We start from the raw sequence: 795,802 nt of genomic DNA on the forward strand, positions 1-795,802 counted from the left end.
CCGTCAACACCACCTTGCCGAAAGCGAGTTTCAGCGACAGAAGCCGCGAACGGTCCGCATCTTCCCGCAGGTGCCGCGCGGCGATCGCCTGCGGGATGCCGCTGCCGCCGGCATTGGGGAAAACCGTGATCGCGAGCCAGGCGCAGAGCGTGAAGCCGAGCGGCGTGATGATGAGCGGCAGCAGAAACGCCCATTCGCCCGATGAGGTTGCCGCAAAGAAAAGGTGCTGGGCCCGATCCGCCGCCCACGCAAAACCGACGCTGATAAGGCCGACCGCAATCGCGCCGATCCAGAAAACCGCCCTCGGCCTCCACACCCGCCAGGAGCCCCACACGACGCGGGAACGGCGGAGCATCTTCAGCTTTTTGTAGTCGACGGGCATGGCGGTCCAGATCGGTGATTTTGATGGTCGTCATCAGGCGGGAAGTCCGTTTATCCGCCTCTCGGGCGGGGATTGCAAGGTTTTGCATTTGACAGACCGCCCCTATCGGCGCATCCTGCGCATCGCAATTGCAACGCATGGAGACGCAATATGAAAACGGCGACATTGCCTTCGCTGCGGGTAACGGCGGATTTTCGCGAGGCGGCGGAAAGCGTGCTGAAGGACGGCGAAACGCTCTCTTCCTTCGTTGAGGATTCCGTGCGCAGGCAGGTGGAAATCCGTAAATCACAGGCGGAATTTATTGCGCGCGGGCTGGCGTCGCTCGAAGAATCCAAACGGACGGGGATTTTTTATCCAGCCGAAGAGGTGCATGCGGAATTGCGGGCGATGCTCGCCGCCAAGAAAGCTGAGCGTGGCGAGTGACCTTCAATCTCCGGTACACGATTGCGGCCCGAGCGGACATAACACGGCTATATGATTTTCTATTGGAAAAGGATTTTTCGACGGCGGAAAAAGCCGTAGACCGAATCATTTCGACGATTGAGGGACTGAGCGAATTTCCTTTCGCAACGCGCAAGGCGCCTGGGGACAACGCACTCTTACGAGAACTGCTCGTTCCGTTCGGATCTTCCGGTTACATCGTCCTCATTCAAATCGAAGATGCGGAAACCGTGTCCATCCTCGCGATCCGCCACCAGCGCGAGGATGATTACCATTGACCCTCACCGGTCGCTGACGGCCGCGCGCGGGTTTACCCATGGTTCCTGATTGGAGCGTGGCAGCGGGGTTTTGCCGAGAATGTGGTCCGCCGCCTTTTCGCCGGTCATGATCGACGGGCCGTTGAGGTTGCCATAGGTCACATGCGGGAAGATCGAGCTGTCCGCCACCCGCAAGCCCTCCACCCCGATCACCCGGCATTCGGGATCTACGACGGCCATCGGGTCGTCCCTGTCGCCCATGCGGCAGGTGCCGCAGGGGTGATAGGCGCTTTCCAGATGCTCCCGCAAAAAGGCGTCGATATCCTCATCCGTCTCCACGTTTTCGCCGGGCTGGATTTCCGGCCCGCGAAAATCGTCAAAGGCTTTCTGGCTGAAGATATCGCGCGTCAGGCGCACGCAATGGCGGAATTTTTCCCAGTCTTCCGGGTGGCTCATATAGTTGAAGCGGATGACCGGGTCGTCATGCGGATCAGCCGAGCGCAAGGTAACATTCCCGCGCGATTTCGACAGGTTGTAACCCACATGCACCTGAAAACCATGGCTTTTCGCCGCCGCCTTGCCATCGTAGGAGATGGCGACCGGCAGGAAATGATACTGGATATCAGGCTGTTTCAGACCCGGTGCTGAGCGGAGGAAGGCGCAGGCCTCGAACTGGTTGGAAGCGCCAAGCCCGCCTTTCGACAGCAGCCATTGCGCGCCTGCCACGCCCTGCCAGAACCATGGCAGCCATGAATAGAGCGAGACCGGCTTGGTGGAGACCTGCTGGAAATAAAACTCCATATGGTCCTGAAGATTTGCGCCGACACCGGGACGATCCGCCTTCACCTCGATGCCCATGTCTTTGAGATGCGCGGCGGGGCCGATGCCTGAGAGCATCAGCAGTTTCGGCGAATTGAAGGAGGAGGCCGAGACGATGACCTCGCGATTGGCCGCGATGGTTTCCACGACGCCCTTGCGCTCGATCTCGACACCAACGGCCCGGCCGTTCTCGATGACGACCTTGCGGGCGAAGCCGTTGACCAGCGTGACATTGCCGCGCTTCAGCGCCGGTTTCAGATAGGCATTGGCAGCGGACCAGCGGCGGCCATTATGGATGGTCTGCTCCATCAGGCCGAAACCCTCCTGTTTGGAGCCATTATAATCGTCGGTCAATTCGAAACCGGCCTGCGCGCCGGCCTGAATGAAGGCGTGGAACAGCGGGTTGTTGACCGGACCGCGCTGCACATGCAGCGGCCCATCCGTGCCGCGCCAGCCTTCCTCGCCGCCATGGCTATGTTCCATCCGCTTGAAGTATGGCAGCACATCCGCATAGGCCCAGCCATGCGCGCCAAGCTCTTCCCAACGGTTGAAATCCTCGGCATGGCCACGCACGTAAACGAGGCCGTTGATGGAGGACGAACCGCCGATAACCTTGCCGCGCGGGGCCGTAATCCTGCGGTTGTCGAGGTTCGGCTCGGGCTCGGAGAGATAACCCCAATTATAGCGCTTCATGCTCATCGGCCATGCGAGTGCGGCCGGCATCTGGATGAAGGGGCCGAAATCCGAACCGCCGGCCTCGATGACGATCACCGAATAACGGCCGTCTTCCGACAGGCGATAGGCGATGGCGGAGCCTGCGGAACCCGAACCGACGATGACGTAATCTGCTTGCATTTCGAAATATCTCCAGAATGAACATCTGCGCCTGTGGCTTACCCCCCTCTGCCCTGCCGGGCATCTCCCCCTCAAGGAGGGAGATCGATATGCGGCGAGGTCGCGCCCATCTCAACGTCAGCGAATGAAGTGGTGGTGGCGCCGCTTGCCGATCTCCCCCCTTGAGGGGGAGATGTCCGGCAGGACAGAGGGGGGTAAGCCCCACCCACCGCCCGTCAATAAGGCGCGTCCACCTTCCCCGTGCTCACATAAACCGTCTTCAGCTCACTATAATGCTCCAGCGCCGCGGCCGAATTCTCTCGCCCGAAGCCGGATTGCTTGGAACCGCCGAAGGGGATTTCGACCGGGCAGAGATTATAGGTATTGATCCAAAGCGTGCCCGCCTCCAGTCGGTCGACCACGCGATGGGCGCGGGCGAGATCGGCGGTGAAGACGCCGCCGGCAAGACCGAATTCGGTGGCGTTGGCGCGGGCGAGAACCTCGTCCTCATCGTCGAAATCCAGCACGCACATGACGGGCCCGAAGATTTCCTCGCGGGCGATGGTCATGTCGTCGGTCACATTGGCGAAGACAGTCGGCTGCACATAGGCGCCCTCGCCTGAAACATTGTTCGGAATGCCGCCGCCGGTGATGAGCGTCGCGCCCTCTGCCTTGCCCTTTTCGATATAGGAAAGGACCTTCTCCTGCTGGGCCTTGGAGACCAGCGGGCCGAGATGGGTGGCGTAGTCCAGCGGATCGCCGAGGATCATCGCCTCGGCGCGGCGCTTCAGATTGTCGAGGAAACGCTCCTTCGCCTTTTTCTGCACGAAGACGCGGGTGCCGTTGGAGCAGACCTGGCCGGAGGAATAAAAATTGCCGAGCATGGCCCCGCCCACAGCGCTTTCGATATCGGCGTCGTCGAAGACGATCAGCGGCGACTTGCCGCCGAGTTCCATGGTCACGTGCTTCAGATGCCCGGCAGCGGCAGCGGCCACCTTGCGGCCGGTCGGGACTGAGCCGGTAAGCGAGACCTTCGCCACATCCGGGTGGTTGACCAGCAGCGGCCCGGTATCGCGATCGCCCTGAATGACGTTGAACAGGCCCTTTGGCAGACCGGCTTCGATGAGGATTTCGGCGATCTTCAAGGCGCCGAGCGGGGTGTTTTCCGAGGGCTTGAAGACCATGGCGTTGCCGGCGACCAGCGCGGGAGCGGCCTTCCAGCAGGCGATCTGCTGCGGATAGTTCCACGCGCCGATGCCGACGCAGACGCCGAGCGGCACACGCTTGGTATAGGCGAAATCACCGCCGAGCGGGATGTAATCGCCATTCAGCGCGGAAGGTGCGATACCGCCGAAAAATTCGAAGGCATCCGCGCCGGACGTCGGGTCGGCGACGATGGTTTCCTGGATCGGCTTGCCGGTATCCAGCGTCTCCAGCGTGGACAGCGCATCGTTGCGCTCGCGCATGATATCGGCGGCGCGTTTGAGGATGCGGCCGCGCGCCATCGGGCTCATCGCCGCCCATTCCTTCTGCGCACGTTTGGCCGCGGCGATGGCGCGCTCGACGATGGCGGGCGTTGCCGCATGCAGCCTCGCGATCACCTCGCCGGTGGCCGGGAAGATGCTCTCGAACGGCGTGCCGGCCGTGTCTTCGACATACACCCCGTCGATGAAATGCGAGGCTTTCGGCTGCGCCTTGAGCGTGGTCATGTCGAAGTCTCCTTAAAGAACGCGGATGGACGGCTTTTGGCGCTGTCCATCGGGAAATGATTTGAGCTGCATGTCGAAATAATCCTCGACAAGCGCCGGTGCGGAAGCAAGGCCGAGCGGCGCCGAGCGCAGGCTGTGGCGAATATAAAGCCCGTCGATCAGGGCCGCCGCCCCTTCCGCGATGCGCGCGGCATCGTCCGGCGGGCAGAGCCGGTTGAGGCTCGCCATGAGGTTGGAGCGCAGGCGGCGCGAATAGAGCACGAGCAGGCGACGGGTTTCTTCCGAGCGCTGCGCCTCCACATAGAAGGCGAGCCACGCCGCAACCGTTTCGGGCGTGAACTGGTCGCTCTGGAAGGAGACATGCACGATGGCGCTCAGCCTTTCGCGCGGGCCGGAAGCGCGGGTCAAAGCCGCCACCGCATCACGCCTGAGATCGCGCAGCAGGCTGCGAATGGTTTCCAGCAGAAGCTGCTGCTTGCTGCCGAAATAATGATGCGCGAGCGCCGCCGACACACCCGCCTCCCGGGCGATATCCGACATCGTCACATTCAGCGAACCGTGATGGCCTATGGTGCGAAGCGCCGCATCCACCAGCGCCTTGCGGCGCAGAGGCTCCATTCCGATCTTGGGCATAAGCGTCTCCTTGATGGCGGCAAAATATTCTTGATTGATCGATCAATCAATAAAAAACGCGCCATTTTATGTCGCTGATTTGCGATGGATCATATTTTCCACCGCCGGGGCATGGTAGTTTCCCGCTCATCGGCCAGCGTGGCGAACCCATGCCGCCGTTTGGCTCACGCCGGAAAAACTAAACCGTGATTTACTGCGAATTGGGAATGGAACGCGTTTCGTGCTAATATCGCTGGTGATATAAATTTCGCTGGAAGCGGCGCCAGACGAAAGACGATAAAAACGCCCGCCATAGACCACGACGGCATCCGATCCGCGAACCGGACATCGAAGGACCGCTCGCAGCGTTTAAAGAAGGGAGTGATATCATGCCAATGGTGACAGTATCGATTTCCCCGGAACAGGCAGCAAGAATGCGCGAGGCCGTGAATTGCGGCGCTTACGCATCCGGCAGCGAGGTCGTCAGGGCAGCGCTGAGACTATGGGCGGCCTCCGCCGGACCTGGCGTGGGCGCAAAGTCCACGGAGCCTGTCGAAGCGGACCGGGAACGCATGAACGTTGCGGAACTTTATGCCGCACACACCGGGCATGTCCGCCGGGCATAAGGCCCGGCGCAACAACCCTCCATATTGAAAGGGTTGTAACAAAACGTTCATCAAAGCTTCACAGTCGTGAAAGCTTTTGTTGACCTGTAATCTGCGATTGTTCGCCGCAAAAGAGACGGGTTCCCGGTGGCGCATTCCACACGGCGCGCCACCAAAGGGACCGGCAATAGCGGAGAATAGAAATGCAGGCCGTCACGCTGGAGAACGATGTCATAAGGCGTTTTGCCTCCGGGCACATGTTTCCCATGGCGAAACTGGTGCTCGAAACGGCCTTTCAGCCGATTGTCGAGGCGACGACAGGCACGATTTTCGGTTATGAATCGCTGATGCGCGGCCATGACCGGCTCGGTTTTTCCAATCCGCTGGCGCTTCTCGACCAGGCTGCCGCCGATGGCGAACTGAAGGCCTTCGAGCAGATGCTGGCGAGCCGCGCTCTCGCAAAATTCTCCACCCTGCCCGATTTCTCCTCCGCCACCCTGTTCCTCAATCTGGATGTGCGGCTGATCCCGCATGGCGACGCCATTCTCGACAAGCTCGTCGGCCATCTGGCGCGGGCGGGCATTCCCGCCTCCTCCATCTGCTTCGAGCTTTCCGAACGTTTCGACAATACCAGCGTGCCGGAATTCACGGCGCTGATTGCCCGCATGCGCAAGGAAGGCTTCAAGCTGGCCATCGACGATTTTGGCGCAGGTCATGGCGAGATGAAGCTGCTCTGCGATTTTCCGCTTGATTACCTGAAGATCGACCGGCATTTCATCACCGGCGTCGACCAATTGCCGCGCAAGCAGCACCTTGTGCGCAACATCGTCAACATCGCCCATGTTCTTGGCGTCAGGGTCATTGCGGAAGGCATCGAAACGGAGGCGGAGTTTCTGACCTGCCGCGAATTCGGCGTCGATCTGGTGCAGGGCTGGCTGATCGCGAGGCCCACGGTCTTCACCAGCGAGCTGCCGGAGAGCTTTCCCCATATCAACCGCATGGGCGTGGCGCGGCGCAGCAGCCAGACGCTGGATGAGATTCTCATCCGCCGCGAAATCGAGCGTCTTCCGACCGTCTTCGAGCATGACAGCGTCGACAGCGTCTTCGAACTGTTCCGCAGAAATCCACAGCAGGCGTTTTTCCCGGTTCTCAACGCCAATGGCGAACCGCGCGGCGTCATCAACGAATATCACCTCAAGGAATATATCTACCGGCCCTTCGGCCGCGACCTGCTCAAGAACAAGATTTACGAGCGCACCATTTCCCATTTCGTCGATCCCGCGCCGATTGTCGGCCTCGATGCCGATGCCGACCAATTGATGAACATGTTCGCCAGCATGGGCGGCAGCGCCTGCATCATCCTCACCGAAAACATGCGTTACGCCGGCATCGTTTCCGCCGCTTCGCTCATCAAGGTCATCAACGAAAAACAGCTGAAGATGGCGCAGGACCAGAACCCGCTGACGGCGCTGCCCGGCAACCGCGCGATTGGCGGCTTCATTGCCGACCGTTGCAGCGATGGCGACGAGGCGCGCTTCTTCTGCTATTGCGACTTCGATAATTTCAAACCCTTCAACGACAAATACGGCTTCAACGCCGGCGACCACGCCATCACCCTGTTTTCGGCGCTGATGCGTCGTTACTTTTTTGCCGGCGATTGTTTCCTCGGCCATATTGGCGGCGACGATTTCTTCATCGGCGTGCGTGACTGGACGGTGGGAGAACTGACGGAAATCCTCGAGCGGCTGCTCAGCGATTTTCACGACGACGTCGCCGAACTCTATTCGGACGAGGACCGCGCCGCCGGCTGCATGAAAGGCCAGGACCGCCACGGTAATGAGCGGGACTTCGCGCTGCTGCGCTGCTCCATCGGCGTTCTGACCTTGCCGAAGGGGTTGATCATCGCCAATCCCGAGCGGATCGGCAGCGAGATCGCGGGTGTGAAGGCGGCTGCGAAGGAAAACGAAGGCGGTCTCGTGGTGCGGGTGTTCGGCGAGACAAATTGACACTCGTGACAAACGGCCTCCTTCCCTAAGCGGCGCATCTGACCTACATCTTCAGGCGACGCCGACACGTGAGGAGTTGCCCCTGGCCATGCCCGACACCAAGACCCTGCCCGAAACAATGCGCTTCATCGACCTTCCCTCCCATGGCGGCCCGGAGGTGATGCGGCTTTCGCAAGCGCCTTTGCCGAAGCCCGCAAAAGGCGAGGTTCTGGTGAAGGTCGAGGCGGCGGGCGTCAACCGGCCGGATGTGGCGCAGCGGCAGGGCATCTATCCGCCGCCGAAGGATGCGAGCCCGATCCTCGGCCTTGAAATCGCCGGCGAGGTGGTTGCGCTGGGTGAAGGCGTTACCGAATTCAAGGTGGGCGACAAGGTCTGCGCGCTCGCCAATGGCGGCGGTTATGCGCAATATTGCACCGTGCCGGCCGGGCAGGCCCTTCCCTTCCCCAAGGGTTACGACGCCGTCAAAGCGGCCGCATTGCCGGAAACCTTCTTCACCGTCTGGGCCAACCTCTTCCAGATGGCCGGCCTTACCGAAGGGGAAAGCGTGCTCATCCATGGCGGCACCAGCGGTATCGGCACGACGGCGATCCAGCTTGCCAAAGCCTTTGGCGCGGAAGTCTATGCTACTGCAGGCTCAGCGGAGAAATGCGAAGCCTGCGTGAAGCTCGGCGCCAGACGGGCGATCAACTATCGTGAGGAAGATTTCGCCGCCGTCATCAAAGCCGAAACCGATGGCAAGGGCGTCGATGTCGTTCTCGACATGATCGGTGCGGCCTATTTCGAAAAGAACCTTTCGGCACTCGCAAAGGACGGCTGCCTGTCCATCATCGCCTTTCTGGGCGGCGCCGTGGCCGAAAAGGTTAACCTCACCCCCATCATGGTCAAACGCCTCACCGTCACCGGCTCCACCATGCGCCCCCGCACGGCCGACGAAAAACGCGCCGTCCGCGACGACCTCGTCGCAGAGGTCTGGCCACTCATCGAAAGCGGTCAGCTGGCACCTGTCATCAACCGGGTCTTCACGCTGGACGAGGTCGTGGAAGCGCACCGGCTGATGGAAAGCAGCAATCATATCGGCAAGATCGTGATGCGGGTGTCGTGACGCTTTGAGCTGGATCGTTGTTTTCATTGACAACACACTAAAGTGTTGTCACAAATAACAACATGAAGGCCATTCTGCTCGAAAAGACGCGCAAAGTGATCGACGAGACGGCCTTCTTCGAGGTTGTCCTGTGGCATCGGCCTGAGCCTGTTCCCGGAAGTCTCCACCCGTTCAAATATCGGCTGGCGCTGGTGATCAAAGGGGAATGTGTTCTGCGTTATGACAATGAACGCGGCAAAGGCGATCATCGTCATATGGACGGGCGTGAAGACACCATCGCCTTCACCACGCTCGAAGCCCTGTTCGATGCTTTTCAGGCGGATATGGAAAGGATTTTGTCATGACCGCACTCACCGTCCGTCTCAGCACGATCAAGGATATCAAGAGCCGCTTTGTTGCCGCCGGTAATCTGGCCTTGTCCGGAAAGCAGGTGGAGGCGAAATCATCCGTCGAATTTTCAAGCTATGAGGACCTACATCGTATTCTCGCGCCGCTTCGCCTTGCCATCGTCAAGGCTTTGGCCGGACAGGGGCCGCTTTCTATCCGGGAGGTTGCCCGTCGGGTTGGACGGGACGTACAGGCCGTTCATCGCGATGTGACGTCGCTCCTCCATGCGGGCGTTATCGACCGGAACGAGGCTGGCATCGAGTTTCCCTATGACAGCATCCACTTCGAATTCGACGTAAAGGCCGCGGATGCGGCATAGGAGCCGGGCGTCCCCTGGAAGTAATCCCTCTTGCATTACTGACGAATCGTACTACCTTCTAGTTATGTTCAACGTATCGGAAGGAGGTGATCCAATGTCTAGTGAGATTTCGGTCTCTGGTGCAGGCAATGGAAAGGGTGTGTTTTCGACGGGGCAGCCCTCGTTGTAAACTTCCTGCCTTCGGAACGTTGAGAAACAGTCCCGGGTCTGTAAACAGGACCAAACTCATGGAAGGGTCGCTTTGGCGGCCCTTTTCCGTTTTTGCATATTGCTTCGACTATTGAGGAAATCTGTGCCTCGAATGCCGGGGCGGCTCTCCCACGATGAAAAGAACTCCTTTCGGCCCAAGGACTTGGGCTGGCTGGATACCGGCTCGAGGTCGGTATGACGGAGAACTGAAGCGCGTCGCATGAATCAGATCACAGTACACCACAGTTGAAATCATCGAGTGTGCTGGGTGTCGTTACCCCCCTCTGTCCTGCCGGACATCTCCCCCTCAAGGGGGGAGATCGGCAAGAGGCTTTCTCCCCACTTCATTCTCGACCGTCGAGAGGTGCAAGACCTCGCCACGGAACGATCTCCCCCCTTGAGGGGGAGATGTCCGGCAGGACAGAGGGGGGTAACGACACCCAGTACACTCGATGATTTTCAACTGTGGTGTACTGCGGAATCAGATTAAATGTGACGCGCGTTAGAGAGCGCCGGATCATCGACCGTCAACTGCGGTCACGTCTCCCTTATTTCTTCCCGAACACCTTCCACCGCGTCGGGCGGAATCGTAGTTCCGCCCCCACGGCCACGGCGGCGTTGAGCGGCACTTCGATTTCGAGGTGATAGGGCTCATGGCCGTTATTGGCGATGTCGATTTCGGCGATGCGGGTGCCGGCAAGGCGGCGACAGGTGGTGACCTTGCCGTAAAGCGCGTCCTTCTCCCCAGTCAACACCACATCTTCCGGGCGGAAGAAAAGCTCGCCCTCGCCAGAGCCGCTCTCGTCAATGCCGATGCTTTCGCCCTGGAACAGCACGTGGCCGTCGCGGATCGTCACCGGCAGGCTGGAGGATTCGCCGATGAAGGAGAAAACGAAGGGGGAGTTGGGCGTGTCGTAGACGTCATCCGCCGTGCCGACCTGTTCGATCTTGCCCTGGCTCATGACGACGACGCGGTCGGCCAGTTCCAGCGCCTCTTCCTGATCGTGGGTGACGAAGACGGTGGTATGGCCGGTGCGGTCGTGGAACTCGCGCAGCCAGCGGCGCAGCTCCTTGCGCACCTTGGCGTCGAGCGCGCCGAAGGGTTCATCGAGGAGCAACACCTTCGGCTCGATGGCGACAGCGCGGGCAAGCGCCACGCGCTGGCGCTGGCCGCCGGAAAGCTGCGAGGGGTAACGCTTCTCAAGACCGGAGAGGTGCACCATGTCTAGAAGTTCGGAGACCCGCCTGCGGATTTCGGCCTTCGGCGGACGCTTGGCGGAGGGACGCACCTTGAGGCCGAAAGCGATATTGTCGGCCACCGTCATGTGGCGAAACAGGGCGTAATGCTGGAACACGAAACCGACATTGCGCTCCTGCACCGTGCGGTGCGAGGCGTCCTCGTTGCCGAAGAAAATCTGGCCGGTCGTCGGCTGTTCGAGACCGGCGATGAGACGCAGCAGCGTCGTCTTGCCGGAACCGGAAGGACCGAGCAGCGCGATCAGCTCGCCGGAACGAATGTCGAGCGACACATCGTTCAGCGCCGGAAAGCGGTCGAACTGCTTGGTGATGCCGGAAACTTTCACTTCCATGAAGATGCCTTTCAATGCTTGCCGGCTGCGTTGCCCGCGCCAAAGCGTATTTCGAGAATGGTTTTGAGAATGAGCGTCACGAGCGCCAGACCGGCGAGCAGCGTTGCCACCGCAAAGGCCGCGCCCATATTGTACTCATTATAGAGTATCTCGACATGCAGCGGCATGGTGTTGGTCTCACCGCGAATATGGCCCGATACCACCGAGACGGCGCCGAATTCACCCATGGCGCGGGCGTTGCAGAGCAGCACGCCGTAAAGCAGGCCCCATTTGATGTTGGGCAGCGTGACGTACCAGAAGGTCTGCCAGCCGGAAGCGCCAAGCGAAATCGCCGCCTCCTCGTCGCCATTGCCCTGATCCTGCATCAGCGGGATCAGTTCGCGCGCGACGAAAGGAAAGGTGACGAAGATGGTGGCGAGCACGATGCCCGGCACGGCGAAGAGTATCTCGATGCCGTAGCTCTTCAGCCATGGCCCGAGCACGCTGTGGGATGAGAACAGGATGACATAGACGAGGCCCGATATGACCGGCGAGATCGAGAACGGCAGGTCGATGAGCGTGATCAGGAAGGCCTTGCCCTTGAACTCGAATTTCGCAATCGCCCAGGCGGCCATCACCCCGAAGACCAGGTTGAGCGGCACCGAAATGGCGGCGACAAGCAGCGTCAGGCGAATGGCGGAGAGTGCGTCGGGTTCGACAATCGCCTCCCAGAAGCTTTCCGTGCCTTTACGGAAGGCTTCGAAAAAGACCGAGACCAGCGGCAAAACCAGAAAGGCGGCGAGGAACACGAAGGCAATCGCGATCAACGCCAGCCGGGCGGGAAAGCTCTCGCTGGCGGGATCACGGAACGGCCGGGGGGACGTGCGGGAAGCGGTCTCAGACATAACCGTACCTCTTGCGGCTCCAGGCCTGAATGAGATTGATGAGGAACAGCATGGCAAACGAGATGATCAGCATGATGGTGGCGATGCCGGTCGCGGCCGCATAATTGAACTCCTCCAGCCGGATGACGATGAGGAGCGGCGCGATTTCCGAGACATAGGGAATATTGCCGGCGATGAAGATGACCGAACCATATTCCCCGACACCGCGTGCGAAGGCGAGCGCGAAACCCGTGAGGATGGCGGGTGTCAGGCTCGGCAGCAGAACGCGGGTGATGGTCTGGAAACGGTTGGCGCCAAGCGTGGCGGCCACCTCCTCCACCTGCCGGTCGATTTCTTCCATGACAGGCTGCACGGTGCGGACCACGAAAGGCAGGCCGATGAAGATCAGCGCGATGACGATGCCGGTCGGCGTAAAGGCGATCTTGATGCCGAAGGGTTCGAACAGCGAACCGACCCAGCCGCGATTGGCGTAAAGCGTGGTCAGCGCGATACCGGCGACCGCCGTCGGCAGGGCGAAAGGCAGATCGACGATGGCATCGACGAAGCGGCGACCGGGAAAACGGTAACGCGTCAGCACCCAGGCGACGATGACGCCGAAGACCGCGTTGACCAGCGCGGCGAGAAATGCCGTTCCGAAACTGACACGCAGCGCATTCAGCGTGCGGCTATCCGTGGCAATCGCAATGAAATCTGAAAAACCCAGTTTCGCCGTGGACCAGACAAGGCCGCCCAGCGGAATAAGAATGATGAGAAACAGATAGGTCACTGTGTAACCAAGCGTCAGGCCGAAGCCCGGTATGACGCTCGACTGCCGCCATTTCCACCTGTTTCCGGAAGTATTATTGCTCATCAAGGCTCCGGATAATCTTTAGTTTGGCGCATTTCCGGACAGGAAACCGGGGTCCGCTTTTCCTGGAAATGCTCTCTTGGAGCCGGTGTTCCCCGGCGTTTATTATAAAGTATCGACCGGCACGGTGTCCGGTCGATCAGGTTTTGTTTTCTGTTGTCCGTGCGGACGCGGGCGATCTCTTTTCAGCCCATCATCCGCTTACTTTGCGGGCTTGTAAATCTGGTCGAAGATGCCGCCGTCACCAAAATGTTCAGGCTGCGCCTTGGCCCAACCGCCAAATTGCGGGTCGTCAATGGTGACGAGCTTGATGTCGGGCAGCTGCTTGAGCAGATCCTTGGAGACGACAGCCGGGTTCGACGGGCGGTAGAAGTGCTTTGCCGCAATATTCTGGCCCTCGTCGGAATAGAGATATTGCAGATAGGCTTCCGCCGCCTTGCGCGTGCCCTTGGCGTCGACATTGGCGTCAACCACGGCGACCGGCGGTTCGGCAAGGATCGAGATCGGCGGCACGACGATATCGAAGGCGTCAGCGCCGAATTCCTGACCGGCGAGATAGGCCTCGTTTTCCCAGGCGAGCAGCACGTCGCCGATCTGGCGCTGTGCGAAGGTGACCGTGGAGCCGCGAGCGCCGGTGTCGAGAACCGGCGCGCGCTTGTAGAGCTCGCCCACATAGGCCTTGATCTTGTCCTTGTCGCCCTTGAACTCTTCGTTGGCCCAGGCCCAGGCCGCCAGATAGTTCCAGCGGGCGCCGCCCGAGGTCTTCGGGTTCGGCGTCACGATCTGCACGTCGCCCTTCACCAGATCGCCCCAGTTATGGATGCCCTTCGGGTTGCCCTTGCGGACCAGGAAGACGATGGTGGAGGTGTAAGGCGAAGAATTATGCGGCAGGCGGGTGCGCCAGTCCTTGTTGATCTTGCCGGAATTCTGGACGATGGCGTCGATATCGCTCTGCAGCGCCAGCGTCACCACGTCCGCCTCCAGACCGTCGATGACCGAACGAGCCTGCTTGCCGGAGCCGCCATGCGACTGCTGGATCGTGACGTCCTCGCCGGTATCGGCCTTCCACTTCTTGGCGAAGGCTTCGTTGAAGTCCTTGTAGAGTTCACGGGTCGGATCATAGGACACATTGAGAAGCTTGGTTTCCGCGAAAGCCGAACCCACACCCCCCAATGTCAAAGAAAGGCCGAGAGCGACAGCGCTCAAACCGGACAGAAACTTGGACATCGGTATTCCCTCCTGATGAAGATGGCTTAACTCTACCGGTTGAGTAGAGTTGGTCAATGAGGCCGAATACGATCGAAAAAGTGTTTCCCGAGAGCGTTTCCCCAGGCAACAAATACAGCGCAGCATAAGCGAAAGGCGCAACAAGCGTCGTGTAAAACTTTGCTGAATGCAAAAGCATTTCACATTTTTGACGATTTTTTGCGCTGACGGCGAAAAATATTATGGGGTTTTAGACGATTTTTTCGTCGGAGCGGTGCGGGGGGATGGGGGAGGCATGCGCCATCCACCAGTCCATTGGCACGGCAGGCTCAAGCTCCCGGCGGCCGCGACGCACTCCCTCCCTCCCCTCATTCCTGTGCTTGTCACAGGAATCCAGCCAGCCCAAGTCCTTGGGCTGAGAGGAGTCTTTCCGCCGCGCAGACGCGCGTCGGCTGGATTCCTGTGACAAGCACAGGAATGAGGGTGGGGGGACTGTAATGCCAAGCCTCACTGCCGCCGAGCGATTAGGCCGTCAAAAGCTCGGGCACTTCAACACCCGCCACCGCATCGGCAATGGTAGTGTTGAAAAGGATGTTGCGCGTCGCATCGGCCACGCGGGCGAAGACGTGGCGGATCTCGCACTGCTTCTCGCCGTCGCAATCCTCGCAGCGGCGATAGGCGGTCTGCGAGAGGCAGGGCAAGGGCGCAAGCGGCCCGTCGATGAGGCGCAGCACCTCGCCGAAGGTGATGTCTGCGGCCGGGCGCGCCAAGAGATAACCGCCCTGCTTGCCGCGCCGGCTTTCGACGATGCGTTCCTTCTTCATTTCGAGAAGGATTTGCTCCAGAAACTTTTTCGGAATGGCCTGTTCGCGGGCGATGTCGGAAATCTGCACAGGACAGGCCCCGTCGGCCTTGGCCAGCGAAAGGAGCGCCCTCAGCGCATATTTTGCCTTCTGCGAAATCATCGTAAAACCAGTAGACCACAAGCCCGGAAACCCGGCAATTCCGGCTTAGCGCAGAAGTTGTCACAATTCAAATCCAAGCTGCGAAGAAGGTGAACGGGTATCTTTTGCTCATACCCTGCGCGCGTGAGGCATTTTTGCTCTCAAGTGCAGCGCACAAAGACTGTCATTTCTGTTCCAAAGGCCGGATTTCAACAATAATCGGCCATGGAAATCCCGGACGTGACAATGACGATCAATTCAGCAAATGCCTCTGCCGATGCCGCTTCCCTCGACGCCACGCTTGCCGGGCTCGATCTGGCGGGTCGGCTTTCGTTTATCGCCGGCCTCGGTGGGCGGGCGGTCTTCACCACCAGCCTCGGCATCGAGGATCAGGTCATTACGGCCGCCATCGGCACGCATCGCCTGCCGATCGACGTCGTGACGCTTGAAACCGGCCGGCTGTTCAAGGAAACCGTCGATCTCATCGATGAAACCGAAGAGCGTTTCGGCATCGAAATCCGCCGCTTTCGTCCCGAGCAGGACGATATCGACGCTTACGCCGAAAAATACGGTCTGAACGGTTTTTACGAAAGCGTCGAAGCCCGTCACGCCTGCTGTCATGTCAGAAAGCTGATCCCGCTCGGCAAGGCGCTGGAAGGCGCCGCCTTCTGGATTACCGGCCTCAGACGCGGCCAGTCGGGCAATCGCGCCACGACGCCTTTCGCCGAGTTCGATGCGGAGCGCAATCTCATCAAGATCAATCCCCTGGCTGACTGGGATATCGACCTCATCCGGGCACATGTCGCCCAGGAGAACATTCCCGTCAATCCGTTGCATCAGCGCGGTTACCCCTCCATCGGCTGCGAGCCGTGTACGCGCGCCATCAAGCCCGGCGAGCCTGAGCGCGCCGGACGATGGTGGTGGGAAAACGACGAGAAGCGCGAATGCGGTCTTCACGTCGCCGGTGCGGAGCAGACATCCGCCGTTTCCGCCATCCCGCAACGATAATCATTCAGTACATTCCCGGAGTTCACAATGTCCAACGCAGTCCACGAGACGGACAGCAAGAATACTGTCGCATCCAAGCCGCCGCTCGATCCCCATCTGAAGGCGCTTGAAAACGAAGCCATTCACATCTTCCGCGAAGTCGCCGCCGAATTCGACAAGCCCGTGATGCTCTATTCCATCGGCAAGGATTCATCCGTGCTGCTGCATCTCGCGCGCAAGGCGTTTTTCCCCGGCCGCATTCCCTTCCCGCTGCTGCACGTCAATACCGGCTGGAAGTTCAAGGAAATGATCGAATTCCGCGACAATATCGTCAAGGAATACGATCTCGACCTGATTTCCTACACCAACCCGCGCGGTGCGAGCGAAAACGTAACGCCCTTCACCCACGGTTCGGCGCTTTACACCGACATCATGAAGACCGAAGCGCTGCGCCAGGCACTCGATGCCGGCCAGTTCGATGCGGCCTTCGGCGGCGCGCGCCGTGACGAGGAGGCGAGCCGCGCCAAGGAACGCATCTATTCCTTCCGCACGCCCGACCATAAATGGGACCCGCGCAACCAGCGCCCGGAACTGTGGAACATCTATAACGGTATGGTCCGCAAGGGCGAAAGCGTGCGCGCCTTCCCGCTCTCCAACTGGACGGAAGTGGATATCTGGCGTTACATCGAGGCGGAAAACATTCCGCTGGTGCCACTCTATTACGCCGCCGAGCGCCCCTATGTCGAACGCGACGGCATGATGATCCTTGCCGAAGACGAGCGGCTGGAACTGCTGCCCGGCGAAGAGATCAAGTATGGCTCGATCCGCTTCCGCACGCTCGGCTGCTTCCCGCTGACGGGCGCGATCCGTTCCGAGGCGGCGACGCTTCAGGAAGTCATCGCGGAACTCGAAATCGCCACCGTTTCCGAACGGCAGGGCCGCGCGATTGACCGCGACCAGTCCGGCTCGATGGAGAAGAAGAAGCGCGAGGGGTATTTCTGATGAGCACTGCCGCCGCGAACACCCCCTCTTCCGCAACCATTCTGCCCTTTGCCGAGCATTCGAAGGCGGCGCGCGACACGCGTCCGCTGCGTCTCATCACCTGCGGCAGCGTGGATGACGGCAAGTCGACCCTGATCGGCCGTCTTCTCTGGGACACCAAGGCCGTCAAGGAAGATCAGGCCGCAACCCTGCACCGTGACAGCGGCAAGCAGAACGATCTCGGCCTGCCCGATTTCGCGTTGCTGCTCGACGGTCTTCAGGCGGAGCGCGAACAGGGCATCACCATCGATGTCGCCTATCGCTATTTCGCCACCGACCGGCGCGCCTTCATCGTGGCCGACACGCCCGGCCATGAGCAATATACCCGCAACATGGCGACCGGCGCTTCCACCGCCGATCTCGCCGTGCTGCTCGTCGATGCGCGCACCGGCATTCTCGAACAGACACGCCGCCACGCCACCATTGCGGCGCTGATGGGAATCCGGCAATTCGTGCTGGCCGTGAACAAGATCGACCTGACGCATTACGACAAGGCCGGTTTCGAGCTGATCGCCCATGAATTCCGCGATTTCGCGTCCAATCTCGGCATCAAGCAGATCACCGCCATTCCGATGTCGGCGCTGAAGGGTGAAAACGTCGTTCTCTCCGGCAAGGCTTCCATGCCCTGGTATGAAGGCCCGACGCTGGTGGAAACGCTGGAGCTTGCCACGGTGCGCTCCGCGCAATCCGGCGGCTTCCGCCTGCCGGTGCAGCGCGTCTCGCGCCCCGGTGAAAGCTTCCGTGGTTATCAGGGCACGGTTGCCGGCGGTTCGGTAAAGCCGGGCGACAGCGTCGTTGTCCTGCCTTCCGGCATGGTCGCGAATGTTAAGCAGATCGTCACCTTCGATCTGGTGCGCAATGCCGCCGTCGCGGGCGATGCGGTCACGCTCGTCCTCGACCGTCAGGTGGATGTGTCGCGCGGCGACATGATCGTCTCCATCGAGGCGCAGCCGCAGACCGGCCTTGCCTTCGACGCCCAGATCGTGGCGTTGCAGCCGGGCGGTATCGAGGCAGGCAAGCGCTACTGGCTGAAAAGCGGCAGCCGCCGCCAGCGCGTCAGCGTGCAGCCTGTCAGCCAGCTGAACCTGAAGGAGGGCGAATGGCAGGCGCATGAAACCTCGCTGCCGATGAACGCCATCGGCAAGGTGCGGCTTTCCTTCGACGAGACGGCGATCTTCGATCCCTATGAACAGAACCGCTCGACCGGTTCCTTCATTCTGATCGACCCCGACACCAACAATACGGTTGCGGGCGGCATGATCGCCGGCAAGCGCAGCGTCGGTGCGACGGAAGAAAAGGGCGACCGGGTCATTCTCTCGCTGCCCGCCGATCTTGCCGAAAAGCTGCTGGCCAGCGAGCTGCTCGCCAAGCACCGCGACGAGATCGACATCCGCCGCACGGACGGCGCAACGGCCGCGCGGCTGATCGGCGACCTGGGCTGACACGCCCCTCGAACAAACAAAAGGCGACCGTCAAAGCGGTCGCCTTTTTCGTTTCAGAGCCTTTTCCGTTTCAGAGACTGCGGATGGCCTAAAACACGAACATATAAAGCAGAATGATCACGAAGATCGGAACGCCCATAGCCCACAATGCGATACCCTTCAGCATGCTATCCTCCATTGTTGTATGGTTAGATAACGGCTGAGGCGGCTTTCCGATCCATGCCGCTCTCCTGATTTTTACGGGTTGTTTCTCGGCGGCATAAAAAGCTGTTTGTTCATTCGACGTTCATGCACGAAAGGCGAATTTGCATGTGGTCGCTCCGCCAAGCGGCCCAATAGAGGCTCGTTGTTTGAAAAAGCAGCGGGCCTCTTTTTTGATCGCGATAAGTTGATCGCGACGATGCCCCTGAAATTCAGGGCCCATGGCGGTGATGGATAACTTCTTGGATTGTGAAGAAGAATTGAGGCTTCTAAGACGATTCCTGTCGCGCGTCCCCTGAAACAGGCCGCGACATTGAGGCCTGGCGCTTGGCGGAGCGACGGGCCTCTTTTGCTGGGACGCCGGATGGCGACAACAAAAGCCCGCCGAAGCTAACCATCCCCTGTTTGACCGCGACGATTCGCATCCGTGAGCGGATGTGGAAAGAAACACTCTCTCCCAAAACGCATACCGGTCGAAGAACGGCAATTTGAACGCAGCTATTCGCACCTGCGCCCTGATTTCAGACGCGATCGGCGAATGCAGTCCAGCCGGAACAGGTTTTCACAGGTCCGGTTTCGGTGCGAGATTTCGATCTTGGAATTTTCGGGATGAGTTGCAAGCCGCTGTATCTATTGGGCTTCAAGCTGGTCGGAGTGAGAGGATTCGAACCTCCGACCCCCACGTCCCGAACGTGGTGCGCTACCAGACTGCGCTACACTCCGTGACCAGCGGCGCTTCTATAGACCAGCCTCCGGCATTCGACAAGCGGCTTATTGCATTTTTTGTGACAAGTTTTTTCCATCTGTTGAAACAACCCTGCCAGGAGCCTGTGGCGCCGGCTGGAAGGCCTCAAAACGTTACAAAAAAGCAATTGTGGCAGGAAATTTTCATCGAGCCGCACACCTCCCCTGCCCGCCGTCTCCAAATCTGCTAGGGGAACGGAATGACCGGCGGGAAGCCGGACTCGGCACAAAGGACATTTCACCATGCTATCTCGCAGCGTAACGCTTGCAGCGTTTGCCATTGCGCTCTCGGCCTGCACCACTTCCACGGGCGGCTCCACTCCCTCTTTCACCCAGAAGAGCCCCGTTGAGACGCGCTGGGTCGGCCAGTCCGCAGGCATTTTCTTCGCAAAATTCGGCCCGCCGCTGAGCGATACGGAAACCGGCAGCTCCACCGTCTATAACTGGCGCGGCGGCTACAGAAAGGCCACCATTCCGGCCAGGTTCGAAGAAGGCAAGGATGGCAAGAAGGGTCGCCAGATCTCGCCCGCCCGCACCGCTTCGCTCTCCTGCACGGTGCAGCTCGTCGTTTCCAGCGATTACAAGATTACCGCGGTGCGCACGGTTTCCGACCGCCCCGGCATCAACGGCCCGAGCTATTGCGCGGAATTCCTCGCCGCAGACTGATCTTCGGCCACAGGCCAGACGCAGCAAGGCCCGCCCGAACCGGCGGGCCTTTTCACTTTTTCGGGATTATTGTCATTTTTCTGAAAAAAATTTTGCCTATAGCGGCCCCCTACCACCCGTGACGCGCCGGAAACAGCGTCATATCCGCCTTTCCGCGATATCCCGCTCACAGAACCCTTTCAACCGTTTGAAAGCGTCGGCTAATCTTCGCCGTCATAAAAATGACGATCGGCAAAACCGCAAAAATGGCCGTTGCGACCATATGTCCCTGCAAAATCCCTGCAAAACTGCTTGAACTGGAGTGAAAGAGTCCGGGTTGTGCCGGTTTGCGCTTTGCTGTAACGGGGCGAACGGGAGGAATGTTTTTAACACAAAACAAGAATCAGGTATGGCCGTGACTCCCATCGATCAAGACAAATCCCAGCTCACTGATCTCTCCCAGGAAACCACCCTTTCCAACGCATTTCCCATGAACCGCCGACAGGTTCTGGGCGGTGCGCTTGCCGGCATTGCCGCAGCGGCACTGCCTTCTTCCCCGCTTCTCGCCAATACGGCCGCCAAGAAGGTCGACGTGCTTTTGATCGGCGGCGGCATCATGAGCGCGACGCTCGGTGTTTGGCTGCGCGAACTCGAGCCCACCTGGTCGATGCAGATGCTGGAGCGGCTGGATGGCGTGGCGCTTGAAAGCTCGAACGGCTGGAACAATGCCGGCACCGGCCATTCGGCGCTTGCCGAACTCAACTACACGCCGGAAGACGACAACGGCAACATCAAGATCAGCCAGGCCGTCAACATCAACGAATCCTTCCAGATTTCCCGGCAGTTCTGGGCATGGCAGGTGCGCAACGGCGTTTTGAAGAACCCGCGTTCCTTCATCAACCACACGCCGCATATGAGCTTCGTCTGGGGTGACGAGAACGTCGCCTATCTGGAAAAGCGCTATCAGGCGCTCAAAGCCAGCCCGCTTTTCGCCGGCATGGAATATTCCACCGATCCCGAGCAGATCAAGAAGTGGGTGCCGCTGATGATGGAAGGCCGCGATCCTTCCCAGAAGATCGGCGCGACCTGGTCGCCGCTCGGCACCGACATGGAATTCGGCGAAATCACCCGGCAGTTCGTATCGCATCTGCAGGGCGACCAGAATTTCGACCTTCAGGTCAATAGCGAAGTCTCTGACATCCAGCGCCATGCCGATGGCAGCTGGCGCGTGACCTATACCAACACCAAGACCGATGCCGAACAGGTGGTGGATGCGAAATTCGTGTTCATCGGCGCCGGCGGCGGCGCGCTGCATCTGTTGCAGATGTCCGGCATTCCCGAAGCGGACGATTATGCCGGTTTCCCGGTCGGCGGTTCGTTCCTCATCAACGAAAACCCTGATGTGACGATGCAGCATCTGGCCAAGGCCTATGGCAAGGCCTCGGTCGGTTCGCCGCCCATGTCGGTTCCGCATCTGGATACCCGTGTGCTGGGCGGCAAGCGCGTCATCCTGTTCGGGCCTTTCGCCACCTTCTCCACCAAGTTCCTGAAGGAAGGCTCCTATTTCGATCTCGTCTCCTCCGTCACGACCAGCAATGCCTGGCCGATGGTGCGGGTGGGCATCGATGAATATCCGCTGGTGGAATATCTCGCCGGTCAGCTGATGATGTCGGATGACGACCGTTTTGCTGCGCTGAAGGAATATTTCCCGAATGCCAAGCAGGGTGAATGGCGTCTCTGGCAGGCAGGCCAGCGCGTGCAGATCATCAAGCGCGACGAAGAAAAGGGCGGCGTGCTGCGGCTCGGCACCGAAGTCGTCGCCGCCAGGGACGGCAGCATCGCCGGCCTGCTCGGCGCTTCGCCGGGCGCTTCCACGGCCGCACCGATCATGCTCAGCGTTCTGGAAAAGGTCTTCAAGGACAAGGTGGCGACGCCTGAATGGCAGGCCAAGATTCGCCAGATCGTGCCGAGCTACGGCACGAAGCTCAATGACGACCCGGAAAAGGTGCAGCAGGAATGGGCCTACACGGCCGAACACCTGCAGCTGCCCACCCCGCCGCAGATCGACCTTGAGGCGCTGAAGGGTGCCGGTGCGGCGCCTGCGGGTGCGCCGGTGAAGAAGGTGCCGGATATCGCGCTTTAAGGCTTGGCTGCGATTTAGGATTGAACGCCGCGTGTCTCCGGATGCGCGGCGTTTTTTGTTGGAGATGACTTCTCCACCCGCACCGGCATCCTCCGGTGCATTGCCACTAGGGCGTTGAAAAAATACCTCGCGCCAAAAACCAGTTGGTGGTAATAATTCCTACCAATATCCATGGGGAAATGACATGGCCAACGTTGAAAAGATCAGCGTCTCGATGACGCCCCAGCACGCCCAAATCTTGCGTGACGCCGTGGAAAGCGGTGCTTATGCCAGCAGCAGCGAAGTCATCCGTGAAGCGATGCGAGACTGGTCGGCAAAATGGGTTCAGCGACGCGATGACATCGCCAAGCTGCGCGCATTGTGGGCTGAGGGCAAATCCAGTGGCGGTTCAACCGAAGTGGATTTCGACGCGGCGCTCAATGAAGCGCGTGCAGAACTGGCCTCGTTGAAAAATCGTGACCACTAAGCTTGTCTGGACGCCCCGCGCACGTAGCGATGTGAAGAAAATCTATATCGATATCGGCAAATCACAGCCTCTTGCCGCAGAGCGATATTTCGCTCGGTTCCGCGCCAAAGCGGAACGCTTGGTCGACCATCCTCACCTCGGCGAGCGCCACCCGGAAATTTTTCCGTCCGCCCGTATGCTCGTCGAAGCACCTTATATCATTCTCTACGAAACCGTGCCGGACACCGATGGCGACGAAATATATTCCGTGGAAATCGTTCGCGTGATCGATGGTCGCCGGAACCTGCGAACGTTGTTCTGACTTTTGGATAGATGGCTGGGGCGCCAGGATTCGAACCTGGGAATGCCGGTACCAAAAACCGGTGCCTTACCGCTTGGCGACGCCCCAACAGGGCAGCGAAGGCGAAACGCCGCTGCCTGAACCGCGCCTGATTAGCAAAGCCTGCCCGGCCCGGCAATGACCCGGCGATTTATTTTTTCACAAAATTCAAGCTTTTTGGATGCCGTGGCGAAGTTCGCATGTTAGGGCTTGGCGATGGCGCGGTTGAGGCCGTGGCTCTGGGTGGCATGGCATTTTTCAGGAGGTCTCGATGGCGGACCCGGCATTCGATCTCGATTTTCAGCCGGCCTATGGCGAGACGGTTCCCGTCGCCCCGCTGATCCAGCGCATCACCGTCAACAATCCTTCCGCCTTCACCTTCCATGGCACCAACTCCTATATTGTCGGCGACCGTTCCGTCGCCGTCATCGATCCCGGCCCGGAGGATGAGGCGCATTTTCAGGCGCTGATGGCGGCGCTGAAGGGCCGCGAGGTCACCCATATCTTCGTCAGCCATACGCACCGCGATCACTCGCCGCTTGCCCGGCGGCTGAAGGAGGCGACCGGGGCGATAACGGTGGCCGAGGGTCCGCACCGTGCCGCGCGCCCGCTGCACGCGGGCGAGACAAACCCCTTTGCCGAAAGTTCCGACACGGCTTTTGCACCCGATATCGCGCTTGGCGACGGCCAAGGCCTTTCCGGCGACGGGTGGCGGCTTACCGCGCTGCATACGCCGGGACACACGGCCAACCACGCCGCCTTCGCGCTTGATGGCAGCGGTATCGTCTTTTCCGCCGATCACGTCATGGCCTGGGCCACCACCATCGTTGCGCCGCCGGATGGGGCGATGAGCGATTACATGGCCTCGCTGGAACGGCTGCTTACCCGCGACGACCGGTTGTTCCTGCCCGGCCATGGCGGCCCGGTCACCGATCCAGCAGCCTTCATGCGGGGCTTGCGCGCCCACCGCCGTATGCGGGAAAAGGCGGTTCTGAAGCGTATCCGCGAAGGCGACCGGCTGATCGCCGATATGGTGAAGGTGATCTATGCCAGCACCGACAAGCGCCTGCATGGCGCGGCCGCACTTTCCGTGCTGGCGCATATCGAAGACCTGATCGAAAAGGGCGAGGTGCGGACGGACGGCGCGCCTTCGCTGCTGGGTGAGTATTTTCCGGCGTAGCGGATATTTTGGGCACGCGAGATTTCAGGGCGCGTTGCGACCTCACCTCTCACTCCAAGCCTCGATTGGATCGAGTGGATGCCGCCTGTTTCTTCTCCCCGCCGGGGAGAAGTCCGCGGCAGCGGGATGAGCGACTGTCTTTGATGTCAAGCGTTTTGCCATGGTTTGTTGTCTCTGATGATGGCGTTAAGCATTGTCAGAAGCTTTCGCATGGTTGCGACGGTAGCGAGGATTTTCGGCTTTCCGGCTTCCACGAGACGATCGCGAAAGGCCTTGAGGACTGGATTGTGCCGTGCGGCCACCAGCGCTGCCATGAACAACACCGCCCGGACCTTGCCCCTTCCGCCACCGATGAAGCTTTTGCCCTTCCATTTGCCCGATTGCCGGGTCCAGGGAGCAAGGCCCGCCAGCGAGGCGATTTGACGCCGGTCGAGACTGCCCAGTTCCGGCATTTCGGCAAGCAATGTGCGTGCCGTTGCAGGCCCCACACCAGGCACGGAGGTCAGCAGCGCCTCGCGCACACGCCACAGGGGGGATTTGCGGATGTGATCGTCCATTTCCGCATCGATGCTGTCCACCTCCCGGCGCAGGGCGACAAGCAGGCGCTGAATGCTTTTGCGGGTCGATTTCTCCAGCGCCATGCGTAACCGGTTCTCTTCGGCCACAATCATCTGCACGATCTGCCGCCTGCGGTCGACAAGCGCCGACAAAAGCTGGGTTTGCTGATCACGCAAAGGCCGGATCTGTGGCTTGGTGGCAGACACGAAAGCGGCAATCACCGCCGCATCGACCGCGTCGGTCTTGGCCCGGCGACCGATGGCATTGGCATAGGCACGCACCTGCGCCGGATTGACCACAATCACCGAAAATCCGGCAGACGAAAGCCGTGCCACGGCCAGCGTCTCGAAGCCGCCTGTAGCTTCCAGTGCGACGATATCGGCATGCACCTCTTTGAGACGCTGTACCAGATCGTCGATCCCGGCATGGCTGTTCTCGACGACGAACGCCGTGCCCGATGCTGCGAACGCCACATCCAGACGGGCCTTCGAAACGTCAATACCAACGATAATATCCATCTTATCCCATCCTTGCCTAAGCGGGCTTCGCACACGCAAGCGGCCCCGGCGACTGTTCGGGTTCGATGAAAAAGCGGATGGAGACCCTGGCTCATCCACGGGATCAATGTCCCCAGGGGGATCGGTCTTCCATCCGCCACCGCACAAGCGACAATAGCACAGTGCGATGAAGGCAAGTTACAAGGGGGCGACGGCAGAGATATGCGGAGAGCTTGCCCCCTCATCCGACCCTTCGGGCCACCTTCTCCCCGGCGGGGAGAAGAAGCAGGCGGCACCCACTCGTCGCCATCAAGACAACACGCAGCATCAACTACACATCAATTGTCGTTCAACCCCTGCATCTCCGCATCCAGCGCATCGAGATAGGCTTCCGCAATCGCAGCGCCCATGCCGAGATCGTGCGGGCCGTAGCGGGAGGCGACGCGGACATCGACGATGGTGGTTTCGGCCTCTTCCTTGAGGCGGATGAGGATATCGAAACGCAGGCCCCAGATGCGCGTGCGGGTTTCGCCCTGCATCAGCACCACGCCGCTACCGTTAAAGAAGGTGGGCAAAGGCGCGTCCGTCGGGCGGGCCATGGGCACCGGCACGATGGAGGGCAGATCCTCGACCGGCCCTTCTTCCGCAGGCTGCGTCCTGTCCTGCTCCGGAACGCCGACGGAGGGCGCATCTTCCGCCCCGATCACCCCCTTCGTGTGGACGATGCGGATATTCTGGGCGGCGGCCATTTTTTTGGCGGCGGCATAGATGCGGTCGATTGCGCCTTCATAACGGCGGCCGGCGAGGCTGGCATAGGCTTCGGCCTGCGCGTCGCGGTCGGCCTTGGTGATAGTCGCGGGCCGCACCAGCCATTGCTGGTTGGCGGCGGGCGTCACCAGCCATTCCGGCACGTCGGTCAGATCGGTGGAAATGTCATAAATCTTCGGCTGCTGCCAATAAAGAAAGGCGCCGTAACCGACCACGCCGAGCGGCAGGGCCGAGAGAAGCAGCGCCGCCAGCGCCGAAAGGCCGCCGCGCGCGCCCCTGGTCCACAGCCGCTGAAGCCCGATCAACGCCAGAAGCACGGCCGCGAGAGCGATGCCGGCGGCGATGACGAGCAGCCCGACAAGATCGGGCGTCGTCAGCGGCCCGAAACGGTGAATGCCGGCGGCAATGAGAAACAGCACAAGCGCCGCAAGACCGAGATAGCGGGAAAGATAGGCTGCAACCGAAAAAGGCCGGACGAAACGCACAGTCATGAAAGCGGATATCCGTTAGATCGCATTGGCTAAAAAGCGTTGCACCCGAATTCTGGCAGGGAATCACCTGCATATGATGTCATAGACCGGATTTGCGGCGAGGAAAACAAAGGAGGAGGCGATCCCTACGCTAAAGCGCGCGAACTTCTCCGTCATGCCGGTCCCCGGAACAAGCCCGAGGATGATCCGGTATCCAGCCATGCTGCGCCTTGAGGAATGAGTCTTTTGCGATCAAAGACTTGATCGCGCTGGACCCCGGATCAGGTCCGGGGTGACGGAATATCAGGCTATGACACTGCCAAACTGTAGGTTTTAGGACTCTGACGTCGAAGGCGACGAAGGAGCGGAATATTTTTCCGCATTGCCTCACCTAAAGAGAATTATTCCCCGACAACGCAACAAATACGCACGTTCATCCCTTAATTGCTGAGGAAATCGGCGTATTCTCGGCGACCTCCCTCGAGAATGCGTGTAAAAAGTGCAACATTCTCGTTTTCTTGCACAATAAAGAGACATGTCATGTCACAGGCAACGACGTCCGCCGGGCCCTCCGGGCCTAAACCCTTTTATCGCAATTTCGGCTTTCAGGTTCTGATCGCCATGGTCATCGGCCTGCTGCTCGGCCTCGTTGCGCGCAACATCGGTCCCGATGCCGCCGGCAGCCCCAACTGGCTTTCGGTGACGCTGCAGACCATCGGCAGCATTTTCGTGCAGCTTTTGCGCGCGCTGGTTCCGCCGCTGATCTTCACGGCCATCGTCGCCTCCATCGCCAATCTCAAGAACCTCTCCAACGCGGCGAAGCTTGTGTGGCAGACACTCCTCTGGTTCGCCATCACCGCGCTGATCGCCGTCGTCATCGGCATCGTGCTCGGCCTCGTCATTCAGCCCGGCGTCAACACGGCGATTGCCAATACGGCAGCGGCGGCGCCTTCTTCCACCGGCTCCTGGCTGGATTTCCTGAAGGGCCTCGTACCGGTCAACGTCTTCGGCCTCGAAGCTTCTACCAAGCTCAATAATGGCGCGGCCAGCACCTCGTTGAACTTCAACGTGCTGCAGCTGCTCGTCGTCTCGATCGCCTTCGGTGTCGCGGCGCTGAAAGCCGGCAAGGCGGCGGAGCCGTTCCTCGCCTTCAACCAGTCGCTGCTCGCCATCGTGCGGAAAATCCTGTGGTGGGTCATTCGCCTCACCCCCATCGGCACCATCGGCCTGCTCGGCCGCGCGGTCGATCAATATGGCTGGACGACGCTGTCGCAGCTCGGCTGGTACGCGGCGGCCGTTTATATCGGTCTCGCACTGGTGCTCTTTGTGGTCTATCCGGCGCTATTGATCGCCCATGGCCTGAAGCCATCGCGCTTCTTTGCGGGCGCATGGCCGGCCATCCAGCTCGCCTTCGTGTCGCGTTCCTCCATCGGCACGCTTCCCGTCACCGAAACCGTGACGGAAAAGAGCCTCGGCGTGCCGCGCGAATATGCCGCCTTCTCCGTGCCGCTCGGCGCCACCACCAAGATGGACGGCTGCGCTGCGATCTATCCGGCGATTTCGGCGATCTTCATCGCGCAGTTCTTCCAGGTGCCGCTCGGCATTCAGGAATATGTGCTGATCGTCTTCGTCTCCGTGCTCGGTTCCGCCGCAACGGCAGGCCTCACGGGCGCGGTGGTGATGCTGACGCTGACGCTTTCGACGCTCGGCCTGCCGCTTGAAGGTGTGGGCCTGCTGCTCGCCATCGACCCGATCCTCGACATGGGCCGCACGGCGGTGAACGTCGCCGGCCAGGCGCTGGTGCCCACCATCGTCGCCAAGCGCGAGGGCATTCTCGATGAGGCCGTCTATAACAACGCCAAGGATATCGACGCACTCGACGACCGGGAAGCAGCGCCGGCCTGACAGCGGCAATCATGGGGCGTTTCCGGTGAAAAGGGAGACGCCCCATGCGGACCATTCCCGTTGTTCCCTGATAGTTTGGGGTTGACGGCGATAATTTCATCGATAGCGATAGCGGCACGGGCAATAGCGCAACTTTGAGCGGAAACTGTGCATGGCGAAACGTAACTGGATCTATGTCGGCCTGCTCGCTTTCATCTCCCTCGGGCTTCTGATCGATGCGGCCGTCTGGCCTGCCGGGCCTCCAGCATCCTTTACCGCAAACGATCTGGTGCAGATGATCGGCATCATCACGCTATTTGCCTGGTGGCAGATAGAGGATGCCGAAAAGCGGACCTCCGGCGCAGCTCCGCCGCCAAAATCACCACCGTTCTGCTCGCACCCATCGGGCTTGCGATTTACCTCTATCAAACCCGCCGGTGGCCCCGCGCCACGCTCGGCCTCCTCGCCTTTATCGGCGGCATCGTCCTCATCGCCATCCTCACGGTTCTGCTCGGCGACTGGCTCATTCAACAGGGTTTGTTCCCGCCGTCTTTCCTGCGTGATTCCTGAGCAACGGGAGTATGTCGGATTTTACGACACCACGCCGACTGACACCGCTATCGCCGCCGCCTGCCAAGCCATTCTCCATGATGGATTGATGCAACTTTCCGCCCCAACGCGGCTTTTCCCCGTATCAAAACAGGCGTATCAATCGCGGCAATAAAAGTGCCGTACGGCTGTCATATTAAGGGAGAAACAAAATGCATGTTTCCATCGTCTTCGGTGCGCTTGCCGCCATGCTGGCGCTCACCGCCTGCCAGACGTTGACGCCGGAAGAGCGTCGAGCGCGGGATGAGGCGACTTGCCGGGGTTATGGTTTCCGCCCCGGCACGGACCCGATGGCCGGTTGCCTTCTCGATCTGGAAATGGACCGCCGCGCCGATAACCGCGCCTGGCAGGCGCAGATGAACCGCGACATGTTCTACCGCCCCGTGGTGGTGGAGCGGCGCATCATCGTCCAACAGAACCCCTGACGGGGATGAAGGCGACATTGCTCGCCACCCTGCCCTCATCCCTCTTCGCCGCGAGCGTTGCCTGCGCGGCGGCAAGCCGGGCGATGGGCACGCGGAAGGGCGAGCAGGAAACGTAGTCGAGATCGGCATCCTCACAGAAATGGATCGAGGCCGGGTCGCCGCCATGTTCGCCGCAGATGCCGAGTTTCAGTTCCGGCCGCGTCTGGCGGCCGCGTTCTGCGGCGATGCGGATCAACTCGCCCACACCGTCGAAATCGAGCGAGATGAACGGGTCGCGCTCGATGATGCCCTTGCGCTGATAGGTATTGATGAAACGCGCCGCATCGTCACGGGAAATGCCGAAGGTGGTCTGCGTCAGGTCGTTGGTGCCGAAGGAGAAAAATTCCGCCGCTTCCGCAATCACATGGGCGCGCAGGGCCGCGCGCGGCAATTCGATCATGGTGCCGGTCAGATATTCGATCTCCATGCCCGTTTCCTGCGCCACCGCTGCGGCGACGCCGTCGATGACCTCGGTAACGTAATCCAGTTCCGCGCGCAGACCGACAAGCGGCACCATGATCTCGGGCACGACCGGCGCGCCGGTGATGCGTGCTGCGGCAACCGCCGCTTCGAAAATGGCGCGGGCCTGCATTTCGGCGATTTCCGGATAGGAAATGGCAAGGCGGCAGCCGCGATGGCCGAGCATGGGGTTGAACTCGTGCAGCGCATCCAGCCGCTGGCGGAACACCGTCTGCGGCATGCCCATGGCGGCCGCCACCTCGACGATTTCGCCATCGGTCTTCGGCAGGAATTCATGCAGCGGCGGGTCGAGCAGGCGGATCGTCACCGGCAGGCCGTGCATGATCTGGAAAAGCTCGGTGAAATCCGAGCGCTGCATCGGCAGAAGCTCATCGAGCGCCGCCCGCCTGCCCTTTTCGCTTTCGGCGAGGATCATCTCACGCATCACATGGATGCGGTCGCCCTCGAAGAACATATGTTCGGTACGGCAGAGGCCAATGCCTTCCGCGCCGAAGGCGCGGGCGGCGCGGGCATCTGCCGGGGTATCGGCATTGGTGCGCACGGTCATGCGGCGCAGGCTGTCTGCCCACTCCATCAGCTTGCCGAAATCGCCCGAGAGTTCCGGCTGCGTCATGGGTACCTCGCCCTTCAGGACGCGGCCGGAAGAACCGTCGATGGTGATGACATCGCCGCGCTTCAGCATACATCCGACGCCGATCAGCACCTTGTTGCGCATGTCGACGCGCATGGAGCCGGCGCCGGTGACGCAGGGAATGCCCATACCGCGCGCCACCACGGCGGCGTGGCTGGTCATGCCGCCGCGCGTCGTCAGAATGCCTTCGGCGGCGTGCATGCCATGAATATCTTCCGGGCTGGTTTCGATGCGCACCAGAATGACGCGGCGGCCTTCGGCTTCCGCCGCAACCGCCTCTTCCGCAGTGAAGACGATCTCACCCGTCGCCGCCCCCGGAGACGCGGGCAGGCCTGAGCCGATGATGGGACGCGATGTGCCGGGATCGATGGTCGGGTGCAGCAGCTGGTCGAGCGATGACGGCTCGATGCGGCAGACGGCTTCTTCCTGCGAGATCAGCCCCTCTTCCACCATATCGACGGCGATCTTCATCGCCGCGCGGGTGGTGCGCTTGCCGGAACGGGTCTGCAGCATCCAGAGCTTGCCGCGCTCGATGGTGAATTCCAGATCCTGCATGTCGCGATAGTGGTTTTCCAGCCGCTTGCAGATCGCCAGAAATTCGCTGAACGCCTCCGGCATCAGCTTTTCCATCGAGGGCTTGTCGGAGCCGGAGGCAAGACGCGCCGCCTCGGTGATGGATTGCGGCGTGCGGATGCCCGCCACCACATCTTCGCCTTGAGCGTTGACGAGGAATTCGCCGTAAAGCTCCGCCTCTCCCGTCGAAGGATTGCGGGTGAAGGCGACACCGGTTGCCGAGGACGAGCCGAGATTGCCGAAGACCATGGCCTGAACATTGACGGCCGTGCCCCAGTCCCCCGGAATATTGTGCAAATGGCGGTAGGTCACGGCGCGGTGGTTGGTCCAGCTGGCGAAGACGGCGCCGATTGCGCCCCAGAGCTGGACATGACAGTCCTGCGGAAAAGCTTCGTCCAGCTCATCCTCGATCAGCTTTTTATAAAGCGAAACGACATGCTGCCATTCGACCGCCGACATGTCGGTATCGTATTCGTGGCCGAGGCGGCCTTTCTCATCCTCGAGAATTTCCTCGAACAATTCGTGGTCGAGGCCCATGACGACATCGGCATACATCTGGATGAAGCGGCGATAGCTGTCCCATGCAAAACGCGCGTCGCCCGCATCATGGCCCAGCGCTTCCACGGTGCGGTCATTGAGGCCGAGGTTCAAAACCGTGTCCATCATGCCGGGCATGGAGGCGCGTGCGCCTGATCGGACCGACAGAAGCAGCGGCGAGTGGCTGCCGCCGAAGGTCTTGCCGGTCACGGTTTCCATTCCGTGCAGGCCGGCCATGACCTGCAGCTTCAGGTCCTCGGGAAGATCGCGGCCATTCTTGTGATAAAGCGCGCAGGCATCGGTTATGATGGTGAGGCCGGGGGGAACGGGAAGGCCGAGACTTGCCATTTCGGCAAGGTTCGCGCCCTTGCCGCCCAATATCGCAACGTCACCTGCCCTGCCTTCGGCAGCACCGTTGCCGAAGGTATAAACCCATTTTTTCATTCCACGCTCTCCACCCAGAAGCGTTGTCATTTTTCTATCATCTACAGCATTGGCGGCACGTTGGAAACGCCGCAACGTGCAGTTTACATCGCAGTGCAGCATAATTGCGGCAAATTGCGCGCAAGAATTGCCGCAAAGGCCGAATAACGGCATGATTGACGCATTCGTGTAGTGCGCTGAACTGGAGTGTTGCCTAAGCCATTCAAATCGCCGACAAAGAGATTATTCATGCAATTTACCCGCCGCCATACGCTTAAATTTGCCGGAATTTCCTGTGCCGCCAGTGCGCTTGCCGGGGCGCTCAGAGCCGAAGGCGCAGTGCCCGTCGCAGGCGCCGCCTCCGCCCTTCCCTTCGCGCTGACGACGCCGATGCATATCGGTCAGGCCGCGCTGCGCGTGCGCGATCTCGACCAGATGATCGAGTATTACCGTTCAGTGCTGGGCATGAACGAGGTGGAGCGCACGGCCAGAGGCGTGACGCTCGGCGTCGGCACCGTGCCGCTGCTCGATCTCGTGCACAAGCCGGCCGCGGATTTCGAAAGCCCCACCTCCGCCGGCCTGTTCCACATCGCCTATCTGATGCCCTCCCGCAAGGATCTGGCGCGCTGGCTGGTGCATGCGGCGCTGAAACAGGTGCCGCTTACCGGTTTTGCCGATCACAATGTCAGCGAGGCGATCTATCTCAACGATCCCGAGGGCAACGGCATCGAGGTTTACAGTGACCGGCCGAAGGACACATGGGTCTGGAGCGGCCGCGTGGTGAAAATGGGCACCGAACCGCTCGATGTCGACGATCTGGTGACGCTGACCGATACCAAAAAAAGCGATTATGAGGCTGCCCCACCGGGAATGCGCATCGGGCATGTTCACCTGCGGGTCGGCGAAATCGCCGCCGCCCGCGCCTTTTACGAAACGGCCGTCGGCCTGCAACCGACGCAGGATGCGCGCTCCGATGCCTCGTTTCTCTCTTCCGGCGGGTATCATCATCATCTGGCGGTGAATACATGGAACAGCCGTGGCGCGAAGGAACGCAACGCCATGGAAACCGGCCTTGACTGGTTTTCTCTCACCGTTCGCAACCCCGCCGATCTGGAGGCGCAGAAAACGCGGCTGCGGGCCGCCGGTTATGTGCTGGTGGAGATGGAAAATAACGTCGTGGAAGCCATAGACCCCTGGGGCACGCGGCTGCGGCTGGTGCCGGGGTGAATGGTCCATACGCTCGATACGAAGCGGGTGCCACAAAAAATGCTCACACAACTTCGTCCGCACACTACAGAGCCTCGCCGCCCCCTTCCTCATTCCTGTGCTTGTCACAGGAATCCAGTCGACGCGCGTCTGCGCGGCAGGAGACTCTTTTCAGCCCAAGGACTTGGGCTGGCTGGATTCCTGTGACAAGCACAGGAATGAGGGAGCCCGCCCGTATTCTTCAGCCGAAAAAGAAAGCCTTGCGAGGCCACGGCAGCGGCCTCGCAAGGCATTCCATCCGGTACAGGAAACCGGATGGTGGGGTCTGTGACGAGCCCTTTGGCCCCTGCGGAAAACATAGCAAAACACCGCGCATTGTCGCTCACCCGAATGGGTGATACCGCCAGATAAATTCGTAATGAAGGCGAAGGGGAAAAGAAGCCTCAGACGGCTTCGCGCAACTGCTCAGCGGTCTGCAAATCCACGGAGACGAGCTGCGAGACGCCCTGTTCGGCCATGGTGACGCCGAAGAGGCGGTTCATGCGCGCCATGGTGATGGGATTGTGGGTGATGATGACGAAGCGGGTTTCGGTGGAGGCCACCATCTCGTCCATCAGGTTGCAGTAACGCTCGACATTGTGGTCGTCGAGCGGCGCATCCACCTCGTCCAGCACGCAGATGGGCGCGGGATTGGTGAGGAAGACCGCGAAGATCAGCGCCATGGCCGTCAACGCCTGCTCGCCGCCGGAAAGCAGCGTCATGGTCTGCGGTTTCTTGCCCGGCGGGCGGGCGAGGATTTCCAGCCCCGCTTCCAGCGGATCGTCGGATTCGATCAGCTGCAATTCCGCCGTGCCGCCGCCGAAGAGATGGGTGAACAGCCGCTGGAACTGCGAATTGACCACATCGAAAGCGGCGATCAGCCGTTCGCGGCCTTCGCGGTTGAGGTTCTGGATGCCGGCGCGCAGCTTGCGCACGGCGTCGATGATGTCGTCGCGCTCCTTGATGAGCGCTTCGAGTTTGGCGGAAAGCTCGGCCTGCTCTTCCTCGGCGCGCAGATTGACCGCGCCCAGCCTTTCGCGCTCGATCTTCAGCCGGTCGAGATCGCGCTCGACGTCGCGAATGTCCGGCTTCGGCTGGTCGGGACCGAGGCCGGTCAGGCGGAACGCCATATGCGGCTCGGTATTCAGCGTTTCGCGGATGCGGTGTTCGGTTTCCTGCCGCTTTTCGCGGGCGGAGACCAGCCGCTCTTCGGCGCGGCCGCGTTTTTCGCGTGCTTCGGCCAGTTCCGAAAGCGCCGTTGCCGCCACCCGGTCGGCGGCGCGCTGCAGGTTTTCCGCCTCGGCCAGCCGGTCGGCGGCCTCGCGGCGGGCGTCTTCGGTCTTTTGCAATTCATTGAGGAGGTTGCGGCGTTTCTCGTCGAACTCCTCCGGCGCTATGTCCAGCTCGGCGATTTCCTCGCGCGCCTCTTCCTCACGTTCGCGCAGCGTGGCGATGTGATCGGCCGCACTTGCTGCGCGCGATTGCCAGGTGGAGCGCTCCTGCCCTATCGCCTGAATTCTGCGCTGGCGACTTTCCGCCTCGCGGCTAACGCCCTCATGGCGGGCACGGGCCTCCGCCAGAAGGCCGCGGTCGGTCGCAACTTCAAGCTGGCTTTCGCGCAGCCGCAGATCCAGCACGGAAAGATCAGGCGCGTCTTCCATTTCGATGCGGGCGTTTTCCTCCTGAACGGCGATCTCATCGATCTGCGCACCGATCTGGTTCAGTGCTTCGGACACGATATCGCGACGGCGCAGCAGATCGCCCGAGGCCCTTTCGGCGATGGTGAGCGCCTCGCGCGCCTCGGCAAGATGGCGGGTCGCAAGCCGGCTTCTGTCGCGCACGTCCGAGAGCCGCAATTCGCTGCTGCGGATATCTTCGGTTTTCGCGGCAAGCTGGTCTTCGGCCTCGTCCAGAATGGAGCGGGCCTCATCCAGTTCTGTCTCGATTTCAGCGAGGCGGTTCTTCTGCGACAGGCGAAGCGCTGCGGCACCCGGCGCATCGGCACTGGCGATGTGACCGTCCCAACGCAACAGCGCGCCTTCGCGCGTCACCAGCCGCTGGCCGGCCTTCAAGTGCGGCAACAGACGCAGGGCTTCCGCAGTGTTGGCGACGACGCCGATCTGCGCCAAAGCGCGGCGCAGGGCTTCCGGCGCCTGCGCATAATCCAGAAGCGGTTTCGCACCCTGCGGCAAGGCGGGATCATCAGCGCCATCGCCATTTCCGGCCCAATAGGCGGGCGCGGCGGGATCGAGCGGGCTTTCGAGATCGTCGCCGAGAGCGGCACCCAATGCAGCCTCGAAACCGCGCTCCACCGTCATTTCTTCCGCCACCGGGGTAAAGCTGCCATTGGCGGCGGCGCTGGAGGCAAGGATTTTGGTGATGGTGCGCGCTTCCGTGTCCAGCGCGTTCAGCCGGTTCCGCGCCGTTTCCAGCGGCGCGCGCGCCAGCGCTTCGGCGGAACGCGCCTCGGCGACGGCGGCTTCGGCTTCCTCCACCACGATCAGGGCATCCTCGACCGCGATCTCCGCCGCCTCGACCGCTTCGCGCCGCTCGGAAGGATCGGGAAGGCCGGAGAGTTTTTCGTCGATGGCATCGATCTCGGCGGATGCCTCCTGCGATTGCCGTTCCAGCCGAAGCTTGCGGTCGGAAAGATCGCGGATCGCCCGCTCCAACTGCTGGCGGGCGGCGGACGCCTCGGCCCGCTCGGCGGTAATCGCGGTGAAGATGGCTTCGCTTTCCGCCAGCTTGATAGCCGCAGCTTCGAAGGCTTCGCGCATCTCTTCCGCATGACGGCCGGAATCGGAGAGGATTTCGAGGAGTTCAGCCTCTTCCTCATCGAGCCGTGCGAGTATCTGGGCATTGTCGGAGACCAGCCGTTCCTCGCGGATAATATCCTCGCCAAGCTGCGACAGGCGGCGGGCCAGCTCATCGCGGCGGCGCAGCAGGCGGTTCGCTTCGTCATCCAGCTGGGTGCGGGCGATCTGCAGGCGTTGCAGGGCGGCGGCGACTTTCGCCTCGTCCTCGCGCAACTCCGGCAGCTTCAGGCTGGCGATGCCCTGCTGCTTGGCCGCTTCCATCTGCGCCTGCGCTTTTTCGGCGACGATGTTCGTCGCCTGATTGAGCGCGCTTTCCGCCTCGCCTTCGGCTTCCTTCGCCTCCACCCAGCGGATGTGCAGCAGGGTCGCTTCGCGGGCGCGGATATCGGCGGACAGCATCTTGAAACGGTTGGCCTGCCGCGCCTGGCGTTTCAGGCTTTCGATCTGGCTTTCCAGCTGGGCGGTGACGTCTTCCAGCCGCTCCAGATTGGTCTCGGCGGCGCGCAGGCGAAGTTCTGCCTCGTGGCGGCGGGAATGCAGGCCGGAAATGCCGGCCGCCTCTTCCAGCAGCTGGCGGCGGGCCTGCGGCTTGGCATTGATGAGCTCGCCGATACGTCCCTGCCCCACCATGGAGGGCGAGCGCGCGCCGGTAGAGGCGTCGGCGAACAGAAGCTGCACATCCTTGGCGCGGGCTTCCTTGCCGTTGATGCGGTAGACGGAGCCGTTTTCGCGCTCGATGCGGCGTGTGACCTGAATTTCATCGGCATCGTTGAAGGCGGCGGGCGCGGTGCGGTCGGAATTGTCGAGATAAAGGCCGACTTCCGCTGTGTTGCGGGCCGGGCGATTGCCGGAGCCGGAGAAGATGACGTCATCCATGCCGGAGGCGCGCATGTTCTTGTAGGAATTCTCGCCCATCACCCAGCGCAGCGCTTCGACCAGATTGGACTTGCCGCAGCCATTCGGCCCGACGACACCGGTAAGCCCCGGCTCGATGATGAATTCGGAAGGTTCTACGAAGGATTTGAAACCGACGAGGCGGAGCTTGTTGAACTTCATGCCGTCATGCTCCGGCCGGAAGACAGGCAATAAAAAACGGGCGTGCGGAAATATCCGCCGCCCGTTCCTTTAAGGGTCCGGCGATCAGAGCAGCTTGTCGATGACAGCCGACATGTTTTCAACCGACATGTCTCCCGCATATTTCTTGCCGTTGATGATGAAAGTCGGCGTGGAGTTGACGCCGAATTCCGTCGCACCGCGTTGCATGGTTGCGTTCACATCATCCAGAAGTTTCTGGTTCGTCAAGCAGGCCTCGAAAGACTCCTGTGAGAAACCGGCCATTTTCGACATTTGCAACAGGGCAGCGCGCGCATCCTGTGCAACGGCCCAGCTCTGCTGCTGCTTGAACAGCATGGAAACGAAGGGGAAATACTGACCTTCCGGTGCGCAGCGCGCCAGCATGAAGGCGGCAGCGGCGCGCGGATCGAACGGGAATTCGCGCAGCACGAAATAGACCTTGCCGGTATCAATGTATTTCTTCTTGATCTCTTCGAAGGTCTTGTTGTGGAAGTTGGCGCAGTGCGGGCAGGTCATCGACATGTATTCGACGATTTTGACGGGTGCGTTGGCATCGCCGAGCGCGGCTTCCGGCAGCGGGCCGGGCTTCATCACCGCAGCCATATCCACATCGCCGGTGGATTCAGGCAATTCCTGCGCCTCGGCGATACCGGGCGTGAAGGCAAACGGCAGGGCCGTGGCAACGGCGGCAAGAGCAACGCCGCCGAGGAGGCTGCGACGGGAAATGGTCAGTTCGGGAAAATGCATGAAAGCACCTGTTGGTAATAGACTCTATTGTCCGTTGATTCCGATATAGCGACGGCCTGTTCATCACAAGCGGGGTTTTGAACTCTTCTTGTCAAAGAATTGTGACCAGTCAAGGACAGCCCGTGCACATCAAATCGTCCTGCCGCGCGGCTTTTTCTGCAATACCGCAGTGCCCAGCCTCTCCACCGCCTTGCGCAGCGCCTCGCTCTCGATGCCGTCCATCATGTCATCGAGACGTTTTGCCGCATCGCCGCGTAAGGGTTGCGGTTTGCGCCGGCGGTTGACGGTTTGGGACACCGGTTTCTGCACGATCCTGATCTGGCGCACCGCCGGAAAGCCGAAAAAGCCGTTGATGCGGGCAATCAGTTCGCCCTGCGCATGGGTGAGAAACAGCGCGCGCGCGCCTTCGCAGGCGATCGTCAGCACGCCCGGCTGGTAACCGCCGCGATCCGGCCCCTCGTCGCGGCGCGGCCAGGTGATCTTTTCCGGCCGGGTGCAATCGGCGAAGTCCTCGCCGGCGATCTCGTCCCAGGAGCCGAGCAGCGCCGTGTTGATGCCCGCTCGTTTGGACAACACGGGGTCCATGATGCCATTGGCGACTTCGGCGATCTGAACGACGCCTTTGCGGAATGAATCTGCGGGTTTCTTCATGCTCTCCTCGACAGAGGCCAAGCGGCCTCAAGCGGTCGCGCCATCGTCATCTTCTTCGCCGCGCAACAGCGCCCGGAATCGCCGCCAGTCCCGGCAGGCGCCCAAGCGTATCATTCCCGCCACCAAACATCCAAAGAGGAAATAGGCCCCAGCCAAAAACTTCAGATGCGATATTCCCGGCTTATCCGACATAACGGCAATCACCAACATGCAGGTCAGCACGATGGAGAGGTATATCCACAGGCCATGGCAGAAAATCGCCCAGAAACCGGATTCGATCATTCGAAAGCGGCGCGAGGGCTTGCCTCTCATCTTCTCCAGTTCACGGACTTCGCCGATCAGGCGGGAAACCACAAAGGCCACGCTGTTTTGCCGCCCGAAACACAGCCGGCCAATATGGTTCAACAGGCTTCCAATCAGGCACAGGGCCAACAGAACCCCGATAACATAAAGCAGCGGTTGGGGTATATTATCCAGCAGCGCATTCAGCATGGGGCTCTTCCTCCAAAATCGGATCATGGGTTTCGATGTCGGGCATTCGTTGGCCGGATGCGGTTTTCCACGCCGCCGCCGCAGGCTGCTGTTGCAGATTGCCGTGCCGTGTCTATGTTCAGCGGCGATGAACACACATACGCGGCGACACATATCACATCCGACAGCGGAACAACTTCTCGCATGGTACGACCGGCACCATCGCGAACTGCCATGGCGCACGTCTCCGGCCATGGCGGCACGGGGAAAACGCGCCGATCCCTATCACGTCTGGCTGTCGGAGGTCATGTTGCAGCAGACGACGGTGCAGGCGGTGAAACCCTATTTCCTGAAGTTTCTCGCCGCCTGGCCAAGCGTCAGCGATCTGGCCGCGGCGCCGGTCGAGGATGTCATGGCGGCCTGGGCGGGGCTCGGTTATTACGCCCGTGCCCGCAACCTTAAAAAATGCGCCGAAGCCGTGGCGCGCGAGCATGACGGCATCTTTCCGGACAGCGAAGAGGGTCTGAAGCAACTGCCCGGCATCGGCGACTACACCGCCGCCGCCGTGGCGGCCATCGCATTCAACCGGCAGGCGGCGGTGATGGACGGCAATGTGGAGCGCGTCATCTCCCGCCTCTTTTCCATAGACGCTCCCCTGCCCGGCTCAAAGCCCGCCATGAAAGCGAAGGTGGCCGCGCTTACCCCTTCCGACCGGCCCGGCGATTTCGCCCAGGCGATGATGGATCTCGGCGCGACGATCTGCACGCCGAAACGGCCGGCCTGCGCGCTCTGTCCGTTCAACGGCCACTGTCTTGCGCTTGCCCATGACGAGCCGGAGCGTTTTCCGGTCAAGGCGGCGAAGAAGGCAAAGCCGGTGCGGCTCGGGGCCGCCTTCGTGGCGGTGAATGAAAGCGGCGAAATCCTGCTCCGCCGGCGCATCGAAAGCGGGCTTCTCGGCGGCATGACCGAGGTGCCGACAACGGCATGGACCGCCCGTATGGACGGCGGCACGGAGGCGAGCCATGCGCCCTTTGCCGCCGGCTGGCAGGCGGCGGGCGTTATCGTGCACGTCTTCACCCATTTCGAACTGCGGCTCACCGTCTATCGCGCGCAGGTGCCGGAAGACCTTAAAACCGGCCCGGATGACGGATGGTGGGAGCCGGTTACAAATCTTGACGCACAGGCGCTGCCAACGGTGATGAAAAAAGTCATCGCCCAAGCTATTCCATCCGCATTCGATGAACGCAGGAAATTTCGATGACCAAGATTGAGCATATCGTATTCGACATCGGCAAGGTGCTGATCCATTACGATCCGCATATTCCCTATAGCCGTCTCATTCCCGATGCCGACGAGCGCAAATGGTTCTTCGAAAACGTCTGCACCCATGACTGGAACCTGGAACAGGATCGCGGCCGCCGCTGGGAGGATGCCGAAGCGCTGCTGGTGGAGCAGTTCCCGGATCGGGAAGAGCACATCCGCTCCTTTCGCAGGTTCTGGCACGAGATGGTCTCGCATTCCTATGACGACAGCGTCGCGATCATGGTTGCCCTGATCGACAGCGGCTACGACGTGACGATGCTGACCAACTTCGCCTCCGACACCTTCCGCGAGGCGCAGAAGATGTTCCCCTTCCTCACTTTGCCGCGCGGCGTCACCGTTTCCGGCGATGTGAAGCTGTTGAAGCCCGATGTGGCGATCTACGATCTGCACGCGAGGGAATTCGGCCTCAATCCGGCCGCCAGCCTCTTCATCGACGATACGCTCGTGAATGTCGAAGGCGCGAAAGCGGCGGGCTGGCAGGCCGTGCACTTCACCGGCGCGGAAAAGCTGCGGCAGGATTTGCGGGAATATGGGGTGGAAGTCCGATAAATTCCCAGATCGGGAAAAGAAATTGGCGCAGGCGGAAATGGCGGTCTCCGGCCTGCGCCAGTCCTGCCGCAAGCGGCATCGGACGCAATGTTTTTGTGATTTTTCCGAACCGGATTTTCACAACCACTGCTCTGATTTGAGACAGTATTGCCGATCTCTTGCGCGAAACTTGTCTTGCTAAAATAGTATACTCGAAAACACCAACGCCCGACACCGAAGTGCCGGGCGTTGGTCGTTCTCCATCCGGGACTGAAGGTACTAAACCGGACGGAGACATAGGCTGACAAGGGCGGGCGGTGGATCGTTGCGTCCAAGCCTTTTGGGCTTTGACTATTCGGCCTTTGCCAGTTCACTGCGGATGATCGCTCTCAGATCGTCGATCGGCTTCAGCGCGTCGCCGTCTTCGAAATGCCAGAACGTCCATCCGTTGCATGCGTCGAGACCCTGCACCTTCGCGCCGAGGCGGTGAATGGAGCCGGCGGTCCCGCCGGATGCAATCGTACCATCGGCACGAATAATGGCGCTATAACGGCGTCGTGCATCCGTCAGCACCTGGCCCGGGCGGACGAGGCCGCTTTCCACCAGCGTGTTGAAGGCAACGCGCGGTTCGGCCTTCTTGCCGGTCATCACGGTCAGTTCCGCCTTGCCGAGCGGCTCGACGGCGGCAATGCGGGCGGATGCCGCATCGATGTAATCCTGTTCGCGCTCGATGCCGACGAAGTGGCGGCCGAGACGTTTTGCAACGGCACCCGTGGTGCCGGAGCCGAAGAACGGGTCGAGCACGATATCGCCCGGCTTGGTGGAGGCCATGATGATGCGCGCCAGCAGCGCTTCCGGCTTCTGGGTGGGATGCACCTTCTTGCCGTCGTCACCTTTCAGACGCTCGTTGCCGCTGCAGATCGGGAACAGCCAGTCGGAGCGCATCTGCACATCGTCGTTGGAGGCCTTCAGCGCATCGTAGTTGAAGGTGTAGTTCTTGGCTTTCGGATCGCGGCTGGCCCAGATCATCGTCTCATGCGCGTTCTGGAACCGGCGGCCCTTGAAGTTCGGCATGGGGTTGGTCTTGCGCCAGACGATGTCGTTCAGGATCCAGAAATCGAGGTTCTGGAGCATGGAGCCGACGCGGAAGATATTGTGGTAGGAGCCGATGACCCAGATGGTGCCGTTCGGCTTCAGGACGCGGCGGCAGGCGAGCAGCCAGGCGCGGGTGAAGGCGTCATAGGCCTCGAAGGAGGCGAACTGGTCCCATTCGTCATCGACGGCATCGACCAGCGACTGATCGGGACGGTGCAGCGTACCGCCAAGCTGAAGGTTATAGGGCGGATCGGCGAAAATCGCATCGACCGACTGGCTCGGGAGGGCATCCAAGGCAGCGACACAATCACCTTTGATGATGCTGTCTTTCCAGGCGTCGCTCTCGCCCGCACGATCAAAACCGGCACGCCGAAAATCGGCCAGCGGAAAAACTGCTGCCATTGGTACTCGCTCCATACGCTTACTCTCTACTGATGCTTATGGTTACCGAAGATGGTTATCAAAGCCTGAACAAGTCACGGAAAATGCGAAATAAATGGCTGTCGCGGCCCGCAGGCGCGATTTGCGGCGGCCGGCGGGGGAACCCGAAGTCGGGCAAAAACGTTGTGCACAACGGGTTCTGCTGTCCCCGCATATCGGCGCGGCGGGAAGAGCCATTATGGCAGGGGGTAATCCGCAATGGGGTCCGTGATGAAAATGGCTTCTCTTTCCATGAATGTCGTTTGCGCCGCGCTTTTCGCAACGGCGCTGCCGGCGCCGTCGCAGGCGCAGCAACCGGCCCCGCAATATAACGTCGTCACCGACGCGGTTTTGTTCGATGGCGGCCCCTCGCTCGGCAACAGCGACAGGGTGCGGTGGGATTTCTACAAGGCAGACCGCTCCGGCGGGCGGACCGACGACAATGCCGGCGGCTCCTATGACGCCACCTTCGAGGCGAAACTGCCGGCGGGCAAATATGTCGGGGTGGCGGCGCTGGGCAATGTGACCCGCGAAGTGTCGTTCGAGGTGAAGGACGGAAGCGTCGCGAGGCCGAAGGTGAATTTTGATGCTGCGGAATTGACCGTCGTGCCGAAACGCAGCGCCGGCGGCGATGTGGAAACGCAGGCGAAGACGGAAATCACCAAGGACGATTTCAAGGACAGCGTCTATGGCCAGAATACCGTCTTCGTGCCGGCCGGAGACGTCGTCCTCACCGGCAGAATCGGCCCGGCGCGGGCTGAGGAGAAGCTTGCCATCAAGGCGGGCGAGAAGATCAGCCACGAGCTGGTCATTCCAAGCGGCGTGGTGATCGCCAAGGCCGTTTATGCGGAAGGCGGCAGGGCGGTGGAAACGGACGATATCCGCTTCGAAGCGATGTCGGCCAAGGAAACGCTGGATGGCACGCGTGAGACCATCAACGGCATTTACGGCACCGGCAAGATCATGGAAATGCCCGCTGGTGACTTCGTCATGCGTGCGCGTCTGGGCAAGGTGACGGTGGAACAACCATTCACCGTGACTGCCGGAAAACGAACCGAAATCACCCTCGATCTCGATGCGGGCGTTCTCGCCATCAAGGCGCCCGGTGCAGAACGGATCGATATCGTTGAAACCACCAGGGATCTTCAGGGCACGCAGAAGGAGATTTCCGGCCGTTACGGCGCGCAGCATCAGGAAACCCTGCATCCCGGCGAATATTCGGTGAAGGTGAGCTACGACAAGAAATCCGGCCGCGAGCCGAAGGAGATCAAGGCGACGGTCAAGGCCGCCGAGAGAACCGAGACGAATGTGCCGGAGTAGGCCTCGGCCGCCGCCCGGCCGGAGGCTCCGGACGTTCTCCGATTTTCACGCCTGCGAAGCCTGACGCCGCGATACGGTCGCACAGCCTTATCCACTGACAGCCTCGACAGGCCGGCCTGATCTCGCCTGCGGCGAAAGCCAGACGCATCTTCGCGAGAAAGTCGGGCGTCGCCTGCAGCTTCTTGCCGGCGGTCAGTGTCTCGCCCAAAAGCGCTGACACCGAAAGGCGGGCCGTCTCATCCCGCTGCACCACGCCTTCGTTAAAACAGTGGGCATGGCTTTCACACAACAGGCCCTCGCAGATATCGTCCGGACCATCCACCAGCTCTATATCCTCCTCGCCGGCATTCAGGCGGGCGGCGACACGGTCGTAATTTTCGACGAAACCGGACGTATATCCCTTGCCCACGTAAGTAAGCATACAGAGAAGATGGTGGGGCCGCAGGCGGACGGTCACGGGCCCGCCCTATCCAACGATGGCGAAGGCGTCGCGCACCGAGCCGGACGAGGTGCGGATCGCCTTGCGGCCGATCCATTGCACATGCCCGTCGAGGATACGCACCGCCTCTTCGGCGCGGCCGCCGCGCAGCGCATCGATGATCGCGCGGTGATCGGTATCGGTACGGCGCTCCCAGCCGGCACGCCAGGCGGAAAACAGGAAGCGGGCGCTCGCCGCATGCAACCCGTCGATCGCCTCCATCAGGCGCGGCATGTTGCAGGGCGCGGTGATGAGACGATGGAAGCGGCGGTTGGCCTCCTCCCAATGCTGCACATCGACGGCGCTGTCGCCTTCGAGCGTTGCCGCCTCCGCCTGGTCGAGAATGGCGGGCGTCATGTTGGGAATGGCGTGGCGCAGCGCCAGAACCTCAAGGGCGGCGCGCATTTCCGCCACCTCGCGCACATCATCAAGGCCGAAATCCGCCACCCGGACACCCCGGCGCGGAATGCTGGCGGCAAGCCCCTGCGCTTCCAGCCGGCGGAATGCCTCGCGCACCGGCACATGCGACGCGCCGAATTCGGCGGCGATGTGGTCCTGCCGCAACCTTTCGCCCGGCGACAGCTCACCGCGAACGATGCGGTCGGCGAGCGTGCGGCTGATGCGCGCGGCAATGGTGTCTTCGGGCGTGTTTTTCACTGTCTTGGGCATAACAACATCCCATAACGCATATGGCGCGACCGTGTGTAGCGGTTTTTGCGCGAAAGAGGAACGCCAAACCAAATATTCGAGGCGGCACAGTCGCTTACACAGGCCGACCGAGCTATGAGCCCGATGGGACCGACCTTTGCGGGTGAGCCGGTTGAGCTTGGCGCGGACATGGTCTAAAAGCCCGGCATCATTTTCTTCCAGCCAAATCCGATACAGGGAGCGCCCATGAGCGGCTTCGACCTCATTATTTTCGACTGTGACGGCGTTCTGGTCGATTCCGAAATCATCGCGGCGCAGGTGGAATCCCGCCTCTTGACCGAAGCCGGATATCCGATCTCCGTCGAGGAAATGGGCGAGCGCTTCGCCGGCATGACCTGGAAGAACATTCTTCTGCAGGTGGAAAGCGAAGCCAGCATTCCGCTCTCCGCTTCCCTGCTCGATAAATCGGAAAAGCTGCTCGACATGCGGCTGGAACGCGACGTGAAGATCATCGAGGGCGTAAAATTCGCCCTGTCGCGCCTGACCACGCCGCGTTGCATCTGCTCGAACTCGTCGAGCCACCGCCTCGATATGATGCTGACGAAGGTGGGCCTGAAGCCCTATTTCGCGCCGCATATCTATTCTGCCAAGGACCTCGGCGCCGACCGCGTGAAGCCGAAGCCCGACATCTTCCTGCATGGCGCGGCGCAACTCGGCGTTTCCCCCGACCGCGTGGTCGTGGTCGAGGATTCCGTGCACGGCATCCATGGCGCAAGAGCCGCCGGCATGCGCGTCATCGGCTTCACCGGCGCATCCCACACCTATCCGAGCCACGCCGACCGGCTGACGGATGCGGGCGCCGAAACGGTGATCTCACGCATGCAAGACCTGCCGGCCGTGATTGCGGCGATGGCGGAGTGGGAAGGCGCTTTTTAATCTGTGGCTTTGTCACAAACGCCGCTTCGTCATGCTCGGGCCTGTCCCGAGCATCTGCAACGTTTTGATTTTACGATACGTGTTTGGATCCTCGGGGCAAGCCCGAGGATGACGTCGCGTGTGAGGAATGGTTTGTCCGCGATCTGACCGGAGCCCGCAAAAGCAGCCCCCGGTTTTTTACATTTCGCCCGTCAAATCACCGGCGCTTGGTCTTTGCCTTTGCGCCCTGCTCCGCGAAGCCGATGAAGACGCTGACCGACTTCGGTGCGCCGCCCGGTCCGTTGGGGATGGCGACGTGGTCGTTGTTGAAGATAAACTGCGTGCCGGCCCCGCCTGCGGGAACATCGACGGCGAAGGCGGTGGTTTCGCCGTAGATCTCGCCGTCGCCGTCCTTCACCGTCACGCGGATCGGCACGGTCACGCGTCCGGGCTTGGCCATCGGGCCGGGAACGAGGCGGCCCTGGGCCAGCACGTTCACGGTGAGCGTCGATTCATTGGCGGTGCACGAACGCGTCGTATCGGACAGCGAGACCTGATAGGCGAGTTTCTGCGGATCGTCCTTGGCGCCACCGGCATAGACGCGATGAACGGCGTTGGCATCGAGAACCGTCACGGCCGGGCAATTGGCCTGAACCACGGCAGCCGTCGGTGCGGCCTGCGCCGCCGGCGGGTTGACGGCAAGCGAGTCCGACGGGTTGGAGGAATTGCATCCTGCAACAACGACGAGAAGCGACATCGCGGCGGACAAACGCAAGAAATTCCCTGACACTCTTCTAAATCCTCTCCCTTGTCCCGGAACAGAACCGGAGACGCTGTTTATTGACCTTTCACCCAGGTTGGCGATGGTCTATAGCAGCGACGCCGGAAAAAATCGATTGGCATGTTCGGTTTTGCTTGAATTTTCAGAAAAGCCCTTCATTAGCTCGCCAATCGCCTCATTCCGGTGAGACGCTGCGGACAAAGACGCCGATCGCATCGGTAACGGATAAGGGACTATCTCGTGGAATATGTATCGACCAGGGGTGCGGCCCCTTCGCTTGGTTTTTGCGACGCGCTTCTGGCGGGCCTTGGCCGTGACGGCGGGCTTTATGTTCCGCGCAAATGGCCTTCCATGTCGAAGAAGGAAATCCGCAACCTGCGCGGCAAGTCCTATCAGGATGTCGCCTTCGAGGTTCTCTACCGTTTCACCGGCGGCGAGATTCCCGCAGACAAGTTCAAGGCGATGATCGACGACGCCTATGCGACCTTCCGCCATCCTGCCGTCGTGCCGCTGACGCAGACCGGACCTAACACCTTCGTTCTCGAGCTTTTCCACGGCACCACGCTCGCCTTCAAGGATGTGGCGATGCAGCTTCTCGCCCGCCTGATGGACTATACGCTTTCCGAACGCGGCGAGCGTGCCACCATTGTCGGCGCCACCTCGGGCGATACCGGCGGTGCGGCCATCGACGCCTTTGCCGGCCGCGAGCGCACCGATATCTTCATCCTTTTCCCGAACGGCAAGGTCTCTCCGGTGCAGCAGCGCCAGATGACGACCTCGACCGCTTCCAACGTGCATGCGCTGGCGATCAACGGCAATTTCGATGATTGCCAGACGCTGGTGAAGGAGATGTTCAACGACGTGAAGTTCCGCGACGGCGTGAAGCTTTCCGGCGTCAACTCCATCAACTGGGCGCGCATCATGGCGCAGGTGGTCTATTATTTCACCGCGTCTCTCTCGCTCGGCGGCCCAGACCGGAAGATTTCCTTCACCGTTCCGACCGGCAATTTCGGCGATATCTTCGCCGGTTACGTCGCCAAGAAGATGGGCCTGCCGATCGACAAGCTCGTCATCGCCACCAATGACAACGACATTCTGGCGCGCACGCTGAAGACCGGGCGTTACGAGATGCGCGGCGTCAAGCCGACCACCTCGCCCTCCATGGACATCCAGATTTCATCCAACTTCGAGCGCCTGCTGTTCGAAGCCTATGGCCGTGATTCCGCTGCGGTAAAGGCATCGATGGACGGCCTCAAGCAATCCGGATCCTTTGAAATTCCGCCGCATGCGCTGAAATTCATCAAGAAGGATTTCCGCGCCGGCCGCGCCACCGAAAAGCAGGTGGCGGCAACGATCCGCGACACGCTTGAGAAAACCGGCTACCTGATCGACCCGCATACGGCGACCGGCGTTTTCGTGGCGGAAAAGCACGAAAAGGCGTCAAGCCCGATGGTGGTTCTGTCGACCGCTCACCCGGCTAAATTCCCGGCCGCTGTAAAATCCGCTTGCGCAATCGAGCCTGCGCTTCCAGTATGGTTAGCTGACATTATGAACCGGGAGGAGCGTTTCGACATTCTGGATGCGGAGCTCAAAGCCGTGGAAACCTTCATCGGCAAGCACGCACGCGCCGGCAAATAGAGACGCGGAAAGACGTTGAGTATGAGAGTAAATGTGACCCGGCTTTCGTCCGGGTTGACCGTTGTGACGGAAAAAATGCCGCATCTCGAAAGCGTCGCTCTTGGGGTGTGGATCAAATCCGGTTCCCGCAACGAGACGACTGCCGAACACGGCATCGCCCATCTTCTCGAACATATGGCTTTCAAGGGCACGGCGCGCCGCACCGCCCGGCAGATCGCCGAAGAAATCGAAAATGTCGGCGGCGAAGTCAACGCCGCGACATCGACGGAAACGACCTCCTACTACGCCCGCGTCCTGAAAGACCACGTCCCCCTCGCCGTCGATATCCTTGCCGACATCCTGACGGAATCGCTGTTCGACGAAGACGAGCTGGAGCGGGAGAAAAACGTCATCCTGCAGGAAATCGGCGCTGCGACCGATACGCCCGACGACGTGATCTTCGACAATTTCTCCGGTGTCGCCTATCGCGACCAGACCATCGGCCGCCCGATCCTCGGCACGCCGGACACCGTTCAATCCTTCACCACCGGCCAGATCAGGCATTATCTCGCCCGCAACTACACGACGGACCGCATCTTCGTCGTGGCGGCAGGCGCTGTCGATCACGAGAGCTTCGTGAAGCAGGTGGAAGAACGTTTCGCCTCGCTGCCGCAGCTGCCCATCGCCACGCCGGTGCTCGAAAAGGCTATCTATACCGGCGGGGAAATCCGCGAGACCCGCGACCTGATGGATGCGCAGGTGCTCCTTGGCTTCGAGGGCAAGGCCTATCACGCCCGCGATTTCTATTGTTCGCAGATTCTCGCCAATATACTGGGCGGCGGCATGTCCTCCCGCCTGTTCCAGGAAGTGCGCGAATATCGCGGCCTGTGCTATTCGGTCTATGCATTCCACTGGGGCTTTTCCGATACCGGCATCTTCGGTGTGCATGCGGCCACCGGCGGCAACGATCTGCCGGAACTGGTGCCCGTCATTCTGGAGGAACTTCGCAAGTCCTCGCAGACCATCCATCAGGAAGAAATCGACCGCGCCCGGGCGCAGATCCGCGCGCAATTGCTGATGGGCCAGGAAAGCCCGGCCGCCCGCGCCGGCCAGATGGCCAGGCAGATGATGCTTTACGGCCGACCCATCCCCAATGAGGAGATGATGGAGCGGCTTGGCGACATCACCCGCGCGCGCCTGACCGATCTTGCGGGACGGCTGTTTTTCGATACAGTTCCGACATTGTCCGCAATTGGCCCGCTCGAACATCTGCCGCCTCTTTCCGACATCACTGCGGCGCTTTCCGCGCAGCAGCCCGCAAGGATAAAGGCGAACGGATAAACCGATATGAGAGCGGGATTTAAAGGCGAAGACCGCTCATCTTTTTCGCCATCCCGCTCGCGGATGGCGATGTCTGCCGCACAGGGATCGTGAATGCTGCGTTTTCTTTCCCGACATAGCGACACGCCAGAACTGCGCAGCGCTAATCACCTTCTCAGACTGCCGCGCTACGGCGATTTCAAGCAATGGCATGTGCTGCGCTCCGAAAGCCGGCAGTTTCTTCAGCCCTGGGAGCCGACCTGGCGGCCGGATGAGCTGACGGAAGGCGCCTTCCGCATGCGCGTGGTGCGCAACGGCCAGGAATTTTCCTCCGGCACCGCCGTTTCCTTCCTGCTATTCGAGAAAGAGACGCTGCTGGTCGGCGGCATCACCATCGGTTACATCCGCCGGGGTGCGGCGCAAAGCTGCATGATCGGATACTGGATCGGCGAGCGGCACGCCGCCCAAGGCCATATGTCTGCCGCATTAAAATTGGTAATACCATACATCTTTAACGGACTTCAGTTGCACCGTATCGAGGCAGCCTGTATTCCGGAAAACTTCAAAAGCATCCGGCTTCTCGAAAATGCCGGGTTCCAGCGGGAAGGCCTCCTGCGGGAATATCTGAAAATCAATGGCCAATGGCGGGATCATATGATGTTTTCCCTTCTTGCCGACAAGCAAAGCTCCGGCGGAACGAAGTACGATACATGACCTACAATCACACTGCGCCGTGCCTTGCGAAACGTCTGGCGGCAATCGCGCTGGCTGCGCCGTTTTTCCTGCTTTTCCTGCTTTTCTCTTCCTATTCCTACGCCTTCGAGCCGGTGAAGATTTCCCGTGACGACACGGCGCTCGACCTGACGGCCACCACCGATATCTATGCCAACCAGGGCGAAGCCTTTCAGGTCTCGACCGCGCCCGGCCCCGACGGCATTCGCCGCCGTATCGAGGTGCGCGCCAGTTCCACCGACCATCAGGGCGACTGGGCGGTTTTCGCACTTGCCAACGTCTCCGAAGAGCAGCTGGAGCGCGTGATCGTCGCGCCGCATTTCCGCCTCGTCAATTCCAAGCTGTTCTGGCCCGATCTCGGCTCGCAGCGCATCATGGCGATCACGCCGAGCGAAGGTTTCGCACTCGACCGGCAGCCGAGCCCGGATGCAGATGTGTTCCGCATCACCCTCAATCCCGGCTCCGTCATCACCTTCGTCGCCGAGCTTTCCACACCGCAGCTGCCGCAGCTTTATCTGTGGGAGCCCGAGGCCTACAAGGACACGATCAACGCGTTTACACTCTATCGCGGCATCGTGCTTGGCATTGCCGGCCTGCTCGCCGTGCTGCTCACCATCCTGTTCGTGGTCAAGGGCACTTCCGTCCTGCCGGCCTCGGCCGCACTCGCATGGGCGGTGCTCGCCTATATATGCGTGGATTTCGGCTTCCTCGAAAAGCTCATCACCGTCACCTCAAGCGATCAGCGAATATGGAGGGCGGGCGCGGAAGTGGCGCTCGCCTCCAGCTTCGTGGTCTTCCTGTTCACCTATCTCAATCTCAACCGATGGCATGCGCATCTGGGTTATGCCACCTTTGCCTGGGTGGTGGGTCTGGCGCTGCTGTTCGGCGTTGCCATTTACGATCCCTCGGTCGCCTCCGGCATTGCGCGCGTGTCCTTCGCGCTCACCGCAACGGCCGGCATCGCACTTATCGTCTATCTCGGTTTCAACCGTTACGACCGGGCGATTTTGCTCGTGCCTTCCTGGGCGCTTATCCTCGTCTGGCTGTTCGGCAGCTGGCTGACAGTGACCGGGCAACTGGACAATGACATCGTACAGCCCGCACTCGGCGGCGGGCTGGTGCTGATCGTGCTGCTGATCGGCTTTACCGTCATCCAGCACGCCTTTGCCGGCAGCGCCTACCAGCAGGGTCTGTTCTCCGATCTCGAACGCCAGTCGCTGGCCTTGACAGGCAGCGGCGATACCGTCTGGGACTGGGATGTGACGCGTGACCGCATCGTCACCACGCCTGACATTTCCAACCGGCTTGGGCTCGAACCCGGCACCATGCATGGCGCTGCGCGCAACTGGCTGCCGCGCCTGCACCCTGACGATCGCGACCGGTTCAAGGCGACGCTCGACGTGCTGCTTGACCATCGCAAAGGCCGCCTCAACCACGAATTCCGCATTCGCGCCGAAGACGGTCATTTCCACTGGCTGCAAATCCGCGCCCGCCCGGTTCTCGGCTCCAACGGCGAAATCATCCGCTGCGTCGGCACCATCACCGATATTACCGAGCAGAAGAATTCCGTCGAGCGGCTGCTTCAGGATGCGATGAACGACAATCTGACCGGGCTTCCGAACCGGCAGGTGTTCCTCGACCGCCTGCAATCGATCCTCAACCTGTCTTCCGACAGCGACGGCGTGCGCCCGACCGTGATGGCCATCGATATCGATCGCTACAAGCTGGTCAACGATACGCTCGGCATTGCTGCCGGTGACAATATCCTCATTGCGCTGACCCGTCGTCTGCGCCGTCTGTTGAAACCGCAGGATACGCTGGCGCGTCTTGGCGGCGATGAGTTCGGCCTGATCCTGACCTCGGAGCGCGATCCGCAGCGTGTGGCCGATTTCGCCGATGCGGTGAACAAGGCGATCATGGTGCCGATCAATTTCGCCAATCGCGAAATCATCCTCACCGCCTCCATCGGCCTCGTTTCGTGGATCGACCAGCAGGAAAGTGCGGCCGGACTCTTGAGCGATGCGGAACTCGCCATGTATCGCGCCAAGCGCGCCGGCGGCAACCGCGTCGAGCCCTTCCGCCCCGCCTTCCGCACCTCGGGCACCGACCGGCTGCAGATGGAAAGCGACCTTCGCCGCGCCATCGAACGCAAGGAGCTGTCGCTGGCCTATCAGCCAATCGTCAAGCTCGACGATGGCGAACTGGCCGGTTTCGAGGCGCTGATGCGCTGGGAACATCCCAAGCGCGGCAATATACCACCGAGCGAGTTCATTCCGATTGCGGAGGCCTCCGGCCTGATCGAGCCGCTCGGCATGTTCGCGCTGGAACGCGCGGCGACCGATCTGATGGACTGGCAGCACGCTATCGAGAAGATGCCGATCTTCATTTCCGTCAATATTTCCAGTGCGCAGCTGCTGAACAATGAATTGTACAATGATGTGCGCGGCATGCTGACCCGCACCCGTTGCAATCCGCAGCAGCTGAAGCTGGAACTGACGGAATCCGTCGTCATGGAGAACCCGGAGCAGGCGCGGCTGGTGCTTTCCAAGCTCAAGGAAACGGGCTTAAGCCTCGCCATGGACGATTTCGGTACCGGCTATTCGTCGCTCGCCTATCTCACCCGCTTCCCTTTCGACACCATCAAGCTCGACAAGGCGCTGGTGGCCAATACCAGCGACAAACGCAACGTGCTCCTGCGCTCCGTCATCGCCATGGCGCGGGCGCTCGACATGCAGGTGGTGGCGGAGGGCATCGAAACGCCCGAGGATGCGGCCGAACTGGCGCGCATGAACTGCCATTTCGGCCAAAGCTTCCTGTTCGGCACCCCGGTTTCGGGCGATGCGGCGCTGAAGCTTCTGCGGGAGCGGTTCCAGCCGACGAAGCGGGCTTCGTAAGCGGAGTATTGGGTACATGGCAGCGAGGGGGCGCAGTCTCCTCCTCAAATTCCTCGTCATCCTCGGGCTTGTCGCGAGGATCCAATCACGCATGCTAAAACTACCGACGGCAGATCCTCGGGACAAGCCCGAGGATAACGACGGAGAGGGCTAATGCTCCCCGGAACGTCTCGGATTTTCAATCTGCACGCCGAATATTTACTGAACCATCATCACCGGCTGCGCATCCGCCGCCACCCTCCCATGCAGGAGGTCGTGAATGAATTCCATCTTCACCACCACCGGCGGCGTCAGCACGAAGGGATAGAGGTCCGCCTCCCCCATGCTGCGCTGGATCGAGTTGATCGCGACGCTGAGCGGAATCCAGGCCTTGACCAGTTGTTCGGCGCTGCGGGCGTTGTAGGGATCGAAAGTCACCTCCGCCGCCATTTCTTCGTGCCCATCGGGATCGATGGCCACGCCGAAGGCGCGCGCCGTCTCCAGCGTATCGACGATGTGCAGATAATGGGCGAAACACTCGGCGAAATCCTCCCAGGGGTGGACGGACGCATAGGAGCTGATGAAGCTTTCCTGCCAGTCGGCACGCGGCCCCTGTTCGTAATTGCGTTGCAGAGCGGCGCCATAATCCTCGCTGTCGTCGCCGAAGACGGCGCGGCAGGCCTCCAGGCGGTTCTCATCCCGCACCAGCTTGTTCCAGATGAAGTGCCCCACCTCGTGGCGGAAATGGCCGAGCATGGTGCGGTACGGCTCGTTCATATTGGCGCGGACCTGCTCGCGGGTGACATCGTCGGCCTCCGCGGCGCGGATGGCGATCAGGCCCTCATCGTGACCGGTCATGGCGGGAATGACGGAACCGTCAGGCGCCACCTCGTCCACCAGAAAATCGAAGACCAGCCCACCGGCCGGATCGGCATCGCGATTGGGATGCGGCAGGCCGAGCCGCAGGATCGAATAGAATAGATGCCGCTGCGCCTGGCTGATGCGACGCCATTGTGCGATGCCCTGCTCGGTCGCGATATCCGGCACCAGACGGTTGTGGCTGCAGGCCGGGCAAAAGGCGCTGTCGCTTTGCGCCGGCACTGACCAGTTGCAGATATCGTTCACTTCATTGGCACAAAACCGCACCTGTTTTTGCGGGTCCGCGACGATCTGCCAGTTCGGCTCACCCGCGGGCGCCAGCGCCTCCATTGAAAGCCGCTCCGGCACGAAGGCCAGACGATGACCGCAGGAAACGCAGAAACGATTGTCGAAATGGACCGGCTGGCCGCAGGATGCGCAGGAAAAAAGCTTCATCGATGAAACCCTTGCGATGGATCGGGTGGGTGGAGGCAAATCTAGGATATCAACATGAACGGCGTAACAAGCCGGACATTCCGGCCCTCAGACGACAAGAGCGCATGTGCTGTTACACATGCGCTCCCAGGCGCCGCATCGTCAGAAAGGCGCAATCCGTCGGGCGATATTACATGCGGTCGACGGCGCCCTTAACGGCGTCTTTCGCCTTGCCAACGCTGGTCTGTACCTTGCCCTTGGCTTCCTGGGCGGCACCCTTGGCGCGCAATTCATTATTGCCCGTCGCTTCGCCGACGTTCTTCTTCACCTTGCCAGCAACTTCATTGGCTTTACCGGCGATCTTGTCAGATGTGCTACCCATAATACTACTCCCTTGTTGAGCCGTACTGTCTGTCCGGCTTTCCGGGTGAGTAACGTCAGGGGTCGGGATTTGGTTCCAGCCAAAACCGGCGGAACATTCAGGGGCTCAGGCGTGCCCGGCATCCGTGGAAAGCATGCGCGCATCGACGCCCATGAGCGCCAGCGCCCGCTCGTATTTATTGTCCAGCCCACGGTCGAAGATCAGCTCTTCCGCAGCGGGGCAATTCAGCCAGCCATTATTGGCGATCTCGTTTTCCAGCTGGCCCGGACCCCAGCCGGCATAACCGAGCATCATGGTGGCCCTTTGCGGACCGCGGCCGTTGGAAATGGCGCGGACGATATCGAGCGTTGCTGTCAATGAAATATCATCGCTGACCGGAATGCTGGATTCGCTTAAATAGTCATCCGAATGCAGCACGAAACCCCGGCCGGATTCCACCGGGCCGCCGCACTGGATCGGAAATTCGCGGGTGCGGTTGGGCAGCATGATGGCGTCGTTGCTATCCACCAGTTTCAGGTGCAGCAGAATATCCGTAAAGGTAATCTGCTGCGGCCGGTTGATGATGAAGCCCATGGCGCCGGCATCCGAATGGGCGCAGATATAGATCACCGAACGGGCAAAATTGCCGTCGTCCAGCCCCGGCATCGCGATGAGGAACTGACCATCGAGAAAGCCACGTTCGCGTTTGTCCATCAGGGTTGAAAAGCTCACCGGCGCCTCCAGCAGACCGCATTCCGTCGTTTAACGGAAAACGGCGTTCGCACTTCGACAAAGGACAGGATGCGGCATAGCGCCCGATCAATCAACCGAAAATGATGAACCGCACGAATTCGTAACTGGTCCGCCGGGCGATGTTGGGTTAGACGGAAAGCATGAGCGCCAGAATATTCTTTCGATTTTCACATTTCCGTTTTGCAGCGGCATTTGCTGCCCTACTTGGCGGTGCTGAAGCCGCCCAGGCCGAGATTACCGACTGGGCGAGAAGCGAAGGCGGCCAGATGCGCGTGGCAAGCCTTGCCATGGATGCCGACGGCGTGGTGCGCGGCGTGCTGCAGATCGAACCGAAGGACGGCTGGATCACCTATTGGCGCGAACCGGGCGAAGCGGGCATACCGCCGCAGATCACGCCCGATCCGGCAAGTGGTGCGGCGCTCACCACCATGGCCTATCCGGTTCCGAAGCTGATCGAAAATGGCGACATCACCGATATCGGCTACGACCACGCCGTCAGCCTTCCGTTTCAGCTGAAAGCCACGGACCCGGCGGCAAGCGGGAAAATCGATCTCACCGCCTTTATCGGCGTGTGCCAGAATATCTGCATTCCCTTCGAGGCGAAGTTTTCAATCGAGCGCGGCAATGCGGGCGATGACGACCGCGAGGAACGGCGATTGCTGGAGGAGGCGCGCGAAACGCTGCCCGAGGCGGCATCCGACGATTTCAAGGTGATCGATTTCCACATCACGCCCGACAAGACCATGCTCGGCGTGCAATTGCAGCTTCCGGAAAACGCGCCGAAGGAGACCGAAATCTTCATCGCCGGTCCCTCGGGCTTTGCCTATTACGAGCCGCAGAACCTGGTGCGCGACAAGCGCAAGCTTTCCTTCTACATGAACATCAAGGGCCTGCCGAAAACCTATCAGGTGCAGGGCAACAGCTGGCCCATCCTGGTCAAATCCGGCGACCGCGCCATGGAAACGACGCTGAATTTCCCGAAGCCCTGAGCAGCGTTTCAGCGCTGGAAATTAGCTCGAAAACCGCATGACAGATTTCATTTCCGTGCTCCGGATCCTGTCAGGTTCATTCTGAATCTGACGGGATGCGGACCCCTCGTTTTCGTTTGTCTTCCCGGGAAAACCGGGTTCCACTTTTCCCTGCCAAACTCTATAGTCGCGCGAACCGAACGGCTACAGGAGCACGGACATGACCATCAAGATCGGCGAAAAACTGCCTTCCGCAACTTTCAAGGAAAAGACGGCCGACGGCCCGGTGGAAACCACCACGGACGCGCTTTTCGGCGGCAAGAAGGTGGTTCTCTTCGCCGTTCCCGGCGCTTTCACCCCCACCTGCTCACTGAACCATCTGCCGGGTTATCTCGAAAACCGCGACACCATTCTTTCCAAGGGCGTTGACGATATCGCCGTCGTCGCCGTCAACGATTGGCACGTGATGGGCGCATGGGCGCAGTCCTCCGGCGGTCAGGGCAAAATCCACTTCCTCGCCGACTGGGACGCGGCTTTCACCAAGGCGCTCGGCCTCGATGCCGATCTTTCCGCCGGCGGCCTCGGCGTGCGCTCCAAGCGTTATTCAATGCTGGTGGAAGATGGTGTGGTGAAGTCGCTCAACGTGGAAGAAAACCCCGGCCAGGCGACGGTCTCTGCCGCTGCGGCGATGATCGAGCAGCTTTGACGTTAAGAAGAAGGGCTTTTTGGCCCTAGATAAGACGTCATCCTCGGCCCTGTGCCGAGGATCTAATCACGTCCAATTCAATCGAGACGTTGCAGATGCTCGGGACAGGCCCGAGCATGACGCAAGAGAGCGGCGAGGAGCCGCTCTCTCAAACATTCATATCGAACACCAGAAGCCCGGCGAGACCGCCATCGGTGAGCGACACGAGACGTTCCCCCACTTCCATGTGCTTGGGATGGGCGAGATAGTCGTCGCGGGCCTCGGGGCTTTCCAGCGTCACGATGAAACCGTCGACAAAACCGCCATTCAGCCCTTCGGGTGAGACATTCTGGCCGTATTTCACATCGATGATGCCGGGTATCACATCCTTCAGGGCGGCAATCGCCTCGAATATTGCGTGTTTTTCAGAAGAGGCCGTTGCAGCCTTGAAGCGTAGAAATACACAATGCAGGATCATCCGGATTTCTCTCCTCCGTTGAGCGCTACCGGAGCGCCCCTTGACGACAAGATAGGTCGGGTTTCGGTTTTCACAACCCCCGATAACGGGGCCGCCAGCGCGGATTTGCCCGGCCCGAAATAGAGCAGGCTTCCATTACCGCCGTTTGAAGGGCTCCATGCCCTTTCGCGCCAACTCGTCGGCGCGTTCGTTTTCCGGGTGGCCGGCATGGCCCTTGACCCAGTGCAGGGTAACCTTATGGCGTTGCTGCGCCGCTTCCAGCGCCTGCCATAGTTCAACATTCTTGACCGGCTTGTTATCGGCGGTTTTCCAGCCCTTCTTTTTCCAGCCGAAAATCCACTTGGTGATGCCGTCCTTCACATAGGCGCTGTCGGTATAAAGATCGACCTCGCAGGGGCTTTTCAGCGCATTGAGCGCCGAGATCGCCGCCATTAATTCCATGCGGTTATTGGTGGTCTCGGCCTCGCCGCCCAAGAGTTCCTTCTCCACCTCACCGTAACGCAGCACGGCGCCCCAGCCGCCGGGACCGGGATTGCCGGAGCAGGCGCCATCGGTGAAAATATCGACATGTTTCATTCGCCCGCCAGCCCATATTCGGCAACAGTGGCGATGGAACGGTGGAACCGCAGCTTGCGCAGATATTCCAGCGGGTCCTTCTTGACCACCAGCGCGCCTTCCGGCGTCGTCAGCCAGTCATAAAGGCGGGTGAGGAAGAAACGCAGCGCCGAACCGCGCGCCAGAAGCGGCAGTGCCTCCAGCTCCGCTGCGCTCAATGGGCGCACCGACTGGTAACCTTCCAGCAGCGCCTTGCCCTTGGTGACGTTGTAAGCGCCATCCTTTTCGAAGCACCAGGCATTGAGGCAGATCGACACGTCATAAGCGAGCAGGTCGTTGCAGGCGAAATAAAAGTCGATCAGGCCGGACAGTTCATCGCCGAGGAAGAACACATTGTCCTGGAACAGATCCGCATGGATGACGCCGGCCGGCAGATTCTTCGGCCAATGGGCGGCGAGATAATCGATCTCGGGGCGAATCTCGTCTTTCAGGCCCTTCTCCACCTCGTCGGCGCGCGCTTCGGACTTGTCCCAAAGCACCTTCCAGCCTTCGACGGAAAGCGCGTTCGGCCGCTTGATCTCGAACCCCTCGCCCGCCAGATGCATGGCGGCCAGCGCCCTGCCGACTTCGCGGCAATGTTTCGCTTCCGGCTTTCTCAGCCACATGCCTTCGAGAAAGGAGATGAGCGCCGCCGGCCGGCCCGATAGCTCTCCCAGCAATTCGCCATCCTTGCGCGGCAGCGGCAGGGGGCAGGACAGACCCTTGGCGGCCAGATGCTGCATGAGGCCGAGGAAGAAGGGCAGATCGGATTTCTCCACGCGCTTTTCATAAAGCGTGAGAATCAGCGGGTCCTTGGTGGTATGCAGCAGGAAATTGGAGTTTTCGACGCCTTCGGCAATACCCTTATAGGAGGTGAGGCTGCCGACGTCATATTGCGTGAGGAAATTCCTCAGATCATCTTCGGTGATGTCCGTATAAACTGCCAATTTCAAATCTCTTGATAAAGGATGGAGTGGAAATCTCGGGTGGAGATGACGCATGTGGGACGGAAACCGCCCGCATTCAGCGCCATCCCGCTTCAGATGCCGGCGGCGGTTTTCGGCGGCAGCGCATCATTGGCATTGCCGTTCACGAAAGCCATGTCGTCCGTCGTCAGCTCGATGCTGCGCAACTCGCGATTGACGAGGAAATGTTCCGTTTCCTCGACTGTCACGGCGAGATCGAGCGTCGTATCGAAACGCGCCTTGAAGGCTTCGATGATCTCATCGACGATGACCTCCGGTGCGGATGCGCCGGCCGAAAGGCCGACGGTGCGGATATCGCCGATTTCATTCCAGTCGATTTCCGAGGCCCGCTGCACCAGCACGGAACGCTGTGCACCGGCCCGCAGGGCCACTTCCACAAGCCGCTTGGAGTTGGAGGAATTGGGCGCGCCGACGACGATGAAGAGGTCGCAGCCGGGGGCCGCCTGCTTCACCGCATCCTGACGGTTGGTGGTTGCGTAACAGATGCTGTCGGCGGCGGGCGCCTGAATGGCCGGGAAACGTTCCTGCAGCCTGGCGATGACGCCGGCCGTGTCATCGACCGAAAGTGTCGTCTGGGTGACGAAGCCGAGATTTTCGCGGTCCGCCGGTTCATAACGGCCGGCATCTTCCACCGTCTCGATGAGCGAGACCGTTCCTTCCGGAAGCTGGCCCATGGTGCCGATGACCTCGGGGTGGCCGGCATGGCCGATCAGCACCACATGGCGGCCGAGGCGCTGATGGCGCATGGCCTGCTTGTGAACCTTGGAGACCAGCGGGCAAGTGGCATCGAGATAAAAGAGATTACGCGCCTGCGCATCCTCCGGCACGGATTTCGGCACGCCGTGGGCCGAGAAAACCACCGGCTGCTCGCGGTGCTCCGCCGGAATTTCATGCAGTTCCTCGACGAAAACCGCGCCCTTGGCTTCCAGCCCTTCCACCACATAACGGTTATGCACGATTTCGTGGCGGACATAGACGGGTGCGCCATAGGCCTTCAGCGCCAGCACGACGATCTGGATCGCCCGGTCCACGCCCGCGCAAAAGCCGCGCGGTCCGCACAGCCTTATCGTCAAAGGGGGTTTGGAAACGGCGATGTTCATTCCAGCTCCTTGGCCTGCTCCTTGGGCCGTGCTTCATGGCCTTGCCCGACAAGCTGCCTTACCGGACGGGCTGCGCTTTATTCACCCTGCGCCTTACCGTTCCGGAAATAGGCAAAACCGGCGACGATGACAAGGGCCGCCGCCAACCCATACCACGTTATCGCATATTGCAGGTGATTGTTGGGCAAATCTATCAGCGTCACGCCACCCTGTGGCCAGCCGCCCGGGTTAGGCGCGTTGTCAGCATCTACGAAGAGGTGGACCAGCCGGTCGGGCGGGATATCGGCGCTGGAGGCCATGGCCGCCAGATCCTTCCAGTAGAAGATGTTCTTGGCGATATCGTTATCGGGCAGCAGCGAGGACGGTTTTGCAACCAGCGGCGCGCGCGAAAGCCCGGTGATCGTCACCTCGCCGGCAACCTGCCCGTCGGGCCGTTTGGCCGGTTCCTTCATCTCGAAGGGCACGAAGCCGCGATTGACGAAGAGAATGCGGCCATCGGCGAGCGTCAGCGGCGTATAGATGTAATAGCCGGTTTGCCCCTGATGGGTGGCGAAGAAATGCCGCTCGCGGGCATGATCGAAGGTGCCGGAAAGGCTGACGGTGCGGTATTCGATATCGCCGCCGCTTTTCGCGATCGCCTCTATGTCGGAGAGGGGCGCCGGGCTCGCGCTCCGCCGCTCCTCGATATCGGCAATCAGCGCCTCTTTCCAGTAGAGACGCTTCACCTGCCAGGTGCCGAGCCCGAGAAGAATGGCAAGCGCCAGCAGCACCAGCGGCGCGGCGAACCAGACCCGCCTTTCCGCCGCCTTCATGTGGGAAACGTCATTCACGATCAAGCCTGCCTTCGCTTGCATTGTTGCGGTATTGCAGCGCAATCATGATCCCTTTCAGCTTGCGCAGCAGCACGAGGGAGACAATCACCGTAAACGGCAACCACAGCATGACATGCACCCAGACCGGCGGCGCAAATCGCTGATCGAACCAGAGCGCCAGCCCGACGACCAGAAAACCGACGATCAGCATGACGAAAACCGCCGGGCCATCGCCCGCATCGGCAAAACCGTAATCCAGTCCGCAGGCGCTGCAGGCGGGTTTTATGGTCAGAAAGCCGTCGAACAGCCGTCCGTTGCCGCAGCGCGGGCAGCAGCCTTTGAGCCCGACCTTGATGGGATCGACCGGCGCGAAATTGCCGTTTGATGGTTCAGACATGACGACCTCCCGCTTCCGCCTGCAAACCGCCCTGTTGGAGAGGGTTCAGGCACGAGGGCAGCAACCGCTGCCCGTGAAGTGTCGACGGAGGCCCAATCTCCCTCCTCCGTCATCCCCGGACTTGACCCGAGGATTGCACACTACCGATCTGGATTCCCGGGTCGAGCCCGGGAATGGCGCCGGGCGTGCGGGAAGCTCGCCCTGGACATCAGGGCGGCGACTTGCCGCCCCTTCATTATCGGTGCAATCAGCCGTGCAGCGGCGCGCCCCAGCCACCCCAGATATAGATGGCGAAGAACAGGAACAGCCAGACGACGTCAACGAAGTGCCAGTACCAGGCAGCCGCTTCGAAACCGAAATGCTGCTTGGGCGTGAAACCGCCGCCAACGGCGCGGAACAGGCAGACCAGCAGGAAGACCGTGCCGACGAAGACGTGGAAACCGTGGAAACCGGTGGCCATGAAGAAGGTCGCGCCGTAGATCGAATTCTTGAAGTCGAACGGCGCGTGCATGTATTCGTAAACCTGCACGGTGGAGAACAGGACGCCGAGCGCGACGGTGAGCAACAGACCGGTGATCAGGCCCTTGCGGTCATTGTGCAGCAGGGCATGGTGCGCCCAGGTGACGCAGGTGCCCGACAAAAGCAGGATGACGGTGTTGTAGAGCGGCAGGTGCCAGGGATCGATCACCTCGATGCCCTTGGGCGGCCATTGGCCGCCGGTATATTCGAGGCGCGACGCCTGAATGGCCTCGTGCGGGAAGAGGCTGGCATCGAAATAGGCCCAGAACCACGCCACGAAGAACATCACCTCCGAGGCGATGAACATGATCATGCCGTAACGCAGGTGAAGCGAGACGACGCGGGTGTGGTTGCCCTCATGGGCTTCCTTGATCGTGTCGGACCACCATGCGTACATGGTGTAAAGCACGATGACGAGGCCGATATAGAACAGCCAGGGATTGGCCAGTTCCGCGCCGAACAGCTTGAAGGAGCCGCCCGACAGGTAACGCATGTAACAGACGCCACCGAAGGTCAGGATGAAGGCGCCGATCGAGGCCAGAAGCGGCCAGGGGCTTGGATCGATGATGTGGTAGTCGTGGTTCTTTTGATGCGTATCTGCCATTGCGACAATCCCCGAATGTCTCTTCCCTGATCCGGCCTTCGATAAAAGGCCAGATCTCCTCTCACAATTTGCTTTCGCCAGATGAAGTCTTTACCGGCAAGGACGCAACCGGTTTTTCGGTTTTGGCCGGATAAAACGTATAGGACAGCGTTAAAGTATGAATGCTCTTGGTCTCGCGCGCCGTGGCGATGTCAGGATCGACGAAGAACACCACCGGCATCTCCAGCGTTTCACCCGGCTGCAGCGTCGTTTCGGTGAAGCAGAAGCACTCCACCTTGTTGAAATAGGCGCCGGCTTCCATCGGTGTGACGTTGAAGACCGCCGTGCCCGTGGTCGCCACGGGTGAACGGTTCGTCGCCTTGAACGTCACCTGCACCGTTTCGCCGATTTTCGGCGTGACCTTTTTGTCGACCGGCTGGAAATCCCAGTTAAGGCCGTTCGACGTATTGGCGTCGAAGGTGACGTTGATGGTCTTGTCGAGGATGACGTCGGAATATTGCTCGACGCGCTGGGTGGTGCCGTTATAGCCCGTGACACGGCAGAACAGCGTATAAAGCGGTACGGCGGCATAGGCCATGCCGATCATGGCGCAGAAAAACACGAGACAAAGCACGAGGATGGAGCGATTGCTCACCCGCTGCCTGCCGGTCCCTGCCGTCTGCGCTTCCATATTCGCCATCTCCTCCTCCTCTCCCCTCGATCAGCGCGTCAGTGCGAGCCGATCTTGATGATGGTGATGATGTAGAACAGCACCACCAGGCCGGCGAGCAGGACGCCGAGCGCGATGTTGCGCCCACGTCTCGATTTTTTCTGCGCCGCGCTCAGTTCCACCGTTTCCATCACAGGACTCCCGACATGACGGCCTTCAGGGCCGGCGCGAAATGATCGGCCAGAAGGCCGGAGAAAATCGCAAAAAGGTAAAGCACCGAATAGGCGAACATCTTCTTGGCCGGCAGCATCTTCTCGTCGCCCTCAGGCATGCGTCGGACATCGAGCGAACAGTAAACGAAGATCGCGCTCAGCACGGCGGCGAAAATGCCGTAGCCGGCGCTCGCAAGGCCGGTGAAATAAGGTGCGACGGCCGCCGCCGCGGTCAGCACCGCATAAACGATCATCTGGTTCTTGGTCGAGCGTTCGCCGACCACGTTCGGCATCATCGGAATGCCGACGGCGCCGTAATCGCGCATCTTGAACAGCGCCAGCGCCCAGAAATGCGCCGGTGTCCACAGGAAGATGATGAGGAACAGGATGATGCTGTCCAGCGAAACGCCGCCGGTGACGCAGGCCCAGCCGAGCATGGGCGGGAAAGCGCCGGCCGCACCGCCGATGACGATGTTCTGCGGCGTCGAGCGCTTCAGCCACATCGTATAGATGACGGCGTAAAAGAAGATGGTGAAGGCGAGCAGGCCGGCCGAGAACCAGTTGACCGCAAGGCCGAGAATGACCACCGAAAAGGCCGACAGCGTCAGCCCGAAGGCCAGCGCCTCGCGCGGCGCGATGCGGCCGGACGGGATCGGCCGCCGGGCGGTGCGGCTCATCACGGCGTCGATATCGGCATCGTACCACATGTTGAGCGCACCGGATGCGCCGGCGCCGACGGCGATGCAGAGAATGGCGATGATGCCGAGCACCGGGTTGATTTCACCCGGCGCCAGCACGAGGCCCGCAAAGGCCGTGAAGACGACGAGCGACATGACGCGCGGCTTCAGCAATTCGAAATAATCGCGCGCGCCGGCTTCCGAAAGTTCGGAGCCCTTCACGCCCAGCATGTCGCGATTGTCGATAATGCTCATTTCCTGTCCTGTTTCCTTCGAACGCCGCGTGAAGCGACGTCCCCTGCACCGGCCCGAAAACGAATGTGATTTCCGGCATGCGCGATGCGTCAATTCATGGGTCCCGAACGTCCTGGCATGAGCGGCGCCGGGCAAAACCGATGCCATTTTCCGGCTTTTCGCCGCACCCTGCCGCCATTCGTCTGCGCTTGCATTTCATAAAGGCCAGATTTGGCATTTATCACGTCCGGGGCATGTATCACGTCGGACGGCAGGCATCGCTTGGACAAAATGTCACGCGGCAGGAGAGACTGCCCGTTCGGGAAACGGCACGGACCGAACCGTGCCGTCCCTCATTTTCAGCGCCGGGAATTCGCAGGCCCTGCCCGCGCCTTCCGGCCCGCGCATCAGCGAATGCGCGGCAGCTGTTCCCACTGGTGGTAGGGCGGCGGCGAAGACAGCTGCCATTCGAGCGTCGTCGCACCTTCGCCCCAGGGATTGTTGCCGGCGATCCGCTTCTTTGCGAAGGCTTCCCAGACGCAGAAGAGGAAGATCAGCACGCCAACGGCCGAGATGTAGGAACCGTAGGACGATACCATGTTCCAGCCGGCATAGGCATCGGGATAATCGATATAGCGGCGCGGCATGCCGGCAAGACCGAGGAAGTGCTGCGGGAAGAACACGAGGTTCACGCCCACGAACATGACCCAGAAATGCAGCTTGCCGAGGAATTCGCTGTACATGTAGCCGGTGATCTTCGGGAACCAGTAATACCAACCGGCAAAGATCGCGAAGACCGCGCCGAGCGACAGAACGTAGTGGAAGTGCGCCACCACGTAATAGGTGTCGTGCAGCGAACGGTCGAGACCGGCATTGGCGAGCTGGACGCCGGTGACGCCGCCGACCGTGAACAGGAAGATGAAGCCGATCGCCCAGACCATCGGGGTCGAGAAGGTCAGCGAACCGCCCCACATGGTCGCAATCCACGAGAAGATCTTGATACCCGTTGGCACCGCGATGACCATGGTGGCGAAGACGAAGTAGCGCTGCGCTTCGAGCGACAGGCCGACCGTGTACATGTGGTGGGCCCAGACGATGAAGCCGACGGCGCCGATGGCGACCATGGCATAGGCCATGCCGAGGTAACCGAAGACCGGCTTCTTGGAGAAGGTGGAGACGATGTGGCTGATGATGCCGAAGCCCGGCAGGATCAGGATGTAGACTTCCGGATGGCCGAAGAACCAGAACAGGTGCTGGTAAAGGATCGGGTCACCGCCGCCTTCCGGCGAGAAGAATGCCGTGCCGAAGTTACGGTCGGTCAGAAGCATGGTGATGCCGCCCGCCAGAACCGGCAGCGAAAGCAGCAGCAGGAACGCGGTGACGAGGACCGACCAGGCGAAGAGCGGCATCTTGTGCAGCGTCATACCCGGCGCGCGCATGTTGAGGATGGTGGTGATGAAGTTGATCGCACCGAGGATCGACGACGCGCCAGAAACGTGCAGCGCGAAGATCGCCAGATCCACCGCCGGTCCAGGCATGCCGCTGGTCGATAGAGGCGGATACATGGTCCAGCCGCCACCGACACCGTAGGCGCCCGCAGGGCCCTCGACGAAGAGCGAGAGAATGAGAAGGATGAAAGCCGGAACGATCAGCCAGAAGGAGATGTTGTTCAGGCGCGGGAAAGCCATGTCCGGAGCACCGATCATGATCGGGATCATCCAGTTGGCGAAGCCGCCGATCAGCGCCGGCATGACCATGAAGAAGATCATGATCAGCGCGTGCGCGGTGGTGAACACGTTGAACATGTGCTTGCCGCCGTCGATGGCGGCGTCACCCTCGAAGCCGTAGACCATGGACGCCAGACCGTGGAAGATCTGGATGCCCGGCTCCTGAAGCTCCATGCGCATGACGACGGAAAGCCCGCCGCCGACGATACCGGCGATGATCGCGAAGATCAGGTAGAGCGTGCCGATGTCCTTGTGGTTGGTCGACAGGAACCAGCGGGCGAAGAAGCCCGGCGTATGGGAATGATGTGCATCATGCGAGTGATCGTCATGTGCGGAATGACCATGCGAGTGATGATCGTCGTGTGCGGAAGGTCCAGCCATTGTCCTCACTCCAGAGTCAGTTGGTTTCGTTGGCGGCAACGTCGACGGTGCGCGGAGCGCCATCGACAGAGGCCATCAGCGCCCGGTTCGCGCCGCTCAGGTCAGAGGCGGCGGCGGTGAGCCAGGTGTTGTACTGCTGTTCGGAAACCACCCGAATGGCGATCGGCATGAAGGCATGGTCCTTGCCGCAAAGCTCGGAACACTGACCGTAATAAAGGCCCTCTTTTTCCGCCTTGAACCAGGTTTCGTTCAGGCGGCCGGGAACGGCGTCGATCTTGACGCCGAAAGCCGGCATGGCGAAGGAATGGATCACATCCGTCGGTGCGGCGGTGACGAGCAGGCGAACGGTCTTGCCGACCGGAACGACCATTTCATTGTCTACCGCCAGAAGACGCGGATAGCGGGCCCTGTCTTCCTTGCCCGCGGCGGCGCGATCCTGGTCCTTCAGCATGTAGCTGTCGAAGGAAACCGGCTCGGCGCCTTCGGCGGCCGTATATTCATAGCTCCACAGCCATTGCGTGGCGGTCGCCTTCAGCGTCACATCGGGGTTTTCCGGCTGCGTGAGCTGCGCGTTCAAGAGATTGAACGACGGGAAAGCAAGGAACAGGAGAATGAGAACCGGCGCCAGCGTCCAGACCACCTCGATCGCCGTGTTATGGCTGGTCTTGGAAGCCACCGGATTTTTCGCGGCGCGGAATTTCAGGGCGACGACGATGAGCAGCGCAAGAACGAAAAGCGTAACCGGAACAATGAACCAAAGCGTATATTGTTCGAACCAGCGTATTTCGTGCATGATCGGCGTGGCGGCCTCCTGCATGCCCATTTGCCAATGCACCGGCTGATCGGCGTGGGCGCCGACAGCCGTGAGCAGACAGGTCATCCCCGCCAGTGCTGCGTAAATCCTATTCGTCACGGTACCCTCTCCCTCACGCGTCTGATCTAGATCAATCACAGACGCAGAATCCATGCTTATGGTACTAACTTCAAACCACAGTTTGTCCTCTGCCGCAATATGCGTCGGGACACGGATGCGCCCCAATTTTGCCATTGGTCAATCCACGGCGACTTTCTCTCACCCCACGCCTCACCGGACCGGCCGAACGCGGTTTCAAACAGCCCAAATGCGACAAAGCCCCTTCTCACAGCCGGTTTTGCCGCCAGTTTCATCGCCGGATAATGAATGTCGCGCCGGGCAAATCAGACGCCCATACCGCAAGAGAGGTCCTATTTCCGCCCAACTCCGCTGGAATTGAAGGCCTGAGGCTTTTTTTTCCGGATTATGGCGTCAAAATAGCCGCACTGATTCGAATCCCAGAGGTATCCATGCGTCTTTCCCCGCTCGCGCGCACTTTTCTTGCCGCCGCCGGTCTTGCCATCATCGCTCCCGCCGCTGCGGCGCTGGCGCAACAGCAGCCGCCCGGCACGCCGAAGTCGACGCATGGAGCATGGTCTGTCATCTGCGACAAGCCGGCGGGTGCGTCCGAAGAACAATGCGCGCTGATGCAGAACGTGATCGCCGATGACCGCCCGGAAGTTGGGCTTTCGGTGGTGGTGCTGAAGACGGCCGACCGCAAGTCGCGCATCCTGCGCATCCTCGCGCCGCTCGGCGTGCTTTTGAAGGATGGCATGGAGCTTTATATCGACAATAATAATATCGGCCGCGCCTATTTCACCCGCTGCTTCTCCGAAGGCTGCTATGTGGAAGTGGATATCGACGACGAGCTGCTGAAGGTTCTGCGCGCCGGCAAGAATGCCGTTTTCGCGCTGCGCGAAGCCGTGGATCAGGATCGCGTCGGCATTCCGATCGAGCTTTCCGGCTTTGCCGAGGGCTACGACGCGCTTCCTTAAAGCCTGCCATTGCCGGACAGCCTTGCGTCCGTCCGCTCCAGTGCCTAAATCGGTCATTGAACGATAATGACTGGAGCCTCCCATGACCGACGATCTTGTAAAACTCTTCGATTGCGACGAAACGCAATTGCGCAAGCTCGTCGGCGAGGCGCTCGCCGGCGCTGACGATGGCGAGCTTTTCATCGAACATGCCCAGGCCGAATCGCTGACTTTCGATAATGGCCGGCTGAAGGGCGGTTCCTTCAACACCGATCAGGGTTTCGGCCTGCGCGCCGTCGCCGGCGAAACGGTGGGCTATGCCCATGCGGGCGAGCTGTCGCAGGGCGCGCTGAAACGTGCTTCCGATGCAGTGGGTGCGGTGACCAAGGGTTATTCCGGCTCCTATGCAGCCGCACCACAGCGCACCAACAAGAAACTCTATGGTGACGAGAACCCGATCGGCAGCCCAAGCTTCGAGGAGAAGGTGAAGCTCCTCACCGATATCGACGCCTATCTGCGCGACAAGGACGACAAGGTCCGGCAGGTGACGGCGACGATTTCCGCAAGCTGGCAGGTGGTGGACATCCTGCGGGCCGACGGCCATCGCGTCAGCGATATCCGGCCGATGACCCGCATCAATGTTTCCGTCGTGGCGGGCGAAGGCGACCGGCAGGAAAGCGGCTCCTACGGCATTGGCGGCCGCGTCGGCTTCAGCGATTTCATCACCACGGAAAACTGGCAGCGCGGTGCGGATGAAGCGCTGCGCCAGGCGCTCGTCAACCTCACCGCCATCGATGCGCCGGCCGGCACCATGGATGTGGTGCTCGGCTCCGGCTGGCCGGGCGTCATGCTGCACGAGGCGGTGGGCCACGGTCTGGAAGGCGATTTCAACCGCAAGAAAACCTCGGCCTTCGCCGGCCTGATGGGCGAAATGGTTGCCGCCCCCGGCGTGACCGTGGTGGATGACGGCACCATCGACAGCCGCCGCGGCTCGCTGACGATCGACGATGAAGGTACGCCTTCCGGCTATAATGTGCTGATCGAGAACGGCAGGCTGGTCGGTTACATGCAGGACCGGCAGAACGCCCGGCTGATGGGCGCCAGGCCTACCGGCAACGGCCGCCGGCAGGGCTACGCCTATGTGCCGATGCCACGCATGACCAATACCTATATGCTATCAGGCGACAAGACGCCGGAAGAGATCATCGCCTCCGTGAAGAAGGGCATCTATGCCGTCTCCTTCGGCGGCGGCCAGGTGGATATCACCTCCGGCAAATTCGTGTTCGGCTGCACCGAGGCTTACCTCATCGAAAACGGCAGGATCGGCGCGCCGGTAAAGGGCGCGATGCTGATCGGCAACGGGCCGGATGCGATGAAGCGCGTGTCGATGATCGGCAACGATTCCAAGCTCGATACCGGCATCGGCAATTGCGGCAAGGCCGGACAATGGGTGCCGGTCGGCGTCGGCCAGCCGCATCTGCGCATGGACCAGATCACCGTCGGCGGTACGAAGGCTTAGGCGGTGGCTTTCGGGTGATTGCACTCAGTTGAGTCGATAACGCGGACAAAACGACGTGGCACCCTATACCCGGTCCGTCATTCCGGCCTTGAGCCGGAATCCAGTCGACGCGCGTCGGCGCGGCGGGACGACTCTTTTCAGCCCAAGGACTTGGGCTGGCTGGATTCCGGCTCAAGGCCGGAATGACGGCAGAAAGAGTCGCAACCGCACTGAGCCTCTCGCCGCCCTGTCAGCCCATAACCCCGCACATGGCTGCCATGATGAGGTTTCCTCTGGCATGCGGCCGGGAAGACGGTAAGATCATCCCTCATGGCAGGCCCTCCTCCCACCCCGGGGCCTGCGCGGCAAAGGAGACCATGACCATCATACGAAATGCCCTCGTTCCTGAACTTGCCGTCAGCGACTGGCAGAAAAGCCGCGCCTTTTATTGCGACCTGATCGGTTTTCATGTGGTCTATGAGCGCCCCGAGGAGGGTTTCACCTATCTGGCGCTGGGGGATGCCCAGCTGATGATCGACCAGATCGGCGCGACCCGGACATTCGTGACGGACAATGCCGCGCTCGAATTTCCGCTCGGCCGCGGCATGAACCTGCAGCTCGCCGTTCCCTCCCTGCAACCTATTCTTTCCCGGCTGGAGCGATCCTCCATCGACCTCGTCATGCCGCTGGAGGAAAAATGGTACAGGCGCGGCACGGTCGAAGTGGGCAACCGGCAATTCATCGTCGCCGATCCGGACGGTTATCTGATCCGCCCGTTCGAGAGCCTCGGCGAACGCCCCTTCCGGTTCGGTTAAGTCATGCTGCCTTTTCTTCCGCAGGCCGTGGTTTTCGACATGGACGGATTGCTGATCGAGAGCGAGAGGCTCTATCGCGATTCATTTCTGGCGGCCTCGGATGAAGGCGGCCACGGAATGAAGGTCGAGACCTATCAGAAGGTCTGCGGCAGCCCGTGGGACGTCATCACCGGCACCATCTTTGCCGATTATGGCGCGGATTTTCCCATCGACAGCTTCCGCGACGCCTGGCTCCGGCATCTTGGCGTGATGATGGCGGAAGGCGTGGCGCTGAAGCCGGGCGTCATCGACATTCTCGATCTGCTCGACCGGCTCGATATCCGCCGCGCCATCGCCACCTCATCGCGGCACGATTCGGTGACGCGCCATCTCGGCCCCCACGATCTTCTCAGACGTTTCGACACCATCGTCGCACGCGGCGACTATACCGAGCCGAAACCCGCACCCATGCCCTATCTCACCGCAGCCCGACGGCTTTCCCTCGATCCGGGCCGCTGCCTTGCGCTGGAGGATTCCTATTCAGGCGTGCGCTCCGCGACATCGGCGGGCATGATGACGATCATGGTGCCGGACGTGGCGCCGCCGACCGAGGAAATGCGGGAGAAGTGCATTGCCGTTGCAAGCGACCTGCATGCGGTGGCCGGCCTTCTGCAAAAGGCGCAGGCCTGAGTGAGATGAAAATCGGGCTGAAAGTGCGGAGAGGCGTCATATGTCCTTAGCCATCCTGCTTCATGATGAGGCTCATCTCGGCTGTAACGCCGAGATTGGTCGAACGCCCTTGTCGGCGCATCCATAAGCGGGGTGATCATGCCGCCTTTTGCCGTGTCGCTCGTAACGCTGATACTGCTGGTTCTGTGCTTATTCCAGATTGCCCTTGCAGCCGGTGCACCCTTCGGACGCCTTGCCTGGGGCGGCGCGCACCGGGTGTTGCCGGTCCGGCAAAGAATTGCCAGCGCGGCGGTTCCGCTTATTTATGCCTTTTTCGCGTCCTTTCCGCTGCAAAAGGCAGGTTATGCTCACATCTGGCCATCCGGCTGGATCGAACCCTGCATCTGGATCATCGCCTGCTATCTGGCGGTGAGCGCTGGATTGAACGCAATGTCGAAAAGCCGCCCGGAGCGGCTGGTGATGACGCCTGTGGCTGCCGCTCTTGCGATCCTGTTCTTTATCGTCGCCCTTTCCTAGCCGTATCGCCAGAGGCGAGATACCTCAAGGATCAAGCCGCCGTTCGGCGCATCGTCAGGCTCCCGGCTTGAAACGCCACTTACGCTCGATCGCTCCTTCAATATCGAGACCGTTATAATGGGCCAGCAACAGCACATGGCCGAGCAGATCGGCGGTTTCGTCGGCCAGATCCCGCTTCATCTCCTCTTTGCTCCTGCCCTTAATGCGCCCCCGTCCTGTCAGCCGATTCCAGGCCTGTGTGACCTCGCCAACCTCTTCCTGAAGCTTCAGCATGTACCAGTCCGGGTCGCGGAATATTCCGTTTTCAGCGGCATATTTTTGCGAGGCCTCTTCAAACCGAGGCATCATGTCAGCAAACATTTGTTCATCCTTTGTTCATGCACTACAACTCTAATCATGATTCTCTGACGGCGTCGACCCGTCAGGGCGTCACGCAGCCATGAACTGAAATTTCCGCGACATGTACATGCAAGCGGGATAGAGAAAAGATATTCGAACAACCGTGCCATCGCCCATGTCCCACCTCGATTTTTTCTCGTCCCTCATCACCGCACATAGTCCGACTCTGCTCGCCATGTTTGCGGGCGCCGCCTTTCTCGCCGGCCTTGCCCGCGGCTTTTCCGGTTTCGGTGCGGCGCTCATCTTCATCCCGCTCGCAAGCGCCATCGTCGGGCCGCGTGTCGCCTCGGCAGTGCTGCTGGTGGTGGACGCCGTGCTGACGCTCGGCATGATACCGCCCGCATGGCGCATGGCGGACCGGCGCGAAGTCTTCATCATGGCGGCCGGCGCCTTTGTCGGCGTGCCGCTTGGAACCATGCTGCTTTCCAACGGCGATCCGCTGACGCTGCGCTGGATCATCTCCGCCGTGGTCGTGATGCTGCTGTTGTTTCTGCTTTCCGGCTGGCGTTACAGCGGCCGGCCGAAGACGCCGCTGACCCTCTTTACCGGGTTTCTGGCCGGGCTGTTTTCGGGGGCTGCGCAACTGGGCGGTCCGCCGGTCGTCGCCTATTGGCTCGGCGGCGCCCTCAAGGGCGCCTTCGTGCGCGCCAACGTCATCTTATATTTCGCGATCTCGACCGTGATCTCCACCGGCAGCTATTTTGTCAGCGGCCTGTTCACCGCCGATGTCTTCGTCTTTTTACTGCTGGCCCTACCCTTTTACGGGGCCGGGCTTTATGCCGGCGCGCGACTGCACGGGCTTGCCGACGAGGCGGCGTTCCGGCGCATCTGCTATGGGCTGATCGCCATCTCCGCCGTCATCGGCCTGCCGCTGTTCGATTCGCTGCTGAAATAGGCAGGCCGTAAATGGCCTGCCCTGACCGCCCTTACGGATACATGCGGACCTTGGACCATGCACCGTCAGGCGTCTCGCGGCGGAATTCGATGCGGTCATGCAGGCGGAACTTGCGGTCGTGCCAGAATTCGATGCTGACGGGGCGGATGCGGAAACCCGACCAGTAGGACGGACGCGGAATATCGCCGATGGCATATCTGGCGGTATATTCCGCCACCGCCTTTTCCAGCGCGAAACGGCCTTCCAGCGGCCGAGACTGCTTGGAAGCCCAGGCGCCGATGCGGCTGCCGCGCGGGCGCGAGGCGTAATAGATATCCGCCTCCTCGTCGCTCACGATCTCCACCTCGCCGCGCAGGCGCACCTGTCGCCGCAGGCTTTTCCAGTGGAAACACATGGCCGCTTTTTTCTGGCCGAGGATCTCCTGACCCTTCTGGCTTTCGAAATTCGTGTAGAAAACAAAGCCGCGGTCGTCGACGCCTTTCAGCAGCACCATGCGCACATTCGGCAGGCCATTTTCGTCCACGGTGGCAAGCGCTACCGCGTTCGGATCGTTGATTTCGGAAGCCGTCGCATCCTTCAGCCATTCGGCAAAAAGCGTGAACGGTTCATTTTCTTCCGTGAAGTCACTGGATGTTAACCCCGTTTCCGACATATTGACTAAAATGCTCCCGAGCTGATTTGGACCCCAGAGATGATCTCTGGCGAAAGATGGTGACCGTCATAGCAAAGTCGAACAGTCGAACAAAGAGCCTCCTTTCGTCGGTAGCGGAAGTTTCCGCCGTCGTGTCAATGCTTGTGGTGCTGAGCGGCTGCGTCAGCCTCGACCTGTTCGGCGGCGACAAGGTCGACCGCTCGCTTTCCACGGCCTCCATTCCCAACCAGCCGAACAATGCGCCGCAGACGGACGATGCGACGATCCGCAATGCGGTGACGTCGGCCGATCTCGCCAAGCTCGCCGACCAGCCGCTGCCCTGGGCCAATGCCGCCACCGGCAGCGCCGGCGTCGTCACCGCCATTCACGAAGACAAATCCAGCGGCTTCGTCTGCCGCGATTTCAGGACGACGCGCCACTCCTTCGAGGGCGTTGCGAGCTATTCGGGACAGGCCTGCCTGTCGGAAACCGGCGAATGGCTGCTGACCCGCTTCGAGCAGAAATAATCTGTTTACCCTTAAATATGGAATAGAGCCGGCCCCGGTGCGGCGCGCTTCCTCCGTAAAGGAGTGATTAGCAACTTATTGCAACAGTCGACGTTGATTAAACCGAGGGCGTGCAGGCGAATGATCGCGGGCATCCCTTTTCGGAGGGGTTAGTTTCAGGATTGCGCCATGAAGGGCGGCAGCGCCTGAGCCAACGTAACTGGTGTTTCGCATGCGCGATCCATATTCGATCCTCGGCGTAAAACGTGACGCCCGCCACGAGGAAATCAAGGCCGCCTGGCGCACGAAGGCGAAAACCGTCCATCCGGACGCCAATCGCGACGATCCCGACGCCTCGAAGCGATTCGCCGAGATCGGGCAGGCCTATGATCTTCTCAAAGACCCGAAAAAGCGCGATCTCTATGATCAGGCCCGCAGGGCTGCCGAAAAGAAACAGCGCGGCGAAACCATCATGCAGCAGCGGGAAGCCGCGCGCGAGGCTGCCGAGCGCGCCAAGGCCGCCGAAAAGCTGATGGAGGAACTGGCCCGCGCCGATGCCCGCAACCGGGCGCAGACCGGCCAGAAAACCGACGCCAAGGCGGAAACCGCCGAAGATATCGTCGAACGGATTTTTGGTGCGGAGGCACAGAACGATCCCAAGGTGCAGCAGGCGGCCGAAGCGGCGAAGGCTGCCGCGGGCGCCGCAAAAAGCGATATGCCGGGCGCCGGCGAGACCGCGCAGCCCGGCGCCGGCGATGACAGGACAGCGCCCGCATCGCTCGCCGCCAATCTTTTCAGTGCTCTCGTGCGCCGTTTCCGCACACCGCAGCCGGCTCCCGAAAAAGCGCCGGACATCACTGCGGAAGCCACCGTCACGGTCGCCGATCTGCTGGAGCACAAGTGGGTGACCGTGTCGCTTGCCGACGAACGCGAGGTTCGCTTCCAGCTCGAAGCCGGCATGAGCGACGGACACGTGGTGCGGCTGAAGGGACAGGGGCTGAAGCTTCCCAACATGGCGCGCGGCGACCTTGCCGTGACATTGCTGACCGCCCGTGACGACGCCTTTTCCCTTCGTGGCTTCGATATTCACACGACATTGCCGATATCGCTCAGCGACGCGGTTCTGGGGTGTGAAACGAAAGTCAGGACACCGCTCGGTGAGGAAAACATCACCATTCCGGCCTGGTCCGGCTCGGACCGTGTGCTGAGGCTTACCGGCAAGGGGCTTGCCGACGGCAAGGGCGGACAGGGCGATCTCGTCATCGAATTGCGCATCGTTCTCTTGGAAAAGCCGGATGAAAAGGTGACCGACCTGATGCGGCACATGCGCGAAGGCCTTTATTTGTGAAAGTTTTGCGAATAGCCGGGACAACGCACCCTTTGTTACGCTCCCTAACAGTTGATGATCTTTGGCAATCTTGAACAGGATTGCAGCCTATGCCATAGGCAGGACCGATCAAAAGTACTAGGGAGCATAAAATGGCTCAGGCATCCGGCCTCATGGCTGGCAAACGCGGCCTCATCATGGGTGTCGCCAATAATCGTTCCATCGCTTGGGGCATCGCCAAGGCCTGTGCCGACGCGGGCGCGGAAGTTGCGCTGACCTGGCAGGGCGACGCGCTGAAGAAGCGTGTCGAGCCGCTGGCGCAGGAACTGGGCGCCTTCATGGCCGGTCACTGCGATGTGACCGATCTCGAGACGATCGATGCGGTTTTTGCCGGGCTGGAAAAGCACTGGGGCAAGATCGACTTCGTCGTGCACGCCATCGCCTTTTCCGACAAGGATGAGCTGACCGGCCGTTACCTCGATACCAGCCGCGACAATTTCAACCGCACCATGGACATTTCCGTCTTCTCGCTGGCCGCCGTTGCCAAGCGTGCCGAGCCGGTCATGAATGACGGCGGCTCGATCATCACGCTGACCTATTACGGCGCGGAAAAGGTCATGCCGAACTACAACGTCATGGGCGTGGCCAAGGCTGCTCTCGAGGCCAGCGTGCGTTATCTCGCCGTCGACCTCGGCAATCGCGGCATCCGCGTCAACGCCGTTTCCGCCGGCCCGATCAAGACGCTTGCAGCTTCCGGCATCGGCGACTTCCGCTATATTCTGAAGTGGAACGAATACAATGCGCCGCTGAAGCGCACCGTTTCCATCGAGGAAGTCGGCAAGTCGGCGCTGTACCTGCTGTCCGACCTTTCGACCGGCGTGACCGGCGAAATCCATCATGTCGATTCCGGTTATCACACCATCGGCATGAAGGCGGTCGATGCGCCTGACATTTCGGTGGTGAAGGACTAAGCCTGAAAAGTGTAAGAACGGGGTATCGCCTTGCTCGTCTATGTGATCCGGCACGGACAAACGGACTGGAATGCGATACGCCGGCTTCAGGGCCAGAAAGACATTCCGCTCAACGATTTCGGCCGCCAGCAGGCGGTCGGTAACGGCAAACTCCTCGCGCATCTGCTGGGAGAACAGGCCACGGATTTCGACTATGTGGCGAGCCCGCTCGGGCGCACGCGCGAGACCATGGAACTGATGCGCGGCGCGATGGGCCTCGATCCGAAGGCCTATCGTACCGACGATCGCCTGATCGAAGTTTCCTTCGGCGACTGGGAAGGGCAAACCCTGCCGGAGCTGAAAAAAGAGTTCCCGGACCGGGTGAAGGCGCGCAAGGCCAACAAGTGGGATTTCATTCCCCCCGGCCAGGATGCCGAAAGCTATGAAATCCTCTCCTGGCGCATCGGCGCATGGCTTTCCTCCGTCGAAGTTCCGACGATATGCGTCTGCCACGGCGGCGTCATCCGCTCGATCTTCCGGCTGGTCTCCGGCATGGACAAGGACGAGGCGTCAAGGACGCAAATCCCGCAGGACCGGATTTTGAAGGTCGAGATCGACAGGAACAGTGCGGAGTGGGTTTGGTGAGGGATCACGGGGCATAACCCTCTGCGTCGTCCTACTCGAGCAGCCCGTATATTTAGCGCAAAGGCCGCCGCGTATTTCTTCTCCCCGACGGGGAGAAGAAACAAGAGGCATCCGCTCGTTTCAGGAGGTTTTGGCGTGAGGGGCTGGTGCTTACTGCACGACCTGAAGATCGTCGACCACGCGTTTCCCATCCACTTCCGTGTAGAAAACCACGACCTTCACGCCCGCTTTCAGACCTTCGAAATTGAACTCTTCCGGCACGCGATAGGTCTTGCCGTCGTTGAGCGTAATGCTCAGCCCATTGGCATCGATCTTGCTGATCGTGCCTTCCACGTCGACGCTCTGGGCGTAGCCGTTGATGGGCATCAGGAGGTTGGCGGTGGCCAGAAGGGCGGCAATCATCATACGCATCGATCTAGCTTTCGTGGATTTGCGTGAAAACCTTACATGCATGAAGAATTGCCTTTCGAATGTGGCGGAAATTGCCCGCAACCATGACATTTTCGGCCCAATTGATGAACGGATTTGGGATCGTGTTCAAGCCGTTAGTGATTTTTACACCGCATTTCCCGGCAATATTGGAAAACTCCGGATTAACGTGGAAAACGACGGCGCTTTTACATTTTCGTCATTTCGAAAAACGTCTCCGGCGGGCGCGAATCGCCCCATTGCCCTCATCCCCGTGCTGCCCCAGAAATGAAGGCACGGACATGCGGGTCTCCAGCCAGGACGCCGTGTCCTACACTTATACCGCCGCAGCGAAAGAAAGGCTTTTGCCTTGCCCGGATTTTCCACTAAGACAAATCCGCTTGTTTTAAACGGCGCTCACCGCAGGCGCCCTGTTTTCCGGTTTTGAAAATATGTCGCATAACAGTTTCGGTCATCTTTTCCGCGTTACCACCTGGGGAGAAAGCCACGGGCCTGCACTCGGCTGCGTGGTGGATGGCTGCCCGCCCGGCATTCGCTTCACCCTTGCCGAGGTGCAGCACTGGATGGACAAACGCAAACCGGGCCAAAGCCGTTTCGTGACCCAGCGCCGCGAGGACGACATCGTCAAGGTTCTCTCCGGCGTGATGCTGGATGAGGACGGCGAGACGATGATAACCACCGGCACGCCGATTTCCATGCTGATCGAAAATACCGACCAGCGCTCCAAGGATTACGGCGAGATCGCCAAGCGTTTCCGCCCCGGCCATGCGGATTTCACCTATGACCTGAAATACGGCATTCGCGACTATCGCGGCGGCGGACGTTCTTCCGCGCGTGAGACGGCGGCACGTGTCGCCGCCGGTGCGATTGCCCGCAAGGTGGTGCCGAGCCTCAATGTGCGCGGCGCGCTGGTGCAGATCGGCAAGCACAAAATCAACCGTAACAACTGGGATTGGGATCAGGTCGACCAGAACCCGTTCTTCTGCCCGGATGCCGCCATGGTGCCGGTGTGGGAAGAGTATCTCGACGGCATCCGCAAGGCCGGCTCTTCCATCGGGGCCGTCGTCGAAGTGGTGGCGGAAGGGGTTCCGGCCGGCATCGGCGCGCCGATCTATGCCAAGCTCGATCAGGATATTGCCTCCAGCCTGATGTCGATCAACGCCGTCAAGGGCGTGGAGATCGGCGAAGGTTTCGCCTCGGCCGAGCTTTCCGGCGAGGAAAATGCCGATGAGATGCGCATGGGCAATGACGGCAAGCCGATCTTCCTCTCCAACCATGCCGGCGGCATTCTGGGCGGCATCGCGACCGGCGAGCCTGTCATCGCCCGCTTCGCCATCAAGCCCACTTCCTCCATTCTGACGGAGCGTCTTTCCATCGATACCGACGGCAACAATGTGGATGTGCGCACCAAGGGCCGCCATGACCCCTGCGTCGGCATCCGCGCCGTGCCCATCGGCGAAGCGATGATCGCCTGCACCGTTGCCGACCATTATCTGAGGGATCGCGGCCAGACCGGCCGTTTGAAGTGAGGGGATATCGCCATGGCCTATGACCAGAAACGCGTCGTGGACGCCATCCGCGCTTTCGAAGCCGGCGAAATCGTTGTCGTGACCGATGATGACGACCGTGAGAACGAAGGCGATCTGATCATTTCGGCGGTTCACTGCACGCCTGAAAAAATGGCGCTGATCGTGCGTCACACCTCCGGCATCGTCTGTGCGCCCATGCCGCGCGAGGAAGCCAAGCGGCTGAACCTCAACGCCATGGTGGCGGAAAATGACAGCGCGCATACCACGGCCTTCACCGTCAGCGTCGACTTCAAGCACGGCACCACGACCGGCATTTCCGCCGATGACCGCACCCTGACGGTGCGCAACCTTGCCAATCCCAATGTCGGTGCTTCCGATTTCACCCGGCCGGGCCACATCTTCCCGCTGATTTCCCGCGAGGGCGGCGTCTTGATGCGCTCCGGTCATACCGAAGCGGCGGTCGATCTCTGCCGGCTCGCTGGCCTGCCGCCCATCGGCGTCATCAGCGAGCTGGTGAACGACGACGGCACGGTGATGCGCGGACCGCAGGTGCTGGATTTCGCCGAAAAACACGGCATGAAACACGTTTCGGTCGCCGATCTCATCGCCTATCGCCAGCGCAAGGAAACGCTGGTGGAGATGGAATCCTCCTTCACCATCGAAACGCCCTTCGGACCCGCCAAGGCGCAGACCTATTCCCTGCCCTGGGACCCGATGCAGCATATGGCGGTGATTTTCGGCGATATCAGAGACGGCATCGATATTCCCGTGCGCCTGCACCCGGAAAATGTCGCCGACGACGTGTTCGGCGACCGTCAACCAGTACGGCACTACATGCAGAAGATCGCCGAGGAAGGCCGCGGCGTCATCGTCTATCTGCGCGAAGGCTCGGTCGGCGTCGGCCAGGTGGCCGGACGTCGCAAGGCGCGCGATCCCGACGAGGCGCATGCGCAGGCCCGTTCGCGCGAAAACGAATGGCTGGAAATCGGCCTCGGCGCGCAGATTCTCAAGGATCTCGGTATCAGCTCCATCAAGCTGATGACGACACGCGAGCGGCATTACGTCGGTCTCGAGGGGTTCGGCATCAAGATTTCGGCGACGGATATCGGGTGATTTTGGGGCGTCGCGAGAGCGCTTCGGTTTGGTGCGCTCTCCGCCCGCTCTACGTCATCCTCGGCCTTGTGCCGAGGATCTGCGAACGCATTCAACGCGTTGTCCGTTGCAGATGCACGGGACAGGCCCGAGCATGACGAAAGACCGTGGCCGAGGAAGCAATTATACCTCCCGCCACCCATCCAGATAGTTCACACTCTCCACCCCGGTAAACTTCGCCAGCCTCACCAGTTCCGCGTCGAGCTTCTCCAGCCGACCGGCCGAAGCACGCACGCCCGGCTCCAGCCACAGGCGGCGCACATCCAGCGTGCCGCGCTTGCGATCCGCCTTCATGTCGATGCGGCCGATCAGCCTGTCACCCTCCAGAAGCGGGAAGACGTAATAGCCATATTGCCGTTTCGGCTCGGGCACGAAGACCTCGATGCGGTAATAGAAGCCGAACAGCCGCTCCGTGCGGTTTCGGTCGCGCAGCAGCGGGTCGAAGGGGCTGAGGACACGGACGCGGGCGGAGGGTTCCGGTACATCCGTCAGGTCGGCGGTGAAATCGGCAAAGGCAAAAGACGGGCGGGCATTGTCCCCATCGCTGGAGAGAAGCGAGACCTCGCAGAGTTCATCGCGATGGCTTTTGACCCAGTCCCTCGCCTCCTGCGGGGTGACGAGATCGAAAAAGGCAGCGATTTCGCCATGGGTGGCGAAACCCAGACGCTTCAGCGCCTCGCGGCAGGCCCAGTCGACAAATTCAGCGTGCTCCACCTCGGTTTCGTGATGCTCGCCGGGAATCACCCGTTCGGCGAGATCATAGACCTTCTGGAAATTGACGCGGCCGGCAATCGCGAGCTTGCCGGTGTGCCAGAGATATTCAAGTGCGGTCTTGGAGGGATGCCAGTTCCACCAGCCGCCGGACTGGTGCCCCTCCTCCTTCAGCTCCCGCGCCAGAACCGGACCGGTGGCGGCAATCCGCTCCAGCGTTTCGCCGAAAGCCGCATCGAAACCCTCGCCGTGCCATTTGCGCCACCGCTCCTGAATAATCGGCTCGCGGCGGCGGAAACGATGTTTCCAATAGGGATAAAACTCCGTCGGCAGGATGGAGGCGTCATGCGTCCAGTGCTCGAAAAGCGCCCGGTCCTTTTCCAAAAGCGTGGTCAGGTGGCCGCGCCTGTAGGTCTGATTGCGGGAGAAGATAATCTGGTGGTGGGCGCGCTCCACCGTGCCGATGCTGTCCACCTGCACGAAACCGATATCGGTGATGAGCTGCAGCAGGTCGCTCTTGGAAAGAGCCTTGCCGGGCGGAGAGGAAAGCCCCTGCCGCGCCAGAAAAATCCGCCTTGCCGCTTCATTCGAAACCTTGATCGCCATGGCACAGAAGGTAGAACGGCTTTTTCAGGATTGCAATGTTCTTTTTTTGTTCCTTGTTTCACTTCTGTTGATGACGGGGTATAGAACCGGAAAACGAGCGCGAGGATGTAAGCTTGGAAATCCGTTTTAACGCCGCCGGCTTCGCTTTCGAGGGCCGGCAGGCCCTGCAGCCGCTGTCTGTGACATTGACGGAACGGCGTATCGGCGTGATCGGCCTCAATGGTTCCGGCAAGACCACCTTTGCCCGGCTGATCAACGGGCTGAACAAACCGAGCGAAGGCAAGGTTTCGGTAAACGGTCTCGACACCGTAAACGAGGCCAAGGCGGTCTTGCAGGCGGTCGGCTTCATCTTCCAGAATCCGCAGAACCAGATCATCCTGCCGATCGTGCGCGACGATGTCGCCTTCGGTCTCAAGCGGCTCGGCCTCGGCAGGGCGGAAACAGACGCCAGGGTCAAAGCCGTCCTTGCCCGGCTCGGCATCGCTCACCTGGAAGAGCGACGTGCGCACGAAATCTCGGGCGGCGAATTGCAGCTGGCGGCGCTGGCGGCGCTTCTGGTCACCGAACCGCAAATCCTCATTCTCGATGAGCCGACCAACCAGCTCGATCTCAAAAACCGAGCCACCGTGGAAAAGACCATGGCGGCGCTGTCGCAGGCGCTGATCGTCATCACCCACGATCTGCCGCTGGTTGCGGGTTTCGACCGGGTGCTGGTTTTCCATGAAGGCGCGCTGGTGGCCGACGCCGCCCCCGAAGAAGCGGTGGCGCGCTATCTGGAGGTGGCATCGCGATGAAATCGCTGCATGTCGAAGGCACCGGCTGGCTCTACCGCGTCTCGCCGCGCCTCAAACTCCTGGCGCTCATGGGTTTCAGCATCGCATTGTTCCTCACCCGCGATCTGCTGGTTCTCGCAGGCGCGACGGTTCTGGCCGCCCTTATTCTGGGCGCTACGCGGCTGCCCTTCAAGGATATCGGCCTGCGGCTGCGGCCGGTGATGCTGACCATCTTCCTCGTCGCCGCTTTCAGCTATCTCCTGCTTCCGGCCCATGATGCCAGTGTCAATCTTTTGCGGCTGACGGCGCTGGCGCTGCTTGCCACCGCCGTCACCATCACCGTCAGCATTTCGCAATTCATGGACGAGATCGCGCTTGCCGCCGCCCCGCTGGAAAGGCTGGGGCTGGTGAAGGCCGCCGATATCGGGCTTTCGGTCGGGCTCGTCGTGCGTTTCGTGCCTGAAATCGTCAACCGTTACCATGCGGTGCGCGATGCGCACCGGGCGCGCGGCCTGCCCGTGCGGATGGCCACCATCATCGTGCCGCTGGTGATTATGACGTTGAAGGATGCCGATGCCATTGCCGACGCCATTGACGCGCGCGGTTTCAGAGGCCAAAGCTGACGGCCAGATAACCATCCGGAGTTTCCGAGCCATGACGACCCGCGACCTTGTGCTGATTTCGCTGTTTTCCGCCATCATCATCGCACTCGGGCTTCTGCCGCCGATCACGCTCGGTTTCATCCCCGTGCCGATCACCGCGCAGTCGCTCGGCGTCATGCTGGCCGGTGTCGTGCTGGGCGCGAAACGCGGTACGCTGGCGGTTCTCCTGACGATCCTGATTGCCGCCATCGGCCTGCCTGTGCTTTCGGGCGGGCGCGGCGGCCTTTCCATCTTCACGACGCCGACCACGGGCTTCCTGATCGGCTGGATCGCGGCGGTTTTCGTCACCGGCACGCTCTCGGAAAAACTCGTCAATCGCGGCCAGTCCGCTCTGACACAGGGCATCGGTTTCTTCGTCGCCAGCCTGATCGGCGGCGTGGTCGTGCTTTATGCTTTCGGCATCACCTATCTGGCGCTGGTCGTCGGGCTTGGTTTCGAGAAGGCCTTCATGGGTTCGCTCGCCTTCATTCCGGGCGATGCGCTGAAGGCCGTGCTTGCCGCACTTGCCGGCCGTGCCGTGATGGCCGGTTATCCGCTTCTGCCGCAGCGCGCCTGAACGGACTTTCTTCGGGAGGAAAAGAATGGCGACGCGTTTATACGAACATCCGATCTTCCTGGAGCATATCACGCCTCCCGGCCACCCCGAGCGGCCGGACCGCCTGCGGTCGCTGAACATCGCACTCGAACACCCGAATTTCGAGCGGCTGGAACGCAAAGAAGCGCCGCAGGCGAATGAGGATGCGGTGCTGCTGGCGCATCCGGAGGAGCATCTGCTTGCCATTATGCGGCAGATTCCCGAAGAGGATGGCGAGATCAACCGCGTCGAGGCCGACACCTACGTCTCGCACAAAAGTCTGCAGGCGGCGCTGACCGGCATCGGTGCGGCCATGGCGGCAGTGGATGACGTGTTTACCGGCGCTGCCGACAATGTCTTCGTCGCGGCCCGCCCGCCCGGCCACCATGCGGAAACCGCAAAGGCCATGGGCTTCTGTCTTTTCAACAATGTGGCGATTGCCGCCCGCCATGCGCAGAAGGCGCACGGCGCGGAGCGCATCGCCATCATCGACTGGGACGTGCATCACGGCAACGGCACGCAGGATATCTTCTGGAACGACACCTCCGTGCTGTTCTGTTCCACCCACCAGATGCCGCTTTACCCGTGGAGCGGCGACAAAAACGAAACCGGCGTGAAGAACAATATTGTCAACGCGCCGCTTTTGCCCAACACCGGCAGCGAATATTTCCGCGAGGCCTTCAAGTCGCGCGTGCTACCGGCCATTGCCGATTTTTCGCCCGATCTCATCCTCATCTCCGCCGGTTTCGACGCGCATCACCGCGATCCCTTGGCGCAGATCAATCTGGTGGGCGAGGATTTCGACTGGGCAACGGGCCGGCTTCTGGAAATGGCCGATAAATACACATCGAACCGGGTCGTCAGCCTGCTGGAAGGCGGTTATGATCTGGAAGGGCTGGCGGAATCGGCAGCCATGCATATTTTGAGAATGATGAAGGGTTGAACATGACGGAAAATGCCAACACAGCCGATGTCAGCGGTTATTCCTTCGAAAAAGCCGTCGCCGAGCTGGAAAGCATTGTCGCACGCCTGGAACGCGGAGACGTGGCGCTGGACGAATCCATCACCATCTATGAGCGCGGCGAAGCCCTGAAGAAGCATTGCGAGACGCTGTTGAATGCTGCCGAAAAGCGAATCGAGAAGATTCGCCTCGACCGCGCGGGCAAGCCGCAGGGTGTGGAACCGCTGGACGGGGAGTGACTGCCCGGAAGACGGAGTGCCATCCCATGAATGGTGCGCCTCTCCAACCACTCTGGCGTCATCCTCGGGCCTGTCCCGAGGATCTGCGACCGATTGATTTTATGCGACGTGAGTAGATCCTCGGCACAAGGCCGAGGATGACGGAGGAGAGGTCTGGCGATATCTGCGGGCAGACAGTAGCGCGAATGCGCTCCCTTGCATCAAGGGTTCCATGGGGTTCACAAACACAGCGTTCGACATCCCGATACTCCTCCTCCCGCTCGGTTATGCTAAACTGCCACCAGACGATACGAGGAGCTTGCGATGTCCTTTTTTCCCGGTAACGATCCCGTCGCGGGTGATGCTTTTGCCTGCGATGCCATCGAGAACCTCATCATTCCGCGCACGAGCGACATTGGCGGCTTTGCCGTGCGCCGCGCGCTGCCGACCCGGCAGCGGCGTCTCGTCGGCCCCTTCATCTTTTTCGACCGCATGGGACCGGCGATCCTGAAAGCGGGCGAGGCACTCGACGTCAAACCGCATCCGCATATCGGGCTTTCCACCGTCACCTATCTGTTTGATGGCGAAATCAAGCATCGCGACAGTCTCGGCACCGAACTCGTCATTCGCCCCGGAGACATCAACCTGATGACGGCCGGGCGCGGCATCGTGCATTCGGAACGCACGCCGGAAAACCTGCGCGGCCATCCGCTTTCCATGTCCGGCCTGCAGACATGGCTTGCCCTGCCGGACCATATGGAAGAAATCGACCCCGCCTTTGCCCATACGGCCAGGGAAGACATGCCGCTGATCGATATCAAGGGCGCTACCGGCCGGGTGGTGATCGGCGAATTCGAAGGCCTCACCTCCCCCGTTTCGGCCTTTACAGATACGCTTTATGTCGACCTGACGCTGGAACCGGGGGTAAAGTTTCCCTTCTCCGCCGATCATGAAGAGCGGGCGATCTATATTCTGTCCGGTTCGCTGGATGTGGCGGGCGATATCTTCGCCGCCGATCAGTTGCTCGTCTTCCGGCCGGGTGACGACATCACGCTTCAGGCCGGCAGCAATGGCTGTCACATCATGATCTTCGGCGGGGCGGCGCTCAATCAGCGCCGTTACATCTGGTGGAACTTCGTTTCGTCATCAAAAGAACGCATAGAGCAGGCCAAACAGGAGTGGAGAACCGGACGCTTCGATATCGTTCCCGGCGACGAAGAAGAGTTTGTCCCTTTGCCGGAAGGTTGAAATTCTATAGAAGTGTACGACATGCAGGAATGGACCGCAGGCTTTCACCATGAAAGACGCTCCGGCGCCCCCTGCTGACCACGAGAAAAGGCCGAACGATTGACCGGAATGCCCCAGACCCCACTGCTCGACCGGGTGAATTTCCCCTCCGATCTCAAGGAGATCGACGATCGCGACCTGCCGGAACTGGCACGGGAACTGCGCGACGAGATGATCGACGCGGTGTCGAAGACCGGTGGCCATCTGGGTGCCGGCCTCGGCGTGGTGGAATTGACTATTGCCATCCACAAGGTCTTCAACACGCCCGAAGACCGGCTGATCTTCGATGTCGGCCATCAATGTTATCCGCATAAGATCCTCACCGGCCGTCGCGACCGCATTCGCACGCTGCGGCAGGAAGGCGGGCTTTCCGGTTTCACGCGTCGTGCGGAAAGTGATTATGACGATTTCGGCGCCGGCCATTCCTCCACCTCCATTTCCGCCGGTCTCGGCATGGCGGTGGCGGCGGGTCTTGATGGCAGCGACCGCAAGGTCGTAGCTATCATCGGCGATGGCTCGATGTCGGCGGGCATGGCGTTCGAAGCATTGAACAATGCCGGCGCGCTCGATGCGCGGCTGATCGTCATCCTCAACGATAACGACATGTCGATTGCGCCGCCGACGGGCGCGATGAGCGCCTATCTGGCGCGTCTTGCCTCCGGCCGCACCTATATGGGTTTCCGCGATTTCGGCAAGAAACTGACAGCCTATCTCGGCAAGACCATCGACCGCGCCATTACCCGCGCCGTGACCCATGCGCGCGGTTATGTGACCGGCGGCACGCTGTTCGAGGAGCTTGGCTTTTATCACATCGGCCCGATCGACGGTCATTCCTTCGATCATCTGCTGCCGGTGCTGCGCAATGTGCGCGACAATCAGAAAGGCCCTGTTCTCATCCATGTGGTGACGCAGAAGGGCAAGGGTTATGCGCCGGCGGAAGCCGCGGCCGATAAATATCACGGTGTCAACAAGTTCGACGTCATCACCGGCGCGCAGGCGAAAGCCAAGCCGAATGCGCCGAGCTATACCAGCGTCTTTGCCGAAGCGCTGATCCAGGAAGCCACCCTCGACGACAAGATCATCGGTGTGACGGCCGCCATGCCGAACGGCACCGGCCTCGACAAGATGGCCGAGCTTTTCCCGGCCCGCACCTTCGATGTCGGCATTGCCGAACAGCACGCCGTCACCTTTGCGGCGGGGCTTGCGGCGGACGGTTACAAGCCTTTCTGTGCACTTTATTCCACCTTCCTGCAACGCGGTTACGACCAGCTGGTGCATGATGTGGCGATCCAGAGCCTGCCGGTGCGTTTCCCCATCGACCGCGCCGGTTTCGTCGGTGCGGATGGGCCGACCCATGCCGGCTCCTTCGACACGACCTTCCTCGCCACCCTGCCCGGCATGGTGGTGATGGCCGCGGCCGACGAGGCTGAGCTGAAACATATGGTGCGCACGGCGGCGGCCTATGATGAAGGCCCGATTTCCTTCCGTTACCCGCGCGGTGAAGGTGTGGGCGTCGAGATGCCCGCGCGTGGCGAGATTCTTGAGATCGGCAAGGGCCGCATCATCAAGGAAGGCACCAAGGTCGCGCTGCTCTCCTTCGGCACCCGGCTGGCGGAATGCCTTGCGGCCGCCGAAGATCTCGATGCGGCCGGCCTTTCCACGACGGTTGCCGATGCGCGCTTCGCCAAGCCGCTCGATCTCGACCTTATCCGCCAGCTGGCCAGCCATCACGAGGTGCTGGTGACGATCGAAGAAGGCTCTGTCGGCGGTTTCGGCGCGCATGTGCTGCATTTCATGGCGAGCGCCGGCCTGCTTGACCATGGCCCCAAGGTCCGGACGCTGACGCTGCCCGACCAGTGGGTGGAACAGGCCAAGCCCGAGACCATGTATGCCAATGCCGGCCTCGACCGGGCCGGCATCGTTTCCACCGTGTTCAATGCGCTCGGCCAGCGTCAGGCCGGCGTCGGTTTCGCCGGCTGACACGATTGCCGGGACAGGAGGCGGGACGATCCCGCCTCGTTCTCAGGATGCCGCGCCGTCGAGAAAACCGACGACATTTTCGATCCGCCCCTCGGCATTCAGGCTGACGACATCGGTTCCGCCAGCGACATCGTCCCCATCAGGCGAAATGAGACGCCATGAGAAACGGGTGAAGTTGCCGTGGCCATCCGGGGTGCCTGTGAGCACGAAACGATATCCCGGAAACTTCTGCCGCGCCGCCTCGATCATCGCGGCAATCCCCTGCTGGCCTTCGCCCTGCATCAGCGGATCGACGTAGCGCGTATTTTCTGCCCACGCCTGACCGACGAGATGCCTGCGGCGTTCATTGTCCTCCTCGTTCCATGCTGCGAGATAGGTTTCGGCGATTGTGAGATGCTGCGTCATGATTGCGCTCCTTCTGGTTGGCGGCCCAAACATGCCGGGGGTCGGGAAGCGGAACAATTACCTCAGAGGTAATCGCATTGCCGCTCTCTTCTGCTAGGTTGTGGGGCATGACACATCATCGAGAACATGTCGGGCAGGTGCTGAAGGAATGGCGTGCGCGCCGCAGGTTGAGCCAGCTCGATCTGGCGATGGAGGCGGATATATCCGCGCGCCATCTGAGTTTCGTGGAAAGCGGGCGATCATCCCCCAGCCGCGAGATGCTCGTGAAACTGGCGGAGCAGCTTTCCATGCCCGCCCGCGCCGCCAACCGGCTGATGCTGGCTGCGGGTTATGCGCCTGTTCATTCCGAACGGCCGATGGATGCGCCCGATATGGCGGCGGCCCGGCAGGCCGTCGAAACCGTGGTGCACGGGCATATGCCCTTCCCCGCCCTTGCCGTTGACCGGCACTGGAACGTCGTTCTCGCCAATGGGGCGATCGCGTCGCTTCTGGCCGGCGTTTCAGAAGAGCTGCTTCGCCCGCCGCTCAACGCCTTGAGGGTGAGCCTGCATCCGCAGGGCCTGAGTTCGCGCATCGTCAATCTTGCCGAATGGCGTCATCACCTGCTGGAACGCCTGCGCCGTCAGGTCGAAGAGACGGGAGACGAGGTGCTTTCCCGGCTGCATGCGGAGCTTACGGCCTATCCCGCGCCAAAGGTCCCGCCGCATGCGGCCGGGGCCGATCCGCTGGCCATACCATTGCAGCTGCGCGATCCGTCATCGGGCGTAGTCCTGAGCTTCATTTCAACCACCACGGTTTTCGGAACGGCCACAGACGTCACACTATCTGAACTGGTGCTGGAATGTTTTTACCCCGTCGACGCGGCAACCCGCGAAGTACTGATGCAAGGCACCAAGGAGTAAGACCCGTGCACACCACCTATCTCATCGGCTTCCAGGTCCGCCCCGGCCAGCGCGAGCGCTTTCTCGAATTGCTGAATGCGCTGCTCGACGCCATGCGGCACGAAAAGACCTTCGTGAACGCAACCCTGCACCGGGACGGTGAAAATGAGAACCGCTTCCTGTTGCACGAGACCTGGAGCGACCATCAGGACGTCATCGACGTTCAGATTCACCGGCCCTATCGGCAGGCATGGCACGATGCCCTGCCCGAGCTTCTGGATGCGCCACGGGATATTTCCGTCTGGCATCCCATGCGCACGGATCACGCCGCATAGCGGTATGGATCATAAGGAATCTCACGCGTGCATCCTTTTGCACGCGCTAGGATTTTCGCGACAATATCCGCGGCTCACCAATTTTGAACCAGGCCTTGGCGATCCTGCCGTTCTCAACTTCATAGATGCAGGCAACGTCGACCTCTCCCTTTCCTTCCGGAAAGTTTCGGGTGACCGTTTCATGGTCGATGACGACATTGCCAATGACAATGCGCGTCAGCAGTTTTCCATGTAAATCCGGCTCCTTGAAGCGCTCAATGTGACGCTGCCGAATCTCTGCCGCGCTTCCTGCCAGAAGCGTCGCCGGGAAAGCGTAATACTGGCAATCATCCGCCCACCAGAGCATGAAGGCATCGATGTCACGGGCATTGTAGGCCTCAAGCTGCTTTCGCACCGGCAGTTCGATTTCACTATTCAAAACGCACCTCTTCAAAAAACGTCGTGGCGAAATGGATTCCTAGACGAGTGAATGTCCTGCATTTGCCAGCAGGTCGAGTGCTTTCTCCAAATCGTTCGACTTCACCAGCAAGTGGTCGCCATCGAAAGTCGAAACCACGAATATTCCTATCCCATTGGTCGACAACGGCGCGATGACCGACAAAACGATACCGGTCTCATCAAAGGCAAACGGGCCTTGAAACTTGAAACATGACCAACCCGCATCGACCCGCACATCATGCGGTATGCGCTCTGCCCGGCAGACGATGGAAAGCTCGTCATCGGTCCGGGTGATACTGACAAATCCACCGCCATCGGCCCATGCCGGAATGGGTTCGGACGCATGAAGCCGGGCTATCCCATATGAACCGTCCAGAATGTGTAGCTTAACGCGAGGCGCCATCTGGAAATTACCTTTCTGGAAAACCGCGAAGGGCTCCGGTTAAAGCCTGATGGCCGTTTCCTCTTTCGCCGTCTTGATGACGACCATGGTGACAAAGCGCGCGACATTGTGCTGGTCGCGGAAGAGCCGGTCGCACAGGGCGTCGAATTCTTCCATATCCCGCAGGCGCAGCATCAGCACGACATCGGATGCGCCGGTGACGGCATAGGCCTGCGACACGGCCTCTTCGGCGCTCGCAATATCCAGAAAGCGCCGCATATGCTGCTCGCCGTGCAATTTCAGCTCCACCGTCACCAGAGCCTTGATCACCCTTCCCGCCTTTGCGGGGTTGAGGATCGCCACGATGCGGTCGATCACGCCAGACTTGCGCAGCCGCTGCAGGCGGCGCAGGCAACTGGATGGAGACAGCCCGACTTCATCGGCCATATCCACATTGGTGCGCGACGCATCGTTCTGCAAAAGGTTCAGAAGTTTCCGGTCGATCCGATCCATGCCGGCAGCATATCGCCCACCATTAGATTTGCAATAAAATTGCATGAAACTGCAATCTTTGACCGCAAATGCGAACGCGCCGGGATTAGTGAATGGGAACAACCTTCAGGGAGTCTCACATGTCACTTTTCCTGCCCGTCTGGCAAAAAACGCGGGAAACGCTTGCAATCTACTGGGTGCTTGTGCGGATCACGGTTCCAATCGCCATTCTGACCGAGCTGTTGTCGAGGATGGGCGCGATCGAAGCGGTGGCGCCTGCTTTTGCGCCGGTCATGAACCTCATCGGGCTGCCGCCGGAGCTTGGTCTTGCCTGGCTGACCGCAATGCTGGTCGGCATATGGGGTGCGGTGCCGCTCATCTTCACGCTTGTGCCCGCATCCTCTTTGACCGTTGCGGATATCACCGTTTTTTCGGCACTCATCCTGTTCGCCCATGGCCTGCCCATCGAACAGAAGATCATTGAAAAGGCGGGACCGGGCATGATCGTCACCACGGCGCTGCGCGTCGGCGGCGGATTGCTCTATGCCTTCATGCTGCATCACGTTCTGGAGACGATGAGATGGCTGTCCGCGCCGGTAAACCCCGCCTGGATTGCGATGAGCGCCACGCCTGAATGGACCGTCTATTTCCTCGGCCTCGGGGAAACCATGGTCTGGATGCTCGTCATCCTCCTGGCACTTTCCCTTTGCCTTGAAATCCTAAGACTAACGGGCCTTCTGGCGCTGATGATGAAAGCGCTCTCGCCCCTGCTGCGTCTTGCGGGCATTCGCGGCGAGGCTGAACATCTTACCGCCATCGGATTGTTTCTCGGTATTTCCTACGGCGCCGGCTTCCTGATCCGCGAGGCGCAATCGGGCACGATATCACCGCGTCAGGTGTTTCTGTCCTGCGTGTTCATGGGTTTTGCCCATAGCGTGATCGAGGACACGCTCGTGGTGATGTCGCTTGGCGCGGATGTCTATGGCGTACTGGCCGGGCGGCTCGTTTTCGCCATTGCCGCGACCGCCGGCATTGCCGCCCTGCTTCACCGCCTGTCGGATGAGCTGTTCTTTGCGCGGATGTTCCGGCTACAGGGCACATAGAGCATTTCCAGGAAAAGTGGCCCCCGGTTTTCCGTCCGGAAATGCGCCAAAACGAAGAGTTAGAGTGTTTTCGCGATTCGAAGAAAAGCGAAAAAACTCTAAGCGGCGTTTCCCGTCTGAAATGACCGATGCAAAAAGGGGACCTTTCGGCCCCCAATTCATAAGTTCAATCTGAAAGCCCGACTCAGAACTCCGTCCAGTCCTGATCCTTGGCAGCCGGCGCTTCGGCCGCACCGCCGAAGGCGCGGGCGAGGCTCTGGCCAAGCGCACGGGCCGGCGAGGCGACAGGCCTTGCGGTTGCGGAGGCCGATTTTACCGGCGCCTTGCGGGCCGGTGCGGCCGGCGCGGGCTGGAAGGCGGGCCTGGCGGAAGACTGGCGCGGCGCGGAATAGCCGCCGGCACTGGCAACGGCAGCGCGTGCGCCATCCATTCTGAACTGGCCGAGCAGGCTGTTCAGCGCTCCCGCTTCGCGGGCCAGCGAATGGCTGGCGGCGGTCTGCTGTTCCACCATGGCGGCATTCTGCTGCGTGCCCTGGTCCATGGTGTTCACGGCCGTATTGATTTCCTGCAGGCCGGTCGCCTGTTCGCGGGCGGCGACGACGATGGCGCTGACATGGGCATTGATCTCTTCGACTTCCGCAACGATGAGTTCCAGAGCCTTGCCGGTCTCGTCGACCAGATTGACGCCGTTTTCCACCTGCTGGCTGGAAGCGCCGATCAGCGTCTTGATCTCCTTGGCGGCATTGGCGGAACGCTGGGCGAGTTCGCGGACTTCCTGAGCAACCACCGCAAAGCCCTTGCCGGCATCACCGGCGCGGGCGGCTTCGACGCCGGCATTCAACGCCAGCAGGTTGGTCTGGAAGGCGATATCGTCGATGACACCGATGATGTTGCCGATTTCGCCCGAAGACTTCTCGATTTCGCGCATGGCGGCAACCGCCTTGCGGACCACGACGCCGGATTTTTCCGCACCGGCGCGAGCGCGCTGGACCAGATTGCCGGCATCTTCCGCGCCGCGGGCGCTATCGCGCACCGTGGTAGTGACTTCTTCCAGGGCTGCGGCGGTTTCCTCGATGGAGGCCGCCTGTTGTTCGGTGCGGCGCGACAGGTCGTCGGCGGCGGAGAGCATTTCCGAAGCGCCGGCATTGATCGCGGCTGCGTTCTCACCGACCGTGCGCAGCGCCTGCTGGAGTTTTTCGACGGCGCTGTTGAAATTCACGCGAACCGGATCGATGGCGGGCGCAAAAGGCGTCTCGATGCGATAGGAAAGATCGCCATCCGCGAGAGCGGCAAGGCCCTTGCCAAGCTCGGCGCTGGCAAAAGCGCTGGCGGCTTCGTCCTTGGCCTTTTCTTCCTCGTTGCGGCGGCGTTCAGCCTCCGTCGCGGAGCGCATGCGATCGGTCTCGCCGGCAAGGCGGGATTTTTCCAGCCCGGCTTCCTTGAAGACCAGAACGGCCTTCGCCATCTTGCCGACTTCGTCGCCACGATCCGTGGCCGGAACTTCCGTCGTCAGATCGCCATCGGCAAGCCGGCTCATCGCTGCCGTCATGCCAACGATGGGCGTGACGATGGAGCGCGACAGCGCCCAGATGAGGGCAACGGCCAGAAGACCGGCAACGGCACCGCCACCCAGAAGCGCATATTTCAGGTTCATTGCGGCGGCCTGCTGTTCTGCCGCGTAAGCGGTGGACAGGCCGTTCAGCTGCTCCTTGATCTTGGCGGCGGAGGCGCGGAAGCCATCGAGCTGGCCCTTGGCCTGATTGCGGCCGATCTCGATAATTTCGGAAATCGGCGCTTCGGTCGTCTTGCGCGCGGCGATCTGCGGTTCCGCCAGTTCCTTGAAGAACACGGTGGCGGATTTCTGCATGTCGTCGATGGATGTCAGGATGTCCGGCCGGCCGACAGCCAGCGCGCGGGCCTCGTCCAGCTTCTTCAGCATCAGGTCGCGCTGGGCGAATACATCGTTATAGGTGCTGTCGCTGCGAAACAGCAGGAAGCCGCGCTGGTTGACGGCCTGCTCCAGCATGGCTGCCGTCGCGCCATCCACGGCCTGAATGATATCCTTCGTGCGGTTGTTTTCGATCGTGACACGCTCGCTCCCCAGCGTCTGCCAGAATACGACCGCGGAAGCGAGCAGGCACACGCTCATCAAGGCACAGAAGGTGGCTATGAGCTTCAGATTGATGGGGAGGTTTTTAAGCGACATCGCAAACTCTCTCGGCGACCGATGCCTCGAAGCAAGCGTCTGCGCTGCAACGGCCGCAATTTTGTGGATGGGAGGAGATGCCGTCATGGCAGGTTCCGGTGGCCGCACGGGCCTTGTGCACAAAGTGCAATACAAGCCTTTATATTGGATTAATCGAACATTCTGACTTTGCGGTGCAACATCAATGGGCGGCAGCGGGCACCGCCGGCCCCTTTCAGCGATAAATCGCTTGCATCGGCGGGGTTTGGCGGTCATTGACACGGGACCATGTCCAAAACATCTGAAAATGAACGGCTTGACCAGCTTCTCGTGTCGCTCGGCCACTTCGCCAGCCGCTCGCGTGCGCGCGACGCGGTTGCGCGCGGCACCGTGAGCGTCAACGGTAAAATCGTCACCAAACCGAGCCAGACCGTCGCTGGCGATGCCGAAATCGCCATCAGCGATCCAGCGCAGGCCTATGTCTCGCGCGCAGCGCTGAAGCTCGTGGCCGCGCTCGATCATTTCCGGCTCGATCCGAAGGGCCATGACTGTCTCGATGTCGGCGCTTCGACCGGCGGCTTTACCGAGGTGCTGCTGGAGCGCGGCGCAAAACACGTCACCGCCATCGATGTCGGCCACGGGCAGATGCATGCCAGAATCGAGAACGATCCGCGCGTGACCAATCTGGAAGGGCTGAATGCACGCTTCCTGACGACGGAGGATATCGATGACCGGCCCATCGGCTTCATCGTCTCCGACGTGTCCTTCATTTCGCTGAAGCTCGCGCTTGCGCCGGCACTCGAGCTTGCGGAAGCCGGTGCGCTGGCAGTTCTGCTGGTGAAGCCGCAATTCGAGGCGGGGCGCGACGCCATCAGCAAGGCCGGGCTGTTGAAAGAACCGGAAACGGCGCCTGCCGTGGCTGCCGAACTGGAACGCTGGCTGACCGAGGACATGGGCTGGAAAAGCCTCGGCCTCATTCCCTCGCCGATTTCCGGCGGCGACGGCAATATCGAATTTCTTCTCGGAGGCGAAAAGCCATGAGCACACAGACCGTCACCATCAAGAGCCTCGGCGCGCAGGGCGACGGCATCGCGCACTGTCCCGACGGCCCGGTCTATGTGCCCTTCGCGCTGCCCGGCGAAACGGTCGCGATTGCGAAGGTGAAGGATCACGGCACCGTCATGTCGATAACGGAAGCCTCGGCGGAGCGCCGTGAACCGGCCTGCCGCCATTTCGGCCCCGATGGCAAAAACGGCACCTGCGGCGGCTGTTCGCTGCAGCATCTTTCCGATCAACCTTACCATGCCTACAAGCGGGAGCTGGTGGTTTCGGCGCTGAAATCGAAAGGCCTGACGCCGCCGGTGGACGATCTCGTCATCTGTCGCCCCGGCGAGCGCCGCCGCGCGGTGTTCGCCGCCCGCAAGACGGAAAAGGGCCTGCTGCTCGGTTTCAGCCAGGCGAACAGCCATCACATCGTCGCTATCGAGGAATGTCCCGTCACCTCGCCCGGCATCGTCTCGCGGCTGGATGCCATCCGCGCCATCGGGCTTTCCATGGTGGCGAATGCCGAACCGTTCCGCATCACCGTTCTCGAAACGCTCTCGGGTCTCGATATTTCGGTCGAGGGCATCAAGTCGGTCAGCGACAAGCAGCGGCGCGCACTCACGGAAACGGTGCTCGCCATGCGCGGCATTGCCCGTGTTTCGCTCTCAGGTGAAATCCTGATCGAACCGCAAAAGCCGATCATCGAATTCGGCGGCGTTGCGGTTTCCCCGCCAGCCGGCAGTTTCACGCAGGCGACGAAACAGGCGGAAGACGCCATGGCCGAGCTGGTGCTTGCCCATATCGGCAAATCCAAGCGCATTGCCGATCTCTTCTGCGGTTCCGGCACCTTCGCGCTGAGGCTCGCACGCATCGGCAAGGTGCATGCGGTGGAAGCGGAAGACAAGCCGCTGAAGGCGCTGGACTTCGCCGCTCGCAACACGCAGGGCCTGAAACCGGTGAGCGTCGAGAAACGCGATCTCTTCCGCCGGCCGCTGATGACAAGCGAACTGAAAAATTACGATGCTGTCGTGTTCGATCCGCCGCGCGCCGGTGCGGAATTCCAGTGCAAGGAACTGGCCCGCAGCACGGTGAAGAAGATCGTTGCGGTGAGCTGCAATCCGCTGACGCTTGCGCGCGATCTTACCATCCTCATGGAAGGCGGCTATCGCATCACCCGCGTCACGCCGGTCGACCAGTTCCTCTGGTCGCCGCATGTGGAAGCGGTGGCGACGCTGGAGAAATAATCACCAGGCCGTATCGACCGTGCCGTTACCGACCACGCCCGAGCAGCGGCAGGCGCCGCCCACACGGCCGCGTTCCAGCGGGCAGACATAGGGCCGACGGCGATTGGCGCTCTCCGGCGGGGTGATGACGCAGACGAAACGGGCGCGGCGCTGGCGGTCGCGGTTGCGGCCGGAATAATAATCCGAGCCATCGTCTTCGGTAATGACGGATTGCGCCAGAATGACATTGCCGGCGGAAGCCGCCGGAGGGCGCGTTATCGCCGCCGCTTCGGTGACGGTGGCGGCGCAGAGGAAGACGGACAGGGCGAAAACGACGTGACGCATGCGGGTGGCTTTCGGGCGATGACGTTGCATTATTTAACCCAACCCATATTGCCCGGTTGCTTAACCGCAAGGACTTCCTGCCGGAACGCTTAACGGCGCATGAATGCCTCGAAGGCAGCGCGCGCTTCGGCGCTTTGCAGCTGCGCGATGAAATGACGGCCTTCCTCTTCGATGCGGGCGAGAAGATCGTCTGGGTTGCCGCGAACCAGATCGCGGGCGATCTTCAGCGCCTGCTGCGGTTTGGCCGCAAGCCGGGTGGCAAGCGCCAGCGTTTCGCTCTCCACATGCTCGGGGGTGACCACTTTCCAGATCATTCCGGCCTGCAATGCCTGCTCGGCGGAAAAACCCTCGCCCATGGCAAGCAGCGCAAAGGCGCGCTGGTGTCCCATGAGTTTCGGCACGAGCAGGCTGGAGGCCGCTTCCGGCACCAGAGCGAGATCCACGAATGGGGTCTTGAACAGGCTGCGGCTGGAGGCGACCGTCAGGTCGCAATGCAGGTTCAGCGTCGTGCCGATGCCGATGGCGAGCCCGTCGACGCCGGATACCATCGGCTTTTCGAAGGCGACGAGCGCTTTCAGAAGCTCAAGCGCGGCAAGCTTACCCTTTCCGCCCGACATGGCGAAGGCGAGGAAATCGGCCATGTCGTTACCGGCGGAGAAGCAGCCTTCCGTGCCGAGAAAGGCGACGACGCGAATCTCCGGGTCCGCATTGGCGGCGTGGAGGGCGTCTGCCATGCGCAGATACATGGCATCGGTGATGGCGTTTTTCTTGTCCGGCCGGTTGAAGCGGATGGTCAAGACTTCCGGCGCATGGCCGACGCGCTCGACGAGAATGTGTTCGTCAGACATCTGAGCCTCCTCAAGCCAATACGGTACGGGCGGCGGCAAGGCTTGCCGCGCCGGCGATAACGCGATCCTTCAGCGCCGCCGTTTCCGCCAGCAGATTTTCCGCTGCGAAACGGCAAAGGGCTGCGCGGTGCCCGCTCCTGCCATCATCGACGGCGGCCAATGCGCCCTTGGCGAGATAGGCGCCGGTGAGCGCCAGGCCGAAGAGGCGCTGATAGGGCGTCGCGCCGGCGAGCGCGGTTTCGGTTTCGCCTGCCTTGATGCGATCCAGCAGCCAGTCGGTCGCCGTTTCCAGATCGGCGAGGCTGGCTTCGAGATAACGGCCGGTCTCGCCGAGATCGTCGCGGTTCGACGCGGCTGTGCGGGCGGCGATTTCACGCAGTTCGGCGATGAAACCGCGCACCTGCGCGCCTTCGGAGAGCGGCAGCTTGCGCAGCACCAGATCAATGGCCTGAATGCCGTTGGTGCCTTCATAGATCGGCGCGATGCGGGCATCGCGCAGATAACGCGCCGCGCCGGTTTCCTCGATGAAGCCCATACCGCCATGCACCTGAATGCCCATGGAGGCGACATCGACGCCGGCATCGGTGGAGAAGGATTTGGCGATGGGTGTCAAAAGGGCAGCGCGCTCCTGCCAGTGAGCGCGCTGCCGGGCGTCTTCGCTCGCATGCGCCATGTCGATGGCGTGCGCGCAGCTGAAGGAAATCGCCCGCGATCCTTGCGTCAGCGCCTTCATCGTCAAAAGCGTTCTGGCGATATCCGGGTGTTCGATAATCGGGCTCATGCCGGAGCCCTGCCAGCCGGGCGCCTTGCCCTGCGTGCGCTCCCTGGCATATTCGATGGCCTTCTGGGTCGCGGCTTCGCAGATCGCCACGCCCTGCATGCCAACGGCAAGGCGGGCGTTGTTCATCATGGTGAACATGCAGGCGAGACCCTTGTTCTCCTCGCCGACCAGCCAGCCGAGCGCGCCCTTCCCTTCCCCGAATTTGCCGTCACCGAAGATCATCGTGCAGGTGGGCGAGCCGTGAATGCCGAGCTTGTGTTCGAGCGAATGGCAGAAGAGGTCGTTGCGGCTGCCCGGCGCACCGTTGTCATCGGGCAGGAATTTCGGGACGAGGAACAGTGAGATGCCGCGCGTGCCGGCCGGCGCATCCGGCAGGCGGGCGAGAACGAGGTGGATGATATTGTCCGCCGCATCGTGTTCGCCCCAGGTGATGAAAATCTTCTGGCCGAAAATGCGGTAGGTACCGTCGCCATTGCGCTCCGCCCGGGTCTTCAGGACGCCGAGATCCGAACCCGCATGCGGCTCGGTGAGGTTCATCGTGCCGGTCCATTCGCCGGAGACGAGTTTCGGCAGATAGGTGCGCTTAAGGTCATCGCTGCCGTGGGCGACAAGGGCTTCCACCGCGCCCATGGTCAGTGTCGGGGCCAGCGCAAAGGCCATGGAGCCGGAATTCCACATTTCGAGTGCGGCGACATTCAGCATATGCGGCAGGTTCTGGCCGCCGAATTCTTCCGGCGCCGTCAGGCTGTTCCAGCCCGCTTCCGCCCAGCGGCGGTAAAGATCGGCCCAGCCATCCGGTGTCGTCACCTTGCCGTCGGCAAGCTTTGCGCCCTGGCGGTCGCCGATCTCAGCGAGCGGCGCGACCTCGGCGGTGGCGAAACGGCCGGCTTCGTGCAAAATGGCATCGACCAGATCTTCCCCAAGGTCTCCCAGCGCACCCGTCGACAGCGCGTCTTCAAGACCCGCTACATGTTTGAGTGTAAAGGCGATATCGTCCACCGGCGCGCTATACATGCTGCCTCCTCCCGAAGCTCTGGCATCTTGCTACTGCCTTCGGGCTAAATGATTTTTACGTAAACGTCAATTTGAAAATTCCCGTCATTTCGGCGGGATTGTTATAAAAGTGTCATATGAATTTGCTCAGCATGCGCTGAAAGGCGCCTCGCCGCCGCCGCTCCCACACCGGAACGACGGACGCCTCCCTCCTCCCATCCAGCCGGTCAGGACTGCCACGATGGATCTCGTAACGCCCGTTATTCCCGGCCTTGTCTGGGCCTATCAATTTCATCCCGGCACAGCCCCCTGCCGGCGGCTCGCGCCCGATGCCGGCTTTCACGAAATGGCCGGGTGCGAAGGGTTCTTCTGGCTGCATCTCAACCTCGCCGATCAGCGTGTGGCGGGTTTTCTCGAGACCGTCGACGGTCTCGATCCGGCGGCGCGGGCAAGCCTCACCACCCATGAGACACATCCCTCCATCGTGGTCGATGAAAAATCGCTTTACGGCACGCTTGTCGATTTCCAGCGGGAATTCGACAAGGAGACACGTGATTTCGGATGGCTGCATTTTGCGGTGAGCGACCGTTTCATCATCACCACCCGCCTGCAGCCGCTGCATTCGGTTGACCGGCTGAAAGCGGCGGTCGACAAGAATTCCAACCGTTACCTGACGCCATCACATGTGTTCGAGGGGCTGGTGGCGGAATTCCAGCGCTCGCTCATCAATCTGGTGATGGAGACGACGGAAGAACTGAACGCCATCGAGGATATGGTCTATGACAGCGAGAACCGTGACGAGCGGCGGCGTCTTGCCCCGCTGCGCCGCACGGTGGTTCGCCTGCACCGGCATCTGCGCACCGTGCTGACCCTGATGCGGCGGGCTTCGGCCGCCGATGATGACGAGATGCCAGATGGTTTCGAGGATGTCGCCTCACGCCTGATGGGCCGTCTGGAGGCTGTCGACCACGACGTCTACGCTCTGCAGGAGCGGGCAAGGCTGCTGCACGAGGAAATCGATTCAAAACTCTCATCGGAAACCAACCGGCACCTTTATATTCTGTCGCTGATGACGGCATTCCTGCTGCCGCCCTCGCTGGTCACCGGTTTCTTCGGCATGAATACGGATGAGCTGCCGTTTACCGTCGGCACGGGCGGCACGCTGTCGGCCAGCATCTTCATCGTGATTTCGGTTGCGCTCGCCTGGTTCGTGCTGAAGCGCGCGCGGATCTTGTGACAGCAAAAAGCCGCCCGGTGGCGACCGGACGGCTCTCTCGATTGAAGCGGCTCTATCAGCCGTAGGGCGAATAGCAGGGCTGGCGCGGGCCGTGATACGGCTGGAACGTGTTGCTATAGGCATCGTAGGAACGATAGCGGCCATAGCACCAGTTCACATGCGCGCGGCTCATGCCGCCACGATAGACCGGGCGATATTCGCGATAGACCGGGCGCGGACGATATTCCGGTACCGGGCGGTAGACTTCACGCGGCTGCGAGAGTGCGCCGCCGATGATCGCGCCCGTCGCAAAGGCTGCGAGCGGGAACCAGTAACCGTCATGGTGACGATAGCCCGGGCGGTAATCGCGATAACCACGGTGGCCGCGATACCAGCCGCGACGATCGCCCCAGCCGTCGCGATCACGCCAATATTGCACGTTCACGATATTCTTGCTGGCATCGTTGCCTGCGGTCTCAACGCTCTTCGGCGTGATCGGCAAAGGCATTGCTGCTTCCGCCGGAACAATCGCTCCCGCAACCACAATCGCAGAAAGACCGACAGCCAGGATATTCTTCATATAGCTTCTCATCTGACTTCCTCCATTCACGACGGTCAACAGGCCGTTCTCCGTGAATAATAACACTTTTTTATTCTCATTCGGCCAGTTTTTCGGTCTGGCTGGAACATTGCAGGTTGCAGGCTAGGCGTTTTCGCCTGAACCCAGGATTAACGATCCCATCACGCTTCGTTTACCCGATCCGGCAGCGGCAAAACAAAAGCCCGGATCAAATCCGGGCTTTCGAAAGTCCTGTCAGCGGCTGTAAGGCGATACGCAGATGCGGCGCGGACCGCTGTTCGGCTGATAGGTGTTGTCGTAAGCCCGGTAGGACCGCCAGCGGTTCTGACACCAGGAAACATGGCTGCCGCCATAGGTCGGACGCGGCTGTTGCATGGCACCGCCGATGATCGCGCCGGCCGCGAAGGCAGCGAGCGGGAACCAGTAACCATTGTGATAACGGTAACCCGGACGACGATCGCGATAGCCGCGGTGACCGTTATAATAGCCGTCGCGCGGCGGGCGCGGGCGATACATGCGGTCGCCATGCCTGCGGTCGTATCGGCGGTCCCATTCACGGTACTGCACCGGCACGACATTATCGGTCGAAACCGCCGGCTTGGGCATCGGCACAGGGGCCTGGAACGCCTGCGACGGCGTAAAGCTGGTGAGGAACACGATCATCGCCGTGGCGACACTCGTTGTCCGGAAATTCATCATGATCTTCCTCCGTTTGCTTCAGCGCGTTGGACCCGCGCCTTTTTATCCACTCGCTCTTGTCGGAGATATGGGACAGCCCCGTTTCATGCCCGAAAAGAATTCGATGACGTGCAAACGAGTTTAGAGAAATTTGGTTCCAAGACAACCATCCGGTGAAAGACGCATGAAATGAAACGCCTGCTCGTGTCAGGCTTCCACCTTTACATCGGTCAACGGGCGTGAGCAGCAGGCGAGAATATAGCCTTCCTCGATTTCCTCATCGAGAATGCCGCCATTGTGGTTCATCTCCACCTCGCCGGAAAGCTTCAGCACCCGGCAGGTGCCGCAAATCCCCGATTCGCAGGCCGCCCCGATACGGACCCCGGCGGCGCGCGCCGTCATCAGAACCGTCTGGCCGGGCTGGCAGGGCATTTCTTTGCCGGAAAGGGTGAAACCCACCATCGACAGCGCCTCGCCATCCGCCCCGGTGAGGACAGTTTCACCAACGGTGACCGGCGCGGCCGGCGCGAAGCTTTCCTGATGATAGCGGCTCATGTCGAAGCCGGAGGCATCGAGCATCGAGCGGACGGCGGCCATGAACGGCTCCGGCCCGCAGCAGAAGACGGTGCGCTCCATGAAATCATGCGCGAGCAGCGCGATCTTGGCCTTGTCGACCATGCCCTTCAGCCCGGACCACAGATCGGTGCGGCCGCATTTCTCGACAATGAAGCCGAGAGACAGGTTCGGCATGAAGCGGGCGAGATATTCCAGCTCGTGACGGAAGACGATATCGCCGGGGGTACGCGAACAATTGATGAAGGCAATATCGCTCTGCGGGGCGCGGTCGCTCATGTCGCGCACCATCGACATCATCGGCGTGACGCCGGAGCCTGCCGAGATGAACAGATATTTGTCGCCGGGATGCTTGACGTAGGAAAAGTCGCCGAGCGGCCCGAGCGCCCGGATTTTCATGCCGGGTTTCAGATTGTCGAACATCCAGCGCGTGCCGATGCTGTTGGCCTGCGCCTTGACCGTGACCGACAGCGCATAGGGCCGCGACGGGCTGGAGGACAATGTGTAGGTGCGGTAAAGCGGCTCCTTGCCCACCGGCAATTCCAGCGTGACGAACTGCCCCGGCAGATAACGGAACCAGTTCTGATCCTCCGAGCGGAACAGGAACGTCATCACATCGGGCGTCTCGGGCGTCACCGAGATGCACTCCAGAAGCTGGAGCTTGTCGCTCCATGGCTTCATCTCGTCAATATGCTTATAGGTCACAACCATATTCATCTTCGCATCACGCTACAGCCGAAAGCCGGGCCTTATCGCCGGAGAGCCGGTCGACCATGAAATCGGAGTACCAGTTGACGAACTGCATCACGCCGCCCTCGTCCTCCATGGAATAGGGGCCCGGCTCATAGGCCGGGGAACGAATGCCGAAGGCATTTTCCTCGACGATGCGGCGGTCCTGGTCGTTGGTCTCGTTCCAGACGTGAGTGAGGTCTTCGAGATCGTAGTCCACGCCTTCGACGGCATCCTTGTGCACCAGCCATTTGGTGGTGACCATTGTTTCCGTGGCGCTGAGCGGCAGCACCCGGAAGGAAATGGTGTGATCGCCGAGGAAGTGGTTCCAGGTCGTGGGATAATGGAACAGGAGCAGCGCGCCGATATGGCTGATGCTGACGTCGTCTGACAGCGGCCGGCGCACGGCGCGCTTACCGGACATGGTGTAGCTTTCCGCCTCGCCGATCAACGGCATGCGGGCGACGCGGAACTGGCCCTTGGGGTCGATCTTGAAACGGCTCGGCAGGCCGGCGGCCTCGCAGCGCGCCCAGTGGCCGCCGATCTCGGGATCGCTCGCACCGCCGTCCGTTCCCGTCACGCTCGGGTTTTCGGGATAGGTGCGGCAGAGTTCCGGATGGTTGGCGGCGCAATGGTAGCACTCGCGGTTATTTTCCCAGACGAGCTTCCAGTTGCCCTTTTCGATGATCGTGCTCTCATGCGCGACCTTCGCTTCCCAGATGCGGTGCGGCGCCATGTAGCTCTCGACTTCCCTGCGCATGGGCTCGAAATCGGCCGGCTGATCGGCAAGGCAGATGAAGACGTAACCGGCGACGGTTTCGCAGGCGACCGGCTTCAGGCCGAAATCGCCCTTGTCGAACTCTTCTCCCATATGGCGCGCAAACAGCAGCTTGCCGTCGAGATCGTAGGTCCACTGGTGATAGGGACAGACGAGGCGGGCCGACTGGCCCTTCTGCGTGGTGCAGACGCGCGAGCCGCGATGGCGGCAGGAATTGTGGAAGGCGCGGATCTGCCCGTCGCGACCGCGAACGATGACCACGGAATAGGCCCCGACCTGCACGGTGAAATAGCTGCCGGATTTCTGCACTTCGCAATCATGGCCGACAAACAGCCAGTCGCGATACCAGATCGTTTCCATATCCAGCTTGAAATAATCCGGGTCCGTGTAGAAGGGCTGTTCCAGGCTGAAGCCTTCGCGGCGGTTTTTCAGCTGGCGCAATACGGTATCACGCAATTCCATGGCCAAATCCTCGATCAAACCGCCCTGCCCGACACCATTTGCGGGGTTGCGGAAGCATGTCCTCATCTAAACACCGGCGCTCATTTGCGGCAGCACAAACAGCGACATTACCTTCCGCATTGGCGACAAATTGCGACATGCTCAATTCGCCCTCTCAGCCCATTCCGCTGGGAAATCCGACAGCTATTCAATGACGGAAATGACGTCGCAATATGACGCATGATGGCGCGCGTCCTGCTCCCCACCCATTAAAAAACGGGGGGTGCGGCGCAACGGAGTATTAACGCGCCCTAAATTATCTTGCCGGATCGACAGCAACGAGGGTGTTCCCGGTGGAGAAGGCGACACGCATACGCTATTTCGATGCGAGCAGGCATTCGGTCACACCGATACGCTCGAAGACCGCGCATTCCGATTTCCTGCGGACAGGGCGCATCAGCCGTTATGAAGAGCGATGGCTGCCGAAAGAACGCGTCTATTACAGCCATGACGACGTCGCTGCGCTGACCGGGCGAAAGCTGGAAGCTGCCGCCGATGCCACCCACAGCCGTCTGAACGGCTTTCACCAGTCCATCCGTTTTCCGAAGATGGTCTTCCACCATCTGCTCAATGACCGGCCGCATCTCGGCTATTGTCACGTCACGGCGGCGAAAACCAGCTTCGATGCCGAGCGCCATGTGCTCTGGTCCTTCTATTTCGCGAATTTCTTCGCCGAGCTGAGCGGGGCCGAAAACTTTTTCGAAAATATCGATGCGCGCTATTCGCGGATGTATTTCGCCGTCGCCATCAACGCGCTTCCCGATCAGGAACTCGCCGTCGATACCTCCGTCCATCGCGGCGGCCTGCTGTTCCAGACCCACGATCCGCGGGTGGCGCTGAAAAACGTGCTCATGCTCGGCGCGCGGTCCGAGGAGATGCGCAGGATCATCAAGGCGATATAAAACTTTCCATAAGCCTCTGAAATACGCTATTGACCGCCCTGAAAGGCAGCATCATGGCGCGTCATATCGATATAGACAAAGAGCGGGAAACGGCCCTGCAGGCATCCGTGGCGGAGCTTGCCGCCGGCCAGCCCATCGCCCTGCCGACGGAAACCGTCTACGGCCTTGCCGCCGACGCCACCAATCCGGCGGCGATTACCCGCATTTACGAGACAAAAGGCCGGCCGCAGTTCAACCCCCTGATCTGCCACATGGCCGATATCGCCATGGCCGAACGTTACGCCGTCTTCGACCCCATATCGCTGAAGCTCGCCGAGGCCTTCTGGCCCGGCCCGCTGACGCTGGTGCTGCCGCTGAAACCGGCGAGCGACATTCATTCGCTGGCGACGGCCGGTCTCGATACGGTCGGCATTCGTGTGCCGCAGGGTTTTGCCGGCGATCTTATCCGACGGTTCGACAGGCCGCTCGCCGCCCCCAGCGCCAATAGTTCCGGCAAGATCAGCCCGACAAGTGCCTCCCATGTGGAGGCGGATCTCGGCCAGAAGATCAATCTCATTCTCGATGGCGGGGCGGCCGCTGTCGGCGTCGAATCCACCATCGTCAAGGTGGAAGAGGATGGCCGGGTGCGGCTGCTTCGTCCCGGCGGCATCGTCACCGCGGACATAGAGCGCATTGCCGGCAAACGGCTCGAACGGCCAAAAAAAGCCGCCGCCGCCATTGAAGCGCCGGGAATGCTGGCCTCGCATTACGCGCCGGGTGCGGCCGTGCGCCTTCACGCCACATCGGTTCTGCCGGGCGAAGCGCTGATCCGCTTCGGCGGCATCGCCATTGCCGGCGAAGAGACGGCACGCACCGTGCTCGATCTCAGCCCTTCCGGCGATCTTTCCGAGGCCGCCGCCAATCTGTTCGATTATCTGAAAGCCGCCGATGCAAGCGGCGCAGACATGATCGCCATTACCGCCATTCCCACCCATGGTCTTGGAGAGGCGATCAACGACCGCCTTTCCCGCGCCGCCGCGCCGCGAGGCTGACGGCCCCCAATCTTTCGCCCATGTTTCAAAAGACAGCGAGACGCCGCCCATGACGACCACCGCCATCCCCTCCTCCGACATCCTCGACCGCTTTACCGCCATTGTCGGCGAAAAGAACGCGGTCCGCGACCCGGCGGAAATGGCGCCGCGCCTCGTGGAAAATCGCGGGCTTTATCGCGGCGCCTCGCCGCTGCTCATCAAGCCCGCTTCGGTTGAAGAGGTTGCCGCCATCCTGAAGCTCGCCAGCGAAACCGGCACCGCCATCGTGCCTCAGACCGGCAATACCGGCCTCGTAGGCGGACAGACACCGCGTGCCGAAGGAGCGGACATCATCCTGTCGCTGGAGCGCATGAACCGCGTTCGCGATATCGATCCGGTCGCCAACATCATCGTCGCCGATGCCGGCTGCATTCTCGACGACATCCACAAGGCTGCTGATTCCGTGGAGCGGATGTTCCCGCTGTCGCTCGGCTCTCAAGGGTCCTGCCGCATCGGCGGCAATCTCGCCACCAATGCCGGCGGCACGGCGGTGCTCGCCTATGGCAACATGCGCCAGCTCTGCCTTGGGCTCGAAGTGGTGCTGCCGACCGGCGAAATCTGGAACGGGCTGCGCCGGCTGAAAAAGGATAATACGGGTTACGATCTGCGCGATCTCTTCATCGGTTCCGAAGGCACGCTTGGCATCATCACCGGCGCGGTGCTGAAGCTCTTCCCGAAACCGCTCGGCCATCAGGTGGCCTTTGCGGGTCTCAGCTCCACCGAAGACGCGCTGAAGCTGTTCGAGATGGCTTCCAATCTCTGCGGCACGGCGCTGACCGGTTTCGAACTCATGCCGCGAATCGGCGTCGAATTCACCGCCCGGCATATTCCCGGCGTGCGCGATCCCCTGGAACAGCCGCATGACTGGTATGCGCTCATCGATATTTCCACCTCCGACTCGGCCGAAACGGCGGATAGCATGATGCAATCGCTGCTGGAGCGCGGTTTTGAGGCCGGGCTGGTTCAGGATGCGGTGATCGCCGCGTCCGAAGCGCAGCGGCAGGCGCTCTGGCACATGCGCGAAAGCATGTCGGAGGCCCAGAAACCCGAAGGCGGCTCCATCAAGCACGATGTTTCCGTTCCGGTGTCGAAAATACCGGAATTCATGGCAACGGCGGAAAAGGCGGTTCTTGCCACCATACCTGGCGCCCGCGTCTGCGCCTTCGGACATCTGGGCGACGGCAATATTCACTACAATATTTCCCAGCCGGTGGGTGCCGACAAGGCCGAATTCATTGGCCGCTGGCGGGACATGAACGAGATCGTGCATGGCATCGTGCTGTCGCTCGGCGGGTCCATTTCGGCCGAACACGGCATCGGGCAATTGAAGCGCGACGAACTGGCCGCCATCCGCCCCGGCATCGAGATGGAACTGATGCGGCGCATCAAGCACGCTTTCGACCCTGCCGGCATCATGAACCCCGGCAAGGTTCTGGCCGGGTAAAGCGGCCCCGAGGTTAGGCCGAGGCCCGCAGCGCCCAGGCAGGCACCATTTCCGCATTCAGCCGGCGCGGTTTCTGCGCGCCGACAAATTGCGTCAGGCTCATGCCCGATTTCGCAATCGACACCGCATGCTTCTTTGGCAGAAGATATCCGTGTTCCAATGGCGGAATACGCCGCAGCATGCGGCTGAAGACATTGCGCCGGTGATAGCGCGAGGGCGAGAAACGCGCCGGCTGCGCGCAGATCGCCACATATTCGAGAATCTCGTCGATCCAGCCCGCCTGCGGGCGCGCGCCCGGCTCGATCAGAAGCAGCCAGCCACCGCGTGCGGACTTCACCACGTCTTCGATGTCCCACTGCCCATAAAAACGGCAGCCGGCGGCATCGGCGACGCGCGACGATCCATCGCGCGAACCGTGATCGAGAATCACAACATCGCTTACAAGCCCTTCCACGGCCCCGGTTACAAGCGCAGACAATGTGTGCGCCAGTTCCGGCTCGTGATCCCGGCATTCCATTATGACTGTCAACATCTGCATAGCTCTAACGCATCGCACAATAAATTGCCACTATGCTCATCGCTGTAAAATCCTAGGCTGTCCATGCCACCGACCGCAAAGTCTGCGGACGTGGCCGTGCCTGTCGCGGCCACGCATCCATCTCTGGAGAACGAGCCGAATTCGCAATTTTGTTCTTGTATTGTTCTCATTCCTGATGTAGGAATTTAATCATTCGGAAGGCAGTAGAAAGCCTGTCCGGACGGAAACGGTTTAGGGCGTTGAGCGTGCCTTGAGAGGCGTGCGGCGTCCTGGGAGCATCCAGATGAGAAACCATACGCTTTCGGGGCAGGCTGCCTTCCAGCCGAGCCATATGCCGGATATTGCCAATGCGCTGGCCGATGCATCCGGCCTGCGCATCGAGATCGACCGTCGTCGCGGCCGTGGCGCCGGGCTGAACCCGGATGGGCGCTTCGAGACCCTGCAGCGCGAGGTTTTCGACGATGGCTGGCAGACTCTCGAGGACATGCCGGAATTCCGCACCGAGGTGCAGGTGGAAAAGCCGCGCAGCATCATCACCCGCAATGAATCGCCCGACATCCCCTTCGACCGCTCCATCAATCCCTATCGCGGCTGCGAACATGGCTGCATCTATTGTTTCGCCCGTCCCACGCACAGCTATATGGGGCTTTCGGCCGGGCTGGATTTCGAAGCCAAGCTCTTCGCCAAGCCGGATGCGGCGAAGTTGCTGGAACGGGAATTGGCGAAGCCGGGCTACAAGCCGCGGGTGATCGCCATCGGCACCAATACCGACACCTATCAGCCGATCGAGCGCGAATGGCGCATCATGCGGCAGATACTGGAAGTGCTGGCCAAGGCCGATCATCCCGTCGCCATCGTCACCAAATCGGCGCTGATCAAGCGGGATATCGACATTCTGGCGCCCATGGCCAAAAAGGGGCTCGCCAAGGTCGGTATTTCCGTCACCACGCTGGACCGGAAGCTCGCGCGCAACATGGAACCGCGCGCCGCCACGCCGGAGAAGCGACTGGAAGCCGTCAAGGCGCTGACCGAGGCCGGCATTCCCGTGGCCGTGATGATGGCGCCTGTCATCCCGGCGCTCAACGATCATGAGATCGAGCGTATTCTCGAGGCCGGCAAGGCCGCCGGCGCCACCGAAGCGTCTTATGTGCTTTTGCGCCTGCCGCTGGAGGTGAGCCCGTTGTTCCGCGACTGGCTGCTGCGCAACTATCCGGACCGCTACCGTCATGTCATGTCGCTGGTGCGCTCCATGCGCGACGGCAAGGATTACGACGCGGAATTCGGAAAACGCATGAAGGGCGCCGGCCCCTATGCCTGGCAGATCGGCAGGCGTTTCGAGATGGCGACAAAAAGGCTCGGCCTCATCCGCCGCGGCATCCACCTGCGCGACGATCTCTTCGTGCCGCCGGGCGGAGCCGGCGTGCAATTGTCGCTGCTTTGAAAAACCGACGCTGAAAACAACTCCGCCTGATCGAAGCACCATACGGAACGTGCGGCGATATCAGGCAGAATATGACAGGGAGCGGCGGCCTCTTTTTTAGACCGGCCACACTCCCACGACATGCCCGGCGGGTTTTCCCTGGCCCGCCGGACATCGCCCCCGGAACCGCCGCCTCGCGTGCGATCGTTTTTCCTCCGCCGCCCCGTTGGAGGATCAAAGGTCATGATGACCTTCGGGGCACGGTGAGCCACGCCCCTTGACCCCGGCTCACCGCGCCTGTCATCGCCCGCTTCCGGGGGCTTGCAGGAGATCGGGTGTGTGTGCCAGTTTCGCCGCATGAAACGCACGGCCACACCCGATTCTCCTGCTCTTTTTGATCTTGCCGATACCGGCCCGGATTTTTCCTTCGAACTGGAAGCGAAAAAGAAGGGCCTCTGGCCCGTGGCCGGCACGGATGAGGCAGGCCGGGGACCTCTGGCCGGACCGGTGGTTGCGGCAGCCGTCATTCTCGATCCGGACAATATTCCCAAGGGGATGGACGATTCCAAGAAACTGACGAAGCAGAAGCGGGAAAGCCTGTTCGTACAGATCATGGAAACCTCGATCGTATCCGTCGCCTCTTCCGGCCCCGGCCTGATCGACAGCATGAATATCCTGCGCGCCAGCCTCGACGCCATGCGCCGCGCCGTGCTCGGTCTCGAAATCTCCCCTGCCCTCGTGCTGGCCGACGGCCGCGACCGCCCGCCCGGCATCGCCTGCGAAGCCAAAGCCGTCATCAAGGGCGATTCCCGCTCCCTCTCCATCGCCGCCGCCTCGATCATCGCCAAGGTGACCCGCGACCGGATGATGGAACGCGCGGGTGTGGTGCACACATCCTATGGCTTTGAAGGCCATGCCGGTTACGGCACGCCGGCCCACCTGCGCGCCATCGAAAGCCACGGGCCTTGCCCGCTGCACCGGATGAGCTTCAGGCCGCTGAAGCGGGATTGATGACAAGTAATGGAGTTCCAACCAGAACCTCCGCTATCGACCCGATCTGGACATCGACGAGCAACTATGCGCACCGTAAATCATGTCCCTGACGCAAGACCTCGAGAAAATTCTGGAAACTGTCTTGCCAACCGATCCCAGCTTTCGGTGGATCGAACAAGCGACGATAGACAGCTGCATTTATGACACTCGACGATACGCTTTGGAGGGCTCCAAAGAGGCCTTTCTGTTTTCCGCGATGCGCCTGCTCGCACTTCCCGACAACGGACACACACGGCTGATCCCGAACGATTCCATCGCGGTGCTCCCGCTGAGGTTTGTGAGCGTCGGGACGGTGGTGCGATTAACTGACACGGCACTGGAAACAACTGCGCCAAGAGGAGAGCTGATAGCAGTCAACGGCACACCTTTGGGCCAAATTGAAGCCGCCGCAGAGAAATTTCTGGCGGGAACGCGCCAGAGGAAACGGGTCATCGGACCGATTCTTCTGGCATGGCCGTATGCATTGGCCCACCTCGGTTTTTCTTCAAAAGAGAATACGACTGAATATCGTGTGAAAGACGAGAATGGGCGGATAACCGATTTGAAAGTGGAGAACGGGCATACGGTTCCTGCATCGATGCTCTACCCGAGAAACGAGCATGGCAAGGCTGATCCGGCCTGGAAGCCCGAGAGATTTGTGGAAATTAAGGACTGGCAGGGGCTTGGGCTTTCAATATCATTGCCAAGTTTCTTCGATCCAGGCGAAACTGCGTTGCCGGAAGCCATCTCTGGTGCAGCGGAGCATGTAAGCACCTGCTCGAACAAAAAACTCTTGATTGACGTTCGCGGAAACACCGGTGGCGACTTCCTTCAAACGATGCCCTTGATCGACGCCATCTCTGAAAACGCAGGCAGGCAGGTTGCTGTGCTTGTCGACAAATTCACGTTTTCCGCAGCGATAGTGTTTGTGGCCATCCTCAAACATCGTTTGGGACGTAGGCTCAAACTCATCGGGGAAGAAATGGGCGACGGGTTGAGATTTTTTGCCGAGGGAGGGTTGCTCGATTTGCCGACTAGCGGAGCGGTCGTTCGATACTCATCGGCCTTTCACGACTGGGAGAACGGAACCAGCAACGAAACCACACCGGCTGAAATCGCGCAGCAAATGGTCCCGGCAGGAAAACTGAATTTGGATTGGGAATGGGTCGTAAGGTCTACTGCTGAGAATGCACAAGGCGCGTTCTACCAACAAGTTCTAAAGAGTCTGAACGTACAGGCGGCACCATATCCCGAACCAGCTTTTCCACCTCAAACAAAAAACCCCTCACGGCTTTCGCCGGAGGGGCTTTGAACAGTCCGAGATAAATCTCAGTTCAGCTTCGACTTCACTTCGCCGATCGTGGCGGTGAAAAGCTTGGCCTTTGCGGCGGCGGTGGTCTTTTCGGCAATGAGCTTCTCGGAAGCGGCAATGGCGATATCCACGGCGGCGGCGCGGACGGCGCCGATGGCGTCGTCTTCGGCCTGCTTGATCTTCTGTTCCGAAAGGGCCGTGCGGCGGGCGACGAATTCTTCCGTCTTCTGCTTGGCTTCTTCCGTCAGGGCTGCGGCCTCGCGCTCGGCGGCGGCAACGATACCTGCGGCTTCTGCTTCGGCTTCCTTACGCTTGCGCTGATATTCGGCCAGCAGATGCTGGGCCTCTTCGCGCAGACGCTTGGCTTCGGCCAGCTCGTCCTGAATGTTCCGGGCGCGCTCGTCCAGAGACTTGGCGAGCATGCCGGGAACCTTGAGATAGGCAACCAGAACGAAGAAGAGGACGAGACCGACGAGAGCAAAAAATGATGCATCAAATGCCATATCAGGCTCCCTTCACGTTCGAAGCGGCGGCAATCGCTGCCTTGACGTCCGTGTCCTTGACCCTGGCGCCGACCAGCTGGTCGACGATGGCGGTCGCGGTTTCTTCGGCGATTGCGCCGACGTCGGCGAATGCCTGTTCCTTGATGCCCGCAATGCGCTTTTCGGCGGCGGCGAGCTTTTCGGCAAGACCGGCCTCGATAGCGGCGCGGTCGGCATCGGCCTTCGCCTTTGCGGCGTCACGGGCCGCAGCGCCGATGGAGCCTGCCTTGGCGCGGGCTGCCGCGAGTTCTTTTTCATAGGTTTCGACGGCAGCGTCGGCTTCGCTTTTCAGCCGTGCCGCTTCATCGAGATCCTGTGCGATGCGTCCGTGACGGTTTTCGAGAATGCCGCCGACGCGCGGAACGATGACCTTCTGCATGAGCAGGTAGAAAAGGCCGAACGTGATCGCCAGCCAGAGAACCTGCGATGCATAAGTAGACTGGTCGAACGGCGGGAATACGCCGGAAGCGCCGTGTTCGGCGCCGTGCGCCACACCGGTTTCCGTGTGCGTGGCTTCCGGTTGCGGCTGGCCGACAGCCGGAGTTTCCGTATGCGTTTCACCTACGGTCGGTGCTGACTGGGCATAAGCCTCGGTCACGAACATGCTCACCTCCAGGGGTACTGCAAATGCGAAGGATCACGGCACGCCATTTGCGGGCCGTGATCCAGACCTGATGCCGATATTAAACAGCGAACAGGAGAAGGAGAGCAACGAGCAGCGAGAAGATGCCCAGAGCTTCCGTAACGGCGAAGCCGAATACCAGACGGCCGAACTGGCTGTCGGCAGCAGAGGGGTTGCGCAGTGCGCCGGACAGGTAATCACCGAAGATACGGCCGAGTGCGAGGGACGTACCAGCCATGCCGAGGCATGCGAGACCTGCGCCGATGTACTTTGCTGCTTCCGCTTCCATGTGAGACTCCTTGAGATATTGGTTGTTGCGGCTGTTTTTGACGCCCGTTGCCGGGGCCAGCGACTTTACTTCTCAGTGACCACCATGCACGGCGTCGTTCAGGTACATGCAAGTCAGTACCGCGAAGACATAAGCCTGCAGGAAGGCAACGAGAAATTCGAGAGCGGTCATGGCGACCGTCATGATGAGAGGCAGGACAGCGCCGCCGACACCGAGCGCGCCGAGCGCGCTCATGGAGGCGACGAAGCCTGCGAAAACCTTGAGCGTGATGTGGCCGGCCAGCATGTTCGCAAAAAGACGAACCGAAAGGCTGATCGGGCGCGACAGGAACGAGATCATTTCAATCGACGCCACAAGCGGCAAAAGCGCCTTGGGCACGCCCGAGGGGGCGAAGATGCCGAAGAAATGCAGGCCATGCTTCCAGAAACCGTAAACCAGGACCGTGCCGATGACGAGGCAGGCGAGCGCGAAGGTGACGATGATCTGGCTGGTGACCGTGAAGAAATACGGGAACATGCCGAGAAGGTTGGCCGTCAGCACGAACATGAACAGCGAGAAGACGAATGGGAAGAACACCATGCCCTTCTTGCCAGCGCCTTCGCGCAGCATGGAGGCGATGAATTCATAGGACATTTCAGCGACGGACTGCATGCGGGTCGGGATCAGACCGCGGTTCGACGTTGCGAAATAAAGGAAACCGGAAGCCGCAGCCACGGTCGCGACCATGAAGAGCGACGCATTGGTGAAGGAAAAATCGACGCCGCCAATTTCGATCGGAATGATCGGCTGCACCAAGAACTGATGGGTCGGATCGTTTGCCACCGGCTGCCCTCTTTACCTGTCGCCGCCTGTCGCGGCATCTCAACTGCAAGAAAAAACAGCTTAAACGCCGCCTTTTCCACCCTCGTCTCGCCTGTCCGCCTTTTCCAGCAGCGGCGGCTTGGCCACCGCGCCCGTCGAGCGCAACACATTCAATACGCCTGCGCAGAAACCGAGAAGAAGAAGAACGATCATCCCCCACGGTGTCGTGCCGACAAAATAGTCCAGAAGATAACCCAGCATAGCGCCGACCACGATGGCCGAAATGAACTCCGATGAGAGCTTAACCGCCATCGCAAAACCTTTCCGGTTTTCCGCAGCGTTGGTCTCCGCCCTCACTTCCGCCTCATCCTCCGCCTTCACCTTTGCCAACTCGTCGGCAAGGCGCTTGCGGCGCTCGTCCAGACTATCGTCACGGTTGCCAGTCATCTTAAAATCCCACCCATTTTCTCCGTTCCAGCCATGCCAGAACCCTTTGGAGTTGTAAACGGTGACGGATTAAGCCTGTTCCAGCCCGCTCTGAAGTCGCGCGCAACATAGTTTTAGGGGCTTCTCTAGTCAAGGCATCGCGAGCGGTTGTTTTTACACAAATTAATCATGCAAAAACAATAGCTTGATATCAAATCGCGGTTTGGCGGCGATGTTTCCCCAGGGAATCGGCATTTTTGACACGCAAAATGCGACAAATTGGCGGTGGTATCAGCTCCAGCCGCCACCATAGGTACGGTAAAACACGTGCAATCCGATTCTGCCGACCTTCTTCATGGACTTGCCCCAGGCGGGACGCACGTAAACGGCGTGATAATGGGTGGCCGAACCCACTTCGTTCAACCAGATTTTGCCGGCGGTGGTGGCCATCGCCACCTCGCGCGCCATTTTCCAGTGGCGCTCGGAATTCACGCGGTCCTTGATATTGTCGCAGGCGAAGGAAAATTGGCAGCGGTTGCGCCAGTCCTTGTTCTGGTAAACCACGCCGCAGATGGTTTTCGGATAGGAGGGGTTGCGCACGCGGTTAAGGATGACCTGTGCGACCGCCGCCTGTCCCTTCACCGATTCTCCGCGCGCTTCGAAGTAAATCCCGGATGCCAGGCATTGCTGCTCGGCCGCGGAAAACACCTCGGCCGGCAGCGGGGTTGCGGCCCATGCGTGGTCATCGGCGCCGATCTGCGGCACGAAACGGCCCGCGTCCGGCTTTTTGAGAATGGCGTCAAACGGCGACTCGCGGGCGAAATCCGGGGCGGCGGGTGCGTAAGCCGTCGCAAGAATGTCAGGTGTACGGTTGGTGACGAGCTCCGCCAGCATCGGCGAGACGCTCTTGTCGATCTTCTTTTCGTCGCGGCGGAAATAGAAGGAGGCGAGCTCGACATCCTTGCTGCGTTTCGACTTGACGAAAGCGGTGCGGTCCTTGCGCTTCAGCGGCTCGATATCCAGCATGCTGGTGCGTTGCAGGACGGAACCGGCGGTGAAGGCCTTGGGCGGCTGCATGATTTCGGTGGCGACGATGCGGCCCTTCTTGGCGGCGCGGTTGACGCGCTCGCTGTCAGGCGTCGTTGCCTCACCCTTCTTGTTGGTGACGAAGGCCACCTTGTTGCCATTGGGCAGGATCATGCCGCCGCCATGCAATGCGGCCTCCCCTGCGGCGTCATTAAAAGTCAGCGAGGCATTGTGAACGGAGCCGGCCGGAGAGGCCGTCAGCACCATGCGCCATTGCTCACCGCCATTATCCAGACCGGCCAGCAGCGAAGCGAGATCCGCGCGCGCGGCGAGGGAGGGAAAAACGAGCCAGGCGGCAAGGCCGAAGACGACGGGCGAGGTCCATTTTGACGCCCAACCCTGAAAGGACACGGGGGACCGACGACGCATTACTCTTTTCGAACGCAAAACCAGCACTCCGAACACCGACAACCATATTTGCTACAGGTGTTCGAGAATCTCTTATTAACCTTGATGCTTGGTTAACGCCGCGCACGGACGCGGCTTCACGTTAATGTGTAACCATCTTCTAATGCTCAGACCACGACGTGCGAGCCCAGTTCCACCACGCGGTTTGCCGGCAAGCGGAAGTAATCCGAGGGATCAGCGGCGGTTTCGGCCAGCGCGATGAACAGGCGGTTCTGCCAGCCCGGCATGCCCGATTTCGGATCCGGCACCAGCTTGCGGCGGCCGAGATAAAACGAGGTCGACATGATGTCGAACTTGTAGCCGGTGCGCCGGAGATAGCCCAGCGCCTGGGTGACGTTCTGGGTTTCCATGAAGCCGAAATGCAGTTCGACCACGACAAAACGTTCGCTCATCTTCGTCAGCGTATAACGATCTGCAGGATGAACGCGGGGCTGGTCTTCGGTGCGGATCGTCAGGATGACGTTCTTGTCGTGAAGGACGTGGTTATGCTTGAGATTGTGCAGCAGTGCGGCCGGCGCCGCTTCCGGATCGCCGGTGAGGAAGATGGCGGTGCCGGGCACGCGCACCGGCGCATGCGCGCTTTCCTTTTCCACCGAGGCGATGAAAGCCTTCAGCGGCACATCGATGCGGCGGGTCTTGGCGAAGAGGATTCTCGAACCGCGCTGCCAGGTGGTCATGATGACGGTGAAGGCGATTGCCAGCAGCACCGGCACATAACCGCCATCGTGAATCTTCAGGAGGTTCGCACCGAGGAAGATCAGCTCCAGCGCCAGAAGCGGGGCCAGCACGGCAATGGCCAGCCAGACCGACCATTGCCAGCGCTTGCGCACGAATTCGAAGAACATCAGGCTGGTAACGACCATCGCGCCGGTGACGGAAATGCCGTAGGCGGTGGCCAGCGCATCCGAACTCTTGAAGGTGAGTACCAGCGCCACGACGCCGAACAGCAGGATGGTGTTGACGGCCGGCAGGTAGATCTGCCCCGTATTGGTTTCCGAGGTGAAGAGGATTTCCATGCGCGGCAGGTAGCCGAGATGAATCGCCTGACGCACGAGCGAAAACGCGCCTGTTATGACCGCCTGGCTGGCGATGATGGTGGCGGCGGTCGCCAGAATGACGGCCGGCAGGATCGCCCATTGCGGGAACATCAGGTAGAAGGGATTGGACATCGCCGCCGGGTCTTTCAGCACCAGCGCGCCCTGCCCGAGATAATTTAGCGTCAATGCCGGGAAAACCAGACAGAACCACGCCCACTGGATGGGACGGCGGCCGAAATGGCCGAGATCGGCGTAAAGCGCTTCCGCCCCGGTGATCGTCAGGAAAACCGCGCCAAGCACAACGATGCCGTAGAAGCCTTCACTGGCCAGAAACTCCACCGCGTGCCACGGGTTGAAGGCGAAGAGGATGCTGAAATCATCGGCGATATGGAGGAGACCGGCCAGGCCCATGACGATGAACCAGACGGCGGTGATCGGCCCGAAGAATTTCGCCACCGTGCCCGTGCCGTGGGACTGGATGGCGAAAAGGCCGATGAGAATGCCGACGGAGATCGGGATGATGAAGGCGTCCATTTCCGGCGTGACGAGCTTCAGACCCTCCACCGCCGAAAGCACCGAAAGCGCCGGGGTGATCATGGCATCGCCCAGAAACAGCGCCGCGCCGATGAGGCCTAGCACGATGAGAACGCCGCGATGGGTGCCTGCCGTTTTCATCAGCAGCGCCAGCAGCGACAGCGTGCCGCCCTCGCCGTCATTGTCGGCGCGCAGCAGCAGCGTGATGTATTTGAACGTCACGATGATGGTCAAAGACCAGATCATCAGCGATGTGAGGCCGATAACTTCTTCCTGCGTCACGCCGTCATAGGCGATGGGCCGCAGGGCCTCGCGGAAGGCGTAGAGCGGGCTGGTGCCGATATCGCCATAGACGACGCCGATGGAACCAAGGATCGCGGCGTAAAGCCCCTTGTTCTTGTGCTCGTCATCCGCATCCGGTTTCTCGGCAACATCCTTGTCAGCGATCTGGGACATGATGATCCTGGCTCCTCAGAGCCAGCCCTTCCAACGAAAAAAGAGAAACGGGATGATGGCGGACATCAGCATGACGATGAGCGCGAGTGGGTAACCGAATGTCCAGTTCAACTCCGGCATGAGCTGAAAGTTCATTCCATAGACAGAGGCCACCAGCGTCGGCGGCAGGAACACCACCGAAGCGATGGAAAAAATCTTGATGATGCTGTTCTGCTCGATGTTGATGATACCAAGCGAGGCGTCCAGCAGGAAGGTAAGATTGCCGGAAACGAAGGAGGCATGTTCGTTCAGCGACTGAATATCGCGGCCGATCGACTTGCCCTGCTCCCGCGCGCCCTTGTCTTCGCGCACCTGATCGCTGGTGGACAGAAAGGTCTGCAGGCGCGCCAGAGATGCAAGGCTCACGCGGACCTTCGATATCAGCCGATGATAGGCGGCGATGTTGCCGAGGCGGTCTTCGAGATAGCGAGGCGCCTTGCGTTTGGAACGAGCCTGGCTGCCGAGAATGTCGGCGGCGAGATTGTCGATCCCCGTAACCGAGTTTTCGAGAATTTCCGCCGTGCGGTCGACGATTGTTTCGAGCAGCTTCAAAAGCAGCGCCGTGCCGCTGCGCATTTCGTGCGGCGCGCGGGTAATGGCTGCAATGAAAAGGTGGAACGATTTCGGCTCGGCATAACGGATTGTCACCAGACGCTTGCCAACCAGAACGAAGGCGACATCGGTGAGGCGCGGATCATCCGAATCCGCCTTCCACACCAGAGACGCGGTCATGAAGACATTGGCGTCTTCCATATAGAGACGACTGGAAGGCTCGATATCCTTCAGGTCTTCGCGCGTCGGCAGTTCCACGCCCAGCAGCTTTTCCACATGCTGCTCTTCCGCCCTGTCCGGATTGACGAGATCGATCCAGACGGTGTCGTCGGGAATCTGTCCGGAGCCGTCGTCTGACGACAGGCTGATCGCCTCGCAATTGGCGCGATAGGCTTTTATCAATCCGTTTCTCCGCTCCACATTGCAGGCTTCAGCCGCAATGCTGCTTAACATATCCTGTTTGCGCTCGGCAAACCCTTGGACGACACTTCAGGGAACGCCGGAACGAGCGGGATTTTCACAATCTCGCCAGCCCGATGGACCAAGAGCCAAACGGCGCAGGCGTATGCGCCCAAAGCGAGATGCAATCAAGCAATATTTTTTCTCGACAGCATTGCAGGCGAAGCATTTCTGCAGTTCAAATCCGGAAAGCCTGCCAGATACTGGCGATTAATCTTCTGTTTTCAAAGGATTTTTCAAAGCGGGCAGACACCTGCCCGATTTTGCGTCCGCGAATGCCGCGCTATTCGAAAACGATCTTCGGCGCCGCTTTTCTCTCGCCTGCACCGATGCGCGCCCAGACTTTTCCGGCAATATCGCGATAGATCGCGGCCTGCGGGCCATCGGGCTCGGCGGCGACGACCGGCGTTCCGGCGTCCGACATTTCGCGGATTGAGATGGTGAGCGGCACTTCGCCGAGGAAGGGCACGCCTATCCTTTCAGCCTCCGCCTTCGCGCCGCCATGGCCGAAAATATCGTAGCGCGCGCCGGTATCGGGCGCGATGAAATAGCTCATATTCTCGATGACGCCGAGGAGCGGAACCTCCACCTTGCGGAACATGGTGATGCCCTTGCGTGCGTCGATCAGCGCCAGATCCTGCGGCGTGGAAACGATGACGGCGCCGGCGAGCGGCACCTGCTGGGCGATGGTCAGCTGCGCATCGCCAGTGCCGGGCGGCATGTCCAGCACCAGCACATCCAGTTCGCCCCAGGCCACTTCGCGCAGCATCTGCATGAGGGCGGACTGCACCATCGGCCCGCGCCAGATCATCGCGGCTTCCTCATCCACCAGAAAGCCCATGGACATGACCTTCAGCCCGTAATTTTCCATGGGAAGGATGATGCGGTCTTCCTGCTGTTGCGGGCGGCCGGAAATTTTCAGCAGTCGCGGCAGCGAAGGGCCGTAGATATCGGCATCGAGCATGCCGACCTTGAGGCCGAGCGACTGGAGGCCGAGCGCCAGATTGACCGCGGTGGTCGACTTGCCCACTCCGCCCTTGCCCGAGGCGACGGCGATGATGGCCCGCACACCCGGAACGCCCACCTTCGAGGAGCCGGGCTGTTGGGCCGGCCGGCCGGTTGCGGCGGCGGGGCGTGCGGGTGCGGGTTGCTGCTGGCCGGGCTTGCGGTCGGCCGTCAGCGCCACGACCGCGCCGACGATGCCCTCAACGCCCTTGGCCGCCTGTTCGGCGACAAGCCGCAACGGCTCCATCTCCGCAGCCTTGTCGGCCGGGACAGTGATCGAGAAATAGGCCTTCGCATCGGCGATGAAGATTTCCGAGACCATGCCGAGTGCGACGATGCTCTTGCCGCTGCCGGGATAAATTACCGCTTCCAGCGCCTTTTCCACCTGGCTCTTGCTGACCTCTGCCATATTCCTGCTCCGCTTCATCATCCGACCGGGTATTGCGTGCCATCCATAGACAAGCCGGAGCGCTTCGCCAATGCCAAAGCGCGACAGTCCGGCATTCGCGACGATTTAACGCTGCGGTTTCAGATTTCGTCGTCCATCTCGAGCGTTTCCGGATCGAAAACATGGCCGTCGAAAAAACAGTCGGGGCCGAGCACCAGACCCGTGCGGGATGCGCCGACATGAACAGGCTCGCGCAGCGTGCCCTCGAGTTTCAGATTAGCACCCGGCACCGGTACGAAAAGCGGCTTCATCGCCTTGCGGAAAATATCCGGCCGGTAGGCGTTGCGGGCCGCCTCCACCATGGCGGTATCGAACCGGTAATCGGCGGAAACCTCGCCCCAGCGCAACATCTGGCTGAAGAACCACAGGGCCTGGCTCTGCCATGGAAAATTGGCGGCCTTCGCGCTCGTCACGAAAAACTCCTGAAAACGCTGCATGTCCCTCTGCGAGGTGGAAATATAGCCCGTCAGCGCCGGCAGCAGGAATTCGCCGTTCTCATCCATATATTGAGGGGCGGCGAGGATGCCGGCCAGTTCCTCGATATTGGCGGCATTGGCGCACCATTCGCCGGCACGGTAAAGGGCGCGCAACAGCCCTTCCAGAAGGGCGGGATTGTCCTCCGCCCAGCGCTTCTTCGTAGCCAGTATCTTTTCCGGCGCATTGTGCCAGATCAACGCCCCGGTGGTGACGATCCGGCCGGCGCCGCCGAGCACCACGGCGCTGCCCGCCGGTTCGGCGGTACAGAGCGCATCGACCTTGCCGCTTTCCAGGAGCGCCGGCATCGCCTTCGGCAGGGCCTCGACGATTTCCATATCCCGGCCGAGCAGCACGCCGCAGCTTCCGAGCAGGTAACGCAGGGCATAAAAGGGCGTGGAGACGATATCCTCGACCGCAAAGACCGGCGGATTTCCGCCCGCCGCCCGGCGCGCGGCGCAGACACGGGCCATGGCGCGTCCAAAAGCCGCCGGGTCCGGCAGCTTCAGCCCTTCGCGGTAGAGCTCCTCATAAAATCCGTGGGAAACGGTCGTCGCCGATCCACCGAGGGAAAGCGTGAAAACGCCGACAATATCGGCCGGCAGATCGTCGAGGCCGACAGCGGAGCCGACGGGAACCGGGGCGGGCAGATGCGCGACGTGAACGCCATCCTCGCCAAGCGCCGCAAGCACGGCGCGGGCGGACTGTTTTCGGAAAAGTTCGAGTTCTATGCCTTCATCGGCAGCAAAGCCTTTTTCGGCAGCGGCTATCAGCACGGCGCAATCGATAGTCGGAGAAAATCCTGCTTTTACCTTATGCCGTTCCGGCAAACGATTTCTCCTTTCCGGTGATTCGAAAAGAGGATCGCCCAGGAAGCGGTTTATCACAATGATAAAATTAAGATTTCGCTATTTTATCAGGCCGACCCGCAGCGCTTTTGCGACGGCCTGGGTGCGGTTGACCGTGTCGAGTTTTTTCGTCGCACGGTTCAGGTAATGATTGATGGTATGTTCCGACAGCATCATGATTTCAGCGATTTCGGCGCTGGTCTTGCCGGCGGCGGTCCAGTTCAGGCAGTCGATCTCCCGCTCGCTCAAGGTTTCGGGAACCCTGAGATCGAGGCGACGGATTTCAGACAGCCGGGCAAAGACATGGCTGGAAATGTAAAAAAGCTCCGCAAGCCGGCTGGCGGGCACAGCCGTCTTGTTGCCGGAAAAGGATACCGCGCCGCGCCGCATGGTGATGTCGTGAACGGGGAACCAGACCGAATTGATCATCTCGAACCGTTCGAAAAGGTTGATCACGGTTTTCCTGGCGATTTCTCCGTCGCCTCTGACCAGAAAATCCATGGAGACGGAAAAGGGGACGGTCGATTTTTTCAACTGCGCCATCACCCGGCTGGTCTGCAGCATGCCCTCTTCATCGTAACGCTGCAGAAGCTCGGCCGGCCAGCTGGTGATGATCGTATATTGCGACAGTTCGCTCGCCACTTCCGAAGACAGGTCGAGCACCATGAAAGCCTTGAATTCCCAGGCCTCCGTCAGCCGTTTCAGAAACCGGAATATATCGAATTGCGTGTTGAGATCGGCGATCTCGCGAACGCAATCAACACCAATCGACTGAACGGCGGCCGTCTCTGTTTTCTGCATCAAAGCTGTTCTTCGAGAATGAGAAAATGCCGCCGCAAAGGCCCGCCCTTGCCCGGAAATTGTTGCGGATGTTACTCACCAAAACGATTCATGCAAACAAAAGTTGAAAACTTAATTCAGAATAGTCGAAAATAATATCGAACGCATAAGAATGGGTGCATGGCCAGCGGTTCCGCACGGGAAAATCCAGGGACTGCGCACCCTATTTTCTTCAACCATCCGCAACCGGGGATAATCTGCAGGCAAGATCGTCGGAAATCCTGTCGGCGGTCTCGCGCACCAGAGGGGCCCATTTACGAAGCTGCTCCACATCCACGCGATAGGCCGGACCGGTGACGGAAATCGCCGCGCGAAAATTGCGGCCGGGCGCCCGGACCGGCGCGGCGACGCAGTGAATTCCGATCTCGTGCTCCTGAAGGTCGAACCCGTAGCCATTGTCGCGAATGGTCGCCACCTCCGCCATCAGCGCTTCCGGCGTCGTGACCGTGCTTTCCGTGAAGCGATGAAAATCCAGCTCCGCCGCCAGCTGCGCCAGTTCTTCGGCTGACAGCAGCGACAGCGCCGCCTTGCCCACGCCGGTGCAATAGGCTGGCGAGGTTTTGCCGACCTGCGAATGCATGCGCAATGTATGCTGCCCCTCCATCTTGTCGAGATAGGTGACCTGTCTGCCGTTCAGCACGGCGAGATGCACGGACTCCTGTGTTAATTCCTGCAAGGCCGCCAGATGGGGGGCTGCGACGCTGCGCAGGTCGTTGCCGCTCCATGCTTTCGCGGCCAGTTGCAGTAACCTCAGCCCCACGGCATAGGTTTGATCGGCAGCGTGATCGACAAGGCCTTCGGCAACGAGATGGGCGAGCTGGCGGTGAACCGTGCCGCGCGGCTGGCCGCAGGCTTCGACCACATCGGTAAAGCGCATCGGTTTTTCAGCAAAGGCGATCAGCTCCAGCAGCGAGACGGCCTTGCCGAGCGTGCCCGTCTCAACTCCGGCTTTCCATTGCGTCACCGGAACCGCATCAGGCTTCTGCCCATTGGGCTTTTTATTATCGGGCATGGCAACATCCACCATCATCTGCCTTGACATAAGCGTGACGCCAAGAGAATAATTCCATTTAGTAAAATCTAGTTCCAAATAATGGAACAATCAAGCCTTTCATGGACGAGATGACGCCGATGACGCAAGCCCAATTTCCGGACCTCAAGGATGCGGGCGTGCTCGTCACCGGCGGCGGTTCCGGCATCGGGGCATCGCTGGTGGAAGCCTTTGCGATGCAGGGCGCGAAGGTTTCGTTCATCGATATCGCCGAAGAGCCGAGCCTGGCGCTCGTCAAGCGGCTTGCAACGACGGCGCCGCATCCGGTCCACTTCTTCAAGACCGACCTTCGCGATATTGCGGCGATCGGAAATACGGTGGAGGCGGCGGCTTCCGCCACCGGCGGCATCAAGGTGCTGGTCAACAACGCCGCCTGGGACGACCGCCACGACATAGACACGGTGACGGAAGCCTATTGGGACGCCAATCAGGCGGTCAATCTCAAGCAGATGTTCTTCACGGTTCAGGCAGCCCTGCCCTATCTGCGGCAGGCGAAGGACGCCTCCATCGTCAATTTCTCGTCCATCTCGTTTCTGCTCAACATGGGCGAGCTGCCCTCCTATGCGGCGGCCAAGGCCGGCATCATCGGGCTGACGAAAAGCCTCGCCGGCCGGCTGGGGCCGGAAAATATCCGCGTCAACACGCTGCTGCCCGGCATGATCGTGACGGAGCGGCAGAAGGAGCTATGGCTGACGGATGAGGGCATTACCGCCACCACCGCGCGGCAATGTCTGAAACGCACGCTCGTCGCCGCCGATCTGGCGGGCCCGTGCCTGTTTCTCGCATCATCGGCATCGGGCGCCATCACGGCGCAATCCATAATCGTAGACGGAGGCCTCCTATAATGTCCGAACCCGCTTTCATCGCCGTCGACTGGGGTACGACCAGTTTCCGGCTCTGGCTCATGAGCCGATCGGGCGCGGTGCTGGCGGAGCGCAGAAGCACGGAAGGCATGACCACGGCCATGCGGACCGGTTTTGCCGATGTGCTGCAATCGCACCTCGACGCCATCGGCGCGCCGGAAGGTTTGCCGGTTCTCGTCTGCGGCATGGCAGGCGCGCGGCAGGGCTGGGTCGAAGCGGGTTACATCGACGTGCCGGCATCGCTTTCGGCGGTTCTCGATGGGGCGGTTCGCGTGCCGGGCCAGGCGCGGGACGTGCGGATTCTGCCGGGGCTGGCGCAACGGGACAAAAACGCGCCCGATGTCATGCGCGGCGAGGAAACGCAGTTGCTCGGCGCTCTCGCTTCCTCGGACGCCGGTGAAAAGCTCGTCTGCATGCCCGGCACCCATTCCAAATGGGTAACCGTGAAGGATGGCGGCGTGACGGGTTTCGCCACGTTCATGACCGGCGAACTCTTCGAAGTCGTCTCGAAACAGACGATCCTTTCCCATGCGGTGGCCGAGGCGGAAGCCTTTACCGGCGAGCATGCGGCTTTCACGGCCGCGGTGCGCGACATCTACGCCAATCCGCAGCTTGCGACCAATCGCTTCTTCACCCTTCGTTCCGGCCAGTTGCTGCATGGCCTCACCGCCACCGACGCCAAGGCCAAGCTCTCCGGCATCATGATCGGGCTGGAAATCGCCGGCGCACATTCCACCGCCCGGCGCGAGACGCCGGTGGTGCTGATCGGTTCCGGTGCGCTCGGCGCGCTTTACGAAGGCGCCTTCACCGCCCTTGATATCCACTATACGGTCATCGATGCAGACGAGGCCGTGCGGCGCGGATTGCTGGCCGCTGCAAATGCCATCTGGCCATAAGAAGAAAGATCGACCATGCGTATTCCCTTCCCTTCCATCAAATATCCGCTGATCGCCATCCTGCGCGGTCTGAAACCCGAGGAAACCGAAGGCGTCGTCGGCGCGCTGATCGAAACCGGCTTCCGCGCCATTGAAATTCCGCTCAACTCGCCCGATCCGTTCCGCTCCATCGAGATCGCCGCGAAGATGGCGCCCGCCGATTGCCTGATCGGCGCGGGCACCGTGCTCAGCGTGGAAGACGTGGCCTCGCTGGATGCGGCCGGCGGCAAGCTGATGGTGAGCCCCAATGCCGACGCCGATGTGATCGTTGCCGCGCGCGTCAAGGGCATGGTGACGATGCCGGGTGTTCTCACCCCCACCGAGGCGCTGGTGGCCGCAAAGGCCGGCGCGACGGGGCTGAAATTCTTCCCCGCCAGCATCATCGGCCCCGCCGGCATCAATGCGATCCGGACGATCCTGCCGAAGGATCTGGTCATTGCCGCCGTCGGCGGCGTCTCGGACAAGAATTTCGCTGAATATACCTCGGCCGGTATCGTGGCTTTCGGGCTTGGCACCAGCCTTTACAAGCCGGGCATGACGGCAGCGGAGGTGCGCGAACGCGCCACTGTCACACTTTCAGCCTATGATGCAGCCATCGGAGGATAAGAGCTTGGCGACTGTTTTTCCCTTTGCCGGACGTGTTCTGGACGAGACGCCGATGCTGCTCGGCGAAGGCCCGACCTTCGACCCCGCGACCGGCACCGCCTGGTGGTTCAATATTCTCGAGCGGGAACTGCATGAGCTGCATCTCGCCTCCGGCCGCAAGACCGTGCACGCTTTGCCCTTCATGGGCAGTGCGCTCGCCAAGGTCAGCGACAGCAAGCAGCTGATCGCCTCCGATGACGGGCTTTTCCTGCGCGACACGGCAACCGGCGTGCTGACGCTGCATGCGGAGCTGGAAAAGGATTTACCCGGCAACCGCTCCAATGACGGGCGTATGCACCCCTCCGGCGCGCTGTGGATCGGCACCATGGGCCGCAAGGCGGAGACCGGTGCGGGCAGCATCTATCATGTCGCGAAGGGCACCGTGATAAAGCTGTTTGCCGAGATCAGCATTCCGAATTCGATCTGCTTCTCGCCCGATGGCGCGACGGGATATTACGTCGATACCAAGGTGAACAAGCTGATGCGGGTGCCGCTCGATGCCGAGACCGGCCTTCCCGCAGGCAAGGCTGAAGTCTTCATCGATTCCACCGGTATCAAAGGCGGCATCGACGGGTCGGTCTGCGATGCCGAAGGGCATATCTGGAACGCCCGCTGGGGCGTGGGTGCCGTGGATCGTTACGATACGGACGGCAATCACATCGCCCGATATGAGGTGCCCGGCGGACAGACGACCTGCCCGGCCTTCATCGGACCCGACGCATCGCGCCTTCTCGTCACCTCGGCGCGCGAACATCTCGACGACGACGCCATTGCCGCCAATCCGCAGCATGGGTTGACGTTCGAGCTGGGGGTTGAGGTGAAGGGCCGGTTCGAGCCGCTTTATAGCTTGTGAAGCGAGGCATCCGCCGACCTCTCCTCATTCCTGTGCTTGTCACAGGAATGAGGGTTGGGGGCTGCCTCGCCCCACATTCATGGTCACCCGGTTTTCAGGAAATATCCGACAATATCTCGCGGTAATTCTCGTGCAGATACCGCTGGGTCGCGGCGGCATCGGCGGGGCGGCCGTAGAAATAGCCCTGCCCCATGGCGCAGCCGAGTGCGCGCAGCTTTTCCTCTTCCGCCCGTTCTTCGATCCCTTCGGCCACGACTTCGAGATCGAGCCCTTCGCACATGGCGACGATGGCCTTGATGATATGTTCGGAAGGGCGGTCGCTGCTGATGCGCGAGACGAAGGCGCGGTCGATCTTCACCTTGTCGAAGGTGAAATCGCGCAGGCGGCCGAGGCTCGACTGGCCGGTGCCGAAATCGTCAAGAGAAATGCGAACGCCGGCGCTCTGCAACTCGCTGATGATGCGCTGAGCGGTATCGGCGGAAGTCATCACAGCCGTTTCGGTGATTTCAAGCTCCAGCCGATGAGGATCGAGACCAACACGCGAGAGGATGGAGAGAATATTGTCCGCCGTGCTGGGATCCATCAATTGCGCGGAAGAGAGGTTGAAGGACAGGAAAAGCTCACGCGGCCAGAACAGGGCTGCCTCCGCCGCCTTTCGGAGCAAAGCTTCCGACAGCGCATCGATAAAACCGCGCTCTTCGGCAAGCGGCACGAAAACGGCCGGCGATACGAAACCGAGATCGGGATCGTTCCAGCGGGCGAGCGCCTCGAAACCGATGACCTTCGCCTCTTCCAGCCGGACGATGGGCTGGAAATGCACATCGATGGCATCGGTGATGATGGCGTTTCTGAGCGCCTGTTCCAGTTGCGTCGCCCGCTTCATTTCCTGCGCGATTTCGCGCGAATAAACCGTGATCTGGCCGCGGCCACGTCTCTTGGAGCGATAGAGCGCCGTCTCGGCGCTTTTCAGTAAATCCTCGAATTCATCGCCGGCGAAGGGATAGATGGCGAAACCGAAGGAAGAGGACAGGCGAACGTTACGGTCGCCGAGATCGTAAGGGGCCGAAAGCACGTCCTTGATCATGTTGCCGATGCGCTCCGCGCCCGTGCGCTCGAACACCAGCGGCAGCACGAAGGCGAATTCGTCACCGTCATGGCGCGTCACGACCGCGCCATCGGGAATGCAGGCCTTCAGCCGGTGCGCGACCTGACACAGGATTTCATCGCCCGCCTGCACGCCGAACAGATCGTTGATGGGTTTGAAGCCGTCTATATTGGCGATGCCGACCGTGAAGGGCGCCGGATCGCTGGAGCGCTCGCTGGCAAGCATGCGAATCTTGTCCCGCAGACGGTAGCGGTTGCCGAGCCCCGTCAGCGGGTCGCTGTAGGCCATCGCCTGCAGCTCGTTCTGGCTGACCTGCAACGTTTGCGGCTCTGCCCGTTTCATTCCTGCATCTCGTGAATCCTGTGTCGACCGCGCTCACAATGCAGGGCAAGTATTAAAAAAGCCATAGCCTCCCGACAAAGGCAATGTCAGGCCTGCAGCCGCAGGACATCCTTGCCGAAAAGCCTCAGGAAAACCGCCTCGACCATATCCGGGCTGACGGGTTTCAGCAGCATGTCGTCCATGCCCGACGCCCGGCATTTGTCGAGATCGCCCTCGAAAGCGTGGGTGATGACGCCGACGATGGGAATGTGCTTTTCGCCGCAAAGACCGCGCATGCGGCGCGCGACTTCGAAGCCGTCGATATCGCCCAGCGTCGTGTCGAGCAGGACGGCGGAAGGCGGCTGTTCGGCAAAGAGACGCAGGGCTTCCTCGCCCGAGGTGGCAAGCCGCCAGGAAAGCCCGAGGCCCTCGAGTATCTGCGAAAAGACGATCTGGTTGACCCTGTTATCCTCGACAAGAAGTATATCGCAGACGCCGCCGGTCTTGAGGATTTCAGGCAGATCCTCCGTCATGATCTCCCAGTCCTCGTCGGCGGCCTTCTCCTTCGGGGACGATTGCAGCCCGGCCGCAAGATAATGCAGCAGCGAAGCGTCAATCTCCTCTTCCTCGATGGTGACGACGGGCAGATCATGCGCGGCGGCAATATCGAGGCAGGCGACGCTCATCTGGGCGTCGACAACGACCACATCGATGCTCACCCCGGCGGAGGTCGCGACGTCGATGAAGGCGCGCTGCTCGTCCTCGCTCGTCACCGCCGCATGGTCCATGCCGCCCGCGGTCAGAAGACGACCGGCGGCTTGCGCAAAGCGTCCGTTATCAGAGACGATCAGCACCGCCTTGCTCTTTAAAACCCCGCCGCGCTTGTCCGTTTCCTCATCCCTGCCGTAAGTGGAGGCGACGAAAGGGACATGTTCGAGCGAGGGGATGACGGGCATGCCGTTGGCATCGATGGTGGCGAGAGCTGTCACGTCCTCCATCGTCGTCACCAGGAAATATCGGCCGGGCCTGCCCACACGTTGCTTGCGGGTGATGGTCAGCACCTCTTCGCCGTTCAGCCGCCGCACCCTTTCGGGGATGACGCTCGGCGTGCCGCTATCCAGCACCATACGATCGGCAATATCGATCCGTCCGGCGACCTTGCGCGAGTGGAGATCAAAAACGGTGCGGCCGAGAATGCTCTCGGGGCTGGTTTCGACCAGGGCGCAGGCGGATTTGTTGACGGCGGCATAAGCCATGTTCCGGTCCTTGACGAAGACGGGAAACGGCAGATTGTCGAGAATATCCTCGATGAGCTGCACGCGCTCGAGGTCGATGCGCCATTGCTCTTCGCGTTTCTTCTGTTCGGAAATATCGGCAACCACGCTGATGCCGAGGCCCGACGGCAGGCGGTTCATGACGAAGCGCAGGAAGCGTTCTCCCTTCAGCCGCTCGGTTTTTTCCGATCTCTCCTTCCAGTGCAGCGCCAGCCGCTCGCCGATCCATTCCTCCCGGCCGAGCGGGCGGGCATTGGCGGAGAGGCTTTCCGCCTCGAGCAGATAACAATCGTAAAGCGCGCTCAGATAGTCGCGCAGCCGCGCGCCCGGGCCGATGACGGCCTCCTCCAGCGGAAAAAAGCTCAAGAGTTTCCGGCTTGCGAAAATAATGTGATCGTTCCGGTCGTAAACGACGATCGCCGCGCCAAGCGCGTCGCAAAGGGCATCAAGCATCACCGTATGAACGCCCGCGCCAGAGGACGCCAAATCACTCAACTGCAAACTCCCGCCTGTTTTTCAGGGGTCAGGCTTATGTTTCTAGTGGAATCGTCCAGGGCAGATGCCGGGATGAAACGAAAAATTCCGAAAAAGAGACATCAGGGTTTGCAACTTGAAGCAGTCTTGAGGGGAAGATGACGCTCACCCATAGTCGACGTCACACACCGCCCGGCGAAGGCGGCCCCGTTCCTGCGGTCATTTCAAGCCGCCTCACCATAATCAAGGCCGATTAAAGGCGGATTAACGCTTAACGCCATGTTGACGGAAATGATCGAATGCCGGACAGGCCGCAAAACATGTGCAAATTTCCGCAGTTCGAGTTTTTTGCTTTCGAAGCCACGGCGAATCCGCGAAAATGACGATCATGGCCATCAAGCAGCTTTCAGAAACCCTCATCAACCAGATCGCCGCCGGCGAGGTCATCGAAAGACCCTCCAGCGCCACGAAGGAACTGGTGGAAAACGCCATCGACGCGGGCGCGACCCGTATCGAGATCGCCACGGCGGGCGGCGGCAAGGGGCTGGTGCGGATTACCGACAACGGCTCCGGCATGTCGCCGGCCGATCTGGAGCTGGCGGTCCGGCGTCACTGCACCTCGAAAATTTCCGATACGCTGGACGATATCCGCACGCTCGGGTTTCGCGGCGAGGCGCTGCCCTCCATCGGCTCGGTCGCCAAGCTGACAATCACCAGCCGACAACAGGGCGCGGAACAGGGTTCGGTGATTTCCGTTACCGGCGGCAAGGTGTCCTATGTGCGGCCCGCCGCCTCGAACGCCGGCACCATCGTCGAGGTGCGCGACCTGTTCTTCGCCACGCCGGCGCGGTTGAAGTTCCTGAAAACGGAACGCGCCGAGGCGGCCGCCATCACCGAAGTCGTCAAACGGATGGCAATCGCCTTTCCGCATATCCGCTTCGTGCTCTCCGGCACCGACCGCTCTACGCTCGAGATCCCTTCGACCGGTGACGACCATCTTGCCCGCATGGCGCAAATCCTCGGTGCCGAGTTCAAGGACAACGCCATCGAAATTGATGCAGGGCGCGAGGATGTGACGCTCTCCGGTTTTGCCGGCGTGCCGACCTTCAATCGCGGTAACTCGGCGCATCAATATGTCTTCGTCAATGGCCGCCCGGTGCAGGACAAGCTGCTTTTATCCGCCATTCGCGGCGCCTATGCCGAAACCGTGCCGCATGGGCGATATCCGGTCGCGGTGCTGTCCATCACACTCGATCCTGCCTTTGTGGACGTGAACGTGCACCCGGCGAAATCCGATGTGCGTTTTCGCGATCCCGGCCTCATTCGCGGGCTGATCGTCGGCGCGATCCGGCAGGCGCTGACGCGCGACGGCGACAGGGCCGCAACGACGGGCGCGAGCCAGATGATGAACGCCTTCCGCCCCGGCTACAGCCCGTCCGGCCTCCGGCCCTCGCCTTCCATGGCAGCCCCCGCGAAATGGTCCGCCGCCACCTCGCCCTCCCGCCCGCTTGCGGTTTCAGGGGACATGCAATTTGCGGAGGCCGTGCAGTCACGCTTTTCCGACATCACCATGCCGACGGCGCGGGCCGAGCCTCGGGACACTTACGAGACCATGGCAAGCCCCTCGCCGGAACCTGTGCTTTATCCTCTCGGAGCCGCGCGGGCGCAGCTCCACGAAAACTACATCATCGCGCAGACGGAAAACGGCCTCGTCATCGTCGACCAGCATGCCGCGCATGAGCGGCTGGTGTTCGAACAGATGCGTAATGCGCTGCATTCCAGGCGGCCGCCTTCGCAGGTGCTGCTCATCCCCGAGATCATCGATCTGCCCGAGGAAGATTGCGACCGGCTGATGGATCATGCCGCCGGTTTCGATGCGCTGGGGCTCGTCATCGAGCGTTTCGGGCCGGGCGCCGTCGCCGTCCGCGAAACGCCCGCCATGCTGGGCGAAGTCAATGTGCAGGGGCTGGTGCGCCAGCTTGCCGACGAGATCGCCGAATGGGACGCTGCCTCCACGCTTGCCAACAAGCTGGAATATGTCGCAGCCACCATGGCCTGCCATGGCTCGGTGCGGTCCGGCCGGCGCATGCGGCCGGAGGAGATGAACGCGCTTCTGCGGCAGATGGAAAACACGCCGGGTTCCGGCCAGTGCAATCACGGCCGTCCGACCTATATCGAACTGAAACTTTCCGATATAGAACGGCTCTTCGGCCGTAGCTGACGCCGCAAGCAGGCGGGGCTGGCCTTGCGCCGCGCCGGGCTATATAAATTTGAGATACTGGAGCACCCAATTGTTCAGGAAAACGCTGCGCCGTTTCGGACTGGGTGCCCTGACGGGACAGAGCAGGAGACGAAAACGGATGAACAGATTTGAAGGAGGCGGCAACCGCCTCGCCATCATCGAATATCTCGACGGTGACTTCCGCATCGTCCAGACCGGCTCGCACGTCATCTGCGCCATCACCGGCAAAAGCATCCCGCTCGATGAGCTGCGCTACTGGAGCGTGGCGCGGCAGGAGGCCTATGTGGATGCGGCGGCTTCGCTGGAAGCCGAAAAGAAGGCTGGAAATTTGCCGGCGTGAGTTGGGAAGCGGCGCGTTGCGTATGGCGCGTTTGCCTTCCCTCATCCCTGTGCTTGTCACAGGGATCCAGCCAGCCCAAGTCCTTGGGCTGAGAGGACTCTTCCCGCCGCGCGGACGCGCGCCGACTGGATTCCTGTGACAAGCACAGGAATGAGGAGAAGTGGGTGCACGGCGGTTTGTCTTCTTCGGTGCTCTAAACCGACGTCCGCGCATTGTCCCGCAGCAGGCGCGCACGGCAGTTCCTCACCGCCGTATCGATGATCGTCGCGGCCGCGTTGGGGTCGTCGAACACCATGTCGATTTCGATCACCAGGCTGTTCCACAGCAATTCTTCCGCCCGACCGTGGTGCCCGTTAAGCCGCACCGCGTCCTTGGCCGTCGTCACCAGTTGCAGGTTCTCTTTACCGGCGTCCTGTAGAAGATCGGCGATCTCGTCGTCGCTGAAATGGTGATGATCCGGGAAAGAGCGCTGCAGTACGATGTCGCCGCCGAGCGCCTCGACGGTTCGATAAAACTTGGCCGGGTCGGCGATGCCCGCATAGGCCAGCACGCGTCTTCCCCTGAAATCCTGCGGCTCCTGCGGCGTGATCGCCGCCACGAAGACGGGTTTGGCGGCCTTTGCCGCCTGCCGGACCAGGGCATCGGCCGCATGGCCATTGCCGACCTTCAGGAGCCCGGTCATGTGCCGCATCTGCTCGGCAAGCGGCGCCCTCACCGGGCCGCCCGGCACGAGATGGCCGTTGCCGATGCCGCGCATCGTATCGATGACGACAAGCGCATAATCCAGCGTCAGGCGCGCGCTCTGGAAACCGTCATCCATGATGATGAGATCGACGCCTTCCTTCACCAGCCGGTGTGCGCCTTCCACCCGCTTGCGGGAGATGACCGTGACCGCCTCTCGCGCCAGGAGCAGCGGCTCATCGCCGACATCGGCCGAGCGGTGCTGTCCAGGATCGACAAGCGTGGTGACGTCGAGCGTGCCGCCGTAACCGCGGCTGAGAAATCCGGGTTTCAGGCCCTTTGCGGCGGCGGCTCTCGCAATTGCCATCGCCGTCGGTGTCTTGCCGGCGCCGCCCACCGTGAAGTTGCCGATGCAGATGACCGGAACGGCAACGCCTGCCCTCTTCGCCGTTCGCATCCGCCGGCCGGCGATCTTGCCGTAAAGAAGCGAGAAAGGAGACAGGAGCCACGCCTGCCAGCCCGCTTTCTGCCACCAGAACGGCGGCGCTTCAGAAACCATCTATTCCCGCTCCCGGCCGCGTCGCCCACGGCATTCCGTTCGCCCGTCACATGTCAGGAGGTTGTTTGCCAGAAAAAACCGTAAATTGCAAAAATGGAATAAACGGGTTTGATGGAGCCGCACCCGGCCCGGCGGAAATTCCACCGGGTTCAGAGAGCCCGTTCCGGCAAAAGCGCTTCAAGCGCCGTGATGTCGTCGAAACAAAAATCGGCATCCGCGCCGAGGCTTTCGCGTGAGCCTGTTCCGGTCAAAACAGCGATACGCAGACCGGCACCGGCATTCTTCGCCATGTGCAGATCGTGATTATTGTCGCCGACCACCGCCACACGCTCCGGCGGGAAGCCTATCGCCTCGCAGAAACCGAGAACCATGCCGGGCTGCGGCTTGGTGCCGTAACCGCTGTCATAACCCGCGACGAAATCGACGTCCTTTTCAAAACCGAAGCGGATGGCCGTCTGGCGGATGGAGTTTTCGTTGTCGCTGGAAGCGATGCCGAGCTTGTAGCCGCGCGCCTTCAGCCTTGCAAAAAAGGCCTTGAGATCGGTCACCGGCACGGATTTATCCGCCGCCTCGGTAAACAACCGGTCGAGGCGCGCCGTCAGTTCCCCGACATCGCAGGGCGAGCCGGCGGCAACCAGACCGGCGGCGATTTCCGCCGTATTGCCGGCGGCCAGAAGGCTGTCCGGCACCACATGACCGGTAACGGGGTCCATGCCGCAAGCGGAAAGAAGCCGGCCGGCAAGAACGGGATCGCCCTTGGCGGCAATCGCCGCAAGCTCGCGGTTCACCGGACCCCAGCTGGCGTCATAGCCGAGAAGCGTGCCGTCCTTGTCGAAAAGGACTGCGGCGATCGATTGCGCCGCGTTGAGTTCGATATCCGCTACCATGAACCGATGGCGCTCCGCGGTTGCAGCTTGGCGGAAACGGTGAGCGGATTGATATAGGGTTCCAGCGCCTTCACGGTGGAGGAAAGCGCGCCGCGCATATCCTGAATGACCCGGTTGCCGGCATCGATCATCTTGTAACGCTCATTATCGTTGACCAGCAGATAATGCACCGCCTTGGCCAGCATCTCCACATCGCGGATGATACGACCGCCGCCAGCGCGGATCAGTTTCTGATAGGCCTCGCGGAAATTCTGCACATGCGCGCCAGACAGGACGGCGCAGCCGAGCATGGCCGGCTCCAGCGGGTTCTGCCCGCCTTCCGCCGTCAGCGAGCGGCCGACGAAGGCAAGCTCGGTCAGGCGCAGGTAAAGCCCCATTTCGCCGATGGAATCGCCGAGGAAAATATCGGTTTCCGGGGTGATCACGTCATTGCGGCTGCGGCGGGCGACCGAAAGATTCATGCCCTTCAGCATTGCCTCGACATCGTCGCCACGCTCGGGATGGCGCGGCACGATGATGGTCAGTTGGCCGTTGCGCGACTTGATCGCCGCATGCACGGTGGCGGCAGCCTTCTCTTCGCCGTCGAAAGTGGAGATGGCGGCCCATGTCTTGCGATTGCCGACCTGCTTGCGATAGCTTTCCAGAAGCGCCTCGTCGCAGGGCGGCGGGTCGGTGTCACCCTTCAGGTTGCCGGAAATCACCACCGGCCAGGAGCCGAGATCGCGGAAACGTTCGGCATCGACATCGGATTGCGCAACCACCAGCGCCAGCTTGGAAAACAGCGATTCAGCAATGTCATGCCGGGCTTTCCAGCGGTCGAAGGAACGGTCGGAGAGGCGCGCATTGACCCGGATCTGGGGAATGTGCCGGCGTTCCAGCTCCATCATCGTCACCGGCCAGATTTCCGATTCAGCGGTGATGGCGGCATCCGGCGCCCAGTAGGTCAGGAAACGGTTGACCGCGATCTTGATATCGAGCGGCACATATTGGTGGATCACATCGTCGCCGAGCCGCGTGCGGGTCAGTTCGGCCGATGTGACGGTGCCGGTGGTCAAAAGCACGAAGATATCGCGCTTGCGGATTTCGCGGATCAGCGGAATAAGCGCCAGCGTTTCGCCCACGCTTGCGGCATGGAACCAGACCAGCGGCCCACGCGGGCGCTCGGCGCTGGCATAACCGAAGCGTTCGAGCCGACGGCGCTTGTCTTCCTTGCCCTTCGCCGCCCGATAGGAAAGATAGGGCTTCGCGAACGGGTAAGCGGCGATACCGGCAATGCGGTAACCGGAAAGAGCGAAACGTGCGATACGGCTGCTCATGACATTCTGCCCTTGATCATTCCGCGCAATGCCCTTCCCCTGTTTTTGGTTGTTATCGCCGCCTACTTCTTCTCAAATTGCGTCATTTTTTGTCATCGGAAACGAAAGCGCGATCACATTTTCTCGCCCCGGTATTCCCGGCCTGCGCCGCTCGCGCAGGAATCACGGGAAAACTCGCTTTCACCCAATAGTATTACAACGCAAGGGCAAAAGGACTCAAATTTTGTCGTCCGGATTGAGAAGACGGTGCATATGCACGATAAAATAACGCATATGGGCGTTATCGACAGTCATCTGCGCCTTGGACTTCCATGCGGTGAGCGCGGAAGCATAGTCCGGATAGATACCGACGATATCGAGCGCCTTCAAATCCCGGAACTGAACATCCTGAAGGTTTTCCAGTTCGCCGCCGAATACGAGGTGCAGCAGCTGTTTCTGTTTGCCAGATTCCGTCATGTCTTTGTCTCTTTCTTAAACTCTGAGAGAGGCATTCATCTGCGGGATTTCCCGGCAAACGTCAACTGTCAGACAGATGTGAAAACGCTTTCAAAAGTGCAGGCAGCGCATAATCTGCTGCGGCGCACAATGCGGGGTGGTTCACCTGCCGGCGATTATACATCAGAGGTTTTCCATCCAGCCCGACCAGCCGGCCGCCGGCCTTCTCCAGAATGAGGTCGGCGGCGGCGAGATCCCACTCGTGCGAGTTGGCCTTGACCAGCGTTCCGTCGATACGGCCATCCGCCACCATGGCCAGCCGGTAGGCGAGCGAGGGCACGTGCGGAATGCGCTTGACGCCACCCCGCACCTCTTCCGGCAGATGCGCGATCACGTCTTCGGGCGCCGCCAGATGGAAGATGCCGGCGTTTTCGCGCGCGGCAAAAACGGGCACCCCGTTTTTCAGCGCTTCGCCGCCTTCAAATGCGGTGAACTCCTCGGCAAGCGCCGGGGCGACAAGGGCCGCGACCACCGGCCGCCCCTCATGCACCACCGCAACGCTGACGCACCAGGTATCCCGGCCGCCGATGAAGGCGCGGGTGCCATCGATGGGGTCGATGACGAAGACGGTGGAACGGGAAAGCCTGTCCGTATCGTCATCCGTCTCCTCGGAAAGCCAGCCATAATCCGGCCGGGCGGAGCGCAGGATGGTTTCGAGAATTTCGTTGGCGGCATAGTCGGCCGCGCTGACCGGCGAAAGCCCGCCATTCTTCCACCAGACCTCGGGATCCTTACGAAAGAAACCGAGGGCCGTCTCGCCCGCCTTGCGGGCGGCTTCGAGGACCAGCCTCAGATCGGAGGCCCAGCGGGCCTCAGCCATATCGTTCATTTTGCCGTCTTTTCCGCGCGCCTCAAACGGCGCGCCCGTTTTTCTTTTCGCACTTGCACACAAAGTACCGGCGAAAACAACCCGCAGGCCGTCTCACTTGCCCGCGATCGTCATGCCTTCAATGGCGAGCGTCGGGGCCGCGACGCCGTATTTGCGGTCGATATCGTTAGCCGGCGTAACCCGCATGAACATGTCCTTCAGGTTCGAGGCGATGGTGACCTCGGAAACCGCGAAGGTCTTTTCGCCGTTCTCGATCCAGAAACCGCTCGCCCCGCAGCTATATTCACCCGTGATCATATTGGCGCCGTGGCCGATCAGCTCGGTGACGTAAAAGCCGGTTCCGACCTGTCGCAGCAGGTCATCCGGCGAGAGATCGCCCGGCTCCAGCGCCAGATTGGTGGAAGCCGGCGAAACCGCCGTGCCACCGCGCACGCCGCGACCGTTGGTTTCAAGGCCGAGTTCCCGCGCCGCCGAGGTGGACAGGAACCAGTGCTTGAGAACACCGTCCTCGATCATCGTCATCTTCTCGCCGCGCACGCCCTCGCCATCGAAGGGACGGGAGGACGGGCCGCGCACGATCTGCGGATCGTCGGTGAGATAAAGGCCCTTTTTCAGAACCTGCTGGCCCATTTTATCGCGCAGGAAGCTGGTCTTGCGGGCAACCGACGCGCCGTTGATAGCGCCGGCAATCGCACCGACAAAACCGCGGGCGATGCGCGGATCGAAAACCACGGTGATGTTGCTGCCGGTATCGACCTGACGCGGGCCGACACGGCGCACGACTTTTTCACCGGCGCGGCGGCCGATTTCTTCGGCGGCATCGAGATCGGCATAATAAAGGCGGCTGTCGAAATCGTAGTCGCGCTCCATCTTCGTGCCTTCGCCGGCAATGACGCTGACGGAACGGCTGAAGCGGCTGCCCATATAGCTGCCGGAAAAACCGTGGGATGTGGCAAGGACAAGGCCGCCCATGCCGCTCGATGCGCCGGCGCCGGAGGAATTGCTGACGCCCTTGACGGCCAGCGCTGCCTCTTCCGAAGCAAGGGCCGCCTCACGCAGCTGATCCGCCGACACTTCCGTCGCATCGAAAAGCTGAAGATCGTCATAGGAGGTCGCCAGCCGTTCCTGGTCCGCAAGGCAGGCAAAGGGGTCTTCCGGCGAGACCTTCGCCATGGCCACCGCCCGTTCCGCCAAGGTCTTCAGGTCGAAGCCCGGATTGGCGGAAACGCTCGCCACCCGTCGGCCAACGAAGACGCGCAGGGAAAAATCGTCGCTTTCGGAGGATTCGGTGCTTTCCACCTTGCCGAGCCGTACGCCGACCGATTGCGAGCGGGAGCGGACGACGACGGCATCCGCCTCATCCGCGCCGGCGGCACGGGCAAGATCGACAAGCTGGCTGGCGCGATCGAGAAGTTTGGAAGAATCTATTTCTGAGGACATGAGTTGGCCTTTCATTCCTGTTCCATTTATTGTGCCAAGAACCCCGCATCAAGGGCGAAACGCCGCTTTCTCCATTCGGACGGTATTGTCGCCACCTTATTCGAAAGTCCGCCCGCATGACCGAGCACGACGCTCTCTTTTCCGAACCCCTGCTGCTTCTGGCCGGCGCGGTCATCGCGGCCTCGGTTTTCCGCAAGCTCGGGCTCGGCACCGTGCTCGGTTATCTGGTGGCGGGCATCATCATCGGGCCGTTCCTGCATCTGGTCACGGATGCGAAGGACATCTTCAACGTCTCGGAACTGGGCGTCGTTTTCCTGCTCTTCATCATCGGTCTCGAACTGAAGCCGTCGCGCATCTGGCAGATGCGGCGCGATATTTTAGGGCTGGGGATGGCGCAGGTGCTGGTGACGGGCAGCGTGCTGGCGGCCATTGCCTGGTGGGCAGGGCTGATCGACTGGCGCGGCAGCCTCGTCGCCGGTTTCGGCCTTGCGCTTTCCTCCACCGCCTTTGCGCTGCAAATCCTTGCCGATGACGGCGACATGAATACCCGGCACGGCAATCGCTCCTTCTCGATCCTGCTGTTTCAGGACCTCGCCATCGTGCCGCTTCTTGCCCTCGTCACCATTCTTTCCAACCGGCCGGATGTGCCGACGGATTCCATGGTGTCCGATCTCATCGCCTCGGTCGTTGCCGTGGCCGGCATGGTGCTGGCCGGGCGGTATCTTCTGACGCCGATGTTCCAGATCATCGCCCGCACCGGTGCGAGGGAAGTGATGATCGCCGCCGCCCTCTTCGTCGTCATCGGCGCCGCCGCCATCATGGAGGCGGTGGGCTTGTCGATGGGCATGGGCGCGCTGCTGGCGGGGCTGATGCTGTCGGAATCCTCCTACCGGCACGAGCTGGAAGCCGATATCGAGCCGTTTCGCGGCCTGTTTCTGGCGCTGTTCTTCATGGCGGTCGGCATGTCGCTGCATATCCATATCGTCTATGAGCATATTCTGCTCATCCTGATCGCCGTGCCGGCGATGATGGCGGTGAAGGCGGCGCTGATCTATGGTCTTTGCCGCATCGCCGGCTCGTCGCGTTATGCATCGAGCCGCATCGCTCTGCTTCTGGCGCAGGGCGGCGAATTCGGCTTCGTGCTCTTCACCACGGCTGCCGCCTCCGGGCTGTTTCCGCAGGCGACGGCCTCGATCCTCGTTGCCGTCGTCACGCTTTCCATGGCGCTGACGCCGCTTCTGGCGGTTATTTCACGCCGGCTGACGGCGGAGGATGCGGAAGAGGACAAGCTGGAAGAGGATTTCGACGGGGCGGGTGCGGATGTGCTGATGATCGGTTTTTCCCGCTTCGGCCAGATCGCCTCGCAGATCCTGCTCGCTGGCGGGCGCGACGTGACCGTCATCGACAGCTCGGCCGACCGTGTGCGCCAGGCCGCCCGTTTCGGCTTCCGCATCTTTTTCGGCGATGGCACCCGCAAGGACGTGCTGATCGCCGCCGGCATCGAGCGGGCCGATCTCGTTGCGGTCTGCACCCACAAAAAGGAGGTGACCGACCGTATCATCGACATGATCCAGTCGGAATTTCCGAGCGTGCGCATCTATGCCCGCTCCTATGATCGCGTGCATTCCCTCGACCTCAGGAAAAAGGGCGTGGAATATGAAATCCGCGAGACGCTGGAATCGGGCCTGCTGTTCGGCAGGCGCATTCTGGAGGGGCTGGATATGGACGGTGAAAGGGCGCTGGCGATTGCCGACGATATTCGCGAACGCGACGAGGAGCGGCTTCAGCTACAGGCCGTGGAAGGCCTCGCCGCCGGCCGGCAGATGTTGCACAACAAACCGGTGCGCGAGGTGAAGCCCGAACCGCTGATGAAGCCGAAGACCAAGGCGGAAAAGTGGGAAGAAGAAGAGGATACGGAGGACAGCGAGACGGAAGTTTCGCTATGAATTGAGTTCAACTTAGTGACTGGAAGAGCGCCACTTGTTTCTTCTCCCCGCCGGGGAGAAGAAAACTCGCCTCATTCGTCAAGCCTCCACACCCTGCCCGCGGTGAAACAGTTCCACCTGCATATCGATCTGCCGTTTCAGATCGTCCTTGATGCCGGCCGATGCGTTCAGCACCTCTTCGGACTTCAGGAAATCCAGCACACCGAAACGGTGCACCGGCGGGCGCAGGAAAATATGCGGCGGACGTAACCTCAGTTTCAGGGCAATCGCCGCCTGCATCATCAGCTGGCTGGCGCCGAACAGGCTGTCCAGCCGGTTCGGCATGGTGGTTCCGTCACCTTCCGGGCCACCGACGACATCGACGCCGATGACGATATCGGCGCGGTCCAGCAGATGCTCATAGGGCACCGGATTAAAAATGCCGCCGTCGATCATGATGCGGCCATCGATACGCACCGGCATGAACAACGCGGGAATGGCGGCAGATGCGGCCAGCGCCTGGATGATCTCGCCGCGTTCCACCACCACTTCGGTCTGGGCGTAATAATCCGTGGTTATCACTTTGAGCGGAATGGCAAGCTCGGAAAAATCCTTCGGCAGAGCCTGCGGCATCAAGGCGTGCAGGATGAGTTCGAGGTTGAACTGCCCGAGGCGAAAACCGTCCACCGCATGGCGCATCGATGCCGGGCCGAGGCTCCAGAGCCGGTTGGCGACCGAGCCTTTTCGTCCCATCAGCTCAAGCGTGTATTCACGGATTTCCCGGCCGGTCATGCCGGCCGCCATGCCCGCGCCGATGATGGAGCCGATGGACGAACCGGAAATCGCAACGGGTCGGATGCCGAGTTCGTCCAGCGCCTCGATGACGTTGATGTGGCAGATGCCGCGTGCGCCGCCGCCGCCGAGCGCCAGTCCGAAAGTCGGCTCATGGCCGCCCGCGCCGTCACCTTCGAGAACCTCTTCCCCGGCGCGGACGATCGTTATGCTCTCGTTTACACCCTGCTCCATGCGAATACCCAAATTCTTTCCACGGCAAAGACTCTGCCTATTGCGCAAACAAGACAAGACCGTGGCGTGACGGGAAACGCTGCTGTTAGAGCATTTTCGCTTTTCTTCGAATCGCGAAAACACTCTAACTCTTTGTTCTGTCGCATTTCCGGACGGAAAATCGGGCTCCACTTTTCCTGGAAATGCTTTAGGGCTCGTAACGGTAGAAATGCATTTTCGTATCGCCGAAGATGCGGCTTTCGAGCGGTTTGAAAACCGGATCGACCTTGACCGTCACATCGCCGCGCTCTTCGAGGATGGCGAGCGCGCCGGGGTTCAGCCAGCCGCCGCCATGGGCGGCCGCGAAAGCCTTCTCGCCATGGCCATAGCCATAGGGCGGATCGGCGAAGAGAAGATCGAAGGGTTCGATATTGTTGACGCCGCCGAGCTTGGTGGCGTCACGCCGCAGGATACGGGCGCGACCATGCAGACCCAGCGCATCGATATTCTCCCAGAGCAGCCCCCTGCCCTCCACGCCGTTTTCGACGAAGAGCGCCACGCGACAACCGCGCGAAAGCGCCTCCAGCCCGACCGCACCGGTTCCGGCAAAAACATCCAGAACGCGCGTGCCATCCAGACTTTCCGGATAGGCATGGCTCAGAATATTGAAGAGGCTTTCCCGCGTCCTGTCGATGGTCGGACGAATGGAATTCGATTTCGGCGCGGCCAGTGTCCGGCCGCGGAACTCACCGCCTACGATCCGCATTACGTGTCATTCCCCTGCCTCCAGAAGGTTTGCCACCCGGGCCTTTGCCGCCCGGCTTGCCGCCGCCGGGACCACCGGGGCCTTTGCTCTTGCCTGAGAAACCCGAACGTTCACCACGCTCGCCCGATTTTCCGAAAGATGGCTTGCCGAATCCGGGTTTACCGGCCGGCTTGCCGCCACGGGGCTTGTCGCCCGCCGGGCGTTCGCCGCGTGGGCGGTCACCGTCTTCACGGGGTCTGTCGCGAAAAGGACGGTCACCGAAAGGTTTTTCACCGCGAGCGGTGCGATCACCAAAACTCTTTTCGCCACGTGGACGGTCGCTGCGCGGGCGATCACCCTCTTCACGCGGCTTGTCACGGAACGGCCTGCCGCCGAACGGTTTGCCGCCGCGTGCCGGACGGTCGCCGAAGCTCTTTTCACCGCGCGGACGGTCGCTGCGCGGGCGGTCCCCATCTTCACGCGGCCTGTCGCGGAATGGCCGGTCGCCGAACGGCTTTCCGCCGCGTCCACCGCGATCACCAAAGCTCTTTTCGCCACGCGGACGGTCGCCACGTCCGCGACCACCTTCTTCTTCGCGGGGGGAATCCGAACGGATCCACTCGCCCTCGGCATCCGCATGCCGCACGACATTGCGCCGCGCTTCGTCCTGGGCGGAAGGCTTCTTGAAGAGGTTTTCGGCTTCCGCGCGGGCGGAAGACTTGCGCTCCTTGCCGTCGCGGGTGGGCCTTGCACCGGGCGCCATCCAGACATTGGCCGTGCGGCTGGTGCCGGCGGCCTGGCGTGGGCGGCGGTCTTCGCCTTCATCCTCGCTGCGGCCCTTGGCGCCAAATTTCCCGGCGGGCTTGGAGCCGAACTTGCCGGCCGGCTTGTCGCCGCGCTTGGTATCCAGCCGTCCAAGCGCCTTTTCACGACGATCCTCGGACTTGCCGCTCTTTTCGAAGCGCGGCTTGCCTTCCGGCGCATCGCTTTTCGCCCATTCGGATTTCACCGGCCGCTTCGGCGCGTCGTCTTCTTCATCCTCAACGGGCGCATTGTAGATCGGCGCGTCGAAATTGGCGCCGGCCTGTTCGATCAGACGCGGGCCGAGCTGGTCGCGCAGCATGCGGCCGCGCACTTCCAGCACCTTGCCTTCAGCGAGATCGCCAAGCTGGAACGGACCGTAGGAAACGCGGATCAGGCGGTTGACCTCGAGACCGAGCGCGCCGAGCACGTTCTTGATCTCACGGTTCTTGCCTTCACGCAGGCCCATGCTGATCCAGACATTGTGGCCCTGGGTGCGGTCGAGCGTGGCATCGATCGCGCCGTAGAGCACGCCGTCGACGGCAATGCCTTCCTTCAGCTTGTCGAGTGCGGCCTGATCGACCTCGCCATGGGCGCGCACGCGGTAGCGGCGCAGCCAGCCGGTGGTCGGCAGTTCCAGCACGCGGGAAAGTCCGCCATCGTTGGTGAGCAGCAGCAGGCCTTCGGTATTGATATCGAGACGGCCGATGGACAGAACGCGCGGCAGTTCACCCGGCAGATTGTCGAAAACGGTCGGGCGGCCTTCCGGGTCGGAATTGGTCGTCACCAGACCGGCGGGCTTGTGGTAAAGCCACAGGCGCGTGCGCTCGGCGCCGCGAATCGGCATGCCGTCGACTTCGATCTTGTCGGACAGCGTGGCGTTGACCACCGGCGTATCCAGCTTGACGCCGTTCAGCGACACGCGGCCTTCCATGATCATACGCTCGACATCGCGGCGCGAGGCGACGCCTGCGCGCGCCATGATCTTGGAAATGCGCTCGGGCTTGGAAGCGCCAACGGTTTCCGGCACCGGGGCGGCCTTTGCCTCGGTCGGTTTCTTTTCGCGCTCTGCGGCGGGCTTGCCGGGGCCTTTCGGCTTCCTGTCGCGGCTAAATGTCTTGCCGCCGTCACGCTTCGGCTTGTCTTTAAAAGTCATTTGCTGTTTGCCTGTTGTTTGGGCTGTCCTATCAGGTCCAAGCACAAGGGTTAAGAGGAAATTGAAACGCAATGGCCGAAAGGACGCATTTCATGGAGCTGGCGCTTTCGGAAGCCCGTGCCGCGGCTAAGCGGCAGGAGGTTCCGATCGGCGCGGTACTGGTTATGGACGGCCGCGTCATCGCCCGTTCCGGCAATCGCACCCGTGAATTGAACGATGTGACGGCTCACGCCGAAATCGCCGTGATCCGCATGGCCTGCGAAGCGCTGGAGCAGGAACGCCTGCCCGGCGCCGATCTCTACGTGACACTGGAGCCCTGCACCATGTGCGCGGCGGCAATTTCATTTGCCCGTATCCGCCGGCTCTATTACGGCGCGCGAGACCCGAAGGGCGGCGCAGTGGAGAGTGGCGTGCGTTTCTTCAGCCAGCCGACATGCCACCATGCGCCGGATGTCTATTCGGGACTGGCGGAAAGCGAAAGTGCGGAAATCCTGCGGCAATTTTTCCGCGAGAAACGTCTCGACGATTGAGCGACCGGCGGGAGGCGCAAGCTTTCCCGCGGGCCATCAGCCATTCGTTATTACTGGAAGGGGTTCCACCAGCTCTTGCCGGTGTTTGCCACGGCCGCTTCTTTCTTGCGGCGCTTTTCCTTCTTCTGCTCCGGTTCGCCGAGATCGGTCAGCTGATCCTGCGGAACGCTGCGATATTCAGCCGGCGGATCGGTGAGGAACTTGCGCTGGGCGTTGACGACGGAGCCGCCCTGGGCATCGGCCTTGGCCTTGCGGAAGGCTTCCCATTTCTGGGTTTCGGTCATCTGGCCGGCCGTGCCGTTGCCGGCGAGCAGCGGCGAGCGATAATGCGGGTTGTTCTTGTTGGCATCCGCCTCTTCGCGCAGGCGTTCGCGGGTTTCTTCCGGCGATTCGACCCATTGCGGATTGTTTTCGCGGCTCGCCATGTTCTGCTGCGGCGTGGCCAGCTGTTCGGCTCGGGCCTGGGCGGGAACGACGAGGCCCGGGCGGGGGCTGTATTTCAGGTTGCGCTTTTCCTGGTCATTGCCGGTGATCGAGGTCGCGTTGCCAAGATCGTCGACAAGCTGTTCCGCCGCCGTCTTGCCCGTGCCGTAGGTCGGGCTCGTGCACGCGCCAAGCAACACGCCTATCGTCGTGATGCCAACAACCGTGCGAAACATGCCCAAACCCTGCGCATTACCCTGCATCGTCTTCATTGAAACCCTTCCAGCCGTCCGTCCCACTTCGCCAGACATCGTCTTTCGGCAGGCGGCAGCCCGCATTGCCGTGCAAATCCGGCCATTTTCAGGCAGGTGTACCGGATGAAGAGGCAAAGCGCAATTCATCCGGTCATTTTCATCGCGCATCGGCCCGAAACCCGGAATCGGGTTTCGACAGGAACGATGCGCAGCTTCGGATCATCCGAGGGCTGCAAGCTCTCGCAGGGCGGCCGCATCACGGGCGGAAACCTCCGGATAGGCCGGATCGGAACCGACATCGGTGGTGATGCGCCAGGAACGGGCGCATTTTGCGCCTTCCGCCAGCTTCTGCTCGACCACGACCTTTGCCACTTCCGGCAGGCGGAAGCCATCGACCGGGCCTTCATCGCCCACCACCGAGATGGCGGAGGTGATGCAGATTTCGGCGAAATCCTGCCCCTTCAGCGCCGCCAGAAGATCGGCGTCGGCGATGTGCACGACAGGGGCAGCCTCAAGCGAGGAGCCGATACGCTTTTCACGGCGTTCCACTTCCAGCGCGCCGGTGACGACCGTGCGGACCTTGCGGATTTTTTCCCACTTCGCTTCCAGCGCATCGTTTTTCCACTCCGCCGGGATTTCCGGGAACTGGACGAGATGCACCGATTCTGCATTCGGATAACGCGAAAGCCAGGCCTCTTCCGTCGTAAAGGGCAGCATGGGCGCGAGCCACGAGACGAGGCAATCGAACAGCTTCGCAATGACCGACAGAGCCGCCCGGCGCTTCAGCGACGACGGCGCGTCGCAATAAAGCGTGTCCTTGCGGATATCGAAATAGAAAGCCGAAAGCTCGACATTGGCGAAATCCACCAGCGCACGGGCAATCTTCTTGAACTCGAAGCCGTCATAACCTTCGCGCACGACCTTATCCAGATCGGACAGACGGTGCAGCACCAGCTTTTCCAGCTCCGGCAGATCGGCATAGGCGATCTCCTCGCCCTTGTAATGGGCAAGAGTGCCGAGCATCCAGCGGATGGTGTTGCGCAGCTTGCGATAGGCATCGACATTGGTCTGGATGATGGCCTTGCCGAGGCGCTGGTCTTCCCAATAATCCGTGGTCATGACCCACAGGCGCAGGATATCCGCGCCGGCGTCCTTCATGACTTCCTGCGGGGAAACCACGTTGCCCTTGGACTTCGACATCTTCTCGCCCTTCTCATCCATGGTGAAACCATGGGTGACAACGGCGTTATAGGGCGCACGGCCGCGCGTCGCGCAGCTTTCGAGCAGCGACGAGTGGAACCAGCCGCGATGCTGGTCGGAACCTTCCAGATAGACATCCGCCGGCCATTTCATGTCCGGGCGGTCTTCCAGCGTGAAGGTGTGGGTGCAGCCGCTGTCGAACCAGACGTCGAGAATGTCCATGACCTGCTGCCAACGGGCATGGTCGTGGTCATTGCCGAGGAAACGCTCCTTGGCGCCTTCGGCGAACCAGGCGTCAGCACCTTCGGCCTCGAAGGCCTCGAGGATGCGAGCGTTGACGGCCTCATCGATCAGGACTTCGCCCTTCTCATCGGCGAAAACGGCGATCGGCACGCCCCAGCTGCGCTGGCGCGACAGGACCCAGTCGGGGCGGCCTTCGATCATGGCGCGCAGGCGGTTCTGGCCGGAAGCCGGAACGAAGCGGGTGTCGTCGATAGCGCTCAGCGAGCGCGAACGCAGCGTCGTGCCATCGCCCAGTTCCTTGTCCATATAGACGAACCATTGCGGCGTGTTGCGGAAGATGACCGGCTTCTTGGAGCGCCAGCTATGCGGATAGCTGTGCTTCAGACGGCCGCGGGCAAACAGGTTGTTTTCCGCGATCAGCGCCTTGATGACGCGGTCATTGGCATCGCCCTTCTTGCCGTTATCGTCCATGACGCGGGCAGCGCCGCCCTCGGCGGACGGGCCGAAACCGGGGGCGTCTTCGGTGTAGAAACCGTCATCGCCAACCGGGAACGGGATGGCCGACGAAACGCCGCGCGCTTCCAGCTCACGCTGATGCGCGGTCCAGACGTCAAAGTCCTCGCGGCCATGGCTCGGCGCGGTGTGCACGAAGCCCGTACCGGCATCGTCGGTGACGTGATCGCCTTCGAGAAGCGGAACCGGGAAATCGTAGCCGAGCGACGCCAAAGGATGGGCGCAGGTGATGGCGGCCAGATCACCTGCAACAACATCACACAAACGTTTGTAGCTGAGCTTAGCCTTCTTGAAGGATTCTTCAGCCAAAGCATCTGCAAAAATCAGTTTCTCCCCGACGCGCGGACCGAATTCATTCTCAACTGCAGTTACCTGATAAAGGCCATAATTTACTCTAGATGAATAGGCGATAGCGCGATTGCCTGGGATCGTCCAAGGCGTGGTTGTCCAGATAACGACCGAAGCGCTATGCAAATCATCATAACTATTGATGAGCTGTGTCGATATAGTCTCGTCCGAGATTGGCTCGCCATCGGAAGAAACCGCGTACTTCGTTCCGTTGTCTCGAACCTTCACTATCTCGTCATAGCTTGTTTTCACAACCGGGAACTTCACCCAGATCATGTCGCTCTCGACATCGGCATATTCGACTTCGGCTTCCGCCAGCGCCGTGCGCTCGACGACCGACCACATGATCGGCTTCGAGCCGCGATAAAGCTGGCCGGTGCGGGCGATCTTCAGGAGTTCGCCGGCGATGCGGGCTTCGGCGTGGAAGTTCATCGTCGTATAGGGGTTTTCAAAGTCGCCCTCGATACCGAGGCGTTTGAACTCCTCCGACTGAACCTTGATCCAGCCGGCCGCGAAGTCACGGCATTCCTTGCGGAATTCGTTGACCGGAACCTCGTCCTTGTTCTTGCCCCTGGCGCGATAGGCTTCCTCGATCTTCCATTCGATCGGCAGGCCGTGGCAATCCCAGCCCGGCACGTAATTGGCGTCGTAACCGCGCATCTGGAACGAGCGGGTGATGACGTCCTTGAGGATCTTGTTCAGCGCATGGCCGATATGGATATTGCCGTTGGCATAGGGCGGGCCGTCATGCAGCACGAATTTTTCGCGGCCGGCGGCGGAGGCGCGCAGGCGTTTGTAGAGGCCCATTTCCTGCCAGCGCTTGACCGTTTCCGGTTCCTTCTGCGGCAGGCCGGCGCGCATCGGAAAATCCGTCTGCGGCAGATAGAGGGTGGAGGAGTAATCCAGTTTTTCTGCGGTGTCGCTCATAATCGTACCGTTGTTGCGCGCCGTGTCGGTCGCGCCGTCTCAATTTCAAAGAGGGCAAATACGGAAAGCGCCATGACCAAAGTCATGACAAGCGCCAAAATCCCGGACCTTCCGGCTCGTCAGAGCGGGCGGAAGGCCGGGCCAATAATTCGGCCAATCTGAGTTTTGAACATCAACCGGTATTGGGACATGGCCGGTTGTTTATGCGGTTTTCCGGCAAAAAGGAAGAGAAAAGCGACGGCAATATCGGCCGGAACAGAGGCTGACCGGCCTTACCCGGTCAGAACGCGATCCTGGCGTCCAGTTCGCTGAGCGGACGCACGCCCGATAACATCGCCCTCGCCTCTTCTTCATCGCGCCTGATCTGGGCGACGAGCGGATCGAGACCGTCGAATTTCAGCTCGTCGCGCAGGTGCCCGAAGAAGGAGACCGAACAGACCTCGCCATAAAGATCGCCGGAAAAATCGAAGACGAATGTTTCAAGCAGCGCCGCACCGTTTTCGGTGACGGTCGGGCGGTAACCGAAGCTTGCCACGCCATCGCGGATCGAACCGTCCGGGCGGCGGAACCGCACGGCATAGATGCCCGCCTTCAGTTCCGTTTCCGGCGCCAGCGCCATGTTGGCGGTGGGATAACCCAGCGTGCGGCCGAGCTTCTGGCCGCCAATGACTTCGCTTTCCACCGTGAAGCGATAACCGAGCAGGCCTGCGGCGCCCGCCACATCGCCTTCGCACAGAAGCGAGCGAATCCGGCTGGAGGAGACAACATCCGCGCCCTCGTCGCGGAAGGCATCCACCAGCGTCACATCGAAGCCATGGCGTTTGCCGGCCTCCATCAGAAATGCCGGGCCGCCTTCGCGGCCCTTGCCGAAATGGAAATCGAAGCCGGTGACGACAGCGCTGGCGTGGAGCCAATCGACCAGAATGGACTGGACGAACTCCTCCGCCGAGCGCTGCGAAAATTCCCGGTCGAAGGGATATTCGATGACGGAGCGGAAACCGATGGCCTCAAGGATGCGCGCCTTCAGCGGCGCGGGCGTGAGGCGAAAGACCGGCGTATCGGGACGGAAGACGGAACGGGGATGCGGCTCGAAAGTCAGCACCAGCGCGGGAACGCCGCGGGCTTCCGCCAGCTCCAGGGCACGATCCAGCACAGCCCGGTGGCCGCGATGCACGCCGTCGAAATTGCCGATGGCGATGACGCCGCCGCGAAGAGCTTCCGGCAGCGGCTCCTTTTTTTCATTGCGGTGAAAGACGGTCATGGCAATCGATCCATTCCTGCGCCAGCTATTCCTCAGGCAAGACGTCCTCAGGCGAGACGGGGCATCCACCAGCCGGGAGCAGCACCCTGCCCCTTGAGATAGGCGTTGAGAAGCGCCTCGTCCGTCTGGCCGTTCAGCGTATATTCGGCGGCGTGAATGCCGCCGCTGATATAAAGAAGGTTGAGACCGCTCGCAATCGCGCCCTTCACATCCGTCGGCATGCCGTCGCCGATGGCAAGCACGCGATCCTTGGCGAAGGCGCCGCGCACTTCTTTGGCCGCCGCAAGGCAGGCTTCATAGATCGGCGCATGCGGCTTGCCGGCAATGCGGACCTCGCCGCCGAGCTGTTCGTAATAAGCGGCCATGGCGCCGGCGCAGGGAATGATGCGCTCGCCGCGCTCCACCACCAGATCGGGATTGGCGCAGATCATCGGCACGTTGCGGGCAATGAAGCCCTTGAGCATTTCGGTATAATCCTCGGGCGTTTCCGTCTCGTCGTCAAAGAAACCGGTGCAGACCACGGACTGCGCTTCCGCCTCGCCGACGCGCTCGACATCGAGACCGTCCAGCAGCGGCAGATCCCGCTCCGGGCCGAGCAGGAAGACTTTTTTCGGACCTTCCGCGATCAGGCCGCGGGTGACGTCACCGGACGTGATGATACGGTCATAGGCTTCATCCGGCACGCCGAGAACGCGAAGCTGGGCGATGACGCCGGGAGCGGGGCGCGGCGAATTGGTGATGAGCACCACCGTCTTGCCGGCCTTGCGCGCTTCCCGCAGCGCAACCGCCGCATCCGGAAAGGCGCTGACGCCATTGTGCAGCACGCCCCAGACATCCGAAAGAATAACGTCGAACCCAGCCGTGATTTCGCCGAGAGTGAGAATGCGATGGGCCATGAGATGCTTTCCGGATGCGAGAAGAGGGTGTGCGTGACATCGCAAAGCGGAACGCCGATGGCAAGGAAAAAAGCGCCGCCAGACCGGTCTTTGGCCCGCCTGACGCAGCATGAACACAAATGCCCCTTAGATGCGATGCGGCCGGAACGCACGAAAAGAATGTCGTCGCCGCGCCCGTCCGCGCATGGGAAATTTCTGTCATGGAACGCTGATAACCATAAGCCATGAAATTTTTCAGACAGGGCGTTCTTGACTCCGGCAGAAGCCCTCCTTATCTCGGTTCCGCTGGCACTCGATAAAGGAGAGTGCTAACACCCATCAGGCGAGTTCCAAAAGCTCGCGCAGTCATTTGATCGAGGGATTAGACAATGACAAGCACCAATTTCCGCCCGCTTCACGATCGCGTCGTCGTTCGTCGCGTTGAGTCCGAAGAAAAGACCAAGGGCGGCATCATCATTCCCGATACCGCCAAGGAAAAGCCGCAGGAAGGCGAAATCGTCGCCGTCGGTTCCGGCGCACGTGACGAGGCCGGCAAGGTCGTCGCTCTCGACGTCAAGGTTGGCGATCGCGTTCTGTTCGGCAAGTGGTCGGGCACCGAAGTCAAGCTCAACGGCGAAGACCTTCTGATCATGAAGGAAGCCGACATCATGGGCATCATCGGCTGATTTCAGCCGACCCATCGTTTCCTTAAATTTCAAGCCGGACCCGGTCCGGCCATTCGAAACCAGGAGTTTTGAAAATGGCAGCCAAAGAAGTAAAATTCGGCCGCACAGCACGCGAAAAGATGCTCAAGGGCGTCGACGTTCTTGCTGATGCAGTAAAGGTCACCCTCGGCCCGAAGGGTCGTAACGTCGTTATCGACAAGTCCTTCGGCGCTCCGCGCATCACCAAGGACGGCGTTTCCGTCGCCAAGGAAATCGAACTGGAAGACAAGTTCGAGAACATGGGCGCACAGCTCGTTCGCGAAGTCGCCTCCAAGACCAACGACATCGCCGGTGACGGCACCACCACCGCGACCGTTCTGGCCCAGGCCATCGTTCGCGAAGGTTCCAAGGCAGTTGCTGCCGGCATGAACCCGATGGACCTGAAGCGCGGTATCGATCTGGCCGTTGCTGAAGTCGTCAAGGACCTTCAGGCCAAGGCCAAGAAGATCAACACGTCCGAAGAAGTTGCGCAGGTCGGCACGATCTCCGCAAACGGCGAGCGTCAGATCGGTCTCGACATTGCTGAAGCAATGCAGAAGGTCGGCAACGAAGGCGTCATCACCGTTGAAGAAGCCAAGACCGCCGAAACCGAACTCGAAGTCGTCGAAGGCATGCAGTTCGACCGCGGCTACCTGTCGCCCTACTTCGTGACCAACCCGGAAAAGATGGTTGCGGACCTCGAAGACGCATACATCCTCCTGCACGAAAAGAAGCTCTCGAACCTTCAGGCCATGCTGCCGGTTCTCGAAGCCGTCGTTCAGACCGGCAAGCCGCTCGTCATCATCGCTGAAGACGTCGAAGGCGAAGCTCTTGCAACGCTCGTCGTCAACAAGCTGCGTGGCGGCCTCAAGATCGCTGCCGTCAAGGCTCCTGGCTTCGGCGACCGCCGCAAGGCCATGCTGGAAGACATCGCCATCCTGACCGGTGGTACCGTCATTTCCGAAGACCTCGGCATCAAGCTCGAAAACGTTACCCTCGACATGCTCGGCAAGTCGAAGAAGGTTTCGATCTCCAAGGAAAACACCACGATCGTTGACGGCGCCGGCCAGAAGTCCGACATCGAAGGCCGTGTTGCCCAGATCAAGGCCCAGATCGAAGAAACCACCTCCGACTACGACCGCGAAAAGCTGCAGGAACGTCTTGCCAAGCTCGCTGGCGGCGTTGCCGTTATCCGCGTCGGCGGTTCGACGGAAGTCGAAGTGAAGGAAAAGAAGGACCGCATCGACGACGCTCTCAACGCGACGCGCGCTGCCGTTCAGGAAGGCATCGTACCGGGCGGCGGCGTTGCCCTGCTGCGTTCCTCCACGAAGATCACCGCCAAGGGTGCAAACGACGACCAGGAAGCTGGCATCAACATCGTGCGCAAGGCTCTGCAGGCTCTGGTTCGCCAGATCGCAGAAAACGCTGGTGACGAAGCTTCCATCGTTGTTGGCAAGATCCTCGACAAGAATGAAGACAACTACGGCTACAACGCCCAGACCGGCGAATATGGCGACCTGATCCAGCTCGGCATCGTCGACCCGGTCAAGGTTGTTCGTACGGCTCTGCAGAACGCAGCTTCGGTTGCTTCGCTGCTGATCACCACCGAAGCCATGATCGCCGAGCTTCCGAAGAAGGAAGCTGCAATGCCGGCAATGCCGGGCGGCGGCATGGGCGGCATGGACTTCTAATCAGTCCTGTCACCGGAATAAGGAAAGGGCGGTCTTCGGACCGCCCTTTTTCTTTGCCGCCCATGCGTGATTGATGGAAGGCGGCGCATCTTATCGGCGTCATCCTTGGGACAGGCCCACTGCTGTCCGGTTTAAATTTCTCGAAGAAGTCAGGTGTCATTGGTTCTATTATTTTCGGGCATGCCGTGCCAAAGCCAATCACGCCGACGTCATCCTCGGGCCTGTCCCGAGGATCTGCAACCGATTGATTTTATTCGACGTGATTAGATCCTCGGCACAGGGCCGAGGATGACGTCGAGGGAATGTTGACCGTCCATTACTGTCTTTAAAAAGGCTGCTGGCCATCCGGAATTTAAATCGGACGGCAGTGGGACAGGCCCAAGGATGACGTCAGCGCTCTCGCGAGAGATGCTTCATGAAAATCAACAGGTTGCATAATTCTGAAGGCCGAAAGCGGAAAGGTTCGTGTATTGTCCCGTTTTGGAACAGGCATGATTTTATCCGGCTATTTTTTGCAGCCCTATGCAATAATAGGGCACATTCAAGAGCGAATCACCACCCCATACGGGGCCGATTTCCACTCGGACCGGCTTATAAGTGCGCTATTTAGTTGTGCTTTTTCGCATATCTCGCGATATTGAAGAAGAAATACATAATATTTTTGATTTTCTCACTGGCTGGTTGTTGTAGGTAGGGGAAAATAAACTATAAGTCACCCCCCGTAAGGGTTCCGCGACGGGGCGGCCAGCATCGAAGGGGTTTCGATGCCTGGCAAATACGTTCGACTGCGGGTGGCGGTAAAGGTTCAACCTGGCAGTGGCGCTTGAAGTGGCGGCGCTGGCACGTGTTCATGCGGGGGCGCGATTTGTTTGAAATATCAAGACGCAACGATGCTCTGCCTGCGGCGGTAACGACCACGCCCGATCCCCGGACCCTGTCGCATTTCTTCATGTCGGAGGAGTGGAGCAGCGATCTTTCCAGTGGTGTCATCCGGCTCGGCGAACACGCATCATTCATGCACGGCCTGCCGCCGGGCGAGTGCGGATTGCTCAGCCTTGTCCGCTGTTACGACCGCGCTGACCACGCCCGCGTTCTGGAACTTTTCGAGCAGGTTTCCACCGCACCCTCACGTTTCTGTTTTTCAACCGGCCTCTCCATCTTGCCGGCGATGCGGCAGCCGGTCATCTGCATGGGTGAATCATCCGGCTTCGAAGACGGCCAGCAAGGGCGCATATCAGGGCTTTTCCTGTTTCCGCGTCTTGAGGATATTCGCTTCGCCGCCTAAGGTTTTTTGCAGCGATGCCATCCACCGTTCACAAAATGAAGACAATTTGTCTTCTGTTGTTCATCTTTATGGATGAGTGATTTTCCGACATTGATGTCTCCAGACATTGCCCTGCAGATCAACCGGCAACACGCCGATCAATTACCGGAGATATCCATGTCCAGCAGCCAGAACGTTCTCGTTCTCATCGCCCGCATTCTGCTTTCCTTCATCTTCATTACTTCGGGCTTCAGCAAGCTCGTCGATCCGGCCGGCACGGCCGGCATGATCACCGGCGCCGGCCTGCCCGCCGCAACCGCGCTTGCCTATGTCGCAGGCCTGTTCGAACTCGTTGCCGGTCTTGCCATTCTCGCTGGTTTCCAGACCAAAATCGCCGCCTGGGCGCTTGCCGTCTTCTGCGTCTTCACCGGTCTGGTTTTCCACAGCGGCACGGTTGCCGTTCCCGGCTGGCCTGAACCGGCTCTTGGCTGGATCAACACGCTGAACGGCATCATGATGGTGAAGAACATCACGCTTGCCGGCGCTTACATCCTGCTTGCCGCCTTCGGCGCTGGCGCCTACTCCGTCGACGCAAAGCGTGGCGCGGCTGTGGCCCACGCCTGAGCCAGATAGATCGACCAACAAAAAGCCGCCGGATCGCTCCGGCGGCTTTTTGTTGTATGTCGTCAGACCGCAGCCCTGATACGCGAGGCGATCTCCTGAACCGCCGCATCGCCTTCGTGTTCCGGCTTGCGGGCACGCACGAAGCATGCTTCCGAACGGACGATGATGCCGTCCGAGAGGATTTTCAGGTGGTTGGCCTTCAGCGTCGAACCGGTCGAGGTGATATCGACGATGATATCCGCCTGCCCTGCGGCCGGTGCACCTTCGGTCGCGCCAAGGCTTTCGACGATGCGATAAAGCTGAATGCCGTGCTGGCGCGAAAAGAACTGCTGCGTCAGCCGCCAATATTTGGTGGCGATGGCGAGCCTGCGGCCATGACGGGCGCGGAACTCCGAAGCGACATCGCCGAGATCGGCCATACTGTCCACATCCAGCCAGATTTCAGGCACGGCGACAACGACGTCCGCATGGCCGAAACCGAGGCGGGCGCAGAACTCCACCTGCGCATCGGCATTGGTCAGTCCCTCGCGCACGAGGTCCTCACCCGTGACGCCGAAATCTACGGTGCCGGCGCCGATCTCGCGAGCGATCTCGGAGGCCGAGAGATAAGCGATCTCGATATCGTCGCGCCCTTCGATGCGGCCGCGATAGGAGCGGTCATTGCCGACAGCCGCGACTTTCAGCCCGGCGCGTTCCAGAACGGCGGAGGCGTCTTCCTTCATCCGGCCCTTGGAGGGCAATGCGATGGTGATCATGGCTTGTCGCTCCCGCGCACCGCTTCGATGCGATCCAGCCAGAGCGAAAAGCCCACGGCCGGGATTTTTTCCTGTGCGCCGAGCAGGGTCAGCAGCCGGTCGAAACGGCCGCCGCCGGCCAGAACGCTGTCTCCGCCCGCTTCCACTACCTCGAAAACGAGGCCGGTATAATAATCGAGCGGACGACCGAAGGCCGCGCCATAGGTGACGGTTTCGAGATCGACACCGGCATTGGCAAGCGCTGCGACGCGTTTATCGAAGGCCGAAAGCGCGCCATCCAGTTTCAATTTCGCCTTTGCGGCAAAATCCGCCAGAACCTGCGAGGCCTGCGGCAACGGCGCCTTCAGGGCTAGGAATTGCTTGAGCAGCGCGAAGCTTTCATCCGGCAGGCGCGTGGCGGCAAGCGCCAGTTTTTCCCGCAGGCGGCGGGCGATTTCCTGCGGCGCGCGGCTGGCATTGGTGGAATAGCCGGTCTCCTGCATCACCGTATCGAGATAATCGACCAGCACCGTCTCGTCGCCCGTCGCCAGAAGGCCGGCGACCCGGGCATCGAGGCCGGTCATCGGCTTGGGATGCACGAGACTTTCCAGCAGCGCGTCCAGCTGCGCCATATCGCCGAATGCCTGTACCAACCGCTTCTGCCAGCCGAGCGGCAGGCCAAGGGCGGCAACCACCGCCTCGAACACCTGCTGATCGCCCAGCGTGACGGCAAGAGACCGGCCCGGCAGCAGGCGTTGTAGAATGCCGGTGGCGTCAATGACAGCGCGGGCATCGGCGGCGGCGATATCGGTATCGCCGAGATCTTCGATGCCGGCCTGATAAAACTCGTTGGCGCCCTCTCGGCGCTGGCGGAAAACTTCACCGAGATAGGAATAACGCTTCGGCGTGCCGGTCGCCGTCTCGATATGACGAAGGCAGACCGGAATGGTGAATTCGGGGCGCAGGCACAGGCTCTCACCCGTTTCGCTCTCCGTCATGAAGATACGGCGGCGCAGATCCTCGCCGGCCATATCCAGAAACGGTTCGGCGGGCTGGATTACCGGCGTGTTCACACGGCTTGTGCGGCGCGCGGCGAATTCTTCCAGTAGCTCTCCGGAAAATTCCGGCATGTCGATCAGGGGCATGGAACGGTACTTTTCGTCACGGTTCGAGCGGCTGCATCATTTCGATGCGGTTTCCGAAGGGATCATGGACATAAAACCGGTGATACCCTTCAAGCGGCTCATCCTCAACCACATGGCGGCCTGCTGTTTCAAGTGTTTTTCGCAAGGTTGCCATATCATCGACCAGAAAGGCCGGATGGGCTTTCTTCGCCGGGCGGAAATCCTGCTCGACGCCGAGATGCAGTTTTATCGAACCCCGGCTGAACCAGCACCCGCCGCGCGCGGCCAGATTGGCAGGCTTTGCCTGCTCCGCAAAGCCGAGCAGGCCGCCATAAAAAGCGCGTGCCTCATCTTCGCGGCCCGCCGGCATCGCCAGTTGAACATGGTCGAGCGCGAGGATCGCCATGGCCTTAACGCCCTTCGGCGGCGCGGCGAACGTCCTCTGCCTGATGCTCCAGAATCTCGCGGACCTTCGCCACCAGATCCGCCTCCAGTACGGTCACCTGCGCCACACGCGCCTCGCGCCAGCTGGCATTGTCCTCGATCTCGCCGGACAGGCGCTTGCCTTCGATCAGATCCTTGATCTGCACCACACCTTCGGCACGCTCGTCACCGCCCTGGATGATGGCGATGGGGGAGCCGAGACGGTCGGCATATTTCAGCTGGTTGCCGAATTTCTTCCAGTTGCCCTGGTACATTTCAGCGCGGATGCCCTCGGCGCGCAGCGCCTGCGTGAAGCGCTGGTAACGGCCCATGCTTTCCACATCGCCATCCATGACGGTGATGAGAACGGGAGCGAGCGGCTTGACCTGACCAAGCTTGCCGAGGTTCTTCAGCGCCGTCATCAGGCGCGAAACGCCGATGGAGAAGCCCGTGGCCGGAACCGGCTGGCCCATGAAACGCGAAACGAGGCCGTCATAACGGCCGCCGCCGCCAACGGAGCCGAACACGACCTTTTCACCCTTTTCATTGGTGACGTCGAATGTCAGCTCGGCTTCATAGACGGGGCCGGTATAATATTCGAGGCCGCGAACGACCGACGGGTCGATCTTGATGCGCGTCGCATCGTAACCGGCACTGATGACCAGAGCGCCGATGATGTTCAGCTCCTCAACGCCTTCCTCGCCTTTCGAGGTGCCCGCAACCAGTTTGGCCAGATCATCGGCGCTTGCCGCATAATCCTTGATACCGACGAAGAACAGCACCTTTTCGATCTGCTCCTCGCCAAGACCAGCGCCCTTGGTGAAATCACCAGATTCATCCTTGCGGCCGGGGCCGAGCAGCAGCTTCACGCCTTCAGGACCGAACTTGTCGAGCTTGTCGATGGCGCGCAGCACGTTCAGCCGACGACCGGCATTGTCCTCACCGCCGAGGCCGATGGCTTCCATGACGCCATCGAGCACCTTGCGGTTGTTGACGCGGATGACATAGTCGCCGCGCTGAATTCCGAGCGCTTCCAGTGTATCGGCCATCATCATGCACATTTCGGCATCGGCCTGCACACCGGCGGCGCCAACGGTATCGGCATCGAACTGCATGAACTGCCGGAAGCGGCCGGGGCCGGGCTTTTCATTGCGGAAGACATAACCGGCGCGATAGGTGCGGTATGGCAGCTGGATTTCGTTGAAATTTTCCGCGACATGGCGGGCGAGCGGCGCGGTCAGATCGTAGCGCAGGCTCATCCATTGGTCGTCATCGTCCTGCAGCGAAAACACGCCTTCGTTCGGGCGGTCGCTATCGGGCAGGAACTTGCCGAGCGCATCGGTATATTCGAACAGCGGGGTTTCCACCGGATCGAAGCCGTAAAGCTCATAGACCCTGCGGATCTTCTCGATCATCTCATTGGTGGCATGAATATCGGCAACCGAGCGATCCACGAAGCCACGCGGCAGGCGGGCTTTCAGTTTCTGAGGCTTTTTTGCTTTTTCGCTCATGGGGCCGATCCGATATTTTCCTGAAATCAAGCCGGTGTATTAGAGGATGAAGCCCGGTGCGGCAAGCCGCAAAGGCTCCGGTTTTACTGGCCGCTGCGGCCAAGCGGTGCTATATGGGATGCATGTATCCCAATTCGGATCGGGAAGGACGCGACCCATGAGCAAACAGACGGCCATACGCCTGCCTGATGAGACCTATGAGCGGCTGAAAGCGCTGTCCGAGCGCACCGGCCGTACATCCGCCTATTACATCCGCGAGGCGATCGAGAAACATATCGAGGATATGGAAGATCTCTATCTTGCCGAAGAGGCGACGCGGCAGCGCATCGCCAACAAGGAGCACACCTATACTCTGGAAGAAGTGATGCGCGATCTTGACCTGGAGAATTGAATTCCAGCGGGCTGCCGTCAAACAGCTGGGCAAGTTGACGAAGAGCGACGCCAATCGCATCGTTTCCTTTCTGGCAGACCGGATTGCCGAAGATGACAATCCACGCAGAACCGGCGCCGCCCTGCAAGGCTCCGAACTCGGAAATTTCTGGCGCTACCGGGTGGGCGATTACCGCATCATCTGCGATATACAGGATCACAAGCTCGTCGTGCTGGTGGTCGAAATCGGCCATCGCCGTGAAATCTACCGTTAGGCATTCATGATCCTCGAAGCCCTGCAATATGCCGCCACACGCGCGGTCACGCCGAAAGAATTCCGGCCGCATATCCGCTATTCCGTCAACCTCTGGGCGCGCGCCAACCGCTGCGCCAAAGCCTGGGCGGAGCATGAAAACAACAGCCGGCAATTCGTTCTGCAATCGGCCAGAAAGCTGAAGCAGCGGCGAACGGCGGTCGTGCTGGGCTCGGGCCTGTTGCGCGATGTGCCCTATGATGCGCTGGTGGCGATGTTCGATACGGTCGTGCTGGTCGATCTGGTGCATCTTGCCAGCGTGCAGGCGAAGCTGCGCCTCAATGCCAAAAAGAATGTCCGCATCGCCAATCGCGATCTTTCCGGCTTTGACGATGTTCTAGCCGGTCGGCCGGCGGAACCGCTCGATTTCCTGCGGCGGGTGCCCTATCTCGATCTCGTGGTATCGGCCAATCTCCTGTCACAGATCGGCACCGGCGCACGCCACCGGCTGGAGCGGGAAAAGATCGCAAATGCCCCGGACGATCTTCTGCCGAAGCTCATTCACACCCATCTGGAAGCGCTGGCTGGCCTGCCCTGCAAGGCCTGCCTGATAACGGACACCTCCTTCGACATCATCGGCAAAGACGGCAACCTGCACCAGCATGAAGACCTGCTGCATGGCATCGTTCCTCCTGCCCCCGCCGCCGCGTGGGAATGGCCGCTCGCCCCGTTTGGCGAGGAAAGCAGGGATTATCGCATCGTGCATCACGTCATCGCGCGTGAACTGACCTGATCGTCATGCTTATTCCATAATTCCAGCGGTAAATTCACGCCATGTCCGAGGTGGCCCGCACATTGATGTTCCTTGCCTGCCTGCTATACGGCGCAATGCCGGCGCAGATGGCGATGAGCATGCCGATGGCCACGGGCATGGCAGCTTCCTCACAATCGCCGATCAAACATGACGATGCCCATTCGCATCGAGCCGCGGATCGGGACCAAGGGTCTCGGGCGCATGCGGAGAATGGGGCTCATGGAGCGGGAGCGGGCGGTTGCTGCCCGCATGGTGGCGATGCCGCACATCCCGGTTCCTGCGCCGCCTGCCTGATCGTGGTTCCGCGAACGATCTTCGCCGATAGCGGCCGGATGGCATTCGCCTATCCGCAGCCGCAGCGCGGCATCGTCTTTGACGGCAAGGCTTCCGCGCCGCCGCTACCGCCTCCCCGCGCCTGACCCAGATTTTTTCAGACCCATCTTCGAAAAATCCGTCAGACACAGGAAGGATAATCCATGTCTATCAAGACCATCACGCTCGCCGCCGCTTTTGCGGCCTCCCTCGCCATGCCCGTTCTCGCACAGGAAGCGGGCGGCCATGCCGGACATAACATGTCAAAAGGCACCATGAGCGACAGCGCTTCCACCAAGGCCTTCATGGAAGCCAGCAAGAAAATGCATGGCGATATGGCCATCGATTATAGCGGCGATGCCGATGTCGATTTCGTACGCGGCATGATCCCGCACCATCAGGGCGCGATCGACATGGCCAAGGTCCAGCTCGAATACGGCAAGGACCCGGAAATCCGCAAGCTGGCCGAAGAGGTCATCAAGGCGCAGGAAGGCGAGATCGCCATGATGAAGGCCTGGCTGAAGTCCAAGGGCAAGTGACGACCGCTATTGTCAAACAGGGAGCGCCGGCTGGCACTCCCTCCCCACAAGGTTACAACCCCGCGAGACCGGCCTTGTAGTCCTCCGAGGCCGCACGGCTGAGGCGCTCCAGCTCCATGGCCGCCCGGCTGGTATGACGCTCCTTATGGCGCAGCAAAGCGAAATTTCGGGCGGGAAGATCGATGCCGGCTCGGACAAGCAGCCCCTGCCGCAGAAACAGCGAGGCGACGGAGGCGGAAACTGCCGTGGCCGCACCGCCGGAGCGTGCCGCCATCACCACCGCCTCGTTGGACGGCAGTTCGAGCATGACGGAAAGCTCGCCGGGATCCACCCCCATCTGCCGCACCGCCGCCTCGAAGGCGGAGCGGGTGCCGGAGCCCTGTTCGCGCAGAACCCATGAGGTGCCATAGAGCATATCGAGCGCGGTGAGATAACGGCCGTCCGCGAAGGGATGGGCCGAACCGGTGACCACCAGCAGCTTGTCGGACACCACCGGCTGCACCATCAAAGCCGGCTCATCGATCCTGCCTTCGATGAAACCGACCTCGGCCAGACCGTCGAGCACGGCCTGCGTCACCGTTTTCGTATTACCGATATCGAGCCGCACGGTCACGCCCGGATAAAGCTTCTTGAACTGCATCAGGATCGGCGGCAGCCAGTAGCTTGCAATCGTCTGGCTGGCGCAGACGGTGATTTCGCCGCGCGTCAGCCCGCCCATTTCAGAGAGAATCAATTCCGCATTGCGCACACGCGCCAGCGTCGCCTTCGCTTCGCCCAGAAACGCCCGGCCGCTTTCGGTCAGTTCGATGTTGCGGCCGACGCGATGGAACAGCTCGACATTATAAAAGGCTTCGAGATTCTTGATGGCGGAACTGACGGCGGAGGCGGTCAGACCGATGGCTTCGGCAGCCCTTGTGAGGTGCTCGCGTTCGGCAACAGCGATGAAGATGCGGAGCTGTTCGAAGGTCATGGCTTTTCATTCGATTTTATCGAATAATATATGCCATATTATTTGATAGAATAAAACAGGCCGCTGCGGCATTGTCTGGCCATGGCACAACATCGCACCCTCGCTCATCCCTTTCAGTTTTCGCTCCGTTGGATCACCCCGCTTTTGCCGGGCATTCTTCTCTGCGCGGCGGTCAGCTGCGCCGCCATTCTGGCGGAGCGCTTTCAGGTGCGGCTTGCCGGCCATGCATGGCTCGGCGATCTCGTACTCGCCATTCTGATCGGCACGCTGCTGCGTTCGCTGATGGCGCTGCCCGCGGTCGCTTCGGCCGGCATCAAATTCAGCGCGAAGACCCTGCTTGAAATCGCGGTGGCGCTTCTCGGCGCATCCTTGAGCCTCTCCATCCTCAAAGGTGCCGGCGGTTTGCTGATCGGCGGCATTGCGCTTATCGTCGCGCTGTCGCTGATCGTCAGCTATGCCGCCGGGCGGATGCTCGGTCTGCCGCCCAAGCTTGCGACGCTGATCGCCTGCGGCAATTCCATCTGCGGCAACTCCGCCATTGCCGCCGCCGCGCCCGCCATCGGCGCGAAGCCGGAAGATGTCGCCGCCTCGATTGCCTTCACGGCCGTTCTTGGCGTCGTCGCCGTGCTGCTGATGCCGTTTCTGCCGCAGCTTCTGGGTCTCGACGCCACCCAATATGGCATTTTCGCCGGCCTGACGGTCTATGCCGTGCCGCAGGTTCTGGCCGCAACCGCTCCGCTCGGCGCAATCGCCGTGCAGACCGGAACCATCGTCAAGCTCATCCGCGTGCTGATGCTGGGGCCTGTGATCGCCGCCCTCTCCGTCATCCATGGCCAGTCCGACAAGGGACGCCTGAGATTGCAGCAGATGGTTCCGTGGTTCATCATCGCCTTCGTGCTGATGATCATGGCCCGGTCCTTCGGCCTCATTCCCGAGGCTCTGATCGGCCCTGTCGCCTCACTCTCCAACATCCTCACCATCATGTCGATGGCGGCGCTGGGCCTTTCGGTCGATATTCGCAGCCTTCGTCATGCCGGCGGCAAGGTCATCGTCGCCGCCAGCCTGTCGCTCGTGTTGCTTGGTGTCTTGAGTTTCGGCCTGATTGTGCTGACCCAGGCGGCCTAAGCAAAAGGCGGGCTGTTATTTCCCGGTGCTGACCGTCAGCGTGTAATGCGCGCCGAGACCGCGGCGCGGCGATCCCAGGATGAGCGTCGGGCGGATCAGCCACTCCGTATCCGCCTTCGGCGTCAGCGTTGCGACCTTGCCTTCGGAATCGCTGAAGAAGATCGCATCCTCATCCGGCGTCGAAAAATCGAAGACCGCCATCAGCACGAATTCGCTGGAGGCGGCGAGCTCGATCTTCACCGTCTGCCCGGCCTTCACCTTCAGGCGATAGACATCGCCGCGCCCGCGCCGCGTCCAGCCGTCAAGCTTCAGCGGCCCGGCCGGCGGCAGCGCCACCTGCTTCAGCCTTTCGCCGTCATCGAGCCAGATACCATCGACATTGCGGCCTTCCGCGAAGGAGGCATGCGGCACGGCGGCCACGGCCATGGTGAGAGCCAGAAGAAGGGAGGTTACCTTCATGGACGTACAAACTCCCGCCGCATGGCCTCTATCGGCTGGCGGCAATGACAGCCTTCGATATGGTCGTTGACCATACCCATGGCCTGCATGAATGCATAGACGGTCGTCGGGCCGACGAAACTCCAGCCCCGCTTCTTCAGGTCCTTCGAAAGGCGAATGGAGGCGTCGCTGGTGGGATTGGCCCTTAACGTCGCATAGTCCAGCCTTTGCGGCCTTTCTGCGGCGGCCGGTTCGAAACCCCAGAAATAACGGGCGAGCGAACCGAATTCATCGCGCAACTCCATGGCGCGGCGGGCATTATTGATGGTCGAAACGATCTTGCCGCGATGGCGGATGATGCCCTTGTCGGCAAGGCAACGCTCGATATCGGCCTCACCGAATTCCGCCACTTTTTCGAATTCGAAATTGGCGAAGGCAAGACGGAACGCCTCGCGCTTGCGCAGAACCGTCAGCCAGGAAAGGCCGGACTGGAAACCTTCCAGACAGATCTTCTCGAAAAGGCGGCGATCGTCGGTGACGGGATAACCCCATTCCTCGTCGTGATAACGACTGTAATCCGCAAGCCCCTGCTGCCAGAAACACCGCACAAGGCCATCCGCGCCCGTTTCAAGTCCCGCTTCATTCATTCCGCAACCACCCTTTTCCGCTCCCGCCCGTGACCGGTTCAGACCGCGCACTTACCACTCATTCACCACGTTTCAAAACCGGGTGCTAACCTTAAATCCAGCTTTCCCTAATCAAGCGCTTTTTAATGAACAGCCATTTACGATTCGCTGGCGTCGAGGTGCGAACGTGTCCGGCAAAGCGGGCGAACAGTCCCGCAAATCCATAGTTGCGACATCCCTCAGAGAGAGTCCACCCGATGACGATGAAGTCCGTTTTTCTGGCGCTGAGCCTCGTTTCCACCCTCGCCGTGCCGGCCGCCATGGCCAATGAGCGTTATCGCGAGCGCCCGCCCGTCGTCGTCAGCCCGGATCTTTCGGCCCCCTGGGTCACCCAGCTCGGCGGTCGCGGCAATGTCCGCCCCGTGGTCTATCCGCGCGCGCCTGCCGCACGCCAGCCGTTCTTCCAGCAGCGCCAGGCCGCGATGCCGCAGCGCCCCAGCTCCGGCGTCACATCGCAGCGCCCGGCACGGGTGCAGAATGCCGCCGTCCGCCCCAACGCGCCGGTGCGCACCCAGATCGCACCGCAATTCCTGCCGCAGATCGTCACCTACCCGACCGATGAAAAACCCGGCACCATCGTCATCGATACGCCGAACCGTTTCCTTTATCTCGTGCTCGCCGATGGTAAGGCCCGGCGGTACGGCGTCGGCGTCGGCAAGCCCGGTTTCGAATGGGCCGGCACTCATAAGGTAACCCGCAAGGCGGAATGGCCGAGCTGGACACCGCCCAAGGAAATGATCAGCCGCGAGGCGAGGAAGGGACACTACCTGCCGGCCTTCATGGAAGGCGGCCCGGCGAACCCGATGGGCGCGCGCGCCATGTATCTCGGCTCGACGCTTTACCGCATCCACGGCACCAACCAGCCGTGGACGATCGGCAGCAACAATTCCTCCGGCTGCATCCGCATGCGCAACGAGGATGTCACCGATCTTTACGAGCGCGTCAACGTCGGAACCAAGGTCATTGTGATATGACGGCAACGGTTCAGCCTTTCCGGCCGCCTCAGGGCCGGTGTGGCGGCGTATCCGCTTGAATTGCCGCCTTGCGGCGGTACAATCCGGCTCACTTCACTGGAATGAAACTTGGCGGGGGACGCCAGGAGCCGGACCTCTCTCAGGGGGATGATGGAACGGCCTTAAAGCGGGTGGTCAACTGACCGCCCGTTTTTCGTTTCTGTCATTCAAATGTTATCAAAAAACGGTTTGGTGAATTACTGATATCAATCTGGATTCACTTCATGCCGCGCCATAGTTTATTTGTTTGCGCCCTGCTGTTCAGCGGCGTTTCCTTCTCTGCCGCAATCGCGGGCGAATTTGAAATTTCCGGTTATGGCGGCTGGCAAAGCGCGCCGCATAGCGACGTGAAGGTTTCCGACGGGCCGGATTTCCGGGCCGGATGGGAAGGCAAGTCGTTTTCCAACCCGCCTTACTGGGGCGTGCGCGGCACCTATTGGTTCGATGAGGGCCAGCTGCGGAATTTCGGCATCTCGCTCGATTTTACCCATGACAAGGTCTATGCCGACGACCAGACGCTTGCCCGCTCCGGCTGGTCGCATTTCGAATTCACCGACGGCCTGAACCTTCTGACGCTCAACGCGCTCTACCGTTTTCCGCTGGAATCGCTGCCGATCACCCCTTACGTCGGCGCCGGCGTCGGCATCAACGTGCCGCATGTAGAAGTATATCGCCCGTCAGGCAGGACCTTCGAATACCAGTTCGGCGGCGCAACCCTGCAGGCGCAGGCCGGCCTCAGCTACCGCATCACCGACAACTGGTCGACCTTCGTGGAATATAAGGGCACCTATTCCTTCGTCGATGTCGATATCGACAATGGCGGCTCGTTGAAGACCGATATCATCACCAATGCGGTGAATTTCGGCGTGGCGTATAAGTTCTAGCTCTCTTCCCTCATTCCTGTGCTTGTCACAGGAATCCAGCCGACGCGCGTCTGCGCGGCGGGGAGAGTCCCTTCAGCCCAAGGACTTGGGCTGGCTGGATCCCTGTGACAAGCACAGGGATGAGGAGAGAACAAAGAAAACCCTCACGATCCAATCTTTGCGGCACACGTCATGGCGCGCAGGATCACTGCCCTATGAGCGCACCACGCTCTAAACCGAAAGCCTCGCCGGTTTCGGCCCGCCATAGGCCCAGTCCAGCAGCTCCACCGTGTGCACGATAGGCATATCCGTGCCGGTTCCGATCTGCGTGATGCAGCCGATATTGCCGGTGGCGATGACATCCGCCCGGGTGGCCTCGATATTCTTCACCTTGCGCGCCTTGAGTTTGGCGGAAATCTCCGGCTGCAGGATGTTGTAGGTTCCGGCCGAGCCGCAGCAGAGATGCCCTTCCGCCGGATCGCGCACGGTAAAACCCGCCGCCTTCAGGAGTTGTTTCGGCGCAAGCGTGATCTTCTGGCCATGCTGCATGGAGCAGGCAGAATGATAGGCGACCGTGAGACCCTGATTTTGCCCTTGCGGCAGATCGAGGGTGGCGAGATATTCGGTGATGTCCTTTGCGAGCGCCGAGACCCGCGCGGCTTTTTCGGCATAGGCCGGATCGAGCCGCAGCATGTGGCCATAGTCCTTGATGGTGGTGCCGCAGCCGGAAGCGGTGATGATGATGGCGTCGAGACCGCCGCTTTCCATCTCGCGCGTCCAGACATCGACATTGCGCCTTGCCGAGGCGAGCGCCTCTTCCTCCCGACCCATATGATGCACCAGCGAACCGCAGCAGCCCTCCCCCTTCGGCACCACGACCTCGATGCCGAGCCGCGCCAGCAGGCGCAACGTCGCCTCGTTGATACCGGGATCAAGCACCGGCTGGGCGCAGCCGGTGAGAATGGCGACACGCCCGCGTTTTTCGCCTTCGGCCGGCCGTTCACCCGGACGGGCGGAAGCGGAGGCGGAAGGCACGGCGGCGGGCGCAAGAGCGAGCATGGATTGCAGCGGCTTCAGCGCCGGAACTTTGGCAAGCAGGCCGGAGAAAGGCCGCGCCAGCCGGGCCAGATGCAGGGCCAGCCGGAACCGGGCCGGATGGGGCAGGACGGCAACCAGAAGATTGCGGATCAGCCGATCCATGAAGGGGCGCTTGTATGTCTGTTCGATATGGGCGCGGGCATGATCGACCAGATGCATGTAATCCACGCCGGAGGGACAGGTGGTGGTGCAGGCAAGGCAGGAAAGACAGCGGTCGATATGGGTGACGACCTCGCGGTCGGCTGGGCGGCTGTTTTCCAGCATATCCTTGATGAGGTAGATGCGGCCGCGCGGGCTATCCAGCTCGTTGCCGAGCGTGACATAGGTGGGACAGGTGGCGGTGCAGAAGCCGCAATGCACACATTTGCGCAGGATTTTTTCGGATTCCGCCACATGCGGATCAGCCAGCTGTTCGGGCGTGAAGGATGTTTGCATGGTTCAGACGGCCCCTTCCATCGTTACGGCCATCTTGCCGGGATTGAAGATGCCCGCCGGATCGAGCTTCTCCCTGATACGCGCAGAAAGCAGCGCTTCCGCCGCCGGGCGCGGTTCGAAGGCAGCGACCGTGGCGCGCAGCGCATCGCTTGCCCTCACCAAAGTTGCATGGCCGCCGCCGAGTGCCCGGATCGCGCCGCGCAGCAAATCCGCCTCGGGATCCGCCTCCATCTGCATCCAGACGAGGCCGCCCTGCCAGTCGTAAAAGGCGTCGATGCCCGCTTCCATGCGCAGCGCCGCGACAAGCTGATGACCAACCGAAGGCGCGACCGATACTTTCCACAAGGGCTTCGCTACCTGTCCGGAATAGGGCGCGACATCGCGCACCTGACGCCACAAAAGCCTGCTCTCCTCACCCTCCAGCAGCGCCCACGGCCCGACCCGGTCCATGACGGAAAGGAGTTTGGCCGTGCGCGCCTCCACCGAGGCGGAAAGCCCTTCCAGCCGCAGGATGGTCGCCGGGCCGTCCGGCAATCCGCCATCGATGAAACGGGAACGAACGCTTTCCGGCAGATGCGCCGCGCCGGAAACCTCGACGCTCATCGCCATCGCCGCCGCCATGATGCGCGTCGCCGCTTCATCGTCGAGACCGGAAACGACCACGGTTTTTTCCGCCGGCGGTTTTGGCAGCACGCGGAAGGTGACTTCGGTGAGGAAACCGAGCGTGCCGAAAGACCCGGCCAGGAACTTCGACAGATCGAGCCCGGTGACATTCTTCATCACCCGGCCGCCTGCCCTGATAACATCCCCGCTGCCATTGACGAAACGGATACCCAGCAGGCTGTCACGGGCCGCACCGGCCACATAACGGCGCGGGCCGGAAACATTGGCGGCGAAGACGCCGCCAATGGTCGGTTCTCCGTCGGTGCCCATGATCGGGCGGTGATCCATAGGCTCGAAGGCCATCATCTGGCGGTTTTCAGCGAGAGCCGCTTCGACGGTTGCGAGCGGGGTTCCGGCCTTGACGGTCATGACCATTTCGGCGGGCAGGTAGGAGACGATGCCGCTCATGGCGCGGGAAGAGAGTGCTTCATCTGCTGCGACAGCATTGCCGAAACCGGAGCGGGTGTTGCCGCCAATGATTTTCAGCGCGGCTTTTCGGGCGGCGTGGTCGCGGACGATGTCGGCGACCTGGGTTTCTGCGTAGGGGGTCAGCATGGGGTGGTGGGCTCCGGGCATCGGACAGCAACGTTTGCGCGAGGGATACCCCCCTCTGCCCTGCCGGGCATCTCCCCCTCAAGGGGGGAGATCGACTCGCGGCAAGGTCCCGCGTTTTTCTTCGGTCGAGATGGAGCGACGCAAGTGCGTCTCGCCAATCTCCCCCCTTGAGGGGGAGATGCCCGGCAGGGCAGAGGGGGGTAAACCACACCCACCATCGTCACGAAATTCACACCCATCATCCCCTCCCCTCCAGCGGAAACACCTTGGAAGGGTTCATCAGCCAGCCCTCATCGAAAGCCGCCCGCACCGCCATCTGCTGGGCAAGATCGGCCTCGCCATACTGGTGGCGCATCAGGTCGCGCTTTTCGATGCCCACACCATGTTCGCCGGTCAAACAGCCGCCGGCATCGACGCAGAGCTTCAATATTTCATTGCCTGCCTCTTCCGCGCGGGCCGCATCCTCCGGATCGTTGGCGTTGAACAGGATGAGCGGGTGCATGTTGCCATCGCCGGCATGGAAGACATTGGCGACGCGCAGGCCGAGGCGATCGGTGATTTCGCTCGTCTTTTTCAACACGTAGGAAAGCTGGGAGAGCGGCACCGTGCCATCCATGCAGATATAATCCGCGATGCGCCCCGTCGCGCCGAAAGCGGATTTGCGGCCTTTCCAGATTGCCGCCGCCTCCATGGCCGACTGGCATTCCTTCACCGTCTTCACGCCATGTTTTCGGGCAATCGCCACGATGTCGGCCAGCATGGCGTCCATTTCCGCCTCGGAGCCTTCGACCTCGACGATCAGCAGCGCGCCGACATCCAGCGGATAGCCCGCTTTGGCGAAAGCCTCGCAAATTTCGATGGCCGGCTTGTCCATGAATTCGATGGCGACCGGGATGATGCCCGCGCCGATAATATCGGCCACGCAGGAGCCGGCTTCCTCCGATGTCTCGAAGCCGAACAGCACCGGTCGCGCGCCTTCCGGCCTGGCGATCAGCCGCACCGTCGCTTCTGTCACGATACCGAGCTGGCCTTCCGAACCGCAAACGAGGGCGAGCAGATCGTAGCCGGCAGCATCGAGGTGCTTGCCGCCCAGTTCCAACACTGTGCCATCCACCAGCACCATTTTCACGCCGAGCAGATTATTGGTGGTGACGCCGTATTTCAGGCAATGCGCGCCGCCGGAATTCATACCGATATTGCCGCCGATGGTGCAGGCAAGCTGCGAGCTGGGGTCCGGCGCATAAAAGAAACCTTCCGCGCCGGCCGCATCGGAAATGGAAAGATTGGTGACGCCCGCCTGCACCCGCGCCGTACGGTTATAAAAATCCAGTTCGAGGATCGAGGCCATCTTCGAAAGGCCGATCACCACCGCATCTTCCTGCGGAATCGCGCCGCCGGAGAGCGAGGTGCCAGCCCCGCGCGGCACGACCGGAATGCCGTAACGGTGACAATATTTCATCACCGCCGCCACTTCTTCCGTCGTTTTCGGCAACGCCACGGCCAGCGGCAGGCGGCGATAGGAGACGAAGGCGTCGGTTTCGAAAGGCACGAGTTCGCGCGGTTCGTGCACAAGACAGTCCGCCGGCAGAATATCCTTGAGGTCCGCTATGATGCGGTCGCGGCCTGCGACGACTTTCTCGCGCGGCTCCAGAAACTTGATCGGCTGTGTCACCGCCCCTCCTCCATGCCATTCCACCAACTGGTATTCTTTCTTTACCACTTTGAAACGACGCAATCAAATGTTATGGATTTTTTCCTTTCTGGAAACAATCGAGGGCAACTATGACGAATCTGGGCGATCTGGAAGTCTTCGCAAGCGTTGCCGCCTCCGGCAGCATGTCGCTGGCCGCAAGGGAGCTTGGTTATTCGCCCGCCGTCATTTCCAAGCGCATCAAGCGGCTGGAAGAAAAGCTCGGCGCGCGGCTTTTCCAGCGCACCACACGGCAAATCTCGCTGACCGAAGCGGGACAGGGCTTTTACGAGCGGGTGCTTGCCGTGCTGGAAGGGCTGGAGGAGGCCGAGGATTTCGTGTCCGGCCGCGCCAATACGGTCAACGGCACGCTTAAGGTTTCCGCGCCGACCTCCTTCGGGCGCATGCATATCGCGCCGCATCTGAAGGGTTTCATGGAGCGGCATCCTGATCTTTCGGTCAATCTGGTGCTGAGCGACGAATTCATCGACATCATCGAGGGTGGTTACGATCTGGCCATCCGTATCGCCGATCTCAATTCCTCCAGCCTTGTGGCCCGCAGGCTGGCACCAGTGCGCCGCGTACTCTGCGCTTCGGCGGAATACGTTGCTACCCATGGTATGCCCGCGACAATCGAGGATCTGAAAAAGCACCGCTGCCTGCCGGCCCATAATAACGATGTCTGGCGACTGGAGGGACCGGGCGGCGCGATGAGCATTCGCCCGGAGGGGATGCTCATCACCAATTCCAGCGAGGTGATCCGCGAGGCGGTGATATCAGGGCTCGGCATTGCGCTGCGCTCCACCTGGGATATCGGCCATGAATTGCGCAGCGGCAAGCTGGTGCAGGTTCTGCCGGGTTATGAGGGATCGCGAAACGTCACGCTCTCGGCGGTTTATCCGAGCCGGCAGTTCCTGCCTGCGAAGGTTCGACTGTTCATCGATTATCTGGCCGGGCTCTATGGGCCTTCACCCTATTGGGAGCAGGGTTGAGGCAGGCGTCGCGTCGCGTCGGCACCACCTATCCTCATCCCTGTGCTTTGTCATAGGGATGAGGGAAACTTGGCCCTCAGTGCCCGCCCTCGGCATGGGAGCGGCGGATGCGGCGCACCACCCACCAGACGCCGAGAACCGCGAAAGGAACGGAGATGCCCGTGACGACGGCAGGGTCGAGTGGCAGCACATCATGGCTGATCGCCTTGGTGAGATAACCGATGAGGCCCACAACATAATAGGAAATGGCGGCGACCGAGAGGCCTTCGACCGTCTGCTGCAGGCGAAGCTGCATGGCGGCGCGCTTGTTCATGGTGTTGAGCAGCACCGTATTCTGCCGTTCCAGTTCCACGTCGATCCAGCTTCGGACGAGCGCGGTGGCGCGATAGAGCTTGCGCGACAGGTTGGCCTGCCGCTCCTCCACCGACTGACAGGTGCGCATGGCGGGCGCCATGCGCCGTTCCAGAAAGCTGCCCATGGTCTCGTGGCCCTGCACCGGGGTTTCCGCAAGCGCCCGGATGCGTTCGCGCACGATGCCGTCATAGGCGCGGCTGGCGCCGAAACGATAGAGACTGAGCGCGGCATTGGCTTCCAGTTCGGCCGCAAGCCGGGTCATTTCCGCCAGCAGCGCGTCCGCCTCGTCGCGCGCCCCGTTTTTCATGCGCTGCGTGATACCCGTCAGGCCATCTTCGATACGGCGGATTTCCGGCGAGAGCGTCTGCGCCATCGGCAGGCCGAGCATGGCAAGGGTGCGATAGGTCTCGATATCCAACAGCCGCTGCACCAGCGCGCCGCGGCTGTAATCGCTCAAGCCCCGGTCGATCATCAAAATCTGTGTAAGCCCGTCGCGATCCTGCCGGAAATCGGTGAGGATCGCCGCCTGGCCGTCGCGCACGTCGCTGTGACAGAGGCTGGTCGGTTCGAAGATCGTCTCGGCCTGAGACGCCGCGCCATTTTCCGGGCGGATTTCCAGCCGCACGCCCGAGATCAGCGAGCCGGGCGGCGAAAAGCCGTCGCCGAAGGGATCGCCGGCAATCTCGCCGCCGAATTTTTCCGGCGCGGGGCCATCCCAGAACCAGGTCGAAAATTCGGTATGCCGCTCCCAGCGCAAGGTGCCCTGCCCCCAGGGCATGGCATGGTGGCGGGCATCGCGCTCCGGCGGCGCAACACCGCGGCTGCGCGACATTTCCGCGATGACCGAGTGATGCACGGCGGAACCGCCATCCATCATGAAGGCGAGCTGGACGATGATGCGCGAGGGTGCGAGAAGCACCGTCGGCCGCGCATGAACCTCCCCGAGCGCCAGCGATCTTTCCGGCGCGCTTGCGAAAGCAAATCTACCCTTGGCCATTGCAATATCGTCCCCGCCTGTTGCGCTGGTTCTATTAGAACATTGATCGCGATGAAAACACCGCAATCGAAGCCGCTGTCATTGTTTTGATCCACCTGGCGGAAAAATCCGCCATCGTCACCCTGTCCTGCTGCTGCTTTAACAAAAGCCAATTCGAAAAGGCAGATGCCGTGTTGCCGCAGGCATGGCACGGATGAGGCGCGGAACTGGATAGAATATTTGACCAGTGCGATGCTTCGCTGATAATTTGCCCCCCATCGAAATACGGGGCGGGATTTCGCCGGAGACTTCTGCGATGGACGAAACGCTTTTTGCGCGCATCGAGCACAGCCGCACATCGCAGGAGGTGATCTTACGTTTCGAGGAACTGATCCTCGACGGCATATTGCGCGATGGCGACAGGCTGCCCGGCGAGCGCGAACTGGCGCAACGCCTCGATGTCTCGCGGCCGATCCTGCGGGAAGCGCTGAAGGAGCTTGAGACCCGTGGCCTTCTTACCAGCCGGCATGGCGGCGGCACCTATGTCGCCGATATTGTCGGCCCGGTCTTTTCCGATCCCTTGAGCGCGCTGATCACCCGCCACAGCCGGGCGACACGGGATTTCCTCGAATATCGCCGCTATATCGAAGGCATGACCGCCGAACTTGCCGCACAGCGGGCGACGGAACCGGACAGGCGCAACCTCGCCGCCATCGTGGACAGAATGCGGGAAGCGCATGAGGCGGGCCATTTCGAAGAGGAGCTTGCGGGCGATGTGGAATTTCACAACGCCATTGGCGAAGCGGCGCATAATATCGTGCTGATGCACACGTTACGCTCCTGCTACCGGCTTCTGAGCGACGACATCTTCTATAATCGCCATCTCATCTTCACCGTCGCCGGCGCCCACGACGAGGTGCTGAGGCAACATATCGCCATCCACGATGCGATTGCCGCCGGCGATCCGGCCGCGGCAAGGGTGGCGGCGGAGGCCCATATCGACTTCATCGTGGAGACGACATCCAAGGCGCATCAGGCGCGCGAATGGGACCGGATTTCGCGCCTGAGGCAGCAACAGCGCGCGCCCTGAAAACGCCATCCGGCGAAATGCGGCATCTCTTTTATTCAGATTTTGATGGAACCTTTTGTGCTCTTTGGTCTTTTTATCGGGTTAATTGGAAAAATTTACCAAGATGGGACCCATGACGACCACGAGCGAAACTGAACGTTATCCGCGGATAGCTCTCATATCGACGCATGGCTATGTCGCCGCGCACCCGCCACTGGGCGCGGCCGATACCGGAGGGCAGGTGGTTTATGTGCTTGAGCTTGCACGCAAACTCGGCCAACTCGGTTATACCGTCGATCTTTATACCCGCCGCTTCGAAGACCAGCCGGAATTCGACGAGGTTGACGAGCGCGTCCGTGTGGTGCGCATTCCCTGCGGCGGACGTGATTTCATTCCCAAGGAATATCTGCACCGACACCTGATGGAATGGTGCGAAAACGCGCTGCGTTTCATCAAGAAAAACGACCTGAATTATTCTTTCATCAACAGCCATTATTGGGATGCGGGCGTCGCCGGGCAGCGGCTGTCTGAAGCACTGAAAATCCCGCATCTGCACACGCCGCATTCGCTCGGCATCTGGAAAAAGCGCCAGATGGAAACCGACTATCCGGAAAAGGCCGATACGTTCGAACTGGAATTCAACTTCAGGGAACGTATCCAGCACGAGCTGATCATCTACCGCAGTTGCGATATGGTGATCGCCACAACGCCGGTGCAGCTCGACGTTCTGATCGAGGATTACGGTCTGAAGCGCAAGCATATCCACATGATCCCGCCGGGTTATGACGACAACCGTTTCTTCCCGGTTTCCGATGCAACGCGGCAGATGATCCGGCAGCGTTTCGGTTTCGAGGGCAAGACGGTGCTGGCGCTCGGACGCCTTGCGACCAACAAGGGTTATGACCTGCTGATCGACGGTTTCTCCGTGCTTTCCGAGCGCGAACCGGAAGCCCGGCTGCATCTGGCCGTCGGGGGCGAGAATATGGACGAGCAGGAAACCACGATCCTCAACCAGTTGAAGGAGCGGGTGAAAGCGCTCGGTCTCGAAGACAGGGTGGCGTTTTCCGGTTATGTCGCGGATGAAGACCTGCCGGACATCTATCGCGCCGCCGATCTTTTCGTGCTTTCCAGCCGTTACGAGCCCTTCGGCATGACCGCTATCGAGGCGATGGCGAGCGGCACGCCAACCGTCGTCACCATTCATGGCGGGTTGTTCCGGGCCGTCAGTTATGGCCGCCATGCGCTGTTTGCCGATCCTTTCGACAAGGAAGACCTTGGCATTACCATGATGAAGCCGTTCAAGCATGAGCGACTTTACGGGCGGCTTTCCCGCATGGGGGCGCACAAGGCGCGCAGCCTGTTCACATGGACCGGCATTGCCCAGCAGCTTCTCGCCCTTGTGGAAGGCAGGACCATGATGCCGGTTCTGGAAGAAGCCGATTGGGCCGAACCATGGAACGACGGCGATTGAGACCGCTTCGCCTTTTTTCCACCGATCTCGACGGAACCGTCGTCGGCGATAACGACGCCACGCGCCGGTTCCGCGATTTCTGGCATTCGTTGCCGGAGGGTCAACGTCCCCTTCTGGTTTTCAACAGCGGCAGGCTGATCGACGACCAGCTTGCGCTTCTCGAAGAGGTGCCGCTGCCGCAGCCCGACTACATCATTGGCGGGGTCGGCACCATGCTGCACGCGAAAGAGCGAGGCGAGCTGGCAAACGCCTATACACAGTCCCTCGGCACCGGTTTCGACCCCCAGAAGATTGCCGAGGTCATGGCCGGAATTCCCGGTGTGACGATGCAGGAAGAGCGTTACCAGCACGGCTTGAAATCGAGCTGGTTCCTGCATGACGCCGACGACGCCGCGCTCGAAGAGATTGAGGCCGCGCTTGTGGCGGCCGATATCGATGCCCGTGTCGTCTATTCCAGCGACCGCGACCTCGACGTCTTGCCGAAAGCCGCCGATAAGGGTGCCGCGCTGACATGGCTATGTGGACAACTACAGATCGGCCTCGACGAATCAGTGGTTGCAGGCGATACTGGCAATGATAGGGCGATGTTTGAGCTAAAGAATATTCGCGGCGTGATCGTGGGCAATGCCCTGCCGGAGCTCGTCTCGCTGACATATCATGATACGCGCTTCTTTCACTCGGCTGCGAAGGAGGCGGACGGTGTGGTCGAAGGCCTCCGGCACTGGGGATTAACCCCGGACTAAAAACAGCCCCGGCTACAATTCATAGCGGCTTTGCAATCCGTATGCTTGAAGGCGGGCGGAGAGGGTATTACCGCATCGGCTGTCCGGCCGGGGAACCACCCGGTCGCAGCTTTGTTCGCATATCTACCATGCCCATCTTCCCTGCAGGCTTCATCAGCGTGAAGACAGTAGTGGGTTATGGGTGAAAGGGGATTGGCGGAACTTACGGCACATCTATATTAGCAATTATCACTACCCGGCAAAAAAGGATCAATCCGGATTGAAGATTTTGAATCGATTGGCGACAGATGTTGGCTTGATGTTGCGCAGACCGCCGCGACAGCAATATGCGGCGCTGTGCTATCGATTGTCCAAGAAAAATCCGGAGCCGGAAGTGTTGCTGCTGACCAGCCGGGATACGGGGCGCTGGGTCATTCCCAAGGGCTGGCCCATGGCCAACAAGAAGGCCCATGCGGTGGCCGAGCAGGAAGCCTATGAGGAAGCCGGCGTCAAAGGCACGGTGGAAAAGGCGCCCTTCGGTTACTACGAATACGAGAAAAAGCTGAACAGCGGCGTCAACGTACCGTGCAGGGTTCAGGTGCATCTGCTCGAAGTTTCGGAGATGCAGGAAAGCTTTCCCGAAAAGCAATCCAGACGGCTGGAATGGGTCAGTCCCCAGGAAGCTGGAAAACGCGTCAACGAGCCGGAATTGAAAGCGCTGATGCTCGCTTTCGACAAACGGATGACGCATTCGAAATAGCGCGCCCGCCCCGAACGTGGCAATGTGCAGTTTGTTTTTCCAACATGGCTTTTATCGTCTTTCCTTTTGGAAAGATGTGCGAGATGTAACAGTCTTTCTGTAAAATTGCCTTCAACCTGCGACACTGCCGGACGAAAGGGAATGCTGGCAAACGAGGTCTGAATGGCAATCAAGCCGCCATCGAATATGAAACCGACGCTCGACAAGGATCTCGACAAGATTACCCGTGTCGAAGAGGCGACGCTGCATGTCACGCAGCAGCTTGCCGGCCTTGGCGCGGGGTTCATGTTCGTTGTCCTGGCGGCCATCTTCGCCGGGGTCTTCGTCACCGGCACCGCGGGTTCGGTCATCATCATCGCCGCCGTCGCCATCGGTGCCTATATGGCGATCAATATCGGCGCGAACGACGTTACGAACAATGTCGGCCCGGCGGTTGGGGCAAAGGCCATGCCGCTTGCCGCCGCCCTCATCGTCGCCGCCATCTGCGAGATTGCCGGCGCGCTGATCACCGGCGGCAATGTGGTCGAGACCATTTCCAGCGGCATCATCAACATCGAGACCATTCCCGACAGGACTGCCTTTTCATGGGCGATGCTGTCGGCGCTTCTCGCCGCCGGCCTTCTCGTCAATATCTCGACCTGGACGAGGGCGCCGATTTCCACCACCCATACGGTGGTGGGCGGAGTTGCGGGCGCGGGAATGGCCGCCTATGGGGCGAAGGCGGTCGACTGGCTTTCGCTCGGCAGCATTGCCTTCGCATGGGTTCTGGCGCCCTTCATCAGCGCCATCATCGCCGTCGCCATCCTTGCTTTCATCAAGGAATTCATCATTTACCGCGAGGACAAGCTCACCTCCGCCCGGCTGTGGGTTCCGGTTCTCATCGGTTTGATGGCGGGCGTCTTCACGGCCTATCTCATCTGGGTCGGATTGCGGCAGCTCATGCATGTGTCGCTTGGCCATGCCAGCCTCACAGGGCTGGTGACCGGGCTCGTGGTCTGGCGGCTCTGCGTGCCGATCATCCGCAAGCAGTCGGAAGGATTGGAAAACCGCAACCAGTCGCTTCGAATTCTGTTCCAGTGGCCACTGGTTCTCGCCGCCGGCCTGATGTCTTTCGCCCATGGGGCGAACGACGTTTCGAACGCCATCGGGCCAGTCGTTGCCATCGTGCGGGCCCTGCATGACGAGGCGGTGAGCACTTCCGCCCGCGCACCGATGTGGGTGATGCTGGTTGGCGCCTTCGGGCTTTCCTGCGGTATTCTTCTTTATGGCCCGCGCCTCATCCGCCTCGTCGGCGAGCAGATCACCAAGCTCAATCCGATGCGCGCCTTCTGCGTTTCCGTGGCCACAGCGCTCACCGTGCTCGTTGCCTCACGCTTCGGCCTGCCGGTCAGCACCACCCACACGGCAATCGGCGCGGTGTTCGGCGTCGGTTTCTTCCGCGAATGGTACACACAATCGTCGCGGCGGCGGCAGGAGCTTGTTCAGGCTGGTGACGGCAGGCCCCGCCGGTCCGAAAGATATGCCGACAATCCTTCCGAGATACGCCGCCGTTATCTCGTCCGCCGCTCCCACTTCATGACGATCATCGCCGCCTGGCTGGTCACCGTTCCTTCCAGTGCAGCGCTTGCGGCGCTGCTCTACTGGCTCATGTCCTCCCTCTTTCTCTGAACCTGAAACAGAATCCCATGCGCGCCAATTTCCGGATGCAACGCCTGTATATCGAAGCCAGCCTTGCCGAAGGCGTCGCGCAGGAGGCAACAGCCGAGCAGTTCAATTATCTCGCCAATGTGCTGCGCATGACCGACGGTGCGGAAATCCTGCTGTTCAACGGTCGCGACGGCGAATGGAAAGCGAAACTTGCCTTTCCGAGCCGCAAGAAGATCGTGCTCGTCCCAATCGAGCAGACACGGCCCCAGCCGAGCGCCCCGGACCTGCATTATCTTTTCGCGCCGCTGAAAGTCGGGCGCATGGATTATCTGGTGCAGAAGGCGGTGGAGATGGGCGCCGGCCTGTTGCAGCCGGTGATGACGCAGCATGTTCAGGGCAAGATCCACAATACCGAAAAACTGCGCGCCAACGCCATCGAAGCCGCCGAGCAGTGCGGCATACTGTCCCTGCCCGAGGTGGCCGAGCCGGTGAAACTGAAGGACATGCTCGAGAGCTGGCCCTACGACCGGCGCATCATCTATTGCGACGAAGGCGATGCGGGGCAAAATCCGCTGCCGATCCTGCAAGCCGTCACGGAGCGTAAACTTGCCCTGCTGGTCGGCCCGGAAGGTGGATTTTCCGAGGAAGAAAGGGAGCTTCTGCGCGGCCTTGCCTTCGTTACCCCCATTCCGCTCGGGCCGCGTATCCTGAGGGCCGATACGGCCGCCGTCGCCGCGCTCGCGGTCATTCAGGCGGCGATCGGCGACTGGAATTGAATGGCCCCATTGCGCTTCATGCATCTTTAAAAGAAATTCATTTGCCTCCGGATACGATCCGGCCCTATCTGCCAATCATATGCCTCGCCGCAACAGAGACGTCATAACAAGGTAAGCCATGGCACGCGACACGACCGACCAGACCCCCCTCTCCTCCGTCACGGAGCTTACAGATTATCTGGCGGGCGGTTGCAAAGCTGAAGCCGACTTCCGCATCGGCACCGAACATGAAAAATTCGCGTTTTTCCGCGAGGATAACAGTCCCGTTCCCTATTTCGGCGAAGCCAGCATTTCAGCACTTTTGAAGGGCATGCAGGAAAAGCTCGGCTGGGAGCCGATCATGGACGGTGGAAACATCATCGGCCTTGGCGAGCAGCACGGCATGGGCGCCATCTCCATCGAGCCGGGCGGCCAGTTCGAGCTGTCGGGCGCGCCACTCGAAAACCTGCACCAGACCTGCAAGGAATCCAACCAGCATCTGGCGACGCTGCGCGAAGTGGCCGAGCCGATGGGCATCCGTTTCCTCGGCATCGGCGGCAGCCCGCTGTGGAGCTACGACGAAACGCCGCGCATGCCGAAATCGCGTTATGCGATCATGACGCGCTATATGCCGAAGGTCGGGACCAAGGGTCTCGACATGATGTACCGCACCTGCACCATTCAGGTTAACCTCGATTTCTCCTCCGAAGCGGACATGCGCCGGAAGATGCGCGTTTCCATGAAGCTGCAATCGCTGGCGACAGCGCTCTTCGCCTCCTCGCCCTTCACCGAAGGCAAGCCGAACGGTCTTCTTTCCTGGCGCGGCGATATCTGGCGCGACACCGACAACCGCCGCTCTGGCGTGCTGCCCTTCACCTTCAGCGATGACTTCGGCTTCAAGGACTATGTGGAATGGGCGCTCGACGTGCCGATGTATTTCATCGTGCGCGACGGCAAATATCATGATTGCACCCACGTCACTTTCCGCCAGTTCATGAACGGTGCGCTGAAGGGCGAAATCGCCGACTGGCAGCCGACCATGGGCGACTGGACAAACCATCTTTCCACCCTGTTCCCGGATGTGCGCCTGAAGCGCTTCTTGGAAATGCGCGGTGCGGATGGCGGCCCGTGGAGACGCATCTGCGCCCTTCCCGCTTTCTGGGTCGGCATTCTCTACGATGACGAGGCGCTGACCGCTGCCGATGCGCTGACCGCCGGCTGGAGCTTCGATGAGGTCATCGCCCTTCGCAATGCCGTTCCGGCCAAGGGTCTTTCCGCCGAGATCGCCGGCAAGCCGCTTCTCGGTCTCGCCCGCGAGGTGCTCGATATTTCCCGCACCGGCCTCAAAAACCGCAAGCGCCTGAACGGCGAAGGTCAGGACGAAACCGTGTTCCTGTCGTCGCTGGATGAAGTTCTTGCCAAGAAGACCACGCTCGCCGAAGACCTGCTTGCGCTTTACAACGGTCGCTGGGGCGGCTCCGTGCTGCCGGTGTTCGAAGAATATCAGTATTGAGGCAGTGCCGCTAAAATTGCGCCGCCATTAAAAAAGCCCGGCGCGGCCGAGGGGCCTGACACCGGGCAAAGGCAGGGCTATTGGCAAATCACCCTGCGGGGAAAACTTTTCCGTTCGAAAGCAATTCCGGCGGCTGGAGGTCTGCCGGAATTGCCCGAACATTCTGGAACGTTTTGGCGCATTTCCGGACGGAAAACCGGGGCCCGCCTTTCCCGGAAATGCTTTAAACGGTCTTGAACCGGGTCACCGCGCGGTTGCGTGCGGCGCGGGTCAGATGGGCGGTCGGATCCTCGAGCAGGCCGGTATTGAGCGCATCCCTCACATCCGAGCGCGCCAGACCGATATCGGCCAGAAGGCGGTCATCAAGTTCCGTGAGGCCATTGGCCACGATACGATTGTAGATGCGCTGCAAGAACGTTTTGACGCGGAAAGCAAAGAGGCCAGCGACACGACGAAGCGTATCGTTCTGCCGGGAGGTTGCGAGTTCCAGTTCCATTCTCCGTTCTGCCGTGCGCATGACACTTATCCTTTCGTAACGGCACGATGCGGCACCGCCCCCGGCGCACCACGCGCGAGAAGCTGCCTCGGGTTGGGGGCCTGACGTTTCGCCGGCCCGGGGTTGATATTGATTTGCTGGGTGTCAAAATGTCGCAAGACTATTGATCAGTCCAACGAATGTTTCTAATGTGAGGCATCAATCATTCTGATGGATGACCATCCATGTCCGCACCTCTCGACATAGACCAGCTGCATACCTTCATCGCCATCGTCGATACGGGCAGCTTCACCAAGGCCGCAGACCGCGTTTTCAAGACGCAATCCGCCGTTTCCATGCAGATGCGACGGCTGGAAGAACGGATCGGCAAGCAGCTTTTCGCCAAGGACGGGCGTGGCAACCGCCTGACAGCGGAAGGCGAAAAGCTGATGAATTACGCCCGCCGCATCATCCGCCTCAATAACGAGGCAATCGCCGCCTTCGACGACAACCGTTTGGAAGGCATGCTGCGCATCGGCACGCCCGATGACTATGCCGACCGCTACATGCCGGAGATTATCGGGCGCTTCGCCAAGACCCATCCCAATGTCGAGCTTTATATCGTCTGCGAACCTTCGGTCAGCCTTGCCGAAAAAATGGCGCGCGGCGAACTGGATATCGCCCTCGTCACCCATAATCCGCGCGCGCGCTCCTCGGATGTGGTGCGCACCGAGCCGCTCTGCTGGGTCGCTTCCGCCAACCATCCGCTGAAGGACGATGCACCCGTGCCGCTCGCCGTCGGGCGGCGAGATTGCCACTGGCGCCAGCTTGCGTGTTCGGCACTCGATGCCGATGGACGGGACTATCAGGTCCTGTTCACGAGCTGGTCTTCCACCGTCGTCGCCGCTGCCGTGCTAGCGGGCATGGCCGTCTCGGTGCTGCCGGAATCGGCGCTGCGCACCGGCATGAAGGTTCTGACCGCCGCGGACGGTTTCCCGCCCCTGCCGCCGGTGCAGATCGGCCTGATGAAACGGCCGGGCCTCTCCCCTTCGCTGGTGAACGCCATCACCGACCACATCACTGCCTGCCTCGACAATATCTCGCCGATGAGCGTTGCCGACGAAATGGACAGCGATGTGAAGACCTACCCCAAGATGCCGCGCCTGCGCGCCGGGCACATGCTGCCGGGGTGGTAAGAGGATAGTACAAATCCCCGGGGATGACGCCGCCTATGCGTGAGGCTTCGTCATCAGCCTCAAGCCGGCTAACGCCGATCCTCCCGTCGCTCGTCCGCGCTTTCTGTGCTACCGCGCCCGCAGCGTGGCAACCGCCAGCAGCGTATCGGCGCTGATACCCACCGAACCGCTGCCGTTGAAGAGCGTCATGATCGGATCGGTAGTGTTCTGCTGATTGTCGTACATGATGGTGAAACGGGCGACCAGCTTCTTGACCTTTTCCGGATCCTGAAAATCCTCGATGTCGAAATATTTCTTCATCATCGTCACCTGCGTATCGACCTCGGCATTGGCGAGTTCGTCCGGAATCCCGAAAGTGGTGTTGATGAAGCTCTGGAGCGCCGTGTCGGCGAGGATCGAGTAATAGGACGTCGTTCCGGCCGCCATGCGCTGGAAATAAAGCGCCAGGCGCACGCCGGCATTTTCTTCGCCCGCCTGCGTTTCCAGCGTCTGGGTGAGGTAGTTGTCCAGCGTCTCGTAAAGGCCGCGCCGCGTCTGGATCAGGCTGCGGTCCTCGTGAAGAAGCGTACCGTCGGTATTGAAGTTGAAGGCGGTGACGAGGCGGCGGAAGACCGGATCCATCTCCTTGTTGACGTAGCTGTCCTTGTCATCGAGCTTCGAGGTGAAGGCCTTTTCGAGCTGTTCCTTCGTCACGCTTTCGGGATCGATGCCGAGCGACTCCATCGCGAATTTCGTCAGGCGATCGTCGCTCAGGAATTCCTTGAGCGTCTTGATCTTCTGCATCTCGGCCGTGAAATATTCCGATTCCTTCGTCGCCGTTTCCTTGTCCTTTTCCGTGCCGAAAGCCGATTTTTTCTTGATATAGTCGGCCGACATGGTCTGCATCTCGATTTCCGACTGCGCCAGAACCGGTGTGCCGACGCTGCCATCGGAGGCGAAGTTGAACAGCTCCGCCAGCTTGACATAACGCTCGTCGTCCAGCGTGTAGACGAAGCTCTTTTTATCCTGCAGATCGCTGGTGAGGACCTTGCGAATATCGGCGGAATTTACCTTGGTCGGATCGAGGCCAACGGCTTTCAGCGCATAGGTATAGACCGCGCTGCTGTCGATGAAATCCTTGACGGATGTGACGCTGGCTATATCGCTCTTGAACAGCTTCAGCGCTTTCTCGTCGGCGGCATCATCCTTGTCGTTATAATAGGTCATATAACCGCTGGTGGTGGTTGCGGTCTGTGCCGTCGTCTGGGGCGTGGTGCCGGCTGCCAGCGTTCCGTCGGTCTGGAAATTGAAGGCATTTCTCAAGGCGATATAACGCTTGTCGTTCTTGCCGACGGTCGCGATGTAGTTGCTCGGATCGCTCAGATCGCTGGTCAGGATATTCTGGATCGTTGCCGTGACGACTGTGAGGTCGTTCAGGTCGAAGGCGGTCCTGATATAGTTGAGAAGCCGGGTATCCGCCGTCAGTTCGGTTACCGTCTTGATCGAACCGATCTTCGATTCGAAATAATCCCGGTTCAGTGTGGCGACGGTCGGCGTCACGCGCGGGGCGCTGCCGATATAGGCATCCGTCAGGGCCTTGAGATTATCCGCCGTCTGCGCCTGACCGGCGGTCACCGTGCCGTCGTTCTTGAACTCGAAGGCGGTGGCGAGCTGCGCCATCTTGTTATATTGCGTGACGGTGCTGGTGAGCGTCGTCTGCTCGGCCTTGATGGCGGCGAGCTTCGCTTCCCACTCATCCTGCGGCGGCAACACCGCCTCGAGCTGGGTCAGCTGGTCCTGGCGCGTCACCTTTTCCGCCTCCAGCTCCGTGCGCTCCTCAGCCGTCAAACCGGTGTCGGCGAGTTCGGTGTCGATTGCGGTAATCCGGGCAGTGACCTGCGCGTGCAGTTCGATATTGCCCTTCATCGTCAGTTTTTCGACCGCGTCATTATAGGCCGCGCCGTATTTCTGGTTGATGTAGCTGTCGGGATCGTTGATGTCGCTCGTCATCAGTCCCTTGATATGGGCATAGGAATAGGTCTTCTCATCGATGCCGAAGACCTGAAAGATATAGGCGCGGGTGCGGTCGTTGCGCAGCAGTTGGTCGACATTGGTTACCGTGCCGACAATCGCCTTGTAATAACGGGTCTCTTCCGCAAGGCTGTCATCGAGATCGGTTATCGACGTATCGTAAAGCCCGATCATCTTGTCGAGCTGCGCTTCCGTCTGAACGGTCTTCGTCGATGTGGTGAAGTTGAAGGCTGCGGCGAATTCCCGATACCGCTCGTCGGTGAGCTTGTTGGCGAAGCTGTTCTGGTCGTTCAGATCGCTTTCCAGCACCTTTTTCATAAAGGCCTTGGCATAGGTCATTTCGCCGAGACCGAAGGCATCCATGGCATAGGAATAGAGCTGGTAATTGTCGAGGAACTCATCGACGCTTTTCACATTGCCGATGTTTTCCTTGTAATATGTCGTCTGCCGCTCGATGAGCCCCTGCTGCGACACGCGCGACAGGCTTGCCTTCATATCGCGGTTGATGAGGTCGTAGCTGAGATAAGTCGATACCATCCGAATGCCCCCTGGAGACCCGCGCGTCGCTTCAGACGCCGAATGCTCCGGTTTTCAATCCACCCATCGCGCCTCCATCGGGACGCACGGCAAGCCTTTGCCTGACTATGCGGGAGACGCCTTGCCCGGAGCTTGAAAGAGCACAATTTCGGCCGGGATAAAAACCGCATTGTCCCGATCTCTTTTACCTAAGCGAAACCATGCCACAGTGTGTTTTGCTAACCATTTGGGAATGCAAAGTTTTCTTAACCGCGATTTTTAAGCAGTCTCGAACAGGCGGCGGATATTCTCCCGACATCAGAGGACGAAAAGTCCCGATGAGAAGACCGGAAACCGGCTCTCAGGTAAAACAAGGGTAGAATAAACATGACCAAGACCGTTCTGAAGCCCGACTGGGCCGTCGCCACTCTCAGACTCGACCCGGCACGTTTTCCGCAACAGGTCACCTATGGAAAAGGCAATGGCGCGAGCGATGTCGCCGTCACCCTCGATGAACGGGGCGCCGTTCTGAGAAAGGTTCTTTCCTCTTCCGGCCTGCCTCTGTCCTTCGCTTTGCCAGCCCGCGCTTTCAAGGGCGTTGCCGCCCGCGCCATCGACCATGGCGACGGACAGGTAACGGTGACGCTGGAGCTGCACCATGACGATCCGGACCTCTGCGTTCCGCTTCTCGTCGCCCACGATCTCTGCGATATCGCCGCCGACTGGCGCAGCTGGTCCGAGGCCTACCGTATTCCCATGCTGATGGTGGAAGCCGATGGCGTTGCCCGTCCGCTGGAAGAACATCTCGGCAAGGTGCGCACCCAGAATACCCGCCCGCGCCGCCGCCATTCCTATTTCGCGGAACGCCGTCCGCGCTTCCTCGTTCGCCGCTCCACCGGTTCGCTGGGCATGAGCATGAAGATCGAGGGCAAGGAAATCATCGCCCGCAGCTGATAATCTTCAGCCAGACAAATCAAAAAGCCCGGCGCGGATGACGCGGCCGGGCTTTTTCATTCCGTGTTTTCACAGGCTTATGCCAGCAGGAGCGGCAGGATGAGGCCCGCGAAAATCAGCACGCCGACGCGGTTGTTGGATTTGAACAGCACGAGGCACTGAGCGACATCGTCGATATTAAGCACCCAGACCTGCCGGAACAGCATGATGGCCGCAGCGGCAAGGCCGCTATAGGCAATGACGTTAACACCCGCGACCCAGAACGACAGGAACATCATGACAAGGGCTGTGCCATAAAGGAAAACCAGCCAGCGATGTGTGTTCTCGCCAAACAGCAGGGCGGTTGAACCGATGCCCACGGCGGTGTCGTCTTCCTTGTCCTGATGGGCGTAGATTGTATCATAACCGATCGTCCAGGCGATGGAGCCGACATAAAGCAGGACAGCCGGCCAGGCGATCGATCCGAACTGTCCCGCCCAGCCCATCGGCGCACCCGAGGAAAAGGCAAGGCCGAGGAAAAATTGCGGCCAGTTGGTGAAGCGCTTGGCGAAGGGATAGATCGCCACGAAGACCAGCGAGAATATGCCGGTCGCGATTGCGAAACTGTTGAACTGCAAAAGCACGACAAGCCCCGCAAGCGCCTGCAGGACGATGAAGAGCTTGGCCTGCGACCGGCTCACGCGGCCGGAAGGCAGCGGTCGCGAACGGGTGCGCGCCACGGCCATGTCGATCTTGTGGTCGGCCAGATCATTATAGGTGCAGCCCGCGCCGCGCATCGCCACCGATCCGATGAAGAACAGCACCAGATGCCAGATCAGCGTCGCCCAGGAAAAGCCGCCGCTCGCCATCGCGACATTTGCCGCAAGGGCTGCGGACCAGAAACATGGCCACATCAGCAATTGCCAGCCGATGGGGCGATCCCACCGGGCCAGTTGCGCATAGGGCCAGAGGGGCCTCGGCAAAATCCGATAGACCCAGTTATTGGATGGCGCGTCGGAGACGCGATCTGACAAATCGCTGTGGTGAACCATGGGATGGTTCTACAGCATCGGCGGGAAAATCGGAATGGATTTCAGCAGCTGGCCGCACACGCGGAAAAGCCCCGCAGCGGTTTCGCGACGGGGCTTTGCAGGACGATATCTCGGCTATTTATCAGGGCAGCGAGAAATTGAACTTGTAGCTCGCCTGAACGCCGATCATGAACTGGTTCTTCGAGCCGCGCTCGCGCACCAGCGAACTGTCGGCGGCGTCGCCGGTCAGGCGGCGATATTCCGCAAACGACCCGACTTCGGCGTTTTCGGTGACTTTCCATGTGATGGCGGCGCCGATGCCGGCGGAATGCAGGCCGCCGTCGGGGCTATAGGGCGATGGCGCGCCGGCAGCCGTCTGCGCGGCACTTACGCCGTAATAACGCTCATTGTATTTGCTGCTCACCCATGTCGCACGCGGACCGGCGGAAATCTGAATGCCGGGGGCGATATCGGTGAAGGCATCGACGGCAACATCTCCGACCACGCCGCTATGGCTGCGAATGCCCTGACGGACTTCGCCGCGAACGCGCAGCCAGTCGGTCGGATAGGCCTCGGCGAAACCGCCAAGCTCGCCGCCGCGCTTGATGCGGGTCATGCCCTTCAGATCGGACGAGTCGCCCTCGTCACGCGGGGACACCAGCTTTCCGGCAAGACCCATACTGATCGGGCCGTTGTCCAGAAGCGAAATCGAGGCGCTGTCGTTGCGCGAGGTGAAACGCGCGCCCTGGCCCTGGCGGCCGAGCGAAATGATGGGCGAGAAGCCGAATTCATTCTTGTTGTCGCCCTGATATTTCGGCGCGGTGAAACCCGCACCGCCGAGCTTCAGATACCAGTCGCCGGAAAACCAGCCTTCCGCATGGGCATTGCCCACGGCAAAAAGCGACAGAACACAGGCGGCGGCGGCCGCTGATGGCTTGAACATGAAAGCACCCCAGAAACGCAATACAGACAGGTGCCCGTAGAATTAGAGGGATTGTCTTTCCATTCCATTAACCAGCGCGGCATGAAATTCGCCTCCTGCGGAGGGTGGCGACAAGGCCTCAAAACCCCACCTCCGTCATGCTCGGGCCTGTCCCGAGCATCTGCAACCGACGGACTTTACGCAACGTGGATAGATCCTCGGGACGAGCCCGAGGATGACGCCGAGATTGCGGAGACGTTTGTCAACAATCACCACAATTCGGTCAGCCCTCACCTACGCCGTGGTCAGAACGTCACTTTCTCCAGTGGCGCGCGCGTCTTCTCGAATTCCAGCAGCTTCGCTTCGTTCTGCGCAATGTAGTCGCGACTATGCGGCACGGAATCCCGGTCTTTGGCGAGCTGGATCTGGAAAATATGGAAGTTTTCGTGGGTGAAGGCCATTTCCGAGCCCGCCAGATAAAACTCCCACATGCGGAAGAAGCGTTCGTCATAAAGCGCTACCGCTTCGGCCCTGCGCGCCACGAAACGCTCGCGCCAGTGGCGAAGCGTATGGGCGTAATGCATGGGCAGGATTTCAATATCCTTCACCAGCAGCCGCGATTTTTCGATGGCCGGCAGCACCTCGGCAAGCGAGGGAATATAACCGCCGGGGAAAATATATTTTTCGATGAAGGGATTGGTCGCCAGCGCCGGATAGGGCTGGCCGATGGAATGCAGCACCATCACGCCCTTGTCGTCCAGCACCTCCGCCACCTTGTCGAAATAATCGCGATAATGGGTCGGCCCGACATGTTCGAACATGCCGACGGAGACGATGCGATCGTATTTTTTCGAAGCCGGCAGGTAGCGGTAGTCCTGCAATTCGAAACGGACATTTGCCGCAAGGCCGCGTTTGGCGGCGCGGTCGCGGGAAACGCGCAGCTGTTCTTCGCTGAGCGTGATACCGGTCACATCCGCACCGGCGCTTTCGGCAATATACATCGCCATGCCGCCCCAGCCGGAGCCGATTTCCAGCACGCTCTGGCCCGGCTCGGTCATCAGCTTGGCGGCAATGTGCCGTTTTTTGGCAACCTGCGCCTCGTAGAGACTGATGCCCGGCGGATTGAAATAGGCGCAGGAATATTGCCAGTCCTCGTCGAGGAAGAGATCGAACAGCTTGGCGCTCAGATCGTAATGATGGGCGACGTTGCTCTTGTTGTGGTTGACCGGCAGATGCATCTTGATGCGGGCGGCGATGATGCGCGCCATGCCGCGCCAGATCATGCCGAAGGATAGCGCCTCGCTCAACGTATTGCCTTTGACCAGCGCCAGAAAATCGTAGATGTCGCCTTCCGCGACCTTCGCCCGGCCTTCCATATACATTTCAGCCAGCTTCAGCGCCGGATCGGCGGCGATCTCCTGCATGGCGGCTTCGTCGGTGAAGTTCAGAACCACCTTTTTTCCCGCGCCGTCGCCGAATGTGCGGCTGCCGCCCGGGCTGTTGACGGTGAGATCACCGGTCTTGATTATCTTTTCGAGAAGAACATGCAGAGACGACGCCATGGCACCCCCAATTGCTAAGTCTCACTTATCAATTTCGCTGACCGTATTCCTTTCGGCACAAGTTTCAAGATAGTCTTATTTCAAAAAAATTGAACGATTTCATCAAGCAAAAAGCCCCGCCGGGGTGTGCGGCGAGGCTTTTTGGTAAAAAATCATTTCAACCGCAGGTCAGCGTCGCTTCATGGCTTCAGCCAGAGCGGCGGCAAGCGCACCACCGGTTTGCGACCCCTCGTTGCGCTCTTTCGGCTTGGATGTCGCGTGCCGCATGGCGCTGGCATTGCCCTTCTCGCGCATCGGCTGCGGCGCAGCCTCGCCGCCATCCTTGCGCATGGTGAGACCGATGCGCTTGCGCTTCACATCCACTTCCACGACTCGCACCTTGACGACATCGCCCGCCTTGACGACCTCATGCGGGTCCTTCACGAAACGGTCGGCGAGTTGCGAGACATGCACCAACCCGTCCTGATGCACGCCGATATCCACGAAAGCGCCGAAGGCGGCGACATTGGTGACGGTGCCTTCCAGAAGCATGCCCGGTTTCAGATCGGTGATCTCGTCCACACCCTCGGCAAAGGTCGCGGTCTTGAAGCTCGGGCGCGGGTCGCGGCCGGGCTTTTCCAGTTCGGCGATGATGTCTTTCACGGTCGGCAGGCCGAATTGCTCGTCGATGAACGTCTTCGGATCGAGCGCCTTCAACGCGGCGCTGTCGCCCATCAGCGAGCGCAGATCGCGACCGCAGGCGGCGACGATCTTTTTCGCCACGCCATAGGCTTCCGGGTGCACCGAGGAAGCATCCAGCGGTTCCTTGCCGTTCGGGATGCGCAGGAAGCCGGCGCATTGCTCGAAGGTGCGCTGGCCAAGGCGCGGCACCTTCAGCAGTTCCCTGCGGCTGGCGAAGGGGCCGGTCTGGTCGCGATGGGCGACGATGGCATCGGCAATCGAGCTGCCAAGGCCGGACACCCGCGCCAGAAGCGGTGAAGAAGCGGTATTGAGATCGACACCGACGGCGTTCACCGCATCTTCCACCACGGCATCGAGCGAACGGCTGAGGCGGCCCTGATCGACGTCATGCTGGTACTGGCCGACGCCGATGGATTTCGGCTCGATCTTCACCAGTTCAGCCAGCGGATCCTGAAGGCGGCGGGCGATGGAGACGGCGCCGCGCAGCGAAACATCGAGATTGGGGAATTCGGCGGCTGCCCGTTCCGAAGCGGAATAGACCGAAGCACCCGCCTCCGAGACGATGACCTTGGTGGGCTTTGCACCCGAAGCGGGCATCTGCGCCAGAAGATCGGCGACCAGCTTTTCCGTCTCGCGGCTGCCGGTGCCATTGCCGATGGCGATCAGTTCGACATTGTGCTTGCGGATGAGGACGGCAAGTTCCGCCTGCGTGCCGCGCACATCGTTCTTCGGCGGGAAGGGATAGACCGTCGTGGTATCAAGCAATTTGCCGGTGCCATCCACCACAGCCACCTTGACGCCGGTGCGGATGCCCGGATCGAGACCCATGGTGGCGCGGGAGCCGGCCGGTGCTGCCAGCAGCAGATCCTTGAGATTGCGGGCGAAAACATGGATCGCCTCTTCTTCGGCACGCTCGCGCAATTCGCGCATCAGATCGAGCGAGAGCGACATGGAAAGCTTTACCCGCCACGTCCAGCCAGCCACTTCCATCAGCCATTGGTCGGCGGGGCCGGCATTGCGGATATCGAAGGCGGCGGCGATGGTGCGCTGTGCGGGTTTCACCGGTGAGGGATCGTCCGCATCGACATCGATTGTCAGCGTCAGCACTTCCTCGTTCCAGCCGCGCAGCATGGCCAGCGCCCGGTGGCCCGGCACCGTCGCCCAGCGCTCGAAATGATCGAAATAGTCGGAGAATTTCTCACCCGTCGCCTGCTTGCCATCCACCACCTTCGCACGGAAGGTGGCGTTCTGGCGCATGTAATCGCGCAGGCGGCCGAGCAGATCGGCATTTTCCGTCATGGTTTCCGCCACGATGTCGCGCGCGCCCTCAAGTGCCGCCTTCACATCGGCCACCTCGCCCTGAACATAAGCTTCGGCCAGCTTCGCCGGATCGGCGGCGCGGTTATCCCAGATGGCTTCTGCCAGCGGGCCGAGACCGCGTTCGCGGGCGATTTCGGCACGGGTGCGGCGCTTCGGCTTGTAGGGCAGGTAGAGGTCTTCCAGCTCCGCCTTGGTGCCTGCCTGCGTGATCTTGACCATCAGCTCATCGGTCATCTTGCCCTGACCGGTGATGGACTCCACGATGGAGGCGCGGCGCGCATTGAGTTCGCGCAGATAGACAAGACGTTCCGAAAGCGTGCGAAGCTGGGTGTCGTCCAGCCCTCCCGTCACTTCCTTGCGGTAACGGGCGATAAAGGGAACGGTCGCACCCTCGTCCAGCAGCGCCACCGCCGCCTTTACCTGATCGGGGCGGGCGTTGATTTCGGTGGCGATGAGCGAGGCGAGGCGGGCATTGTCTGCGGTCATAGGGGACTCTTGGGGGTTCTCTGCTTTCACGTCTGGAGCGGCGAACATAATGTCTGATTGTGGCGTGACAACAAGAGGCGGCAACGATTCCACAGGAAAGGCGGCCTTCAAGGGAAAGACGGGCATTTGCGGCGCTTTCTCCTTGACCTTTCGCCCCCCTGCCCTTAACGCCCCTGACACAAGGTTACTGGCGAATTTGCAGGGATATTGACCATGAAAGTTCTGTTGATCGGTTCCGGCGGACGCGAACATGCGCTGGCGTGGAAAATCGCCCAGTCTCCCCTGCTCGATGAGCTTTATGCCGCCCCCGGCAATCCCGGCATTGCCGATCACGCGACGCTGGTGGCGCTGAACGTGGAAGACCATGCGGCCATCATCGCCTTTGCGAAAGAAAAGGCAATCGACTTCGTCGTCGTCGGCCCGGAAGCGCCGCTGGTTGCGGGTCTTGCGGATGATTTGCGTGCCGCCGGCATCGCCACTTTCGGCCCCTCGAAAGCCGCCGCCCAGCTGGAGGGTTCCAAGGGTTTCACCAAGGATCTCTGCGCGCGCTACGATATTCCGACCGGCGCTTACCAGCGTTTCAGGACCGCTGAACCGGCCAAGGACTATGTTCGTCAACAGGGCGCGCCGATCGTCATCAAGGCCGACGGGCTTGCCGCCGGCAAGGGCGTGACCGTGGCCATGACGGAAGCCGAAGCGCTTGCCGCCATCGACGACTGTTTCGACGGTGCTTTCGGCGCAGCCGGCGCCGAAGTGGTGGTGGAGGCCTTCCTCGATGGCGAGGAAGCCAGCTTCTTCTGCCTTTCGGATGGCAAGACCGCACTGGCGCTCGCCACCGCACAGGATCACAAGCGCGTCGGCGATGGCGATACCGGCCCGAATACCGGCGGCATGGGTGCCTATTCCCCTGCCCCTGTGATGACACCGGCCATGGTGGAGCGCACCATGAAGGAGATCATCGAGCCGACGATTTCGGGCATGGCCAAGGATGGCAATCCCTTCTCCGGCGTGTTCTTCGCCGGGTTGATGATTACCGCCAAAGGCCCTGAACTCATCGAATATAACGTGCGTTTCGGCGATCCCGAATGCCAGGTGCTGATGATGCGCCTGAAAAGCGATCTGCTGCCGATCCTCTATGCCACCGCCACCGGCACGCTGGACAAGGTCGAGGCGGAATGGCGCGACGACGCGGCGCTGACCGTCGTTCTCGCCTCCAAGGGTTATCCCGCCGCTTACGACAAGAACACGCCGATCGCCCATATTCCCGAGGCCAGCGAAGAGGCGAAGGTGTTCCATGCCGGAACCGCGCTGAAGGACGGCGGGCTGGTGGCGACGGGCGGACGCGTGCTGAACGTCACCGCCCTTGGAAAGACCGTCACGGAAGCGCAGGCACGCGCCTATGCGCTGGCCGACAAGGTGGAGTGGGAAAACGGCTTCTGCCGCCGCGATATCGGCTGGCAGGCCGTCGCCCGCGAAAAGGCCTGATCCTTAAGGCAAACGGGATTGGACGCGAATATTTCGTTCAATTTTTACCAAGTTTGCTGACCCGATGGAAACGAAACATCGGTAATACTTGCCGGAACATTGAATGGCGCACTGTGTCTCGATCACGAGGCCGCGCCGTCATTTCGGGGGTTTTTTCGATGCGTCGTCTTTTTCTGACAGCGATTGTCGCGCTGACCGGCGGGTCGGCGATGGCGTCTTCCATCGAATATATAAACGGCGTGCATGTGGCCAATGGCAGCTTCATTCGTCGCGATTGCGCAGGCTGCAAGCCCATGAAGGGCAAAGCCGTGGCGCAGGGTTATGCCGTTCCCTCCATTGAGCCGGGCACGCAGCACACGGAAATGCGCGAAGTCGACGGCAAGCGCACCCTGCTGCGCACCGAAGCCTGGCTTGGCGGCGCGCCCGTCACCTTCGTCAGCACCAATCCCGCATGGATGGCAGAAACCTCCAGCACCGCCATCGCGACCTATGACGACGCAGAACCCGTGGCACATCCCGCTGAGACGGTTTCGACACCGGCCGCCATCGACGTGACGACGACCACGGCAGCCGTCAAGGAAATTTCCACCGAAAACGCAGCCGAACCCGCCAGCGCCTCGGTGATCGGTGCCCCCCAGTTCCCGGATTTCAAATTGCGCGGCAATTGACCGCCGATGACGCATTTCATGACGAAGGTCAAATAATCGCGTCATCGCTGCGTTCCCGAAATGGGCCGCAACCATGCAGGGAATATTGCTTTCATCCCCGCTTATTCTGCCTGTCGGACCTGATAAAGCTTTCGCTAATTAAATATTTATTCAAATTTTTAGCCGCTAAGTGCGTCTATAGTGCGATGCAGCACAGGATGAGGCCACGGCGCGGACACGCGCTTTTTGGCCCTTTTATCGCGCATCATGCGCCTCTCCCTTCTCCGAAACATCGGTACCGCGCGGCGTTTTCAGGCGCGCGATCCCAAACGCTTGTGAGCGCCCATGAAGAACCTTTCCATTTCCCGTCAGTTGATCGTTCTCGTGGTGGCCCTGATGGCCGCCTTCGCCGTGGCGACGTTTTATCAGCTGAAATCCGCCACCGATGCAATCTATGAGGAACGCTACGGCATGCTGCGGACGCAGGTGCAATCGGCGATCTCCATCCTGCAATCCTTCCACGACAAGGAAAAGGCCGGAACGCTTTCGCGCGACGAGGCCATGAAACAGGCTTACGCCACCGTCAGCGCCATGCGCTTCACGCCGGACGGCTATCTGTTCGGTTACGATTACGATGTGACGATGAAGTTCCATCCCGATGCCAAGCGCGTCGGCGAAAGCTTCAAGGGCAAGCCGGACAGCAAGGGTTTCGCCTATCGCGACGAGTTGGTGCGGCTTGGCCGCAATGGCGGCGGCCAGACGGATTTTTATGGTCCGAAGCCCGGCATGGAAGGCAATGACTACGCCAAGAGCTCCTATGCGCTTGCTTTCGAGCCGTGGCAGGTGGTGGTCGTGACCGGCGTTTATATCGACGATCTGAACGCGCAGGTGCGCGGCGAGGTGATGAAGGCGCTGTCCATCGGTGCCGCCATCTTCGTACTGGCGCTTGCCGCCGCCTTCTACGTCATCCGTGGCATTTCGAAGCCGCTTGGCGATATTCACCGTGCGCTCGGTGAAGTGGCCAATGAAAACGTCTCGCTCGCCATTCCCCATACCGGCCTCACCAACGAGGTGGGCATGATGGCGAAGGCCACCGCCTCGCTTCAGGACAAGGTGCGCGAGCGCCATGCCATGCAGCGCCGCGAGGAAGAACAGCAGCGGCAGCTCAATGCGGAGCGCCAGAACAATCTCGACATGCAGCGCGACGAGGCGGAATTGCAGGCGCGCGTCGTCACCACCATCGGCGAGGCGCTGGAAAAGCTGGCGGGCGGCGATCTGACCGTGCGCTGCGGCGATCTCGGCAATCGTTATGCGGCGCTGCGCGACAATTTCAACGAGGCCCTGATCCATCTCGACGCCGCCATGGCCAAGGTGAATTCCAAGAGCATCGACATCGGCGGCTCCAAGGAAGAAATCCGCAAGGCCTCCAACGAGCTTTCGCAGCGCACCGAACGGCAGGCTGCCAATCTGGAAGAAACCTCGGCCGCTCTCGATGAATTGACGGTTGCGGTGCGCCAGACGGCGGAAGGGGCGGCCGACGCCGCCAAGCGCGTCACCACCGTCAGCTCCGAAGCCATCCGCAGCGACCGGGTGGTGGAAGAAGCGATTACCGCGATGAGCGGTATCGAGCAATCTTCCGACCAGATTTCCAACATCATCGGCGTGATCGACGACATCGCCTTCCAGACCAACCTTCTGGCGCTGAATGCCGGTGTGGAAGCGGCACGTGCCGGTGAGGCCGGCAAGGGCTTTGCCGTGGTGGCGCAGGAAGTGCGCGAACTCGCACAGAAATCCGCGGCCGCCGCCAAGGAGATCAAGGACCAGATCGCCCGCTCTTCCGCCCAGGTGGAAAACGGCGTGCGCCTTGTCGGCGAGGCCGGTGATGCGCTGAAACGCATCTCGGACCAGATCAAATCCGCAAACGAGATCGTCAGCAAGATCGCCCATTCGGCCGCCGAACAGGATACGACGCTGCGCTCGATCTCCTCGTCGCTCAACCAGCTCGATGTCGCCACCCAGCACAATGCGGCGATGGCGGAAGAAACCACCGCTTCGGCGGAAGCGTTGGCCGTCGACACCGAGGAACTGCTGAACCTCATCCGCGGCTTCCGCGTCTCTTCCGGCCACCAGCTTCATGGCATGGCAGAAGAGATGCGCATGGCGGGGTGACCACGAACGGTCTCTGCTATTGAAACAAAAATGCCGGGCACAGACCCGGCATTTTTATGTGCTCTCCAAAAAGGTTCCCTACATATTCGGCGTCGTCCTCGGGCTCGACCCGAGGACCCATGGCCAGATTGCATTGTGGATCCTCGTCTCAAGGGCGAGGATGACGGCAGGGAGTATTTGCCACCTCGGGAAGCAGGCGATGCCGTATTTGCAGCGCCTGATTTCAGCGGGTCAGCGCATCCAGCCGGTCGATATCGGCAGGTGAAAATACGGCGATACCGGCTTTTTCAAGCAGCGCCGCCGTAACCCCATTGCCCGCGTGTTTGACGCCAGAAAACGAACCGTCATAGATCGCAACCGACCCACAGGACGGGCTACCGTCGATCAGAAGCGCGTATGTGCAGCCATTGGCCCTGGCGAAGGCCAGCGCCCTTTCCGCGCCGGCGATAAATTGCGCCGTGACATCGCCACCGGTCACTTCCAGCACGCGGGCGCGGCCCTCCAGCACATCGACACCGGAGGCACCCTTCTCGATTTCCGCCGGCGGGCGTGGCACGGGCATGCCGCCCGCCATTTCCGGACAGATCGTCACCAGCCTGCCCTCCTGCCGCCAGCGGTCTATCGCCGGATGGGCGAAGGGTTTGCCTCTGCCGTCATAGCGGACAGGCTGGCCGAGGAGGCAGGCGCTGATGAGGATTTTGGGGGCCATGTCGATCAATCTAAAACGATCCCGGCAAGCCTGGAAGCCGAAAATACCCCCCTCTGCCCTGCCGGGCATCTCCCCCTCAAGGGGGGAGATCGGCAAGAGGAAGGCTCCCCGCAAAAATTCGCAAGATTAGAGGTGATCGAGAGGCTGCCGCGATTCGATCTCCCCCCTTGAGGGGGAGATGTCCGGCAGGACAGAGGGGGGTGAACCGCGCACACTGACATGTACGGCTACCCCAACGCCCCTCACCCCGTAATCTTCGAGAAATCCGCAACCGTTCCGGTCGCTTCGCGAATAGCCTTCAGCAGCGCCAGACGGTTGGCACGGATGGCCGCATCCTCGTCATTGACGAGCACATCCTCGAAGAACTTATCGACAGGAGCACGAAGTGTGGAGAGCGCCTGCATGGCGGAGCGGAAATCCTCGCCCGCAACGGCCTTCGCAGCATCGGCAGATGCGGTCTTGATCGCCGCATAAAGCGCCTTTTCGGCATCGAGCTTCAGCAGCTCTTCCGAGACGCCATCGGCCACCACGGTACCCTTCTTTTCCTCTGCCACCAGAAGCTGGGTGGCGCGCTTGGCGCCTGCCAGAAGGTTGCGGCCATCCTCGCCGGTGATGAAGGCGGTGAGCGCCTCAACACGGCGGGCGATCATCAGCAGATCGTCGGATTCCGGCGTCAAAACGGCGTCGATCAGATCGTAACGCGCGCCGAGGTCGCGCAGATAGACTTTCAGGCGGTCGTGGAAGAAGGAGAGAAGATCGGCTCTGTCGAGATCAAATGATATTTTGTTTCCACTTAGGGGGGCCACCGTCTCGGCGAGCTGACTCTCAAGTACTTCAAAAGTAGCGGATAACGCAGAGTTTAAATCAATCTCGCTCTTAAGTGCCTTTCGCAAGTCATCATCAGGTGCGAAGGTTAGGTAAGTTTCTTTTATCTGTTTAAAGAGAGCCGATTGCGAATCTCTAAGGATTTCCAACACTGACAGGCGCACATTCCGCTCCAGCAGAATACGGACAATACCCAACGCCGCGCGACGCAATGCGAAGGGGTCCTTCGAACCGGTCGGCTTCTCGTCGATGGCCCAGAAACCAACGAGTGTATCGAGCTTGTCGGCCAGAGCGACCGTGATTGCCACCTTGTCGGCCGGCAGGCGGTCCGAGGGACCCTGCGGCTTGTAGTGGTCTTCGATGGCGGCGGCCACACTTTCGTTTTCGCCCTGCAGCGTCGCATATTTGCGGCCCATCAGGCCCTGAAGCTCGGGGAATTCGCCGACGGCTTCGGTGCGAAGGTCGGCTTTCGCAAGCACCACGGCGCGGTCCACCAGATCGGCATCGGCGCCGACAACCGGGGCCAGCGCCTTCGCCAGTTCGCGAATACGGGCCACACGCTCACCCTGCGTGCCGAGCTTGGCATGGAAGGTAACGTTCAGCGCATCGAGCTTGGCCATCCGCTGGTCGAGCGGCTTCTTGAGATCGAGGCCGAATTTCGCAGCCGAATCTTTCAGCGTTTCCAGATCGGGCAGATCGCCCTGGTCGCGGTTCCAGAAATGGCGGGCATCCGACAGGCGGGCGCGAACGACCTTGCCATTGCCGTGGATGATTTCCTTGCCGCCATCACTCGCCTCGATGTTCGAGATCAGGATGAAGCGGTTGGAAAGACCTTCTTCCGCACCCTGATTGCGGGTGACGAAACATTTCTGGTTGGTCTTGATGGTGAGGCGAATGATTTCCGCCGGGATCTGCAGGTAATCTTCCTCGAAGGTGCCCATCAGCACCTGCGGCCATTCGACGAGGCCGGAGACTTCTTCCAGCAGGCCTTCATCTTCCACCAGTTCCAGACCGTTGGCGAAAGCCAGATCCTTGGCGTCGTGCAGGATGATATCCTTGCGGCGTTCGGCATCGAGAATGACCTTCGCCTTCTCGAGGCTCGAGACATAATCCTCGAAACGGCGCACGGTGATCGGGCCGGGCGCATGGAAACGATGGCCATAGGTGACGTTGCCGGCGACGATGCCGTCAATCACGAAAGGAATGACCTGGGTTTCGTCATGTTCGGGGCCGAACAGGCAGACGATGGATTGCAGCGGCCGCACCCAGCGCAGGCTTTCCGAGCCCTTGCCTTCGATGCCGGCATAGCTCGATCCCTTCGGCATGGAGGCCGGGCCGGAACGCATGGATTTCGGCCAGGGGAAGGAACGGATGATGCCGGGCATCACTTCCGCGATGATCTCTTCCGCCGGGCGGCCGGGCTTGTTGATGATGGCGATGTAGAAATCGCCCTTCTTCGGGTCGGAAACGACCTGAGCCTCGGAAATATCGTTGAGGCCGGCGCCGCGCAGAAAGCCCTCGATGGCCTTTTCATTGGCGTCGGTGCGCGGACCCTTCTTTTCTTCACGCACATCGGCGGAGCGGGCGTTGAGGCCGCGAATATCCAGCGTCAGGCGGCGCGGCGTCCAATATTCGCGCGCACCCTCATAGGTCAGCCCTCTCTCCACCAAGGCATCGGTGACGAGTTTCTTCAGATCGCCCGCCGCCTTGCGCTGCATGCGGGCAGGGATTTCCTCGGAGCGGAGTTCAAGCAGAAGATCGGGCATGGGATCAGGACTTTATCTGTTGTCGGACGTTTGCGGTCGGCTTAGCAAGCAACGCGGCAAAAGTCACCAAGGCATTCGGTTAAATTACCGCCGGCGGGCGTTACCAGCCGCCGCCGCCACCACCACCGCCGCCGGAGCCGGAAAAACCGCCGCCGCCACCGCCCGAAAAGCTGGAGCCGGATGAGCTGACAGGCTGGGGAATGGTGGAAGCGATGGTATTGGCCATGGAGGTGGAAAAGCCGCCGATTCTGTCGCCGAAACTGCCGTAATTGCTGCCCGCATACCAGCCGGGCGCGTAACTTGCTGCTGCGGCACCGGCAGCGGCCGTTGCGAGCCAGGCCTCGAAGGTGCGGCTCCAAGGTTTTTCGACGCCGAGCGCCACGGCATAGGGCAGCAATGTCTCGAAATGCTGCGGCGACATGGCGGGCGCATCAGCCATGTTCATCCGGTCTTTTTCCGCCAGCGTCAGATAGGTTCGGAGGCCTTCGATGCCATCCATCAGCTTGCGGCCGAGCGGCGTCGGCGCGCCCATCAGGAACAGGAACAGCGCGTTGGTCAGCACGATGCCGCCGATGGCCGCCAGCGCCAGCGACTTGGTGTCATGCGTCACATCCAGCAGGATTTGCGTGGCGATGCCGCCGATGGCTGAAAAGGCCACGAAACCGGCAAAGGCCAGCATGACGATGCCGCCGATCCGCTTGCGTAGCGGCGCGCCGCGCGAAAACTGGCGGCCGATACCGATCGACAGGATGCTGAAGAAGAAGGCGAAAAAGCCGAAGACCAGCACGGCGGCAATGGCGCTTTCATCCAGATCGCCGAAGATCAACGTCGCGACGATGAGGGCGATGCTGAGGAAGATGCCGAAGACGGTGTAACCGGCATTGCTGCGGTAATATTTGCCGCGATGCTCTTTCTCTATCGCCGCGCGGAACTGTTTTCCGACCTTTTCGACTTCCGCACCATGGGCCTTGTCGATGGTCAAAGTCTCGCCCGGACTGCCGATGGAGGCAAGCAGCGTCTTCTGGCCGGTCGGCAGATCGGTGGCGGTTGCCTTTTCCGTACGGCGAATGACGATTGCGTTCTTCAGGTCTTCCAGAACGACATAACCCTTCACCGCAAGATCAAGGGCCGAGGCAGAGAGCGCCGTCCAGCCGGCACCGGAAAAACCGCGATTATCGACATAGTTGACCAGAGCCGGCGAGAGCCCCTCCGGCGCATCCCAGCGCGGCACGACCACGCCCTTCGCCGGATCGCGGCCGACGGCAAACCAGGCGCGCAGGTAATAGAGCAGCACGGCGAAAAGCCCGCCGCCCGAAAGCAGGATGGCGAGATTATCCCGCAACCACCAGCCCGCCTCCTGCGAAGTGTCAGGTGCGGCAATCGCGCCCTTGGGGAGCTTGACGGCGACCGTCATGCCCTCGCCAACCGTAAACGGGCGGGTGGAGGCGAAGAATACCTCGTTGCCTTCGTTCAGAATGCGCGCATCCTTGCCCTTCGCGCCAAGCGGACCGGTGAAGACGGCGATGTCGGTGGCCCTGACGCCCTGCGGCAGCGTGATGGTCGCGGAAATCTCGCCCATGGGGAATTGCCAGCCATTGCCGGTGACGTTCCAAGTCAGCTCGTCATAATCGCTGAAATAACGGATCTGCCGGGCGGTGGTGTAGGTGATCTGGAAGATATGTTCGCCGGTCGGCAGAAAGCGATCGGCGCTGCCGGTATAGATGCGGATGCCGCCATCGATCGTTTCGGTGCGCCAGTTCTCGGGCGCGCCGTCGCGCTCCACCGAAACGACGTTGAAATCCACCTTGGTGCGGCGGTTATTCGCATCCAGCGCATAAAGCGGGAAATCGCGGAAGATGCCGCGTTTGATGTTCTGGCCTTCGGCGCGGGCGGTGATGGTCTCCGTCACCGTCAGCTTTCCGTCTTGCGCAACCTCGATGACGGAATGATACGAACGGATGAACTCTTCCGCGAAAGCCGGGAAGGCCGCGCCCAGGAAGACGAACAGCGCGAGAAGTCTTGCGACAATGGTCTTCACGGGCGGCCCCTCCTCGATGGCTTCAATGCTGCGGATCGGCAGCGCTTTCCTTTTCCGTGTACGCGACGCCAAGCGAGCCAAGCTCCTTCCAGTAGTTCGGATAGGTCTTGCCCACGCAGGCAGGGTTCTGGATGGCAATGCCGCCGATCTTCAGCGCCGCCAGCGCAAAGCTCATGGCGATGCGGTGGTCGGCGAAGGTATCGATGGAGGCCTTGACAGTCTGGCCCGCGAGTGCCGGATCAGAATGCACGATCAGGTCGTCGCCTTCCTCATGCGCCAGACCATCGCGGATTTCGTTGAGGCCGAGCGAAACGGCGCGGATACGGTCGCATTCCTTGACACGCAGATTGGCGATGCCGACGAAACGCACCGGCGTCTCGTTGAAGGCGGCGAGAACCGCGATGGTGGGAATGGCATCCTGCATCTGCGAGCCGTCGATTTCGGCGGGCAGATGCGGAAACTGCGCCATGACCTCGTAGGCCTTGGCATCCGGCTGGGTGAACTTGTCGGCCGGCGTGCCGATATCGATTGCGCCGCCGGTCAGAAGCTCCGCGCCCCAGAGATAGGTGGCGGCGGAGGCATCCGGCTCAATGTGGAAATCGGTTGCCGTATAACCCGTCGGATGCACGCGCCAGATGGCGTTGCTGACCCGCTCCACTTTCGCGCCGAAGGCTTCCATGGCCGATGTGGTGAGATCGATATAGCCCTTCGCGCCGATTTCCTCGCCCTTGAGGATGATATCGACGGGCTTGTCGCCGCAGGCGGCGGCCATCAACAGTGCGGACACATATTGGCTCGACAGATTGGCATCGATGGTGACGCTGCCCTTCGGGAAACCCGTACCCTTGCCACAGACGGTGACGGGCGGGCAGCCGGTCGGCGCATCCGCTTCAACGCCGAGGGAGCGCAGGGCTTCCACCAGCGGCATGATCGGGCGTTTGCGCATATGCTCGTCGCCATCGATGATGACGGCGCCATCCACAAGGGCGGCAGCGGCGGTGAGAAACCGCGTGGCTGTGCCGGCATTGCCGAGGAAAAGCGGCTTTTCCGGCTGATGCAACACACCTGAACTCTCCACCACGAAGGTGGTGGCGTCAGGCTCGGTTACCTTGACACCCATCTCACGCAGGGCCTCGGCCATATAAAGCGTATCGTCGCTCTTCAACGCGCCGGTGAGACGGCTTTTGCCCTTGGCGAGGCCGGCCAGCAGAAGTGCACGGTTGGTAATGGATTTGGAACCGGGCGGCTCCACCTTGCCGGAAAGCGGGTGGCCGGGCGGGGTGATGGTCAGTTCGATCATGATCGTCGTCTTGTCAAAGAATGCGGCGCAAAGCCGGGCTATCGGAATATCGGCGGTAAATTGTGAGCCGGCGCTTAGAACTTGACGGTCGGCACGGCGCGGTCGGCCGGATTGTCGATCTCGAAATAGGGCGCCTTGGCAAAGCCGAACTGGCCTGCAACCAGATTGGATGGAAAGCTCTCCACCTTGACGTTGAGATCGCGCGCCGCACCATTGTAATAACGACGCGACATCTGGAGTTCACCTTCGATGGTCTCGAGCGAGCGCTGCAATTCCAGAAAGTTCGTATTGGCTTTCAGATCGGGATAGGCTTCTGCGAGCGCAAAGAGCTTGCCCAGCGCCTGCGACAGCAGCCCTTCCGCCTGGGCGCGGCCTTCGACGTCGCCCGCCGGCACGGCCTGCGCCCGGTTGCGCAGGTTGACCACCTCCTCGAAGGTGCTCTTTTCATGGGCCGCGTAACCCTTCACGGTCTCGATGAGGTTGGGGATGAGATCGGCGCGGCGCTTCAGCTGCACGTCTATGCCCGACCAAGCCTCTTCCTTCATCTGCCGCGCCTTGACCAGCCCGTTATAGATGAAGACGACATAAAGCGCGATTGCCGCGATGATTGCCAGCGTGATGAACATTCCCTACCCCTCCTCAAGAGGTGCGGACACCAGAACGGCGTCCGCACGTTAGACTGTTGCCCCGCCTTACATAAAGGTTCAGGCGGCCCTGTTCCAGTTCAGCCCGCCCGCATCCGTCAGCAGGAAAGCTTCGCCGCAGGCTTTGGCCAAGTCGCGAACGCGAGCGATATACCTTTCGCGCTCCGTGACCGAAATGACGCCCCGGGCGTTCAGAAGGTTAAAGATGTGGCTGGCCTTGATGCACTGGTCATAGGCCGGGAACACGCATTTGTGCAGGCGCTGATTGTCGTTGTCACCGGGCGCACCGGCAGCGAGAAGCGCTAGGCATTCCTTTTCGGCGTCGATGAAATGGCGATGCAGCATGGCTGTATCGGCGAATTCGAAGTTGTGGCGGGAATATTCCTGCTCGGCCTGCAAAAACACGTCGCCGTAGGAAATCTTTTCTTCGCCTTCGCGGCCGTTGAAGTTCAGGTCATAGACATTGTCGACGCCCTGGACATACATGGCCAGACGCTCCAGACCATAGGTCAGCTCGCCCGCAACCGGCGAGCATTCGATACCGCAGACCTGCTGGAAGTAGGTGAACTGCGAAACTTCCATGCCGTCGCACCAGCATTCCCAGCCGAGACCCCAGGCGCCGAGCGTCGGGCTTTCCCAGTCGTCTTCGACGAAGCGCACATCGTGCAGCAGCGGATCGAGGCCGATGGCCTTCAGCGAACCGAGATAGAGTTCCTGCAGGTTGGAAGGGTTGGGCTTCAGAATGACCTGATACTGGTAATAATGCTGCAGGCGGTTGGGGTTTTCGCCGTAACGACCATCGGACGGGCGGCGCGAGGGCTGCACATAGGCGGCCTTCCATGGCTTGGGACCAAGCGCGCGAAGCGTCGTCGCCGGATGAAACGTGCCCGCGCCCACTTCCATATCATAGGGCTGCAACACCGCACAGCCCTTATCGGCCCAGTAATTATGCAGCGTCAGGATCAGCGCCTGAAAGGAACGCTTCGGGTTCATATGGTCGGGAACATCGGTCATTGCAGTCATCGCGGCGTTAGGAGGACAAGTAAGCATTGACTTACTTCGGATGCGGACACGTGCCACGGCATGGCCTGAGGGTCAAGGTTTTATGCGTGGAGACGCCGCCTTAGGTCTCATCCTCGCGCTTCACGCGGTATTCGCCGGTTTCCGGGTCCTTGATCAGCGTGCCGATGGCGCCGGTCTCACGTTCCTTCTCGCGCTGTTTCGATTTGGCCGAGAGCTTTTCGGCATCGCGGACGAAGCGGCGGTAAAGGATGACGGATCCCACCACCAGTAGAATAATTGTAATGAGCTGCGCCATAAGGCTTTATTCCCGAGACATCATAGACCGAAACGCGACCACAATGCCTTTTCTTCGGCGACCTCCGCAAGCCCCGATACCGCACCGGCGGCCAGCCTTTCGGCATTCACGTCCAGAGCAGCACTGACGCCCGGCACCTTTTTACCGAACAAAGTGCGTCCGCCGCTGACGAGCTGGAGCTTGACCTTCTCACCGTAACGGCGGCGCAGAACCTCGCGCATGTCGCCAAGCCCGTCGATCAGGCCGAGGTCGAGGCCGCGCATGCCGGTCCAGAACAGGCCGGAGAAGATCGCCTCGTCGCCCTTCAGTTTCGAGCCGCGACGCATCTTGACCATATCGATGAAAACATTGTGGATTTCGACCTGAAGCGACTTCAGGTAATCGATATCGCCTTCCTTTTCCGGCTGGAAGGGATCGAGGATGACCTTGTTCTCGCCGGCCGTATAGACGCGGCGCTCCACGCCGATCTTCTTCAGCATTTCCGGAAAACCGAAGCCTCCGGAAACGACGCCGATCGAACCGACGATGGATGTTGGATCGGCGATGATCTCGTCGCCGGCAAGCGCGATCATGTAGCCGCCGGAGGCCGCAACATCCTCCACGAAAATCAGGACCTTCTTTTCCTTTTCCTCGGCGAGCTGGCGGATGCGATTATAGATCATCCGCGCCTGCGCCGGCGAACCGCCGGGCGAGTTGAGCGAAATGGCGACGGCCGGGGCATCCTTGACGGCGAAGGCCTTTTCCAGAAGCGGCGCATAGGAGGCGAGATTGAGGGCGGGGCGGAACTGGTTGCCGCCGGCCATGATCGCGCCGTGCATGCGCACCACCGGGATGACGAGCTCTTTTTTACGAAAGCGTTTCGGCACCAGATACTTCAGAAAACCCACTACTCAATCCTCGCAGCATTTATCCGTTCGTCAGGGATGTATGTATCGCCCCGGAAAACACAATGGTTTGCGGCCGGCGGAACGGCGATATTTATGACGCCGTCCGGATTGCCCTGACATTACGCGAATAGGCCGCGCGGCCATTGTTCAGGTCATCCACGAAGGGGGTGAAGGCATGGCTGCCGGTCTCATGCATGACGAGCGGCGCGCGGAACGACAGCCGCGCCCGTGAACCCTTGATGGCGGTGACGAGCATGCGCACCGCGTCCTCGCCAGGGCGCGGATGGATGAGGGTGATTTCGAGGCCGCCGAAACGACTGCCGCAGGCGGCGATGATTTCCGCCACCGATTGCGGCCTTGAAATCAGGGAAAGCTGCCCGCCCGGCACCATGATCGCGCCCGCGGTCCTGATCCAGTCTTCGAACAGGCCATCCGTCATGGCATGCGCTTCGGCCTTCAGGGCATCCGGCGTGCGGCGGTCGCCCGCATCGTTGTAGGGCGGGTTCATGATGACGTGATGGAAATGATCGTCGGGCAAGCCCGCTTCGGCGCGTGCTTTCGCCCGCAGGGTCACATCGGCTTCGCGCACGCTGACGCGGGCAGAAAAGGCAGCATTCTCAGGCAGTTCGAGGCTGCGGCGGGCAAATTGCGCCATTTCCGGCGAGCGTTCGTACAGCGTCACCTCGGCCTTTTCGAGCCGCGCCGCAACCGCCATGCCGGCCGCACCCGCACCCGCGCCGAGATCGGCGATCCGGCAGGCGCGCTCATCTGCCACCAATGACGCCAGAAGCATGGCGTCCATGCCGGCCCGGTGTCCCCTGCCCTTCGGCTGGAGGATGTGAAACCGGCCCCGGTGAAAGGCGTCGATCGTTTCGGAAATGCCGTCGCCCACCGCCGTTCAAGCCTCTTCGTTGCGCAACTCGTCGCCGAGCCCGGCATCGATGAGAATGCGGCGGGCCTGATCTGCCCGATCTTCCTCCACCAGAAACCTTCGCGGCAAAAGACCGAGCGATCCTTCCAGAATGCTCATCGCCTGATCGGCGATGAGGCAATGGATGCCGGCATCCTTCATCAGGCTTTCGGCGAAGGAGAGCAGCACGGCATCGTTGGTACGGATCAGTTCACGCATGGATAGACCTTAAATTCCCATCTTTTTGAATGGCTAGCGGCAATTCGCCCCTTGCCGCGCAAGGCGTCAGTTTTTATTGTCGAATTCAAATTCGAACTGGAGTCCTGTCCCTTGGGCGTCGTCATACCGCTTGAAGAAAGCAAAAACAAACTCGCATCCGTCAAGCCGCTTGTCGACCTGACCCGCCCCGATATGGAACGGGTGAACCAGCTTATCCTTTCCAAGGCCGGTTCCGATGTCCAGATGATACCCGAGGTGGCCAACCACCTCATCTCTTCCGGCGGCAAGCGCCTGCGGCCGATGCTGACGCTCGCCTCGGCCTCGATGTTCGGTTACGAGGGCGACAACCACATCAAGCTCGCCACCAGCGTCGAATTCATGCATACGGCGACGCTTCTGCATGACGACGTGGTGGATGAGAGCGATCTGCGCCGCGGCAAATCCACCGCCCGCACCATCTGGGGCAACCAGGCGAGCGTCCTCGTCGGCGACTTCCTGCTCGGCCAGGCCTTCCGCATGATGGTGGATGTCGGCTCTCTCGATGCGCTCGATGTGCTGTCCACCGCCGCATCGGTAATCGCCGAGGGCGAGGTGCTGCAGCTTTCGGTCGCCAAGAACATGGAAACGACGGAAGACGATTATCTGCAGGTGATTCGCGCCAAGACGGCCGCCCTTTTCGCGGCGGCGGCGGAAGTCGGCCCCATCGTCGCCAAGACCGACAAGGCGACCCGCAGCGCGCTGAAATCCTACGGCATGAATCTCGGCCTTGCCTTCCAGCTTGTCGACGATGTGCTGGACTATGGCGGCAAATCCGCCGATCTCGGCAAGAATACCGGCGACGATTTCCGCGAAGGCAAGATCACCCTGCCAGTCATCCTCTCCTATCGTCGCGGCACGCAGGATGAGCGCGCCTTCTGGCGCAACGCCATCGAAAAGGGTGAAAGCAGCGACGAGAACCTTGAAAAGGCGCTGGGCCTAATCACCAAATATAATGGCCTCGGCGATACGATCGGCCGCGCCACGCATTACGGCACCATCGCCCGCGACGCGCTCGCACCGCTGCCGCAGAGCCCCTGGAAAGATGCGCTTCTGGAAGTGATCGACTTCTGCATCGAGCGTCTGAACTGACGCCGCAGGCCGGAAGAAAGGCGGATGGAAAAGACCATCCGCCCAGGGTTCCGGGCCAGCTTCTCCGCAAGGCGTGATTGTGGCCGGGGCCATAATTTCTTGCGGCGTTGCTTCAAAAAAGCCATTCTATCGTGACCAACAATGGAAACTGATTTTTCCGTGCTTCTGCACAAAGGCAAAGGTTCCCTCATGCGGCGTAAACCAGCACTCCGTCTTCTCTGCAGCGCGGCTCTTGCCGCTGCTCTCGCAATCGGCGCGGGTGCAAGCCCCGGCTTTGCGGAGACGAAGGCGACACCGGAAGACAAGGCCGTTACGTTCGATCCCGGCAAGGTGAACACCTTCTCCGGCGCCTTCCTCGCCGGGCGCAATGCCGATGTCGATCAGGATTATCCCACCGCGATTTCGCTTTACAAAAAGGCGCTGGAATTCGATCCCGCCAATACGGAAATCCGCCAGCGGCTGATGATCGCCGAACTTCTGAGCGGCAATTTCGAGGCCGGCGCCAAGATCGCCGATTCGATGAAGGACGATACCTCGGTGGAGCGCGTGACGACCATCGTGCGCGGTCTCGACGCCATCAAGGACAAGGAATTCGCCAAGGCCGAGAAGATCCTGAAATATACCGGTCCGAACGATCTCGACCGCATGGTCAACACGCTTTTGACCGCCTGGGCGCGCGCCGGTTCCGGCAAGCCGAAGGAAGCGCTGGCGCTGGTCAACAATATGAAGGGCCCGGGCTGGATTTCGATCTTCCAGAAATACAATGCGGCGGCCATCGCCCTTGTTTCCGGCAACAATGAAGCCGCCCGCAAGAGCCTGAACGAAGCGGTGACGGACCGCGAAGGCGGGGCAACCGCCTCCGATACCTATATGCGCGCTGTGATGGCGCTTGCCCGGCTGGAGGCTTCCGCCGGCAACAAGCAGAAGGCGCTGGATGCGATTGCGGTCGGAGACACTTTCGCACCGAATTACGCGCCGCTGAAAGCGCTTCGCCAGTCCATCGAAAATGGTGAAAAGCCGGAACAGCAGATCACCAATGCGGTTGAAGGTGCCGCCAGCGTGATGTTCTCCATCGCCGGCGCGCTGAACCGCGAAGGCGCCGAAGAGATCGTGACGCTTTATTTGCAAACGTCGCGCGCGCTCGATCCGAAGAGCCCGGATACGCTCATCCTTCTCGGCGGCCTTTCCGAAGCGCTGAAACAGCCTGACCGCGCCATTGCCTTCTACCGCGAGGTGCCGAAGGATTCGCCGATGTATCGCATCTCCGAGCTGCAGCTCGGGCTGACGCTCGCACAGACCGGCAAGGTGGATGAGGCGCGCAAGCATCTCAAATCCCTGCTCGAATCCGATCCGAAGGACATTCGTTCCTATCTCGCCTATGGTAGCGTGCTTTCGGACGCCAAGGACTACAAGGCGATGGCCGAGAACTACGACAAAGCCATTGAGGTCATCGGCTCCGTGCCACAGAAATCCGACTGGTCCGTCTTCTTCCAGCGCGGCATCGCCTATGAGCGGCTGAAGGAATGGGACAAGGCCGAACCGAATTTCAAGCGGGCGCTGGAGCTGAACCCGGAACAGCCGCAGGTTCTGAACTATCTGGGTTATTCCTGGGTGGACAAGGGCATCAATCTCGATGAAGGCATGAAGATGATCAGCCGCGCCGTCGAGCTTCGGCCGAATGACGGTTATATCGTCGATTCGCTCGGCTGGGCGCATTATCGCCTCGGCGCTTTCGATGAAGCCGTGACAGAGCTGGAGCGGGCGATCGAACTGAAAGCCGGCGATCCGACCATCAACGACCATCTGGGCGACGCCTATTGGCGGGTCGGCCGCAAGATCGAGGCGGTCTATCAGTGGAACCGCGCATTGATCGGCGATAGCGACGACGTGGACAAGGCCAAGGTGAAGGAAAAGATCGCCAACGGCCTGCCGCCGGTGGAAAAGGATGCCGAAAATACCGCCAAGAAGGACGTCGCGCCGGTGCCGCCGGCTCCTCCGGCACCGGCACCGGCTGCCACTCCGGACAAGAAATCTTGACGCCGCATGCGCGGGCATGACGTATCCGGGGCCACCGAGACCATCGAGGCGGCCCCGGCCAAGATCAATCTGGCGCTGCATGTGACCGGCCAGCGAGCGGATGGGTATCACCTGCTCGAAACGCTGGTGACCTTTACCGAAGCCGGCGACACGATCCGTATTCGCGACGCCGATGCCGACAGTTTCTCCATCTCAGGCCCTTTCGGCGATCTTTTGCGCGCGGGCGATGGCGGCGATAACCTCGTCACCCGCGCCAGGGACCTGTTGCGCGATGCGCTTGCATCGACAGGGCAACCGGCACCCCCGGTCGCCATTCATCTTGAAAAGAACCTGCCGGTGGCTTCCGGTATCGGCGGCGGCTCGGCGGATGCAGCAGCGACACTGCGGGGGCTTTTGCGACACTGGCGTGCCGGGATCGCACCGGATGCGCTTGCATCCACGGCGCTCACGCTCGGGGCGGATGTGCCGATGTGCCTTGAGAGCCGATCCCTGATCGCGCGCGGCATCGGCGAGGACATCGAACCGGTCACCGACCTGCCGGAACTGGCGATGGTTCTGGCCAATCCGCTGAAGGCGGTCTCGACTCCGGAGATTTTCCGGCGATTGCAGACCAAGACCAATCCGCCCCTGCCCGCCTCTGCGACAATCGGCTGGATGGATTTTCTCGCCCAAAGCCGTAACGATCTGCAACCGCCGGCCCAGGCGCTTCTACCGGAGATCGGGGAAATCATTGGGTTGCTGTCGCAGGAAGGTGCTGCGCTTGTGCGCATGTCCGGTTCGGGAGCAACCTGTTTCGGGATTTTTCATTCCCTTGAAGCGGCCAGGAAAGCGGAAACATCGCTTCGGAAGAAGCGCCCCGGCTGGTATTTTCAGGCGACGCGGACCATTTGAAGACCAGATACTTCGAGGATAAGGCCATGGCAGGCGAAAGACCCTTCATTCCCCTTGGCATTGCGGTTTTGACCGTTTCGGACAGCCGCACGCTGGAGAACGACAAATCCGGCGATACGCTCGTCGCAAGGCTGGAGGAAGCGGGCCACAGGCTCGCGGCCCGCGCCATTGTGCCTGATGACAAGGCAGCGATTGCCGGCACGGTGCGTGACTGGACGCTCGCTGGAGGCGTGGATGTGGTGATCACCACCGGCGGCACCGGTTTTACCGGCCGCGATGTGACGCCCGAAGCGCTGGAGCCGCTGTTCGAAAAGCGCATGGACGGATTTTCCGCCCTCTTCCACCGCATCTCCTACGACAAGATCGGCACCGCCACCATCCAGTCACGCGCGACCGGCGGCGTGGCGAACGCGACCTTCATCTTCGTGCTGCCCGGCTCGCCGGGTGCGTGCAAGGATGCGTGGGACGGCATTCTGAAAGCCCAGCTCGATTATCGCCACCTGCCCTGCAATTTCGTGGAGATCATGCCGAGACTCGACGAGCATTTGAAGCGTGGGGCTGGGGGCGTTTAAAGAAAGATGAGAGAGGGATTTCAGGGTGGCTATTCACGGCGGACCGAAGGTGCGCGCGGCTTCACCCCCCTCTGCCCTGCCGGGCATCTCCCCCTCAAGGGGGGAGATCGGCAAGAGGCGCCACCGCCGCTTCATTCTATGTAGTTGAGATAGGCGAGACCTAACCGCGATTTGATCTCCCCCCTTGAGGGGGAGATGCCCGGCAGGGCAGAGGGGGGTGAACCCCACGCACCTCCGGTCCGCAGGCAATCCCGCCGAAAACCCCCATCACGCCAGATATTTCTTGAAGAACTCCGTCGTCCGGCCCCAGGCGAGATCGGCGGCCGCCTTGTCGTAGCGCGCCGAGGACGTGTCATTGTTGAAGGCGTGGTTGACGCCGTCATAGACGAAGATTTCAAAGGTCTTGCCGTTTTCCTCCAGCGCCTTCTTATAGGCGTCGATGCCGGCATTGATGCGCTCATCGAGACCCGCATAGTGCAAGAGCAGCGGCGCCTTGATGGCAGGCACATCGGCCGTCGGGGCCTGCTGGCCGTAATAGGCGACGCCGGCATTCAGGCCCGCCGATTTGGTGGCGAAACGGTTGACCAGCCCGCCGCCCCAGCAGAAACCGACTGCGCCGACCTTACCATTCGCCCCCTGCCGGGCCGCAAGCCACACCCGGCCCGCTTCGGCATTGGCGACGGTCGCGTCCATGTCGAGACCGCTGAACATCTGCCGCGCCTTCTCCTCATCGGCGGGCGTGCCGCCCTGCGGGGATAGGAAATCGACCGCAAGCGCCCTGAAACCGGCGAGTGCCACACGCCTTGCCACGTCACGAATATGGTCGTTCAGACCACGGTTCTCGTGGATGACGATGACCGAGCCGATGGGGCCGGAAACGGTTTTCGGTGTAACGAGGTAACCCTTCATCTCACCGCCGGGGGCGGGATAGGTCACCTCCTCGGCGACGATCCTGTCATCATCGGCCGCGATGACTGCCGCACGGGCGCTGTTGGCCGAAAGAAGCGGGGCGATGGCCGTCGCCGCTGCACCAGACCCGGCCAGTACGGTGAGCTTTTCCATGAATTTGCGGCGATCGAGGCTGAGGTGGGTATATTCATCGTAAGCGTCGATCATGGCCTGCGTGATCTTGGGCTTGTCCATCGCTCTATCCTCCTTGAACGCACGGATGCGGAAGGATAACGCAGATCGCCCCGTGGGGAACAAGGCGGGGGCAAGCGGCGCCACACATTTGCGTGAGCGCCGCCACCGGTTCTTCAAATCAGGCGGCGAGGTCCACGACGATACGGCCGTCGATCTTGCCCTCTTCCATGCGGTGGAAGATATCGTTGATGTTTTCGAGCTTGTCCCAGGAGAAGTGGGCCGCCACCTTGCCTTCGCCGGCAAAGGTCAGCGCTTCCTCCAGATCCTGCCGCGTGCCAACGATGGAGCCGCGCACCGTGATGCGCTTCAGCACCGTGTCGAACACCGGAATGGAGATGAAGCCCGGCGGCAGGCCGACAAGCGCCATGGTGCCCTTGGAGCGCAGGAAGCCGTAAGCCTGCTCCATGGCCTTAGGCGACACGGCCGTCACCAGGGCGCCATGGACACCGCCGGTCGCTTTCTGCACCTGCTCGACCGCATCTGGCGCGCGGCCATTGACGGTGACATCGGCTCCGAGTTTTTTCGCAAGCGCCAGCTTGTCGTCGAAAATATCGGCGGCAACGACATGCATGCCCATGGCCTTGGCATATTGCACGGCCATGTGGCCAAGCCCGCCAATGCCTGAAATGACCACCCACTCACCGGGCCTGACCTCGGTTTCCTTCAGCCCCTTATAGACGGTGACGCCGGCGCAGAGCACCGGTGCGGCCGGGCCGAAATCGAGATTATCCGGCAGGCGACCGACGAATTTCGGATCGGCGAGGCCGTATTCGGCAAAGCTGCCATTGACGGAATAGCCGGAATTCTTTTGGCTCGGGCACAGCGTTTCCCAGCCCGTGCGGCACGGAATGCAGCATCCGCAGGCGGTGTAGAGCCAGGGCGTGCCGGCGCGGTCGCCTTCCTTGATGCCGGTGACGCCTGCGCCGATCTTGGCGACATAACCGACGCCTTCATGGCCGGGGATGAAAGGCGGATTGGGTTTGACCGGCCAGTCGCCGGTTGCGGCGTGCAGGTCGGTGTGGCAAATGCCCGTCGCCTTGTAGTTGATGAGAATTTCACCGGGGCCGGGATCCGGTATCGCCACTTCCTCGATGGTCAGCGGTTTTCCAAACGCGCGGACGACGGCTGCCTTCATTGTCTTAGCCATGACATACTCCCTAATCTCTGCTCGCCTGAAATCCTCGACGGCAGGCAGAGATTAACGGGGATGGGGCGTCATGGAATTGACCCATCGCAAATCGGAGCATTTTGCAAGGCGGGATTGTCTCACTTATGAGGCAACCTCACGGTGCTGATTTACTCCAGCGCCAACCATATGGCGAGCCACGCCCACAGGCAGACGACCAGCGCAAAGCCGATGCCGAACAATGCGCCACGCTGACGCAGGCGGTTGCTGGTGACGTGGACATAGGAATGGGCATAACGCGAGAGCACGAACAGCCATGCCAGAACGACGGTGACGATATTGTCCGCATCCGTGATGTAGAGCAGCAGGCAGGCGATGTGAAACAGCACCGGCAATTCGAATTGATTGGCGATGTTGCGGTTCACCAGATGGCTTTCGCGCGCCTCCTCGCCCCGGTCGCGCAGCTTGATCGCCGATTCGCGATCCTTGAAGGTGTATTTGTTGCGCCGGACGATCAGAAGCCCGTAAAGCCAGAAGACCAGAAAGACATGGGCGATCATCGGCCAGAACATTGCGGTCGTGGGTGACATGCTTTCTTCTCCAATCATGAAAACGCTCCCCGATCCGGCATGAATCGGGGAGCGCCAAATACTCAGTATCCTTTTACGGATTCGCCTCGAAAGATCAAACCGCGCCGGGGTAGTTCGGGCTTTCGCGGGTGATCGTCACGTCATGGGCGTGGCTTTCGCGCAGGCCGGCGCTGGAAATACGCACGAAAGTGGCGCGCTCCTGGAATTCCTTGATGTTGCTGCCGCCGACATAACCCATGGCGGCCTTGAGGCCACCTGCCAGCTGGTGCAGGACGCCGGAAACCGGGCCCTTGTAGGGAACCTGACCTTCGATACCTTCCGGAACGAGCTTCAGCGTGTCGCGCACTTCCGCCTGGAAATAACGGTCGGCGGAACCGCGCGCCATGGCGCCAACGGAGCCCATGCCGCGATAGGCCTTGAAGGAACGGCCCTGGTAGAGGAACACTTCGCCCGGGCTTTCATCCGTGCCGGCCAGCAGCGAGCCGATCATGACCGCGGAAGCGCCGGCGGCGATTGCCTTGGCCAGATCGCCCGAGAACTTGATGCCGCCATCGGCGATAACGGGGATATCAGCCGCATTGGCCACTTCAACCGACGACATGATGGCCGCAAGCTGCGGAACGCCGACGCCGGCGACGATGCGGGTGGTGCAGATGGAGCCGGGGCCGATACCGACCTTGACGCCATCGGCGCCGGCATCGATCAGCGCCTTGGTGCCGTCGGCGGTGGCGACATTGCCGGCGATGATGCGAACCGAGTTCGACATCTTCTTGACCTGCGAGACGGCATCCAGCACGCGCTGCGAGTGGCCATGCGCGGTATCGACGACCAGAAGGTCGACGCCGGCATCGATGAGGCGCTCGGCGCGCTCGATGGCGTCAGCACCGACGCTGATGGCGGCAGCGGCGCGAAGACGGCCCTGCGCATCCTTGGTGGCGTTGGGGTTCAGCTGCGACTTCTCGATATCCTTGACGGTGATGAGGCCGACGCAATTGCCCTTGGCATCCACAACCAACAGCTTTTCGATGCGGTGCTTGTGCAGCAGGCGGCGCGCTTCCTGCTGATCGACGCTGCTTTCCTTGACCGTGACCAGGTTTTCGCGGGTCATCAGTTCGTAAATCTTCTGCTGCGGATCGGAGGCGAAGCGCACGTCGCGGTTGGTTAGAATGCCAACGAGACGGCCGTTCTTGTGGCCGCCGGAACCGCCGTTTTCAACGACCGGAATACCGGAAATGCCATGCGCCTTCATCAGCGCCTGTGCTTCAGCAAGCGTCGCATCCGGGCCGATGGTGACCGGGTTGACGACCATGCCGCTTTCGAACTTCTTCACCTGCCGCACTTCTTCGGCCTGCTCGATGGGGGTCAGGTTGCGGTGGATGACGCCGATGCCGCCGGCCTGGGCCATGGCGATGGCGAGGCGGCCTTCGGTAACCGTATCCATGGCGGAAGAGAGGATCGGCAGGTTGAGATCGATATCGCGGGCGATGCGGGTGGCGATATTCGTCTGTCCCGGCATGACTTCGGAATGTCCGGGTTGCAGCAACACATCGTCAAATGTGAGAGCGTCCAAACCAGTGGGTGTTTGAATGATGCGTGCCATGACCAAATTCCTTCATACTGAAAATGCGTGGCCGTTCCGGAACGAAAAGTTCACCCCGGCGCCCTGCAAGGATTGCTTGGAAGTTGGCGAGGGCTGGTAACACGTTCATGACAGGAAGGGAATAGAAAAAACCCGGAATCGGCTTCCGGGCTTTCTTTGTTGCTGCATTGCAGCAGATATCAGATGTCGAACTGATAGGATTTCGGCACGAAACGATAGCCGGTATCCAGCTTTTCGGCGTAACCGACCGCCGGGAAAGGCATGTGATATCCAAGGAAAGGCAGACGGTCGGTGGCGATCATGTCATAGACCTTCTTGCGGGTCGCGGCGGCTGCCGCCTTGTCCATGTCGAACTTCACCTCCCAGTCTGGCTTCTGCAGGGAAAGGACGAAATGGTTGGCCGTATCCGCCGTCAGGATGAGTTGTTTGCCTTCCGATTCGACACGGAAGATCATATGGCCCGGCGAATGACCGAAGGCCGCTACGCCGGTGATCCCGGATACGACACTGGCGCCGTCGCCAATGAAGGTCGCCTTTTCCGCCAGCGGCTTGACGTTCGTGAGAACGCCCTTGTGACCGCCCTCGGCAGGCGTGCCGACGCGCTTCTCATCCGTCCAGAAATCATATTCCGCCTGGCCGAACACGTAGCGCGCCTTGGAAAAAGCTGGAGCGCCCTTTTCCATCAGCCCGCCGATATGGTCGCCATGCATATGGGTCAGCACCACCACGGTCACATCCTCCGGCGTGTAACCGGCCGCCGCCATGCCTTCAATCAGGCGGCCATTGCCGGCGCCACGTCCGGCCTCGCCGAAGCCGGTGTCGAACAGCACGAGGTCTGAGCCGGTATTGACGAGAACCGGCGAGAAGGAATTGACGAATTGCTCTTTGGGCAGAAAATTGTCTTCCAGCAATTTGCCGACCGTCTCCGCCGACTGGCCGGTGCCGAAGGTCTCTCCCGGATTGGGTGCGGCGCGCGCGCCGTCCTTCACGACGAGCACCTCGAAATTGCCGAGCTTGAAGCGGTTGGTTTCCGGCGGCATGGCGTGTTTTATCTCCATGGAGGTCTGTGGCTGGTTGGTCTGGGCCGTTGCGGTGCGCGCCATCAACAGCGGCGCGCCGAGGACGGTTGCGCCGGCCGCACCGATGAGGCCGCGTCTGCTCATGCTCAAGGATTGGGTCATTATCTTTCTCCCGATATCGCCAACTGGCCGTGATCGCCAACTGAACCATGCCAACGGACAATAGAGCGAGAAAGTTGCAAGAAAACCGGCCTCACGCAGGTTTGATCGGAACTTGAGAAATTGATAATTAACGTGTTGGCAAGCCCGCTTATCAGGCGTAGGAGGAACGGCGATATCCTTTGTCGCAGCGGAAAGCCGCAGGCAGCCTCATGAACCGCATCATTCCCCTCATCCTGGCAGTCGCTCTCTTCATGGAGCAGATGGACTCCACCGTCATCGCCACCTCGCTTCCGGCAATTGCCGCCGACCTTCATGTCGGCCCGATCACGCTCAAGCTCGCATTGACGGCCTATATGGTGGCGCTGGCGATCTTCATTCCCATCAGCGGCTGGATGGCCGACAAATATGGCGCGAAGAAAATCTTCCGTTTCGCCATCGGCGTCTTCGTGGTGGGGTCGATCTGCTGCGCGGTGTCGTCCTCGGTGTTCGAATTCGTGCTCTCGCGTTTCCTGCAGGGCATGGGCGGGGCGATGATGACGCCCGTTGGCCGCCTCGTGCTTTTGCGCACGACCAAGCGCAGCGAACTCGTCTCCGCCATGGCGCTGCTGACAATTCCGGGGCTGGTGGGGCCGCTGACCGGCCCGCCCATCGGCGGCTTCATCACCACCTATTTTTCATGGCACTGGATTTTCCTGATCAATGTGCCCATCGGCGTCATCGGCATCTGGCTCTCGACGATCTTCCTGCCGGAAATCGAAACCACCAACCCGCCGCCGATGGACGGTAAAGGCTTCGTGCTGTCAGGCATCGCCGCCTCCGGCGTGGTGTTCGGCCTCTCCGTCGTCAGCCTGCCGGCGCTGCCGCCGGCCATCGGCATTGCCTCGACCATCATCGGTTTTATCTGCGGTTTTCTTTATCTGCGCCACGCCGCGCGCCACCCCGCCCCCATTCTGGATTTCCGCATATTCCAGAACGCGACCTTCCGGGCGGCGTCCGTCGGCGGCACCGTTTTCCGCATTTCCACGGGCGCCATACCCTTCCTGATGCCACTGATGCTGCAGATCGGTTTCGGGCTAAACCCGTTCCAGTCGGGCATGATCACCTTTGCCGGCGCAATCGGCGCGATCACCACCAAGTTCATGGCCAAGCGGGTGTTTGCGGCAACCGGATTCCGCTCGACACTGATCGGGGCCGGCATCGTCGGCGCCTGCACCACGCTCGCCAACAGCTTCTTCACCCCGGAAACGCCTTATCCGCTGATCATGATCTTCCTCGTGACAGCGGGATTTGCCCGGTCCTTCTTCTTCACCGGATCGAACGCGCTCAGCTATTCCGATATCGAGGACAGTCAGGCCAGCCAGGCGACCTCGATGGCGTCGGTGCTGCAGCAGATCAGCCTGGCGCTGGGCGTGGCTTTCGCCGCCTCCATTCTGGAAGTCAGCAGCATGATGTCCGGCACGCACCTGCAGCTCGCCGATTTCCACATCGCCTTCACCATCGTGGCGCTGGTATCGCTGTTCGCCATCGTGCCGATCATCCGCATGGACGGCAATGCCGGGGCGGCCGTCTCCGGCCACCGCGGCAAGGTCTCACAACCGGCGGAGTGATCAGTCTTCGGAAGCCTCTTCGGCTTCGGATGCGTCGGTCGGCTCGCTCTTGCGGCCCTTGAAGTGCTTGGCAAGCAGGAACATTTCCACCGATTCCGAGCGTGAGGACGCCGGCTTGATGTGCAGAACCTGCTTGAAGTTCTTCTTCAGCATATCCAGCAATGCCTTTTCCGTGCCGCCCTGGAAGGTCTTGGCAAGGAAGTGACCGCCTTCCGCGAGCACCTGAACGGCGAAATCGGCCGCGACTTCGCACAGATGCATGGTGCGGATATGGTCGGTCTTCTGGTGCCCGGTGGTGGGCGCGGCCATGTCCGACAACACCAGATCGGGCGTGCCGCCAACGGCCTCCATCAGCTTTTCCGGCGCGCTCGGATCAAGGAAGTCGAGCTGCAGGATTTTCACACCGGGAATGGGATCGATCTCGAGGAAATCGATAGCCGCGACGCGGATATCGTCCTCGGTCGAATCCGTCACCTTGGAAGCGATCTGCGACCAGCTGCCGGGAGCGGCGCCAAGGTCGATGATGCGGCGCGCGCCTTTGAGAATCTGGTGCTTGTCGTTGATTTCCAAGAGCTTGAAGGCGGCGCGGGCGCGGTAGCCTTCAAGCTTGGCGCGCTGCACATAGGGGTCGTTGATATGACGTTCCAGCCAGCGGCGCGACGAGGCCTTGAGCTTGGTCTTCTTGACCTTCTGGCCGATCTTGCGGCCGGTGCGGTTGTTGCTTGTCGGCGCCTTGCTCATGTCAAACCTTCCGTCCTGTCCTGCCGTGTCATCTGCATGCGCCGAATGCGGTTGCGCCGCCATGCGCCGTCATCCGCCATCATATCCGTCAAAAGGCCTTCGCGCAGGCCGCGATCCGCCACGCGCATGCGGCGTGCCGGCCAGCGGCGGCGAATGGCCTCGAGAATGGCGCAGCCGGCCAGAACCAGATCGGCCCTGTCAGGCCCGATGCAGGCATTGGCGGCGCGACCCGCGAAATCCCAGGCCAGAAGCTTGTCCTGCATCGCCGTCACCTCGGCATCGGAAAGCCAGAGCCCATCCACCTTGCGGCGATCGTATCGTGGCAGGTCGAGATGGACGCCGGCAAGCGTCGTCACCGTGCCCGAGGTTCCGATCAGATGAAAATCCTCGTGATGGGTTTGCGGCGCGAGAGGCGGGCAATGGAAGGCATCGAGCAGCCCCTCGACTTCCCGCACCATCGCGGCGAAGACATCCGGCGTCACATCGCGCCCGCCATGACGTTCCGAAAGCGTGACGACGCCGACCGGCAACGAGGTCCAGTGGGTGATGTGGTTGGCGAGCCGGTTCGAGCGGTTTTCCCCGACCTTGATGACGGCGATTTCCGACGATCCGCCACCGATATCGAACAGCACGACCGAACGCGCCTCGCGCCCAACGAGGGAAGCGCAGCCAGACACCGCAAGGCGTGCTTCCGTCTCGCGGCTAATGATTTCGAGCTTCAAGCCCGTTTCCCGCGTCACACGCGCCAGAAACTCTTCGCCATTCGACGCAGCCCGGCAGGCCTCCGTGGCGATGAGCCGCATGCGCCTGATCGGACGACCGGAGAGTTTCGCGGAGCAGACTTTCAGCGCCTCGACAGCTCGATCCATGGCGTCGTCGGAAAGCCGGCCGCTCGACACCAGCCCCTCGCCCAGCCGAACGATGCGCGAAAAGGCATCGACGACCCGGAACTGGCCGGGCCGCGTCGGCTGCGCAATCAATAGGCGGCAATTATTGGTGCCGAGATCGAGCGCGGCATACATATCCGCCGGCGGCTCCTGGCCATGCTCATGCTGGCGGCCTGCGTGGCGAGCGGATATCTCGGATTGCCGGTGCGGTTCCTGCCCGGCCCCATTGGCGCGGCCATTCTGCTTGCCGACATGCTTCGGCGCATGGGTGGGAACCAGCGGGCGGCCCTGTGGATCGCGGCCGCGCGGATCGCGATGCCCACGCTTGCGGTAGCGCGACTTTCGCCCTGCGCCCGGCGGCACGGCGGATGGATTGGCAGCGTCTGTTGCGGCTGGAGCCTGCGTCTGCGCGCTGGAAACTGGGGCAGCTTGCTGAGACGCACCCTTGCCGCGAGAGCGCCTGCGGCGCTTTCTCTTGCGCGGCTCGGCATCCGGCTCAAGAGCCGATACGTAGGAGGAACCGGCCGGAACATCCGCGGCAACATCATGCGACAGCACAGCAGCGTCACGGGGCTGACCGTCACGCTTGTGTTTCTTGCCACGACGGGATCGCTTCGCTTTCCCTTTGTTCGCCACCGACGCCCCTTGTTCCGACGGCTTTGGGCCGTTTCCGGGGTCGATCACTGTCTTGTCCATTTCGCCGCGCACAAGCGTAGACGCTATGCTGCTGGCTTTCATAAGGTTTCGTTGGGCGGACAATACCAGCGCAAGCGATTTTAGCCAAATGGTTTTTGCCGGGCGGCGTGTGGCAAAGGCTCACACGTCACCAAGGTTGCGTGACGCCCGCGCGGAATGCACGCTTCATCGATAGGAGTTTCATGTTGCTCCTCCGCGCGTTTTGCTGGAACCCGTCACGCTCTCCCGAAGCGTGACGAAACGAATTGCGGACGCTCGCCTACAACACGGAGATCATGCCGCCATCGGCATAGACGATCTGGCCATTGACGTAATCGGATGCGGCGGACGCAAAATAGATGACGGTTCCCGCCAGTTCTTCCGGACGCCCCCAGCGCCGCGCCGGTGTACGCGCCTTGACCCAGGCGTCGAATTCCGGGTTGGCGAGCAGGGCTTCGTTCATATCGGTGATCATGTAGCCGGGGCCGATCGCATTGGCCTGAATGCCCTTTTCGGCCCACTCGGCCGCCATGGCCTTGGTCAGCATCTTGATGCCGCCTTTCGCCACGGTATAAGGCGCAACCGTTGCCCGGGCGAGTTCGGAGGTCAGCGATCCGATATTGATGATCTTGCCGGAACCGCGCTCCGCCATTCGCCTGGCCGCCTCCCGGCCGACGAGAAAGGCCGACGTCAGATTGGTGTCGATTACCCTTCGCCAGTCGGCGGTCTCCAGCTCCAGCATCGGCTTGCGGAACTGGATGCCGGCATTGTTGACGAGGATATCCACCCGGATACCGTCCCGGTCGAACCGCTCGAAGGCTGCGATGACAGCGGCTTCGTCGGTCACGTCGAACGCCGCCGTCAGCACCTCGCGACCTGTCGAGCGCATCGCCGCAGCCGCCTCTTCCAGTCGGGTGGCGTCGACGCCATTGAGTATCACCCGGGCGCCGGCATTCGCCAGCCCCTCGGCGAAGGCCCGCCCCAAACCGCGGGACGAACCGGTGATCAGCGCCGTCTTGCCGCTGAGATCGAATAGTGAAACGCTCATGACGATTCCCCTCAGAGTTCAGAGACGCGGGCGGACAGATCCGAGCGTTCGAAGAAGGACGGTTGCAGTTCAGTGCCGAGACCGGGGCCTTCCATCGGATAAACGAAGCCGCCCTCGATACGCGGAACCTCCGTCACCAGTTCGCGATACCAGCCCTTGTAGAAGGCGCGCACGCTTTCCTGGATAAGCGTGTTGGGCTGCGAAAAGCTCATGTGGATGGCGGCGGCGAACCCGACCGGGCCGATGCAGTCATGCGGGGCAAAAGGCCGGTGATAGGTTTCCGCCATGGCCGCGATCTTGCGGCCCTCGGTCAGGCCGCCCGTCCAGCACAGGTCGGCCATGACGACATGGGCGGCGTCGCGGTCGAGATAGTCCTTATAGGCAAAACGGGTGCCAAGCGTTTCGGAGGCGCAGGTCCACACATCGGTGGAATGTGCGTATTCGGCAAGCGCCTGCGGCGAATTCATCCGTATCGGATCTTCGTACCATGTGGGCTTGAACGGCTCGAGCGCCCGCGCGATCTGCTTGGCAACCGGCAGGTTCCACAGCGAGTGGAACTCGACCATGATATCCATCTTGTCGCCGACGGCCTTGCGGATCAGCTCGAACGGCTTGATCGCCGTCTTCATCTGTTCCGCCGTGATGAACAGACCGCGGTTTTCCATCGCCGGAGGATCGAACGGCCAGATTTTCATGGCCGTGATGCCGTTCGACAGAAGGTCTTCCGCCAGTTCGCCCGCCCGGTTCATGAAACCGTCGAGGTCTTCGTAAGGACCGGCTTCCTCACCCAAATTCCAGGTATCGACCGGCTTGATCTTCTTCGTCCGCACATAGCGGCTTCCGGCGCAGGTATTGTAGACACGCATCTTCTCCACGCAGAGCCCGCCCAGCATCTGGTGGACAGGCTGTCCGCACACCTTGCCGAAAATATCCCACAGCGCGATGTCGACTGCGGAAGCCGCCCGGTGTTCCGCCCCCGTCGAGGCATGGGCCATCGGCAGGTTGAGCATTTCCCGGTGAAGGGCCTCTATATGAAGCGGGTTACGGCCCACCAGCCGGCTTGCCAGCGTATCGTGGATGTGGGCCTCGACAGCCGCCGCCCCATAAAAGGTTTCGCCGAGACCGGTAACGCCCTGATCGGTCTCCACATGCACCCAGAGGACGTTGGAGAACTCTTCTGCCCGAAAAGTCTTGATCGCAGTTATTTTCATCATTGCTTCCATTTCTGTCTGCCCGTCGTTTCGTTTCCAAATTGCATGGACAGGACCATCTACTTATCTCTCACAAGAAAACATGCTCCAGTCCCAAAGGCGGTTCTCATCAGCTCTCCGATGCACTGGTTCCAACGGAGAGAATCGTCATTGTCCGAAAAGCCTGCCTCATCGCTGCGCTTACCATTCGGCGAGACTGCCATCCTGATGACGCCAGAGCGGATTGCGCCAGCGATGGCCTTGCCTCGCCATTTCGATCACATGCGCCTCATCAACCTCGATACCCAGGCCGGGACCCTGCGGTATTTCGACAAACCCGTCCTCGTAACGGAAGACATCCTTGTTGGTGATGTAGTCCAGAAGGTCGCTGCCCCGATTGTAGTGAATGCCAAGGCTCTGTTCCTGGATAAATGCGTTGTAGCTGACAGCATCGACTTGCAGGCAGGCAGCCAGAGCAATCGGCCCAAGCGGGCAATGCGGCGCAAGGGCGACGTCATAGGCCTCCGCCATCGTCGCAATCTTGCGGCATTCGGTAATTCCGCCCGCATGCGAAAGATCCGGCTGGATAATATCGACATAGCCGCCGGAGAGGACGGATTTAAAATCCCAACGTGAATAAAGTCGCTCGCCGAGCGCGATCGGAGCCGAGCAATGATTGGCGATTTCCTTCAGCGCCTCGAGATTTTCCGAAAGTACCGGCTCTTCGATAAACATCAGCTTGAACTGCTCGAGTTCCCTCGCCAGCACCTTGGCCATCGGTCTGTGAACCCGGCCATGGAAATCGGCGCCTATGCCGATATGCGGCCCCACCGCATCGCGCACGGCGCCTATGGTCGCGACGATGGCGTCGATCTTGTCGTTGCCGTCGACGATCTGCAGCTCTTCGGCGCCATTCAGCTTGATCGCCTTGAAGCCCGCAGCGACGACGGCCCGCGCATTGTTCGCCGCGTCACTCGGACGGTCGCCGCCGATCCATGAATAGACCTTGATCCGGTCGCGGCACTGGCCTCCGAGCAGCGCGTGGATCGGCTGGCCGAGCGCCTTGCCCTTGATATCCCAGAGCGCCTGGTCGATCCCGGCAATCGCGCTCATATGGACTGCACCGCCACGATAAAACCCGCCGCGATACATGACCGTCCAGTGATCCTCGATCAGGAACGGATCCTTGCCGATGAGGTAATCCTCCAGCTCATGCACGGCAGCCTGAACCGTCAAAGCCCTGCCTTCGACCACGGGCTCGCCCCAGCCGGTGATGCCCTCATCCGTCTCGATCTTGAGGAACAGCCAGCGTGGCGGAACGATATAGGTGGTGAGTTTTGTGATCTTCATGATAGTTGCCTTCATCTCCGCCATCGAAGCGGATCGCCGCGCCCACGGTGCCTCTCAGAACGATAACTGCACCTTCATCGCCCGCGACCTGTCAGTGGCGAGCATGAACGCGTCATTCGCCTCCTGAAACGGCAATGTATGGGTTACGAGCGGTGTCAGATCGATGCGGCCGGAGTTCATCAAATCGACGGCCTGCTGAAACTCACTGTCGAAACGGAAGGTGCCGCGCAGCTGCAATTCCTTGGTGACGATGGCGTTGATCGGCAATGTAACATCGCCGCCAAGCCCGAGCTGGACGATGATGCCGCCGGCGCGGATGGCTGCGAGTGCGCCGTTGAGCGCAGCCTGATTGCCCGAGGCCTCGAACAAGATGTCGACCGTACCCTTGCCCGTGGCGTAGGGCGCAAGCGCTTCCGGCGTCGTCGCCATGTTTAGAGCCGCTGTCGCGCCGAGTTTACGCGCGACCTGCAGCGGGAATTCGCCCACATCCGTCGCGATGATCTCCGCAGCGCCCGCATTCCGCGCCACCAGCACGCACAATGCCCCTATCGGACCGCAGCCCGTGACCAGAACCCGCTTGCCCAGAAGCGGCCCCGCCTGTTTCATGGCGTGCAGAACAACGGCGAGCGGCTCGGCCATGGCCGCTTCCGCCATGGTAACCGTCTCGGCAATCGGAATTGCCTGGGCGGCGCTGACGGTGATGCTCTGGCGAAAACCGCCCTGCGCATGCGGCAGGCGCATGGCGCTGCCCATGAACTGCATGTTCATGCACTGGTTATGGGCGCCCTCCCGGCAATATTCACATTCGTAACAGGGAGAACTCGGATTGACCGACACCCGCATGCCCGGCACCAGATGCGAAACACCGGCGCCGCATTCCTCGATAATGCCGGCCATCTCGTGGCCGAGCGCCATCGGCTCACGCACGCGGATGCTGCCGGAACCGCCATGCAGGTAATAATGAAGATCGGAACCGCAAATGCCTCCGGCCTTGACGGCAATCCGAACCTGACCGGCAGCCGGGGCGACGCTGGCCACGGGTTCGATCCGCAAATCCTTCTGAGCGTGAATGATAACGCCTAACATCGAATTTTCCTTCCTGATTTCGCTGTGACGGTGCCTGAGCAGCCTTCAAGCGAGACATTTTTTGGTTTGATGGTGCCGCACGCTGGCGAAAAGCTTTCCCGCGGCGCCGGTGCTTCCTTTGAAAATTCTGGAAATCTGAAATATTGAGAAATTTCCTGTCATTGCATTTTGCAACTGACGGGACGGAACGGTAACGTCAGGCAGAATCTCGAGGAATGAAGCATGACCAGTGAAGACAAGAACGGGACGAAAGATGAGGACGGTAATCCGCAGGAGAAGAAGAGACGCAACAGCGTCAACCTGACGGAGCTTGCCTATGAGCGCATCGAGCACCTGATCATTACCTGTGAACTCAAGCCTGGCCGCTTCCTTTCCATTCAAGACCTGCAGAGGGAGACCGGATTGAGCCGCACGCCCGTGCATCAGGCGGTCAGCCGGCTGGCCGCCGATACGCTCGTGATCATTCAGCCCCGTCATGGCCTGCAGATCGCGCCCATCGACCTCGCCCGCGAGCGAATGCTTCTGCGTTTGCGGCGCGACCTTGAGCGTTTTGTCGTGTCGCTGGCCGCCGAGCACTCCACGTCCACGCACCGTTCGCAGATGCTGCACATCACCCGCATTCTGAAAGACCAGCGCGACACGATGGCGATCGGCGATTTCAATATTTTCGACCGTCGTATCGACAAGCTGATCCTGCTGGCGGCGGGAGAGCCGTTCCTCGAGCATACGCTGCGGCCGCTCCACACCCTGTTCCGGCGCATCGGCCTGATCCATCACCGCAATATCGGCGGCGCGGAAAGTCTGGCCGGAAGCATCCAGAGCCATATCGGCATACTCGAGGCAATCGCCAAGCGGAATGTCGCGCTGGCCGTCGAAGCGTCCGACCAGCTGATCGACTATGTCGACCGGATGTTCGATGCCCTCGAGAGGGACATCGATCCATCCATCCTCGATTCCAGCCTGGAATCGCTGATCTCGCTGTGAAGTATCGCCTCTTGCATTCTTCATGATCCGGCTCCGGTGCTGAAGATTATGCGCGTAGCCGCAGGCCGGTTTCGGCGGAAAACAGAACGGCGTCATCGAGGTTGAACGCCAGCGAAACCGGATCACCGACTTTAAGCCCGGTATAGCCCTGTTCGGTGACCATGACGGCGTCCAGTTCGCCTTCCTCGCGATGCGCCGTGCGGGCATTGCTGAGCGTGACCGCAATGACGGATTCGGCGCCGATATGCTCCACCAGCGTCACCGTTCCTTCGACGCTGCCGGGTTGACGTTCGGGCGTCAGCCGGATCGCATTCGGGCGGATGCCGAACAGAACCTTGCCGTCTTTCCTGACCGCTGCCGACAGGCCCTGCGGCAACGCCAGCGTAATGCCACCGACGCTGACGACACCGCTTGCCGCATCGGCTTCGATGAGGTTCATCGGCGGCGTGCCGATAAAGCGCGCGACATAGGTATTGGCCGGATCGCTATAGATTTCGCGGGACGAACCGAATTGCTGAACGACACCGTCGCGCATCAGCGCGATCTTGGTTCCCATCGTCATGGCCTCGACCTGATCGTGGGTCACATAAACGAATGTACCGCCGATATCGGCATGCAGCTTGGAAATTTCCGCCCGCATCGACGTCCTGAGCTTGGCATCCAGATTGGAGAGCGGTTCATCCATCAGGAAGACTTCGGGCTGCCGCACCATCGCCCGGCCTAACGCGACACGCTGCCGCTGCCCACCCGACAGGGTGCGCGGAAACCGGTCCAGCATCTCGGTCAGGCCCAGTATCTTCGCATTGCGCTGTACCATTTCCTTCACCTGCGGCGAATTCTCGATCCGCCGCCTGACAAGACCTCCGATGATCGGCAGGTGATGCCACCAGCGGAACTGTTTCATCACCAGCGGAAACGTCATGTTCCTGCGCACGGTCAGATGCGGGTAGAGCGCATAGGACTGGAAAACGAAGGCCATATCGCGGTCGCTTGGCGGCAGATTGTCGACGCGGCGGCTGCCGATCAGTATTTCTCCGCCGGAAATGCTTTCAAGACCGGCCAGCATGCGCAGAAGCGTCGATTTTCCACAGCCCGAAGGGCCGAGCAGCACCAGAAACTCGCCGTCCGAAACGGCAATATCGATATTGCGGATAACGTCCTTTGCGCCGAAACTCTTGCTGACGCTTTTCAGGGTAATGGATGCCATTTCAAAGATCCTTTATCAGCCCTTGACGCTGCCAGCCGTCATACCGGCCACGACATAACGTTGGACAAGAAGGTAAAACAGGACAGCGGGCAGCGTGTAGATGAAGCCGACGGCCATGACGGAATGCACGGGCGTCGACAATTCGCCGACAAAACCGGCGAGCCCCACCGAGGCGGTGCGCAGACTTTCGCTGCTGATGAGCGTCTGGGCGAAAACATATTCGTTCCAGCCGTTGAAGAATGCGATGACCGAGGCGGCGGCGAGCGTCGGCCCAATCAGCGGCACCACGATCAGAAGCACCACGTCGAGCTTGGAGCACCCCTCCATGCGGGCGGCCTCTTCAACCTCGATCGGCACTGCATCTATGGCCCCTTTGAGAATCCAGGCGATGACCGGCACCGTAAAGGCGGTGTTGGCGAGGATCAGGCCGGTCAAAGTATTGAGCAGCCCGAGATCGCCGAAGATGGCGTAAAGCGGCACGACCAGCATGGCTTCGGGCAGCATCTGGGTGGCAAACAGCACGAAGCCGAGAAGAGCAAGACCGGCGAACCGGAAACGGGAGAGCGCATAGGCGGGCAGGATCGCCAGCACAATGCTCAGCACCGTCGTGCCGGAGGCAACGATCACGCTGTTTTTCAGCCATGTCGCAACCGGTATGGTCTTGAACACGTCCCGATAAACATTCAGTTCCGAAAACGACGGCAGGAACTGCGGGGTTGCGGCAAAGAGCTCCGAAGACGTGGTGAGCGATGTCACCAACATCCAATAGATCGGGAAGACAGCAACACCGAGAAGGGCAAGGACGCTGATCATGCGCAGGCTGTGCTGCCAGGGAGAGGTTTTCATGCGCGTCTCCCCTGCGCACGTTCGGCACGCTGCGATATCTTGAAGTAGATCATTGTCACGACAAGCGCGATGGCGAGGCCCACCATGCCGATGGAGGCAGCACTGCCGAGCTCGCGATAGACGAAGCCCTGACGGTAAAGCTCGATCACCAGCGTATTGGTCGCGCCGATCGGACCTCCCTGCGTCATCAGCCAGATCAGATCGAAACGGCGCAGCGACCAGATGGTGACGAAGAGAGCGAGCAACAGCACGGTCGGCTGGATGGTCGGCCATACAGCCGTCTTGAAGACGTTGAACCGGTCGGCTCCATCGATGATCGCAGCTTCGCGCACTTCCGATGGAACGCCCTGCAGAGCTGCCAGAATGACGACCGAAGAAAACGGAAAGATCTGCCAGATGGTCGTGATCATGATGGCAGGCAGGGCAAGCGACGGATTGTCCAGCCAGTTTTCACTGGAAAACGGCAGGCCCAGCACCCGCAGCGCATAATTGAACACGCCATATTGGGAGTTGAGCATCCAGGTGAAGATCAGCGCAACGGCAACCGGCGGCGCCGCCCATGGCACCGTTACCAGGGCGCGGGCAATGCCGCGTCCGGTAAAGGGGTTGTTGAGAAGCAGCGCCGTACCGAGACCGAAACCGATCGCAAGCACGACGCAGAGGATCGTATAGATCAGCGTGACCCAGAGAACCTGCGCGAAATCGCTGGTTTCGAAGATATAGAGATAGTTTTCGAAACCGACAAAGAGCTGGTCGTCGGGAGACAGCAGCGAAGTCGATGTGAAGCTGAGCTTCAACTCCTGCAGCAAGGGGTAGATTTGAAACAGCAGAAGATAAAGGGCGACAGGCGCGGCGAACCAATAAGGTGTCCACCGGCTGCCCTCGATCCCGCTGCGTGAGTCGGATGATCGCATCGACATTACTCGCTTTGTGAAAATTGCAGGTAAAGTCTGCGCCGCATCAGCGGCGCAGCACCCGTCGCTCGATCAGCCGCTGCGCGGCATCCATGGCGTCCTTGGGGTTTTCCCCGCCCTGAAGAACCTTCAGCACGCTCTCGAGCACGATCTGCTGGATTTCCGGCGTCTTCGTCTCAAGGCCCATGACCAGTTGCGGAACCGCGGTTTCGACCTGCTTGTCATAAACGGTAAGCCAGGGCTGCGCCGCCAGGTCCTCGGCGGAATATTGCGTCACCGTGCCGACGATGGTTCCCATGGCCTTTTGCAGGCCCTGCTGATTTTCCGGCTCCAGCGCCCATTTCAGGAAGGTGACGGCCGCATCCTTGTGCTTGGTATTGGCGTTGATCGACAGCATGGTCATGATCAGGCCCTGAGCCGGCGTCGGGAAGGGAGAAGGTGCGGCGGCAAAGGGAAGATTCGGGGAATTCTGGTGGAAGATCGCCGCAACGCCGCCATTGTCGACATTCATGGCAATCTTGCCTTCCCAGAACATGCGCCGGTAGGTGGCGGCATCGGCGCCTTTCGGAATGACATCGAGATCGTAGACCGCCTTATAGGCCTCGATACCCTTGATGACCTCGGGGCTGTTTACCGTCAGATTGCCGGCAGCGTCGCTCCAGCGGCCACCAAATCCGTAGACGAAATTGCAGACGTCCTGCCAGAAACCGGCCCGTTCTGCCATCGTGGCGCGATAGGCGTAACCATATTTGCCGTCACCCGTCGTTTCCTTGGCAACCTTGAGGAAATCCTCGAATGTCGTGGGCGGTGCGCCCTTGACGATATCCTTGTTGTAAAGAAGCCCGTAACCGGTGGAATCGAAGATCACGCCATAGCGCTTGCCGTTCACCGCGAGATATTTGTCGGGACCGATGAATTTATACTGCGACGGATCGATAAGGCCTTCGAGGGAAAGAACGCGCCCCGACGGGACGGCTGCGAAATAGTCGATCTGGTCGAAACGGACCAGATCCGGGCCGCCGCCCCCACCCATCTGCGTGAAGACGGTGTTGGCGAAACTGGAGAACGGGATCGCGATTGGCTCGACCTCGATCTTGTCCTGACTTTCATTGAATTTCTGAACCCACGCCTTGGCGCGGTCACCGCGGCCTGCCTCGGAGAACATCGCCGCGGCAAATGTGATCTTCTCTTTCGCCTGTTGCGCAAAGGCCGTGCCCGATAGCGCCGAGACCAGCAGCACGGACGCCAGGGCGCCGCGAACAATTCCACGTCTTGAATGCAGATAAGCCATTTGGATCCTCCATCCTTATACATATCCGACGGACGTTTCCTCCACCGCCGGACATGCTTCCTCATCCGCTAACTAGAATGTTGTGATATTTCACGAAAGTCAACGCTGTTATTTTGCGTTGTTGCCCGCTGGCAATTCTGCGATGACGATGGTGACGGAATAGCCTGATGAAAGTCACGACATAGCGGCTGGCCGAAGCCGCGCCTAAAAAATATGCTTGAAAGCCCATCGGCAAGAACACAAATCGGGCACTCTTCTTCGCATTTTGACGAAATCGCGCGTCAAACCCCAAAATCCAATCTGGCACGCGGTTTGCTTCGTTTATTCCGAGTTGGCCGCTAGGGTTCCGGTGCAGGTTTGCATGACTGGTCCGAGAGCAGCCACTGTGCGAGGAGAAATCTCGCACGGATGCACGGCGGGACAAAAGCCCGGGAGACCTCGTTAGCCAAGGGATTGGCGGCGTTGGTCTATGCCGATCCCTTTTTGAGAACAAGCAAAAGGGGAATACCAATGCAGACTTTCAGAACAATCATTTCCATTTCCGCGCTGGGGGGCCTTCTTGCGCTCCCGCTGGTTTCAACAGCGGATGCTGCGCCCAAAAAGGATTTCAAGGTCGCCTGGTCGATCTATGTCGGCTGGATGCCCTGGGGCTATGCCGCCGACCATGGCATCGTCAAGAAATGGGCCGACAAATACGGCATCAATATCGAGGTCACGCAGTTCAACGATTATGTGGAATCGATGAACCAGTATACGGCCGGCGCCTATGACGCCGTGACGCTGACCAACATGGACGGCCTGTCCATTCCCGCTGCCGGCGGCGTCGATACAACCGCCGTCATCGTCGGCGACTTCTCCAACGGAAACGATGCCGTCATCCTCAAGGACAAAAAAGACCTTGCCGAGATCAAGGGCCAGAACATCAATCTCGTGGAGTTCTCCGTGTCGCATTATCTGCTTGCACGGGCGCTCGAAACCATCGGCTCATCCGAACGCGATGTGAAAGTCGTCAATACGTCCGACGCGGACATGGTCGCCGCTTACCAGACACCGGAGGTTTCTGCTGTCGTGACGTGGAATCCACTGGTTTCGACCATTCTCCAGAATTCCTCGGCCAACAAGGTTTTCGACAGTTCCAAAGTCCCCGGCGAGATCATCGATCTGATGGTCGCCCATACCGATGTGCTGAAGGATAATCCCGATTTCGGCAAGGCGCTCGCGGGCATCTGGTACGATACGATGAAGGTGATGACCGCCGACAGCACGGAAGGCAAGGCGGCGCGCGAGGCGATGGGCAAGGCATCCGGCACGGATCTTGCCGGTTTCGAAGCCCAGATGGCGGCCACCAAGCTGTTCGACAAGCCGGCGGACGCGGTCGCCTTCACGGCTTCGCCGGACCTGCCGAAGACCATGGACCGGGTGCGGCACTTCCTGTTCGACAAGGGCCTGCTTGGCAACGGCGCTTCATCGGCGGACGCGATCGGCATCGCGTTTCCGGACGGGGCCGTCCGCGGCGACACGTCCAACATCAAGTTCCGCTTCACGACGGACTACATGGCCGAAGCGGCCAAGGGGATGCTCTGAGGACCAGCCGCACCGCGCCCCGGCGCGGTCTTCCACCCTGCCATCACCCCGGAGTTTCCCATGCGCTGGATCAATTCGCGTCCTTCGAACGGCGCCCGTCTTGGACTTGCCGTCCTGCCCTTTGCGGCCGTGCTGATCGCTTACACGGTCGGCTCGGCGGCACGGCTTGCCGAAAACGCCAATGACAAGCTTCTGCCGGGCTTAGCCGGCCTTGCCGACGCCATCAACCGGCTGGCCGTCATCCCCGATGCCCGCACGGGTGATATTCTTCTATGGACGGATACGGCCGCAAGCCTCATCCGCCTGTTTTCGGGACTGGGGATAGCGACCGCGATGGCGTTGGCCATCGGCATGCTGATCGGCATGCTGCCTTACGCACGATCACTGCTTTCGCCCTTCGTCGGCGCCATTTCCATGGTGCCGCCGCTGGCGCTTTTGCCCATCCTTTTCATCCTGCTCGGCCTTGGCGAAATTTCCAAGATAGCACTCATCGTCATCGGTGTGGCGCCCGTGATGATCCGCGATCTGGCGCTCAGGGCTATCGAACTGCCGCGCGAGCAGATCATCAAGGCCGAGACGCTCGGGGCAAACTCATGGCAGATCGCGCTGCGCGTGGTGCTGCCGCAGGTCCTGCCGCGGCTCATCACCTGTCTGCGTCTCCAGCTCGGACCGGCCTGGCTTTTCCTGATCGCGGCGGAAGCGATTTCGTCCGATGCGGGGCTCGGTTATCGCATCTTCCTCGTTCGCCGCTATCTCGCGATGGATGTGATTTTTCCCTATGTCATCTGGATCACGCTTATCGCCGTGCTGACCGACTGGCTGCTGGACCGGCTGCGCCTTGCCGTCTTTCCGTGGTCGGCAACGGAGAACAAGGCATGAGCACGCTCACCATCGACAATGTCTGGAAGGAATATGGCGACCAGATCGTGCTCGAGAATGTTTCGCTCGAGATCGAATCCCGCGCTTTTGTCGCGCTTGTCGGTCCGTCCGGCTGCGGCAAGACCACCTTCCTGCGCATGATCCTCGGCCAGGAGCGGCCGAGCCGCGGCACGATCCTTCTCGACGGCAAACCGCTGCCCGACGAACCGGGACCGGACCGAGGCGTCGTGTTCCAGAAATATTCGGTGTTTCCGCATCTGACCGTGCTCGGTAACGTCCTGATCGGCAAGGAACTTGCCGCGTCGCCCGTCAGCGGCAGGCTGTTCGGCGCCGCCCGCCGGACCGCGATCGACGAGGCCCGCACCATGATCGCCGATGTCGGCCTTTCAGGGTCGGAAGACAAATATCCTGCCCAGCTTTCCGGCGGCATGCAGCAGCGCCTGGCGCTTGCCCAGACGCTGCTGATGCGGCCGAAAATCCTGCTGCTCGACGAACCCTTCGGCGCACTTGATCCGGGCATTCGCGCCGAAATCCACCAGCTGATGAAACGGCTGTGGAACGAAGCGCAGATGACGGTGGTGATGGTGACGCACGACATGCGCGAGGCCTTCACGCTTGCCACCCGCGTCATCGCTTTCGAGCGTCCACGCGACCGCCCGGAGGAAAAGCTGCGCTATGGCGCAACGGTCACCCGCGACATTTCGATCTGGCCGCCGCGCCGGGCCGGCGGCGTCGCCGCCTGAAACGATATGCATCAGGGCCAAGCCCTGATGTCGACTGCGCAGTTGCGGATGGAGGGGCGGCTCAGCACCCTTGCCGGAATTGCTTCCGACGGCCCGCCGGGACGACCCGGCAAACAAGGGCAGACACCGGGACGACCCGAACTCAACCGCCATGGAGCACCTTATGCACCAAAGACGTTCGCCCGAAGAAATCGCCGCCAACCGCGCCCGTTATGAAGATCACCAGAAAAAGGGGCTGGAATTCGCGCCCAAAGCGCTGCCCGGCTTCAGCCTCCTGCCCGAACCCATGCTCGACGAAACGAAAATCCTTCACCGCGAAATCATTCCCGGCGGCTGGTACTGGACGACCAGGCTGCGCAGGGAAGAGGTGCTGCGCATCAGCCTCAACCACGGCTTCTCTTCGATTGCGCTTATCGCCTGGAATGCCGCCGACACCTCGGAACGCATCAATCTGCCCGACACGATCAAGGTGCAGTGGACGACGGGGCTTTCCAAGGGCCGCGTCATCTTTTCCGACATGGGGCGTGTGATGTTTTCGATTACCGAGGACAGTTCCGGCGCGCATGATTGCCTTGTCGGCGGCTCGAACGCGCAGAGCAACGCCCGTTATGAGGGCGCACATCTGCGCGACACACGCGATAATTTCATCAAGCTGGCGATGAAGCTCGGCCTCGACCGCCGTGACATTCCCGCCGCGCTGACGCTTTTCGCGCCCGTGCGTGTTGATACCGAAGGCCGGTTTTTCTGGAACCCGGCCCTCCTCAATGGCGGGGACTATGTTGAGCTGCGTGCGGAAATGGACATGCTGGTCGGTTTTTCCAATTGCCCGCATCCGCTCGATCCCAACCCGGCCTATGCGCCGAACCCGGTGACGGTCACCCGCCTTGCGGCCGCTCCGGTTACCGCCGACGACCTGTGCCGGACCGCCACCGCCGAGGCCGTGCGCGGTTTCGAGAACAACGCGCTTTCCAACCTTTGAGCCGGGAGAAACGAACATGACCGATTTCATTGAAACCGTTTCGTCGCGCACATCTGAAAATGCAGCGCAAAACCACTACGTCCCGGCTGAAAAACCCTTCTCCACCTTCATCCGCAAGGGCGCCACGGTTCGCATCGAGGACACTTACGGCCAGCAGGCCATCGATACGCTGTTTTACAATGCTCGAGACTTTTCCGAACGCTACTCCAGTCAGGATACGGTGAGGGCGCAGGGCGCGGCCTATATTTCGACCGGCACGAAAATCATGTCGAGCGAGGGTCGGGTAATGCTGACCGTGACCGCCGACAGCTGCGGCCGTCACGATACCTCCGCCGGCGCCTGCTCCTGCGAAAGCAACACGGTGCGTTTCGGCCATGGAACGAAATATCTTCACGCCTGCCGGGACAATTTCGTCGCCGAGGTCGCCAGATACGGCATGGGCAAACGCGATGTCGTTTCCAATATCAACCTTTTCATGAATGTGCCCATTTCGCCCAATGGCGGCATGACCATCGTGGACGGCATTTCCTCGCCCGGCGACTACGTTGAACTGGTGGCCGAGATGGACGTGCTGCTGGTCATTTCCAACTGCCCGCAGATCAACAATCCCTGCAATGGTTTCGATCCGACGCCGATCCGGGTGCTCGTTTGGAACGAGGAGGATTGAGCCGATGTTCAAGAAAGTTCTCATCGCCAATCGTGGTGAAATCGCCGTCCGCATCATCAGAACGCTGCGGGACATGGGTATTGCCTCCGTCGCGGTCTATTCCGATGCCGACCGCTTCGCCAGGGCGGCATTGACGGCCGACGAAGCGATACGCCTCGGGCCGGCGCCCTCCGCAGAAAGTTATCTCGATGTCGAAGCGGTGATTGCCGCCTGCAAAAAGACCGGGGCGGAAGCAGTCCATCCCGGTTATGGCTTTCTTTCCGAAAATATCGGCTTTGCCGAAAGGCTGGCGGCTGAAGGCATCGTCTTCATCGGCCCGACGCCGGAAAACATCGCCGATTTCGGCCTGAAGCACACCGCCCGGGAACTGGCGCAGAAAAGCGGTGTGCCGCTGCTTCCGGGCTCCGGTCTGCTTGGCTCGGTCAAAGAGGCGCTCGCCGCCGCGGAAGCCGTCGGTTATCCGGTCATGCTGAAATCCACCGCCGGCGGCGGCGGCATCGGCATGCAGCTCTGCGCCGACGATGCCGCGCTGAAAGCGGCCTTCGAGAGCGTGCAGCGCACGGCGAAAGCGAGCTTTGGCGACGCCCGGGTCTATCTGGAGCGGTTCGTGGCGAAGGCCCGCCATGTCGAAGTGCAGATATTCGGCGACGGCAAGGGACGGGTGATCGCGCTTGGCGAACGCGACTGCTCGCTTCAGCGCCGCAACCAGAAGGTCATCGAGGAGACACCCGCCCCCGGGCTTTCCGATGAGGTTCGGGCGCGCCTGCACGCGGCGGCCGTCTCGCTGGGAAAACAGGTGAATTATCGCTCCGCCGGCACGGTCGAGTTCATTTACGATCCGGCCCGCGAGGAATTCTATTTCCTGGAGGTCAATACGAGGCTGCAGGTGGAGCATCCGGTGACCGAAGCCGTCTTCGGCATCGATCTGGTGGAATGGATGATCCGTCAGGCCGCCGGCGACGATGTCCTGACCGGCGTAGAGGAGCTGATACCGAAGGGGGCGGCCATCGAGGCGCGTGTCTATGCGGAAATGCCTCATGCCGATTTTCGCCCGAGCGCCGGGCTTCTGACCGAGGTGGTTTTTCCCGAAGATGTCCGGGTCGACGGCTGGATAGAGACCGGCACGGAGGTAACGCCTTTTTACGATCCCATGCTGGCCAAGATCATCGTCACGGGGGCGGATCGCAACGCGGCGATCGCCAGTCTCGGCGCCGCCCTGTCGCACACCGCGATTTCAGGCATCGAGACCAATCTCGACTATCTCAGGGCAATTGCCGGCTCCAGCCTTTTCCGGACCGGCAATGTCGCGACCACGGCGCTGAAGGATTTTCCCTTCGTGCCGGATGTCGTCGAGGTCATTGCACCGGGAGCGCAATCGAGCCTTCAGGAACTGCCTGGCCGTCTCGGCCTGTGGCATGTCGGGGTGCCGCCGAGCGGACCGATGGACGAACGTTCCTTCCGTCATGCGAACCGGCTGGTCGGCAATCACGACCACACCGCGGCTCTGGAAATCACCGTTTCCGGGCCGGTGCTCAAGTTCTTTGCGGATGTGACGGTGGCGCTTGCCGGCGCGGAAATGCCGATGACGTGCGACAGCGAACCCGTCCCGCATAACACCCCGATCACGGTCAGGGCCGGGCAGACGCTTACCATCGGCCAGAGCGGCGGTGCGGGGCAGCGGGCCTATCTGACGGTGGCCGGCGGTTTTGACGCGCCGGTCGTGCTCGGCTCGCGCGCCACTTTCGGGCTTGGTCAGTTCGGCGGCAACGCCACCGGCACCTTGCGCGCCGGCCACGTTCTTCGCCTCGCCCGCGCGCCCCAAGCCGATGCGAAAGCCGCCTCCGAACCTGCCGACCTGACCCGTGAATGGTCGGTGGGCGTGCTTTACGGGCCCCATGGCGCGCCGGATTTTTTCCTTGAGGACGATATCGAGACCCTGTTTGCGACCGAATATGAGGTGCATTTCAATTCTGCCCGCACGGGTATACGCCTCATCGGTCCTGCGCCGAAATGGGCGCGCGAGGACGGCGGGGAAGCCGGGCTTCACCCCTCGAACCTCCATGACAATGCCTATGCCATCGGCGCCATCGATTTTACGGGCGACATGCCGATCATTCTCGGGCCAGACGGCCCGTCCCTCGGCGGCTTCGTTTGCCCGGCGGTGATTGCCGCGGATGAGCAATGGAAGATGGGACAGTTCAAACCGGGCGACAAAATCCGCTTCCATCCGGTTGCGCGGGCGGAAGATCCCATTGCCGGCCCCATCGTCAAACGCATTGGCGACAATGCCGGCTCTCCCATTCTCGGCCATCGCGATGACGGCGAGGTTCCGGTCGTTTATCGCCGGCAGGGCGATGACAACCTGCTTGTCGAATATGGGCCGATGCAGCTCGATGTCAGCCTGCGCCTTCGCAGCCATCTTTTGATGCAGGCGGTGCGGGAAGCCGGCGTTCCCGGCCTGATAGACCTGACCCCCGGCATCCGCTCGTTGCAAATTCACTACGATGGATCGCATGTGAGGCGTGGCCGGTTGCTCGGCCTTCTTTCCGAAATCGAAAGCGGCATGCCTTCCGTTCACTCGGTGAAGGTGCCGAGCCGCACCGTCTGGCTGCCGCTGTCGTGGGACGATCCGGATGCGGCGCTGGCGATGCGCAAATATCAGGAACTGGTGCGCCCCAATGCGCCCTGGTGCCCCTCGAACATCGAATTCATCCGCCGCATCAACGGTCTGGATGACGAACAGGCGGTAAAAGACAAAATCTTCGACGCCTCCTATCTCGTCATGGGGCTTGGCGATGTCTATCTCGGCGCCCCGGTTGCCACGCCTCTCGACCCGCGCCATCGCCTCGTCACGACGAAATATAATCCGGCGCGCACCTGGACGCCGGAAAACGCCGTCGGCATCGGCGGCGCCTATATGTGCATCTACGGCATGGAGGGACCGGGCGGCTATCAGCTCTTCGGGCGCACCATCCAGATGTGGAATACGTGGCGGCAAACCCCGGTCTTCGGCAAGGACAAACCCTGGCTGCTCGATTTCTTCGATCGGGTCCGTTTCTTTCCCGTCAGCCACGGCGAATTGACCGAAGCCCGCGCCGCCTTTCCCCATGGGGGTTATCCCGTCCGTATCGAAGAGGGCGAGTTTTCCTATGCGGATTACGAGGCGGAGCTTCAGAAGAATGCCGCCGCAATCGGCGCATTCAAGGCGGGCCAGCAGGCCGCCTTCGAGGCGGAACGCCAACGCTGGAAAGATCAGGGGCTCGACAGTTTCGTTGTCGATGAAGGCGTCGGTCCCGGCCTCGGGGGCGATATTCCCGACGGCTGCTTCGGCATTGAAAGTGCCGTGCCGGGCAATGTCTGGAAGGTGCTCGTGGAAAAAGGGCAGAAGGTGGCGGCCGGAGAAACGCTCGCCATCATCGAATCCATGAAGATGGAAATCACCGTCAACGCGCACGCCGCGGGCAAGGTGCGCGATCTCCGCGCCGGGCCGGGCCGCAATGTCAGGGCCGGCGACGTGCTGGTCGTTCTGGAGGCCATGTAATGTTGCCGATCATTCTCGATATCGCGTCGCTGAAAGATGCCTATTCGAAGGGGCTGAGCCCGCTCGATCTCGTCGAGGAGATAATTCTTCGCATCGAGGCGTCGGACGATCCGGCGATCTTCATAACGAAGACGCCGGACGAGGATCTGCGCGCCGCCGCCCGCGACCTTCTGGCCCGCGCGCCCATGGCCAACAGCCTGCCGCTGTGGGGCGTACCTTTTGCCGTCAAGGACAATATCGACGTGGCCGACCTGCCGACGACGGCCGCCTGCCCGGCCTTTGCCTACCGGCCGCAACAGGATGCGACCGTCATCGCCCGGCTGAAGGCCGCAGGCGCAATCGTCATCGGCAAGACCAATCTCGACCAGTTCGCCACCGGGCTCAACGGCACACGCTCGCCGCACGGCGCTCCGCGATCGGTGTTCGACAGGGCCTATGTGTCGGGAGGCTCGTCCTCCGGCTCCGCCGTGGCGGTGGCGTCTGGCCTTGCCAGTTTCGCGCTCGGCACGGATACGGCCGGTTCCGGCCGCGTGCCCGCGGCCTTCAACAATATTGTCGGTATCAAGCCTACGCCCGGACTGGTGCCGAATGTCGGCGTCGTACCCGCATGCCGCTCGGTGGACGTCGTGACCGTTTTTTCCGCGACGGTGGGCGACGGTGTAGCCGTGCGCAGGGTCATGGAGGGTTATGACTCCGCCGATCCCTTCTCGCGCAGGGCAAAGCCGGCCGCCCTGCCAGCTGCCGGGCTGCGCATTGGCGTGCTTGAGCCCGGGGAACGGGAATTTTTCGGCAATGCCGCTTTCGAGGCGCTTTATGACGCGGCTATCGAAAAAGCGAAAATGCTCGGCGCAGACATCGTCTCCTTCGACTATGCGCCGTTCCGTCAGGCCGCCGAGCTGCTCTATAACGGCCCGTGGGTGGCCGAGCGTCTGGCGGCGGTGAAGCATTTCCTGGCGACCAATGCCGACGATTTCGATCCCACCGTAAGGGCAATCATCGAGGGGGCAAGGCGATACGATGCCGTCGACGCCTTCGAGGGACTATACGGGCTCGAGGCGCTTCGCCAGAAGGCGTCGGCGGAATGGGCAAAAGCCGACGCGCTGATGCTGCCGACTTCCCCAACCACCTACACGGTGGAGGAGATGCGCGCAGATCCGATCGCGAAGAACGGCCATTTCGGGCGATATACCAATTTCGCCAATCTGTTCGGTTATGCGGCCATCGCTGTTCCCGCGGGCTTCGATGCCGCGGATCATTTGCCGGCGGGTGTCACCCTGTTCGGCCCGGCTTTTTCCGACGATGCGCTGGCGCCGTTTGCCGATATGTTGCACCGCGCATTGCAGCCGGGCATGGGCAGGGACCGCAAGGCTGCCTTGCCAGAGGCTTCGAAAGTGACGGATACCGATGGCGGGCTGGTGCCGATTGTCGTCGTCGGCGCCCATCTCACCGGCATGCCGCTCAATCACGAACTCACAGGCCCCGGCGGCCGGCTGATGAAATCCTGCCGCACGGCCGGCGACTACCGGCTGTTCGTCTTGCCGAATACCGTTCCACCGAAACCCGGCCTGCTGCGGGAGCCCGGCTTTAAAGGCGCGGGTCTGGAGGTGGAGGTCTGGAGGGTGACGCCCGAAGCCTTCGGACGTTTCGTGCAGAACATTCCCGCTCCCCTTGGCATCGGCAAGGTGACGCTGGACGACGGATCACAAATCTCCGGCTTCCTGTGCGAACCCCATGCGCTCAAGGGTGCTGTGGAAGTGACAGGCCTTGGCGGGTGGCGCGCCTATATCCGGTCGATCAAACAAGAAGAAAGGAAAAGCCATGCGTGACATTTTCTCAAAATATCTGGGCGTCCTCCGGCGAGCAACGGTGATGCTTTTGACTGCGCGAGCCGGAATGTATTGGGGCCGAGGACGTCGAAACGGCTAAGTCCGGTTTCATCGCAATCGCCGTTCCGGGCATCGGAGACGCCAGATCGAACAGGCGACACTATCTTCGCCTGTTCGATCCTGAACGCTCCTTGCCCCCGCCAACCGGGAGGCGGTCTTAGCGACCGGGCGCTTATTCGAGGCTCTTGATCGGGTCTTTCGGCGCCGGATCGAAACCCACGAGTTCCACGGTCAGTTTCGCATAGGTGCCGTCGGCCACGATGTCGGCGAGCGCCTTGTTCACCGCCTTCACCAGCTCGGGCTTGCCCTTCTTGATGGCGAAACCTTTCTGGACGTGGCTGACGAAATCCGGTGTCATTTCGAGGGGAAGGCCGGAGTTCTTGATCGCCCATGCACCGGCGATCGCATCGGTAATGGTCGCGTCGATATTGCCGTTGACGAGGTCCTGCATCGCGTCCGATTCAGCCTTGTATCCTTTGACGACCGCACCCTTTTCCTCGGCGATTTTTGCGAAGGTGGAAGAGACGAGCGCACCGACGGTCTTGCCTTTGAGATCAGCGGCGCTTTTGATGGCCGAGCCTTTCTGGACGACGATGCGACCGCCCGATTCCAGCCAGCCATTGGCAAAGGTAACGCGCTTCTGTCGCTCTTCGGTTATATCCATGGAAGCGCTGATGATATCGTACTGATCCGCCTGAAGACCGACCAGCAGGGAGTCCCATTTGATCAGAACCGGCGTGTAGGTGAGGTCGAGGCGCTTTGCCACTTCCTTCATCACACGGATTTCCAGACCGTCGAGCGTTCCATCCGGGGCACGCATGCTGAAGGGCGAAAAGGTTCCTTCCGTTGCGACCTGCAGCTTCCCGGGCTCCAGCAATTCAAGCTCTGCGGCAAATGCCGGAGCGTTGGTGATGGTCGCAGCGAGTGCGGCGACGGCAAATGCGATAGATTTGATTTTCATGACTCGTTCCCTTTTTGATTTTTTGCATTTTCCTGTTCGTCAGGCGGCATTGGCGTCACCCGCAGTCGATCCTGCGGATCGCTCCGCCGGATATTTCAGGCATTGCTGAGAACCGTCGGGGCCTCAGCTTGAAAGGGCATAACGGCGTTCCAGCAAGGCTGCGAGCTGTGTCAGCACCGTCGTAAGCAGGAGATAGATGACGGCCACGGCGATGTAGAACTCGAAAGGCCTGAATGTTGCGGCAATCAGCGTCTGGGCATAAAGCGTCAGCTCCACGACAGTGATCGTCGACAGCAGCGATGTATTCTTCAACGTCGAAATGGCTTCATTCGTGACCGAAGGCAGGATGATGCGGAATACCTGCGGCAGGATAATGCTGCGCATGGTTTCCGCCGGGCTGAACCCCAGCGCCAGAGCCGATTCCGTCTGCCCGCGCGGGATGGCGGACAGGCCTCCCCGGATGATTTCCGCAACATAGGCGCCGCTATTGACGCCGAGCGCCAGCACGCCGGCGGTGAAGGGCGAGAGCTTCACGCCGAATTGCGGCAGGCCGAAATAGATGATGAAGACCTGGATCAGGGTTGGCGTGCCGCGAACGAACCAGACGTAGAAGGCGGAGGCGGCACGCACCGCGCGCCACGGCGAACGATGGCCGAGCGCCGCAAGCAGGCCGCAGCCCCAGCTGACGATAATGGTCAGGATCGTCAACCAGAACACCGTCCAGGCAGCCAGCAGAAAGCCCGGACCGTAAAGCTGCACTTCGTCGATAAAATTCGCCATCGTCGTCACGCTCCCCCGGCGCCATCTGCTGCACCGCTGGGGGCAAGCTGGTCATGCAAAATGCGGTGAAGAAATTGCCGCAGACGATCGCTCTGCGGATTGCGAAGAATGTCGGGTGCGCCGGTTTCAGCGATGACGCCCTTGTCGAAAAAGAGCACACGCGATGAAACGTCGCGGGCAAAGGCAATTTCATGGGTCACCAGCAGCATGGTCATGCCGTCCGCGGCCAGCGAAGCCATCAGCACCAGCACCTCATGGACAAGTTCGGGATCGAGCGCGGAGGTCACCTCATCGAAAAGCATCAGGCGCGGTTTCATGGCGAGCGCCCGGGCGATGGCGACGCGCTGCTGCTGGCCGCCGGACAGGCGTGCCGGATAGCTGTGGCGTTTCTCATAAAGGCCGATGCGGGAAAGCAGGGCCTCCGCCTCTTCGACAGCCTGGTTTTTGGGTCGTTTCAGCAGCCGGACCGGAGCATGGATGACATTTTCCAGAACCGTCATATGCGGCCAGAGATTGTAGCTCTGAAACACCATGCCGACGCGGGCGCGCAGGGCCTGCAGCTGCGAGGGCGTCGGGAAAAATCGCGATTCCGGCCGAAAATCGAAAGACAGGTTCTCGAATTCGAGATAACCCGACTGAGGCATTTCCAGACCGTTTATCGAACGCAGGAAGGTGCTCTTGCCCGAACCGCTCGCGCCGATGATGGATACGACCTCACCCGGTTCGACACTGAGTGAGACGCCTTTCAGAACCTCGTTTTCCCCGAAGCTCTTGCGGATATCCCGCAGGTTCAAAACCGGTCCGGTCATGGGGTCGTCTCCTTGTATTCATCGACGATCTGCACCGCGACATCCCTCGGTGTGCGGTCCACACCGTTGATCTCCGTAATGTCCTGCGGACAGGCGGACAGCACGAGCAGCAAATCCATCTCGGCCCTCAGTGCCACATGGTCACCCGCAGCGGACGCCGGCGGGCGACGGTCGAGACTGCCATCGGCGTTCACCGCCACATTCATGAAAAGGTTGAGAGATGCCGGCGTCTGGGCGACGGCAACACCCTTCTCCGCCAGCGCCTCATGGAAATTTCCGGAACAGCTGCGATGAAAACCCTCGCATCCCAGTTGCCGGTAAAGATCCGCATTGCATGGGCAGAGCAGCGTATCATGCCGCAGGGCGGCACTGTCGCTCACCAGCGTCATCATGGCTCTTCTGCGGTTGCTGAAGACACCCATGCCGCGCTCGATGAAAATATTGCTGTTTACCGAGCGCGTATGATCCATCGAGCTGATCTCGGATGGATCGGCTGCCGCAACAGCCCACGCATCCACGACCTGATTTCCGTGGGAATTCGTAACGATGGCGATCTCGCCGGCCAGCATGCGATAGGCTGCGCCATGACCTGCCAATAAATTCTGCACATTTTCAGTCATCGGGCACCGTTGGAAGGAATGCTGAAACCGGTGAGACGGCGGCAAGCAGGCGATAGGCCCGGATCGACACCGCTCGGTCGAAACAATTTATATTCAGTATACCAACGGAATTCAATAAAGATTTTCAACTATTTATAGCAAATTTATTAGGCTAAACAGCCATAAAACGAGCAGTAAAATGCACAAAATTGCATCATTTATGCCTCCCGCATCATTCGCTTGCACTGCCATCAATCACGGGATACGTTTGGTGTACCTAAAAATTCGACCCGACAGTCTTCCGGTCGTAAGTCCGCGAATGCGGGCTTCTCCGGGAGGACCGCGCATTGATGGAAATGCTGCCCGAGTTTGCCGCAGGTCCCGATGGATCGGCGCGCGAAGATCGCCCGGCAGAACAGCAGATTGAATGGAGTGGAACGCGTGATCCGGTATTTTGCGATCGAGGAATATGAAAGCCGCTGGCAGCGGGTTTTGCGGGAAATGCAGCGCCGTGGCTATGAAACAGCGGTGGTCTTCGGCCGGGGCGGCGGCACAACGGACAATTGCGGTGACATACTCTATCTTTCCAACCACTACGCCATCAGCGGCGGCATGGATTCCCTGATATGGACCGCCCGGTCCTTTTCCGGGATCATTCTACAGCAGGGCCAAGAGCCGCAGCTTCATATCGATGAGCCGGAAGTGCGCACCGATCTCGTCTCTATCCGCAATACGCATTGTTCCAGCCATCCTTTCCGAAGCGTGGCGAAAGCCCTGGTCGAAAGGGGCATCAAAGGGCGTGTCGCAATCGTCGGCACGCAGTTCATCCCCGTCAAATATTACCAGCAATTGCTTCAGGACGCTCCAGACATTGAGTGGGTAGCCGAGGACGATCTGATCCGCTCCGTCCGGCGCATCAAAAGCCTGAAGGAACTGGAGTGCTATCGCGTTGCCGGCGAAGGCGCGACGGCCGGCCTCAACAGGTTGATGGAAGGCCTGACCGGCGGCCTTTCCGAGCAGGAAGCGGCGGGAGAAGCGGCCCGTGAAGTGGTGCGGCGCGGCGGCCGGCTGCAGATGATCGGTTGCAACCATGGCGAAACGCTGGGTTTCGACCAGCGTTTTCCCCTGACCGGCTATAGCGCGGACACACCAAAGCCCGGCGACATCGTCACCGGCACCATCCATGCGGCATTTTTTCAGGGCTATTATCTCGACCCCGGCCGCACCGGCATATGCGGCAAACCGACAGCGGACCAGCGACGGCTGATCGAAGCCGCGGCCAATATCGTTCATCGTCTTTCCGACATGATGCGGCCGGGCGTGAAGCTCATCGATATCGCCGCCGAAGGCGACCGTCTGACGCAGGCCTTTGGCGGCTCGGTATCCGCCATCATGAAGAACTTCCCGTTTTATGGTCACAGCATCGGTCTCGGCTTCGAACAACCGAGAATTTCAACCAGCATGTCGCAGCCTGAAGATATCGCCGAGGAAAACATGGTGTTCGGTATCGAATCCTTCCTTTCGCTCGACGGTGTCGGCGCGGCTTTTTATGAGGATATCATCATCGTCGGGCGCGACGGCAACGAGCTTCTGACCCGTTCGCCCAGCCACTGGTGGTAATTTTCCGACAAGGCGACGGTCGGCATGCGGCTACAGAGTTCATCGGGGGCGGCCATCAGCCGCCGCCCTTGTCTTTTATTTTAGTGGGCGAAAACGCCGTCGAAATCCTTAAAGCCCTTCACCTCGATCGGATTGCCGCTCGGATCGAAGAAGAACATGGTGCGCTGTTCCCCCGGCTCGCCTTCAAAGCGGACCACCGGCGGGATATCGAAGGCCACGCCGGCATCTTCCAGACGCTTCGAAAGCACTAACCAGTCATCGAGAGGCAGGACCACACCGAGATGCGGCATCATCACCATGTGATTGCCGACCTTGCCGGTCCGGGTAACCTCGAACGGTTTGCCCAGATGCATCGATATCTGGTGGCCGAAAAAGTCGAAATCCACCCAGGTATCGGTGGAACGGCCTTCCTCGCAGCCGAGAACGCCGCCATAGAAGCGACGCGTTTCGTCGAGGTCGGTGACGTGATAGGCAAGATGAAAAAGTGAACGCATTTCGGACTCCTTTCAATCTTTAAAGGGAAATGGCCGCTATCGGGCCATCAGCGTATGGTCAGGTCACGCGGCAGGCTGGAGAGAGGTTCGGCCCCCGTCTCTGTCACGATGACCGTTTCGGATGCGCCAACCGTCCACACGCCATAGCTGCGCAGGGTGGCTGGCAGGTGGAACACCATGCCGGGTTCGATTATCCTGTCGACGCCGGTAAACAGGCTCAACAGCGCGCCTTCGCCCCAGTCCGGCGCGAAAGCGGTTCCCATGGAATAACCGATGCGTTTGCGGAAGGCGGAATTGTAACCTGCCGCGTCGATCACACGTTGCGCGGCCTCATGGGGTTCGGCACATGAAACACCGGGCCGAATGGCGGCCAGGGCCGCATCGAGGGCTTTCAACGAGCAATCCATCATCCGCCGGGCTTCGGCGGGCGGAGAACCGATCCACACGGTACGCATCAGCGCGGCGTGATAGCGCGCATGGCAGGCGGCGAGTTCCAGAAAAACCGCGTCGCCATTCTCAAGCTTGCGGCGTCTCCAGGTCATGTGGGGCAAACCGCTGCGCGGCCCGGAAGATACGAGCGGTTCCATGGCCATGACTTCCGAGCCCGCCCTTGTGGCGGCATCCAGCATGGCGGCGGCTATGGCGTTTTCGTCGGTTCCGGCGGCGCAGGCGGCAATACCGGCCGAAAGCCCCGCCTCGGTGTAACCCGCCGCCAGCCGAATGGCCTCCAGCTCGGCTGCGGACTTTATCGTCCGCAGCGGCGAAAGAATGGAGGAACCGTCCGGGATGGACGCAACACCCATCTGCTCCGCGATTTTTGCGGCAAGTACCGGAGAAACAAACCAGCCGTCCAGTTCTATGGCCGGCCGCTCGATATGCCGCTTTTTCAAGAGATCGACCAAGGCGACCGCCGGGTTTCCGCCATCCTGATAGGCGACGACGTCGTCCAGCCAGGTATTGGCGATGGATCCTGCCAGTTCCAGCTGCCGGACGAGAAGCGTCGGCGGACCATTCACCGGCATGATCAATGCCTGGAAAGCGAAGTATCCGGCCGTCTGCCGCCCGGTCAGCCAGTAGATGTTTTCAGGACCGGTGACGACGAGCGCTTCATGACCCGCATTGCGGATGGCGGCGCGCGCACGATCTTGCCTCGCGGCGAACTCCTCCCTGGGGAAAGAGGCGTCACACCCCTGCAAATCGGCGAATTCCTGCATGAAACTGTCCATATCGTCGTGCTCGGCTTTTGCATGAGAAGCCGGCAAAAGCGTCTCAAGACCGGAATGAAGAAAGAAAAAGCGCTGGCGGCTGCCGGTTTCAGGGGCGGCTCAGCCACCCCAGAAAACGGCTTTTCACGCTTTCGAAATGCGCCTCCATGGCGGCGGAAGCCTTCTGCGGATCCTGCGCCTCAATGGCGTCGATAACCGCAATATGTTCGCGCGCCTGCTCGGCAAAACGGTCATGCGTGCGGGTGATGGTGCAGCGTCGGGCGATACTGCGCATTTCGGTCAGCATGGCAGGCAAAAGCTCAAGCCCGGCGGCAGCGGCCACGGCCTCGTGAAACTGGTCGTCGTCCAGCCAGAACTGATCGAAGGCCACGTTCCTGCCATCCGCATAAGCCTGCATGATTTGCCGCGAATGTTCGAGCGCCTCGGGAAAGGGATGCTCAGCGGCGCGTGCCGCCGCAGCACTCTCCAGCAAGCGCCGTATCTGCACGATTTCCAGCAGCTGCTCCACCGTGACGGGCCGAACCATCAATGCGCCATTGGCTAGCCGCGAAATCACGCCCTCTTTTTCAAGCCGGGAGATTGCCGCCCTCAGCGGCGTGCGGGAAATGCCGGATTCGAGCGCCAGGGCTCTCTCCGTCAGAACGTCACCGGCTTTGAACTTCCCCTCCAGGATACGTTGTTTGACATCCGTATAGGCCTGCTGGGTCAAAGTTTCCTTTTCGCTCATGCTCTCTCCCCTTTACCGAGCCGACCAGGTCTGTTGCAGAATATCAACGGCATGCGCCAGATCGGCCGGATCCATGGCCTCATCCGGGTTATGGCTGCCGTTCCAGTTCCGCAGAAAGACCATCACCGATTCCCATCCCGCCTGGGCAAATGCCGCCGCATCATGCCCACCGCCCGATAACATCTGCCGGGGCGAAATGCCGGTCCGTTCGGCCGCAACGACTATCTGCCGGCCAAGCGCGGAGGACAGACGGGTGGGCTTGCTGCGGGACTGGACGCCAGTGACGACGCGCACGCCCCTCCGTTTTTCGATCTTCTCGATTTCCTGTCGGAAAATGCCATCCACCCGGTCCAGCACCGCATCGTCGGCGCTGCGGATATCGATGCAGAAATCCACCCGGCCCGGAACCTTGGCGAAAGCATGTTCACTGCTTGCCGCATCCACCCGGCCGAAGGTAACGGCAAGATCGTGCCCTTCCGCCAGAATTCCTTCCCAGGTCCTGTCCATGGCGACGATGATATCCGCAAGGGCAAAAACGGCATCCGAGCGGGCATCACGCGGCGCGCCGCCCGAATGGGCCCAGACCCCTTCAATCCGCGCTTCACGGTAACGCAGGCCGCCGCGCACGCCATCGACGACGCCGAAAGCCTCACCGGCATTGTCAAGCACCGGCCCCTGCTCGATATGCAATTCCACGAAACGCGCCGGCGGCAATCCCGGCCCGCGCAGGACGGCGTCCGGGTCGCCCCCGAGTTCCTTCATGTGCTCGGCGAGTGTTCTGCCGCTGTCGGCGCGGCGCGCCTGCATTTCCGGCGCCGTGAGCCGGCCAAGCGCCGCACGCGACCCGATATAGGAGACTGGAAACCAGACGCTCTCCTCCGCTCTCGTCACCGTCACGACAATATCTGCCGGCGGCGCCTGCCCGCTTTTCACGAATGCGGTGACGAGTGCCATGGCGCCCACCACACCCGCCGTGCCATCATAGGCACCGCCCATCGGCACCGTATCGAGATGCGAGCCGATATAAAGCGGCGTGGCCTGCCGGTCTCTGCCGGGCAGCCGGGCAAACAGGTTCAGTGCGGCATCTTGCGTAACAGTGAGGCCGAGGGCTTCACATTCTTCGGCAATCACCTGATGCGCTTCGCTTTCCAGCGCACTATAGGAAGGCCGGGTAAAACCGGGGCCTTCCGCTGAAATGGCATTGATGCGGTCCAGCAGACGGTCGACCGTCTCTGCGATCACGGCTTGCGTCATGCCATCATCTCCTGCGGCGCATTGAGCGCGGTGACCGGGCGTTCGCCCGCAAGCGCCGTCAAAACATGCCTTGCAGAGCCGAGAGCCACGCGGCGAAGCGCTTCCAGCGTCGTGCCGCCGAGATGCGGTGTGAAAATCACCCGGCCGCCGGCGGCCAGAGGGCCTGTCGGCGCACCAGGCGAATAAACATCCAGCCCGGCTGCGGCTATGCGTCCGGTTTCGATGGCGCGGGCAAGGGCCGCCTCATCCACCAGTCCCGCCCGTGCCGTGTTGATTAGTATCGCGCCCGGTTTCACCGCTGAAATGGCCTGCTCTCCGAACAGACCGCGTGTTTCCGCACGGAGCGGCGTATGAAGGGAAATCAGATCGGCCTGTCTCAGCCCGTCTTCAAGACTGTCAGCCCGTTCGAAGCCGTCGAGATCGGCCACCCGCGGCGAATAGACCAGCACCCGCATATCCAGAGCGGCCTTCAGCATCCGGCCGAGCCCGGCGCCAATCGCCCCCCAACCGACGATAAGGGCGGTCTTGCCGGACAATTCGGAAAAACTCTCCGTCTCGCGAAAGCCATGGACCCCGGCCCTTTCGCTGCGGTCGGCAGCGGGAATACGTCTTGCGGCAGCCAGTGCCAGACCGAGCGCCAGCTCGGAAACCGAGCGGGCATTGGCGCCGGGGGTATTGCAGACCAGAACACCCTTCGCCGTCGCCGCTTCCTTGTCGACAGCGTCATGACCCGTGCCGTGAACGGCGATGACCCGCAGCCTGTCGCCGGCCTCGATGGCCGATGCGGACAGGCCAGCATCGCGCGTGATGACGGCATCGCAACCCTTGATCATTGCGGCCACGGTCGTCATGTCCGGTTTTGGACACAAAACCGGTTCAACCCCCGCCTCACGCAGAAGGGCGAGGCCGTCGGCATGAATAGGCTGGACAATAAGGCATTTCATGCGTCCCTGTTCCTTTCGGGAAATTGTTCCAGTTTCTCAAGAATGGCGTCGCGGGCGTGAACGATATGGCGGGCCATGAGCGAGCCTGCCCGTTCCCCCTCGCCGGCGCGCAGGGCGGCAATCATCTCCAGATGTTCGTCACAGCTTTTCAGAAAACGATCCGGCACCTGGGCATGGTCGAACATGCAGGTACGGCGTCGCAAATCCTCGATCGTGCTCACCATCATCTCGCTGCCCGTGGAAAGGGCGAGCGTCCGGTGGAAAGCATCGTCCACGCGGCGCTGTTCATCGTCCTCGCCGGGGCCATGCTGTTGCAAATGCCGTATCCGGGCTTCCAGCTCGCCAAGCTCCGGCCGGGCCATCGCCGCCTGTCTGGCGCAATGGGTCTCCAGCACCTGACGAAGGAAGAAAATCTCTTCGACCTCTTCCGCCTTCAGCCGGCGGATCTTGAGAAATCGTCCTTCCTGCGTGGCGAGACCTTCGGCCTCGATCCGCTTAATCGCCTCACGCACGGGCGTCCGGGACATGTCCAGCAGATCACCCAGTTTCGCTTCCTGCAAAGCGTCACCCGGCGTCAGCGCACCGGACAGGATCATTTCGATGATCTTCCCATAAGCCTGCTTTGCAAGTGGCTGATTCATGATGGCATACCTCCTGAAACATCATCCGTTTCCGGCTTTTCTACCAGATTTGCCAGGCGTTCGCGCAAGGCCGTGCGCTCCGCAATCAGAAGCTCTTCTGCTTTTTCCCGTGAAATGGCCGCGAAAGAGACATGTCGGCCGCTCGGAACCTGCGCAAGCCGGGGCAGATCGACGGTGGCGACCGTTGCGATTTTCGGATAGCCGCCTGTCGTCTGGCGCTCCGCCATCAGCACAATGGGCCGTCCCGACGCCGGAACCTGTATCGATCCCGCGCAGGTTCCGTCGGAGACGATATCGTGCCCGCCTTCGGCATGAACGGCGTGTCCGTCCAGCATCTGCGCCATGCGATCCCGGGCGGGCGAAACGATGAAAGAGGCTTTCAGGAAAGCCCGCTGGGTTTCGGCAGAGAAATAGTCGTCCTGTGGGCCGGGAACAATTCGGACGGGACCGCCGGACCGCCGCCAGAGTTGCCGGAGCGCCAGATTGACGCCGGGATTATCCCGGCCGAGCGGCAGGCGGTCACCCGCCTGCAAACGACGCCCTTCGTAACCGCCGAGACCCGTTCGCACATGGGTGGCACGCGAACCGAGCACCGGCACGGTATCAACGCCGCCGGAGACGGCGAGATAGCCCCAGACGCAATCGCGCAGGGCGCCAATCGAAAGCACCTCATCGGGCAAAAGAGTATAGCTCTCCCATGGCGACAGCTTTCGTTTGCCGAGGCGGATATCGACGGCGCCTCCGGTCACGGCGATGCGTGCCGGCCGCAAAACGGAAAAGCTGCCCCCGGTGCCGCCAAATTCTATTGCCGCGCTGCTCTCGACATTGCCGACCAGCGCGTTCGCAATTCGGAAAGAAGGCATATCCATCGGGCCTGAACCCGAAACACCGGCATGGCTCAATCCCCTGCGGCCGAGATCCTGAACAGTGGCCATCGGCCCTATCTGCTGGATGACGAGAAAACTCATGAAAGCTGCGCCTCCATGACAGGCTGGCCGGCGGCGACCGCCCGGTCGAGCTCTGCGGCCTCGTTTTCGCTCACCGGTCGAAAACGGACCCGGTCTCCCGCCTGCAACAGAAACGGCTCCGGGCGATGCGGGTCGAAAAGCCGAAGCGGCGTGCGGCCGATGAAGCGCCATCCGCTTGGTCCCGGCACGGAATTGATGCTTGCCTGCTTGCCGCCAATTCCAATCGCACTTGCCTCGATCCGCTGACGCGGCGTGGCAAGACGCGGCGTATGCAATTGTTCAGGCAGGCCGCCGAGATAGGCAAAACCCGGCGCGAAACCGATCATATAGACACGATATTCGGCGGATGCGTGCAGCTCGATCAGGGCGGCAGGCGTCATTTCCTTCATGTCCGCCAGTTCCTGCAGGTCGAGCCCGACCGATCCGCCATAAACCACAGGCACATCGAAACGTCTGGCCGGAACGCTGTTCACCGTCAGCGTCATCAGACGCCGGTGCAACTCCCGGTCAAGCGCATGGCCGCGAATGACGGACGGATCATAGATGACCATGAGCGACCGGTAGGTCGGCACCAGTTCCTCGATGCCCTTCACGGGCGTTGCAGCGAGATCTGCCGCAAGCGCGATGATGCGCTCGCTCACCGTTTCATCGATGGTATCGGCGAGTTCAACGGACAGGGCGCTGTCACCACAAGCAAGAATGCGCGGAAATTTGCCGCCCATCGATTACACTCCCTCACGTCCACGCATGCGAATTCGATTCTCCCGCCAATCCTTCCTTGCTATTTCAGTATACCAATTGTATGTCAATGAAAAGATGCAATGAATGCGTGCTGCCTGATATCACGCGTATGAACTGGACGAGACCGGGCAACGTCTCGCCCGGAAAGAGGGGCCATGGCGACGATCGATCTGAACTGCGATATGGGAGAAAGCTTCGGGGCCTGGACCATGGGCGAAGACGAAGCGATGATGGAGCTGATTACCACGGCAAACATCGCCTGCGGCTTTCATGCCGGCGATCCGGCTGTCATGCGCGACACCATTCTTGCCGCCAAGGCAAGGGGCATCGCAGTCGGCGCCCACCCGTCTTTCATGGATATTTACGGCTTCGGCCGCCGTCGTATATCCGGCGAGCGCCCCGAGGATGTGGAGGCCCAGCTGATCTACCAGATCGCCGCAATGCAGGGCATGGCGGCTGCGCTTTCCTGGCCCATCACCCATGTCAAAACCCACGGGGCGCTGGGCAACATGGCCGCCGTCGATCAAGATCTCGCGCAGGTCTGCATCCGGGCCATCAAGGCGGTGGATCCGTCGCTGGTCTTTATTACGCTGCCCTATTCGGAAACCATGAAGGCCGCCGAAAAAGCGGGGCTGCGCGTTGCCTGCGAAGTCTATGCCGACCGCACCTATGACGATGCGGGAATGCTCACCTCCCGGCAGATGCAGGGTGCAGTGATCCACGATCCCAACCAGAGTGTGGATCAGGTTCTGTCCATGGTCTGCGACGGTGTAATCCCGACAACGGGCGGAAAAAAACTGCCGGTGGAAGCCGCCACCATCTGCGTTCACGGCGATACGCGGGGCGCCGTGGATATGGCGCGCGCCCTTCGTTCGTCGCTCGCCCGACACGGGCTGCAATTTGCTCCTTTCGCCACACCAAACACCTGATCCGGGGACGTTCCATTGACACGCATTGTATATCTGAACGGCGACTGGCTTGCCGAAGCCGACGCCAAGGTTTCCGTTTTCGACCGCGGCTTTCTGTTCGCGGACGCCATTTATGAAGTCACCGCCGTGATCGGCGGGAAGCTGATCGATTATGCCGGCCACAGCGCCCGCCTTCAGCGCTCGCTCGCCGAACTCGGCTTGACCTGCCCGCTCGAAGCGGAGGAACTTCTGGCCGTTCACCGTGAAATTGTTCGCCTCAACCACATGGACGAAGGCCTGATCTATCTGCAGATCTCCCGTGGTGTGGCGGATCGCGATTTCGCTTTTCCGGCCAATGCCACGCCGACGATAACCCTGTTCACCCAGGCAAAACCCGTGCTGGACAATCCGCGTACGGAAACCGGCATTGCCATCGCCACCATGCCGGACTGGCGCTGGGAGCGGCGCGACATCAAGACGGTACAGCTTCTCTACCCCTCGATGGCCAAGATGGAGGCGCTCAAACGCGGCGCGGACGATGCATGGCTGGTGGAGGATGGTTTCGTGACCGAAGGCAGCGCCGCCAATGCGCATATCGTCAAAAAGGACGGCACGCTGGTCACGCGCGAACTTTCCAACGCACTTCTGCACGGTATCACCCGCGGAAGCATTCTCGATCTTGCGCAGGGCGCCGGCATTGCCGTCGAACAGCGCGCCTTTACGGTGGATGAGGCAAAGGATGCAGCCGAAGCCTTCATCACATCGGCGACAAATTTTGCCATGCCGGTCGTCAAGATCGACGAAGCCATCATCGGTGACGGCAAGCCCGGCCCGGTCTCGAAGACACTGCGTGAGCTTTACATAAAAACCCGCCTCGCATCGGCGATCTGATTTTCAGCCCGCATTCAGCGAGCCGCCGCACCCCCGGCGGCTCGGCAAGCCTGGCCCCTTATTCGGCACACAGCGGCAACTCCCTGCCTGCCGATCCGCGCCTTTTCGGTACTTTCCCTGAAATGCATTCCACTGCCGCCAGCCCGGCACAAAGGCTGGCGGCAAGGGAATTCGCTCGAAATCGAACAAAGATTAATCACCTTATTGCGCCGCTCAAAAAACGCCCATATAGTCCCCTTCATTCGGAGTACGTGCTGTATACCGAAAATAACCGCGCCGTCCTGTCGCCAAGGGACAGGGTGAGCCGGAAACAATAAGTGAGGGGATCACAACCATGAAAAACGCAGTTCTCGCCGGGCTGGCTTTGACGATTGCCGGCTTTGCAACCTCCGCGACCGCCGAAACGGCCTGGGACATGTCGGTCGTCTGGCCGGAAGGTAATTTTCACACCAAGAACGCGGTAAAATTCGCTGAAACCGTAAAGACCATCACGAATGGCGAGGTCGCCATCACCGTGCATTCCGGCGGGTCACTCGGTATCAAGGGTCCGGAAGGCATGACCGCCGTGCGCGACGGCATCGTTCCCATCGCCGATATTCTGATGAGCCAGCAGGTGGGTGAAGCACCGGTACTGGGTGTCGAGACGCTGCCATATCTGGCCCCGACGATGCCTGACCTCGCGCTGCTGCACAAATTCTTCCGCCCCAAGATCGAGGAAGTCGCAACCTCGATGAACCAGAAGCTGCTTTACATGGTGCCGTGGCCGGGACAGGCCGTCTATGCGCCGAAACAGATCGAAAAAATTGAAGACGTCAACGGCCTCAAGATTCGCGTCGTCGATGCCAACGGCCATAATTTCTTCCACGCCCTTGGCGCTCTTCCCGTTCAGATGCCATGGGGCGAAGTCGTGCCGTCGCTTGCCGCCGGCACCATCAACGGTGTCACGACCTCCTCTTCGTCCGGCGTCGACGGCGCTTTCTGGGAGTTCATGAAAAACATGAGCACCTTCAACTGGCAGGCATCTTCCAACATCGTCACCGTCAATCTCGATGCCTGGAATGCCCTGTCGCCAGAAAATCAGGCGGCGATCGAACAGGCATCGAAGAAACTCGAAGGCGAATTCTGGCTGGTCAGCCGGGCCGAGGACGAAACCAAGCTCGCCACCCTGAAGGAAAAGGGCATTACCGTCACATCACCTTCTCCCGAACTCAAGGCCGCCCTCATCGAGCGCGCCAAGCCGTTGTGGGACGATTTTCTCAAGCGCGTGCCCGATGCCGCGCCCTATGTCGAAGCCTATCTGAAGGCGCGTAACTGACTTTCTCCCGTCGGAAATGAAAGGGCAGCCAGCAATCCCGGCCGGCTGTCCCCCTCCTTCTGCGCACTCCGGAGAAACATCATGACAAATCCAGCCAATCCCACATTCGCTGCCATCATAACGCCGATCGACCGGTTGACGGAGGCTGCAAACCTGCTCGCAGCCCTGTCTCTCCTCGGCATTTTCATTCTCATCGCCTGCGAAATCCTTCTCAGAAACCTTGCCGGCTACTCCCTGCCATTCGCCTGGGATGTCGCCGCTTACCTGATGGCCACGAGCTTCATGCTCGCCGGCGCCAGCGCGCTGAAATCCGGTTCGCATGTCCGCGTCACCGCAATAGGCGAGGCGCTTTCTTCAACCGGCGCAAGACGGCTGGATATGGTGGCATGCCTTGTCGGCCTTGTTATCTGCGTTGCCCTTTCGGTCGCATTGACGGACATGGCCGTCCTGTCCGCGCTGCGCGGTTCAACCTCCTCGTCGGTCATCCGCATTCCGCTCATCTATCCGCAGAGCGCGCTCGCAATCGGCGCGATCATCCTGAATTTGCAGATGCTGGCGCAGTTCCTGCGGCTTCTTCGCGGCGAAACACTTTCAACCGGCCCGGGACTGGAATAAATCATGGGAAAGATCACCTTCAGCCTGCTCGGCCTGATGACGCTCATTCTGGGTACGGGGGTCTGGATCGGCCTTGGCCTCGTCGGCACGGGGGCGGCGCTGGCCGCACTCTATCGCCCCGCTTTGCCGCTTTTCAAGCTGCTGGCCCAACAAACCTGGAACACGCTGGTTTCGCCGGAAATGCTGGCCCTGCCGCTCTTCATCTTCATGGCGGAAATCCTGTTCCGAACGAAGATTTCAGAAGCGCTGTTCTCCGGCCTTGCCCCCTGGCTTCGGCATGTGCCCGGCCGGCTTGCCCATATCACCGTTCTCGGCTGCACGCTCTTCGCCTCCGTCTGCGGCTCATCCGCGGCCACCACGGCAACGGTCGGGCGCATCACCGCAAAGGAGCTTATTTCGCGCGGTTATAACCGCGACCTCATCACCGGCAGCCTTGCGGGGGCGGGAACGCTGGGCTTTCTCATCCCGCCATCGACGATCATGATCATCTATGGGGTCATGGCGGAGGAATCGATCCTGAAGCTGTTCATGGCGGGCATCCTGCCGGGCCTGCTGATGGCCGCATCCTATATGGGCTATATCGGCATCCGGGCGCTGATGAATCCGGCCCTCGTCGGGGAGGCCCTCGCGCCCACCACCTTCATCGAAAAGCTGGTGGCGTTGAAGGATCTGGGACCGCTGCTGCTGCTCATCATCGGCGTGGTCGGCTCGATGTATGGCGGGATCGCCTCGCCGACGGAAGCAGCCGCGGTCGGCGTCGGCGGCGCAATCCTTATCGGCGCTTTCCAGAAGACGCTGAACCTTTCGAACCTCATGCAGGCGGCGAAACAGGCGGCCGATTCCTGCGCCATGATCGGCCTCATCATGGTCGGCGCGATGTTCCTGTCGACCGTCATCGGTTATCTCGGCATGCCGCGCTATATCGCCGGCATCATCGAGGGCTGGGGCCTTTCGCCATTCATGCTCATCATCGTGCTCCTGATCTTCTACATCATCCTCGGCACGGTGATGGAAGGGCTGGGCTGCATCGTCATGACGCTGCCGATCACCCTGCCGCTGGTCATGGCGGCCGGTTACAGCAAGGTCTGGTTCGGCATATTCATCGTCATCGTGGTGGAGATGGCGCAGGTCTCGCCGCCCGTCGGTTTCAACCTCACCGTCATCCAGCGCCTGACCGGCGACAGCATGGCCCGCATTACCCGCGCGACCATGCCGTTCTTCTTCATCATGTGCGCCTTCGTCCTGCTCATCGCCGTCTTCCCGGAAATCGTTTCGATCGTTCCGGATATGCTGGCGAATAATTGACGCAAACGGTTTGCCGGCCAGCACGCTCTCCAATGCGCAAGGCCGGCATCCCCAGACCCGGCTCCGCTGCGGTCAATTCCACGAGTTGGAACAGAATCCTTGCAACACAGGCGGCTCAAATAGGAACATGTCATGTCGCTCATAAATTCCAGTACCAAGGGTGTGTTCGTCATTGCCTGCACACCATTTGCCGAAGACGGTTCGCTCGATGGCGAAAGCATCGGCCGCATGGTCAACTTCTATTATGAAAAAGGCGCGGACGGGCTGACGATCCTCGGCATGATGGGGGAAGCACCCAAGCTCACCCAGGCGGAATCGATCGAAGTCACGAAGCTGACGCTGAAACGTTCCGAAGGAAAACCCGTGGTGGTCGGCGTCTCCGCACCCGGCCTTGCCGCCATCGGCGAACTGACCAAGGCAGCCATGGATCTGGGTGCCGCCGGCGTCATGGTCGCTCCGCCACCCGCGCTGCGTACCGATGAGCAGATCGTCGCCTATTATCGTAACGTCGTCGAGACTGTCGGCGCCGACGTGCCTGTGGTGCTGCAGGACTTCCCGCTTTCCACCGGCGTTCAGATAAGCGCAAAAACGCTGGGCGTCATCTTCGAAGCCCATCCCAGCATCGTCATGCTCAAGCATGAGGATTGGCCGGGCCTGCAAAAGATCACCGACCTGCGCGAAGCAGAGGCCAAAGGCCGTCGCCGCACCTCCATCCTGTGCGGCAATGCCGGTGTTTTCCTGACCGAGGAAATGCAGCGCGGCGCCGATGGCGCCATGACCGGTTTCGCCTATCCAGAAATGATGGTGGATGTCGTCCGTCTCAGCAATGAGGGCAGATACGAAGCCGCGCAGGACTTGTTCGATGCCTATCTGCCGCTGATGCGCTATGAACAACAGCCCGGTCTCGGCCTTGCCGTGCGAAAACATGTTCTGGCAAAACGCGGCGCCATCGCCAGCGCGACCCAGCGCCGCCCAGGCGCACCGCTGAGCGCGCTCGCCGTGAAGGAAGTCGAGGCGCTGATCGAACGGCAGATGCGCAGACTGGACCTGTTGCGTTGACGGAGGTGAATTCACAGCCGTTGTGACGGACCCGATCAGCGAGGCAATGCGGGAACGGCATTTCTGCTCGCTTCGCGACGAGCCCAACAAAGCTCATGGACAACAGATCTATGGGGAAAACTCCCCTCTCCCGGTAAGTCACTGTGACATATAGACTTATCGGGAGAGGGGAATGGTACGGTTGAGTGGGGTCGAACCACCGACCTCAGGTGCCACAAACCTGCGCTCTAACCAACTGAGCTACAACCGCACATGAAACGCCGAAGCGGCGTCACGGGGGGTGACATAAAAGGTGTTTTCCCCATTTGCAAGTGCCTCTTCGAATTTTGCGAAAAAAGGCTGAGAAAGGCAAGTGCTTTTCAATGGGCCGGGCTGACATAAAGAGGCCGCAGCGGCCTGTTGATGTTAACTCTATTTGGCGATTCATCCGGCGGATGGTGGACCGGACCGCGCTGTGAAGTTATTTAAAATTCTGTTAACGTGATGCCTCGGCGGGTTTACGTTTAGAGCTTCATGAGGAAGCCGAAAAGCCCGCAAGGTCCGGTAGTGCCAGAATAGGTTTCGACATGCCCGCCGTCCAGTATCCCTTTATCGATATCGCAGTGCATGAACGGGTGCGTGAAGGTTTCGGGCGCGGCGCGGCCATGGCGTTGTTCTCGCTCGACCTTAAAAACGCCCTTTGGGCCAATGGCCGGGGCGCGGCGCTGTTTGGCACGCCGATGGTCTATGATTTTCTGGAACAGGGCCCGAAACCGCAGGATGTGACCTTCCGGCAATTGGCAGCCACGGCGGCGCGGCTTTCCAAAGCGGGCGACAGCCTGCCGTTTACCATTCGCATCACGTCGGGTTTCCGCAGCATTGCCGTTACGGCGCGCGCGGAAATCATCGAGGCCGAACCCGGCCAGCCCGCCATCCTGTTTTCCGCCCTCACCGACCAAGTCGCACCCGACACGGCGGAATGCGCCCGGCGCATGATCGAAGGTTTCGACGACCCCGATATCCATATGGCCGTTCTGAACGGCGAGAACGAGATTGTTGCCGCCTCGCCCGGTTTTTCGTCGCTCGGCATCACTCCGCACACGGCGCGGACACTGGTGAAAATGGCAGCCGGACAGTCCGGCCATCTCGTCAAGCGGCCGGTGCCGACCGGCAAGGGTTATTTGCCCGCCGCCACCGGCCAGATTGCGGCATCGCCCGAATTGAACCTGATGTTCGTGGTCGAAACCGCGCTGGGCACACTCGATCCCGTCAACGGTTTCGCAGAAGACAGGCCGCAGGAAACGCCAGCCGCCGCCGAGCCCGCCCTGCCGGTTGCGGAGGTCGCGCCTGTTGCCGCTGCAACCTCCTTCGATTCCGTGCTCGATGCCGTCGCTGGCATCGAGGATGTGGAAGAGGTGCAGGAACTGCCGGCCGATCCCGAAGAAGAAGTGGCAGCGCAGCAGGATGAGAACAGCCTTCTGTCATTGCCGGAAAACGGAGCGGAGACCCCGGCGGCGCTTTCTGCCCAGGACGCCGACGCGGCTGCGCATGTGGCGATGACCGACGACATCGCCGATCTTTTCGAACTCGATGAGGATGAAGCAGAAGCTCCCTTAACCGAGCGCGCAGTCGCCGATGCTCCCGCCGAAGAGATCCGGGCCGAAGAAAACGCAGTCGTGGACGATGAAATCGTCGAAACGGCACCGTCAGACGCTGCTCCTGCCGCGGATGAGGAGATAACGGCGGAGGCGGAGACCGAAGAGACGGACATCGGCGCTGGCGCAGAAGCGCAGCCTTTTGTTTTCAATGCCGGTGCGCGCGCTTCCCGTTTCGTCTGGAAAATCGATGCGGAAGGACGCTTCAGCTCGATCTCGCATGAATTTGCAGAGGCTGTGGGCGCCAAGGCGGCTGCCGTGGAAGGCATGGGCTTTGCCGATGTCGCGGCCCTGTTCAATCTCGATCCCGACGGCAAGATCCGCGAGCTTCTCGGCCGTCGCGACACATGGTCGGGCAAGACGATCTATTGGCCGGTGGAAGGCACATCGCTGATGGTGCCGATCGATCTTGCCGCCCTGCCCACCTATACGCGCTCACGCGAATTCGACGGCTTCCGCGGTTTCGGCATCGTGCGGCTTGCCGATGCCGCCGAAGACCCGCATGCCACGGGCCTGACCTTCCTCAACGGCGAAGAGGCCGATCCGGCGGAAGCCCTGCCGCAGCCCACTATTGAGGATGAAAGCCACGAATTGCTGGCCTTTATCGATGAGGATGACGACGCGGCGCAAGACACCGGTTCCATCGCTGAGGATGAGGTCCCGGCAACGGAGGCCGATGCGGCGGATGATGCATCGGACGTGGTTTCGGCCGAAGAACAGCACCATGATTATACCCCGCCGGAATTCGAAGCGCCGGTTGCAGCACCCGCGCTGGAGCCGGACTATTCCGACAAGGTCGTCCATCTGGAGGAGCGCCGCTCGCGCTCCCGCGAGGGGCTGACCGCAGGCGAGCAGGCCGCCTTCCGCGAAATCGGCCGCGCCCTGGCGCCGGCGGATGCTGCTTCCGAAGAAGACCGGGAAACGGATGCGGAAGCCATTTCCGCTGAGCCGATCATGCAGGATATTCAGCAGGATATCGATGCGGATACTTCGGAAAGCGCGCCCTCCGAAACGGAAAATGACGACAGGAAAACCGAACCGGCGGAGGAAGACGATCTTTTCGCCGATTATGTTCGTGGCGAGCAGCCTGCAGCCATTCGCGCACCGGCGGATGAAAGCGGTTCCGACGAAAAGCAGGAGCCTGCGGCTGACGAGCGGCCGGCTGCCGATATTGCCGCCGCCATGGTCAGCCCATCCGTTCGCCCCGCGAATGCCTTGACGGCCGAGACACTGGACCAGATGCCCGTGGCGCTTCTGGTGCATGCCGGCGACAGGCTGATCCACGCCAATCCGGATTTCCTGCGATTGACGGGCTATGGCTCTCTCGCCGAACTCGAAGAGGTGGGCGGTCTGGAAGCGCTGCTGCAGCGGCAGGAGCTGGAGGACATGCCGGACAACGAAGGCGGCATGGTGGTCGTCAGCTCTGACAACGACATCATTCCGGTCAAGGCGCGGCTGCAATCCATCCGCTGGGAAGAAACCAAGGCGCTGATGCTGTCTCTGGTGCCGCTTGAGGAAAAGCAGGCGCCGGTTGCGGCCGCCAACGAAAATATTGCTGCCGGCGATGCCGAAAATGCGGAAGCAGGCAGCCTCTCCCTGTTGCAGGGCGAAGTGGAGGAGCTGCATTCCATTCTGGAAACGGCCACCGACGGGGTGGTGCTTCTGGGAGACGAAGGCGAAATCCGCTCGCTCAACCGTTCCGCCAGCGCGCTGTTCAACTATGACAATGGTGAAATCGCCGGAAAGCCTTTCGTCACCCTCTTTGCCCATGAGAGCCAGCGCGCCGTGCTGGACTATCTTTCCGGCCTTGCAAATAACGGTGTCGCCAGCGTGCTGAATGACGGCCGCGAAGTGATCGGCCGCGAAGCATCCGGCGGCTTCCTGCCGCTGTTCATGACCATCGGCCGGCTAAAATCGTCGCACGGCTATTGCGCGGTTATCCGCGACATCACCCAGTGGAAGCGCACCGAAGAAGAACTGCGCAACGCCAAGCGGGCGGCGGAAACCGCCAATGCCCACAAGACCGATTTCCTGGCGCGCGTCAGCCATGAAATCCGCACGCCGCTCAATGCCATCATCGGCTTTGCCGACATGATGGCGACCGAACGTTTCGGGCCGATAGGCCATCCGCGTTATGTGGAATATGCCAATGATATCGGCCGTTCCGGCCGGCATGTGCTCGACATCGTCAACGATCTGCTCGATATCTCCAAGATCGAGGCCGGGCAGATGGATGTGGATTTCGTCGCCGTGCCGCTCAACGAAACGGTGGCCGAGGCGGTCTCGCTGGTGCAGCCGCAGGCCAACAACCAGCGCGTCATCATCCGCACCGCTCTTGCGCAATCCGTGCCGCAGATCGTCGCCGATCTGCGCTCGATCAAGCAGATCGTGCTGAACATCCTGTCGAACGCCATCCGCTTCACGCCCTCCGGCGGCCAGATCGTGGTGTCCACCGCCTATGAGGCCAATGGCAGCGTGTCGCTGCGCATTCGCGACACCGGCATCGGCATGACCCGGGCGGAACTGGAACAGGCCATGAAGCCGTTCCGGCAGGTGGCATCATCAGGGAAGCGCGTGCGCGGCGACGGCACCGGGCTCGGCCTGCCGCTGACCAAGGCGATGGTGGACGCCAACCGGGCGAATTTCTCCATCACCTCCACGCCGAATGAAGGCACGCTGGTGGAAATCACCTTTCCGTCGCAGCGGGTTCTTGCCAACTGAGGCCATGCGGGCGTAGCAATGCGGAAGCCGCCGGCACAATGGTCGCCGGTTGAGGCCTTTGCACGACAGTAGACTGGCATGTCCATGACGGTTTCCCTTCCGGCAACAAGACGCTTCTCGGTGTTGCCCATCACGGCGGTCATCGTCGCGGCCATTGCCGCCATGCCCATTCTGGCAATTTTCTGGCTGGCGCTGACCGGCAGCACGGAAGGATGGCAGCATCTTCTCGCCAATGTCCTGCCGCGCGCCGGGTTTCGCACCTTCCTGCTCTTGGGGATGACGGCCGCGACGACGGCTTTCTTCGGCATCGTCTGCGCCTGGCTTGTCACTACATTCGAATTTCCGCTGCGGCGGTTATTGTCCGCGGCGCTCGTGCTGCCGCTCGCCATTCCTTCCTACCTGGCGGCCTATGCGTTCGGCGAGTTTCTCGACTTTACCGGCCCGGTGCAGAGCGCGTTGCGCGCCGCTTTCGGTTATCACAGCATCCGCGATTACTGGTTTCCGGACATACGCTCGCTCGGCGGTGCCGTGATCGTTCTGAGTTCGGTACTCTATCCTTACGTCTATCTCTCGGCCCGCGCCGCCTTTTCCATGCAGGGACGGTTTGCGGCCGAAGCGGCACGCACGCTTGGTGCAAAACCGCTGAACGTGTTTTTCTCCGTGCAATTGCCGATGGCCCGGCCGGCCATCGCCATCGGGCTGTCTCTGGTCCTGATGGAGACGCTGAACGATATCGGCGCGGTCGAGTATCTCGGCGTCCAGACCCTGACCTTCACCATTTACGAAACCTGGCTCAATCGCGGCAATCTCGCCAATGCGACGCAGATCGCCGCCGTCATCCTCATCATCGTCGGTGCACTGATCATCATCGAACGCAACGCCCGGGAAAAGCAGCGCTTCGGCGCGCCAAAGGCGACAAGCATGGCCCAGCGTCACCGGTTGAAGGCGCTGACCGGCTGGCGGCGCTGGAGCGCCTGCCTGTTCTGCTTCATACCCGTGGCAAGCGGGTTCTTCATTCCGGTGATCGTGCTCGGCGGTTACGCAGCAAAGAGGCTCGACGCGCTGTTTTCTCCGAAGCTTCTGAAAGCGCTCGGACACAGTCTCGAAGTCTCGCTTTCCGCCGCCTTTGTGACGCTGATCGCCGCTTTCGTGTTTTCTTATGCCATACGCACCGAGCGCTCGCGCAGCTCCAAGGTCGCCGCCCGCTTCGGCTCCATGGGATATGGCGTGCCGGGAACCGTGCTTGCCATCGGTGTTCTCATTCCGCTGGCAAACCTCGATAATGGCGTCGACGGTTTCATCCGCTCCCATTTTGGCTTTTCCAGCGGCCTGCTGCTTTCAGGCACCGCCTTTGCCATCATCTATGCCCATGCCGTGCGCTTCATGACCATGGCGGAGGGCACACTCGACGCGGGTTTCCAGAAGCTTTCACCGCATATCGACATGGCCTCGAGAACGCTTGGGCGCAACCGGGCGCAGACACTGTTCAAAGTGCTGTTGCCGAACATGCGGCCGGCGGCGCTGACTGCATTCCTTCTGGTCCTGATCGAATCCATGAAGGAACTGCCGGCCACGATCCTGCTCCGGCCTTTCGGTTTCAACACGCTGGCCACGCTGGTTTATGAGGATGCGTCGCGCTCAAGGGTGCAGGATGCGGCTGTGCCGGCGATCATCATCATCATTGCCGGGCTTATTCCCGTGCTTCTCGTCTCGAAATCGATGGATCATCCGGAAAACCGCTGAATGGCAAGGGCCTTTGCGGCAAAAAGAAAGGCGGCCTTGCGGCCGCCTGTATCAGTTGTGCTTTTTCAACGAGAGAAAGGGGGACAACCTCGCGATATGGAAATTATCAATCCCGGCCGTCAGTATTTGACAGCCCTGCGTTGGGTTTACTTTCCGCCAACTCCCATTAACAAGCGGTTAAAACCAAAATCGAGCAATTACCGACGAAAATTCCTATTCTGATACCGTAAAGCGCCGAAACTAAATTAAAAGTCCCTGAATTAATCGTGATTTCAACAGCAACGCGAGAAATCAAAGACGTCCGTTTGATCAGTTTCGAGCTGCGGCGTGTTCATCGCGCATCCGCTGCAACTCCGTGCGCTTGGATGCGATGGAAGCAACGATAACGCCGATCGTGACAAGCCCGATAAGGATCGTGCAGATGGCGTTGATTTCCGGTGTCACACCAAGGCGAACCTGCGAGTAAATCTTTATCGGCAGCGTCGTCGCACCGGGGCCTGTGGCGAAGCTGGCGATGACGAGATCATCAAGCGACAGGGTAAAGGCCAGCATCCAGCCGGCGATGACGGCGGGAAAGATCAGCGGCAGGGTGATGCGGAAGAAGGTCTTGACCGGCGGGCAGCCGAGATCGAGCGCGGCTTCCTCAAGACTGCGATCGAAAGTAAGCAACCGCGACTGCACGACGATCGCCACGTAACACATGGTGAAAGTCGTATGCGCGATGACCACCGTCCAGAAACCGCGATCCACGCCGACGGCCACGAAGAGCAGCAGCAGCGACAGGCCGGTGATGACTTCCGGCATGACGAGCGGCGCATAGATCATGCCCGAAAACAGCACCCGGCCGGGAAACCGGGCGAAACGGGTGAGCGACAGCGCCGCCAGCGTTCCGAGAATGGTGCCGATGGTGGCGCTAAGGATACCGACGCGCAACGTCACCCAGGCCGCATCCATCAGCCCCTGGTTCGACCACATGGAGCGGTACCATTGCAGCGAGAAACCGCCCCAGACGGTGACGAGCTTCGAGGCGTTGAAGGAATAAACGATCAGGATGATGATCGGGATATAAAGAAAGGCAAAACCGAGGGTGAGGACGGTGATGTCGAATTTTCCGCGCTTCATGGCCTCACCCCACCTTCTTCTGCTGGTTCTGGAAGATGGCGATGGGCACCACCAGCAACAGCAGCAGCAGCACGGCGACGGCGGAGGCCAAGGGCCAGTCGCGGTTGCCGAAGAATTCCGTCCACAGCGTCTTGCCGATCATCAGCGTCTGGGCGCCGCCGAGCAGATCGGGAATGACGAATTCCCCTGTTATCGGAATGAAGCAGATCATCGAGCCGGCCACGACGCCCGGCAGCGACAGCGGGAAGGTGATCTTCCAGAAGGCTTTCCATGGCGGGCAGCCGAGATCGGCGGCCGCTTCCAGCAGCGTATTGTCGAGCTTTTCCAGCGCCGAATAAAGCGGCAGCACCATGAAGGGAAGATAGGAATAAACGATGCCGATGAAGATCGCCGTTTCCGTACGGAAGATATTGACCTGCTGGTCGGGTCCGAGAAAACCAAGCCATTGGAACAGCACCGTCAGCAGGCCTTCCGGCTTCAGAATGCCGATCCAGGCGTAAACGCGGATCAGGAACGAGGTCCAGAACGGCAGGATCACCAGCATCACCAGCGTCGGGCGCACGGAAGACGGTGCGCGCGCCATGGCCAGCGCCATGGGATAACCGATCAAAAGAAGCAGGAAGGTGGAGATGAAGGCGATGCGCAGCGATGACAGATAGGCGTCGATGTAAAGCGGGTCTTCCGTCAGGAAAAGGTAATTTTCGAAATCCAGTTCGGAGAAGAACGCGCCGAGCTTCGAAAACCCTTCGAAAACCGGCGTATAGGGCGGCATGGAGATCGCCGTATCCGACAGCGAGATTTTGAAGATGATGAAAAACGGCGCTGCGAAGAACAACAGCAGCCAGAAATAGGGAACCGCGACGACCAGCCAGCGCCAGGGGCTTTGCCGGTTTTCAGGAGTGGTGATCGCCATCGAAGCCTCCCTCAGTGCGTCAGGACGAGGCCGGAATCCGGCTTCCAGTTCAGCCACACCATATCGCCGAAGGTGATCGGGCGATCGACGAGACGCGAAACATTTGCCTGCGCGGCGCGAATGACGCGGCCATCGGCAAGCTTGACGATGAAGACGGAGAAGTCGCCGAGATAGCCGATATCCCAGACCTCGCCATAGGCGGAGTTGACGCTGCTATCGCCGGGCTGGTCGAGCGAGATGCGGACCTTTTCCGGGCGGATGGCGAAAGCCACCTGGCTGCCCGTTGCAGCAGCGCATTCCTGCTCCACCGCCACCTTCAGCCCTTCGCAATCCAGCGTCACCAGGCCGGGCTTGCCGATATCGGAAGCATTGGCGACGACATTGGCGTCGAAAATATTGATATCGCCGATGAAGTCCGCCACGTAGCGGCTGTTCGGCGCTTCATAGATCTCGGCCGGCGTCGCCACCTGCACGACATTGCCCTTGTCCATGACAGCGATGCGGTCCGAGACCGTCATCGCTTCTTCCTGGTCGTGGGTGACGATGAGGAAGGTAAGGCCGAGATTGGTCTGGATGTCCATCAGTTCGAATTGCGTTTCCTCGCGCAGCTTCTTGTCGAGCGCGCCGAGCGGTTCATCCAGCAGAAGCACCTTGGGCCGCTTGGCAAGCGAGCGGGCAAGCGCCACGCGCTGCCGCTGGCCGCCGGAAAGCTGGCTTGGCTTGCGCCTTGCGAATTCCGTGAGCTTGACGAGCCGCAGCATTTCTTCGACGCGCGCGGCGATATCCGCCTTGGGCAGACCGTCCTGCTCCAGACCGAAAGCGACGTTCTTTTCCACCGACATATGCGGGAAAAGCGCGTAGGACTGGAACATCATGTTGGTGGGCCGCTTATAGGGCGGCACGCCGGAAATATCCTTGCCCTGCAGCAGGATGCGACCTTCGGTCGGTTCCTCGAAACCGGCCAGCATGCGCATCAGCGTGGTCTTGCCGCAGCCGGAGGGACCGAGCAGCGAGAAGAATTCGCGTTCATAGATATCGAGCGTCAGATTGTTGACGGCGACGAAATCGCCAAAACGTTTGGTGACGTTTTCAAAGCGGATGAAGGGCACCGCATCGGGATTGTCCCAAGGGCTAAATTTGCGTTTGACCGGCCCCAGAGTTTTCGCCATTCACCCTACCCTCAAATCCCGTTGGTCGTGTAGATTTGAGCATCGGATTTTCCGACTTTCGGTCCGATGCTTTGAGGCGGGCGGCGCCGGCAGGTAACGGAACCTGCCGGCAAAGGATCAGAGAAACAGGCCCGCCGGCCGTTCCTCAACCAGCGGGTGGAAGTGTCAGCTGCCGGTCTTTATCTGCGTCCAGACGCGGTTCAGGACGCGCTGTTCCTTCGGTCCGTAGGGCGAGATGGTGAAGAGCTTCTTCAGCGTCTCGGCATCGGGATAGACCGCCGGGTTCTTGGCGACGGACTCATCCATCAGCGCCTGCGAGGCGAGGTTGCCATTCGCGTACTGAACATAGTTGGAGGCCTTGGCGATGACTTCCGGCCGCATCAGATAATTGATGAAGGCGTGAGCTTCCTCGACATTCTTGGCATCCGCCGGGATGGCAAGGTTGTCGAACCACATATAGGTGCCTTCCTTCGGAATGACGTAGTTCACCTCGACGCCGTTCTTGGCTTCCTCAGCGCGGCTCTTCGCCTGCAGGATATCGCCAGACCAGCCGATGGTAATGCAGCTGTCGCCATTCGCCAGTTCATCGATATAGGCGGAGGAGTTGAAGGTCTTCACATAGGGGCGGATCTTCATGTAGACGTCGCCGCCCGCCTCGAGATCGGCGGTTTCCTTGCTATCCGGATTCTTGCCGAGATAGTTCATGGCGATGGCGAAGGTCTCGTCGGACGCATCGAGAATATTGATGCCGCAGGATTTCAGCTTTTCGGCATTTTCCGGCTTGAAGAGAATATCCCAGCTGTCGACCGGAACATCGCCGAGCGCCGCCTTCACCTTGGCGACGTTGTAACCGATGCCGGTGGTGCCCCACATGTAGTTCACGGCATATTCGTTGCCGGGGTCGTATTTCGCCAGACGCTCGGAAACCTCGGGCCACATGTTCTTCAGATTCGGCAACTTGGACTTGTCGAGTTTCTGGAACACGCCGGCATTGATCTGGCGGGCGAGGAAGGGTCCGGTCGGCACCACGACATCATAACCGGAGCTGCCGGCCAGAAGCTTGGTTTCCACAAGCTCGTTGCTGTCGAAAACGTCATAGACGACCTTGATGCCGGTTTCCTTGGTGAAATCGGCAAGGATCGATTCGTCGATATAATCCGACCAGTTATAGACGTGGACGATCTTCTCCTGGGCCATTGCCGAGCCTGCTGCAACGAGCGCGGTGGTGAGAGCCAAGGTCAGGCGGAGAGAACGGTTTTTCATGATGTCTCCTGTTAACGCATCCTCACGATGGGAGCGTGATCCCCTTTTTTGGGAGAGACTAGAAAGGAAAACAAAAGGGAGCAAGCGGGAAATGTGCAGCACAGCATTTTCAACCAAATGTGTTCCGGCCACAAAAAAGCGAATGGAAACACCTACTGGAAGTCGAAAACACTGAGACCGGTGACCATTTCATCGAGCCCGAGCGGCCGCGTCAGCGGCGCTTCCGCCCGCGACAGACAGCCCTGCCTTTCGCACAGCCGGCACGAAGGGCCGACGGCGACGGGCGCGGCACCCGAAGCGGCGGGGCCATAGACGGTGTCTCCGGCCTGGGCGAGATCGCAGCCGAGAAGCACGGCCGTTCGCCGCACCCTTTCGCCGAAACCCGCCTGCGGACCTTCCAGCGTGCGCGACACCGTGAGGAACGCGTCGCCATCCGGCATCTCCACCGCTTCCACCAGCACCTGTCCCGGCTGGGCGAAAGCGGCATGGATGTTGAGCCGCGGACAGAGGCCGCCGAACCGCGCCCTTGGAAAACCGCCGGCGCCTGCAAGGCGGAAACGGTTGCCGGCATTGTCGATCTCCATCAGGAAAAACGGGATCGCCGCGGCCGACGGCCGTTGCAGGCTGACAAGACGGTTGGCTGCCTGTTCGAAAGAAACGTTGAAGCGCGACCGCAAAACCTCGAGATCGTATTTCGCCCGCTGGGCGGCGCTCAGGAATGCGCCATAGGGCATCATCAGTGCATGGGCGGCGTAGCGCGCCAGTTCGAAGCGGGCGATGCGCCTTGCCTCCTCCCCTTTCAGGCCAAGCCCTTCAAGCTCCGTGCCGATTTCTTCGCGAAGCGCCAGAAGACAGGTCTCCATGGCCATTTCCCTGAGCTGGTCCGGTTGCGACAGGCGTTCGGATAAAAACAGCCGCATGGAATGCCGGTCGTAACGCCGCCTGAGATTCGGCATGGCATGAACCGGCAGGGTGCGGACCACGATGCCGTGGTTTTTCTGAAGCCATGCACGAAGGCCGGAGGCGAGATCGTCGCCCGCCGACAGGTGTTTGTGGAGTTCTTCCGCCGCCGCGTCGATGGCGTGGAAATAGGCTGGCCGATTTTCAAAGACATGCCGCACCTCGTCGATCGGCAGACGGGTGGAGGAGAGCGCCGTCTCATGCCCCTCCCGCGCCAGAAGATCGGAGAGGTCTGAAAGGCGCTGCGCCTGTTCCCTATAGGCGCGATAAAGCTTGAGGACACCGCTTGCCGCATTGGGCGCGGCATCGGCAACCTCGATCAGTTCCTGCGGCGACGGCACTTCCCCCGCCAGCAGCGGGTCGGCGAAGACCTCGCGCAGCTGCCCGGCGGAACCGGCGCTTTCGCCCTGCAGGTCATCCAGATCGACCTTGTAGACGGAGGCAAGCTTCAAAAGCAGCTGCACCGTCAGCGGCCGCTGGTTGCGCTCGATGAGATTGAGATAGGACGGCGAAATCGCCAGCGCCTCGGCCATGGCCGTCTGCGTCAGCGCCAGACCGTTGCGAATGCGGCGCACGCGCGGGCCTGCAAAAATCTTGTTTTCCGACACCGCCTCACCTCCCCGTGCCTGCGACTCATACAAACCTGTTACAAACTCTGCGGGCAAAAGACTTTTACAAAATTTACAATTTTACAGCTCCCGCCTGTCATGCACACTACAGGATAACCTCTTTCAAGTCACTGTTTTTATGTTTGTTCTGGCACTCAAATCTCGAAAAATGTAAATGTAGTCACATCAAACGGCGCCATATGATGTTGAAGAGGGCCCGTTACGAAAACCGCATTTATCATGGGAGAGAGAAGTATGACGGATTTTTACAAACTTGTTCCGGGCGCACCGCAGGGACGTTTCGATGGCATCGAGCGCACCTACACCGCCGCCGACGTGGAACGGCTGCGCGGCTCCGTCGACATCCGCCATTCGCTGGCCGAGATGGGCGCGAACCGGCTGTGGAAGCTGATCAACGAGGAAAACTTCGTCAACGCGCTCGGCGCGCTTTCCGGCAACCAGGCCATGCAGATGGTTCGCGCCGGGCTGAAGGCGATCTATCTTTCCGGCTGGCAGGTTGCCGCGGATGCCAATACGGCGTCGGCCATGTATCCGGACCAGTCGCTTTATCCGGCCAATGCCGCGCCGGAGCTTGCAAAGCGCATCAACCGCACTTTGCAGCGCGCCGACCAGATCGAGACGGCAGAAGGCAAGGGCCTTTCGGTCGACACATGGTTCGCGCCGATCGTTGCCGATGCGGAGGCCGGTTTCGGCGGGCCGCTCAACGCCTTCGAAATCATGAAGGCCTTTATCGAGGCAGGTGCTGCGGGTGTTCATTATGAAGACCAGCTGGCATCGGAAAAGAAATGCGGCCACCTCGGCGGCAAGGTTCTGATCCCGACGGCGGCGCATATCCGCAACCTGACGGCGGCGCGGCTTGCAGCCGATGTCATGGGTGTACCGACGCTGGTTATCGCCCGCACGGATGCGGAGGCCGCGAAGCTCCTGACCTCCGACATTGACGAGCGCGACCGCCCCTTTGTGGATTACGATGCCGGCCGCACCGTCGAGGGCTTCTATCAGGTCAAGAACGGTCTTGAGCCTTGCATCGCCCGCGCGGTGGCCTATGCGCCCTATTGCGACCTGATCTGGTGCGAGACTTCCAAGCCGGATCTCGAACAGGCGCGCAGGTTTGCCGAGGGCGTGCACAAGGTGCATCCGGGCAAGAAGCTCGCTTACAATTGCTCGCCGTCGTTCAACTGGAAAAAGAACCTCGACGACGCAACGATTGCCAAGTTCCAGCGCGAGCTGGGCGCGATGGGCTACAAGTTCCAGTTCATCACGCTGGCCGGTTTCCACCAGCTGAATTTCGGCATGTTCGAACTGGCGCGCGGTTACAAGGACCGGCAGATGGCGGCCTATTCCGAGCTTCAGGAAGCGGAATTCGCAGCCGAGGCCAATGGTTACACCGCCACCAAGCACCAGCGCGAAGTCGGCACCGGCTATTTCGACGCCGTATCTCTGGTAATCTCTGGCGGCACGTCGTCCACGACAGCCATGAAAGAATCCACCGAGCACGACCAGTTCCGCCCGGCGGCCGAATAAAATCGAGAAACTGCCCTTCCCGGTGACGGGAAGGGCTTGCAAACCGGATCAAGAACCCCAACCAATAATGAGAGGAGAAATGCCATGAATGCCCATAACCCCATCAAGACCCACGTCAAGGAACGCGCCGAGGAACAGTCCTCCGCCATGACGCAGGATCAGCAGGCCGCCATCCGCATGCTGGCCAATGATCTGCACCGCCTTAACCAGGCCGTCATGAAAGCGGTTGAGGCCGGCGTTTCCGTCGAGCTGGTCCGCTCGGCCCGCCACCATGGCGGCGGCGGCAACTGGGGGGATCTGCTTATCCCGGTCATCGTCGCGCAGGGGCGTGACGCCGCCTGAAACGAAAGACCGGAACATCATAATCGATGCTCCGGTCTTCAATGCAAACGTCCGAAGTGGCCGCCTCAGAAGCTCGCCGATACGGAAACGCCGATGCTTACATTGACGCCCATCGCCTCGACGTTACCCTGGAGTTGAGGCGCATAAGGAGCGAAGCAGGCAAGCTGCGTCAGGGGAATCGGGTTCAAAATGGCGGGAGATTCCCACGCCAGATGCATCGCCACACCCCCCACGAGCTTTTCCCAGCCTGCGATCTTGGTGCCTGCGGCTGCCGGCGCAATGGCCGTGACAGATTGTGAAAGAGCATCGGCAACCACTGCCGCGAGACCCTTGCTGACTGCTGCATAAAAGAGCTTTGCTGCTTCTTCCGGCGTTCCCGCTGCGGACATCGCATTTACATATGATGCTGAAACTATCATGGTGGCCTCAACCTAAAGGGGTTAAACTTACAGGAAGCAACCTATGGATATTTTGACGTACGCGCAACTATAAATTATTAAAAGTTATTTATGCAACTAAAAGTAATTTCACCTATGCGGGGCGGCTCTTGCGCCCGGCATATAAATCGGAATGGCTCTTGATCAGACGGGTCATCCGATCCGCCACCGTCCTGATATCGCGGCGGTGGCGGTCGTCATTGTTCATGACGATCCATTGATTGTGGCGAAGGGTTCCCAGCTCTTCGCCTTCCCGAGCGAGCCGCGCATCGGCATCGCCCACGAAACAGGGAAGCACCGCGACCCCCGCCCCGGCCAGCACCAGATCGAGAAGCGCCGTCGGCCGGTTCACTGTCACCACGATCTCGTTGTTACGATTTTCATACGGCCAGCGCAGATAGGCTGAAATGGCGTTTTCCTCCGCCACCGCCAGCCACCGATCAGCGACGGAAACGGCGGCGTTGCGCAGCCTGTAGGGCGCATAGGCCACCTCCCCCGTTCGGATGGCGGCCAGGTTCTTTTCCTGCGGCTCGAAAGCGCGGATGCCGATGTCGTTTTCGCGATGGGCCAGTGACGCCCTCTGTTCGGCAATGAAAAGGTCGATGCGGAAATCATCGCGGTCGGTGCAGATGGCGGAGAAATTCCCGGTCAGCAGCCAGGCGTTCCAGGTGCCGACGGCAATGCGCACGACGGACGAGGCCGACGACGCCTTCTGCCATCCCTCGATGTCCCTTGCCGCATTCTCCATCGCCTGAAGCCGGTCGAACAGCGTACGGCCGTCTGCGGTCAGGGCGTAACCCGTCTGGCTGCGCTGGAACAGCGCCTTGCCGATACGCTCCTCCAGCTCGACCATTCGCCGCCCCACCGTCGCGGGGCTCAAGCCCGTCAGCGCAGCGGCGCCCGTCAGGCCGCCGCTGCGTGACACATCGAGGAAAAGCTGATAGGAATCCCAGGTGACGTTTTTCATGGGTGAAAAACGTAGCGCATTTTCTTGCGCAGATAAATCAAAAAACGGCGCGCATCATGGCCCTCCGCATTAGAAGGAGAGCGACATGCACGCGATTTTTGCAGCCCGCATTATCATCGAAAATCAGCAGCCGCGCACACGGCACGAAGCCATTCTGCAGGAAGAGAAATTTTATGCCGATATGGCGGAGGCATCTCGGCCGTGGCGGCTTTTCAGCGCGCTTATGAGCCGGATGAGGGCAAAGAACAGCAGATCAGTGAAAGAGAGCGATCAGAGCTGCCAGAGCACCGGCTGCGATGAGGCTCAGGCGAAAGACCAGCTGACGGCTCTCGTTGTCGGCGCGGGCGATGGCAATGGCGCGAGGGCGGCGATGTGCAGATCTGTTCATGCGCGGGTTCCTGACGAAAAACTCAACCGACCCATGCCCTGTTAAGGCCTCCAGCAGGACATCATGTGCAGCGGGAGCGCAATGCGATCCGGCTTTGCTGGCATTTGGTCAGGATGACTCCACGCCCATTAACAAGGCATTAACGGGCGTGGTCTCACGCGAATTCACCCGCCGCCTGCCCGGACGCCCAGGCCCACTGGAAATTATAACCGCCGAGCCAGCCGGTCACATCGACACATTCGCCGATGAAATAGAGGCCGGGCACGGACTTCGCCGCCATGCTGCGGGAATCGAGGCCGGTCGTGTCCACGCCGCCGAGCGTGACTTCCGCCGTGCGATAACCTTCCGAACCGGCGGGCTTGATCTGCCAGTCCTGCACCTCGCCCGCCAGCTTTGCCAAAGCCTTGTCGGACATATCCGCCAGATGGCCGGTGAGGCCGGATTGTTCGACGACGTGCTGGGCAAGCCGTTTCGGCAGAATTTCCGACAGAGCCGTCTGGGGCGACTGGCGGCCGTTCTTCTGCTTCGCCTGCTTCAGCAGCGCGGCTATATCGCGATGCGGCTCAAGCTTCAGGCGGACCACGTCACCCTCGCGCCAGTAGGATGAGATTTGCAGGATGGAAGGGCCGCTCAAGCCGCGATGGGTGAAGAGCAACGCTTCCTCAAACGAGGTTTTACCGTGATAGACCTCCGCCGGAACCGCGACGCCGGCAAGCGGGCTCAGCTTTTCCAGCGAGGCGGGATCGAGCGTCAGCGGCACGAGGCCCGGACGAGTTTCGATGAGCTTGAGGCCGAACTGTTCGGCGATCTGGTAGGCAAAACCGGTCGCGCCCATTTTCGGGATGGACTTGCCGCCCGTCGCCACAATGAGGCTTTCCGCCTCGATGACGCCGACGGATGTCGTGGCGCGGAAACGAGCGCCATCATGGGTGACGGCCGAGACGGACGTTTCGAGCCACAGCTTCGCATTCACCGCCTGCATTTCGCCAAGCAGCATGCGAATGATGTCCTTGGCGCTGTCATCGCAAAAGAGCTGGCCGAGCGTTTTTTCATGCCAGGCGATGCGGTGTTTTTCGACAAGGGCGATGAAATCGCGCGGCGTATAACGGGCGAGCGCGGATTTGGCGAAATGCGGGTTGGCGGAGAGATAATTCTTCGGCCCGGCATGGATATTGGTGAAGTTGCAGCGGCCGCCGCCGGAGATGCGAATCTTTTCGCCCGGCGCTTTCGCATGGTCGAGAATGACGACGGAGCGGCCGCGCTGGCCGGCGCGGATGGCGCACATCATGCCGGCAGCACCAGCCCCCAAAATCAGCACGTCACATTTCTCTGTCATCATTCCATCCGATCCGTTTCCTTTCCTCTTTTCGAAGTGCCGCCGCTTGTCAATGGCGCTTTCCCCCTCGCCAATTGCCAAACTACGGTTATGATGGCGCCAGTCGAAACACAGACCCGGTGATACATGCCCGCCAAGAAAACCATGCTCCGCCCGAAGAAACAGGCAACCATGGCAAAGACACCTCCCCTCGACCTTTCCTCCCCCCGTGGCGTTTCCTCCTGGCGTGAAGCCGCGCAATGGCTGCGGGCGCGCGGGATCGAAGACATAGAATGCATCACGCCCGACCTTGCCGGCGTTCCGCGCGGCAAGATGATGCCGACGGCGAAATTCACGGGCGACACCTCGCTTGCTTTGCCATCCGCGCTCTACCGCCATACGATCTCCGGCGAATATCCCGATGAGACCGCGAATTTCCGTTACGAGCCGCGCGACAGCGACCTGAAGCTGGTGCCCGATCTTTCCACCCTCTCCGTGGTGCCCTGGGAAACGGACCCGACCGCGCAGGTGATCTGCGACGTGGTGGATGCCGAAGGCAATTTCGTGCCCTACACGCCGCGTAACGTGCTGAAGAACGTGCTTTCGCTCTATACCGAAAAGGGCTGGAAGCCGGTCGTGGCACCTGAGATCGAATTCTACCTCGTTGCCATGAATGACGACCCGGATTATCCGCTGCATCCCCCGAAGGGCCGGTCCGGCCGCTCCATCGTCGGCGGGCAGAGCTATTCCATTGCCGGCATCAACGAATTCGACGAGTTGATCGACGACATCTACCATTTCTCCGAAAAGCAGGGCCTCGAGATCGATACGCTGATCCACGAGGAAGGTCCGGCGCAGCTTGAGATCAACCTGCGTCATGGCGACCCGATCGAGCTTGCCGACCAGGTGTTCCTGTTCAAACGCACCATCCGAGAAGCGGCGCTGAAGCACGGCATCTACGCCACCTTCATGGCCAAGCCCATGCAGGGCCAGCCGGGGTCGGCCATGCATATCCATCAGTCGGTGGTGGAGATCGACAGCGGCCGCAATATCTTCTCCAATGCCGATGGCAGCCCTTCGAAAGAATTCTTCTCCTTCGTGGGCGGCATGCAGCGTTATGTTCCGAACGCTCTCGTCATGCTGGCGCCCTATGTGAATTCCTATCGCCGCCTGACGCCCGACATGGCCTGCCCGGTCAACAATGCCTGGGGTTACGACAACCGCACGACCGCCTTCCGCGTACCAATTTCCGGCCCGCAGGCGCGGCGCGTCGAAAACCGCCTGCCGAGTTCGGACGCCAATCCCTATCTCGCGCTTGCCGCCTCGCTCGGCTGCGGCTGGCTTGGCATCGTCAACAATATCGAGCCAACCGAACCCACCGCTGATACGGCCAATGAAGGCTCCATCGAACTGCCGCGTGGTCTCCTCGAAGCCGTGGCGCTGCTGGAAGGCGAAGAGCAGTTCGACCGGGTGTTCGGCCATGAATTCGTGGGCCTCTATGCCGGCCTGAAACGCGGGGAGTTCGAGACCTTCATGCAGGTCATCAGCCCCTGGGAGCGGGAATTCCTGCTTCTCAACGTGTGAGGAACCCCGAGCATGACATGGCAAAGCCCGATTGCGCCGGGAATTTCCTGGTATCAGGCAACCGTTGGCGAGCGGCCGGACTATCCCGCTCTCGACGGGTCGAAAGAGGTGGACGTCGCGATTATCGGCGGCGGTTATACCGGCCTTCAGGCTGCCTGTAACCTCGCCGAAAACGGCGTCTCCGTCGCCCTCATCGAAGCACATCGCTTCGGCGATGGCGCTTCCGGCCGCAATGGCGGGCAATTCGGTACCGGCCAGCGTTCCTTCCCCGACGAGATGGAAGAAGAGATCGGCTTCGAGCAATCGAAGCTGCTATTCGACATTGCCGAGGACGCCAAAAACTACCTGCGCGGCTTCGCCGTCAGCCGCGGCGTCGACATGGAATATCTTCCCGGGCAGCTCTATGTGGCGCATAAAGCCGCTTACGAGGACGACTATCGCCGCAGTGTCGATGCGATGAACAACCGTTATGGCTATCCGCATATTTCCTACATGGAACGCGCAGAAGCACGCAAACGCGTCGGCTCCACCCATTATTTCGGCGGCACGCGCGATACCGGCACCGGCCATATCCATCCGCTGAAACTGCTGGTCGGGCTGGCTAAGGCGGCGAAAGCGGCGGGTGCCGGCATTTATGAAATGACGCCGGCGAAATCAATCCGCCAGACGGGCGGCAAAACCATCATCGAAACGCCTTTCGGCACGATCACCGCGCCGCGGGTGCTGATCGCCACCAATGCCTATATCGGCAATCTGGAACCGGTGACGGCCGCCCATATCATGCCGATCCGTTCCTTCATCGGCGCCACCGTGCCGCTGGATGCGTTTCCCGACATCATTCCCGACCGGGAGGCCGTGGCGGATTCGCGGTTCGTGGTGCGCTATTTCCGCAAGACGGCCGATAACCGGCTGCTGTTCGGCGGGCGGGAAGCCTATACGGCCGATGCGCCGCGCGATATTTCCAGCCACATCCGCCGGCAGATCGCGGAAATCTATCCTGCGCTGAAAGATATAGAGATTACCCATTCCTGGGGCGGCTCCGTCGGCATTACCCTGCCGCGCAAAGTCTTCGTGCGCGACGTCATGCCCGGCGTCACCTCCATCGGCGGTTATTCCGGCCATGGGGTGATGCTGTCGAACTATTGCGGCAAGCTCTATGCCGATCTCGTTCTCGGCAAAAAGGACATGCTGGCGCCCTTCGCGCAGCTGAAGGTGCCCTCTTTCCCCGGCGGGGCGTCGCTGCGCGCGCCGCTGCTTTTCCTCGCGCTCTCCTGGTACGCGTTGAGAGACAGGTTTTAGGCCAATGTTTACAGACTGTTATCGGCGGCGGACGAGTTGCCGGAAGCAAAATTCATAATTTCACATAACTGAGTCTGGCATTTTTAAATCGATTAGATTATTGATGCCCCAACCTTTGAAGATCGAGAGAATCGATATGAGCAGTCAGATCATTCCTGTTGAACCTTTTGATTGTGTCGTTTTCGGCGGCACGGGCGATCTTGCCGAGCGCAAGCTTCTGCCGGCCCTTTATCACCGGCAGGTCGAAGGCCAGTTCACGGAGCCGACCCGCATCATCGGCGCGTCGCGTTCGGTCATGACCCACGAGGAATATCGCAAATTCGCGCAGGACGCGCTGAAAGAGCACCTGAAGGCCGGCGAATATGACGATGCGCAGGTCGCCATCTTCCTGAACAGGCTTTTCTACGTGCCAGTCGATGCCAAGGGCAATAATGGCTGGGACGTGCTGAAGAAGCTGCTGGACGAGGGCAAGGAGCGCGTGCGCGCCTTCTATCTGGCCGTCGCGCCCGGCATTTTCGGCGATATTGCCGACAAGATCCGCGAGCACAAGCTCATCACCCGCTCGACCCGCATCGTCGTTGAAAAGCCAATTGGCCGCGATCTGGCTTCCGCGCAGGAGCTGAACGACACCATCGGCCATGTCTTCAAGGAAGAGCAGATCTTCCGCATCGACCACTATCTCGGCAAGGAGACGGTGCAGAACCTGATGGCGCTGCGTTTCGCCAATGCGCTTTATGAGCCGCTGTGGAATTCCGCCCATATCGACCATGTGCAGATCACCGTTGCCGAAGCGGTCGGCCTTGAAGGCCGCGCGGGTTATTATGACAAGGCCGGTGCGCTGCGCGACATGGTGCAGAACCATATCCTGCAGCTGCTTTGCCTTGTCGCCATGGAACCACCTGCATCCATGAATGCCGAAGCCGTGCGTGACGAAAAGCTCAAGGTTCTGCGCTCGCTGAAGCCAATCGACACCAGCAATGTCGAAAAGCAGACGGTTCGCGGCCAGTACCGTGCCGGTGCTTCCGCCGGCGGCCCGGTCAAGGGCTATCTGGAAGAGCTGGAAGGTGGCGTTTCCAACACCGAAACCTTCGTCGCCATCAAGGCTGAAATCGCCAACTGGCGCTGGGCCGGCGTTCCCTTCTACATCCGCACGGGAAAACGCCTCGCGACCCGCGTTTCGGAAATCGTCGTCACCTTCAAGCAGATCCCGCATTCGATCTTCGACGATGCGGCCGGCAAGATCGAGGCCAACAAGCTGGTCATTCGCCTGCAGCCGGATGAGGGCGTCAAGCAGTCTCTGCTCATCAAGGACCCCGGCCCGGGCGGCATGCGCCTGCGTCAGGTCTCGCTGGACATGAGCTTCGCCGAAGCCTTCAACGTGCGCAGCCCCGATGCCTATGAGCGGCTGTTGATGGACACCATCCGCTCCAACCAGACGCTGTTCATGCGCCGCGACGAAGTGGAAGCGGCGTGGGATTGGGTCGATCCCATTCTCAAGAGCTGGGAAGATCTGGGACAGGGCGTGCAGGGTTATACCGCCGGAACCTGGGGCCCGAGCGGTTCCATCGCGCTGATCGAGCGCGACGGCCGCACCTGGCACGATGCCGATTGAGGGCCTGGCGATGAGCGAAACGATTCACGTCTTCGACACCGCCGCCGAACTGGCAGCCGCTCTTTCGGCGGAGGTTGCCAAACGCCTTGATGCGGCAACCAAGGATCGCGGTGCGGCAAGCATTGCCGTCTCCGGCGGTTCGACGCCCAAGCTGTTCTTTCAGGCGCTTTCCAAACACGATCTCGACTGGCCCAATATCAGCGTGACGCTGGTGGACGAGCGTTTCGTGCCGCCGGAAAGCGACCGTTCGAACCACCGCCTCGTTGCCGAGAACCTTTTGCAGGACAAGGCGAAGTCGGCTTATTTCGTGCCGCTGTTCCAGCCGGCGGCCTCGCCGGAGGATGCGGCGACGCTTGCGACCGTCAAGACCGAGGCGATCTGCGATCCCTTCGATGTCGTCATTCTCGGCATGGGAACGGATGGCCACACGGCATCGTTCTTCCCCGGTGGAGACAATCTCTACGAAGCGCTGGACCTCGATGAACCGCGCGGCGTTTTGACCATGGCGGCGGAGAATGCGGGAGAGGAGCGGTTGACCTTCAACTTCTCCAGCCTGCACGATGCCGAGTTTCTGGTGCTGCATATCGAAGGCGCGGCCAAGAAGGCGACGCTGGAGAAGGCACAGTCGGGCGAGGACGAGGATGAAATGCCGATCCGCGCCGTGCTGAACCGGGCAGAAACGCCCGTGGATATATACTGGGCGCCATAAGCCAAACGCCACCGCCGCGATTGCGGCCCGGCGACAAAGCGCCCCGAAGACATGAAGACTGAAACACGACAACCGGCCGTTCACCTCCCGGAACGCCGGTTGCCGACCAACGAACAGGATGAACGCCCATGTCCGCCGATTCCCGCATTCAGGCCATCACCGCCCGCATCGTCGAACGTTCCAAGCCCTACCGCGAGACCTATCTCGAGCGGCTGCGGCTGCAGGTTTCGAAGGGCGTTCACCGTTCCGTGCTTTCCTGCGGCAATCTTGCGCATGGATTTGCGGTCTGTTCCCCCGCCGACAAGGACATCCTTGCCGGCGACCGCGTTCCCAATCTCGGCATCATCACCGCCTATAACGACATGCTCTCGGCGCACCAGCCCTATGAGACCTTCCCCGCGATCATCCGCGATGCGGCCAAGGAAGCCGGCGGCATAGCGCAGGTGGCAGGCGCGGTTCCCGCCATGTGCGATGGCGTGACGCAAGGCCAGCCCGGCATGGAACTTTCGCTGTTTTCCCGCGACGCCATCGCCATGGCGGCCGGCATCGGCCTGTCGCACAACATGTTCGACGCCGCCGTCTATCTCGGTGTCTGCGACAAGATCGTGCCCGGCCTCGTCATCGCAGCCCTCGCCTTCGGCCATCTGCCCGCCGTCTTCGTTCCCGCCGGCCCGATGACATCCGGCCTGCCGAATGACGAGAAATCCCGAATCCGCCAGCTTTATGCCGAAGGCAAGGTCGGCCGCGCCGAGCTTCTGGAAGCGGAATCGAAATCCTATCACGGCCCCGGCACCTGCACCTTTTACGGCACCGCCAATTCCAACCAGATGCTGATGGAGATCATGGGCTTCCATATGCCCGGCTCCTCCTTCATCAATCCCGGCACACCGCTGCGCGATGCGTTGACGCGTGAAGCTGCCAAGCGCGCGCTGGCGATTACCGCACAGGGCAATGAATTCACCCCGGCGGGCGAGATGATCGATGAAAGATCCGTCGTCAACGGCGTCGTCGGCCTGCATGCGACGGGCGGTTCCACCAACCACACCATGCATCTGATCGCCATGGCGCGCGCCGCCGGCATCATCCTCACCTGGCAGGATATTTCCGATCTTTCCGACATCGTGCCGCTGCTCGCCCGCGTTTACCCTAACGGGCTGGCCGATGTGAACCACTTCCACGCCGCTGGCGGCATGGGTTTCCTCATCAAGCAGCTGCTGAAACAGGGCTTTGTGCATGACGATGTGCGCACCGTCTTCGGACAGGGTCTCGAGGCTTACACTGTGGATGCCATGCTTGACGAGAAGGGCGCGGTTGTACGCCAGCCCTCGCCCGAGCAGAGTCACGACCCGAAGGTGCTTTCCAGCATCGAGACCCCGTTCCAGCCGACCGGCGGTCTGAAGATGCTGACCGGCAATCTCGGCAAATCGGTCATCAAGATTTCCGCCGTCAAGCCGGAGCGCCACATCATCGAAGCGCCGGCTATCGTGTTCCACGACCAGCAGGAGCTTCAGGACGCGTTCAAGGACGGCAAGCTCAACCGCGACTTCATCGCCGTCGTCCGCTTCCAGGGACCGAAGGCCAATGGCATGCCGGAACTGCACCGCCTGACACCGCCGCTCGGCGTGCTGCAGGATCGCGGTTTCAAGGTGGCGCTGGTGACGGACGGGCGCATGTCCGGCGCTTCCGGCAAGGTGCCGGCCGCCATCCATGTCACGCCGGAAGCTTCCGACTGTGGCCCGATCTCGCTTATCCGCGATGGCGACATCATCCGTCTCGACGCCATTTCGGGAACGCTGGAAGTGCTGGTTTCGGCCGCCGAACTGGCGAAACGCGAACCGGCGCGCGCCGATCTTTCCGGCAATGAATGGGGCATGGGCCGCGAGCTTTTCGCCCCCTTCCGCCGCAATGCCGGTCCTGCCGATCAGGGCGCCAGCGTTCTGTTCCATTGATTTTTGATGGGCGAAGGCCAGGTGCGGCTTTCGCCTTTCAACCCCACTTTGCGGTATCGCCTGAATGCACGCCTCATCTCAGAGAGCTGACGCAGAAACCACTTTATTTCCCACGTCTTAAACGTCAGACTTGTCATGCGGCTGTGATGATCGCCCTTTAGGGCCTTCTCAGCCGGCTGCGGGACAGCGGTGCAGTTTCGGATGATGGGGCCTGACATGACGATATTCTCGAGCAAACGCCGCGATGTGCTGAAGCTTATGGCCGGCACCGCCCTGCTGCCGCTGATGGCGGCGGCGACGCCAGCGATGGCGCAGGACGTGGCGCTGCGTGCAATCGTCATCTCCGACCTGCATTCGGCCTATGAGCGCATCGGCCAGCTTCTCGCGGCCATCGAAACGCGCATCGCCGCCGACAAGGCGTCCCATATCATCTTGCTGAACGGCGACCTTTTCGAGATCGGCAATGCGGTGGCCGCGCGTTCGACCGGCGAAATCGAATGGACCTTCCTGGCGGCGCTCGCAAAGCTCGCCCCCACCGTCATCAATATCGGCAATCATGAGCCTGATATCGACAACGACCTTGCCAATTTCGTCAGCCGCGCACAGGCGCTCGGCATCACCGTGCTTTCCAACATCATCGACAAGCGCAGCGGCAAACCCTATGCCGCCGCCAGTGCCGAAGTGAGCGTCGGCGGGCGGAAGGTCGCTCTGGCGGGTCTTGCCACCAATGCGATCAACACCTATCCGAAGGCCACGCGCGAAATGCTGGACATTCCACAGCCGGTCGAATGGGCGAAAGCCAATCTGCCTGAGATTGTCAAACCGGATGCGATCAACATCGTTCTCAGCCATGCCGGCGTTGTCGCCGACCGCGATATACTGCCGCTCCTGCCGGACGGCACCCTCTTGGTCGGCGGCCATGACCATCTGAACTTCGTGCACGAACAGGGCGCCACCCGTTATGTCCATACCGGTTCATGGTGCACCTCCATGACGGTGGCAACGATTGCGGCTCCCGGTAAGGCTGCTGCCATAGAGACCGTCATGATCGATCGCAGCGCTCCCGCCTCCCCGGCTCTCAAGACGCTGATCGAACAGACACTCGAAAAGCACCTGACCGCAGAAGAACGGGCAATCGTCGGCAAATCCGCGAAGGCAATGACCGTCGACGAAGCCGGCCGCCGTGTGGCGCAACTCATCGCCGCAAAAACCGGTGCGGATGTCGGCTTCATCGGCCATACTTCGTTTGGCGCCGGCCTGCCCGAAGGCGATATTCGCCGCTACGATTTTAACGCCTCGCTGCGGTTCGACGGCAAGCTGATGGTGGCGGAAGTCGATGGCGAGGCGCTCGCCCAAATCCTCAAGCGCTGCAATCAGGATGGCGACATTCCGCTCGCCGTACGCACCGGCGACTATCTCTACGCCATGCCGGAAAAGCCGGAAGTGAAAGAGCGCTACAAGCTGGTCTGCAACGACTGGTCCGCCACCAACCAGAAATCCTATTTCGGCCGCAGCGACCTTGCGTTCACCGAGGTGCCGGATGTGAAGCTCAAGCAGACGGTTCTAGGCGGGCTTTCTTAAGACCCGCGTCGATCATCCGATTTTCAGAAAGACCGGATATCGAGCTTCCGGTCTCTATGCGCCGGATGCGTGCTGAACACGAAAATGCGGTCCAGTTCCTTCTGCGTCAGCATGCGCAGGAAGCGGACGTGGATGGTGTTGTTGGCGTTGACGCGCAACATCACGCAGCCGATCTTGGTGATGCGGGCGTCGGGAATATCGAGATAGAACTGGTTCGGCAGGTTATATTTCGTCAGCAGCGCCAGCACCGCTTCGGTCTGGGAGATGCGGATGACATCGCAGCGGCGCGCCGCCATGTGCATCACGGCCTTTTCGGTATATTCGATGCGTGCGGCGTTCATGGTATCTTCCATGCGAAACCGGCTTTCGCGGTCATACATGAAGGATTCTTCCTTGCTCAGGTAATGGTTCCTGATGACACCCGTACCGCTCTGCACGCCCAGACTCCCATGCTCGATCAATGGATTGAGACTAGGTCATAGTCTTTAACAATTCATATCAGCGCAGGCTTAAACAGACCGGAAGCGGGACATTTCCGACATTTTTCCACAGCGGCAAAAGGTCAGGAAAAAACCCCGGAGCGAGGAGGTTCCGGGGCTCGGTTTCGGTATCGATGGCAATTACCTGCGATAGGTCTTGCCGTCGGCGTCGAAGAGATGAAGCTTTTCCTGCGGGGCGGCAAAACGCAGGGTTTCGCCCTTGCCGACGGAAACGATGCCCGGCACCTTGACGATGATCGGCTCCTGCCCCTTGGGCGCTTCGAGATAAAGCAGCGTCACTTCGCCGAGCGCCTCGACGATCGCGACTTTTCCCTCAAAAAGATAATCGTCCCCGGTGACGATGCTCAGATCTTCCGGCCGCACGCCAAAGCTCGCCGCCTTGCCCTTTTCGGTTGCGGGCGTGGGAACATAAACGGCAAGCGTCTTGCCGCCGGCAAGTTCGATGGAGGTCTTTTCGCCGGTTCCGGTGATCTTTGCAGCGATGATGTTCATGGCGGGCGAGCCGATGAAGCGCGCCACGAAGAGATTGGCCGGCCTTTCGTAAAGTTCGAGCGGCGCACCCACCTGTTCCACACGGCCCGCATTCAGAACGACGATACGATCCGCCAGCGTCATCGCCTCCACCTGGTCGTGGGTGACGTAGATCATCGTCGTATCGGCCATCTGCTCGTTGAGCTTCGCGATCTCGATGCGGGTGGCGACACGCAGCGCCGCATCGAGGTTCGACAGAGGCTCATCGAACAGGAAGACCTTGGGATTGCGGCAAATGGCGCGGCCGATGGCGACACGCTGGCGCTGGCCGCCTGAGAGCGCCTTGGGCAGCCGCTCCAGATATTGCGTCAGTTGCAGGATTTCGGCGGCGGCGCGAACGCGGCGGTCGATCTCCTGTTTGTTCTCTTTCGCGATCTTCATGCCGAAGGCCATGTTGTCGTAAACCGTCATATGCGGATAAAGCGCATAGGACTGGAACACCATGGCAATACCCCGCCGCGAGGGCGGGATTTCATTGACGAGCTGGCCGTCAATATACATCTCGCCGCCGGTGATTTCCTCCAGACCGGCGATCATGCGCAGCAGCGTCGATTTTCCGCAGCCCGAGGGGCCGACGAAAACGATGAATTCGCCCTGTTCGATCTGAAGATCGATGCCGTGCAGGACCTTCACCTGCCCGTATGATTTGCGGATATCCTTGAGAACGAGACTGGTCATGGGTGTTCCTCCCTCATCTGTCAGGCGTAACGGGCGAAGAATGCGCCCCATGCCGGAAGTTCTACGCTTCTGCCTTCAAGACCGCTTGCAAAGCCGTGGCCTTCGAGAACCTCCCAGTTCCCTTCTGGCAGCGTGGTCTTTGCCGGCGTTGCGGACAGATTGAAGAGGCAAAGCACGGTTTCGTTGCCGAGTGTGCGGGTGTAGCTCAGCACCTCGCCCTCAACCGGCTGGAATTCGATGCCGCCCTTGGCAAAAGCGGGGTGCTTTTTGCGGAAGCTCAGGAAACGGCGGTAATGTTCCAGCACCGAAGCCTCGTTGCCCTGCTGGGCGCTGACGGCACGCTGCTTGTGCTCGGCCGGAATGGGCAGCCACGTCTTTTCCGACGTCGAGAAGCCCGCCTGTGCATGACCGGCATCCCACACCATCGGCGTGCGGCAACCGTCGCGGCCCTTGAATTCCGGCCAGAACTGGATGCCGTAGGGATCCTGCAAATCTTCGAAAGCAATATCCGCTTCGGTGAGGCCGAGTTCTTCACCCTCATAGATGCAGACGGAGCCGCGCTGTGTCATCAAGAGCGCCGAAAGCACCTTGGCGAAGGCGTCTTTGTCCTCGACATGCTCACCCCAGCGGCTGACATGGCGCACGACATCGTGGTTGGAGAAGGCCCAGCAGGCCCAGCCTTCCGGTGCGGCTTTCGCAAAATCCGCCTGCACATCGGCCACGCGCTGCGGTGTGAGCGCATCGGGGGCGAGGAATTCGAAGGCGTAGCACATCTGCATCTTGTCATCGCCGGAAGTATATTCGCCGACGATTTCGAGACCGCGCTGGCTATCACCCACTTCGCCCACGGCGGCGATGTCGGGGAATTCGTCCAGCACCGCACGGAAGCGCTTCAGGAAGGCGATATTTTCCGGGCGGTTCTTGTCGTAGAGATGTTCCTGGAAGTTATAGGGATTGACCGCAGGTGCCGTCGAGGCGTTGCGGCGCTCCGGCGCCAGTGCCGGGTTGTCGCGCAGCTCGAGGTCATGGAAATAGAAGTTGATGGTGTCGAGGCGGAAACCGTCGACGCCGCGCTTCAGCCAGAAGCGGGTGATGTTCAGCAGCTCTTCCTGAACTTCCGGATTATGCAGATTGAGGTCCGGCTGCGAGGTCAGGAAGTTGTGCATGTAATATTGCATGCGGGTCGGATCCCACTGCCAGGCGGAGCCGCCGAAGATCGACAGCCAGTTATTGGGCGGCGTGCCGTCCGGCTTGCTGTCCGACCAGACATACCAGTTCGATTTCGGATTGCTGCGGCTGGCGCGGCTTTCCACGAACCACGGGTGCTGGTCCGAGGTATGCGACATGACGAGGTCGATCATGACGCGGATACCGAGGCGATGGGCCTCGGCGATCAGGCCGTCGAAATCGGCAAGCGTGCCGAACATCGGATCGACATCGACATAATTCGAGACGTCGTAACCGAAATCCTTCATCGGCGAGGTGAAGAAGGGCGAAATCCAGATCGCATCGGCACCGAGGCCGGCAATATGCGCCAGACGGTCGGTGATGCCCTTGAGGTCACCAATACCGTCGCCATTGGAGTCCTGATAGGAGCGCGGGTAGATCTGATAGATAACAGCGCCGCGCCACCAGTCCTTGTTGGGCGTCAAAGCGGAAGTCACCGAAGCGGTCATGGAAGTGTCCTGTCTGGTATGGGCGTTCATGGAATAATCAGCCTCCCTTGACGGAGCCTGCGAGCAGGCCACGCACGAGATAACGTTGAAGGGCGAAGAAAACGCAGAGCGGCACGACGATGGTGACGAAGGCCGAGGCGGTGAGGATTTCCCAGTTGCCGCCGCGCGAACCGAGCAACGCGTTGAGCGCACCCGTCAGCACCAGCTCGTCCTTCTGCGTGCCAAGGAAGACCATGGCGACAAGCAGGTCGTTCCAGGTCCACAGGAACTGGAAGATGGCGAAGGAGGCGAGCGCCGGAAAAGACAGCGGCAGGATGATCTTGACGAAGATTTCAAAATCGCTCGCGCCATCCACACGGGCGCTTTCGATGATCTCCTTCGGCAGGCCGGAAATATAATTGCGTAGCAGATAGATGGCGAGCGGCAGGCCGAAGGCGGTGTGCGCCAGCCAGATGCCGGCATAGGTCTTGGACGGCACGCCGAAGATGGTGCCGATTTCATTATAGAGCCTGAGAAGCGGGATCAGCGACATCTGAAGCGGCACGACGATGAGGCCCACCACCATAGCAATCAGCAGATTGCGGCCGGAAAAGCTCATCCATGACAGCGCATAGGCGGCGAAGGCGGCAATGAGGATGGGGATGACGGTTGCCGGCACGGCGACGGTCAGCGAGTTGACGAAGGACTGGCCGATGCCTTCCGAGGTCAGGACCGTGCGATAATTATCGAGCGTGAAGACGGGCGGCGTCGCGACGGAGATATAGACGCGCTTGCCGCGAGAGCCTTCAAAGCTCGCAGCTTTGCTGTATTCGTAGGTGCCGTCCGTATTGACGAGCAATGTTTCGCCGTCACCGATATCGGCCGCCTCGCCGGCTTTGAACGCCGTGGGCTCCTGTACGCGAACGCCGAAGGCTGCGACCTTGCCGCCCTGTCCGCTTTCAAAAACATTGCCTGATATGACATAGCGGCTGCCATCCTGCTTCTGCACCGAAGCATCGGCGAGGCGAACTGCCGAGGTCTGTTCGGAACTGGAGAAGGCCGTCCACCAGCCGGAGACGGTGATCTGGTCCTTGTCGCGCAGCGAGCTGACGAGAATGCCGAGTGTTGGCAGGAGCCAGAGCAACACGACGACCAGAACGCTGGCATGGACGATGAGGCGCGGCAGGCCGACGCGGCGAAGGCGTTTGAAAATATTCATCTCAGCGGCCCTCCATCTCGCGGTTCGCCTGGCGGATGTTCCAGACCATGATGGGGGTGACGGCCGCCATGATGATGAGCGCGATGACCGCACTTCGGCCGCTGTCGCCACCGCCGCGGAACATCCAGTCGAACATCAGGTTGGCGAGGACCATGGTGTTCCATTGGCCGTTGGTCATGGTCAGCACGATATCGAAGACCTTGAGCACGAGGATGGTGATCGTCGTCCAGACGACGGCGATGGTGCCCCATATCTGCGGAACCATGATCTTCCAGAAGATCTGCCAGCCATTGGCCCCGTCGATGACGGCCGCTTCGATGGTCTCTTCCGGAATGCCGCGCAGCGCCGCCGACAGGATGACCATGGCAAAACCGGTCTGGATCCAGATGAGGATGATCATCAGGAAGAAATTGTTCCAGAAGGGCATGGAAATCCAGACCTCGGGATTGCCGCCGAAAAACTCGACGATGGCGTTCAAGAGGCCGATCTGCACCTGCCCCTCGGCACGGTATTCATAGATGAACTTCCAGATGACGGAGGCGCCGACGAAGGAGATCGCCATCGGCATGAAGACGATGGATTTGGCGATGTTGCCCCACCAGATGCGGTCGGTCATGACCGCGATAACGAGGCCGAAAAAGGTACAGGCGGCCGGAACGACGGCCAGCCAGAGAATATTGTTGAAGATCGACTGGCGGAAACCGGCATCGAAAAACGCCCAGCGATAATTGGCAAGACCGACGAATTCGCTGCCGGTCCGGTCATAGAAAGACAGGATCAGCGTCGCGATGACAGGGTAAACCAGATAGACCAGCAGGAGGATCAAAGCCGGACCGATGAACAGCCAGGGCCGGACGGCGGCGCGGCGATTGAGGTTGCGGGATGCCTGCAATACGTCTCCGGAGCGGACCGGAAAGATCGCCTGAAGCACCTTGTCGGATAGCCAGTAATAGGCAGCGCAGGCAAAGACCCCCGCCACCATCACGCCGATGGCCGAAACGAGTTGTTGAGCCATGTTCCCTCCCTTGATCCTCTCCGCGCCGCGCTGATTTATGCGGTCGTCGGGGCAGCGCCGTTGGTAAGGGCCCGGCAGTAAACCGCCGGGCCCGATCCGATATCTTTACTTCAGGCCGTCCCAGGCCTTCTGGATATCGCTGGCGACCTGATCGGCGGACTTGCCGCCGACGAAATCGATCATGCCGGTCCAGAATGCGCCGGCGCCGATCTTGCCGGGCATGAGGTCGGAACCGTCGAAGCCGAAGCTTGTCGCGGTCGTCAGGATTTCGCCCTGTCGCTTCATCTGCTCATTGGCATAGGTTTCGACATTCACGCCCTTATAGGGCGTCAGGAAGCTGGACTGCGCCATCCAGACCTCATGGGCGATCGGGGTTTGCAGGAATTCGACGAAAGCCTTGGCGGCAGGCGCTTCCTTGGTGATGGTGACCAGCGTGCCTGCGCCGAGAACCGGCTTGCCGAGGTCAGGCTTGGACGCGTAAGTCGGCATGTAGAAGAAATCCGCATCCGTTCCGACCTTGGTGCCCTCAGGGAAGAAGGACGGAATGAACGACGCCTGATGGTGCAGATAGCACTTCGGCGGAATGTCGAAGAGGCCCTTGGGGCTGTCGCGGAAGTCGGTGGAGGCCACGGCCGCGACGCCGCCGCTGACATATTTTTCGTTCTTGGCGAATTTGCCGAATTCGTTGATCGCCTCGACCACGGCCGGATCGGTGAACTTGACCTCGTTGGTCGTCCATTTCTGGTAGACGTCGAGCGGCTGCGTGCGCAGCATCAGGTCTTCCACCCAGTCCGTTGCCGGCCAGCCGGTTGCCCCGCCGGAACCGAGACCGATGCACCAGGGCGTGCCGCCATCGGCAACGATCTGGTCCGTCAGCTTGAACAGGTCTTCCATGCTCTCGGGCACCTTATAGCCCGCTTCCTCGAAGTTCTCAGGCACGTACCAGACGAGCGACTTCACGTCCGCCTTGAAAGGGAAGGCGAAATAGGCCTTGTTGCCGTCCTTGCCGTTGTAGCTGCCGAGATCGACCCAGGACTGGCCCGCGCCGTAATTTTCCTTGACCCAGTCGGCGGTCTTGTCTCCGAGCGGCACCAGGAACCCCTTGGCGGCCAGATCGGCCAGAAGGCCGGGCTGCGGCAGAATGGCGATATTGGGCGGCGAGCCCGCCTGCGTATCGATGACGATCTGCTGCTCGTAATTTTCCGACGAGGAGTAACGGACATTCACGCCGGTCGCATCGGCGAAATAGGCGAGCACCGACTGGAACAGGGCCTCGTCTTCACCGCGCCACGGGCCGAAAATCGTCAGCGTCTGGCCTTTCAGGTCGGCATGAGCCGCCTTGAAGTCCTCGTAGCTTTTCCAGTTGAACTTGGCGTCGCCGCCGGGTGCAAACTTCAGGTCGGCGGCAAAGGCCGCACCGGACAGCAAAGCCATGACGGCAGCCGTCGCCAAAAGAGTCTTCTGCATGTGATTTACCTCCCATCACATAAAAGGCTCAAAGCGTCCTCTCCAATCAAAGCGCTTTGGCTGCCTATTCATCTCATTGTCATCGAGACGGAGTCAAGAGGATCTTTCTGCGGAAACGTTGCAGTGCCTGATGAATAATCATATTTAATTCGGAAGGCGGCTATCCTTTTCGATTGAGAAATGCGGTGGAGGCTGGTAAAAATCTAAAGCGCTTTGGGAATTGAGGAGAGGCTTTGCCGTATTCTCGGGCGCGCGCATGGAGGAAATGAGAGACATGAACCTGAAACAGTTGTCGCAACTGCTGGGCATTTCGCAGACGACCATCAGCAGGGCGCTCAACGGCTATCCGGAAGTCAGCGCCGAAACGCGCCGCCGCGTCATGGAGGCTGCCGAAAAGACGGGATATCGCCCGAATGCGGCAGCGCAACGGCTGGCGACAGGCAAGGTCGGTTCCATCGGGCTTGTCATGCCGATTGGCGAACACCATCGTTCCGACGTGCATTTCGGCGAATTCCTGAGCGGTCTCGGTGAGGAAGCGTCGCGCAGCGGCTTTCATCTCGTCATCATGCCGACCGAGCCGGAAAAGGAGCGCGAAGCCCTGCGGGGGCTTGCCGCAAGCGGCAGCGTCGATGGCATCTATCTCGCCTATATGAAAAAGAACGACCCGCGCATCGCCATGATGCAGTCGCTCTCCCTGCCCTTCCTCGTGCATGGCCGCTCCGTTGGCGTGGAGGAGGACTATCCCTATCTCGACGTGGACAACGAGGGCGCCTTCCGCGATGCGACCCAGCTTCTCCTCCAGCTTGGCCATACGCGCATCGGGCTGCTGAATGGCCCGGAAGGCTATGACTTCACCTATCGGCGCTGTCTCGGGGTGGAAAAGGCGCTTTCGGCAAATGGCCTGACATTGCATGCGAACAACAAGAGACACAGCAGCATGACCGATGAGGAAGGTTATCTCGGCATGGAAGCGTTGCTGTCACGCCCGGAAAAACCGACCGCCATTCTCTGCGCCAGTACCGCGCTTGCGCTCGGCGCGATCCGCTCGCTCAATCAGCGGGGCCTGAAACCCGGCAAGGATATTTCGCTGATCGCCCATGACGACGTGCTGCCGCTTTTGAAACCGGATAATTTCTCCGTGCCGCTGACCACCACCCGCTCATCACTCCGGGCGGCGGGGGTGCGCGTGGGCCAGCGCCTGATCAACCGGATCAAGCTGAGCCAGACGGAGCCGCATCAGGAACTCTGGAAGGCGGAACTGGTGGTGCGTGCTTCGACGGGGCCGGCTCCGAAAACGTAAAAGGCTGGCCTCCATCCCCCGGCCGTCATACCGGCCTTGAGCCGGTATCCAGCCAGCCCAAGTCCTTGGGCTGAAAAGAGTCGTCTCGCCGCGCAGACGCGCGTCGGCTGGATTCCGGCTCAAGGCCGGAATGACGGAAGTGAGGGGCAGCGCACAAAAATTCCTGTGCCGTGTAGTTCGATTGAACGCGACAGGCTTAAAACTTCGGCGCGGCCTGTCCCAGCGCGCGATGGGCGGCGATGACGGTGTTGGCCATCAGCATGGCGATCGTCATAGGACCGACGCCGCCGGGAACCGGCGTGATGGCGGCGGCAACGGCGCTTGCCTCATCAAAGGCGACATCGCCAACCAGCTTGGACTTGCCTTCGCCCTTTTCCGGCGCGGGGATGCGGTTGATGCCGACATCGATGACCGTCGCGCCGGGTTTTACCCAATCGCCCTTGACCATAGCCGCGCGACCGACCGCCGCGACGAGAATATCCGCCGTCTTGCAGATACCGGCCAGATCCTTGGTGCGGGAATGCGCCATGGTCACCGTGGCATTGGCATTCAGCAGAAGCTGGCCCATCGGCTTGCCGAACAGGTTCGAGCGGCCGATGACCACGGCGTTGAGGCCGGAAAGGTCTTCGCCATGAATGCCGCGTACCAGAAGCATGGCGCCGGCAGGCGTGCAGGAAATGAGACCGGTGGCGAGATCGCCGGTCGCGAGCTTGCCGGCATTCAGCACGCTCAAGCCATCCACATCCTTCTCGGGCAGGATCGACTGGATGATCTCATCGGAATTGAAGTGTTTCGGCAGCGGAAGCTGCACGAGAATGCCGTGAATGGAGGCGTCGGCGTTCAGTTCGCCGACCAGCTTGAGAAGTGCGGCCTGGGTGGTTTCCTCCGGCAGCGTGTGCTGTATGGAGTTGAAACCGCATTGCTTGGCCATCTTGCTCTTGGAGTTCACGTAAGCGTGGCTGGCCGGATCGTTTCCGACGATGACAACCGCGAGACCGGGCTTTACGCCCTTTTCCGCCTCAAGCGCTTCTGCCGATTTGCGGACCGCCTCCGTTACCGAAGCCGCCTTCGCCTTCCCGTCAATCACAACTGCCATGCGTCCTGCTCCTGCTGGGTTACGTAGGCTCCGTATGGTGCCCCCTTCGCAGGAATGCAAGCGAAAATGCGGCGTTTTCAGGCTGTTTTGCGGTAGTCTTCGCGGCGATCGGCGTAATCGGCAAGACGCCCTCTCAGGAACGCCAGTTCGCGTCGCAATTCCATCAGTTCCTCGGCTTCGGCCTGGGCATGGTCGAAGTCTCCGGCCAAGGCTTCGGCCAGAAGCGGTGGAAGTCCGGAAGAGGCCGGATCAGCACTCCTGACCGTGCGGTTGCCCATCAGGACCTGCCGCACGCGCTCGTCCAGCGGCATGTCGTCGTCGTCATTGACGGCCTCGCCGTAATAATCGGCAAAGCCGTCTTCCTCCGGCTCGATGTTGTCCTCTGCGGCAAGATCCGGCAGATCGTCGAACACCGCCGGCTCGATCGGTTCGAATTCGGAAATCTGCAGAGACTCGACCGGCGGCTCGACGGAGGATGGAGGTTGCGCGCCCTCTTGGATGAACAATGCGCCCTCCTCTTCCTCGTCATGGCGACGGTAGCTCAGGAGATAAAGACTGCCCAGCAGGCCGATCAATGCACCGCCGCCCGCCAGCATGGCGGCTTGCGTCAGATCGCGGGTCAACTCGCCGGGTGCCGCCTTCTTCGTCAAACGGGTTTCGACCGCGGGCGTGGCGGATGCGGACAGGTCGCGGCGTTCGCTTGCCTCGAGATAGGCATTTCGCGCCGTTTCCAGTTCACCCTGCAATCTGGAGAATTCGCCGGGGGCGACACCGAGTTCGTTCAGGCGGTCGAGGTATTTCTTGTGCTCGCCATTGGCGGTCGCGATCTCCTGAGAGATGCGCTTTTCATCCGCCCGCAGGCCTTCCAGCAATTGCCGCAATGCGGGGGCGGCAAGCGCCTGTGCGGCATCCACCGCATTCTGGGCGGCGATGCGGCGGGGGTGTTTCGGACCGTAATCGACCGAAACCGCAGCAAGCGCCATGCTGGCGGTCGAATGCTTCTGTCTGATATCCTCAAGCGCCGAAAAACCCACGCCAGCCGGCAGAGGCTTCGCAAAGATATCATTCGGCTTCAGCGCCGAAGCCGCCGTCAGATCGGCCTGAATGGACACTTGCTGCCGGGTGGTTCGCGCCAGATTGTCGTTTACGTCGCGCAGCTGCTGTTCGAGTTGCTGCGCCTCGGCCATCACGGTGTCACCGTGGCGCATCTGGAAACCGTTCAGCGCCGCTTCCGCTTCATCGAGTCTTGTCCGCGCCCTCTCCGTCTCGCGCATGGCGGGCGTCATGGTGCCGGCCTTGCCATCCGCGATCACGCGCATCGAAAGATAATCGGTCAGCCGCATGGCGGTTTCCGGCGTTGCGGCCTTGCCGGTCACGATCAGCGTATTTTCATCCGGGGTCAGTTCCAGCCGGATCGCTTCGCCCACCGCACCGTTCAGCGCCTCCCGCTCGGATAGCGGACGCGCATCCGCGCCGGTCAGAAGGTCGAAAAGCAGGCCAAGCTCGCCCTGATTGCGAACGCCGACCATATCGGCGGACTTCAGCTTGAGATCGGCGGTTATACGGTCGAGCCCGGAGGGTGAAAGCAGGGTACGACGCGCCATGGCCAGAAAGCGGCCCGCATCGGGGGCATCGTAAGCGGTCTGGGAGACCTCGATCCGGGCCTGCGAAACATAACCACGAAAACCGGAATCGACAAGCAGAAGCGGAAGGGCAGCCCCAGCAACGGTGGCGGCGGCGATGCAGCCGGACGTCAGGAGCCGCCGACAATGTCTGCGCCATTGCGATACGGGCGCAGCGACATCATCCTCGTCAGGGCGGATCGCCATCATATCCGGATTGTCATCAACCATCTGAAGCCGTCTGCCGCCCTCGGTGCCGCCCGCAACGGGCGACTGTCAAAACCTTACGAGAGGTTAAAGGATCGTGGCAAACAAATGGTTAACGCAACGCCTGCGAGAGCGGCCTCAGCTCTTGCCGAGCGCGATGTGCCAGGGTTCGGCGCAGAGGCTGTAGAGCCAGCTCATGTGAAGCTTGCGGAAAATTTCCGGCATGCCGGCCACTTCCGAAGACAGGACCTTGAACAGCGGGCCAACCGCGATGGTGACCCGTGCATTCTCGCGGCTGACGGTGCGGTGCAGCCATGTCTCCTGGTTTTCCTTCAACATTCCCGCCAGCAGAACATCCACCTTAACGCCCGATGCATCGCGGTTCAGCATGACGAAATCGTGCCAGGGCGCGTGCGCCCGCAACCTGGCGAGAACCTCGCCGATCTGTGCGGCATCATCTCCCGCCACACCGATCCGCTTCGGCACCGCCATATAGGTCAGAAGCGCCATCACAAAGGCGACGCCGTCGATGGGCGCAGGCAAAGGCTCGCCATTCTCGTTGCGCGCGGCGACCCTCATTGCCTTGCCCTGCGGCAGAAGCAGGCAGCTTTCCAGAATCTGTCGGTAGGCATTGTCCTTGAGCGAAAGCTTGGCTTTTTCGAGAGTAAGAAAGGACAGCATCGTGTGCCCTTCACAGGCTGAAGCCCTGCCGCTGACCAATTCCAGCGCCCCATTCCAATCGAGATCACAGACGCGCAGTCCGTGAATATTCCGTTGCGATTCCGGCCGCGCGAAACCTGACGCGAAACTCATTGCCAACCCCCAAATGCCAAACCCATCGCCACCGATCCGACACATGGCCTGCGGGATGGCGGTTCATGGGTTTGTTATACAGGTGCAGGTTGAATTTAGCTTGAAAGCAATCTCTAGAATGCCTGGGGATGCGGCAAGAGACAATTAACCAGAAGGATGCCGCAATTCCCTATCCCGCCGACGCCCTCGCCTCCTGGTCGTCAGTGGCTTGGCGCCGCTTCTTTCCCGGCTTCGGCCTTCTCGCCCTCGACGAGCTTGACCGAACGGGGCGTGCCATTGCCGTTCTGCTCGCGGATGTCGGCTTTCGACAGATAATCGAGCTGTTCGATCAGCACATCCTCGACCACCTCGTCATCGAGCCTCTTGTTCAGCCCCTCGCGGATGCGCTGCTTGAAGGCTTCGGGATCGAAGGTGGAAATATTGGCGATATTGACCATGGAAGAACCCGCAAGCAGCGTGAACAGTTCATCGGTCATCAGCTGCGTTGCCGGCAGCTCGATCTTCGCCATCTTGGTCTTGTCGACACGCAGCGAAATACGGCTGAGGAAATAGCCGTTCACACCGCCATCATTGATGACGGGGATCGTGATGCTTTCGCCCTTGACCAGTTGCAGATTGGCCTTTTTCGCCCCCGCCTCATCCGGCGCGGGCGCCGTCGCCAACTGGACGGAGAAATACACCGCGCCGAGCGTGACGGCGCAAACCCAGACGCCAGTGAGAAGAAGCTTCAACATCAGGAGGCTGCGCCGTACATGAACTGTTCCTGCGAATAGGTGCCGTCCGTATCGGCTTCCTGGATGGCGTTCTTCAAGAGGTCCGCGACCGCGCGAACCGCATTCAGATGCGCCTCGACGCGGCTAGCATTGGTGGCGAGCTTGGACTTGATGCCCTTGACCTGCTCCATGTAACCGGCGGCGATTTCCTCGCGCGGCGTATCGCGGAACAGCATCGTCAGCTCATAGAGGCAACGGCTCTTGTGGGCGTTGGAGACCTTGAAGTCGAACTTGGGGTCCCTACCGATATTGTCGTTCTCGTTGTCGATGATCATCTCAAGGCGGCCGAGAACGGATTGGATACGGTGGTCGTTCGACATAAGGTCCATGCTTGTCTCCTCGTTAACGTTTTTCATTCTCAAGCCTCGTCCGTTTTCTCATTGGAAACGCCGAGAACCTGCCGCTCGAACTCCGCCACCATCCGAATTGCAGCATTATTGTCTTTTTCATTCATCGATACGTCGGTAATGCCTTTGCTTTCAGCCTTCCGAAGCGCATCCTTGTAAGCCTGTTCCGCGATGCCGACGCCGCCATTTCTGGAAATCGTGTCGGCAAACTGTTCGGCCATCATGCTCTTCCAGATCTCGCCGGCATTGCCCTTGCCGTAAACTTCCTCGCTGTCTTTCGGCAGCATGTTGGCCACGAAGGTCTGGAGAACCGAGGCTTCATATTTGCGGTATGTTTCCGGGATTTCGGTGCGGGCCGCGCGAATATTGGTGTCGCCGAGCCCAGCCTTCGAGGAGGCGCCATCCAGCATCTCGACTGCGGCGCCAAACCCCTTGCCGGCATCGGCAAGGCTGGTTGCGGCAAAAGCCGCCTTGTTCGCCTTGAGTTTTTCCTGGGCGACCTGAACTTCCTGTGGGTCCGCAGCGCGAACCACATCCATCACCAGATCACTTATCACCGATATCGCCACGTCCAGATCTCCCGAGCTGACGAATGGACGGAATAGAAAGCCGGCGCATCCGCTCAATCAAGAAACATCGCCGGAGACGTCCTCAAAAACGCCCGCGATGCAACAATGGGACAGATTATGGATCGCCAACCTTGCTGGAGGCTGGTGTGTGGGAAACATTCGTAATTTCTAACAAATCATAGATTGCATTATCGTCGGCCTCGCGGTCCTCAAGATCGCGCGCAAGGTGCATCCTGTCCTCGAGCCGGTCAGCCTTGGTCTTTTCCTTCAGGACCTTGTTTTCCTGAAATTGCTGAACGCCTTCAAGCTGGCGGTCCTGGACGACGAGACGGCCGTAGCGGTCCGAATAGTGCCGCGAGAATGTCTGGTGCACCGGTTCCATGGAACTCATGGCCTCCAGCACGTTCTCCATGGATTGCGCAACTTCCGCCCGTGTGCGGGTGGTATCGGCCAGTTCCACCTCGGCCATTTTTTCCATGTGCCGCTGGACGGTTACCAGACGCTTGAGTTTGGCCGAGCGCTTGTCCGAAGCCATCGCATTTCCCCCGATCAAAAGCCGATGAAGACCGGCCCGAAACCATCCACGAATTGGCGGATGAGGGCCGCAATCGACAAATAGAGCATGAAAAGACCACCCGCGAGAACGAAGGGTGTCGAGATAAAGAAGACCGGAATCTGCGGCGCGAGCTTGTTGATGAGGCCTACCGCGACGTTGAACATCAGGCCGTAAATCACGAAGGGGCTGGCAAGCCGCAGCATGATCGAAAAGGAGGCCCTGAGCGTGTCGGTCAGCGTAATCAGCATCTTCTGGCCGCTGATAAGCGCACCGACCGGCGTGGCGGTGTAGGAATCCACCAGCGCCTTGAGGACGATATGGTGGAAATCGAATATGAACAGAACCAGCAGACCGCCGAAGGTGATGAAGTTGGATATCTGGTTTTCCTGCACGTCTTCGATGACATCGGCACCGCCCGGCGCACTGAGACCGATGGAAGCCCCGATGAGCGCGCCGGTGAACTGGAAACCGAGAGTGTAGAACCGGGCGATCAGGCCATACATCGAACCGATGACGACCTCGGTGAAGATGAGGCCGACGACCGTGCCCTGGCTCGCGCCGGAAACTTTCGGATAGATCGTGTCCCACAGCACCGGCAGAAGCGCCATGGACACCGCGACGCACAGAAGCATGCGAATCTGCGGCGAAATGCGCGAGCTTGAAAAGCCCGGCATGGTCATGAAGCATGCGCCGATACGGCAAATGGCAAGGAACAATGCAATGATTGTCCCCTGCGGGTCGGTTATCATGAAATGGCGCCCAGAATCTTGATCTCGAGACCCTTGGCCAGTTCCACATGCGAAAGAACCGGCAGGGTCGCAAAGAGTCGCTCGATAATCATGCGCACATAGGACCGCGTTTCCGGCGAGGTTACAAGGACAAAGGGCAGGCCGCGATCCATGAATTCACGGATAACTTTCGAAGCCTGCTCCGAAAACTCCTCGAGATGGCGCGGATCGATGTCGAATTCGACGATTTCGCCCTTCTGGTCGCGCTTCAGCGCCTGATGGAAGACCATATCCCACTTGTTGCCGAGGCGCAGGACGCGCAACACACCATTGTCGGCCAGATCGCCGCAGAGCTGCTGCGACATGCGCACCCGCACATGTTCGACGATCTGTTCCGTCTTGCGCACATGCGGCGCAAGTTCGGCGACCGCTTCGAGGATGAGATGCAGGTTGCGGATTGAGACGCGTTCGGCAAGCAGCAGTTTCAGCACCGCCTGCAGGCCGGAATAGGACATGTGCGACGAGCAAATCTCGTCGGCCAGCTTCTTGTATTCGGGATCGAGCCTGTCGATGAGGATTTTAACGTCCTTGTAGGACAGGAGCTGCGGCAGGTTGTTGCGGATGACTTCGCTCAGATGCGTCAACACCACGGAGACGTTGTCGATCGGATGGAAGCCTTCGCGCTTCAGATCCTCGGTGAAGGTTTCGAGAATCGAGACGGCGGGCATACCGAAAGCGGGTTCGCGGATTTCGTCGCCGGGAATGCTCGGCTTGCGCCCTGCACCCGTCACGACAAGAACATCACCGACACGCAGGTTGCTGGATGCGATGGTCGTGCCGTGGACGCGGATCTGATAGGCTTTTTCCGGGATCATGATGTCGTCGGAAACCTTGATCTCCGGCACAACGAAACCGTATTGGGTCGCGAATTTCTTGCGCATCTTGCCGACGCGGAAGGCCAGTTCCTGATGCGCCCCGAGAAGGCGGGTGGAAACCTGCTTGCCGAGCGCCAGTTCGATCTCGGCCGTCTTCAGCACCTGCTTGACCGAATCCTTTTCCGCCTCGGTGGTCTGGAGAACCTTGTTCTCCTCTTCCTGACGCCGCAGCGCGCTTTCGGCCTCCGCCTGGCGCGGAATATACCAGCTGCCGAAGGCCATGATGCCGCCGAGGAAGATGAAGGGCAGGAAGGGAAGGCCCGGAATGATGGCGAGCAGTCCCATCAGCATGGCCGAGACCATCAGCGCGCGCGGATAACCGCTCAGCTGATTGACGACCGCCTGGTCCGTCGAGCCGGCGGTGCCGCCGCGCGAGACCAGAAGGCCGGCGGCCAGCGATACGATCAGGGCCGGGATCTGCGAGACGATACCGTCACCGACCGAAAGCTTGACGAAAACGTCGGCCGCTTCGCCGATGGGCATGCCGTGGCGGAAATAGCCGATGATGATGCCGCCGAAAATATTGATCGCGGTGATGATGAGGCCGGCAATGGCGTCGCCACGCACGAATTTCGAGGCGCCGTCCATCGAGCCGAAGAAGGAGCTTTCCTCTTCCAGCTCGCGGCGGCGGCGCTGCGCTTCCTTTTCGTCGATGATGCCGGCGGACAAATCCGCATCGATCGACATCTGCTTGCCGGGAATCGCATCCAGCGTGAAACGCGCGCCGACTTCGGCGATACGCGTCGCACCCTTGGTGATGACGATGAAATTGACGGTGATCAGGATCAGGAAGACGATCAGACCAATCACGAAATCGCCGGACATGACGAGGCTGGAGAAGCCCGCAATCACGCCGCCCGCCGCCGTCGGCCCTTCATTGCCGTGGGAGAGAATAACGCGCGTCGTCGCGATGTTCAGCGACAGGCGGATCATCGTCGCGATCAGCAGCACGGTCGGGAAGGACGAGAAATCCAGCGGTCGCTGAATCCAGAGCGCCACCATGAGGATGAGGACCGAAAGCGCAATCGAAAAGGCCAGACCGATATCCACCAGCATGACCGGAATGGGCAGGAAGAGAACGCAGAGGATCGCCACGATGCCCAGTGCGAAACCGATGTCACGCGTGCTCGGACTGACCTTGGGCAGGGAGATGACTGGTGGTTGCGCCATAAATTCGTCCTGTCTCTTCATGAGAAGGGCGACGGAAAAGCCGCCGCACGGTTCCGTAACAACGGTTTTCGAAAAGCGCACGCAATTCGGCCCGATGCTTTCCGCCTATCCCTAGCGGCTGAAGCTTGCGCGAAGGTGGCATCCGCAGCGGACGGCGTCAGAAGCCGGACTGGATGCGGGAAAAGACGAGATTGGAAAAGAGCGATATCTGCGCGCCCACGAAGGGGGCGGCAACGCCGAGCACGAGCATGATCGTAACGATCTTGGGAACGAAGGTCAGCGTCATTTCCTGAACCTGGGTCAGGGCCTGAATGAAGGCGATGACGACACCGACGATCATGGCGGCGAGAACCGCGGGACCGGCCGCGACGAGAACCGTCCAGACAGCCGCCTGCATGATGTCAAGCGCATCGGCCTCGTTCATCGTCGCATCCTCAATCCGGAAAGGCGGCGTCATGCCGCCTCTTCAATGTCAGGAACCGGTCGCGCTATCCGAATCGGTTCCGCTATCAGATGTACTCGTAATCGGGCCGTTGGAGAAGGTCACGCCGGCCTGCAGCAGCACCTTGTCACCAGCTTCGGTGATGGCGACAACGCCGTCCGAATAGACCTCGACTTCCTTCACCACGCCGGTGACGGTGTCGTCGGCGCTCTTGACCGTCTTGCCGACCAGATCGGAGGCGCGCGTCAGGGCTTCCGCCTGCAGCATGCTTTTCAGATGGGTGTTGGTCTTGATGGTCTGCTCGACCTGCGAGAAGCTTGCGAGCTGCGACATCTGCTCGCCGGCATCCATCGGGCTGGTCGGATCCTGGTTCTTCATCTGGGCGATGAGGAGCTTCAGGAAGCTGTCGTAGTTCAGCGACGCCGCGCTGCTGTCGGAGCTGCTCGCCCCGGCATTGGCCCAGGGATTTGACGCTGCCGAAGTGACTGCATCTACCGCCATGGTGCGATCTCCTTGCGAATCTGTTCGATCGTTGCGGGGGTCATTTCCTGATTGTTGAGGATTTTTTCCTCGATCGGGTAGAGACCGCGAATGGCCTTCAGCGCTTCGAAAGCCTTGCCCGAGGCAACCAGCCCGTCGATCCGCTTGAGTTCCGCCAGAACCTCGTCATGCTGGAAGCAGTTCAGCAGCATGCTGACCGACTTGCGGAACATGTTGGTGGACTGTTCGCGCCCTTCCGGGTTGATGAGGATCATCTGCGCGATGAAATAAAGCTGTCTGAGCGGCGTCGTCGCCTGATCGGGCTGCAGGACGTGGTTTTCAAGCAGGAACGTGACATCGTTCAGGAATTCGAGCGCCACCTTGCGATCCACACGCAGAACCGCGCCGTTGATAAAAATCTTTTCGCCCGATTTCAGCGAAATCCGAAGTGTACTTTTCATTTCAGTCCATCCCTGATGATGGTTGTCACGTCAATTATGCCCTGGAAATTCGTCGACTGACGTTTCCGGATCAGTTCGCACTCTTTCAATATCCAGATCGCGATGGAAATCAGATTGGCCCTGAGCTCCATGGCAAGCTGGTTGTCGGGTTGCTTGAGATCCTCAATGAAGCGGATCCAGACCCGTCGAGTGTAAAAAAGCGCCTCGATCGTGTGGCGCTGCGAAGAGGAATCCCTTGCCTCCACCAGAAGGTCGATCGATTTTGTCAACGCCTGCCGCTCGCGATCCTTCGCGTTGGCGACACCATCCTCCATGATTTCGGCGTAGGAAAACTGGTACATTCATGTATCCTTTATCTGCCGCCACCCCTGTTCATCAGAGGTAGTTCACCAGACTCATTTTTTGCAGACGCGACGTGAGGCTGTATGCGATTTCAATCTGCTGCTGCAGCAGATCGAGGCGGGTCTTCGCCTCGTAGGTATCGATCCCCTCAATATCCAGCAGATGCGTTTCGATGATCTTCTTCTGGGCTGCCAGCGAATCATTGGCCTTCGAAACGCGGCTTTCGGAAAGGCCGAGCTGGCTTTGCTGCTGGTTCAGGCCACTGATGGCGGTGCCGATATTGGTCACCGACTTGGTCGCCACCATTTCGCGAACACCGCTATCCACCTTTTCGTCGAGGAAGGTCATCGCCGTCATCGCCGTCAGTGCAAAATAACGCATGCCCTGCGAATTGCTGTTGCTGGAGGTTTCCACGACCTCGTTCTGGCTGATGCGGCTCGTCATGTTGGTGTCGCTCGCCTTGGAGCCGAAGGTCGTCCAGAAATCGTAGTTCTGGCCGGCCGTCAGGCTGCTATGGGGCGGGTTCGTTACCGTCGTGGTGCCGTTGAACACACCTTCAATATGGGTCATGAAGGCTTCGGCCTGGGTCTTGGACAGGCCGGTGATGTCGCCAACCGCCGGCGTCTGCGCCGCCATGAATGCGTTCAGCTCGGTCTCATAGGCTTCCTTCAGGGCAGACCCTTCAGCGAAATAGTCATCGACGGGCTTCACATCCGTATTGATGCCGGAGAACAGAAACTCGCCATTGACCGCCGTATTGGCGAAGCTGGTGAAATTGTTGAACGCATTCGAGATGGTTTTGGCAACCGTCGTCAGCGTCGGCGCTTCGCTGCTGGTGTTGGGGACGAGAACCTTCTGAATTTCCTGTGCGGCCTGCGCCATGCCGTCCAGCGCCGTCTGCGAGGATTTGAGGCGTTGCGTTGCAATCGAATTGACGCTCACCAGCGAAGAGATGCGGTCGATATCGCGATTGAGATCGAGGCTGCGGGCGGTGTTGGCGCCCAGCGTCACGCCGAGATCGGCATGCTTGCCCGTCGTCAGCTCGGTATTGAGATTGGTCATCTCGAGCTGAGCCTTGAGGATGGTGCTGCGCATGCTGTTCTGCATCGCCAGCGATGAAATGAATGACGTTTTCATCGTTTACCTCACCATGTCCATCAGGGACTTGAGCATTTCGTCAACGGTCGTCACCAGTTTGGTCGCGGCCTTGTAGGATTGCTCGATATCCATGAGCAGCGACAGTTCCTCGTCCAGGCTGACCGCCGTATTGTTCGAATAGGACGTGGCGGAGCGCTCATAAAGCGCGCTTTTCGCTTCGTTGGCAGACGTCGCGCCGGAACGTTCCTGTTCGAGCCACCCCATCGAGTTGGTGCCGTATTTCAGGATGCTGGTATTCGTATCGATACGTGTCGACGCGGCAAAATTCATGGGCGCGTCGAAAGCAGTAACATAGCTGCGGATCAGCTCGGAGAAACCGGTTCCCCCCGACGCTGCGGTATTGATCACGTAATCGGTACCGTTGATACCGCCGTCACGCAACAATTCCGGATTGCCACCTTTGGAAATAATTAACGCCGGGTTGACGGTAATACTGGCCGCGAGCCCGGGAGAGACAATCCCGTCTGCCGGAATGGTCGTCGCCGCCGGCGAGCCGTAGGTGAAGAGACCCGGCATATCCGGCAGGCCGCTGGTCGCGTCGGCCGGCTTTTCCGCAAACATGGTGATGAGGCCGCGGGCGATTTCGTCGAGCTGGCTCTGCATCGTCGGCGCCAGATCGTCGCGAACCTGCATCAGGCCCTGAAGCGAGCCCTCAGACGTCGTGTTGCTGCCGCTTCCTGCCTTCAGCGCTACGCCATCGACATAGATTGCGTTGCCCGTGGTCGTCGCATCAAAGCCCGGCTGCGTCTTGAAGGTGACGCTGCGCGGCACGACTTCGAACAGCGTCGCACCATCCGTCGTATAGAGCGCCACATCGTTGTTGGGACGATTGACGACATTGATGCCGATGATGGAGGAAATATCCTTCAGAAGCGTCTCGCGCTGATCGAGAGCGTCGCTTGGATCGCCGCCGATCGCCGTCTGCGCCTTGACCTCGTTATTAGCTTCCTCGAACTTCGCAAGCAGCCCGTTCAGCTTGTCGACCTGAAGGGCGATTTCCTTGTCGGCGCGCAGACGCATCGCCTGCAATTCGTTCGAGGCCTTGTTCAGGGAACTGGCGACATCGGTGGCCGAGGTGACGGCCGTTGCGGCCAGAGCGGCATCGCTCGGCTTGGCGGCGTAAGCGTCCAGGCTCTTCAGCAGTTCCTTCATATAGGTGGCCGGCGAACTCTCATAATCGTTGCCGCCGAAAATGCTCTTCATTTCCTCAAGACCGGTCAGAACCGTGCTCTGGCCGGAAGCGAGAGAAGAGCTGGAAATCGTCTGCCTGAGAAGACTTTCATTCTGGGCACGGCCGTTGGAGACGATACTCGCTCCAGCCATGGTCGTGCCGAGAATGGCGGTTCGCTTGACGTAGTTAGCATTGCCGACATTGGCAATGTTCTTGGAGGTAACGTCCGTCTGCTTACCTGTATTATTGAAAATCGACTGCGCAGTATTCATTGCTGACGTGAGCGACATTCATCTGTCCTCGTGAGAAGTATTATCTCTTCAGATTGATCAGGACGTCCATCAAATCCGATCCAGTCTGGAAGACTTTCGAATTCGCTGTGTAGATACGCTGGGATTCAATCATGTCGGTGAGTTCGCTGGCGATATCGACGTTCGAGCCTTCCAGCGCACCCTTCTGGATGTAACCGAAGCTGCCCGTCTGCGCGAAGCCGATGGTGACGACACCCGACTCGTTGCTCGGCAGATAGACGTTACCGTTCTGCGGGCTGAGATTGTCGACGCTCGGCACCGTGGCCAGCGCCAGCTGGTAAATATTGCGGCGACCGCCATCCTGATAGACCGCCGTCACCAGGCCATCCTTGCCGATTTCGACGTCCTTGATCTGGCTTGGGCCGTTACCGTTCAGAACAGCGGTGCCAGGCGTGAACTTCGAGGAGAACTGCGTCATCTGCGACAGATCGATCTCGATCGCCTGCGCCACGCCGCTGTTGCTGTCGTTAATCGTGATCGAGCTATCCGATCCGCTGGTGAGCTTGTTGGTGGCGGGATCGAAGGTCAGGGTGACCGTTTCCTTGACGAGCGTAGCCGGCGCGGTTGCCGTATAGGGGAAGCCGCCATCCGTCGACTGATCCTGACGATAAACCGACACTTCCCACTGAGGATTGCCGGACGCATCGTTGTCAATCCGCGTGTAATAGAAGTCGTAAAGAACCTTGGCACCGCCGCTGTCGAACGCCGTGAGCGACGTCTTGCTGCCAACCGTCGACGTTGCGAGGTTGTCACTCGGACGAGATCCCGCGGCAACGATTGCCTCATCACGGTTAAGGTTAGCCGGGAAGCTGCCCTGCGTGGAGGGAGACGCCGTCAGACCGAAGTCATTGATATTGATGGCCTCAAGACCGGTAAAGCCGTTGACGACCGCAGCCGGCGGGTTGGCGCCGTAAGGGTAACCCATCAGCATGAAGCCTGCCGCATTCTCCAGATAACCTTCCGAATTCTTCTGGAAGGAGCCGGCGCGGGTGAGGTAGGGCGTGCCTGCACCGTCCTGAACCACGAAGAAGCCGTTGCCCTGAATGGCAAGGTCGGTGCTCGAGGTGGTGTAGGAGAGGTTGCCCTGCTCCGAAATGCTGTAGCGAACGTTGGACTGCACGCCGCCGGACGCATAGCTGCCCGACGAGGAGGGCAGAACGAGCGAGGAGAACGACGTCGATGCGCGCTTGTAGCCGGTGGTGCTTGCGTTGGCGATGTTGTCGCCCACGGTTCCCAGCTTGTTCGCCTGCGCATTCATGCCGGACACACCGGTTCGCATAGTGCCGAAAATACTCATTCAAAAACCCTCGTGGTCATCTTTCAGGGAGAAGGTAAAGCGTTTGGCTTGCGTGAAGCTGTCGGAAATACCGCGTTTGAAAAAGACCACGCGGGTCAATGAAAATCATTGCCAATCAATGCTGTAGCCGAGGAAACGTTTGGAATCGACCGGATCGTAGCCAAGCTTCTTGCGCAGCTTCTTGCGCAGCTTGCTGATGTGGCTTTCAACGACGTTTTCTTCGACGTCGTCATCGAAGATGCCGTAGATGGCATTGAAAATCTGCGCCTTGGAAACGCGGCGTCCGCGATTGGCGATCAAATATTCGAGGATGCGGCGCTCACGGCGCGGCAGGGGGAACACTTCACCACCCACTTCCGGGTCGCGGCCATCGGAGAAAACCCGGATCGGCCCGGCATCGGTGAAGTTCGAGATGACCTGCAATCGGCGACGGATCGCCGCCGCACGTGCAAGGATTTCACGGGGGTGTACCGGCTTGCGCACGACGTCGTCGACGCCGCTGTCGAAAAGCGCCAGCGTCGATTCCAGCGAGGGCTGGTCGCTGACCGCGATCACCGGGGCCGTCGTGCGATCCCTGATCGCCTTCGGCAAAGAAAAGCTCCGGTCGCCCTGGCCGATCAGGAAGGCTTCCACAGCCGCAAGATCGCTTTCCGCCGCCGTCGAGACCCACTCCCCGAATTCGACCGGATCGAACCCGGTCGAGGGAATGCCCTCACGCCCAAATAGAGATGTATAGCCGTCTTTAACGAGCTCGCGCTCATCAACCACTACGATCATTCGTCCGCCTCCGAATCAGTGTGGTGTTTTCCAATGTGGCATTGGTACGAATCGGGCGATTCAGGGACAACTGTAGGAAATCATCGATAGATATTAATAATTGATTAACCATTTTGTGCCGATTTGATCTATATATAGTGGGTATTAACCATATATGGCACAAAATTTTTGTGTAGAAATTTCAAAATTCCGAAAAAACCGCTTGAAATGCCTTTTTTCGATCAATCTATCGCCACATTTCAAAATACGAGTCATGCGGTGCCTGAAAGCAATTTCAGGTTGTCAACCGTCGCAGAAATTTTTCGCGTTGGCAGTCCATTTCCCGTAGCCCGTCGCCACCAGATTGGCGATGACACGGCAGACATATTTCTTCTGTGCCGGATCATTGTTGGGGCCGGCATGATAGCGGGCGACCGCCATGGTCCAGGTTTCATGCCTGTTGTGAAGGTTGCGCAGAAACATGGCGGCATATTCCACATTGCGGCGCGGATCGAACATTTCCCGCGCGGATGCGAAGTTTTCGCCATGGAAATAATGATTTATCTGCATGCATCCGAGGTCGATCAGCTTGGCGCCGTTGCGCTTTGCCGCCTCAAAAGTGGTCAAAGCCTCCTCTGTGGAGGAGGCAAATACCGGTTTTCCCTCGATATTCATGGCGTTGGGGTCGAGACGCCCCTTGCGGCCCGTTTCGGTCAGCCCCACCGAATAGAGAATTCCCTCCGGCACGCCATATTTGCGTGCCGCCGACTGGATCTCTCTTTCGCAGACACCTGACGTTGCCGAAGCGGACGCGTTTTCAGAGGTAGACGCCATTGTCAGCAGAAGAGCGGGCAGAGCCAAGAGCGCCATCCATGCCTTCATTATGCACCCCCAAATTATCGCCATTGCCTTGCCGGTCGCCCCGTGCTCCGGACTCGTCACGGTTGCGCCCGGCGGCGGCCTGCTGACCCTGCTGCTGCGCCTGCTGATTTTGCTGATTGTTGCCTTGTGTGCCCGTTTGGTCACTCTTGTCGGAAGAAGCGATGCTGATGGTGATGTTATCGACCGTCAGACCCTGTGCCTTGAGGCCATCGAGGATGCTCTTGCTGTCTTCCTGGAGCTTTTTATAGGCTGCAACACTCTCCACCGTCATGTGAACGGCAAGCTCGTCACCGGCAAGACGCAGCGACATTGTCACCGATCCAAGCTCGATCGGCGTCATGTGCAGCTTCAGCGTATGGACGACCTTGCCGGTGCTGCTCTGGGCCGCCGCATTGGAGAGCGACGAACCGGGCTGCATGGCGCTCACCCATTCCGGATCGTTGACGATCAGGCCGGTCAGGGCCGACGCGTTGGTCGAGGGCGCCAGGCCGATGAACCGCCGCGAATCGAGAACAGTTATGGTGTCGGCCGCCTTGCCGGTGCTTTCGCGTGCATCGAACTCGACACGGCCTTCACGCTGAACGGTGCTCATATCCAGAGCCCGCGCCGCGCCTGAGCGCGGAGACGAAAAACGGAATGCCGAGGCATCCCCCTCGTTTTCCGAAGCAGAACCCTCCTCATTACCGGCTGGTGCGATCCCTGTCGGCATGTCCTTGACCGAATGCTCGACCTTGCCCCGGACAGGTTCAGCACGGTCTGATTTCACCGCGTCGGCCTTGCCGGCAATCGCCTGTGCAATTTCCTCAAGCGGTGTCTTGGCCGTCGCCATATCGGCGGCATTGCCCGTCGCTAGCTGTAGTGCCGCCAGCTTCGGATCGATCGCATCGTCCGTCACCTCGGCGTCCTTGTCGGCGTCGTCCTTGAGCTTCTTGCCGGGCTTGCCGCTTTCCGGCGTTGTGCGGGCCGTTTTCACGGCGCTCTGAAACTCGGCCACCGTCTCCTGGGCACGACCTTCGCCGGCATGCTCGTTAACGATCACATTGAGAAATGTTGCGGGCCGCTTGACCGGGACATCCATCTTTTCCGCCTCGCCATCGGGCTGCGGCTGCTGCTCTTCAGCCGGGCTCTCGTCCTGCTGATGCCGCGAATGCAGCGCCTGCGGCGGGCGCTCGTCCCGAACCGTGGAAAGGGCATCGCCGAAACTGCCGCCCTTGGCGTCGTCCCTGACTCTGGCGCTGCCGGCGCGCGGATCGGATGGCGGCGCATTCATTATCGCGTTGATGGTTGCGTCGATCATGGTGCCCCCTCGCCTTTCTTCAACAGGCTGTCGATTTCATCGAGCTTGCTGCGACCGCTCGTCACGAGTTGCCGCACGTTGTCGCCCTCATCGTCAGCCTTCTGGGTTTCGACCCGCCATATGCTCCTTGCATCGGCAGCGTTCGCTTCGTTTTCGGGCGCATTCCGCCCGGTGTCCTTCGTGGCCGCAGTGTCGGCCTCGACACCGGACTGCGGGGAAGGAGGACGAACCACCTGCTCGGCAATGGCCCTTGCCGCCTCCCGCAAGGCCCTGTCCCGATCCGAAAGCTGCGCTTCGGGAATCTGCCCTATTGTCTCGATTGCGCTCACCACATCCGGCGTGCCGATGTTGGAAAGGCTTTCATAGAGATTTGCCTGCACTTCCGGCTCACCCGGCAGCGCAGGAGATAGCGCCTTCGCCTTCAAAGCCGCCATGCGCGCCAGCGAATCCTTGCCGCTGATTGCCGCGAGGCGGGAAAGCCGCAGATAGGCTTCCTTCTGCCTCTCTGTATCCATCATGGCGAAGGTTTCCTGTATCGCCTCCTCCCCGATGGAATCGGCGCGCTTGACCACCAGCGAGACCAGAAGGTCCGCAAACTGGCTGGCATAGGGCGAATGCAGGAACCGGCGCGCATAACGCTGCGCATAATCGACGCCGCGTGCCGCATCGCCGTCCTCGACCGCAATGGCGAGCGAACGGCGCAATGCCGCCTCCTCGACGATGGTACCCGGCGCTTCGAGCCGGGCGATATCGTAAAAACCAAGCGCTGCCAGCGGATCGCGCGGGATCGTCACATTACCGCCGATCAGCGCCAGATAGGCGCCAATCCGCTTGCCGCGATATTCCGGCACCATGGCCGCAATGCTCTGCGCGACAAGCGTTCCCTTGCCGGAGAGGTATTTGCGCAGGATATCGGCAACGCGGCTGTCGAAATTGCCGTCCACATCGCGCGCGACCAGCAGTTCCAGCGTGGCCGGATTGCCGCCGCTCATCGCATAGATGAGCGCCGCATCGACATTGCGCGGATCCTTGAAGATCGCCGAAGGCGCGCTCTTCAGCCGCTCATCGATGGTCTGGAGCAGAAACCGCTGCATTTCCGAAGCGGAATGGTCGCCCATGGCGACCGAATCCTGCACGAATTGCAGGGAGCGCAGCATGGAATAGGGCATGAGATTGTCTGGCGACTGCGAAAACGCCCTGCCCGGCTCGGAGCCGAGACCGCAAAGCGTCGCCGCAAGAAGAAGCCAGCGTTTCGAGGTTTTCGTCACACTCACCCCCGATCGGCCTCAAGCAGAATTTCGATGCGGCGGTTGGCGTCCGCCAGAGGGTCCGCCGGCACCTGCAATCTGCGGTCCGCAAAACCCGAGACCTGCTTTACCCGCTCTTCCGACAGGCCGCCGCGCACCAGCATGTAATAGGCGCTGTGAGCGCGATCCATGGAAAGCCGCCAGTTGTCATTGGCCTCGCCCTTGAACTGCCGCCCGTCGGTATGGCCGCGTATCACCACGCTGCCGCCGCGCTCCTGAAGCAGTTTGCCGATTTTTTCCATGGCCAGGACCATTTCACGCCGGGGAACGGCCGATCCGATATTGAACATCGGCGTTTCCGTCTGGTCGGAAATGGTGAGCAGCAATCCGCCTTCGGCCGGCGTTACCACCAGACCTTCGGAAAGCTTGCCGGTAATGCCCGATATCTGCTTCTCGATCTCCTCGCGCAGCGTGTCGGCCTTTTCCCAGTCGGCGTCGCTGGCCTTTTGCTCTGCATCGCTCGCCTGGCGCGGCTCATCCGGCTTTGGCTGCGCAAGCGCTGCCTGCTCGGCCGCATCCGGACGCTGCTGCGGCACAACGGCGGCGACTTCCATCGGTTTGCCGTCTTCCGTCTTGTCGGCCGGTGTCTCGGACGCCTTGAGCGCGACCGCCTGAGCGTTTTCGGCCGCATCCTCCTGTTTGCTCTCGGTGACTTGCTGCTGTTCAACCGGTTTCTGCGGCTGATCGGCGCGAGTGATTTTCACCTGCTGGGTCCAGAAATCGGGATCGAACGGATCGCGATAGGCTTCACCGCCGCTTGCGCCCGTCGCCGGGCCGGAATCGGCGGCGCCGCCCTCGCCCTTGGCGCTGACATTGGCCTGCTGGCCCACCTGCTGGGCGATTTCCGCCAGCACTGAATAGGGATTTTCGAAAAAGTCCGCTTCGGAGAAGTTCGACTGCTCACCAGTTTGCGAGGTCAGGTCTTCGCCCGTCGCCGCGGCGGAGCCTTTGGTGACCTTTTCCGCCTGGATGTTGGACTGGTCCTTCTTCTGGACGCCCTCTTCCTTGTCCACCGGCTTTTCCAGCCCCTTGGACGAGGGTTTCTCATCGGACAGCTTGATCGGATTGAAATAGCTGGCGACCGAGGCCTTGGTTTCCTCATTGGCGGCATTGACCAGCCACATGACGAGGAAGAACGCCATCATCGCCGTCATGAAGTCGGCATAAGCGATTTTCCACGCACCGCCATGGGCGCCATCATGACCGCCCTTGTGGCGCTTGACGATGATGATCTCGTTTTTACCGTGGTGGTGATTTTCGCCTTCACTCATTTCATCACCTTGCGAAGACTGGACGCCCAGGCGGACATGCGCGTCACGAACACGCTTTCACCCAACTCGACGGAAAGATCGATATCGGTGGTCTCGGTAAATTTCATCGTTTCTTCTTCAAAGCCCGGCTGCGTCTTCAGCCGCTCGAACAAATCTTTCGGGCCTTTCACGACAAGCGTGACCACTTCTCCATCCGGCATGGCGCTACGCACCACATCCGCCAGCGCCGAGACCGCCTTGAGCGACAGCTTTTCCGTCAGGACCGGAGCAAGGATATTGGCGGTCTGTTCGCTGAGATTGGCCGCAATCGCGTCGATACCCTCGCGCAGACCACGGGACAGGGAAGACGCGATTTCTTCGAGGTGCCCCGAACGCAGGGCCTCCAGCTCGGCCGCATGGGCGGCGATCAGCTCTTCCCGCTCCGCCTGCATCTTCTCGGTGATCTCGCGGGTAGCATCTTCGCGGCCGCGGTCATAGGCCGCCTGTTTCTCGCTCTCCACATCGACGGGAGCAAATTCGTCGAAACCGGAAGCGCCATCGGCAAAACCGGACAGGAAATCTGTGTCGGCCAACGGGTCGCCGAAGGCATGCGCCGCCGGTTGCGGTTGCGCTTCACCGAAGTCCTTGAGAAACCGTGCGATGGACGCGCTCATGCCTGCCCCCGGCAAAACAGGAGAAAGGGGCCAGATATGTTTCGTTGCCCGCGCGAATCGCAAAAGCCTCGCCGCATTTCCGGACGGAAAACCGGGGTCCACTTTTCCTGGAAATGCTCTAAGCCGTTTGGCGGCACCACCGTCATCCTTGCTACCCTGCCCGTCTCTTCCACGTTTCCCGGCCGGATCACGCCATGCGATCCGCCCCATATTGACCCGACGTTAGGTGTTCAAACTTGTGCGAGGATGAAGGCGGGCTCGATCAGGAAGCCTGCGCCCATTCATCCCCGCGCGCCCACACGCCGGCCAGACCCGTTACTTGAAGAGCTGGAGGATATTTTCCGCATTGGCGTTGGCGATGGAGAGCGCCTGGATGCCGAGCTGCTGCTGCGTCTGCAGCGCCTTCAGCCTGGTCGATTCCTCGTTCATGTCGGCATCGACGAGACGGCCGATGCCCTTGTCGATCACATCCATCAGGCTGGAAACGAAGTTGTCCTGCATACTGATGCGGCTCTGCAGCGAACCCAGGCTGGAAGCCGTGCTGGTCATCGCCTCCAGCTGCCCGTCGACGAAGGACATCATCATGTCGATGGCGTCTGCGTCGGTATAGGTCGTGCCGCCGCCGGCAAAACCGCCCATGGCCGCGGCAACGATATCGAGATTGCCGAGATCAAGGGTGGAGACGGAAAAACCGAGGGAACGATCGGCGGACGCCGCTCCGCTGCTGGTATCGTAAAACCAGTCGTTGCTGCTGGTGTCGCGATAGGCAGGAGAAACGGTGGTGCCGCCGCTCGACGGATCCGTCCCCGTCACCTTGACCCATACATTTTCGGCAAGGCGGAGGTAATTGGCGGTGCCGTCGCTATAGACATTCGGATCGGTATTCGTATCCGTCGTCGCGGCATTCAGCGCGCCGATTTCTGCGTCGGTGAGCTTCGGTACGACAAAACCCGCCTGCGTCGCCGTGCCGGCGGTCGTCGAGGTCTGGGTGACTTCATATTCCGTCTTGCTGACGAAAACGGCGTTTTTGTCGAGAATACCGAGCTTTCCGCCACTGAGGTCGAAAAGGACGGTGCTGCCGTCGAGCGTGTAGTCAACGGTCGTGACCCCGACATTGCCCGAGCCTGTGCGGGTGAAGGATGCAACGACCTTTTTGGTGATCGATTCTTCAACCGGCGGCGTGCCACCGTTGCTGATACTGGCCTGCAGCCAGTTTTCACCCGAGAAGGAAGCCGATTCGGAGATGCTCTTCAGCTGTTCCTGAAGCTGCTTGATTTCATCCTGAATCTTGCTGCGGTCGGCGCCCACGCCATAGGCGGCAACGAGCTTGGCCTTGATCTGCTTGACGACCTCGATCGTGCTTTCAAGCGCGTCATAGGCGGTGTCGACCTTGGCGGCGCCCAGACCCAAAGCATCCTGCACGGCCGAAAGCGCATTATTGTCGGAGCGCATCGTCGTCGCAATGGACCAGTAGGCCGCGTTGTCCGCCGCAGTCTCGACACGATAGCCGGAGGAGACGCGCGCCTGCGTCGTTTCCAGATTCTTGTCGATCATCCGCAGGGTTTGCAGCGCGGCCATTGCCGCCGCATTGGTCAAAATGCTGGTCATGGGGTCCACCCAACTCAAAATTTAAGAAAAAATCCGGCGCTGTGCCGACAACGAGCAGGGGCATCATGCGCATCGGCAATGGTCTGAACCGACCACCGCGACCTGCCGTTCGTTAACAAATCGTTAATGCGATAGGTAACAAACAACGAGACTGATTTGCAAGGCGTTCCTCGCTTTCGCAGCCGGGTTTCGCATAAACCGGCAGGCTTCAGGCAAGCTCGGGTTAAAACGCAGCGGAACGAGGCCGTTGCGCCCGCGATTTCGGCGCGCGCAACGGACATGACGGAAATGGGGAGCGGGTGATGCGATTAAGCCGCTTCGCCCTGACGGGTGGGCACGAATCGGGCAGCCGTCAGGCTTTGACGAAGAAACTCGGTGTTCTCGTCCGGGTTTTCGGAAGGATTCTGAAACGAGACGTGATTGATCTCGATCGCCGCATGTTCGTTGGCGAGCGTCAATCGCGCATAGACCGTGGCGCCCTTCGGCTTCAATTCAAGATCGAGGACGATCTCAGGCGCGCCTTCCCATTCGAGCTTATACTCGCCGCCGGCGCCGAAATTGATCGTACCGGGATGATAATAAAGCTCCGCAGCCGATGAAACGAGGTCGGCGATACTGCCGTAGCACTCGAATCGGAGCAGCGAAATCAGGTCGGCCGGGTCTAACAATCGAAGTTCGGTGGCGATCGGGTTGATCGCCTCTGCGACGATCATTTCCCGCTGTTCGGAATAGGCGGATTTTTTCATTGGTTTTATTGAACCCGTATTTTCGATGACTTCATGGCGTAAACTCGATGAACGAGCTCAGCCACAGCCTTGTAAAAGACTGGTGGAATCACACTATCTACCGAGACTTGCGCAAACATGGAGCGTGCAAGCGGCGGGTCTTCAAAAACGGGGATATTGTTTTCTTCCGCAATCTCGCGGATTTTCAATGCGATAAGGTCCTGACCCTTGGCGACGACAACAGGTGCGTCGCCTTCCTCGCGAACATAACGCAGCGCCACCGCAAAGTGTGTCGGGTTGGCGATGACAAGTGTGGCGCGCGGCACATTGTTGATCATGCGGCGGCGGGCACGGTCGCGGGCGATGGAGCGCTGGCGGGATTTGACCACGGGGTCGCCCTGCGACTGCTTGTATTCTTCCTTCACCTCATGCTTCGTCATCTTCAGCTGGCTGAACCAGTGATGGCGCGTCCACAAAACGTCGACGGCGGCAAGCAGCGCGGTCGAAAGCAAAATCACGACCATCATCTTTTTGACGATCTCGACGACGCGGACGAAAATCACCTGCGGATCGGAGAACATCAGATCGATGAGGCTGTAAAAATCGCCACGCAGGGCAAGGAACATGATGACCGAGACGATCATGATCTTGAATACGGATTTGCCGAATTCAACGAAACCCTGCTTGCTGTAAATGCGCGTGAAGCCCTTCGCCGGCGAGACGCGCGACCATTGCGGACGCACCCGCTCAAGCACCGGCGACGGCAGGTTCTGGAAAAACGACGAGGCAAGCCCGAAGACGATGAACATGATCATCGCCGGCATGAGCAGATAGGCCATCGAGGTGCCGAGAAAATACAATAGCGACAGGGCATCCGGCCGGGTGCTGAGGTCCCACTGTTCCGGCTGGCCGAACAGGTCCTTCAATGTGACGCCAAGACGACCGGCGCCATCGGGCAGGAAGAAGACCAAGTAACAGTAAAAGGCAAGCGACGAGGCAAAGATCGGCACTTCGCGGGAAAAGGGAAGATTGCCCTTTTCCGCCGCATCACGGAGTTTTTTCTCCGTCGGGGCTTCTGTTTTACTGTCCTTGTCCTGATCGTCTGCCAAGGCACGTCCCCGGGATCAAAAAAAGGCCCGCCGATCCCGGCAGGCCGTCATTCCCGAAACTAGCGTCCGTGACCGGCCATCGCAATGGCCGCTTCCGCCGTAAGAGCGGGTTATCAACCGGCTTCCGCTCAAGCGGCGGCCGGTTGGTCCTCCGCGGAGGCTTCCTTCAGCTGGATCTGGCCGGAATTGGCGAGCCGGATCGCTTCCTGCGCGACGGCGCGGCGTGCAATCGCCACTTCGCGGGTGTTGATCGAGGCCTGCGGCACCGCAAGATCCGATTCGATCATGCGGCGCTGGCGCGGGCTGATGCTGGAGAGCACGCATTCCTTGATTTCCATCGTGGCGCCGCGCAGCGCCATCGTCAGAACATCGGCCGAAACATCGTTGAGCAGCAGGACGCGGCTGCGCTGCGGCATGAACATGAGGTCGTCGAAGAGGAAGATCTTCGGCTTGACCTTGTTTGCGGCTTCCTTGCTGAGCGTCTCGAGCGAGCTGAGCAGCGTATCGACCTGCGGCTTGTCCAGTTCGTTCATCAGATCGGCAACCTTCGTGGAACCGCCGGCATTGCGCTCGGCTTCGATTTCGTTGATGAGGTTGACCACACGCTTCTCGATGATCTGGGCAGCCGTGGGGCTGACTTCCTTCATGTTGACGGTGCGGTTCATGATATCGGCCCGCTGCTCTTCCGGAATAGTCAGGAGAACCTTGGCACCGAAGGACGAGGGCAGCATGGAGAGAATATAAGCGATGGTCTGCGGATGTTCGCGCAGCAGGAACTTGCCGACGAATTCCGGCTCGGCTTCCTGCAGGCGGTCCCAGATCGATGCTTCATAGGCCTGGAAGGCGGCGCGGCGGCCGAGAAGGCTGTCCACCTCTTCAGGGGTGAGGCCCTCTTCGAGAATGCTCTCGATTGCCTTGGCATTGTCCATCAGGCCCGTTCCTTCGGTGAACAGGTCCTCGAACTCGGCTACGATCTGGGCAAGCTCATCGGGAGGAATGACGCGCAGGGTCTGGGCCGAGGAAATGATCATCTGCAATTCGTGCTGCGTGAAAAATTTGAGCAGCTTGCCGGCGACGCCCTTGCCCATGGCAAGAAGCACCGCGGCCGCCTTGTCGGCCTGAGACAACGGTTTCCCTGCCAGGGGGTTACCGAAATCCTCGAAGTCCATCATGGTCTTTCCTCTCCGTCGCCACAGGGATCAGGCTTTTCGCGTACTCAGTACTTCAATCAATTTTACGCCGAAGCGCGTATCGTCGTCTTCCAGAACCGTTATTTCACCGCGCGCAATACGGCGGCCATTCACCATGATTTCGACCGGCTCGCCGATCTTGCGGTCGAGTGCGATCGTCGCTCCTTCTTCAAGGCTCATCAGCCCCGAAACGAGCATCCTGCTGGTGCCGAGAACGATCTGAACATCGATCGGGATGTCCATGATCATTTCCATGTTTTCGGACAATCCGCTGCCAAGCGGCGCCTTCACGCCCGCAACCTGCGGGGCGGTGGCAAAATCATCCATCCCAAAATCGGCCGTTCCGCCACCGAAAGCGGAAAGGTCGGTATCCGTCGAAACCTCGTCCGTGCTTCCGAAATCGCCGAAGTCGCCGAAATCGGAGAGCGAACCTTCCGCATCCGTCTTGAGGACGCCACGCAGATCGCCGATAGCCTGGTCGAGGTCGCCGCCGTCTTCAAACGACGGCAGCGCCGCATCATCGGTCACAGGTGTTTTCTTCGTAGCCATGCGCTGATTATTCCCTTTGAAACTTGCGTCAGCCTGCCCAGAGCCCGAAAAGGCCAGGCAGGATTTAACCCATCAAATGTCGTAAGATCTCGTCGTCCGTGCTGACATTGTTCTTCACCCGAACCATGTAGCGGTCGCCGGACTTGCCGAATTCGCAATTGTAGAGCTTGGAACCGTTGGCGCTGACCTCGACGCCGATATCGTCCTGCTTCAGAGACTGGAACGGAATGACATCGCCGGCCACCAGCTTCGAGATCGTCCGCAGCGTCAGCGTTTCGAGCTTGATGCGCGCCTCGAGCGTGACCTGCGATCGCTTCACCTGCTCCGAAATCATCTCCATCCATTCCTCCTGCTTCTTCATCGCCTGGGCTGAAGCCTTGGGGGCAACGATGGAGGTCTTGAGCAGGGGGCGCTGCGGCACGATCAGCGAGAATTCCGACGATACCTTGCCGATATCGATCTTCAGGCGGATGGTCACGCCGTAAAGGCCGGCGATCATCTCGTCGAAGGCGCTTTTACCGTTGGAATTGAAGGGCGGATCGATAGCCGCCTCAAAACCGCCCGGCGCGTTGACACCGGAGCGCAGGACACCCGCGATGCGGCCGAGAACCATGGCCGCGAGGTCGAGCTCGATATGGGACAGGCTGCGCTCGTCCGGTTCGCCGATGATGTCCGGCGACGCGCCCAGCATGCGCTCCATGAGCGCGATGACGAAGCCGTTGCCGACCGTCATCATGAAATTGGGGCACCAGTTGCGCAGGGAACAATCGGCAACCGCGACATTGCGCCCGACATTGGCGATCAGGTCGGTCATCAGTCCCGATTCGGAACCGACATATTCGACGTCGATCGCGATGCCGGTCTCGCTGTGGAAGATATCAGGCAGGAATTCGCTGTAGAGATGGCCGATATCGGAACCGATCTTGGCGATCGTCTTGCGGTCGGACAACCCTCCCGTCAATTTTGCGAGCAGGGCGGTGTCGATGGCGGGTGCTTGTTGCGCTGCAGCTTTTGCCATCGTCATGCCGCCTTGTTTTCGCCGCCGGGGTTCATCATCTCCTGTTCGACGGCATCAATCGACGGCCGCTCGTAGTTGGAGATGGTCTTGCGGCCGTATTCGAGCGCGACCTGTGGCACCGAGCCGTTCATGTAGGCGATCAGCGTCTGCTTGACGATGATATAGAGGCGGTGCTGCTTGGTGCGGACGATCTTGACCTGCGACGCCAGCGGGTTGCAGATCGAATAGGACAGGATGATGCCGAGCATGGTGCCGACGAGCGCGGCGCCGATCAGGCCGCCCAGCACTTCCGGCGATTCGTTGATCTTGCCCATGGCCTTGATGACGCCGAGAACCGCCGCGACGATACCGATGGCAGGGAAAGAATCGCCCATGGTGGTGATCGCGTGATAGGGTTTCAGCTTGTCGTTCAGGATAGTCTCGATTTCCTCATCCATCAGCGCCTCGATTTCGTGGCTGCGGGCGTTGCCGATGATGATGAGGCGGACATAGTCACAGATGAACGAGGTCAGTTCCTTGTTTTTCAGAACCGAGGGCGCGCTCTGGAAGATCGAGGATTCTTCCGGATTGTCGATATGGGCCTCGATCTCGTTGCGCGATTTCGTGCGCAGATCGCGCATCAGCGAATAAAGCACGCCGAGCACGTCGAGATAGTTTCGCTCCTTCGGGACCGAATGCTTGAAGGCCTCGCCGAGCGCCTTGCCCGAGTCCTTCACGACCTTCATGGGGTTCGCCATGATGAAGCCGCCGAGACCGGCGCCGCCGATGATCATCAATTCGAACGGCTGAATCAGCACGTCCAGATGACCGCCCATCGCCATATAGCCGCCGATGATGCAGCCGAAGGTGATTATAAGTCCAATTACAATATTCATTGATCGACCACGCCCGAACAGTGTTCCATGCCGCCATGTCTAAAAAATGTGGCTTGCGTGAACCTGTCCGCAAAGCCTCTCCCGCCCTGCTGCCTCCAGCCAGTTTCGCACAAGCAAGCCACGGCACTATGCCGGCAAAGGCGGACGTGCGCCTTGAGATCGGGATCAAACGAGAGCGGCGGTTCAGTGACTTCCACCTACACCAGCTACAGACTGATCAGTCAGGATATCGGCAAATCGCTTGAGCGGGTGTCGGAGCAGCCCGACGTGGCGCGCGAGACCGAATATTATCGCGCGAAGATCGGCGATGTGAAATCCATCGACGACTTCATGGCCGATACACGCCTTTATAATTACGCGCTGAAAGCCCACGGGCTCGAGGACATGGCCTATGCGAAGGCTTTCATCCGCAAGGTGCTGACGGAAGGCACCTCGGACAAGGACGCCTTCGCCAACAAGCTTTCCGACAGCCGTTACGCGGATTTTGCGAAGTCGCTGGATTTTGCCGGCCTGGGGGCCGCGGCAACCTCCACCGACGCCGCCAAGTCGGGCGTCATCGGCAAATACACCCGCCAGACGCTGGAACAGGAAGCGGGCGACGACAATAACGGCGTCCGGCTCGCCCTTTATTTCGAACGCAAGGCGTCGACCATCACATCCGGCCTCGACTTTCTGGCGGACGATGCGCTCGCGCAGGTGTTTCGCACGGCCTACAACCTTCCCGACGAGTTTGCCGCCGCCGATGTCGACAAACAGGCGGCGCTCATCGAAAAAACCATCGATATCAAGGATCTGCAGGATCCCGAAAAGGTCGGCAAGCTGCTCGAGCGTTTCACCATCATGTGGGAAATGCAAAACCCCTCGACGACCTATGACCCTCTGGCCGTTTTCGGCTCCTCCAGCGGCTACGGCATTTCCCCCGACCTGCTGATCTCCATCAACTCCCTGAAACTCGGAGGCAAATGATATGCAATCCGGACTATACGTCGCCCTGTCCTCGCAGATCGCGCTGGAGCGCCGTCTCACCACCATTTCCGACAATATGGCGAATGTGAACACGGTCGGCTTCCGCGGTTCCGAAGTGAAATTCGACGAAATGGTCGCCAAGAACCACAATGACATGAATGCCCGGGTGGCCTTCGTTTCGCAGGGCAACGACTATCTTTCCACCCGTCAGGGCGCTTTCGAACAGACCGGCAATTCCTTCGATTTCGCCATCAAGGGCGACGCCTGGTTTTCGCTGGACACGCCCGACGGCCAGATTCTCACCCGCGACGGCCGTTTCACCATGCGTCCGGACGGCGCGCTCATCTCCTCGAACGGTTATCCCGTTCTCGATGCCGGCGGCGGTCCGATCCAGCTCAATCCGAATGGCGGCCCGATCACCGTCGGCCTCGACGGCGCCATCCGGCAGAACGAAAACATCGTCGCTACCCTCGGCATCTTCCAGGCGGATTTCTCGCAAGGGTTCCTGCGTCATCCCAATAGCGGCGTGAAGCCGGTGGCCCAGCCGGTTCCGGTGGTCAACAATCATGAAGTCGGCGTCGTTCAGGGTTATCTCGAACAGTCGAACGTCAACGGCATTTCCCAGATGACCCAGCTCATCCAGGTCAACCGCGCCTTTGAAAGCATCTCTTCGCTGATGCGCGATACCGAATCGACCTTCGGCGAAGGCATCAAGACGCTTGGCGGCGCGCGTTGAGGAACTGACTAATGACAATGCCGGAATCCATGCTCTCGGCTGACGCCATTTCACCGAAGCTCGCACAGCTGGCCAGCCTTGCCGAGCATTATGCCGACCCGGAGTTCTCGGTGGCGCATGGCGGCCATGTCCGCACCATCGCCGCCGGGCACTATACGGTTTCCGGCCTGTCGCGGCATGTACGGCTCGGAGAATTCGTCGCCCATCGCAGCGCGACCGGCATTCATCTCGGCGAAGTGGTGCGCGTGGAACCGGACATCTGCTATGTCTGCCCCATCGAGCCCGGCGAGCCGATCGGCATTCACGATACCGTCATCCGCAAGGGCGCCTTCCGCGTCTCGCCCGATGATAGCTGGTGCGGACGCACCATCAATGCGCTCGGCGAACCTATCGACGGACAGGGGCCTCTGGCCTCCGGCATCGAGCGCCGTTCGATTTCCAACAATGCGCCGCCCTCAATGACGCGCAAAAGGGTGGAAACGCCTTTCAAGACCGGTGTGCGGGCAATCGATATCTTCTCGCCGCTTTGCCTCGGCCAGCGCCTCGGCATTTTCGCCGGTTCCGGTGTGGGCAAATCTACGCTGCTGTCGATGCTTGCCAAGGCAGACGCCTTTGACAAGGTGGTAATTGCTCTTGTCGGCGAACGCGGCCGTGAAGTGCGCGAATTCATCGAAGACACGATGGGCGAGAATATGAGCAAGTCCATCGCCGTCGTTGCGACAAGCGATGAGAGCCCGATGCTGCGCAAGATGGCGCCGCTTTCCGCCGTCACCATCGCCGAACATTTTCGCGATCAGGGCGACAATGTCCTTCTTATCATCGACAGCGTGACGCGCTTTGCCCATGCCATCCGCGAAGTGGCGGTCGCTTCGGGAGAGCCGCCGGTGGCGCGCGGCTATCCGGCCTCGGTCTTCACCGAACTGCCGCGCCTTCTGGAGCGGGCGGGACCGGGCGCGGAAGGCACCGGTACCATCACCGCCATCGTCTCCATTCTGGTGGATGGCGACAATCACAACGACCCGATTGCGGATTCGACCCGCGGTATTCTCGATGGCCATATCGTGCTCGACCGCAGCCTTGCCGAAGAAGGCCGTTACCCGCCGATCAACCCGCTCGCCTCGATCTCGCGTCTAGCCAAGAAGGCCTGGACGCCGGATCAGGAAAAGCTGGTGTCGCGCCTCAAGGCGCTGGTGCATCGCTTCGAGGAAACGCGCGATCTTCGCCTCATCGGCGGTTATCGGCCTGGAACCGACCCCGATCTCGACATGGCGGTGAAGCAGGTTCCAATCATCTACGAGACATTGAAGCAGCTGCCGGACGAACCGGCGGCACAGGATGCCTATGCTGATCTTGCGACCGCCTTACGGAACGGAGCGCAGAACGGTCAGCCGCAGGTAACCCCAAGAGCGAGAGGCTGACCCGTGAAGAAAAAGCGGAACAACGATAGCCACGATGAAGACGTGCTGCCCAGGCCGATTTTCTTCACGCCCGACCGTATTCTGGCATGGACAGGCATCACGCTTGCCGCTGCAGCAGCATTTTTTCCGTGGTACGTGTTCTTCAACGAGGAAAAATTCGGCATGAAGGTGGCGGGCGGCGACCGCACCCGCGATCTGCCCCATACCGGCCCGCGGGAAGTCTTCAGCGTCTCGCCGATGGCCATGACCAACCGCAACAAGGAAGACACCCCGCCGCCGGCGGATCTGCCCGACATGCTGACGACGGCGACCGTGAACGCTGGCGGCAAGGAAAAACAGAACGATCTGGCAGCCGGGATCGAGGATCAGCCCTTCCCCGGCCAGACCTCCTTCCGTCTGCTGCATGTTTCCAACGGCCGCGCCCTGATCGAGGACGGTTCGGGCATGTATATGGTGAGGGTCGGTTCGACCCTGCCGGACAATGCGTTGCTGACGAAGATCGAACAGCGCAACGGCGAGTGGCTGATAGAGACGTCTTCCGGGAAAACCTATCGCCCTGAAAAATAGAAGATTTTTCTCTGGTTCAAAAGGCGCGCCGCATCTGCCGGCGCGCCTTTTTTGTTTTGGGCAGGCCGCATCCACATCCGCGTCTTGCGCCGTTCCGCGCCTTCTCCCCTCTCCGCAAGTCTGACGCAAGATTAGCCCCGTAGGTTCGGGCCATACGAGATGGAGAAGTCTATGCAACCGATTCAACTGTTCGATCTGGCATCCCGCCAAGCGGAATGGCTGAGCGTGCGGCAGGAAGTCGTGGCGACCAACATCGCCAACGCCAACACACCCAAGTTCCGCGCCAAGGATGTCAGCCCTTTCGAAGCGGTCATGCAGGCCACCAGCCAGCAGGTCGGCATGGCGAGGACCAACCCTGCCCACTTCGGCGAGAGCACCCTCAGCGACAATATCGCGGTGCGCGACAACCCGGTCAATAACGAGATCGGCATGCAGGAATCGGGCAATTCGGTCGCGCTTGCGGAAGAAATGACCAAGACCGGCGAGATCAAGCGGCAGTACGAGCTGAACGCCAATCTCGTCAAATCCTTCCATCGCATGATGCTGATGACGGTTAAGAGGTAAGCCATGGATCCCTTGAGTGCGGCGAGCAAGATTGCCGGCAGCGGCCTGGAAGTGCAGTCCACGCGACTGCGCATCGTCTCCGAAAACATCGCCAACGCCAGATCGACCGGCGACACCCCCGGCGCCGACCCCTATCGTCGCAAGACCATCACTTTCGGTTCCGAGCTCGACCGCGTCAGCGGCGTGGAGCGCGTAACGGTGAAGAAGCTCGGCGTCGACCGTGGCGATTTCATTAACGAATACGATCCCGGCAACCCGGCCGCCGACAGCAACGGCATGGTGAAGATGCCAAACGTCAACATCCTGATCGAAATGGCGGACATGCGCGAAGCAAACCGCAGCTACGACGCCAATCTTCAGGTCATCCGCCAGACACGCGACCTCGTCGCCTCCACAATCGACCTTCTGAAGGCATCGCAATGATCGACGGTATCAAGCAAGTCAGTTCCCTTTCGCTCACCCGCGGCGCAAGCGGCATTTCCGCACTGACGGAAAGCGTTTTCGGCAGCGAGCAGACGACGCCCGCCCAGCAGACGGGCGCAAGCTTCGCCAGCGTTCTCGGCAATATCTCGGTGGATGCGATGAACAATCTGAAGAAGGCGGAAGTCGCTTCCTTCGAAGGCATTCAGGGCAAGGCGAATACGCGTGAAGTGGTCGATGCCATGCTTTCGGCCGAACAGTCGCTGCAGACCGCCATCGCGCTCCGAGACAAGATCGTGTCGGCCTATCTCGACATTACCAAGATGCAGATCTAGCCCAGCAGGAATATTGACATGAGAGCTCTTGCCATCGCTGCCACCGGTATGGACGCCCAGCAGACCAATCTGGAAGTCATCGCCAACAACATCGCCAATATCAACACCACCGGTTACAAGCGCGCGCGTGCGGAGTTCACCGATCTTCTTTACCAGACCGAGCGCATGCAGGGCGTGCCGAACCGCGCCAACCAGGCGATCGTGCCCGAGGGCGCCAATATCGGCCTCGGCGTGCAGACCTCGGCCGTGCGCAACATCCACACCCAGGGCAACCTGATCGAGACCGGCAACAAGCTGGACGTCGCGATCATCGGCCAGGGCTGGTTCCAGATCGAGGCGGCTGACGGTTCGACGCTCTACAGCCGCGCCGGCGCCTTCAACAAGAATGCCGACGGTAATCTCGTGACGATCGATGGCTATAACGTCATTCCGAACATCAATATCCCGACCGATGCGCAGGACATCACCGTTACCCGCACGGGCCAGGTGACCGCCCGTATCGGCAATGCCACGGAATTCACCGAACTCGGCCAGCTCACCATCGCCAACTTCGCCAACGAAGCCGGCCTGAAGCCGCTCGGCGACAACCTCTTCGCCCAGACGCCGGCCTCCGGCGACGCGGTGATCGGCGTGCCTGACGATCCGAGCTACGGCTACATCAAGCAGTCCTATCTCGAAGGCTCGAACGTCGACGCCGTCAAGGAAATCACCGACCTGATCACGGCGCAGCGCGCCTACGAGATGAATTCCAAGGTCATCACCACCGCTGACGAAATGGCTTCGATTGTCAGCAAGAACCTGAAGTAAGAACGGAAAGGCAGGCGAACATGAGGTTTGGCCGGAAACATAGCAGCAGCAGAACGGCGCTCGTCCGTATATGCCTTGCGTCTGCCTTTTCACTGGGCGTCCTGACGCCCGCTCTTGCCCAGGCGCCGATGGCGCTGGTTCCCACCCGCACGATCTATCCGGGCGAGACGATCACGCCCGAACAGGTGAAGCCGGTGGAAGTGACCAATCCCAATATTTCCTCGGGTTATGCGAGCGATATCAGCGAAGTGGAAGGCATGATCTCCAAGCAGACCCTGCTTCCCGGACGCACGATCCCCGTTGCCGCCCTGCGCGAACCCTCGCTGGTGGTGCGCGGCACCAGCGTCAAACTCGTCTTCACCATCGGCAACATGACGCTGATGGCTTCGGGAACGCCGATGACCGACGGCTCGCTCGGCGAAATCGTGCGGGTGCGCAACATCGATTCCGGCGTCATCGTCAACGGCACGGTCATGAAGGACGGAACCATTCAGGTGATGGCGAAATGAGAGTGCTTCGTATCCTGGCCGCGGCCATTCTGTTTTCGGCCCAGCCCTTCCTTTCCGTTCCGGCAGCGCACGCGGATACATCCCGCATCAAGGATATCGCATCGCTGCAGGCCGGGCGTGACAACCAGCTGATCGGTTACGGTCTCGTGGTCGGCCTGCAGGGCACGGGCGACAGCCTGCGCTCCTCGCCGTTTACCGAGCAATCCATGCGCGCGATGCTGCAGAATCTCGGCATCACCACGCAGGGCGGCCAGTCGAACGCCAAGAACATCGCCGCCGTGATGGTGACGACCAATCTGCCGCCCTTCGCCAGCCCCGGCAGCCGTGTCGACGTGACGGTCAGCTCGCTGGGCGACGCCTCGTCGCTGCGCGGCGGCACGCTCATCATGACCTCGCTTTCCGGCGCGGACGGCCAGATCTACGCGGTCGCCCAGGGCGCGCTGATCGTCAACGGCTTTTCCGCACAGGGGGATGCCGCGACGCTGACGCAGGGCGTCACCACGTCCGCCCGCGTGCCGAACGGCGCGATCATCGAGCGGGAACTGCCGTCCAAGTTCAAGGATTCGGTCAATCTGGTCCTTCAGCTGCGCAATCCCGATTTTTCGACGGCGGTGCGCGTCGCCGATGTCGTCAACGCCTTTGCGCGCGCCCATTATGGCGATCCCATCGCCGAGCCGCGCGATTCGCAGGAAATCGCGGTGCAGAAGCCCCGCGTCGCGGATCTCACCCGGCTGATGGCGGAAATCGAAAACCTGACCGTGGAAACGGATACGCCGGCCAAGGTCGTCATCAACGAGCGCACCGGCACGATCGTCATCGGCGCGGATGTGCGCATTTCCCGCGTCGCCGTCAGCTACGGAACGCTGACCGTGCAGGTGACGGAAACGCCGCAGGTCATCCAGCCGGCGCCCTTCTCGCGCGGCCAGACGGCCGTGCAGCCGCAGACGGATATCATGGCATTGCAGGAAGGCAGCAAGGTCGCCATCGTCGAAGGGCCTGACCTTCGCACGCTGGTTGCCGGTCTCAACAGCATCGGGCTCAAGGCGGACGGTATCATCGCCATTCTGCAAGGCATCAAATCCGCCGGCGCCCTTCAGGCGGAGCTTGTGCTGCAATGATGGAAACTCGGAAGAACAACGCTTTCCCGAATGGCCTTGTCCGCTTCGCGGCCGTCGCCTCGCTGCTTTTCCTGCTTCCCGCTGCTGGCGCCGAAAGCCAGCAGAACGTGGTTTCGGAACTCAGCACGCAGGATGAAATCCAGAAATTCTGCACCAACATCGCCGACGCGGCCCGCGACCAGCGCTATCTGCTGCAAAAGCAGGAGCTGGAAAAGCTGCAGTCCGACGTCAACGAGCGCATTGCCGTGCTGGAAGACCGCAAGGCGGAATATGAGGACTGGCTGGCCCGCCGCGAACATTTCCTCAATCAGGCGAAAAGCAATCTCGTCGATATCTACAAGACGATGAAGGCCGATGCCGCCGCTCCCCAGCTCGAAAAGATGCATGTGGAAATAGCGGCCGCCATCATCATGCAGCTGCCGCCGCGCCAGTCGGGCCTCATCCTCAGCGAGATGGATGCGCAGAAGGCCGCTGTCGTCGCCGGCATCATGTCGCAGGCAACCGATAAAAACACTTCGAAGGATCCTTCATGAGCACGCGTCGTCTTCCGGCCCTCCTCCTGCCGCTCGCCTTGCTTGCCGGCTGCCAGAACAACCAGACCCTGAAGGAAATCGGCAACGCACCCGCGATGAGCCCGATCGGCAGCGGCCTGCAATTCAGCCAGACGCCGCAAATGGGCATGTATCCCAAGCAGCCGAAACACATGGCGAGCGGCTATTCGCTGTGGAGCGACAGCCAGGGCGCCCTGTTCAAGGATCTGCGCGCGCTCAACATCGGCGACATCCTGACCGTCAACATCCAGATCAACGACAAGGCCGATTTCGACAATGAGACCGAGCGCAACCGCACCAATTCCAGCGGTTTGAACTGGAAGGCGGATGCGCAGGTGTTCGGCTGGAACCCGAAGGCCGATTCCAGCATCAATTACGGTTCCGACACCGACACCCAGGCAAAGGGCAAGACCAAGCGTTCTGAAAAGCTGACGCTGCTGGTGGCCGCCGTGGTGACCGGCATTCTGGAAAACGGCAACCTCATCATCAGCGGTTCGCAGGAAGTGCGCGTGAACCACGAAATCCGCATCCTCAATGTCGGCGGTATCGTCAGGCCGCAGGATGTGGATGCACAGAACATGATCTCCTACGAGCGCATCGCCGAAGCGCGCATCTCCTATGGCGGTCGCGGACGTCTGACGGAAGTGCAGCAGCCCCCGGTCGGGCAACAGGTCGTCGACCTGTTCTCGCCGCTCTGACCTCGGCACACGGGAACGGGACTGACCCATGGAAAACGAACAGGCTGAGGGCAAGAAAAAATCCTCCCCTCTGGTCATGACCATCGCAGGCGTTGCGATCCTCACCCTGCTCGGCGCGGGCGGCGGCTGGCTGGTGGGCGGCATGATCGCGCCGAAGATCGCCGGCGCGGAGGCGCATGCCCCGGCTGCCGCCGGCGGACACGGCGAGAAAAAGGAAGAGGGTATCGAGAAAATCTCGGCCGAGGCGAACGGCATCGTCCAGCTCGATCCCATCACCACCAACCTCGCCTATCCCTCGACGAACTGGGTGCGGCTGGAAGTGGCGCTGATGTTCAAGGGGCCGGTCGAGGTGGGTCTGGCGGAAGATATCCACCAGGACATCATGGCCTATGTCCGCACCGTTTCCCTTCAGCAGCTGGAAGGGCCGCGCGGCTTTCAATATCTTAAGGATGACATTCAGGAACGAGTTGACCTGCGCTCTCAAGGGCGCGTATCCAAGGTCATGTTCCGGACCTTTGTCATCGAATGATTCGATTTCTTGTAACCATCGCCGTCCTCCTTGCCTTGCCGGGTCTTGCCAGTGCCCAGCAATTTCCGTCCGATCTGTTCAACACGCAGATAGACGGCTCCGTCGCGGCATGGATCATCCGCACCTTCGGCCTGCTGACGGTTCTCTCGGTCGCGCCGGGCATTCTGATCATGGTCACGAGCTTTCCGCGCTTCGTGATCGCCTTTTCGATCCTCAGATCCGGCATGGGACTGGCTTCGACCCCGTCCAACATGATCCTGCTGTCGATGGCGATGTTCATGACTTTCTACGTCATGTCGCCTACTTTCGACAAAGCCTGGACCGACGGCGTGCAGCCGCTTCTGCAGAACCAGATCAACGAACAGCAGGCCGTGCAGCGCATCGCCGAGCCCTTCCGCACCTTCATGAACGCCAATACGCGTGACAAGGATCTGAAGCTTTTCGTCGACATCGCCCGCGAGCGCGGCCAGGAAGTGATGACCGACAATGTCGTCGATTACCGTGTGCTGGTTCCCGCCTTCATGCTGTCGGAAATCCGGCGCGGTTTCGAGATCGGTTTTCTCATCATCCTGCCGTTTCTGGTCATCGATCTGATCGTCGCCACCATCACGATGGCGATGGGCATGATGATGCTGCCGCCGACCTCGATTTCACTGCCGTTCAAGATCCTGTTCTTCGTGCTGATCGACGGCTGGAACCTGCTGGTCGGCAGTCTCGTCAGATCGTTCAACTGACGGCCTCTGTGCCTGATTGACACCCGTTAACCCTGTTTTTTAACCCCGCGTGCCCAGCTACGCGGGTTTTGCGCATTTTAACGCTTTGGTTACCAGTTTTTCTGGCGACTTGGTAACTATCTTTTTAAATAAAAAAATTACCATTTAACTAAATTAAAAAGTAACCATAAGTATTTTCCAATATTTCTTGGCCACCAAATTAATAATTGGGCAATTTTTCGCTGCGAATTTCTTTCTACACGCAGCGGGTTTGGTTTCTGAAACTAAGCATTTCCGAACCGAGTGGCATGAAGCCGAAACGTTGCGACCGGTAATACCAAACCCGGTATGTCCCCACTCCAGTATCTCGTAAAAACAAGGGACACATTTATTATGGCAAGCATTCTCACCAACACCAACGCAATGGCCGCTCTCTCGACCCTGCGCTCCATCGCTTCCGACCTGTCGACCACGCAGGACCGCATTTCTTCCGGCCTGAAGGTTGGTTCGGCTTCGGACAACGCTGCTTACTGGTCGATCGCGACCACCATGCGTTCCGACAACAAGGCTCTCGGCGCAGTATCTGACGCACTGGGCATGGGCGCTGCCAAGGTTGACACCGCATCTGCCGGTATGGAAGCCGCTATCGATGTTGTCACCCAGATCAAGGCCAAGGTCGTTGCCGCAAAGGAAGAAGGCGTCGACAAGACCAAGATTCAGGAAGAAGTTACCCAGCTTCTCGATCAGCTGAAGTCGATCGGCACGGGCGCTTCGTTCAACGGTGAAAACTGGCTCGTTTCCACCGGCAACGCCACCAAGACGGTCGTATCCGGCTTCGTCCGTGACGACAACGGCAATGTCAGCGTCAAGACGACGGACTACGCGCTGGATGCATCGTCCATGCTCTACACCGAAGCGACGCCGGGCACGATCGATGCCAACTCCGGTATCCTGAACGCTACCGGTGCAACCACCACCGTCGGCGCCAAGACCTACACCCAGATTTCCGTTCTCGACCTCAACGTCGGCACCGATGACCTGGACAACGCTCTTTACTCCGTTGAAACGGCCCTGACGAAGATGACCAGCGCCGGCGCCAAGCTCGGTTCGCTGTCTGCACGTATCGACCTGCAGACCGACTTCGCCGACAAGCTGTCCGACTCCATCGAAAAGGGTGTTGGCCGCCTCGTCGACGCCGACATGAACGAAGAGTCCACCAAGCTGAAGGCTCTGCAGACGCAGCAGCAGCTGGCAATTCAGGCTCTGTCGATCGCCAACAGCGACTCGCAGAACATCCTGTCGCTCTTCCGCTAAGAGCTGAGCTTCTCATAGCCCTTCGGGGCTGGGGGATCCATTTTCTTCCCACATGCATTCGGGGGCTGACCAAATGCATATCCGGGCAGAAAGCATAAAGGTTCGATAGGCTGAATCGAACCGAATGCACCAGACAGGCCGCATCCCGAATAAGGATGCGGCCTTATCTTTTTTTTAAATATTTCGGAATACGCGCGCGCACGCGCGAGAGTTGTAATTTTGAATTTTCATAATGCTGATTTTCTTTTCCCGCTTATCAATTCATTAACCAAACTGGCGTTACCTAAGCTCATCGAAACGGCGAGCTAACGTTAAAAATCAGCAAGTTAGCAGGCATGATGCTGTGCGCCGTTCCCGGTGAAACCGGAATGTCCCTTCTTTAATCAGCCATTCAAGGGGCACACTACTATGACGAGCATTATTACCAATGTCGCAGCAATGTCTGCGCTCCAGACTCTGCGCACCATCGGCCAGAACATGGAATCCACCCAGGCACGCGTTTCTTCCGGCCTCCGCGTTGGCGAAGCTGCTGACAACGCTGCTTACTGGTCGATCGCGACCACCATGCGCTCCGACAACATGGCGCTCTCCTCGGTTTCCGACGCTCTCGGCCTCGGCGCTGCCAAGGTAGACACCGCTTCTGCCGGTATGGAATCGGCAATCGAAGTCGTTAAGGAAATCAAGGCAAAGCTGGTCACGGCAACTGAAGAAGGCGTCGACCGCACCAAGGTTCAGGAAGAAATCGATCAGCTGCAGAACCAGCTCGTATCGATCGCACAGGGCGCATCCTTCTACGGCGAAAACTGGCTCGTAGGCGCTTCGACCCTCGGCGCAGCAACGCCCGGTACGGACCCGGACAAGTCGGTCGTTGCTGGCTTCGTTCGCTCCACCGGCGGTGCCGTTAACGTCACGACCACGAAATACGCCCTCGACAACACCGCTACCGGCAACACTCTTTTCGGTTCGGTCGACTCCGCAGGCGTCCCCGATACGACCGGCATCCTCGGCACGACCGGAACGCTCACGAACGTCGCTACCGCCCAGTCCGTCTACACACTGGACATCACCCAGTATGCAGCCGCAGACCGCGCCACCAACATGGCCGAAGCACTGACGATGGTTGAAAACGCTCTCAAGGCAATGACGAGCGCCGCAGCCAAGCTCGGCTCGCTCTCCATGCGTATCGGCCTGCAGGAAGACTTCGCGTCCAAGCTGTCCGACTCCATCGACAAGGGCATCGGCCGCCTCGTGGACGCTGACATGAACGAAGAGTCCACCCGCCTCAAGGCCCTGCAGACCCAGCAGCAGCTCGGCGTTCAGGCTCTCTCGATCGCCAACAGCAACTCCGAAAGCATCCTGTCGCTCTTCCGTTAATCGAAGACCGAAAGCGAAAAAATCAACCGCGCCGAAAGGCGCGGTTTTTGTTTGTGCAATTGACTGCAAAATTCATGAATTTCCTGATTAAGACTTCATTAACCAAATCACCGCTAAATCAAGCCATCGAAACGACTCGTTAACCAAGACGAAAAAGAGGTTAACAGGCATCACGCCGCGTTGTCGTTTCCGGCGATCCCGGAATGTCCCTTCCCATTTAGCCAGCTCAAAGGGGCAATTATGACAAGTATTCTGACAAACACCGCCGCCATGTCGGCGCTTCAGACACTGCGTGCAATCAGCGGCCAGCTCGAAGACACACAATCCAGAGTTTCTTCCGGGCTGCGCGTTAAAACGGCTTCCGACAACGCCGCTTATTGGTCGATCGCGACCACCATGCGTTCGGACAACATGGCCCTTTCCGCGGTTCAGGATGCACTCGGACTCGGCGCGGCGAAGATCGATGTCGCTTATTCCGCAATGGAAAGCGCCGTCGAAGTCGTGAAAGAAATCAAATCGAAAATCGTTGCAGCAACCGAAGAGGGCGTCGACAAGACGAAGATCCAGGAAGAAATCGACCAACTGAAAAAGCAGCTGGAATCGATTGCGCAGGGCGCATCTTTCAGCGGTGAAAACTGGTTGCTGGGCACCGGCGCAAAGACCGTCGTTTCCGGCTTTGTCCGTGACGGCAGCGGTTCCGTCAACGTGACGAAAACCGACTATACGCTTATCGATACGACGACCGCGACAGAAACACCCAATGTGATTTTTGGCCTGACCGGCACGCCGGCAACGCTCGACACCACGAAAGGCATCATCGGAGAGGCCGGCGTAGCCTCGGGCATTTCAGTATGGGACATCAATCTCAAACTTTTCGATAGTGCAACGCCCCCGACCTACACGATCGGCAATCTTCTCACCGATGTCGAAACCGCATTTCAGTCTCTGAGCAGCGCCTCCTCCGCCCTCGGATCGATCAAGATGCGCATCGGCCTGCAGGAAGATTTCATCTCCAAGCTCACCGACTCCATCGACAGCGGCATCGGCCGCCTGGTGGATGCGGACATGAACGAAGAATCAACACGTCTCAAGGCATTGCAGACACAGCAGCAGCTGGGCATCCAGTCGCTTTCCATCGCCAATACCAGTTCCGAAAATATCCTGTCGCTATTCCGTCAGTAAGCGGCGCCCGATGGCTACGGGCGGTTTCGTCCCGCTCTGGCAGCAACAGAATATTCGGATATGGAAACCGCGCTTCGAAAGGGGCGCGGTTTTCCATTTGCCGCTAACCGCGTGGCGCGCGCATGCATCAACCGCCACAGGCGATCGGTTCAACAACCACGTAAACATTTGAAATTTCGGAGAGAAATGGTGCTGCTAGAGAGATTTGAACTCTCGGCCTCTCCCTTACCAAGGGAGTGCTCTACCCCTGAGCTATAGCAGCATCCGGTGCCGAAGCGTTTGCTTCAGCATCAAGCGTGGCGGCCTATTGCCATAGGTTTTTGACGAGCGCAAGTCGCAAAACGATATTCTTCATCAAGCGGGGCAAAAAAGCGTGCCCCCTGTTGAAAAATACATTTTTCAGATATTGCTGAATCTATGAACGAACATCATGACAAACAGGCAAAGGCAGCGGTTTCCGCCGGCGCTTCCGCGGAAGCATCCGCCCCGGTGGCCGATGGCAAGCCGCAGGCGGGGCCCGGCGAAAAGGCGCGGCAGCGTGAGGCGGAACGCAAGGCGCGGGCGGCCAAGAAGCTTCGTGAAAATCTTTTAAAGCGCAAACAGCAGGTTCGCGCGCGCCGTGCCGGCGAAGAGGACGAGACGATTGGCCTGCCTGCCGCAAAAACGGACGAATCATCCTCATAGAGAATTCACCAAGCATAAATTGAAACGCCGCGGAAATTCGTCTAAGGACGCGCCTTTCCGCAAGGCACGATAAAGAAAGGCGGGCACAGGCCCGTAGGGACGCATGGATCGCATCAGAATTACGGGTGGCAACAAGCTAAACGGCATCATTCCCATCTCCGGCGCCAAAAACGCCGCCTTGCCGTTGATGATCGCATCGCTTCTGACCAGCGACACGCTGACGCTCGAAAACGTGCCGCATCTGGCGGACGTGGAGCAGCTCATCCGCATTCTCGGCAATCATGGCGTCGATATTTCCGTCAACGGCCGCCGCGAAAGCCAGGGCGAAGCCTATTCGCGCACCGTGCATTTCACCTGCCGCACCATTGTCGATACGACAGCTCCCTATGAGCTGGTCTCCAAGATGCGCGCAAGCTTCTGGGTCATCGGCCCGCTTCTGGCGCGTGAGGGCCGCGCCCGCGTTTCCCTGCCCGGCGGCTGCGCCATCGGCACGCGCCCGGTCGACCTGTTCATCGAGGGCCTTGAGGCGCTCGGCGCAACGATGGAGATCGATGGCGGCTACATCAACGCCACGGCACCCAAGGGCGGCCTGATCGGTGCGGTTTACACCTTCCCGAAAGTTTCCGTCGGCGCGACGCATGTGATGCTGATGGCCGCAAGCCTTGCCCGCGGCACCACCGTCATCCACAATGCCGCCCGCGAACCGGAAGTGGTGGATCTGGCGCAATGCCTGATCGCCATGGGCGCGAAGATCGAAGGCGCCGGCACCTCCACCATCACCATCGAAGGCGTCACCTCGCTTTCCGGCGCGCGCCACCGCGTTCTGCCGGATCGCATCGAAACCGGCACCTATGCCATGGCAGTGGCAATGACCGGCGGTGACGTGGTGCTGGAAGGCACGCGCGCAGCGCTGCTCGACAACGCGCTCGACACGCTCAGGCTTGCAGGCGCCACGATCAGCGAGACGGAAACCGGCCTTCGCGTCGTGCGCAACGGCAACGGCATCCAGCCGGTCGATATCGTCACCGAGCCCTTCCCCGGCTTCCCCACCGACCTGCAGGCGCAGTTCATGGCGCTGATGACCCGTTCGCAGGGTGTTTCGCATATCACCGAAACCATCTTTGAAAACCGCTTCATGCATGTGCAGGAACTCGCCCGTCTCGGTGCGAAGATTTCGCTTTCCGGCCAGATGGCACGCATCGAGGGTGTCTCCCGCCTGAAGGGCGCGCCTGTCATGGCGACCGATCTGCGCGCTTCCGTATCGCTGGTCATTGCCGGCCTCGTGGCGGAAGGCGAGACCATGGTTTCGCGCGTCTACCACCTCGATCGCGGCTTCGAACGCCTTGAGGAAAAGCTCACCCGCTGTGGTGCGCTGGTCGAACGCGTCAGCGATTGATCCTGTCTTCGCCGCTCATCCGTTTTCTACCCGTTGCAGAGTGAGCCCGGACTGCCTATTTCCAATGTAAGTCATGGAAATAGCGGTCCGCACCGCAGAAGAAGGAAGAAGAAGATGAGCGGCCTGAAATTGCTCGCGCTGGATACTGAAGATCTCTCCGTCATCTCGACGCATATGCAGGACAGTGTCTTCAAGCTGAAGGATGTTGCCTTCGAGCCGAAGCACGGCCAGTTCACGCTTTCCGCCAACCGTTTCGTCTGGGAAAGCACTGACAAAAAGAACCTGCCGCCGGAACGCTGCCGCAGCGTCGTTTTCCTGAAACGGGTCTCGGCCGTCCGCTCGCACGGCATCAACCGCGCCGACAGGGAACAGGTGCTGTCGCTTCTTGCCATCCGCTTCGTGCAGAACGGCGAAGGACCAGATGGAGCCGTGGAATTGACGCTTTCGGGCGGCGGCGCCATCGCGCTCGATGTCGAATGCATCGAGGCGCAATTGACCGATGTGAGCGGCGCCTGGGAAACCGCCGCCAAACCGCATCATCCAGACAGCGAATAAGCACACCGCGCCATTGCAACGGTTGCCTTTCGTCACCGTTTCGATTTATGCCACATACCAGAGCCGCAATTTTTCTGCGGTAAGTTCGTGCACCTCGCGGGATCGCCCGCGGGGACAATGAAAGGGTAATGGCGTGGCAATCTGGCTGGAGCAGGCGTCGGCGGATTTCGAACGGAAATTCGCGGCCTTCCTGACAACCAAGAGAGAAGTTTCCGAAGACGTCAACGCAACCGTTCGCGACATCATCAACGATGTCCGCCATCGCGGCGATGCGGCCCTTGCCCATTATTCCCAGAAATTCGACGGTATCGATTTCACCAAGGTCTCGATGCGGGTGACGGCGGACGAGATCGATGCGGCCTTCGCCACCGTCGACAAGAGCGTCATCGAGGCGCTTGAACTCGCCGCCCGGCGTATCGAAAAACACCATGCACGGCAAATGCCGAAGGATGATATTTACGAGGACGATATCGGCGTGGGCCTCGGCTCGCGCTGGACCGCCATCGAAGCTGTGGGCCTTTATGTGCCCGGCGGCACGGCGAGCTATCCAAGCTCGGTGCTGATGAACGCCGTGCCTGCCAGGGTCGCCGGTGTGGAGCGCATCGTCATGGTCGTGCCGGCCAATGGCGGCGCGGTCAATCCGGCGGTGCTGGCTGCGGCGCGTATTGCGGGCGTCGAGGAAATCTATCGCATCGGCGGCGCGCAGGCCGTCGCCGCACTTGCCTATGGCACGGAAACCATCGCGCCGGTCGCCAAGATCGTCGGTCCCGGCAATGCCTATGTGGCGGCCGCAAAGCGCCAGGTCTTCGGCACCGTCGGTATCGACATGATCGCCGGTCCCTCCGAAGTGCTGGTTATTGCCGACAGGGACAATGATCCCGACTGGCTTGCCGCCGATCTTCTGGCGCAGGCGGAGCATGATCGCGGCGCGCAATCCATCCTGATCACCGACAATGCCGAACTCGGCAAGGCCGTTGAAGCCGCTGTCGAGCGGCAGTTGAAGCGCCTGTCGCGCTCCGAGACGGCGGCGGCGAGCTGGGCCGATTTCGGCGCGGTCATTCTGGTCGAAAAGCTCACCGACGCCATTCCGCTCGCCAACCGCATCGCCGCCGAGCATCTGGAACTTGCCGTCGATGACCCGGATGCCCTGATGGCGCATATCCGCAATGCGGGCGCGATCTTCGTCGGACGCCATACGCCGGAAGTGATCGGCGATTATGTCGGCGGCTCCAACCACGTGCTCCCGACGGCGCGGTCGGCGCGCTTCTCCTCTGGCCTCTCGGTGCTGGATTTCGTCAAGCGCACCTCGATCCTGCGGCTTGGACCGGAGCAGCTGCGACAGCTTGCGCCCGCGGCCATCACCCTTGCCCGGTCCGAGGGACTGGACGCGCATGCGCGTTCCGTCTCCATTCGCCTCAATCCGGAAAGTTAAGCGATGGCTTCAGGCGATTTCCGGCTTTGCGACGTGGTACTGGACGACAGCATCGGCCGGTCCACGCCCGACGTTGAGCATGAACGCGCCGTCGCCATTTTCGACCTGATCGAAGAAAACAGCTTCGAACCCTTCGGCCATGATGGCGGCCCCTATCGGCTGCATATATCGCTGGTCGATGCCAAGCTGGTTTTTTCAATCCGCACCGAAGACGAGAAGGATGTCGCGACCCATATTCTGTCGCTGACGCCGTTCCGCCGCATCATCAAGGATTATTTCCTGATTTGCGAAAGCTATTACGAAGCGATCCGCTCCTCTACGCCGAGCCAGATCGAGGCGATCGACATGGGCCGGCGCGGCATTCACAATGATGGCTCACAGACGCTGATGGACCGGCTTTCCGGCAAGATCAGGATAGATTTCGACACGGCGCGCCGCCTCTTCACCCTTGTCTGCGTGCTTTATTGGCGGGGTTAGAGATGATCGATCCTGCCGCAGCGCCAAACGAGGGACGAGCGCCCAAATCGGTCCTCTTCATGTGCGGCATGAACTCCATCCGTTCCCCCATGGCGGAGGTCATCGCCAAACGGCTGGTGGCGCCCGGCATCTATATACAGTCCGCCGGCGTGCGGGCCGGCGAGCGCGATCCATTCGTGGATGCGGTGCTGGAAGAACAGGGGTTTTCGCTGGGCAAACACAAACCACGCACTCTGGATGAGATCGAGGATGATTTTTTCGATCTGATCATTACATTGACGCCGGAAGCCCACCACGCCGCACTGGAACTGACGCGCTCGAATTCGCTCGACGTGGTCTATTGGCCGACCATGGACCCGACGGTGATCACAGGCACGCGCGAGCAGATTCTCGACGCGTATCGCGAGGTGCGGGACCATCTGGCAAAGCTGATCTCGGAACGACTGCCGAGGCGGCAGCAGCCGGTGGCGGATACGCTTTCAAAAGACTGAAAACTGCCTCGGCCTGTTAAAATCAATCGCGATTTTCAAGCCGATGCTTTAGAGGTTCACAAATGTGCCGGGATTGTGTAGTTTCCGCGCAATTTTCCCGGACAGGACATGTCCGGCACTATCAACAGGAAGAAAACCCTTACATGACAAAAGAAGAAGTCCTTGAATTCCCGGGCATCGTAACCGAATTGCTGCCGAACGCAACATTCCGCGTGAAGCTTGAGAACGACCACGAAATCATCGCCCACACGGCGGGCCGCATGCGCAAGAACCGTATCCGCGTTCTGGCCGGCGACAAGGTGCTGGTCGAAATGACGCCTTACGACCTCACCAAGGGCCGCATCACCTATCGCTTCAAGTAATCCACCTTCCGCATCGGACGCCCGGGCAGCGCAATGACCAATTCAAAACAAAAGCTCGTTCTGGCATCCGGCTCGCCGCGGCGTCTGGAGCTGCTGCATCAGATCGGTATCGAACCGGCACGTCTGATGCCGATGGATATCGACGAGACGCCGGCCAAGCTCGAGCATCCGCGTACGCTCTGCCGTCGTCTGTCACTGCAGAAGGTGGAAGCCGCGCAGGCGGCGCTGAAGAACGAACAGGCGTGGAAAGACGCCTATGTTCTGGGATCCGATACCGTGGTCGCCGTTGGTCGCCGCATCGTCGGCAAGGCCGAATATACGGAAGAGGCCTCGGCGGCGCTGCATCTTCTTTCGGGACGCAGCCATTGGGTCTATACCGGCATCTGCCTCGTGACCCCCGGCGGCAAGATCCGGCAGAAGGTCGCGGAGACCAAGGTGCGCTTCAAGCGCCTCTCCACGCGAGAGATCGAGGCTTACATTGCGTCGGGCCAGTGGCGCGGCAAAGCGGGAGCCTATGGTATCCAGGGCATTGCCGGCGCCTTCGTGCAGAAACTGACCGGCTCCTATACCAATGTCGTCGGCCTGCCGCTTTATGAAACCATGTCGCTTCTTTCCGGAGAAGGATTTGAGGTGACTTCGGGCTGGCTCGAAGGATAGGCCATGGCAAAGTCCCCCACCGAAGGCGCTGGAAACGTCACCCCGCTTCGCAAATCCCAGCCATGCCCGGAATGCGGGCGGCCCTCGACGCGCGAGGACTATCCTTTCTGTTCGGATCGCTGTCGCTCGCTCGATCTTGCCCGCTGGCTGAAAGGCTCCTACGCCATTCCGGTTGCAGACGATGAAAGCAGCGCCGGCGGACAGGACGGCGGTAAAAATAACGCCGAATGAGACCGTGCACCGCCGGAAACTTCGGCGGTGAATTGCATAAGATTTTCAGAGCCACCGCTCACACCACATATTCACCGGGTTGCCGACAGCCCGAAAAACCATATCAGAACCGGCTGGCGCCTTTTTCCGCCAGCCCTTTAAGGTCTTGCGATGGACGCAGGCTTGCAGAAGAGAGTGAGCCATGGCGCGCTGCTGTTTGCGGTGCTGGCCGTTTGCCTTGCCATAGGCGCAACCGTGCTGCTGGCCAATGACAAGAAGCACCTCAAAAGCCTGCTGGCCTATCTCAATCTGGCGCCCGCCATACAGTCCGCCGCGCCGCCGAAGATGAAGCCCGTCAAGCGGCAGAAACTCGCCGTCCAAAAAGTCTCTCTGCCGCCGCATCTGCTGAAGTTCGAGCAAGTGGGCGACAGAGCATCTTTCGCCCGCGATTTCGTTGTTTCCGGCAAGGAGCTCTGCGACCGCTTTACCGCCGCTGGTTTCTCCAACCCGCAGGGCTGGCACGCGAGCCCGGTCAACATCCGCAGTTTCGAATGCATGGCCGATCTTGCGGCAGGAAACGCATCGGACCCGGCCGAGCGGGCATCGCTGTTTCTTGAAATCAGGGGGGAAGCCTCGGGAGAAATTCGCTCCATCCGGATGAAGGCCGTTGCGCCCAAGACACCGGACGGGGCGGCCGTTCTGACGAAGCTCGATGAAGCGCTCGCCATGATTATCGGACAGACACGCTGGGCCGATCTGGCGGACATGCTTGAGCCGGCACGCCGGATGCAGCCTTATCAGGCACAACATTTCGGCATTTCGGTTTCCATGAAACCGGAACCGACGGCGCCGCATCGCCTGAACGTGATTTTGCTCGCAAACGAACAATCGCCGGGGTTGAAGCTGACACGCAGTTTCTTCGACCGGGATCGCTGGCTTAACCCAGCCGCTCCACCGGATCGGCCGGCGCTCTATGCGTCCGTCAAGAAAGACCGTGTCCGGTGAGGCGTAGGCCGCTCAGCCTATTGCAGCCAGCTTGCGCCGCACCGGCGGAATCCTGTCGCTTTGCTGGGCCTGACGTTTGGCCTCCCACTGAAGCGCGGTGCGAACGATTGTCGCCAGATCGTTGAAGCGGGGACGCCAGCCCAGTTCCGACTGGATACGCGACGAATCCGCCACCATGGTCGCAATATCGCCCGCCCGGCGGGGACAATGGATGATCGGAAAATCGCGTTCCGATTCCCGTTGCACGGCCTGCAGGACATCCAGAACCGAATAACCGACGCCATAACCGCAATTGAGCGTGCGGGTGCCGCCACCGGCGCGCAGATGCGCCATGGCCAGCATATGGGCGTCGATCAGGTCGCTGACGTGAATATAGTCGCGGACACCGGTGCCATCGGCGGTCGGGTAATCCGTTCCGTAAACGTCCACTTGGTCGCGGCGACCGGTTGCGGCTTCGCAGGCGACTTTGATGAGGTTTGCCACGCCCGTGGGGGAAGGCCCGGCGCGGCCCTGAGGGTCGGCTCCGGCGACGTTGAAATAACGCAGCGCCACATAGTTGAAATCATGCGCCTGCACGACATCGCGCAGCATGATTTCGGAAGCGAGTTTCGACAGGCCGTAGGGGTTTTCCGGGCTGAGGATCGCGGTTTCAGGAACCGGGCCATCAAAGGGCTGGTTTCCATAGACGGCGGCTGTCGAGGAGAAGATGAAATTGCGGATGCCATGGGCGACCGCCGCAGCGACGAGGGCGCGGGTCGTGCCCGTATTGTTTTCGTAATATTCGAGCGGCTGGCTGATCGATTCAGGAACGCTGACAGAGCCTGCGAAGTGGAAAATGGTCTCGATCTGGTTTTCTTCGAAAATCTGGTCCAGCAGGGCGCGGTCCGCCGCATCGCCCAGATAAAAACGCGCCGCTGGCGCAACAGCCCAGCGCGACCCCGTCGAAAGCCGGTCGACAACAACGACCTCCTCCCCGGCATCGAGCAAAGCCCACACCATGTGGCTTCCTATATAACCGGCCCCACCCGTGACCAGAACAGCCATGACACTACTTCCCTGTTTGCTTTTCTTGAGCTCATCAAAGCCAATAATTCTTCATCATTGATTACTTGCACAGCGAATACGCGACCAATCCCCCGCCCCATTAAAAAGGTGGCTTACGATTGGTTAGCGCAATGAAGTGCTTTTTATTTATTAGTGAAAATGTTCTCATAAATGGAACAAGGAGCGCATATCACAGAAAATGCCCCACGTCGATGGTTGCGCCGTGGGGTTGCAGTTTTAGGTCTTCGCTGTGATTTTGTTGTCGATTTTCCTACCGCGGCGCGATCCCGGTGCGGCAGGGGAAACCATTGCACGGAAAGCCGACGCTTACCTGCCGAGGATATAGGATGCCAGCCGTTCGGCCGCGTCTTCTATCTGCCTGGGGTTGCGCAGGAAGCAGGCGCGGAGAAACAGCTCCCCTCCCGGGCCAAAGGCCGTGCCGGGCGCAAGACCGACCCCGGTCTTGTCGACGATATCGAGCGCCGTCGCCCGGCTGTCCGTCACGCCGTCAATCTTGAGGAAAGCATAAAGGGCGCCGTCCGGCTTCAGGGTTTCCACACGGTTCGTCGCGATGAGCGCATCGCAGAGAATGTCGCGGGAGGTCAGAGCGCGTTCGTAATTCTCACGGACGAAACCATCGCCGTGATCGAGGGCGGCGACCGCGCCGCGCTGCATGAATTGCGCCACGCCTGAGGTGGAATATTGAATGAGATTCTCGATCACCTGACCGATGGCCGGTGGGGCGACAAGCCAGCCGACGCGCCAGCCGGTCATGGACCAGTTCTTCGAGAAGGAATTGGCGAAGACGATCTTGTCGTCCGGCTCCATGACGTCGAGGAAGGACGGCGCACGGCTGCCGGAATAATGATAAAGCGCATAAATCTCGTCGGCGACGATCCACAGATCGTGTTTGCGGGCGAGCGCCAGAACGTCGCGGAGATTGTCGAGCGTCGCCGTCCAGCCGGTCGGGTTGGAGGGCGTATTGATGAAAAGCGCCTTCGTCTTGCCGGTGATCGCGCTTTCCAGCCTGTTGATATCCAGATCCCAACGGCCGTCGCGGAAATCGATGCCGACCGGAACCGCCTTCGCACCCGCCACGCCGATGGCGGCCACGATATTCGGCCATGTCGGAGACAGATAGACCATTTCGTCGCCCGGCGAGGTCAGCGCCTGCACGGCAAGCACGATGGCCTGCATGCCGGAACCGGTCGCATAAAAATGTTCCGGCGGCAGCGACGCTGCGAAATGACGTTGATAATAACGGCTCAGCGCCTGGCGCAATTCGGGAATGCCGCGCTGCCAGGTATAGAAGGTTTCGCCGTTGTTCAGCCCATCGATGGCGGCCTGATTGATGAAGTCCGGGCTCGGCAGATCGCCTTCGCCGACCCACAGCGGCAGGAGATTGTCCCGCCCCCGGGCATAATTCACGACTTCAACAATGCCGCTCTCGGGAGCCGCCAGAGAGCGCGCACTCAGACTGTTCAAAATGGACATTAAAGACACTCCGTTTGGTGCCTTCTTATCGCATCGAACCAGCCATGTGCATGATATTCCGTGAGGCGATCATGGATTTTCTTTATGGGTCGTCCCCGGCAGGAGATCGCCGGCCTCATGGGCCGGCACATCAGGCCGGGGACGATGGCGACAATCAACGCGTCTTCAGCAGATCGCGGATTTCGGTGAGGAGCTTGACGTCTTCCGGCGGCGGTGCTGCTTCCGGCTTTTCCTCGACCTTCTTGCGCTCAACGGAATCACGAAGCTTGTTGACGCCCTTGACCATCAGGAAAATGATCCAGGCCAGGATAAGGAAGTTGATGAGAACCGTCAGAAAGTTGCCGTAGGCGAAGACGGCGCCCTGATCGCGGGCGGCGGCGAGCGACGTAGCGTTGACGCTGGAGCTCAGCGGCAGGAAGTAGTTCGAAAAATCGAACCCGCCGAAGATCGCACCGACAATCGGCATGATGAGATCGTTGACGACGGAGTCGACGATCTTGCTGAAAGCCGCACCGATAATAACACCCACGGCCAGATCCATGACATTGCCGCGGGCAATGAAGGTTTTAAATTCGTTAAGCATTCAGATTGTCCCTCTCTCCTGCTTCGCGAGCTGAAGCTATGTGACTGTCCCTACGGGTCGAACCATATAGGGTCCGGGCTTCATTTGGAATCCGCGGGATTGCATTTATTAGCTTTTTTGCACGCGCACCTTGAACTTTATGCTCAGACCGCGCTCATTCTCAACGGCAGAGAATTCGCCTATGCTGATATTCGGGAATTCTTGCATGGGGAGGATGCGTGCTTCCTGGGTGGATCATATTCGGTTCGGCCTTCGCTTATGTCCTGCTGCTGTTTGCGGTTGCAAGCTATGGGGACAGGAAGAGCCGCAAAAGAAACGCTCCGAACAAGGGGCGTCCGTTCGTCTATGCGCTCAGCCTGGCGATCTATTGCACCTCCTGGACCTATTTCGGCGGCGTGGGGCTTGCGGCAGACAGGGGGCTGGAATTTCTCGGCATCTATACCGGCCCGATCCTTGCCTTCACCATCGGCATGCCGATCATCCGCCGCATCGTCGAACTGGCGAAAACGGAAAAGCTGACGTCCGTTGCGGATTTCATTGCCGCCCGTTACGGCAAGAACTCCACCGTGGCGATGATCGTCGCCATCATCGCGCTCGTCGGCGCCATTCCCTATATCGCTCTGCAGCTGAAAGCCGTTTCCAGCTCGGTGGCGACGATGGTCGATCCCGGCGACTACGGCATTGGCAGCGGCAATCTTTATTTCCTCGATCTGCCGCTGGTCGTCACCATCGTCATGGCGGGGTTTGCCGTCATGTTCGGCACCCGCCACACCGATGCCACCGAACATCAGGACGGGCTCATTCTGGCGATCTCGATGGAATCGCTGGTCAAGCTGGTCGCCATGTGCACCGTCGGCTTTTATGTGCTCTTCGTCCTCTTCGACGGTCCCGTGCATCTGTGGCAGCTCGCCTCCGATAACGAACAGGCCATGCGGGCCATATCCTATCACACGCCCGTCAGCCGCTGGATCGTGATGACGCTGCTTTCCGGCTTCGCCATCATCCTGCTGCCGCGCCAGTTCCACGTCACCGTGGTTGAAAACCGCACGCCGCAGGAGCTGCGCATGGCGGGGTTCCTGCTGCCGCTTTATCTCATCGCGATCAACATCTTCGTGCTGCCGATTGCGCTGGCCGGCATTCTGACGCTCGGCGCCAATGGCGATGCCGACCTCTACGTGCTGCAATTGCCGCTCAATCACCAAATGCCGGTCGTGTCGCTGATCACCTTCATCGGCGGATTTTCGGCGGCGACCGCGATGGTGATCGTCGCTTCGGTGGCGCTATCGATCATGATTTCCAACGACATCGTCATGCCGATCTTCCTTCGGCAGAAGCTGCTGAACCGTTCTCCGCACCGGGACGACTTCGCCAAGACGCTGCTCAACATCCGCAGGACGGCAATCTTTGCGGTGCTGCTTCTGGGCTATGGCTATTATCGCGCCGCCGACAGCGCCACGGGCCTCGCCTCCATCGGCCTTCTGGCATTCGCCGCCATCGCCCAGATGGCCCCTGCCTTGTTCGGCGGGTTGTTCTGGCGGCGCGCCAATGCGCGCGGCGCAATCGCCGGCTTAAGTTCCGGCTTTTTCGTCTGGGCCTATCTGCTGTTCCTGCCAAGCTTCGGCGGGCCGGATAATTCCGAGGTCGCGGCGAATATTCTCGGCTTCCTGTTTTCCGGCAGCACTGTGTTCAATGGGCCTGAAGCCGATCCGTTCGTGAATGCGGTCATTCTCAGCCTGCTGGTCAACAGCCTTGCCTTCGTGCTCGGCTCGCTTTCGCGCAATCCGAGGCCGGTGGAGCGCATCCAGTCCGGCATCTTCGTCAAGCGCCACTCGAAATCGCAATTTGCGACGCGTGGCTGGAAAACCCGTGTCAGCGTCGGCGACCTCAAAAGCGCGGTCGCCCGTTATCTCGGCGAGGAGCGCATGCTGCGGTCACTCGCGACCTATGAAAAGACGGCGGGCAGGAAGCTGAATGACGACCAGCCGGCGGACATGGCGCTGATCCATTTCTCCGAACAGTTGCTGGGCAGCGCCATCGGCTCCTCCTCCGCCCGTCTGGTGCTTTCGATCATTCTTCAGAAGGCGGAAGATACCAGCGCGGACACGGCATGGCTGCTCGATCAGGCAAGCGAGGCCCTGCAATATAATCAGGACATGCTGCAAACGGCGTTGGCCCAGATGGATCAGGGCATTGCGGTTTTCGACAGTTCGCAGCAGCTCACCATCTGGAACCGGCGCTTCCGCACCCTTCTGGATTTGCCCGAGCAATTCGGGCAGGTCGGCGTACCGCTCACGGATATCGTTTCGATGCTGCAGGAACGCGGCGACATGCCTGATGGCGACACGAATGAGCTGATTACCAGCTTCCTGACCATGGACCTGCCCTTCTCGCTGGTGCTGGCGGGCGGCGAGCGCATCATCGAAGTGCGCTCCAACACCATGCCGGACAAGGGCATCGTCGCCACCTTCACCGATATCACCCAGCGTGTTGCGAGCGATCAGGCGCTGAAACAGGCAAACGAGACGCTGGAGCAGCGCGTGGCGGAGCGAACCGTCGAGCTTACCCGCGTCAACCGCGAACTGGCGGAAGCGAGGGCATCCGCCGACGAGGCGAATATCGGCAAGACACGGTTTTTCGCCGCCGCAGGCCATGACATTCTCCAACCCTTGAATGCTGCCCGCCTCTATTCCTCCTCGCTGGTCGAACGGCTTGGCGCATCGGGAGAAAGCGATCTCGTCCACAATATCGATTCGGCGCTGGAATCGGTCGAAACCATTCTCGGCGCGGTTCTCGATATTTCCCGTCTCGACACCGGCTCGATGAAGGCGCGCATGACATCCGTGCCGCTGAATGAGCTGCTGAAACGCATCGAAACCGATTTCGCGCCGATGGCGCAGGAAAAGAACCTCGACCTCGTGGTCATGCCAACCTCACTCACGGTCCGCTCCGACCCCAATCTCCTGCGGCGTCTGATACAGAATCTCGTTTCCAACGCCATCAAATACACCTTGAAGGGCAAGGTGGTCGTCGGTGCGCGCCGTCGGGGCGGCGAAGTGGTCATTCAGGTGACGGATTCCGGTATCGGCATTCCCTCATCCAAGTTTCGCACCGTCTTCAAGGAATTCGCCCGATTGGACGAGGGTGCAAGAACGGCATCCGGCCTCGGGCTCGGTCTTTCCATCGTCGACCGGCTGTCGCGCATGCTGCACCATCCAGTACAGCTGATTTCCACCCCCGGAAAAGGCACGACCTTCCGCATCCACCTGCCGCGCGAGGCGGATCGCCTCGTACCGGCCAAAGCCGATGGCGGGACAATCAGTCCCGCAGCCAGCGACCGCCTTCAGGGCGTCCGGGTGCTCTGCATCGACAACGAGCCGAAAATCCTCGAGGGCATGACGCTGCTCTTGACGGGATGGGGTTGTGAGGTTTTACCCGCAGGTTCCGTGGCGACGCTTGAGGAGCCCTTCCTCACTTTGACCGAAGCCCCCGACGTCATCGTCGCCGATTACCATCTGGACGATGGCGACGGTATCAGCGCCATCCGCCTCATCAGAACATTTTACGGCAAGACGATCCCTGCCCTGCTGGTGACGGCGGATCGCAGCCCGGAAGTGCGCAGCGACGCCGAAAAATACGGGATTTCGGTTCAGCACAAACCGGTCAAACCGGCGGCGCTGCGGGCCTATATCAACCAGATATCCAGCACGGTGCGGGCAGCGGCCGAATAAAAACTCCCGGACCTTGCGATCCGAGAGCTTCTTTGACCTTCAAAAAAATAGACCTATCAGGCCGCCTGATTGTAACGATCCCTACCGGTCGCCGAACCCTGTTCCATCTGGAACCGCTGCACCAGATCGAGCAGCGCTTCCACCTCGCCGGAAAGCACCCGGCTGGCCGCGCTCGACTGTTCGGCAAGCGCCGCATTCTGCTGCGTCATCTGGTCCATCTGGTTGACGGAGCTGTTGACGTTGTGAAGAGCGGAGGACTGATCCTGCGTCGCCGTCGCAATGGTTTCGACATGCTGGCTGACGGTAACGATCTGCTGGCTGATGGCGGAAAGAACCGTGCCCGCCTCCTGCACCAGCTTCGAACCGGAGCTGACCTCATGCGTCGACTGGTTGATGAGCTGCTTGATCTCGCGGGCCGCGTCGGCGGAGCGCTGGGCGAGCTCACGCACTTCCTGCGCCACCACGGCAAAACCCTTACCCGCCTCACCCGCACGCGCCGCCTCGATGCCGGCATTGAGCGCAAGAAGATTGGTCTGGAAGGCGATGTCGTCGATGACCTCGATGATCTGCTCGATCTTGCGCGAGGCGTCTTCGATGCGGCCCATGGCGTCGACGGCGTTGCTGACGACCGAACCGGAACTGTCGGCGCTCTGCTTGGTGATGCGCACGGCCTCATTGGCCTCCCGCGCCCGCTCGGCCGACGATCTGACGGTAACCGTGATTTCGTCTACGGCGGCGGCAGTCTCTTCCAGCGAGGCGGCCTGATTTTCGGTACGCTTCGACAGATCGACCGACGATTGCTCGATTTCAAAGCCGCTATGCTGAATGATGAGCGTGCGCTCGCGGATCTGCCCCAGTGCATCGCGCAGATTGAGTAGGGATTCGTTGAAATCCGTGCGTAGACGATCAAGACGACCGGCGAAAGGCGTCTCGATCGTGCGGCTCAGATCGCCACGCGAGAGCCTGCCGAGGCCGGAAGCGATCTCGCCGACCGCAAATTCGATCTGGCCGTCGAGCTCCTGTTTTTCGGCGTCGTTGCGGTGACGTTCGGACTCGGCTGCGGAGCGTTCCTCGGCGCTTTTGCCCTCAATCGCCAGTTTCTCGATCGCATTCTCGCGGAAAATTACCAGCGCGCGGGCGATGTTGCCGAATTCATTGGTGTTGGTGGCGTAGGGGATCGGCGTGTCGAGATTGCCGTCCGAAAGGGACTTCACCGCATCGGTCAGCTTGCCAAGCGGCTGAAGCGTGCGCTTGATGACGAAATAGGCGAGCAGGCCGACGCCAAGCATGGCGAGCGCGCCACAGATCAGCATCATGTCGCGCAGGCTGTATATCTGCGCATCGTAGACATCCATGGGAACGCCGACGAACAGGATGCCAACGGTTGCGCCGGTCTTGTTCGTAACCGGCATATAACCGGTCATATAGCTGGTGCCGAACAGCGTGGCGGTGCCAAAATAGGCCTCTCCCTTGGAAACTTTCGGGAAAGCGGGATGATCGGTAGCAAGCTTGGTGCCTGCTGCTCTCTCACCCTTTTCGTTCTTCAGATTGGTGGTCAGACGAATGAACTCGCCGGCCTTGGCTTCAAAAACAGTAGAGATACCGCCGTTGCCGGCTGCCGTGCGATCGACGAGATCATTGTCACGCATCGTTCCGATGCTGGCGCGACCGACGCTCTTCAACTCGCCATCCACCATTTCGAGGGCAACGCCGCCGACCTTCATCTCATAGAGGATGGCCATGCCGCGCATGGCGCTGTGCGTATCACGCAGCGCGGTGGTGATGATGTTGTCCTTCAAGCGAATGTAGGTCGAAAAACCAACTGCCGCCACGCTGAGCGTGATCAGGCCGATCGTCAACGCGACGACCTTGCCGGCAACGGACTTAAAGAGCCGGTTGTGCATGAAACAGTTCCCCAAAGCCAAACTTATAAAAGTTCTAATAGGCAACTGTTAAAAAAACGCGAAGTGTCGATAGCGCCTTTTAGGGGGGCACAAGCCGGGGCGGCACCTACCGGCTTATGAGGGACGGGAAAACCCGTCCGCCGTCAGTGGATATAACCGAGCCGGATGGCCTTGGCGATCGCCTGGATGCGGTTGACGGAATCGAGCTTGATCGTCGCCGAACCGAGATAGGCGTTGACGGTGTGCACGGAAAGCCCGAGTTTGACCGCGATTTCTTCGCTGATACGGCCGTCCCCCGCCAGTTGCAGGCAGGCGATTTCCCTCTCGCTCAGCGCTTCCGAAGGCGCCGCCTTGCGCTCGTCCAGCGCCAGCATGTCCACCATGATTTCACAGCATTTGATGTGCTGTTCGATCACGACCTCATTGTCGAGAACGAGGTTGGTGCCGCAGAAGACGATATAACCGTTGCCGATGGTGCCGAGCCGCACCGGAAGCGCCAGCCCCGCATAGGGCAATGTGTCATTCTCGATGCGGCGCAGAAGTGCAGGCACGTCGGGAAGGTCGGCAAAGCCGCCGGCATTCTTGTTGCGCCAGATGACCGGCAGGAGCGATGTCTCGATATGATCGAGAAGAATATCGCCGACGGCGCGGATGAACTGCGCGCTCTGCTCTGCGGCATTCATGCCCCAGTTTTCCAGTTCGCAGGTCAGCTTCTTCTTGTTGGGGAAACCGGAAGCGGCAGCCTTCGTCACCACGAAATTTCGCGCGCCGACAAGCTTTTGCATGGCGACGAGCTTCGGAAAAAGATCCGACCGGCTCGTCACGACAGGACTGCGGTAAAACATGCCCGTTTGACCTGTACCCTCATTGTCTTTCGTCTGTACCATCCGTCCGACCATTATACGAGGTTGTTGCGCACGGCGTAGGCAATTGCCTCCGAGCGGGTTTTCGTCGCGGTTTTACGCATCACGCTTGTAATGTAATTATTGATCGTATTGCGTGAAATGCCAAGGATCATCGCAATTTCATCGCTTGTCTTGCCTTCCGCGATCCAGAACAGGCATTCGAGCTCGCGCTCTGTGAGATCGATATCGCGCACGGTCTTTGCTTCGCTGGCAATGCCGAAGCTGACGCAATAGCCCGTCAGCAGGGCGATTTCCCGCAGCCTTTCCGGCGAAGGCACCGCTTCTTCGGGAAACAGCAGCAGTAGCGAAAGCCGGATGCGGCCTACACAGAAAGACAGCGCCGAATATTGCCGGTCTATGCCGTAGGGAACCGAAACATCGTCGGGAAGGAAGAGCAGCCGCGGCTGCAGAAGCGAAAGGCATTTTTCCATTTCGCTCGATCTGTTCTGGCTGTTGGCCAGTTCAAGGCCAAGCCTGCGGACCAGATCGAAAGGCCAGTCGGAGGTGACGATGAATTTCAGTCCGGTTTCTTCGAGAAGATCATCCCGCGCCAGCAGATAATGCGAGGCGCCAGCGTAGGTTACGAGCAGATCCAGTGCGCCTGCAACGTTACCGGCAGCAGCCGTGGCTGCGACGTTTTTAGCAAGCTGATCGCGCGGCAAGGGCTTACCCATGCCCTCCATAGGCTTGGCAGACAGCCTGCGGATATCAACATCGACTTTCAATCGCCTACGCCCTCTTGCTCCCAGTGGGAGATTATACCTCGGGATGGAATCATTCCATTCGAGAAGCTTACCAAAATGGGACGGCAAGCCCCCGGAGACCGAATCATTTCATTTTATGGAACGGACTGGGATTTGCCATTACCTGACACCAGCCTTTCCACGTATTTCACTGTTCGTCTATTGCTAAAAAAACATACTGAAAAGCTGTTCAATCCATAAACGGCATTCTCAGCCAATTCCCAGCAAACTGTATCGTTGCTGAATTTTTTGTAAACACTGTCCTGAAACGAGATTGCCACGATGCGCCTGCCAAGGATAGCAAAAAGCCCAAAAACGGAAAAAAGGCCGGGTAAAACCGGCCTTTTCGATATTATGCTGCTTTTTCCACCGCCCATTTGCGCAGAATCTTGGCGGCTCTTTCCTCGCTGATTTCCACCATGCGGGAGAGCCTGCGTTCCGGCCCTTCGCGAACCCGGCGGTTGAATGTGCCCTCGCCATCGCCGCCCGCCAGAAGGTCGTCGGTGCTGTCGAAGCCGAAATCCGCCCCGAAACCTTCCATGAGACCACCTGCGCCCGCATCCATGCCGGGAGAGAAATCCGGCAGTTCGAGACCGGCGGCCTCCTGGCTGAGCTGGCCTGCGGCGGCGCCGTTGCCAGTGACCGTGCGGACCAGAGGGCGTACGCCAAGCCAGACAACGAGGAAGGCGACCGCGACAAAGGCAAGCGAGTTGATGATGCCGGCGGAGTTGCGGCTCAGCACTTCCATGATGCCTGGACCGCTGGCAGCCTCGTCAAGCAGCTGTGTTTCGAGGAAGTCCATGGCAGTCAGCGTCACCATGTCGCCGCGGTCAGCCGAAATGCCAGCTGCGGAGGTGACGATCTTCTGCATTTCCGCAAGATAGGCGTCGATCTTGGCCTGATCGGCAGGTTCGCCGACCATTTTCGCGATGCGTCCCTTGTTGACGACGACGGCAACCGAGAGCTTCTCGACCGTGTAGCCGTTCTTGACCGTGGCGACCGTCTTGGAATTGATCTCGTAGTTGGTCTGCTCTTCCTTCTTAGCCGACTGGTCGGAGGACTGCGGACCACCGCCGCCACCCTGCGGTGCTGCCTGCGGCACGTTCTGTTCGACGGTCGCGGCGGTATCGGGCTGGGTTTCCTGCGACTTCTGGTCTTCTTTCACCGTGCGCACGGAGCGCTCGACGCGCGATTCCGGATCGTAGACGGTTTCCTGGATCTGGCGGCTGTCGGTATTCAGCTGCGCCGTCACGCTGGAGCGGAAATTGTCCATGCCGAGGAAAGGCGCCAGCGCCTTGTCGATGTTGGTCGAGATTTCCTGCTGCACGTTCTGCGCCAGCGTCAGCGAGCGGTTCATGGCGGCATTGGTGACATCGTCGCCGGAGGCGAGAAGCTGGCCGGTCGAATCGAGCAGGGTCACATCGTCGACTTCGAGGCCGGGAACAGCCGAGGCGACGAGGTGACGGATGGAGGCGGACGCCTTGCGGCCGGCCGAAGCACTGGCGCGGATCATGACCGATGCGGTGGGCTTCTGTTCGCCACGGCGGAAATTGCCGACGTCAGGCATGACGATATGGACGCGTGCGGCCGCAATGCCGTCGATCTGCTGGATGGAGCGGCCGATCTCGCCCTCAAGAGCGCGAACGCGCGTCACTTCCTGCATGAAGGAGGTCAGGCCGAGAGAGCCGACATTGTCGAAAAGCTCATAACCGGCATTGGCGCTGTCGGGCAGGCCGCGCTCGGCCAGAAGCAGCCTTGCCTTGCTGGTGAGGCCGACGGGAACCTGAAGGCTGGAACCATCAGTCCCCACCTGAAAGTCCAGACCCGATTCGGCGAGCGCAATGCTGATCTTGTTAAGGTCGCTTTTTTCAAGCCCCACATAGAGGGTCTCGTAAGCGGGACGGTTCACGTAAAGAGCTGCAGCAAGGATGATGGCCATGGACACAACGCCCACGCCGCCCAGCATCAGCAGCCGCGTCTGCCCCAGCGCCGCGACATTCTTCAAGACCTGAGGGATTTGATTTAACAGATTCATTCTGTTCCGCACCGTCATTCATAGAGTCCGAGACCTTTTGGCCCCGTCGTGACAATAGGGTGCGAAGCTTGCGCGAGCGTTGCCTTTCTCCGCATTCCGCGAAGGACGGCAACACTGGCCGAAATAGTTCTAGAAGAGGTCGAAGTCGCCCGAGGCCTTGTCGAGCGGCTGGGAATGGCCATGGCGGAAGGCCGCGCCGAGCGCCTTCTGCATTTCGGCCAGCTTGACCAGGCTGAGGGCGGTGGAAACATCCACGATCCAGTTTCCGGGGATGGAACCGGTGATGGTATCGATGAATTCCGCAAGGCCGCGGGTTTTCTGGACGGCAAGATCGATGCCCTGCAGCAGCTTGACGCCTTCGCTGGACAATTGACCGCTGGTCACTTCAAGCAATTGCGGCTCGATGCGCTCGATGAGATAGGCGACGTCGTGCAGTTCCGATACCACGCGCATCAGAACGTCCGGCAGGGCTTCTTCGAACGGAGTGGCGGCGGTGTGCTCTGCAAGCTGCATTGGAAACTCCGTGACTAGAAAAATTCGATGTCGTTGGCGACTGGCTTGGGGGCCGGCACCGGACGCGTTTCCATGGCAACCGTCTTCTGGGTTTCCGCGCCGCTCAGCGGATGCTGACGTGCACGCCCGGAGACCGGCCAGAATTCGATCTTTCGGCCGTGATCCCCACCCGTGGAGGAGCTTAAGACCGGAATACCTTCATCCTTCAGAAACTGCATGGCGAAGATGGCATTCTGCTCGCCGACATTGGAGAAGCTGGCAATCGTCTTTGCGCCGCCGAAAACCTTGGCTTCCAGCCGGTCGCGCCGCGCCCCCTGCTTCAGGAGGCCGTTGATCAGGAGCTCCATGAGATGCACGCCGTAACGCGTCGCATCTCCGCCGGTCACATTTCCCGTTCCCGGCAGCAGGAAGTGATTCATGCCCCCTAAGCCGGCAACGGGGTCTCTCAGACAGGCGGCCACGCACGAACCGAGTATCGTCGTCAGCACCACATCGGGATCGCTGACGACCTTATACTCGCCCTGAATGATATGTACGCGCTTGGCCGCAGCTTCAATCATTTCAGCGATCCGAAAACCGCCTCGATGGCAGCGCGCATCTTGTCGATCGTGAAGGGCTTGGCCAGCACGTTGTTGGCGCCGAGCTGGGCTGCCTTCTGCACCAGCGCGCGGTCGCCCTGCGCGGTGAGGATGATGAAGGCGGCCTTCTTGGTGGTCGGGTTGGCCCTGACGGCGTGCAGGAAACCGAGACCGTCCATCTTCGGCATGTTGAAATCGGAAATGACGAGATGATGGGGCTGCTGCTCCATGATCTTCATTCCCTGCTCGCCGTCACCGGCGGCGGTGATCTGCTTGAAGCCGAGCTGTGTCAGCGCATCGCTGAGGAGCAGCCGGCTGGTCACCTGATCGTCGACGATCAGAACTTTGATCTTTTCTGCGAGAGACATTAGTCAGCACCTTCTTTGCGGGCAGTGGTTAGTTTCAGGATTTCTTCGCCGATGGAGGCCAGCGGGAGTTGCTGTTCCACGGCGCCAAGTTCATAGGCCACGCGGGGCATGCCGTAGACGACACATGTTTTTTCGTTCTGGCCGACGGTGCGCGCGCCGGCATGACGCATTTTCAACAGCCCGGCTGCGCCATCGCGGCCCATGCCGGTGAGAATGACGCCGACGGCGTTGCGGCCGGCAAGCTCCGCCACCGAGTCGAACAGCACATCGACGGAGGGCCGGTGGCCGTTGACGGGATCGCGTTCGACAAGCCGGCAGCAGGGTGCGGACCGGTTGGCGATCTGCAAATGGCGCTCGCCGCCCGGCGCAAGATAGATCTTGCCGGTCTGCAGACGCGCACCGTCCGTCGCCTCTTCCACCACGGGGGCGCAGATACGGTTCAGCCGTTCGGCGAAACTCTTGGTGAAGGTCGGCGGCATGTGCTGGGTGATGACGGTCGGCGGGCAATTGGCCGGGAATTTCTGCAGCACGGCGATCAGCGCTTCGACACCGCCCGTGGAGGAACCGATGGCCACGACCTTGCGCCCAGCCCGATATTCACTGACCGGGACCGGCTGCGGCGCGGCCGCCGCTTCCGGGCGCGCCGCGCGGTAGGCGGCGTGTTGCGAGCGGGCGGCGGCCTTCACCTTGTCGGCCAAATCGCCGAAGGGGCGTGCATCGCCCGGCGCCGGCTTGCCGACACAGTCGAAGGCGCCGATTTCAAGCGCAGCCAGCGAAGCATCCGCGCCGCGATGGGTCAGCGACGAGACCATGATGACCGGCATGGGCCGCAGGCGCATGATCTTTTCGAGAAATTCCAGCCCGTTCATTTCCGGCATCTCGATATCGAGCGTCACGACATCGGGATTGAGCTGCTTGATGGCCGCGCGTGCTTCCATGGCGTTGCCGGCCTGCCCGACCACCTCGACTTCCGGATCGGCCTTGAGGACAGCCGAAATCAGGCCGCGCATGGTGGGGGAATCATCGACGACGAGTACCCGTGCGAGTGCGCTCATGCCTTCCTCCCCGAAGCGTGGCCAGTGAAGCGGTAGGTGGTGATGCCCGTATTGTCGAACAGGTTCTTGGCGTCACCGGAGACGCGTTCGGAATGACCGATATAAAGATGACCGCCTTCCGGCAGCAGCCCGGCAAAACGCGACCAGATGCGCATCTGCGTCGGCTCGTCGAAATAGATGACGACGTTGCGGCAGAAGATCACGTCGAAATTGCCCTTGAAGGGCCATTGCGTCATCAGGTTCAATTCGTTGAAGGTGATGAGACGCTTGACCTTGTCGTCGATGCGGAACTTGCGGCGACCGCCGGCATCGACTTCCGTGAACCATTGCTTGCGCATGGCGGGAGACACGGTTTCGAGCGCATTGTCGTCATAGACCCCTGCCCGGGCCTGCGCCAAAATCTTGGGGTCGATATCCGTCGCGAGAATCTTGAAATCGTAATCCGCCGCATTCGGGAACATGGCAAGCACGGTAAGCGCGATGGAATAGGGCTCCTGCCCGTCCGAACAGGCGGCCGACCAGATGCGGACACGCCCGCCACTCTTCGCCCGGGCGATGAGGCCCGGCAGGACCTCGTCACGCAGATGTTCGAAATGGTGGTTTTCGCGGAAGAAGCGGGTGAAATTCGTCGTCAGATGCGACAGCATTTCGCGCCGCGCCTGCGCGCCATCCGGCGAGGACACCAATGCGCAATATTCGCGAAAACCCGACAGGCCGAGATTGCGGATATGCTTCGAGAGGCGGGAATAGACCAGCGACGCCTTGGTGTCGTTGAGATAGATGCCCGCATCGGCATAGATCATCGCCGCGATTTCCGACAGGTCGCGTCTCGTCAGCGGGTATTCGCCGCTGGCAAGAACCTCGTCGGGAGACTGGCGCTGGTCGCTGAAATTAAGTGCTGCCATGAACGATCCGCTTTCAACCTGTTGCCGCAAGCGACATTTCCTGCTTCAGGGGCTGTCCGCGCGAGGCGCTGACGATGGCATCGACATCCAGGATGAGCGCAACACGTCCGTCACCGAGGATGGTGGCGGCGGCAATGCCCGGAACATGGGTATAGTTGGCTTCCAACGACTTGATGACAACCTGGCGCTGGCCCTGGATCGCGTCGACCATCAGGGCACGCTGGCCGCCGCCTTCCGATTCCACCAGAAGAGCGACACCTTCGACCGGATCAGCCTGGGTCGGGCGGAAGTTCAGCACGCGGCCGACATCGACCAGCGGGCAGAAGGAGTTGCGGATGGAGATCAACCGCTGGTTCGCGCCGAAGGAATGAATGTTCTTCGCTTCCGGCTGCAGGGTTTCGACGATTGCCGTCAGCGGCACCACCAGCGTCTGGCCGGCAACGGTAACCACCATGCCATCAAGAACGGCAAGCGTCAGCGGCAGGCTCATGGTGAAGGTCGAGCCATGGCCGGGGCGCGAGGAGATGCTGATACGGCCGCCAAGCGCCTGAATGGAGCGCTTGACCACATCCATGCCGACGCCGCGGCCGGAAATGTCGGAAATCTTGTCGGCGGTGGAGAAGCCCGGCGCGAAGATCAGATTGTCGATTTCTTCATCCGTCAGGTTCGCATCGGCGGCGATGAGATCGTTGTCGATTGCCTTCTGGCGAACGCGCTCGCGGTTGATGCCCGCGCCATCGTCCTGAAGCTCGATCAGGATACGGCCCGAACGGTGCTTGGCCGAAAGCTTGATGGTGCCTTCCGGGTTCTTGCCCGCCGCTTCGCGCTTTTCCGGTGTTTCGATGCCGTGGTCGACGGCATTGCGGATCATATGCGTCAAAGGTTCGGCCAGCTTGTCGATGACCGTCTTGTCGACTTCCGTGTTCTCGCCTTCGGTGACGAGGCGGATCTGCTTGCCGATCATGTCGGCGACTTCGCGGACGATACGCGACATGCGCTGGAAGACGGGCTTCACCGGCTGCGCGCGGATCGCCATGACGCTGTCCTGAATTTCGCGCGTCAGCTGCTGTAACTCGTCGAGGCCCATATTGACGGCGGAAGTGCCGCTCGCATCGTTTTCGATGACGCTCTGCGATAGCATCGCCTGATTGATGACGAGTTCGCCGACGAGGTTGATCAGGCGGTCGACACGGTCGAGGTCGACGCGGATGGTCTGGCCGGCGCTGGCATTGGCCGCCGCATTGGCATTCGCCTGGGCTGCGGCAGGCGCTGCCGCCGCTTCACGCTTTTCGATGGCGGCATTGACGCTCTGGGCGATCTGCGTCGTCGCGACGGCCGTTTCGACGGCTGCGGCAACGTAGGACGCTTCAGCCGTGGCGATTTCAACAGCGGGCTGCTCTTCCGGTCCGCTATCGAGGGCCGAAAGATCGAACGGGACCGGGATCATAGGAAGCTCTTCCGCGTCGTCTGCGGCATCCGAAACAACCGGCACGATTTCGAGATCGCAATCCCATTCGGCAAATTCGAAGACGCTGCGGATGCCCTCTTCGCCCTTGTCGGTCGCAATCGAAACCGTCCAGGAAAGATAGGATGCTTCAGGATCGAGCTTGTCGAGCGAAGGCAGCTCCGACATGTCGCAATTGATGCTCATATCGCCGATGCGCGAAAGATCGCGCAGGAGAAGTGCCGCCTCGTTGCCCTTCGAATAAAGCGAGGCATGCGGCTTGAAGGTGATCTGGAAGGACGGCGCTTCCATCAGCGGCGTGGTTTCGTCGGCAAAGTCCGTGAAGGAGAACGGGATCGGCTCGAAGCCACTCTCATCCGTCGGCTTGGGTGCGACGGGTTGCGGCGCCTTGACGGCAGCTGGCGCTGCCACGGGCGCGGAAACCTGTATGGTTTCGCCGTTTGCCAGCGCTTCCAGTTCCTTGACGAGGCCGCGGGTGCGGCTTTCATCGACGCTGCCGCCGTCTCTGGCCGCATTGGTCAGGTCCGCCAGCACGTCGGCGGAGCGCAGCATGACCTTCAGAACATCCTGTGTCGGCTCCAGCTTGTTGGAGCGGACGCAGTCGAGGGTCGTTTCAAAAACGTGGGCGAAGGCCACGAGATCATCGAGACCGAAGGCACCCGCCCCGCCCTTGATGGAATGAACGGCACGGAAAACGGCGTTGACGGTTTCCGGATCGCGGTCGCCGTCATTCAATTTAAGAAGCCCCGATTCCAGTTCAGCGAGCTGCTCCTCGCATTCCTGGAAAAAGATTTCCTTGATTTCGTTCATATCCATCGTGAAATGTCCCGTATCAGGCGGTTACGCGTTCAATGGCATCGATGAGTTTCGCAGGGTCGAACGGCTTGACGATCCAGCCTGTCGCACCGGCCTGACGGGCGCGGTTCTTCTTCTCTGCGTCGCTTTCGGTCGTCAGAACGAGGATCGGGATCGCACGATACTTTTCGTTGCGCCGTACACCCTCGATGAAGCCGAAACCATCGAGACGGGGCATGTTGATGTCCGTCACGATAACATCGGGGTTGCTCTGCTCGAGCACTTCGAGGCCCTCGATGCCGTCTTCAGCCTGAATGGTTTCGAAACCGGCATTGTTGAGCGTGACCAGGAGCATGTTCCTGATCGTCCGGGAATCATCCACGGTAAGAACTTTTTTCTTCACTTTTGCATCTCCTTGGGGAGCAAATGGTCAATATCGACGCCTATCAGTTTCATCGTCTTGTCGAATGCATCGGACACCCTGGCAAAACCGAACCGCTTGCCATCCTCTTCCCAGGACTTCGCGCCGGCCATGAGGACCTGGGCGCAAAGCGCACCGATACGCTCCACCTCGGACGCATCTACCGACAAAGGTGCTCCCCTCAGCGTCATCAGCTTGCCGTGCAGGGCCGATGCTTCGTTGAGATCCAGCACCGGTGACAGTTTCAGCGTCGCCTCAGCTGCTTTTCTGGCTGCCATTACATGACTCCCTGACGTCTGAATTGTTGGTAATCCTGGCCGTAATCCGTGCGATTATCCGCACGGGCCATAAATGAAGTGTCCTGCCGGTCCGCACCGGACGCCGGTCTCGCCTGCCCCTGACGGGCGATGCGGAATTCGCGGATGGTGCGGCCGAGTTCGAGGATGACGGTTTGAAGCGCGTCAGCCTCGGAGGCGCTCGCGCTGATATCGACGGCGTTCCGGCCGGCCTGCCTGTGCTGCTCACTGATATCGGCGGCAACCGATTGCAGTTCGCCGGCCTGCTCGGCCGTATACCGGGAGACTTCCGCGATCATGTCGTTGATGCCAGAGACCTGCCGGACGACACCGCCGATTGCATCCTGCGTGCGGTTGACCATGCGCACGCCGCCCTCGACCTGCGTCTTGGTGGTGCCGACAAGGCTCTTGATCTCCCTTGCAGCGTCGGCGGAACGCTGGGCGAGCGCCCGCACCTCCTGCGCGACGACAGCGAAACCACGTCCGCTTTCACCCGCGCGCGCCGCCTCGATGCCGGCATTCAGAGCGAGAAGGTTGGTCTGAAAAGCGATCTCGTCAATCGTGCCGATGATCCTGCCGATCTGTTCGGCGGATTGTTCGATGTCCGACATGGCGTCAATCGCCTCGCCGATCGCCTTGCCGCTTTCGACCGCCGCCTCGCGGGCGCGGGAAACAGCCGTTTCCGTGGCCGATATGCGGGCGCCGTTTTCAGCAAGGTTCCCGATCATCGTCTGGATGGCGCGGGAGGTTTCGGCCAGGGCTTCGGCCTGCTGGCGGGAGCGCTCGGCCATGGAGCGGCCCATATCGACAAACCGCGCGCCGAGCGCCTCGGCCTCGCCAATGCTGTTTTGCGCCGCGATCAGCGATGCACCGATCGTTTCCAGAGCCGCATTGAAGGAAGCCGCAACATCGCGATAGGCTTCCGGCACTTCGCCGCCGATACGGGCCTGCAAATCGCCTGCGGCAAAGGCCGTCAGTGCCGTGCCCAGCAACTTCGCCGCTTCGGAACGGTCATTGTCGCGCTGTTCCGCCAGTTCGCGGCCATGGCGTAAGCGCAATTCGTTGAAGCGCAGCGAGACGGCGATTTCGGTATCGACCATCACCAGACGGACGACATTCTTGACGGCTTCCGCCAGTTCACGGGTTTTCTTGCGGTTGCCGGGCAGGATAGAGCGCGGCGCATGCTCGGCCACCAGCCCGCCGACAAGATGTTCCAGAACCACCGCGTGGCTGGCGATCTGCCAGCGCGGGTCGAGCCCCATGCGGCTGGCATTGTCGGAAAGAACCTTCACCCGCTCGGCATAGAGCGCGTCGAAACGCGCATCGGTCAGAACGCTCCAATGCGAGGATTGCAGATCGTGCAGGCGGTCGAGCTGGTTTTCGCTTTCGAAAGACGGAGAACAGTCCGGCATGGACTGGAAACGGGTCATCACGTCCCGCAGGCCGGCCTTGACGTAAGGCTCCAGCACGCTGCGATAGCTGCGCAGGAAATCGGATTGCATCTCGTCGAGGCCGGCAAAACGCAACCGTCCCGCCAGGCTTCCGCCTGCCGATCTGCGCGCTTGATCTGATGGCAAATCCTGCCCCAACCGACGTCCCCAACAACATGACGGCCGGTAAAACCCGGCCAAATTGGCCAAGGTTCAGAACGCCAGCACCCTAAGGGGATTTTTGAACGAACATACCCATCGCGGACGATGCGGCATCGACGCCTGCCAGACCTTCTTGAACCAAGAAACGAAAATACCGGATCGGCACCGGTACGGCAGTGCGGCGTCATGCCTGGAAGGGGAGAGAACCCCATTCCGCCGTGGAAATACCATCAATCTTTATGGTTAATTCCTTGCTTGAAAGTTAAGAAACACAGGCGTCGGCGTCAAACGGTAAAATTTGTAAAAGCTTTTAGCCAATGCCGCCCTCACTTTGCCGCAAACGGGCAAAAACGAAAAGGAATCGGACGGTGCGGGCGGTTTTTCCCGCATGCGCGCTGGACAAGCATGTCCGGCTTCCCCTAAAACAAATCAACAGGATATTCGCTCAACGGTGATGCTTTAAAGAGACCTTTACGATCAAGGAGATGCCAACTTGTCATGGATGGAGAAAGGCCGCAGTTCAAGGCGCCATCCGCAAGTGTTGATCGGTCTCGTGGTCGCGAGCCTGCTGGTCATGATCGGCTTTCAGGCACCGGCCGGCGTCAAGCCCCTTTCCAAAACCAGCCGCCTCGAACGATTGCAGAGCGTCGATCCCGGCCGTTCCCTTTCTCTTCGCGAAAAGGATTGCGATAGCGGCAATGATTTCGGCTGCAGGACCGGCGATGCCGGTTCAGGCCTTCGCCTGGACGCGTTTGCCTCACCCGCCCCGAGCCTCAGGGATAATGCCGACGTCTCGCTCGTTGCTGTTGCCATCGTGCCACAAGCTTTCCGAGACTTTGCCAGCGTGGTTCCACGCGCGCCTCCGCATATTATGTATTAGTCATTCCGGCGGTCCTCATCATTCGGTTCATTGCGAACCTTGAGGGATCGGAGTCGTCGGAAACCCGCCGTAGGCTCCCATTCCAGAGAGAAAACCGCCGCCGCATATGACACTTGCAACCATTCTTCCATTCATTGTCGCATTGCCCTTCGTTGGCGCGCTTCTGACGGCCTTCATGCCGCGCGAGGGTGCGGCCGCCGGTCCCGCCTCCGTTGCGGGCGCAGTCGCCCTTTTTGGCCTTGTCAGCAGCATTTTTCTCTATACGAGCGTCAGCGGCGGCGCGGTTCTCAAGTATGATGTGGAATGGCTGCCCCAGCTCGGCCTGAACTTTACCCTGCGGCTGGACGGATTTGCCTGGATTTTCACGATGCTCATTACCGGCATTGGCCTGCTGGTGGTGCTCTACGCGCGTTATTATATGTCGGCCGAAGACCCGATCCCCCGTTTCTTCGCCTTCCTGCTCGCCTTCATGGGTTCGATGCTTGGCGTGGTGCTCTCCGGCAACGTCATCCTGCTGTCGATCTTCTGGGAAATGACCAGCATCTTTTCGTTCCTGCTGATCGGTTACTGGCATCAGAACGCCGGTGCGCGCGACGGGGCACGCATGGCGCTGACCGTCACCGGCATCGGCGGCTTCAGTCTGCTGGCCGGCCTGCTGATCCTCGGCCATATGGCGGGAAGCTATGATCTCGACAAGATCATCGAGGCCGGTGCGGCTATCCGCGCCCATTCCCTCTATGTGCCCGCGCTCATCCTCATCCTCGGCGGCGCGCTGACCAAGAGCGCGCAGTTTCCGTTCCATTTCTGGCTGCCCAACGCCATGGCGGCGCCCACACCCGTTTCCGCCTATCTGCATTCGGCCACAATGGTGAAGGCGGGGGTTTTCCTGCTGGCGCGGTTCTGGCCGGTGCTGGCGGGCACGCCGGAATGGTTCTGGCTGGTGGGCGCGGCCGGCATCATAACCCTGCTGCTCGGCGCCTATTTCGCCATGTTCCAGCAGGACCTCAAGGGGCTGCTCGCCTATTCCACCATCAGCCATCTTGGCCTCATCACAACGCTGCTCAGCCTCGGCAGCCCGCTTGCGGCAGTGGCGGCCATTTTCCACATGGTCAACCACGCCACCTTCAAGGCCTCGCTCTTCATGGCGGCCGGCATCATCGACCATGAGACGGGCACGCGCGACATGCGGCGCTTGAGCGGGCTTTACACCTATATGCCCGCAACCGCGACGCTCGCCATGGCGGCAAGTGCGGCCATGGCCGGCGTGCCGTTGTTTAACGGCTTCCTCTCCAAGGAAATGTTCTTTGCCGAGGCCGTCGAAACCCATGCCGACTCGCTGCTGGACCGGGCCCTGCCCTATGTCGCGACGCTGTCGGGCGCATTTGCCGTCGCCTATTCGCTGCGCTTCATCCACACGGTGTTCTTCGGCCCCAAGCCCGTCGATCTGCCGAACCCGCATCCGCACGAGCCGCCGCGCTGGATGCGTTTCCCCATTGAATTCCTCGTCTTCGCCTGCCTGATCGTCGGCATCGTTCCGAGCCTCTCCATCGGCCCGTTCCTGCATTCGGCCGTGCTTTCCGTTCTCGGTCCGCAGACACCCGTCTACAGCCTATCGATCTGGCACGGTTTCAACCTGCCGCTGATCATGAGTATAGCGGCGCTGATCGGCGGGGTTACGATCTATGCCCTGCTCGGCGGTTATTTCTCGCGCTGCGACGATGGCCCGCCGGTCTTCCGGCATTTGCGGGGACAGCGCATCTTCGAGCGCATTCTCGTCACCGTGTCCTGGAAATGGGCGCGGTGGCTGGAAAGCACGCTCGGCACGCGGCGGCTGCAACCGCAGCTGAGGCTTCTTATCCTTGTGGCGCTTCTTGCCGGTTTCTCGCCTCTCTTCCTTTCGGAATTCTCCCTGTCGCTGCCGCGCGTCACGACCTTCGATCCGATCTTCGCCATTCTCTGGCTGATCGGCATGATCGCGGCCATGGGTGCGGCCTGGCAGGCGAAATATCATCGCCTCGCCGCGCTCGTCATGCTGGGCGTCTCTGGCCTCGTCACCTGCCTTACCTTCGTCTGGCTTTCCGCGCCGGATCTGGCCATCACCCAGCTGCTGGTGGAAATCGTCACCACGGTTCTCATCCTGCTCGGCCTCAGATGGCTGCCGAAACGTGTCGAGAAGGTCGACAGCAGCGATGAGCTGCCGGCGCAGCTTCGCCGCGCCCGCGACTTCCTGCTCGCCGCAGGCAGCGGTATCGGCATGTCCGTCATCGCCTATGCCGTGATGACGCTGCCGGTGCCGAACGCGATTGCGACCTATTTCCTCGAACGCGCGTATACCGAAGGCGGCGGCACCAATGTCGTCAACGTCATCCTCGTCGATTTCCGTGGCTTCGATACCTTCGGCGAAATAGCGGTGCTGGCCATCGTGGCGCTCACCGTCTTTGCGCTGCTTCGCCGTTTCCGCCCCGCCCATGAAAGCATCGGGGTGCCGGAACAGCAGCAGATGCAGAACGCCTTCGATGCCGAACGGCCAGACCGGAGCAATGGCGATACGGTTCGTGACTATCTCTATGTGCCGTCGATCGTGATGCAGTGGATGTTCCCGGTCATCATCACCTTCTCGATCTTCCTGTTCATGCGCGGCCACGACCTGCCGGGCGGCGGCTTTGCGGCCGGCATCACCATGGCCATCGGCTTCCTGCTGCAATATCTTGCCGGCGGGGCGCGCTGGGCGGAGGACCGCATCCGCATCCTGCCGCTGCGCTGGATGGGTTTCGGCCTTTTGATGGCGGCGGCGACGGGTATCGGCTCCTGGTACTTCGGCTACCCGTTCCTGACCTCCTATTTCCAGTATACGGAGATACCCTATATCGGCAAAATGCCGACGGCATCCGCCCTGCTGTTCGATCTCGGCGTCTTCTCGCTGGTCGTCGGCTCCGTTGTTCTTATCCTGATAGCACTGGCACACCAATCGTTGCGTAACTACCGCGTTCGCACGCCTGAAGCCGCAAAAGCGGAGGACGTGTAATGGAACTCATTCTTGCAATCGGCATCGGCATCATGACCGGCTCCGGCGTCTGGCTGGTGCTGCGCCCGCGCACCTATCAGGTCATTGTCGGGCTTTCGCTGCTGTCTTACGCCGTCAACCTCTTCATCTTCGGCGTCGGCGGCATCAAGACCAATGCGCCGCCGGTGCTGGTCAACGGCGTCGACAGTTCGACGCTCGCCGACCCCGTGCCGCAGGCGCTGGTGCTGACGGCCATCGTCATCGGCTTCGCCACCACCGCATTGTTCCTCGTCGTGCTGCTTGCCGCCCGCGGCCTCACCGGCACCGACCATGTGGACGGGAGGGAGTCGAAATGATGTCGTTCCCCTTCCATATTGTCATCGCGCCCATTCTTCTGCCGCTGATTACCGCCGCCCTTCTGCTGTTCTTCGACGAGCGCCAGCGCGTGGCGAAAGCCGCCATCAGCCTCACCTCGACGGTGCTGTTGCTGGTGGTCGCCATATTGCTGTTCCGCGAGGTGAACTCGACGGTCAATACCGAGATCGCGGCCGTGGTCTCAAGCGGCGTCTATCTGCTCGGCAACTGGCCGGCGCCCTTCGGCATCGTGCTCGTCGCCGACCGTCTTTCGGGCCTGATGGTGCTGTTGACGGCGCTGCTTGCCATTCCGTCCTTGATCTATTCGATGGCGAAGTGGCACAGGTCGGGCGCGCATTTCCATTCGCTGTTCCAGATGATGCTGATGGGCGTCAACGGTGCATTCCTGACCGGCGACCTCTTCAATCTCTTCGTCTTCTTCGAAGTGATGCTCGCCGCGTCCTACGGTCTGCTGCTGCACGGCTCCGGCCAGCAGCGCGTCAAGGCCGGGCTGCATTATATCGCCATCAACCTCGTCGCCGCCCTGTTCTTCCTGATCGGCGTCAGCCTCATCTATGGCGTTACCGGCACGCTGAACATGGGCGATCTCGCCCACCGCATCGAGGGGCTCAACCCCGATCAGCGCATGCTCTTGGAAACCGGCTCGGCCATCCTCGGCATCGCCTTTCTGGTCAAGGCCGGCATGTGGCCGCTGAATTTCTGGCTGCCTTCCGCCTATGGCGCGGCGTCGGCCCCGGTGGGCGGGCTCTTCGCCATCATGAGCAAGGTCGGCATTTATGTCATCGCCCGCCTGTCCTTCCTGCTTTTCGGACAGACGGCCGGGGAATCGGCCGGTTTCGGCCATGATGCCCTGCTGGTTGGCGGCATCGCCACCATCATCTTCGGGGCCATCGGCGTTCTGGCGTCGCAGGCGCTGGGGCGGCTTGCCGGCTTTTCGGTTCTCGTCTCGTCGGGAACGCTGCTTGCCGCCATGGGCACCGGCAATCCCACGGTTGCGGCCGGCGCGCTTTATTACATGGTCAGCTCCACCCTCACCATCAGCGCCTTCTTCATGCTGATCGAACTCGTCGAGCGCGGACAGGATGCCGGCGCGAACGTTCTTGCCGTGACCATGGAGGCCTATGGCGAAGGCGACGAGGAAGAGGAGGAAGAGGAAGTCGGCGTGACCATGCCCGCCACCATGGCGGTGCTCGGGGCCTGTTTTGCCGCCTGCGGCATTCTTCTGGCCGGCCTGCCGCCGCTTTCGGGCTTCATCGCCAAATTCTCGATGCTGACCGCCATTCTCAATCCTTCCGGGCTTGGCGCCAATGACAGCGTTTCCACGCTGTCCTGGTGGCTGGTCTTCCTGATCGTCTTTGCCGGTTTCGCCTCGCTGATCTCGATGACGCGCGCCGGCATCCGCACCTTCTGGGCTTCCATCGAAGGCACCGTGCCCCGCGTACTCGTCATCGAAATCGCCCCCGTGATGCTGCTGCTCGGCCTGACGCTCGCCATGACCGTGCAGGCGGGACCGGTAATGCGATACATGCAGGAAACGGCGCGTATTCTCGACCTGCCGGCAAGCTATATTCAGGGCGTCATTTCCGCACCCCGAGCGGGAAGCAACCCGGAGGCAGAGCCATGATAAGCCGTGTCCTACCCTACCCGCTGCTGACGATCTCGCTGATCTTTTTCTGGATGACGATCAATAGCTTTTCGCCCGGGCATCTGCTGCTCGGCACCGGTGTTGCGCTTGTCGCCTCCTGGGCGATGGCGTCGCTCAGGCCCGCCAAGCCGCGCATCCGCAACTGGCACAGGCTCGTGCAGCTCATCCTGATCGTGCTTTACGATATTGTCAGGTCCAATCTCTCGGTCGTGAAGATCATCCTGTTCAAGCGCGAGAGAGACCGCAAATCCGGCTTCCTGGCCGTGCCGCTCGATATTCGCGATCCGATGGCGCTTGCGGTTCTGGCGACGATCCTGACCTCGACGCCGGGAAGCGCATGGCTCGAATATAATTCCAGCCAGGGCACGCTGCTGCTTCACGTTCTCGACGATGTGGATGAGGCAGCCTGGATAAGCCTCATCAAGAACCGTTATGAAAAACTGCTGATGGAGATATTCGAATGAGTTCGATTATCCTTTTCTGGTCCTTTTCGCTGGCGCAGTTCATGCTCGCCATCGCCATGGCGATCTCGGTCTATCGCATCGCCATCGGCCCGCGCGCGCAGGACCGCGTGCTGGGTGTGGATACGCTCTATGTCAACGCCATGCTGCTTCTTTTGACCTTCGGCCTGCGCACCGGCAACGACATCTATTTCGAGGCATCGCTGCTGATCGCCATCCTCGGCTTCGTCTCCACCGTCGCCCTTTCCAAATTCCTGATGCGCGGGGAGGTGATCGAATGAGCGAGGCGCACGAATTTCCCCTCTGGGCCGCCATCGCCGTGGCCTTCTTCGTCCTTCTGGGCGCCTCGCTGACGCTGATCGGCACCATCGGCTTTGCCAGGCTCAACAGCTTCTATGAGCGCCTGCATGCACCAACGCTCGGCACCAGCTGGGGCACCGGCGGCATCGTCATGGCCTCGATCATCTATTTCTCCGTCTCCGGCGACCGCTTCGCCTTCCACGAAATCTTCATCGGCATTTTCATGACGGTGACGACCCCGGTTTCCCTGATGCTGCTGGGGCGCGCTGCGCTTTATCGCGACCGGGCGGAGCAGAATACGGATAATCGGGAGCATCTGTAGATTTGTGAAGGATATCCGATTTCGACTGTCCTTTATTTTACCGGCATTATCGTCCAATAGCTTCATATATCTGCTAAAAAAACGACTTAAGAAACGCTCGAGTGGAAACAATATCTTGGCTCTTGTTTCCAACAAGCCGGAATCAATCCGACCATAATTGGAGCGTTGTCATGTCTGAACTGGATGAACTCCTTCGTCAGAAAGCTGAAATCGAAGCACGGATCGTTGAGGTCAGAGCGCACGAAATTGACCGGCTCAAACTGGAGTTCGCCAACCTGGCTTATAAACTCCGAGAATTGAACGGCCTACCGAAAGCTATTACGGAAAACTTCACCGACAAGGCGGGAACGTTTAATCCGTTTCGCGTTATGAACGTGAAAAAGGCTTAGCTCCCCTGTTGTTGAGATTACCATGGATTTGGCCTATCTGACGAGGAACGCTGTTTCGGCAGAGCGCGCGCGGTCAAGAATTCTGCGTTCGGGATTTACGATCAGCGGCCACAAGCTCTGGACGGACAAAGAAGACCTAGTCTGCAGAATATTCTACCCCGACTATTTTGCCATATGTCAGGTTCTAGATACGCGATCCAAAAAGGCGATTCAGACGCGTTGTCAAAAGCTGGGCTTGGTTCCACCCAAACAATCTTGGGGGTGGCCAGCAAGACAAAAACTACGCAAACTCTATCCAGAAGCCAGCAGAGAGGACATCTGTAAATTTTTCCCTGGGGTTGAATGGCAGAAAATTCAGTCGGCCGCCCGCTATTACGGATATCGCCGCAAGAAAAAACCTTACAAAATCACCGGCGTTCTGGCGCTCGATCAGCTTCGGAAGCATTGCTACGATTCAAATTTGACTATGCGGGACACCGACGAAGGGGCAGGAACAGGGCGCTACTTTCAGACACGCGGTTACCGAAGCAAATATCCCAACTTCAAAGCTATTAATCGAGGAGTGAGGGCACTGGGTGGTCACCTTGAAGTCCGATGGGATGAATGAGGTGAATATTCATCGCCCATTTTTGGCCACCTTCCTGAAGGTCAGGGAAATTCGTCTGCCTCGGGCTGTCCTAATTCCATTCACGATATCCGATTTGCGAGCCGGAATTTCATGGGTCCAGCCGTAGCGGCCAGCGTCTCTCAGCAAGACGCCGGAGCGAGGTTGAAGCAAGACGCCGCATATGGCTGGTCCATGCAATTCGCGGAAAACCATCTCGCATGTGGATAAAAGGCTTATCGACACGATCGTATCGTCAAAACAGGGCACACAATCGACATGCGCACTGATGCCCTGCCCCGGAAGATATTCGTTCGCGATAACCTGATCGGGCAAATCCCGACAATAACATGTGGTAACTAACCGCTCCGCGAACACGCCAAGCCATGGCGGCAACGGCCCGAAATACGCTTCCGCGGTAACAGCGCGCGCCTTATAATCGTACCGATAACCGAAATGCTGCACGCGACGTTTCAACTCCGTGCTCCACACATCCGCATCGAGTCTGTGGGCGACGACGGCCTCCTCCTCTGGAGAGAGAAAGCCGTCAAAATAGACAATGCCGGGGGGTAGAAGAGGTGGGCTTGTGACACGATCCATTTGTGGGCTGCTCTCCAACTGCCTGCAATAAACAGTCTTGGCCCATGGCTACACCGGGCCTGTCAAAAGCATATGATGGCGGTAGCTACTCATCGAAATTTGCCTGCAAATGGACAAGTCGCCCATGCGCGCCATTCATCAACAATGCAATTGAGATAAATGGTGCCCGGAGGCGGATTTGAACCACCGACACGCGGATTTTCAATCCGCTGCTCTACCAACTGAGCTATCCGGGCACTTCAGGTCCTTGAAGAACCTCCGCTTTTGGCGGGCGGGGCTGTTTGGTGCCCCGAAAGTGAGCGGGGTTATAACATCTTGTTCGGACATGGCAAGCGCCATCGCGAAGTTTTTTGACAGTTTTTTCACGGCGCCTGTGGATGGTTGAAATCTACGCCCGGCGAAGGCGGGATTGCAGCGGAAAACCCGCTCCCGGGCATCCGCCGGGCCAGCGGACCGTGGCGCGGCAGGGGAAGGCTTACGCCCCCTCATTGCGCCGTGCGGCAAGACCAAGCGCGATTGGCACCACCGCCACCAGCGCCGCCATGACGGGCGAGGAGGCGAAGATGCGGCTTGCCAGCGATGTGACGGCAACGGAGCGCACCACCGTCATCAGGCGCGAATTCTCGCGGTCGCGCTCATGCCGGGCATCGGTGGATTTATGATGCGGCGTGTTGGAGGCGGCTTCCAGCCGTTTGACGTCGCGACGAATCTTTTCGAGCTGTTTGCGAAGGTCTTCCAGTTCCGCCCGCAAGGATGATTCCGCCGGGGCCGAGGCACGCGCCCTTTGGGCAGCAGCGGGTTTTGCAGCCTTCTTCTCCGCGGCCTCTTCGTCCAGTTCGGCCAGATGGTCGTCAAGGTCCGAGGGCTTGTCGAAACCGTGGGATCGCAGTGGTGCTTTCATCGCTATCTCCTGAGGCGTGCTGAATTCCGGCGGCGGGCGCTTTTGCCCAGTCAGCCTTTTCAACGCCTCAGCCGGGCAAAGGATGCACGGAAAGCGGGGAGACAGGCATAATAAAACAGGCCCCGAAGGGCCTGTTCAATGTCTCGCGGAGCCTCAGGCCGCCTTGGCGGCGCTGGCATAGGGATCGAAGCGACCGTAGAAGGTTTCGCCCTTGGCGGCCATGTCCTTCAGGAGCGGTGTCGGCTTGAATCGCGGGCCGTAGGTCTCGCTGAGCTTCTCGGCGAGTGCGACGAAGTTCTTCACGCCCATGCCGTCGATATAGGACAGCGCGCCGCCGGTATAGGGCGCAAAGCCGAAACCGAGGATGGAGCCGACATCCGCCTCACGCGGATCGGTGACGATGCCTTCTTCCACCGTGCGGGCGGCTTCCAGCGCCACGGTGACGAGGAAGCGCTGTTTCAGCACCTCCATATCCACCGCTTCAGGCTTCTGCTGCGGATAGAGGTCCTTCAGGCCGGGCCAGAGGGATTTCTTGGCGGGCTTTGGCGGGTAGTCGTAAAAGCCCTTGGCGTTCTTGCGGCCGAAGCGGCCTTCGCCTTCCACCAGCTTCTTCACCAGCTCCATATGGCGCGGATCGACAGCCTTTTCACCGAGATCGGCGACGGTGGCTTTCAGGATCTTGTAGGAAAGATCGATCGCCACTTCGTCGTTCAACGCCAGCGGGCCGACCGGCATGCCGGCGAATTTCGCGGCATTTTCGATCATGGCGGGCGGCACGCCTTCGATCAGCATATCGTAGCTTTCGGCCATGTAACGTAACACGCAGCGATTGACGAAGAAGCCGCGCGTATCGTTGACCACAATCGGGGTCTTCTTGATCTTCGCCACATAGTCCAGCGCGACGGCGAGCGCCTTGTCGCCGGTTTCCTTGCCGAGGATCACTTCCGTCAGCATCATCTTCTCGACAGGTGAGAAGAAGTGGATGCCGATGAAATCCGCCGGGCGCTTCGAGTTCTTCGCAAGGCCGGTGATCGGCAAAGTGGAGGTGTTGGAGGCGAAGATCGCGCCCTGCGGCAAGACGGCTTCCACGGCCTCGATGACGGCTTTCTTCACGTCGCGGTCTTCGAAGACGGCCTCGATGACGAGATCGGCATCGGCGAGCGCCTTGTAATCCGCCGTCGGAGTAACGAGGTCGAGCAGGGCCTTGCCCTCATCCTGCGTCAGCCTGCCCTTGCCGATGGCCGCCTTGACGCTTTCCTCGCAATGGCCCTTGCCCTTGTCCGCCGCTTCCTGATCGCGATCGACCAGCGTGACGGGGATGCCGGCTGCGGCGGTAACATAAGCGACAGCTGCGCCCATGAAGCCCGCGCCGACGACGCCCACCTTTTTGAACTCCGTCTTCGGCTGGCCGGCCGGGCGGCGCGCGCCCTTGCCCAGTTCCTGCATGGAAATGAACAGCGAGCGGATCATGCCGAAGGCTTCCTTCGAGCGAAGGATTTCGGTGAAATAACGCTGCTCCACCTTCAGCGCCGTGTCGAAGGGCAATTGCAGGCCTTCATAGACGCATTTGAGGATGGCGAGGGCGGCCGGATAGTTGCCGGCGCTTTCGCGGCGCAAAATGGCCGGTGCTGCGGGCCAGAGCTGGGCAGCCGCCGGCGTCCAGATGCCGCCACCGGGGGCCTTGAAGCCCTTTTCATCCCAGGGAGCGACCGGTTTCAGGCCGTCCTTGATCATCTGCTTTGCGGTTGCAACCAGCTGATCCGGCTCCACCACCTGATGCACCAGCCCCATGGCCTTGGCGCGCGCGCCGGTCAGCGACTGGCCGGTGGTCATCATCTGCAGCGCCGATTGGGCATCCGTCAGGCGCGGCACGCGCTGGGTGCCGCCGGCGCCGGGGAAGATGCCGACCTTGACTTCCGGCAGGGCGATCTTGAGGTTCTTGGCGCTGGAGGCGACCCGACCGTGGCACGCAAGCGAGAGTTCGAAAGCGCCGCCCATGCAGGTGCCGTTGATGGCGGAAACCCAGGGCTTACCGTTGGTCTCGATCTTGCGGAACAGGCCCGTCATGCGGCCAACCAGTTCGAACAGCTTTGCCGCCGCCTGATCCGGGTTCTTCGTCTTCTCGTCATTGTAGAAGGAGAACATCGACTTGATCATCGAAAGATCGGCGCCGCCGGAAAAGGTGCTCTTGCCTGACGTGAAGACAACGCCCTTGACGGCGCTGTCAGCGACAGTCGCGTCAACGATGGCGTTCAACTCGTCCATCACTTCTGATGTGAAGACGTTCATGGATTTTTCCGGCATATCCCAGGTGACGAGGGCAATGCCGTCTGCGTCCGTCTCGATGGTGAAATTGGTGTAAGTGCTCATTTGGGATTCCTCTTCCCTGAATCTTAATGGCCGCTTCGCTTTCTCCGTCATCCTCGGGCTTGACCCGAGGATCCAAGCACCGGGGATAGATCCTCGGGTCAAGCCCGAGGATGACGGGGGAACCGTTGCGGTATCAGCCGAAGCCTCTCAAACCCGCTCGATAACCGTCGCCGTGCCCATGCCAGCGCCGATGCAGAGCGTAACGAGCGCGGTGTTCAGATCGCGCCGCTCCAGCTCATCCAGCACCGTGCCGAGGATCATCGCGCCGGTTGCACCGAGCGGATGGCCCATGGCGATGGCGCCGCCATTGACGTTCATCCGGTCGTGGTCGATGTCGAAGGCCTGCATGTAACGCAGGACCACGGCGGCGAAGGCTTCGTTGAGTTCGAAAAGATCGATATCAGCAAGCGACATTCCGGTCTTTTTCAGGAGCTTTTCGGTCACATCCACCGGGCCGGTCAGCATCAGCGCCGGATCGGAGCCGATATTGGCGAATGCCTTGATGCGGGCGCGGGGCTTAATGCCCATTGCCTCGCCGCCCGCCTTCGAGCCAACCAGCACGGCCGCAGCGCCATCGACGATGCCGGACGAATTGCCGGCGTGATGGACGTAATTGATCCGCTCCACTTCCGGATGCGCCATGATGCCGACGGCTTCGAAGCCGCCCATCTCACCCGGCATCTGGAAGGACGGGTTGAGCGAGGCCAGCGCCTGCATGTCCGTGCCGGGGCGCATATGCTCGTCACGGTCGAGGATCGTCAGGCCGTTTGAGTCCTTCACCGGAATGACCGACTTGTTGAAATAGCCCTTTTCCCAGGCATGCGCCGCGCGCTTCTGGCTTTCGACGGCATAGGCGTCGACATCGTCACGGGAGAAGCCGTATTTGGTGGCGATGAGATCGGCCGAGACGCCCTGCGGCATAAAGAAGGCCGGGAAGTTGACCGAAGGGTCCATGTACCAGGCGCCGCCAGACATGCCCATGCCGACGCGCGACATGCTTTCGACGCCGCCCGCGATGACGATATCGTCAGATCCCGCCTTGACCTTGCCGGCTGCGAAGTTGATGGCATCGAGACCCGAGGCGCAGAAGCGCGAGATCTGCATGCCCGGTGCCCTGTTGGAATAACCGGCCTCGAAGGCGGCGGCCTTGGGGATCACCGCGCCGGCATCCATGACGGGATCGACACAGCCCATGATGATGTCATCGACGGCAGAAGTGTCCAGTCCATTGCGGTCGCGGATGGCTTCCAGTGTCTTGGCGGCAAGGCGAACGGAGGGCACCTCATGCAGGCTGCCATCCTTCTTGCCGCGTCCGCGCGGGGTGCGGACATGGTCGTAGATAAATACGTCGGTCATTGTTTCTCTCCCTGCGGCGTCATAAACGCCAGCCTCATCAGAATGCTTCCGCAGCCAGTTCCATCATGGTGTCCGCGCCGGTTTCGATGCGGGCCTTGCGCAGCGCCGTTTCCGGCATGATGCGCTCCATATAAAACTTCGCCGTGACAAGCTTGGTCTTGAGGTAATCCTCGTCCGAAGCGCTGCCTGCTGCAAGCGCTTCGCTGGCGGCTTTCGCCATGCGCGCCTGCATGTAACCCAGCACCACGATGCCAAAGAGATGCATGTAGTCGGTCGAACCGGCACCGGCATTGTCGGGCTTGGCCATGGCGTTCTGCATGAACCACATGGTTGCGGCCTGCAGATCGTTCAAGCCCTTCTTCAGGCCTTTGGTGTAAAGGCTCAGCTTTTCATCGGCGCGGTTTTCCTCGCAGAAATCGCCGATTTCCTTGAACAGCGCCATCACGGCACGGCCGCCATTCATGCCGAGCTTGCGGCCAACCAGATCGAGCGCCTGAATGCCGTTGGCACCTTCGTAGATCATGGTGATACGCGCATCGCGGACATACTGGCTCATGCCATGTTCTTCGATGTAGCCATGGCCACCGAAGACCTGCTGCGCCATCACAGCGTGGTCGAAGCCCTTGTCGGTCAACACGCCTTTCAGGATCGGGGTCACGAGGCCGAGCAGATCGTCTGCCGCCTGCCGCTCTTTCTCGTCGGTCGAGCGATGGGCGATGTCGGATTGCAGCGCGGTCCACAGAAGGAAAGCACGGCCGGCCTCATTATAGGCCTTGATGGTCATCAGCGTGCGGCGGATATCCGGGTGCACGATGATCGGATCGGCCTTCTTGTCCGGGAATTTCGCGCCGGAAAGCGAGCGGCCCTGAATGCGCTCGCGGGCATATTCCACCGCATTCTGATAGGCGATTTCACCGACGGACAGCCCCTGCAGGCCGACGCCGAGGCGGGCTTCGTTCATCATCACGAACATGGCCGAAAGGCCCTTGTTCTCAGCGCCGAGCAGATAACCGGTCGCGTCATCGTAGTTCATGACGCAGGTGGCGTTGCCGTGAATGCCCATCTTGTGTTCGATGGCGCCGCAGGTGACGCCGTTGCGCTCGCCCGGCGTGCCGTCTTCCTTCACCAGGAACTTCGGTACAATGAAGAGCGAAATGCCCTTGGTGCCCTCAGGCGCGCCTTCGATGCGGGCGATTACCAGATGAACGATATTGTTCGTCATGGAATGTTCGCCGGCGGAGATGAAGATCTTCTGGCCGGAGATTTTGTAGCTGCCGTCGGCCTGCGGCACAGCCTTGGTGCGCAGCATGCCGAGATCGGTGCCGCAATGGGGTTCGGTCAGGTTCATGGTGCCAGACCATGTGCCTTCCACCATCTTCGGCAGGTAGGTGTCCTTCTGCTCCTGCGTGCCATGCACCAGAATGGCGGCAATCGCACCCTGCGTCAGGCCGGGATACATCATCAGCGACAGGTTGGCCGACGACATATATTCGCCAATGGCGGCGTGCAGCGTATAGGGCAGGCCCTGACCGCCGAATTCCGGCGGAACGGCAAGGCCGATCCAGCCGCCCTCGCAATAGGCGTCATAGGCATCCTTGAAACCATCCGGCACGGAAACCGAACCGTCATCGGCGCGCTTGCAACCCTGTTGGTCGCCGGAAAGGTTGAGCGGGAAAAGCCGCTCTTCGGCAAGCTTTGCGGCTTCACCGGTGATAGCCTCGATCATGTCGGGGGTTGCATCCTCGAAGCCGGGCAGGTTGTTATACCGCTCCAGGCCGAGAACGTCGTTCAGGATAAAAAGCGTGTCTTTAACTGGGGCCTTGTAAACAGGCATTACCGATGTTCCTCCGCATCGTGAGCGCCGGCGATAATCCGGCCGATATGGGATGACAATATTTGACGTGCGCGTAAACGTCAAATAAATTTCAGCGGAATATCCCTTCTCCTTTTTCGCGGAATGGACGTCCTGCCCGGCGCAGGCCTGCCGCCTGCCGCAAAAGTTAAAAAATTCCGACCATAGTTAACTACTTCTTTACCACGTTTCGTGAATTCTCCCGACAGAGGTAACTGCTTCGTACTCCGGCGCATTTTCCTCAACGGGGGCGAATACCGGCTCTAGGATTGCTGCATGTTGCGGCGACGGCGTGTCCAGGCAGGCAACGTCGCGACAGATAACCGGGCACGGCGGGCGGAAGCGAAGCGAGCGAAAAGATGAACGGATTGCGATCGAAAACCCAACAGCCAAGCGACAGATCGTCTCTTGATGCGCTCAATCGCACCATTGAAGGCCTTGAAGCCCGTATCGAAGGGCTGATGAGCCAGAAGTTCCCGCGCGACCCCCGGGCCGCGAGCGCTCAACCCGAAGCGAAAAGCGAGGCTTATGCCGCGCGCGCCGCCGTCACGCCGCCGCAGCTCGATCCCGTCAACGAAATCCGCCAGCGCCAGCGTCTCCTCGAAGCGAGCTTCCAGCGCCCGCAGGAACCCGCCGCCCGGCCGGAACGGACGATTACCAGACCGCTTGCACCGGAATACCGGGCAAGGGACGCCCAGCAGGCGGCCGCTCCCGCACCGCGGGCCCGCGCCATTCCGCCCTATCAGGAACAGCAACGCAATGACGCAGCCCTGCATGAAATAGCACAGGCGCTCGTCAATCTGCGGCATGAGCTGAAGCACGACATTGCCGAAGGCGTCGCCCGCGAAGCGCAGGGCCTGCGCGCCGAAATCCGCAATATTCGCGCGGTGGCGGAAGACCAGCAGTTCATCGGCGATCTGCGCGACGATATCGCGCGGCTGGCCGGCAGCATCGACCAGCTCGGCAATCTGGCATCTCCCGATGCCTACGGGCTGCGCAACGAATTCGAGGACCTGCGCCTGACGATCGACCAGCTTGCGCGCGAAGACAGCGTGCACCGGATCGAAAGCCGCTGGAACAATGTGGAAGACACGCTGCGCGGTTTCGACGCCGGCGCGTTGCAGGATGAGATCGTTTCGCTCGCCTATCGTCTCGATGACATCAAGACGCAGCTCGGCGGCATGAGCAACAATCCGGCCGTGCGCGTACTCGAAGACAAGCTGATCACCATTGCCAGCGCCGTGGAGCAGCTCGGCAAGCACATGCAGCCGAACGAAGCGGCCTTTACCGAACAGTTTTCCGGTCTCGACCAGCGGCTGGACGAAATCAGCCGCGCCATTGCCGCAACCGGCACGCGCGCCAATACGCAGGCAACGGACAATGCGCTGGCGCAGCGTCTGGAGAACCGGCTTAACGGCCTTGCCGAACAGCTTGGCGACATCAACCGCCTTGCCGCCGCAAAACCTGAACCGGCGCTGGACCTGACCGCCCGCCTTGAAGCGCTGGCGGGCAAGATCGACGAACTCAGCACCGCCCGCGACGCCGCCCAGTTGCATGAGCGGCTGGACCAGCTTTCCCTGCTTCTGGAGCGTTCGCAGCGCCCCTCGCAACAGGCGGAGCTGACGTCTTTCCTCAGCGACATTTCCCGCAAGATCGACGCGCTGGATCACGGCGCCGTCAATGACGGTCTGGCCGAACGGCTCGACCTGCTCTCGCGCCGGATCGAGGACCTCGATTATCGTTACAGCCAGCCGCAGCCGGCATCGGGCCTCAGCGAAAGCGCCTTCTCGCGTCTGGAAGAGCGGCTCGGCAATATTGCCGCCCGTCTCGACGAGACCGCCCATGCCGCGCCCGCCGACAGCCACGCGCTGGCAAGCCTCGAAAACCAGATCGCCCATCTCTCGACGCTGATCAGCCAGCCGGTGCAGATGCAGGCCGCAGGCATGCCGCCTGAACTCGATGCCCGCATGGCGGCCATCGAAGACTATATGGCGTCCAACGACGAATATATCATCGAAGCAGCCCGGCAGGCGGCCGAGGCCGTTCTGGACGCCTATACCCGCAACAATCTCTCGGCCGGCGCAAACCTTGCCGACATGACCATGCTGACCGATCTTGCGACCGATCTGCGCAATCTCGAAGCCTTGAGCCGCAACACCGAAGAGCGCACGCACCGCACATTCGAAGCGCTGCATGAGACGTTGGTGCAAATCGCCGGCCGGCTGGATAACCTCGACAATGCTCCCGTCTACCGCGAAGAGGCCGCGCCCCGCAGCGTCGCGAAGCCTGTATTGGCCCCTGCGCACGAAGATATATCCATGCCGGCCGCAATCTTCCCGGAAGAGGGTTATATTGCCGAAGAACAGGCCATTCTCGACGCCGACGGGAAAGATGGAGATGCCATCGTGCCTCCCGCTGCGGCGAAGCCCGCGAAGGCGGAAAAAAAGAGCCTGCTTGCCGGCCTGACGAAGCGTTTCAAGACAGGTACTGCAAAGACCGTCAAAACCGCAGAAGAACCCGTATCGGCCTCCTCCTCCTCCGCCCGCACGCAGGTCGAGCCCGCCCCGTCGCTCGATCCGATCGACGTTCTGCCGGCGGGTCAGGAGAACGAACTTCTGGAGCCGGGTTCGGGTGCGCCCGATATCAAGAAAATCCTCGAGCGCGTGCGCGCCAGCCAGGTGGCCGCCAGCGGCAAGGCTGCAGACGCCGAAGGACGGACGGATTTCATTGCCGCCGCCCGTCGTGCGGCGCAGGCCGCCGCCATGGAAACATCGCCGGAGAAGCTTGATACCGGCAAGAAGGGCCGCAAGGCCGAGGCATCGGGGCTCTCGCGCTATCGCCGCCCGCTGCTGCTCGGCATCGGCGCCATTCTTCTGGCGATGATGGCCATGCCGCTCGTCAAGACGCTGATCGGCGGCGCGGAAGCTCCGGCTCCGGTCATCGAGCAGAAGCAGGACAATGGCCCGGTCTCCGCGCTTCCCGAAGCGGGCGACAAGGCCGTGACCATTCCGTCCGATCTCGCCATCGATCCGGAACAGGCAGCATCCGCTGACAGCATCGAAAACACCGCACCGGCGGAAAACACCATCGATCCCCGCACCGTCGGCGGCGCACCGCTGCCTGACGAGCCGCCGGTTGCCGACGTTCCCGCCGTGGATGCGGCAAATTCCGGCACCGTCGCGCAGAACGAACCTTCGGCTCCGGTACAGGTCACAGCCACGGCTGTTCCCGCCCAGGACGCCATCACCGTTCCCGCCGGCATCGAGCCGGCATCGCTTGCCGAAGCTGCCGCCAAGGGCGACACGCAGGCGCTGTTCGAGATCGCAGCGCGCTACACCGATGGCCGCGGCGTTGCCGCCGACCGCACCGAGGCGGCAAAATGGTACAAGCTCGCCGCTGATCGCGGCCTTGCACCCGCGCAATATCGTCTCGCCAATCTCTACGAAAAGGCGAACGGCGTCGAACGCAACCTTCCCGAAGCCAAGCGCTATTACACGCTGGCCGCGGAACAGGGCAATGCGGGCGCCATGCACAATCTCGCCGTCCTGCTTGCTTCCGATGCGGCCGGTCAGCCGGATTTCGCCGCCGCCGCGCAATGGTTCATCAAGGCTTCCGACCTCGGCGTTCGTGACAGCCAGTTCAACCTCGCCATTCTCTATGCCCGCGGCAGCGGCGTGAAGCAGGATATCGAAGAATCCTACAAGTGGTTCGCCATCGCCGCCAGAGACGGTGACGCGGACGCCGCCCAAAAGCGCGACGAAGTGGCAGGGGCCCTGAACCCGCAGCAGCTTCAGAGTGCGAAGGCCAAGGTGGACGCCTGGAAGGTCAAGCCGCTTTCGGAAGACGCCAACAGCGTCAACCCGCCCGAGGAATGGGCCGGCAAGGAGGGTGTGAAGACCGCCTCCGTGGACATGGAAAAGGCGATCCGCAACATTCAGGCGATCCTGAACAAGAACGGTTTTGACGCCGGCCAGCCCGATGGCAAGCTCGGCAAGAACACCGTGACGGCCATCAAGGACTTCCAGAAGTCCGTGGGCCAGACGCCGGACGGCCGCATTACCAACGAGCTGGTGACCGCGCTTCTCGCCCGCAACAAATAAACATTCGAGAACCGGCGAAGCGGCCCCTTGGCCGCTTTCGCTCAGCCCGGCGCAGGAATGTGGCCGGCTGCCGACACACGGCCGCTATCTTTCCAAATTATCAACGTATTTACCGTTGAATGTTGACAGGTCAGGCCCTCGCGGGCATGACGGATGAAGGCCGGGCATGCCCGGTCTTTTCAGACAGAAAGTGTAAATCGCGGCGCGGCCCCCTCACCCGGACAAGCCCTGCCGCCCGGAACCATTTGCCCGAGGTCCGAGCCGTGACTGTCTATCTGCCGATTGCAGAACTGTCGGTGAATATTTTCATCATTCTCGGCATGGGCGCGGCCGTCGGTTTTCTTTCCGGCATGTTCGGCGTGGGCGGCGGTTTTCTGATTACGCCGCTTCTGATTTTCTACAATATTCCGCCTGTGGTGGCCGTGGCGACGGGTGCAAACCAGGTGGTCGCCTCCTCCGTGTCAGGCTCGATCACGCATTTCCGGCGCGGCACGCTCGACGTCAAGCTCGGTAGCGTGCTGCTTGTGGGCGGTCTAGTGGGGGCGACGGTCGGCGTGTGGATATTCTCTTTCCTGCGCAGCATCGGCCAGCTCGATCTCATCGTATCGCTCCTTTACGTCATACTGCTCGGCACCGTCGGCGGGCTGATGCTGAAGGAAAGCATTTCGGCGCTTCGCCGCGCCGCCCGCAACGAAACCGTGACGCTGCGCCGGCCGGGCCACCACAACTGGGTGCACCGCCTGCCGCTGAAAATGCGGTTCAAGAAATCGAAGATCTATCTCAGCATCATTCCCATCGTCACGCTGGGTTTCGGCATCGGCATCCTCACCTCGATCATGGGTGTGGGGGGCGGCTTCATCATGGTGCCGGCGATGATCTATCTCTTACGCATCCCCACCAGCGTGGTTGTCGGCACCTCGCTGTTCCAGATCATTTTCGTAACCGCCTATACGACCGTCGTTCAGGCCGCGACCAACTATTCCGTCGATGTGGTGCTGGCCTTCATCCTGATGGTGGCGGGCGTCATCGGCGCGCAATATGGCGTGCGCGTCGGCCAGAAACTGCGCGGCGAACAGCTGCGCGCCCTGCTTGCGCTTCTCGTTCTCGCTGTTGCGCTTCGCCTTGCCGTATCGCTGGTGGTGCGACCGGAAGACCTGTTTTCGGTGGCCGTCGGGGGGTTAGGTTATTGACCCGCCATTTGCTGCTTGCCGCCCTTGCGCTGGCCTCATGTCTCACCTTCGGGCAGACCGCCTCGGCCCAGACACCGCCGCTTGCCCTGCCACCCGGCCCGCAGCAGCGATCCCTGCTGGAAAATATCGAAATCGGCGCATCGACGACCGAAATTCCAATTGCTTCCGATTTTCGCGGCGCGGATTTCACGCTTTTCGGCGCGCTGAACAATACCGACCAGTTGCTGCTCGCCATCGGGCAATACGACATCGTCGTGACGCTCGAGGGACCGAGCGACTATATGACCGTGCGCAAAAAGGAACGCGTTGCAGGCATCTGGATCAATACCAGCGCCATCACCTTCACGCCGCTGCCGGAATCCTATTCCATGGCCAGCACGCGCAATATCAGCGATGTCGCCTCGCCTGGAACGCTCCGCGCCATGGGGCTTGGCGTCGACCATCTGTCACTGAAAAGCGCGGTCTTTTCCGGCGTGCCCGACAATGTCTTCGATTTTCAGGAAGCCTATCGGCGTCTGAAGCTTTCCAGCGGCATCTATCGTAACGACACGACCGGGGTGCGGCTGGAACGCACCGGCCTGTTCTGGGCGACTTTGCGCCTGCCGGCCAACGTGCCGAACGGTGTGCACACCGCCCGCGCCTATCTCTTCAAGAGCGGCAAATTCATCGCCCAGCGCGAACTGAAACTGCGCGTCGTCAAAACCGGTATGGAGCAGGCGATCACCGACGCCGCGCATCAGACGCCGCTTGCCTATGGCGCGCTCTGCGTTCTGCTTGCCGTCGTGACCGGCTGGGGCGCCAGCATCATCTTCCGCAAGGACTGATCGGTTTTCATCCCGCAAAAGAGAGCGTCTGCCGCCCCTGTCGGCAAAGATAGCATTCGCTTCCGCCATCGGTTTGCAGTAAAATTCAAGGCGTTACAATCGTACATGCAGCTCAGGGCGGCATGTGCGGTTGTGACCGGGATGAAAAGGAGAAATGTCATGTTCAAGCACATTCTCATTCCCACCGATGGCTCGCCGCTGGCGCAGATCGCAATCGACCAAGGGTTCGCTCTCGCCAAGGAGGCAGGCGCAAAGGTGACCGTCGTGACGGTATCGGAACCCTTTCACGTGATTGCCAGCGATGTCGAAGATATTGCCGCCATTGCCGAAGAAGAATTCCACCGCTGCGAAGAAGCGGAACATCTGCTGAGAGATACGCAGGCGCAGGCCACTTCCATGGGGCTAGATTGCGAAGCGCTGCTGGCGCGGGCGGGAAGGCCCGACGAGGCGATCATCGAAGCCGCCAACAGGAGCGGCTGCGATCTCATCGCCATGGCCTCACACCGGCGCAGGAGCTTCGTGGAAATGCTGCTCGGCAGCGTCACGGCCAAGGTGCTGAAGAATTCGAAGATACCGGTGCTGGTCTACCGGCAATAGAGCATTTCCAGTAAAGCTGCGTTGCGGTTTTACGTCCGGAAAAGACGCTCAGCCGAGAAGATTTGAAAACCGCACCGAATAGATGCGGTCCCTCCCCATCAGATGCGCGACGAGAGCGGCATGATCGAACAGGCCGCGCATGGCTTTGTGCCGCAGATCCAGCCCGCCGCTCATGACCCCGAAAGCCGGCATCAACAGACGCGAACCGTCGGTGGCGAAACAGGGCCGCCGCACCGTCTTTTCACGGCGGCGGACCGTGGCAGAGGGATGCAGGTGCCCGGCGATCTCGCCGGCGGCATCGCCCGGTTTCGGCTCGTGGCGGAAGACGAGAGTGCCGTAAAACATCTCGTCCACCGAAGAGCCCGGCAGATCGACCGTGCCGTCGGGATCGTGATTGCCGTTGATCCATATCCATTCGCGGCCACGGGCCATGTCGCGGATGAGCTCGCGCAACGGCAGCGGCAGATGCTCGGAACCGACGCGGTCGTGGAAATTATCGCCAAGGCTGACCACGATCTTCGGATCGTAACGGCTGACGAGGGAGGAGAGGATTTTAAGCGTGGCGATGGTGTCGTAAGGCGGCAGCATACGTCCGCGCCGGGCGAACGCCGCGCCTTTTTCCAGATGCAGGTCGGAGACGACGAGCAGCGACAGGTCCGGCAGGTAAAGCCCGCCCAAAGGATCGCACCAGGCGGCAACGCCATTGATGGCGGTTTCGCTGCCGAGGCATTCGAAGCCATTGGAAAACCTGTCGCTCAATGTCAGCCGGCTCAGCACTTTTGCCTTTGTTCCTTCATTCAGCTCAGATGTTTCAGGACATCGCTTCCGCGATCAGTTCGTCTGCGGCTTCGGCCAGCACATCGTCCATCGCCTCGCCCGCCACCGTCTCGCGGCCGATTTCCAGCATGACGGGAACGGCGAGCGGCGAGACATGTTCCAGCGCGCGATGGGTGGTGTGACCCTTGATTCGCCTCAGCATATCGCCAAGACGGCCAATGTCCAAAAGTCCCGCCGCGGCATCGCGCCGCGTCGCTTCGAACAGAATGTGGTCAGGCTCATGGCTGCGAAGAACATCATAAATAAGATCGGCGGAGACCGTGACCTGTCTGCCGGTCTTTTCCTTGCCCGGATGGCGGCGCTCGATCAGCCCGGAAATGACGGCGCAATTGCGGAAGGTGCGTTTCAGCATGAAGGATTCGTCCAGCCACGCCTCCAGATCGTCGCCCAGCATGTCCTCGTCCAGCAGGTCTGCAAGCGACAGGCGGCGGGATTTCAGCCGTCTGCCGATGTCCTCCATGGCCCAGATGGCGAGCGAATAATCGGTGGCGACGAAACCCATCGGTTTTGCGCCCGCGCGTTCCAGCCGTCGCGTCAAAAGCATGCCGAGCGTCTGGTGTGCCAAGCGTCCCTCGAAGGGATACATGACCATGAAGAAGCGCTTGCGGAAGGGGAAGGTCTCCACCAGCAGCTCGTCGCGCTTTGGAATGATCGACTTTTCCTTCTGGATCGCCAGCCAGTCGCGCACCTGATCCGGCAGGGCATGCCAGCGCGCCGGGTCTGCCAGCATGGAGCGCACTTGATCCGCTAGGTAGGTGGAGAGCGGAAACTTGCCGCCGGCATAGGAGGGTATCTTCGGGTCCATGGAGAAGGCCTGTGAGACCAGGCATTCATTCTCCCTGATGCCTTCGAAGCGCAGCACCTTGCCGGCGAAGAGGAAGGTATCGCCCTGCACTAGCTGCTCTAGGAAATATTCCTCGACCTTGCCGAGCGACATGCCGCCGCGCCCGACCGTGCCTTTGGCATTGCGCTTGACCATCCGGACGTTCAATTCCGCTGCCTCGACGATGGTGCCGAGGTTGAGGCGATATTGCTGCGCGACCGCCGGATTGGAGACGCGCCAGCGGCCGTCCTTCATCTGGCGGATGCGGGCGTAACGTTCATAGGTGCGCAGCGCATAACCGCCGGTGGCGGTGAAATCCACCACCCTATCGAAGGTAGTCCGCGGCAGGTCGGCATAGGGCGAAGCGCTAGTCACTTCACGATAGAGATCATCCGCATCGAAGGGCTCGGCGCAGGCCATGCCGAGCACATGCTGGGCAAGAACATCGAGCGCGCCCTCGGCAATCGGCGGCGTATCCTGCGCACCGATATAGTTCGCATCAAGGGCTGCCCGGCACTCCATCACCTCGAAACGGTTGGCGGGAACGAGGATCGCCTTTGACGGCTCATCCATGCGATGATTGGCGCGGCCGATGCGCTGGGCCAGGCGGCTTGCGCCCTTCGGCGCGCCGACATGCACGACGAGATCGACATCGCCCCAGTCTATGCCGAGATCGAGCGTGGAGGTGGCGACGACGGCGCGCAATTTGTTTTCCGCCATGGCCGCTTCCACCCTGCGGCGCTGGCCGGCATCCAGCGAGCCGTGATGCAGCGCAATCGGCAGATTGTCGTCATTGATGGTCCAGAGTTCCTGGAAGATCAGCTCCGCCTGCGAACGCGTGTTGACGAAGATCAGCGTCGTCTGATGGTCCTTCAGCGCGGCGTACAAATCCTTCATGGCATAACGCGCCGAATGGCCGGACCACGGGATGCGCTCTTCCGTGCTCAGGATGAAGATATCCGGCTTTGCCCCGCCTTCGACGGTGATGAGGCCGGCGGGCGGCTCAGCCTGTCCCTGCGGCGCGAGGTAACGGCGCAAATCCATCGGCTCCGCCACCGTGGCCGAAAGGCCGATGAAGCGCACATCGGGTGCGTGCCGACGCACCCGGGCCAGCGCCAGCGACAGCAGATGGCCGCGTTTGGAGGTGACGAGCGAATGCAACTCATCGAGCACCACATATTTCAGGTCACGGAAAAAGCGCTCGGCCTCCTTGTTGGCGAGCAGAAGGGAGACCTGTTCCGGTGTCGTCAGCAGAATGTCTGGCGGCTTCACCTTCTGGCGCTGGCGTTTGCCCTGCGGCGTATCGCCGGTGCGGGTCTCGATGGAAATCGGCAGGCCCATTTCAGAGACGGGCCTGGTGAGGTTGCGTTCGATATCCACCGCCAACGCCTTGAGCGGCGAGATATAGAGCGTGTGCACGCCGACGAAGCCGGAGCCCGGCGGCACCTTGCCGCGCTCTGCCAGATCAGTTAGCGAGGCCATGAAGCCGCCCAGCGTCTTGCCGGCACCTGTCGGCGCGATCAGCAGCATGTTCTCGCCGCCGCGCGCCCGCGCCATCAGCTCCAATTGATGCGCGCGCGGAGACCACCCCTTTTCGGCAAACCATTTCTGGAATGGAAGGGGCAAAGCGCCGACATGCGTGCCGGAAATGGGAGACTCGGTGTGTTTCACGTCTTCAAGGTAGTGAAAAACCTGCAAAAAAGAAGGGAGGAACGGGACCGCTTGACAGAAAGCATAATCGCGGATAAATTTTATCCACGATTATGAAACGAACCGCACAGGGACAAGTCGGATGAAACTCGGCGACGGCGTGGAACAGGCCATTCACAGCGTGGGCATGCTGGCGGGACTTTCCGAAGGTGGCGTGCTGTCGGCAGCGGCGCTGGCGGAATTTCACGGCGTTTCCACGAGCTACCTGCTGAAGCATCTCCAGTCGCTGTCCAATGCCGGGATTGTCGCCACCGTGCCGGGGCCGAAGGGCGGTTATCGTCTGGCAAGGGCAACCGACAGAATCACCCTTCTCGATATCGTGCTGGCCGTCGAAGGGCCGCAGCCTGCCTTCCGCTGCGCGGAAATCCGCCAGCGCGGGCCGAACCCCTTGCCGGGGCGTTATTTCACCAAGCCCTGCGGCATCAATGCCGCGATGCTGAAAGCGGAGAAGGCCTATCGGGCCGAACTCGCCAAAACCACCATCGCCGACATTCTGGGCGACCTTGCCGCCAATGACGACGGCGGGATTGCCGCGCGCGGCTGCGCCTTTCTGGAGCTGAACGAGCGTAAAACAGCGACGCGCTGATACAGCCACACCTTAACCAACCCAATGCCGGTCAGCCCGACAGCTTTCCGGACCGATGACGCATGACTTCAAACAGATCCAACCAATGGAGAGACCCATGAAAACCCGTATCAACTATGCCAAAGCATCCCCCGAAGCCTTCAAGGCAGTCATGGCTCTGGAGAATTATGTCCAGGGCAGCGGGCTGGAGCGCCGCTTCGTTCACCTCATCAAGCTGCGTGCCTCGATCATCAACGGCTGCGCTTTCTGTGTGGACATGCATGTGAAGGAGAGCCGCCATGACGGGCTTTCCGAACAATGGATCAACCTGATGAGCGTGTGGCGGGAATCCCCCGTTTATACCCAGCAGGAACGGGCGCTGCTCGGCTGGGTGGACGCGGTGACGAAGATTGCCGAAACCGGCGCTCCGGATGACGCCTTCGAGACGCTGAAGGCGCATTTTTCCGATGAGGAGATCGTGAAGATCACCGTCGCCATCGGCGCGATCAACACCTGGAACCGCATCGCCGTCGGTTTCCGCTCGCAGCATCCGGTGGATGCGGCTGCGAAGGCGGCGTGACCTCTTAAACCCAAAACGGGCGGCCGCTACATGGCGATGTAGCGGTCGTTTCTGTGATTGATGGCGAGCGTGAGGTTCATGACCAGCGCGCCGAGGATGGAGCAGATGATGACGAAAGGTGTGGCCACGAAGAACGAGCAGGCCAGCACCATGCCGTCGAAGGCGAGCTGCACGAGGCCCGCGCGCCAGCCGAAACGATCCTGCAGATAAAGCGCCAATATGCCGAAACCGCCGAGGCTGGTGCGGTGGCGAAATAGCGCCAGCATGCCGGCCGCAACCGTCAGCCCGCCGAAAAGTGCAGCGGCAACCGGGTTGATGCTCTGAAAGGCAAAAAACCCAGGCATATATTCCGACAGCAGCGCCGTCATGGCGATGGCGCAGAAGGTCTTGACCGTGAAGGCAAGGCCGAGGCGACGGAAGGCGAGATAATAAAACGGCAGATTGACGAGGAAGAACACCGCGCCGAAGCTGAAGCCGGTGGAATAATGCGCCAGAAAGGCAAGGCCGACGGTGCCACCGGTGAGCAGACCGGCGGCGGAAAGCAACGTTACGCCGAGCGAGACGAGCATGCTGCCGGCCAGAACGCCCTGGGCATCCTCCAGCAGCGAATGACGATCGGGCGCGGAAGCCCAGATATTCAAGCGCTTGCGTGCAGTCGTATCGACCATGCCTGTTCCCCTGATTTTCCGGCCTCTGTCGAGCTATTGCGCAAAAGCGCGATGGATTTCAAGCGTGCTTCGCTCAACGCACAACGATGTATCTGTCCGAGCGGTGATTGATGGCCAGAAACATGTTGAGCACGAAAGCGCCGACAATCGAATAGACAACCGTGGCCGGATCGATGACGAGGAAGGCGCAGAGCATCACGAAGGCATCGAAGGCGAGCTGGATCAGACCAGCGCGGATGCCGAAGCGATCCTGAATATAGATGGCGAGAATGCCGATACCGCCGAGGCTGGCGCGGTGACGATAAAGCGCCAGCAAGCCGTAACCCAGCAGCAGGCCGCCAAGCAGCGCCGCCCAGAGCGGGTTGATGCTGTCGATCACCATCCAGCGCGCTTCCACTTCCGTCAGCACCGAAACGAGGCCGATGGCGATGAAGGTCTTGAAGGAGAAGGCAAGACCGAGGCGTCGGAAGGACAGGTAATAAAACGGCAGATTGACGAGGAAGAACAGGAGGCCGAAGCTGATACCGAAGGCATAATGAAGCAGGAAGGCGACGCCGGCGGTGCCGCCGGTCAGAAGGCCGACCTTGTTCAGAAGATAAAAGCCGAGCGCCGACACGATGGCACCGGTGACGATGCCCTGCACGTCTTCCACCGGCGCATGTTTGGCCGGATCGGAACTCCACATGCCGTAAACGCTTCTCGTTCTGCTCACGCTTTTTTCCTCAGCTTCAGGCATATTTTGCACTGCAAAAAACATCTGAGCAAGATGGATACGTAAGGAAGCCTGACCTATCGCAAAAATGGCAAGAAACGGAATGTTCAGGCTTTGGCACGGGCAAGAAAAAGAATGCCGGAAAGGGGTTTTCCGGCATCCTTGCGAATGGTGGTTTTGCGGATTTCGATGAGGGAAAAGCCCGTCCGCTCAAGAAGCTCGGTCACGTAGCTCTTCGAATGGGCGTAACGAAGGGATTCCCGCAGCACGAAACCGTCTTCCTCCCCCGCATCCTCCACCGAAAAGGCAAAAAAGCCTGAAGGCGCAAGCAGGGCGGAAACGAGCGGCATGACGGTTTCGAGACTGCCGAGATACATCATCACATCGGCGGCGGCCACAAGGCCGGCGCGGTGCTGCGCAAGCGTGGGGGTGAAGAGCCCCGAGGCCTCCGGCTCCAGCGAAAGATCAGCCTGGTCGAGATGATCGTAAAGCCCCTTTTCCTCCGCCTTGGCCAGCATGTTCTGGGAAATATCGAAACCTTCCAGCCGGTTTGCGAAAGCGCGGATTTCAACGCCAAGGAGACCGGTGCCGCAGCCAATATCGACAATGGTGTCGAACGCGCCGCTTCCCGCCGCCTTGCCGATCAGTTCCGCCAGCTTTTGCGGCACGCTGTAATCCAGCTTTTCCACGAGCGAGGTTTCGAAACGGTCGGCATAATCGTCGAAGAGCCCTTCCACATAGCGGCTTGGCGGTTGCTCGGGCGTTTCGGCGGCGCCGAGAACCGCGAGTTTCAGCTCGGCTGCAAACAGTCCTTCGGTGTCCAGCTCGGCGACTTTCCCGTAGGCCGCCACGGCTTTCTCCGTTTCGCCCGCTTTTTCGTGATATTCCCCGAAGCGAAACCAACCCGCCGTCCACCCCGGCGCGAGCTCCAGCGCCTGTTCCATGAGTTCGGCGGCGGCGGGAAAGTCACCGCTCTCCGCCAGCATGCGGGCATAATCCGCCCGGCGGTCGGCAATGATGTCACCGGAAGAAAACTGGTTTGGGGCCATTCAAGATTCCTGAGAAGATGTCGGCTGTCATTTATCAAGCCATAAAAAAACTCAAGTCCTATTTCATGGCGGCCTCGTGGAATTGGCGAATTTGACGCGATATAGTGCGGCGAAACTTGCATCGAAGCGTCGTGCTTCATATGTCAGGACAAAATAGGAGACGTGCTGATGGCCGGTGAGGTCAACAAAATGCTGGGTGACACGGTGGCCCGTACCGTGGTGAAACTGCTGGTGGTTTCATTGCTCGTCGGCTTTCTGATGGCGATCTTCGGATTGACGCCATGGAACATCATCTACGGCGCGCGCGATTTCGTGGTCGACCTGTGGCGCAGCGGTTTCCATGCGCTGGGCGCGATCGGCGACTATCTGATCCTCGGGGCAACGATCGTCATTCCGGTTTTCATCATCCTGCGCCTGCTGAGCTACCGCCGCTGACATGACCCACTCCACGTTTCAAACGCTTTCACGGCGCAGCTTCGTGCTGCTTTCCGCCGGCTCCGTTCTTTCCGCCTGCGTTTCCATGCCCACCAACAAGGGCATGCCCTCCGGCACCCGCGACGAGACGGCGGCGGCCCTTCCCATGGTCAACGATCTGCGCCGCTCCAAGGGGCTTTCGCCGCTTGCCATCAATGGCGCGGCAAGCGGTGCTGCCGCCTATCAGGCCGGCCGCATGGTCAAGGCGCAGAAGATGGCGCATCTGATCGGCCTGACCGACAGTTTCCTGATCCGCATGAAAGACGGCAATGTGCCGCTTCCGGCAGCGGAAAACGTGGCTGCCGGGCAGGACAGCGTCGAGCGGGTAGTGAAGGCCTGGATCGGCTCACAACATCACCTCGAAAACATGCTCGGGCCCTATAACGGCCTCGGCGTCGCGGTCGCCTATGACGCGGCCAGCCGCAACCGGCCCTATTGGGCGATGGTGCTCTGCGCTTGAGATAGTGGTGGGTTTTTGGGCGGAAAACACTCATATTTTTCGCCATTCCGCCGGCTCCCTCCACACTTGACGTCATCCTCGGCCCTGTGCCGAGGATCTAATCAAGTCCAATAAAATCAATCGGTTGCAGATCCTCGGGACAAGCCCGAGGATGACGGAGGAGAGGTTTGAGCCCCCCTTTTAACAGCCGCCAGCGCTTGGATTATATAGACACGCCTCTTCAGCCAGCGGACAACCCGTCGCCAGCCCTTAGTCTCCGATTGATCGCCTTGCGGACACGCCGCCATTTCCTCTGTTCAAAACTCCGGCTGCGGTGCCAGGCCGCATATTCTTCCATCAGCGCCCATTCTTCTGGGTCATTGGGGTGATCCCGCATCACCTGCTCGGCAATCCCTTCGATTGCTGCACGGGGAGTGAATCGCGGCAGGAACACGGCCGCCCACAGGGTCCAGCAGACGGCAACGAGGATTGGCAATGCCGCCGCAGCGATTGCCAGCCATTTCCAAATGAGCAGAAGGAAATCCGACATAATTCGTAACCAACGGCGTATAAATCCATAATTCGTACTTGTATTACGAATTATTTGATAATCGCAACACCGTTTCCTTCTTTTGGCGCGCTTCACCTCCGAATGTCATAGCGGAGGTACAGCTTGTCGCTTGCAATCATATTCGGAACAAATCTGCGTAATCTGCGTAAGGCGAAACACCTGACGCAGGCGGAGCTTGCCGAAAAGGCTTCACTATCGACCGAGATGATCAGCAGGATCGAGCGCGGCAACACCTCGCCATCTTTCATGACGATCGAAAAGTTGTCCGAAATATTGGATGTGCCGGAGGTCGTTTTTTTCGGCGTCGGGCTGGTTGTGACGACGGATAGCGAGAGGACCCGCATTCTTTCAAAGATTCAGACCAAGCTCTCGCGCCTGAACGAGGACCAGTTGGTCCGTGCCGACAGGATGCTGAGCGTGCTCACCGATTGAAAGCGGCATCATACCTGCCAGACACGCCTGCGTCGTCCGATGAATAGCAAACGTCGACATACACTCCGACGTCATTCTCGGGCCTGTCCCGAGAATCTGCAACCGATTGATTTTATTCGACATGACTAGATCCTCGGCACGGGGCCGAGGATGACTGATGAGAGGTTTGAGAGCCTTTCGGTAAATCGTGCGCTCAGCCGAGCTTGCGATCCGCCCAGCGGTCCACCGCGCTGTCGCGCAGGTCGCGAATGGACTGTACGCCCTCGCGGGCGACCAGCTTCGACAGGCCCTTGACGATGGACGACGGCAGGCCGGGGCCCTCATAAACCATGCAGGAATAGAGCTGAACCAGATCGGCCCCTGCCCTCACCTTTTCCAGTGCCGTTTCCGCCGATGAGACGCCACCGACGCCGATGATCGGCAGGTTACCGCCGACGCGCCGGCGCATTTTGGCGAGAACCGTGGTGGAAAGCTCGAACAGCGGCTTGCCGGACAGGCCGCCGGCCTCGCCCTTGTGCGGGCCGGGTCGCAGGCCTTCGCGGGAGAGCGTGGTGTTCGAGACGATCAAGCCATCGAGATCATGGGCGAGCGCCTCCTCGGCAACGTCGTCCAGCCCCTCTTCGGTCAGATCGGGCGCGATCTTGAGGAAGACCGGGATGCGTTTGCCGAAGCGTTCGGCTTCCACTTTCCGGCGTTCCAGCACGGCGGCGAGAAGGGCGGCAAGGCTTTCGCGCGCCTGAAGATCGCGCAGGCCGGGCGTGTTGGGCGAGGAAATATTGACGGTGAAATAGGATGCGACCGAATAAAACGCCTCGATGCCCTGTACATAATCGGCGATGCGGTCTTCGCTATCCTTGTTGGCGCCGATATTGACACCGACGATACCGCGCAGCTTTGCCTGCTTCAGGCGCTCCAGCGCAGCCGCATGGCCTTCATTGTTGAAGCCGAGGCGATTGATGACACCTTCGTCTTCGACCAGACGGAAGATACGCGGCCTGGGATTGCCGGATTGCGCCTTGGGCGTGACGGTGCCGATTTCGGTAAAGCCGAAACCGAGCCTCAGAAGCGGCCCCGGCACTTCCGCATTCTTGTCGTAACCCGCCGCCATGCCGAGCGGATTGGGGAAGACGAGGCCAGCCACGGTCTGCTGCAGACGCGGATCGTGCGGCACCATGCAGGTGGGCAGGAAGCCGCTTTTCAGCGCCGCAATGGACAGGCCATGCGCCTTTTCCGGATCGACCAGAAACAGGCCCTTGCGGCCGATCGAGGAAAATAATCCGCTCATCACAAAATCTCCGGAAACTGGTGCTGGCCGTCGTGACCGAGCGAAAGCGGCGTTTCCCAAAGCACGGCGGTCAAGGGAAGAGGCGCATAAAGATGCGGGAAAAGATCGCCGCCTCTGGAGGGTTCATAAACCAGCTTGTCGCCGAGGGCCGCGCCGTCGACCGCGATCAGAAGCAGATCGACCTGGCCGGAAAAATGTCGTGCGGCGGTCTCGGCCGCCTGTTTTGCCGTTGAGAAATGAATGAAGCCGTCGGTCAGGTCGATGGCCGCACCTTCGAAGACGCCCTTCGCCTTTGCCGCGCTCCATAACGTCTCCGGCACGATTTTATAGATGATCGCGGGCGTTTCCTGCATACGGCTCTCCAAGGCTTTCCACTCAGCGGGATTTGCCGCAAAGCTCGAAGATTGTCCACAGTTTCCACGGCATTTTTATTGCGGAGAGCCTGAAAGGCCGCCTGTCCACAAGCTTTTCCTTGTAATGCGGGACCGATTGGCGCAACCTTTCGCGGAGGAGCCGGACGTGTTTCGACCACCGGCAAATGGGAGTGAGCCAGTATCAGAAAAAGAACCGCATAACGCCCTTGGGAGGGGGCCAGAATGTCGGAACTTGTCATTATCATAGCAGATGACCACCCGCTTTTTCGCGGCGCCCTGACACAGGCCGTATCCGGCCTCGACGGGCAACAGAGCATTATTGAAGCCGGGGATTTCGAGGCCGCCCGAAGTGCAGCCGCAGCGCGCAACGACGCCGATCTCATGCTTCTCGACCTCGCCATGCCGGGGGTGAGTGGATTTTCAGGCCTGATGGCGCTCCGGGCGGAATTCTCCAGCCTGCCGATCGTCATCGTTTCGGCAACGGACGATGCGACCACCGTGCGCCGCTCCATCGAACTCGGTGCTTCCGGTTTCATTTCCAAATCCTCGGGTATCGACGATATCAGGGACGGCATCCGTGCGGTTCTGGAAGGCGATGTCTGGATACCGGCGGGCCATCAGGGCGACAAGGAACAGGATCCTGACGTGGCGGATCTCATCGGCAGGCTCAGAACGCTGACGCCGCAGCAAAGCCGGGTTCTGGGCATGCTGGCCGAAGGGCTGCTGAACAAGCAGATCGCCTATGAGCTCAATGTTTCCGAAGCCACCATCAAGGCGCATGTCTCCGCGATCCTGCTGAAGCTCAAGGTCGACAGCCGCACCCAGGCGGTGATCCAGCTCGCCAAGATAAATACATCGGCCATGGTGGCGTAGAAAAGGATTTTATTCCTTTCCTTGCTTTACTCCTGACCGGATATGGTCTAGATTCCGGTCAGTAAACGACAGGAGCTTTTCCGCTATCGGCTCCACTTGCGGGCTTTCTATCATGCTGTCACACGAGACGATCTGGAGCGCCATCGATACGCTTGCCGAACGCCACCAGCTAACGCCTTCGGCATTGGCGAAGCGCGCCGGCCTCGATCCGACCTCGTTCAATAAATCGAAACGTTTCGGGCCGGATGGCCGCAAACGCTGGCCTTCGACGGAATCCGTCTCCAAGGTGCTGGAGGCGACGGGAGCAAGCGTCGACCAGTTTTTCGGTTATGCTTTCGGCAGGGCGCAGACCATGCAGCCTTCCGGCGCCGACAACGCCATTCCCCTGCTCGGCTTCGCGCAGGCGGGCTCCGGCGGCTTTTTCGACGATGGCGGTTTTCCGGCGGGTCAGGGCTGGGATGTGGTGGAATTCCCCTCCTCTCCCGAGCGCAGGCAGGGCGTCTATGCGCTGGAGGTGCAGGGCGAGAGCATGATGCCGCTCTACCGTGACGGCGATATCCTCATCGTGGAGCCCGGCGCGCAGGTGCGGCGCGGCGACCGCGTGGTGCTGAAAAGCCGCGACGGCGAAGTGATGGCCAAGGTGCTGGCGCGGCAAAGCCCCAAAAACATCGAGCTTCTTTCGCTCAACCCGGAACATCCGAACCGCAGCTTCGACATGGCCGATGTGGAATGGATCGCCCGCATCATCTGGGCCAGCCAATAACCCGCAACTGCGTTTTCCACGGTATCGACCGGGCAGGCGCGCTGAGAATATTCCTTTAAAGACCGAGTGTCCTTGCGGCGGCATCGACCGTCATGATCTTCGCACCACCCGACACCGCCCTGCGGACGAGACCCTGAAATCTGCCTTCCGGACAACCGTAAAAGCTCGGCGTCTGCGAAACATCATGGGTGAAGATGATGAGCCAGCCGCCTTTTTGCAGAACATCCTCCAGCCAGCCATCGGCGGCGTCGAGATAGTTTTGATCCGAACGCAACTCGACCGCGGCAAGATTATGCGGGTCGACACTGCCCCGGTTGATCCCCGGCATGATGCCGCGCGCCGTCCTGAACCGGCGTCGCAGCAGCGGCTGCATGACCGGTGAGGCCATGCCGAAGGGAACGGAGAAATTGCGCCCGTGGCGGCTTGCATCGAACGAGCCGAGCACGCGGTCATTGCGATCGAGATCCTCCTCGAGCCCCCGTCGGGAAAAGCTCGAGAGTTTGCGATGGGAAAAGGTGTGGCAGGCAAGCTCATGGCCGGCCGCCGCCAGTTCCGAGCAGCCTTTCGCGGAAATCATCTGCTGCTGTCCATCGTATTGGTCGATGAACACGCCGGCGATGTAAAACGTGCCGCAAACGCCCTCGTTTTCCAGAATGCGCGCACCAGCCGTCCAGGCGCTTGCCGGCACATCGTCGAATGTGAAGGACACGATCGGTTCGGACGTTTCGATCCGCACCGCCGGTCCCGGGAAATAGCGCACCAGCCGATTATTGATCCGGTCGGTAAAAGTCCCGATTTTTTGCGTCATACAAAGCCCCCCGGCCTGTCTGCAAATTACTGTCCCTCTTCGAGTATGTCGTAAGCCTGATGCCTCAAACAATAGATTGCGATCAGAAGAGAAGACCAGATAGGCCCGGTTCCGGTAAAGAAATTACTCTCTAAACACGAAGAAAGTAACGCATACACCCAAATTCTTGCAAAAAGTCGGGTCAGGCCCGGATCCGTGCCCTTATCCACCGCCGTGCGGAAATCGTTCGCGGGTATTATGACCAACCAGATAACGGTGAGAATGAAGGCCGGCAGGCCGCCGTTCAGCAGACTTTCAATATAGCCATTATGGGCATGGAAGGCCGTGACCGCCCAGGTGCCGGCAATATCGGCCTGTGACAGAAGCCGGTCGCTCGCCCAGAATGCCTGGAACCCCTGACCGAAGATCGGCGATTGCGCGAAAGTATCGAAGGACAGCCGCCATATGTCCGTCCGCCCGGTGAAGGTGGAATCGATGCCCAGGCTTTCGACAAAATTCTGTATGCTTGGAAAATAGGTGGAGCCGACCGCGGATATGTTGATGAAGGCCAGAAGACCGCCGATCATCAACAAAGTGCGGTTGGCATGCCTTTCCATGATCCAGATCAGCGCCACGGTGACGGGCAACAGCATGGCTGCGGTTTTTCCGTTGGTCTTCCACAGGAAGAACCCCGCCAGCAGCGTGATGGCGAGGCCGCCCAGCGCCGACCAGGCGTTGCGCAGGTAAAGCCCGATCATGAAGAGAATGATCATCGCCGGCGCGGCGGCGTTCTTGTGATTGAAGATACCGCGCCAGTCACCCGCCAGCGCTTTTTCATCGAGATCATAGGGCTGATGGATCGAGCGCGAGCTGAGGAAGATTACCCCCAGATAACACAGCACCAGGAGAATGATGGCAAAGATGGCCATCATCCGGTCGAACTGCCGCCGGTCGCGCGGCATGACGACAAGGACGCTGGTGATGAAGCACAGGAGCGCCGTGAAGATCAGACGTTGCAGCGACGTGCCGGGCTGGGTTCCAATCACCGAGCATATCGCCAGCCAGAAGAACAGCAGCAGAATGGGCAGCCGCGGCCGCAGCAGAAGCCCCGTCAGCCGGTGGCGCAGCGCAAAAACGCCGAGGATCAATGCGATCACGAGGCCGGTCAGCTGGTTTGCGGCGGCGTGCGGCACGGGCGGTGCTGAGAGATTTTCGAAAGGCGCGACGGAAATCCAGATATAGAGCATGGTGGCGACGAAAAAAAACGCGTCGCGCCGGCTGCCGGCAAGGGATATGGCGCTGCCTTGCGCAGAGACAGGCTGCGTATCAGCCAAACGCGGCATGGTCGCCTGCATCGAAAATGGGTAGTCGGATCATTGGCCTGCCTTGTGACGAACAACGAAACCCTTCTGAAACAGGGCCATGTCCAAATAACCATAAACAGTCATTATCATCATTATTATGCAATTGCTTTAACCCTCTCTTACCTCAAGAGGGATAAGACAGGATAAACTGCCATTCATTCGGGTCGCGGACTTTCGCTTTATTGGCCGGTTGCGGCTTTTTCAGTTCGCCAGATTTTAAAAAGCAGCGCAGTCATTTTTGAATTCGCCCGGCAATGCCGGAAAACATGGAGAATGAGGTGTCGTTCAATACGCCGCGGCTCGGCCATCTAGTCAGACTGGGATTGACCTACATGGCATCCGGCGGAGCGCTCCTCATGTCCAGCGCCGCTCAGCTTCTGACCTTCGCGCTGCTTGCCCGCCATCTCGGTGTCGAACAATTCGCGCTTTACGCCTCCATCACGGCCGTCACCAATCTCGGTGTCCAGATCTGCGGTATCGGTTCGCAGGAATCGCTGATCCGCCGTGTCGCGCAGGATCGCAGCATGTTTCCCATCATGCTCGGCCACAGCTATCTCTTGAGCGCCGCGACAGGCGTGGTGCTGACCATCATCGGCATGGTGACGATCCCGGTATTTTTCCCGACCTCGGAAACATTGCTGCACACGCTGATCACCACCTTCCTGATCCTGTTTACGAACCTCGTCCTCCTGAAAGTCATCTCGCTTTCCACGCAGAGCTTCATCGCCCATTCCGACTTCGCCTCCGCCAACAAGCTGGAAGTGATGTTTGCCGTCGCCCGCACCATTGCCGCGGTGGTCGCCTGCCTCATCTTCAAGGTGGAAACGGTGGAGGCCTGGGCATTGTGGAACCTTGCGGCCCACACCATTGCGGCCATGATCTCGGTCAAGGCAATAGCGAGACTCGGCAGCCCGGTGTTCCGTATCGTGCGTGAGGAAATCCGCATCGGCGTCCTGTTTTCCACCCAGTTCCTGTTCAAGGCCGTGCGCGGCAATGCCGATATTCTCGTTCTCGGCGCCATTGCCAGCGCCGAGGTCCTTGGCAGCTATTCCATCGCCCGGCGCATTCTCGACAGTTCCTATCTCTCCGTCGAGGCTCTCAACCGGCTGATCTATCCGGGTTCGGCTTCTGCCGCCCTGCAGGGCATCAGCAAGACCATAGAACGCGCCTATAACGTGCTGAAGGCCGCACTTTTCATCGCGACCGGCAGTGCGCTCGTCATTTTCATCATCGCGCCCTTCCTGCCGCTTTTGTTCGGCGATGAATATGTTTCACTGCCCATCATCACCCGCGTGCTTTGCTGGGCGGTTCTGCCCATGGCCGTTGCCGCCACCGCACTCGAGGCGCTCGGCGCATCCGGGCGGCAGGATATTCGCGCGAAGATCTGGAACAGCGGCAACCTCATCGGCTCCGTCATCGTCGCTTTCTTCACCTGGTCATTCAGTATTTCGGGAACGATCGGCAGCTATTTCATGGTGGAAACCGCCATCGCCGCCGCCGTATGGATCGCGCTGCTGCGCCTGCGCCGCAATGAAGAGGTTTTCGCGCCAGCAAAATAGGAGCTGGCGTAAGAACCGATCCGGTGGCTGGCTCTCCCTAATAGAGCCCGTAGGGGAAATAACGCCGATAGATTTCTTCCAGCCGGCCGTTGCGGGAAAGGGCCGCCAGCGCCTGATCGAAAGCCGGAACAAGCACGTTGTCGGGATCGACGGTCATGATGGACAGGCCTTCACCGAGAAACCTGTCGGACATATAGGGACCGCCGAAGAGGGCGCAACAGCCTTCGGAAGCGCTTCCTGAAACCCAGAAAGGCAGGCGCAGACCATCGGCGAAGATGGCGTCCACCTTGCCTTTCTTCAGCGCGTCATACATCGGCTCGTAGCCATCGAAGCCCTCGGCCGCAGCCTTTGGAAAGAACGCCTTTAGCATCTGTTCGTGCCGCGAGCCGGCAACCACACCCACCTTCTTTCCCGAAAGCGCATCGGCACCGGAGCCGGTGAATTTCGCCGCCTTGTTCACCGCGAGACGGGCGGGCATCAGGAGATAGGGCCGCGAGAAGGTAAAACTCTTGCGCAGGTCGGCGGTGGTGGCGAGGCCGGAAATCACCGCTTCGCCCTCGCCCATTTCAAGCGCTGCCTCCAGCTCGTCAAACGGCAGCGCCTGCACCTGGCATTTGCTTTCGACCTTCAGCTGCGCGCAGATTTCACGCACCAGATCGACATGGAAACCCGCAAGCCGGCCTTCCTGATCGGTAAAATTGAAGGGCGGGAAATCGACCGACATCAGAAATCTGATGCGGGGAACGGAAGAAAGATCGCCGCCCGGAAATCGCTCCTGCGCATCGAACAGCACCGGCATCCGGTTCCCGTCCGACAGGCCCTCCGCACGTACATCGCTAAAAAAACCAGTAAATTGTAAAGCGAAAGCTAAAGTAAATCCGAGACTTATATTTCGCGTTACATTCTTCATTCTCATCTATACTATCCGTGACAGGAAGTGGGGCGTTACCATGACGGCGGCGGCGATGCATGGATTATTCTAGGCAATATACACGAGATTCGTTTCGCACGACGCCGGCGACACGAAAAATTGCATTTTCCCATGTCAGTGAAAATCCTCTTTCAACCGCTTCCGAACAGGACCAGGCCGGACAGGCCCGCTTTCTCTCTTCGCTGGGATTTGGCAGGCCCTATATCGAGGCATTCGAACAACGGGCTCTGGAAAATGGCTCGACTTTGGAGGACGAATTGCTGGCAAGCGGTCTCGTCACGACGGATGCCTATTTCGGCGCTTTCGCCAGATTCCTGCGATTGCCGTTTCTCCCGGAAATCGGGCCGGACCGGGTGATGGACTTGAATAAGCTGGACACTCAGCTCTCCGAGCCAAGGTTCCTGCGGCTGACACCGTTGAACGGCACGCCAACGCTGCTGATCGTGCCGGAACTGGCGCGGATGGCGTCGCTTAAGAACATGCTGGATCAGCGTCCGGGTCTTCTCGGCGAATTTGCCGTGACAACCCCGCAGGCCATGCGCAGCGCAATCTGGAAAGCGGGCGAGGCCCGCCGCTCGGCGGAAACCCAGCAGCGGCTTTTCAACACGGCGCCGCACCATTCTGCCAGGATCACGCTGCATGGCCAGCAGGGTTTTTGCAGCGGCGTTCTCCTTACCCTGCTCATTCTGTCGCTGCTGTTTTACACGGAAGCGGCATTTGCGTATCTCCATGTCACCCTGACGATGCTTTACCTTTTGACCCTGCTTTTCAGGCTGTTCGCCCTCTTCCATCTACCCATGGAAAAGGACGCCACCTTGCCTCTTCGGCAGGAAAACGAATTGCCTGTCTATACCGTTCTGGTGGCGCTTTACCGGGAAGAGGCCGTCGTCGGACAGCTCATCGGCGCATTGGAACGTCTGGACTGGCCCAAATCCCGGCTGGACATCAAGCTTGTCTGCGAGGCGGACGACCGCGCGACGATCGAGGCGATCCAGCGGATGGATCCCGGCCCGCATATGGAGGTCGTCAGGGTGCCGCCCTCCCTGCCGCGCACCAAACCCAAAGCCCTCACTTACGCGCTTTCCGGCGCGCGTGGCGCATTCGTTGTGGTCTATGATGCCGAGGATCGGCCCCATCCGCAGCAATTGCGCGAAGCCCATGCCGCCTTCCGCAACAAGCCGGATAAGGTGGCCTGCCTGCAGGCGCCGCTTATCATCAGCAATGCCTCTTCTTCCTGGCTCAGCACCTGTTTCGCATTGGAATATTCCGGCCTCTTCCGCTGCATGTTACCTGCCCTTGCCGCACACGGTTTGCCGCTGCCGCTTGGCGGCACCTCCAATCATTTCCGGACCGCCGTGCTGCGGAAGGCCGGCGCCTGGGACCCCTATAATGTAACGGAAGATGCAGATCTCGGCCTCCGGCTGCACCGGCTGGGTTATCGTTGCGGCGTTATCCGGCGACAGACACTGGAGGATGCGCCGACCTCACTACCCGTGTGGCTGAACCAGCGAACACGCTGGTACAAGGGCTGGCTGCAAAGCTGGCTGGTGATGACCCGTGCGCCCGTTGCGACCGCGCGCGACATGGGATGGTTTGCCTATGTGGTCTTTCAACTGCTGATCGGCGGCATGCTTCTGTCGTCACTGGCGCACCCCCTGCTCTTCGTTTCGCTCGCATTCATGACCATCGCCCTCCGGGAAAATGGCGCCGACCTGCTGCTCACCTGGCAGGGCCTTCTGTTTTTTATCGATGTACTGAATATCGTCGGAAGCTACACGATCTTCGTGCTGATGGGCCGAAGCAGAATGATCGCTTATGAAAGAAGGCATGTCGGAAGGCGGTGGCTTGCAATGCCCGCATATTGGCTGATGCTGTCCATCGCGGCCTGGCGGGCCGTGGTGGAACTCAAAACCAAACCCTTCGCATGGCACAAGACGCCGCACGCACCGGTCGTCAAAACACCTGATGATCCGGCATCATCGGCAGAGCCAAAACAGTCCTGATACTTCTTTCGACCAGCCGCGGCAGCGGCTCATAGCTTCAGTCACATTGCTGGTGCCAGCAAAGCCACTTCACACTTTCCACCACCGCCGTCATCGATAACAGGAGCCAGTGCCTTGCCGAACGAAGCTCCTCCTCCGGCAAGGTCCGTCATTTCATCCTGAAGGCGACCGACCCGCTCTACTTGGTAACGAGCTTGTTCTTGATCAGGCCGACGATGATCTGCACGATCAGACCGCCGACACCGCCGCCAACGAGCTGGCCGGCGAGAGCGCCGATATCCACGCCGCCGGCTGCCGCATCTCCCGCCGCGCCGAGCAGCGAACCGAGCACGGTTCCGCCGCCGAGACCGCCGATGGCGCCGGCAATCAGATTGCCGAGCGAACCAAGATCGGAGTCCTTCACTATCTTTCCGCCTGCCGTGCCGCCTACCGCACCGCCGACGATCTGGGCCAATATCGAAGCAAGATCCATGTCATCCTCCTCAGTCGTTTCCCCGACCATTCGAGGAAACAAAGCCTCTTATTCATGTCTGCGCCGGTTGAACCGAACCGGCATGGCCGGCCTTCTCTTCCTCGCCGAAGATTTTCCAGATCACGGCCCCGATGGCGCCGCCGAGGATCGGAGCAAGCCAGAACAGCCAGAGCTGCTGCAGCGCCCATCCGCCAACGAACAATGCCTGTCCCGTGGAGCGGGCCGGATTGACGGATGTGTTGGTGACCGGAATGGAAATCAGATGAATAAGGGTAAGGGCAAGACCGATGGCGATCGGCGCGAAGCCGGCAGGAACCCTGCCATGCGTTGAGCCCAGAATGACGATCAGGAAAAACGCCGTCAGGATGACTTCGATCAGCAGCGCCGATACGAGAGAATATCCGCCCGGCGAATGTTCACCATAACCATTGGCGGCAAAACCGCCGATTTCAGCCCCTGCTTTACCGGTGAAGATGACATAAAGCGCCGCAGCCGCGACGATCGCCCCCAGAACCTGCGCCACGATGTAGGGCACGAGGTTCGCCGCCGGGAATTTACCGGCAACGGTGAGGCCGACTGAAACGGCCGGATTGAAATGACCGCCCGAAATGCCGCCAACCGCATAGGCCATGGTCAGAACCGTCAGGCCAAAAGCGAAAGCGACACCAAGGAAGCCGATGCCGAGTTCAGGAAAGCCGGCGGCAAAAACCGCACTGCCGCACCCTCCGAACACGAGCCAAAAGGTTCCCAGAAATTCCGAAAGAAGTTTGCGACTCATAACACTTCCCCTATGTTACGACTGCATCAACTATTACGTGCAATTTAATCGTAGTCAAGCTAAATTGCATATTCGCGCAACGACCGACACGATGGCGGCTAAACGTGGCACAGGAAGAGTGTCAGACGCCTGGAAGATGGAGCGGGTGAAGGGAATCAAATTGCTCATACAAACTATTGAAATAGCGCCATAACTTTCTTTTGTTGTATAATTTTACCGCGTTATGTACCGTAAATATATTGGATGTTGTTGGACGATACCTCGCCCGTTGAATCTTAATAGTACCCGTCAAACTAGTTGCGCGCCAAGCTGCATAACTTCCATGAATCAGATACCCTGATCTCGTTCATCAAGGTAGGCGAGATAGCATGGTCGACATCAAAGATGTGATTGAATCAAAGGAAATGCAGGATCTCGTCGCGGCTCTCAACGCGCTGAAACAGCGTTGGGCTCCAGAACACCAAGCGACCAATCACGTTCGCCCAACTGTCCTCGCGCTTGTTGGCAAATACAAAGCCAAGGAAATCTTGCAGGTGCTACTCGACAACCATGAGTATTATCCTGGCTACAAGGACGTTTTGGCCGCAAGTTTCGGCGGCTGGCTGATTATGCCCCGAGAACGTCGTGTACGAGAAATTCTCATGGTGCACGCAGCTCTTGACCACATGCAGGATGCTGAATGGAAACTGGGCGAAGCCGAATTGAGCTTGGAGAGAGACATAACCGCTCGTTACATCCTCACAAGCCTAGACTTTTTGATCGAGATTTATGACTGCTTGGGTGGCTATCAAGCTTTCGCACAAAATCCGTCTTTGGAGCTACTCTGGACAACATTCGAGCGGGATGAAAAATCGATAAATACGTGCGTGCTCGCCATGCGTTTTCTGCATCATGCTATTGATCGATCGAGTGCAAGAGGCCGCCCATTTCTTCCGAGCCTCAACAAAGCGGTCCTCATGTTGGATGTGCTGAAAGATAAAAACCCTTCCTTCCCTTACAAAGAAAAATACGTCTCGCGGTCGTTGCTTCATCAACGATGGAGCCAGAACAAGCAAACATTGGCGCTGCTGTATGCGGCCTCAACAATCCGCATAAACCGAAAAACGTTGCTGCAACTCATTCTAGATGGCCTCTTCTCATATCAAAACCACCAGCCTTACCTCGACACTTGGATGCGCCGCACTCGCTATATTGCAGCTCACATCTTTGGACGGATGACCGACACCGACCTCGAACGGAAGACCGTGCGCCTAGTTGGCGACGGGCCAGCCACCGCTTTTGCGCCTGCCAAGCTTAACGATATAGAGGCTGCATCTTTCAACGAAATTTTTCAAAAGATAATCAAAGAGTAAACACAAACAGATTGTCCATTTTTGGCTGCCCTGTCCATGGATACGTACAGAATTTTAAATCGATAAATTTCGCGTCATTCTTTCTCCGTCTTCAAGATCGAAAGGACGAAAGACATGAAGCACATAGGTTTTCAAAACGACAAACTGCACGAGCGCAGTGTACCGCCGATCTTCCCTCAAACGGGATTTGTACGCCTCAACCAGATTGTGGGTCCCAGCGGGCCGCTGCCAATCAGCAAGTCAGGTTTCTGGGCAGGCGTCAAAAACGGCAAGTTTCCGAAACCGCTCAAAATCTCTCCAAGGGTCACCGTATGGAAAGCCGAGGATATCCATGACCTCCTGCGTGAAATCGAACAGGGGGGCAAATAATATGGCTTCCGCATCAACTTCGAAAAAACCGGACGCAGAGCACGCTAGCTCAGCAGAGAAAAAATCGGATGATCCGAAAAAGTCTTTGACGCTCACTGAACAGATCATGAAGCTCCATAAAAGCTTCAAGAAGCGTCGAAAAGCGCACCGGAAAGCCGTCAGGAGTGACATCGTGAAGGCCGTCAAGATCGGCCTAAAGCTGGGAAAAAACAAAAAAGATTGGAAAGACTTCTGCCAGAATGCGTGGGGAAAGACGGCACCTCCAAAGGAGGATCAAATCGATCAAGCCGTACGCTTTGCGATCAAGTTCATGGTAGGCCCCGGGAAGAGCGCTCAAAAGAAAGCGAGCTTCTACTACAACGCCGTCGCCCTCCCCATTGAAGAAGGCTTGAGGGGTAAGGCGCTGAAAGACCGCCTTAAGAAGGACGGTCTCAAGAATCTTGCCACGGCATATGCGGAATACAAAAAGGAAACTAAGGACGGCGGCGGCGTAAGTCACCGTCCTGAGGAAAACGATACCGAAAAGGCACCTAAAGCGTCTCGTGCGGTTAAGGCCGAACCTGATAAGAAGACTGAACAGGCGCCTGATCCCGATCGGCCTGATCGCGTGGCCAGCAATACCGCGTTCACCTGGAAGGCTATAATGAAATGCAAAAGTCCAAAAGCTTCTCCCACCCGCTATAAGGTGGGTGAGAAAATCAAAATCACGGCGACCATTGAAAAAGTCGACGTTCCCCTGATGTTGTTGGTGCACAAGGTGAAACCCGTTGTGCCATCGAACAAAGGCTGATCTACCTCATCACCTGTATTACTTAAGCTCGCTCCTCGACCTCGGAAGAATAATCACGTCTTCCGGGGTCGTTCTTTTTCTGTCCACTGACTTCAGGGTGTATGCCGCCGCACGTGCCAACGTCTTTTCAATGGGCATGACATGAATGCGGGAGAGTGGCGCTGTCTTTCCAATCAAGAAGCTTGTCGGTGCATTCGCAATAACGTCCGTAAGACGACGGCCCTCACGTCCGTTGGGCGGTATCATCGCGAGAATGTGCATATGCATTCCGTCATTGATCATGCTGTCAGCCGTAGTCCAGCCAGACAGCTTCCGCACTGGCCAGTCATAACTGGCGAGCCAGAATGGCATCTCTACTATCGGAGTGTTGTGAGGACGCCTGACGAAGCGGGTCAACAGGAGGGCATACAAGTTCTCCGTAATCCGACGCATCTGCTGCCTTTTGGCGTTCTCATTGCCTGCCAACGGGTTGAACATCAACGTGACCATGTAAGTTTCCCAACCCCCTACTGTTCTCTCTTCCACCATCTGGGTGTAGGCATCGAGTAGCTGCTGGGTATGGGTATGGGTATGGGTATGCATAAGCATATCTCCCTTGGTTAGGTTTGGTTGTGTGTGGGGGTGTGTCTGTAGGGTAATTTGGGTACAGCTGGCCCATATGCTTTGCCCTTGCGAACGCAGCATCTGTGTCTCCAGATGAAGCAGGCAAAGTCCCGCGTGGCGCTTCCACGCACGACCTTGCGGCCTGCAAATGTAATTGGCGTTATGCCGACCGTTATTTACGGCGGCGTCTCTAGGGGATTTTTGCAGCTGACGGCGGACTTTCAGGCGCGGATAAGCGCTGACCTGCGGTTCATCTGGAAAAGCGGAAACGGAAATTTAGATAAAATTTACGCTAAATTTTATCGGTTTGAACCGATCCCGGCATGCTACGTTTCAGACAAGTCGAAACGGGAGCCCGGCTGCGATGATCTGGAACTTGGAGAAGCTTGAACAAGAACGCCTCGACCTCATCGAGGTCATAGACAATCTCAAGAGGTGGGAACGTTTTTCGATAGATGATCGGCACATCATCTCATTGCAGATCACTGCACATATGATGCGGCTCAGCGAAATGGATGAGGACTTGGCAAAGCTGCGGGGTGAAGAACATTCCGATGCGGACTGTCTGGCTGCTATCTGACCTGCCATCAGCGATGGTGGAAGCATTCACAGGTAGTGAAAGTTAGAGGATTCCTCAACGAGAGTAATGCAGGTGGTCATGCCTTTTTTGAATTCAGTTTCACGAAAAGTACCACCTCTTTCAGCAACCCTATAAGCTCTGGCATTATCAGCCGATAATAGACGACAAGGCCGTGACGTCGCGTTTCAACAACACCCGCCTCGCGCATTTTCGCGAGATGTTGCGAAAGCGCGGACTGTGATAAATCGACTTGATGAGCCAACTGCTTCACGCTCTGCTCATTCTTGGACAGCGCCAGTACGACCTCGACGCGCTTTGCGTTCGACAGGATGTTGAGCACCTCGCCGCACCGTTGGAAATATTCGGTGTTCTTGTCTTGAACTGCTCTATGCATGCTAGCTCGCCCCCGCAGATTTCCATGGGTTTCGTCATAACATTTGCGTAGATTTCCGTCTTTTCGAAAGTGCAGAATTGTGCCTGTAGGCCGATCCGGCACAGATCGACAATCGGCTTTGTCTCGTTTTTGGCTCATTCAAAATCTCTTTGAGACTACCGGTTTCAATATGAATTTAAAAAAATATAGAAGCTTGATTGGCTAATCGGATGCAGGCTTCTTTAACTCGTCAATTTCCCACTGCCGCAGATATTCGCCTCCTCGCCTGCCTCTCTGAAGACCTTGAAACAAAAGTTCTTCGTTAGCAATCACTCGGCTACGGTGCTCCACGACCACTTCCGCTTAAGTTGCCATAAAACCATAAATGCCGTCGCGCTGAGAACTCCAAGCACCGCAAAGACCGCATGCGCCCCCATCCACGCCATGAGCGCAGCCAATACCGGTGGTGCCAGTGCGTTGATCAGATTCATTGGCAGGGCAATAGTTGCCATTGCTGCGGCATAGTCGGCCTTCTCAAAGAAAACGAGGGGCATCGTGGCTCGGGCGACAGCGAAAGCCCCACTTCCCACGCCAAAGATCACGAGAAACCCAGCCACCGACAGGAAGCCCTGACCGCCTATCCACATTGCGGCAAGACCAACGGGGATCATTGCGCCGGACACGATCCCGGTGGACAGCCCGTCCCATCGTTGCCCACCCAGCAAGTCAATCACGCGCCCGCCCACTTTGAACACCCCCAGAAGCGAGGCAATCGCGACAGCTTTGGCAAGATCCATTCCAATCGCCTGTAAGAGTTGAATACCTACTGCCTCAATGCCAAAGGTAACGAAGCTGTTCAGAGCAATGGCGGTCACAAGAAGGGCAAAAACAGGACCCTTGCGAGCACTTTTTTTGTTGATGGATGACGCGGTCGTGGCACCGGTCGCTGGCAGGCCGATTAAAACAAGTGGGCAAATGACCAATGCCATGACGCCAGCGTAGATAAGAACTGTCGCACGCCATCCAACCACACCGTCGAGAAAGGCAGTGATGGGCCAGAAGACACTACCCGCCAGACCCGTTACCAGCATCAGCGTACCGATAAGGCTCCGCGCCCGATCCCCTGCGTAGTCCGCGATATAGGCGTAGGCTGATGTCGTCAGGAACATCGAGCCTGCAATCCCGATCACTGCCCAAGCTGCCCAGAATGCCAAAAGGCCCGGAGACAGAGCGAGCAGGCAAAGCCCGACCGCGATCATCCCGGCTCCCGCAACCATGACGGAATGCGGCCCAAACCTACGAAAGGCACGCCCTGTCCAAGGGGCAGCGAGCCCCATCGCGACGAACAACACAGAGGTTCCGACAAAAATCATGGACAGCGAGGTTCGGAATTCTACCGCCACCGTCGTCGCGATCACGGGCAAAACGCTCACAACGCCCCAGCCGGTGATTTGGGTTAGCGCAAGAAGGAACAACACAAAGAGTTGACGTTGCATTGTTCACTGGTAGAGGCGAAGTGTGACGGTCAGATAACAACCGCGGCACCGCCGCACTGCTTGCGGTAGCAATGATACCCATCGTCACTTCCGATTATGGACCGGCACGAAAACGAGTTTCAATGGAGCCGATTATCAACCACAAGAACATTCATGGCTGATATGTTGATCGTGACCGAGGTATCGTTGGCCCCGGTCACGATAAGGCGACGCCTTCCGCGCAATTCGCGAACGTCAGAACTCTTCCCAGTTCTCAGCTGCCGCCGCCGCACCGCTGCTGAGGCCAACGGCTCCGGCTACTTTCGCAAGCATGCGGCGGGCGGGAGAGGCGACAGGCTTGTGTTCGGCTCTTGCCGGCGTCGGTCTGGCGGGTTCAACTCTTGCTTCGGCGCCGACGCGGAAATCAGAGATGATCTCGCGCAGGCGCTCCACCTCGTTGGCGAGAGAAGCACTGGCGGCCGTTGATTCTTCGACCATGGCTGCGTTTTGCTGCGTCACCTGATCCATCTGGTTGACGGCCGTATTGACCTCAGCGAGACCGATCGACTGCTCCTTGGCCGACGTCGAGATGGCGTCGAGCTGCGTGTTGATCGAAACAACCTGCTCCTCGATCACCTTGAGCGCCTGACCGGTTTCCTCGACCAGCTTTACGCCCGTACTGACCTCATCCACTGAGTTACGGATGAGCTCCTTGATCTCCTTGGCTGCCTGTGCCGACCGCTGGGCCAGCTCGCGCACCTCCTGAGCGACCACCGCGAAGCCCTTACCTGCTTCCCCGGCCCGAGCAGCCTCCACACCGGCATTTAGAGCCAGCAGGTTGGTTTGAAAGGCAATCTCATCGATGACACCGATGATGCTGGAAATCTGGTTAGACGACTGTTCGATACGCTGCATGGCGTTTACGGCATTCGAAACAACTTCACCCGAGCGGCGCGCCGACTTGTTGGCCTCGATTGCCACATGCCGCGCTTCTTCAGTCCGCTTGGAGGAGTTTGCAACATTCGTGGTAATCTGGTCGAGCGCGGCTGCCGTTTCCTCAAGCGACGCGGCCTGCTGCTCAGTCCGTTTTGAGAGATCTTCGGCACTCTGGCTGATTTCGCGCGCGCCGCTATCGATCGATCCCGTGGCGTTCGCCACCGACCGCAGGCTGTCCGCCAGTTGACCAACGGCTGCGTTGAAGTCGGACCGCAATGCTTCGAAGTCACTGGCAAAGGGTTCGTTCAGTCGGAATGTCAGATCCCCGCTCGACAGCTGCTTCAGGCCTTCCGCGAGGCCCGACGTCGCCTGTGCCATCTGCTGGGCGCGCTCACGCTCAAGTTCCGCGATCCGCAGTTGTTCTGCCTCGGTGGCAGAGCGCGTCGCAACGGCTTCCTGTTCAAGTTCTCTTGCCCGCAAACCGTTTTCCTTGAACACCTGAACCGCTCTCGCCATGCCCCCCACTTCATCGCGGCGATCCGTCCCATCGACATTGGCGCTGAGATCGCCACCGGCGAGCACGTTCATGGTGAGGGACATCCGCTGGATCGGACGCACCAGCCAGGAACGGACAGCAAGGAAGCCGACGCCGAGAACGATGACCAAGCCAAGGATGACAGCGGCAAGTGTCTTGGTAACTGTGCTGCTGGCGTGCGCGGACAGCTCCTCCCCCGTCTTCGCAGCACCGTCAACGATTTCATTCGTCGCAGCTGTAAATTTCGGAGTGAGCGCGCTGAAAGCAGGCTGACACTGGCTTAGGAACAGTTGCTGTGACGCGGCAATGTCTTGCTCCGTCGTCGCGTTTCGCGCCGCCAAAATCGTCGGTCCGCATGCCTCTTTCATGACTTTGAGGCCTTCGGCCTTCAGGAGTGCAATCTCGGCCCGCTGCGGAACAGCAGCCGCAACTTTGTCCATGTATTTCACGAAGCTCGCTTCTGCGTCCTTGATATCCTTCTCCGCCCTTTCACGCAACTCTGCCGAGCGCGACATCAAAAGTTCCCCGATGGACGCTCGTGCTGCCTGGAGGTTGCGGTTGGAGCGAGCCAAATACAGGGCGGCGGTTGATTCGCCTTCCATCAGGCCGCCGTAGTCTTCGTCAACACTGGCAATCTGGATCCCGGAATAAAGGGCGACCCCGAGAGAGAACAAGCCGAAGCATGCCATAATAATAAGAAATTTCCCGACGATAGAAATGTGTTTCATGTGCCGCTCTCGCAATAATTGACGTTTATCAGGAGGAACAACGAGCAACTCATTCGCCGGGTGTACCAAGATGGCATACGCTGGAAGAAACTTTTCAAATATCTAAAATTTATCCCAAGACATAATACCTGCTGAAGGCGATCAAGATTGCCGTTTCATTTTCAGCACTGATAAATCTAATGTGATAATATTTTATATTCGTTAAGGATGACATTCTCAGAAAATACATTCAGTGCCATTATCGGTTTTTTTGCGGCTATGGCCCGATGCTCAGGCTCAGCGGCGGTCGCGTTCGAAATGTTGTCTGCCAGACCAACATCGCCCCGCGATTGCAGTTGCAAGCATGCAATTTGACAATCTTTAGTTGTAATGCTATACCATGACACGCCGGTGGCGATGCCGGTGTGAGGGGCCGTTTGGCCCCTCTTCTTGTTTTGGAGAGCTACAGTCATGAACGTTTCAACCGCCACATCCACTACACCCACCACCACCGCACCCGCCATCACGCTGCCCTGCCCCGTCATCATCCTCGGCCGTGACGACAACGGCAGGCCCCACGCCTCATTCTTCCCTGCCACCGATACGCGCGCAGCTGAGAAGGCTGCCGAACTGATGGGCATGGTGGCGCTCAAAGTGGAAGGCGACGAACTCAGGGCGTTTCTCGGCCGGTTGCCGCAGGGCAAGCTGTTCGATAGTGGCAAGGCCTTCGTGCCGTTTGTGAAGCAGGAGCTCTATCAGGCGATTGCCGCTCACCTATCCGATGAGGAACGCGAACGGCTGGAGCAACCGCGTGTTGTACCGGACAAACCCGCCCCCGAAACCAGCTACCCTGTTCCGCCCAAGAATATGCCCGAAAGCTGGGACCAGTTGACGGTGGGTAGCCTCGTGCTGGCGACTGAAGGTCCGCTGGAGGGGTGGTATGAAGCCACCGTCATCAAGATCGATGGTGATACCGGGCTTCGACTTAAGTGGCGCGACTATCTCGACATGCCGCCTTTCACCCGCCGCACCGATCAGGTGGCCCTCATTCACCCCGCTTACGTCGAGAAGTGATCGTCATGGGCTGCGCCATCAGCCAGGATGCGGCCGCTCGGGCCGCAGCCATCCGCGATAAAAACGACGCTTTTCGAAAAAGCTTCTCCGACGGACGAGTGCTGCTGACACCGGGCGTCACAAACCTTAGCGACGAACAACGGCGAGCGGTCATAGTGGCGGTGCAGACGTTCGATGATTTCTCGCCAGACAACGACCCTTACGGCGAGCACGATTTTGGCGCGGTCACACTCGAAGACGCCGTGTTCTTTTGGAAGATCGACTACTACGATCTCGACCTGCAATTCGGATCATCCGATCCGGCAGATGACGATGTAACCTGCCGAGTGCTCACAGTCATGCGGGCAGATGAGTACTGACCAGTGCGCTCCATCTTTTCATCGTCAAGCACCTTTTCAGCTTGACCGGCGATCAGCGCCCCCGCTTGCGACCCGCCTTCAGCGGTTCAGGCGGGGTAGCCTCAGCAGGTACTTCAAAGAACAAGGAGATATCGATGGCGAGCGCGTCGGCAAGCCGCGCGAGCAAATCGACCGAGGCATTAAAATCGCCTCTCTCGATGCCGCTGATGGTGGTTCGGTCTACCCCTGCGTCAACAGCAAGATTCTCTTGCGTAACGCGCTTAGCGGTCCTGACCTTCCTGAGATTCCATCCAATGCGTTCGCGATGTTCCATCCCGGCATGGCGAGCATCTTGCCGGGCATTAATCCATCGAATATATACGACATATTTCTTGTTAACGACTTACGGTTGCCTACTCGGCGTCAAATTGGGGGTACTATGAAAATCGCAGTTGGAATTATTGGACTCTTCCTCGGCATATTGGTGCTGCTGCAATCCTGCGCGGTGACGGCGGGAAGCGGGTTGCTGAACGATCAAGCCACAGGCAGCGCTGGCGCGGTGGGAATGCTGACGGGCGTGCTACTCGTGATCGGTGGCGCGTTCTCTTTCGGCCTGCCGCTGGTGGGTGCCATCATCTTTTTCGTGTCGGCCTTGATGGCCTTCATCGCGTCATCGCAAGGTACCTTCGGCGATATGTCGGTATGGGGCGTGATTGCTCTCGTGCTTGCTGTCATGGGATTTTTCACGTGGCGCTCAGCAAAGCGAAAGAAGGTTGCGCCATGAGCCACATTAAAACACTTACGACGCTGACCGCTGTCGGACTGCTCGGCGCTGGGTTGCTAAACCCGGCCGCGGCTGCGGAGGAAACCTATTACTTTCAGGGCACTCCTTGGGAGTTGCTGCTCACTCAGCCTGAGGGGGCTGATACAAAACCGGCGTGCGTACTGCGCACGACAGCGTGGCCTAGCCGGTCTTTGTCGATTGAAACGCGCCTGATTGGCGTTGATAAGATCGCTCGCGGCCTTCGCATTCGAAAAACCGGCTGGAACCTGCCGGTCGGTAAAACCACACAGGTAAAGGTTGGCGTAAACTTTCTTAGCCCGGCGCCACATGAACTGGATGTGATTTCCCCAGAGGAGTTATATGTTAGCTATCCTGAGAATGAAGACGGCGCCATTGGCATTGCTCTGGCAACAAGCTTCGCGTTCTCTCCTAAACTGCCCTCAGCAATGGCACTTAAGTTCGAAGGCAACGAGCAGCCTTGGATTATTCCAGCCATCAATAAGCGGGACTATTACGCGCTGAACGAGGGACTGAATGACTGCGACGTCGCATTGAAGCAGCTGGGGCCTAAACTGTTCTCATCGGAAGACGAAGCGACGTCACCGTTCGCGGCCCCACCCAAAACCGACGCTTCAGCGTCTTCGACACCCACAGCGTGGGAGTTCAGCAGGCGCGAGGAGGATTGGGGCGAAACCTGCTACGCGGAGAAAAAGAACGGCGGCGATGTCACGATTGGGTTTATGAAGGCACGTGGACATGATCTCGAAGGCTTTATCGAGAACGGTAGCTTTAGCGGTATTGTTAAAAGCTCGTGGAAGGTTGACAATGAACCGCCCGTCAGTTCCGAAGGTGAGCCTAACGACTATTTCGGTTGGCACAGTTTTTCCGGTTTCAAAACGGCTTTTGTGGACCAGATGATATCGGGTCAAAAAACGCTTACTATCACCGATGACAAGGGCACAGTCATTACCACCGATCTAGACGGAGCGTTAGGCGCGTTTTGGCAGCTGAATGCCTGCTTGGAAGATACGGATAGATAAGGTCATCAGGTATTTCCACGCCATCGTGCATGTCTACCTGAGAAAGATGCGACGAATGCAGACGCTCCGAAGCCGTGCTGTCGTCCGCCACTTGAGCAGGTGCGCTAAAATCTCAACATGTATTGAATAAGGCCGAGAGCGGACTGTCCGGTGGTGGACGCATTTATCGGATAGCTGTCTTTCAGTTACCAGACCTCCAAACAGACGTTTGATGCCGCTCGTTTGCGCATGCAGAGGTGCCGCCATTGTAACATGGCGGCAATTTAGCCATGCTCAGAGGTTTTCCGTGTAGAAAGGGATCAGTTTCGCCAACGCTTTTTCGACCGGCTCCGGTTTGTCATAGAGGTCATAGTGCGATCCACAGCATCGTTCTTCTCGCGCTTTACGAATGGACACACATACTGTGGTGTTATCAGCCGTACTGCCGGGATAGCTTCCGCCGAAACTTGACCTCTTCGGAAAGCGAAGCTCCATGAATCTTGGAAAACGTTCTTCGCGAAATCGATCCCACTCATAGTATTTGATGTCATGCCGCCGTCCTTTCACCCGTTGTGTTTAATCCGGCCATCCTCTGACAAGAACGTGCGGGGTGGGTGGACCATCAACCACACCATCTATGCAACGGGACCACGTTAATGGAGGGTTGACGCCGGTCCAGGCGAGCCAAAAAGAACGTCGGCTATCTTGCGGAGATGCTTCCTATCACCACCAAAAGAGTAGCCTTCCGAGTTCACATCGATGAAAGATGCGAAAACGAACGGCGTCGCCATTGATTCCAGTAGCATGGCTAAGCGTAACATCATTTCTACGTCAACTTTGACGTCAATAATTGCCCCGTCGACATCGCCGGCTTCCAACAGGTTCAAGACTTGCTCGACAGAAGAAACAGGGCCTGCAACGGTGGCTCCGGCGGCAATAAGTTGCGCATGGCACGCCGCCGTCAACGACGGACGCCGCTCTACCACTATCAGCTTCTTGCCTCTGAAGGCGCATAACACAGGAATATCCTTACTCGTTCTGCGCTCGCCCGTGCTACGCCAGAGATAGATTTCTGCTGGAGAAAACTAAGCAGCGCAAGTGGCGTTGTATTACCGCTTGCCCATAACTGACCAGCGCAATCGCCGGCCAACTTGTGAAACGTTGATCACTGGTCTGACTCACCGCATTGCGATTCGGTATCCTTTTGCAGCGCCACTTCTATTTCCTCCGCGGACACCTGCAAAAACTGGCGCTTCACTAATTGTGCGGAGATAGCAGGTATCTCAAGGTGTGTTGCGACGGGTTGATACGAAGGAAAACTGAGACCTTCAATGAGCTGTTCATCAACGACCAGACGATATGTTCCAGCTTCCAAAGGTACTACTAATCCATCCAATACGAACGGATTCGCGAAGGTGATTTCTTTGTATGTCGTTCTTTCTTTCATACCCTTAAACTCTTTCCTGACACGTCATTCACACCGCGCCGCAACGTTTATCCTTGACCGTCATCGCTCTCCACTAAGTGGATTTCGACCCCCTGAGAAGGATTAACAAAGAGATTGCCTATAGCGCGCCGGCTTCGCTCTTCCAGGGCTATTCATTAGCCCCAATTGATCGACCACTGGCCTTCCTGAAAAAGCTGAGGACGTATATCGTGTTGCGCGGGACACTTCTGATGGTCTCAAGGACAGGCCGTGATTGGTAGGATTGATTGAGTGAGTCCGCATTCCCAAGACGGCGTTTCAATTGTGCTGCGAGAGCATCGGCAGATGTTTCTCCCGCAAGAAACAGTCTCATTACAAGAAACGCGGCCGTGTTGAATTGTCGCTGGTCATTGCCCAGCAATGTGGCGTTATAGCCCGCACTCTTCAAAACTGACTGGATCATCTCCATCTCTTTGGGGGAGATGGCTGCAAAACTGGGGTGGGAAGACATAATGTCCTCCTCTCGTTGGGGCTAGGGTAACCGACCCTCAACCAGTAGTGCCCGTGACATCGCTACCGACGCCTTACAGTGCGCCTGAATAGCTTAAGACGCAAGCGAATACGGTTTTGGAAAGCTCCAGCGAAGTTCACCAGCCATTCGCTGGTCATTATTGAGCGGCGGCTGCGTTCTAGCACATTGGAATTCCCTTGCTAATGAACCTCAAAACGCGCAGGCTCGTTCCTTCGGTAGCTTTTTTAAAGGGCGTTACCGCTTCAAGGTGAAATCCCTTGGCCCCAACGAAAGGAGGACACGATGTCTTCCACACAAGAATACGGCCCGATTTCGTCTCACGATCTGAATATGTTGCTGTCCCTGTTGTCAGATGCCGGCTTTGAAATCGACACGCGCTCGGATGACGACCGGTCATTTAACAAGGCCACCCGCAAGATAATCGATCTTTTTCAGGATGGAATGACCGACCCTTCAAAACTCAAAGGAGAAATGCTGTTCCTGTTCGGGGTACAGAAACGGGAACGTGTGCCCTCCCGCAGACCACTCCCGAGGTATGCAATCCAAGGTCTTCCGGGGTTCGGCAGATAGCGGGGAAACACCTGTGCGCGCGTATGTTCTTGGAAGCATGATGCTTTGGTCCGCTTTCTTTCTGATCTGGTATTTGTTGACGCTTTATACCGCCAGCAAAGACCTTGAAGAAATACGATCCGGTCCGGCCGGAGGAGTAGTTATGTCTGCGTCCCGATGCGGTGTAGAACTGGCGACTCTTCTCGCGATGGGCGACAAGCTCTTGAAAGCCGGCGGACCAGAAGTGCCGGCGGATTTACGCGCACATATTGAATATTGCATCTCCTCTGATACAGCGAGTCGAGATAGGCTTAGGAAGACACAGCTCATAAGATTTTTCCCCGACGAAAGATAGCCTGCGGACTCCGCCCCTGATTTCATCAACCCCATCACAAAACTTGATGCTCTCTGTTTTCACTCTGTGCTATGGATCATGGGTGCGGACAGGTGTCCTTTGAGGCGACGGTGGCCAGAGATTTTTTGATATGGCGCGGCATCCGGCTACGCAGCCTTGGGAATTATCGGAGATTGATGATGATCGATATCGCAGGAGCCCCCCCGAAGTAGGCCCCCTGATGGCTCGCTGCCGGAAGTCCCGATGAAGCGGGATAATCGATATAACCCGCAGCGCCGCCGCCATACAGCGTGACCCGATCTCAGCCGGGGTCGCTTTGCAGTCGTTCGACGAGATTCGGATTGGCGACGAACGGGCGTCCGAAGGCGATCAGATCTGCCTTGCCATCGGCCAGATGTGGCGTTGCAAGGTCGAGGTCACAGCCATTATTGGCGATATATGTCCTGCTGAAGCGACGGCGAGCGATCCGTATTCGAAGGGTGCGACCTCGCGCGGGCGACCCGTCGCGCCTTCAACAACGTGAATGCAGGTGATGCCGAGAACATCAAGTCGATTGATGATATACTCGTATTGCGTCTGGGGACCGCTACAGGAAATACTATTTGTAGGCGAAACTGGCGAAATCCGGCACACCCGTGCGCTCGCCGCCGATTTCCTGCACCACCGTGGCCGTGACTTCGAGTATCAGACGCGCGCGGTTTTCCATCTTGCCGCCATAGCGTCCGTCCGGACATTAGGGCTGTGAGCCTCCCATATAGTTCCTGAAAGCAGACGCTCGCCAGCGACTTGCCGCGCGCAAAGCCGAACTTATCAACATGCTCATACGAAACAGCAGCGATGCGGCTCACGGCCCGATCTTCCACTAGATTCGATCATATGTGAACGATGTCAGCAGCGTGGTTACAAAGTTACTCGCATTATCCTTGACAAGCGCTTCCGTCCATTCATTCGTCCCGCGTAGCCGCAGGTCTGCATAAATGCTGTCGACGGCGGCCTCTTCGATCCGCTTGATGTTCGCCAGAAAGGCTTCCTCTCCGGCCGCATGATACATGTCTCGGATCACCATCCGCAGGATTTCCTGGATTGCGATCTGCCATGCAGTGTTGAGTGCCTGAAGTTCGCCGATACTGTCTGCCATAGGTATCCCTTTCGGTTGCGGAGTGCAACGGTTTGAAAGAAACTGCGGACAGAGCCTGATTGATGATCTCACGTGACCAAGCCATTTGCTATAGCCGCCTTGATTGGCGTACCGCCAATCGCGCTCGGCCTTGCGGGCGGCCTCGTCGTGTATCCGTCCGCGCCCCGCTCTTCCTGGGCAGATCAGACCGTCTTGGCCCGTCGTTTCGTGAGAAGAGAGGCAGTCGTCGCCTCACGATCCTTCGATTCTTTCGCAAGTCGTGCTTCACGAAGCCGCCTCGTCTTTTCCTCGCGGGCCAGAACGAGGGAATCGAGTTCCTCGACGGCGCTATTCCGCGCGAAGAATTGCGATTGGGTATTGGCGAAGGCATTCTCCGCCTTCTGCCGGGATTTGCTGTGTGTCTGTGACATGGCTTTTCCAGATTGAACGCCGCCGTAGCAACAAAAAAGGTCAGGCAATCTGCCTGACCTTGCTGGTATCATGCTCTCGCCAGTGCCAGTACATCCGTGGTCAACGGAGAGAGGATACGGGGATGATTAGGCGGCCTGGAGGTTGCAAGCCGACATCTTGCCCGACTTGTTATCGCGCTCAAGGTCGTAGCCGATCTTCTGGCCTTCAACGAGTTCGCGCATTCCGGCGCGCTCGACAGCCGAGATATGCACGAACGCGTCGGTGCCGCCATTGTCAGGCTGGATGAAGCCGAAGCCCTTGGTGGAATTGAACCATTTAACTGTGCCAGTGGTCATGATGAACCCTTTCATAGCAATAAGAGGACCACAACGCCTGCGGCGCTGCAGATGCGATAGCGATTTTTGAGAGAAAAGGCTCGTTCAGGGCACGGTGCCAGACGCGCGATAACCAAAGCTAAGCAAGCAAATATCGACAATCAACATATAGGTCGCTCATATGCGGTTGTCAACTTTTAGTTTTTTCTCACCACTATTCTCGGCATTTAGTTGTAATTTCGGGAGGCCGTTTCACAGCCTAGACTGCGGAAAAGGGCTGGGAGCGTAACCCGGGGAATCACGGTCGTCCGAAAGCGGAAATGGACTCCGGTCCCGACGGAAAACCATTGTCTCGCTGGCGAATGACTCCGGACATGAACCGGAGCAACACAGTGCGCGATTGACTTGAAAGCGCTCCTGACAGTGGTTTCATCCTCGCCGTTACATATCCGGCCTTATGAAGCATCTGGTTGAGAATACGATTGCTGCCGGGATCGAAATCGACGGCGTGGACGCTGGAAGACATGGTATCCTCCTTTCAAATTGCGGGCGCGGGCATTAAAGCCCCCGGCGGCAGCGCCCAGTGTAATTGCTGCCGAGGTCACGATGATGAGGCCCGCTCGTCTGTTTAGCAATCCTTCAATTAAGGTCATTTGGGGGCGGGGTAGCCTCGAAGCCTACCCGTACAGATATTTGCGTTCTGTAAAACCGTTAACATCAAAGAACGAGGGCTAATTTGACCCTCCATCGATACACGCGATGTTCACTCCTGAGGAGCGGCAGGAATGAAGGAGTGGCGATGTAAAGTGCACTGCCGCCCAACGCTAGCTTGCCCGGTGGGATGCAGCTTTCCCGCCGCCGTCGCCCGAAACCTGCCAGTCAATTTCCCATCCCTTAACGATCGTTGAAGGCCCGATAAGCGAAAAGACTGCTTTAGGGAGCGTGTAATTGCTATGCTAACGTCCGGAATGGGGCGCAATCCGTCGCTTGATAAGAGAACCTGACTGTCCACAAAATACGACGATGACGGGTCGCATCAGGGTATACCCTTATGTGACAAACCAGCGGTTACAGCCATTAACGTAACATCTAAGTTGACAGCAGCTATTTGTGACAGGGTAGCGTCAAGCCTAAAGCTTGAGGTGACACACATGGCTCGCATAGGGTACGCCCGCGTTAGTACGCTCGATCAAGATCTAGAAATTCAGCAAAAGCGACTTACCGCAGAAGGTTGCCAAATCGTCAGGTGCGAAAAAGTTTCCGGCGCAAGCCGCCACGGTCGGACCGAGTTGGCAACGATCATCGAATTTCTGCGCGAAGGTGACGAGCTGATTGTCACACGCCTTGATCGCCTCGGTCGTGACACCCGTGATGTTTTAAATATTGTCCACGAATGCGAACAACGCGGCGCGCACGTGACTGTGCTTGAGCCACATGTCACGACAAAAGGCGAAATGGGCAACGTCATTCTGACCGTTTTAGGCATGGTAGCCCAGATGGAGCGGCGGTTCATAAAGGAACGACAGCGCGAGGGTATCGAGCGCGCTAAACATCTTGGCGCATATAAAGGAGGACGCCCTCGCTTTGACCATCAGGAAATCCGCAATTTGTTCAAATCTGGTCTCGGACCGGGAGCTATTGCAAAGGCAATTGGATGCTCGCGCATGCAGGTTTATCGTGTCCTGAAGGCTGCATGTTGATTGCCAATTAGAATTGACCCGGCGCTGAATTTATTGGGTCAAGTAAGTATCGGGTAATTATGCCACTTGAGTCCTCAAAGGACCTAATTTTCCCAGAAACAACATGCACGCTGAAATACAGTAAGAATCCCGTGGACAAACCCATCCTTGCGTTGCCAAGGTTGCATAAGCATGTAGCCTACACAACCGTAGAAGCGAGGCGCTTTCATGGGCTACGAGATCGATTTCCTTTCTGTCGGAGACAGTAATGGCGACGCAATATGTGTCCGCTATGGAACGCCAGAACTCGGATACAGCATTCATGTCACTGATGGTGGATATGTCGATACCGGCCAGCGTATTATCAACCACGTCAATCAGTACTACGGCAAAGACTCCCGCATCGCGAATATTGTTCTTTCTCATCAGGACAGTGATCACATTGCTGGCCTAATTCCAGTCGTCCGCCATTTCAATGTAGGCGCGCTATGGATGAACCGACCATGGCTCTATGCATCTGAAATTTTGCCTGCCTTCCACGGGAACTACACCGTGGATGGATTAAGGAAGGCTATAAGAGATGCCTACCCCCTCCTGGCTGAGCTGGAAGAGGTTGCCATAGATAAGGGTGTTCCAATCTATGAGAGCTTTGCTGGCGCGTGGATTGGTCAGTTCCTCGTGCTTGCACCGACGAAAGCCCGGTACCTTATGCTCATTCCCGAATTTGATCGTACGCCGGCGAGCTACGCGAAACCTATTAAAGGTTTGCTGGGCAGGCTCTTCGAAGCCGCTAAGAAGATAACAAGCTTCTTTGAAACTTGGACATCTGAGGCGTTACAGGAAAACCCTTCGCCGACATCGGCATCGAACGAGTCGTGCGTAGTTCAACTTGGTGTGTTCGGCCAGAAGACCGCACTTCTCACCGCCGATGCAGGACCAATCTCATTGACGGAAGCCGCTAATACGGCGCAAACTCACGGGCTGCTGTTTCCCCCGTCATTCGTTCAAGTACCACATCACGGCAGCCGCAGGAACGTTACGCCGTCCGTGTTAGACCGCTGGCTCGGAGCACCTCTTCCGCAAGGGTCGCCGACGAGAGGTCTTGCGTTCTGTTCGGTTGGCGTGAACAAGCCGGAGTACCCAAGGATGCGCGTAGCCAACGCTTTCCTTCGGCGCGGGTACCCTGTTTATAAGACCGACGGTGGCGGATGGATTCGTCATTCCCACGATATGCCGAACCGTGATGGCGCGCAGCCAATCAATTCAATACCATTCACAAGCTCGTACGAGGAGTAGAATGGATTTCCTCGACGGTTACATAATACGCGCACGTCTCTTTCCCGCGATGCTCGCGATTGCCCCGGCGCTGGTTTTGCTCTTTGTATTGGTAGGGGGCAACTACGAGAATTTGGGGCCTCCTGAGTTCCTTATCACAGTTACAGTAGGCGTCCTTTTTTTTGCGTTTGCTGACATTGCAAGGCGCTTCGGACGGCATGCAGAGCGAAAGATTTTCGCGTCGTCCGATGGGCGGCCATTCCCAACAGTCTTACGACACAGGGACGATACAATAGTCTCAACGTCAAAGGCTAGATACCTTTCCTACCTTGCTCGCGAACTCGGAGAACCCCCACCAACCCCGGAAGATGAAAAGGCAGACCCTGCAGCTGCTGATTGTTTCTATGTCTCGTGCGGCGACCTTCTTCGTGCGAAAACCCGGAACCAGTCCCAATTCCATTTACTTTTCGCAGAGAATATCTCCTACGGCTTTCGTCGAAACCTTTATGGCCTGAAGTATCCTGGACTTCTTCTAAACGCGGCTACCGCAGCAATCAGTTTTAGATTTGTTTATACGGACCCAGATAACAATCTTGCACAATACGGCACCGTGCTCGTCGTCTCCGCCATTCATGCTTTTTATTTCATCGTCGGGGTAACCCGAAAATCTGTTATCGAGGCAGGAGAGCAATACGGTCGCCAGCTCGTGCTCTCATGCGACGAACTCACTAGTAATCGAAAAGACGCATGATGAAACAGGACTACCAACAGAGCTAGACCGTTGGAGGTGTCGACTTGGATCATTTGAATATTAGCAGCATCGGTACTGTGCCACTATTCCGCTGGATTCCACGGCAGAAGGACGGCGAAAGTCTTTATATCCACTACAACGGAGGAATTCGGGCAGCACGTATCCCGAACGACCGATGGGTGCTGGAGCCGGTTCGCGTACAGGATCGACCCGCATCATTCGGCAATTTCTCCCGCTCAGATCTGGGGGAAATTGGACAACAGTTCGGCCTAACACCACTAGCGTTCCAGCATTCTGGATGGAACAAAGGATCCTATTACACGAGGTGGATTCCTATTATTCCGGGGAAGACTAACCATATGATTGGCGCAGCCGATCTATGGCGAAATATTTCGAACAGGATTAGCGAACGGCGGGTCAACTCGCGTTTAAGTCAACTTATAAACGCGAGCGACGAACAAATTGCTCAAATCATTGATGATCAACAGGATGACGAGAAGCTTCCGCAGTTTATAGCGCTGAGCCTACGTGGGATGGATATCAGCGTGGAAGAAATTTCTGCGTTCTACTACGAGCAGCTTGTCGATTTGATGGCGACCAACAACCTAAACGGAGAGCGCGTTTCATCAACGCAAGATCAGCTGTTGTATACGCACGTGCATTCCTTCTTCTTGCATGCCGGGGCGGCACGCGACTATCTAGCGGCCTTCATCGCCATGAGGGTCGGCGAAGATCCTGCCAAGGCAGACTCGCTTGCCTCGCTGTGCAGGAAACTCAGGGCGCGTCACTTCAATGGCGATTCCATGCTCAACACGTTAGTGGTCAGGGGTGTCGTCAAGGAATCTCAACAACGGGGACAGTGGGAAACGGGCGGCTGGATGAAGGAGCTTTCCGAGCTTAGGAATATTTTCACGCATAGGCGACCATACGGCAGCCTATTTGCCGAAAAGTCCGGAACGATACTTTCTCTTTCCGAAAAGAGGCAACTCTACCGATACAGAAGACCGATCCAAACCCAAACTGGTGAAGACGTGTTTGACTTAATTGTGAAGCAGTATCGACGTATGATTGAGCTATTCTATGACCTCGCCAAAGTGTCGGGGCTGAATAGCGATATAACCGTTATCACTGATGATGACGTGATCGAGTTTAGGAGCCCGAAGGACCGTAGTTGACTTTATCGGACGTCAGATTCGCACCCGCCCGGTCACTCTCGACAATCCGAGCGCCACAACTGTTCGAGCCTCAATCTGAAACGCAAGTGATGTGGTTAGATAGGAACTGCATCCTAAAATGGCTCTTTGGTAGATAGGACCTCGCCCAAATGCCTCAAGTGACAAAGCGATGCCACTGGGTTCCCCAAGGATATCTCAAGTCTTTTTTAAACAAGGACACAGGCAAAATCTGGCGTCTCGGGAAGGATGGAGGAGAGCCGGAGCTGAAGCGTCTCGACAAGGTCGCGGTAAAATTCCACCTTTATGCCCCATTGGGCCGAGATGGTCAGCGAGACGACTCGCTGGAAAAAAAGTTTGCGGACCTCGAAGGCTTTTTGGGCGACGCGTTGTGGAAAGAACTGTGTAGCGGCTACCCGAACCTTTCATGGGAGCCGCTTCGGAAGGTCGTAGCTCTTCTCACCGCCACAACTTGGCTTCGAACCCCGCCACAATTCGAACTCTGGCGACAGATGCATCTGGACATTCGAGAATTCTACATCGGCTTTTCTGAGCTCCCAGACAAAGTTCTAATGAATGGGCGCGAGATCAAGGTAGACACGTCTAATTGGCCTGAGTACCGGGACGCAACAGAAGAGGACATGAAAGCAGCGTGGAACGTCTGGCTGGCGCAAGCCGGTGAGATTGCAAAGCTCTTTATCGAGTTGCGATGGGCGATGCTGGTCGATGAGGAAGGAAGGTTTGTTACCTCCGACAATCCCGTGATGGTTGGCGACCCTACTAAGCCTTTCAAAGGGTTGAAAGATCCGGATATTCTCGTAACCTTTCCAATCAGTCCTACCCGAATTCTGGTGATGGATCGCAGATATAGCGAGTCAAATGCGCAGTATTACGAATCCAAAGATCCTGCTGGCGCCAATTTGCTCATCTGGAGAAACGCAATCAACCACATGTTCTCCCCAAGACACCCCGATGAAGTTTGTGCTGAAGTTGTAGAGAACGCGGAGGCAAGAGGGTTCGCCTAAGGTTCGCAGCACAATGGCAACATCCGATTTCCGAAAACTTTGCTATTGTTTGGCAAAATCCGTTTCGAAACTCCCCGCGGCAGCTACGGTTCAGAGTTTTCTGCAGGTATCCCGTGCAGGCTAAACACTGTCAGTGCCAAACTTCGACGCCAACAGACTGGACTCTTCTTGCGCCTCTGGGGCACCCACACACGTGCCTGTCGGCCTATGATACTATCCGGTCGAATTCATGTGCAGTTGAACTGGCTCTATTGATCCGTGCCAAGTCTGCTTCCGTCTAAAATGTCCGCCCACCACTGCATCATTCGCACGCGCTCGTCCCAATAGGTTGCCCGATTATAGATGCGTCTGACCGCCCGTGTGTCAAGATGGGCAAGCTGCGCCTCAATAACGTCGGCACTGAATTCAGCAGACTCATTCAAAATGCTGCTGGCAGAAGACCGAAAGCCGTGCGCGGTATGCTGGGCCTCAGTCACCCCCATGCGCCGCAGAGCTGAATTCATCGAATTCTCGGACAGAATTTTCTTGCCCGACATCATTGAAGGAAAGACATATGGCCTATCGCCAAACAGTTCCTTCATCTCCGTAAGAACTTCCACTGCTTGCTTGGAAAGCGGCACATGATGCTCCCGGCGCATTTTCGTCTTCTCGCCCGGTATAGTCCAAACGGCGTTATCAAAATCGAGTTCGGTCCACTCCATCGAGCGGGTTTCCCCGGGACGGGCAAAACACAAGGCTTGGATTTTCAAGGCGGCTACCAACGAGGGCCAGCCCTCGTAGCCGTAAATCGCCCGCATCAGGCCACCCATCTCGGCCTTTGTCGTCAAGGCGGCATGGTTGACCGGCACATGGCGCTGGAGAGCCCCGCGTAGTGCCGACGTCGGGTCGTTCTCGGCCCTTGCCGTTGCGATGGCATATCGGAACACGCGACCGATGGCAGCGCGAGTAGCCAGTGCGCTCTCCACACGGCCGCTCTTTTCGATGGCAGTCAACACCGCAAGGACATCACGTGCCGTGATCTGGGTGACCGGGTAAGGCCCCAGCTTTTCGGCAAGGTCCTTCAACATCCATTTGTTTTTCGTGATGGTGGGCTCTGCGCGTTTATCGCGCTTCAGCTTTTCAATGAATTCATCCGCAATGACACCGAAGGTATTTCCAGCAGCTGCCTTGGCGGCAAGCTGATCGCGTTTCTTAGCCAACGACGGGTCCAAACCCTCAGCCAGTTTTTTCTTGGCCTCGTCACACAGCCGTCGGGCATCCGCCAGCCCCACCGTCGGGTACGCCCCAATCGTCAGCGTTTTTCGTTTCCCGAAAAAATCATAATCGAAGCGCCAAGACTTTCCGCCAGCAACCGATATATAGAGGTAAAGCCCCTTCTCATCAGACAGCTTGCGCGGTTTGCTGTCGGCTTTAGCGTTCTTAACCTGAATGTCTGTCAGTGCCATTTTACGGTATCAGCTTCCCACCACGATCACGAATACCGTGATTTTTACCGACAAAATTGCTGGATGTCACTGCATACCGTTGCACGACCTTACGCGCGCGCGAGGCAAAAACGCTGAAAAATCAGTGCCCTTTGGACGTCATCGATCTTGTTGGAAAGGTAGCTGGAGCGGGTGAAGGGAATCGAACCCTCGTATTCAGCTTGGGAAGCTGCTGCTCTACCATTGAGCTACACCCGCACCGCGCATAAGACATCGGATAGTTCGCAGCGGGTGTCAAGCACCCGCCGGGGTCGTTATTCGGCGCGAAAATGCTTGGAGAGCTTCAGCCCCTGCGCCTGATAGTTGGAGCCGAGGCCGGTGCCATAGAGGCCTTCCGGTTTCTGCAACATGTGCTCGTAAACCAGCCGGCCGACGATCTGGCCGTGTTCGAGGATGAAGGGAACCTCGTGGCTGCGGACTTCGAGCACGGCGCGGCTGCCTGTGCCGCCGGCCTGCGCATGGCCGAAGCCGGGATCGAAGAAGCCGGCGTAGTGCACGCGGAATTCGCCCACCAGGGGGTCGAAGGGTGTCATTTCCGCCGCATAGAGCGGCGGAACGTGGACTGCTTCGCGCGAGACGAGAATATAGAATTCATCCGGGTCGAGGATCAATTCGGCGCGCCCACGCGCGTAGAGCGGCTCCCAGAAATCGAGAACGTCGTGCTGGGCTTTCTTGTCGACATCCACCACCGCCGTATGATGTTTGCCGCGATAACCGATCAACCCGTTTTCACCGAAACCCTTGAGGTCGATCGAGAGCGCGATGCCGCCGCCGGTCACGTTGGGCGTGTCGCTGGCAACCAGCGTTTCCGTCTCGTGCAGCTTCAGCAGTTCACTTTCGTTGAGCAGCGAATGGCCGATGCGGAAGCGGATCTGCGACAGGCGCGAGCCGCGTCGCACCACGATCGGGAAGGTGCGCGGACTGATTTCCAGATAGAGCGGGCCGGCATAACCGGCCGGTATCTTGTCGAATTCCTGCGCGCTGTCAGTCATGACGCGGGTGAAGATATCGAGACGGCCGGTCGAGCTTTTCGGATTGGCCGAGGCCGACATGTCCGCGGGCAGCGCAAGGCTCTCCATCAAGGGAACGATATAGACACAACCGGTTTCCAGCACCGCGCCCTGGGTAAGGTCGATCTCGTGCAGGCTGAGACGATTGAGCTTGTCGATGACGCGGTTTCCGGGACCGGGCATGAAACTGGCGCGCACGCGATAGGCCTTCGAGCCGAGCCTGAGATCGAGGCTGGCGGGCTGCACCTGATCAGCATCGAGATCGGCCTCGCTCTTCAGCTTGCCGCCCGCAAACAGCGCCTTGATTGCGCCATCCGCCAAAATGCCCGTGGTTCTGGTCATGGTCATCATTCCTTTTTACGGCGACAAAACCAAAAGGAAAGCATTGACGCAAGCCGGTAACGGCAGTATGGCAAGCTTATCCCGTGGTGATTTGGCCGGTCGGCTTGCAGCCACGTTAAACAAGTGGCTAAAAAGACCGGGTGCTAGGAACCGGTCTGCTTTTGCGGCCGGTTTTTTTGTTTTGAAGGTGATCACATGAGCAATAAATGGCGCCCGGCAACCCAGCTCGTTCACGGCGGTACGCTACGCTCCCCTTACGGTGAAACGTCGGAAGCGATCTATCTGACCCAGGGTTTCGTCTATGAAAACTCCGAAGCCGCCGAAGCGCGCTTCAAGGGTGAAACGGATGGGTTCATCTACGCCCGCTATGCGAGCCCGACCAACGACATGTTCGAAAAACGCATGTGCCTGCTGGAAGGCGCCGAAGACGCCCGCGCACTTGCGTCGGGCATGGCCGCCGTCACCGCCGCCATCATGTGCCAGCTGCGCGCCGGCGACCATATCGTTGCGGCCCGCGCCCTCTTCGGCTCCTGCCGCTGGGTGGTCGAAACGCTTGCGCCGAAATACGGCATCGAATGCACGCTGATCGACGGTCGCGATCTCGGAAACTGGGAAAAGGCGATCCAGCCGAACACCAAGCTGTTCTTCCTCGAAAGCCCGACCAATCCGACGCTTGAAATCATCGATATTGCCGGCGTGGCGAAGCTCGCCAACCAGATCGGTGCGAAGGTGGTGGTCGACAACGTCTTTGCCACACCGCTTTTCCAGAAGCCGCTCGAACTCGGCGCCCATATCGTCGTTTATTCGGCCACCAAGCATATTGACGGCCAGGGCCGCTGCCTTGGCGGCGTGATCCTTTCCGACAAGAAGTGGATCGAGGAAGAGCTGCAGGACTATTTCCGCCATACCGGCCCCGCCATGTCGCCTTTCAATGCCTGGACGCTTCTGAAGGGCATCGAGACCCTGCCGCTGCGTGTGAAGCAGCAGACGGCCAATGCCGGCAAAATCGCCGATTTTCTCGCCGATAGCGGCAAGGTCGCCAAGGTCATATATCCCGGCCGCGCCGATCACCCGCAGGCCGATATCATCGCCCGACAGATGTCCGGCGGCTCGACGCTTGTGGCTTTCGAGCTGAAGGGCGGCAAGGAAGCAGCCTTCAAGCTGCAGAACGCGCTTGAGATCGTGAAGATTTCCAACAATCTCGGCGACGCCAAGAGCCTCATCACCCACCCCGGCACGACGACGCACAAGAACCTCACCGACGAGGCACGTGCTGAACTCGGCATTTCCGGCGGCACCCTGCGCCTTTCCTGCGGCATCGAGGATACCGACGACCTGCTGGAGGATCTGGCGAAGGGTCTGGCGGCCGTTTCGGCCTGAAAATTCAATCCGCAAAGCGCCATCGCCTGACTGCGTGTCGGGCCATGGTTCGCCTGCACGGTCTAAAAAGACCGCTTCAGGCAACCAATATTTACCTTTACCGTTATCCCTAACGGTGGAAAACAGCGCAACAGGAGACGCCTCCTGCCCGTCAAGTCATTCATTTTCTTGACGATAGCCAGAGCCTATAGTGTAGGATGCGGCGGCAGGCATAATATCGAGGTGTGGCGCGTATGTATCGTGCTCTGACAAGGGATATCGAGGTAACGGTCGATCCGTATTATCTCGAGGAACAATCCGACCCGGATGACGATCGTTACGTCTGGGGCTACAAAGTCGTGATCGCGAACAATTCCGATATTCCGGTTACCCTCGTCAATCGCTATTGGCACATCACCGATCAGAACGGGCAGGTGGATGAGGTCTATGGGCCGGGCGTCGTGGGTGAGAAGCCGCATCTGAAACCGGGCGACAGCTACGAATATTCCTCCGGCTGCCCGCTGGACACACCTTCTGGCCTGATGTTCGGCCATTATGAAATGGAAACGGAAAATGGCGAGGTGTTCAACGTCACCATACCCGCCTTTTCGCTGGATTCACCCGGCCTGATGCGGGTCCTGAACTGACATTCACCCGGCAATGAAAAAGCCGCGCCCTTTCAGGACGCGGCTTTCATTCAGGCATTCTCAAATTCACTCACATCGTAGCGATAGGTCGTGGAGCAGAACTCGCAGGTCACGGCAATGGCGCCGTCTTCTTCGCTTGCCTCGATCTCCTCGGCGGTGAAACCGGACAGCACGCCCTTGATCTTCTCCCGCGAGCAGCTGCAACGGTCAAGAACCGCCTGCGGATCATAGATACGCACACCGCTCTCGTGGAAAAGCCGGAAGAGAAGACGTTCCACCGGCACCTGCGGATCGGTCAGCTCGTCGGTATCCACCGTGTTCAGCAGCGTCACCGCCTCGGTCCAGGCATCATCCTCCTGCACCTCGTGACCGCTTTCATCGCCGTCGCCGCCATGCAGGTCGCGCATACGCAGCCGCTCGGGCGACTGCGGCAAGAACTGCGCTATAACGCCGCCCGCACGCCAGCCATGACGCGGCTTGCCTTCGCCATCACGGTCGAAGAACTCGGCAACCCCCAGCCGCACGCGGGTGGGAAGCTGTTCCGACTGGCGGAAATAAACCCCGGCAATGTCTTCCAGCGAGGAGCCATCGAGCGGCACGATACCCTGATAGGGCTGCATGCCCGCACCCTGATCGATCGTGAAGGCCAGAATGCCGTTGCCGAGCAATTGCTCCGGCGACGTCGCCCCGGCCGCAATCGCCTCCGCCAGCCGCTCCTCATCGAAACGGGCATAAGCGCGCATGCTTTCCGGCGCGGTGAAATCCGCAACCAGAAGGTCGACCGGGCCGTCACCCTTGGTCTGGACGGTCAGCTTGCCGGAAAACTTGAGCGACGTGCCGATCAGCGCCGTCAGAACGGTCGCTTCCGCCAGCAGGCGGGCGACCGCCGGGGGATAGTCATGCCGCTCGAGGATGGCATTCAGCAGCGGACCCACCTGCACGGCGCGGCCGCGCACATCCAGACCTTCGACCTGAAAGGGCACAACCTTGTCGTCGCCAGCAAAATCGAGATCGTCCAGTTCAACCGTTACATCTGCCATGTCATACTCCCTGGCGCAGCCGTGGCGCCGCTACCGTCCAAAAGTCCGGCTTTTAAAATGTGCTTTTTTCGCTTGTCGCACAGAGACCCGGGAAGAGAAACCGCTTCCGGGGAAAAACGTGCAAATCGTGATGATGGCCCGCCAGCAAAACCGACGGGCCTCTTCGAAGTCCCACAGATGGTAATCTATGCGCGCAAGTTCAAGCACCCGGCGTGACGGTGTCAGGCCGGGCGATTGCTCATCAGATGACGCCCATGCACCATGCGATGATGGACTTCTGCGCGTGGAGGCGGTTTTCCGCCTCGTCGAAGACGACGGATTGCGGACCGTCGATCACGGCATCCGTCACTTCCTCGCCGCGATGGGCCGGCAGGCAATGCATGAACAGCGCGTCTTTTTCCGCCTTGGCCATCAGGGCTTCATTCACCTGATAGGGCTGGAAGATGTTGTGGCCGCGCGCCTTGTGTTCCTGGTTCATGGACACCCAGGTATCGGTGACGACGCAGTCCGCACCCGCAACGGCCTTGTCGGCGTCGTGGCACAGCATGATCTCGCCGCCATTGTTGCGCGCCCAGTTCAGGAACTTGTCATGCGGTTCGGAGCCCATCGGCACGGCCATCGTCATGCGGTAACCGAAACGGGCCGAGCCTTCGACGAAGGAATGCAGGACGTTATTGCCGTCACCCGTCCAGGCAATAGTCTTGCCTTTGACCGGGCCGCGATGTTCCTCGAAGGTCATGATATCCGCCATGATCTGGCAGGGATGCGTGTCGTCCGTCAGGGCGTTGATGACCGGCACCGTCGCGTGTTCGGCAAGCTCCAGCAGGCGCGAATGATCCGTCGTGCGGATCATGATGGCGTCGACGTAACGCGACAGCACCTTGGCCGTATCGCCGATCGTTTCGGCGCGACCGAGCTGCATTTCCGTACCGGAGAGGAAAAGCGTCTCGCCGCCGAGCTGGCGCATGCCGACATCGAAGGAGACGCGGGTGCGGGTGGAAGGCTTTTCGAAGATCATAGCCAGCATCTTGCCGGCAAGCGGCTTTTCCGCCGTTCCGGCCTTGGTGGCGGCCTTGCGTGTGCGGGCGTCGTCGAGAATTGCCCGCAGGTCCTGCGAGCTGACGGCCGACAGGTCGAGAAAATGTTTAGGTGAAGCCATTTCAAACTGTCCCATGCTCGCGAGCCTCGGGGAAGAGGCCCGCCCTTTATTGTTTCCTCAGGCGATTTTTGCCTGTTTCGCTGTCAGGGAAGCGGCGGCCGCTTCCACGCGTGACAGACCCTCGCGGGCCTCTTCCGCCGTGGTGACGAGCGGCGGCAGAAGACGGATGACGTTGTCGCCCGCCGGCACGCCCAGCAGATGCTCGGCGCGCATGGCCTGCAACAGCTCGCCCGATGGAACCTTGGCCTTGATGCCGAGAAGCAGGCCTTCGCCACGGATTTCCTCGATAACGTCAGGATAACGATCCTTCAGCGAAGCAAGGCCCTGGCGGAAGACCAGCGCGACATCACGGACCTTTTCCAGAAAGCCCTCGGAGAGGACGACATCGAGCACGGCATTGCCGACAGCCATGGCCAGCGGGTTGCCGCCATAGGTGGTGCCATGCACGCCCGCCGTCATGCCGGAAGCGGCATCCGCCGTCGCAAGGCATGCACCGAGCGGGAAACCGCCGCCGATACCCTTGGCAACCGCCATGATATCCGGTGCAACGCCCGTCTGCTCATAGGCAAAGAGCTTGCCCGTACGGCCAACGCCGGTCTGGACCTCGTCGAAAATCAGCAACATGCCGTGCTCATCACAGAGCGACCGCAGCAGCTGCAGGAATTCCTTGGCTGGCGCGCGAATGCCGCCCTCACCCTGAATGGGCTCGATCAGAAGCGCGGCCGTTTCGGCCGTGATGGCGGCTTCCAGCGCATCGACGTCACCGAAGGGCACCTGGTCGAAACCTTCGACCTTGGGACCGAAACCTTCGAGATATTTCTGCTGGCCGCCGGCGGCAATCGTCGCCAGCGTGCGGCCATGGAAGGCGCCTTCAAAGGTGATGATACGGAACTTTTCCGGATGCCCCTTGGAATAATGATAACGGCGCGCGGTCTTGATCGCGCATTCCAGCGCTTCCGCGCCGGAATTGGTGAAGAAGACCTTGTCTGCGAATGTCGCTTCCGTCAGGCGCTTTGCAAGCTTTTCCTGGCCCGGGACTTCATAAAGGTTCGAGACGTGCCAGACCTTCTCGGCTTGGGTCTTGATCGCCTCCACGAGGTGCGGATGGGCGTGACCCAGCGAGTTGACCGCGACGCCGGCCGCAAAATCCAGATATCGTTCGCCGCTTTCCGTGAGCAGCCAGACGCCCTCGCCTCGCTCGAAGCGCAGGGGGGCTCTAGCAAACGTATCGAACAATGGCGCGGCGGCTTCGGCCATGGCTGTATCACTCCTTGCGCGGAAGCGCTGTCAGACGGTTGTCAATAGGCTTTCGGGGTTATCCCTTGCCTGAAAATCAAAAATGCCGCCTCGCGGCGGCAGGGGCACTATTGTCACTTCGCCTGCCGATGTCAACAAAAGTCCGCGTTTCCCGGGCTTCTCAAGCCCTAGTAGGTGGCGGCGGATGAGGCCCAAGGTGTTGCCTTTCAGACTCAACTCGCCAGCAAGTTGGGGAAAACCGGAAAATCGATTCGAGATGATTCCCGCGACTCTTGCCACGGAGTCTGCGTGGCACTAGGTTAATCGCTAATTACTAGACTGCATTGCGGCGGAACTAGTCACCAAAAATCAGGCAGAAACCACGCTCGCGGCACGCCCGCGAGGCGGAGAGGGATTCTGCCGACATTATACGCGACAAGCGGAGAAGCGGCATGAACTGGACAGACGAACGAGTCGAAAAACTCAAGAAATTGTGGTCCGAGGGGCTTAGCGCCAGCCAGATAGCAGCGCAGCTGGGCGGCGTGAGCCGCAATGCCGTCATCGGCAAGGTCCATCGCCTCAACCTGCCGGGACGCGTGAAGGCCGGCGGCCCGGTTACCTCGGCGCGTTCCGCGCCCAAGCGCACCGCTGCCCCTGCCCCGCGCGCGACGAATTTCGCGACCCGCGTCAGCGCAGCACCTGCACGCGCCTTGAACCGCTCGAGCGCGGCAACGGCGCTGCACGAGGAGATCGATATCGAGACCGCCGAAGTTCTCGATTACGTTCCCTCCAAAAATGTCGTTACGCCGATTTCCCGCCGCCTGACGCTGACGGAACTGACGGAGCGCACCTGCAAGTGGCCGGTCGGCGATCCGCTGAAGGATGATTTCCATTTCTGCGGTTGTGAAGCACTGGAATCTTCGCCCTATTGCAAGTTCCATGCAAAGCTTGCCTACCAGCCGGTAAGCGAGCGTCGCAAGGCTTGAGTGTTGCGGCACGCATTCGACACTCAAAAACTACGGGCCTTCGGGCCCGTTTTTTTATGGCGGAATCCAAAGTGGTTCAGACGCGGAGCCCGCGTTGTTTAAGAGGCGCTCCCAATCCCTGTTCTTGCGCATTCTCCGGATGTAAAACCGCGATGGGCCCTTGCGGCAAATGCTCTGAATTCGTCGGCGACGTGCCGCGCCCTTCCTACTGTCAGGTTTCACCGCGCAATCCGGCTTTCAGCAGACCGTCTGTCACCTTCAAAAGAACGAGGATACGCGTTTGCGGAAGGTTCAAAATCGAAAGGCCCGACACCGTTCCGGTCTCGGGCCTTCTGATTTTTGGAGAATTTATCCCAAGTGAAACCATCGGTTTCGGTTTTCTCAGGCTTCCATTGAATATCCGGCGCCGCGCACGGTGCGGATGACATCCTGCATATGCGAAAAATTGAGCGCCTTGCGCAGACGTCCGACATGCACGTCGACGGTGCGCTCATCCACATAGATATCGTGACCCCAGACGCCATCCAGCAACTGCGAGCGGGAAAACACCCGGCCGGGAGAGGTCATCAGGAATTCCAGCAAGCGGAATTCCGTCGGGCCGAGGCGCACTTCGCGGCTCTTGCGGTGAACGCGATGGGTCTCACGATCCAGTTCGATATCCCCGCATTTCAGCACCGAAGACAGAACCTCGGGGCGGGCGCGGCGCAGCATCGCCTTGACGCGGGCCATGAGTTCCGGCGTCGAGAACGGCTTGACGACATAATCGTCGGCGCCGGTGGCGAGACCGCGAACCCGTTCGCTTTCTTCGCCGCGCGCCGTCAGCATGATGATGGGCAGGCGCTCGGTTTCCGGCCGCATCCTGAGCCGACGGCACAGTTCGATACCGGAAACGCCGGGAAGCATCCAATCCAGGATAAGGAGGTCCGGAATACGTTCCTGCAGCCTGATTTCTGCCTCGTCTCCACGGGATATCGTGTCGACGTCATATCCCTCAGCCTCGAGATTGTAACGAAGCAGGACGCTCAGCGCTTCCTCGTCTTCCACAACTGCAATCTTGGGCACCATATACTAACTCCGCAAGCCGCTGCCTGTCTGTTACTCGGTCACCGAACCGAGGGTGTTGGAACTGTCGTCCTTCGGACGCTCGCCTTCCGGCTGGCTGCCGGTGGTCATGTAATAGATCGTCTCGGCGATATTGGTGGCGTGATCGCCGATACGCTCGATATTCTTGGCGCAGAACAGAAGATGCGTGCAGGTGGTAATGTTGCGCGGATCTTCCATCATGTAGGTCAGAAGCTCACGGAAGAGCGACGTATACATGGCGTCGATTTCCTCGTCGCGCTCGCGGATGGCATTGGCCTTCTCGGCGGAACGCGTGGAATAGACGTCCAGCACTTCCTTGAGCTGTACCAGCGCCAGTTCCGACAGGTGCTCTATGCCGCGGGCGAGCTTACGCGGCACGCCGGTGCCGGCAACGGCGATGACGCGCTTGGCGGTGTTCTTGCCAAGGTCGCCGACGCGCTCAAGGTCAGCTGCAATACGCAGGGTGCCGATGATCTCGCGAAGGTCTGCCGCCATCGGCTGGCGTTTGGCGATGGTGACGATGGCCTTGTCGCCGATCTCGCGCTCGGCGTGGTCGAGGATCGCATCGTCGGAAATGACCTTCTGGGCGAGCGCGGCATCGGAATTGACGAGCGCACGCACGGCGTCGGCGCACATCTGCTCCGCAAGACCGCCCATTTCGGCGATGCGGCGCGTCAGAAACTTCAATTCATCGTCATAAACGGAAACGATGTGAGAATGGGTCGTTGTCTGTGTCATGGTCTAGTCCTCCGGCTTGGCCTGCATGCGCGTACCCGGAAGCGGGCACGGCAGAAGCACCAGTCTTGTACGGTTTCGATAAAGCGCCGGCCGGGATCAGCCGAAGCGGCCCATGATGTAATCCTGCGTGCGCTGGTCATCCGGATTGGTGAACATCTTGTCGGTTTCGTTTTCCTCGACAAGATGACCAAGATGGAACATGGCCGTGCGCTGGGAAACACGCGCCGCCTGCTGCATGGAGTGCGTGACGATGACGATGGTGTAATTGGTGCGCAGCTCGTGGATCAATTCTTCGACCTTTGCGGTCGCAATCGGGTCGAGAGCCGAGCAGGGCTCGTCCATCAGGATCACTTCCGGGCTGACGGCAACGGCGCGTGCGATGCACAGACGCTGCTGCTGACCGCCGGAAAGACCGGTGCCGGATTCGTGCAGACGATCCTTAACCTCGTTCCAGAGACCCGCCTTCTGCAGGCTCTGCTCGACGATCTGGTCCATATCCGCCTTGTTGCGGGCGAGACCATGGATGCGCGGACCGTAGGAAATGTTTTCGTAGATCGACTTCGGGAAGGGGTTCGGCTTCTGGAACACCATGCCGACGCGGGCGCGCAATTCCACGACGTCAATCGCCTGATCGTAGATATCGTCGGTGTCGAGCGTGATCTTGCCGGTGACCCGGCAACCGTCAATCGTGTCGTTCATACGGTTCAGGGTACGCAGGAAGGTGGATTTGCCGCAGCCGGACGGGCCGATAAGCGCGGTCACCGTATTTTCCCGAACGTTGAGATTCACGTCGTAAAGCGCGCGCTTTTCGCCGTAATAAACCGAAACGTCCTTGCCGATCATCTTGTATGAGACTTCATTCATTTTCTTGTCCAGCGCCTTTTCAACTGCTGCTTCCGACAACATGTTCATTGCTCAAGCTCCTTCTACCAGCGCCGTTCGAAGCGGCGACGCAACAGGATTGCGCCAACATTCATGACGATGAGGAACAGAAGCAGGATGATGATAGCGCCGGATGTCCTTTCGACAAAGGCGCGCTCGGCTTCGTTCGCCCACATGTAAATCTGCACCGGCAGGGCCGTGGACGGATCCATCGGCGTTGTCGGATAATTCGCAACGAATGCCACCATGCCGATCAGGAGCAGCGGCGCCGTTTCGCCCAGCGCGTGGGCGAGACCGATGATGGTGCCGGTCAGAATGCCGGGCATGGCGAGCGGCAGCACATGGTGGAAGATCGTCTGCATCTTGGAAGCGCCGAGGCCGAGGGCGGCGGCGCGGATAGACGGCGGCACGGCCTTCAGGGCAGCGCGCGTCGCGATGATGATCGTCGGCAGGGTCATCAGCGTCAGGACGAGACCGCCGACCAGCGAGGCCGAGCGCGGAAAGCCCATGAAGTTGATGAAAACCGAGAGTCCGAGCAGACCGTAAACGATAGAGGGAACGGCCGCGAGATTGTTGATATTCACCTCGATAAGATCCGTCAGACGGTTCTTCGGGGCGAATTCCTCGAGATAGATGGAGGCCGCGACGCCGATCGGCAATGACAGCACCAGCACGATCAGCATCATGTAGAAGGAGCCGATCAGCGCCACGCCGACACCCGCCGCTTCCGGACGGCTCGACGCGCCGTTGACGAAGATGCCGGTATTGAAATGTTTGCCGAGCTGGCCGCTTTCGGCGAGCTGGTTCATCCAGCCGAGCTGCTGGTTCGAGATACGGCGATTGGCTTCATCCGCCGTCAGGTCGACTTGGCCCTTGAAGGCGCTGTCGACGTCGCCCGACGCCAGCAGCGTGACGGTGCGCGTGGTGCCGATAACGGCGGGATCGGCAACGACGATGTCGCGAAGCTGCGTGCGCACGCTGTCGGAAATCAGGAGATTGACGGCGCGAAGGCCGGCGCGGTCCGTCGGCGCAACACCCAGGACCTTGGCGACCGCATCGCGGGCGATGACGGGATAATTGGCCGTCATCAGCTTAGTGGGATTTGTGGCGCGCTCATTTTTCGGATCGATGATCTGTTCCGAAAACTCAACTGGAACGGTGATCATCGTCTGCTGGAAAGCGGTGTAACCCTTGGAAACCACCGAGAAAAGCAGCAGGAAGAGGAAGATGAGGCCGAAGGAAATCGCTGCCATGCCGTAGGCACGGAAGCGGCGTTCGGCGGCATAGCGGCGCTTGATGCCGATATCACGGCGCGTGGCCTTGTTGACGGCGCTCGCGCCGGCTGCGGGAGAAACGATGTCGGTCATTCATATTGCTCCCGGTATTTGCGCACGATGTAAAGCGCGTAGATATTCAGGCAAAGCGTGATGGCGAAAAGCGTGATGCCGAGTGCAAAGGCAACCAGCGTCTGCGGCGAGGTGAATTCAAGGTCGCCGGTGAGCTGGCTGACGATCTTGACCGTCACCGTGGTCATGGGTTCGAAGGGATTGAGCTGCAGACGGGCAGCAACACCGGCCGCAAGAACCACGATCATGGTTTCGCCGATGGCGCGCGACGCCGTCATCAGCACGGCGCCGACGATGCCCGGAAGAGCGGCCGGAATAATGACCCTCTTGATCGTCTCGGAACGCGTGGCGCCAAGACCGAGCGAACCGTCACGCAGCGAGCGCGGCACAGCGGTGATGATGTCATCCGACAGCGACGACACATAGGGGATCAGCATGATGCCCATGACGAAGCCGGCGGTGATGACGCTCTGCGCCTGGATGAAGTTGGCGTAGTTGCCCGTCGCCAGACCGTTGATCTGCGTGGAAATGTCTCTGAGGAAAGGACCGACCGTCGTGAGCGCGAAGAAGCCGTAGACGATGGTGGGAATGCCGGCGAGCACTTCAAGCAGCGGCTTTGCCATGGAGCGGAAGCGCGGCGAGGCATATTCCGCCATGTAGATCGCCGAAAAGAGACCGACCGGAACCGCAACCAGCATGGCGACCAGGCCGATATAAAGCGTGCCGGCGAGCAGCGGGATCAGGCCGAACTGGCCGGAGGAGTCGGTGGCGCCTGCCGCCGCAAAACGCGGATCCCAGACCGTTCCGAAGAAGAACTGGTGCGCCGGAACCATGGTGAAAAACTGGATCGCCTCCGTCAGCATGGAAAGGACGATGCCGATGGTCGTGAGGATGGCGATGGACGAGGCGACGAGCAGGGCCGCGAGAATGACTTTCTCGACCTGGTTGCGCGCCCGGAAACGCGGCGCGATTGCACGCAGCGCATAGGCGCCGCCGCCGAGCGCGGCCAGCAGCACAACGGCGATCATCGCGATACGGCTGGTGGAGGTCATGCTGTTGAGCGTGTGGGCGGCATCGACCATGAACCGCTCGGGATCGCCGGCGATTGCAACACCCTTCGATGCCAGAAGCGGCCGGACCGCAGCCGTATCGGCCTCGACCTGCGCGGTTTCCTCCGGCGTCAGCCGCTGGAGGCCACGGGCGATGGAGGTCACCATACCGTAGGTCAGGCTCTGCTGCGCTTCGGATTGCGCCCTGACATCCTCGGGGAAACTACCGCGCACGGCCGAGGTGACGAGCAATGGGCTGACAATGAGCCAGGCACAGAGAATGAACGCCGCGGGCAGCACCGCCCAGACGACCGCGTAGGAACCGTGATAACCGGCACGGGAATGCATGCTGGAGGGGCGGCCGCCAGACAGGGCGACGGCACGGCGGCTGCCGAGCAGATAGCTGCCGATGCCGATGAGCGCCAGTATCAGCAAAAGGATCGATGTGTTCATTAGAGTTCCCTCGGCGTGCCTCAAGAGCACGGTGCGATATCGGGCAAATCAAAAAGTCATCAAAACGAGACCGCTGGACCATCCCATGATGCCTGCCGCCTGACTGTAACATCGTCTGGCAAGCGTCAAGGTTGATACATCCTATCCATCTGTAATCCATCGACAATCATGTGGATGGCGATGGTTAGGAACTGTCAACCGCGGACGACGGCCCAAGCGAAGCCGAATGAGGGGCACGGCAAAGCCGCACCCCTCTTTCTTCATTACATCGTGGAGCCGGCCGAGAACTTCGAGCGGATTTCTTCGCGCTCTGCGTCCGGAGCAGCAACCAGGCCGTAGTTGGCGAGCGGGGAATCCGGGCCGATCATCTCGTCGGAAACGAAGAACTCGACATATTCCTTAAGGCCCGGGATAACGCCCAGGTGAGCCTTCTTCACGTAGAAGAACAGCGGGCGGGAAACCGGGTACTTGCCGCTGGCAACGGTTTCGGTGGACGGAACGACGCCCGAAACGGTCGCGACCTTCAGGCGGTCAGCGTTGTTTTCATAGAAAGCGAGGCCGAAAACGCCGAGGCCGGTCTTGTTGGCATCGATGCGGGCGAGCGTCTCAGTGTAATCGCCGTCGATGTCGACTGCAGCGCCGTCCTTACGGACTGCAACGCACTTGGCAGCAGCCTGCTTGGCATCGGTGATGAGCGTCTTGATGACGTCGGTCGCCTTGGCTTCCTTGCAGCCGTCAGCCATGATCTTCTCTTCGAAGACTTCGCGCGTGCCGTGCTTGGAACCCGGGATGTAAGCAGCGATTGCTACATCAGGCAGTTCCTTGTTGATTTCCGACCACTTCTTGTAAGGGTTGGCAACGAGCTTGCCGTCCTTGACGACTTCAGCGGCGAGCGCAAGGTACAGATCCTTCGGCTCGAGCTTGATGTCCTTGTTGGAAGAGTCCATTGCGAAGACGATACCGTCGTAACCGATCTTCACTTCCTGAACGTCGGCAACGCCAGCAGCCTTACAGGCAGCCAGTTCGTCGCTCTTGATCTTGCGCGAAGCGTTTGCAATGTCGATGGTGCCTTCGCCGACGCCCGAGCAGAACGCCTTCAGACCGCCGCCCGTGCCGCCGGACTCAACAACGGGAGCCTTGAAGTTCGGGAAGGTTTCGGCAAAGGTCTCGGCAACGATCTTGGCGTAAGGCAGAACCGTGGAGGAACCGGCAACCTGGATCTGGTCGCGAGCAGCGGCGGCGCCAGCGAAGGCGACAGAAGCCACCAGAGCTGCTGCGGAAAATTTAACGATGTTCATTTGTCTCTCCCGTCGTGGGCTTTGTTGTGGACGCAGCCGATAGCGACACTCGCTCTTAGCTTGCGCTCGGCGACCTTTTCTTAACCACCGTAGCCCCATCCTTTTATGTCACTTTGACGAAAGATTTGTGACAACCTAAATTATTGATTTTATTTATAAATATACGCGACATTAAAAGCAGATGCATATTTTATGTCAGAATCTCACAGTGAAGTCCGTGCCGCTACCCAATTCCGATTTAATGATGAGGCGGGCGCGGTGGCGGGTGAGGATGTGCTTGACGATGGCAAGTCCGAGACCCGTGCCCTTTTTCGAGCGGCTGTCGGCGACGCTGACACGATAAAAACGCTCCGTCAGGCGCGGCACATGTTCGGCGGGAATGCCCGGCCCCTTGTCGATGACGCTCACCTCCACCGGCTTGCCGGGTTCGGCGCGCAACCAGACATCCACGACCTTGCCTTCCTGGCCGTATTTGCAAGCATTTTCAACGAGGTTCTGGAATACCTGCACCAGCTCGTCGCGGTCCCCCTGCACCTCTGCCGGCCGGTCGGGCAGGTGCAGCGTGATGGTCACATCCAGCTCGTCGGCAAGCGGCAGCAGGGTATCGCGCACATGGCCGATGACGGGAACGAGATCGACCTTCTGGTCGGGCGCGATGTTGGCCCGCAATTCCAGCCGCGACAGCGACATGAGATCGTCCACCAGCCTGCTCATGCGGGTTGCCTGATCCAGCATGATGGCGAGGAAACGTTCCTGCGCCTTCGGATCGTTGCGCGCCGGCCCCTGCATGGTTTCGATGAAACCGCGCAGCGAGGCGAGCGGTGTGCGCAATTCATGGCTGGCATTGGCGACGAAGTCGCTGCGCATGCGGTCGATGCGGCGAAGCTCCGAGACGTCGCGGAACGACAGGATATAGAATGGCGGGCCTGCCCCCTCTCCCATATCCGCACGGGCGATGCGGACGATGAAGACCCGTTCGGAAGGGAAGCGCTCCGAATGTTCGACCTGGTTGGGCTGGCCGGTGGTAATGGTTTCGCGAATGACATCCAGGAGGCCGGGAGAGCGCAACCGGGCGGAAATATGCGCCCCGGCGGGCAACTGGCCGAAGGCGCGCTCGGCCGCGCCGTTCTGAAACAGCACGCTGGCGTTCCTGTCGAGAATGAAAACGGGGGTATCCAGAACCGCGAGGCCCGCCCTTACGCCGGAAATGACGCTTTCGCCGGGCACTTCTTGCTCATCTGCCTCCGCAGCCGGGCTCCCGTCCTTTGGGGGAGCCGCCGCCGGCCCCTCCCGGGCGGCGAGGATGGCAATGACGGCGCAAAGCCACAGGGCGGCGGGCATATAGGGCGTGTTGAGCTCGGCAACGGCCACGATGGCGAGCATGCTGACGATGAGAACGGGCAACCAGTTTCGACCGAGCTTCCTTCCCAAACGCCTTAACCCACCATCGCCTTCCATGACTGCCATTTCAGCCTGCTCTTTCCACTTTCATCTGACAGCGCATCGAAATCTCATAGGCCAGTTTCATGACAGAGATTCATCATCGCGCATTTTCCACAACGTATATGCGCAAAATCGACGCCGCAATCGCTGCCGCCGCCCGCACCCCGGTCAAGCGGTCCCGTTTCACTTGAATTCTGGCAATGGATGTGAACTCATTGGCGTCGAGTTGCCTTTACACAACAACAGCCGGAGGAAACCATGGGCGAAGAAACGAAGAAGCGGACGGTCGATATCACCATAGGCGGCAAACTGCGCAGCTTCGACATCGACGATCCGGTTCTTCCTGACTGGGTTGAGGAAAAGAAACTTTCCGCCGGCGATTTTCCCTACGACAAGAAGATGAAGCGGGAAGACTATGACACTGCCCTCGAGGCGCTGCAGGTGGAGCTGGTCAAGGTGCAGTTCTGGCTGCAGGCCACCGGCAAAAGGGTCATGGCGGTTTTCGAGGGCCGAGATGCGGCGGGCAAGGGCGGCGCGATCTTCGCGACCCGGGCCTATCTCAACCCCCGCTATGCCCGCGTGGTGGCGCTGACCAAACCGACGGAAACCGAACGTGGCCAATGGTATTTCCAGCGCTATATCTCACATTTTCCGACCGCCGGCGAATTCGTTCTCTTCGACCGCTCGTGGTATAACCGCGCCGGGGTAGAGCCGGTCATGGGTTTCTGCACGCCGGAGGAACACAAGCGCTTCCTCAAGGAAACGCCGCGTCTGGAAAAAATGCTGGTCCATGAGGACGTTCATCTTTTCAAATTCTGGCTCGACATCGGCCGCGAAACGCAGATCGAACGCTTTCATGACCGTCGCCACAGCCCGCTGAAATGCTGGAAGCTTTCGGATATGGACATAGCGGCGCTGACAAAATGGGACGACTACACGCAGAAGCGCGACGAAATGCTGGAAAAGACCCACACCGATGCCGCCCCCTGGACGGTGGTGCGCGCCAACGACAAGCGCCGCGCGCGGGTGAACCTCATCCGCCACATCCTTCTTGCGCTCGATTATGAAGGCAAGGACAAAAAGGCAATCGGCGAGATCGACGACAAGATTTTGGGATCTGGGCCGGATTTTCTCAAATAGGACCGGAAGACACTGACTGGCGCCTCCATTCGAGACGCCTGCCTTTCCCTTACTGGCCCGGCAGAATGCGCACGGAATAAAGATTGACCGGGCGGCCGCTGCCATCGATATCGCTGTTGATGAAGATCCTGCCCGGCGCATTGGGAGCGAGAGATCGCTCGAATGTCGTGTTCAGCAGCATGTCCGCGCGCTCGGCCGTGGCGGTGAAGCGGTGGCGGGAGCAATCGCCCAATGTCGCGAAATCGCAGGCGACGGACACCTGGGTCTGCCGGTCGCTGGAGGATTGCAGCGTGATCGAAATGGTCGAGGACTTGCCCGCCATATCCCGCATCACCTCCACCGGAACCTCGACGCTGACGGCGCCATCCTGCGAGACACTTCTCGAGGTTACCTTTATCGCCTTGCCAGCGGGTGTGGCGATGTTTTCGACATTGGCACGCGGGCCGGCCGAAACACCGGAACTGCCACGTTCCGCATTGAAGACTTCCACCCAGTCATCGGAAAAACCACGGCCGGCGGAAAGGCTCGGCGCGGGCTCCGTCCCGTTGAAATCCTCCGCCTGCACCTGCGCCGGCGGATTGGGCACGCTGGTATCGCGCTGCTCCGGCGAGAGCAGGAGGCCTGAGGAATAGACCCACCAGGCGCCGAAACCGATAAAGGCCAGAAGTGTCACGTAGATGAAAAGCCGGGCGAAAAGCCCGCGGCGCTTGCGGCGGCCAACCGCGCCTTCCGGCCGGAAGGCAAGTGAGGAGTCGCCTGCGCGGGAGCTTCTCTTCCGCGGCTTGCCATTGCGCTGCCCCGCACTCAGCGGCTCCGGAGCAGCGGCGGCGCCCGGCCGCACATCGCGCGTTTCGCCACGCAGCTCCGGCTTAACACCCATATCGCCGTGGTGGGGCGGCTGCGAAACGGGGTCGACCGAGTGATCTTCCTGCGCCGGACTTTCCGATGCGGGCGGGCGCAATTGCTGCTCCACCCTGTCCAGAAGCCGGTTGCGCTCTTCATTCTCGATCTGGTGGATCAGGCCTTCAAGCCGCTGGCGCTGCTGGGACACCACCTGCGGATCGTCTATGCCCTGCTTGCGCAGGCCCGCTTCCAGTGCCTGGCGGGAGGATTGGTAAATCCGTGCACGAACTTCGGCGTTCGATCTGTCCGATTTTTCCAGAGCATTTCTGATTGCCGTTTCCAGTCCGCTCACGACCGATCCTTGTTCTATTGCGCTTTGCAAAAAATATGCGGCGCTGCGCCATGGGTTCACGATTCGGTAACGGCTATACCGCCCCTCCGCAAGCATCGTTTGCGATAAAGACCGGATTGCCTTGGGGAAAATCAATTCATTGTGGCGCTACGAACGCAGATTCGAGAGGCGAATGCCACGCTGTTTTCGCTTTCAATCTGCTGCTGAACGCGATATTGATTTACGTGCGCGTAAACGTAATTCGTGGGAGGAGACATGCTACCGTCCGTGCTGAAAGACAATCTGCGTCTTCCGGTCATAGCATCACCGCTATTCATCATTTCACATCCGCAGCTGACGCTGGCGCAGTGCAAGGCCGGCGTCATCGGCGCTTTCCCGGCGCTCAATGCGCGGCCCGAAAGCCAGCTCGACGAGTGGCTGGCGATGATCACCGAGGAGCTTGACGCTCACAACCGGGCCAATCCCGAGCGCCCGGCGGCGCCCTTCGCGGTCAACCAGATCGTGCACATGTCCAACCGGCGGCTGGAGCACGATCTCGGCCTTTGCGTGAAATACAAGGTGCCGGTGGTGATTTCTTCGCTTGGCGCGGTACCGGAGGTCAATGCGGCCGTGCATTCCTATGGCGGCATCGTGCTGCATGACGTCATCAACGACCGCCATGCCCGCTCCGCCATTCGCAAGGGCGCGGATGGGCTGATCGCGGTGGCGACGGGTGCCGGCGGACATGCGGGCACGCTTTCGCCCTTCGCCCTCGTTCAGGAAATCCGCGAATGGTTCGACGGCCCGCTGCTGCTGGCCGGCGCCATCGCCAATGGCGGCTCCATTCTCGCGGCGCAGGCCATGGGCGCGGATATGGCCTATATCGGCTCCCCCTTCATCGCCACCGAGGAAGCGCGCGCTTCCGAAGGCTACAAGCAGGCGATTGTGGACGCGCAGGCGAAGGATATCGTCTATTCGAACTATTTCACGGGCGTACACGGAAACTACCTGAAAAGCTCGATCGTCGCCTCCGGCATGGATCCCGACAATCTGCCCGAAGCCGATCCTTCGAAAATGGACTTCGAAACGGTCTCCGGCGGCGCCAAGGCCTGGAAAGACATATGGGGCGCGGGGCAAGGCATCGGCGCCGTCAAGGCGGTGGAACCGGTGGCGGCACTCGTCGATCGTCTGGCAAATGAATATGAAACGGCCAAAAAGCGCATCTGCGGGAAAGGCTGACGTCTCCGGCAAACAATGGACAGGCAAAGCTTTTTGCGGAAATTTCAAAACCAGCACATTCAAGGCTTGAAATCCGTCAGCATTGCCTGTATCAGCCCGCCATGAAGCTGATCCGCAACAAACGGGTCACAATCGGGCCGCTTTAGCTCAGTTGGTAGAGCACGTCATTCGTAATGACGGGGTCACGTGTTCGAGTCACGTAAGCGGCACCATTCTCCTTAAAAGTTTCAAAGTATTCTAGCGAGTTCAGCCTCAATGGTGGCTATCTCATTTTCCAGAAGCCGCTCCGAGATGTTGGTTGGCGTCCTGTGAACCCTGCCAGCGAATGCGTCAAGAATTCCAAACTTCTCGTTTCCGAATCCTCGATAACCACGGCTCAACAATATGAGCCCCGCGCCTGCTTGGTCGCGATTGATGCGCACATCCTTAGCCGGATATACGGCGACAACCTGCTGCGCATTTTTAGCCTGATAAGAGATTTCCGGCTCGATATGCACTGAAAACGTCTTTTGAGGAGACCTCCAGACACCCCGGTTCGGCATAATTGCCTGACCCGGATGATCGGCAATCCACGCCGATACCCTTTCAAATACCTCCTTGTTTCTCTCAACGGAGTTTGTTGTGGAAGAAGCCTCTATATCCTTCAGCACGCGGTCCTTCGTCCGACCGTGCGCGCAGTGCTGAACAATGCCATCTCGCGAGGGCCTATAGAAGTCAAATCCGCCCGGTTTTGCATACCGTTCAAGGTCCCTGATCTTATCGCCGGTATTCAAGGTCAAGAGCTTCAAGAATGTTGCAAAATGCATGACTACGGGCATATGTTAAGACTCGCTGCAGTGACCTGACGCTCAATGCTCTCGATCGCGTGGCGGATTCGGATCGTTGCCGGGTGCGATTGTATCCTTACTGCGGATTTGTCCGCCGACGCCCTTTGTTGTGAGCTCACCACCTCCCTGATTTTGCAGCATTTCGCGAGCAGCTTTGATCGCTTCATTTTGCGTACGGTGCAGGCTGGAGGCTCGGCTTGCGTCGTTGCGCTCGTTCGCCCATGTCCCGTCAGGACGCTTATATACCATTCTATCTCTATCTTTGCTCATCGAAGTCTCCAAGCGATTGAACAGAGCAAGAACATAGCGTGATTCGGACAGAAATTGGAGTCGTGGCAATATTGGCAGCGCTGTCCCTACAACGCTAACCTCGAAGACGCTTCCTAACAGCCTTCCGCACGCGACGCCAATGGGTTTGCTCCGCTCCGTCGCTACGATGCCACGCGCGTTGGTGGTGGGCGAGCGCTGCCTCATCAGGATCGGAAAAATTTCGGATGATCTCATCAGCCACGCGGTCGATCTCGGCAATGGGGACCAGTCGCGGCTTAATGGAATCCGTCCAAATGATCCACATGACGAGGCCTATAAACATAGCTACTTGGATGCAGAAGAAAGCAACCAACAGCCAACTCAAGACATCAAATAGCAGCCAAATTGCCGACATCTAAGAACCAAAGCTCAAGTTTTTTACAATAAAGATGTTTTAGTTCTTTTTTTTAAGAATCCATAGTTCCTATCTATGGATTTGACAAGCTGTATGCCGTCCATCTTACGGACATATGGAACTTCAACACCTCTTCGGCGCAAACGTTCGCCATCACCGCAAAGCCAAGGGCTGGACGCTTGAGCGCCTAGCCGATGAAGTTGGTGTGACTCAGGAAACTATCGGAAAGATCGAGCGCGGCAAAGCTGCACCTCTTTTCGAGACCGCCGAGAAAATTGCAGTTGCTTTGGGCGTACCGGCCCCGGCCTTATTCGGTGCCGAAGTCGCGCCGGGCGATGGCGAACGGGCGCGATTCCTTACCGACATCAATCGGACTCTTTCGCGCATGAATGAAGACCAATTGGACCGCGCCGCCAAAATACTGAAGGCCTTCGTGGGGTAGTTCACGCAGAGAAACGGTGACGGCAGCCCCAGAGGCAACGAAGTCCCTCGCCGCCTACACCGGGGCTTAGAGGTGGCCCGATGCCTGTGGCAGGTTCCCGCGCATTGCCGCCACCCACACTCTGAAGGGCCTAAAGCGGCTACCGCCGAGGCGACCTAAACATCCAAAAGTCATAACCTCCATCAGAAGTGGAGATTTAATTCTGATATAAACGCAGCCTACCGAACCTCGCCCATAACCTTTAACTGTGCCTCGTCGTATTGCCTCCGATCGCCAGAACCTTTGAAACCAAACCGCCCACCACACGTTCTCCGGCAGGTCATAAACAACTGGAAAGCCTGTCATCGTGGACGTCATTCGTATCCTGATCGCCATCATCCTTCCGCCCGTCGGCGTGTTTCTTCAGGTCGGGCTCGGCCTGCATTTCTGGCTGAATATTCTCCTGACGCTGTGCGGTTATGTTCCCGGCATCATCCACGCGATCTGGGTGATCCTGCGGAGGTGATACACGCTCTCATCGGCGATGGGACGCCCGCAACATTTTAGTGCGTGATTAAATTCTCATTTGCTGCTGGAACCTCGTCTTCTCCCTCACGTTATGGTGATGACATCAGCGAAGGAGAAAATCATGAATCAGATCATCTACATCGTCGGCCTCGTCGTCATCGTTCTGGCGATCCTGTCGTTTTTCGGCTTCCGTTGATCCCCGTTGTCAATTCGATCGCTTGCGCATATCCTAAGCAGCAGTGACACACGACTGCGTTCATGGGTTGCTTCGCTGTCGGGTGTATTTCGGGATCGCGTTGCTCTGGGAGGTGCACGATGAAGAACGAGAGATGGACAGAGCCTGTCGAGGTCAATCTCGAGGCGAATGGCAAGAGTGTCATCGCCGGCCCCTTCGAAGCGTTGACATTATTGACCGAAGGCTGGCCCAAAATTGGCGGATTGAGCTTCGTGAGAGCGAGAAGCGCCTGCCGTGCCGCCCTTGACGGCCGTAAATCGCCCGAAGAAGCGCGCAAGTGCTTCACCGACGCGGTTTCCGAGATGCAGAAAAACCCGCATTGACGCACCCAAAAGAAAACGGCTCCTGAAAAGGAGCCGTTCTTTTATTTGCGACGCTTTCGGCGATCAAACGGCCGGAAGCGCTTTTTCCCTAGGCGTTACATCCAATAGGGTGCGACGCCGTAATAATCATACACCTTGCGGTCCTTGGCGTTCAGCAGGTCATTATCATCGAGATTGGCGAAGTGCGGCGCGTTTTCGATCTCTTCCTTGGTGAGATCGATGCGGTAGCCGTCAAGTTCTTCGTCGTAATGCAGCTTTTCCCAAGGCAGCGGATAATAGTCGTCGCCGATGCCGAGGAAGCCGCCAAAGCTCAAGACCGCATAGGCAACGCGCCCGCCGCGCTTTTCCAGAATGATGCGCTGGATCGAGCCGATATGCTTGCTGTCGGCGCCGTAAACACGGGTGCCTTCCACCTTGTCGCTGGCGATCAGGCTCGGCGTATCCTTGACATAGGGGTCCTGTCCGGCGCGGGGTTCCTGATGCATCATATGCCTTTCCTCCTTGATTTTCCTCGTTTGTGTCACGTCTGGTAAACCCCTCGACGGACAATTCGTTCCGCGGCGTTTCAGGCGCTTCGGCGGGAATTTTTTTGAAGGAGAATGGAACGAAAACGACTTTATTGGCGGATTTTCTGCCAGATGGAGGGAGAAACACCGACCATCTTGCGAAAGACACGGGAGAAATGCGCCTGATCCGAAAAACCGGCGGCAATGGCGATGTCGGTCAGCGCCATGTCGGTCCGCATCATCAGTTCCTTGACGCGATCGATGCGCGCCTGCATCTGCCATTGGTGGGGCGGCACGCCGGTGGAGGCCTTGAAGGCATGGCTGAAATGCGATTGCGAGAGGTTGGTGAGTTCCGCAAGTTCCTCCAGCCGGATCGACCGCAGGCAATGTTCGTGGATGTAATCCGTCGCCGCCCTCAACTGCCATGCGGCGAGCTTGCTGCGTTTTTTGACCGGCTCCCGCTTCACTTTCAGGAAATCCGTCAATAGCGCCAGCACGAGGCTTTCGCCATAAAGGTCATGCAGCGGATCGGGATTATCGCATTCGGCGGCAATCAGTCGCGCCAGCGCCAGCAGGCGCTCATCCTCGAACATCAGATGCGGATCGAGCAGGCTGTGCGGGTCGAAGCCCTGCACCAGCCGGGCGCCCAGCAATCCCGCATCGAAATGCAGATCGAGGTGGCGCACGAAGGAGACGTTGCTCAGTTCGGCATGCACATCCAGATCGGCAGGCACGAAGGAAATACGGTTCGCCTTGGACGACCCGTAATTGTCGCGACGGCAGCGGTTCATCATGAACCGCCCGTCATCCGTCCCGTCCATATCCAGCAGGAAAACGAAACGCGGATCCTTGCCGACATAACGGCCGCCCGCCTTCGGGGCGCAACGCACATCCCAGAGATCGGCGACGATGCCGTTCCAGACCCGCGAGCGCGGCCCGCCAATGACAGCAAAACCCTCGATCTCATTTTCCATCCGCACGCGGAAAGCCATGGCCTCTCGATCCCGCAGGGCGCCATGGCGCCACTATAAACATGATAAATCTATTCATGTTTATAGTGGCAAACTGCTTTCCCCGCAACTGCCGGCCTTCAGCCAAGCCTTACCACTTCTTGGAAAGCTTGAAGGTGATGGTGCGGCTATCGCCCCAGCCGCAGACGGAGACGCCGGCGCAGCTCTTCACATATTCCTTGTCGAAGACATTGGCGACGTTGATCGATGCGGTCCAGTCGTTCTTCTCATAGCGGATTGCGGCGTCGAAGACGGCGGCATCGGGAACGCGCAGCGTATTTGCCTCATCCGCCCAGGACTTGCCCTGATACCGCACGCCGCCGCCGAGGCTGAGGCCTTCCAGCGCGTCTGTGGTAAAGGCATAGTCCAGCCACAGCGAGGCGGTGTGGGCGGGCACGATCCATGGCGATTTGCCGATAAGGTTAGGATTGGCATCGCGGGTAATCTCCAGATCCGTATAGGAATAGGAGGCAATCGCCTTCCAGTTGTCGGTGAGATTGGCCTTGGCCTCCAGCTCGAAGCCAGTGGATTCCACCTGCCCGAACTGACCGCTCGTGGTGACCCCGCCGGCCGTATAGGAAACGATGGCATTGTCCTTGACCAGCTTGAAGACGGAAGCCGTGATGCTGCCGTCGAAGAAGGTCGGCTCATATTTGATACCGGCCTCGAACTGATGCCCCTCTTCCGGCGAAGCGGGAGTGCCATCCGCAAGCGTATCGATGAGCGGATTGAAGAAAGTGGCGGCCGAGACATAGGGTGTCAGGCCATTGTCGAATTCATGGGCGAGACCGGCGCGGCCGCTCAGCGCATCGTCATTCGAGCGGCGGGAAAGGCCCGCCGGGAGCCTGTTGTTCAGCTCGGTGTCGACATAGTCGTAACGGCCATTCAGCGTGACCAGCCAGCCATCACCGAAACGCAGCTGGTCCTGCGCATAGATGCCGATCTGCTGCTGGGTCACGATATTGTCGGCATAAACGAAATTCGTTCCCTGCCTCGAGCCATAGACCGGCTTGAGCGCACCGATTGCATTCGATCCGCAGCAGGCCTGCACCTGGTCCAGCCGGTAATATTTATAGTCGAGACCGAAGAGCAGCGAATGGTTGACCGCGCCGGTATCGAACTGGCCTTCGACCCGGTTATCCACGCCGAAACTGTCGACTTTCGACACGCCATCATAACCGAAGCGGGTCAGCATATAGTCGTTGGTGGTGGCATCGAGGATCGGCTGGCCGTTTGCGTCTGTATTGGCCCAGCCGCCGGCATAGGGTCCGGTCTCGTGCTTGTAGAGGTGACCATAACGGGCGTTCTGGCTGATCTTCCAGCCATTGTCGAATTCATGGCTGACCTCGTAACCCACCATGGACTGGTAGACGCGGCCATTGTCGATATCCGGCTCGCCATAAAAGGCCTTGCGGTCGAGCTTGCCGAAGGGCGCGTCGACCACGGTGCCGACATAGGGCAGGAAGCCGTTGCCGATATGAACCTGATCGAGCGCCGAGAAATAGCCGTAGAGCGTGGCACTCGTCTGCGCGTCCGGCTCGAAGGTGATCTGCGGCATGATGAAGCCACGCAAATCCTCGGAATAATCGGTGTAATTGTCGCCGCCGGAGACCTTGCCGGTGACGCGGTATTTCCACACGCCTTCACCATCGACCTTGTCGCCGAGATCGAAGCCGAAGAAGGCATTGCCGAAATTATTGATGCCGATTTCCGTTTCGCGCACCGGCTCATCCTGCGTGCGCTTGCGGACCATCTGCACGATACCGCCGGGATTGGCGCCGCCATAAAGCACCGAGGCCGGGCCTTTCAGAATTTCCACGCGCTCCAGACCGTAGGCATCCATCTGGAAACCGCCGAAACCGTAGCTGAACAGGTTCAGACCATCCAGAAACACGCCGGTCTGGGTGGCCTGAAAACCACGGATGTAAATCCAGTCCGTGTCCGGGTCGGTGCCGAAGGGCTCCGCCGTCACACCGGGGGTGTAACGCAGCACCTCGTCAATTTTCGTCACCGCGCCGCGGTCATCCATTTCCTGGCGGCTGACGACCGATACGGATTGCGGAATATCCCTGGTTTCCGTCTCGGTTTTCGAACCGGTCGCACTTTTCTTCGCAACATAACCCCGGATCGGACCCGTCGCGTTTTCCGCGCCCTGCCCTTCAACGGTAATCTGCTGCAGAACGGTCGTTTCCTGCGCGTGGACCATCGCTGGCGCCAGCAAAACAACGGCGGCCGTGCCCAAAGCCAGACGGCTCAAAAACATCCCATGCAAATTTTTCAAGATATGCCCCGAAACAGATCGCGGCCGATGTCCAAATCCGACAGGCCGCGGCACCTCAATTAAGCTGAGTATTTACATCAGGATTAAGGCAGGATGCTTGTCGTTTTCTGGCAGGATTTGAAGCTTATTGGCCTCTCGCACAGTTTTGCGCCCATCATTTATCGGACAGGGCTTCGATATCAGCCCTTGCGCCGGCCGATCCTTGCAAGCTGCATGACCGGAAGCATGCCGATGACGACGATTGCCAGCGCCGCGATTGCCGCTTCCTCATAGGTGCCGCGCGCCGCTTCGCCATAAAGATGGGTAGCGAAAGTTTCGAAATTCAGCGGCCTCAACAGAAGCGTGGCGGGAAGCTCCTTGACGCAATCGACGAAGATCAGCAGCGCCGCTGCCGCAAGCGACGCCCTGGAAAGCGGCAGATGAATCTGGCGGAATGTCTGCGTCGCGGATCGTCCGAGCGTTCGCGAGGCGTGATCGAAGGATTGCGGTATGCGGCTGAGGCCGGCATCCACACCGCCCGCCGCAATGGTGAGGAAACGCGCCGAATAGGCATAGATCAGCGCCGCGCCGCTGCCGATGAAAATGAGGCCGGTAGAGATGCCGAACCAGTCACGCATGGTCTGGTCGACAAACCGGTCGAAGCCGCCAAGCGCGATCAGCACGCCGATGGCGATGACCGTGCCGGGGGCCGCATATCCGACCGTCGAAAGCCGGTAGGACCAGAGCGAGAGACGCCCCGGTGCAAGGCGCATGGCGTAAGCAACCGCAAGGCCGAGGATAAGGGTGATAACCGTCGCCAGGCCGGCAAAGACGATGGTGTTCAGAGCCTCCTCGGCAAAGCGGGCGGAGAGGCCGCTGAAACGGAACCGTTTCCATGCCTCGATGACGAGATAGCTGGCCGGCGCCACAAAGCCGATCAGGACCGGCAGGCCGCCGAGTACGAAAGCGGCCCAGCCCTTCAGGCCGTTGAGTCGCAGCGGCTCGAGTTCCCTGCTTTTCTGCGCCGAAACGGCATAACGCTGCTTGCGCCGCGCCCAGCGCTCCAGCGCCACGAGGGCGACGACGATGAACAGCATGGAAAGCGCGATCTGCGCCGCACCCGGCAGGTCGGATTTCGTGACCCAGGTGGTGTAGACGGAAACGGTGAGCGTGCGGACGCCGAGGAATTCCGATGCGCCTATATCATTCAGCGCTTCCATCAGGGCAAGGCTGATGCCGACCGCAATCGCCGGTCGCGCCAGCGGCACTGCCACCTTGAAGAAAGCCGCGCGTCTGGAGACGCCGAGCGTTCGTGCCGCTTCCAGCAGGTTGCCCGCCTGCGTCAGAAACATGGCGCGCACGGGAATATAGACATAGGGAAACAGCACGAAGCCGAGAAGGACGATGCAGCCCGTCATGGACCTTATGTCCGGCAGACGAAATTCGCGCGGGCTGGAATAACCGAGCAGCCAGCGGATCGCGCCCTGCACCGGTCCGATGGGATGCAGAATATCCAGATAGGCGTAAGCGACGATATAGGTGGGCATGGCCAGCGGCAGCAGCAGCGCCCATTCCAATATTTTGCGGCCGGGAAAATCATAGGCGGTGACCAGCCAGGCGGCATAGGTTCCGACGACACCGGCCAGCAGCCCGACACCGGCGAGAAGGATCGCCGTATCCGGAAGCGCCGTCCAGAGCACGGTCGAACCGAGATGCGCCCACAGGCCTTCAGAACCCTGCAACGCCTGAGATATAAGCGCCAGAACCGGCACCATGGCGCCGCAGACCGCCAGCACGGAGAGGCACAGCCACCAGAAGGAGGATGAAAACCTGGCTCGGGCACGAGGTGTCAATGGCTGGATGGCGTCTGGATTCATGTGCTTTTAGAAAATACGCGGAAAGGCGCCCGCGAATGCGAACGCCTTCCACCATGTTATCGCTAGAGCGTCGGACAGAAAAACGCAATCGTGTCCGACGCTCTATCTTTTTGTTAAAGCATCGGATTTTCCGAAAACCGCGTACACTTTTCGGTCCGATGCTCTCAATGGCCCTTACTTGTCGAAACCGACCTTGTCGACCAGCTCGCTCGCCTGTTTGCGGTGCGAGACGATTTCCGTCAGCGGCTTGTTATCGATCTTCAGCGTGCCGAAGGAAGCGATGATCTCGTTGAGAGCCGCACCCTGCTTGACCGGATATTCGTAGTTGGCTTCAGCATAGATTTTCTGGGCTTCGTCGGAGACGAGATATTCCAGCAGCTTGACGGCTTCCGCCTTGTTGGGTGCGTTCTTGGCCACAGCCGCGCCGCTGATATTGACCTGCGTGCCGCCATTCTTGAAGGTCGGCAGAACCACCTTGATGGCGTCGCCCCACTTCACCTGCTCCTCGCCGCCCTTGCCCGAGCGCATCAGGCCGACATAATAGGAGTTGGCGATGCCGATATCGCAAATGCCGCCGAGGATGTCCTTGGCAACGTCGCGGTCGCCGCCGCCTGCCTTGCGGGCCAGGTTTTCCTTGACGCCGGCAAGCCACTTTTCGGTGTCCGCAGCGCCGTAATGGGCGATGTAGTCGGCAAAAAGCGCCGTGTTATAGGGGTGCTGGCCGGCGCGAATGCAGACCTTGCCCTTCCACTTCGCATCCGCCAGATCTTCATAGTTGAAGGAGGCGAGATCGACATCCTTCGCCGCATACAGAACGCGGGCGCGCATGGAGAGCGCGAACCAATGGCCCTTGGCGTCGCGAAGTTCAGCCGGGATAGCCTTGGTCAGGGTTTCGGATTCGACCGCCTGGGTGACGCCCTTTTCAGCGAGATCGACGAGGTTGCCGGCATCCACCGTCATCAGAACGTCGGCAGGCGAGCTTGCGCCCTCGCTCAGAACGCGCTCGGCAAGACCGTCCTTCAGGAACACGGTGTTGACCTTGACGCCGCTCGAAGCGGTGAAGGAGTCCAGCAGGGGCTGGATCAGGCCCGGTTCGCGGGTGGTGTAGATGTTGAGCTCCGCGGCGCCGGCCGTTCCGGCCGCAAAGGCAACCGTGCTGGCAAGCAGGGCAAATCTGGTAAATTTCGTCATGTTTTGTCTCCCTCTCCGATAGCGGCAATATAGAGGGAGCAGACATCATACATGATGACACAAATCAAGTTTTATTTCTCTGTTTTTCAGGCGGATTCGATCACCAAGAGTTGAAAATGGAGCGGAAATAAACATGCAAATCCGCTCACTCAACTTGCAGTAAATATCAGCACTCCTTTGGGATCGATACCGAAGCGCACCGCCGTCGTCCGGGCGGGTGTACGCTGCATCGTCCTGACACGCAGATCGGCCGACAATCCGGGCACGGCTATGCCCAGCTGCTCGATCTCCCCGAGGAAGACACGGCTCGATATTTCGCCGGCAATTCCTTCTTTCGCGGCGCCGTCCTCGATGATCGAAATCGCATTTGGGCGAACATAGGCAACGGCGGGGAGGCCGTCAGGCAGATCGGACGCATCGCCCAGAAGCCCGAGCGGCGTTTCGACCCGGCCCTGTCTTACCCGGCCTTCGATCTTGTTGAAGGCGCAGAAAAAATCGGCGGCATAACGGGTTTTGGGATGATCGTGGATTTCGTAACCCGTGCCGCTCTGCACGATGCGCCCGCGCTGCATCAGAACCACACGGTCGCCTGCCGAAAGCGCCTCTTCCGGATCATGGGTAACCATGATCGCCGTCGTGCCCAGTTGCCGCAACAGGCCGAGCGTTTCCTCACGCACACTGTCTCGCAGTCCCCTGTCCAGATTGGAAAAGGGCTCGTCCATCAGGAGCAGGCCGGGTTGCGGAGCAAGCGCGCGGGCAAGCGCCACACGCTGCTGCTCGCCGCCCGAAAGCGTATGAGGATAACGTTTCGCCAGTTCCTGCAGGTGAACATGTTCGATCATCTCGGCGGCGCGGCGGCGGGCTTCCACCTTCGGCAAAGATCGAAGACCGAACATGACATTCTGCTCGACGGTCAGATGCGGAAACAGCGCATAATCCTGAAAGACAAAACCGATATTGCGCTTTTCCGGCTCGATGAAAACAGCGGGACCGGCAACGACAGCGCCGTTTAGGGAAACGCTGCCATGGTCCGGCGTCTCCACGCCCGCCACGATGCGCAGCAGGGTCGATTTTCCACAGCCGGAGCGTCCCACCAGACAAATGATTTCGCCGCGTTCGACGGAAAGATCGATATCGGACAGCACTTCCGTCTCGCCGAATCTCTTCCCGACCGATTTCAGTTCAAGCGCTGCCCTGCCTGCCATTTCCAATCCTGCCCTGCTTTGGGAATTATGTTGATCGCTCAAATCAGGATTAAAGTCAAAAAAGCCGGGCAAAATGCTTTTCCCTTCACGAGTTGGCGAGATGTGCGGCAGCAATATTGACGTTTACGTTAGAGTTAAATAGGCTTTGCCGACGAGATGGACGTCAAGGGATTACGCGTCTATCATTCGTCACCGGGGAGCGAGAGGAGCGGTCGATCCGGTGACGCCACAGGGAGTTCCCTCAACCCGGCCGATTGGGGCCGGCTGAATACGGGAGCTTCGTGAACATCAGGCAGCCGAAAGCGCCCTTCACGCGTTTCAAAAAATGCGCGGCGCGACAAAGACTCTGGGAGGAGAAGCATGAGTGAACTGTCCCTGGGACACCCGGAAAACGTCAGCGCAGAGAAGCGCTGGCTGGCATCCTATCCGCCGGGCGTACCTTCCGAAATCCCCGCATCCGCCCATGCCTCCCTTGTCGAACTTCTCGAAAAGAGCTGTGCGCAATTTGCCGACCGTAAGGCCTTTTCCAGCATGGGAAAGTCCCTGACCTATCGGGAACTGGACGCTGAAACCCGCGCGGTCGCTGCCTGGCTGCAATCCAGAGGGCTGGAAAAAGGCGACCGTGTTGCCGTGATGATGCCGAATATCCTGCAAAATCCCGTCGCGGTATACGGGATCCTGCGGGCGGGCATGATCGTGGTCAATGTCAATCCGCTCTACACACCGCGCGAGCTGGAACATCAGCTCAAGGATTCCGGCGCAAAGGCGATCTTCGTTCTGGAAAACTTCGCCCATGTGGCCCAGCAGGCGGTGCCGAAAACCGCGGTGCGGCATGTGGTCGTCGCGGCGATGGGCGATCTCCTCGGCCTGAAGGGACATATCGTCAATCTGGTGGTTCGCAAGGTCAAGAAACTGGTGCCCGCCTACACCATCCCCGGCTCCATCAGCTTCAAGGCCATGCTGAAGGAAGGTCAGGGATTTTCGCTGAAGCCGGTCAGCCTCACGGCGCAGGACATCGCCTTCCTGCAATATACCGGCGGCACGACGGGCGTATCCAAGGGTGCGGTTCTCACCCATGCCAATCTTCTGGCCAACAAGCTTCAGATCAGCCTGTGGCTGGACGCCGCTTTCAATGGCCGAAAGGACCGTCCGGAAGTTCTCAACTTCATCTGCGCCCTGCCGCTCTGCCACATCTTCGCATTGACGGTGAATTCGCTGATGGGCATTGCGCTCGGCGGTCACAATCTGCTGATCGCCAATCCGCGCGACATTCCCGGCTTCGTGAAGGAGCTGACGCATTATCAGCCGCATATCTTCCCCGGCATCAACACGCTTTTCAACGCGATGATGAACAATGAGGATTTCCGCAAGCTCGATCTGTCGTCGCTTATTCTGGTTCTCGGCGGCGGCATGGCCGTGCAGAGACCTGTTGCGGAACGCTGGCTTTCGATCGTCGGCTGCCCGATTGCCGAAGGCTACGGCCTGTCCGAGACATCCCCGGTCGCCACCGTCAACCGCCTCGATTCCACGGAATTCAGCGGCACCATCGGCCTGCCCATCTCCTCGACGGAAATCGATATTCGCGATGAGGACGGCAACAGCCTGCCGACAGGCGAAGTCGGCGAGATCTGCATTCGCGGGCCGCAGGTCATGGCCGGCTATTGGCAGCGGCCGGATGAAACCGCAAAAGCCATGACCGCCGACGGCTTCTTCCGTTCCGGCGACATGGGTTTCATGGACGAGCGCGGTTACACCAAGATCGTCGACCGCAAGAAGGACATGATCCTCGTTTCCGGTTTCAACGTCTATCCGAACGAAGTAGAAGAGGTGGCCGCCAGCCATCCGGGCGTGCTGGAATGCGCCGCCATCGGTGTCCCGGATGAACATTCCGGCGAAACCGTCAAACTCTTCGTCGTCAAGAAGGACCAGTCGCTCACGGAAGCCGAGCTCAAGGCCTTCTGCGCCAAGAACCTGACGAACTACAAAAGGCCGAAAATCATCGAGTTCCGCACCGAGTTGCCGAAATCGAATGTCGGCAAAATCTTGCGGCGCGAATTGCGCAATCTGAACTGATTGTCTCGCGCAATGGAGAGAGCCGGGCGACCGGCTCTTTCTTTCATCCCGGCCCTTTTCTTTTATCAAAGTCGCCTTGATTTGGCCGCCTGAAAAAGAATAGTTTCCTCATCCTTCCACGGAAGCCGAGGAGCACGAGATGCAGGCCACCATCGAAAAACTGAAAGCAACGGCGAGCAGCACAGCCGCAACCGATCTTCGCGCCGCCTTTGCGGCCGACGACAAGAGATTCAGCCGTTTCAGCGCCAAATTCGATGACCTGCTGATGGACTATTCCAAATGCGCCGTGAACGAAGAGATCGTCACGCTTCTCGAACAGCTCGCACGCGAAGGCGGCGTCGAGGCCAAGCGCGAGGAGATGTTCTCGGGCAAGGCGATCAACTTCACCGAAGACCGCGCCGTGCTGCATACCGCGCTGCGCAACCGTTCCAATACGCCGGTTCTCGTGGACGGCAAGGATGTGATGCCTGACGTGAACGCCGTTCTCACCGCCATGGGCAAGTTTGCCGATGCGATCCGCTCCGGCTCTCTCAAGGGTGCGACCGGCAAGAAGATTACCGACGTCATCAATATCGGCATTGGCGGTTCCGATCTCGGCCCCGTGATGGCGACGCTGGCGCTGGCGCCGTTCCATGACGGCCCGCGCGCGCATTTCGTCTCGAACATCGATGGCGCTCATATCGCCGACACGCTGAAGCTGATCGACCCGGAAACCTCGCTGTTCATCGTCGCGTCGAAGACCTTCACCACCATCGAGACGATGACGAACGCCGCCACCGCGCGCCGTTTCATCGCCGAGAAATTGGGTGAGGCAGCCGTCAAGCATCACTTCGCCGCCGTTTCCACCGCACTGGAAAAGGTTGCGGCCTTCGGTATCGAAAGCGACCGCATCTTCGGTTTCTGGGACTGGGTTGGCGGACGTTATTCGATCTGGTCGGCCATCGGCCTGCCGCTGATGATCGCCATCGGGCCGGATAATTTCGGCAAGTTCCTGGATGGTGCGCATGCCATGGACAGGCACTTCCGCGAAGCGCCGATCCGCGAAAATCTGCCGATGCTGCTCGGCCTCATCGGTTTTTATAACCGCAACGTGTTGAATTATCCGACCCGGGCGATCCTGCCCTATGATCAGCGCCTGTCGCGTTTCCCGGCCTACCTGCAGCAGCTCGACATGGAGTCGAACGGCAAGGGCGTGACCATCGACGGCACGCCCGTCGAAGGCCAGTCCGGTCCGGTCGTCTGGGGCGAGCCCGGCACCAATGGCCAGCACGCCTTCTACCAGCTCATCCACCAGGGCACGAGCGTCATTCCGGCCGAATTCATGATCGCCGCCAACGGTTTCGAGCCCGAACTGCGCCATCAGCACCAGCTTCTCATCGCCAATTGTCTGGCGCAATCGGAAGCGCTGATGAAGGGCCGCACGCTTGCCGAAGCGAAAGCACAGCTCACCTCCAAGGGCATGGAAGACAAACTCGCCGATTTCATCGCGCCGCATCGCGTCTTCACCGGTAACCGCCCCTCCATCACCTTCGTCTACGACAAGCTGACACCGTTCGCGCTTGGCCGCCTGATCGCGCTCTACGAGCACCGCGTTTTCGTCGAAGGCGTGCTGTTCCGCATCAACTCCTTCGACCAGTGGGGCGTGGAGCTTGGCAAGGAACTGGCAACCGGCCTGCTTCCCGTCGTGGAAGGCAAGGAAAGTGCAGCCGGCCATGACAGCTCGACCCAGGGTCTGGTGAAGGCGCTGGCGGGACTGGCAGGCTGAGGGACGTTACGACCGTCATCTAAAAAGCCGGAGACACCTCCGGCTTTTTTAATGTGGCGGCTCAAATATAAAGCGCCGCCATCTTGCGCCACGCGCCCGCCCGGTGGGCGCGGCCATCCCAGACATGCATGCGATGCCCCACCTGCTTCTCCGACAGAACCCGGCTGAGGTGATGATTGTTGTCCAGAAACGGATCGGCATCGCCGATGGTGAAGACCATGTCGATGCGGCGCAGGTGTTCAAGCCGCCACGGGCAGGCGAGACCCGGCAGGAAATGGCTCGGCATGTGGAAATAGATGTCGTCGTCGTAATAGCCGTCGAACAGATCGCCGAAGGATTCCACCTTCATCGTCAGGTCATAACGGCCGGAAAAGGCGACGAGCTTGCGAAAAAGATGCGGGTGGCGGAAGACGAGGCTGGCGGCCTGAAACGCACCCAGGCTGCAACCCTGCACGATCGTGTCACTATTCGGGTTTTTCTCGGCCATCAGCGGCAGCACTTCGTTCAGAATATAGTCTTCGAAGGCGGCGTGCCGGCGAATGCGATCGGCGGGATGATGCCCGGCCGCATAGAAGGTCTCTCTGGCCAGCCCCTCTATGCAATAGAGCTGAAGGTGGCCCGCCTCCAGCTTGTCGGCCAGACTGCCGACCAGACCCAGTTCCTCATATTCGAAGAAACGCCCGTCGCGGGTGGGAAACATCAGCACCCTGGCGCCGGAATGTCCGAATATTAGCAGCTCCATGTCGCGATGGAGCCTTTGACTATACCAACGGAGATATTCGCGTTTCATGGCACCTTGAAAAACCGTCTGACCTTGTCCTTATGGACCGCATCTTGCGATGCGCTGTCAGGGTAATCGAAATGCCCGGCGTCGAGGATGAATATTTCATTAAATTTTGATTTTGGCAGCGCATTGGCCACCGCGAACTGGCAGGGCGGCGCCACCGCCGGGTCGAAAAGTGCGGGCGCAACCAGCATCGGCACTTTTATACGGGTGGCGGCACAGGCGGCATCGAACAGGCGCAGCGTCTCAAGCACATTAGCATGGGTCTTCTGATAGGTCTGAACCGCATCCGCGCTGCCGACGGTCGGCAGCGTCAGCCAGAACGGCCGGTGTCCGAATGTGGGCACGACAAGATGGCCGCGGTCTATGCGCTCGTCGAAAGGGATGGCCAGGGCACCGAGGCCGCCGCCGAAACTGATGCCGCTGTAACCCACCTGCCCTTCCAGCCAGGGATAAAGGCTGATGAGCGTGGAAACGGCAACCCATAGATCGTCGACGCAGCCGCCGATGATGTAATCTTCTTTCCTGTCGATGTTATAGAGAACATGAAGGGCGGGATCGGACGAGATCGGCGGACAGGCGCTCAGCGAAAGCCCGCGAAAACAGGGAAACAGCACGGCCGTTTCTTCCACCGGCACGTCGAAATCGGGTTCCCCACGCCCGCCATAACCATGGCCCACAACGAGGCCGCGGCGCACCTGCCCTTCGCGCGGCAAAAGCAGCCACCCGCCGATGCGAAAACCGCCGGTGGAGGTGTAGGTCATATCGAGGACATGCCAGCGGGGGTCGCTGAGCCTGCTTTTGCGCAGCACTGGCCGGGGATCCGTGGCGAGCGCGCGGCGATAGCGCTTTTTCCAGAAATCATCGAAGCCCGGCGGCGCTTCGGGCGGGGTGACGGCCAGAAGCTGCTCGCGCTGCATGCCATAGGTCGGGTCGAAATCGAAAGGATGGGACTTGGGAACGCTCATGCGATGCTTGTTTCGTGAAAAAACAGCGGACACAAGCTTCATAATATCGAAATAACGGTTTTTTACGGTTCTAAAGCCGGGAAGAGTGTTGAACCACCTTTTCAAAATGGTTCAACCGCGCTCATCACAAACCGATTTCATGCGCAAAGGGTGGGTTCGCGCCGGCCCGCGAAACGGTGACAGCGGCCGCTTTCGCGCCGAGCGCCAGAGCCTTCCTGATCTGGTCTTCCGTCAGCGAGGCAACCTGCGCCTTGGTCAGCAGACCCTGCATTTTCAGCGAGGCAAGAATGCCGGCATCGAAGGTATCACCCGCGCCGACAGTATCGACCACTTCCACGCGTTCAGATGCTACTTCGACCTTGAGATTGGCGCTATACCCCACCGCGCCCTTGGCGCCACGGGTGACGACGACCAGTTTCGCACCATGGTGCAGCCAGTGGCGGGCAAGCGTGTCCTCATCGCCTTCCAGCCCGAACCAGGCAAGGTCCTCATCCGAGAATTTCACGATATCCGACATGGCCGCCATGCGGCGGATGCGGGCCATGTGGGACTGCTTGTCCTTGATGAAGCCGGGGCGGATATTCGGATCGAGCGAGATGACACGGCTTTCATGCTCGCGCGTCATCAGCGCCTCATAGGTGCTGCCGCAAGGCTCCGGGATGAGGCTGATCGCACCGAAATGCAGCGCCTCGCAATCGGCGCCCAGCGCCGGAAGCTCCGCTTCGGTGATCATCCGGCCGGCCGTGTTTTCGTCGTAGAAGGCATAGGTCGCATGGCCATCCACCAGCTTCACGAAGGCGATGGTGGTCGGCCGCGAAAGGGTGGCGCAATAGCTGAAATCGACATTGCTGGCGCGCAGGGTTTCTCGCAGGATATCGCCCATCATGTCATCGGAAAGGCCCGTGAAAAAGGCGGAAGGGACACCGAGACGCCCCAGCGCAATCGCCGTGTTGAAGACCGCTCCGCCTGCATAGGGGGCAAAACCCGCCTCACCCAGCGTCGTCTGCCGGGGCAGCATGTCGATCAGGGCTTCACCACAACACAGGATCATTACGGTCCTCCTCAAAACAGCAAATCAAATGGACTTAAATCGATTTAGACGAAGATCGATCGGAAGGCCAGCCGCAAAACCGGGCTGGCCGCATCCGAAATTAAGATTGCGGCAATTCGCTGACACCGCCGCGTTTTGCCGACCATGGCAGCGGGTTATCGAGGAAGGCTTCGACCTCCGAGAGGGTCTTTTCGTCGAACAGTTTTTCAGCCCGGGCAACGGCCAGAACATCGCGCCAGGTGGTCAGGTAATGCAGCTTGACATTGCCGTTGGCGAAGCGCGCTTCGGCCTCTTCGAAGATGCCGTAATAAAACAGCGCGATACCGTGATCCACAATGCCGCCCGCCGCACGGATGGCGTCGATGAAGGTGAACATCGAGCCGCCCGCCGTCGTCAGATCCTCGATGACGAGAACGCGGGCTCCCTCCGGCATATGGCCTTCGATCTGAGCGTTGCGGCCATGGCCTTTCGGCTTCTTGCGGCAATAGATCATCGGCAGGCCGAGGCGCTCGGCAAGGAAAGCGGCAAAGGGAATGCCCGCCGTTTCACCGCCTGCCACACAGTCGAACTTCTCGAAACCGGCCTCGCGCATCACCGCCGCCGCCGCAAAATCCATCGCCGCCGAGCGGATGCGGGGGAAGGAGATGAGCTTGCGCATGTCGATGTACACCGGGCTCTTCATGCCCGAAGCGAAGGTATAGGGGCTTTCGGAATTGAAGTGGACCGCCTTGATTTCCCACAACATCTTCGCAACCAGTTCCGCAACGACGGCGCGGTCAGTGAATGTGAAATGGTTCATAGGCGTTCTCCTTTTTCGGCCTTGGTTTATCGCTCCGAAAACCCGGATCGGTTTTCGGAAAGCACAACATCTCGGTTCAGTATCGCAGGCATCCGCAGGCGGCGCCGAAGGGCGAATGCCTGGGGACCATAACAAAACCGCCGGCAGTGCCGGCGGTTACCAAAAAATCAACTCACATCCCAATGGAGCGGGAACATCGGATCGAACACGGTGACCGGCCCGGCGCCCGTCTCGATTTTTTCAGGAAAGGCCACCGCTTCCGCGCGCTTGACCAGCGTGATCGTCTCTTCGTTCGGCGCAAGACCATACCAGGCCGGGCCGTTGAGCGAAGCGAAGGCTTCCAGCTTATCGAGGGCATTTTCATCCTCGAAGACGTGTGCGAGACAGCTCATAGTGTTGATGGAGGTATAGATGCCGGCGCAGCCGCAGGCGCATTCCTTCAGCGGGTCCACATGCGGAGCGGAATCGGTGCCGAGGAAGAAGCGTGCATCACCCGAAGTCGCGGCAGCCCGCAGCGCCAGCCGATGCTCCTCGCGCTTGGCGACGGGCAGGCAATAATAATGCGGCTTGATACCGCCGACCAGGATGGCATTGCGGTTGATGATGAGGTGATGGGTGGTGATGGAGCCGGCGATGTTGGCTTTGGACGACTTGATATAGTCGACGCCGTCGCGGGTGGTGATGTGCTCCATCGTTACCTTGAGTTCCGGCAGGCGCTGGCGCAGTGGCTCCAGAACCGTATCGATGAACACTTTCTCGCGGTCGAAAATATCGACTTCCGGCGTCGTGACCTCACCATGCACGCAGAGCGGCAGGCCGATCTTCGCCATGCGCTCCAGAACCGGCATGGCCTTGTTGAAATCGCGCACGCCGCCATGAGAATTGGTGGTCGCACCCGCCGGGTAAAGCTTTACGGCGGTGATGAGGCCGCTTTTTTTGCCCTCTTCCACATCGTCTGCCTGCGTGTCCTCGGTGAGATAGAGGGTCATCAGCGGCTCGAAACGGTCACCGGCCGGAATTGCCTTGACGATGCGTTCGCGATAGGCGCGGGCATCGGCCGTGGTGACGACCGGCGGCACCAGGTTCGGCATGATGATGGCGCGTGCGAAATGGCGGCTCGTATCCCCGATCACCCCTTCCAGCATTGCCCCATCACGCAGGTGCAGGTGCCAGTCATCAGGGCGGCGCAGGGTGAGCGACTTCATCGGGATACCTCGGAGCATGATGGAATTGCGCCCGCTTAGCATCTTTTGTCGCGGGAAAACAGCCGCCAGAGGTCATCGGGCGGCTGTAAATGTCATTTTTTTAAAGCGTGCCTCAGATGTTGCCCGCTTCCGGGCCCCAGACATCGGTCATGGCAAAACCATCTGCCAGCGGGTCGAAAGGATCGAGACCCACCTGGTGCAGACCGAAGGTGAAGCCGCGCCCGGCAATGGTGGGAATGACAGCCGGGCGGCCCGCCACCTCGGTGACGGCGGAAAGGCCAACATCGAATTCCGAACCAATGATCGAGCGGGATTTATACTCGTCTCCCACCTTCACCTTGCCGCGCGCATAAAGCGTGGCGAGATTGGCGGAATTGCCGGTGCCGCAGGGCGAGCGATCCGCCCGGCCTGGCCACATGGTGGTGCAGGTGCGGATGGAGCCATCCGCATCCACATCGCGGAACATGACATAGGCAACGCCGGAAATGGCCGGAATTTCCGGATGAACGACGGTCATTTCACGGTTGACCAGATCTTTCAGGATCATGCCCGCCGAGACCAGCTTTGCCGCATTGGCCTTTTCGATGGTGAGGCCGATCTGGCGGACGTCGACCAGCGCATAAAAAATGCCGCCATAGGAAATATCCATCGTCACCCTGCCCCATTCGGGCGTGTCGATGCTGACATCCAGCTCATGCACGAAGGATGGCACCATGGTCAGCGTGACCTTTTCGCAACGGCCATCGCGGCAGGTGGCCGTGGCCTTGACCAGACCGGCCGCCGTTTCGAGGATGATGACGGTTTCCGGCTCCTGCATTTCCACCATGCCGCTTTCCAGAAGCGCCGTCGTGGCGCAAATGGAATTGGAGCCGGAGCTGGCATGCGCCTGATCCGGCTGGAGAATGACGAAGGCGGCGTGCGCATCCGGGTGCTTCGGCGGCAGGAGTAGATTGACCGACCCCATCGGCGTGCCACGGGGCTCCAGTGTCAGAAAGCGACGAAGCGCCTCACCCTGCGGATCGGTATTCATCCAGTGAAGCTGTTCGGCCACCGTGTTGCCGGGAATTTTCGGCGCGCCGCCGGTGACGACACGGCCGATTTCGCCTTCGCAATGAACATCGAGAAGCTGGAGGGTGCGTTTCCAACGCATGGGGTCTACTCCGGAAGTTAAGCTGCTGACCGGACCATACAGATAAAAATACAAGCTGTATACAAATCTGCGAGGGCGAGATGATGAAAACCGCTTACGGTTTCACCATCTCGCTCTTGATCTTTGATCTATCGGTCACGGCACTCTGCCCGGTTTCGATTGACGGTCGCCTCGCAATTCACTCTCGATGACTGAACAGCCTGATCGTCCACCACGGAACCGGCCGTATCGCCCACCGATCCGACGGTATTTTCCACGGAGCGGCCGAGCCGTTCCACCTGCCTGCCGTAATTTTCACGCGTGCGCGGATCGAACACCGCAATCGGCGCGCTGACCACGACGCTCGCCGCCGTTCCGACGGTTTGCGCAGCGCCGATGCTGACGGCACCCAGCGCCTCACCCAGACCGACATCTGAATCCGTTACCGTCTGGCCGGCGATAAGGCGGTCGCCGATAAGCCGGACAACTTCAGGGCTTTCGGCAAATTTTCCATGGTTCAGGCGGTCGCCGGATTGCAGCTTGGTCAAATCCAGAACGGTGATGCCGGCCTTTTCAAGCTCGCTGCGATAGGGTTCGACCGATGGGTCGATCTGGCCGAGACGATCGACATTGCCGGAAATACGACGTGACAGGCTGAGAGCGCGATCATCCTGCGAAACGAACAGGGTGAATTTCGGCGGGGTTTTGCCGAGGCTTGCGAATTGCCGGCTGAACACGTCGACATCGAGATCGGGTGCGGCGAGTATGACATTGCCGATCTTCGGGTCGACGCGGCCATTGCGGATGGCCATCTGGCGCAGCGCCTCCACCGCAAGCCAGGTGCCCATGGAATGGGCCATGACGGTGACCTCGCCGATGGACTTGTCCTTGGCGAGGCGGGTCAGCATCTCTTCCAGCGCATCGCGCGAGTAGTTGGTGCTTTCCTTGTCGTAATTATAGTCGAAAATGCTCGCCCGCGACGGCCAGGTGAAGACCACCGGCACGACATCCGTGCCGGAATCATGAACGATCTGGGCGAAACGATAGACGGATTCTTCGTAACGGTTATTGAAACCATGCACGAAGACCAGCACGCGGCGGTCCTTCTGGATATGTTTGCTGATCCAGCTTCGTGTCTCGGCTTCGGAGCGAATGGGCTCCACCGCCACCGTGGTGAAATCCTTCAGCGGGTTCGGCGGCAGTTTCTTCGGCCATTGCACCTGCCCGACCTTGCGGTTGGCATTGGGCGGAATGGAAACCGTCACCGCATCCACCTTCAGACCCGTTCCACGCTCGCCGCCAAAAAGCACGGCGGCGTTTTCCGATGGCGCGCGGGTAGTGGCGACTAGAAGGTTGACGGGTGTGGTTCCCGCCACGGTCTGCCCCGTCGGCGTCATGACCCCAATCGGACGCCCCCCGCAGCCGGCGAGCAGGGCGACAATGGCGATCATGGCCACGAAGCGAATGGGCATCACATTACTCTCCTACAACCCAGAGGCAGCCGGACAGCAGCCGGGGGAGAGGATTTTCTACCGGAGGCGGAACAGACGCGCCAGCAACCACAGCACAGAAGCGGAGAATTTCCGCCCCGGTGTGTCCAAACGGACCCAATTGCACGACTGTCACACCGGCAACGGGGCGCCTCGTAAAATGCAGGCCTATTTCTGCGGCAGCATCGTGCCCCTTTCGCGCAGAGCCGCATGCCAGGATAGCGCTTCTTCGATGAGATGCGGCGTGTGCCCGCCCCGCGCCACCGCCCGCTGGTAATAATCCATCAGCGCATCGCGATAATCAGGATGCACGCAATTCGCGATGATGACCGCCGCGCGCTCACGAGGCGCCAGCCCACGCAGATCGGCAAGCCCGATTTCGGTGACGAGAATATCGACATCATGTTCGGTATGATCGACATGGCTGACCATCGGCACGACGCTTGAAATGGCCCCGCCCTTGGCGATCGATTTGGTGACGAAGATGGACATATAGGCGTTGCGGGCGAAATCCCCCGAGCCGCCGATGCCGTTCATCATGTGCGTTCCGCCGACATGGGTGGAATTGACGTTTCCGTAGATATCGAATTCCAGTGCCGTGTTGATGCCGATAATGCCGAGGCGGCGGATGACTTCCGGGTGGTTGCTGACCTCCTGTGGCCGCAGGATAAGCCTGCTCTTATATTCCGCCAGTCGCGGCATCACCTGCTCGTTCATGGCGGAAGACAGCGTGATCGACGAGCCGGAGGCGAAGGTGAGCTTGCCCGCATCAAACAGTTCGAAAGTCGAATCCTGCAGGACCTCCGAATACATTTTGAGATCGTGAAACGGCGTATCGATGAAACCATGCATCACGGCATTGGCAATGGTGCCGATGCCGGCCTGGAGCGGCTGGAGCTCATGGGTCATGCGGCCGTGACGCACCTCGTTCAGCAGGAACTCGGTGAGATGGCCGGCAATGGCCTTGGTCTCGTCATCCGGCGGCAGCACCGTCGAAAAGCTGTCGCTCTTGTCGCTCAGTACGATGGCGGCGATCTTTTCCGGCGGGACCGGAATGAATGGCAGGCCGACACGGCTGTCCGTCGCCACCACGGGGATGGGCATGCGGGTCGGGCGTTTGGCGGGAATGAAGATGTCGTGCAACCCCTCCAGCACCTCGGGCTGCGACAGGTTGATTTCAACGATGACCTTGTCGGCCAGAATGGCGAAGCTTGCCGAATTGCCGACGGAGGTGGTGGGCACGATGCCGCCTTCCGCCGTGATCGCCACAGCCTCGACAATGGCGATATCGACCCCATGGATCTGGCCGCCGCGCAATTGCTCGACCGTTTCGGAAAGGTGCTGGTCGATGAACATCACCTTGCCGTCGTTGATCGCCCTGCGCAAAGCCGGATCGGACTGGAACGGCATGCGGCGCGCCAGCATGCCCGCCTCCACCATGGTCTTATCGAGATCGTTGCCGAGTGAGGCGCCGGTCATCAGGGTGATTTTCATGGGGTTCGTTTTGGCGTGCTCGGCCAGCGCCAGCGGCACCGCCTTCGCTTCGCCGGCGCGCGTAAAGCCGCTCATGCCCACCGTCATGCCGTCCTGAATGAGACTGGCGGCCTCTTCGGCGCTGACGATCCTGTTCAAGAGGGACGCGTTGCGGATACGCTTTTCAAGCATGCAGTTCTCCATGATCTGTCATCACGATGGCACGGCATTCGGCTGGCCACCTTTCGGCGACTATGGCGTGCAGTTTCATCGATGAAACTGACATAGATCAAGGGTGCGCACGGAACCATGGTTCCGATGCATCACATCCCGTTCAACAAACCAGAAGTGGCGCATCGGCGCGACAGGCCACGGGTGTCTTCTGACCACCGCAGCCTTGCAATCGTCAAAAATCTCTCTCTCACCACCAGCAACAGGCGACGGGGCGAAGGTCATCTCCGTGCGACACGGAAACGTCCGGTGTCAGGGGCCTTCGCAGACAGGCGCCTGACCGAGCACGACCTGCCCCACTTCCGCATCATAGGCACGCAGACCGAATGCGCCCAGGCTTATGACCCGGTAACAGGGATTGCCGCCCGTCCATAGCGGATCGACAACATCGATATCGGTGATGAAACGGTGCGCGCAGGCCTGACCGGAACTGTAGGCGATGCCTTCGGCGGTCGTGCCTGCCATCGGCACATGGATATGGCCAAAAATGATATGACGTATACCGGCCGGATGAGCGGCGAGACGGCGCATGACAGCACCGTCATCATGCATGCCGATATGTTCGAAATGGCGGATGCCGCAATCCATCGGCGGGTGATGAATGAACACCGTCACCGGCAGGTCGCCCGCGCTTTCCAGCGCACTCTCCAGCCAGGCCAGACGATCCGCACCATATATGCCGCCGATGACATCGGCCTCGTGGCTGTCGAGAAACAGCAGCCGGCCGAATTCGGTATCGATGAAGGACTGGATATAGCCGTTATCGTCACGCGGCTGCTCCGGAAAGGCGGCCACGAATTCCGGGCGGCGGTCGTGATTGCCGAGCATCAACTGCATGGGGATCGAGACGGGCGCGAGGATATCGCGCAGCAGCTCATAGGCTTCCGGCTCGCCGTAATTGCAAAGATCACCCGTCATCACAAGAAGATCGGCGTCGGCGTGTTTTTCGACAATATCGGCCACCGCCGCGCGCAGCTGCTTTTCCGGGTCGACGCCGTTTACAGCAATGCCGGGGGGTACGAGATGGGTGTCGGTGATCTGGATGATCTTCATAACAGGTCTTTCTGCACAAAATGGCTGCGGGAATGGATTTCCCCGCAGCCTTCTCGATGGTTCTGCTTATTTCAGCAGGGCGTTGGTCTGCTCGACGATCTGCTTGAGACCGGCTTCCGGCGTCACTTCACCACGCATGACGGTGCCGATGATGTCGCGCTGCGTTTTCCAGATGCGGACGGATTCGCCACCCGGATAAGCACCCCAAGGCATCGAGCGATCAGCCTGCAGCGAAGCAGTCTTCACGTTCGGGTTCTCGACATAGTAAGGTGCAAGGAAGTCGGGGCCGGTTGCGAGCTTGTTGGTCGGCAGGTAACCGGTGATGCGAACGATGGTGTTCTGCGCTTCGGGACCGGTGATCCACTTCAGGTACTTCCAGGCAGCATCCTGCTTGGCCTTTTCCTGTGTGAGGATCACGGCCGAGTTACCGCCCGTCGGTACGCCGCCCTTTTCCTTGTTGTCGAGCGGGAAGGTCGCCGTCTTCAGCTTGAAACGGTCGCCGACCAGACCTTGAATCGTCTGGACGTGAGCCGGGGTCGAGAAAGTAAATCCGGTCAGGCCAGCGCCGAACTGCTGACGTGCCTGTTCCGGGTCGAGCAGGTTCTGGCCGCCCTCAGTCACGAACTGGCGGGCCAGCTTCAGGGCGTTGAGGCCGATCTCATTGTCGAAGCCGACGGTTTTCGCTTTTTCATCAACGAGCTTGCCGCCCTGTTCAAAGATGAGCGCCTGCCACAACCAGTCATCGCCCCAACCATTGATGTCGTAGCTCATGCCAGCCAGCTTCGGGTCGAGAGCCTTGATCTTCTTGGCGAGAGCAATGAGTTCCGGGAAGGTCGTCGGCATCTTGTCCGGGTCGCCGCCAGCCTTTGTGACGAGGTCGGAGTTGATGTAGATGATCGGCGAGGACGCGTTGACCGGAAGGCCGTACTGCTTTCCGTCGATCTGGCCGAGTGCGGCCATCTTCGGGCTGTAGTTCTTGTCGAGGAAGGCCTGACCGCCTTCAGCCTGAATGAACGGGCCGAGATCGGTGATCTGGTTGCGCGGTGCAAGGGTGTGAACGAGTTCCGCCGTCAGGTTGTAACCCGAGAAATAAACATCCGGCAGATTGCCCGTTACGGCGGAACGCAGAACCTGCTGCTGGCCTTCATTATAACCGGCGGCCGGAGCGAGGAAGTTGATCTTCACATCCGGGTTCTTCTTCATGAATTCATCGGCCAGCGGCTGATGGAACTTGGTGAAGCCCGGCAGGTTGTAAAGAACGTTGAGCGTGATTTCATTGGCCAGAACCGGCTGAGCGAGGCCCGCAAAAGCCATGCCGAGAGCCAGACCGCCCATCACAGCGCGTCGGTTGAGTTTCATGTCAGTCTCCAGAGAGGTTGGGAGGAGGAAATCTGAACGGCGTCACTTGACGCCGGTCATGGTAATACCGGCGATGAAGTGCCGTCGTGCGAGGAGGAAGCACAGCACCATCGGCGCGGTAATCAGTGTGGCGCCCGCCATCAGCGCACCGTAATTCGCGCCGGACTCGATATCCGCGAAAAACATCATGCCGAGGGGCGGAGGAGCGAGATTGGTGTCCGTTACAACGATCATCGGCCAATAGAGATCGTTCCAGTGCGCAACGAGCGAAAAGACGGAAAAAGCAGCGAGCGACGGCAGCGAACCGCGTAGAACCAGACCCCAGCAGATCTCCATCTCCGAAAACCCGTCCATACGCGCAGCCTCGATGATTTCATCGGGATAGCTGCGGAAGGACTGATTAAACAGGAAGATGGCGAAGACCGACAGGAAGAACGGCAGCATCATCGCGAAATAGGTATTAAGAAGCTGCGCCATTGCCAGGCCGACGAAGAGAGGCAGCGCGAGCGCCTGGATGGGCACGGCGAGAGCCGCAACAATCAGCCCCAGCAACAGCTTGCGCCCCGGAAAACGAAGCTTCGCCAATGCGTAGGCTGCAGGAACCGACGTCAGTATCTGCACGATAAGGATACCGAAACATACGATCACGCCATTCAGCATGAAGCGCGCCATGGGTACCTGCCCCGCCGCACGGGAATAGTTTTCGGCAGCGTCAAATTTCTGCGGGATCGGCCAGAGCGAAACACTGAACACCTCCGCTGGCGGACGGATCGAGGTCAACACCATCCAGTAGAACGGCAGGAGCATCACGAAAGCGCCAAGGGCAAGCACGAGATGTGGGAGATATTTGCGGAGTGCGGCCATCAGTAGTGCACCTTCCGGTCCATGTGCAGCGTCTGGCCGATAGACAGGACCAGCACGATCGCGAGGAAGATAATCGTCAGCGCGGCGGCATAACCGGTGTTCGAATATTCGAAACCTTCGAGATAGAGATCGAACAGCAGGGTTTCCGATCCGAAGCGGCCCTTGGTGAGCACAGCCACCGTCTCGAACACCTTGAAGGCCGAGATGGAGGTGGTGACCACCACGAACATGGTCGTCGGGCCAAGCATCGGCCAAGTCACGGTCAGGAAGCGGTCGATCGGGTTCTTGGCGCCATCCAGCCGCGCCGCCTCGTGCAGATCCTTCGAAATGGCGGTGAGGCCCGCGAGGAACAGCACCATGTTGAAACCCAGGATCTGCCAGACGCCCATCAGCGCCATGGTCGGAATGAGGAGGACGGGATTGGAGAGGAAGGCGACCGGCTCGAAGCCCAGCCATTTGATCGCCGCATTCACCGGACCGAGCGAGGGATGCAGCAGGAACTGCCACACGGTCGCCATGGCGACGAGGGTTGCGGTGACGGGGAGGAAATAAGCCACCTCCCAGAAAGCCCGGCTACGCTTGCGGTTATAAACGAGCAAAGCCACGCCGAGCGCCAGAAACACACCGAAGGGAATGACGATGAGCGCATAGATGGCGGTGTTGGCCAGAGAGCGCAGGAAGACCGGATCCTGAAACGCCTTGACGAAGTTTCCGAGGCCGACAAAGCGGGTGGAGAGCGAACCGAGCTGGTAGTCGGTGACGGAAAAACCGGCCAGAACGAGCATCGGAACGATATAGATCGCCAGAAGCAGCAGGCTTGCAGGGGCAGCGAATATCAGGCCGCGCCAGATCATCCGCCGGTCCGCCTTTGACAGCCGCGGGCGAGCCTTCGCGCGCGCGGCCGTGGAAAAATCGACCGCCGTCATGCCGGCACCCGTTCGCGCACTGTCACCTTGCGGCGCATGCCATCGGCCGCGAAAAGATGCGCGCGTTCCGGCGCAAAGCCGAGATTCATCACGCCATTCATATCCGCGCCCACGGCATCGCCGGCACCCTGACGCAGGGTGATGGCGACCGTCTCGTCGCTCAGCAGGCGGCAGCTCACAAAGCGGTCGGCCCCGTGGGTTTCGCTGCGCACCACACGCACGGCAAAACCTTCTTCGCCCGGACGCAAATCTTCGGCACGAAGGCCGAGCGTCGCCGGGCCGGCATCGCGGCCCACACCCTCGATGCCAAGATCGCGTCCAAAGGCCGTGACTTTACCCTGCGCGTCGATTTCGACCGGCAGCAGGTTGATCGATGGCGTGCCGATGAAACGCGCGACCGTCAGCGTTGCGGGTTTGCGGTAAAGCTCGTCAGGCGTACCAAGCTGTTCGATGCGGCCTTCCGACATCAACGCGATGCGGTCGGACATGGTCATGGCTTCGATCTGGTCATGGGTGACATAGATGAAGGTCGCTCCCAGCCGACGGTGCAGGCCGGCCAGTTCCTCACGCATATGGGCGCGAAGCTTCGCATCGAGGTTGGAGAGCGGCTCGTCCATCAGGAAGGCAGCGGGCGAACGCACCAGTGCGCGGGCAAGCGCCACACGCTGACGCTGGCCGCCGGAAAGCTGCGCCGGCTTGCGATCCAGCAGATGCGCGATCTGTAGCGTCTCGGCCGCCTGTTCGACAGCGGCGTCGATCTGGCTCAGCGTTTCCGCCGGGGCCGCAAATCGTCCGACCAGCGGCAGGCGCGCGGCGAAGGGCAGACGCCGCATCCTGAGCGGTGTGGCAATGTTCTGGCGCACGCTCATATGCGGATAAAGGGCGTAGGACTGGAAAACCATCGCCAGATTGCGATCGCTCGGATCAACCTCAGTCACATCCTGATCGCCGATGGAGACCGAACCGCGATCCGGTGTTTCCAAACCCGCAATGATACGCAGAAGCGTGGACTTGCCGCAGCCCGACATGCCGACGAGAGACAAAAACTCTCCTGGACGGATGGAGAGATCGATCTCTTTCAGAACATCGTCAGCCCCGAAGCCTTTGCCGATGCCCGAAAGTTCAAGTGATTGTGGCGTCATTCTGCGCTCCTTTTCTGGAGCGCATATGCTTATATTGTATGACAATATGACGAAGGTTTGCGGAAAGTTCGATGACACTCGAAAGCCCGGTAATCTTGGGCTATCGGAAAACCCTTTGGTATAGGCTTCCACCCAAAACCACTAATATTTAGGGGGTATTACTCAAATATTCCCATTCGCATTTATAGACTGAGAACCGGGCCGGCAGCGCCGGTTTAAACGGCGGCGAGAATCACATGCGCCTGAATTTTGGCGGCGACCGCGCCACCGCCATGCCGTGCTTCAATGGCCGCGGCGGCGCAATCTGTCGCGGTGTCGAGCCCTCCTGGTGCTCTCGCCTCAATTTCCGTCCGAAGAACGGTTCCCTGACAATAAGCCATGGCCGGAATGCGCGGTGAAGAGGCGCGGCTCTGCGCGGTCACCGTCTCAATCGTCACGCGGGAAAAACCGGCCTCCTCCAGCTCGCGGCGAATGAGTGCCGTGTCATGATAACCGTGCGGGGTACGGGCCATGAAGCGCGGCGGATCGTCGGGGAACAGGCGCGCCAGGGAATTCGTCACATCATCCGCGAAGTGATTTTCCTCAATGCGGTCCCATACATTGAATAGATAATGTCCGCCGGGCTTCAATACCCGCTTTGCCTCGCGATAAGCCGACAAGCGGTCATTAAAGAACATCGCGCCGAACTGGCAGAAGACGAGATCGAAAACGGCGTTTTCAAAAGGCAGCGTCTGGGCATCCACCTGCTGCCATTTTATGCGGCGATCCGGTGCCTGTTGCGACGCCGCAAAATCGAGCATCGGCTGGTTGAGGTCGGTTACCACATAGTTTGCCGCGGGCAATAATCGGGGAGCCAATTCGCGCGTGACGGCGCCGGTACCTGCGGCGATTTCCAGAATATCAATCGGCATCAAGGCCGCCGCCCGGCGCGCCAGATCGGCGGCGAATGGCGCAAAAATCAGCGGCACCATATAGCGGTCGTAATTTTCCGGAATCGAACCCGCAAACACCTTGTCCGCTTCCAACATGGCTTCCACCCCGGGAACAGCTGATGATGGGGTGACTTTAGCACATATTCAGGACGTTCGGAATTCAGGCGGCCCTGCGGAGCGTCGAGGCAGACGAAGCATCCGCCTGAACGGACTTGCCGATACCAGCCATATCGCGCGTGAGGGCGATTGTCTCAGGACTTAATTTTATGGGAAGAAAAATGGCGCACCCGAAGAGATTCGAACTCCTGACCCCCAGATTCGTAGTCTGGTGCTCTATCCAGCTGAGCTACGGGTGCGTGCCGTTCCGGTCGTTTCCGGTGGCGTGGCGATCCTCTAAAACGTCCTCATTCCGAATGCAAGCGATTTCGCTTCGAAATTGTCATTTTTCCGCAGCAATTCATGCATCTCATTGATTATATTTGAAATTCCATGAGGATCATTTTCCACGAGCCAGATACCCTGTCCGTTTGGGCGGGGAGAATGATTGCGCGAACCGGCTGCAAAGCAGGTTTTTCAGGCGGTTCTGGCCGCCTGTACGGAGGCGGCGCGGTCGGCGATCTCGATGCGGAACTGCGTGCCGGGACCGGGCTTTTCGACGAGCGCGATCGTGCCGCCATGGGCAAGCACGAGTTCGCGGGCAATGACCAGCCCGAGGCCCGTGCCGCCGGAGCGGGCCGAACCCCTGAAAGCGGAAAACAGGTTCTCCTTGGCCTTGCGCGGCATGCCCGGTCCATTGTCGTCGATGACGATGCTGACGACGCTGCCGGCCCTCTGGGCCGAGATGGAGAGATGTCGAAGCCCGGCATTCGCGGTATCCGATTGCAGGGCCTGAACGGCATTGCGACAGAGATTGTGGATGACCCGGAAAAGCTGCTCGGAATCCGCATCGACCGTGAGGTCGGGGGGGACGCTGTCCTGAAATTCTATACCGCTATCCGGATCGAGCGCCAGAATATCGCGCACATCCCGCACCAGAAGGCTCAACTGCACCATCTTGCGTTTCGGTGCGCCTTCAGTCGCCTGGCCATAGGCCAGAACCTCGCCGGTATAGGCCACGGCGCGGTCGATGGTGCGCAGCAGTTTCGGCGCGAAGCTCCTGACCATCGGATCCTTGGCATCCACCAGACGGTCCGACATGAGCTGCGCGGAAGACAGGATGTTGCGCATGTCGTGATTGATCTTCGAGACCGCGAGGCCGAGATCCACGAGGTTCTTCTGCTGGCGCAGGGTTTTCTGCAGTTCGGTCTGCATGTCGGCGAGGTGGCGGCCCGCAACCGCCAGTTCGTCCGCCCCCTGCTCGGGCACGAAAATCCGCTCGGGATTGCCCGGATCCTCCGAGAAGTTCTGCATGCCGAGCGTCAGCCGGCGTATGGGCCGGATCATGATGCGGTTGATGGAAATGAAGATCAGGCCTGCGGTGATCAGCGACAGGACAATGGAAATCAGGAAAACGTTGCGGGCATAGGCAAGCATTGCCGCCCGCAGCTTGTTTTCGCCGAGCACCAGTTCGATGATCGTATCGCTGTCGCCGACGACATCGAAAACGCGAATGACGCGGTTGCCGCCGAACAGCAGGGTGGAAAAAGCGTCCCGCACCGCCGCCACCTGCGAAACGTCGGAAAGATCATATTGCTCATCGACACCCGGCGGCGTTTCCGCCACGGCGAGCAGGCGTGAGGTGCCGTCCTTGCGCAGCGCGATAAGCTTCGCCCCGGTTGCCATCAGCGTGTCGTTCTGCACGCTTCGCGGCAGTTCGGCCTGCAGGCCGTCGATAACAGCGCCGGCGGCCGCAGCCGTATTCAGACGGTCGCGCAACCATGAAAGACGCATATTGGCGACGGAAGGCACGAAGATCAGCACTTCGGCGATCATCACGAAGATGACCGTGAGCAGCAGCAGCCGTCCCGAAAGACCGGCGGTCAATCCCGGCATGCAATGCACCGGATCGTCTTGCGTGCGGTCCAAGCTGTCTACGCCTTTAGAAAACACCGGGCCATGATCCTGTATGCGCGCCGCTGCTTGCGTGGAACGGCTCGGTTTATATGCAGCGATGATAATAGGACCTAATGGATATTTTTCCAATGCGCTGCAAAATAAAGGTTTTCATTGCCGGAAAAACAAACGCCGCCCGGCAGGGGCGGCGTTCGAAGGCAAGCCGGTTTTGAAGCGAACCGCTGGTCGCCTAGAACTCCTGCCAGTCGCCATGCGCGGGTGCCGCCGCAGGCTGGGCATTGAGGGCGCGGCTGACGCTGTTCATCAATTTGCGGGCCGGAGACGCCACCGCCGGCGTCCTGCCGGAGACTGCCACCGGTCCGGCGGAGACCGTCATCGGCCTCGCGGGCTGCTCGATGCGGGGGCTGCGCTGCACATTCTCCGTGCCGACGTTGAAGCGCGCCACGAGCGTCACGAGATGGTCGGCCTCGCTGCTCAGCTTGTGGGTTGCGGCCGAGGTCTCCTCCACCATGGCGGCGTTGCGCTGCGTTACCTGGTCCATCTGGTTGATGGCGGTATTCACCTCGTGCAGTCCGGTGGACTGTTCCCTGGCGGCTGTGGCGATCGAATGAATGTGCTCGTTGATTGCCAGAACGCGGGTCTCGATCTCGCTCAGTGCGCCGCCGGTTCTCTGCACCAGCGATACGCCACGCCCGACCTCCTCGCCGGATTTGGTGATCAGCGCCTTGATATCCTTCGCAGCCGTTGCGGATCGTTGCGCAAGTTCTCGCACTTCCTGAGCGACGACGGCAAAGCCCTTGCCGGCTTCACCCGCACGGGCGGCTTCCACGCCGGCATTCAGCGCCAGCAGGTTCGTCTGGAAGGCGATTTCGTCGATGACGTTGATGATCTGGCTGATTTCGCGCGAGGCGTGCTCGATGCGATCCATGGCGGACACGGCATCGCGCACGACATTGGCGGACTCTTCCGTCTTCTGCTTCGTTTCGGCGACCATGGCGCTGGCTTCCTGCGCACGGTCGGTCGAATTGCGGACGACCGCGGTAATCTCATCCAGAGCGGCGGAGGTTTCCTCCAGCGCCGCCGCCTGCTGTTCGGTCCGCTTCGACAGGTCGTCGGCCGCCGAGCGCAATTCGTTCGCGTTGCCGCTGATGCCTTCCGTGCTGCCGCGCACTTCGCGCATCGTCTCGCGCAGCTTGGTCAGCGTCTGGTTGACGTTCCCCTGGAGTTCGGCGAAGACGCCGCGGAACTCGCCATCCATTCTCTCCGTCAGATCGCCCCGCGCAAGGCCTTCGATGACGCGGCTGGTCTCGGATACGCCATTATGGACGCCGGTGAGGAGCGAATTGATCGTCGCGGCGAAACGATTGAGGTTGTCGTCGCCATAGTCCTTGTTGATGCGGCGGCTGAAATCGCCCTGGGCCGCGGCATCGACAACGACGGCCATGCCGGCCTGCAGATCGTCGCTCTTGGCGCGCATGGCGGCTTCCTGCGCATTCATGCGGCGCACTTCGCTGCCGTTTTTCTTGAAGACCTCGACGGCCGCAGCCATTTCGCCGATTTCGTCGTTGCGGCCAAGATAGGGGACGTCCGCGTCGAGATTTCCATCGGCTACGGCATTCATCACCTGCGAAACCCTGCGGATCGGCGCGCTGAGCTGCCGTGTTCCGATGTAAAGGCCGAAGGCGGCTCCCGCGCCGACACCGGCAACCGTCACCGCGACGATCACCCAGAATATGGCAGTGCTGAAAGAATCGACTCCCGCCTTCACGACTTCGAGCTCGGCAAGGTCGTTTTTCACGACGCTGTCGATTTCCGCCTGATAGGCCTTGCGGTTGGCGCGGTTCGCCTCGTTATTGCCCTGCTGGCTGGCCGCCTGCGGCCCGTTTTCCTTCGCCAGTCGCACGGTCTCCAGACGGAAGGTGCGGAATTCCTTGGACCGGCCGACAAGCTTGTCGAAACTCGCCTGTTGTTCGGCCGGCACGAGCGGCGCCCAGCTGGCAATGAGCTTTTCCATAGCGTCGAGGTTTTTGACCATGCCGTCGGCAAAGGGGGTGGCTGCCGCCACATCGGCTGCCGCGTAGACACCGCGTGCTTCCATGACGACTGCCGTTACCAGACGGTTGAGCGCCTCGCCCTTGTAGGCCCGTTCGGCGGCTTCCTCGAAATGATGCGACCGAACCCGGAATTCGTTGATCGCATAGATGGACAGCCCGCCAATGGTACAGGCCACAAGGCTCATCAGCCCGACAAGAAGATTGATACGACCGCGAATTCTCAACTTCGTTCCCCCAACAAAAACCAGCCGCGCGATGAAAATGGGAAGCTGGCATAACTTTTCGCGTCACAAGATTTATCAATGCTGCGTTAAGAAAGAATTTCAGATTTTATCGATTGCGCGCCGGAATCGGCCTCTATCGGCAGTCGGCGAGGAAGATGGCGGTGCGTTTTCCGCAAAAGGTGAAGCGCGAAAACCCCTTCGGCAATTGACTTTGCTCGGCCTATGCCCTTATAAGCCGCGCACGCTCGGCCATTGAAAGCTCGCCCAGGCGGGGTTAGCCGTGCAAAAAACGAAACGCTCTTGCAAATTATTGCAAATTCAAGAAGGGCCGCACACCGCGGTATTAAATAAATGTCGAAGCGTACTTACCAACCGTCCAAGCTTGTCCGCAAGCGTCGCCATGGCTTCCGCGCCCGTATGGCTACCGCCGGCGGCCGCAAGGTTCTCGCAGCCCGCCGTGCGCGCGGCCGCGCTCGTCTTTCGGCTTAATTGCCGCCTCTGTGACCCGGTGAAAGTCGCGGGCACATGAGTAAGACAGGAAAACTGCCCGGCCGGCTTAAAAACCGGTCGGATTTCCTTGCCGTTCAGGCAGGAGAAAAACGGCGGGGAGGCACCTTTCTTCTGGAAGTGCTTGACCGGAAAGCCCCGGAAACCGAGCCTCGCGTCGGTTTTACCGTAACGAAAAGACAAGGCAACGCGGTCGAGCGAAATCGCATGCGCCGCCGTCTCAAGGAAGCCGTCAGGCTTTCTGCCGGATTCGCAATGAAGCCCGGTCATGACTATGTGATTGTCGCCCGCAGGGACGTGCTCGATACGGCCTTCCCGAAACTTCAGTCTCTCCTTAACGAGCGAATTGAAGGAACGGCGAAACCGAAACGGTCCCAGGAGACCCGCTCCAGGAAAGAATGATGGAAAAGAACCGTAATTACTTCATCGCGATAGCCCTTTCGGTTGTCATCGTCCTCGCCTGGCAATTCCTTTACATGAATCCGCGTATCGAGCAGCAGCGCCGCGCCGAAGAGGCCCGCCAGGCGCAGCAGCAGACGACGCAGCAACAGCAGCCGGCGCCGGGCGCCGCACCAGGTGCTGCCGTTGAAGGCGCACCGCCCGCTTCCTCACCGCAGACTGCCGCCACGGCGACCCGCGAAGAGTCGATTGCGAGAACCCAGCGCGTCGCCATCGAGACCAACGCCATCGCCGGCTCGATCAACCTTACCGGCGCCCGCTTCGATGACATCCGGCTCAAGGACTACCATGAGACCGTCGATGACTCGAGCCCGATCATCACGCTGTTCTCGCCCTCCGACACCAAGGACGGCTACTTCACCGAACTCGGTTACGTTGCGGCACAGGAAGTCGGCGGCGTTCCCGGCCCGACCACCGTTTGGACGCTGGCAAGCGGCGACAAGCTGACGGAAACCACCCCGGTCACCCTCACCTACACCAATTCCAAGGGCGTGATTTTCTCCCGCACGGTTTCGATCGACGAGCATTACATGATCTCGGTCGCCGACAAGGTGGAGAACCCCGGACAGGCGGCGATCTCCTTCGCCACCTATGGCCGCGTGACGCGCAACAACAAGCCCGCAGTTCCTCCGGTCTTCGTCATCCATGAAGGCTTTCTCGGCGTTTCGGGCAAAGACGGCAGCCTGACGGAAGAAAAGTACAAGGACGTCGAAGAAGCACCGGTAACGGTTGCCAAGGCGACCGGCGGCTGGCTCGGCATCACCGACAAATATTGGGCCGCGGCCATCGTTCCCCCCCAGACGACGCCGTTCGAAACCCGTTATTCGCACATTACCGGCAATCAGCCGAGCTATCAGGCCGATTTCAAGAGCGACCCGCTGACGGTCGAGCCCGGCCAGTCGATCGAGCTGAAGAGCCTCGTTTTCGCTGGCGCCAAGGAAGTGCCGCTGGTCGACCGTTACGAGACGACCTACGCCATTCCGAAGTTCGACCTTCTGATCGACTGGGGCTGGTTCTACTTCATCACCAAGCCGATGTTCAAACTGATGGATTTCTTCTTCCGTTATTTTGGCAATTTCGGCGTGGCGATCCTGCTCACCACCATCGTCGTCAAGGCTCTCTTCTTCCCGCTCGCCAGCAAGCAATATGCTTCCATGGCGAACATGAAGCGCGTGCAGCCGAAGATGGAAGAGTTGAAGGCCAAGCATGGCGATGACCGCATGGCCATGCAGCAGGCGATGATGCAGCTCTACAAGGAAGAGAAGATCAATCCTGTTGCCGGCTGCTGGCCGATGCTTTTGCAGATCCCGGTCTTCTTCGCGCTCTACAAGGTCATCTACGTCACCATCGAAATGCGGCATGCGCCGTTCTTCGGCTGGATTCACGACCTTTCCGCGCCGGATCCGACGTCGCTATTCAACCTCTTCGGCCTTCTGCCCTATGATGTGCCGCACTTCCTGATGATCGGTGTCTGGCCGCTTGTCATGGGCATCACCATGTTCCTGCAGATGCGCATGAACCCGACGCCGCCCGATCCGACGCAGGCGATGATCTTCAACTGGATGCCGCTGATCTTCACCTTCATGCTGGCCTCCTTCCCGGCCGGTCTGGTCATCTACTGGGCATGGAACAATACGCTCTCCATCACCCAGCAGGCTGTCATCATGAAGCGCCAGGGCGCCAAGATCGAGCTGTTCGATAACATCAAGGGGCTGTTCAAGCGAAAGCCGGTGCAATCGAAATGAGTGAGACCGGCACGGCAACCGAAAAGCCCCTGTTCGGGCGACCCTGGATTTTCATTCGCGGCGTTCCCGCGATGAAATTCCTGCCGCCCGAAGGCCCGCCGGAGATTGCCTTCGCCGGTCGTTCGAATGTCGGCAAGTCCTCGCTCATCAATGCGCTGGTGGGTCACAAGGGGCTTGCCCGCACGTCCAATACGCCCGGACGCACGCAGGAACTGAACTACTTCGTTCCGGATGGCTATTCCGGCGAAGCGGGCGATCTGCCGCCGATGGCGCTGGTCGACATGCCCGGTTACGGTTATGCGCAGGCCCCCAAGGATCAGGTCGACGCCTGGACGAAGCTCGTCTTCGATTATCTGCGCGGCCGTGCGACGCTGAAGCGCGTTTACGTGCTGATCGATTCCCGCCATGGCGTGAAAAAAAACGACGAGGAGGTTCTGACCCTGCTCGACAAGGCGGCCGTTTCCTACCAGATCGTGCTGACGAAGACGGACAAGATCAAGGATGCCGGCGTTCCGCGGCTGATCGGCGAAACGCTGGAGAAAATCCGCAAGCGTCCCGCCGCCTATCCGGAAGTTCTCGCCACATCCTCGGAAAAATCATTCGGGCTGGATAGCCTGCGGGCCGAGATCGTCAGAACGATCTCTCTTTGAGAGGCACGCCTCTCAGGCGATGGTGAAAAGCAGAACGGCGGTCCAGAGCGTCGCCGTCAGCGCCAGAAGGCGCCAGAAGCGCACGGAATGCCAGACCTCCGAAAGCATGGCTGCGAACATGCTGCCACCCCGTAGCGGCTGGCCCCTGAATGGCAGGCCGGAGCGGCTTGGATCCCGTTCCAGCAGCGCGGCGACGGTCGCGTTTTCGCGATATTCGGTTTCCGCCAGATTGTCCCGCCAGCGCCTGACCATGGCCGCGAACTGGCGGTCGCGTTTGACGCGCTTGGCAAGCTCCGCCATGCTTTCCGGCGACAGGGCACCCAGCACATATTCGCCCGCAAGGACTTCATCCCGCAAACCGCTTTGCTTGTCTCGATCGGGTGCCGTCATGTGGTCTCTCGCTCCTCGGTCGTTCAGGTCAGCATCGCTCCCGCGGCGCGCGATATCCCATATCGCCCTGAATTAACCCCTCCCCTTTCCCCTGCAAGGCTGGTCCCATTGGGCCTTTATGTCAATCTCATTACGGGGCCGGGACAGCCAAAAAAAAGAAATTTGACCGCTGCCGACACAATAAGGCCAGGAGGTTATTTCATCCGTCAAAGACTTGCTTTAGAGCGGTGACAGGCTTTCAACGGCCGCAACCACAGACCGAGGTTTTTAGATGACGTCTTCCGAAAGCGAAACTCAGGCGCGGCTGCTCGCACAGGCTCTGCCTTTCATGCAGAAATACGAGAACAAGACCATCGTGGTGAAATATGGCGGTCACGCCATGGGGGATTCCACGCTCGGCAAGGCTTTCGCGGAAGACATCGCCCTTTTGAAGCAATCGGGCATTAACCCCATCGTCGTACATGGCGGCGGCCCGCAGATCGGCGCGATGCTGACCAAGATGGGCATCGAATCGAAATTCGAGGGCGGCCTGCGCGTCACCGACGCCAAGACGGTCGAGATCGTCGAAATGGTTCTGGCCGGCTCGATCAACAAGGAAATCGTCGCCCTCATCAACCAGACGGGCGAATGGGCCATCGGCCTGTGCGGCAAGGACGGCAACATGGTCTTTGCCGAAAAGGCGAAAAAGACCGTCATCGATCCCGACAGCAATATCGAACGTGTGCTCGATCTCGGCTTCGTCGGCGAAGTCACCGAAGTCGACCGCACCCTGCTCGACCTGCTCGCCAAGTCGGAAATGATCCCGGTCATCGCCCCGGTCGCGCCTGGCCGCGATGGTGCCACCTACAATATCAACGCCGATACCTTCGCCGGCGCGATTGCGGGTGCGCTTCACGCCTCGCGTCTGCTGTTTCTCACCGACGTTCCCGGCGTTCTCGACAAGAACAAGGAACTCATCAAGGAACTCACCGTCTCGCAGGCGCGTGCGCTCATCAAGGACGGCACGATTTCCGGCGGTATGATCCCGAAGGTCGAGACCTGCATCGACGCCATCAAGGCCGGTGTGCAGGGTGTGGTAATCCTCAACGGCAAGACGCCCCACTCCGTCCTTCTGGAAATCTTCACGGAAGGCGCCGGCACGCTCATCGTGCCCTGATAGGCTCCAGGTGGCGGACGGCAAGCCTGTCCGCCACGACAGGCATTCAGCCGAATGCCAGAAGCGACAGCACGCCCACGACAATCAGCAGGCAGCCGGACAGTTCGAGCCGGTTGATCTTCTCCTTGAAGAAAAGCACGGTCGAAGCGAAGGCGAAAAGCATCTCAACCTGCGCCAATGCCTTAACCACGGCGGCCTGCTGCAGGGTCATCGCCGTGAACCAGCCGAACGAGGCCGTAGCGCCCACGAAACCGACCGCAAGCGACGGTTTCCACACCCTGGCGATGCGCCGCAACTCTTCCCGCTCGCGCCAGACGATCCACAGGAACATCGAAACCGTCTGCATGACGATGACGACAACGAGGGTAAAGCCCGCCTGCATCATCGCGTCCGGAGCGGGAAGGCTCGGCGCAAGCGCAAGCGATGCCGATCGATAGGCGACCGATGACAGGCCGAAGAAAGCGCCCGAGGCAAGGCCGATACCCGCTGTCCGGCTGAAGATCGAGGTGAAGAAGGAAGCGGGCGTGACTTCCGTGCGCGCCACCGAAATCAGCATGACGCCGGCGACCGAGATGGCGATGGCCGCCAATGTGCCGCCATTGACGCTTTCACCGATGAAGATAAGCGCGAATAGTGCCGCCTGCGCCGGTTCTGTGCGGGAATAGGCCGTTCCAACTGCGAAGTTGCGGAAGGAGAACAGGTGCACCAGCAGGAAGGTGGCGGCAATCTGCGCCATGGCGCCGACCGTCGCCCATACGGCAAAGGACATGTTGGGCACCGGCAGAGGGCGGCCGAGCCCGAAATGCAGGAAAGCAAGATAAGCGAGAGCGAAAGGCATGCCGAACACGAAGCGCACGAAGGTCGCGCCCGTGGTGCCCATCATGCCCTTGAGGTGCTTTTGCAGGGTCGAGCGCAGGTTCTGCAAGAACGCGCTTGCGAAAGTGATGCCTATCCAGAGTTCCATGGCCTTGGCGGTATCATGGGCCGGAGGCCGCAGCCAAGCCCGATTTTCTGATCAATCGTCGTCTTTTCGATTTTCTTCGGCCTTCGAAACGGGCATAAAGCAGGCCATGGACACAAAGCCGAAAAACCTGCCCGAAGCCGCCGATTTCGACCATGTGAGCGAATGGGTCTTCGATCTCGACAACACGCTCTATCCGCATCACATCAATCTGTTTTCGCAGATCGACCGTAACATGACGGCCTATGTGGCGGAGCTTCTGAAGCTCGATCCCGACGAGGCCCGGGCGCTGCAGAAACGCTATTATCATGACCACGGCACGACGCTTCAGGGCCTGATGATCCACTACGGCATCAGCCCGGACGAGTTTCTGGAACGCGCCCATGCCATCGATTATTCGGCGCTGAAGCCGCATCCGGAACTCGGCGAGGCAATCAAGGCTTTGCCGGGCCGCAAATTCATCCTTACCAATGGCAGCGTCAAACACGCGCAGGCGGCCGCCGGCGCGCTCGGCATTCTCGATCATTTCGAGGATATTTTCGATATCGTCGCCGCGGGCTATCTGCCGAAACCAGCCAGCGCGACCTATGAGAAGTTCGCGGCGCTTGCGAAACTCGACACGCAAAAAGCCGCCATGTTCGAGGATTTACCGCGCAATCTCGCGGCGCCCAAGGCGCTCGGCATGAAGACCGTTCTGCTCGTCCCCGCCAATCTCGAGGGCATCATCATGGAACGCTGGGAAATCCCCGCTGTTACGGATGCGCATATCGACTACATCACCGACGACTTGACCAACTTCCTGACGAAAACCATCGCAGGCTGAGCAGCGAACATTACCGAAGCTTCATTCACCTTACGGATGTTTAAGTGGTGGGGCTTGCTGGACGTCACTATCTTCTCTTCAGGGACACCAAAGAAAGGTAATGACGATGACCACACGAAAAATCGCACTGTCTGCTCTTGGCGCAGCCCTTTTGATCGGCACGGCCGCGACGGCAAGCTTTGCCGCCCCACCCGCTCCGGGCAAAGGCCATGGCGAGCGCATACCGATCCGCCAGGAAGCGGCCTTCGTTCACCTGCTGAAGGTGGCTGACACCGACAAGGACGGCAAGATTTCCAAGGAGGAATTCGCCGCCCGTCAGGACGCACTCTTCACCGAGATCGACAAGGACAAGGACGGCTCGATCACGCCAAAGGAAATGCGCGAGTATCGCCAGGCGAAAATGGAAGCTTTCCGCGCCGCCAATCCCCGCCCCGAGCGTGAGGACGCCAAAGCCGAAGACGGCAAGGGCCCCGAGGGCAAGCGCGCCGAAAGACATGCCGAGCGCGAACATGGCGGCCGTTTCGGCCATCAGGGCTGGGGCAAGCATGGCGGCAAGGGCGCAGGTTTCGCGCTGATCCGCTGGGCCGATACCGACGAGAACGGTCAGGTCAGCAAGGCCGAATTCACCGCCGCCGGCGAAAAGATGTTCGAACGGCTGGACAAGAACAAGGACGGCGTCATCTCCATCGACGACATGCCGGACCGCCCGTTCCTTTAAACCGCTAAAGAAAAAGCCCGCTCAAAAGCGGGCTTTTTTCTTCAATGCAGGCTGACGGTCTGGAGATCGTCTTCGGCAGCCTTGAAAAACGTACTGGACCGGTTGTCCGTCAGGAGGATCGGCGTACCATCTGCACCGAACAGCGCCCAAAGGTCCAATTGCGGATCGAGATCGGGCGCTTCCGGGAAACAGCGGCTGACGTCTTCCGCGCGGATCTTGCGGATATATCCCACTTCTCCTTCGCCGATATGGGCGAGCTGGGATTGGGTGAGACGCGCATGCGCTTCTTTCAACAGCATATTTCAGCCTCCTTCTTCACGCCGAGCGATTCGTGTCGGATTCCGGCGTTCACGTTCTACTCTGAGACGGAAATATTAATTTTCTTCACCACGTTTGAAATTTCCGGCCGGACCAGATCAATGGAAAGAAGGCCGTTGCGCAGGCGCGCTTCCCTGACCTGCATGCCATCGGCAAGCACGAAAACCCGCTGGAACTGGCGCGCCGCAATGCCGCGATAGAGAAAATCGCGTTTCTCCTGTTCCTGCTGGCGTCCGCGAATGACGAGCTGGTTATCGGCCGTCGTCACATCCAGATCGTCCTGCGAAAAACCGGCAACCGCGATGGTGATGCGCAGGCGTTCCGGCACATCGCCGCTGCCCGGCAGGCGCTCGATATTATAGGGAGGATAGCCGTCATTGGCCTTCGCCATGCGCTCCAGCGTTTTTTCCATGGCATCAAAACCCAGCAAAAGCGGGTGGGTGAATGGCGTCATGCGGCTCATATCTCTTCTGTCCTTGCAACCAAGCGACGTTTCGCGGTCCCGCTTCCGGCAACCTTGCCGGTCAATAGCACCGGCCCCAGCAATATGGGAAGCCGAACCACGATGCGCAAGACGAAACGCGGGGCAAAGGCAAGCCGCAGGAATGAGACTTGACAAGTGAGCACCCGCCGCTCGAAAAAAGCGCTCATCTCAACGGCGGGCAAGACATGGCAGAACGCAGAAAAATCATTATCGACACGGATCCGGGCCAGGACGACGCCGCGGCAATCATGCTCGCCTTCGCAAGCCCGGAGGAAATCGACATTCTCGGATTGTGCGCCGTCGCCGGCAACGTTCCGCTGAAGCTGACCAGCCGCAACATCCGCATCATCAGCGAATTGTGCGGCCGCACCGATATTCCCGTCTATGAGGGCGCCGAGAAGCCGCTGGTGCGCAAGCCCATCACCGCCGAGCACGTTCACGGCAGCACTGGCCTAGACGGCCCGGTTCTCGACGAACCGACAATGGAGGCGCAAAAGCAGCACGCGGTCGATTTCATCATCGAGACGGTGATGCGCGAGCCCGCCGGCACCGTAACGCTCTGCACACTCGGCGCGTTGACCAATGTGGCGCTGGCGCTCCTGAAGGCGCCTGAGATCGCCGACCGCGTCAAGGAACTGGTGATGATGGGCGGCGGCTTCTTCGAGGGCGGCAACATCACCCCGGCGGCGGAATTCAACATCTATGTCGACCCGCAGGCCGCCGATATCGTCTTCCGCTCCGGCATGCCGATCGTCATGATGCCGCTCGACGTCACCCATCAGTTGCTGACGACCAAAGCTCGGGTCAGCCGCATTCGCGACATTGGCACACGGCCGGCGATAGCCATGGCGGAAATGCTGGAATTCTTCGAACGCTTCGACATCGAAAAATACGGTTCGGATGGCGGCCCGCTGCATGATCCGACTGTCATTGCCTATCTCGTCAAACCCGAACTGTTTCAGGGTCGCGAGTGCAATGTCGAAATCGAGGTCCACTCCGAACTCACCATGGGCATGACCGTGGTGGACTGGTGGAATGTTACCGAACGGCCCGCCAATGCCCGCGTGATGCGCAATGTGGATGCCGACGGCTTCTTCGAATTGCTGACGGAACGTTTCGCCCGTCTCTGACGGAAGCGGACATGAAAAAAGGGCCGCTGACGATACCAGCGGCCCTTTTTATTTGAGACGGAAATGGCGCGTCAGAATTCCGTCCAGTCATCCTGCGCCAGCGCGTTTGCGCCGCTGGTTCTCGGACGGGCGCGGGGCGCGGCCGGGCGGCCCGATGCCTGCGCCGGAGCGGTGGGTGCGCGCATTGCCGCCGCCGTGGCGCGCAGTTGCTGGCTGGAATGGCCGCCGGAAACGGAGAAACCCGCAACGAGCGACTTCAGCGTTTCGGCCTCGCTGTTCAGCGTCACGCTGGCCGCCGTGGTTTCTTCCACCATCGCCGCATTCTGCTGGGTGACCTGATCCATCTGGGTGACGGCGGAGTTGATCTCCTTGAGGCCGACGGCCTGTTCGCTGGCGGAAGCGGAAATCTGCCGTATCAGCTGGTTGATCTGCAGAACCTGATCGGCAATCTTTTTCATCGTCTCACCGGCCTTGCCGACCAGCTGGACGCCCTCGCCCACCTGCGTGGCCGAGGTGTTGATGAGACCCTTGATCTCCTTGGCGGCGGTGGCGGACCGCTGCGCCAGTTCGCGGACTTCCTGTGCGACGACGGCAAAGCCCTTGCCGGCATCACCGGCGCGGGCGGCTTCCACGCCAGCATTCAGCGCCAGAAGGTTGGTCTGGAAGGCGATCTCGTCGATAACCCCGATGATGCGGGAGATTTCGGCCGAGGATTGCGCGATGCCTTCCATGGAGTTTACGGCCTGCTGCACGACCTCACCCGACTTGCCCGCATCGTCGCAGGCATGGCTGACGGCTCCGGCCGCCTCTGCGGCGTTTTCCGCGCTGGAATTGACCTGCGCGGTCAGCTCATTGAGGGCGGCGGCGGTTTCTTCCAGGCTTGCGGCCTGCTGTTCCGTGCGGTGCGAAAGATCGCTGGCGGCGCGGGTGATCTCGCCCGTGCCGTTGCCGATGCTGACGACGGTTGCGTTGACGGTGGAAACGGTTTCCTCAAGGCTGGCAAGCGCCGAGTTGAAGTCCTCGCGCAGCTTCGCATATTCGCCGGGGAACTCGTCCTCGATACGGTAGGTGAGATTGCCTTGCGAAAGCGCATTGAGGCCAGCACCCAGCACGCCGACAATGTGCTGCTGCATGCGGCTGTTTTCAGTACGCTCGGATTCCGAGCGCTGGCGCGCCGTTTCCGCGTGACCACGCTGGGCCTCGGCTTCGGCCTCCATCTCGCGGATGCCGGCAAGCTTCGCGCGGAAACCTTCAAGCGCGGTAGCCACCGCACCCGTCTCATCCCGGCGCTCCTGTCCGGAAACCGGCACATCGTAGCGGCCGTCGCTCAGCGTCCTGACGTCGGAAACCAGCGAGGCAAGCGGATTGCGGACGAAATAACGCACGGCGAAATAAAGCGCGGTGATGACGGCGGCGAGAATGACGATCGCGCCGATTATCATCATGTAGGTCTGTTCCTGAACCGGTGCGTTCAGGGCCTGATGGGGAATATCCACCAGCACCACCCAGGTCGCGTTGAGACCCGGAACGGCGAAGGGATAGACGAGACGATTATAGGGCGCGTCCGTATCGAGGCCGAGATTTTCGATGAGGCCCTGCTTGCCGGAGGTGATCGCCGCCTGAACGGTGCTCGCACCGTCTCCGTCATAGGCTTTCATGTTCTGCGCGGGCGTCGGCGGCACCAGCCACTGGCCGCCCTGCGAAACGAGCGTTACGCGGCCGGTCTCGAAAGGGTGCAGCGCCTGCAGCTTCTGCGACAGCGAGGCCAGCGAGATATCGACACCCGCCACACCGATCATCTTGCCGTCCGACATGACCGGATAGGCAAGCGAGGTCATGGTTGTGGGTACTTCCGTGCCTTCGGCGAGATAAGGCTGAGTGATAGCGCCCTTGCCGGATTTGGAGGCGAGCGCATACCATTCCGCCGCATAATCATTCTTGAAGGTCGAAAACTGGATGTCGCCCTTCTGGGTCTTCGACCAATAGGGCGCAAACGCGCCGTTTTCATTGGTGCCGAGATCGAGCCTGCCCGCAATCTCCTTGCTCTGCCCGTCAAAGAGACCGAGCTGCTCGCAGAACCAGCTTCCGAAAGCAAAGGCATTCTGCTCGACATTGGCCTTGAGGATGTTGACGATGCCGGGGCGATCCATCGATTTCGCCTGATGCGCACGGCCGATGACGCCGGCCATGGAGCGCGCGGCGCTGCCGAGTTCACCGACATCGGCGGCGATGACGTTGGCGATGGCGCGCGCTTCTGTATTGGCCTGATCCATGGTCAGCGCGTGCACACGCTCACTCGTCTGGGAAATGAGGAAGGAATTCGATGCAACGAGAACCGTGGTGATGGCGCAGCCGGTTACGAGGATCAGCTTGGTCGCAAGCGACTTCACTTGGAAATTGAACATTTTGGCCTCGATCAAATCGCCCGCCCGAAAAGGCTGACGTCAACGGATGATAAATCTCCGTCATGGAGGCCCGTCCGCAGGGGACAGTGCGCTGCAGCGCGACGGGGCAAAATTAGAAGAAGATTGCTAATTAAGCCCTAAAATTACTTCGTCGCGCCAAGCATAATCAGTGTTCGTAGTGGGCCGAGATGATTTTCCATGCATCGTCAGCCGTTTCAGCGAAATGGAGCAGATTCATATCTTCAGGTGCGATGGTGCCGAAATCCGCCAGGAATTCGAAATTGATCACCGATCGCCAGAATTTCTCTCCGAACAGGATGAGCGGAATGGGCTCCATGCGTTTCGTCTGGATGAGCGTCAAGGCCTCGAACAATTCGTCCAGCGTGCCGAAACCGCCGGGGAAGATCACCACCGCCTTCGCCCGCATCAGAAAATGCATCTTGCGAATGGCGAAATAGTGGAAGTTGAAGCTCAGTTCCGGTGTCACATAGGGGTTCGGCGCCTGCTCGTGCGGCAGGACGATGTTGAGGCCGATAGACGGGCCGCCGGCATCGGCAGCGCCGCGATTGCCCGCTTCCATGACACCGGGACCGCCGCCGGTGACAACGACATATTCGAGGTGGTCGGATTTTGCGGCATAGTCGGTGCAGAGACGGGCGAATTTGCGCGCCTCCTCGTAATAGACCGAGGATTGCTCCAGATTGCGCTTCTGCGTCTCGTTGCGCGCCGCCCAGGCTTCGCCGCCGGGTTCCGGAATGCGGGCGCCGCCGAACATGACGACCGTGGATTTGATGCCGCGCTCGGTCAGCGCCATTTCCGTCTTCAGCAGTTCCAATTGAAGCCTGACGGGGCGCAATTCCTCTCGGCAGAGGAAATCCATGTCCACATAGGCGAGGCGATAGGACGGGGAATCCGACTGCGGTGTTTTTTGAACGACCTCGGCCTGCTGCTTGTCCACGGCACTACGCTTCAAGGGGTCCCATACCCCGTCCTTGCGCCGCAACTTGCCGTTTTTCAGTCGTGTCATTTCCATGCCTTTCGTCTGACGCGCCAAATCACCCAAATCACATTGACGCCTTTCCAACACTCCCTTAGATCAAATGACCAAAGCCTTCCAGCGGCGCGGGACCATCCGTGACCACGAACACCACGCGACTTTAAGGAATTTTCCATGAGCCTTACGGATCTCACCTCCCTCGAAACCATCATCGAAACCGCCTTCGACAACCGCGATGGTGTGAACGTATCGACGAAGGGCGAGGTTCGCGACGCCGTGGACACATCTCTTCAACTTCTCGATAGCGGCAAGGCACGCGTGGCCGAAAAGCAGGCTGACGGAAGCTGGAAGGTGAACCAGTGGCTGAAAAAGGCCGTGCTTCTCTCCTTCCGCCTGAACGACATGGAGATCGTCACCGGCGGACCGGGCGAATCCACCTGGTGGGACAAGGTGCCGTCGAAATTCGAAAACTGGGGTGAAAACCAGTTCCGCGCCGCCGGTTTCCGCGCCGTGCCGAACGCCGTCGTGCGCCGCTCCGCCTACGTGGCCAAGAACGTCGTGCTGATGCCCTCCTTCGTCAATCTCGGCGCCTATGTCGATGAAGGCACGATGGTCGATACCTGGGCGACCGTCGGCTCCTGCGCGCAGATTGGCAAGAATGTGCACCTCTCCGGCGGCGTCGGCATTGGTGGCGTTCTGGAGCCGCTGCAGGCGGGCCCGACGATCATCGAGGATAATTGCTTCATCGGCGCACGTTCGGAAGTCGTCGAAGGCTGCATCGTGCGTGAAGGCGCGGTTCTCGGCATGGGCGTTTTCATCGGCAAGTCGACCAAGATCGTTGATCGCGCCACCGGCGAGATCACCTATGGCGAAGTCCCGCCCTATTCCGTCGTCGTTGCCGGCACCATGCCGGGCAAGCCCTTCCCGAACGGCGAGCCGGGCCCGAGCCTCTATTGTGCCGTGATCGTCAAGCGCGTCGATGAAAAGACCCGCTCCAAGACCGGCATCAACGAGCTTCTGCGCGACTGATATAAAGCGACTGCCATGACCACGACCGATCCCGTTGCCAATCTCGCCGCCCTTATCCGTTGCCCTTCGGTGACGCCTGCGGAAGGCGGTGCGCTTTCCCTGCTCGACACCCTGCTTTCTCCGCTTGGTTTCCAGGTGGACAGGATGGTGGCGAGCGAGGCGGGAACGCCTGACGTGGAGAACCTTTATGCCCGGCTCGGCACCGAGGGTCCGCATCTGATGTTTGCTGGCCATACGGATGTCGTTCCGGTGGGCGATGAGGCCGCATGGAGCCATCCGCCCTTTGCGGCCGAAATCGCCGGCGGCGAAATGTTCGGTCGCGGTGCAGTGGACATGAAGGGCGGCATCGCCTGTTTCGTTGCCGCCATTGCCCGCCATATCGAAAAACACGGCAAGCCGCAGGGCTCCGTTTCTTTCCTGATTACAGGCGATGAGGAAGGCCCATCGATCAACGGCACTTCCAAGCTGCTGGAATGGGCGGCCGCCAAGGGCGAGACATGGGATGCCTGCGTGGTTGGCGAGCCGACCAATCCCGACCAGCTTGGCGACATGATCAAGATCGGCCGCCGGGGATCACTTTCGGGCCGCATCACGGTCCATGGCGTGCAAGGCCATGCCGCTTATCCGCATCTCGCCGACAATCCCATTCGCGGTTTGCTGCAACTGACCCATGCGCTGATGCATCCGCCCTTCGATCATGGCACCGACAATTTCCAGCCCTCCAACCTGGAAGTAACGACCGTCGATACCGGTAATGCCGCCACCAATGTGATCCCGGCGCGGGCGACGGCCTCCTTCAACATCCGTTTCAACGATACGTGGACCGCAGAGAGCCTGCGCGCGGAAATCGTCCGCCGCCTCGATGCCGCCGCGGCGGAAGGCGAGCTTCGCCCCGACCGTGCACCGGTGAAATACGACATCGTCTGGGCGGACCGCCCGGCCCATGTCTTTCTTACCCGGAACAATGCTCTCATCTCGTCGCTTTCCGGCGCGGTGGAAGCCGTGACAGGCAAGGAACCCAAGCTTTCGACCACCGGCGGCACCTCGGATGCACGCTTCATCAAGGATTATTGCCCGGTGGTGGAATTCGGCCTCGTCGGGCAGACCATGCATATGGTCGATGAGCGTGTGGCCGTTGCCGATCTCGAAACGCTGACGCGCATTTACGAGACCTTTATCGAACGCTGGTTCGCCCATGCCGACGGCAAGTGAAATAAGGCTCTATCTGACGGGCCTGTGGCTTCTGCTGCTCGGCGACCATAATGGCGCACGTTATCTGGACCTTTCAGAGCGCGGCATGTGGCGGTCCTTCTATTCCGCCCTCTGGTGCCTGCCCGCCATGCTGGTTTCCTGGCTGTGGCTGCGCGCCGCCTTCCTCGCCAGCTATCCGCCCGGCACCGGAACGGGCTTCATCTTCTTCTTCCGTCTGGCAATGGTCGAGGCCATCTGCTGGATCGTGCCGCTGCTGTTGATCGGCATGCTGCTCTTTGCTTTCGGCGCACGGGAAAAATTCGCGCCGCTCGTCACCACCATGAACTGGCTGTCGCTGCCTTTTTCCTACGCCTATGCGGTTCTGATCCTGATCGCATTCTTCCTGCCGCCCTTGCAGGGGCTGATCGCCATTCTCTGGCTGGCGCTGCTTCTGTCGCTGGTCTTCGCCTTCTCGCGAATTGTGCGGTTCTTCATCCGCGACCAGTCACTGCTCGTCTCGGCCATCGTCATGACGCTGCTGGTGCCCGGCATGCTTCTGTCGGAAGCGCTGCAGCGTTTTCTCGGTGTTTACCCGGCCTGAGAACCGGCGTGGGTTTTAGCGGTCAGTCCGCGTCCTCAGCCATATCGGCTTCAGGGTGCCTGGGACGCGGCGGAATGACGTCGGGATAATCGACCTGCATGAAATAGAGACCGTCCGGCGGCGCGACCGGGCCGCAGGCCTTGCGATCCCGCGCCTCCAGTGCGGCGCGCACATCCTCGGGCGTCATCGCGCCTTCGCCCGCCAGTTTCAGCGTGCCCGCGAAAGAACGTATCTGGTTATGCAGGAAGCTTTGCGCGGTCGCACGTATCTCGATGAGATCGCCGGTGCGCGTCACATCCAGCCGGTCGAGCGTGCGCACCGGGCTGTTCGCCTGACAATGCACGGAGCGGAAGGTAGTGAAATCATGCCGGCCGACGAGCATCTGGGCGGCTTCATGCATGCGCTCATGGTCCATGTCCTTCGACACCCACCATGCCCGCTTGTGCTCCAGCGCCAGCCGGGCCTTGCGGCAGATGATGCGGTAAAGGTAATGCCGACGAAGGGCGGAAAACCGGGCGTCGAAATCCTCGGTCACGGAAGCGGCATCGAGGACGGCCACGGCTTCACCCGCCATAGCGAGATGCGCATTGAGCGCGTTGCAAAGCTTGTAGGGCTCCCAGTTTCGGGAAAGATCGACGTGGACGACCTGCCCGACGGCATGCACGCCGGAATCGGTGCGGCCGGCCCCGCGAATGGAGACGCTCTCTCCCGTCAACGAGCGAACCGCAGCCTCCAGCGCACCCTGAACCGACGGGCCGTTATCCTGTCTCTGCCAGCCATAATAAGGCGTGCCGTCATATTCGACAGTCATGCGGAAACGTGGCATCAGCCGAGCCTCGTTGTGGCCGGAACCGGTGTCCCGCGCACGAAATCGGCCGCCGACATCGGCTTGCCGCCCGCCTTCTGCAGACGGGTGAGCCGCACGGCGCCGCTGCCGCAGGCAATGGTAAGGGCGTCATCGAGCGCCGCGCCCGCTTCTCCCATGCCGCTTGCCAGTTCGGAGGCCAGAACCTTCACGCGCTCCGCCCTGCCGCCGATGTCCATTTCCAACCATGCGCCGGGAAACGGCGAAAGGCCGCGAATGTGATTATGCACGTCCTGCGCCGGCCTCGAAAAATCGATGCGGGTCTCGCCCTTGTCGATCTTCGCGGCGTAGAGAACGCCTTCTTCCGCCTGCGTGACGAGCGGCAGGTCGCCGGCTTCCAGCTGGTCCATAGCCTGCCGCATCAGCCGCGCTCCGGCCAGCATCAGGCTGTCATGCAATTCTCCGGCGGTCATGTTCTCGTCGATCGCGACTTTGGCGGTCAGCGCGACGGGGCCGGTATCGAGCCCCTTTTCCATTTTCATGACCATCATGCCGGTCTCGGCATCGCCGGCCATGATGGCCCGCTGGATGGGGGCAGCGCCGCGCCAGCGCGGCAGCAGCGAGGCGTGGCCGTTATAACAGCCAAGGCGCGTGCCGTTGAGGATCGCTTCCGGCAGCAGCAGCCCGTAAGCAACGACGACCGCCACATCGGCATTGAAATCCCGGAACTGCTGGCGATCTTCCTCTGCCTTGAAGTTCACCGGCGTCAGCACAGGCAGGCCCAACAGTTCGGCGGCCTGATGCACCGGGGACTTCTGCAGATCGAGGCCACGACGGCCGCCGGGACGCGGCGGCTGGGTGTAGACCGCAACGATCTCGTGGCCGGCCTCCACCAGTGCACGCAGGGTGGGAACGGAAAATTCCGGCGTACCCATAAAAATGATGCGAAGAGCCATCGTCGCCCCCTGCCCTGTCATCCATTCCGGTCCAGAGAGGACGGATCAGATCTTTGCGCGGGCCGCTTTCGTGAATTTCTTGATGACCATGTCGCGCTTCAGCCGCGAAATATGGTCGATGAAGAGAACGCCGTTCAGGTGATCGATCTCATGCTGCAGGCAGGTGGCGAGCAGGCCATCCGCCTCGACCGTCTGCTGCCTGCCGTCACGGCCGACATATTGCACCGTGAGCGACGCGGGACGCTCCACCTCGGCGTAATAATCGGGGATGGAGAGGCAGCCTTCCTCATAGGTCGAGACATCGTCCGACACCTTGAGGATTTCCGGATTGATGAAGACGATCGGGGTCTTTTCCTCGCCTTCACGCGCAACGTCGATCACCAGCATGCGGCGCGCCACGCCGATCTGAATGGCGGCGAGGCCGATACCCGGCGCATCATACATGGTTTCCAGCATGTCGTCGGCAAGACGCAGCACCTCGGCATCCACCTTTTCGATGGGCTTCGATTGCTGGCGCAGCACGGGATCGGGCAAAATGATAAGCGGTTTGATGGTCATGGCTTCCCATAACGTATCTCTTGCGCGGAGGAAATAAAAAACACGAGGTTCAAACCGCCTCCGGCATCCGCCCCGCCCGACTCATTTCCGCCGCAGGAATGTTCTTGTTTTGATCTTCCGAATCACAAGAAACCTGCTAGATTTAATCATGAGCATAGATTTCTCCGTTCTCCTCGATCCCGCGTTACGGGCCGGCTCCGTCGACATCAGCTTCGGCGCGCTGCTCGCGGCTCTGGTTTTCGGTCTGGTAACCATCTGGCTGGTGACGGCGAGCCGTGCGAAGAAAGCGGGAGCCGATGGCGAAATCTCCGACCTCCTGAAAACACAGTCCGAACTGCATGGCCGCATCGCCGCCATGGCGGAAACGCTCGGCACCCGCCAGACCGAGATGAGCCAGACGCTGAACCAGCGCCTCGACGGCATGTCGCAGCGCCTTGGCGAAACACTGACGGAGCAGACCCGGTCGACGCATGAGAATCTGAGCCGCCTGCAGGAGCGCCTCGCGGTCATCGACGCCGCGCAGGGCAATATTCAGGATCTGGCCAAGGACGTCGTCGGGCTTCAGGCCATCCTTTCCAACAAGCAGACGCGCGGCGCCTTCGGACAGGCCCGCATGGAGACGCTGATTGCCGATGCGCTTCCGGCCGGGGCCTTCCAGTTGCAGCCGACACTTTCGAACGGCTACCGGCCGGACTGCACCATCAAGATGCCCAACAATGCCCCGCCGCTCGTCATCGACGCCAAGTTTCCGCTGGAGGCATGGAACGCCATCAAGGCGGACGAAACACCCGAAACCAAACGCGCCGCCGTGCAGCAGTTCCGCCGCGATATGGAAGTGCATATTCGCGACGTGGCCGAGAAATACCTCATCCGCGGCGAGACGCAGGATACGGCCTTCATCTTCGTGCCGTCCGAATCGATCTTCGCCGATATCCACCAGCACTTCGAATATCTGGTGCAGCGCGCCCACCGTGCCCGTGTCGTCATCGTTTCGCCGTCGCTTCTGATGCTGTCGGTACAGGTCATCCAGTCCGTGCTCAAGGATCAGCGCATGCGCGAGCAGGCGCATCTCATTCAGGGTGAAGTGGCATTGCTCATGGACGATGTGCGGCGGCTGGACGACCGGACGCGCAAGCTGCAGGCCCATTTTGGATTGGCCCAAAAAGATATCGACATGATGCTGATCTCCTCCGACAAGGTGCTGGCGCGCGGCCAGAAAATCGAAGGTCTCGATTTTTCACCGACGGAAAAAGAGACTTCGCATGGGGAAATCGAGCAGGCCCGACGCTTTGCCGAGAACAGGGCGGGAACGGCAAAGTTGCGGGTGGTTGACGACGAGTGATCCGCTCGGGCAAAGTCGCCGCCTTGCTTGAATTCTATACGGATACGCCCTCCATGATTACTGTTTTCGGCTCCATCAACATGGACCTCGTCGCCACCGCCAAACGCCTGCCCAAGCCCGGTGAAACCGTGACGGGCGAGACCTTCTCCACGGCCGCCGGCGGCAAGGGAGCCAACCAGGCGTTGGCCGCACGGCGTGCGGGCGCCACGGTCAAGATGGCAGGGGCTGCGGGCGATGACACCTTTGCCGCGCCGGCGCTGACATTGCTGCGCGACGCCGGCACCGACCTCTCACTGGTGAAGACCACGCCCGGCCCTACGGGGACGGCAGTGATCCTTATCGGCGAAGGCGGGGAAAACATGATCTCGGTCATTCCCGCCGCCAACGGTGAAGTCTCCGCATCCGACGCCGCGAAAGCCCTGGCGGAAATGTCGGCAGGCGATATTTTGATGCTGCAGTTCGAGATACCCGCGTCCGCTATCGAAGCGGCGCTGACGGCTGCGAAGGCAAAGCGCGTCACCAGCGTCATCAATACTGCGCCACTGACCGCCGATGGGCCGCGCCTTGCGGGCCTTGCCGATATCGTCATCGCCAACGAAACCGAGTTCGAATTGTTGATCGGAAAGAACGGCCTTTCCGGTTCTGAGCGGGAAAACGAACTGAAAGCCCTGCATGGCAGGACCGGCCAGACATTGATCGTGACGCTTGGTGCCGATGGCGTGATCGCCATGCGCAACGGCAAGGTTTTCCGGGCTTCCGGCCTCAAGATCGAACCGGTCGATACGGTCGGTGCAGGCGACACCTTCTGTGGTTATCTCGCCGCCAGCCTCGATCAGGGCATGGATTTCGAAAGGGCGCTGAAGCGCGCCGCCGTCGCAGGTTCGCTCGCCTGCACCCGCGCCGGCGCCCAGCCTTCCATTCCGCTTGCCGCGGAAGTGGATGCGGCCCTCTGAGGGATCAGCCGCTCAACGACGAATGAAGGTGAGATAGGCCGAGCTGCGGCCTTCTCTTTTCGCCTTGTTCTCATAACGCGTGCCCGGCCAGTTGACGTAGGGCGTGCGCCAGTCATCAGCGCTCGTCGCTGTCCATTCGAAGCCGCCATGGCGGGCGCAATGCTGCAGCGTCCAGTTGACGTAGGTATCGATATCGGAAGCGAAGCAGAACTTTCCGCCGGGTTTCAGCACACGATGGAAGCGGGCAAGGTTGACGTCTGAAACGAAACGACGCTTCCAGTGCTTCTTCTTCGGCCACGGGTCGGGATAGAGAAGGTCGATATGATCGATCGATCCCTCGGGCAGCCAGTCCAGCAATTGCGTCGCATCATCGTCGTAAAGGCGGATATTCATCAACTCGCGTTCGCGCACGGCGGCCAGCAGCTTGGCCATGGAATTGACGAAGGGTTCCACGCCGATGAAACCCATCTCCGGGTTTTCAACCGCGCGGTGGGCGAGATGCTCGCCGCCGCCGAAACCGATCTCCAGACGGATCGATCGCACATCCGCGGGAAAAAGAGCGGCGAGATTTTGCGGCGGGGCGCTTTCCAGATCGATTTTCAGCAAAGGCAACAGGTTCTCGATTGTATCGACCTGCTGATTGCGCAGGGGCTTGCCCTTGCGTCTGCCAAAAAAAGCTTCCGTCGCGCGCGAACGCCGTTCTTCCGTCATCTCATACTCTCAAGAACAAATAGACTTAACCCGCACAGCGCCAGATGAGGCACTGTGCGGGTTACAAAGTTGGTGACGGTATCTCTCAATCGCCGCCAAATGACAAGGGCGATATCCCCTGCACATATTCCCGGACGTAAAGCCGCTGTGGCCTTACTGGAAATGCCTCAGGCGCTCAAAGCTTCCTTGAGCGGCTTTACCAGATCGAGCTTCTCCCAGGAGAAGGAGCCGTCACGGCCGGCCTTGCGGCCGAAATGGCCGTAGGAAGACGTCTTGGCGTAGATCGGCTTGTTGAGATCGAGATGACGGCGAATACCCGACGGCGAAAGGTCCATGACCTTGCGGATCGCGGCCTCGACCTGATCTTCGCTGACCTTGCCGGTGCCATGCAGATCGACATAGATCGACAGCGGCTGGGCGATGCCGATTGCGTAGGAAATCTGGATCGTGCAGCGCTCGGCAAGACCGGCAGCCACGACGTTCTTGGCGAGATAACGGGCGGCATAGGCGGCGGAACGGTCGACCTTGGTCGTGTCCTTGCCGGAGAATGCACCGCCGCCATGGGGAGCGGCGCCGCCATAGGTGTCGACGATGATCTTGCGACCCGTCAGGCCGGCATCACCATCAGGACCGCCGATGACGAACTTGCCGGTCGGGTTGATGTACCACTGGCAATCGTCAGCGATCTTCAGGTCGCCCAGAGCTTCGCGGATATAGGGCTCGACAACGGCGCGAACCTTCTTCGAATCCCAGCTTGCATCGAGATGCTGCGTGGACAGAACGATGGATACGGCTTCCGCCGCCTTGCCGTCGACGTAACGAACCGTGACCTGGCTCTTGGCGTCGGGGCCGAGCTTTGCCGCTTCGCCTTCGCCGCTTTTACGGGCGGTGGCGAGCAGCTGCAGGATACGGTGGGAATAATAGATCGGAGCCGGCATCAGGTCCGGCGTTTCCTTGCAGGCGTAACCGAACATGATGCCCTGGTCGCCAGCGCCCTCGTCGCCCTGTTTGTCGGAGGCGTTGTCCACGCCCTGCGCGATGTCAGCCGACTGCGGATGCAGGAGAACGTCGATCTTGGCGGTCTTCCAGTGGAAACCATCCTGCTCGTAGCCGATGTCGCGGATTGCCTTGCGAGCGGCGGACTTGAACTTCGAGGGGTTGATGACCGGATGGCCAGCGGCGTCCTTGAGGACCTTGCCGTCCTTGTCCTTCTTCAGAAGCGTATCGGGAACCCGAACCTCACCGGCGATAACGACGCGGTTGGTCGTCGCAAGCGTTTCGCAGGCAATGCGCACGGTCCACGGGTCAACGCCCGTCTTGGACGCTTCACGATAGATGAGATCCACAATTTCATCGGAAATACGATCACAAACCTTGTCCGGATGACCCTCGGCCACGGACTCGCTGGTGAACAGATAATTGGCACGCATGCGGGATTCCCCTCAAAGAACGGTCTTGGAGTTTGTTAGTCATTTCGGCCGTGAAAAACAAGGACACAACCACATAAATATATCTTTATGTGAGAATTCCTTTCTAATCGGGCACAAAAAAACGGTCCTTGCGGACCGTTGAGTGCCCGGCATCCCGTGCCGGAAATTTTCTGCGTCGCGCGGGCTGCGCTTACTCGGTGTCACCTTCGGCGGCGAGCGCCTTGACGAGATCGACGAGACGGCGGCGAACCTTCGGGTCGGCGATCTTCACGAAGGCGCGGTTCAGCTGCAGACCTTCAGCCGAGGACAGAAAGTCGACCACGTAGTTGGAGCTCGACGCCTCCGCCATGCCGGGTGTACCGCCAGCCTGATCGCCGGGTGCATCTTCGAAGAAAAAGGAAACGGGCACATTGAGGATCGCGGAAATATTCTGGAGGCGGCTGGCGCCCACGCGGTTCGTGCCTTTTTCATATTTCTGGATTTGCTGAAAGGTAATTCCCAGACTTTCACCCAGCTTCTCCTGGCTCATTCCGAGCATGGTTCTGCGAAGGCGAATTCGGCTTCCGACATGAATGTCGATGGGGTTAGGCTTTTTCTTATTCTCGGTCATCATGCGGTCCTGACACTCGGAAAGGGTTGATATCTCGCTTCGCTACTATTCGAAGAAATGAGTCGGCAATTCGACAGCGTCTAAACTTGTTTTACGACTGACGTATTCACTATGCAATTACAGGGGTTCCCGGTCAATTCTGGCGCCGAGCGAAACTCAAGGCGGGAAATACCGCAACGATCATCAAGATAGAAAAAATCAACCAGAAATACGTCCGATGTGTGTCGTAAGTAAATGCGTCGTTTGACCCACCACTCAAAGTGGCGTCAACAATTCCCACCCGACCGTAATCGAGTCCCGCAATAATGCGGCCATAGGGGTCTATGACAGCGGAAATTCCGGTATTGGCACCGCGAATCACCGGCACGCCCGTCTCAACGGCCCGGACTCTCGCCTGCAGAAAATGCTGATAGGGGCCGGGCGTATCGCCAAACCAGCCATCATTGGTCACATTCAGGATGGCGGCCGAGCCGGCCAGCCCCGGCGTCATCTCACCCGGGAAAATGATCTCGTAACAGATGAGAGGATAGAAGGTCTTGCCCGAAGGAAGCGTGAGCGGCGTGCGCGATGAGGCGGCGGAAAAGCCCCCCGGCAGGGCGATGACATTGTCGATGCCGAATTCCCGCAGGATGCCTTCAAAGGGGACATATTCGCCAAAGGGGGTCAGATGCACCTTGTCGGTCGCGCCGATGATCTCGCCCTGGCTGTCGATCGCATAGACCGAATTGTAATAACGCGGCGGGCGGCCTGCCCCCTGATCTTCCATTCTGACGGCGCCGGTGAACAGCACCTGTCCATCCTCGAGCGTTTTGGCGATTTCCGCCAGAGCATCCGGGTTTTGCGTCAGAATGAACGGCACGGAGGTTTCCGGCCAGACGATGATATCAGGGCGCTTTTTTCCTTCGCCGGGCGGCAGCGCAGAGAGCCGCAGATGCTCGCCAAAAATCTCCGCCCTGTCCGCGTTCAGCATCTTGCGTGACTGATCGATTGAAGGCTGCACGATCCGAACGGTCAGTGCGTCTGCGGGCACCTCCGCTGGCGTCTGGAGACGGTAGAAGCCATAACCGAAATGACCGGCCAGCAGCAGGCCCGCCACAACGAGACCCGGCCACATGCCTTTTTTCGTGCCTATCAGCGCGGGCGAGGCGAAGATGAAAACCGCAAGCGTCGTTATACTGAAAAGGCCAAGCAGATGTGCCGACTGCATCATGATCGGGATGGGCATGATGCCGTAGCCGATGGCGTTCCAGGGAAAGCCGGTGGCCAGGAAGCTGCGCAGCCATTCCGAAAAGCCGAATGCGGCAGCAAGCGCAGCGATACGGCCGAGGCCCTCCGACCAGAGGAAATTGGCTGCGGCAACCGCAAAACCGTAAAACAACGCCAGAAAAGCGGGAAGGCCAAGAATGGCGAGCGGCAGCGCCCAGGCGAATTCATCGGCCTCCAGCAGGAGAGCATTGCCGAGCCACCACAGGCCCGCGACGAAATAACCGAGCCCGAAACACCAGCCAATGCCGAAGGCCGGCAGGATGCGGCTGAAGAGGCCGCCGCCCGGCTTTCCGGTGCAGCCATCCACGAGCCAGACAAGCAGAGTGAAAGTCAAAAATAGCGCCGCGAAAAAGCCGAATGGAGGCAAAGCGAGCGCCCCGACCGCACCTGCGGCAATCGCCATAACTGCGCGGCTCATGCCGCCGGCCAGCATTACCCTGCCTGCAAGACGCTCCATGCCATCTCCGTTTATGCGCGTCCGGAAAAGCCCGCCGCCGACAAGGCCGCGCCACGGAATTTCCCCTCAGACCCGACGTAAAGGAAAAAAGATTCGCAGTCCACAGGAGGCATGGCGACCGAGGCGCCATGTGTTCTTTTCGACGCCGAACACGGGCATTCATACCTGTCGGATTGACATGTCGAAAGGTGGAAGCGACGGAGAAAACCCCGTCACCCTTTCTTAATCGGCGTTGTGCTGGTGCGTGATAAGGCGGACATCCGGCGCAGGCAGCGCAATCACCTCATTGGCGCCCGCTTCGCCCGGAGCGCGATCATCCTCACCTTCAGAGCCGTGATCACGGACGATACGAACGCCCTTGATGCGCCTGCTATCCGCATCGAGGATCTGGAACTCGAAACCTGGCACGGCCCTGACCACCTCGCCCTTGGCCGGAATGCGGCCGAGCGCGAAGAAGATGAGACCGCCGAGCGTATCGATTTCCTCCAGATGTTCACGCACATCGAATTCCGGCCCGATCGCCTCGGCAAGTTCGGTGAGTTCCGCGCGTGCATCCGCGACAAGCACATCGGCGGAAAGACGGGAGAACATCGCCTCGTCCTTGTCGTGCTCGTCATCGATGTCACCCACGACCATCTCGACGATATCCTCGTGGCTGACGAGACCGTCGGTGCCGCCATATTCATCGATCACCAGCGCAAGCTGGGTTCTCTGGGCCTGCATCGTCTTCAAGAGGTCGGAGGCCAGCATGGAGGGCGGTGCGAAAAGAATTTTGCGCACCAACCCGGCAGCGGCGACCGTCTGCTCCAGATCGACACGTGCCAGGTCGAAATTCGGCCGCGGTGAACGCGGCGCCTTCACCTCACCGTAAGCGACGCTCCGCGAACCGGCCCGGCGTTTGTTGCGGGCCTGCTTGGCGACATAGGCCAGCAGATCGCGAATGTGGATCATGCCCTTCGGATTATCCAGCGTCTCGTCATAAACCGGCATGCGGGAACGCCCGGTTTCCTCGAAGAGGATCAGCGCATCGCCGATCGTCATATTTTCATCGAGACCGTCGATGTCCACACGCGGGATCATGATATCTTCGACCCGAACCTCGCGGAAACGCAGGATATTGTTGAGCATCGCCCGTTCTTCGGGCGAAAAGGCCGCACCGATTTCGGTGTCGTCCATCAGCGCGTCGGTCAAATCCTCGCGCAGGCGCTCGCCCTGTGACGGTTTCAGCAACCGCGCGATGCGCGACCAGATCGTCGATCTCGGCTTTGCAGTGAAGTCTTGACGTAAGTGACTACTGCCCTCCTCCGAAGAGGACTGCTCGCCGTTTTCTCTGCCCTCATTGGCAGGTCGTGCAGAATGTTCGTTCATGGCTCCAGACAATATTTAAAGCGGTTCCTGACCCGCGTAAGGATCAGATAGGCCAAGCACCGCCAAAATGCGAGTCTCAAGCGACTCCATTTCTTCCGCTTCTTCCTCGTCCATGTGGTCGTAACCGAACAAATGCAGGAACCCATGGACGAGCAGATGGGTCAGATGATCCCCGAAACTCTTCTCAAGTTCAAGGGCCTCGCGTTCAACCGTCTCGCGCGCGATGACGATATCGCCCAGCATGGGGCCCGGCATTCCGCCCGGCTCCAGCGGAAAAGCCGGGAAAGACAGGACATTGGTTGCCTTGTCCTTGTCGCGCCACTCAGCGTTGATTTCGCGAATATTTTCGTCGTCGGTGAAGACCAGCGACAGTTCCACCGGCATTTTCGGGAAGGGTTGGTCCTCTTCCCGCTTCAGGAAATCGACCGCTGCATCGAGCACCCTGGTGGCAAAAGCAGCCAATTCCTCTTCCGAGGACCAGCCTTCGGCCTCGACGCTGATTTGAATATCCAGAACTGTCATTGTCTTTACGTCAGCTGCCCTTCACGAGGCTTTCATCCGGCACGGCCGTGTGGGATTCGTAAGCCCGGACGATGCGCGCCACCATCGGATGACGCACGACATCGACATCCTTGAAGCGCACGACGGACACGCCTTCCACATCGCCGAGGATTTGCAGGGCCTCGACAAGACCGGATTTCACACCGCGCGGCAAATCCACCTGGCTCGGGTCACCGGTCACGATCATGCGGCCGTTCTCGCCAAGGCGGGTCAGGAACATCTTCATCTGCATGGTCGTGGTATTCTGGGCTTCGTCCAGAATGACGGCGGCATTGGCCAGCGTGCGACCGCGCATGAAGGCCAGCGGCGCGATTTCGATGACGCCCGCCTGAATGGCGCGCTCCACCTTGTCGCCCGGCATCATGTCATAAAGCGCGTCATAAAGCGGGCGCAGATAAGGATCGACCTTTTCCTTCATGTCGCCGGGCAGGAAGCCCAGGCGCTCGCCCGCTTCGACGGCGGGGCGCGAGAGGATGATGCGGTCAACCGCCCCGCGCTCCAGAAGCTGCGCCGCATGAGCGACGGCAAGATAGGTCTTGCCGGTACCGGCGGGGCCGACACCGAAAACCAGTTCGGATTGCTCCAGCGCCCGCATATAGACATCCTGCGTCGGCGTGCGGGCAGCGATGGTCTTCTTGCGTGTGGAAATCTGCGCCATGGAAATCTTCGCCTTGCGTTCCATCGTCGGCAAGGTCAGCTGGTCGTCCGCGGCCATGGCCATGCGGATCGCGCCTTCGACATCGGAGACCTCGGCGGTTCCGCCCTTGAGCAGCCGTTCATAAAGGAAATCCAGCGCCCGACGAGCCTGATTGGTGGCAACGACATCGCCGGTGATGGCGACGGAATTGCCGCGCGGGCGAGCGTCGATATTGAGGCGCTGTTCCAGAAGCTTCAGGTTCTGATCGAACTGACCGAATAGCTCTCCCGCTATCCTGTTATTCTCGAACGTGAGGACGAAGTGATTGGCGTCGGTCGCGGCTTGGCGTGGCTGGCGCGATGAATTTGATACCAATTCGTGTGCGTTCAAGCGGTCAGGCTCCTGTCCCAATCAGTGTCGGCTCCTCACTCTAACTCCCTGCCACCTCGGCAAACAAGCTGTTTGGACCCGTTGCGGTGATTCGTACATTAACAATGTCACCGATTTTCAAAGTCTTTGCATCAAGATTCACGGATTGCAGCCATGGAGAGCGACCTATCAACTGCTCAGGCATGCGGCCGGGCTTTTCCAGCAGCACATCCATGGTTTTTCCGACCAGCGATTCCGCAAATTCCTTCTGCTGCCGCAGCAACAGGGCCTGCAATCTTTCCAGTCGCTCGGCCTTCACCTCTTCCGCAACCTGATCCGTGAGATCGGCTCCCGGCGTGCCGGGGCGGGTGGAATATTTGAACGAGAAGGCCTGCGCATATTTCACCGTCTCGACCATCGCCATCGTATCTTCGAAATCGCGATCCGTCTCACCGGGGAAACCGACAATAAAGTCTCCCGACATGGCGATATCAGGGCGGGCGGCGCGGATTTTTTCGATAAGCTGGATATATTCCTCACCCGTATGGCGACGGTTCATCGCTTTCAGAATGCGGTCCGAGCCGGACTGTACCGGCAGATGCAGATAGGGCATCAGGATGCGCAGATCGCGATGCGCGCCGATCAGGCGCTCGTCCATGTCGCGCGGATGGCTGGTGGTGTAACGAAGCCGTGCGAGGCCGGGAATTTCCGCCAGCCGGTAAAGCAGTTCGGCAAGGCCCCATTTCTCGCCCCTCGGGCCTTCGCCCTGCCAGGCATTCACATTCTGGCCGAGCAGTGTGATTTCGCGCACGCCTGCATCGACGAGCTTCATCGCCTCATCGACGATCTGGCGCACGGGGCGGGAGACTTCCGAACCGCGCGTATAGGGCACGACACAGAAGGTACAGAACTTGTCGCAGCCTTCCTGCACCGTCAGAAACGCCGTCACGCCGCGCGTGCGCAGCGTGACCTTTTCGGCGACAGGCAGGTGCTCGAACTTATCCTCGACCGCATATTCGGTTTCGATGACACGCTCGCCGCCACGCACCCGCTTCAGGGCGTCCGGCAGGCGATGGTAGGTCTGCGGGCCAATGACGACATCGACGGCGGGCGCACGGCGAAGGATTTCCTCGCCTTCCGCCTGCGCAACGCATCCGGCAACGCCGATCATGAATTCGCGGCCCTGCTCTTCGCGCGATTTTTTCATGTCGCGCAGGCGGCCTAGCGCCGAATAGACCTTTTCAGCCGCCTTTTCGCGGATATGACAGGTGTTCAGCAGTACCAGATCCGCCTCGCCCATATCCTCCGTCTGAACGTAACCGTCCTTCGCCAGCGCATCGCTCATACGGACGGAATCGTAGACATTCATCTGACAGCCATAGGTCTTGATGAAGACCTTTCTGCTGTTCGAACCCTCGCGGGCGATCATGGGTGGGGCGTCGAGGCCAAGCGTTTCCTGGGTCATGGCGGCTATCTAGTGTTTTTCACGGCCAGATTAAACAGAAAAATGCCGGAAAAGCTACGATCTCGCTAATTCCGCCAGCCGCCGCGCAGGCTGAAGGCCAGCATGGAGCGGATGGAGGCGGCGATATCGGTCGCCAGACGCTTGCGATTATCCGTGCTGTGAAATGGAACGCTATCACCGAATGTCACGTCGACATCGATGGCGCCGGCCCTGATGATGCCGAGTAGATGCGGCACGAGCGTGATGCTGCCCGGCCAGGCGGCGATGACACGATGGTAACGCCCCATGGCCATGCCCTGCACCCTTGTATAGGCAATGGCGACAGGCTGCACATAAACCAGCTTGCCCGGCACCTGTTCAGCGGCGGTGGAAGCCGCGCCGAACAGCGAGGATTTGACGGCAAGCATGCGGTTGCCGTCCGAGGTGGTGCCTTCGGGAAACAAAACGACGATCTCGCCATCGGCCATGCGGCTGGCGATCTCGCTCACCTGCGCGCCGGTGCTGCGTTTTTGCTCACGCTGCACGAAGATGCTTTTCTGCAGCCGGGCAAGCCAGCCGAACACCGGCCAGTCCCGCACTTCCGTCTTGGCGATGAACACCACATCGGCAATGCTGCCCAAAACGAGGATATCCTTCCACGAGGCGTGATTGACCGCCAGCATCAGCGGTTTCGCCCGCTCCACATCGCCATGCACATGCACACGGATGCCGAGAACATGGCAGGCGATGCGGTGCCAGAGGCGGGGAATGCGACGGCGAAGCCGCCAGTCGAAGGCAAGGCCCAGCAGTTGAAGCGGCAGCAAGACGAGCGTGACGATCAGCAGAACGACCGCGATATAGGCTGTCCGCAGCCACATCATGAGAAAAACGCCCGCTTGTTCACCGGCGTCTCAGTGTTCGCCGGGCTTCAACGGCACACCGTAAAGTTCCAACCGGTGATCCACGAGCTTGAAGCCGTGTTCCCTGGCGATCTTTTCCTGAAGGGCCTCGATCTCGGCCGAATGAAATTCGATGACCACGCCGTTCTTCAGGTCGATCAGGTGATCGTGATGTTCCTCGGGCACGGTCTCATAGCGCGAACGGCCGTCGCGAAAATCGTGACGCTCGATGATGCCGGCATCCTCGAACAGCTTCACCGTCCTGTAGACGGTGGAAATCGAGATGCGCGGATCCACGGCGGAGGAACGGCGGTAAAGCTCCTCGACATCGGGATGGTCGGCTGACTCCTGAAGGACGCGGGCGATGACACGGCGTTGATCCGTCATCCGCATGCCGCGTTCGGCACAAAGCTCCTCCAGCGTTTTCGAAAGGTCTGTCACGTCTTCTGGCCTTTTGAGAATTCCGGTTTGCGGCTTTCGCCGAAAAAATGCCTGTCGCAGGGAACTAGCGAAGATCGCGGCGCATGACAAGCGCCGTCGACTTCGTTCCATCCTTTGCTGTGTAATAGGCCTTGCGTTCCGCGACGGTTTTGAAGCCGAGCTTCCTGTAAAGACCCAGCGCAGAGGCATTATTATTATCCACCTCAAGAAACATGGTTTCGGCGCCGCGCATCATCGCCTCGCGGATGGCCGACTGCATCAGCCGCCAGCCGAGACCGGCGCGTGCGAACTTGTCGGCCACGGCAACGGTCAGGATTTCCGCTTCGCCCGCCACTTCCCGCGCCAGCACGAAACCACCGAGCGGCTTGCTGAAAAAAGCGTTGGTCTGGCGTGCGACAGCACCGAAAACAGCCCCTTGCGTCAGCAGCCCGGAAAACTCCCCGTCGTTCCAAGGGCGCGGAAAGCGCAGCGCATGCAACTCCGCCACCGCGGCGCAATCCTCATGCTGCATCGGCACGATCTCGAAATAGGGCTTCCAGCTCAGGTATTCGTCAAACATAGCAGGGATCGGGCATAACAAGAATCGGGCATCACAGGAATCATTCGCACAGGCTGACGAATGCCCTATCAGGCAACGCCCTGACGTGCCAGCGCAAAACCGGTCTGCGGCCGGGCATCCGGCCCGCGCAGATAAAGCGGCGCGGGTTTCGGCTGGCCAGCCGGCTTGCGCGCAGCAGCACGCGCGACCGAGGCAATCGGGAAGTGATCCGGTCCCGAACCCGCCTCCAACCCCGCCAAAAGCGGCGCGGCTGAGCCGATGACGGCGCCGTCGAAACCGGTAGTGACCGTTTTGGCGTCGTCCAGAGACAGAAGTGCAGCTTCGCGCAGCGGCGATCCATCCGCACCGAATGTCTGGAGATAGGCTTCGCCGCGTTTGGCATCCAGCCCGACGGCCACGGGCCGGCCGGGATTTTCGAGCAGATGATGAAGCGCCAGTGTTTCAAGCGTGGTGACGCCCACGGCCTCGACGCCGAGCGACAGGGCAAAGCCGCGCGCGGCGGCGACCCCGACGCGGATACCGGTGAAAGACCCCGGCCCGATGGTCACGGCGATACGCCCGACATTCTGGAGCGAGAGTTGCGCCTGCTCCAGAGCACCGTCGATCACCGCCATCAACCTTTCGGCATGGCCCTTGCCGATCGTTTCGCATACCTCGCCGAGCACCCTGTCGGAGGCGCTGTCATAAACGCAGGCGGAACAATCCACACCTGAGGTGTCGAGTGCGAGAACAATCATGATGGCCTGGCTTGCGCTTTTATACCGCTTCGACTTCGCGCACTTCCGGCACGAAATGGCGAAGCAGATTCTGAACGCCATGCTTCAGCGTGGCGGTGGAGGACGGGCAACCCGAGCAGGCGCCCTTCATGTTCAGGAACACCGTGCCGTCGCGGAAACCGCGGAAGGTGATGTCGCCGCCATCCTGCGCCACGGCGGGGCGGACGCGGGTTTCCAGCAGTTCCTTGATGGTGGCGACGATGGTTTCGTCACCCTCTTCGAAGAACTCGCCTTCCTCATCCGAGACTTCGGCAGCGATTGCCGTGCCCATGATTGGGCGGCCTGACATGAAATGTTCCATGATGGAGCCGAGAATGGCAGGCTTCAGATGCTGCCATTCCGCACCGTCCTTGGTGACGGTGATGAAATCGAAACCGAAATAAACGCCGGTCACACCCGGAATGGTGAAGAGGCGCTCTGCCAGCGGCGAAGCCTGCGCCTGCGACGGGTTGAGAAACTCAGCCGTACCGCTTTCCAGCACCACTTTGCCCGGCAGGAACTTCAGCGTCGTCGGGTTCGGCGTGGCTTCCGTCTGAATGAACATCGTCTGTCTCCTTCGAGGTCGCCGTTCACGCCCCGTAATTTAAAGCGCGTCGCTTCACGACCACGCGCTTTAAATTTTTTGCTACGCATGTCTTTATCCCAAAACCGGTTCCCACTTTTGGGAGACATGCTTTAGAATTCTTCCAAAAAATACGCCCGGCGAAGCTGCACTTCAAGCCCTGACATGATAATTACATTCAAGAAATCGTCAGCCCCTAAATCTTGTCCGGAACCCCGGATCAGCAGAGCGCGTCGATTTCCTCATCCGACAATGTATCCGGCAGCACGGTGACGGGAATGGGAAAGGCTGCCCCGCGTCCGGCGATGGAAGAAACAAGCGGTCCCGGCCCTTCCTTCGTCGAGCCTGCTGCCAGAACGAGAATCGCGATATCGCGGTCTTCCTCGATCAGCCCGTGAATCTGCTCGGTGGCGCTGCCTTCGCGGATCACCGCCTCTGGTTCGATGCCGATGGTCTCGCGCACCTTCTGGGCGATCTTGGCAAGCGTGGCTTCCGCCTCCTCACGCGCCTCGGCCCGCATGATCTGTTCGACACCCAGCCATTGCTGGAAATCGCCTTCCGGGATCATGTAGAGCAGCACCAGTCCGCCATTGGAGTTCTTGGCGCGACGACCGGCATAGTGCACGGCCCTTTCGCATTCCGGTGTGTCATCGATAACAGCGAGAAATTTGCGACGATGCCCTTCCAGACGCGACAGCCGTTTTGAAACCATTCCGCACTCCCTTAGGTCCGCCGTGATCCGAGAAACCGCCCGACGGTTCGGGCGGAGATTATATCAAATCACGGCAGGCGCAAACCGCCCGCCGCATTCGCGCAGCAGCGACCTGTCAGCGCAGGAAGCCGATGATGTCGCGCACCTCGTTCATCGTCTTTTCGGCAATGGTGCGTGCCCGCTCGCCGCCCTGTTTGAGGATGGCGTCGATATGGGTCGGGTCATCGAGAAGGCGGCGCATCTCGTTGTTGACGGGGGCCAGAACATTGACGGCAAGCTCGACGAGGGCCGGCTTGAAGGCCGAGAACTGCTGTCCGCCGAATTCGGAAAGAACATCCGCCTTGGTCCTGTCGGACAGCGCGGCATAGATGCCGACGAGGTTTTCGGCCTCGGGACGGCCCTTAAGACCTTCCACTTCGCTCGGCAGCGCGTCCGGATCCGTCTTCGCCTTCTTGATCTTCTTCGAGATCGCGTCGACATCATCCATCAGGTTGATGCGCGACAGATCGGAAGGGTCGGACTTCGACATCTTCTTGGTGCCGTCCTTGAGCGACATCACGCGCGGCGCCGGACCGCCGATCAGCGGTTCCACCATCGGGAAATAGGCGTGCACCGGCTCATCGCCGACTGTGATATCGAGGCCGAGACCGGCCTTGCGGATATGATCGCCGAAATCGATGTTGAATTTCTGGGCGATGTCGCGGGCAAGTTCCAGATGCTGCTTCTGGTCGTCACCAACCGGAACATGCGTGGCGCGATAGACGAGAATGTCGGCAGCCATCAGGCTCGGATAGGCGAGCAGGCCGAGCGACACCTGCTCGGCATTCTTGCCGGACTTGTCCTTGAACTGCGTCATGCGCTCCATCCAGCCGATGCGCGCCACGCAGTTGAACACCCATGCGAGTTCCGCATGCTGCGGCACGGCCGACTGGTTGAAGACGATGTGTTTTACAGGGTCGATGCCCGAGGCGATGAAGGCGGCCGCAATCGAGCGGGTCTGCGCCTTCAGGTCCGTATGAACGAGCTGGGCGGTGATGGCATGCATATCGACGACGCAATAGATGCAGTCGTTATCTTCCTGCAGCGCCACGAATTTGCGGATGGCGCCGAGATAATTACCGAGATGCAGATTGCCGGTCGGCTGGACGCCCGAGAAAACCAGCGGCTTGAATGCGTTCATTGTCGTCCTCGAAAAGGCTTGTGGAGGGCCCCGCCCCATGGTTGGAATTGCACGCGCGCTTATGCACCCGCAGCCCCCAGCAATCAAGCGGTTTCAGGGCATGTCAGCCGCGCGGTTCCAGAAGATCCCAGCGATTGCCATAAGGGTCGGCAAAGACCGCAACGGAGCCGTAAACCTCGTGGCGCGGTTCTTCCAGAAAGCGCACGCCGCGGGCGAGCATGGTCTCATAATCGCGTTGGAAATTATCGGTGTGCAGGAAAAATCCGACACGGCCGCCCGCCTGGTTGCCGATGGCAAGCCTCTGCGATTCACCGTCCGCCTGGGCAAGCAGCAGGGCACCGCCATCGCTGCCTTCAGGTTTCACCACCAGCCATCGCTTGCCATCACCAAGCGGCTGATCGGACAGGCACTCGAACCCGAGAACATTGCAATAAAACGCTTTTGCCCGATCGTAGTTATCCACGACAAGCGTAACAAGCGCGATGCGGCGGTTTTCGGCAAAGGACATCAGCCCGCCTCCGTTTCGACGTTCTTTTTGCCGCGCTTGCGGATGGCTCGCTTGACCATGCCGATATCGGCCCCACCCGAAACAAAGGCCAGCACGAAATAAACCAGCATGGCCGCGAAGACGAGAGCCATGATGGTGCCAGCCCGCACGAAAATGGACGAGGCGGAAGACAGTTCGAAAGTCAACCAGGTCAGCGCATAGTGCACGAAACCGGCCATCAACGCCGCAGCCAGCAGCAAACGCGGAATGCGGGTGAGCAGCGGAATATCCACCTGCCAGTGCCCGCGCCACAAGAGCATGCCGAACAACAGGGCGGCGTTCACCCAGCCGGCAGTGATTTCGGCAATGGCGATGCCCGGGCCCCCAAGACGCGGAAACAGTGTCAGCGCCAGGGAGACGTTCACGACGACGGAAATCGCCGCGAAGATCATCGGCGTACGCGTATCCTCGCGGGCGAAAAAGCCCGGAATGAAGGCCTTGATCAGCACGAAAGCCGGCAGGCCAAGACCATAGATACCGAGGATTTGCGCGACGGTGATCGTGGCCGAAGGCGAGAAGTTGCCGCGCTCGTAAAGGAAGCGCACGATGGGTTCCGCCATGACGAGAAGTGCTGCGGCAGCGGGCAATGTCAGGAACAGTACGAATTCGACCGAGCGGTTCTGCAGGCTTCCCGCCTCCACCATATGCCCGCCGCGCAAAGCCCGCGCCAGTTCCGGCAGAAGCACGGTGGCCACCGCGATGCCGACCACCCCGAGCGGCAGCTGATAAATCCGGTCCGCATAGGCAAGCGACGAGATCACGCCTTCGCCGGCAGAGGCGATATTGGTGTTGATCAGCAAATTGATCTGGGTAATGCCGCCGGTGATGGCTGCCGGCAGGGCTAGAACCAGAAGGCGCTGCACATTCTTCGTCAGCCGGGGCCTGCGGAAACCGATGCGCATGCCGGCATTGCGCACGGCGATCCAGACGATGGCAAGCTGCACCAGACCCGCCGCCATCACGCCCCAGGAGAGCGCATAACCCACCTGAAGCGGATCGTAATTTTTCCACCATGCCAAAGCGAGCACGCCGATGAGGATGATGTTGAGGAAAACGGGAGCAATTGCGGCTGCGAAATAACGATGCAGCGAGTTCAGCATGCCGCCCATCATTGCCGCCAGAGACATGCAGGCGAGATAGGGGAACATGATGGTGGCGAGATGGACGGTGTTGTCGAATTTCACCGGGTCTTCCAGAAAGCCCGGCGCGATCACCGTGCGCACGATGAACGGCATCGACAGTTCCATCAGGATCGTCAAGGCCAGAAGCACGGTGAACAGGACGCCGAAGACTTCCTCGGAAAAGCGTCTCGCGCCCTCCATGCCGTTCGCCTCGATTTCCTTTGCGAAAAGCGGCACGAAAGCCGAGTTGAACGCGCCTTCGGCAAACAGCCGACGGAAGGTATTGGGGAAACGGAAAGCGGCATTGAAGGCATCCGCCACCGGGCCGGTGCCGACGGCGGCTGCCATCAGGGTTTCTCGCAGGAAGCCGAAAATGCGGCTGCCGAGCGTGGCGGTGCCGACGGTGGCGAACTTGCCGATCAGGCTCATGATCTCAAGCCTTTGCCGTGCGCGCGGCCGGCAGGGCCGCCACGTCTGGATGGGCGATGATGCCGTTGGGCATACGGTCTCGCAATTCGTCTTCCTGCTCGCTCATCACCGCTTTCAGGCGCGTGGCGATGCTGGCCTGCCGGTTGTCATTCGTCACCTTCTGGCCGAAGAGATCAGTCACATAGAAGGTATCGATGACCTTTTCACCGAAGGTGGTGATGCGGGCAGAGTGAATATCGAGCGACAGGTCGGCGATCACAGCCGTCATGTCCGCCAGAAGCCCCGGCCGGTCGAGGCATTCCACTTCGATGACGGTGAACTTGTTCGACAACCCGTTGGAAATGATGACGGAGGGCGGAATAGTGAAGGCGCTCTTCTTCTTGCGGCTCTTGGTACGGGTGGCGATCATTTCCGGCAGGCGCTGCTTGCCGGAGAGAACCTCCTCGATCAGCTTGCCGACATTGTTGCCGCGCCGCGTCTCGTCCTCATCGATCGGAAATTCGCGGTTGATGAGGATCGTATCCAGCGCCCGCCCATCGGACGTCGTGAAGATTTGCGCATCGGCGATATTGGCGCCGGCCGCCGCACAGGCGCCGGTGATGATGGAAAGCAGACGCGGATGGTCGGGCGCCAGCACGGTAATTTCGGTGATGGCATGGAAGGAATGGGTGCGCACCATGGTCGACAGCGCTTTTTCCTGCTTGTCGGCCTCACGGATGAAGCGGGTGTGACGCACCTGGTCTTCGAGCGCCACCGTCAGCAGATAGGGCTCGTAGTGCAGCTTGGTATATTTACGCCGCGCCTTCTGGCCCCAGTCTTCGAGGGCGTCGTAGAGCGCCTGCCGGGCGATCTGCGCGCGCTCCTTGCGGGAGACCTCCGAGAAGCCGCCCGACAGCAGCAGTTCGGTCTCGTAATAAAGCGAACGCAGCAGCTGCCCCTTCCAGCCGTTCCACACGCCCGGACCGACGGCGCGGATATCGCAGACCGTCAGGATCAGCAGCATCTTCAGCCGCTCCATGGATTGCACCTTGTCGGCGAAATCGGTGATTGTCTTGCGGTCATGCAGATCGCGCGTCTGGGCGACCATGGACATCAAAAGATGCTGCTCGATCAGCCAGACTACCGTTTCGGTCTGCTTGCCCGTTAGCCGGAAACGCTGGCAGAGCTTGCGGGCAACACGCGCGCCGGCAATCGAGTGGTCTTCCTGCCGGCCCTTTGCCACGTCGTGCAACAGAACGGCGACATAAAGCGCCTCGCGTTCCTCGACGCTCGGCATCAGCTGGTTGGCAAGCGGATGGGCATCGACGGCCGTTCCCTTGTCCACTTCCGACAGCACGCCGACGGAGCGGATCAGATGCTCATCCACCGTATAGTGGTGATACATGTTGAACTGCATCATCGCGACGATCTTGCCGAATTCGGGAATGAACTTGCCGAGAACGCCGGCCTCGTTCATGCGGCGCAGGGTCAGGGCCGGATCGCGCCGCGACGTCAGGATTGACAGGAAGAGCCGGTTTGCCTCCTCGTTTTCGCGAAGCTCGTCATTGATGAGCGACAGCGAGCGGGTGACGACGCGCAGCGCATCGGGATGCAGTTCGAGATTGTTGATATCGGCAATGTGGAACAGCCGGATCAGATTGACCGGGTCGTTCTTGAAGACATCCGGCTTGGCGAGCGCGATGCGGCCGCGATCCTCGACGAATTCCACCGAGCCGGGAATCTTGCGTACACGGTGGGCGAAGCGGCTGAGAACGCCGGAAAGACCCGGCACATCCTTCGCCTGCCGGTCTTCAAGGGCAGCGCAGACGATGCGGGTCAGGTCGCCGACATCCTTCGCCACGAGGAAATAGTGCTTCATGAAGCGTTCGACGGCGGAAAGGCCGGGGCGCGGCTGATAACCGAGCGCATCGGCGATTTCGCGCTGGATGTCGAAGGAAAGGCGCTCTTCCGCCTTGCCGGTGATGAAATGCATCTGGCAACGCACAGCCCAGAGAAAATCATCGGCCTTTTCGAACAGCCTGAGTTCAGGCCGCGACAGCACGCCGAGCTTGACCAGATCGGCCGTATCGCGGACGTGATAATAATATTTGGCGATCCAGAACAGCGTGTGCAGGTCACGCAACCCGCCCTTGCCTTCCTTGACGTTCGGCTCCACCAGATAACGCGTATCGCCAGCCTTGCGGTGGCGCTGGTCGCGCTCGGCGAGCTTTGCGGCAATGAATTCCGGGCCGGTTCCGGTGACGACTTCTGACTCGAAGCGTTTTTCGAGATCGTCGGTCAGGGATTTCTTGCCGCAGATCGCCCGCACTTCCAAAATAGCGGTACGGATCGTCATGTCGGATTTGGAGAGGCGGATGCATTCATCCACCGTGCGGGTGGCGTGGCCGACCTTGAAACCGAGATCCCAGAGGAGATAGAGCACGAACTCAACGGCCTTGTGCATGTCAGGTGTGTTCTTGGTGGGAAGCAGGAACAGGAGGTCGATATCCGATCCCGGCGCCAGTGTGCCGCGTCCATAACCGCCAACCGCGGCAACCGCGATCTGCGGCGCATCTTTCGGATAGACGTATTGGCAGGCGAGATCATAGAGCGTTTCGATCAGCCGATCCTGGAGCCAGGAGATGCGCCGGGCGCAATCGATGCCGCTGCCATCGGCTTTCAATAGTTCCCTGGCCTTTTCCCGGCCTTCCGTGCTGGCCTTGCGAAAGATCGGCAGCAGGTCGGAGCGAATATCGGCAATGCGTTTGCCGTCTTCCTTGAAGATGATGTCGCATTCGCGCTTCAGCGCCGATACATCGAGAATGTCGGAAAAATCCAGGTCCTTGATGGCCATCTATGCCGGTATCCATGTCCTGTGGGAAATCCCACCACTTGCGATGGGAGTGTCCTATAGCGAGTTTTAAAGGCGATGGACAGGCAATCTATCCCTTCAAGCCTTGCCAAGTTCTTTCTTCAACGCATAGAGCGCGTCCAATGCCTCACGCGGCGTCATTTCGTCGGGGTTGAAGCCTTTCAGAGCTTCCTCCAGCTTCGATGGTCCGGCCTTGCGGGTTTCCTCGCGGCGAACCGCGATCTGGAACAGCGGCAGATCGTCGATCAACTGGCTGGCCGGGTTCTTGCGGTCGGCATCTTCAAGCTTCGTCAGCACCTCGCGGGCGCGCTCCACCACCGAGGCAGGCAGGCCCGCAAGCCGGGCCACCTGAATGCCATAGGAACGATCCGCAGCACCCGGTCCGACTTCGTGCAGGAAGATGACGTCACCTTCCCACTCCTTCACCCGCATCGTGGCATTGGAAAGGCGGCCGAGTTTTTCCGACAGCACGGTCAATTCGTGGAAATGGGTGGCGAAGAGACCACGGCAGCGATTGACCTCGTGCAGATGCTCCACCGCCGCCCAGGCAATGGAAAGACCGTCAAAGGTCGCCGTGCCCCGGCCGATCTCGTCCAGAATGACCAGCGAGCGATCCGTCGCCTGATTGAGAATGGCGGCGGTTTCCACCATCTCCACCATGAAGGTCGAGCGGCCGCGCGCCAGATCGTCGGAGGCACCAACGCGGGAAAACAGCCGGTCGACGACACCGATATGGGCGGCTTCCGCCGGAACGAAGGAACCGATCTGCGCGAGGATGGCGATCAGCGCATTCTGACGCAGGAAGGTCGACTTACCGCCCATATTCGGGCCGGTGAGCAGCCAGATCGCGCCGTTCTTGCCGCCATTGACGGCCGACAGATCGCAGTTGTTCGCGATGAAGGGTCCGGCAGACTGCCGCCGCAACGCCTGCTCCACCACCGGATGCCGCCCGCCTTTAATCGCAAAGGTCATGGAAGCATCGACGATCGGTCGGCAATAGGCCTGTTCGGTAGCGAGATAGGCAAGGCTCGAGGCGACATCGATCACCGCAAGTGCCAATGCGCCGGCCTTGATCGCTTCAGCCTGCTGCACCACGGCCTTGACCATGCGCTCGAAGGCTTCCAGTTCCATGGTTAAAGCCTGCGCAGCGGCATTGGCGATGCGGCTTTCGAGATCGGCAAGCTCGGTGGTGGTGAAGCGCATGGCGCCCGCCATGGTCTGGCGATGGATAAAGCGCGCCTTGGCCTCGTCCGTCGCCATCATCACATCGGCATTGCCCGCCGTAACCTCGATGAAATAACCCAGCACATTGTTGTGCTTGATCTTGAGCGACTTGATGCCGGTCTCGTCGGCATATTTCAGTTGCAGCCCGGCAATCACCCGACGCGACTGGTCGCGCAGCGCTCGTACCTCGTCGAGTTCGGGATTGGCGCCTTCACGCAGGAAGCCGCCATCACGCTTCAAAAGCGGCAGATCGTCGGCAAGCATCGAGCCCAGCATGGCTTCCAGCCCGCCGGGCAAGGCTTTCAAATCCTTCAGAGCCGTAGCCAGCTCATCCGGTAACAACCCATCATCGAGAATGGCCGCTATTTTTTCGGCGGAAACCAATCCCAGCCGGATGGCACCGAGATCGCGTGGCCCACCGCGCTCCAGCGCCAGACGCGAAAGCGCACGCGGCATATCGGCGACATGTTTCAGCGCATCGCGCAGGCCGTCGCAGAGCGAGACGTCATCGATGAGATAAGCGACGGCATCGAGGCGGGCGTTGATCCTTTCCGGGTCGGTCAAGGGCGACATCAGTCGCTCGGCCAGAAGCCGTGCACCGCCGCCTGTTACCGTGCGGTTCAGGGCATGCAGCAGCGATCCGTCCCTTTCGCCGGACAGCGTCTTCACCAGCTCCAGATTGGCGCGGGTGGCGGGATCGATGAAAAGCGTGGAGGCGGCGCTTTCGCGCTCCGGCGCGCCGAGCGGCGGGCGCTCGGCGATCTGGGTCTTTTCGACATAGGCGACGGCAGCGGCGGCGGCCGCCATTTCCACCCGCGAAAACGTGCCGAAACCGTCCAGCGTCGAGACGTTGAAATAACGGGCGATGCGCCCTTCCGCCGTGGCGCTGTCGAAAAGGATAGCCGGTTGCGGCACCGCCACGCGGCCAAGCACATCGAAGACCGGCCGCAGTTCCTCGTCATGGAACAGGCTATCGGCGACGATCAGCTCACGCGGATCGATGCGCCAGATATCGGCGAGCAGCCGCGTCAGCGTGGTTTCCGCCAGACGGAAGACGCCGGTGGAAATATCGATCCAGGCGAGCGCAAACTGCGCCTCGGCACTGCCGCGAATGCGGGCGAGCGCCATCAGATAGTTGGATTCCGTCGGCGACAGCAGCTTTTCTTCGGTCAGCGTGCCGGGCGTGACAAGCCGCACCACATCACGCTTGACCACGGATTTCGAACCGCGCTTCTTGGCTTCCGCCGGATCTTCCACCTGTTCGCAGACGGCGACGCGATAACCGCGCAGGATGAGTTTCTGGAGATAATCATCCGCCGCATGGACGGGGACGCCGCACATGGGAATATCATGACCCATATGCTGGCCGCGTTTCGTCAGCGTGATGCCGAGAGCGCGGGAAGCCTCAATCGCATCATCGAAGAACAATTCGTAAAAATCGCCCATGCGGTAGAAGAGCAGCGAACCGGGATTGTTCGCCTTGATCTCGATATATTGCTCCATCATCGGAGTGGCCGTCGCGCGGCTCTCTTCCGAGATCAGGGAAGCGGTTGTCAGAACGTCCGTCAATGGCCTGCCGATGTCATATCGTGTTGCGGAAAAGGAGCGCCGACACTAGCGGCAATCTCCACCTTAAGACAACACGCGCGGGGACGCTGCCCACAGGAACATCCCGCCCGGCTGCGCCAAAACCCGGTCAGCCGTTGATGCGCTCGGCCTCGCCGCCATAATAGCTGATGTAACGGCCGGCGATGGACGAAACCGGCAGGACCACGAGGACGTCTGTGGTATTGAAGGCATGGTCCACGACCGCGCCGGAGCCGAACATGGCGCCAAGGCGCATATAGCCCTTGATCAGCGGCGGCATGGCGTTCAGCGCCTTGCGGGCGTTGAGCGCCTCTGCCGGAACGAGGTCCATCTCATGATAAAGCTCGGGAAGAGCGGAGGCTTCCCACTCGCCCTTGGCCACGCAATTATGATGCAGGAAAGACAGGGCAAGCGCGTGGGCTTCCGGCTGCACGCCGGGGAAGGAGGCGCAGCCGATCATGGCATCCATGCGGTGTTTCACGGCATAGGCCCAGTTGCCCTGCCACAGAAGCTCGACGGTGCGCTTGGTGCGATATTCCGGTAGCACGCAGGAACGGCCAAGCTCCATGAAGCGCTTGCCCGGATGGCGCGCAACGAGACCGGCGATGTCGAATTCGCTGGCGGAATAAAAACCGTTATTGGCAAGCGCGATTTCCTGCCGCAGCAAGCGATAGGTGCCGACGATCTGGTCTTCGCTGTCGCCTTCGATCGCCTTGTCGAGTACTAGCAGATGGTCGCAGACGCTGTCCCAGGCATCGATGTCGCGCTTGCGGCGCATGGCTTCCGCGGGAAGCCGCGCCTTCATTTCCTCGACGAAAACCCGGTAACGCACGGATTGCGCGGCATCGATCTCGCGTTCATTTCTGGCGAGCCGTGTTTCCAGCGTGCCGATACGGCCGAAAAGACCCTCATTGTCCTGAGCTGCCTCGGGACGAGGATTAATGACAACATTGTTTTCACAAATGTCGTGATTGAGGATTTCGGCAACCATGGGGAATCGCTCCGCCACCAAAGAATTTTCCTGTCATAAATCACTAATTGACGACAGAATAGTGACAAAATGCCGCCAGCGCGAGTCTGTCAAGTTATGATAGCGACAGGCGTTTCGCCTCCAGCAGACGGCGAATTTCCTCAACCAGCCGTCGCGGGTCGGCAGGCTTGGTCAAAACCGCACCGACACCGGCCCCAAGCAGGATTTCGGCAGTCGCGTCACTCGCATCTGCGCTGAGCACGATGATGGGAATATTTCTTTCGCCCTTCAGCATATGGAGAAGGTCGGGAAGCACATCGAGCCCCTCGCCGCCCGGCATGTTGAGATCGGAGACGATGAGGTCAGGCAGGCGGGTTGCGCCCGGCTCCACAGAAAGCCGCAACGCCTCAAAATCCTCGACAGCGCGGACGATGTAGCCGCTTTTTTCCAGAACGGCGCGGATGATGCGCTGATTGACGACATCGTCTTCGGCCACGAGTATCTCGATACCGCTCGCCCCTTCCGCCACCCGCGAGGAAAATCCCACATCCGGGTGGTTGTCGTTGATGGCGTCGCGCCTCTCAATGCCGCGCAGACGGCCGCACAGGACGTCGATCAGGGATTTTTCCCGCAGCGGCCGGATCAACCAGGCATCGAAGGCCACATGCATGGTCGACGGCCGCTCTTCGGGGCTGACCAGCAGCGTGCGGCGGACATTCTGTTGCGGCCAATCCCTCAGGGCATCCCTGAACAGCGGCGAAATGCGCCGGTCGACGATGATATCGGTGAGCTCGGCCGCGCGCGTGGCAGAACTCTTCCTCAGTTTTTCCAGATCTTCAGGCTGATGGATGAGAGTGCATTGACCGCCGAAAGCCTCGATCGCCTCCATCGTCACCGCCGCCGCCACGCCCTTCGGGGCGATGAGCAGGACATTTGTATGCCGCAGGCAATGACGCCTTGCCGGATCCGCCATTTCGGCAGGCGCGCCCGCGGGGCGAAACGCCAGTTTGAAAGTGCTGCCCTTGCCCTTGCGGCTGGAAACCGTGAGGCGGCCGCCGAATTCCCGCACGATACGGGCAGAAATCGCAAGTCCAAGGCCGGTGCCGGCGCTTCGCTGCGACAACGGGCCCGCCTGTTCGAATTCCCCGAAAATACGGGCCTGTTCCGCCCGGCTCATGCCCGGGCCGGTATCCTCGACGGCAATGTGCAATTCGTCGTCGGCCATGCGCGCCCGGATGACGACGCCGCCTTCCTGCGTGAATTTGACGGCATTGCCGAGGAGATTGAAGAGGACCTGACGTAGCCTCGCCGGGTCGAAATCGAGATGATCGGGCACATTCGGCGCAACGAAGGAGGTGATTTCTATGCCTTTTTCATGGGCGCGATGGGCCAGCATCTCGACGATGCTTTCGATCAGCCGGCGCAGGTTTTCCGCGCGCGGATTGAGCCTGAAGCGGCCGGCCTCCATTGTCGAATAATCCAGCAGATCCTCGACAAGCTGCACCAGCGACTGGCCGGATTGCCGCATGCCGTCGAGATAATTTCGCTGCTCCTCGTTGAGCCTCGTCTGCGACAGAAGATGGTTCATGCCAAGCATGCCGGAAAGCGGCAGACGAATTTCATGGCTTACGGTGGCAAGCAGCCGCGCCTTTTCGGCATCGGCCTTTTCGGCGCGCAGCCGGGCGTCCTCGCGCTCACCGAGCGCAAGCCGTTCTTCGGTCACGTCTCTGGCGATGCTGCTGATGAGGAGACGGCTGCTTGCCAGATCGCGGGTCACGACATCATGCCAGGAAAAGATGCGCTGACCGAACGGGGTTGCGATCTCCACATCATAGGCATGGACCTTGTCGCCCGGACGGAAAGCGATGCCAATTTCCTCGCAGCTCAGGCCTTCGGGGGCCGCACAGCCGGTCATTTCGCGAAAGACCCGGTTCGCTTCGACAATGCGCCGGTTCATGTCACGGATCACGACGATATCGCCCATGAATTCCTGCATCTCGGCAATCAGCGAGCGGTTTTGCGTTTGCCGCAGCCGAAGATCGGAATCCGCAGCCCGCACGGTGGGCTGATGGAAAGATTCATCAAAGAGCGCATAGAGCAGGACACCAACGAGCACGGCGCCAAAGAAGGTCGCCAGCGCAACGGTAACCGCATAAGGCACAGCAAGCGCGATCAGGGCTGCGGAAAAAGCCCCGACCGATAACGACACGGCGACATAGAGCGCAATCGACCTGTTATCGGTCGCATGTTCTTCATCCGCATGGCGCGTTGTTGTCTCGACACGATCCACCGGCTGCGCCGCCGTGGCGGCCAGGCCCAGCTCATCTGAAACTTTCTGCCGAAGTCTTGCCAGTTCGCTCATAGGCAACCGCTACCACGGCAGCGGTTTTGATATGTTTGGCTGAAACCCTAAAATTTTACTTTTTAGCCGTTCGGGCGTGCAAAAACTCGTCGAGAATGACGCAGGCTGCGCCGATGGTTATGAAACTGTCAGCCAGATTGAAGACCGCGAAAGACCATGTCTGCGTATGAAACAGGATATAGTCGATGACATGTCCATAAAAAAAACGGTCGAGCAGATTGCCGGCAGCACCTGCGATAATGAAGGCAAAGCCGAGATGGGCAAAGGTGCGGTCCGCCGCCGTCTTGCGCCACAGCCACAAGACGAAGACCACGATGACGAGCCGCATGCTGACGATGAACCAGCCATGCATGTCCTCCAGCATCGAAAAGGCCACGCCGAGATTATAGGTGCGATAAAGCGCCAGGAACGGGGCAACGGGAACCATCTCCTGCAGTGGCAGATAGGCTTCGACCAGTTGCTTGACGATCTGGTCCAGCACCAGTGCGGCGACGATCAGCGCGAAAGCCGGACCGAATTTCGAGAACAAAGCCGCTTTGGCCATTACGTCACCGATGCGAGTTCGAGGAGATGTCGCCGTGCTTCAAACAGCATGACGGCAGTTGCTATGGCGAGATTGAGGCTGTCGGCACGGCCCTGTTGGGGAATGCGCGCGAGCTGGTCGGCCTTGCCGGCGAGTTCCGGCGGCAGGCCGGATTGCTCATTACCCATCAGGAGCACGACCGGCTTTCCGGCATAGTCGATCTTTCGATAATCCACCGAGCCGGCCAGATGGGTGGCGACGACGCTGACCTGCGCCGATTTTTTCCATGACAGGAATTCCTCGACCGAAGCGCGGGCGACGGGCGTGGCGAAGACCGACCCCATGGTGGCACGCACCGTTTCCAGCGAAAACGGATCGGTGCAGTCGCCGACAAGAATGACGCCCGAAGCACCCGCCGCATCTGCGGTGCGGATGATGGTGCCGAGATTGCCGGGATCGCGGACCCGGTCGAGCGCGATATAGGTCTCGCCCTTTTCCGGGCGGATATCCTTCAGCGGCTTCCATTTCTGTTCGAAAATGCCGACGACCATCTGCGGATTGTCGCGGCGGGTGATCGAGGCGATAACCTTTTCGCTGACTTCGAGCACCAGACCGCCCGATGCGACCGTCTTTACCGCCGCCTGCTCCACCAGCGGCTTGCCCTTGGCGGCCTTGGCGTAAACCAGCGTCTTGATCGTCCAGCCGAGTTCCAGCGCGTCGATGACCAGCTTCAGGCCTTCCGCCATGAAGGTGCCGGTCTCTTCCCTGCCCTTTTTTTGGGTGAGCGCCTTGATATCCTTGATGATGGGATTGGCAAGGCTGGTCACTTCCTTGACCTGGCCAACCCGGCGCGTCGTGTTTTCGCGCATATCTTTCATCATTTCGGCTCCCAGCGGCTGAACAGCGATGTGGAAAGCACACGGCCCGGCGTCTTGCCATCAAGACCGGCCTCGCGAATGACGAGTTCGCCGGATGCGACGACGCCACCGGCGCCGCGCATGGTTTCACGCATCAGCTCATGCATCGAATAGAAGCTGGCCCTGATCGAATAGGCCGTCAGCACAAGGCCGAGCGCCTTGGGCGACAGGATTTCGCGGCAGATATCCAGCATCAGCGGCAGATGGTCGAACAATTGCCAGACCTCGCCGTGGGTGCCGCGGCCGAATTTCGGCGGATCGGTGAGGATAATGTCGTAGCTGTTGCCGCGACGCTCCTCACGCTGGATGAATTTCATCGCATCTTCGCAGATCCAGCGGATGGGCGCCTGCTCGAGCCCGGCGAGCGCCTGATTTTCCTTGGCCCAGCCAATTGCCTTCTTGGAGGCATCGACATGGGTGACTTCAGCGCCTGCGGCCGCCGCGATCAGCGAGGCAACGCCGGTATAACCGAAGAGGTTCAGCACTTTCAGCGGCCGGTCGGCGGTCTCGACGGCGTTTTTCAGCCATTCCCAATGGACGATCTGTTCCGGAAAAACACCAACGTGACGGAAAGCGGTGAAACGGCCAAGAAAGTCGACCCCGAGCAGGGATAGTGGCCAGGTTTCGCCAAGCGCCGCCTTTGGAAAACGCCAGCGGCCCATGCCGTCCTCATCTGTATCGCCGGTGAAAATGGCGTCGGCATTCTGCCATACACGGTCGGGAACCGACGGTTGCCACAGCGCCTGCGCCTCCGGACGGACGATGCGGTATTCGCCGTATTGTTCGAGCTTCAGGCCGTTACCGCTGTCGATCAGGTGAAAATCGCCAGCACCGCTCGATTCCAGAATAATCGGAACCTGTTCAGCGGGACGGTCGCCGGTGCGGGGCTTGAGCGGTCGCGCAGGCACCTGCTCAACGGCTGTCGCCGGAGTAACCTTTTCCCTCGGCGCAGGTTTTGGCGCGCTGCGGACAGCGTCCGGCTCGCGCTTTTTCGGTGCCACTTCCGCCCGTCGTGCCGGCTTTGCGGCATGAACCTGTTTTTTCTCGCTCCCGGCACGTGCACGATTGCCCGGCCGGCTGTCTTTTTTCTTCAATGGAAATCTTTCCGCTTTTGCCCGCGTCTTATCGCGCAGCAAATAGCATTCCATGCGCCGCTCGCCTAGAGCCGGAACGAATGTCGGCTACATCACTTTGCCGGGAGTTGTCCGGCATTTGGAAGATGGCCTGTCGCAGCGGCTTTTTGCCGGTTCGCTTCGTCATGCCAGCGAACGGCTTCCTTCGCCTCGATACGGGCGCGTTTGCGATGTTTGCCCTGGGCGAACCATGTGGCCGCCGATCCCAGCAGCACACCGAAAATGACTGCCAGAAACAGGAATACGAAAAACGGCGCGGTGAAGGACAGAACGCCATCTTCCGGTCGGAACGGATTGAGCGCCAGCGTCACGGCCTGACGATTGGCCACGCACAGGATGACGAGAATAATCGCCAGCGGAAGCAGGATGATGAGGTTGATGATTTTTTTCGACATCCGAGAATACTCCATCGCTGCGGGGCTCCGCTAGCTCCGTTTCCGGCGCGGGCAGTGAGGACGATCAATCGTCCTCTTCGTCACCCATGCCGGGGTTCAGGCGCTCGCGCAGTTCCTTGCCCGTCTTGAAGAAAGGCACCCATTTTTCCTCGACGAAAACCGACTCACCCGTGCGCGGGTTCCGGCCGGAACGCGACGGACGGTTTTTCACCGAAAATGCGCCGAAACCACGAAGCTCGACACGATTTCCTGCCGCCAGGGCGTCGGTGATTTCATCCAGCACCGCATTGACGATGTTTTCCACGTCACGGTGATAAAGGTGCGGGTTACGCGCAGCAACGATCTGCACCAGTTCAGACTTGATCACGGTTGCCCCCTGAAAGAATTGGATTTTTAACGCGGCTCAACCTGCCAAACGGAAACAAGACCGTCAAGAAACAACTTGTCCGTACCGAGCTGGCCGGGGCCTGCGAAGGGAATTAAATCGTCATATCCCAGAAACTTCGCTATTTGCGCAACACTGAAAAGCGCAAAAGGCGAGCGGGATGACGGCGCGCGCCATTCGACGATCGGCAGATCCTTGGCAACACCGCGTGTTTCGAAATAGCTGCGAATTTCCTTTTCGCCGCCCAGCGTATCGACCAGCTTGTTGGCGAGCGCCTGCCTGCCGGTGAAAATCGATCCATCCGCCAGTTTGAGCACATCTTCGCGCGGCAGCTTGCGGCGATCAGCCACAAGATCGACAAACCAGCCATAGCTGTCCATCACCATGGCGCGGATCATCGTCTTCGCCTCCTCCGGCGCCTCGTGGAACGGCGAAGGCTCCGCCTTCATCGGCGACGACTTGATTTCCTGCAGCGAGACGCCGAGCTTTTCCATCAACTGGCCAAGCTGGGGGTACTGGAAGATCACGCCGATCGAGCCGGTGATCGAGGTTTCGCCGGCGACGATGACATCGCCTGCCGATGCGATCATATAACCTGCGGAAGCGGCGAGCGTGCGCACATCCGAGACAACCGGCTTCTTTTCCGCGACGCCTCGGATGGCCTTGAAGATGCGCTCACCGCCATAGGTGGTGCCGCCCGGCGAGGAAATCGACACGATCAGCCCTTTGACATTCTCGTTCTTGGCGATCTTGTCGAGTCGCTCGAGAAGTTCGGTATTGTCGGTGATCAGGCCGGAGACCTCGACACGGGCAATATGGGGCTTCGCACTTTGCTGCGGTCCATCCCATAAAAACCGGTAAAGACCGAAAGCGCCGGCGACAAGCAGGAGAACGGCGGCAATCCGCCAGAAAGTCAGCTTGCGGCGCAACCGCCTGCGATCCGCTATCGCCATATTGTCCATAAAAACCTCTGTCATCCGCTTTTGCGCTTCAGGCCATATGGTTCTTCTAACGCGAAGCCGCAAGGAAACAATAAGGAAACCAGAATTACGATAAAATTCGCATTTCCCTTGCACCTCTCCAGACAAAAACCATATTGGCAGGACAAAGCACTCATGCCAAAGACATTTAGATAGAGACACAAGCTTCGATTGTGCGCCAGAATGGCGCCCTAGAAGCATTCCGGACCCACTCTTATGCTCGAAAGACTCCGCGAACCCGCGCCAGCATTTTCGCTGCCCAATGACCAGAACGGCGCCTATGACACCGCGCTGCGGCATTCTGCGCGCGTGAAGCGGCTGAAAATCATTCTGCCGCTCGGCGCGGCAATCATTTCGTTCGCCTTCATCGCCGTTTCGGTTATCCGAACCTGGGCGCCCGACGAGGTCTCTCTTGAGAGCGCACGAATTGAAGACGGCAAGATCGTGATGGAAAAACCCGCTGTTGCCGGCCGCAACGAGAAGGGGATCGATTATTCCATGAACGCCGACCGTGCGTTGCAGGACATCGCCAACCCCAATCTCATGACGCTTGAAAAGGTTCTGGCGGCAGTGCCGGTAAACGACAGCGTCGCGCAGGTGATCGCCCAGGAAGGCATTTTCGACCGGGCGACCAACAAGCTGAAGATGACCGCCCCTTTTGACATCAATCTCAGCAATGGCATACAAGCGAAGTTCCAGTCTGCGGATGTCGATCTGAAGGCTGGGAAAATGAGCAGCCAGGAGCCGGTTTCGATCAAAACAAACGACGGCTCGATTGTTGCGCAATCGATTGACATCGCCGATAATGGCAAGACAATTACATTTTCGGGGCAGGTACGGGCACGTATCGCTGCATCCAATATCAAGAATGAAGGCAAGTGAGAGCCCGGTCCAGATGATGCAAATTTCCCGTCCCGTTTCCCTTGGCAAATCCGCCGGCCTTGCAGCCGCAGGTCTTGTTTTTTCGTGTCTTGCAACTGTGGCTTTCGCCCAGAACACCACCAGCAACATGCAGGGCGTCAAGCTCTCCGGCGACCAGCCTATCGCGATTGAAAGCGATCAGCTCGAGATTCGCGATCAGGAGCGCAAGGCCTATTTCACCGGCAATGTGAAAGTGGTGCAGGGAACGACCACCCTTCAGGCCGGCAAGATGACTGTGAATTACAAGGGCGAGGGTTCTTCGCTCACCAGCGGCGACGCCAATATCGAAAAAATCTTCGTCGACAATAATGTCTATCTGACGTCCGAGACCCAGAAGGCGACGGCCGATCACGGCGAATTCGACATGGCGGCGCAGACCTTCATTCTGACCGGCAAGCAGGTCGTGCTGTCCGAAGGCACGAATGTCTTCACCGGCTGCAAGCTCACCGTTCTGATGAATACGGGACAGGCCAAGCTGGAAAGCTGCGGCGGCCCTGTCCGGATCATGCTCGATCCGAAATCGCAGAAAAAACAGTAGTCTTTCCTCGTGAAGATACCCTCGATCTCAAAGATATTCGGCGGCGGGCGCAGCCGATCCGCGGACGCGGCCTCGCCGGCGGACAAGACCCCCTATCAGGGCACGCTGATCGCGCATGGCCTGACGAAGACCTATAATACGCGCCGTGTCGTCAACGGGGTTTCGCTGGTCGTGCGCCGAGGCGAGGCCGTGGGACTGCTCGGCCCGAACGGTGCCGGTAAAACCACCTGTTTTTACATGATCACGGGCCTGGTGCCCGTGGATACCGGCAAGATTGCCATCAACGGCAATGATGTCACCACCATGCCGATGTACCGGCGCGCGCGTCTCGGCGTCGGTTATCTGCCGCAGGAAGCATCGATCTTCCGGGGCTTGACGGTCGAGGAAAACATCCGCGCCGTGCTGGAAGTGCATGAGCCGGACGCTGCCAAGCGCAACCGCAAGCTCGATGAGCTGTTGGAAGAGTTTCATATCGCGCAACTGCGAAAATCGCCTGCCGTGGCGCTTTCAGGTGGCGAGCGGCGGCGTCTGGAAATCGCGCGCGCACTCGCGACCGATCCGACCTTCATGCTGCTCGACGAACCTTTCGCGGGCGTCGATCCGATTTCGGTCAGCGATATTCAGAATCTGGTGAGGCACCTGACAGCGCGCGGCATCGGCGTTCTCGTGACCGACCACAATGTCCGTGAAACGCTCGGTCTTATCGACCGCGCATACATCATCCATGCCGGCGAGGTTCTGACGCATGGACGTCCGGACGATATCGTCAACAATCCGGATGTACGCCGTCTCTATCTCGGCAATAATTTTAGCCTTTAAACGCCTGGAGCGGGATAGCGAAAAGTGTGTGCGGTTTTCGCTTGAAATCCCGCTCTAATTATATGATCTAGATCGTGATTTAAGATTTCAGGTCGTTTCGGCCTAAAATCATCATGATCGGCGCGCGAAAGATTCTTCATCGCGCCCCGCCCTGACGCTTGACCAAACAAGATAAAAAAGCAATTTTTGGGCCAAGTTCCGTCGTCTCAGAAAAATTTCTGGAAAATCAGGCGACGGAGAAGCTGTAAGGGGAGTTTCGCGTCCGCCATGGCATTGTCTGCCAGCCTTTTGCTGCGTCAAAACCAGTCTCTCGTGATGACACCGCAACTGATGCAGTCCATCCAGCTGCTTCAGATGACGCATTTCGAGCTGACGCAGTTCATCGCGCAGGAGGTGGAGCGCAATCCACTGCTGGAAATTGCGGCAAACGATGGCGATTTGAGCAGCGATGCCCCGGCAGAGACCGAGAGTTTCGGTGACGCAGACGGCGAAGGCTCGGAGAGATCCGCCACGGTGACGCCCGACAGCGACGACTGGTATGGCGACCGCGCCGCAAATCTCGGCGAGCAACTGGACACCAGCTTCGAAAACGTCTTTCCCGACGATGCCGAGCCCAGAAAGGCCGATGCGCCCGAACTGGCCGGCCAATGGAAATCCATGCCCGGCCAGGAGTCGGGGGAAAGTTACGATCTCGACGATTTCGTCGCGGCCAGACAGAGCCTCAGCGACCATCTCAATCAGCAACTGCCGCTCGCCATATCCGCCGCCGAAGACCGAATGATCGCCGATGCGCTGATCGGCCAGCTTGACGAGACCGGCTATATTGCGGCGGATGCCGTCGACGACGTCGCCGAACGGCTGGGCGCGGCCCCGTCGGCGGTCGAGCACGTTCTAAAGACGCTTCAGGGCTTCGATCCACCGGGTGTATTTTCCCGTTCCTTAAGCGAATGTCTGGCGATCCAGCTTGCCCAGAAGGACCGGCTCGACCCGGCCATGCGGGCTTTCGTCGACAATCTGGAACTTCTGGCGAAACGCGACTTCGCCTCCTTGAAAAAAATCTGCGGTGTCGATGAGGAAGACCTCCTCGACATGCTGGCGGAAATCCGCACGCTCAACCCCCGCCCCGGCGCGGGTTACGATTCGATGGTTTCGGAGACCATCGTTCCCGATATTATCGTTCGTCCCTCCTCCACCGGCGGCTGGCTGGTGGAAATCAATCCCGAGACCCTGCCGCGCGTGCTCATCAACCAGAGTTATTTCGCCGAGGTGTCGAAACATAAGGCGCGTGCAGGCGAGGATCAGGATTTCCTGACTGAGTGCATGCAGACGGCGCATTGGCTGACCCGCAGCCTCGACCAGCGAGCCCGGACGATCATGAAGGTGGCGACGGAAATCGTGCGCCAGCAGGATGCCTTTCTCGTCAATGGCGTGGATCATCTGCGCCCGCTGAACCTCAAGACGGTGGCCGACGCCATCAAGATGCACGAATCCACCGTCAGCCGGGTGACATCGAAAAAATACATGCTAACGCCGCGCGGTCTGTTCGAGCTGAAATATTTCTTCAGCGTGTCGATCAGCGCCGTGGAAGGCGGAGACAGCCATTCGGCGGAAGCGGTGCGCCACCGCATCAAGGCCATGATCTCGCAGGAGGCCGCCGAGGCGGTTCTTTCAGACGACGATATCGTCGACAACCTGAAAAAGAGCGGCATCGATATCGCCCGCCGCACTGTCGCCAAATATCGCGAGGCGATGAACATCCCCTCCTCCGTGCAAAGGCGTCGGGAAAAGAAGGCGCTGGCCAAGCTATCCGCCTTCTGAGCGGTGGCCGCGATCACGTTTATGGCGGTTTTTTGCCGCACCATTGACTCTTGCCACGGCAAGGGCTAGAAGCCCGCCGCACACGTAAGCAAGGTCATTTGTAACGGATTCATCTCCACCGTCCATGGGCGTAAAATTCGAATGAGGGCTTTTTAAGGTCTTCGAAACGCTTGGATGCGCGCGCGGCTTGACGTAAGCTGGTACTCGCAAATCACTACAAAAAGGAAAATTTCCATGAGTGTGCGTGTATCTGGTAAACATATGGAGATCGGTGAATCTTTCCGTCAGCGGATCGAGGACAATATAGGTCTGGCGGTTACCAAATACTTCGATGGGGGGTATTCAGGCCAGGTGACCGTGGAGAAGTCCGGATCGCGTTTTGCCGCGGACTGCAAGCTGCATCTCGATACCGGCGTTGTATTGCATGCGGCGGGTCAGGCAAATGATCCGCAGGCGAGCTTCGATGCCGCCGCAGAGCGGATCGAGAAGCGCCTGCGCCGCTACAAGCGCAAGCTTAAGGACCACCACAATGGTGCGAATGGCGTGTCGCAGGAAATCGCCTATACGGTGATGGATGCTATTCCCGATGAGGACCACGAGGTTCCCGAAGATTACGCACCCACCATCGTAGCGGAGAGTTCGAAACAGATTAAGACAATGTCCGTCGCCAGCGCCGTGATGGCGCTCGACATGACGGACGAACCGGTTCTGCTGTTCCGCAGCCCGGGCAAGGAATATCTCAACATCGTTTACCGGCGTCATGACGGCAATATTGGCTGGATCGACGCGGAAACGATCAAGAGCTGAACAGTCTGACAAGACGTGGGAGGCAGAGCGCGAAAGCGTAGCTGCCTCCTGCATCGTCTCGATGGCATGAAGGAAAAAGAGAATGGCGTTGGCAGATTTGCTGCAACAAGATGCGATTATTCCCGCCCTCAAGGTGAATTCCAAAAAGCAGTTGCTTCAGGAGCTGGCCGCAAAGGCAGCCAGAATTACCGGAGTCTCGGAACGGGAAGTTTTCGACGTCATCCTCCAGCGTGAGAAACTCGGCTCCACCGGTGTGGGCCACGGCATCGCCATTCCGCATGGCAAGCTCAACAGCATCCATCAGATCACCGGCGTATTCGCACGCCTTGAAACACCGGTCGATTTCGAAGCGCTGGACGACCAGCCCGTCGATCTGGTTTTCCTGCTGCTCGCGCCCGAGGGCGCCGGCGCGGATCACCTGAAGGCGTTGTCCAGAATTGCACGCGCCCTGCGCGACCCTGAACTGGTCGCCAAGCTGCGCGCCACCGATTCCGACACCGCAATCTACGCTTTCCTCAATCAGGAGCAGGCGACAGCGGCCTGATCGCGGGCTAACTCCCTCAGTTTAACGGCAATAAAAAACGCGCCCTGAAGGCGCGTTTTTTATGACGTAAGGATAGATGCCTTACGCGTCTTTTTCATTGAGAGACGAGGTGCCCGGCTCGGCCGATGCGGCAACTTCCGCCTTCGGGCCGCCTTTGGCGACGCCGACCATCGCCGGGCGCAGGACGCGGTCGCCAATGGTGAAACCGGCCTGAACCACCTGGAGCACGGTATTGTTGGGAACCGTCGTGTTCGGGATTTCGAACATGGCCTGATGAAAATTCGGGTCGAACTTCTGGCCCTCGGCATCGATCTTCTTGACACCGTGGCGTTCCAGCGTCGACAGCATCGAACGTTCCGTCATCTCGACCCCTTCGATCAGGCCATTGAGACCGGCTTCGCCATTGGTCTTGAGTTCATCCGGAATTGCTTCCAGCGCGCGGCGAAGATTATCCGAAACGGCAAGCATGTCGCGTGCAAAGGCAGCCAGCGAATAGGCCTTGGCGTCCTTGACATCACGCTCGGTGCGGCGGCGAAGATTGTCCATCTCGGCGGCAAGGCGCAGAAATTTATCGCGCAGATCGGCGTTCTCAGCCTTTAGTAACTCCACCGGATCGGGCTCTGCCGTTTCGGCCTGTTCTTCACCTGCCTGAGCAAGATCGACAAACTCTTCCGCGACGTCCGCGTCAGGTCCGGGCTTTTTTGTATCGTCGGTCATGACGTTCTCCAGATTTGAATATGTTGGTTGCGCCCGATATCGAGCTTTGACGGGCAAAAATCAAGGCTTGCGGCGAAAAGCTTGCCGCATTCCCTGACCTTGCCGGTCTGTCCTATCTCTGCTTGCGGGAAAGGCGGGCCATGATCTGCGCCGTATAGTCCACCATCGGCACGATACGGGCGTAATTCAGCCGGGTCGGGCCAATGACACCGACCGCACCCACGACACGATTATCCTCGTCACGATAGGGCGCGACGATCAGCGACGAACCGGACAGCGAAAACAACTTGTTTTCCGAGCCGATGAAAATCCTGACCCCCGAGCCGCTTTCGGCGAGATTGAGGATTTCGATGAGATTTTCCTTGCGCTCCAGGTCGTCGAACAGCAGGCGCACCCGATCGATGTCTTCCTCACCGGCGAGACCTTCAAGCAGGTTGGAGCGACCGCGAACGATGAGACGGCCAAGCTTGCCCTCCTCATTGTCTCCCGCCCATACCGCCAGACCGCGCTCCACAAGGTCCTGCGCCAATATGCCGAGTTCCGATTGCAGTTCCGTCCGCTGCGTCTGGAACTGACCGCGCAACTCATGCAGCGTCTGACCGGAGAGATGGGCATTGATGAAATTCGCCGCTTCGGTCAATTGCGACGAGGAGATGCCGGCCGGCAATTCGATGATGCGGTTTTCGACCTGATTGTGGTCGCCCACCAGCACGGCGAGCGCCTTGGTGGGCTCCAGCCTTATGAATTCGACATGCTTGAGGATGACGTCGTTCTTCGCCGTCAATACGAGGCCCGCGCCGCGCGACATGCCGGACAGCATGCGGCTCGCCTCCGTCAAAAGCCCTTCCAGCGACTGTTCGTGGCCGGCGACCGGCCCGATCTGACGGTCGATAGTCGCCCTTTCCTCGGCGGGCAGATCACCCACCTGCATAAAAGCGTCAACAAAGAAACGCAGCCCCGTCTGGGTCGGCAGGCGACCGGCGCTGATATGCGGCGAATAGATGAGGCCGAGCTCTTCGAGATCGCTCATGACATTGCGGACGGAGGCAGGTGAAAGCGACATCGGCAACAGCCGCGACAGGCTGCGCGATCCGAGCGGCTCACCCGTATCGAGATAACCTTCGACGATGCGCCGGAAAATTTCCCGAGACCGTTCATCCAGCAGCGATGCCTGATCTTTTGATAGCGGTGCGGAAAAACCCATTTCGTCCGTTCTTTGTCGTTCAAACCAGCTCGCATCAATATAATGCGTTGCAACGCCGCGGCAAAATGGAAATTGGCTTTGCAAAAGCCCGGACCTCGCCTTAGAAGGCAGGGACCAACATGGAGAGTGGATCATATGCGGCCTTCAGGCAGAAAAACCGACCAGATGCGCAAGGTTTCCTTCGAGCGCAATTTCTCGAAACATGCCGAAGGTTCCTGTCTCGTGAAATTCGGCGACACGCATGTGCTCGTTACCGCCAGCCTTGAAGAAAAGACCCCACCGTGGCTGCGCAACAGCGGCAAGGGCTGGGTCACCGCCGAATACGGCATGCTACCGCGTTCCACCCATGAACGCATGAAGCGCGAGGCTGCCTCCGGCAAGCAGGGCGGACGCACACAGGAAATCCAGCGCCTCATCGGCCGTTCGTTGCGCGCGGTCGTTGATCTGCAGGCACTTGGCGAGCGCCAGATCAGCATCGACTGCGATGTCATTCAGGCCGATGGCGGCACCCGCACCGCCTCCATCACCGGCGCATGGATTGCCCTGCATGATTGCCTGAAATGGATGGAAACCCGTAACATGATCAAGGTCGAGAAGGTTCTAAAGGACCATATCGCCGCGATCTCCTGCGGCATCTTCGCCAACCAGCCGGTGATCGATCTCGATTACCTCGAGGATTCCTCCGCCGAGACCGACGCTAATTTCGTCATCACCGGCTCCGGCGGCATCGTCGAGGTTCAGGGCACGGCGGAAGGCGCGCCCTTCTCCGAGGAAGAATTCCTGACGCTGCTCGGTCTTGCCAAGGCCGGTTGCAGCGAACTGGTTGCCCTTCAGAAACGGGCAATCGCCTGAGCCGACAGGAAAGCACCATGCGCAAGCTCGATACCAGAACGATCGTCGTCGCCAGCCACAACAAGGGCAAGATCGCCGAAATCGCCGATCTGATCGGGCCTTTCGGCTTCTCCGCCAAATCGGCGGCGGAACTGAACTTCGAAGAGCCGGATGAGACGGGTACGACCTTCGAGGAAAATGCTGCCATCAAGGCGCTTGCCTCCGCTAAGGCATCGGGTCTTCCGGCTTTGTCCGACGATTCCGGTCTGGTCATCGATGCACTGGATGGTGCGCCGGGTGTCTATACCGCCAATTGGGCGGAAACGGCCGATGGCACCCGCGACTTCGCCATGGCGATGCAGAAGGTCGAGGATGCGCTGGCCGAGCGAGGCGCATCGAAGCCGGAAGACCGCACCGGCCGCTTCGTCAGCGTGCTGTGCCTGGCGTGGCCGGACGGGCATCTCGAATATTTCCGCGGCGAGGTGGAAGGCACGGTGGTGTGGCCGCCCCGCGGTACGAGCGGTTTCGGTTACGATCCGGTCTTCAAACCGGAAGGATACGACACCACATTCGGCGAGATGAGCGCGGATGAAAAACACGGCTGGAAACATGGCGACGCCTTCGCGCTTTCGCACCGTGCCCGGGCGTTTAAAAAATTCGTAGAAACCTGCCTGGAGGCATGAACCCGATGGTCGGGGAGCATCAACTTTCTGCCCCCGGCGCGTCGCTTCTGCCGGATACGGGCGATCCCGGTTTCGGGATCTATCTGCATTGGCCCTTCTGTGCGGCCAAATGTCCCTATTGCGATTTCAATAGCCATGTCCGTCACCGGCCGGTGGATCAGGAACGGTTTACGGCGGCCTTTCTCCGTGAAATGGAACATATGCGGACGCTGAGCGGCCCGCGCGTCGTAACCAGCATTTTCATGGGCGGCGGCACGCCATCGCTGATGGACCCGCAGACGGTCGCGGCACTTCTCGATGGCGTCTCGCGCTTCTGGCATGTGCCGGATGGTATCGAGATCACCATGGAAGCCAATCCTTCCAGCGTCGAGGCGGAGCGTTTTCGCGGTTACCGCGCGGCGGGCGTCAACCGTGTCTCGCTCGGCGTGCAGGCGCTGAACGACCGCGACCTGAAGTTCCTTGGCCGCCTGCATGATGTTGCCGATGCCTTGAAGGCCATCCGGCTGGCGCGGGAGATTTTTCCGCGCATGTCCTTCGATCTCATCTATGCCCGACCGAACCAGACGGTGGCCGAATGGGACGCTGAGCTGAAAGAGGCTGTCTCCTACGCGGTCGACCATCTGTCGCTCTATCAGCTGACCATCGAGGAAGGCACGCCCTTCTACGGGCTGCACAAGGCCGGCAAGCTGATCGTCCCGGATGGCGAACATTCGGCCGTGCTTTATGAGGCGACGCAGGAAATCACCGAGCGTTACGGCATGCCGGCCTATGAGGTTTCCAACCATGCCCGGCCGGGTGCTGAAAGCCGCCACAACCTGACCTACTGGCGTTATGGCGATTATGCCGGCATCGGCCCCGGCGCGCATGGACGCCTGACGAGAGGCGCTTCCAAGCTCGCAACCGCCACCGAGCGCCACCCGGAAAACTGGCTCGAAACCGTTGAGCGGGAAGGCCACGGTATGGTCGATCAGGAGCTGCTTGGCGTCGATGAGCAGGCCGATGAATTGCTGCTGATGGGCCTTCGCCTGCGCGAAGGCATCGATCTCGCCCGCTGGAGCGACCTTTCCGGCCGCGATCTCGATCCGGAAAAGGAGGAATTCCTCCTCCAGCACGGTTTCGTGGAAAGGCTCGGCAATTCCCGCCTGCGCTGCACGCCGTCCGGCATGCTCATTCTGGACGCGGTGGTGGCCGATCTCGCCTGCTGACGCCAGCCTCCACCCGGCTTTAGCCCAATAAACAAGACGACAATAAAAAAGCGGCCCGAAGGCCGCTTTTTTCATGCGTTGTTTTCGTTGATCAGGCGTTTCAACAGCTCAACCTCATGGCCGAGCTTGGTGTCGCCGGAAATCAGTTCCTCGATCTTGCGCACGGCATGCAGAACCGTGGTGTGATCGCGACCGCCGAAACGGCGACCGATCTCGGGGAAAGACCGCGGCGTCAGCATCTTGGCCAGATACATGGCGATCTGGCGTGGCTTGACGATGACGCGGGTGCGGCGGTTGGACACCAGCTCCTGTCGCGACACATTATAGTGCTTGGCGACGATGCGCTGAATATCCTCGATGCGTACACGCTTGGCCTCACCCGTCCCGACGAGATGCGACAGCAGCTCATCGACACGATCAACCGAGAGGTTCGGCTCGAAGGAGCGACGGAACATCAGCTGGTTGAAGGCGCCTTCCAGTTCGCGTCCGCTTGCCGTCACGCTCTTGGCCACATGGGTCAGGATTTCATCCGAAATCTCGAAGGACGGATCGTCCTGACGTGCCGAGCCGAGGCGGCGGTTGAGCATTTCATAGCGCATGTCGTAGTCGGGACCTTCGATCTCGATGGCCATGCCGCCCTGAAGGCGGGAACGGACACGCGGATCGAGCGATTCCAGCTCCCATGGCGCACGGTCAGCAGCGACCACGACCTGCTTGGCGCTGTCGAGCAGCATGTTCAGCAGATGGCAGAATTCGTGCTGGATCATCTTACCCTGCAGGAACTGCATGTCATCGATGACGAGCAGGTCGATATTGCGCAGCGTGTCCTTCAGCGTCAGCGCGTCATTGTCGCGGATCGCAGTGGCGAAACGCCACATGAAATATTCGGCCGTCAGATAGACCACGCGCGGATTGCGCGGGCTGTCGATGGCGGCATTGGCGATTGCCTGCAGAAGATGCGTCTTGCCGAGGCCGACACCCGCATGGATGAACAGCGGGTTGAAGCGCACGGCGCCGGCACCGGCTTCGGCGATCGTCTTTGCCGCCGCGAGCGCGACGCGGTTGGACGAGCCTTCGACAAAGGTATCGAAGGTGAAACGTGTGTCGAGCGGCGAACCGAACAACGGCCCGGAACCGCCCTGACGCAGGGTCGCCTGCGAAGCCGCTGGCTGTGCGGCAGGCGTCGCGGGCTGCGACGGAATGAAGGACTTGTTACGCTGAACCGCGCCGACTTCCGGAACGGGCTGCGCCCTTTCCTCGGTCTGAGCCGGACGGACCGGGCGGCTGGCCGAGCGGACCAGAATCTCCACCTTCAGCACATCCGCATCCTCGCTTTGGACGAGGTTCGTGATCAGATCCATGTAACGGTTGTTGATCCAGGACTTCAGAAAAGTCGTCGGAACGGTGAAACGGACGACGCTTTTCGAAACGGAATGGAGTTTGAGCCGTGCAAACCAGCTTGCATAGACCTCCGGACCAACCTGTGCCTTGAGCCGCGCGCTAAAACGTTCAAACAGCGCATCGTGCGTCATTGCCGATTTGTCCCCTGCCGCATCTGAGCAAGCTGCATCACGCGTCTTTGGTGCGCGGTCCCCATCAGCCACCGCACCCATCGCCAAATTCAATTGCATATTGCCGCCTTTCAAATTGCCAATCATAGCCTGACGATCAAAGATCGATCGCCAGAGATCCCCCTCGTATATTTTTGCCTCCAGCGTTCCCCTCGAAAGAACGTCAAAGGCGACTACTCGTTTGCGAGCCGGTTATCCCATTTCCCTCCCCATCATGGAGAGGCCTGCGACACGCTAAAACGCTCCTTTCGTCACAACCTTAAGGCGCATTCTTGAGGACAAAAAACTCCCGCCCGTTCCGGAGACCGAAACGGCACAAAAAGCTCCATGACCTGAAAAAACGGACCCCGAAAGACCCGCCAGCAAGAAGGTGAATATCGTCGATACGATCATCGAGATAATCTGTGGACTGAGATCCGCACCCCTTGTTGAAATGCATTTAGGCAGGATCGTGGGGAGAGATCAATGGCGTTTTTTCTGCAAAAACTCAGATCGGCCATTGACTCGCAAAGGCCGTTTTGCATCACCGACAAGGTGCGAAGCAGAATCGCTTATGAATCAATGAGATTCAATTTTGGCGATTTTTGAGAGCTGATTTTGGCAAAAAAATAAAAATCTTCTTGACTCAAAACTAGCCGCGACTTCCGTAGAGAAAGCCCCCGAGTTTTCCAGAGACCTCCAGCAAGCCATTGTTTTTATTGCAAATTTCCTGTCGTCCATCTGACATGCGTTTGTCACGTTACGGCAGCAATGGTTAACGGGCAGTTAGAATCACAAAAAGCCCGGTCAAAAGACCAGGCTTTTTGAATAATTATTTGTGATTAGCCGGATTAGGCGGAAAGAGCCTTAACGCGCTGTGCGAGACGCGACACCTTGCGGGATGCGGTGTTGCCGTGCAGAACGCCCCGGGTGGCGGCGCGCTGGATCTCGGGCTGGGCTGCCTTCAGAGCTTCGGTAGCGACTGCGAGATCACCGGAAGCGATGGCTTCCTCGACCTTGCGGATGAAGCCGCGAACGCGCGAACGGCGAGCCTTGTTGACTGCGGTACGGCGAGCGATCTTGCGGGTCGCCTTTTTCGCCGAAGTTGTATTGGCCATGTATGCCTCTCTTCGAATTCAAACCAAATTCCGCAACCATAGGATCGGGTCGTTCGAAGACCTCACGTAACCCAAGAATGCGGGAGTAATTTCGGACAAGCCGGATGGCTTTCCTTAACCGTGGGCGGGCATATACCGCTAAAGCTTACGCCCGTCAACGCGCAAAACGCTTAAAAGCGCCGATATTCCGAATCCTTAGCGATTCCGGAAAGCGGGTTTGCGCTTTTCCACGAAGGCGGCCATGCCCTCCTTCTGATCCGCTGTCGCAAAGAGCGACTGGAAGGATCGTCTTTCATATCTCAATCCTTCCGCAAGCGGCACCTCGAATGAGCGATTGACGCTTTCCTTGGCCATGAGAACGGAAGCACGCGACAGGGAAGCGATGCGGGTTGCCGCCTCCACCGCCTCGTCCATGAGATTTGCAGCCGGCACGACACGCGACACGAGACCGGCCCGCTCAGCCTCCGCCGAATCCATCATGCGCCCGGTCAGAACCAGATCCATGGCCTTCGCCTTGCCGACTGCCCGTGTCAGCCGCTGCGAGCCGCCCATGCCAGGGATGACGCCGAGGGTGATTTCCGGCTGGCCGAATTTTGCCGTGTCCGAAGCGATGATGAAATCGCACATCATCGCCAGTTCGCAGCCGCCGCCGAGCGCAAAGCCGGATACGGCGGCGATGACCGGCTTGCGGGTGGCCGCAACCTCGTCCCAGCCGCCGAGAAAATCGCCGACATAGGCATCGACGAAATCCAGCCCCTGCATTTCCTTGATATCGGCGCCTGCCGCAAATGCCTTTTCCGAACCGGTGATAATGATCGCACCGATGGAATCATCGGCGGAAAACGAAGACAGAATATGCCGCAGCTCTTTCAGAAGCACCGAATTGAGAGCGTTGAGCGCCTTGGGGCGATTGAGGGTGATGACACCCACCTCATCGCGTTTCTCGACCAGTATCGTTTCATAGTCCACGGCAATCTCCCCTTCCGGCACTCCGGCTCCGTTACTTCTGGCAGGCGGCGCAATAAAAAGTCGAACGACCGGCCTGCACCACCCTTTCAACCGTACCCCCGCAGCCGGGTGTCCGGCAAGGCTGGCCTTCCTGATCGTAGACCGAAAAGGAGTGCTGGAAATAACCGAGCGTTCCGTCCGTCTGTATATGGTCTCGCAATGAGGAGCCGCCGGCGGCGATCGCATCCGCGATCACGTCGCGGATTTTCTCCGTCAGATCGACGAGCTGCGCCTTGGGCTTGCCACCTTTCGTCACCAGCGTTCCCGCCGCCCGCAAAGGCGAAAGATGCGCGCGCCACAGCGCCTCGCAGACATAGATATTGCCGAGACCGGCAATGACCTTCTGGTCCAGCAGCGTGCTTTTCAGGGGCTGGCTTTTACCTTCAAACCGGCTCGCCAGATAATCCGCGCTCAGCGCATTGCCTGTCGGCTCCGGGCCTAGCTCGGCAAAGGCAGGGTAAAGGTCGAGCTTGTTGCGCTCCACCAGATGCATGAAGCCGAAGCGGCGCGGATCATTATAGATGACGCAGACGCGCTCTTCCCCTTTATCCAGATGAAAGACGACATGGTCATGCTTGCCGTCTTTGGAACGGGCATGGTGAAACACGCCGGGGGCATCGCCGGCCTCGCCCGCTTCCGCCTCGATACGGAACGAGCCGGACATGCCGAGGTGGGAAACGATGGTCAGCCCATCCTCCAGTTCGATCAGAAGATATTTCGCCCTGCGCCCGAGCGACAGGATCGTCTTGCCTTCGATAAGCGCTGCGAAATCCTGCGGGAATGGAAAGCGCAAATCGGGGCGGCCGAGATGGAGCCTGCGGACCCTTGCGCCTTCCATGGCGGGCGCAAGGCCGCGTCTGACGGTTTCGACTTCTGGCAATTCTGGCATCTGGCTTATCCGACAGTTTATCGTTAGGACCATGTGGTCTATACAGTGCACGCGAAATGTCGCGCCCAGGCGATGCGGCAACAGATAGCGTTGCCATGGCGTTTCCGCTATGGTCCGCCACGCAATAAAGATGGAGACAGACGATGACCGACGCCCGTACCACTGCCCAAGGCGGCATGGAAACGTCCTATGGCTTCCACAAGGTGGACGAAGGCAAAAAGCAGGGGCTGGTCAACGAAGTCTTCCACAAGGTGGCCAAACGCTACGACATCATGAATGACGTGATGTCGGCCGGCCTGCACCGACTGTGGAAAGACGCCATGGTGTCTTCGCTTTCGCCGCGCAAGGACGCGTCCTACAAGGTTCTGGACGTTGCCGGCGGCACTGGCGATATCGCCTTCCGCATCATCGAAGCCTCCAACCGTCTGGCGCATGCCACCGTTCTCGACATCAACGGCTCGATGCTGGCCGTCGGCGAAGAACGCGCGGCAAAAAAGAAGCTTTCCGACAATCTGACCTTCGTGGAGGCCAATGCCGAGGAACTGCCTTTCGAGGCAAACAGTTTCGACGCGTATACGGTCGCCTTCGGCATCCGCAACGTGCCGCGCATCGACGTCGCGCTGAAGGAGGCCCATCGCGTGCTGAAGCGCGGCGGGCGGCTGCTGGTGCTGGAATTCTCCGAGGTAGAAATGCCGTTGCTTGACCGCGTTTATGACGCCTGGTCGTTCAACGCCATCCCGCAATTCGGCAAGATGATCACGGGTGACGCCGAGCCCTATCAATATCTGGTCGAATCGATCCGCAAATTCCCCAATCAGGAGGATTTCGCGACGATGATCCGCACCGCCGGCTTCTCCCGCGTCAGCTATACCAATTACACCGGCGGCATCGCCGCCCTGCATTCCGGCTGGAAGCTTTAAGACCATGGCCGGCAGACGCAGGAGACAAGCATAAGCATGAGTACTTTGGGCGCATATTTCCGCCTCGCAAGGGTTGGCTGGGTTCTCGTGCGCGAAGGCGTCGTGCTGGCCCTGCCTTCCGATGACCTGCCTGCTCCCGCCCAATTGTTGAAAGCGCTGCTGAAACCGTTCGCCCGCAGCAAGGCGAAAAGGGCGCAGCGCAGCGACCGTCTGGCGGTGGCTGTGGAGCGGCTTGGGCCTTCCTATGTCAAGATGGGCCAGTTTCTGGCGACCCGGCCGGATGTGGTGGGCGCCGACTTCGCCGACGATCTCGCGAGCCTTCAGGACCGCATGGCCTTTTTCCCGGCGGCTGCGGCGAAAGCGAATATCGAAGGCTCGCTCGGCCGTTCGGTGTCCGATCTCTACAGGGAATTCGGCGATCCTATTGCCGCCGCCTCCATTGCCCAGGTTCACCCGGCAATGGTGGATACGCCGAAGGGGCCGCGCAAGGTGGCCGTCAAGGTCATCCGCCCCGGCGTGCGCCAGCGTTTCCAGAACGACCTCGAAGCGATGTATCTGATCGCCGATCTGCAGCAGCGTTTCGTTCGTTCCGCGCGTCGCCTGCGCCCTGTCGAGGTGACACGCACGCTGGAGCAGACCACCAAGATCGAGATGGATCTGCGGCTCGAGGCCGCCGCCCTTTCCGAACTTGCGGAAAACACCAAGGACGATCCCGGATTCCGAGTTCCCGAGGTCGACTGGGAACGCACCGGGCGCGATGTCGTCACCATGGAATGGATCGACGGCGTCAAGATGTCGGATATCGAAGGGTTGAAGGCCGCCGGCCACGACCTGAACAAACTCGCCGACACGCTGATCCAGTCCTTCCTGCGGCACACGTTGCGCGATGGTTTTTTCCATGCCGACATGCATCCCGGCAATCTCTTCGTCGATGCTGAGGGCGAGATCGTCGCCGTCGACATGGGTATTGCCGGACGTCTCGGCAAAAAGGAACGCCGCTTCCTTGCCGAAATTCTCTACGGCTTCATTACCCGCGATTACATGCGGGTGGCGGAAGTGCATTTCGAAGCCGGTTACGTGCCGGGCCATCACGATATAGCAAGCTTCGCCCAGGCGATCCGCGCCATTGGCGAGCCGATCCACGGCCAGCCGGCCGAAACGATCTCCATGGGCAAGCTTTTGACGCTGCTGTTCGAAGTGACCGAGCTTTTCGACATGGAAACGCGGCCGGAACTGGTGATGCTGCAAAAGACCATGGTGGTGGTGGAAGGCGTGTCGCGCATGCTCAATCCGCGCTTCAACATGTGGAAGGCGGCAGACCCGGTCGTCGGCGGCTGGATCAGGGACAATCTCGGTCCGAAACGCATCGTCACCGATCTGAAGGACGGCGTGAAGGCGGCCCTCAAGCTTGCCGAGGCAGCGCCGGAGATCGCCGCCAAGACGGAGAAGCTGCATTCCGAGTTGATGTATATGAGCGAGAACGGTCTGCGTTTCGACGCGCAGACGGCGGAAGCTATCGGCAAGGCGGAAGCGCGCCACACCAAATGGGGACGGGCGGCACTCTGGGGGATAGCGCTGACGCTTCTTTACATCGCCATCAGGATAAGCTGAGCATCTCGGCACCGGTGAGTGCCATGTTTGTGTAATGCATTGGAGCGATAAGGGCCTGATCTCTAATGGAGACAGGTGATCGATGCGGGGTAAGGGCTGCTTTGATGCCTGCGCGGAATTGCGCCGGCGGTATAGACGGATGATGCCGGACGGGATTTGATTTTGATGGCAAAAGCGCAAGTACTGAAAGAGGCCCTTTCCTATTCTTCCTGGCCGCTGGTGTTCGTCGGCGGCCTGGTAGGGTCCTATTTCGCTTTCACGAGCAGCCATCCCATCGCGGCCTTTTTGACCGTTTATGCGGGCGCGGTTTTGAGCCTGTTTCTTCTCGAACGTTATATTCCCTACGAAATCCAATGGCTTGAGGGTGATGGCGAGACCGTGAACAGCATCGGCCACACGCTTTTGACGAAAGGGCTGGTCCAGCTCGCAGCCGCCGCAGCGGCAATCTTCCCGATGGTGACCGCCAATGTGCTGCAGCCGCTCGCCGCCATGCGGTTCGACCTCTGGCCGTCTCATCTGCCGATGATCGTTCAGGTCGCCCTTGCGGTGACGATTGCCGAATTCGGCCTCTACTGGTCCCACCGTATTGCGCATGAAACCGTATTCTTCTGGCGTTTCCATGCGCTGCATCACAGCGTCGTGCGGCTTTGGGTCGTCAATACGGGACGGTTCCATGTGGCCGATTCCCTGTTCAAGATCGCGCTCAGCCAGATTCCGCTCTATTTCATGGGGGCGCCGCTACAGGTTTTCTGGTGGCTCGGTGCCGTTACCGCATTCATCGGTATTTTGACCCATTGCAACGTCGATATGAAAACGGGGCCGCTCGATTACGTGTTCAGCACCCCGCGCCTGCACCGCTGGCACCATTCAAAACAGCTTCCGGAAGGAAACACCAATTACGGCGAGAATCTCGTCTTCTTCGATTTGATCTTCGGCTCCTACCATAACCCCGACAGGCCCTCTTCCACCGATATCGGTATCAAGGGCAAGATTGCGAAAGGATTCCTGCCGCAGCTTCTGCAGCCCTTCACCAAGGAAGGCGTCCGCCAGATCATCGGCAAGGACACCAATCTCGACTGAACCCAAAAACTACAGGGCACGCGCAGTATCTATCACGATACCGAGTTCGCCCCGCAGTTTTTTGGTCAGACCGGCTGCGACAAGCTCATAGGAGCGGCGCACATAATGCTCCAGTTCTTCCTGTTCGAGCGGGGAATGATCGCCAATCGATATCCATTTGCGTTTGGCGAAATAGGGCGCCTGCCCTATGCCTTCCAGCGAGGTCAATATTTCGAAGCTCTCTTCCGAGCATTTCACGACCAGCCGCCAGTCCTCCCGCTCGCCAAGCACGGCAAAGACCTTGTCGCCCACCTTGGCAACGTGCGAATCCCATTGGTCGACGAAACGCACGCCCGGCCATTTGCCGAGCACCCTGTCGAAAGTCTTGCGATCGAACAGGCTCATGCGAGTTTCTCCGCGATCAGGGCCGCCAGACGTTTTGCAACGTCGGCCTTGTCGAGATCCGGCCAAACGTCGACGCCATCTGCGGAAATAATCTTCACGCTGTTGCGGTCTCCGCCCATGATGCCGGTTTCCGCCGAAACATCATTCGCGACGATATAATCCGCCCCTTTGCGCTCCAGCTTCGCCCGGCCGTTCTTCTCGACATCCTGCGTTTCGGCGGCGAAGCCCACCACAATCCTCGGGCGCTTTTCATGATGGCCGACGGTTTTGAGAATATCGGGATTTTCCGTCAGTTGCAGCGCCGGCGGCGCATCGCCCGGCTGCTTCTTGATCTTCTGCTCCGACGAGCCCGTCATCCGCCAGTCGGCGACGGCGGCGACCATGACGGCGATATCCGCCGGCAGTCTCGATATCACCGCATCGCGCATCTCCTCGGCGCGCTCGACATGGATCGTCGTGACCCCGGCAGGATCGGCGATGGTAACCGGGCCGGAAACCAGCGTGACCTCTGCCCCCAGTTCCGCCAGAGCCGCCGCAATGGCATGGCCCTGCTTGCCCGAGGAGCGGTTGGCGATGTAGCGCACCGGGTCAATCGGTTCATGCGTGGGACCGGAGGTCACGATGGCCGTTCTGCCCTTCAGTGGCTTTGGCCCCTCATCCAGCAGTGCGGCGACGGCTTCGACGACCTGCAATGGCTCGGCCATGCGGCCAAAACCAGCCTCACCCTTCTCTGCCATCTCACCGGCCATGGGTCCGATGAAAAACACGCCGTCTTTTTTCAGCGTTTCGACATTCCGCAGCGTGGGCTTTGCCGCCCACATTTTCGGGTTCATCGCCGGTGCCACCAGCACCTTGCGATCCGTCGCGAGAAGAATGGTGGAAGCAAGATCGTCTGCCTGGCCATGCGCCATCTTCGCCATCAGATCGGCGGTAGTGGGCGCCACCAGCACGAGGTCGCAGTCACGCGCCAGCCTGATATGGCCGACATCCTGTTCATCCTGCCGGGAAAAGAGCTCGGTGAAGACATGGGTGGCGGACAGCGCGCCGACCGCAAGCGGTGTGACGAATTCCTGCGCACCCTTCGTCATCACAGGCGTCACCTTGGCGCCCCGTTCTTTCAGGCGGCGGATGAGATCGAGGCTCTTATAGGCCGCGATGCCGCCGGAGATGATGAGGAGAATATGTTTGCCTGAAAGCGTCATGATGCCGGACCAGTTTCCCGTTTCACCGGGAAACTAAGCCCTTGGCATACAAAGTGCAATCCGGCTGATATCACGCCGCCTTGGCGACGTGATATTCCTTGATCGCGACCATCTTGATCGCCGGAAAACGCTCGGACTCATAGCGGAGCGAGAAGGCGTCCTGCGCCAGAAACACCGGATCGCCATCCAGATCGCGGGCGATATCGCCCCGCTTGACGTTGAGGAACTTGTCCATTTCCGCCGGCTGATCGGAAGAAATCCAGCGGCAGACGGAAAAGCGCGACATTTCGAAGGAGACCGGCAGGCCGTATTCGCCCATCAGGCGCTCCTTCAACACGTCGAGCTGCAGCGCGCCGACGACGCCGACGATGGCCGGCGAGCCGTCTTCCGGCGAAAAGAGCTGCACGACGCCTTCTTCCGCCATCTGCTGAAGGGCTTCCTTCAGCTTCTTCGCCTTCATGGCGTCTTCCAGACGCACGCGGCGGAGAATTTCCGGCGAGAAATTCGGCACGCCCTGGAAAACCAGGTTTTCACCCTCGGTCAGCGTATCGCCGATGCGGAGCGTACCATGGTTCGGGATGCCGACCACGTCGCCCGCAAAGGCCGTATCGGCAAGCTGGCGCTGCGAGGCGAAGAAGAACTGCGGCGCAGTGAGGCCCATCTGTTTGCCGGTGCGAGCAAGCCGCGCCTTCATGCCGCGCTCCAGCTTGCCGGAGCAGATGCGGGCAAAAGCGATGCGGTCACGATGGTTCGGGTCCATATTGGCCTGAATCTTGAAGACAAAGGCCGTCATTTTCTCTTCAGCTGCATGGACGGTGCGGGTATCGGCCACCTGATCGCGCGGCGGCGGTGCGAAATCGCCAAGCGCATTGATGAGGTCACGCACACCGAAATTGCGCAGCGCCGAACCGAAGAACACCGGTGTCATATGACCTTCGAGAAACGCCTGACGATCAAAAGGACGGCAGGCTTCCAGCGCCAGTTCCGTTTCTTCGACAAAAAGATGGCGCTCGTTTTCCGGCAGACGATCGGCAACCGCCTGCGGACCGTTGACCGGCATGGCTTCCACCTGCGTATCGACGCCACGGAAGGTGCTGTCGGCGAGATTATAGGCGCCGCAGAAGGTCTTTGCCCGACCGACCGGCCAGGTGATGGGCGCGGTATCGAGCGCGAGCTTCTCTTCCACCTCATCCAGAATCTCGAAGGGGTCGCGGCTTTCACGGTCCATCTTGTTGATGAAGGTGATGATCGGAATATCGCGCATGCGGCAGACTTCGAAGAGCTTCAGCGTGCGCGGCTCGATACCCTTGGCGGCGTCGATGACCATGATCGCCGCATCCACCGCCGTCAGCGTGCGGTAGGTGTCGTCGGCAAAGTCCTCGTGGCCGGGCGTATCGAGAATGTTGAAGACACGGTCGTTATATTCGAAGGTCATGACCGAAGTGACGACCGAAATGCCGCGCTCGCGCTCGATCTTCATCCAGTCCGAACGGGTCTGGATGCGGTCCTTCTTCGCCTTCACCTCACCGGCAAGCTGGATCGCTCCGCCGAACAGCAGCAGTTTCTCGGTAAGCGTGGTCTTACCCGCGTCCGGGTGCGCAATAATAGCAAAGGTGCGGCGGCGGGAGACCGCCTCGGCAAGTGTTTCGGCCATCTGACAAATCCTGTGGAATTGCGGGCTATCTAGCGTTTCAGGCCCGCATTTGCAATTGACCTTGCCGCGATCTCGGCAAACTAATGCCGCATGACCCTTCAAAACGACAATCGCCCCCCTCTCCGGCTCGTCCGCCTCGCCAATGGCGCTGACCTCGAATTGCCGTCCTATGAGACCCGTGGCGCCGCCGGCATGGACCTGCGCGCTGCCGTACCTGCCGGTGAACCGATGAGCCTGCAACCCGGCGAACGCGCGCTGGTCCCGACCGGTTTCATCTTCGAGGTTCCGCAGGGTTATGAGGCGCAAATCCGCCCCCGCTCCGGCCTCGCCATCAAGAACGGCATCACCTGCCTCAACTCTCCCGGCACGGTGGACAGCGATTATCGCGGCGAGGTGAAAGTCATCCTCGCCAATCTGGGTCAGGACGTTTTCGTCATCGAGCGCGGTATGCGCATTGCGCAGATGGTGATTGCGCCGGTAACCCAGGTTGTTGTGAGCGAGGTGACGGAGACCTCGCAGACGGCGCGCGGCGCCGGCGGTTTCGGCTCCACCGGGGTTTAGCGACAGCGCTGGGACAGAAGCGCGGACCGATTGTCTTTACCCGGCAATTTCGCTATGGATTTGGCGGATTTTCCGGGAAACACGATCATGACGCTGACGACACTTTTCGCCTATGCCACCGCCCTCTTCATCGCCGCCGCCATTCCCGGCCCCGGCATGACGGCGATCGTGGCGCGGGCGCTGGGTTCGGGCTTTCGCGAAACCTTCTTCATGGGTCTTGGGCTGGTGCTGGGCGACATGATTTACCTGACCGCTGTGATCCTGGGCCTGGCCTTCGTCGCGCAGACCTTTCAGGAAGCCTTCATGGTTCTGAAATTCGCGGGCGCGGCCTATCTCCTTTATATTGCCTGGAAGCTTTGGACCGCCGGCCTGCTGCCGCAGGAGCTGAAGGCCAAGAAAAGCACCAGCATGCCCATGTCCTTCCTGTCCGGACTGCTGATCACGCTCGGCAACCCGAAAACCATGCTGTTTTATGTGGCGCTGGTGCCGACGCTGATCGATATCCGCATGATCGGCCCCTCGGAATATGCGACCCTTCTCGTCATCACCTTCGTCGTGCTGATGGCGGTTCTCCTGCCTTACATCCTGCTTGCGGCCAAGGCGCGTAACCTCCTGAAAAGGCCGAGCGCCTTGACGATCCTCAACCGCACGGCGGCGGGTATTCTGGCCGGAACCGCCACCATGATCGCGATCCGCAGCACATAAAACAAATTCGTGCATTTATGCGATTTATCGTGAAATTATTCCTGCATTTTGGGGATATTAGGACGAACGTTCGCTAGCTTGCGAAAGCTATTGCTCCTATTCTGCCGCTCAAATCTTGCGGTCTTTACACAGGAGAGCATCATGCCCGAAGCCAGAAAGCCCGGACGCGGACGCGTCTATTCCTCGATTACGGAAACAATCGGCGACACGCCGATCGTGCGGCTCGACAAGCTGGCGAAGGAGAAGGGCGTGAAGGCCAACCTTCTCGCCAAACTCGAATTTTTCAATCCCATCGCTTCCGTGAAGGACCGCATCGGCGTCGCCATGATCGAAGCTCTGGAAGCGCAGGGCAAGATCACCCCCGGCAAAACCACGCTGGTGGAGCCGACCTCCGGCAACACGGGCATCGCGCTTGCCTTCGCTGCCGCTGCGAAGGGCTACAAGCTGATCCTGACCATGCCTGAAACCATGTCGGTTGAACGCCGGAAAATGCTGGCCCTGCTCGGCGCCGAACTGGTGTTGACCGAAGGCCCCAAGGGCATGAAGGGCGCCATTGCCAAGGCGCAGGAACTGGCCGAGACCCTGCCTGACGCCATCATTCCGCAGCAGTTCGAAAACCCCGCCAATCCCGATATTCACCGCAAGACGACGGCTGAGGAAATCTGGAACGACACCGAAGGCACGGTCGATATTCTCGTCTCGGGTATCGGCACCGGCGGCACCATCACCGGCACGGGTCAAGTGCTGAAATCCCGCAAGCCTGAGGTGAAGGTCATTGCGGTCGAACCTGCCGACAGCCCGGTTCTTTCCGGCGGCAACCCCGGTCCGCACAAGATTCAGGGCATCGGCGCCGGTTTTGCACCCGCCATCCTCGATACCGGCATTTATGATGAGATCGTCACCGTGACCAATGACGAGGCTTTCGAAACCGCACGTCTGGCGGCAAGGCTGGAAGGCGTGCCGGTCGGCATCTCCTCGGGTGCGGCGCTGGCGGCGGCAATCAAGGTCGGCGCGCGGGAAGAAAATGCCGGCAAGAACATCGTCGTCATCATTCCTTCCTTCGCGGAACGTTACCTTTCGACGGCGCTTTTCGAAGGCCTTGGGCTTTAAGCCAAGCTTTCAAGCGCGGTACGATCGCGCGCGAGATTAGCGAATATTCTTATGTGCCGCCGGCTCCGCTGGCGGCACAGTGTTTTTTCAGGGAAGGCACAAAAGGCGACCTTCTGGAGCATATCCGGTTTAAACGGAATCGTTAGACGTGCTCTACTTCCTTGTTTTTACACACTTTCCTGATAAAAAACCGCTTCGTTCTTTTACTGCAAATGCTCTAGGCCGCCGCCGTCAGCCTTTCGCCAGCGATACGATAGGACACGGCTTCCGCCACATGGATGCGGCCGACCGTCTGTTTGCCTTCCAGATCGGCCAGGGTGCGGGCAACCTTGAGAATGCGATGATAACCGCGCGCGGAGAACTTCAGCCGCTCGGCCGCATCGCGCAGCAATTGCAGCCCGGACGCATCCGGCTCGGCATATTTTTCTATCAGGGCCGTCGTGCAGCGGGCATTGGTGCGAATGGCGGCAAATCCCGCCGACGCGTAACGTTCCTGCTGCGCAAGGCGCGCCCGGGCAACACGGGCGGCGACCGCCGCACTCGGCTCTGACGCGACGGGGCGGATGAGATCGGCGGCGGAGACGGCGGGAACGTCGATGCGGATATCGATACGATCCAGCAGCGGGCCGGAAATGCGGGCCTGATAATCCGTCACACAACGCGGGCCTCGTGCGCAGGTGAAGCCCGGCTCTCCCGCCATGCCGCAGCGGCAGGGGTTCATCGCCGCAACGAGCTGGATTTCCGCCGGATAGCTGACGCGATGATTGGCCCGCGCAATGATGCATTCGCCCGTTTCTAGAGGCTGGCGCAGTGCATCCAGCACCTGCGGCGAAAATTCCGGGAACTCATCCAGAAAAAGAACGCCGTGATGGGCGAGCGAAGCCTCACCCGGCTTGGCGCGAAGCCCCCCGCCGATCAGCGCCGCCATGGTGGCGGAGTGGTGCGGGGCGCGGAATGGCCTGCGGTCCGAAAGCTTGCCGCCGGACAATTGGCCGGCGATGGAATGGACCATCGACACTTCCAGCAATTCCGCCGCTTCCAGCGGCGGCAGGATGGAAGGCAGGCGGGCTGCGAGCATGGATTTGCCGGAGCCGGGCGGACCGACCATGAGCAGGTTGTGGCCGCCGGCGGCCGCCACCTCCAGCGCGCGCCGGGCGCTCTCCTGTCCTTTGATATCCGCTAAATCCGGCAGATTGACCGGGTGGGTGCGAATGGCGGGCGTCGGGCGCGAGAGAAGCTGGGTGCCGCGAAAATGATTGGCCAACGCAATCAGGCTGCGCGGGGCGAGAACATCGATACCGGCGCCGGCCCAGGCCGCTTCCGGCCCGCTTTCAGCCGGGCAGATCAGCCCCTTGCCAAGCGCATTGGCGCCGATGGCCGCCGGCAGGGCGCCCGAAACCATACCGATGGTGCCATCGAGATTGAGTTCGCCGAGAACCACATAACGTGCCAGCATTTCTGCCGGTATCGCCCCCAAAGCGGCCATGAGGCCAAGCGCAATGGGAAGATCGAAATGCGATCCTTCCTTGGGCAAATCGGCGGGCGCGAGATTGACGGTGACTTTTTTTGCCGGCAGCGCCAAACCGGAGGCATGCAGGGCGGCCTGCACCCGCTCGCGGCTTTCGGCCACCGCCTTATCGGGCAGGCCGACAATCTGGATGCCCACCTTTCCCGGCGCGACCATGACCTGCACCTCGACGGGCACACCCTCTATGCCCTGAAATGCAACCGTATTGACCCTTGCCACCATGGCCTGCCCCCGCAAACCGGCCGCGCTGGTCAGAGCTTCATGCCCCATCACGGCCACCCGCAAGCAACGTGCCACAGGGCAAAGAATAAAACAAGAACATCCAGCGAACAATTTCTCGCTGACGATGTATTTTAGTTGTGTCTAGTTGTACTCGCGGAACAAAGCTGGACCGGCGAAAGCTCGTCTCAGAAATCCTGGGCTTCGCGCTTTTTCTCGATCGCATCCCACAACAGGCTTGCGACATCCGCACCGCCGAATTTCCGCACTTCGCGAATGCCGGTCGGCGAGGTGACGTTGATTTCCGTCATATAGTCGCCAATCACATCGATGCCGACGAAGAGGAAACCGCGCTCGCGCAAGGCAGGGCCGATGCGGCGGCAGATTTCCTTCTCGCGCGCCGTCAGTTCCGTCGGTTCCGGCCGGCCGCCGGCATGCATGTTGGAGCGGGCATCGTTTTCCGCCGGCACGCGGTTGATTGCGCCAACCGGTTCGCCATCTACCAAAAGGATGCGCTTGTCGCCCTTGCGGACGTCAGGCAGATATTGCTGGGCGATATAAGGCTCGCGGAACATCTGGCCGAACATCTCCAGCAGAGAGGAGAAATTGCGGTCGTCGCGCGCGGAATGGAAGACGCCTGCACCACCATTGCCGTAAAGCGGCTTGAGGATGATATCGCCCATTTCATTGCGGAAGCGGGCGATTTCCTCCACATCCTTGGTGATCAGCGTCTTCGGCATCAGATCGGCGAATTCGGTGACGAAAATCTTTTCCGGCGAATTGCGGACCCAGGCGGGATCGTTGACCACCAGCGTTTTCGGATGAATGCGCTCCAGCAGATGGGTCGAGGTGATGTAAGCCATGTCGAATGGCGGATCCTGACGCAGATGGATGACATCCATAGTCGACAGATCGACGCGCTCCGGTTCGGACAGCGAAAAATGGTCGCCCTTGATGTCGCGCAGTTCCATCTGCTCGACGGTGGCGTAAATCTTGCCATCGCGCATGGAGAGGCGCTCGGGAGTATAGTGGAACAGCCGGTATCCGCGCGCCTGCGCCTCAAGGCTCATGGCGAAGGTGGAGTCACCGGCGATATTGATGCCGGAGACATGATCCATCTGGATCGCGACGTTCTTGATCTTCGCCATGCGCATGTTCCTCTTGCAGCATGCGGACGCTTTGTCGGCCCGCGATGCCCATTGCCTCGCCTTTTCAAGCTTCCCTGCAGGACCGGTAGAAACCCGGAAATGCTTCAGAAAACCCTGAAGATGTAGGGCAGCGACCATTCAAAGGCAACTGCTGCAAGCGGTGGTTTGTGTGAGTTTTATTGAACCTTCACAATTCCGTCGGCGGAGCCGTGCAGGCGGCGCCGACTGGAATGTTTTATGGGTTCAGGCCGCCAGCTTATAGGAACGGCCGGCGAACAGCTTGTTCTTGACGCGATAGGCAAAAGCCAGCGCCTTGGGGAACGGACGGCGCATGAAGGCAACCTTGCGGACATACTCATCCACCCGCCAGGTGGCCCATGTTCCCGCAGGGAAATAGGCGACATCGCCGACCCGCAGGATGCTGATGGAACCGTCTTCCGCGGTCACATGCACTTCGCCTTCGAGAATATAGACGGTTTCATCCCAGCCGAAGAACCAGCGGAACTCACCCGCCGTGCAATCCCACATGGCGGTGCTGGAGGCACGGTCGCCGCTTCTGGAATGATCCGCCGCGCGCGCCTGGGGGTTGCCGGAAATGATCCATTCCGGATTGATAGGGGCCGGCTGAAGCCGCAGATCGGTGCAGGATGCGCTGACGACGGCCTCGTCTTTTGACCGGCGCAAATAGGCCGGCAATATCGGCACGGTCCGGACCGCCATGGTTGCTGCGGCAGCGAACATCATTTTGAAGGACATATTAGAAAACCCCCGCGAAATATTGGAGGTCTTCTATCATCGGGATCGTAACGAAGCGGTTTTGACAATCGGCGCAATTTTAGTCATCGCGCCGATTTCTGCGAAGCACTCAGGCCGTCGCCATTTGCGCGGGCTGCGCCGCCAGCTGCTCCGCTTTGCCGGCGATACGCTTGCCAGTTTCGCTGGAGAAGAAATGCAGTTTTTCCGGCGCGATCGTGACGGAGAGGGCGGACGGAACCTCGACATCCGGCGGGAAGGCCACGGTCAGGTTCTGGTCGCCGATCATGCCATGGATAAGGCGCTGCGAACCCAGTTCTTCGATGTAATCGACCCGAAGCGGGAAGCCCTGCTCACCTGCCGCAGCGAGGCGGAAATCTTCCGCCCGCATGCCCACCGTCACGGAGCCGGAGGCAGGTGCGAAACCGTTGAGCGCAAAGAGCGACGGACCGATGGCGAGGCTATCGCCATGCAATTCGGCGTTCAGCAGGTTCATGGCGGGAGAGCCGATGAAACTCGCAACGAAGGTCGAAGCAGGGGTGTGATAGACATCGAGCGGTGCGCCGATCTGTTCGATACGGCCGCCATTCAACACCACAAGACGGTCGGCCAGCGTCATGGCCTCCAGCTGATCGTGGGTGACGTAGAGCGAGGTGGTGCCGAGGCGCTTTTGCAGACGCTTGATCTCGCCGCGCATGGAAACGCGCAGCTTGGCATCGAGATTGGACAGGGGCTCGTCGAACAGGAAGGCCGCCGGTTTGCGCACGATGGCGCGACCCATGGCGACACGCTGCCGCTGGCCGCCGGAAAGGGCGCGCGGCTTGCGGTCCAGATAGGGTTCGAGCTGCAGCATACGCGCGGCTTCGGCCACACGCGCATCGATCTCCGTCTTCGGCGTCTTGCGGTTCTTCAACCCGTATTCCAGATTCTGGCGCACCGACATATGCGGATAAAGCGCATAGTTCTGAAACACCATGGCGATATCCCGGTCAGCCGGATCGGCCTGATTGACCACCCGGTCACCGATCTTCACCGTGCCTTCGGAAATATCCTCAAGCCCCGCGACCATGCGCAGAAGCGTGGATTTGCCGCAGCCGGAGGGGCCGACCAGAACGATGAACTCGCCGTCCCTGATGTCGATGTCGACGTGGTGCACGGCGCGCACGCCGCCATGATAATCCTTGCAGACCTGACTGATTTCTATCGCGGCCATTTCGGTCTCCTTATTTATCGCTTTCGGTCAGGCCCTTGATGAACCAGCGCTGGAAAATGACGACGATCAGCACCGGCGGCAGCATGGCCAGCACGGCGAGCGCGAAAGCTTCGTTGTAATCGGGAATTTGCGAGCCGACCCAGACCTGCAGGATCGACTTGATACCGCGCATCAGGGTGAAGAAGCCCTCATCCGTCGTCATCAGCATGGGCCAGAGATACTGGTTCCAGCCATAAACGAACATGATGATGAAGATCGCCGCCATCATGGTGCGGGACAGCGGGATGAGAACGTCGATGAAGAACTTCACCGGCCCTGCGCCGTCAATGCGGGCAGCCTCCAGCAACTCCTCCGGCACGGATTTGAAGAACTGCCGGAAATAGAAGGTGCCCGTCGCCGAAGCGAGAAGCGGCACGATGAGGCCGGTATAGGAGTTCAGAAGGCCAAGTTTGCTCATCACCTCGTAGGAGGGCATGATGCGCACTTCGAGCGGCAGAAGCAGCGTGGTGAAAATGATCCAGAAGGCGAGCGTTGCGAACCGGAAGCGGAAATAGACGATAGCATAGGCCGCCGTCATCGACAGGACGATCTTGCCGACGGCAAAACCGATGCCGAGGATCAGCGAATTCAACACCATGTTGAGACCCGTGATCTGCCCGGTGAAGCCGCCTTTCTGGGTCAGGACCTTTTCATAAGTCTCGATGAAATTGTCGCCGGGAACCATCGTCAGACCGCTGCGGTGGATTTCCGCAGCGGTATGGGTGGAGGTCATGAAGGCCACGATGACCGGCAATATCAGGAACAGCGCGCCGATGATCAACACCAGATGATCGAGGGGTTTTGTCTTGTACATGGTCTTTTCCCTCAATTGTAATGGATGCGCTTTTCGATGAAGCGGAACTGGATGATGGTGAGAACGAAGACGACCAGCATCAGGATGACGGACTGGGCCGAGGAGCCACCGATGTCATTGCCGCGGAAACCGTCCAGAAACACCTTGTAGACCAGCGTGATCGGGTTGTTGGCAGCCTTGTCCTTCACCATCACGTCGATGACGCCGAACGTGTCGAAGAGCGCATAGGTGATGTTGATGATCAGCAGGAAGAAGGCCGTGGGCGCCAGAAGCGGCATGATCACCGTCCAGAATCGGCGAAAGCCCGAGCGGCAGTCGATGGCGGCGGCTTCCCGCACCGAGACCGGCACACCCTGAAGACCCGACAGGAAGAAGATGAAGTTGTAAGGGATCTGCTTCCAGACCGCGACGACGATCATGGCGAAGGCCGTATCGAAATAATTGAGGCCGACCTTCATGTCCCAGCCGAGGAATGCGGCCATCTTGACGAAGGGGCCGATATGCTGGTCGAAAAACATCATGCCGATGAGACCGGCGACCGGCGGCGCGATGGCATAGACGGAAATCAATAGCGTCTTGTATGTCGAGCTGCCGCGAATGACCGCATCCGCCTTGACGGCGAGAAGCAGGCCGAGCGCCAACGAAAAGAAGGTGACCAGCACGGTGAAGACAACCGTGAATTTGGCGATGCTGAGATATTCGGGGCTGAAGATCGCATCCGAATAATTGGCAAGTCCGACGAAGGAAGCGCCGAAACCGAACGGGTCTTCGATATAGAAAGACGAATGTATGGCCTGAACCGATGGCCAGTAGAAAAAGATGAAAATCACCGCAAGCTGCGGCGCCAGAAACAGATAGGGCACAAAGGACGAGGAGAACTGCACGCGCTTCATGCCGGCTTCTGCGGGCTTGGCGGGTTTTCCAGCCTTTGCGGACCGACCGGAGAAAAACCGGCGCGGTTGAGACGATGTATAGGCCACGCTTGCGCTTCCTTATCCGAGAGCGAGCCTCCCTTCCGTGGGAAAGGAGGCTCGGCAATGGTCATTGGTTTCGAAACAGACGATCAGCCGGCCGTCTTCGCGAAACGGGCGAGCAGGTCGTTGCCTTCCTTCTCGATGATCTCGAAAGCAGCCTTCGGCGTAACTTCGCCGGAGAAGATGCGGTTATATTCGCGTTCCATGACGGCGCGGATCTGCGGGTAGAAGCCGAGGCGGTAGCCCTTGGACCATTCGCCGCCCGGCAGCGAGAGCTGCTGGATACCGACTTCCGCGACCGGCTTTTCCTTGTAGAAGCCTTCAGCCTTGGCCTTTTCGTAAGCGGCCTTGGTGATGGCGACGTAACCGGTTGCCTTGTGGTAGAAGACCTGGATTTCCGGCGAGGTCAGGAACTGGAAGAAGTCGGCCACGCACTTGTTTTCGGCTTCAGACTTGCCCGACATTGCAAAGAGCGCAGCGCCGCCGATGAAGGAGTTGGTGCCAGCACCCTTGATGGAGCCCCAGTAAGGAAGGAAGGTTGCCGAGAACGGCATGGTCGCCGTCTTCTGCAGGCCGCCGAAGGAGCCCGAAGAACCGATCCAGAAAGCAACCTTGCCTTCTTCGAAGGGCTTCTGGTTGTCGTTCCAGCCGGCGCCGTAATAGGCGAACAGGCCCTTGTCCTTCCAGTCCTTCAGCTTGTCGAACATCATGACGAGGTTCGGGTCGGTGACCTTGAGCTTGGTGTCGGTGACGCTGTCATAGCCGTTATTGTTGGTGGCGAACTGGATGTTGTTGCGGGAGAAGAAGTTCTCCGTGAACTGCCAGGTGAGCTGCGACTGAACGAGCGGAATGTAGCCGGCTTCCTTCAGCTTCGGCGCAACCTGCTCGAACTCTTCCCAGGTCTTCGGGGCTTCGACGCCGGCCTTCTTCAGGGCTTCGTCGTTGACGTACATGATGGGAGCGGAGGTGTTGAACGGCATGCCGACAAACTTGCCGTCAGCGGCAGCGTAGAAATAACGCACGCCGTTGATGAAGGCTTCACGCTCGAACTTGTAGCCGGCCTTGTTGATGAGGTCTTCCGCAGGAATGACAGCGCCCTTGGCGTTAATGATGGTGGCGGCGCCGGCATCGAAAACCTGCAGAATGTTCGGCTGCTCGCCCGAACGGAAAGCAGCGATGCCGCTTGCCAGCGCTTCTTCGTAGGAGCCCTTGGAAACCGGCGTCAGAGCGCAATCCTTCTGGGCCGCGTTGAACTTCTGGGCGACTTCGTTGATGACTTCGCCGTTACGTCCGCCCATGCCATGCCACCAGGTGATGTTGGTCGCGGCCATGGAAGACGTTGCCGACATGCTGACGGCCACAGCGGCCATGGAAAACTTCTTGAACATATTAAATCCTCTCCACCAATTATTGGGGTGAGGATGCGAATAGAGGGGTTCAATGACGCCTCTTTGACAGTTCCATGTCAGATTTATTACAGCGACTGACGAAAATCTCAGTCGGCCATGCGCTTTATGGGCCGAGCCGGATTTCCAACCACCGTCACGCCCGGCGGCACATTGCGCGTCACCACCGAACCGGCGCCGACAATCGCTCCGTCACCGATGGTGATGCCAGCCAGAACGATCGCTCCGCCGCCGATCCAGACATCACGGCCGATCGTGACGGGCCTTGCGATTTCAATGCCTTGCGCACGCGGCACCGGGTCCAGATGGTGTTCCGCACAATAGATCTGCACCGCAGGCCCGAGCATCGCGCCGTCGCCTATCGTAACCTTTGCGGAATCCAGAATGGTGCAGCCGGCATTGAGATAGACATTTTTGCCCAGCGTGATGTTGAAGCCGTAAGCGCAATGAAACGGTGCTTCGATAAATGCCCCTTCACCAACAGAAGCGAACAGAGCCCGTAGCAAGGGGGCCATTGCCCCGCGCTCATCCGGCGGCATCGTATTGTGCTGGTGGACGGCCCCTCGTGCCCGCCAGCGCAATATATCCAGCTCGGCATCCATGCAGCTGTACCATTCGCCCGCGGCCATTTTTTCCCGCTCGGTGGACATGTTTCCCTCCCCTTAAAAGGCGTCGATAAAATGCTGCGGCAGGCGTCGCGGCAAAACGGCGATGATATCGAAACGCAGCGAAAACCGCGCGGCATCCTTGCGACGGGCAAGCCATAGATCGGCCGCCGCCCGAATGCGTTGCTGCGAATGGAAACCGACGGCATCCACGGCACCTTCGCCGGACGTTCGCGCCTTGACCTCGACGATGGCGACGAGGTCCTTCTTGCGGGCGATGAGATCAATTTCCCCCAGCCGGGTGCGATAACGAATGGCGAGGATGCGATATCCCTTCAGCAGCAGATAAAGTGCCGCCCAATATTCTGCGGCATGGCCGCGTCGCTCGGCCTTGCGCCTTTTATTGCTTCGCCCGTCAGCGGCCATCCGTTTCCTTCATATCCAGCAGCCTTTGATAAAGCTCCTTGCGCGGCAGGCCCGTCAGCTTGGCGGCTTCGCCTGCCGCCTTGGCGGCGGGCATGGTGGCAACGAGATCCTTCAGCAGCTTCTCGACATCCTCGATATCGGGAATCTCGTCATAGGAGGGCGGTTCCACCAGAAGCACGATCTCACCCTTCACCACACGGTCGCCACCGTAATAATCCGCAAGCTCGCCCAGCGTGCCGCGCCGGAACTCCTCGAAGGTCTTGGTCAGCTCGCGGCAGACCACGGCGCGGCGGTCGTGGCCAAGAACTTCCGATGCCACCTTGACGGAAGCGCCGATGCGATGCGGCGATTCAAAGAAGATCAACGTGGCCGGAATTTTCGCGAGTTCGGCAAAACGGTCGCGCTTGCCCCGATCCTTCACCGGCAGGAAGCCTGCAAACAGGAAAGAATCGCTCGGCATTCCCGAACCCACGAGGGCGGCGAGCGGCGCGGATGCTCCCGGCACCGGTACGACACGATGCCCGGCCTCGAGCGCGAGATGGCCGAGGCGGTAACCGGGATCGGAAACGAGCGGCGTTCCGGCATCCGAGACCAGCGCCACGGATTTTCCCGCCTCAAGCGCCGCAATGAGCTTCGGCCCCGCTTCGTTTGCATTGTGCTCATGATATGCGAGCGGGCGGGTGCGGATGCCGTAACGTTCGAGCAGGATGCGGGTGACGCGGGTATCCTCGCAGGCGAGGACATCGGCCGAGGCCAGCGTTTCCAGCGCGCGGATGGTGATATCGCCAAGATTGCCGATCGGCGTGGCCACGAGATAAAGCGCCGGCTCCAGCGGCCGCGCCGGAATGGTGGCCGTGCCGATCCTGAAACTCTTTGTCGCATCTCTCAAGTCGCTATTCGATATTTCTTCCGTCACACGGCTTCCAATCATTCTGGCCAATTATTCGCGGCCGGTCGCTCTGGTTTCCTCTCTTTATGGGCAATAGAAAACCAGCGAACAAGGTCCACGGACGTCCCCAGCCTGTGGATCATGCTATATAGCAGCAAAATGACCCGCGGCAGATGCACTCGGCTCTTGCATTTCCTGCAATAACTCTGCCATTTTGCCCGTCCACATTATCCGGCTTTCTGGCCGGTGAAGACTCTTCTTGCCGATCCGGCGGTGGCCGGTTCGCAACGGTTGAAAGCGGTAGCGTCCATGCGTATTACTCTTGAGCGGTCGAACCTTCTGAAATCGCTGAACCACGTCCACCGGGTCGTCGAGCGTCGCAACACGATCCCGATCCTGTCCAACGTCCTGCTGCGCGCATCCGGCGCCAATCTGGACATGAAGGCGACCGACCTCGATCTCGAAATCACCGAAGCGACACCGGCCATGGTGGAGCAGGCAGGCGCCACCACCGTGCCGGCGCATCTGCTTTATGAAATCGTGCGCAAGCTGCCGGACGGTTCCGAAGTGCTTCTGGCGACCAACCCGGACGGCTCCTCGATGACGGTTGCCTCCGGCCGTTCGAAATTCTCGCTGCAATGCCTGCCGGAAGGGGACTTCCCCGACCTCACGGCCGGCACCTTCAGCCACACCTTCAAACTGAAGGCGACCGATCTGAAGATGCTGATCGACCGGACGCAATTTGCGATCTCGACCGAAGAAACGCGCTATTACCTGAACGGCATTTTCTTCCATACCATCGAAAGCAATGGCGACCTGAAGCTGCGCGCCGTCGCGACCGATGGTCACCGCCTGGCGCGCGCCGATGTGGATGCGCCTTCCGGCTCCGAAGGCATGCCGGGCATCATCATTCCGCGCAAGACCGTCGGCGAGTTGCAGAAGCTGATGGACAACCCGGAACTGGAAGTCACCGTCGAAGTCTCGGATGCGAAAATCCGCCTGACCATCGGCTCGGTCGTTCTGACCTCGAAGCTGATCGACGGCACCTTCCCGGATTATCAGCGCGTTATCCCGACCGGCAACGACAAGGAAATGCGGGTCGATTGCCAGACCTTCGCGCAGGCTGTCGACCGCGTCTCGACCATTTCCTCCGAGCGCGGCCGCGCTGTGAAGCTGGCGCTGACAGAGGGGCAATTGACGCTAACCGTCAACAATCCGGATTCGGGAAGTGCTACGGAAGAAGTCGCTGTTGGCTACGACAATGATTCGATGGAAATCGGCTTCAACGCCAAATATCTGCTCGACATCACCTCGCAGCTTTCCGGCGACGACGCGATTTTCCTGCTGGCCGACGCCGGCTCGCCGACGCTCGTTCGCGACACCGCTGGCGATGATGCGTTATATGTTTTGATGCCGATGCGCGTTTGAAACGGGACTTTTTTGCAGGTTTCATCAAAAAAGCCGGTGGAACGCTTCACCGGCTTTTTTTGATTCGGCGACGGTGTATTTCGAACCGTAAGCGAATTTTTCCAGTTACGACATTTTGCCTTGTTTTTGCGCCAAATGGGATCAACATTGCGTAACAGTTTTTTGACAATGACCAAAAGCATCTGAGGGAACTATGGCACTTAACCTGAAGCAACGGCTTGAACAGAAATTTGAAGAAGAAATCCGCTTTTTCAAGGGCATGGTCAGCCAGCCGAAAAAAGTCGGGGCCATTGTGCCGACATCGTCCATCACGGCGAAAAAAATGGCGAGTGTCATCAATCCCCATTCCGGCCTGCCTGTTCTCGAACTCGGCCCGGGCACGGGCGTCATCACCAAGGCCATTCTGGCGCGCGGCATCAAGCCGGAGAACCTGACCGCCATCGAATATTCGACCGATTTCTACAATCAGCTGCTCAGGAGCTATCCGGGCGTCAATTTCGTCAATGGCGACGCCTTCGATCTCGATGCGACGCTTGGCGAACACAAGGGCCAGATGTTCGACAGCGTCGTCTCCGCGGTGCCGATGCTGAATTTCCCCATGGCCGCCCGTATCAAGCTTCTCGACGAATTGCTGAAGCGCGTGCCCCATGGCCGCCCCGTCGTGCAGATATCCTATGGCCCGATTTCCCCCATCGTCGCGCAGCCGCACCTCTACCACATCCGCCATTTCGATTTCATCGTGCGCAATATTCCGCCGGCGCAATTGTGGACCTACACGCGGGCCTGATCTTCGACAGAGTGCCGGAACCTGTCATTTCCCGGTCGTGACGAATGGTTAGGGTGTCGATTTGCCCTTTCCATCGCCTTTGAGGACCGATTGCCATGCATGCGCTCTACATCACCCACCCCCAGGTCAAGATCGATCCGGCTGTTTCCGTTCCCGAATGGGGGCTTTCGGACAGGGGTGTCGAGCGGACGCGCGAGGCAAGCCGCCTGCCCTGGGCACGGTCATTGCGCCGCATCGTTTCCAGCGCCGAGACCAAGGCGATCGAAACCGCCCGCATCCTGGCTGAAACCTCCGGGGCGGAAATGGATATCGTCGAGGCGATGCATGAAAACGACCGGTCCGCCACCGGCTTCCTGCCGCCGCCGGAATTCGAAAAGGCGGCGGACTGGTTCTTCGCCCATCCCGAGGAAAGTTTTCACGGCTGGGAGCGTGCAATCGACGCGCAGACGCGGATCGTCAGGGCGGTCAAAGCCGTTCTTGACCGGCACGACCCGCAGCAGCCGATTGCCTTTGTCGGCCACGGTGGCGTGGGTACGCTTCTGAAATGCCATATCGAAGGCCGCGGCATCAGCCGCAGCAAGGACCAGCCGCCCGGCGGCGGCAATCTCTTTCGCTTCCCCATTGCCGACTTTTCACTTGCAGCCGCGTCCCCCACATGCGACTGGACGGCAATGGAAACATGGCAGGGATAAGACAATGACCGCGCGCGAAAAACTCATCGTCGGGCTGGATGTTCCGACTGTGCAGCAGGCCGAAGACATCGTGTCGAAAATCGGCGACGAGGTTCTGTTCTACAAGATCGGTTATCAGCTGGTCTTTGCCGGCGGTCTCGAATTCGCGCGCGACCTTGTCCGGAGCGGCAAGAAGGTTTTTCTCGACATGAAACTGCTCGATATCGACAACACCGTCGCCTCCGGTGTCGAAAACATCGCCCGCATGGGCATGTCGATGCTGACGCTGCATGCCTATCCCAAAGCGATGCGCGCTGCCGTCAAGGCCGCCGAAGGCTCCGGTCTCTGCCTGCTGGGCGTCACCGTGCTGACCTCAATGGACGACGTCGACCTCGCCGAGGCGGGTTATGCCTCTGACGCCCGTTCGCTGGTGCTGCGCCGGGCGGAGCAGGCACGCGAGGCGGGCATGGGCGGCATCGTCTGTTCGGCGGAAGAATCGACCGCCGTGCGCGAAATCCTCGGCCCGGACCTTGCCGTCGTCACCCCCGGCATTCGCCCGGCCGGCGCGGATCTCGGCGATCAGAAGCGGGTGATGACACCCTACGACGCCATCAAGGCCGGATCGAGCCATCTGGTCGTAGCCCGCCCGATCGTCAGGGCGGAAGACCCGAAAGCGGCGGCCCGCGCCATTCTTGACGACATGCTGCGTGCCAGCTTTCCGGCCAATCAGTAACGACAATCGGAGGAGATGAAATGGCAAAGGGATATTGGATCGCCCGCGTCGATGTGCGCGATAGTGAGCGTTACAAGGACTATGTCACGACGGCTAAGCCCGCTTTCGAGCGGTTCGGCGCCAATTTCCTGGCCCGTGGCGGCGCGCTGACCGAGCTGGAGGGCAAGGCGCGTGCGCGCAACGTCGTCATCGAGTTTCCCTCGGTGCAGCACGCCATCGACTGCTATAATTCTCCCGAATATCAGGCCGCGGCCAAAATCCGCCAGGAAGTCGCGGATGCGGAGATGATGATCGTCGAAGGAATTTGACGACCGTCAACCGCATTTCCCAAACCGTCTTCCAGCCTCGCGACAACATCTCTTCACGCGCGCGCGGCTTTGGGCTAAGAGACTGAAAAACGCTTTATCGACAGCTTCTGAGGAGCCTCCCATGACCTTGGCCAACCTTCCACCCCTCGTCACCGTTTTCGGCGGTTCGGGTTTTGTCGGGCGGCATGTCGTGCGGATACTTGCGAAGCGCGGTTACCGCATCCGCGTCGCCGTGCGCCGCCCGGATCTCGCCGGTTTCCTGCAGCCGCTCGGCAATGTCGGCCAGATTTCCTTCGCCCAGGCGAACCTGCGTTATCGCGATTCCATCGTCAAAGCAGTGGAAGACGCCGACCATGTGGTCAATTGCGTCGGCATCCTGACCGAAAGCGGTCGCAACACCTTTGACGCCGTACAGGAATTCGGTGCGAAAGCCATTGCCGAGGCGGCCCGCGATGCCGGCGCCACGCTGACGCATATCTCCGCCATCGGCGCGGATGCCGGTTCGTCGACCGGTTATGGCCGCACCAAGGGCCGCGCCGAGGCCGCCATTCATTCCATCCTGCCTGGCGCCGTGATCCTGCGCCCGTCGATCATTTTTGGACCGGAAGACGATTTCTTCAACAAGTTCGCAAAGATGGCCCGCAGCATGCCGTTCCTGCCGCTGATCGGTGGCGGAAAAACCAGGTTCCAACCGGTCTATGTCGAGGATGTCGCGGAAGCCGTCGCCCTTGGCGTCGATGGCAAGCTGAAGCCCGGCGCGATCTATGAATTCGGCGGTCAGGATGTCATGACGTTCCGTGACTGTCTCGAGGCGGTTCTTGCCGCAACCTATCGGGAGCGTCCCTTCGTCAACCTGCCCTTCGGCGTCGCGTCGATGATTGGCAAGATCGCTTCAATGGTGCCGCTGATTGCGCCGCCGCTGACGCCCGATCAGGTGACCATGCTGAAGAAGGACAATGTCGTTTCCACTGACGCCGAAAAGAACGGCCTGACACTGGAAGGCATCGGCATCAGCCCCGTTCGCGTCGCGTCCATTCTGCCTTCCTACATGGTGCAATACCGCCCGCACGGCCAGTTCTCCAATGCCGGAAAAGCGGCCTGAAGCCCATCTTCAGCCTCATCGATCATAAACGAAAGCGGGAGCCATTCCCGCTTTTTGTTTTTGCGCAATTCAATTGCAACCAAACCGCTATTCGTGCATTTTCCCCTCAACTGCAGGGGAGGTATTGAATGAACCAGGGCTGTTTTGCAGAGCCGGGTAAAAGTTAACGGCGGTCCGGCCTCCACAGGCAAGCGTGGCACAAGCGCAACTGTGGAAAAGACTTCGTATTAACCCGGTATTCAACAAGCTGCTTTATTGATATTCGCCACATTCCAAACATATCCCGACCACTCAATTCACACACGGCGGCATGATCCGCGCGAACGAACGTCTGAAAGGCAATCATAAAATGGGCAGATCTATCGCACTCTTTTTTGCGTGTGCGGCTTTGGTGGTTCTGGCGGGTTCTTTCATGGCGCCGGGAACGGTTGCAGCGGGCAAGAGCGGTTGCGCTCCCGCCTACGGCGTCGACCCCTGCGCAACGGCTTCGATCAGCACCAACTGATCGGCCTTTAAAAGTTTCAAAGAAAAAGCGCCGCCGGTTCTCCGGGGGCGCTTTTTCTTTTTCTGTTCGTTCGTCGCGGACGGAGATTATTCCCGCCCCTAGTTCAACCCAGAACCAGAAGCGCGATCAGTCCCAGCGAACCGATGGCGATGCGCCACCAGGCGAAGGGTGCAAAGCCCCGCCGCGATACGAAATCCAGCAGGGAGCGAACGACGAAGAGGCCGGAGACGAAAGCGGCGATGAAACCCACGGCTATCAGCGCGCCGTCATCGAAGCTCAGCGCATCGCGGTTCTTGTAAAGATCGAGCGTGAAAGCGCCGAGCATGGTCGGCATCGCCAGGAAGAACGAAAATTCGGCGGCGGAGCGCTTGTCCGCTCCCATCAGCAACGACCCAACGATTGTGGCGCCGGACCGCGACGTGCCGGGAATCATCGCAAGGCACTGGAAGAGGCCGATCTTGAAGGCAAGCGACGGCGGATAATCCATAATGTCGGTATATTTCGGTTTCAGCGGCATGCGGTCGACGCCGAGCAGAATGACGCCGCCGATGATCAGCACCACGCAGATGAGCATCGGCGTTTCAAACAGCACGGTCTTGATGAAGTCATGCGCCACAGCGCCGATTATCGCCGCCGGCAGGAAAGCGAGAGCGACGGCCAGCACGAAGCGGCGCGCTTTCGCGCTTGTCGGCAGAGCGAGCGCAATCGACACAAGCTTTTGAAAATAAACAAGAAGGATCGCAAGGATCGCACCAAGCTGAATAAGAACGGCAAAGGTGTTGCCGGGTGATTTGAAGCCGAGGAAATGCCCGGCCAGCAGCACGTGCGCCGTTGAGGAGACGGGAATGAACTCCGTCAGACCCTCGATAATGCCCAGCAGAAGCGCGCTGATGATCGATTGGTCACCCATGAGGTATCCTTCTTTTCAGGGGGAAAGTGGCAATGGAAGGCAATTGCGTTAAACTTGTTTTAAAGTAGCCAAGCTCTTATAGCGTCTTGATGAAGCGAAACTGAAAAAGTTTTTCGGCAAATGCCGATCATGACAACCAATCGTAAAAATTGAGTACCGATGCCAACTCTCTATCACTCTCCGATGTCGACCGCATCCCGGTTCGTTCGTCTGATCCTCGCGGAATACGGGTTCCAGACCGATCTCGTGGAGGAGCAGCCGTGGGAAAGACGGCGGGAGTTTCTGGCGCTCAATCCGGCCGGCACCCTGCCGGTCTATCTGGACGACAATATGCGCTCGCTGAGCGGGCCCTATGTGCTTGCGGAATTTCTTGACGAAACGCATGGGGTTCTGAAGCGCGACCGTCGGCTTCTCGCCGAAGACCCGTTTCAGCGTGCGGAAATTCGCCGCCTGACGGAATGGTTTCTGCAGAAGATGGAAAACGACGTGACCCGGCCGCTGGTGCGGGAACGGGTCTATAAATTGCAGATGACGGCGGCGCAGGGTGGCGGACCGCCGGATTCCAAGCTGCTGCGCACGGCCCGCAACAACATTCGCCAGCACATCAAATATCTGGAATGGCTGGCTGGCTCACGCACCTGGCTTGCCGGCGACCGGTTGAGTTATGCCGATCTTGCCGCCGCTGCCGCGGTCTCGGTGCTGGACTATCTCGGTGAGATCAACTGGCTCGAAGCGCCGATTGCCAAGGAATGGTATCAGCGGGTGAAATCCCGGCCCGCCTTTCGGCCGTTCCTCAGCGAACGCATTCCGCGCCTTGCCCCTTCCTCCCACTACGCCGATCTGGACTTCTGAGGCCTGGCCTCCCGGTTATTTGCTGTGGCCTGCGGCTGTATCTAAAGCATATCGTTGTCCCGAAACCGCTGCACACTTTCGGGCGACATGCATTATATATGCCGCAGAATAACCCGCAGGAGAGACGACCATCGACGTCGCGAGCGAAAAGCAGCGGATACGCGCGCGTAAACTGACGGACTTCGTTCGTCAGGAAGCGCTTTCGCTTGGCTTCGATCTGTGTCGCATCACCGCGCCGGACAGCATTCCGCTCGCGCCGGAACGGCTGAGACAGTTTCTCGACAAGGGCTATCACGGTACGATGGCGTGGATGGAGGAAACCGAGGCCCGCCGGGCAGAGCCGAAAACGCTCTGGGGAGACGTGCGCTCCATCGTCATGTTCGGGCTGAACTACGGCCCCGAGGAAGACCCACGCGGCCTGCTTTCCAAACCCGACAAGGCGGCCATTTCGGTCTATGCCCGCAATCGCGATTATCACGACGTCATCAAGGGGCGGCTGAAGGAAATCGCCACCCGTTTTGCCGCGCGCGCCGGCGAGGATGTGAAAGTCTTTGTCGATACCGCACCCGTAATGGAAAAACCGCTTGCCGCCGCCGCCGGTCTCGGCTGGCAGGGCAAGCATACCAATCTCGTCAGCCGTACCCATGGTTCGTGGCTGTTTCTCGGTAGCATGTTCACCACGGCCGAACTCTGTCTTGACGAGGCTGAGAGGGACCATTGTGGCTCCTGCCGCGCCTGTCTCGATGCCTGTCCGACGGCCGCTTTCCCCGCACCCTATCAACTGGATGCGCGCCGCTGCATCTCCTATCTCACCATCGAGCACAAGGGGCCGATCCCGCACGAATTCCGGCCGATGATCGGCAATCGCATCTATGGCTGCGACGACTGCCTTGCCGCCTGTCCATGGAACAAGTTCGCGGCCAGCGCCTCCGAGATGAAATTGCAGGCGCGCGAGGATCTGAAGGAACCGTCCATCGCCTTCCTGCTCACGCTCGATGACGCCGCCTTTCGCAGTTTCTTCAGCGGTTCGCCCGTCAAGCGCATCGGCCGCAATCGCTTCATCCGCAATGTGCTGATCGCGGCGGGAAACTCCGCCGACCGGCAATTCGTGGAACGATGCAAGGCGCTTGCCGAAACCGACCCTTCGCCCGAAGTACGCGGCATGGCCGCATGGGCTTTGTCACGGCTTATGGACAGGGACGAATTCCGTACATACTCTGCCGGTCGCGCGCCGGAGCCTGATCCGGAAGCGGAGATGGAATGGCAACTGGCAGAGGCGTGACGCATGCATGTGATGATTTTCGGCGCGGGATATTCGGGGAAAGCCATCGCTAACGCGCTGAGAACCGAAGCAGCAAGCGTTTCCGGCACCACACGCAGCCAGGAGAAGTTCCCAAACCTCGCCGCCGCAGGCATGACGCCGTTGCTCTTCGACGGCGTTCATCTCAATGACGAACTCGTCGCCGCAATGGGCAACATCACGAATCTCGTACAATCCGTCGCGCCGGGCAAGGATGGCGATCCGCTGCTTGCGCTTCTGGACGGCGATCTGAAAAAGCTCATGCCCAATCTGAAATGGGTCGCTTATCTTTCCACCGTCGGCGTTTATGGCGACCACGGCGGCGCCTGGGTGGACGAGACAACGCCCTGCCGCCCGGTCTCCGCGCGATCCGTGGAACGGGTGGCTGCGGAAACCGCCTGGACTGCGGCAGCGGAAAAGGCGGATGTGCCGCTTTCCATCCTGCGCCTTTCCGGAATTTACGGCCCCGGACGCAATGCCTTCATGAATTTCGAGAAGGGAACGGCGCGGCGGCTGGTCAAGAAAGACCAGGTGTTCAATCGCATCCGGGTCGAGGATATCGGTGCCGCACTTGCCTTTCTGGCACGGAAAAACGAACGCGGCATCTTCAACGTGACCGACGACGAACCCTGCCCGCCGCAGGATGTGGTAAGCTTCGCAGCAGCGCTGATGGGTGTGGAACCGCCACCCGAGCAGGCCTTCGAGACCGCCGATCTGACACCGATGGCGCGCTCTTTTTATGGCGAGAACAAGCGCGTTTCCAATGCCAGAATACGCGATCTCGGCTTCGATTTCCGCTTTCCGGAGTACAGGTTCTCCCTCAGACAATTGTGGGAAAACGGCCTCTGGCGGGGCTGAAAAACCCCCTCTCGAAAAGCGATGAAAAATCCTTCCAATCCCGCTTTTGCGGATGGTTTTCGTCTTATTTCAGCCAATTAGGATTTTATTAACCATCCAAAAATCACTAAAATCGTAGTCATTAGAAAAATATTTCACTCACATTTCGTGAACTGGATTCACGAAGCCGTGACCTGCAACAGCATTTCCGTTATCCATTGATTCTGCGTTATTTTTTGCAGCTTTTGGCCGGGATGCCGTGCCGACAGCTTTCCGGCTAACGATCACGAATATTACAGACTGTAACAGTTCGTGATTTGAGGTCAGCTTTTTTTCGCCATTTTTCCCTCGCCCTACAATCTCGCATCAAAAGGCGTTCAGGCCAGTTCATGGCCGTTTAGCAAGGGCACAATCAATCGGCGCGGGGCCGATTTTCAGGGAAGCACAGTTTGTTGAATATCCGTCGTATAACTTTCACCGCTGCAACTATCGCCGCCTGTTCCATCATTGCGCCTCTTCAGGCGAATGCGGCAAATGGTTGTGGAGGCGCATCGTGGTATGCGTTGACCTCCAAGACTGCTTCGGGCGAGCGCATGAACGCCGCCAACCTGACCGCCGCCCACCGCTCGCTGCGGTTCGGCACCAAGGTCAAGGTGACCAATGCGCGCAATGGCAAGGCCGTTGTGGTGCGCATCAATGACCGTGGGCCGTTCATCAAGGGCCGCGTTCTCGATCTTTCCAAGGCAGCCGCCAAGAACATCGGCATGATCAACTCCGGCACCGCCAAGGTCTGCTACGAGGTCGTCAAGGCCGATTGAGCCTTGCCCTCGCCGCCATTCGCGTCTACCAACCGGGCTTAGCACAAGAACGAGGTAGACAATGCGTTTAGGCGGGCGTTTGGCCGGAGCAATCGAAGTATTGGCGGATATTGAGGGACGCAGGCGTCCCGTCGCCGATGCTCTGAAAGATTGGGGCCTTGCCCATCGTTTCGCCGGTTCCGGCGACAGGGCTGCAATCGGCAACATCGTCTATGACGCGCTGCGTATGAAACTGTCGCACGCCTGGCTGATGGATGACGACAGCGCTGCCTCGCTTGGTTATGCCGTGCTGCTGCGCCAATGGGGCAAAAGCTTTTCGGACCTTTCGGCGGAATTCGACGGCGACAAATTCGCCCCAGCCGCACCGGATGAACAAAGGCAGCAGGCCTTTCTGTCCCGTTCCCTCAGCGATGCACCGGCCCATATTCAGGGCGACATACCCGAATGGGTGCAATCCTCCTTCGAAACCGCCTTTGGAGAGCGCTGGCTTGCCGAGGCGCAGGCGCTGAACGAGCGGCCCACGCTTGATCTGCGCGCCAACACCTTGAAAGCGACGCGCGACAAGGTGCTGAAGGCCCTGGAGGAAAGCGGCGCGGAAGCCACGTATACCGCCCGGCAGGGCGTGCGCATCCCCGCCGGCGAAGGTCCTTCCCGCCTGCCGAACGTCACCGCCGAACTGTCCTTCCAGAAGGGCTGGTTCGAAGTACAGGACGAGGGCTCCCAGATCGTTGCCGATCTTGCCGGCGCGCATGAAGGCGAGCAGATCCTCGATTATTGCGCGGGCGGCGGCGGCAAGACGCTGGCCATGGCTGCCAGCATGAACAACAAGGGTCAGGTCCACGCCTTCGACGCCGACCGCAAGCGCCTTGCGCCGATCATCGAACGGCTGAAGCGGGCCGGCACGCGCAATGTGCAGGTGCACGACCGCGCCTCCGGCCTGACGCCGTTTCAGGACAAATTCGACCGCGTTCTGGTGGACGCGCCCTGCACCGGCACCGGGACATGGCGTCGCCGGCCCGACACCAAATGGCGGCTGACGGCCCGCAATCTGGAAGAGCGCGTGCAGCAGCAGGGCGAGGCGCTCTCACAGGCCAAGGGGTTCGTACGCCCGGGCGGAGAGCTGCTTTATGTCACCTGTTCGGTTCTGCCCGAAGAAAACGAACAGCAGGTAAGGCGTTTCTGCGCGGAAAATCCGGAATTTTCCATCGGCTCCGCACTGGAACGCTGGCAGACGACTTTCGGCGGCAACGCGAATAAACCGCATTCTTCCGACGGCAAGACAGTGACGCTGACGCCTGCAACCACAGATACGGATGGCTTCTTCTTCTGCTTGATGAAACGCAAAGCATAACGCTGTCTTTGCAAGCACTGATTTTACTTGGAAAACAACACCAGGTCTTGTTTTAAAGCATTCTAAACTAGAATGTTTGACACAAGTTTGTGATTGGGTCAGAACTCGCTTGCCGCGGCGCGAAGTCATTTCGCGCCTGCCGAAGGAGAGGGATCATGATCCGCAAAACCATTCTCAGCGCTTCTTTTGCGCTTCTCGCCGCATCTGCGGCTTTCACCGCGCTCCCAGCCCGGGCCGCCACCGACGCGGCCGCCGTCGTCAAGCATTATGCCGATGTCGCGCATGCGAAATATGAGGATTCGCTGACCACGGCGAAGGCGCTGGACAAGGCCATCGATGCGCTGATCGCAACGCCGAGCGAAGAAACCCTGAAGGCCGCCCGGGAAGCATGGATCAAGGCCCGCGTTCCCTATCAGCAGTCGGAAGTCTATCGTTTCGGCAACCCGATCGTCGACGATTGGGAAGGCAAGGTGAATGCCTGGCCGCTGGATGAAGGTCTGATCGACTATGTCGACGGTTCTTACGGCACGGAAAGCGACGAGAACGAGCTTTACGTTGCCAACATCATCGCCAATCCGAAGATCAAGATCAGCGGTGAAGAGGTCGACGCCTCCAAGATCACCCCGGAACTGATCGAAAGCCTGCACGAGGCGGGCGATGTCGAAGCCAATGTGACGACCGGTTACCACGCCATCGAATTCCTGCTCTGGGGTCAGGATCTGAACGGCACCGGACCGGGCGCAGGCAACCGCCCCTACACCGATTACGACAAGGCGAAATGCACGAACGGCAATTGCGACCGCCGCGCTGACTACCTGAAATCCGCCTCGACCCTGCTGGTCAAGGATCTTCAGGAGATGGTGGATGCCTGGGCGCCGGAAGGCGAAGCCACGAAAACGGTGGAAGCCGATCCGAAAGCGGGCCTGACCGCCATTCTCACCGGCATGGGTTCGCTCTCCTATGGCGAGCTGGCGGGTGAGCGCATGAAGCTTGGCCTTCTGCTGCACGATCCGGAAGAGGAGCATGATTGCTTCTCCGATAACACCTACAATTCGCATCTTTACGACGCGATCGGCATCGCCTCGGCCTATACCGGCGACTATACCCGCGCAGACGGAACGAAGATGACGGGCGCCTCGCTGTCGGAACTGGTCGGCGCCAAGGACAAGGCGCTGAACGACGAGATGCTGGCGAAGCTGAACAAGACGCTCGACGCCATGCATGCGATGGAAAAGCGCGCGCAGACCGTCGAGGCCTATGACCAGATGATCGGCGAAGGCAATAAGGAAGGCAACGCCGTGGTTCAGACGGCCATCGACGGCCTTCTCGATCAGACGAAGACTGTCGAACGCGTCATCGCGGCACTCGATCTTGGCAAGATCGATCTCGAGGGCTCCGACAGCCTCGACAATCCGAACGCCGTCTTCAAATAAGCGGTAAAACGGGCCGCAGATCGCTGCGGCCCGTTACTTTTCACCCGCCCTTATTGTCATGCAATTTTTGCTGCCGCCGATCCGCAAGCCATTCTTCTTCGCCGGGGCAGCCTGCCTTGTGGCGTCGATGGCGCTTGCCGAACCGCTTCGGGACGACCTGACGGAGAAAGATCGAAGCCGTGTGCTGGCCGTGACTGCGCCAACGGCGGATTTTACCGAGCCGGAACCTTTCGAGGCCATGGCCGGCGGAGCGACGACCAGCACCAGCAAGGCCGACAGCGGCGCGTTCTCCCATCCTTCCGCCACAATGCCGCTCGAACGGAAGCAGGATTTCAAGCTCGGCAATGCACTGTTCCAGAAGCTCTGGGTCTCCTCCCCCTCTTCCACACAGGCCTCGGACGGGCTCGGGCCGCTGTTTAACGCTCGATCATGCCAGACCTGCCATGTGAAGGATGGCAGGGGTCGACCGCCACTTGCCGGAGAAGATGCCGTCTCGCTGTTTCTGCGACTGGCGCGACCGGCGCGCAATGAAGCCGAACGACAGGCCATTGCCAGCCACCAGACCTTAAATTTTCCCGATGAGACCTATGGCCGGCAGCTTCAGAACCTGGCCATTCCCGGCCTCGCCGCCGAAGGCAAACCGGTCATCGCCTATACGGAAGAGCCGTTTCAGCTGGCGGATGGTGAGGTGGTGATGCTGCGCAAGCCCGACTATGCCGTGGCGAACCTGCAATATGGCCCGCTCGGTGCCGACACGACGCTTTCGGCGCGCATCGCCATGCCCACCCTCGGTCTTGGCCTGATCGAGGCCATTTCCGAGGCCGATATTCTGGCCAGGGCCGACCCGGACGACAACAATGGCGACGGCATTGCCGGGCGTCCCGCATGGGTCAAAGACCATCGCACCGGCGAGGTGAAACTCGGGCGGTTTGGCTGGAAAGCGCAGAATGCGAGCGTGCGAGACCAGAGCGCCGGCGCCTTCTCCCACGATATCGGCATTTCCACACCGGATGCGCCGAATGCCTATGGCGACTGCACGGACGTCCAGAAGGAATGTCTTGCCATGCCGACCGGCGTGCAGCTGAGGCTCGGGTCGGTGGAGGCGCCCGATCCGGTTCTCGACCTCGTGACCTTCTACACCGAAAATCTCGCCGTGCCGCGCCGCCGCAACGTCGATGATCCGACGGTCCTGCAGGGAAAGCAGCTTTTCTACGCCTCCGGCTGTACGGCCTGCCACACCCCGAAATTCGTCACACGCCGCGACGCTGCCAACCCCATGCATTCTTTCCAGTTGATCTGGCCCTATTCCGATTTTCTGCTGCATGACATGGGCGAAGGACTTGCAGATGGCCAGCAGGTGGGCGAAGCCAGCGGACGGCAGTGGCGAACCCAGCCGCTTTGGGCCATAGGCCTGACGCAAAAGGTCAATGGCAACGGTTTTTACCTGCATGACGGGCGGGCGCGCAGCCTGACGGAAGCGATATTGTGGCACGGCGGCGAAGGGCAAAAAGCGCGCGACGCCTTTGCCGCCTTGCAAAAATCCGACCGGCAGGCTTTGCTGGCCTTTCTGGAGTCCCTTTGATGAAAAATGCCATGCGAAAAATTTCCGGCGTCATGTCCGTGCTGCTGCTCCTGACCGCGCCTCCGGTAAGGGCGCAGGATGTGGAACTGATGCCGCCGCCGCCGCTCGACCCGGTTGAGGTGCGGGGTGTGATGGAAAAGGCGGTGAACGGCTTCATCCGTCCCGGCTATGACCACTTCCGGCAGTCGGCGGAGACGCTGGAAGGCCGCATGAAAGCTTTCTGCACCGCTCCTTCCGAAACGACGGCAGCGGCGGCCAAGGCTGCCTTTGCCGATACGGTGTCAAGCTGGTCAACCATCGAGATCGTGCGTGTCGGCCCTGTCATCGAGAAGAACCGTTTCGAACGCGTGCTTTATTATCCCGACAAGAAGGGTCTCGGGCTGAAACAGGTGCAGCGTTATCTTACCGAAAAGGATGAGAGCGTCACGAGTGCGGATGGCCTGAGCGGCAAGAGCGTTGCGGCGCAGGGGCTCGGCGCTCTTGAGTTCGTGCTTTACGGAACCGGAGCGGAAGAACTGCTCGACAGGAAGGGTGATTTCCGCTGCCGTTACGGTGCGGCCGTCGCCGGCAACATCGCCAATGTGGCGGCGGAACTTTCCGACAGCTGGAATGCACCTGACGGCGCGCAGAAAAACTGGACCCAACCCGGAGCGGACAACCCCGTCTTTCGTGACGAGCGCGAGGCGCTTGTTGCACTGCTCGGCATTCTCGTCCATGGCTCCGAAGCCATTCGCGATCAGCGGATCGAAACCTTCTACAAGGGACCGGACAAGGCAAGATTTCCCCGTACCGCCATTTATTGGCGCTCCGGCCTGACATGGCAGAGCATTTCCACCAATATCAAGGCGGTTCAGACCCTGCTGCACACGGCGGATATGGCCGAACTCGTACCGCCCGATCAACGCTCCATCGTCAACTCCATCGATTTCATCGCCAAATCGATGATCCGCGTTGCCGGGACCATCGATACGGATGTGCAAAAGGCGCTGGATCAGGACGATCAGCGCGCCAAGGTGGATTATCTGCTGCTCAATGGCAAAGACCTGATCTACCGCTTGAACGATCAATATGGCGGTGCCATTGGCCTCAGCTCCGGCTTCTCCTTCGCCGATGGGGACTGAGCCGATGATCTCCGGCACCAAACGGATGCTGATGGATCGGCGCAGCTTCATCAAAGCGGCGGGAGTTCCCTTCCTCGCCGCGCTGGCTCCCCGTTCACTTTATGCGCTGGAGCGGACAGACGCGGTCTTTGCTTCCGCCTTCCGCGCCCGCGACGGGTCCTACGGCATTGCGACGGTGAGCGAGCGCGGCGAGATCATCGACCGCGTCGCGCTTCCTGCCCGCGCCCATGGAATGGCGACGAGCCACGCGACCGGCATGACCGTGGCCTTTGCGCGCCGGCCCGGCACCTTCTTCCTGGCCTTCGACCCCGCGCGGCGCGGCGAACCCATCGTGATGCACACGCCGGAAAACCGCCACTTCTACGGCCACGGGCAATTCTCCCCTGACGGGGCAATCCTCTATGCCAGCGAAAACGACTTCGACGGCAACCGTGGCGTTATCGGGCTCTATGACGCCCGCAACGGCTTTGCCCGCATCGGCGAATATGATGCGCATGGCATCGGCACGCATGACATGACGGTGAGCGATGACGGCCGGCTGATCGTGATCGCCAATGGCGGTATCGAGACCCACCCGGATTTCGGCCGAACCAAACTCAATATCGACAGCATGCAGCCGTCCCTCGTGCTCCTGGACGCCTCGACCGGGCAATTGATCCAGAAACACGCCATGCCGGCGCATCTGCGGCAGCTTTCCACCCGCCATGTCGATCTCGGCGATGACGGGCGTATCTGGTTCGCCTGCCAATATGAGGGACCGCGCAACGATCTCCCGTCGCTTGTCGGCCATTTCTCCAAGGGCGAGGCTCTCACCTTCGTCGATTTGCCGGAAGAAACGACGGTGCGCCTTGCCAACTATGTCGGGGCCATTGCCGTCAACCGGCGCGATGGGCTGGTGGGCCTGACCTCGCCCAACGGCAACGCCGCCGTGACGCTGGATGCGAAAACCGGGCGCGTCGTTTCCGAGACGACCGTGCGGGAAGCGGCAGGCGTCGCGCCCGCCGCGAGAGGCATTGCGGTTTCTTCCTATGACGGCTTTTTCGAGACCCGGCGCAGCGACGTGGCGTGGGACCAGCACATCGTGCGTCTGTCCAGCTAAAATACTGAAAATAAAGGGGAACAAAAGCCCGGCCGGCGCATTGGACGGATCATGAGAAATCTTGCCGTCTATGTCGTTTTTGTGGTTGCTGTTGTTGCCGTGGGGGCGCTGATCGGCGTCAACAATGTGCCCGGCGAATGGTATCAATCGCTGCAGAAGCCTTTCTTCAATCCGCCCAACTGGATTTTCGGACCCGTCTGGACCGCACTTTACGTGCTGATCGGCATTGCCGGCGCACGGACCTGGATCCGCAAGCCGAGGGGAACGCGCATGCGGCTGTGGTTCACGCAGATGGTGCTGAACTTCCTGTGGTCGCCGATTTTTTTCGGAATGCAAAGCCCGGTAGGTGCACTCGTTATCATCGTTCCGATGCTGATCTGCATCGTCGCCTTTGTGGCGCTCACCTACCGTCGTGACCGCATATCCATGTGGCTTTTCGTGCCCTATGCCGTATGGGTCGCCTTTGCCACGGTGTTGAATGCAAGCATCGGCCTGCTGAACTAAATCCCCGCACCACCCTTGCCTTGCCTGCCGCCACGCGCCATGTCAGTTTGCGATGAGGCAGAAGCAGGCAGGTAGGCCATGGAGATCACGGATCCCGGCGATTTTCGTCAGCGGATAGAAAGAAGCTTTGCGCGGCAGGGCGTGGTGCAGGCGATTAACGCCGAGATCAGCCGTATCGAACACCGGCTGGTGGAAATCGAGCTTCCTTTTCATGAAAAGCTGACGCAGCAGCACGGCATATTGCATGCGGGCGTCATCGCCGCCGGTCTGGATACGGCCTGTACCTATGCCGCTTATACGATCATCGAGCCGGAAGCCTCGCTGCTGACCATCGAGTTCAAGGTCAACCTCATGTCGCCCGGGCGCGGCGAGCGGTTCCTGTTTCGCGGCGAGATCATCAAGCCAGGGAACAACCTGATCGTCGCCGATGGCCGCGCCTATGCGCTGTCCGACGGACCGGCGAAGCTGATCGCCTCCATGACGGGCACGATGATGGTGGTGAAGGGTCGCGAGGATATTACCGGATGAGCTACCGGCTTTTGCATGTTGCGGATAAATCCGTCCTCTTCGTCATGGCGGCTTCCCCCGAATACGGCCCCCATCTTCAGGCACGCATTGCGCCACTGATGACCGGTATTGGCCCGGTCGAGGCGGCGATTGCCGTCACGGCCGTTCTTGCCGGTCTCGATGCGGCCGATCACCTGCCGGACCTCGTCGTTTCGCTCGGTTCCGCCGGTTCGCGGACGCTGGAGCAAACCGGCATCTATCAGGCGATTTCGGTTTCCTATCGCGACATGGACGCCTCCGCCTTCGGTTTCGAAAAGGGCTGCACGCCGCTGCTCGATCTGCCCGCAGAAGTGGCCTTGCCTTTGCGGATACCTGAAATTGCCGAGGCGCGGCTTTCCACGGGCGCCAATGTCGTTTCGGGCGAGGCCTACGGGCTGATCGACGCCGATATGGTGGAAATGGAAACCTTCGCGGTTTTAAGAGCCTGCCAGCGCTTCGGCGTACCGCTCGTCAGTCTGCGCGGCATTTCCGATGGCAAGGTGGATGTGAACCACGTGGACGACTGGACGGAGTACCTGCACATCATCGATGAAAAGCTGGCGGATGCCGTCCACCGGCTTTGCCGCGCCATCGAGGACGGCGTGATTGCCCTTTAGAACCTTGCGATTTTCGCAAATTTCCGCTGTTTGACGCCCGCTCCCGGGTTGCTTAAAGCCGCCATTTTCTTTAAAGGCTCGCCATGACCCAGATAGCCCATCCCGACAGCATTCTCATCATCGATTTCGGCAGCCAGGTGACGCAGCTGATTGCGCGCCGCATCCGCGAAGCCGGGGTCTATTGCGAAATCCATCCGTTCCAGAATGCCGCAGAGGCGTTCGAGAAGCTTCAGCCCAAGGGCGTGATCTTCTCCGGCGGCCCCGCATCTGTCACGGCGGAAGGAAGCCCGCGCGCGCCGCAGGCGGTGTTCGACAGCAAGGTTCCGATCCTCGGCATCTGCTACGGCCAACAGACGCTCTGCACGCAGCTCGGCGGTGTGGTCGAGGGTGGCCATGCGGCGGAATTCGGCCGCGCCGATATCGACATCAAGAAGGCGAGCCCGCTTTTCGAAGGCTTCTGGGAACAGGGCAAGAGCTATCCCGTCTGGATGAGCCATGGCGACCGCGTGACGAAGCTGCCGGAGGGTTTCGAGGTCATCGCAACCTCCGAGAACGCACCTTTCGCCATCGCTGCCGACGAGACGCGCCATTATTACACCACCATGTTCCACCCGGAAGTGGTGCATACGCCTGACGGCGGCAAGCTGCTGTCCAACTTCGTGCACAAGATCGTCGGCCTTAAATCCGACTGGACGATGGCAGCCTATCGCGCCGAGATGATCCGTAAGATCCGCGAACAGGTCGGCACCGGCCGCGTGCTCTGCGCGCTTTCCGGCGGCGTCGATTCCTCGGTTGCGGCCATCCTCATTCATGAGGCGATCGGCGACCAGCTCACCTGCGTCTACGTCGACCACGGCCTGATGCGGCTTGGCGAAAGCGAGCAGGTCGTCGGCATGTTCCGCGACCACTACAATATTCCGCTGGTGCATGTGGATGCCGCCGACCTGTTCCTCGGCGAACTGTCGGGCGTTTCCGATCCGGAAGTGAAGCGCAAGACCATCGGCCGCCTGTTCATCGAGGTCTTCGAGGCCGAAGCGGCCAAGATCGCCGCCGACGGCAAGGGCGCACCGAATTTCCTGGCACAGGGCACGCTTTACCCTGACGTCATCGAGAGCGTCTCCTTCTCCGGCGGCCCCTCGGTCACCATCAAGAGCCACCACAATGTCGGCGGTCTTCCCGAGCGGATGAACATGCAGCTCGTCGAGCCGCTGCGCGAACTCTTCAAGGATGAAGTACGCGCGCTCGGCCGTGAACTCGGCCTGCCGGACAGCTTCATCGGACGCCACCCCTTCCCCGGCCCGGGCCTGGCAATCCGCTGCCCCGGTGCGATTACCCGTGAGAAGCTGGATATTCTGCGCAAGGCGGATGCGATCTATCTCGATGAAATCCGCAAGGCCGGTCTCTACGACACCATCTGGCAGGCTTTCGCCGTGCTGCTGCCGGTGCAGACCGTGGGCGTCATGGGCGATTACCGCACCTATGACTTCGTCTGCGCGCTGCGCGCCGTGACCTCGGTGGATGGCATGACGGCGGATTTCTATCCCTACGACATGAATTTCCTCGGCCGCGCGGCAACCCGTATCATCAACGAAGTACGCGGCATCAACCGCGTCGTCTATGACGTGACGAGCAAGCCGCCCGGCACGATCGAGTGGGAATAAGGACTATACTCGACACGGTCCTGTAAAGATGACGCCGCGACTAGTTCGCGGCGTTTCTGTTTTGTCGTGCGAGATAGATGATCTGGGCGGTCAGGCCGACCACAAGGATCGCCAGCAATCCTGCCTGAGCGCCGAGAAGCAACGGCGATTTCAGGTCCGTAACCAGAGGGTGACCGTCTGGAACACGGCGCAGGATTTCGCTGACCGTCGGGACCATCAAAAGAAACGCACTGATGCTGAGACAGATGGTTTCGATATATCTGGCCATGCGCGTTGAACCCAGAACGCCTTCGACGCCGTAACCTGCGAGCAGGAACAGGATGGTCAGGACGCCAACGCCGTAACTGATCGGCTGATGCGCCACGAGGAAGACCGTCGCAGCGCCAATCAGCATGGAGACAAGATAAAGAGTGCCTGGCGCTGATCGGGGAACGATTCGACCGTGGCGGGCAAACATGTAAATGGCGGCGGGAATGGCCGGCAGGCTTCCAAGCGTATGGATCCAGCCGAGCGGAGAAATTCCGAACATGAGAGATTGCCTTTCTCGTCCAAAAGGACGTGGTGGTCCGGGAAGCAGACCGTCATCGACAAATCTGCCAGCTTGATACGGTCTATTTTTTCGGTGGCCTGCCACTCAGGTCATGCATCGAGCTCCCTCGCGAAACTCCGATTTCAAGCGGTCATGCGCTCCAGCATGGGGCGGGTTATTGCGCCAAAAGTCGTCGCATCACCATGGGCACGGGCGGAAAGCATCGCGCCGTGCACGGTGGCCATGAAGATTTCAGCATTGGCTTTGGCGGTTCCGTTGAGCGCGAGGCGCCCCTGGGCAACGCCGCGTTCCAGAACGGCGGTGAGCCAGTCGGAGAGACTTCGAAAATGCGCGCGCACTTCAAGAGCGACTGTTTCAGGCAGAACCGGAATTTCACTGGCGAGCAGAGCGCAGACGCAGAAGGAGTGAGTGGCCTCGGCGATACAGCCCTCCCAATAGCCGATATAAGCGCGGAGCTGTTCAAGCGGGTCGGAAATGTTTCGCTCCAGTTCGGCGATACCGGCTTCCGCCTCCTGCCTGTATTGCGCAACAAGTTTTTGGATTAGATCAGACTTGCTGGGAAAATGATGGTGAATGCTCGCATTGCGAATGCCGACCACAGCGGAAATATCGGCATAGCTGAAACTGTTATAGCCGCCCTTTATGATCAGGGAGCGTGCGCAACGGAGGATTTCATCGGCTTTGGTCTGTGGATTTTTCATGAGAGTTACCTACCAACTAGTAGGCAGAATGTCAACGCCAGGCGGTTTTAGCCTATGACCGCCGACCAGAGCGTGCCGGAGACCGAGTGCGCGTGACGGATATGGCGGGCCTATTCCAAGGCCGATGGCAGCTGATCCACGCCCCGAACCGAGGCCGCATCGTCCCGGTCCAGAAGCTCGTGTCATGCGGTTGACGAGCCACGAAGCCGCTTGCACGTTTGACTTTGCGCCCTTTTTCGCCAGTATTTCGACCATCCTTTGCAGAGCACCCGTCGGTCCGGCATGGCTTTAGCTAATGCCATGCAGTCCGTTAGGATAGGTTACATTTGCCTGCAAAGGACAATGGGAGGAGCCCATCGATGACAAACGATGTCGATCCGAAGCCGATGTCACGTGCCGCCGCGATCCTCTACGCCATTATTTCACCGCTCAGCCTGATGGCCCTGATCTTTCTGCCTGCGGGCCGGATCGACTGGTGTCCGGGCTTGGTTTTCCTCGCGGTCGTCGTCGCCGCCTTTGGCCTTTCCGCGCTGGTATTGGCGCGTGTGAACCCGGTCATTTTCCGCGCGCGCAGCCGGTTCCAGCCGGGCACCAAAACATGGGACCTGTTCCTCGTCACCGGTATCCTTCTCGCTTTTGCCGCTGAAATCCCGGTTGCGGCACTCGATGCCGGCCGGATGGGTTGGTCCGTCGTGCCGCTTTGGACCGTTCTGCTCGGGTATATCCTGCTTGTCGGCGGCATTGCGGTTACGGCGTGGGCCCAGGCCGTCAATCCGTTCTTCGAGCCGGGTGTCCGCATCCAAAGCGAGCGCGGACAGCGGGTGATCACGTCGGGCCCATACGGTACCGTGCGCCACCCCGGTTACACGGCCGCAATCGCAATGTTCACCGGCATACCGCTCGCATTGGGTTCCTGGGTGGCCCTGCTCCCCGCCGCTTTGGCCATCGCCCTGCTGATCCTGCGCACCGGCTGGGAAGATCGTCTGCTCCAGGCCGAATTGCCCGGCTATGCTGATTATGCCCGTGAAAGGCGCTATCGGCTATTTCCCGGCATCTGGTAAGCGTCACAAGACAATTGTTCTCTTTTTGTTCTTTAAATTATTGTCGTTAGTGATAATATCCCGGCCCGGGCAAAGGCCATGGAGCATCGCTATGGGTTTCGGGTTGGCAGATGAAGGAGGTTTAAGGCAGCTTTTCTTCGAAGGATGGGAGCCGGAGAAAATACGGCGTTTCAATCCGCGATTTAGCAGCAAGCTCTTGATCACGGTGAAACCGCCGGCAGCCCTGGCGGAACGAATTTTTGCCGATGCGTCGCACCATGCCGCAGGGCGGACGAAGCGTGAGGCCTATCCGCCGGAGCTTCTGCATATAAGCCTGCTCTGTATCGGAGGTTTCGAGACCGTACCTCACGGGCTGGTAAAGAGGCTGAAAGCAGCGCTGGGGGAGATCAAGGCGCGGCCCGTTCCGATCACATTCGATGGAACATCGCTTTTCGGCAATCGCAACAGTCTGGCGCTACACAGCAGCCGCGAAATGCAGGACCTTAAGGCTCTGGCGAAAATGGTGCAGCGCGCCCTGCGGCGGGCAAACCTGCCCTATGTCGCCGCATCGTCGTTTGCGCCACATCTCACCGTGATCTACGGCTGCGGGAAAATTGAGCTGATGCCGGCTGACAAACCCTATAGCTGGCTGGCGGGGAGCTTCGAACTCGTTTTCAGCCACAATGGCGAAACACGGCATGAGTTGCTCGGGCGCTTCGCACTCTCGCCGAAAGCGGAGCGTTACGAGCGGCCTGAAAACCAGCTACATTTGCCGGAAAAAGTGATCGGACCTTCGAAACGGCCGACACAAAGGGCGTCGGTGCGATAACATGCACCTGAAGCGGCATAGCGCTTTGATACCGACAATTTTTCCGCATTCTCCATTGGGAACTATGCGGAACCTTCTTGTGCGAATCCGGCGCTTTTCCCGCCAGCCGCACATCCGCCGCGCCAGCCGAAAACCGATCCGGTTATCGATCCCGAGCGCAAGCGAGGCGATATCGCCTCGCAACGGATAATGACCAGCTTAGAGCTGTACCTTGTCGAACGCCTTGCCGTCGATGCCGAGGGCTTCGAGATCGGCGCGGGCGGGCTTGCGATGTGCGCGAACAGCGGCCGAAACCGAGAGCGCTGCACCGAGAACGGCGAAAGTTTCACCGAAGAAGTTACGCGATGTCTTTGCAACCTGACGCATTTTTCTCTCCATCTTTGATGCCCAGATAATGGGCATTTCCGGCCCGTTCTACAACTCATGATGCAGCAGGGAAGCCATGCAGCTTTGCTCGCGCTCATTTGGATATCAGCCATTGCGATTTTGCATGGCTTAGGCACCGGGACCGGGTATATGCGCAGGGCACTTCAGCAGGCGGGTTGAATAAGACGGATATTTTGTTATGCCGGAAGTGCTTTTAGAGACGAAGAGGCAGAAGGCATGACGGTCACGATTTACGGCATCAAGAACTGCGACACGATGAAGAAGGCCAGAAGCTGGCTGGAAGCCAACGGTGTCGACTATTCTTTCCATGACTATAAGGCGGCCGGCATCGACCGTGCCCATCTGGAAACATGGTGCGATGCCGCGGGCTGGGAAACGGTTCTCAACCGCGCCGGCACCACCTTCAAGAAACTCGATGACGGCCAGAAGACCGATCTCACCCATGAGAAGGCCATCGGGCTGATGCTGGAACAGCCTTCCATGATCAAGCGTCCCGTGCTGGAGGCGAAAGGCAGGATAACCGTCGGTTTCAAGCCTGAAACCTACCAGACCCTTTTTGCGTGAACGCAGCCCGCCATGTCCAAAACAACCCGCGCCACCCAGATGCTGACCAAGGCCGGCGTTGCCTTCACCACCGTCACCTATGACTACGACCCGAATGCCGATCGCATCGGCCTGCAGGCGGCCGAGGCGATCGGTGAGCCACCGCATCTGGTGCTGAAAACGCTGATGGCGGAACTCGATGGCAAACCGGTCTGCGTCGTCGTCCCTTCGGATCGCGAGGTCAGCATGAAAAAGCTGGCCGCCGCCTTCGGAGGCAAATCCGCCAGCATGATGAGGCCTGCCGATGCGGAACGGGCCACCGGTTACCATGTCGGCGGCATCAGCCCTTTCGGGCAGAAGAAACAGGTGCCGACGGCCATCGAGGCCGGTGCCATGGCGCATGATTATGTCTACATGAATGGCGGGCAACGCGGCCTGCAGGTGAGGCTTTCGCCCCGCGATGCCCAAAGCGCACTGAAGGCGATTGCCGCGCCGCTGGTCGCCGATTGAAGCGCAAGAGGCGCGCCTGAAAGCATTTGGCTTTCGGAAGGAATGGGCTATGGTCGGCGCCTCCTATTGAAATAGACGAAGGCAGATCATGACCGTTTCCCCCATCGATCCCGTCAAACTCGAAAAACTGGCCGAAGTCGCCGTCAAGGTCGGCCTGCAATTGCAGAAGGATCAGGATCTGGTGATTACCGCACCGCTGGCGGCCCTGCCGCTGGTGCGATTTTTGACCAAACACGCCTATATGGCGGGTGGCGGGCTGGTCACCACCTTCTATTCCGACGAAGAAACCACGCTTGCCCGCTATCGCCACGCCAGCGACGCCAATTTCGACCGGGCTTCCGGCTGGCTCTATGAAGGCATGGCGAAGGCCTACGCCAATGGCGCGGCGCGGCTGGCCATTGCCGGCGACAACCCCATGCTGCTGGCCGAACAGGACCCCGCCAAAGTAGCCCGCGCCAACAAGGCCAACTCCACGGCCTACAAGCCGGCGCTGGAGAAGATTTCCAATTTCGACATCAACTGGAACATCATCTCCTATCCGAATCCCTCCTGGGCAAAGCAGGTCTTCCCCGATCTCGCGGAAGACGAAGCTGTTCGCAAGCTCGCGGACGCCATCTTCGCCGCATCGCGGGTGGATCTGGCCGACCCGGTCGCGGCATGGGCGCAGCACAATGCCAATCTCGCCAAACGTTCGGCATGGCTGAACGGCGAGCGCTTCTCTGCGCTGCATTTCACCGGCCCCGGCACGGATGTGAAGATCGGCCTCGCGGACGGCCATGAATGGCATGGCGGCGCCTCCACCGCCAAGAATGGCGTGACCTGCAACCCGAATATCCCGACGGAAGAAGTCTTCACGACCCCGCATGCGCTGCGTGTCGACGGTTACGTCTCCAGCACCAAGCCGCTCTCGCATCAGGGAACGCTGATCGATGACATCCAGGTGAAGTTCGAAGCCGGCCGCATCGTCGAAGCCAAGGCTTCGAAGGGCGAAGCGGTGCTGAACAAGGTGCTCGACACCGACGAGGGCGCGCGGCGTCTCGGCGAAGTGGCGCTGGTGCCGCATTCCTCGCCGATCTCGGCAAGCGGCATCCTGTTCTACAATACGCTTTTCGATGAAAACGCCTCCTGCCACATCGCGCTTGGCCAATGCTATTCGAAATGCTTCCTCGACGGCGCTTCGCTGTCGCAGGATGAGATCAAGGCGCAGGGCGGCAACTCGAGCCTGATCCACATCGACTGGATGATCGGTTCCGACAAGGTGGATATTGACGGTGTGAAGCCGGACGGCTCCACGCTTCCGGTGATGCGCAAGGGCGAATGGGCCTGACGACACCTATCTCGGTAACTGGCTGCGCTGACTGAGCCAGATGCTGAAAAGCACCGCAACGAAACCGGCGATCTGCGCTGGCGTAAGGCTTTGGCCGAGCGCCAGCCAGCCGAGCAGGGTTGCAACAACCGGGCTTAGAAAACCGAGCGACGCGGCGGCGGAAGGTTCGATGCGGGCAAGCCCGCGAAACCACAGAAAATAGGTCAGGGCGGCACCGATAAGTCCCAGATAGGCCATGCCGAGAATATTGGCCGTTGTCGGCGTCGGCAGGGCCGGTTCCAGGAAATAGGCGACCGGCAGCAACAGAAGGCCGCCCGCCGTCAATTGCCAGGCGGTAAACGTGAGGTTCGATACCGGCGGCCGCCATTTGCGGGTCAGCACCGTTCCAAAAGCCATGGAGACGGCACCGGCAAGACCTGCCGCCACACCGATACCATCCAGCGCAGCACCCGGCGCCAGAACCAGAAGCGCAACGCCGACAATGCCGAGAAAACCGGCCACGATGGCCAGCGGCCGAACGGGTGCCGCGAGAAACAGCCGGGAAAGGCCAATCACGATCAGGGGCTGGACTGCACCCACCGTTGCCGCCACGCCGCCCGGCAGCCGATAGGCCGACACAAAAAGCATCGCCCAGAAGAACGAGAAATTCAGCGCCCCGAGAATGAAGCTGCGCGGCCACCAGATACCGTGCGGCAGCTTTCTTACGAAAAGCAGCAAAAGCACGCCGGCGGGCAATGCGCGCAGCATCGCGACATGAAAGGGATAACCGTGCGGCAAAAATTCGGTCGTCACGAAATAGGTGGTTCCCCAGATGGCCGGGGCAAGGGCGGTCACCAGCACATCGGCGGCATAGGTCGTATTTTTCTTCATTTCAAGAATCTCTATATCAAGATAAATGCAATCTAGCCGATTTTATCTTGACGTCAAGACATCAATTGTTATGCCTTGGTGATGAGCAAAGAACCGCTGGACCACGTGGATCACATTCTGGCGCAATGGCGCAGGGAGCGACCCGATCTCGATGTCGGCCCCATGGGGCTGCTCGGGCGCCTGAACCGTCTCGCCACCCATCTCGGCCGGGAGGTGGAGGCGGTGTTGCTGAAGCACGGGCTCTCCTCTTCCGCTTTCGATGTGCTGGCTACATTGCGGCGCTCCGGCTCACCCTACAGGCTTTCCCCCGGCGATCTTTTGGCCATGACGATGGTGAGTTCCGGCACCATGACCAACCGGATCGACCAGCTCGAGAAAGCCGGATTGGTGGAGCGTATCCATAACCCGAACGACCGGCGCAGCGTCCTGATATCGTTGACGGAACACGGGTTTGCCATTGTCGAGGAAGCGGCAGGCGCTCACGTCGAAAACCAGCACCGCCTGGTCGCCGGTCTCAGCGAAGAAGAGCTTGCGACGCTGAACCGGCTGCTGAAACGGTTTTTGCGGGATTTCGAAAAGTAGGCTTTTCGGCCCGACAAACACACAATGGATTCGTGATGGCGCTTGTTTCGCTCCCAAAAATCCTGTAAGCAATTTTCCATAAACCTGTACTACAGGTTGGAGGAAAAATGTTAACTGCCATTTCGCATGAATCCGGTCTCGTCAGCAGCACGATCGGCGCTATCACCCGCCATATCCGCGAAAACGAACTTGCACCGGGAGCGAAGCTCCCCAGCGAGCTTTCGCTCTCGCAGCAGCTCGGTGTCTCCCGCACCGTCGTTCGTGAGGCCTTCCGGTCCCTCTCGGCCATGCGGCTGATCGATGTCAGCGCCGGCAAGCGCGCCACTGTGGCGACGCTGGATCACGGTGCAATGTCCTTGATGTTCGAACATGGCATTCATACCGAACAGATCAACATCCAGCAGATTTACGACGTGCGCCGCACGATCGAAGTCAGAACCGTAACTCTGGCGGCGCTTAGGCGCACGGATGCGGAAGCGCTCACCATTCTCGACCATGCCAACAATATGGAGCGGGATTTCGGCGACAATGACAAGGTCATGGAACACGACCTTGCTTTTCACATCGCCGTTGCCAGAGCCTCCAAGAACCCGGTTTTCGAACTCATTCTCGGCGCTTTCCAGAACGTGACGCGCCAGACATGGCCGATCGGCTGGAAAAGCCGCACATCCGATGCGCAGCGCCATGCCGCAAGCGAACTTCACATCGCCATCGGACAGGCCATTGCCGCCGGCGATCCACAAACGGCTTCAACACTGATGGCGCGGCATTTCGATGAAAGCGTGCACGCGCTTCTGGCAGCCGGCATCGCCTGATTTTTCAAACACGGTTCCAGACGGAACACGACCTGCCTCTGGAGGAGGAGACACTTCATGAAAATCACAAAACTCGAGACCGTCCGCGTGGCGGAACGGACGAACTTGCTCTGGGTTCTGGTCCATACGGACGAGGGCATTACCGGGCTCGGCGAAACCTTCTTCGGAGCGGAGACGGTGGAGACCTATGTGCATGAATATATCGCGCCGCGCGTAATCGGGCGCGATCCGCTGCAGATCGACCTTCTGGCGCAGGACCTCGTCGGTTATCTCGGCTTCCGTTCATCGGGCGCGGAAGTGCGCGGCAATTCCGCCTTCGATATTGCGCTGTGGGATATTTTCGGCAAGGCCACAAACCAGCCCATCGCCCAGCTGCTCGGCGGTTTCAGCCGCAAGGAAATCCGCACCTACAATACCTGCGCGGGCACCGAATATATCAAGAAGGCCACCGGGCAGCAGACGGCCAATTACGGCCTCTCCAGCGGCAAGGATTACGACGACCTCAACGGCTTCCTGCACCGCGCTGACGAGCTTGCCCATTCGCTGCTGGAAGAGGGTATTACGGCCATGAAGATCTGGCCGTTCGATGCGGCGGCGGAAAAGACGCGCGGGCAATATATTTCGATGCCGGACCTGAAGAGTGCGCTCGAGCCTTTCGAGAAAATTCGCAAGGCGGTGGGCGACAGGATGGATATCATGGTGGAGTTTCACTCCATGTGGCAGCTTCTGCCCGCCATGCAGATCGCCAAGGCGCTCACCCCCTACCAGACCTTCTGGCATGAAGACCCCATCAAGATGGACAGCCTTTCCAGCCTGGCGCGTTATGCCACCGTTTCGCCTGCGCCGATTTCCGCCTCGGAAACGCTCGGCTCCCGCTGGGCCTTCCGCGATCTACTGGAGACAGGTGCTGCCGGTGTGGTGATGCTGGACATCAGCTGGTGCGGCGGGCTTTCGGAGGCGCGCAAGATCGCTTCAATGGCGGAAGCCTGGCATCTGCCGGTCGCCCCGCATGATTGCACCGGGCCGGTGGTGCTCTGCGCCTCCACCCATCTGTCGCTCAACGCGCCGAACGCGCTGGTGCAGGAAAGCGTGCGCGCCTTCTATAAAACCTGGTATCGCGATCTCGTCACCGCATTGCCTGAGGTGAAGAATGGCATGATCACCGTGCCGCCGGGCGCCGGCCTTGGCATGGAACTGCATCCCGATATCGAAAAGACCTTCACCGTCAGCCGCCGTTTTTCGGATGCGGCGTCGATCTGATCAGAACAGGCTGCCCTGATTGCCCGGATCGGAAGAAACCGGTTTCGCCGGCTTCTTTTTTGGCACTATGGGGTTATCAGGGGATGGTGCTCCCTCCCCCGTCGTGATGGCCGAGACGCGGCCATCGGCAAATTCCATCGAGACCACAGCACCTGAAGCGATAGCGGCAGCTCGGGTCAGCGGCCGGTTCTCCTCGTCGCGGATCACGGCATAACCGCGTTTCAGCACATTTTTATAAGACAGCGATTGCAGGATGCGGTCATGGGCGGCAAGGCCCGCACGGTTCTGCGCCATGCGGTGCAATACGGCTGTATCGGCACGACGTGCAGCGGTGACAATGCGTTCTTTCTGCCGTTCCAGCTGGCCGAGCAGCCGGGCGGGAAGCGAACGCAGCGAAGAATCAAAGGCATCGACACGGCCTTTTCCCTGCAGCAGACGGCGCTCCACCAGGGTCTCGGCCCGGTGCATGCGCTCGGTAATCCGTTGCCTGTGCTGTTTGAGACCATTCAGCAAGGTTTCCGGCCTGAGACCCGAGGCGGATCGCTCAAAGGCGCGGCGCTTGTTGAGGGTTGTCAATTCCAGTCCACGCCCGAGACCGCTCGCGGCCTCGTCGAACCTGCGGCGTGGCAGGGCCAGAAGCTGATCGAGAGACGGCAACGCCCGCACCAGCGCCCGCACGCCCTGACGGCGATTGTCCATCTGCCGCGATACAGAGCCTGAAAGACGCGCGGCAAGGCCGGAAAGCTGCGCTTCCAGTTCCGCACGCACCGGCACGGCCATTTCGGCGGCCCCCGTCGGTGTCGGCGCACGCACATCGGCAGCGTAGTCGATCAAGGTCGTATCGGTTTCATGCCCAACGGCGGAAATCAGCGGAATTTCGCTTTCGGCAGCGGCGCGCACGACGATTTCGTCGTTGAAGCTCCAGAGGTCCTCCAGACTGCCGCCGCCACGCGCGACAATCAGCACATCCGGCCGCGCAATCTCACCGCCGGGCTGAAGCGCGTTGAAACCGCGAATGGCGTTCGCCACCTCCTCGCCCGAACCTTCCCCCTGCACCTTGACCGGCCAGACGACCACATGGACAGGAAAGCGATCCGAAATGCGGTGAAGAATATCGCGAATGACAGCGCCTGTCGGCGAGGTGACGACGCCGATGACATGCGGCATGAAGGGCAGCCGGCGCTTGCGGGCCGCATCGAACAGCCCTTCCGCCGCCAGACGCCGGCGGCGGTCTTCGAGAAGCGCCATCAGCGCGCCGGCGCCGGCAGGCTCGAGGCTTTCTATGACAATCTGGTATTTCGACGAGCCGGGAAAAGTTGTGACCTTGCCGGTGGCGATGACTTCCATGCCCTCTTCCGGTCGGAACTTCAGCCGCGAGAAGGTGCCTTTCCAGATCACCGCATCGATACGGGCGCGGTCGTCCTTCAGCGAGAAATAGGCGTGACCTGAAGAATGCGGCCCACGATAGCCGGAAATCTCGCCGCGCACCCGCACCTGCTCGAAAGCCGTCTCCACCGTGCGCTTTATGGACCCCGACAGTTCGGAGACCGAGAACTCGGCAAGATTGCTCAATGCTGCGTGGGAGAAGATATCGCTCATGCCCGTTTGTAACCAAAACCCGTCGATTCGGAAATGCCGGCACCGGCCGGCCTCATTTTAACGGCGATGAAACCATATCCTCAACTAACGAGTTAGGAAAATGGGGATTGGAGGAGGAAACAAGGGTTCGTTAGGGAAAACGGCGTTACGTCTTGCCCCAGGCCCGGCAACCAAAGAGGAGGCGGCATCATGATTTTTCTTACCGCCACAGCGCTCGGCGTAACCGCAGTTGCGCTCCGTTCGGTTTTCAGCATCGTTTTCATCTGCATGATGATTATCGGTGCCTATGGCGTGGCGATTGCACTTTCTTCCACGGCCGTGCCCTTGATGTCGCTGCTTCTGGCGCTCGCCGGTTACAATTTCGGTGTCGTGGGTGTCGTCCTCGGCCTTCTGTTGCTGCAGCGCCCGCGTTCCACCCAGCCAACCCTCTAAAAGCCCACGGTCTTGAGGCTTTCCCGCTTTGCGCTGACCGAGATTTGCGGACTGGCCGCCGACCTTGCCGTTACCTGTCTGCTTATTTTCTATCTCGGCGTCGATCCCCTGGCCGCCCGTTTGCCGGGCGCGGCAACGGGGCTTGCAACAAGCTGGCGGCTGAACCGTGTAAATGGTGAGGCGTCAGCCAGGTTGAACAGCTTTCTGATGAATGCGGTCACACTCACCTCACGTATCGTCAGCGTCGGGCTGTTTGCCCTGCTGCAATGGCGCAACCCGCTGGTGCAGCCGCTCGTCCCACTTGCCTTTTCAGCGCTGGCAGCGCTGGCGCTGGCGCTTTACGGCCATTGGCGGCTTCAAAAGCAACGGCAAGATCAGGACTAAACCGTCTCCCAGCCATCCTTTTCCGCTGCCCGGTAGATAGCGTCGATGAAAAGCTGGTTCTTTCTCGAGCTTTCCAGCGTAACCACGTCGCCCTCGCCCTTCGCCGCACGGGCAAAGGCCTCCGCCTCCAGCTTATATTGGCGGCTATCCTGAAACCGGAATATTTGCGACTGGTTATGGGCCTGATTGGTCAGTTCGATCTCTTCCGCACCCCAGCGATTGGCGTTGAAGGGAGACTTGACCTCAATGTACCCCTCAGTGCCATGGAAAACCATGAGCTGACGGGCGGCAAGCTGTGTTGCCAGATAAAAACTCAGTTCGAAGCCGCCGAAATCGGCCCTGACACTGGAATAGATATCCGTGCCGAACTCCTTATCGCGCTCGACGGTGGCCTGTACGCGCCGGGGCTCCGCGCCGGTAGCGAAGCGGGTAACGATGGTCGGGTAAACGCCGATATCCGGCAAGGCGCCGCCACCCAGTTCGGGAATATTGCGCATATTGCCGGGATCGCGGTTGAAATAGCTGAAAGCGCCCTGAACATGCTTCAGTGTGCCTATCGCGCCGGACGCCAGCAATTCCTTCACCTTCGCCCAGACGGGCGCATAGGTGACCATGAAAGCTTCCGAGACGATAACACGGTTGCGGTCACGCGCGGCGATGAGGGGGTCGATCTCCCCAGCCTTCAATGCAATCGGCTTTTCGCACAGAACATGCTTGCCGGCATCGGCGGCCTTGATGGTCCATTCCACATGCTGCGAGGTCGGAAGCGGAATATAGACGGCGTCGATCACATCCGAGGCCAGCATCTCCTCATAGGAGCCGAAGGCGTGTGGCACGGAAAAACGATCCGCCACCGCGCGGGCCTTGGCGAGGTCACGGCTGGCGATGGCGCTGACCACGCAGTTCTGCGCATCCTGTATCGCCGGAATGACGTGATCCTGAGCGATTTTCGCCGTTGAGATTATTCCAAAACGCAGCATTCCATTCTCCCGCTCTGCCATCCGTCGGAAACTTACCATCGTCACACGGTCTGGCAAGCCGCAGATGCATGACAGAACAAGGCATGGCTGAATTTGTCCTGTCTTTGTCGGAATGCCTGCTTTTCTCCGAACTAGATTAGAAGAATTATGCTATGCATGAACCCAATGGAGAAACATGAAATGTCCTCTTCCCATACAGCACTGCTTGTTATCGACGTTCAGGAATCCTTTCGGCACGCCCCTTACTTCGAAGAAAGCGAGCTTGCCGCCTATCTGGAGAAGCAGCAGGCACTGATCGACGGTGCAAGGGCTGCGGGCATTCCCGTCGTGCAAATCTTCCATGTCGACGGCGACCGGGCCTTTTCAAAAGACAGCGGCTATATCCGGGCGCTGAAGGGTGTGCGGATTGCCCCTGATGTCACCTTTCACAAGAACCGCCATTCGGCTTTTGCCGGCACCGGCCTCGAAATCTGGCTGACGCAGAAGGGCATCAACCGGCTGATCGTCTCCGGCATCCGTACCGAACAATGCTGTGAAACCACCACCCGGCACGCTTCCGATCTTGGTTACAGCGTCGATTACGTTACAGAAGCGACGCTGACTTTCCCGATGACACACGCTTCCGGCACCGTCTTCAGCCCGGACGATATCCGCAAGCGGACCGAGCTGGTGCTGGCCGGCCGCTTCGCGCACATCGTGACCGTCGATGACGCACTTGCCGCCGTGAAAGAGGCCGCCTGATGGATAAAGGCGGCACGCGCACCATTCCCTTTTATACGCTTGTGCCGCCACATGCGCTGTTGCTCGATATTGCCGGTCCGCTCGAAGTGATCCGTTATGCCAACGGGGAACAGCGGGGCATCCATTTCGACTGCCGCTACATTGCCGCGACTGACAAACAACAATCTTCCATCGGCCTTGCGCTTTCGGGGCTGGAGAGCTTGCCTGAGACCCTGCCGGAAAATGCTTTCCTGCTGATCTCCGGCAGCACATCACGCTTCGACAACGATCCGGAGACACGACGAGAGCGACAGGCGCTGACGGCATGGCTGCGCCGCGCGGTGCGCCCCGATACGACAGTCATTTCCATCTGTTCCGGCGCGCTGCTGGCGGGCGAAGCCGGGCTTTTCGACGGGCGCAACTGCACGACCCATGCCGATTGCGTTGAAGGGCTGCGCCGTATCGCGCCGCTGTCCCAGGTGGCCGAAAACCGCCTTTTCGTCGAGGATGGCAACCGCTTCTCAAGTGCCGGTATTTCCACCGGCATCGACCTGATGCTGCATGTGGTTTCCCGGCTGACATCCCCGGCGGTCGCCGCGCGTATTGCCAAAACCATGGTGGTTTATCTCAGGCGCAGCGGCAGCGATCCGCAAATCTCCCCCTGGCTCACCGGCCGCAACCACATCCACCCCGCCATTCACCGGGTTCAGGACCGTGTGATGGCCGAGCCGGCGCAGGAATGGTCACTGGAGCGGCTGGCCGATATTGCGGCGCTCAGCGAAAGGCATCTGTCGCGCCTGTTTCGCGAGCATACCGGCATCAGCGTCATCGACTATGTCAACCTGATGCGGGTCAATCTCGCCCGCGACATTCTCGCCAACAGCCGCCTGGATATGGAAGCCATTGCCGAACGGGCGGGTTTTGCCTCCGCCCGGCATTTACGGCGCGTGTGGCAGCGGCATAATCGTTACCCGCCCAGCCATTATCGCGGTTTTCAGGCCTGATAATCTCAAACCCTGCCGCTGCCTGATGAATGCCATCAAAGGAATTGAATGGTTATGCGGATGAGCAGTTGCTACCTTGCCACCAAGACAGCAACAGGAGCATTCCCCGTGGAAAAACGAAGCCTCGGCCGCACCGGCCTCTCCATCGCCCCGATCGTCTTCGGCGGCAACGTGTTCGGCTGGACAGCGGATGAGAAGACTTCCTTTGCCCTGCTCGACGCCTTTTTCGACGCCGGGTTCAACGCCATCGACACGGCGGATGTCTATTCCGCCTGGGTGGATGGGCATGTGGGCGGTGAGTCCGAGACGATCATCGGCAAATGGCTGAAGCAGTCGGGCGTCAGGCGCGAAGATGCGGTAATCGTCACCAAGGTTGGTTTTGACAATCGCGGCCAGAAGACAGGCCTCAGCGCCAAGTGGATCGCGGAGGCCGTGGAAGCGTCGCTGAAGCGGCTGCAAACCGACTACATCGACCTTTACCTCGCCCACAAGCCGGATGCGGATGTGCCGCTGGAGGAAACGCTCGCCGCTTTCGGCAAGCTGAAGGAGCAGGGAAAAATCCGCGCCATCGGTTGCTCCAATTATTCCGCAAGCCAGCTTCAGGACGCGCTGGACACATCTGCAAAAGCCAATCTTCCCCGTTATGACGTGCTGCAGCCCGAGTATAATCTCTATAACCGCAAGGATTTCGAAGGTCCACTTGCCGAGCTTTGCGAGAAGGAAGAGATCGGCGTCATCAATTATTACAGCCTCGCCGCCGGCTTCCTCACCGGGAAATATCGTGCCAAGGCCGATACGGAAGGCGTCGCCCGCAGCTATCGCGTGGGCGAATATGTCAATACGCGCGGGCTTGCCATTCTGGGTGCCATGGATGCGGTGGCAGTGGAAACCGGCGCGAAGCTCGCGGATATTGCGCTGGCCTGGCTGTTGCGAAAGAAGGCGATAACCGCGCCAATCGCCAGCGCCACCAGCCTGTCCCAGCTTGAAAGCTTCAAACGCGCCGTCAACTTAAAGCTGACGGATGAGATGATGACGCTGCTCGACAAGGCGGGCGCATAACATGGAGCTTAGAATTCGCGACGCGCAGCCGGCTGACCGGGCGGAATGGCTGCGCCTGTGGAACGACTATCTTGCCTTTTATGATGTCGATCTTGCCGATGAGGTGACCGAGCATACCTGGGCGCGCATTCTCGATCCCGCATCCCGCGTCTCCATGCGGGTGGCGCTGCTCGGCGACCGCATGGCCGGTTTCGCCATTCACCACTTCCATGATTCCACCTGGGTAAAGACGCCCGACTGCTATCTGGAGGACCTGTTCGTCGATGGCGAAATCCGCGGCAAGGGAACGGGCCGGGCGCTGATGGACGATCTTGTCGCCATCTGCAAGGATAAGGGCTGGTCACGGCTATACTGGCATACCGGCGAGGACAATCACCGCGCCCAGAAGCTCTATGACAGCTACGTTAAAAGCGACGGCCATATCCGCTATCGCATCAAGTTCTGATCAACTCCTGAAGCGGAAGAAATCCACAAAAGCCCTCAGCGCCGGCCGCATCTGCCGGCGCGAGGGATAATAGATATAGAAGCCATCGAAGGGCGCACACCAGTCCTCAAGCACGCGGGTCAGTCTTCCCTCCCTGATATCGTCCTCGACACGCTGCTCGAAAACGAAGGCAAGCCCTGCCCCGTCGATGGCAGCCCTGCGAATGAGGCTCTGGTCCGACAGGATCAGCGGTCCCTGCACATCGACCACCAGCGGCTTGCCATTCTTCTCCAGTTCCCAGCGATAGATAAGGCCGCTGGCGAAACGCCGGCGAATGCAGCGATGCCGAATAAGATCCCGTGGATTCTGCGGTGGTGAGTTTTCTACGAAATAGGCGGGCGCGCCAACAATCGCGCCGCGCCATGCGCCGCTGGCTTTCACCGCAATCATATCCGCATCGAGATGCTCCCCGAGCCGCAGACCGGCATCGAAACCTTTCGCGACAATATCCTCGAAGCGATCGTCGGTTGAGATTTCGAGTGAAATATCGGGATAGAGCCGCAGGAACTCGCCCAGTCGGGGCACGATGAGGTCCTCAGCGGCAAGTCGCGGCAGGGTGATGCGCAGGGGGCCGGCCGGTCTTCCGCCCTGCTCGGCGAGCGTCTCGATGACCGCATCGATATCGGCAAGCGCCGGGCCAAGCGTCTCGAGAAGCCGCTTGCCTTCCTCTGTTGGTGAAACGCTGCGGGTGGTACGATGAAGCAGGCGCAGCCCAAGGCTTGCCTCCAGCGACGACACCGCATGGCTGACGGCGGAAGGGGCAATGGCAAGTTCGGCGGCGGCCTTGCGAAAGCTGCGGCCTTCGGCAACGGCGGCGAGAACAGCCAGCTGGGAGAGTTGCACACGGTTCATTGTTCTAAATGATAGAACAACCCAAGCGGATTTGCAGCGATTATTTTTACCGCCCTGAGACGCTATTTTCTCATCACGCCCTTAACGATGGGCGGTTCCTTATGGAAGGACGTACAGATGAAAAAAAGAACCCTTGGAAACAACCTTTCCGTTTCGGCGCTCGGCCTCGGCTGCATGGGCATGACACATGCCTATAGCCCGACCGGCGATGAGAGCAGCGCAATTGCCACGCTGCACCGCGCCGTCGAACTCGGCGTCACCTTTTTCGATACGGCAGAGGTTTACGGGCCTTACAATAACGAAATCCTTGTCGGCAAGGGTTTGAAGCCCTATCGCGACAGGGTGGTCATTGCCACCAAGTTCGGCTTCAAAATCGACACCAGTAAACCCGCTGGCCAGATGATGGTGGGCACCGACAGCCGCCCGGAAAATGTGCGCGCCGTCGCCGAAGCCTCTCTCAAACGCCTTGGCGTCGATGAGATCGACCTGTTCTACCAGCATCGCGTCGATCCGAATGTTCCGATCGAAGACACGGTAGGCGCCATGGCCGAGCTGGTCCGGCAGGGCAAGGTGAAGCATCTCGGCCTTTCGGAAGCGAGTGCCGAAACGCTTCGCAAAGCGCACGCCGTTCATCCGATTGCGGCCATACAGAGCGAATATTCGCTGTGGACCCGCGACGTGGAGGAAAACGGCGTGCTGGAGACCTGCCGTGAGCTTGGCATTGGTTTCGTCCCCTTCAGCCCGCTCGGGCGCGGTGCCTTGACGGGCGCGCTGAAGTCGCTCGACGGCCTTGCATCCGACGACTTCCGCCGCGGCCTGCCGCGCTTCCAGAGCGAAAACTTCGACGCCAATCTGGCGCTCATCAAGCTTCTGGAGGACATGGCGACTGAGAAGGGTGTGACCGCCGGACAACTGGCGCTGGCCTGGGTGCTGGCACAGGGCGACTTCATCGTTCCTATTCCCGGCACGACAAAAATCGCCAATCTGGAAAAGAATGTTGCCGCAGCGGAGGTGTCGCTGACGGCAGAAGAAGCCGCCAGCCTCGGCGCGCTGCTTTCGCCCGCAAAAGTCGCCGGCGCGCGTTACCCAGAACAGATGTCACGGATGGCCAACCGATAAAAACAAAAAAGCCGCGGCAATTGCCGCGGCTTTTTTCATTCCGTCATCCGTTTTCAGGCGCGCAGAACACCGCCCGTCGATTTCTCCACATTGCCGACGATCTTGGCCGTCAGCGCCTCGAAATCCTCGTCCGTCAGCGTCTTGTCGACCGGCTGGATCTGAACTTCGATGGCGACCGACTTGCGGTTTTCACCGAGCGATGCGCCCTCGAAAATATCGAAGACATTGACACCGGTGATCAGCTTGCGGTCGGCGCTGGTTGCAGCCTTGATGATGGCCCCCGCCTCGACCGACTTGTCGACCACGAAGGCGAAATCGCGCTTGACTGCCTGGAAGGGCGAAAGCTCGAGCGCAGGCTTGGTGCGGGTTGCCTTCTTCTTCGGCTCCTGCATGGCGTCGAGATAAATCTCGAACCCGCAATAGGCGCCGGAGACGTCCAGTTCGGACAGCGTCTTTGGATGGAACTCGCCGAAATAACCGAGCACGACCTTCGGACCCATCTTGATGGTACCGGAGCGGCCGGGGTGATACCAGCCGGGGCCGCCGGCTTCGATCTGCACATTGGCCATGGGCAGGCCGCAGGCTTCCAGCACCGCCAGCGCATCGGCCTTGGCGTCATAGACATCGACCGGCTTGCCGCCGCCCTTCAAAGCATTTGACCACATGCGACCGCTGCCTGCGAGCGAGGCCGTGCCACGGCGAACACCGCCGGCAACGCGGCGCTGCGCATCAGGCGTATCGCCCTCATAGGTGCCGGAGACCTCGAAGATTGCGACATCACTATGCCCTTTATCGGCATTGCGCTGTGCGGCGGTCAAAAGGCCGGGCAGCAGCGAGGGCCGCATGTCCGACATATCGGCTGCGATGGGGTTTGCGAGTTTCAGCGCGGGTGAACCACCACCGAACAGCTTTGCCTGCGCTGCCGGGATGAAGGACCAGGTGACGGCCTCGAGCATGCCGCGGCTTGCCAGCGCACGGCGCGCGGTACGCGTACGGATCTGCAGCGTGGTCAGGATACGGCCATTGACGGCGCCGAAGCTTTCCAGCGGCTCCGGCTTGATGTTGTCGACGCCATGGATGCGCATGACCTCTTCCACCAGATCGGCCTTGCCATCGACATCCGGACGCCAGGACGGCACGGTGACGGACACACGCTCGCCCGTTCCCTCAACGCCGAAACCGAGACCCTTGAGAATGGCGAGACTCTCTTCCGCCGAGACTTCCAGACCTGTCAGACGCTTCACTTCCGCCAGCGGGAAATCCACGACCTTCGGCTGATGCCCCTTGTAACCGACGACCCGGGCTTCGCCGGCGACGCCGCCGCACAGTTCGAGGACCAATTCCGTGGTGCGTTCCAGACCCGGAACCATATATTCAGGATCGACGCCACGTTCGAAACGATAACGTGCATCGGTAATGATGCCGAGCGAACGGCCGGTCTTGGCGATGTTGATCGGATCCCAGAGTGCGGACTCAATCAGCACGTCGACGGTGTTTTCATCGCAGCCGGAATGTTCGCCACCCATGACGCCGCCGATGGACTCGAGGCCTTTCTCGTCGGCGATGACGACATTGTTCGGGCCGAGCTTATATTCACGCTGGTCGAGCGCAAGGATCGTCTCGCCCTCTTTTGCGCGGCGAACCGTCAGATCGCCCTTGACCTTGGCGGCGTCGAAGACGTGCATCGGCCGGCCCTGATCGAAGGTCATGTAGTTAGTGATGTCGACAAGCGCATTGATGGGACGCAGGCCGATTGCCAGCAGGCGCTGCTGCATCCATCTCGGGCTGGGGCCGTTCTTGACGCCGCGCACGATGCGCAGCGAAAAGCCGGGGCAGAGCGCCGCATCGTCCAGCTCAAGCTTCACGTCGACCGGGGTTGCGCCTTCCACCTTGAAGGACGGCGCGGGTCTCGTTTTCAGCTTACCGAGACCGGAAGCGGCGAGATCGCGGGCAATACCGTAAATCGAGGTGCAGTCCGGCCGGTTCGGGGTCAGGTTGATTTCGATGACCGGATCGTCGAGCCCGGCATAGGCGGCGAAGGAGGTACCAACAGGCGCATCTTCCGGCAGGTCGATGATGCCGTCGTGATCGTCGGAAATGTTCAGCTCCTTTTCGGAGCACATCATGCCGTGGCTTTCCACCCCGCGTATCTTGCCGACGGCAAGGGTGACGTCGATGCCCGGAACATACATGCCCGGACGCGCGAGCGCACCGACGAGGCCGGCGCGTGCATTCGGCGCGCCGCAGACGATCTGCACCGGCTTGCCGTCGCCGGCGTCGACGGAGAGAACCTTCAGACGGTCAGCTTCCGGGTGCTTCTCGGCGGAGAGCACCTTGGCGATGACGAAAGGCTTGTAGGCCGCCTTGTCGTCAACGTCCTCGACTTCGAGGCCAATCGCCGTCAGCCGCTCGCAAATCTCGTCCAGCGTCGCATCGGTATCGAGATGCTCTTTCAGCCAGGAAAGAGTGAATTTCATGTCTTTGCTCCTTGGCTAACCGGATTAAACGCTCAAACCGCCGAACAGCGTCGGCATGTCGAGCGGGCGGAAGCCGTAGTGGTTCATCCAGCGGACATCGGCGTTGAAGAAATCGCGCAGGTCAGGCATGCCGTATTTCAGCATGGCGATGCGGTCGAGGCCCATGCCCCAGGCAAAGCCCTGATATTCATCCGGGTCCAGCCCGCCGGCGCGCAGCACGTTCGGGTGCACCATGCCGCAGCCGAGGATCTCCATCCAGTCATTGCCTTCGCCGAACTTGACGATGGGGCCGGAACGGTCGCACTGGATGTCCACCTCGAAGCTCGGCTCCGTGAAGGGGAAGAAGGACGGGCGGAAGCGCATGACCACGCTGTCGACCTCGAAGAAGGTCTTGCAAAATTCTTCGAGAATCCAGCGCAGATTGCCGACATGCGCCTTCTTGTCGATGACAAGGCCTTCGACCTGATGGAACATCGGCGAATGGGTGGCGTCGGAATCCTGGCGATAGGTCTTGCCGGGAATGACGATGCGGATCGGCGGCTTCTGGCTTTCCATGGTGCGGATCTGCACCGGCGAGGTGTGGGTGCGCAGCACCTTGCGCTCGCCGTTTTCATCCGGCTGGAAGAAGAAGGTGTCGTGCATTTCGCGGGCCGGATGGCCTTCGGGGAAATTCAGCGCCGTGAAGTTGTAATAATCGGTCTCGATATCGGGACCTTCGGCGATCGAGAAACCCATATCCGCGAAGATCGCGGTGATTTCATCGACGATCTGGCTGATCGGATGAATGCGGCCGCGCTCGGCCGGAGACTGGCGAACCGGCAGGCTGACATCCACCGTTTCGGCCTTCAGGCGCGCAGCAATGGCGGCGTCCTTCAGCGCATTCTTGCGCTCGCCGATGAGGTCGGTGATTTCGGTCTTGAGCTGGTTGATGGCGGCGCCGCGGGTCTGGCGCTCTTCCGGCGTCATGCTGCCAAGCGTCTTCAGAAGCTCCGAAACCGAGCCCTTCTTGCCAAGCGCGGAAACACGCACGGCTTCAATGGCCGGCTCATCGGCAGCGGTGGCGATCTCCGACATCAATTGCGATTTCAAGGTATCAAGTTCAGTCATCTTTTCCTGCCTTGCCGGTCTTTTTAACAGCGGCTTCGGGGTTCACAGCATTCATCAGATAGTCGGTCGCCATGATAAAGCGTCGCAGATCACTACCCATCCGCACGCGCCCGATCAACCGGGCAACCGGTAAAAAACGCCCCAGAATGCCGGTCAGACGGCACAATTCTTCCAGCGCCCGGGGCGGGGCGTTTTCGCGCCAGCGGGCGAAGGCGGCATCGCAGGTTTTCCGCGCATCGCAGGCGCGTGTCGCGACCTGTAAAAACAGCAGCCATATATCCCGGGCCTGCGCCGTCTCGAGCGGCATGACTTCCTGCGGGCGCTCCTCGAAATCCATGAAACCGACGCGGCCATGTTCGAGAAAAAAGTCGCGCACATGCGGGCGCCCATGGCAAAGGCCTGCCGCATGCAATTCGCCAAGTGCCTCGGCAGATTTTACCAGCAGGGCATCATGTTCCGCCGGCGCAGTTGCCTTTATCGCGTCCATTCGCTCGATGATGGTGGGACCAACGTCGCCCAGCACAACTGCGGTCCGGGAAGAATAAATCACGGGCGGGACCGGAAAACCACTGGCCTTGAAGGCCTGCAACGTGTCGAGTTCGCGACGCATCAGGCCGGCACCGTCGAGCGGCGGCGAAGGGCGCATGAAGGTGTAGGGAAGCAGCTTTGCGAGAAAGGTCTGCAGCTTTATCCACCAGGACGGCGTTTCCGTGCCCTGGCGCTTGATCCATACTGTCAGTTGCGACAGCTCAACCTTCTGGACCCGCCGCTCACTTTTTAACAAAGCGTGCATGAGAGTGGCAATATCTGCATCATCAAGATGTACTCGAAACCCTTCGGCTGTTTCAGCCTGATTTTCATTAACCAGCATTCTCGTCCACCAGAAGATTTTTCAGGGCAGACGCGCTGGATACTCTATTTTTCCTAAATTTCTAAATTAAAAACTACGATACATTCTCGACTAGGCGGGTGCACCAGCCAAACGCAAAACCCGCGCCGGAGAACCGGCGCGGGTTTCAAATGAACAACAGATTGTCCGCGCCGTAATTACTTTACAGCGGTTTCAAACTCGTTGGCCGTACCAGCATCCTTGAGGTACTCAAGAGCCTTCTTCGCTGCTTCGACGAGCGCGCCGAATGCTGCCGGCTCATGGATAGCCATGTCGGACAGAACCTTGCGGTCAACTTCGATGCCAGCCTTGTTCAGGCCGTCGATGAAGCGGCCGTAGGTCAGGCCGAATTCGCGAACAGCAGCGTTGATACGCTGGATCCACAGAGCGCGGAAGTTGCGCTTGTTGACCTTGCGGTCGCGGTAAGCGTACTGCTTGGAACGATCCACGGCAGCCTTTGCTGCGCGGATGGTGTTCTTGCGGCGGCCGTAGAAGCCCTTGGCTGCCTTGAGTGTCTTGGTGTGCTTGGCGCGGGAAGTTACGCCACGTTTTACGCGTGCCATGTCATGATCTCCTTAAAGTGTCCAAATGTGCGGAAAAGTCTCAGAGACCGTTCGGCAGGTAGTTCTTGACGACCTTCTTGCCGTCAGCGTCGGCGAGAACCATGGTTCCGCGCGCGTCGCGAATGAACTTGTTGGTACGCTTGATCATGCCGTGGCGCTTGCCGGCGGCGGCTGCAACAACCTTGCCGGTTGCGGTGATCTTGAACCGCTTCTTTGCAGCGGACTTCGTCTTCATCTTGGGCATTTTGCTACTCCGTTTTTGTATCGAAACAGGCAGACGAGGCCTATTTCAAGCTATTCAGGAACGGCCTCGGCATGCCCTGCCGGACCGTTCGGACGCGCGCTTATAACCGCAGTCGGCTAAAAGCGCAACGGGGAATAAGAATTTCCCCTTGCGGTGGGATACGCGCCGGTGATGTGAACGCGTAAAAAGATTATTTCGGGGCGAGAACCATCATCATCTGACGGCCTTCCAGCTTCGGCTCGGCCTCCACCTTGGCAATCGCCTGGGTGTCTTCCTTCACCTGGAGGAGAAGCTTCATGCCGAGTTCCTGGTGGGCCATTTCGCGGCCGCGGAACTTCAGCGTTACCTTCACCTTGTCGCCATCGTCAAAGAAACGGCCCATCGCCTTCATCTTCACGTCATAGTCATGCGTGTCGATGTTCGGGCGCATCTTGATTTCTTTAACTTCGACAATCTTCTGTTTCTTGCGCGCTTCAGCGGCCTTTTTCTGGGTCGAGTACTTCAGCTTGCCGAGATCGAGGATCTTGCATACCGGCGGTTCCGCGTTCGGCGAAATCTCAACGAGATCGAGACCGGCCTCCTCCGCCAGTTTCAAAGCCTGATCCGTCGGCATGCTACCGAGGTTCTGGCCCTCTTCATCAATAAGCTGAACTCTGGGAACCCGAATTTCCCGGTTGGAGCGCGGCCCCTCCTTGACGGGGGCATCGGCTTTGAAAGGTCTGCGAATGGTCGTATTCTCCTGATCTGTTTCTGGATCACGTCAGCAAAAAACAGCTTGTTTGGTACAAGCGGCGGAAATGTCGTTATTGCCGTGGCGAAGTCAATAGCATATCTGCCCGAAAAGATCACCTGTTGTCACGGTTTTTGCAAATACGCCGCCGTTGTTGCACCAAAATCAGGAGAATTGCATATACATGACCGAACAAGCCGCTGAATTCCTGCGTGTAGGCTCCGACAACGACACGCGCGACATCGCTTTCCTTCATCGCCCGGCGGCTTCGGGCGAGAAAATGCCGATGCTGGTATGGCTCGGCGGCTATCGTTCCGACATGACCGGAACCAAGGCGGTTGAACTCGATCGCTTCGCCGCTGAAAACGGTCTTGCCTGCCTGCGGCTCGACTATTCCGGCCATGGCGCTTCCGGCGGCGACTTCAGGAAGGGCACGATTTCCCGCTGGCTGGAAGAGGCGCTTGCCGTGGTGCGCGCAAAGGCGCCGTCGCGCGTCGTTCTCATCGGTTCCTCCATGGGCGGATGGATTGCGCTACGCATGGTCGAGGAGCTGCGCAAGACGGGTAGCGCGCCATCCGTCGCCGGTCTCGTCCTCATTGCGCCAGCGCCGGATTTCACGCAGGAGCTGATAGAGCCCAGCCTTTCGGATGCGGAAAAGACCTCTCTGGCGGAAAAGGGATATTTCGAGGAACATTCGGAATATAGCCCCGAGCCCAACATCTTCACCCGCGCGCTGATGGAGGACGGGAAGCAGAACCGTGTGCTGCAGGGTATCATCACCACCGGCTGCCCCGTTCACATCCTGCAGGGCATGCGCGACCCGGATGTTCCCTATCAGCATGCACTGAAGCTTATCGAACATCTTCCGTCCGACGACGTCGTGCTGACGTTGATCCGCGACGGCGACCATCGGCTTTCCCGGCCGCAGGATATCGAGCGGATGCTCGCCGCGGTCAAAGCCCTTGCAATATAGGCATTTGCGCAACGCTCTTAACCATATTCGACGAGTCTTGCGCGCCGCCGATTGCTAGCGATTGACTCAAGCCCCCTATCCCTCTTAACTTTTCGTTAAGAATTAAGGGACGGGTTTCATGATGAACGCACCGCTGGCGCGTGCGCTGCTGTTTGCAGTTGCCGCCGGGCTAATGACTGCTGCCTCCGCCACGGCGGAAACCAAGGGAAGCCCTTCCATGGTGACGGGGGGGATTACCTCCCAGCCTATCGGCCATTATGAGTTCTGTCAGAAATATGCCGACGAGTGCAATATTCGCAGCAAGGCGACGCCGCCGCCGCGCGTCACGGATTATGGCTGGGATGTCATTCGCGAGGTCAATACGTCCGTCAACACCACCATCGTGGCGATGACCGACCAGGAAATCTACGGCAAGGACGAAGTCTGGGAATATCCGACGACCGCCGGCGACTGCGAAGATTTCGTGCTGCTGAAGCGAAAGAAGCTGGTCGAGCGCGGTTTTTCCGTGGATGATCTTCTGATCACCGTCGTGCGTAAGCCGGATGGCGAGGGCCATGCCGTGCTGACCCTTCGCACCACCGACGGCGACTATATTCTCGACAATCTCACCGACGACGTGAAGCTATGGACCGACACCAACTACACCTATCTGAAGCGGCAGGCGTCCTTCAATACGGGCCGTTGGGTCTCAATCGAAGACGGTCGCGACGTGCTGGTCGGCGCATTGCGCTAACGCCTGGTTCCACGTTTGATGGATTGAGAGCCCGCTATCGCGGGCTCTTTCTTTTTTCAGCCATTGCCGATGATAATGCCGGCCGCCAGCACCAGTGAGCCGCCAAGGACCACCTGAAACACCGCGCGCAGGAACGGCGTTTCCATGAAGCGGTTCTGAATGAAGGCGATGGCCCAGAGTTCCACGAAAACGACGACGGCGGCAATCGCGGTCGCTGTCCAGAAATGCGGAATGAGATAGGGCAATGCGTGGCCGAGGCCGCCTATGGCCGTCATGATGCCCGAGGCCAGGCCCCGCTTTACCGGAGAACCGCGGCCAGAAAGCTTGCCGTCATCATGGGCGGCCTCGGTGAAACCCATGGAGATGCCCGCACCGACGGAGGCCGAGAGGCCGATGAGAAAGGTCTGCCAGGTATCCTGCGTGGCAAAGGCGGCCGCGAAAATCGGCGCGAGCGTCGAGACGGAGCCATCCATAAGCCCCGCAAGACCCGGCTGAATATAGGTCAGAAGAAATTGCCGTTTTGCGGTTTCCGCCTCTTCGGTCTTGCCGTTTTCATCGAGGTGTTTTTCTTCCAGCATCTGCGCAATGTCTTCGTGACCCCGCTCCGCCTCGGCCAGATCGCCGAGGAGCTTGCGTGTCGAGGCATCGCTGGTACGCTTGACGGCCTCGTCGTAAAAACGGATCGCCTGAGCTTCCATCAATTCGGCCTGGGCGCGGATTTTTTCGAGCGACAGGTTCTTCACCAGCCAGTCCGGGGTACGCTCGTAAAAACCACGCACATGTTCGCGGCGGATCAGCGGAATGGTTTCTCCGAAGCGGCGGCGATGCATGTCGATCAACACGTTTCGATGCTGCTGCTCGACCTCCGCCATATCGTCGAAGACTTTCGCCGATTGCGGATATTGCGCGCGCAGATGATCGGCATAGGAGCGATAGATACGGGAATCGTCCTCTTCGGAAGAAATGGCGAGCGCGAGGATCTCCTGCTCACCGAGGGAGGAAAAGGGGCGTTTGGACAGGGAAAAAAGACTGCGAAACATGGCTGAAACCTTTTTTAGAATAATTCTAAATATATCCATGCCGCAGCAGGATCAAGCTATTTTAGAATAATTCTAACAAGGCAAAGGGTCGCATTGCAGGCCGCATCGCAGCGGGGTAAATTCACCAAAAAGGAAACACCATGCAGAACGACGTTGCGGCCAGAGCCGCCCACAGCGCGGAAATTCAGGACAGGGCGGAAAAAGCCATGGCAGAGATCGGCGTCGATGCCGATTTCATCGATCTGCTGGTGGAGACATTCTACGGTCGCGTTCTTGAACACCCCACGCTCGGCCCGGTTTTTGATGCGCGGCTTGCCGGGCGCTGGCCGGAGCATATGGCCAGGATGAAGCAATTCTGGGCGGCTGTCGCGTTCAAGAATGGTGGCTATGGCGGCAAGCCCGTGCAGGCGCATCTCGGCGTAAAGGGCATGTCGGCGGAGCTTTTCCCGCAATGGCTTGCGCTTTTTTCCGCCACGCTGGATGACATCGCGCCGAACAGAGAGGCCTATGGCTGGTTCATGGAAACGGCGGAACGCATCGCAAGAAGCCTGACGCTTTCACTGTTTTACAATCCCGCAATGGACGACCCGGCGTTGATGCGTAGCAAGTGACGCGGAAAGACGTGACGACGCAACATTCGCCAAGCATCACCGGAGATCACGCAAGTTTCAAACATTCCCTCTTGATGGCTGCGGGGATAAATGATTAGTAGCCGGCGGGAGGCGTACCGTGCGGTTCGCCTATAATGTGCAGACATAGCAGGGCTTATCGACATGGATCGCAGATCATTTATCCGAAAGGCGGGCGCTCTCGGCGCCGGTGTTACCGCAACAGCGCTTGCCGCTCCGGCCATCGCGCAGGAAAACCCCAAGATCACCTGGCGCATGACGTCGTCCTTCACCAAGGGCCTCGACATTCTTTTCGGCGCGGGCCAGATCGTCGCCGATCATGTCAAGGAAGCCTCCGGCGGCAACTTCGTCATTCAGCACTTTGCCGGCGGCGAAATCGTGCCGGCGCTGCAGGCGGCGGATGCGGTGACGGCCGGGACCGTCGAAATGGCGCATACCTGCTCCTATTATTACGTCGGCAAGGACCCGACCTTCGCGCTCGGAACCTCGGTTCCTTTCGGCCTCAATGCACGGCAGACCAATGCCTGGTTCAATCAGGCCGGTGGCAATGAGCTGCTCAATGAATTCTTGGCGCAGCACAATATCTACTCGATCCTGCTCGGCAATACCGGCGCCCAGATGGGCGGCTGGTTCCGCAAGGAAATCAACACCATCGATGACCTGAAGGGCCTGAAGATGCGCATTGCCGGCTTGACCGGTCAGGTGATGCAGAAGGTCGGTGTCACGCCGCAGCAGATCGCCGGCGGCGATGTCTATGCGGCTCTGGAAAAGGGCACGATCGACGCGACCGAATTCGTCGGCCCCTATGACGACCAGAAGCTCGGCTTCTACAAGGTCGCGAAATATTACTATTACCCGGCATGGTGGGAAGGCGGTCCGGCCGTTCATGCCTTCGTGAACCTGCAGAAGTTCAATGAGCTGCCGGAGAACTACAAGCGCATCCTGAAAGACGCCTGCGCCGCCGGCAGCGCCAGCATGCTGGAACGTTACGATGCGCGCAATCCGAAGGCACTGAAGGAACTCGTGGCGCAGGGCGCCATCCTGCGCCCCTTCAGCCAGGAAATCCTCGATGTCTGCCACAAGGCGGCCCAGGACACCTATGCGGAGATTTCTGCCAAGAACGAGAGCTTCAAGAAGATCTACGAGAGCCAGCAGGCCTTCAAAAAGGACGCCTATCTCTGGGCGCAGATCGCCGAATATACCTATGACACCTACATGATGATCCAGCAGCGCAACGGCACGCTCTGATCCCCCATCATTTTCCGACGATCTTTAAACGGTCATCCGGCAGCTGCCGGGTGACCGTTTTGTTTGGCGAGACCAGCTTCCACACTTCACGCTCCCGCCAGTCCACCGGGCTCATGCCGGTGACGCGGCGAAATTCGCGGTTGAAGTTGGACTTGGTCTGAAAGCCGGAGGACAGCATGATCGCCGTCACCGATTGCTCCGTCTCCTCCAAAAGCCGGCAGGCTTCGCGGATGCGCAACTGGTTGACATATTGCGAGACATTGACGCCGAGCGAGCGGTTGATCGCGCCTGATATCTGCCGGCTCGGCAGGCCGAGGCGTCTGGCGAGCCGCGACAGGTTGAGGTTCTCGTCGCGGTAAAGCGCCTGTGTCTCCATCAGCCGATCAACCCTTGCGACGATATCGCGGTCCTGTTCCGATGGCTCCGTCGATGCTGACAATTCCGCGACAGGTTCTATGCCTGTTTGCGGTGCCTTGCTCTTCCCGGCCAGCGCGGCCATGAGGCCAATCAACAGCAGGCCGAAAAGATTGGCATTGCTGACCAGCGCTGCAACATTCTGCCCATGCGCCCATTCGAAATCGAAAAACACGAGCAGATCGAACAGGGCAGAAACACAAAGAGCGATGGCAGCGATGATAAGCGCCCGGTGCGCCGAGGTGACGCTGGCAAATTGCGCCTCGTCCAGCCCATCAGGCCCCTTTCTGCCAAGGAGAAGCAGGGCAATGGCGTGGCCGACGAAGATGACGATCAGCGCAAGATCAATCGCCATAGGCCAGGTGAATTCCATGGTGACGACGAGCAAAGGCGACAAAGCGAGGTTGGCAAGCATCGCTATCCGGCTCTCCGCCGCCACTCTCATCAGCCCACGAAAAGCAATGTAGACGAGCGGCGGCAGGCAGGCGGCGAGGACCGGCAAAACATAACGCGTTTCGCTGACGCCATACCCCCAGCGCAGACCGACAAGGACGGATTGCAGGGCGCAAAGCGCGATCAGCGTCAGAAAGGCCCGATTGGTTCGCACATCGTCTCCGCCTCGAAAGAAAACGATGAACATGACAACCAGCAGAAGCGCCACAACGAAAGGCAGCGGAATGAACAGCACGAATGAATATCCCCGAAACAACGGCTTATATTGCCAATTCATGGACCAGATCGTGTTTCGGGACGACCTTTAACACGATCAAGGACGCAAAAAACATGTCGCGGCGCAGATTGAACCCCGTTCTTTCCAACTGCACGAGGTTTTCATGCGCCCTGTCACCACCATCACAACCATCCTGTTTTCCGCTCTCGTCACCCAGCCTGTTCTTGCAGGCGAGGCTGTCGGCGTCAGCGAAACCACCATCCATTCGCCAGCACGCGGCAAGGACCTTGCCGTCACGATCTGGTACCCATCCGACGGAAAGGGCACGCAGACGCTTTCCGGCGATGACCGGATTTTTCAGGGCACGCCAATGGTCAAGGAAGGCGCCGTGAAACCGGGTCGGCTGCCGCTTGTGCTTCTGTCTCACGGCTCGGGTTCACGAGTGTCCGGCATGGCATGGATCGCCGCGAGACTTGCGAGCGAAGGTTTCTGTCGCCGGAGCCAACCACCCCGGCACGACCAGTGGCGATTCCACACCCGCCGACACGCCGAAAATCTGGGAGCGAACGGATGATCTCTCCACGATTGTCACTGTTCTAACGGCAAAGGGCAAATGGTCGAGTGCTATCGACGCGCAGAGGATCGGCGTGCTCGGCTTTTCGCTCGGCGGCAGTGCGGCGATGGAGATTTCGGGCGCGCGCGCCGATCTCGATGCCTATGCGCGCTATTGCGAAGACTATGCCACGATGATGGATTGCCAATGGTTCACCGGTGGCCGGGGTTACCTCAACGGCGAGCCGGTCAGCGTGCCGAAGCTCGATCTCAGAACCATCGACAAGGCAAGATTCGAGCAGCAGAACCGCGATCCCCGCATTCGGTCCGCCGTGCTGGTCGATCCCGGTCTGGCGCTCGCCTTTCAGCCTGACAGCCTGAAGCAGATCGATATTCCGCTGACCTTCATCAATCTCGGCAGCAAGGGCAAAATTCCGCCTGCCGTGCTTGCGGATAAACTCGCGGACGAAGTGCCCGGCGCGACCTATCAGCAAGTGGACGAGGCCAATCATTTCAGCTTCCTGCCGTTGTGCAAACCGGATGCCGGCGCCTTTCTCAAATCCGTCGGCGAGCGCGATCCCATCTGCGAACCGGCCGGACCGCGGGACCGCGCGGATATTCACGCACAATTGGAGACGATGATCGCTGCCGCCTTCAACCGTACACTGAAGCCGGGTCAGTAAGGCGGCAGACTGAGAGGCCTAGCCGATCCGCTTGTAAAACAGGGTCGTGCCGCAAAAGCGTCCATCAGGAAACAGGGCGTAATCGGGTATGACACCGACCCGCTCCCAGCCGAGGCGAGGATAAATCGCCTCGGCATCGCTGCCCGTGGCCGTATCCAGCACCAGCAGGGTACGACCACGTTTTGCCGCCTCCTCCTCCACCTTCTGCATGAGTTTGCGGGCGAGCCCCAGGCCTCGCGCGGACGGATGCACGAGAAGCTTCATCAGATCGCCGCGATGCGGCTGGTTGGGTTTGGAAGCAAGGCCGACCTGCACGGTGCCGACCACCTTGCCATCCACTTCCGCTACCACATGAATGGTCGTCCCCTCGCCCACTGTTTCCGCTGCGGATCGCCAGAAAGGTTCGGCATCCTGTGGAGAAAAGGGCAACATGAAGCCGACGGACGCGCCGCCGTTCACGCAGGCAGCGAGGACTTCGCAGAGTTCAGGCAGGGCATCAATCGTCTCTTCCCGGCTCAACACGCGGATGGTGGCCATAAAAACTCCTGTTGGGAAATCAGCGCTGTCTTTGATCCAGCACGACGGCATAACGGGCAGGTTTTTCGGTAGGATTGTGGAAAACATGCCCCTCGCCAACCGGCATGAAAAGGCAATCGCCGGGTTCCAGCCGGTGAACGTCTCCGCCGCTCGTCATTTCCAGTACACCTTCGAAAAGCCAGACATATTGCGTCATCCCCCGGCTCGCCGCATGCGGAGGGAAACCGACGCGCGCGCCGGGCGGAAATTCGACTTCGACGATGTCGACATCGGATCCCACACGCGGCGGGGAAATGGCGCGGCGCACATAACCGGTCTCCGGATCTTTCCAGAGCTGCTGATCACGCTTTTTCATGAGCGGGGAAACAGCCTCTTCGTTTTCAGCGAAGAAACCGGAAAGCGACAGGCCAAGGGCTGCGCAGATGCGGGCCAGCAGCGAGGCCGTGGGGCTCGCCTCTCCACGCTCGATCCGGGAAATCATGGCGCGGCTGACGCCGGATTCGGCGGCGAGCCTGTCCAGCGTCAAACCGTTTTCGGCCCGTAATGTTTTGATCCGCTCGCCGATAGAGCGCTCAAGAATATGATCTTCGTTTTCCATCACATGAGAATTGCGCTCTCATATGATGGAGTCAATATCTACGATAATGGAAACTATCATCTTCTTTGCCGCCGGTTGCTTTGCGGCAAAAGAACGTCTCAGGCGCCGACCTGGGCAATCCAGTCGTTCAGATTATAGTAGTTCGTTACTCGGCTAACTTTTCCGTCCTTCAGGTCGAAAAAGGCACCGGCCGGCAGTACGTATTTCTGGCCATTCGCCTCGGGCAATCCCTCGTCGGTCTTGAGATATTCGCCGTTCACGATGAATTCCGCGGAAGCACGTTTGCCGTCGTCGCTCGCCATGATCACCATATCGGTGAGGTTTTCCTTATAGCAGCGGTTCATGTGGTCCATGAAGGAGGCGAAGGCGGCCTTGCCGGTCTGGCGCTCGCCCTGATTGATGTCGTGCACCACCTCATCGTGAAGAAGCGCCAGAAAGGCATCCATGTCCTGACGGTTGAAGGCTTCGTAGTAGGCGCGGATGGTCTCGGCAGCGGTCATCGTCTTCTCCGTTCAATGCTTGCGCGGGTTTTCCATGACGGTATAACCAGTGCAACCGAAAGTGAAAATGCCCATGACCGTCGAAATCAAGTCTCTTTCCGGCATTGACGCCACACCCTATTTCGATGACCTCGCGCGCCTGCGGATCGAAGTATTTCGCGCCTTTCCCTATCTCTATGACGGCTCGCTGGACTATGAGCGCAAATATCTCGCGACCTATGCCGATACGGACGGCGCCGTCTTCGTGCTGGCGCTCGACGACGGCAAAGTGATCGGCATGTCCACCGGCATGCCGATGGCGGCAGAGACAGACGAGGTAAAGGAGCCCTTCGTCAAAGCGGGTTACGATCCGGACCGGATATTCTACTTCGGTGAAAGTGTGCTGCTGCCCGGCTATCGCGGCCATGGCGTCGGCGTGCGCTTCTTCGAGGAACGGGAGGCGCATGCAAAGCGGCTCGGCTTCGAGCGGTGCACTTTCTGTGCGGTGGAGCGGCCCGCAGACCATCCACGACGGCCGGCGGACTACGTACCGCTGAACACCTTCTGGGAAAAGCGCGGTTATAGCCATCACCCGGAACTGCGCACCAGTTTCACATGGCAGGACCTCGACGAGAGCGCCGAGAGCCCGAAACCCCTGTCCTTCTGGATGAAGAACATCGCCGCAGGAGACGGAAACAGATGACCCGAGTTGCCGCCAGCCAATATGCCATCGAACTGATCGAGACATGGGAGGCTTACGCCGCGCATCTTTCCACCGTTGTTCGCGAGGCGAAGGAGAAGGGCGCCGAGCTGCTGCTTTTGCCGGAATATTCGGCGATGACGCTGACCGGGCAATTGCCGCCCGCCGCGCGCTCCGATCTGCATCGTTCTATCGAAGAGATACAGCCGTTGATCCCTTCCTGGGTAGAGCTTTGCGAGGAGCTGGCGCGGCAACATCAAATCCTCTTCCAGCCGGGCAGCGCACCGGTGAAGGACCCGGACGGCAAGTTCCGCAACCGCGCATGGCTGTTCGGCCCGGACGGGCTGATCGGTTATCAGGACAAGCAGATCATGACCCGCTTCGAGCGGGAGCAGTGGAACATTCATGCCGGCGTCGAGGGCCTGAAAGCCTTCGACACGCCGATCGGCAGGCTGGGCATCCTGATCTGTTACGACAACGAGTTCCCGATGCTGGGCCGCCGGCTGGCGGAGCTTGGCGTCGAACTCGTTCTCGCCCCCAGCTGCACCGACACGCTGGCGGGCGCTTACCGGGTGCGCATCGGCGCGCAGGCACGGGCGCTGGAAAATCAATATGCCGTTCTTTCCGCCCCCACGGCGGGGGAAGCCCCATGGTCTCCCGCCGTCGATGAGAATCGCGGCCGTGCCGCCCTTTACGTGCCGTCCGACTACGGCATGCCGGCATCCGGTATCGTCGCGGAAAGCGAAAGCGATGCGGTGACACAGAGCACGCTTCTGATCGCCGATATCGATCTTGCCGCCGTCGCAAGGCTCCGCACCGAAGGACAGGTGGCCACCCGCCGTGACTGGCCGGAGCAATTTGCGATCTGAAAGCCCATTTTAAAGGGCTTTTAACCAAATTCCCGCTTTGCGGTGTGACAAGCCCCTGCTATAGCGCGGGACATGAGCACAAATTCGACCCGCACGCCCCTGGACCATATCCGCAACTTCTCGATCGTTGCCCACATCGATCACGGCAAATCGACGCTGGCCGACCGGTTGATCCAGTCGACGGGCGGCCTTGCCGAACGCGACATGTCGGAACAGGTTCTCGATTCGATGGATATCGAGCGCGAGCGCGGCATCACCATCAAGGCCCAGACCGTGCGCCTGCACTACAAGGCGAATAACGGCGAGACCTATGTGCTGAACCTTATCGACACGCCCGGCCACGTCGACTTCGCCTACGAAGTGTCCCGCTCGCTTTCGGCCTGCGAAGGTTCGCTGCTGGTGGTCGACGCATCGCAGGGTGTGGAAGCCCAGACGCTCGCCAACGTCTATCAGGCGATCGACAACAATCACGAGCTGGTCACCGTGCTCAACAAGATCGACCTGCCGGCGGCCGAACCCGACCGCATCAAGGAGCAGATCGAAGAGGTTATCGGCATCGACGCCTCCGACGCCGTGATGATTTCGGCGAAGACCGGTCTTGGTATCCCCGATGTTCTGGAAGCCATCGTCAACCGTCTGCCGCCGCCGAAGAGCGAAGTCGGCGAAAACGGACCGCTGAAAGCGCTGCTGGTCGATAGCTGGTACGACACCTATCTCGGCGTCATGGTTCTGGTGCGCGTCATCGATGGCGTGCTGAGCAAGGGCCAGCAGATCCGCATGATGGGTTCGGGCGCGAAATACGGCATCGAGCGCGTCGGCGTGCTGACCCCGAAGATGGTCAATGTCGACAGCCTCGGCCCCGGCGAGATCGGCTTCATCACCGCCTCGATCAAGGAAGTCGCCGATACGCGTGTTGGCGATACCATCACCGACGACAAGCGCCCGACGGCGCAGGCCCTGCCCGGTTTCAAGCCCGCGCAGCCCGTGGTGTTCTGCGGCCTCTTCCCGGTCGATGCGGCCGACTTCGAAGATTTGCGCGCGGCGGTGGGCAAGCTTCGCCTAAACGACGCCTCCTTCTCCTTCGAAATGGAATCCTCCGCCGCTCTCGGTTTCGGTTTCCGCTGCGGCTTCCTCGGCCTGCTGCATCTCGAAATCATTCAGGAACGTCTTGAGCGCGAGTTCAATCTCGATCTCGTCGCGACGGCACCTTCGGTCGTCTATGAAATGACGCTGACCGATGGCACGGAGAAGGAACTGCACAACCCGGCCGACATGCCTGACGTGGTGAAGATCAAGGAAATCCGCGAGCCGTGGATCAAGGCGACGATCATGACGCCGGACGAATATCTCGGCGGCATCCTGAAACTCTGTCAGGACCGGCGCGGCCTGCAGACGGAGCTGACCTATGTCGGCAACCGTGCGATGATCACCTATGAGCTACCGCTCAACGAAGTGGTGTTCGATTTCTACGACCGGCTGAAATCCATCTCCAAGGGTTACGCCTCGTTCGATTACAACATCATCGACTATCGCGAAGGCGATCTCGTCAAGATGTCGATCCTCGTCAATGGCGATCCGGTGGATGCGCTCTCCATGCTGGTGCACCGCTCGGCGGCCGACCGGCGCGGGCGCGGCATGTGCGAAAAGCTGAAGGAACTCATTCCGCCGCACATGTTCCAGATCCCGATCCAGGCCGCCATCGGCGGCAAGGTCATCGCCCGCGAAACCGTGCGCGCGTTGCGCAAGGACGTGACGGCGAAGTGCTATGGCGGCGACGCGACGCGCAAACGCAAGCTTCTGGACAAGCAGAAGGAAGGCAAGAAGCGCATGCGCCAGTTCGGCAAGGTGGAAATTCCGCAGGAAGCCTTCATCGCCGCTTTGAAGATGAACGACGAATAAGCGGCAAAATCATATTGCCATCGCGATTGAAGGGAGGCCCATAGCCTCCCTTTTGCGTTTAGGCTTCTATCACGCGTGCAGCTTCGCGCCCTTGGTAATCTTGTCGACGATCTTCCTGTCGGCCCTCAGCGCCATGCCGACCACCTTGGCGTTGTCAGGAGAAAACTCCGAAAATACCTGGCGATTGGCGACATCGTGCCCGGTGGCGAACATTTCCTCGATATAAAGCGATGTCGTGACGTCGCGCTCGAGGGATCGCTGGTGGATTTTGCGCAACGCCTCCTGATCCGTGGCCATGACGACAATCGGCTGGATGGACAGGGGATTATAGACGTTGCCCGCCCCGTCGCGGTATGGTTCTCCAATGATCTCCCTAGTCTGGGCGACGATCCCGGACATGAGAAATGCGGTAACGTTCAGTTTTTGCCACACGGCAAGGTCATCGCGAAGGATGACGGCGATCTTGGTATCAAACATGCGAACTCAATCTGGCTGTGGTTACGAAAGAGAAGCGATCCTAGCGCCTCCGGGCGTCGGCGATCTTGAACGTTCGTGCAAATTCGAAGGAATTGTGCAGGCGCCCTCCAGCGAAGGCATAGAACGCATCGAAGCGCGCTTTCATGGCAACGCCTATGCGCCGCACCGTCATGATACCTATGCGCTGGGTGTCACGCTTTCCGGCGTCCAGACCTTTTCCTATCGGGGGAAATCGCATTTCAGCACGCCCGGAAAGGTAATCGTGCTGCATCCGGACGAAGTTCACGATGGTGGTGCAGGTACCGATGAAGGCCTGCGCTACCGTATGCTTTATCTTCCGCCCGAAAAAACGACTGAGGCGGGATATAATGCGCTGCCCTTTGCCCAGAATCCCGTCATCGAGGATGAGGAATTCCGGCAATGCCTCATCGAGGCGCTTGGCAATCTGGAAGGCGCGCCGGACAATCTGCTTCTCACCGACTGGCAGTCGAGACTGGCGGATTTGCTCTGGAAACATTCAAACGGAAGCGCCAGAACCATCAAACGGATCGACCGTGTCGCCGTTTTACGGTGCCGGGACTATCTGCTGGAGAATAGCGCCGACGCCGTCGGCTCTGAAGAGCTGGAACGGATAAGCGGGCTCGACCGCTTCACGCTCTTTCGGCACTTTCGCTTCCTGTTCGGCACCAGCCCGCACCGTTATCTCATCATGCGCCGTCTGCAGAAATGCAAGGACATGATGCGTGCGGGTGCGGGCCTTGCGGAAACGGCATTTGCCTACGGTTTTGCGGATCAGGCGCATTTTACCCGACATTTCAAAAATGCCTTCGGCATGCCGCCGGGCCGCTGGCTCAACCTTGTTTCGCATTGATCATTCCGGAAACAGGATCGACCGGTGAGCCGCAGCACCCGCCATGGCGCCGTCTCCCACCGAAAGGGCGACCGAGCCGGCAGGCCTTGCCACATCACCGCAGGCGAAGATGCCGCGGGCGGTGGTCTGTTTTATGGGATCTGTCACGATGGTCGATCCCATCGGCCCCTCCTCCACCGCGCAGCCAAGTTTTTCCAGCCAGTTCGAGGAGATACGCAATTTCGGCTGGGTGAAAAGGCCAGCCAATGCGATGCTGCGTCCATCCGCCAGAACGACATCCGCATGCCCCGTAATTTCCCGGATGCGGGTTGTTTCCACCCGCACGCGCCGGGCCGCCAACAATGCCTGCTGATCCCCATCCGGCTCGAATACGCCATTGGTGAAAAAGGTCGTCTCGCCCCAGTCGGGCAGCATCAATGCGTGGTGAATGGCCAAAGGTGAAGCGGCGATGACGCCGATCTTTTCCTGATTGAGTTCGTAACCATGGCAATAGGGGCAATGGAAGACCGAAGAGCCCCAACGCTCTTTCAGCCCGGCAATAGCAGGCAATTCATCGGTGACGCCCATGGCGAGGATCAGCCGGTCCGCTGTCTCACGGCGGCTGCCGTCGATCTCGACTACAAAATCGCCGAAGGAGCCTTCGGCATCGGTCACCCTGCCCTCAGCCCAATCTATGGTCGGGTAACGTTCGATCTGGCGGCGCGCCTCGGCGATAATTTCACCCGGCGCCTTGCCATCCTGACCGAGAAAACCGTGGGAATGGCTGGCGAAACGGTTTCTCCGTTCACCGGCATCCACCACCAGAATGTTTTTTCTGGCGCGTCCAAGCTGCAGGGCGGCCGAGAGGCCGGCATAGCTGCCGCCGATAATGATGACGTCGAATTTCATGATGCACCCATCGTTTCAGGAAAGAGGCGGAAGTGCCCGTTCATCTCACGATACTTATATTGTTACGTGATTTTCGGAGTCAATAGTCACGCAACTTATATTGTTACGTCACCTCGAAAGTGATAGCTTCGGTGTAAACAGACGGGTTTGGACAATGAGACACGACACGCGCCTTTCACGGGTGCTGCATATTCTGATCCATATGGAAAATCATAAGGGTGCGGCGACATCCGAGAGCATCGCGGCGATGCTTCAGACCAACCCGGTGGTGGTGCGCAGGACAATGGCCGGCTTGCGCGAGCATGGTTATGTCTCGTCGGAAAAGGGCCATGGCGGCGGATGGGTGCTGGCGCGGCCGCTCAGCGAAATCACGCTGCTCGATATTTATCGGGCGCTTGGCGCACCGGAACTGTTCTCGATCGGCTTGGCGGGCGACAATCCGAACTGCGTTATCGAACAGGCAGTCAATGCAGCACTTTTCGACGCCATGAAAGAGGCGGAAAACATTCTGCTATCCCGTTTCGGCAGCATTGCCCTTTCGCAACTGGCACAGGAATCCATCAGCCGCTGGTCCAGGGTTTCCAACCACCCTTCCGCGATGGAGCAGCTTTAGGGCGCGGATGAGGGCCGCAAAGAAAAACCGCCTGCCCCGGAGGCAGGCGGTTTTATCGTATCAGTAGGCCCGTTACGGCTGGGTCTGCGTGCCGCCCGTATTCGGGCTTGCCGGTGCGGTGTTGTTCGCAGGCGGTGTTGCCGGAGCGGTCGGAGCCATGGGCGCCGGTGCCTGATCCGTTGCCGCAGGCGGCGTGGTGGAGGATGTCGTGGCCGGATCGGTGGTCGGGCCGCTCATCTGCGACCAGGCAAAGACGCCCACCAATACGACGACGATGATCGCCAACCACGGCACCCAGGACGACGACGTTCGGGCACGCGGTTCATTGCTGATATTCACTTCCGGACGAAGATCGCGGTCCGGACGCGGGTTGTTGGGATCGAATGTCATGGTGTTTCCTCCTCTTCATTCTGCGGAGAAAACGACGTTCACGGGATTTTGTTCCGATTCCTTCCAGAACGCTTACAACCGACAAGGTTCGGGCGCTTGCTGAAGCGCCTCCGCCAGCACCGTCATGACCTGCGGACCTGCCATTTGCGACACATTGAAACGTATGAAACCGGAGGCGTTCTGCGAGGAACTGAACACATTGCCGGGGGCCAGCACCACCTGCCGCGAAAGCGCCCTGCGCGCCACATCGGCGGCATCAACCCCGTCCGGCAGGCGGCACCATAAAAACATGCCCGCCTGCGGTTCGATCCACGGCACACATCCGACCGACCTCAGACGCGCCGCCGCCTCCGGCATCGTTGCCGCAAGGCGCTGCCTCAGCGCCTCGACATGCTTGCGGTAACTGCCATCGGTCAAAAGCGAGAGGATAAGCGCCGCCGAAAAATGCGTTCCGCCAAAAGTGGTGGCGATCTTGAGATCGGTCAGGGCCTCCACCCATGCGATGGGTGCTGCAATGAAACCGCACCGCACGGAGGCCGATAGTGTTTTTGAAAAACTGCCTATCTGGACGACGCGGTTCAGACCATCGAAGGCGGCCAGCCGGGGCGCGGCCTGAGTTTCGAAATCGGCAAAAATATCATCCTCGACGATGGTCAGCCCCACCTGCTCGGCCAGCATCAGCAGGCGATGCGCGGAAACGGCGGAAAGCCTTGCACCTGTCGGATTATGAATTGCGGAATTGGTGATATAGAGCCGGGGCTGATGGTCTTTCAGCGCCTGCTCGAAAAGTGCCAGATCCGGTCCGGTCGGCGTATAGGGAACACCGACGATCTTCACCCGATGCGCCCGCAAAAGAGCATGGAAATTGAAGTAGCATGGGTCATCGACAACAACCGTATCCCCCGGTTGCAGCAGGAAACGGCACAGAAGATCGATCGCCTGCGTGCCGGAATCGGTGAGCATGATCTGGCTGGCGCCCGCCTGCACCCCGTGTTCGGCCAGCCGGCGTGACAGAAGCTGCCGCAACGGCAGCAGCCCCATAGGGTTGCCATAATCCGTCAGCAGGGCGGCGTCGGCGCGGGCAAGCCCGCGCATCGCCCGCCTCAACGCCTCCTGCGGCATCCACGATGCGGGAAGCCAGCCGCAACCGGGTTTGGCGAGAACGGAACCTTCATCCAGCGCCTGCCGCGAGACCCATAAAGGATCCACCGCCCTATCGAGCTGCGGCTCGATATCGGCGAGCGACAGGGGCGCAAGCGGGCCCGAAACGAAAAAACCGGAGCCGGGGCGCGAGCTTATCGTACCATCCGCCACGAGCCGGTCATAAGCCTCGACAACGGTGGAGGTGGATACCTGCATGGCCTTCGCCAGCGCCCTGACCGACGGCAGGCGCGCGCCCGGGACGAGGCTGCGCGAGGCGATGCGTTGCCGCACACTTGCCATTACCTTTTCTATGCGCGTGCCCGCAGCGACTTGTCCGTCCACACTTTCCTCCAACTGTACCGCTTGTGATACCATAACAGTTTGTTGAAATTGTATATGATTGTCGCTGTTCCTGCCAGCCATTCCGGATCAAGAAAGGCAAAACGCAGGAGTTGACGATGGACAAGACGACGAGCGGTTGGCTGAGCGGCCTGACAGGCGTGGTGATATTCAGCGGTTCGCTGCCCGCGACGCGCATTGCGGTAACGGGTTTCGATCCGGTGTTCCTGACCGTCGCCCGCGCCAGCATTGCCGGCCTGCTGGCGCTGGCGCTGCTGTTTCTGTTCAGGCAAAGGCGCACGGCGCGCGATGACCTGACATCGCTTTTCATCGTCTCACTGGGTGTCGTGGTGGGCTTCCCGTTATTGACCGCGCTCGCCCTGCGGCATGTCACCTCGGCGCACTCCATCGTTTTCGTGGGGCTCTTGCCGCTCGCGACAGCAATCTTCGCCGTGCTGCGCGGCGGAGAACGCCCGCGCCCGGTGTTCTGGTTCTTTTCCTGTCTTGGAAGCGCGCTTGTTGCGGGGTTTTCGCTGTCGAATTCGTTTGCCGCCGGGATCGAGGCCTCGCTTGCCGGCGATCTTCTGATGCTCGGCGCAATCATCGTCTGCGGGCTCGGCTATGCGGAGGGTGCTGCCCTTTCCCGCAAGCTGGGCGGCTGGCAGGTCATTTCCTGGGCGCTGGTTCTTTCCCTGCCGGTAATGCTGCCGCTTGCTTTCTTCACCGGGCCGGAAACGCTTGCCGGCATCGACCCGCAGGCCTGGGCCGGCCTTGCCTATGTTTCCCTGTTCAGCATGCTGATCGGCTTCATCTTCTGGTATCGCGGGCTGGCGCTTGGCGGCATCGCAGCCGTGGGCCAGCTGCAATTGCTTCAGCCCTTCTTCGGGCTCGCGCTTGCCGCAACCCTGCTGCATGAGGAGGTGAGCCCGGCCATGATCGCCGTTACGCTTGTGGTGGTGCTCTGTGTTGCAGGCGCGCGAAAATTCGCGCGCTGACGGCCGCCATCGTCAGCTCGAACGGCGGTCCACCCAGCGATGCCATGCGTCCTCACTGCCGTTGAAGACATTGAGATCGATGCGGCCATCGACGCCATGCGACAGGCCTGAACCGGAATATTGCCAGAACAGCCACTTGCGTCCGGGATAAACCACTGACGGATGCTGGGCGACGGCGCGCAGCCAGAAGGGGTAATCCTGGAATTCGCCCTGCAGGTTGTCCTTGTAAAAATCGGGCGCCGTGTAAATGATCGGCCGCTGGCCATAATGGCGCTCGAGCTTGTCCATGAAGACGCGCATCTTTTCCAGAACGCGTTCGCGGGAATGGCGCATCTTGCAGCTCGATTCGCCGTTATATTCCACGTCGATAACCGGCGGCAGCGCATCCGGATCGCGCGGTACATTACGAATGAACCAGTCCGCCTGTTCGCTGGCGTTGCGGCACCAATAGAAGAAGTGGTAAGCGCCGCGGCGAATACCCGCCTCCTTCGCGCGCTGCCAGTTGGTGCGGAACATCGGATCGAGATGATCGCCGCCATCCGTCGCCTTGATGAAGGCGAAATTGGCGCCGCGCGTGCGCAGCTGCGGCCAATTTATATTGGCCTGCCAGCGGGATACATCCACGCCATGGACCTGGAAATGACGCGGCTGGACCCTGCCGAAATTGATCGGCTTGGCATCGCTGAAGCTGGAGCGGAAAATGCGCGAGCGGATCTGCGCACCGGCGCTCGCCGCCGGGGCCGCAGCCATGGCCAACTGTACCGGACGCTCCATCTGGTTGATCGTGGGGCGCTCCGCCGGCCGCACCATTCCGGCCGCCTGTGACGGAACCGGCAAACGGATTTCAGGCGCATTCTGCGTTAACGACGCCCTGGGGGTGACGGCGGAAAAGGCCTTGGGTTCGTCAGGCACCGGCCCGCCCCATGCCAGAACTTCCTGCCGTGGCTGGGCGGCGATGGCCTGGGTGCCGACGCCTGCCTGCGGCACCGGTGCGGATGGCGTGACCGAACTCGTCGTTTCCTTCGAGGGCAAGCCGGCCATCAGGCTTTCCGGCCCGGAACTGGACGTGCAGCCTCCAAGCAGGAAGCAACCGAAGAAAAGTGCTGGCACAGCCGATGAACGCATGAGAACCCGTACGCAAAACAAATCGGGGGCACTCTGATGCCGCCCGGAGACCTCGAAATACAAATGCTAACGGAAGATTATCAAAAAAGACTGAATCTTATCTTTACGTCGGCACCTGCCGATGCGCCCGTCATTTCTGGCAGGCGAAACGGTTCGAGTTCTCGCGCAGCGGCGCTGCTCAGGCCGTCATGGCGGTCAGATCGACAGTGTCGGCGCCGGGGGAATTTCTCTTGATCGATTCGATCGCATGGATGGCCGACGCCTTCGCCTTGTATCCTTCCGACGAGAACATTGTTTCCCCGTTGGATGCCTTGAAACGGAAACGATATTCGCCGGCCTTGTCCTGATATATTTCGAATTTGTACATGATCTTTGCGCCTCCTTTCGCGCGGTAGTCCATCAGCCGCAACTCTGTTCGGCCTCGATCACTTTCGCAACGGAAAATCGCCGATCTCAATGAGCCGTACCCAGGCTCGAGCGATTTCCAGCCCGGCTGCATCGGCCATTTCTGCGCGCAAGCCACCATGGTCACGATAATTCTCCAGCCAGCCCGGCGACATTCTTTCGACGGAAGCAGGAAACGCCTGACACCAGCCATCAACCACGGCGGTGGAGGCCTCGAAATGGAATTGCGTGCCATAGACTGCCCGGCCGATGCGAAAGGCCTGATTTCGTGTCGCGCCATTGGTCGCAAGCCGCGTGGCGTCCGGCGGAAGCGTAAATGTATCGCAATGCCACTGAAAAATAGGGAATGTCTTTTCCAGCCCGGCCAATAGCGGATCGGACACGCCCTCTTCCGTCAGGGATATATCCTGCCAGCCGAATTCCGGCGGCCCCGAGAGAATATTCTCTCCCCCATAGGCACGAGCCAGCAACTGGCTGCCGAGGCACACACCCATGACCGCTTTACCAGCATCGCCAAAGGCTTTCATGAGAAGGGCGAGATCGGCGAGATAGGGATAAAGCGCATCGTCAAGCGCGTTCTGTTCGCCGCCCAGAACGACAAGCGCATCATGGTCGGCGGCATCCCTTGGGAGAGGCTCACCCGCATAGGCGCGGATGACATGGATTTCAGCCGCCGCTTCTTCCAGCGCGACGCCGAGCTGCCCGTGCGGCGTACCCGCCATGTTTTCTATGATTGCGACGCGCATAAGACCTCGTGGAGACGACAATGGATTCAACCGGTCAAGAGTGCCGATCGAATCCAGCTTCACCACGAGAAAAATCGATTTTCAAGAGCCGCGACATCGGCAGTGCGGCGACAGGTGGATGACCTGACCTGATGCGCCTTAGAATTCACGCGCCAGCTTGGCGTCTGCGGAATGCCGGTTGCCGCCGCGAACGGCGAAGAACAGGAAAATCGCGGCCCAAAGAATCGATTTTTCCGCGCCGCCCAGACCTTCCGCCTTTACGATGCCGTGAAAATAAACCGTTACCAAAAGAACGATCATGGCCGCGAAAGATGCCGGCCGTGTGAACAGGCCGATGGCGACCAGAATTCCGCCGAAAAATTCCGTGGCGGCAAGCAGGGGCGACCAGAAAACGCCGGGATAAAAACCGAGGCTCTCCACCATGCCGACTGCGCCGAAAGGATTGACGATCTTGCCGAAACCATGGGTGACGAGAAGAAGCCCGGCCGTGACGCGCAGGATCGTCTCCACCAGATCGTGTGTCGCATTATAAAGCGGTGCGACCGCCGGAACGAAAAGACGCTGACGATTATTCTCGAACTGGGCCATAGGATCTCCACGTTTCAGCCTTCGACAGCTTCTCTGTTCGCAAAGCCGCATGATAAGAACAAGCGTACGCCCGGTAAAAACATGAGTATTATAGTTGACATTATCGTGAACATTATTGCCGCCGGGCGGTGAAGGAGACCTGAGGATGACCGAGACCAAACCCCGCATAACCATCCGCTATTGCACGCAATGCAACTGGCTGCTTCGGGCAGGCTGGATGGCGCAGGAAATCCTTCAGACCTTCGCTTCCGATGTCGGCGAAGTCAGCCTCGTTCCCTCAACCGGCGGTCTGTTCGAGATCACCGTGGACGGCACGACCATATGGGAACGCAAACGCGATGGCGGTTTTCCCGGCCCCAAAGAACTCAAACAGAGAATCCGGGACATCATCGACCCGGAGCGCGACCTCGGTCATGTGGACAGAACGAAGCATGAAGGGCTCGACACCTGACCCGGCCACATGTTTCAACAGCCCCAACCAAGTTTTTTCCCTTTAAAATCAATGATCGTCATAAAAGTTCAAAAAGTCTGTTGACACCGGGCGGCTGCCCTCGTACATCGCTCTCCGTCGCCCAGATGGCGGAATTGGTAGACGCGCCAGCTTCAGGTGCTGGTACTCGCAAGGGTGTGGAGGTTCGAGTCCTCTTCTGGGCACCATTCCATTTTTGATCTTAGCCAGATCAAGAACTTAGCCGAAAAAACAGCAACATATAGCCGACCGGTAAACGCCGGGAAGCGTGTTGCTTTTTCGCCTTTTCCACTTACAGAAAAGCTGCGAACAAGCCGCTTCCGTTTTTGTCAGAAGGCCTGTTGTCCTGTCTGAAATATGATCGACCTTGCCTGTTATGGCTGAGCGTCTTTATCGCCACTATTTTGCGAATGCTGTTCGCAATTCGGCGTACAGGACAGAACGGTCCGCTCCGTCTGCCGGAAAACACGCACCGTATTGCCCTCGTCGATGGAGACGAGAATGCGTTCATCCACGATTGGATTGCCATCGGCATCCAGAAGCACGAGATTGGTCGTGCCGAAACTGCGACCCGTCAGAACAATTGTGGTGGCATCGGCAACCGTGGCATCGGCGACTTTGGAGTTGCCGACTATAACCTTGCTGACGGCGCGGTCGAGACGAAGGACACGGGCGTGATTCATCGAAACGCGCAATATGTCATCTTCAGCAAAAGCGGGCTGCAGCGAACCCGATAGAAAGACGGACAAGCCGACCACAATTTTCGCCAGTTTTCCGGATGACACGCGTTTCGCCCTTGCTCACTATCCGCACTTTATTGTTCCACAGAATGCGCGGTTTTAGTGAATGAAGCGTTAAATGGCGGAAATCCGCGATGAGGATGGTAACCATTCGTAATGTATTGATATTTTCACGTCCCTCCGCCCCGCATCAAAACTGAACATCTGCACCTCTTTCAAAGGAAACTTTGCCTAAAGAGAGAAATGGTCAGCCTCGGAATATATTTGTTTATCAGCAAATATAAAAATGCAGACAATACTTTTTGTTTTTATTTACCAAGAGAAACTCATCCTGCCGTTTACTTTGAATTAATCGTTTTTTTTAAGCGCTTGGAAATCGCTCCGCTGTAGTTTGAACCCAACCGAACAACGGAGAACAGTTGTCGGCGTGCTGAACCAACACAAGTTAGGAGAGACCCTATGACCAAGATTTTCGCTCGTTTCCTGAAAGACGAATCCGGTGCCACTGCAATCGAATATGGTTTGATTGCTGCACTTATTTCCGTTGGCATTATCGGTGGTACCACGGCAGTCGGCGGTAAGCTGAAAGACACTTTCACTTTCATCAGCACCTCGTTCACGAACTCGAAAGCCTCCACCGGCGGCGTTTGATTGATAAAAAGTATAATGCAGGTGATTTACCCAGAATTGGGAAATCACCTGCATTTGCTATTCTTCAAGCTGAATTGGATAGATTAAGGCAGGGTAATCATGATCGTTGCAGCGATTTTTCTTATTGTCCCGCTCTGCCTCAGTTTCGCGGCCTTGAACGATCTTTTCAGCATGACGATCCCCAACTCGATAACCGTCGTGCTCTTGCTATCTTTCGCTTTCGTTGCGCCCCTGTCGGGAATGGATTTGCAGACTTTTACCTTGAGTCTCGCAGGCGGCCTCGCCGTTTTTCTCTGCTGTTTTATACTCTTCGCTGCCAATGTCATGGGTGGAGGAGACGCAAAACTGTTGACTGGAGCGGCAGTCTGGTACGGCTTCAACATTTCTCTCATAGAATTTTTACTTGCGGTGACGCTGATCGGCGGCGCATTGACAGTTGGCATACTACTGCTGAGATCACGGTCACAGGAAATCGTAGCCATCGGCATACCGATCCCTGATTCCCTTATGGTTGCCAAGAAGATTCCATACGGTATCGGTATCGCTGCAGCGGGGCTTCTGACCTATGGGAATTGCCCCCTCGTAAAAGCAGCGATCACAAGCCTATACTAAATCAGGATATCGATCCCGATCGTTTATAGAATTATTAACTACAAATCCAAGCACAATATTAACCATAATTATACCAATCGCGCGCCATCCTCGGGGAAGAAGAATCTGATTCCCTCAAGGATCGAGCATGAAACCGTCGCGTATCTTTATTCTTTCCGTTGCTCTGGTGGCCGCCGGTCTTGCAGGCCTTGTCGCCATGCAGATTTCCGGCGCGAAGCAGGTCATCGAAAAAGCAGAAACGATCATCCAGAAAGAACCGACGGTCAACGTTCTCGTCTCTTCGGTCAATCTGCCCGTCGGTAGCCGCCTGAACGACAGTTCCGTGCGCTGGACACCCTGGCCACAGGGCAATGTGGTCGACAGTTTCATAACGGAAGCGAAAAGGCCTGACGCCATCACCGAACTCACCGGTGCGGTCGTGCGGCTGCCTCTGTTCGAAGGTGAGCCGATAAGGCCGGAAAAAGTGGTCGATTCCAGCACGCGCATCATGTCCTCGCTTTTGCCGGCCGGGAAACGCGCTGTCGCCACCGAGATTTCCGTCTCGACAGGCGCAGGCGGTTTCGTGCTGCCGAATGACCGGGTCGATGTGATCATGGTCCGCAAGGGCGACAATAATAACTTTCTGACCGAAAATGTTTTGAACAATGTTCGTGTCCTGGCAATCGATCAGCAGATCAAGGAAGGCGAGGACGGAACGTCGGCGGTGGTCGGCGCAACCGCCACACTCGAACTCACACCGGAACAGGCAAAGATCATAACCGTGGCGCAGCAAATGGCGGACCGTCTCACGCTTGCCTTGCGCTCCGTCGCCGATGCGCAGGAAAACGATACGCTTTCGGCTGGCCATCTTCTCAGCGGCGGTTTCGGACAGCCGGAAATCCAGGTGATCAAATCCGGCTCGATCGTGAAGAGCGGTCAAGGAGCATCACAATGACCGGGAGGCTCATGACAAATCGTCTCAACCAACGCCTGCGTTCATCGATGGCGGGTGGGCTCGCATTCTGCCTGACCTTTTCGGGCGTTCCCGGCCAGCATTCCCCCAGTTTTCTGCGCGTCAGCGAAGCGGAGGCGCAAAGCGCAAGCATCGTGCGGATTACCGAAAGCGGCACAGGCATTCGCAAGCGCTTAAAGCTGGGTTTAAACAAGGCGCTGGTCATCGACCTGCCCGAAGATGCACACGATATTCTCGTTGCCGATCCGAGCCTTGCCGATGCCGTAACCCGCACGTCCAGACGCATTTATCTTTTCGGTAAAACGGTGGGACAGACCAACATTTTCATTTTTGGTGAAGGCGGACGGGAAATCGTCAGCCTCGATCTGGAGGTGGAGCGCGACATTTCCGGGCTTGAGGCCAATATTCGCCGTTTTATTCCCGAGTCGGATATCAAGGTAGAAATCGTCTCGGACAATATCGTTCTCACGGGATCGGTACGCACCCCGCAGGACTCGGCACGCGCCGTCCAGCTTGCAGATGCCTTTCTGAAAGGCGGTGAGGCCACCACCCGCAACATATCGCTATCAGGTGGCGACAATGGCGGTGATGCGGCGATTTTTGCCGAGCGCCGACAGGTATCGCAAATCGTCAATATGCTGACGATCGAAGGGGAAGACCAGGTGACACTGAAGGTCACCGTTGCCGAAGTCAGCAGACAGGTTCTGAAGCAACTCGGCTTCAACGGGTCGATCGGCAGTACGACAAGCGGCAATGGTTTCGAATTCGCAAATCCGTCCAACCTTGGGAACGCGATCGATGGTGCATCCCGGATCGCCAGCGGTGCGATCGGTTCAGGCTCTCTCAGATTCGCCTCCTACCTCAACGCCATGGAGCAGGCTGGCGTCATGCGCACCCTAGCGGAGCCAAGCCTGACAGCTATTTCTGGCGAGCAGGCCAAATTTTACGTGGGCGGCGACTTCCGACTTGCCGGTACACAAGAAATCGAGGTTGATAACGAGACCAAACAGCCAAGCAAAGTCATACGCGAGACACAAACAGTAGACTACGGGATTACGTTGAACTTCAAGCCGGTGGTGCTTTCACCGGGCAGAATAAGTCTCAAGATTGAGACCAACGTGTCTGAGCCCACCTATGAAGGTAATGTCGTCACCGGTAATTACGGGCGGGGCGTTCCGGGCTCGACCTATATGTCCGTGCGCAAGCGTGAAACGTCCACGACGGTCGAGCTTCCCTCGGGGGGATCGATCGTGATCGCAGGTCTCGTTCAGGACAACGTCCGTCAGGCCATGTCGGGGCTTCCGGGCATTTCGAAAATTCCGATTTTCGGCACGCTTTTCCGCAGCAAGGATTTCCTGCGCAACGAAACGGAACTGGTCATCATCGCAACGCCCTATCTGGTGCGGCCCGTTGCCCGCAATCAGATCGCCCGGCCAGACGATAACTTCAATCCGGAAAACGACGCCGCCATGTATTTCATGAACCGCGTCAACAAGGTCTATGGCCGCAAGGATCAGGTTCAGGCCGCGCCCTATCAGGGGTCAGTGGGGTTCATCTACAAATGACGACACACACACAAAATCCCCTCTTCACAACAAGCCCGGTCAGGGCAGGAAACGTCATGAAGGAACCCTATTCCTCCTTTTCCCCCTACCTTTCCGGAAGACGGACCGGCCTCGTCGTCATTGCCGCGCTTGCCGCCGGCATGTTGCAGGGCTGCGCGCGCGATCCGATGACCACCAACGCCGTTCCTGACGATTATCGCACACGCCACCCGATTACCCTGTCGGAAGCGGAGCATTCGCTGGATATTCCGGTCTCGGCCAGCGACAGCCGGCTGACCACAGCGATGGCGGATAATGTCCGCGGTTTTGCCCAGAATTATGCGTCGATGTCGACCGGGATCATCAATATTCAGACCCCGTCGGGATCGGCCAACTCGGCGGCCGCATCGCGAATGGCGAAACAGATTCGCTCGACGCTTTCCGGTGCTGGTGTGGCGCCCGGCAAGATCATGGAGACGCGTTATGCCGCTTCCCCGAATGGCGACGCCTCCCCCATCCGCCTGAGCTATGTCGCCGTTACCGCCATGACTGGCCAGTGCGGCCAATGGCCCGAGGATCTCTCGGATAATACCTTCGCCAACAAGAACTGGTACAATTTCGGGTGCGCTTCCCAAAGCAATCTCGCGGCGCAGATTGCCAACCCTATGGATTTGGTCGGCCCGCGCGGCATGAGCCCGATCGATGCCGAGCGCCGCGCGGTCGTCATCGACACCTATCGCGGTAAGACTTCGACGACGACGACAGATTGATGCAGATCCAACATTTGTCACGGCAGGAAATACGATGAGCGCTGTAGAATACGATATCAAGCCAAGCGGCGGCACAGAAGCCGAGCCGCCCGTGCGCGCTTCGGATATGGACCACCTGCGGCCCCTGCCCCGCATTTCCGTTCACGCTTTCTGCGTCAGCGACAATATGCAAGGCGTCATGGACGCATTGTCCAGCGACCGGCGCATGAGCAAGGTCACCCTGCGGGTGACCAAGGGCGATATCAATGCGGCAGCCACGATGTTTTCCACGTCGCCCACGCCCAATCTCATCATTCTCGAGACAGCAAGCTCACCTGCCTCGCTGCTGGACGATCTCGCGCCTTTGGCAGAAGTTTGTGATCCTTCCACCCGTGTCATCATCGTCGGCCGGCACAACGATATAACGCTTTATCGCGATCTCATCCGCAACGGCATTTCCGAATATCTCGTCGCCCCGGTCAATATGGCCGATCTCCTGGCTTCGATCGCCGCGATTTTCGTCGATCCGGAAGCGGAACCGCTGGGCCGCAACATCGCCTTCATTGGCGCCAAGGGCGGTGTAGGCTCGTCCACCATAGCGCATAATTGCGCCTTCGGCATTTCGAGTCTTTTCTCCACGGAAACCATTCTGGCGGATATGGATCTTGCCTATGGAACAGCGAATATCGATTTCGATCAGGACCCTGCCCAGGGCATGGCTGAAGCGGTCTTTTCGCCGGAGCGGCTGGACGAGGTATTTCTCGACCGTCTTTTGACGAAATGTTCCGATCATCTGTCGCTTTTGGCAGCACCGTCTCTTCTCGACAGAACCTACGATCTCGATCGTCAGGCCTTTCTGCCGATCCTTGAGGTTTTGCAGCGCAGTGCCCCGGTTGCGGTTCTCGATCTTCCACACCAATGGTGCGACTGGACGCGGGCAGTCCTTGCGGAAGCCGATGAGGTGGTCATAACGGCGGTTCCCGATCTCGCAAACCTGCGCAACACGAAGAACCTCTTCGACGCGCTGATCAAGCTGAGACCCAACGATAAATTGCCGCATCTCATTCTTAATCAGGTCGGCATGCCCAAGCGCCCGGAAATCGCACCGGCGGATTTCCTTGAGCCGCTGGAAATCGAGCCGATTGCGATCATCCCATTCGACGCACAATTGTTCGGAAATGCCGCCAATAGCGGACGCATGATCAGCGAGATGGATGAAAAATCCCAGACGGCGGAAACCTTTTCGCAAATCGCCCATACCATCACAGGCCGCTCCGTGCTGCGCAAAAGCAGGCGCGGCGGTCTGGAAAAACTGAAGAATATTCTCAAGCGCAAGTAGGCCTTCTACCTGCGTCCTTAGACGGAAACGCCGATGTTCGGAAAACGCGGGCCTGAAGGCCCAGCCAGAAGCACGAAGCCGGATCTTGCTACACCTGCGCCCATGCAGGTGACGACAGCGCCTGAGCCTCGTTCTGCTGCAATTGACACTCTTGAACCCGGCCAATCACCGGCAATGCGTCAGGCAACCGCAAGCGTACCGCCCGCGCAGAGAAAACGTGCCCGCACGGAAGATTACTACAATACCAAGAGCCAGGTATTTTCCGCGCTTATCGATACGATCGACCTTTCGCAGCTCGCCAAGCTCGACGCGGAAAGCGCGCGCGAGGAAATTCGCGATATCGTCAACGACATTATCACGATCAAGAATTTCGCCATGTCGATTGCCGAGCAGGAAGAGCTGCTCGAAGATATCTGCAACGACGTTCTTGGTTACGGTCCGCTGGAGCCTCTCCTCGCGCGCGACGACATTGCCGATATCATGGTCAACGGTTCCGGCCAGACCTTTATCGAAGTCGGCGGCAAGACTATCGAATCCGATATCCGTTTTCGTGACAATGCGCAGTTGCTTTCCATCTGCCAGCGCATCGTCAGCCAGGTCGGCCGACGCGTGGATGAGTCGAGCCCGATATGCGACGCCCGCCTTCCGGATGGATCGCGCGTCAACGTCATCGCTCCGCCGCTTGCCATCGACGGTCCGGCGCTGACGATCCGAAAATTCAAGAAGGACAAGCTGACACTCGACCAGCTCGTACGTTTCGGAGCGATTACGCCCGAAGGCGCGACATTGCTCAAGATTATCGGTCGCGTCCGCTGCAATGTCGTCATTTCGGGCGGCACCGGCTCGGGTAAGACGACGCTTCTCAACTGCCTGACGAGCTTCATCGACAAGGATGAACGCGTCATCACCTGTGAAGACACCGCCGAACTGCAGCTGCAGCAACCGCATGTGGTGAGGCTCGAAACGCGCCCACCGAATATCGAAGGGGAAGGCGAGATCACCATGCGCGATCTCGTCAAGAACTGCCTTCGCATGCGGCCCGAACGCATCATCGTCGGCGAAGTGCGCGGACCGGAGGTTTTCGACCTTCTCCAGGCCATGAACACCGGTCACGACGGTTCGATGGGAACACTTCACGCCAATACGCCACGCGAATGCCTCAGCCGTATCGAATCAATGATCGCCATGGGCGGCTTCACCCTGCCGGCCAAGACCGTGCGTGAAATCATTTCAGGCTCGATCGATGTCGTCATTCAGGCGGCGCGTCTGCGCGACGGCTCGCGCCGGATAACGCAGATTACTGAAGTGATTGGCATGGAAGGCGATGTCATCGTCACCCAGGATCTGATGCGATACGAAATCGAAGGCGAAGATGCGCAGGGAAGGCTGATCGGCAGACACATATCGACCGGTATCAGCAAACCGCATTTCTGGGATCGCGCACGTTATTACGGCGAAGAAAAACGTCTGGCGGCCGCGCTCGATGAGATGGAAAAGACATCCTAAGGGAAAGCGACTGCCATGGACCCGACAATAGTGTTACTGGCCTTACTCGTCGCCATCTCGGCAGGAGCACTCGCCTACGCCTTTCTTTTCCAGCAGATAGAGGTCGAAAAAAAGACCACCAGCCGTTTCAAGCGAGTGCAGGCCGCAGAGACGGATCACGTAAATATCAAAGCTGCACGCGATCGGGTCCAGGAGCTCAGCAAGCGCCGCAAATCCATGCAGGACAGCCTGCGGGATATGGAAAAGAAACAAAATGAAAAGGCGAAAAAAGCGAAGAATGTCAGCCTGCGCGATAAACTCGTGCAGGCTGGGCTGGCAATCTCCGTTCGGCAATTTCATCTCCTGAGCGCAGGTGCGTCGGCTTTCGCCACTCTCATCGCGCTTCTATATGATCTATCATTAATAACCGCCCTGCTCATAGGCGCAGTGGTAGCTTTAGGGCTGCCCCGTTGGGTATTGGCGTTTATCCTCAAGCGCCGGCAGAAAAAATTCCTTGAGGAGTTTCCCAATGCGCTGGATGTCATGTGCCGCTCAATCAAATCCGGATTGCCGCTGAATGACGCCGTGCGACTGATCGCGTCGGATGGTCAGGAGCCGGTGAAAACAGAGTTTCAGCGGGTCGTAGACGCGCAGCAGGTTGGTATCGGGATTCCCCAAGGGATAGAGCGCATGATGCTGACCATGCCGCTTTTCGAAGTCAGCTTCTTCAGCACTGTCATCAATATCCAGGCACAGGCAGGCGGCAATCTTTCGGAGGCATTATCCAACCTTTCAAAGGTATTGCGTGACCGAAAGAAAATGCGCGCCAAAGTGAACGCTCTGTCCATGGAGGCAAAAGCGTCGGCCGTCATTATCGGCGCATTGCCTTTCATTGTGATGCTGCTGGTGCACTTCACGTCGCCCGACTATCTCGCGGTCCTCTTCACGGATATGCGCGGGCACATCATTCTGGGTGCATCCGGGCTATGGATGCTCATCGGAATTTTCATCATGCGTCAAATGATCAATTTCGATATTTGAGGGTCACCGATGACAGGAAGTCTCCTTTCAGACCTGACGAATCCGCAAACTATCATTGCGATTCTCGTAACAGTGGCAGTTTTCGCCACCCTTTATACGCTCATTACGCCTTTCTTCGAACGAAAGGACTTTGCCAAGCGCATGAAAGCCGTATCGTCGGAACGGGAACTTATTCGCAGCCGCGAGCGCGAGCGTCTGGCAACAGCAACCAGAGACGGCAAGGCTTCCCTGCGTGGCAACAACAATAAATCCGCACGGCGAATCGTCGAAAAATTCAATCTCCAGGAAGCGCTCGCCGACAAGAACACAATGAACAAGCTGCGTGCAGCCGGTTTTCGTTCGCAAAATGCGCTTAATACATTTCTTGCTGCCCGATTCATATTGCCGTTTATTTTTCTGGCCGTCGCATTCACCTGGATTTTCGTTCTCGGAAATCTTTCGGATAAAGCCTTCTTCATTCGACTGATGGCCGTTCTTCTTTTCGGCTATATCGGCTTTTATGCTCCCAATATCTACGTTTCTAACCGCATGACCAAGCGACAGGTCTCGATCAAGCGGGCTTGGCCAGATGCACTTGATCTGATGCTGATCTGCATCGAATCCGGTGTGTCGATGGAAGCGGCCATGCGCCGCGTAGCGGAAGAGATGGGCGAACAGTCGCCTGAACTCGCGGAAGAAATGATTCTCACGACAGCGGAATTGTCCTTCCTTCAGGACAGGCGTGTCGCGCTTGAGAATTTTGGTATGCGCACACAACTGGACGGTGTCAAAAGCGTGGTGCAGGCCCTCATCCAGGCGGAACGATATGGGACGCCGCTCGCACAGGCTCTGCGTGTTCTCGCGCAGGAAGGTCGAGACGAGCGAATGAATGAAGCTGAGAAAAAGGCCGCAGCGCTGCCGCCCAAACTGACTGTACCGATGATAGTGTTCTTCCTGCCGGTTCTCATCGCCGTTATTCTCGGGCCTGCCGGCATTCGTGTCGCCGACACGTTCTAACGACGGAAACGCGCAGGAGGGCGCAACCCTTCTATACCTGCAAAAGCGTATCAACCAGCCGGCTTGCTGTCCTTTTTCGCCAGTTGCTGCCAGGAGTTCTGCTGCGAAAGCATGGCACGCAGATAGGTGAGGTTTGCCTGTGCCTGCTGTGGCGAGAGTTCCTGAACCGCGATGCGCTCGGCTTCGGCAAAGCGGCCCTGTAGACCGACCACGAGCGCAAGGTTCTGGCGAACGCGACTGTCTGCGCCCGGTTGGGCGATGGCGGATTGCAGATATGTTTCGGCAGTGCGCGGATCGCTCGACAGGACATAGGACATGCCGAGGTTGGACAATACGCTCGGGTCGTTCGGCTTCAGGTCAAGCGCCTGCCTGTAGCGGGAACGCGCCTCGTTCGAGCGTCCAAGCTGATCGAGCACGGCGCCCTCGGCGGAATAAAGCCGCCAGTCGGGCCGGTCCGGCGTCTGGGCCCGCTGGATGGTCGAAAGCGCCTGTTCCAGCTGGCCGGCGGCGGCCTGCGATTTGCCGTAGGCGGCAAGGACATCGCGGTCGGCCGGATTGGCGATGGCGATCTGCTGCATGACGGCGAGAGCCTGTGTGTTCTTGCCTGTCATCATCAGCACGCTGGCATAATTCATGCCGACCGATTTGTCCTTGGGGCTGCGTTCATAGGCTTTGCCGGCGCTCTCTTCCGCCTGCCGAAGCTGCTCCATGTTCATGTGATCATAGGAGCGCGTGGCGGCGGGAATGGAGCCGGTGGACATGCGATCGGGCTTGTTGGTGCTCGCGCATCCTGAAACCGCAAGAACCAATGCGGCAAGACATGCTCCCCGCAGCAACCCTGTCCGGCCTGTCTCGCCCAAAGAAAATGCAGTCATGGCAGCGCCCCCGCCCAAGAATGATCAATCTTGCGCCCGACACACGACAGACTCACATGACGCAACTTTCGCTTAAGCAATAATCTGTTAACCCTAACAGAGCGTTAATCGCACCGATTCTCGACATTTACGGAAGCATACAATGGCGCCCTATCAGTTCATCGAACGCCCGACCCCTTTCAGCTCCAAGGCCGGCAGCACATTGCCGGTTTTCGCCGTCACGCCGGCCCATATCGAACAGGGCGCCATCGATCCTGTCGCTCTGGATTGGGCGAAGAAGGCGGGGTTCAAGGCGGAGGCAGGCGCCATCCTCCTCGTTCCTTCCGCCGATGGTTCGCTGGGCGGCGTGCTTCTCGGCCTCGGCGGCAATCCCTCGGAAATCCCCTTCATCACCGGGAAACTCGCCCGTGAGCTGCCGGAAGGCGAATGGCACATCGAGACCGCACCCCTGACGGCCAATCGCCTCGCTCTCGGTTTCGGTCTCGGCAGCTACCGCTTCGACAAATACAAGACCACCAAGACGAACGGGGCAAAGCTTCTCATTCCGCAGGACGCGGAAGACGGCGAGATCAAGCGCGTTCTGGCCGGCGTTTTCCTTGCGCGCGACCTCATCAATGTCCCGGCCAACGATATGGGACCGGATGAGCTTGAGATTGCCTTCCGCGCGCTTGCCGCCCATTACAAGGCAAAGGTGAAGGTCACCACCGGCGATGATCTGCTCAAGGAAAACTTACCCCTGATCCATGCTGTCGGCCGGGCCAGCGAAAGCGCGCCGCGGCTTCTGGAGATGAACTGGGGCAAGAAGGGCAATCCGCGCCTCACCCTCGTCGGCAAGGGCGTCTGCTTCGACACCGGCGGCCTCGATATCAAACCCGCCGCGTCCATGGCGTTGATGAAGAAGGATATGGGAGGTGCGGCCAATGTGCTCGGCCTTGCGCTGATGATCATGGATGCGAAGCTGCCGGTCGATCTTCGCGTTCTCGTGCCCGCGGTCGAAAACTCCATCTCCTCCAATGCCTTCCGCCCCGGCGATATCTACCGCAGCCGCAAGGGGCTGACGGTGCAGATCGACAATACCGACGCCGAAGGCCGTCTTGTTCTGGCGGATGCGCTGGCCTATGCGGACGAAGATGCGCCGGACCTGATGATCGACATGGCGACGCTGACGGGTGCCGCACGCGTCGCGCTCGGCCCGGATCTGCCGCCATTCTACACCGATGACGAGGATCTGGCGCATGATATCGCGGAAGCCAGCATCGATACGGACGATCCGCTGTGGCGCATGCCGCTCTATATGGGCTACGACAAGGATATCCGCTCACGCGCAGCCGATATCACCAACGCGCCTTCGGGCGGCATGGGCGGATCGATCACCGCCGCCCTGTTCCTGAAGCGTTTCGTCACCAATACCAGGCGCTGGGCGCATTTCGATATTTACGGCTGGTCTCTGAGCGAGAGGCATCACTCATCGATCGGCGGGGAGGCGCAGGGTATCCGCGCACTCTTCCATTACATCGCACACCAGTTCGCGAAGTAATCTGCTGATAAGTTCAGGCTTCCACGGGCGCTTCCTCAACCGGAGCGCCCGTTCTCAATTTAGAGCATTTCCGGACGGAAAACCGGGATCCAATTTTCCTGGAAAAGCCTTAAACCAGAACCTTCTGTTCCTTGTGGTCTTCTTCGCCGAAGAACTTCAGGTAACGCTCCACTTCGGCCGGGTCGCCGGTGGCCTTTTGCGGATTGTCCGAGAGCTTCACCGCCGGCCGGCCATTGGCGTCGCTCACCTTGCAAACGATGGAAATCGGCTTGAGGCTGGCGATGGTTTTTGGCGCGCAACCGGCAAAATCATTGGTGAGGTTGGTGCCCCAGCCGAAGCTCATGCGAACGCGGCCTTCGAAATGCCTGTAGGTGTCGATGATGGCGTCGACATCGAGACCGTCTGAGAAGATCAACATCTTCTTGCGCGGATCGCGGCCCATCTTCTGCCACCACTCGATGATCTTTTCGCCGCCTTCGATAGGCGGCGCACTGTCGGGACGGAAACCCGTCCAGTCTGCCACCCATTCCGGCGCGTTGCGCAGGAAAGCCGCCGTGCCAAAGGCATCCGGCAGCACGATCAACAGGTTGCCGCCATAAAGCCGGTTCCAGTCCTTCAGAACCTGATAGGGTGCTGCAGCCAGTTCCTCATCCGTCTGCGCCAGCGCCGCGACCACCATCGGCAGTTCATGCGCGTTCGTGCCCACGGCTTCGAGATCGGAATCCATGGCGAGCAGGACGTTACTCGTACCGGTAAAGGCAGGCCCGATGCCTTCCTTCAGCGCTTCGACGCACCAGCGCTGCCAAAGGAAGCTGTGACGGCGGCGAGTACCGAAATCGGAAATGCGCAGGCCCGGCAGTTCCCGCAGCCGCTCGACCTTCTCCCACATCTTGGCCTTTGCACGCGCATAAAGCACATCGAGCGTGAAATAACCGAGCGAACGCATGGCGCTGCGCGAGCGCAACTCGTTGATGATGGCGAGCGCCGGGATTTCCCAGAGCGTCGTGTCCATCCAGCGGCCATGAAAATTCAGCTCATATTGCCCGTCGCGCTTGAAAAGCTCATATTCCGGCAATTGATAGCTCGACAGCCAGGAGAGGAATTCCGGCTCGAAAATCTGCGAGCGGCCGTAAAACGTGTTACCCGCAAGCCAGATGTTTTCCTTCTTGGAAAGACGCAGGGTGCGTGCATGATCGAGCTGTTCGCGCAGCTCCATCTCGTCGATCTCTTCCGCCAGCCGCACCGTTTTCGTGCGGTTGATAAGCGAAAACGTCGCATCGACTTCCGGATAGAGCTTCCAGATCATCTGCAACATCAACAGCTTGTAGAAATCCGTATCGATCAGGCTGCGGACGATAGGGTCGAGTTTCCAGGTATGATTATGGACACGGGTGGCTATATCGGTCTTCGTCATACTCGCATTCCCCAATATCGGCCAAAGGTCAGAATAGCCGATGTCACTCCGCACCCCGGCAGGTATCAACCTGTCATGCGGAAGATTTATCTGAAAAAGCGACAACAAGTCCAGAGCACCGGCCAGGCAAATGCCCGCCGCCACCGCTCACGCATCGATTTTCCGAAGAGCGCAAGGTGGTTTTCGGTCCGGTGCTGGAGCGATGCCGCTTCAGAAGGTCGGGTCTACGGGGTTTATGCCGGGATACCAGTCCTTGGAAACCGGATTTCTGCCGCCGAAGCTGGAAATTCCGTTTTCATCGGTGCAACGGTAACCCTGAACGGGAAGTCCACGGCTGCCGAAAACATTCCGGTAGGGGCCGCGCGAATATCCGGTCGAGCCAAGCGCGCTGTGGCAATTGTAACGGACCTTTGGCTGCAGCGTGCGCGGATCCTTGACGCCGGGCAGGTTTGCATAGGCGTCCGGCGCGGGGGCAAAACCGTTCTGGAAAACAGTCTGCGCCTGCGCTGACGCGCTCAGCAAAACTGCCGTAAGGATCGCTGCCAATCGTGTCGCCGTTCTTGTCTTCATCGATGCCGGTCCCGAACCATCATCCAACCGATGTAGGCTGTCGGCGGCTCTCGCACAAAGGGCCGCACAGGCACAATTTCGTGAAAGTCGCCTTTTCAGTCTTCCAGGCGGCGGAAAGCCGTCGGCTTTTCGTAAAGCCAGCCGATGCGCTCGATGGCCGCATCGAGATTTTCGCGTGCGACATTCATCGTATGGCCATTGGCATGCAGCAGCGTTTCCTCGTTTTCCATGAGGCCGACATGGCCCTTCCAGAAGACGAGATCGCCGCGGCGCAATTCATCGCGCTCTATTTCCACGCCGAGCGACTTCACCTGCATGTCGGTATCGCGCAGAACCCGCCGACCCGTCATGGCCATGGAAAGCTGCACGAGGCCGGAACAATCGATACCGAAACCGGAACGGCCGCCCCAGAGATAGGGCGTTTCGATAAAGCGCAGCGCCACCGCCACATAATCCTCCTCAAGCGCCGCATCAACGGCGCGGCAATGGGCGGCGATGATGCCTTCGCCCTTTTCGGTCAGCAGGTAACGGGTGCCGCGTGTCTCCGCCTCGCCGACGATGCGAATGAGACTGCCCATTGACAGCGCTGCGACCGGCGGTTTGCGCAATTCAGCGGCTGGATAGAGAAAAGTGCGTGGTGCAATCACCCGATGGGTGGCGACAACGACATCGCCAATCGCCGTTTCCGGCACATAGCCGGCATAACCATCCGCATCCGCCTGCACCCATGCCCAGCCATTCGCGTGCTCGAAAACACGGATGGTTTCGCCAGACAGCAGCTCGGTATCGATACCGGCGGCAAGGTCCGGCGTGGGCCGCAGGCCAACAACCGGCACCGCGATCTGCGCGGGCGAGCCGCTGACAAAACATTCGGCCTGCACCACGCCCTGCAGCTTTTCATCGGCGAGATCGGAGCGGAAGACATTCAGGCGGCGGTCGAGCATCATGGGTTTCACATCCAGAGGTTAGATCTTGCGCGCCTGATCAATAATCAGATCGCCGAATTTTTCCAGATAAAGCGCACCGGCCACGGTGCGTTTTATCACGACATTGCGCTTGTCCCGCTCATCCCGAACCCGGTCGACCAGTCCGAGAGCACCCAGACTGTCGAGGGCGCGGGTAATAACCGGTTTGGTCACACCCAGCATGGCGGCGAGACCCCGCACGGTGTGCGGCGGCGGCACGAGATAAATCTGCAGCAGGATGGCGGTTTGACGCAAGGTCAAATCCGGCTGATCGTCAATGACCTGCGCCGTGGATACACGATGCCAGAGGCCCAGGGCCTCCGTGGGTGACAATTGTGCAGGCAAACCGTGACCCTTCCAGTCGTTGTCTTATCGTTTTCATTCAACCGAACGGAAAACTCAAGAACCATCCCGCACAAACAGAACCGCCGCACGGCGCAGATCGGAAAGATCGCGCGGCGCGGCGGTATTTGTTGACCCGTTTTCGAGCCATAATGTCCCCTCTGGACTTGCAGAATGAGATGCAGGAAGCGTGCCAGTTTTGATGCACCGCACAAATACTCGTAAAAACAGCGACTTAAGGCAAAAATTCCGCCTTTTGGCGAAATTTTCCGCAAAGGAAAAACAGCAACAAAAACAGGCAAAAAATAATTCAATGCTTAAAAACTGCCTTCCGCCACGACAGCGGAAGGCATGGGTAATCGCGGATCAGATCTCCGCGCCGCGCGCGGCATCAACCGCATCGGCACTCTGTCGCCGGTTATAGCGGATCGACGACCAGAGCGAGATGCCGATCAGGCCCGCGCCGCCAAGGCCAGTTATGACCTCCGGAATATGCACCATGGTCTGCACGTACATGATGACGGACAGGATGAGGATCGCATAAAAGGCGCCGTGCTCCAGATAGCGATATTCGGCCAGGGTTCCCTTCTCAACCAGCATGATGGTCATCGAACGCACATACATGGCGCCGATGCCGAGGCCGATGGCGATGATGAAGAGGTTCTGCGTCAGCGCGAAAGCGCCGATAACGCCGTCGAAGGAGAAGCTGGCATCCAGCACTTCAAGATAAAGAAACGCACCGAAGCCGCCTTTTGCCGCACCTTCCAGCATTTCCTGGCTACGGTCGAGAATGCCGCCGACGACTTCCACCAGCAGGAAGGTCAAAAGACCCCAGATCGCCGAATGGAAGAAGGTGTTGGCCGCGACCGGACCAAGTTCCGGATTGTCGCTAGCACCGATGATGCGGGAAAAGATCAGCATGACGACCAGCACGAAGGCAATCTCGATGCCCTTGACGGAGGAATAGATTGCAGCCTTTTCCTCGATCCAGCGCACCCAGTGCACGTCCTTTTCATGGTCGAAGAAGAAGTTGAGACCGACCATCATCAGGAAGGTGCCGCCGAAAGCCGCAATCGGCAGATGGGCGTCACGCATGATTTCCGCATAACGTTCCGGCTGCGTGGCCGCCATGACGAGCGCAGTCCACGGGCCGACATTGGCCGCGACGACCACGATGAGCAGCGGGAAGACGATACGCATGCCGAAAACGGCAATCAGGATACCCCAGGTCAGGAAGCGGTGCTGCCAGACCGGTGTCATATCCTTGAGCTTATTGGCGTTGACGATGGCGTTGTCGAAGGAGAGCGAGATTTCCAGCACCGCCAGAACGACGCAGATGAAGAAGATCGTCGCCGTGCCGCCGACCGTTCCGGTCATTTCCCAACCGAGATAACCGCCGAGGATCAAACCGACCACGGTGACGATAAAAGCCCACTTGAAGTAGGTAAGCGTGTTTTTCTGGGCAGCGCTCATGTCCGGTCGCCTCCCATAACGAGGGCGTTCACGGACCGACGCAGGGCGTCAGGCCGCACGCAGAAAGCACGCGCGCGAAGCACATTCAGGTTTTTCATAGTTTTTAATCCGCCGGCCAATTTTTGCAGGCGGTACCGACATCGCGAGAGCGCCGTAAAACTCTCGCCAGAGGGGCCCGGCACCTTTGTTTCCTCTGCCGTTGCGAGACAAATCATCGCAGGGCTCTTTCTTACTCCCCGAAGATCACGCCTTCGTCAAGTCCCGTGATCGTGATCAAGGCCCTGAGAAAGATCAAACCTGCTCCGCGGCCAGGTCTTCAGCGGTTTCGCGGCGGCGTTTGAGAGTATTTTCGCGGAAGAAGATATAAAGGCCGGAAAGAACGATCAGACCCGCGCCGACGACGATACTCGTCTGCGGCACATCGCCGAAGAACAGCCAGCCGAAAACCACCGCCCAGAGCAACAGCGTATATTGCAGCGGCGCGACGGTGGCGGCATCGGCGAGTTTAAGCGCCCGGTTGACCAGCACATGCGCCGTCATGGCGACGACGCCGAGCAGACCGAGGAAGGCGAGATCGAAACTGGACTGAACCGGCAGCCATCCCGATGGCGTGAGGAATACCGCGACAATGCCCGCAAGCGCCGCACCGATGATCTGCCAGAAGGCAAGCACCGTATCCGGCGTATTGCGCAGCTGGCGGCCAGACAACATCATAAAGGCAAAGGCGGCGCTGCCAAGGATCGAAAACAATGCTGCGGAGGTAAGGCTTGCCGAACTGGGTTTGAGCGCGATGAGAACGCCGACAAAACCGATGGCGATGGCAGTCCAGCGACGCCAGCCCACTTTTTCTCCGAGCAGAAACGGCGAAAGCGCCGCCACATAGATGGGGGCGGCCAGCCAATAGGTCATGACATCGGCGAGCGGCAGGGCCGCAACCGCGAAATAGAAACAGAAAAGCTCTGCGGTGGAGAAGAAGACGCGCGCAAACTGAAGGCCGGGACGCTCAATTCTGACAAGGCCGGAGAGGCCGGCACGCCAGACGATCGGAACGAGGATAATAAGCGCCGCCGCGCTGCGAATGAGGATCACCTGACCCTGGCTATAGGTGGCTACGAGCCATTTCCCCATGGCGTCGTTCAGTGCGAAAAGCAGCATTCCAAGCAGCATGACGGCCACGCCGAGGCCAGTCGGCGAAAGCTTACGTATCATAGACATGTCAGTTCCGATCTCTCCCAATGGCTGCATTGGTCGTCCAGCCAGCCATCCTTTGTCAAGCCCCGAACGGCCGGGTCCGAACAATTAATAGTACTAATAATATCTGCATTTGGGATGTCAGGTGAAGATTCGCCGTTCTTCGGCTACGAGTTCCTGGAGAAAATCGACCACAGTGCGGACGCGGACCAGTTGACGGGCGGATTCGTGATAGGCCGTCCAGTAGGACCGGCTGATGGTGAGGTGCGGCATGATCCGCAGAAGTTCGGGATATTGCCCGGCGATGTAATTGTGCAGGATGCCGATACCCGCACCGGAACGCACCGCCTCTGTCTGCCCGGTGGCGCTGGAGATTTCAAAGGCGGCGTCCCAGTCGCGCATGATCTCACCGGTAAAGTTCAGCGAAGGCGAAAAGATCAGGTCTTCCACGTAGCCGATCCGCCGGTGGCGCTTCAGCGCCTCGACATCATCAGGCGTTCCATAATCGGCCAGATAATCCGCCGAGGCATAAAGGCCCAGCGAATAATCGGTCAGCTTCGAAAACATCAGCCTGCCCTGCTCCGGCCTTTCGATGGTGATGGCGATATCGGCCTCGCGCTGCGACAGTGAGAAAGAGCGCGGCACCGGCACGAGCTGGATTTTCAGATCGGGATAACGCGCCGTCAACCGGCCGAGCCTTGGCGCGAGGAAAGAAACGCCGAGACCATCCGGCGCGCCGATGCGCACCGTTCCCGCCACCGCCGTATCGACGCGGCCGAGATTTGCCTGGGCATTCAGCATTTCCGTTTCCATGCGCTCGGCGGCGCCCAAAAACCGTTGCCCCTCCTCGGTCAATTCGCAGCCGTTCGTCCGGCGGATAAATAATTGGGTCTTCAGCGCCTGCTCCAGCAGCGTCAATCGCCGCGAAAGCGTCGCATGGTTGAGCCCGAGCCGTTTCGATGCAGCGAGAATCTGCCCGGAGCGGGCAACGGCAAGGAATATGCGGACATCATCCCAATTCATGGCTTGCTGCGCATCACTACGGGTTCAACCTCGATCAAAGTAAGCGATGTCACCATTCCCGCCACCCCCTCTTTGTATGTCAGGAAATGCGGCGTTTGCAGATGCGCCTCGTAGGCTGCGCGGTTCGCATAGATTTCGAGGATGCGAATCTTTTCCGGGCTGCCTTTGATCGCCACCGCATTTAGTGCAAGCACGCCCTTTTCAAGGCTGACCGAAGTCTCGATCTCTTCCGCAAGCAGTTTGCGATAGGCTTCCAGATGAATGGGATCGATTTCGATTTCAGCCATCCTCACGACAGGTTCTTCGCTCGCCACTTTTTTTGACCTTCTATTTTGACCTCGGGAAACGTCTCAAAAGGCTTATCGTACTTTAATTTACGCACAACGGTTTATTATCTCAGTTCATTGATTTGTACAAATTCAAGTGCAATGCTGCGCTCATCAAAAAATCGCGGAGGAAAGCCCCATGAAGGAAATCGGTCATTTCATTAACGGCAAGCATGTGCCCGGCACCAGCGGCCGCACATCGAATGTCTACAACCCGGCCACCGGCGAAGTTCAGGCAACTGTCGCGCTTGCAAGCGACGCCGAACTGCGCGCCGCCGTGGAGAGCGCCAAGGCTGCGCAGCCGAAATGGGCCGCCACCAACCCGCAGCGTCGCGCCCGCGTTTTCTTCAAGTTCGTCGAACTTCTGAACCGCGACATGAACGAACTGGCGGTGCTGCTCTCCAGCGAGCATGGCAAGACCGTCGAGGATTCCAAGGGCGATATCGTGCGCGGCCTCGAAGTCTGCGAATTCGTCTGCGGCATTCCGCATCTGCAGAAGGGCGAATTCACCGAAGGGGCAGGCCCGGCCATCGACATGTACTCGATCCGCCAGCCGGTTGGCATCGGCGCGGGTATCACCCCGTTCAACTTCCCCGGCATGATCCCGATGTGGATGTTCGCGCCGGCAATTGCCTGCGGCAACGCCTTCATCCTCAAGCCTTCCGAGCGCGACCCGTCGCTGCCGATCCGTCTTGCCGAACTGATGATCGAAGCCGGTCTTCCGGCCGGCATCCTGAACGTCGTCAACGGTGACAAGGGCGCCGTCGACGCCATCCTGACCGATCCCGATATTGGCGCGGTCTCCTTCGTCGGCTCGACGCCGATCGCCCGTTACGTCTATGGCACGGCCGCCATGAACGGCAAGCGTGCGCAGTGCTTCGGCGGTGCGAAGAACCACATGATCATCATGCCGGATGCCGATCTCGACCAGGCGGTAAACGCGCTGATGGGCGCAGGTTACGGTTCGGCCGGCGAGCGCTGCATGGCTGTTTCCGTTGCGGTTCCGGTTGGTGAGGAGACGGCAAACCGTCTCGTCGAAAAGCTCATTCCGCAGATCGAAAGCCTGAGAATCGGACCCTATACCGACGACAAGGCCGATATGGGTCCGCTCGTCACCAAGGAAGCGCAGACGCGCGTCAAGGGCCTTATCGACAGCGGCGTCGCACAGGGTGCGAAGCTCTTGGTCGATGGCCGCGACTTCAAGCTGCAGGGCTATGAAGATGGCTATTTCGTCGGCGGCTGCCTGTTCGACCACGTGACCCCTGATATGGACATCTACAAGACGGAAATCTTCGGACCCGTTCTCTCCGTCGTTCGCGCCAAGAATTACGAAGACGCACTGGAACTGCCGATGAAGCATGAATATGGCAACGGCGTCGCCATCTATACCCGCGACGGCGACGCCGCCCGCGACTTCGCAAGCCGCGTCAATATCGGCATGATCGGCGTCAACGTTCCGATCCCGGTTCCGCTTGCCTATCACTCCTTCGGCGGCTGGAAGGCTTCGAGCTTCGGCGACCTCAACCAGCACGGGACGGATTCGATCAAGTTCTGGACGAAAACCAAGACGATTACCTCGCGCTGGCCGTCGGGTATCAAGTCGGGCGCTGAATTCGTGATGCCGACGATGAAGTAAGCCGGGAAGCCGGTACGCAAGCAAAAGCCCCGCTGGAAAAACAGCGGGGCTTTTTATTGGATTTCGGCTGGGCGGTAAGGGCTGCGCCGGGATCAGTTGGTCGGGCCGTCGTTGAAACCCACTTCATCCACCAGTTCGGACGCCTGCTTGCGATGGGCCGCTATGTCCGTCAGCGGCAGCTTGTCCGGATTGATGGGGCCGAAGCCCTTCACGACATCGGATGGCTCCGCGCCGGGCAGCACCGGATATTCGAAGACCTGCTTGGCGTAGATTTCCTGCGCCTCGCGCGAGGCCAGGAATTCCATAAGCTTCAGCGCATTGTCTTTGTTGGGTGCGTATTTCGTTAGCGCCATGCCGGAAATATTTACATGTGTGCCGCGATCGCCCGCATTGGGGAAGATCACCCGCACCGATCCGGCCCATTCCTTTTCTTCCGGCTCGCGATCATTGGTCAGCATCAGGCCGACATAATAGGTGTTGCCGAGCGCAATATCGCATTCTCCGGAAAAGATCGATTTCGCCTGGCTGCGGTCGGTTCCGTCAGGCTTGCGGGCGAGATTGTTCTTCAGGCCGGTCAGCCATGTGCGGGTATAATCGACACCGTGATGGGCAATCATGGAGGCGATCAGCGCGATATTATAGGAATGCTGGCCGTCGCGAATGCAGATCTTGCCCTTCCATTTCGGATCGGCAAGCTCCTCATAGGTAATGTCCTTTTGAGTCACCCGCTCCTTAGACGCATAGACCACCCGGCCGCGCGTGGTGAGACCAAACCATTCGCCCTCGGGATCGCGCAGATTGGCGGGGATATCCTTTTCGATGACGGGATCGTTGAGGACCGGCTGGGTAACCTTGCCCTCCTTAGCCTCGACGAGACGGGCGATATCGACCGTCAGCAGCACATCGGCCGGCGAATTGACGCCCTCGGCCTGAATGCGTTCCACCAGCCCCTTATCGAGAAAAAGCACGTTGGTTTCTATGCCCGTTTCCTTGGTGAAGGCATCGAGCAGCGGCTGGATCAATTCAGGCTGGCGATAGGAATAGACGTTAACCTCCCCCTCTGCCAAAGCGACGGGCGCGGCGGAAAGGATCGTCAACCCCGAAAAAACGGCAGCGGAAAAGTATGATTTCAAGCTTGCCATTATGAATGCCTCCATTACATTCCGATTCTTGACTTGTTTGTTCATGAATCATCCGAACGGTCAACAAGGCTGTTCGAGAAATATCGGATGGGTGCCAGTTTTTTCAGTTTCTGGAATTGTTCTAAACTGAAAAAGAGACTATATAACTCCACATTGAGAGTTAGGAGACCAGCATGCGCTTGACCAAACAGACCAACTATGCCGTTCGCATGTTGATGTATTGCGCCGCCAATGAAGGCCATCTGAGCCGCATTCCTGAGATCGCCAGAGCCTATGGCGTTTCGGAGCTGTTCCTGTTCAAAATCCTGCAGCCGCTCAACAAGGCAGGCCTGGTGGAAACCGTGCGCGGTCGCAACGGCGGCGTGCGTCTTGGCAAACCCGCCGAAAAGATCAGCCTGTTCGACGTAGTGAAGGTGACGGAAGACAGCTTCGCCATGGCCGAATGCTTCGAGGACGGTGCTGTGGAATGTCCGCTTGTGGATAGCTGCGGCCTCAACTCGGCGCTTCGCAAGGCGCTCAATGCCTTTTTCGACGTTCTGGCGGAATATTCGATCGACGATCTCGTCAAGGCGCGGCCCCAGATCAACTTCCTGCTGGGCCTCGATACGGAAATGCCGAAGATCGCTGCCCCGGCGGCCTGATCATCCCGTTGCCCCCCGTCGGCAGTTGCCATAGCCCGTGTCCGTGAGGCCACGGGCTTTTCTTTATAGAATATGCATGAAATGTAATATTTTTGATCCTGCGTGTTGACGTCGCGAATGGAAGCGGCGCATTTGGTCGCGAGCTTTTTCAAGCAACCAATCAGCGTCGCAATGATCATCAAGCCTGAATTCCATACATTTGCGCTCACCGCGCTCGTCGGCAGCATAGGGGCGCTACTCGCCAGCCTCATCGATATCCCGGCACCTTTTCTTTCCGGCCCGGCGCTTGCCGTGACGATCACGGGGCTGGCCGGCGTAAGGCTTGGCGTTCCCGCCTTCATCCGCAATGCCTGTTTCGTCGTCGTCGGCATTTCCATGGGAACGAGCGTGACGCCCTCCGTGATCGACGCCGCAAAGACCTGGCCCGTGAGCTTCGTCGTTGTGCTCGTCGCTGTCGTCATCATGCTCTATGTCGCCTACTGGATCCTGCATTACGGCTTCGGTTACGACCGGACAACGGCGATGCTGGGCGCCTCTCCCGGTCATCTCAGCTATATCATCAGCCTCGGCGCCGAGACGAAAAGCGACCTTGCGACCGTCAGCATCGTGCAAAGCGTGCGGGTGCTGGCGCTGACGCTTTCCGTGCCGCTGATCGTCGAATATTTCGATCTCGTCAGCACGGAACCGCTTGTGGCCAACCCGCCAATGGGTCTGCTCACACTCGCGCTGACCATCGGCGCATCGCTTCTGACCGGCTGGCTTTTCCTGCGCTGGAAGTTTCCGGCCGCGCTGCTGCTTGGCGGCGTCGCCATTTCCATCGGCACCCACATTACCGGCCTTACCGAAGGCGGCGTTCCCACCTGGCTCAGCCTGCCCGTCTATGTGCTGATCGGCTGCCTCATCGGCACGCGCTTTTCGAATGTCTCACTGATGGACGTGCGGAGAGGCTTTCTGGCGGGCTTCGTGGTCACCATCGCCGTGATGCTGATTGCCGGAAGCATTGCCTGGATGATTTCCGGCGTGACCGGCGTTCCGCTCAATGCCGTCATGATCGCCTATTCGCCGGGCGGCCTGGAGACCATGGCGGCGATGGCCGTGATGATGCATGCCGATACCGCCTATGTCGGCTCCCACCACGTCATCAGGCTCCTGTTTCTTTCGGTTCTCATGCCGCTCGTCATGGGCAAGGATGCGCGCAAGCGCTACGGCGAAACCTGACCATCGGCGTGTGGCCGGAGCCATCGACGCGAAAACGCAGGTGGCATGCAACCATTTTTCCTCCCGGCCGTTTATATTCGGCCGCAATTGCGGCGGCGATCTTTCGCCTGTTCGGCAGGCTGACCCACCGGAGGAACATTCATGAACCGCTTGATGACGTTGACGGGCGCCGGACTTGCGCTTGCCCTTTCTGTTTCCATTGCTCAGGCGCAGGTGGTCGTGTCGTCTAAGATCGACACGGAAGGCGGTGTTCTCGGCAACATCATCCTCGCCGTCCTTAACCAGAACAAGATCGAAACGACGGATCGCATCCAGCTTGGCGCCACGCCGGTTGTGCGAAAAGCAATAACGGCCGGTGAGATCGACATCTATCCGGAATATACCGGCAACGCCGCGTTCTTTTTCTCCAAGGCGGACGATCCGCTCTGGAAAGATGCAGCCAAGGGCTATGAAGAAGCGAAAACGCTCGACTTCGACGCCAACAAGATCGTCTGGCTGACGCCATCGCCGGCAAACAACACCTGGGCCATTGCCCTGCGCAAGGATGTCGCCGACAAGAACAATCTGAAGACGCTTTCCGATTTCGGCAAATATGTTGCCGATGGCGGCGAAGTCGTCCTTGCTGCTTCTTCCGAATTCGTCAACTCCGCCGCTGCGCTCCCCGCATTTCAGACCACCTATGGCTTCACCATGAAACCTGACCAGCTGATCACGCTTTCCGGCGGCGACACCGCGGCCACCATCGCCGCCGCCGCCAACCAGACGAACAACGCCAATGCCGCGATGGTCTATGGCACGGATGGCGGCATCGCGCCCTCCGGTCTTGTGGTGCTGGAGGACGACAAACATGTGCAGCCGGTCTATCAGCCAGCGCCGATCATTCGCGAAGAGGTTCTGAAAAAGCACCCGAATATCGAAGAGTTGCTGAAACCCGTGTTCGAAAAACTCGATCTGGCAACGCTGCAGGATTTGAACGCCCGCGTTCAGGTGGGCGGCGAACAGGCCAAGACCGTGGCTCTCGACTTTCTGACAAAGAACGGCTTCGTCAAGTAACCGCTCGCGGCGCCGGAGCGGGTTGCGGGAACCGGTGCGTTCCCATGATCCCGTCCCAATTCAGAGTAAACGGGCCCGAAGACAGGGGAGCAGGATTTGACGAAATGGCCTGACAAAGTGGGCGTGGTGATTTCGTGCCTGCTTCTTTATGCGCTTTTTGCCTCGCCTTTCATGACATTCCGTGCCAACCGGATCGTTCAGGGCGAGACACGGACGGTCTTCGAAGCTCTTCCGGGTTCGGCTGCAGCTGTTCTCGCCACCATCGTTCTTCTTTCGGCCTTCATCGCGTTTTTCCGCTTTCCTACGCGATTGAAGCTCGCATTTGCGCTGGTCGGTCTTGCTGCACTGGCCGTTTTCGTCGGGAAGGCGGCTTCTTTCCTCATGCCGGAGGGTAACGGTTTTGCCCGAGTTTCACCTGCCAGCGGTTTTTGGCTGATATTTGCCGGGCTGGCTCTGCTCGCCACGGATTGCATTGCGCGTCTTGAGCCGAAGCCCACAGCCCGGATTTTGTTGCTGATTGCGGCCATCGCCGCGCTCGCGGCCGTGCTGACAAGCGGCCTCTGGAACGACCTCTCCATCATCAAGGAATATACCGGCCGGGCCGATACATTCTGGACCGAGGCTTTGCGGCATGTGGAACTTGCCATCGGCTCGCTGATCGCAGCGACCGTGGTGGGCATTCCCCTGGGGATACTCTGTTATAAGGTCGAGCAGTTGCGCGCAGGCGTACTGAACAGCCTCAACATCGTGCAGACCATTCCCTCCATCGCCCTTTTCGGCCTTTTGATCGCCCCGCTCGGGTGGATCGCGGCCACTGTGCCGGGTGCCGCGAAAATCGGCATTGCCGGCATCGGCATGGCGCCCGCTTTCGTGGCGCTGTTTCTCTATTCGCTGCTGCCGGTCGTTTCCAACACGGTGGTTGGTCTTTCCGGTGTTTCGCAGGCGGTCCGGGAAGCGGCGCGCGGGCTTGGCATGACGCCGGTTCAACGGCTGCTGCAGGTGGAATTTCCGCTGGCCATGCCGGTCATCCTCACCGGCATCCGCATCGTGCTGGTGCAGAATATCGGCCTGGCGACGATTGCCGCCCTGATCGGCGGCGGCGGCTTTGGCGTTTTCGTATTTCAGGGCGTCGGGCAGACGGCGATGGACCTTGTGCTGCTCGGCACCGTGCCGACGGTTCTTCTCGGCTTTGCCGCCGCGATAACACTCGACGCCCTCATCGACAGCAATCTCCTCAGCGCAGGCGGAAGGCAAAAGGCATGATCGAAATCGACACCATCACGAAACGATATGGCGAAGCAGCCGTCGTGGATCAGGTATCGCTGACTGTCGCGCCGCGCACCGTCACCGTCATCGTCGGCACTTCCGGGTCGGGAAAGACCACCCTGCTGCGCATGATAAACCGGCTGGTGGAGCCGACCTCCGGCACGATCCGTATCGACGGTGAGGATGTCAGCGCGATACCCGGTTTCAAGCTTCGCCGCCAGATCGGCTACGCCATTCAGGGCCATGGCCTGTTTCCGCACCGGACGGTGGCCGAAAATATCGCGACCGTTCCGCAGCTGATCGGCTGGGATCGCAAGCGGATCGAGGCGAAGATTGAGGCGCTGATGCATCTCTTCCAGCTCGATCCCGCGCTTTATGCCGACCGTTTCCCGCATGAACTCTCAGGCGGTCAGCAGCAGCGTGTCGGTGTGGCGCGTGCGCTCGCCGCCGAGCCGAACATTCTTCTGATGGACGAACCCTTCGGCGCGCTGGACCCGGTGATCCGCGCCAAGGCCCAGAACGATCTTCTCGATATCCAGAAAAAGCTCGGCGTGACCGTGGTTCTCGTCACGCACGACATGGACGAGGCCTTTCATCTGGCGGATCGTATCGCCGTGATGGACAAGGGCCGCATTGTGCAGGACTGCCCGCCGGCCGAACTGGTGCTGAAACCGGCGACGGATTTCGTGCGCACCATGATCGGCGAAAACGAACGGGCGCTGAAACTGCTGTCCGTTCTCTCCGTTGCCGATGTCGTGGAGCCGGGAAACGCAGAGGGCGAACCGCTCACCGAGCATACAAGCCAGCGTGACGCCCTGTCGGCCATGTTATGGGCGGGGTGCGATGCCCTGCCGGTCGTCAGGGACGATGGGCAACCCGCCGGCCGGGTGCGGCGTGACGTTCTCCTCCAGCGTGCCGCCGGAGCCCCATGAAAAACGCCTTATCCTTCTTTGCTCTCGGGCTACTGGTACTGGCGCTGATCATCTTCCTTGCCGTGCCGCAGGTCTTCGCACCGGTGTTCCGCCCTCTCGTGCAGGCCAATGCACCCGCAATCTACACGCAGGCCAATCTGTTTTCCCTCACGCTGTCGCATCTAACCATCGTGGCGATTGCCACGGGGCTGGCCACGCTCACGGCGGGAGCGCTCGCGGTTCTCGTCACCCGGCCATTCGGGGCGGATTTCCTGCCGCTGTCGCGCAGCATCGTCAATATCGGCCAAACCTTTCCGCCGGTAGCGGTGCTGGCGCTGGCCGTGCCGATGATCGGTTTTGGCGAAAAACCAACGCTCATTGCCCTGTTTCTCTATGCGCTTTTGCCGGTATTCGAAAATACGCTGACGGGTCTTACGACCCTGCCCGCCACGGTGATGGATGCCGCGAGAGGCAGTGGCATGACCGACTGGCAACGCCTTGTCAAAGTGGAGTTGCCGCTTGCCCTTCCAGCCATTCTCGCCGGCATCCGGCTTTCGGCCGTCATCAGCCTTTCGACCGCGACCATCGGCTCGACCGTCGCGGCGCGTACCCTCGGCGAAGTGATCATTGCCGGCCTGCAATCCAACAATCTCGCCTTCATTCTTCAGGGCGGGCTGATCGTTGCGGCGCTGGCGATCCTGATTCACGCTGCCTTTTCCGCGATGGAAAAGACTGCGGCGCGCAAAACCGGGCACTGACACAGGCAAGCCCCCGCATTTTTATATTCCCGATGCCTGCCGCACATGGTAGGGGCTGACTGTCGAAACAGAAACATTCGAGGTTCGGGTGACACAGGCAATTGTCGTGATGGGAGTGAGCGGCTCCGGCAAGTCCACGGTCGCGGAAGCAGTGGCGGAAAAACTGGGCGTTGCTTTCATAGAGGGCGACAAGCTTCACCCGAAATCCAACGTCGATAAAATGTCCGAGGGTATTCCGCTGACGGACGAAGACCGCTGGCCCTGGCTCGATCTGATCGGCGCGGAACTGCGCAAGGGCAGCGAAAGCAACGGTGTCGTCGTTTCCTGCTCGGCGCTCAAGAAAATCTATCGCCACCGCCTTCGCAAGGCCACCGGCGGCCCGCTGGCTTTCGTCTATCTGGATGGCAGCCTGGAGCTTCTCAGCCGGCGCATGGGCGAACGCAAGGGCCATTTCATGCCGCTTTCGCTGCTTCAAACCCAGCTTGCCACGCTGGAAGTGCCGACGGGCGAACCGGGCGTCGTGACCGTTAGCATCGATGCCACACCGGAGGATATTGCGAATAACGCACTTTCCGGTTTGAAGACGGTGACGTTCTAAAATCCGAGCCTGTCGCGCAGGCCGTACCACCATGCGCCAAGCACGGTCAGCGGCACCCGGAAGGTCTTGCCGCCGGGGAACGGATAGTTCGGCAGCGAACTCCAGATATCGAAACGTTCGGCGTGGCCGGCAACGGCTTCGCCCAGTATCTTGCCGAGCAGATGGGTTGTCGTAACCCCATGGCCGCTGTCGCCATGCGAGAAATAGATATTGTCCGACAGCCTGCCCATATGCGGAATACGCGTCAGGGTCAGCGCGAAATTTCCGCTCCAGGCAAAGTCGATTTTCGTTTTTTCCAGTTGCGGGAAGGTTTTGAGCATGTTCGGGCGGATCACACCCGTCAGATCGGCCGGATCGCTGCCGCCATAACCGATGCCGCCGCCATAGAGCAGGCGATTGTCCGAGGTCCGGCGGTAATAATCGAGAATGTAATTGGCATCCTCGACACAATAATTGGCGGGCAGAAGAGCCTCAATCAGATCGGCATCGAGCGGCTCCGTCGCCATGACCTGGCTTGAGACCGGCATCATCCGGTCGCCGATTTCCGGCAAGAGTTTGCCGAGATAGGCGTTGCCGCAGACGAGGACATATTTCGTCTTCACGCTGCCTGTTGCCGTGCGCACCACGGGGTTTGCGCCCTGCTCCACCGCAATGACCCGCGAATTTTCGAATATGCGCGCACCGAGGCTTTCGGCCGCCGCCGCTTCGCCCTGCACCAGATTGAGCGGGTGGATATGCCCGCCGAAGCGGTCGATCATGCCGCCGGCATATCGATCGGTCTTCACATAGTGGCCGACATCCGCCTTCGAGACCATTTCGAGCCCGCCATGGCCGTGTTTCTCCCAATGGGCCTTATGGGCCTCCATCTCGCGGATCTGTTTCGGCGTGAAGGCGGCGAAGAAACCGCCATCGACGAGATCGCAATCGATGGCATATTTGGTGATGCGGTTGCGGATGATCGCGCCGCCTTCAAGCGACATTTCGCCGAGTTTCACCGCCTTGTCATGCCCGTAGCGGCCAGCAATGGTTTCGAGATCGCGGCTATAGCCGTTGACGATCTGGCCGCCATTGCGACCCGAAGCGCCGAAGCCGACGCGGACGCCTTCCAGAACGATGACGGAATAGCCGCGTTCACTGAGTTCCAGCGCGGCGGAAATGCCGGTGAAGCCACCGCCGATGATGCAGACATCGGCGTCCAGCGCGCCTTCGAGCGTCGGCCGCACGGTTTTGACATTGGCGGAGGCCGCATACCATGACGATGTGTGGCCGGGATTGGGAATATTCGTTACCTCAGCCATTTCACACCGTCCTGATATAGGCGTCATATTCGACGTCGGTTACACGCAGGGAAAATTCGGAAAGCTCCTGCTGTTTGCAGGCGGAAAACAGCGTGCGGTACTTCTGGCCGAGCGTCGCATAGGCAAAGCTCGACCGCGTGAAGCGCTGCAACGCATAGTCCCAGTTGGTGGGCAGCGGCTCGTGATTGATCGCGTGGCTGTCGCCGGCAATCGCGCCGCCCGGTTGGCGCTTCTCCTTCATTCCTGCCAATGCGGCGCTCAGGATCATCGCGACAACGAGATAGGGATTGGTATCGGCGCCCGCGACCCGATGTTCGATACGCGTCGCCGACTTGCTGGCAACAATGACGCGAACCGCCGCCGAGCGGTTGTCGATGCCCCAGGAGGCGTAGGTGGGTGCATGTTCGCTGGGTGTCAGGCGGCGATAGGAATTGGCATGGGGAGCGAAGATCGCCATGCTTTCACCCATGTTTTCCAAGAGGCCGCCGACCGAATGCATCAAAGCATCCGATGGGCCGTCCTCCCCGGCGTAGATGTTCCTGCCGTCCCTGTCGAGAACGGAAAAATGCACATGCATTCCGTTGCCGGCCTGCAACCCGTAAGGCTTGGCCATGAAGGTGGCATCGAGGTCATGCCGCCGCGCCACGCCCTTGACGATACGTTTCAGGAAGACGGCGAAATCGGCCGCCTGCAATGCATCCGGCACATGATTGAGGTTGATCTCATATTGGCCGGGACCATTCTCCCGCAACGTCGTATCGGCAAGCACACCCTGTGCGCGGCAGGCCGTGGCAATATCATGGAAGACGTCCTCGAAATCCTGCAGTTCGGAAATCGACAGAACCTGTGTCTGGCCCGTATGCCACCGACCCTCGCGGCTGTGCGGCGGACGAACAGGATCGAGCGCGGAGCGGACGGGATCGATCAGGTAAAACTCGAGTTCGGTCGCCACGACCGGCGTCAGACCGGCCTTTTTATAAGCGCCCAGAACCTGCGCCAGAACATGGCGCGGATCGCCATAAAAGCCGGTTCCATCCGGGTTTTTCATTGCCAGCAGAACCTGCGCCGTCGGGCGGCCAAGCCATGTCACCCGCGACAGCGTGCCTGGAACGGGGAAACAAAAACCGTCCGGATCACCCGTGCCTTCCGCAAGACCTGCGGCATGCACATCCCGGCCCCAGATATCCAGCGCATAGACCGACCGGGGAATGGCCATTCCCTTTTCAAGAACGTCGATTGCCCGTTCGCGCGGAATCCATTTGCCGCGCGGCACGCCGTTCGCATCTATGACGAAAGCTTCGAGAATTTCGATATCGGGGTTATCGGCGAAAAATTTCTTTGCGTTTTCAATATCATCCATCATGCACCAGCAAGCCGTTTCCATCTCGTTTCATGCGCAGCGAATTGCGCTAACGAAAGTCGTCCTGCTGCTGATAGATGAGAAACCTCGCCACCATGATGACGTTTTGCCCCTTTTCCCCTTTAGATCATTACATGATCTAAATTATATAGTTAGAACGGGATTTCAGGCGAAAACCGCTTACACTTTTCGCCATGCCGCTCCAGCATGCGACCATGTTACGTGGCCTGTCCCCGGAAGGCCAGCGGATTTAGCTATCAGGGATTGAACCTTTCCGGGCGATAGGCGTCGATGGCGATAACCGGCGTTTCGCCAAGCATGGTTTCTGCCAGCACACGGCCGGTGATCGGCCCAAGTGTGAGGCCATGGTGGGCGTGCCCGAAAGCAAACCACAATGTTTTATGGCGCGGCGCTTTGCCGATGATCGGCATCATATCCGGCGTGCAGGGCCGCGCACCCATCCACGGTTCCGCATCCAGCCGGCCGCCGAGAGGAAAGACGGTGCGCGCCACCCGCTCTGCCCGCTCGATCTGCACGGGAGATTTCGGTGCATCGCGTTCGGCAAATTCCGCGCCCGTCGTCAGGCGGATGCCCTTTCGCATCGGCGCGAGGAAATAACCGCGCTCGGCGTCGATCAGCCAGTTATTGAGCTTCGTGCCCTCCTGCGGCGCATAATGCATGTGGTAACCGCGTTTCACACCGAGTGGAAAGCGGTAACCCAGCCGTTCCGTAACGATATCCGCCCAGGGGCCAAGTGCCACGACGGCATGTTCGGCCTCGACCGCGCCGGTTTCGGTGCGCACCGTCCACCCGCTCACCGTCTGGCTGAGGGTGGAAGCATCGCCCCTGACGAAGCTTCCGCCGAGGCTCTCGAACAGCCGGACATAAGCGAGCGTCAGCGCATGCGGATCGCGCACCGACCAGGGATCGTTCCATTTCAGGCCGCCGACGAAATCATGGCTCAGATACGGTTCGGCTGCGGCAAGCTCCTCGGCGTCGAGTTTCGTATGGGAAATGCCATGGTCGCGCGCCAGACGCTCGGCGAAAGCAAAATCGGCATCCCGCCTCGCGGCGGTTCTGTAGGCCTCCATCCAGCCGTTCTTGACGATCAGATCACCGGCTTTCGCCTCTTCGATCAGGATATTGTGCTCCGAAACCGAATGCTCGATCAGCGGCGCATAGGCGCGGGCAATTGCCGCGTGGCGCGAGGCTGCGGAATTGTACCAGTAGCGGCCGAGAAAAGGCGCGATCTTCGGCAGGGCGGAGAGATGATAGCGGGCATCGATGCTGTTGTTCAGGGAATAGCGCAGCAACAGGGCGAGATCCTGCGGGAAGGCATAAGGCACGACGCCTTCTCTCTGGATCAGCCCGGCATTGCCGAAGGAGGTCTCCTCACCCGGTCCGCGCCGGTCGACCAGCACCACCGACTTACCCCTGCGGGCCAGTTGCAGGGCGATGGAGACCCCGATGATCCCTGCCCCCAAAACGATCACATCCGCTGCCATGGCAATCAATCCGTTTCCGCGTCACATGCCCCTCAACATGGGTCGGCATTTTCCGCGAAGCAACAGAAAAATCATCACCTTAACAGAAACAGCAATGCGACCTACTGGCTTATCGCCTTCGTTTTCATCGCCTCGATGTTGAAGGCGGCCGCCAGCAACGCCTTGGTATAGTCCTGCTGCGGGTCGGCGAAGATTTCCGCCGCCGGGCCGCTCTCCACCACCTTGCCATGGCGCATGACGATCAGATCGTTGGCGAGCGCCTTCACCACCTTCAGATCGTGGCTGATGAAGAGATAGGCGAGTTCGTGCTTGGCCTGAAGATCGCGCAGCAGATCGACCACCTGCGCCTGCACGCTCATGTCGAGCGCGGAGGTCGGCTCATCCAGCATGACGAAACGGGGTTTCAGCACCATGGCGCGGGCAATGGCGATGCGCTGGCGCTGGCCGCCGGAAAATTCATGTGGATACCGCCAGCGGGTGGCCGGATCGAGACCGACCTCTTCCAGCGCGGTGGCGACACGCGTATCGCGCTCATCGGCAGACAGAGACCGCTCATGCACCTTCAAGCCCTCGGCGACGATCTCGCCTACCGACATACGCGGGCTGAGCGACCCATAAGGATCCTGAAACACCACCTGCAACCGGTTTCTGAGCGGCTTCATCATTTCATAGGAATAGTGGTCGATCGACTGGCCGATGAAGCTGATACGCCCTTCAGACGCAATCAACCGCGAAAGGGCCAGACCGAGCGTGGTCTTGCCGGAGCCGGATTCGCCCACCACGCCCACAGTCTGGCCGGCGCGAAGGGTGATATCGATGCCGTCCACCGCCCTCACATGGTCGACCACCCGGCGCATCAGTCCCGCCTTGATGGGGAACCAGACCTTGATATCGTCACCCTGCATGACCACGGGTTTGCTGGCGTCGGAATGCGGCGGCTCGCCCTTCGGCTCTGCCGCCAGAAGATGGCGCGTATAAGCGTGCTGCGGATCGGTAAAGACCTGCTCCACAGTGCCGGTCTCGACGATCTTGCCCTTGGTCATGACGCAGACGCGATCGGCAAATTTGCGAACGATGCCGAGGTCGTGGGTGATGAACAGCATGGACATGCCGTGCTGCCTTTTCAGATCGCCGAGCAGCTCGAGAATCTGGGCCTGAACCGTCACGTCGAGCGCCGTCGTCGGTTCGTCGGCGATCAGCAGTTTCGGCCGGTTGGCGAGCGCCATGGCAATCATCACGCGCTGCCGCTGGCCGCCGGACAATTCGTGCGGATAGGCCTTCAGGCGCCTTTCCGGTTCTCGGATACCCACCTGCAGCAAAAGTTCCAGCGTGCGCGCCCGCGCCTGCGCCCCGGTGATTTTCTGATGCAGTTCCAGAATCTCGCCGATCTGCCGCTCGATGGTGTGGAGCGGGTTGAGCGAGGTCATCGGCTCCTGAAAAATCATGGTGACGTCGTTGCCGCGGACCGCGCGCAGGGAGCGTTCCGGCAAAGTCAGCATATCCTTGCCGTCGAACAGGATTTTTCCCGAGGGATGGCTTGCCGCCGGATAGGGCAGCAATTTGAGAATGGAGTTCGCCGTCACGGACTTGCCGGAACCGGACTCGCCGACGAGGGCGACGACCTCGCCCGGCTTCAGATCGAAGGAGACGTGGTCGACAGCGATGCTCGTCGCACCGCCCTGATGAAAGGCGACGGAGAGATCGCGGACGGAGAGAAGCGGTTGGGTCTTTGTTTCCGTCATGGCGATCACCGGAACGTCTTGCGTGGATCGAAGGCGTCGCGCACCGCTTCACCGACGAAAATCAACAGCGACAGCATGATGGACATGGTGAAGAAGGCGGTGAGGCCAAGCCAGGGGGCCTGAAGGTTGTTCTTGCCCTGCGCGATCATCTCGCCCAGCGACGGCGATCCCGGCGGCATGCCGAAGCCGAGGAAATCGAGCGAGGTGAGCGTCGTGATCGAACCGGAAAGGATGAAGGGCAGGAAGGTCAGCGTCGCCACCATGGCGTTTGGCAAAAGATGCCGGAACATGATTGTCCAGTTGCCGACGCCAAGCGCACGGGCGGCGCGGACATATTCGAAGTTTCTGGCCCGTAGGAATTCCGCGCGCACGATGCCGACGAAACCGACCCATGAAAAAAGCAGCATGATGCCGAGCAGCACGAAGAAGCCCGGCGGCAGGATGGCCGCGATGATGAGCAGGATGTAGAGCACCGGCATGGACGACCAGATTTCGATGAAACGCTGCAACAGCAGGTCCGTCCAGCCACCGAAATAACCCTGGATCGCGCCGGCGGTAACGCCGACAAGGGCCGACGCAATGGTCAGCGTCAGGCCGAAAAGTACGGAAATGCGGAAACCGTAGATCATCCGCGCCGTGACATCGCGCGCCTGATTGTCGGTTCCGAGCCAGTTGAGATTGCCAAGCGTGCAGCCGGGATCGGCATCGCCCTGCGGGTAAGCCGAGCAGCGATCCTTTTTATCCATCAGCCAGAAGGGCGCGGTGGGCGCCGAATGGGGAATATTGGAATTGACCGTCTGATAGGAGTAGCGGATCGGCGGCCAGATCATCCAGCCATTGGCGTTGATCTCATCCTGAATGAAGGAGGATTTGTAGTCGGTCTGGGCAAGGAACCCGCCGAATTTTTCCTCCGGATAGTCGACCATGACCGGCACCAGTAACTCGCCCTTGTAGGAAGCGAGAATGGGTTTGTCATTGGCAATGAATTCCGCAATCAGGCTCAGGAAAAACAGGATCAGGAACAGCCAGAAGGACCAGTAACCGCGCCGGTTTGCCTTGAAATTCTGCCAGCGGCGTTTGGTGGTCGGCGAAAACCACGGGCGCTTCGGTTTTACCGGCGTTTCCGTTTCGGCGGTATGGGTAAGCGTCATCACACGTCCCTCCGCTCGAAATCGATACGTGGATCGATCCATGTGTAGATGAGGTCGGAAATCAGGCCGACGACGAGACCCATCAGCGAGAAGATGAAGAGCGTGCCGAAGACGATCGGGTAATCGCGATTGACGACCGAGAGATAACCGAGGCGGCCGAGACCGTCGAGCGAGAAGATATTCTCGATCAGCAGCGAGCCGGTGAAGAAGGCCGAGATGAAGGCGCCCGGAAAACCGGCGATCACGATCAGCATCGCGTTGCGGAAGACATGACCATAAAGAACCCTGCGCTCGGTGAGGCCCTTGGCGCGGGCGGTGACGACATATTGCTTCTTGATTTCGTCGATGAAGGAGTTCTTGGTCAGAAGCGTCGTCGTCGCGAAAGCCGAGAGCGACAGTGCGATGAGCGGCAGGGTCAGGTGCCAGAAGTAGTCGATGATCTTCTGCCACCAGTTCAGCTGATCAAAATTATCCGACACCAGACCGCGCAGCGGGAACCAGTCGAAGAAGGACCCGCCGGCGAAGAGGACGATGAGCAGAATGCCGAAAAGGAAGCTCGGCACGGCATAACCGATGATGATGATGCCGGAGGTCCAGACATCAAAGGTCGAGCCGTCGGACACGGCTTTCTTGATGCCGAGCGGAATGGAGATGATGTATGAAATGATCAGGATCCAGAAGCCGAGCGAGGCCGAGACCGGCAGCTTGTCGATGATGAGATCGATCACCGACGAATTGCGGAAGAAGCTGTCGCCGAAATCGAAGCGGATATAATTCCACATCATTTCGAGAAAACGGGTGAGCGGCGGCTTGTCGAAACCGAACTGTTTTTCGAGCTTCGCGATCAGTTCCGGATCCAGACCCTGCGCACCGCGATATTTCGAACCGCTGTCATCGAAACCGCCGGACTGGCCCATAAGATCGCCGCCGCCCGAAAGCCGGTCGGAGGCGCTATCGCCCTGCCCGGTCAATTGCGCGACGACCTGTTCCACCGGCCCGCCCGGCGCGAACTGGATGACGAGAAACGAAATGCCCATAATGCCGACGATGGTCGGGATCATCAGCGCCAGACGTCTGAGGATATAGGCGCCCATCAGCCTCTGCTCCCGGCCGATACGTCAGCGGTCTTCGTTTCTGTCAAACCCGGTCCTTTCCTGAAAGCGCTGCCTGCGCTTTGAGCGATTCGTCTCGCCCTATGTGAATCAAGCCTTCGGCGCGAAAGCAAGGCCAGCGTCAATTCGCGGCCTGACTGGACCACCATGCATCGGGAAAACCGACACCATATTGGGGCAGGTTTTCCGGACGGATAAGCGTGTTCCAGTAGGCGATGAACATCTCACCGCGATAGAATTGCGGGATGACATAGCTGTTTGCCAGAAGCACCCGGTCGAGAGCGCGTGCGGCGGCCACCTGTTCACCCCGGTTGGGCGCAAATATGACCTTCCTGACCAACGCATCGACGGCCGGGTTCTTGATGCCGGCAATATTATTGGACCCTTGCCGGTCGGCGGCGGCCGAGCCCCAGAAATCCGCCTGTTCGTTTCCGGGGTTGGCCGAAGTCGCCCAGAGCTTGACGATCACGTCATAATCGAAGCTGCGGGTGCGGTTGGTATATTGCGAGGCGTCGACTGTCCGGATCGTCGCGTTGATGCCGATCTTCTTGAGGTTCTGGACATAGGGAAGGATGGTTCTTTCCATGCCGGCGGAATCGATCAGAAACTCCATATCGAGCGGCTGTCCGGTTTTGGCATTGACCATGCGGTTGCCGCGCAGCTCGTAACCGGCTTCCTTCATCAGCTTGACCGCCTCGCGCAGATTGTCACGCTGCTTGGTGGGGTCGCCTGCCACGGGGTTGCGATATTCTGTCGTGAAGACCTCCGGCGGAACCTGATCCTTCAGTTCCTGAAGGATTTCCAGCTCGCGACCGGTCGGTAGGCCGGAAGAGGCCAGCTCGCTGCCCATGAAGAAGCTGTTGATGCGCTGGAACTGGCCGTAAGCCAGCGTGCGGTTCAGCTCCTCGAAATCGAAGGCGTAATTGAGCGCCTTGCGCAGGTTCGGGTTCTGAAACTTTTCACGGCGCATGTTCGGCACGAAGGCCTGCATGATACCGACGGAGCGATAGATATTCGGCAGTTCTTCCTTCTTGACGCGGCCCTCCTTGACGGCCGGAAAATCATAACCCGTGACCCAGCGGCTGGAGGAGGCTTCCTGGCGGAAATCGACGGTGCCGGACTTGAAGGCCTGGAATTCGACATCCTGATCGGCGAAGAAGGTGTAGGCGATGGTTTTGAAATTGTTCATCCCCACATTCACATTGACGTCCTTGCCCCAGTAGTCGTCGCGGCGTTCGTAAGCGATTGTCGAGCCGGGAGAGACTGAGGCAATCTTGTAGGGGCCAGAACCCATGACCGGCTCCAGCGTGCCGCGCGATATATCGCGCGGCTTGCCATCCGGGCCGGCGGCTTCCCACCAGTGCTTGGGAACGATCAGCAATTGTCCGACAATCTGCGGCAATTCGCGATTGTTCTTTTCGTCGAAAGTGAAGGTGATGTCCCTTTCGCCGCTCACCTCCGCCTTGGTGACATGGGTGTAATAGGTCGCCAGCTGCGGGCTCAAATCCTTGGCCTTTTCGAAGCTGAAGACGACATCCTCCGGTGTCACCGGCTTGCCATCGGCCCATTTCGCCTCGGCACGCAGCCGGAAGGTGGCTTTCGAAATATCGTCAGGGTAGCTCACGCCCTCGGCCAGAAGACCGTAGGAGGCCGACAGTTCCTCTTCCGTCGATTTCATCAATGTATCGAAAACGAGCGAAAGGCCGGTCGCCGCCTCCCCCTTGGCAAGCAGCGGATTAAGGGTATCGAAGGTGCCCGCCGTCGACAGGCGAAGGGTGCCGCCTTTCGGCGCCTTGGTGTTCACATAGTCGAAATGATCGAAGCCATCGGGATGCTTCAGTTCCCCGACCGTCGAAATACCCTTTCGCCACACATCCGCAGACTGGGCGGAAGCCGCCGCCGGTATCAGCAGGGCGGATGCCGCAAGAGCGATGAGGAAACGGGATTTCAATGGCGCCAATATCATTCGGGAAGTTCCCTGTTTTAGTGTTTGTTGAAGAGAGCATAAAACAAAGATTGTCAAAAAACAGATGCGCTGGCTCACAAGCTCTTTATCGGCGTCTTTATCCCCGCGCTTTGCGTGATGCGGGGCGAAACATGGTTTCAACAAAATCCCGTTCCAGTTTATCTTAAGGGGAAGAGAATCATCTGATCGGACGGGCAAGACTATATGACGGCGGGATCATCGAGAGTTTTCAAGGCGGCCATGCTGGCGATTTCGGTCGTCTCCGCGCTGCAGTTGCAGATGGAAACCGCATCGGCCGAGGACAGGCCCGCGAAAGAAGTGTTCGGCCACATGGCGCTGCCTTCCGCCACGGGCTCGCAGCCGATCGGCTCCTATGCCAAGGGCTGCCAGTCCGGCGCCATCGCCATGCCGACGGACGGTCCCGGCTGGCAGGCCATGCGCCTTTCCCGCAACCGGCGCTGGGGCCAGCCGCAAATGATTTCCTTCCTCGAGCAATTTTCGCAGGATGCCCAGAAGATCGGCTGGCCGGGCCTGCTGCTGGGCGATATTTCCCAGCCGCGCGGCGGGCCGATGCTGACCGGCCATGCTTCGCACCAGATCGGCCTCGATGTCGACATATGGTGGCGGCCGATGCCGACCCCACGGCTGAGCGTGGAGCAGCGCGAAACCGTGCCTTTCATCTCCATGCTGGACAAGAGCAAGTTCCTGACGGTCGATGACCGCAAGTGGTCACCGCTCAATGCCCGGTTGGTGATGATGGCAGCAAGCTACCCGCAGGTGGAGCGTGTCTTCGTCAACCCGGCCATCAAGCAGAAACTCTGCCAGACATGGACCGGCGACCGCACCTTCATGGGCAAGATCAGGCCGATCTACGGCCATGACGAGCACTTCCACATCCGTCTCGAATGCCCGCCCGGCGCGCCCAATTGCAAACCGCAGGCGGCCGTGGGCAAAGGCGACGGCTGCGACAAGTCGCTTGCCTGGTGGTTCAGCAAGGAACCGTGGGCGCCGCCGAAAAAGGACCCCAATGCCAAGCCGGTGAAACCGCGCCCGGTCATGGTTTCCGATCTGCCCTCGGCCTGCGCCGCCGTGGCTGCCGCCCCTTCCGCCAATCCCGAGGGACTTGCAGCTCAGGCCTATTCGCCTGCTCCGGCAACGCGCCAGCAAAGCGTGGAACAGGTCATTCAGGCAGCCCCCACCCTGCAGCCACCTTCGGATATTCCGCTTCCCACCCAGCGCCCGACATTGAACTGAAACAGAAATGGGGCATTCAACAGCTTCCCTTTTCAAATGGCGGCAAGCTGTTATAGAAGGCTTCAAATCGATTTAATTCTTGATGGAACGGGCTGGGACCATGGAAGGACAACGCTGTATCGCGCTCATCGCTCACGACGAGAAAAAGGACGATATGGCGGATTTCGCCCGTCATCACCAGAAAGCGCTTGCCGGTTTCAGGATCGTCGCCACCGGCACCACCGGCGGACGGGTACAGGAAGCCTGTCCGGGTCTTGAAGTCATTCGCCTCAAAAGCGGACCTCTCGGCGGCGACCAGCAGATCGGCGCGATGATCGCCACCGGCGAGGTGGATATGCTGATCTTCTTCACAGACCCGCTGACGGCCATGCCGCATGATGTTGATGTGAAGGCGCTGACCCGGCTTGCTACGGTTTACGATATTCCCATGGCGCTCAACCGCGCCACCGCAGAAAATCTCATCGACTTCCACGTCGCCAATTGAACCTCCCAACATGGAACAGGCAATGCCGAAGACGTCCGATACCGAATATCTGTCCTTTCCGATCCTTCTTGGCGACATCGGCGGCACCAATGCCCGCTTTTCCATTCTGATCGATTCCTTTGCCGAACCGGTGCACCTCACCACCGTGAAGACGGCGGAATATCCGACCATCGACGACGCCATCCAGCAGGCGGTTCTGGACAAGACCTCGCTCCAGCCGGTCTCGACCATTCTGGCGATTGCCGGCCCCATCGAAGGTGACGAGATTCCCCTCACCAACTGCCATTGGGTCGTCAGGCCGAAGGACATGCTGGCCAATCTCGGCCTGAAGGATGTCATCGTCATCAACGACTTCGAGGCGCAGGCTCTGGCGATTGCAGCGCTTGACGACGACAACCGCGAATCCATCGGCTCCGGCCGCAAGGATGTGCTGGCATCGCGCGTCGTTCTTGGACCCGGCACGGGGCTTGGTGTCGCCGGGCTGGTTTACGCCCGCCATATGTGGTTCCCGGTGCCCGGCGAAGGCGGTCATATCGATATCGGCCCGAGAAGCGCGCGCGACTATGCGGTTTTCCCGCATATCGAAACCATCGAGGGCCGTGTCGCCGGGGAGCAGATCCTGTGCGGGCGCGGGCTTGTCAATCTTTACCGGGCCGTCTGCACCGCCGATGGCATCGAGCCTGTCTTTTCGGATCCGGCCGACATTACTTCTCAAGGGCTTTCGGGCGAGAATCCGCAGGCGAAAGAAACTCTTTCGCTGTTCAGCACCTATCTCGGCCGCGTGGCCGGTGACCTCGCGCTGATCTTCATGGCCAAGGGCGGTGTCTATCTGGCCGGCGGCATTTCGCAGAAGATCATTCCGGCGCTGAAGAGCCCGGAATTCCGGGCTGCCTTCGAAGACAAGGCGCCGCACAGCGCGCTGATGCGGACCATTCCCACCTTCGTCGTCACCCATCCGCAGGCGGCGCTTTCCGGGCTTGCCACCTATTCGAGAACGCCGTCCGATTTCGGCCTGTCGCTGGACGGGCGACGCTGGAGGGGTTGATCGCCCGGCCTGTTCTTATGTGATGCTTGCGAAGCAGGCGGGCGCTCTTTAACGTCGCTGCTGCAAACATCAATCGACCGATACCCGGCGGATCTCGATCCGCCCGAGATGAAAAGTGAGTGACAGCATGGGCAGCAGCGGCATGAAACTGGTGGTGGTCGGCGCGGCGGGCCGCATGGGACAGGCGCTGATCCGCCTCATTCACCAGACGCCCGGCGTCCAGCTACATGCCGCCGTGGCGCGCGAAGGCTCGGCCTTTGTCGGCCGCGATGCGGGCGAGATCGCCGGTCTCGGCCCGATCGGCGTCGAGATCACCAGCGATCCCCTTCAGGCCTTTCTCCATGCGGAAGGGGTGATCGATTTCACTTCGCCGGCAACCAGCGTCACCTTTGCCGGCCTCGCCGCACAGGCCCGCATCGTGCATATCATCGGCACCACGGGCTGCTCGGCGGAAGACGAGGAAAAATTCAAGGCGGCGTCGCGCCATGCCCGCATCGTCAAGTCGGGCAATATGAGCCTCGGCGTCAACCTGCTTAGCGTTTTAACGCAGCAAGCCGCGCAGGCGCTGGACGCGCAGAACTGGGATATCGAAATCCTTGAAATGCATCACAAACATAAGGTGGATGCGCCCTCGGGCACCGCCCTTCTGCTCGGCGAGGCGGCGGCAGCCGGACGCAAAGTCGATCTCACCACATCTTCCGTTCGCGTACGCGACGGGCATACGGGTGCGCGTGAAGTGGGGACCATCGGTTTTGCCACACTGCGTGGCGGCTCGGTGATCGGCGAACATTCAGTGATCTTCGCCGGAGAGGGCGAGCGCGTCGAGCTTTCGCATTATGCCGGCGACCGCTCCATTTTCGCACGCGGCGCGATTGCTGCAGCCGTCTGGGCCTTCGACAAGAAGCCGGGCTTCTATTCGATGCTGGATGTGCTGGGGCTTTCGCAGGCGGAGTAAGCTTCGCCTTAATTCTCCACCGTGAATTCGACCGTATCGGCCGAGAAGCGGCTGATGGCATATTGCACCGGCACGCCATCCATATCGGCATTCAGCGCCTGGGTGACGAGCAGAATTGCGCCCGGCGACAATTCCAGATCCGCCAGATCCTGCGTGTCCGCATGGCTGGCGGAGATGACGGTGGAAATACGCACGTAATCCGCCACGCCCAGCATATTGAAGGCAGCGGTAATCGAGCCGCTCTTCTGGTAAGCCTCCCCTATTCCGGCGAAACGATCCGCCGGAAACCATGTGGTCGAGCGGGACACCGGGCGGTTATCGGCCTTGCGCAGCGTTTCGAGACGTATGAGCGGCGCACCCGCCGGCAATTGCAGCCGCGCCGCCAGATCGGCATTGGCCGGTTCGGTTGTGTGGGAAAGAAGCAGCGCTTCCATTTCCTTGACCTGATCGGCAATCCCCGCCGTGAACCGCGTGCGCCGTGAGATCGGGAAACTCAGGCGCTCCTTGCGGGCGATCATGGTGCCGCGCCCCTGCACCGGCTCGAGGATGCCTTCACTGGCGAGTGCGGCAATGGCGCTTCGGACGGTGTGGCGGTTGACGCCGAATTTTTCGGCCAGCGTCATTTCCGGCGGCAACATGCCGGTTTCATCGTGATCGCCCGCCGCGATCTCGCCTCTGATCCTGTCGGCGATCTGCCGCCAGAGCGCCACGCCGTTCTTTCTTTTCATCGCTGCCGAAGGGCCCATGTCACACGCTTGTCATTCACGAACGTTAAATGTACCTTATATTGTATAGTTGTCTATATCAATAGACATTAGAGGTCAAGCGATGATTCACGAAACTGCAGATTTGCATGCAGACAGAAAGCGGGTGGCGGCGCTTCTTGCCCGCGCCACGGTTCAGGAACTCGAAACCGTCTGGAACCGGCAGGATGAGAGCCCCCGGACGGAAAATGTGCGCGGGCCGGAAACCGGCCTCGTCATGGTCAAAGGCCGTATCGGCGGCGGCGGCGCGCCCTTCAATCTGGGTGAGACGACCGTTACCCGGGCAACCGTCAAGCTTGCCTCCGGCACCGTCGGTCACGCGCATGTTCTCGGCACCGGCCGCAAGAAGGCCTGGTATGCCGCCGTTTTCGATGCGCTCTGGCAGGAAAGCCCGACCCGCGGCTTCATCGAAACGGAGCTTCTTTCACCGGTCGAGAAACGATTGGCCGAGGAGAAGGACAGGAAAACAAAAGAGACCGCCGCCACCCGGGTCGATTTCTTCACCATGGTTCGAGGAGAAGATTGATGAGCGTCAAGGCCGAAGCATTGACGGGCGGTTTTTCCGATGCCGTCTTCGATTCCCAACGGATTTTCAAGAAACTCATGGATGGCATGGCCCGGCCGGGCACGCCGCAGACAATCGAAACCGCAGTCGCCCCGCCATCGCCTCTCGCCCCCGCCACCGGCGCGGTCCTGCTGGCGCTCTGCGATCACGATACGCCGGTCTGGCTGAGCGGCGCCCTGCGGAAAACGACCGTCCCCGGCTGGATCGGATTTCATACCGGTGCGGTTCCGACGGAAGAAAAAAGCGCAGCGCATTTCGCCGTCATCGAAGCGGGCAGCGCCATAGCCTCCTTCGGTCTCTTCGCCCAGGGAAGTCAGGAATATCCCGACCGCTCCACCACGCTCATCATCGAGTTGCCTGATCTGGATGGTGGGCGGGAATTGCTGCTCTCCGGCCCCGGTATCCGCCACGTCAACATCATCAGCCCCACCGGCCTGCCGGACATATTCCCGCGGCTGTGGGCGGAGAACAACGCCATCTTCCCGCGCGGCGTCGACGTCATCCTGACATCCGCCGACAGATTTGTCTGCCTGCCGCGCACGACGCGCATTCAACCCGTGGAGGCGTAAGATGTATGTTGCTGTCAAAGGCGGGGAAACCGCCATTGCCAACGCCCACCGGCTTCTTGCCGACAAGCGGCGCGGAGACCGTGACCTGCCAGCGATGACGGTGTCGCAGATCGTTTCGCAGCTTTCGCTCGCCGTCGACCGGGTTATGGCGGAAGCGTCTCTCTACGATCAGTCGCTAGCAGCCCTTGCGGTCAAGCAAGCCCGCGGCGACATGATCGAGGCCATCTTCCTGCTGCGCGCCTATCGCACGACGCTGCCGCGTTTCGGTTATTCGGTTCCGGTCGATACCGCTGACATGACGGTGCAGCGGCGCGTTTCCGCGACCTACAAGGATTTGCCGGGCGGGCAATTGCTGGGGCCGACCTTCGATTACACACACCGCCTGCTCGATCCTTCGCTTCTCGAGGACGAGGCCGTTGAGACAGCCACCCAGCGCGAAGGCGAGCCGGAACATGTCATGCGGGTTTCCGATATTCTGGCGCAAGAAGGACTGATCGAAACCGACGGCGATATGCCGGCTGACCATATTGCCGGCGACCTGACGCGGGAGCCGATGGAATTTCCGATGCCGCGTGATCTGCGCCTGCAATCGCTGGCACGTGGCGATGAGGGTTTCCTTCTGGCGCTCGCTTATTCGACGCAGCGCGGTTACGGCCGCACCCATCCGTTCGTCGGTGAAATCCGCATCGGCGAGGTCGAGGTGGAACTGGACGTGCCGGAACTCGGCTTTTCCGTCTCGCTGGGCGACATACAGGTCACCGAATGCCAGATGGTCAACCAGTTCAAGGGTTCGGCCAAGGCGCCGCCGCAATTCACGCGCGGCTACGGTCTGGTGTTCGGCCAGAGCGAGCGCAAGGCGATGGCCATGTCGCTGGTCGACCGGGCGCTGCGGGCAGGCGAATTCGGCGAGGACGTCGTGGCCCCCGCGCAGGACGAGGAATTCGTCATTTCACACGCCGACAACGTTCAGGCAACGGGTTTCGTCGAACATCTGAAACTGCCGCATTACGTGGATTTCCAGGCCGAACTCGGTCTGGTCAGGAAAATGCGCACCGATTTCCAGGCGGTCAACGCCGATGGCGCGGAGTGGATGGGCGATGCGGCCGAATAGCTCAACGGCTGTGCTGCTCGCCAAACCAGTAAGCGCAAAAGACGGTCGATGCTGCAAACACAGCAAAGAACACGGCTGCAAGAATTCCAATCTCCATGAGCTTGTACTCCTTTTTTCACAAGGCTAACGCGCAATGCTTGAAGAAGTTTCATTTGACGACGGGCTGGCTGCCTACAACTTCGCCTATCTGGACGAACAGACCAAGCGAATGATCCGCCGGGCGATCCTGAAAGCCATCGCCATTCCCGGTTATCAGGTTCCCTTCGCTTCCCGCGAAATGCCCATGCCCTATGGCTGGGGCACCGGCGGTGTGCAGGTAACCGCTTCCATTCTCGGCCCAGACGATGTGCTGAAGGTTATCGATCAGGGTGCGGACGACACGACCAATGCGGTTTCCATCCGCGCCTTTTTCCAGAAGGTGGCGAATGTTGCCGTCACCACCCGCACCAAGGATGCGACCATCATCCAGACGCGGCATCGCATTCCCGAAGAAGAACTGCATTCGGGTCAGGTCCTCGTCTATCAGGTTCCCATTCCCGAGCCCTTGCGCTTCCTCGAGCCGCGCGAGACCGAAACGCGAGTCATGCACGCGCTGGAGGAATACGGCCTGATGCACGTAAAGCTTTACGAGGACATCGCCCGCAACGGACGCATCTCCACCACCTATGCCTATCCGGTGAAGGTGGCCGGGCGTTATGTGATGGATCCATCGCCTACCCCGAAATTCGACAATCCGAAAATGCATCTCTCGGACGCCCTGCAGCTCTTCGGCGCAGGACGCGAAAAGCGCATCTATGCCGTGCCGCCCTATACCGACGTCGTCAGCCTCGATTTCGAGGACCATCCCTTCGAAATCCAGCGCTTCGACAAGCCCTGCGCGCTGTGCGGTGCGGAGAATGTCTATCTGGACGAGGTGGTGCTTGATGATAAGGGCGGGCGGATGTTCGTCTGCTCCGATACCGACCATTGCGAGGACCGCCGCGCCCATGGCCACAAGGGCCACCTCCTGGCGGATGTGAAGGAGGCCGCAGAATGAGCGACGCACCGCTTCTGAAAGTCCGGGACGTTTCCAAATATTATGGCGACCGCGCTGGCTGCCGCAATGTCTCCTTCGAGCTTTATCCCGGCGAGGTTCTGGCCATTGTCGGCGAATCCGGTTCCGGCAAGACCACGCTCCTCAACTGCATTTCCACCCGGCTGATGCCGACGGCGGGCAGTGTGGAATATCGCATGCGCGACGGTTCGGTGCGTGACCTCTATCATATGGGCGAGGCCGAACGGCGTTTCCTGATGCGGACCGACTGGGGTTTCGTGCACCAGAACCCGGCGGACGGGCTGCGCATGGCGGTTTCGGCCGGCGCCAATGTCGGCGAGCGGCTGATGGCCGTCGGCAACCGGCATTACGGCAACATAAGGCAATCGGCCAGCGAATGGTTGGAACGGGTGGAAATCGGCACCGACCGCATCGACGACCAGCCGCGCGCCTTTTCCGGCGGCATGCGGCAGCGCCTGCAGATCGCCCGCAACCTCGTCACCTCGCCGCGCCTCGTCTTCATGGACGAACCGACCGGCGGCCTCGATGTTTCCGTGCAGGCGCGCCTGCTCGATCTGGTCCGCGGTCTCGTCAACGATCTCGGTCTCGCCGTCGTCGTCGTCACCCATGATCTTGCGGTGGCGCGGCTACTTTCCCATCGGATGATGGTGATGAAGGGCGGGGACGTCATCGAGCACGGACTGACCGACCGGGTGCTGGACGACCCGCGCGAGCCCTACACGCAATTGCTTGTTTCCTCTATTCTGCAGGTTTGACGCCATGCCGACGCCTCTTATCGTTTCGGAAGTCTTCAAAAGCTTCACCATGCATCTTCGCGACGGTATCGAATTGCCCGTCGTGCGCGATGTCAATTTCTCCGTTTGCGGCGGCGAATGTGTCGTGCTCGGCGGTCCCTCCGGCATCGGCAAAAGCTCGATCCTGAAAATGCTCTATGGCAACTACGCCATCGACAGCGGGCAGATTCTCGTTCGTCATGAGGACCAGGTCGTCGATATCGGCAACGCCTCGCCGCGCACGATCCTCGATATCCGTCACCGCACCATCGGTTATGTCAGCCAGTTCCTGCGCACCGTGCCGCGTGTCGCTGCCATAGATGTCGTCGCCGAACCGCTTCTGGCGCGCAAGGTTGCCGTCGATGAAGCCCGCGAACACGCAGCCATGCTGCTTTCGAAGCTCAACCTGCCACGGGAACTATGGTCACTGCCGCCGGCGACCTTTTCGGGCGGCGAACAGCAGCGCGTGAATATCGCGCGCGGCTTCATCACCGACCATGCGATCCTGCTTCTCGATGAACCGACGGCCTCGCTGGACGCCCTCAACCGGCGTGTCGTCGTCGATATGATCGTCGAGAAAAAACAGAAGGGCACGGCACTGCTCGGCATTTTCCATGACGAGGAGGTACGGGAGGCCGTGGCCGACCGCATTCTGGACGTCTCACAGTTTTCTCCCAGAAAGGCAGCGGCATGAGCGTCAAGGTCGGTCTGGAACCGGTCATCCATGAGACCGCCCGTGTCAGCAACTCCGCGATCGGCCGCTATACCGAAATTTCGGAACGCTGCCGCATAGAGGAGGTCGAGATGGGCGACTACTCCTATGTCATGCAGGATGGTGCGATCTGGTGCGCCACCATCGGCAAATTCGTCAACATCGCCGCCTCCGTCCGCATCAACGCCACCAATCACCCGATGCAGCGGGCGACGCTGCATCACTTCACCTATCGTGCCCACAACTATTGGGACGATGCGGAGGATGAGACGGACTTCTTTGCCGCCCGCCGCGCCAAGCGCGTCGTCATCGGCCACGATGTGTGGATCGGCCATGGTGCGACGATCCTGCCCGGCGTCACGGTGGGAAACGGCGCGGTGATCGGGGCGGGTGCAGTCGTCTCAAAAGACGTCGCGCCCTATACCATCGTTGGCGGCGTGCCCGCCCGGCCGATCCGGGAACGCTTCCCGGCGGAACTGGGCCGGCAAATGGATAATCTGAAGTGGTGGGACTGGGACCACGCGGCATTGCGCGTCGCTCTCGAGGATTTCCGTAATCTGGACGCCGAGGATTTCGTCGCGAAATATGGCGGATGAAATCTCCCTCTGCCGAACACCTGCAAATCCCGGGGCCCCCCCGGGATTTTTGTTTATGCGATCAAAAAAGACACGCGGATTTGAACGGTCCAAGATTCCTCCCGAAAGCTTTGTCGGCGAACAGCCGGATGCGATATCCGTGAAATCTGTAATATTTTATTCATCAAACTGACATCCACACTTCACGCACCGCTGTTACGCCGAACCCCGTCAAAAAGAAGATTGGACGGGGAAATGAGCTTTCACCTGAAGCAAGTCACGCGCCGTTTCGGCAACCACACTGCGGTCGATTCCGTGAATGTCGAAATTCCGCAGGGCCAGATGGTTGGCGTTATCGGACGCTCGGGTGCGGGAAAATCGACGCTGCTGCGCATGATCAACCGCCTCGTCGATCCGTCCTCGGGTTCCATCCATTTCAATGACACGGAAGTTTCGGCGCTGAAGGGCGCGGTGCTGCGCAGCTGGCAGCGCGACTGCGCCATGATTTTCCAGCAGTTCAATCTGGTGCCGCGCCTCGATGTGCTCACCAATGTCATGCTCGGTCGCCTCAATCACCGCTCGACGGCGCTCAGCCTGTTCAACATCTTCACCAATGACGAGCGCCTGATGGCGATCGCCGCCCTGGAAAGGCTCGGCATCGAGCATGTGGCCATGCAGGCTGCCGGCACGCTTTCCGGCGGTCAGCAGCAGCGCGTCGCCATCGCCCGCGCCCTGATGCAGTCTCCGAAGATGGTTCTGGCCGATGAGCCTATCGCTTCCCTCGACCCGCTGAACGCCAAGATCGTGATGGACGCGCTGCGCGACATCAACGAACGCGAAGGCATTACCGTTATTACCAACCTGCATACGCTGGATACGGCGCGCAATTATTGCGAACGCATCATCGGCATGTCTCAGGGCCGCGTCGTCTTCGACGGAACGCCGGCGGAACTGACGGCTGCGGCCGTCACGGAAATTTACGGAACCGATTCTCAAGGGTCCGGCATCGACGAGACCATGACCTCGACCAGCATCAATATTCCCGGCGCGCAGCTTCCCGCGCGTCCGGTGCAGCAATCTGCCGGCCCCGAACCGCTCGCTCTCGCCGGGCTCTGAGGAACCGCTCAGCATCGTTTGCGCCCGCGTCAAGGGCCGATATTTCACAACAAACTCCGGCTCGCCGGGAAACAGGAGAAAGTCCATGTTGAAGAAAGTCCTTCTTTCGGCAGTCGCCCTTGGCGTTCTGGCCGGTTCCGCCATGGCTCAGGACGTCAAGGTCCTGCGTATCGGTCTCGACGGTTCCGAGAACGAAGCCGACATGATCCGCAGCACGAAATGCGTTGCCGATGGCCTGAAGGCCGCGACCGGCGTTTCGGAAGTTCAGGTTTTCCCGTCGCCGGACTATAACGGCGTCATCCAGGGCCTGCTCGGCGGCACCATCGACATCGCGTCCATGGGCGCTTCCTCCTACGCCAAGATCGCGCTCGCAGACCCCAAGGCCGTCGATCCGATTCTGACCTATACGGGTTCTGACGGTTCCAGCGGTTATTACACCATCATGGTTGCCCGCAAGGACAGCGGCATCAAGAAGCTGGCAGACGCCAAGGGCAAGAAGATCGGTTTCGCCGATCCTGACTCCACCTCCGGCTTCCTCGTTCCGAACGTCGCTATCCCAAAGGAAACCGGCACGCCGATCAAGGAATTTTTCGCTGAAACCGGCTTCGGCGGCGGCCATGAGAACCTCGTTCTCGCCGTTCTCGACAAGAAATTCGACGTTGGCACCACCTTCGGTTCGGGCGTTGGCAAGTGGGAAGAGGGCTATTCCGGCGGCAACCTTCACCAGATGGTGAAGAAGGGCAACCTCGACATGGACGATATCGTCGAAGTCTGGAAGTCGCCGCTGATCCCGAACGGCCCGTTGATGGTCGCCAACAAGCTCGGCGACAACATGAAGAAGAAGGTCGAAGACTTCTTCATGGAACTGCCGAAGAAGGACCTCGCCTGCTTCCAGGGTTACACGCAGGGCAAGAACACCGCCTACATCAAGGTCGATCCGTCCTTCTACCAGACGATTATCGACGCCCGTAAGTCCGTTATCGGCGGCTGATCCTGACATCATGTTCCGGAAGCGGCGGTGCCTTGTGCACCGCCGCTTTGCCAATAAAGGAAGAGCGGCATGGCGACCACACTGCAACCTGGTACCCTCACGCCCGAGGGATTGAGCGCATCGTCCCGAACGGTCATGCGTCATTATCAACAGCAGCTTGCGACGCGGCGGGTCTATACCGTCATTTCGCTCGTGGTCTTTCTAATCATTCTCGCGGCATCGCTGAATTTCGCCAACGAGGCAAATTCAGGCAAGTTCTTCGAGCGCCTGCCATATTTCTTCGATTTTCTAAAAACGTTTGTGCCGGATAGCCCGCTTGAAATCTTCCGTGCAATGTTCGATCTGCCGTCGCCCTATGACAATGGCTCGATGAAATACAATTACGTCGCGGATCGCGTCTATGTCACCGACAGCTTTTACATCCCGCATTTCATTTACCAGCTGATCATCACCCTCAACATCGCATTGGTGTCGACGATCATCGGCACAAGCTTCGCCTTCGTGCTCTGCTTCTTCGCCTCCACCAATCTCGTCGGCGCCGGTCTCGTGCGCTTTGTGGTGCGCCGGGTCATGGAAGTGCTGCGCGCCTTCCCGGAAATCGTCGTCGCCGGGCTGTTGACCGCCATTCTATCCATCGGTCCTATCGCCGCGATCATCGCGATTTCTGTCCACACGATCGGCGCTTTGGGCAAGCTGTTCTTCGAAGTGGTGGAAAATGCCGACATGAAGCCCGATGAAGGCCTGCGCGCCGCTGGCGCCAACTGGCTGGAGCGGGTGCGCTTCGCCATCGTGCCGCAGGTTCTGCCCAATTTCGTGTCCTATGCGCTGCTACGCGCCGAAATCAACGTGCGTGCCTCCACCATCATCGGTGCCGTGGGCGGCGGCGGTATCGGCGAGGTCTTCCGGCTTTCGATCGGTAACGATCATGCCTCCAAGACCTATGCCATCATCATCCTTCTGCTGATCACCATCATCGCCGTCGACCAGTTTTCCGGCTGGCTGCGCCGCAGGCTGATCGGCCATCAATCCTTCGAATTCGGACGGGGAGCGGCCTGATGTCGTCCAGCTTCATTCTCAACACCGCCGACCGCGAGAGATTGGCGGCCGCGCATCCGCACGTGTTCAATCGCAGTTTCATGCAGCGATATGGTCTGCTCGTCGGCCTTCTCACTGTCACCTTTTATCTCATCGGCTGCTTTTTCTTCTTCAATGTCGGTCCTGCCTTCATGCAGGGCCGGTGGGATCGTGCCTCGAGTTATATTCAGGACTGGTATTCCTGGCGCGCCCAGCCGCGCCTGCGTTTCGAAGACGGCAAGGTGGAGCCGCAATGGTCCAGCCGCGGGCAATATCCGGTCGATGCAAAGATCGACTGGCTGCAGCCCCTGCCGGGTGGCGGCTACAGCGTCGTTTATGTGGGCACAGACAACCGCCTCGACGTGACCCCGACCCGGGTGGATGTCTATGTCGACGGCAAGAATTATCCCGTCATCATCAATGGAGAACAGGCCCGGGCATCTGACGATGTGCCGCAGGAAATCCAGCAGGACGGCAACAAGGTTCTCGTGCATTTTGGTTTTGCCGGACAGGCGGAAATCCGCACCAGCCAGGTCTATGTGCAGCGCCGTTTCCTTGGATGGGCGAATTTCCTGTTCGACACCAAATCGGAATTCTGGGGCAAGGGCTTTGGTGAACTCGCCGCTCTCGCGCTGTGGGGAGAAAGGCTCGATCCCGGGCGCTCCAATATCGGCCACATGGTGGACGATTTCCTCGACAACAGCGTCTGGCAACATGCCGATATTCTTTCCAAGCTGATGCAGACGCTGGTCATGGCCTTTGTGGGCACGCTGTTCGGAACGCTCGTCGCCCTGCCGCTCGCCTTCATCGCCGCGCGCAACATCACCGCTAACAGGACCGCAAACTGGGGCATGAAGCGGCTGTTCGACTTCCTGCGTTCCATCGACATGCTGATCTGGGCGCTGTTCTTCACCCGCAGCTTCGGGCCCGGACCGATCCCCGGCATTGCCGCGATCTTCTTCACCGATACCGGTGCGCTCGGCAAGGTCTATGCCGAGGCGCTGGAAAATGTCGACGACAAGCAGCGCGAGGGTGTCAAATCGGTCGGCGCTTCCCCGATTGCGGTCAACCGCTTCGGTGTGCTGCCGCAGGTCCTGCCGGTCTTCATTTCGCAGTCACTCTATTTCTGGGAAAGCAATACCCGCTCCGCCACCATCATCGGCGCGGTGGGCGCCGGCGGCATCGGTCTGAAACTGCTGGAAGCGATGGGCACCAATGCCGACTGGGACAAGGTCGCCTATATGGTCCTGCTTATCCTCTTCGTCGTTTTCCTGTTCGACCACATCTCCAATTCGCTGCGTTCACGCCTGATCGGCAAAACACAACACTAGGTCTGAAGGGATGGAATGACGAACCTCGTAACGATGTTCGTCATCTCCTCCAGACACCCGCGCAGTCCCGATTTATGCCGGCCCTATCCCGTCATCATGTCCGCCTGTGTCTTCAGCACATTAGGAAGCTTGCCGCATTTCCAATGCGCTTTTTTCCTTCGGCATCATCATTCTGTCACGGAAACCAATTACCTCGCACTCCTGACCTTGCGGGAAGCTGGCGAGTCACGCCAAATAGCTTCTCATCCCTGGTCTCCCATGACACTGAAGAGTGCTTGCCGTGCGCTATGCCATCTATTTTTCTCCGGCTAAAGATCACCCGTTGACTGAGGCGGCGTCACGCTGGCTGGGCCGCAATGCATTTTCCGGCACGCTGCATGACGACCACGACGACTATGCCGACATGACGGAGGAGCCACGCCGTTACGGTTTCCACGCGACCCTGAAGGCTCCTTTCGAGCTTGCCGAAAAATACAGCGAAGCGGAGCTGCTCACGGCCTTCGAAGATTTCGCGGCCAGCCAGTCCACCTTCGAAATTCCGCGTGTCGTCGTCGGTGCACTCGGGCCGTTTTTTGCACTGATCCCGGACCGCACCTATCAGCCGCTGCAGGATTTTGCCGCCGAGATCGTCGATCATTTCGACCGGTTTCGCGCGCCCCTGTCAGAGACCGATATTGCCCGTCGGCGGCCACAGATGCTGACGGAGAGCCAGCGGCAAAATCTGTCGCTCTGGGGTTATCCCCATGTCATGGATGATTTCCGTTTTCACATGACGCTGACCGGCCGCATCGACGAGAGCGAGCAGCTCGCCATGCGCGAGGTGCTTTCGTCGCGGTTTTCCGAATTCACCGATCGACCTCTCAGCATTTCCGGCCTCGCTTTGTTCATTGAAGAAACGCGCGGCGCGCCCTTTACCGTTCATAGCTGGCACCCCCTTGGCCAGCCACCAAAGAAAGATGCGAACCCATGACCGAGCACGCCCTTTCCAATGCCCGTATCGTTCTGGAAGACGATATTATTCTGGGCTCAGTCCTGATCCGTGACGGCAAGATCGCCGATATCAGCGAAGGTGCTTCCAAAACCGGCGAAGATCTCGAAGGTGATTATTTGATCCCGGGTCTGGTGGAACTGCATACCGACCATCTTGAGCAGCATTATTCACCGCGCCCCGGCGTGATCTGGGACAAGATCGCCGCCATTCAGGCCCATGACGCACAGGTGGCCGCCTCCGGCATCACCACCGTATTCGACTGCCTGCGGCTCGGCTCGGATGAAGACGGCGGCTTCAAGAAGGGTGAAATGCGCGAAATGGCTGACGCCATCGAGGCCGCGGCGGATCAGAACCGCCTTCGTTCGGATCACCTGCTGCATCTGCGCTGTGAAGTCGCTTCCTCTGATGTGCTCGAACATTTCGAAGACTTCGAAACCGATCCGCGCGTGCGGCTGATTTCCCTGATGGACCACTCCCCGGGGCAGCGCCAGTTCCAGTCGATGGATCAGTATATCTTCTATTACCAGAAGAAGCGTGGGTTGAGCGACGAGGCTTTCGCCGAGTTCGTGCGGCGTCGGCAGGCGGCGTCGGCGGAATATTCCGCCAAGCACCGCGATTATCTGGCCGCCCGCTGCGCCGAGCGCGGCATTACGGTCGCAAGCCATGACGACGCCACCGAAGCGCATGTCGGCGAGGCTATCGGCCACGGCGTGAAACTGGCGGAATTCCCCACCAGCGTCGAAGCCGCAAAAGCCTCGCACAGCGCCGGCATGAGCGTGCTGATGGGCGCGCCGAACATCGTTCGCGGCAAGTCCCATTCCGGCAATATCGCCGCCCGCGACCTCGCGGAGATCGGCGTGCTGGATGTTCTTTCTTCCGACTACGTGCCCTTCAGCCTGCTCTTCGCGCCATTCCTGCTCGCCGATCAGGTAGAAGCCATCAGCCTGCCGGAAGCACTGCGCATGGTCACCGCCACGCCGGCGCGCACCGTCGGCCTTCTTGATCGCGGTCGTATCGCGACAGGATTGCGGGCCGACCTGGTCCGGGTTCACCGCGAGGATGGCGTGCCGGTCGCCCGTTCCGTCTGGCGTCAGGGCAAGCGCGTGGCATGACCGATGATGGGCAGGATAGCCGGCGCGCGGCATCGCCCGGCACGATGATCGTGATTGTCGGCCCGAGCGGGGCCGGCAAGGACACGCTGATGGACTATGCCGCAGCGCGACTGTGTGGGCGGCCGGGCTTTCACTTCACCCGCCGCGTCATTACCCGCAGCGGCGATGCGGGGGGTGAAAACCACGATGCCGTTTCGATGCACGAGTTCAACCGGCTGGAAGATGAGGGCGCCTTCGCGGTGTCCTGGCAGGCGCATGGGCTGAAATATGGCATCCCGGCCGCTGTCTATCGTCATCTCAATGCGGGAGATGTGGTCATCGCCAACGGTTCGCGTTCCGCCCTGCCGCATTTCGGCACCGCCTTTTCCCGTCTTAAGGTCGTGAACATCGTTGCGCGGCCGGATGTGCTGGCAAGGCGGCTGGAACAGCGCGGGCGGGAAAGCCGGGACGATATTCTCCGGCGGCTGGAACGCAGCTCGTTGACGGTCGTTGGAGATTTCGACGTGACGACCGTCGACAATAGCGGCGCTATCGAAGATGCCGGCCAAGCCATCATGCAGGTGCTGGAGCAAAGCGCAGACACCGACCGCACTTAAAATCCCGGAGCCGGGCTGCTCGACAAACGCTCTCTCAAGCCTTACCATCAGGCGACAATTTCCAAACATGGTACGCCAAGGCGAGGGATGCCCGAGAAAAGGGTCAGCGACGAGATAAGTGTGGTGGCCGGTCTGGCTGCCGGCGTCAGCAATTATGCCCGGTCCCGGGGCATCGATATCGCGCCGATCTGCAAGGCTCTGGACATTGATCCAGCCATATTCAGCAGCCTGACGGAACGTATCAGCCTCGATAGATTTTCCCGCCTGCTCGAAACCTGCGCACTGATTTCCGGCGACGACGCCTTCGGTCTACAATGCGCCTCCACCTTTCCAGCGGGTGCATCCGGCGCGTTCGGATATGGGCTGATCAGCGCACCGACGGTACGGGCGTTCCTGCGTTTTCTTCAGGACCATGTCTATTACGCGACCAACAACAGCAATTTCACCATGGTAACGGATGCCACGCAGGTAACCCTGTCATGGTCCTTCGCGCCGGTTATCGCCAAACGCGATCAGTATGTGGATTTGTCGCTCGCCGTCCTGGTACAACGTCTCCGTGATATTCTCGGAGATCGTATCAACCAGATCGAGATCGGTCTGGAGCGGCCGAAACCGAATAATATTCAGCTATTTAAAGAAAGAATGACCAGGCGCGTCAGTTTTTCCCAGCCGATCCATACCATGCGTCTTCCGGTATCGCTTCTCGATGTGGTCAATCCGAATGCGGATGAGCGGCTGTTCGAGCTGATGAACCTGCAATGCCGCATGTTGCGACCGGAAACATCGGCGGACGCGACCCATTTCATTGACCAGGTGAAGCGGTACATGCAGATGCGGCTCTCGGATGCCGAGCTTTCGCTCGGCGAGATCGCTCCCTATTTCAACCTGTCGGAACGGAGTTTTCAACGGCGGCTCGCAGAGCTCGGCACCAATCTCAACGAGATAAAGGATGCCATTCGCAAAAATGCCGGTTTCAAACTCCTCGTGGAAAGCGATCTTCCGGTATCCGACATCAGTTACAGGCTTGGCTATTCGACACCCGGTGCGTTTTCGCGTTCCGTCTCCCGCTGGTTCGGCGCAACACCGACCGATATTCGCAAGAAACACGCGCATCATTCCGCCGGATGATACATGTTGACGGCATCAATATTTCGAAATGACGCATTAAATTTGAGAAATATGTCAGCGCTCATCGCAATATGTGCCGAAACATAACAATAAAACGAAAAACTTGGCGCGAGATGTTATTCTATCGGTGAGGCACATCGCCTATTAGAGCGCCGCATATCCTTCGGGTGTGACGAAAACATTCCAGAGCTTTGAAGCTGCATTTCACGCCAGACCAATTGTGGTCCTTGGCGATATCGATGTTGCAGTTCCTTTCAATGCACAGAATAGAGCGTCCGCGCCGGGATCGGCTGGCTGCGAAATCGGCCCTTATTGCATAATTACCGATGCCCGATGAAACCTATTGGCGAAACTAGCGTTTCTGTTCGCGTATAGACAGAGCGGTAAACGAGCTGGTTTCGGGGAATGAATCATTGACTGATCGCGCCCCGGGAAGGCCAATCTCTTTTAAGGCTGAAAGAAAATGTCTTCAAATACGCCGCATGAACATCGCCAGACGCGTGAAATCATCCTTTCGGAGCGTGAGCGGCATTATCTGGGGCTGGTCGCGCGGGGCAAGCATCCGTCCCACATCGCCTTGATAACCGGCGCGGACGAAGCGGACGTGAAGGACACTCTTGAAAGGGTGCGCCACAGACTGGGTGCCACCAATATGCTGAATGCCGTCAGCATCGCCCTGCTGCGCGGCCTGATCGAACAGGACGCATAATCGCCACCTGATCATCCAAGCTTACGCGAAACGTCCCCTCCCGTAAGCTGAAAACCGAATGAGCGGCTTTCTGCGTCAAAATCCTTCCATATCAATGGCGGGATGGCGGACCAAAGCGGGCTGGACATGATGTCCGGCCCTATAGACGCAAAGCAGCCATTTACGGTTTGCCCGGCGGGTCATATTCGACCCGCCGGGTTTTATTGTCGCATCAAAGCGACTGAATTTCGGCCAGAATATCGCTTTCGATCACGATGCCGCTTTCCAGCGCCTGTTTGCGAATCCCCTGGCTCCGGCGACCGGGCAGACGCACATTTTCCTGCTTTTCTATCTCGCCGGCGATGAGCCCCAGCCGCTCGGTAAAGGCCGTACCGCCTGACGATACCGGGTCTATGGCGATGATCGTATGGCCGAGAGAGGGCGGCGCTCCCTTATCGTCGAGAAGGGAAGAAGCCTCGAATGCGAAGTTGCCGCCTGTCACCGCAGCGGCCATGATCTCCACCATCAATGCCAGCGCAGCGCCCTTGGCCTCGCCTGCGGGCACCATGGTTCCCTCTATGGCCTCTTCGGGATCGGTCGTCGGCCGGCCGTTTCGGTCGAGCGCCCAGTCGCCGGGGATGGTTTCACCCTTCTGGCGGGCCGCCATGATCTTTCCGCGCGCGACCTTGGAGAGCGCGAGATCGATGACCAGCGGATCGGCACCGCCGACGGGGGTGGCGAAGGCGATTGGATTGGTTCCATAGAGTGGTTTGCTGCCGCCCCAGGGCGCCATCGACGCCGGTGCGTTGGCGAACATGAGCGCGACAAAACCCATTTCGGCGAGGCGTTCGACGGTCAGCGCCATGACACCCGCATGATGGGAGCGGTGGATCGCGGCAAGCGCAATGCCCTGCTGCCGGACCATGTCTGGCAATTCCTCAAGGGAGCAATCGATCGCCGGATAGGCATAGCCGTGATTGGCGTCGACCGAGAGCACGCCCGGCTTCACGCGGGTCGCCACCGGACGCGCCTTGCCATCGACCTTTCCAACCCGCGCCTGCCGGACATAAACGGGGATGCGGCGAAAACCGTGACCGCCTTGGCCGGCCGCCTCGGAGGCGACGAGCGCCTTTGCCACCGAACGGGCGTTTTGCGGCAGAACGCCGTTGCGCTCAAAGATAGAGGATACGAGATCCTCCGCCTCTGCGATTGAGAATTTCATGATTTTCGTGATTCCTATTGGCTTGCATGCGATGGGACGGATTGGTCCTACTTTGCGGTATACGGTCGCTGCAAATCAACATGGAAAATAAATCGGGCATCCCATCCTCTCCAGAGTCGGGATGCCCTTATGCGGTCGGGCTGTTTCACCCTACTTGAAAAGAATCGGCAGGGTAAAACTCGTATTTGCGCCTGGCGGTGGCGGCGAGACGGACGCTCTTTGTATGACGGCCAGAAGCTTCTGATCCATCGCCGAGTCACCGGTGGATGAAATAATCCTCGCACCGCCTACGGAACCACCGCTGTCTATCTTGAATGAAACCGTAATGGTCATCCCCGATTTTCCAGCTGAACGCACCAGTCGCCGCTGCATCGCCGAGCGCACTTTCGCACCCCAATCGGCATTTGACATGGATGAGGACGAGAAGGAGCCGGCATTGCTGCGCGATGCCGCCGTCCGGTCGGACTGCTGGGCTTCAGCCTTCGCCGTTTCGCGCAGTTCCGATGCCTGCTGCGGTTTGGGACGCTGGCGCTCGACCTTCTTTTTCTCTTCCGGCTCTTTCTTTTCCACCTTCTTTTCGACGGGTGGCGGCGGAGGACGCATGACGGGCAGAGGAACCTCGACATTTTCGAGTTCCGCCATCATCTGCTCCTGAACGGGATCGACCGGCTCCACGGGTTCGGGAATTTCCTGCGGTTCGACGATCTCCTCGACCGGCGGTTCAGGCGGCTGCACGGGCTCTGGCGGCGGCGGCGTTTCCGCGACCGGCTCCGGTGGCGGCGGCTCTTCCGGGGCGGCTTCCTCCACCGGTTCGCTGCTGTCGCTCTTCACCTCCTCGGCGTCTTCGACATCCTGCGCGGGCGTCGTTTCTTCGGTCTTGACGGCTTCCGGTATCGCCGCCATTTCGATCATGATCGCAGCAGGCGGCGGCCCGCCGGCATCCAGTTCCTCGGGTTCCTGCATCAGATAATAGGCAAAACCGGCGTGAACGCCCAGCATGAGCAGCGCCGCGACGGACCACAGCGTCACTTCCCCGAGACGGGAATGCCGGGCCTGCGGGTAGCCGTTTTCAGTCATGGCGCGGTTCCCGGCGCTGCAGGTTGGCCAGCGACGGCGGGCTGCGATGCGGCAGCCGCGTTTTCCAGCCCTACGAGGGCGATCTTCAGATAACCGGCATCTCTCAGCAGGTTCATGATTTCCATGAAGTGGCCGTAATCGACGGCCTTGTCGGCCCGCAGGAAGATGCGCGTATCCTTCTTGCCGCCCGTCTGCCGGTCGATGGCGGCCGCCAGTGCTTCGCGGGCAACCGCATCATTGCCGAGATTGAGCGAGAGATCGTCCTTGACCGTCAGATAAAGCGGCTCCTCCGGGCGTTCCGCCGGCTTTGCGGTGGATGCGGGCAGATCGACATTCACATCGACGGTGGCCAGCGGTGCGGCCACCATGAAGATGATGAGAAGAACCAGCATCACGTCGATGAAGGGCGTGACATTGATCTCATGGTTTTCGGAGAGATCGTCTCCGCTATTTTCGCGAATACCGCCAGCCATGGCCGATCACCGTCCAACCAGCGATACCGCGGGCTTGCTGGTGCTGCCCGGCGGAATGCGGCGGAAATCGAGATCGCGGCTGACGAGGCGTTCCACACCGGCTGCGGCATCCGCCAGCAGATGGCGGTAACCGGTGATGGAGCGGGCGAAGACGTTGTAGATCACCACGGCCGGAATGGCGGCGACAAGGCCGATAGCGGTGGCGAGCAGCGCTTCGGCAATGCCCGGCGCGACGACGGCGAGATTGGTCGTCTGCGATTCCGAAATGCTGATGAAGGAGTTCATGATGCCCCAGACGGTGCCGAACAGACCGACGAAGGGAGCGGTGGAACCGATGGTCGCCAGAACACCCGTTCCGCGCGACATGCGGCGACCGGCATGGGTTTCGATACGCGACAGCGCCGACGAGACACGCTCCTTGATACCGCCGCCATCCGTATGTTCGACCACCGCATCGGAAAGCTGCATCTCGTGGGTCGCCATGCGCAGCATCAGTGCTGCCGGCCCACCCTTCTTTTCGACGGCCTCGGTGGCCTCGGTCAGGGTTTTTGCCCTGCGAATGACCTTGAGCGTCGAGCCGGCGCGCACCCGCGCACCTGCGAGCTCGATAGACTTCGCAACCCAGACCGTCCACGTGACCAGAGATGCGAAGGCAAGACCGATCATGACACCCTTCACGACCCAGTCGGCCGCCATGAACATGCCCCAGGGAGAAAGGTTATGCGGGATATCCGCACGATGTTCGGCGCTCGCAGGCTCTATAGGCGTCGCAGCTTCATTCGGCGCGGTCGTCTGGCCCGTCTGTGCGGGTTGCTCGGTCTGCGTCGGCTGCGGCGCAACGCCTTCGGCTCCCGGTGCGGTATTCGTCGCGGGCTGAGCGGGTGCAGGCTGGACCGGTGCGGGCTGAGTTGACTGAGGCTGCGAGGGTGCGGTGGCAGCCGGCTGTTCCGGTGCAGTCGCGGAAGGCTGGACGGGCGCGGCGGCCGGAGCGCTCGGCGTTGCAGGAGCTGCCGGCTGAACCGCTTCCGTTTGCGGTGCGGGCTGTATCTGGATTTCCGATGCCGTCTGAGCGAAAACCGCGCCGGCACTCAAGCCGGCCAGCAAGGTGACAGTCATGGCAAGGGAGAAATGCCTTGTCGTGTTTGCCTTGTTGAAGGATGCGGAGGAAGTTGAGGTCTCAGCTGACATAATTTTTATCCCGGATTTCCGTCGATGAACTCATCCGTAGATTGACCGGTTCCTGAAAACCGGGGTCATGAACGGATACCGTCGTGAAAGCTTGACGTTCCGATAATAAACCTGAGTTCTTTTGACAACTATTATATTGTCAAAAGACGACCCGTAAACTCTTCTTTACAAAAAATTGACCGGTCGACGGCCTTCAGCTGTTTTGCGAGGGCGAAAACTGCGCAATGAGGGCATGCCGGTCGCCGGGATAGGTGACACGGACGCGGGTGATGTAATCCGCCCCATGCCAGGTCCGCCGATCAATGACCAGACAGGCAGCACCGGAAGCAATACCGAGCGCCGCCGCATTTTTACGGTCGGCGGAAACGGCGCTGATACGATGTTCGGCCGCACTCCAGGGCACCATTTTCAGCAGCCATGTGCCCGGCCCGATCTGTGAAAAATCCGCGGCTTCCGCCTCCGGAACGGCGGTGACATTGACGATGCGCTCTTCAAGGCAAAAGGGAACGCCGCCGGCGAAGTGCGTGCAGGTGAGTTCCAGGACCGGGGCCTCGGCGGCAAGCGCCATGGCCGCGCCGTCTTCTTCCCCCGCAGGGCGCAGCCGTCGTTTGTCGAGACGGTAACCGTAGACCAGACCCAGCGCCTGCACCTCCCGCTCGATATCGTGGATTTCCAGAACGGCGGATTGCGCATGGGGCTGGCGAACGAAGGTGCCGAGACGGCGGCGTCTTTCGATGAGTCCGCGCTGCACCAGTTCGCCGAGAGCCTTGTTCACAGTCATGCGCGAACAGGCATATTGCCGGGTCATCTCGTGTTCGAAGGGAATACGATAACCCGGCGGCCATTCGCCCGACATGATGTGGCGCTCGACATCATTGCGGATGCGCTCGTGCAGCGATTTTTCCTGAAGATCGGCGCCTGTGCTCCTCATCCCGATACTTTTATCCTCCCCTTTGCCGGATCAACTATCCATGGGCAGCGGCGGCAATCGCCTCGCTGCGGATTTCCTCCGTAAGCTTGGCGCGCAGTTCGGAAAATTCCGGGCTGGCCTTGACGGTGTAGTGACGCGGATGCGGCAGGTCGACCGGCGTGATCGACTTGATGCGACCCGGCCTTGCCGACATGGTCACCACACGCGACGCCATGAAGACCGCCTCCTCGATATCGTGGGTGACGAAAATAACGGTCTTCTGCTCGCGTTCCCAGATACCGAGCAGCAATTCCTGCATCAACCCGCGCGTCTGGTTGTCGAGAGCGCCGAAAGGTTCATCGAGCAGCAGGATTTTCGGGCCGTTCGCCAGGGCACGGGCAATGGCCGTTCTCTGCTGCATACCGCCGGAGAGCTGTTTCGGCCAATGGTTCTCGAAGCCGCGCAGGCCGACCTTGTCGATATAACTGTCGACGATCTCCCATTTTTCCTTCTCGGCAACGCCGCGTTCGCGCAGGCCGAAGGCGACGTTTTCGCGGATCGTCAGCCAGGGAAACAGGGTATAGGACTGGAACACCATGCCGCGATCCGCCCCCGGGCCCGTCACCGCTTTGCCGGACAGCAGCACTTCGCCCGTCGTTGGGCGGTCGAGACCGGCGATGATGCGCAGCAAGGTCGATTTTCCGCATCCTGACGGGCCGAGGATGGTGACGAAATCATTGCGGGGAATTTCCAGATCGGTGGGCTGGAGGGCCAGCGTCGGCTGCCCGCCCTGCACACCCGGAAAGGTGCGGCTGACGCCCTTGATGACGAGTTCGCTCATCAGGCAAGCCTCCAGGCGAAAAGCTTTCGGTTCAGCGATTTGAATGCGAAGTCCGAAATAAGACCGATAATGCCGATGACGATGATGCCGAAGATGATCTGCCCGGTCGCCATCAGCGCCTGGCTGTTGATAATCATATAGCCGATACCCGAGGAGGCGCCGATCAGTTCCGCGACAATGACATAGGTCCAGGCCCAGCCGAGAACGAGACGGAGGATTTCCGCAATATCGGGCGCATTGGCGGGAATGAGAACACGCCGCACAACGCCCCGGTCCTTCGCACCAAGCGTATAGGCCGCCTCCACCAGATCACGCCGCGTGCCGGCGACAGCCACGGCCACCATCAGGATGATCTGGAACACCGCGCCGATGAAGATAACCAGCAGCTTCTGCATCTCGCCGATGCCGGCCCAGAGAATGAGGAGCGGCACGAAGGCGGAAGCAGGCAGATAGCGCGCGAAGGAGACGAAGGGCTCCAGCAGCGCCTCGACGGGCTTATAGGCCCCCATGGCGATGCCGACCGGCACGGCAACGAGCGATGCCAACACGAAACCGCCGACCACACGCCAGATTGTCATGCCGATATCGCTGGCAAAACCCTGATCGGTCAGCAGATAGATGCCGTCCTTCAGCATGGTGATGGGGTCGGCCAGAAAGGTCGGCGAAACGAAGCCGCCCAGCGTGGCAAAGCCCCAGGCGGAAAAAAACAGCACGAAGAACAGGATGCCGAGAGCAATTCTCGTGCTGTTCCTTATGGGTTGAAGAGGTTGCATCTGTCGCCTGTCCGGAAAACCGGCGCGGCACCTTCGCCGCGCCATCGGAGCGCCGTGCGCGTTTCGCGACGCACAATCGACGCACTCACCTGTCTTTGGCTGCAATATTCCCTGCAGGGAATGCGGCCGCCTTTTCTGTTACTTGATGAAGGACGTATCCGCGAGGGTCGAAAGATCGGGTTTCGACTTTATCACGCCGATTTCCAGCAGCAGGTCCGCCGATTTTTCCGAGAATGTCTTGAATTCACCCTCGAAAAACTTCTGGTTGGCGGCCTTGTCCTGCCATTCGAGGAACTTTGCCGAAGCGGCAAAGGCCTCGCCGGTCTGCTTCACATCCGCACCCATCGTCGCATAGGACTTTTCGGGATCGGCCTTGATGAGCTCGAGCGCCTGGAAATAGCTGTCCGCCAGGGCTTTCGCCGCCTGCGGATTGGCCTTCAGGAAATCCGGGGTGCAACCGAACGTATCCATGACGGCGGGATAATCCAGCGTCGTGGCGAGGATTTTGCCCTTGTCGGGGGCGGCGCGGACAGTGGACAGATAGGGCTCATAGGTCATGGCCGCATCATTTTGACCGGCAACGAATGCCTGCGCGGCCGGTCCCGGCTCGAGGTTGACGACCTTGACGTCCTTCAGGGTGAGGCCGTTTTGCTTGAGAATCCAGGCAAGGAAGAAATAAGGGGAGGTGCCCGGCGCGGAAGCGGCAACCGTCTTGCCTTTCAGGTCCGCGACCTTTGCAACATCGCTGCGCACCGCAATGCCATCGGCGCCATGCGACTTGTCCATCTGGAAAATCTGGGTGGATTTCACGCCATTGGCATTCCACGCGATCCATGTTTCCACCGTGGTGGCGGCGCATTGGATGTCACCGGAAGCAAGGGCCAGATGGCGGCTCGCCTGCGGTATTTTCTTGATATCGACCTTCAGGCCGTTCTTTTCGAAAATGCCGGCCTGTTTGGCGAGCGTCAGCGGCGCAAAACCGGTCCACCCGGACATGCCAATCGTCACCGACGTCTCGGCATAGGCGGAAGCGGATGACAACAGCGCGGCGACTGTGGCGAGAACCCATGTTTTCTTCATGATCTGAACCCCTTTTGATTTATTTTTGTGCGATGTTGTTTATCGCTTTATTTGAGGCATGGTAGGCAGGGAATTTATATTTGTCTAGACAAAATAGAAGCTTCCGAAGGCCTCCAGAAAGATTGCAAATACACCACCCGGCATTCTAGACATAGGATAACACGGCCCCACCCACACGCCCGTCGTTTTTCCATATCGAGCTTTTCCATGACCAGACAAAGACGTCGCAGTATCATCAGGGCAAGGCGAACCGGAACCGGAATTGCGCTGGTTGCCGCCATTTCCTTCATCGCGGGCATGACGGATGCGGTGGGCCTGCATATTTCAGGCGACTTCGTGTCCTTCATGACCGGCAACACCACGCGCGCCGCAGTCTCGATGGAGGCTGGCCTCTATTCCCATGCCGCGAAACTGCTTTTCGCAATCGTTGCCTTCGTGGCGGGCAATGCAGGCGGCATCGTGGTGGCGCATAAGTTCGACCGGCGCATCTTCGCCGTTCTGATGGCGGTGGGATTGCTGGTAACAATTGCCGCGCTGCTCGGCGGCGGGACTTCCGCTCTTGCGCAATTTTATCTCGTCGTTTTCGCCATGGGCATGGTCAACGCCGCCGTTGAGCACATTGAGGGACTGCCAATCGGGCTTACCTATGTGACCGGCGCGCTTTCCCGCTTCGGCCGCGGCATCGGCCGTTTTCTTCTCGGCGAACGAAGCCTCGACTGGGGCATTCAGATCGTGCCATGGCTTGGCATGATATGCGGCGCGATCTGCGGCGCCGTTCTCGCCGCCACCTTGCAATCGAATGCCCTTTGGGTGGTTGCGGCCACGGTTTTCGCCGTCGCCATCGCCACCTTCATCATCCCGCGCTCGCTTCGCCAGCGCTACAATCAAAGGGTCAAAATCCGGCGGATTACGCCCTGAAAATCGTCGCCGTCACTTTCGCGAGATGGTGACGAATTTCGTGCCGCGCACCCGCACCGTCATCAGGCAGGGTTCCTTGTCGGTACGCTCGCAATAACGCGGATGCATCTTCAGCACGAAAACCATGTTGCCGAAGCGCTTGATGAAATCATAGTCGTAAATCCGGGCCGTCGCGATCATCAGATAACCGCCCTCTTTCACCTGGACATAGAAATTATAGGGGCATCCCTCGTCGTCGCAGCTGCGGCCCTTTTCGCCGTCGCAATCCAGAACGCCGTGATTGACGACGGCGTCCATCAGCCCATCATTGTTGATATCCAGCCGCGTGACGAAATCGTCGCCGAAGGCCGCCACCTTGCACTCGTTGCGAAAATGGTCCTTCTCGTAAATCTCGGGGTCGTTCACCAGTTGCTGCTGCGCCGAGAGCGCCACCGGAAACATCAAGAGAACCAGCGCCTGAAGAGCGGCAACGAGAGCGATTCGCACGGCATTTTCCTTTGCATCCGTTTCGGTTATGGATGTTGCGATCATCCGGGCGGCCAGCCTAGAGTTTAGTGCTTGCGCGACACTGACGTGTTCGCAGCGCGTGTTTCCGGGGGGAACCTTTTCATGACGCTTCTGGGTTTTCTCGACTATGCCGGCGTCGCCATCTTTGCCGCAACCGGCGCGCTCGCCGCCTCGCGCAAGCAGCTCGACCTGATCGGCTTCCTGTTTTTCGCCGCCGCAACCGGCATCGGCGGTGGCACGGTGCGCGATCTGGTGCTTGGCAGGACGCCGGTATTCTGGGTGGTGAACCCGACCTATATCCTCGTCTGCGTCTCGGTCGCGGTGCTGCTGTTCTTCACCGCGCATCTGTTCGAATCCCGTTACCGCGTACTGATCTGGCTCGATGCGCTGGGCCTTTCCGCTTATTGCGTCATGGGAGCAGCCAAGGGGCTTGCCGCCAGTGGCTCCGCAACCGTCGCCATCGTCACCGGCGTTCTGACGGCGACGTTCGGTGGTGTGCTGCGTGATATTCTTGCCGGCGAACCGTCCGTGCTGCTGCGGCCGGAAATCTACATCACCTGCGCGCTCTTGGGCTCCTCCACCTTCATTGTCGTCTATTTCCTCGGCGCACCGCTTTATGCCGCATCAGCCGCAGGCGTCCTGACGGCCTTCGCCGTCCGATCCGGCGCTCTGGTCTTCGGCTGGACTTTTCCGCCCTACAAGGCAAAGCCCGGCAGACGGCCGGAAGATGTCATGAAGTGACATATAGAAATGGCCGCCGAAAACAGAAATGGCGCCCGTGGGCGCCATTTTCACGTCTGTTGTCGGACTGAAGCCTCATCCGCGCTTGCGACGAAGGCGGATGACCACGTCCACATGGGCGATTTCCATGCCTTCGGGCGCTTCCGGCAAATTGTCGATCTGGAGGTTATTGACGGGAATATCGAGAACCTCGTTCTCGCCCTCCACGAAGAAGTGGTGGTGATCCGAGACGTTGGTGTCGAAATAAGTACGGGCGCCTTCCACGGCGAGAACACGGATGAGGCCGGCTTCGGTGAACTGGTGCAGCGTATTGTAGACCGTGGCGAGAGAAACGGGCACGCCGGCGGTGACCGCCTCATCGTGCAGTTCCTCGACCGTCAGATGGCGATCGCCCTTTGCGAAAAGCAGATCGCCCAAAGCCACACGCTGTCGCGTGGGGCGCAGCCCCGAGCGCCGCAACCTCGTTCCGATATCCAATGTGGCGTCAAATGCCATGCAATCCCATTCCAAACAGAGGTATGAAACTTACCAATTGCATTAGCATATATCTTTTGCGGCGAGTGCTTTCAATAGTTTCGGCGTGGCTTAGGCGCGGCAAATGGCGGCAAACCGGCCATTCCTGCAAATTTCCTCTGGTTCCAGCCGTACGGTTCCTGTATGCGGACGGCATATTGAGGTAATGACTTCTGCGAAGAAGGTTCGAAGACAAAGAATGTGGGCAGAGCGGCCTCTGCCCTTGCAGCGCTTCATTTTGAACCTAACTTGCTCTAGTGAAGTCGATCAACACCAGTAACTGGGGAAGTGAAAGCGGTATGGCAACGAGGCAATCAAGTTACAATTACGAGGAGATCCTGTCCTGCGGTCGCGGCGAATTGTTCGGCCCGGGAAATGCACAGCTCCCATTGCCCCCCATGCTCATGGTCCATCGCATTACCGAAATTTCCGAAACCGGCGGCGCCTTCGACAAGGGTTTCATCCGCGCCGAATACGATGTCAGCCCCGACGACTGGTATTTCCCCTGCCACTTCCAGGGCAACCCGATCATGCCGGGGTGCCTCGGCCTTGACGGCATGTGGCAGCTGACAGGTTTCTTCCTCGGCTGGCTGGGCGAAGAAGGCCGCGGCATGGCGCTTTCCACCGGCGAAGTGAAGTTCAAGGGCATGGTTCGCCCTCACACGAAGCTCCTTCAATATGGTATTGATTTCAAGCGCGTGATGCGCGGCCGTCTGGTGCTCGGAACCGCCGACGGCTGGCTCAAGGCGGATGGCGAAACCATCTATCAGGCGACGGACCTGCGCGTAGGCCTGTCGAAGGAAAAGGCTGCCTGAGGCAGACGGAATAGTCCTGACAAACGCCGGGCGGCTTCTGCCGTCCAGCCGAAATCTTAAGAAAAGGTCCCTTTCATGAGACGAGTTGTTGTCACCGGCCTCGGTATTGTTTCTTCCATCGGCGGTGATGCCGCTGAAGTCACCGCATCGCTGCGCAATGCCAAATCCGGCATTTCATTTTCGCCGGATTTTGCCGAACACGGTTTCAAATGCCAGGTCTGGGGCAAGCCGTCTCTCGACCCGACCGATCTGGTCGACCGCCGCGCCATGCGCTTCCTGTCGCAGGGCGGCGCGTGGAACCATGTCGCGATGAAGCAGGCAATCGCAGATTCCGGTCTCGAAGAGAGCGATATCAGCGGCAATGAGCGCACCGGCATCATCATGGGTTCGGGCGGTCCGTCCACCCGCACCATCGTCGAGGCAGCCGACATTACGCTGAAGAACAACAGCCCGAAGCGCATCGGCCCCTTTGCCGTACCGAAGGCCATGTCCTCCACCGCCTCCGCGACGCTTGCCACCTGGTTCAAGATCCATGGCGTCAACTATTCCATCTCGTCGGCCTGCTCCACCTCGGCGCATTGCATCGGCAACGCCGCCGAAATGATCCAGTGGGGCAAGCAGGACGTGATGTTCGCGGGCGGCCATGAGGATCTCGACTGGTCGATGTCCAACCTCTTCGACGCCATGGGCGCCATGTCGTCCAAATATAACGAGACGCCGAGCGTCGCCTCGCGCGCCTATGACGTCAACCGCGACGGTTTCGTGATTGCCGGCGGTGCGGGCGTGCTGGTTCTCGAAGAGCTGGAACATGCAAAGGCGCGCGGCGCCAAGATTTACGCCGAAATCGTCGGCTACGGCGCGACCTCGGACGGTTACGACATGGTGGCTCCATCGGGCGAAGGCGCGATCCGCTGCATGCGGCAGGCGCTTTCCACCGTGAAGGGCGACATCGACTACATCAATACGCATGGCACCTCGACGCCGGTTGGCGACAGCAAGGAAATCGGCGCAATCCGGGAAGTCTTCGGCGACAAGATCCCGCATATCCAGTCGACCAAGTCGCTCACCGGCCATTCGCTGGGTGCGGCCGGCGTGCAGGAATCGATCTACGGCCTGTTGATGATGCAGGAACGCTTCATCGGCGAAAGCGCGCATATTTCCGAGCTCGATCCCGAATTTGCGGGCGTTCCGATCGTTCGCAGCCGCATCGACAACGCCAAGATCGACACCATCCTTTCCAATTCCTTCGGCTTCGGCGGCACCAACGCCACGCTCGTCTTCCAGCGTCATAACGGATAATTGCCCATGAACGGCATCATGCAGGGTAAACGCGGCCTCATCATGGGCGTCGCAAACAATCATTCCATCGCCTGGGGTATCTCCAAGGCGCTTGCGGCACAGGGCGCGGAACTGGCCTTCACCTATCAGGGTGAAGCGCTCGGCAAGCGTGTGAAACCGCTCGCCGCCGAGCTCGGATCCGATTTCATCGTACCATGCGATGTCGAGGATATCGCCTCGGTCGACGCCTTGTTCGCGACGATCCGCGAAAAATGGGGCTCGCTGGATTTTATCGTCCACGCCATCGGCTTTTCCGACAAGAACGAGCTGAAGGGCCTCTACGCGGATACGACGCGCGAGAATTTCAGCCGCACCATGGTCATTTCCTGTTTCTCCTTCACGGAAATCGCCAAGCGCGCCGCCGAACTGATGACCAATGGCGGCTCCATGCTGACGCTGACCTATAATGGTTCGCAGCGCGTCATTCCGAACTACAACGTCATGGGCGTCGCCAAGGCGGCTCTTGAAGCGTCCGTGCGTTATCTCGCTGCCGATTACGGCCCGCGCGATATTCGCGTCAACGCCATCTCGGCCGGTCCGGTCCGCACGCTGGCGGGCGCCGGCATCTCGGATGCGCGGGCGATCTACGCATGGAACCAGAAAAACGCACCGCTTCGGCGGACCGCGGACATCGACGATATCGGCGGATCCGCGCTTTACCTGCTGTCCAATCTGTCGCGCGGCGTGACCGGCGAATGCCATTATGTGGACTGCGGTTATAACATCACCTCCACGCCCACGCTGGAGGTCCTCGCCAGGGCCGATGCTGATTAAGCCTCCGCCTCATCCGCTTTCAAGAAAGCCCGGCCCTGAGCCGGGCTTTTTTATTTTGGCACGTACCAAATTCGGAAATCACTAAAGTATAAATTATCGAAGTAATAGAATCTAAACATCGGGGTGGTTATGGTCCGCAACAAATTCAACGGTTGCGCTTGCCGCATATTCTTAGAGATCGATATCGCCTCATGCGACTGGCCAGACTGAAGCCATTGCTGGAAAAATTCGGAGTCTCGCGCGACGGGACAGCGGCTATAGAATTCGCGATACTCGCGATCCCCTATTTCCTCGTCGTCTTTGCGATCATCGAGACCTTCATCGCCCTGATGGCGGAACAGGTCGTCGCCAATGCCACCGAAAACATGGCGCGGCGTCTGCGCACCGGGCAGATCAGCAGCTCGATTTCGAAAGAGGATTTCCGCAAGAGCTTCTGCAACGAAGTCTCGGTGATGATCACCTGCTCAGCGGATGAAATCCAGAAAGAACAGAAGCTCTATATCGACCTCCGCTCCTTTACCGCCTTCAAGGATATTCCGACCACGATACCGCTGAAGGCCTACGGCGAATATTACGATCTCGATACCGCTCAGTTCGGCTTCAAACCGGGCGGGCCGGAAACCATCAACATGTTGCGCGTCTATTATCGCTGGCGTGTGGTTGCCGATATCATCCGGCCATACCTGACAAAAATACGTCCGGCCGATGGATCGATGCCCTCACATTTCCTCATCGTCGCGACAAATGCGTTCATGAACGAGAAATACATCACAGGCGGGGGCTCATGATGACAGGGCTGATGTCCGTTGCGGCAAACGGCAAACGACGCCTGACGGCGCTCGTTTTACGCTTTGCCAAAGATCGCCGTGGCGTGGGCGCGGTGGAGTTCGCGATCCTCTTTCCGATATTGCTTGCGCTTTATCTGACCTCTTTCGAATTGACGATCGGATACAACACCTACAAGCGGGCAAGCAGCGCCGCAGCCTCCATCAACGATCTGATATCGAAAACAGGGTCCGTCGATAAAACCTATCTCGCGGGCATGCAGGACGTCGCAGCCGCCGTGTTTGCGCCCTACAGCACCAAGGGTCTGCAGCTGAAGATCAGCGGCATCAAGATCGATGCGCAAAAACAGGCGAAAATCACCTGGTCTTGGGATGAGAAAAATCTGAGACCCTATGCGGTGGGATCACCGGTCGCCGTTCCGACGCGCCTGCTCGTGGAAAACAGCTTTCTCATCCACGTCGAACTTTCCATCCCGCATGAATTGCTGATGTTCATGCCCGATCTTGCCTCGTCCGGGGTGAAGTCGATCACGATCGGCCGGGAGTATTTTTTCAAACAGCGCGACGCCGAGACCGTCTGCACCAATTGCTGAACCAATCGGTGCGTCAGAACGGTCTCGTCATGGCAATCGTTAGTAGACGTCGCGCAGATAGCGTTTTTCGCGCTTCAGCCGGTTCACGTACTCGCTTGCCGCCTCGACGGAGATGCCGGCCTCATCGCTGATGATGTTGTGCAGAGCATCATCGACATCCTTCGCCATACGGGTCGCGTCACCGCAGACGTAGAAATAACCGCCTTCTTCAAGCCATTGATAGAGCGCCTTGCCGTTCTGCCGCATGCGGGTCTGGACATAGATTTTCTCCGTCTGATCCCGCGAGAAAGCGAGGTCGAGGCGGGTCAACACACCATCGCGGCTCATGTCGCCAAGCTCGTTTTCATAGATGAAATCCGACTGCCGGTGCTGATCGCCGAAAAACAGCCAGTTTTTGCCCTTTGCGCCTCGGGCTTGCCGTTCCTGCAAAAAAGCCCGGAAGGGCGCGATGCCGGTACCCGGTCCCACCATGATCATAGGCGCATCATTGTCCTGCGGCACACGAAACGCCTTGTTCGGCGAGACGAAAACCCCGGCACTCTGCCCGGCCTCCACGCGGTCGGCGAGATAGGTGGAGCACACGCCGCCACGCTCACGGCCCTCGGCGCGATAACGCACGCTGGCGATGGTCAGATGCACGCTGTCTTTTGCAACCAGCGGGCTGGAGGAGATGGAATAGGCGCGATGTTGCAGCGGCTTCAGGAATGTCACGAATTCAGCAACATCGAATAGCGGCTTTCCGCCGAGATTGATGAGGTCGAGAATATCCTTGCTCCAGAGAAAGGCGGCCAGTTGCTCCCTGTCTCCGTTTGCGAGAATGTGGCTGAGTTCGTCATGCCCCGCCCTCTTGCCGATTTCGGCGACGAGTTCGCGCGAAGGCGTCGATATCTCGAACATGTTGAGAAGCGCATCGCCGATCGGCCGATCCAGCCCGGCGATTTGGCTGTCCGCAGCCGCTCCGAAGTGTTCCAGCAGCGCGCCGGCCAGTTTCGGGTCGTTGAGGGGAACGACGCCAAGAGCATCACCCGCCTCATAGTCCAGGCCACTTTCGCCGAGATCGAATTCGTAGTGACGAATTTCCTTGGACGAGCCGGGACCGGACAGACGACGATTGACGCTTACCTCAGCGGAATAGGGATTTTTGCGGCTCCAGCCCTGTTTTGCCCGTACGGGCGGCTCGGCGATGTCGGGCATGGTGACAGATGCCGCGCTGCCGCCATCGACAGCAAGCGCGAGCGGCAGGGTCTCGCCGATCCATGCGGCGGCGGCGTCCTCGAAGTCGATATCGCAATCGATACGCGTCTTCATGCGCTTGCCGCCGAGTTGTTCGAACCGCGTATCGATAAGCTTGCCCGCCTGGCAAAAGCCGTCATAGCCGGTATCGCCGAGGGCGAGGACGGCAAAATTCACCTCGTCCAGACGCGGCGCGCTGTCCGCGGCGAGCGCTTCCCAGAAAAGCTGGGCATTATCAGGCATTTCACCTTCGCCATAGGTCGAGGTGACGACGATGACCCGCTTCATGGCACCGAGACTGTCCATCGAGACATCATCGAGTGCCGTCACCACCGGCTGCATGCCCTGCGCGCGGGCGGCGGCAGCAATATCCATCGCCAGCGCCTCCGCATTGCCGGTCTGGGTGCCGAAGAGAATATTCAGTACACTGGCCGCCGCCCTGGGAGCAGCGGCGGCAACCGATGTCTCCAGGCCGATGGCGGCGCGGGAATGGAGCCCCGCCAGAAAACCGGAAAGCCATGCGCGCTGATCACCGTTGAAGGGCGCGTCTTCGGGAATATAAGGTATCTTCATCATGCTGCCCTGTGGCTGGATGCGGTGGCGAGGTCGGGAATGGCACGGGCTGCGAAAAGCTCCTCGAAGCCCGGCAGACGGCCGATCTTCTCGATGTTTTTCCGGTTCTGCTGAATGATCCAGCCATAGGTGCCGGGGCTGTCCACCGACCAGATGTTCCTGCGCGCCAGCGCCTGCTTGTAATCGTCGAGACGCTTGGCGGCGATCATCACCGCAAGCTGTTCATCGCTATGGTCTGAAAGCGCCTCGCGGGCATATTTCAGCAACCGCTGCATCAGCGCATAATCTTCCGTGAGGATGAGATTGCGCACGGCTTTTTCAATGGCCGGGTCGGAAGGACCCGACGTCATCGGCAGCCGCTGCAGGGCGATGGCCTGCGCCATGCTCAACACGGTATAATTGTTGAGCAGCGCATACATTTCCTCGGTATCCGTCTCGCCATAACCCGGCACCGTTCCGTTCAAAACGGCCTTGCGGTCGCGATAAGCGAGCTTGAACTTGCGCAGTTGATGAGCGGCAAGCGCGGATGCCAGTTCCTCCAGCAGTTCCTTGCGGGGCTTCGCCTTCAGAATCTCATCGCTATCCTGATAAAGCAGCAGGGCGCGTGGCATGCCGTAAACGAAGTTGTGCTGTTCACTTTCCCAGTTTTCCAGAAGCCATGCCGCCTTGGCCGAGCCGGTCTCTGCGACATGCCAGGTCAGAAGCTGGTGGATGGCCTGATTATGAATTGCAGCCTGTTCATCCTCACCGGTGATCGCGCCGAGCAGGATGGAATCGTGGCTGACTTTCTTCGGCAGATCGCCATAGGGATCATACTGATAAACGAAACCGCCGCTCATGCCGTTGCCGAAACCCTTGCCGAAGCTGCCGAGGTTCAGCACCGCACCGTTGGTCATGTATTCGCAGGCGAAATCACCCACGCCTTCGACGACGGCGGTGGCGCCGGAGTTACGCACTGCGAAACGGTCGCCCGCCTGCCCTTCCACGAAGGTGCGGCCGCCGGTGGCGCCGAACAGCGCGAAATTGCCGACCAGCACATTGCCGCCCGCCTCTTCCGAGCCGCCGCCGGGGGAGCGCACGACGATGGTGCCGCCGCAGGCGCTTTTGCCGACTCCGTCATTGCAGGTGCCGGTATGGACCATGACCATACCGTCATTACAGAAGGCGCCGAAGGACTGCCCGGCGGAACCGGAGGTATCGATGCGCACCGAACCCGCTTCCAGGAACCGGCGGCCACGGCTGTCCCGCTTCACGGCCGGCAGAGCATCCGCCTCTTCGTCGGAAAGCTCATGGTTCAGCATGCGCTCGATATCGACGGCAAGCTGGCCGCCGACGCTCTTGTTGCAATTGTTGAGGAAACGATTGCCGCCAAGCTCGATATTCTCGCGCCGGCTGTCGACCAGGGCCGAGCGCACGAGTTCGATGAAGGCGTCGTCCAGTGCAAAGTCCTTTTCCATATAGACGGGGCTGTCGATCTTCACCTCTTCGACCACGGCAAGCATTGCCCGGAGGTCAAGCTGGCCGACGCTCGCCGGATGATCGAGGAGGTGAAGAAGATCGGAACGGCCGCGCGCTTCCCGCAGCGAGGCAACCCCAAGCCCGGCCAAAATCTCGCGCGTTTCATGGGCGATGTTCATGAGATATTGCGCCAGCGCGCGGGGATCGCCGTTGAAGGCCTCCTGATTGGTGGTGAGACCGGCCGGGCACTTGATGTTGCAGTTCTTCGCCATGACGCATTTCAGCATCATCAGCGCCGTCGTGCCGAATTCGAAACTGTCACCGCCGAGAAGTGCGGATTTCACCACATCGCTCGCCGTCTGGTGCGCGCCGGAGCAGCGCAGCAGCACCTTGGCGCGCAGGCCGGTGGCGCAAAGCGCCTGATGCACTTCTGCGATACCGATTTCCGCCGCGCGGCCAGTATATTTGAGGCTGGTGACGGCCGCCGCCCCCGTGCCGCCGGTATTGCCGGCGACATTGATGACATCCGCCCCCGCCTTGGCGACGCCGACCGCGATCGTGCCGATACCTTCCGACGAGACCAGCTTGACGATGACGCGCACACGCGCCGCCTTGGCGTCGTGGATGAGCTGGGCCAGATCCTCGATCGAATAGGTATCGTGATGCGGCGGCGGCGAGACAAGTTCAACGCCCGGCGTGCCGCCACGCGCGGCGGCGATTTCCACCGTCACCTTCGGAGACGGCAACTGCCCACCTTCGCCCGGCTTTGCGCCCTGGCCGATCTTGATCTCGATCTCTTCCAGCATCGGATCGGCAAGATAACCGGCCCAGACGCCGAAGCGGCCGGAAGCGAACTGCTTGATGCGCGAGGCACGGATGGTCCCATAACGGGAAATATGCTCGCCGCCTTCACCCGAATTCGACATACCGCCGACCATGTTGGTGCCATGGGCAACCGCCTCATGGGCAGCGGCAACCAGCGCGCCATGGCTCATGGCGCCCGATGCCAGGGTCTTGGTGATCTCGCTCGCCTTCTGAACGGCATCGAGCGGAATGCTTTCCGGTGCGGTGCGGATAAGCGAGAGATAGGCGGATGCTTCACCCTGCGCCTGAACCATGAGCGCGCCGCCTTCCAGCCAGTGGCCGGGAATATCCGCACCGAAACGGTCGAGCAACGACTGGCCGAGTGCGGCAAGCCGGGCAAGCTCATGACCCTGCGGGCCGGTCAATTGCAGCTGGAAAGCGCCGTCTCCCGCCTCTTCGCAACGCAATCCGCGCACCATGAAGCTATTATTGCCCTGCCGGGAAAAACGGCCCATTTCCCGGCGGAATTCTTCTGCGGAACCGGCGAATGTGACGTCGGCCGGCAATTCCAGAACATCGCGCAGGGCGGCCGGGCGGCGCGCCCTTTCCTCGGCCATCATGCGGGCGAAGGCGCGATAGCCGGGCGTTACCTCGAATTTGTCGATGGCCTCCGGGGTCAGCCGGTCGAAGCTGTTGTGATAATAGGCCGCATCGTTGAGACCGAAGGCATCTTCCAGCCGGTTGAGCGGCAGCAGGCGCAACGCCTCCTCGTTTTCGGTTCCCTTGTCGAAACCGATCTTCTCCTCCGTCATGTCCACGAAACCGCGTACCGCCGTCGTGCCATAGGAATGGCCGGCGCCTTCCGCACGCTCCTTGAAGAGACCGAGCAGCGGAATGTCGTTTTCGCCCTTCACGGACAGCGCCTTGCGGTGCCAGTCCGCCACGGCCTGCGCGATGACGGCGAAGTCGACGCCGCCAACCGGGGTCTTCACGTTGGGGAAATAGCGCTTCAATACAGCATCGTCGGTATCGAGGAAGTTCGGTTCGAAGAACTCGCCGCCGATATAGCTTTCCGCCGTGCACAGGCCGACCTTGCCCATGGTTTTCATCAGCGACTTTTCCGCCGCCTTGGCAAAACGCTTGAAGGCCTTGTCGGCATCGGCACCGAATTTCTCCTCGGCGCGAAACTGCACGCCGAGCGGATAGACGGCAGAAGCGCCGAAGCCGAGGCCGGCTGCTATGTGATGCGAGGAAGAAAACTGGCCACTTTCCACGATCAGGGAAATGCGCAGCCGCAGACCCTCCTCGATCAGCCGCTGATTGATGGCGGAAACGACCATGATCATCGGCAGAGCCGCGCGGCCTGCCGAGACATGCCGGTCGGTGATGATGGCGATGCCGCCTTCCTCAGCCGCGAAAGCCACAACCTCATCGCAGAGACCATCGATTGCCTGTCGCAGCGCGGCTTCGTTGGCCTCCGCAACATCGAAGACCGGCGAATAAAGCATTTCGAAACGGCGAAGGGGCGTCTCCGACTGTTCGCGAATACGCAGCATATCGAGATGGGTCAGGATCGGAGAGCGCACGACGATCTGGCGGGCCTTCTTCGCGCCGCTGTTCGGCTTCGCACCGAGGGCCACACGCAACGTCATGCCGTCGGCCTCACGAATACTGTCGAGCGGCGGATTGGTGACCTGCGCGAAACGCTGTGAAAAATACTTCGCGACGCCGCCTTCCTGATCGGACAGCGCATTGATGGCATTGCCGTAACCCATCGCCGAAATCTTTTCAGCGCCGGAGGCCAGCATCGGGTCCATCAGGAACTTGAAGCTTTCCTGATTATGCGAATAGGCGACGTAGCGCTGGTGGCGTTCCAGATCGCCATTGTAACGCAGCGGCGAGCCCTGCTTTTCCGCCGGCACTTCCGGCAGATCCTCCAGCATGACACGGGCTTCGCGCAGCAGAGATGAATAGTCGCGGCGTGAGGCGAGAAGCTCCAGCGCCTCGACGGTGGAAAAGGCGCGGCGTTCTGCATGGTCGTAATAAAGCATGCCGCCCGCCTCGATGCGGCCGCGGCGGATGACGCTTTCCGCCGGAAAGGCGATCTGCCCGGCCTCCGACATGACGCAGAGATAATCTTCCGTCTCGACGGTGCGCAACGGGCGCAGGCCGAGGCGATCGAGCCGCGCGCCGATGATGGTGCCGTCGCCGAAAATCAGCGCGGCCGGGCCGTCATTCTTCTCCTCATAAAGCGAGAAATATTCCAGCATCGCCTTAACGCCCGGTGACAGGGTATCGTCGTTTTCCCAGGCCGGCGGCATCATCGAAACCACGGCGGTGACGAGGTCGAGACCGTCTTCCATCACCCGCGCCTGCAGGGTCTGATCCAGACGGCAGCTATCCGACTGGCCCTTCGGGCGGATGATGCTGGCATTCTTTGCCAGCGCCACGGCCGCTTCCGACAGCCGGTTCTTCTTGTCGGTGTTGAGCTCGCCATTATGCGCCATCAGACGGAAGGGCTGCGCCATGGAAGGATGCGGGTCGGTATTGGTGGAGAACCGCGTGTGGAAATACATCGTATGCACTTCATGGCGCGGATCGGTGAGGTCGCAGAAATAGGGCATGACCTCATGGGAGTTCAGGCGGCCTTTCAGAACCTGCGTGCGGGCGCTAAGCGACAGCGGATAAAAGCCGGCGAGTTCCGGCACCGTATAGGCAAGCGCCTCGATGGCGAGCAGCGCCTTGTGGATGCGCCAATCAAATTCGGCGAGGGTTGCGCATTCGGCCGGAGCCGAAAAGACCCATTGGCGGATCGGCAACTGGTAGGGGATAGCTGCGGGACGGATGGCCGCATCATTCACCGGTACATCGCGAGCGAGCAGGATTGCAAAGCCCTGCTCTTTAAGGGCGTTTGCGATGATACCGACCGCCTCGCCGTGGAAAGCCGGATTTTGCGGCAGAAAAAAATTGCCGACGCCGAACCGACCGGCCTGCAAGCCGTCCTCACCCGTCAATTCCCGAAAGAAGGAGAGCGACAAATCCAGCGACACGCCGGCACCATCGCCGACACCTTCCGCCGACATGCCGCCGCGATGCGGCACGGCACAGAGAGCCTCGTGGCCGCGCTTCAGCACATCATGCGTCTGCACGCCGTCCTTGCGGGTGATGAAACCGACGCCACAGCTGCTTTTTTCAAAAGCCGCATCGTAAAGGCCGAATTTTTGCTCCGTCACACTCAAGGCACTCTCCTCTCGTTGCGCATTTCGCGCGGCATCGCCCTCTTTCCCGAAACCCGGCGCGTCAGCCGGCACTCTGCGGGCGGAGCCGCAGGCGACCTGGCTGCTCCTCATTCTTTTGCTTATCGGCGTTTAATGGCGCGAACGGTCGCTTTGCGGCCGTCAAACGGCTTGGCGGCGATGGCCGCTTTTTCGCAAATAATGATCGTCGTCGTTCGCATCGCGTTCCCTGAAGGCCGGCTTTCCGGCAGTGAGATACACTGAATTATGTCAGTATTGCTTACATAATATTTCATGATCGACCAAGTCAAGATTAAAATCGACCCGACGCAATAAAAAAACAAAAACGCCGCGAAATCCGACAGGATTCCGCGGCGCGATGGCTGCAGAGATTTTTAAATTGCCCGGATCACTCCGAAGGCATGTCCAGCGTGCGGCTGAACCACAGGGCAATCAGCGTGCAGATCGCACCCGACATCAGGTAAATGCCGACCGCGAAAAGGCCGAATTTGGACGAAAATCCGAGCGCGACGAGCGGTGCGAAACCGGCGCCGATCAGCCAGGAAATATCCGACGTGAGCGACGCGCCGGTATAGCGGTACTCACGGCTGAAGCGGGAAGCAAGCGCGCCACCCGCCTGACCGAAGGAAAGGCCAAGCAGCGAAAAGCCGATCAGCACAAAGAGATAACGGCCAATATCACCGGAACCAAGAAGAACCGGTGCAACCAGACTGAAAAGACCGATCAGCACCGCCGCGATGGCAAGAAGCTTCCGCCGGCCTATCCTGTCGGCCAGAATACCGGAGACCACGATCATTCCGCCGGCGATGATGGCGCTGACGAATTGCACGAAGAGGAAGTCCGAGACACGCTGGCTGGTGTTGAGCGAAACCCAGCTCAGCGGGAAGACGGTGACCAGATGGAAGAGCGCAAAGCTTGCCAGCGGCACGAACGCTCCCGTGAGGACCACCGGAAACTGCGAGCGCAGCATCTTGAACATGGGGCGCGGTTCCAGCTCGTGCTGTTCCAGCATGGCCTGGAATTCCGGCGTCACGATCATGCGCAGGCGGGCAAAGAGCGCGAGAACATTCAGCGCCAGCGCCACGAAGAAGGGGAAACGCCAGCCCCAGGCGAGGAATTCCGCATTGGAAAGCTGTGTGACGAAGACGATGAAAAAGGCGCTGGCGAGACCGAAGCCCATGGCCGCACCGATCTGCGGCATCATGGCGTACCAGCCGCGCTGTTTCTGCGGTGCATTCATGGCGAGCAGCGACACCAGACCGTCCCATGCGCCGCCAAGCCCAAGGCCCTGGCCGATGCGGAATACCGCCAGAAGACAGGGGGCAAGCATGCCCGCTTCCGCATAGGACGGAAGAAAGCTGATCGCCATGGTGGAACCACAGAGCGTGAAGAGAGCGGCCATCAGCTTCACGGCGCGCCCGAATTTGCGGTCGATCTGGAGGAAGATCAGCGAGCCGATCGGCCTTGCGATAAAGGCCAGTGAGAAAACCGCGAAGGAATAGAGCGTCGCCGTCAGCGGGTCGACGAAAGAAAAGAAGACGTGGGGGAAAACGAGCGCGGAGGCGATGGCATAGATGAAAAAGTCAAAGAATTCCGTCATTCTCGCAAGAATGACCGCAATCGTGATGCGATCCGGATCGACCTTGACGGGACCGACCCCATTTCCGTTCGCCTCCGGCGCCTGCCCAAAGGATGGAGCAGCATTCGTATAACTCATAATATCCCTCCTGCGTCATGGACGAACCATTTCCTGTAACGCGCCGGCTCCTCTTCCGTTGCGTTACGATGCGGCGGATTGTCACACGCACCCTACGTAACGTCAATTGAAGTTTGGCAATAAAGGGTTGCCCAGTCAGCTGACCATGCGATAATGCACGCGCTCCGTCCTTAAACGCAGCTCTGCCCGAGACATGGTGCATCGCGAAGGTTTCGCTGCACCGCGACAATATACCTCATTTGAAAAATGATGTTCGGCAATTATTCGCGGCATAATCCAAACTGTACGAGTTCAAAGAACGTGCGCACGATCAAAAAAATCCTATCCGCCCTTCTGGCAATCCCGGCTCTGCTGCTGCTCAGCGGCTGTAACCTCGTGGTGATGAACCCTTCGGGCGACGTCGCCATCCAGCAGCGCGATCTTATCATCACGTCCACGGTCTTGATGCTGCTGATCATCGTCCCCGTCATCGTCCTGACGATTTTCTTCGCATGGAAGTATCGGGAATCGGCAAAGGCCGAGGATTACGATCCCGAATGGCACCACTCCACGCGCCTTGAAATGGTGATCTGGTCGGCTCCGGTCGCCATCATCCTGATGCTCGGCACGGTGACCTGGATTTCCACTCACCGTCTCGACCCCTATCGTCCGCTGGAGCGTATCGACGAGAACCGTCAGGTGACCGCCGATGTCAAACCGATCACGGTGGAAGTGGTGGCCATGGACTGGAAGTGGCTGTTCTTCTATCCCGAACTCGGCATTGGCAGCGTCAATGAATTCGCCGCTCCGGTCGATGTTCCGATCAATTTCAAGATCACCGGCACGACGGCAATGAACTCCTTCTTCGTGCCCGCGCTCGCCGGCCAGATCTACGCCATGGGCGGCATGCAGACCAAGCTGCACGCGGTCATCAACAAGGAAGGCGTTTATGACGGCTTCTCGGCCAACTTCTCCGGCCCCGGCTTCTCCCACATGCGCTTCAAGTTCCATGGCCTCAGCCAGCAGGGCTTCGACCAGTGGGTTGCCAAGGCGAAAGAGGGCGGCAAGGGCTTCGGCCGTCAGGAATATCTGGAATTCGCCAAGCCTTCCGAGCGCGAGCCGGTACAATATTTCGCTTCGGTCGATCCCGAACTCTACAGCGCCATTCTCAACCGCTGCGTCGAGCCCAACAAGCTCTGCATGCGCGACATGATGCATATCGACGCCAATGGCGGCGGCGGCAAGGAAGGCATCGATATCGCCAAGGCGCTGAACTCCGTCGTCTGCACGCCGCTTGCGCCCTTTGGCGTCGCCAGCGGTCCTCAATCCACTCCGACTGCGCTCGAAGGACAGACTTTCGAGCCTGCGGCGCTGCCGGAAACGAAACAAGTCGCTGGCTGACGGATACGTCCCGGCATTATGCGGCGCGGCCAATGGCTGCGCCGATCTTATGTCTTAGAATCGCAAGAGGCTAAAAATGATCGTCAATTCCGATCAAACGTCGTTCCTGTTCGGGAAGCTGACATGGGAGTCCATCCCGCTTCACGAGCCCATTCTCGTCGCGACCTTCGCGGCCGTGGCTCTGGGCGGTATCGCCGTCGTCGGCGCCCTCACCTATTTCCGCCTCTGGGGCTATCTCTGGAATGAATGGTTCACGAGCATCGATCACAAGAAGATCGGTATCATGTACATCATTCTGGCTCTGGTCATGCTGCTGCGTGGTTTCGCCGATGCCATCATGATGCGCGTCCAGCAGGCGATCGCGTCGGGCGGATCGGAAGGTTACCTTCCGCCGCACCATTACGACCAGATCTTCACGGCCCACGGCGTCATCATGATCTTCTTCATGGCCATGCCGATGATCACGGGTCTGATGAACTTCGTCGTGCCGCTGCAGATCGGCGCCCGCGACGTTTCGTTCCCCTTCCTCAACAACTTCTCCTTCTGGATGACCACGGCCGGCGCCGTCATCACCATGATCTCGCTGTTCATCGGTGAATATGCGCAGACCGGCTGGCTGGCCTATCCGCCGCTCTCCGGCATCGATGGAAGCCCGGGCGTCGGGGTCGATTATTATATCTGGGGTCTGCAGATCGCCGGTGTGGGAACGACGCTATCGGGCATCAACCTGATCGTGACGATCATCAAGATGCGCGCGCCTGGCATGACCATGATGCGCCTGCCGATCTTCGTCTGGACATCGCTGTGTTCGAACATCCTGATCGTGGCTTCGTTCCCGATCCTGACCGGCACGCTCGCGCTTCTCACCCTCGACCGTTACGTTGGCACCAACTTCTTCACCAACGATCTCGGCGGCAACCCGATGATGTACGTCAACCTCATCTGGATCTGGGGCCATCCCGAAGTCTACATCCTGGTGCTGCCGGCCTTCGGCGTCTTCTCGGAAATCGTCTCGACCTTCTCCAACAAGCGCCTTTTCGGTTATGCCTCGATGGTCTACGCCACCGGCGTCATCACCATCCTTGCCTATATCGTGTGGCTGCACCACTTCTTCACCATGGGTTCCGGCGCAAGCGTCAACGCTTTCTTCGGCATCACCACGATGATCATCTCGATCCCGACGGGTGCGAAGATCTTCAACTGGCTCTTCACCATGTATAAGGGCCGCATCAAGTTCGACGTTCCGATGCTCTGGACCATCGGCTTCATGATCACCTTCGTCATCGGCGGCATGACCGGCGTTCTCCTCGCCGTTCCGCCGGCGGACTTCGTGCTGCACAACTCGCTGTTCCTCATCGCCCACTTCCACAACACCATCATCGGTGGCGTCGTGTTCGGTGTGCTTGCGGGTATCGTCTACTGGTTCCCGAAGGCCTTCGGATACCGGCTCGATCCGTTCTGGGGCAAGCTGTCCTTCTGGTTCTGGTTCATCGGCTTCTATTTCGCCTTCATGCCGCTCTATATCCTCGGCCTGATGGGCATCACCCGCCGTATCAGCCAGTTCGAGGATAATTCCCTCCAGATCTGGTTCGTGATCGCCGCTTTCGGCGCCTTCCTGATCGCGCTCGGCATCGCCTCCTTCGTCATCCAGCTCATCGTCAGCTTCCTGAAGCGCGACAAGCTGCGTGACGTGACCGGCGACCCCTATAACGGCCGTACGCTGGAATGGTCGACGTCTTCGCCGCCGCCCGCTTACAACTTCGCCTTCACGCCCGTCATCCACGATGTCGACGCCTGGGCGGATATGAAGAAGCGCGGTTACAACCGTCCCAAGGAAGGCTTCATCCCGATCCATATGCCGAAGAACACCGGCGCCGGCGTCATCATCAGCGCCATCAGCGTGGTTCTCGGCTTCGCCCTGGTATGGCACATCTGGTGGCTTGCGGCTCTGTCGATGCTCGCCATCATCGCGGTCTCCATCGCCCATACCTTCAACTACAATCGCGATTATTACATTCCGGCTTCCGACGTTTCGACGGTCGAAGCGGAACGTACCAAGCTGCTCGCGGAACAGGCGTAACGGAACATGTCTCATACACCTGCACAAAGCGTCGACGGCGCTGAACCACCGGTCTTTTACCTGAAGGAAGACCATCACCCGGAGAATGGCACCTCGCTGGGCTTCTGGCTCTACCTGATGAGCGACTGCCTTATCTTCGCGACGCTGTTTGCCACCTATGCCGTTGTCGGCCGCAACTATGCGGCCGGCCCTTCCGGCGCCGACCTGTTCGACCTGAAGCTGGTGGCGATCAATACCGGCTTCCTGCTTTTCTCCTCCATCACCTATGGCTTCGCCATGCTGGAAATGGAAAAGCAGAAGGTAAAGGCCACGCTGGTCTGGCTGGGTGTGACTGGCCTCTTCGGCCTCGCCTTCCTCGCGGTCGAACTCTACGAGTTCCATCACCTGATCGCGGAAGGTGCCGGTCCGCAGCGTTCGGCGTTCCTGTCGGCCTTCTTCGCGCTGGTCGGCACGCACGGTCTGCACGTTACCTTCGGTATCATCTGGCTCGTCACGCTGATGTTCCAGGTCGCCAAGCACGGCCTGATCGCGGCAAACAAGCGTCGCCTGATGTGCCTGTCGATGTTCTGGCACTTCCTTGACGTCATCTGGATCGGCGTCTTCTCCTTCGTTTACCTCATGGGAGTTCTTTGATGAGTTCCGAAGCACACGCACATCACGACGCGCATGGCGACGACCATCATCACCATGATGGCGCCAGCCACGGCACGTTCAAAAGCTATATGATCGGCTTTATCCTGTCGGTTATCCTGACGGCGATCCCCTTCTGGCTGGTCATGGGCGACGTTCTTGAAAACAAGACCCTGCTGGTCATCGCCATCATGGGTCTCGGTGTCATCCAGATCTTCGTGCACATGATCTACTTCCTGCACATGGACACCAAGTCCGAAGGCGGCTGGACCTTCATGGCGCTGATCTTCACCGTCGTGGTGCTCCTGATCACGCTCTCCGGCTCGCTCTGGGTCATGTACAACATGAACAAGAACATGATGCCGCTGCACATCGAGGATGTGAAGAACCTGCCCTGAGCAGCAGATATCAGCGGCCTGCCGGTTTTCAGGCGGGCCGCGTTCCGCGCCAACACATAACCCCATGAATCCCGGTGCGATTTATGGGGTTATTTGCTGGAGGAAGCCCCCGGTGGACGCCAAAGCAGATGGCCTTTCCCGCCAGCCGCGCTTCGTAAGGACCGTGACATGAGTGACACCACACCCCACAACCGGCGTATCCGCCCCGCCGCGATCATCGTTCTGTTTCTGACCGTTGTCCTGACGGGTCTGCTGCTGGTGCTCGGCACATGGCAGGTCAAACGCCTTTCCTGGAAGCTCGATCTTATCGAGCGGGTCGAAGCCCGCGCCCATGCCGATCCCGCCGACGCCCCTGCCGCCAAAGAATGGCCGGCGCTCGGCGATCCGGCGGAATACGAGTATCGCCGTGTGAAACTGTCCGGCACCTTCCTCAATGACAGGGAGGTTCAGGTCTATACGGTCACGGATCTCGGCCCCGGTTACTGGGTGATGACGCCGCTCAAGCGCGACGATGGCTCCAGCATCATCGTCAATCGCGGCTTCGTGCCGTCCGACAGGCGCGATCCATCCTCCCGCCAGGAAGGCGAACCGGCCGGAAACGTCGAGATCGTCGGACTGATGCGCGCGCCCGAAACCGGCGGGCTTTTCCTGCGCACCAACGATCCGGCAAATGGCCGCTGGTATTCCCGCAACATTCCGCAAATCTCGCAGGCATCCGGCCTTTCCGATGTCGCCCCGTTTTATGTCGACGCCGATGCGACACCCAATCCGGGCGGTCTGCCGGTGGGCGGCAAGACCATGCTCACCTTCCCGAACAACCACCTCTCCTATGCCGTGACATGGTATATTCTGGCGGCCATGGTGGTTGCGGCCGGCTGGTATGTCCTGCGCAACCTCAACGCCCCCAAACCGAAACGGGACGAGGATTGAACAGCCGGTTTTACCGGATGGTTCATAAAAGCACTTCCTTCTTCACGTTTTGCTGATCTATAACGACAGTTCGGCCTGACATTGCCCGTCGGCGCATTTTGTTTCGGTGAGTTATGGCAAGAGCATTTCTTCTCGTTCTGGATTCCTTCGGCGTCGGCGGCGCACCCGATGCGGAGCGCTATGGCGATCTTGGCGCAAACACGCTCGGCCATATCGCGGAATTCTGTGCAGCGGGCGCTGCCGACAAAGCGGGGCTTCGCTCCGGTCCGCTGAAACTGCCGAACATGTGTTCGCTCGGCCTGCTGGAGATCGCGCGGCAGGCAAGCGGCGACATTCCCGCCGGCATGGAACCGCCCGAGCGCATTTTCGGCCTGCACGGTTCCGCCAGCGAAATCTCCAAGGGCAAGGACACGCCTTCCGGCCACTGGGAGATCGCCGGTACGCCCGTCACCTTCGACTGGGGATATTTCCCGACGGAGGGCGATGCGTTTTCGCCGGAACTGGTGGAAGCGATCTGCAAGGAGGCAAATATTCCGGGCATTCTCGGCAATTGCCATGCTTCCGGGACCGAGATCATCGCTGCGCTCGGCGAGGAGCATATCAGGACCGGTAAACCGATCTGCTACACCTCATCCGATTCCGTTTTCCAGATCGCCGCGCACGAAACGCATTTCGGTCTGGAGCGCCTCATCGCGCTCTGCGAGACGGTACGCAAGCTGCTCGATCCTCTGAATATCGGCCGCGTCATCGCCCGCCCCTTCATCGGCGAAACGGTCGCGACCTTCGAACGCACCGGCAACCGCCGCGATTTCTCCGTTCTGCCGCCGGAGCCGACCCTGCTCGACAGACTTGTGGAGGCCGGCCGAAAAGTGCACGCCATCGGCAAGATCGGCGATATCTACGCCCATCAGGGCGTGACGCGCGTCATCAAGGCAAATGGCAACAGCGCCCTGATGGATGCGACGTTGCAGGCTATCGACGAGGCTGAAAACGGCGATCTCGTCTTCACCAATTTCGTCGATTTCGACATGCTTTACGGCCATCGCCGCGACGTTGCCGGTTACGCCGCCGCCCTTGAGGCCTTCGATGCGCGAATCCCCGAAATCCATCGCAAGATGGCGCCGGGTGACATCGCCCTTCTGACCGCCGATCACGGCTGCGACCCCACCTGGCGGGGCACGGACCATACACGGGAAAGGGTGCCGATCATGGCATTCGGGCCGGGCATTCGCTCGCGCGATGTCGGCATCCGTTCAAGCTACGCCGATATCGGCGAAAGCATCGCCCACCATCTTGGCATCGAGGCCGGTTCTCACGGCAGGAGCTTCATTTGACATCGCATTTGCTGAAAGCGGAAATTCATTGCCACATCGAAGGTGCGGCCCCGCCCGCCCTTGTCGCTAAACAGGCGGAGAAATACGGCATCGACACCAGCGGCTTCCTGCGGAACGGCCAATATGTCTGGTCGGATTTCGCCGAATTCATCCGTTGTTACGATGCGGTGGCGCAGGTGTTCAAGACGGATGAGGACTATGCCATCCTGACTGCAACCTATCTGACCGAACTTGCCGAAGCCAATACCATCTATAGCGAGCTGATCATTTCGCCCGATCACGGCGACCGCATCGGGCTAGGTGCCGACGCCTATCTGGCCGGCATTGCCGAAGGCATCCGCATCGCAAGGGAAAAGACGGGGATCGAAACCCGCATCATCGTCACCGGCGAGCGCCACTTCGGCCCGGAACGGGTGATCGCCGCAGCGGAATATGCGGCACGCACTCAACATCCGCTAGTAACGGGCTTCAACATGGCCGGCGAGGAGCGCATGGGCCGCGTCGCCGATTATGCGCGCGCCTTCGACATCGCCCGCGATGCCGGCCTTGGGCTGACCATTCATGCCGGCGAGGTTTGCGGGCCGGAAAGCGTTGCCGATGCGCTCGATCTCGTCAAACCGTCCCGCATCGGGCATGGCGTGCGCGCCATCGAAGATGCCGGTCTCATCGCCCGGCTGGCCGAGGCGGGAACGGTTCTGGAAGTCTGCCCCGGCTCGAATATCGCGCTCAACGTCTATCCCGATTTTGCCAGCCACCCGCTGAAAGCTCTGAGCGACGCCGGGGTGCGCGTCTGCATCAGTTCCGACGACCCGCCATTCTTCTTCACGTCGCTTGCACGGGAATATGCGCTGGCTGCGGGCGAGTTCGGCTTCAGCGATGCCGAGATCAATCGCATGACGCGGACTGCACTGGAATGCGCCTTCGTGGACGAGGAAACACGTGCGCGACTGCTTGCGAAACTCGCTGGCGCCTGACGCTGCGGTTCGCGGGGGTAAAACCGCGAAGAAGGCTTGCGAAAAACGCACTTTCGGTGAATTACAGGGCATAAGATAAAAGGAAGGCCAGTTTCATGGACGGCGTCACAGTCATCGAACATCCGCTGGTGCGGCACAAACTTACCATCATGCGCAAGAAGGAAACTTCCACGGCCGGCTTCCGCCGCCTGCTCAGGGAAATTTCGACGCTGCTCTGCTACGAAGTGACGCGCGACCTTGAGATGACGATGGAAACCATCGATACGCCGCTCGAAACCATCGAGGCCCCCGTGCTCGAAGGCAAGAAGCTGGTTTTCGCCTCCATCCTGCGCGCCGGCAATGGCCTGTTGGAAGGCATGCTCGAGCTCGTACCTTCGGCGCGCGTTTCCCATATCGGCGTTTATCGCGATCATGACACGCTGGAAGCCGTCGAATATTACTTCAAAGCCCCGGAAAGCCTCGATGCGCGCCTTATCATCGTTGTCGATCCGATGCTCGCGACCGGCAATTCCTCCATCGCCGCCGTTGAGAAGCTGAAGGAGCGCGGTGCGAAGAACATCCGCTTCCTGTGTCTGCTGGCGGCGCCCGAAGGCATCAAGAACTTCCGTGAAGCGCACCCCGATGTGCATATCTACACCGCCGCCATCGACAGCCATCTGAACGAGAAGGGCTATATCGTTCCCGGTCTCGGCGATGCCGGCGACCGCATGTATGGCACCAAATAACGCCGTTCATCATCGCTTAACCGTTTGAGCCATTCGCCGCCTCCACCAGCGGCGAATGGCTTTTTATTTTAAGGTTTCAGCATGTTTTGCGTCTATTCTCGGCAAGAATAACCTGCCCCTGGAGGAGCAAAGACTTGCTGATGCGTGCGATTTTTCTGCTTGTTGGTCTTTCGGTCGGTGCCACGCAAATTCCGGCGCTGGTGGAAAAGTTTCATCCGCGCCCGGAAGCAAGCATTGAGAAAGCGGAAGTCAGACCCGAAGCAGCCAAACCGGAGTCCGTTTCGCTGGGCGGCGTCAATCTGAAAGCGGATGCACGCGGCCACTTCAACGCCACCTTCCGCATCAACGGTAAATCCTTCGACGGGCTTGTCGATACCGGCGCTTCCATGGTCGCCATCAACGAGACGATTGCGCGCCGGCTGGGTTACGGCGTCAACAGCCTCGATTATAAGTATGCGATTTCAACGGCCAATGGCCAGACCATGGCCGCCTATGTGAAACTCGACCGGGTGGAGATCGGCACTATCCGGGTTCAGAATGTCGACGCCATGGTGCTGAAGGACAATGCGCTCGGCAACATGCTGATCGGCATGAGCTTCCTGAAACAACTATCGTCCTTCAAGGTATCGGGCGGCGAGATGCGGCTGGTCAGGTGATCCGCTCGAGAATGGGCGCATCGATCTCTGGCAAGCTGTCGGCAATTCCGTAGCAGGCAGCTACCCTTTTCACCGCACGTTCCGCCTCGTCCCTGGAAGCAGCATGAACGGTGGCGATCGGCGCGCCCTTTTCCACTTTCGTACCGAGCGGCAGGATATCCGAGATACCGACGGAAGGATCGATCGTGTCTGATGGCTTTCTTCTGCCGCCGCCAAGTTCGACGACAACCATGCCAAGATCGCGCGTGGCGCACGAGGCGAGCAAACCGCTGCGCTCCGCCAGAACCGGACGAATGACCGACGCAGAGGGCAGATAACGGGACGGATGCTCAACGAAGTCCGATGGGCCGCCCAGTGCCGAAGCCATCCGCGCAAAGATTTCCAGCGCTCGACCGGATGACAGCGCAGCCGACGCCAGCGCCTCTCCTTCCTCCAGCGTGGCCGCCTTTTGCGCCTGCACCAGCATTTCCGCCGCAAAGGACAGGACCACCTTTTCAAGACGGGTACCGGCCTTGCGACCGGCCAGAAAATCCAGGCAATTGACGATTTCGACCGCATTGCCGGCGGCATCGCCAAGCGGTTGGTTCATGTCGGTTATCAGCGCCGTTGTCGGCAGGCCTGCGCCATTCGCCACATCGACCAGCGCGCGGGCCAGATTGCGGGCATCCTCGACGCTCTGCATGAAAGCACCGTTGCCGACCTTCACATCCAGAACCAGCGTCTGCAGCCCGGCCGCAAGCTTTTTCGACAGGATGGAGGCCGTGATCAGCGGTATGGAATCGACCGTCGCGGTCACATCGCGAATGGCATAAAGCCGTTTATCGGCGGGAGCGAGATCGCCCGTCTGGCCGATGATGGCGCAGCCGACGGTCTTTACCGTCCGGCGAAACAACACCTCGTCCGGCATGACGTCGTAACCGGGGATCGCTTCCAGCTTGTCCAGCGTGCCGCCGGTATGGCCAAGGCCCCTGCCGGAAATCATCGGTACGGCGAGACCGCAGGCGGCAACGATGGGGGCGAGCATCAGGGAGACATTATCGCCGACGCCGCCGGTGGAATGCTTGTCCGCCACCGGCCTGCCGAGATCACTCCAGGACAGGACCTCACCGCTGTCGCGCATCGCCAGCGTCAGCGCCACCATCTCATCCCGGTTCATGCCGCGAAAGAACACCGCCATGGCAAAAGCAGCCGTCTGCCCTTCCGAGATGCCGTCTTTCGAAAGCGCCTCTATGAAAGCGGCAATCTCCCGAGGCTCAAGTGACAGGCCATCGCGTTTGCGCCGGATGATTTCCTGCGGGATCAAGCTCAATACCCGCTGGCGGCCTTGGCGGGCTCGCCGCCGGCCAGCACGTTCAGCACGTCATCGAGAACACCGGAAGCCCCGAAGCGGAAGGTGGATGGCATGGCCCAGTTGGGCGCCATGATGGTCTCCGCCAGCCTGAGATAGAGCGTGGCGTCCTCCACCGTGCCGATACCGCCGGCGGGCTTGAAGCCCACTTTCTGCCGGCTGTCGCGGATCGCCTGCAACATGATGTCGGCTGCCTCCAGCGTAGCATTGATGGCGACCTTGCCGGTCGAGGTCTTGATGAAATCGGCCCCTTCGGCAATGGCGAGTTCGGATGCGCGACGGATCAGCGCCTTGTCCTTCAACTCGCCGGTTTCAAGAATGACCTTGAGCAGTACGGGTGCAACGCAGGCCTTGCGAACGGCGGCCACCATGGTGGACACCGCCGTTTCATCGCCAGCTATGAATTTGCGATAGGGAATGACGAGGTCGATTTCGTCAGCGCCGTCGCGGATCGCCGCCTCGGTTTCGGCAACCACGGTCGCGATATCGAGATCGCCCGAAGGAAAATTGACGACCGTGGCGATGCGGATAGCATGGTCCTTTCCGAAGGCTGCACGGGCCTGCGCCACGAAGCGCGGCCAAATGCAGATTGCGGCCGTATTGCCATATTCCGTATGCGCGCGCTGGCACAAAGCGGCGATCTGCTGTGGCGTGCAGTCTTCCTTGAGATTGGTCAGGTCCAGCAAGGACAGGGTGAGGGCAGCCGCTTCGCGCGGACGCTGGAGTTCCATGGTCACGCTCCTCCTGCGATCATTTCCTTCAAGACAGCGGCAAGCCTCTTGCCACCCACGGGAGCCATATCCTTGGTTTCTTCATGGCTCAGTTCCGCGCCGGTCATGCCGGCACCGTAATTGGTAATAACCGATGCGGCGGCAACGCGCATCCCGAAAAAGCGCGCAAGGATGACTTCCGGCACGGTGGACATGCCAACGGCATCCGCCCCCAGCAGCCGCGCCATGCGGATTTCCGCCGGTGTTTCGAAGCTCGGGCCGGAAAACCACATATAGACGCCGCCGAACAAAGGCACTGTGGCGCGGATCGCGGCGTTGCGCATGGCAAGCATCAGATCGGGATCGTAAGCGGTGGTCATGCCGACGAAGCGGCGGTCGCTTTCCTCGCCGATCAGCGGGTTCATGCCGGAATAGTTGATGTGATCGGTGATCTGCATGACCGAGCCGGGCGGCATATCCTGCCTGACCGAACCTGCCGAATTGGTGAGGATGAGCGACTGCACGCCGAGGCCGGCCAGCGCCCCGATGATCGCGCGCATGGCGGACGGATCGCCCTTTTCGTAATAATGCACCCGGCCGGAGAGCATCATGACCGGCTCACCACCAAGATAGCCCGCCACCAGCTCACCCGCATGGCCGGAAACGCCGCTTGCGGGAAAACCGGGAAGTTCGGCATAGGGCACCCGTATCGGATCGCTGACGTCTTCCACCAGCGAACCGAGGCCCGAGCCGAGGACGATGGCGACGCGCGGCATCAGGCCGTTCAGGCGCTCCACCAGAATATCGATCAGCATATCCGGCATCAGGGCAGCTCTGTCTTGAAGCTGAAGGGCAAAAGCTCTTCCATGGTCATGACCTTCTGCACGCCGGTTTCGTCGCAGAGATAGACTTTCGTGTCCGGCGTCGCGAATTCGGCGATCTTCTGCCGGCAGCCGCCGCAGGGTGGGCAGAGAGCAAGCTTTTCGGCGATGACCGCGATTTCGTCGATCTTCTTCGCCCCACCCATGATCATGGCGCTGATGGCGGAAGGTTCAGCGCACCAGCCCTGCGGGAAGGAGAGGTTCTCGATATTGGCGCCCTTGTAAATCTTGCCGTCTTCGGCGCGGATCGCCGCACCGACCGGAAATTTCGAATAGGGCGCGTGGGCAAAGGCCATGGCCTCCACCGCTGCCTCGAACAGGGCATGGGACATCGGATCTCGGGACATGGATTTAACGCTCCTTCGCATAGGCAACGCCACCGGCCTTGGGGGGCTTGGCGACGCCAATGAAACCGGCAAGCAGGATGCAGGTCAGAATATACGGCATGGCCTGGAATATCTGCACCGGCACCTCGCCTATGCCCGGCACGGATTTACCCTGCATGAAGTTGGCGAAGGCATCCAGAAAACCGAAGAGCAGGCAGGCGAACATGACCGGCACCGGCTTCCATTTCGCGAAGATCAGCGCCGCAAGTGCGATATAGCCCTTGCCGGCCGACATGTTGGCGATGAAGGCCGCCGACTGCGCAACGGCGAGATAGGCGCCCGAAAAACCGCAGAGGAAGCCGGCGACGATGACGGCGCGGAAACGCATCCATGTCACCGAAATGCCGGCCGTATCCACCGCACCCGGGTTTTCACCAACGGCGCGCAAGCGAAGGCCGAAACGGGTACGGTAAAGCACCCACCAGGACAGCGGCACCGCCAGAAAGGCGAGATAGGTGAGGATATTGTTGCCGGAAATGACATTGGCATAGAGCGGGCCGATGAAGGGCACCTCGCGCATCGCATCCGCACCCGGCAGGACGATCGGCGCAAAGCGGCCCTCGGACGGCAATTGCGGCGTGCGGCCGCCCTGCCCGAACCAGGCTTGCCCCAGAACCACCGTCAGGCCGGCGGCGATGAAGTTGAGCGCCACGCCCGACACGATCTGGTTGCCGCGATTGGTGATGACGGCGAAACCATGGATCAACGAGAAGAGGATGGAAACAGTGATGCCCGCCAGCAGACCGGCCCATGGATCTGCCGTGAGATAGGCGACGCAGGCGGAGGCGAAGGCCGCCGCCAGCATCTTGCCTTCAAGCCCGATATCGAACACGCCGGCACGTTCGGAAAAGAGCCCGGCGAGCGCGGTGAAGAGGAGCGGGATGGTGAGGCGGACGGTCGAGCCGAGGATGCTGACCAGCATATCGAAGAAATCCATATCAGCTCACCCCTTTGCCAAACGCTGGTAGATGCGGACGACCGCCGGCCGGTACATATATTCCAGCGCGCCGGCAAAAAGGATCACCAGACCCTGAATGACCACGATCATCTCGCGGGTAATGTTCGGCATCTCGAAGGAAAGGTCAGCGCCGCCCTGATAGAGAATACCGAACAGCAATGCCGCGAAGATGATGCCGAGCGGATGGCTTCGCCCCATCAGCGACACGGCGATGCCGACGAAACCCGCGCCGCCGACGAATTCCACCTGCAGGCGGGCGGAAGCGCCCATGACCGGGTTCAGCGCCATCATGCCCGCCAGACCGCCGGAAATCAGCATGGCGATGATGACCGTTCGCGCATAGGGAATGCCGGCATAGATGGCGGCCGACGGGCTGATGCCGAGCGTGCGCATCTCATAACCGAGCTTGGTGCGCCAGATCAGCACCCAGACGAGGAAACACATGACCAGCGCGATGATGAAGGAGACGTTGAACGGCGCCGGCCCGAGCTTAAGGCCGAACAGCGCCATCAGCCAGTCCAATTTCGGCAATTGCCCGCCCGGCAGGAAGGTGCGCGTTTCCGGCGCCATCTTGCCCGGCACGATCAGCACATTCACCAGCAGATAGACCATCAGTGCAGCTGCGATGAAGTTGAACATGATGGTGGTGATGACGACGTGGCTGCCGCGTTTTGCCTGCAACCATGCCGGAATGAAGGCCCAGGCCGCGCCGAAAAGCGCGGCACCGATGACGGCGAAAGGCATCGTCACATACCACGGCACGTAACGATCAAGCGCCAGCGCCACCAGCGCCGCACCCAGACCGCCAATATAGGCCTGACCTTCGGAGCCGATATTGAAGAGGCCGGCATGGAAGGCCACGGCGACGGAAAGGCCGGTGAAGATGAAGCTCGTCGTGTAGAACAGCGTGAAGCCGATGGCGTCGCCACGGCCGAGCGCACCTTCGATGAGCAGGCGCAGCGCCGCCAGCGGGCTTTCACCGATGGACCAGACAACGAGGCCGGAAATCAGAAAGGCGGTGACGACGTTCAGCAGCGGCAACAGGCCGTAGCTGATCCAGTTTGGTAGGGGAACGGAAGCGGTGCTCATTCATGCCTCATGCGGCGATGCCGGCCATCATCAGGCCCAGCGTCTGTTCTTCGGCTTCCGCCGTTTTTTCTCCAACGACACGGCCCGCGAACATGACCATGATCCGATCCGAAAGAGAACGGATTTCATCGAGTTCGACAGAAACCAGCAAAATCGCCTTTCCGGCATCGCGCATTTCAATGATACGGCGATGGATGAATTCGATGGCGCCGATATCCACACCGCGTGTCGGCTGGCCGATGATCAGCATCTTCGGGTCACGTTCGATTTCGCGGGCAACGACGATCTTCTGCTGATTACCGCCGGAAAAATTGGCGGTCTTCAGCTGCGGGTTCGGCGGGCGGATATCGTATTTCTCGATCTTTTCGACCGCATCCTTGCGGATGGCCTCGGGGTTGAGGAAAGGTCCTTTGCCGTATCGCTCATCATGGTGATAACCGAGGATGGAGTTTTCATATTCCTCGAATTTCAGCACCAGCCCCATATGGTGGCGGTCTTCCGGGATATGCGCGAGGCCGAGCCGGCGCAAAATTGCCGGATCGGGGCGGTCCACCTTCTGGCCATCCACCCATATTTCTCCCGAATAGGGTTTGCGGATGCCGGCGATGGCTTCGAGCAGCTCCGACTGACCATTGCCCGCCACGCCGGCAATGCCGACGATTTCACCGGCACGGACATCGAGCGAGACATCATCCACCATGGTGACGCCGCGGTTGTCCTTGACAGTCAGATTGCGGATCGAGAGCAGAACATCGCCCGGTGTCGTCTCGCCCTTTTCCACCCTGAGCAGCACGCGGCGGCCAACCATCAGCTCGGCCAGTTCCTCGACGCTGGTTTCGGAGGTCTTGCGCGTTGCAACCATTTCACCGCGGCGCATGACGGAGACGGAATCCGTGATCGCCATGATTTCACGCAGCTTATGGGTGATGAGGATGACGGTCTTGCCCTGCTCGCGCAGGACGCCGAGGATTTTGAAAAGGTGATCGGCCTCGGCCGGCGTCAGAACGCCGGTCGGCTCATCGAGGATCAGGATTTCGGCGCCACGATACATGGCTTTGAGGATTTCGACGCGCTGCTGCAGACCGACCGGCAATTCTTCGATAACCGCATCCGGATCGACTTCCAGACCGTAATCGTCCTCGAGTCGCTGCAACTCCTTGCGGGCCGCCGCCCGGCCCTTGGCGAGCGATGCGCCGCCTTCCGCGCCGAGCATGACGTTTTCCAGCACGGTGAAATTTTCCACAAGCATGAAGTGCTGATGCACCATGCCGATGCCGGCATTGATGGCCGTCTGGCTGTCACGGATCGCGACGGGCGTGCCATTCACCCGGATTTCACCGGCATCCGTCTGGTAAAAGCCGTAGAGGATCGACATCAGGGTCGATTTCCCGGCACCGTTTTCCCCGATGATGCCGTGGATCGTGCCCTTGGCGACAGTCAGATTGATATTTTTGTTGGCGTGAACGGCACCGAATTTCTTGTCGATGCCCACCAGTTCGATTGCAGGGTCCATACTCAAACCGAAACCTCTCCGAAGGCTGGATATGAAAAGGGCGCAAGATGAAAAACATCATGCGCCCCCATTACATATCATATCATTTCGGGCAGGAATTATCCGCCATATAGTCATGAACCTTGACGGCGCCGGAGATGATATCGGCCTTCGCCTTGTCCACGGCGGCGGTCATTTCCGGCGTGATCAGGGCCTTGTTGTTGTCGTCGACCGCGTAGGCGACGCCATCTTCCTTGACGCCGAGCGCAACGATGCCGGGGGTGAACTTGTCGTCCTTGGCATCCTTGTAGGCATTGTAGACGGCCAGATCGACGCGCTTGACCATGGAGGTCAGAACCGAACCCGGATGCAGGTGGTTCTGGTTGGAATCGACGCCGATCGAGAACTTCTTGTTGTCGGCGGCAGTCTGCAGCACACCGATACCTGTCGCGCCGGCTGCCGCGTAAATCACGTCCGCACCCTGGTCGATCTGGTTCTTGGTGAGTTCGCCGCCGCGCACCGGATCGTTCCAGGCCGCACCCGTGGTGCCGGTCATGTTCTGGAAGACTTCAATCTTGTCGTTGGCCGCCTTGGCGCCCTGCGCATAACCACAGGCGAACTTACGGATCAGCGGAATATCCATGCCGCCGATAAAGCCGACCTTGCCGGTCTTGGAGGCCATGCCGGCCAGCAGACCGACGAGATAGGAGCCTTCGTGCTCCTTGTAGACGACGGAGCGGACATTAGGCAGTTCGACGACGGAATCGACGATGACGAACTTGGTGTCGGGGAATTCGGCTGCGACCTTTTCCATGGCCGAGGTCCAGGCGAAGGAAACGGCAACGACCGGGTTGAAGCCCTTGCTGGCGAAGTTGCGGATGGCCTGTTCGCCCTGCGTGTCGCTGGTCGGCTCGAAATCGCGGAACTCGATGCCCGTTTCCGCCTTGAACTTTTCAGCGCCGGCCGCAGCGGCTTCGTTGAACGATTTGTCGAACTTGCCGCCCGTGCCATAGACCAGCGCCGGCTTGATATCCGCAGCAAGCGCGGAAGCCGACATTGCGGCAAGCGCAAAAAGCGTCAGAAGGGATTTTTTCATTGTGCAGCCCTGTTGTTGCAATTGATATTTTAAGGGTCCTCCCGCAATCCCGTTGACCGGGAATGTCTGCGGAACCGCCAGCCGTTTTCCCGGCTGTGCTTGCCTCATATCCTTGCATGGCTCAATGAAAAATTCATCCGGTTTTTTTGACCCGGTGGAAAAACTTTATTCTGGCGTTTTTTTAGTCTTTCCACCGGGGCGACCTGCAAAAAATCTAGTCGATATTGCAGCTTACGCCGGTTCCCCTCAGGCCGCAGTAGCCGCCCGGGTTCTTGGCAAGATATTGCTGATGGTAGTCTTCAGCGTAATAAAACTTTTCAAGCGGCCCGATCTCGGTGGTGATGGCGCTGCCATGGCCGGCCTCGTCCAAAGCCTGTTGAAAAGCATCGCTCGCCTTCTGCGCCTGCTGCAACTGCCCTTCCGTCGTCGCGTAAATGGCGGAACGGTAGGTCGTGCCGACATCGTTGCCCTGCCGCATCCCTTGCGTCGGATCATGCTCCTCGAAGAATATCTTCAGCAGGCCCGAGAGCGAAATCACGGCCGGATCGTAGACAACCTTGACCACTTCGGCATGGCCCGTCTGACCCGTCGTCGTCTCCTGATAGGTGGGGTTGCGGGTGAAGCCGCCGGCATAACCCACCGCCGTCACCCAAACGCCCGGCGTTTTCCAGAACAACCGTTCCGCACCCCAGAAGCAGCCCATGCCGAGATAGATGGTTTCAAAACCGTCGGGATAAGGCCCTTTTAAGGGCCGGCCATTGACGAAATGATGTTCCGGCACGGCAAGCGCCTGTTCACGGCCGGGCAAGGCGGTTTCTTCGGTCGGCATCGTCGTTTTTTTTGAAAGCGTATCGAACAGGAACATTCGGTCCTCCATGCGGCCAGTTCCGCCGCTTCTTACGGTTCACATCTGCGGGCGCCCAATTCGACAGACACAAATCAGGCCGATAAACGCCTCATCGCCTTGTGCTTCCTGTAGCCCGCCATCCAGCAGAGCAGGGAAAGCGCCAGGGAAACGGCAAATGCGGGCACCGCCAACAGGGCATTTTCAATGAAGCGCCACGCTTCAGGGTGAATATAGTGAGCCATGGCCGCTTCCACCATGGTGCGCGAGGCAGGAAGCAGATAGTTCCAGACGGACAGGATGCCGGTGATGTTGACCGAGGATGTGGAAACCGAGCGGATCGAATCGAGCACGCCCAGAAAAACCGCCGCAACGAGGAAAAGAAAGCTCAAAAACCGCAAAAAAGCTTTCATCAGGGACACCTCGCTTACGATCTGCCGGTCAGACAGCCATATTTTGAAATCTATAATGCATCGATAAAGGCGGGAAAACCGGTTTGCAATCGCATCGGAACACAGGAAATTGCCGACATTTCAAAAAACTGTCAGATTCGTGTTGATCCCTGCGAATTCATCGGTATATATCGCGCCGTTCCAGTGATTTGCATTCTTCAAAACATGCAGATTTGAAAAAGGACAGGTGGCCGAGTGGTTTAAGGCGCACGCCTGGAACGCGTGTGTGCGTGAAAGCGTACCGTGGGTTCGAATCCCACCCTGTCCGCCATTTCACCCCACCCCGATGCCGTTAAAAGCAAGCCTCACCGGTTCGCCCGCCGCGATGCCGACCGACAGCGCCGAGTAGCACACAAGTCGCGTTTTCCCTCTTCCGCAAGCCGTGATGGCTATGCTTCTGCACAGACAGGGGTTTCTTGCGCTTTTTTGCTGCGCTTCCCCCTCTCTTGCGCCTTGCAGCAGGAAAAATCGCTCCTTATATACGCCGCAGAACTGCAGCAAATACTGCAAATCCAAGTCAAGGAGCTGCCACAAGAATGCCTCACGGGGTTCCGGCAACTCGCTTCAAGGAGAGAAGAGCATGGCAAAAGTAATCGGTATCGACCTTGGCACGACCAATTCCTGCGTTGCAGTGATGGACGGCAAGGACACGAAAGTAATTGAAAACGCGGAAGGTGCACGCACCACGCCGTCCATGGTGGCATTTTCCGACGATGGCGAACGCCTTGTCGGCCAGCCGGCAAAGCGCCAGGCGGTCACCAACCCGACCAACACCCTGTTTGCGGTTAAGCGCCTCATCGGCCGCCGTTATGAAGACCCGACCGTAGAAAAGGACAAGGCTCTGGTCCCCTTTGAAATCGTCAAGGGTGACAATGGCGACGCATGGGTGAAGGCGCAGGACAAGCCCTATTCCCCTTCGCAGATTTCCGCGATGATCCTTCAGAAGATGAAGGAAACGGCTGAATCCTATCTCGGCGAAAAGGTCGAGAAGGCCGTCATCACCGTTCCTGCCTACTTCAACGACGCCCAGCGTCAGGCAACGAAGGATGCCGGCCGCATCGCCGGTCTGGACGTCCTGCGCATCATCAACGAGCCGACTGCGGCAGCGCTCGCTTATGGCCTCGACAAGAAGGACGGCAAGACCATCGCCGTTTACGACCTTGGCGGCGGTACCTTCGATATTTCCGTTCTGGAAATCGGCGACGGCGTCTTCGAAGTGAAGTCCACCAATGGCGATACCTTCCTTGGTGGTGAAGACTTCGACATGCGTCTGGTCGAATATCTGGCCGGCGAGTTCAAGAAGGATCAGGGCATCGACCTGAAGAACGACAAGCTCGCTCTGCAGCGCCTCAAGGAAGCTGCGGAAAAGGCGAAGATCGAACTTTCGTCCTCGCAGCAGACCGAAATTAACCTGCCGTTCATCACGGCCGATGCTTCCGGTCCGAAGCACCTGACGCTGAAGCTGACCCGCGCCAAGTTCGAAAGCCTGGTGGACGATCTGGTGCAGCGCACCGTCGCACCGTGCAAGGCAGCGCTGAAGGATGCAGGCGTTTCCGCTTCCGAGATCGATGAAGTCGTTCTCGTCGGTGGCATGAGCCGCATGCCGAAGGTGCAGGAAGTCGTCAAGCAGCTGTTCGGCAAGGAGCCGCACAAGGGCGTGAACCCGGATGAAGTGGTCGCCATGGGCGCTGCCATCCAGGCCGGCGTTCTGCAGGGCGACGTCAAGGACGTTCTGCTGCTCGACGTGACTCCGCTGTCGCTCGGCATCGAAACGCTGGGTGGCGTCTTCACCCGTCTGATCGATCGCAACACGACGATCCCGACCAAAAAGAGCCAGACCTTCTCGACCGCCGAAGACAACCAGTCGGCCGTGACCATCCGCGTCTCGCAGGGTGAGCGCGAAATGGCGCAGGACAACAAGCTGCTCGGCCAGTTCGACCTCGTCGGCCTGCCGCCGGCACCGCGTGGCGTTCCGCAGATCGAAGTAACCTTCGATATCGACGCCAACGGCATCGTGCAGGTTTCGGCGAAAGACAAGGGCACCGGCAAGGAACAGCAGATCCGCATCCAGGCTTCCGGCGGTCTCTCCGACGCCGACATCGAGAAGATGGTGAAGGACGCTGAAGCCAATGCCGAAGCCGACAAGAAGCGTCGTGCGGGTGTGGAAGCCAAGAACCAGGCCGAAAGCCTCATCCACTCCACCGAGAAGTCGGTGAAGGAATATGGTGACAAGGTTTCCGAGACCGACCGCAAGGCTATCGAAGACGCCATTGCCAGCCTGAAGACCGCCGTCGAAGCCGCTGAGCCGGATGCAGACGACATTCAGGCCAAGACCCAGACCCTCATGGAAGTTTCCATGAAGCTCGGTCAGGCCATCTACGAAGCGCAGCAGGCCGAGGCCGGCGATGCTTCCGCAGAAGGCAAGGACGACGTCGTCGACGCCGACTATGAGGAAATCAAGGACGACAAGAAGTCCGCCTAATCGCGTGACCTCCCGTCTTCTGAAAACATATGCAAGACATCCGGCTGCCGACGTGCAGCCGGAAATCCATTTGCGGGGCTTGTTAACTTAATGGCGAAAGCAGACTTTTACGAAACACTTGGCGTCAGCAAGACCGCGGACGAAAAAGAGCTGAAAAGCGCCTTCCGCAAACTCGCGATGAAATACCATCCGGACAAGAACCCGGACGATGCCGATTCCGAACGGAAATTCAAGGAAATCAACGAAGCCTATGAAACGCTGAAGGACCCGCAGAAGCGCGCGGCCTATGACCGTTTCGGCCACGCCGCATTTGAAAATGGCGGCATGGGCGGCGGTGGCGGCTTTGGCGGCGGCGGTTTCGCCAATGGCGGCTTCTCGGATATTTTCGAAGACATCTTCGGCGAGATGATGGGCGGCGGCCGTGCGCGCCGCTCTTCCGGCGGACGCGAGCGCGGCGCCGATCTTCGCTACAATATGGAAATCACGCTGGAAGAGGCCTTCACCGGCAAGACGGCGCAGATCAGGGTTCCGACCTCGATCACCTGCGATGTCTGTTCCGGCTCGGGTGCAAAGCCCGGCACGCAGCCCAAGACCTGCGCCACCTGTCAGGGGTCCGGCCGCGTGCGCGCGGCGCAGGGCTTCTTCTCGGTGGAACGCACCTGCCCCACCTGCCATGGTCGCGGCCAGACGATTTCCGACCCCTGCGGCAAGTGCCACGGTCAGGGCCGTGTGACTGAAGAGCGTTCGCTTTCCGTCAACATTCCCTCGGGCATCGAGGACGGTACCCGCATTCGCCTGCAGGGCGAAGGCGAGGCCGGCATGCGTGGCGGCCCGGCGGGCGATCTCTATATCTTCCTGTCCGTGCGTCCGCATGAATTCTTCCAGCGCGACGGCGCCGACCTTTATTGCACCGTACCGATCTCCATGACGACGGCAGCACTTGGCGGCACCTTCGATGTCACGACGCTCGACGGCACCAAGTCGCGCGTTACGGTTCCGGAAGGAACCCAGCCGGGCAAGCAGTTCCGTCTGAAGGGTAAGGGCATGCCGGTGCTGCGTTCGGCGCAGACGGGCGACCTCTATATCCAGATCCAGATCGAAACGCCGCAGAAACTCAGCAAGCGTCAGCGCGAGCTGCTGCAGGAGTTCGAGCAGCTCTCCTCCAAGGAGAACAATCCGGAATCGACGGGCTTCTTCGCCCGGATGAAGGAATTCTTCGACGGCTGACTGCCGCCGCCCCATGCTTTAAGAACGCCGCCATCCTTCGGGACTGGCGGCGTTTTCGTTTCCGGCTCAGCCGGAAAAGCCGCCTTCATCCAGATATTGCCGTTCCGCCAGCGTCGTTTCCCGCAGCAATATGTCATTGCGATGCGGAAAGCGGCCGAAACGCTCAATGATATCGCGATGTTCTTCGGCGTGGTGAAGATAAAGCCCGCCAAGCGGCTGGTTCAGGACGCAGGCACGCTGCTGGGCCTTCATATCTTCCGCATGGGAAAAGGGTAGATAGAAGAAAACGCGCAAATCCCCGCCCATCGCCTGATCGTGGCCACGGCGGATGGCCTCGTCCGCAAAAAGCCGCGCCAATGGATCGGTTGCATACATGTGAGCGGTGCCACGAAAGCAGTTGCGCGGAAACTGATCCAGCAGAAGCATCAGCGCGAGACTGCTTTCCGCGCCCTCCAGCCACTTGTCCAATTCGCGTCTTGCGGCAGCAAAATGGGTATCGCGGAAACGGTCGTGAAAGTGGTTATCGAAGGCGGCGTCCTTGTCGAACCACTTGTCCGGTCCGGCCTTCTTCCAGAAATCGACGATATCGGCGGCCAGCGCGGCGGTGTCGTTTTTCATTGGCTCTTCCCTGTCAATAATGCGGCGGTCGAGTAATCGCGGGCGCGTCCAGCGATTGCTCCTCCAGGCTCAGGAACCTCTCCGTCAGGCGGTCGAGCTTGGCGCGGGTCTGCTCCACCACCTTCCACTGTTCCGCCAGCTGATCGGAGAGCTCCTCTATCACCTTGGCCTGATGCGCGGCCGTTTCCTCGAGCGCGATGATCCGTTTTTCGGTTTCCGACGTCATATCGACCTCTCTTTCCAGCCCTTCCTTGGGCCTAAAAGCTCCCGAGTCAACCATATGTCGCTTTGGTGAAGCGAATTCGTCATGGCGATCCAGAAACGAAAAAAGCCGGCGATGTTTCCATCGCCGGCATCCGAGTCTTTGGCATTCCTCAGTCTTCTTCTACGAAAACCTCTTCACGCTTCTTCTTCACGCTGGGCAGGAAGACGACGATCAGCACGGCCAGAGCAATGAAAAGCAGGGTGGCGCTGATCGGCCGGGTGACGAAGGTGGTCGGATCGCCGCGCGACAGGATCATGGCGCGGCGCAGGTTCTCCTCCAGCAGCGGCCCAAGCACGAAGCCCAGGAGCAGCGGCGCCGGCTCGCAGCGCAATTTCACCAGCACGTAACCGATGAAGCCGAAGAAGGCGACGGCATAGAGATCGAAGACGTTGGAATTGACGCTGTAGACCCCGATGGCGCAGAAAGCCATGATGATGGGGAACAGCACATAATAGGGCACCGTCAGAAGCTTCACCCACAGCCCGATCAGCGGCAGGTTCAGGATGACGAGCATCAGGTTGCCGATCCACATGGAGGCGATGATACCCCAGAACAGCGCCGGCTGTTCGGTTGCGACGTTCGGACCCGGCACGATACCCTGAATGATCATCGCGCCGATCATCAGCGCCATCACCGGATTGGCGGGAATGCCGAGCGTGAGCAGCGGGATGAAGGAGGTCTGCGCGCCGGCATTGTTGGCGGATTCCGGACCGGCCACGCCGGCAACCGCACCATGCCCGAATTCCTCCGGGTTCTTGGAGACGCGTTTTTCCACGGTATAGGAAGCGAAGGCCGCAAGGATCGCGCCGCCGCCCGGAAGAATGCCGAGAGCGGAACCAATGACCGTGCCGCGCAGCACCGGGGCGATCATTTTCCTGAAATCCTCCCGTGTCGGCATCAGCCCGCTGACCTTGGCGATCAGCACCGAACGGGTGCGCTCGTTTTCGAGATTGCGCAGGATTTCGGCGATACCGAAGACGCCGACGGCCACGGCCACGAAGTTCAGACCGTCGGCATATTCGCGGATGCCGAGGGTGAAACGCGGTGTACCGCTATAGATATCGGTGCCCACCAAACCCAGCAGCAGGCCCAGCACGACCATGGCCAGCGCCTTGACGATGGAGCCATGGGCAAGCGCAATGGATGAAACGAGGCCGACGACCATCAGCGAAAAATATTCCGCCGCGCCGAATTCCAGCGCAATCGCCGTCAGGGGCGGCGCGAAGATCGCCACGAGGAAGGTGGAAACCGTGCCGGCAAAGAACGAGCCGATGGCAGCAATGGCGAGTGCGGCGCCCGCCTTGCCCTTGCGCGCCATCTGGTAACCATCGATGGCGGTGACGGCAGATGACGATTCGCCGGGCATATTGATCAGGATAGCCGTGGTCGAGCCGCCATATTGCGCGCCGTAATAAATGCCGGCGAGCATGATCAGTGACGAGACGGGCTCGAGCTGGAAGGTAATCGGCAGCAGCATGGCAATGGTCGCCGTCGCGCCGATGCCGGGCAGCACACCGATCAGGGTGCCGAGCAGCACGCCGATCAGGCAGAAGAACAGGTTTGCCAGCGAAGATGCCGTGACGAAACCGAGAGCGAGATTATCGAGCAAATCCATCACGGCACCTCAAAATTTAAGCCAGGGGCCGAAGCGCTGGAACGGCAGGCCGAGACCGTAGTTGAAAACAGCGACGGAAAAGACCGTGATGGCCGCGGAAAGAATGACCGCCATGAGCGGGCTCATCTTGTGCGAGGCGAAGGCTGCGATAAGGGCGCTGAAAAAAAGCGCCGGAACGAAACCGAGACCCCGGACAGTGAAACCGAAGAAGATCGGCGCGGGCAGGATGAAGAATATGCCCCGCCAGGCGATTGCTCCGATACCTTCTCCGGCCGGGCGGGCTGAGCGCAGAAATATGACGCCACCGAGCAGGATCAGGATGATTGCCAACACGAGCGGGAAATAGCCCGGCCCCATGCGAAAAGCGGTTCCGATCTCCAGCCCATAAGACTGCAAGGCGAAAAAGACGCCAAGTCCCATGAAAATTGCCCCGCAGACTGCCTCGGCAGGGTCATTAAATAACGACTTCATGAAAGATGCCTCTCCACCGCGGCCGGCATAACACCGGTCCGTCTGTTAAAATGATCACGGTCGACCGGCGGCGAGACACCGCCGGTCATTCCGCGTTCATCAGTCGGCATATTGGCCGGCAGCCTCGATCACCGGCTTCCAGCGCGCGATTTCGCTCTCAAGCTTGGCCTTCAGCGCCGCAGGCGTCGCATCGCTTTCCGAGGAGGGCGTGGTGCCGAGCTCGGCAAAACGAGCCGCGACATTCTTGTCCTTCAGCGCGACCTGCAGCGACTTGGAGAGCTTTTCGTTGATTTCCGCAGGCGTGCCCTTCGGCGTATAAATGCCGTGCCAGATACCCACTTCGAGCTTCGGTAGGCCAGCTTCAACAACCGTCGGCACATCCGGCAACACGTCCAGCCGCTTGGCCGTGGTCACGGCATAGGCTTTCACGGTTCCGCCCTGAATCTGCTTGGTGGTGTTGGTGGTCTGGTCGCACATGATGTCAACCTGGCCGCCGAGCAGATCGGTCATGGCCGGACCGGTGCCCTTATAGGGAACGGTGACGAGCGGTGTTTCGATGGCGCTCATGAACAACATGCCGCACAGATGCGAGGCAGCGCCGATGCCGGCATTGGCGACGGTGACCTTGTCCTTGTTCGCCTTGGCGTATTCGATCAGACCTTTCAGATCCGTCGTCTCGAGGTTCTTGCGCGACAGGATGGTCATTGGCACTTCGGTGACCAGGCCGACATATTCGAAGGCGTTCAGCGTGTCATAGGCGAGCTTGCGGTAAAGCGTGGCGCTGGTGGCCATGCCGATATGGTGGAGAAGAACGGTGTAGCCGTCCGGATCGGACGATGCCACACGACCAGCACCCAGCGTGCCGCCTGCGCCGCCGACATTTTCAACGATGATCTGCTGGCCTAGGTCCTTCGACATGGATTCAGCGACAAGACGCGCGACCGTATCCGTCGGGCCGCCGGCGGCAAAGGGCACGACCATGGTGATGTTGCGCTCTGGATAGTTCTGAGCGGATGCGGACAGCGCAAAAAGGGAAACGGCAGCGGCGGCAGCAAGGCCGGTGACTGTCTTCAGTATTTTCATCGATTCCTCCCGGATGAAAATGTTTCGCCACTTCAGCCGCGCATGCTCCTCCATGGCGACCGGGGTGAGATATTTGCGATCCGGGATCACCGTTCAGCAATGGCGGTCTTGTTGTGAGGTGCGCTTTTATTGTTATCCCGGACGGCAATGGGTGGATTTCTACCCATAGGGGCTCATCCATGGGTGGAAATCCACCCATCAGACCTCGGTCATGTGCCGGTGCAGCCCGTATTTCTGCATTTTCTCGTAGAGCGTTTTGCGCGAAATGCCGAGATTCTCATAGACGGATTTCAGGTTTCCGCCATGTGCGGCGATTGCATGTGCGATCAGGCGTTTTTCATAAGCCGCGACCCGTGCGGAAAGGGCCGCTTTTCCGTCATCCTGAAACGACAGCGAGGCCTCGGAAACATCGCTTTCCAGACCGAGAACGAAGCGGTCCGCGGCATTGCGCAATTCACGCACATTGCCCGGCCACTCGCGCAGGGAGACGGCCGAAAGCAGACTTTGCGGCACCTCCATGTCTTCCCGCCCGTAGCGGGCGGCGGCTTCCCGCACGAGATGCAGGAAAAGTAGCGGTATATCTGCGCTGCGCTGCGAGAGCGATGGCACGAGAAGTGTCGCCACGTTGAGCCGATAAAGAAGATCGGCACGGAACCGGCCAGCCGCGACTTCATGTTCCAGATCGACCTTGCTGGTGGCGATGAAACGGACATCGAGTTCGACCGTTTCATTCGAGCCGAGACGGGTAATCACCCTTTCCTGCAGGACACGCAGGAATCGGCCCTGCAATTCGAAGGGCATGGAGCCGATCTCATCCAGCAATATGGTGCCGCCGCGAGCATGTTCGAACTTGCCGTAGCGTGGGCGCAGCGCTCCGGGAAACGCACCGGCCTCATGGCCGAATAGTTCACTTTCAATCAGTGTCTGCGGAAGGGCGGCGCAATTGATCGCCACGAAGGGCCGGTTGGCTCTGGCGCTGATATCGTGAAGCGCCCGCGCCACGACCTCCTTGCCCGCGCCCGTGTCACCGACGATCAGCGTATCGGCGTCCGTCGCGCCGATGGCGCGGATACGATACCGCAGATCGACCATGATCTGGGTTCTGCCGGGCAGACGTGTTTCGAGATCGTCATGCTTGCCCGCTACCGCCTTGAGGCGGCGGTTTTCCAGTACCAGCGCCCGCCGATCGTTCGCCCTTTTGATGATGCCGGCGAGATATTGCGGCGTAAACGGCTTTTCGATGAAATCATAGGCGCCATTGCGCATGGCGTTGACCGCGAGCTGCACATCGCCATGGCCCGTCATCAGGATGACAGGTATTTCAGGATCGAGCTCCCGCACCTTCTGCAGCAGCGTCATGCCATCCATGCCCGGCATCCTGATGTCGCTGACCACGACACCGTCGAAGCTGTAGCCGATGAGTTCGAGTGCATGTTCTGCGCTTGCGAGCATGGTGACGGCAAAACCGGAAAGCTCCAGCGCCTGCGCGGTGGAAAAGCGCAGCTCTTCCTCATCATCGATCAACAGAACCCGCGACATGGTCATTCTGCAGCCGCCTCCACGCGCCAGGCGGCGGCTGGCAATTCGATCTCGAACTCCGCCCCGCCATCTTCATGGTTCCTGACGCGGAGCTGGCCGCCAAAATCCTTGATGATGTTATAGGAGATGGACAGGCCAAGACCGAGGCCGCGTCCCACGCCTTTGGTGGTGAAGAAGGGATCGAAAATGCGTTCTGAAATCGCCGCCGGCACGCCCGGACCGCGATCACGAATGAAAATCGACACCGACTGGCCATGCTGCAAGGCCCGCAGCGCAATGCGGCGATCCTCGCGCCCCTCCACCGCATCGGCAGCATTGGAGATGATGTTAACGAGCACCTGCTGCAGCCGCACCGGGCCGGCCTTCACGGCAAGCGGCACCCGGCCGAGATCCACATCCAGCACCGCATCGGCGGCCTTCAGGCGCGCACCGACGATTTCGAGCGTATCGCGAAGGACAGCTTCCAGACTTACCGCGGCCATTTTTTCATTGGGCTTGCGGGCGAAATTCCTGAGATGCTTGCTGATGGAGGCCATGCGGTCGATAAGGCCCGAAATGCGCCTGAGGTTTTCCGTCACCTCCTCCAGCCGCCCCCGCTCCACGAGAAGCGAGGCGTTTTCGGCGTAGTTCTTGGCGGCTGCGAGCGGCTGGTTGAACTCATGCGACAACGCCGCCGACATCTGCCCGAGCGCCGCGAGCTTGCCCGCCTGCACCAGATCGTTCTGCATCTTGCGCAATTGTTTTTCCGTCTGGCGGCGTTCGGCGATTTCGTGCTCGATCTCCTGATTGACCCGCGCCAGATCGGCCGTGCGCTCCTCCACCCGGCGTTCCAGTTCCGCCTGCGCCTCCGCCTGATGGGTCAGGCGCTCCCGCAGACGACGACGCCTTTGCAGCATGGCGGCGATCAGGGCGGCGGCAAGACACAGGCAGAGGATGATGGCTATCATCGCCGTCTTCACCTGCGTTCGGAGCGAACCCGTGTCCATCAGCACGCTGACTGTCCAGCCCGCGTCCGGCATCGGCTGCGACAGGACCATATATTCCCTTTCACCGTCATCCTGGCTGATCGTCATCAGCTGATGCGAACCGAAATTGCCGTTTTTCAGGGGCAATTCCTTAAGGGTGGCATTGGCGTAGCGGCGGGAAGTCTCCGTTCGCGCCAGCCTTTCGGGCGTCAGCGGCATGAGGCCGGAATAAAGCCATTGCGGCGTTCCGGTCATGAAGATGATGCCTTCCGGGTCAGATACCAGAATTCGGTTCTCGCCATCGCCGAATGACGCTTCTATGCCTTCAATATCGACCTTGAAGACGATGACGCCCTTGATCTCCTCGTTGAAGAGAATGGGCGCTGAAAAATAATAGCCACGCTTATGGGAGGTGGTGCCAAGCGCGAAGAAGCGTGACTGGAAGCCTTTGGCGGCATCCTGAAAATAGGGACGGTAGCTGAAATTCTCACCGACGAAACTCGTTGGACCATCATAGTTGCTGGCGGCGATCGTCTCCCCGTCCAGCGTGATGATGTAGATATCGGAGGATTCCAGCAGGGTGTTGATGGATTTGAGGTAGATATTGGCGCGCTGGCGCAGTTCGGCATCCTTGGGATGTGCGACCAGTTCCTCAATATCGTCGTGATCGGCAATCAGGGCCGGCAGCGGCTCGTAACGGTTCAAAAGCCCGCCGAGAGCAGAGACGGCCAGCCGCAGCGTCGTGCGGCCCTGCTCGGACATTTCGCCGAAATAGCTTTCCGCGATGATGCCGCCACCTCTCGTCACGGCGCCGTAACCGAGACCGAGGCTGAAAAGCATCAATAAAATCCAGCGATATTTCACCGAAGCTCCCCTCCTGTTGCAGGCATCGAAACCTGCTCTCCCTGAAAGAGTGTAGGAGGAGTGGCCGAATTTTCCAAGTGAGCGGAAAAGGCAGGTGGGCGATCCTGAAAACAAAAAACCGGCCACGAGGACCGGTTTTTTGCAAAGATGATTTCAGAAAAGCTTATGCGCTTTCCTTCGGCGTCAGAACCTGACGGCCGCGATACATACCGGTCTTCAGATCGATATGGTGCGGACGGCGCAGTTCGCCGGAGTTCTTGTCTTCAACGTAGGTCGCAGACTTGAGACCGTCAGCCGAGCGGCGCATACCGCGCTTGGACGGGCTTGTTTTTCTTTTTGGTACAGCCATTTTTGTTACTCCACTTAAGCGGCGAAACAACGGAACCGGCCAGAACCAAAGGCCGAATGTCGGATGTCTCGATATCGGAAATTTGGCGCGCTTATACATGCCCAAACGGGCTTTGACCAGCCCTGACGCGCATTTTTTCCGATTCAACGGAATCAGCGCGGCGAGCTACCCTCATGCATCACAAATCACCGCTCATCTCTTATCGAAAACGACACGCTCGTTGAAGTGGTTCATGTCCCGGAATTCACAGAAAGCCGGCTCGCCAGTCAGTGCGCCTCATCCCAATTGTCGGCCGCGCGCGCATCCACTTTCAGCGGCACCTTCATGGAAATCGCCGGCATGGCCGCGTTTTCCATGACGGAGACGACGACCGGCAAGGTCTTTTCGATTTCCGCTTCCTCGACTTCGAAGATAAGTTCGTCGTGCACCTGCAAAAGCATGCGGGCGGAAAGCTTTTCCGCCTCCAGCGCAGGCTCGATACGAACCATCGCCCGGCGGATGATATCGGCGGCCGAGCCCTGGATCGGCGCGTTGATGGCCGCGCGCTCGTTGAAGGCTTTTACCGAAGGGTTGGAAGAGCGGATTTCCGGATAATGGGCGCGGCGGCCGAAAATCGTTTCGACATAACCGTTTTCGCGGGCGAAGGCTTTGGTTGCCTCCATGTAGTCGCGAATGCCGGGAAAGCGCTCGAAATATTTCTTGATATAGTCGCCGGCTTCGGAGCGGGCGATGCTGAGCTGGTTAGCGAGACCAAAGGCGGAAATGCCGTAGATGATACCGAAGTTGATGGCCTTGGCGCGGCGGCGCACTTCCGACGGCATGCCTTCCACCGGCACGCCGAACATTTCCGATGCCGTCATGGCATGAATGTCGATGCCGTTTTCGAAGGCGTTGCGGAGCTGCGGAATATCGGCAACATGGGCCAGCACGCGCAGTTCGATCTGGCTGTAATCGGCCGACAGAAGCTTGTGACCGGGCGTGGAGATGAAAGCCGTGCGGATCTTGCGGCCTTCGGCGGTGCGGACCGGGATGTTCTGAAGGTTCGGCTCCGAGGAAGACAGGCGTCCGGTGGTGGTGGAGGCGAGCGCATAGGACGTATGCACCCGTTTCGTCTCGGGATGGATATATCCGGGCAGCGCATCCGTATAGGTCGATTTCAGCTTCGTCAGCTGCCGCCAGTCGACGATCTTGCGCGGCAGTTCGGCGCCTTCCGCTGCGAGATCTTCGAGAACCTGCGCCGATGTCGACCATTGCCCGGTCTTGGTTTTGGAGCCGCCCGGCAGGCCCATCTTGCCAAACAGGATATCGCCGAGCTGCTTTGGCGATCCGATGTTGAAGCGCTCGCCAGCCAGCTCGTAGATTTCCTCTTCGAAGGATGCAGCCTTCTGGGCGAGTTCGCCGGAAAGACGCGAGAGAATCTGCCGGTCGACGGTGATGCCGCGCTCTTCCATATGCGCCAGAACCGGCACGAGGGGGCGCTCCAGCCGCTCGTAAACCTTGGTCAGCCGTTCCGAGACAAGCCTCGGCTTCAGCGCCATCCAGAGCCGCAGGGTCACATCGGCATCTTCCGCAGCATAAGCGGTCGCCTTGTCGATATCGACAAAATCGAAGGTGACGCTCGACTTACCCGATCCCGCCACGTCCTTATAGGCGATCGGCGTGTGGCCGAGCCAGCGCTCGGACAGCGAATCCATGCCATGCGTGGCCTTGCCGGCCTCGAGGACATAAGAAATCAGCATCGTGTCGTCGAAGCTCTGCATGACGACGCCGTGGCGCTTCATCAGCAGATAGTCATATTTCAGGTTCTGCGCGACCTTCAGAACGGCCTCGTCCTCGAGCAGGTCCTTCAGACGCTCCAGCGCCTCGACAAAGGGCACCTGCCCTTCGGCCAGTTTGATGCCATCGCTGAAGAGATCGCCGCCGGAACCGGTCTTGTGCGTCAAAGGAACATAGGCGGCCCGGATATCGGTGCCCGTGGCATCCTTGCCGTTGTCGGCAATGGCCAGAGAAAAACCGACAAGTTCCGCCTGCATAGGGTCGAGCGAGGTCGTTTCCGTATCGAAGGCGACGACGCCTGTCTCCCGGGCCGCCGCGATCCAGCGGTCGAGCGTCGCAAGGTCCCTGATCGTCAGATAGGCGGTGGTATCGATCTTGGCCGCGGAAAAAAGCGCCTGTCGCGCTGTGGCGAGATCAGCGGGCGCGCTGCCCTCCCCCGTTACTTTCCTTGCCGGAGCGGCAGGCGAAGCCGAAGCGCCAGCGGCGTTAGTGGCCACTTCGCCGGCGTTCACGGCAGCGGCCGGCGCATCGAGATCGGGACCATGGGCATCGGCACCCCATTGTACCGGCACATTGGCAGGGTCGATGGCGGAAGCGTCGGTTTCGGTCGCCTCGGCAACCCGGCGTGTCAGCGTCGTGAACTCCATCGCCTTCAGGAAGGCGATCAGTTTCGGCCCATTCTGCGGTTCGAGCACCAGCGCTTCGAGAGACTGATCCAGCGGTACATCGGTTCTGAGCGCCACGAGCTGTCTGGAAAGACGGGCAAGCTCCGCATTGGCGATGATATTTTCCCGACGCTTCTGCTGCTTGATTTCGCCTGCCCGCGCCAGCAGCGTATCGAGATCGCCGTATTCCTCCAGCAATTGCGCCGCTGTCTTGGGCCCGATACCCGGAATGCCCGGAACATTATCGGTCGAGTCGCCGGTCATCGCCTGCAGGTCGATCATCTTTTCGGGGCCTACGCCCCACTTCTCGACAACGTCCGGAATGCCGATCTGCTTGTCCTTCATGGCGTCGTACATGTGTACATTGGCCGTGACGAGCTGCATCAGATCCTTGTCGGAGGAGATGATCGTGACATCGGCGCCGATCGCCTCGGCCTGCCGGGCATAGGTGGCGATGATATCGTCCGCCTCGAAGCCTTCTGTCTCGATGCAGGGAAGGTTGAAGGCGCGTGTCGCTTCACGGATCAGGCCGAATTGCGGCACCAGATCCTCCGGCGGCGCGGTGCGGTTGGCCTTGTAGAGATCATAAAGCTCGTTGCGGAAGGTCTTCGATGAATAGTCGAAAATCACCGCAAAATGGGTCGGCGTCACGCCGACATCGGTATTGCGCGCATCCTTCAGCAGCTTCCACAACATGTTGCAGAAGCCGGAGACGGCGTTGACCGGCAGCCCGTCCGACTTGCGGTTCAGCGGCGGGATTGCATGGAAGGCCCGGAAAATGAAACCGGAACCGTCAACGAGGAAGAGATGATCGCCTTTTTTCATGGGTAGCATGGATAGCGCGGGGCCGTTTTGACGTCTACCGAAACTTCGCACAACGCACCGTAAAGAGCGGGCAATGAGGCGGTAGCACAGGCCTGCAAAATTCACCTGAACGTTACCGATTTGTAATCCGCCCTTCCCTTGAAAAGCCGCATTTGCAGACACATTTCATAAGGGACGGCGCCTGATCACGCCGTAGTCTGATAGCTGGCTCGTCCCCCGCCGCGTCAGACCGGACAAAGGCCTTTCCCCCTCTCCGGGCCTTTGTCCTCCAATATGACCGCCATGGCCGACCCCTCCCGGCCATGGCGGTTTTATTTTATGCGCCGTTTCGGGCTGGCTTAAACATATCATGCGATATATATCGCGCTATCGAATTGCCGGGCTGAGCCGGCCGTGATGCTTTATGGGCGGAAAAATGGGTTTTTCCCGGGACGAATCGGCAATCTATCTCGCTTCGAAAATGGCGCGCGAATTCACCATGGCGCTGCAGAAAAGAGTCGCCGCCCTGGGTTTCTCGCCCGGACAATTCCCCATCCTCATCGAACTCTGGCATGAGGACGGCCTGACCCAGAGACAATTGCTCGATAGAATCGATGTCGAACAGGCGACGCTCGCCAATACGCTCTCGCGCATGGAACGCGACGGGCTGATCGTCCGCAAATCCCATCCCAGCGACCGCCGTGCCCAGATCATCGAACTGACCCAGCGCGGCAGGGATCTGGAAGCCAACGCCATTGCCGCCTCCGAAGCCACCGAAGACGCGCTGCTCAAGGATTTCCGGCGTTTCGAGAGACAGCTTCTGCTGGAATATATGCGCCGGGCGATCGAAAGCGCCAAAAAAGCGAAATAGCATTTACAGCCCGAAACCGCTTCGCACTTTCCCTGAACTGCTCTATCGTTCCGGCGGCCGCGCGTTTGCCGATTCACGACGCGCCGGCCCCCTTATTTCCCGCGATGCGCGATGCCCGGATGTTTCGTCTTATCGCCGGGTCACGACAGACATGACAGGATCAGCGATGACAGACGTTTCCCCCATTCTTTCCACCGCCGACGATAATCTCACCTCCAGCCTTGAGCGACTGTTCGAGCTCGTACGCATTCCGTCGATTTCGACGGACCCCGCTTACAAGGCGGAATGCCGCAAGGCGGCGGAGTGGCTGGTCAGAACGCTTTCAGCGCTCGGCTTTGCGGCCTCCGTGCGCGATACCGCCGGCCACCCCATGGTCGTGGCGCATCACGATGCGGCCACCAAGGACGCGCCGCATGTGCTTTTCTACGGCCATTATGACGTCCAGCCAGTCGATCCGCTCGAGCTTTGGGAAAACGATCCGTTCGAACCCGCCGTCAAGGATATCGGCGCCGGCCGGCAGGTGATTACCGGACGCGGAACGGCAGACGACAAGGGCCAGCTGATGACCTTCGTAGAGGCCTGCCGGGCGTACAAGGCTGTCAATGGCGGCCTGCCGGTGCGCGTCACCATTCTCTTTGAAGGCGAAGAAGAATCCGGCTCGCCGTCGCTGAAGCCTTTCCTCGAAGCCAATGCGAAAGAACTGAAGGCCGATTATGCGCTGGTCTGCGATACCGGCATGTGGGACAGGGATACACCCGCCATTGCCGCAGCCCTTCGCGGCTTGGTCGGCGAGGAAGTCGTCATCACCGCGGCCGACCGCGATCTGCATTCCGGTCTGTTCGGTGGGGCGGCGGCAAACCCCATCCATATCCTCACCGATATTCTCGCCGGTCTGCATGACGAGACCGGCCGGGTAACTCTTTCAGGCTTTTATGACGGCGTGGAAGAAACCCCGGCCAACATCAAGGCCTCCTGGGAAACGCTGGGCCGCACGGCCGAAGCCTTCCTCGGCGAAGTCGGCCTTTCGGTTCCCTCGGGCGAAAAGGGTCGCTCCGTGCTGGAGCAGACCTGGGCGCGGCCGACGGCGGAAGTCAACGGCATTATCGGCGGCTATACCGGCGATGGTTTCAAGACCGTGATCGCCGCCAAGGCCTCCGCCAAGGTGTCTTTCCGCCTTGTCGGCGAACAGGACCCTGCGGCCATTCGCGAAAGCTTCCGGGCCTATGTGCGCTCGAAGATTCCCGCCGACTGCTCCGTGGAGTTCCACGAACATGGCGGCTCACCCGCCATCCAGCTGTCCTACGACTCGCCCGTGCTGACCAAAGCCAAAAACGCGCTTTCGGAGGAGTGGCCGAAACCTGCCGTCGTCATCGGCATGGGAGGCTCGATCCCTATCGTCGGCGATTTCCAGAAGATGCTGGGGATGGATTCGCTGCTTGTCGGCTTCGGACTTACCGATGACCGTATTCATTCGCCGAATGAAAAATACGACCTGCAGTCCTTCCACAAGGGCATTCGCTCCTGGGTCCGTATTCTCGACGCACTCGCGGCGAAATAATCCAGAAAAAAGAGGAGGCGCCGAATATTCGGCACCTCCTCGGCACATAAAACAAAAAGGCCGGGCGAGCCCGACCTTTCCATCCGTTTTCCGTCAATGCCAGTACATCCGTGGTCAAAGCGTTCAAACGGCCTGATGCTCCAGAGCGCGTCAAGGATATCGACGCTGCTTTCCGGCTCAGGATCGGCTGCTTTGGTTAATCTTTGGTTAACACAACAGCAGCGGCACTTTTAAAAGCGCCATTCCCGGCAGTTCCGGTCCGGAGCACTGTTGAACCCTATATTGGTATGTGACCCGGCTTTTTCAAGGGCAACCGGTCCAGCCCCTTCCTGCAAAAGAAAAAGGCCGGAAAAATCCGGCCTTTCCATTCATGCGAATGACCCTTTCGGGCCAAAGCGCTTATCAGGCAGCAACGAGGTTGCCTGCGGACATCTTGCCCGAGCGACGATCCTGCATCAGCTCGTAGGAGAGCTTCTGGCCGTCGTTGAGGGCGGTCAGACCAGCACGCTCAACAGCGGAGATGTGAACGAATACGTCCTGCGAACCGTCGTCAGGCTGAATGAAGCCGTAGCCCTTGGTTGCGTTGAACCACTTTACTGTACCAGTCGCCATAACGATTTCCTTCCGTTGGCAATTGTATTTGCACTGCGAGCAGTGCGGACTTGGGTCGAATTTGAAGGAAAAGATCGTCGTGAGCGTCTAAAAAGACGCCGAAGCTCTGGTCGTCAAACAAATATCGATGGCGAAGTACCTAGGTTGGAAGGGGCTGAAAGTCAAGTTTCTTTGAACACGACCATCTGGTCAGGGTTCAGCAGGGAGCCAGACAACAGGAACGCCAAAAAGCAAAAACCCGGCGCGGGAGGAGGTGCGCCGGGTTCTTGAAACTGACTGACAATTGGGAGGAGGAGTATTGTCAGTCCAATCGGGCGACGCTGGGAGGAGGAGTGCGTCGCTTCGATGATTTGAAGATACAGGATCGCCGCTTAAAAAACAGACGTTTCATCGCAGCGCAGCATTGCGCATAATGCATAGCTGTTTCGAGGTGACTTGAAGCTTCTCCGCGTAACGCCTAATAAATACGCATGTCTATCGAATCCGTCAGAGCCTTTTTCACCGAAAAGTCGCCCGAGGTTGCCGTGATCGAAACGGAAACGAGTTCGGCGACGGTTGCGCTGGCCGCCGAAGCGCATGGTGTCGACCCCGACCAGATTGCGAAAACCATTTGCCTGAAGGCGGGTGAAACCATTCTTCTCGTCGTCGCCGCCGGCACGAAGCGGCTCGACAACCGCAAATTCCGCGATCATTTCGGCGCAAAGCCGCGCATGCTCGGACCGGAAGAGGTGGTTGCGGTGACCAGCCATCCCATCGGCGGCGTGTGCCCTTTCGGCCTGCCCTCCCCGCTTCCGGTGTTTTGCGACGTCTCGCTGAAAAACTATCATGAGGTGGTTCCCGCGGCCGGCGCCACCAATGCGGCGGTGAAGATTTCGCCGGAGGCGATGGCCGAGCTGACGGATGCGGAATGGGTCGACGTCTGCCAATGACGCCGATTTGATCCGGCCAGGACTTAACCCCGCCTTAAATCGCCGCATTTAAACTCTTCATCCTGGATTAAGGATCGCGCAGGCATAGAAGCCTTAAACCCGAACGGGATGCGCGCGGTTTCGCGAATAGGAGCGACTTCGGCTGGATGGCAGGCAAGGGTAAATCACGCGAACGGGTAGAACCCTCTTTCGGGGATTTCCACGAATCCGGTGATGACCTGCGTCTCGACGCCAGCGAACGCATCAGCGGAACCACAAAGCAGCAAGCCAGAAAACCGAAGCCGACATCCGGCCGCACCAAATCCAGAAAAAAAGAAAAGCGCACCCGCGGCTCCGGCCACGGCGCGACGGGCTTCATTCGCTCCCTCGTCTATTGGTGCATCGTACTCGGCATCTGGGGCGGCATCGGTGTTGCAGGTCTCGTTCTCTATTACGGCGCGCGCATGCCGAGCGCCAGCAGCTGGTCCATTCCCGAACGCCCGCCGAATGTGAAGATCGTTTCGGTGAATGGCAGCGTGCTCGCCAATCGCGGCACCACCGGCGGCGAGGCGCTCGCGCTGGAAGATATGTCGCCCTATATTCCGCAGGCCGTCATGGCCATTGAGGACCGGCGGTTTTATTCGCATTTCGGGGTCGATCCGCTCGGTCTCGGACGCGCCATCGTCACGAATGTGGTGACGGGGCGAACCGTGCAGGGCGGCTCGACGCTGACGCAGCAGCTCGCGAAAAACCTGTTCCTCTCGCCGGATCGCACGCTGGAACGCAAGGTTCAGGAAGTGCTGCTGTCCTTCTGGCTGGAGCATAAGTTCACCAAGGACCAGATTCTCGCGATGTATCTCAATCGCGTCTATTTCGGCTCCAACGCCTATGGTGTCGAGGCGGCCTCGCGGCGCTACTTCAACAAATCCGCGCGCGACGTCAATCTGGGCGAGGCGGCCATGCTGGCCGGACTTCTTAAAGCGCCCTCGCGCCTTTCGCCGGCGCGCGATCCGCAGGCGGCGGAAGAACGGGCGCAGGTCGTGCTGCAATCCATGCGCGATGTCGGCTTCATCACCGACGATGAAATCAAGACCGCCATGTCGCAGCCGCCGACCAAGGCGAAACGTTTCTGGTCTGGCGCCGAACATTACGCCGCCGATATGGTGCTGGAGGAAGTGCGCAACCTCGTCGGCGAGGTCAAGCAGGACATCGTCGTCGACACGACCATCGACCCCAATCTCGAGCGCGACGCCGAAAAGGCGCTGACCCACGTGCTGCAAGGCGACGGCAAGAAGCAGGGCGCTTCGCAGGCGGCGCTGGTTTCCATCGATGGCACGGGCGCGATCCGGGCCGTGGTGGGCGGGGCGGATTATGCCGAAAGCCAGTTCAACCGCGCCGCCAAGGCAAAACGGCAACCCGGCTCCGCATTCAAGCCCTTCGTTTACGTCGCCGCACTCGAATCGGGGCTTACTCCCTATACCATCCGCAACGACGCGCCTGTTCGTATCGGCAGCTGGACCCCGGAAAATTACGAGAAGAAATATCGAGGCGAAGTGACACTCGCCACCGCGCTCGCCAATTCGCTGAACACCATTGCCGCGCAGCTGGTGATGGAAGTGGGTCCGGATCGTGTGACCCAGGTGGCGCATCGCATGGGTATCGAATCCGAGCTGCAGAACAATGCCTCCATCGCGCTCGGCACCTCGGAAGTATCACTGATGGAGCTGACGGCCTCCTACGCCCCCTTCATGAACGGCGGCTACAAGGCGACGCCGCATATCGTCAAACGCATCACCGATGCGGATGGCAAGGTGCTTTACGAAAACAAATACGACAACCCGCCGCGCGTCCTGAGCGAAGAGATAGCCGCAACCATGAACAGCATGCTGTCGCGCGTCATCACCGAAGGCACCGGCAAGGCGGCACGGCTGCAGGGCTGGCAGGCGGCAGGAAAATCCGGTACGACGCAATCCTTCCGCGACGCCCTTTTTGTCGGCTACACAAGCAACCTGACCACCGGGGTGTGGTTCGGCAATGACGACGGCACGTCGATGAAGAAGGTCACCGGCGGCGGGCTTCCCGCAAAGGCCTGGAAAGATTTCATGACCGCCGCCCATTCGGGGCTTTCGCCCTCACCGCTCTTCGGGCTTGGCGCAGGCGGCGTGCCGCCGCTTGGGGAAATGCAGCAGCCGGCGCCGGAAAGCGCGCCCTCCTCCATCGGCGATATCATTTCCAATGCGCTCGGCGGTGGAACGGTGGATACGCGCGCCTATCCCGAAGCCCCCGTTGCGCCGAATCCGAATCAGCCCGGTGCACCGATGCCGCCGGCAAATATCCCTTCCCGCGATATCGAACCCGGCTATTCAGCCGGCAACGGGCCTGTACCACCCGCCGATATCGGCGGTCAGGCGCCATCCGGACCGAAGCAGACGACCCTGCTCGATATTCTGATGGGAAACTAACGGCTTAGAGCGAGCGGCAGGCGCTGGTCTCAGGGCTTCTGACGACTTCGACAGCGCTGCACGAAAATTCCCGATTTTGCAGGTTTTGGTTCCATGGGACAGGGCGTCTCCGCACCTACGAGCGGAAAGGATGTCGGCCCTGCAACATCCGCGTGCAGTCGCATTAACCGTAGATTGCCATTTGCGCCGGGGCGGTTACATTTCGGATGACTTTTTACGGTAAATGAATTATTAATCGTTCATATAATTAATTTTCTTCTATCAAAATAACTTTTCAGGGCTTTATATTATGCTGGGTACTAAAGGCTCATCGCATGCCGTTTTTTACGGTGCCTCCTATTCCGCAGCCACCACTTTCGAATCGCCGGAAACGCAACCTTCCTCTTCGGAAAAAACCGTCTCCGCATTCCTGCGCGGCCAGTTCGCGCTCAAAAGAACGATTGACATCGCAGGGGCGTCCATCGCCCTTGTCGCACTCGCGCCGGTGCTGCTCACCGTGGCAGTGATGGTCAAACTCGACAGCAAGGGACCGGTCCTGTTTTCGCAGGTCCGCTGGGGCATGAACGGGCGGAAAATCCGTGTCTATAAATTTCGCTCCATGAGGACCGATCTTTGCGACGCCACCGGCGTGGCGCAGACGGTGAAGAACGACCCCAGAATAACCCGGATCGGCGCGGTTCTTCGCCGCACGAACATCGATGAACTGCCGCAGCTTCTGAATGTGCTGAAAGGCGATATGTCGCTGGTCGGGCCCCGCTGCCATGCCATCGGCATGCTGGCGGCCGGCCGTCTTTATGAGGAGCTGGTGCCGCACTACCATATGCGGCACCGCGTGCGGCCGGGCATTACCGGCCTTGCCCAGATGCGGGGATTGCGCGGCCCGACGGATCGCAGCGACAAGGCGCGCGCCCGAATCGTCTCCGATCTTTATTACGTCGACAATTTTTCGCTCTGGCTGGATATCAAGATCATGGTCGGAACGGTGATTTCCGAATTGCGCGGCGGCAAGGGGTTCTGATTTTCAGGCGCCATTGCCGCAGCCGCAATCCGGGGCTGCAAAATAAAAAGCCCGGCAGCGATGCCGGGCTTTTTTCATGAAACCATCGTAACGATCAGTTTGTCGGCGCGGGAGCCGCAGCGGGATCCGGAAGCGGTGCCGGGTTTGCCGACAGTGTCCGCAGATAGGCGATGAGATCGGCGCGTTCCGTTTCCTTCTTCACGCCCGCAAAGCCCATGGCCGTGCCGGGAACGTGCTTCTTGGGAGCTTCGAGGAAGAAGCTGAGATGATCGTAATCCCAATGCACGGAACCACCCTTGGAGAAATCCTTCATCCCTGCGGAGTAGCTGAAACCTTCATGGCTGGCGATCGGCCGGTTGACGATATCGAAGAGATTGGGGCCGACCTTGTTTGCACCACCACTCTCTCCGGTATGACAGCTCGTACACTTCTTGAAGACCGTCTCACCCTTGGCGGCATCGGCGCTGGCAAGCAATTGTGCGATCGGCGTCGCCGCGGCAGCGGCTTCTCCGCCACCGGCTTCGCCGCCACCCTCTGCCGCAGCAATTGCGTAACCTTCCTTTTCGGGCGCGGGCGCATGGAAAATGCCCTCAGACGCAATCGACACCGACATCAGGACGAAAACCGTGCCAAGCAACGCCCCAACGCCCATATTTACATAAGAATTCATCTATATGCGCTCCCTCGCATCCGCTTGATATAACGGGCATCTTGAAATTGCTCGAAAGCTATGGCTTTTGCACAGCCTGCGCAACTTGAATAATGCTCCCCACACCGTGACGTTTTGACACTTTTCGGGCGGGATTTGAAGGGTGTCGGATGAAGAATCGGGATTTCGAGAAAGCTGTCGTCCTCATACCGGCGCGGATGGCATCCACGCGCCTGCCGGGCAAGCCGCTCGCCGACATCGGCGGCAAGCCGATGATCGTGCAGGTGGCGCTGCGCGCACGCGAGGCCGGCGCAGAGCGAATCGTTGTGGCCGTCGATGACGAACAGGTGTTTTCGGCCGTCAAAAATGCCGGTTTCGACGTGATGATGACACGCGACGACCACCAATCCGGCTCGGACCGCATTTTCGAAGCGCTGCAAAAGGCCGACCCCTATGGCAAGGCGGAATATGTCATCAATGTCCAGGGCGATCTTCCGACCATCGAAGCGGAGACGATCCGCGCTTCGCTGCGTCCACTGGAAAATGCCGCCGTCGATATTGCGACACTGACGGTCGAAATCACCGACGAGGAAGAAAAAACCAATCCGAACGTGGTGAAAGTGGTGGGCAGCCCACTTTCCGAGTCGCGATTGCGCGCACTTTATTTTACCCGCACCACCGCCCCTTATGGCGATGGCCCGCTTTATCATCACATCGGACTTTATACCTACCGGCGCGCCGCGCTGGAGACATTCGTGAGCCTGCCGCCCTCGCCGCTTGAAAAACGCGAGCGGCTGGAACAGCTGCGCGCGCTGGAAGCCGGCATGCGCATCGACGCCGAAATCGTCAGTTCCGTGCCGCTCGGCGTCGACACGCCGCACGATCTGGAAAAAGCCCGCAAAATTCTCGCAAGCAGAACCCTCTAACGGACAGTCCCATGACCTTGAGCACAAATCGCATTGCCTTCCAGGGCGAATTCGGCGCGAATTCCGATATGGCCTGCCGCGACATGTTCCCGGATATGGAGCCTTTGCCGTGCCCGACATTCGAGGATGCCTTCAACGCCATTGAAAACGGCGAAGCCGATCTCGGCATGATCCCGATCGAGAACACACTGGCCGGCCGCGTTGCGGATATTCATCACCTGCTGCCGGAATCGCGCCTGCACATCATCGGCGAATATTTCATGCCGATCCGCTTCCAGTTGATGGTGATGCCGGGCGTAAAGAAGGATGAAATCCGCACCGTCCACAGCCACATTCACGCGCTTGGCCAGTGCCGGAAAATCATCCGTTCGAACGGCTGGAAGCCCGTCATCGCCGGCGATACGGCAGGCTCCGCAAGGCTCGTGTCCGAAAAGGGCGACCGCAGCATGGCGGCACTTGCGCCGCGCCTTGCCGCCAATCTCTACGGCCTCGATATTCTCGCTGAAAACGTCGAGGATTCGGAAAACAACGTCACGCGTTTCGTTGTGCTTTCCCGCGATGAAAACTGGGCCAAGCGTCAGTCTAGCGACGAAATCGTCGTCACCACCTTTGTCTTCAACGTCCGCAATATTCCGGCCGCGCTCTACAAGGCCATGGGCGGCTTTGCGACCAACGGCATCAACATGACGAAGCTCGAAAGCTACCAGCTTGGCGGCAAATTCGTGGCGACGCAGTTTTATGCCGATATCGAAGGCCATCCCGATGACGAGCCGGTGCGGCATGCGCTGGACGAGCTGCGCTTCTTCTCCGAAAAAGTCCGCATTCTCGGCGTCTACAAGGGCCATGCGATGCGCGGCAAGCTCAACCAGGGTTGAGCCTGCCGAACGCGATTATTTCGTCCATTCCACCCAGTCGCGCATCAGCCGATGCGCGATGGCGCCACCGGGAGGCGCGGAAAAGCCCTCACCCGTTGCCGTCTCCAGCATTTTTGCGACTTCCGCCCGCGTGAACCAGCGGCAATCCTCCAGTTCGATCTCATCGCGGGCAATATCGAAAGACAGTGCCTCGGCATAACAGCCGATCATCAGCGTATGCGGCATCGGCCAGGGCTGCGACGCGTGGTAACGCACGCGGCCGATTTCGACGCCGGATTCCTCATGCGTTTCGCGGCGTACGGCCTGCTCGATGGTTTCGCCCGGCTCCACAAAACCGGCAAGGCACGAATACATGCCCGGCGCGAAATGGGCACCGCGGCCAAGCAGGCACAGATCACGCTCTATATCGATCGTCATCATGATGACGACGGGGTCCGTGCGGGGAAAAATCGTGTGGTTGCAGGCGGCGCAGATACGCTTGTAACCGCCGATACGAAGCTCCATAGTGCCGCCGCACTTTCCACAAAAGCGATTGTCGGCGTTCCAGTGGGTAAGGCTGACGGCCTGGGCAACCTCGCTCAGCAATTCCTCATCGAGAAGATGATCGCGATAAAGGGTACGGGCGTCGGCAAGCTTGTAGTGGCTCGCGAGCTGATCCTCGGCAACGGCAACCGGCACCGCAATTCTCGGCTCGCCGGTTTCGCGATATCCGAGCAGGACAGCGTTGTCGAAATCCGGCTGCAATTCGGCCAGCTCATAAGCGGAAAACAGGGGGTCGATGACCTGTTCGTCATGCTTCAGGACAAGCCGGTTGCCCGAGAAAGCGAAAATATGGGTGCCATCGACCTTCAGCGCATCGGCAACGCACTCTTCCGACCGTTTTTCGGCGAAACGGTCGAGGGCGTTCTTGGAAAAGGCTGTCAGCAGGCTTGCTTCGGGATGGGGGGCAGTGGTTTCAAAAATTTTCATGGAAATCATCAGAGCGCGCCGGAGATTTTTTTCATCAAACTTTCCTTTTCGCCCGCGGCATAGGGCACAGGCGTTCCGTGACCCCAGATGGGACCCGGCCAGCAGGTGTCGCCTTCATTGCGGGCGATTATATGGACATGAAGCTGCCGGACGATATTGCCCAAAGCACCGACATTAATCTTGGTGGCTCCGGTGATTTCTTTCAAGGCAGACGCGACGAGATTGGTCTCGAATGTCAGCACGGCCTGATCAAGCGGGGTGAGATCGAACAATTCACTGACGCCGTCTCGCTGCGGCACCAGCACCAGCCAGGGCCAGCGGTTGTCGTTTTGCAAACGCAGTTCACATAGTCCCAAACGCGTCACAAGCACGCTGTCGCGCGCCAGTCTGTCGTCCAGCCGGAATGTCTCCAAGGTGTCCTCCATGTTTGTTTTCATTGTGATAGCAGTTTTTTGAAGGCTTGGCTTGCATTTGCTTTCGATATTGCCGATATGTGGCCCCGGGAGGTTGGTGGTGGACGAGCCACTCGCCAACCGGGTCAGGTCCGGAAGGAAGCAGCCCTAACGAGCCCGGCACGGGTCGCCGTGCCAGCCTCCCACCTTTTTTAAAAGACGTGCTCAGCTTTCGCCGGGCCAGTTCAGCGCCCCAAGACAACTGGCAAAACAAACTGGCGAGGCAATGAGCGACACCGTACCCACCACATCAAGCGAATCCCAGGTCGGGACCGGCTACCGGGTACTGGCGCGCAAATATCGCCCCAAGGATTTTTCCGATCTGATGGTCGGCCAGGAGCCGATGGTCCGCACGCTGACCAACGCGTTCGAGACCGGCCGTATCGCGCAGGCCTATATGCTGACCGGCGTTCGCGGCGTGGGCAAGACGACCACGGCCCGCATTCTAGCCCGCGCGCTGAATTACAAGACCGACACCATCGACAAGCCGACCATCGACCTGCGCATCCCCGGTGAACATTGCCAGGCGATCATGGAAGGCCGGCATGTCGACGTGATCGAGATGGACGCCGCCTCCCATACTGGTATCGACGATATTCGCGAGATCATCGAACAGGTGCGTTATCGCCCGGTTTCGGCACGCTACAAGGTCTATATCATCGACGAAGTGCACATGCTGTCGACGCAGGCTTTCAACGGTCTTCTGAAGACGTTGGAAGAGCCGCCGGAGCATGTGAAATTCATCTTCGCGACCACTGAAATCCGCAAGGTTCCGATCACCGTTCTGTCGCGCTGCCAGCGCTTCGATCTGCGTCGCATCAGCGCCGCCGATCTGGTCGGCCTGTTCACCGCCATTGCCGGCAAGGAAGGTTTCGAGGCCGATCCGCAGGCGCTTTCGATGATCGCCCGCGCAGCCGAAGGCTCCGCGCGTGACGGCCTTTCCCTGCTCGATCAGGCGATTGCGCATGGTGGAGGCCGCGTTGAAGCCGAAGCGGTGCGCGGCATGCTCGGCCTTGCCGACCGGGCGCGTATCGTCGATCTCTTTCAGCATGTCGTCAAAGGCGATGTCGCGGCCGCCCTTTCGGAATTCAACGGGCAATATGAGGCGGGTGCAAACCCTGTCGTCGTATTGAACGATCTTGCCGATTTCACCCATCTCGTCACCCGCATGAAATATGTGCCTGACGCGGCGGAAGACCCCTCGCTTTCCGAGATCGAACGCGTGCGCGGCGCCGAATTTGCCGAGACGATTGCGGTAACCGCGCTGTCGCGCATCTGGCAGATGCTGCTGAAAGGCATTCCGGAAACGGAAAATGCCTCGCGTCCGGCGGGTGCGGCCGAAATGGTGCTGATCCGGCTTTCGCATGCCGCCAATCTGCCGGCTCCGGAAGATGCTGCCCGGCGCCTGCTTGAGCTTTCGAACGGCGACGGCGGTTACGCCAATGGCGGACCTTCGGGCGGCGGCAATGGCGGCGGTGCGCGCGCCTATTCGTCAGGACAGGCCGTGGCCGCGGGAAGACCTGTCGATCTTCCCGCCCAGCGCCAGACGGCACCGCAGACCTCCGCCGTGCTGCGCGCGGTTCCAGACAGCCGCCCGCAGGAGATGCAGGTCGCGGCGCCGAAAACCGAAGAGCGGCCGGAGCCGAAGGTTCCCGTCAATTCGGTGCAGGATATTGCCGATCTCTGCCAGAAGAACCGCGATCCCGTCATGCGGGCAAAGGTGCGCGGCTTCGTGCGGCTGGTGCGGCTCGAGCCCGGCCGGCTTGATATGCGCCTCGGCGAAGGCGCGCCGGGCTCTTTGCCGGGTGAACTTGGCGTGAAGCTCAAGGAATGGACCGGTATCCACTGGATCGTCAGCCTCAGCAAGGAACAGGGCGAGCCGACCCTTGTTGAAGCCGAAAGCAATGCCCGGGATGCCCGCCTTGTCGATGCGCGTCAGGACCCCGACGTGGCCGCCATTCTGGCGCAGTTTCCCGGCGCAAAAATCACCGACGTGCGCATTCGCGCCGCCGTACAGGATGAGGCGGAAGAAATCGCCCCGCCATCGGTTGCCGAATCGAGCGAAGGCGACATCCTTCCCGGCGACGACATCGAGTTTTAAACAAAAAGAACAGGAGTTTGGCACATGCGTGACATCATGGGCATGATGGGCAAGGTCAAGGAAATGCAGTCCAAGATGGAGAAGGTGCAGGAAGAAATCGCCGCCCTTGAAGTCGAAGGCAGGGCTGGCGGCGGCCTGGTGACCGTCATTCTCAACGGCAAGGGCGAAATGCGCGGCCTGAAAATCGATCCTTCGCTGTTCAAGGAAGACGAGGTGGAAATCCTCGAAGACCTGATCGTCGCGGCCCACAAGGACGCCAAGGAAAAGGGCGAAGCACAGGCGCAGGAAAAGATGGCCGGCCTGACTGCGGGCCTGCCGCTGCCGCCCGGCATGAAATTCCCGTTCTGATATAATCCGACCTAAGAGGATGGCGTGACGCACGCCGTCCTCACGGCAAGACTGGGTCTAGGCTTCCAGCATCGCGCGGAACCGGCTTGCAAGCGGCGTTTCGAGATAGGCCGCGCGTTCAGCCATGGTGAGCTGCATGGGACGGAAACGCTGGAGAATGGTCGGTATAGGCAGTTTCGTTCCCTGATAGGGTTCGAAGGCGATATCCTCCCCGGCGGCAAGCATTCCGCCTTTCAGCACCCGGCAATAAAAACCCGGCTGGCCCGCCTGCCGGAAACGCGGTGCGAAATCGGGATCGCCGATGCGGGCCGACAAAGTGGCGCAGGGAATGCGGGCGGCGGTTACCTCCAGCACGACTTCGTGGGCCAAGAACCTGTCGCCGACATGGAGTTTTGCGCTGTCGACGCCATCAAGAACAAGGTTTTCGCCAAAAAACCCGGCTTCGACCACAAAGCCCAGAGAGCGGGACCAGAAGTCGAGATCGACGGACCCCATGACGTAAATCGCCTGATCCGGCCCGCCGTGATGTTTGCGATTGCAGACGGCATCGCTGACGATGCCTTCCGCATCAACCATGACCGGGCCGTGGACGGGATGCTTGAAGATGCCCGTCTTCATCGTCTTTCCCGGCAGGCTTTTTGCCTCGCCCCGGCATACCGCCCTGATTTTCATGGACTGCCCTTTGCGCTTCATGATTCCCGTTTCCCGATTTATGCAGTAGAAAGCGCTCATGGCAAAACGAGTCACCGGTCCTGAAATTGAAAAACTGATCCAGCTTCTGGCAAAAGTGCCGGGGCTTGGCCCCCGTTCGGCGCGGCGGGCGGCGTTGCATCTCATCAAGAAGAAGGAACAGCTTCTCGGGCCGTTGGGCCACGCCATGGGCGAGGCCTATGACAAGGTGAAGATCTGCTCCTGCTGCGGCAATGTCGATACAATCGATCCCTGCACCGTCTGCACCGACGACCGGCGCGACCAGTCGGTCATCATCGTGGTGGAAGACGTGTCCGATCTTTGGGCGCTGGAGCGGACGGGTGCGATGAACACCGCCTATCACGTGCTGGGCGGCACGCTTTCGCCGCTCGACGGCGTTGGGCCGGAGGATTTGAATATCAAGGGCCTGATCGACCGTGTCAGCGCCGGCGGCATCCGCGAGCTTATCATCGCCGTGAATGCGACGGTGGAGGGGCAGGCGACCGCCCACTACATCACCGATCGCCTTTCCGGTCTCGACATCAAGATCACCCGGCTTGCACATGGCGTACCGGTGGGCGGTGAACTCGATTATCTCGACGAAGGCACGTTAACGGCAGCACTCAGGGCCCGCACGACGATCTGAAGCCACCCTCCCTCCCCGTTATTCAAAGAGGAGACCGAATGCGAAACCATTTTGCCCCGAAGGCACTGGCTGCACTTCTTTCCGTTTTTTCAGCAACGACGGCCTTGGCGCAATCGGCACCGACAGGAGCAGCGGCAGCCCGATATGACGCTGAATTTAATGCCTGGCTGAAAAAGGAAATCTGGCCGGAAGCCCGCAAGGCCGGCATTTCGCAAAAGACGCTTGAAGCCACCCTCAGCGGTCTCTCCATCAGCTGGAACCTGCCCGACCTTGTCATTCCCGGCCAGAAGCCACCAAAGGAGCAAAGCCAGAGTCAGGCGGAATTTTCCTCGCCGGGCGCCTATTTCTCCGAAAAGCGGCTGCAGGGATTGGCCGGCACCGGCCGTTCGCTTGCAGCCACCCATGCGGCGACGCTGCGCAGGATCGAGGCGAAATACGGCGTACCCGGTGATATAGTCGTTGCGATATGGGGCCGCGAATCCGGTTTTGGTCGGGCGAAACTGCCGCATTCCGTGGTCGATGTGCTGGCGACGAAAGCCTATATGTCGACCCGCAAGGAGATGTTCCGCACCGAACTGATCGATGCGCTGAAGATCGTCGAAAGCGGCGATATCGCAGCCTCGCGCATGATGGGCTCCTGGGCCGGCGCGCTCGGCCAGCCGCAATTCATGCCGTCGAGCTATCTCAAATATGCCGTGGATTTCGATGGCGACGGCCATCGCGATATCTGGAATTCCGTACCGGACGCGCTGGCATCCATAGCGAACTATCTTTCCCAGCGCGGCTGGCAGCGTAATCGTGACTGGGGTTTCGAAGTCTCCATCCCCGCCAATGTCTCCTGCGCGCAGGAAGGCCCTGATCTTGCCCGGCCGGTGGCCGACTGGGCGAAAATGGGCATCACCCGCATTACCGGAAAAGCTTTCCCGTCCAATGACCTATCCGCCGATGGCATGATGCTGGTGCCGGCCGGACGGCACGGGCCGGAATTCGTGGTGACGCCCAATTTCTACGTCATCAAGGAATACAATAATTCCGATCTCTACGCGCTGTTCATCGGCAATCTCGCCGACCGCATCGCCCATGGGGCGGGCCCGTTCAAGGGTGAATGGGGCAATGTTGGATCGATGCTGCGCTCCGATGTTCTCGCCATGCAGAAGGCGCTCGTGGCCAAGGGTTACGATGTCGGCAAGGCAGATGGGCTGGCCGGTTTCAAGACGCGCCGTTCGCTCGGCGACTGGCAGGCCAAGAACGGGCTCTCACCGACGTGTTTTCCAGATGCAAGCCTGAAGGCTAAGCTGAAATAGCACGTCACGGGCGACGTCGGAAAACCTCTCCGTCGTCATGCTCGGGCTTGTCCCGAGCATCTGCAACCGATTGATTTAACGATACGTGGTTGGATCCTCGGGACAAGCCCGAGGATGACGTCGAGGGTTATGGCAAGGACCCAATAGCTTTTTACCTGGCCCTTTCCTGCCTCTCCCAGCCTCTCAATGCTGGTCGGTATGGGGCTTGTGGAAGATATCGTCGGTCGGCGGAATGGTCTGCCGCTCGATCATCCGGTGCACGCGCGGCCGTGTCTTGCCGCGGTGAAGCTCGAGCAGCCGGTCCCAGGCCTCAGCATCCGCCTGGGTGCGGCGGTGGTTATGGCGGACATATTCCACCCATGTCGGCACATGGTAACTTTCGGTCCAGATGTCGGGGTTTTCGAGATCGCGCATCAAGTTCCAGTTGCGGGCACCATCCCGGATGCGGATACGGCGGCGCTCGGCCATCAGCGGCAGGAATTCGCCGAGGTCCTCGTCATGGATTTCATAGTCGATGAGGATGGCGATGGGGCCGCTGCGCGGCTTGATATCCAGCCGCAGCGGCGGTTCCACGAAACGATTGAGCGGATCGAGATTGAGCGAGGCAAAAGCCGGCATGGCGAGCTTGAGGCCGACGCCGACGCCGAGCAGCATCAGCGCGCACGAACAGAGCAGCGAATAGGAAATGCCGTAATCTTCCGCCAGCTCGCCCCACAGCCAGCTACCGACCGCAATGCCGCCGAAGGTGAGCGTCTGGTAGAGCGAGAGCGCCCGGCCAACCACCCAGCGCGGGGTGGAGAGCTGGACGATGGTGTTGAAGAGCGATAGCGCCAGAACCCAGCAGGCGCCGGCAATAGTCAGAACCAGCGAGGTGATGATCGCACTCGTGCTCACCGCCGTTACGCCAGCGCTGAAGGCGAAGCCCAGAAATGCGACGCGCACGATCCATTCGCTGGACAGGACCTCGCGCAATCTGGCGCTGATCAGCGCACCGCCAATCGCACCGACGCCGAAGGCGCCCAGCATGACGCCATAGGTCAAGGGGCCGCCTTCGACCAGATCGCGGGCGACAATGGGCATCAAGGCAAGGATGGCGCTGGCGGAAAGGCCGAAAAGGAAGCCGCGCACCAGCACCTTGCCGATGTTGGGCGACATCGCCACATAACGCATGCCGGCGGAGATGGCGGCAAGAAGCTGCTCACGCGGCAATGTCGATGCATATTTGGGCGGCTGCCAGCGAAACAAGGCGTAGATCAGCGTGAAATAGCTCAGCGCATTCACGAAAAACGCGGCAGCGGCGCCGGCGGCCGCGACGATGATGCCGCCGATGGCCGGGCCGACACTGCGGGTGATGTTGAAACCGACGCTGTTCAGCGTCACGGCGGCCGGCAGATCCTCGCGCGGAACCATTTCGCCGACGGAGGCCTGCCAGGACGGATTGTTGAGCGCGGTGCCGCAGCCGATCATAAAGGTGAAGAAGAGAAGCAGCCAGGGCGTGAGCCAGCCGGACCAGGCAAAGACGGTGAGCAACACGGAGGCCGTCAGCATCAGGAGCTGCGCCGAAATCATGATGCGGCGGCGGTCGAAACTATCGGCCAGTGCCCCTGAAATCAGCGAGAACAGCATGATCGGCAAAGAGGTGGAGGCCTGCACCAGCGCGATCATGTTTTCGGAACTCGAAAGCGAGGTCATCATCCATGCGGCGCCCACCGCCTGGATCAGTCCACCGAAGTTCGAGGCAAGGCTGGCGATCCAGATTCGTCTGTAAGTCAAATGCCTTAAAGGCGCGAGTGGCGATTTACGGTCAGGCACGCTCTGTCCACTTGATGCAACTGCGATTTGTCAAACGGCAACTATAGACAGTGCCGGCAATCATGCCAGCCTTTCCGACATGGTAAGGGTGAAAATGTGGCCGAGACGTCGCTGAAACGGAGACGCCCGCGAAAACCTTGCAATCCTGCCCCGATGGGTCTATATGACCCCTGAAATTCTTGATCGCTTGATGAAGAGTGGGGCCGCAAGGCTCCGCTCTTTTTCGTTAGGCGAACCGGAAACCACGGGCAGAAGGCCCGGTGAACATCAAAGACCGGAAGGCCAGATGGCAGACACCGCACATGAACCGCGACTGATTACCGAAACGGGCATCGACCAGCGCATCGCCGAGATCATCGAGCCTGTTTTGACGGGCATGGGATATCTTCTGGTGCGCGTGCGGCTCTCCAACCAGAATGGTATGACGCTTCAGATCATGGCCGAGCGCGAAGACGGCACCATGACCGTCGAGGACTGCGAAGCCGTCTCCATGGCGATTTCACCGGTTCTTGATGTGGAAGATCCGGTCGATAAAGCGTATCATCTCGAAGTTTCCTCGCCCGGCATCGACCGGCCGATGGTTCGTAAATCGGATTTCACCCGCTGGCAGGGTCATCTGGTGAAGGTCGAAACCTCCATTCTGGTCGAGAACCGCAAGCGGTTTCGCGGCAAGATCGTCGAGGTCAATGCGGACGGCTTCAAGCTGGAACGCGACCAGATCGCCTATGGCGAGGAACCGACAGTCATCATTCCGTTCAGCGCGCTTTCGGATGCGAAGCTCATTCTGACGGACGATCTTATTCGTGATGCGCTGCGGGCAGACAAGGCGGCCAAGGCCGCCGCCGCAAACCAGAACGACGAAAACGAAGCAGACGAAGACTAATTCCAACGTAAAGCCCGGAAACAAGGGCGAACCCCGCAATTATGCGATTTACGGAGATAGAAAAATGGCAGTGAGTGCTAACCGGCTTGAGCTTCTGCAGATCGCCGATGCTGTGGCGCGCGAAAAGGTCATCGACCGCGAAATCGTGCTTGCCGCAATGGCCGACGCTATCCAGAAAGCCGCCCGCTCGCGCTATGGTTCGGAAACCAACATCCGCGCCGACATCAACTCCAAGACCGGCGAAATCCGCCTGCAGCGTCTTCTGGAAGTTGTCGAGGCCGCTGAGGATTATTCGACCCAGATCCCGCTGGAGCTGGCCCGCGACCGCAACCCGGACGCCAAGCTCGGCGACTTCATCGCCGATCCGCTGCCGCCGATGGATTTCGGCCGTATCGCTGCGCAGTCCGCCAAGCAGGTCATCGTGCAGAAGGTGCGCGAAGCCGAGCGTGACCGCCAGTATGACGAGTTCAAGGACCGTATCGGCGAAATCGTCAACGGCACCGTCAAGCGCGTCGAATACGGCAACGTCATCGTCGATCTCGGCCGTGGCGAAGGCATTATCCGTCGTGACGAGATGATCCCGCGCGAAAACATGCGTTATGGTGATCGCGTCCGCGCCTACGTCTACGACGTTCGCCGCGAACAGCGCGGCCCGCAGATTTTCCTGTCGCGTACCCATCCGCAGTTCATGGTGAAGCTCTTCACCATGGAAGTTCCGGAAATTTACGACGGCATCATCCAGATCAAGTCGGTTGCCCGCGACCCCGGTTCGCGCGCCAAGATCGCCGTCATCTCGAACGACTCGTCAATCGATCCGGTCGGCGCCTGCGTCGGTATGCGCGGTTCGCGCGTTCAGGCCGTTGTCGGCGAACTTCAGGGTGAGAAGATCGATATCATTCCGTGGAGCCAGGAACCGGCCTCCTTCATCGTCAACGCCTTGCAGCCGGCGGAAGTCGCCAAGGTCGTTCTGGATGAAGAATCCGAGCGTATCGAAGTGGTGGTTCCGGATGAGCAGCTGTCGCTCGCCATCGGCCGCCGCGGTCAGAACGTGCGTCTGGCATCGCAGCTGACCGGCTGGGATATCGACATCATGACCGAGCAGGAAGAATCCGAGCGTCGCCAGAAGGAATTCAACGAGCGCACGGCCCTCTTCATGGAAGCGCTCGACGTCGACGAAATGGTCGGCCAGGTTCTGGCTTCGGAAGGCTTCGCGCAGGTCGAAGAACTCGCTTATGTCGATCTCGACGAAATCTCGTCGATCGATGGCTTCGACGAAGACACCGCCGATGAAATCCAGACCCGCGCCCGCGAATATCTGGAGCGCCTGGAAGCCGAAATGGATGCCAAGCGCAAGGAACTCGGCGTTTCCGACGAGCTGCGCCAGATCGACGGCCTGACCTCGCAGATGATGGTTGCGCTCGGCGAAGACGGCATCAAGACCATCGAGGACTTTGCCGGCTGTGCAGCGGACGATCTCGTTGGCTGGAGCGAGCGCAAGGACGGCGAGACGAAGAAGTTCGAAGGTATCTTCTCCAAGCTCGATGTTTCGCGCGTCGAAGCAGAGAACATGGTGGTGCAGGCTCGCCTTCTGGCAGGCTGGATCACCGCCGAAGAACTCGCTTCCGAACAGGAAGCCGATGCGGAAGCTGCCGAGGAGGCGGATACCGCCGAACAGGAATGACATCGCAGGCGCATGAGCCGGACGATCTGCCCGAGACTGACGATGACGGGCGGATCAAGGGCGACGTCAACGGACGTATGTGCATTGTGACACGGCAGAGCGGATCGCCGGATGAGCTGATCCGCTTCGTCGCAGGCCCGGACGGCAACGTCGTTCCGGACCTGAAACGCCAATTGCCGGGGCGCGGTTGCTGGGTGAAACCCGAGCGCGCCCTGATCGAAAAGGCCATCGCGAAGAAGCTCTTCTCGCGGGCTCTCAAACGTGACGTCAAGGCCGGCCCCGAGCTTCTCGCTCTTCTCGACCGGCTGATGGCGCAGCATGTGGCTGGTATGATGAACATGGCGCGCAAGGCGGGCCAGTTCATCAGCGGCGCGACGAAGGTCGATGCTGCCGTCCGGTCCGGGAACGCGATCGCCGTGTTTCACGCGACCGATGCTGCGGCCGATGGCGTCAGGAAACTGGACCAGGCCCGCAAGGCCTGGGCACTCGGCAGCGATGCCGGCAATGAAATTCCGTCCTTCCGGCTCTTTAGCGAAGCCGAAATGGACGAGTTGATGGGCCAGAATGCTTTTATCCATGCCTGCGCGCTTGCAGGGCAGGCGGGTGAGGGTGTAGTGAAGCGCGCAACGATGCTTGAGCGGTACCGCCTTGGCGGCCAATCTCAGGCGGAACGCGACGCTGCCCGGACAGAACAATGACGCGGTTGCCCGACATGAACGGTCGCCGCGTTCCGATGCAGCAATTGAACGACGAGACCTGATGAACGTCATCCGGTTCTCGTCCGAAGGAACGGGAACGGAATGACCGACAACAACGACGACAAGACACTTAACGCACAGCCTAAGAAGACTCTCACCCTCAAGCCGGGCGGGATGAATCAGGGCACCGTGCGGCAGGATATGGGTCGAGGTCGCACGAACGCGGTTGTCGTGGAAACACGCAAGCGCCGCCCCCTGCGTCCAGAAGACGAGAAGCAGGTTCATTCGACTGCGGCGCCCACTCCGAAGCCGGCCACCCCTGCCCCCGTGGCAGCACCGCGTCCGCAGGCCCCGCAGCAGCGCATCCACCAGCCCAGCAACCAGCAGCGTCCGGGTTCCTCCCAGCCGCAGCAGCGTCCCGGTTCGTCTGCACCGCAGCAGCGCCAGCCCGAGCGTCCGCGCGGCAACGTCCTGCACGACCTGTCGGCAGGCGAGATGGAAGCCCGCCGCCGCGCGCTGATGGAAGCACAGGCCCGTGACGTGATCGAAGCCAAGCAGCGCGCCGAAGATGAAGCGCGCCGCAAGGTCGAGGAAGAACTCCGCATCGCTGCCGAAAAGGAAGAGGCTGCACGCCGTGCCGCCGAGGAAGCCGCAGCCGCCAAGGTGGCCGCAAGCCAGCCGGCCGTGGAAACGAAATCCGAACCGGCCGCTGAAAAGCCGGCCGCCGCCGCTCAGCCGGCGCCGCGCGCCGAGGTTCGTCCTCAGCCCGCAGCTGCCGCCCCTGGTCGCGCAGCCCCGGAAACCGCCGCTCCGCGTGGACGCCGTACCGATGGCGACGATGAGGACGATCGCGGTGCACGCCGTGGCAACCTGCCGGTCCGTGGCAAGGTCGCAGCACCTGCACCGGCAAAGCCGGCTGCCCGCCTGAAGACGGAAGAAGAACGCCGTCGTGGCAAGCTGACCGTCACCTCGTCCAATCTGGATGAAGATGGTACGCCGCGCGGACGCTCCATGGCATCCATGCGCCGCCGCCAGGAGAAATTCCGCCGCAGCCAGATGCAGGAAACCCGTGAAAAGGTCATGCGCGAAGTGATCCTGCCGGAAACCATCACCATTCAGGAACTGTCACAGCGCATGTCCGAACGCGCCGTCGACGTTATCAAGTTCCTGATGAAGGAAGGCCAGATGATGAAGCCGGGCGACGTGATCGACGCCGATCTGGCGGAACTGATCGCGGTTGAATTCGGCCACACCGTCAAGCGCGTTTCCGAATCCGACGTGGAAGAAGGCATCTTCAACCAGGCTGACGACGAAGGCGAAATGGTTTCCCGTCCGCCGGTCGTGACCATCATGGGTCACGTCGACCACGGCAAGACCTCGCTACTCGACGCCATCCGTCAGGCAAATGTGGTTGCTGGCGAAGCCGGTGGTATCACCCAGCATATCGGCGCCTATCAGGTTGAGAAGAATGGTCAGAAGATCACCTTCATCGACACCCCCGGCCACGCCGCCTTCACGGCCATGCGTGCCCGCGGTGCGCAGGCGACCGACATCGCCGTGCTGGTCGTTGCCGCAGACGACAGCGTGATGCCGCAGACGATCGAGTCCATCAACCATGCCAAGGCGGCCGGTGTTCCGATCGTCGTCGCGATCAACAAGATCGACAAGCACGAGGCAAACCCTGAAAAGGTTCGCCAGCAGCTCTTGCAGCACGAAGTGTTCGTGGAATCGATGGGCGGTGAAGTGCTTGACGTGGAAGTCTCCGCCAAGAAGCAGCTTGGTCTCGACAAACTGCTTGAAGCGATCCTGCTGCAGGCTGAAATTCTCGACCTCAAGGCAGATCCGAACCGTACCGCAGAAGGTACCGTCATCGAAGCGGAACTCGACCGCGGCCGTGGTGCCGTCGCCACAGTTCTCGTGCAGAAGGGTACGCTGAAGCCTGGTCAGATCATCGTGGCCGGCGACCAGTGGGGCCGTGTTCGCGCCCTCGTCAACGACAAGGGTGAACACGTCAAGGAAGCCGGTCCGGCCATGCCTGTCGAGATTCTCGGTCTTTCCGGTACGCCGTCTGCCGGTGACCGTTTCGCGGTTGTCGAAAACGAAAGCCGTGCTCGCGAGATTTCCGAGTACCGCCAGCGTCTGGCACGCGACAAGGCTGTCGCACGTCAGACGGGCCAGCGCGGTTCGCTGGAACAGATGATGAGCCAGCTGCAGACTTCGGGAATGAAGGAATTCCCGCTGGTCATCAAGGCAGACGTGCAGGGTTCGGTCGAAGCCATTATCGCTTCGCTCGACAAGCTCGGCACCGACGAAGTCCGCGCTCGTATCGTTCACTCGGGCGCTGGCGCCATCACGGAATCGGATATCTCGCTCGCCGAGGCCTCCAACGCCGCGATCATCGGCTTCAACGTTCGCGCCAACGCACAGGCACGTACGGCTTCCGAACGCGCCGGCATCGAGATCCGCTACTACAACATCATCTACGATCTGGTGGATGACGTGAAGGCGGCGATGTCGGGTCTTCTTTCGCCGGAGCGTCGCGAGACCTTCCTCGGCAATGCGGAAATCCTCGAGGTGTTCAACATCACCAAGGTCGGCAAGGTCGCGGGTTGCCGCGTCGTCGAAGGCAAGGTGGAACGTGGTGCGGGTGTGCGTCTGGTACGCGACAACGTCGTTATCCACGAAGGCAAGCTCAAGACACTCAAGCGCTTCAAGGACGAAGTGGCAGAAGTGCCGGTCGGTCAGGAATGCGGTATGGCCTTCGAAAACTACGAAGACATCCGCGCCGGCGACACCATCGAGTGCTTCCGCGTCGAACACATCACGAGAACGCTCTAAAGCATTCCCAGGAAAAGTGGACCCCGGTTTTCCGTCCGGAAATGCGATTAGAACAAAGAGCGTTCTCGCCGCAAAACAGGAATTTACTGTCGGGCGCCGGCTTACCGGCGCTCGCTCCGTTTGAGGCATAACCAATGGCAAAAGCTACATCATCGGCCCCTTCCCAACGCATGCTGCGCGTCGGCGAACAGGTGCGCGCCGCACTGACCCAGATTCTCCAGCGCGGTGAAGTCCGCGACGATCTGATCGAAAGCACTGTCATTTCCATTTCGGAAGTGCGCATGTCTCCCGATCTCAAGATCGCCACCGCCTATGTGACGCCGCTGGGCGTTGCCGATCACACCGACATCATCACGGCGCTTAACCGCCACGCCAAGTTCATGCGCGGCCGCCTCGGCCCGCAACTCCGGCAGATGAAATACATGCCGGAACTGCGTTTCCGCGACGATACGAGTTTCGACAATTACCAGAAGATCGACGCGCTCCTGCGCTCACCCGAAGTACAGCGCGATCTTGGGCCTTCAAACGAAAAAGACGACGAACAGAACTGAAGCATGTCCAAACCACGCAAACAGCAGAACCGCAAACCCAAGGGCCGTCCGATTTCGGGCTGGCTGATCCTCGACAAGCCACTCGATTTCGGCTCCACCGAGGCCGTTTCCAAGATCAAGTGGCTGTTCAACGCCCAGAAGGCCGGCCATGCCGGCACGCTTGATCCGCTCGCGTCCGGCATGCTGCCGATCGCGCTCGGTGACGCCACCAAGACCGTGCCTTACGTCATGGACGGCCGGAAGATCTACGAATTCACCGTGACCTGGGGCGAGCAACGCGCGACCGACGATCTGGAAGGCGAGGTGGTCGATTCCTCTGACCGGCGCCCGGACGAACAGGCGATCCGCGATATTCTGCCCAATTATACCGGCGTGATCATGCAGACCCCGCCGCAATTTTCCGCAATCAAGATCGCCGGCGAGCGTGCCTATGATCTGGCGCGAGACGGCGAGACCGTGGAAATTCCCGCACGCGAGGTGGAAATCCATCGCCTGACGCTGCTGGCCTGCCCCGATGCCGATACAGCGCATTTCGAAGTGGAGTGCGGCAAAGGCACCTATGTACGCGCTCTGGCGCGCGACATGGGCCGCGATCTCGGCTGTTTCGGTCATATCTCGGAACTGCGCCGCACCATGGTCGCGCCCTTCGGCGAAGACATGATGGTGCCGCTCGAAACCCTGACCGCGCTAGAAGCGATAGAAGACCGCGACGAGCGGTTGGAAGCGCTGGATGCCTATCTGATCGATACGGCGGAGGCGCTTTCTGCCCTTCCCCGCCTCATCATCAACGACGACCAGGCGCACCGGCTGAAGATGGGCAACCCCATCCTGCTGCGCGGGCGCGACGCACCTGCCAACCATCCGGAAGCCTATGCCACTGCGCATGGCAAGCTCGTCGCCATTGGCGAGATCGGCGAAGGCGAGTTCCGGCCGAAGCGGGTTTTCGGCTGAGCCGGGCAGCGCGGGCAGGAATCGATCGCCTCTTTCCATTGCACCCGGAATAGTTTATAGGCAGCGCCAGCTTAGGCTTTGCCTGCGCTACTGAATGGCCAGAGCTGGACGACATCCCGGCTCTTTGGCGTCCCATTTTTCCTTAAAACAGAAAGGATCGTCCGATGTCGATTACTGCAGAGCGCAAAGCCGCCCTCATCAAGGAATATGCCACGAAGGAAGGCGACACCGGTTCGCCGGAAGTTCAGGTTGCTATCCTGACCGAGCGGATCAACAACCTGACCGGTCACTTCAAGGACCACAAGAAGGACAACCACTCCCGTCGTGGCCTTCTGACGCTGGTTTCGAGCCGTCGTTCGCTTCTCGACTATCTGAAGAAGAAGGACGAAGCCCGTTACTCCAAGCTGATCGGTGCTCTCGGCATTCGCCGCTAATAACTTCTCCGGCGGGTTTCGCAACGATGCCCGCCGGTTTTTATATCCGGTCTTTTGAGGCCGCATGAATTTCCGGGCGTTCGCCGCTGATGTGGCCCCCGGACGATAAGGGTGACCCGGATGGGCCGGCGCCGCCTTTTTCAACCGCAGACCTGTCATGGGGCAGGATTGCCGGATGCTTGCTTGTCGAAAGCCTCCCGCTGTCTTGCCCGTGATTGAGTCACCGCGCTGCCACCGCCGGCACGATGCCGGAGCGGCAGCCACAACCAAGGACAAGATATGTTCAATCAACACTCCGTGGAAATCGAATGGGCAGGCCGCCCGCTGAAGCTCGAGACCGGCAAGGTTGCCCGTCAGGCTGACGGCGCCGTCATCGCAACCTACGGCGAGACGATGGTTCTCGCGACCGTGGTTTCCGCAAAGTCTCCGAAGCCCGGCCAGGACTTCTTCCCGCTGACCGTCAACTATCAGGAAAAGACCTACGCAGCCGGCAAGATCCCCGGTGGCTACTTCAAGCGCGAAGGCCGTCCGAGCGAAAACGAAACGCTGGTTTCGCGCCTGATCGACCGTCCGATCCGCCCACTTTTCCCGGAAGGCTACAAGAACGACACGCAGGTCGTCGTCACCGTCATCCAGCACGATCTGGAAAACAACCCGGACGTCCTGTCGATGGTTGCGGCTTCCGCAGCGCTTACGCTCTCTGGCGTTCCCTTCATGGGCCCGGTTGGCGGCGCGCGCGTTGGCTACATCAACGGTGAGTATGTTCTTAACCCGCATCTGGACGAAATGGACGAGTCTGTTCTCGACCTCGTCGTTGCCGGCACGCAGGACGCCGTTTTGATGGTTGAGTCCGAGGCCAAGGAACTCAACGAAGAAATCATGCTCGGTGCCGTCATGTTCGGTCATCGCGGCTTCCAGCCGGTTATCGACGCGATCATCAAGCTCGCCGAAGTTGCCGCCAAGGAACCGCGCGAATTCGAACCGGAAGATTTTTCCGCTCTCGAAAACGAAATGCTGGCACTGGCCGAAGCCGAACTGCGCGACGCCTACAAGATCACCGAAAAGGCTGCCCGTTATGCTGCCGTCGACGCCGTGAAGGCAAAGGTGAAGGCGCACTTCCTGCCGGAAGAAGGCGAAGCCAAGTATACGCCGGAAGAAATCGGCGCTGTCTTCAAGCACCTTCAGGCCAAGATCGTTCGCTGGAACGTTCTGGACACCAAGAGCCGCATCGACGGTCGCGACCTGTCGACCGTTCGCCCGATCGTTTCGGAAGTCGGCCTGCTGCCACGCACCCACGGTTCGGCCCTCTTCACCCGCGGTGAGACCCAGGCGATCGTTGTTGCGACCCTCGGCACCGGCGAAGACGAACAGTATGTCGACAGCCTGACCGGCATGTACAAGGAACGCTTCCTGCTGCATTACAACTTCCCGCCCTACTCGGTCGGTGAAACAGGCCGCATGGGCTCCCCGGGCCGTCGCGAAATCGGTCATGGCAAGCTCGCATGGCGCGCTATCCGTCCGATGCTGCCAAGCGCGGAACAGTTTCCTTACACGCTGCGCGTCGTTTCGGAAATCACCGAATCCAACGGCTCCTCGTCGATGGCAACGGTTTGCGGCACCTCTCTCGCTCTGATGGACGCAGGCGTTCCGCTGGCCAAGCCGGTTGCCGGTATCGCCATGGGCCTCATCCTCGAAGGCGAGCGCTTTGCGGTTCTCTCCGATATTCTCGGTGACGAAGACCACCTCGGCGACATGGACTTCAAGGTTGCGGGTACGGCCGACGGCATCACTTCGCTGCAGATGGACATCAAGATCGCCGGTATCACCGAAGAGATCATGAAAATTGCTCTGGAGCAGGCACAGGGTGGCCGCAAGCACATTCTCGGCGAAATGGCCAACGCCATCACCGAGAGCCGTGGCCAGCTCGGCGAATTTGCGCCGCGCATCGAAGTGATGAACATTCCGGTCGACAAGATCCGTGAAGTCATCGGTTCCGGCGGCAAGGTCATTCGCGAAATCGTCGAAAAGACCGGCGCGAAGATCAACATCGAAGACGACGGCACCGTCAAGATCGCTTCTTCTTCCGGCAAGGAAATCGAAGCGGCCCGCAAGTGGATCCACTCCATCGTTGCGGAACCGGAAGTCGGCCAGATCTACGAAGGCACGGTTGTGAAGACCGCTGACTTCGGCGCTTTCGTCAACTTCTTCGGTGCCCGTGACGGCCTCGTCCACATCTCGCAGCTCGCTTCCGAGCGTGTCGCCAAGACCTCCGACGTCGTCAAGGAAGGCGACAAGGTCTGGGTCAAGCTGATGGGCTTCGATGAGCGTGGCAAGGTTCGCCTGTCCATGAAGGTTGTCGACCAGGCAACCGGCAAGGAAGTCGCTGCCGACAAGAAGAAGGAAGACGGCGAAGCCGCTGCCGAATAAAGCCGCGCCGCCAGACCCTATCGAGGCGCGGGTTTTGCCCGCGCCTTTTTTCTATTCGACCTTAAGGATGCTCCCATGAGCCGTGACGCCGTGAAAACCCTTTTCCATCCCTTTGCCTCGGACATGCTTTCCATGCCGAAAGAGGGCGAACGCATTCTGTTTCTGGGAGCGGAAGCCGGTCCCCGGCTGGATGGTTTTGACGCGGAGATCGTCGCGGTTCAACATCTACGGCCGCTTTATCGTGCTCTGCAGGCTCAAGGCGCAGAGGTGACACCGGATATTTCGGGTGAAGATTACGATGCGGCGTTGCTGCTTTGCGGCAAACATCGCGGCGAGAATGAAAACCGCGTCGCCGAAGCGCTTTCGCGCGTGAAGGCGGGTGGCCTGATCGTCGCGGCCGGGTCGAAGGAAGACGGTATCGTGACGCTACGCAAGACGCTGGCAAAGCTTGGTATTGAGGCGGAATCGACGCCGAAGTATCACGGCGTCGCGCTCTGGTTCAAACGGCCTGACGATATTGCGTCTGCCGTGTCGAAGCTCGCCCAGAAGCCGGTGACGGTCGAAGGCCGCTTCACCGCCCTGCCCGGCATGTTTTCCCATGACCGCGTGGATGACGGCTCGGAACTGCTCGCATCGCGCCTGCCGGCCGATTTTGACGGCAATGCTGCCGATTTCGGTGCCGGCTGGGGTTATCTCTCCGTTATGCTGGCGGAAAAATCGCCGCGCACGGCCCGTATCGATCTGTTCGAGGCGGACTGGAATGCGCTGGAATTCGCCAAGACCAATCTTCTCGAAAACAATCCGAGGTTGACGGCGCGTTTCTTCTGGCAGGATCTGGCAAACGAACCGCCGAAGGAAAAATACGACCTCATCATCATGAACCCGCCTTTCCATGCGGCGGGACAGGCAGCAGAACCTGCCCTCGGCCAGGCCTTCATCAAGGCTGCCGCCGGCGCGCTGCGCAGCGGCGGCAAGCTGCTGATGGTCGCCAATCGCGGCATGCCCTATGAGCCGGTGCTCGCGGCGGAATTCCGCACCAGCATTGAGGTGTGCCGTAACGCCCGCTTCAAGATTCTGAGCGCCCAGAAATAATCAACTCGGCAGAATAATCAGCTCAGCAGCCATGCCCACAGCGACACGGAAAGAACGCCGGTCGCCGTGGAAATGCTGATGGTGGAGGCCGCAACGCTGTGGCCGATGCCAAAGCGGTTGGCGATCAGCCAGGCATTCACGCCCGTCGGCACGGAGGATGTGAGCACAAGCGCTGCCGTCCATTCCCGGCTGAGGCCGAGAAAGTGACCCATGGCCCAGACACAGGCCGGGAAAAACAGCAGCTTGAACACCGTCATGGTAACGGCAATGCCGAGATTGCCGCGAATGGTGTATTTCGTCAGCGCCATGCCGAGCGAGATAAGCGCCGCCGGCCCCGCCATGGAGGCGATCTGATCTACCACGGTTTTCAGGATGGGCGTCAGCGCCACGCCGGAAACATTGGTAGAAAGCCCGATGAACAGGCCGATCACCAAAGGATTGGTGATGAGGTTGCGGCCCACCTGCTTGAAGACCGCCGCCATGCTTCGCTTTTCCCCGCCGACCGCCTTGTGCGTGGCGTTTTCCATCAGGATCGTACCCGCGATCATCATCACAGGTAGATGGATGGCGAGCAGGATGGAGAGAGCCACCAGCCCCTCATCCCCGACGGAGCGCCCGACCAGCGGCAGGCCGATGAAGATATTGTTCGCAAATGCCGAGGAAATGCCGGCAATGACGGCGATGCGGACATCCTGCTTGAAGACATAACGGGTGACGATATGCCCGACCGTCCAGGTGACGGCCACGCCGGCGAAATAGGTGATCCAGAGCCGGAAGGGCGAAGCACCGTGAAAATTCGCTTCCGCAAGTGTGCGGAAGATCAAGGTCGGCACGGCGATCTTGAACACGAAATCGCTGAGGATATCGCCGGCATCGGCCCTGAACAGACCAGCCTTGACGGTGAGCCAGCCGATCAGGATGAGAATGAAAATCGGGGCGACATTCGCGGCAACGGCAGACATGGAGGGAAAGCTTTCGCGGCTTTTGCGGGAGATACTCCGCTTTAGAGCCTTTTCCACGGGAATGGAATCGCGAAAACGCTCCCACTCTTTGTTTTCGCCACATGGCGTCCAAGAAAGACAAAACTCGTGAGCCGCTTTGGGCAGAAAGCGCGTCTTGGCCCACAAAATTCGCAAGGCCGAATGTTACCCAAAAAGAAAAAGCGGGGTCTCCCCCGCCTTTTATGTCCGTTATATGCCGCCAGTACATCCGTGGCGGAGATAACGGTTGAGCCAGAAGACCATCATGTCTTCCATTCCGGTATGCATTCACACGCCTTTTGCTCTGACAAATGAAATAGCTTAACCACATTACAGGCAGATGACGCGTTTTCGCTCCCTGCGGAGAACGGCATATTTTCTGTTTGGGCTTTTCTTGCCGCCAGAAATGTTTAAGACCTTTCGAAAAATACGCACACCCTGTGCGAAACGGATAGGGCCTATGACGAAATTCGACGTACTGACTGTCGGCAATGCCATCGTCGACATCATTTCCCGCTGCGACGATCGCTTTCTCAACGACAATGCCATTACCAAAGGCGCGATGAACCTCATCGACGCGGAACGGGCCGAGTTGCTTTACTCGCTGATGGGACCGGCTCTCGAAGCCTCCGGCGGCAGCGCTGGCAACACGGCGGCGGGTGTGGCGAATTTCGGCGGCAAGGCCGCCTATTTCGGCAAGGTGGCCGAAGACCAGCTCGGCGAAATCTTCCAGCACGATATTCGCGCGCAGGGCGTTTATTTCGAAACCAAGCCGGAAGGCACCTTCCCGCCGACCGCGCGTTCGATGATCTTCGTAACTGAAGATGGCGAGCGTTCGATGAACACCTATCTCGGCGCCTGCGTCGATCTCGGCCCTGAAGACGTGGAAGAAGACGTGGTAGCGGATACGAAAGTCACCTACTTCGAGGGTTACCTTTGGGACCCGCCGCGCGCCAAGGACGCCATTCGCGAATGCGCCCGCATTGCCCATGAAAACGGCCGCGAAGTCTCCATGACGCTTTCCGACAGCTTCTGCGTCGGCCGCTATCGCGACGAATTCCTCGACCTGATGCGTTCCGGTACTGTGGACATTGTTTTCGCCAACAAGCAGGAAGCGCTTTCGCTTTACGAAACCGACGATTTCGAGCTTGCGCTGACCAAAATCGCAGCCGACTGCAAGATCGCAGCTGTGACGATGAGCGAAGAAGGCGCCGTCATTCTGCGCGGCACGGAACGTGTGAAGGTCGAAGCCTATCCGGTGCATGATGTGGTGGACACGACGGGCGCCGGCGATCTTTTCGCTGCGGGCTTCCTGTTCGGTTATACGCAGGACCGGTCGCTTGAAGATTGCGGCAAGCTCGGCTGCCTTGCGGCTGCCGCCGTCATTCAGCAGGTCGGGCCGCGCCCGATGTCATCGCTCAAGGCGCTTGGCGCAAAGCACGGTCTTATTTAAAGGCTTCGCCGGGGTAAGCACCCCAGATTTCGCCCTGCGAAACCCAGCCCGAGGCCTGGCCGGCCTCGGCGCGGCACCAGTCGCCATTGCATTCGCCGATGCGGAAGACGACGCCCGGTTCCAGCCGTGCCACGACAGAAGCGCCCGACTGCGCCTCGCGGCGCATGTTCACGTAAACTTCCTTGCCCTTGCCACGCATCCACGGAGCCGCAACGGCCGTGCGTTCACCGGAAAGCAGAGCCTGATTGACCCAGCCTTCCGTCCCGTCGGCATCGCGGATACGCCGCCAGTTCTCATATTCCTGAATGATTTCCACCGGCATTCCCGATTTGAGATACATCCATGACACGGCATAATCCGTGCTCGGTCCGATGCGCATGTTGACGCGCTTGGATTTCAGGCTGACAAAACGCGGCAGCGGCAGGCCGCTTGCGCCTTTGGCGGCACCCTGCGCCATGGCGTCGGTTGCCGCACCGAGGAGGCCCAGAGACAATGCAATGCAAACGATAGAAACCACACTGCGCATGCCCATTTCCGTTTCCCGCCTTCTGCAAACCGGATGATATTTAAGGAGGCTCGCTTCCACATGCCTCAAGCTTCAGCGAGTTTTATTTGTCTTCGCCGGTGGGTCTGGTAGAAACGCCCTGATTGAAAGAAATTATCGCTCTTTCTGGTTAATGACTTCTGAACAAGGCAGCGGCAAACGATGACCCACAAGAAGAGACCGACAGTCTATATCACCCGCAAATTGCCTGACGTCGTCGAAACCAGAATGCGCGAACTCTTCGATGCCGAACTGAATATCGACGATACGCAGCGAAGCGAAGACGAGCTTGTGGCCGCCTTGCAGCGGGTCGACGTTCTGGTGCCCACTGTCACAGATCGCATCACCGCCGCCATGATCGAGAAAGCCGGACCGCAGCTGAAGCTGATTGCGAGCTTTTCCAACGGTATAGACCATGTGGATGTGGATGCAGCCGCCCGAAAGGGCATTACCGTCACCAATACGCCCAACGTGCTGACCGAAGATACCGCCGACATTACCATGGCGCTGGCGCTTGCCGTGCCGCGCCGCATGATCGAAGGCACACGGGTGCTCGCCAATGGCGCGGACGAATGGCTGGGCTGGTCACCGACCTGGATGCTCGGGCGGCGCATCTCCGGCAAGCGCATCGGCATTGTCGGCATGGGCCGCATCGGAACGGCGGTGGCGCGGCGCGCCAAGGCCTTTGGCCTTTCCATTCATTATCACAACCGCAAGCGCGTCAATCCAGCGACGGAAGCGGAGCTTGAGGCGACCTATTGGGACAGCCTCGACCAGATGCTGGCGCGGGTGGATATCGTCTCTGTCAATTGCCCCTCGACGCCCGCGACCTATCATCTGATTTCAGCGCGGCGGCTGGCGCTGATGCAGCCGACCAGCTACATCGTCAATACCGCACGCGGCGATATCATCGATGAGGCGGCGATGATCCACTGCCTGCGCGAAGGCAAAATCGCCGGCGCCGGTCTCGATGTCTATGAGAACGAGCCTGCCGTAAACCCCAAGCTCATCAAGCTCGCCAAGGAAGGCAAAGTCGTGCTGCTTCCGCATATGGGCTCTGCGACGATCGAAGGCCGCATCGAAATGGGCGACAAGGTCATCATCAACATCCGCACGCTGTTCGACGGCCACCGCCCGCCGAACCGGGTGCTGCCGGGGCGGAACTGAGCCGGTTCAGCCGAGGAATTTGGTCATTTCGATCGAGGTCGTGCGGTTATAGCCGGCATGGGCGTTTTCGGCGGTCTTGACGAAACCCCAGGCGGCGAATCTGGCGTGATTGGCGATGAGCTCGATGCGGGTTTCCAGCCGCAGCGCCGGCAGCGCCAGTTCGCGGGCCCGCGCTTCGGCCCGCTCCAGAAGCATCCTGCCTATACCCTTTCCCTGCGCTTTCGGGGAAACACAGAGTTTGCCGACATAAAGACGAGCCGGCGGCTCCGGCCGGCAAAACAGGCAGCCGACAATCTCATCGCCATCAAGCGCCACGAAAGCGATCTCCACCCTTGCCTTCTCCGCCAGATTTTCAAGCGTCAGGCGATGAGCCGACGACGGCGGATCGATGATGCCATCCATATAGGCGAAGGAGGACATGATAAGTGCCAGCAATTCCTGCCAGCGATTGAATTCTTCCCCGATCTTAGCGATCTCGATCATGGTGTCTTCCCAGTTGCCCGCCGCTTGTATCGCACGGTTTCGAAACGGGCCGACAGGGCATCGTAGAGGAGCAGGCGGCCGATTAGCGGCTCGCCGGCACCGGTGATAACCTTGATCGCCTCCATGGCCATAAGCGTGCCGATAACCCCAGTCAGCGCGCCGACAATGCCTGTTTCCGCGCAATTGGGGATAAGGCCCTGCGGTGGCGGTTCCGGAAACAGGTCGCGATAGCCGGGCTGCAGAGCACCCTCGGCGTTCGTCTCATAGGGTTTCAGCACCGTCACCGAACCATCAAAACGGCCGACAGCCCCCGTTACCAACGGTCTTTTCGCAGCCTCCGCCGCATCGGCGGCGGTATAACGCGTATCGAAATTATCCGAGCCGTCGATCAGGAGATCGAAGGATGGCAAGTGGTCATGCGCCCAGACCTGCGAAAAGCGCTCTTCATAAACAAGCGTGCGGACATGCGGATTGAGCCGGGCGATGGCCTTGCGCGCGCTACCCGTCTTCAGCTCCCCAATCGTACCGGTATCGTGGATCACCTGTCGCTGCAGATTGGACAGGGAAACCACATCGTCATCGATCATGCCGAGCGTGCCGACACCGGCGGCGGCAAGATAATGCAGGACGGGAGCGCCAAGACCGCCGGCCCCGATGACCAGCACACGCGCCGCCTTCAGCCGCTGCTGGCCCACGCCGCCGATTTCCGGTAACAGGATATGGCGCTTGTAGCGTTCGATTTCTTCCGGGCTCAGCGGGTCCATGTCACCCTCCATCTCTTAGCCGTCATGCGGTGATGCTCCCGTGGGATACATTGAAGAATTGCGCCCTGTCGCCGAGGGCGGAGAACATCGCCGTATCCGTTCCGGTCATAAAACTCTGGCCGCCAAGCGCATGAATGAGATCGAACAGAGCCGCCCGCCTGCCCTCATCCAGATGGGCGGCGATCTCGTCCAGCAGCAGAACCGGCGCATGACCAGTCATATTGGCCGTTAGCTGCGCATGCGCAAGCACCAGCCCCACCAGTAGCGCCTTCTGTTCCCCGGTTGAACAGCGCTCGGCCTCCATGTCCTTTTCCGCATGGCGCACGAACAGATCGACGCGGTGCGGCCCATCCAGTGTGCGGCCGGCAGCAGCATCACGATACCGGCCATCGCGCAACATAAGCCTGTATTCATCCTCCAGATCGACGGCGGGACGATTGAGCCCATCGTCCATGAAACCGGAGAGCGAAAGCGCCGCGGAAGGGAAAGCGGCATTGCCCGCCCGCCCCTCGATCAGGCTCTTCAAGAGGCCGAGCATTTCATAACGCGCAATCGCCATGGAGATGCCGAGTTCGGCCATCTGTTTTTCGATGCCGTCCAGCCAGACCGGATCGAAGCGGCCTTCCGAAAGTAGCCGGTTACGGCCGCGCATGGCCTTTTCGAAATCGCTTGCCCGTCTTCCGTGAGCGGGATCGAGCGACAAAACCAGCCGGTCGAGGAAACGCCGGCGGTCCGAGGACGAGCCGGTAAAGAGGCCATCCATGGCCGGCGTCAGCCACAATACCCGCAGATGGTCGGTCAGTTCATCGACGGATTTCACCGGCGTGCCATTCAGTCTCAGGCGACGCGACACCACCTCGCCATCGCCTTCAATTCCCGTACCGATGGCGACTTCGCCATCCATACCCTCGACATCGGCGAAGATCGAGAAACCGGTGGCTTCGGCCCCTACCCGCGTCACATCAGACAGGGTGGCGCGGCGCAGGCCCCTTCCGGGTGAGAGAAAGGAGACGGCCTCCAGGAGATTGGTCTTGCCGGAACCATTGTCGCCCGTCAGCACCACATGGCGGTCATCGAGCGTGAGCGCAGCCGCCGCATAATTGCGGAAGTCCGTGAGTTTCAGCCGTAAAAGCGACACCTTGTTCGTCATGTGTACGGCCTAAAACGAAGATGGACGGATAGCAAGGTGGGGAACGTCCGTCCGCACCCGAAGACCGCCGCTAGAGTGTAATTCATTCTTCAGTAGCAACTTTTTTAGTCGCCGGTTATTTATGAACCGGTCCTCATCACCGGTAGCCCATTCATGCGCCTGATCTTTTCTCTCTTTCTCACTCTCGGTCTTCTCTCCTCCTGCGCAGGCCGACCGGGGGCGGATGTGCTGGAAGCCGTCAACACCAGGACCCGCGACACGAAAATCGTGACCGCCTTCGTGGCGAGCACACGGGAAAAAAGCACGGACGCGAAAAAGGGCTTCGGCACGGCGCGGGCGATGGAGCCGAACTACGCCAGTTTCGATATTTCCATTCCGCCCACCCATAAAAGCGGGAAAATCGAATGGGCCAGCGGCAAGCCCGACCCGAAAAAGAATTTCGTCGTTACCAGGGCCGATATGCTGACGAAGACGCGCTTCAATGCCGATCTTGGCGACATAGCCCGCTCCGGCAAGCAGATCGCACTTTTTGTACACGGCTATAATTACAGCTATCAGGAAGCCCTTTTCCGCGCGGCGCAGATGGCGGCGGATGCCAATATGAACGGCGTTCCGCTGGTCTTTTCCTGGCCCTCTCAGGCCTCTGTCGCCGGCTATGTGGCCGACAAGGAGTCCGCGACCTTTTCACGCGATGCGCTCGCCGCGATGTTGATCGATCTCACCCGGGAGACCCCAAAAAAAAGCGTCGTCGTGTTCGGGCACAGCATGGGCGGCTGGCTGGTCATGGAAGCGCTGCGACAATTGCGCTTCCAGGGCAGAAACGATGTCATCGCCAAGCTGCAGGTGGTGCTAGCTGCGCCCGATATTGACGCCGATGTCTTCCGCAAGCAGATCGAGGTTGTCGGCCGGCTCAGCCCACCGCTCACCGTTCTCGTTTCCAAGGATGACCGTGCGCTCAAAGCCTCTTCCATCCTTGGCGCCGACGTCACCCGTATTGGCGCGCTGGATGTGACCGACCGCCAAGTGCAGGAAGCCGCCCTCAAGGAGGGTGTGCAATTCGTCGACATCTCCAACCTGAAGGCGTCGGACCCACTCAACCACGACCGCTATGCGGCGCTGGCCTCCATGGTGCCGCAACTTGAGGCAAGCAGGCGCGGGGGTGACATCAACAGCGCCGGAGCCTTCGTTTTCGATGCGATTGGCGCCACCGTCGCCAGCCCCTTCCGCCTTGCGAGCCAGGTGGTGAACCCGCAATAGCTTTTGCGGGTTCCTGCTAACAAACCGGTTTCAGAAATCCCAGTCTTCGTCTTCGGTCGCAACCGCCTTGCCGATGACATAGGAAGAGCCGGAGCCCGAGAAGAAGTCGTGGTTCTCGTCGGCATTGGGCGAGAGCGCCGAGAGGATCGCCGGATTGACCCGGCAAGCCTCGGCCGGAAACAGCGCCTCATAACCCAGATTCATCAGGGCCTTGTTGGCGTTGTAATGCAGGAACTGCTTGACGTCCTCCGTCAGACCGACGCCGTCATAGAGGTCTTCGGTATATTTGGCCTCGTTGTCATAAAGTTCGAGCAGGAGATCGAAGGCGAAATCCTTGATCTCCTGTCTCTGCGTTTCGCTGAGACGCTCCACCGCCCGCTGGAACTTGTAGCCGATATAATAACCATGCACGGCCTCATCACGGATGATGAGGCGGATCAAATCCGCCGTGTTTGTGAGCTTGGCGCGGCTTGACCAGAACATCGGCAGGTAAAAGCCGGAATAGAACAGGAAACTTTCCAGAAACACGCTGGCGATCTTCTTTTTCAGCGGATCGCCGCTGTCATATTCTCGCATGATGAGCGCGGATTTACGCTGCAGGAATTCGTTTTCCTCCGACCAGCGATAGGCGTCGTCAACATCGGGCGTGAGGCAGAGCGTTGAGAAAATCGATGAATAGGAGCGGGCGTGCACGGCCTCCATGAAGGAGATGTTGGAAAGCACCGCCTCCTCATGCGGCGTTGCCGAATCCTCCATCAGGCGCACCGCGCCGATACCGTTCTGGATGGTGTCGAGCAATGTCAGGCCGGTGAAGACACGGATTGTCAGTTTCTGTTCTTCCGGCTTCAGCGTTCCCCAGGAGGGGATGTCGTTGGAGAGCGGCACCTTTTCCGGCAGCCAGAAATTCGAGGTCAGGCGGTTCCAGACTTCGAGGTCCTTGTCGTCCTCGATGCGGTTCCAGTTGACCGCGCGGATGCGGGACGCGGTTTTTACGGCGATGTTCATTGTCTTGTCCCTCAATTCAGAGCGTGCAGGAAACGCAGCCCTGAACCTGCGTGCCTTCCAGCGCCATCTGGCGCAAACGGATGTAATAGATGGTCTTGATGCCCTTCTTCCAGGCATAGATCTGCGCCCGATTGATATCGCGTGTCGTTGCCGTATCGCGGAAGAACAGCGTCAACGACAGGCCCTGGTCGACATGCTGGGTCGCGGCCGCATAGGTGTCTATGATCTTTTCAGGACCGATCTCGTAGGCATCCTGATAATATTCGAGATTGTCGTTCGAGAGATAGGAAGCCGGGTAATAAACGCGACCGATCTTGCCCTCTTTACGGATTTCGATCTTCGAGACGATCGGATGAATGGAAGAGGTGGAGTGGTTGATATAGGAGATCGAACCGGTGGGCGGTACGGCCTGAAGGTTCTGGTTATAGAGACCCGATGCCATCACGTCCTGCTTCAACGCTGTCCAGTCTTCCTGCGTTGGAATGGCGATGCCGGCTTTTTCGAACAGCTCACGGACCTTTTCCGTCGCGGGCAACCATTCCCGGTCGGTATATTTGTCGAAATAGTCGCCTGAGGCATATTTGGAGTTCTCAAAGCCCTTGAAGCTCTGGCCCCGTTCCACCGCCAACCGGTTGCTGGCGCGGATGGCGTGATAGGTGACGGTGTAGAAATAAATATTGGTGAAATCGATGCCTTCTTCGGAACCGTAGAAGATGCGCTCACGCGCCAGATAACCATGCAGGTTCATCTGGCCAAGCCCGATGGCGTGGCTGGCATCATTGCCCTTCTCCACCGAGGGCACGGAGGAAATATGGCTCATGTCCGACACGGCCGTCAGCGCCCGGATGGAGGTCTCGATGGTCTTGCCGAAATCGGCGGAATCCATCGCCGAAGCAATATTGAGCGAGCCGAGATTGCAGGAAATATCCTTGCCCATATGGCTATAGGACAGATCGGCGTTGAACTCGCTCGCTTCGCTGACCTGCAGGATTTCCGAGCAGAGATTGCTCATGCTGATGCGGCCGGCAACCGGATTGGCGCGGTTCACCGTATCTTCGAACATGATGTATGGATAGCCGCTCTCGAACTGGATTTCGGCGATCACCTGGAAGAATTCGCGCGCTTTGATCTTTTTTTTGCGGATGCGGCTATCGGCGACCATTTCCTGGTATTTTTCGGTGACCGAAATTTCGGTCAACGGCACGCCATAGACCCGCTCCACATCATAGGGCGAGAACAGGTACATATCCTCATTGTTGCGGGCGAGTTCAAAGGTGATGTCGGGAATCACCACACCGAGCGACAGGGTCTTGATACGGATTTTCTCGTCGGCATTTTCGCGCTTGGTATCGAGGAAGCGCATGATATCCGGGTGGTGGGCATGCAGATAGACCGCGCCGGCACCCTGACGCGCACCCAGCTGGTTGGCGTAGGAAAAGCTGTCTTCCAATAGCTTCATGACGGGAATAACGCCGGAAGACTGGTTTTCGATCTGTTTGATCGGCGCTCCGAATTCGCGAATATTGGTTAAGGACAGCGCCACGCCGCCACCGCGCTTGGAAAGCTGCAGCGCCGAATTGATAGAGCGACCAATGCTTTCCATATTGTCTTCCACACGCAGCAGAAAACACGAGACCAGTTCACCACGGCTCTTCTTGCCGGCGTTGAGGAATGTCGGCGTTGCCGGCTGGAAGCGGCCTGAAATGATTTCATCGACCAGATCGCGGGCAAGCTGCTCATCGCCACGCGCAAGGGCCAGCGCCACCATGCAGACGCGATCCTCGTAACGCTCCAGATAACGTTTTCCGTCGAAGGTCTTCAGCGTGTAGGAGGTGTAATATTTGAAGGCGCCGAGAAAGGTCGGGAAGCGGAATTTCCGGGCATAGGCTTCGTCATAGAGATCGCGGACGAAATTGAAGGAATACTGATCCAGTACCTCCTGCTCGTAATATCCCTCCGTCACCAGATAATCGAGCTTTTCCCTGAGGTTATGGAAAAAGACGGTATTCTGGTTGACGTGCTGGAGGAAATATTGCCGGGCAGCCAGGCGATCCTTGTCTAGCTGGATCTTTCCGTTCTCATCGTAAAGGTTCAGCATCGCGTTCAGCGCGTGGTAGTCCAGAGCCGCATCGAGCGGTTTCTGGGTTACGGCTGCCGGCTGTTTGACGTCCTTGCGAATGGCGCTCGAGGTCAGCGTGTCCAAAATCGTTCCAATCCATGTTTGACGTTGGCGACATCTTCCTCCGTGCCGAGAAGCTCGAAGCGATAGAGAAACGGCACTGCGCATTTGCGCGAGACGATATCTCCGGCGGATGCGAAAGCTGCGCCAAAATTCGTGTTTCCCGCCGCGATGACGCCGCGAATGAGATTTCGGTTGGAGGGCTCGTTCAAAAACCGGATGACCGGTTTCGGGACGGCGCCTTTGGTGCCACCACCCCCATAGGTGGGGGTGACCAGCACATAGGGCTCGGACACATGGGGAACATCTTCCTCAACGCCAAGCGGCAGGCGAAACAGACGCCGTCCCAGTTTCAGAAGGAAACGATGGGTGTTTTCAGAGCGGCTGGAATAATAGACGATCAGGCCCATCGCCCCGCCGCCTCAACTGATCGAGCCGATCATATCCGGCCGGAAACCCGCCCAATGGCGCTCACCGGCAACAACGACGGGCACCTGCATGTAGCCGAGGCCCCGGACATGATCGAGCGCATCCGCATCTTCGGAAATATCGACAATCTCATAGGGGACGCCGATGCGGTCGAGGGCGCGATAGGTGGCGGTGCATTGGACGCAGGCGGGCTTGCTGTAAACGGTGATGGTCATAATTTCCTCTCTCGAAGCCGGTTTCGGACACGGCTCAACATTGCCGATTGCAATCGCAATCGGACGGCGATGGTTCTGTCATTCAGGTGAGGCGCAGGGCCTTGGAAGGCTTCTCGCATTCAGGACGGAAACCGGGTCTGGTTTTCCTGGTGATGCTGCAAGCCGCGTAAAATCATTCCCTACGCCGACGAGCGCAGCAACTCAAACAAATGCACTGGCATGACTTCACCCCGAAGCTTGTTCTGGAGGGGGCAGAAAAGGGCGCACGCAAATCATTTGCGTCATACACCTTCCTCCGGACACCCCGCCCGTGGACGTTTGCGCTCAAGGCAGGTCTCCTGACTTGCGGGTCACAACATCTATTCCGGCCTTCCCGAAGCTTTCGGCTCCAGTGACCCAAATCGGAACGATGCTCACCGCTTACAGTTGCGGGGGCAGTTTCGGCCTTGCTCCGCCATAAAGGCGTTACGCACCGAATTCCCGTCTTAGCTCCCAATCCTTGCGAATCGGAAGAACCTCGAACACCACATATAGTATATGAGGAAATTTTCGCGTCAATAAATAGACACACAAAAGCCCCACCCTGTGGATCAAAAAGATTCAACACATGGTCAACAAAGGCTTAACGGCACATGCGTGCCGCCGCTCAAACAGAGAAAAGCGTTAATCTATTCCCAGATATCGATGTGAATATCGGCGGGACGGGCGTTTTCGATCACCCTTTTTCCGTTCGGAAGATCGTTTTCGAAAAGTTTGGCGTGGATATCAGCCTCGTCGAGACCGTAGCCCTGCCACCTTTTCCGCAGCCTCTCCTCCAGCACCTCGACGGACGGCCCGACAAAAATGGTGAGGTCGAAGCTTTTGGAAAGAGTTGTCCACGGCGCCTCGTCCAGCAGCAGATAATTGCCTTCAGCGAGGATAAAGCGTGTTTCCGGCGCAATCGCCCGGGCAGACGCTATGGCGATTTCACGGGAGCGGTCGAAAACCGGAACAAGCACCTCCTGCCCGCCCTTGCGGACGGCGGAAACGATATCGAGAAAACCGCGCACGTCGAATGTTTCCGGCGCGCCTTTTCGCGGCAGCAGCCCCCGCTCTTCAAGGATGCCATTGTCCATATGGAAGCCATCCATGGGCAGGACGGCGGCCGTTTCGCCCCGTGCGAGCAAAGTATCACAAAGGGCATCCGCCAGCGTGGATTTGCCGGCCCCAGGGGGACCGGCAATAGCGACGATAAAACGGGATTTACCTTCTGCCCGCCGAAGAACATCCCCGGCGATCGTTTCAAGCTTCAGCGTCATGCGGCAAGCGTTTCCTTCGGCGCTTCCTTGGCGCCCGTCATGAAGGCGACCGCATCCGACATGGAATAGTCCTTCGGATTGATGACGCACAGACGCTTGCCGAGCCGATGGATATGAATGCGATCCGCGACCTCGAACACATGCGGCATGTTATGCGAGATGAGAACGATCGGCAGGCCTCTCGAGCGCACATCCAGAATAAGCTCCAGAACACGCCGGCTTTCCTTCACGCCGAGTGCTGCCGTCGGCTCGTCAAGAATGACGACCTTGGAGCCGAAGGCCGCTGCACGCGCCACCGCCACACCCTGACGCTGGCCGCCGGAGAGGGTTTCCACCGCCTGATTGATGTTCTGGATCGTCATCAGGCCGAGTTCCGACAGTTTCTCCCGGGCGAATTTTTCCATGGCTGGGCGGTCAAGGGCGCGGAACAGGCTGCCCTGAATGCCGGGTTTGCGGATTTCACGGCCGAGAAACATATTGTCGGCTATGGAAAGCGCCGGTGACAGGGCGAGGTTCTGATAGACCGTCTCGATGCCAGCCTTGCGCGCCTCGATCGGCGAGCGGAACTGGACGGGCTGGCCTTCCAGCCGGATTTCCCCTTCATCGGGTGTCACCGCACCGGAAATCGCCTTGATGAGAGAGGATTTGCCGGCGCCGTTATCGCCGATCACCGCCAGGATTTCGCCCGGATAGAGATCGAAATCGGCATGATCGAGGGCGGTCACACGACCATAGCGCTTGACGAGATTGCGTGCTGTGAGAATGGGTTCTTTTGCCATCAGCCTGCTACCTTTCTGATCCACTGGTCGATTGCGACAGCCATGATGATGAGGACGCCGATCAACAGATAGGTCCATTGCGGGTCTGTTCCGATAAGCCTGAGGCCAAGCGAAAAGACACCGACGATCAGGGCGCCGAAGATCATGCCCATGATGGAGCCGCGCCCACCGAACAGCGACAGGCCGCCGATAACCACCGCAGTGATGGATTCGATATTGGCGAATTGACCGGCGGTCGGCGAAACCGAGCCGATACGGCCGATGAGGGCCCAGCCAGCGAAGGCGCAGATGAGGCCGGACAGCGTGTAAACGGTGGTCAGCATGCGCTTGACGTTGACACCGGCAAGTTCTGCGGCATCCGGATCGTCACCGACAGCATAAAGATGGCGGCCCCAGGCGGTGCGGTTCAGCACATACCATAGCAGGGCGACGAGCAGGACCATGGCAATGACGCCATAGGTGAAAACCGCGCTGCCGACACGGATATTGGCGCCGAAGAATTGCAGGATCGGCGCCTGCTGGGCGATATCCTGGGCTCGGATCGTCTCGTTTGCGGAATAGAGGAAGTTGGTCGCCAGTACGATCTGCCACATACCAAGCGTGACGATGAAGGGCGGTAGGCGCATGCGCGAGACCAGAATGCCGTTGATGAAGCCGCAAAATGCGCCGACGGCAAGGCCACAGAGAATGGAGAGTTCCGCCGGCAAGCCGTAACGGAAGGTGAACTGTCCCATGATGACGGAGGACAGGACCATGATCGCGCCAACCGACAGATCGATGCCCGCCGTCAGGATAACCAGCGACTGCGCCGCGCCGACAATACCGACGATGGCGACCTGCTGCAAAATAAGGGTCAGCGTGAAGGCCGAGAAAAACTTGCCACCGAGAAGCAGGCCGAAAACAATCAGCGACAGCACCAGAACAATAAGCGGAACGGCCGCCGGGCTGGAGTGGAGAAAGTGCTGCAGTTTTTCCAGCACGCTCTTGTCGTGCGTATCGAAAGCGGCGACCTGCGTCGAACTTCCCGAAAGCACTTTTTCAAATTCATTATGCGGCTGAGCCCGCACCGGCTGATCGCTCATGGATTTTCCTCCCGATCGCTCTCTATCGCACCAGCCCTGACACCGGGGTCTATCTCAAAAGAGAATGATGCGTAGATTTCAAAGTGTTGTGAAGCGGCCTATATCATCCCCGCAGGACGCGTGACGCGCTCGTTTGTTCCTTTGTCCGATCCCCCGGATCGTGCCTGATATTCATTCTGGTCCAAGGGCGGGGGCACGAATGCCCCCGCGGGTTTCAACGGTGAGGCATCAACCCCAGCACTTGTTGAGACCTTCCTTCGTATCGATCGAGTCGAGGCCCTTGACCGGCTTGTCGGTTACCAGCGTCACGCCGGTATCGACGAAGTTCTTGCCTTCGGTCGGCTTCGGCTTTTCACCCGTGTCGGCAAACTTCTTGACGGCTTCGACGCCGAGAGCCGCCATCAGCAGCGGATATTGCTGCGAGGTCGCGCCGATCACGCCTTCCGCCACGTTCTTGACGCCCGGGCAACCGCCATCGACGGAAACGATCAGAACATCCTTTTCACGGCCGACCGCCTTCAGCGCCTCATAAGCGCCGGCTGCCGCAGGTTCGTTGATGGTGTGGACGACATTGATGGTCGGGTCCTTCTGCAGCAGATTTTCCATCGCCGCGCGGCCGCCTTCTTCGTTACCATTGGTGACATCATGGCCAACGATGCGCGGATCGTTTTCATCGCCGATCTTGTTGATGTCCTTCACGTCGATGCCAAAGCCCTTCATGAAGCCCTGGTTACGCAGCACATCCACCGTCGGCTGGGAGGGGGTGAGGTTGAGGAAGGCGATCTTCGCATCCTTGGCCTTGTCGCCGAGGCTGCCGGCAGCCCATTTGCCGATCAGCTCACCAGCCAGAAGATTGTCGGTGGCGAAGGTGGAATCAGCGGCATCAACGGGTTCGAGCGGTGTATCGAGGGCGATGACCAGAAGACCGGCGTCACGCGCCTTCTGCACCGCGGGAACGATGCCCTTGGTGTCCGATGCGGTGATCAGGATACCCTTGGCGCCATCGGCAATGCAGGTCTCGATGGCGGCTACCTGGCTTTCGGAATCGCCGTCGATCTTGCCGGCATAGGATTTCAGCGTCACGCCAAGTTCTTTAGCCTTGGCGGTCGCGCCTTCTTTCATCTTGACGAAAAAGGGATTGGTATCGGTTTTGGTGATGAGGCAAACCGAGGTATCGGCCGCAGACGCAACGGAAGCGAAAGAAACGCCAAGCGCAAGCGCGCCCAGAAGAGCGGAAACAGTGGTCTTCATGAGATCCTCCCAATGGATATTTGAGCACCGTGACGGTTACCCGACGATCCCGTCTCCTCCGAGATCGACGACCGTTGGCTCAGATGGAACCACCAAAGGAAACGCCTGTCAATAAATAAATCCGATTGAATTATTAATTCCGTATGGCATTCTAATATGCGGCAGGGAGGAATATCGCCGCGTCGTTTAACGTTGCGATAGCAAGATTGCCATAAAGCCTGCTGTATCGGTCGCGGCGGATAGGGCGGGCGGGAGGATGACACTATGAGACAATCTGTCGAGACGGCGCCGCCGGCGCCGCCCACCACCATGGATATAAGCGGCGGCGCCAACCAGATCGGAGTGCGCGCTTATAATGAGCGGCTTGTGCTCTCTCTCGTTCGCCGTCACGGCGGACTGTCAAAAGCCGAGATATCAAGACTTTGCGGCCTTTCAGCGCAGACCGTCTCGGTCATCATGCGCTCGCTTGAAAAGGACGGGCTTCTCATTCGCGGTGAAAGACTGCGCGGCAAAGTCGGCCAGCCATCGACGCCGATGCGGCTTAATCCCGACGCCGTCTTTTCTTTCGGTGTGAAGATCGGCCGACGCAGCGTCGATCTCGTGCTGATGGATTTTGTCGGCCGGATCAGGCTCAAGCTCCGCAGAACCTATCCCTACCCTCTTCCGGAATGGATACTACCCTTCGTAATCGACGGCATAACAGAACTCGAATCGAAGCTTTCCCCTGCCGAGCGGGAGAAAATTGCCGGTGTCGGCATCGCCGCTCCATTTGAATTGTGGAACTGGGCGCAGGAAGTGGGCGCTCCACAGATCGAAATGGAGAGATGGCGGGGCGTCGATATCCGGTCGGCAATTGCCGAAAATGTCAGCTATCCGGTTTTTCTGCAGAACGACGCGACCAGCGCCTGCGGCGCCGAACTGGTTTTTGGCGCAGGCCAGCACTATCCGGATTTTCTTTACGTCTTCATCGGCTCCTTCATAGGCGGCGGCGTTGTTTTGAATTCGGCGCTATTTTCCGGAAAGACGGGAACGGCCGGCGCCATCGGCCCCCTGCCGGTGCAGGGGCAGGACGGCAATACCGTCCAGCTTCTGAAAATCGCGTCGATCTTCGTTCTGGAAAACATGCTGCGCGAAAAGGGCATCGATCCGCGTCCCCTGTGGTTTTCTCCGGACGAGTGGATCGATTTCGGCGAGCCGCTGGAAAGCTGGATCAGGAAAACCGCCGCGGCGCTGGCGCAGGCCGTCATTGCCGCCGCCTCCATCATCGATTTTTCGAGTGTCATCATCGATGGCGGTTTTCCCGACTGGGTCAGAACAAGGATCGTCGCCGCCACCCGCCTTGCCCTTAAACACCACGATCTGCAGGGTGTCACGGTGCCTGACATCATCGAAGGCGCGGTCGGTAGCCAGGCGCGGGCAATCGGCGGCGCGAGCCTGCCCCTGTTTTCGCGCTATCTCATCGATCAGAACGTTCTGTTCAAGGACACGACCGGCTGAGCCTTCACAACGCTCTGCGGTTTTATTACCCGGCTGTTAATTTGGATATCCGCCGGTCATTCGCCAGCGGCGTGCTGCATGATCGCCGCCAGAAAGGCAGGTCCGTATCGCTCGAGCTTGGTATCTCCGACGCCGGGAATCCCAGCCATTTCCTTCGCCGAGGCCGGTTTTGCCGTTGCAAGTTCTATGAGGGTCTTGTCGTGGAAAATCACATAGGGCGGAACGTTCTGTGCCCGGGCAATTTCCATGCGCTTCGCACGCAGCGCCTCAAAAAGACTGCGATCGGATTCCGGCAAGGCCGTCGATACCGTGTTGCGGGGCGGCTGTTGCCGTGCGGAACGGGGAGCGGATGGTATCCTCAGCATCAATGCCGGTTTTTCGCGCAGGAACCGCCGTCCATCCTCGGAGATGGACAGGCCGCCATGTCCGGACAGGTCCACTTCAATCATGCGTAAAGCAACCAACTGACGCAGGATGGCGCGCCATGTGCGGTTGTCGTGCTCTTTGCCTATCCCGTAGGTGGTGATGCGGTCATGTCCGAAGCGGGAAATCCGCTCGTCCTCGACACCCAGCAATACGCGGATGACATAGGCCTGACCGAAACGTTCACCCGTGCGATAAATACAGGACAGGAGTTTCTGCGCGGCGATGGCCCCGTCAAACAGGTCCGGCGGCTCGGCGCAGGTATCGCAATTGCCGCAGGGCTCACACCGGTCGCCGAAATAGGAGAGCAGAACCTGCCGGCGGCAACTGGCCGTTTCTGCAAGGCCGAGCAGCGCATCGAGCTTCTGGCGCTCCATATATTTGCGTTGGTCCGCGGCATCCGATTCTTCGATGAAACGATTGCGCAGGGCAATATCTTCATAGCCATAGAGCATGAGCACGTCCGATGGCAGACCATCACGACCGGCTCGGCCCGTTTCCTGATAATAGGCCTCGATGCTGCCGGGCAGGTCGATATGAACCACGAAGCGCACATCCGGCTTGTCTATGCCCATGCCGAAGGCGACAGTCGCGACAATGATGACTGCCTCTCCGTGCTGGAAACGGGTCTGGTTTTCCTCACGAGCGGCCTTATCCATGCCAGCGTGATAGGGTAGCGCATCGCGACCCTCCTCCCGCAGCCATGCCGCCGTTTCGTCCACTTTGCGTTTGGAAAGGCAATAGACGATACCGCTCTCACCGTCGCGATCCTTCAAAAAGCGCTTCAGCTGCGCGCGCGGATTATCCTTCTCCATGATCGCATAGCGGATATTAGGACGGTCGAACCCGGCAATGAAGGCATCGTGCTCTTCAATCCCCAGGTGACCGAGAATTTCGGCGCGCGTGGGCTCGTCGGCCGTCGCCGTCAGCGCCATGCGCGGCGTATCGGGAAAACGCTCGATCAGCGTGTCTAGCTGGCGGTAGGGCGGCCGGAAATCATGTCCCCATTGAGAGAGACAATGAGCCTCGTCGACCGCGATCAGCGACAGGTCGATGGATTGCAACGCATCGAGGACATCTGGCTTGAGCAGGGTTTCCGGCGCGGCATAAAGAATATCGACCTTGCCGGCCCGCATGTCCCGCCAAAGCGCGCGCCGCTCTTCCGGGGAAAGATCGGAATTGAGAGCTTCGGCCCGCACGCCGGCCTGACGCAGGGCAGCGACCTGATCAACCATCAGTGCGATGAGCGGCGAGACGATCAACCCCATGCCGTCACGCGCAAGCGCTGGGATCTGGTAACAAAGCGACTTTCCACCGCCCGTCGGCATCAAAACGAAGGCATTGTTTCCCGCCATTACATGCCGAATGATGTCGGCCTGCCGCCCGCGGAATGCATCGTAGCCATAGATGGTCTTGAGGATATGCAAGGGATCAGCGGTCACGGCGGCCTTTATCCGAACAGAAATGATGGCGCATCATCACCGTTTTCTGAGCGATGGCAATGCCGAAGATAGCTTTGTTCATGGAAGTAGATTGTGGAATTGGCTTTGTGATCAGCGGCCTAGTTTTTCCCTGACGGCGGGCCCGATATCATGAGTCCAGAAACAACAAACCCCGTCGCGAGTGCAACGGGGTTTTGTTTTGGATATTTGGTTGCGGGGGCAGGATTTGAACCTGCGGCCTTCAGGTTATGAGCCTGACGAGCTACCGGGCTGCTCCACCCCGCGTTGACTGGTTTTATTATAGCACAAAGGCCGCATTTGCGGCCTCTTGATTTGG

Annotated in this window: 766 protein-coding genes, 11 tRNA genes, 1 other RNA gene, 5 pseudogenes and 3 riboswitches (1 of these 786 cut by a window edge); of the genes and pseudogenes, 359 read left to right on the forward strand and 424 right to left on the reverse strand. The window is 59.9% G+C overall.

What is annotated here, in order from left to right:
* On the reverse strand, positions 1–382 hold the 5' end (the start) of the coding sequence (locus tag ACQZ5G_RS05865; RefSeq protein ID WP_448737433.1) for a chloride channel protein. 962 nt of this gene lie to the left of the window's left edge; the window shows 382 of its 1,344 coding nt (coding positions 1–382); its start codon is at positions 380–382; its stop codon lies beyond the left edge, outside the window.
* 150 nt (positions 383–532) lie between these two features.
* On the opposite strand from ACQZ5G_RS05865, the gene ACQZ5G_RS05870 reads away from it, so the two are divergent.
* Both ACQZ5G_RS05870 and ACQZ5G_RS05875 read left to right on the forward strand, forming a co-directional pair.
* The gene (locus ACQZ5G_RS05870) at positions 533–805 is read left to right on the forward strand and encodes a YlcI/YnfO family protein (protein WP_443408033.1); all 273 of its coding nucleotides are present in this window, start codon (positions 533–535) and stop codon (positions 803–805) included.
* The gene (locus tag ACQZ5G_RS05875) at positions 802–1,101 is read left to right on the forward strand and encodes a type II toxin-antitoxin system RelE/ParE family toxin (protein WP_142843916.1); all 300 of its coding nucleotides are present in this window, start codon (positions 802–804) and stop codon (positions 1,099–1,101) included. Before ACQZ5G_RS05870 ends, ACQZ5G_RS05875 begins: the two co-directional genes overlap by 4 nt.
* A gap of 3 nt (positions 1,102–1,104) precedes the next feature.
* Here ACQZ5G_RS05875 and betA read toward each other — a convergent pair whose 3' ends face one another.
* From betA to betI, 3 genes are all read right to left on the reverse strand, one after another.
* Positions 1,105–2,754, reverse strand: a complete 1,650-nt coding sequence (gene betA, locus ACQZ5G_RS05880; RefSeq protein ID WP_448737432.1) for a choline dehydrogenase — start codon at positions 2,752–2,754, stop codon at positions 1,105–1,107.
* Positions 2,755–2,969: 215 nt separating this feature from the next.
* Positions 2,970–4,442 (reverse strand): betaine-aldehyde dehydrogenase, encoded by a 1,473-nt coding sequence (gene betB / locus ACQZ5G_RS05885; protein WP_448737431.1) that lies wholly within the window; start codon positions 4,440–4,442, stop codon positions 2,970–2,972.
* A 12-nt stretch (positions 4,443–4,454) separates the two neighbouring features.
* Positions 4,455–5,075, reverse strand: coding sequence for a transcriptional regulator BetI (betI, locus tag ACQZ5G_RS05890; RefSeq protein ID WP_020812509.1), 621 nt, complete (start codon positions 5,073–5,075; stop codon positions 4,455–4,457).
* Between the two features lie 368 nt (positions 5,076–5,443).
* Here betI and ACQZ5G_RS05895 point away from each other — a divergent pair, with 368 nt between their 5' ends.
* From ACQZ5G_RS05895 to ACQZ5G_RS05915, 5 genes are all read left to right on the forward strand, one after another.
* Positions 5,444–5,680 carry a ribbon-helix-helix domain-containing protein gene (locus tag ACQZ5G_RS05895; RefSeq protein WP_448737430.1) on the forward strand — a complete coding sequence of 79 codons (237 nt, stop codon included), beginning with the start codon at positions 5,444–5,446 and terminating at the stop codon, positions 5,678–5,680.
* A 182-nt stretch (positions 5,681–5,862) separates the two neighbouring features.
* Positions 5,863–7,665 carry a GGDEF domain-containing protein gene (locus tag ACQZ5G_RS05900; protein ID WP_003520458.1) on the forward strand — a complete coding sequence of 601 codons (1,803 nt, stop codon included), beginning with the start codon at positions 5,863–5,865 and terminating at the stop codon, positions 7,663–7,665.
* 88 nt (positions 7,666–7,753) lie between these two features.
* Positions 7,754–8,767 (forward strand): NAD(P)H-quinone oxidoreductase, encoded by a 1,014-nt coding sequence (locus ACQZ5G_RS05905; RefSeq protein ID WP_448737429.1) that lies wholly within the window; start codon positions 7,754–7,756, stop codon positions 8,765–8,767.
* Between the two features lie 62 nt (positions 8,768–8,829).
* Positions 8,830–9,111: a toxin-antitoxin system TumE family protein gene (locus tag ACQZ5G_RS05910; protein ID WP_448737428.1), complete on the forward strand. Its 282-nt coding sequence runs from the start codon at positions 8,830–8,832 to the stop codon at positions 9,109–9,111.
* Positions 9,108–9,473: an HVO_A0114 family putative DNA-binding protein gene (locus ACQZ5G_RS05915; RefSeq protein WP_003520461.1), complete on the forward strand. Its 366-nt coding sequence runs from the start codon at positions 9,108–9,110 to the stop codon at positions 9,471–9,473. The genes ACQZ5G_RS05910 and ACQZ5G_RS05915 overlap by 4 nt, the downstream gene beginning before the upstream one ends.
* Positions 9,474–10,210: 737 nt before the next feature.
* Here ACQZ5G_RS05915 and ACQZ5G_RS05920 read toward each other — a convergent pair.
* From ACQZ5G_RS05920 to ACQZ5G_RS05940, 5 genes are all read right to left on the reverse strand, one after another.
* The gene (locus ACQZ5G_RS05920) at positions 10,211–11,251 is read right to left on the reverse strand and encodes a sulfate/molybdate ABC transporter ATP-binding protein (RefSeq protein ID WP_020812515.1); all 1,041 of its coding nucleotides are present in this window, start codon (positions 11,249–11,251) and stop codon (positions 10,211–10,213) included.
* 11 nt (positions 11,252–11,262) lie between these two features.
* Positions 11,263–12,135, reverse strand: a complete 873-nt coding sequence (gene cysW, locus ACQZ5G_RS05925; protein ID WP_003520464.1) for a sulfate ABC transporter permease subunit CysW — start codon at positions 12,133–12,135, stop codon at positions 11,263–11,265.
* A complete protein-coding gene (cysT, locus tag ACQZ5G_RS05930; protein WP_003494311.1) occupies positions 12,128–12,985 on the reverse strand; it encodes a sulfate ABC transporter permease subunit CysT in 858 nt (285 codons plus the stop codon). The genes cysW and cysT overlap by 8 nt, the downstream gene beginning before the upstream one ends.
* A gap of 198 nt (positions 12,986–13,183) precedes the next feature.
* Positions 13,184–14,209: a sulfate ABC transporter substrate-binding protein gene (locus ACQZ5G_RS05935; RefSeq protein ID WP_035236788.1), complete on the reverse strand. Its 1,026-nt coding sequence runs from the start codon at positions 14,207–14,209 to the stop codon at positions 13,184–13,186.
* Positions 14,210–14,712: 503 nt separating this feature from the next.
* Entirely contained in the window at positions 14,713–15,153 is a 441-nt protein-coding gene (locus tag ACQZ5G_RS05940) for an RrF2 family transcriptional regulator (RefSeq protein ID WP_448737427.1), read from the reverse strand.
* A gap of 204 nt (positions 15,154–15,357) precedes the next feature.
* Between ACQZ5G_RS05940 and ACQZ5G_RS05945 the strand changes: the two genes are divergently transcribed.
* Genes ACQZ5G_RS05945 through cysN form a run of 3 tightly spaced genes read left to right on the forward strand, consistent with a single transcriptional unit; the run spans position 15,358 to position 18,602 of the window.
* Complete coding sequence (locus ACQZ5G_RS05945) at positions 15,358–16,140, forward strand: phosphoadenylyl-sulfate reductase (RefSeq protein WP_161987652.1); 783 nt, start codon at positions 15,358–15,360, stop codon at positions 16,138–16,140.
* 27 nt (positions 16,141–16,167) lie between these two features.
* Positions 16,168–17,121 carry a sulfate adenylyltransferase subunit CysD gene (cysD, locus tag ACQZ5G_RS05950; protein ID WP_448737426.1) on the forward strand — a complete coding sequence of 318 codons (954 nt, stop codon included), beginning with the start codon at positions 16,168–16,170 and terminating at the stop codon, positions 17,119–17,121.
* Positions 17,121–18,602 carry a sulfate adenylyltransferase subunit CysN gene (cysN, locus tag ACQZ5G_RS05955; protein WP_104679335.1) on the forward strand — a complete coding sequence of 494 codons (1,482 nt, stop codon included), beginning with the start codon at positions 17,121–17,123 and terminating at the stop codon, positions 18,600–18,602. Before cysD ends, cysN begins: the two co-directional genes overlap by 1 nt.
* Before the next feature lie 847 nt (positions 18,603–19,449).
* Here cysN and ACQZ5G_RS05960 read toward each other — a convergent pair.
* Positions 19,450–19,526 (reverse strand) — tRNA-Pro (locus tag ACQZ5G_RS05960).
* Between the two features lie 264 nt (positions 19,527–19,790).
* Between ACQZ5G_RS05960 and ACQZ5G_RS05965 the strand changes: the two genes are divergently transcribed.
* From ACQZ5G_RS05965 to ACQZ5G_RS05980, 4 genes are all read left to right on the forward strand, one after another.
* Positions 19,791–20,213, forward strand: a complete 423-nt coding sequence (locus ACQZ5G_RS05965) for a hypothetical protein (RefSeq protein ID WP_003520473.1) — start codon at positions 19,791–19,793, stop codon at positions 20,211–20,213.
* Between the two features lie 388 nt (positions 20,214–20,601).
* Entirely contained in the window at positions 20,602–22,335 is a 1,734-nt protein-coding gene (gene mqo, locus ACQZ5G_RS05970) for a malate dehydrogenase (quinone) (protein WP_448737425.1), read from the forward strand.
* 184 nt (positions 22,336–22,519) lie between these two features.
* Positions 22,520–22,801: a ribbon-helix-helix domain-containing protein gene (locus tag ACQZ5G_RS05975; protein WP_003520476.1), complete on the forward strand. Its 282-nt coding sequence runs from the start codon at positions 22,520–22,522 to the stop codon at positions 22,799–22,801.
* Positions 22,791–23,102 (forward strand): type II toxin-antitoxin system RelE/ParE family toxin, encoded by a 312-nt coding sequence (locus tag ACQZ5G_RS05980; protein ID WP_035236793.1) that lies wholly within the window; start codon positions 22,791–22,793, stop codon positions 23,100–23,102. Before ACQZ5G_RS05975 ends, ACQZ5G_RS05980 begins: the two co-directional genes overlap by 11 nt.
* 12 nt (positions 23,103–23,114) lie before the next feature.
* Here ACQZ5G_RS05980 and ACQZ5G_RS05985 read toward each other — a convergent pair.
* Positions 23,115–23,189 (reverse strand) — tRNA-Gln (locus ACQZ5G_RS05985).
* Positions 23,190–23,391: 202 nt separating this feature from the next.
* Between ACQZ5G_RS05985 and ACQZ5G_RS05990 the strand changes: the two genes are divergently transcribed.
* A complete protein-coding gene (locus ACQZ5G_RS05990) occupies positions 23,392–24,300 on the forward strand; it encodes an MBL fold metallo-hydrolase (protein WP_003520478.1) in 909 nt (302 codons plus the stop codon).
* Between the two features lie 146 nt (positions 24,301–24,446).
* Here the strand turns inward: ACQZ5G_RS05990 and ACQZ5G_RS05995 are convergent, their stop codons facing one another.
* Both ACQZ5G_RS05995 and ACQZ5G_RS06000 read right to left on the reverse strand, forming a co-directional pair.
* Positions 24,447–25,376 (reverse strand): IS110 family RNA-guided transposase, encoded by a 930-nt coding sequence (locus ACQZ5G_RS05995; protein ID WP_448737424.1) that lies wholly within the window; start codon positions 25,374–25,376, stop codon positions 24,447–24,449.
* 317 nt (positions 25,377–25,693) lie between these two features.
* Positions 25,694–26,614 (reverse strand): DUF1499 domain-containing protein, encoded by a 921-nt coding sequence (locus ACQZ5G_RS06000; RefSeq protein ID WP_448737423.1) that lies wholly within the window; start codon positions 26,612–26,614, stop codon positions 25,694–25,696.
* A 519-nt stretch (positions 26,615–27,133) separates the two neighbouring features.
* On the opposite strand from ACQZ5G_RS06000, the gene ACQZ5G_RS06005 reads away from it, so the two are divergent.
* The 3 genes from ACQZ5G_RS06005 to ACQZ5G_RS06015 all read left to right on the forward strand — a co-directional run bounded on the left by ACQZ5G_RS06005 (position 27,134) and on the right by ACQZ5G_RS06015 (position 29,511).
* Complete coding sequence (locus ACQZ5G_RS06005) at positions 27,134–28,498, forward strand: dicarboxylate/amino acid:cation symporter (protein WP_448737422.1); 1,365 nt, start codon at positions 27,134–27,136, stop codon at positions 28,496–28,498.
* Positions 28,499–28,649: 151 nt separating this feature from the next.
* Complete coding sequence (locus ACQZ5G_RS06010; protein ID WP_448737421.1) at positions 28,650–29,201, forward strand: hypothetical protein; 552 nt, start codon at positions 28,650–28,652, stop codon at positions 29,199–29,201.
* Positions 29,202–29,238: 37 nt separating this feature from the next.
* Positions 29,239–29,511, forward strand: a complete 273-nt coding sequence (locus ACQZ5G_RS06015) for a hypothetical protein (RefSeq protein WP_448737420.1) — start codon at positions 29,239–29,241, stop codon at positions 29,509–29,511.
* On the opposite strand, the gene ppdK is transcribed toward ACQZ5G_RS06015, so the two are convergent.
* Entirely contained in the window at positions 29,489–32,215 is a 2,727-nt protein-coding gene (gene ppdK, locus ACQZ5G_RS06020; RefSeq protein ID WP_448737419.1) for a pyruvate, phosphate dikinase, read from the reverse strand. The genes ACQZ5G_RS06015 and ppdK overlap by 23 nt on opposite strands.
* A 228-nt stretch (positions 32,216–32,443) precedes the next feature.
* Between ppdK and ACQZ5G_RS06025 the strand changes: the two genes are divergently transcribed.
* Entirely contained in the window at positions 32,444–33,421 is a 978-nt protein-coding gene (locus ACQZ5G_RS06025) for a VOC family protein (protein WP_448737418.1), read from the forward strand.
* Positions 33,422–33,843: 422 nt separating this feature from the next.
* On the opposite strand, the gene ACQZ5G_RS06030 is transcribed toward ACQZ5G_RS06025, so the two are convergent.
* The 4 genes from ACQZ5G_RS06030 to ACQZ5G_RS06045 all read right to left on the reverse strand — a co-directional run bounded on the left by ACQZ5G_RS06030 (position 33,844) and on the right by ACQZ5G_RS06045 (position 39,219).
* Positions 33,844–37,311 (reverse strand): chromosome segregation SMC family protein, encoded by a 3,468-nt coding sequence (locus ACQZ5G_RS06030; RefSeq protein ID WP_448737417.1) that lies wholly within the window; start codon positions 37,309–37,311, stop codon positions 33,844–33,846.
* 84 nt (positions 37,312–37,395) lie between these two features.
* Entirely contained in the window at positions 37,396–38,076 is a 681-nt protein-coding gene (locus ACQZ5G_RS06035) for a DsbA family protein (RefSeq protein ID WP_448737416.1), read from the reverse strand.
* Between the two features lie 129 nt (positions 38,077–38,205).
* A complete protein-coding gene (locus ACQZ5G_RS06040) occupies positions 38,206–38,727 on the reverse strand; it encodes a DUF721 domain-containing protein (protein WP_080817472.1) in 522 nt (173 codons plus the stop codon).
* Positions 38,728–38,754: 27 nt separating this feature from the next.
* A complete protein-coding gene (locus tag ACQZ5G_RS06045; RefSeq protein WP_448737415.1) occupies positions 38,755–39,219 on the reverse strand; it encodes a hypothetical protein in 465 nt (154 codons plus the stop codon).
* A gap of 127 nt (positions 39,220–39,346) precedes the next feature.
* On the opposite strand from ACQZ5G_RS06045, the gene mutY reads away from it, so the two are divergent.
* Both mutY and ACQZ5G_RS06055 read left to right on the forward strand, forming a co-directional pair.
* A complete protein-coding gene (mutY, locus tag ACQZ5G_RS06050; RefSeq protein WP_448737414.1) occupies positions 39,347–40,459 on the forward strand; it encodes an A/G-specific adenine glycosylase in 1,113 nt (370 codons plus the stop codon).
* Positions 40,456–41,070, forward strand: coding sequence for an HAD family hydrolase (locus tag ACQZ5G_RS06055; RefSeq protein WP_448737413.1), 615 nt, complete (start codon positions 40,456–40,458; stop codon positions 41,068–41,070). The genes mutY and ACQZ5G_RS06055 overlap by 4 nt, the downstream gene beginning before the upstream one ends.
* Before the next feature lie 330 nt (positions 41,071–41,400).
* Here the strand turns inward: ACQZ5G_RS06055 and ACQZ5G_RS06060 are convergent, their stop codons facing one another.
* Positions 41,401–42,546 (reverse strand): site-specific DNA-methyltransferase, encoded by a 1,146-nt coding sequence (locus ACQZ5G_RS06060; protein WP_196379538.1) that lies wholly within the window; start codon positions 42,544–42,546, stop codon positions 41,401–41,403.
* Between the two features lie 237 nt (positions 42,547–42,783).
* On the opposite strand from ACQZ5G_RS06060, the gene ACQZ5G_RS06065 reads away from it, so the two are divergent.
* Positions 42,784–43,884: a hypothetical protein gene (locus tag ACQZ5G_RS06065; RefSeq protein ID WP_448737412.1), complete on the forward strand. Its 1,101-nt coding sequence runs from the start codon at positions 42,784–42,786 to the stop codon at positions 43,882–43,884.
* On the opposite strand, the gene ACQZ5G_RS06070 is transcribed toward ACQZ5G_RS06065, so the two are convergent.
* Together ACQZ5G_RS06070 and ACQZ5G_RS06075 are read right to left on the reverse strand one after the other, a co-directional pair.
* Entirely contained in the window at positions 43,844–44,305 is a 462-nt protein-coding gene (locus ACQZ5G_RS06070) for a DUF1284 domain-containing protein (RefSeq protein WP_448737411.1), read from the reverse strand. The two genes, ACQZ5G_RS06065 and ACQZ5G_RS06070, sit on opposite strands and share 41 nt — an antisense overlap.
* A gap of 45 nt (positions 44,306–44,350) precedes the next feature.
* A complete protein-coding gene (locus ACQZ5G_RS06075) occupies positions 44,351–45,031 on the reverse strand; it encodes a GntR family transcriptional regulator (protein ID WP_065654301.1) in 681 nt (226 codons plus the stop codon).
* A 225-nt stretch (positions 45,032–45,256) separates the two neighbouring features.
* On the opposite strand from ACQZ5G_RS06075, the gene ACQZ5G_RS06080 reads away from it, so the two are divergent.
* Positions 45,257–45,946, forward strand: a complete 690-nt coding sequence (locus tag ACQZ5G_RS06080) for an HAD family hydrolase (RefSeq protein ID WP_448737410.1) — start codon at positions 45,257–45,259, stop codon at positions 45,944–45,946.
* A gap of 196 nt (positions 45,947–46,142) precedes the next feature.
* On the opposite strand, the gene ACQZ5G_RS06085 is transcribed toward ACQZ5G_RS06080, so the two are convergent.
* Entirely contained in the window at positions 46,143–46,682 is a 540-nt protein-coding gene (locus ACQZ5G_RS06085) for a hypothetical protein (RefSeq protein ID WP_035236805.1), read from the reverse strand.
* 264 nt (positions 46,683–46,946) lie between these two features.
* On the opposite strand from ACQZ5G_RS06085, the gene thrC reads away from it, so the two are divergent.
* The 4 genes from thrC to ACQZ5G_RS06105 all read left to right on the forward strand — a co-directional run bounded on the left by thrC (position 46,947) and on the right by ACQZ5G_RS06105 (position 53,269).
* Positions 46,947–48,344 (forward strand): threonine synthase, encoded by a 1,398-nt coding sequence (gene thrC / locus ACQZ5G_RS06090; protein WP_003520498.1) that lies wholly within the window; start codon positions 46,947–46,949, stop codon positions 48,342–48,344.
* Between the two features lie 21 nt (positions 48,345–48,365).
* Complete coding sequence (locus ACQZ5G_RS06095; protein WP_003520499.1) at positions 48,366–49,664, forward strand: M16 family metallopeptidase; 1,299 nt, start codon at positions 48,366–48,368, stop codon at positions 49,662–49,664.
* 93 nt (positions 49,665–49,757) lie between these two features.
* Entirely contained in the window at positions 49,758–50,357 is a 600-nt protein-coding gene (locus tag ACQZ5G_RS06100) for a GNAT family N-acetyltransferase (protein ID WP_003509108.1), read from the forward strand.
* Positions 50,354–53,269, forward strand: coding sequence for an EAL domain-containing protein (locus tag ACQZ5G_RS06105; protein ID WP_448737409.1), 2,916 nt, complete (start codon positions 50,354–50,356; stop codon positions 53,267–53,269). Before ACQZ5G_RS06100 ends, ACQZ5G_RS06105 begins: the two co-directional genes overlap by 4 nt.
* A 198-nt stretch (positions 53,270–53,467) precedes the next feature.
* Here the strand turns inward: ACQZ5G_RS06105 and ACQZ5G_RS06110 are convergent, their stop codons facing one another.
* The 3 genes from ACQZ5G_RS06110 to ACQZ5G_RS06120 form a co-directional block, all read right to left on the reverse strand.
* Positions 53,468–54,562, reverse strand: a complete 1,095-nt coding sequence (locus tag ACQZ5G_RS06110; RefSeq protein ID WP_448737408.1) for a zinc-binding metallopeptidase family protein — start codon at positions 54,560–54,562, stop codon at positions 53,468–53,470.
* A gap of 169 nt (positions 54,563–54,731) precedes the next feature.
* Entirely contained in the window at positions 54,732–54,923 is a 192-nt protein-coding gene (locus ACQZ5G_RS06115) for a CsbD family protein (protein WP_003521119.1), read from the reverse strand.
* A 105-nt stretch (positions 54,924–55,028) separates the two neighbouring features.
* Entirely contained in the window at positions 55,029–55,634 is a 606-nt protein-coding gene (locus ACQZ5G_RS06120; protein WP_003521117.1) for a YqgE/AlgH family protein, read from the reverse strand.
* Positions 55,635–55,795: 161 nt separating this feature from the next.
* On the opposite strand from ACQZ5G_RS06120, the gene ACQZ5G_RS06125 reads away from it, so the two are divergent.
* Positions 55,796–56,644: a protein-disulfide reductase DsbD domain-containing protein gene (locus tag ACQZ5G_RS06125; RefSeq protein ID WP_448737407.1), complete on the forward strand. Its 849-nt coding sequence runs from the start codon at positions 55,796–55,798 to the stop codon at positions 56,642–56,644.
* Positions 56,645–56,843: 199 nt separating this feature from the next.
* A complete protein-coding gene (locus ACQZ5G_RS06130; RefSeq protein WP_003521115.1) occupies positions 56,844–57,329 on the forward strand; it encodes a peroxiredoxin in 486 nt (161 codons plus the stop codon).
* A gap of 148 nt (positions 57,330–57,477) precedes the next feature.
* Here the strand turns inward: ACQZ5G_RS06130 and ACQZ5G_RS06135 are convergent, their stop codons facing one another.
* From ACQZ5G_RS06135 to coxB, 12 genes are all read right to left on the reverse strand, one after another.
* Entirely contained in the window at positions 57,478–57,786 is a 309-nt protein-coding gene (locus ACQZ5G_RS06135) for a Dabb family protein (RefSeq protein WP_003521114.1), read from the reverse strand.
* A gap of 135 nt (positions 57,787–57,921) precedes the next feature.
* A complete protein-coding gene (gene rnhA / locus ACQZ5G_RS06140; RefSeq protein WP_065654308.1) occupies positions 57,922–58,362 on the reverse strand; it encodes a ribonuclease HI in 441 nt (146 codons plus the stop codon).
* The gene (locus ACQZ5G_RS06145) at positions 58,359–59,327 is read right to left on the reverse strand and encodes a homoserine kinase (RefSeq protein WP_448737406.1); all 969 of its coding nucleotides are present in this window, start codon (positions 59,325–59,327) and stop codon (positions 58,359–58,361) included. The genes rnhA and ACQZ5G_RS06145 overlap by 4 nt, the downstream gene beginning before the upstream one ends.
* Positions 59,328–59,419: 92 nt before the next feature.
* Entirely contained in the window at positions 59,420–60,466 is a 1,047-nt protein-coding gene (ispH, locus tag ACQZ5G_RS06150) for a 4-hydroxy-3-methylbut-2-enyl diphosphate reductase (protein WP_003521111.1), read from the reverse strand.
* 77 nt (positions 60,467–60,543) lie between these two features.
* A complete protein-coding gene (locus ACQZ5G_RS06155) occupies positions 60,544–61,278 on the reverse strand; it encodes an SURF1 family protein (protein ID WP_448737603.1) in 735 nt (244 codons plus the stop codon).
* Between the two features lie 10 nt (positions 61,279–61,288).
* Entirely contained in the window at positions 61,289–61,675 is a 387-nt protein-coding gene (locus ACQZ5G_RS06160; protein WP_003521108.1) for a DUF983 domain-containing protein, read from the reverse strand.
* Between the two features lie 247 nt (positions 61,676–61,922).
* The gene (locus ACQZ5G_RS06165; protein WP_003521107.1) at positions 61,923–62,798 is read right to left on the reverse strand and encodes a cytochrome c oxidase subunit 3; all 876 of its coding nucleotides are present in this window, start codon (positions 62,796–62,798) and stop codon (positions 61,923–61,925) included.
* A 61-nt stretch (positions 62,799–62,859) separates the two neighbouring features.
* A complete protein-coding gene (locus ACQZ5G_RS06170) occupies positions 62,860–63,477 on the reverse strand; it encodes a cytochrome c oxidase assembly protein (RefSeq protein ID WP_003521106.1) in 618 nt (205 codons plus the stop codon).
* 29 nt (positions 63,478–63,506) lie between these two features.
* The gene (locus ACQZ5G_RS06175) at positions 63,507–63,638 is read right to left on the reverse strand and encodes a hypothetical protein (protein WP_003521105.1); all 132 of its coding nucleotides are present in this window, start codon (positions 63,636–63,638) and stop codon (positions 63,507–63,509) included.
* Complete coding sequence (gene cyoE / locus ACQZ5G_RS06180) at positions 63,638–64,591, reverse strand: heme o synthase (protein ID WP_003521104.1); 954 nt, start codon at positions 64,589–64,591, stop codon at positions 63,638–63,640. Before cyoE ends, ACQZ5G_RS06175 begins: the two co-directional genes overlap by 1 nt.
* A gap of 386 nt (positions 64,592–64,977) precedes the next feature.
* Complete coding sequence (gene ctaD / locus ACQZ5G_RS06185; RefSeq protein WP_003521103.1) at positions 64,978–66,678, reverse strand: cytochrome c oxidase subunit I; 1,701 nt, start codon at positions 66,676–66,678, stop codon at positions 64,978–64,980.
* A gap of 16 nt (positions 66,679–66,694) precedes the next feature.
* Positions 66,695–67,558, reverse strand: a complete 864-nt coding sequence (coxB, locus tag ACQZ5G_RS06190; RefSeq protein WP_003521102.1) for a cytochrome c oxidase subunit II — start codon at positions 67,556–67,558, stop codon at positions 66,695–66,697.
* Between the two features lie 443 nt (positions 67,559–68,001).
* Between coxB and ACQZ5G_RS06195 the strand changes: the two genes are divergently transcribed.
* The 5 genes from ACQZ5G_RS06195 (at position 68,002) to ACQZ5G_RS06215 (ending at position 72,003) form a co-directional block, all read left to right on the forward strand.
* A complete protein-coding gene (locus ACQZ5G_RS06195; protein WP_003521101.1) occupies positions 68,002–68,526 on the forward strand; it encodes an invasion associated locus B family protein in 525 nt (174 codons plus the stop codon).
* An 82-nt stretch (positions 68,527–68,608) separates the two neighbouring features.
* On the forward strand, positions 68,609–70,024 hold the full coding sequence (gene tldD / locus ACQZ5G_RS06200; protein ID WP_003521099.1) for a metalloprotease TldD: 1,416 nt from the start codon (positions 68,609–68,611) through the stop codon (positions 70,022–70,024).
* Between the two features lie 356 nt (positions 70,025–70,380).
* A complete protein-coding gene (locus ACQZ5G_RS06205) occupies positions 70,381–70,818 on the forward strand; it encodes a bleomycin resistance protein (RefSeq protein WP_003521098.1) in 438 nt (145 codons plus the stop codon).
* 3 nt (positions 70,819–70,821) lie between these two features.
* Entirely contained in the window at positions 70,822–71,487 is a 666-nt protein-coding gene (locus ACQZ5G_RS06210) for an HAD family hydrolase (protein WP_196379531.1), read from the forward strand.
* A gap of 138 nt (positions 71,488–71,625) precedes the next feature.
* Entirely contained in the window at positions 71,626–72,003 is a 378-nt protein-coding gene (locus ACQZ5G_RS06215) for a hypothetical protein (RefSeq protein WP_448737405.1), read from the forward strand.
* 54 nt (positions 72,004–72,057) lie between these two features.
* Here the strand turns inward: ACQZ5G_RS06215 and ACQZ5G_RS06220 are convergent, their stop codons facing one another.
* A complete protein-coding gene (locus ACQZ5G_RS06220) occupies positions 72,058–72,363 on the reverse strand; it encodes a pyrophosphohydrolase domain-containing protein (protein ID WP_003521095.1) in 306 nt (101 codons plus the stop codon).
* 154 nt (positions 72,364–72,517) lie between these two features.
* Between ACQZ5G_RS06220 and ACQZ5G_RS06225 the strand changes: the two genes are divergently transcribed.
* Positions 72,518–73,297: a sulfite exporter TauE/SafE family protein gene (locus tag ACQZ5G_RS06225; protein ID WP_448737404.1), complete on the forward strand. Its 780-nt coding sequence runs from the start codon at positions 72,518–72,520 to the stop codon at positions 73,295–73,297.
* Between the two features lie 31 nt (positions 73,298–73,328).
* Here the strand turns inward: ACQZ5G_RS06225 and pdxH are convergent, their stop codons facing one another.
* Entirely contained in the window at positions 73,329–73,949 is a 621-nt protein-coding gene (pdxH, locus tag ACQZ5G_RS06230; RefSeq protein WP_304982265.1) for a pyridoxamine 5'-phosphate oxidase, read from the reverse strand.
* A 56-nt stretch (positions 73,950–74,005) separates the two neighbouring features.
* Between pdxH and ACQZ5G_RS06235 the strand changes: the two genes are divergently transcribed.
* The 4 genes from ACQZ5G_RS06235 (at position 74,006) to ACQZ5G_RS06250 (ending at position 77,356) form a co-directional block, all read left to right on the forward strand.
* Positions 74,006–74,455, forward strand: a complete 450-nt coding sequence (locus tag ACQZ5G_RS06235; protein WP_059760835.1) for an RT0821/Lpp0805 family surface protein — start codon at positions 74,006–74,008, stop codon at positions 74,453–74,455.
* 211 nt (positions 74,456–74,666) lie between these two features.
* Positions 74,667–75,782: a DnaJ C-terminal domain-containing protein gene (locus tag ACQZ5G_RS06240; protein ID WP_448737403.1), complete on the forward strand. Its 1,116-nt coding sequence runs from the start codon at positions 74,667–74,669 to the stop codon at positions 75,780–75,782.
* Positions 75,783–75,913: 131 nt separating this feature from the next.
* Positions 75,914–76,732, forward strand: a complete 819-nt coding sequence (fabI, locus tag ACQZ5G_RS06245; RefSeq protein WP_003521090.1) for an enoyl-ACP reductase FabI — start codon at positions 75,914–75,916, stop codon at positions 76,730–76,732.
* 30 nt (positions 76,733–76,762) lie between these two features.
* The gene (locus tag ACQZ5G_RS06250; protein WP_448737402.1) at positions 76,763–77,356 is read left to right on the forward strand and encodes a histidine phosphatase family protein; all 594 of its coding nucleotides are present in this window, start codon (positions 76,763–76,765) and stop codon (positions 77,354–77,356) included.
* Positions 77,357–77,506: 150 nt separating this feature from the next.
* On the opposite strand, the gene ACQZ5G_RS06255 is transcribed toward ACQZ5G_RS06250, so the two are convergent.
* Positions 77,507–77,767: a DUF1344 domain-containing protein gene (locus ACQZ5G_RS06255; protein WP_003521088.1), complete on the reverse strand. Its 261-nt coding sequence runs from the start codon at positions 77,765–77,767 to the stop codon at positions 77,507–77,509.
* A gap of 40 nt (positions 77,768–77,807) precedes the next feature.
* Here ACQZ5G_RS06255 and ACQZ5G_RS06260 point away from each other — a divergent pair, with 40 nt between their 5' ends.
* From ACQZ5G_RS06260 to ribB, 3 genes are all read left to right on the forward strand, one after another.
* Positions 77,808–78,056, forward strand: a complete 249-nt coding sequence (locus tag ACQZ5G_RS06260) for a hypothetical protein (protein WP_448737401.1) — start codon at positions 77,808–77,810, stop codon at positions 78,054–78,056.
* Positions 78,057–78,216: 160 nt separating this feature from the next.
* A complete protein-coding gene (gene aroC / locus ACQZ5G_RS06265) occupies positions 78,217–79,314 on the forward strand; it encodes a chorismate synthase (protein ID WP_448737400.1) in 1,098 nt (365 codons plus the stop codon).
* A 12-nt stretch (positions 79,315–79,326) separates the two neighbouring features.
* Positions 79,327–80,427, forward strand: coding sequence for a 3,4-dihydroxy-2-butanone-4-phosphate synthase (gene ribB / locus ACQZ5G_RS06270; protein WP_003521085.1), 1,101 nt, complete (start codon positions 79,327–79,329; stop codon positions 80,425–80,427).
* A 162-nt stretch (positions 80,428–80,589) separates the two neighbouring features.
* Here ribB and ACQZ5G_RS06275 read toward each other — a convergent pair whose 3' ends face one another.
* The gene (locus tag ACQZ5G_RS06275) at positions 80,590–81,783 is read right to left on the reverse strand and encodes a winged helix-turn-helix domain-containing protein (RefSeq protein WP_448737399.1); all 1,194 of its coding nucleotides are present in this window, start codon (positions 81,781–81,783) and stop codon (positions 80,590–80,592) included.
* Positions 81,784–81,896: 113 nt separating this feature from the next.
* On the opposite strand from ACQZ5G_RS06275, the gene ACQZ5G_RS06280 reads away from it, so the two are divergent.
* From ACQZ5G_RS06280 to dxs, 7 genes are all read left to right on the forward strand, one after another.
* Positions 81,897–82,577, forward strand: coding sequence for an energy-coupling factor ABC transporter ATP-binding protein (locus tag ACQZ5G_RS06280; RefSeq protein ID WP_448737398.1), 681 nt, complete (start codon positions 81,897–81,899; stop codon positions 82,575–82,577).
* A complete protein-coding gene (locus ACQZ5G_RS06285) occupies positions 82,574–83,179 on the forward strand; it encodes an energy-coupling factor transporter transmembrane component T family protein (RefSeq protein WP_448737397.1) in 606 nt (201 codons plus the stop codon). Before ACQZ5G_RS06280 ends, ACQZ5G_RS06285 begins: the two co-directional genes overlap by 4 nt.
* Positions 83,180–83,210: 31 nt before the next feature.
* Positions 83,211–83,774 carry a biotin transporter BioY gene (locus tag ACQZ5G_RS06290; RefSeq protein ID WP_020010590.1) on the forward strand — a complete coding sequence of 188 codons (564 nt, stop codon included), beginning with the start codon at positions 83,211–83,213 and terminating at the stop codon, positions 83,772–83,774.
* A gap of 25 nt (positions 83,775–83,799) precedes the next feature.
* The gene (locus ACQZ5G_RS06295) at positions 83,800–84,735 is read left to right on the forward strand and encodes a histone deacetylase family protein (protein WP_448737396.1); all 936 of its coding nucleotides are present in this window, start codon (positions 83,800–83,802) and stop codon (positions 84,733–84,735) included.
* A 2-nt stretch (positions 84,736–84,737) separates the two neighbouring features.
* Positions 84,738–84,992, forward strand: coding sequence for an exodeoxyribonuclease VII small subunit (locus tag ACQZ5G_RS06300; RefSeq protein ID WP_448737395.1), 255 nt, complete (start codon positions 84,738–84,740; stop codon positions 84,990–84,992).
* A gap of 303 nt (positions 84,993–85,295) precedes the next feature.
* On the forward strand, positions 85,296–86,219 hold the full coding sequence (locus tag ACQZ5G_RS06305; protein ID WP_065654322.1) for a pirin family protein: 924 nt from the start codon (positions 85,296–85,298) through the stop codon (positions 86,217–86,219).
* A gap of 99 nt (positions 86,220–86,318) precedes the next feature.
* Positions 86,319–88,238: a 1-deoxy-D-xylulose-5-phosphate synthase gene (dxs, locus tag ACQZ5G_RS06310; protein WP_448737394.1), complete on the forward strand. Its 1,920-nt coding sequence runs from the start codon at positions 86,319–86,321 to the stop codon at positions 88,236–88,238.
* A 42-nt stretch (positions 88,239–88,280) separates the two neighbouring features.
* On the opposite strand, the gene ACQZ5G_RS06315 is transcribed toward dxs, so the two are convergent.
* A complete protein-coding gene (locus ACQZ5G_RS06315; RefSeq protein WP_003521076.1) occupies positions 88,281–88,643 on the reverse strand; it encodes a nuclear transport factor 2 family protein in 363 nt (120 codons plus the stop codon).
* Between the two features lie 107 nt (positions 88,644–88,750).
* On the opposite strand from ACQZ5G_RS06315, the gene ACQZ5G_RS06320 reads away from it, so the two are divergent.
* A complete protein-coding gene (locus ACQZ5G_RS06320; protein ID WP_448737393.1) occupies positions 88,751–89,545 on the forward strand; it encodes a helix-turn-helix domain-containing protein in 795 nt (264 codons plus the stop codon).
* A gap of 5 nt (positions 89,546–89,550) precedes the next feature.
* On the forward strand, positions 89,551–89,859 hold the full coding sequence (locus tag ACQZ5G_RS06325; protein WP_448737392.1) for a putative quinol monooxygenase: 309 nt from the start codon (positions 89,551–89,553) through the stop codon (positions 89,857–89,859).
* 46 nt (positions 89,860–89,905) lie between these two features.
* On the opposite strand, the gene ACQZ5G_RS06330 is transcribed toward ACQZ5G_RS06325, so the two are convergent.
* The 3 genes from ACQZ5G_RS06330 to ACQZ5G_RS06340 are packed head-to-tail and all read right to left on the reverse strand — an operon-like array spanning position 89,906 to position 91,192.
* Positions 89,906–90,277 (reverse strand): nuclear transport factor 2 family protein, encoded by a 372-nt coding sequence (locus ACQZ5G_RS06330; protein ID WP_448737391.1) that lies wholly within the window; start codon positions 90,275–90,277, stop codon positions 89,906–89,908.
* 39 nt (positions 90,278–90,316) lie between these two features.
* Positions 90,317–90,700 (reverse strand): ACT domain-containing protein, encoded by a 384-nt coding sequence (locus ACQZ5G_RS06335; protein WP_448737390.1) that lies wholly within the window; start codon positions 90,698–90,700, stop codon positions 90,317–90,319.
* Between the two features lie 39 nt (positions 90,701–90,739).
* A complete protein-coding gene (locus ACQZ5G_RS06340; RefSeq protein WP_003521071.1) occupies positions 90,740–91,192 on the reverse strand; it encodes an Lrp/AsnC family transcriptional regulator in 453 nt (150 codons plus the stop codon).
* A gap of 119 nt (positions 91,193–91,311) precedes the next feature.
* Here ACQZ5G_RS06340 and ACQZ5G_RS06345 point away from each other — a divergent pair, with 119 nt between their 5' ends.
* Positions 91,312–92,274: a nucleoside recognition domain-containing protein gene (locus ACQZ5G_RS06345; RefSeq protein WP_448737389.1), complete on the forward strand. Its 963-nt coding sequence runs from the start codon at positions 91,312–91,314 to the stop codon at positions 92,272–92,274.
* A gap of 184 nt (positions 92,275–92,458) precedes the next feature.
* Here ACQZ5G_RS06345 and ACQZ5G_RS06350 read toward each other — a convergent pair whose 3' ends face one another.
* Positions 92,459–94,480 carry a methyl-accepting chemotaxis protein gene (locus ACQZ5G_RS06350; RefSeq protein ID WP_448737388.1) on the reverse strand — a complete coding sequence of 674 codons (2,022 nt, stop codon included), beginning with the start codon at positions 94,478–94,480 and terminating at the stop codon, positions 92,459–92,461.
* A 267-nt stretch (positions 94,481–94,747) separates the two neighbouring features.
* Here ACQZ5G_RS06350 and ACQZ5G_RS06355 point away from each other — a divergent pair, with 267 nt between their 5' ends.
* On the forward strand, positions 94,748–95,500 hold the full coding sequence (locus tag ACQZ5G_RS06355; protein WP_448737387.1) for a TlyA family RNA methyltransferase: 753 nt from the start codon (positions 94,748–94,750) through the stop codon (positions 95,498–95,500).
* Positions 95,497–96,747, forward strand: coding sequence for a class I SAM-dependent RNA methyltransferase (locus ACQZ5G_RS06360; protein WP_448737386.1), 1,251 nt, complete (start codon positions 95,497–95,499; stop codon positions 96,745–96,747). The genes ACQZ5G_RS06355 and ACQZ5G_RS06360 overlap by 4 nt, the downstream gene beginning before the upstream one ends.
* On the opposite strand, the gene ACQZ5G_RS06365 is transcribed toward ACQZ5G_RS06360, so the two are convergent.
* The 3 genes from ACQZ5G_RS06365 to ACQZ5G_RS06375 all read right to left on the reverse strand — a co-directional run bounded on the left by ACQZ5G_RS06365 (position 96,748) and on the right by ACQZ5G_RS06375 (position 99,714).
* Positions 96,748–97,071: a hypothetical protein gene (locus ACQZ5G_RS06365; RefSeq protein WP_448733990.1), complete on the reverse strand. Its 324-nt coding sequence runs from the start codon at positions 97,069–97,071 to the stop codon at positions 96,748–96,750.
* An 89-nt stretch (positions 97,072–97,160) separates the two neighbouring features.
* Positions 97,161–97,919 (reverse strand): crotonase/enoyl-CoA hydratase family protein, encoded by a 759-nt coding sequence (locus ACQZ5G_RS06370; protein ID WP_448737385.1) that lies wholly within the window; start codon positions 97,917–97,919, stop codon positions 97,161–97,163.
* 10 nt (positions 97,920–97,929) lie between these two features.
* The gene (locus ACQZ5G_RS06375) at positions 97,930–99,714 is read right to left on the reverse strand and encodes an acyl-CoA dehydrogenase (protein ID WP_448737384.1); all 1,785 of its coding nucleotides are present in this window, start codon (positions 99,712–99,714) and stop codon (positions 97,930–97,932) included.
* A 220-nt stretch (positions 99,715–99,934) separates the two neighbouring features.
* On the opposite strand from ACQZ5G_RS06375, the gene ACQZ5G_RS06380 reads away from it, so the two are divergent.
* Positions 99,935–100,930 (forward strand): transporter, encoded by a 996-nt coding sequence (locus ACQZ5G_RS06380; protein WP_448737383.1) that lies wholly within the window; start codon positions 99,935–99,937, stop codon positions 100,928–100,930.
* 55 nt (positions 100,931–100,985) lie between these two features.
* Here the strand turns inward: ACQZ5G_RS06380 and ACQZ5G_RS06385 are convergent, their stop codons facing one another.
* From ACQZ5G_RS06385 to ACQZ5G_RS06400, 4 genes are all read right to left on the reverse strand, one after another.
* On the reverse strand, positions 100,986–101,501 hold the full coding sequence (locus tag ACQZ5G_RS06385) for a BA14K family protein (RefSeq protein WP_003521062.1): 516 nt from the start codon (positions 101,499–101,501) through the stop codon (positions 100,986–100,988).
* 222 nt (positions 101,502–101,723) lie between these two features.
* Entirely contained in the window at positions 101,724–102,188 is a 465-nt protein-coding gene (locus tag ACQZ5G_RS06390) for a BA14K family protein (protein WP_448737382.1), read from the reverse strand.
* A 186-nt stretch (positions 102,189–102,374) separates the two neighbouring features.
* Positions 102,375–103,457, reverse strand: a complete 1,083-nt coding sequence (locus ACQZ5G_RS06395; RefSeq protein ID WP_035237666.1) for an FAD-binding oxidoreductase — start codon at positions 103,455–103,457, stop codon at positions 102,375–102,377.
* Positions 103,458–103,464: 7 nt separating this feature from the next.
* Entirely contained in the window at positions 103,465–104,709 is a 1,245-nt protein-coding gene (locus ACQZ5G_RS06400) for an aromatic ring-hydroxylating oxygenase subunit alpha (RefSeq protein ID WP_003521059.1), read from the reverse strand.
* Positions 104,710–105,041: 332 nt separating this feature from the next.
* On the opposite strand from ACQZ5G_RS06400, the gene ACQZ5G_RS06405 reads away from it, so the two are divergent.
* From ACQZ5G_RS06405 to ACQZ5G_RS06415, 3 genes are read left to right on the forward strand one after another with little or no spacing between them, the layout of a single operon-like run.
* Entirely contained in the window at positions 105,042–105,650 is a 609-nt protein-coding gene (locus ACQZ5G_RS06405; protein ID WP_003521058.1) for a DUF6656 family protein, read from the forward strand.
* A 53-nt stretch (positions 105,651–105,703) separates the two neighbouring features.
* Positions 105,704–106,681 carry an L-threonylcarbamoyladenylate synthase gene (locus ACQZ5G_RS06410; RefSeq protein WP_003521056.1) on the forward strand — a complete coding sequence of 326 codons (978 nt, stop codon included), beginning with the start codon at positions 105,704–105,706 and terminating at the stop codon, positions 106,679–106,681.
* A 49-nt stretch (positions 106,682–106,730) separates the two neighbouring features.
* Entirely contained in the window at positions 106,731–108,164 is a 1,434-nt protein-coding gene (locus ACQZ5G_RS06415) for an FAD-binding oxidoreductase (RefSeq protein ID WP_003521055.1), read from the forward strand.
* 13 nt (positions 108,165–108,177) lie between these two features.
* Here the strand turns inward: ACQZ5G_RS06415 and ACQZ5G_RS06420 are convergent, their stop codons facing one another.
* Entirely contained in the window at positions 108,178–108,696 is a 519-nt protein-coding gene (locus ACQZ5G_RS06420; RefSeq protein ID WP_003521054.1) for a glycosyltransferase family protein, read from the reverse strand.
* 289 nt (positions 108,697–108,985) lie between these two features.
* Between ACQZ5G_RS06420 and ACQZ5G_RS06425 the strand changes: the two genes are divergently transcribed.
* The 3 genes from ACQZ5G_RS06425 to ACQZ5G_RS06435 all read left to right on the forward strand — a co-directional run bounded on the left by ACQZ5G_RS06425 (position 108,986) and on the right by ACQZ5G_RS06435 (position 112,466).
* Entirely contained in the window at positions 108,986–110,143 is a 1,158-nt protein-coding gene (locus ACQZ5G_RS06425) for a PA0069 family radical SAM protein (RefSeq protein ID WP_448737381.1), read from the forward strand.
* Between the two features lie 336 nt (positions 110,144–110,479).
* Complete coding sequence (locus tag ACQZ5G_RS06430; RefSeq protein ID WP_031233992.1) at positions 110,480–111,133, forward strand: ribonuclease HII; 654 nt, start codon at positions 110,480–110,482, stop codon at positions 111,131–111,133.
* 82 nt (positions 111,134–111,215) lie between these two features.
* The gene (locus ACQZ5G_RS06435; protein WP_448737380.1) at positions 111,216–112,466 is read left to right on the forward strand and encodes a peptidase S41; all 1,251 of its coding nucleotides are present in this window, start codon (positions 111,216–111,218) and stop codon (positions 112,464–112,466) included.
* Between the two features lie 17 nt (positions 112,467–112,483).
* Here ACQZ5G_RS06435 and ACQZ5G_RS06440 read toward each other — a convergent pair whose 3' ends face one another.
* The 12 genes from ACQZ5G_RS06440 to ACQZ5G_RS06495 form a co-directional block, all read right to left on the reverse strand.
* On the reverse strand, positions 112,484–112,969 hold the full coding sequence (locus tag ACQZ5G_RS06440) for a F0F1 ATP synthase subunit B (RefSeq protein WP_003521047.1): 486 nt from the start codon (positions 112,967–112,969) through the stop codon (positions 112,484–112,486).
* A 1-nt stretch (position 112,970) separates the two neighbouring features.
* Positions 112,971–113,612, reverse strand: a complete 642-nt coding sequence (locus tag ACQZ5G_RS06445) for a F0F1 ATP synthase subunit B (RefSeq protein WP_003521046.1) — start codon at positions 113,610–113,612, stop codon at positions 112,971–112,973.
* A 79-nt stretch (positions 113,613–113,691) separates the two neighbouring features.
* Positions 113,692–113,919, reverse strand: a complete 228-nt coding sequence (locus ACQZ5G_RS06450) for a F0F1 ATP synthase subunit C (protein WP_003494147.1) — start codon at positions 113,917–113,919, stop codon at positions 113,692–113,694.
* Between the two features lie 72 nt (positions 113,920–113,991).
* Positions 113,992–114,741 (reverse strand): F0F1 ATP synthase subunit A, encoded by a 750-nt coding sequence (locus tag ACQZ5G_RS06455; RefSeq protein WP_003521045.1) that lies wholly within the window; start codon positions 114,739–114,741, stop codon positions 113,992–113,994.
* Positions 114,742–114,801: 60 nt separating this feature from the next.
* A complete protein-coding gene (locus ACQZ5G_RS06460; RefSeq protein WP_003521044.1) occupies positions 114,802–115,167 on the reverse strand; it encodes an AtpZ/AtpI family protein in 366 nt (121 codons plus the stop codon).
* A gap of 270 nt (positions 115,168–115,437) precedes the next feature.
* Complete coding sequence (locus ACQZ5G_RS06465; RefSeq protein ID WP_035237663.1) at positions 115,438–116,601, reverse strand: cell wall hydrolase; 1,164 nt, start codon at positions 116,599–116,601, stop codon at positions 115,438–115,440.
* A gap of 146 nt (positions 116,602–116,747) precedes the next feature.
* On the reverse strand, positions 116,748–118,667 hold the full coding sequence (locus ACQZ5G_RS06470; RefSeq protein WP_020809266.1) for a potassium transporter Kup: 1,920 nt from the start codon (positions 118,665–118,667) through the stop codon (positions 116,748–116,750).
* Positions 118,668–118,682: 15 nt separating this feature from the next.
* A complete protein-coding gene (locus ACQZ5G_RS06475; RefSeq protein WP_448737379.1) occupies positions 118,683–119,660 on the reverse strand; it encodes a magnesium transporter CorA family protein in 978 nt (325 codons plus the stop codon).
* Positions 119,661–120,000: 340 nt separating this feature from the next.
* Complete coding sequence (locus ACQZ5G_RS06480) at positions 120,001–121,131, reverse strand: Mrp/NBP35 family ATP-binding protein (RefSeq protein WP_448737378.1); 1,131 nt, start codon at positions 121,129–121,131, stop codon at positions 120,001–120,003.
* Between the two features lie 119 nt (positions 121,132–121,250).
* Entirely contained in the window at positions 121,251–122,474 is a 1,224-nt protein-coding gene (locus tag ACQZ5G_RS06485) for a CmpA/NrtA family ABC transporter substrate-binding protein (RefSeq protein ID WP_448737377.1), read from the reverse strand.
* Between the two features lie 78 nt (positions 122,475–122,552).
* On the reverse strand, positions 122,553–123,293 hold the full coding sequence (locus ACQZ5G_RS06490; RefSeq protein ID WP_078051191.1) for a helix-turn-helix transcriptional regulator: 741 nt from the start codon (positions 123,291–123,293) through the stop codon (positions 122,553–122,555).
* A 211-nt stretch (positions 123,294–123,504) separates the two neighbouring features.
* Positions 123,505–124,374 (reverse strand): IclR family transcriptional regulator, encoded by an 870-nt coding sequence (locus tag ACQZ5G_RS06495; RefSeq protein ID WP_448737376.1) that lies wholly within the window; start codon positions 124,372–124,374, stop codon positions 123,505–123,507.
* Between the two features lie 71 nt (positions 124,375–124,445).
* On the opposite strand from ACQZ5G_RS06495, the gene ACQZ5G_RS06500 reads away from it, so the two are divergent.
* The 4 genes from ACQZ5G_RS06500 to ACQZ5G_RS06515 are packed head-to-tail and all read left to right on the forward strand — an operon-like array spanning position 124,446 to position 127,679.
* The gene (locus ACQZ5G_RS06500; RefSeq protein ID WP_448737375.1) at positions 124,446–125,228 is read left to right on the forward strand and encodes an SDR family NAD(P)-dependent oxidoreductase; all 783 of its coding nucleotides are present in this window, start codon (positions 124,446–124,448) and stop codon (positions 125,226–125,228) included.
* Entirely contained in the window at positions 125,228–126,142 is a 915-nt protein-coding gene (locus tag ACQZ5G_RS06505) for a 2-dehydro-3-deoxygalactonokinase (RefSeq protein ID WP_174043989.1), read from the forward strand. Before ACQZ5G_RS06500 ends, ACQZ5G_RS06505 begins: the two co-directional genes overlap by 1 nt.
* A 15-nt stretch (positions 126,143–126,157) precedes the next feature.
* Positions 126,158–126,787, forward strand: coding sequence for a 2-dehydro-3-deoxy-6-phosphogalactonate aldolase (locus ACQZ5G_RS06510; protein ID WP_003521032.1), 630 nt, complete (start codon positions 126,158–126,160; stop codon positions 126,785–126,787).
* A 4-nt stretch (positions 126,788–126,791) separates the two neighbouring features.
* A complete protein-coding gene (locus ACQZ5G_RS06515; RefSeq protein WP_448737374.1) occupies positions 126,792–127,679 on the forward strand; it encodes an SMP-30/gluconolactonase/LRE family protein in 888 nt (295 codons plus the stop codon).
* Between the two features lie 94 nt (positions 127,680–127,773).
* Here ACQZ5G_RS06515 and ACQZ5G_RS06520 read toward each other — a convergent pair whose 3' ends face one another.
* Both ACQZ5G_RS06520 and ACQZ5G_RS06525 read right to left on the reverse strand, forming a co-directional pair.
* On the reverse strand, positions 127,774–129,126 hold the full coding sequence (locus tag ACQZ5G_RS06520; protein ID WP_003521030.1) for a putative bifunctional diguanylate cyclase/phosphodiesterase: 1,353 nt from the start codon (positions 129,124–129,126) through the stop codon (positions 127,774–127,776).
* An 86-nt stretch (positions 129,127–129,212) separates the two neighbouring features.
* On the reverse strand, positions 129,213–130,832 hold the full coding sequence (locus ACQZ5G_RS06525) for a response regulator (RefSeq protein ID WP_448737602.1): 1,620 nt from the start codon (positions 130,830–130,832) through the stop codon (positions 129,213–129,215).
* Between the two features lie 409 nt (positions 130,833–131,241).
* Here ACQZ5G_RS06525 and mutL point away from each other — a divergent pair, with 409 nt between their 5' ends.
* Together mutL and ACQZ5G_RS06535 are read left to right on the forward strand one after the other, a co-directional pair.
* A complete protein-coding gene (gene mutL, locus ACQZ5G_RS06530; protein ID WP_448737601.1) occupies positions 131,242–133,074 on the forward strand; it encodes a DNA mismatch repair endonuclease MutL in 1,833 nt (610 codons plus the stop codon).
* Between the two features lie 139 nt (positions 133,075–133,213).
* Positions 133,214–133,435, forward strand: coding sequence for a DUF2093 domain-containing protein (locus tag ACQZ5G_RS06535; RefSeq protein ID WP_448737373.1), 222 nt, complete (start codon positions 133,214–133,216; stop codon positions 133,433–133,435).
* Between the two features lie 193 nt (positions 133,436–133,628).
* On the opposite strand, the gene lpxK is transcribed toward ACQZ5G_RS06535, so the two are convergent.
* The 6 genes from lpxK to ACQZ5G_RS06565 form a co-directional block, all read right to left on the reverse strand.
* On the reverse strand, positions 133,629–134,675 hold the full coding sequence (gene lpxK, locus ACQZ5G_RS06540; protein WP_448737372.1) for a tetraacyldisaccharide 4'-kinase: 1,047 nt from the start codon (positions 134,673–134,675) through the stop codon (positions 133,629–133,631).
* Between the two features lie 149 nt (positions 134,676–134,824).
* Positions 134,825–135,562 carry an HAD family hydrolase gene (locus tag ACQZ5G_RS06545; protein WP_003521025.1) on the reverse strand — a complete coding sequence of 246 codons (738 nt, stop codon included), beginning with the start codon at positions 135,560–135,562 and terminating at the stop codon, positions 134,825–134,827.
* Positions 135,556–136,878: a lipid IV(A) 3-deoxy-D-manno-octulosonic acid transferase gene (waaA, locus tag ACQZ5G_RS06550; protein WP_127756293.1), complete on the reverse strand. Its 1,323-nt coding sequence runs from the start codon at positions 136,876–136,878 to the stop codon at positions 135,556–135,558. Before waaA ends, ACQZ5G_RS06545 begins: the two co-directional genes overlap by 7 nt.
* Positions 136,879–137,094: 216 nt before the next feature.
* Positions 137,095–137,334 (reverse strand): DUF4170 domain-containing protein, encoded by a 240-nt coding sequence (locus ACQZ5G_RS06555; protein ID WP_003521023.1) that lies wholly within the window; start codon positions 137,332–137,334, stop codon positions 137,095–137,097.
* Between the two features lie 61 nt (positions 137,335–137,395).
* On the reverse strand, positions 137,396–138,202 hold the full coding sequence (locus ACQZ5G_RS06560) for a 3'(2'),5'-bisphosphate nucleotidase CysQ (protein WP_448737371.1): 807 nt from the start codon (positions 138,200–138,202) through the stop codon (positions 137,396–137,398).
* Positions 138,203–138,295: 93 nt separating this feature from the next.
* Positions 138,296–139,642 (reverse strand): TldD/PmbA family protein, encoded by a 1,347-nt coding sequence (locus tag ACQZ5G_RS06565; protein WP_448737370.1) that lies wholly within the window; start codon positions 139,640–139,642, stop codon positions 138,296–138,298.
* A 116-nt stretch (positions 139,643–139,758) separates the two neighbouring features.
* On the opposite strand from ACQZ5G_RS06565, the gene ACQZ5G_RS06570 reads away from it, so the two are divergent.
* Positions 139,759–141,588, forward strand: a complete 1,830-nt coding sequence (locus ACQZ5G_RS06570) for a monovalent cation:proton antiporter-2 (CPA2) family protein (protein WP_448737369.1) — start codon at positions 139,759–139,761, stop codon at positions 141,586–141,588.
* Between the two features lie 78 nt (positions 141,589–141,666).
* Here ACQZ5G_RS06570 and ACQZ5G_RS06575 read toward each other — a convergent pair whose 3' ends face one another.
* The 3 genes from ACQZ5G_RS06575 to ACQZ5G_RS06585 form a co-directional block, all read right to left on the reverse strand.
* Entirely contained in the window at positions 141,667–142,593 is a 927-nt protein-coding gene (locus tag ACQZ5G_RS06575) for a patatin-like phospholipase family protein (protein WP_142778770.1), read from the reverse strand.
* Positions 142,594–142,780: 187 nt separating this feature from the next.
* Positions 142,781–143,338, reverse strand: coding sequence for a 16S rRNA (guanine(966)-N(2))-methyltransferase RsmD (gene rsmD, locus ACQZ5G_RS06580; RefSeq protein WP_003522938.1), 558 nt, complete (start codon positions 143,336–143,338; stop codon positions 142,781–142,783).
* Entirely contained in the window at positions 143,319–145,274 is a 1,956-nt protein-coding gene (locus ACQZ5G_RS06585) for a pseudouridine synthase (RefSeq protein WP_448737368.1), read from the reverse strand. Before ACQZ5G_RS06585 ends, rsmD begins: the two co-directional genes overlap by 20 nt.
* Positions 145,275–145,345: 71 nt before the next feature.
* Here ACQZ5G_RS06585 and ACQZ5G_RS06590 point away from each other — a divergent pair, with 71 nt between their 5' ends.
* Complete coding sequence (locus tag ACQZ5G_RS06590) at positions 145,346–145,804, forward strand: nucleoside deaminase (RefSeq protein WP_059760756.1); 459 nt, start codon at positions 145,346–145,348, stop codon at positions 145,802–145,804.
* 50 nt (positions 145,805–145,854) lie between these two features.
* Here the strand turns inward: ACQZ5G_RS06590 and ACQZ5G_RS06595 are convergent, their stop codons facing one another.
* The 4 genes from ACQZ5G_RS06595 to ACQZ5G_RS06610 all read right to left on the reverse strand — a co-directional run bounded on the left by ACQZ5G_RS06595 (position 145,855) and on the right by ACQZ5G_RS06610 (position 151,869).
* Positions 145,855–146,499: a hypothetical protein gene (locus ACQZ5G_RS06595; RefSeq protein ID WP_162935925.1), complete on the reverse strand. Its 645-nt coding sequence runs from the start codon at positions 146,497–146,499 to the stop codon at positions 145,855–145,857.
* 201 nt (positions 146,500–146,700) lie between these two features.
* Positions 146,701–149,712, reverse strand: a complete 3,012-nt coding sequence (gene ileS / locus ACQZ5G_RS06600) for an isoleucine--tRNA ligase (RefSeq protein WP_448737367.1) — start codon at positions 149,710–149,712, stop codon at positions 146,701–146,703.
* A 280-nt stretch (positions 149,713–149,992) separates the two neighbouring features.
* Positions 149,993–150,973, reverse strand: coding sequence for a bifunctional riboflavin kinase/FAD synthetase (locus ACQZ5G_RS06605; protein WP_080852603.1), 981 nt, complete (start codon positions 150,971–150,973; stop codon positions 149,993–149,995).
* Between the two features lie 47 nt (positions 150,974–151,020).
* Positions 151,021–151,869, reverse strand: a complete 849-nt coding sequence (locus ACQZ5G_RS06610) for a TIGR01459 family HAD-type hydrolase (protein WP_059760748.1) — start codon at positions 151,867–151,869, stop codon at positions 151,021–151,023.
* 368 nt (positions 151,870–152,237) lie between these two features.
* Here ACQZ5G_RS06610 and groES point away from each other — a divergent pair, with 368 nt between their 5' ends.
* The 4 genes from groES to ACQZ5G_RS06630 all read left to right on the forward strand — a co-directional run bounded on the left by groES (position 152,238) and on the right by ACQZ5G_RS06630 (position 156,131).
* The gene (groES, locus tag ACQZ5G_RS06615) at positions 152,238–152,534 is read left to right on the forward strand and encodes a co-chaperone GroES (RefSeq protein ID WP_004440196.1); all 297 of its coding nucleotides are present in this window, start codon (positions 152,238–152,240) and stop codon (positions 152,532–152,534) included.
* Between the two features lie 74 nt (positions 152,535–152,608).
* Positions 152,609–154,243, forward strand: coding sequence for a chaperonin GroEL (gene groL / locus ACQZ5G_RS06620; RefSeq protein ID WP_279658971.1), 1,635 nt, complete (start codon positions 152,609–152,611; stop codon positions 154,241–154,243).
* An 850-nt stretch (positions 154,244–155,093) separates the two neighbouring features.
* The gene (locus ACQZ5G_RS06625; RefSeq protein WP_448737366.1) at positions 155,094–155,528 is read left to right on the forward strand and encodes a hypothetical protein; all 435 of its coding nucleotides are present in this window, start codon (positions 155,094–155,096) and stop codon (positions 155,526–155,528) included.
* 156 nt (positions 155,529–155,684) lie between these two features.
* Positions 155,685–156,131: a DoxX family protein gene (locus tag ACQZ5G_RS06630; protein ID WP_003503183.1), complete on the forward strand. Its 447-nt coding sequence runs from the start codon at positions 155,685–155,687 to the stop codon at positions 156,129–156,131.
* Positions 156,132–156,193: 62 nt separating this feature from the next.
* Here the strand turns inward: ACQZ5G_RS06630 and hisG are convergent, their stop codons facing one another.
* Genes hisG through hisS form a run of 4 tightly spaced genes read right to left on the reverse strand, consistent with a single transcriptional unit; the run spans position 156,194 to position 159,923 of the window.
* Positions 156,194–156,886 carry an ATP phosphoribosyltransferase gene (hisG, locus tag ACQZ5G_RS06635; RefSeq protein ID WP_020812640.1) on the reverse strand — a complete coding sequence of 231 codons (693 nt, stop codon included), beginning with the start codon at positions 156,884–156,886 and terminating at the stop codon, positions 156,194–156,196.
* Positions 156,883–158,010 (reverse strand): ATP phosphoribosyltransferase regulatory subunit, encoded by a 1,128-nt coding sequence (locus ACQZ5G_RS06640; RefSeq protein WP_448737365.1) that lies wholly within the window; start codon positions 158,008–158,010, stop codon positions 156,883–156,885. The genes hisG and ACQZ5G_RS06640 overlap by 4 nt, the downstream gene beginning before the upstream one ends.
* Before the next feature lie 16 nt (positions 158,011–158,026).
* Positions 158,027–158,395: a VOC family protein gene (locus ACQZ5G_RS06645; protein WP_448737364.1), complete on the reverse strand. Its 369-nt coding sequence runs from the start codon at positions 158,393–158,395 to the stop codon at positions 158,027–158,029.
* A gap of 4 nt (positions 158,396–158,399) precedes the next feature.
* Complete coding sequence (hisS, locus tag ACQZ5G_RS06650) at positions 158,400–159,923, reverse strand: histidine--tRNA ligase (protein WP_448737363.1); 1,524 nt, start codon at positions 159,921–159,923, stop codon at positions 158,400–158,402.
* A 157-nt stretch (positions 159,924–160,080) separates the two neighbouring features.
* Here hisS and relB point away from each other — a divergent pair, with 157 nt between their 5' ends.
* The 5 genes from relB to copM are packed head-to-tail and all read left to right on the forward strand — an operon-like array spanning position 160,081 to position 162,210.
* Complete coding sequence (gene relB / locus ACQZ5G_RS06655) at positions 160,081–160,314, forward strand: type II toxin-antitoxin system RelB family antitoxin (protein WP_065654373.1); 234 nt, start codon at positions 160,081–160,083, stop codon at positions 160,312–160,314.
* A complete protein-coding gene (locus ACQZ5G_RS06660) occupies positions 160,298–160,567 on the forward strand; it encodes a type II toxin-antitoxin system RelE family toxin (protein WP_142778760.1) in 270 nt (89 codons plus the stop codon). Before relB ends, ACQZ5G_RS06660 begins: the two co-directional genes overlap by 17 nt.
* A gap of 6 nt (positions 160,568–160,573) precedes the next feature.
* Positions 160,574–161,338, forward strand: coding sequence for a hypothetical protein (locus ACQZ5G_RS06665; RefSeq protein WP_142778759.1), 765 nt, complete (start codon positions 160,574–160,576; stop codon positions 161,336–161,338).
* Positions 161,339–161,379: 41 nt separating this feature from the next.
* Entirely contained in the window at positions 161,380–161,778 is a 399-nt protein-coding gene (locus ACQZ5G_RS06670; RefSeq protein ID WP_448737362.1) for a hypothetical protein, read from the forward strand.
* 57 nt (positions 161,779–161,835) lie between these two features.
* A complete protein-coding gene (gene copM, locus ACQZ5G_RS06675; protein WP_448737361.1) occupies positions 161,836–162,210 on the forward strand; it encodes a CopM family metallochaperone in 375 nt (124 codons plus the stop codon).
* A gap of 52 nt (positions 162,211–162,262) precedes the next feature.
* Here copM and ACQZ5G_RS06680 read toward each other — a convergent pair whose 3' ends face one another.
* Positions 162,263–163,180 carry a LysR family transcriptional regulator gene (locus ACQZ5G_RS06680; RefSeq protein WP_065654378.1) on the reverse strand — a complete coding sequence of 306 codons (918 nt, stop codon included), beginning with the start codon at positions 163,178–163,180 and terminating at the stop codon, positions 162,263–162,265.
* A gap of 81 nt (positions 163,181–163,261) precedes the next feature.
* On the opposite strand from ACQZ5G_RS06680, the gene ACQZ5G_RS06685 reads away from it, so the two are divergent.
* Positions 163,262–164,305, forward strand: coding sequence for a YeiH family protein (locus ACQZ5G_RS06685; protein WP_448737360.1), 1,044 nt, complete (start codon positions 163,262–163,264; stop codon positions 164,303–164,305).
* A gap of 15 nt (positions 164,306–164,320) precedes the next feature.
* Here the strand turns inward: ACQZ5G_RS06685 and ACQZ5G_RS06690 are convergent, their stop codons facing one another.
* Positions 164,321–164,764: a hypothetical protein gene (locus tag ACQZ5G_RS06690; RefSeq protein ID WP_003524901.1), complete on the reverse strand. Its 444-nt coding sequence runs from the start codon at positions 164,762–164,764 to the stop codon at positions 164,321–164,323.
* A complete protein-coding gene (locus tag ACQZ5G_RS06695) occupies positions 164,761–165,390 on the reverse strand; it encodes a DNA-3-methyladenine glycosylase I (RefSeq protein ID WP_003524902.1) in 630 nt (209 codons plus the stop codon). Before ACQZ5G_RS06695 ends, ACQZ5G_RS06690 begins: the two co-directional genes overlap by 4 nt.
* A 236-nt stretch (positions 165,391–165,626) precedes the next feature.
* Here ACQZ5G_RS06695 and ACQZ5G_RS06700 point away from each other — a divergent pair, with 236 nt between their 5' ends.
* Positions 165,627–166,403 (forward strand): L,D-transpeptidase, encoded by a 777-nt coding sequence (locus tag ACQZ5G_RS06700; protein ID WP_448737359.1) that lies wholly within the window; start codon positions 165,627–165,629, stop codon positions 166,401–166,403.
* Between the two features lie 263 nt (positions 166,404–166,666).
* Positions 166,667–167,326, forward strand: a complete 660-nt coding sequence (locus ACQZ5G_RS06705; protein ID WP_448737358.1) for an outer membrane protein — start codon at positions 166,667–166,669, stop codon at positions 167,324–167,326.
* Positions 167,327–167,536: 210 nt separating this feature from the next.
* Here the strand turns inward: ACQZ5G_RS06705 and glcF are convergent, their stop codons facing one another.
* The 3 genes from glcF to ACQZ5G_RS06720 all read right to left on the reverse strand — a co-directional run bounded on the left by glcF (position 167,537) and on the right by ACQZ5G_RS06720 (position 171,728).
* Positions 167,537–168,838 (reverse strand): glycolate oxidase subunit GlcF, encoded by a 1,302-nt coding sequence (glcF, locus tag ACQZ5G_RS06710; protein WP_448737357.1) that lies wholly within the window; start codon positions 168,836–168,838, stop codon positions 167,537–167,539.
* A gap of 3 nt (positions 168,839–168,841) precedes the next feature.
* Positions 168,842–170,056 (reverse strand): FAD-binding protein, encoded by a 1,215-nt coding sequence (locus ACQZ5G_RS06715; RefSeq protein ID WP_448737356.1) that lies wholly within the window; start codon positions 170,054–170,056, stop codon positions 168,842–168,844.
* Between the two features lie 238 nt (positions 170,057–170,294).
* A complete protein-coding gene (locus ACQZ5G_RS06720) occupies positions 170,295–171,728 on the reverse strand; it encodes an FAD-binding oxidoreductase (RefSeq protein ID WP_448737355.1) in 1,434 nt (477 codons plus the stop codon).
* Positions 171,729–171,838: 110 nt separating this feature from the next.
* Here ACQZ5G_RS06720 and ACQZ5G_RS06725 point away from each other — a divergent pair, with 110 nt between their 5' ends.
* A complete protein-coding gene (locus ACQZ5G_RS06725) occupies positions 171,839–172,738 on the forward strand; it encodes a LysR family transcriptional regulator (RefSeq protein ID WP_142778752.1) in 900 nt (299 codons plus the stop codon).
* 76 nt (positions 172,739–172,814) lie between these two features.
* On the opposite strand, the gene ACQZ5G_RS06730 is transcribed toward ACQZ5G_RS06725, so the two are convergent.
* Positions 172,815–174,089: a DUF3422 family protein gene (locus ACQZ5G_RS06730; RefSeq protein WP_448737354.1), complete on the reverse strand. Its 1,275-nt coding sequence runs from the start codon at positions 174,087–174,089 to the stop codon at positions 172,815–172,817.
* 295 nt (positions 174,090–174,384) lie between these two features.
* Between ACQZ5G_RS06730 and ACQZ5G_RS06735 the strand changes: the two genes are divergently transcribed.
* The 7 genes from ACQZ5G_RS06735 (at position 174,385) to ACQZ5G_RS06765 (ending at position 182,005) form a co-directional block, all read left to right on the forward strand.
* Entirely contained in the window at positions 174,385–175,158 is a 774-nt protein-coding gene (locus ACQZ5G_RS06735) for a FadR/GntR family transcriptional regulator (protein WP_448737353.1), read from the forward strand.
* Between the two features lie 103 nt (positions 175,159–175,261).
* A complete protein-coding gene (locus tag ACQZ5G_RS06740) occupies positions 175,262–176,608 on the forward strand; it encodes a glycosyltransferase family 4 protein (protein ID WP_170985767.1) in 1,347 nt (448 codons plus the stop codon).
* Complete coding sequence (locus ACQZ5G_RS06745) at positions 176,605–177,351, forward strand: HAD family hydrolase (RefSeq protein ID WP_448737352.1); 747 nt, start codon at positions 176,605–176,607, stop codon at positions 177,349–177,351. Before ACQZ5G_RS06740 ends, ACQZ5G_RS06745 begins: the two co-directional genes overlap by 4 nt.
* A 298-nt stretch (positions 177,352–177,649) precedes the next feature.
* The gene (locus ACQZ5G_RS06750; RefSeq protein ID WP_004432806.1) at positions 177,650–178,090 is read left to right on the forward strand and encodes an NUDIX hydrolase; all 441 of its coding nucleotides are present in this window, start codon (positions 177,650–177,652) and stop codon (positions 178,088–178,090) included.
* A 162-nt stretch (positions 178,091–178,252) separates the two neighbouring features.
* Positions 178,253–179,758 (forward strand): inorganic phosphate transporter, encoded by a 1,506-nt coding sequence (locus tag ACQZ5G_RS06755; RefSeq protein WP_448737351.1) that lies wholly within the window; start codon positions 178,253–178,255, stop codon positions 179,756–179,758.
* A 17-nt stretch (positions 179,759–179,775) separates the two neighbouring features.
* A complete protein-coding gene (locus ACQZ5G_RS06760; protein WP_448737350.1) occupies positions 179,776–180,513 on the forward strand; it encodes a 16S rRNA (uracil(1498)-N(3))-methyltransferase in 738 nt (245 codons plus the stop codon).
* Between the two features lie 118 nt (positions 180,514–180,631).
* Complete coding sequence (locus ACQZ5G_RS06765) at positions 180,632–182,005, forward strand: glutamate--cysteine ligase (protein WP_448737349.1); 1,374 nt, start codon at positions 180,632–180,634, stop codon at positions 182,003–182,005.
* Between the two features lie 223 nt (positions 182,006–182,228).
* Here the strand turns inward: ACQZ5G_RS06765 and ACQZ5G_RS06770 are convergent, their stop codons facing one another.
* On the reverse strand, positions 182,229–182,522 hold the full coding sequence (locus ACQZ5G_RS06770; protein ID WP_004432794.1) for a DUF1127 domain-containing protein: 294 nt from the start codon (positions 182,520–182,522) through the stop codon (positions 182,229–182,231).
* Positions 182,523–182,725: 203 nt separating this feature from the next.
* On the opposite strand from ACQZ5G_RS06770, the gene ACQZ5G_RS06775 reads away from it, so the two are divergent.
* Positions 182,726–183,676 (forward strand): LysR substrate-binding domain-containing protein, encoded by a 951-nt coding sequence (locus ACQZ5G_RS06775; RefSeq protein ID WP_004432791.1) that lies wholly within the window; start codon positions 182,726–182,728, stop codon positions 183,674–183,676.
* Between the two features lie 108 nt (positions 183,677–183,784).
* Here the strand turns inward: ACQZ5G_RS06775 and ACQZ5G_RS06780 are convergent, their stop codons facing one another.
* A complete protein-coding gene (locus tag ACQZ5G_RS06780) occupies positions 183,785–186,223 on the reverse strand; it encodes a DUF1217 domain-containing protein (RefSeq protein WP_004432788.1) in 2,439 nt (812 codons plus the stop codon).
* A 366-nt stretch (positions 186,224–186,589) separates the two neighbouring features.
* On the opposite strand from ACQZ5G_RS06780, the gene ACQZ5G_RS06785 reads away from it, so the two are divergent.
* Positions 186,590–187,156, forward strand: coding sequence for a DUF6101 family protein (locus ACQZ5G_RS06785; RefSeq protein ID WP_004432786.1), 567 nt, complete (start codon positions 186,590–186,592; stop codon positions 187,154–187,156).
* 77 nt (positions 187,157–187,233) lie between these two features.
* Here ACQZ5G_RS06785 and ubiA read toward each other — a convergent pair whose 3' ends face one another.
* The 4 genes from ubiA to ACQZ5G_RS06805 all read right to left on the reverse strand — a co-directional run bounded on the left by ubiA (position 187,234) and on the right by ACQZ5G_RS06805 (position 193,137).
* Positions 187,234–188,187: a 4-hydroxybenzoate octaprenyltransferase gene (gene ubiA / locus ACQZ5G_RS06790; RefSeq protein WP_448737348.1), complete on the reverse strand. Its 954-nt coding sequence runs from the start codon at positions 188,185–188,187 to the stop codon at positions 187,234–187,236.
* A gap of 121 nt (positions 188,188–188,308) precedes the next feature.
* Positions 188,309–189,109, reverse strand: a complete 801-nt coding sequence (locus tag ACQZ5G_RS06795; protein ID WP_448737347.1) for a MipA/OmpV family protein — start codon at positions 189,107–189,109, stop codon at positions 188,309–188,311.
* 284 nt (positions 189,110–189,393) lie between these two features.
* Complete coding sequence (locus tag ACQZ5G_RS06800; RefSeq protein WP_448737346.1) at positions 189,394–190,650, reverse strand: class I SAM-dependent methyltransferase; 1,257 nt, start codon at positions 190,648–190,650, stop codon at positions 189,394–189,396.
* A 168-nt stretch (positions 190,651–190,818) separates the two neighbouring features.
* Positions 190,819–193,137, reverse strand: coding sequence for a Tex family protein (locus ACQZ5G_RS06805; protein WP_448737345.1), 2,319 nt, complete (start codon positions 193,135–193,137; stop codon positions 190,819–190,821).
* Between the two features lie 213 nt (positions 193,138–193,350).
* On the opposite strand from ACQZ5G_RS06805, the gene purD reads away from it, so the two are divergent.
* From purD to ACQZ5G_RS06820, 3 genes are all read left to right on the forward strand, one after another.
* The gene (gene purD / locus ACQZ5G_RS06810) at positions 193,351–194,622 is read left to right on the forward strand and encodes a phosphoribosylamine--glycine ligase (protein WP_448737344.1); all 1,272 of its coding nucleotides are present in this window, start codon (positions 193,351–193,353) and stop codon (positions 194,620–194,622) included.
* A gap of 158 nt (positions 194,623–194,780) precedes the next feature.
* Entirely contained in the window at positions 194,781–195,290 is a 510-nt protein-coding gene (locus tag ACQZ5G_RS06815; RefSeq protein ID WP_448737343.1) for a plant virulence effector HPE1-like domain-containing protein, read from the forward strand.
* A gap of 324 nt (positions 195,291–195,614) precedes the next feature.
* Positions 195,615–197,438 (forward strand): methyl-accepting chemotaxis protein, encoded by a 1,824-nt coding sequence (locus tag ACQZ5G_RS06820; RefSeq protein ID WP_448737342.1) that lies wholly within the window; start codon positions 195,615–195,617, stop codon positions 197,436–197,438.
* Between the two features lie 223 nt (positions 197,439–197,661).
* Here ACQZ5G_RS06820 and ACQZ5G_RS06825 read toward each other — a convergent pair whose 3' ends face one another.
* The 10 genes from ACQZ5G_RS06825 to ACQZ5G_RS06870 all read right to left on the reverse strand — a co-directional run bounded on the left by ACQZ5G_RS06825 (position 197,662) and on the right by ACQZ5G_RS06870 (position 208,054).
* Positions 197,662–198,147, reverse strand: coding sequence for a DUF523 domain-containing protein (locus tag ACQZ5G_RS06825; protein ID WP_448737341.1), 486 nt, complete (start codon positions 198,145–198,147; stop codon positions 197,662–197,664).
* 242 nt (positions 198,148–198,389) lie between these two features.
* Positions 198,390–200,738 carry a glycine--tRNA ligase subunit beta gene (glyS, locus tag ACQZ5G_RS06830; protein ID WP_448737340.1) on the reverse strand — a complete coding sequence of 783 codons (2,349 nt, stop codon included), beginning with the start codon at positions 200,736–200,738 and terminating at the stop codon, positions 198,390–198,392.
* Positions 200,739–200,838: 100 nt separating this feature from the next.
* Entirely contained in the window at positions 200,839–202,776 is a 1,938-nt protein-coding gene (locus ACQZ5G_RS06835; protein ID WP_448737600.1) for a DUF2207 domain-containing protein, read from the reverse strand.
* A gap of 22 nt (positions 202,777–202,798) precedes the next feature.
* A complete protein-coding gene (locus tag ACQZ5G_RS06840; protein WP_448737339.1) occupies positions 202,799–204,076 on the reverse strand; it encodes a 3-phosphoshikimate 1-carboxyvinyltransferase in 1,278 nt (425 codons plus the stop codon).
* A 74-nt stretch (positions 204,077–204,150) separates the two neighbouring features.
* Positions 204,151–204,702, reverse strand: a complete 552-nt coding sequence (locus tag ACQZ5G_RS06845; protein ID WP_386905565.1) for a LemA family protein — start codon at positions 204,700–204,702, stop codon at positions 204,151–204,153.
* A gap of 78 nt (positions 204,703–204,780) precedes the next feature.
* Entirely contained in the window at positions 204,781–205,743 is a 963-nt protein-coding gene (locus ACQZ5G_RS06850) for a glycine--tRNA ligase subunit alpha (protein ID WP_448737338.1), read from the reverse strand.
* A gap of 100 nt (positions 205,744–205,843) precedes the next feature.
* The gene (locus ACQZ5G_RS06855; RefSeq protein ID WP_003503256.1) at positions 205,844–206,038 is read right to left on the reverse strand and encodes an NfeD family protein; all 195 of its coding nucleotides are present in this window, start codon (positions 206,036–206,038) and stop codon (positions 205,844–205,846) included.
* A gap of 20 nt (positions 206,039–206,058) precedes the next feature.
* Positions 206,059–206,925 (reverse strand): S49 family peptidase, encoded by an 867-nt coding sequence (locus ACQZ5G_RS06860; RefSeq protein ID WP_448737337.1) that lies wholly within the window; start codon positions 206,923–206,925, stop codon positions 206,059–206,061.
* A 91-nt stretch (positions 206,926–207,016) separates the two neighbouring features.
* On the reverse strand, positions 207,017–207,817 hold the full coding sequence (locus ACQZ5G_RS06865; RefSeq protein ID WP_448737336.1) for a tRNA1(Val) (adenine(37)-N6)-methyltransferase: 801 nt from the start codon (positions 207,815–207,817) through the stop codon (positions 207,017–207,019).
* A 6-nt stretch (positions 207,818–207,823) separates the two neighbouring features.
* Positions 207,824–208,054 (reverse strand): putative signal transducing protein, encoded by a 231-nt coding sequence (locus ACQZ5G_RS06870; protein ID WP_003503261.1) that lies wholly within the window; start codon positions 208,052–208,054, stop codon positions 207,824–207,826.
* Between the two features lie 111 nt (positions 208,055–208,165).
* On the opposite strand from ACQZ5G_RS06870, the gene ACQZ5G_RS06875 reads away from it, so the two are divergent.
* The 4 genes from ACQZ5G_RS06875 (at position 208,166) to moaB (ending at position 212,682) form a co-directional block, all read left to right on the forward strand.
* The gene (locus ACQZ5G_RS06875; RefSeq protein ID WP_035261923.1) at positions 208,166–209,182 is read left to right on the forward strand and encodes a polyprenyl synthetase family protein; all 1,017 of its coding nucleotides are present in this window, start codon (positions 208,166–208,168) and stop codon (positions 209,180–209,182) included.
* 189 nt (positions 209,183–209,371) lie between these two features.
* Entirely contained in the window at positions 209,372–211,219 is a 1,848-nt protein-coding gene (locus tag ACQZ5G_RS06880) for a tetratricopeptide repeat protein (protein WP_137002924.1), read from the forward strand.
* 6 nt (positions 211,220–211,225) lie between these two features.
* A complete protein-coding gene (locus tag ACQZ5G_RS06885) occupies positions 211,226–212,110 on the forward strand; it encodes a 4-(cytidine 5'-diphospho)-2-C-methyl-D-erythritol kinase (RefSeq protein ID WP_448737335.1) in 885 nt (294 codons plus the stop codon).
* A gap of 26 nt (positions 212,111–212,136) precedes the next feature.
* Entirely contained in the window at positions 212,137–212,682 is a 546-nt protein-coding gene (moaB, locus tag ACQZ5G_RS06890) for a molybdenum cofactor biosynthesis protein B (RefSeq protein ID WP_448737334.1), read from the forward strand.
* Between the two features lie 267 nt (positions 212,683–212,949).
* Here the strand turns inward: moaB and ACQZ5G_RS06895 are convergent, their stop codons facing one another.
* The 5 genes from ACQZ5G_RS06895 to ACQZ5G_RS06915 all read right to left on the reverse strand — a co-directional run bounded on the left by ACQZ5G_RS06895 (position 212,950) and on the right by ACQZ5G_RS06915 (position 218,322).
* The gene (locus ACQZ5G_RS06895) at positions 212,950–213,825 is read right to left on the reverse strand and encodes a dienelactone hydrolase family protein (RefSeq protein WP_448737333.1); all 876 of its coding nucleotides are present in this window, start codon (positions 213,823–213,825) and stop codon (positions 212,950–212,952) included.
* A 118-nt stretch (positions 213,826–213,943) separates the two neighbouring features.
* Positions 213,944–214,972, reverse strand: a complete 1,029-nt coding sequence (adhP, locus tag ACQZ5G_RS06900; protein WP_004432721.1) for an alcohol dehydrogenase AdhP — start codon at positions 214,970–214,972, stop codon at positions 213,944–213,946.
* A gap of 149 nt (positions 214,973–215,121) precedes the next feature.
* Positions 215,122–215,523, reverse strand: coding sequence for an MAPEG family protein (locus ACQZ5G_RS06905; RefSeq protein WP_035263190.1), 402 nt, complete (start codon positions 215,521–215,523; stop codon positions 215,122–215,124).
* Positions 215,524–215,635: 112 nt separating this feature from the next.
* Complete coding sequence (guaB, locus tag ACQZ5G_RS06910; RefSeq protein ID WP_065654415.1) at positions 215,636–217,141, reverse strand: IMP dehydrogenase; 1,506 nt, start codon at positions 217,139–217,141, stop codon at positions 215,636–215,638.
* A gap of 179 nt (positions 217,142–217,320) precedes the next feature.
* Positions 217,321–218,322 carry an MBL fold metallo-hydrolase gene (locus ACQZ5G_RS06915; protein ID WP_448737332.1) on the reverse strand — a complete coding sequence of 334 codons (1,002 nt, stop codon included), beginning with the start codon at positions 218,320–218,322 and terminating at the stop codon, positions 217,321–217,323.
* A 209-nt stretch (positions 218,323–218,531) separates the two neighbouring features.
* Here ACQZ5G_RS06915 and ACQZ5G_RS06920 point away from each other — a divergent pair, with 209 nt between their 5' ends.
* Complete coding sequence (locus ACQZ5G_RS06920) at positions 218,532–219,929, forward strand: MDR family MFS transporter (RefSeq protein ID WP_035236057.1); 1,398 nt, start codon at positions 218,532–218,534, stop codon at positions 219,927–219,929.
* Here ACQZ5G_RS06920 and ACQZ5G_RS06925 read toward each other — a convergent pair whose 3' ends face one another.
* From ACQZ5G_RS06925 to ACQZ5G_RS06950, 6 genes are all read right to left on the reverse strand, one after another.
* Complete coding sequence (locus ACQZ5G_RS06925; protein ID WP_448737331.1) at positions 219,930–220,670, reverse strand: RlmE family RNA methyltransferase; 741 nt, start codon at positions 220,668–220,670, stop codon at positions 219,930–219,932.
* Positions 220,667–222,295: a Ppx/GppA phosphatase family protein gene (locus ACQZ5G_RS06930; protein WP_448737330.1), complete on the reverse strand. Its 1,629-nt coding sequence runs from the start codon at positions 222,293–222,295 to the stop codon at positions 220,667–220,669. The genes ACQZ5G_RS06925 and ACQZ5G_RS06930 overlap by 4 nt, the downstream gene beginning before the upstream one ends.
* Before the next feature lie 217 nt (positions 222,296–222,512).
* The gene (locus tag ACQZ5G_RS06935; RefSeq protein WP_174056281.1) at positions 222,513–223,280 is read right to left on the reverse strand and encodes an SDR family oxidoreductase; all 768 of its coding nucleotides are present in this window, start codon (positions 223,278–223,280) and stop codon (positions 222,513–222,515) included.
* Between the two features lie 11 nt (positions 223,281–223,291).
* Positions 223,292–224,491 (reverse strand): mandelate racemase/muconate lactonizing enzyme family protein, encoded by a 1,200-nt coding sequence (locus ACQZ5G_RS06940; RefSeq protein ID WP_448737599.1) that lies wholly within the window; start codon positions 224,489–224,491, stop codon positions 223,292–223,294.
* Positions 224,492–224,671: 180 nt separating this feature from the next.
* On the reverse strand, positions 224,672–225,820 hold the full coding sequence (gene dgoD / locus ACQZ5G_RS06945; RefSeq protein WP_448737329.1) for a galactonate dehydratase: 1,149 nt from the start codon (positions 225,818–225,820) through the stop codon (positions 224,672–224,674).
* Positions 225,821–225,874: 54 nt separating this feature from the next.
* A complete protein-coding gene (locus tag ACQZ5G_RS06950) occupies positions 225,875–226,906 on the reverse strand; it encodes an L-idonate 5-dehydrogenase (protein WP_059760653.1) in 1,032 nt (343 codons plus the stop codon).
* Positions 226,907–227,128: 222 nt separating this feature from the next.
* Between ACQZ5G_RS06950 and ACQZ5G_RS06955 the strand changes: the two genes are divergently transcribed.
* On the forward strand, positions 227,129–227,890 hold the full coding sequence (locus ACQZ5G_RS06955) for a GntR family transcriptional regulator (protein WP_004432690.1): 762 nt from the start codon (positions 227,129–227,131) through the stop codon (positions 227,888–227,890).
* A 46-nt stretch (positions 227,891–227,936) separates the two neighbouring features.
* Here ACQZ5G_RS06955 and ACQZ5G_RS06960 read toward each other — a convergent pair whose 3' ends face one another.
* Genes ACQZ5G_RS06960 through ACQZ5G_RS06975 form a run of 4 tightly spaced genes read right to left on the reverse strand, consistent with a single transcriptional unit; the run spans position 227,937 to position 232,148 of the window.
* Positions 227,937–229,097, reverse strand: a complete 1,161-nt coding sequence (locus tag ACQZ5G_RS06960; protein WP_448737328.1) for an ABC transporter ATP-binding protein — start codon at positions 229,095–229,097, stop codon at positions 227,937–227,939.
* Between the two features lie 15 nt (positions 229,098–229,112).
* Positions 229,113–229,943: a carbohydrate ABC transporter permease gene (locus ACQZ5G_RS06965; protein ID WP_142778723.1), complete on the reverse strand. Its 831-nt coding sequence runs from the start codon at positions 229,941–229,943 to the stop codon at positions 229,113–229,115.
* Positions 229,940–230,857, reverse strand: coding sequence for a carbohydrate ABC transporter permease (locus tag ACQZ5G_RS06970; RefSeq protein WP_059760857.1), 918 nt, complete (start codon positions 230,855–230,857; stop codon positions 229,940–229,942). Before ACQZ5G_RS06970 ends, ACQZ5G_RS06965 begins: the two co-directional genes overlap by 4 nt.
* 46 nt (positions 230,858–230,903) lie before the next feature.
* Positions 230,904–232,148: an ABC transporter substrate-binding protein gene (locus ACQZ5G_RS06975; protein ID WP_174056273.1), complete on the reverse strand. Its 1,245-nt coding sequence runs from the start codon at positions 232,146–232,148 to the stop codon at positions 230,904–230,906.
* Between the two features lie 327 nt (positions 232,149–232,475).
* A riboswitch (guanidine-I (ykkC/yxkD leader) is annotated at positions 232,476–232,585 on the forward strand.
* Between the two features lie 73 nt (positions 232,586–232,658).
* Between ACQZ5G_RS06975 and ACQZ5G_RS06980 the strand changes: the two genes are divergently transcribed.
* The 7 genes from ACQZ5G_RS06980 (at position 232,659) to atzF (ending at position 242,367) form a co-directional block, all read left to right on the forward strand.
* Positions 232,659–233,732 (forward strand): putative urea ABC transporter substrate-binding protein, encoded by a 1,074-nt coding sequence (locus ACQZ5G_RS06980; protein WP_448737327.1) that lies wholly within the window; start codon positions 232,659–232,661, stop codon positions 233,730–233,732.
* Between the two features lie 60 nt (positions 233,733–233,792).
* On the forward strand, positions 233,793–234,611 hold the full coding sequence (locus ACQZ5G_RS06985; RefSeq protein WP_004432677.1) for an ABC transporter permease: 819 nt from the start codon (positions 233,793–233,795) through the stop codon (positions 234,609–234,611).
* The gene (locus ACQZ5G_RS06990) at positions 234,608–235,354 is read left to right on the forward strand and encodes an ABC transporter ATP-binding protein (RefSeq protein WP_196377989.1); all 747 of its coding nucleotides are present in this window, start codon (positions 234,608–234,610) and stop codon (positions 235,352–235,354) included. Before ACQZ5G_RS06985 ends, ACQZ5G_RS06990 begins: the two co-directional genes overlap by 4 nt.
* Before the next feature lie 163 nt (positions 235,355–235,517).
* Positions 235,518–236,333: an urea amidolyase associated protein UAAP1 gene (locus ACQZ5G_RS06995; RefSeq protein ID WP_448737326.1), complete on the forward strand. Its 816-nt coding sequence runs from the start codon at positions 235,518–235,520 to the stop codon at positions 236,331–236,333.
* A gap of 16 nt (positions 236,334–236,349) precedes the next feature.
* A complete protein-coding gene (locus ACQZ5G_RS07000; protein WP_269828161.1) occupies positions 236,350–237,000 on the forward strand; it encodes an urea amidolyase associated protein UAAP2 in 651 nt (216 codons plus the stop codon).
* A gap of 4 nt (positions 237,001–237,004) precedes the next feature.
* Complete coding sequence (gene uca, locus ACQZ5G_RS07005; RefSeq protein WP_448737325.1) at positions 237,005–240,541, forward strand: urea carboxylase; 3,537 nt, start codon at positions 237,005–237,007, stop codon at positions 240,539–240,541.
* Positions 240,541–242,367 (forward strand): allophanate hydrolase, encoded by a 1,827-nt coding sequence (atzF, locus tag ACQZ5G_RS07010; protein WP_448737324.1) that lies wholly within the window; start codon positions 240,541–240,543, stop codon positions 242,365–242,367. The genes uca and atzF overlap by 1 nt, the downstream gene beginning before the upstream one ends.
* Positions 242,368–242,599: 232 nt before the next feature.
* On the opposite strand, the gene ACQZ5G_RS07015 is transcribed toward atzF, so the two are convergent.
* The 4 genes from ACQZ5G_RS07015 to ACQZ5G_RS07030 form a co-directional block, all read right to left on the reverse strand.
* Complete coding sequence (locus ACQZ5G_RS07015; RefSeq protein WP_448737323.1) at positions 242,600–243,388, reverse strand: transporter substrate-binding domain-containing protein; 789 nt, start codon at positions 243,386–243,388, stop codon at positions 242,600–242,602.
* Between the two features lie 123 nt (positions 243,389–243,511).
* Positions 243,512–244,168: an amino acid ABC transporter permease gene (locus ACQZ5G_RS07020; protein WP_004432660.1), complete on the reverse strand. Its 657-nt coding sequence runs from the start codon at positions 244,166–244,168 to the stop codon at positions 243,512–243,514.
* A 5-nt stretch (positions 244,169–244,173) separates the two neighbouring features.
* The gene (locus tag ACQZ5G_RS07025; RefSeq protein ID WP_004432658.1) at positions 244,174–244,977 is read right to left on the reverse strand and encodes an amino acid ABC transporter ATP-binding protein; all 804 of its coding nucleotides are present in this window, start codon (positions 244,975–244,977) and stop codon (positions 244,174–244,176) included.
* Entirely contained in the window at positions 244,974–245,597 is a 624-nt protein-coding gene (locus ACQZ5G_RS07030; protein WP_448737322.1) for a DUF1989 domain-containing protein, read from the reverse strand. Before ACQZ5G_RS07030 ends, ACQZ5G_RS07025 begins: the two co-directional genes overlap by 4 nt.
* Before the next feature lie 420 nt (positions 245,598–246,017).
* Between ACQZ5G_RS07030 and ACQZ5G_RS07035 the strand changes: the two genes are divergently transcribed.
* The gene (locus ACQZ5G_RS07035) at positions 246,018–247,196 is read left to right on the forward strand and encodes a M24 family metallopeptidase (RefSeq protein ID WP_448737321.1); all 1,179 of its coding nucleotides are present in this window, start codon (positions 246,018–246,020) and stop codon (positions 247,194–247,196) included.
* Positions 247,197–247,276: 80 nt separating this feature from the next.
* On the opposite strand, the gene ACQZ5G_RS07040 is transcribed toward ACQZ5G_RS07035, so the two are convergent.
* The 8 genes from ACQZ5G_RS07040 to pxpB all read right to left on the reverse strand — a co-directional run bounded on the left by ACQZ5G_RS07040 (position 247,277) and on the right by pxpB (position 254,172).
* Positions 247,277–247,690: a VOC family protein gene (locus ACQZ5G_RS07040; RefSeq protein ID WP_448737320.1), complete on the reverse strand. Its 414-nt coding sequence runs from the start codon at positions 247,688–247,690 to the stop codon at positions 247,277–247,279.
* A gap of 47 nt (positions 247,691–247,737) precedes the next feature.
* Positions 247,738–248,904, reverse strand: coding sequence for a M24 family metallopeptidase (locus ACQZ5G_RS07045; protein ID WP_448737319.1), 1,167 nt, complete (start codon positions 248,902–248,904; stop codon positions 247,738–247,740).
* Between the two features lie 100 nt (positions 248,905–249,004).
* On the reverse strand, positions 249,005–249,643 hold the full coding sequence (locus ACQZ5G_RS07050; RefSeq protein ID WP_448737318.1) for a GntR family transcriptional regulator: 639 nt from the start codon (positions 249,641–249,643) through the stop codon (positions 249,005–249,007).
* Positions 249,644–249,655: 12 nt separating this feature from the next.
* Positions 249,656–250,897: a hydantoinase/carbamoylase family amidase gene (locus ACQZ5G_RS07055; protein WP_448737317.1), complete on the reverse strand. Its 1,242-nt coding sequence runs from the start codon at positions 250,895–250,897 to the stop codon at positions 249,656–249,658.
* On the reverse strand, positions 250,894–251,841 hold the full coding sequence (locus ACQZ5G_RS07060) for a hydroxyacid dehydrogenase (protein ID WP_142778707.1): 948 nt from the start codon (positions 251,839–251,841) through the stop codon (positions 250,894–250,896). The genes ACQZ5G_RS07055 and ACQZ5G_RS07060 overlap by 4 nt, the downstream gene beginning before the upstream one ends.
* Entirely contained in the window at positions 251,838–252,482 is a 645-nt protein-coding gene (locus ACQZ5G_RS07065) for a GntR family transcriptional regulator (protein ID WP_448737316.1), read from the reverse strand. Before ACQZ5G_RS07065 ends, ACQZ5G_RS07060 begins: the two co-directional genes overlap by 4 nt.
* Entirely contained in the window at positions 252,479–253,450 is a 972-nt protein-coding gene (locus ACQZ5G_RS07070; RefSeq protein ID WP_448737315.1) for a 5-oxoprolinase subunit C family protein, read from the reverse strand. The genes ACQZ5G_RS07065 and ACQZ5G_RS07070 overlap by 4 nt, the downstream gene beginning before the upstream one ends.
* Positions 253,447–254,172 carry a 5-oxoprolinase subunit PxpB gene (gene pxpB, locus ACQZ5G_RS07075; RefSeq protein ID WP_448737314.1) on the reverse strand — a complete coding sequence of 242 codons (726 nt, stop codon included), beginning with the start codon at positions 254,170–254,172 and terminating at the stop codon, positions 253,447–253,449. The genes ACQZ5G_RS07070 and pxpB overlap by 4 nt, the downstream gene beginning before the upstream one ends.
* A 174-nt stretch (positions 254,173–254,346) precedes the next feature.
* Between pxpB and ACQZ5G_RS07080 the strand changes: the two genes are divergently transcribed.
* The 6 genes and pseudogenes from ACQZ5G_RS07080 to ACQZ5G_RS07105 all read left to right on the forward strand — a co-directional run bounded on the left by ACQZ5G_RS07080 (position 254,347) and on the right by ACQZ5G_RS07105 (position 260,284).
* Positions 254,347–255,120, forward strand: a complete 774-nt coding sequence (locus tag ACQZ5G_RS07080) for a LamB/YcsF family protein (protein ID WP_174056236.1) — start codon at positions 254,347–254,349, stop codon at positions 255,118–255,120.
* Positions 255,121–255,135: 15 nt separating this feature from the next.
* Entirely contained in the window at positions 255,136–255,990 is an 855-nt protein-coding gene (locus ACQZ5G_RS07085) for a D-amino-acid transaminase (RefSeq protein ID WP_035263057.1), read from the forward strand.
* A gap of 334 nt (positions 255,991–256,324) precedes the next feature.
* The gene (locus ACQZ5G_RS07090; RefSeq protein ID WP_448737313.1) at positions 256,325–257,305 is read left to right on the forward strand and encodes a TRAP transporter substrate-binding protein; all 981 of its coding nucleotides are present in this window, start codon (positions 256,325–256,327) and stop codon (positions 257,303–257,305) included.
* A gap of 81 nt (positions 257,306–257,386) precedes the next feature.
* Entirely contained in the window at positions 257,387–257,920 is a 534-nt protein-coding gene (locus ACQZ5G_RS07095; RefSeq protein WP_448737312.1) for a TRAP transporter small permease subunit, read from the forward strand.
* A gap of 21 nt (positions 257,921–257,941) precedes the next feature.
* Positions 257,942–259,225: pseudogene (locus ACQZ5G_RS07100) on the forward strand (TRAP transporter large permease); the annotation flags it as partial.
* 132 nt (positions 259,226–259,357) lie between these two features.
* Positions 259,358–260,284, forward strand: coding sequence for a dihydrodipicolinate synthase family protein (locus tag ACQZ5G_RS07105; protein ID WP_448737311.1), 927 nt, complete (start codon positions 259,358–259,360; stop codon positions 260,282–260,284).
* 173 nt (positions 260,285–260,457) lie between these two features.
* Here the strand turns inward: ACQZ5G_RS07105 and ACQZ5G_RS07110 are convergent.
* Positions 260,458–260,534 (reverse strand) — tRNA-His (locus ACQZ5G_RS07110).
* Positions 260,535–260,850: 316 nt separating this feature from the next.
* Between ACQZ5G_RS07110 and ACQZ5G_RS07115 the strand changes: the two genes are divergently transcribed.
* Entirely contained in the window at positions 260,851–264,639 is a 3,789-nt protein-coding gene (locus ACQZ5G_RS07115; protein WP_448737310.1) for an ATP-binding protein, read from the forward strand.
* Between the two features lie 78 nt (positions 264,640–264,717).
* Positions 264,718–266,382, forward strand: a complete 1,665-nt coding sequence (locus ACQZ5G_RS07120) for an ABC transporter permease (protein WP_448737309.1) — start codon at positions 264,718–264,720, stop codon at positions 266,380–266,382.
* Positions 266,383–266,691: 309 nt separating this feature from the next.
* Here the strand turns inward: ACQZ5G_RS07120 and ACQZ5G_RS07125 are convergent, their stop codons facing one another.
* The 5 genes from ACQZ5G_RS07125 to ACQZ5G_RS07145 all read right to left on the reverse strand — a co-directional run bounded on the left by ACQZ5G_RS07125 (position 266,692) and on the right by ACQZ5G_RS07145 (position 272,417).
* Positions 266,692–267,504 (reverse strand): ABC transporter permease, encoded by an 813-nt coding sequence (locus ACQZ5G_RS07125; protein WP_004432617.1) that lies wholly within the window; start codon positions 267,502–267,504, stop codon positions 266,692–266,694.
* A gap of 4 nt (positions 267,505–267,508) precedes the next feature.
* Positions 267,509–268,417: an ABC transporter permease subunit gene (locus tag ACQZ5G_RS07130; protein WP_196378008.1), complete on the reverse strand. Its 909-nt coding sequence runs from the start codon at positions 268,415–268,417 to the stop codon at positions 267,509–267,511.
* A gap of 11 nt (positions 268,418–268,428) precedes the next feature.
* Positions 268,429–269,586, reverse strand: coding sequence for an ABC transporter ATP-binding protein (locus tag ACQZ5G_RS07135; protein ID WP_448737308.1), 1,158 nt, complete (start codon positions 269,584–269,586; stop codon positions 268,429–268,431).
* 165 nt (positions 269,587–269,751) lie between these two features.
* Complete coding sequence (locus tag ACQZ5G_RS07140) at positions 269,752–270,849, reverse strand: polyamine ABC transporter substrate-binding protein (RefSeq protein WP_448737307.1); 1,098 nt, start codon at positions 270,847–270,849, stop codon at positions 269,752–269,754.
* Between the two features lie 152 nt (positions 270,850–271,001).
* Complete coding sequence (locus ACQZ5G_RS07145; RefSeq protein WP_174056206.1) at positions 271,002–272,417, reverse strand: helix-turn-helix domain-containing protein; 1,416 nt, start codon at positions 272,415–272,417, stop codon at positions 271,002–271,004.
* A gap of 255 nt (positions 272,418–272,672) precedes the next feature.
* Here ACQZ5G_RS07145 and aceA point away from each other — a divergent pair, with 255 nt between their 5' ends.
* Together aceA and ACQZ5G_RS07155 are read left to right on the forward strand one after the other, a co-directional pair.
* Entirely contained in the window at positions 272,673–273,962 is a 1,290-nt protein-coding gene (gene aceA / locus ACQZ5G_RS07150; RefSeq protein ID WP_448737306.1) for an isocitrate lyase, read from the forward strand.
* 84 nt (positions 273,963–274,046) lie between these two features.
* Complete coding sequence (locus ACQZ5G_RS07155) at positions 274,047–274,304, forward strand: SMc00767 family acetate metabolism repressor (protein WP_004432604.1); 258 nt, start codon at positions 274,047–274,049, stop codon at positions 274,302–274,304.
* Positions 274,305–274,369: 65 nt separating this feature from the next.
* Here the strand turns inward: ACQZ5G_RS07155 and ACQZ5G_RS07160 are convergent, their stop codons facing one another.
* From ACQZ5G_RS07160 to ACQZ5G_RS07175, 4 genes are all read right to left on the reverse strand, one after another.
* The gene (locus tag ACQZ5G_RS07160; protein ID WP_004432602.1) at positions 274,370–274,693 is read right to left on the reverse strand and encodes a hypothetical protein; all 324 of its coding nucleotides are present in this window, start codon (positions 274,691–274,693) and stop codon (positions 274,370–274,372) included.
* 142 nt (positions 274,694–274,835) lie between these two features.
* Positions 274,836–275,708: a LysR family transcriptional regulator gene (locus ACQZ5G_RS07165; RefSeq protein ID WP_448737305.1), complete on the reverse strand. Its 873-nt coding sequence runs from the start codon at positions 275,706–275,708 to the stop codon at positions 274,836–274,838.
* A gap of 253 nt (positions 275,709–275,961) precedes the next feature.
* Positions 275,962–276,096, reverse strand: a complete 135-nt coding sequence (locus ACQZ5G_RS07170; protein WP_448737304.1) for a hypothetical protein — start codon at positions 276,094–276,096, stop codon at positions 275,962–275,964.
* A gap of 154 nt (positions 276,097–276,250) precedes the next feature.
* A complete protein-coding gene (locus ACQZ5G_RS07175) occupies positions 276,251–277,435 on the reverse strand; it encodes an NAD(P)/FAD-dependent oxidoreductase (RefSeq protein WP_448737303.1) in 1,185 nt (394 codons plus the stop codon).
* Positions 277,436–277,558: 123 nt separating this feature from the next.
* On the opposite strand from ACQZ5G_RS07175, the gene ACQZ5G_RS07180 reads away from it, so the two are divergent.
* The 6 genes from ACQZ5G_RS07180 to ACQZ5G_RS07205 all read left to right on the forward strand — a co-directional run bounded on the left by ACQZ5G_RS07180 (position 277,559) and on the right by ACQZ5G_RS07205 (position 286,145).
* Positions 277,559–278,995 carry a glutamine synthetase family protein gene (locus tag ACQZ5G_RS07180; RefSeq protein ID WP_035260676.1) on the forward strand — a complete coding sequence of 479 codons (1,437 nt, stop codon included), beginning with the start codon at positions 277,559–277,561 and terminating at the stop codon, positions 278,993–278,995.
* A gap of 12 nt (positions 278,996–279,007) precedes the next feature.
* Positions 279,008–280,294 (forward strand): NAD(P)/FAD-dependent oxidoreductase, encoded by a 1,287-nt coding sequence (locus ACQZ5G_RS07185; protein ID WP_448737302.1) that lies wholly within the window; start codon positions 279,008–279,010, stop codon positions 280,292–280,294.
* Positions 280,295–280,430: 136 nt separating this feature from the next.
* The gene (gene zwf / locus ACQZ5G_RS07190; RefSeq protein WP_004432590.1) at positions 280,431–281,906 is read left to right on the forward strand and encodes a glucose-6-phosphate dehydrogenase; all 1,476 of its coding nucleotides are present in this window, start codon (positions 280,431–280,433) and stop codon (positions 281,904–281,906) included.
* 10 nt (positions 281,907–281,916) lie between these two features.
* Positions 281,917–282,615 (forward strand): 6-phosphogluconolactonase, encoded by a 699-nt coding sequence (gene pgl, locus ACQZ5G_RS07195; protein ID WP_004432588.1) that lies wholly within the window; start codon positions 281,917–281,919, stop codon positions 282,613–282,615.
* Between the two features lie 128 nt (positions 282,616–282,743).
* Positions 282,744–284,564, forward strand: a complete 1,821-nt coding sequence (edd, locus tag ACQZ5G_RS07200; RefSeq protein WP_142778690.1) for a phosphogluconate dehydratase — start codon at positions 282,744–282,746, stop codon at positions 284,562–284,564.
* A 216-nt stretch (positions 284,565–284,780) separates the two neighbouring features.
* Entirely contained in the window at positions 284,781–286,145 is a 1,365-nt protein-coding gene (locus ACQZ5G_RS07205; RefSeq protein ID WP_035236050.1) for a metallophosphoesterase, read from the forward strand.
* 23 nt (positions 286,146–286,168) lie between these two features.
* Here the strand turns inward: ACQZ5G_RS07205 and ACQZ5G_RS07210 are convergent, their stop codons facing one another.
* The 6 genes from ACQZ5G_RS07210 to ACQZ5G_RS07235 form a co-directional block, all read right to left on the reverse strand.
* Positions 286,169–286,525 carry a hypothetical protein gene (locus ACQZ5G_RS07210; RefSeq protein WP_035236048.1) on the reverse strand — a complete coding sequence of 119 codons (357 nt, stop codon included), beginning with the start codon at positions 286,523–286,525 and terminating at the stop codon, positions 286,169–286,171.
* Between the two features lie 240 nt (positions 286,526–286,765).
* Positions 286,766–287,854, reverse strand: a complete 1,089-nt coding sequence (locus tag ACQZ5G_RS07215) for an ABC transporter ATP-binding protein (RefSeq protein WP_425647852.1) — start codon at positions 287,852–287,854, stop codon at positions 286,766–286,768.
* A 20-nt stretch (positions 287,855–287,874) separates the two neighbouring features.
* Positions 287,875–289,530 (reverse strand): beta-galactosidase BglA, encoded by a 1,656-nt coding sequence (gene bglA / locus ACQZ5G_RS07220; protein ID WP_448737301.1) that lies wholly within the window; start codon positions 289,528–289,530, stop codon positions 287,875–287,877.
* Positions 289,531–289,567: 37 nt separating this feature from the next.
* Positions 289,568–290,728 carry a carbohydrate ABC transporter permease gene (locus tag ACQZ5G_RS07225; protein WP_142172954.1) on the reverse strand — a complete coding sequence of 387 codons (1,161 nt, stop codon included), beginning with the start codon at positions 290,726–290,728 and terminating at the stop codon, positions 289,568–289,570.
* A 1-nt stretch (position 290,729) separates the two neighbouring features.
* The gene (locus ACQZ5G_RS07230) at positions 290,730–291,743 is read right to left on the reverse strand and encodes a carbohydrate ABC transporter permease (RefSeq protein ID WP_004432574.1); all 1,014 of its coding nucleotides are present in this window, start codon (positions 291,741–291,743) and stop codon (positions 290,730–290,732) included.
* A gap of 105 nt (positions 291,744–291,848) precedes the next feature.
* Positions 291,849–293,210: an ABC transporter substrate-binding protein gene (locus ACQZ5G_RS07235; protein ID WP_004432572.1), complete on the reverse strand. Its 1,362-nt coding sequence runs from the start codon at positions 293,208–293,210 to the stop codon at positions 291,849–291,851.
* 274 nt (positions 293,211–293,484) lie between these two features.
* Here ACQZ5G_RS07235 and ACQZ5G_RS07240 point away from each other — a divergent pair, with 274 nt between their 5' ends.
* Positions 293,485–294,510 (forward strand): LacI family DNA-binding transcriptional regulator, encoded by a 1,026-nt coding sequence (locus tag ACQZ5G_RS07240; RefSeq protein ID WP_004432570.1) that lies wholly within the window; start codon positions 293,485–293,487, stop codon positions 294,508–294,510.
* A gap of 196 nt (positions 294,511–294,706) precedes the next feature.
* On the opposite strand, the gene folD is transcribed toward ACQZ5G_RS07240, so the two are convergent.
* The 29 genes from folD to motA all read right to left on the reverse strand — a co-directional run bounded on the left by folD (position 294,707) and on the right by motA (position 322,228).
* Positions 294,707–295,606 (reverse strand): bifunctional methylenetetrahydrofolate dehydrogenase/methenyltetrahydrofolate cyclohydrolase FolD, encoded by a 900-nt coding sequence (gene folD, locus ACQZ5G_RS07245; protein WP_004432568.1) that lies wholly within the window; start codon positions 295,604–295,606, stop codon positions 294,707–294,709.
* A 77-nt stretch (positions 295,607–295,683) separates the two neighbouring features.
* Positions 295,684–297,459 carry a GumC domain-containing protein gene (locus tag ACQZ5G_RS07250; protein ID WP_004432566.1) on the reverse strand — a complete coding sequence of 592 codons (1,776 nt, stop codon included), beginning with the start codon at positions 297,457–297,459 and terminating at the stop codon, positions 295,684–295,686.
* A 114-nt stretch (positions 297,460–297,573) separates the two neighbouring features.
* Positions 297,574–298,248 (reverse strand): WecB/TagA/CpsF family glycosyltransferase, encoded by a 675-nt coding sequence (locus tag ACQZ5G_RS07255; protein WP_448737300.1) that lies wholly within the window; start codon positions 298,246–298,248, stop codon positions 297,574–297,576.
* A 200-nt stretch (positions 298,249–298,448) separates the two neighbouring features.
* Positions 298,449–298,982, reverse strand: a complete 534-nt coding sequence (locus ACQZ5G_RS07260) for a flagellar basal body-associated FliL family protein (RefSeq protein WP_004432561.1) — start codon at positions 298,980–298,982, stop codon at positions 298,449–298,451.
* A complete protein-coding gene (locus ACQZ5G_RS07265; RefSeq protein ID WP_448737299.1) occupies positions 298,982–299,350 on the reverse strand; it encodes a hypothetical protein in 369 nt (122 codons plus the stop codon). Before ACQZ5G_RS07265 ends, ACQZ5G_RS07260 begins: the two co-directional genes overlap by 1 nt.
* Before the next feature lie 29 nt (positions 299,351–299,379).
* On the reverse strand, positions 299,380–299,937 hold the full coding sequence (locus ACQZ5G_RS07270; protein WP_035236043.1) for a rod-binding protein: 558 nt from the start codon (positions 299,935–299,937) through the stop codon (positions 299,380–299,382).
* A gap of 115 nt (positions 299,938–300,052) precedes the next feature.
* Positions 300,053–300,472, reverse strand: a complete 420-nt coding sequence (locus tag ACQZ5G_RS07275) for a hypothetical protein (protein ID WP_004432556.1) — start codon at positions 300,470–300,472, stop codon at positions 300,053–300,055.
* A 14-nt stretch (positions 300,473–300,486) separates the two neighbouring features.
* Positions 300,487–301,242 (reverse strand): flagellar biosynthetic protein FliR, encoded by a 756-nt coding sequence (gene fliR, locus ACQZ5G_RS07280; RefSeq protein WP_004432553.1) that lies wholly within the window; start codon positions 301,240–301,242, stop codon positions 300,487–300,489.
* Entirely contained in the window at positions 301,239–303,326 is a 2,088-nt protein-coding gene (gene flhA / locus ACQZ5G_RS07285) for a flagellar biosynthesis protein FlhA (RefSeq protein ID WP_004432552.1), read from the reverse strand. Before flhA ends, fliR begins: the two co-directional genes overlap by 4 nt.
* Before the next feature lie 157 nt (positions 303,327–303,483).
* Positions 303,484–303,750, reverse strand: a complete 267-nt coding sequence (fliQ, locus tag ACQZ5G_RS07290) for a flagellar biosynthesis protein FliQ (protein WP_003503352.1) — start codon at positions 303,748–303,750, stop codon at positions 303,484–303,486.
* Between the two features lie 48 nt (positions 303,751–303,798).
* Entirely contained in the window at positions 303,799–304,269 is a 471-nt protein-coding gene (gene flgD / locus ACQZ5G_RS07295; RefSeq protein WP_020812913.1) for a flagellar hook assembly protein FlgD, read from the reverse strand.
* Positions 304,260–304,709 carry a flagellar biosynthesis repressor FlbT gene (gene flbT / locus ACQZ5G_RS07300; RefSeq protein WP_004432543.1) on the reverse strand — a complete coding sequence of 150 codons (450 nt, stop codon included), beginning with the start codon at positions 304,707–304,709 and terminating at the stop codon, positions 304,260–304,262. The genes flgD and flbT overlap by 10 nt, the downstream gene beginning before the upstream one ends.
* Positions 304,706–305,050 carry a flagellar biosynthesis regulator FlaF gene (flaF, locus tag ACQZ5G_RS07305; RefSeq protein WP_004432537.1) on the reverse strand — a complete coding sequence of 115 codons (345 nt, stop codon included), beginning with the start codon at positions 305,048–305,050 and terminating at the stop codon, positions 304,706–304,708. The genes flbT and flaF overlap by 4 nt, the downstream gene beginning before the upstream one ends.
* A 34-nt stretch (positions 305,051–305,084) precedes the next feature.
* Positions 305,085–306,188 (reverse strand): flagellar hook-associated family protein, encoded by a 1,104-nt coding sequence (locus ACQZ5G_RS07310; RefSeq protein WP_448737298.1) that lies wholly within the window; start codon positions 306,186–306,188, stop codon positions 305,085–305,087.
* 3 nt (positions 306,189–306,191) lie between these two features.
* Positions 306,192–307,670 (reverse strand): flagellar hook-associated protein FlgK, encoded by a 1,479-nt coding sequence (gene flgK, locus ACQZ5G_RS07315; protein WP_174056189.1) that lies wholly within the window; start codon positions 307,668–307,670, stop codon positions 306,192–306,194.
* A gap of 22 nt (positions 307,671–307,692) precedes the next feature.
* Positions 307,693–308,988: a flagellar hook protein FlgE gene (locus ACQZ5G_RS07320; protein WP_035263923.1), complete on the reverse strand. Its 1,296-nt coding sequence runs from the start codon at positions 308,986–308,988 to the stop codon at positions 307,693–307,695.
* Between the two features lie 105 nt (positions 308,989–309,093).
* Positions 309,094–309,765, reverse strand: a complete 672-nt coding sequence (locus tag ACQZ5G_RS07325) for a response regulator transcription factor (protein ID WP_004432529.1) — start codon at positions 309,763–309,765, stop codon at positions 309,094–309,096.
* Positions 309,766–310,047: 282 nt separating this feature from the next.
* Positions 310,048–310,614 (reverse strand): lytic transglycosylase domain-containing protein, encoded by a 567-nt coding sequence (locus tag ACQZ5G_RS07330; RefSeq protein WP_035236040.1) that lies wholly within the window; start codon positions 310,612–310,614, stop codon positions 310,048–310,050.
* Positions 310,562–311,923: a flagellar hook-length control protein FliK gene (gene fliK / locus ACQZ5G_RS07335; protein ID WP_448737297.1), complete on the reverse strand. Its 1,362-nt coding sequence runs from the start codon at positions 311,921–311,923 to the stop codon at positions 310,562–310,564. The genes ACQZ5G_RS07330 and fliK overlap by 53 nt, the downstream gene beginning before the upstream one ends.
* Positions 311,920–313,197: a chemotaxis protein MotC gene (gene motC, locus ACQZ5G_RS07340; protein WP_448737296.1), complete on the reverse strand. Its 1,278-nt coding sequence runs from the start codon at positions 313,195–313,197 to the stop codon at positions 311,920–311,922. The genes fliK and motC overlap by 4 nt, the downstream gene beginning before the upstream one ends.
* On the reverse strand, positions 313,194–314,501 hold the full coding sequence (locus tag ACQZ5G_RS07345; RefSeq protein WP_004432522.1) for a MotB family protein: 1,308 nt from the start codon (positions 314,499–314,501) through the stop codon (positions 313,194–313,196). The genes motC and ACQZ5G_RS07345 overlap by 4 nt, the downstream gene beginning before the upstream one ends.
* Entirely contained in the window at positions 314,498–315,154 is a 657-nt protein-coding gene (locus tag ACQZ5G_RS07350; protein ID WP_448737295.1) for a hypothetical protein, read from the reverse strand. The genes ACQZ5G_RS07345 and ACQZ5G_RS07350 overlap by 4 nt, the downstream gene beginning before the upstream one ends.
* Before the next feature lie 315 nt (positions 315,155–315,469).
* Positions 315,470–316,762, reverse strand: coding sequence for a flagellin N-terminal helical domain-containing protein (locus ACQZ5G_RS07355; protein ID WP_004432519.1), 1,293 nt, complete (start codon positions 316,760–316,762; stop codon positions 315,470–315,472).
* Between the two features lie 308 nt (positions 316,763–317,070).
* Positions 317,071–317,508 carry a hypothetical protein gene (locus ACQZ5G_RS07360; RefSeq protein ID WP_004432518.1) on the reverse strand — a complete coding sequence of 146 codons (438 nt, stop codon included), beginning with the start codon at positions 317,506–317,508 and terminating at the stop codon, positions 317,071–317,073.
* Between the two features lie 5 nt (positions 317,509–317,513).
* On the reverse strand, positions 317,514–318,596 hold the full coding sequence (flhB, locus tag ACQZ5G_RS07365; RefSeq protein WP_004432517.1) for a flagellar biosynthesis protein FlhB: 1,083 nt from the start codon (positions 318,594–318,596) through the stop codon (positions 317,514–317,516).
* A 128-nt stretch (positions 318,597–318,724) separates the two neighbouring features.
* Complete coding sequence (gene fliG / locus ACQZ5G_RS07370) at positions 318,725–319,768, reverse strand: flagellar motor switch protein FliG (protein WP_004432516.1); 1,044 nt, start codon at positions 319,766–319,768, stop codon at positions 318,725–318,727.
* Between the two features lie 27 nt (positions 319,769–319,795).
* On the reverse strand, positions 319,796–320,335 hold the full coding sequence (gene fliN, locus ACQZ5G_RS07375) for a flagellar motor switch protein FliN (protein WP_448737294.1): 540 nt from the start codon (positions 320,333–320,335) through the stop codon (positions 319,796–319,798).
* A 64-nt stretch (positions 320,336–320,399) separates the two neighbouring features.
* The gene (locus ACQZ5G_RS07380) at positions 320,400–321,359 is read right to left on the reverse strand and encodes a FliM/FliN family flagellar motor switch protein (protein WP_448737293.1); all 960 of its coding nucleotides are present in this window, start codon (positions 321,357–321,359) and stop codon (positions 320,400–320,402) included.
* On the reverse strand, positions 321,356–322,228 hold the full coding sequence (motA, locus tag ACQZ5G_RS07385) for a flagellar motor stator protein MotA (RefSeq protein WP_004432509.1): 873 nt from the start codon (positions 322,226–322,228) through the stop codon (positions 321,356–321,358). Before motA ends, ACQZ5G_RS07380 begins: the two co-directional genes overlap by 4 nt.
* A 186-nt stretch (positions 322,229–322,414) precedes the next feature.
* Here motA and ACQZ5G_RS07390 point away from each other — a divergent pair, with 186 nt between their 5' ends.
* From ACQZ5G_RS07390 to ACQZ5G_RS07470, 17 genes are all read left to right on the forward strand, one after another.
* Positions 322,415–323,194: a DUF1217 domain-containing protein gene (locus ACQZ5G_RS07390; RefSeq protein WP_004432508.1), complete on the forward strand. Its 780-nt coding sequence runs from the start codon at positions 322,415–322,417 to the stop codon at positions 323,192–323,194.
* Between the two features lies 1 nt (position 323,195).
* A complete protein-coding gene (gene flgF / locus ACQZ5G_RS07395) occupies positions 323,196–323,930 on the forward strand; it encodes a flagellar basal-body rod protein FlgF (protein WP_004432506.1) in 735 nt (244 codons plus the stop codon).
* An 11-nt stretch (positions 323,931–323,941) separates the two neighbouring features.
* Positions 323,942–325,348, forward strand: a complete 1,407-nt coding sequence (gene fliI / locus ACQZ5G_RS07400) for a flagellar protein export ATPase FliI (RefSeq protein WP_448737292.1) — start codon at positions 323,942–323,944, stop codon at positions 325,346–325,348.
* 42 nt (positions 325,349–325,390) lie between these two features.
* Complete coding sequence (locus ACQZ5G_RS07405; RefSeq protein ID WP_448737598.1) at positions 325,391–325,915, forward strand: hypothetical protein; 525 nt, start codon at positions 325,391–325,393, stop codon at positions 325,913–325,915.
* Positions 325,916–326,086: 171 nt separating this feature from the next.
* Positions 326,087–326,479, forward strand: coding sequence for a flagellar basal body rod protein FlgB (flgB, locus tag ACQZ5G_RS07410; RefSeq protein WP_004432502.1), 393 nt, complete (start codon positions 326,087–326,089; stop codon positions 326,477–326,479).
* Between the two features lie 3 nt (positions 326,480–326,482).
* On the forward strand, positions 326,483–326,902 hold the full coding sequence (gene flgC / locus ACQZ5G_RS07415) for a flagellar basal body rod protein FlgC (RefSeq protein ID WP_020811275.1): 420 nt from the start codon (positions 326,483–326,485) through the stop codon (positions 326,900–326,902).
* Positions 326,899–327,234 (forward strand): flagellar hook-basal body complex protein FliE, encoded by a 336-nt coding sequence (locus tag ACQZ5G_RS07420; RefSeq protein WP_448737291.1) that lies wholly within the window; start codon positions 326,899–326,901, stop codon positions 327,232–327,234. Before flgC ends, ACQZ5G_RS07420 begins: the two co-directional genes overlap by 4 nt.
* 18 nt (positions 327,235–327,252) lie before the next feature.
* On the forward strand, positions 327,253–328,041 hold the full coding sequence (flgG, locus tag ACQZ5G_RS07425; RefSeq protein WP_004432499.1) for a flagellar basal-body rod protein FlgG: 789 nt from the start codon (positions 327,253–327,255) through the stop codon (positions 328,039–328,041).
* Between the two features lie 20 nt (positions 328,042–328,061).
* Positions 328,062–328,550: a flagellar basal body P-ring formation chaperone FlgA gene (gene flgA / locus ACQZ5G_RS07430; RefSeq protein WP_004432498.1), complete on the forward strand. Its 489-nt coding sequence runs from the start codon at positions 328,062–328,064 to the stop codon at positions 328,548–328,550.
* 26 nt (positions 328,551–328,576) lie between these two features.
* Entirely contained in the window at positions 328,577–329,668 is a 1,092-nt protein-coding gene (locus tag ACQZ5G_RS07435; protein ID WP_448737597.1) for a flagellar basal body P-ring protein FlgI, read from the forward strand.
* Positions 329,665–330,201, forward strand: a complete 537-nt coding sequence (locus ACQZ5G_RS07440; protein ID WP_004432496.1) for a MotE family protein — start codon at positions 329,665–329,667, stop codon at positions 330,199–330,201. The genes ACQZ5G_RS07435 and ACQZ5G_RS07440 overlap by 4 nt, the downstream gene beginning before the upstream one ends.
* Positions 330,198–330,917 carry a flagellar basal body L-ring protein FlgH gene (gene flgH / locus ACQZ5G_RS07445; protein ID WP_020810646.1) on the forward strand — a complete coding sequence of 240 codons (720 nt, stop codon included), beginning with the start codon at positions 330,198–330,200 and terminating at the stop codon, positions 330,915–330,917. Before ACQZ5G_RS07440 ends, flgH begins: the two co-directional genes overlap by 4 nt.
* A gap of 28 nt (positions 330,918–330,945) precedes the next feature.
* Positions 330,946–331,446 (forward strand): flagellar basal body-associated FliL family protein, encoded by a 501-nt coding sequence (locus tag ACQZ5G_RS07450; protein ID WP_035259607.1) that lies wholly within the window; start codon positions 330,946–330,948, stop codon positions 331,444–331,446.
* Positions 331,443–332,180 carry a flagellar type III secretion system pore protein FliP gene (fliP, locus tag ACQZ5G_RS07455; protein WP_059760555.1) on the forward strand — a complete coding sequence of 246 codons (738 nt, stop codon included), beginning with the start codon at positions 331,443–331,445 and terminating at the stop codon, positions 332,178–332,180. Before ACQZ5G_RS07450 ends, fliP begins: the two co-directional genes overlap by 4 nt.
* 372 nt (positions 332,181–332,552) lie before the next feature.
* Positions 332,553–333,473 (forward strand): flagellin N-terminal helical domain-containing protein, encoded by a 921-nt coding sequence (locus ACQZ5G_RS07460; RefSeq protein ID WP_004432490.1) that lies wholly within the window; start codon positions 332,553–332,555, stop codon positions 333,471–333,473.
* Between the two features lie 408 nt (positions 333,474–333,881).
* Positions 333,882–334,847 (forward strand): flagellin N-terminal helical domain-containing protein, encoded by a 966-nt coding sequence (locus ACQZ5G_RS07465; RefSeq protein ID WP_004432488.1) that lies wholly within the window; start codon positions 333,882–333,884, stop codon positions 334,845–334,847.
* 240 nt (positions 334,848–335,087) lie between these two features.
* On the forward strand, positions 335,088–336,029 hold the full coding sequence (locus tag ACQZ5G_RS07470; protein ID WP_448737289.1) for a flagellin N-terminal helical domain-containing protein: 942 nt from the start codon (positions 335,088–335,090) through the stop codon (positions 336,027–336,029).
* 187 nt (positions 336,030–336,216) lie between these two features.
* Here ACQZ5G_RS07470 and ACQZ5G_RS07475 read toward each other — a convergent pair.
* Positions 336,217–336,291, reverse strand: a tRNA-Thr gene (locus tag ACQZ5G_RS07475).
* Between the two features lie 155 nt (positions 336,292–336,446).
* Between ACQZ5G_RS07475 and ACQZ5G_RS07480 the strand changes: the two genes are divergently transcribed.
* The 10 genes from ACQZ5G_RS07480 (at position 336,447) to ACQZ5G_RS07525 (ending at position 343,298) form a co-directional block, all read left to right on the forward strand.
* On the forward strand, positions 336,447–336,713 hold the full coding sequence (locus ACQZ5G_RS07480; protein WP_004432485.1) for a hypothetical protein: 267 nt from the start codon (positions 336,447–336,449) through the stop codon (positions 336,711–336,713).
* 103 nt (positions 336,714–336,816) lie between these two features.
* Positions 336,817–338,109: a UDP-N-acetylglucosamine 1-carboxyvinyltransferase gene (murA, locus tag ACQZ5G_RS07485; RefSeq protein WP_004432483.1), complete on the forward strand. Its 1,293-nt coding sequence runs from the start codon at positions 336,817–336,819 to the stop codon at positions 338,107–338,109.
* Between the two features lie 114 nt (positions 338,110–338,223).
* On the forward strand, positions 338,224–338,664 hold the full coding sequence (locus ACQZ5G_RS07490) for a DUF2948 family protein (protein WP_004432481.1): 441 nt from the start codon (positions 338,224–338,226) through the stop codon (positions 338,662–338,664).
* Positions 338,665–338,797: 133 nt separating this feature from the next.
* A complete protein-coding gene (gene hisD, locus ACQZ5G_RS07495; protein WP_448737288.1) occupies positions 338,798–340,096 on the forward strand; it encodes a histidinol dehydrogenase in 1,299 nt (432 codons plus the stop codon).
* A 3-nt stretch (positions 340,097–340,099) separates the two neighbouring features.
* The gene (locus ACQZ5G_RS07500) at positions 340,100–340,573 is read left to right on the forward strand and encodes a UPF0262 family protein (protein ID WP_004432477.1); all 474 of its coding nucleotides are present in this window, start codon (positions 340,100–340,102) and stop codon (positions 340,571–340,573) included.
* Between the two features lie 2 nt (positions 340,574–340,575).
* Positions 340,576–341,064: an arsenate-mycothiol transferase ArsC gene (locus ACQZ5G_RS07505; RefSeq protein ID WP_004432476.1), complete on the forward strand. Its 489-nt coding sequence runs from the start codon at positions 340,576–340,578 to the stop codon at positions 341,062–341,064.
* 143 nt (positions 341,065–341,207) lie between these two features.
* Positions 341,208–341,426 carry a translation initiation factor IF-1 gene (gene infA, locus ACQZ5G_RS07510; RefSeq protein ID WP_003503453.1) on the forward strand — a complete coding sequence of 73 codons (219 nt, stop codon included), beginning with the start codon at positions 341,208–341,210 and terminating at the stop codon, positions 341,424–341,426.
* A gap of 33 nt (positions 341,427–341,459) precedes the next feature.
* The gene (locus tag ACQZ5G_RS07515) at positions 341,460–342,083 is read left to right on the forward strand and encodes a Maf-like protein (RefSeq protein WP_448737287.1); all 624 of its coding nucleotides are present in this window, start codon (positions 341,460–341,462) and stop codon (positions 342,081–342,083) included.
* 3 nt (positions 342,084–342,086) lie between these two features.
* Positions 342,087–342,314: a DNA gyrase inhibitor YacG gene (gene yacG / locus ACQZ5G_RS07520; RefSeq protein ID WP_448737286.1), complete on the forward strand. Its 228-nt coding sequence runs from the start codon at positions 342,087–342,089 to the stop codon at positions 342,312–342,314.
* A 150-nt stretch (positions 342,315–342,464) separates the two neighbouring features.
* Positions 342,465–343,298: a DUF6030 family protein gene (locus ACQZ5G_RS07525; RefSeq protein ID WP_448737285.1), complete on the forward strand. Its 834-nt coding sequence runs from the start codon at positions 342,465–342,467 to the stop codon at positions 343,296–343,298.
* A 12-nt stretch (positions 343,299–343,310) separates the two neighbouring features.
* On the opposite strand, the gene galE is transcribed toward ACQZ5G_RS07525, so the two are convergent.
* The 3 genes from galE to mscL form a co-directional block, all read right to left on the reverse strand.
* Positions 343,311–344,342 carry a UDP-glucose 4-epimerase GalE gene (gene galE / locus ACQZ5G_RS07530; RefSeq protein WP_137452377.1) on the reverse strand — a complete coding sequence of 344 codons (1,032 nt, stop codon included), beginning with the start codon at positions 344,340–344,342 and terminating at the stop codon, positions 343,311–343,313.
* 327 nt (positions 344,343–344,669) lie between these two features.
* Positions 344,670–345,836, reverse strand: a complete 1,167-nt coding sequence (locus ACQZ5G_RS07535) for a pyridoxal phosphate-dependent aminotransferase (protein WP_035262781.1) — start codon at positions 345,834–345,836, stop codon at positions 344,670–344,672.
* A gap of 154 nt (positions 345,837–345,990) precedes the next feature.
* Complete coding sequence (gene mscL / locus ACQZ5G_RS07540; protein ID WP_003522754.1) at positions 345,991–346,419, reverse strand: large conductance mechanosensitive channel protein MscL; 429 nt, start codon at positions 346,417–346,419, stop codon at positions 345,991–345,993.
* A 218-nt stretch (positions 346,420–346,637) separates the two neighbouring features.
* Here mscL and ACQZ5G_RS07545 point away from each other — a divergent pair, with 218 nt between their 5' ends.
* The gene (locus ACQZ5G_RS07545; protein WP_448737284.1) at positions 346,638–350,147 is read left to right on the forward strand and encodes a PAS domain-containing hybrid sensor histidine kinase/response regulator; all 3,510 of its coding nucleotides are present in this window, start codon (positions 346,638–346,640) and stop codon (positions 350,145–350,147) included.
* Between the two features lie 56 nt (positions 350,148–350,203).
* Here ACQZ5G_RS07545 and ACQZ5G_RS07550 read toward each other — a convergent pair whose 3' ends face one another.
* From ACQZ5G_RS07550 to ACQZ5G_RS07610, 13 genes are all read right to left on the reverse strand, one after another.
* On the reverse strand, positions 350,204–352,051 hold the full coding sequence (locus ACQZ5G_RS07550) for a methyl-accepting chemotaxis protein (protein ID WP_003522757.1): 1,848 nt from the start codon (positions 352,049–352,051) through the stop codon (positions 350,204–350,206).
* A gap of 143 nt (positions 352,052–352,194) precedes the next feature.
* Positions 352,195–352,896, reverse strand: coding sequence for a transcriptional regulator VisR (gene visR, locus ACQZ5G_RS07555; RefSeq protein ID WP_003522758.1), 702 nt, complete (start codon positions 352,894–352,896; stop codon positions 352,195–352,197).
* Positions 352,897–352,949: 53 nt separating this feature from the next.
* The gene (gene visN / locus ACQZ5G_RS07560) at positions 352,950–353,681 is read right to left on the reverse strand and encodes a transcriptional regulator VisN (RefSeq protein WP_003522759.1); all 732 of its coding nucleotides are present in this window, start codon (positions 353,679–353,681) and stop codon (positions 352,950–352,952) included.
* Positions 353,682–354,051: 370 nt separating this feature from the next.
* On the reverse strand, positions 354,052–355,734 hold the full coding sequence (fliF, locus tag ACQZ5G_RS07565) for a flagellar basal-body MS-ring/collar protein FliF (RefSeq protein WP_448737283.1): 1,683 nt from the start codon (positions 355,732–355,734) through the stop codon (positions 354,052–354,054).
* Positions 355,735–355,863: 129 nt separating this feature from the next.
* A complete protein-coding gene (gene cheT, locus ACQZ5G_RS07570) occupies positions 355,864–356,247 on the reverse strand; it encodes a chemotaxis protein CheT (RefSeq protein WP_003522761.1) in 384 nt (127 codons plus the stop codon).
* A 14-nt stretch (positions 356,248–356,261) separates the two neighbouring features.
* Entirely contained in the window at positions 356,262–356,807 is a 546-nt protein-coding gene (gene cheD, locus ACQZ5G_RS07575) for a chemoreceptor glutamine deamidase CheD (protein ID WP_003522762.1), read from the reverse strand.
* Positions 356,804–357,193 carry a chemotaxis response regulator CheY2 gene (gene cheY2 / locus ACQZ5G_RS07580; protein WP_003503467.1) on the reverse strand — a complete coding sequence of 130 codons (390 nt, stop codon included), beginning with the start codon at positions 357,191–357,193 and terminating at the stop codon, positions 356,804–356,806. The genes cheD and cheY2 overlap by 4 nt, the downstream gene beginning before the upstream one ends.
* Complete coding sequence (gene cheB, locus ACQZ5G_RS07585; RefSeq protein ID WP_003522763.1) at positions 357,193–358,248, reverse strand: protein-glutamate O-methylesterase CheB; 1,056 nt, start codon at positions 358,246–358,248, stop codon at positions 357,193–357,195. The genes cheY2 and cheB overlap by 1 nt, the downstream gene beginning before the upstream one ends.
* Positions 358,245–359,153: a protein-glutamate O-methyltransferase CheR gene (cheR, locus tag ACQZ5G_RS07590; RefSeq protein ID WP_003522764.1), complete on the reverse strand. Its 909-nt coding sequence runs from the start codon at positions 359,151–359,153 to the stop codon at positions 358,245–358,247. Before cheR ends, cheB begins: the two co-directional genes overlap by 4 nt.
* A gap of 13 nt (positions 359,154–359,166) precedes the next feature.
* On the reverse strand, positions 359,167–361,434 hold the full coding sequence (locus ACQZ5G_RS07595) for a chemotaxis protein CheA (RefSeq protein WP_448737282.1): 2,268 nt from the start codon (positions 361,432–361,434) through the stop codon (positions 359,167–359,169).
* 16 nt (positions 361,435–361,450) lie between these two features.
* Positions 361,451–361,816 (reverse strand): chemotaxis response regulator CheY1, encoded by a 366-nt coding sequence (gene cheY1 / locus ACQZ5G_RS07600; RefSeq protein ID WP_003493773.1) that lies wholly within the window; start codon positions 361,814–361,816, stop codon positions 361,451–361,453.
* Positions 361,813–362,112 (reverse strand): STAS domain-containing protein, encoded by a 300-nt coding sequence (locus ACQZ5G_RS07605; protein WP_003522766.1) that lies wholly within the window; start codon positions 362,110–362,112, stop codon positions 361,813–361,815. The genes cheY1 and ACQZ5G_RS07605 overlap by 4 nt, the downstream gene beginning before the upstream one ends.
* Complete coding sequence (locus ACQZ5G_RS07610) at positions 362,112–363,770, reverse strand: globin-coupled sensor protein (RefSeq protein ID WP_448742661.1); 1,659 nt, start codon at positions 363,768–363,770, stop codon at positions 362,112–362,114. Before ACQZ5G_RS07610 ends, ACQZ5G_RS07605 begins: the two co-directional genes overlap by 1 nt.
* Before the next feature lie 454 nt (positions 363,771–364,224).
* Here ACQZ5G_RS07610 and ACQZ5G_RS07615 point away from each other — a divergent pair, with 454 nt between their 5' ends.
* The 9 genes from ACQZ5G_RS07615 (at position 364,225) to ACQZ5G_RS07655 (ending at position 371,705) form a co-directional block, all read left to right on the forward strand.
* A complete protein-coding gene (locus tag ACQZ5G_RS07615; protein WP_448737596.1) occupies positions 364,225–364,602 on the forward strand; it encodes a hypothetical protein in 378 nt (125 codons plus the stop codon).
* A gap of 106 nt (positions 364,603–364,708) precedes the next feature.
* Positions 364,709–367,627, forward strand: a complete 2,919-nt coding sequence (locus ACQZ5G_RS07620) for a monovalent cation/H+ antiporter subunit A (protein ID WP_448737280.1) — start codon at positions 364,709–364,711, stop codon at positions 367,625–367,627.
* Positions 367,627–367,962: a Na+/H+ antiporter subunit C gene (locus ACQZ5G_RS07625; RefSeq protein ID WP_003503487.1), complete on the forward strand. Its 336-nt coding sequence runs from the start codon at positions 367,627–367,629 to the stop codon at positions 367,960–367,962. The genes ACQZ5G_RS07620 and ACQZ5G_RS07625 overlap by 1 nt, the downstream gene beginning before the upstream one ends.
* Positions 367,959–369,605: a monovalent cation/H+ antiporter subunit D gene (locus ACQZ5G_RS07630; RefSeq protein WP_035239397.1), complete on the forward strand. Its 1,647-nt coding sequence runs from the start codon at positions 367,959–367,961 to the stop codon at positions 369,603–369,605. Before ACQZ5G_RS07625 ends, ACQZ5G_RS07630 begins: the two co-directional genes overlap by 4 nt.
* Entirely contained in the window at positions 369,602–370,090 is a 489-nt protein-coding gene (locus ACQZ5G_RS07635) for a Na+/H+ antiporter subunit E (RefSeq protein ID WP_003522771.1), read from the forward strand. Before ACQZ5G_RS07630 ends, ACQZ5G_RS07635 begins: the two co-directional genes overlap by 4 nt.
* Positions 370,087–370,368 (forward strand): K+/H+ antiporter subunit F, encoded by a 282-nt coding sequence (locus ACQZ5G_RS07640; RefSeq protein WP_003522772.1) that lies wholly within the window; start codon positions 370,087–370,089, stop codon positions 370,366–370,368. Before ACQZ5G_RS07635 ends, ACQZ5G_RS07640 begins: the two co-directional genes overlap by 4 nt.
* The gene (mnhG, locus tag ACQZ5G_RS07645; protein WP_003522773.1) at positions 370,365–370,709 is read left to right on the forward strand and encodes a monovalent cation/H(+) antiporter subunit G; all 345 of its coding nucleotides are present in this window, start codon (positions 370,365–370,367) and stop codon (positions 370,707–370,709) included. Before ACQZ5G_RS07640 ends, mnhG begins: the two co-directional genes overlap by 4 nt.
* A 170-nt stretch (positions 370,710–370,879) precedes the next feature.
* Positions 370,880–371,098 carry a hypothetical protein gene (locus ACQZ5G_RS07650; protein WP_262534781.1) on the forward strand — a complete coding sequence of 73 codons (219 nt, stop codon included), beginning with the start codon at positions 370,880–370,882 and terminating at the stop codon, positions 371,096–371,098.
* 22 nt (positions 371,099–371,120) lie between these two features.
* On the forward strand, positions 371,121–371,705 hold the full coding sequence (locus tag ACQZ5G_RS07655; protein WP_448737279.1) for a hypothetical protein: 585 nt from the start codon (positions 371,121–371,123) through the stop codon (positions 371,703–371,705).
* A 9-nt stretch (positions 371,706–371,714) separates the two neighbouring features.
* Here ACQZ5G_RS07655 and ACQZ5G_RS07660 read toward each other — a convergent pair whose 3' ends face one another.
* From ACQZ5G_RS07660 to ACQZ5G_RS07685, 6 genes are all read right to left on the reverse strand, one after another.
* A complete protein-coding gene (locus ACQZ5G_RS07660; protein WP_448737278.1) occupies positions 371,715–372,302 on the reverse strand; it encodes an alpha-ketoglutarate-dependent dioxygenase AlkB in 588 nt (195 codons plus the stop codon).
* A 160-nt stretch (positions 372,303–372,462) separates the two neighbouring features.
* Positions 372,463–372,538: transfer RNA gene (locus tag ACQZ5G_RS07665), tRNA-Phe, on the reverse strand.
* Between the two features lie 239 nt (positions 372,539–372,777).
* Positions 372,778–373,203 (reverse strand): hypothetical protein, encoded by a 426-nt coding sequence (locus tag ACQZ5G_RS07670; RefSeq protein ID WP_448737277.1) that lies wholly within the window; start codon positions 373,201–373,203, stop codon positions 372,778–372,780.
* A gap of 153 nt (positions 373,204–373,356) precedes the next feature.
* A complete protein-coding gene (locus ACQZ5G_RS07675) occupies positions 373,357–375,573 on the reverse strand; it encodes a 3-hydroxyacyl-CoA dehydrogenase NAD-binding domain-containing protein (RefSeq protein ID WP_448737276.1) in 2,217 nt (738 codons plus the stop codon).
* A gap of 147 nt (positions 375,574–375,720) precedes the next feature.
* A complete protein-coding gene (locus ACQZ5G_RS07680) occupies positions 375,721–376,929 on the reverse strand; it encodes an acetyl-CoA C-acetyltransferase (RefSeq protein WP_174056039.1) in 1,209 nt (402 codons plus the stop codon).
* A gap of 37 nt (positions 376,930–376,966) precedes the next feature.
* Complete coding sequence (locus ACQZ5G_RS07685; RefSeq protein ID WP_448737275.1) at positions 376,967–378,763, reverse strand: acyl-CoA dehydrogenase C-terminal domain-containing protein; 1,797 nt, start codon at positions 378,761–378,763, stop codon at positions 376,967–376,969.
* A 377-nt stretch (positions 378,764–379,140) separates the two neighbouring features.
* Here ACQZ5G_RS07685 and podJ point away from each other — a divergent pair, with 377 nt between their 5' ends.
* The 4 genes from podJ (at position 379,141) to ACQZ5G_RS07705 (ending at position 385,492) form a co-directional block, all read left to right on the forward strand.
* On the forward strand, positions 379,141–382,881 hold the full coding sequence (gene podJ, locus ACQZ5G_RS07690) for a cell division protein PodJ (RefSeq protein ID WP_448737274.1): 3,741 nt from the start codon (positions 379,141–379,143) through the stop codon (positions 382,879–382,881).
* 263 nt (positions 382,882–383,144) lie between these two features.
* Positions 383,145–384,071, forward strand: coding sequence for a sulfite exporter TauE/SafE family protein (locus tag ACQZ5G_RS07695; RefSeq protein ID WP_003522786.1), 927 nt, complete (start codon positions 383,145–383,147; stop codon positions 384,069–384,071).
* The gene (locus ACQZ5G_RS07700; RefSeq protein ID WP_035265149.1) at positions 384,068–384,895 is read left to right on the forward strand and encodes a TIGR02186 family protein; all 828 of its coding nucleotides are present in this window, start codon (positions 384,068–384,070) and stop codon (positions 384,893–384,895) included. The genes ACQZ5G_RS07695 and ACQZ5G_RS07700 overlap by 4 nt, the downstream gene beginning before the upstream one ends.
* 159 nt (positions 384,896–385,054) lie before the next feature.
* Positions 385,055–385,492, forward strand: a complete 438-nt coding sequence (locus ACQZ5G_RS07705; protein WP_003522788.1) for a universal stress protein — start codon at positions 385,055–385,057, stop codon at positions 385,490–385,492.
* 48 nt (positions 385,493–385,540) lie between these two features.
* Here the strand turns inward: ACQZ5G_RS07705 and pdeM are convergent, their stop codons facing one another.
* Entirely contained in the window at positions 385,541–386,269 is a 729-nt protein-coding gene (pdeM, locus tag ACQZ5G_RS07710; RefSeq protein ID WP_065654494.1) for a ligase-associated DNA damage response endonuclease PdeM, read from the reverse strand.
* A 34-nt stretch (positions 386,270–386,303) separates the two neighbouring features.
* Complete coding sequence (locus ACQZ5G_RS07715) at positions 386,304–388,823, reverse strand: ligase-associated DNA damage response DEXH box helicase (protein ID WP_448737273.1); 2,520 nt, start codon at positions 388,821–388,823, stop codon at positions 386,304–386,306.
* Between the two features lie 121 nt (positions 388,824–388,944).
* On the opposite strand from ACQZ5G_RS07715, the gene ACQZ5G_RS07720 reads away from it, so the two are divergent.
* Both ACQZ5G_RS07720 and ACQZ5G_RS07725 read left to right on the forward strand, forming a co-directional pair.
* A complete protein-coding gene (locus tag ACQZ5G_RS07720) occupies positions 388,945–389,448 on the forward strand; it encodes an RrF2 family transcriptional regulator (protein ID WP_003519926.1) in 504 nt (167 codons plus the stop codon).
* 97 nt (positions 389,449–389,545) lie between these two features.
* Positions 389,546–390,007, forward strand: coding sequence for a carboxymuconolactone decarboxylase family protein (locus ACQZ5G_RS07725; RefSeq protein ID WP_006698962.1), 462 nt, complete (start codon positions 389,546–389,548; stop codon positions 390,005–390,007).
* A 26-nt stretch (positions 390,008–390,033) separates the two neighbouring features.
* Here ACQZ5G_RS07725 and ACQZ5G_RS07730 read toward each other — a convergent pair whose 3' ends face one another.
* The 3 genes from ACQZ5G_RS07730 to ACQZ5G_RS07740 all read right to left on the reverse strand — a co-directional run bounded on the left by ACQZ5G_RS07730 (position 390,034) and on the right by ACQZ5G_RS07740 (position 392,436).
* On the reverse strand, positions 390,034–390,675 hold the full coding sequence (locus tag ACQZ5G_RS07730) for a YitT family protein (protein WP_142778644.1): 642 nt from the start codon (positions 390,673–390,675) through the stop codon (positions 390,034–390,036).
* A 73-nt stretch (positions 390,676–390,748) separates the two neighbouring features.
* Positions 390,749–391,360 carry a YitT family protein gene (locus ACQZ5G_RS07735; protein ID WP_035236585.1) on the reverse strand — a complete coding sequence of 204 codons (612 nt, stop codon included), beginning with the start codon at positions 391,358–391,360 and terminating at the stop codon, positions 390,749–390,751.
* Between the two features lie 134 nt (positions 391,361–391,494).
* Positions 391,495–392,436, reverse strand: a complete 942-nt coding sequence (locus ACQZ5G_RS07740; protein WP_448737272.1) for a methyltransferase domain-containing protein — start codon at positions 392,434–392,436, stop codon at positions 391,495–391,497.
* A 168-nt stretch (positions 392,437–392,604) separates the two neighbouring features.
* Here ACQZ5G_RS07740 and ACQZ5G_RS07745 point away from each other — a divergent pair, with 168 nt between their 5' ends.
* Entirely contained in the window at positions 392,605–392,871 is a 267-nt protein-coding gene (locus ACQZ5G_RS07745; RefSeq protein WP_003493739.1) for a DUF6460 domain-containing protein, read from the forward strand.
* 1 nt (position 392,872) lies between these two features.
* A complete protein-coding gene (locus tag ACQZ5G_RS07750; protein WP_448737271.1) occupies positions 392,873–393,370 on the forward strand; it encodes a CAP domain-containing protein in 498 nt (165 codons plus the stop codon).
* A gap of 220 nt (positions 393,371–393,590) precedes the next feature.
* Here the strand turns inward: ACQZ5G_RS07750 and ACQZ5G_RS07755 are convergent, their stop codons facing one another.
* Complete coding sequence (locus ACQZ5G_RS07755) at positions 393,591–393,899, reverse strand: hypothetical protein (protein ID WP_448737270.1); 309 nt, start codon at positions 393,897–393,899, stop codon at positions 393,591–393,593.
* A gap of 123 nt (positions 393,900–394,022) precedes the next feature.
* Here ACQZ5G_RS07755 and ACQZ5G_RS07760 point away from each other — a divergent pair, with 123 nt between their 5' ends.
* Positions 394,023–394,352 carry a helix-turn-helix domain-containing protein gene (locus ACQZ5G_RS07760; protein ID WP_035265137.1) on the forward strand — a complete coding sequence of 110 codons (330 nt, stop codon included), beginning with the start codon at positions 394,023–394,025 and terminating at the stop codon, positions 394,350–394,352.
* Between the two features lie 193 nt (positions 394,353–394,545).
* On the opposite strand, the gene ACQZ5G_RS07765 is transcribed toward ACQZ5G_RS07760, so the two are convergent.
* A complete protein-coding gene (locus ACQZ5G_RS07765; protein WP_448737269.1) occupies positions 394,546–395,637 on the reverse strand; it encodes a quinone-dependent dihydroorotate dehydrogenase in 1,092 nt (363 codons plus the stop codon).
* Entirely contained in the window at positions 395,637–395,990 is a 354-nt protein-coding gene (locus tag ACQZ5G_RS07770; RefSeq protein ID WP_059759483.1) for a DUF952 domain-containing protein, read from the reverse strand. The genes ACQZ5G_RS07765 and ACQZ5G_RS07770 overlap by 1 nt, the downstream gene beginning before the upstream one ends.
* Before the next feature lie 243 nt (positions 395,991–396,233).
* On the opposite strand from ACQZ5G_RS07770, the gene ACQZ5G_RS07775 reads away from it, so the two are divergent.
* Positions 396,234–396,884 carry a response regulator gene (locus ACQZ5G_RS07775; protein WP_448737268.1) on the forward strand — a complete coding sequence of 217 codons (651 nt, stop codon included), beginning with the start codon at positions 396,234–396,236 and terminating at the stop codon, positions 396,882–396,884.
* 112 nt (positions 396,885–396,996) lie between these two features.
* Positions 396,997–397,647: a S24 family peptidase gene (locus tag ACQZ5G_RS07780; protein WP_003519935.1), complete on the forward strand. Its 651-nt coding sequence runs from the start codon at positions 396,997–396,999 to the stop codon at positions 397,645–397,647.
* Positions 397,648–397,702: 55 nt separating this feature from the next.
* Here the strand turns inward: ACQZ5G_RS07780 and ACQZ5G_RS07785 are convergent, their stop codons facing one another.
* Entirely contained in the window at positions 397,703–398,455 is a 753-nt protein-coding gene (locus ACQZ5G_RS07785; RefSeq protein WP_003519936.1) for a polysaccharide deacetylase family protein, read from the reverse strand.
* Between the two features lie 26 nt (positions 398,456–398,481).
* On the reverse strand, positions 398,482–399,777 hold the full coding sequence (gene uppY / locus ACQZ5G_RS07790; RefSeq protein ID WP_448737267.1) for a Wzy-type polysaccharide biosynthesis protein UppY: 1,296 nt from the start codon (positions 399,775–399,777) through the stop codon (positions 398,482–398,484).
* Positions 399,778–400,064: 287 nt separating this feature from the next.
* Between uppY and uppX the strand changes: the two genes are divergently transcribed.
* Positions 400,065–401,357 carry a Wzx-type polysaccharide biosynthesis protein UppX gene (gene uppX / locus ACQZ5G_RS07795; RefSeq protein WP_448737266.1) on the forward strand — a complete coding sequence of 431 codons (1,293 nt, stop codon included), beginning with the start codon at positions 400,065–400,067 and terminating at the stop codon, positions 401,355–401,357.
* Positions 401,358–401,394: 37 nt separating this feature from the next.
* Here uppX and ACQZ5G_RS07800 read toward each other — a convergent pair whose 3' ends face one another.
* Positions 401,395–402,156, reverse strand: a complete 762-nt coding sequence (locus tag ACQZ5G_RS07800) for a transporter substrate-binding domain-containing protein (protein WP_035265120.1) — start codon at positions 402,154–402,156, stop codon at positions 401,395–401,397.
* A gap of 170 nt (positions 402,157–402,326) precedes the next feature.
* On the opposite strand from ACQZ5G_RS07800, the gene ACQZ5G_RS07805 reads away from it, so the two are divergent.
* Positions 402,327–404,291, forward strand: coding sequence for a glycosyltransferase family 2 protein (locus ACQZ5G_RS07805; RefSeq protein WP_448737265.1), 1,965 nt, complete (start codon positions 402,327–402,329; stop codon positions 404,289–404,291).
* 178 nt (positions 404,292–404,469) lie between these two features.
* On the opposite strand, the gene ACQZ5G_RS07810 is transcribed toward ACQZ5G_RS07805, so the two are convergent.
* Both ACQZ5G_RS07810 and aqpZ read right to left on the reverse strand, forming a co-directional pair.
* Positions 404,470–404,763: a hypothetical protein gene (locus ACQZ5G_RS07810; RefSeq protein WP_003519942.1), complete on the reverse strand. Its 294-nt coding sequence runs from the start codon at positions 404,761–404,763 to the stop codon at positions 404,470–404,472.
* Between the two features lie 52 nt (positions 404,764–404,815).
* Complete coding sequence (gene aqpZ / locus ACQZ5G_RS07815; protein ID WP_003519943.1) at positions 404,816–405,541, reverse strand: aquaporin Z; 726 nt, start codon at positions 405,539–405,541, stop codon at positions 404,816–404,818.
* A gap of 368 nt (positions 405,542–405,909) precedes the next feature.
* Between aqpZ and ACQZ5G_RS07820 the strand changes: the two genes are divergently transcribed.
* The 3 genes from ACQZ5G_RS07820 (at position 405,910) to ACQZ5G_RS07830 (ending at position 408,052) form a co-directional block, all read left to right on the forward strand.
* Positions 405,910–406,893: a hypothetical protein gene (locus ACQZ5G_RS07820; RefSeq protein ID WP_035265112.1), complete on the forward strand. Its 984-nt coding sequence runs from the start codon at positions 405,910–405,912 to the stop codon at positions 406,891–406,893.
* Positions 406,894–407,007: 114 nt separating this feature from the next.
* Complete coding sequence (locus tag ACQZ5G_RS07825) at positions 407,008–407,262, forward strand: helix-turn-helix transcriptional regulator (protein ID WP_051671946.1); 255 nt, start codon at positions 407,008–407,010, stop codon at positions 407,260–407,262.
* A gap of 1 nt (position 407,263) precedes the next feature.
* A complete protein-coding gene (locus ACQZ5G_RS07830) occupies positions 407,264–408,052 on the forward strand; it encodes a hypothetical protein (RefSeq protein ID WP_035265109.1) in 789 nt (262 codons plus the stop codon).
* Positions 408,053–408,070: 18 nt separating this feature from the next.
* Here the strand turns inward: ACQZ5G_RS07830 and ACQZ5G_RS07835 are convergent, their stop codons facing one another.
* Positions 408,071–408,634 carry a hypothetical protein gene (locus tag ACQZ5G_RS07835; protein WP_448737264.1) on the reverse strand — a complete coding sequence of 188 codons (564 nt, stop codon included), beginning with the start codon at positions 408,632–408,634 and terminating at the stop codon, positions 408,071–408,073.
* 114 nt (positions 408,635–408,748) lie between these two features.
* Between ACQZ5G_RS07835 and ACQZ5G_RS07840 the strand changes: the two genes are divergently transcribed.
* Together ACQZ5G_RS07840 and ACQZ5G_RS07845 are read left to right on the forward strand one after the other, a co-directional pair.
* On the forward strand, positions 408,749–409,045 hold the full coding sequence (locus tag ACQZ5G_RS07840; protein ID WP_059775485.1) for a hypothetical protein: 297 nt from the start codon (positions 408,749–408,751) through the stop codon (positions 409,043–409,045).
* A complete protein-coding gene (locus ACQZ5G_RS07845; protein WP_035265104.1) occupies positions 409,020–409,235 on the forward strand; it encodes a hypothetical protein in 216 nt (71 codons plus the stop codon). The genes ACQZ5G_RS07840 and ACQZ5G_RS07845 overlap by 26 nt, the downstream gene beginning before the upstream one ends.
* Before the next feature lie 76 nt (positions 409,236–409,311).
* On the opposite strand, the gene ACQZ5G_RS07850 is transcribed toward ACQZ5G_RS07845, so the two are convergent.
* The 4 genes from ACQZ5G_RS07850 to ACQZ5G_RS07865 form a co-directional block, all read right to left on the reverse strand.
* Positions 409,312–409,629 carry an ArsR/SmtB family transcription factor gene (locus ACQZ5G_RS07850; RefSeq protein ID WP_035265102.1) on the reverse strand — a complete coding sequence of 106 codons (318 nt, stop codon included), beginning with the start codon at positions 409,627–409,629 and terminating at the stop codon, positions 409,312–409,314.
* A gap of 308 nt (positions 409,630–409,937) precedes the next feature.
* Positions 409,938–411,104: an MFS transporter gene (locus ACQZ5G_RS07855; RefSeq protein WP_448737263.1), complete on the reverse strand. Its 1,167-nt coding sequence runs from the start codon at positions 411,102–411,104 to the stop codon at positions 409,938–409,940.
* A 234-nt stretch (positions 411,105–411,338) separates the two neighbouring features.
* Entirely contained in the window at positions 411,339–413,282 is a 1,944-nt protein-coding gene (locus tag ACQZ5G_RS07860) for a methyl-accepting chemotaxis protein (RefSeq protein ID WP_448737262.1), read from the reverse strand.
* 176 nt (positions 413,283–413,458) lie between these two features.
* The gene (locus ACQZ5G_RS07865) at positions 413,459–413,734 is read right to left on the reverse strand and encodes a hypothetical protein (protein WP_035265098.1); all 276 of its coding nucleotides are present in this window, start codon (positions 413,732–413,734) and stop codon (positions 413,459–413,461) included.
* Here ACQZ5G_RS07865 and ACQZ5G_RS07870 point away from each other — a divergent pair.
* Together ACQZ5G_RS07870 and ACQZ5G_RS07875 are read left to right on the forward strand one after the other, a co-directional pair.
* On the forward strand, positions 413,733–414,335 hold the full coding sequence (locus ACQZ5G_RS07870) for a hypothetical protein (protein ID WP_035265096.1): 603 nt from the start codon (positions 413,733–413,735) through the stop codon (positions 414,333–414,335). The two genes, ACQZ5G_RS07865 and ACQZ5G_RS07870, sit on opposite strands and share 2 nt — an antisense overlap.
* A 5-nt stretch (positions 414,336–414,340) precedes the next feature.
* Positions 414,341–414,694 (forward strand): DUF3768 domain-containing protein, encoded by a 354-nt coding sequence (locus ACQZ5G_RS07875; protein ID WP_448737261.1) that lies wholly within the window; start codon positions 414,341–414,343, stop codon positions 414,692–414,694.
* Between the two features lie 52 nt (positions 414,695–414,746).
* Here ACQZ5G_RS07875 and ACQZ5G_RS07880 read toward each other — a convergent pair whose 3' ends face one another.
* Positions 414,747–415,007 carry a helix-turn-helix transcriptional regulator gene (locus ACQZ5G_RS07880; protein WP_003519954.1) on the reverse strand — a complete coding sequence of 87 codons (261 nt, stop codon included), beginning with the start codon at positions 415,005–415,007 and terminating at the stop codon, positions 414,747–414,749.
* 105 nt (positions 415,008–415,112) lie between these two features.
* Between ACQZ5G_RS07880 and ACQZ5G_RS07885 the strand changes: the two genes are divergently transcribed.
* Together ACQZ5G_RS07885 and ACQZ5G_RS07890 are read left to right on the forward strand one after the other, a co-directional pair.
* Positions 415,113–415,457 carry a hypothetical protein gene (locus ACQZ5G_RS07885; RefSeq protein WP_003519955.1) on the forward strand — a complete coding sequence of 115 codons (345 nt, stop codon included), beginning with the start codon at positions 415,113–415,115 and terminating at the stop codon, positions 415,455–415,457.
* Entirely contained in the window at positions 415,421–416,497 is a 1,077-nt protein-coding gene (locus ACQZ5G_RS07890) for a hypothetical protein (protein ID WP_147401550.1), read from the forward strand. Before ACQZ5G_RS07885 ends, ACQZ5G_RS07890 begins: the two co-directional genes overlap by 37 nt.
* Before the next feature lie 632 nt (positions 416,498–417,129).
* On the opposite strand, the gene ACQZ5G_RS07895 is transcribed toward ACQZ5G_RS07890, so the two are convergent.
* The 3 genes from ACQZ5G_RS07895 to ACQZ5G_RS07905 all read right to left on the reverse strand — a co-directional run bounded on the left by ACQZ5G_RS07895 (position 417,130) and on the right by ACQZ5G_RS07905 (position 418,413).
* Complete coding sequence (locus ACQZ5G_RS07895) at positions 417,130–417,462, reverse strand: hypothetical protein (protein ID WP_448737260.1); 333 nt, start codon at positions 417,460–417,462, stop codon at positions 417,130–417,132.
* Between the two features lie 179 nt (positions 417,463–417,641).
* The gene (locus ACQZ5G_RS07900) at positions 417,642–417,923 is read right to left on the reverse strand and encodes a hypothetical protein (protein ID WP_059759462.1); all 282 of its coding nucleotides are present in this window, start codon (positions 417,921–417,923) and stop codon (positions 417,642–417,644) included.
* Positions 417,924–418,071: 148 nt separating this feature from the next.
* The gene (locus tag ACQZ5G_RS07905; protein ID WP_003519959.1) at positions 418,072–418,413 is read right to left on the reverse strand and encodes a hypothetical protein; all 342 of its coding nucleotides are present in this window, start codon (positions 418,411–418,413) and stop codon (positions 418,072–418,074) included.
* Between the two features lie 303 nt (positions 418,414–418,716).
* Between ACQZ5G_RS07905 and ACQZ5G_RS07910 the strand changes: the two genes are divergently transcribed.
* Positions 418,717–419,004 carry a hypothetical protein gene (locus ACQZ5G_RS07910; protein ID WP_059759459.1) on the forward strand — a complete coding sequence of 96 codons (288 nt, stop codon included), beginning with the start codon at positions 418,717–418,719 and terminating at the stop codon, positions 419,002–419,004.
* A gap of 638 nt (positions 419,005–419,642) precedes the next feature.
* Here ACQZ5G_RS07910 and ACQZ5G_RS07915 read toward each other — a convergent pair.
* The 5 genes and pseudogenes from ACQZ5G_RS07915 to ACQZ5G_RS07935 form a co-directional block, all read right to left on the reverse strand.
* A pseudogene (locus ACQZ5G_RS07915) lies at positions 419,643–420,073 on the reverse strand (oxidoreductase); the annotation flags it as partial.
* Positions 420,074–420,200: 127 nt separating this feature from the next.
* Positions 420,201–420,476: a hypothetical protein gene (locus tag ACQZ5G_RS07920; RefSeq protein WP_003519968.1), complete on the reverse strand. Its 276-nt coding sequence runs from the start codon at positions 420,474–420,476 to the stop codon at positions 420,201–420,203.
* Between the two features lie 182 nt (positions 420,477–420,658).
* Positions 420,659–420,886 carry a hypothetical protein gene (locus ACQZ5G_RS07925; RefSeq protein WP_059759456.1) on the reverse strand — a complete coding sequence of 76 codons (228 nt, stop codon included), beginning with the start codon at positions 420,884–420,886 and terminating at the stop codon, positions 420,659–420,661.
* Between the two features lie 126 nt (positions 420,887–421,012).
* Positions 421,013–421,222 (reverse strand): cold-shock protein, encoded by a 210-nt coding sequence (locus ACQZ5G_RS07930; protein ID WP_059759453.1) that lies wholly within the window; start codon positions 421,220–421,222, stop codon positions 421,013–421,015.
* A gap of 277 nt (positions 421,223–421,499) precedes the next feature.
* A complete protein-coding gene (locus ACQZ5G_RS07935; protein WP_448742003.1) occupies positions 421,500–421,727 on the reverse strand; it encodes a hypothetical protein in 228 nt (75 codons plus the stop codon).
* Positions 421,728–422,352: 625 nt separating this feature from the next.
* On the opposite strand from ACQZ5G_RS07935, the gene ACQZ5G_RS07940 reads away from it, so the two are divergent.
* The 5 genes from ACQZ5G_RS07940 to ACQZ5G_RS07960 all read left to right on the forward strand — a co-directional run bounded on the left by ACQZ5G_RS07940 (position 422,353) and on the right by ACQZ5G_RS07960 (position 427,103).
* Complete coding sequence (locus ACQZ5G_RS07940; protein ID WP_059759450.1) at positions 422,353–422,901, forward strand: recombinase family protein; 549 nt, start codon at positions 422,353–422,355, stop codon at positions 422,899–422,901.
* A 207-nt stretch (positions 422,902–423,108) separates the two neighbouring features.
* Positions 423,109–424,176 carry a ComEC/Rec2 family competence protein gene (locus ACQZ5G_RS07945; protein WP_059759447.1) on the forward strand — a complete coding sequence of 356 codons (1,068 nt, stop codon included), beginning with the start codon at positions 423,109–423,111 and terminating at the stop codon, positions 424,174–424,176.
* Position 424,177: 1 nt separating this feature from the next.
* Complete coding sequence (locus tag ACQZ5G_RS07950; RefSeq protein ID WP_433822041.1) at positions 424,178–424,906, forward strand: hypothetical protein; 729 nt, start codon at positions 424,178–424,180, stop codon at positions 424,904–424,906.
* A 44-nt stretch (positions 424,907–424,950) separates the two neighbouring features.
* On the forward strand, positions 424,951–426,081 hold the full coding sequence (locus ACQZ5G_RS07955; RefSeq protein WP_433822042.1) for a hypothetical protein: 1,131 nt from the start codon (positions 424,951–424,953) through the stop codon (positions 426,079–426,081).
* A 149-nt stretch (positions 426,082–426,230) separates the two neighbouring features.
* Positions 426,231–427,103 carry a DUF4238 domain-containing protein gene (locus tag ACQZ5G_RS07960; RefSeq protein ID WP_309758597.1) on the forward strand — a complete coding sequence of 291 codons (873 nt, stop codon included), beginning with the start codon at positions 426,231–426,233 and terminating at the stop codon, positions 427,101–427,103.
* Between the two features lie 248 nt (positions 427,104–427,351).
* Here ACQZ5G_RS07960 and ACQZ5G_RS07965 read toward each other — a convergent pair whose 3' ends face one another.
* The 3 genes from ACQZ5G_RS07965 to ACQZ5G_RS07975 form a co-directional block, all read right to left on the reverse strand.
* The gene (locus ACQZ5G_RS07965) at positions 427,352–428,548 is read right to left on the reverse strand and encodes a tyrosine-type recombinase/integrase (protein ID WP_448737259.1); all 1,197 of its coding nucleotides are present in this window, start codon (positions 428,546–428,548) and stop codon (positions 427,352–427,354) included.
* A 163-nt stretch (positions 428,549–428,711) separates the two neighbouring features.
* Positions 428,712–428,785, reverse strand: a tRNA-Gly gene (locus tag ACQZ5G_RS07970).
* Positions 428,786–428,841: 56 nt separating this feature from the next.
* Positions 428,842–429,939 carry a 2'-deoxycytidine 5'-triphosphate deaminase gene (locus tag ACQZ5G_RS07975; protein WP_080818826.1) on the reverse strand — a complete coding sequence of 366 codons (1,098 nt, stop codon included), beginning with the start codon at positions 429,937–429,939 and terminating at the stop codon, positions 428,842–428,844.
* Positions 429,940–430,012: 73 nt separating this feature from the next.
* Positions 430,013–430,091: riboswitch (SAM riboswitch) on the forward strand.
* A 43-nt stretch (positions 430,092–430,134) separates the two neighbouring features.
* Here ACQZ5G_RS07975 and ACQZ5G_RS07980 point away from each other — a divergent pair.
* A complete protein-coding gene (locus ACQZ5G_RS07980; RefSeq protein WP_035265079.1) occupies positions 430,135–431,319 on the forward strand; it encodes an O-succinylhomoserine sulfhydrylase in 1,185 nt (394 codons plus the stop codon).
* Positions 431,320–431,552: 233 nt separating this feature from the next.
* A complete protein-coding gene (apaG, locus tag ACQZ5G_RS07985) occupies positions 431,553–431,945 on the forward strand; it encodes a Co2+/Mg2+ efflux protein ApaG (protein WP_003503545.1) in 393 nt (130 codons plus the stop codon).
* 50 nt (positions 431,946–431,995) lie between these two features.
* On the opposite strand, the gene ACQZ5G_RS07990 is transcribed toward apaG, so the two are convergent.
* The 3 genes from ACQZ5G_RS07990 to ACQZ5G_RS08000 all read right to left on the reverse strand — a co-directional run bounded on the left by ACQZ5G_RS07990 (position 431,996) and on the right by ACQZ5G_RS08000 (position 435,401).
* Complete coding sequence (locus ACQZ5G_RS07990; RefSeq protein WP_448737258.1) at positions 431,996–432,985, reverse strand: Hsp33 family molecular chaperone; 990 nt, start codon at positions 432,983–432,985, stop codon at positions 431,996–431,998.
* 241 nt (positions 432,986–433,226) lie between these two features.
* A complete protein-coding gene (argF, locus tag ACQZ5G_RS07995; protein WP_448737257.1) occupies positions 433,227–434,144 on the reverse strand; it encodes an ornithine carbamoyltransferase in 918 nt (305 codons plus the stop codon).
* Positions 434,145–434,201: 57 nt separating this feature from the next.
* Entirely contained in the window at positions 434,202–435,401 is a 1,200-nt protein-coding gene (locus ACQZ5G_RS08000; RefSeq protein WP_448737256.1) for an acetylornithine transaminase, read from the reverse strand.
* A 431-nt stretch (positions 435,402–435,832) separates the two neighbouring features.
* Here ACQZ5G_RS08000 and ACQZ5G_RS08005 point away from each other — a divergent pair, with 431 nt between their 5' ends.
* Positions 435,833–436,366 (forward strand): GcrA family cell cycle regulator, encoded by a 534-nt coding sequence (locus ACQZ5G_RS08005; protein ID WP_003519984.1) that lies wholly within the window; start codon positions 435,833–435,835, stop codon positions 436,364–436,366.
* 381 nt (positions 436,367–436,747) lie between these two features.
* On the opposite strand, the gene phoB is transcribed toward ACQZ5G_RS08005, so the two are convergent.
* From phoB to phoR, 7 genes are all read right to left on the reverse strand, one after another.
* Complete coding sequence (phoB, locus tag ACQZ5G_RS08010; RefSeq protein ID WP_087743323.1) at positions 436,748–437,431, reverse strand: phosphate regulon transcriptional regulator PhoB; 684 nt, start codon at positions 437,429–437,431, stop codon at positions 436,748–436,750.
* A 30-nt stretch (positions 437,432–437,461) separates the two neighbouring features.
* Entirely contained in the window at positions 437,462–438,187 is a 726-nt protein-coding gene (gene phoU / locus ACQZ5G_RS08015) for a phosphate signaling complex protein PhoU (RefSeq protein WP_003519985.1), read from the reverse strand.
* Between the two features lie 96 nt (positions 438,188–438,283).
* Entirely contained in the window at positions 438,284–439,099 is an 816-nt protein-coding gene (gene pstB / locus ACQZ5G_RS08020) for a phosphate ABC transporter ATP-binding protein PstB (protein WP_003519986.1), read from the reverse strand.
* A gap of 14 nt (positions 439,100–439,113) precedes the next feature.
* Positions 439,114–440,436, reverse strand: a complete 1,323-nt coding sequence (gene pstA, locus ACQZ5G_RS08025) for a phosphate ABC transporter permease PstA (RefSeq protein ID WP_003519987.1) — start codon at positions 440,434–440,436, stop codon at positions 439,114–439,116.
* Entirely contained in the window at positions 440,433–441,917 is a 1,485-nt protein-coding gene (gene pstC, locus ACQZ5G_RS08030) for a phosphate ABC transporter permease subunit PstC (RefSeq protein ID WP_003519988.1), read from the reverse strand. Before pstC ends, pstA begins: the two co-directional genes overlap by 4 nt.
* Before the next feature lie 263 nt (positions 441,918–442,180).
* Positions 442,181–443,215 (reverse strand): substrate-binding domain-containing protein, encoded by a 1,035-nt coding sequence (locus ACQZ5G_RS08035; RefSeq protein ID WP_065654533.1) that lies wholly within the window; start codon positions 443,213–443,215, stop codon positions 442,181–442,183.
* Positions 443,216–443,410: 195 nt separating this feature from the next.
* Complete coding sequence (gene phoR / locus ACQZ5G_RS08040) at positions 443,411–444,682, reverse strand: phosphate regulon sensor histidine kinase PhoR (RefSeq protein WP_448737255.1); 1,272 nt, start codon at positions 444,680–444,682, stop codon at positions 443,411–443,413.
* Between the two features lie 234 nt (positions 444,683–444,916).
* Between phoR and ppk2 the strand changes: the two genes are divergently transcribed.
* Complete coding sequence (gene ppk2 / locus ACQZ5G_RS08045) at positions 444,917–445,798, forward strand: polyphosphate kinase 2 (RefSeq protein ID WP_003519991.1); 882 nt, start codon at positions 444,917–444,919, stop codon at positions 445,796–445,798.
* A gap of 49 nt (positions 445,799–445,847) precedes the next feature.
* On the opposite strand, the gene ACQZ5G_RS08050 is transcribed toward ppk2, so the two are convergent.
* A complete protein-coding gene (locus ACQZ5G_RS08050) occupies positions 445,848–446,993 on the reverse strand; it encodes a hypothetical protein (protein WP_448737254.1) in 1,146 nt (381 codons plus the stop codon).
* 255 nt (positions 446,994–447,248) lie between these two features.
* On the opposite strand from ACQZ5G_RS08050, the gene ACQZ5G_RS08055 reads away from it, so the two are divergent.
* Both ACQZ5G_RS08055 and ACQZ5G_RS08060 read left to right on the forward strand, forming a co-directional pair.
* Entirely contained in the window at positions 447,249–448,211 is a 963-nt protein-coding gene (locus ACQZ5G_RS08055; RefSeq protein WP_020811427.1) for an NAD(P)H-dependent flavin oxidoreductase, read from the forward strand.
* A 136-nt stretch (positions 448,212–448,347) separates the two neighbouring features.
* A tRNA-Thr gene (locus ACQZ5G_RS08060) sits at positions 448,348–448,423 on the forward strand.
* Between the two features lie 15 nt (positions 448,424–448,438).
* On the opposite strand, the gene ACQZ5G_RS08065 is transcribed toward ACQZ5G_RS08060, so the two are convergent.
* Together ACQZ5G_RS08065 and ACQZ5G_RS08070 are read right to left on the reverse strand one after the other, a co-directional pair.
* Positions 448,439–449,029 (reverse strand): hypothetical protein, encoded by a 591-nt coding sequence (locus ACQZ5G_RS08065; protein WP_448737253.1) that lies wholly within the window; start codon positions 449,027–449,029, stop codon positions 448,439–448,441.
* Between the two features lie 30 nt (positions 449,030–449,059).
* Positions 449,060–449,308, reverse strand: a complete 249-nt coding sequence (locus tag ACQZ5G_RS08070) for a DUF2188 domain-containing protein (protein ID WP_448737252.1) — start codon at positions 449,306–449,308, stop codon at positions 449,060–449,062.
* A 139-nt stretch (positions 449,309–449,447) separates the two neighbouring features.
* On the opposite strand from ACQZ5G_RS08070, the gene ACQZ5G_RS08075 reads away from it, so the two are divergent.
* The 4 genes from ACQZ5G_RS08075 to ACQZ5G_RS08090 all read left to right on the forward strand — a co-directional run bounded on the left by ACQZ5G_RS08075 (position 449,448) and on the right by ACQZ5G_RS08090 (position 451,209).
* On the forward strand, positions 449,448–449,684 hold the full coding sequence (locus ACQZ5G_RS08075; protein WP_448737251.1) for a hypothetical protein: 237 nt from the start codon (positions 449,448–449,450) through the stop codon (positions 449,682–449,684).
* A 133-nt stretch (positions 449,685–449,817) separates the two neighbouring features.
* The gene (locus tag ACQZ5G_RS08080; RefSeq protein ID WP_448737250.1) at positions 449,818–450,144 is read left to right on the forward strand and encodes a helix-turn-helix domain-containing protein; all 327 of its coding nucleotides are present in this window, start codon (positions 449,818–449,820) and stop codon (positions 450,142–450,144) included.
* 346 nt (positions 450,145–450,490) lie between these two features.
* Entirely contained in the window at positions 450,491–450,649 is a 159-nt protein-coding gene (locus ACQZ5G_RS08085) for a YqaE/Pmp3 family membrane protein (RefSeq protein ID WP_020811433.1), read from the forward strand.
* 317 nt (positions 450,650–450,966) lie between these two features.
* On the forward strand, positions 450,967–451,209 hold the full coding sequence (locus ACQZ5G_RS08090) for a DUF982 domain-containing protein (RefSeq protein ID WP_003519998.1): 243 nt from the start codon (positions 450,967–450,969) through the stop codon (positions 451,207–451,209).
* Between the two features lie 95 nt (positions 451,210–451,304).
* On the opposite strand, the gene ACQZ5G_RS08095 is transcribed toward ACQZ5G_RS08090, so the two are convergent.
* The 6 genes from ACQZ5G_RS08095 to ACQZ5G_RS08120 all read right to left on the reverse strand — a co-directional run bounded on the left by ACQZ5G_RS08095 (position 451,305) and on the right by ACQZ5G_RS08120 (position 459,258).
* On the reverse strand, positions 451,305–451,697 hold the full coding sequence (locus ACQZ5G_RS08095; RefSeq protein WP_020810556.1) for a PRC-barrel domain-containing protein: 393 nt from the start codon (positions 451,695–451,697) through the stop codon (positions 451,305–451,307).
* A gap of 128 nt (positions 451,698–451,825) precedes the next feature.
* Positions 451,826–452,707 carry a helix-turn-helix transcriptional regulator gene (locus ACQZ5G_RS08100; RefSeq protein WP_448737249.1) on the reverse strand — a complete coding sequence of 294 codons (882 nt, stop codon included), beginning with the start codon at positions 452,705–452,707 and terminating at the stop codon, positions 451,826–451,828.
* 109 nt (positions 452,708–452,816) lie between these two features.
* Positions 452,817–455,006: a TonB-dependent siderophore receptor gene (locus ACQZ5G_RS08105; protein WP_448737248.1), complete on the reverse strand. Its 2,190-nt coding sequence runs from the start codon at positions 455,004–455,006 to the stop codon at positions 452,817–452,819.
* A 179-nt stretch (positions 455,007–455,185) separates the two neighbouring features.
* Positions 455,186–456,862 (reverse strand): ABC transporter permease, encoded by a 1,677-nt coding sequence (locus ACQZ5G_RS08110; protein WP_448737247.1) that lies wholly within the window; start codon positions 456,860–456,862, stop codon positions 455,186–455,188.
* A gap of 174 nt (positions 456,863–457,036) precedes the next feature.
* Entirely contained in the window at positions 457,037–458,053 is a 1,017-nt protein-coding gene (locus tag ACQZ5G_RS08115) for an extracellular solute-binding protein (protein ID WP_003520003.1), read from the reverse strand.
* Between the two features lie 149 nt (positions 458,054–458,202).
* Positions 458,203–459,258, reverse strand: coding sequence for an ABC transporter ATP-binding protein (locus tag ACQZ5G_RS08120; RefSeq protein ID WP_448737246.1), 1,056 nt, complete (start codon positions 459,256–459,258; stop codon positions 458,203–458,205).
* 360 nt (positions 459,259–459,618) lie between these two features.
* On the opposite strand from ACQZ5G_RS08120, the gene ACQZ5G_RS08125 reads away from it, so the two are divergent.
* On the forward strand, positions 459,619–461,331 hold the full coding sequence (locus tag ACQZ5G_RS08125) for a long-chain-fatty-acid--CoA ligase (RefSeq protein WP_448737245.1): 1,713 nt from the start codon (positions 459,619–459,621) through the stop codon (positions 461,329–461,331).
* Positions 461,332–461,470: 139 nt separating this feature from the next.
* Entirely contained in the window at positions 461,471–463,096 is a 1,626-nt protein-coding gene (pgi, locus tag ACQZ5G_RS08130) for a glucose-6-phosphate isomerase (RefSeq protein WP_448737244.1), read from the forward strand.
* Between the two features lie 61 nt (positions 463,097–463,157).
* On the opposite strand, the gene ACQZ5G_RS08135 is transcribed toward pgi, so the two are convergent.
* The 17 genes from ACQZ5G_RS08135 to ACQZ5G_RS08215 all read right to left on the reverse strand — a co-directional run bounded on the left by ACQZ5G_RS08135 (position 463,158) and on the right by ACQZ5G_RS08215 (position 482,793).
* Entirely contained in the window at positions 463,158–463,886 is a 729-nt protein-coding gene (locus ACQZ5G_RS08135; protein WP_003520007.1) for an esterase family protein, read from the reverse strand.
* The gene (locus tag ACQZ5G_RS08140) at positions 463,883–464,848 is read right to left on the reverse strand and encodes an acetylxylan esterase (RefSeq protein WP_448737243.1); all 966 of its coding nucleotides are present in this window, start codon (positions 464,846–464,848) and stop codon (positions 463,883–463,885) included. Before ACQZ5G_RS08140 ends, ACQZ5G_RS08135 begins: the two co-directional genes overlap by 4 nt.
* Positions 464,849–464,972: 124 nt before the next feature.
* Positions 464,973–465,899, reverse strand: coding sequence for a carbohydrate kinase family protein (locus tag ACQZ5G_RS08145; protein ID WP_003520009.1), 927 nt, complete (start codon positions 465,897–465,899; stop codon positions 464,973–464,975).
* Between the two features lie 100 nt (positions 465,900–465,999).
* A complete protein-coding gene (locus ACQZ5G_RS08150) occupies positions 466,000–466,698 on the reverse strand; it encodes an orotate phosphoribosyltransferase (RefSeq protein ID WP_003520012.1) in 699 nt (232 codons plus the stop codon).
* Positions 466,699–466,865: 167 nt separating this feature from the next.
* Positions 466,866–467,903, reverse strand: coding sequence for a dihydroorotase (gene pyrC / locus ACQZ5G_RS08155; RefSeq protein WP_448737242.1), 1,038 nt, complete (start codon positions 467,901–467,903; stop codon positions 466,866–466,868).
* A gap of 112 nt (positions 467,904–468,015) precedes the next feature.
* Positions 468,016–469,053, reverse strand: coding sequence for a 4-hydroxyproline epimerase (locus ACQZ5G_RS08160; protein WP_448737241.1), 1,038 nt, complete (start codon positions 469,051–469,053; stop codon positions 468,016–468,018).
* 128 nt (positions 469,054–469,181) lie between these two features.
* Complete coding sequence (locus ACQZ5G_RS08165; RefSeq protein WP_448737240.1) at positions 469,182–470,504, reverse strand: alpha/beta hydrolase; 1,323 nt, start codon at positions 470,502–470,504, stop codon at positions 469,182–469,184.
* A 186-nt stretch (positions 470,505–470,690) separates the two neighbouring features.
* Positions 470,691–472,187 carry an acetyl-CoA hydrolase/transferase family protein gene (locus ACQZ5G_RS08170; RefSeq protein WP_448737239.1) on the reverse strand — a complete coding sequence of 499 codons (1,497 nt, stop codon included), beginning with the start codon at positions 472,185–472,187 and terminating at the stop codon, positions 470,691–470,693.
* Positions 472,188–472,478: 291 nt separating this feature from the next.
* Positions 472,479–473,279 (reverse strand): phosphodiesterase, encoded by an 801-nt coding sequence (locus ACQZ5G_RS08175; RefSeq protein WP_448737238.1) that lies wholly within the window; start codon positions 473,277–473,279, stop codon positions 472,479–472,481.
* A gap of 66 nt (positions 473,280–473,345) precedes the next feature.
* A complete protein-coding gene (locus ACQZ5G_RS08180; protein WP_448737237.1) occupies positions 473,346–474,638 on the reverse strand; it encodes an ABC transporter substrate-binding protein in 1,293 nt (430 codons plus the stop codon).
* A 42-nt stretch (positions 474,639–474,680) separates the two neighbouring features.
* Complete coding sequence (locus ACQZ5G_RS08185) at positions 474,681–475,502, reverse strand: carbohydrate ABC transporter permease (protein WP_448737236.1); 822 nt, start codon at positions 475,500–475,502, stop codon at positions 474,681–474,683.
* Entirely contained in the window at positions 475,502–476,428 is a 927-nt protein-coding gene (locus ACQZ5G_RS08190; protein WP_448737235.1) for a carbohydrate ABC transporter permease, read from the reverse strand. Before ACQZ5G_RS08190 ends, ACQZ5G_RS08185 begins: the two co-directional genes overlap by 1 nt.
* A complete protein-coding gene (locus ACQZ5G_RS08195; RefSeq protein WP_448737234.1) occupies positions 476,425–477,570 on the reverse strand; it encodes an ABC transporter ATP-binding protein in 1,146 nt (381 codons plus the stop codon). The genes ACQZ5G_RS08190 and ACQZ5G_RS08195 overlap by 4 nt, the downstream gene beginning before the upstream one ends.
* 215 nt (positions 477,571–477,785) lie before the next feature.
* Positions 477,786–478,598, reverse strand: coding sequence for a class I SAM-dependent methyltransferase (locus ACQZ5G_RS08200; protein ID WP_448737233.1), 813 nt, complete (start codon positions 478,596–478,598; stop codon positions 477,786–477,788).
* A 183-nt stretch (positions 478,599–478,781) separates the two neighbouring features.
* Positions 478,782–478,858, reverse strand: a tRNA-Arg gene (locus tag ACQZ5G_RS08205).
* Between the two features lie 217 nt (positions 478,859–479,075).
* A complete protein-coding gene (locus ACQZ5G_RS08210; RefSeq protein WP_164865413.1) occupies positions 479,076–480,494 on the reverse strand; it encodes an ATP-binding protein in 1,419 nt (472 codons plus the stop codon).
* A 250-nt stretch (positions 480,495–480,744) separates the two neighbouring features.
* On the reverse strand, positions 480,745–482,793 hold the full coding sequence (locus tag ACQZ5G_RS08215; protein ID WP_448742662.1) for a methyl-accepting chemotaxis protein: 2,049 nt from the start codon (positions 482,791–482,793) through the stop codon (positions 480,745–480,747).
* A gap of 351 nt (positions 482,794–483,144) precedes the next feature.
* On the opposite strand from ACQZ5G_RS08215, the gene rpmH reads away from it, so the two are divergent.
* The 4 genes from rpmH to yihA are packed head-to-tail and all read left to right on the forward strand — an operon-like array spanning position 483,145 to position 486,154.
* Entirely contained in the window at positions 483,145–483,282 is a 138-nt protein-coding gene (gene rpmH, locus ACQZ5G_RS08220; RefSeq protein WP_003493611.1) for a 50S ribosomal protein L34, read from the forward strand.
* A gap of 36 nt (positions 483,283–483,318) precedes the next feature.
* Entirely contained in the window at positions 483,319–483,702 is a 384-nt protein-coding gene (gene rnpA / locus ACQZ5G_RS08225) for a ribonuclease P protein component (protein ID WP_003520031.1), read from the forward strand.
* Positions 483,702–485,504: a membrane protein insertase YidC gene (yidC, locus tag ACQZ5G_RS08230; RefSeq protein WP_003520032.1), complete on the forward strand. Its 1,803-nt coding sequence runs from the start codon at positions 483,702–483,704 to the stop codon at positions 485,502–485,504. Before rnpA ends, yidC begins: the two co-directional genes overlap by 1 nt.
* The gene (gene yihA, locus ACQZ5G_RS08235; protein ID WP_035263945.1) at positions 485,501–486,154 is read left to right on the forward strand and encodes a ribosome biogenesis GTP-binding protein YihA/YsxC; all 654 of its coding nucleotides are present in this window, start codon (positions 485,501–485,503) and stop codon (positions 486,152–486,154) included. Before yidC ends, yihA begins: the two co-directional genes overlap by 4 nt.
* 12 nt (positions 486,155–486,166) lie before the next feature.
* Here the strand turns inward: yihA and ACQZ5G_RS08240 are convergent, their stop codons facing one another.
* Entirely contained in the window at positions 486,167–486,544 is a 378-nt protein-coding gene (locus ACQZ5G_RS08240; RefSeq protein WP_269830516.1) for a hypothetical protein, read from the reverse strand.
* Between the two features lie 271 nt (positions 486,545–486,815).
* On the opposite strand from ACQZ5G_RS08240, the gene argB reads away from it, so the two are divergent.
* Positions 486,816–487,700 (forward strand): acetylglutamate kinase, encoded by an 885-nt coding sequence (gene argB, locus ACQZ5G_RS08245; RefSeq protein ID WP_003503698.1) that lies wholly within the window; start codon positions 486,816–486,818, stop codon positions 487,698–487,700.
* A gap of 46 nt (positions 487,701–487,746) precedes the next feature.
* On the opposite strand, the gene ACQZ5G_RS08250 is transcribed toward argB, so the two are convergent.
* Positions 487,747–488,664: a DMT family transporter gene (locus tag ACQZ5G_RS08250; RefSeq protein ID WP_137452434.1), complete on the reverse strand. Its 918-nt coding sequence runs from the start codon at positions 488,662–488,664 to the stop codon at positions 487,747–487,749.
* A 106-nt stretch (positions 488,665–488,770) separates the two neighbouring features.
* Between ACQZ5G_RS08250 and ACQZ5G_RS08255 the strand changes: the two genes are divergently transcribed.
* Positions 488,771–489,484: a pyrimidine 5'-nucleotidase gene (locus ACQZ5G_RS08255; RefSeq protein WP_448737231.1), complete on the forward strand. Its 714-nt coding sequence runs from the start codon at positions 488,771–488,773 to the stop codon at positions 489,482–489,484.
* A 100-nt stretch (positions 489,485–489,584) separates the two neighbouring features.
* Positions 489,585–490,202 carry an EF-hand domain-containing protein gene (locus ACQZ5G_RS08260; RefSeq protein ID WP_448737230.1) on the forward strand — a complete coding sequence of 206 codons (618 nt, stop codon included), beginning with the start codon at positions 489,585–489,587 and terminating at the stop codon, positions 490,200–490,202.
* Positions 490,203–490,243: 41 nt separating this feature from the next.
* Here ACQZ5G_RS08260 and ACQZ5G_RS08265 read toward each other — a convergent pair whose 3' ends face one another.
* Both ACQZ5G_RS08265 and ACQZ5G_RS08270 read right to left on the reverse strand, forming a co-directional pair.
* Entirely contained in the window at positions 490,244–490,501 is a 258-nt protein-coding gene (locus ACQZ5G_RS08265; protein WP_003520040.1) for a BQ00720 family protein, read from the reverse strand.
* Between the two features lie 56 nt (positions 490,502–490,557).
* A complete protein-coding gene (locus tag ACQZ5G_RS08270; protein ID WP_003520041.1) occupies positions 490,558–490,983 on the reverse strand; it encodes an Hsp20 family protein in 426 nt (141 codons plus the stop codon).
* A gap of 206 nt (positions 490,984–491,189) precedes the next feature.
* Here ACQZ5G_RS08270 and ACQZ5G_RS08275 point away from each other — a divergent pair, with 206 nt between their 5' ends.
* Complete coding sequence (locus ACQZ5G_RS08275; RefSeq protein ID WP_448737229.1) at positions 491,190–492,134, forward strand: nucleoside hydrolase; 945 nt, start codon at positions 491,190–491,192, stop codon at positions 492,132–492,134.
* 71 nt (positions 492,135–492,205) lie between these two features.
* Here the strand turns inward: ACQZ5G_RS08275 and ACQZ5G_RS08280 are convergent, their stop codons facing one another.
* Positions 492,206–494,539 (reverse strand): methyl-accepting chemotaxis protein, encoded by a 2,334-nt coding sequence (locus ACQZ5G_RS08280; protein ID WP_448737228.1) that lies wholly within the window; start codon positions 494,537–494,539, stop codon positions 492,206–492,208.
* A gap of 166 nt (positions 494,540–494,705) precedes the next feature.
* Positions 494,706–495,572 carry an LOG family protein gene (locus ACQZ5G_RS08285; protein WP_003520044.1) on the reverse strand — a complete coding sequence of 289 codons (867 nt, stop codon included), beginning with the start codon at positions 495,570–495,572 and terminating at the stop codon, positions 494,706–494,708.
* 138 nt (positions 495,573–495,710) lie between these two features.
* On the opposite strand from ACQZ5G_RS08285, the gene dapD reads away from it, so the two are divergent.
* Genes dapD through ACQZ5G_RS08300 form a run of 3 tightly spaced genes read left to right on the forward strand, consistent with a single transcriptional unit; the run spans position 495,711 to position 498,357 of the window.
* The gene (dapD, locus tag ACQZ5G_RS08290) at positions 495,711–496,565 is read left to right on the forward strand and encodes a 2,3,4,5-tetrahydropyridine-2,6-dicarboxylate N-succinyltransferase (protein ID WP_003520045.1); all 855 of its coding nucleotides are present in this window, start codon (positions 495,711–495,713) and stop codon (positions 496,563–496,565) included.
* Positions 496,566–496,580: 15 nt separating this feature from the next.
* Positions 496,581–497,777, forward strand: a complete 1,197-nt coding sequence (dapE, locus tag ACQZ5G_RS08295; RefSeq protein ID WP_003520046.1) for a succinyl-diaminopimelate desuccinylase — start codon at positions 496,581–496,583, stop codon at positions 497,775–497,777.
* Positions 497,761–498,357 carry a hypothetical protein gene (locus tag ACQZ5G_RS08300; protein WP_003520047.1) on the forward strand — a complete coding sequence of 199 codons (597 nt, stop codon included), beginning with the start codon at positions 497,761–497,763 and terminating at the stop codon, positions 498,355–498,357. Before dapE ends, ACQZ5G_RS08300 begins: the two co-directional genes overlap by 17 nt.
* Before the next feature lie 22 nt (positions 498,358–498,379).
* Here ACQZ5G_RS08300 and truA read toward each other — a convergent pair whose 3' ends face one another.
* Genes truA through def form a run of 3 tightly spaced genes read right to left on the reverse strand, consistent with a single transcriptional unit; the run spans position 498,380 to position 500,676 of the window.
* On the reverse strand, positions 498,380–499,183 hold the full coding sequence (gene truA, locus ACQZ5G_RS08305) for a tRNA pseudouridine(38-40) synthase TruA (protein ID WP_448737227.1): 804 nt from the start codon (positions 499,181–499,183) through the stop codon (positions 498,380–498,382).
* Complete coding sequence (gene fmt / locus ACQZ5G_RS08310) at positions 499,183–500,118, reverse strand: methionyl-tRNA formyltransferase (protein WP_448737226.1); 936 nt, start codon at positions 500,116–500,118, stop codon at positions 499,183–499,185. The genes truA and fmt overlap by 1 nt, the downstream gene beginning before the upstream one ends.
* Positions 500,119–500,163: 45 nt before the next feature.
* Positions 500,164–500,676, reverse strand: a complete 513-nt coding sequence (gene def / locus ACQZ5G_RS08315) for a peptide deformylase (RefSeq protein ID WP_448737225.1) — start codon at positions 500,674–500,676, stop codon at positions 500,164–500,166.
* A gap of 148 nt (positions 500,677–500,824) precedes the next feature.
* Between def and ACQZ5G_RS08320 the strand changes: the two genes are divergently transcribed.
* Together ACQZ5G_RS08320 and ACQZ5G_RS08325 are read left to right on the forward strand one after the other, a co-directional pair.
* Positions 500,825–502,018 carry a DNA recombination protein RmuC gene (locus tag ACQZ5G_RS08320; RefSeq protein ID WP_304982087.1) on the forward strand — a complete coding sequence of 398 codons (1,194 nt, stop codon included), beginning with the start codon at positions 500,825–500,827 and terminating at the stop codon, positions 502,016–502,018.
* Positions 502,019–502,071: 53 nt separating this feature from the next.
* Positions 502,072–502,971: a ribokinase gene (locus ACQZ5G_RS08325; RefSeq protein WP_448737224.1), complete on the forward strand. Its 900-nt coding sequence runs from the start codon at positions 502,072–502,074 to the stop codon at positions 502,969–502,971.
* 12 nt (positions 502,972–502,983) lie between these two features.
* On the opposite strand, the gene trmB is transcribed toward ACQZ5G_RS08325, so the two are convergent.
* From trmB to sppA, 27 genes are all read right to left on the reverse strand, one after another.
* Entirely contained in the window at positions 502,984–503,682 is a 699-nt protein-coding gene (gene trmB, locus ACQZ5G_RS08330) for a tRNA (guanosine(46)-N7)-methyltransferase TrmB (protein WP_448737223.1), read from the reverse strand.
* A gap of 167 nt (positions 503,683–503,849) precedes the next feature.
* Positions 503,850–505,112, reverse strand: a complete 1,263-nt coding sequence (gene metK, locus ACQZ5G_RS08335; protein ID WP_003520054.1) for a methionine adenosyltransferase — start codon at positions 505,110–505,112, stop codon at positions 503,850–503,852.
* 190 nt (positions 505,113–505,302) lie between these two features.
* Positions 505,303–505,722 (reverse strand): helix-turn-helix domain-containing protein, encoded by a 420-nt coding sequence (locus ACQZ5G_RS08340; protein ID WP_448737222.1) that lies wholly within the window; start codon positions 505,720–505,722, stop codon positions 505,303–505,305.
* Positions 505,723–505,855: 133 nt separating this feature from the next.
* The gene (gene lnt / locus ACQZ5G_RS08345; RefSeq protein ID WP_448737221.1) at positions 505,856–507,445 is read right to left on the reverse strand and encodes an apolipoprotein N-acyltransferase; all 1,590 of its coding nucleotides are present in this window, start codon (positions 507,443–507,445) and stop codon (positions 505,856–505,858) included.
* Between the two features lie 222 nt (positions 507,446–507,667).
* Positions 507,668–508,813: a hemolysin family protein gene (locus ACQZ5G_RS08350; RefSeq protein ID WP_448737220.1), complete on the reverse strand. Its 1,146-nt coding sequence runs from the start codon at positions 508,811–508,813 to the stop codon at positions 507,668–507,670.
* Positions 508,814–508,828: 15 nt separating this feature from the next.
* Entirely contained in the window at positions 508,829–509,335 is a 507-nt protein-coding gene (gene ybeY, locus ACQZ5G_RS08355) for an rRNA maturation RNase YbeY (protein ID WP_448737219.1), read from the reverse strand.
* 10 nt (positions 509,336–509,345) lie between these two features.
* Positions 509,346–510,401, reverse strand: a complete 1,056-nt coding sequence (locus ACQZ5G_RS08360; RefSeq protein ID WP_020812441.1) for a PhoH family protein — start codon at positions 510,399–510,401, stop codon at positions 509,346–509,348.
* A gap of 40 nt (positions 510,402–510,441) precedes the next feature.
* On the reverse strand, positions 510,442–511,845 hold the full coding sequence (gene miaB, locus ACQZ5G_RS08365) for a tRNA (N6-isopentenyl adenosine(37)-C2)-methylthiotransferase MiaB (RefSeq protein WP_448737218.1): 1,404 nt from the start codon (positions 511,843–511,845) through the stop codon (positions 510,442–510,444).
* Positions 511,846–511,910: 65 nt separating this feature from the next.
* Positions 511,911–512,705 (reverse strand): lyso-ornithine lipid O-acyltransferase, encoded by a 795-nt coding sequence (gene olsA / locus ACQZ5G_RS08370; RefSeq protein WP_059759361.1) that lies wholly within the window; start codon positions 512,703–512,705, stop codon positions 511,911–511,913.
* 30 nt (positions 512,706–512,735) lie between these two features.
* Positions 512,736–513,164 (reverse strand): Fur family transcriptional regulator, encoded by a 429-nt coding sequence (locus tag ACQZ5G_RS08375; RefSeq protein ID WP_003503749.1) that lies wholly within the window; start codon positions 513,162–513,164, stop codon positions 512,736–512,738.
* Positions 513,165–513,228: 64 nt separating this feature from the next.
* Positions 513,229–513,723, reverse strand: coding sequence for a GNAT family N-acetyltransferase (locus ACQZ5G_RS08380; protein ID WP_059759360.1), 495 nt, complete (start codon positions 513,721–513,723; stop codon positions 513,229–513,231).
* 68 nt (positions 513,724–513,791) lie between these two features.
* Positions 513,792–514,460: a tRNA (adenosine(37)-N6)-threonylcarbamoyltransferase complex dimerization subunit type 1 TsaB gene (gene tsaB, locus ACQZ5G_RS08385; RefSeq protein WP_448737217.1), complete on the reverse strand. Its 669-nt coding sequence runs from the start codon at positions 514,458–514,460 to the stop codon at positions 513,792–513,794.
* A 19-nt stretch (positions 514,461–514,479) separates the two neighbouring features.
* Complete coding sequence (locus tag ACQZ5G_RS08390; RefSeq protein ID WP_059759355.1) at positions 514,480–515,043, reverse strand: NifU family protein; 564 nt, start codon at positions 515,041–515,043, stop codon at positions 514,480–514,482.
* A gap of 238 nt (positions 515,044–515,281) precedes the next feature.
* A complete protein-coding gene (locus ACQZ5G_RS08395) occupies positions 515,282–515,773 on the reverse strand; it encodes a universal stress protein (protein WP_003503758.1) in 492 nt (163 codons plus the stop codon).
* A gap of 115 nt (positions 515,774–515,888) precedes the next feature.
* Complete coding sequence (gene trpS / locus ACQZ5G_RS08400) at positions 515,889–516,953, reverse strand: tryptophan--tRNA ligase (RefSeq protein WP_059759352.1); 1,065 nt, start codon at positions 516,951–516,953, stop codon at positions 515,889–515,891.
* Between the two features lie 103 nt (positions 516,954–517,056).
* Positions 517,057–517,461, reverse strand: coding sequence for a VOC family protein (locus ACQZ5G_RS08405; RefSeq protein ID WP_448737216.1), 405 nt, complete (start codon positions 517,459–517,461; stop codon positions 517,057–517,059).
* Positions 517,461–519,050: a murein biosynthesis integral membrane protein MurJ gene (murJ, locus tag ACQZ5G_RS08410; RefSeq protein ID WP_448737215.1), complete on the reverse strand. Its 1,590-nt coding sequence runs from the start codon at positions 519,048–519,050 to the stop codon at positions 517,461–517,463. Before murJ ends, ACQZ5G_RS08405 begins: the two co-directional genes overlap by 1 nt.
* Before the next feature lie 4 nt (positions 519,051–519,054).
* The gene (locus tag ACQZ5G_RS08415) at positions 519,055–521,883 is read right to left on the reverse strand and encodes a [protein-PII] uridylyltransferase (protein WP_448737214.1); all 2,829 of its coding nucleotides are present in this window, start codon (positions 521,881–521,883) and stop codon (positions 519,055–519,057) included.
* A 96-nt stretch (positions 521,884–521,979) separates the two neighbouring features.
* Positions 521,980–524,631 carry a DNA mismatch repair protein MutS gene (gene mutS, locus ACQZ5G_RS08420; protein WP_448737595.1) on the reverse strand — a complete coding sequence of 884 codons (2,652 nt, stop codon included), beginning with the start codon at positions 524,629–524,631 and terminating at the stop codon, positions 521,980–521,982.
* Positions 524,632–524,821: 190 nt separating this feature from the next.
* On the reverse strand, positions 524,822–525,703 hold the full coding sequence (gene olsB / locus ACQZ5G_RS08425; protein WP_003520073.1) for a l-ornithine N(alpha)-acyltransferase: 882 nt from the start codon (positions 525,701–525,703) through the stop codon (positions 524,822–524,824).
* Positions 525,704–525,797: 94 nt separating this feature from the next.
* Positions 525,798–528,044, reverse strand: a complete 2,247-nt coding sequence (locus ACQZ5G_RS08430) for an ATP-binding response regulator (RefSeq protein ID WP_448737213.1) — start codon at positions 528,042–528,044, stop codon at positions 525,798–525,800.
* A gap of 55 nt (positions 528,045–528,099) precedes the next feature.
* Complete coding sequence (gene lspA / locus ACQZ5G_RS08435) at positions 528,100–528,588, reverse strand: signal peptidase II (RefSeq protein WP_003520075.1); 489 nt, start codon at positions 528,586–528,588, stop codon at positions 528,100–528,102.
* A complete protein-coding gene (locus ACQZ5G_RS08440; RefSeq protein WP_448737212.1) occupies positions 528,588–529,448 on the reverse strand; it encodes a TrmH family RNA methyltransferase in 861 nt (286 codons plus the stop codon). The genes lspA and ACQZ5G_RS08440 overlap by 1 nt, the downstream gene beginning before the upstream one ends.
* Complete coding sequence (locus ACQZ5G_RS08445) at positions 529,445–530,578, reverse strand: class I SAM-dependent rRNA methyltransferase (protein ID WP_448737211.1); 1,134 nt, start codon at positions 530,576–530,578, stop codon at positions 529,445–529,447. Before ACQZ5G_RS08445 ends, ACQZ5G_RS08440 begins: the two co-directional genes overlap by 4 nt.
* A 92-nt stretch (positions 530,579–530,670) precedes the next feature.
* On the reverse strand, positions 530,671–531,012 hold the full coding sequence (locus tag ACQZ5G_RS08450) for a LapA family protein (RefSeq protein ID WP_162927450.1): 342 nt from the start codon (positions 531,010–531,012) through the stop codon (positions 530,671–530,673).
* Between the two features lie 64 nt (positions 531,013–531,076).
* Positions 531,077–531,403, reverse strand: coding sequence for an integration host factor subunit beta (locus ACQZ5G_RS08455; RefSeq protein ID WP_219256707.1), 327 nt, complete (start codon positions 531,401–531,403; stop codon positions 531,077–531,079).
* 2 nt (positions 531,404–531,405) lie between these two features.
* Positions 531,406–532,359, reverse strand: coding sequence for a signal peptide peptidase SppA (gene sppA / locus ACQZ5G_RS08460; RefSeq protein ID WP_448737594.1), 954 nt, complete (start codon positions 532,357–532,359; stop codon positions 531,406–531,408).
* A 234-nt stretch (positions 532,360–532,593) separates the two neighbouring features.
* Here sppA and lptC point away from each other — a divergent pair, with 234 nt between their 5' ends.
* The 6 genes from lptC to ptsN all read left to right on the forward strand — a co-directional run bounded on the left by lptC (position 532,594) and on the right by ptsN (position 537,824).
* Positions 532,594–533,259, forward strand: a complete 666-nt coding sequence (lptC, locus tag ACQZ5G_RS08465; protein WP_003520082.1) for an LPS export ABC transporter periplasmic protein LptC — start codon at positions 532,594–532,596, stop codon at positions 533,257–533,259.
* A 13-nt stretch (positions 533,260–533,272) separates the two neighbouring features.
* Positions 533,273–533,836 (forward strand): LptA/OstA family protein, encoded by a 564-nt coding sequence (locus ACQZ5G_RS08470; RefSeq protein WP_003503784.1) that lies wholly within the window; start codon positions 533,273–533,275, stop codon positions 533,834–533,836.
* Positions 533,837–533,845: 9 nt separating this feature from the next.
* Positions 533,846–534,655: an LPS export ABC transporter ATP-binding protein gene (gene lptB / locus ACQZ5G_RS08475; RefSeq protein WP_003520083.1), complete on the forward strand. Its 810-nt coding sequence runs from the start codon at positions 533,846–533,848 to the stop codon at positions 534,653–534,655.
* A 267-nt stretch (positions 534,656–534,922) separates the two neighbouring features.
* Complete coding sequence (rpoN, locus tag ACQZ5G_RS08480; protein WP_448737210.1) at positions 534,923–536,473, forward strand: RNA polymerase factor sigma-54; 1,551 nt, start codon at positions 534,923–534,925, stop codon at positions 536,471–536,473.
* Positions 536,474–536,707: 234 nt separating this feature from the next.
* The gene (gene hpf, locus ACQZ5G_RS08485; RefSeq protein ID WP_003520085.1) at positions 536,708–537,280 is read left to right on the forward strand and encodes a ribosome hibernation-promoting factor, HPF/YfiA family; all 573 of its coding nucleotides are present in this window, start codon (positions 536,708–536,710) and stop codon (positions 537,278–537,280) included.
* An 82-nt stretch (positions 537,281–537,362) separates the two neighbouring features.
* Positions 537,363–537,824 (forward strand): PTS IIA-like nitrogen regulatory protein PtsN, encoded by a 462-nt coding sequence (gene ptsN, locus ACQZ5G_RS08490; protein WP_003503792.1) that lies wholly within the window; start codon positions 537,363–537,365, stop codon positions 537,822–537,824.
* Between the two features lie 81 nt (positions 537,825–537,905).
* Here the strand turns inward: ptsN and grpE are convergent, their stop codons facing one another.
* Positions 537,906–538,541: a nucleotide exchange factor GrpE gene (grpE, locus tag ACQZ5G_RS08495; RefSeq protein ID WP_003520086.1), complete on the reverse strand. Its 636-nt coding sequence runs from the start codon at positions 538,539–538,541 to the stop codon at positions 537,906–537,908.
* 112 nt (positions 538,542–538,653) lie between these two features.
* Positions 538,654–539,745, reverse strand: a complete 1,092-nt coding sequence (gene hrcA / locus ACQZ5G_RS08500; protein WP_003520087.1) for a heat-inducible transcriptional repressor HrcA — start codon at positions 539,743–539,745, stop codon at positions 538,654–538,656.
* 135 nt (positions 539,746–539,880) lie between these two features.
* Here hrcA and rph point away from each other — a divergent pair, with 135 nt between their 5' ends.
* From rph to hemW, 3 genes are read left to right on the forward strand one after another with little or no spacing between them, the layout of a single operon-like run.
* Positions 539,881–540,597 carry a ribonuclease PH gene (gene rph, locus ACQZ5G_RS08505; protein ID WP_003520088.1) on the forward strand — a complete coding sequence of 239 codons (717 nt, stop codon included), beginning with the start codon at positions 539,881–539,883 and terminating at the stop codon, positions 540,595–540,597.
* 17 nt (positions 540,598–540,614) lie between these two features.
* Positions 540,615–541,259, forward strand: a complete 645-nt coding sequence (gene rdgB, locus ACQZ5G_RS08510; protein ID WP_003520089.1) for an RdgB/HAM1 family non-canonical purine NTP pyrophosphatase — start codon at positions 540,615–540,617, stop codon at positions 541,257–541,259.
* A gap of 5 nt (positions 541,260–541,264) precedes the next feature.
* Positions 541,265–542,464 (forward strand): radical SAM family heme chaperone HemW, encoded by a 1,200-nt coding sequence (hemW, locus tag ACQZ5G_RS08515; RefSeq protein ID WP_059759503.1) that lies wholly within the window; start codon positions 541,265–541,267, stop codon positions 542,462–542,464.
* A gap of 71 nt (positions 542,465–542,535) precedes the next feature.
* Here the strand turns inward: hemW and dnaA are convergent, their stop codons facing one another.
* The 4 genes from dnaA to mutM all read right to left on the reverse strand — a co-directional run bounded on the left by dnaA (position 542,536) and on the right by mutM (position 547,029).
* Complete coding sequence (gene dnaA / locus ACQZ5G_RS08520; protein ID WP_448737209.1) at positions 542,536–543,996, reverse strand: chromosomal replication initiator protein DnaA; 1,461 nt, start codon at positions 543,994–543,996, stop codon at positions 542,536–542,538.
* A gap of 869 nt (positions 543,997–544,865) precedes the next feature.
* On the reverse strand, positions 544,866–545,132 hold the full coding sequence (gene rpsT / locus ACQZ5G_RS08525) for a 30S ribosomal protein S20 (RefSeq protein WP_003493474.1): 267 nt from the start codon (positions 545,130–545,132) through the stop codon (positions 544,866–544,868).
* A gap of 195 nt (positions 545,133–545,327) precedes the next feature.
* Complete coding sequence (locus ACQZ5G_RS08530) at positions 545,328–546,101, reverse strand: enoyl-CoA hydratase (RefSeq protein ID WP_448737208.1); 774 nt, start codon at positions 546,099–546,101, stop codon at positions 545,328–545,330.
* A gap of 31 nt (positions 546,102–546,132) precedes the next feature.
* Positions 546,133–547,029: a bifunctional DNA-formamidopyrimidine glycosylase/DNA-(apurinic or apyrimidinic site) lyase gene (gene mutM, locus ACQZ5G_RS08535; protein ID WP_142780078.1), complete on the reverse strand. Its 897-nt coding sequence runs from the start codon at positions 547,027–547,029 to the stop codon at positions 546,133–546,135.
* 143 nt (positions 547,030–547,172) lie between these two features.
* Here mutM and ubiE point away from each other — a divergent pair, with 143 nt between their 5' ends.
* The 3 genes from ubiE to olsE all read left to right on the forward strand — a co-directional run bounded on the left by ubiE (position 547,173) and on the right by olsE (position 550,640).
* Positions 547,173–547,949 carry a bifunctional demethylmenaquinone methyltransferase/2-methoxy-6-polyprenyl-1,4-benzoquinol methylase UbiE gene (gene ubiE, locus ACQZ5G_RS08540; RefSeq protein ID WP_448737207.1) on the forward strand — a complete coding sequence of 259 codons (777 nt, stop codon included), beginning with the start codon at positions 547,173–547,175 and terminating at the stop codon, positions 547,947–547,949.
* Positions 547,950–547,985: 36 nt separating this feature from the next.
* Positions 547,986–549,560: a 2-polyprenylphenol 6-hydroxylase gene (gene ubiB / locus ACQZ5G_RS08545; protein ID WP_448737206.1), complete on the forward strand. Its 1,575-nt coding sequence runs from the start codon at positions 547,986–547,988 to the stop codon at positions 549,558–549,560.
* Positions 549,561–549,725: 165 nt separating this feature from the next.
* Positions 549,726–550,640 carry an ornithine lipid hydroxylase OlsE gene (olsE, locus tag ACQZ5G_RS08550; protein ID WP_448737205.1) on the forward strand — a complete coding sequence of 305 codons (915 nt, stop codon included), beginning with the start codon at positions 549,726–549,728 and terminating at the stop codon, positions 550,638–550,640.
* Positions 550,641–550,649: 9 nt separating this feature from the next.
* Here olsE and ACQZ5G_RS08555 read toward each other — a convergent pair whose 3' ends face one another.
* From ACQZ5G_RS08555 to ACQZ5G_RS08565, 3 genes are all read right to left on the reverse strand, one after another.
* Complete coding sequence (locus ACQZ5G_RS08555) at positions 550,650–551,024, reverse strand: MmcQ/YjbR family DNA-binding protein (protein WP_078051349.1); 375 nt, start codon at positions 551,022–551,024, stop codon at positions 550,650–550,652.
* Positions 551,021–552,226: a bifunctional phosphopantothenoylcysteine decarboxylase/phosphopantothenate--cysteine ligase CoaBC gene (gene coaBC, locus ACQZ5G_RS08560; RefSeq protein ID WP_448737204.1), complete on the reverse strand. Its 1,206-nt coding sequence runs from the start codon at positions 552,224–552,226 to the stop codon at positions 551,021–551,023. Before coaBC ends, ACQZ5G_RS08555 begins: the two co-directional genes overlap by 4 nt.
* Before the next feature lie 70 nt (positions 552,227–552,296).
* Positions 552,297–553,880: a peptide chain release factor 3 gene (locus ACQZ5G_RS08565; RefSeq protein WP_003520100.1), complete on the reverse strand. Its 1,584-nt coding sequence runs from the start codon at positions 553,878–553,880 to the stop codon at positions 552,297–552,299.
* 90 nt (positions 553,881–553,970) lie between these two features.
* Between ACQZ5G_RS08565 and dut the strand changes: the two genes are divergently transcribed.
* The 3 genes from dut (at position 553,971) to cysK (ending at position 556,256) form a co-directional block, all read left to right on the forward strand.
* Entirely contained in the window at positions 553,971–554,441 is a 471-nt protein-coding gene (gene dut / locus ACQZ5G_RS08570) for a dUTP diphosphatase (protein WP_262534680.1), read from the forward strand.
* An 87-nt stretch (positions 554,442–554,528) separates the two neighbouring features.
* Complete coding sequence (locus tag ACQZ5G_RS08575; protein WP_448737203.1) at positions 554,529–555,146, forward strand: LysE family translocator; 618 nt, start codon at positions 554,529–554,531, stop codon at positions 555,144–555,146.
* A 141-nt stretch (positions 555,147–555,287) separates the two neighbouring features.
* Positions 555,288–556,256, forward strand: coding sequence for a cysteine synthase A (gene cysK, locus ACQZ5G_RS08580; protein ID WP_003520103.1), 969 nt, complete (start codon positions 555,288–555,290; stop codon positions 556,254–556,256).
* A 217-nt stretch (positions 556,257–556,473) separates the two neighbouring features.
* On the opposite strand, the gene ACQZ5G_RS08585 is transcribed toward cysK, so the two are convergent.
* The 11 genes and pseudogenes from ACQZ5G_RS08585 to rsmI form a co-directional block, all read right to left on the reverse strand.
* The gene (locus ACQZ5G_RS08585; RefSeq protein WP_448737593.1) at positions 556,474–558,006 is read right to left on the reverse strand and encodes a YifB family Mg chelatase-like AAA ATPase; all 1,533 of its coding nucleotides are present in this window, start codon (positions 558,004–558,006) and stop codon (positions 556,474–556,476) included.
* A 185-nt stretch (positions 558,007–558,191) separates the two neighbouring features.
* Positions 558,192–559,151 carry a glutathione synthase gene (gene gshB / locus ACQZ5G_RS08590; protein ID WP_003503823.1) on the reverse strand — a complete coding sequence of 320 codons (960 nt, stop codon included), beginning with the start codon at positions 559,149–559,151 and terminating at the stop codon, positions 558,192–558,194.
* 243 nt (positions 559,152–559,394) lie between these two features.
* Positions 559,395–559,907 (reverse strand): cupin domain-containing protein, encoded by a 513-nt coding sequence (locus tag ACQZ5G_RS08595; RefSeq protein WP_448737202.1) that lies wholly within the window; start codon positions 559,905–559,907, stop codon positions 559,395–559,397.
* Between the two features lie 109 nt (positions 559,908–560,016).
* The gene (locus ACQZ5G_RS08600) at positions 560,017–561,117 is read right to left on the reverse strand and encodes a sn-glycerol-3-phosphate import ATP-binding protein UgpC (RefSeq protein ID WP_448737201.1); all 1,101 of its coding nucleotides are present in this window, start codon (positions 561,115–561,117) and stop codon (positions 560,017–560,019) included.
* Positions 561,118–561,127: 10 nt separating this feature from the next.
* On the reverse strand, positions 561,128–561,970 hold the full coding sequence (gene ugpE, locus ACQZ5G_RS08605; RefSeq protein ID WP_003520108.1) for a sn-glycerol-3-phosphate ABC transporter permease UgpE: 843 nt from the start codon (positions 561,968–561,970) through the stop codon (positions 561,128–561,130).
* Between the two features lie 11 nt (positions 561,971–561,981).
* Complete coding sequence (locus ACQZ5G_RS08610) at positions 561,982–562,950, reverse strand: ABC transporter permease subunit (RefSeq protein WP_448737200.1); 969 nt, start codon at positions 562,948–562,950, stop codon at positions 561,982–561,984.
* An 83-nt stretch (positions 562,951–563,033) separates the two neighbouring features.
* Positions 563,034–564,332, reverse strand: coding sequence for an extracellular solute-binding protein (locus ACQZ5G_RS08615; protein ID WP_448737199.1), 1,299 nt, complete (start codon positions 564,330–564,332; stop codon positions 563,034–563,036).
* Positions 564,333–564,451: 119 nt separating this feature from the next.
* Positions 564,452–564,613 (reverse strand): annotated as a pseudogene (locus ACQZ5G_RS08620) (DapH/DapD/GlmU-related protein); the annotation flags it as partial.
* 225 nt (positions 564,614–564,838) lie between these two features.
* Positions 564,839–565,000, reverse strand: a pseudogene (locus tag ACQZ5G_RS08625) (maltose acetyltransferase domain-containing protein); the annotation flags it as partial.
* A gap of 12 nt (positions 565,001–565,012) precedes the next feature.
* Positions 565,013–565,381 (reverse strand): YraN family protein, encoded by a 369-nt coding sequence (locus ACQZ5G_RS08630; RefSeq protein ID WP_003520112.1) that lies wholly within the window; start codon positions 565,379–565,381, stop codon positions 565,013–565,015.
* Positions 565,371–566,312 (reverse strand): 16S rRNA (cytidine(1402)-2'-O)-methyltransferase, encoded by a 942-nt coding sequence (rsmI, locus tag ACQZ5G_RS08635; RefSeq protein WP_448737198.1) that lies wholly within the window; start codon positions 566,310–566,312, stop codon positions 565,371–565,373. The genes ACQZ5G_RS08630 and rsmI overlap by 11 nt, the downstream gene beginning before the upstream one ends.
* Positions 566,313–566,579: 267 nt before the next feature.
* On the opposite strand from rsmI, the gene dnaN reads away from it, so the two are divergent.
* The 6 genes from dnaN (at position 566,580) to ACQZ5G_RS08665 (ending at position 571,299) form a co-directional block, all read left to right on the forward strand.
* Positions 566,580–567,698 (forward strand): DNA polymerase III subunit beta, encoded by a 1,119-nt coding sequence (gene dnaN, locus ACQZ5G_RS08640; RefSeq protein ID WP_448737197.1) that lies wholly within the window; start codon positions 566,580–566,582, stop codon positions 567,696–567,698.
* A gap of 193 nt (positions 567,699–567,891) precedes the next feature.
* Positions 567,892–568,485, forward strand: coding sequence for a phospholipid N-methyltransferase PmtA (pmtA, locus tag ACQZ5G_RS08645; RefSeq protein ID WP_003520115.1), 594 nt, complete (start codon positions 567,892–567,894; stop codon positions 568,483–568,485).
* Positions 568,486–568,580: 95 nt separating this feature from the next.
* On the forward strand, positions 568,581–569,177 hold the full coding sequence (locus ACQZ5G_RS08650; RefSeq protein WP_448737196.1) for a histidine phosphatase family protein: 597 nt from the start codon (positions 568,581–568,583) through the stop codon (positions 569,175–569,177).
* A 4-nt stretch (positions 569,178–569,181) separates the two neighbouring features.
* Positions 569,182–569,889, forward strand: a complete 708-nt coding sequence (gene pyrF, locus ACQZ5G_RS08655) for an orotidine-5'-phosphate decarboxylase (RefSeq protein WP_448737195.1) — start codon at positions 569,182–569,184, stop codon at positions 569,887–569,889.
* Between the two features lie 20 nt (positions 569,890–569,909).
* Positions 569,910–570,197 carry a DUF1330 domain-containing protein gene (locus ACQZ5G_RS08660; RefSeq protein WP_003520118.1) on the forward strand — a complete coding sequence of 96 codons (288 nt, stop codon included), beginning with the start codon at positions 569,910–569,912 and terminating at the stop codon, positions 570,195–570,197.
* A 121-nt stretch (positions 570,198–570,318) separates the two neighbouring features.
* A complete protein-coding gene (locus ACQZ5G_RS08665) occupies positions 570,319–571,299 on the forward strand; it encodes a complex I NDUFA9 subunit family protein (RefSeq protein WP_448737194.1) in 981 nt (326 codons plus the stop codon).
* 608 nt (positions 571,300–571,907) lie between these two features.
* Here ACQZ5G_RS08665 and ACQZ5G_RS08670 read toward each other — a convergent pair.
* Positions 571,908–572,714 carry an undecaprenyl-diphosphate phosphatase gene (locus ACQZ5G_RS08670; RefSeq protein WP_448737193.1) on the reverse strand — a complete coding sequence of 269 codons (807 nt, stop codon included), beginning with the start codon at positions 572,712–572,714 and terminating at the stop codon, positions 571,908–571,910.
* Positions 572,715–572,873: 159 nt separating this feature from the next.
* On the opposite strand from ACQZ5G_RS08670, the gene ACQZ5G_RS08675 reads away from it, so the two are divergent.
* The 13 genes from ACQZ5G_RS08675 to guaA all read left to right on the forward strand — a co-directional run bounded on the left by ACQZ5G_RS08675 (position 572,874) and on the right by guaA (position 586,435).
* On the forward strand, positions 572,874–573,566 hold the full coding sequence (locus ACQZ5G_RS08675; RefSeq protein ID WP_448737192.1) for a glutathione S-transferase family protein: 693 nt from the start codon (positions 572,874–572,876) through the stop codon (positions 573,564–573,566).
* Positions 573,567–573,696: 130 nt separating this feature from the next.
* On the forward strand, positions 573,697–574,848 hold the full coding sequence (queG, locus tag ACQZ5G_RS08680; protein WP_448737592.1) for a tRNA epoxyqueuosine(34) reductase QueG: 1,152 nt from the start codon (positions 573,697–573,699) through the stop codon (positions 574,846–574,848).
* Positions 574,849–574,851: 3 nt separating this feature from the next.
* The gene (locus tag ACQZ5G_RS08685; RefSeq protein WP_448737191.1) at positions 574,852–575,724 is read left to right on the forward strand and encodes an SDR family oxidoreductase; all 873 of its coding nucleotides are present in this window, start codon (positions 574,852–574,854) and stop codon (positions 575,722–575,724) included.
* 428 nt (positions 575,725–576,152) lie between these two features.
* Positions 576,153–576,521, forward strand: a complete 369-nt coding sequence (locus ACQZ5G_RS08690) for a septal ring lytic transglycosylase RlpA family protein (protein ID WP_059759243.1) — start codon at positions 576,153–576,155, stop codon at positions 576,519–576,521.
* A 61-nt stretch (positions 576,522–576,582) separates the two neighbouring features.
* On the forward strand, positions 576,583–577,872 hold the full coding sequence (locus ACQZ5G_RS08695) for an RsmB/NOP family class I SAM-dependent RNA methyltransferase (RefSeq protein ID WP_448737190.1): 1,290 nt from the start codon (positions 576,583–576,585) through the stop codon (positions 577,870–577,872).
* A gap of 155 nt (positions 577,873–578,027) precedes the next feature.
* Entirely contained in the window at positions 578,028–579,305 is a 1,278-nt protein-coding gene (locus tag ACQZ5G_RS08700) for an imelysin family protein (RefSeq protein ID WP_448737189.1), read from the forward strand.
* 58 nt (positions 579,306–579,363) lie between these two features.
* Positions 579,364–580,887 (forward strand): di-heme oxidoreductase family protein, encoded by a 1,524-nt coding sequence (locus tag ACQZ5G_RS08705; protein ID WP_448737188.1) that lies wholly within the window; start codon positions 579,364–579,366, stop codon positions 580,885–580,887.
* Positions 580,887–582,008, forward strand: a complete 1,122-nt coding sequence (locus tag ACQZ5G_RS08710; RefSeq protein WP_448737187.1) for an imelysin family protein — start codon at positions 580,887–580,889, stop codon at positions 582,006–582,008. The genes ACQZ5G_RS08705 and ACQZ5G_RS08710 overlap by 1 nt, the downstream gene beginning before the upstream one ends.
* 4 nt (positions 582,009–582,012) lie before the next feature.
* Positions 582,013–583,107, forward strand: coding sequence for a DUF1513 domain-containing protein (locus ACQZ5G_RS08715; RefSeq protein WP_448737186.1), 1,095 nt, complete (start codon positions 582,013–582,015; stop codon positions 583,105–583,107).
* Between the two features lie 51 nt (positions 583,108–583,158).
* Complete coding sequence (locus tag ACQZ5G_RS08720; protein WP_448737185.1) at positions 583,159–583,611, forward strand: TspO/MBR family protein; 453 nt, start codon at positions 583,159–583,161, stop codon at positions 583,609–583,611.
* A gap of 78 nt (positions 583,612–583,689) precedes the next feature.
* Positions 583,690–584,139, forward strand: coding sequence for a PaaI family thioesterase (locus ACQZ5G_RS08725; RefSeq protein ID WP_003520131.1), 450 nt, complete (start codon positions 583,690–583,692; stop codon positions 584,137–584,139).
* On the forward strand, positions 584,136–584,774 hold the full coding sequence (locus ACQZ5G_RS08730) for a 5'-methylthioadenosine/S-adenosylhomocysteine nucleosidase (protein ID WP_020812397.1): 639 nt from the start codon (positions 584,136–584,138) through the stop codon (positions 584,772–584,774). The genes ACQZ5G_RS08725 and ACQZ5G_RS08730 overlap by 4 nt, the downstream gene beginning before the upstream one ends.
* An 83-nt stretch (positions 584,775–584,857) precedes the next feature.
* On the forward strand, positions 584,858–586,435 hold the full coding sequence (gene guaA, locus ACQZ5G_RS08735; RefSeq protein ID WP_020812399.1) for a glutamine-hydrolyzing GMP synthase: 1,578 nt from the start codon (positions 584,858–584,860) through the stop codon (positions 586,433–586,435).
* Between the two features lie 40 nt (positions 586,436–586,475).
* Here the strand turns inward: guaA and ACQZ5G_RS08740 are convergent, their stop codons facing one another.
* Positions 586,476–586,964 carry a hypothetical protein gene (locus tag ACQZ5G_RS08740; protein ID WP_448737184.1) on the reverse strand — a complete coding sequence of 163 codons (489 nt, stop codon included), beginning with the start codon at positions 586,962–586,964 and terminating at the stop codon, positions 586,476–586,478.
* 143 nt (positions 586,965–587,107) lie between these two features.
* Positions 587,108–587,686: a TetR/AcrR family transcriptional regulator gene (locus ACQZ5G_RS08745; protein ID WP_448737183.1), complete on the reverse strand. Its 579-nt coding sequence runs from the start codon at positions 587,684–587,686 to the stop codon at positions 587,108–587,110.
* Positions 587,687–588,045: 359 nt separating this feature from the next.
* Here ACQZ5G_RS08745 and ACQZ5G_RS08750 point away from each other — a divergent pair, with 359 nt between their 5' ends.
* Positions 588,046–588,747, forward strand: coding sequence for a methyltransferase (locus ACQZ5G_RS08750; protein WP_448737182.1), 702 nt, complete (start codon positions 588,046–588,048; stop codon positions 588,745–588,747).
* A 91-nt stretch (positions 588,748–588,838) separates the two neighbouring features.
* Positions 588,839–589,555: a 2'-5' RNA ligase family protein gene (locus ACQZ5G_RS08755; RefSeq protein ID WP_448737591.1), complete on the forward strand. Its 717-nt coding sequence runs from the start codon at positions 588,839–588,841 to the stop codon at positions 589,553–589,555.
* Positions 589,556–589,753: 198 nt separating this feature from the next.
* Here the strand turns inward: ACQZ5G_RS08755 and ACQZ5G_RS08760 are convergent, their stop codons facing one another.
* Entirely contained in the window at positions 589,754–589,921 is a 168-nt protein-coding gene (locus ACQZ5G_RS08760) for a hypothetical protein (protein WP_003503889.1), read from the reverse strand.
* A 237-nt stretch (positions 589,922–590,158) separates the two neighbouring features.
* On the opposite strand from ACQZ5G_RS08760, the gene ACQZ5G_RS08765 reads away from it, so the two are divergent.
* The 3 genes from ACQZ5G_RS08765 (at position 590,159) to ACQZ5G_RS08775 (ending at position 592,322) form a co-directional block, all read left to right on the forward strand.
* Complete coding sequence (locus ACQZ5G_RS08765; RefSeq protein WP_448737181.1) at positions 590,159–590,506, forward strand: ArsC family reductase; 348 nt, start codon at positions 590,159–590,161, stop codon at positions 590,504–590,506.
* 12 nt (positions 590,507–590,518) lie between these two features.
* The gene (ybaK, locus tag ACQZ5G_RS08770) at positions 590,519–590,995 is read left to right on the forward strand and encodes a Cys-tRNA(Pro) deacylase (protein WP_125145165.1); all 477 of its coding nucleotides are present in this window, start codon (positions 590,519–590,521) and stop codon (positions 590,993–590,995) included.
* 88 nt (positions 590,996–591,083) lie between these two features.
* The gene (locus ACQZ5G_RS08775) at positions 591,084–592,322 is read left to right on the forward strand and encodes an aminopeptidase (RefSeq protein WP_448737180.1); all 1,239 of its coding nucleotides are present in this window, start codon (positions 591,084–591,086) and stop codon (positions 592,320–592,322) included.
* A 6-nt stretch (positions 592,323–592,328) separates the two neighbouring features.
* Here the strand turns inward: ACQZ5G_RS08775 and pecM are convergent, their stop codons facing one another.
* Entirely contained in the window at positions 592,329–593,192 is an 864-nt protein-coding gene (gene pecM / locus ACQZ5G_RS08780; RefSeq protein ID WP_448737179.1) for a 4-hydroxybenzaldehyde efflux transporter PecM, read from the reverse strand.
* An 81-nt stretch (positions 593,193–593,273) separates the two neighbouring features.
* On the opposite strand from pecM, the gene ACQZ5G_RS08785 reads away from it, so the two are divergent.
* The 3 genes from ACQZ5G_RS08785 to ACQZ5G_RS08795 all read left to right on the forward strand — a co-directional run bounded on the left by ACQZ5G_RS08785 (position 593,274) and on the right by ACQZ5G_RS08795 (position 595,849).
* A complete protein-coding gene (locus ACQZ5G_RS08785; RefSeq protein ID WP_448737178.1) occupies positions 593,274–593,774 on the forward strand; it encodes a MarR family winged helix-turn-helix transcriptional regulator in 501 nt (166 codons plus the stop codon).
* 107 nt (positions 593,775–593,881) lie between these two features.
* On the forward strand, positions 593,882–594,589 hold the full coding sequence (locus ACQZ5G_RS08790; protein ID WP_003520144.1) for a FadR/GntR family transcriptional regulator: 708 nt from the start codon (positions 593,882–593,884) through the stop codon (positions 594,587–594,589).
* Positions 594,590–594,646: 57 nt separating this feature from the next.
* Positions 594,647–595,849 carry a mandelate racemase/muconate lactonizing enzyme family protein gene (locus tag ACQZ5G_RS08795; protein ID WP_448737177.1) on the forward strand — a complete coding sequence of 401 codons (1,203 nt, stop codon included), beginning with the start codon at positions 594,647–594,649 and terminating at the stop codon, positions 595,847–595,849.
* Here ACQZ5G_RS08795 and xseA read toward each other — a convergent pair whose 3' ends face one another.
* A complete protein-coding gene (xseA, locus tag ACQZ5G_RS08800) occupies positions 595,850–597,448 on the reverse strand; it encodes an exodeoxyribonuclease VII large subunit (RefSeq protein ID WP_448737176.1) in 1,599 nt (532 codons plus the stop codon).
* Positions 597,449–597,637: 189 nt separating this feature from the next.
* On the opposite strand from xseA, the gene ACQZ5G_RS08805 reads away from it, so the two are divergent.
* Complete coding sequence (locus ACQZ5G_RS08805; protein WP_003524539.1) at positions 597,638–597,880, forward strand: hypothetical protein; 243 nt, start codon at positions 597,638–597,640, stop codon at positions 597,878–597,880.
* A gap of 12 nt (positions 597,881–597,892) precedes the next feature.
* Positions 597,893–598,264: a hypothetical protein gene (locus tag ACQZ5G_RS08810; RefSeq protein WP_448737175.1), complete on the forward strand. Its 372-nt coding sequence runs from the start codon at positions 597,893–597,895 to the stop codon at positions 598,262–598,264.
* Here the strand turns inward: ACQZ5G_RS08810 and ACQZ5G_RS08815 are convergent.
* Entirely contained in the window at positions 598,261–599,244 is a 984-nt protein-coding gene (locus ACQZ5G_RS08815; protein ID WP_003524537.1) for a Gfo/Idh/MocA family protein, read from the reverse strand. The two genes, ACQZ5G_RS08810 and ACQZ5G_RS08815, sit on opposite strands and share 4 nt — an antisense overlap.
* 180 nt (positions 599,245–599,424) lie before the next feature.
* Here ACQZ5G_RS08815 and ACQZ5G_RS08820 point away from each other — a divergent pair, with 180 nt between their 5' ends.
* The 4 genes from ACQZ5G_RS08820 to ACQZ5G_RS08835 all read left to right on the forward strand — a co-directional run bounded on the left by ACQZ5G_RS08820 (position 599,425) and on the right by ACQZ5G_RS08835 (position 602,472).
* The gene (locus ACQZ5G_RS08820; RefSeq protein ID WP_448737174.1) at positions 599,425–599,985 is read left to right on the forward strand and encodes a cysteine hydrolase family protein; all 561 of its coding nucleotides are present in this window, start codon (positions 599,425–599,427) and stop codon (positions 599,983–599,985) included.
* Complete coding sequence (locus tag ACQZ5G_RS08825) at positions 599,985–600,968, forward strand: GlxA family transcriptional regulator (RefSeq protein ID WP_448737173.1); 984 nt, start codon at positions 599,985–599,987, stop codon at positions 600,966–600,968. Before ACQZ5G_RS08820 ends, ACQZ5G_RS08825 begins: the two co-directional genes overlap by 1 nt.
* 108 nt (positions 600,969–601,076) lie before the next feature.
* Positions 601,077–602,027, forward strand: coding sequence for an aldo/keto reductase (locus tag ACQZ5G_RS08830; RefSeq protein WP_448737172.1), 951 nt, complete (start codon positions 601,077–601,079; stop codon positions 602,025–602,027).
* Position 602,028: 1 nt separating this feature from the next.
* Positions 602,029–602,472 (forward strand): GNAT family N-acetyltransferase, encoded by a 444-nt coding sequence (locus ACQZ5G_RS08835; protein WP_003524518.1) that lies wholly within the window; start codon positions 602,029–602,031, stop codon positions 602,470–602,472.
* Here the strand turns inward: ACQZ5G_RS08835 and ACQZ5G_RS08840 are convergent, their stop codons facing one another.
* The gene (locus ACQZ5G_RS08840) at positions 602,473–603,363 is read right to left on the reverse strand and encodes a LysR family transcriptional regulator (RefSeq protein WP_448737171.1); all 891 of its coding nucleotides are present in this window, start codon (positions 603,361–603,363) and stop codon (positions 602,473–602,475) included. It lies immediately after the preceding gene.
* A 117-nt stretch (positions 603,364–603,480) separates the two neighbouring features.
* Here ACQZ5G_RS08840 and ACQZ5G_RS08845 point away from each other — a divergent pair, with 117 nt between their 5' ends.
* Complete coding sequence (locus ACQZ5G_RS08845) at positions 603,481–604,482, forward strand: aldo/keto reductase (RefSeq protein ID WP_003524515.1); 1,002 nt, start codon at positions 603,481–603,483, stop codon at positions 604,480–604,482.
* A 53-nt stretch (positions 604,483–604,535) separates the two neighbouring features.
* On the opposite strand, the gene pheT is transcribed toward ACQZ5G_RS08845, so the two are convergent.
* From pheT to infC, 6 genes are all read right to left on the reverse strand, one after another.
* Entirely contained in the window at positions 604,536–606,959 is a 2,424-nt protein-coding gene (gene pheT / locus ACQZ5G_RS08850; RefSeq protein WP_448737170.1) for a phenylalanine--tRNA ligase subunit beta, read from the reverse strand.
* A gap of 24 nt (positions 606,960–606,983) precedes the next feature.
* Positions 606,984–608,066: a phenylalanine--tRNA ligase subunit alpha gene (pheS, locus tag ACQZ5G_RS08855; protein WP_448737169.1), complete on the reverse strand. Its 1,083-nt coding sequence runs from the start codon at positions 608,064–608,066 to the stop codon at positions 606,984–606,986.
* Positions 608,059–608,937 carry a phosphotransferase gene (locus ACQZ5G_RS08860; protein ID WP_448737168.1) on the reverse strand — a complete coding sequence of 293 codons (879 nt, stop codon included), beginning with the start codon at positions 608,935–608,937 and terminating at the stop codon, positions 608,059–608,061. Before ACQZ5G_RS08860 ends, pheS begins: the two co-directional genes overlap by 8 nt.
* 176 nt (positions 608,938–609,113) lie before the next feature.
* Complete coding sequence (gene rplT / locus ACQZ5G_RS08865; protein ID WP_003493358.1) at positions 609,114–609,518, reverse strand: 50S ribosomal protein L20; 405 nt, start codon at positions 609,516–609,518, stop codon at positions 609,114–609,116.
* Between the two features lie 40 nt (positions 609,519–609,558).
* The gene (rpmI, locus tag ACQZ5G_RS08870; RefSeq protein ID WP_035264590.1) at positions 609,559–609,762 is read right to left on the reverse strand and encodes a 50S ribosomal protein L35; all 204 of its coding nucleotides are present in this window, start codon (positions 609,760–609,762) and stop codon (positions 609,559–609,561) included.
* Between the two features lie 190 nt (positions 609,763–609,952).
* Positions 609,953–610,489, reverse strand: coding sequence for a translation initiation factor IF-3 (gene infC / locus ACQZ5G_RS08875; RefSeq protein WP_078051391.1), 537 nt, complete (start codon positions 610,487–610,489; stop codon positions 609,953–609,955).
* A gap of 187 nt (positions 610,490–610,676) precedes the next feature.
* Here infC and ACQZ5G_RS08880 point away from each other — a divergent pair, with 187 nt between their 5' ends.
* A complete protein-coding gene (locus tag ACQZ5G_RS08880) occupies positions 610,677–611,465 on the forward strand; it encodes an alpha/beta hydrolase (protein WP_448737167.1) in 789 nt (262 codons plus the stop codon).
* 118 nt (positions 611,466–611,583) lie between these two features.
* On the forward strand, positions 611,584–612,198 hold the full coding sequence (locus tag ACQZ5G_RS08885; RefSeq protein WP_448737166.1) for a transglutaminase-like cysteine peptidase: 615 nt from the start codon (positions 611,584–611,586) through the stop codon (positions 612,196–612,198).
* A 56-nt stretch (positions 612,199–612,254) separates the two neighbouring features.
* Here ACQZ5G_RS08885 and mbfA read toward each other — a convergent pair whose 3' ends face one another.
* The gene (gene mbfA, locus ACQZ5G_RS08890) at positions 612,255–613,238 is read right to left on the reverse strand and encodes an iron exporter MbfA (protein WP_448737165.1); all 984 of its coding nucleotides are present in this window, start codon (positions 613,236–613,238) and stop codon (positions 612,255–612,257) included.
* A gap of 140 nt (positions 613,239–613,378) precedes the next feature.
* Here mbfA and ACQZ5G_RS08895 point away from each other — a divergent pair, with 140 nt between their 5' ends.
* Positions 613,379–613,849, forward strand: a complete 471-nt coding sequence (locus ACQZ5G_RS08895; RefSeq protein ID WP_448737164.1) for a group III truncated hemoglobin — start codon at positions 613,379–613,381, stop codon at positions 613,847–613,849.
* Positions 613,850–614,011: 162 nt separating this feature from the next.
* On the forward strand, positions 614,012–615,115 hold the full coding sequence (locus ACQZ5G_RS08900; protein ID WP_065654685.1) for a TRAP transporter substrate-binding protein: 1,104 nt from the start codon (positions 614,012–614,014) through the stop codon (positions 615,113–615,115).
* Between the two features lie 7 nt (positions 615,116–615,122).
* Here ACQZ5G_RS08900 and ACQZ5G_RS08905 read toward each other — a convergent pair whose 3' ends face one another.
* The gene (locus ACQZ5G_RS08905) at positions 615,123–616,217 is read right to left on the reverse strand and encodes a helix-turn-helix domain-containing protein (protein ID WP_448737163.1); all 1,095 of its coding nucleotides are present in this window, start codon (positions 616,215–616,217) and stop codon (positions 615,123–615,125) included.
* Between the two features lie 145 nt (positions 616,218–616,362).
* On the opposite strand from ACQZ5G_RS08905, the pseudogene ACQZ5G_RS08910 reads away from it, so the two are divergent.
* A pseudogene (locus ACQZ5G_RS08910) lies at positions 616,363–617,434 on the forward strand (alpha/beta hydrolase family protein).
* Positions 617,435–617,452: 18 nt separating this feature from the next.
* Here the strand turns inward: ACQZ5G_RS08910 and ACQZ5G_RS08915 are convergent.
* The 3 genes from ACQZ5G_RS08915 to ACQZ5G_RS08925 form a co-directional block, all read right to left on the reverse strand.
* Positions 617,453–617,971 carry an N-acetyltransferase family protein gene (locus ACQZ5G_RS08915; RefSeq protein ID WP_448737162.1) on the reverse strand — a complete coding sequence of 173 codons (519 nt, stop codon included), beginning with the start codon at positions 617,969–617,971 and terminating at the stop codon, positions 617,453–617,455.
* A 19-nt stretch (positions 617,972–617,990) separates the two neighbouring features.
* Positions 617,991–618,569 carry a helix-turn-helix domain-containing protein gene (locus ACQZ5G_RS08920; protein WP_448737161.1) on the reverse strand — a complete coding sequence of 193 codons (579 nt, stop codon included), beginning with the start codon at positions 618,567–618,569 and terminating at the stop codon, positions 617,991–617,993.
* Positions 618,570–618,667: 98 nt separating this feature from the next.
* The gene (locus ACQZ5G_RS08925; protein ID WP_269314216.1) at positions 618,668–619,069 is read right to left on the reverse strand and encodes a ketosteroid isomerase-related protein; all 402 of its coding nucleotides are present in this window, start codon (positions 619,067–619,069) and stop codon (positions 618,668–618,670) included.
* A 73-nt stretch (positions 619,070–619,142) separates the two neighbouring features.
* Between ACQZ5G_RS08925 and ACQZ5G_RS08930 the strand changes: the two genes are divergently transcribed.
* Genes ACQZ5G_RS08930 through lepA form a run of 3 tightly spaced genes read left to right on the forward strand, consistent with a single transcriptional unit; the run spans position 619,143 to position 622,516 of the window.
* Entirely contained in the window at positions 619,143–619,751 is a 609-nt protein-coding gene (locus ACQZ5G_RS08930; RefSeq protein WP_448737160.1) for a GNAT family N-acetyltransferase, read from the forward strand.
* Entirely contained in the window at positions 619,748–620,617 is an 870-nt protein-coding gene (locus tag ACQZ5G_RS08935; RefSeq protein WP_448737159.1) for a carbon-nitrogen hydrolase family protein, read from the forward strand. The genes ACQZ5G_RS08930 and ACQZ5G_RS08935 overlap by 4 nt, the downstream gene beginning before the upstream one ends.
* Positions 620,618–620,677: 60 nt before the next feature.
* Positions 620,678–622,516 carry a translation elongation factor 4 gene (gene lepA, locus ACQZ5G_RS08940; protein WP_035264582.1) on the forward strand — a complete coding sequence of 613 codons (1,839 nt, stop codon included), beginning with the start codon at positions 620,678–620,680 and terminating at the stop codon, positions 622,514–622,516.
* A gap of 69 nt (positions 622,517–622,585) precedes the next feature.
* Here lepA and ACQZ5G_RS08945 read toward each other — a convergent pair whose 3' ends face one another.
* Entirely contained in the window at positions 622,586–622,993 is a 408-nt protein-coding gene (locus ACQZ5G_RS08945; protein ID WP_142780032.1) for a DUF2000 family protein, read from the reverse strand.
* 94 nt (positions 622,994–623,087) lie between these two features.
* On the opposite strand from ACQZ5G_RS08945, the gene ACQZ5G_RS08950 reads away from it, so the two are divergent.
* Entirely contained in the window at positions 623,088–623,864 is a 777-nt protein-coding gene (locus ACQZ5G_RS08950) for an AraC family transcriptional regulator (RefSeq protein ID WP_448737158.1), read from the forward strand.
* On the opposite strand, the gene ACQZ5G_RS08955 is transcribed toward ACQZ5G_RS08950, so the two are convergent.
* Positions 623,865–624,752, reverse strand: coding sequence for an NAD(P)/FAD-dependent oxidoreductase (locus ACQZ5G_RS08955; protein ID WP_448737157.1), 888 nt, complete (start codon positions 624,750–624,752; stop codon positions 623,865–623,867).
* 154 nt (positions 624,753–624,906) lie between these two features.
* Here ACQZ5G_RS08955 and ACQZ5G_RS08960 point away from each other — a divergent pair, with 154 nt between their 5' ends.
* Positions 624,907–625,365: an Rrf2 family transcriptional regulator gene (locus ACQZ5G_RS08960; RefSeq protein WP_020808452.1), complete on the forward strand. Its 459-nt coding sequence runs from the start codon at positions 624,907–624,909 to the stop codon at positions 625,363–625,365.
* A 72-nt stretch (positions 625,366–625,437) separates the two neighbouring features.
* On the opposite strand, the gene ACQZ5G_RS08965 is transcribed toward ACQZ5G_RS08960, so the two are convergent.
* Positions 625,438–625,755: a hypothetical protein gene (locus tag ACQZ5G_RS08965; protein WP_003524488.1), complete on the reverse strand. Its 318-nt coding sequence runs from the start codon at positions 625,753–625,755 to the stop codon at positions 625,438–625,440.
* Positions 625,756–625,827: 72 nt separating this feature from the next.
* A complete protein-coding gene (locus ACQZ5G_RS08970) occupies positions 625,828–627,240 on the reverse strand; it encodes an aminotransferase-like domain-containing protein (RefSeq protein WP_448737156.1) in 1,413 nt (470 codons plus the stop codon).
* Positions 627,241–627,356: 116 nt separating this feature from the next.
* Between ACQZ5G_RS08970 and ACQZ5G_RS08975 the strand changes: the two genes are divergently transcribed.
* Entirely contained in the window at positions 627,357–628,232 is an 876-nt protein-coding gene (locus ACQZ5G_RS08975; RefSeq protein ID WP_448737155.1) for a DMT family transporter, read from the forward strand.
* 12 nt (positions 628,233–628,244) lie between these two features.
* Here ACQZ5G_RS08975 and ACQZ5G_RS08980 read toward each other — a convergent pair whose 3' ends face one another.
* The 4 genes from ACQZ5G_RS08980 to ACQZ5G_RS08995 form a co-directional block, all read right to left on the reverse strand.
* On the reverse strand, positions 628,245–629,357 hold the full coding sequence (locus ACQZ5G_RS08980; RefSeq protein WP_035240397.1) for a glycoside hydrolase family 25 protein: 1,113 nt from the start codon (positions 629,355–629,357) through the stop codon (positions 628,245–628,247).
* 178 nt (positions 629,358–629,535) lie between these two features.
* Positions 629,536–629,724: a YegP family protein gene (locus tag ACQZ5G_RS08985; RefSeq protein ID WP_059759498.1), complete on the reverse strand. Its 189-nt coding sequence runs from the start codon at positions 629,722–629,724 to the stop codon at positions 629,536–629,538.
* A 58-nt stretch (positions 629,725–629,782) separates the two neighbouring features.
* The gene (locus ACQZ5G_RS08990; protein ID WP_448737154.1) at positions 629,783–630,508 is read right to left on the reverse strand and encodes a type 1 glutamine amidotransferase; all 726 of its coding nucleotides are present in this window, start codon (positions 630,506–630,508) and stop codon (positions 629,783–629,785) included.
* Positions 630,509–630,646: 138 nt separating this feature from the next.
* Positions 630,647–631,096 carry a DoxX family protein gene (locus ACQZ5G_RS08995; RefSeq protein WP_003524478.1) on the reverse strand — a complete coding sequence of 150 codons (450 nt, stop codon included), beginning with the start codon at positions 631,094–631,096 and terminating at the stop codon, positions 630,647–630,649.
* Between the two features lie 145 nt (positions 631,097–631,241).
* On the opposite strand from ACQZ5G_RS08995, the gene ACQZ5G_RS09000 reads away from it, so the two are divergent.
* On the forward strand, positions 631,242–631,547 hold the full coding sequence (locus tag ACQZ5G_RS09000) for an Rdx family protein (RefSeq protein ID WP_003524477.1): 306 nt from the start codon (positions 631,242–631,244) through the stop codon (positions 631,545–631,547).
* 119 nt (positions 631,548–631,666) lie between these two features.
* A tRNA-Leu gene (locus ACQZ5G_RS09005) sits at positions 631,667–631,753 on the forward strand.
* Between the two features lie 186 nt (positions 631,754–631,939).
* On the opposite strand, the gene ACQZ5G_RS09010 is transcribed toward ACQZ5G_RS09005, so the two are convergent.
* A complete protein-coding gene (locus tag ACQZ5G_RS09010) occupies positions 631,940–632,350 on the reverse strand; it encodes a pilus assembly protein N-terminal domain-containing protein (RefSeq protein ID WP_020812471.1) in 411 nt (136 codons plus the stop codon).
* Between the two features lie 414 nt (positions 632,351–632,764).
* On the opposite strand from ACQZ5G_RS09010, the gene ACQZ5G_RS09015 reads away from it, so the two are divergent.
* The 9 genes from ACQZ5G_RS09015 (at position 632,765) to ACQZ5G_RS09055 (ending at position 641,674) form a co-directional block, all read left to right on the forward strand.
* Entirely contained in the window at positions 632,765–632,956 is a 192-nt protein-coding gene (locus ACQZ5G_RS09015) for a Flp family type IVb pilin (protein WP_003524475.1), read from the forward strand.
* Between the two features lie 99 nt (positions 632,957–633,055).
* Positions 633,056–633,568 carry an A24 family peptidase gene (locus ACQZ5G_RS09020; RefSeq protein ID WP_448737153.1) on the forward strand — a complete coding sequence of 171 codons (513 nt, stop codon included), beginning with the start codon at positions 633,056–633,058 and terminating at the stop codon, positions 633,566–633,568.
* Between the two features lie 127 nt (positions 633,569–633,695).
* Complete coding sequence (gene cpaB, locus ACQZ5G_RS09025) at positions 633,696–634,502, forward strand: Flp pilus assembly protein CpaB (protein WP_003524471.1); 807 nt, start codon at positions 633,696–633,698, stop codon at positions 634,500–634,502.
* On the forward strand, positions 634,499–636,085 hold the full coding sequence (locus ACQZ5G_RS09030; RefSeq protein WP_448737152.1) for a type II and III secretion system protein family protein: 1,587 nt from the start codon (positions 634,499–634,501) through the stop codon (positions 636,083–636,085). Before cpaB ends, ACQZ5G_RS09030 begins: the two co-directional genes overlap by 4 nt.
* Positions 636,086–636,141: 56 nt before the next feature.
* On the forward strand, positions 636,142–636,834 hold the full coding sequence (locus ACQZ5G_RS09035) for a CpaD family pilus assembly protein (protein ID WP_448737151.1): 693 nt from the start codon (positions 636,142–636,144) through the stop codon (positions 636,832–636,834).
* A gap of 34 nt (positions 636,835–636,868) precedes the next feature.
* Positions 636,869–638,152 carry a CtpF protein gene (locus ACQZ5G_RS09040; RefSeq protein ID WP_448737150.1) on the forward strand — a complete coding sequence of 428 codons (1,284 nt, stop codon included), beginning with the start codon at positions 636,869–636,871 and terminating at the stop codon, positions 638,150–638,152.
* Between the two features lie 33 nt (positions 638,153–638,185).
* Complete coding sequence (locus tag ACQZ5G_RS09045; RefSeq protein WP_448737149.1) at positions 638,186–639,658, forward strand: CpaF family protein; 1,473 nt, start codon at positions 638,186–638,188, stop codon at positions 639,656–639,658.
* A gap of 15 nt (positions 639,659–639,673) precedes the next feature.
* Positions 639,674–640,678 carry a type II secretion system F family protein gene (locus ACQZ5G_RS09050; protein WP_448737148.1) on the forward strand — a complete coding sequence of 335 codons (1,005 nt, stop codon included), beginning with the start codon at positions 639,674–639,676 and terminating at the stop codon, positions 640,676–640,678.
* Between the two features lie 9 nt (positions 640,679–640,687).
* A complete protein-coding gene (locus ACQZ5G_RS09055; RefSeq protein WP_448737147.1) occupies positions 640,688–641,674 on the forward strand; it encodes a type II secretion system F family protein in 987 nt (328 codons plus the stop codon).
* A 50-nt stretch (positions 641,675–641,724) separates the two neighbouring features.
* Here ACQZ5G_RS09055 and ACQZ5G_RS09060 read toward each other — a convergent pair whose 3' ends face one another.
* Positions 641,725–642,549, reverse strand: coding sequence for a tetratricopeptide repeat protein (locus tag ACQZ5G_RS09060; protein WP_448737146.1), 825 nt, complete (start codon positions 642,547–642,549; stop codon positions 641,725–641,727).
* Between the two features lie 142 nt (positions 642,550–642,691).
* Between ACQZ5G_RS09060 and ACQZ5G_RS09065 the strand changes: the two genes are divergently transcribed.
* Entirely contained in the window at positions 642,692–644,086 is a 1,395-nt protein-coding gene (locus ACQZ5G_RS09065) for a leucyl aminopeptidase family protein (protein WP_035264577.1), read from the forward strand.
* Positions 644,087–644,195: 109 nt separating this feature from the next.
* Here ACQZ5G_RS09065 and pncB read toward each other — a convergent pair whose 3' ends face one another.
* The 8 genes from pncB to ACQZ5G_RS09105 all read right to left on the reverse strand — a co-directional run bounded on the left by pncB (position 644,196) and on the right by ACQZ5G_RS09105 (position 651,351).
* Positions 644,196–645,500 (reverse strand): nicotinate phosphoribosyltransferase, encoded by a 1,305-nt coding sequence (gene pncB / locus ACQZ5G_RS09070; RefSeq protein WP_065654709.1) that lies wholly within the window; start codon positions 645,498–645,500, stop codon positions 644,196–644,198.
* 210 nt (positions 645,501–645,710) lie between these two features.
* Entirely contained in the window at positions 645,711–646,070 is a 360-nt protein-coding gene (locus ACQZ5G_RS09075) for a hypothetical protein (protein WP_031233696.1), read from the reverse strand.
* 95 nt (positions 646,071–646,165) lie between these two features.
* On the reverse strand, positions 646,166–647,017 hold the full coding sequence (locus tag ACQZ5G_RS09080; RefSeq protein WP_448737145.1) for a C40 family peptidase: 852 nt from the start codon (positions 647,015–647,017) through the stop codon (positions 646,166–646,168).
* Positions 647,018–647,035: 18 nt separating this feature from the next.
* Positions 647,036–647,380, reverse strand: coding sequence for a MarR family winged helix-turn-helix transcriptional regulator (locus ACQZ5G_RS09085; RefSeq protein ID WP_003524457.1), 345 nt, complete (start codon positions 647,378–647,380; stop codon positions 647,036–647,038).
* A gap of 363 nt (positions 647,381–647,743) precedes the next feature.
* Positions 647,744–648,850: a DUF475 domain-containing protein gene (locus ACQZ5G_RS09090; protein ID WP_269830597.1), complete on the reverse strand. Its 1,107-nt coding sequence runs from the start codon at positions 648,848–648,850 to the stop codon at positions 647,744–647,746.
* 291 nt (positions 648,851–649,141) lie between these two features.
* Positions 649,142–650,059 carry a DMT family transporter gene (locus ACQZ5G_RS09095; protein WP_448737590.1) on the reverse strand — a complete coding sequence of 306 codons (918 nt, stop codon included), beginning with the start codon at positions 650,057–650,059 and terminating at the stop codon, positions 649,142–649,144.
* Positions 650,060–650,182: 123 nt separating this feature from the next.
* Positions 650,183–651,064, reverse strand: coding sequence for a LysR family transcriptional regulator (locus tag ACQZ5G_RS09100; RefSeq protein WP_448737144.1), 882 nt, complete (start codon positions 651,062–651,064; stop codon positions 650,183–650,185).
* A complete protein-coding gene (locus ACQZ5G_RS09105) occupies positions 651,061–651,351 on the reverse strand; it encodes a putative quinol monooxygenase (protein WP_448737143.1) in 291 nt (96 codons plus the stop codon). Before ACQZ5G_RS09105 ends, ACQZ5G_RS09100 begins: the two co-directional genes overlap by 4 nt.
* Before the next feature lie 178 nt (positions 651,352–651,529).
* On the opposite strand from ACQZ5G_RS09105, the gene ACQZ5G_RS09110 reads away from it, so the two are divergent.
* The gene (locus tag ACQZ5G_RS09110; protein WP_003524451.1) at positions 651,530–653,026 is read left to right on the forward strand and encodes a CoA-acylating methylmalonate-semialdehyde dehydrogenase; all 1,497 of its coding nucleotides are present in this window, start codon (positions 651,530–651,532) and stop codon (positions 653,024–653,026) included.
* A gap of 92 nt (positions 653,027–653,118) precedes the next feature.
* On the opposite strand, the gene ACQZ5G_RS09115 is transcribed toward ACQZ5G_RS09110, so the two are convergent.
* Positions 653,119–654,168, reverse strand: a complete 1,050-nt coding sequence (locus tag ACQZ5G_RS09115) for a Fe(3+) ABC transporter substrate-binding protein (RefSeq protein WP_448737142.1) — start codon at positions 654,166–654,168, stop codon at positions 653,119–653,121.
* A 173-nt stretch (positions 654,169–654,341) separates the two neighbouring features.
* On the opposite strand from ACQZ5G_RS09115, the gene rirA reads away from it, so the two are divergent.
* The 7 genes from rirA (at position 654,342) to ACQZ5G_RS09150 (ending at position 660,613) form a co-directional block, all read left to right on the forward strand.
* Positions 654,342–654,809, forward strand: a complete 468-nt coding sequence (rirA, locus tag ACQZ5G_RS09120) for an iron-responsive transcriptional regulator RirA (RefSeq protein WP_003524449.1) — start codon at positions 654,342–654,344, stop codon at positions 654,807–654,809.
* A 171-nt stretch (positions 654,810–654,980) separates the two neighbouring features.
* Positions 654,981–656,027, forward strand: coding sequence for an AbrB family transcriptional regulator (locus ACQZ5G_RS09125; protein WP_448737141.1), 1,047 nt, complete (start codon positions 654,981–654,983; stop codon positions 656,025–656,027).
* Positions 656,028–656,168: 141 nt separating this feature from the next.
* Positions 656,169–657,080, forward strand: coding sequence for a glycine betaine ABC transporter substrate-binding protein OsmF (gene osmF / locus ACQZ5G_RS09130; RefSeq protein WP_003524447.1), 912 nt, complete (start codon positions 656,169–656,171; stop codon positions 657,078–657,080).
* A gap of 96 nt (positions 657,081–657,176) precedes the next feature.
* Complete coding sequence (locus ACQZ5G_RS09135; RefSeq protein ID WP_448737140.1) at positions 657,177–658,343, forward strand: ABC transporter permease; 1,167 nt, start codon at positions 657,177–657,179, stop codon at positions 658,341–658,343.
* Positions 658,340–659,278: an ABC transporter ATP-binding protein gene (locus ACQZ5G_RS09140; RefSeq protein ID WP_448737139.1), complete on the forward strand. Its 939-nt coding sequence runs from the start codon at positions 658,340–658,342 to the stop codon at positions 659,276–659,278. Before ACQZ5G_RS09135 ends, ACQZ5G_RS09140 begins: the two co-directional genes overlap by 4 nt.
* Positions 659,275–660,015: an ABC transporter permease gene (locus ACQZ5G_RS09145; protein WP_448737138.1), complete on the forward strand. Its 741-nt coding sequence runs from the start codon at positions 659,275–659,277 to the stop codon at positions 660,013–660,015. Before ACQZ5G_RS09140 ends, ACQZ5G_RS09145 begins: the two co-directional genes overlap by 4 nt.
* Positions 660,016–660,124: 109 nt before the next feature.
* A complete protein-coding gene (locus ACQZ5G_RS09150) occupies positions 660,125–660,613 on the forward strand; it encodes a gluconokinase (protein WP_448737589.1) in 489 nt (162 codons plus the stop codon).
* On the opposite strand, the gene ACQZ5G_RS09155 is transcribed toward ACQZ5G_RS09150, so the two are convergent.
* The 7 genes from ACQZ5G_RS09155 to ACQZ5G_RS09185 form a co-directional block, all read right to left on the reverse strand.
* The gene (locus tag ACQZ5G_RS09155) at positions 660,610–661,911 is read right to left on the reverse strand and encodes an NAD(P)/FAD-dependent oxidoreductase (RefSeq protein ID WP_448737137.1); all 1,302 of its coding nucleotides are present in this window, start codon (positions 661,909–661,911) and stop codon (positions 660,610–660,612) included. The genes ACQZ5G_RS09150 and ACQZ5G_RS09155 overlap by 4 nt on opposite strands.
* A 1-nt stretch (position 661,912) precedes the next feature.
* Positions 661,913–663,274, reverse strand: coding sequence for a glutamine synthetase family protein (locus ACQZ5G_RS09160; RefSeq protein ID WP_448737136.1), 1,362 nt, complete (start codon positions 663,272–663,274; stop codon positions 661,913–661,915).
* 254 nt (positions 663,275–663,528) lie between these two features.
* On the reverse strand, positions 663,529–664,776 hold the full coding sequence (locus tag ACQZ5G_RS09165) for an NAD(P)/FAD-dependent oxidoreductase (protein ID WP_448737135.1): 1,248 nt from the start codon (positions 664,774–664,776) through the stop codon (positions 663,529–663,531).
* A 101-nt stretch (positions 664,777–664,877) separates the two neighbouring features.
* Entirely contained in the window at positions 664,878–666,518 is a 1,641-nt protein-coding gene (locus tag ACQZ5G_RS09170; RefSeq protein WP_448737134.1) for an ABC transporter ATP-binding protein, read from the reverse strand.
* Positions 666,519–666,523: 5 nt separating this feature from the next.
* Complete coding sequence (locus tag ACQZ5G_RS09175; RefSeq protein ID WP_448737133.1) at positions 666,524–667,669, reverse strand: ABC transporter permease; 1,146 nt, start codon at positions 667,667–667,669, stop codon at positions 666,524–666,526.
* Positions 667,669–668,763, reverse strand: coding sequence for a microcin C ABC transporter permease YejB (locus tag ACQZ5G_RS09180; RefSeq protein ID WP_448737132.1), 1,095 nt, complete (start codon positions 668,761–668,763; stop codon positions 667,669–667,671). Before ACQZ5G_RS09180 ends, ACQZ5G_RS09175 begins: the two co-directional genes overlap by 1 nt.
* 139 nt (positions 668,764–668,902) lie before the next feature.
* Positions 668,903–670,747 (reverse strand): extracellular solute-binding protein, encoded by a 1,845-nt coding sequence (locus ACQZ5G_RS09185; protein WP_448737131.1) that lies wholly within the window; start codon positions 670,745–670,747, stop codon positions 668,903–668,905.
* A 204-nt stretch (positions 670,748–670,951) separates the two neighbouring features.
* Here ACQZ5G_RS09185 and mepA point away from each other — a divergent pair, with 204 nt between their 5' ends.
* From mepA to dapB, 4 genes are all read left to right on the forward strand, one after another.
* Positions 670,952–672,001 carry a penicillin-insensitive murein endopeptidase gene (gene mepA, locus ACQZ5G_RS09190; RefSeq protein ID WP_448737130.1) on the forward strand — a complete coding sequence of 350 codons (1,050 nt, stop codon included), beginning with the start codon at positions 670,952–670,954 and terminating at the stop codon, positions 671,999–672,001.
* Between the two features lie 100 nt (positions 672,002–672,101).
* Positions 672,102–672,485, forward strand: coding sequence for a methylglyoxal synthase (locus tag ACQZ5G_RS09195; protein ID WP_003524431.1), 384 nt, complete (start codon positions 672,102–672,104; stop codon positions 672,483–672,485).
* Positions 672,486–672,507: 22 nt separating this feature from the next.
* A complete protein-coding gene (locus ACQZ5G_RS09200; RefSeq protein ID WP_448737129.1) occupies positions 672,508–673,530 on the forward strand; it encodes a glucokinase in 1,023 nt (340 codons plus the stop codon).
* Positions 673,531–673,657: 127 nt separating this feature from the next.
* Positions 673,658–674,485, forward strand: a complete 828-nt coding sequence (dapB, locus tag ACQZ5G_RS09205) for a 4-hydroxy-tetrahydrodipicolinate reductase (protein WP_269828432.1) — start codon at positions 673,658–673,660, stop codon at positions 674,483–674,485.
* An 8-nt stretch (positions 674,486–674,493) separates the two neighbouring features.
* Here dapB and phnF read toward each other — a convergent pair whose 3' ends face one another.
* Entirely contained in the window at positions 674,494–675,231 is a 738-nt protein-coding gene (gene phnF, locus ACQZ5G_RS09210) for a phosphonate metabolism transcriptional regulator PhnF (protein ID WP_448737128.1), read from the reverse strand.
* Positions 675,232–675,313: 82 nt separating this feature from the next.
* Here phnF and phnG point away from each other — a divergent pair, with 82 nt between their 5' ends.
* The 16 genes from phnG (at position 675,314) to ACQZ5G_RS09290 (ending at position 689,656) form a co-directional block, all read left to right on the forward strand.
* Positions 675,314–675,775: a phosphonate C-P lyase system protein PhnG gene (gene phnG / locus ACQZ5G_RS09215; RefSeq protein ID WP_020812951.1), complete on the forward strand. Its 462-nt coding sequence runs from the start codon at positions 675,314–675,316 to the stop codon at positions 675,773–675,775.
* Positions 675,775–676,383, forward strand: coding sequence for a phosphonate C-P lyase system protein PhnH (gene phnH / locus ACQZ5G_RS09220; protein ID WP_400155956.1), 609 nt, complete (start codon positions 675,775–675,777; stop codon positions 676,381–676,383). Before phnG ends, phnH begins: the two co-directional genes overlap by 1 nt.
* Position 676,384: 1 nt before the next feature.
* The gene (locus tag ACQZ5G_RS09225; protein ID WP_448737127.1) at positions 676,385–677,494 is read left to right on the forward strand and encodes a carbon-phosphorus lyase complex subunit PhnI; all 1,110 of its coding nucleotides are present in this window, start codon (positions 676,385–676,387) and stop codon (positions 677,492–677,494) included.
* Positions 677,495–677,627: 133 nt separating this feature from the next.
* Positions 677,628–678,530 carry an alpha-D-ribose 1-methylphosphonate 5-phosphate C-P-lyase PhnJ gene (locus ACQZ5G_RS09230; protein ID WP_065654731.1) on the forward strand — a complete coding sequence of 301 codons (903 nt, stop codon included), beginning with the start codon at positions 677,628–677,630 and terminating at the stop codon, positions 678,528–678,530.
* The gene (phnK, locus tag ACQZ5G_RS09235; RefSeq protein ID WP_003524419.1) at positions 678,527–679,303 is read left to right on the forward strand and encodes a phosphonate C-P lyase system protein PhnK; all 777 of its coding nucleotides are present in this window, start codon (positions 678,527–678,529) and stop codon (positions 679,301–679,303) included. The genes ACQZ5G_RS09230 and phnK overlap by 4 nt, the downstream gene beginning before the upstream one ends.
* Positions 679,304–679,307: 4 nt before the next feature.
* Positions 679,308–680,015, forward strand: coding sequence for a phosphonate C-P lyase system protein PhnL (gene phnL, locus ACQZ5G_RS09240; protein WP_448737126.1), 708 nt, complete (start codon positions 679,308–679,310; stop codon positions 680,013–680,015).
* Entirely contained in the window at positions 680,012–680,629 is a 618-nt protein-coding gene (locus ACQZ5G_RS09245) for a transferase hexapeptide repeat family protein (protein WP_448737125.1), read from the forward strand. The genes phnL and ACQZ5G_RS09245 overlap by 4 nt, the downstream gene beginning before the upstream one ends.
* Before the next feature lie 234 nt (positions 680,630–680,863).
* Positions 680,864–681,724 (forward strand): phosphonate ABC transporter ATP-binding protein, encoded by an 861-nt coding sequence (gene phnC / locus ACQZ5G_RS09250; protein WP_448737124.1) that lies wholly within the window; start codon positions 680,864–680,866, stop codon positions 681,722–681,724.
* An 85-nt stretch (positions 681,725–681,809) separates the two neighbouring features.
* Positions 681,810–682,715 (forward strand): phosphonate ABC transporter substrate-binding protein, encoded by a 906-nt coding sequence (gene phnD, locus ACQZ5G_RS09255; RefSeq protein WP_448737123.1) that lies wholly within the window; start codon positions 681,810–681,812, stop codon positions 682,713–682,715.
* A 69-nt stretch (positions 682,716–682,784) separates the two neighbouring features.
* Positions 682,785–683,771 (forward strand): phosphonate ABC transporter, permease protein PhnE, encoded by a 987-nt coding sequence (phnE, locus tag ACQZ5G_RS09260; RefSeq protein WP_448737122.1) that lies wholly within the window; start codon positions 682,785–682,787, stop codon positions 683,769–683,771.
* A complete protein-coding gene (gene phnE, locus ACQZ5G_RS09265; RefSeq protein ID WP_448737121.1) occupies positions 683,771–685,120 on the forward strand; it encodes a phosphonate ABC transporter, permease protein PhnE in 1,350 nt (449 codons plus the stop codon). Before phnE (ACQZ5G_RS09260) ends, phnE (ACQZ5G_RS09265) begins: the two co-directional genes overlap by 1 nt.
* Positions 685,121–685,391: 271 nt before the next feature.
* Complete coding sequence (locus ACQZ5G_RS09270; protein WP_448737120.1) at positions 685,392–686,090, forward strand: DUF1045 domain-containing protein; 699 nt, start codon at positions 685,392–685,394, stop codon at positions 686,088–686,090.
* Positions 686,087–687,223, forward strand: coding sequence for an alpha-D-ribose 1-methylphosphonate 5-triphosphate diphosphatase (locus ACQZ5G_RS09275; RefSeq protein ID WP_020809169.1), 1,137 nt, complete (start codon positions 686,087–686,089; stop codon positions 687,221–687,223). Before ACQZ5G_RS09270 ends, ACQZ5G_RS09275 begins: the two co-directional genes overlap by 4 nt.
* Positions 687,220–687,819 carry a phosphonate metabolism protein/1,5-bisphosphokinase (PRPP-forming) PhnN gene (phnN, locus tag ACQZ5G_RS09280; RefSeq protein WP_020809170.1) on the forward strand — a complete coding sequence of 200 codons (600 nt, stop codon included), beginning with the start codon at positions 687,220–687,222 and terminating at the stop codon, positions 687,817–687,819. Before ACQZ5G_RS09275 ends, phnN begins: the two co-directional genes overlap by 4 nt.
* Positions 687,820–687,906: 87 nt before the next feature.
* Entirely contained in the window at positions 687,907–688,947 is a 1,041-nt protein-coding gene (locus ACQZ5G_RS09285; RefSeq protein ID WP_080852850.1) for an AraC family transcriptional regulator, read from the forward strand.
* Positions 688,948–689,410: 463 nt separating this feature from the next.
* Entirely contained in the window at positions 689,411–689,656 is a 246-nt protein-coding gene (locus tag ACQZ5G_RS09290) for a transcriptional regulator (RefSeq protein WP_448737119.1), read from the forward strand.
* A 211-nt stretch (positions 689,657–689,867) separates the two neighbouring features.
* On the opposite strand, the gene ACQZ5G_RS09295 is transcribed toward ACQZ5G_RS09290, so the two are convergent.
* From ACQZ5G_RS09295 to ACQZ5G_RS09330, 8 genes are all read right to left on the reverse strand, one after another.
* The gene (locus ACQZ5G_RS09295) at positions 689,868–690,857 is read right to left on the reverse strand and encodes an Ldh family oxidoreductase (protein WP_448737118.1); all 990 of its coding nucleotides are present in this window, start codon (positions 690,855–690,857) and stop codon (positions 689,868–689,870) included.
* Positions 690,858–691,007: 150 nt separating this feature from the next.
* Entirely contained in the window at positions 691,008–691,934 is a 927-nt protein-coding gene (locus ACQZ5G_RS09300; protein WP_269828387.1) for an energy transducer TonB family protein, read from the reverse strand.
* Positions 691,931–692,407 (reverse strand): TonB system transport protein ExbD, encoded by a 477-nt coding sequence (exbD, locus tag ACQZ5G_RS09305; protein ID WP_003524392.1) that lies wholly within the window; start codon positions 692,405–692,407, stop codon positions 691,931–691,933. Before exbD ends, ACQZ5G_RS09300 begins: the two co-directional genes overlap by 4 nt.
* Before the next feature lie 6 nt (positions 692,408–692,413).
* On the reverse strand, positions 692,414–693,595 hold the full coding sequence (gene exbB / locus ACQZ5G_RS09310) for a tonB-system energizer ExbB (RefSeq protein ID WP_448737117.1): 1,182 nt from the start codon (positions 693,593–693,595) through the stop codon (positions 692,414–692,416).
* 193 nt (positions 693,596–693,788) lie between these two features.
* The gene (gene hutC, locus ACQZ5G_RS09315; protein ID WP_448737116.1) at positions 693,789–694,526 is read right to left on the reverse strand and encodes a histidine utilization repressor; all 738 of its coding nucleotides are present in this window, start codon (positions 694,524–694,526) and stop codon (positions 693,789–693,791) included.
* 34 nt (positions 694,527–694,560) lie between these two features.
* Complete coding sequence (locus ACQZ5G_RS09320; protein ID WP_003524386.1) at positions 694,561–695,346, reverse strand: ABC transporter ATP-binding protein; 786 nt, start codon at positions 695,344–695,346, stop codon at positions 694,561–694,563.
* Positions 695,346–696,119 (reverse strand): ABC transporter permease, encoded by a 774-nt coding sequence (locus ACQZ5G_RS09325; protein ID WP_003524385.1) that lies wholly within the window; start codon positions 696,117–696,119, stop codon positions 695,346–695,348. The genes ACQZ5G_RS09320 and ACQZ5G_RS09325 overlap by 1 nt, the downstream gene beginning before the upstream one ends.
* A 138-nt stretch (positions 696,120–696,257) precedes the next feature.
* Positions 696,258–697,199 (reverse strand): ABC transporter substrate-binding protein, encoded by a 942-nt coding sequence (locus ACQZ5G_RS09330; RefSeq protein ID WP_003524383.1) that lies wholly within the window; start codon positions 697,197–697,199, stop codon positions 696,258–696,260.
* Positions 697,200–697,406: 207 nt separating this feature from the next.
* Here ACQZ5G_RS09330 and ACQZ5G_RS09335 point away from each other — a divergent pair, with 207 nt between their 5' ends.
* The gene (locus tag ACQZ5G_RS09335; protein ID WP_448737115.1) at positions 697,407–698,117 is read left to right on the forward strand and encodes a YoaK family protein; all 711 of its coding nucleotides are present in this window, start codon (positions 697,407–697,409) and stop codon (positions 698,115–698,117) included.
* 12 nt (positions 698,118–698,129) lie between these two features.
* Here ACQZ5G_RS09335 and ACQZ5G_RS09340 read toward each other — a convergent pair whose 3' ends face one another.
* The gene (locus ACQZ5G_RS09340; protein WP_003524381.1) at positions 698,130–698,648 is read right to left on the reverse strand and encodes a hypothetical protein; all 519 of its coding nucleotides are present in this window, start codon (positions 698,646–698,648) and stop codon (positions 698,130–698,132) included.
* Between the two features lie 78 nt (positions 698,649–698,726).
* Here ACQZ5G_RS09340 and ACQZ5G_RS09345 point away from each other — a divergent pair, with 78 nt between their 5' ends.
* Positions 698,727–699,365, forward strand: a complete 639-nt coding sequence (locus ACQZ5G_RS09345; protein ID WP_080818366.1) for a trimeric intracellular cation channel family protein — start codon at positions 698,727–698,729, stop codon at positions 699,363–699,365.
* Positions 699,366–699,440: 75 nt separating this feature from the next.
* Here ACQZ5G_RS09345 and irrA read toward each other — a convergent pair whose 3' ends face one another.
* Positions 699,441–699,860, reverse strand: a complete 420-nt coding sequence (gene irrA, locus ACQZ5G_RS09350) for an iron response transcriptional regulator IrrA (protein ID WP_003507276.1) — start codon at positions 699,858–699,860, stop codon at positions 699,441–699,443.
* Positions 699,861–700,177: 317 nt separating this feature from the next.
* Between irrA and fabA the strand changes: the two genes are divergently transcribed.
* From fabA to ACQZ5G_RS09375, 5 genes are all read left to right on the forward strand, one after another.
* Positions 700,178–700,693 carry a 3-hydroxyacyl-[acyl-carrier-protein] dehydratase FabA gene (fabA, locus tag ACQZ5G_RS09355; protein WP_003507274.1) on the forward strand — a complete coding sequence of 172 codons (516 nt, stop codon included), beginning with the start codon at positions 700,178–700,180 and terminating at the stop codon, positions 700,691–700,693.
* Positions 700,694–700,768: 75 nt separating this feature from the next.
* Complete coding sequence (fabB, locus tag ACQZ5G_RS09360) at positions 700,769–701,992, forward strand: beta-ketoacyl-ACP synthase I (protein WP_003524377.1); 1,224 nt, start codon at positions 700,769–700,771, stop codon at positions 701,990–701,992.
* A gap of 6 nt (positions 701,993–701,998) precedes the next feature.
* A complete protein-coding gene (fabI, locus tag ACQZ5G_RS09365; protein WP_003524375.1) occupies positions 701,999–702,805 on the forward strand; it encodes an enoyl-ACP reductase FabI in 807 nt (268 codons plus the stop codon).
* Positions 702,806–702,996: 191 nt separating this feature from the next.
* Complete coding sequence (locus ACQZ5G_RS09370) at positions 702,997–703,593, forward strand: TadE/TadG family type IV pilus assembly protein (RefSeq protein ID WP_003524373.1); 597 nt, start codon at positions 702,997–702,999, stop codon at positions 703,591–703,593.
* Complete coding sequence (locus ACQZ5G_RS09375) at positions 703,590–704,183, forward strand: TadE/TadG family type IV pilus assembly protein (protein ID WP_448737114.1); 594 nt, start codon at positions 703,590–703,592, stop codon at positions 704,181–704,183. The genes ACQZ5G_RS09370 and ACQZ5G_RS09375 overlap by 4 nt, the downstream gene beginning before the upstream one ends.
* A gap of 39 nt (positions 704,184–704,222) precedes the next feature.
* Here ACQZ5G_RS09375 and ACQZ5G_RS09380 read toward each other — a convergent pair whose 3' ends face one another.
* The 3 genes from ACQZ5G_RS09380 to ACQZ5G_RS09390 all read right to left on the reverse strand — a co-directional run bounded on the left by ACQZ5G_RS09380 (position 704,223) and on the right by ACQZ5G_RS09390 (position 713,225).
* Positions 704,223–705,992 (reverse strand): sulfite reductase subunit alpha, encoded by a 1,770-nt coding sequence (locus ACQZ5G_RS09380; protein WP_448737113.1) that lies wholly within the window; start codon positions 705,990–705,992, stop codon positions 704,223–704,225.
* Entirely contained in the window at positions 705,989–711,490 is a 5,502-nt protein-coding gene (locus ACQZ5G_RS09385; protein WP_448737112.1) for a glutamate synthase-related protein, read from the reverse strand. Before ACQZ5G_RS09385 ends, ACQZ5G_RS09380 begins: the two co-directional genes overlap by 4 nt.
* A 406-nt stretch (positions 711,491–711,896) precedes the next feature.
* Positions 711,897–713,225 (reverse strand): MFS transporter, encoded by a 1,329-nt coding sequence (locus ACQZ5G_RS09390; RefSeq protein WP_448737111.1) that lies wholly within the window; start codon positions 713,223–713,225, stop codon positions 711,897–711,899.
* Between the two features lie 249 nt (positions 713,226–713,474).
* Between ACQZ5G_RS09390 and cyoA the strand changes: the two genes are divergently transcribed.
* The 9 genes from cyoA (at position 713,475) to ACQZ5G_RS09435 (ending at position 722,332) form a co-directional block, all read left to right on the forward strand.
* A complete protein-coding gene (gene cyoA / locus ACQZ5G_RS09395; protein WP_448737110.1) occupies positions 713,475–714,605 on the forward strand; it encodes a ubiquinol oxidase subunit II in 1,131 nt (376 codons plus the stop codon).
* A gap of 76 nt (positions 714,606–714,681) precedes the next feature.
* On the forward strand, positions 714,682–716,685 hold the full coding sequence (gene cyoB, locus ACQZ5G_RS09400; RefSeq protein ID WP_003524365.1) for a cytochrome o ubiquinol oxidase subunit I: 2,004 nt from the start codon (positions 714,682–714,684) through the stop codon (positions 716,683–716,685).
* A 6-nt stretch (positions 716,686–716,691) separates the two neighbouring features.
* Positions 716,692–717,318: a cytochrome o ubiquinol oxidase subunit III gene (cyoC, locus tag ACQZ5G_RS09405; protein WP_003524364.1), complete on the forward strand. Its 627-nt coding sequence runs from the start codon at positions 716,692–716,694 to the stop codon at positions 717,316–717,318.
* Positions 717,318–717,713: a cytochrome o ubiquinol oxidase subunit IV gene (gene cyoD, locus ACQZ5G_RS09410; RefSeq protein WP_004439196.1), complete on the forward strand. Its 396-nt coding sequence runs from the start codon at positions 717,318–717,320 to the stop codon at positions 717,711–717,713. The genes cyoC and cyoD overlap by 1 nt, the downstream gene beginning before the upstream one ends.
* Before the next feature lie 168 nt (positions 717,714–717,881).
* Positions 717,882–718,643, forward strand: a complete 762-nt coding sequence (locus ACQZ5G_RS09415) for an SURF1 family protein (protein WP_448737109.1) — start codon at positions 717,882–717,884, stop codon at positions 718,641–718,643.
* Between the two features lie 113 nt (positions 718,644–718,756).
* A complete protein-coding gene (locus tag ACQZ5G_RS09420) occupies positions 718,757–719,977 on the forward strand; it encodes a phosphopentomutase (protein WP_142844226.1) in 1,221 nt (406 codons plus the stop codon).
* The gene (locus tag ACQZ5G_RS09425; RefSeq protein ID WP_448737108.1) at positions 719,974–720,951 is read left to right on the forward strand and encodes an adenosine deaminase; all 978 of its coding nucleotides are present in this window, start codon (positions 719,974–719,976) and stop codon (positions 720,949–720,951) included. The genes ACQZ5G_RS09420 and ACQZ5G_RS09425 overlap by 4 nt, the downstream gene beginning before the upstream one ends.
* A 95-nt stretch (positions 720,952–721,046) precedes the next feature.
* A complete protein-coding gene (upp, locus tag ACQZ5G_RS09430) occupies positions 721,047–721,676 on the forward strand; it encodes a uracil phosphoribosyltransferase (RefSeq protein ID WP_003524359.1) in 630 nt (209 codons plus the stop codon).
* A 134-nt stretch (positions 721,677–721,810) separates the two neighbouring features.
* The gene (locus ACQZ5G_RS09435) at positions 721,811–722,332 is read left to right on the forward strand and encodes a TIGR02281 family clan AA aspartic protease (RefSeq protein ID WP_448737107.1); all 522 of its coding nucleotides are present in this window, start codon (positions 721,811–721,813) and stop codon (positions 722,330–722,332) included.
* Here ACQZ5G_RS09435 and deoA read toward each other — a convergent pair.
* The 10 genes from deoA to ACQZ5G_RS09485 form a co-directional block, all read right to left on the reverse strand.
* A complete protein-coding gene (gene deoA / locus ACQZ5G_RS09440; RefSeq protein ID WP_448737106.1) occupies positions 722,325–723,641 on the reverse strand; it encodes a thymidine phosphorylase in 1,317 nt (438 codons plus the stop codon). The two genes, ACQZ5G_RS09435 and deoA, sit on opposite strands and share 8 nt — an antisense overlap.
* A complete protein-coding gene (gene deoC / locus ACQZ5G_RS09445; protein WP_448737105.1) occupies positions 723,638–724,411 on the reverse strand; it encodes a deoxyribose-phosphate aldolase in 774 nt (257 codons plus the stop codon). Before deoC ends, deoA begins: the two co-directional genes overlap by 4 nt.
* A gap of 2 nt (positions 724,412–724,413) precedes the next feature.
* On the reverse strand, positions 724,414–725,214 hold the full coding sequence (locus ACQZ5G_RS09450) for a purine-nucleoside phosphorylase (protein WP_080852871.1): 801 nt from the start codon (positions 725,212–725,214) through the stop codon (positions 724,414–724,416).
* Entirely contained in the window at positions 725,214–725,603 is a 390-nt protein-coding gene (locus ACQZ5G_RS09455; protein ID WP_448737588.1) for a cytidine deaminase, read from the reverse strand. The genes ACQZ5G_RS09450 and ACQZ5G_RS09455 overlap by 1 nt, the downstream gene beginning before the upstream one ends.
* 19 nt (positions 725,604–725,622) lie before the next feature.
* Complete coding sequence (locus tag ACQZ5G_RS09460; RefSeq protein ID WP_448737104.1) at positions 725,623–726,594, reverse strand: ABC transporter permease; 972 nt, start codon at positions 726,592–726,594, stop codon at positions 725,623–725,625.
* A 6-nt stretch (positions 726,595–726,600) separates the two neighbouring features.
* The gene (locus tag ACQZ5G_RS09465; RefSeq protein ID WP_003524352.1) at positions 726,601–727,704 is read right to left on the reverse strand and encodes an ABC transporter permease; all 1,104 of its coding nucleotides are present in this window, start codon (positions 727,702–727,704) and stop codon (positions 726,601–726,603) included.
* Between the two features lie 7 nt (positions 727,705–727,711).
* Positions 727,712–729,217 carry an ABC transporter ATP-binding protein gene (locus ACQZ5G_RS09470; RefSeq protein WP_448737587.1) on the reverse strand — a complete coding sequence of 502 codons (1,506 nt, stop codon included), beginning with the start codon at positions 729,215–729,217 and terminating at the stop codon, positions 727,712–727,714.
* Between the two features lie 82 nt (positions 729,218–729,299).
* Positions 729,300–730,292 (reverse strand): BMP family lipoprotein, encoded by a 993-nt coding sequence (locus ACQZ5G_RS09475; RefSeq protein WP_003524348.1) that lies wholly within the window; start codon positions 730,290–730,292, stop codon positions 729,300–729,302.
* Between the two features lie 214 nt (positions 730,293–730,506).
* A complete protein-coding gene (msrA, locus tag ACQZ5G_RS09480; protein ID WP_448737586.1) occupies positions 730,507–731,157 on the reverse strand; it encodes a peptide-methionine (S)-S-oxide reductase MsrA in 651 nt (216 codons plus the stop codon).
* A gap of 74 nt (positions 731,158–731,231) precedes the next feature.
* The gene (locus ACQZ5G_RS09485; RefSeq protein WP_448737103.1) at positions 731,232–731,549 is read right to left on the reverse strand and encodes a hypothetical protein; all 318 of its coding nucleotides are present in this window, start codon (positions 731,547–731,549) and stop codon (positions 731,232–731,234) included.
* A gap of 220 nt (positions 731,550–731,769) precedes the next feature.
* On the opposite strand from ACQZ5G_RS09485, the gene ACQZ5G_RS09490 reads away from it, so the two are divergent.
* The 3 genes from ACQZ5G_RS09490 (at position 731,770) to dnaJ (ending at position 735,297) form a co-directional block, all read left to right on the forward strand.
* Positions 731,770–731,859, forward strand: a tRNA-Ser gene (locus tag ACQZ5G_RS09490).
* Positions 731,860–732,168: 309 nt separating this feature from the next.
* Positions 732,169–734,070: a molecular chaperone DnaK gene (dnaK, locus tag ACQZ5G_RS09495; RefSeq protein WP_003524342.1), complete on the forward strand. Its 1,902-nt coding sequence runs from the start codon at positions 732,169–732,171 to the stop codon at positions 734,068–734,070.
* Positions 734,071–734,160: 90 nt separating this feature from the next.
* Positions 734,161–735,297, forward strand: a complete 1,137-nt coding sequence (gene dnaJ, locus ACQZ5G_RS09500) for a molecular chaperone DnaJ (protein ID WP_004439156.1) — start codon at positions 734,161–734,163, stop codon at positions 735,295–735,297.
* Between the two features lie 66 nt (positions 735,298–735,363).
* On the opposite strand, the gene ACQZ5G_RS09505 is transcribed toward dnaJ, so the two are convergent.
* The 9 genes from ACQZ5G_RS09505 to polA form a co-directional block, all read right to left on the reverse strand.
* Positions 735,364–735,915 carry a DUF924 family protein gene (locus ACQZ5G_RS09505; RefSeq protein WP_448737102.1) on the reverse strand — a complete coding sequence of 184 codons (552 nt, stop codon included), beginning with the start codon at positions 735,913–735,915 and terminating at the stop codon, positions 735,364–735,366.
* Positions 735,916–735,928: 13 nt separating this feature from the next.
* Entirely contained in the window at positions 735,929–736,141 is a 213-nt protein-coding gene (locus tag ACQZ5G_RS09510) for a SlyX family protein (RefSeq protein WP_059759493.1), read from the reverse strand.
* 148 nt (positions 736,142–736,289) lie between these two features.
* A complete protein-coding gene (locus ACQZ5G_RS09515) occupies positions 736,290–737,795 on the reverse strand; it encodes a tripartite tricarboxylate transporter permease (RefSeq protein WP_059758961.1) in 1,506 nt (501 codons plus the stop codon).
* A 9-nt stretch (positions 737,796–737,804) separates the two neighbouring features.
* The gene (locus tag ACQZ5G_RS09520) at positions 737,805–738,266 is read right to left on the reverse strand and encodes a tripartite tricarboxylate transporter TctB family protein (protein WP_035240376.1); all 462 of its coding nucleotides are present in this window, start codon (positions 738,264–738,266) and stop codon (positions 737,805–737,807) included.
* Between the two features lie 99 nt (positions 738,267–738,365).
* A complete protein-coding gene (locus tag ACQZ5G_RS09525) occupies positions 738,366–739,349 on the reverse strand; it encodes a tripartite tricarboxylate transporter substrate-binding protein (RefSeq protein ID WP_003524332.1) in 984 nt (327 codons plus the stop codon).
* A 198-nt stretch (positions 739,350–739,547) separates the two neighbouring features.
* Positions 739,548–740,894, reverse strand: coding sequence for a sigma-54-dependent transcriptional regulator (locus tag ACQZ5G_RS09530; RefSeq protein ID WP_448737101.1), 1,347 nt, complete (start codon positions 740,892–740,894; stop codon positions 739,548–739,550).
* On the reverse strand, positions 740,891–742,693 hold the full coding sequence (locus tag ACQZ5G_RS09535) for a sensor histidine kinase (protein ID WP_448737100.1): 1,803 nt from the start codon (positions 742,691–742,693) through the stop codon (positions 740,891–740,893). The genes ACQZ5G_RS09530 and ACQZ5G_RS09535 overlap by 4 nt, the downstream gene beginning before the upstream one ends.
* A gap of 187 nt (positions 742,694–742,880) precedes the next feature.
* Positions 742,881–743,066 carry a 50S ribosomal protein L32 gene (rpmF, locus tag ACQZ5G_RS09540; RefSeq protein ID WP_003507205.1) on the reverse strand — a complete coding sequence of 62 codons (186 nt, stop codon included), beginning with the start codon at positions 743,064–743,066 and terminating at the stop codon, positions 742,881–742,883.
* A 266-nt stretch (positions 743,067–743,332) separates the two neighbouring features.
* A complete protein-coding gene (polA, locus tag ACQZ5G_RS09545) occupies positions 743,333–746,332 on the reverse strand; it encodes a DNA polymerase I (RefSeq protein ID WP_448737099.1) in 3,000 nt (999 codons plus the stop codon).
* Positions 746,333–746,747: 415 nt separating this feature from the next.
* On the opposite strand from polA, the gene ACQZ5G_RS09550 reads away from it, so the two are divergent.
* A complete protein-coding gene (locus tag ACQZ5G_RS09550; protein ID WP_448737098.1) occupies positions 746,748–747,182 on the forward strand; it encodes a MarR family winged helix-turn-helix transcriptional regulator in 435 nt (144 codons plus the stop codon).
* A 166-nt stretch (positions 747,183–747,348) separates the two neighbouring features.
* Complete coding sequence (locus ACQZ5G_RS09555; protein ID WP_448737097.1) at positions 747,349–748,740, forward strand: dipeptidase; 1,392 nt, start codon at positions 747,349–747,351, stop codon at positions 748,738–748,740.
* A gap of 402 nt (positions 748,741–749,142) precedes the next feature.
* Here ACQZ5G_RS09555 and ACQZ5G_RS09560 read toward each other — a convergent pair whose 3' ends face one another.
* Positions 749,143–749,352, reverse strand: a complete 210-nt coding sequence (locus ACQZ5G_RS09560) for a cold-shock protein (protein WP_003492998.1) — start codon at positions 749,350–749,352, stop codon at positions 749,143–749,145.
* 470 nt (positions 749,353–749,822) lie between these two features.
* On the opposite strand from ACQZ5G_RS09560, the gene ACQZ5G_RS09565 reads away from it, so the two are divergent.
* The 3 genes from ACQZ5G_RS09565 (at position 749,823) to ACQZ5G_RS09575 (ending at position 753,740) form a co-directional block, all read left to right on the forward strand.
* Positions 749,823–750,281 (forward strand): YbaK/EbsC family protein, encoded by a 459-nt coding sequence (locus ACQZ5G_RS09565; protein ID WP_020811679.1) that lies wholly within the window; start codon positions 749,823–749,825, stop codon positions 750,279–750,281.
* Between the two features lie 146 nt (positions 750,282–750,427).
* Entirely contained in the window at positions 750,428–752,722 is a 2,295-nt protein-coding gene (locus tag ACQZ5G_RS09570) for a transglycosylase domain-containing protein (protein ID WP_448737096.1), read from the forward strand.
* Between the two features lie 289 nt (positions 752,723–753,011).
* The gene (locus ACQZ5G_RS09575; RefSeq protein WP_003524319.1) at positions 753,012–753,740 is read left to right on the forward strand and encodes a sugar transferase; all 729 of its coding nucleotides are present in this window, start codon (positions 753,012–753,014) and stop codon (positions 753,738–753,740) included.
* A 94-nt stretch (positions 753,741–753,834) separates the two neighbouring features.
* Here ACQZ5G_RS09575 and ACQZ5G_RS09580 read toward each other — a convergent pair whose 3' ends face one another.
* Positions 753,835–754,410, reverse strand: a complete 576-nt coding sequence (locus ACQZ5G_RS09580; protein ID WP_127756646.1) for a c-type cytochrome — start codon at positions 754,408–754,410, stop codon at positions 753,835–753,837.
* A gap of 149 nt (positions 754,411–754,559) precedes the next feature.
* On the opposite strand from ACQZ5G_RS09580, the gene ACQZ5G_RS09585 reads away from it, so the two are divergent.
* Positions 754,560–755,315 (forward strand): 3-deoxy-manno-octulosonate cytidylyltransferase, encoded by a 756-nt coding sequence (locus ACQZ5G_RS09585; RefSeq protein WP_059758939.1) that lies wholly within the window; start codon positions 754,560–754,562, stop codon positions 755,313–755,315.
* Positions 755,316–755,326: 11 nt separating this feature from the next.
* A complete protein-coding gene (locus ACQZ5G_RS09590) occupies positions 755,327–756,190 on the forward strand; it encodes a prephenate dehydratase (RefSeq protein ID WP_003524315.1) in 864 nt (287 codons plus the stop codon).
* Positions 756,191–756,205: 15 nt separating this feature from the next.
* Here the strand turns inward: ACQZ5G_RS09590 and nudC are convergent, their stop codons facing one another.
* A complete protein-coding gene (gene nudC, locus ACQZ5G_RS09595; protein WP_080722940.1) occupies positions 756,206–757,168 on the reverse strand; it encodes an NAD(+) diphosphatase in 963 nt (320 codons plus the stop codon).
* Positions 757,168–757,596 carry an HIT domain-containing protein gene (locus ACQZ5G_RS09600; protein WP_065654787.1) on the reverse strand — a complete coding sequence of 143 codons (429 nt, stop codon included), beginning with the start codon at positions 757,594–757,596 and terminating at the stop codon, positions 757,168–757,170. The genes nudC and ACQZ5G_RS09600 overlap by 1 nt, the downstream gene beginning before the upstream one ends.
* Positions 757,597–757,661: 65 nt before the next feature.
* Here ACQZ5G_RS09600 and ffs point away from each other — a divergent pair.
* From ffs to ACQZ5G_RS09615, 3 genes are all read left to right on the forward strand, one after another.
* Positions 757,662–757,758: signal recognition particle sRNA small type (gene ffs, locus ACQZ5G_RS09605), an RNA gene on the forward strand.
* A gap of 79 nt (positions 757,759–757,837) precedes the next feature.
* Positions 757,838–759,712 (forward strand): DNA polymerase III subunit gamma/tau, encoded by a 1,875-nt coding sequence (locus ACQZ5G_RS09610; protein WP_448737095.1) that lies wholly within the window; start codon positions 757,838–757,840, stop codon positions 759,710–759,712.
* A gap of 24 nt (positions 759,713–759,736) precedes the next feature.
* The gene (locus tag ACQZ5G_RS09615; protein WP_003507179.1) at positions 759,737–760,060 is read left to right on the forward strand and encodes a YbaB/EbfC family nucleoid-associated protein; all 324 of its coding nucleotides are present in this window, start codon (positions 759,737–759,739) and stop codon (positions 760,058–760,060) included.
* 57 nt (positions 760,061–760,117) lie between these two features.
* On the opposite strand, the gene ACQZ5G_RS09620 is transcribed toward ACQZ5G_RS09615, so the two are convergent.
* Positions 760,118–760,753, reverse strand: coding sequence for an MOSC domain-containing protein (locus ACQZ5G_RS09620; RefSeq protein ID WP_448737094.1), 636 nt, complete (start codon positions 760,751–760,753; stop codon positions 760,118–760,120).
* Positions 760,754–760,790: 37 nt separating this feature from the next.
* Here ACQZ5G_RS09620 and recR point away from each other — a divergent pair, with 37 nt between their 5' ends.
* Both recR and ACQZ5G_RS09630 read left to right on the forward strand, forming a co-directional pair.
* Positions 760,791–761,396, forward strand: coding sequence for a recombination mediator RecR (gene recR / locus ACQZ5G_RS09625; protein WP_003524309.1), 606 nt, complete (start codon positions 760,791–760,793; stop codon positions 761,394–761,396).
* 38 nt (positions 761,397–761,434) lie between these two features.
* The gene (locus tag ACQZ5G_RS09630; RefSeq protein ID WP_448737093.1) at positions 761,435–762,700 is read left to right on the forward strand and encodes a lytic murein transglycosylase; all 1,266 of its coding nucleotides are present in this window, start codon (positions 761,435–761,437) and stop codon (positions 762,698–762,700) included.
* A gap of 183 nt (positions 762,701–762,883) precedes the next feature.
* On the opposite strand, the gene ACQZ5G_RS09635 is transcribed toward ACQZ5G_RS09630, so the two are convergent.
* A complete protein-coding gene (locus ACQZ5G_RS09635) occupies positions 762,884–764,512 on the reverse strand; it encodes an MFS transporter (RefSeq protein WP_448737092.1) in 1,629 nt (542 codons plus the stop codon).
* A gap of 286 nt (positions 764,513–764,798) precedes the next feature.
* Between ACQZ5G_RS09635 and rimP the strand changes: the two genes are divergently transcribed.
* From rimP to ACQZ5G_RS09680, 9 genes are all read left to right on the forward strand, one after another.
* Complete coding sequence (rimP, locus tag ACQZ5G_RS09640; RefSeq protein ID WP_059758925.1) at positions 764,799–765,395, forward strand: ribosome maturation factor RimP; 597 nt, start codon at positions 764,799–764,801, stop codon at positions 765,393–765,395.
* A gap of 64 nt (positions 765,396–765,459) precedes the next feature.
* Positions 765,460–767,076: a transcription termination factor NusA gene (gene nusA, locus ACQZ5G_RS09645; RefSeq protein ID WP_003524306.1), complete on the forward strand. Its 1,617-nt coding sequence runs from the start codon at positions 765,460–765,462 to the stop codon at positions 767,074–767,076.
* Complete coding sequence (locus tag ACQZ5G_RS09650) at positions 767,073–767,774, forward strand: RNA-binding protein (RefSeq protein WP_003524305.1); 702 nt, start codon at positions 767,073–767,075, stop codon at positions 767,772–767,774. Before nusA ends, ACQZ5G_RS09650 begins: the two co-directional genes overlap by 4 nt.
* Positions 767,775–767,876: 102 nt before the next feature.
* Entirely contained in the window at positions 767,877–770,612 is a 2,736-nt protein-coding gene (gene infB, locus ACQZ5G_RS09655) for a translation initiation factor IF-2 (protein ID WP_003524304.1), read from the forward strand.
* 134 nt (positions 770,613–770,746) lie between these two features.
* The gene (rbfA, locus tag ACQZ5G_RS09660) at positions 770,747–771,163 is read left to right on the forward strand and encodes a 30S ribosome-binding factor RbfA (protein ID WP_004439055.1); all 417 of its coding nucleotides are present in this window, start codon (positions 770,747–770,749) and stop codon (positions 771,161–771,163) included.
* A gap of 3 nt (positions 771,164–771,166) precedes the next feature.
* Positions 771,167–772,114 carry a tRNA pseudouridine(55) synthase TruB gene (gene truB / locus ACQZ5G_RS09665; RefSeq protein ID WP_003524302.1) on the forward strand — a complete coding sequence of 316 codons (948 nt, stop codon included), beginning with the start codon at positions 771,167–771,169 and terminating at the stop codon, positions 772,112–772,114.
* A 164-nt stretch (positions 772,115–772,278) separates the two neighbouring features.
* The gene (gene rpsO, locus ACQZ5G_RS09670) at positions 772,279–772,548 is read left to right on the forward strand and encodes a 30S ribosomal protein S15 (protein WP_003492949.1); all 270 of its coding nucleotides are present in this window, start codon (positions 772,279–772,281) and stop codon (positions 772,546–772,548) included.
* A gap of 279 nt (positions 772,549–772,827) precedes the next feature.
* Complete coding sequence (gene pnp, locus ACQZ5G_RS09675; protein ID WP_003524301.1) at positions 772,828–774,975, forward strand: polyribonucleotide nucleotidyltransferase; 2,148 nt, start codon at positions 772,828–772,830, stop codon at positions 774,973–774,975.
* A 75-nt stretch (positions 774,976–775,050) separates the two neighbouring features.
* Entirely contained in the window at positions 775,051–776,067 is a 1,017-nt protein-coding gene (locus ACQZ5G_RS09680) for a class I SAM-dependent methyltransferase (RefSeq protein ID WP_448737091.1), read from the forward strand.
* 17 nt (positions 776,068–776,084) lie between these two features.
* Here the strand turns inward: ACQZ5G_RS09680 and ACQZ5G_RS09685 are convergent, their stop codons facing one another.
* Positions 776,085–777,029 (reverse strand): AEC family transporter, encoded by a 945-nt coding sequence (locus tag ACQZ5G_RS09685; protein ID WP_003524298.1) that lies wholly within the window; start codon positions 777,027–777,029, stop codon positions 776,085–776,087.
* Between the two features lie 478 nt (positions 777,030–777,507).
* Between ACQZ5G_RS09685 and ACQZ5G_RS09690 the strand changes: the two genes are divergently transcribed.
* A complete protein-coding gene (locus ACQZ5G_RS09690) occupies positions 777,508–778,500 on the forward strand; it encodes an adenosine kinase (RefSeq protein WP_448737090.1) in 993 nt (330 codons plus the stop codon).
* Here the strand turns inward: ACQZ5G_RS09690 and ACQZ5G_RS09695 are convergent.
* The gene (locus ACQZ5G_RS09695) at positions 778,493–779,026 is read right to left on the reverse strand and encodes an SH3 domain-containing protein (RefSeq protein ID WP_026363850.1); all 534 of its coding nucleotides are present in this window, start codon (positions 779,024–779,026) and stop codon (positions 778,493–778,495) included. The two genes, ACQZ5G_RS09690 and ACQZ5G_RS09695, sit on opposite strands and share 8 nt — an antisense overlap.
* A 180-nt stretch (positions 779,027–779,206) precedes the next feature.
* Here ACQZ5G_RS09695 and ACQZ5G_RS09700 point away from each other — a divergent pair, with 180 nt between their 5' ends.
* The gene (locus ACQZ5G_RS09700) at positions 779,207–780,211 is read left to right on the forward strand and encodes a 2-hydroxyacid dehydrogenase (RefSeq protein WP_448737089.1); all 1,005 of its coding nucleotides are present in this window, start codon (positions 779,207–779,209) and stop codon (positions 780,209–780,211) included.
* 6 nt (positions 780,212–780,217) lie between these two features.
* On the opposite strand, the gene ACQZ5G_RS09705 is transcribed toward ACQZ5G_RS09700, so the two are convergent.
* Genes ACQZ5G_RS09705 through recF form a run of 3 tightly spaced genes read right to left on the reverse strand, consistent with a single transcriptional unit; the run spans position 780,218 to position 782,608 of the window.
* Positions 780,218–780,694: a GNAT family N-acetyltransferase gene (locus ACQZ5G_RS09705; RefSeq protein ID WP_448737088.1), complete on the reverse strand. Its 477-nt coding sequence runs from the start codon at positions 780,692–780,694 to the stop codon at positions 780,218–780,220.
* A complete protein-coding gene (locus ACQZ5G_RS09710; protein ID WP_448742663.1) occupies positions 780,691–781,458 on the reverse strand; it encodes a molybdopterin-synthase adenylyltransferase MoeB in 768 nt (255 codons plus the stop codon). Before ACQZ5G_RS09710 ends, ACQZ5G_RS09705 begins: the two co-directional genes overlap by 4 nt.
* 22 nt (positions 781,459–781,480) lie before the next feature.
* On the reverse strand, positions 781,481–782,608 hold the full coding sequence (gene recF / locus ACQZ5G_RS09715) for a DNA replication/repair protein RecF (protein WP_003524291.1): 1,128 nt from the start codon (positions 782,606–782,608) through the stop codon (positions 781,481–781,483).
* 153 nt (positions 782,609–782,761) lie between these two features.
* Here recF and ACQZ5G_RS09720 point away from each other — a divergent pair, with 153 nt between their 5' ends.
* On the forward strand, positions 782,762–783,865 hold the full coding sequence (locus tag ACQZ5G_RS09720) for an alpha/beta hydrolase (RefSeq protein WP_448737086.1): 1,104 nt from the start codon (positions 782,762–782,764) through the stop codon (positions 783,863–783,865).
* Positions 783,866–783,895: 30 nt separating this feature from the next.
* On the opposite strand, the gene nrdF is transcribed toward ACQZ5G_RS09720, so the two are convergent.
* The 8 genes from nrdF to ACQZ5G_RS09760 form a co-directional block, all read right to left on the reverse strand.
* A complete protein-coding gene (gene nrdF / locus ACQZ5G_RS09725) occupies positions 783,896–784,870 on the reverse strand; it encodes a class 1b ribonucleoside-diphosphate reductase subunit beta (RefSeq protein ID WP_448737085.1) in 975 nt (324 codons plus the stop codon).
* A gap of 16 nt (positions 784,871–784,886) precedes the next feature.
* On the reverse strand, positions 784,887–787,073 hold the full coding sequence (gene nrdE, locus ACQZ5G_RS09730) for a class 1b ribonucleoside-diphosphate reductase subunit alpha (RefSeq protein ID WP_448737084.1): 2,187 nt from the start codon (positions 787,071–787,073) through the stop codon (positions 784,887–784,889).
* Entirely contained in the window at positions 787,061–787,459 is a 399-nt protein-coding gene (gene nrdI / locus ACQZ5G_RS09735; RefSeq protein WP_020812691.1) for a class Ib ribonucleoside-diphosphate reductase assembly flavoprotein NrdI, read from the reverse strand. The genes nrdE and nrdI overlap by 13 nt, the downstream gene beginning before the upstream one ends.
* 12 nt (positions 787,460–787,471) lie before the next feature.
* A complete protein-coding gene (gene nrdH / locus ACQZ5G_RS09740) occupies positions 787,472–787,693 on the reverse strand; it encodes a glutaredoxin-like protein NrdH (RefSeq protein WP_448737083.1) in 222 nt (73 codons plus the stop codon).
* 311 nt (positions 787,694–788,004) lie between these two features.
* Positions 788,005–788,228, reverse strand: a riboswitch (cobalamin riboswitch).
* Between the two features lie 133 nt (positions 788,229–788,361).
* Positions 788,362–788,991 (reverse strand): nucleoside triphosphate hydrolase, encoded by a 630-nt coding sequence (locus ACQZ5G_RS09745; protein ID WP_448737082.1) that lies wholly within the window; start codon positions 788,989–788,991, stop codon positions 788,362–788,364.
* Positions 788,988–789,770 carry an ATP-binding cassette domain-containing protein gene (locus ACQZ5G_RS09750; RefSeq protein ID WP_003524281.1) on the reverse strand — a complete coding sequence of 261 codons (783 nt, stop codon included), beginning with the start codon at positions 789,768–789,770 and terminating at the stop codon, positions 788,988–788,990. Before ACQZ5G_RS09750 ends, ACQZ5G_RS09745 begins: the two co-directional genes overlap by 4 nt.
* Entirely contained in the window at positions 789,770–790,852 is a 1,083-nt protein-coding gene (locus ACQZ5G_RS09755; RefSeq protein WP_003524280.1) for an ABC transporter permease, read from the reverse strand. The genes ACQZ5G_RS09750 and ACQZ5G_RS09755 overlap by 1 nt, the downstream gene beginning before the upstream one ends.
* Positions 790,853–791,080: 228 nt before the next feature.
* The gene (locus ACQZ5G_RS09760) at positions 791,081–792,103 is read right to left on the reverse strand and encodes a sugar ABC transporter substrate-binding protein (protein ID WP_003524279.1); all 1,023 of its coding nucleotides are present in this window, start codon (positions 792,101–792,103) and stop codon (positions 791,081–791,083) included.
* 264 nt (positions 792,104–792,367) lie between these two features.
* Here ACQZ5G_RS09760 and ACQZ5G_RS09765 point away from each other — a divergent pair, with 264 nt between their 5' ends.
* Positions 792,368–793,600: an ROK family transcriptional regulator gene (locus tag ACQZ5G_RS09765; RefSeq protein ID WP_003524278.1), complete on the forward strand. Its 1,233-nt coding sequence runs from the start codon at positions 792,368–792,370 to the stop codon at positions 793,598–793,600.
* A 56-nt stretch (positions 793,601–793,656) separates the two neighbouring features.
* Here ACQZ5G_RS09765 and recQ read toward each other — a convergent pair whose 3' ends face one another.
* The gene (recQ, locus tag ACQZ5G_RS09770; RefSeq protein WP_448737081.1) at positions 793,657–795,465 is read right to left on the reverse strand and encodes a DNA helicase RecQ; all 1,809 of its coding nucleotides are present in this window, start codon (positions 795,463–795,465) and stop codon (positions 793,657–793,659) included.
* Positions 795,466–795,673: 208 nt separating this feature from the next.
* Positions 795,674–795,750, reverse strand: a tRNA-Met gene (locus ACQZ5G_RS09775).
* Between the last annotated feature and the right edge of the window lie 52 nt (positions 795,751–795,802).

The organism is Agrobacterium sp. 22-214-1, from assembly GCF_053522465.1.

What these genes read in the sequence shown, in the direction of transcription:
- ACQZ5G_RS06435 (WP_448737380.1), top strand. Translation starts at nt 111,216, where the DNA reads ATGTCCCTGACGCAAGACCTCGAGAAAATTCTGGAAACTGTCTTGCCA.
- ACQZ5G_RS07140 (WP_448737307.1), bottom strand. Translation starts at nt 270,849, where the DNA reads ATGAAAAACCGTTCTCTCCGCCTGACCTTGGCTCTCACCACCGCGCTC.
- hrcA (WP_003520087.1), bottom strand. Translation starts at nt 539,745, where the DNA reads ATGGGTTTTTCCGCACCGCTATCAAAAGATCAGGCATCGCTGCTGGAT.
- nudC (WP_080722940.1), bottom strand. Translation starts at nt 757,168, where the DNA reads ATGATTTCCATGAAAATTTTTGAAACCACTGCCCCCCATCCCGAAGCA.
- ACQZ5G_RS07685 (WP_448737275.1), bottom strand. Translation starts at nt 378,763, where the DNA reads ATGCCTGTTTACAAGGCCCCAGTTAAAGACACGCTTTTTATCCTGAAC.
- ACQZ5G_RS07420 (WP_448737291.1), top strand. Translation starts at nt 326,899, where the DNA reads ATGATCGACGGTATCAAGCAAGTCAGTTCCCTTTCGCTCACCCGCGGC.
- ACQZ5G_RS09450 (WP_080852871.1), bottom strand. Translation starts at nt 725,214, where the DNA reads ATGCCGGATATGCTGATCGATATTCTGGTGGAGCGCCTGAACGGCCTG.
- ACQZ5G_RS08325 (WP_448737224.1), top strand. Translation starts at nt 502,072, where the DNA reads ATGATTACTGTTTTCGGCTCCATCAACATGGACCTCGTCGCCACCGCC.
- ACQZ5G_RS07205 (WP_035236050.1), top strand. Translation starts at nt 284,781, where the DNA reads ATGACGATATTCTCGAGCAAACGCCGCGATGTGCTGAAGCTTATGGCC.
- ACQZ5G_RS08470 (WP_003503784.1), top strand. Translation starts at nt 533,273, where the DNA reads ATGATGCAAATTTCCCGTCCCGTTTCCCTTGGCAAATCCGCCGGCCTT.
- ACQZ5G_RS06840 (WP_448737339.1), bottom strand. Translation starts at nt 204,076, where the DNA reads ATGATCGAACTGACCATCACCCCGCCCGGCCACCCGCTTTCCGGCAAG.
- ACQZ5G_RS06255 (WP_003521088.1), bottom strand. Translation starts at nt 77,767, where the DNA reads ATGCGTATGATGATTGCCGCCCTTCTGGCCACCGCCAACCTCCTGATG.
- ACQZ5G_RS06410 (WP_003521056.1), top strand. Translation starts at nt 105,704, where the DNA reads ATGGCGCGTCATATCGATATAGACAAAGAGCGGGAAACGGCCCTGCAG.
- ACQZ5G_RS07000 (WP_269828161.1), top strand. Translation starts at nt 236,350, where the DNA reads ATGACCGATTTCATTGAAACCGTTTCGTCGCGCACATCTGAAAATGCA.
- hisG (WP_020812640.1), bottom strand. Translation starts at nt 156,886, where the DNA reads ATGATCACCATCGCATTGCCCTCCAAGGGCCGGATGAAGGAAGACGCC.
- ACQZ5G_RS06340 (WP_003521071.1), bottom strand. Translation starts at nt 91,192, where the DNA reads ATGGATCGGATCGACCGGAAACTTCTGAACCTTTTGCAGAACGATGCG.
- ACQZ5G_RS08705 (WP_448737188.1), top strand. Translation starts at nt 579,364, where the DNA reads ATGCAATTTTTGCTGCCGCCGATCCGCAAGCCATTCTTCTTCGCCGGG.
- purD (WP_448737344.1), top strand. Translation starts at nt 193,351, where the DNA reads ATGAAAGTTCTGTTGATCGGTTCCGGCGGACGCGAACATGCGCTGGCG.
- cheT (WP_003522761.1), bottom strand. Translation starts at nt 356,247, where the DNA reads ATGCAGCTTGCAGAGCACACCGCCGCCACTCCGTTCGAAGAAGCCCTG.
- ACQZ5G_RS08390 (WP_059759355.1), bottom strand. Translation starts at nt 515,043, where the DNA reads ATGTTCATTCAGACGGAAGCCACGCCGAACCCGACGACGCTGAAGTTC.
- edd (WP_142778690.1), top strand. Translation starts at nt 282,744, where the DNA reads ATGTCCGCCGATTCCCGCATTCAGGCCATCACCGCCCGCATCGTCGAA.
- folD (WP_004432568.1), bottom strand. Translation starts at nt 295,606, where the DNA reads ATGGCAGTTGTGATTGACGGGAAGGCGAAGGCGGCTTCGGTAACGGAG.
- ACQZ5G_RS08985 (WP_059759498.1), bottom strand. Translation starts at nt 629,724, where the DNA reads ATGTACAAATTCGAAATATATCAGGACAAGGCCGGCGAATATCGTTTC.
- ACQZ5G_RS09335 (WP_448737115.1), top strand. Translation starts at nt 697,407, where the DNA reads ATGACCAGACAAAGACGTCGCAGTATCATCAGGGCAAGGCGAACCGGA.
- ACQZ5G_RS06630 (WP_003503183.1), top strand. Translation starts at nt 155,685, where the DNA reads ATGTCCAGCAGCCAGAACGTTCTCGTTCTCATCGCCCGCATTCTGCTT.
- miaB (WP_448737218.1), bottom strand. Translation starts at nt 511,845, where the DNA reads ATGACCCAGGAAACGCTTGGCCTCGACGCCCCACCCATGATCGCCCGC.
- ACQZ5G_RS08575 (WP_448737203.1), top strand. Translation starts at nt 554,529, where the DNA reads ATGACGCTGACGACACTTTTCGCCTATGCCACCGCCCTCTTCATCGCC.
- ACQZ5G_RS07650 (WP_262534781.1), top strand. Translation starts at nt 370,880, where the DNA reads ATGTCTGAACTGGATGAACTCCTTCGTCAGAAAGCTGAAATCGAAGCA.
- ACQZ5G_RS06290 (WP_020010590.1), top strand. Translation starts at nt 83,211, where the DNA reads ATGACGACCCGCGACCTTGTGCTGATTTCGCTGTTTTCCGCCATCATC.
- pheS (WP_448737169.1), bottom strand. Translation starts at nt 608,066, where the DNA reads ATGACTGAACTTGATACCTTGAAATCGCAATTGATGTCGGAGATCGCC.
- ACQZ5G_RS06940 (WP_448737599.1), bottom strand. Translation starts at nt 224,491, where the DNA reads ATGAAAATAACTGCGATCAAGACTTTTCGGGCAGAAGAGTTCTCCAAC.
- ybeY (WP_448737219.1), bottom strand. Translation starts at nt 509,335, where the DNA reads ATGACAGTTCTGGATATTCAAATCAGCGTCGAGGCCGAAGGCTGGTCC.
- ACQZ5G_RS08615 (WP_448737199.1), bottom strand. Translation starts at nt 564,332, where the DNA reads ATGTTCAAGAAGTTTTCCATGGCCGCTGTGGCCGTCAGCATGTCGGCA.
- ACQZ5G_RS08200 (WP_448737233.1), bottom strand. Translation starts at nt 478,598, where the DNA reads ATGTTGGAAGCGGACAAGGTGTTTGCGGGTTCGATTCCGGAAAATTAC.
- ACQZ5G_RS06505 (WP_174043989.1), top strand. Translation starts at nt 125,228, where the DNA reads ATGTCCGAACCCGCTTTCATCGCCGTCGACTGGGGTACGACCAGTTTC.
- ACQZ5G_RS09720 (WP_448737086.1), top strand. Translation starts at nt 782,762, where the DNA reads ATGCGCCTGATCTTTTCTCTCTTTCTCACTCTCGGTCTTCTCTCCTCC.
- ptsN (WP_003503792.1), top strand. Translation starts at nt 537,363, where the DNA reads ATGGCGTTGGCAGATTTGCTGCAACAAGATGCGATTATTCCCGCCCTC.
- ACQZ5G_RS06625 (WP_448737366.1), top strand. Translation starts at nt 155,094, where the DNA reads ATGCGGGGGCGCGATTTGTTTGAAATATCAAGACGCAACGATGCTCTG.
- ACQZ5G_RS06030 (WP_448737417.1), bottom strand. Translation starts at nt 37,311, where the DNA reads ATGAAGTTCAACAAGCTCCGCCTCGTCGGTTTCAAATCCTTCGTAGAA.
- ACQZ5G_RS09170 (WP_448737134.1), bottom strand. Translation starts at nt 666,518, where the DNA reads ATGACGGAAACAAAGACCCAACCGCTTCTCTCCGTCCGCGATCTCTCC.
- ACQZ5G_RS05945 (WP_161987652.1), top strand. Translation starts at nt 15,358, where the DNA reads ATGGAAATCCCGGACGTGACAATGACGATCAATTCAGCAAATGCCTCT.
- ACQZ5G_RS06125 (WP_448737407.1), top strand. Translation starts at nt 55,796, where the DNA reads ATGAGCGCCAGAATATTCTTTCGATTTTCACATTTCCGTTTTGCAGCG.
- ACQZ5G_RS06300 (WP_448737395.1), top strand. Translation starts at nt 84,738, where the DNA reads ATGACGGAAAATGCCAACACAGCCGATGTCAGCGGTTATTCCTTCGAA.
- mnhG (WP_003522773.1), top strand. Translation starts at nt 370,365, where the DNA reads ATGAGCGAGGCGCACGAATTTCCCCTCTGGGCCGCCATCGCCGTGGCC.
- ACQZ5G_RS06950 (WP_059760653.1), bottom strand. Translation starts at nt 226,906, where the DNA reads ATGTTAGGCGTTATCATTCACGCTCAGAAGGATTTGCGGATCGAACCC.
- ACQZ5G_RS06995 (WP_448737326.1), top strand. Translation starts at nt 235,518, where the DNA reads ATGCACCAAAGACGTTCGCCCGAAGAAATCGCCGCCAACCGCGCCCGT.
- ACQZ5G_RS07230 (WP_004432574.1), bottom strand. Translation starts at nt 291,743, where the DNA reads ATGGCTCAACAACTCGTTTCGGCCATCGGCGTGATGGTGGCGGGGGTC.
- ACQZ5G_RS06990 (WP_196377989.1), top strand. Translation starts at nt 234,608, where the DNA reads ATGAGCACGCTCACCATCGACAATGTCTGGAAGGAATATGGCGACCAG.
- ACQZ5G_RS09570 (WP_448737096.1), top strand. Translation starts at nt 750,428, where the DNA reads ATGGCAGGCAAGGGTAAATCACGCGAACGGGTAGAACCCTCTTTCGGG.
- phnL (WP_448737126.1), top strand. Translation starts at nt 679,308, where the DNA reads ATGCCGACGCCTCTTATCGTTTCGGAAGTCTTCAAAAGCTTCACCATG.
- ACQZ5G_RS06640 (WP_448737365.1), bottom strand. Translation starts at nt 158,010, where the DNA reads ATGCCCCTGATCGACATGCCGGAATTTTCCGGAGAGCTACTGGAAGAA.
- ACQZ5G_RS09370 (WP_003524373.1), top strand. Translation starts at nt 702,997, where the DNA reads ATGCGACTGGCCAGACTGAAGCCATTGCTGGAAAAATTCGGAGTCTCG.
- ACQZ5G_RS09630 (WP_448737093.1), top strand. Translation starts at nt 761,435, where the DNA reads ATGCGAAACCATTTTGCCCCGAAGGCACTGGCTGCACTTCTTTCCGTT.
- pmtA (WP_003520115.1), top strand. Translation starts at nt 567,892, where the DNA reads ATGGCACTTAACCTGAAGCAACGGCTTGAACAGAAATTTGAAGAAGAA.
- ACQZ5G_RS06415 (WP_003521055.1), top strand. Translation starts at nt 106,731, where the DNA reads ATGACGACCACCGCCATCCCCTCCTCCGACATCCTCGACCGCTTTACC.
- ACQZ5G_RS06110 (WP_448737408.1), bottom strand. Translation starts at nt 54,562, where the DNA reads ATGAAGCTTTTTTCCTGCGCATCCTGCGGCCAGCCGGTCCATTTCGAC.
- fabA (WP_003507274.1), top strand. Translation starts at nt 700,178, where the DNA reads ATGGCAACGAGGCAATCAAGTTACAATTACGAGGAGATCCTGTCCTGC.
- ACQZ5G_RS07240 (WP_004432570.1), top strand. Translation starts at nt 293,485, where the DNA reads ATGAACCTGAAACAGTTGTCGCAACTGCTGGGCATTTCGCAGACGACC.
- phnC (WP_448737124.1), top strand. Translation starts at nt 680,864, where the DNA reads ATGAGCTTTCACCTGAAGCAAGTCACGCGCCGTTTCGGCAACCACACT.
- cysN (WP_104679335.1), top strand. Translation starts at nt 17,121, where the DNA reads ATGAGCACTGCCGCCGCGAACACCCCCTCTTCCGCAACCATTCTGCCC.
- ACQZ5G_RS08945 (WP_142780032.1), bottom strand. Translation starts at nt 622,993, where the DNA reads ATGTTTGATACCAAGATCGCCGTCATCCTTCGCGATGACCTTGCCGTG.
- cyoB (WP_003524365.1), top strand. Translation starts at nt 714,682, where the DNA reads ATGATCGTCAATTCCGATCAAACGTCGTTCCTGTTCGGGAAGCTGACA.
- ACQZ5G_RS08650 (WP_448737196.1), top strand. Translation starts at nt 568,581, where the DNA reads ATGCATGCGCTCTACATCACCCACCCCCAGGTCAAGATCGATCCGGCT.
- hpf (WP_003520085.1), top strand. Translation starts at nt 536,708, where the DNA reads ATGAGTGTGCGTGTATCTGGTAAACATATGGAGATCGGTGAATCTTTC.
- ACQZ5G_RS08895 (WP_448737164.1), top strand. Translation starts at nt 613,379, where the DNA reads ATGCAGAACGACGTTGCGGCCAGAGCCGCCCACAGCGCGGAAATTCAG.
- copM (WP_448737361.1), top strand. Translation starts at nt 161,836, where the DNA reads ATGTCTATCAAGACCATCACGCTCGCCGCCGCTTTTGCGGCCTCCCTC.
- dgoD (WP_448737329.1), bottom strand. Translation starts at nt 225,820, where the DNA reads ATGAAGATCACAAAACTCACCACCTATATCGTTCCGCCACGCTGGCTG.
- flhA (WP_004432552.1), bottom strand. Translation starts at nt 303,326, where the DNA reads ATGGCGCAACCACCAGTCATCTCCCTGCCCAAGGTCAGTCCGAGCACG.
- bglA (WP_448737301.1), bottom strand. Translation starts at nt 289,530, where the DNA reads ATGACCGCTTCGGTGACTTCCGCTTTGACGCCCAACAAGGACTGGTGG.
- ACQZ5G_RS06210 (WP_196379531.1), top strand. Translation starts at nt 70,822, where the DNA reads ATGCTGCCTTTTCTTCCGCAGGCCGTGGTTTTCGACATGGACGGATTG.
- ACQZ5G_RS06970 (WP_059760857.1), bottom strand. Translation starts at nt 230,857, where the DNA reads ATGCGATCATCCGACTCACGCAGCGGGATCGAGGGCAGCCGGTGGACA.
- ACQZ5G_RS08035 (WP_065654533.1), bottom strand. Translation starts at nt 443,215, where the DNA reads ATGAACATCGTTAAATTTTCCGCAGCAGCTCTGGTGGCTTCTGTCGCC.
- ACQZ5G_RS07470 (WP_448737289.1), top strand. Translation starts at nt 335,088, where the DNA reads ATGACAAGTATTCTGACAAACACCGCCGCCATGTCGGCGCTTCAGACA.
- ACQZ5G_RS06645 (WP_448737364.1), bottom strand. Translation starts at nt 158,395, where the DNA reads ATGGCGATCCTCGCGCTCGACCATGTTCAACTGGCGATGCCGGCGGGC.
- ACQZ5G_RS09290 (WP_448737119.1), top strand. Translation starts at nt 689,411, where the DNA reads ATGTCTTCAAATACGCCGCATGAACATCGCCAGACGCGTGAAATCATC.
- ACQZ5G_RS06795 (WP_448737347.1), bottom strand. Translation starts at nt 189,109, where the DNA reads ATGTTCAAGCCATCAGCGGCCGCCGCCGCCTGTGTTCTGTCGCTTTTT.
- pyrC (WP_448737242.1), bottom strand. Translation starts at nt 467,903, where the DNA reads ATGAAGTCGCTCACCCTGCGCCGCCCTGATGACTGGCACCTGCACCTG.
- ACQZ5G_RS09530 (WP_448737101.1), bottom strand. Translation starts at nt 740,894, where the DNA reads ATGACCATGTCGCGGGTTCTGTTGATCGATGATGAGGAAGAGCTGCGC.
- ACQZ5G_RS05990 (WP_003520478.1), top strand. Translation starts at nt 23,392, where the DNA reads ATGGCGGACCCGGCATTCGATCTCGATTTTCAGCCGGCCTATGGCGAG.
- ACQZ5G_RS08860 (WP_448737168.1), bottom strand. Translation starts at nt 608,937, where the DNA reads ATGCTGGTTAATGAAAATCAGGCTGAAACAGCCGAAGGGTTTCGAGTA.
- ACQZ5G_RS09690 (WP_448737090.1), top strand. Translation starts at nt 777,508, where the DNA reads ATGACGAAATTCGACGTACTGACTGTCGGCAATGCCATCGTCGACATC.
- ACQZ5G_RS07805 (WP_448737265.1), top strand. Translation starts at nt 402,327, where the DNA reads ATGGATTATTCTAGGCAATATACACGAGATTCGTTTCGCACGACGCCG.
- ACQZ5G_RS06355 (WP_448737387.1), top strand. Translation starts at nt 94,748, where the DNA reads ATGTCCAAAACATCTGAAAATGAACGGCTTGACCAGCTTCTCGTGTCG.
- ACQZ5G_RS08160 (WP_448737241.1), bottom strand. Translation starts at nt 469,053, where the DNA reads ATGCGTTGGAAACGCACCCTCCAGCTTCTCGATGTTCATTGCGAAGGC.
- ileS (WP_448737367.1), bottom strand. Translation starts at nt 149,712, where the DNA reads ATGAGCGACACCGCAGAAAAACTGGATTACTCCTCCACCCTCTATCTG.
- ACQZ5G_RS06195 (WP_003521101.1), top strand. Translation starts at nt 68,002, where the DNA reads ATGCGTCTTTCCCCGCTCGCGCGCACTTTTCTTGCCGCCGCCGGTCTT.
- ACQZ5G_RS06155 (WP_448737603.1), bottom strand. Translation starts at nt 61,278, where the DNA reads ATGAAGGCGGCGGAAAGGCGGGTCTGGTTCGCCGCGCCGCTGGTGCTG.
- ACQZ5G_RS07780 (WP_003519935.1), top strand. Translation starts at nt 396,997, where the DNA reads ATGCTGTCACACGAGACGATCTGGAGCGCCATCGATACGCTTGCCGAA.
- ACQZ5G_RS09140 (WP_448737139.1), top strand. Translation starts at nt 658,340, where the DNA reads ATGATCGAAATCGACACCATCACGAAACGATATGGCGAAGCAGCCGTC.
- rimP (WP_059758925.1), top strand. Translation starts at nt 764,799, where the DNA reads ATGGCAGACACCGCACATGAACCGCGACTGATTACCGAAACGGGCATC.
- ACQZ5G_RS05940 (WP_448737427.1), bottom strand. Translation starts at nt 15,153, where the DNA reads ATGATTTCGCAGAAGGCAAAATATGCGCTGAGGGCGCTCCTTTCGCTG.
- ACQZ5G_RS07845 (WP_035265104.1), top strand. Translation starts at nt 409,020, where the DNA reads ATGATCTGGAACTTGGAGAAGCTTGAACAAGAACGCCTCGACCTCATC.
- ACQZ5G_RS07515 (WP_448737287.1), top strand. Translation starts at nt 341,460, where the DNA reads ATGACCAATTCAAAACAAAAGCTCGTTCTGGCATCCGGCTCGCCGCGG.
- ACQZ5G_RS08280 (WP_448737228.1), bottom strand. Translation starts at nt 494,539, where the DNA reads ATGTTCAATTTCCAAGTGAAGTCGCTTGCGACCAAGCTGATCCTCGTA.
- hisS (WP_448737363.1), bottom strand. Translation starts at nt 159,923, where the DNA reads ATGAGCGAAAAAGCAAAAAAGCCTCAGAAACTGAAAGCCCGCCTGCCG.
- argB (WP_003503698.1), top strand. Translation starts at nt 486,816, where the DNA reads ATGACGTCTTCCGAAAGCGAAACTCAGGCGCGGCTGCTCGCACAGGCT.
- mutM (WP_142780078.1), bottom strand. Translation starts at nt 547,029, where the DNA reads ATGCCAGAATTGCCAGAAGTCGAAACCGTCAGACGCGGCCTTGCGCCC.
- ACQZ5G_RS06465 (WP_035237663.1), bottom strand. Translation starts at nt 116,601, where the DNA reads ATGCGTCGTCGGTCCCCCGTGTCCTTTCAGGGTTGGGCGTCAAAATGG.
- xseA (WP_448737176.1), bottom strand. Translation starts at nt 597,448, where the DNA reads ATGAGCGATATCTTCTCCCACGCAGCATTGAGCAATCTTGCCGAGTTC.
- ACQZ5G_RS09035 (WP_448737151.1), top strand. Translation starts at nt 636,142, where the DNA reads ATGAAGGAACCCTATTCCTCCTTTTCCCCCTACCTTTCCGGAAGACGG.
- ACQZ5G_RS06160 (WP_003521108.1), bottom strand. Translation starts at nt 61,675, where the DNA reads ATGTCTGAACCATCAAACGGCAATTTCGCGCCGGTCGATCCCATCAAG.
- ACQZ5G_RS08115 (WP_003520003.1), bottom strand. Translation starts at nt 458,053, where the DNA reads ATGACGAAATTTACCAGATTTGCCCTGCTTGCCAGCACGGTTGCCTTT.
- ACQZ5G_RS09485 (WP_448737103.1), bottom strand. Translation starts at nt 731,549, where the DNA reads ATGAAAGCTTTTTTGCGGTTTTTGAGCTTTCTTTTCCTCGTTGCGGCG.
- ACQZ5G_RS06380 (WP_448737383.1), top strand. Translation starts at nt 99,935, where the DNA reads ATGGATCTCGTAACGCCCGTTATTCCCGGCCTTGTCTGGGCCTATCAA.
- osmF (WP_003524447.1), top strand. Translation starts at nt 656,169, where the DNA reads ATGAACCGCTTGATGACGTTGACGGGCGCCGGACTTGCGCTTGCCCTT.
- ACQZ5G_RS06750 (WP_004432806.1), top strand. Translation starts at nt 177,650, where the DNA reads ATGTTGCGCAGACCGCCGCGACAGCAATATGCGGCGCTGTGCTATCGA.
- moaB (WP_448737334.1), top strand. Translation starts at nt 212,137, where the DNA reads ATGGCAGGCGAAAGACCCTTCATTCCCCTTGGCATTGCGGTTTTGACC.
- ACQZ5G_RS06845 (WP_386905565.1), bottom strand. Translation starts at nt 204,702, where the DNA reads ATGTTCATCACGCTGGCAATCATCGCGGCAATCGCGCTTTATGTCGTC.
- ACQZ5G_RS06590 (WP_059760756.1), top strand. Translation starts at nt 145,346, where the DNA reads ATGGCCGAAAGGACGCATTTCATGGAGCTGGCGCTTTCGGAAGCCCGT.
- ACQZ5G_RS06920 (WP_035236057.1), top strand. Translation starts at nt 218,532, where the DNA reads ATGAACCGCATCATTCCCCTCATCCTGGCAGTCGCTCTCTTCATGGAG.
- ACQZ5G_RS06370 (WP_448737385.1), bottom strand. Translation starts at nt 97,919, where the DNA reads ATGTCTGACGAACACATTCTCGTCGAGCGCGTCGGCCATGCGCCGGAA.
- ACQZ5G_RS05935 (WP_035236788.1), bottom strand. Translation starts at nt 14,209, where the DNA reads ATGTCCAAGTTTCTGTCCGGTTTGAGCGCTGTCGCTCTCGGCCTTTCT.
- ACQZ5G_RS08665 (WP_448737194.1), top strand. Translation starts at nt 570,319, where the DNA reads ATGACCTTGGCCAACCTTCCACCCCTCGTCACCGTTTTCGGCGGTTCG.
- ACQZ5G_RS06440 (WP_003521047.1), bottom strand. Translation starts at nt 112,969, where the DNA reads ATGGCATTTGATGCATCATTTTTTGCTCTCGTCGGTCTCGTCCTCTTC.
- ACQZ5G_RS07320 (WP_035263923.1), bottom strand. Translation starts at nt 308,988, where the DNA reads ATGAGTATTTTCGGCACTATGCGAACCGGTGTGTCCGGCATGAATGCG.
- ACQZ5G_RS07525 (WP_448737285.1), top strand. Translation starts at nt 342,465, where the DNA reads ATGGACGCAGGCTTGCAGAAGAGAGTGAGCCATGGCGCGCTGCTGTTT.
- ACQZ5G_RS06260 (WP_448737401.1), top strand. Translation starts at nt 77,808, where the DNA reads ATGAAGAATTGCCTTTCGAATGTGGCGGAAATTGCCCGCAACCATGAC.
- flgA (WP_004432498.1), top strand. Translation starts at nt 328,062, where the DNA reads ATGAGGTTTGGCCGGAAACATAGCAGCAGCAGAACGGCGCTCGTCCGT.
- ACQZ5G_RS07440 (WP_004432496.1), top strand. Translation starts at nt 329,665, where the DNA reads ATGATGGAAACTCGGAAGAACAACGCTTTCCCGAATGGCCTTGTCCGC.
- ACQZ5G_RS08820 (WP_448737174.1), top strand. Translation starts at nt 599,425, where the DNA reads ATGTCCTCTTCCCATACAGCACTGCTTGTTATCGACGTTCAGGAATCC.
- murJ (WP_448737215.1), bottom strand. Translation starts at nt 519,050, where the DNA reads ATGAGCCTGATCGGCAAGTTCGCCACCGTCGGCACCGCCACGCTCGGC.
- argF (WP_448737257.1), bottom strand. Translation starts at nt 434,144, where the DNA reads ATGGCTTCACCTAAACATTTTCTCGACCTGTCGGCCGTCAGCTCGCAG.
- ACQZ5G_RS06715 (WP_448737356.1), bottom strand. Translation starts at nt 170,056, where the DNA reads ATGCTGACCCCCTACGCAGAAACCCAGGTCGCCGACATCGTCCGCGAC.
- ACQZ5G_RS08195 (WP_448737234.1), bottom strand. Translation starts at nt 477,570, where the DNA reads ATGACGCCACAATCACTTGAACTTTCGGGCATCGGCAAAGGCTTCGGG.
- ACQZ5G_RS07025 (WP_004432658.1), bottom strand. Translation starts at nt 244,977, where the DNA reads ATGACCGGACCGGTTTTGAACCTGCGGGATATCCGCAAGAGCTTCGGG.
- recF (WP_003524291.1), bottom strand. Translation starts at nt 782,608, where the DNA reads ATGACGAACAAGGTGTCGCTTTTACGGCTGAAACTCACGGACTTCCGC.
- ACQZ5G_RS06985 (WP_004432677.1), top strand. Translation starts at nt 233,793, where the DNA reads ATGCGCTGGATCAATTCGCGTCCTTCGAACGGCGCCCGTCTTGGACTT.
- ACQZ5G_RS08075 (WP_448737251.1), top strand. Translation starts at nt 449,448, where the DNA reads ATGGGTTTGCTCCGCTCCGTCGCTACGATGCCACGCGCGTTGGTGGTG.
- fabI (WP_003521090.1), top strand. Translation starts at nt 75,914, where the DNA reads ATGGCTCAGGCATCCGGCCTCATGGCTGGCAAACGCGGCCTCATCATG.
- ACQZ5G_RS05900 (WP_003520458.1), top strand. Translation starts at nt 5,863, where the DNA reads ATGCAGGCCGTCACGCTGGAGAACGATGTCATAAGGCGTTTTGCCTCC.
- flbT (WP_004432543.1), bottom strand. Translation starts at nt 304,709, where the DNA reads ATGAAAAGTACACTTCGGATTTCGCTGAAATCGGGCGAAAAGATTTTT.
- olsA (WP_059759361.1), bottom strand. Translation starts at nt 512,705, where the DNA reads ATGATGTGGCTGCGGACAGCCTATATCGCGGTCGTTCTGCTGATCGTC.
- ACQZ5G_RS07490 (WP_004432481.1), top strand. Translation starts at nt 338,224, where the DNA reads ATGAGCGGCCTGAAATTGCTCGCGCTGGATACTGAAGATCTCTCCGTC.
- dnaK (WP_003524342.1), top strand. Translation starts at nt 732,169, where the DNA reads ATGGCAAAAGTAATCGGTATCGACCTTGGCACGACCAATTCCTGCGTT.
- ACQZ5G_RS05965 (WP_003520473.1), top strand. Translation starts at nt 19,791, where the DNA reads ATGCTATCTCGCAGCGTAACGCTTGCAGCGTTTGCCATTGCGCTCTCG.
- ACQZ5G_RS08885 (WP_448737166.1), top strand. Translation starts at nt 611,584, where the DNA reads ATGATGAACGCACCGCTGGCGCGTGCGCTGCTGTTTGCAGTTGCCGCC.
- ACQZ5G_RS08660 (WP_003520118.1), top strand. Translation starts at nt 569,910, where the DNA reads ATGGCAAAGGGATATTGGATCGCCCGCGTCGATGTGCGCGATAGTGAG.
- betA (WP_448737432.1), bottom strand. Translation starts at nt 2,754, where the DNA reads ATGCAAGCAGATTACGTCATCGTCGGTTCGGGTTCCGCAGGCTCCGCC.
- ACQZ5G_RS08960 (WP_020808452.1), top strand. Translation starts at nt 624,907, where the DNA reads ATGAGACACGACACGCGCCTTTCACGGGTGCTGCATATTCTGATCCAT.
- ACQZ5G_RS08795 (WP_448737177.1), top strand. Translation starts at nt 594,647, where the DNA reads ATGAAAATCACAAAACTCGAGACCGTCCGCGTGGCGGAACGGACGAAC.
- ACQZ5G_RS09455 (WP_448737588.1), bottom strand. Translation starts at nt 725,603, where the DNA reads ATGTCCCATGCCCTGTTCGAGGCAGCGGTGGAGGCCATGGCCTTTGCC.
- phoR (WP_448737255.1), bottom strand. Translation starts at nt 444,682, where the DNA reads ATGGCAGTCATGGAAGGCGATGGTGGGTTAAGGCGTTTGGGAAGGAAG.
- ACQZ5G_RS06425 (WP_448737381.1), top strand. Translation starts at nt 108,986, where the DNA reads ATGAGAAACCATACGCTTTCGGGGCAGGCTGCCTTCCAGCCGAGCCAT.
- ACQZ5G_RS06755 (WP_448737351.1), top strand. Translation starts at nt 178,253, where the DNA reads ATGGCAATCAAGCCGCCATCGAATATGAAACCGACGCTCGACAAGGAT.
- ACQZ5G_RS06895 (WP_448737333.1), bottom strand. Translation starts at nt 213,825, where the DNA reads ATGGACAAGCCCAAGATCACGCAGGCCATGATCGACGCTTACGATGAA.
- ACQZ5G_RS06775 (WP_004432791.1), top strand. Translation starts at nt 182,726, where the DNA reads ATGTCCGCACCTCTCGACATAGACCAGCTGCATACCTTCATCGCCATC.
- ACQZ5G_RS09150 (WP_448737589.1), top strand. Translation starts at nt 660,125, where the DNA reads ATGGGAGTGAGCGGCTCCGGCAAGTCCACGGTCGCGGAAGCAGTGGCG.
- ACQZ5G_RS06930 (WP_448737330.1), bottom strand. Translation starts at nt 222,295, where the DNA reads ATGAAAGCCAGCAGCATAGCGTCTACGCTTGTGCGCGGCGAAATGGAC.
- pstB (WP_003519986.1), bottom strand. Translation starts at nt 439,099, where the DNA reads ATGAACATGTTGTCGGAAGCAGCAGTTGAAAAGGCGCTGGACAAGAAA.
- ACQZ5G_RS08080 (WP_448737250.1), top strand. Translation starts at nt 449,818, where the DNA reads ATGGAACTTCAACACCTCTTCGGCGCAAACGTTCGCCATCACCGCAAA.
- ACQZ5G_RS08750 (WP_448737182.1), top strand. Translation starts at nt 588,046, where the DNA reads ATGACAAACGATGTCGATCCGAAGCCGATGTCACGTGCCGCCGCGATC.
- ACQZ5G_RS08090 (WP_003519998.1), top strand. Translation starts at nt 450,967, where the DNA reads ATGAAGAACGAGAGATGGACAGAGCCTGTCGAGGTCAATCTCGAGGCG.
- ACQZ5G_RS09550 (WP_448737098.1), top strand. Translation starts at nt 746,748, where the DNA reads ATGGGTTTTTCCCGGGACGAATCGGCAATCTATCTCGCTTCGAAAATG.
- ACQZ5G_RS07605 (WP_003522766.1), bottom strand. Translation starts at nt 362,112, where the DNA reads ATGGCAGCCAGAAAAGCAGCTGAGGCGACGCTGAAACTGTCACCGGTG.
- fliR (WP_004432553.1), bottom strand. Translation starts at nt 301,242, where the DNA reads ATGATAACCGACCCGCAGGGGACAATCATTGCATTGTTCCTTGCCATT.
- ACQZ5G_RS06825 (WP_448737341.1), bottom strand. Translation starts at nt 198,147, where the DNA reads ATGGCCCCCAAAATCCTCATCAGCGCCTGCCTCCTCGGCCAGCCTGTC.
- ACQZ5G_RS09155 (WP_448737137.1), bottom strand. Translation starts at nt 661,911, where the DNA reads ATGGCTGAGGTAACGAATATTCCCAATCCCGGCCACACATCGTCATGG.
- ACQZ5G_RS08405 (WP_448737216.1), bottom strand. Translation starts at nt 517,461, where the DNA reads ATGTCCTTTGCCGAAAACCGCCGCATCGCGCTTGTTACGCTTGTCGTG.
- ACQZ5G_RS09415 (WP_448737109.1), top strand. Translation starts at nt 717,882, where the DNA reads ATGAGTGACACCACACCCCACAACCGGCGTATCCGCCCCGCCGCGATC.
- ACQZ5G_RS06725 (WP_142778752.1), top strand. Translation starts at nt 171,839, where the DNA reads ATGACGAATCTGGGCGATCTGGAAGTCTTCGCAAGCGTTGCCGCCTCC.
- def (WP_448737225.1), bottom strand. Translation starts at nt 500,676, where the DNA reads ATGACCATCAAACCGCTTATCATTTTGCCCGATCCCGTGCTGCGCCAG.
- ACQZ5G_RS08995 (WP_003524478.1), bottom strand. Translation starts at nt 631,096, where the DNA reads ATGGCCCAGTTCGAGAATAATCGTCAGCGTCTTTTCGTTCCGGCGGTC.
- cheD (WP_003522762.1), bottom strand. Translation starts at nt 356,807, where the DNA reads ATGATTGAAGCTGCGGCCAAGCGCGTACATATCATTCAGGGCGAGTAT.
- ACQZ5G_RS08835 (WP_003524518.1), top strand. Translation starts at nt 602,029, where the DNA reads ATGGAGCTTAGAATTCGCGACGCGCAGCCGGCTGACCGGGCGGAATGG.
- ACQZ5G_RS06690 (WP_003524901.1), bottom strand. Translation starts at nt 164,764, where the DNA reads ATGAAGGTAACCTCCCTTCTTCTGGCTCTCACCATGGCCGTGGCCGCC.
- ACQZ5G_RS06925 (WP_448737331.1), bottom strand. Translation starts at nt 220,670, where the DNA reads ATGAGCAAGGCGCCGACAAGCAACAACCGCACCGGCCGCAAGATCGGC.
- ACQZ5G_RS09380 (WP_448737113.1), bottom strand. Translation starts at nt 705,992, where the DNA reads ATGATGAAGATACCTTATATTCCCGAAGACGCGCCCTTCAACGGTGAT.
- ACQZ5G_RS07810 (WP_003519942.1), bottom strand. Translation starts at nt 404,763, where the DNA reads ATGGATCTTGCTTCGATATTGGCCCAGATCGTCGGCGGTGCGGTAGGC.
- ACQZ5G_RS06390 (WP_448737382.1), bottom strand. Translation starts at nt 102,188, where the DNA reads ATGATGAATTTCCGGACAACGAGTGTCGCCACGGCGATGATCGTGTTC.
- ACQZ5G_RS07925 (WP_059759456.1), bottom strand. Translation starts at nt 420,886, where the DNA reads ATGTCACAGACACACAGCAAATCCCGGCAGAAGGCGGAGAATGCCTTC.
- ACQZ5G_RS08925 (WP_269314216.1), bottom strand. Translation starts at nt 619,069, where the DNA reads ATGACCGCTGCCGAGACCATCCGCGCCTACTACGAAGCCTTCAACCGT.
- ACQZ5G_RS07170 (WP_448737304.1), bottom strand. Translation starts at nt 276,096, where the DNA reads ATGAACAGATCTGCACATCGCCGCCCTCGCGCCATTGCCATCGCCCGC.
- ppdK (WP_448737419.1), bottom strand. Translation starts at nt 32,215, where the DNA reads ATGAAAAAATGGGTTTATACCTTCGGCAACGGTGCTGCCGAAGGCAGG.
- ACQZ5G_RS07235 (WP_004432572.1), bottom strand. Translation starts at nt 293,210, where the DNA reads ATGCAGAAGACTCTTTTGGCGACGGCTGCCGTCATGGCTTTGCTGTCC.
- ACQZ5G_RS06100 (WP_003509108.1), top strand. Translation starts at nt 49,758, where the DNA reads ATGCTGCGTTTTCTTTCCCGACATAGCGACACGCCAGAACTGCGCAGC.
- ACQZ5G_RS09375 (WP_448737114.1), top strand. Translation starts at nt 703,590, where the DNA reads ATGATGACAGGGCTGATGTCCGTTGCGGCAAACGGCAAACGACGCCTG.
- ACQZ5G_RS06080 (WP_448737410.1), top strand. Translation starts at nt 45,257, where the DNA reads ATGAGCGGCTTCGACCTCATTATTTTCGACTGTGACGGCGTTCTGGTC.
- ACQZ5G_RS07460 (WP_004432490.1), top strand. Translation starts at nt 332,553, where the DNA reads ATGGCAAGCATTCTCACCAACACCAACGCAATGGCCGCTCTCTCGACC.
- rsmI (WP_448737198.1), bottom strand. Translation starts at nt 566,312, where the DNA reads ATGATTGGAAGCCGTGTGACGGAAGAAATATCGAATAGCGACTTGAGA.
- visR (WP_003522758.1), bottom strand. Translation starts at nt 352,896, where the DNA reads ATGTTTTACCGCAGTCCTGTCGTGACGAGCCGGTCGGATCTTTTTCCG.
- ACQZ5G_RS07980 (WP_035265079.1), top strand. Translation starts at nt 430,135, where the DNA reads ATGAGCAATAAATGGCGCCCGGCAACCCAGCTCGTTCACGGCGGTACG.
- ACQZ5G_RS07550 (WP_003522757.1), bottom strand. Translation starts at nt 352,051, where the DNA reads ATGCACAACCGGCTCTTTAAGTCCGTTGCCGGCAAGGTCGTCGCGTTG.
- olsE (WP_448737205.1), top strand. Translation starts at nt 549,726, where the DNA reads ATGGCAAAAGCGCAAGTACTGAAAGAGGCCCTTTCCTATTCTTCCTGG.
- ACQZ5G_RS06820 (WP_448737342.1), top strand. Translation starts at nt 195,615, where the DNA reads ATGAAGAACCTTTCCATTTCCCGTCAGTTGATCGTTCTCGTGGTGGCC.
- pyrF (WP_448737195.1), top strand. Translation starts at nt 569,182, where the DNA reads ATGACCGCGCGCGAAAAACTCATCGTCGGGCTGGATGTTCCGACTGTG.
- ACQZ5G_RS06430 (WP_031233992.1), top strand. Translation starts at nt 110,480, where the DNA reads ATGAAACGCACGGCCACACCCGATTCTCCTGCTCTTTTTGATCTTGCC.
- hemW (WP_059759503.1), top strand. Translation starts at nt 541,265, where the DNA reads ATGGTCGGGGAGCATCAACTTTCTGCCCCCGGCGCGTCGCTTCTGCCG.
- ACQZ5G_RS06240 (WP_448737403.1), top strand. Translation starts at nt 74,667, where the DNA reads ATGCGCGATCCATATTCGATCCTCGGCGTAAAACGTGACGCCCGCCAC.
- ACQZ5G_RS08260 (WP_448737230.1), top strand. Translation starts at nt 489,585, where the DNA reads ATGACGATGACCACACGAAAAATCGCACTGTCTGCTCTTGGCGCAGCC.
- ACQZ5G_RS07060 (WP_142778707.1), bottom strand. Translation starts at nt 251,841, where the DNA reads ATGAAATGCCTTATTGTCCAGCCTATTCATGCCGACGGCCTCGCCCTT.
- ACQZ5G_RS07720 (WP_003519926.1), top strand. Translation starts at nt 388,945, where the DNA reads ATGAAACTCGGCGACGGCGTGGAACAGGCCATTCACAGCGTGGGCATG.
- ACQZ5G_RS08440 (WP_448737212.1), bottom strand. Translation starts at nt 529,448, where the DNA reads ATGATGAAAGATATGCGCGAAAACACGACGCGCCGGGTTGGCCAGGTC.
- ACQZ5G_RS09575 (WP_003524319.1), top strand. Translation starts at nt 753,012, where the DNA reads ATGCTGGGTACTAAAGGCTCATCGCATGCCGTTTTTTACGGTGCCTCC.
- nusA (WP_003524306.1), top strand. Translation starts at nt 765,460, where the DNA reads ATGGCAGTGAGTGCTAACCGGCTTGAGCTTCTGCAGATCGCCGATGCT.
- ACQZ5G_RS06535 (WP_448737373.1), top strand. Translation starts at nt 133,214, where the DNA reads ATGAACAGATTTGAAGGAGGCGGCAACCGCCTCGCCATCATCGAATAT.
- ACQZ5G_RS07065 (WP_448737316.1), bottom strand. Translation starts at nt 252,482, where the DNA reads ATGAATCAGCCACTTGCAAAGCAGGCTTATGGGAAGATCATCGAAATG.
- ACQZ5G_RS09600 (WP_065654787.1), bottom strand. Translation starts at nt 757,596, where the DNA reads ATGAAAACAAACATGGAGGACACCTTGGAGACATTCCGGCTGGACGAC.
- ACQZ5G_RS08685 (WP_448737191.1), top strand. Translation starts at nt 574,852, where the DNA reads ATGCATGTGATGATTTTCGGCGCGGGATATTCGGGGAAAGCCATCGCT.
- ACQZ5G_RS06735 (WP_448737353.1), top strand. Translation starts at nt 174,385, where the DNA reads ATGGACGAAACGCTTTTTGCGCGCATCGAGCACAGCCGCACATCGCAG.
- pnp (WP_003524301.1), top strand. Translation starts at nt 772,828, where the DNA reads ATGTTCAATCAACACTCCGTGGAAATCGAATGGGCAGGCCGCCCGCTG.
- gshB (WP_003503823.1), bottom strand. Translation starts at nt 559,151, where the DNA reads ATGGCGAAGATCAAGAACGTCGCGATCCAGATGGATCATGTCTCCGGC.
- ACQZ5G_RS07275 (WP_004432556.1), bottom strand. Translation starts at nt 300,472, where the DNA reads ATGGCTTCGGACAAGCGCTCGGCCAAACTCAAGCGTCTGGTAACCGTC.
- ACQZ5G_RS09505 (WP_448737102.1), bottom strand. Translation starts at nt 735,915, where the DNA reads ATGAAAAACGACACCGCCGCGCTGGCCGCCGATATCGTCGATTTCTGG.
- ACQZ5G_RS08765 (WP_448737181.1), top strand. Translation starts at nt 590,159, where the DNA reads ATGACGGTCACGATTTACGGCATCAAGAACTGCGACACGATGAAGAAG.
- ACQZ5G_RS06800 (WP_448737346.1), bottom strand. Translation starts at nt 190,650, where the DNA reads ATGGCGTCGTCTCTGCATGTTCTTCTCGAAAAGATAATCAAGACCGGT.
- ACQZ5G_RS07355 (WP_004432519.1), bottom strand. Translation starts at nt 316,762, where the DNA reads ATGACCAGCATTTTGACCAATGCGGCGGCAATGGCCGCGCTGCAAACC.
- ACQZ5G_RS06955 (WP_004432690.1), top strand. Translation starts at nt 227,129, where the DNA reads ATGACCAGTGAAGACAAGAACGGGACGAAAGATGAGGACGGTAATCCG.
- ACQZ5G_RS08695 (WP_448737190.1), top strand. Translation starts at nt 576,583, where the DNA reads ATGCGTTTAGGCGGGCGTTTGGCCGGAGCAATCGAAGTATTGGCGGAT.
- ACQZ5G_RS08740 (WP_448737184.1), bottom strand. Translation starts at nt 586,964, where the DNA reads ATGTTCGGAATTTCTCCGCTCGGCTGGATCCATACGCTTGGAAGCCTG.
- ACQZ5G_RS08340 (WP_448737222.1), bottom strand. Translation starts at nt 505,722, where the DNA reads ATGACCGAGAATAAGAAAAAGCCTAACCCCATCGACATTCATGTCGGA.
- ACQZ5G_RS08000 (WP_448737256.1), bottom strand. Translation starts at nt 435,401, where the DNA reads ATGGCCGAAGCCGCCGCGCCATTGTTCGATACGTTTGCTAGAGCCCCC.
- fliG (WP_004432516.1), bottom strand. Translation starts at nt 319,768, where the DNA reads ATGATGGACTTCGAGGATTTCGGTAACCCCCTGGCAGGGAAACCGTTG.
- dapD (WP_003520045.1), top strand. Translation starts at nt 495,711, where the DNA reads ATGAGCCTTACGGATCTCACCTCCCTCGAAACCATCATCGAAACCGCC.
- ACQZ5G_RS08805 (WP_003524539.1), top strand. Translation starts at nt 597,638, where the DNA reads ATGATTTTTCTTACCGCCACAGCGCTCGGCGTAACCGCAGTTGCGCTC.
- ACQZ5G_RS08120 (WP_448737246.1), bottom strand. Translation starts at nt 459,258, where the DNA reads ATGGCAGGCAGGGCAGCGCTTGAACTGAAATCGGTCGGGAAGAGATTC.
- ACQZ5G_RS08565 (WP_003520100.1), bottom strand. Translation starts at nt 553,880, where the DNA reads ATGGCCGAAACACTTGCCGAGGCGGTCTCCCGCCGCCGCACCTTTGCT.
- ACQZ5G_RS07825 (WP_051671946.1), top strand. Translation starts at nt 407,008, where the DNA reads ATGAAGCACATAGGTTTTCAAAACGACAAACTGCACGAGCGCAGTGTA.
- ACQZ5G_RS06490 (WP_078051191.1), bottom strand. Translation starts at nt 123,293, where the DNA reads ATGCAGAAAACAGAGACGGCCGCCGTTCAGTCGATTGGTGTTGATTGC.
- exbD (WP_003524392.1), bottom strand. Translation starts at nt 692,407, where the DNA reads ATGGCTGGCGGTATTCGCGAAAATAGCGGAGACGATCTCTCCGAAAAC.
- podJ (WP_448737274.1), top strand. Translation starts at nt 379,141, where the DNA reads ATGAACGGATTGCGATCGAAAACCCAACAGCCAAGCGACAGATCGTCT.
- ACQZ5G_RS08380 (WP_059759360.1), bottom strand. Translation starts at nt 513,723, where the DNA reads ATGTTTGACGAATACCTGAGCTGGAAGCCCTATTTCGAGATCGTGCCG.
- ACQZ5G_RS07615 (WP_448737596.1), top strand. Translation starts at nt 364,225, where the DNA reads ATGGAGAAAGGCCGCAGTTCAAGGCGCCATCCGCAAGTGTTGATCGGT.
- ACQZ5G_RS07480 (WP_004432485.1), top strand. Translation starts at nt 336,447, where the DNA reads ATGAACGAACATCATGACAAACAGGCAAAGGCAGCGGTTTCCGCCGGC.
- ACQZ5G_RS08350 (WP_448737220.1), bottom strand. Translation starts at nt 508,813, where the DNA reads ATGAACGAACATTCTGCACGACCTGCCAATGAGGGCAGAGAAAACGGC.
- ACQZ5G_RS06685 (WP_448737360.1), top strand. Translation starts at nt 163,262, where the DNA reads ATGGCACAACATCGCACCCTCGCTCATCCCTTTCAGTTTTCGCTCCGT.
- ACQZ5G_RS06770 (WP_004432794.1), bottom strand. Translation starts at nt 182,522, where the DNA reads ATGCGCACGGCAGAACGGAGAATGGAACTGGAACTCGCAACCTCCCGG.
- dut (WP_262534680.1), top strand. Translation starts at nt 553,971, where the DNA reads ATGACCCTTCAAAACGACAATCGCCCCCCTCTCCGGCTCGTCCGCCTC.
- ACQZ5G_RS08285 (WP_003520044.1), bottom strand. Translation starts at nt 495,572, where the DNA reads ATGGAAATGACACGACTGAAAAACGGCAAGTTGCGGCGCAAGGACGGG.
- ACQZ5G_RS06070 (WP_448737411.1), bottom strand. Translation starts at nt 44,305, where the DNA reads ATGCTTACTTACGTGGGCAAGGGATATACGTCCGGTTTCGTCGAAAAT.
- recR (WP_003524309.1), top strand. Translation starts at nt 760,791, where the DNA reads ATGGCAAAACGAGTCACCGGTCCTGAAATTGAAAAACTGATCCAGCTT.
- ACQZ5G_RS09195 (WP_003524431.1), top strand. Translation starts at nt 672,102, where the DNA reads ATGGAAGGACAACGCTGTATCGCGCTCATCGCTCACGACGAGAAAAAG.
- ACQZ5G_RS08150 (WP_003520012.1), bottom strand. Translation starts at nt 466,698, where the DNA reads ATGAACCATTTCACATTCACTGACCGCGCCGTCGTTGCGGAACTGGTT.
- ACQZ5G_RS09090 (WP_269830597.1), bottom strand. Translation starts at nt 648,850, where the DNA reads ATGAGCGCTGCCCAGAAAAACACGCTTACCTACTTCAAGTGGGCTTTT.
- ACQZ5G_RS08710 (WP_448737187.1), top strand. Translation starts at nt 580,887, where the DNA reads ATGAAAAATGCCATGCGAAAAATTTCCGGCGTCATGTCCGTGCTGCTG.
- ACQZ5G_RS08265 (WP_003520040.1), bottom strand. Translation starts at nt 490,501, where the DNA reads ATGCTGTTGAAAGAAGCGCATGCGCGTCTCACCCAATCCCAGCTCGCC.
- ACQZ5G_RS06400 (WP_003521059.1), bottom strand. Translation starts at nt 104,709, where the DNA reads ATGGAATTGCGTGATACCGTATTGCGCCAGCTGAAAAACCGCCGCGAA.
- msrA (WP_448737586.1), bottom strand. Translation starts at nt 731,157, where the DNA reads ATGTTCCTGTTCGATACGCTTTCAAAAAAAACGACGATGCCGACCGAA.
- ACQZ5G_RS08125 (WP_448737245.1), top strand. Translation starts at nt 459,619, where the DNA reads ATGAGTGAACTGTCCCTGGGACACCCGGAAAACGTCAGCGCAGAGAAG.
- ACQZ5G_RS09105 (WP_448737143.1), bottom strand. Translation starts at nt 651,351, where the DNA reads ATGGCTGAAATCGAAATCGATCCCATTCATCTGGAAGCCTATCGCAAA.
- ACQZ5G_RS08595 (WP_448737202.1), bottom strand. Translation starts at nt 559,907, where the DNA reads ATGTCCTTCAAAATGATGTTCGCTGCCGCAGCAACCATGGCGGTCCGG.
- ACQZ5G_RS09020 (WP_448737153.1), top strand. Translation starts at nt 633,056, where the DNA reads ATGATCGTTGCAGCGATTTTTCTTATTGTCCCGCTCTGCCTCAGTTTC.
- ACQZ5G_RS09175 (WP_448737133.1), bottom strand. Translation starts at nt 667,669, where the DNA reads ATGACGCTTACCCATACCGCCGAAACGGAAACGCCGGTAAAACCGAAG.
- ubiB (WP_448737206.1), top strand. Translation starts at nt 547,986, where the DNA reads ATGAGTACTTTGGGCGCATATTTCCGCCTCGCAAGGGTTGGCTGGGTT.
- ppk2 (WP_003519991.1), top strand. Translation starts at nt 444,917, where the DNA reads ATGGGCGAAGAAACGAAGAAGCGGACGGTCGATATCACCATAGGCGGC.
- ACQZ5G_RS08255 (WP_448737231.1), top strand. Translation starts at nt 488,771, where the DNA reads ATGGACACAAAGCCGAAAAACCTGCCCGAAGCCGCCGATTTCGACCAT.
- coaBC (WP_448737204.1), bottom strand. Translation starts at nt 552,226, where the DNA reads ATGACGCTTTCAGGCAAACATATTCTCCTCATCATCTCCGGCGGCATC.
- ACQZ5G_RS07740 (WP_448737272.1), bottom strand. Translation starts at nt 392,436, where the DNA reads ATGGCCCCAAACCAGTTTTCTTCCGGTGACATCATTGCCGACCGCCGG.
- ACQZ5G_RS07735 (WP_035236585.1), bottom strand. Translation starts at nt 391,360, where the DNA reads ATGTGGAGTTCCGATCCGGCCAAACATGCGCCGGTGGAAGACGTGCAG.
- ACQZ5G_RS06035 (WP_448737416.1), bottom strand. Translation starts at nt 38,076, where the DNA reads ATGCATTTTCCCGAACTGACCATTTCCCGTCGCAGCCTCCTCGGCGGC.
- ACQZ5G_RS06305 (WP_065654322.1), top strand. Translation starts at nt 85,296, where the DNA reads ATGTCCTTTTTTCCCGGTAACGATCCCGTCGCGGGTGATGCTTTTGCC.
- nrdF (WP_448737085.1), bottom strand. Translation starts at nt 784,870, where the DNA reads ATGAACATCGCCGTAAAAACCGCGTCCCGCATCCGCGCGGTCAACTGG.
- ACQZ5G_RS09030 (WP_448737152.1), top strand. Translation starts at nt 634,499, where the DNA reads ATGACCGGGAGGCTCATGACAAATCGTCTCAACCAACGCCTGCGTTCA.
- infB (WP_003524304.1), top strand. Translation starts at nt 767,877, where the DNA reads ATGACCGACAACAACGACGACAAGACACTTAACGCACAGCCTAAGAAG.
- ACQZ5G_RS07945 (WP_059759447.1), top strand. Translation starts at nt 423,109, where the DNA reads ATGGGCTACGAGATCGATTTCCTTTCTGTCGGAGACAGTAATGGCGAC.
- ACQZ5G_RS06135 (WP_003521114.1), bottom strand. Translation starts at nt 57,786, where the DNA reads ATGATCCTGCATTGTGTATTTCTACGCTTCAAGGCTGCAACGGCCTCT.
- ACQZ5G_RS09040 (WP_448737150.1), top strand. Translation starts at nt 636,869, where the DNA reads ATGAGCGCTGTAGAATACGATATCAAGCCAAGCGGCGGCACAGAAGCC.
- ACQZ5G_RS07020 (WP_004432660.1), bottom strand. Translation starts at nt 244,168, where the DNA reads ATGGCGAATTTTATCGACGAAGTGCAGCTTTACGGTCCGGGCTTTCTG.
- ACQZ5G_RS07155 (WP_004432604.1), top strand. Translation starts at nt 274,047, where the DNA reads ATGAATGCCCATAACCCCATCAAGACCCACGTCAAGGAACGCGCCGAG.
- ACQZ5G_RS06015 (WP_448737420.1), top strand. Translation starts at nt 29,239, where the DNA reads ATGCATGTTTCCATCGTCTTCGGTGCGCTTGCCGCCATGCTGGCGCTC.
- rpmI (WP_035264590.1), bottom strand. Translation starts at nt 609,762, where the DNA reads ATGCCCAAGATGAAGACGAAGTCCGCTGCAAAGAAGCGGTTCAAGATC.
- cysW (WP_003520464.1), bottom strand. Translation starts at nt 12,135, where the DNA reads ATGTCTGAGACCGCTTCCCGCACGTCCCCCCGGCCGTTCCGTGATCCC.
- ACQZ5G_RS06315 (WP_003521076.1), bottom strand. Translation starts at nt 88,643, where the DNA reads ATGACGCAGCATCTCACAATCGCCGAAACCTATCTCGCAGCATGGAAC.
- fabB (WP_003524377.1), top strand. Translation starts at nt 700,769, where the DNA reads ATGAGACGAGTTGTTGTCACCGGCCTCGGTATTGTTTCTTCCATCGGC.
- rph (WP_003520088.1), top strand. Translation starts at nt 539,881, where the DNA reads ATGCGGCCTTCAGGCAGAAAAACCGACCAGATGCGCAAGGTTTCCTTC.
- ACQZ5G_RS07910 (WP_059759459.1), top strand. Translation starts at nt 418,717, where the DNA reads ATGTCTTCCACACAAGAATACGGCCCGATTTCGTCTCACGATCTGAAT.
- ACQZ5G_RS07165 (WP_448737305.1), bottom strand. Translation starts at nt 275,708, where the DNA reads ATGAAAAACGTCACCTGGGATTCCTATCAGCTTTTCCTCGATGTGTCA.
- trmB (WP_448737223.1), bottom strand. Translation starts at nt 503,682, where the DNA reads ATGACGGAAGAACGGCGTTCGCGCGCGACGGAAGCTTTTTTTGGCAGA.
- hutC (WP_448737116.1), bottom strand. Translation starts at nt 694,526, where the DNA reads ATGAGGAGCACAGGCGCCGATCTTCAGGAAAAATCGCTGCACGAGCGC.
- flgB (WP_004432502.1), top strand. Translation starts at nt 326,087, where the DNA reads ATGCAACCGATTCAACTGTTCGATCTGGCATCCCGCCAAGCGGAATGG.
- ACQZ5G_RS06695 (WP_003524902.1), bottom strand. Translation starts at nt 165,390, where the DNA reads ATGAATGAAGCGGGACTTGAAACGGGCGCGGATGGCCTTGTGCGGTGT.
- lptC (WP_003520082.1), top strand. Translation starts at nt 532,594, where the DNA reads ATGCTCGAAAGACTCCGCGAACCCGCGCCAGCATTTTCGCTGCCCAAT.
- uca (WP_448737325.1), top strand. Translation starts at nt 237,005, where the DNA reads ATGTTCAAGAAAGTTCTCATCGCCAATCGTGGTGAAATCGCCGTCCGC.
- ACQZ5G_RS08555 (WP_078051349.1), bottom strand. Translation starts at nt 551,024, where the DNA reads ATGAGCCTGTTCGATCGCAAGACTTTCGACAGGGTGCTCGGCAAATGG.
- ACQZ5G_RS09115 (WP_448737142.1), bottom strand. Translation starts at nt 654,168, where the DNA reads ATGGCAAGCTTGAAATCATACTTTTCCGCTGCCGTTTTTTCGGGGTTG.
- pgi (WP_448737244.1), top strand. Translation starts at nt 461,471, where the DNA reads ATGCAGGCCACCATCGAAAAACTGAAAGCAACGGCGAGCAGCACAGCC.
- ACQZ5G_RS08980 (WP_035240397.1), bottom strand. Translation starts at nt 629,357, where the DNA reads ATGCGTTCATCGGCTGTGCCAGCACTTTTCTTCGGTTGCTTCCTGCTT.
- ACQZ5G_RS06285 (WP_448737397.1), top strand. Translation starts at nt 82,574, where the DNA reads ATGAAATCGCTGCATGTCGAAGGCACCGGCTGGCTCTACCGCGTCTCG.
- ACQZ5G_RS09295 (WP_448737118.1), bottom strand. Translation starts at nt 690,857, where the DNA reads ATGAAATTCTCAATCGCAGAGGCGGAGGATCTCGTATCCTCTATCTTT.
- ACQZ5G_RS07250 (WP_004432566.1), bottom strand. Translation starts at nt 297,459, where the DNA reads ATGGTTGATGACAATCCGGATATGATGGCGATCCGCCCTGACGAGGAT.
- ACQZ5G_RS09475 (WP_003524348.1), bottom strand. Translation starts at nt 730,292, where the DNA reads ATGAAAAAATCCCTTCTGACGCTTTTTGCGCTTGCCGCAATGTCGGCT.
- ACQZ5G_RS06560 (WP_448737371.1), bottom strand. Translation starts at nt 138,202, where the DNA reads ATGAACGATATGGCTGAGGCCCGCTGGGCCTCCGATCTGAGGCTGGTC.
- phnD (WP_448737123.1), top strand. Translation starts at nt 681,810, where the DNA reads ATGTTGAAGAAAGTCCTTCTTTCGGCAGTCGCCCTTGGCGTTCTGGCC.
- fliI (WP_448737292.1), top strand. Translation starts at nt 323,942, where the DNA reads ATGACAATGCCGGAATCCATGCTCTCGGCTGACGCCATTTCACCGAAG.
- ACQZ5G_RS07820 (WP_035265112.1), top strand. Translation starts at nt 405,910, where the DNA reads ATGGTCGACATCAAAGATGTGATTGAATCAAAGGAAATGCAGGATCTC.
- ACQZ5G_RS06420 (WP_003521054.1), bottom strand. Translation starts at nt 108,696, where the DNA reads ATGTTGACAGTCATAATGGAATGCCGGGATCACGAGCCGGAACTGGCG.
- ACQZ5G_RS07255 (WP_448737300.1), bottom strand. Translation starts at nt 298,248, where the DNA reads ATGAGTTTCGCGTCAGGTTTCGCGCGGCCGGAATCGCAACGGAATATT.
- ACQZ5G_RS06335 (WP_448737390.1), bottom strand. Translation starts at nt 90,700, where the DNA reads ATGGCGCCTCGCGTTAAGCTACACATTCTGGACGGTTCATATGGGATA.
- ACQZ5G_RS09095 (WP_448737590.1), bottom strand. Translation starts at nt 650,059, where the DNA reads ATGATACGTAAGCTTTCGCCGACTGGCCTCGGCGTGGCCGTCATGCTG.
- ACQZ5G_RS07755 (WP_448737270.1), bottom strand. Translation starts at nt 393,899, where the DNA reads ATGTCGGATTTCCTTCTGCTCATTTGGAAATGGCTGGCAATCGCTGCG.
- ACQZ5G_RS09615 (WP_003507179.1), top strand. Translation starts at nt 759,737, where the DNA reads ATGCGTGACATCATGGGCATGATGGGCAAGGTCAAGGAAATGCAGTCC.
- ACQZ5G_RS09535 (WP_448737100.1), bottom strand. Translation starts at nt 742,693, where the DNA reads ATGCTTTTCAGCCTCGGTCTCGGTTACGGCGCCGTGACGAGAGGTGGC.
- ACQZ5G_RS07875 (WP_448737261.1), top strand. Translation starts at nt 414,341, where the DNA reads ATGGGCTGCGCCATCAGCCAGGATGCGGCCGCTCGGGCCGCAGCCATC.
- ACQZ5G_RS08100 (WP_448737249.1), bottom strand. Translation starts at nt 452,707, where the DNA reads ATGGCTTTCCGCGTGCGGATGGAAAATGAGATCGAGGGTTTTGCTGTC.
- ACQZ5G_RS08005 (WP_003519984.1), top strand. Translation starts at nt 435,833, where the DNA reads ATGAACTGGACAGACGAACGAGTCGAAAAACTCAAGAAATTGTGGTCC.
- ACQZ5G_RS08965 (WP_003524488.1), bottom strand. Translation starts at nt 625,755, where the DNA reads ATGACATTCGATCCCAACAACCCGCGTCCGGACCGCGATCTTCGTCCG.
- ACQZ5G_RS06700 (WP_448737359.1), top strand. Translation starts at nt 165,627, where the DNA reads ATGACGATGAAGTCCGTTTTTCTGGCGCTGAGCCTCGTTTCCACCCTC.
- ACQZ5G_RS06445 (WP_003521046.1), bottom strand. Translation starts at nt 113,612, where the DNA reads ATGTTCGTGACCGAGGCTTATGCCCAGTCAGCACCGACCGTAGGTGAA.
- ACQZ5G_RS07345 (WP_004432522.1), bottom strand. Translation starts at nt 314,501, where the DNA reads ATGAGTGAAGGCGAAAATCACCACCACGGTAAAAACGAGATCATCATC.
- flgC (WP_020811275.1), top strand. Translation starts at nt 326,483, where the DNA reads ATGGATCCCTTGAGTGCGGCGAGCAAGATTGCCGGCAGCGGCCTGGAA.
- ACQZ5G_RS07135 (WP_448737308.1), bottom strand. Translation starts at nt 269,586, where the DNA reads ATGGCGAAAACTCTGGGGCCGGTCAAACGCAAATTTAGCCCTTGGGAC.
- ACQZ5G_RS09460 (WP_448737104.1), bottom strand. Translation starts at nt 726,594, where the DNA reads ATGGATTTCTTCGATATGCTGGTCAGCATCCTCGGCTCGACCGTCCGC.
- ACQZ5G_RS08700 (WP_448737189.1), top strand. Translation starts at nt 578,028, where the DNA reads ATGATCCGCAAAACCATTCTCAGCGCTTCTTTTGCGCTTCTCGCCGCA.
- murA (WP_004432483.1), top strand. Translation starts at nt 336,817, where the DNA reads ATGGATCGCATCAGAATTACGGGTGGCAACAAGCTAAACGGCATCATT.
- ACQZ5G_RS06480 (WP_448737378.1), bottom strand. Translation starts at nt 121,131, where the DNA reads ATGGCAGAGGTCAGCAAGAGCCAGGTGGAAAAGGCGCTGGAAGCGGTA.
- fliQ (WP_003503352.1), bottom strand. Translation starts at nt 303,750, where the DNA reads ATGAACGAGGCCGATGCGCTTGACATCATGCAGGCGGCTGTCTGGACG.
- ACQZ5G_RS06570 (WP_448737369.1), top strand. Translation starts at nt 139,759, where the DNA reads ATGACCGAGCACGACGCTCTCTTTTCCGAACCCCTGCTGCTTCTGGCC.
- pdxH (WP_304982265.1), bottom strand. Translation starts at nt 73,949, where the DNA reads ATGTCGGAAACGGGGTTAACATCCAGTGACTTCACGGAAGAAAATGAA.
- groES (WP_004440196.1), top strand. Translation starts at nt 152,238, where the DNA reads ATGACAAGCACCAATTTCCGCCCGCTTCACGATCGCGTCGTCGTTCGT.
- ACQZ5G_RS08675 (WP_448737192.1), top strand. Translation starts at nt 572,874, where the DNA reads ATGCCAACTCTCTATCACTCTCCGATGTCGACCGCATCCCGGTTCGTT.
- flgK (WP_174056189.1), bottom strand. Translation starts at nt 307,670, where the DNA reads ATGTCGCTCACGTCAGCAATGAATACTGCGCAGTCGATTTTCAATAAT.
- ACQZ5G_RS07380 (WP_448737293.1), bottom strand. Translation starts at nt 321,359, where the DNA reads ATGACGATGGCAAAAGCTGCAGCGCAACAAGCACCCGCCATCGACACC.
- ACQZ5G_RS09060 (WP_448737146.1), bottom strand. Translation starts at nt 642,549, where the DNA reads ATGACTGCATTTTCTTTGGGCGAGACAGGCCGGACAGGGTTGCTGCGG.
- ACQZ5G_RS09100 (WP_448737144.1), bottom strand. Translation starts at nt 651,064, where the DNA reads ATGAATTGGGATGATGTCCGCATATTCCTTGCCGTTGCCCGCTCCGGG.
- ACQZ5G_RS06395 (WP_035237666.1), bottom strand. Translation starts at nt 103,457, where the DNA reads ATGAATATGGTTGTGACCTATAAGCATATTGACGAGATGAAGCCATGG.
- ACQZ5G_RS07935 (WP_448742003.1), bottom strand. Translation starts at nt 421,727, where the DNA reads ATGTCTTCCAGCGTCCACGCCGTCGATTTCGATCCCGGCAGCAATCGT.
- ACQZ5G_RS06870 (WP_003503261.1), bottom strand. Translation starts at nt 208,054, where the DNA reads ATGCGTGAACTGATCCGTACCAACGATGCCGTGCTGCTCTCCTTCGCC.
- glcF (WP_448737357.1), bottom strand. Translation starts at nt 168,838, where the DNA reads ATGCAAACATCCTTCACGCCCGAACAGCTGGCTGATCCGCATGTGGCG.
- ACQZ5G_RS08300 (WP_003520047.1), top strand. Translation starts at nt 497,761, where the DNA reads ATGCCGACGGCAAGTGAAATAAGGCTCTATCTGACGGGCCTGTGGCTT.
- ACQZ5G_RS08415 (WP_448737214.1), bottom strand. Translation starts at nt 521,883, where the DNA reads ATGGCCATCAAGGACCTGGATTTTTCCGACATTCTCGATGTATCGGCG.
- ACQZ5G_RS09015 (WP_003524475.1), top strand. Translation starts at nt 632,765, where the DNA reads ATGACCAAGATTTTCGCTCGTTTCCTGAAAGACGAATCCGGTGCCACT.
- ACQZ5G_RS07920 (WP_003519968.1), bottom strand. Translation starts at nt 420,476, where the DNA reads ATGGCAGACAGTATCGGCGAACTTCAGGCACTCAACACTGCATGGCAG.
- ispH (WP_003521111.1), bottom strand. Translation starts at nt 60,466, where the DNA reads ATGAACATCGCCGTTTCCAAACCCCCTTTGACGATAAGGCTGTGCGGA.
- ACQZ5G_RS08975 (WP_448737155.1), top strand. Translation starts at nt 627,357, where the DNA reads ATGGACAAGACGACGAGCGGTTGGCTGAGCGGCCTGACAGGCGTGGTG.
- ACQZ5G_RS07120 (WP_448737309.1), top strand. Translation starts at nt 264,718, where the DNA reads ATGTCCATGACGGTTTCCCTTCCGGCAACAAGACGCTTCTCGGTGTTG.
- rdgB (WP_003520089.1), top strand. Translation starts at nt 540,615, where the DNA reads ATGCGCAAGCTCGATACCAGAACGATCGTCGTCGCCAGCCACAACAAG.
- ACQZ5G_RS08180 (WP_448737237.1), bottom strand. Translation starts at nt 474,638, where the DNA reads ATGAAACTCAACCGACGCGCTGTGATGGGCGGTCTGGCTCTCGGCATG.
- rpoN (WP_448737210.1), top strand. Translation starts at nt 534,923, where the DNA reads ATGGCATTGTCTGCCAGCCTTTTGCTGCGTCAAAACCAGTCTCTCGTG.
- ACQZ5G_RS07090 (WP_448737313.1), top strand. Translation starts at nt 256,325, where the DNA reads ATGAAAAACGCAGTTCTCGCCGGGCTGGCTTTGACGATTGCCGGCTTT.
- ACQZ5G_RS09345 (WP_080818366.1), top strand. Translation starts at nt 698,727, where the DNA reads ATGACGCTTCTGGGTTTTCTCGACTATGCCGGCGTCGCCATCTTTGCC.
- ACQZ5G_RS07210 (WP_035236048.1), bottom strand. Translation starts at nt 286,525, where the DNA reads ATGTATGACCGCGAAAGCCGGTTTCGCATGGAAGATACCATGAACGCC.
- ACQZ5G_RS09695 (WP_026363850.1), bottom strand. Translation starts at nt 779,026, where the DNA reads ATGCGCAGTGTGGTTTCTATCGTTTGCATTGCATTGTCTCTGGGCCTC.
- ACQZ5G_RS06850 (WP_448737338.1), bottom strand. Translation starts at nt 205,743, where the DNA reads ATGACTGCAATGACCGATGTTCCCGACCATATGAACCCGAAGCGTTCC.
- ACQZ5G_RS09200 (WP_448737129.1), top strand. Translation starts at nt 672,508, where the DNA reads ATGCCGAAGACGTCCGATACCGAATATCTGTCCTTTCCGATCCTTCTT.
- ACQZ5G_RS08730 (WP_020812397.1), top strand. Translation starts at nt 584,136, where the DNA reads ATGAGCTACCGGCTTTTGCATGTTGCGGATAAATCCGTCCTCTTCGTC.
- galE (WP_137452377.1), bottom strand. Translation starts at nt 344,342, where the DNA reads ATGGCTGTTCTGGTCACGGGTGGGGCCGGTTATATAGGAAGCCACATG.
- groL (WP_279658971.1), top strand. Translation starts at nt 152,609, where the DNA reads ATGGCAGCCAAAGAAGTAAAATTCGGCCGCACAGCACGCGAAAAGATG.
- ACQZ5G_RS08775 (WP_448737180.1), top strand. Translation starts at nt 591,084, where the DNA reads ATGACCGTTTCCCCCATCGATCCCGTCAAACTCGAAAAACTGGCCGAA.
- mqo (WP_448737425.1), top strand. Translation starts at nt 20,602, where the DNA reads ATGGCCGTGACTCCCATCGATCAAGACAAATCCCAGCTCACTGATCTC.
- ACQZ5G_RS05910 (WP_448737428.1), top strand. Translation starts at nt 8,830, where the DNA reads ATGAAGGCCATTCTGCTCGAAAAGACGCGCAAAGTGATCGACGAGACG.
- ACQZ5G_RS06470 (WP_020809266.1), bottom strand. Translation starts at nt 118,667, where the DNA reads ATGTCCCAGATCGCTGACAAGGATGTTGCCGAGAAACCGGATGCGGAT.
- lspA (WP_003520075.1), bottom strand. Translation starts at nt 528,588, where the DNA reads ATGGCCAAAGCGGCTTTGTTCTCGAAATTCGGTCCGGCTTTCGCGCTG.
- ACQZ5G_RS09470 (WP_448737587.1), bottom strand. Translation starts at nt 729,217, where the DNA reads ATGGACCCTGCAATCGAACTGGTGGGCATCGACAAGAAATTCGGTGCC.
- cpaB (WP_003524471.1), top strand. Translation starts at nt 633,696, where the DNA reads ATGAAACCGTCGCGTATCTTTATTCTTTCCGTTGCTCTGGTGGCCGCC.
- ACQZ5G_RS08190 (WP_448737235.1), bottom strand. Translation starts at nt 476,428, where the DNA reads ATGACGGCGGTCGATTTTTCCACGGCCGCGCGCGCGAAGGCTCGCCCG.
- pgl (WP_004432588.1), top strand. Translation starts at nt 281,917, where the DNA reads ATGAGCGAAACGATTCACGTCTTCGACACCGCCGCCGAACTGGCAGCC.
- ACQZ5G_RS06765 (WP_448737349.1), top strand. Translation starts at nt 180,632, where the DNA reads ATGGCACGCGACACGACCGACCAGACCCCCCTCTCCTCCGTCACGGAG.
- ACQZ5G_RS08990 (WP_448737154.1), bottom strand. Translation starts at nt 630,508, where the DNA reads ATGCGCGTCGCAATCATAGAAAACATGGCGGGTACGCCGCACGGGCAG.
- ACQZ5G_RS08840 (WP_448737171.1), bottom strand. Translation starts at nt 603,363, where the DNA reads ATGAACCGTGTGCAACTCTCCCAGCTGGCTGTTCTCGCCGCCGTTGCC.
- trpS (WP_059759352.1), bottom strand. Translation starts at nt 516,953, where the DNA reads ATGAACGCATTCAAGCCGCTGGTTTTCTCGGGCGTCCAGCCGACCGGC.
- ctaD (WP_003521103.1), bottom strand. Translation starts at nt 66,678, where the DNA reads ATGGCTGGACCTTCCGCACACGACGATCATCACTCGCATGGTCATTCC.
- ACQZ5G_RS08955 (WP_448737157.1), bottom strand. Translation starts at nt 624,752, where the DNA reads ATGAAATTCGACGTCATCATTATCGGCGGCAGCTATGCCGGCCTCTCG.
- ACQZ5G_RS05915 (WP_003520461.1), top strand. Translation starts at nt 9,108, where the DNA reads ATGACCGCACTCACCGTCCGTCTCAGCACGATCAAGGATATCAAGAGC.
- lpxK (WP_448737372.1), bottom strand. Translation starts at nt 134,675, where the DNA reads ATGGTTTCTGAAGCGCCGCCGTTCTGGTGGCAGAAAGCGGGCTGGCAG.
- ACQZ5G_RS06065 (WP_448737412.1), top strand. Translation starts at nt 42,784, where the DNA reads ATGGGGTCCGTGATGAAAATGGCTTCTCTTTCCATGAATGTCGTTTGC.
- cyoA (WP_448737110.1), top strand. Translation starts at nt 713,475, where the DNA reads ATGTTCGGCAATTATTCGCGGCATAATCCAAACTGTACGAGTTCAAAG.
- rirA (WP_003524449.1), top strand. Translation starts at nt 654,342, where the DNA reads ATGCGCTTGACCAAACAGACCAACTATGCCGTTCGCATGTTGATGTAT.
- ACQZ5G_RS06000 (WP_448737423.1), bottom strand. Translation starts at nt 26,614, where the DNA reads ATGACTGTGCGTTTCGTCCGGCCTTTTTCGGTTGCAGCCTATCTTTCC.
- ACQZ5G_RS07860 (WP_448737262.1), bottom strand. Translation starts at nt 413,282, where the DNA reads ATGAAACACATTTCTATCGTCGGGAAATTTCTTATTATTATGGCATGC.
- ACQZ5G_RS07050 (WP_448737318.1), bottom strand. Translation starts at nt 249,643, where the DNA reads ATGAGCGAAAAGGAAACTTTGACCCAGCAGGCCTATACGGATGTCAAA.
- ACQZ5G_RS09610 (WP_448737095.1), top strand. Translation starts at nt 757,838, where the DNA reads ATGAGCGACACCGTACCCACCACATCAAGCGAATCCCAGGTCGGGACC.
- ACQZ5G_RS07030 (WP_448737322.1), bottom strand. Translation starts at nt 245,597, where the DNA reads ATGACTGAAAATGTGCAGAATTTATTGGCAGGTCATGGCGCAGCCTAT.
- ACQZ5G_RS06170 (WP_003521106.1), bottom strand. Translation starts at nt 63,477, where the DNA reads ATGGCGAATATGGAAGCGCAGACGGCAGGGACCGGCAGGCAGCGGGTG.
- ACQZ5G_RS07095 (WP_448737312.1), top strand. Translation starts at nt 257,387, where the DNA reads ATGACAAATCCAGCCAATCCCACATTCGCTGCCATCATAACGCCGATC.
- ACQZ5G_RS08110 (WP_448737247.1), bottom strand. Translation starts at nt 456,862, where the DNA reads ATGAATCCAGACGCCATCCAGCCATTGACACCTCGTGCCCGAGCCAGG.
- ACQZ5G_RS07900 (WP_059759462.1), bottom strand. Translation starts at nt 417,923, where the DNA reads ATGAAAGAAAGAACGACATACAAAGAAATCACCTTCGCGAATCCGTTC.
- ACQZ5G_RS09510 (WP_059759493.1), bottom strand. Translation starts at nt 736,141, where the DNA reads ATGACGTCGGAAACCGAAAAACGGATCATCGCGCTCGAGGAAACGGCC.
- ACQZ5G_RS06610 (WP_059760748.1), bottom strand. Translation starts at nt 151,869, where the DNA reads ATGGCCCATCGCATTCTCACTCTCGGCGAAATCACGGCTGGGTTCGAC.
- grpE (WP_003520086.1), bottom strand. Translation starts at nt 538,541, where the DNA reads ATGACCGACGATACAAAAAAGCCCGGACCTGACGCGGACGTCGCGGAA.
- ACQZ5G_RS07950 (WP_433822041.1), top strand. Translation starts at nt 424,178, where the DNA reads ATGGATTTCCTCGACGGTTACATAATACGCGCACGTCTCTTTCCCGCG.
- ACQZ5G_RS08145 (WP_003520009.1), bottom strand. Translation starts at nt 465,899, where the DNA reads ATGATCCTGTGTTGTGGTGAAGCCCTGATCGACATGCTGCCCCGGCAG.
- ACQZ5G_RS08270 (WP_003520041.1), bottom strand. Translation starts at nt 490,983, where the DNA reads ATGAGCCGCATGACGCCATTCACCCACCCGCTTTTGCTGGGTTTTGAT.
- ACQZ5G_RS06105 (WP_448737409.1), top strand. Translation starts at nt 50,354, where the DNA reads ATGACCTACAATCACACTGCGCCGTGCCTTGCGAAACGTCTGGCGGCA.
- ACQZ5G_RS06360 (WP_448737386.1), top strand. Translation starts at nt 95,497, where the DNA reads ATGAGCACACAGACCGTCACCATCAAGAGCCTCGGCGCGCAGGGCGAC.
- dapB (WP_269828432.1), top strand. Translation starts at nt 673,658, where the DNA reads ATGGGCAGCAGCGGCATGAAACTGGTGGTGGTCGGCGCGGCGGGCCGC.
- ACQZ5G_RS08320 (WP_304982087.1), top strand. Translation starts at nt 500,825, where the DNA reads ATGAGCATAGATTTCTCCGTTCTCCTCGATCCCGCGTTACGGGCCGGC.
- dapE (WP_003520046.1), top strand. Translation starts at nt 496,581, where the DNA reads ATGACCACGACCGATCCCGTTGCCAATCTCGCCGCCCTTATCCGTTGC.
- ACQZ5G_RS06680 (WP_065654378.1), bottom strand. Translation starts at nt 163,180, where the DNA reads ATGACCTTCGAACAGCTCCGCATCTTCATCGCTGTTGCCGAACGCGAG.
- ACQZ5G_RS07765 (WP_448737269.1), bottom strand. Translation starts at nt 395,637, where the DNA reads ATGAGCGGATTATTTTCCTCGATCGGCCGCAAGGGCCTGTTTCTGGTC.
- ACQZ5G_RS09285 (WP_080852850.1), top strand. Translation starts at nt 687,907, where the DNA reads ATGCCCGAGAAAAGGGTCAGCGACGAGATAAGTGTGGTGGCCGGTCTG.
- ACQZ5G_RS09750 (WP_003524281.1), bottom strand. Translation starts at nt 789,770, where the DNA reads ATGGCAAAAGAACCCATTCTCACAGCACGCAATCTCGTCAAGCGCTAT.
- ACQZ5G_RS08715 (WP_448737186.1), top strand. Translation starts at nt 582,013, where the DNA reads ATGATCTCCGGCACCAAACGGATGCTGATGGATCGGCGCAGCTTCATC.
- ACQZ5G_RS08915 (WP_448737162.1), bottom strand. Translation starts at nt 617,971, where the DNA reads ATGGCCACCATCCGCGTGTTGAGCCGGGAAGAGACGATTGATGCCCTG.
- ACQZ5G_RS07940 (WP_059759450.1), top strand. Translation starts at nt 422,353, where the DNA reads ATGGCTCGCATAGGGTACGCCCGCGTTAGTACGCTCGATCAAGATCTA.
- rsmD (WP_003522938.1), bottom strand. Translation starts at nt 143,338, where the DNA reads ATGCGGATCGTAGGCGGTGAGTTCCGCGGCCGGACACTGGCCGCGCCG.
- ACQZ5G_RS08880 (WP_448737167.1), top strand. Translation starts at nt 610,677, where the DNA reads ATGACCGAACAAGCCGCTGAATTCCTGCGTGTAGGCTCCGACAACGAC.
- mscL (WP_003522754.1), bottom strand. Translation starts at nt 346,419, where the DNA reads ATGCTTAACGAATTTAAAACCTTCATTGCCCGCGGCAATGTCATGGAT.
- ACQZ5G_RS06670 (WP_448737362.1), top strand. Translation starts at nt 161,380, where the DNA reads ATGTCCGAGGTGGCCCGCACATTGATGTTCCTTGCCTGCCTGCTATAC.
- yacG (WP_448737286.1), top strand. Translation starts at nt 342,087, where the DNA reads ATGGCAAAGTCCCCCACCGAAGGCGCTGGAAACGTCACCCCGCTTCGC.
- flgG (WP_004432499.1), top strand. Translation starts at nt 327,253, where the DNA reads ATGAGAGCTCTTGCCATCGCTGCCACCGGTATGGACGCCCAGCAGACC.
- ACQZ5G_RS09050 (WP_448737148.1), top strand. Translation starts at nt 639,674, where the DNA reads ATGGACCCGACAATAGTGTTACTGGCCTTACTCGTCGCCATCTCGGCA.
- ACQZ5G_RS06880 (WP_137002924.1), top strand. Translation starts at nt 209,372, where the DNA reads ATGCGGCGTAAACCAGCACTCCGTCTTCTCTGCAGCGCGGCTCTTGCC.
- ACQZ5G_RS07080 (WP_174056236.1), top strand. Translation starts at nt 254,347, where the DNA reads ATGGCGACGATCGATCTGAACTGCGATATGGGAGAAAGCTTCGGGGCC.
- ACQZ5G_RS07885 (WP_003519955.1), top strand. Translation starts at nt 415,113, where the DNA reads ATGAAAATCGCAGTTGGAATTATTGGACTCTTCCTCGGCATATTGGTG.
- metK (WP_003520054.1), bottom strand. Translation starts at nt 505,112, where the DNA reads ATGCGTGCCAATTATCTGTTCACCAGCGAGTCCGTGGCCGAGGGTCAT.
- ACQZ5G_RS05920 (WP_020812515.1), bottom strand. Translation starts at nt 11,251, where the DNA reads ATGGAAGTGAAAGTTTCCGGCATCACCAAGCAGTTCGACCGCTTTCCG.
- ACQZ5G_RS06525 (WP_448737602.1), bottom strand. Translation starts at nt 130,832, where the DNA reads ATGCTTGATGCCCTTTGCGACGCGCTTGGCGCGGCGATCGTCGTTTAC.
- ACQZ5G_RS06350 (WP_448737388.1), bottom strand. Translation starts at nt 94,480, where the DNA reads ATGTCGCTTAAAAACCTCCCCATCAATCTGAAGCTCATAGCCACCTTC.
- ACQZ5G_RS06055 (WP_448737413.1), top strand. Translation starts at nt 40,456, where the DNA reads ATGACCAAGATTGAGCATATCGTATTCGACATCGGCAAGGTGCTGATC.
- upp (WP_003524359.1), top strand. Translation starts at nt 721,047, where the DNA reads ATGGACGGCGTCACAGTCATCGAACATCCGCTGGTGCGGCACAAACTT.
- ACQZ5G_RS09760 (WP_003524279.1), bottom strand. Translation starts at nt 792,103, where the DNA reads ATGAAGACCACTGTTTCCGCTCTTCTGGGCGCGCTTGCGCTTGGCGTT.
- ACQZ5G_RS07015 (WP_448737323.1), bottom strand. Translation starts at nt 243,388, where the DNA reads ATGAAAATCAAATCTATCGCATTTGCCGTCGCCGCACTCGCTGCGACC.
- ACQZ5G_RS06740 (WP_170985767.1), top strand. Translation starts at nt 175,262, where the DNA reads ATGGGACCCATGACGACCACGAGCGAAACTGAACGTTATCCGCGGATA.
- ACQZ5G_RS06510 (WP_003521032.1), top strand. Translation starts at nt 126,158, where the DNA reads ATGCGTATTCCCTTCCCTTCCATCAAATATCCGCTGATCGCCATCCTG.
- fliF (WP_448737283.1), bottom strand. Translation starts at nt 355,734, where the DNA reads ATGAATCTGTTAAATCAAATCCCTCAGGTCTTGAAGAATGTCGCGGCG.
- ACQZ5G_RS06115 (WP_003521119.1), bottom strand. Translation starts at nt 54,923, where the DNA reads ATGGGTAGCACATCTGACAAGATCGCCGGTAAAGCCAATGAAGTTGCT.
- ACQZ5G_RS06220 (WP_003521095.1), bottom strand. Translation starts at nt 72,363, where the DNA reads ATGTTTGCTGACATGATGCCTCGGTTTGAAGAGGCCTCGCAAAAATAT.
- lnt (WP_448737221.1), bottom strand. Translation starts at nt 507,445, where the DNA reads ATGGAGCGTCTTGCAGGCAGGGTAATGCTGGCCGGCGGCATGAGCCGC.
- tldD (WP_003521099.1), top strand. Translation starts at nt 68,609, where the DNA reads ATGACCGACGATCTTGTAAAACTCTTCGATTGCGACGAAACGCAATTG.
- ACQZ5G_RS06595 (WP_162935925.1), bottom strand. Translation starts at nt 146,499, where the DNA reads ATGAAGACGATGCAGGGTAATGCGCAGGGTTTGGGCATGTTTCGCACG.
- ACQZ5G_RS06375 (WP_448737384.1), bottom strand. Translation starts at nt 99,714, where the DNA reads ATGTATAGCGCGCCGGTGGACGATATCGCCTTTACACTCAAACATGTA.
- atzF (WP_448737324.1), top strand. Translation starts at nt 240,541, where the DNA reads ATGTTGCCGATCATTCTCGATATCGCGTCGCTGAAAGATGCCTATTCG.
- ACQZ5G_RS08170 (WP_448737239.1), bottom strand. Translation starts at nt 472,187, where the DNA reads ATGCTTGAAAAGCGTATCCGCAACGCGTCCCTCTTGAACAGGATCGTC.
- ACQZ5G_RS08450 (WP_162927450.1), bottom strand. Translation starts at nt 531,012, where the DNA reads ATGTCGAAAAAAATCATCAACCTCATCATCCTGCTTCCGCTGGCGATT.
- ACQZ5G_RS07330 (WP_035236040.1), bottom strand. Translation starts at nt 310,614, where the DNA reads ATGGCGCTCTTGGCTCTGCCCGCTCTTCTGCTGACAATGGCGTCTACC.
- glyS (WP_448737340.1), bottom strand. Translation starts at nt 200,738, where the DNA reads ATGCCCGATCTTCTGCTTGAACTCCGCTCCGAGGAAATCCCTGCCCGC.
- zwf (WP_004432590.1), top strand. Translation starts at nt 280,431, where the DNA reads ATGAGCAGTCAGATCATTCCTGTTGAACCTTTTGATTGTGTCGTTTTC.
- ACQZ5G_RS09330 (WP_003524383.1), bottom strand. Translation starts at nt 697,199, where the DNA reads ATGAAGAAAACATGGGTTCTCGCCACAGTCGCCGCGCTGTTGTCATCC.
- rnhA (WP_065654308.1), bottom strand. Translation starts at nt 58,362, where the DNA reads ATGAAACATGTCGATATTTTCACCGATGGCGCCTGCTCCGGCAATCCC.
- ACQZ5G_RS08585 (WP_448737593.1), bottom strand. Translation starts at nt 558,006, where the DNA reads ATGGTGGCAAGGGTCAATACGGTTGCATTTCAGGGCATAGAGGGTGTG.
- flgD (WP_020812913.1), bottom strand. Translation starts at nt 304,269, where the DNA reads ATGGCGGTAGATGCAGTCACTTCGGCAGCGTCAAATCCCTGGGCCAAT.
- ACQZ5G_RS07070 (WP_448737315.1), bottom strand. Translation starts at nt 253,450, where the DNA reads ATGAGTTTTCTCGTCATCCAGCAGATAGGGCCGATGGCCACTGTTCAG.
- ACQZ5G_RS06665 (WP_142778759.1), top strand. Translation starts at nt 160,574, where the DNA reads ATGATCCTCGAAGCCCTGCAATATGCCGCCACACGCGCGGTCACGCCG.
- fliN (WP_448737294.1), bottom strand. Translation starts at nt 320,335, where the DNA reads ATGGCTACGAAGAAAACACCTGTGACCGATGATGCGGCGCTGCCGTCG.
- ACQZ5G_RS09560 (WP_003492998.1), bottom strand. Translation starts at nt 749,352, where the DNA reads ATGGCGACTGGTACAGTAAAGTGGTTCAACGCAACCAAGGGCTACGGC.
- ACQZ5G_RS09590 (WP_003524315.1), top strand. Translation starts at nt 755,327, where the DNA reads ATGACCTTGAGCACAAATCGCATTGCCTTCCAGGGCGAATTCGGCGCG.
- flaF (WP_004432537.1), bottom strand. Translation starts at nt 305,050, where the DNA reads ATGTACCAGTTTTCCTACGCCGAAATCATGGAGGATGGTGTCGCCAAC.
- pstA (WP_003519987.1), bottom strand. Translation starts at nt 440,436, where the DNA reads ATGACCGACATCGTTTCTCCCGCAGCCGGCGCGAGCGCCGTCAACAAG.
- ACQZ5G_RS06760 (WP_448737350.1), top strand. Translation starts at nt 179,776, where the DNA reads ATGCGCGCCAATTTCCGGATGCAACGCCTGTATATCGAAGCCAGCCTT.
- ACQZ5G_RS07260 (WP_004432561.1), bottom strand. Translation starts at nt 298,982, where the DNA reads ATGTTGAAGCTTCTTCTCACTGGCGTCTGGGTTTGCGCCGTCACGCTC.
- ACQZ5G_RS08745 (WP_448737183.1), bottom strand. Translation starts at nt 587,686, where the DNA reads ATGAAAAATCCACAGACCAAAGCCGATGAAATCCTCCGTTGCGCACGC.
- ACQZ5G_RS09340 (WP_003524381.1), bottom strand. Translation starts at nt 698,648, where the DNA reads ATGATCGCAACATCCATAACCGAAACGGATGCAAAGGAAAATGCCGTG.
- ACQZ5G_RS06915 (WP_448737332.1), bottom strand. Translation starts at nt 218,322, where the DNA reads ATGACCCAATCCTTGAGCATGAGCAGACGCGGCCTCATCGGTGCGGCC.
- ACQZ5G_RS09225 (WP_448737127.1), top strand. Translation starts at nt 676,385, where the DNA reads ATGTATGTTGCTGTCAAAGGCGGGGAAACCGCCATTGCCAACGCCCAC.
- ACQZ5G_RS09685 (WP_003524298.1), bottom strand. Translation starts at nt 777,029, where the DNA reads ATGTCTGCCGTTGCCGCGAATGTCGCCCCGATTTTCATTCTCATCCTG.
- mepA (WP_448737130.1), top strand. Translation starts at nt 670,952, where the DNA reads ATGACGGCGGGATCATCGAGAGTTTTCAAGGCGGCCATGCTGGCGATT.
- ACQZ5G_RS09125 (WP_448737141.1), top strand. Translation starts at nt 654,981, where the DNA reads ATGATCATCAAGCCTGAATTCCATACATTTGCGCTCACCGCGCTCGTC.
- ACQZ5G_RS07800 (WP_035265120.1), bottom strand. Translation starts at nt 402,156, where the DNA reads ATGCCGGTGCTGTTCGATGCGCAGGAGCGATTTCCGGGCGGCGATCTT.
- betI (WP_020812509.1), bottom strand. Translation starts at nt 5,075, where the DNA reads ATGCCCAAGATCGGAATGGAGCCTCTGCGCCGCAAGGCGCTGGTGGAT.
- ACQZ5G_RS06555 (WP_003521023.1), bottom strand. Translation starts at nt 137,334, where the DNA reads ATGACGGAATCTGGCAAACAGAAACAGCTGCTGCACCTCGTATTCGGC.
- ACQZ5G_RS08900 (WP_065654685.1), top strand. Translation starts at nt 614,012, where the DNA reads ATGGATCGCAGATCATTTATCCGAAAGGCGGGCGCTCTCGGCGCCGGT.
- ACQZ5G_RS09745 (WP_448737082.1), bottom strand. Translation starts at nt 788,991, where the DNA reads ATGACGCTGAAGCTTGAAACGATCGCCGGGGATGTTCTTCGGCGGGCA.
- ACQZ5G_RS07840 (WP_059775485.1), top strand. Translation starts at nt 408,749, where the DNA reads ATGAAGCAGGCAAAGTCCCGCGTGGCGCTTCCACGCACGACCTTGCGG.
- motA (WP_004432509.1), bottom strand. Translation starts at nt 322,228, where the DNA reads ATGAATATTGTAATTGGACTTATAATCACCTTCGGCTGCATCATCGGC.
- uppY (WP_448737267.1), bottom strand. Translation starts at nt 399,777, where the DNA reads ATGCCGCGTTTGGCTGATACGCAGCCTGTCTCTGCGCAAGGCAGCGCC.
- ACQZ5G_RS06885 (WP_448737335.1), top strand. Translation starts at nt 211,226, where the DNA reads ATGCGCGGGCATGACGTATCCGGGGCCACCGAGACCATCGAGGCGGCC.
- ACQZ5G_RS06225 (WP_448737404.1), top strand. Translation starts at nt 72,518, where the DNA reads ATGTCCCACCTCGATTTTTTCTCGTCCCTCATCACCGCACATAGTCCG.
- ACQZ5G_RS07635 (WP_003522771.1), top strand. Translation starts at nt 369,602, where the DNA reads ATGATAAGCCGTGTCCTACCCTACCCGCTGCTGACGATCTCGCTGATC.
- ACQZ5G_RS06605 (WP_080852603.1), bottom strand. Translation starts at nt 150,973, where the DNA reads ATGACCGTCTTTCACCGCAATGAAAAAAAGGAGCCGCTGCCGGAAGCT.
- olsB (WP_003520073.1), bottom strand. Translation starts at nt 525,703, where the DNA reads ATGGTTGCCGAAATCCTCAATCACGACATTTGTGAAAACAATGTTGTC.
- ACQZ5G_RS08095 (WP_020810556.1), bottom strand. Translation starts at nt 451,697, where the DNA reads ATGATGCATCAGGAACCCCGCGCCGGACAGGACCCCTATGTCAAGGAT.
- ACQZ5G_RS06855 (WP_003503256.1), bottom strand. Translation starts at nt 206,038, where the DNA reads ATGGCGCAGCTCATTACAATTATTCTACTGGTGGTGGGATCCGTCATC.
- ACQZ5G_RS07465 (WP_004432488.1), top strand. Translation starts at nt 333,882, where the DNA reads ATGACGAGCATTATTACCAATGTCGCAGCAATGTCTGCGCTCCAGACT.
- ACQZ5G_RS07705 (WP_003522788.1), top strand. Translation starts at nt 385,055, where the DNA reads ATGTTCAAGCACATTCTCATTCCCACCGATGGCTCGCCGCTGGCGCAG.
- ACQZ5G_RS06320 (WP_448737393.1), top strand. Translation starts at nt 88,751, where the DNA reads ATGACACATCATCGAGAACATGTCGGGCAGGTGCTGAAGGAATGGCGT.
- flgF (WP_004432506.1), top strand. Translation starts at nt 323,196, where the DNA reads ATGCAATCCGGACTATACGTCGCCCTGTCCTCGCAGATCGCGCTGGAG.
- ACQZ5G_RS09110 (WP_003524451.1), top strand. Translation starts at nt 651,530, where the DNA reads ATGAAGGAAATCGGTCATTTCATTAACGGCAAGCATGTGCCCGGCACC.
- mutY (WP_448737414.1), top strand. Translation starts at nt 39,347, where the DNA reads ATGAACACACATACGCGGCGACACATATCACATCCGACAGCGGAACAA.
- rpsT (WP_003493474.1), bottom strand. Translation starts at nt 545,132, where the DNA reads ATGGCCAATACAACTTCGGCGAAAAAGGCGACCCGCAAGATCGCTCGC.
- ACQZ5G_RS07215 (WP_425647852.1), bottom strand. Translation starts at nt 287,854, where the DNA reads ATGACCAGTCTCGTTCTCAAGGATATCCGCAAATCATACGGGCAGGTG.
- ACQZ5G_RS09700 (WP_448737089.1), top strand. Translation starts at nt 779,207, where the DNA reads ATGACCCACAAGAAGAGACCGACAGTCTATATCACCCGCAAATTGCCT.
- phnF (WP_448737128.1), bottom strand. Translation starts at nt 675,231, where the DNA reads ATGGGCCCTTCGGCAGCGATGAAAAGAAAGAACGGCGTGGCGCTCTGG.
- ACQZ5G_RS07125 (WP_004432617.1), bottom strand. Translation starts at nt 267,504, where the DNA reads ATGAAGCGCGGAAAATTCGACATCACCGTCCTCACCCTCGGTTTTGCC.
- sppA (WP_448737594.1), bottom strand. Translation starts at nt 532,359, where the DNA reads ATGGACAATATGGCGATAGCGGATCGCAGGCGGTTGCGCCGCAAGCTG.
- ACQZ5G_RS09320 (WP_003524386.1), bottom strand. Translation starts at nt 695,346, where the DNA reads ATGAGCGAACTCGTCATCAAGGGCGTCAGCCGCACCTTTCCGGGTGTG.
- ACQZ5G_RS06495 (WP_448737376.1), bottom strand. Translation starts at nt 124,374, where the DNA reads ATGTCAAGGCAGATGATGGTGGATGTTGCCATGCCCGATAATAAAAAG.
- ACQZ5G_RS08240 (WP_269830516.1), bottom strand. Translation starts at nt 486,544, where the DNA reads ATGACGGCACCCGATCGAGACAAGCAAAGCGGTTTGCGGGATGAAGTC.
- waaA (WP_127756293.1), bottom strand. Translation starts at nt 136,878, where the DNA reads ATGAGCAGCCGTATCGCACGTTTCGCTCTTTCCGGTTACCGCATTGCC.
- ACQZ5G_RS05905 (WP_448737429.1), top strand. Translation starts at nt 7,754, where the DNA reads ATGCCCGACACCAAGACCCTGCCCGAAACAATGCGCTTCATCGACCTT.
- ACQZ5G_RS06960 (WP_448737328.1), bottom strand. Translation starts at nt 229,097, where the DNA reads ATGGCATCCATTACCCTGAAAAGCGTCAGCAAGAGTTTCGGCGCAAAG.
- ACQZ5G_RS07670 (WP_448737277.1), bottom strand. Translation starts at nt 373,203, where the DNA reads ATGAAAGCACCACTGCGATCCCACGGTTTCGACAAGCCCTCGGACCTT.
- dnaN (WP_448737197.1), top strand. Translation starts at nt 566,580, where the DNA reads ATGCGTATTACTCTTGAGCGGTCGAACCTTCTGAAATCGCTGAACCAC.
- aceA (WP_448737306.1), top strand. Translation starts at nt 272,673, where the DNA reads ATGACGGATTTTTACAAACTTGTTCCGGGCGCACCGCAGGGACGTTTC.
- ACQZ5G_RS07730 (WP_142778644.1), bottom strand. Translation starts at nt 390,675, where the DNA reads ATGGTCGATACGACTGCACGCAAGCGCTTGAATATCTGGGCTTCCGCG.
- ACQZ5G_RS08275 (WP_448737229.1), top strand. Translation starts at nt 491,190, where the DNA reads ATGGCAGAACGCAGAAAAATCATTATCGACACGGATCCGGGCCAGGAC.
- ACQZ5G_RS07830 (WP_035265109.1), top strand. Translation starts at nt 407,264, where the DNA reads ATGGCTTCCGCATCAACTTCGAAAAAACCGGACGCAGAGCACGCTAGC.
- ACQZ5G_RS07265 (WP_448737299.1), bottom strand. Translation starts at nt 299,350, where the DNA reads ATGGACCTTATGTCGAACGACCACCGTATCCAATCCGTTCTCGGCCGC.
- ACQZ5G_RS09755 (WP_003524280.1), bottom strand. Translation starts at nt 790,852, where the DNA reads ATGAGCGATCAGCCGGTGCGGGCTCAGCCGCATAATGAATTTGAAAAA.
- ACQZ5G_RS07870 (WP_035265096.1), top strand. Translation starts at nt 413,733, where the DNA reads ATGAACGTTTCAACCGCCACATCCACTACACCCACCACCACCGCACCC.
- ybaK (WP_125145165.1), top strand. Translation starts at nt 590,519, where the DNA reads ATGTCCAAAACAACCCGCGCCACCCAGATGCTGACCAAGGCCGGCGTT.
- phnN (WP_020809170.1), top strand. Translation starts at nt 687,220, where the DNA reads ATGACCGATGATGGGCAGGATAGCCGGCGCGCGGCATCGCCCGGCACG.
- ACQZ5G_RS06095 (WP_003520499.1), top strand. Translation starts at nt 48,366, where the DNA reads ATGAGAGTAAATGTGACCCGGCTTTCGTCCGGGTTGACCGTTGTGACG.
- polA (WP_448737099.1), bottom strand. Translation starts at nt 746,332, where the DNA reads ATGAAAAAAGGCGATCATCTCTTCCTCGTTGACGGTTCCGGTTTCATT.
- ACQZ5G_RS07450 (WP_035259607.1), top strand. Translation starts at nt 330,946, where the DNA reads ATGGAAAACGAACAGGCTGAGGGCAAGAAAAAATCCTCCCCTCTGGTC.
- deoC (WP_448737105.1), bottom strand. Translation starts at nt 724,411, where the DNA reads ATGGAACTCCAGCGTCCGCGCGAAGCGGCTGCCCTCACCCTGTCCTTG.
- ACQZ5G_RS06460 (WP_003521044.1), bottom strand. Translation starts at nt 115,167, where the DNA reads ATGACTGGCAACCGTGACGATAGTCTGGACGAGCGCCGCAAGCGCCTT.
- ACQZ5G_RS09160 (WP_448737136.1), bottom strand. Translation starts at nt 663,274, where the DNA reads ATGATGGATGATATTGAAAACGCAAAGAAATTTTTCGCCGATAACCCC.
- ACQZ5G_RS08725 (WP_003520131.1), top strand. Translation starts at nt 583,690, where the DNA reads ATGGAGATCACGGATCCCGGCGATTTTCGTCAGCGGATAGAAAGAAGC.
- aroC (WP_448737400.1), top strand. Translation starts at nt 78,217, where the DNA reads ATGTCGCATAACAGTTTCGGTCATCTTTTCCGCGTTACCACCTGGGGA.
- ACQZ5G_RS06565 (WP_448737370.1), bottom strand. Translation starts at nt 139,642, where the DNA reads ATGTCCTCAGAAATAGATTCTTCCAAACTTCTCGATCGCGCCAGCCAG.
- ACQZ5G_RS08055 (WP_020811427.1), top strand. Translation starts at nt 447,249, where the DNA reads ATGCTACCGTCCGTGCTGAAAGACAATCTGCGTCTTCCGGTCATAGCA.
- ACQZ5G_RS09525 (WP_003524332.1), bottom strand. Translation starts at nt 739,349, where the DNA reads ATGAAAATACTGAAGACAGTCACCGGCCTTGCTGCCGCCGCTGCCGTT.
- ACQZ5G_RS08175 (WP_448737238.1), bottom strand. Translation starts at nt 473,279, where the DNA reads ATGAAGATCATCCAGATCACCGACACCCATCTCGTACCCCCCGGCATT.
- ACQZ5G_RS06130 (WP_003521115.1), top strand. Translation starts at nt 56,844, where the DNA reads ATGACCATCAAGATCGGCGAAAAACTGCCTTCCGCAACTTTCAAGGAA.
- ACQZ5G_RS06060 (WP_196379538.1), bottom strand. Translation starts at nt 42,546, where the DNA reads ATGGCAGCAGTTTTTCCGCTGGCCGATTTTCGGCGTGCCGGTTTTGAT.
- ACQZ5G_RS08070 (WP_448737252.1), bottom strand. Translation starts at nt 449,308, where the DNA reads ATGAGCAAAGATAGAGATAGAATGGTATATAAGCGTCCTGACGGGACA.
- nrdI (WP_020812691.1), bottom strand. Translation starts at nt 787,459, where the DNA reads ATGGGCCTGATCGTCTATTATTCCAGCCGCTCTGAAAACACCCATCGT.
- ACQZ5G_RS07175 (WP_448737303.1), bottom strand. Translation starts at nt 277,435, where the DNA reads ATGATGACAGAGAAATGTGACGTGCTGATTTTGGGGGCTGGTGCTGCC.
- yidC (WP_003520032.1), top strand. Translation starts at nt 483,702, where the DNA reads ATGGAAAAGAACCGTAATTACTTCATCGCGATAGCCCTTTCGGTTGTC.
- ACQZ5G_RS08250 (WP_137452434.1), bottom strand. Translation starts at nt 488,664, where the DNA reads ATGGAACTCTGGATAGGCATCACTTTCGCAAGCGCGTTCTTGCAGAAC.
- ACQZ5G_RS09710 (WP_448742663.1), bottom strand. Translation starts at nt 781,458, where the DNA reads ATGGACCCGCTGAGCCCGGAAGAAATCGAACGCTACAAGCGCCATATC.
- ACQZ5G_RS07630 (WP_035239397.1), top strand. Translation starts at nt 367,959, where the DNA reads ATGATGTCGTTCCCCTTCCATATTGTCATCGCGCCCATTCTTCTGCCG.
- rnpA (WP_003520031.1), top strand. Translation starts at nt 483,319, where the DNA reads ATGAGTAAGACAGGAAAACTGCCCGGCCGGCTTAAAAACCGGTCGGAT.
- ACQZ5G_RS07625 (WP_003503487.1), top strand. Translation starts at nt 367,627, where the DNA reads ATGGAACTCATTCTTGCAATCGGCATCGGCATCATGACCGGCTCCGGC.
- ACQZ5G_RS06365 (WP_448733990.1), bottom strand. Translation starts at nt 97,071, where the DNA reads ATGCGTCACGTCGTTTTCGCCCTGTCCGTCTTCCTCTGCGCCGCCACC.
- ACQZ5G_RS06450 (WP_003494147.1), bottom strand. Translation starts at nt 113,919, where the DNA reads ATGGAAGCGGAAGCAGCAAAGTACATCGGCGCAGGTCTCGCATGCCTC.
- ACQZ5G_RS09075 (WP_031233696.1), bottom strand. Translation starts at nt 646,070, where the DNA reads ATGAAGACAAGAACGGCGACACGATTGGCAGCGATCCTTACGGCAGTT.
- phnE (WP_448737121.1), top strand. Translation starts at nt 683,771, where the DNA reads ATGTCGTCCAGCTTCATTCTCAACACCGCCGACCGCGAGAGATTGGCG.
- ACQZ5G_RS06520 (WP_003521030.1), bottom strand. Translation starts at nt 129,126, where the DNA reads ATGAAACGGGCAGAGCCGCAAACGTTGCAGGTCAGCCAGAACGAGCTG.
- cyoD (WP_004439196.1), top strand. Translation starts at nt 717,318, where the DNA reads ATGAGTTCCGAAGCACACGCACATCACGACGCGCATGGCGACGACCAT.
- ACQZ5G_RS06705 (WP_448737358.1), top strand. Translation starts at nt 166,667, where the DNA reads ATGCCGCGCCATAGTTTATTTGTTTGCGCCCTGCTGTTCAGCGGCGTT.
- pheT (WP_448737170.1), bottom strand. Translation starts at nt 606,959, where the DNA reads ATGAAATTCACTCTTTCCTGGCTGAAAGAGCATCTCGATACCGATGCG.
- ACQZ5G_RS09515 (WP_059758961.1), bottom strand. Translation starts at nt 737,795, where the DNA reads ATGGATTTGCTCGATAATCTCGCTCTCGGTTTCGTCACGGCATCTTCG.
- pstC (WP_003519988.1), bottom strand. Translation starts at nt 441,917, where the DNA reads ATGAACACATCGATCCTTTTGCTGATACTGGCGCTCATCGGCATCGGC.
- ACQZ5G_RS06345 (WP_448737389.1), top strand. Translation starts at nt 91,312, where the DNA reads ATGTCACTTTTCCTGCCCGTCTGGCAAAAAACGCGGGAAACGCTTGCA.
- ACQZ5G_RS09080 (WP_448737145.1), bottom strand. Translation starts at nt 647,017, where the DNA reads ATGATGCTCGACCGCCGCCTGAATGTCTTCCGCTCCGATCTCGCCGAT.
- ACQZ5G_RS06215 (WP_448737405.1), top strand. Translation starts at nt 71,626, where the DNA reads ATGCCGCCTTTTGCCGTGTCGCTCGTAACGCTGATACTGCTGGTTCTG.
- ACQZ5G_RS08065 (WP_448737253.1), bottom strand. Translation starts at nt 449,029, where the DNA reads ATGCCCGTAGTCATGCATTTTGCAACATTCTTGAAGCTCTTGACCTTG.
- ACQZ5G_RS09555 (WP_448737097.1), top strand. Translation starts at nt 747,349, where the DNA reads ATGACAGACGTTTCCCCCATTCTTTCCACCGCCGACGATAATCTCACC.
- pncB (WP_065654709.1), bottom strand. Translation starts at nt 645,500, where the DNA reads ATGACGAAGACCGATATAGCCACCCGTGTCCATAATCATACCTGGAAA.
- ACQZ5G_RS07655 (WP_448737279.1), top strand. Translation starts at nt 371,121, where the DNA reads ATGGATTTGGCCTATCTGACGAGGAACGCTGTTTCGGCAGAGCGCGCG.
- relB (WP_065654373.1), top strand. Translation starts at nt 160,081, where the DNA reads ATGAGCAAACAGACGGCCATACGCCTGCCTGATGAGACCTATGAGCGG.
- ACQZ5G_RS07620 (WP_448737280.1), top strand. Translation starts at nt 364,709, where the DNA reads ATGACACTTGCAACCATTCTTCCATTCATTGTCGCATTGCCCTTCGTT.
- apaG (WP_003503545.1), top strand. Translation starts at nt 431,553, where the DNA reads ATGTATCGTGCTCTGACAAGGGATATCGAGGTAACGGTCGATCCGTAT.
- ACQZ5G_RS07130 (WP_196378008.1), bottom strand. Translation starts at nt 268,417, where the DNA reads ATGGCGATCACCACTCCTGAAAACCGGCAAAGCCCCTGGCGCTGGCTG.
- ribB (WP_003521085.1), top strand. Translation starts at nt 79,327, where the DNA reads ATGGCCTATGACCAGAAACGCGTCGTGGACGCCATCCGCGCTTTCGAA.
- ACQZ5G_RS06585 (WP_448737368.1), bottom strand. Translation starts at nt 145,274, where the DNA reads ATGACTTTTAAAGACAAGCCGAAGCGTGACGGCGGCAAGACATTTAGC.
- ACQZ5G_RS09325 (WP_003524385.1), bottom strand. Translation starts at nt 696,119, where the DNA reads ATGCAACCTCTTCAACCCATAAGGAACAGCACGAGAATTGCTCTCGGC.
- ACQZ5G_RS09680 (WP_448737091.1), top strand. Translation starts at nt 775,051, where the DNA reads ATGAGCCGTGACGCCGTGAAAACCCTTTTCCATCCCTTTGCCTCGGAC.
- phnE (WP_448737122.1), top strand. Translation starts at nt 682,785, where the DNA reads ATGGCGACCACACTGCAACCTGGTACCCTCACGCCCGAGGGATTGAGC.
- ACQZ5G_RS09180 (WP_448737132.1), bottom strand. Translation starts at nt 668,763, where the DNA reads ATGGGCGCCTATATCCTCAGACGTCTGGCGCTGATGATCCCGACCATC.
- ACQZ5G_RS09765 (WP_003524278.1), top strand. Translation starts at nt 792,368, where the DNA reads ATGAGACAATCTGTCGAGACGGCGCCGCCGGCGCCGCCCACCACCATG.
- uppX (WP_448737266.1), top strand. Translation starts at nt 400,065, where the DNA reads ATGGAGAATGAGGTGTCGTTCAATACGCCGCGGCTCGGCCATCTAGTC.
- fliK (WP_448737297.1), bottom strand. Translation starts at nt 311,923, where the DNA reads ATGATCGACGCAACCATCAACGCGATAATGAATGCGCCGCCATCCGAT.
- ACQZ5G_RS06275 (WP_448737399.1), bottom strand. Translation starts at nt 81,783, where the DNA reads ATGGCGATCAAGGTTTCGAATGAAGCGGCAAGGCGGATTTTTCTGGCG.
- ACQZ5G_RS06040 (WP_080817472.1), bottom strand. Translation starts at nt 38,727, where the DNA reads ATGAAGAAACCCGCAGATTCATTCCGCAAAGGCGTCGTTCAGATCGCC.
- rbfA (WP_004439055.1), top strand. Translation starts at nt 770,747, where the DNA reads ATGGCAAAAGCTACATCATCGGCCCCTTCCCAACGCATGCTGCGCGTC.
- ACQZ5G_RS07750 (WP_448737271.1), top strand. Translation starts at nt 392,873, where the DNA reads ATGACCCACTCCACGTTTCAAACGCTTTCACGGCGCAGCTTCGTGCTG.
- ACQZ5G_RS09585 (WP_059758939.1), top strand. Translation starts at nt 754,560, where the DNA reads ATGAAGAATCGGGATTTCGAGAAAGCTGTCGTCCTCATACCGGCGCGG.
- ACQZ5G_RS07180 (WP_035260676.1), top strand. Translation starts at nt 277,559, where the DNA reads ATGCCCGCCAAGAAAACCATGCTCCGCCCGAAGAAACAGGCAACCATG.
- ACQZ5G_RS09565 (WP_020811679.1), top strand. Translation starts at nt 749,823, where the DNA reads ATGTCTATCGAATCCGTCAGAGCCTTTTTCACCGAAAAGTCGCCCGAG.
- ACQZ5G_RS08670 (WP_448737193.1), bottom strand. Translation starts at nt 572,714, where the DNA reads ATGGGTGACCAATCGATCATCAGCGCGCTTCTGCTGGGCATTATCGAG.
- cyoE (WP_003521104.1), bottom strand. Translation starts at nt 64,591, where the DNA reads ATGAGCATTATCGACAATCGCGACATGCTGGGCGTGAAGGGCTCCGAA.
- ACQZ5G_RS08140 (WP_448737243.1), bottom strand. Translation starts at nt 464,848, where the DNA reads ATGAGCGTTCCCAAGTCCCATCCTTTCGATTTCGACCCGACCTATGGC.
- ACQZ5G_RS09000 (WP_003524477.1), top strand. Translation starts at nt 631,242, where the DNA reads ATGACCGAGACCAAACCCCGCATAACCATCCGCTATTGCACGCAATGC.
- ACQZ5G_RS07855 (WP_448737263.1), bottom strand. Translation starts at nt 411,104, where the DNA reads ATGCAACGTCAACTCTTTGTGTTGTTCCTTCTTGCGCTAACCCAAATC.
- irrA (WP_003507276.1), bottom strand. Translation starts at nt 699,860, where the DNA reads ATGGCATTTGACGCCACATTGGATATCGGAACGAGGTTGCGGCGCTCG.
- cyoC (WP_003524364.1), top strand. Translation starts at nt 716,692, where the DNA reads ATGTCTCATACACCTGCACAAAGCGTCGACGGCGCTGAACCACCGGTC.
- guaA (WP_020812399.1), top strand. Translation starts at nt 584,858, where the DNA reads ATGACCCAGATAGCCCATCCCGACAGCATTCTCATCATCGATTTCGGC.
- ACQZ5G_RS06235 (WP_059760835.1), top strand. Translation starts at nt 74,006, where the DNA reads ATGGTGACCGTCATAGCAAAGTCGAACAGTCGAACAAAGAGCCTCCTT.
- ACQZ5G_RS05870 (WP_443408033.1), top strand. Translation starts at nt 533, where the DNA reads ATGAAAACGGCGACATTGCCTTCGCTGCGGGTAACGGCGGATTTTCGC.
- ACQZ5G_RS07930 (WP_059759453.1), bottom strand. Translation starts at nt 421,222, where the DNA reads ATGACCACTGGCACAGTTAAATGGTTCAATTCCACCAAGGGCTTCGGC.
- ACQZ5G_RS07725 (WP_006698962.1), top strand. Translation starts at nt 389,546, where the DNA reads ATGAAAACCCGTATCAACTATGCCAAAGCATCCCCCGAAGCCTTCAAG.
- ACQZ5G_RS05995 (WP_448737424.1), bottom strand. Translation starts at nt 25,376, where the DNA reads ATGGATATTATCGTTGGTATTGACGTTTCGAAGGCCCGTCTGGATGTG.
- dnaJ (WP_004439156.1), top strand. Translation starts at nt 734,161, where the DNA reads ATGGCGAAAGCAGACTTTTACGAAACACTTGGCGTCAGCAAGACCGCG.
- ACQZ5G_RS06205 (WP_003521098.1), top strand. Translation starts at nt 70,381, where the DNA reads ATGACCATCATACGAAATGCCCTCGTTCCTGAACTTGCCGTCAGCGAC.
- ACQZ5G_RS09165 (WP_448737135.1), bottom strand. Translation starts at nt 664,776, where the DNA reads ATGGCAGCGGATGTGATCGTTTTGGGGGCAGGGATCATCGGGGTCTCC.
- ACQZ5G_RS09145 (WP_448737138.1), top strand. Translation starts at nt 659,275, where the DNA reads ATGAAAAACGCCTTATCCTTCTTTGCTCTCGGGCTACTGGTACTGGCG.
- ACQZ5G_RS06935 (WP_174056281.1), bottom strand. Translation starts at nt 223,280, where the DNA reads ATGAGCGTTTCACTATTCGATCTCAGCGGCAAGACGGCGCTGATCACC.
- ACQZ5G_RS06175 (WP_003521105.1), bottom strand. Translation starts at nt 63,638, where the DNA reads ATGGAAACGGTGGAACTGAGCGCGGCGCAGAAAAAATCGAGACGTGGG.
- ACQZ5G_RS07310 (WP_448737298.1), bottom strand. Translation starts at nt 306,188, where the DNA reads ATGAAAACGTCATTCATTTCATCGCTGGCGATGCAGAACAGCATGCGC.
- ACQZ5G_RS06730 (WP_448737354.1), bottom strand. Translation starts at nt 174,089, where the DNA reads ATGGCCAAGGGTAGATTTGCTTTCGCAAGCGCGCCGGAAAGATCGCTG.
- cheY2 (WP_003503467.1), bottom strand. Translation starts at nt 357,193, where the DNA reads ATGTCTCTCGCAGAAAAGATCAAAGTTCTGATCGTCGACGATCAGGTG.
- truA (WP_448737227.1), bottom strand. Translation starts at nt 499,183, where the DNA reads ATGCCACGTTTCCGCATGACTGTCGAATATGACGGCACGCCTTATTAT.
- pxpB (WP_448737314.1), bottom strand. Translation starts at nt 254,172, where the DNA reads ATGGGCGGCAAATTTCCGCGCATTCTTGCTTGTGGTGACAGCGCCCTG.
- ACQZ5G_RS09620 (WP_448737094.1), bottom strand. Translation starts at nt 760,753, where the DNA reads ATGAAGCGCAAAGGGCAGTCCATGAAAATCAGGGCGGTATGCCGGGGC.
- ACQZ5G_RS07880 (WP_003519954.1), bottom strand. Translation starts at nt 415,007, where the DNA reads ATGGAACATCGCGAACGCATTGGATGGAATCTCAGGAAGGTCAGGACC.
- ACQZ5G_RS08845 (WP_003524515.1), top strand. Translation starts at nt 603,481, where the DNA reads ATGAAAAAAAGAACCCTTGGAAACAACCTTTCCGTTTCGGCGCTCGGC.
- rpmF (WP_003507205.1), bottom strand. Translation starts at nt 743,066, where the DNA reads ATGGCTGTACCAAAAAGAAAAACAAGCCCGTCCAAGCGCGGTATGCGC.
- phoB (WP_087743323.1), bottom strand. Translation starts at nt 437,431, where the DNA reads ATGGTGCCCAAGATTGCAGTTGTGGAAGACGAGGAAGCGCTGAGCGTC.
- ACQZ5G_RS07640 (WP_003522772.1), top strand. Translation starts at nt 370,087, where the DNA reads ATGAGTTCGATTATCCTTTTCTGGTCCTTTTCGCTGGCGCAGTTCATG.
- ubiA (WP_448737348.1), bottom strand. Translation starts at nt 188,187, where the DNA reads ATGGTTCACCACAGCGATTTGTCAGATCGCGTCTCCGACGCGCCATCC.
- ACQZ5G_RS07745 (WP_003493739.1), top strand. Translation starts at nt 392,605, where the DNA reads ATGGCCGGTGAGGTCAACAAAATGCTGGGTGACACGGTGGCCCGTACC.
- phoU (WP_003519985.1), bottom strand. Translation starts at nt 438,187, where the DNA reads ATGACACAGACAACGACCCATTCTCACATCGTTTCCGTTTATGACGAT.
- tsaB (WP_448737217.1), bottom strand. Translation starts at nt 514,460, where the DNA reads ATGATTGTTCTCGCACTCGACACCTCAGGTGTGGATTGTTCCGCCTGC.
- ACQZ5G_RS05895 (WP_448737430.1), top strand. Translation starts at nt 5,444, where the DNA reads ATGCCAATGGTGACAGTATCGATTTCCCCGGAACAGGCAGCAAGAATG.
- cysT (WP_003494311.1), bottom strand. Translation starts at nt 12,985, where the DNA reads ATGAGCAATAATACTTCCGGAAACAGGTGGAAATGGCGGCAGTCGAGC.
- nrdH (WP_448737083.1), bottom strand. Translation starts at nt 787,693, where the DNA reads ATGACCATCACCGTTTACAGCAAGCCCGCCTGCGTCCAATGCACCGCC.
- ACQZ5G_RS06980 (WP_448737327.1), top strand. Translation starts at nt 232,659, where the DNA reads ATGCAGACTTTCAGAACAATCATTTCCATTTCCGCGCTGGGGGGCCTT.
- dnaA (WP_448737209.1), bottom strand. Translation starts at nt 543,996, where the DNA reads ATGACGCACGATGCGCTGTTTGAACGTTTTAGCGCGCGGCTCAAGGCA.
- ACQZ5G_RS06965 (WP_142778723.1), bottom strand. Translation starts at nt 229,943, where the DNA reads ATGAAAACCTCTCCCTGGCAGCACAGCCTGCGCATGATCAGCGTCCTT.
- ACQZ5G_RS07225 (WP_142172954.1), bottom strand. Translation starts at nt 290,728, where the DNA reads ATGAATATTTTCAAACGCCTTCGCCGCGTCGGCCTGCCGCGCCTCATC.
- ACQZ5G_RS09420 (WP_142844226.1), top strand. Translation starts at nt 718,757, where the DNA reads ATGGCAAGAGCATTTCTTCTCGTTCTGGATTCCTTCGGCGTCGGCGGC.
- ACQZ5G_RS07325 (WP_004432529.1), bottom strand. Translation starts at nt 309,765, where the DNA reads ATGATCGTAGTGGTTGATGAGCGCGAGCTCGTTAAAGACGGCTATACA.
- ACQZ5G_RS07785 (WP_003519936.1), bottom strand. Translation starts at nt 398,455, where the DNA reads ATGACGCAAAAAATCGGGACTTTTACCGACCGGATCAATAATCGGCTG.
- truB (WP_003524302.1), top strand. Translation starts at nt 771,167, where the DNA reads ATGTCCAAACCACGCAAACAGCAGAACCGCAAACCCAAGGGCCGTCCG.
- ACQZ5G_RS08210 (WP_164865413.1), bottom strand. Translation starts at nt 480,494, where the DNA reads ATGCCGGGATTGACCGCCGGTCTTTCGGGACGGCTGCTGCTGCTCACG.
- mbfA (WP_448737165.1), bottom strand. Translation starts at nt 613,238, where the DNA reads ATGTTTCGCAGTCTTTTTTCCCTGTCCAAACGCCCCTTTTCCTCCCTC.
- yihA (WP_035263945.1), top strand. Translation starts at nt 485,501, where the DNA reads ATGAGTGAGACCGGCACGGCAACCGAAAAGCCCCTGTTCGGGCGACCC.
- ACQZ5G_RS07350 (WP_448737295.1), bottom strand. Translation starts at nt 315,154, where the DNA reads ATGAGCGCGTCCATCGCACGGTTTCTCAAGGACTTCGGTGAAGCGCAA.
- ACQZ5G_RS07990 (WP_448737258.1), bottom strand. Translation starts at nt 432,985, where the DNA reads ATGGCAGATGTAACGGTTGAACTGGACGATCTCGATTTTGCTGGCGAC.
- ACQZ5G_RS07105 (WP_448737311.1), top strand. Translation starts at nt 259,358, where the DNA reads ATGTCGCTCATAAATTCCAGTACCAAGGGTGTGTTCGTCATTGCCTGC.
- ACQZ5G_RS08135 (WP_003520007.1), bottom strand. Translation starts at nt 463,886, where the DNA reads ATGAAACGCGAATATCTCCGTTGGTATAGTCAAAGGCTCCATCGCGAC.
- ACQZ5G_RS07975 (WP_080818826.1), bottom strand. Translation starts at nt 429,939, where the DNA reads ATGACCAGAACCACGGGCATTTTGGCGGATGGCGCAATCAAGGCGCTG.
- infA (WP_003503453.1), top strand. Translation starts at nt 341,208, where the DNA reads ATGACAAAAGAAGAAGTCCTTGAATTCCCGGGCATCGTAACCGAATTG.
- phnG (WP_020812951.1), top strand. Translation starts at nt 675,314, where the DNA reads ATGATTCACGAAACTGCAGATTTGCATGCAGACAGAAAGCGGGTGGCG.
- ACQZ5G_RS06905 (WP_035263190.1), bottom strand. Translation starts at nt 215,523, where the DNA reads ATGTTCTGGCCGATGATCGCCCATGTCTTTCTGGTCTTCTGGCTTTAC.
- ACQZ5G_RS07115 (WP_448737310.1), top strand. Translation starts at nt 260,851, where the DNA reads ATGCCCGCCGTCCAGTATCCCTTTATCGATATCGCAGTGCATGAACGG.
- ACQZ5G_RS07965 (WP_448737259.1), bottom strand. Translation starts at nt 428,548, where the DNA reads ATGGCACTGACAGACATTCAGGTTAAGAACGCTAAAGCCGACAGCAAA.
- ACQZ5G_RS09465 (WP_003524352.1), bottom strand. Translation starts at nt 727,704, where the DNA reads ATGAGCACCGCTTCCGTTCCCCTACCAAACTGGATCAGCTACGGCCTG.
- pecM (WP_448737179.1), bottom strand. Translation starts at nt 593,192, where the DNA reads ATGAAGAAAAATACGACCTATGCCGCCGATGTGCTGGTGACCGCCCTT.
- cheR (WP_003522764.1), bottom strand. Translation starts at nt 359,153, where the DNA reads ATGGCAGCACTTAATTTCAGCGACCAGCGCCAGTCTCCCGACGAGGTT.
- ACQZ5G_RS06785 (WP_004432786.1), top strand. Translation starts at nt 186,590, where the DNA reads ATGACCAAGACCGTTCTGAAGCCCGACTGGGCCGTCGCCACTCTCAGA.
- ACQZ5G_RS08935 (WP_448737159.1), top strand. Translation starts at nt 619,748, where the DNA reads ATGACCCGAGTTGCCGCCAGCCAATATGCCATCGAACTGATCGAGACA.
- ACQZ5G_RS07865 (WP_035265098.1), bottom strand. Translation starts at nt 413,734, where the DNA reads ATGACTGTAGCTCTCCAAAACAAGAAGAGGGGCCAAACGGCCCCTCAC.
- ACQZ5G_RS08630 (WP_003520112.1), bottom strand. Translation starts at nt 565,381, where the DNA reads ATGGCCGCTGACGGGCGAAGCAATAAAAGGCGCAAGGCCGAGCGACGC.
- ACQZ5G_RS08920 (WP_448737161.1), bottom strand. Translation starts at nt 618,569, where the DNA reads ATGGAAAACGAAGATCATATTCTTGAGCGCTCTATCGGCGAGCGGATC.
- ACQZ5G_RS06780 (WP_004432788.1), bottom strand. Translation starts at nt 186,223, where the DNA reads ATGGTATCGACTTATCTCAGCTACGACCTCATCAACCGCGATATGAAG.
- ACQZ5G_RS07040 (WP_448737320.1), bottom strand. Translation starts at nt 247,690, where the DNA reads ATGCGTTCACTTTTTCATCTTGCCTATCACGTCACCGACCTCGACGAA.
- mutS (WP_448737595.1), bottom strand. Translation starts at nt 524,631, where the DNA reads ATGATGGAGCAATATATCGAGATCAAGGCGAACAATCCCGGTTCGCTG.
- ACQZ5G_RS09580 (WP_127756646.1), bottom strand. Translation starts at nt 754,410, where the DNA reads ATGAATTCTTATGTAAATATGGGCGTTGGGGCGTTGCTTGGCACGGTT.
- ACQZ5G_RS06575 (WP_142778770.1), bottom strand. Translation starts at nt 142,593, where the DNA reads ATGGAGCAGGGTGTAAACGAGAGCATAACGATCGTCCGCGCCGGGGAA.
- ACQZ5G_RS06815 (WP_448737343.1), top strand. Translation starts at nt 194,781, where the DNA reads ATGCGTCGTCTTTTTCTGACAGCGATTGTCGCGCTGACCGGCGGGTCG.
- fabI (WP_003524375.1), top strand. Translation starts at nt 701,999, where the DNA reads ATGAACGGCATCATGCAGGGTAAACGCGGCCTCATCATGGGCGTCGCA.
- ACQZ5G_RS09055 (WP_448737147.1), top strand. Translation starts at nt 640,688, where the DNA reads ATGACAGGAAGTCTCCTTTCAGACCTGACGAATCCGCAAACTATCATT.
- ACQZ5G_RS08720 (WP_448737185.1), top strand. Translation starts at nt 583,159, where the DNA reads ATGAGAAATCTTGCCGTCTATGTCGTTTTTGTGGTTGCTGTTGTTGCC.
- ACQZ5G_RS06545 (WP_003521025.1), bottom strand. Translation starts at nt 135,562, where the DNA reads ATGGTAGCGGATATCGAACTCAACGCGGCGCAATCGATCGCCGCAGTC.
- phnK (WP_003524419.1), top strand. Translation starts at nt 678,527, where the DNA reads ATGAGCGACGCACCGCTTCTGAAAGTCCGGGACGTTTCCAAATATTAT.
- cysD (WP_448737426.1), top strand. Translation starts at nt 16,168, where the DNA reads ATGTCCAACGCAGTCCACGAGACGGACAGCAAGAATACTGTCGCATCC.
- ACQZ5G_RS09245 (WP_448737125.1), top strand. Translation starts at nt 680,012, where the DNA reads ATGAGCGTCAAGGTCGGTCTGGAACCGGTCATCCATGAGACCGCCCGT.
- ACQZ5G_RS06805 (WP_448737345.1), bottom strand. Translation starts at nt 193,137, where the DNA reads ATGACCGCAGACAATGCCCGCCTCGCCTCGCTCATCGCCACCGAAATC.
- ACQZ5G_RS08755 (WP_448737591.1), top strand. Translation starts at nt 588,839, where the DNA reads ATGGGTTTCGGGTTGGCAGATGAAGGAGGTTTAAGGCAGCTTTTCTTC.
- ACQZ5G_RS07775 (WP_448737268.1), top strand. Translation starts at nt 396,234, where the DNA reads ATGTCGGAACTTGTCATTATCATAGCAGATGACCACCCGCTTTTTCGC.
- ACQZ5G_RS09230 (WP_065654731.1), top strand. Translation starts at nt 677,628, where the DNA reads ATGCTTGAAGAAGTTTCATTTGACGACGGGCTGGCTGCCTACAACTTC.
- ACQZ5G_RS07680 (WP_174056039.1), bottom strand. Translation starts at nt 376,929, where the DNA reads ATGACCGACGTATTTATCTACGACCATGTCCGCACCCCGCGCGGACGC.
- coxB (WP_003521102.1), bottom strand. Translation starts at nt 67,558, where the DNA reads ATGACCTGTCTGCTCACGGCTGTCGGCGCCCACGCCGATCAGCCGGTG.
- ACQZ5G_RS07675 (WP_448737276.1), bottom strand. Translation starts at nt 375,573, where the DNA reads ATGAGCACTTACACCAATTTCACCATCGAGACGGACGCAGACGGCATT.
- ACQZ5G_RS09520 (WP_035240376.1), bottom strand. Translation starts at nt 738,266, where the DNA reads ATGAAGTCGTTATTTAATGACCCTGCCGAGGCAGTCTGCGGGGCAATT.
- rpsO (WP_003492949.1), top strand. Translation starts at nt 772,279, where the DNA reads ATGTCGATTACTGCAGAGCGCAAAGCCGCCCTCATCAAGGAATATGCC.
- ACQZ5G_RS07505 (WP_004432476.1), top strand. Translation starts at nt 340,576, where the DNA reads ATGATCGATCCTGCCGCAGCGCCAAACGAGGGACGAGCGCCCAAATCG.
- ACQZ5G_RS05975 (WP_003520476.1), top strand. Translation starts at nt 22,520, where the DNA reads ATGGCCAACGTTGAAAAGATCAGCGTCTCGATGACGCCCCAGCACGCC.
- ACQZ5G_RS07360 (WP_004432518.1), bottom strand. Translation starts at nt 317,508, where the DNA reads ATGAAAAAATCCGCCTATTCCGAACAGCGGGAAATGATCGTCGCAGAG.
- ACQZ5G_RS07835 (WP_448737264.1), bottom strand. Translation starts at nt 408,634, where the DNA reads ATGCATACCCATACCCATACCCATACCCAGCAGCTACTCGATGCCTAC.
- flgH (WP_020810646.1), top strand. Translation starts at nt 330,198, where the DNA reads ATGAGCACGCGTCGTCTTCCGGCCCTCCTCCTGCCGCTCGCCTTGCTT.
- ACQZ5G_RS08600 (WP_448737201.1), bottom strand. Translation starts at nt 561,117, where the DNA reads ATGGCCGCGATAGAAATCAGTCAGGTCTGCAAGGATTATCATGGCGGC.
- ACQZ5G_RS08825 (WP_448737173.1), top strand. Translation starts at nt 599,985, where the DNA reads ATGGATAAAGGCGGCACGCGCACCATTCCCTTTTATACGCTTGTGCCG.
- ACQZ5G_RS07055 (WP_448737317.1), bottom strand. Translation starts at nt 250,897, where the DNA reads ATGACGCAAGCCGTGATCGCAGAGACGGTCGACCGTCTGCTGGACCGC.
- rplT (WP_003493358.1), bottom strand. Translation starts at nt 609,518, where the DNA reads ATGGCACGCGTAAAACGTGGCGTAACTTCCCGCGCCAAGCACACCAAG.
- ACQZ5G_RS08165 (WP_448737240.1), bottom strand. Translation starts at nt 470,504, where the DNA reads ATGCCCATTCGCTTCGTGGCCATGATCGCCATTGTCGCCCTGCTCGCC.
- ACQZ5G_RS07960 (WP_309758597.1), top strand. Translation starts at nt 426,231, where the DNA reads ATGCCTCAAGTGACAAAGCGATGCCACTGGGTTCCCCAAGGATATCTC.
- ACQZ5G_RS06025 (WP_448737418.1), top strand. Translation starts at nt 32,444, where the DNA reads ATGCAATTTACCCGCCGCCATACGCTTAAATTTGCCGGAATTTCCTGT.
- ACQZ5G_RS09300 (WP_269828387.1), bottom strand. Translation starts at nt 691,934, where the DNA reads ATGACTGAAAACGGCTACCCGCAGGCCCGGCATTCCCGTCTCGGGGAA.
- ACQZ5G_RS06010 (WP_448737421.1), top strand. Translation starts at nt 28,650, where the DNA reads ATGGCGAAACGTAACTGGATCTATGTCGGCCTGCTCGCTTTCATCTCC.
- ACQZ5G_RS09275 (WP_020809169.1), top strand. Translation starts at nt 686,087, where the DNA reads ATGACCGAGCACGCCCTTTCCAATGCCCGTATCGTTCTGGAAGACGAT.
- ACQZ5G_RS06975 (WP_174056273.1), bottom strand. Translation starts at nt 232,148, where the DNA reads ATGGCTTATCTGCATTCAAGACGTGGAATTGTTCGCGGCGCCCTGGCG.
- ACQZ5G_RS08185 (WP_448737236.1), bottom strand. Translation starts at nt 475,502, where the DNA reads ATGGCCGCACTCCGCAAATATCTCCCACATCTCGTGCTTGCCCTTGGC.
- ACQZ5G_RS07660 (WP_448737278.1), bottom strand. Translation starts at nt 372,302, where the DNA reads ATGGATCGTGTCACAAGCCCACCTCTTCTACCCCCCGGCATTGTCTAT.
- ACQZ5G_RS08815 (WP_003524537.1), bottom strand. Translation starts at nt 599,244, where the DNA reads ATGCTGCGTTTTGGAATAATCTCAACGGCGAAAATCGCTCAGGATCAC.
- ACQZ5G_RS08790 (WP_003520144.1), top strand. Translation starts at nt 593,882, where the DNA reads ATGTTAACTGCCATTTCGCATGAATCCGGTCTCGTCAGCAGCACGATC.
- ACQZ5G_RS09650 (WP_003524305.1), top strand. Translation starts at nt 767,073, where the DNA reads ATGACATCGCAGGCGCATGAGCCGGACGATCTGCCCGAGACTGACGAT.
- ACQZ5G_RS08785 (WP_448737178.1), top strand. Translation starts at nt 593,274, where the DNA reads ATGAGCAAAGAACCGCTGGACCACGTGGATCACATTCTGGCGCAATGG.
- ACQZ5G_RS07160 (WP_004432602.1), bottom strand. Translation starts at nt 274,693, where the DNA reads ATGTCCGCAGCGGGAACGCCGGAAGAAGCAGCAAAGCTCTTTTATGCA.
- ACQZ5G_RS07535 (WP_035262781.1), bottom strand. Translation starts at nt 345,836, where the DNA reads ATGTCCATTTTGAACAGTCTGAGTGCGCGCTCTCTGGCGGCTCCCGAG.
- ACQZ5G_RS09390 (WP_448737111.1), bottom strand. Translation starts at nt 713,225, where the DNA reads ATGAGTTATACGAATGCTGCTCCATCCTTTGGGCAGGCGCCGGAGGCG.
- phnH (WP_400155956.1), top strand. Translation starts at nt 675,775, where the DNA reads ATGAGCGTCAAGGCCGAAGCATTGACGGGCGGTTTTTCCGATGCCGTC.
- ACQZ5G_RS08930 (WP_448737160.1), top strand. Translation starts at nt 619,143, where the DNA reads ATGACCGTCGAAATCAAGTCTCTTTCCGGCATTGACGCCACACCCTAT.
- exbB (WP_448737117.1), bottom strand. Translation starts at nt 693,595, where the DNA reads ATGTCAGCTGAGACCTCAACTTCCTCCGCATCCTTCAACAAGGCAAAC.
- rpmH (WP_003493611.1), top strand. Translation starts at nt 483,145, where the DNA reads ATGTCGAAGCGTACTTACCAACCGTCCAAGCTTGTCCGCAAGCGTCGC.
- fmt (WP_448737226.1), bottom strand. Translation starts at nt 500,118, where the DNA reads ATGGCTCTTCGCATCATTTTTATGGGTACGCCGGAATTTTCCGTTCCC.
- cysK (WP_003520103.1), top strand. Translation starts at nt 555,288, where the DNA reads ATGCCCGAAGCCAGAAAGCCCGGACGCGGACGCGTCTATTCCTCGATT.
- guaB (WP_065654415.1), bottom strand. Translation starts at nt 217,141, where the DNA reads ATGGCACGCATCATTCAAACACCCACTGGTTTGGACGCTCTCACATTT.
- ACQZ5G_RS09045 (WP_448737149.1), top strand. Translation starts at nt 638,186, where the DNA reads ATGTTCGGAAAACGCGGGCCTGAAGGCCCAGCCAGAAGCACGAAGCCG.
- ACQZ5G_RS06075 (WP_065654301.1), bottom strand. Translation starts at nt 45,031, where the DNA reads ATGCCCAAGACAGTGAAAAACACGCCCGAAGACACCATTGCCGCGCGC.
- ACQZ5G_RS09705 (WP_448737088.1), bottom strand. Translation starts at nt 780,694, where the DNA reads ATGATCGAGATCGCTAAGATCGGGGAAGAATTCAATCGCTGGCAGGAA.
- mutL (WP_448737601.1), top strand. Translation starts at nt 131,242, where the DNA reads ATGGCCATCAAGCAGCTTTCAGAAACCCTCATCAACCAGATCGCCGCC.
- ubiE (WP_448737207.1), top strand. Translation starts at nt 547,173, where the DNA reads ATGACCGACGCCCGTACCACTGCCCAAGGCGGCATGGAAACGTCCTAT.
- ACQZ5G_RS06500 (WP_448737375.1), top strand. Translation starts at nt 124,446, where the DNA reads ATGGACGAGATGACGCCGATGACGCAAGCCCAATTTCCGGACCTCAAG.
- aqpZ (WP_003519943.1), bottom strand. Translation starts at nt 405,541, where the DNA reads ATGAGTCGCAAACTTCTTTCGGAATTTCTGGGAACCTTTTGGCTCGTG.
- ACQZ5G_RS07850 (WP_035265102.1), bottom strand. Translation starts at nt 409,629, where the DNA reads ATGCATAGAGCAGTTCAAGACAAGAACACCGAATATTTCCAACGGTGC.
- ACQZ5G_RS06385 (WP_003521062.1), bottom strand. Translation starts at nt 101,501, where the DNA reads ATGAGAAGCTATATGAAGAATATCCTGGCTGTCGGTCTTTCTGCGATT.
- adhP (WP_004432721.1), bottom strand. Translation starts at nt 214,972, where the DNA reads ATGGCTAAGACAATGAAGGCAGCCGTCGTCCGCGCGTTTGGAAAACCG.
- ACQZ5G_RS07905 (WP_003519959.1), bottom strand. Translation starts at nt 418,413, where the DNA reads ATGTCTTCCCACCCCAGTTTTGCAGCCATCTCCCCCAAAGAGATGGAG.
- ACQZ5G_RS09065 (WP_035264577.1), top strand. Translation starts at nt 642,692, where the DNA reads ATGGCGCCCTATCAGTTCATCGAACGCCCGACCCCTTTCAGCTCCAAG.
- ACQZ5G_RS06005 (WP_448737422.1), top strand. Translation starts at nt 27,134, where the DNA reads ATGTCACAGGCAACGACGTCCGCCGGGCCCTCCGGGCCTAAACCCTTT.
- fliP (WP_059760555.1), top strand. Translation starts at nt 331,443, where the DNA reads ATGATTCGATTTCTTGTAACCATCGCCGTCCTCCTTGCCTTGCCGGGT.
- ACQZ5G_RS07770 (WP_059759483.1), bottom strand. Translation starts at nt 395,990, where the DNA reads ATGCAGGAAACGCCCGCGATCATCTATAAAATCGTGCCGGAGACGTTA.
- ACQZ5G_RS08430 (WP_448737213.1), bottom strand. Translation starts at nt 528,044, where the DNA reads ATGAGCGAACTGGCAAGACTTCGGCAGAAAGTTTCAGATGAGCTGGGC.
- ugpE (WP_003520108.1), bottom strand. Translation starts at nt 561,970, where the DNA reads ATGTACAAGACAAAACCCCTCGATCATCTGGTGTTGATCATCGGCGCG.
- ACQZ5G_RS08395 (WP_003503758.1), bottom strand. Translation starts at nt 515,773, where the DNA reads ATGGTTTCAAAACGGCTGTCGCGTCTGGAAGGGCATCGTCGCAAATTT.
- ACQZ5G_RS07185 (WP_448737302.1), top strand. Translation starts at nt 279,008, where the DNA reads ATGACATGGCAAAGCCCGATTGCGCCGGGAATTTCCTGGTATCAGGCA.
- ACQZ5G_RS06295 (WP_448737396.1), top strand. Translation starts at nt 83,800, where the DNA reads ATGGCGACGCGTTTATACGAACATCCGATCTTCCTGGAGCATATCACG.
- ACQZ5G_RS06085 (WP_035236805.1), bottom strand. Translation starts at nt 46,682, where the DNA reads ATGTCGCTTCTCGTCGTTGTTGCAGGATGCAATTCCTCCAACCCGTCG.
- ACQZ5G_RS07500 (WP_004432477.1), top strand. Translation starts at nt 340,100, where the DNA reads ATGGCTTCAGGCGATTTCCGGCTTTGCGACGTGGTACTGGACGACAGC.
- betB (WP_448737431.1), bottom strand. Translation starts at nt 4,442, where the DNA reads ATGACCACGCTCAAGGCGCAGCCGAAAGCCTCGCATTTCATCGACGGG.
- ACQZ5G_RS06165 (WP_003521107.1), bottom strand. Translation starts at nt 62,798, where the DNA reads ATGGCAGATACGCATCAAAAGAACCACGACTACCACATCATCGATCCA.
- cheB (WP_003522763.1), bottom strand. Translation starts at nt 358,248, where the DNA reads ATGAGCGCACTCGCACGGGTACTCGTCGTCGATGATTCCCCCACCATG.
- ACQZ5G_RS07595 (WP_448737282.1), bottom strand. Translation starts at nt 361,434, where the DNA reads ATGGATATGAACGAAATCAAGGAAATCTTTTTCCAGGAATGCGAGGAG.
- ACQZ5G_RS09185 (WP_448737131.1), bottom strand. Translation starts at nt 670,747, where the DNA reads ATGATATTGGCGCCATTGAAATCCCGTTTCCTCATCGCTCTTGCGGCA.
- ACQZ5G_RS08760 (WP_003503889.1), bottom strand. Translation starts at nt 589,921, where the DNA reads ATGCGTCAGGTTGCAAAGACATCGCGTAACTTCTTCGGTGAAACTTTC.
- ACQZ5G_RS07045 (WP_448737319.1), bottom strand. Translation starts at nt 248,904, where the DNA reads ATGCAGGAATTCGCCGATTTGCAGGGGTGTGACGCCTCTTTCCCCAGG.
- ACQZ5G_RS06045 (WP_448737415.1), bottom strand. Translation starts at nt 39,219, where the DNA reads ATGCTGAATGCGCTGCTGGATAATATACCCCAACCGCTGCTTTATGTT.